838 protein-coding genes, 12 tRNA genes, 3 rRNA genes, 12 pseudogenes and 3 riboswitches (2 of these 868 cut by a window edge) are annotated in these 916,848 nt (G+C 62.5%); of the genes and pseudogenes, 366 read left to right on the top strand and 499 right to left on the bottom strand.

The annotated features are described in order from the left end of the window. Together mnmC and HU764_RS04875 are read left to right on the top strand one after the other, a co-directional pair. Positions 1-95 carry the end of a bifunctional tRNA (5-methylaminomethyl-2-thiouridine)(34)-methyltransferase MnmC2/FAD-dependent 5-carboxymethylaminomethyl-2-thiouridine(34) oxidoreductase MnmC1 gene (gene mnmC, locus HU764_RS04880; protein ID WP_186703044.1) on the top strand. Its footprint begins 1,873 nt before the window's first position, so only the last 95 of its 1,968 coding nucleotides appear in the window; its start codon lies off the left edge, out of view; it ends in the stop codon at positions 93-95. A gap of 668 nt (positions 96-763) precedes the next feature. Next, positions 764-1,003, top strand: a complete 240-nt coding sequence (locus tag HU764_RS04875) for a hypothetical protein (protein WP_186703043.1) — start codon at positions 764-766, stop codon at positions 1,001-1,003. Positions 1,004-1,017: 14 nt separating this feature from the next. Here the strand turns inward: HU764_RS04875 and HU764_RS04870 are convergent, their stop codons facing one another. The 7 genes from HU764_RS04870 to HU764_RS04840 all read right to left on the bottom strand — a co-directional run bounded on the left by HU764_RS04870 (position 1,018) and on the right by HU764_RS04840 (position 8,853). Beyond that, the gene (locus tag HU764_RS04870) at positions 1,018-1,497 is read right to left on the bottom strand and encodes a DUF2514 domain-containing protein (RefSeq protein ID WP_225935614.1); all 480 of its coding nucleotides are present in this window, start codon (positions 1,495-1,497) and stop codon (positions 1,018-1,020) included. Positions 1,498-1,532: 35 nt separating this feature from the next. Further along, a complete protein-coding gene (locus tag HU764_RS04865) occupies positions 1,533-1,979 on the bottom strand; it encodes a structural protein P5 (protein WP_186703041.1) in 447 nt (148 codons plus the stop codon). 99 nt (positions 1,980-2,078) lie between these two features. Continuing rightward, positions 2,079-2,879 (bottom strand): hypothetical protein, encoded by an 801-nt coding sequence (locus HU764_RS04860; RefSeq protein WP_186703040.1) that lies wholly within the window; start codon positions 2,877-2,879, stop codon positions 2,079-2,081. A gap of 4 nt (positions 2,880-2,883) precedes the next feature. Next, a complete protein-coding gene (locus tag HU764_RS04855) occupies positions 2,884-4,827 on the bottom strand; it encodes a hypothetical protein (RefSeq protein WP_186703039.1) in 1,944 nt (647 codons plus the stop codon). Positions 4,828-4,869: 42 nt separating this feature from the next. Then, positions 4,870-5,352, bottom strand: coding sequence for a hypothetical protein (locus HU764_RS04850; protein ID WP_186703038.1), 483 nt, complete (start codon positions 5,350-5,352; stop codon positions 4,870-4,872). Positions 5,353-5,363: 11 nt separating this feature from the next. Further along, positions 5,364-8,462 carry a host specificity factor TipJ family phage tail protein gene (locus HU764_RS04845; RefSeq protein WP_186703037.1) on the bottom strand — a complete coding sequence of 1,033 codons (3,099 nt, stop codon included), beginning with the start codon at positions 8,460-8,462 and terminating at the stop codon, positions 5,364-5,366. Continuing rightward, positions 8,434-8,853 carry a hypothetical protein gene (locus HU764_RS04840; RefSeq protein ID WP_186703036.1) on the bottom strand — a complete coding sequence of 140 codons (420 nt, stop codon included), beginning with the start codon at positions 8,851-8,853 and terminating at the stop codon, positions 8,434-8,436. The genes HU764_RS04845 and HU764_RS04840 overlap by 29 nt, the downstream gene beginning before the upstream one ends. A gap of 78 nt (positions 8,854-8,931) precedes the next feature. On the opposite strand from HU764_RS04840, the gene HU764_RS04835 reads away from it, so the two are divergent. Beyond that, positions 8,932-9,177 carry a hypothetical protein gene (locus HU764_RS04835; RefSeq protein WP_121783011.1) on the top strand — a complete coding sequence of 82 codons (246 nt, stop codon included), beginning with the start codon at positions 8,932-8,934 and terminating at the stop codon, positions 9,175-9,177. 27 nt (positions 9,178-9,204) lie between these two features. Here the strand turns inward: HU764_RS04835 and HU764_RS04830 are convergent, their stop codons facing one another. The 34 genes from HU764_RS04830 to HU764_RS04665 form a co-directional block, all read right to left on the bottom strand. Then, positions 9,205-9,687, bottom strand: a complete 483-nt coding sequence (locus tag HU764_RS04830) for a DUF1833 family protein (protein ID WP_179053309.1) — start codon at positions 9,685-9,687, stop codon at positions 9,205-9,207. Beyond that, complete coding sequence (locus HU764_RS04825) at positions 9,684-12,110, bottom strand: phage tail tape measure C-terminal domain-containing protein (RefSeq protein WP_186703035.1); 2,427 nt, start codon at positions 12,108-12,110, stop codon at positions 9,684-9,686. The genes HU764_RS04830 and HU764_RS04825 overlap by 4 nt, the downstream gene beginning before the upstream one ends. Before the next feature lie 47 nt (positions 12,111-12,157). After that, positions 12,158-12,481 (bottom strand): superinfection immunity protein, encoded by a 324-nt coding sequence (locus tag HU764_RS04820; RefSeq protein ID WP_186703034.1) that lies wholly within the window; start codon positions 12,479-12,481, stop codon positions 12,158-12,160. A gap of 279 nt (positions 12,482-12,760) precedes the next feature. Beyond that, a complete protein-coding gene (locus HU764_RS04815) occupies positions 12,761-13,237 on the bottom strand; it encodes a phage tail assembly chaperone family protein, TAC (RefSeq protein WP_144000402.1) in 477 nt (158 codons plus the stop codon). A gap of 3 nt (positions 13,238-13,240) precedes the next feature. Then, positions 13,241-13,732, bottom strand: a complete 492-nt coding sequence (locus HU764_RS04810) for a phage tail tube protein (protein WP_023389757.1) — start codon at positions 13,730-13,732, stop codon at positions 13,241-13,243. A 62-nt stretch (positions 13,733-13,794) separates the two neighbouring features. Further along, positions 13,795-14,163, bottom strand: a complete 369-nt coding sequence (locus HU764_RS04805) for a DUF3168 domain-containing protein (RefSeq protein ID WP_186703033.1) — start codon at positions 14,161-14,163, stop codon at positions 13,795-13,797. After that, positions 14,160-14,678 (bottom strand): HK97-gp10 family putative phage morphogenesis protein, encoded by a 519-nt coding sequence (locus HU764_RS04800; RefSeq protein WP_186703032.1) that lies wholly within the window; start codon positions 14,676-14,678, stop codon positions 14,160-14,162. Before HU764_RS04800 ends, HU764_RS04805 begins: the two co-directional genes overlap by 4 nt. Positions 14,679-14,708: 30 nt before the next feature. After that, the gene (locus HU764_RS04795) at positions 14,709-15,047 is read right to left on the bottom strand and encodes a phage head closure protein (RefSeq protein ID WP_186703031.1); all 339 of its coding nucleotides are present in this window, start codon (positions 15,045-15,047) and stop codon (positions 14,709-14,711) included. After that, positions 15,044-15,616 (bottom strand): head-tail connector protein, encoded by a 573-nt coding sequence (locus tag HU764_RS04790; RefSeq protein ID WP_186703030.1) that lies wholly within the window; start codon positions 15,614-15,616, stop codon positions 15,044-15,046. The genes HU764_RS04795 and HU764_RS04790 overlap by 4 nt, the downstream gene beginning before the upstream one ends. A gap of 4 nt (positions 15,617-15,620) precedes the next feature. Beyond that, complete coding sequence (locus HU764_RS04785) at positions 15,621-15,854, bottom strand: hypothetical protein (RefSeq protein WP_186703029.1); 234 nt, start codon at positions 15,852-15,854, stop codon at positions 15,621-15,623. A gap of 50 nt (positions 15,855-15,904) precedes the next feature. Next, positions 15,905-17,128 (bottom strand): phage major capsid protein, encoded by a 1,224-nt coding sequence (locus HU764_RS04780; RefSeq protein WP_186703028.1) that lies wholly within the window; start codon positions 17,126-17,128, stop codon positions 15,905-15,907. 64 nt (positions 17,129-17,192) lie between these two features. Further along, the gene (locus HU764_RS04775) at positions 17,193-17,897 is read right to left on the bottom strand and encodes a head maturation protease, ClpP-related (protein WP_186703027.1); all 705 of its coding nucleotides are present in this window, start codon (positions 17,895-17,897) and stop codon (positions 17,193-17,195) included. Continuing rightward, on the bottom strand, positions 17,869-19,119 hold the full coding sequence (locus tag HU764_RS04770; protein WP_186703026.1) for a phage portal protein: 1,251 nt from the start codon (positions 19,117-19,119) through the stop codon (positions 17,869-17,871). The genes HU764_RS04775 and HU764_RS04770 overlap by 29 nt, the downstream gene beginning before the upstream one ends. Before the next feature lie 47 nt (positions 19,120-19,166). Then, positions 19,167-20,909, bottom strand: coding sequence for a terminase large subunit (locus HU764_RS04765; RefSeq protein WP_186703025.1), 1,743 nt, complete (start codon positions 20,907-20,909; stop codon positions 19,167-19,169). Then, positions 20,902-21,318, bottom strand: a complete 417-nt coding sequence (locus HU764_RS04760; RefSeq protein ID WP_186703024.1) for a hypothetical protein — start codon at positions 21,316-21,318, stop codon at positions 20,902-20,904. Before HU764_RS04760 ends, HU764_RS04765 begins: the two co-directional genes overlap by 8 nt. Before the next feature lie 172 nt (positions 21,319-21,490). Beyond that, on the bottom strand, positions 21,491-21,868 hold the full coding sequence (locus HU764_RS28040; protein WP_420876199.1) for an HNH endonuclease: 378 nt from the start codon (positions 21,866-21,868) through the stop codon (positions 21,491-21,493). Between the two features lie 119 nt (positions 21,869-21,987). Further along, positions 21,988-22,320 carry an HNH endonuclease signature motif containing protein gene (locus HU764_RS04750; protein ID WP_186703022.1) on the bottom strand — a complete coding sequence of 111 codons (333 nt, stop codon included), beginning with the start codon at positions 22,318-22,320 and terminating at the stop codon, positions 21,988-21,990. After that, positions 22,311-22,490 carry a hypothetical protein gene (locus HU764_RS04745; protein ID WP_186703021.1) on the bottom strand — a complete coding sequence of 60 codons (180 nt, stop codon included), beginning with the start codon at positions 22,488-22,490 and terminating at the stop codon, positions 22,311-22,313. The genes HU764_RS04750 and HU764_RS04745 overlap by 10 nt, the downstream gene beginning before the upstream one ends. Positions 22,491-22,550: 60 nt before the next feature. Then, positions 22,551-22,763 (bottom strand): hypothetical protein, encoded by a 213-nt coding sequence (locus HU764_RS04740; RefSeq protein WP_186703020.1) that lies wholly within the window; start codon positions 22,761-22,763, stop codon positions 22,551-22,553. A gap of 195 nt (positions 22,764-22,958) precedes the next feature. After that, the gene (locus HU764_RS04735; RefSeq protein ID WP_186703019.1) at positions 22,959-23,285 is read right to left on the bottom strand and encodes a phage holin, lambda family; all 327 of its coding nucleotides are present in this window, start codon (positions 23,283-23,285) and stop codon (positions 22,959-22,961) included. Between the two features lie 323 nt (positions 23,286-23,608). Then, positions 23,609-23,983: an antiterminator Q family protein gene (locus HU764_RS04730; protein WP_186703018.1), complete on the bottom strand. Its 375-nt coding sequence runs from the start codon at positions 23,981-23,983 to the stop codon at positions 23,609-23,611. Further along, positions 23,980-24,267, bottom strand: coding sequence for a hypothetical protein (locus HU764_RS04725; RefSeq protein ID WP_186703017.1), 288 nt, complete (start codon positions 24,265-24,267; stop codon positions 23,980-23,982). The genes HU764_RS04730 and HU764_RS04725 overlap by 4 nt, the downstream gene beginning before the upstream one ends. Further along, positions 24,264-24,770 (bottom strand): hypothetical protein, encoded by a 507-nt coding sequence (locus HU764_RS04720; RefSeq protein ID WP_186703016.1) that lies wholly within the window; start codon positions 24,768-24,770, stop codon positions 24,264-24,266. The genes HU764_RS04725 and HU764_RS04720 overlap by 4 nt, the downstream gene beginning before the upstream one ends. Further along, complete coding sequence (locus tag HU764_RS04715; RefSeq protein WP_186703015.1) at positions 24,757-26,169, bottom strand: replicative DNA helicase; 1,413 nt, start codon at positions 26,167-26,169, stop codon at positions 24,757-24,759. Before HU764_RS04715 ends, HU764_RS04720 begins: the two co-directional genes overlap by 14 nt. Continuing rightward, positions 26,166-26,984 carry an ATP-binding protein gene (locus tag HU764_RS04710; RefSeq protein ID WP_186703014.1) on the bottom strand — a complete coding sequence of 273 codons (819 nt, stop codon included), beginning with the start codon at positions 26,982-26,984 and terminating at the stop codon, positions 26,166-26,168. The genes HU764_RS04715 and HU764_RS04710 overlap by 4 nt, the downstream gene beginning before the upstream one ends. Beyond that, on the bottom strand, positions 26,971-27,744 hold the full coding sequence (locus HU764_RS04705) for a hypothetical protein (protein WP_338109061.1): 774 nt from the start codon (positions 27,742-27,744) through the stop codon (positions 26,971-26,973). Before HU764_RS04705 ends, HU764_RS04710 begins: the two co-directional genes overlap by 14 nt. After that, complete coding sequence (locus tag HU764_RS04700) at positions 27,741-27,968, bottom strand: hypothetical protein (protein WP_186703013.1); 228 nt, start codon at positions 27,966-27,968, stop codon at positions 27,741-27,743. Before HU764_RS04700 ends, HU764_RS04705 begins: the two co-directional genes overlap by 4 nt. Next, entirely contained in the window at positions 27,965-28,339 is a 375-nt protein-coding gene (locus HU764_RS04695) for a hypothetical protein (RefSeq protein ID WP_186703012.1), read from the bottom strand. The genes HU764_RS04700 and HU764_RS04695 overlap by 4 nt, the downstream gene beginning before the upstream one ends. Further along, positions 28,336-29,106, bottom strand: coding sequence for a BRO-N domain-containing protein (locus HU764_RS04690; RefSeq protein WP_186703011.1), 771 nt, complete (start codon positions 29,104-29,106; stop codon positions 28,336-28,338). Before HU764_RS04690 ends, HU764_RS04695 begins: the two co-directional genes overlap by 4 nt. Then, positions 29,103-29,393, bottom strand: coding sequence for a hypothetical protein (locus HU764_RS04685; RefSeq protein WP_186703010.1), 291 nt, complete (start codon positions 29,391-29,393; stop codon positions 29,103-29,105). Before HU764_RS04685 ends, HU764_RS04690 begins: the two co-directional genes overlap by 4 nt. Then, positions 29,390-29,626 (bottom strand): hypothetical protein, encoded by a 237-nt coding sequence (locus HU764_RS04680; RefSeq protein WP_186703009.1) that lies wholly within the window; start codon positions 29,624-29,626, stop codon positions 29,390-29,392. Before HU764_RS04680 ends, HU764_RS04685 begins: the two co-directional genes overlap by 4 nt. After that, positions 29,623-29,928, bottom strand: a complete 306-nt coding sequence (locus HU764_RS04675; RefSeq protein ID WP_186703008.1) for a hypothetical protein — start codon at positions 29,926-29,928, stop codon at positions 29,623-29,625. Before HU764_RS04675 ends, HU764_RS04680 begins: the two co-directional genes overlap by 4 nt. Next, positions 29,925-30,242: a hypothetical protein gene (locus HU764_RS04670; protein ID WP_225935613.1), complete on the bottom strand. Its 318-nt coding sequence runs from the start codon at positions 30,240-30,242 to the stop codon at positions 29,925-29,927. Before HU764_RS04670 ends, HU764_RS04675 begins: the two co-directional genes overlap by 4 nt. 142 nt (positions 30,243-30,384) lie before the next feature. Next, on the bottom strand, positions 30,385-30,660 hold the full coding sequence (locus tag HU764_RS04665; RefSeq protein ID WP_225935687.1) for a transcriptional regulator: 276 nt from the start codon (positions 30,658-30,660) through the stop codon (positions 30,385-30,387). Between the two features lie 141 nt (positions 30,661-30,801). Here HU764_RS04665 and HU764_RS04660 point away from each other — a divergent pair, with 141 nt between their 5' ends. The 17 genes from HU764_RS04660 to HU764_RS04580 all read left to right on the top strand — a co-directional run bounded on the left by HU764_RS04660 (position 30,802) and on the right by HU764_RS04580 (position 44,291). Continuing rightward, complete coding sequence (locus HU764_RS04660; protein ID WP_238348797.1) at positions 30,802-31,452, top strand: LexA family protein; 651 nt, start codon at positions 30,802-30,804, stop codon at positions 31,450-31,452. 124 nt (positions 31,453-31,576) lie between these two features. After that, entirely contained in the window at positions 31,577-31,966 is a 390-nt protein-coding gene (locus HU764_RS04655; protein ID WP_186703005.1) for a response regulator transcription factor, read from the top strand. 706 nt (positions 31,967-32,672) lie between these two features. Continuing rightward, a complete protein-coding gene (locus tag HU764_RS04650; RefSeq protein WP_054572647.1) occupies positions 32,673-33,239 on the top strand; it encodes a hypothetical protein in 567 nt (188 codons plus the stop codon). Continuing rightward, positions 33,239-33,718 carry a hypothetical protein gene (locus HU764_RS04645; protein ID WP_186703004.1) on the top strand — a complete coding sequence of 160 codons (480 nt, stop codon included), beginning with the start codon at positions 33,239-33,241 and terminating at the stop codon, positions 33,716-33,718. Before HU764_RS04650 ends, HU764_RS04645 begins: the two co-directional genes overlap by 1 nt. Positions 33,719-33,803: 85 nt before the next feature. Continuing rightward, positions 33,804-34,226, top strand: a complete 423-nt coding sequence (locus HU764_RS27895) for a carbon storage regulator (protein WP_186703003.1) — start codon at positions 33,804-33,806, stop codon at positions 34,224-34,226. After that, entirely contained in the window at positions 34,216-34,443 is a 228-nt protein-coding gene (locus HU764_RS04635) for an Arc family DNA-binding protein (protein ID WP_054913065.1), read from the top strand. The genes HU764_RS27895 and HU764_RS04635 overlap by 11 nt, the downstream gene beginning before the upstream one ends. Continuing rightward, positions 34,440-34,649: a hypothetical protein gene (locus tag HU764_RS04630; protein ID WP_186703002.1), complete on the top strand. Its 210-nt coding sequence runs from the start codon at positions 34,440-34,442 to the stop codon at positions 34,647-34,649. Before HU764_RS04635 ends, HU764_RS04630 begins: the two co-directional genes overlap by 4 nt. Further along, positions 34,639-35,427 carry a hypothetical protein gene (locus tag HU764_RS04625; RefSeq protein WP_186703001.1) on the top strand — a complete coding sequence of 263 codons (789 nt, stop codon included), beginning with the start codon at positions 34,639-34,641 and terminating at the stop codon, positions 35,425-35,427. The genes HU764_RS04630 and HU764_RS04625 overlap by 11 nt, the downstream gene beginning before the upstream one ends. Then, complete coding sequence (locus tag HU764_RS04620; protein ID WP_186703000.1) at positions 35,424-36,158, top strand: hypothetical protein; 735 nt, start codon at positions 35,424-35,426, stop codon at positions 36,156-36,158. The genes HU764_RS04625 and HU764_RS04620 overlap by 4 nt, the downstream gene beginning before the upstream one ends. Beyond that, a complete protein-coding gene (locus tag HU764_RS04615) occupies positions 36,155-36,475 on the top strand; it encodes a hypothetical protein (protein ID WP_186702999.1) in 321 nt (106 codons plus the stop codon). Before HU764_RS04620 ends, HU764_RS04615 begins: the two co-directional genes overlap by 4 nt. After that, complete coding sequence (locus HU764_RS04610) at positions 36,472-37,206, top strand: metallophosphoesterase (RefSeq protein ID WP_186702998.1); 735 nt, start codon at positions 36,472-36,474, stop codon at positions 37,204-37,206. The genes HU764_RS04615 and HU764_RS04610 overlap by 4 nt, the downstream gene beginning before the upstream one ends. Continuing rightward, a complete protein-coding gene (locus tag HU764_RS04605; protein WP_186702997.1) occupies positions 37,203-37,730 on the top strand; it encodes an ead/Ea22-like family protein in 528 nt (175 codons plus the stop codon). The genes HU764_RS04610 and HU764_RS04605 overlap by 4 nt, the downstream gene beginning before the upstream one ends. 187 nt (positions 37,731-37,917) lie before the next feature. Beyond that, positions 37,918-39,108, top strand: coding sequence for a tyrosine-type recombinase/integrase (locus HU764_RS04600; protein WP_186702996.1), 1,191 nt, complete (start codon positions 37,918-37,920; stop codon positions 39,106-39,108). Between the two features lie 36 nt (positions 39,109-39,144). Further along, entirely contained in the window at positions 39,145-40,932 is a 1,788-nt protein-coding gene (locus HU764_RS04595) for an N-acetylglutaminylglutamine amidotransferase (RefSeq protein WP_186682276.1), read from the top strand. A 3-nt stretch (positions 40,933-40,935) separates the two neighbouring features. Continuing rightward, positions 40,936-42,681 carry an N-acetylglutaminylglutamine synthetase gene (gene ngg, locus HU764_RS04590; protein ID WP_186702995.1) on the top strand — a complete coding sequence of 582 codons (1,746 nt, stop codon included), beginning with the start codon at positions 40,936-40,938 and terminating at the stop codon, positions 42,679-42,681. A gap of 117 nt (positions 42,682-42,798) precedes the next feature. Further along, positions 42,799-43,983, top strand: coding sequence for an osmoprotectant NAGGN system M42 family peptidase (locus tag HU764_RS04585; protein WP_085272792.1), 1,185 nt, complete (start codon positions 42,799-42,801; stop codon positions 43,981-43,983). An 80-nt stretch (positions 43,984-44,063) separates the two neighbouring features. Continuing rightward, positions 44,064-44,291: a YheU family protein gene (locus tag HU764_RS04580; RefSeq protein ID WP_027595929.1), complete on the top strand. Its 228-nt coding sequence runs from the start codon at positions 44,064-44,066 to the stop codon at positions 44,289-44,291. A gap of 5 nt (positions 44,292-44,296) precedes the next feature. Here HU764_RS04580 and csrA read toward each other — a convergent pair whose 3' ends face one another. Next, positions 44,297-44,485 (bottom strand): carbon storage regulator CsrA, encoded by a 189-nt coding sequence (gene csrA, locus HU764_RS04575; protein WP_186682270.1) that lies wholly within the window; start codon positions 44,483-44,485, stop codon positions 44,297-44,299. 120 nt (positions 44,486-44,605) lie between these two features. Next, positions 44,606-45,415 carry an SDR family oxidoreductase gene (locus HU764_RS04570; protein WP_186702994.1) on the bottom strand — a complete coding sequence of 270 codons (810 nt, stop codon included), beginning with the start codon at positions 45,413-45,415 and terminating at the stop codon, positions 44,606-44,608. Between the two features lie 206 nt (positions 45,416-45,621). Here HU764_RS04570 and HU764_RS04565 point away from each other — a divergent pair, with 206 nt between their 5' ends. After that, a complete protein-coding gene (locus tag HU764_RS04565; protein ID WP_003252624.1) occupies positions 45,622-45,774 on the top strand; it encodes a DUF3309 family protein in 153 nt (50 codons plus the stop codon). A 68-nt stretch (positions 45,775-45,842) separates the two neighbouring features. On the opposite strand, the gene HU764_RS04560 is transcribed toward HU764_RS04565, so the two are convergent. The 3 genes from HU764_RS04560 to HU764_RS04550 all read right to left on the bottom strand — a co-directional run bounded on the left by HU764_RS04560 (position 45,843) and on the right by HU764_RS04550 (position 48,927). Further along, entirely contained in the window at positions 45,843-47,507 is a 1,665-nt protein-coding gene (locus tag HU764_RS04560) for a cation acetate symporter (RefSeq protein ID WP_027595926.1), read from the bottom strand. Further along, complete coding sequence (locus HU764_RS04555; RefSeq protein WP_027595925.1) at positions 47,504-47,815, bottom strand: DUF485 domain-containing protein; 312 nt, start codon at positions 47,813-47,815, stop codon at positions 47,504-47,506. The genes HU764_RS04560 and HU764_RS04555 overlap by 4 nt, the downstream gene beginning before the upstream one ends. 251 nt (positions 47,816-48,066) lie before the next feature. Continuing rightward, a complete protein-coding gene (locus HU764_RS04550) occupies positions 48,067-48,927 on the bottom strand; it encodes a glycine betaine ABC transporter substrate-binding protein (protein WP_099428543.1) in 861 nt (286 codons plus the stop codon). 196 nt (positions 48,928-49,123) lie between these two features. On the opposite strand from HU764_RS04550, the gene HU764_RS04545 reads away from it, so the two are divergent. Then, complete coding sequence (locus HU764_RS04545) at positions 49,124-50,689, top strand: glycoside hydrolase family 17 protein (protein ID WP_186702993.1); 1,566 nt, start codon at positions 49,124-49,126, stop codon at positions 50,687-50,689. Between the two features lie 108 nt (positions 50,690-50,797). Here the strand turns inward: HU764_RS04545 and HU764_RS04540 are convergent, their stop codons facing one another. After that, a complete protein-coding gene (locus HU764_RS04540; RefSeq protein ID WP_186702992.1) occupies positions 50,798-51,166 on the bottom strand; it encodes a hypothetical protein in 369 nt (122 codons plus the stop codon). A gap of 191 nt (positions 51,167-51,357) precedes the next feature. Here HU764_RS04540 and HU764_RS04535 point away from each other — a divergent pair, with 191 nt between their 5' ends. Further along, positions 51,358-52,656, top strand: a complete 1,299-nt coding sequence (locus HU764_RS04535) for a serine/threonine protein kinase (protein WP_099453207.1) — start codon at positions 51,358-51,360, stop codon at positions 52,654-52,656. 73 nt (positions 52,657-52,729) lie between these two features. After that, a complete protein-coding gene (locus HU764_RS04530; protein ID WP_374707410.1) occupies positions 52,730-53,473 on the top strand; it encodes an MlaA family lipoprotein in 744 nt (247 codons plus the stop codon). A gap of 115 nt (positions 53,474-53,588) precedes the next feature. On the opposite strand, the gene HU764_RS04525 is transcribed toward HU764_RS04530, so the two are convergent. Continuing rightward, a complete protein-coding gene (locus tag HU764_RS04525; RefSeq protein ID WP_186682262.1) occupies positions 53,589-54,737 on the bottom strand; it encodes a patatin-like phospholipase family protein in 1,149 nt (382 codons plus the stop codon). A gap of 143 nt (positions 54,738-54,880) precedes the next feature. Beyond that, positions 54,881-55,816 (bottom strand): lipid A biosynthesis lauroyl acyltransferase, encoded by a 936-nt coding sequence (locus HU764_RS04520; protein WP_027595918.1) that lies wholly within the window; start codon positions 55,814-55,816, stop codon positions 54,881-54,883. Positions 55,817-55,927: 111 nt separating this feature from the next. Between HU764_RS04520 and minC the strand changes: the two genes are divergently transcribed. The 7 genes from minC (at position 55,928) to HU764_RS04485 (ending at position 62,645) form a co-directional block, all read left to right on the top strand. Next, positions 55,928-56,680: a septum site-determining protein MinC gene (gene minC / locus HU764_RS04515; protein WP_027595917.1), complete on the top strand. Its 753-nt coding sequence runs from the start codon at positions 55,928-55,930 to the stop codon at positions 56,678-56,680. Between the two features lie 99 nt (positions 56,681-56,779). Next, positions 56,780-57,592 (top strand): septum site-determining protein MinD, encoded by an 813-nt coding sequence (minD, locus tag HU764_RS04510; RefSeq protein WP_027595916.1) that lies wholly within the window; start codon positions 56,780-56,782, stop codon positions 57,590-57,592. Positions 57,593-57,595: 3 nt separating this feature from the next. Continuing rightward, the gene (gene minE, locus HU764_RS04505) at positions 57,596-57,850 is read left to right on the top strand and encodes a cell division topological specificity factor MinE (protein ID WP_003252572.1); all 255 of its coding nucleotides are present in this window, start codon (positions 57,596-57,598) and stop codon (positions 57,848-57,850) included. 156 nt (positions 57,851-58,006) lie between these two features. Then, a complete protein-coding gene (locus tag HU764_RS04500) occupies positions 58,007-58,642 on the top strand; it encodes an RluA family pseudouridine synthase (RefSeq protein WP_027595915.1) in 636 nt (211 codons plus the stop codon). A gap of 153 nt (positions 58,643-58,795) precedes the next feature. Further along, positions 58,796-60,085 carry a M18 family aminopeptidase gene (locus HU764_RS04495; RefSeq protein WP_027595914.1) on the top strand — a complete coding sequence of 430 codons (1,290 nt, stop codon included), beginning with the start codon at positions 58,796-58,798 and terminating at the stop codon, positions 60,083-60,085. Positions 60,086-60,279: 194 nt separating this feature from the next. Further along, positions 60,280-60,447 carry a hypothetical protein gene (locus HU764_RS04490; protein ID WP_167334464.1) on the top strand — a complete coding sequence of 56 codons (168 nt, stop codon included), beginning with the start codon at positions 60,280-60,282 and terminating at the stop codon, positions 60,445-60,447. Between the two features lie 44 nt (positions 60,448-60,491). Continuing rightward, the gene (locus tag HU764_RS04485; protein ID WP_186683353.1) at positions 60,492-62,645 is read left to right on the top strand and encodes a mechanosensitive ion channel domain-containing protein; all 2,154 of its coding nucleotides are present in this window, start codon (positions 60,492-60,494) and stop codon (positions 62,643-62,645) included. Positions 62,646-62,683: 38 nt separating this feature from the next. On the opposite strand, the gene HU764_RS04480 is transcribed toward HU764_RS04485, so the two are convergent. Further along, positions 62,684-63,397, bottom strand: coding sequence for a UTRA domain-containing protein (locus tag HU764_RS04480; protein ID WP_099428539.1), 714 nt, complete (start codon positions 63,395-63,397; stop codon positions 62,684-62,686). 328 nt (positions 63,398-63,725) lie between these two features. On the opposite strand from HU764_RS04480, the gene HU764_RS04475 reads away from it, so the two are divergent. From HU764_RS04475 to HU764_RS04450, 6 genes are all read left to right on the top strand, one after another. Continuing rightward, positions 63,726-64,790 carry an ABC transporter substrate-binding protein gene (locus HU764_RS04475; RefSeq protein ID WP_186683351.1) on the top strand — a complete coding sequence of 355 codons (1,065 nt, stop codon included), beginning with the start codon at positions 63,726-63,728 and terminating at the stop codon, positions 64,788-64,790. A 157-nt stretch (positions 64,791-64,947) separates the two neighbouring features. Continuing rightward, positions 64,948-65,754 carry an alkaline phosphatase family protein gene (locus HU764_RS04470; protein WP_027595910.1) on the top strand — a complete coding sequence of 269 codons (807 nt, stop codon included), beginning with the start codon at positions 64,948-64,950 and terminating at the stop codon, positions 65,752-65,754. Then, positions 65,751-66,590, top strand: coding sequence for an ABC transporter permease (locus HU764_RS04465; protein WP_027595909.1), 840 nt, complete (start codon positions 65,751-65,753; stop codon positions 66,588-66,590). The genes HU764_RS04470 and HU764_RS04465 overlap by 4 nt, the downstream gene beginning before the upstream one ends. Continuing rightward, positions 66,580-67,374 carry an ABC transporter permease gene (locus HU764_RS04460; protein ID WP_027595908.1) on the top strand — a complete coding sequence of 265 codons (795 nt, stop codon included), beginning with the start codon at positions 66,580-66,582 and terminating at the stop codon, positions 67,372-67,374. Before HU764_RS04465 ends, HU764_RS04460 begins: the two co-directional genes overlap by 11 nt. Before the next feature lies 1 nt (position 67,375). Then, positions 67,376-68,365, top strand: a complete 990-nt coding sequence (locus HU764_RS04455; protein WP_027595907.1) for an ABC transporter ATP-binding protein — start codon at positions 67,376-67,378, stop codon at positions 68,363-68,365. 14 nt (positions 68,366-68,379) lie between these two features. Next, on the top strand, positions 68,380-69,033 hold the full coding sequence (locus HU764_RS04450) for an HAD family hydrolase (RefSeq protein ID WP_186683349.1): 654 nt from the start codon (positions 68,380-68,382) through the stop codon (positions 69,031-69,033). 110 nt (positions 69,034-69,143) lie between these two features. Here the strand turns inward: HU764_RS04450 and HU764_RS04445 are convergent, their stop codons facing one another. Then, positions 69,144-70,106 carry a zinc-binding dehydrogenase gene (locus HU764_RS04445; protein WP_186702991.1) on the bottom strand — a complete coding sequence of 321 codons (963 nt, stop codon included), beginning with the start codon at positions 70,104-70,106 and terminating at the stop codon, positions 69,144-69,146. Between the two features lie 140 nt (positions 70,107-70,246). On the opposite strand from HU764_RS04445, the gene HU764_RS04440 reads away from it, so the two are divergent. Further along, entirely contained in the window at positions 70,247-72,328 is a 2,082-nt protein-coding gene (locus HU764_RS04440; protein ID WP_186702990.1) for a carboxy terminal-processing peptidase, read from the top strand. A gap of 174 nt (positions 72,329-72,502) precedes the next feature. Here the strand turns inward: HU764_RS04440 and HU764_RS04435 are convergent, their stop codons facing one another. The 6 genes from HU764_RS04435 to HU764_RS04410 form a co-directional block, all read right to left on the bottom strand. Next, positions 72,503-72,871, bottom strand: coding sequence for a hypothetical protein (locus HU764_RS04435; protein ID WP_027595903.1), 369 nt, complete (start codon positions 72,869-72,871; stop codon positions 72,503-72,505). Beyond that, on the bottom strand, positions 72,868-73,209 hold the full coding sequence (locus HU764_RS04430) for a helix-turn-helix domain-containing protein (RefSeq protein WP_186676171.1): 342 nt from the start codon (positions 73,207-73,209) through the stop codon (positions 72,868-72,870). The genes HU764_RS04435 and HU764_RS04430 overlap by 4 nt, the downstream gene beginning before the upstream one ends. A gap of 100 nt (positions 73,210-73,309) precedes the next feature. Then, the gene (locus HU764_RS04425) at positions 73,310-73,750 is read right to left on the bottom strand and encodes a YkvA family protein (RefSeq protein ID WP_027595901.1); all 441 of its coding nucleotides are present in this window, start codon (positions 73,748-73,750) and stop codon (positions 73,310-73,312) included. Positions 73,751-74,030: 280 nt separating this feature from the next. Further along, the gene (locus HU764_RS04420) at positions 74,031-74,777 is read right to left on the bottom strand and encodes a BamJ family beta-barrel-assembly machinery protein (RefSeq protein ID WP_027595900.1); all 747 of its coding nucleotides are present in this window, start codon (positions 74,775-74,777) and stop codon (positions 74,031-74,033) included. A gap of 222 nt (positions 74,778-74,999) precedes the next feature. Further along, complete coding sequence (gene pcaQ / locus HU764_RS04415; RefSeq protein ID WP_099428531.1) at positions 75,000-75,932, bottom strand: pca operon transcription factor PcaQ; 933 nt, start codon at positions 75,930-75,932, stop codon at positions 75,000-75,002. Positions 75,933-75,942: 10 nt separating this feature from the next. After that, a complete protein-coding gene (locus tag HU764_RS04410) occupies positions 75,943-76,872 on the bottom strand; it encodes a helix-turn-helix transcriptional regulator (protein WP_027595898.1) in 930 nt (309 codons plus the stop codon). A gap of 348 nt (positions 76,873-77,220) precedes the next feature. Here HU764_RS04410 and HU764_RS04405 point away from each other — a divergent pair, with 348 nt between their 5' ends. The 4 genes from HU764_RS04405 (at position 77,221) to HU764_RS04390 (ending at position 81,160) form a co-directional block, all read left to right on the top strand. After that, positions 77,221-78,564, top strand: coding sequence for an MFS transporter (locus HU764_RS04405; protein ID WP_027595897.1), 1,344 nt, complete (start codon positions 77,221-77,223; stop codon positions 78,562-78,564). Between the two features lie 128 nt (positions 78,565-78,692). Further along, a complete protein-coding gene (locus HU764_RS04400) occupies positions 78,693-79,403 on the top strand; it encodes a fumarylacetoacetate hydrolase family protein (RefSeq protein WP_099453198.1) in 711 nt (236 codons plus the stop codon). Positions 79,404-79,420: 17 nt separating this feature from the next. Further along, a complete protein-coding gene (locus HU764_RS04395; RefSeq protein WP_085272779.1) occupies positions 79,421-80,185 on the top strand; it encodes an SDR family oxidoreductase in 765 nt (254 codons plus the stop codon). Positions 80,186-80,209: 24 nt separating this feature from the next. After that, the gene (locus HU764_RS04390; protein ID WP_186702989.1) at positions 80,210-81,160 is read left to right on the top strand and encodes a 2-hydroxyacid dehydrogenase; all 951 of its coding nucleotides are present in this window, start codon (positions 80,210-80,212) and stop codon (positions 81,158-81,160) included. 49 nt (positions 81,161-81,209) lie between these two features. Here HU764_RS04390 and nirD read toward each other — a convergent pair whose 3' ends face one another. The 3 genes from nirD to HU764_RS04375 form a co-directional block, all read right to left on the bottom strand. Then, positions 81,210-81,572, bottom strand: coding sequence for a nitrite reductase small subunit NirD (gene nirD, locus HU764_RS04385; RefSeq protein WP_186702988.1), 363 nt, complete (start codon positions 81,570-81,572; stop codon positions 81,210-81,212). Beyond that, complete coding sequence (gene nirB, locus HU764_RS04380; RefSeq protein WP_186702987.1) at positions 81,572-84,124, bottom strand: nitrite reductase large subunit NirB; 2,553 nt, start codon at positions 84,122-84,124, stop codon at positions 81,572-81,574. The genes nirD and nirB overlap by 1 nt, the downstream gene beginning before the upstream one ends. A 286-nt stretch (positions 84,125-84,410) precedes the next feature. After that, the gene (locus HU764_RS04375) at positions 84,411-88,442 is read right to left on the bottom strand and encodes a bifunctional nitrate reductase/sulfite reductase flavoprotein subunit alpha (protein WP_186702986.1); all 4,032 of its coding nucleotides are present in this window, start codon (positions 88,440-88,442) and stop codon (positions 84,411-84,413) included. A 290-nt stretch (positions 88,443-88,732) separates the two neighbouring features. Between HU764_RS04375 and map (HU764_RS04370) the strand changes: the two genes are divergently transcribed. Then, positions 88,733-89,509 (top strand): type I methionyl aminopeptidase, encoded by a 777-nt coding sequence (map, locus tag HU764_RS04370; RefSeq protein ID WP_155951454.1) that lies wholly within the window; start codon positions 88,733-88,735, stop codon positions 89,507-89,509. A 229-nt stretch (positions 89,510-89,738) separates the two neighbouring features. Here the strand turns inward: map (HU764_RS04370) and HU764_RS04365 are convergent. Both HU764_RS04365 and HU764_RS04360 read right to left on the bottom strand, forming a co-directional pair. Further along, a tRNA-Asp gene (locus tag HU764_RS04365) sits at positions 89,739-89,815 on the bottom strand. Positions 89,816-89,828: 13 nt separating this feature from the next. Next, positions 89,829-89,904 (bottom strand) — tRNA-Val (locus tag HU764_RS04360). Positions 89,905-90,121: 217 nt separating this feature from the next. Here HU764_RS04360 and rdgC point away from each other — a divergent pair. The 3 genes from rdgC to sugE all read left to right on the top strand — a co-directional run bounded on the left by rdgC (position 90,122) and on the right by sugE (position 92,720). Beyond that, positions 90,122-91,042: a recombination-associated protein RdgC gene (gene rdgC / locus HU764_RS04355; RefSeq protein ID WP_085272776.1), complete on the top strand. Its 921-nt coding sequence runs from the start codon at positions 90,122-90,124 to the stop codon at positions 91,040-91,042. A gap of 165 nt (positions 91,043-91,207) precedes the next feature. Next, positions 91,208-92,173 (top strand): bile acid:sodium symporter family protein, encoded by a 966-nt coding sequence (locus HU764_RS04350; RefSeq protein WP_027595888.1) that lies wholly within the window; start codon positions 91,208-91,210, stop codon positions 92,171-92,173. A 229-nt stretch (positions 92,174-92,402) separates the two neighbouring features. Next, entirely contained in the window at positions 92,403-92,720 is a 318-nt protein-coding gene (gene sugE / locus HU764_RS04345) for a quaternary ammonium compound efflux SMR transporter SugE (RefSeq protein WP_019470182.1), read from the top strand. Positions 92,721-92,730: 10 nt separating this feature from the next. Here the strand turns inward: sugE and HU764_RS04340 are convergent, their stop codons facing one another. Further along, on the bottom strand, positions 92,731-94,608 hold the full coding sequence (locus HU764_RS04340; protein ID WP_186702985.1) for a 1-acyl-sn-glycerol-3-phosphate acyltransferase: 1,878 nt from the start codon (positions 94,606-94,608) through the stop codon (positions 92,731-92,733). Positions 94,609-94,861: 253 nt separating this feature from the next. On the opposite strand from HU764_RS04340, the gene bglX reads away from it, so the two are divergent. From bglX to HU764_RS04325, 3 genes are all read left to right on the top strand, one after another. Continuing rightward, positions 94,862-97,192: a beta-glucosidase BglX gene (gene bglX, locus HU764_RS04335; RefSeq protein WP_186702984.1), complete on the top strand. Its 2,331-nt coding sequence runs from the start codon at positions 94,862-94,864 to the stop codon at positions 97,190-97,192. Between the two features lie 115 nt (positions 97,193-97,307). Beyond that, positions 97,308-98,486 carry an MFS transporter gene (locus tag HU764_RS04330; protein WP_186702983.1) on the top strand — a complete coding sequence of 393 codons (1,179 nt, stop codon included), beginning with the start codon at positions 97,308-97,310 and terminating at the stop codon, positions 98,484-98,486. 214 nt (positions 98,487-98,700) lie between these two features. Beyond that, positions 98,701-102,177: a hybrid sensor histidine kinase/response regulator gene (locus tag HU764_RS04325; RefSeq protein WP_186702982.1), complete on the top strand. Its 3,477-nt coding sequence runs from the start codon at positions 98,701-98,703 to the stop codon at positions 102,175-102,177. On the opposite strand, the gene HU764_RS04320 is transcribed toward HU764_RS04325, so the two are convergent. Beyond that, positions 102,149-103,522, bottom strand: coding sequence for a DNA recombination protein RmuC (locus HU764_RS04320; RefSeq protein ID WP_186703047.1), 1,374 nt, complete (start codon positions 103,520-103,522; stop codon positions 102,149-102,151). The genes HU764_RS04325 and HU764_RS04320 overlap by 29 nt on opposite strands. A gap of 194 nt (positions 103,523-103,716) precedes the next feature. Next, positions 103,717-104,136 (bottom strand): tetratricopeptide repeat protein, encoded by a 420-nt coding sequence (locus HU764_RS04315; protein WP_186702981.1) that lies wholly within the window; start codon positions 104,134-104,136, stop codon positions 103,717-103,719. Positions 104,137-105,091: 955 nt separating this feature from the next. Here HU764_RS04315 and HU764_RS04310 point away from each other — a divergent pair. The 3 genes from HU764_RS04310 to HU764_RS04300 all read left to right on the top strand — a co-directional run bounded on the left by HU764_RS04310 (position 105,092) and on the right by HU764_RS04300 (position 107,460). Next, positions 105,092-105,316: a hypothetical protein gene (locus tag HU764_RS04310; protein WP_027595881.1), complete on the top strand. Its 225-nt coding sequence runs from the start codon at positions 105,092-105,094 to the stop codon at positions 105,314-105,316. Positions 105,317-105,565: 249 nt separating this feature from the next. After that, entirely contained in the window at positions 105,566-106,048 is a 483-nt protein-coding gene (locus tag HU764_RS04305; RefSeq protein WP_027595880.1) for a hypothetical protein, read from the top strand. Positions 106,049-106,194: 146 nt separating this feature from the next. Continuing rightward, positions 106,195-107,460 carry an OmpP1/FadL family transporter gene (locus HU764_RS04300; RefSeq protein ID WP_027595879.1) on the top strand — a complete coding sequence of 422 codons (1,266 nt, stop codon included), beginning with the start codon at positions 106,195-106,197 and terminating at the stop codon, positions 107,458-107,460. A 42-nt stretch (positions 107,461-107,502) separates the two neighbouring features. Here HU764_RS04300 and HU764_RS04295 read toward each other — a convergent pair whose 3' ends face one another. Further along, positions 107,503-108,432: a LysR family transcriptional regulator gene (locus HU764_RS04295; RefSeq protein WP_186676142.1), complete on the bottom strand. Its 930-nt coding sequence runs from the start codon at positions 108,430-108,432 to the stop codon at positions 107,503-107,505. Positions 108,433-108,547: 115 nt separating this feature from the next. On the opposite strand from HU764_RS04295, the gene HU764_RS04290 reads away from it, so the two are divergent. Then, positions 108,548-108,808, top strand: coding sequence for a DUF2798 domain-containing protein (locus HU764_RS04290; protein ID WP_027595877.1), 261 nt, complete (start codon positions 108,548-108,550; stop codon positions 108,806-108,808). A 120-nt stretch (positions 108,809-108,928) separates the two neighbouring features. On the opposite strand, the gene HU764_RS04285 is transcribed toward HU764_RS04290, so the two are convergent. From HU764_RS04285 to cobO, 15 genes are all read right to left on the bottom strand, one after another. After that, positions 108,929-109,480 (bottom strand): glutathione peroxidase, encoded by a 552-nt coding sequence (locus HU764_RS04285; RefSeq protein WP_186702980.1) that lies wholly within the window; start codon positions 109,478-109,480, stop codon positions 108,929-108,931. A gap of 46 nt (positions 109,481-109,526) precedes the next feature. Beyond that, entirely contained in the window at positions 109,527-109,649 is a 123-nt protein-coding gene (locus HU764_RS27830) for a hypothetical protein (protein WP_258703717.1), read from the bottom strand. Next, complete coding sequence (locus HU764_RS04280; RefSeq protein WP_027595875.1) at positions 109,646-110,848, bottom strand: MFS transporter; 1,203 nt, start codon at positions 110,846-110,848, stop codon at positions 109,646-109,648. Before HU764_RS04280 ends, HU764_RS27830 begins: the two co-directional genes overlap by 4 nt. Positions 110,849-110,910: 62 nt before the next feature. Next, complete coding sequence (locus HU764_RS04275; RefSeq protein WP_186676135.1) at positions 110,911-111,315, bottom strand: MarR family winged helix-turn-helix transcriptional regulator; 405 nt, start codon at positions 111,313-111,315, stop codon at positions 110,911-110,913. A gap of 58 nt (positions 111,316-111,373) precedes the next feature. After that, positions 111,374-112,543 carry a glycoside hydrolase family 5 protein gene (locus HU764_RS04270; protein ID WP_225935612.1) on the bottom strand — a complete coding sequence of 390 codons (1,170 nt, stop codon included), beginning with the start codon at positions 112,541-112,543 and terminating at the stop codon, positions 111,374-111,376. A gap of 120 nt (positions 112,544-112,663) precedes the next feature. Next, complete coding sequence (locus tag HU764_RS04265; RefSeq protein ID WP_186676122.1) at positions 112,664-113,398, bottom strand: adenosylcobinamide-GDP ribazoletransferase; 735 nt, start codon at positions 113,396-113,398, stop codon at positions 112,664-112,666. Between the two features lies 1 nt (position 113,399). Beyond that, the gene (gene cobC, locus HU764_RS04260; RefSeq protein ID WP_186702978.1) at positions 113,400-113,966 is read right to left on the bottom strand and encodes an alpha-ribazole phosphatase family protein; all 567 of its coding nucleotides are present in this window, start codon (positions 113,964-113,966) and stop codon (positions 113,400-113,402) included. After that, complete coding sequence (cobT, locus tag HU764_RS04255) at positions 113,963-115,018, bottom strand: nicotinate-nucleotide--dimethylbenzimidazole phosphoribosyltransferase (RefSeq protein ID WP_186702977.1); 1,056 nt, start codon at positions 115,016-115,018, stop codon at positions 113,963-113,965. The genes cobC and cobT overlap by 4 nt, the downstream gene beginning before the upstream one ends. Then, positions 115,015-115,536: a bifunctional adenosylcobinamide kinase/adenosylcobinamide-phosphate guanylyltransferase gene (gene cobU, locus HU764_RS04250; RefSeq protein ID WP_099428517.1), complete on the bottom strand. Its 522-nt coding sequence runs from the start codon at positions 115,534-115,536 to the stop codon at positions 115,015-115,017. The genes cobT and cobU overlap by 4 nt, the downstream gene beginning before the upstream one ends. Before the next feature lies 1 nt (position 115,537). Continuing rightward, the gene (locus tag HU764_RS04245; RefSeq protein ID WP_085272765.1) at positions 115,538-116,992 is read right to left on the bottom strand and encodes a cobyric acid synthase; all 1,455 of its coding nucleotides are present in this window, start codon (positions 116,990-116,992) and stop codon (positions 115,538-115,540) included. Then, entirely contained in the window at positions 116,989-117,981 is a 993-nt protein-coding gene (cobD, locus tag HU764_RS04240) for a threonine-phosphate decarboxylase CobD (RefSeq protein WP_186702976.1), read from the bottom strand. Before cobD ends, HU764_RS04245 begins: the two co-directional genes overlap by 4 nt. Continuing rightward, a complete protein-coding gene (gene cbiB, locus HU764_RS04235) occupies positions 117,974-118,882 on the bottom strand; it encodes an adenosylcobinamide-phosphate synthase CbiB (RefSeq protein WP_186702975.1) in 909 nt (302 codons plus the stop codon). Before cbiB ends, cobD begins: the two co-directional genes overlap by 8 nt. Next, complete coding sequence (gene bluB / locus HU764_RS04230; protein ID WP_085272762.1) at positions 118,879-119,529, bottom strand: 5,6-dimethylbenzimidazole synthase; 651 nt, start codon at positions 119,527-119,529, stop codon at positions 118,879-118,881. Before bluB ends, cbiB begins: the two co-directional genes overlap by 4 nt. Then, on the bottom strand, positions 119,526-120,821 hold the full coding sequence (locus tag HU764_RS04225; protein WP_186676105.1) for a cobyrinic acid a,c-diamide synthase CobB: 1,296 nt from the start codon (positions 120,819-120,821) through the stop codon (positions 119,526-119,528). The genes bluB and HU764_RS04225 overlap by 4 nt, the downstream gene beginning before the upstream one ends. Continuing rightward, entirely contained in the window at positions 120,818-121,429 is a 612-nt protein-coding gene (cobO, locus tag HU764_RS04220) for a cob(I)yrinic acid a,c-diamide adenosyltransferase (RefSeq protein WP_186702974.1), read from the bottom strand. Before cobO ends, HU764_RS04225 begins: the two co-directional genes overlap by 4 nt. A 120-nt stretch (positions 121,430-121,549) precedes the next feature. Then, positions 121,550-121,771, bottom strand: a riboswitch (cobalamin riboswitch). Positions 121,772-122,011: 240 nt separating this feature from the next. Here cobO and HU764_RS04215 point away from each other — a divergent pair. After that, on the top strand, positions 122,012-123,328 hold the full coding sequence (locus tag HU764_RS04215; RefSeq protein WP_186702973.1) for a PQQ-dependent sugar dehydrogenase: 1,317 nt from the start codon (positions 122,012-122,014) through the stop codon (positions 123,326-123,328). 124 nt (positions 123,329-123,452) lie between these two features. Here the strand turns inward: HU764_RS04215 and HU764_RS04210 are convergent, their stop codons facing one another. From HU764_RS04210 to HU764_RS04190, 5 genes are all read right to left on the bottom strand, one after another. Beyond that, positions 123,453-123,986, bottom strand: a complete 534-nt coding sequence (locus HU764_RS04210; RefSeq protein WP_099453169.1) for a C40 family peptidase — start codon at positions 123,984-123,986, stop codon at positions 123,453-123,455. A gap of 139 nt (positions 123,987-124,125) precedes the next feature. Then, entirely contained in the window at positions 124,126-124,767 is a 642-nt protein-coding gene (locus HU764_RS04205; RefSeq protein WP_186676100.1) for a C40 family peptidase, read from the bottom strand. Between the two features lie 127 nt (positions 124,768-124,894). Continuing rightward, entirely contained in the window at positions 124,895-125,602 is a 708-nt protein-coding gene (hda, locus tag HU764_RS04200) for a DnaA regulatory inactivator Hda (RefSeq protein ID WP_027595859.1), read from the bottom strand. Positions 125,603-125,752: 150 nt separating this feature from the next. Further along, positions 125,753-126,829 (bottom strand): AI-2E family transporter, encoded by a 1,077-nt coding sequence (locus HU764_RS04195; protein WP_186676096.1) that lies wholly within the window; start codon positions 126,827-126,829, stop codon positions 125,753-125,755. A gap of 9 nt (positions 126,830-126,838) precedes the next feature. After that, entirely contained in the window at positions 126,839-127,894 is a 1,056-nt protein-coding gene (locus HU764_RS04190) for a DUF2066 domain-containing protein (RefSeq protein WP_186702972.1), read from the bottom strand. A 437-nt stretch (positions 127,895-128,331) separates the two neighbouring features. On the opposite strand from HU764_RS04190, the gene purM reads away from it, so the two are divergent. The 4 genes from purM (at position 128,332) to HU764_RS04170 (ending at position 131,438) form a co-directional block, all read left to right on the top strand. Beyond that, the gene (gene purM, locus HU764_RS04185) at positions 128,332-129,390 is read left to right on the top strand and encodes a phosphoribosylformylglycinamidine cyclo-ligase (protein WP_027595856.1); all 1,059 of its coding nucleotides are present in this window, start codon (positions 128,332-128,334) and stop codon (positions 129,388-129,390) included. Then, positions 129,390-130,043 (top strand): phosphoribosylglycinamide formyltransferase, encoded by a 654-nt coding sequence (purN, locus tag HU764_RS04180; protein WP_186702971.1) that lies wholly within the window; start codon positions 129,390-129,392, stop codon positions 130,041-130,043. The genes purM and purN overlap by 1 nt, the downstream gene beginning before the upstream one ends. Before the next feature lie 8 nt (positions 130,044-130,051). Then, positions 130,052-130,762, top strand: coding sequence for a DUF3108 domain-containing protein (locus HU764_RS04175; RefSeq protein ID WP_027595854.1), 711 nt, complete (start codon positions 130,052-130,054; stop codon positions 130,760-130,762). A 493-nt stretch (positions 130,763-131,255) separates the two neighbouring features. Beyond that, a complete protein-coding gene (locus tag HU764_RS04170) occupies positions 131,256-131,438 on the top strand; it encodes a hypothetical protein (RefSeq protein ID WP_027595853.1) in 183 nt (60 codons plus the stop codon). Between the two features lie 57 nt (positions 131,439-131,495). On the opposite strand, the gene HU764_RS04165 is transcribed toward HU764_RS04170, so the two are convergent. From HU764_RS04165 to HU764_RS04135, 7 genes are all read right to left on the bottom strand, one after another. Beyond that, complete coding sequence (locus HU764_RS04165) at positions 131,496-132,035, bottom strand: DUF2058 domain-containing protein (protein ID WP_099453166.1); 540 nt, start codon at positions 132,033-132,035, stop codon at positions 131,496-131,498. A 22-nt stretch (positions 132,036-132,057) separates the two neighbouring features. Beyond that, entirely contained in the window at positions 132,058-132,891 is an 834-nt protein-coding gene (mazG, locus tag HU764_RS04160; protein WP_027595851.1) for a nucleoside triphosphate pyrophosphohydrolase, read from the bottom strand. A gap of 144 nt (positions 132,892-133,035) precedes the next feature. Then, positions 133,036-135,276, bottom strand: coding sequence for a GTP diphosphokinase (relA, locus tag HU764_RS04155; RefSeq protein ID WP_027595850.1), 2,241 nt, complete (start codon positions 135,274-135,276; stop codon positions 133,036-133,038). 96 nt (positions 135,277-135,372) lie between these two features. After that, positions 135,373-136,731, bottom strand: coding sequence for a 23S rRNA (uracil(1939)-C(5))-methyltransferase RlmD (rlmD, locus tag HU764_RS04150; protein ID WP_186702970.1), 1,359 nt, complete (start codon positions 136,729-136,731; stop codon positions 135,373-135,375). After that, on the bottom strand, positions 136,732-137,631 hold the full coding sequence (gene cysM, locus HU764_RS04145; RefSeq protein ID WP_186703046.1) for a cysteine synthase CysM: 900 nt from the start codon (positions 137,629-137,631) through the stop codon (positions 136,732-136,734). It abuts the gene before it with no gap. 94 nt (positions 137,632-137,725) lie between these two features. Continuing rightward, the gene (locus HU764_RS04140) at positions 137,726-139,114 is read right to left on the bottom strand and encodes a sensor histidine kinase (protein ID WP_186702969.1); all 1,389 of its coding nucleotides are present in this window, start codon (positions 139,112-139,114) and stop codon (positions 137,726-137,728) included. Positions 139,115-139,117: 3 nt separating this feature from the next. Beyond that, complete coding sequence (locus tag HU764_RS04135; protein WP_186702968.1) at positions 139,118-139,834, bottom strand: response regulator transcription factor; 717 nt, start codon at positions 139,832-139,834, stop codon at positions 139,118-139,120. A 195-nt stretch (positions 139,835-140,029) separates the two neighbouring features. Between HU764_RS04135 and HU764_RS04130 the strand changes: the two genes are divergently transcribed. From HU764_RS04130 to HU764_RS04115, 4 genes are all read left to right on the top strand, one after another. After that, on the top strand, positions 140,030-142,786 hold the full coding sequence (locus tag HU764_RS04130) for a response regulator (protein ID WP_186702967.1): 2,757 nt from the start codon (positions 140,030-140,032) through the stop codon (positions 142,784-142,786). 195 nt (positions 142,787-142,981) lie between these two features. Beyond that, complete coding sequence (locus tag HU764_RS04125; RefSeq protein WP_186702966.1) at positions 142,982-143,971, top strand: 2-hydroxyacid dehydrogenase; 990 nt, start codon at positions 142,982-142,984, stop codon at positions 143,969-143,971. A 31-nt stretch (positions 143,972-144,002) separates the two neighbouring features. Continuing rightward, a complete protein-coding gene (locus HU764_RS04120; protein ID WP_027595843.1) occupies positions 144,003-144,440 on the top strand; it encodes a hypothetical protein in 438 nt (145 codons plus the stop codon). Beyond that, positions 144,437-144,841, top strand: coding sequence for an META domain-containing protein (locus HU764_RS04115; protein WP_186702965.1), 405 nt, complete (start codon positions 144,437-144,439; stop codon positions 144,839-144,841). Before HU764_RS04120 ends, HU764_RS04115 begins: the two co-directional genes overlap by 4 nt. 135 nt (positions 144,842-144,976) lie before the next feature. Here the strand turns inward: HU764_RS04115 and HU764_RS04110 are convergent, their stop codons facing one another. Then, positions 144,977-145,441 carry a TlpA disulfide reductase family protein gene (locus HU764_RS04110; protein WP_027595841.1) on the bottom strand — a complete coding sequence of 155 codons (465 nt, stop codon included), beginning with the start codon at positions 145,439-145,441 and terminating at the stop codon, positions 144,977-144,979. Positions 145,442-145,526: 85 nt separating this feature from the next. Here HU764_RS04110 and arsC point away from each other — a divergent pair, with 85 nt between their 5' ends. From arsC to HU764_RS04095, 3 genes are read left to right on the top strand one after another with little or no spacing between them, the layout of a single operon-like run. Beyond that, positions 145,527-145,880: an arsenate reductase (glutaredoxin) gene (arsC, locus tag HU764_RS04105; protein ID WP_027595840.1), complete on the top strand. Its 354-nt coding sequence runs from the start codon at positions 145,527-145,529 to the stop codon at positions 145,878-145,880. After that, positions 145,877-146,482, top strand: a complete 606-nt coding sequence (wrbA, locus tag HU764_RS04100; protein WP_027595839.1) for an NAD(P)H:quinone oxidoreductase — start codon at positions 145,877-145,879, stop codon at positions 146,480-146,482. Before arsC ends, wrbA begins: the two co-directional genes overlap by 4 nt. After that, positions 146,475-146,888: a DUF2069 domain-containing protein gene (locus HU764_RS04095; protein WP_186676081.1), complete on the top strand. Its 414-nt coding sequence runs from the start codon at positions 146,475-146,477 to the stop codon at positions 146,886-146,888. The genes wrbA and HU764_RS04095 overlap by 8 nt, the downstream gene beginning before the upstream one ends. Before the next feature lie 72 nt (positions 146,889-146,960). Here the strand turns inward: HU764_RS04095 and HU764_RS04090 are convergent, their stop codons facing one another. Both HU764_RS04090 and ttcA read right to left on the bottom strand, forming a co-directional pair. Then, positions 146,961-147,632 (bottom strand): DNA-3-methyladenine glycosylase I, encoded by a 672-nt coding sequence (locus HU764_RS04090; protein WP_186702964.1) that lies wholly within the window; start codon positions 147,630-147,632, stop codon positions 146,961-146,963. A 4-nt stretch (positions 147,633-147,636) separates the two neighbouring features. Beyond that, positions 147,637-148,461, bottom strand: a complete 825-nt coding sequence (ttcA, locus tag HU764_RS04085; protein WP_027595836.1) for a tRNA 2-thiocytidine(32) synthetase TtcA — start codon at positions 148,459-148,461, stop codon at positions 147,637-147,639. A 262-nt stretch (positions 148,462-148,723) separates the two neighbouring features. On the opposite strand from ttcA, the gene HU764_RS04080 reads away from it, so the two are divergent. Both HU764_RS04080 and HU764_RS04075 read left to right on the top strand, forming a co-directional pair. After that, positions 148,724-149,323 (top strand): Yip1 family protein, encoded by a 600-nt coding sequence (locus tag HU764_RS04080; RefSeq protein WP_027595835.1) that lies wholly within the window; start codon positions 148,724-148,726, stop codon positions 149,321-149,323. A 139-nt stretch (positions 149,324-149,462) separates the two neighbouring features. Continuing rightward, positions 149,463-149,957: a SprT family zinc-dependent metalloprotease gene (locus HU764_RS04075; RefSeq protein WP_027595834.1), complete on the top strand. Its 495-nt coding sequence runs from the start codon at positions 149,463-149,465 to the stop codon at positions 149,955-149,957. A gap of 142 nt (positions 149,958-150,099) precedes the next feature. On the opposite strand, the gene fpr is transcribed toward HU764_RS04075, so the two are convergent. Next, a complete protein-coding gene (gene fpr, locus HU764_RS04070) occupies positions 150,100-150,879 on the bottom strand; it encodes a ferredoxin-NADP reductase (RefSeq protein WP_016501130.1) in 780 nt (259 codons plus the stop codon). Positions 150,880-150,999: 120 nt separating this feature from the next. Between fpr and finR the strand changes: the two genes are divergently transcribed. After that, a complete protein-coding gene (gene finR, locus HU764_RS04065) occupies positions 151,000-151,926 on the top strand; it encodes a LysR family transcriptional regulator FinR (protein WP_027595833.1) in 927 nt (308 codons plus the stop codon). Here finR and HU764_RS04060 read toward each other — a convergent pair. From HU764_RS04060 to HU764_RS04050, 3 genes are all read right to left on the bottom strand, one after another. Beyond that, positions 151,923-152,285 (bottom strand): diacylglycerol kinase, encoded by a 363-nt coding sequence (locus HU764_RS04060; protein ID WP_027595832.1) that lies wholly within the window; start codon positions 152,283-152,285, stop codon positions 151,923-151,925. The two genes, finR and HU764_RS04060, sit on opposite strands and share 4 nt — an antisense overlap. Before the next feature lie 73 nt (positions 152,286-152,358). Beyond that, a complete protein-coding gene (gene erdR, locus HU764_RS04055) occupies positions 152,359-153,009 on the bottom strand; it encodes a response regulator transcription factor ErdR (RefSeq protein WP_027595831.1) in 651 nt (216 codons plus the stop codon). A gap of 222 nt (positions 153,010-153,231) precedes the next feature. Further along, entirely contained in the window at positions 153,232-153,942 is a 711-nt protein-coding gene (locus HU764_RS04050; RefSeq protein WP_186676075.1) for a tRNA-uridine aminocarboxypropyltransferase, read from the bottom strand. Between the two features lie 217 nt (positions 153,943-154,159). Between HU764_RS04050 and HU764_RS04045 the strand changes: the two genes are divergently transcribed. Further along, complete coding sequence (locus HU764_RS04045) at positions 154,160-154,579, top strand: quorum-sensing-regulated virulence factor family protein (RefSeq protein ID WP_027595829.1); 420 nt, start codon at positions 154,160-154,162, stop codon at positions 154,577-154,579. 2 nt (positions 154,580-154,581) lie between these two features. Here the strand turns inward: HU764_RS04045 and HU764_RS04040 are convergent, their stop codons facing one another. After that, on the bottom strand, positions 154,582-154,794 hold the full coding sequence (locus tag HU764_RS04040) for a hypothetical protein (RefSeq protein WP_085272754.1): 213 nt from the start codon (positions 154,792-154,794) through the stop codon (positions 154,582-154,584). 303 nt (positions 154,795-155,097) lie between these two features. On the opposite strand from HU764_RS04040, the gene HU764_RS04035 reads away from it, so the two are divergent. Next, positions 155,098-156,216 carry an LOG family protein gene (locus HU764_RS04035; protein ID WP_085272753.1) on the top strand — a complete coding sequence of 373 codons (1,119 nt, stop codon included), beginning with the start codon at positions 155,098-155,100 and terminating at the stop codon, positions 156,214-156,216. Between the two features lie 230 nt (positions 156,217-156,446). Here the strand turns inward: HU764_RS04035 and recX are convergent, their stop codons facing one another. The 4 genes from recX to HU764_RS04015 form a co-directional block, all read right to left on the bottom strand. Beyond that, positions 156,447-156,917 carry a recombination regulator RecX gene (gene recX, locus HU764_RS04030; RefSeq protein ID WP_027595826.1) on the bottom strand — a complete coding sequence of 157 codons (471 nt, stop codon included), beginning with the start codon at positions 156,915-156,917 and terminating at the stop codon, positions 156,447-156,449. Between the two features lie 21 nt (positions 156,918-156,938). After that, on the bottom strand, positions 156,939-158,006 hold the full coding sequence (gene recA, locus HU764_RS04025; protein WP_027595825.1) for a recombinase RecA: 1,068 nt from the start codon (positions 158,004-158,006) through the stop codon (positions 156,939-156,941). A gap of 103 nt (positions 158,007-158,109) precedes the next feature. After that, positions 158,110-158,592, bottom strand: a complete 483-nt coding sequence (locus HU764_RS04020) for a CinA family protein (RefSeq protein WP_099453151.1) — start codon at positions 158,590-158,592, stop codon at positions 158,110-158,112. A gap of 54 nt (positions 158,593-158,646) precedes the next feature. Further along, positions 158,647-159,768, bottom strand: coding sequence for a hypothetical protein (locus HU764_RS04015; RefSeq protein ID WP_225935611.1), 1,122 nt, complete (start codon positions 159,766-159,768; stop codon positions 158,647-158,649). Positions 159,769-159,900: 132 nt separating this feature from the next. On the opposite strand from HU764_RS04015, the gene mutS reads away from it, so the two are divergent. Together mutS and fdxA are read left to right on the top strand one after the other, a co-directional pair. After that, positions 159,901-162,474: a DNA mismatch repair protein MutS gene (mutS, locus tag HU764_RS04010; protein WP_186702963.1), complete on the top strand. Its 2,574-nt coding sequence runs from the start codon at positions 159,901-159,903 to the stop codon at positions 162,472-162,474. A 140-nt stretch (positions 162,475-162,614) separates the two neighbouring features. Next, positions 162,615-162,938 carry a ferredoxin FdxA gene (gene fdxA / locus HU764_RS04005; protein ID WP_186676057.1) on the top strand — a complete coding sequence of 108 codons (324 nt, stop codon included), beginning with the start codon at positions 162,615-162,617 and terminating at the stop codon, positions 162,936-162,938. 630 nt (positions 162,939-163,568) lie between these two features. Here the strand turns inward: fdxA and rpoS are convergent. From rpoS to HU764_RS03965, 8 genes are all read right to left on the bottom strand, one after another. Continuing rightward, entirely contained in the window at positions 163,569-164,576 is a 1,008-nt protein-coding gene (gene rpoS, locus HU764_RS04000; protein ID WP_027595820.1) for an RNA polymerase sigma factor RpoS, read from the bottom strand. A gap of 108 nt (positions 164,577-164,684) precedes the next feature. Further along, positions 164,685-165,536 carry a peptidoglycan DD-metalloendopeptidase family protein gene (locus tag HU764_RS03995; protein WP_186702962.1) on the bottom strand — a complete coding sequence of 284 codons (852 nt, stop codon included), beginning with the start codon at positions 165,534-165,536 and terminating at the stop codon, positions 164,685-164,687. A 186-nt stretch (positions 165,537-165,722) separates the two neighbouring features. Next, positions 165,723-166,361, bottom strand: coding sequence for a protein-L-isoaspartate(D-aspartate) O-methyltransferase (locus tag HU764_RS03990; RefSeq protein ID WP_172960402.1), 639 nt, complete (start codon positions 166,359-166,361; stop codon positions 165,723-165,725). Between the two features lie 35 nt (positions 166,362-166,396). After that, positions 166,397-167,146: a 5'/3'-nucleotidase SurE gene (surE, locus tag HU764_RS03985; RefSeq protein WP_027595817.1), complete on the bottom strand. Its 750-nt coding sequence runs from the start codon at positions 167,144-167,146 to the stop codon at positions 166,397-166,399. Further along, a complete protein-coding gene (truD, locus tag HU764_RS03980) occupies positions 167,134-168,192 on the bottom strand; it encodes a tRNA pseudouridine(13) synthase TruD (protein ID WP_186702961.1) in 1,059 nt (352 codons plus the stop codon). Before truD ends, surE begins: the two co-directional genes overlap by 13 nt. Then, positions 168,189-168,662, bottom strand: coding sequence for a 2-C-methyl-D-erythritol 2,4-cyclodiphosphate synthase (ispF, locus tag HU764_RS03975; protein ID WP_027595815.1), 474 nt, complete (start codon positions 168,660-168,662; stop codon positions 168,189-168,191). The genes truD and ispF overlap by 4 nt, the downstream gene beginning before the upstream one ends. 65 nt (positions 168,663-168,727) lie before the next feature. Then, the gene (gene fghA / locus HU764_RS03970; protein WP_186702960.1) at positions 168,728-169,582 is read right to left on the bottom strand and encodes an S-formylglutathione hydrolase; all 855 of its coding nucleotides are present in this window, start codon (positions 169,580-169,582) and stop codon (positions 168,728-168,730) included. A gap of 8 nt (positions 169,583-169,590) precedes the next feature. Then, the gene (locus tag HU764_RS03965; protein WP_027595813.1) at positions 169,591-170,703 is read right to left on the bottom strand and encodes an S-(hydroxymethyl)glutathione dehydrogenase/class III alcohol dehydrogenase; all 1,113 of its coding nucleotides are present in this window, start codon (positions 170,701-170,703) and stop codon (positions 169,591-169,593) included. A gap of 107 nt (positions 170,704-170,810) precedes the next feature. Between HU764_RS03965 and HU764_RS03960 the strand changes: the two genes are divergently transcribed. Then, the gene (locus tag HU764_RS03960; protein WP_099428493.1) at positions 170,811-171,707 is read left to right on the top strand and encodes a LysR substrate-binding domain-containing protein; all 897 of its coding nucleotides are present in this window, start codon (positions 170,811-170,813) and stop codon (positions 171,705-171,707) included. 116 nt (positions 171,708-171,823) lie between these two features. On the opposite strand, the gene ispD is transcribed toward HU764_RS03960, so the two are convergent. The 23 genes from ispD to rpsB all read right to left on the bottom strand — a co-directional run bounded on the left by ispD (position 171,824) and on the right by rpsB (position 197,927). Next, positions 171,824-172,531, bottom strand: coding sequence for a 2-C-methyl-D-erythritol 4-phosphate cytidylyltransferase (gene ispD / locus HU764_RS03955; protein ID WP_186702959.1), 708 nt, complete (start codon positions 172,529-172,531; stop codon positions 171,824-171,826). After that, positions 172,528-172,809, bottom strand: a complete 282-nt coding sequence (gene ftsB / locus HU764_RS03950) for a cell division protein FtsB (RefSeq protein WP_004375443.1) — start codon at positions 172,807-172,809, stop codon at positions 172,528-172,530. The genes ispD and ftsB overlap by 4 nt, the downstream gene beginning before the upstream one ends. A 169-nt stretch (positions 172,810-172,978) precedes the next feature. After that, positions 172,979-174,268, bottom strand: a complete 1,290-nt coding sequence (gene eno / locus HU764_RS03945; protein ID WP_027595810.1) for a phosphopyruvate hydratase — start codon at positions 174,266-174,268, stop codon at positions 172,979-172,981. Positions 174,269-174,422: 154 nt separating this feature from the next. After that, positions 174,423-175,268, bottom strand: coding sequence for a 3-deoxy-8-phosphooctulonate synthase (gene kdsA, locus HU764_RS03940; RefSeq protein WP_027595809.1), 846 nt, complete (start codon positions 175,266-175,268; stop codon positions 174,423-174,425). Positions 175,269-175,271: 3 nt separating this feature from the next. Beyond that, positions 175,272-176,900: a CTP synthase gene (locus tag HU764_RS03935; RefSeq protein ID WP_099453143.1), complete on the bottom strand. Its 1,629-nt coding sequence runs from the start codon at positions 176,898-176,900 to the stop codon at positions 175,272-175,274. A 268-nt stretch (positions 176,901-177,168) separates the two neighbouring features. Continuing rightward, a complete protein-coding gene (tilS, locus tag HU764_RS03930) occupies positions 177,169-178,452 on the bottom strand; it encodes a tRNA lysidine(34) synthetase TilS (RefSeq protein WP_186676022.1) in 1,284 nt (427 codons plus the stop codon). Positions 178,453-178,609: 157 nt separating this feature from the next. Then, complete coding sequence (locus tag HU764_RS03925) at positions 178,610-179,557, bottom strand: acetyl-CoA carboxylase carboxyltransferase subunit alpha (RefSeq protein ID WP_027595806.1); 948 nt, start codon at positions 179,555-179,557, stop codon at positions 178,610-178,612. A 105-nt stretch (positions 179,558-179,662) separates the two neighbouring features. Beyond that, the gene (gene dnaE, locus HU764_RS03920) at positions 179,663-183,187 is read right to left on the bottom strand and encodes a DNA polymerase III subunit alpha (RefSeq protein ID WP_186702958.1); all 3,525 of its coding nucleotides are present in this window, start codon (positions 183,185-183,187) and stop codon (positions 179,663-179,665) included. A 168-nt stretch (positions 183,188-183,355) separates the two neighbouring features. Then, entirely contained in the window at positions 183,356-183,979 is a 624-nt protein-coding gene (gene rnhB, locus HU764_RS03915; RefSeq protein WP_027595804.1) for a ribonuclease HII, read from the bottom strand. Position 183,980: 1 nt separating this feature from the next. After that, complete coding sequence (lpxB, locus tag HU764_RS03910) at positions 183,981-185,108, bottom strand: lipid-A-disaccharide synthase (RefSeq protein WP_186702957.1); 1,128 nt, start codon at positions 185,106-185,108, stop codon at positions 183,981-183,983. Between the two features lies 1 nt (position 185,109). Continuing rightward, on the bottom strand, positions 185,110-185,886 hold the full coding sequence (gene lpxA / locus HU764_RS03905) for an acyl-ACP--UDP-N-acetylglucosamine O-acyltransferase (RefSeq protein WP_186675982.1): 777 nt from the start codon (positions 185,884-185,886) through the stop codon (positions 185,110-185,112). Next, positions 185,883-186,323, bottom strand: a complete 441-nt coding sequence (fabZ, locus tag HU764_RS03900) for a 3-hydroxyacyl-ACP dehydratase FabZ (protein WP_003252314.1) — start codon at positions 186,321-186,323, stop codon at positions 185,883-185,885. Before fabZ ends, lpxA begins: the two co-directional genes overlap by 4 nt. 113 nt (positions 186,324-186,436) lie before the next feature. Then, entirely contained in the window at positions 186,437-187,492 is a 1,056-nt protein-coding gene (gene lpxD, locus HU764_RS03895) for a UDP-3-O-(3-hydroxymyristoyl)glucosamine N-acyltransferase (RefSeq protein ID WP_027595801.1), read from the bottom strand. 1 nt (position 187,493) lies between these two features. Beyond that, positions 187,494-187,997, bottom strand: coding sequence for an OmpH/Skp family outer membrane protein (locus HU764_RS03890; RefSeq protein ID WP_027595800.1), 504 nt, complete (start codon positions 187,995-187,997; stop codon positions 187,494-187,496). A gap of 44 nt (positions 187,998-188,041) precedes the next feature. Then, positions 188,042-190,405 (bottom strand): outer membrane protein assembly factor BamA, encoded by a 2,364-nt coding sequence (bamA, locus tag HU764_RS03885; RefSeq protein WP_027595799.1) that lies wholly within the window; start codon positions 190,403-190,405, stop codon positions 188,042-188,044. Positions 190,406-190,475: 70 nt separating this feature from the next. Then, positions 190,476-191,828 (bottom strand): RIP metalloprotease RseP, encoded by a 1,353-nt coding sequence (gene rseP, locus HU764_RS03880; RefSeq protein WP_099428487.1) that lies wholly within the window; start codon positions 191,826-191,828, stop codon positions 190,476-190,478. A 60-nt stretch (positions 191,829-191,888) separates the two neighbouring features. After that, a complete protein-coding gene (gene ispC, locus HU764_RS03875; protein WP_186702956.1) occupies positions 191,889-193,079 on the bottom strand; it encodes a 1-deoxy-D-xylulose-5-phosphate reductoisomerase in 1,191 nt (396 codons plus the stop codon). Next, positions 193,076-193,891, bottom strand: a complete 816-nt coding sequence (locus HU764_RS03870; RefSeq protein WP_099453135.1) for a phosphatidate cytidylyltransferase — start codon at positions 193,889-193,891, stop codon at positions 193,076-193,078. Before HU764_RS03870 ends, ispC begins: the two co-directional genes overlap by 4 nt. Continuing rightward, entirely contained in the window at positions 193,891-194,646 is a 756-nt protein-coding gene (uppS, locus tag HU764_RS03865; RefSeq protein WP_027595795.1) for a polyprenyl diphosphate synthase, read from the bottom strand. The genes HU764_RS03870 and uppS overlap by 1 nt, the downstream gene beginning before the upstream one ends. Positions 194,647-194,661: 15 nt before the next feature. Beyond that, positions 194,662-195,219 (bottom strand): ribosome recycling factor, encoded by a 558-nt coding sequence (gene frr, locus HU764_RS03860; RefSeq protein WP_027595794.1) that lies wholly within the window; start codon positions 195,217-195,219, stop codon positions 194,662-194,664. Next, complete coding sequence (gene pyrH / locus HU764_RS03855; protein WP_009686950.1) at positions 195,216-195,959, bottom strand: UMP kinase; 744 nt, start codon at positions 195,957-195,959, stop codon at positions 195,216-195,218. Before pyrH ends, frr begins: the two co-directional genes overlap by 4 nt. Before the next feature lie 180 nt (positions 195,960-196,139). After that, positions 196,140-197,003: a translation elongation factor Ts gene (gene tsf / locus HU764_RS03850; protein ID WP_027595793.1), complete on the bottom strand. Its 864-nt coding sequence runs from the start codon at positions 197,001-197,003 to the stop codon at positions 196,140-196,142. 186 nt (positions 197,004-197,189) lie between these two features. Then, positions 197,190-197,927, bottom strand: a complete 738-nt coding sequence (gene rpsB / locus HU764_RS03845) for a 30S ribosomal protein S2 (protein ID WP_027595792.1) — start codon at positions 197,925-197,927, stop codon at positions 197,190-197,192. A 346-nt stretch (positions 197,928-198,273) separates the two neighbouring features. On the opposite strand from rpsB, the gene map (HU764_RS03840) reads away from it, so the two are divergent. The 3 genes from map (HU764_RS03840) to dapC are packed head-to-tail and all read left to right on the top strand — an operon-like array spanning position 198,274 to position 203,023. Next, positions 198,274-199,056 (top strand): type I methionyl aminopeptidase, encoded by a 783-nt coding sequence (gene map, locus HU764_RS03840; protein WP_027595791.1) that lies wholly within the window; start codon positions 198,274-198,276, stop codon positions 199,054-199,056. 37 nt (positions 199,057-199,093) lie between these two features. Then, the gene (locus HU764_RS03835) at positions 199,094-201,796 is read left to right on the top strand and encodes a [protein-PII] uridylyltransferase (protein WP_027595790.1); all 2,703 of its coding nucleotides are present in this window, start codon (positions 199,094-199,096) and stop codon (positions 201,794-201,796) included. Between the two features lie 30 nt (positions 201,797-201,826). Next, complete coding sequence (dapC, locus tag HU764_RS03830) at positions 201,827-203,023, top strand: succinyldiaminopimelate transaminase (RefSeq protein ID WP_186675975.1); 1,197 nt, start codon at positions 201,827-201,829, stop codon at positions 203,021-203,023. Positions 203,024-203,171: 148 nt separating this feature from the next. Here the strand turns inward: dapC and HU764_RS03825 are convergent, their stop codons facing one another. Continuing rightward, positions 203,172-204,818 carry a Na+/H+ antiporter gene (locus HU764_RS03825; protein WP_186702955.1) on the bottom strand — a complete coding sequence of 549 codons (1,647 nt, stop codon included), beginning with the start codon at positions 204,816-204,818 and terminating at the stop codon, positions 203,172-203,174. A 545-nt stretch (positions 204,819-205,363) separates the two neighbouring features. Between HU764_RS03825 and HU764_RS03820 the strand changes: the two genes are divergently transcribed. The 4 genes from HU764_RS03820 to HU764_RS03805 all read left to right on the top strand — a co-directional run bounded on the left by HU764_RS03820 (position 205,364) and on the right by HU764_RS03805 (position 208,478). Then, complete coding sequence (locus HU764_RS03820) at positions 205,364-205,711, top strand: ArsC family reductase (protein WP_186703045.1); 348 nt, start codon at positions 205,364-205,366, stop codon at positions 205,709-205,711. 41 nt (positions 205,712-205,752) lie between these two features. After that, the gene (dapD, locus tag HU764_RS03815) at positions 205,753-206,787 is read left to right on the top strand and encodes a 2,3,4,5-tetrahydropyridine-2,6-dicarboxylate N-succinyltransferase (protein WP_085272744.1); all 1,035 of its coding nucleotides are present in this window, start codon (positions 205,753-205,755) and stop codon (positions 206,785-206,787) included. A gap of 78 nt (positions 206,788-206,865) precedes the next feature. Next, on the top strand, positions 206,866-208,071 hold the full coding sequence (locus HU764_RS03810; RefSeq protein ID WP_186675970.1) for a cysteine desulfurase: 1,206 nt from the start codon (positions 206,866-206,868) through the stop codon (positions 208,069-208,071). Continuing rightward, entirely contained in the window at positions 208,068-208,478 is a 411-nt protein-coding gene (locus HU764_RS03805) for a SufE family protein (RefSeq protein ID WP_186675955.1), read from the top strand. The genes HU764_RS03810 and HU764_RS03805 overlap by 4 nt, the downstream gene beginning before the upstream one ends. Before the next feature lie 43 nt (positions 208,479-208,521). Here the strand turns inward: HU764_RS03805 and tcdA are convergent, their stop codons facing one another. Then, positions 208,522-209,331, bottom strand: a complete 810-nt coding sequence (gene tcdA / locus HU764_RS03800; RefSeq protein WP_099428481.1) for a tRNA cyclic N6-threonylcarbamoyladenosine(37) synthase TcdA — start codon at positions 209,329-209,331, stop codon at positions 208,522-208,524. A gap of 133 nt (positions 209,332-209,464) precedes the next feature. On the opposite strand from tcdA, the gene HU764_RS03795 reads away from it, so the two are divergent. From HU764_RS03795 to HU764_RS03780, 4 genes are all read left to right on the top strand, one after another. Then, positions 209,465-212,056 carry a glycosyltransferase gene (locus tag HU764_RS03795; protein ID WP_027595780.1) on the top strand — a complete coding sequence of 864 codons (2,592 nt, stop codon included), beginning with the start codon at positions 209,465-209,467 and terminating at the stop codon, positions 212,054-212,056. A 107-nt stretch (positions 212,057-212,163) separates the two neighbouring features. Then, entirely contained in the window at positions 212,164-213,315 is a 1,152-nt protein-coding gene (gene dapE / locus HU764_RS03790; RefSeq protein WP_186675949.1) for a succinyl-diaminopimelate desuccinylase, read from the top strand. Continuing rightward, positions 213,315-214,127, top strand: a complete 813-nt coding sequence (locus tag HU764_RS03785; protein ID WP_085272741.1) for a putative RNA methyltransferase — start codon at positions 213,315-213,317, stop codon at positions 214,125-214,127. The genes dapE and HU764_RS03785 overlap by 1 nt, the downstream gene beginning before the upstream one ends. 17 nt (positions 214,128-214,144) lie before the next feature. Next, complete coding sequence (locus HU764_RS03780) at positions 214,145-214,522, top strand: hypothetical protein (RefSeq protein ID WP_027595777.1); 378 nt, start codon at positions 214,145-214,147, stop codon at positions 214,520-214,522. A gap of 71 nt (positions 214,523-214,593) precedes the next feature. On the opposite strand, the gene HU764_RS03775 is transcribed toward HU764_RS03780, so the two are convergent. Then, complete coding sequence (locus tag HU764_RS03775) at positions 214,594-214,803, bottom strand: cold-shock protein (protein ID WP_027595776.1); 210 nt, start codon at positions 214,801-214,803, stop codon at positions 214,594-214,596. Between the two features lie 232 nt (positions 214,804-215,035). Here HU764_RS03775 and plsB point away from each other — a divergent pair, with 232 nt between their 5' ends. From plsB to HU764_RS03760, 3 genes are all read left to right on the top strand, one after another. Continuing rightward, on the top strand, positions 215,036-217,522 hold the full coding sequence (gene plsB, locus HU764_RS03770) for a glycerol-3-phosphate 1-O-acyltransferase PlsB (protein WP_099428479.1): 2,487 nt from the start codon (positions 215,036-215,038) through the stop codon (positions 217,520-217,522). 76 nt (positions 217,523-217,598) lie between these two features. Further along, a complete protein-coding gene (locus HU764_RS03765; protein WP_186675931.1) occupies positions 217,599-217,997 on the top strand; it encodes a YbaY family lipoprotein in 399 nt (132 codons plus the stop codon). A gap of 33 nt (positions 217,998-218,030) precedes the next feature. Then, the gene (locus tag HU764_RS03760; RefSeq protein ID WP_186702954.1) at positions 218,031-218,720 is read left to right on the top strand and encodes a DUF4197 domain-containing protein; all 690 of its coding nucleotides are present in this window, start codon (positions 218,031-218,033) and stop codon (positions 218,718-218,720) included. Positions 218,721-218,930: 210 nt separating this feature from the next. On the opposite strand, the gene HU764_RS03755 is transcribed toward HU764_RS03760, so the two are convergent. Further along, positions 218,931-221,996 carry an efflux RND transporter permease subunit gene (locus HU764_RS03755; protein ID WP_186675925.1) on the bottom strand — a complete coding sequence of 1,022 codons (3,066 nt, stop codon included), beginning with the start codon at positions 221,994-221,996 and terminating at the stop codon, positions 218,931-218,933. Positions 221,997-222,002: 6 nt separating this feature from the next. Then, positions 222,003-223,103, bottom strand: a complete 1,101-nt coding sequence (locus tag HU764_RS03750; protein ID WP_186702953.1) for an efflux RND transporter periplasmic adaptor subunit — start codon at positions 223,101-223,103, stop codon at positions 222,003-222,005. A gap of 169 nt (positions 223,104-223,272) precedes the next feature. On the opposite strand from HU764_RS03750, the gene HU764_RS03745 reads away from it, so the two are divergent. Next, positions 223,273-223,914, top strand: a complete 642-nt coding sequence (locus HU764_RS03745) for a TetR/AcrR family transcriptional regulator (RefSeq protein WP_186675919.1) — start codon at positions 223,273-223,275, stop codon at positions 223,912-223,914. Between the two features lie 145 nt (positions 223,915-224,059). Here HU764_RS03745 and HU764_RS03740 read toward each other — a convergent pair whose 3' ends face one another. Continuing rightward, positions 224,060-224,836, bottom strand: coding sequence for a class I SAM-dependent methyltransferase (locus HU764_RS03740; protein WP_027595769.1), 777 nt, complete (start codon positions 224,834-224,836; stop codon positions 224,060-224,062). A 104-nt stretch (positions 224,837-224,940) separates the two neighbouring features. Here HU764_RS03740 and HU764_RS03735 point away from each other — a divergent pair, with 104 nt between their 5' ends. Then, positions 224,941-225,561, top strand: coding sequence for an energy transducer TonB (locus HU764_RS03735; protein WP_186702952.1), 621 nt, complete (start codon positions 224,941-224,943; stop codon positions 225,559-225,561). 12 nt (positions 225,562-225,573) lie between these two features. Here HU764_RS03735 and HU764_RS03730 read toward each other — a convergent pair whose 3' ends face one another. From HU764_RS03730 to ppc, 7 genes are all read right to left on the bottom strand, one after another. Continuing rightward, on the bottom strand, positions 225,574-226,263 hold the full coding sequence (locus HU764_RS03730; protein ID WP_186702951.1) for an extensin-like domain-containing protein: 690 nt from the start codon (positions 226,261-226,263) through the stop codon (positions 225,574-225,576). A gap of 6 nt (positions 226,264-226,269) precedes the next feature. Continuing rightward, entirely contained in the window at positions 226,270-227,100 is an 831-nt protein-coding gene (locus HU764_RS03725) for an isocitrate lyase/PEP mutase family protein (protein ID WP_099453113.1), read from the bottom strand. Between the two features lie 28 nt (positions 227,101-227,128). Then, the gene (locus HU764_RS03720) at positions 227,129-227,998 is read right to left on the bottom strand and encodes a DUF72 domain-containing protein (protein WP_186702950.1); all 870 of its coding nucleotides are present in this window, start codon (positions 227,996-227,998) and stop codon (positions 227,129-227,131) included. A 3-nt stretch (positions 227,999-228,001) separates the two neighbouring features. Beyond that, the gene (locus tag HU764_RS03715; protein ID WP_099453111.1) at positions 228,002-228,298 is read right to left on the bottom strand and encodes a hypothetical protein; all 297 of its coding nucleotides are present in this window, start codon (positions 228,296-228,298) and stop codon (positions 228,002-228,004) included. A gap of 131 nt (positions 228,299-228,429) precedes the next feature. Further along, on the bottom strand, positions 228,430-229,104 hold the full coding sequence (gene tsaB, locus HU764_RS03710) for a tRNA (adenosine(37)-N6)-threonylcarbamoyltransferase complex dimerization subunit type 1 TsaB (RefSeq protein ID WP_186675903.1): 675 nt from the start codon (positions 229,102-229,104) through the stop codon (positions 228,430-228,432). Positions 229,105-229,190: 86 nt separating this feature from the next. Then, positions 229,191-229,841, bottom strand: coding sequence for an adenylate kinase (gene adk / locus HU764_RS03705; RefSeq protein ID WP_027595762.1), 651 nt, complete (start codon positions 229,839-229,841; stop codon positions 229,191-229,193). A gap of 257 nt (positions 229,842-230,098) precedes the next feature. Next, a complete protein-coding gene (ppc, locus tag HU764_RS03700; protein ID WP_186702949.1) occupies positions 230,099-232,726 on the bottom strand; it encodes a phosphoenolpyruvate carboxylase in 2,628 nt (875 codons plus the stop codon). Between the two features lie 180 nt (positions 232,727-232,906). Between ppc and HU764_RS03695 the strand changes: the two genes are divergently transcribed. From HU764_RS03695 to lptF (HU764_RS03685), 3 genes are all read left to right on the top strand, one after another. Continuing rightward, positions 232,907-233,251, top strand: coding sequence for a pilin assembly protein (locus HU764_RS03695; RefSeq protein ID WP_099430867.1), 345 nt, complete (start codon positions 232,907-232,909; stop codon positions 233,249-233,251). A gap of 275 nt (positions 233,252-233,526) precedes the next feature. Next, positions 233,527-233,940, top strand: coding sequence for a DUF4398 domain-containing protein (locus HU764_RS03690; protein ID WP_027595759.1), 414 nt, complete (start codon positions 233,527-233,529; stop codon positions 233,938-233,940). A 50-nt stretch (positions 233,941-233,990) separates the two neighbouring features. After that, positions 233,991-234,779: a lipotoxin F family OmpA-related lipoprotein LptF gene (gene lptF / locus HU764_RS03685; protein ID WP_085272731.1), complete on the top strand. Its 789-nt coding sequence runs from the start codon at positions 233,991-233,993 to the stop codon at positions 234,777-234,779. A gap of 264 nt (positions 234,780-235,043) precedes the next feature. Here the strand turns inward: lptF (HU764_RS03685) and HU764_RS03680 are convergent, their stop codons facing one another. From HU764_RS03680 to HU764_RS03610, 15 genes are all read right to left on the bottom strand, one after another. Beyond that, the gene (locus HU764_RS03680) at positions 235,044-235,370 is read right to left on the bottom strand and encodes a PA3694 family proteiin (RefSeq protein WP_027595755.1); all 327 of its coding nucleotides are present in this window, start codon (positions 235,368-235,370) and stop codon (positions 235,044-235,046) included. Continuing rightward, positions 235,367-236,290 (bottom strand): alpha/beta hydrolase, encoded by a 924-nt coding sequence (locus HU764_RS03675; RefSeq protein ID WP_099453106.1) that lies wholly within the window; start codon positions 236,288-236,290, stop codon positions 235,367-235,369. The genes HU764_RS03680 and HU764_RS03675 overlap by 4 nt, the downstream gene beginning before the upstream one ends. Next, on the bottom strand, positions 236,262-237,539 hold the full coding sequence (locus HU764_RS03670; protein ID WP_027595753.1) for a flavohemoglobin expression-modulating QEGLA motif protein: 1,278 nt from the start codon (positions 237,537-237,539) through the stop codon (positions 236,262-236,264). The genes HU764_RS03675 and HU764_RS03670 overlap by 29 nt, the downstream gene beginning before the upstream one ends. A gap of 172 nt (positions 237,540-237,711) precedes the next feature. Further along, entirely contained in the window at positions 237,712-238,260 is a 549-nt protein-coding gene (locus tag HU764_RS03665; protein WP_027595752.1) for a hypothetical protein, read from the bottom strand. Positions 238,261-238,289: 29 nt separating this feature from the next. After that, a complete protein-coding gene (locus HU764_RS03660; RefSeq protein ID WP_027595751.1) occupies positions 238,290-238,994 on the bottom strand; it encodes a TetR/AcrR family transcriptional regulator in 705 nt (234 codons plus the stop codon). Between the two features lie 200 nt (positions 238,995-239,194). Beyond that, a complete protein-coding gene (lysS, locus tag HU764_RS03655; RefSeq protein WP_027595750.1) occupies positions 239,195-240,697 on the bottom strand; it encodes a lysine--tRNA ligase in 1,503 nt (500 codons plus the stop codon). A 93-nt stretch (positions 240,698-240,790) separates the two neighbouring features. After that, a protein-coding gene (gene prfB / locus HU764_RS03650; protein ID WP_097151322.1) for a peptide chain release factor 2 occupies positions 240,791-241,886 on the bottom strand; the annotation gives its coding sequence in 2 pieces (ribosomal slippage) (positions 240,791-241,813 and positions 241,815-241,886; 1,095 coding nt in all). Between the two features lie 127 nt (positions 241,887-242,013). Beyond that, positions 242,014-243,018 carry a Wsp signal transduction system regulator diguanylate cyclase WspR gene (wspR, locus tag HU764_RS03645; protein ID WP_085272729.1) on the bottom strand — a complete coding sequence of 335 codons (1,005 nt, stop codon included), beginning with the start codon at positions 243,016-243,018 and terminating at the stop codon, positions 242,014-242,016. Positions 243,019-243,069: 51 nt separating this feature from the next. Then, a complete protein-coding gene (wspF, locus tag HU764_RS03640; RefSeq protein ID WP_027595747.1) occupies positions 243,070-244,083 on the bottom strand; it encodes a Wsp signal transduction system protein-glutamate methylesterase WspF in 1,014 nt (337 codons plus the stop codon). Continuing rightward, a complete protein-coding gene (locus HU764_RS03635) occupies positions 244,080-246,383 on the bottom strand; it encodes a hybrid sensor histidine kinase/response regulator (RefSeq protein WP_186702948.1) in 2,304 nt (767 codons plus the stop codon). The genes wspF and HU764_RS03635 overlap by 4 nt, the downstream gene beginning before the upstream one ends. Then, positions 246,380-247,045 (bottom strand): chemotaxis protein CheW, encoded by a 666-nt coding sequence (locus HU764_RS03630; protein ID WP_085272727.1) that lies wholly within the window; start codon positions 247,043-247,045, stop codon positions 246,380-246,382. Before HU764_RS03630 ends, HU764_RS03635 begins: the two co-directional genes overlap by 4 nt. Next, positions 247,042-248,316, bottom strand: a complete 1,275-nt coding sequence (locus tag HU764_RS03625; protein WP_186702947.1) for a CheR family methyltransferase — start codon at positions 248,314-248,316, stop codon at positions 247,042-247,044. Before HU764_RS03625 ends, HU764_RS03630 begins: the two co-directional genes overlap by 4 nt. After that, on the bottom strand, positions 248,313-248,831 hold the full coding sequence (locus HU764_RS03620) for a chemotaxis protein CheW (RefSeq protein WP_186702946.1): 519 nt from the start codon (positions 248,829-248,831) through the stop codon (positions 248,313-248,315). The genes HU764_RS03625 and HU764_RS03620 overlap by 4 nt, the downstream gene beginning before the upstream one ends. Positions 248,832-248,836: 5 nt before the next feature. Further along, on the bottom strand, positions 248,837-250,459 hold the full coding sequence (locus HU764_RS03615; protein WP_186675885.1) for a methyl-accepting chemotaxis protein: 1,623 nt from the start codon (positions 250,457-250,459) through the stop codon (positions 248,837-248,839). Between the two features lie 127 nt (positions 250,460-250,586). After that, a complete protein-coding gene (locus HU764_RS03610) occupies positions 250,587-251,285 on the bottom strand; it encodes a tellurite resistance TerB family protein (RefSeq protein ID WP_085272725.1) in 699 nt (232 codons plus the stop codon). 217 nt (positions 251,286-251,502) lie between these two features. On the opposite strand from HU764_RS03610, the gene ydcS reads away from it, so the two are divergent. The 5 genes from ydcS (at position 251,503) to HU764_RS03585 (ending at position 256,999) form a co-directional block, all read left to right on the top strand. Next, positions 251,503-252,654 (top strand): putative ABC transporter substrate-binding protein YdcS, encoded by a 1,152-nt coding sequence (gene ydcS / locus HU764_RS03605; RefSeq protein ID WP_186675881.1) that lies wholly within the window; start codon positions 251,503-251,505, stop codon positions 252,652-252,654. Between the two features lie 132 nt (positions 252,655-252,786). Beyond that, positions 252,787-253,827 (top strand): ABC transporter ATP-binding protein, encoded by a 1,041-nt coding sequence (locus HU764_RS03600; protein WP_027595739.1) that lies wholly within the window; start codon positions 252,787-252,789, stop codon positions 253,825-253,827. Between the two features lies 1 nt (position 253,828). Beyond that, positions 253,829-254,761: an ABC transporter permease gene (locus tag HU764_RS03595; RefSeq protein ID WP_099428464.1), complete on the top strand. Its 933-nt coding sequence runs from the start codon at positions 253,829-253,831 to the stop codon at positions 254,759-254,761. Next, complete coding sequence (locus tag HU764_RS03590) at positions 254,751-255,557, top strand: ABC transporter permease (RefSeq protein ID WP_027595737.1); 807 nt, start codon at positions 254,751-254,753, stop codon at positions 255,555-255,557. Before HU764_RS03595 ends, HU764_RS03590 begins: the two co-directional genes overlap by 11 nt. Before the next feature lie 17 nt (positions 255,558-255,574). Further along, positions 255,575-256,999, top strand: coding sequence for a gamma-aminobutyraldehyde dehydrogenase (locus HU764_RS03585; protein ID WP_085272723.1), 1,425 nt, complete (start codon positions 255,575-255,577; stop codon positions 256,997-256,999). A gap of 300 nt (positions 257,000-257,299) precedes the next feature. Here the strand turns inward: HU764_RS03585 and HU764_RS03580 are convergent, their stop codons facing one another. From HU764_RS03580 to HU764_RS03570, 3 genes are all read right to left on the bottom strand, one after another. After that, positions 257,300-258,406 (bottom strand): NADH:flavin oxidoreductase/NADH oxidase, encoded by a 1,107-nt coding sequence (locus HU764_RS03580; RefSeq protein ID WP_186702945.1) that lies wholly within the window; start codon positions 258,404-258,406, stop codon positions 257,300-257,302. A 490-nt stretch (positions 258,407-258,896) separates the two neighbouring features. Then, on the bottom strand, positions 258,897-260,606 hold the full coding sequence (gene recJ / locus HU764_RS03575; RefSeq protein WP_186702944.1) for a single-stranded-DNA-specific exonuclease RecJ: 1,710 nt from the start codon (positions 260,604-260,606) through the stop codon (positions 258,897-258,899). Between the two features lie 30 nt (positions 260,607-260,636). After that, positions 260,637-261,179 carry a YaeQ family protein gene (locus HU764_RS03570; protein WP_186675856.1) on the bottom strand — a complete coding sequence of 181 codons (543 nt, stop codon included), beginning with the start codon at positions 261,177-261,179 and terminating at the stop codon, positions 260,637-260,639. Positions 261,180-261,311: 132 nt separating this feature from the next. Here HU764_RS03570 and HU764_RS03565 point away from each other — a divergent pair, with 132 nt between their 5' ends. Both HU764_RS03565 and HU764_RS03560 read left to right on the top strand, forming a co-directional pair. After that, the gene (locus tag HU764_RS03565; protein ID WP_085272722.1) at positions 261,312-262,511 is read left to right on the top strand and encodes a CaiB/BaiF CoA transferase family protein; all 1,200 of its coding nucleotides are present in this window, start codon (positions 261,312-261,314) and stop codon (positions 262,509-262,511) included. 15 nt (positions 262,512-262,526) lie between these two features. Continuing rightward, complete coding sequence (locus HU764_RS03560; protein WP_186675853.1) at positions 262,527-263,402, top strand: TIGR02285 family protein; 876 nt, start codon at positions 262,527-262,529, stop codon at positions 263,400-263,402. A 139-nt stretch (positions 263,403-263,541) separates the two neighbouring features. On the opposite strand, the gene HU764_RS03555 is transcribed toward HU764_RS03560, so the two are convergent. From HU764_RS03555 to xerD, 6 genes are all read right to left on the bottom strand, one after another. After that, a complete protein-coding gene (locus HU764_RS03555; protein ID WP_027595730.1) occupies positions 263,542-263,823 on the bottom strand; it encodes a DUF3509 domain-containing protein in 282 nt (93 codons plus the stop codon). A gap of 79 nt (positions 263,824-263,902) precedes the next feature. Continuing rightward, positions 263,903-264,319: a response regulator gene (locus HU764_RS03550; RefSeq protein ID WP_186702943.1), complete on the bottom strand. Its 417-nt coding sequence runs from the start codon at positions 264,317-264,319 to the stop codon at positions 263,903-263,905. A 130-nt stretch (positions 264,320-264,449) separates the two neighbouring features. Then, complete coding sequence (gene thrC, locus HU764_RS03545; RefSeq protein WP_186702942.1) at positions 264,450-265,859, bottom strand: threonine synthase; 1,410 nt, start codon at positions 265,857-265,859, stop codon at positions 264,450-264,452. A gap of 58 nt (positions 265,860-265,917) precedes the next feature. Then, complete coding sequence (locus tag HU764_RS03540) at positions 265,918-267,222, bottom strand: homoserine dehydrogenase (RefSeq protein ID WP_186702941.1); 1,305 nt, start codon at positions 267,220-267,222, stop codon at positions 265,918-265,920. An 82-nt stretch (positions 267,223-267,304) separates the two neighbouring features. Further along, positions 267,305-268,066: a thioredoxin fold domain-containing protein gene (locus HU764_RS03535; RefSeq protein WP_027595726.1), complete on the bottom strand. Its 762-nt coding sequence runs from the start codon at positions 268,064-268,066 to the stop codon at positions 267,305-267,307. 153 nt (positions 268,067-268,219) lie between these two features. After that, positions 268,220-269,116, bottom strand: a complete 897-nt coding sequence (gene xerD, locus HU764_RS03530; RefSeq protein ID WP_085272717.1) for a site-specific tyrosine recombinase XerD — start codon at positions 269,114-269,116, stop codon at positions 268,220-268,222. Positions 269,117-269,184: 68 nt separating this feature from the next. Between xerD and HU764_RS03525 the strand changes: the two genes are divergently transcribed. Further along, on the top strand, positions 269,185-271,011 hold the full coding sequence (locus HU764_RS03525; RefSeq protein ID WP_186702940.1) for a cation:proton antiporter: 1,827 nt from the start codon (positions 269,185-269,187) through the stop codon (positions 271,009-271,011). Between the two features lie 3 nt (positions 271,012-271,014). Here the strand turns inward: HU764_RS03525 and HU764_RS03520 are convergent, their stop codons facing one another. The 6 genes from HU764_RS03520 to ffh form a co-directional block, all read right to left on the bottom strand. After that, positions 271,015-271,422 carry an acyl-CoA thioesterase gene (locus HU764_RS03520; RefSeq protein ID WP_186702939.1) on the bottom strand — a complete coding sequence of 136 codons (408 nt, stop codon included), beginning with the start codon at positions 271,420-271,422 and terminating at the stop codon, positions 271,015-271,017. Positions 271,423-271,518: 96 nt separating this feature from the next. Next, positions 271,519-271,869 carry a 50S ribosomal protein L19 gene (rplS, locus tag HU764_RS03515; RefSeq protein WP_027595722.1) on the bottom strand — a complete coding sequence of 117 codons (351 nt, stop codon included), beginning with the start codon at positions 271,867-271,869 and terminating at the stop codon, positions 271,519-271,521. A 42-nt stretch (positions 271,870-271,911) separates the two neighbouring features. Beyond that, positions 271,912-272,664: a tRNA (guanosine(37)-N1)-methyltransferase TrmD gene (gene trmD / locus HU764_RS03510; RefSeq protein ID WP_008094486.1), complete on the bottom strand. Its 753-nt coding sequence runs from the start codon at positions 272,662-272,664 to the stop codon at positions 271,912-271,914. Between the two features lie 3 nt (positions 272,665-272,667). Continuing rightward, complete coding sequence (gene rimM / locus HU764_RS03505; protein WP_027595721.1) at positions 272,668-273,204, bottom strand: ribosome maturation factor RimM; 537 nt, start codon at positions 273,202-273,204, stop codon at positions 272,668-272,670. A gap of 5 nt (positions 273,205-273,209) precedes the next feature. Continuing rightward, the gene (rpsP, locus tag HU764_RS03500) at positions 273,210-273,461 is read right to left on the bottom strand and encodes a 30S ribosomal protein S16 (RefSeq protein ID WP_011535318.1); all 252 of its coding nucleotides are present in this window, start codon (positions 273,459-273,461) and stop codon (positions 273,210-273,212) included. 259 nt (positions 273,462-273,720) lie between these two features. Beyond that, the gene (gene ffh / locus HU764_RS03495; protein ID WP_027595720.1) at positions 273,721-275,097 is read right to left on the bottom strand and encodes a signal recognition particle protein; all 1,377 of its coding nucleotides are present in this window, start codon (positions 275,095-275,097) and stop codon (positions 273,721-273,723) included. Positions 275,098-275,360: 263 nt separating this feature from the next. Between ffh and HU764_RS03490 the strand changes: the two genes are divergently transcribed. From HU764_RS03490 to HU764_RS03480, 3 genes are all read left to right on the top strand, one after another. Further along, positions 275,361-276,170 carry a cytochrome C assembly family protein gene (locus tag HU764_RS03490; protein ID WP_027595719.1) on the top strand — a complete coding sequence of 270 codons (810 nt, stop codon included), beginning with the start codon at positions 275,361-275,363 and terminating at the stop codon, positions 276,168-276,170. A gap of 9 nt (positions 276,171-276,179) precedes the next feature. Then, entirely contained in the window at positions 276,180-277,385 is a 1,206-nt protein-coding gene (locus tag HU764_RS03485; protein WP_186702938.1) for a transporter associated domain-containing protein, read from the top strand. Between the two features lie 276 nt (positions 277,386-277,661). Then, positions 277,662-278,963: an MFS transporter gene (locus HU764_RS03480; protein WP_099428458.1), complete on the top strand. Its 1,302-nt coding sequence runs from the start codon at positions 277,662-277,664 to the stop codon at positions 278,961-278,963. A gap of 165 nt (positions 278,964-279,128) precedes the next feature. On the opposite strand, the gene purT is transcribed toward HU764_RS03480, so the two are convergent. The 5 genes from purT to HU764_RS03455 form a co-directional block, all read right to left on the bottom strand. Continuing rightward, positions 279,129-280,310, bottom strand: a complete 1,182-nt coding sequence (gene purT, locus HU764_RS03475; protein WP_027595716.1) for a formate-dependent phosphoribosylglycinamide formyltransferase — start codon at positions 280,308-280,310, stop codon at positions 279,129-279,131. 76 nt (positions 280,311-280,386) lie between these two features. Beyond that, complete coding sequence (locus HU764_RS03470) at positions 280,387-280,854, bottom strand: 7-cyano-7-deazaguanine/7-aminomethyl-7-deazaguanine transporter (RefSeq protein WP_027595715.1); 468 nt, start codon at positions 280,852-280,854, stop codon at positions 280,387-280,389. A 62-nt stretch (positions 280,855-280,916) separates the two neighbouring features. Continuing rightward, positions 280,917-281,120, bottom strand: coding sequence for a DUF1289 domain-containing protein (locus HU764_RS03465; RefSeq protein WP_186676208.1), 204 nt, complete (start codon positions 281,118-281,120; stop codon positions 280,917-280,919). Continuing rightward, on the bottom strand, positions 281,110-281,634 hold the full coding sequence (locus HU764_RS03460; RefSeq protein WP_085272711.1) for a gamma carbonic anhydrase family protein: 525 nt from the start codon (positions 281,632-281,634) through the stop codon (positions 281,110-281,112). The genes HU764_RS03465 and HU764_RS03460 overlap by 11 nt, the downstream gene beginning before the upstream one ends. A 57-nt stretch (positions 281,635-281,691) precedes the next feature. After that, entirely contained in the window at positions 281,692-282,291 is a 600-nt protein-coding gene (locus HU764_RS03455; protein ID WP_027595712.1) for a CoA pyrophosphatase, read from the bottom strand. Between the two features lie 125 nt (positions 282,292-282,416). Between HU764_RS03455 and HU764_RS03450 the strand changes: the two genes are divergently transcribed. The 6 genes and pseudogenes from HU764_RS03450 (at position 282,417) to HU764_RS27920 (ending at position 290,970) form a co-directional block, all read left to right on the top strand. After that, positions 282,417-282,968, top strand: coding sequence for an NUDIX hydrolase (locus HU764_RS03450; protein ID WP_027595711.1), 552 nt, complete (start codon positions 282,417-282,419; stop codon positions 282,966-282,968). Positions 282,969-282,986: 18 nt separating this feature from the next. Continuing rightward, entirely contained in the window at positions 282,987-283,541 is a 555-nt protein-coding gene (locus HU764_RS03445; protein ID WP_027595710.1) for a L,D-transpeptidase family protein, read from the top strand. 88 nt (positions 283,542-283,629) lie between these two features. Beyond that, positions 283,630-284,025, top strand: coding sequence for a hypothetical protein (locus tag HU764_RS03440; RefSeq protein ID WP_186675827.1), 396 nt, complete (start codon positions 283,630-283,632; stop codon positions 284,023-284,025). 9 nt (positions 284,026-284,034) lie between these two features. Beyond that, positions 284,035-284,553, top strand: a complete 519-nt coding sequence (locus HU764_RS03435; protein WP_186702937.1) for a GNAT family N-acetyltransferase — start codon at positions 284,035-284,037, stop codon at positions 284,551-284,553. A 200-nt stretch (positions 284,554-284,753) separates the two neighbouring features. Then, a complete protein-coding gene (locus HU764_RS03430; RefSeq protein ID WP_186702936.1) occupies positions 284,754-286,421 on the top strand; it encodes a ShlB/FhaC/HecB family hemolysin secretion/activation protein in 1,668 nt (555 codons plus the stop codon). Between the two features lie 29 nt (positions 286,422-286,450). Continuing rightward, positions 286,451-290,970: pseudogene (locus tag HU764_RS27920) on the top strand (hemagglutinin repeat-containing protein). A 145-nt stretch (positions 290,971-291,115) separates the two neighbouring features. Here the strand turns inward: HU764_RS27920 and gspN are convergent. The 12 genes from gspN to HU764_RS03365 form a co-directional block, all read right to left on the bottom strand. Further along, the gene (gene gspN / locus HU764_RS03420) at positions 291,116-291,775 is read right to left on the bottom strand and encodes a type II secretion system protein N (protein ID WP_186702935.1); all 660 of its coding nucleotides are present in this window, start codon (positions 291,773-291,775) and stop codon (positions 291,116-291,118) included. Beyond that, a complete protein-coding gene (gene gspM, locus HU764_RS03415) occupies positions 291,772-292,158 on the bottom strand; it encodes a type II secretion system protein GspM (protein ID WP_186702934.1) in 387 nt (128 codons plus the stop codon). Before gspM ends, gspN begins: the two co-directional genes overlap by 4 nt. Then, complete coding sequence (gspL, locus tag HU764_RS03410; RefSeq protein ID WP_186702933.1) at positions 292,155-293,240, bottom strand: type II secretion system protein GspL; 1,086 nt, start codon at positions 293,238-293,240, stop codon at positions 292,155-292,157. Before gspL ends, gspM begins: the two co-directional genes overlap by 4 nt. Further along, positions 293,237-293,827: a PulJ/GspJ family protein gene (locus tag HU764_RS03405; RefSeq protein WP_186675806.1), complete on the bottom strand. Its 591-nt coding sequence runs from the start codon at positions 293,825-293,827 to the stop codon at positions 293,237-293,239. The genes gspL and HU764_RS03405 overlap by 4 nt, the downstream gene beginning before the upstream one ends. After that, a complete protein-coding gene (locus HU764_RS03400) occupies positions 293,824-294,192 on the bottom strand; it encodes a type II secretion system protein GspI (protein ID WP_186675805.1) in 369 nt (122 codons plus the stop codon). Before HU764_RS03400 ends, HU764_RS03405 begins: the two co-directional genes overlap by 4 nt. Continuing rightward, entirely contained in the window at positions 294,189-294,656 is a 468-nt protein-coding gene (gene gspH / locus HU764_RS03395) for a type II secretion system minor pseudopilin GspH (protein WP_338109059.1), read from the bottom strand. The genes HU764_RS03400 and gspH overlap by 4 nt, the downstream gene beginning before the upstream one ends. Before the next feature lie 102 nt (positions 294,657-294,758). Continuing rightward, positions 294,759-295,193: a type II secretion system major pseudopilin GspG gene (gene gspG, locus HU764_RS03390; RefSeq protein WP_027595700.1), complete on the bottom strand. Its 435-nt coding sequence runs from the start codon at positions 295,191-295,193 to the stop codon at positions 294,759-294,761. A 17-nt stretch (positions 295,194-295,210) separates the two neighbouring features. Further along, complete coding sequence (gene gspF / locus HU764_RS03385; RefSeq protein ID WP_186702932.1) at positions 295,211-296,413, bottom strand: type II secretion system inner membrane protein GspF; 1,203 nt, start codon at positions 296,411-296,413, stop codon at positions 295,211-295,213. 3 nt (positions 296,414-296,416) lie between these two features. Continuing rightward, the gene (locus HU764_RS03380) at positions 296,417-297,865 is read right to left on the bottom strand and encodes a GspE/PulE family protein (protein ID WP_186676205.1); all 1,449 of its coding nucleotides are present in this window, start codon (positions 297,863-297,865) and stop codon (positions 296,417-296,419) included. After that, positions 297,865-299,640: a type II secretion system secretin GspD gene (gene gspD, locus HU764_RS03375; protein WP_186675788.1), complete on the bottom strand. Its 1,776-nt coding sequence runs from the start codon at positions 299,638-299,640 to the stop codon at positions 297,865-297,867. Before gspD ends, HU764_RS03380 begins: the two co-directional genes overlap by 1 nt. 3 nt (positions 299,641-299,643) lie before the next feature. After that, positions 299,644-300,069: a pilus assembly protein PilZ gene (locus HU764_RS03370; protein WP_186702931.1), complete on the bottom strand. Its 426-nt coding sequence runs from the start codon at positions 300,067-300,069 to the stop codon at positions 299,644-299,646. Next, a complete protein-coding gene (locus HU764_RS03365; RefSeq protein ID WP_186702930.1) occupies positions 300,066-301,706 on the bottom strand; it encodes a bifunctional UDP-sugar hydrolase/5'-nucleotidase in 1,641 nt (546 codons plus the stop codon). Before HU764_RS03365 ends, HU764_RS03370 begins: the two co-directional genes overlap by 4 nt. 224 nt (positions 301,707-301,930) lie before the next feature. Here HU764_RS03365 and HU764_RS03360 point away from each other — a divergent pair, with 224 nt between their 5' ends. Beyond that, positions 301,931-304,009, top strand: coding sequence for a PhoX family protein (locus tag HU764_RS03360; RefSeq protein WP_186675782.1), 2,079 nt, complete (start codon positions 301,931-301,933; stop codon positions 304,007-304,009). Between the two features lie 612 nt (positions 304,010-304,621). On the opposite strand, the gene gspK is transcribed toward HU764_RS03360, so the two are convergent. Continuing rightward, the gene (gspK, locus tag HU764_RS03355; RefSeq protein WP_186703538.1) at positions 304,622-305,587 is read right to left on the bottom strand and encodes a type II secretion system minor pseudopilin GspK; all 966 of its coding nucleotides are present in this window, start codon (positions 305,585-305,587) and stop codon (positions 304,622-304,624) included. A gap of 147 nt (positions 305,588-305,734) precedes the next feature. On the opposite strand from gspK, the gene tatA reads away from it, so the two are divergent. Genes tatA through tatC form a run of 3 tightly spaced genes read left to right on the top strand, consistent with a single transcriptional unit; the run spans position 305,735 to position 307,016 of the window. Continuing rightward, the gene (gene tatA / locus HU764_RS03350; protein ID WP_099428441.1) at positions 305,735-305,968 is read left to right on the top strand and encodes a twin-arginine translocase TatA/TatE family subunit; all 234 of its coding nucleotides are present in this window, start codon (positions 305,735-305,737) and stop codon (positions 305,966-305,968) included. Further along, complete coding sequence (tatB, locus tag HU764_RS03345) at positions 305,968-306,258, top strand: Sec-independent protein translocase protein TatB (protein WP_186703537.1); 291 nt, start codon at positions 305,968-305,970, stop codon at positions 306,256-306,258. The genes tatA and tatB overlap by 1 nt, the downstream gene beginning before the upstream one ends. Then, entirely contained in the window at positions 306,255-307,016 is a 762-nt protein-coding gene (gene tatC / locus HU764_RS03340; protein ID WP_027595690.1) for a twin-arginine translocase subunit TatC, read from the top strand. The genes tatB and tatC overlap by 4 nt, the downstream gene beginning before the upstream one ends. Before the next feature lie 103 nt (positions 307,017-307,119). On the opposite strand, the gene HU764_RS03335 is transcribed toward tatC, so the two are convergent. After that, positions 307,120-307,431 (bottom strand): YqfO family protein, encoded by a 312-nt coding sequence (locus HU764_RS03335; protein ID WP_027595689.1) that lies wholly within the window; start codon positions 307,429-307,431, stop codon positions 307,120-307,122. A gap of 3 nt (positions 307,432-307,434) precedes the next feature. After that, complete coding sequence (purL, locus tag HU764_RS03330) at positions 307,435-311,334, bottom strand: phosphoribosylformylglycinamidine synthase (RefSeq protein ID WP_186675775.1); 3,900 nt, start codon at positions 311,332-311,334, stop codon at positions 307,435-307,437. A gap of 302 nt (positions 311,335-311,636) precedes the next feature. On the opposite strand from purL, the gene mltF reads away from it, so the two are divergent. Further along, positions 311,637-313,094: a membrane-bound lytic murein transglycosylase MltF gene (gene mltF / locus HU764_RS03325; RefSeq protein ID WP_027595687.1), complete on the top strand. Its 1,458-nt coding sequence runs from the start codon at positions 311,637-311,639 to the stop codon at positions 313,092-313,094. A 235-nt stretch (positions 313,095-313,329) separates the two neighbouring features. Beyond that, positions 313,330-313,863, top strand: coding sequence for a hypothetical protein (locus tag HU764_RS03320; protein WP_186703536.1), 534 nt, complete (start codon positions 313,330-313,332; stop codon positions 313,861-313,863). A 110-nt stretch (positions 313,864-313,973) separates the two neighbouring features. On the opposite strand, the gene tadA is transcribed toward HU764_RS03320, so the two are convergent. Together tadA and HU764_RS03310 are read right to left on the bottom strand one after the other, a co-directional pair. Beyond that, a complete protein-coding gene (gene tadA, locus HU764_RS03315; RefSeq protein ID WP_027595685.1) occupies positions 313,974-314,459 on the bottom strand; it encodes a tRNA adenosine(34) deaminase TadA in 486 nt (161 codons plus the stop codon). Further along, entirely contained in the window at positions 314,459-315,841 is a 1,383-nt protein-coding gene (locus HU764_RS03310; protein ID WP_186703535.1) for a multicopper oxidase family protein, read from the bottom strand. Before HU764_RS03310 ends, tadA begins: the two co-directional genes overlap by 1 nt. Before the next feature lie 197 nt (positions 315,842-316,038). On the opposite strand from HU764_RS03310, the gene HU764_RS03305 reads away from it, so the two are divergent. Together HU764_RS03305 and HU764_RS03300 are read left to right on the top strand one after the other, a co-directional pair. After that, a complete protein-coding gene (locus HU764_RS03305; protein ID WP_186703534.1) occupies positions 316,039-318,999 on the top strand; it encodes a membrane-targeted effector domain-containing toxin in 2,961 nt (986 codons plus the stop codon). Between the two features lie 125 nt (positions 319,000-319,124). Further along, positions 319,125-319,322, top strand: coding sequence for a hypothetical protein (locus HU764_RS03300; RefSeq protein WP_225935608.1), 198 nt, complete (start codon positions 319,125-319,127; stop codon positions 319,320-319,322). A 275-nt stretch (positions 319,323-319,597) separates the two neighbouring features. Here the strand turns inward: HU764_RS03300 and guaA are convergent, their stop codons facing one another. The 4 genes from guaA to HU764_RS03280 all read right to left on the bottom strand — a co-directional run bounded on the left by guaA (position 319,598) and on the right by HU764_RS03280 (position 324,169). Further along, positions 319,598-321,175 carry a glutamine-hydrolyzing GMP synthase gene (gene guaA / locus HU764_RS03295; RefSeq protein WP_099453063.1) on the bottom strand — a complete coding sequence of 526 codons (1,578 nt, stop codon included), beginning with the start codon at positions 321,173-321,175 and terminating at the stop codon, positions 319,598-319,600. 78 nt (positions 321,176-321,253) lie between these two features. Continuing rightward, positions 321,254-322,723 carry an IMP dehydrogenase gene (guaB, locus tag HU764_RS03290; RefSeq protein ID WP_186703533.1) on the bottom strand — a complete coding sequence of 490 codons (1,470 nt, stop codon included), beginning with the start codon at positions 322,721-322,723 and terminating at the stop codon, positions 321,254-321,256. 86 nt (positions 322,724-322,809) lie between these two features. After that, on the bottom strand, positions 322,810-323,367 hold the full coding sequence (locus tag HU764_RS03285) for a sugar ABC transporter ATPase (protein WP_186703532.1): 558 nt from the start codon (positions 323,365-323,367) through the stop codon (positions 322,810-322,812). Positions 323,368-323,413: 46 nt separating this feature from the next. Continuing rightward, the gene (locus tag HU764_RS03280; RefSeq protein WP_186703531.1) at positions 323,414-324,169 is read right to left on the bottom strand and encodes a sulfite exporter TauE/SafE family protein; all 756 of its coding nucleotides are present in this window, start codon (positions 324,167-324,169) and stop codon (positions 323,414-323,416) included. Between the two features lie 97 nt (positions 324,170-324,266). Between HU764_RS03280 and HU764_RS03275 the strand changes: the two genes are divergently transcribed. From HU764_RS03275 to leuA, 4 genes are all read left to right on the top strand, one after another. Beyond that, positions 324,267-325,148: a LysR family transcriptional regulator gene (locus tag HU764_RS03275; RefSeq protein WP_186675755.1), complete on the top strand. Its 882-nt coding sequence runs from the start codon at positions 324,267-324,269 to the stop codon at positions 325,146-325,148. A 115-nt stretch (positions 325,149-325,263) separates the two neighbouring features. Beyond that, entirely contained in the window at positions 325,264-326,643 is a 1,380-nt protein-coding gene (xseA, locus tag HU764_RS03270) for an exodeoxyribonuclease VII large subunit (RefSeq protein ID WP_186675752.1), read from the top strand. A gap of 3 nt (positions 326,644-326,646) precedes the next feature. Further along, a complete protein-coding gene (locus tag HU764_RS03265) occupies positions 326,647-327,474 on the top strand; it encodes a M23 family metallopeptidase (protein ID WP_186703530.1) in 828 nt (275 codons plus the stop codon). Between the two features lie 423 nt (positions 327,475-327,897). Further along, positions 327,898-329,571 (top strand): 2-isopropylmalate synthase, encoded by a 1,674-nt coding sequence (gene leuA / locus HU764_RS03260; protein ID WP_085272692.1) that lies wholly within the window; start codon positions 327,898-327,900, stop codon positions 329,569-329,571. A gap of 58 nt (positions 329,572-329,629) precedes the next feature. On the opposite strand, the gene HU764_RS03255 is transcribed toward leuA, so the two are convergent. After that, positions 329,630-330,367, bottom strand: coding sequence for a monalysin family beta-barrel pore-forming toxin (locus HU764_RS03255; RefSeq protein WP_186675748.1), 738 nt, complete (start codon positions 330,365-330,367; stop codon positions 329,630-329,632). 22 nt (positions 330,368-330,389) lie between these two features. Then, positions 330,390-331,085 carry a monalysin family beta-barrel pore-forming toxin gene (locus tag HU764_RS03250; RefSeq protein WP_186703529.1) on the bottom strand — a complete coding sequence of 232 codons (696 nt, stop codon included), beginning with the start codon at positions 331,083-331,085 and terminating at the stop codon, positions 330,390-330,392. 342 nt (positions 331,086-331,427) lie between these two features. On the opposite strand from HU764_RS03250, the pseudogene HU764_RS28035 reads away from it, so the two are divergent. Then, positions 331,428-331,663: pseudogene (locus HU764_RS28035) on the top strand (transposase); the annotation flags it as partial. 45 nt (positions 331,664-331,708) lie between these two features. Here HU764_RS28035 and HU764_RS03240 read toward each other — a convergent pair. Next, positions 331,709-331,974, bottom strand: a pseudogene (locus HU764_RS03240) (beta/alpha barrel domain-containing protein); the annotation flags it as partial. Between the two features lie 266 nt (positions 331,975-332,240). Here HU764_RS03240 and HU764_RS03235 point away from each other — a divergent pair. The 5 genes from HU764_RS03235 to HU764_RS27915 all read left to right on the top strand — a co-directional run bounded on the left by HU764_RS03235 (position 332,241) and on the right by HU764_RS27915 (position 337,782). After that, on the top strand, positions 332,241-333,272 hold the full coding sequence (locus HU764_RS03235) for a hypothetical protein (protein ID WP_225935607.1): 1,032 nt from the start codon (positions 332,241-332,243) through the stop codon (positions 333,270-333,272). Further along, positions 333,220-334,818 (top strand): hypothetical protein, encoded by a 1,599-nt coding sequence (locus HU764_RS03230; protein WP_338109058.1) that lies wholly within the window; start codon positions 333,220-333,222, stop codon positions 334,816-334,818. The genes HU764_RS03235 and HU764_RS03230 overlap by 53 nt, the downstream gene beginning before the upstream one ends. After that, positions 334,811-335,287: a hypothetical protein gene (locus tag HU764_RS03225; RefSeq protein ID WP_186703527.1), complete on the top strand. Its 477-nt coding sequence runs from the start codon at positions 334,811-334,813 to the stop codon at positions 335,285-335,287. The genes HU764_RS03230 and HU764_RS03225 overlap by 8 nt, the downstream gene beginning before the upstream one ends. 564 nt (positions 335,288-335,851) lie before the next feature. Beyond that, positions 335,852-336,484 (top strand): Rossmann-fold NAD(P)-binding domain-containing protein, encoded by a 633-nt coding sequence (locus HU764_RS03220; RefSeq protein ID WP_186703526.1) that lies wholly within the window; start codon positions 335,852-335,854, stop codon positions 336,482-336,484. Continuing rightward, entirely contained in the window at positions 336,475-337,782 is a 1,308-nt protein-coding gene (locus tag HU764_RS27915; RefSeq protein WP_186703525.1) for an MATE family efflux transporter, read from the top strand. The genes HU764_RS03220 and HU764_RS27915 overlap by 10 nt, the downstream gene beginning before the upstream one ends. Positions 337,783-337,841: 59 nt before the next feature. On the opposite strand, the gene HU764_RS03210 is transcribed toward HU764_RS27915, so the two are convergent. Genes HU764_RS03210 through zwf form a run of 3 tightly spaced genes read right to left on the bottom strand, consistent with a single transcriptional unit; the run spans position 337,842 to position 340,709 of the window. Continuing rightward, positions 337,842-338,522: a bifunctional 4-hydroxy-2-oxoglutarate aldolase/2-dehydro-3-deoxy-phosphogluconate aldolase gene (locus HU764_RS03210; protein WP_099453051.1), complete on the bottom strand. Its 681-nt coding sequence runs from the start codon at positions 338,520-338,522 to the stop codon at positions 337,842-337,844. A gap of 17 nt (positions 338,523-338,539) precedes the next feature. Further along, positions 338,540-339,253, bottom strand: a complete 714-nt coding sequence (pgl, locus tag HU764_RS03205; protein ID WP_186675710.1) for a 6-phosphogluconolactonase — start codon at positions 339,251-339,253, stop codon at positions 338,540-338,542. After that, the gene (gene zwf, locus HU764_RS03200) at positions 339,240-340,709 is read right to left on the bottom strand and encodes a glucose-6-phosphate dehydrogenase (protein ID WP_085272690.1); all 1,470 of its coding nucleotides are present in this window, start codon (positions 340,707-340,709) and stop codon (positions 339,240-339,242) included. The genes pgl and zwf overlap by 14 nt, the downstream gene beginning before the upstream one ends. Before the next feature lie 211 nt (positions 340,710-340,920). On the opposite strand from zwf, the gene hexR reads away from it, so the two are divergent. Further along, on the top strand, positions 340,921-341,784 hold the full coding sequence (hexR, locus tag HU764_RS03195) for a DNA-binding transcriptional regulator HexR (RefSeq protein ID WP_172960401.1): 864 nt from the start codon (positions 340,921-340,923) through the stop codon (positions 341,782-341,784). Here the strand turns inward: hexR and HU764_RS03190 are convergent. From HU764_RS03190 to edd, 10 genes are all read right to left on the bottom strand, one after another. Further along, complete coding sequence (locus tag HU764_RS03190; protein WP_027595669.1) at positions 341,777-342,631, bottom strand: D-hexose-6-phosphate mutarotase; 855 nt, start codon at positions 342,629-342,631, stop codon at positions 341,777-341,779. The genes hexR and HU764_RS03190 overlap by 8 nt on opposite strands. Positions 342,632-342,748: 117 nt before the next feature. Next, positions 342,749-344,092 (bottom strand): carbohydrate porin, encoded by a 1,344-nt coding sequence (locus HU764_RS03185; RefSeq protein ID WP_099453047.1) that lies wholly within the window; start codon positions 344,090-344,092, stop codon positions 342,749-342,751. Between the two features lie 41 nt (positions 344,093-344,133). Next, complete coding sequence (locus HU764_RS03180; RefSeq protein ID WP_186675708.1) at positions 344,134-345,288, bottom strand: ABC transporter ATP-binding protein; 1,155 nt, start codon at positions 345,286-345,288, stop codon at positions 344,134-344,136. A gap of 3 nt (positions 345,289-345,291) precedes the next feature. Further along, positions 345,292-346,137: a carbohydrate ABC transporter permease gene (locus HU764_RS03175; RefSeq protein ID WP_099428424.1), complete on the bottom strand. Its 846-nt coding sequence runs from the start codon at positions 346,135-346,137 to the stop codon at positions 345,292-345,294. Continuing rightward, positions 346,130-347,038 (bottom strand): carbohydrate ABC transporter permease, encoded by a 909-nt coding sequence (locus HU764_RS03170; protein ID WP_027595665.1) that lies wholly within the window; start codon positions 347,036-347,038, stop codon positions 346,130-346,132. Before HU764_RS03170 ends, HU764_RS03175 begins: the two co-directional genes overlap by 8 nt. 189 nt (positions 347,039-347,227) lie before the next feature. Next, positions 347,228-348,514, bottom strand: a complete 1,287-nt coding sequence (locus HU764_RS03165) for an ABC transporter substrate-binding protein (protein WP_186703524.1) — start codon at positions 348,512-348,514, stop codon at positions 347,228-347,230. Between the two features lie 145 nt (positions 348,515-348,659). Then, entirely contained in the window at positions 348,660-350,114 is a 1,455-nt protein-coding gene (locus HU764_RS03160) for an ATP-binding protein (protein ID WP_027595663.1), read from the bottom strand. After that, positions 350,095-350,820: a two-component system response regulator GltR gene (gltR, locus tag HU764_RS03155; protein ID WP_186675702.1), complete on the bottom strand. Its 726-nt coding sequence runs from the start codon at positions 350,818-350,820 to the stop codon at positions 350,095-350,097. Before gltR ends, HU764_RS03160 begins: the two co-directional genes overlap by 20 nt. 177 nt (positions 350,821-350,997) lie before the next feature. Then, positions 350,998-351,957 carry a glucokinase gene (locus HU764_RS03150; RefSeq protein WP_099453041.1) on the bottom strand — a complete coding sequence of 320 codons (960 nt, stop codon included), beginning with the start codon at positions 351,955-351,957 and terminating at the stop codon, positions 350,998-351,000. After that, positions 351,954-353,780 (bottom strand): phosphogluconate dehydratase, encoded by a 1,827-nt coding sequence (gene edd, locus HU764_RS03145; RefSeq protein ID WP_085272682.1) that lies wholly within the window; start codon positions 353,778-353,780, stop codon positions 351,954-351,956. The genes HU764_RS03150 and edd overlap by 4 nt, the downstream gene beginning before the upstream one ends. Positions 353,781-354,043: 263 nt before the next feature. On the opposite strand from edd, the gene gap reads away from it, so the two are divergent. The 6 genes from gap (at position 354,044) to HU764_RS03115 (ending at position 360,817) form a co-directional block, all read left to right on the top strand. Then, the gene (gene gap / locus HU764_RS03140) at positions 354,044-355,045 is read left to right on the top strand and encodes a type I glyceraldehyde-3-phosphate dehydrogenase (RefSeq protein WP_027595659.1); all 1,002 of its coding nucleotides are present in this window, start codon (positions 354,044-354,046) and stop codon (positions 355,043-355,045) included. 230 nt (positions 355,046-355,275) lie between these two features. Further along, positions 355,276-355,788 carry a sigma-70 family RNA polymerase sigma factor gene (locus HU764_RS03135; protein WP_186703523.1) on the top strand — a complete coding sequence of 171 codons (513 nt, stop codon included), beginning with the start codon at positions 355,276-355,278 and terminating at the stop codon, positions 355,786-355,788. 91 nt (positions 355,789-355,879) lie between these two features. After that, positions 355,880-356,842, top strand: a complete 963-nt coding sequence (locus HU764_RS03130) for a FecR domain-containing protein (RefSeq protein WP_186675698.1) — start codon at positions 355,880-355,882, stop codon at positions 356,840-356,842. A 150-nt stretch (positions 356,843-356,992) separates the two neighbouring features. Next, the gene (locus tag HU764_RS03125; protein WP_186703522.1) at positions 356,993-359,581 is read left to right on the top strand and encodes a TonB-dependent receptor; all 2,589 of its coding nucleotides are present in this window, start codon (positions 356,993-356,995) and stop codon (positions 359,579-359,581) included. A 174-nt stretch (positions 359,582-359,755) separates the two neighbouring features. Further along, a complete protein-coding gene (locus tag HU764_RS03120; RefSeq protein WP_027595655.1) occupies positions 359,756-360,349 on the top strand; it encodes a biliverdin-producing heme oxygenase in 594 nt (197 codons plus the stop codon). A gap of 54 nt (positions 360,350-360,403) precedes the next feature. Next, on the top strand, positions 360,404-360,817 hold the full coding sequence (locus HU764_RS03115; RefSeq protein ID WP_186703521.1) for a YbaN family protein: 414 nt from the start codon (positions 360,404-360,406) through the stop codon (positions 360,815-360,817). On the opposite strand, the gene arcD (HU764_RS03110) is transcribed toward HU764_RS03115, so the two are convergent. Then, positions 360,797-362,224, bottom strand: a complete 1,428-nt coding sequence (gene arcD / locus HU764_RS03110) for an arginine-ornithine antiporter (RefSeq protein WP_186675695.1) — start codon at positions 362,222-362,224, stop codon at positions 360,797-360,799. The two genes, HU764_RS03115 and arcD (HU764_RS03110), sit on opposite strands and share 21 nt — an antisense overlap. Before the next feature lie 433 nt (positions 362,225-362,657). Here arcD (HU764_RS03110) and arcD (HU764_RS03105) point away from each other — a divergent pair, with 433 nt between their 5' ends. The 6 genes from arcD (HU764_RS03105) (at position 362,658) to HU764_RS03080 (ending at position 369,620) form a co-directional block, all read left to right on the top strand. Next, positions 362,658-364,085, top strand: a complete 1,428-nt coding sequence (gene arcD / locus HU764_RS03105) for an arginine-ornithine antiporter (protein ID WP_186703520.1) — start codon at positions 362,658-362,660, stop codon at positions 364,083-364,085. Positions 364,086-364,117: 32 nt separating this feature from the next. Next, positions 364,118-365,380 carry an arginine deiminase gene (gene arcA / locus HU764_RS03100; RefSeq protein ID WP_186703519.1) on the top strand — a complete coding sequence of 421 codons (1,263 nt, stop codon included), beginning with the start codon at positions 364,118-364,120 and terminating at the stop codon, positions 365,378-365,380. 69 nt (positions 365,381-365,449) lie between these two features. After that, positions 365,450-366,460, top strand: a complete 1,011-nt coding sequence (locus tag HU764_RS03095) for an ornithine carbamoyltransferase (RefSeq protein WP_099453034.1) — start codon at positions 365,450-365,452, stop codon at positions 366,458-366,460. Between the two features lie 147 nt (positions 366,461-366,607). After that, a complete protein-coding gene (arcC, locus tag HU764_RS03090; protein WP_186675690.1) occupies positions 366,608-367,537 on the top strand; it encodes a carbamate kinase in 930 nt (309 codons plus the stop codon). Between the two features lie 56 nt (positions 367,538-367,593). Then, on the top strand, positions 367,594-367,962 hold the full coding sequence (locus HU764_RS03085) for a DUF5064 family protein (protein ID WP_186675687.1): 369 nt from the start codon (positions 367,594-367,596) through the stop codon (positions 367,960-367,962). A gap of 149 nt (positions 367,963-368,111) precedes the next feature. After that, positions 368,112-369,620, top strand: a complete 1,509-nt coding sequence (locus HU764_RS03080; RefSeq protein WP_027595647.1) for a sigma-54-dependent transcriptional regulator — start codon at positions 368,112-368,114, stop codon at positions 369,618-369,620. On the opposite strand, the gene HU764_RS03075 is transcribed toward HU764_RS03080, so the two are convergent. Continuing rightward, a complete protein-coding gene (locus HU764_RS03075; protein WP_186675681.1) occupies positions 369,615-370,784 on the bottom strand; it encodes an MFS transporter in 1,170 nt (389 codons plus the stop codon). The two genes, HU764_RS03080 and HU764_RS03075, sit on opposite strands and share 6 nt — an antisense overlap. Further along, complete coding sequence (locus tag HU764_RS03070) at positions 370,777-371,589, bottom strand: alpha/beta fold hydrolase (RefSeq protein ID WP_186703518.1); 813 nt, start codon at positions 371,587-371,589, stop codon at positions 370,777-370,779. The genes HU764_RS03075 and HU764_RS03070 overlap by 8 nt, the downstream gene beginning before the upstream one ends. A 122-nt stretch (positions 371,590-371,711) precedes the next feature. Between HU764_RS03070 and HU764_RS03065 the strand changes: the two genes are divergently transcribed. The 12 genes from HU764_RS03065 to HU764_RS03010 all read left to right on the top strand — a co-directional run bounded on the left by HU764_RS03065 (position 371,712) and on the right by HU764_RS03010 (position 384,946). After that, the gene (locus HU764_RS03065; protein ID WP_027595645.1) at positions 371,712-372,218 is read left to right on the top strand and encodes a MarR family winged helix-turn-helix transcriptional regulator; all 507 of its coding nucleotides are present in this window, start codon (positions 371,712-371,714) and stop codon (positions 372,216-372,218) included. Positions 372,219-372,243: 25 nt separating this feature from the next. Then, positions 372,244-373,182, top strand: a complete 939-nt coding sequence (locus tag HU764_RS03060) for a LysR family transcriptional regulator (protein WP_099453027.1) — start codon at positions 372,244-372,246, stop codon at positions 373,180-373,182. A 127-nt stretch (positions 373,183-373,309) separates the two neighbouring features. After that, a complete protein-coding gene (locus tag HU764_RS03055; protein ID WP_186675675.1) occupies positions 373,310-374,242 on the top strand; it encodes a TauD/TfdA family dioxygenase in 933 nt (310 codons plus the stop codon). Continuing rightward, positions 374,239-375,720, top strand: coding sequence for an AMP-binding protein (locus HU764_RS03050; protein WP_186675673.1), 1,482 nt, complete (start codon positions 374,239-374,241; stop codon positions 375,718-375,720). Before HU764_RS03055 ends, HU764_RS03050 begins: the two co-directional genes overlap by 4 nt. A gap of 10 nt (positions 375,721-375,730) precedes the next feature. Continuing rightward, positions 375,731-376,330 (top strand): thermostable hemolysin, encoded by a 600-nt coding sequence (locus tag HU764_RS03045; RefSeq protein WP_027595641.1) that lies wholly within the window; start codon positions 375,731-375,733, stop codon positions 376,328-376,330. Between the two features lie 48 nt (positions 376,331-376,378). Next, positions 376,379-377,572, top strand: a complete 1,194-nt coding sequence (locus tag HU764_RS03040; RefSeq protein ID WP_186675671.1) for a multidrug effflux MFS transporter — start codon at positions 376,379-376,381, stop codon at positions 377,570-377,572. A 295-nt stretch (positions 377,573-377,867) separates the two neighbouring features. After that, positions 377,868-378,251: a glycine cleavage system protein GcvH gene (gene gcvH, locus HU764_RS03035; protein WP_016501301.1), complete on the top strand. Its 384-nt coding sequence runs from the start codon at positions 377,868-377,870 to the stop codon at positions 378,249-378,251. 11 nt (positions 378,252-378,262) lie between these two features. Next, positions 378,263-381,118: an aminomethyl-transferring glycine dehydrogenase gene (gene gcvP / locus HU764_RS03030; RefSeq protein WP_186703517.1), complete on the top strand. Its 2,856-nt coding sequence runs from the start codon at positions 378,263-378,265 to the stop codon at positions 381,116-381,118. Positions 381,119-381,265: 147 nt separating this feature from the next. Beyond that, entirely contained in the window at positions 381,266-382,642 is a 1,377-nt protein-coding gene (locus tag HU764_RS03025; RefSeq protein ID WP_186675668.1) for an L-serine ammonia-lyase, read from the top strand. Between the two features lie 24 nt (positions 382,643-382,666). Next, positions 382,667-383,791, top strand: a complete 1,125-nt coding sequence (gene gcvT, locus HU764_RS03020) for a glycine cleavage system aminomethyltransferase GcvT (RefSeq protein ID WP_186676183.1) — start codon at positions 382,667-382,669, stop codon at positions 383,789-383,791. A gap of 357 nt (positions 383,792-384,148) precedes the next feature. Continuing rightward, entirely contained in the window at positions 384,149-384,361 is a 213-nt protein-coding gene (locus HU764_RS03015) for a cold-shock protein (RefSeq protein ID WP_186675667.1), read from the top strand. A gap of 96 nt (positions 384,362-384,457) precedes the next feature. Then, complete coding sequence (locus tag HU764_RS03010) at positions 384,458-384,946, top strand: RDD family protein (RefSeq protein ID WP_099428405.1); 489 nt, start codon at positions 384,458-384,460, stop codon at positions 384,944-384,946. 222 nt (positions 384,947-385,168) lie between these two features. Here the strand turns inward: HU764_RS03010 and lptG are convergent, their stop codons facing one another. Both lptG and lptF (HU764_RS03000) read right to left on the bottom strand, forming a co-directional pair. Continuing rightward, positions 385,169-386,230: an LPS export ABC transporter permease LptG gene (gene lptG, locus HU764_RS03005; protein ID WP_099453018.1), complete on the bottom strand. Its 1,062-nt coding sequence runs from the start codon at positions 386,228-386,230 to the stop codon at positions 385,169-385,171. Further along, positions 386,223-387,338, bottom strand: coding sequence for an LPS export ABC transporter permease LptF (gene lptF / locus HU764_RS03000; protein WP_027595632.1), 1,116 nt, complete (start codon positions 387,336-387,338; stop codon positions 386,223-386,225). Before lptF (HU764_RS03000) ends, lptG begins: the two co-directional genes overlap by 8 nt. A gap of 301 nt (positions 387,339-387,639) precedes the next feature. Between lptF (HU764_RS03000) and HU764_RS02995 the strand changes: the two genes are divergently transcribed. From HU764_RS02995 to rlmF, 5 genes are all read left to right on the top strand, one after another. Further along, positions 387,640-389,133, top strand: coding sequence for a leucyl aminopeptidase (locus HU764_RS02995; RefSeq protein WP_186703516.1), 1,494 nt, complete (start codon positions 387,640-387,642; stop codon positions 389,131-389,133). Between the two features lie 50 nt (positions 389,134-389,183). Then, a complete protein-coding gene (locus tag HU764_RS02990) occupies positions 389,184-389,612 on the top strand; it encodes a DNA polymerase III subunit chi (RefSeq protein ID WP_099428403.1) in 429 nt (142 codons plus the stop codon). Positions 389,613-389,617: 5 nt separating this feature from the next. Beyond that, the gene (locus HU764_RS02985) at positions 389,618-389,983 is read left to right on the top strand and encodes a DNA polymerase III subunit chi (RefSeq protein ID WP_186703515.1); all 366 of its coding nucleotides are present in this window, start codon (positions 389,618-389,620) and stop codon (positions 389,981-389,983) included. A gap of 184 nt (positions 389,984-390,167) precedes the next feature. Then, positions 390,168-393,014, top strand: coding sequence for a valine--tRNA ligase (locus tag HU764_RS02980; RefSeq protein WP_027595627.1), 2,847 nt, complete (start codon positions 390,168-390,170; stop codon positions 393,012-393,014). Between the two features lie 174 nt (positions 393,015-393,188). Continuing rightward, a complete protein-coding gene (rlmF, locus tag HU764_RS02975) occupies positions 393,189-394,139 on the top strand; it encodes a 23S rRNA (adenine(1618)-N(6))-methyltransferase RlmF (RefSeq protein WP_027595626.1) in 951 nt (316 codons plus the stop codon). A gap of 51 nt (positions 394,140-394,190) precedes the next feature. On the opposite strand, the gene HU764_RS02970 is transcribed toward rlmF, so the two are convergent. Next, positions 394,191-394,472 (bottom strand): HU family DNA-binding protein, encoded by a 282-nt coding sequence (locus HU764_RS02970; protein ID WP_003255106.1) that lies wholly within the window; start codon positions 394,470-394,472, stop codon positions 394,191-394,193. Positions 394,473-394,867: 395 nt separating this feature from the next. On the opposite strand from HU764_RS02970, the gene yejK reads away from it, so the two are divergent. Further along, positions 394,868-395,875 carry a nucleoid-associated protein YejK gene (gene yejK, locus HU764_RS02965; protein WP_186675662.1) on the top strand — a complete coding sequence of 336 codons (1,008 nt, stop codon included), beginning with the start codon at positions 394,868-394,870 and terminating at the stop codon, positions 395,873-395,875. 25 nt (positions 395,876-395,900) lie between these two features. Here yejK and HU764_RS02960 read toward each other — a convergent pair whose 3' ends face one another. From HU764_RS02960 to HU764_RS02945, 4 genes are all read right to left on the bottom strand, one after another. Further along, the gene (locus tag HU764_RS02960; RefSeq protein ID WP_027595624.1) at positions 395,901-396,185 is read right to left on the bottom strand and encodes a GIY-YIG nuclease family protein; all 285 of its coding nucleotides are present in this window, start codon (positions 396,183-396,185) and stop codon (positions 395,901-395,903) included. A 17-nt stretch (positions 396,186-396,202) separates the two neighbouring features. After that, the gene (locus HU764_RS02955) at positions 396,203-396,679 is read right to left on the bottom strand and encodes a nuclear transport factor 2 family protein (RefSeq protein ID WP_186675660.1); all 477 of its coding nucleotides are present in this window, start codon (positions 396,677-396,679) and stop codon (positions 396,203-396,205) included. Positions 396,680-396,856: 177 nt separating this feature from the next. After that, positions 396,857-398,137, bottom strand: a complete 1,281-nt coding sequence (locus HU764_RS02950) for a CynX/NimT family MFS transporter (RefSeq protein ID WP_217835001.1) — start codon at positions 398,135-398,137, stop codon at positions 396,857-396,859. Positions 398,138-398,150: 13 nt separating this feature from the next. Next, positions 398,151-398,801 carry a FadR/GntR family transcriptional regulator gene (locus HU764_RS02945; RefSeq protein ID WP_099453009.1) on the bottom strand — a complete coding sequence of 217 codons (651 nt, stop codon included), beginning with the start codon at positions 398,799-398,801 and terminating at the stop codon, positions 398,151-398,153. 138 nt (positions 398,802-398,939) lie between these two features. Here HU764_RS02945 and HU764_RS02940 point away from each other — a divergent pair, with 138 nt between their 5' ends. Then, positions 398,940-400,121, top strand: a complete 1,182-nt coding sequence (locus tag HU764_RS02940; protein WP_186703513.1) for an alkaline phosphatase family protein — start codon at positions 398,940-398,942, stop codon at positions 400,119-400,121. A 94-nt stretch (positions 400,122-400,215) separates the two neighbouring features. Here HU764_RS02940 and hisC read toward each other — a convergent pair whose 3' ends face one another. The 10 genes from hisC to HU764_RS02890 all read right to left on the bottom strand — a co-directional run bounded on the left by hisC (position 400,216) and on the right by HU764_RS02890 (position 408,155). Next, positions 400,216-401,262 (bottom strand): histidinol-phosphate transaminase, encoded by a 1,047-nt coding sequence (hisC, locus tag HU764_RS02935; protein ID WP_027595619.1) that lies wholly within the window; start codon positions 401,260-401,262, stop codon positions 400,216-400,218. A gap of 2 nt (positions 401,263-401,264) precedes the next feature. Beyond that, a complete protein-coding gene (gene hisD / locus HU764_RS02930) occupies positions 401,265-402,590 on the bottom strand; it encodes a histidinol dehydrogenase (protein ID WP_186703512.1) in 1,326 nt (441 codons plus the stop codon). 126 nt (positions 402,591-402,716) lie between these two features. Continuing rightward, positions 402,717-403,352: an ATP phosphoribosyltransferase gene (gene hisG / locus HU764_RS02925; RefSeq protein WP_027595617.1), complete on the bottom strand. Its 636-nt coding sequence runs from the start codon at positions 403,350-403,352 to the stop codon at positions 402,717-402,719. A 107-nt stretch (positions 403,353-403,459) separates the two neighbouring features. Then, a complete protein-coding gene (gene murA / locus HU764_RS02920) occupies positions 403,460-404,725 on the bottom strand; it encodes a UDP-N-acetylglucosamine 1-carboxyvinyltransferase (RefSeq protein WP_027595616.1) in 1,266 nt (421 codons plus the stop codon). 23 nt (positions 404,726-404,748) lie between these two features. After that, the gene (locus HU764_RS02915) at positions 404,749-404,988 is read right to left on the bottom strand and encodes a BolA family protein (protein WP_003255121.1); all 240 of its coding nucleotides are present in this window, start codon (positions 404,986-404,988) and stop codon (positions 404,749-404,751) included. A 119-nt stretch (positions 404,989-405,107) separates the two neighbouring features. After that, on the bottom strand, positions 405,108-405,410 hold the full coding sequence (locus tag HU764_RS02910; protein WP_027595615.1) for an STAS domain-containing protein: 303 nt from the start codon (positions 405,408-405,410) through the stop codon (positions 405,108-405,110). Continuing rightward, the gene (locus HU764_RS02905; protein WP_186675639.1) at positions 405,407-406,054 is read right to left on the bottom strand and encodes an MlaC/ttg2D family ABC transporter substrate-binding protein; all 648 of its coding nucleotides are present in this window, start codon (positions 406,052-406,054) and stop codon (positions 405,407-405,409) included. Before HU764_RS02905 ends, HU764_RS02910 begins: the two co-directional genes overlap by 4 nt. 9 nt (positions 406,055-406,063) lie before the next feature. Beyond that, positions 406,064-406,549 carry an outer membrane lipid asymmetry maintenance protein MlaD gene (mlaD, locus tag HU764_RS02900; protein WP_027595613.1) on the bottom strand — a complete coding sequence of 162 codons (486 nt, stop codon included), beginning with the start codon at positions 406,547-406,549 and terminating at the stop codon, positions 406,064-406,066. After that, positions 406,549-407,346 (bottom strand): lipid asymmetry maintenance ABC transporter permease subunit MlaE, encoded by a 798-nt coding sequence (gene mlaE, locus HU764_RS02895; protein ID WP_027595612.1) that lies wholly within the window; start codon positions 407,344-407,346, stop codon positions 406,549-406,551. The genes mlaD and mlaE overlap by 1 nt, the downstream gene beginning before the upstream one ends. Further along, positions 407,346-408,155: an ATP-binding cassette domain-containing protein gene (locus HU764_RS02890; RefSeq protein ID WP_099453002.1), complete on the bottom strand. Its 810-nt coding sequence runs from the start codon at positions 408,153-408,155 to the stop codon at positions 407,346-407,348. The genes mlaE and HU764_RS02890 overlap by 1 nt, the downstream gene beginning before the upstream one ends. A 246-nt stretch (positions 408,156-408,401) precedes the next feature. On the opposite strand from HU764_RS02890, the gene HU764_RS02885 reads away from it, so the two are divergent. The 10 genes from HU764_RS02885 to HU764_RS02840 all read left to right on the top strand — a co-directional run bounded on the left by HU764_RS02885 (position 408,402) and on the right by HU764_RS02840 (position 415,403). Next, positions 408,402-409,376, top strand: a complete 975-nt coding sequence (locus HU764_RS02885; protein ID WP_027595611.1) for a KpsF/GutQ family sugar-phosphate isomerase — start codon at positions 408,402-408,404, stop codon at positions 409,374-409,376. Next, positions 409,377-409,901, top strand: a complete 525-nt coding sequence (locus HU764_RS02880; RefSeq protein WP_027595610.1) for a KdsC family phosphatase — start codon at positions 409,377-409,379, stop codon at positions 409,899-409,901. It begins immediately after the preceding gene. Positions 409,902-409,909: 8 nt separating this feature from the next. Continuing rightward, positions 409,910-410,482, top strand: a complete 573-nt coding sequence (gene lptC / locus HU764_RS02875) for an LPS export ABC transporter periplasmic protein LptC (protein ID WP_027595609.1) — start codon at positions 409,910-409,912, stop codon at positions 410,480-410,482. Then, on the top strand, positions 410,469-410,993 hold the full coding sequence (gene lptA / locus HU764_RS02870) for a lipopolysaccharide transport periplasmic protein LptA (RefSeq protein WP_027595608.1): 525 nt from the start codon (positions 410,469-410,471) through the stop codon (positions 410,991-410,993). Before lptC ends, lptA begins: the two co-directional genes overlap by 14 nt. Next, positions 410,994-411,719 carry an LPS export ABC transporter ATP-binding protein gene (lptB, locus tag HU764_RS02865; protein ID WP_027595607.1) on the top strand — a complete coding sequence of 242 codons (726 nt, stop codon included), beginning with the start codon at positions 410,994-410,996 and terminating at the stop codon, positions 411,717-411,719. Between the two features lie 175 nt (positions 411,720-411,894). Beyond that, positions 411,895-413,388, top strand: coding sequence for an RNA polymerase factor sigma-54 (locus tag HU764_RS02860; RefSeq protein WP_027595606.1), 1,494 nt, complete (start codon positions 411,895-411,897; stop codon positions 413,386-413,388). A gap of 79 nt (positions 413,389-413,467) precedes the next feature. Further along, positions 413,468-413,776, top strand: coding sequence for a ribosome hibernation-promoting factor, HPF/YfiA family (gene hpf, locus HU764_RS02855; RefSeq protein WP_003255135.1), 309 nt, complete (start codon positions 413,468-413,470; stop codon positions 413,774-413,776). A gap of 12 nt (positions 413,777-413,788) precedes the next feature. After that, positions 413,789-414,253 (top strand): PTS IIA-like nitrogen regulatory protein PtsN, encoded by a 465-nt coding sequence (gene ptsN, locus HU764_RS02850; RefSeq protein ID WP_099453000.1) that lies wholly within the window; start codon positions 413,789-413,791, stop codon positions 414,251-414,253. 2 nt (positions 414,254-414,255) lie between these two features. Beyond that, positions 414,256-415,110 carry an RNase adapter RapZ gene (gene rapZ / locus HU764_RS02845; protein WP_027595604.1) on the top strand — a complete coding sequence of 285 codons (855 nt, stop codon included), beginning with the start codon at positions 414,256-414,258 and terminating at the stop codon, positions 415,108-415,110. A 20-nt stretch (positions 415,111-415,130) separates the two neighbouring features. Further along, a complete protein-coding gene (locus HU764_RS02840; protein ID WP_186675631.1) occupies positions 415,131-415,403 on the top strand; it encodes an HPr family phosphocarrier protein in 273 nt (90 codons plus the stop codon). A gap of 136 nt (positions 415,404-415,539) precedes the next feature. Here the strand turns inward: HU764_RS02840 and HU764_RS02835 are convergent, their stop codons facing one another. The 6 genes from HU764_RS02835 to pmbA all read right to left on the bottom strand — a co-directional run bounded on the left by HU764_RS02835 (position 415,540) and on the right by pmbA (position 420,937). After that, positions 415,540-416,433: a ZIP family metal transporter gene (locus HU764_RS02835; protein WP_027595602.1), complete on the bottom strand. Its 894-nt coding sequence runs from the start codon at positions 416,431-416,433 to the stop codon at positions 415,540-415,542. 11 nt (positions 416,434-416,444) lie between these two features. Further along, positions 416,445-417,056, bottom strand: coding sequence for a superoxide dismutase (locus HU764_RS02830; RefSeq protein ID WP_186703511.1), 612 nt, complete (start codon positions 417,054-417,056; stop codon positions 416,445-416,447). A gap of 1 nt (position 417,057) precedes the next feature. Beyond that, positions 417,058-417,519: a hypothetical protein gene (locus HU764_RS02825; protein WP_027595600.1), complete on the bottom strand. Its 462-nt coding sequence runs from the start codon at positions 417,517-417,519 to the stop codon at positions 417,058-417,060. Between the two features lie 49 nt (positions 417,520-417,568). Beyond that, on the bottom strand, positions 417,569-418,945 hold the full coding sequence (locus HU764_RS02820; protein WP_099428394.1) for a class II fumarate hydratase: 1,377 nt from the start codon (positions 418,943-418,945) through the stop codon (positions 417,569-417,571). Further along, complete coding sequence (locus HU764_RS02815) at positions 418,938-419,339, bottom strand: hypothetical protein (protein ID WP_027595598.1); 402 nt, start codon at positions 419,337-419,339, stop codon at positions 418,938-418,940. Before HU764_RS02815 ends, HU764_RS02820 begins: the two co-directional genes overlap by 8 nt. Positions 419,340-419,590: 251 nt before the next feature. Continuing rightward, on the bottom strand, positions 419,591-420,937 hold the full coding sequence (gene pmbA / locus HU764_RS02810) for a metalloprotease PmbA (RefSeq protein ID WP_027595597.1): 1,347 nt from the start codon (positions 420,935-420,937) through the stop codon (positions 419,591-419,593). Positions 420,938-421,045: 108 nt separating this feature from the next. Between pmbA and yjgA the strand changes: the two genes are divergently transcribed. Further along, a complete protein-coding gene (yjgA, locus tag HU764_RS02805; protein WP_027595596.1) occupies positions 421,046-421,564 on the top strand; it encodes a ribosome biogenesis factor YjgA in 519 nt (172 codons plus the stop codon). Positions 421,565-421,681: 117 nt separating this feature from the next. Here the strand turns inward: yjgA and tldD are convergent, their stop codons facing one another. The 8 genes from tldD to mreB all read right to left on the bottom strand — a co-directional run bounded on the left by tldD (position 421,682) and on the right by mreB (position 432,779). After that, positions 421,682-423,121: a metalloprotease TldD gene (gene tldD, locus HU764_RS02800; protein WP_099452990.1), complete on the bottom strand. Its 1,440-nt coding sequence runs from the start codon at positions 423,119-423,121 to the stop codon at positions 421,682-421,684. A 2-nt stretch (positions 423,122-423,123) separates the two neighbouring features. Beyond that, on the bottom strand, positions 423,124-423,975 hold the full coding sequence (locus HU764_RS02795; protein ID WP_027595594.1) for a carbon-nitrogen hydrolase family protein: 852 nt from the start codon (positions 423,973-423,975) through the stop codon (positions 423,124-423,126). A 14-nt stretch (positions 423,976-423,989) separates the two neighbouring features. Beyond that, positions 423,990-427,805, bottom strand: a complete 3,816-nt coding sequence (locus tag HU764_RS02790) for a YhdP family protein (RefSeq protein ID WP_186703510.1) — start codon at positions 427,803-427,805, stop codon at positions 423,990-423,992. 82 nt (positions 427,806-427,887) lie between these two features. Beyond that, complete coding sequence (gene rng / locus HU764_RS02785; protein ID WP_027595592.1) at positions 427,888-429,345, bottom strand: ribonuclease G; 1,458 nt, start codon at positions 429,343-429,345, stop codon at positions 427,888-427,890. A 54-nt stretch (positions 429,346-429,399) separates the two neighbouring features. Then, positions 429,400-430,011 carry a Maf family protein gene (locus HU764_RS02780; RefSeq protein WP_186675612.1) on the bottom strand — a complete coding sequence of 204 codons (612 nt, stop codon included), beginning with the start codon at positions 430,009-430,011 and terminating at the stop codon, positions 429,400-429,402. Positions 430,012-430,044: 33 nt separating this feature from the next. Next, positions 430,045-430,533, bottom strand: a complete 489-nt coding sequence (gene mreD / locus HU764_RS02775; RefSeq protein ID WP_027595590.1) for a rod shape-determining protein MreD — start codon at positions 430,531-430,533, stop codon at positions 430,045-430,047. Further along, the gene (gene mreC / locus HU764_RS02770; protein ID WP_189662653.1) at positions 430,533-431,546 is read right to left on the bottom strand and encodes a rod shape-determining protein MreC; all 1,014 of its coding nucleotides are present in this window, start codon (positions 431,544-431,546) and stop codon (positions 430,533-430,535) included. The genes mreD and mreC overlap by 1 nt, the downstream gene beginning before the upstream one ends. Positions 431,547-431,741: 195 nt before the next feature. Continuing rightward, positions 431,742-432,779 (bottom strand): rod shape-determining protein MreB, encoded by a 1,038-nt coding sequence (mreB, locus tag HU764_RS02765; protein WP_003255163.1) that lies wholly within the window; start codon positions 432,777-432,779, stop codon positions 431,742-431,744. 205 nt (positions 432,780-432,984) lie between these two features. Here mreB and gatC point away from each other — a divergent pair, with 205 nt between their 5' ends. From gatC to HU764_RS02740, 5 genes are all read left to right on the top strand, one after another. Beyond that, a complete protein-coding gene (gene gatC / locus HU764_RS02760; RefSeq protein WP_027595588.1) occupies positions 432,985-433,272 on the top strand; it encodes an Asp-tRNA(Asn)/Glu-tRNA(Gln) amidotransferase subunit GatC in 288 nt (95 codons plus the stop codon). A gap of 15 nt (positions 433,273-433,287) precedes the next feature. Then, positions 433,288-434,739 carry an Asp-tRNA(Asn)/Glu-tRNA(Gln) amidotransferase subunit GatA gene (gene gatA / locus HU764_RS02755; RefSeq protein ID WP_085272654.1) on the top strand — a complete coding sequence of 484 codons (1,452 nt, stop codon included), beginning with the start codon at positions 433,288-433,290 and terminating at the stop codon, positions 434,737-434,739. Positions 434,740-434,750: 11 nt separating this feature from the next. Then, positions 434,751-436,196: an Asp-tRNA(Asn)/Glu-tRNA(Gln) amidotransferase subunit GatB gene (gene gatB / locus HU764_RS02750; RefSeq protein WP_085272653.1), complete on the top strand. Its 1,446-nt coding sequence runs from the start codon at positions 434,751-434,753 to the stop codon at positions 436,194-436,196. Positions 436,197-436,351: 155 nt separating this feature from the next. Continuing rightward, complete coding sequence (locus HU764_RS02745; RefSeq protein WP_027595585.1) at positions 436,352-436,726, top strand: septal ring lytic transglycosylase RlpA family protein; 375 nt, start codon at positions 436,352-436,354, stop codon at positions 436,724-436,726. 61 nt (positions 436,727-436,787) lie between these two features. After that, a complete protein-coding gene (locus tag HU764_RS02740) occupies positions 436,788-437,831 on the top strand; it encodes a calcium/sodium antiporter (RefSeq protein WP_027595584.1) in 1,044 nt (347 codons plus the stop codon). Positions 437,832-437,856: 25 nt separating this feature from the next. Here the strand turns inward: HU764_RS02740 and HU764_RS02735 are convergent, their stop codons facing one another. The 4 genes from HU764_RS02735 to HU764_RS02720 form a co-directional block, all read right to left on the bottom strand. Continuing rightward, entirely contained in the window at positions 437,857-439,212 is a 1,356-nt protein-coding gene (locus tag HU764_RS02735; protein WP_027595583.1) for an amino acid permease, read from the bottom strand. A 56-nt stretch (positions 439,213-439,268) separates the two neighbouring features. After that, positions 439,269-440,210, bottom strand: coding sequence for an AEC family transporter (locus HU764_RS02730; RefSeq protein ID WP_186703509.1), 942 nt, complete (start codon positions 440,208-440,210; stop codon positions 439,269-439,271). A 209-nt stretch (positions 440,211-440,419) separates the two neighbouring features. Next, positions 440,420-440,980 (bottom strand): response regulator transcription factor, encoded by a 561-nt coding sequence (locus tag HU764_RS02725; RefSeq protein ID WP_027595581.1) that lies wholly within the window; start codon positions 440,978-440,980, stop codon positions 440,420-440,422. Then, positions 440,980-442,236 carry an ATP-binding protein gene (locus tag HU764_RS02720; RefSeq protein ID WP_027595580.1) on the bottom strand — a complete coding sequence of 419 codons (1,257 nt, stop codon included), beginning with the start codon at positions 442,234-442,236 and terminating at the stop codon, positions 440,980-440,982. Before HU764_RS02720 ends, HU764_RS02725 begins: the two co-directional genes overlap by 1 nt. A 202-nt stretch (positions 442,237-442,438) precedes the next feature. On the opposite strand from HU764_RS02720, the gene HU764_RS02715 reads away from it, so the two are divergent. From HU764_RS02715 to HU764_RS02675, 9 genes are all read left to right on the top strand, one after another. After that, on the top strand, positions 442,439-443,155 hold the full coding sequence (locus HU764_RS02715) for an SIMPL domain-containing protein (RefSeq protein ID WP_027595579.1): 717 nt from the start codon (positions 442,439-442,441) through the stop codon (positions 443,153-443,155). Between the two features lie 398 nt (positions 443,156-443,553). Further along, positions 443,554-445,179: an ABC transporter substrate-binding protein gene (locus tag HU764_RS02710; protein WP_186675606.1), complete on the top strand. Its 1,626-nt coding sequence runs from the start codon at positions 443,554-443,556 to the stop codon at positions 445,177-445,179. A gap of 153 nt (positions 445,180-445,332) precedes the next feature. Continuing rightward, positions 445,333-446,925: an ABC transporter substrate-binding protein gene (locus HU764_RS02705; protein ID WP_186703508.1), complete on the top strand. Its 1,593-nt coding sequence runs from the start codon at positions 445,333-445,335 to the stop codon at positions 446,923-446,925. Between the two features lie 223 nt (positions 446,926-447,148). Further along, positions 447,149-448,528: an OprD family porin gene (locus HU764_RS02700; protein WP_186703507.1), complete on the top strand. Its 1,380-nt coding sequence runs from the start codon at positions 447,149-447,151 to the stop codon at positions 448,526-448,528. Positions 448,529-448,612: 84 nt separating this feature from the next. Continuing rightward, entirely contained in the window at positions 448,613-450,208 is a 1,596-nt protein-coding gene (locus tag HU764_RS02695) for an ABC transporter substrate-binding protein (protein ID WP_186703506.1), read from the top strand. A gap of 91 nt (positions 450,209-450,299) precedes the next feature. Beyond that, a complete protein-coding gene (locus HU764_RS02690) occupies positions 450,300-451,310 on the top strand; it encodes an ABC transporter permease subunit (protein ID WP_016485006.1) in 1,011 nt (336 codons plus the stop codon). Between the two features lie 10 nt (positions 451,311-451,320). Beyond that, positions 451,321-452,247, top strand: a complete 927-nt coding sequence (locus HU764_RS02685) for an ABC transporter permease subunit (protein WP_027595574.1) — start codon at positions 451,321-451,323, stop codon at positions 452,245-452,247. Positions 452,248-452,257: 10 nt separating this feature from the next. Next, positions 452,258-453,226, top strand: coding sequence for an ABC transporter ATP-binding protein (locus HU764_RS02680; RefSeq protein WP_027595573.1), 969 nt, complete (start codon positions 452,258-452,260; stop codon positions 453,224-453,226). Continuing rightward, positions 453,226-454,194 carry a peptide ABC transporter ATP-binding protein gene (locus HU764_RS02675; RefSeq protein ID WP_186675598.1) on the top strand — a complete coding sequence of 323 codons (969 nt, stop codon included), beginning with the start codon at positions 453,226-453,228 and terminating at the stop codon, positions 454,192-454,194. The genes HU764_RS02680 and HU764_RS02675 overlap by 1 nt, the downstream gene beginning before the upstream one ends. Before the next feature lie 210 nt (positions 454,195-454,404). Here HU764_RS02675 and HU764_RS02670 read toward each other — a convergent pair whose 3' ends face one another. After that, positions 454,405-455,295: a hypothetical protein gene (locus HU764_RS02670; protein WP_186675596.1), complete on the bottom strand. Its 891-nt coding sequence runs from the start codon at positions 455,293-455,295 to the stop codon at positions 454,405-454,407. Between the two features lie 231 nt (positions 455,296-455,526). Between HU764_RS02670 and HU764_RS02665 the strand changes: the two genes are divergently transcribed. The 4 genes from HU764_RS02665 (at position 455,527) to HU764_RS02650 (ending at position 459,313) form a co-directional block, all read left to right on the top strand. After that, positions 455,527-456,336, top strand: a complete 810-nt coding sequence (locus HU764_RS02665) for an AraC family transcriptional regulator (RefSeq protein WP_186703505.1) — start codon at positions 455,527-455,529, stop codon at positions 456,334-456,336. Positions 456,337-456,400: 64 nt separating this feature from the next. Beyond that, entirely contained in the window at positions 456,401-457,807 is a 1,407-nt protein-coding gene (locus HU764_RS02660; protein ID WP_186675591.1) for an NAD(P)/FAD-dependent oxidoreductase, read from the top strand. Between the two features lie 32 nt (positions 457,808-457,839). Then, positions 457,840-458,181 (top strand): cupin domain-containing protein, encoded by a 342-nt coding sequence (locus HU764_RS02655; RefSeq protein WP_099452974.1) that lies wholly within the window; start codon positions 457,840-457,842, stop codon positions 458,179-458,181. A 52-nt stretch (positions 458,182-458,233) separates the two neighbouring features. Continuing rightward, positions 458,234-459,313: a polyamine ABC transporter substrate-binding protein gene (locus HU764_RS02650; protein ID WP_186675584.1), complete on the top strand. Its 1,080-nt coding sequence runs from the start codon at positions 458,234-458,236 to the stop codon at positions 459,311-459,313. A gap of 85 nt (positions 459,314-459,398) precedes the next feature. Here the strand turns inward: HU764_RS02650 and HU764_RS02645 are convergent, their stop codons facing one another. The 3 genes from HU764_RS02645 to HU764_RS02635 all read right to left on the bottom strand — a co-directional run bounded on the left by HU764_RS02645 (position 459,399) and on the right by HU764_RS02635 (position 461,764). Next, positions 459,399-460,982: a peptide chain release factor 3 gene (locus HU764_RS02645; protein ID WP_027595568.1), complete on the bottom strand. Its 1,584-nt coding sequence runs from the start codon at positions 460,980-460,982 to the stop codon at positions 459,399-459,401. Positions 460,983-461,082: 100 nt separating this feature from the next. Continuing rightward, a complete protein-coding gene (locus HU764_RS02640; RefSeq protein ID WP_186675581.1) occupies positions 461,083-461,412 on the bottom strand; it encodes an XRE family transcriptional regulator in 330 nt (109 codons plus the stop codon). After that, on the bottom strand, positions 461,396-461,764 hold the full coding sequence (locus tag HU764_RS02635; protein WP_186675578.1) for a type II toxin-antitoxin system RelE/ParE family toxin: 369 nt from the start codon (positions 461,762-461,764) through the stop codon (positions 461,396-461,398). The genes HU764_RS02640 and HU764_RS02635 overlap by 17 nt, the downstream gene beginning before the upstream one ends. 400 nt (positions 461,765-462,164) lie before the next feature. On the opposite strand from HU764_RS02635, the gene HU764_RS02630 reads away from it, so the two are divergent. Genes HU764_RS02630 through HU764_RS02615 form a run of 4 tightly spaced genes read left to right on the top strand, consistent with a single transcriptional unit; the run spans position 462,165 to position 465,607 of the window. Next, positions 462,165-462,878, top strand: coding sequence for an ABC transporter permease (locus HU764_RS02630; RefSeq protein WP_027595567.1), 714 nt, complete (start codon positions 462,165-462,167; stop codon positions 462,876-462,878). A 13-nt stretch (positions 462,879-462,891) separates the two neighbouring features. Beyond that, a complete protein-coding gene (locus HU764_RS02625; protein WP_186675574.1) occupies positions 462,892-463,803 on the top strand; it encodes a glycine betaine ABC transporter substrate-binding protein in 912 nt (303 codons plus the stop codon). Continuing rightward, positions 463,800-464,453, top strand: coding sequence for an ABC transporter permease (locus HU764_RS02620; RefSeq protein ID WP_008090677.1), 654 nt, complete (start codon positions 463,800-463,802; stop codon positions 464,451-464,453). The genes HU764_RS02625 and HU764_RS02620 overlap by 4 nt, the downstream gene beginning before the upstream one ends. Then, a complete protein-coding gene (locus HU764_RS02615; RefSeq protein ID WP_186675571.1) occupies positions 464,450-465,607 on the top strand; it encodes an osmoprotectant ABC transporter ATP-binding protein OsmV in 1,158 nt (385 codons plus the stop codon). Before HU764_RS02620 ends, HU764_RS02615 begins: the two co-directional genes overlap by 4 nt. A 123-nt stretch (positions 465,608-465,730) precedes the next feature. Here the strand turns inward: HU764_RS02615 and HU764_RS02610 are convergent, their stop codons facing one another. The 3 genes from HU764_RS02610 to HU764_RS02600 form a co-directional block, all read right to left on the bottom strand. Further along, the gene (locus HU764_RS02610) at positions 465,731-468,160 is read right to left on the bottom strand and encodes a TonB-dependent siderophore receptor (protein WP_186675568.1); all 2,430 of its coding nucleotides are present in this window, start codon (positions 468,158-468,160) and stop codon (positions 465,731-465,733) included. Positions 468,161-468,268: 108 nt separating this feature from the next. Next, entirely contained in the window at positions 468,269-469,231 is a 963-nt protein-coding gene (locus HU764_RS02605) for a FecR family protein (RefSeq protein ID WP_186703504.1), read from the bottom strand. A gap of 17 nt (positions 469,232-469,248) precedes the next feature. Then, positions 469,249-469,731: a sigma-70 family RNA polymerase sigma factor gene (locus HU764_RS02600; RefSeq protein WP_186675562.1), complete on the bottom strand. Its 483-nt coding sequence runs from the start codon at positions 469,729-469,731 to the stop codon at positions 469,249-469,251. Positions 469,732-470,235: 504 nt separating this feature from the next. Between HU764_RS02600 and HU764_RS02595 the strand changes: the two genes are divergently transcribed. Then, a complete protein-coding gene (locus tag HU764_RS02595; RefSeq protein WP_027595561.1) occupies positions 470,236-471,399 on the top strand; it encodes a type III PLP-dependent enzyme in 1,164 nt (387 codons plus the stop codon). A 156-nt stretch (positions 471,400-471,555) separates the two neighbouring features. Here HU764_RS02595 and HU764_RS02590 read toward each other — a convergent pair whose 3' ends face one another. Both HU764_RS02590 and HU764_RS02585 read right to left on the bottom strand, forming a co-directional pair. After that, positions 471,556-472,305 carry an SEL1-like repeat protein gene (locus tag HU764_RS02590; RefSeq protein ID WP_186675559.1) on the bottom strand — a complete coding sequence of 250 codons (750 nt, stop codon included), beginning with the start codon at positions 472,303-472,305 and terminating at the stop codon, positions 471,556-471,558. A gap of 3 nt (positions 472,306-472,308) precedes the next feature. Beyond that, the gene (locus HU764_RS02585; RefSeq protein WP_027595559.1) at positions 472,309-472,989 is read right to left on the bottom strand and encodes a Fe2+-dependent dioxygenase; all 681 of its coding nucleotides are present in this window, start codon (positions 472,987-472,989) and stop codon (positions 472,309-472,311) included. A gap of 221 nt (positions 472,990-473,210) precedes the next feature. Here HU764_RS02585 and HU764_RS02580 point away from each other — a divergent pair, with 221 nt between their 5' ends. Both HU764_RS02580 and HU764_RS02575 read left to right on the top strand, forming a co-directional pair. Next, positions 473,211-475,517 carry a TonB-dependent receptor gene (locus HU764_RS02580; protein WP_186675555.1) on the top strand — a complete coding sequence of 769 codons (2,307 nt, stop codon included), beginning with the start codon at positions 473,211-473,213 and terminating at the stop codon, positions 475,515-475,517. Positions 475,518-475,619: 102 nt separating this feature from the next. Beyond that, complete coding sequence (locus HU764_RS02575) at positions 475,620-478,175, top strand: PepSY domain-containing protein (RefSeq protein WP_186703503.1); 2,556 nt, start codon at positions 475,620-475,622, stop codon at positions 478,173-478,175. A gap of 162 nt (positions 478,176-478,337) precedes the next feature. Here HU764_RS02575 and HU764_RS02570 read toward each other — a convergent pair whose 3' ends face one another. The 21 genes from HU764_RS02570 to trmJ all read right to left on the bottom strand — a co-directional run bounded on the left by HU764_RS02570 (position 478,338) and on the right by trmJ (position 497,054). Beyond that, a complete protein-coding gene (locus HU764_RS02570; RefSeq protein WP_186703502.1) occupies positions 478,338-479,129 on the bottom strand; it encodes an amidohydrolase in 792 nt (263 codons plus the stop codon). Next, on the bottom strand, positions 479,117-480,265 hold the full coding sequence (locus tag HU764_RS02565) for a pyridoxal phosphate-dependent aminotransferase (RefSeq protein WP_099452965.1): 1,149 nt from the start codon (positions 480,263-480,265) through the stop codon (positions 479,117-479,119). The genes HU764_RS02570 and HU764_RS02565 overlap by 13 nt, the downstream gene beginning before the upstream one ends. 208 nt (positions 480,266-480,473) lie before the next feature. Then, positions 480,474-481,937 carry a ribosome biogenesis GTPase Der gene (gene der / locus HU764_RS02560; RefSeq protein ID WP_186675552.1) on the bottom strand — a complete coding sequence of 488 codons (1,464 nt, stop codon included), beginning with the start codon at positions 481,935-481,937 and terminating at the stop codon, positions 480,474-480,476. Positions 481,938-482,054: 117 nt separating this feature from the next. Continuing rightward, complete coding sequence (gene bamB, locus HU764_RS02555; RefSeq protein ID WP_027595553.1) at positions 482,055-483,197, bottom strand: outer membrane protein assembly factor BamB; 1,143 nt, start codon at positions 483,195-483,197, stop codon at positions 482,055-482,057. A 1-nt stretch (position 483,198) separates the two neighbouring features. Further along, positions 483,199-483,840 carry a tetratricopeptide repeat protein gene (locus HU764_RS02550; RefSeq protein WP_027595552.1) on the bottom strand — a complete coding sequence of 214 codons (642 nt, stop codon included), beginning with the start codon at positions 483,838-483,840 and terminating at the stop codon, positions 483,199-483,201. Between the two features lie 39 nt (positions 483,841-483,879). After that, positions 483,880-485,169, bottom strand: coding sequence for a histidine--tRNA ligase (gene hisS / locus HU764_RS02545; RefSeq protein WP_027595551.1), 1,290 nt, complete (start codon positions 485,167-485,169; stop codon positions 483,880-483,882). A 25-nt stretch (positions 485,170-485,194) separates the two neighbouring features. Next, the gene (gene ispG, locus HU764_RS02540) at positions 485,195-486,304 is read right to left on the bottom strand and encodes a flavodoxin-dependent (E)-4-hydroxy-3-methylbut-2-enyl-diphosphate synthase (protein WP_027595550.1); all 1,110 of its coding nucleotides are present in this window, start codon (positions 486,302-486,304) and stop codon (positions 485,195-485,197) included. A 3-nt stretch (positions 486,305-486,307) separates the two neighbouring features. Continuing rightward, complete coding sequence (locus HU764_RS02535) at positions 486,308-487,339, bottom strand: RodZ domain-containing protein (protein ID WP_186703501.1); 1,032 nt, start codon at positions 487,337-487,339, stop codon at positions 486,308-486,310. After that, positions 487,336-488,097, bottom strand: coding sequence for a type IV pilus biogenesis/stability protein PilW (gene pilW / locus HU764_RS02530; RefSeq protein WP_186703500.1), 762 nt, complete (start codon positions 488,095-488,097; stop codon positions 487,336-487,338). The genes HU764_RS02535 and pilW overlap by 4 nt, the downstream gene beginning before the upstream one ends. Positions 488,098-488,110: 13 nt before the next feature. Beyond that, positions 488,111-489,256, bottom strand: a complete 1,146-nt coding sequence (gene rlmN / locus HU764_RS02525; RefSeq protein ID WP_027595547.1) for a dual-specificity RNA methyltransferase RlmN — start codon at positions 489,254-489,256, stop codon at positions 488,111-488,113. A 28-nt stretch (positions 489,257-489,284) separates the two neighbouring features. Then, entirely contained in the window at positions 489,285-489,710 is a 426-nt protein-coding gene (gene ndk / locus HU764_RS02520; protein WP_012316140.1) for a nucleoside-diphosphate kinase, read from the bottom strand. A 90-nt stretch (positions 489,711-489,800) separates the two neighbouring features. Beyond that, on the bottom strand, positions 489,801-490,001 hold the full coding sequence (gene iscX, locus HU764_RS02515; protein ID WP_024762959.1) for a Fe-S cluster assembly protein IscX: 201 nt from the start codon (positions 489,999-490,001) through the stop codon (positions 489,801-489,803). 10 nt (positions 490,002-490,011) lie between these two features. Beyond that, positions 490,012-490,353 carry an ISC system 2Fe-2S type ferredoxin gene (gene fdx / locus HU764_RS02510; protein ID WP_027595546.1) on the bottom strand — a complete coding sequence of 114 codons (342 nt, stop codon included), beginning with the start codon at positions 490,351-490,353 and terminating at the stop codon, positions 490,012-490,014. A 3-nt stretch (positions 490,354-490,356) separates the two neighbouring features. After that, the gene (hscA, locus tag HU764_RS02505) at positions 490,357-492,219 is read right to left on the bottom strand and encodes a Fe-S protein assembly chaperone HscA (RefSeq protein WP_186675547.1); all 1,863 of its coding nucleotides are present in this window, start codon (positions 492,217-492,219) and stop codon (positions 490,357-490,359) included. 42 nt (positions 492,220-492,261) lie between these two features. Then, the gene (gene hscB / locus HU764_RS02500) at positions 492,262-492,783 is read right to left on the bottom strand and encodes a co-chaperone HscB (protein ID WP_027595544.1); all 522 of its coding nucleotides are present in this window, start codon (positions 492,781-492,783) and stop codon (positions 492,262-492,264) included. Between the two features lie 8 nt (positions 492,784-492,791). Then, entirely contained in the window at positions 492,792-493,115 is a 324-nt protein-coding gene (gene iscA, locus HU764_RS02495) for an iron-sulfur cluster assembly protein IscA (RefSeq protein ID WP_027595543.1), read from the bottom strand. A gap of 28 nt (positions 493,116-493,143) precedes the next feature. Beyond that, a complete protein-coding gene (gene iscU, locus HU764_RS02490) occupies positions 493,144-493,530 on the bottom strand; it encodes a Fe-S cluster assembly scaffold IscU (RefSeq protein ID WP_003248539.1) in 387 nt (128 codons plus the stop codon). Positions 493,531-493,576: 46 nt separating this feature from the next. Continuing rightward, complete coding sequence (locus tag HU764_RS02485) at positions 493,577-494,791, bottom strand: IscS subfamily cysteine desulfurase (RefSeq protein WP_027595542.1); 1,215 nt, start codon at positions 494,789-494,791, stop codon at positions 493,577-493,579. A 47-nt stretch (positions 494,792-494,838) separates the two neighbouring features. Continuing rightward, positions 494,839-495,330: a Fe-S cluster assembly transcriptional regulator IscR gene (gene iscR / locus HU764_RS02480; protein WP_027595541.1), complete on the bottom strand. Its 492-nt coding sequence runs from the start codon at positions 495,328-495,330 to the stop codon at positions 494,839-494,841. A 179-nt stretch (positions 495,331-495,509) separates the two neighbouring features. After that, positions 495,510-496,295, bottom strand: a complete 786-nt coding sequence (gene cysE / locus HU764_RS02475; protein ID WP_027595540.1) for a serine O-acetyltransferase — start codon at positions 496,293-496,295, stop codon at positions 495,510-495,512. Positions 496,296-496,298: 3 nt separating this feature from the next. After that, on the bottom strand, positions 496,299-497,054 hold the full coding sequence (gene trmJ / locus HU764_RS02470; RefSeq protein ID WP_027595539.1) for a tRNA (cytosine(32)/uridine(32)-2'-O)-methyltransferase TrmJ: 756 nt from the start codon (positions 497,052-497,054) through the stop codon (positions 496,299-496,301). Positions 497,055-497,205: 151 nt separating this feature from the next. Here trmJ and suhB point away from each other — a divergent pair, with 151 nt between their 5' ends. Next, positions 497,206-498,024, top strand: a complete 819-nt coding sequence (gene suhB, locus HU764_RS02465; protein ID WP_027595538.1) for a type III secretion system regulator SuhB — start codon at positions 497,206-497,208, stop codon at positions 498,022-498,024. Positions 498,025-498,147: 123 nt separating this feature from the next. On the opposite strand, the gene HU764_RS02460 is transcribed toward suhB, so the two are convergent. Continuing rightward, positions 498,148-498,741 (bottom strand): acyl-homoserine-lactone synthase, encoded by a 594-nt coding sequence (locus HU764_RS02460; protein ID WP_027595537.1) that lies wholly within the window; start codon positions 498,739-498,741, stop codon positions 498,148-498,150. A gap of 138 nt (positions 498,742-498,879) precedes the next feature. Between HU764_RS02460 and HU764_RS02455 the strand changes: the two genes are divergently transcribed. Continuing rightward, positions 498,880-499,110: a hypothetical protein gene (locus tag HU764_RS02455; RefSeq protein ID WP_027595536.1), complete on the top strand. Its 231-nt coding sequence runs from the start codon at positions 498,880-498,882 to the stop codon at positions 499,108-499,110. A 3-nt stretch (positions 499,111-499,113) separates the two neighbouring features. Here the strand turns inward: HU764_RS02455 and HU764_RS02450 are convergent, their stop codons facing one another. Beyond that, on the bottom strand, positions 499,114-499,830 hold the full coding sequence (locus HU764_RS02450; protein ID WP_186675545.1) for a LuxR family transcriptional regulator: 717 nt from the start codon (positions 499,828-499,830) through the stop codon (positions 499,114-499,116). Between the two features lie 351 nt (positions 499,831-500,181). Here HU764_RS02450 and HU764_RS02445 point away from each other — a divergent pair, with 351 nt between their 5' ends. Further along, complete coding sequence (locus HU764_RS02445) at positions 500,182-501,606, top strand: class I adenylate-forming enzyme family protein (protein WP_186675542.1); 1,425 nt, start codon at positions 500,182-500,184, stop codon at positions 501,604-501,606. 128 nt (positions 501,607-501,734) lie between these two features. Here HU764_RS02445 and HU764_RS02440 read toward each other — a convergent pair whose 3' ends face one another. The 6 genes from HU764_RS02440 to queA all read right to left on the bottom strand — a co-directional run bounded on the left by HU764_RS02440 (position 501,735) and on the right by queA (position 507,807). Next, positions 501,735-502,283: a glycine zipper 2TM domain-containing protein gene (locus tag HU764_RS02440; RefSeq protein ID WP_027595533.1), complete on the bottom strand. Its 549-nt coding sequence runs from the start codon at positions 502,281-502,283 to the stop codon at positions 501,735-501,737. A 120-nt stretch (positions 502,284-502,403) separates the two neighbouring features. Next, positions 502,404-503,312, bottom strand: coding sequence for a protein translocase subunit SecF (gene secF / locus HU764_RS02435; RefSeq protein ID WP_186675538.1), 909 nt, complete (start codon positions 503,310-503,312; stop codon positions 502,404-502,406). Positions 503,313-503,322: 10 nt separating this feature from the next. After that, a complete protein-coding gene (secD, locus tag HU764_RS02430; RefSeq protein ID WP_027595531.1) occupies positions 503,323-505,185 on the bottom strand; it encodes a protein translocase subunit SecD in 1,863 nt (620 codons plus the stop codon). A 64-nt stretch (positions 505,186-505,249) separates the two neighbouring features. Beyond that, the gene (yajC, locus tag HU764_RS02425) at positions 505,250-505,585 is read right to left on the bottom strand and encodes a preprotein translocase subunit YajC (protein ID WP_027595530.1); all 336 of its coding nucleotides are present in this window, start codon (positions 505,583-505,585) and stop codon (positions 505,250-505,252) included. Between the two features lie 42 nt (positions 505,586-505,627). Then, entirely contained in the window at positions 505,628-506,743 is a 1,116-nt protein-coding gene (gene tgt / locus HU764_RS02420) for a tRNA guanosine(34) transglycosylase Tgt (protein WP_077068621.1), read from the bottom strand. A gap of 14 nt (positions 506,744-506,757) precedes the next feature. Beyond that, positions 506,758-507,807, bottom strand: a complete 1,050-nt coding sequence (gene queA, locus HU764_RS02415) for a tRNA preQ1(34) S-adenosylmethionine ribosyltransferase-isomerase QueA (RefSeq protein ID WP_027595528.1) — start codon at positions 507,805-507,807, stop codon at positions 506,758-506,760. Positions 507,808-507,913: 106 nt separating this feature from the next. On the opposite strand from queA, the gene HU764_RS02410 reads away from it, so the two are divergent. Then, a tRNA-Leu gene (locus HU764_RS02410) sits at positions 507,914-507,998 on the top strand. Positions 507,999-508,254: 256 nt separating this feature from the next. On the opposite strand, the gene HU764_RS02405 is transcribed toward HU764_RS02410, so the two are convergent. After that, on the bottom strand, positions 508,255-508,677 hold the full coding sequence (locus tag HU764_RS02405; RefSeq protein WP_186675535.1) for a bleomycin resistance protein: 423 nt from the start codon (positions 508,675-508,677) through the stop codon (positions 508,255-508,257). Between the two features lie 480 nt (positions 508,678-509,157). On the opposite strand from HU764_RS02405, the gene HU764_RS02400 reads away from it, so the two are divergent. Both HU764_RS02400 and HU764_RS02395 read left to right on the top strand, forming a co-directional pair. Next, on the top strand, positions 509,158-509,805 hold the full coding sequence (locus HU764_RS02400) for a trypsin-like peptidase domain-containing protein (RefSeq protein WP_186703539.1): 648 nt from the start codon (positions 509,158-509,160) through the stop codon (positions 509,803-509,805). Positions 509,806-509,898: 93 nt separating this feature from the next. Beyond that, positions 509,899-510,378, top strand: coding sequence for a GNAT family N-acetyltransferase (locus HU764_RS02395; protein WP_186675532.1), 480 nt, complete (start codon positions 509,899-509,901; stop codon positions 510,376-510,378). A gap of 10 nt (positions 510,379-510,388) precedes the next feature. Here HU764_RS02395 and HU764_RS02390 read toward each other — a convergent pair whose 3' ends face one another. Next, positions 510,389-510,685, bottom strand: a complete 297-nt coding sequence (locus tag HU764_RS02390; protein ID WP_186675529.1) for an addiction module antidote protein — start codon at positions 510,683-510,685, stop codon at positions 510,389-510,391. After that, positions 510,682-510,837: pseudogene (locus tag HU764_RS02385) on the bottom strand (type II toxin-antitoxin system RelE/ParE family toxin); the annotation flags it as partial. The gene HU764_RS02390 and the pseudogene HU764_RS02385, both read right to left, overlap by 4 nt. 192 nt (positions 510,838-511,029) lie before the next feature. Here HU764_RS02385 and HU764_RS02380 point away from each other — a divergent pair. Continuing rightward, entirely contained in the window at positions 511,030-511,920 is an 891-nt protein-coding gene (locus HU764_RS02380) for a bestrophin family protein (RefSeq protein ID WP_027595523.1), read from the top strand. A 29-nt stretch (positions 511,921-511,949) separates the two neighbouring features. Here HU764_RS02380 and phnE read toward each other — a convergent pair whose 3' ends face one another. Genes phnE through HU764_RS02360 form a run of 4 tightly spaced genes read right to left on the bottom strand, consistent with a single transcriptional unit; the run spans position 511,950 to position 515,201 of the window. Continuing rightward, positions 511,950-512,717 carry a phosphonate ABC transporter, permease protein PhnE gene (phnE, locus tag HU764_RS02375; protein ID WP_186703499.1) on the bottom strand — a complete coding sequence of 256 codons (768 nt, stop codon included), beginning with the start codon at positions 512,715-512,717 and terminating at the stop codon, positions 511,950-511,952. Beyond that, on the bottom strand, positions 512,714-513,541 hold the full coding sequence (locus tag HU764_RS02370) for a PhnE/PtxC family ABC transporter permease (RefSeq protein WP_186703498.1): 828 nt from the start codon (positions 513,539-513,541) through the stop codon (positions 512,714-512,716). The genes phnE and HU764_RS02370 overlap by 4 nt, the downstream gene beginning before the upstream one ends. Further along, entirely contained in the window at positions 513,535-514,335 is an 801-nt protein-coding gene (locus tag HU764_RS02365) for a phosphonate ABC transporter ATP-binding protein (RefSeq protein ID WP_186703497.1), read from the bottom strand. Before HU764_RS02365 ends, HU764_RS02370 begins: the two co-directional genes overlap by 7 nt. An 11-nt stretch (positions 514,336-514,346) precedes the next feature. Continuing rightward, positions 514,347-515,201: a putative selenate ABC transporter substrate-binding protein gene (locus HU764_RS02360; RefSeq protein WP_186703496.1), complete on the bottom strand. Its 855-nt coding sequence runs from the start codon at positions 515,199-515,201 to the stop codon at positions 514,347-514,349. A gap of 127 nt (positions 515,202-515,328) precedes the next feature. Here HU764_RS02360 and selD point away from each other — a divergent pair, with 127 nt between their 5' ends. Beyond that, complete coding sequence (gene selD / locus HU764_RS02355) at positions 515,329-516,363, top strand: selenide, water dikinase SelD (RefSeq protein ID WP_186703495.1); 1,035 nt, start codon at positions 515,329-515,331, stop codon at positions 516,361-516,363. After that, the gene (gene mnmH, locus HU764_RS02350) at positions 516,363-517,472 is read left to right on the top strand and encodes a tRNA 2-selenouridine(34) synthase MnmH (RefSeq protein ID WP_186703494.1); all 1,110 of its coding nucleotides are present in this window, start codon (positions 516,363-516,365) and stop codon (positions 517,470-517,472) included. The genes selD and mnmH overlap by 1 nt, the downstream gene beginning before the upstream one ends. A gap of 161 nt (positions 517,473-517,633) precedes the next feature. Here mnmH and HU764_RS02345 read toward each other — a convergent pair whose 3' ends face one another. From HU764_RS02345 to hmpA, 15 genes are all read right to left on the bottom strand, one after another. Then, a complete protein-coding gene (locus HU764_RS02345) occupies positions 517,634-518,020 on the bottom strand; it encodes a lysozyme inhibitor LprI family protein (RefSeq protein WP_186675509.1) in 387 nt (128 codons plus the stop codon). Between the two features lie 21 nt (positions 518,021-518,041). Beyond that, complete coding sequence (locus HU764_RS02340; RefSeq protein WP_186675506.1) at positions 518,042-518,581, bottom strand: hypothetical protein; 540 nt, start codon at positions 518,579-518,581, stop codon at positions 518,042-518,044. A 144-nt stretch (positions 518,582-518,725) separates the two neighbouring features. Next, positions 518,726-519,289 carry a GNAT family N-acetyltransferase gene (locus HU764_RS02335; protein ID WP_186675503.1) on the bottom strand — a complete coding sequence of 188 codons (564 nt, stop codon included), beginning with the start codon at positions 519,287-519,289 and terminating at the stop codon, positions 518,726-518,728. Between the two features lie 268 nt (positions 519,290-519,557). After that, the gene (locus tag HU764_RS02330; RefSeq protein WP_186675500.1) at positions 519,558-519,809 is read right to left on the bottom strand and encodes a DUF3077 domain-containing protein; all 252 of its coding nucleotides are present in this window, start codon (positions 519,807-519,809) and stop codon (positions 519,558-519,560) included. Next, a complete protein-coding gene (locus HU764_RS02325; RefSeq protein WP_172960340.1) occupies positions 519,806-520,054 on the bottom strand; it encodes a hypothetical protein in 249 nt (82 codons plus the stop codon). The genes HU764_RS02330 and HU764_RS02325 overlap by 4 nt, the downstream gene beginning before the upstream one ends. 444 nt (positions 520,055-520,498) lie before the next feature. Beyond that, positions 520,499-520,885, bottom strand: coding sequence for a YkgJ family cysteine cluster protein (locus tag HU764_RS02320; RefSeq protein WP_186703493.1), 387 nt, complete (start codon positions 520,883-520,885; stop codon positions 520,499-520,501). 171 nt (positions 520,886-521,056) lie between these two features. Then, on the bottom strand, positions 521,057-522,184 hold the full coding sequence (locus HU764_RS02315) for a hypothetical protein (RefSeq protein ID WP_186703492.1): 1,128 nt from the start codon (positions 522,182-522,184) through the stop codon (positions 521,057-521,059). Positions 522,185-522,299: 115 nt separating this feature from the next. Next, positions 522,300-523,508 carry an alanine transaminase gene (gene alaC / locus HU764_RS02310; protein ID WP_186675496.1) on the bottom strand — a complete coding sequence of 403 codons (1,209 nt, stop codon included), beginning with the start codon at positions 523,506-523,508 and terminating at the stop codon, positions 522,300-522,302. Between the two features lie 292 nt (positions 523,509-523,800). Next, positions 523,801-524,688: a heme o synthase gene (gene cyoE, locus HU764_RS02305; protein WP_027595508.1), complete on the bottom strand. Its 888-nt coding sequence runs from the start codon at positions 524,686-524,688 to the stop codon at positions 523,801-523,803. Positions 524,689-524,699: 11 nt separating this feature from the next. Beyond that, a complete protein-coding gene (gene cyoD / locus HU764_RS02300; protein WP_027595507.1) occupies positions 524,700-525,032 on the bottom strand; it encodes a cytochrome o ubiquinol oxidase subunit IV in 333 nt (110 codons plus the stop codon). Beyond that, the gene (gene cyoC / locus HU764_RS02295) at positions 525,032-525,655 is read right to left on the bottom strand and encodes a cytochrome o ubiquinol oxidase subunit III (protein ID WP_027595506.1); all 624 of its coding nucleotides are present in this window, start codon (positions 525,653-525,655) and stop codon (positions 525,032-525,034) included. The genes cyoD and cyoC overlap by 1 nt, the downstream gene beginning before the upstream one ends. A gap of 3 nt (positions 525,656-525,658) precedes the next feature. Then, positions 525,659-527,677, bottom strand: coding sequence for a cytochrome o ubiquinol oxidase subunit I (cyoB, locus tag HU764_RS02290; RefSeq protein ID WP_027595505.1), 2,019 nt, complete (start codon positions 527,675-527,677; stop codon positions 525,659-525,661). 3 nt (positions 527,678-527,680) lie between these two features. Further along, positions 527,681-528,625, bottom strand: a complete 945-nt coding sequence (cyoA, locus tag HU764_RS02285) for a ubiquinol oxidase subunit II (protein ID WP_027595504.1) — start codon at positions 528,623-528,625, stop codon at positions 527,681-527,683. A 558-nt stretch (positions 528,626-529,183) separates the two neighbouring features. After that, positions 529,184-529,690 (bottom strand): disulfide bond formation protein B, encoded by a 507-nt coding sequence (locus HU764_RS02280; RefSeq protein ID WP_027595503.1) that lies wholly within the window; start codon positions 529,688-529,690, stop codon positions 529,184-529,186. Between the two features lie 455 nt (positions 529,691-530,145). Continuing rightward, the gene (hmpA, locus tag HU764_RS02275) at positions 530,146-531,324 is read right to left on the bottom strand and encodes an NO-inducible flavohemoprotein (protein WP_186703491.1); all 1,179 of its coding nucleotides are present in this window, start codon (positions 531,322-531,324) and stop codon (positions 530,146-530,148) included. A gap of 154 nt (positions 531,325-531,478) precedes the next feature. On the opposite strand from hmpA, the gene norR reads away from it, so the two are divergent. The 15 genes from norR (at position 531,479) to HU764_RS02200 (ending at position 574,769) form a co-directional block, all read left to right on the top strand. Continuing rightward, on the top strand, positions 531,479-533,029 hold the full coding sequence (gene norR / locus HU764_RS02270; protein WP_186703490.1) for a nitric oxide reductase transcriptional regulator NorR: 1,551 nt from the start codon (positions 531,479-531,481) through the stop codon (positions 533,027-533,029). Between the two features lie 188 nt (positions 533,030-533,217). Next, entirely contained in the window at positions 533,218-557,553 is a 24,336-nt protein-coding gene (locus HU764_RS02265; protein WP_217835000.1) for a BapA/Bap/LapF family large adhesin, read from the top strand. Between the two features lie 63 nt (positions 557,554-557,616). Further along, positions 557,617-559,053, top strand: coding sequence for a TolC family outer membrane protein (locus tag HU764_RS02260; protein WP_027595499.1), 1,437 nt, complete (start codon positions 557,617-557,619; stop codon positions 559,051-559,053). Beyond that, on the top strand, positions 559,050-561,212 hold the full coding sequence (locus tag HU764_RS02255) for a type I secretion system permease/ATPase (RefSeq protein ID WP_186703630.1): 2,163 nt from the start codon (positions 559,050-559,052) through the stop codon (positions 561,210-561,212). The genes HU764_RS02260 and HU764_RS02255 overlap by 4 nt, the downstream gene beginning before the upstream one ends. Further along, positions 561,209-562,393: an HlyD family type I secretion periplasmic adaptor subunit gene (locus HU764_RS02250; protein ID WP_027595497.1), complete on the top strand. Its 1,185-nt coding sequence runs from the start codon at positions 561,209-561,211 to the stop codon at positions 562,391-562,393. The genes HU764_RS02255 and HU764_RS02250 overlap by 4 nt, the downstream gene beginning before the upstream one ends. A gap of 193 nt (positions 562,394-562,586) precedes the next feature. Further along, complete coding sequence (locus tag HU764_RS02245; RefSeq protein ID WP_027595496.1) at positions 562,587-563,486, top strand: chemotaxis protein; 900 nt, start codon at positions 562,587-562,589, stop codon at positions 563,484-563,486. Positions 563,487-563,574: 88 nt separating this feature from the next. Next, entirely contained in the window at positions 563,575-563,886 is a 312-nt protein-coding gene (locus HU764_RS02240; protein ID WP_099452939.1) for a hypothetical protein, read from the top strand. Further along, positions 563,883-564,617: a YkgJ family cysteine cluster protein gene (locus tag HU764_RS02235; RefSeq protein ID WP_186703629.1), complete on the top strand. Its 735-nt coding sequence runs from the start codon at positions 563,883-563,885 to the stop codon at positions 564,615-564,617. Before HU764_RS02240 ends, HU764_RS02235 begins: the two co-directional genes overlap by 4 nt. Positions 564,618-564,879: 262 nt before the next feature. Beyond that, on the top strand, positions 564,880-566,043 hold the full coding sequence (locus HU764_RS02230) for an efflux RND transporter periplasmic adaptor subunit (RefSeq protein ID WP_186703628.1): 1,164 nt from the start codon (positions 564,880-564,882) through the stop codon (positions 566,041-566,043). Beyond that, the gene (locus tag HU764_RS02225; protein WP_186703627.1) at positions 566,040-569,132 is read left to right on the top strand and encodes a multidrug efflux RND transporter permease subunit; all 3,093 of its coding nucleotides are present in this window, start codon (positions 566,040-566,042) and stop codon (positions 569,130-569,132) included. Before HU764_RS02230 ends, HU764_RS02225 begins: the two co-directional genes overlap by 4 nt. A gap of 9 nt (positions 569,133-569,141) precedes the next feature. Beyond that, the gene (locus HU764_RS02220; protein WP_027595491.1) at positions 569,142-569,816 is read left to right on the top strand and encodes a heavy metal response regulator transcription factor; all 675 of its coding nucleotides are present in this window, start codon (positions 569,142-569,144) and stop codon (positions 569,814-569,816) included. After that, entirely contained in the window at positions 569,791-571,203 is a 1,413-nt protein-coding gene (locus HU764_RS02215; protein ID WP_186681781.1) for a heavy metal sensor histidine kinase, read from the top strand. The genes HU764_RS02220 and HU764_RS02215 overlap by 26 nt, the downstream gene beginning before the upstream one ends. A gap of 130 nt (positions 571,204-571,333) precedes the next feature. Next, complete coding sequence (locus HU764_RS02210) at positions 571,334-571,558, top strand: hypothetical protein (protein WP_027595489.1); 225 nt, start codon at positions 571,334-571,336, stop codon at positions 571,556-571,558. 204 nt (positions 571,559-571,762) lie between these two features. Then, positions 571,763-573,097, top strand: a complete 1,335-nt coding sequence (locus HU764_RS02205; protein WP_186681779.1) for an OprD family outer membrane porin — start codon at positions 571,763-571,765, stop codon at positions 573,095-573,097. 175 nt (positions 573,098-573,272) lie between these two features. Next, the gene (locus tag HU764_RS02200; RefSeq protein WP_186681776.1) at positions 573,273-574,769 is read left to right on the top strand and encodes a sensor domain-containing diguanylate cyclase; all 1,497 of its coding nucleotides are present in this window, start codon (positions 573,273-573,275) and stop codon (positions 574,767-574,769) included. Here the strand turns inward: HU764_RS02200 and HU764_RS02195 are convergent. Further along, entirely contained in the window at positions 574,766-575,242 is a 477-nt protein-coding gene (locus HU764_RS02195) for a ferritin-like domain-containing protein (protein ID WP_027595486.1), read from the bottom strand. The two genes, HU764_RS02200 and HU764_RS02195, sit on opposite strands and share 4 nt — an antisense overlap. 200 nt (positions 575,243-575,442) lie before the next feature. Between HU764_RS02195 and HU764_RS02190 the strand changes: the two genes are divergently transcribed. Further along, positions 575,443-575,664 (top strand): DUF3820 family protein, encoded by a 222-nt coding sequence (locus HU764_RS02190; RefSeq protein ID WP_027595485.1) that lies wholly within the window; start codon positions 575,443-575,445, stop codon positions 575,662-575,664. Positions 575,665-575,795: 131 nt separating this feature from the next. Here the strand turns inward: HU764_RS02190 and HU764_RS02185 are convergent, their stop codons facing one another. From HU764_RS02185 to ptsP, 3 genes are read right to left on the bottom strand one after another with little or no spacing between them, the layout of a single operon-like run. Continuing rightward, positions 575,796-577,535, bottom strand: coding sequence for a PTS fructose-like transporter subunit IIB (locus HU764_RS02185; protein ID WP_027594420.1), 1,740 nt, complete (start codon positions 577,533-577,535; stop codon positions 575,796-575,798). After that, positions 577,532-578,479, bottom strand: a complete 948-nt coding sequence (pfkB, locus tag HU764_RS02180) for a 1-phosphofructokinase (RefSeq protein WP_186681771.1) — start codon at positions 578,477-578,479, stop codon at positions 577,532-577,534. The genes HU764_RS02185 and pfkB overlap by 4 nt, the downstream gene beginning before the upstream one ends. Next, entirely contained in the window at positions 578,479-581,331 is a 2,853-nt protein-coding gene (gene ptsP, locus HU764_RS02175; RefSeq protein ID WP_186703626.1) for a phosphoenolpyruvate--protein phosphotransferase, read from the bottom strand. Before ptsP ends, pfkB begins: the two co-directional genes overlap by 1 nt. Before the next feature lie 277 nt (positions 581,332-581,608). Between ptsP and cra the strand changes: the two genes are divergently transcribed. Both cra and HU764_RS02165 read left to right on the top strand, forming a co-directional pair. Then, positions 581,609-582,604 carry a catabolite repressor/activator gene (cra, locus tag HU764_RS02170; protein WP_027594423.1) on the top strand — a complete coding sequence of 332 codons (996 nt, stop codon included), beginning with the start codon at positions 581,609-581,611 and terminating at the stop codon, positions 582,602-582,604. A gap of 2 nt (positions 582,605-582,606) precedes the next feature. Beyond that, the gene (locus HU764_RS02165) at positions 582,607-583,383 is read left to right on the top strand and encodes a TatD family hydrolase (protein WP_186703625.1); all 777 of its coding nucleotides are present in this window, start codon (positions 582,607-582,609) and stop codon (positions 583,381-583,383) included. A 139-nt stretch (positions 583,384-583,522) separates the two neighbouring features. Here HU764_RS02165 and HU764_RS28030 read toward each other — a convergent pair whose 3' ends face one another. The 5 genes and pseudogenes from HU764_RS28030 to HU764_RS02145 all read right to left on the bottom strand — a co-directional run bounded on the left by HU764_RS28030 (position 583,523) and on the right by HU764_RS02145 (position 589,409). Next, entirely contained in the window at positions 583,523-584,227 is a 705-nt protein-coding gene (locus HU764_RS28030; protein WP_420876198.1) for a methyl-accepting chemotaxis protein, read from the bottom strand. A 153-nt stretch (positions 584,228-584,380) separates the two neighbouring features. Beyond that, positions 584,381-584,584 (bottom strand): annotated as a pseudogene (locus HU764_RS28025) (HAMP domain-containing protein); the annotation flags it as partial. Between the two features lie 1,168 nt (positions 584,585-585,752). Continuing rightward, positions 585,753-586,583, bottom strand: coding sequence for a regulatory signaling modulator protein AmpE (gene ampE, locus HU764_RS02155; protein ID WP_186703623.1), 831 nt, complete (start codon positions 586,581-586,583; stop codon positions 585,753-585,755). Then, the gene (ampD, locus tag HU764_RS02150; protein WP_186681763.1) at positions 586,580-587,146 is read right to left on the bottom strand and encodes a 1,6-anhydro-N-acetylmuramyl-L-alanine amidase AmpD; all 567 of its coding nucleotides are present in this window, start codon (positions 587,144-587,146) and stop codon (positions 586,580-586,582) included. The genes ampE and ampD overlap by 4 nt, the downstream gene beginning before the upstream one ends. Positions 587,147-587,234: 88 nt before the next feature. Next, positions 587,235-589,409: a DUF1631 domain-containing protein gene (locus tag HU764_RS02145; protein ID WP_186703622.1), complete on the bottom strand. Its 2,175-nt coding sequence runs from the start codon at positions 589,407-589,409 to the stop codon at positions 587,235-587,237. 241 nt (positions 589,410-589,650) lie between these two features. Between HU764_RS02145 and nadC the strand changes: the two genes are divergently transcribed. Next, on the top strand, positions 589,651-590,499 hold the full coding sequence (gene nadC / locus HU764_RS02140; protein ID WP_186703621.1) for a carboxylating nicotinate-nucleotide diphosphorylase: 849 nt from the start codon (positions 589,651-589,653) through the stop codon (positions 590,497-590,499). Positions 590,500-590,680: 181 nt separating this feature from the next. Here the strand turns inward: nadC and trxB are convergent, their stop codons facing one another. After that, positions 590,681-591,643, bottom strand: a complete 963-nt coding sequence (gene trxB, locus HU764_RS02135) for a thioredoxin-disulfide reductase (protein ID WP_027594430.1) — start codon at positions 591,641-591,643, stop codon at positions 590,681-590,683. A gap of 329 nt (positions 591,644-591,972) precedes the next feature. Between trxB and cysZ the strand changes: the two genes are divergently transcribed. After that, a complete protein-coding gene (gene cysZ / locus HU764_RS02130; protein ID WP_027594431.1) occupies positions 591,973-592,701 on the top strand; it encodes a sulfate transporter CysZ in 729 nt (242 codons plus the stop codon). Between the two features lie 113 nt (positions 592,702-592,814). Here the strand turns inward: cysZ and HU764_RS28020 are convergent. Further along, positions 592,815-593,240, bottom strand: a pseudogene (locus HU764_RS28020) (methyl-accepting chemotaxis protein); the annotation flags it as partial. Positions 593,241-593,354: 114 nt separating this feature from the next. Continuing rightward, positions 593,355-594,041 (bottom strand): annotated as a pseudogene (locus tag HU764_RS28015) (PAS domain-containing protein); the annotation flags it as partial. A gap of 268 nt (positions 594,042-594,309) precedes the next feature. Between HU764_RS28015 and HU764_RS02120 the strand changes: the two are divergent. Then, positions 594,310-595,527 (top strand): glycosyltransferase family 4 protein, encoded by a 1,218-nt coding sequence (locus HU764_RS02120; protein ID WP_186703620.1) that lies wholly within the window; start codon positions 594,310-594,312, stop codon positions 595,525-595,527. Positions 595,528-595,554: 27 nt separating this feature from the next. Here HU764_RS02120 and HU764_RS02115 read toward each other — a convergent pair whose 3' ends face one another. Both HU764_RS02115 and HU764_RS02110 read right to left on the bottom strand, forming a co-directional pair. After that, positions 595,555-596,037 (bottom strand): glutathione peroxidase, encoded by a 483-nt coding sequence (locus HU764_RS02115; RefSeq protein WP_027594434.1) that lies wholly within the window; start codon positions 596,035-596,037, stop codon positions 595,555-595,557. 145 nt (positions 596,038-596,182) lie between these two features. Next, positions 596,183-596,668, bottom strand: coding sequence for an FKBP-type peptidyl-prolyl cis-trans isomerase (locus HU764_RS02110; protein WP_027594435.1), 486 nt, complete (start codon positions 596,666-596,668; stop codon positions 596,183-596,185). Here HU764_RS02110 and HU764_RS02105 point away from each other — a divergent pair. Continuing rightward, complete coding sequence (locus HU764_RS02105; protein WP_027594436.1) at positions 596,667-596,969, top strand: DUF3565 domain-containing protein; 303 nt, start codon at positions 596,667-596,669, stop codon at positions 596,967-596,969. The genes HU764_RS02110 and HU764_RS02105 overlap by 2 nt on opposite strands. A 32-nt stretch (positions 596,970-597,001) precedes the next feature. Further along, on the top strand, positions 597,002-599,089 hold the full coding sequence (pta, locus tag HU764_RS02100; protein WP_027594437.1) for a phosphate acetyltransferase: 2,088 nt from the start codon (positions 597,002-597,004) through the stop codon (positions 599,087-599,089). Between the two features lie 125 nt (positions 599,090-599,214). On the opposite strand, the gene HU764_RS02095 is transcribed toward pta, so the two are convergent. From HU764_RS02095 to HU764_RS02060, 8 genes are all read right to left on the bottom strand, one after another. Then, entirely contained in the window at positions 599,215-599,925 is a 711-nt protein-coding gene (locus tag HU764_RS02095) for a YiaD family glycine zipper/OmpA-like lipoprotein (RefSeq protein ID WP_027594438.1), read from the bottom strand. A gap of 109 nt (positions 599,926-600,034) precedes the next feature. Continuing rightward, positions 600,035-600,679 carry an MBL fold metallo-hydrolase gene (locus tag HU764_RS02090; protein ID WP_099428329.1) on the bottom strand — a complete coding sequence of 215 codons (645 nt, stop codon included), beginning with the start codon at positions 600,677-600,679 and terminating at the stop codon, positions 600,035-600,037. Positions 600,680-601,068: 389 nt separating this feature from the next. Next, positions 601,069-601,761, bottom strand: a complete 693-nt coding sequence (locus tag HU764_RS02085; RefSeq protein WP_027594440.1) for a sensor histidine kinase — start codon at positions 601,759-601,761, stop codon at positions 601,069-601,071. Next, entirely contained in the window at positions 601,758-603,365 is a 1,608-nt protein-coding gene (locus tag HU764_RS02080) for a tetratricopeptide repeat-containing response regulator (RefSeq protein ID WP_027594441.1), read from the bottom strand. The genes HU764_RS02085 and HU764_RS02080 overlap by 4 nt, the downstream gene beginning before the upstream one ends. 175 nt (positions 603,366-603,540) lie before the next feature. Further along, on the bottom strand, positions 603,541-606,258 hold the full coding sequence (locus tag HU764_RS02075; protein ID WP_186703619.1) for a winged helix-turn-helix domain-containing protein: 2,718 nt from the start codon (positions 606,256-606,258) through the stop codon (positions 603,541-603,543). Between the two features lie 419 nt (positions 606,259-606,677). Continuing rightward, positions 606,678-608,042 (bottom strand): DUF1329 domain-containing protein, encoded by a 1,365-nt coding sequence (locus tag HU764_RS02070; RefSeq protein ID WP_099452916.1) that lies wholly within the window; start codon positions 608,040-608,042, stop codon positions 606,678-606,680. Between the two features lie 25 nt (positions 608,043-608,067). Next, entirely contained in the window at positions 608,068-609,954 is a 1,887-nt protein-coding gene (locus tag HU764_RS02065; RefSeq protein WP_027594444.1) for a DUF1302 domain-containing protein, read from the bottom strand. A gap of 332 nt (positions 609,955-610,286) precedes the next feature. Next, a complete protein-coding gene (locus HU764_RS02060) occupies positions 610,287-611,969 on the bottom strand; it encodes a fatty acid--CoA ligase (RefSeq protein WP_099428325.1) in 1,683 nt (560 codons plus the stop codon). A gap of 216 nt (positions 611,970-612,185) precedes the next feature. On the opposite strand from HU764_RS02060, the gene HU764_RS02055 reads away from it, so the two are divergent. The 3 genes from HU764_RS02055 to HU764_RS02045 all read left to right on the top strand — a co-directional run bounded on the left by HU764_RS02055 (position 612,186) and on the right by HU764_RS02045 (position 615,058). Then, positions 612,186-613,151 (top strand): 2-hydroxyacid dehydrogenase, encoded by a 966-nt coding sequence (locus tag HU764_RS02055; RefSeq protein WP_186703618.1) that lies wholly within the window; start codon positions 612,186-612,188, stop codon positions 613,149-613,151. 55 nt (positions 613,152-613,206) lie between these two features. Then, positions 613,207-614,205: a class I SAM-dependent methyltransferase gene (locus HU764_RS02050; RefSeq protein WP_186681749.1), complete on the top strand. Its 999-nt coding sequence runs from the start codon at positions 613,207-613,209 to the stop codon at positions 614,203-614,205. Between the two features lie 39 nt (positions 614,206-614,244). After that, positions 614,245-614,364: riboswitch (yybP-ykoY riboswitch) on the top strand. Positions 614,365-614,473: 109 nt separating this feature from the next. After that, the gene (locus tag HU764_RS02045; RefSeq protein ID WP_027594448.1) at positions 614,474-615,058 is read left to right on the top strand and encodes a TMEM165/GDT1 family protein; all 585 of its coding nucleotides are present in this window, start codon (positions 614,474-614,476) and stop codon (positions 615,056-615,058) included. A 126-nt stretch (positions 615,059-615,184) separates the two neighbouring features. On the opposite strand, the gene HU764_RS02040 is transcribed toward HU764_RS02045, so the two are convergent. The 4 genes from HU764_RS02040 to HU764_RS02025 form a co-directional block, all read right to left on the bottom strand. Beyond that, positions 615,185-616,000, bottom strand: a complete 816-nt coding sequence (locus HU764_RS02040; RefSeq protein ID WP_027594449.1) for a M48 family metallopeptidase — start codon at positions 615,998-616,000, stop codon at positions 615,185-615,187. A gap of 108 nt (positions 616,001-616,108) precedes the next feature. Next, positions 616,109-616,729, bottom strand: coding sequence for an SOS response-associated peptidase (locus tag HU764_RS02035; RefSeq protein ID WP_085274099.1), 621 nt, complete (start codon positions 616,727-616,729; stop codon positions 616,109-616,111). A gap of 15 nt (positions 616,730-616,744) precedes the next feature. After that, complete coding sequence (locus tag HU764_RS02030) at positions 616,745-617,005, bottom strand: putative signal transducing protein (RefSeq protein ID WP_027594451.1); 261 nt, start codon at positions 617,003-617,005, stop codon at positions 616,745-616,747. After that, a complete protein-coding gene (locus HU764_RS02025; protein WP_186681747.1) occupies positions 617,005-617,190 on the bottom strand; it encodes a CPXCG motif-containing cysteine-rich protein in 186 nt (61 codons plus the stop codon). The genes HU764_RS02030 and HU764_RS02025 overlap by 1 nt, the downstream gene beginning before the upstream one ends. A 121-nt stretch (positions 617,191-617,311) precedes the next feature. Between HU764_RS02025 and HU764_RS02020 the strand changes: the two genes are divergently transcribed. Next, on the top strand, positions 617,312-618,481 hold the full coding sequence (locus HU764_RS02020) for a 1-acyl-sn-glycerol-3-phosphate acyltransferase (protein WP_186703617.1): 1,170 nt from the start codon (positions 617,312-617,314) through the stop codon (positions 618,479-618,481). A gap of 32 nt (positions 618,482-618,513) precedes the next feature. Here HU764_RS02020 and HU764_RS02015 read toward each other — a convergent pair whose 3' ends face one another. Further along, the gene (locus HU764_RS02015; RefSeq protein ID WP_099452911.1) at positions 618,514-618,774 is read right to left on the bottom strand and encodes a hypothetical protein; all 261 of its coding nucleotides are present in this window, start codon (positions 618,772-618,774) and stop codon (positions 618,514-618,516) included. Between the two features lie 160 nt (positions 618,775-618,934). Here HU764_RS02015 and HU764_RS02010 point away from each other — a divergent pair, with 160 nt between their 5' ends. Next, complete coding sequence (locus tag HU764_RS02010) at positions 618,935-619,141, top strand: hypothetical protein (protein WP_027594455.1); 207 nt, start codon at positions 618,935-618,937, stop codon at positions 619,139-619,141. Between the two features lie 70 nt (positions 619,142-619,211). Here HU764_RS02010 and HU764_RS02005 read toward each other — a convergent pair whose 3' ends face one another. Then, entirely contained in the window at positions 619,212-619,796 is a 585-nt protein-coding gene (locus HU764_RS02005; RefSeq protein WP_085274100.1) for a YajG family lipoprotein, read from the bottom strand. 802 nt (positions 619,797-620,598) lie between these two features. Here HU764_RS02005 and mqo point away from each other — a divergent pair. Continuing rightward, positions 620,599-622,104, top strand: a complete 1,506-nt coding sequence (gene mqo / locus HU764_RS02000) for a malate dehydrogenase (quinone) (RefSeq protein WP_027594457.1) — start codon at positions 620,599-620,601, stop codon at positions 622,102-622,104. A 167-nt stretch (positions 622,105-622,271) separates the two neighbouring features. On the opposite strand, the gene HU764_RS01995 is transcribed toward mqo, so the two are convergent. The 4 genes from HU764_RS01995 to HU764_RS01980 all read right to left on the bottom strand — a co-directional run bounded on the left by HU764_RS01995 (position 622,272) and on the right by HU764_RS01980 (position 624,335). After that, complete coding sequence (locus HU764_RS01995; protein ID WP_003247360.1) at positions 622,272-622,562, bottom strand: PA4642 family protein; 291 nt, start codon at positions 622,560-622,562, stop codon at positions 622,272-622,274. A gap of 68 nt (positions 622,563-622,630) precedes the next feature. Beyond that, entirely contained in the window at positions 622,631-623,101 is a 471-nt protein-coding gene (locus HU764_RS01990; RefSeq protein WP_027594458.1) for a hypothetical protein, read from the bottom strand. Positions 623,102-623,301: 200 nt separating this feature from the next. After that, positions 623,302-623,775 carry a WbuC family cupin fold metalloprotein gene (locus HU764_RS01985; protein WP_099452908.1) on the bottom strand — a complete coding sequence of 158 codons (474 nt, stop codon included), beginning with the start codon at positions 623,773-623,775 and terminating at the stop codon, positions 623,302-623,304. 2 nt (positions 623,776-623,777) lie between these two features. Then, positions 623,778-624,335, bottom strand: coding sequence for a hypoxanthine-guanine phosphoribosyltransferase (locus HU764_RS01980; protein ID WP_016501490.1), 558 nt, complete (start codon positions 624,333-624,335; stop codon positions 623,778-623,780). A gap of 163 nt (positions 624,336-624,498) precedes the next feature. Between HU764_RS01980 and upp the strand changes: the two genes are divergently transcribed. Both upp and HU764_RS01970 read left to right on the top strand, forming a co-directional pair. Further along, positions 624,499-625,137, top strand: coding sequence for a uracil phosphoribosyltransferase (gene upp, locus HU764_RS01975; RefSeq protein WP_027594461.1), 639 nt, complete (start codon positions 624,499-624,501; stop codon positions 625,135-625,137). A gap of 2 nt (positions 625,138-625,139) precedes the next feature. Then, the gene (locus HU764_RS01970) at positions 625,140-626,414 is read left to right on the top strand and encodes a uracil-xanthine permease family protein (protein WP_027594462.1); all 1,275 of its coding nucleotides are present in this window, start codon (positions 625,140-625,142) and stop codon (positions 626,412-626,414) included. A 141-nt stretch (positions 626,415-626,555) separates the two neighbouring features. On the opposite strand, the gene hemH is transcribed toward HU764_RS01970, so the two are convergent. Together hemH and HU764_RS01960 are read right to left on the bottom strand one after the other, a co-directional pair. Continuing rightward, the gene (gene hemH, locus HU764_RS01965) at positions 626,556-627,569 is read right to left on the bottom strand and encodes a ferrochelatase (RefSeq protein WP_099428319.1); all 1,014 of its coding nucleotides are present in this window, start codon (positions 627,567-627,569) and stop codon (positions 626,556-626,558) included. Between the two features lie 13 nt (positions 627,570-627,582). Then, positions 627,583-628,488, bottom strand: a complete 906-nt coding sequence (locus HU764_RS01960; RefSeq protein WP_027594464.1) for a TIGR01777 family oxidoreductase — start codon at positions 628,486-628,488, stop codon at positions 627,583-627,585. Positions 628,489-628,675: 187 nt separating this feature from the next. Between HU764_RS01960 and HU764_RS01955 the strand changes: the two genes are divergently transcribed. The 5 genes from HU764_RS01955 (at position 628,676) to HU764_RS01935 (ending at position 633,754) form a co-directional block, all read left to right on the top strand. After that, positions 628,676-629,662 (top strand): NAD(P)/FAD-dependent oxidoreductase, encoded by a 987-nt coding sequence (locus HU764_RS01955; protein ID WP_085274103.1) that lies wholly within the window; start codon positions 628,676-628,678, stop codon positions 629,660-629,662. 106 nt (positions 629,663-629,768) lie between these two features. Continuing rightward, the gene (locus tag HU764_RS01950; RefSeq protein WP_186681741.1) at positions 629,769-630,737 is read left to right on the top strand and encodes a YbgA family protein; all 969 of its coding nucleotides are present in this window, start codon (positions 629,769-629,771) and stop codon (positions 630,735-630,737) included. Further along, positions 630,727-631,626, top strand: a complete 900-nt coding sequence (locus tag HU764_RS01945) for a MerR family transcriptional regulator (protein WP_186681739.1) — start codon at positions 630,727-630,729, stop codon at positions 631,624-631,626. Before HU764_RS01950 ends, HU764_RS01945 begins: the two co-directional genes overlap by 11 nt. After that, positions 631,617-633,059, top strand: coding sequence for a deoxyribodipyrimidine photo-lyase (gene phrB, locus HU764_RS01940; RefSeq protein WP_186681736.1), 1,443 nt, complete (start codon positions 631,617-631,619; stop codon positions 633,057-633,059). Before HU764_RS01945 ends, phrB begins: the two co-directional genes overlap by 10 nt. After that, the gene (locus HU764_RS01935) at positions 633,056-633,754 is read left to right on the top strand and encodes an SDR family NAD(P)-dependent oxidoreductase (RefSeq protein ID WP_186703616.1); all 699 of its coding nucleotides are present in this window, start codon (positions 633,056-633,058) and stop codon (positions 633,752-633,754) included. Before phrB ends, HU764_RS01935 begins: the two co-directional genes overlap by 4 nt. 192 nt (positions 633,755-633,946) lie before the next feature. On the opposite strand, the gene HU764_RS01930 is transcribed toward HU764_RS01935, so the two are convergent. From HU764_RS01930 to hemA, 6 genes are all read right to left on the bottom strand, one after another. Beyond that, the gene (locus HU764_RS01930; RefSeq protein WP_099428312.1) at positions 633,947-634,465 is read right to left on the bottom strand and encodes an acyloxyacyl hydrolase; all 519 of its coding nucleotides are present in this window, start codon (positions 634,463-634,465) and stop codon (positions 633,947-633,949) included. 106 nt (positions 634,466-634,571) lie between these two features. Next, positions 634,572-635,369 carry a glutamate racemase gene (gene murI, locus HU764_RS01925; RefSeq protein ID WP_186681729.1) on the bottom strand — a complete coding sequence of 266 codons (798 nt, stop codon included), beginning with the start codon at positions 635,367-635,369 and terminating at the stop codon, positions 634,572-634,574. Continuing rightward, positions 635,362-636,117, bottom strand: a complete 756-nt coding sequence (locus HU764_RS01920; RefSeq protein WP_099452897.1) for a molybdopterin-synthase adenylyltransferase MoeB — start codon at positions 636,115-636,117, stop codon at positions 635,362-635,364. The genes murI and HU764_RS01920 overlap by 8 nt, the downstream gene beginning before the upstream one ends. After that, positions 636,111-636,941 carry a peptide chain release factor N(5)-glutamine methyltransferase gene (gene prmC, locus HU764_RS01915; protein ID WP_027594473.1) on the bottom strand — a complete coding sequence of 277 codons (831 nt, stop codon included), beginning with the start codon at positions 636,939-636,941 and terminating at the stop codon, positions 636,111-636,113. The genes HU764_RS01920 and prmC overlap by 7 nt, the downstream gene beginning before the upstream one ends. Next, positions 636,941-638,023 (bottom strand): peptide chain release factor 1, encoded by a 1,083-nt coding sequence (gene prfA, locus HU764_RS01910; RefSeq protein WP_027594474.1) that lies wholly within the window; start codon positions 638,021-638,023, stop codon positions 636,941-636,943. The genes prmC and prfA overlap by 1 nt, the downstream gene beginning before the upstream one ends. After that, positions 638,020-639,297 carry a glutamyl-tRNA reductase gene (gene hemA / locus HU764_RS01905; protein ID WP_027594475.1) on the bottom strand — a complete coding sequence of 426 codons (1,278 nt, stop codon included), beginning with the start codon at positions 639,295-639,297 and terminating at the stop codon, positions 638,020-638,022. Before hemA ends, prfA begins: the two co-directional genes overlap by 4 nt. 319 nt (positions 639,298-639,616) lie before the next feature. Between hemA and HU764_RS01900 the strand changes: the two genes are divergently transcribed. The 8 genes from HU764_RS01900 to ychF all read left to right on the top strand — a co-directional run bounded on the left by HU764_RS01900 (position 639,617) and on the right by ychF (position 646,410). Beyond that, on the top strand, positions 639,617-641,338 hold the full coding sequence (locus HU764_RS01900; protein ID WP_186703615.1) for a tetratricopeptide repeat protein: 1,722 nt from the start codon (positions 639,617-639,619) through the stop codon (positions 641,336-641,338). 4 nt (positions 641,339-641,342) lie between these two features. Continuing rightward, on the top strand, positions 641,343-641,960 hold the full coding sequence (lolB, locus tag HU764_RS01895) for a lipoprotein insertase outer membrane protein LolB (RefSeq protein WP_027594477.1): 618 nt from the start codon (positions 641,343-641,345) through the stop codon (positions 641,958-641,960). 3 nt (positions 641,961-641,963) lie between these two features. Beyond that, a complete protein-coding gene (gene ispE, locus HU764_RS01890) occupies positions 641,964-642,824 on the top strand; it encodes a 4-(cytidine 5'-diphospho)-2-C-methyl-D-erythritol kinase (protein ID WP_186681721.1) in 861 nt (286 codons plus the stop codon). A gap of 19 nt (positions 642,825-642,843) precedes the next feature. Then, positions 642,844-642,918 (top strand) — tRNA-Gln (locus HU764_RS01885). Between the two features lie 48 nt (positions 642,919-642,966). Further along, positions 642,967-643,908, top strand: a complete 942-nt coding sequence (locus tag HU764_RS01880; protein WP_003247410.1) for a ribose-phosphate pyrophosphokinase — start codon at positions 642,967-642,969, stop codon at positions 643,906-643,908. A gap of 122 nt (positions 643,909-644,030) precedes the next feature. Continuing rightward, positions 644,031-644,624, top strand: coding sequence for a 50S ribosomal protein L25/general stress protein Ctc (locus HU764_RS01875; protein ID WP_027594479.1), 594 nt, complete (start codon positions 644,031-644,033; stop codon positions 644,622-644,624). A gap of 79 nt (positions 644,625-644,703) precedes the next feature. Further along, positions 644,704-645,288 carry an aminoacyl-tRNA hydrolase gene (gene pth / locus HU764_RS01870; protein WP_008099045.1) on the top strand — a complete coding sequence of 195 codons (585 nt, stop codon included), beginning with the start codon at positions 644,704-644,706 and terminating at the stop codon, positions 645,286-645,288. Positions 645,289-645,309: 21 nt separating this feature from the next. Further along, entirely contained in the window at positions 645,310-646,410 is a 1,101-nt protein-coding gene (ychF, locus tag HU764_RS01865) for a redox-regulated ATPase YchF (protein WP_186681718.1), read from the top strand. Positions 646,411-646,746: 336 nt separating this feature from the next. On the opposite strand, the gene HU764_RS01860 is transcribed toward ychF, so the two are convergent. Next, entirely contained in the window at positions 646,747-647,322 is a 576-nt protein-coding gene (locus tag HU764_RS01860; protein WP_186703614.1) for a hypothetical protein, read from the bottom strand. A 213-nt stretch (positions 647,323-647,535) separates the two neighbouring features. On the opposite strand from HU764_RS01860, the gene HU764_RS01855 reads away from it, so the two are divergent. After that, the gene (locus tag HU764_RS01855; RefSeq protein ID WP_186681714.1) at positions 647,536-649,257 is read left to right on the top strand and encodes a SulP family inorganic anion transporter; all 1,722 of its coding nucleotides are present in this window, start codon (positions 647,536-647,538) and stop codon (positions 649,255-649,257) included. Here HU764_RS01855 and HU764_RS01850 read toward each other — a convergent pair. From HU764_RS01850 to HU764_RS01810, 9 genes are all read right to left on the bottom strand, one after another. Continuing rightward, positions 649,254-650,270, bottom strand: coding sequence for a DUF2955 domain-containing protein (locus HU764_RS01850; protein WP_186703613.1), 1,017 nt, complete (start codon positions 650,268-650,270; stop codon positions 649,254-649,256). The two genes, HU764_RS01855 and HU764_RS01850, sit on opposite strands and share 4 nt — an antisense overlap. After that, positions 650,260-651,357 carry an HlyD family secretion protein gene (locus HU764_RS01845; protein WP_186681710.1) on the bottom strand — a complete coding sequence of 366 codons (1,098 nt, stop codon included), beginning with the start codon at positions 651,355-651,357 and terminating at the stop codon, positions 650,260-650,262. Before HU764_RS01845 ends, HU764_RS01850 begins: the two co-directional genes overlap by 11 nt. After that, on the bottom strand, positions 651,354-652,874 hold the full coding sequence (locus HU764_RS01840) for an efflux transporter outer membrane subunit (RefSeq protein ID WP_186681708.1): 1,521 nt from the start codon (positions 652,872-652,874) through the stop codon (positions 651,354-651,356). The genes HU764_RS01845 and HU764_RS01840 overlap by 4 nt, the downstream gene beginning before the upstream one ends. Positions 652,875-652,887: 13 nt before the next feature. Further along, a complete protein-coding gene (locus tag HU764_RS01835; RefSeq protein WP_099452888.1) occupies positions 652,888-653,985 on the bottom strand; it encodes an AI-2E family transporter in 1,098 nt (365 codons plus the stop codon). Positions 653,986-654,025: 40 nt separating this feature from the next. After that, positions 654,026-655,222, bottom strand: coding sequence for a monovalent cation:proton antiporter-2 (CPA2) family protein (locus HU764_RS01830; RefSeq protein WP_186681705.1), 1,197 nt, complete (start codon positions 655,220-655,222; stop codon positions 654,026-654,028). Between the two features lie 36 nt (positions 655,223-655,258). Further along, the gene (ppk2, locus tag HU764_RS01825) at positions 655,259-656,077 is read right to left on the bottom strand and encodes a polyphosphate kinase 2 (protein ID WP_186681703.1); all 819 of its coding nucleotides are present in this window, start codon (positions 656,075-656,077) and stop codon (positions 655,259-655,261) included. 241 nt (positions 656,078-656,318) lie between these two features. After that, on the bottom strand, positions 656,319-656,939 hold the full coding sequence (gene ycaC, locus HU764_RS01820) for an isochorismate family cysteine hydrolase YcaC (RefSeq protein WP_027594492.1): 621 nt from the start codon (positions 656,937-656,939) through the stop codon (positions 656,319-656,321). A gap of 90 nt (positions 656,940-657,029) precedes the next feature. Continuing rightward, entirely contained in the window at positions 657,030-658,049 is a 1,020-nt protein-coding gene (locus HU764_RS01815) for a transporter (protein ID WP_186681701.1), read from the bottom strand. A 135-nt stretch (positions 658,050-658,184) separates the two neighbouring features. Next, positions 658,185-659,174, bottom strand: coding sequence for a Fic family protein (locus HU764_RS01810; RefSeq protein ID WP_186681699.1), 990 nt, complete (start codon positions 659,172-659,174; stop codon positions 658,185-658,187). A gap of 231 nt (positions 659,175-659,405) precedes the next feature. On the opposite strand from HU764_RS01810, the gene HU764_RS01805 reads away from it, so the two are divergent. From HU764_RS01805 to HU764_RS01790, 4 genes are all read left to right on the top strand, one after another. Continuing rightward, positions 659,406-659,795, top strand: a complete 390-nt coding sequence (locus HU764_RS01805; protein WP_099452884.1) for a YybH family protein — start codon at positions 659,406-659,408, stop codon at positions 659,793-659,795. Between the two features lie 93 nt (positions 659,796-659,888). Beyond that, positions 659,889-661,388 carry a purine-cytosine permease family protein gene (locus HU764_RS01800; protein WP_085274116.1) on the top strand — a complete coding sequence of 500 codons (1,500 nt, stop codon included), beginning with the start codon at positions 659,889-659,891 and terminating at the stop codon, positions 661,386-661,388. A gap of 13 nt (positions 661,389-661,401) precedes the next feature. Beyond that, positions 661,402-662,832 carry an aldehyde dehydrogenase family protein gene (locus tag HU764_RS01795; RefSeq protein ID WP_186703612.1) on the top strand — a complete coding sequence of 477 codons (1,431 nt, stop codon included), beginning with the start codon at positions 661,402-661,404 and terminating at the stop codon, positions 662,830-662,832. A 167-nt stretch (positions 662,833-662,999) separates the two neighbouring features. After that, a complete protein-coding gene (locus tag HU764_RS01790; protein WP_186681692.1) occupies positions 663,000-664,217 on the top strand; it encodes a DUF3422 domain-containing protein in 1,218 nt (405 codons plus the stop codon). A gap of 30 nt (positions 664,218-664,247) precedes the next feature. On the opposite strand, the gene HU764_RS01785 is transcribed toward HU764_RS01790, so the two are convergent. The 3 genes from HU764_RS01785 to HU764_RS01775 form a co-directional block, all read right to left on the bottom strand. Then, a complete protein-coding gene (locus HU764_RS01785) occupies positions 664,248-666,650 on the bottom strand; it encodes a DUF3772 domain-containing protein (RefSeq protein WP_186703611.1) in 2,403 nt (800 codons plus the stop codon). Positions 666,651-666,706: 56 nt separating this feature from the next. Further along, a complete protein-coding gene (gene ada / locus HU764_RS01780; protein ID WP_186681687.1) occupies positions 666,707-667,765 on the bottom strand; it encodes a bifunctional DNA-binding transcriptional regulator/O6-methylguanine-DNA methyltransferase Ada in 1,059 nt (352 codons plus the stop codon). A gap of 148 nt (positions 667,766-667,913) precedes the next feature. After that, positions 667,914-668,540: a DNA-3-methyladenine glycosylase family protein gene (locus HU764_RS01775; protein ID WP_085274121.1), complete on the bottom strand. Its 627-nt coding sequence runs from the start codon at positions 668,538-668,540 to the stop codon at positions 667,914-667,916. A 172-nt stretch (positions 668,541-668,712) separates the two neighbouring features. Here HU764_RS01775 and HU764_RS01770 point away from each other — a divergent pair, with 172 nt between their 5' ends. Together HU764_RS01770 and HU764_RS01765 are read left to right on the top strand one after the other, a co-directional pair. Beyond that, positions 668,713-669,228, top strand: coding sequence for a sigma-70 family RNA polymerase sigma factor (locus tag HU764_RS01770; RefSeq protein WP_027594502.1), 516 nt, complete (start codon positions 668,713-668,715; stop codon positions 669,226-669,228). Then, positions 669,215-670,171, top strand: a complete 957-nt coding sequence (locus HU764_RS01765) for a FecR domain-containing protein (protein WP_186681683.1) — start codon at positions 669,215-669,217, stop codon at positions 670,169-670,171. Before HU764_RS01770 ends, HU764_RS01765 begins: the two co-directional genes overlap by 14 nt. 11 nt (positions 670,172-670,182) lie before the next feature. On the opposite strand, the gene HU764_RS01760 is transcribed toward HU764_RS01765, so the two are convergent. Continuing rightward, complete coding sequence (locus tag HU764_RS01760; protein ID WP_027594504.1) at positions 670,183-671,340, bottom strand: MFS transporter; 1,158 nt, start codon at positions 671,338-671,340, stop codon at positions 670,183-670,185. Positions 671,341-671,831: 491 nt separating this feature from the next. Next, on the bottom strand, positions 671,832-673,046 hold the full coding sequence (locus tag HU764_RS01755; RefSeq protein WP_099428299.1) for an MFS transporter: 1,215 nt from the start codon (positions 673,044-673,046) through the stop codon (positions 671,832-671,834). A gap of 192 nt (positions 673,047-673,238) precedes the next feature. Between HU764_RS01755 and HU764_RS01750 the strand changes: the two genes are divergently transcribed. Continuing rightward, the gene (locus tag HU764_RS01750; RefSeq protein WP_186681794.1) at positions 673,239-674,162 is read left to right on the top strand and encodes a FecR family protein; all 924 of its coding nucleotides are present in this window, start codon (positions 673,239-673,241) and stop codon (positions 674,160-674,162) included. Positions 674,163-674,257: 95 nt separating this feature from the next. Next, positions 674,258-674,334 (top strand) — tRNA-Met (locus tag HU764_RS01745). 91 nt (positions 674,335-674,425) lie between these two features. Here the strand turns inward: HU764_RS01745 and HU764_RS01740 are convergent. Together HU764_RS01740 and HU764_RS01735 are read right to left on the bottom strand one after the other, a co-directional pair. After that, the gene (locus HU764_RS01740) at positions 674,426-674,674 is read right to left on the bottom strand and encodes a FecR/PupR family sigma factor regulator (RefSeq protein ID WP_186681680.1); all 249 of its coding nucleotides are present in this window, start codon (positions 674,672-674,674) and stop codon (positions 674,426-674,428) included. Between the two features lie 269 nt (positions 674,675-674,943). Beyond that, the gene (locus HU764_RS01735) at positions 674,944-675,561 is read right to left on the bottom strand and encodes a LysE family translocator (protein ID WP_186703610.1); all 618 of its coding nucleotides are present in this window, start codon (positions 675,559-675,561) and stop codon (positions 674,944-674,946) included. A gap of 163 nt (positions 675,562-675,724) precedes the next feature. Between HU764_RS01735 and HU764_RS01730 the strand changes: the two genes are divergently transcribed. Next, the gene (locus HU764_RS01730) at positions 675,725-676,642 is read left to right on the top strand and encodes a LysR substrate-binding domain-containing protein (protein ID WP_186703609.1); all 918 of its coding nucleotides are present in this window, start codon (positions 675,725-675,727) and stop codon (positions 676,640-676,642) included. On the opposite strand, the gene HU764_RS01725 is transcribed toward HU764_RS01730, so the two are convergent. From HU764_RS01725 to HU764_RS01705, 5 genes are all read right to left on the bottom strand, one after another. After that, positions 676,582-677,166, bottom strand: coding sequence for a D-Ala-D-Ala carboxypeptidase family metallohydrolase (locus HU764_RS01725; RefSeq protein ID WP_027594510.1), 585 nt, complete (start codon positions 677,164-677,166; stop codon positions 676,582-676,584). The genes HU764_RS01730 and HU764_RS01725 overlap by 61 nt on opposite strands. Before the next feature lie 144 nt (positions 677,167-677,310). Then, a complete protein-coding gene (gene can / locus HU764_RS01720) occupies positions 677,311-677,949 on the bottom strand; it encodes a carbonate dehydratase (protein WP_186683175.1) in 639 nt (212 codons plus the stop codon). A 295-nt stretch (positions 677,950-678,244) separates the two neighbouring features. Further along, a complete protein-coding gene (locus HU764_RS01715; protein ID WP_225935605.1) occupies positions 678,245-679,246 on the bottom strand; it encodes an RHS repeat-associated core domain-containing protein in 1,002 nt (333 codons plus the stop codon). Positions 679,247-679,431: 185 nt separating this feature from the next. Beyond that, entirely contained in the window at positions 679,432-679,887 is a 456-nt protein-coding gene (rimI, locus tag HU764_RS01710; protein ID WP_027594512.1) for a ribosomal protein S18-alanine N-acetyltransferase, read from the bottom strand. Next, complete coding sequence (locus HU764_RS01705; RefSeq protein ID WP_186683171.1) at positions 679,884-680,672, bottom strand: energy transducer TonB; 789 nt, start codon at positions 680,670-680,672, stop codon at positions 679,884-679,886. Before HU764_RS01705 ends, rimI begins: the two co-directional genes overlap by 4 nt. 238 nt (positions 680,673-680,910) lie before the next feature. On the opposite strand from HU764_RS01705, the gene mksB reads away from it, so the two are divergent. The 3 genes from mksB to mksF are packed head-to-tail and all read left to right on the top strand — an operon-like array spanning position 680,911 to position 685,725. After that, entirely contained in the window at positions 680,911-682,200 is a 1,290-nt protein-coding gene (gene mksB, locus HU764_RS01700) for an Mks condensin complex protein MksB (protein ID WP_027594514.1), read from the top strand. Further along, positions 682,190-682,897, top strand: coding sequence for an Mks condensin complex protein MksE (gene mksE / locus HU764_RS01695; RefSeq protein WP_186683169.1), 708 nt, complete (start codon positions 682,190-682,192; stop codon positions 682,895-682,897). The genes mksB and mksE overlap by 11 nt, the downstream gene beginning before the upstream one ends. Continuing rightward, positions 682,894-685,725 carry an Mks condensin complex protein MksF gene (mksF, locus tag HU764_RS01690; protein ID WP_186683167.1) on the top strand — a complete coding sequence of 944 codons (2,832 nt, stop codon included), beginning with the start codon at positions 682,894-682,896 and terminating at the stop codon, positions 685,723-685,725. Before mksE ends, mksF begins: the two co-directional genes overlap by 4 nt. Positions 685,726-685,867: 142 nt before the next feature. Here the strand turns inward: mksF and HU764_RS01685 are convergent, their stop codons facing one another. The 5 genes from HU764_RS01685 to rplU all read right to left on the bottom strand — a co-directional run bounded on the left by HU764_RS01685 (position 685,868) and on the right by rplU (position 689,563). After that, a complete protein-coding gene (locus tag HU764_RS01685; RefSeq protein ID WP_172960338.1) occupies positions 685,868-686,323 on the bottom strand; it encodes a CreA family protein in 456 nt (151 codons plus the stop codon). A 10-nt stretch (positions 686,324-686,333) separates the two neighbouring features. After that, entirely contained in the window at positions 686,334-687,452 is a 1,119-nt protein-coding gene (gene proB, locus HU764_RS01680; protein WP_027594518.1) for a glutamate 5-kinase, read from the bottom strand. A gap of 85 nt (positions 687,453-687,537) precedes the next feature. Next, positions 687,538-688,764, bottom strand: coding sequence for an Obg family GTPase CgtA (gene cgtA / locus HU764_RS01675; RefSeq protein WP_027594519.1), 1,227 nt, complete (start codon positions 688,762-688,764; stop codon positions 687,538-687,540). 188 nt (positions 688,765-688,952) lie between these two features. Beyond that, positions 688,953-689,210, bottom strand: a complete 258-nt coding sequence (gene rpmA, locus HU764_RS01670; protein ID WP_008092023.1) for a 50S ribosomal protein L27 — start codon at positions 689,208-689,210, stop codon at positions 688,953-688,955. Between the two features lie 38 nt (positions 689,211-689,248). After that, the gene (gene rplU, locus HU764_RS01665) at positions 689,249-689,563 is read right to left on the bottom strand and encodes a 50S ribosomal protein L21 (protein WP_003247466.1); all 315 of its coding nucleotides are present in this window, start codon (positions 689,561-689,563) and stop codon (positions 689,249-689,251) included. A gap of 244 nt (positions 689,564-689,807) precedes the next feature. On the opposite strand from rplU, the gene HU764_RS01660 reads away from it, so the two are divergent. The 3 genes from HU764_RS01660 (at position 689,808) to HU764_RS01650 (ending at position 691,698) form a co-directional block, all read left to right on the top strand. Continuing rightward, complete coding sequence (locus HU764_RS01660) at positions 689,808-690,776, top strand: polyprenyl synthetase family protein (protein WP_186703607.1); 969 nt, start codon at positions 689,808-689,810, stop codon at positions 690,774-690,776. A 183-nt stretch (positions 690,777-690,959) separates the two neighbouring features. Beyond that, entirely contained in the window at positions 690,960-691,301 is a 342-nt protein-coding gene (locus HU764_RS01655; RefSeq protein WP_027594521.1) for a zinc ribbon domain-containing protein YjdM, read from the top strand. Between the two features lie 151 nt (positions 691,302-691,452). Beyond that, entirely contained in the window at positions 691,453-691,698 is a 246-nt protein-coding gene (locus HU764_RS01650) for a PA4570 family protein (RefSeq protein WP_186683165.1), read from the top strand. Between the two features lie 123 nt (positions 691,699-691,821). Here HU764_RS01650 and HU764_RS01645 read toward each other — a convergent pair whose 3' ends face one another. From HU764_RS01645 to HU764_RS01625, 5 genes are all read right to left on the bottom strand, one after another. Further along, complete coding sequence (locus HU764_RS01645) at positions 691,822-692,439, bottom strand: BamJ family beta-barrel-assembly machinery protein (RefSeq protein WP_027594522.1); 618 nt, start codon at positions 692,437-692,439, stop codon at positions 691,822-691,824. Positions 692,440-692,524: 85 nt separating this feature from the next. Continuing rightward, positions 692,525-692,830 carry a DUF6482 family protein gene (locus HU764_RS01640; protein ID WP_099452864.1) on the bottom strand — a complete coding sequence of 102 codons (306 nt, stop codon included), beginning with the start codon at positions 692,828-692,830 and terminating at the stop codon, positions 692,525-692,527. Between the two features lie 112 nt (positions 692,831-692,942). Further along, complete coding sequence (locus HU764_RS01635; protein WP_016501546.1) at positions 692,943-693,431, bottom strand: TIGR00645 family protein; 489 nt, start codon at positions 693,429-693,431, stop codon at positions 692,943-692,945. A 247-nt stretch (positions 693,432-693,678) separates the two neighbouring features. After that, positions 693,679-694,017, bottom strand: coding sequence for a PA4575 family protein (locus HU764_RS01630; protein ID WP_027594524.1), 339 nt, complete (start codon positions 694,015-694,017; stop codon positions 693,679-693,681). Positions 694,018-694,179: 162 nt separating this feature from the next. Continuing rightward, positions 694,180-696,618: a Lon protease family protein gene (locus HU764_RS01625; RefSeq protein ID WP_186683163.1), complete on the bottom strand. Its 2,439-nt coding sequence runs from the start codon at positions 696,616-696,618 to the stop codon at positions 694,180-694,182. 256 nt (positions 696,619-696,874) lie between these two features. Here HU764_RS01625 and HU764_RS01620 point away from each other — a divergent pair, with 256 nt between their 5' ends. From HU764_RS01620 to HU764_RS01605, 4 genes are all read left to right on the top strand, one after another. Further along, on the top strand, positions 696,875-697,363 hold the full coding sequence (locus HU764_RS01620) for a DUF3015 domain-containing protein (protein ID WP_027594526.1): 489 nt from the start codon (positions 696,875-696,877) through the stop codon (positions 697,361-697,363). Between the two features lie 76 nt (positions 697,364-697,439). Continuing rightward, a complete protein-coding gene (locus HU764_RS01615; RefSeq protein ID WP_186683161.1) occupies positions 697,440-699,293 on the top strand; it encodes an Lnb N-terminal periplasmic domain-containing protein in 1,854 nt (617 codons plus the stop codon). A 78-nt stretch (positions 699,294-699,371) separates the two neighbouring features. Further along, the gene (locus HU764_RS01610; RefSeq protein ID WP_186703606.1) at positions 699,372-699,728 is read left to right on the top strand and encodes a hypothetical protein; all 357 of its coding nucleotides are present in this window, start codon (positions 699,372-699,374) and stop codon (positions 699,726-699,728) included. 66 nt (positions 699,729-699,794) lie between these two features. Beyond that, a complete protein-coding gene (locus HU764_RS01605; RefSeq protein ID WP_186703605.1) occupies positions 699,795-700,292 on the top strand; it encodes a GreA/GreB family elongation factor in 498 nt (165 codons plus the stop codon). A 213-nt stretch (positions 700,293-700,505) separates the two neighbouring features. Here HU764_RS01605 and gdhA read toward each other — a convergent pair whose 3' ends face one another. From gdhA to HU764_RS01590, 3 genes are all read right to left on the bottom strand, one after another. Next, entirely contained in the window at positions 700,506-701,846 is a 1,341-nt protein-coding gene (gene gdhA, locus HU764_RS01600; RefSeq protein ID WP_099428289.1) for an NADP-specific glutamate dehydrogenase, read from the bottom strand. Positions 701,847-702,169: 323 nt separating this feature from the next. After that, positions 702,170-703,837 carry an energy-dependent translational throttle protein EttA gene (gene ettA, locus HU764_RS01595; protein WP_027594531.1) on the bottom strand — a complete coding sequence of 556 codons (1,668 nt, stop codon included), beginning with the start codon at positions 703,835-703,837 and terminating at the stop codon, positions 702,170-702,172. Positions 703,838-704,343: 506 nt separating this feature from the next. After that, entirely contained in the window at positions 704,344-704,757 is a 414-nt protein-coding gene (locus HU764_RS01590) for a hypothetical protein (protein ID WP_186703604.1), read from the bottom strand. A 272-nt stretch (positions 704,758-705,029) separates the two neighbouring features. On the opposite strand from HU764_RS01590, the gene HU764_RS01585 reads away from it, so the two are divergent. From HU764_RS01585 to HU764_RS01555, 7 genes are all read left to right on the top strand, one after another. Next, on the top strand, positions 705,030-708,860 hold the full coding sequence (locus HU764_RS01585; protein WP_186703603.1) for a sensor domain-containing protein: 3,831 nt from the start codon (positions 705,030-705,032) through the stop codon (positions 708,858-708,860). Positions 708,861-709,160: 300 nt separating this feature from the next. Then, positions 709,161-710,414, top strand: a complete 1,254-nt coding sequence (glyA, locus tag HU764_RS01580) for a serine hydroxymethyltransferase (RefSeq protein WP_027594534.1) — start codon at positions 709,161-709,163, stop codon at positions 710,412-710,414. 139 nt (positions 710,415-710,553) lie between these two features. Next, a complete protein-coding gene (locus HU764_RS01575; RefSeq protein ID WP_186683153.1) occupies positions 710,554-711,144 on the top strand; it encodes a hypothetical protein in 591 nt (196 codons plus the stop codon). Between the two features lie 70 nt (positions 711,145-711,214). Further along, positions 711,215-712,174 (top strand): arsenic resistance protein, encoded by a 960-nt coding sequence (locus HU764_RS01570; protein WP_186703602.1) that lies wholly within the window; start codon positions 711,215-711,217, stop codon positions 712,172-712,174. Between the two features lie 99 nt (positions 712,175-712,273). After that, complete coding sequence (locus tag HU764_RS01565; protein ID WP_186703601.1) at positions 712,274-712,807, top strand: sigma-70 family RNA polymerase sigma factor; 534 nt, start codon at positions 712,274-712,276, stop codon at positions 712,805-712,807. Continuing rightward, on the top strand, positions 712,800-713,768 hold the full coding sequence (locus HU764_RS01560; RefSeq protein ID WP_186703600.1) for a FecR domain-containing protein: 969 nt from the start codon (positions 712,800-712,802) through the stop codon (positions 713,766-713,768). The genes HU764_RS01565 and HU764_RS01560 overlap by 8 nt, the downstream gene beginning before the upstream one ends. Positions 713,769-713,846: 78 nt before the next feature. Then, positions 713,847-716,276 (top strand): TonB-dependent siderophore receptor, encoded by a 2,430-nt coding sequence (locus HU764_RS01555; RefSeq protein WP_225935604.1) that lies wholly within the window; start codon positions 713,847-713,849, stop codon positions 716,274-716,276. A gap of 118 nt (positions 716,277-716,394) precedes the next feature. Here the strand turns inward: HU764_RS01555 and HU764_RS27820 are convergent, their stop codons facing one another. Continuing rightward, positions 716,395-716,520: a hypothetical protein gene (locus tag HU764_RS27820; protein WP_264083904.1), complete on the bottom strand. Its 126-nt coding sequence runs from the start codon at positions 716,518-716,520 to the stop codon at positions 716,395-716,397. A gap of 27 nt (positions 716,521-716,547) precedes the next feature. On the opposite strand from HU764_RS27820, the gene HU764_RS01550 reads away from it, so the two are divergent. Continuing rightward, positions 716,548-716,844: a type II toxin-antitoxin system RelE/ParE family toxin gene (locus HU764_RS01550; protein WP_186703599.1), complete on the top strand. Its 297-nt coding sequence runs from the start codon at positions 716,548-716,550 to the stop codon at positions 716,842-716,844. A gap of 1 nt (position 716,845) precedes the next feature. After that, positions 716,846-717,163, top strand: coding sequence for a helix-turn-helix domain-containing protein (locus tag HU764_RS01545; protein WP_186683146.1), 318 nt, complete (start codon positions 716,846-716,848; stop codon positions 717,161-717,163). Between the two features lie 57 nt (positions 717,164-717,220). Here the strand turns inward: HU764_RS01545 and HU764_RS01540 are convergent, their stop codons facing one another. Next, on the bottom strand, positions 717,221-718,150 hold the full coding sequence (locus HU764_RS01540) for a malate dehydrogenase (RefSeq protein ID WP_186703598.1): 930 nt from the start codon (positions 718,148-718,150) through the stop codon (positions 717,221-717,223). Positions 718,151-718,292: 142 nt separating this feature from the next. Further along, positions 718,293-718,520, bottom strand: a complete 228-nt coding sequence (locus HU764_RS01535) for a hypothetical protein (RefSeq protein ID WP_186703597.1) — start codon at positions 718,518-718,520, stop codon at positions 718,293-718,295. A gap of 582 nt (positions 718,521-719,102) precedes the next feature. Here HU764_RS01535 and HU764_RS01530 point away from each other — a divergent pair. Next, complete coding sequence (locus tag HU764_RS01530) at positions 719,103-719,738, top strand: hypothetical protein (protein WP_027594544.1); 636 nt, start codon at positions 719,103-719,105, stop codon at positions 719,736-719,738. Between the two features lie 38 nt (positions 719,739-719,776). Here the strand turns inward: HU764_RS01530 and HU764_RS01525 are convergent, their stop codons facing one another. Then, the gene (locus HU764_RS01525; RefSeq protein ID WP_186704161.1) at positions 719,777-720,022 is read right to left on the bottom strand and encodes a hypothetical protein; all 246 of its coding nucleotides are present in this window, start codon (positions 720,020-720,022) and stop codon (positions 719,777-719,779) included. Positions 720,023-721,031: 1,009 nt separating this feature from the next. On the opposite strand from HU764_RS01525, the gene HU764_RS01520 reads away from it, so the two are divergent. Then, the gene (locus tag HU764_RS01520; RefSeq protein ID WP_186704162.1) at positions 721,032-722,180 is read left to right on the top strand and encodes an AAA family ATPase; all 1,149 of its coding nucleotides are present in this window, start codon (positions 721,032-721,034) and stop codon (positions 722,178-722,180) included. Continuing rightward, complete coding sequence (locus HU764_RS01515) at positions 722,177-722,980, top strand: hypothetical protein (protein WP_186704163.1); 804 nt, start codon at positions 722,177-722,179, stop codon at positions 722,978-722,980. The genes HU764_RS01520 and HU764_RS01515 overlap by 4 nt, the downstream gene beginning before the upstream one ends. A gap of 293 nt (positions 722,981-723,273) precedes the next feature. Here the strand turns inward: HU764_RS01515 and HU764_RS01510 are convergent. From HU764_RS01510 to HU764_RS01500, 3 genes and pseudogenes are all read right to left on the bottom strand, one after another. Next, a pseudogene (locus HU764_RS01510) lies at positions 723,274-723,519 on the bottom strand (Fic family protein); the annotation flags it as partial. 871 nt (positions 723,520-724,390) lie between these two features. Further along, positions 724,391-726,154: an ATP-dependent helicase gene (locus tag HU764_RS01505; protein WP_225935603.1), complete on the bottom strand. Its 1,764-nt coding sequence runs from the start codon at positions 726,152-726,154 to the stop codon at positions 724,391-724,393. Positions 726,155-726,164: 10 nt separating this feature from the next. Continuing rightward, positions 726,165-727,949, bottom strand: coding sequence for an ATP-dependent nuclease (locus tag HU764_RS01500; RefSeq protein ID WP_186704165.1), 1,785 nt, complete (start codon positions 727,947-727,949; stop codon positions 726,165-726,167). A 434-nt stretch (positions 727,950-728,383) separates the two neighbouring features. On the opposite strand from HU764_RS01500, the gene HU764_RS01495 reads away from it, so the two are divergent. Then, positions 728,384-729,097 carry a DUF2971 domain-containing protein gene (locus tag HU764_RS01495; protein WP_186704166.1) on the top strand — a complete coding sequence of 238 codons (714 nt, stop codon included), beginning with the start codon at positions 728,384-728,386 and terminating at the stop codon, positions 729,095-729,097. Positions 729,098-729,217: 120 nt separating this feature from the next. Here HU764_RS01495 and HU764_RS01490 read toward each other — a convergent pair whose 3' ends face one another. Together HU764_RS01490 and HU764_RS01485 are read right to left on the bottom strand one after the other, a co-directional pair. Continuing rightward, positions 729,218-730,036, bottom strand: a complete 819-nt coding sequence (locus HU764_RS01490; RefSeq protein ID WP_186704167.1) for a hypothetical protein — start codon at positions 730,034-730,036, stop codon at positions 729,218-729,220. A 980-nt stretch (positions 730,037-731,016) separates the two neighbouring features. Next, a complete protein-coding gene (locus HU764_RS01485) occupies positions 731,017-731,457 on the bottom strand; it encodes a hypothetical protein (RefSeq protein ID WP_186704168.1) in 441 nt (146 codons plus the stop codon). A gap of 142 nt (positions 731,458-731,599) precedes the next feature. On the opposite strand from HU764_RS01485, the gene HU764_RS01480 reads away from it, so the two are divergent. From HU764_RS01480 to HU764_RS01470, 3 genes are all read left to right on the top strand, one after another. Next, a complete protein-coding gene (locus tag HU764_RS01480) occupies positions 731,600-732,340 on the top strand; it encodes a cold shock domain-containing protein (protein WP_186704169.1) in 741 nt (246 codons plus the stop codon). A 655-nt stretch (positions 732,341-732,995) separates the two neighbouring features. Further along, positions 732,996-733,238: a hypothetical protein gene (locus HU764_RS01475; RefSeq protein ID WP_186704170.1), complete on the top strand. Its 243-nt coding sequence runs from the start codon at positions 732,996-732,998 to the stop codon at positions 733,236-733,238. After that, positions 733,231-734,157 (top strand): site-specific integrase, encoded by a 927-nt coding sequence (locus tag HU764_RS01470; RefSeq protein WP_338109056.1) that lies wholly within the window; start codon positions 733,231-733,233, stop codon positions 734,155-734,157. Before HU764_RS01475 ends, HU764_RS01470 begins: the two co-directional genes overlap by 8 nt. A gap of 305 nt (positions 734,158-734,462) precedes the next feature. Here HU764_RS01470 and HU764_RS01465 read toward each other — a convergent pair whose 3' ends face one another. The 10 genes from HU764_RS01465 to HU764_RS01420 form a co-directional block, all read right to left on the bottom strand. Beyond that, complete coding sequence (locus HU764_RS01465; protein WP_186704171.1) at positions 734,463-735,341, bottom strand: hypothetical protein; 879 nt, start codon at positions 735,339-735,341, stop codon at positions 734,463-734,465. 198 nt (positions 735,342-735,539) lie between these two features. Further along, the gene (locus HU764_RS01460; RefSeq protein WP_186704172.1) at positions 735,540-735,770 is read right to left on the bottom strand and encodes a hypothetical protein; all 231 of its coding nucleotides are present in this window, start codon (positions 735,768-735,770) and stop codon (positions 735,540-735,542) included. A gap of 109 nt (positions 735,771-735,879) precedes the next feature. Further along, positions 735,880-736,194 carry a hypothetical protein gene (locus tag HU764_RS01455; RefSeq protein ID WP_186715122.1) on the bottom strand — a complete coding sequence of 105 codons (315 nt, stop codon included), beginning with the start codon at positions 736,192-736,194 and terminating at the stop codon, positions 735,880-735,882. A gap of 161 nt (positions 736,195-736,355) precedes the next feature. Further along, the gene (locus tag HU764_RS01450; RefSeq protein WP_186704174.1) at positions 736,356-736,718 is read right to left on the bottom strand and encodes a DUF1413 domain-containing protein; all 363 of its coding nucleotides are present in this window, start codon (positions 736,716-736,718) and stop codon (positions 736,356-736,358) included. Positions 736,719-738,336: 1,618 nt separating this feature from the next. Next, positions 738,337-739,242: a plasmid replication initiator TrfA gene (gene trfA, locus HU764_RS01445; protein ID WP_186704175.1), complete on the bottom strand. Its 906-nt coding sequence runs from the start codon at positions 739,240-739,242 to the stop codon at positions 738,337-738,339. A 2-nt stretch (positions 739,243-739,244) separates the two neighbouring features. Next, a complete protein-coding gene (locus tag HU764_RS01440; protein ID WP_186704176.1) occupies positions 739,245-739,448 on the bottom strand; it encodes a helix-turn-helix transcriptional regulator in 204 nt (67 codons plus the stop codon). A gap of 106 nt (positions 739,449-739,554) precedes the next feature. Continuing rightward, a complete protein-coding gene (locus tag HU764_RS01435; protein ID WP_186704177.1) occupies positions 739,555-740,304 on the bottom strand; it encodes a hypothetical protein in 750 nt (249 codons plus the stop codon). Continuing rightward, a complete protein-coding gene (locus tag HU764_RS01430; protein WP_186704178.1) occupies positions 740,301-741,515 on the bottom strand; it encodes a tyrosine-type recombinase/integrase in 1,215 nt (404 codons plus the stop codon). Before HU764_RS01430 ends, HU764_RS01435 begins: the two co-directional genes overlap by 4 nt. A gap of 166 nt (positions 741,516-741,681) precedes the next feature. Beyond that, positions 741,682-741,757, bottom strand: a tRNA-Thr gene (locus HU764_RS01425). A 70-nt stretch (positions 741,758-741,827) separates the two neighbouring features. Beyond that, positions 741,828-742,238 carry a pilin gene (locus HU764_RS01420; protein ID WP_186683263.1) on the bottom strand — a complete coding sequence of 137 codons (411 nt, stop codon included), beginning with the start codon at positions 742,236-742,238 and terminating at the stop codon, positions 741,828-741,830. A 217-nt stretch (positions 742,239-742,455) separates the two neighbouring features. On the opposite strand from HU764_RS01420, the gene HU764_RS01415 reads away from it, so the two are divergent. From HU764_RS01415 to yacG, 4 genes are read left to right on the top strand one after another with little or no spacing between them, the layout of a single operon-like run. Further along, the gene (locus HU764_RS01415; RefSeq protein ID WP_186704179.1) at positions 742,456-743,664 is read left to right on the top strand and encodes a type II secretion system F family protein; all 1,209 of its coding nucleotides are present in this window, start codon (positions 742,456-742,458) and stop codon (positions 743,662-743,664) included. Between the two features lie 2 nt (positions 743,665-743,666). After that, the gene (locus HU764_RS01410) at positions 743,667-744,533 is read left to right on the top strand and encodes a prepilin peptidase (RefSeq protein ID WP_186704180.1); all 867 of its coding nucleotides are present in this window, start codon (positions 743,667-743,669) and stop codon (positions 744,531-744,533) included. Next, the gene (gene coaE / locus HU764_RS01405; RefSeq protein ID WP_186683257.1) at positions 744,533-745,156 is read left to right on the top strand and encodes a dephospho-CoA kinase; all 624 of its coding nucleotides are present in this window, start codon (positions 744,533-744,535) and stop codon (positions 745,154-745,156) included. The genes HU764_RS01410 and coaE overlap by 1 nt, the downstream gene beginning before the upstream one ends. Continuing rightward, positions 745,153-745,353, top strand: a complete 201-nt coding sequence (yacG, locus tag HU764_RS01400; RefSeq protein WP_027594560.1) for a DNA gyrase inhibitor YacG — start codon at positions 745,153-745,155, stop codon at positions 745,351-745,353. Before coaE ends, yacG begins: the two co-directional genes overlap by 4 nt. Before the next feature lie 143 nt (positions 745,354-745,496). Here the strand turns inward: yacG and HU764_RS01395 are convergent, their stop codons facing one another. Next, complete coding sequence (locus HU764_RS01395) at positions 745,497-746,180, bottom strand: energy-coupling factor ABC transporter permease (RefSeq protein ID WP_099428277.1); 684 nt, start codon at positions 746,178-746,180, stop codon at positions 745,497-745,499. Positions 746,181-746,290: 110 nt separating this feature from the next. Between HU764_RS01395 and HU764_RS01390 the strand changes: the two genes are divergently transcribed. From HU764_RS01390 to HU764_RS01375, 4 genes are all read left to right on the top strand, one after another. Then, positions 746,291-746,722: a hypothetical protein gene (locus tag HU764_RS01390; protein WP_186704181.1), complete on the top strand. Its 432-nt coding sequence runs from the start codon at positions 746,291-746,293 to the stop codon at positions 746,720-746,722. A 55-nt stretch (positions 746,723-746,777) separates the two neighbouring features. After that, complete coding sequence (locus HU764_RS01385) at positions 746,778-747,407, top strand: DUF1780 domain-containing protein (RefSeq protein WP_013970766.1); 630 nt, start codon at positions 746,778-746,780, stop codon at positions 747,405-747,407. Positions 747,408-747,539: 132 nt separating this feature from the next. Continuing rightward, on the top strand, positions 747,540-747,713 hold the full coding sequence (locus HU764_RS01380; protein ID WP_186683252.1) for a DUF3094 family protein: 174 nt from the start codon (positions 747,540-747,542) through the stop codon (positions 747,711-747,713). Positions 747,714-747,797: 84 nt separating this feature from the next. Beyond that, positions 747,798-749,093 carry an NAD(P)/FAD-dependent oxidoreductase gene (locus HU764_RS01375; RefSeq protein WP_186683250.1) on the top strand — a complete coding sequence of 432 codons (1,296 nt, stop codon included), beginning with the start codon at positions 747,798-747,800 and terminating at the stop codon, positions 749,091-749,093. A gap of 308 nt (positions 749,094-749,401) precedes the next feature. Here the strand turns inward: HU764_RS01375 and HU764_RS01370 are convergent. The 6 genes from HU764_RS01370 to rluD form a co-directional block, all read right to left on the bottom strand. Then, a tRNA-Lys gene (locus tag HU764_RS01370) sits at positions 749,402-749,477 on the bottom strand. Positions 749,478-749,483: 6 nt separating this feature from the next. Beyond that, positions 749,484-749,560, bottom strand: a tRNA-Pro gene (locus HU764_RS01365). A 4-nt stretch (positions 749,561-749,564) separates the two neighbouring features. After that, a tRNA-Asn gene (locus HU764_RS01360) sits at positions 749,565-749,640 on the bottom strand. 400 nt (positions 749,641-750,040) lie between these two features. Beyond that, entirely contained in the window at positions 750,041-752,605 is a 2,565-nt protein-coding gene (gene clpB / locus HU764_RS01355; protein WP_027594563.1) for an ATP-dependent chaperone ClpB, read from the bottom strand. A 185-nt stretch (positions 752,606-752,790) separates the two neighbouring features. Next, entirely contained in the window at positions 752,791-753,531 is a 741-nt protein-coding gene (pgeF, locus tag HU764_RS01350) for a peptidoglycan editing factor PgeF (RefSeq protein ID WP_027594564.1), read from the bottom strand. After that, the gene (gene rluD / locus HU764_RS01345) at positions 753,528-754,490 is read right to left on the bottom strand and encodes a 23S rRNA pseudouridine(1911/1915/1917) synthase RluD (protein ID WP_027594565.1); all 963 of its coding nucleotides are present in this window, start codon (positions 754,488-754,490) and stop codon (positions 753,528-753,530) included. The genes pgeF and rluD overlap by 4 nt, the downstream gene beginning before the upstream one ends. A 147-nt stretch (positions 754,491-754,637) precedes the next feature. Between rluD and HU764_RS01340 the strand changes: the two genes are divergently transcribed. Further along, positions 754,638-755,657: an outer membrane protein assembly factor BamD gene (locus HU764_RS01340; protein WP_099428275.1), complete on the top strand. Its 1,020-nt coding sequence runs from the start codon at positions 754,638-754,640 to the stop codon at positions 755,655-755,657. 94 nt (positions 755,658-755,751) lie between these two features. Continuing rightward, complete coding sequence (locus HU764_RS01335) at positions 755,752-755,982, top strand: PP0621 family protein (protein ID WP_027594567.1); 231 nt, start codon at positions 755,752-755,754, stop codon at positions 755,980-755,982. Positions 755,983-756,112: 130 nt separating this feature from the next. Here the strand turns inward: HU764_RS01335 and thiO are convergent, their stop codons facing one another. From thiO to HU764_RS01310, 5 genes are read right to left on the bottom strand one after another with little or no spacing between them, the layout of a single operon-like run. Next, on the bottom strand, positions 756,113-757,210 hold the full coding sequence (gene thiO / locus HU764_RS01330) for a glycine oxidase ThiO (protein ID WP_186683246.1): 1,098 nt from the start codon (positions 757,208-757,210) through the stop codon (positions 756,113-756,115). Positions 757,211-757,265: 55 nt separating this feature from the next. After that, positions 757,266-757,655, bottom strand: coding sequence for a type IV pilin protein (locus tag HU764_RS01325; protein ID WP_027594569.1), 390 nt, complete (start codon positions 757,653-757,655; stop codon positions 757,266-757,268). Position 757,656: 1 nt separating this feature from the next. Continuing rightward, positions 757,657-758,121, bottom strand: a complete 465-nt coding sequence (locus HU764_RS01320; RefSeq protein WP_186683243.1) for a hypothetical protein — start codon at positions 758,119-758,121, stop codon at positions 757,657-757,659. Next, positions 758,118-758,765 (bottom strand): PilW family protein, encoded by a 648-nt coding sequence (locus HU764_RS01315; protein WP_027594571.1) that lies wholly within the window; start codon positions 758,763-758,765, stop codon positions 758,118-758,120. The genes HU764_RS01320 and HU764_RS01315 overlap by 4 nt, the downstream gene beginning before the upstream one ends. Next, complete coding sequence (locus HU764_RS01310; protein WP_186704182.1) at positions 758,762-758,968, bottom strand: type IV pilus modification PilV family protein; 207 nt, start codon at positions 758,966-758,968, stop codon at positions 758,762-758,764. Before HU764_RS01310 ends, HU764_RS01315 begins: the two co-directional genes overlap by 4 nt. 109 nt (positions 758,969-759,077) lie before the next feature. Here HU764_RS01310 and HU764_RS01305 point away from each other — a divergent pair, with 109 nt between their 5' ends. Continuing rightward, positions 759,078-759,560: a GspH/FimT family pseudopilin gene (locus HU764_RS01305; protein ID WP_186683239.1), complete on the top strand. Its 483-nt coding sequence runs from the start codon at positions 759,078-759,080 to the stop codon at positions 759,558-759,560. Here HU764_RS01305 and ispH read toward each other — a convergent pair whose 3' ends face one another. The 6 genes from ispH to murJ all read right to left on the bottom strand — a co-directional run bounded on the left by ispH (position 759,561) and on the right by murJ (position 766,896). After that, positions 759,561-760,508, bottom strand: a complete 948-nt coding sequence (gene ispH / locus HU764_RS01300) for a 4-hydroxy-3-methylbut-2-enyl diphosphate reductase (RefSeq protein WP_186683238.1) — start codon at positions 760,506-760,508, stop codon at positions 759,561-759,563. It lies immediately after the preceding gene. 14 nt (positions 760,509-760,522) lie between these two features. Further along, positions 760,523-760,960 (bottom strand): FKBP-type peptidyl-prolyl cis-trans isomerase, encoded by a 438-nt coding sequence (gene fkpB, locus HU764_RS01295; protein WP_085274283.1) that lies wholly within the window; start codon positions 760,958-760,960, stop codon positions 760,523-760,525. Beyond that, positions 760,953-761,468, bottom strand: a complete 516-nt coding sequence (gene lspA, locus HU764_RS01290) for a signal peptidase II (RefSeq protein WP_027594576.1) — start codon at positions 761,466-761,468, stop codon at positions 760,953-760,955. The genes fkpB and lspA overlap by 8 nt, the downstream gene beginning before the upstream one ends. Beyond that, positions 761,461-764,292, bottom strand: a complete 2,832-nt coding sequence (ileS, locus tag HU764_RS01285) for an isoleucine--tRNA ligase (RefSeq protein WP_186704183.1) — start codon at positions 764,290-764,292, stop codon at positions 761,461-761,463. Before ileS ends, lspA begins: the two co-directional genes overlap by 8 nt. Beyond that, the gene (gene ribF / locus HU764_RS01280; protein ID WP_027594578.1) at positions 764,289-765,239 is read right to left on the bottom strand and encodes a bifunctional riboflavin kinase/FAD synthetase; all 951 of its coding nucleotides are present in this window, start codon (positions 765,237-765,239) and stop codon (positions 764,289-764,291) included. The genes ileS and ribF overlap by 4 nt, the downstream gene beginning before the upstream one ends. A gap of 118 nt (positions 765,240-765,357) precedes the next feature. Further along, entirely contained in the window at positions 765,358-766,896 is a 1,539-nt protein-coding gene (gene murJ / locus HU764_RS01275) for a murein biosynthesis integral membrane protein MurJ (RefSeq protein ID WP_186704184.1), read from the bottom strand. Positions 766,897-767,145: 249 nt separating this feature from the next. Between murJ and rpsT the strand changes: the two genes are divergently transcribed. After that, complete coding sequence (rpsT, locus tag HU764_RS01270; RefSeq protein WP_003247625.1) at positions 767,146-767,424, top strand: 30S ribosomal protein S20; 279 nt, start codon at positions 767,146-767,148, stop codon at positions 767,422-767,424. 196 nt (positions 767,425-767,620) lie between these two features. On the opposite strand, the gene HU764_RS01265 is transcribed toward rpsT, so the two are convergent. The 10 genes from HU764_RS01265 to aptA form a co-directional block, all read right to left on the bottom strand. Then, positions 767,621-769,921: a PqiB family protein gene (locus HU764_RS01265; RefSeq protein ID WP_186704185.1), complete on the bottom strand. Its 2,301-nt coding sequence runs from the start codon at positions 769,919-769,921 to the stop codon at positions 767,621-767,623. Next, positions 769,914-770,537 carry a paraquat-inducible protein A gene (locus HU764_RS01260; RefSeq protein WP_027594581.1) on the bottom strand — a complete coding sequence of 208 codons (624 nt, stop codon included), beginning with the start codon at positions 770,535-770,537 and terminating at the stop codon, positions 769,914-769,916. Before HU764_RS01260 ends, HU764_RS01265 begins: the two co-directional genes overlap by 8 nt. Beyond that, positions 770,524-771,183: a paraquat-inducible protein A gene (locus HU764_RS01255; RefSeq protein WP_186683232.1), complete on the bottom strand. Its 660-nt coding sequence runs from the start codon at positions 771,181-771,183 to the stop codon at positions 770,524-770,526. The genes HU764_RS01260 and HU764_RS01255 overlap by 14 nt, the downstream gene beginning before the upstream one ends. Positions 771,184-771,346: 163 nt before the next feature. After that, positions 771,347-771,462, bottom strand: a 5S ribosomal RNA gene (gene rrf / locus HU764_RS01250). Between the two features lie 128 nt (positions 771,463-771,590). After that, positions 771,591-774,483: ribosomal RNA gene (locus HU764_RS01245) — 23S ribosomal RNA — on the bottom strand. Positions 774,484-774,711: 228 nt separating this feature from the next. Next, positions 774,712-774,787: transfer RNA gene (locus tag HU764_RS01240), tRNA-Ala, on the bottom strand. Positions 774,788-774,793: 6 nt separating this feature from the next. Continuing rightward, positions 774,794-774,870 (bottom strand) — tRNA-Ile (locus HU764_RS01235). 77 nt (positions 774,871-774,947) lie between these two features. Beyond that, positions 774,948-776,484, bottom strand: a 16S ribosomal RNA gene (locus tag HU764_RS01230). Together the 16S, 23S and 5S rRNA genes with 2 tRNA genes alongside form the textbook arrangement of a ribosomal RNA operon. Before the next feature lie 559 nt (positions 776,485-777,043). Continuing rightward, positions 777,044-778,537, bottom strand: a complete 1,494-nt coding sequence (locus HU764_RS01225) for a CoA-acylating methylmalonate-semialdehyde dehydrogenase (RefSeq protein ID WP_027594988.1) — start codon at positions 778,535-778,537, stop codon at positions 777,044-777,046. Positions 778,538-778,610: 73 nt separating this feature from the next. Next, entirely contained in the window at positions 778,611-779,957 is a 1,347-nt protein-coding gene (aptA, locus tag HU764_RS01220) for an omega-aminotransferase AptA (protein ID WP_027594987.1), read from the bottom strand. Between the two features lie 118 nt (positions 779,958-780,075). On the opposite strand from aptA, the gene HU764_RS01215 reads away from it, so the two are divergent. From HU764_RS01215 to HU764_RS01190, 6 genes are all read left to right on the top strand, one after another. Next, complete coding sequence (locus HU764_RS01215; RefSeq protein ID WP_099428266.1) at positions 780,076-780,993, top strand: LysR family transcriptional regulator; 918 nt, start codon at positions 780,076-780,078, stop codon at positions 780,991-780,993. Positions 780,994-781,083: 90 nt separating this feature from the next. After that, positions 781,084-781,746 carry a TetR/AcrR family transcriptional regulator gene (locus HU764_RS01210; RefSeq protein WP_027594985.1) on the top strand — a complete coding sequence of 221 codons (663 nt, stop codon included), beginning with the start codon at positions 781,084-781,086 and terminating at the stop codon, positions 781,744-781,746. A gap of 9 nt (positions 781,747-781,755) precedes the next feature. After that, complete coding sequence (locus HU764_RS01205) at positions 781,756-782,340, top strand: IMPACT family protein (protein WP_186682075.1); 585 nt, start codon at positions 781,756-781,758, stop codon at positions 782,338-782,340. 388 nt (positions 782,341-782,728) lie between these two features. After that, positions 782,729-783,415, top strand: coding sequence for an SDR family oxidoreductase (locus HU764_RS01200; RefSeq protein ID WP_085273980.1), 687 nt, complete (start codon positions 782,729-782,731; stop codon positions 783,413-783,415). A 120-nt stretch (positions 783,416-783,535) separates the two neighbouring features. Beyond that, positions 783,536-784,891, top strand: a complete 1,356-nt coding sequence (locus tag HU764_RS01195; protein ID WP_186704015.1) for an 8-oxoguanine deaminase — start codon at positions 783,536-783,538, stop codon at positions 784,889-784,891. A gap of 83 nt (positions 784,892-784,974) precedes the next feature. Further along, positions 784,975-785,922 (top strand): adenosine deaminase, encoded by a 948-nt coding sequence (locus HU764_RS01190; RefSeq protein ID WP_186682081.1) that lies wholly within the window; start codon positions 784,975-784,977, stop codon positions 785,920-785,922. Between the two features lie 19 nt (positions 785,923-785,941). Here HU764_RS01190 and HU764_RS01185 read toward each other — a convergent pair whose 3' ends face one another. Beyond that, positions 785,942-786,655 (bottom strand): ArsR/SmtB family transcription factor, encoded by a 714-nt coding sequence (locus HU764_RS01185; protein ID WP_186682083.1) that lies wholly within the window; start codon positions 786,653-786,655, stop codon positions 785,942-785,944. A 527-nt stretch (positions 786,656-787,182) separates the two neighbouring features. Here HU764_RS01185 and HU764_RS27550 point away from each other — a divergent pair. Next, positions 787,183-787,380 carry a hypothetical protein gene (locus HU764_RS27550; RefSeq protein WP_085273983.1) on the top strand — a complete coding sequence of 66 codons (198 nt, stop codon included), beginning with the start codon at positions 787,183-787,185 and terminating at the stop codon, positions 787,378-787,380. On the opposite strand, the gene HU764_RS01180 is transcribed toward HU764_RS27550, so the two are convergent. After that, entirely contained in the window at positions 787,331-788,512 is a 1,182-nt protein-coding gene (locus tag HU764_RS01180) for a multidrug effflux MFS transporter (RefSeq protein ID WP_027594978.1), read from the bottom strand. The two genes, HU764_RS27550 and HU764_RS01180, sit on opposite strands and share 50 nt — an antisense overlap. 112 nt (positions 788,513-788,624) lie before the next feature. Beyond that, positions 788,625-788,822, bottom strand: coding sequence for a heavy-metal-associated domain-containing protein (locus tag HU764_RS01175; protein WP_027594977.1), 198 nt, complete (start codon positions 788,820-788,822; stop codon positions 788,625-788,627). Between the two features lie 142 nt (positions 788,823-788,964). Between HU764_RS01175 and HU764_RS01170 the strand changes: the two genes are divergently transcribed. The 5 genes and pseudogenes from HU764_RS01170 to HU764_RS28005 all read left to right on the top strand — a co-directional run bounded on the left by HU764_RS01170 (position 788,965) and on the right by HU764_RS28005 (position 794,325). Continuing rightward, complete coding sequence (locus tag HU764_RS01170; RefSeq protein ID WP_186704014.1) at positions 788,965-789,351, top strand: hypothetical protein; 387 nt, start codon at positions 788,965-788,967, stop codon at positions 789,349-789,351. Positions 789,352-789,403: 52 nt separating this feature from the next. Then, the gene (locus HU764_RS01165; protein WP_186704013.1) at positions 789,404-791,803 is read left to right on the top strand and encodes a heavy metal translocating P-type ATPase; all 2,400 of its coding nucleotides are present in this window, start codon (positions 789,404-789,406) and stop codon (positions 791,801-791,803) included. After that, positions 791,800-792,210, top strand: coding sequence for a Cu(I)-responsive transcriptional regulator (gene cueR, locus HU764_RS01160; protein WP_027594974.1), 411 nt, complete (start codon positions 791,800-791,802; stop codon positions 792,208-792,210). Before HU764_RS01165 ends, cueR begins: the two co-directional genes overlap by 4 nt. Before the next feature lie 171 nt (positions 792,211-792,381). Next, positions 792,382-793,467 (top strand): annotated as a pseudogene (locus HU764_RS28010) (HAMP domain-containing protein); the annotation flags it as partial. Positions 793,468-793,557: 90 nt separating this feature from the next. Beyond that, a complete protein-coding gene (locus HU764_RS28005; protein WP_371098032.1) occupies positions 793,558-794,325 on the top strand; it encodes a methyl-accepting chemotaxis protein in 768 nt (255 codons plus the stop codon). Between the two features lie 120 nt (positions 794,326-794,445). Here the strand turns inward: HU764_RS28005 and HU764_RS01150 are convergent, their stop codons facing one another. After that, positions 794,446-795,225, bottom strand: coding sequence for an AraC family transcriptional regulator (locus HU764_RS01150; protein WP_186704012.1), 780 nt, complete (start codon positions 795,223-795,225; stop codon positions 794,446-794,448). Between the two features lie 73 nt (positions 795,226-795,298). After that, positions 795,299-796,576 (bottom strand): acetyl-CoA C-acetyltransferase, encoded by a 1,278-nt coding sequence (locus tag HU764_RS01145; RefSeq protein ID WP_186704011.1) that lies wholly within the window; start codon positions 796,574-796,576, stop codon positions 795,299-795,301. Between the two features lie 118 nt (positions 796,577-796,694). On the opposite strand from HU764_RS01145, the gene HU764_RS01140 reads away from it, so the two are divergent. The 8 genes from HU764_RS01140 (at position 796,695) to HU764_RS01105 (ending at position 802,820) form a co-directional block, all read left to right on the top strand. After that, positions 796,695-798,047 (top strand): 3-oxoacyl-ACP reductase, encoded by a 1,353-nt coding sequence (locus HU764_RS01140; protein ID WP_186704010.1) that lies wholly within the window; start codon positions 796,695-796,697, stop codon positions 798,045-798,047. A gap of 2 nt (positions 798,048-798,049) precedes the next feature. Next, positions 798,050-798,901, top strand: coding sequence for a MaoC family dehydratase (locus HU764_RS01135; RefSeq protein ID WP_186704009.1), 852 nt, complete (start codon positions 798,050-798,052; stop codon positions 798,899-798,901). Between the two features lie 62 nt (positions 798,902-798,963). After that, positions 798,964-799,269: a MazG-like family protein gene (locus tag HU764_RS01130; protein ID WP_027594968.1), complete on the top strand. Its 306-nt coding sequence runs from the start codon at positions 798,964-798,966 to the stop codon at positions 799,267-799,269. After that, entirely contained in the window at positions 799,266-800,015 is a 750-nt protein-coding gene (locus HU764_RS01125) for a methyltransferase (RefSeq protein WP_027594967.1), read from the top strand. The genes HU764_RS01130 and HU764_RS01125 overlap by 4 nt, the downstream gene beginning before the upstream one ends. A gap of 22 nt (positions 800,016-800,037) precedes the next feature. Beyond that, positions 800,038-800,673, top strand: coding sequence for a DUF4136 domain-containing protein (locus HU764_RS01120; protein ID WP_085273990.1), 636 nt, complete (start codon positions 800,038-800,040; stop codon positions 800,671-800,673). Positions 800,674-800,692: 19 nt separating this feature from the next. Continuing rightward, the gene (locus tag HU764_RS01115) at positions 800,693-801,262 is read left to right on the top strand and encodes a DUF4136 domain-containing protein (protein WP_186682092.1); all 570 of its coding nucleotides are present in this window, start codon (positions 800,693-800,695) and stop codon (positions 801,260-801,262) included. 191 nt (positions 801,263-801,453) lie between these two features. Beyond that, positions 801,454-801,924: an A24 family peptidase gene (locus HU764_RS01110; RefSeq protein ID WP_027594964.1), complete on the top strand. Its 471-nt coding sequence runs from the start codon at positions 801,454-801,456 to the stop codon at positions 801,922-801,924. A 119-nt stretch (positions 801,925-802,043) separates the two neighbouring features. Then, positions 802,044-802,820, top strand: coding sequence for a response regulator (locus HU764_RS01105; protein ID WP_186682094.1), 777 nt, complete (start codon positions 802,044-802,046; stop codon positions 802,818-802,820). Positions 802,821-802,877: 57 nt separating this feature from the next. On the opposite strand, the gene HU764_RS01100 is transcribed toward HU764_RS01105, so the two are convergent. Next, entirely contained in the window at positions 802,878-804,551 is a 1,674-nt protein-coding gene (locus HU764_RS01100) for a ShlB/FhaC/HecB family hemolysin secretion/activation protein (RefSeq protein WP_186704008.1), read from the bottom strand. 93 nt (positions 804,552-804,644) lie between these two features. After that, positions 804,645-806,999, bottom strand: coding sequence for a peptidoglycan glycosyltransferase PbpC (gene pbpC, locus HU764_RS01095; RefSeq protein WP_186704007.1), 2,355 nt, complete (start codon positions 806,997-806,999; stop codon positions 804,645-804,647). Between the two features lie 77 nt (positions 807,000-807,076). Between pbpC and HU764_RS01090 the strand changes: the two genes are divergently transcribed. Then, positions 807,077-807,370, top strand: a complete 294-nt coding sequence (locus HU764_RS01090) for a hypothetical protein (protein WP_027594960.1) — start codon at positions 807,077-807,079, stop codon at positions 807,368-807,370. A gap of 145 nt (positions 807,371-807,515) precedes the next feature. Here the strand turns inward: HU764_RS01090 and HU764_RS01085 are convergent, their stop codons facing one another. Next, on the bottom strand, positions 807,516-812,426 hold the full coding sequence (locus HU764_RS01085) for an alpha-2-macroglobulin family protein (RefSeq protein ID WP_186704006.1): 4,911 nt from the start codon (positions 812,424-812,426) through the stop codon (positions 807,516-807,518). 154 nt (positions 812,427-812,580) lie between these two features. Here HU764_RS01085 and HU764_RS01080 point away from each other — a divergent pair, with 154 nt between their 5' ends. Beyond that, entirely contained in the window at positions 812,581-813,918 is a 1,338-nt protein-coding gene (locus tag HU764_RS01080; protein WP_186682102.1) for an MATE family efflux transporter, read from the top strand. A gap of 127 nt (positions 813,919-814,045) precedes the next feature. Here HU764_RS01080 and speA read toward each other — a convergent pair whose 3' ends face one another. From speA to HU764_RS01060, 4 genes are all read right to left on the bottom strand, one after another. Further along, positions 814,046-815,959 (bottom strand): arginine decarboxylase, encoded by a 1,914-nt coding sequence (speA, locus tag HU764_RS01075; RefSeq protein ID WP_027594957.1) that lies wholly within the window; start codon positions 815,957-815,959, stop codon positions 814,046-814,048. A gap of 153 nt (positions 815,960-816,112) precedes the next feature. Next, positions 816,113-816,484: a translation initiation factor Sui1 gene (locus HU764_RS01070; RefSeq protein WP_027594956.1), complete on the bottom strand. Its 372-nt coding sequence runs from the start codon at positions 816,482-816,484 to the stop codon at positions 816,113-816,115. 286 nt (positions 816,485-816,770) lie between these two features. Then, complete coding sequence (locus HU764_RS01065) at positions 816,771-817,307, bottom strand: NUDIX domain-containing protein (RefSeq protein WP_186682106.1); 537 nt, start codon at positions 817,305-817,307, stop codon at positions 816,771-816,773. 2 nt (positions 817,308-817,309) lie between these two features. After that, on the bottom strand, positions 817,310-818,377 hold the full coding sequence (locus tag HU764_RS01060; protein WP_027594954.1) for a DUF2333 family protein: 1,068 nt from the start codon (positions 818,375-818,377) through the stop codon (positions 817,310-817,312). Positions 818,378-818,626: 249 nt separating this feature from the next. Between HU764_RS01060 and HU764_RS01055 the strand changes: the two genes are divergently transcribed. The 6 genes from HU764_RS01055 (at position 818,627) to accC (ending at position 826,623) form a co-directional block, all read left to right on the top strand. After that, positions 818,627-819,985 (top strand): diguanylate cyclase, encoded by a 1,359-nt coding sequence (locus HU764_RS01055; RefSeq protein WP_186704005.1) that lies wholly within the window; start codon positions 818,627-818,629, stop codon positions 819,983-819,985. 114 nt (positions 819,986-820,099) lie between these two features. Continuing rightward, complete coding sequence (locus HU764_RS01050; protein ID WP_186704004.1) at positions 820,100-822,061, top strand: methyl-accepting chemotaxis protein; 1,962 nt, start codon at positions 820,100-820,102, stop codon at positions 822,059-822,061. A 219-nt stretch (positions 822,062-822,280) separates the two neighbouring features. Next, positions 822,281-824,059, top strand: a complete 1,779-nt coding sequence (locus HU764_RS01045; protein WP_186704003.1) for a protein-disulfide reductase DsbD — start codon at positions 822,281-822,283, stop codon at positions 824,057-824,059. 179 nt (positions 824,060-824,238) lie between these two features. Continuing rightward, the gene (aroQ, locus tag HU764_RS01040; RefSeq protein ID WP_008093086.1) at positions 824,239-824,691 is read left to right on the top strand and encodes a type II 3-dehydroquinate dehydratase; all 453 of its coding nucleotides are present in this window, start codon (positions 824,239-824,241) and stop codon (positions 824,689-824,691) included. A 100-nt stretch (positions 824,692-824,791) separates the two neighbouring features. After that, entirely contained in the window at positions 824,792-825,250 is a 459-nt protein-coding gene (gene accB, locus HU764_RS01035; protein WP_027594950.1) for an acetyl-CoA carboxylase biotin carboxyl carrier protein, read from the top strand. A gap of 17 nt (positions 825,251-825,267) precedes the next feature. Continuing rightward, a complete protein-coding gene (gene accC, locus HU764_RS01030; protein ID WP_027594949.1) occupies positions 825,268-826,623 on the top strand; it encodes an acetyl-CoA carboxylase biotin carboxylase subunit in 1,356 nt (451 codons plus the stop codon). Between the two features lie 365 nt (positions 826,624-826,988). On the opposite strand, the gene HU764_RS01025 is transcribed toward accC, so the two are convergent. Beyond that, on the bottom strand, positions 826,989-828,842 hold the full coding sequence (locus tag HU764_RS01025) for a sigma-54-dependent Fis family transcriptional regulator (RefSeq protein WP_186704002.1): 1,854 nt from the start codon (positions 828,840-828,842) through the stop codon (positions 826,989-826,991). A 283-nt stretch (positions 828,843-829,125) separates the two neighbouring features. Between HU764_RS01025 and HU764_RS01020 the strand changes: the two genes are divergently transcribed. From HU764_RS01020 to HU764_RS00995, 6 genes are all read left to right on the top strand, one after another. After that, complete coding sequence (locus HU764_RS01020) at positions 829,126-830,181, top strand: ATP-NAD kinase family protein (protein ID WP_186704001.1); 1,056 nt, start codon at positions 829,126-829,128, stop codon at positions 830,179-830,181. 22 nt (positions 830,182-830,203) lie between these two features. Continuing rightward, positions 830,204-831,181, top strand: coding sequence for a thiamine pyrophosphate-dependent dehydrogenase E1 component subunit alpha (locus HU764_RS01015; protein ID WP_186682119.1), 978 nt, complete (start codon positions 830,204-830,206; stop codon positions 831,179-831,181). A 33-nt stretch (positions 831,182-831,214) separates the two neighbouring features. Then, on the top strand, positions 831,215-832,237 hold the full coding sequence (locus HU764_RS01010) for an alpha-ketoacid dehydrogenase subunit beta (RefSeq protein ID WP_186682121.1): 1,023 nt from the start codon (positions 831,215-831,217) through the stop codon (positions 832,235-832,237). Beyond that, positions 832,234-833,340, top strand: coding sequence for an acetoin dehydrogenase dihydrolipoyllysine-residue acetyltransferase subunit (locus HU764_RS01005; protein WP_186704000.1), 1,107 nt, complete (start codon positions 832,234-832,236; stop codon positions 833,338-833,340). Before HU764_RS01010 ends, HU764_RS01005 begins: the two co-directional genes overlap by 4 nt. Positions 833,341-833,535: 195 nt before the next feature. Then, positions 833,536-835,269 (top strand): C13 family peptidase, encoded by a 1,734-nt coding sequence (locus HU764_RS01000; protein WP_186703999.1) that lies wholly within the window; start codon positions 833,536-833,538, stop codon positions 835,267-835,269. Positions 835,270-835,296: 27 nt separating this feature from the next. After that, the gene (locus HU764_RS00995; protein WP_027594940.1) at positions 835,297-835,941 is read left to right on the top strand and encodes an oxidoreductase; all 645 of its coding nucleotides are present in this window, start codon (positions 835,297-835,299) and stop codon (positions 835,939-835,941) included. 39 nt (positions 835,942-835,980) lie between these two features. Here HU764_RS00995 and HU764_RS00990 read toward each other — a convergent pair whose 3' ends face one another. The 4 genes from HU764_RS00990 to HU764_RS00975 form a co-directional block, all read right to left on the bottom strand. Next, positions 835,981-836,268 (bottom strand): YceK/YidQ family lipoprotein, encoded by a 288-nt coding sequence (locus HU764_RS00990; RefSeq protein ID WP_186703998.1) that lies wholly within the window; start codon positions 836,266-836,268, stop codon positions 835,981-835,983. Next, positions 836,265-836,894, bottom strand: a complete 630-nt coding sequence (gene ubiX, locus HU764_RS00985) for a flavin prenyltransferase UbiX (protein ID WP_186703997.1) — start codon at positions 836,892-836,894, stop codon at positions 836,265-836,267. The genes HU764_RS00990 and ubiX overlap by 4 nt, the downstream gene beginning before the upstream one ends. Further along, a complete protein-coding gene (gene mpl / locus HU764_RS00980; RefSeq protein ID WP_085274005.1) occupies positions 836,891-838,240 on the bottom strand; it encodes a UDP-N-acetylmuramate:L-alanyl-gamma-D-glutamyl-meso-diaminopimelate ligase in 1,350 nt (449 codons plus the stop codon). The genes ubiX and mpl overlap by 4 nt, the downstream gene beginning before the upstream one ends. A 66-nt stretch (positions 838,241-838,306) precedes the next feature. After that, positions 838,307-840,313, bottom strand: a complete 2,007-nt coding sequence (locus HU764_RS00975) for a sigma-54-dependent Fis family transcriptional regulator (protein ID WP_186703996.1) — start codon at positions 840,311-840,313, stop codon at positions 838,307-838,309. 255 nt (positions 840,314-840,568) lie between these two features. Between HU764_RS00975 and exaC the strand changes: the two genes are divergently transcribed. The 9 genes from exaC to HU764_RS00930 all read left to right on the top strand — a co-directional run bounded on the left by exaC (position 840,569) and on the right by HU764_RS00930 (position 849,970). Then, a complete protein-coding gene (exaC, locus tag HU764_RS00970; RefSeq protein ID WP_186703995.1) occupies positions 840,569-842,089 on the top strand; it encodes an acetaldehyde dehydrogenase ExaC in 1,521 nt (506 codons plus the stop codon). 166 nt (positions 842,090-842,255) lie between these two features. Beyond that, positions 842,256-843,704, top strand: a complete 1,449-nt coding sequence (eat, locus tag HU764_RS00965) for an ethanolamine permease (RefSeq protein WP_099428234.1) — start codon at positions 842,256-842,258, stop codon at positions 843,702-843,704. 49 nt (positions 843,705-843,753) lie between these two features. After that, complete coding sequence (locus tag HU764_RS00960) at positions 843,754-845,148, top strand: ethanolamine ammonia-lyase subunit EutB (RefSeq protein WP_027594933.1); 1,395 nt, start codon at positions 843,754-843,756, stop codon at positions 845,146-845,148. Positions 845,149-845,156: 8 nt separating this feature from the next. Beyond that, positions 845,157-845,975, top strand: a complete 819-nt coding sequence (gene eutC, locus HU764_RS00955) for an ethanolamine ammonia-lyase subunit EutC (protein WP_099430860.1) — start codon at positions 845,157-845,159, stop codon at positions 845,973-845,975. A gap of 108 nt (positions 845,976-846,083) precedes the next feature. Beyond that, a complete protein-coding gene (locus HU764_RS00950; RefSeq protein WP_027594931.1) occupies positions 846,084-846,542 on the top strand; it encodes a GNAT family N-acetyltransferase in 459 nt (152 codons plus the stop codon). 258 nt (positions 846,543-846,800) lie between these two features. Next, complete coding sequence (locus tag HU764_RS00945) at positions 846,801-847,448, top strand: DedA family protein (RefSeq protein WP_027594930.1); 648 nt, start codon at positions 846,801-846,803, stop codon at positions 847,446-847,448. A gap of 8 nt (positions 847,449-847,456) precedes the next feature. Continuing rightward, on the top strand, positions 847,457-848,272 hold the full coding sequence (locus HU764_RS00940; RefSeq protein WP_186682137.1) for a M90 family metallopeptidase: 816 nt from the start codon (positions 847,457-847,459) through the stop codon (positions 848,270-848,272). 92 nt (positions 848,273-848,364) lie between these two features. Further along, complete coding sequence (gene ppa, locus HU764_RS00935) at positions 848,365-848,892, top strand: inorganic diphosphatase (RefSeq protein WP_016497835.1); 528 nt, start codon at positions 848,365-848,367, stop codon at positions 848,890-848,892. Between the two features lie 376 nt (positions 848,893-849,268). Further along, positions 849,269-849,970, top strand: coding sequence for a LexA family transcriptional regulator (locus HU764_RS00930; protein WP_186682139.1), 702 nt, complete (start codon positions 849,269-849,271; stop codon positions 849,968-849,970). A 321-nt stretch (positions 849,971-850,291) separates the two neighbouring features. On the opposite strand, the gene HU764_RS00925 is transcribed toward HU764_RS00930, so the two are convergent. After that, positions 850,292-853,231 (bottom strand): TonB-dependent receptor, encoded by a 2,940-nt coding sequence (locus tag HU764_RS00925; protein ID WP_225935601.1) that lies wholly within the window; start codon positions 853,229-853,231, stop codon positions 850,292-850,294. Positions 853,232-853,419: 188 nt separating this feature from the next. On the opposite strand from HU764_RS00925, the gene HU764_RS00920 reads away from it, so the two are divergent. Genes HU764_RS00920 through HU764_RS00910 form a run of 3 tightly spaced genes read left to right on the top strand, consistent with a single transcriptional unit; the run spans position 853,420 to position 855,820 of the window. Then, positions 853,420-853,959: a sigma-70 family RNA polymerase sigma factor gene (locus HU764_RS00920; RefSeq protein WP_186703993.1), complete on the top strand. Its 540-nt coding sequence runs from the start codon at positions 853,420-853,422 to the stop codon at positions 853,957-853,959. Beyond that, the gene (locus HU764_RS00915) at positions 853,952-854,899 is read left to right on the top strand and encodes a FecR domain-containing protein (RefSeq protein WP_186703992.1); all 948 of its coding nucleotides are present in this window, start codon (positions 853,952-853,954) and stop codon (positions 854,897-854,899) included. Before HU764_RS00920 ends, HU764_RS00915 begins: the two co-directional genes overlap by 8 nt. Positions 854,900-854,929: 30 nt before the next feature. Then, a complete protein-coding gene (locus tag HU764_RS00910; protein ID WP_186682145.1) occupies positions 854,930-855,820 on the top strand; it encodes an alpha/beta hydrolase in 891 nt (296 codons plus the stop codon). A gap of 113 nt (positions 855,821-855,933) precedes the next feature. On the opposite strand, the pseudogene HU764_RS00905 reads toward HU764_RS00910, so the two are convergent. Next, positions 855,934-857,138, bottom strand: a pseudogene (locus HU764_RS00905) (RtcB family protein). A 95-nt stretch (positions 857,139-857,233) separates the two neighbouring features. Continuing rightward, positions 857,234-857,375: riboswitch (FMN riboswitch) on the top strand. Between the two features lie 80 nt (positions 857,376-857,455). Between HU764_RS00905 and ribB the strand changes: the two are divergent. Then, on the top strand, positions 857,456-858,106 hold the full coding sequence (ribB, locus tag HU764_RS00900; protein WP_186703991.1) for a 3,4-dihydroxy-2-butanone-4-phosphate synthase: 651 nt from the start codon (positions 857,456-857,458) through the stop codon (positions 858,104-858,106). A 340-nt stretch (positions 858,107-858,446) separates the two neighbouring features. Here the strand turns inward: ribB and HU764_RS00895 are convergent. Continuing rightward, positions 858,447-859,504: pseudogene (locus HU764_RS00895) on the bottom strand (IS110 family RNA-guided transposase). A 284-nt stretch (positions 859,505-859,788) separates the two neighbouring features. Here HU764_RS00895 and HU764_RS00890 point away from each other — a divergent pair. The 4 genes from HU764_RS00890 to HU764_RS00875 all read left to right on the top strand — a co-directional run bounded on the left by HU764_RS00890 (position 859,789) and on the right by HU764_RS00875 (position 864,991). After that, positions 859,789-860,031, top strand: coding sequence for an exodeoxyribonuclease VII small subunit (locus HU764_RS00890; protein ID WP_027594918.1), 243 nt, complete (start codon positions 859,789-859,791; stop codon positions 860,029-860,031). Next, on the top strand, positions 860,028-860,915 hold the full coding sequence (gene ispA / locus HU764_RS00885; protein ID WP_027594917.1) for a (2E,6E)-farnesyl diphosphate synthase: 888 nt from the start codon (positions 860,028-860,030) through the stop codon (positions 860,913-860,915). The genes HU764_RS00890 and ispA overlap by 4 nt, the downstream gene beginning before the upstream one ends. A 183-nt stretch (positions 860,916-861,098) precedes the next feature. Then, positions 861,099-862,994 (top strand): 1-deoxy-D-xylulose-5-phosphate synthase, encoded by a 1,896-nt coding sequence (gene dxs, locus HU764_RS00880; protein ID WP_027594916.1) that lies wholly within the window; start codon positions 861,099-861,101, stop codon positions 862,992-862,994. A 122-nt stretch (positions 862,995-863,116) separates the two neighbouring features. Further along, positions 863,117-864,991, top strand: a complete 1,875-nt coding sequence (locus HU764_RS00875; RefSeq protein ID WP_186704235.1) for a TonB-dependent receptor domain-containing protein — start codon at positions 863,117-863,119, stop codon at positions 864,989-864,991. Here the strand turns inward: HU764_RS00875 and HU764_RS00870 are convergent. The 12 genes from HU764_RS00870 to nrdR all read right to left on the bottom strand — a co-directional run bounded on the left by HU764_RS00870 (position 864,969) and on the right by nrdR (position 873,760). Next, positions 864,969-865,781, bottom strand: a complete 813-nt coding sequence (locus HU764_RS00870; protein ID WP_186682151.1) for a cobalamin-binding protein — start codon at positions 865,779-865,781, stop codon at positions 864,969-864,971. The two genes, HU764_RS00875 and HU764_RS00870, sit on opposite strands and share 23 nt — an antisense overlap. Further along, on the bottom strand, positions 865,781-866,200 hold the full coding sequence (locus HU764_RS00865) for an MFS transporter (protein WP_186704234.1): 420 nt from the start codon (positions 866,198-866,200) through the stop codon (positions 865,781-865,783). The genes HU764_RS00870 and HU764_RS00865 overlap by 1 nt, the downstream gene beginning before the upstream one ends. Further along, on the bottom strand, positions 866,197-866,814 hold the full coding sequence (gene ribA / locus HU764_RS00860) for a GTP cyclohydrolase II (protein ID WP_027594912.1): 618 nt from the start codon (positions 866,812-866,814) through the stop codon (positions 866,197-866,199). Before ribA ends, HU764_RS00865 begins: the two co-directional genes overlap by 4 nt. A 218-nt stretch (positions 866,815-867,032) precedes the next feature. After that, positions 867,033-867,776 (bottom strand): substrate-binding periplasmic protein, encoded by a 744-nt coding sequence (locus HU764_RS00855; RefSeq protein ID WP_186682153.1) that lies wholly within the window; start codon positions 867,774-867,776, stop codon positions 867,033-867,035. A 16-nt stretch (positions 867,777-867,792) separates the two neighbouring features. Further along, positions 867,793-868,296 carry a phosphatidylglycerophosphatase A family protein gene (locus HU764_RS00850; protein ID WP_027594910.1) on the bottom strand — a complete coding sequence of 168 codons (504 nt, stop codon included), beginning with the start codon at positions 868,294-868,296 and terminating at the stop codon, positions 867,793-867,795. Continuing rightward, on the bottom strand, positions 868,293-869,261 hold the full coding sequence (gene thiL, locus HU764_RS00845; protein WP_186704233.1) for a thiamine-phosphate kinase: 969 nt from the start codon (positions 869,259-869,261) through the stop codon (positions 868,293-868,295). Before thiL ends, HU764_RS00850 begins: the two co-directional genes overlap by 4 nt. A gap of 18 nt (positions 869,262-869,279) precedes the next feature. Then, a complete protein-coding gene (gene nusB, locus HU764_RS00840) occupies positions 869,280-869,780 on the bottom strand; it encodes a transcription antitermination factor NusB (protein ID WP_099428217.1) in 501 nt (166 codons plus the stop codon). Further along, complete coding sequence (ribH, locus tag HU764_RS00835) at positions 869,777-870,253, bottom strand: 6,7-dimethyl-8-ribityllumazine synthase (protein WP_003255395.1); 477 nt, start codon at positions 870,251-870,253, stop codon at positions 869,777-869,779. The genes nusB and ribH overlap by 4 nt, the downstream gene beginning before the upstream one ends. Before the next feature lie 91 nt (positions 870,254-870,344). Beyond that, positions 870,345-871,436 (bottom strand): bifunctional 3,4-dihydroxy-2-butanone-4-phosphate synthase/GTP cyclohydrolase II, encoded by a 1,092-nt coding sequence (gene ribBA, locus HU764_RS00830; protein WP_012270288.1) that lies wholly within the window; start codon positions 871,434-871,436, stop codon positions 870,345-870,347. An 18-nt stretch (positions 871,437-871,454) separates the two neighbouring features. Beyond that, complete coding sequence (locus HU764_RS00825; RefSeq protein ID WP_027594907.1) at positions 871,455-872,120, bottom strand: riboflavin synthase; 666 nt, start codon at positions 872,118-872,120, stop codon at positions 871,455-871,457. A 42-nt stretch (positions 872,121-872,162) separates the two neighbouring features. Further along, positions 872,163-873,293 (bottom strand): bifunctional diaminohydroxyphosphoribosylaminopyrimidine deaminase/5-amino-6-(5-phosphoribosylamino)uracil reductase RibD, encoded by a 1,131-nt coding sequence (gene ribD, locus HU764_RS00820; RefSeq protein ID WP_186704232.1) that lies wholly within the window; start codon positions 873,291-873,293, stop codon positions 872,163-872,165. A 2-nt stretch (positions 873,294-873,295) separates the two neighbouring features. Beyond that, positions 873,296-873,760: a transcriptional regulator NrdR gene (gene nrdR / locus HU764_RS00815; RefSeq protein ID WP_009685710.1), complete on the bottom strand. Its 465-nt coding sequence runs from the start codon at positions 873,758-873,760 to the stop codon at positions 873,296-873,298. A 105-nt stretch (positions 873,761-873,865) separates the two neighbouring features. On the opposite strand from nrdR, the gene HU764_RS00810 reads away from it, so the two are divergent. Genes HU764_RS00810 through trxA form a run of 3 tightly spaced genes read left to right on the top strand, consistent with a single transcriptional unit; the run spans position 873,866 to position 875,882 of the window. Further along, positions 873,866-874,318, top strand: coding sequence for a YbaY family lipoprotein (locus tag HU764_RS00810; protein ID WP_027594905.1), 453 nt, complete (start codon positions 873,866-873,868; stop codon positions 874,316-874,318). Then, on the top strand, positions 874,319-874,978 hold the full coding sequence (locus tag HU764_RS00805) for a class I SAM-dependent methyltransferase (RefSeq protein WP_085274018.1): 660 nt from the start codon (positions 874,319-874,321) through the stop codon (positions 874,976-874,978). Positions 874,979-875,009: 31 nt separating this feature from the next. Continuing rightward, the gene (gene trxA, locus HU764_RS00800) at positions 875,010-875,882 is read left to right on the top strand and encodes a thioredoxin (protein WP_186682159.1); all 873 of its coding nucleotides are present in this window, start codon (positions 875,010-875,012) and stop codon (positions 875,880-875,882) included. A 129-nt stretch (positions 875,883-876,011) separates the two neighbouring features. Here trxA and HU764_RS00795 read toward each other — a convergent pair whose 3' ends face one another. Next, complete coding sequence (locus HU764_RS00795) at positions 876,012-876,353, bottom strand: hypothetical protein (protein ID WP_186704231.1); 342 nt, start codon at positions 876,351-876,353, stop codon at positions 876,012-876,014. Between the two features lie 133 nt (positions 876,354-876,486). On the opposite strand from HU764_RS00795, the gene HU764_RS00790 reads away from it, so the two are divergent. The 5 genes from HU764_RS00790 (at position 876,487) to HU764_RS00770 (ending at position 880,356) form a co-directional block, all read left to right on the top strand. Next, positions 876,487-877,062, top strand: a complete 576-nt coding sequence (locus tag HU764_RS00790) for a DUF2796 domain-containing protein (RefSeq protein WP_186682163.1) — start codon at positions 876,487-876,489, stop codon at positions 877,060-877,062. Beyond that, the gene (locus HU764_RS00785; protein ID WP_099452761.1) at positions 877,063-877,773 is read left to right on the top strand and encodes an ATP-binding cassette domain-containing protein; all 711 of its coding nucleotides are present in this window, start codon (positions 877,063-877,065) and stop codon (positions 877,771-877,773) included. Further along, positions 877,773-879,038 carry an ABC transporter permease gene (locus HU764_RS00780; RefSeq protein ID WP_085274020.1) on the top strand — a complete coding sequence of 422 codons (1,266 nt, stop codon included), beginning with the start codon at positions 877,773-877,775 and terminating at the stop codon, positions 879,036-879,038. Before HU764_RS00785 ends, HU764_RS00780 begins: the two co-directional genes overlap by 1 nt. Before the next feature lie 9 nt (positions 879,039-879,047). Beyond that, entirely contained in the window at positions 879,048-879,563 is a 516-nt protein-coding gene (locus HU764_RS00775) for a DUF3299 domain-containing protein (protein ID WP_186704230.1), read from the top strand. 109 nt (positions 879,564-879,672) lie between these two features. Then, complete coding sequence (locus tag HU764_RS00770) at positions 879,673-880,356, top strand: OmpW/AlkL family protein (RefSeq protein ID WP_010951793.1); 684 nt, start codon at positions 879,673-879,675, stop codon at positions 880,354-880,356. On the opposite strand, the gene HU764_RS00765 is transcribed toward HU764_RS00770, so the two are convergent. Then, positions 880,344-881,567 carry an MFS transporter gene (locus HU764_RS00765; protein WP_217834999.1) on the bottom strand — a complete coding sequence of 408 codons (1,224 nt, stop codon included), beginning with the start codon at positions 881,565-881,567 and terminating at the stop codon, positions 880,344-880,346. The genes HU764_RS00770 and HU764_RS00765 overlap by 13 nt on opposite strands. Before the next feature lie 97 nt (positions 881,568-881,664). Between HU764_RS00765 and HU764_RS00760 the strand changes: the two genes are divergently transcribed. Next, on the top strand, positions 881,665-882,108 hold the full coding sequence (locus HU764_RS00760; RefSeq protein ID WP_027594896.1) for a winged helix-turn-helix transcriptional regulator: 444 nt from the start codon (positions 881,665-881,667) through the stop codon (positions 882,106-882,108). Positions 882,109-882,265: 157 nt separating this feature from the next. Here the strand turns inward: HU764_RS00760 and HU764_RS00755 are convergent, their stop codons facing one another. Together HU764_RS00755 and HU764_RS00750 are read right to left on the bottom strand one after the other, a co-directional pair. Then, the gene (locus tag HU764_RS00755; protein ID WP_186682815.1) at positions 882,266-883,198 is read right to left on the bottom strand and encodes an NAD-dependent epimerase/dehydratase family protein; all 933 of its coding nucleotides are present in this window, start codon (positions 883,196-883,198) and stop codon (positions 882,266-882,268) included. Beyond that, a complete protein-coding gene (locus tag HU764_RS00750; protein ID WP_033694227.1) occupies positions 883,191-884,075 on the bottom strand; it encodes a sugar nucleotide-binding protein in 885 nt (294 codons plus the stop codon). The genes HU764_RS00755 and HU764_RS00750 overlap by 8 nt, the downstream gene beginning before the upstream one ends. Before the next feature lie 331 nt (positions 884,076-884,406). Here HU764_RS00750 and HU764_RS00745 point away from each other — a divergent pair, with 331 nt between their 5' ends. Beyond that, positions 884,407-885,252 carry an alpha/beta hydrolase gene (locus tag HU764_RS00745; RefSeq protein WP_186704109.1) on the top strand — a complete coding sequence of 282 codons (846 nt, stop codon included), beginning with the start codon at positions 884,407-884,409 and terminating at the stop codon, positions 885,250-885,252. An 11-nt stretch (positions 885,253-885,263) separates the two neighbouring features. On the opposite strand, the gene HU764_RS00740 is transcribed toward HU764_RS00745, so the two are convergent. Further along, positions 885,264-886,073, bottom strand: a complete 810-nt coding sequence (locus tag HU764_RS00740; RefSeq protein ID WP_099452756.1) for a helix-turn-helix domain-containing protein — start codon at positions 886,071-886,073, stop codon at positions 885,264-885,266. Between the two features lie 175 nt (positions 886,074-886,248). On the opposite strand from HU764_RS00740, the gene HU764_RS00735 reads away from it, so the two are divergent. Further along, positions 886,249-887,691, top strand: a complete 1,443-nt coding sequence (locus HU764_RS00735) for an alanine/glycine:cation symporter family protein (RefSeq protein WP_027594891.1) — start codon at positions 886,249-886,251, stop codon at positions 887,689-887,691. Between the two features lie 72 nt (positions 887,692-887,763). Then, the gene (locus tag HU764_RS00730; RefSeq protein ID WP_186704108.1) at positions 887,764-888,753 is read left to right on the top strand and encodes an asparaginase; all 990 of its coding nucleotides are present in this window, start codon (positions 887,764-887,766) and stop codon (positions 888,751-888,753) included. A gap of 125 nt (positions 888,754-888,878) precedes the next feature. Here the strand turns inward: HU764_RS00730 and HU764_RS00725 are convergent. The 10 genes from HU764_RS00725 to HU764_RS00680 all read right to left on the bottom strand — a co-directional run bounded on the left by HU764_RS00725 (position 888,879) and on the right by HU764_RS00680 (position 901,200). After that, a tRNA-Sec gene (locus HU764_RS00725) sits at positions 888,879-888,974 on the bottom strand. 6 nt (positions 888,975-888,980) lie between these two features. Further along, positions 888,981-890,903: a selenocysteine-specific translation elongation factor gene (gene selB / locus HU764_RS00720; protein ID WP_186704107.1), complete on the bottom strand. Its 1,923-nt coding sequence runs from the start codon at positions 890,901-890,903 to the stop codon at positions 888,981-888,983. Then, a complete protein-coding gene (gene selA, locus HU764_RS00715; RefSeq protein WP_186704106.1) occupies positions 890,900-892,327 on the bottom strand; it encodes an L-seryl-tRNA(Sec) selenium transferase in 1,428 nt (475 codons plus the stop codon). Before selA ends, selB begins: the two co-directional genes overlap by 4 nt. A 155-nt stretch (positions 892,328-892,482) precedes the next feature. After that, the gene (gene fdhE, locus HU764_RS00710; protein WP_186704105.1) at positions 892,483-893,409 is read right to left on the bottom strand and encodes a formate dehydrogenase accessory protein FdhE; all 927 of its coding nucleotides are present in this window, start codon (positions 893,407-893,409) and stop codon (positions 892,483-892,485) included. A 4-nt stretch (positions 893,410-893,413) separates the two neighbouring features. Further along, positions 893,414-894,070, bottom strand: coding sequence for a formate dehydrogenase subunit gamma (locus HU764_RS00705; RefSeq protein WP_186704104.1), 657 nt, complete (start codon positions 894,068-894,070; stop codon positions 893,414-893,416). Continuing rightward, positions 894,067-895,017, bottom strand: coding sequence for a formate dehydrogenase subunit beta (gene fdxH, locus HU764_RS00700; protein WP_027594885.1), 951 nt, complete (start codon positions 895,015-895,017; stop codon positions 894,067-894,069). The genes HU764_RS00705 and fdxH overlap by 4 nt, the downstream gene beginning before the upstream one ends. After that, positions 895,017-898,085 (bottom strand): formate dehydrogenase-N subunit alpha, encoded by a 3,069-nt coding sequence (gene fdnG, locus HU764_RS00695; protein WP_155951438.1) that lies wholly within the window; start codon positions 898,083-898,085, stop codon positions 895,017-895,019. Before fdnG ends, fdxH begins: the two co-directional genes overlap by 1 nt. Positions 898,086-898,561: 476 nt before the next feature. Further along, positions 898,562-899,335, bottom strand: a complete 774-nt coding sequence (locus HU764_RS00690; RefSeq protein WP_186704103.1) for an SDR family NAD(P)-dependent oxidoreductase — start codon at positions 899,333-899,335, stop codon at positions 898,562-898,564. Between the two features lie 22 nt (positions 899,336-899,357). Further along, on the bottom strand, positions 899,358-900,143 hold the full coding sequence (locus tag HU764_RS00685) for a sulfite exporter TauE/SafE family protein (protein WP_027594881.1): 786 nt from the start codon (positions 900,141-900,143) through the stop codon (positions 899,358-899,360). Positions 900,144-900,174: 31 nt separating this feature from the next. After that, positions 900,175-901,200, bottom strand: coding sequence for a TauD/TfdA family dioxygenase (locus HU764_RS00680; RefSeq protein ID WP_099452747.1), 1,026 nt, complete (start codon positions 901,198-901,200; stop codon positions 900,175-900,177). Between the two features lie 442 nt (positions 901,201-901,642). Between HU764_RS00680 and HU764_RS00675 the strand changes: the two genes are divergently transcribed. The 6 genes and pseudogenes from HU764_RS00675 (at position 901,643) to HU764_RS00650 (ending at position 905,985) form a co-directional block, all read left to right on the top strand. After that, the gene (locus tag HU764_RS00675) at positions 901,643-903,037 is read left to right on the top strand and encodes an aminotransferase-like domain-containing protein (protein WP_186704102.1); all 1,395 of its coding nucleotides are present in this window, start codon (positions 901,643-901,645) and stop codon (positions 903,035-903,037) included. A gap of 257 nt (positions 903,038-903,294) precedes the next feature. Beyond that, positions 903,295-903,789, top strand: a complete 495-nt coding sequence (locus HU764_RS00670) for a hypothetical protein (RefSeq protein WP_186704101.1) — start codon at positions 903,295-903,297, stop codon at positions 903,787-903,789. Positions 903,790-903,807: 18 nt separating this feature from the next. Further along, entirely contained in the window at positions 903,808-904,185 is a 378-nt protein-coding gene (locus HU764_RS00665; RefSeq protein ID WP_186704100.1) for a hypothetical protein, read from the top strand. A gap of 273 nt (positions 904,186-904,458) precedes the next feature. Then, complete coding sequence (locus HU764_RS00660) at positions 904,459-905,022, top strand: hypothetical protein (RefSeq protein WP_186682793.1); 564 nt, start codon at positions 904,459-904,461, stop codon at positions 905,020-905,022. A 259-nt stretch (positions 905,023-905,281) separates the two neighbouring features. Continuing rightward, a pseudogene (locus HU764_RS00655) lies at positions 905,282-905,575 on the top strand (RHS repeat-associated core domain-containing protein); the annotation flags it as partial. 17 nt (positions 905,576-905,592) lie between these two features. After that, positions 905,593-905,985 (top strand): Imm50 family immunity protein, encoded by a 393-nt coding sequence (locus HU764_RS00650; RefSeq protein WP_186682791.1) that lies wholly within the window; start codon positions 905,593-905,595, stop codon positions 905,983-905,985. Positions 905,986-906,071: 86 nt separating this feature from the next. Here HU764_RS00650 and HU764_RS00645 read toward each other — a convergent pair whose 3' ends face one another. Beyond that, positions 906,072-906,623 (bottom strand): single-stranded DNA-binding protein, encoded by a 552-nt coding sequence (locus tag HU764_RS00645; RefSeq protein WP_027594878.1) that lies wholly within the window; start codon positions 906,621-906,623, stop codon positions 906,072-906,074. 9 nt (positions 906,624-906,632) lie between these two features. Then, positions 906,633-908,027 (bottom strand): MFS transporter, encoded by a 1,395-nt coding sequence (locus tag HU764_RS00640; protein WP_085274033.1) that lies wholly within the window; start codon positions 908,025-908,027, stop codon positions 906,633-906,635. 129 nt (positions 908,028-908,156) lie between these two features. On the opposite strand from HU764_RS00640, the gene uvrA reads away from it, so the two are divergent. Then, a complete protein-coding gene (uvrA, locus tag HU764_RS00635) occupies positions 908,157-910,991 on the top strand; it encodes an excinuclease ABC subunit UvrA (protein ID WP_186682789.1) in 2,835 nt (944 codons plus the stop codon). Positions 910,992-911,058: 67 nt separating this feature from the next. Here the strand turns inward: uvrA and bfr are convergent, their stop codons facing one another. From bfr to secY, 9 genes are all read right to left on the bottom strand, one after another. Further along, complete coding sequence (gene bfr / locus HU764_RS00630; protein WP_008089766.1) at positions 911,059-911,523, bottom strand: bacterioferritin; 465 nt, start codon at positions 911,521-911,523, stop codon at positions 911,059-911,061. A 162-nt stretch (positions 911,524-911,685) separates the two neighbouring features. Then, positions 911,686-913,125 carry a catalase gene (locus HU764_RS00625; RefSeq protein WP_186704099.1) on the bottom strand — a complete coding sequence of 480 codons (1,440 nt, stop codon included), beginning with the start codon at positions 913,123-913,125 and terminating at the stop codon, positions 911,686-911,688. A 172-nt stretch (positions 913,126-913,297) separates the two neighbouring features. Beyond that, a complete protein-coding gene (gene rplQ / locus HU764_RS00620; RefSeq protein WP_003255451.1) occupies positions 913,298-913,684 on the bottom strand; it encodes a 50S ribosomal protein L17 in 387 nt (128 codons plus the stop codon). A gap of 42 nt (positions 913,685-913,726) precedes the next feature. Beyond that, entirely contained in the window at positions 913,727-914,728 is a 1,002-nt protein-coding gene (locus tag HU764_RS00615) for a DNA-directed RNA polymerase subunit alpha (RefSeq protein ID WP_003255452.1), read from the bottom strand. Positions 914,729-914,750: 22 nt separating this feature from the next. Then, a complete protein-coding gene (gene rpsD, locus HU764_RS00610) occupies positions 914,751-915,371 on the bottom strand; it encodes a 30S ribosomal protein S4 (RefSeq protein WP_009681977.1) in 621 nt (206 codons plus the stop codon). A gap of 15 nt (positions 915,372-915,386) precedes the next feature. Continuing rightward, positions 915,387-915,776, bottom strand: a complete 390-nt coding sequence (rpsK, locus tag HU764_RS00605; protein ID WP_003255454.1) for a 30S ribosomal protein S11 — start codon at positions 915,774-915,776, stop codon at positions 915,387-915,389. 18 nt (positions 915,777-915,794) lie between these two features. Next, the gene (gene rpsM, locus HU764_RS00600; protein WP_003255457.1) at positions 915,795-916,151 is read right to left on the bottom strand and encodes a 30S ribosomal protein S13; all 357 of its coding nucleotides are present in this window, start codon (positions 916,149-916,151) and stop codon (positions 915,795-915,797) included. 131 nt (positions 916,152-916,282) lie between these two features. Next, complete coding sequence (gene rpmJ, locus HU764_RS00595; protein WP_002555468.1) at positions 916,283-916,399, bottom strand: 50S ribosomal protein L36; 117 nt, start codon at positions 916,397-916,399, stop codon at positions 916,283-916,285. A 28-nt stretch (positions 916,400-916,427) separates the two neighbouring features. Beyond that, positions 916,428-916,848, bottom strand: partial view of a preprotein translocase subunit SecY gene (secY, locus tag HU764_RS00590; RefSeq protein ID WP_003257108.1) — the end only. 911 nt of this gene lie beyond the right edge of the window; only the last 421 of its 1,332 coding nucleotides appear in the window; its start codon lies off the right edge, out of view — the gene reads right to left on this strand; the stop codon is at positions 916,428-916,430.

Genomic DNA, 916,848 nt, shown 5'->3' with positions numbered 1-916,848 from the left:
GGGTGTGCGGGGAGCCGCTGCCGGTACCACGGGCGGTGGCTGAGGCGTGCCATCCGAACCGGTTTGCCTTGCGCAGGTTGGTTCGGGGTAAGTGATAGGGCTGGGGTGCATGGCTGGGGATAGGTTGCGCCTTTGAGATCGAGCGCCGCCCGCGCGGCGCATCGCGAGCAACGCTCGCTCCTACGTTTGTTTTTGGCCAATAACGCCTGTGACAGGCGCGCGCGACCGCCTTGTTTGTTCGACGCCATATCGCGTCATGCCCCAAGGCAGTCGCGCGCATTTACCCCAGGAATAATTGGCCCGAAACAAACGTAGGAGCGAGCGTTGCTCGCGATGCGCCGCGCGTGCGGCGCTCGATCTCACCGGCGCAACAAATGCTAAACCAAACACCCAGCACCCTCCCCCATATAACAGATCGTTCTAAAACTCCTGCAAACCTCACCGGTCAGTTCCTTACGGCGCCCTGATTCTGGGCACCGCCTCCCCAACGGAAAAACCGGTAAGGACTTATGTGCGGATTAGCAGGAGTATTGGAAAAGGGGGTTTTAAAGGCCTGCAGGGGCCATATTTCCCCCTGATTCCCCCATAAAAAACCTGTTTTGGTACAAAAAGTGGTACGAGCACTCCGCACCGTTCCTCACCAGAAACCAGCACCATACAGGTGCTGCTTATTCACGAATCGTTTCCATATCCCGTGACGGCTGTTTGCCATCAAATGACAGGCAGGCTACCTTGTCGATAGCGCTCGAAACCGGAGAAAACTATGGGCTGGAATGATCACGTTAACTGGGAGTTGAACGACGCAATTCAAGATCTACTGGATGAAGGGCTTTTAGCGGAAGGCACGCCAGGCTATGGAATTGCTCAGAAAGTGATCAATGAGGGATATGACAGTCTGAGCCCGAAGCAGAAATATGTCTTCGACACTCACGTAGGCAAGCCTCTGGCGAAGAGAACCAAAGAGCTCGAAGTCCGACGAGTCATTGAATCCAACCCAGAATAGCCATTCTGGCACTGTCAACCGGAAGGCCTTGGGCCGTCGTACTCCCGCTCACACTGCTCACCGGCTATTCGGGCTTGGTCATAAGCTTTCGCCAGCTCTCCCGCTCGAGCATCAGCCCGTGTGAGCAGGTCGGAGAGCACCATGGCGGCGCGGGTGGCTGCCTTGCCTCTGGCGATAGCGGCGGTATCCGTGCCGGGGCAACTGACGGAGGCAGCGAGTTGGGCGGCGTCACTGCGCAGCCGCTGGCCAGCAGCATCGGCGTCAGTAGCGCCAGCATCAGCAATCGTTCTTTCTTCATGCCCTTTTACCCTCGCCTCTTGTTGCGCCGCGGCGCGGCGCTGCTCTTCTGTTCTGGCCTGAGCCATCGCCAACCGATTACGTTCGGAAATCTCGACCCGGTAAGCCCGAAACTCGTCTCGAGCAGCTGTAGTGGCATCTCTCTGCTCCTGAATGCGGTGTTGTTGCACCGAAAAAACCATAACGAGGGCGATCATCCACCAGCACCAGACCGGTACCGCTCTGAGCCAGATCATGCCAGCGCCCGCCGCACACCCTCGTCGATCACCTCGGGCTTGTACGGGTTGCCGCCGTTCTCGTGGACAATAATGCCGACCACGGCTTCGCGCAGCACCTGCGGCTTGGAGATGTCGAGAGAGTCGCGCACGCCAACGCCGAGGCGCTTGGCAATGGCCTGCGCGTAGGCCAACGTGTTGTTCTCGCTGGATGGGGCCCAGCGGCTGATGAATTCCAAAGGGGTATCGATGCCAGGGCGCCCGACGCCTGGCATGCCGTCTTTGCCCCGATAGTTGAGCAGAAGCTTGCCCAGGGCACGGATGCCGTTCTCGGCCTGGTCAAAACGGGCGAATCGCGGACTGGCAACGCCTACCTCCACGCCAAGCTGGCCCTGCCAAGCGTTCCGTGGGTTGAAATCGATGTTGCCGGGATTGTTGTTGCGGACGCCGCGCGGTGTGGACATGGTTTCTCCAGACGAAAGAAAGCCCGCACGTGGCGGGCTGCAGGAATTTCAGGCACAAAAAAACCGCTCTTGGCGGTATCTGGTCAGCAATGCGGGTGATTAGGCGGTGATGCCGTAGTCAGCGACCATGCTTGCAACCAGCGCAGCCAGCTGACCCTTGAGGAAATCCGAACGAAGCATGCTGGTGTTGAAGACATACACGTCCCCAACCAACGTGGTCCGCAGACCGTTCGCGCCAAGGTGGTATCCGATTTCCAGGTAGTCGTCGGGGCCGGGGAACAGGGTCACGTCCTTCTCCATGCTGGAAAGTGCGGAGAGGCCATTCACCCCGATGGATGTGGTCTTGGTGTCGTTGTTGAAGTCAGAAACGACGATCTGCCACTTGCTGCGCTGAACCGGTGCCTGGACGTTTGGAATGGTGGCATTGGGGCCATAAGCCGAGACGTACGCTTGAGACCCTTCCGGCACGCCAGTGTGACGAAGCGGGCAGTTCACATAGGCGTCAGCGCTGGTGAACCCCGAAAGGATGTTCACGGTACCGGAAGACAAAGGCTGGATTGCCACTGCACTGACCACACAGTAGGACGAATTCAAGCTCCCACCTGGTAGGGCGATCGCCGCAGCTGCCCCGTTGGTCTTGAGGGCAACGGCAGCGTGGCCGTTGTAGGCGGTGCGCGTGAAGCTGTTCGGGGTACCCTTCTCCACCAGGGGCTTTCCGGTGCGCAGACAAAGCCCGGAAACACCGCCTGCCTGGGTGTTGGACATAGAGCGGGGGCTCATGAAGTTGCAGAGATTGGCAATCTTTGTCGCCACGACATCCGAGTTAGACACCTCGATCCGCTCTGCGCCACTTCCGCCACCGATCTTGATGCCGTCAAGCCTGATCAATTTCCCAATCATTTACTCAATTCTCCACTGTCACACGCTGGTGCACAGCCCAGTTATAGAAAGGACGGCCATAGCCATCTTTGATGATTTCGCTATCGCGCAGGCAGGACCTGGCGCCCGTAGTTGGCCCACCAGCAGCACCGGAGGTGCCGATGTCGGCAATACCGACGTAGGCCCCGGTTCCGGTAGGGTCTGCCGACAGAGTTACGGCAACCCGACCACGGCCTAGCAGACGAACGCTGGAAATTGCTACAGGACCAGCTGAGTCGACATAGCGGAGCCCCCAGTTGCCTGGGTCCGAAACAGCCGACGTATCGAATGCCAGCTCGCCATGTGGGGTGTGGAAGTCGAGAGTTACTACCCGGCCAACCCGCACTGCTCGGGTGCAGTGGGTTGGCAGCCAAGAGCGACCGTTGATAACCCGTTCGCCAGCCATACCGTGCATGCAGCCGAGCCGCATGGATGATTCCGCCGGCAGGTGGATGCCATCAGGCACTGTAGGCAGCCAGTACTTCGGCCCGGCACAGACAAACCTGTCGGGGAAATCCAGAGCAGCCCGGATCTGCGCAAACGGCACACCGCTCTCGGCACGGTTGTAGGCAGTCCAGTTGCTGATTTGAGAGAGCAGGAGCGGACGGCGCTTCGATCTCCCGATTATGGCGTTGAGGTCCGCTTCGTAGTCAGCCTGCAGCTGGATCAAGGCCTGGTAATACTCTTCTTCAGGCATGGCGTTGTTCGCCTCGCCCTGAATCCAGTCGATGTACGGAACATCGTATTCGACGCCCAAGGCATCGCATTCAGCCTTGGCGGCCGTAATTGCGGTTATGCTGTTCTGGTAGTAAAGCGAGCCTTTCGAGAGCTGGGAGATGGTGTAGCCGTTACGACCATGAAGGCTCACTAGGACCGCCACGTCGGATGGCAGGGTTCCCCGGCGACCAAGCTGGGCGGCATGCTGAACGATCGGGGTCTCGGTGTAGACAGCGATCATTGGCTTGAATGGCGCTACATCATTCGAAGTCAGCGTGTCGTCCTGATTGGCAAGCCGAACGCCGTTTTGGATAGTAAACAGCCGGTTTGCAATCGGAGGTAAGACAGTTGTAACCGCCGACTGAGCGCCCATTACAAGCGACTGCCCACCGCCAACAATATGCAAGAACTTGACCGCGAACGGCGCTCGAGAACCAGGCACAGGGATCTGGGCCAACTGCTTGACGATCGGGCCAGACCGGGACAGATAGGCAATACCCGCACCCGACACTTCCGGGTTGTAGTTCAAGCCTGTCGAGGTGATCTGGTACGGCACGCCACCAACCAGACAGAACACATCGCCATTTTCCAGGTAAACGCTGACATCGCCGGTGGCCTCGCCGAACATGTAAACGGAGCCGTCCCAGCGAATGCCGAAGATCACGTAGTGCTCGCTGTCAACGATCGCCCAGGCGAACTTGGACAACATGCCCAGGCCTGGGAGCTCATCGAGGAGCGCGAATGCAACGCCGTCCTTCCTCACCCCAAGAATCGGGTTTCCGTCTTGATCGGTGTAACCAGTTGCCATGCTTGAGGAGAGCATGAACGGATCAGCCAGATCAAAGCCCGAAAGGCCCGCATCCCTTGCGCTATCTGCTACGCCTTTGGTCATTCGCATGGCGTCCGCGTTTGGGTAAGCGTCAACGAATACTGCAGACCCACTCTCGTTACGAAAGACCGTAACGTACTCGTCTTGCGCACTGGACAGCACGCTGAAGTTGGTTCCATCAACTGTGGCCGACAGGCCTTCTGCCACCGAGGTGTAGGGCATTGCTCCACCAAGCTGCGTTGCCAGGTTGGTCATCACCATGGCGTTGGTGGGACGCATTACGCCGCTGCCAACGTCCATCATCTTCACTTCGGGCGACAAAAGTAACTCGTCTGCCTTGTCGATCGTTTGGGTCAAGCGCGCGAGGTCTTCGGCTCCGCTCATGTTTACTCCAGGCGAAAAAAAGCCCACCGAAGTGGGCAGGAATTAAGTAGCCGTGGCGCCTGGCCAAGACTTCGTGTACCAACGCTCCAGCAGGGCGCGCAGTTGCGCTGTCATCACCGTGATCGGCATGCCGGCGAGTAGCGAAGTGAACTCCGCTTCGTCAACGATGGGCAGTTCGTATAGCTCCAGCTCGGCCGTGTAGCGCCAGAGATTGACGCCAACCAGCTCCGGGACCACCGGTGTATCCGTGAACCGAGCCCGGGTAGGCTGCAGCCCCAGCGGGGTTAGTAACGGACACAGGAACCAGTCAGCCCACTTGATCCCCCACTTGCGCCAGCCGTCAAACAGCTTTGCCTCCGTGGCGGTGAACATCCAGGAGACGTTCACCAGGGTAGGTACCGTCCGGTAGCGCCGGCGCTGCATGGCCCTGCCGGTTACCAGCGGCGTCCGCTCGATAGGGCTCACCGGCGAGAACCCATACCCCTCGCGCAACGCCAGCGGAAGGTTGTCAGGTATCGAAAGCATCAAGCCCCTCCTCAGGTCGGTGCGAAATTGTCGTCGTCGGCATACACCCGCACGTCGTAGTTCACGGCCTCGACATCGGCGGTGAAGTCCTCCGGGGTGATGGATTCGATAAGGATCGGGTAGCTCCACCTGGTGGTTGTGCCGAACTGCAGGTGTGGCGGCTCAATGTCCCAGGACAGGTCCGGTACGAAGTCCAGTTCTGGCACGGTCAACCTGGTGTCGTCGACCCGGGTTGCGGGCCATGGGCCGCTGAGCGTGCCATCTGGTCGGCGTAGGCCAACAACGTGGCTGGCCCCCTCCTCCCACGGCAACGGCTCCGAGCTCTCCAGCAGGGTCAGGTTGTTCCCTACCTGGAAGTCGACAAGTAGCGCGCTCTGGCCGTAGCCTGGGATGTCGTCGGAAGCGGCGCAATAGCTCTTGTACCGGCTGTTCATCGCGGCGAGCTCCGTCGAGAACGTGTAGCCGTGACGCTGGTACTTGTAGCGCCGCCGCTGCCGCATCCCGATGCGCCAGGCCCGATCCCGATTGATCACCCCTTTCAGCGTGATTTTCTCGGTTTTAAGGCCTTGGTCGCCCGGCAGCCGGCACTTCACGGTTTCCTTCTGCCAGGTGTCCTCGTCGGTGTACTCAACATCGACCCCGTCATAGTCATCTGGGCGCACCGTGGTGAACTTGCGGACCAGCCTCGCCACCATGCTCTGCGGCGTGTACAGATGCTCGTACACCGATCGCGGCTCGTCGCGCACTGGGCGTATCAACCCGCGGTCAATCGTCAGCTCAGCAAAGCCCGCCATCAGCACCGTGTTTAATGCCTCAAGCACCGTCTCCTGCCCGTTGACCTCCAGATCAAACTTGTCGCCACGGGCCCGCCAGATTGCATCCAGGCGGTCCAGTTCGACCAGATCAAGGTCGTCGTCGGTGTAGCCGATGGTCCTGGCCACATGGGCAACCCACGGCACAATGTCCCGAGTCGGCGTCTCGACCGCCCAGGCACCGCCGCTTCGTACTGGAAGCACCCGGGTAGGACGAACCGACACCATGGTTTGAGATTGCGCCGACAGCCGGTTGCTGCCCTTGATGTAGACGACCATGACCGTCACGTCGGCATAGCGGCGCGGCACGCGCTCAATCCGGGCACGCAAGCCAAACCACTGCACGCGGTCTTGCTTGTTAGAGCTGGTCGACTCCTCGCCGATTCGACGCACGCGCACTTCCGGACGCATGACGGTCGGCAGCGAGATCTTCCGGGTGTAGCCCATCTGATCCGGCGATGTCGCCGTGTAGGTCGTTGTGACGGAAGTCCAAGCGCCGGCAGTGGCGATATCGCGGTACTGGATCTCGACCTTGACGCTGACCTGCCGGGGGTTGCCGTTCTTGTCGGTGTAGCGGATCAGGCCTTGCGGGAAGAAGAAGTCCACCTCAAGGCGGCGGGTAACCTCCCCGTCCGGCAGCGCAGCAATCGGGCCGGACCAGTCGCCTTCGGTCGTGGAACCGTCGAGGACGATATTCACGTCATTGCTTTGGATCGGATCGAAGCCATCCCAGTCGTCATCTTCAGCGCCGGTGTCGGTGAGCCGCGTGACGGTAATGGCTGACGGCCCATGCGCTTCGTTCTCGGGCGTGCCCTCGTCATCCTCCTCGGAGTCGTCGGAGACGGCGGTAATCCGGTAGCGTAGGTCGCGATAACCGATAGTCGAGAGCAACTCGCCAACCTGCAGACCAATCGCCGGCGCGCCGCCGTCGTAAGCCAGGGTCATCTTGGCGAGCTGGCCATCGGTGGCAGCTTCGGACTTGGTGCCGGTGGCAAAAACCGGGCTGGCCCCGAAAATATCTGAGGTGGAGCCGGTGAGTCCCAGCGCAACACCGCTGTATGGCGCTGCCTGCTCGGCGATCCGCAGGCGACCGGACGAAGCGCTGGCCAGCAGCGGTGTGCCAGCCAACCCGCTGTTTACCGCTGAGACCAGGCCCGCCAGATTAGTGGTGTCGGCATTCAGCGTTACAGGGTACGTGCTTGCACCGCGGGTAACGGTGAAGGTGAGCGGCACCACATCGAAGTTGAAGCGGTTTGGCGCAGCGCTACCAGTCACCATGGACGGGCTACCGGGAACTTCCGGAGTGCCAGGCACTTCAGGGTCGTAGGTGGCCACCAGGTAATCGCCGGCGTTGGCCCCGGCGATCTCGATCTTCATGCCCACGAAAGGCTGCAACATGGGCAGGTACTTACCGCTGATCACCGTGGCGGTGCCATCGGCGGGCGCGGTGAAGGTGTACGGGTACGGCACCTCGATGCGGGCGATCATGCCGCTCGTCCAGCCCACCGGGAACCACCCAGCCCCTTCAGGAACAGTGAGCACAAAGTCGTTGGCCTGGACCGCATTGCCAGAGAACTGCTGCTGAACCGCCACCGTAGTGGTCAGCGTCAGGCCGGCATTGCCGGTGTTGGTCGCCCCTACCTCGGTTGCGCTGTGCCACCACTGGGCAGCCGTCTCGCTGGCCAAGTCCTCACCAGGCCCATACACCGCGTAACTGGCCGTACCGCCCAAGGAGGCGATCGGCGTGTCACCTACTGAGATATCGCTGGGAAGCACCTGATACTTGCCCTTGCCGATGCACAGCAGTAGCTCTGCCCATTGCTCGGTTGGATCGCCGAAGTACCGGTGAACCGGCACAAGCATGTCGGGAAAGCGCTTCGGGGAACCGGCCAGCTCCGGAATTACATCGTTCAGCGCGGGCTGGTTGCCCTTCACTGTGGAAAGGTTGAGCTCTTTGGAAGTCCGGTTTTGGGTGCTTGGCGTTGCCGGCTTCACCGGGTCGAACGGGTTTCCCAGGCCAAACAGCTTGGCCAGCGGGCCAGGCTTGAAGATGGTCTTGAGGGCACTGCCTTTCGGTTCGATGTAAATCGACACCTGGTCGTCTGGGCCAACCTCGGTTTCAGCCCAAGCGGCGGGGGCAACCAAACAGCCATTCACCATGATGCTGATTGGTGGCACCGGCCGGGGCTCATAACTACGCACCTTGGCCTTCAGCCAAGCCTCCAGAGTCGTGACCTGATCCAGTGGATGGCGCTCAAGCGCCCCGCCCTCAAGCTTGCTCGGAAAGATCTCGATCACGATGGTATTTCACCTTTGGATATGACCGCTCGAAGTCGATCAGGCGCATGTTGGTCACCCCCGCGATGGGGTTGATTTCGAAGACCCGCAATTCGCCGTCAATCGGGACCACCACGCCGACGTGCGTGCACAGGCCGCCATGTATCACGGCCGCGATTGCCCCCGGCACGGGCGGGCCAACTGGCATGAAGTCGGAGTACTGGGCGTAGGCTTTGGCGGATGAGCGAAGGTCCCGGCGATCGATCGGCCCGAAGGACGGCAGCGGCGGGAGGCCGAGCACTTCTTCGCGGATAGCCAGGACCAAGCCCCAGCAGTCGAGCAGGTATCGGCCGCCCACGACCTCGCCCCGCGCTCCGTCTTCATACGTCGCGGTGAAATATTTGTCGTACATGGTTATCCGAACTGGGCAAATAGCCAGTAACGCAACTCCGATAACCCGTAGTAGCGTTATCAAAAAAGGAGTGGCGCTATGACAAGAGAATATGAAGCTGAAAAATCGGTCTCGGAACTTATTTCCGAGAAGCGAGTTGGTGAAAAGGTCAGGATTGAATTCAAGGGATTGCCATCACCTGTCACTGCACGATTCGAGTTCTCCGGAGGATGGATAGTCGAGCAGAAGCTTCACCCAGGCATGCCCCTGGAGTTCATCAAGGGCGATCCTGAACACCTCAAGAATCTGACAATCACCATAGAACCCTACGACGGTCTTAAGTGAAACTGTTCAGATTAAGCCTCCCGGCAATTACAAATAGGTAAGACCCGGTGCGAAGTCGGTGGTGTAACGGGACCTGTTCCACATCATGTTGATCAGGTCGTAATAGCCAGCCTCGACTTGGATGGTGGGACCATCCATGGTCCCACCGAACGAGGTCATGCGGTACGGCCGGTCTGCAGGCTCACCCGGCACGCTGTACAGGTACTCGCGGTAAACGATCGTGACCCTGGCCTCGGCCGCAAGCGAGGCGTCCAGCAGCTGCTGGGCCTCGCCGGTCACGTTGTCGATAACGAAGGTCAGCGTCTGGGCGCCGGTGTTGTCCTTGGCCGGGAGGGACACGTCGATGGCTGAGGCCAGAAACGTGACCGTTTTGCCGGCCTCGGTCGTTGCCCGGAAATCTTCAAAGTCCTGAACCAGGTAAAGCGTCTTGGTCCAGGCCGGGCAGGAGATTTCCAGCGTCGAGATAATGTCATCGCCTCCCGAGGCATAAACGACTTCAAGCGCCGTCATTTCGGGTCCCTCCTCAAGCCATACGCCGCACCGGCAGCGCGACTCACCTTGCCGGTACCACGCGCGAACCCGCTGGCGATCCTGTCTTCAGCAGCATCAAGAATCACAGCCAGTTCGCCCTCGGACATCTCTCGGCGGGCACGCACCGGTGGTGCGTTGTTGATGATCTTCAGCGCCCCGGGCTGAGTGGAGTTGTTCGCCACGCTGTCCAGCGTTCGGTCCAGCTTGGCGCTGGTCTCGGCGGTGGTCACCCGCTCACCCTTCTTCAAGTTCCAGGTACCGTCAGCCGGCACATAATCGATACCGTCGTGCGCCTGGCCATCGAGCGAAGCGCCCACGGCCGTCATCAGCACGCCAGCGGCGCCGGCAGCAGCGATCGCGGCACCAGGTGCAATGGCAGGGCCCACGAACGGAACACCGATCATGGCGGTGAACGCACTGAGCGCAGCCATGGCCACCTGGGCGGCGGCATAGGACATGAGCGCATGCCCCATAGACTGGATGAAAGTCGAGGCGAATCCTTGAACGTCCAGCTTTCCCGTCTCTGCCCACTGGGTCAGCGTGTCGGTGAGATTCTGGAACGTGTCGGCGCCGACGTTCTGCATGTTGCTGTACAGGTCCATCGCTGCTTCGGCCTGGGTGGCGAAGCCGCTCAGGAAGCCAGCCGTGCCATTGAGCTGAAGCTTGTCGATTTCCTCGTAGTACTTCTCCTGCATGGCCCGGCGTTCTTCCAAGGCCTTGTTGAGGATCTCTGTTTCACGCTCATAAGCTGAATCGGAAACGTCACCGGCTTCATGACGCTGCCGCAAGTCCTCGAGCTGGTCCTGGTAATCCTGCTCGATGGCCAGCAGATCCAAGACGCGCTGCTTCATCTCGTCGCTGCTGTAGGCATTCAACAGCGGCGCATCCAGTGCGCGCTGGTCAATGTCCAGCTGCCGCTTCACGCTCGCACCAAACTCGCTGACCGCCTTGTCATCCTCCTTGGCCTGCTTCAGCTTTTTCAGCTGGTCGAGCTCGGCAGCCAGCCCCTTTAAGCGCTCCTGCTGCTTGGCGCTCAGCCCCGTGAGATTTCCCGACTCCAGCTCGAACTGCAGCTTGGCAACCTCGGTGGCCTCCTTGCGCTTGTCGGTTTCCGTGTTGATCAGCGCAATCTGCCGCTTGTAGCCTTCCTCGGCCGTGTCGAACTGTCCCTGGAGCTTTTTGGCGGCCGCTTCGGCTGCTTTGGCGGCGGCTTGCTGATCAGTCGTCAACGCGGTGAAACTGCCAGATTGGCCCTTGCGCAGTTCTGCGAGCAAATCAGCAAGCTCTTTGACCTGGTTAGTGCTTCCCTGCCCCGGCTTTTCGTCGAACGAGGCCATTAGGTCGCCGTACCCGACGGCCAACTCGCCCATCTTCGCCTTCGCATCGACGATCGTCTTGCCCATGGCATCAACGTTCTTGAAGGCGTTGTAGATCCTGACCGGCGGCAGATACTTATCCCACCATTTTGCTTCATCTCCGCCGACCATTGCGTTATCGACATCAGAAAGTGTCTTGAGGCCTACACCTAGCAGATGTATGCCTGCAACAGTGCCAACAGCAAACTTTCCAAGCGCCCTAAAACTCGCAGCGAGATCATCAGAGACGCGCTTCGCTAGCACTCCGTTTATGGTCGTGTCGCTAAGCCGGGTTGCAAAATTCGCAAGCGTCGGAAGCATAGCGCTTGTAATTTGATTACCAAGCCCGCTAACAGATTGTTCAACAAGCCAGTTGGCAGCCTTTAATTCCTGAGCTGCCCGAATAGTCTTTTCGTCCATGATCGAACCAGCTGCTTCCGCAGCCTCGCCGAATCGCTTGAACCCTTCCGAATTGTTCCGTAGCAGCGGGAGCAACGCAGTCGCATCACTTGCAATCGCCTCTAAATAGAAGGTCATGTCCGACTGGCTGACCTTCGCCTTCTCGAGCGTGGACACATACAGGCCCAATGCCTGACTTCCACTCAAGTTGCGAAACTGATCAGCCGTAACGCCAACCTTCGGCGCGACCTGCTCAAAGAAATCCGCCATGCCACCGCCGCCGGTGTTTAGGAAATCACCGACTTTGTCGTTCACGTCTTTGAGGATGTCAGCAAGCTTGTCTTGCTCCACACCAACAGTTTTCGCCCCAACTGCTAGCTTTTGGAAATCTGTGGTGCTGACGTTCGCCACCGACGCCAGATTGGTTATTTCCGAGGCCGAGTTAATGGCAGAGATAGTCATTGCGGTTATCGCAGTGATACCAGTCGCCAATCCCGCGCCGATAGCCGTACCCACGGCTTTAGCGTTTTTCTCAACCTGCTTTCGCCATTTCTCCGAGCTCCGCTCTGCCTTATCCATTCCGGCGACGAATCCGCCAACCTGGGCAATGACATCAAGAGTCAAGGTGCCGAGAGATCTTGATGCCATTGTTTTCTCCGGGCATTAAAAAACCCGCCAGTTGGCGGGTTTCTGCTTCACTTGAGTATTCGAGACTTCTCTCGATCGAACTCTTCCGAGGTTAATACACCGCTATTTTTCAGGGCTGAAATTCTCTCCAGCTCTTCGTACTTTGACGACTTTCCAGACTCGTTAATCTGACGAAGCGGAGCAGGCTTACTTATGAATGCCCATACAAGACAGACAACCCATACAACCCCGGTCCAGCCCAAAAATAGATTCAACATGAAAATCGCAGTGTAATTTTCATGATGCCGATGGAAAGCAATCATCATTGGGAGCAAGTACAAAAAAAATGATACAGCCAACAGCAAAATGGAGGTGCCGGTGATAAATTCCATGGCCAGTCCCTTGAGTCGAAAGGGGCCAATCTACCATGTCATCATTGATCAAAGAAAACGTCTAATCCCATGATGCTATAGCTTCCTGAAGGGTGATCGGCCCGTCCTCATCCTCATGCAGCGCAAAATCCTTCCAGCTGTAGGGGGTCGGACGCTTTTGCGGATCACGGTGCAGGCTGGCTGTCAGCGCAGCCAGCATGGCCACCGAGCGCTCTACCCGCATGCCAAGATGCAGCGAGCCGCGGCGTCTCCTGAACTTCACCCACGACCGGAATTCGCTCAGGCTGAGGTTTTCCTTGGCTTGCGCGATCGTCGAGCCCCCGATGCCGGAGAGGACGAGTTCGTGCCAGATTTCGTCTCGCTCGGTGAGCTCTTCGTCTTTCCCAGGTCGTTGACCTCTTGGATGGCGAACAGCAGGGCAACGGACAGGGCGCCGTCAAGCGAACCCAAGCGCTTGGTGCTCTCCGGGTCCTTTTCCAGCTCAACCGGATCAAGCGGCCCGTGAGTGATGTCCATCGGGCTGCTGAACACCGGGTTGCCGTGCTCGTCGCAGATAGACGCGGCAATTCGGCCCGCAATGCTGTCCTGCCTGCCAGTAGCCGAAAGCACGTCGCTCACCGCCGTCTGGTAGCCCATCGGCCGTACGTAGACGGTGGCGGTGTAATCCGTACCATCCTGGCGCCACTTGATTTCCTTTTCCACCGGCCGGCCAGTGAACGAGCCTACGCCCTTGAGCGCGTCGAGTGTCAACTTCATCGGTTACTCCTTGATGACCCAGTTGAGCTTTCCGGAGCGCTGAATGGTCGCTGCAGTGCTCACCGAGGTGTTGCTGGCAAAGTCGAACGGGAAATCTGCGACATAGCCGGCGAACAGGCACCAGGTGCGGGTGGTGGGTAGCTCGAAGTCATCGCCAGCGGCGTTGACCGTGGGTGGGATGTCCTTGCCGTCAGACCAGCCGAGCGCCCAAAGAATGTCCTCATCGTCGTCATCCTGAGACAACTGGAACATGCGAACGTGGCTGGCATTGCGCGGGTCAGCCAAGATGGTGGCCGTCGCCTGGCCAGGGGTGCGCAGCCCCTTCTTGTACTTCCGCTCGGTATCGGCCAAGCAGGTGTCGTCAATCTGGTCTGCCGGCGATCCGCCAGGGTTGAACGCGGTGAGGCATTCAACCTCCATCACGGTCCTTGGGCCTGTGCCACTCAAAGGCCGCACCAAAGCATAGAGCTGAGCGCCCTGGGCTTTCATCGACATGGGTTATCTCCAGTCAGAAATAAAAAAACCCGCACTCGGCGGGCATGGGTCAAATGGGTACTTCAGCGGGAAACCATCCAGTCCACGTCGAAGCTGGCTCGATAATTTTTCGTCTCGGGGTCGCGGCCTTCGACGCCCCACCGGGTGACGTAGGCGTCCAGTTCAACCGCATCACGGATCGCGTCACGGACCTTTCGGGCAGCATCGCCAGTCGCGGCGTACACATCGACCTGCAGGGTGACGCTATCGAGATCCGGGCGGCCAGCCAGGTAGTTCTCGGGGCTTCCGCTGACGATCTGCCAGACAGCGTATGGCTTGGCCACTCCCTGCTCGGCCCCCCCGAACGAGTAGAGGCGCATGCCGGTGCCAGCGCCAAGCAGCGCGGTCACGGCCGGGCTGTTCAAGCAGGCCTGTACGATCGGTGGGGTCATGAGGATGCTGCCTTCTTCGCTGCGCGTTTTATCGCTCGATCAATGGCCTTGTCGTATTCACTGACAAAGGTATTGGTCACTTCTGCGATGCTATCTGTCAGTGCTGGCCGCATGAACGGAGTGGCGCGAATTCGCTCGGTACCGAACTCCAACAGCCGCCAGTACCACACGATACTGCTGAGCTCATAGCTCTTACCGACCCGCCCTGCACGCCTGTTATCAGCGGTGTTGGCGTACTGCCTGGCTCCCCCCTCAACGCCGATCCGGAACATAAGATCGCCCGTTTGGCGAAACCGTTTGTTGGACCAACGAACGTCGATATGCTCCCAAATCTTGTTCGGGGTTTTGGAGTCGTCCAGCCTCTTCGCCCGCTCAATGGCGGCGCTCCTTACAACCTGCGCGGCCTTCCGCAGGGCGGCTCGGCCACCCTTTCGGCGCATATCATCCTTGATCGATGACAGCTTTCCGGCCAACTGATCGGCGCCGGTAATCTTGAAATCAACACCGTCACGCATATGTTCTCTCCTGGCGCGGCCGGCACGCCGTCACTCATCCTTGACACCTTTTGAGACAAGAATGGTCAGGTACTCCAGACCAGACTTGGCGTCCTCCAGCGGCGGCCCTTCGATGCTGTACACCTCGCCTCGGTAGAGGATTCGCATAGTCGACAGCACACCAGGTCGATACCGGATAAGCATGCGGGCAGTTGCTTCCGACTGCGCGGCCTGCGCGGCGATCAAGTCGCGCGCGGACAGCGGGGTCACCTGGGCGTATACCCTGGCGAATGGCAGCCAAGTAGGTTCGCCGAACTCCAGGGTCGCCGGGTCCCGGGTCTTCACCAGGTGTTCAATCGTGATGAGGTGGTTCAGCCGGCCGAGCCTCATGGCACACCCGGCACACAGTAAGGCGCCAGCAGGGAGTCAACGCCCATCGGCAACACCGCCGGAGTGGCACCGGTGACCACCTGCTCGCGGTTCTGGTCGAGATGGCCGACCAGCAGCAGGATCGCCGAAACGATGTCTTCTGGCACGGCCTCATAGCCGGCGGTGAAGTCAATCCGCACCGACATGGCCTGCATGCGTGTCGCTGGCCAGCGCACGCCCTGTGCCAGCGATACCCGCCCCAGAATCTCAAACGGGTTGACGACGTACCCCGCCGGGTCGAGTGTTTGTACAGCCCCTACAGCATCAGTGTAGCTGACGGCCTCGACGGTCTGCAGGGGCGGCCTTGGGATCAGCACCGCACCGCAAGGGAAGCCATCCAAATGCAGCCTCCAGCGCTGCGGGCAAAGCGATCGCTGAGTGATCCGCTCTGCCCAGGCGGTTGCCGCACGCACGATACGCGCCACCTCGTCGTCCAGATCCGTATCGTCAGGGGCAATACGCAAGTGCTTCTTCGCCACCTCAAGCGATACGGCCTGGGCCGTGGCCGCTTCCAGCAGTTGCAGCCCCATACGATCAGCCCTCTTCCGCCGCCTCTGGCGCATCGGCCGGCGAATGCTCGACCAGCTCGAAACCCGCCGCCTTGCATGCGGCCAAGGCATCCTTGCCGGGGTCGACCGCGCCCAGGCCCTTCAGTTGCTCAACCTGCTCGGCTGAGAAGCCAACCAGCTGGCCTGGCTTGTACTCGCGCCCCTCAAGCGGGAAGCCGCACAGCACGCGCACCGGCACCAAATCTTTCTTTGCAGCCATGATTCATATCCTCTGGATGGGGGATGGCGGGCCGGAGCCCGCCAGGCGCATCAGGTCGCCGAGTGCTGGTAGTGCTTCACGGCGTCGGTGTCGGTCAGGTTGCCGCCGCTGCGCATGAAGGCCAGGAAGCCGACCTGCCCCTTCGAGGCGAAGGCGCTGTCGTCGAAGCGCATCAGGTTGACCTGCATGGCATCGCGGATCATGTACTTCGACAGGTCGCCGTAGATGATCGACTTGGCGTTCGCCGCCGGCGCCGGCATGTCGTTGTTCAGCGCCACTTCCTTGCCCAGCAGCAGGTCCGGGGCGCCGGCGGTGATGCCGGCCTCGTAGCCTGGGGTCCAGATCGGGCGGCCTGCAGTGTCCTTCAGCTTGCGCAGCAGCTTGCGCACGGTCTGGGCGAACATGAACTTGCAGCTGCCGGCCAGCTGGTAGGCCTCATCGACCGATTCCAGCAGGTCGACCAGGTCGTCGTAACCCACGGTCAGGGTTTGGCCGGTGGTGCCGATCTTGCCCGAGGACGAAGCAGTGACGATGCCGCGCGGCTGGCCAGTACCGGTGCCGGTGGTGAAGTGGCGGTTGGTGATACGACCGACACGCTCGATGATGCGCTTGCGAATGAACGCCTCGATATCGATCGAACTGTCCTGCAGCAGCTCGATCGGCACCGCGATGATTTTGGAGCTGTACTTGAACACGTTCAGGCTGACAGTGCCGAACGCCGGGTCGAGTGCGCTGGCCTGGGCGTTCTCAGCGAGGATCTCACCCTCTTCGCTGGTGCCATTCGAAGACGGGAAGCTCAGCGGGTTGCCCTGGGCAGTGTTCAGGATCTCGGCCACCGCGCGCATGCCGCCGAACAGCTTCAGGGAGTCGATGAGGCTGGATGCCACGGCGGACGGAACGGTGTAGCCGCCTTCAGAGCCGGTGGTGGTGCTCATGGTGTTGAAGAACTTGGCGGCCTGCTCGTTGGTGAACCCGCGCTCACCGCGGCGGGTCCAGGTGTCGAAGATGCCGATATCCGAGAGCAGGTCTTCGGTATCGCGCTTGCCAGGCTTCTTGTTGCCATCGCCACCCTTGTTGAAATGCTGCTCGGCGGCGAGGTCCAACACCTTTTGCTCACGCTCGATCCGGCCATCGAGATCGGAGATGTCGCCAGTGAGGGTGTCGTACTTGGTCTGGTGCTCGGGCGTCCAAGGCTTGTCCTTGGTCTCGTCCAGCAGCTTGCGGGCTTCGATGGCCAAGCCATTACGGCGCTCGCGCATTGCTTGAATGGTCATAACTTTTCTCCAGATGCAAAAAAGCCCGCACTGGGCGGGCTGGATTTACGCGACGGCGCGAGGCCTACGGCGCGATTTTTTCCAACAGCGAAAGGCGGCGCTCCAGGGCTTCGCGATTGACTGTTGGTTCGGGGCGCTCGGTCAGCGCCTTGGGTGCATTGCCGTAGGCGGCAAGGTTCCAGTGGTTCTGTGTAGCGGTCTTGCCTTCGGCCAGGCGATCAACAAACCCGCCTTCCAGCGCCTCCGCTGCGGTCATCCAAGTGGTGGCCGCCATCAAGGCCAGGACTTCTTCGGCGGACTTCCCGGTCTTGCGCTCGTAGTCGGCACTGATGCTGGCATCGACCTTGTCCAGCAGGTCGGCCTGATCGCGGAAGTCCTTGGCGTTGCCCATCTGGATGGTCCAGGCGTTATGGATCATGAAGAAACCGCCTTCGGCAATTTCCACCTCATCCGCAGCCACCGCCACATAGGTGGCTGCCGAAACGGCTTGGCCATCGATGTGGGCAATCACCTTGGCCGGGTGCGACTTGATGGCCTGGGCCATCGCGCGGGCGTCGAACACATCCCCGCCGGGGCTGTTTATCCTCAGATGGATGGTGTCAACGTCGAGCGCGGCCAGCTGCGGCACGAAGTCTTTGGCTGCCACGCCGCCGTACCAGTCCTCGCCGATGATGTCGTAGAGGTAGATGGTCGCCTCGCGGGCCTCGCTGACGATCCGAAACTCGCGCTTGGCCGCCTGGTTATTCTTGAACAGTTGGATCAGGTTCATCTGGCTGAGCCTCTGGGGGTTTGGCCGGCTTCTGGCTGGCAGTCGAAAAGTAGAGTTTGTCGCCGCCAGGGACTGGAGGCAGGTTCTTGATAGCCCGCACCTCGTTGACCACCATCCAGCCTTGGGCGCCAGGCCCGCCCAGCGCCTTGCCGAGCACGTCCGCTTCGGTCTTGCTGTCACCGGCCAGCAGGCCCTCGCGATTGAATTCTGTGAAGTAGCGGGTCGAGCGTGGCCACAGCTTGCGGTTCAGCTCCTGCTCGATGCGGCGCAGGTGCGGGCCCAGGGTGTAGCGGACGAAGCCGATCGACATCTGCTCGATGCCGGTACCCCAGCTGGTGGACGCGGAGGTTTCACCGATCATGTGCGGCGGTGCGCCAAATGCTCGAGCAATCTCGATCACCTGAAACTTGCGAGTTTCCAGAAGCTGGGCGTCCTCGGCCGTGAGGCTCACGGGCTTGATATCGCCTCCGTTCACCAGCAGCATCGGCTTATGGTGGTTGGTGCGGCCCGTGTACTTCTCGGTGAACTGCTGACGCAGGTAGTCCTGTTGCTCTGTCCCGGGTGATACGCCTGCCGGGTAGGTGATGGCTATGCTCGGGCTTGCACCGTTGCTGAAGAACTCGCCGGCATACTCGTCGGCGGCCAGAGCAGCACCCACGGCCTGGCGGGCGGCGTAGCGAATCACCGACTCGCCCTTGGTGCCGTCGAACCCAAAGCCGGGGAAGTGCAAGACATCCTCCGACTCCAGGCCGAAGTACTTGCCGTCGTCATTCACGTAGTAGTGCAGCGTGTCGCCAACCCGCACGATCGATACACACTCCCGGGGAAGCGGCATGAGCCGCACAGGCTTTCCGGAGCGATCGCGGACGATCTGGGCGAGGCCATCGCCACGCAAAAGCATGGACGACAGCATCCACTCCCAGAATGAACAGGCCGTCAGCGTTGGATAGGGCGATTCGTTCAGCAGCCACCACAGGTCGTGATTCGCCCGAGCCCGGCCGCCGTTCTCGGTGCGCTCATAGATCGGCAGCGGCAGCAAAGCCACCGCACCGGCGATCAGTCGGCAGCAGGCATACACGGCGGCGCTGCGCTTGGCGGTCTCGGTGGTGACAACCACGCCGGCCGAGGAAGGCACGGCACCAAAGAAGTCAGCCCACTGGGAGCGATCCATTTCGTTCCAGGTGAGCTCTTTGTTCTTGAGCTCGCCCAGTTCCTCGCGCATAGCGGCAAGGTCCTGTTCCAGCTTCTTTGTTTTCCCAAAGTTGAACATCACAGCACCACGCATAGGTCAGTTATGGGCTGCTCTTGCCCTGCCTTAGAAACGCCCACAGCCATAAGCAGAGCGGTCATGTCGTCGATCTTGTCCGCCGAACGCTTCTTGTCCGGGGCCATGTTCATGTTGTCGTCGCGCCGGGCGATGAGGTTGGAGGCGCACCAGTTCAGCAGCATGTCGCCGCCATGCACCAACTTGCCGGAGATATAGGCCAGCTCCAGGGTCTGCATCGCCGGGTGGTACGACTTCGGCCCCTGGATGAACTCAACCAGCGGGAGCTCGGCAGCCACCAGCCGGTTCACCAGGTCGGTGGCATTCCAACGGTCATAGCCAATGGCCTGGACGTTGAAGCGCTCACAGACCGCCTTCACGTCGGCCTCGATAACCGCGTAATCGGTAACGTCGCCCTCGGTCTGCTTGAGCAGGCCGGATTCCACCCAGGCGGCGTACGGCACGGTGCCGCGCTCGGTGCGGAAAGCCACGGCGCTCTCCGGAGCCCAGCGCCACCCGTAGGTGTACAGAACGCCGTCGACATCCCACACCAGGCGGAACGACGTGAGGTCGCGAGTGGACGCCAGGTCCAGCCCACCCCAGCACGGGTACTGTGCAAGCCAGTCCAGGTCGATCTCACCGCCGCATTGCTGCCACTTGTTCAGGTCGACCCAGCCGTCAGCCGTAGAGGCCGGCCGGTTCAATCGCTTGATGCGAAACTCCGCCATCTTCGATGGCATCTGCTTCGCCTCGATGGCTTCCTTCTGGATCGCCGCCATCAAGTGTGGGTTAACGTCCATCAGCGGGTTGGCCTTGATCCAGGCCTTCTCGTCGAAGTCTTCATCGGCCTTAATGCCGAGGCTCTTGTCCTCGTCATCCACCGCATAGAACACCACCAGGTAGTGATCGGCGGTGGTGCCGAACAGTCCGCCCAGCAGCTTCTTCGCGAACATGCGAATTTCCGCCCAGGGCCCGGGGTTGGTGTAGCCCTCGGTGGTCGTGAACAGCCACAGCGGGTTACCCCGGGCACCAGCTGCTGACTGGAGAACGTTCAGCAGGTCAGCGGTCTTGTGCGCGTGGATCTCGTCAAGGCCGACGTGTGATGGGTTCAGACCATCCTGGGTCGATGCCTTGGCGTGGATCGGCTTGAAGCTGGCACCGGTCTGAACGCGGCTGATGGACTTGGCCCAGACCTCGAGCCCGAAGTGCTCGCGCAGGTCGGCGTTCTTCTCGGTCATCCGCTTGGCGGCGTTGAAGATGATCGACGCCTGCGGAAAGGTGGTGGCCGCGCTGATGATCTGCGCGCCCTCTTCGGGCTCGCAGCATTCGCAGTACAGCAGGATGGCCGAGGACAGCGTGCTCTTGGCGTTCTTCCGGGCTACTGCAAACAGTGCCGAGGTGAACCGGCGCGGGTGAAACTTCCCGTCGTCGCCCCAGCCTTCGGTGAACACCCACTGCCGTTTTCGGAATCCAAACAGCTGGACCACAAAGAAGATGTGCGAAGGGTGCATCACGATGGTCGGCTTTTCCCACTTGCCTTCAACGTGGTGCAGCTTCTCGATGAAGTCGCACGGGTCGTTCGCGTGCCAGGGGTCGAAGATGAAGGGGCTGTCCTTCTTCTTGGCACGCTTCAGGTCATCCAGGAATCGCTGGGCAGCCTGGCGGATCAGCTTGCCGTGGCGTTTCCGCTTCTTGTCGGCGACAGCCCCCTTCGCGTAGTCGGTAGCGATCTTGACGAAGTCACGCATTCTTCCGCCCATTACCCGCGAAGGCGTTGCCCTTTTTCTGCTCCCCACCCGACGAGACCTTGCGGCGGCTTGCTGGCGTCATGCCGAACTCGGAAAACAGCGCCTTCAGTGCCGTGGTCTCTGCCGCTGTGGCCTCCATGTCGGCCTTGGCCTTCTTGCGGAAGCACTGCCAGGCAAAGCACAGTTGCTCCAATGAATACAGGTCGACCACCTGCAGCACCTTGGCGGCGACCAACTGCCGGCCCAAGCTCTCCCACATCTCAGCACCGTCTCGATTCAGGTGCTGAGGTGCGTCTGGGAAGTCGTCAATCAGGTCGAACTCTGGCGCGTCCTTCTCCTCGCGATCCGGGCGAGTGGTACCGGCCAGAACCTTGAGGTTGGGCGCCGTTGGCTTCCGTCCTCGGGTCATTTTTCAACCTTCAATTTTCAAATGCTAATTTTGACGGCGCGAAAGAATGGTTTCGGGCGCGGTCTAGAAGCAAAAGGCCTCAGACTTTTTCCCTACCCCTGCCCAAGCAGCGAGAAAAATTCTCATTTCACCGTTTTTGGCCGGTTTTCGAGACCTGCGCGGAGGGTTTCGATCAGGCGGCAGTGAGGTGTCGCCAGCGGCGGCCGTTCTTGATCCTGCTCACCTGAGACCTGCTGACACCAGTGAGGGCAGAGACCTGGGCTCCAGTCATACCTAGCGCAAGACTTCGCATAACCTCGCGCACCGAAGTCGCTTCAAGCACACGGCCTTGGCCGCAAGGGCTAAGCTCGCGCGTGCCGTGCCCCACAGCATCATGGAAGTTGCTCAGTTCATTACCCCACGCCAAATTGGCCGAGCGATTATTCGTTCCGTCTCCATCAAGATGCCTGACTAAGTGGTCGCCTGTGGGGCATGGACCTAAGAATGCCAATGCGACAAGGCGGTGAACCAAAGTCTTCCTCTTGACCCCGTCATCGGCGGTGATGGTCACTGTCAGGTATCCATCCTCATTCACATATCCGCTCAGCTTCTTCCCTTGGGAATAGCGACGAGTGGAGAAAATCCATCCGTCGGTAGTGGCGAAATAGTGAGAATGCCCTGGTATCTGCTTCACTTGATAACCCTCCGATTCCCCCAGCCGCCGTCCTCTGCTGCCGTCTTGCGTGAGTGGTGAGTACGGCACAGGCCCTGCCAGTTCGCCCTGGACCAGAACAGGTCCTTGTCGCCTCGGTGAGGAGTGATGTGGTCCAGCTCAGTGGCTGGCTCTACCCTTCCCTCTCGTTGGCAGTGCACGCATAGCGGATGCTTGCGCAGATAGCCCGCTCGGGCCTGCTGCCACCTGTAGCCGTAACCGCGCTCTGTGCTGCTCCCGCGCTGCTCTGGCGGCTGATGCTTAGCAGTGACCGCGCCGGGTGGCTTGTGCGTACCCGGCCTCAGCGGCATGGCGTTCCATCCAGGTAGGTGCGTGGCTCAGCGTCAGGGTCAGCATCATCGCCGTCAGCCAGCGCTTCGATCAGCGCCAGGTTCTGGGTCGCGATCTGTTCGAGCAGGCTTGTCTGCTTCTGCTGTTGGCTCAAGATCTGCTGGAGCAAAGAGACTGCTTGCTCGTTCACGGGCTACCCTCATCCACTTGTTGATCCATTCGCGCCGATCGGCGCATCCGCTACAGGCCATCACATGCCGCGCCGGGTCAGGCCGTAGACCTCCAGCGCGCCGGCAATCTGCTCGCCTTCCGTACGGTTGATGGTGCGAACCACCTCGACGCAAGCGGCAGTGTTGGCTTCCATCTTGATCGTGATGGATGTGATCTTCGATGGGTCAAGGCCGAGCACCTGGCACACCGTCTGGCCAAGCTCTTGGCCAAGAATCAGGGGTTTCGTTTCCATGCTGTTTCCTCGCGCCACGAAACGGCGCAACTTGAATTTGTGGCGCGGACTACTCGACTTAAGGTTGCCTGTAGTGATGGTTTAGCACCCAGGCTGCGGCAGCAGAGATGATCAGCGTCAGCGACAGCTCCCCGCGACATAGGCCAATCACCCCGACCGCAACCCAGGCCCAAGCCATCACAATATCGATGCGCCTCATTGCCCTTTGGCCTGGCGAGACATGAACAAATCGGAGTACCCGCGAAGCTTCTCCACTCCCATGAAGCCGACGGCACCACCAGCGAAGGTGGCCATTCCTTGGGGAAGACCCATCCACTCAAGCAGTGGCACAAGGGCCAGGGTGATCAGGCCGCACAGCGCACCTTCCAGCAACATCTGGCGTCGACTGCCGCCGCCATACACAACGCGCAAAGCAGCGATTGCGACGGATAGTCCTGCAGCACCCAGCTGTGGCTGGTGAGCAATTACCCAGGCAATAAGGGCGGCCCAGAGGCCGGGGTCTTTCTCGGGCATCGGGGCCATCTCGATTCCTCCCGTTGCGGGGAGCGGAAAAAGAAAAGGCCCGCCGTTGTGGCGAGCCTTGGAATATATGAGGAGGGCCGGTGCTTCCCGGCTTGGTGGTCTGGATCGCTGGGTCACGTACCCCAAACTCTCATCGCGTAACCGCCCATTGTCCGCACGGGATTAGGCGACGCCACTACCGACTTAGCCCAGCTGCCTGGGCGGGTCATCCGCAGAAACGAAAAACCCCAGAGCGCAATGTCTGGGGTTTCCCTGTGTCGCGTTGCTTGCAAGCTGGACACGCTGCTATGAAAACAGGTGTTTATCCGTCCGGAAAGAACTATTTACGCAGCTTCGCGAAATTGTTCCAAGAACGAATCCACCCAGGCCACGCCCTGCTTCACTATCTCGCGGGCTGATCGCTCGGACATTCTGGATGCCTCGCCAATCCGCACCATGGTCCACTTCGACCCAAAGTAGAGCCACACGAAATCACCCATCTGCTGGTTGCGCTTGGTCAGCCTGGCCACCGCCGAGTCGATCACCAGCGCGTGATCATCGGTCAGGGAGTACTGGCAACCACCACCAGCCGCTGCCGCAGTGATCGACGGCGAGACGTACCGGGGAACGCCCATACCATCCATCCGCCAGCTACCCCATTGCTCGAGCAGCCATTCGGTGTCGCCCAGCGGCTTGTCCATGTAGGTGCGTTTCTTCATGCAGCCCTCCGGGGCGTTGGGTCAGTGTCCAGGCCAAACAGTTCGCGCAGCAGCTTGTCGGCGTGTTTGTTCTTTGCGTTGCCTTCGGTGATCCAGCCCTTGGCGAACTGCTCGAAGCCCACATTGGCGCGCGCGGCGTGCCAGTCAGCCACGATGTCCATCAGGGCGGCCGAAGCGATTCGGCCATTGTTCTGCTCCAGCAGCATGCGGTTGCCAACCTTGAGGAACTTGCACTCAACGGCAGTCATGCTTTTGCGCGGTAGCGCCGCGGCAACGTTGCTCATCGAGCTACTCCTTGGGCCATGCGGGCCTCAGCAAGTCGAACAAAACCCAAGAACTGGTCAGCTGGCATCGCCTCCTTGATCACGTCGAGGATGATGCGATCCATGTGCAGCTGAGACTGCGCCTTGGCCTCCTTGCGCATCTGCCCGCAGCGGTACAGCAGGCGGGTGCGGTCATGGTTGAGGTGCTTGAGTGCGGCTTTGGCCCGGTTATACCAACTGCGGTCGTATGGGCGCCCCTGGATGGCGCCCTCCTGCGCCTGAGCCAGCGCCAGCTCCAGGCGGATGGAGTCGGCCACCAGTTGCTCATGCAGGGCCTCACAGGCCTCAAGCGTATCTGGCAGCTCGCGTGGGCCGACCAAACGCTGATGCACGCCTTCGGGTTTCGGGGTATTGCCAGTGGCAACAGGCTGCCCGGCGCCAGCACGCTTGGTCACGATCACCGAGACGACCGGGGTTGCAGGTTTGCCAGCGCCAGCGCGTGGCCACAGATCAGAAAGTTTCATGCTGAGCTCCTTTGGTGCGGTGACGGCCGGCAAATGTCCTGCCCATTTCGACTTCTTCGTTGCTTGGCTGGTACCCGACCAGTTCGGCAAACCTGTGATAGGCGCCCTGGTGCTGCACGCGGCAGATACCGGTTTCACCATGGCGGTTCTTGTCCACGATCAACTCGGTGACACCCGACTGCCCCTCTTCTGACTCAGGGTCACGGTGGACCAGCACCACCACGTCGGCGTCGGCCTCGATCTGGCCAGAGTCACGCAGATCGCTCTTCGTGGGGCGCTTGTTCGCCCGGTTGTTTGGGCCGCGGTTCAACTGCGCCAGCACCATCACGGGCACTCCCAGTTCCTTGGCCAGCCGCTTGATCGACTTGCTGATGTCGGTGACCTGCTCATATCGACTGGCCGACTTACTCTCGCCGTTGACCAGACCGATGTAGTCCAGCGTGACGGAGCCAAGGCCGTGCTCGCGCTTTACCGTCCGGCAGATCTGGCGGATATCGCGCATCGTCAGCGAGGCATCGTCGCAGAAGATCAGGGGCGCACCGTTGAGCCGGTTAACCGCAGCCGTTAGGCCTGGCCAATCGCTGTCAGCCATAGAATGCCCCTCGGTGATGTGCTTGAGCTGCACGCTGCCCACTGATGCCAGAGAGCGGTTGGTAAGCTCCACATCCGTCATCTCAAGGCTGAACACCAAGGACGTGGACTTGGCCACCAGGGCAACACGCTCAGCGATCCCCAAACCCAGGGTGGTCTTGCCGCTCCCTGGGGCGCCAGCAATGACGACCATGTGCCCTGGGCAGATGCCTGGGATGAACTTGTCGAGGGATGGCAGCCCGGTGTCGAACCCGAGCACCACCTCGCGGTTGAACCTCCGGTCAACCCCGTCGATTGCTTCGGGCAGGATCTCGCCCACGAAGCGGTACCGCTTGCGGGAATCCAGGCCCTCTGCCTCAAGCGCGATCCAGGCCTGCTGACCCTGCGCCAGAACCTCGTCCAGTGGCTCGCCATCCTTGAGCCGCTCCGACATGATGTGGGCGGCGGCTATCACCCGGCGGGCAACTGAACGCTGCTTCACGATCCTGGCGTACTCGGTGAAGTTCGCCACGCTTGGCGTGTTGTGAGCGATGTGAGCAGCCACTGCCAACGTGCCACGACCGTCTGCCAAGGCCGGGCGGGCGTCGGACAGAGTTACCACGTCGATCTGCCGGCCCTTCGCTTTGAGCGCCAGCAGCAGCTCAAACAGCTCAGCGCAGTCGGCCTGGTAGAAATCCCCGACCTCAAGCTTCACGTCGTCAATGAGCGCTGGCTGGTGGATCATGGCGCCGATCAGGGCGTGCTCCGACTCAGGGCTGTGCAACCGTGACACATCCTTTGTGCAAGCCACATAATCTTGGTTGATCATGCAACCCCTCCAACACGCGCTGACGACCATGTGAAGGGAGCCAGTAGGCCGCCGTTCTCGCGCAGGCGGTCCATGGCCCGCGGCCCAATGAAGGCCGGCAGTTGCTCACGGTCCTGGTTGCTGATCAGGATCGTCGGTCGAACAAGCTGATAACGTCGGTCGATCACCTCATGCAGCAGACTGGGCATGAAGTCCTTGCCTGGACGCGGCGTGTGCATGCCCACCTCGTCGATTACCAGCAGGTCGACTGCAGCCAGTTCGGACAACAGGTCGGACTTCGAGGGCCCGGCGTTGCTGCGGAAGCTGTCTGTGACCGCTTGCATGATCGCTTCGGCAGTGACAATCAGGCCCCTTGCGCCGTATTCCCGCACAACGTGCTGCAGGATGGCGCATGCCAAGTGGGTTTTACCGTTCCCGACCTCACCCAGCAGCATCAGGGCGCGGCCAGCTCGGTAGTGCTCCTCAAACTCCTCGGCATAACGCCGGCAAATAGACTGGGCGCGAACCTTGGCCGATTCGGCATTGTTGATAAAGCTGTCGAACGTGCACCCACGAAACCGCGGAGTGATGCCGGTGGCAAACAGGTCACGGTTGAGTTCGTCGGATTCCTTGTCTGCATGCGCAGCGTTCCGCACGCCTACCTCGCACTGGAGGTTCAGCGCCTCCCAGCGGCAACGCGGGCACTCGGTGGCCTTCCATTCGCCATCAAACTGCTCGACCTGCTTAGTTTCGTACTGGCCATGACCAGGCACTTCGCAGCTGGCAATGCCGGTGGCGCGCTCGGCAGGGGCTGGCCTGAATTTAGATGAAGTCATCAGGGTACATCTCCTGGTGGTGGGCCGGGACCTGCAGCACTGCGCTTACCTGGGGCTTTGCATTTGCGCCAGCGGCTGCAGGCAATTCGTCTTCCCACCGTTTTCCGTTCAGCCAGGTGGCTGCGTGCGGGATGTACTGGCCACCGTCCTTGGTCCAGTCGTGAGAATTGCTCCAGGCAGCCAGAGCGGTACCGATGCGGGCGAACAGGGAGGCGTCCACCTTGAGCTTCGCCCAGGCCTTCACGGCTTTGACTTTGCCCACCTTGCGGGGATAGAGCTTCCAGAAACGATCAAACTCGACCAAGGAGGGAGCGTCAGTGACCGTTGGTGTTTTCTCTATTGATTGAGTAATAGAATCCTTTATTAAGTAGTTGTCGGTTTGCCCACAGTTCGGTAAACCCACACTTCGGTTAACCGAATATTCGGAAACCTGTAGGTTCGGTTCGTAATGGACGATCACACGCCGGCCGAGCACCTTGCCGGTGCCCTCCTCCCTTACGACTTCGTGGCTTACCAGGCCCAAATCCTTGAGGCAGGCCATGGCCTTCGAATAGCGCTCCCGACCGATTGCGAACCTGTCCTGCAGGTGCGAGCCAATTACCTTCCAGTCGCTGGAGCGCGTCTGCAGGTAGGTCCAGATAGCTAGGGCATCGGGATTGATGATCATGGCCACCACATCGTTGCTCAACGAACTGTACGGCGCCTGCTTGGCGTAGAACGTTGTGGGGGTAGCTTTTTCCACGTTCACTGGCTTACTCACAGCTGCAGCTCCTCACAAACGCGGCGCACGAAGGCTTCGTAGGGCTCGACGAACAGACAGCCATGACCCTCTAGCTCGGCACGTAGCCGCTTGCTGAACTCGTAGAGCTGCCAGCGGGCCGATTCGGGCTGACCCTGCATTGCCCCGTAGGCTGGCCAGCCCGTTGGGATGATCGTCGCGCCAGCGCGCTGCGGGAGCGCCTGGTAGGGGGTAGATGGGCTCATTGGAGAGTATCCCCGCTCAGCGTGGCGCGCTTCACAACTGCCGGCGCTGGGCGCTTTAGCTGGTCGCCGGCTTTATCCATCAGGTTTCGCACAGCAGTATCGAGACGCCGCTTGACGTTGTACCGATGCTGCTTGGCCTTGCTCATGCGCTCATAGCTTTGGGCGGTCGCGCGGATGACCCCGTCGTAGGCAGGATCGGAATAATCGATGCCGTGGCGGTTCGGGTACGGCTCGCCATGAACACGGAAGTAGCGAAACACCTCGCCCTTGTAGTCTTCTCGCAGGCAGGTGACCGTGTAATGGGCGTGGCGGTGTTCAACGGCCAGCTCGGCAATGCGCTCGATCAGTTGCTGCTTGGTTGGTTTCTTCATGGCTGCTGCCTCGGATGAATCTTGAAGCGTCCCTGCGGGATCTCTGGATGGGTTGCGCGTTCAGCGGTCTCGTAGGTGCATTCCGATACGAACCGGTCGAACCGCTGGGTGACGGCTGGCTTGGGCCAGATGGCGAAGGGCTGCCCGCCTTCATCAGCGTGGCGACTGCGGACAAAGGCGTACGGCAGCGGCGCACAGGAAACCTCCCGCATCACAGCATTCACCACCCAGGCCGGCAGGCCGTGACGGCGATTGATGCGGTCGCGGATCGTGGTGATGGTTTCGAAGCCGCTGGGCACGGAGTCGAGATAGCGCACCTGTTCCAGCTTGGTGGTGCGGTCCTCGACGCGCTCCAGCGCCACTTGCTGCTCGGCCTGCTGGCGCTCGAGCGTGACCATCGTCTGCGCTTGCGCCAGCAGTTGCTCAGCTGGTGTCATCGGTCGCTGATAGCTGCCCGTCTTGCGGATCGATGGGATTACCTCCCCCGCCACCCACATCTGCAAAGGAAGTGCGCCAGGCTTGTCTGATCTGCCCAGGAAGAAGTAGAGCCCCTGCTCGCTCAGCACTGCCATTTTCTGGTTGCCTGAGGGGGTCAGAACGGATCTGACCCCCCGCCATTGCTCCGGCACATGGGCGATAGTGCTGGTGCCAGCCCACGAATAGCCGAGATCATCAGCAATGTCCTTGGCCACAAACCAAGGTTCATTGGCATGATCCTTTACGACGCGGATTTCATGGCCATTGAAATTGAAGGGGATCAGATTCATGCCGCACCCCCTGCGCCACGTTTTGCAGCGGCAGGTTTTTGTGGCGCGGCGGCCCTTCCAGCGTCGATTTCAGTGAAGCTGGCATCCATCCTCTTCATCCAGTCGTCGGCATGGTTCACCCATTCCTCGCAGAGCTCATCACCCATCAGCGCGAGCTTCGTGGGCAGGCTCGATTCCTCTGCAATCTTGCTGATGGAACGGAACAGAGTACGGGCATCTTCCAAGCGCGCCTGGAGGCAGAGAATGTCGTTGTATGCCTCGTCGGCTATGGTGCGGACGGTTTTCATTGGCTATCCCCCGCTGCATTCATCAGCTGAAGCAACTGGTCTGACGCCTGGTCGGCCAGCATGAACATCGATTCATGGATGGTGGATTCGCTGAGATGATCGAGTTGAGGAGCGAACCCGGCCTGCGCATCCCCCTTGAGGCTGTCGTTCTCCATCAGGATGGAGGCTAACCCCTCGATAACACGCAGGCGGGCCATGACCTTTTCGCCCAGCTCGCTGGTTGTTGTGGTCATTGGCTCACCTCTGCTCCACGAACTGAAGAGACTTGGTTTTGTGGCGCGATGTCTTCCATATCCCTCACAGGGATCTCAATCGCTTCAAGAAGAGCCTCGCACTGGACGGTCAGGACGCGGATCGCATAAAGCTCGCAACTGCCGTCAGCACCATCGCCGATCAATTGGCCGAGCAGGCAGTTGACGCTCGAAAGCATGGCGCCTGCCGCGGTGATGGCGGTGTTGCAGGACGTGCCGGCGTTGACCCGATATTCAACCCCTGAGGAGAAAAAGCGCGCCTCTTGCGTGGACAGGCGAGTCATGGCTGCACCTCCCATTTCTCCAGTGCGACCTGCGCGCTACGATTCAGGGTGTTCGCGGCATCGGCCAAGAATGCCAACGCTCGAAGCTCATTGGTGCGAATGGTTTCGCCCATGTTCGCGGCCAGCTCAAGGCGATGGGCGAGTTGGTGAATGCCCTCGGTGAGCCCTACAGCTAGGCCAATGCCTTCCATCAAGCCAACATCGGCTTTGATAGAGAAGACTGCATCTCCCTCAAGCTCATGTGAGCCGAAATCCATCGACCGGAGAAGTGGAAGTTGCGCCGGTGATGGCGCGGTGTTATTTTCCTGTTGCATCGTTTTGTCCTTCTGCAGACAAAGTGGTACCCAAGCCACCAGGTACGAACTGGTAGCGACTTAAAGGCTCAGCTAAGGCTGGGCTTTTTTGTGGGCGGTCGAAAAGCTCAGCCGCTCAGCAAAAACTGGGATGGGTAAGGTTTCATTGGGAGGCCTGCGTGGTACTGGATGAATTCACAGCCACCGCAGTGGTGCTGCGCAGATTGGCAGTTAGGGGTATCGTTTGCTTCAAGGTCGGCGGAGCTTCTGGATAAAGATCCGGCCGTAGGTGATGGCGAGCAACTCCAGTAGCGCTCTCAATGCTGACGACCCGACATGCAGGTACGTGCCCGGTAGCGCACATTTTTTGAACATGCTGGGGTGTGCATTTGATGAGGCGGGCAAGGGCTGACTGGCCGCCCGCCGCTCTCACCGCCATCTGGATCGCGGTCATCGGTTTCATGAACAGACCTACAATTTAATATTGCAGAACAGCCTATCCACTACCACGGAGAATTGCAATGACCAGTACAACGCCAAATTGTAATCTCGCAGCATGAGAAAACGAACTACTGGTCAAATGATTGCTCTGGCGCGCGAATCGCTAGGCCTCAATCAATCCGAACTGGCTCGCCGCCTTGGCGTGACACCTCAGTCGGTTCAGTCCTGGGAGTCCGACAGGAACACGCCCAGGCATAAGCGTCTTAAGGAGATCGGAGACGCGCTGGGCGTGTCTGCCGCTTATCTGATGGGCGAGATAGGTAGGCCTACAGATTCGCCGGATGAGATATCTAACGTTGCCTCGGCACTAGCGCCCACAAGGTACTTTATGTATCCAGAGATAAGCTGGGTTCAGGCAGGGCTAGCCTCTGAGGCGATGGATGCTATTAACCTGCAAGCTTGCCCGTCTCATTCCTCAGATGTTTGGGCTGGGCATGATGGTTTCTGGCTGAGGGTTGTAGGCAACTCCATGACTAGCCAAAATGGCGCCTCATTTCCTGAGGGATTTCTGATCCTTGTTGCGCCAGAGACCGAGCCTAGATCTGGCCAGTACGTGGTTGCAAGAATGGTTGACTCGAATGAGGCAACGTTCAAGCAATTCGTGAGGGACGCGGGGCGATTCTATCTAAGGCCTCTCAACCCGGCATTCGCCACCATTGCGATGGATAGTGAGTGGGAGATCGTGGGCACTGTGGTAGATGGAAAGATGCCCAAAAGCACCTTCCTTTGAGCCTGGCGGCCAGAAAAGACCTCCTAGCGGGGGTCTTTTTTTGCACAAGACTACAATTTAATATTGTAGTTCGCTTAAATAGGTTGTAGATTTACACCACCAGCACACAGCACGGAGCGCCACCATGACCACAGCAGCACAGATCACCAGCACCGAGGGTTGGATTGGACACCTTGGCCGCGGTCTAGCCCCAAGGGAGTTGGCGTTTGTGTTGGACGTGGCTGCGGGTCGTACCGATAAGGAAATCGGCAAGCGCTTCGCAATCGAGCCTGGGACGGTCAAGAAGCGTGTCAGCAACGCGATGTTCAAGCTTGGGGTGAATCGCCGGGCAGCGTTGGTTGGCGAGGCGATTCGGCGCGGGATGATCTCGCCAGCCGCGATCCTGGTCGCAGTCCTCGCGGTGCACGGCGCAGTCAGCGATGACCAGTTCCTTCGCGTTCGCCGGAGCGGCGGCGAGAAGCGGGTTGAGCTTCGAGTTACCGCACGGCGGGTTGAGCAACAATTGGTGGCATAGCAGCGGCGAGCGCCTTCGGTGAGGGCGTTGTCCGGTGCGAAAGCATCTTGAGGTTCGGCTGGGTATGGCTGGGCTGGGTCAGGCAGGACTGGCTCTGGCATGGCGAGGCAAGGGCTGTTTACAGCGGTCTGCCCTTCTTAGGGAGGGCAGATCAGTGCAAATAGCACTATGCGGTTAGGCATGGCCCGGTGGGGTATGGTCCGGTGGGGTATGGCTAGGCGAGGCAAGGGCTGTAATCAGCGGCCTGCACTTCTTCGGGAGCGTAGTCCGGTGGCGATAGCCATCAAGAGGCACGGCACTGCGGGGCAGCCCTGGGCGTGGTTTGGCTGGGCATGGCGTGGCAAGGGCTACAACGTAGCGGTCAGCACCTTCGCAGAGGGTGCTTTCCGGTACCGAGTACCACGAGGCAGTGCGAGGCGAGGCTTGGCGCGATCGGGTAGAGCGCGGCAAGGGCTGCTGGTCAGCGTAATGCCCATTCATAGAGTGGTCATTGCGGTGCGAAAGCACTTGGGGTGAGGCCGGGTAAGGCATGGCGAGCCACGGCCGGGCACGGCAAGGGCGATAACTCGCAGCGATGTCACTGGCGCTGAATCCAGTGACGACCTCAAAGCAACTTCCACCGAGGTTGTTTTGAAGTTCCAACACGCAAAGCACCGTGCATCGCATTGAGCGAAAAGGCACACGCAGCTATCTATTGGAGATTCACATGCAAACTTTGAAAGTTAAAATCGTAGGCACCCGTCCGCTTCTTGTTCACGCCGACGTGTTCGCCGACCCTTTGAACAAATTGACCAAAGCGCACAAGCAACTGACTTCTAAGCGCAAAAAGTCTGACGAAGACCACGAGCTTATCGCTCGCAGCGAATGGCGCGGCGGCTTGTACTTCTCCGAAGATATCGGGCCATACCTGCCTGGCATCAACATCGAATCCGCACTTGTTGCAGGCGGCAAACTTTCGAAGATGGGAACCCAGCTCAAGCGCTCCGTCGAGATCATGGATACCCGCTGCCCGATCATTTACGAAGGCCCGCGCACCGTAGAAGGCCTGTGGGATGAGCAGTTCTACGATGCCCGCTCGGTGAAGGTCGGCACCGCCCGAATCACCCGATATCGCCCCCTCTTCCGCTCCTGGGCAGTGGTCTGCGAGATCGCCTACGACCAGGAGTCCATCGACCGCGACCAGGTGTTGAAGTGCCTCGAGGACGCTGGCCAGTACTGCGGTGTCGGCGACTACCGCCCGAAATTCGGCCGCTTCGCCGTGGAGGTGCTGTAATGCCTGTCGTGCCGCTCAAGCCGAACAGCTGGAGCCTGGACAAGGCCGTCGAGCAGTTCCTTGCCGACAAGTTCGAGGATGGCCAGCTCATCAGCCACGCCTGGCTTGAGTGGGCGCTGAACTTGCCGAAGCCCAGCACCGCAAAGGAAATGGTCAACTGTCAGTTCATAATCTTGGACCGTGTAGAGCAGTTCAAGGAAGCACTGTTAACTCAACATCAAATCTACATTGTTAGCGTGCGCGGCAAGGGTTATCGGATTGTTCCGCCGAGCGACCAGGCATTCATCGCTGTTGATAACGCAATGCAAGGTGTTCGCCGCGAGTTCAGTAAATGCGAGAAGGTCATGAAACATACTCGCCTCGGAGAACTTGATGTTGACCAGATTAAGCGGCACACCGACGCACAAGTGAAAGTTTCAGCAATCGCCGGAATGGTAGGCAAAAGTAAGCGCGAAGTATTCAGCCTGTTCAAGGCATAACTTCCGCACAGCAACATCAACAACTTTTATCGAAAGCCAAGTTACTCGGCGGGTACTCGCTCGCCTTAAATAAGGAGATTCAAACATGCTCATGCTAAGCCGCAACATCGGCAAGGCCGTCATCATCGGCGGCAACATCCGGGTCAGCGTGGCCCAGGTTAACGGCTGCCAGGTCCGCCTGGGGATCGAGGCCCCGCGTGGAGTGGTGGTTGATCGCGAGGAGATCCACCAGCGCCGTGTCGCCGAAGGCACTGCCCAAGAGGCGCCAGCGTTCGACATCGAAGACCACGTCCGCATGGCTGCCGATGCCCGCCGGTATCGCTGGCTGCGTAATCGCGAGCGCATCGAAGATCCCGACGAAGACCTGCTGGTGGTGCGCGGCGATAACTGGTTCTCTGCCGAAGAACTGGATCAGGAGATCGACACCGCCCTGCGCCTGGAAGCCTTGGAGCAGCCGGTGGTGCACAACGTGACAGCGAACCCTTTGGAGGTGTCCCATGGCCTTTGAATACGGCTCGCGCACGGCTGACAAATTCGTCGTGCGTCTCCCTGATGGGATGCGCGACGAGGTGGCCAAGGCTGCGGACGCGGACGATCGCTCCATGAACTCGCTGATCGTGAAGGCGATCCGGGAGTACCTGGGCCTGCAGCAGCGCCAGCAGGCCCTGCTCGGTGCGCTTGTGCTGGCGAACCAGATGCAGGCGCAGCAGGAGCAGCAGCCATGACCATCACCACAACCGACACCCGCGTCTATACGGATCACCTGACAACTGAACTAGGGAGGCTGGGTCAGCGGCTTGTCGATTTCGGTCAAGCCCTGCAAAGCCCGTCCACCACGGTGGCAGAGCTGCAGGTGCTCGCCAAGTCCTGCGGCATCAAGCTGCACATGCGCGCCGTTGCTGAATCTGGAGAGGCACCCAATGCTCACTGACAACCTGGTGCACCGCGCCCTCTTCACCCTGCCCCCGATTCGACCAAGCGCAGAGACGGCGCCAGCAGTTCAGGTGCTACCGGAGCAGAAGGTCGTCACCGGCGACAAGGAAGTGGATGCCGTACTGTGGCTTCGCGAGGTGATCAAGACCGGTCAGGCCGGCCCGATCACCACTGCCCTGGACGCCGCCAAGCAGATCAAGACGCCGCTCAAGGAGATCGAGCAGCGGTACGTCGACTATGTGAAGCGTAGTAGCGGGGGCAGCCCCTTCGCGGTGATGTTCGCGTTCGGATTTGCCGACCTTGAGGGACTGGCCAAGGGTTCGCTGGAGAAGGCCGCCCTGGTATCTGAGGCCCGGGCCCGCTTCGAAGGTGAGACGATCTTTGAAGATACGCCCGCCGAGCAGTTCTGCGAGAAGGCCTTGAAACGCTGCAAGGGCTTCAAGAGCTACATCGACAACGACAAGAGTCAGGTGGCCAAACGATTCCGCAAACACGCAGAGCTGATGCCCCACACGCTCGATGACTGCCTGCACGAGATTGCCTACTGGGGACGGCTGTATGTCCTACGTCATGCAGTTGGCGAATGGGGCGACGGGATGCACGAAGCCATTGCTCGTGAATGGTTTGTCCAGGACCAGCTGTCGGAGATCAAGCCGCGCAACCAGGCTGAGGCCCTTCGCGTCCTGGATTACGCCGCGCACGCCGAGAGCATTGAGCATGACGGCATGGTGGCCATTTCGCGAAACCTCATCACCTCGGGAGGACTGCCGGCATGATCAAGCGCCGAGCAATCAACCCCGCCGCCCTCCCCGCCGTTGGACAGCCGCTGGCGGGCGGCTTCTTCGCCGGCCGTCTCTTCTTCGATGGCGCCGAGCACGCAGTCATCGACGCAGGCCGGGAGTTCGAAGTAGCCGCCCACTGGTGGCAGGAGGAAGGCCCGCGCCCACGAATCCGCGGTGCCACGTCCCGTTTCGACGGCCTGGCCAACACCCAGGCTATGGCCGCCGAGGGCAGCACTATCGCCCGCAAGGTGCTGGACATGAATATCCGTGGCACCTGGGGCTGGCACATCCCTTCCATCGAGGAGCTGCAGGTGCTGCGCTGCAATCTCTTGCAGCTTCCAGATTGGGGGCATGACGGGTCGTACACAGTCAGGGGTGCGGCCCAGGCGTTCGGCCTTAGCGAGTACTGGACCAGTAGCCAGAAGGCGAACGCGGCTACTGCCTGGTGCATGCACATGCTGCCTTGGTGCGTGCCCGACACGAACTGGGTGAGCAAGTGCAAGGGCATCAGGCCGGTGCGCACGTTGCTGATCAGCCAGGATGCTTTTGTGCACGCGCCGTCCACCGACGCGACCATGCCCGACGCCGATTTGCGCGGCCTGGCCAACCAGCAAGCCGTGGCCACCGTGCTCGAGCGGTTCGTGAACGAGGACACCGGGAAGTTCTACGGGCGCGCAGAGGCGCTGGTGGCTGAGCTGGCGGCGCTGGCGGGAGGTCGGACATGATCCAGACCCTTATCTCCACCGCTATCAGCGCCGTCATCAGCCTGTCACTGCTGTTCGGAGGTGCCCCGCTCAGCCGCTTCGCCTTCTACGTCACTGTGGCCTTCAACGCCATGGCCTGGATCGGCTGGGCATCAGGGACCGTAACCGGTGAAGTGGCCGAGCGAATTCTGCGCTACTGGTGGATCAGCTTGCCCAGCACAGGATTCCAGCTCTACGCGCTGATCTACAGCGGCCACCCCATGCTGGCTGCCTCTGCCTTCGTGGTGTCCTTCTTCATCGTCGCCTCCGCTGCACGGGCCACGGGGGTGCTGTCGTGAGCATCCTGAGGCACTTCCCCATCAACACCGCCGGCCGCGACCTCGCGGTGGGCGACATTCACGGGCACTTTACCCGCCTGCAGCGCGCCCTGGACGCGGTCAGCTTTGATCCTGCCACTGATCGGCTGTTCTCGGTAGGTGACCTGGTCGACCGCGGGCCCGAGTCTGACCAGGTGGACACCTGGCTGGCCAGGCCATGGTTCCACGCCGTGCGCGGAAACCACGAGCAGATGGCGATCGAGGCATACCGGTTTGATCCCTCGGGCCGCATAGGTGACGCGCACCTTTCCAACGGCGGTGCATGGCTCTATGCCAGATCATCCGTGGAACAGGCCTGCTACGTAGAACTGCTGGCCGACCTGCCGCTGATCATCGAGGTCATGTCCCCCCAGGGCCTGGTCGGGATAGTGCACGCCGACTGCCCTTTCCCGACCTGGCAGATGCTCAAGTCCTGGGCCGAAGGCTGCATGCCGGGCATGCGCAATGTCGAGGAGGCGGTGCAGTGGTCGCGCAGCAGAATCACCCACGATCAGCACCACGGTGTTGGCGGCATACGGGCGGTGGTGGTCGGTCACACCCCGGTTAGGCGCCCGGCGGTGCTGGGTAACGTCTACCACATCGACACCGGTGGCTGGATGGATGGCCGCTTCACGCTGCTGGACCTGAACACCCTGCAGGCTCACCCGCCGATTGATCCGAAGCTGAGCTGGGACTGGGAGGATCGACCATGAGTATCGACAAAGACAAGCTGAAGGCGCTGGCCGAAGCTGCTACTGCTGGCCAGTGGGTCACAGAGGGTGAGTACGTCAATGAGCACGGCAACGTCCTTTACGCCTACGTGGCTCATGAGAACAGCGGGATGATCGCGGAGGCCTTCGCCAACTGCCGGGTCAAAACGGATGAAGAGTGCCGCGCCAATGCGGCTTTCATCGCTGGCGCCAATCCGGCCAATGTACTCGCCCTGCTGGCCGAGATTGAAGCGCTGCACGACCGGGCTGCCTACTGGCGCCAGCGGACCAAGAGCGCCGAGGGCCACCTATACACGTCTGACTTCCAGGCGGCATGCGATGCACTGCACCTGGATAGCAACTATGCCGACACCCCAGCGGAGCAGCTCACCGAGGTTCAGAAGGCGCGGATCAGCTCGGCAGTTAATACGGTGTTGCGGGCGGTGAATGCGCGGCGAGATCTGCGCCGGCCGACTGACGTGACAGATCAGCGTGACAACCACAACCTGACGCGCCAGGAGGAATAGCGATGGCAGCAGCAGAGAATCTGCCCGAAGACCATGTGCACGACAAGGTCACCGAAAAACGGATGGGCGAGTTGGTGGGGTGTACAGCGAAGGCGCTTCAGCGAAAGCGCGAGAAAGGCATCATCCCCAACTGGGTGTGGATGAAGATCAACGGCAGGATCATGTACAGCAAAAGGAGATATGACGAATGGATCGAAAGCCTGTGGACCTGCCGGCCGGAGTCGAGCTTGTCGGGCGCTCAATCCGAATTCGCTTCACCTGGAACAAGAAGCGGTGCTGCGAGACGCTCCCCCTCCCTCAGACCGCGAAAGGGATCGCAGCAGCAGCGAGTCTACGTGCTCAAGTAAAGGGCCTGGATAAGCTCGGCGCTCTGACAGCAGAGAAGTATGCCGAGCTGTTTCCCAATACCCGCAGCGTGGTGGTGCAGGAGCAGACAGCGCCGATCTTCTTCGATTACGCGCAGGATTGGCTCAACAGCTTGCAGATCGTGGAGGGTACTCGGAAGAACTACCGCTCTGCCCTGCAGGTGTATTGGGTTCCGTACCTGGCCGAGAAACCGATCGATACCATCACGTCAGTGCTCCTGCGCAAGATCATGAACGACATCAAGTGGACTTCCCCGGTACGCCGCAAGGGCGTGGTCGGCCTGCTGGTGTCGATCTTCCAGCAGGCGGTCACCGACGAACTGATCGTCCGAAACCCGGCCCTGTCTATCCCAGGCGCCAAAGTGCCGAAACGTGAGGTCGACCCTTTCACCAAAGAGGAAGCGGATTCGATCATTGCCCATCTGTACGAAACGACGAGCGGTTTGACGGCAATTTACGCGGCCTATTTCGAGTTCTGTTTTTACACCGGCATGCGGCCAGGCGAGGTGATGGCTCTGCGCTGGAGCGAGATCGACAGGCGCGTAAAGACTGCCAACGTTTGCCGCATTCAGATCCGTGGAGTGATCCAGGATCGCACCAAAACGAAGCGTTCCCGAAAAGTTTTATTGAACGATCGCGCCCTGCATGCGCTCGAAAAAGCCAGACCGCTCACCGAGGCCCGTTCAGATTACGTGTTCGCGCCCAGTGGGACAGGTGACCGCTCGGAGATGTTCATTCGCTCTGAGACGAGTCAAAAACGCTACTGGCTGGCAGCCCTGCGGAAGCTTGGCATCAGGCGCCGCAGGATGTACGACACGCGCCACACGTACGCGACCATGTGCCTGATGGCCGGCATGAACCCGGCATTCATCGCCGCGCAACTCGGGCATAGCGTGCAGGTGCTGCTTTCTACATACGCGAAGTGGATCAACTCGCCGAATGATTGGGCTGAGCTTGATAAGCTGAAATCGCTAGAAAGTGGTACAAAAATGGTACGAGCTAGAAGCCAGTAACGCCAAGAGTGCCGAAACTCAAAGGGTTTACGTTACATGTGCGGATTAGCAGGAGAGTTACGTTTCACCCCCCTCGACCAAGCCCCTCGCCCGGCCGACCTGGCCGCGGTGGAGCGCATCACCCACCATCTGGCGCCTCGCGGCCCGGACGCTTGGGGCTTCCATAGCCAGGGCCCGATCGCCCTCGGCCACCGCCGGCTGAAAATCATGGACTTGTCCGACGGTTCGGCTCAGCCGATGGTCGACAACACCCTCGGCCTGTCGCTGGCCTTCAACGGCGCCATCTACAACTTCCCCGAACTGCGCCAGGAGCTGCAAGACCTGGGCTACACGTTCTGGTCGGATGGCGACACCGAAGTGCTGCTCAAGGGCTACCACGCCTGGGGCGCGGCCTTGCTGCCCAAGCTCAATGGCATGTTCGCCCTGGCCATCTGGGAGCGCGACAACCAGCGCCTGTTCCTGGCCCGCGACCGCCTTGGCGTCAAACCGCTGTACCTGTCGCGCAACGGCGAGCGCCTGCGCTTTGCCTCGACCCTGCCTGCCCTGCTCAAGGGCGGCGACATCGACCCGATGATCGACCCGGTAGCGCTCAACCACTACCTGAACTTCCACGCCGTGGTACCCGCGCCGCGCACGCTGCTGGCCAACGTGCAAAAGCTTGAACCCGGCACTTGGATGCGCGTCGACCGCCACGGCGAAATCGAACGCCAGACCTGGTGGCAGCTGCAGTACGGCGCCCACCCCGACGAGCGTGAACTGGACCTCGAAGGCTGGACCACCCGCGTGCTCGACGCCACCCGTGATGCCGTGGCGATCCGCCAGCGTGCTGCGGTGGACGTTGGCGTGCTGTTGTCTGGCGGGGTCGACTCCAGCTTGCTGGTCGGCCTGCTGCGTGAAGCTGGTGTGGACGACCTGTCGACCTTCTCCATCGGCTTCGAAGATGCCGGCGGCGAACGCGGCAACGAGTTCGAGTACTCCGACCTGATCGCCCGCCACTACGGCACCCGCCACCACCAGTTGCGCATCGCCGAACATGAAATCATCGACCAGCTGCCGGCCGCCTTCCGCGCCATGAGCGAACCGATGGTCAGCCATGACTGCATTGCCTTCTACCTGCTGTCGCGGGAAGTGGCCAAGCACTGCAAAGGCGTGCAAAGCGGCCAAGGTGCCGACGAACTGTTCGCTGGCTACCACTGGTACCCACAGGTGGATGGCGCCGAGGATGCCTTTGGCGCCTACCGCGACGCATTCTTCGACCGCACCCACGCCGAGTACCGTGACACCGTGCAAGCCCCTTGGCTGCTGGAAAGCGATGCCGCCGGCGACTTTGTCCGCGAACACTTCGCCCGCCCTGGCGCCAGCGACCCGGTCGACAAGGCCCTGCGCCTGGACAGCACGGTGATGCTGGTCGACGACCCGGTCAAGCGGGTCGACAACATGACCATGGCCTGGGGCCTGGAAGCGCGTACGCCGTTTCTCGATTACCGCCTGGTGGAACTGTCGGCACGCATCCCAGCACGCTTCAAGCTGCCCGATGGCGGCAAACAGGTGCTCAAGCAGGCCGCCCGACGGGTCATCCCGCATGAGGTGATCGACCGCAAGAAGGGCTACTTCCCGGTTCCAGGCCTGAAGCACCTGGAAGGCGCGACGCTGGGCTGGGTGCGCGAACTGCTTACCGACCCCAGTCAAGACCGAGGGCTTTTCAACCCGGCCATGCTCGACCGCTTGCTGAGCAACCCGCACGGCCAGTTGACGCCGCTGCGAGGTTCCAAGCTGTGGCAGCTGGCGGCGCTCAACCTGTGGCTGAGCGAACAAGGAATCTGACCGATGAAAGCCCACGAAATCGCCTACGGCCAGCGCCTGCTGCGCGGCCAGGCACCGTCCTACGAGCGTTTGCAGGCGCGCCTGGCCGGCGATGGCAGCGAGCCCCACGACCAGCCACGTGCCGTGCACTGTGGTTGGGGCCGGCTGCTGATCGGCCATACCTACCCAGACCCCGTTTCACTCGCCGAGCAACTGCTGGACGAGCGCCACGGCGAGCGCGACATTGCCCTGTACGTGGCCGCGCCGCAGCAGGTACTGGCGCAGGCGCCGCAGCAGTTGTTTCTCGACCCCTCCGACACCCTGCGCCTGTGGTTTACCGACTACCGCCCGGCGCAGCGGGTGTTTCGCGGTTTTCGCGTGCGGCGGGCGCAAAACCTGGGGGACTGGCAGGCGATCAATACCCTTTACCAAGCGCGCGGCATGTTGCCGGTCGACCCTGACCGGCTCACGCCACGTCACCTCGGCGGCCCGGTTTACTGGCTGGCCGAGGATGAAGACAGCGGCGCGGTGATCGGTAGCGTCATGGGCCTTAACCATGCCAAGGCGTTCGATGACCCCGAGCACGGCAGCAGCCTGTGGTGCCTGGCCGTGGACCCGCACTGCACCCGCCCTGGCGTGGGTGAAGTGCTGGTGCGCCACCTGATCGAGCACTTCATGAGCCGCGGCCTGGCCTACCTGGACCTGTCGGTGCTGCATGACAACCGCCAGGCCAAGCGCCTGTACGAGAAACTCGGGTTTCGTAACCTGCCGACCTTCGCCGTCAAGCGCAAGAACGGCATCAACGAACGCCTGTTCCTCGGCCCTGGCCCTGAAGCAGGGCTTAACCCTTATGCACGGATAATTGTTGACGAGGCGCTGCGCCGTGGTATCGAAGTGCAGGTCGAAGACGCCGCAGGCGGGCTGTTCACCTTGAGCCTGGGCGGGCGTCGCATTCGCTGCCGTGAGTCGCTAAGCGACCTGACCAGCGCTGTGACCATGACCCTGTGCCAAGACAAGTGCCTGACCCAGCGAGCACTGAGCAACGCCGGGCTGCGTGTACCAGCGCAGCAACTGGCGGGCAACGCCGACGACAACCTGGCGTTTCTCGACGAGCATGGCGCAGTGGTGGTCAAGCCGGTGGATGGCGAACAAGGCCAAGGGGTGGCGGTGAACCTCTCCACCCTTGAAGAGCTCACCCAAGCAGTGGCCCACGCCAAGCAGTTCGACAGCCGTGTACTGCTGGAGAGCTTCCATGCCGGCCTTGACCTGCGCATCGTGGTGATCGGCTTTGAAGTGGTGGCAGCTGCCATACGCCACCCGGCCCAGGTAGTGGGTGATGGCAAGCACGACATCCGCGCGCTGATCGAAGCCCAGAGCCGCAGGCGCCAGGCCGCGACCGGCGGTGAAAGCCGCATCCCGCTTGACGATGAAACCGAGCGCACCCTGCGTGCGGCGGGGCTGGGCTATGACGACGTGCTTCCTGCCGGCCAACGCCTGGCGGTGCGGCGTACTGCCAACCTGCACACCGGTGGCACCCTTGAGGACGTGACCGAGCGCCTGCACCCCGTGCTGGCCGATGCGGCGGTGCGCGCGGCACGGGCGCTGGAAATTCCGGTGGTGGGGTTGGACTTCATGGTGCGTGATGCCGAACAGGCGGAGTACGTGATCATCGAGGCCAACGAACGCGCCGGCCTGGCCAATCATGAACCGCAGCCGACGGCTGAGCGGTTCATCGACTTGTTGTTCCCGCATAGCCGGGGATTAGCGTGAAACCATGACGGCCTCTTCGCGGGCAAGCCCGCTCCCACAGGTTGGCCGCTTAACCTGAAAGCGGCGGTAAACCTGTAGGAGCGGGCTTGCCCGCGAAGAGGCCAGTGAGGAGTACCTATGTCCGAAAAATACCCCGAACCCGATCTCGACTACCTCAAACGCGTCCTGCTGGAGATGCTCGCCATCCCAAGCCCCACCGGCTTCACCGACACCATCGTGCGCTACGTGGCCGAACGCCTGGATGAGTTGGGCATCCCCTTCGAGCTGACCCGCCGTGGCACCATCCGCGCCACCCTCAAAGGCCGGCAAAGCTCACCCGACCGCGCCGTTTCGGCGCACCTGGACACCATCGGTGCCAGCGTGCGTCAGTTGCAGGACAACGGCCGCCTGGCGCTGGCGCCAGTGGGCTGCTGGTCGAGCCGCTTTGCCGAGGGCAGCCGGGTCAGTGTGTTCACCGACACCGGCGTGTTCCGCGGCAGCGTGTTGCCGCTGATGGCCAGCGGGCATGCGTTCAACACCGCCATCGACCAGATGCCTATCAGTTGGGACCACGTCGAAGTGCGCCTGGATGCCTACTGCGCGACCCGCGCCGATTGCGAAGCCCTGGGGGTCTCGATCGGCGATTTCGTCGCCTTCGACCCGTTGCCAGAGTTCACTGAAAGCGGCCACATCAGCGGCCGCCACCTGGACGACAAAGCGGGCGTAGCCGCATTGCTGGCGGCGCTCAAGGCAGTGGTGGAAAGTGGCCGACAGCCACTGATCGACTGCCACCCGCTGTTCACCATCACCGAAGAAACCGGCTCCGGCGCGGCAGGTGCCCTGCCCTGGGACGTCAGCGAATTCGTCGGTATCGACATTGCCCCGGTAGCGCCAGGCCAGGCCTCCAGCGAGCATGCGGTGAGCGTGGCCATGCAGGACTCTTCGGGGCCTTACGATTACCACCTGTCGCGTCACCTGCTGAAGCTGGCCGGCGACCACGATTTGCCGGTCAGGCGCGACCTGTTCCGTTACTACTTCAGCGATGCCCACTCGGCGGTGACGGCGGGGCATGACATCCGGACCGCGTTGGTGGCGTTTGGCTGCGATGCCACGCACGGTTACGAACGCACGCATATCGACAGCCTGGCGGCGCTGAGCCGGTTGCTGTCAGCGTACTTGTTGAGCCCGCCGGTGTTTGCCAGTGATTCGCAGCCGGCCAATGCCTCGCTCGAGCGCTTCAGCCATCAGTTGGAGCACGATGCGCAGATGGAGAGCGATACGCGGGTGCCGGCGGTGGATAGCCTGGTTGGGAATAAAGGCTGATAGTTGGGGCCGCTGTGCGGCCCCAAATGCGCGAACGTTTCGCGTAGCATGCCCACACTCAACCCCCAGAATCGCCCGCCATGCTAATCCCCTACGACCAACTGCAAGCCGACACCCTGACCCTGCTGATCGAGGACTTCGTCACCCGCGACGGCACCGACAACGGCGACGACACCCCCCTCGAAACGCGCGTATTGCGGGTGCGCCAGGCGTTGGCCAAGGGCCAGGCGTTCATCCTGTTCGACCCGGAAAGCCAGCAATGCCAGCTCCTGGCCAAACATGATGTGCCACGCGAGCTGCTCGACTGACGCCCTCACGCGCCACGCCCCTTGCGCACCTCCCCCTCCTTGATGCGCCTGTACACCTCGGCGCGGTGCACCGGCACCTCGCGGGGGGCACTTACCCCAAAACGCACCATCCCGTCCCGCGTCTCGACCACCATGATGCGGATGTCATCGCCAATGGTGATGACTTCGCCTACTTCGCGCCCTATTACCAGCATGATCCGATCCTCCAGCGTAAGGGAAAACCGGAGACTGCCTCGGGTACTTAAGGCTACTCAATAGTTCCAGGGCAATTCAGAAGCAACCTACATCCATGGGTAATTTCCCCTACAGACAGATCATCGCGCAGGCGCCTTGGCACGCATTTTCACCGCCATGTCCGCCATCTCGGCATACAGCCGCTCAGGTGCCTCGCGCTTGAGCTGCCACGCCTGGCGCCCGGCCTCGTGGGGCAAGATCAGGAACTCGCCGGCAGCCACTTGCCGGTGGATGTACTCGGCGATATCGACCGCGCTGATCGGCGAGCCCTCCAGCAGCTTGCCCACCTGTGCCTTCATGGCCGGGTTGGGGCCACGGAACGAATCCAGCAGGTTGGTCTGGAAGAACGACGGGCACACCACGTGCACCGCCACCTGCACTTGGCGCAATTCCACCAGCAGGCTTTCCGACAGGGCCAGCACACCGGCCTTGGCGACGTTGTAGTTGCTCATGCCCGGGCCCTGCATCAGCGCGGCCATCGAGGCGATGTTGATGATCCGCCCTTGGCTGCGCTCCAGCAGCGGGAGGAAGGCCTTGCAGCCCTTGACCACGCCCATGAGGTTGACCGCGATTTGCCAGTCCCAGTCCTCAAGCGACAACTCGGCGAAGAAGCCGCCCGAGGCGACGCCGGCGTTGTTGACGATCACATCGATGCCGCCAAAGCGCTCTTCGCAGGCCTGGGCCAACGCCGTGAGCTGGCTGTAGTCGCGCACATCACAGCGCTGGATAAACCCGTCGCCACCGGCTTGCTGGGCCAGTTCCAGCGTTTCGCGCAGGCCGGCCTCGTTGACATCGGCCAACGCCAGGCGCCAGCCCTCGCGTGCCCAGCGCAGGGCGATCTCGCGGCCGAGGCCGGACCCGGCGCCGGTGATCATGATGCGGTTATGCATGGTGGCAGGCCTTGTGCTGATGGGTTGTCAGGCGAGTCTAATCAAGGCATTGCCGTGAGGGAGGGTTCATCAGGGTAGTGAATGAAGGGGCATGACCAAGCGGTCAGTACCGAACAAATGGAATCTTTAGCCAAGCGCACCGGTCCGATTTAACAAGAGGCCAGCAGTCCGAGGCCCTTGACCCCTAACCACGCAAGGACTCCGCCATGACCACGATCCTCATCATCATCCTGATCCTGCTGCTGATTGGTGGCTTACCCGTCTTCCCACACTCGCGCAGCTGGGGCTATGGCCCTTCCGGCATTATCGGCGTGGTGTTGGTGATTCTGCTGGTGCTGTTGCTGCTAGGCATGATCTAGCCGGCCAAGCATGAAAAAACCGCGATACGGGCATCACCCGTATCGCGGTTTTTTTTAGGCCTCAGCGGTCAGTGCGAAACCGCACCGGAAGCGCCCAGGCCGGTTTGCGAACGTACGAACTGCGGGAAGAACAGTGCACGTTCGTTCTCAGCCGCCTTGGACTTGTCGGTGACCGAGAAGAACCAGATACCGACGAAGGCAATCAGCATCGAGAACAGCGCCGGGTACTCGTACGGGTAGATCGCCTTCTCGTGGCCGAGGATCTGTACCCAGATGGTTGGGCCAAGGATCATCAGGCCCACTGCACTCACCAGGCCCAGCCAGCCGCCGATCATGGCGCCGCGGGTGGTCAGTTTCTTCCAGTACATCGAAAGCAGCAGTACCGGGAAGTTGCAGCTGGCAGCAATCGAGAACGCCAGGCCCACCATGAAGGCGATGTTCTGCTTCTCGAACAGGATGCCCAGGCCGATCGCCAGCACGCCGAGGGCGATGGTGGTGATCTTCGACACGCGGATCTCGTCCTTGTCGTTGGCCTTGCCCTTGCGCCATACGCTGGCGTACAGGTCGTGGGACACCGCCGAGGCACCGGCCAGGGTCAGGCCAGCAACCACCGCCAGGATGGTGGCGAAGGCCACCGCCGAGATGAAGCCCAGGAACACGCTGCCACCCACGGCATTGGCCAGGTGCACCGCAGCCATGTTGTTACCGCCCAGCAAGGCGCCTGCGGCGTCCTTGAAGTCCGGGTTGGTGCTGACCAGCAGGATCGCGCCGAAGCCGATGATGAAGGTGAGGATGTAGAAGTAGCCGATGAAGCCGGTGGCGTAGAGCACGCTCTTGCGCGCTTCCTTGGCGTCACTGACGGTGAAGAAGCGCATCAGGATGTGCGGCAGGCCAGCGGTACCGAACATCAGCGCCAGGCCCAGGGAGAACGCCGAGATCGGGTCCTTGACCAGGCCGCCAGGGCTCATGATCGCCTCGCCTTTGGCGTGCACCTTGATGGCTTCGGAGAACAGGGTGTTGAAGTCGAAGTTGACGTGTTTCATCACCATCAGTGCCATGAAGCTGGCACCGGACAGCAGCAGCACGGCCTTGATGATCTGTACCCAGGTGGTGGCCAGCATGCCGCCGAACAGTACGTACAGGCACATCAGGATACCGACCAGGATCACCGCCACGTGGTAGTCGAGGCCAAACAGCAGCTCGATCAACTTACCGGCGCCGACCATCTGCGCGATCAGGTAGAACGCCACCACCACCAGCGAACCGGAGGCCGACAGCGTACGGATTTCTTTCTGCCCAAGGCGGTACGAGGCCACGTCGGCGAAGGTGTACTTGCCCAGGTTGCGCAGGCGTTCGGCGATCAGGAAGAGGATGATCGGCCAGCCGACCAAAAAGCCGATGGAGTAGATCAGGCCGTCGTAACCCGAGGTGAACACCAGGGCGGAAATCCCCAGGAACGAGGCCGCCGACATGTAGTCACCGGCAATTGCCAAGCCGTTCTGGAAGCCCGTGATCTTGCCGCCGGCTGCGTAGTAGTCCGCCGCCGATTTGTTGCGTTTGGAGGCCCAGTAGGTGATCCCGAGGGTGAAGGCGACGAAGGCCACGAACATGGCGATCGCCGACACGTTCAGCGGCTGTTTCTGCACCTCGCCGGTCAGGGCATCGGCGGCCCACACGGCGGGTGCGAAAACGCCGCAGGCCAGAACGGCCAGGGCTTTGGCGTGGCGAATCATTGCTGCGCCTCCTTCAGGATGGCCTTGTTCAGCTCATCGAACTCACCGTTGGCACGGCGCACGTAGATGGCGGTCAGGACAAATGCCGAAACGATCAGGCCGACGCCCAGGGGGATGCCCCAGGTAATCGACGACTCTGGGCTGAGCTTGGCGCCCAGTACATGAGGACCGTAGGCGATTAGGAGGATGAAGGCGCAATAGAGACCGAGCATGATCGCCGAGAGAATCCAGGCGAACCGTTCGCGTTTTGTAACCAGCTCCTTGAAGCGCGGGCTGTTTTGTATCGAGAGGTAAATGCTGTCGTTCATTGTTTTTGTCCTAGCAGCACAGATAGGGGATGAAACCCACACCCTCACTTTATGCTGCCGTTGGACGCCAACCAGACGACCTTAGTCTTAGATGCAACAGTGTTTTACCGATTAAGTAACAAAGCGGGGCCGCTTTGCGGCCCTTTCGCGACACAAGGCCGCTCCTACAGGGAATCGCGTAATACCTGTAGGAGCGGCCTTGTGTCGCGAAAAGGCTGCGCAGCAGCCCCGCTTTAGAACGAATAAATCAGTTACTTACCGGTCCACTCTTTGACCCGGTCCGGGTGTTTGGCCACCCAGTCCTTGGCCGCCGCTTCAGGCTTGGCGCCTTCTTGGATCGCCAGCATCACTTCGCCGATCTCGTCCTTGGACTGCCAGCTGAACTTCTTGAGGAACTCCGCCACTTCCGGCGCCTTGGTCGCCAGTTCCTTGCTGCCGATGCTGTTGACGGTTTCGGCAGCGCCATACACGCCTTTCGGGTCTTCGAGGAACTTGAGCTTCCACTTGGCGAACATCCAGTGCGGCACCCAACCGGTCACGGCAATCGACTGCTGCTTGGCATAGGCACGGCCCAGTTCGGCGGTCATCGCAGCGCCGGAACTGGCCTGCAGTTTGTAACCTGTCAGGTCATAGTCTTTGATGGCCTGGTCGGTCTTGAGCATGACCCCGGAGCCGGCGTCGATGCCGACGATCTTCTGCTTGAAGCTGCTGTCGGTCTTGAGGTCGGCGATGCTTACCGCCTTCACGTATTCAGGGACGATCAGGCCGATTTTCGCATCCTTGAAGTTGGCACCGTAGTCGACCACGTTGTCTTTGTTCTTGGTCCAGTACTCGCCGTGGGTCACGGGTAACCAGGCCGACAACATCGCATCGAGCTTGCCGGTCGCCACGCCCTGCCACATGATGCCCGTGGCCACGGCCTGCAACTTCACGTCGTAGCCGAGCTTCTGCTTGATCACTTCGGCGGCCACGTTGGTGGTCGCCACGCTGTCGGCCCAACCATCCACGTAACCAATGCTTACTTCTTTGGCCATTGCCTGTGCAGCGCTCATGGCCATTACCAGGGCGGTGCCCACACCCAGGAAACGTCGCATCTTGTTCAAAGTTGCCATCAAAGCATCCCCTCGTCAGGTCTCGGAGATTGCATCATCTTCCTGCAACAACTTGTGACCTGCTCCCTGTACGACATGTAACCACTCATATACGACAGCACTGTGCCATTAGCGCCATGGGCTCACGCCAGTCTGCGCGATCCTTGCATGCCAAAGGTTTGGCGCCGGGCTACTATCTACCCTTTTGCGCCTGACGATGGACCGCCCGATGCCCAGCCCCACCCGCCTGCACCTGCCGTTGTACCTGCTAGCCTGCCTGCTTGCCCTGATCGGGCTGGCAACGCTCTGGTACGGGCTCGGCAAGCCAGTGCACCTGCCCGATGCGGCCAGCCCCACGCACAAACTGCAGTGCGCTTCTTACACCCCCTTCGACAAGGACCAGTCGCCGTTCGACCAGCCGTTTCGTCTGCGCCCGGCGCGCATGGATGCCGACCTGGCCTTGCTGGCGGAGCGTTTTCAGTGCATCCGCACCTATTCGATGACCGGCCTTGAGGCGATTCCGCAGCTGGCACGCAAACATGGCCTGAAGGTGATGCTCGGTGCCTGGGTCAACGCCAACCCGGTGGACACCGAAAAGGAAGTGGACCTGCTGATCGCCGCCGCCAACGCCAACCCCGATGTCGTCAGCGCGGTGATCGTCGGCAACGAGGCGCTGCTGCGCAAGGAAGTCACCGGCACACGCCTTGCCGAGCTGATCGCCAAGGTCAAGCGCCAGGTCAAGGTGCCGGTCACCTATGCCGACGTCTGGGAATTCTGGCTACAGCACCCTCAGGTGGCCCCGGAGGTGGACTTTTTGACCATCCACCTGCTGCCTTACTGGGAGGATGACCCGCGCGGCATCGACGATGCCTTGGCCCATGTCGCCGATGTGCGCCGTGAGTTCGGGACGCGCTTTGCGCCAAAGGACATTCTGATCGGCGAGACCGGCTGGCCCAGCGAAGGCCGCCAACGGGAAACCGCCGTGCCCAGCCGGGCCAACGAGGCGCGCTTTATCCGTGGCTTTGTGGCGATGGCCGAAAGCAATGGCTGGCGGTACAACCTGATCGAGGCCTTCGACCAGCCGTGGAAGCGCGCCAGCGAAGGCGCCGTGGGCGGTTACTGGGGGCTTTACGACGCCGACCGGCAGGACAAAGGCGTGCTCGAAGGGCCCGTCAGCAACCTGCACTACTGGCCGCAGTGGCTGCTGGCCAGCGCGGTGTTGATGCTGGTCATGCTGTTGGTGGCCGGGCAGCCCGCTACCCCCATGGCGGCCCTGCTGTTGCCGTTGCTGGCCGCGTTTGGCGCGGGTTGCCTGGGGCTGTGGGGCGAGCTGATGCGCAGCCACGCACGCTTTGCTGGGGAGTGGCTGTGGGCCGGGCTGCTGGCGGCGCTCAACCTGCTGGTGCTGGCCCACGCCGCCCTGGCCTTGGCCCGCCGCGAGGGCTGGCGTGAGCGTGTTTATGCCTGGCTTGAGGCCCGTGCTGGCTGGCTGTTGCTTGCAGCGGGCTTTGCGGCGGCAGTGAGCATGCTGGCGCTGGTGTTCGACCCGCGTTATCGCAGTTTCCCTACAGCTGCACTGGCGTTGCCGGCAGTGGTTTACCTGGTGCGGCCAGTGCTGGCGCGGCGGGCCGAGGTGGCATTGCTGGCGTTTATCGTGGGGGCGGGGGTGGCGCCGCAGTTGTTTCTGGAAGGGCTAGAGAATCAGCAGGCCTGGGGCTGGGCGGTGGTGAGCGTTTTGATGGCCGCGGCGTTGTGGCGGAGCTTGAGGCTGCGTGCGGGTTGATATTGCCGGGACCGCTGCGCGGCCCATCGCCGGCAAGCCAGCTCCTACAGGTCTGCGCTGTACCTGTAGGAGCTGGCTTGCCGGCGATGGGCTGCAAAGCAGCCCCTATCACCCGCGACGCGCTTGCCGCACCAGCCGCAACCCCGCCAGCACCACGGCAAACACCGCAATACTGGCGGTATACAGCACCAGCGCCGGTATCGCGAACACCAACGCCAAACCTGCCAGCCACCACCCAACCCGACCCGCAACCACCTGCGCCACCAGCGCCAGGCCAAGCCCACTCCAGGCGATGACCTGAAAATGAATACCCAGCCCCAGCAGCGAGCGCACCTGGCACTGCCAGAACGCCTCGGGCGCCGCACACAGCCCCACCCACTGCGCGTCTTCCATCAACCCATAACGCACGCCATAGCTGGCGGCCAGCCACGCAGGCAGAAATAACAGCAAGGCAATGACCGGCAGCGAACGAGACATCCAGTTCTCCAATAGCGGAAATCGAAATCGTGCATGATCGCCCAAGGCCGGTTGTAAGGCAAAATCACCTTCCTGCAGCTATGTTGCAGATAACAAGCACACCAAAGACCACCGCACTTGGCAACTTTGCCCATACTGCCGTGGTCCTAGCCTGCACACCGCAACACCTTGTATTTCTTTTTGGGGGTTACATGCATCGATCTTTGCGCCTCGCTGCCCTGCTCGGCGGCCTGCTCATGGCTGTGGCCGCTTCGGCGCGGGATATCGACGCCGCGAGCTATGGCTACCCCTTGACCAACCCGTTCGAGGCGACCATCGCCACCACGCCGCCGGAGCAACGCCCAACCTTGCCCAGCGATGAGGACATCGACCAGGACGACTACAGCCTCAACCTGCGACCCGAGCGTGAGTTCACCCTGCCCGACAACTTCTGGTCGGTAAAAAAGCTCAAGTACCGCCTGGCCCGTCAGGACCACAAGGCGCCGCTGATCTTCCTGATCGCTGGCACCGGTGCCCCTTATTCCAGCAGCATCAACGAATACCTGAAAAAGCTGTACTACCAAGCCGGCTACCACGTGGTGCAACTGTCCTCGCCCACCAGCTACGACTTCATGAGTGCGGCCTCGCGCTTCGCCACCCCGGGTATCAGCCAGGAAGACGCTGAAGACATGTACCGGGTAATGCAGGCCGTGCGCGCCCAGCACCCGCGCTTGCCGATCAGCGAGTTCTACCTCACCGGCTACAGCCTCGGGGCGCTGGACGCGGCGTTCGTCAGCCACCTGGACGAGACCCGGCGCAGCTTCAACTTCAAGCGTGTGCTGCTGCTCAACCCGCCGGTCAACCTGTACACCTCGATCAACAACCTCGACAAACTGGTGCAAACCCAGGTCAAAGGCATCGACCGCAGCACCACGTTCTACGAGCTGATGCTCACCAAGTTGACCCGTTACTTCCAGGACAAGGGCTATATCGACCTCAACGAAGCCCTGCTGTACGACTTCCAGCAGTCGCGCCAGCACTTGTCCAACGAGCAGATGGCCATGCTGATCGGCACCTCGTTCCGCTTCTCGGCAGCCGATATCGCCTTTACCTCCGACCTGATCAACCGCCGCGGCCTTATCATTCCGCCGAAGTTCCCGATCACCGAGGGCAGCAGCCTCACGCCGTTCTTCAAGCGTGCCCTGCAGTGCGACTTCGACTGCTACATGACCGAGCAGGTGATCCCGATGTGGCGCGCCCGCACCGATGGCAACAGCATCCTGCAGCTGGTTAACCAGGTCAGCCTGTATGCGCTGGAAGACTACCTGCGCGACAGCCCGAAAATTGCCGTGATGCACAACGCCGACGACGTCATCCTCGGCCCAGGCGATATCGGCTTCTTGCGCAAGGTGTTCGGTGACCGCCTGACCCTTTACCCCCATGGCGGCCATTGCGGCAACCTCAACTACCGCGTCAACAGCGACGCCATGCTGGAGTTCTTCCGTGGTTAACAAACTCCTCTTCGCCACTGCCCTGCTCGTCGCTGGCAACGCCCTGGCCGCGGAGGTCGCACCGCGCGCCAGCGTGGTCGAGGCCGACCCGCAGGTTACCGCCGCACCGCTGCCACCGGAGGCCGATGGTTTCATCGACCCGTTGCGGGCATTGAAATTCAACCCAGGCCTGGACCAGCGCGAGTTCGAACGCTCCACCCTGGAGGCGCTGAACGTCTACGACCCACTGGAATCAATCAACCGGCGCATATACCACTTCAACTACCGCCTCGACCAATGGGTGCTGCTGCCCGTGGTGAGCGGCTATCAGTATGTAACACCGCGTTTCGTGCGCACCGGGGTGAGCAACTTCTTCAACAACCTCGGCGATGTGCCGAACCTGTTCAACAGCGTGTTGCAACTGAAAGCCAAGCGCTCGGCGGAAATCACCGCACGGTTGATGTTCAACACGCTGATCGGGGTCGGTGGGCTGTGGGACCCGGCGACCAAGATGGGCCTGCCGCGCCAGAGTGAAGACTTCGGCCAGACCCTGGGCTTTTATGGTGTGCCGGACGGGCCGTACCTGATGCTGCCGGTGCTGGGCCCCTCGAACCTGCGCGATACCACCGGGCTGGTGGTGGACTATGCGGGCGAGCAGGCGGTCAACTTCCTCAATGTGCCGGAAACCAGTACCGATCACCCGGAAATCTTTGCCCTGCAAGTGGTGGACAAGCGCTATACCACCAAATTCCGCTATGGCCAGCTCAACTCGCCGTTCGAGTATGAGAAGGTTCGGTATGTGTATACCCAGGCGCGCAAGCTGCAGATTGCTGAGTAAATAGCTACTGGCCTCTTCGCGGGCAAGCCCGCTCCTACAGGTACCCCACTGCGCTCAGGCCAGTGATACCCCTGTGGGAGCGGGCTTGCCCGCGAAGAGGCCAGTACTGCTTGCATCAAATTCCCAGAAACTGCTCCAGCTCCCGCCGCTTGACCAAAGCATCCCTGCGCCCCAGCTCGATCAGCTCACTGCAATAACTCGCCTCGAACAGCAAGTAACTCAACACCCCCGCCCCACTGGTTCGCGTCGCCCCCGGCCCACGCAAGAACAGCCGCAACGCCGCCGGCAATTCACGCCGGTGCCGCGCAGCGATTTCGTCCAGCGGCTGGCTGGGCGCTACCACCAATACTTCCACCGGCGCCAGCCCCAGGCGCCGTGCATCCAGGTGGGCAGGCAGCAAGTGGCTAAGGTGATTGAGCCGCTGCAGCAGTTCGATGTCGTCTTCCAGGCTGTCGATGAAGGTGCTGTTGAGCATGTGCCCACCAATCTGCGCCAGGCTCGGCTGCTGGCCACTGAACACTCGCTGGGTGGGCCGCGGCGGCGATGGCCGCTGAGGGTTGCCGCTGACCCCGACCACCAGCACCCGGCTGGCCCCCAGGTGCAACGCCGGGCTGATCGGTGCCGACTGGCGCACCGCGCCGTCACCGTAGTACTCGTCGCCCAGCCTGACCGGCGCGAACAACAGCGGGATCGCCGCACTGGCCAGCAAGTGGTCGAGGGTCAACGGCGTGGGTACGCCGATGCGGCGGTGGCGCAACCACGCCTCGATGGTGCCGCGGCCCTGGTAGAAGGTCACCGCCTGCCCCGACTCGTAGCCGAATGCGGTCACCGCCACGGCGCGCAGTTGTTCGGTGGCCAGGGCGTGGTCGATGCCGTCCAGGTCCAGGTGCGCTTGCAGCAGGCCGCGCAAAGGGCTGCTGTCGAGCAGCGCCACCGGTGCATGGCCACCCAGGCCCAGCAGGCTGTGGCTGACGAAGCGGCTGGCCTGGCGGATTACCCCCGGCCAGTCGCTGCGCAGCACCAGGTGGCTGCGAAAGTTTTGCCAGAAAGCGGTGAGGTTGCGCACGGTTTCGGTGAAGCGGGTGGCACCGCTGGCGAGGGTGACCGCATTGATAGCGCCAGCCGACGTGCCGACAATGACCGGGAAGGGGTTGGGCGCGCCCGGGGGCAGCAGTTCAGCGATACCGGCCAATACGCCGACCTGATAAGCGGCACGGGCGCCGCCGCCAGAGAGGATCAGACCGGTTACTGGGGCGGGTGCCATTTATTGCTCCCTGGGTTATCGGCTGTCAGGCCCGGCCTCTTCGCGGGGCAAGCCCGCTCCGTACTCCACTGGCTTCTGGCACTTTAGAGGTCCTGTGGGAGCGGGCTTGCCCCGCGAAGAGGCCAGCACTGGCATTACAAAAATCAGCGTTTCTTCTTGTCATACAGCCTAGGCGCACCCTCGGGCCGCGACTTGAAGCGCCGGTGCGCCCACAGGTACTGCTCGGGGCACTCACGCAACACACCCTCGATCCACTGGTTGATGCGCAGGCAGTCCGCTTCTTCACTCTCCCCGGGGAAGTCCGCCAGCGGCGGATGGATCACCAAACGATAGCCGCTGCCATCTTCCAGGCGTTTCTGGGTAAAGGGGATGACCTGCGCCTTGCCCAGGCGGGCGAACTTGGTGGTGGCGGTCACGGTCGCCGCCGGGATGCCGAACAACGGCACGAACAGGCTCTGCTTGGCGCCGTAATCCTGGTCGGGCGCATACCAGATTGCCCGGCCCGAACGCAGCAGCTTGAGCATGCCGCGTACGTCTTCACGCTCCACCGCCAGCGAGTCGAGGTTGTGCCGCTCACGGCCGCTGCGCTGGATGAAGTCGAACAGCGGGTTGCCGTGCTCGCGGTACATACCATCGATGGTGTGCTGCTGGCCCAGCAGCGCGGCGCCGATTTCCAGGGTGGTGAAGTGCACGGCCATCAGAATCGCGCCCTGCCCTGCCTGCTGGGCAGCCTGCAGGTGCTCGAGGCCTTCGATATGTGCCAGGCGTGCCAACCTGGCCTTGGGCCACCACCAGCTCATGGCCATTTCGAAGAAGGCGATGCCGGTGGAGGCGAAGTTGGCCTTCAACAAACGCTGCCGTTCGTCGTCGGACATTTCAGGGAAACACAGTTCAAGGTTGCGCGCGGCGATGCGTCGACGCTCGCCGGCAACCCGGTACATCACTGCGCCCAGGGCAGTGCCGACCCACAGCAAGGCCCGGTAAGGCAGCTGGACGATCAGCCACAGCAGGCCCAGGCCCAGCCACAGGCCCCAGAATCTGGGGTGAAGGAAATAGGGGCGAAAACGCGGGCGTTCCATTGAAGCTTCCGGAAAGACAAAGGCCGCGCATTCTACAACGGATCAGCGCATGTTGCGGGCAACGGGTGTTCTCGTTATAAGTCAGGGCACTTTTTTCGCAACAAGCCGTCTATGCAGACCATGAGCCTAAACCAGACCCCCGACACCGCCTCCGTGTTCCAGCTCAAGGGCAGCATGCTCGCCATCACTGTGCTGGAACTGGCGCGCAATGACCTTGAAGCCCTCGACCGCCAATTGGCGGCCAAAGTCGCGCAGGCACCCAACTTTTTCAGCAACACGCCGTTGGTGCTGGCGCTGGACAAGCTGCCGGCCAGCGAAGGCGCCATCGACCTGCCCGGCTTGATGCGTATCTGCCGCCACCATGGCCTGCGTACCCTGGCGATCCGCGCCAACCGCATCGAGGACATCGCCGCGGCGATCGCCATCGACCTGCCGGTGCTGCCGCCGTCCGGCGCGCGCGAACGGCCGCTGGAACCCGAGCCCGAGGTGAAAAAGCCCGAGCCGGCGCCTGCGCCTGCAGCCGAACCGGAAATCCGCCCGACCCGCATCATCACCTCGCCGGTGCGTGGCGGCCAGCAGATCTACGCCCAAGGCGGCGACCTGGTGGTGACCGCGTCGGTCAGCCCAGGTGCGGAACTTCTGGCCGATGGCAACATCCATGTGTACGGCGCCATGCGCGGCCGCGCCCTGGCGGGCATCAAAGGCAACACCAAAGCACGCATTTTCTGCCAGCAGATGACGGCGGAAATGGTCTCGATCGCAGGCCAGTACAAGGTCTGCGAAGACCTGCGCCGCGACCCGCTGTGGGGCTTCGGCGTGCAAGTCAGCCTGTCTGGTGACGTGTTGAACATCACCCGTCTTTAACGGATACTTGCCGTCATTTTTAGAGCAACTTTTTTACCTGTTGCCGTTTTTTGCATATTGCTGGGACACCTGTCCCGACTTATTTAGGGGTGAAACACCTTGGCCAAGATTCTCGTCGTTACTTCCGGCAAGGGGGGTGTGGGCAAGACCACCACCAGCGCCGCCATCGGCACCGGCCTCGCACTGCGCGGCCACAAGACAGTCATCGTCGACTTCGACGTGGGCCTGCGTAACCTCGACCTGATCATGGGCTGCGAGCGCCGCGTGGTGTACGACTTCGTCAACGTGGTCAACGGCGAAGCCAACCTGCAGCAAGCCTTGATCAAGGACAAGCGCCTCGAGAATCTGTACGTCCTGGCCGCCAGCCAGACCCGTGACAAGGACGCGCTGACCCAGGAAGGCGTCGAGAAAGTGCTGATGGAACTCAAGAATGACTTCGAGTACGTCATCTGCGACTCCCCGGCCGGTATCGAAAAAGGCGCGCACCTGGCGATGTACTTCGCCGACGAAGCCATCGTCGTGACCAACCCTGAGGTTTCCTCGGTACGTGACTCGGACCGCATGCTGGGCATCCTGTCGAGCAAGTCGCGCCGCTCCGAGAACGGCGAAGAGCCGATCAAGGAACACCTGCTGATCACCCGCTACCACCCTGAGCGCGTCGAGAAAGGCGAGATGCTGAGCATCGACGACGTTACCGACATCCTCGCGATCAAGCTCAAGGGCGTGATCCCTGAGTCCCAGGCAGTGCTCAAGGCTTCCAACCAGGGCATCCCGGTCATCCTCGACGACCAGAGCGATGCCGGCCAGGCCTATAGCGATACCGTCGACCGTCTGCTGGGCAAAGAAAAGCCCCTGCGGTTCATCGAAGTGCCGAAGCAAGGATTCTTCGCGCGCCTGTTTGGAGGCAAGTAAACCATGAACCTTTTTGACTTCTTTCGTGGCAGACAGAAACAGACCAGCGCGTCGGTGGCGAAAGAGCGTCTACAGATCATCGTGGCGCATGAGCGCGGCCAGCGCAGCGAACCGGACTACCTGCCGGCACTGCAGAAAGAACTGCTCGAAGTGATCCGCAAGTATGTGAACATCGGCAACGATGATGTGCACATCGAGCTGGAAAACCAGGGCAGCTGCTCGATTCTGGAGCTGAACATTACCTTGCCTGATCGCTGATTCAGCGTTCTGGCGTGATCATTGGGGCTGCGTTGCAGCCCATCGCCGGCAAGCCAGCTCCTACAGGGTCCGCGCTGTACCTGTAGGAGCTGGCTAGCCGGCGATGGGCCGCAACGCGGCCCCAATGGTTTTCCCCGATTTAACCGAGACCACGCAATGCCGCTGTCAAACGTCCAGATCCTCCACGAAGACGCCGCCATCCTGGTGGTCAACAAGCCAACCCTGCTGCTGTCAGTGCCCGGCCGTGCCGATGACAACAAGGACTGCTTGATCACCCGCCTGCAGGAAAACGGCTACCCCGATGCGCTGATCGTGCACCGTCTGGACTGGGAAACCTCCGGCATCATCCTGCTGGCCCGCGATGCCGACAGCCACCGCGAGCTGTCGCGCCAGTTCCACGACCGCGAGACCGAAAAGGCCTATACCGCCCTGTGCTGGGGCCAGCCGGCGCTGGACAGCGGCAGCATCGACCTGCCCCTGCGCTACGACCCGCCGACCAAGCCACGGCATGTGGTGGACCATGAGCAAGGCAAGCATGCCCTGACTTTCTGGCGCGTCCTGGAGCGTTGCGGCGACCACTGCCGGGTCGAGTTGACGCCGATTACCGGGCGCTCGCACCAGCTGCGCGTGCACATGCTATCAATCGGCCACCCGCTGCTGGGTGACCGCTTGTATGCCAACCCTGAAGCCTTGGCGGCCTATGACCGGCTGTGCCTGCATGCGGCAATGCTCAGCTTCACTCACCCGGTCAGCGGGGAGCGGTTGAAGTTCGAGTGCCCGGCACCGTTCTGATGACGCTAGGGCTTAGCGGGCCCTTTCGCGGGGCAAGCCCGCTCCCACAGGGTTTGCGAGGTATCTGTGGGCGCGGGCTTGCCCCGCGAAGAGGCCGACACAATTTGTGATCTATCTGCGTTAAACTCGCGCCACTGCTGTCTGGAGTGAGTTATGCGCGAAGCACTGAACACTGGCCTGATCGATTTCCTCAAGGCCTCCCCCACGCCCTTCCATGCCACCGCCAGCCTGGCCCAGCGCCTCGAGGCCGCCGGCTACCAGCGCCTGGACGAGCGCGACAGCTGGTCAACGGTGCCGGGTGGTCGGTATTACGTCACCCGCAACGACTCCTCGATCATCGCTATCAAACTGGGCAAGCAAGCGCCCCTGCTTGGCGGTATCCGCATGGTCGGTGCCCACACCGACAGCCCGTGCCTGCGCGTCAAGCCGCAACCCGAACTGCAGCGCCAAGGCTTCCTGCAGCTGGGCGTCGAGGTTTACGGCGGTGCGCTGCTGGCGCCCTGGTTCGACCGCGACCTGTCCCTGGCCGGCCGAGTCACCTTCCGCCGTGACGGCAAGGTCGAAAGCCAGCTGATCGACTTCAAGCTGCCCATCGCGGTGATCCCCAACCTGGCGATCCACCTCAACCGCACCGCCAACGAAGGCTGGCAGATCAACCCGCAGAACGAACTGCCGCCCATCCTGGCCCAGGTCGCCGGCGACGAGCGCATCGACTTCCGCGCGCTGCTCACCGAACAGCTGGCCCGTGAGCACGAGCTCAACGCCGACGTGGTGCTGGACTACGAGCTGAGCTTCTACGACACCCAGGATGCCGCGCTGATCGGCATCAACCGCGACTTCATCGCCGGTGCCCGCCTGGACAACCTGCTGTCGTGCTATGCCGGCCTGCAAGCGCTGCTGGCTGCCGACAGCGACGAAACCTGCGTGCTGGTGTGCAACGACCACGAAGAAGTCGGCTCGTGCTCGGCCTGTGGCGCCGACGGCCCCATGCTCGAGCAGACCTTGCAACGCCTGCTGCCCGAGGGTGACAGCTATGTGCGGACCATTCAGCGCTCGCTGATGGTGTCGGCTGACAACGCCCATGGCGTGCACCCCAACTATGCCGACAAGCACGACGGCAACCACGGGCCCAAGCTCAACGCCGGGCCGGTGATCAAGGTCAACAACAACCAGCGCTACGCCACCAACAGCGAAACCGCCGGGTTCTTCCGCCACCTGTGCATGGCCGAAGAAGTACCGGTGCAGAGCTTCGTGGTGCGCAGCGACATGGGTTGCGGCTCGACCATCGGCCCAATCACCGCCAGCAACCTGGGTGTGCGCACGGTCGATATCGGCTTGCCAACCTTTGCCATGCACTCGATCCGCGAGTTGTGCGGCAGCCATGACCTGGCGCACCTGGTGAAAGTGCTGACGGCGTTCTACCGCAGCCGCGACCTGCCGTAAGTCCGCACTGGCCTCATCGCCGGCAAGCCGGCTCCCACACGAACAGCACAAGCCTCAAGAACTGTGGCGTACCTGTGGGAGCCGGCTTGCCGGCGATGGGCCCGCACAGGCACTACTAGTGCCACGGATCAACCCGCTTCGCCTGCTACCCGCTATGCTTGTTACATGGCCCCACTGCAAAAGGATTGCTGTCCATGTCCCCCTTTCTGTCCCTGTTCGTGCCGGTGTTTCTGTTCCTGCTGCTGCTGACCATCGGCTTCAGCCTGCGCGAGCGCAACATCGGTGTGCTGATGATGTGGATCGGCACACTGGGCATCTTCGGCCTTACTTGCTGGAAGATCCTGGAGAAACTGCCCACATAAACCTCTACACTCGGTCCATCGTTTGACCTGAGGTAGATTTCCCGGTGCCTGCCCTTCTGCGTTGCCTGTCCCTGCTGCTGTTATTGTTCATCACCCCGGTTCATGCCGCGGGCCTGCCGAGCCTGCTCGGCTCCAGCGCGCCTGCGCAGCCTGAGGCCACCGAGCCACTGGGCAAGTCGCTGGACGAGGTGATCAAGAACCTCGAAAACGACCAGCAACGCGCCAAGTTGCTGGCCGACCTGAAAAAACTGCGCGACGCCACCAAGCAATCACAACCCACCGTCGAACAGGGCGTGCTAGGCCTGATCGGTGGTGCTTTGCATGACTTCGAACAGCAGTTCAGCGGCGATGCCAGCCCCTTCCACCGCTGGGCGGCAGAAATCGAGCAAGCCCAGGCAGAACTGACCGAACTGGTGGTCCCGGTGCACCAATGGCCGGCGATCCTGTTCGGCTTTGCCGCGATCATCGCGGTCTGGAGCCTGCTGGCATACGCCTTCAACTGGATTGGCCACCGGGTACGGCTACGCTTCGGCCTCACCGAAGAGCTGCCCCAGCACCCGCGCACCTGGGACCTGGTGCGCTTTGCCTTGCGCAAGCTCGGGCCCTGGCTAGTGGCCTTGGTGTTCACCGTGTACCTGAGCTTCGCCCTGCCCTCGTCGCTGGGCAAGTCGATGGCCATGGTGCTGGCGTATGCGTTGGTGGTCGGCACCTGCTTCTCGGCCATCTGCGTGATCGCCTTCTCGCTGCTCGACGGCCCACACCGCCACCGCGCCCTGCATATCCTGCGGCACCAGGCCTTCCGCCCGCTGTGGCTGATCGGCAGCTTTGCCGCCTTCGGTGAGGCCATGAGCGACCCTCGACTGACCGTCGCCCTCGGCACCCACCTGGCCCATGCCCTGGCCACCTTGGCCAACGTCATCGCGGCGATCTGCACCGGGCTGTTCATCCTGCGGTTCCGCCGCCCGATCGCCCACCTGATCCGCAACCAACCCTTGGACCGACGCCTGACCCGGCGCACCCTGAGCGACACGATCGAGATCCTCGGCAGCTTCTGGTTCGCGCCCGCGTTGATTCTGGTGGGTATTTCGCTGTTCGCGACCTTCGTCTCGGCCGGCGACACCAGTACCGCCCTGCGCCAGTCGTTGATGTGCACAGTGCTGGTGGTGGTGTGCATGGTGCTCAACGGCCTGGTGCGCCGCCACGCGGCCAACCCCAAACGCGCCAACAAGCGCCAAGCGGTGTACACCGAGCGCTTGCGCAACTTCGCCTATGCCCTGGTGCACCTGTTCATCTGGCTGCTGTTCATTGAGCTGGGGCTGCGCGTGTGGGGCTTGTCGATGATCACCTTCGCCGAAGGCGACGGCCACGAGGTGAGCCTGCGCCTGCTGGGCCTGGCCGGCACGCTGATCGCCGCCTGGCTGGTGTGGATCCTGGCCGACACGGCCGTGCACCACGCCTTGGTGCGCTCGCGCCGCGGGCTGGCCAACGCCCGCGCGCAAACCATGATGCCGCTGATCCGCAACGTCATGTTCGTGGCCATCTTCATCATCGCGGTGATCGTTGCCCTGGCCAACATGGGCATGAACGTCACCCCGCTGCTGGCCGGTGCCGGTGTGATCGGCCTGGCCATCGGTTTTGGCGCCCAGTCCCTGGTAGCTGACCTGATCACCGGGCTGTTCATCATCATCGAGGATTCGCTGGCCATCGACGACTACGTGGATGTCGGTGGGCACCTGGGGACGGTCGAGGGCCTGACCATCCGCACCGTGCGCCTGCGCGACATCGACGGCATCGTGCACACCATCCCGTTCAGCGAGATCAAGAGCATCAAGAACTACTCGCGGGAGTTCGGTTACGCGATTTTCCGCGTGGCGATCCCGCACAGCATGAACATCGACCAGGCCATCACACTGATCCGCGAAGTGGGGCAGAAACTGCGTAACGACCCGTTGATGCGCCGTAATATCTGGTCGCCGCTGGAACTGCAGGGCGTAGAGAGCTTCGAGTCGGGCTCGGCGATTTTGCGGGCGCGCTTCAAGACCGCGCCGATCAAGCAATGGGAAGTGTCGCGGGCGTTCAACCTGGCGTTGAAGCGCCAGCTGGATGAAGCAGGGCTGGACCTGGCGACGCCGCGGTTGTCGGTGCAGGTGGTGACGGCGGGCGGGGGCGGTATGAGCGAAACCAGTTCCTCCAGTTAGGGCCTCTTCGCGGGCTTGCCCGCGAAGAAGCCACCCCATTACCCCGCCTGGGCGCGGATGCGGATTGCATCATGCCGCCAATATTCCAGGTCACAGTCGATCAGGTGCCCCTGCTGGTCACTGTTGACCCGGGTGATGTGTAGCCCCGGGCTGCCGACCGACACCTTCAACGCGGCCGCTGCCTCGATCGGCAACGCCGTCGGCAGAATCTCGAAGCACACCTGCCCATAGCCGATGCCGTAGACCCGCCCATAAATCTCGGTCAGCGACTGCGCCAGATCCTGTTCGAGAATGCCCGGGAAATACCGCGGGTTCAGGTAGTGCTCGGCATACAGCACCGCCCGCCCATCGATACGCCGCAGCCGGCAGATTCGCACCACACTGGACAACGCCGGCAGTTGCAGCCGCGCGCAGACAACGGCAGAAGCCGGCTGCAGCCGAGCCGACAACAGCTCGGTACTCGGCACCCGCCCCTGGTCACGCACCATCGCATGAAAGTGACTACGCTCGATCAGGTCATAGGTCAGCCGCTGGGGCGCGACGAACCAGCCGCGCCGCTCTTCCCGGTAGATCAGCCCCTGGGCCTCCAGCTGTGCCAAGGCCTCGCGCAGGGTAATGCGCGTGGTATCGAACACCTCGCTGAGCTTGCGCTCGGCCGGCAGCTTGCCACCCGGCGCCAGCAGGCCGTGTTCGATCTGCTCCTGCAGGGCGTGGCAGATGGCTGTTACCGCACGCGGGGGCATCGGTTGCATCAAAGGTTACCTATCTGGACTAGGCCAGCCCCATGACGGGGCAATTGGAGAGTAGTGCAAGCCTAGGCAGGGCTGATGAACATCCTGTGACAAAGGCACCACACGGGCTTTGCCAGTTTCGGGCCAAGCCCGCTAAATCAGGGCCTGCGATCTGGTCTACGCTGTATTTTCAGGCAGCCGGAACCCCCGGTTGAAGCCTCCCCCTACATCAAACTGTCACGCAAGCGGCCTACCTTGGCTCAAGGTTTGCTGACCTAGACCAAAGGTCGCTGACAACTGCCTCATTCACGACAACGATCGCAACAGGCACCCACCCAAGGAGCTTCGGATGAAAAAGTTCTTCATGGCGTCACTGCTCGGTTCGGCCATCGCCCTGTGTACCACGGCCATGGCCGCCGGCACCGACCTCAAGGCCCTGGAAGACGCCGCCCGCAAGGAAGGCACCGTCAACAGCGTGGGCATGCCCGATGCCTGGGCCAACTGGAAAGGCACCTGGGAGGACCTGGCCAATAAATATGGCCTCAAGCACAGCGACACCGACATGAGTTCGGCCCAGGAAATCGCCAAGTTCGAGGCCGAGAAAGACAACGCCAGTGCCGACATCGGCGACGTCGGCGCCGCCTTTGGCCCGATTGCCGTGACCAAGGGCGTGAGCCAACCGTACAAGCCGAGCACCTGGGACCAGGTACCCGCATGGGCCAAGGACAAGGACGGGCACTGGGCGCTGGCCTATACCGGCACCATCGCCTTCATCATCAACAAGGACCTGGTGAAAGAAGAAGAACGCCCGAAAACCTGGCATGACCTGGAGAAAGGCAAGTACAAGGTTGCCATCGGCGATGTCGGCACCGCGGCCCAGGCCGCCAACGGTGTACTGGCCGCAGCCATCGCCTATAAAGGCAGCGAAAGCAACATCGAGCCAGGCCTGCAACTGTTCACCAAGCTGGCCCAGCAGAAGCGCCTGTCGCTCGCCAACCCCACCATCCAGACCCTGGAAAAAGGTGAAGTGGAAGTGGGTGTGGTGTGGGACTTCAACGGCCTGAGCTACCGCGAGCAGATCGACCCCAAGCGCTTCGAAGTGCTGATCCCCTCGGACGGTTCGGTGATCTCGGGCTATACCACCATCATCAACAAGTACGCCAAGCACCCGAACGCAGCCAAGCTGGCGCGTGAGTACATCTTCAGCGATGCCGGGCAGACTAACCTTGCCATCGGTCACGCCCGGCCGATCCGCGCCGAGCACCTGAAGCTGCCGGCCGATGTGCAGGCCAAGCTGCTGCCCAATGAGCAATATGGTGCTGCCCAGCCGATCAAGGATGCCGCTGCTTGGGAAGCGACCTCGAAGGCACTGCCGCAGAAGTGGCAGGAGCAAGTGATCATCAACATGGAATAACGGCCTGGATTTTCTAGTGCCTGATCCGGCCTCTTCGCGGGGCAAGCCCGCTCCCACAGGTACAGCACAGGTGCCGTTGCTGTGCTGTACCTGTGGGAGCGGGCTTGCCCCGCGAATGGGACGACGCGGTAATGACTGATACCCCAGCGGAGCCACCATGCAACACAACGTCATCCTGGTCCTGCTCGACGGCCTCAACCACCAGGTTGCCCACCATGCCATGGGCCACCTGCACGCCTACGTCGAGGCCGATCGCGCCGCCCTGTACCGCGTGGAATGCGAGCTACCGTCGCTGTCACGCCCGCTGTACGAATGCATCCTCACCGGCGTCACGCCGATCGACAGCGGCATCGTGCACAACAATGTCAACCGCCTGTCCAACCAGCGCAGCGTGTTCCACTACGCCCGCGAAGCGGGGCTGGGTACTGCGGCGGCGGCCTATCACTGGATGAGCGAGCTGTACAACCGCTCGCCGTTCGATGCGCAGCGCGACCGCCACACCCATGCGCCGAAGCTGCCGATCCAGCACGGCCTGTTCTACTGGGACGACCGCTACCCCGATTCACACCTGCTGGCCGACGCCGAATACCTGCGCCGCCGGCATGCGCCGAACTTCCTGCTGGTGCACCCGATGAGCATCGACGACGTCGGCCACCGCCATGGCCTGGACAGCAGCCAGTACCGCAACGCGGCACGCAGCGCCGACATCCTTTTGGCCGACTACCTGCCGCGCTGGCTCGAAGAGGGCTATCAGGTGCTGGTCACCGCCGACCACGGCATGAACAACGACCGCTCGCACAATGGCCTGCTGGCCGAGGAACGCGAGGTCCCGCTGTTTGTCTTTGGTGATGGCTTCAGCCTCGACCCTGCTGCCAAGCCGCTGCAAACCGAGTTGTGCGGCACCATCTGCGAGCTGCTTGGCGTGGCCCACGACAAGACCGTGTGCCGGGAGCTGCTCAAGTGAATGCCAGCCATCGCGGCCGTTACCTTGCCCTGCTCTGCCTGCTGCCATTCGCCGTGTTCTTCATCATCTTCCAGATCGCCCCGCTGGCCTGGGTGGCGATCAACAGCGTGCAGTCCGAGGCGGGCTGGGGGTTGGAAAACTTCAGCAAGGTGTTCGCCTCGAAGTTCTACCTGCAGGCCTTGCAACGCAGCCTGGAGATCAGCTTCTGGTCGAGCCTGTTCGGTATCGTCATCGCTACCCTCGGGGCGTACTCGCTGCGCCAGGTGGATTCGCGGCTGCGCGACTTCGTCAGTGCCTTCGCCAACATGACCAGCAACTTCGCCGGCGTGCCACTGGCCTTCGCCTTCATCATCCTGCTGGGTTTCAACGGCGCACTGACCCTGCTGCTTAAACAGATCGGCCTGCTGGAAGACTTCAGCATCTACTCCAAAAGCGGGCTGATCCTGGTGTACACCTACTTCCAAATCCCCTTGGGCGTGCTGTTGCTGTACCCGGCGTTCGATGCCTTGCGTGAAGACTGGCGTGAGTCGGCCGCCCTGCTCGGCGCCAACCACTGGCAGTTCTGGCGCCATATCGGCCTGCCGGTGCTGACCCCGGCGTTGCTCGGCACCTTCGTCATTCTCTTGGCCAATGCCCTGGGCGCCTATGCCACGGTGTATGCGTTGACCACCGGCAACTTCAACGTGCTGCCGATCCGCATCGCTGGCCTGGTGGCCGGTGACATCAGCCTCGACCCTAACCTTGCGAGTGCCCTGGCCATGGTGCTGGTGGGGCTGATGACGCTGGTCACGGTGGTCCATCAATGGCTGCTGAAAAGGAGCTACCATGCGCGCTGAAACCAACGCCAGCAGCCTCTACCACCGCCTGGTGGTGTACCTGCTGTTCCTGATTTTGCTGCTGCCGCTGGCCGGCACCCTGCTCTACTCCGTGGCCACCAGCTGGTCGGCCAGCCTGCTGCCCAGCGGCCTGACCCTGAAGTGGTACGTGGCGCTGTGGAGCGAGCCGCGCTTTCTGGCGGCGTTCGGCCAGTCGCTGCTGGTGTGCGTGGGCGCACTGATACTGTCGGTGGTGCTGATCCTGCCGCTGCTGTTCGTGGTGCACTACCACTTCCCCAAGCTCGACGCACTGATGAACATCCTCATCCTGCTGCCGTTCGCGGTGCCGCCGGTGGTGTCCGCCGTAGGGTTGCTGCAGCTGTATGGCAGCGGGCCCATGGCCATGGTCGGCACCCCGTGGATTCTGATCGGCTGCTATTTCACCATCGCCCTCCCGTTCATGTACCGGGCAATCACCAACAACCTGCAGGCGATCAACCTGCGCGACCTGATGGACGCCGCCCAACTGCTCGGGGCCAGCACCTGGCAAGCGGCGTTTCTGGTGGTGCTGCCGAACCTGCGCAAAGGCCTGATGGTGGCCCTGCTGCTGTCGTTCTCGTTCCTGTTCGGCGAGTTCGTGTTCGCCAACCTGCTGGTCGGCACCCGCTACGAGACGCTGCAGGTTTACCTGAACAACATGCGCAACAGCAGCGGCCACTTCAACAGCGCGCTGGTGATCTCCTACTTCGCCTTCGTGCTGGTACTCACCTGGGTCGCCAACCGCCTGAACAAGGACAAGACCTGACATGAGCTTCGTCAGCGTACAGCAACTGCACAAACGCTATGCCGGCACACCGGTTTTCGAAAACATTGACTGCCAGATCGAACGCGGCGAGTTCGTCACCCTGCTCGGCCCTTCCGGCTGCGGCAAGTCCACCCTGCTGCGCTGCATCGCCGGGCTAACCCCGGTGGACGGGGGGCGCATCCTGCTCGATGGCCAGGACATCGTGCCACTGAGCCCGCAGAAGCGAGGCATCGGCATGGTGTTCCAGAGCTACGCGCTGTTCCCCAACATGACCGTGGAACAGAACGTTGCCTTTGGCCTGCGCATGCAAAAGGTCAAGGCCGACGAGAGCCAGGCGCGGGTGCGTGAGGTGCTCGACCTGGTGGAGCTGGGCAGCTTCGCCGGGCGCTATCCGCACCAGCTGTCGGGTGGCCAGTGCCAGCGCGTGGCCCTGGCCCGTTCACTGGTGACCCGCCCGCGCCTGCTGCTGCTCGACGAGCCGCTGTCGGCGCTGGATGCGCGCATTCGCAAGCACCTGCGCGAGCAGATCCGCGCGATCCAGCGTGAACTGGGGCTGACCACCATCTTCGTCACCCACGACCAGGAAGAGGCCCTGACGATGTCAGACCGCATCTTCCTGATGAACCAGGGCCGCATCGTCCAGAGCGGCGATGCCGAAACCCTCTACACCGCCCCCGTGGACCTGTTTGCTGCGGGCTTCATCGGCAACTACAACCTGCTCGACCCGGAAAGCGCCAGCCGCCTGCTGCAACGCCCGGTGGCCAGCCGCCTGGCCATTCGCCCCGAATCCATCACCCTGGGCCTGAATGGCGAGCTGGACGGTGAAGTGCGCAGCCACAGCCTGCTGGGCAACGTCATCCGTTACCGGGTGCGGGTGCGTGAGGTGGAGCTGGTAGTCGACGTGCTCAACCGCTCGTCTGCCGACCTGCATCCGGACGGCCAGCGGGTATCCTTGTCGATCGACCCCACGGCGCTGCGGGAAGTGGCTTAAGGAGATTCAACACAATGGCACTGGCAATTTTCGATCTGGACGAAACCCTGATCCACGGCGACTGCGCGTCACTGTGGAGCGAGCAGATGGCCCGGCTGGGCTGGGTCGACGGCAAGGACTTCCTGCGTCGCGACCATGAATTGATGGAGGCCTATGGCAAGGGCCACCTGGCGATGGAGGACTACATGGCCTTTAGCCTGGAGCCGATTGCCGGGCGCACCCTGGAAGAGGTCGAGCACCTGGTGGAGCCGTGGGTGGAGGACGTTATCGAGCCGATCATTTTCGGCGACGCCTGCCGCTGCATCGCTGAGCATCGCAAGCGTGGCGACCGTATCCTGATCATTTCCGCTTCGGGTACGCACTTGGTTGGGCCGATTGCGGCGCGGTTGGGCGTGGACGAGTACCTGGCGATCGAGCTGGAGGCGGTGAATGGGGTGTACACCGGCAAGACCCATGGGGTGCTGACCTACCGTGAAGGCAAGATCACCCGGTTGCTGGAGTGGCTGGATCAGGAGCAGGAGAATCTGGAAGGGGCGAGTTTCTATTCCGATTCGCGGAACGATCTGCCGTTGTTGTTGAAGGTGGACCATCCGTTTGTGGTGAACCCAGATGCCGTGTTGCGCGAGCATGCCGAGATCAATGGCTGGCCGATTCTGACTTGGCGCTGATCATACTGGCCTCTTCGCGGTACGAGCCCGCTCCCACAGGAATATCACAGGCTCAGGATCAGTGATTTACCTGTAGGAGCGGGCTTGCCCCGCGAAGAGGCCGGGCCTGCTTACACCAGGCTCGGATCGATCACCATCACCAGCTTGCCCGACACCTGGTTAGTCTCAAGCTCGGCATACGCCGCCTGGGCAAATTCCACCGGGTAGGTATCCACCAACTGCGCCGACAACCGCCCTTCGGCGAACAGCGGCCACACCTGCTGCAGCAACTCACGCAGCAACTCGGCCTTGAAGCCATCGTCACGGTTGCGCAGCGTTGAGCCGGTGATTTCCAGGCGCTTACCCAGCACCTGTGCCAGGTCCAGCTCGAACTTTCGTCCGCCCATCAGGCCGATGATCACCCAACGCCCGTCACGCGCCAGCAGTTTGAGGTTGAGTTCCCCATAACTGGCACCCACCGGGTCGAGAATCACGTCGAACGGCCCAACGCCTTCCAGCGCATCGAGGTTCTCGTTACGCACCACGCCACCGGCAGCACCCAGCGCTTCGCAGTAGGCCAGGCGATCCTGCGAGCCAACACTCACATACACCGGGTTGCCAAACGCCTTGCACAACTGGATCGCCGCCGAACCCACGCCGCTGGCCCCTGCGTGTACCAGCACTTTCTCGCCGGCTTTGACGGCGCCCAACTGGAAGATGTTCAACCACGCCGTGGCGTACACCTCAGGCAGTGCCGCCGCTTGGTGCAAGCTCAGGCCTTCAGGTACCGGCAGCACATGGCGGGCATCGACCACCACTTCTTCAGCCATCGCACCACTGGCCAGCAACGCACACACCCGCTCGCCCACACGCCAATCGGCGCCCGGCCCAACTTCTTCGATAATGCCGGCGCACTCCAGGCCCATATAAGGGCTGGCGCCAGGCGGTGGCGGGTACAGCCCCTTCATTTGCAACAGGTCGGCGCGGTTCAGCCCCGCAGCAGCCACGCGAATGCGTACCTGGCCCGCGTCAAGGGCCGGGCGCTCGGCCTCGACCCACTCCACATGTCCGTCTTCGCCTTGCAATGCCTTCACAGTGCCTCCATAGTTGAATCATGACTGAGCCTGGGGAACCCTCGCCCCGGGCTTTTTGCAGTATTTGTCCGGCTCCATGGAACCGGCAACGGAAAAGACGGCCTACTATGCGTGATCAATTGCCTCCACGTCGAATCAGCATGAAGCATTTCCTCCCAAGCACCGCCCTGGCCCTGATGATTGGCCTCGGCAGCCTTACGCTCGGCGGCAATGCGGCGGCCGCCAACAAGTGGGACAGCCTGCAGCCGGACCGCGACGAAATCGTCGCCAGCCTTAATGTGGTGGAACTGCTCAAGCGCCACCACTACAGCAAGCCACCGCTCGATGACGCCCGCTCGGTGATCATCTACGACAGCTACATCAAGCTGCTGGACCCTGCGCGCAGCTACTTCACCGCGGCCGACATCGCCGAGTTCGACAAGTGGAAGACGCAGTTCGACGACTTCCTCAAAAGCGGCAACCTCGACCCGGGCTTCACCATCTACAAACGCTACCTTGACCGCGTCAAACAGCGCCTGGACTTTGCCCTGGCCGAGCTGAACAAAGGCGTCGACAAGATCGACTTCACCACCAAGGAAACCTTGCTGATCGACCGCAAGGACGCCCCGTGGATGAAAAACCAGGCCGAACTCGACGACCTGTGGCGCAAGCGTGTCAAAGACGAAGTGCTGCGCCAGAAGATCGCTGGCAAAGAGCCCAAGCAGATCCAGGAAACCCTGACCAAGCGCTACAAGAACCAGCTGGCGCGCCTGGACCAGACCCGTGCCGAGGATATCTTCCAGGCCTACATCAATACCTTCGCCCAGTCCTACGACCCGCACACCAACTACCTGTCGCCGGACAACGCAGAAAACTTCGACATCAACATGAGCTTGTCGCTCGAAGGCATCGGCGCGGTGCTGCAAAGCGACAACGACCAGGTCAAGATCGTCCGCCTGGTGCCGGCAGGCCCTGCCGCCAAGACCAAGCAGGTCGCCCCGGCCGACAAGATCATCGGCGTGGCCCAGGGCAACAAGGAAATGGTCGACGTGGTCGGCTGGCGCCTGGACGAAGTGGTCAAGCTGATCCGTGGCCCGAAAGGCTCGGTGGTGCGCCTGGAGATCATCCCGGCCAGCAATGCCCCGAGCGACCAGACCAGCAAGATCGTTTCGATCACCCGCGAAGCCGTCAAGCTTGAAGAGCAGGCGGCGAAAAAGTCGGTGCTCAAGCTCAAGCAGGATGGCCGTGACTACAAGCTGGGCATTATCGAGATCCCGGCCTTCTACCTGGACTTCAAGGCCTACCGTGCCGGTGATCCGGAGTACAAGAGCACCACGCGCGACGTGAAAAAGCTGCTCACCGAACTGCAAAAAGAGAAAGTCGATGGCGTAGTCATCGACCTGCGCAACAACGGCGGCGGTTCGCTGCAGGAAGCCACCGAGCTGACCAGCCTGTTCATCGACAAGGGCCCGACGGTGCTGGTGCGCAATAGCGACGGCCGCGTCGACGTGCTCGAGGACGAAAACCCGGGCGCCTTCTACAAAGGCCCGCTGGCACTGCTGGTCAACCGCCTATCGGCCTCGGCCTCGGAGATCTTCGCCGGTGCCATGCAGGACTACCACCGGGCACTGATCGTCGGTGGCCAGACCTTCGGCAAAGGCACCGTGCAGACCATCCAACCGCTCAACCATGGTGAGCTGAAACTGACCTTGGCCAAGTTCTACCGGGTGTCTGGGCAGAGCACCCAGCACCAGGGCGTGCTGCCGGACATCGACTACCCATCGATCATCGACACCAAGGAAATCGGCGAGAGCGCCCTGCCCGAGGCGATGCCGTGGGACACCATCCGCCCGGTGGTCAAGCCAGCGGCCGACCCGTTCAAGCCGTACCTGACCCAGCTCAAGGCACAGCATGAAGCGCGCAGCGTCAAGGATGCCGAGTTCACCTACATCCGCGACCGCCTGGCACTGGCCCAGAAGCTGATGAACGAGAAGACCGTCAGCCTCAACGAGCAAGAACGCCGTGCCCGCCACGATGAGATCGAGGGCAAGCAGTTGGCCCTGGAAAACATCCGCCGCAAGGCCAAAGGTGAAGAGCCGCTCAAAGAGCTGAAGAAGGAAGATGAAGACGCATTGCCGGCTGAAGATGAAAACACCAAACCGGAAGACGACGCCTACCTGTCCGAGACAGGGCGCATTCTGCTCGACTACCTGAGCGCAAGCTCGCAGGTGGCCAAGCACTGAGGTTAGGCATGCGTTAACCAAAAGGGCCGGGTGTGAAAGCACCCGGCCCTTTTCTTTGTATGTGAGCAGCCTTGTGCTGCGAAGAGGCCAGTGAAAACACCGCAGATCTTTGGTGTTTTCACTGGCCTCTTCGCAGCACAAGGCTGCTCCTACAACGTCCTGCGCTCGGCTGAATCAGGCTTCTTCGGGGTAACGGTACTCGAACACCCGCACCACTTCCGAGGCATGCCAGGACGCCGCTTCCATGCCATCGACCGGCCCGGCAAAACGCCCGAGCCGCTCTACACACTCGAAAAAACCGGTGCGCGGCAAGCGGCTGGCACCCTGGCTGATCACCAGCGAACTGCGCAAAGGCTGCTCGGCACGGGCGTCGAGCACCGCCAGGTACTCCAGCGCGGCGGTCAGCGTCTGCATGGCCGGGCTGGGCAATTGCAAGCGCTCGATAAGCGCACGGTACGTCAGCAGATGACGTTGACGACGGGCCAGGTCAAGCTCGTCCAGCAGGCTCTGCCAGTGCTGGCGGCTGATCCTGACCTGGCTCATGAGGGTTCGCTCCAACCCGCCACACCCAGGTGCCAGGCCAGGGCGCGGCGGATGGCAGCGTCCGGCTGTCGCTCGCCTGACTCGATCATGGCCAGGTACGCGGGGCTCACACCCACATTGCGCGCCAAAAGCTCAGGGGCGATGCCCTTCGCTTGGCGAATGTGTGCCACCTCGCTGAATGCCGGTAAAGGTGCAGCACTGGCAGCATCGCTTTGCACTTCACTGACACCCGCCTCGACGGGCGGCTGCCCCGCTGCCTTCAGCAGTGCCTGGTATTGCTCCCAGGGAACGACGGCGTACTCGGGCTGACCGTCCCGGCTAATAACCTGAATACCCATTACAACCCCCTTACTTAGGATTACGGCATGTAATCCGTAGGCATAATCCTTATGCCAATTATATTACCAAGTACGGGAGTCTGTGCAGCTCAGGCTGATTTCACTGCGTATTGCGTTCCAGGCGCAAGGCTTCGGGGGTATCCGGCAAGCGTTCCACCACGCGCAAGCGCTCTGGGGCTTGGCTGTCGCGCCAGGCTTTGAAACGCGCCAGCTCATCGGCCACGGTCTTCAACACCCAACCCAGCACGGCGATGTCGTCAAGAAAGCCCACGCCCAGCAGCCAGTCGGGGATGGCGTCGATAGGGCTGACGAAGTACAACAGGCCGGCAACGATGGTCACCAGCGCTTTGGGGCTGATGGCGCGGTACTCGCCGCGCCACCAGGCCAGGCACAGCGACTGCAGCAGCTTTACATCCTCGCGCAGCTGGCCGATCCGCGGGCCTTTGCGGGCCACGGCGAACAGCAAGGCCGGCAACCGCCCGCGGCTGAGCAAGCGCTCGGCCAACGGCAGAAAACGGGCGAAATTCCAGGGTGCGCTCATGGAGCCTCCGAGAGGGACAGGTTATCCACATTTATTGTGGATAACCTTGTGAACAGGGCGAAGTTTCTGACGTCAGGTGCCCACTAGGCAAGGGTCCCGGTCAGATCGGGCGTTTTTTACACAGTCGTTTCAGATTCGCAAACGATTTGCGTCAGAAGCATCCTACTTCATCACGCTGCTATTGCTCGGACAGTATCAGCCGCCAGAGGTTCTTCTCAGCCACTGGCCCCAAACGAAAACGCCCCGTCAAGACGGGGCGTTTTACGCAAACCAGCCAGTGTTACTTGGCAGGCTCTTCTGCTGGCGCTTCTGGCTCGGCACCCTGCAGCTGGGCCGGGTCTTTGATGGCGATCAGCTCAAGGTCGAACACCAGTACCGAGTTGGCAGGGATCAGCGGGCTCGGGCTCTGGGCACCGTAGGCCAGTTCGGCCGGGATGAACAGCTTGTACTTCTCGCCGACGTGCATCAGTTGCAGGCCTTCGACCCAACCTGGGATCACGCCGCTGACAGGCAGGTCGATCGGGCTGCCGCGCTCGACGGAGCTGTCGAACACCTTGCCATCGGTCAGCTTGCCTTCGTAGTGAACAGTCACTACGTCGGTCGGCTTAGGCTGCGGGCCGTCGGCCTTCTTGATCACTTCGTATTGCAGGCCCGAAGCGGTGGTGACAACACCCGGCTTCTTGGCGTTTTCTTCGAGGAACTTCTTGCCGGCGGAGGCGGCTTCTTCGCTGGCCTTGGCCAGACGCTCTTCGGCGCGCTTCTGCAGCGAGGTGAAGGCTTCTACCAGCTCTTCGTCCTTGATGCGCTGCTCTTTCTTGCTGACGGCGTCTTCGATGCCGAGGGCGACCGCTTTCGAATCAAGGTCTTCCATGCCTTCCTGAGCCAGGCTCTTGCCCATGTTCAGGCCGATACCGTAGGAGGCTTTCTGTGCCGGAGTCTTCAGCTCGGGGCTGCTGGCCTGTTGGTCGCAGCCAGCCAATACCAGGCCTACCAGGGCAACCGCAGCCGCCAAACGATGCTGTTTCATGCTATTTCCTTGTTCATGCGCCATAAGGGCAATCAGGGTAAAGCCGCGAGCTTAGCAGGCGGCCATGACCAATGGCTACCGGCATAGGAGCGGGTTTTGCTAAGGAAGTTCAGTACTTAAAGGGTTATTCATCTGACACATTAGAGCCACTGGCCAGTATTGACCCTTTATGCCGAATTCGCCTGGGTTTACCCGCCAAAAATTTCACTTCGTTCTGAGTTGTCAGGGGTATTGCCCCTCACGGTACTGCCCCGCCACCTCACGCAGCACCTCGCACACCCACTGCCCTGGCACGCTCTGCTCCAGCGCCGCATTGCGGCACAGGCCCACCGACCCGCCCGGCTCGCGCACGCCCAAGTCGAGCTCGACCAGCTCACCACGGCCCAGGTCGATCAGCACCGCATCCCGTGGCGCCACCCACACCGCATCACTGCCCAGCAGGTAGCGGCGGCTCAGGGCCAGCGAGAGGGTTTCCAGGCGTTGCGCGGGCATCTGGATACCGCATTGGACGAACAGGCTGTCGGCGTGCTGGCGAATGGTGGTGCCTGGGGGCGGCAACACCAAGGGGTAACGCCCCACCTGTGCCCGCTCGACAGGCGTGTTGGCCAACAACGGGTGCCCCGGCCGCACGACCAGGCTCATCGATTCGCTGTACAGGTGCTCGAACGACAGGCCCTGAATTTGGGGGCTGTCGGTCATGCGCCCCACCACCAGCTCCAGCTCACCCAGGCGTAGCTGGCCCAGCAACTGCGCGCTGGCACCGGTCACCACGCTGATCAGCAACGCCTCATGGCGTTGATGCAGGCGGCACAGCACCTCGGGCATCAACAAGCCCTCGACCGTGGACAGCACGCCAATGCGCACCTGCGACGGTGCCCGCGCCTCGCCGCGCAGGCTGCTGACGCCATCGCGCAGCGCCTGCACGCTGGGCCCGGCATACCGCATGAAGCGGGTGCCGGCCGGGGTCAGCTCGACGCCCTGCCGGCTGCGTTCGAACAGGCGTGTTTCCAGCAGCGCTTCGAGTTCCTTGAGCGTCTTGGAAATCGCGGGCTGGCTGATGGCGAGGATGTCTGCGGCCCTGGCCAGGCTGCCCTGCCGGGCAATCTCCAGGAAGCACAGCAGGTGGCGGTACTTGATGCGGGTGTCGAGGTTCATGGCCTCAAGCTTACCGCATGGCTACCTGCGGTGTATCCGGGTCGCGCTGCTGGCGGCGGAACTGCCCCGGCGGCAAGCCATGGATCTGCCGGAAGCGCCGCGAAAAGTACGCTTCATCAGCAAAGCCGCACAGCCGAGCCACCTCACCGACCGGGCGGCTGCCGTTAAGCAGGTAATTGCGCGCGGCGTGCATGCGCCGCTCCAGCACCAATTCGCTGAAGGTCTTGCCGATTTCCTTGCGCAGCCAATGGGTCAGGTAGGTGGGCGACAGGTACGTGGCGGCGGCGACCTTCTGCAGGTTGAGGTCGGGGTCGTCGATGTGCCTGCGCAGGTACTCGCTCATGCGCCCCAACGCGGCGCGCCGGCTGAGTTGCGCAGCATTGCTCTCGGCCAGCTCGCGCAGGGGGTCGGCGTACAAGCCGCACACCTGGCCGATCAGTTGCAGCAACAGGCCCTTGAGGATTTCACGGCTGCCGAAGCGGCGGTTGGCATCGAGTTCACGCATCTGCCCGAGAATACGCCGCACCTCGCTGAAATCGGCCTCGGCGAGGTGAAAATCCAGGTGCTCCTGGAAGCGGAACGGTGACAGTTCAGGGGCCTGCAGTATCGACACTTCTTCCAGGTCCATGGGGTCGCAAGGCAGGTGCGGCAGCAGGAATGTCTGGGAAAAGTTGATGACCACGAAATCGCTGTCGTCCGGGTGCGGGATGACATGCACCCGGTGCGGCAGGATGAAGGCCAGGGTGTTGCGTTTGAACGGGCGCTGCACGCTGCCGATGTGCTGCACCGTATCGCCGCCAAAATTGACCTGGATCTGAAAATACTCGTGTCGGTGTGGCGCGGTTTCGGCCGGCCGGCCGCGCTGGTCGCGGATGTAGAAATCCATCAGCTCGCTGCGCTGTTGCATGACGTAGGTCGGGACTTCGCGCTTGGGGGGCATGGGGGTCTCCGGTCGGGGGCTTGGCGCTGACGTTGCCTGCCATGCGGGAATTCTGAACGGCAAGCGGCTTGCCTGGCAATGAGTTGTACGACGTCGAAACTCATAATTTTGAAGCCCACTGCAAAAAACGTATCCGGCAAAAATCGACGCAGCCCTTTAAAACCGCCACCCAAAGCAAAAAAAGCTGCCAAAACCCCGCCCGCTGAGTTTTTTGGACAGCGCAGCCCTACCCCGTTCCGAGTGAAAAAAACGGTCTAAAACCGCCGTTGATTTTCCGATGTTGTACGACCACCTTAAAAAAGGGACTGCAGCCCAACCTCTACCAACAACAACAAACGAGGTCGACTCATGTCGAGCACGCCTACTTCCCGCACTGCGGCGCCTGCGTTCGCAGTGGACGCGGTCGCATCGCAACGCCTACCCACCCGCCGTCGCTGGTTCATGCTCTCGCTGCTGCTGCTGGCGACCATCATCAACTACGTCGACCGGGTCAACATCTCCATCGCGGCGCCCTTCATGGCCAAGGACCTGGGCCTGGACAAAGTCGAGATGGGCTTGATCTTCTCCGCGTTCGCCTGGACTTACGCCCTGGCGTTGGTGCCAGCCGGCTTCATTGCCGACCGCTTCGGCTCGCGCCTGACCTACGGCGTCTCGCTGATCAGTTGGTCGGCTGTCACTGTCGCCCAGGGCCTGGCCAGCGGCTTCACCTCGCTGTTCGGCCTGCGCCTGGCCGTCGGTGCCATGGAGGCACCGGCCTTCCCCGCCAACAGCCGCGCCGTCACCGTGTGGTTCCCTGCCCGCGAACGGGGCATGGCCAGCAGCATCTACGTGTGCGGCCAGTACCTGGGCACGGCCTTGTTCACTGGGGCATTGCTGTGGCTGGCGACCACCTATGACTGGCGCCATGTGTTCTACAGCACCGGCCTGATTGGTATCGTGTTTGGCGTGGTGTGGTTGTTCCTGTACCGCGACCCGCTCAACTGCAAGAAGGTCAGCAAGGAAGAACTGGCCTACATCGAGGACGGCGGCGGGCTGGTCAGAAGCAGCCAGGAGCGCACCCGTTTCGACTGGCGCCAGGTCGCCGAACTGTTCCGCTACCGCCAGGTGTGGGCCATCTGCCTGGGCAAGTTCGCCAGCACCTCAGCGCTGTACTTCTTCCTCACCTGGTTCCCCACCTACCTGATCGAAGAGCGCCAGCTGACGCTGATCAAAGTCGGCATCTTCGCGGTGATGCCGTTCATTGGCGCCACGGTCGGCATCTTGCTGGCGGGGATCGTTTCCGACCTGCTGATCCGCCGGGGCTACTCGCTGTCCTTTGCCCGCAAGCTGCCGCTGGTGGTGGGGTCGATGCTGGGCATGTCGATCGTGTTGGTCAACTTCACCGACTCCAACGTGCTGTGTATCGCCGTGCTGACGCTGGCGTTCTTTGCCCAGGGCATCGCCTCGTCCTCGTGGGCAGCGGTTTCGGAAGTGGCACCCAAGCAACTGATCGGGTTGACCGGCGGGGTCACCAGCCTGGCCGCGAACATTGGCGGCATCGTCACCCCGATCGTGATTGGCGCGATCGTGCAGGCCAGTGGCTCGTTCGCCTTGGCGTTCTGGTTTATCGGCGGGGTGGCGTTGATGGGCACGCTGTCCTACTCGCTGTTGCTCGGCAAGCTGTACCGGATCGAGCTCAAGACCGCGGCATAAGCAGGCGCGGTGAGTGCCGGAAGCGCCACCGCAGATCCCCCGTTTTTATCCAAACCGTCCCTTTTATCGTCCAACTTTGCCCGCCAGCCGCTGGCTAGGCTGGCCACTCCAGCACAGAGGATTGACCCATGACTTACCTGTTCGACCCGCCAGCCATCGTCAGCCTGCCCATCCAAGGCAGCGACGCGCGCTTCCCGGTTGGCCGCGTGTTCTGCCTGGGCCGCAACTACCCCTGGCCGCAGGCCACCGACCCAGCGCCCCGTGAGCCGGTCTTTTTCATGAAGCCGGCCAGCAACGTGGTCGAGGCACAGGGCGAACTGCCCTTCCCGCCGCAGACTGAAGAGTTTTGCCATGAAATCGAGTGGGTGGTGGCGATCAGCAAAGGCGGTGCCGACATCAGCCCGGAGCGCGCGCTGGAGCACGTCTATGGCTTTGCCGCTGGCCTGGACCTGACCCTGCGCGATCGTCAGCGCCAGGCCAAAAGCGAAGGGCTGCCCTGGGAGGGTGCCAAGGTATTCGAAGCCTCGGCGCCGATGACTGCCCTGGTGCCGGCCAGCGAACTGGGCTGGCCACTGGACGCTGCGCTGTGGCTGAAGGTCAACGGCGAGGAGCGCCAGCGCGCCCGGCTGAGCCAGCAGACCTGGCCATTGGCCGAGGTGATCAGCCGCCTGTCCCGGCAACTGCCGCTGCGCCCCGGTGACCTGATCATGACCGGCAGCCCGCCTGGCGTGGCCCCGCTCAACCCTGGCGATGTGATCCATGCCGGCATCGACGGCATCGGCGAGTTGCAACTGCGCGTTGGCCCTCGTCCCGCACGCCACACCGCCCACGCCGCCTGAATTTCTGGAGCAAACAGATGAGCCAAACACACAACAAGAAAATCGCCTTGGTCACCGGTGCCGGCAGCGGCATTGGCCGCGCCGTCGCCTTGGGGCTGCTGGCTGATGGCTTCAGCCTGGTCCTCGCCGGTCGGCGTGCCGAACCCTTGCAGGCGTTGGCAGAACAGGCCCGTGCAGCCGGTGGCGAGGCCCTCGCGGTGCCCACCGATGTGCGCGACGAACAGAGCGTCGCCCAGCTGTTCGCCACCATCGAGGAGGTGCATGGCCGCCTCGACCTGATCTTCAATAATGCCGGGGTCAATGCGCCTGCCGTGCCCATCGACGAACTGCCGCTGGAGAACTGGCGCAATGTCATCGCCACCAATGTCGACGGCGTGTTCCTCTGCGCCCGTGCGGCCTTTGGCCTGATGCGCAGGCAGCAGCCGCAGGGCGGGCGAATCGTCAACAACGGTTCGATTTCGGCGCATACCCCACGCCCCTTCACTGCGCCCTACACCGCCAGCAAGCACGCGGTGCTGGGCCTGACCAAAGCCCTGGCCCTGGACGGCCGCCCCTACAACATCGTGTGCAGCCAGGTGGACATCGGCAACGCCCTGACCGAACTGTCCGAACGCATGACCCGCGGTGTGCGCCAGGCCAATGGCGAGATTGCCGCCGAGCCGATGCTCGACGTGCGCCATGTGGCGGATGCCGTGCGCTACATCGCCGCCCTGCCGTTGGACGCCAACGTGCTCAACATGACCGTGATGGCCAGCAACATGCCCTTCGTCGGCCGTGGCTGACACCTTGCCTTTAAGGAGTGACCGATGAAACCTGAAGTCCTGCAACTGAGCCCGATCCTCATCCCAGAAGTCCGCGAGCGCCTGGAAGCGCTGTTCACCGTGCACCGGTACTACGAGCAAGCCGACAAGGACGCCTATATCAGCGCGCATGGCAACACCATCCGCGCCGTGGTCACCGGCGGCCATACCGGTATCAGCCAAGCGCTGATGGCGCGCCTCCCCAAGCTGGAAGTGATCGCGGTGAATGGCGTTGGCACCGATGCCATCGACCTGGCCTATGCGCGTGATCGGGGTATCCAGGTGACTGCAACCCTCGGCGCGCTGACCGAGGATGTCGCCGACCTCGCCATCGGCTTGCTGATTGGCGTGTGCCGAGGGCTGTGCAGCGGTGACCGGTTCGTCCGCGCCGGCCACTGGGCCACCAGCGCCACACCGCTGGCGCCATTGCCGTTGGCGCGGCAGGTGTCGGGCATGCGTGTGGGTATCGTCGGCATGGGCCGCGTCGGCCGCGCGGTGGCCCAGCGGGCGGCGGCGTTTGGCTGCCCGATTCGCTACACCGACCTGCAGCCGCAAGACGTGCCTTATGGCTTCGAGTCGAACTTGCAGCAATTGGCCAAAGACAGCGATGCGCTGATTCTGGCGGCGGCCGCCGACCAAGGCGAGGCGTTGGTGGGGCGCAAGGTGCTGCAGGCGCTTGGCCCAGACGGCTACCTGATCAATATCGCCCGTGGCAAGTTGGTGGACGAGCCCGCGTTGATCGCGGCACTTGAAGCGGGTGAGATCGCCGGGGCGGCGCTGGATGTGTTTGCCGATGAACCTCGGGTGCCCGAGGCGTTGTTCGAGCGCGAGGATGTGGTGCTGCAGCCGCACCGAGCCAGCGCCACCGTGCAGACCCGCACGCGCATGGGCGAAATGGTGGTGGCAAGCCTGGTGGATGTGTTTGCCGGGCGTACACCACAGGGGTTGGTTATCTAAGCGGCCTGTACCGGCCTGTTCGCGGGCCGGTACAGTTGCACGATGCAGATCAGGCCACCGCCACTTCCACAGCCTCTCCGTTCAGCCGCACCGGCCACACCCGCAGCCGCTGCCCGGCATCTTCCAGGCATTCCCCGCTGTGCAGGCTGAAATGCTGTTTGTACAGCGGCGCCACCACCACCAACTCACCCTGCAAGCTACCCACCAGCCCGCGGCCAATGATGTTGGCACCCGAGCGCGGGTCGCGGTTGTCCAGCGCATACAGTGGCTGTTCCTGACCCGGCAAGTAAAACAGCGCCACCTGGGCCCCCTCGTGCCACACCACCACGCCGGAATCGGCTACCAGGTCGCGCGCTTGGCAGACTGTCTGCCAGTTCGTCTGGTGGGCTACAGCAGTATTGGTCAGGTTCATCAGACAGCCTCCTCGGCAGTGGGGATCAGGTGCAGCGGTGCCGCTGGGCGGCGCTGCTCGCGCTCGCGGACGAAGTGCACGTCCGGGTCGGCGCGGTGGTCGTTGACGAAGGTGCGGAAGCGCTTGAGCTTCTCCGGGTCGTTGAGGGCATTGGCCCATTCGCATTCATAGTGGTCGACCACATGCTGCATCTGCGCCTCAAGCTCGGCGGCCAGGCCCAGGCTGTCGTCGAGGATCACCTGCTTGAGGTAGTCCAGCCCGCCCTCCAGGCTTTCGCGCCAGACCGAGGTGCGCTGCAGTTTGTCGGCAGTGCGGATGTAGAACATCAGCACACGGTCGATCAGGCGCACCAGGGTCTCGTCGTCCAGGTCGGTGGCAAACAGCTCGGCGTGGCGCGGGCGCATGCCGCCGTTGCCGCACACGTACAGGTTCCAGCCCTTGTCGGTGGCGATCACGCCGATGTCCTTGCTCTGCGCCTCGGCGCATTCGCGGGTGCAGCCAGACACCGCGAACTTGAGCTTGTGCGGGCTGCGCAGGCCCTTGTAGCGGTCTTCCAGGCGCAGGGCCATGGCGACGCTGTCCTGCACACCGTAACGGCACCAGGTGCTGCCCACGCACGACTTCACCGTGCGGGTCGACTTGCCGTAGGCATGGCCCGTCTCGAAACCGGCTTCGATCAACTCGCCCCAGATCAGCGGCAACTCGTGCAGCTGGGCGCCGAACAGGTCGATGCGTTGGCCACCGGTGATCTTGGTGTAGAGGTCGTACTTTTTTGCCACCTGGCCGATCACGATCAGCTTGTCCGGGGTGATTTCGCCCCCGGGGATGCGCGGCACCACCGAGTAGGTACCGTTTTTCTGCATGTTGGCCATGAAGGTGTCGTTGGTGTCCTGCAGCGGTACCAGCGCCGGGTCCATGATCGGCTGGTTCCAGCACGAGGCGAGGATATTGCCCACCGCCGGCTTGCAGATATCGCAACCGACATGGCCTTTGCCATGGCGCGCGAGCAGGTCATTGAAGGTGCGGATGCCGCCAACCCGCACCAGCCCGTAAAGCTCCTGGCGGGTGTAGGCAAAGTGTTCGCACAGGCTTTTGTCGACGGTCACGCCGCGGGCGGTCAGTTCGTGCTCGAACACCTGCTTGAGCAGGGCCGCACAGCCGCCGCAACCGCTGGCCGCTTTGGTGCACCCCTTGACCGCAGCGAGGTCGCTGCAGCCGCTGTCGATAGCGGCGCAGACTGCGCCCTTGCTGACGTTGTGGCACGAGCAGATGGTCGCGCTGTCGGGCAGCGCATCGGCGCCCAAGGCCGGCGCGCCGCCCGTTTGCGGCAAAATCAGGGCGGCCGGGTCGGCAGGCAGGGCGATGCCATTTTGCGCGTACTGCAGCAGGGTATCGTAGTAGCTGTTGTCACCGACCAGCACCGCACCGAGCACATGCTTGCCACTGGCATCCACCACCAGCCGGCGATAGGCCGCATTGGCTTCGTCGATGAAGCGGTAGCTGCGCGAGCCCGGCGTAGCGCCATGGGCATCGCCGATCGAGCCGACATCCACGCCCAGCAGCTTGAGCTTGGTCGACATGTCGGCGCCGGTGAACGGCACCGCTTCATCGCCCACCAGCAGCGCCGCCAGGTTGCGCGCCATGCTGTAGCCCGGCGCGACCAAGCCGAACACGCTGCCATTCCATGAAGCGCACTCGCCGATGGCGAAGATGCGGGCGTCATGGGTGCGGCAGTGATTGTCGATCACCACCCCGCCGCGGGCGGCAATCTCCAGCCCGCACGCGCGGCCCAGCGCATCCTGCGGGCGGATACCGGCAGAGAACACGATCAGGTCGGTTTCCAGGTGCTCGCCGCCGTCGAAGTTCATGCGGTAGCGATACGCCTCACCGGCGCTGATCGACTGGGTGGCGCGGGACAGGTGCACGCCTACGCCCAAGGCCTCGATCTGCGCCTTGAGCGCCGCGCCGCCCTCGCCGTCCAACTGCACCGGCATCAGCCGAGGGGCGAACTCCACCACATGGGCTTCCAGGCCGAGCGACTTCAGCGCATTGGCTGCTTCAAGGCCCAACAAGCCCCCGCCGACCACCACGCCTCGGCGGGCACCCTGGGCGGCGGCGCGGATGGCGTCGAGGTCGTCGAGGGTGCGGTAGACCAGGCGGGCATTGCCGCTGGAGCCTTCGATCGGGGGTACGAAGGGGTATGAGCCGGTGGCCAGGATCAACTGGTCGTAGCCATAGCGGCCTTCGGCGGTGACCACTTCGCGGCGCGCGCGGTCGATCTCCAGCACAGGCTCGCCCAGGTGCAGGTGCACGCCTTGGCGGGTATAGAAGCCTTGCTCGCACAGGGCCAGGGTTTCGGCACAGCTGCCGCCGAAGTACTCGGACAGGTGCACACGGTCATAGGCACGTTGGCGTTCTTCGCCGAACACCCGCACCTCGAACCGCTCCAGGGCGCCCCGCTCGATCAGTTGCTCGACGCAGTGGTGGCCGACCATGCCGTTGCCGACAATGACCAGTTTCTCGCGCTGTCCGCCGTTCGCTGTTGCCTTCATAGCCGATCCTCGATCAAAAAAAAACGCCTGGAGCCGAAGCTCCAGGCGCCTTTGCCTGTACTCATCAGGGTGTGCCCCTGGTTGATCGCCGTTGATCAGTGGGGCGTGTTGTGAAGCTGGTAAAGCAGGGAGTGTGCCAAATACTGCCTGTTGGGCCTCTTCGCAGCACAAGGCTGCTCCTACCGGTTCTGCGCCCCCCTGTAGGAGCAGCCTTGTGCTGCGAAGAGGCCGTTACAGGCACCCCAAACCGCACAGCCAAGGTGCACCCCTCCCCATCCCGGTGCACTCAATACACATCGCGCCGATAGCGCTTGGCCTTGCTCAATGCCTCTACATACGCATCCGCCGCAGCCTCGCTCATACCGCCATGCTCCGCGACGATGACACGCAAGGCGCTGTCCACATCCTTGGCCATGCGCTGGGCATCGCCGCACACATAAAAGAACGCGCCCCCTTCAAGCCACCGCCAGAGGTCAGCGCCCTGCTCGTGCATGCGCTGCTGCACATAGATTTTCTCGGGCTGGTCGCGCGAGAAAGCGGTATCCAGGCGCACATGGCCGGTCGCCTGCCACGCTTGCAACTGCGCTTGGTAATAGAAATCGCTGGCGGCAGACTGCTCACCGAAAAACAGCCAGTTCTGCCCACGGGCCCCACGCGCTTCGCGTTCTTCCAGAAACGCCCGAAACGGCGCGATACCCGTGCCTGGGCCGACCATGATCACCGGCACATTGTCGTCCTCAGGCAGGCGAAAATGCTTCGATGCCTGCGGGAAGATCGCCACCTTGATGCCTTGCGCACGGTCGGCCAGAAAGGTCGAGCAGGCCCCTTTGCGCTGCCCGTAACGCACCGTCGAGACCGTCAGGTGAACCTGGCCGGGGTGCGCCAACGGGCTGGAACTGATCGAGTACAAGCGCGGCTGCAACGGCTTGAGCAGGTCAAGCCAGGTGGCCAATGGCAGGTCTTGCGGGAACTCGCGCAGTACGTCCGCCAATTGCCGCCCCCACAACCAGCTCTGCAGCTCGGCCTTGTGCTCAGGCTGAAGCAGCCGGCGCAGGTCCGCCGCCGTCTGGCTGAACACCTGCAACTGCGCAGGGGTGACCTTGGCGATTTCCAGGTGGGCTTGCATGGCAACGGCCAACGGCAGCGCAGGCTGGCCTTTGATCTCAACCAGAGCCTGGCCATCGAGGCGCATCAGTGCCAGCAACTCCTCGACCAACGCCGGGCAATTGCGCGGCCATACGCCCAAGGCATCGCCCGGCTGGTAGGTAAGCGTGCTGCCCGACAGGTCGAACACCAGTTGGCGAGTCTCCTTGCTGGCACCTGGGGCGTTGAGCACGCGGTTTTCCAGCAAGGTGGCCGACCAGGGTTGCTGCTTGCTGTAGGCCTCCACGGGCGCGGGTGCGCTGCTTGCCTGGGGCGCGGCGGCGCTGCCCAACTGCGATGACAAGGCGTCGAGCCAGGTGGCGAACGCCTCATCGAAGTCCGGCTCGCAGTCCACCCGTGGCAACAACCTTCGCCCGCCCAGCTCGGCCAGGCGCTGATCGAGCTTGCGGCCAAACCCGCAAAACTGGTCGTAACTGGAGTCACCCAAGGCCAACACGGCGTAAGGCACGTCGGCACAGTGGGCGCCCTCCTCGCCTTGCAGGGCTTGCCAGAACGCCGTCGCACTGTCGGGCGCATCGCCATCGCCAAACGTACTGGCGATCAGTACGACACTGGCCGCGCCGTGCAACTGCTGCGGGCTGACCGCTGCCATGCAACTGAGCTGCACGGCGAGGCCGGCGCCACGCAGGCGTTCGGCACAGCGTTCGGCCAGTGCCTCACCGTTACCGGTTTGCGAGGCCCACAGCACCTGATGCTGGGGCGCCGCAAGCGTCGGGTTAGGCAGTTCCGAAGGCTGGGCGAACAACCCCGCCAATAGCCCATCGACGAACAGCCGCCGGCTTGCGGCCAGCGGCGCACTGGCCGGCAGGCTGGGCACCCCCTCAGCGCGGGCCTGGTCCAGGCCGAGCAAAAAACCCTGCAAGTAATGACGCTCCTCCTCGGCCAGCACCGGGGCTGGCAGGGTGTCCAGGCCAAGCAGACGGGACAGGGTGGCGGTCGGCATGTGGGCAGGCTCCGGGATGGCAGTGGCGGCGCTCAGGTCAACGGCGTCGATACGTTCGCCGGCAACCCGCTGCAGGGCCACGGCGCAGTGTTTGAAGGCCGGCTGCAGCGACAGCGGGTCGACGGCATCGCAGGTCACGGCATTGATCGCCAGCTGCTCGCCCATCACATCGTTCCAGTGGAAAGGGGCGAAACAGTTGCCCGGCATGACCCGATCACTGACCCGTGCCGGCAACAACGCCTGCCCCCGCCGCGAGCGGACGGCAACCTGGTCCTTGTCGCGAATACCCAGGCGCGCGGCATCGTCAGGGTGCAGCTCGACAAAGGGGCCGGGCTCGAGTTTGTTCAGCGCAGGCACCTTGCCGGTCTTGGTCAGGGTGTGCCATTGGTGCTGCACACGGCCGGTGTTGAGCACCATCGGGTAGTCCGCGTCGGGCAGCTCGGGCGCAGGCAGCCAAGGGCGGGCGAAGAAGCGCGCTTTGCCACTGGCCGTCGGAAACGCCAGCGCCGGGCGCTTGCCCTGGGCGTCGAGCAACAGCGGCTGGCTGCTGCCGTCGTTCTGGTAACGCAGCGGGCTGCGCGGGGCCTCATGCCCTGGCGCGCAGGGCCACTGGCGCGGCTGCGCGCGCAGGTCGGTGTAGCCGATACCGCGCAGGTCGTAGCCGGTTGCCGGGTTGTGGAAACGGCGGATTTCGTCGTACACCGCTTCGGCATTGGGGTAGTCGAAGGCATCGGCATAGCCCATGGCGCAGGCGATGCGGGCGATGATCTGCCAGTCCGGCAGGCTTTGGCCTGGGGGTGCCACGGCGCGGGGCATCAAGGTCAGGTTGCGTTCACTGTTGATCATCACGCCCTCGCCTTCGGCCCACAGCGCGGCCGGCAACAGGATGTCGGCGTAGCGGTTGGTCTCGGTGTCGAGAAACGCATCCTGGGTGATCACCAGTTCAGCCTGGCCCAGGCCGTCGATCACTTGCTGGCGGTTGGCGACGCTGGCCACCGGGTTGCTGCAGATGATCCAGCACGCCTTGACCTCGCCGCGCTTCATCTGCTCGAACAGCGCCACGGTGCCCTCGCCGCCTTCGCTGCGCAGGCTGCCTGGGGCCAGCTGCCACTGGTTTTCGACAAAGGCGCGGTCGGCCGCCACCAACGCCGATCGCTGCCCCGGCAGGCCCGGCCCCATGTAGCCCATCTCGCGGCCGCCCATGGCATTCGGTTGCCCGGTGAGGGAGAACGGCCCGCTGCCAGGGCGGCAAATGGCGCCGGTGGCCAGGTGCAGGTTGCAGATCGCGTTGCTGTGCCAGGTGCCATGGATGCTCTGGTTAAGGCCCATGGTCCAGCAGCTCATCCAGTCCTTGGCACCGCCGAGCCATTCGGCGGCGGTGCGGATGTCGGCTTCGCTCAGGCCGGTGATGGCGGCGACGCGGGCGGGGCTGTAGTCCTCCAGGAATGCAGGCAGGTCTTCCCAGCCCTCGGTGTGACGGGCGATGAAGTCAGCGTTTGTGTGGCCGTTCTGGTGCAGCAGGTGCAGCAAGCCATTGAGCAGGGCCATGTCGGTGCCCGGGCGTACCTGCAAGAACAGGTCGGCCTTGTCTGCGGTGGCCGTGCGCCGGGGGTCGACGACGATCAACCTGGCGCCGGCTTTCAGCCGGTCGAGCAGGCGCAGGAACAGGATTGGGTGACAGTCGGTCATGTTGGCGCCGATCACCAGAAACACCTCCGCGTGCTCGAAGTCCTGGTAGCTGCCGGGCGGGCCATCGGCGCCCAATGACAGCTTGTAGCCGCTGCCAGCGCTGGCCATGCACAGCCGTGAATTGGACTCGATATGGCGGGTGCGGATAAAACCCTTGGCCAGTTTGTTGGCGAGGTACTGCGCCTCCAGCGACATCTGCCCCGACACATACAAGGCCACGGCATCGGGGCCGTGCTGGTCGATAATGCCGCGCAGGCGCTCGGCGGCCTGGGCGATGGCCTGGTCCAGGCCTGTGCGCGCCGGTTGCTGGCTGCGTTGCTGGCGCAGGTAGGCGTCTTCCATGCGCCCGGCCGCGCTCAGCGGTACGTGCGCGGTCAGGCCCTTGGTGCACAGGCGGCCAAAATTGCTGGGGTGCTGCTTGTCGCCGCTGATCTTGCTGACTTTGCCATCGGCCACGCTCATGACAATGCCGCAGCCGACGCCGCAATACGGGCAGACACTGCGTACTTCGCTGCTGCTCATGGGCCGGTCTCCTGGTAAAAACACAAAAGGCGCCGGCTGCCCCGGCTTGCATGGCAAGCGGGGCAACACGGCGCCTTTGTCGTGAAAATGTGCGGGCAATCGGCATTGATTGCCCTGGGTAGAGGCAAGCCAGCAATTACCGGGCCAGCTGTACTGGGCTCATCGCGGGCAAGCCCGCTCCTACAGGGCCTGCGCTATCAGGGAAGGTTTGGCGCACCATGCGGTGGCATCTCGCAGGCTCGCAGCGCTATGCTGGGGCACATTTTAGCCAGAGTTACTGCCCTCCCCCCATGTCCCAGGTGATCCTCAAAACCCCCGCCCAACTCGACGTGATGCGCAACGCCGGTCAGCTACTGGCCCAGGTATTTGCAGAGCTCGACCGTTTCATACGCCCTGGCGTAACCACGATGCAGATCAACGACCTTGCCGAGGCGTTCATCGTCGACAGCCTGAAGGCACGCCCGGCGAGCAAGGGCCAGTATGGGTTCCCCTACGCGCTCAATACGTCAGTGGACCATGTGGTCTGCCACGGCATGCCGAAGGCTGATGAAGTGCTGAAGGAAGGGTCGATCATCAATGTCGACATCACCCTCGAACAAGGCGGCTATATCGCCGATTCGTCGAAGATGTATTGCCTTGGGGTGATCAGCGATGAGGCCCGGCGGTTGGTCGACACCACCTATGACGCGCTATGGAAAGGCATCGAGCAGGTGCGCCCGGGGGCGACGCTGGGTGACATTGGCCATGCTATCCAGGCCCATGCCGAAGCTGCGGGCTACAGCGTGGTGCGCGAATATTGTGGCCATGGCATTGGCCAGCAGATGCATGAAAAGCCGGAGGTGCTGCATTACGGGCAGCGCGGCATGGGCATGGCGCTCAAGCCTGGCATGGTGTTTACCATCGAGCCGATGATCAACCAGGGCGGGCGTGGGACACGGACGTTGAAGGACGGGTGGACGGTGATCACCCGCGACCATACGCTTTCTGCGCAGTGGGAACATACGGTGGCGGTGACTGAGGCGGGGGTTGAGGTGCTGACGTTGCGGGAGGAAGAACGCAAGCGTTGATACCGCAGCGCGGCACAGACCCTGTGGGAGCGGGTTCACCCGCGAACACCGGCGAAGCCGGTGCCCTACACCGCGTCGCCTTCTTCGCGGGCAAACCCGCTCCCACAGGCCCCTGCTAACTGAATACGATAGGCTTGGCGCAGCAAAATTCAGCACAAACAAAAAAAGCGACCCTAAGGTCGCTTTTTCTGTAACTTCCGGGTGTTCAGTGGGCCCTGGAAGTTGAATATGGCGCAGCGGACGGGACTCGAACCCGCGACCCCCGGCGTGACAGGCCGGTATTCTAACCGACTGAACTACCGCTGCGCTATACATCGAGTGGTGGGTGATGACGGGATCGAACCGCCGACCCTCTGCTTGTAAGGCAGATGCTCTCCCGGCTGAGCTAATCACCCTTTCGTCTCGGTGTGGCGCGCATTCTACGGATGAGCCCCTACCCTGGCAAGCACTTTTTTCGACTTTTTTAAAAATTTTTTCGAAGCCTTTCAAAGACCTAGCAACGCTGGGCTTTTCTTCCTTTATATAAGGGTGCTGGCCCTCTGACAGGGTTGGACGGGAACCACCGCTCGGAGAATAATGCCCGCCTTATGCATTAAGGAGAGATTGCCCCTCATGTGGTTCAAGAACCTGCTGACCTACCGCCTGACCCAGGATGTTCCATTCGAAGCCGAAGCACTGGAAACCGCCCTGGCCAGCAAGCCGGCCCGTCCCTGCGCCAGCCAGGAGCTGACCACCTATGGCTTCGTCGCGCCATTCGGCAAGGGCGAAGACGCTCCCCTGGTGCACGTCAGCGGCGAGTTCCTGCTGATCGCCGCGCGCAAGGAAGAACGTATCCTCCCAAGCAGCGTGGTGAATGACGCAGTCAAGGAGAAGGTCGAAGAGATCGAGACCGAGCAGATGCGCAAGGTCTATAAAAAGGAACGCGACCAGATCAAGGACGAGATCATCCAGGCCTTCCTGCCGCGCGCCTTCATTCGTCGCTCGATGATCTTCGCCGCCATCGCCCCGCGCCTGGGCGTGATCCTGGTCAACTCGGCCAGCGCCAAGCGTGCCGAAGACCTGCTGTCGACCCTGCGTGAAGTCATGGGCTCGCTGCCGGTACGCCCCGCTACCGTGAAGATCGCGCCAGCGGCCACCATGACCGACTGGGTCAAGTCGCAACAAGCGGCCGAAGGCTTCTATGTACTGGACGAGTGCGAGCTGCGCGACACCGCCGAAGACGGTGGCATCGTGCGCTGCAAGCGCCAGGACCTGACCAGCGAAGAAATCCAGCTGCACCTGAGCACCGGCAAGGTGGTTACCCAACTGGCCCTGGCCTGGCAAGACAAACTGTCGTTCGTGCTCGACGACAAGATGGTCATCAAGCGACTGAAGTTCGAAGAGCTGCTGCAAGAGCAGGCCGAACAGGATGGCGGTGATGAGGCCCAGCAGCAGTTCGATGCCAGCTTCCTGCTGATGATGATGACCTTTACCGAATTCCTCCCGGTGCTGTTCGAGGCCTTGGGTGGGGAGGAGATTCCGCAAGGGGTCTAACCTTCATGCTTTGCCGGTGCTGGCCTGATCGTTAATCATTGACCAGTACCGGCCCTTTCGCGGGCGAGCCCGCTGCCACAGGTGCTTGCTCACCCAGTGGCAGCGGGCTTGCCCGCGTAAGGGCCCTGGAAACTCACCTCTTTATATAAGTACAAGGACTTTCCCATGCGCGCCCTCGCCGCCCTCAGCCGCTTCGTCGGCAACACCTTCGCCCTCTGGGTGTTGGTGTTCGCCGTGCTGGCCTTCCTGCAACCGCAGTGGTTCATCGCCTTGAAAGTGGCCATCGTGCCGCTGCTGGGGCTGGTGATGTTCGGCATGGGCCTGACCCTCAAGCTCGACGACTTCGCTGCCCTCGCCCGCCAACCCTGGCGCGTGATGCTGGGGGTGGTGGCGCATTTCGTGATCATGCCGGGCATGGCCTGGCTGCTCTGCCAGCTGTTCCACTTGCCCGCCGAGATCGCCGTCGGGGTGATTCTGGTCGGCTGCTGCCCGAGCGGCACCGCCTCGAACGTGATGGTCTGGCTGTCCAAGGGCGACCTGGCGCTGGCGGTGGCGATCGCCGCGGTCACCACCCTGCTCGCCCCGCTGCTGACCCCAGCGCTGATCTGGTTCCTGGCCTCGGCCTGGCTGCCGGTCTCGTTCATGGACATGTTCTGGTCGATCCTGCAGCTGGTCATGCTGCCGATCGTGCTCGGCGTGCTGGCCCAGCGCCTGTTGGGCGCTCGGGTGCAGGCCGCCGTGCAGGTGTTGCCGCTGGTGTCGGTGGTGAGCATCGTCATGATCGTCTGCGCGGTGGTGGCGGCCAGCCAGGCGAAGATCGCCGAGTCGGGGCTGCTGATCATGGCGGTGGTGATGCTGCACAACAGCTTTGGCTATTTGCTGGGGTACCTGACCGGCAAGCTGTGCAAGTTACCGCTGGCCCAACGCAAGTCGCTGGCGCTGGAGGTGGGCATGCAGAACTCCGGGCTGGGGGCAGCACTGGCGGCGGCGCACTTCTCGCCATTGGCCGCGGTGCCGAGTGCGTTGTTCAGCGTTTGGCACAATATTTCCGGGGCGTTGCTGTCGACCTGGTTCCGTCGCCTGGAAGCGCCTTCGTCAGCCGTTGAGAATGGCGAGCCAGCCAGGGATTGATGCTGCCTGGCCCGGCCTCTTCGCGGGCAAGCCCGCTCCCACAGGTACTCCACTGCTCTCGGGGCATGTGGGGATCTGTGGGAGCGGGCTTGCCCGCGAAGAGGCCGGCACAGGCTTGCCGGGTATTCAGAAAATGTGCACCCTATTGCCCACTGTGAGGACGACCTCACGACGCACCGCGTGACCATTCCGGGGACGGCCCCATCCTTTACAACGATGGAGACACAGCATGTCCTGGATCATTCTTTTCTTCGCCGGCCTGTTCGAGGTCGGCTGGGCCGTCGGCCTGAAATACACCGACGGTTTCAGCAAGCCAATCCCCACCGTACTCACCGTCGGCGCCATGGTCATCAGTCTCGGCCTGCTGGGCCTGGCCATGAAGGAGCTGCCGCTGGGCACCGCCTATGCCATCTGGACGGGCGTCGGCGCTGTGGGCACGGTAATCGCCGGGATCATCCTGTTTGGCGAATCCATGGCCTTGGTGCGGCTGGTCAGTGTGGCGCTGATCGTCTGTGGCCTGATCGGCCTGAAAGTCAGCGCCAGCTGACCCCCGCGCGCTAACGCAGGTCGCCGCGCAAGCGGCTGACCTGCTCACGCAACGCATCCGGCTGCGCCGCCTCCACCGGGATGGCGGTGCCAGCCACGATGGTCACCCGCGACCACAAGCGCTTGAAAAACCCCTTGCCCGGGTCTCGGCTGAAGAAACTGCCCCACAGCCCCTGCAACGCCAAGGGAATCACCGGCACCGGGGTTTCGCTGAGAATGCGGTTGACCCCGCCTTTGAACACATCGATCTCGCCATCACCGGTCAACTTACCCTCCGGGAAGATACACACCAACTCACCCGCCGCCAGGTACTCGGCGATACGCGCGAAGGCACGCTCGTAAATGGCCTCGTCCTCACCGCGCCCGGCAATCGGGATGGCACCTGCGGTGCGGAAGACGAAGTTGAGCACCGGCAGGTTGTAGATCTTGTAGTACATGACAAAGCGGATCGGCCGGCGAATCGCACCGCCGAGCAGCAGCGCGTCAACGAACGAAACGTGATTGCACACCAGCAGCGCCGCCCCTTCATCCGGGATGCGCTCCAGGTCGCGGTGCTCCACGCGGTACATCGAGTGGCTGAGCAGCCAGATCAGGAAGCGCATGGTGAACTCGGGCACGATCCTGAAGATGTAGGCGTTGACCGCGATGTTGAGCAACGACACCACCAGGAACAACTGCGGGATGGTCAGTTCGGCCACCCCCAGCAGGACGATGGTGAGGATTGCCGAAACCACCATGAACAACGCATTGAGGATGTTGTTGGCGGCGATCACCCGGGCCCGCTGATCTTCGGCCGTGCGCGCCTGGATCAAGGCATACAGGGGCACGATATAAAAGCCGCCGAACACCCCGAGCCCGACAATCGACACCAGGATCCACCAGGCCTGGCTCATGCCCAGCAGCGCCAGCCAGTCGTGCGGCAGCGCCGCCGCCGGCACATCGCCGGAATGCCACCACCAGAGCAGGCCGAACAGGGTCAGGCCGAACGAGCCGAACGGCACCAGGCCGATTTCCACCTTGCGCCCGCTAAGCCGCTCGCACAGCAGCGAGCCGAGGGCGATGCCCACCGAGAACAGGGTCAGCACCAGGGTCACTACAGTGCCGTCGCCATGCAGCCAGTCCTTGGCGTACGCCGGGATCTGGGTCAGGTAGATGGCGCCGACGAACCAGAACCACGAGTTGCCCACGATCGAGCGCGACACCGCAGGCGTCTGCCCCAGGCCCATGCACAGAATCGCCCAGGACTGCTTGAAGATGTTCCAGTCCAGGCGCATCTGCGGCGACACCGCGGCGGCGCGCGGGATCCAGCGACTGGCCAAATAGCCCAGCACCGCAGTGCCCACCACGCCCCCGGCCACCACCGTGGCATAGCTGGCCGACGACATCATCACCCCGGCGCCGATGGTGCCGGCGAGGATCGCCAAAAAGGTGCCCATTTCGACCAGCCCGTTACCGCCCACCAGCTCTTCTTCACGCAGGGCTTGGGGCAGGATCGAATACTTCACCGGCCCGAACAGCGCCGAATGGGTACCCATGCCGAACAACGCCACCAGCATCAACGCAAGGTCATTGGTGATAAAGCCCAAGGCACCGATGGCCATGATGCCGATCTCGGCCAGCTTGATCGCACGGATCAGCGCATCCTTGGCGAACTTCTCGCCAAACTGCCCGCCCAGCGCCGAAAACAGGAAGAACGGCAAGATGAACAGCAACGCGCAGAGGTTGACCCAGATCGAACGGTCACCGTCCCCCAGGCTGAGCTTGAACAGGATCGCCAGGATCAGCGATTGCTTGAACAGGTTGTCGTTGAACGCACCCAGCGACTGGGTGATGAAGAACGGCAGGAAGCGCCGCTTGCCGAGCAAGGTGAATTGCGAGGTGTGACTCATCGTCCTTGTTCCTGAATTGGGCCACCGACGGCTGTTGTTCTATCTAGAGCCCGAATGAAAGGCGTTGGCGTCAAGGCCAGACGAGCTCCATTGCAGCGCAGTGTGGGCGACTGCGGACAGTTATCGTACAGAACCTGGGATGCGTGCAAAGCATTGGAAGCCACATTACCACTGTCAACTGACAGTTCTGTCAGTAGCCGCTCAACCCCGCGCCTGCCACCCTGAGGCCATGTGAGCTAAGAGAACGCCAAGGATGGAGTGCGGTGCATTCAAGCAACCTGCCCGGCGCAGCACGTCGCTGCTTACCTTGGGGCTGACCTTGCTGCTTCATGCAGCCAATGTCTCTGCTACGGGCGGCTCGCCCTCCATGGGGAAGGAACAGTTCCTTGCGGCCCTGCTGGAGCAGATGAGCCTGCCCGAAAAGGTCGGCCAGCTACGCATGAAGCATTCCCCAGGCACCCCACCCTCCCAATATGCGCTCGATACCGTGGCCAAGGGCGCGGTAGGCGCACTGTTTACCGAGCCGGGGTTTACACGCGAGCAGCTGCGTGCTTATCAAGATGCCGCCGTGCAGCGTGGCCGCCTGGGCATACCGGTGTTCTTCGCAGGCGATGTGGTACACGGCCACCGCACGGTATTTCCGATCGGCCTGGGCCAAGCGTCGAGCTGGGACTTGCAAGCGATCGGCAGCGCCGCGCGGATCGCGGCCATTGAAGCCAGCGCCGATGGCCTGGACATGACATTTGCACCCATGGTCGATTTAAGCCGCGACCCTCGCTGGGGCAGGATGTCTGAAGGTTTCGGTGAAGATCCGTACCTGGTCTCGCGTATCGCCGAGAGGGTGACACAGCAGTTGCAAGGCCCGACGCTTGGCGCGGCTGACAGCATCATGGCCTGCGTAAAGCATTTCGCTGCCTACGGCGCAGTCGAAGGTGGGCGCGACTACAACACAACCAACGTCAGCACTCATCAGCTGTTTCAGGATTACCTGCCCCCTTATCAGGCAGCCCTGGAGGCGGGTGCGGGCGCAGTAATGACGGCGTTGACCACACTCAATGGTGTGCCCGCCACGGCCAATAGATGGCTGCTGCGAGACATCCTGCGCCAGCAATGGCGCTATCGGGGGCTGGTGATCAGTGATCACAGCGCTGTACAAGAACTGGTCGCGCACGGGACTGCCGCCGGTGGCGAAGATGCCGCCCAGGCCGCTTTGGTCGCGGGCACTCAGATGAGCATGAATGATCGTTATTTCGAGCAAGCGCTGGCTCAGCTTATCGAACAGGGCGCAGTCCCTGTCAGCCTGCTCGACGAGGCCGTACACCAAGTCCTGGCCACCAAATATGACCTGGGGCTATTCCACGACCCCTATCGCAGGTTGGGCCACGCCCAGCACGGCGCGCAGCCTTCACACGACCCAAAGCCGCTCCATCGCGCTCAAGCCAGGGAGGTGGCCCGACGCTCTCTGGTCCTGCTGAAAAATCAGAATGCGCTGTTGCCGCTCGTCAAACGAGGTACCGTCGCGGTGATAGGGCCCCTGGCCGACAACCCGGTCGATATCCTTGGCAGTTGGCACGCCAGCGGCCAACCTGGCCAGGCCATCAGCCTTTACCAAGGGCTGAAGACGGCAGTCGGTGACGATGCCAAGCTGTTGTACGCGTTGGGAGCCAACATCAGCGATAAGCGCGATGACTTTCTACTGCTCGCCGACAAAACGGTGAACTTCGACCCGCGTCCGCCCCTGGCCTTGCTTGCCGAAGCGGTAGCCATCGCCCAACAGGCCAACGTCATCGTGGTGGCGTTGGGCGAAGCGCGGGGCATGTCCCATGAAGGCGCCAGCAAAACCGACCTGAACCTGCCCACTCAACAACGTGAATTGCTGCAAGCGCTGAAACGCACGGGCAAACCTTTGGTGCTGGTATTGATGAATGGCCGACCGCTGACCATCGTCGAGGAGAGCCAATGGGCAGACGCCGTGCTGGAGACGTGGTTCAGCGGTACGGAAGGCGGCAATGCCATTGCCGATGTGCTGTTCGGTGACTACAACCCTTCCGGGAAGCTGCCTGTCACCTTCCCGCGCAGCGTCGGCCAGATCCCGCTGTACTACGCACAGTTGAATACCGGGCGCCCCTTCGACCCGCAGCAGCCTTCTGCCTATCGATCACATTACTTCGATACCGATAACACACCGCTCTATCCTTTTGGATACGGCCTCAGCTATACCCACTTCAGCCTTTCACCGCTGACCCTGTCTACTCATCGCCTGCGACCTGGGCACGCTATGCAGGTAAGCGTGACACTCAAGAACGAAGGGCAACGCACGGGCGAAACGACCGTGCAACTGTACCTTCGCGATCGCGTCGCCTCCGTGAGCCGTCCGCTCAAAGAGCTCAAGGGCTTCCAGAAGGTGCTGTTGGCGCCCGGGGAGTCACGCCAGATTGTCTTCGACATCGATACCTCCATGCTCGCCTTCTACAACCAGCACCTGCAGCGGGTGACAGAGCCAGGTACGTTCGATGTGATGATCGGGCTGGACTCGCAAGATTTACAGAAAGCCTCCTTCGAACTCGATGGCACCCCACCCTGATCCTCACTGCAGCGGCTCTTCGCGCCGCTGAACGACCTGCCGACTGGAAACGCGCGAGACAAACCCTCACTGCCCACCTATTCTTGGCCTCTTGCCCAGTGACAAGGACGTGGCAATGCTCGCCGCCCTCAAGCGCTACCCACCCGCCGTACGCCTGCTGCTCACCACCACCTTCACCCTGACCCTGGCGCGCGCCCTGACCCTGCCCTACCTGGTGGTGTACCTGGCCGATAACTTCCAACTGCCGGTCAGCCAGATCGGCCTGCTGATCGGCGGCGCGTTGATCATCGCCTCGCTGCTCAGCCTGTACGGCGGCCACCTGGTGGACACCGTGCGCAACCATACCCTGATGATCGCCAGCACCTTGGTGTTTGCCCTGGCCTTCATCGGCGCCATCGCCAGCCGCTCGGCCGCGCTGTTCTTCCTGTGCCTGGTACTGATCAACCTCGCCCTGGCGGTGGTCGACATCGCGGCCAAGGCCGGCTTTTGTGCGCTGCTGCCAGTGGACGAACGGACCGAGGTGTTCGCCATCAAATACACCTTGAGCAACGTCGGCTATGCCGCAGGCCCCTTGCTGGGCGTCGCGATGCTGGAGCTGGACGACCACTTGCCCTTCATCGCCTCCGCCTTGATCGGCCTGGGGATGGGCCTGGCCTACCAGCGCCTGGGGGACCGCGGCCTGCAGGGCGATGCCCCGGCGCAATCGGGTGCCGGGTTCGCGCAAGTGGCGCTGGGCTTGGCGCGTGACCGGCGGCTGGTGTGTTTCACCTTGGGCGGGGTCCTCAGCGCGGTGGTGTTCGGCCAGTTCACTGCCTATTTGTCGCAGTACCTGGTGGTGACGACCACGCCAAGCGAGGCGGCGCGCCTGGTCGGCTACCTGGTGACCACCAACGCCATCACGGTGATTGCCCTGCAATACCTGATCGGCCGGCGCATCAGCCGCCAGCGCCTGATGCCTTGGCTGCTGGCCGGGATGGGCCTGTTCATCGCCGGGCTGCTGGGGTTTTCATGGGCAAGCACGGTGCCGATGTGGTGCCTGGCGATGCTGGTGTTCACCCTGGGGGAAATCATCGTGATACCCGCCGAGTACATGTTCATCGACCTGATCGCCCCAGAGCACCTGCGCGGGGTGTATTACGGCGCACAGAACCTGTCCAACCTGGGCGCGGCGCTGGGGCCGGTGATGGTCGGGTTTGCCCTCGGGCACTGGTGGCCGGGGGTAATCTTCTACCTGCTGGTGTTGTCGGTGATACTGGCGGGGGTGTTTTACTGGCGGGGTACCCGCAGGTATTGATGTTGCCTGTACCGGCCTCTTCGCGGGTACTGCGCAGCGCTCAAGCCGGTGGTGTTCCTGTGGGAGCGGGTTTACCCGCGAAGAGGCTGGTACAGGCGTAGGCCGATCCCTGCGACGACTCGCCACTGCGACCATCGTCGGCGCTGACGAACCTGCGCCTGCGTGCCAGACTGATTGATCGGGACCGCGTTACCTTTTTTGCTCCGGAGTTTTCATGTCGTTGTCCAGTGGGCTGATCGCCGTGGTCGCCCTGGCCTATATGGCCATCATGTTCGCCATCGCCTTTTACGGCGACCGACGCAGCACACCGTTGCCGCCGAAGCTGCGTGCCTGGGTGTACAGCCTGTCGCTGGCCGTCTACTGCACCAGCTGGACCTTCTTCGGTGCCGTCGGCCAGGCTGCCGAACAGCTCTGGGCATTCCTGCCGATCTACCTGGGCCCAGTGCTGCTGCTGATCTTCGCACCCTGGGTGCTGCAGAAGATGGTGCTGATCAGCAAGCAGCAGAACATCACCTCGATCGCCGACTTCATTGCCGCACGCTACGGCAAATCGCAGACCCTGGCCGTGGTGGTGGCGCTGATCTGCCTGGTCGGCGTGCTGCCCTACATCGCCTTGCAGCTCAAAGGCATCGTGCTGGGCGTCAACCTGCTGATCGGCGCCAACGCCGACGCCACCGGCACCCGCGTGCAGGACACTGCGCTGGTGGTATCGCTGGTGCTGGCACTGTTCGCCATTGTCTTCGGCACGCGCAGCCTGGACGTGACCGAGCACCACCGCGGCATGGTCCTGGCGATCGCTTTCGAGTCATTGATCAAGCTGTTGGCGTTCCTGGCCGTGGGCATCTTCGTGGTGTTCAACCTGTACGACGGCTTTGACGACCTGTTCAGCCAGGCGCGCCAGTCGATCCAGCTGGAAAGCTACTGGCAGGAGACCATCAACTGGCCGTCGATGGTGGTGCAAACCGCGGTGGCCATGATGGCGATCATCTGCCTGCCACGGCAGTTCCATGTCACCGTGGTGGAGAACATCGAACCGCAGGACATGCGCCTGGCCCGCTGGGTGTTCCCGATGTACCTGGTGCTGGCTGCGCTGTTCGTGGTGCCAATCGCCCTGGCCGGGCAGATGCTGCTGCCGGGCACGGTGATGTCCGACTCGTTCGTCATCAGCCTGCCGCTGGCCGAAGCCCACCCGAGCCTGGCCCTGCTGGCCTTCATCGGTGGCGCCTCGGCGGCCACTGGCATGGTCATCGTCGAAGCCGTGGCGCTGTCGACCATGGTCTCCAACGACATGCTGCTGCCCTGGCTGCTGCGCCGCAACAATGCCGAGCGCCCGTTCGAAGCGTTCCGCCATTGGATGCTCTCGGTACGCCGGGTGACCATCGTAGTGATCCTGCTGCTGGCCTATGTCAGCTATCGCCTGCTCGGTTCGACCGCGAGCCTGGCGACCATCGGCCAGATCGCCTTCGCCGCCGTGACTCAGCTCACCCCGGCCATGCTCGGCGCGCTGTACTGGAAGCAAGCCAACCGGCGCGGCGTGTTCGCCGGCCTCGCCGCCGGCATCTTCCTGTGGTTCTACACCCTGGTGCTGCCGATTGCCGCCCATAGCGTGGGTTGGTCGCTCGAGCTGTTCCCGGGCCTGGCGTGGCTGCATGGCAACCCGCTGAACCTGCCAATCAGCCCATTGACCCAAGGCGTGGTGCTGTCGCTGGCGGGTAACTTCACCTTGTTTGCCTGGGTGTCGGTGCTGTCGCGCACGCGGGTGTCAGAGCACTGGCAGGCTGGCCGCTTCATCGGCCAGCAGACCAGCGCCCGCCCTAGCAGCAAACCGCTGCTGGCGGTGCAGATCGATGACCTGCTGACCCTGGCCTCGCGCTTCGTCGGCGAAGAACGTGCGCGGCAGAGCTTCATCCGCTTCGCCTACCGCCAGGGCAAAGGCTTCAACCCCAACCAGAACGCCGACGGTGACTGGATCGAGCACACCGAACGCTTGCTCGCCGGGGTGCTCGGCACGTCGTCGACCCGAGCCGTGGTCAAGGCCGCCATCGAAGGCCGCGACATGCAGCTTGAAGACGTGGTGCGCATCGCCGACGAAGCCAGCGAAGTGCTGCAGTTCAACCGTGCGCTGCTGCAAGGGGCTATCGAGAACATCAACCAGGGCATCAGCGTGGTCGACCAGAACCTGCACCTGGTGGCCTGGAACCGCCGCTACCTGGAGCTGTTCAACTACCCCGACGGGCTGATCAGCGTTGGCCGGCCGATTGCCGACATCATCCGCTACAACGCCGAGCGCGGCCTGTGCGGCCCGGGCGAGGCGCAGGTTCACGTGGCGCGGCGCCTGCACTGGATGCGCCAAGGCCGCGCGCATTCCTCCGAGCGGCTGTTCCCCAACGGCCGGGTCATTGAGCTGATCGGCAACCCAATGCCCGGTGGCGGCTTCGTCATGAGCTTCACCGACATCACCCCGTTCCGCGAAGCCGAACAGGCGCTGCGCGATGCTAACGAGGGCCTGGAGCAGCGGGTGGCGGAGCGTACCCATGAGCTGTCGCAGCTCAACCAGGCACTGTCCGAAGCCAAGAGCCAGGCCGAGGCAGTGAGCAAGTCCAAGACCCGCTTCCTGGCCGCAGTCAGCCACGACCTGATGCAACCACTGAACGCCGCGCGGCTGTTCTCCGCCGCCCTGTCGCAACAGGCCGAGGGCATGAACGAGGAGGCCCAGCAACTGGTGCAGCACATGGACAGCTCGCTGCGCTCGGCCGAAGAGCTGATCAGCGACCTGCTGGACATCTCGCGCCTGGAGAACAACAAGATCACCCCGGACGCCAAGCCGTTCGCCCTCAACGAGCTGTTCGACACCCTGGGCGCCGAGTTCAAGGTACTGGCCGCCGAGAAAGGGCTGGAGTTCCGCCTGCGCGGCAGCCGCCTGCGGGTCGACAGCGACATGAAGTTGCTGCGCCGCGTGCTGCAGAACTTCCTGACCAACGCCCTGCGCTATGGCAAAAGCCCGATTCTGCTGGGTGCCCGCCGCCAGGGCGAACGCCTGTGGCTGGAAGTGTGGGACCGCGGCCCGGGGATCGCCGACAACAAGCTGCAAGAGATTTTCCAAGAGTTCAAACGCCTGGACAGCCACCAGACCCGTGCCGAAAAAGGCCTGGGCCTGGGCCTGGCCATCGCCGACGGCCTGTGCCGGGTACTGGGCCATAGCCTGGAAGTGCGCTCATGGCCCGGCAAAGGCACGGTGTTCCGCGTCAGCGTCCCGATCGCCCGCCAGGCGGCGCCCGCGCCCAGCGCGCCGGCGGAGCAGACGGGCCAACCGCTGGCCGGGCTGCAGGTGCTGTGCATCGACAATGAAGACAGCATCCTGATTGGCATGAACAGCCTGCTCAGCCGTTGGGGCTGCCAGGTCTGGACCGCCCGCAACCGCGCCGAATGCGAGGCCTTGCTGGCCAACGGTATGCGCCCACACTTGGCGCTGGTGGACTACCATCTGGACGACGGCGAAACCGGCACCGAGCTGATGGGCTGGCTACGCGCCCGGCTGGGCGAGCCGGTGCCTGGGGTGGTGATCAGCGCCGACGGCAGCAAAGAGACCATCGCCCTGATGCATGCCTCAGGCCTGGACTACCTGGCCAAGCCGGTCAAGCCAGCAGCCTTGCGCGCCCTGCTCAATCGGCATCTGAGCCTGGTTCAGTAACCGCTTCGTCCGGCAGGGCTTCATCGGACAGCGCCCGCTCCAGCAAGTCTGCCGGCAGGCTCTTGCTGGCACGGGCACCCAAGAGCTTGAGCTGCTCACTGCGGCTGACCAGGTTGCCACGCCCTTCGCACAGTTTGTTGCGCGCCGCGGCGTAGGCCTTGTCCACCTGCTGCAAGCGGTTGCCTAGCTCGTCCAGGTCTTGGATGAACAGCACGAACTTGTCATACAGCCAGCCGGCGCGCTCGGCGATCTCGCGGGCGTTCTGGCCTTGGCGTTCCTGCTTCCACAAGCTGTCGATCACCCTCAGTGTGGCCAGCAGCGTGGTCGGGCTGACAATCACGATGTGCCGGTCGAAGGCTTCCTGGAACAGGTTGGGCTCGGCCTGCAGGGCCGCCGAAAAAGCGGCCTCGATGGGCACGAAAAGCAGGACGAAATCCAGGCTGTGCAGGCCTTCGAGGCGGTTGTAGTCCTTGCTTGACAGGCCTTTGACGTGGCTGCGCAACGACTGCACATGCTGCTTGAGCGCAGCCTCGTCATTGCTGCCAACAAACTGCTGGTAAGCCGTGAGGCTGACCTTGGCGTCGACCACTACCTGCTTGTCGCCGGGCAACATGATCAGTACATCGGGCTGGAAACGCTCGCCATCGGCGCTCTTCAGGCTGACCTGGGTCTGGTATTCGCGGCCCTTCTCCAGGCCCGCGTGCTCCAGTACCCGCTCCAGGATCATCTCGCCCCAGTTGCCTTGGGTTTTCTGGCCCTTGAGGGCCTGGGTGAGGTTGGTGGCTTCGTCGGACAGGCGCTGGTTAAGCTGCTGCAAGCGCTCCAGTTCCTTGCTCAGGGAGAAACGCTCGCGTGACTCCTGCTGGTAACTTTCCTCGACGCGCTTCTCAAAGGCCTGGATGCGGTCCTTGAGCGGGTCGAGCAGTTGGCCCAGGTGCTGCTGGCTGGTCTGGGCAAAGCGTTGCTCGCGCTCGTCGAAGATTTTCGTGGCCAGGTCGGAGAACTGGGCGCGCAGGGTGTCGCGGGCCTCTTGCAGGTCTTCCAGGCGTTGTTGGTGGTTTTCCTGCTGCTCGCGCAGCTCCGCCTCCAGGCGTGCGCCTTGGGCTTCCAGGCGGCGCAGTTCGGCTTCACGGTTGGCGCGTTCGAGGCTCCAGGCGTGGGCGGCATCGCGGGCATTGTCGCGGTCGATCTGCAGCAACTCCAGCTCACGGCCCTGGGCTGCCAGTTGGGCTTGCTTGACGGTGTTGGCTTCGCTGAGGTCGCTGACTTCGTCGCGGCTGGCGTCCAGTTGCGCCTGCAACCCGGCCAGGGACAACTGGGCAGCGTTAAGGCGCTCTTCGAGCAGGGCTTGTTCACCCTGCCGGGCGCCCTGGCGACGCTGCACCTGCATGACCCACACCAGGCAGGGCAACGCACCTGCCACCAAGCCCAGCAGAATGCTGGCCAGATCCACTGTCATGGTTACCCCGATCGAACATGATGAATGCTGCGCAGCTTATCAGCCTGGGAACTGGCCTTGCGCCTTTTCACGCGTCACCATCAACCGGAAAACCACTGCCCCAGCAGCCGCCGCGCTTCCTGCGAGCCCTGCGCAGCGGCCAGCTCCAGCCAGTAGCGGGCTTGGTCCGGCTCGTTGGCCTGGCACAACCGGGCATATTCCAGCTGTGCGCGGCGATCACCGGCGCGGGCAGCCTGGCGCAGCAGCTCGTGGCCGATACGCCGGTCGCGGGCATTGCCGCAATCACGGCACAGCATCTGCCCCAGCCGGCTCTGGGCCACCACCACGCCTTGGCGCGCAGGCTGTTTCAGCAAGCGGCCTGCCAAATGCTTGACCTGAGGCTTGTCACCCAGGCGCGGGCTGTCGAGCAGCCACAGGGCCACTTTCAGGGAGAAGCGTTTGGGTGGATGCACTGAGGAGGCGTCAGCAGGGTTGGCGAGGTGTTTACCGCGAAACTTCATGAGCAACAGGCAAGGTGACTCGAAAGGCGCGCCACTCTACTCCATTTTTTCTGGCATAGCCTGTCGATTTCTGGAGGATTGAAAAAAAATTTCGATGATCTTTTCTTGACGTTTTCGAGTGGATGACCAACCGGTCTAGCGGCGCCCGAAGATTGTCCGACAGTTCCCTGGGTTGCTGGCACACCCGTCCTAGAGCAAGCGCTTGGGACAATCCACAGTTCCTGTGGATAACTCGGTGGACAACCCCCTCCAGCAGCCCTTAAACCCCCGTAAAATGGGGCCTCCAGTCAAACTGACGATTTTTTCACCAGCTAAAATTAGTGTTTTTTTTCATTGACTTAACTCACCAGTCAAGGCATTGGCGACGCTGTAGAGGGCTGTTGCGGGTGTGTTACAGCGTGCGCGCCAAATGTGAACAACTGCCCCTCACGCCTTCATATGGGTGCACAAAAACAGCACATCCTCGGTAATGACAGCCCTTTGCCCCCCTTCCCAGCCCGCGAAAGAAGCGCCATACTGCTCGGCTAGCCTGGGCAGGTGCACAAACACTTGCCAAAGCACTATATCTGCGGTAAGGTGCGCCTCGTTAGTACCAAGCTGAAAGTCAATTCTGGCCAGAAGCGTCCTTGCAACGCTGCTCTCCCAAAAGCACGCATTGCTGAAACCAGGACCGGCCACACTCGATGATTCCCTCGCCAGCCATACGCTGCCCAAGCACGAATCACCTTGCAGATTGATCAGGATTCCACCCCGACGGCCTAGAACCTTGGCCCCGGCGTGCTGCCTGCCCTCTTAAGTACCTACCAGTCAGCCCAAGCGCCCACATTTGATTGCGCTCTCTCTGGCTGCTTTGTTCCAGTCAGGTTCGTTTCGTCCCTTAATAAAGGCGTCACTGGAACGTTTCTATCATGCACGGATCATACCCTCCGTGTTTAAAGCAGGAACCTCCAATAATATGCAAACTCATCCACACATTCAGGCTGCCATTGGCACCCTTTCCCAGGCCTTCTCGCCGTTGAAGTGCCTTATCGTTGCCCCTCGCAAGGGCAGCTTCAGCTTTACCCTGGTGGACGAACACGGCGTCGCCTGCCACACCGAACGCCTGTACCCTGAACAGTACAGCCGCAAGGAACCCCTGCAGGCAGTGATCGCCCGGACCCGTCAGTCGCTCACCGCGTGAGCGGCGAATACGGCGGCATTCAGGCGCTGAATCTTTGCCCAGGTAGCCTGCCTGATCGTTCTTGGCGTAATTGCCCCATGGCATATAGCCTCGAACGTCAGGCAGCAATCGATTTAAAAACAGCTCTTTACACCACGATTATCACACTACACTTCAACTCGAGCGGTGCTAACCGCTTCCGGCGGGCCTGATCATTCACCAGCTGCCAAGCTCCAGCGCCCGTCCGGCCCTTACTTGCTCGAGGGCATCATGGGTATCGCGGCGAATGAATTGTGTCTGTATGTGATCCGACCCACCCTGGTCTACCTGGACCGCCACTGCCCTAGCGCTGAAGCCTTGCTACTGGGCATCGCCGCCAGCCAGTCGGCCCTCGGCTCAGCCTTGCACGACCGGCGTGGCCATGGCCTCTACCGCATCGGCGAAACCCGTCACCAGGCGCTCTGGGACGAGTATCTCGCCCGCGACCCTGACCTCGCCAGCCTGGTCCGCGGCCTGGCCAGCCAACACGCCTTTCTTGGCGGTCCGCACCTGGAACTCACAGTAAACCTTCGCTATTCCACCGCCATCGCCTGGATGCTGGTCGAGGCGCAAGCCACGCCCCTGCCTGCCGCTGACGACTTGCTGGGCCTGGCACGCATCTGGCGCCAGGTTTTCCACCCTCAGGGTCGCCTGCGCGACTTCACCCACGCCTGGCATACCTGCATAGATCAGAGATTGCCTCAGGCATCTTAAGAAACGCCCTACAGCTTTACCGGAAAAAATGGAATTTTGGTCGGATTGTCCTACAAAACCGCTCTATCTCCTGTGATTGAGGCTATAGCGCGGCAGGCAATTTGTTGGTAGCTTTTCGCCCCGGAGATCCCAAGGAGTTTCTAATAATGAAAAAAGTAATGCTCAAAACCTCCCTCGGTGTAGCCGTTGCGCTTGCTTCCAGCCAACTGCTCGCCAGCGGCTTTGCCCTGAACGAACAGAGCATCAGCAGCATGGGGACAGGTTTCGCGGGACGTTCTTCTTCTGCCGAAGATGCCAGCACCGTGTTTGGCAACCCAGCCGGCATGTCCCGCCTCAAGCGCGAACAGATCACCGTGGGCGGCGCCGCCGTCATCGCCAAGTCCGATATCTCGGGCCGTGGCAGCAACCTCGGGGGGGAAACCGATGGTGACATGGTGCCTGTCGTTGGCGTACCCATGGGCTACTACGTCAAGCCGATCGATGATCACTGGAGCGTCGGTTTCGGCGTCTACGTGCCCTTCGGCCTGGTGACCGACTACGGCAGCGACGATGCTGCTCGCTACTGGGGCAAAAAGAGCCACGTCGAGGTGGTGACCTTCCAGCCAACCGTCAGCTACGCCTTCAACGACAAGGTTTCGATCGGTTTCGGTCCAACCATCAACCGCATCAAGGGTGAACTGGGCTCGAGCCTGATCAACCCGTTCAGCCCTGGCCGCAACGACGGCGAAGTGAAGATCAAGGGCGATGACACCGCCGTGGGCTACAACATCGGTATCCTGGTCCAGGCCACCGACAGCACCCGCGTCGGCCTGACCTACCACTCGATGGTCGACTACAAGCTCGAAGGCAAGACCCGCGTCAGCACCCCGCTGATCGGGCCGTTCAACGGCAACAAGTTCGATGCCACCCTGAAGATCAAGACGCCTGAGTCTGTCGATCTTTCGGTCACCCACGAACTCGACGACCAGTGGACCCTGTACGCAGGCAGCACCTGGACCCGTTGGAGCCGCTTGGAAGACATCACCGTGCAGAACGATGTGCCGGCACCGCTGGCAGGTTCGGCATTCCAGACCATCACCGAAGAGCAGAACTGGCACGACACTTGGGCACACGCCATTGGCGCGTCGTACAAGGTCAACAAGGAGTGGGTACTGCGTACCGGCTTCACCGTCGACCAGTCGCCAACCAACAACCACGACCGTTCACCGCGCATCCCGACTGGCGATCGCAAGGTGTTCAGCCTGGGTGCCGGTTGGAGCCCAAGCGAAGACATGACCATCGACGTGGCGTATTCCTACCTGTGGGAAGAGGACACCAAAGTCAACCAGGTCAGCGCGACCAAAGGCAGCTACCAGGCCAAGTACGAAAACAGCGCTCACGGCGTCGGTGCATCCCTCACCTACCGCTTCTGAGTCGCACCCGCAGTATGGAAAACCGCCCTCGTGGCGGTTTTTTCATGCCTGGATCTTCCAGCTGTCACCCAGGCATTCATGGAGGTAGTCCATGAATGCACGCACCTTCACGGTCATGGCAAAACGATCTGCCAGGCACAGGTAGATATCCATGGGCTCGGTTTGGGCATAGGCCTGGCCGTTGTCGCTGTATTCGAACACAGGCACCAGCGCGCCGGACGCCAGGTACGGTCGCACGATGAACTCAGCCAGCCGCGTGATGCCGCCATCGTGCAGGGCCATCTGCGTCAGGGCGTCGATATCGTCACTGATCAGCACGGTGCCGAAATCCGCGTCAAAACGCAGCCCGTCGCGCATGAAGCCCCACCGCAGGAAGCGGCCGTCGACCGGGTAGCGGAACACCAGGCAGCGGTGATCGCGCAACGCCTCGGGCGTGGCAGGCACTCCGGCGCTTGCCAGGTAACCGGGAGAGGCGCAGCAGATGAACGGAATACGGGCAATGTGCCTCGCCAGCAGGTGGTCCTCCAGCTGCGGGGCGATGCGCAGGCTGACATCGACGTCCTCATGTGCATGATTGACCCGTCGATCAGTCGTTACCAACTCTATCGAAAGCTGGGGGTATCGGGCACTGAATGCCGGAATCAAGGGCGCCAGCACATGGCGACCGAAAGCCGAGGTGGAGGCGATGCAGAGGCGGCCCTGGGGCTCGCTGTCGGGAGTGGTGACGGCCAGTTCGGCCTGGGCAAGGTCTCGGTCCACCTGCCTGACCCGCTCGTAGTAGAGCGTGCCGGCGGGGGTCAAAGCCATGCTACGCGTGGTGCGGGTGAGCAAGCGCACCTGCAGATGCGCTTCGAGGCGTGCGAGGTTCTGGCTCACCGCCGCCGGGCTGAGCCCCAGGCTGCGCGCACCGGCAGCGATGCTGCCGGCCTCGACCACCTTGATGAAGCTGCGGATGGCATTGAGCAGGTCCATGTCGAGCCCTTGGGATTCGTAAGAATCTCTTTATAAAGAACTCAATGACGATGGTCTACAGCCCTGCCACCGACGATTGCTAACCTGCGCCTCCACTCAACTTTCTGGAGTTCGCATGAGCAACCTGTCCCCTACGCGCAGCCGGCGCAAACTGCGCCCCAGTGCCACACCGTACGTGTTCGCCTTCTACATGTCGTCGATCATGGCGTTATTGATGTGCTTCGTGATCACTGCGGCCAACGCCGGGGTGAACCCGCAGTATCTGAGCAACGTATTGAAGGCCTACCAACTGGCCATGCCGGTAGCGTTCCTCTGCGTGCTGATGGTCAGGCCGGTGGTGCTACGGCTGGTGGCGATTACCGTTCACCCCCATTAAAAGCCCCCCCTTTGTAGGAGCAGCCTTGTGCTGCGAAGAGGCCGGTACAGGCAACTGACATCGCCAATACCTGCACTGGCCTCTTCGCAGCACAAGGCTGCTCCTACAAAAAAAGCGGCACTACGGCTGCGATGCGATGGCCTTCTCGATCGCCGTCCTGAAGGCCGGGTCGTCCGGCTTGGTCAGGCTAGAGAAGCTGCCAATCACCTTGCCCTTGCGGTCCACTACGTATTTGTAGAAATTCCACTTCGGCGCATTGCTCTGGCTCGCCAGCTCGCTGAACAGCGGGATCGCATCCTTGCCACGCACCGACTGGGCCTTGGTCATGGTGAAGGTCACCCCGTAATTGGCGTAGCAGACCTTGGCAATCTTCTCGCTGTCGGCGTCTTCCTGCTTGAAATCATTAGAGGGCACACCGAGCATCTCCAAACCCTGCTCGTGGTACTCCTTATACGTCGCCTCAAGCCCCTCGAACTGCGGCGCAAACCCGCAATAGCTGGCGGTGTTGACCACCACCAGCGGCTTGCCGGCAAAGCGCTGGCACAGATCAACCTGCCCTTTGCCACGCAGTTCGGGCAAGCTGCCCTGCAACAAGGCCGGGCAATCCGCAGCCCAGCTCGACGTGGCGGCAAGCAGGGCCAGCACAGGCACCGTCAACCAATGTGCACGCATCGTTCGTTTCTCCCGCAAGACAATCCTTGAACTTGCAGGGTAGCGCTTAACAAACCCCCATGCCCAGTTGCATCAACGCCAACCCACCCTGGTGCCACCCCCACCACACCAGCGCCAGCAGCACGATCGCGGCAACGGCGAGCAAGCCTTGGGCCAGGTAGCGTTTCATGCGGCCTGGGCCTGCAGGCGGGCGACCGGGCGTTCACGCACCGGCCAGTTGAGGGCGGCGGCCAGCAGGCTGAGCAGGATCGAAATCTGCCAGACCAAGTCGTAGTTGCCCGTGCGGTCGTAGACCACCCCGCCCAACCAGCCGCCCAGGAAGGCGCCCAACTGGTGGAAGAGGAACACGATGCCGCCCAGCATCGACAGGTTGCGCACACCAAACAGTGTCGCCACTGTGCCGTTGGTCAACGGGACGGTAGAGAGCCACAGCAGGCCCATGGCGATGCCGAACAGGTAGGCGCTGAATTGGGTCACAGGCGCCCAGAGGAACAACACGATCACGACTGCGCGGAGCAGATAAAGCCCTGTAAGCAGGCGCGGCTTGGACATGCGCCCGCCCAGCCAGCCGGCGGTGAAGGTGCCGACAATGTTGAACAGGCCCACCAGTGCCAACACCGTGGTGCCCGTGGTCGCAGCCAGGTGTTGGTCGACCAGGTAGGCCGGCAGGTGCACGCCGATGAACACCACCTGGAACCCGCAGACGAAAAAGCCCAGCGCCAGCAGCCAGAACCCGGTATGCGAGCAGGCTTCACGCAGGGCCTGGCCCAAGGTCTGTTCGGCGCCATGGCTGGGCAGCGGGCGGTCACGCAACAGGCCGACGAGGGGCACGATCAATGCCACCATCAGGCCCAGGACCAGCAACGCGGCGGACCAGCCCAGCCATTCGATCAAGCCAAGGGTGCCGGGCAGCATGGCGAACTGGCCGAATGAACCGGCCGCACTCGCAATCCCCATCGCCATGCTGCGTTTGTCGGCCGGCACTGCGCGCCCAACCACACCCAGGATGACCGAGAACGAGGTGCCGGAAAGGCCGATGCCAATCAGCAGGCCGGCGCTCAACGACAGCGACCAGGCGGAGTCGGCCATCCCCATGAACATCAACCCGGCGGCGTAGAGAATGCCACCTATGATCACTACCCGCGCCGCGCCCACACGGTCAGCCAAGGCACCGGCGAACGGTTGTGCCAGCCCCCAGATGAGGTTCTGCAACGCGATGGCGAAGGCAAACACACCACGCCCCCAGCCAAAGTCGGCGCTCATCGGCGCCAGGAACAGGCCAAAGCCGTGTCGCACACCCAAGGACAGCGCCAGTATCAACGCTGCGCCCACAAGCACCCACCCGCTGGTTCGCCACACCGAAGTCATTGTCGTTATCTCCAGCACATCGCAAGGTTTGCGGGTATATACCCGCTTATAGTCGCATCAGCTCAAGCCAGTTGTTCCAGCAAGCGCACCAATTCGTCACGCTGCCCAACGCCCAGGCGCTCGACCAGCAACCCTTGGGCCTGCTCCCAGGCCGGGTAAGCCGCTTGCAACAGCGTTTTGCCGGCTTCGGTCAGCAGCACCACGCGGTTGCGCTGGTCGTCGCCGTCAGCCAAGGCCACCAGGCCATCGGCTTCGAGCACCCGCAGGTTGCGCCCCAAGGTGCTGCGTTCGAGGCCCATGGCCTCGGCCAAGGTGGTGATGCTTGGGCGGTCAAGCCGCTGCAAGTGCCGCAATAGGGAAAACTGGGCGACATTGATGCCGAAGCCGGCAAGGGCCTCGTCATAATGCCGGCTCACCCCGCGGGCGGCACGACGCAGATGGGTACAGATGCATTCACTGGTCAGCATGGATACGTGTATATACCCGCATCATGAGTGTTGCAAGAGTTTTCAGCCAATGCGCACGTTACTCGAGACTCAGACGCTTGCGGATGGGCTCGAATTCCGCAGTGGGTCTACGTACCAAAGGGTCAGGCGCGCCCTGCTCGATGGCTTGCCAGTAACGCCATGGCACCTTGGCAGCCCCGAGCTCGTAGTCCATGCCATCCCAACTATCCTCACGAAAGCTGTAGAACGCCCAATGCAACTGGTTGCTGTCCAGCACAGTGAGCACATCTTCCAGATAGCGCCGACAGCCAGGTAACCGACGCATGCAACCAAACTCCCCCACAACCAGACGAGAACGCGGCACCTTCATCGCGTCGCTCCAGGCCAGCGGTTGCTGCAGGTACTGCTGCACACGCTGGCTATCCCACTGCTGCGTCTGCCCAGCGTATGGCGCAGGGCCTGGATAGCTGATGGGCTGCTTGCGCGACATGTTCGGCGCACTGGTAGCGGAATAGGGTTCATACATGTGCACGCTGTACAGCACCCGCTTATCGGCCAACGGCGCAGGCCAGTAAACAAAGGCATCTGCGGCAGCATACCAGCCCGCATCGACCATGATCGGTGTCCGCGGGTCCTGCTCACGGATTGCTGCTACTAATTGCCCATACAGCGCAGGCAGGTCCCTCGGGCCACCCTGCGCTTGCACATACCACTGCTTCATGCGCCCAGGCGCGGCATGTTCGGCCAAGCCACCCTGTTTTTCGGGAGCGGGCTCATTGACAAGGTTGTAGGCCGCGATGGCGGGATGGTCCTTCAACTCACGCGCCAGGTCCCGCCAGAACAGGGCTGCCTGTGACCAGTAGCGTTTGTCTTGCCAGAGGCGATCGTCGAACCGGCCTTGATTATTCTGCGACCAGCGCATGCCAGGTAGAGAGAGTGGGGCAATGACTACCTTGAGACCAGCGCGGTGAGCACGGTCCAGGGCTGCACGCAACTGCGCCAGATCGGCCGCAGGCAGACCTTGATAGTCATCCGCGTCACCTAACAGGAAGTCACGCTGCTCCGGTTGCCATTTGTCATAGGACAGCCGCACCCAGGTAGCACCATAGGCACGCAAGGCATCAAAGTAGGCTTGGTCCGGGGGCAGCCGGTTGAAACTGTTGCCGCCATGGCGGGGCGTATCCCAAAAGCTGATCAGATCCGCGGCGGTAACTGGCAAGGTGAGACAAATGATCAGGCTGGCAAACATCCAATGGCGCATGCGGAGCCTCCTCGGCCGTGTGGAAGGGAGGCCGAGGATAAACCCGAGTCGTTGATGTTCGTAGGTGCGGTAACGTTGCTGGACGTGTCTTGACCCTGCAAAGGCCATTCAGAAACCCAAGGCCAACCCCAGCACCACAGTCAGTTCCAGCAATTCGAGCATCGCCCCGGCGGTGTCACCGGTCGTACCGCCCAGGCGCCGACACATGAGGCGCCGCAACCAGGCGAACACTGCCACGGCTGCAACCAGCCCCCAGACCGCGCCCCAACCGCTCACGGCAAGGCACAGGGCTGCACTGGCGAGCAATACCCACCCGGCAGCAGCACGCGGCAGATGTTCGGCCAGCGCTTGCCCCAGGCCACCGGGGCGTACGTATGGCGTACAGAGGAACAGGCCCAGCATCGCCGCGCGCCCCACCACCGGCGCCAGCAGCAGCTCAAGCCCTACCCCACGCTCGACCAGTACCCACAACGCACAGAACTTCAGCAACAGCACCAGCATCAGGGTGACCACGGCAATCGGCCCGCTACGCGGGTCTTTCATGATCTGCAGGGTGCGCTCACGATCTCCGAAACCGCCCAGCCAGGCGTCGGCGCTGTCAGCCAGACCATCCAGATGCAAGGCGCCACTGAGCAGCACCCACACCGTCAGCAGCAAAGCAGCATGAAGCGGCGCTGGCGTGCCCTGCAGCAGAATGCTGGCCAGCCACAGCAGCAGGCCGAACAGCAGCCCGACCAGTGGGTAGCACAGCAGCGAGCGGCCTACTTGCTGCGGCGCCGGCATGCCCGGCAAACGCACCGGCAGGCTGCTGAGAAACTGCAGGGCAATCCAGAACGGCAGCATGTCAGTGCGCCTCGCCCAATTGACCGTCGTCACGCAGCACCAGGCGCACCAATGCGCCGTGGGCAACTTCCACCTGCAGCAACTGCTCCCTGGGCAGGCCACGTGCGCGGGCCAGCAACAGGCGCATCACCCCGCCGTGGGTGACCAGCAGCACGCGCTTGCCGGCATGCTGCTGGCTCAAGCGCTCGACGCCCGCCAGTACACGCTCGGCAAACGTACTGACCGGTTCGCCATTGGGCGGGGTATAGCCATAAGGGTCGGCCCAGAAGCGCCCCAGCGCATCGGCCTGGTCTTCCATGATCTGCGCCGCGCTGCGGCCTTCCCAGTCACCGAAATGCAGCTCCTGCAAGGCAGCCTCACGCTGTACCGGCAGGTGCAGGCGTGCACCGAGCTCATCGGCAAAACGCGCACAGCGCTGCAGCGGCGAACTGACCAGCACCTGCCACGGGCCCGCTTCGGCGACCGCGCTGCGCATCTGCGCCCAGCCCTTTTCAGTCAGGGCATCATCAAGACTGCCACGCAGGCCGCCCTGCTCCGTTTCGCCGTGGCGCAACAGGTCGAGGATCATGCCGGGCGGTCCGCCACGGCCGCTTCGGCAAACGTCGCCATCTGGCCGTGCAGCGCGCAGGCCAGGCGCAACAAGGGGACCGCAAGGGCGGCACCGCTGCCCTCGCCCAGGCGCAGGCCCAGCGCCAGCAACGGCTCGGCCTGCAACGCTTCGAGCAAGGCCTTGTGCCCTGGCTCCGCGCCCTGGTGGGCAAACAGCAGCCATGCCCGGCATTGCGGGTTGAGGCGTACCGCCACCAGCGCAGCAACGCTGCAGATAAAACCGTCCACCAGCACCGCGACGCCCGCTTGCGCGCAGGCGATGTAAGCGCCCGCCAAGGCGGCGATCTCGAAACCGCCGACACAGGCCAGCGCCTGCAGCGGGTCGTCAGCACGCAGGCCATGCAGGATCAGCGCACGCTCGATGACTTCGGCTTTGTGCCGCACACCGGCGTTGTCCAGGCCAGTGCCTGGGCCGCTCAACTCACGCGCTGGGCAGCCCAGCAAGTTACTGGCCAGGGCGGCGGCAGCGGTCGTGTTGCCGATGCCCATTTCGCCACCGATGAACAACTGCGCGCCCTGTTCGGCGGCCCGCAACGCGCTGTCGCGGCCGGCCTGCAAGGCGGACTGCAACTGGGCCTCGGTCATCGCTGGCTGGCGGGCGAAGTTGGCGGTGCCGGCGCCCAGGTGCAGATGCCGCACACCGGGCAGCGCCAGGCTGGGGTCGATGGTGCCGAGGTCGACCACTTCCAGGCTGGCTTGCAGCTGGCGCGCCAACACGCTGATCGCCGCGCCGCCGCCAACGAAGTTGCGCAGCATTTGCCCGGTCACGGCTTGCGGGTAGGCCGAAATGCCCTCCTCTACCACACCGTGGTCACCGGCGAAGATCGTGATCGCCAGTTGATCCACCGTTGGCCGCTCACGGCCTTGCAGGGCCGCCAGGTGCACGGCCAGGCCTTCCAGTTGGCCGAGCGAACCGGCAGGTTTGGTCAGCTGTTGCTGACGGGCGCGGGCCTGGTCCATGGCGGCGTTGTCGAGGGGTTGGCAGGCATCACGCCACCAGGCTTGAGTCATAGTGCAGGTCCTTTGAGCATAAGGGGCAGGCCAGCCACGGTCAGCACCACGCGCTGACAGCGTTCAGCAACGGCCTGGTGTAGCCAGCCGGCCTGGTCGACATAACGCCGGGTCAGCTCACCCATGGGCACCACGCCCAGGCCGGTTTCGTTGCTGACCAAGATAACCGTGCCGGGCAACTGCGCCAGGCAGTCGAGCAGCGCATCGCGCTCCTCGGCCAGGCGCTGGTCGTTGTCGAGCATCAGCAGGTTGGTCAGCCACAGGGTCAGGCAATCCACCAACAGGCAGCGCCCTTCGGCCGCTTCGCGGCGCAGCACTGCCGCCAGTGCCAGGGGTTCTTCGATCAACCCCCAGTCAGCGGGCCGGCGTTGGCGATGCAAGCGCACGCGTTCGTTCATTTCGCCGTCCAGCGGCTCGCTGGTGGCGATGTAGGTGACCGGCAGGCCGCTGTCGCTGGCCAGCTGTTCGGCCAGGCGGCTCTTGCCGGAACGGGCGCCGCCGAGGATCAGGTTGAGCATTTCAGGCGACTCCACACAGCGTGCGCAGGTGCGCGGTGTCCAGGTGTTTTTCCACCAGGTCCGCCAGGCGTTCGATATCACGCTCGCGCAGGGCCTGGTAGTCAATAGTCTCTGCATCGGCCAGCCCCGCCCAGCGCAGCAACGCGGCGCACGACTGGCTGCCTTCGAACAGGCCATGCAGGTAGGTGGCGAGGATTTGCCCATCGGCGCTGATGGCGCCGTCGCAGCGGCCATCGTCCAGCTGCACGGCGGGGCGTTCCAGGGCCGGGCCCTGGGTGACGCCGGCATGGATCTCGTAGCCAGAAACCGGCGCGTTTTCCAGGGTCACGGTACCGGCAACGTTGCGCAGTTGCTTGTCGGCCTCCAGTACCGTGGCGTAGTCCAGCAGGCCCAGCCCAGGGCTGGAGCCCGCAGGCCCTTCCAGGCCCAGCGGGTCGTGCACCTGAGCCCCGAGCATCTGCAGGCCGCCGCAGATGCCGATGAGCTTGCCGCCATAGCGCAAGTGGCGGGCAATGGCGGTATCCCAGCCCCGCTCGCGCAGTTGCGCCAGGTCGCCACGCACGCTTTTCGAGCCAGGCAGGATGATCAGGTCGGCAGGCGGTATCGGCTGGCCGGGCCCGATGAACTGCAAATCCACTTGCGGGTGCAGGCGCAGCGGGTCGAAGTCGGTGTGGTTGCTGATGCGCGGCAGCACCGGCACGATCACCTTCAGCACGCGCTCCCCTTTGGCCACCTGGCGTACATCGATGCCGTCCTCGGCCTCCAGGTGCAGGTCAGTGACATACGGCAACACGCCCAGCACCGGCTTGCCAGTACGCGCTTCGAGCCAGTCCAGCCCAGGCTGCAGCAAGGCGATGTCACCGCGGAAGCGGTTGATGACGAAGCCTTTGACCCGCGCCTGTTCACTCGGAGACAGCAGCTCCAGCGTGCCCACCAGGTGAGCGAACACCCCACCGCGGTTGATGTCGGCCACCAGGATCACCGGGCAGTCGACCGCTTCGGCAAAGCCCATGTTGGCGATGTCGCCGGCACGCAGGTTGATCTCTGCCGGCGAGCCCGCACCTTCGACCATCACCACCGGATACGCGGCGCTCAGGCGCTGGTGCGACGCCAGCACCGCTTGCATGGCGATGGCCTTGTAGTCGTGATAAGCCACTGCATTCATGCTGGTGACCGCGCGACCGTGGATGATCACCTGGGCGCCAGTGTCGCTGTTGGGCTTGAGCAGCACCGGGTTCATGTCGGTGTGCGGCGCCAGCCGGCAAGCCTGGGCCTGCACAGCCTGGGCCCGGCCGATTTCGCCACCGTCGGCGGTCACTGCGCTGTTCAGCGCCATGTTCTGCGGCTTGAACGGCACCACGCCGACACCCTGGCGCAACAGCCACCGGCACAGCGCGGTCACCAGCGTGCTTTTGCCGGCATCGGAGGTGGTGCCTTGCACCATGAGCGTGGTCATGCCGTTTCCTTTTGATAGTCGGTCAGGGCCTGGGCCAGGCGCTGCTCGTCCGCCGCACTGGCAGGCAAGCCCAGGCGCACGGCGGCGGGCTGCTCGAACAGGCGCACCAGGATGCCGCGCCGGGCAAGAAAGTCATGCAAGTGCGCGGCACGCTCGCTGCGCACGTACTGGAACAGGTCGCAGCCGCCGCTCGGCGCCAGCCCGGTGCTGTGCAACAACGCAGCGAGGCGCTGGCTGCTGGCGGCGCAGCGCTCGATCTGCACCTGGTGGGCAACGTGGTCGGCAAAGCAGGCTTGGGCCAGCACCCGCGTGGGGCCGCTGACAGTCCAAGGGCCGAGCAACTCAGCCAGCCGCTGCAGTACGCTGGGCTCAGCCGCAACAACCCCCAAACGCACACCGGCCAGGCCAAAAAACTTGCCGAACGAGCGCAGCACGATCAGGCCAGGCCGTTCGGCGCAGTCGACCACGCTATGGGCGGGGGTGTTGTCCATGAACGCCTCGTCGACCACCAGCCAGCCCCCATGCGCCGCCAGTCGCCCATGCCAGTCGAGCAGGCGCTCCCGGCTGACCTGGCGGCCGGTCGGGTTGTTGGGGTTGACCAGCACCAGCACATCGAGGCTGTCGAGCGCGCCTTCCACCTGGGCTTCATCCAGTTCGACCAATGTGTGCCCTGCCCGTTGCCAGGCATACGGGTGCTCGGCATAGCATGGGGTCAACACACCGACCCGGCCCGCCGGGCGCAGCAATGGCAAGGCCTGGATCGCGGCCTGCGAGCCAGCCACCGCCAACAGCTGGCGGGTGCCGTAATACTGCCGAGCGGCTTCTTCCAGGCCGTCTTCGGTCTCTGGCAGGCGCGCCCAGGCGTCGAGTGGAATCGGCGGGATCGGGTAAGGCCAAGGGGCAATGCCGCTGGACAGGTCGAGCCAATGTTCACGCGCGATCCCGTAGTGACGCACCGCACGCAGCAGACGACCACCGTGTTCAAGCATTCCAGTAAGCTCCCAGGCAGATCAGCAGTACCCACAGCCACACGCCCCGCTGCACCAGGCTCCAGCCGCGCTCGATGGCATCGGCATCGGCCATTGGCCCTTCGCCCAGGCGCGGCCGCTCATGCAGTTCACCGTGATACACCGCCGGGCCGCCCAGCTCGACCCCCAGCGCGCCGGCACCTGCCGCCATCACGGGGCCGGCGTTGGGGCTGTCCCACAGGGGCCCCTGGTTGCGCCAGCAGGCCAGGGCCAGGCGGGTTTTGCCAAGCAGCGCGTAGGTCAGCGCCACCAGCCTTGCGGGAACATAGTTGAGCACATCGTCGATGCGTGCCGCGCACCAGCCAAACCGCTCGAAGCGTTCGTTGCGATAGCCCCACATGGCATCCAGGGTATTACTCAAGCGGTACAACACCACGCCAGGCGCGCCCGCCACCACGAACCAGAACAGCGCGGCGAACACCGCATCGCTGCCGTTTTCCAGCACTGACTCGGTGGCCGCCCTGGCCACGGCGGGCTCGTCCAGCTCGCGGGTTTCACGGCTGACCAAGTAACCGACCCGCCGCCGCGCCTCTTCCAGGTCACCCTGGCGCAATGCGTTCGCCACCGGCAGCACGTGCTCGCCGAGGCTACGCAGACCCAACGCGCAGTACAGCGCCAGCACGTCGACCAGCCAGCCGATGTACGGCAGCCAGGACAGGATCAGTGCAACCAGGGTCAGCGGCACCACCGCGAGGAACCAGGCGCTTACGCCGTGGCTGCGCCAACCGCGCCCTCCAGCATTCAGGCGACGCTCCAGGTTGGCGGCCATGTTGCCGAACGCCACCAGTGGATGACGCCGCTGCGGCTCGCCCAGCAAGGCATCCAGGGCCACCCCGGCCACGGTCAGCAAGGCAACGCTCATGGCTGCTCCCCCCATTGGTTGTGATACAGCAGGTCACTCAAGGGGCGTTCTTCTGCCCAGTTTTCCAGCACCAGCATCGGTGCCGGGTAAAATTCGGCCACAGGCCCCAGGCACAGCACCGCCACCGGCTTGGCCCCCGCCGGCATGCCCAGCAGTTCGGCCAATGCCACGGGGTCGAACAGCGATACCCAGCCCATCCCCAGGCCCTCGGCACGCGCCGCCAGCCACAGGTTCTGGATAGCGCAGGCCAGCGAGGCGAGGTCCATTTCCGGCAAGGTACGGCGGCCAAAGATGTGCGGCTCGCGCTGGTCCATCAACGCGGCCACCAGCAGTTCAGCGCAATCGTTGATGCCTTCGACCTTGAGCGTCATGAACGCATCGGCGCGTTCGCCCAGTGCATCGGCCGTGCGCAGCCGCTCTTCTTCGACCAACGCCTGGATGCGCGCACGCAGGTCGCGCTGGGTGATGCGGATGAACCGCCAGGGCTGCATCAGCCCGACGCTCGGTGCCTGATGCGCCGCGGCCAACAGGCGGGCGAGCAACGCCGGTGCCACCTCGCCACCGGCAAAATGGCGCATGTCGCGGCGTTCGCCGATGGCCCGGTACAGCGCGGCGCGTTCGGCGTCGCTGAAAGCGTGTTCGCTCATGGTCGCAACAGCGCCGCCGCCGCGTTCGGGTTGGAGGGGAAGTAGAAGTGCACGTAGGAAGCCGTCAGGCGGCCCAGGCGATACACCGCCTCGTTGCCACGCCCGCCATTAGGGCTCAGCCCCCGGGCGATCGGCGTCAGCTCGGTGTTGGTGAGCGAGTGATGGTAGGTGTGGCCACGCAGGGTGCCTTCGGGCAGTTCCACTGCCTGCAGGGCCAGTGCGGCCAGGCGCTTCTGCATGGTCGCCTCGCCCGTCAGCAAGCCGAGCAGTTCGGCACGCTCGCCCGCTACGTCGGTCAGTGCGTCGAGCAGGTAAAGCATGCCGCCACACTCGGCCAGCAACGGCTTGCCCTGGGCATGATGATCACGGATCGCCGCGCACATCGGCGTGTTGGCCGCCAGTGCGTGGTGGTGCAGTTCCGGGTAGCCGCCCGGCAAGTACAGGCTGTCCACATCGGGCAGTTCGCGGTCGTGCAGCGGCGAGAAGAACACCAGCTGCGCGCCGAGGTTGCGCAGCAGGTCGATATTGGCACCATAAAGGAAGGCGAACGCCTCGTCCCGCGCCACGCCAATGCGCACACCGGCCAATGAAGCGGCGGCCGGCTGCGGTTCCGGCTCGGCAAACGCCACGGGCGGTGGTAAAGCGGCATCGCAACTGGCACCCAGCGCTTCGGCCGCAGCATCCAGGCGGGCATCCAGGTCGTTCAGCTCGCTGGCCTGGACCAAGCCCAGGTGGCGGCTGGGCAGCTCGATACCGCGCTCACGTGACAGGCCGCCGTACCAGCGCAGCCCTTCGGTCAGGCTGCCTTCTAGCAGCTGCGCATGGCGCAAGCTGCCGACCCGGTTGGCCAGCACGCCGGCGAATGGCAGGTCGGCCTGGTAACGCGCCAGCCCCAGGGCCAGGGCGCCAAAGGTCTGGGCCATGGCCGTGCCGTCGATCACCGCCAGCACCGGCACGCCGAAATGGCGCGCCAGGTCGGCGCTCGACGGGGTGCCGTCGAACAGGCCCATGACCCCTTCGATCAAGATCAGGTCAGCCTCAGCGGCTGCTTCCCACAGCAGGCGACGGCTTTCCTGCGCGCCGATCATCCACAGGTCGAGCTGGTAGACCGGTGCGCCGCTGGCACGCTCCAGGATCATCGGGTCGAGAAAATCAGGCCCACACTTGAACACCCGGACCTTACGCCCAAGGTTACGGTGCAGCCGGGCCAAGGCTGCGGTCACAGTGGTCTTGCCCTGGCCGGAAGCCGGCGCCGCGATCAACACGGCCGGGCAATGTCGCAGTTCACTCACAGTTCAACGCCCTTCTGCGCACGGATACCCGCCTGGAAGGCGTGCTTGAGCATGCCCATCTCGGTGACGGTATCGGCCAGTTCGATCATTTCAGGCTTGGCCGCGCGGCCGGTAACGATCACGTGCTGCATCGGCGGGCGGGCTTGGATGTCGGACAGCACTTGATCGAGGTCGAGGTAGCCATGCTTGAGCGCGATGTTCAGTTCATCGAGCACCACGAACTGCACGGCCGGGTCTTGCAGCAGCTGGCGCGACACGACCCAGGCGGCTTCGGCAGCGGCGATGTCGCGCTGGCGGTCCTGGGTCTCCCAGGTGAAGCCCTCGCCCATCACGTGGTAGCGCACCTGCTCCGGGAAGCGCCGGAAAAACAGCTCTTCGCCGGTGCTGTTGCGGCCTTTGATGAACTGCACCACGCCGCACTGCATGCCGTGGCCCAAGGCGCGGGCGAGCATGCCGAAGGCCGAGCTGCTCTTGCCCTTGCCGTTGCCGGTCAGCACCAGCAACAGGCCGCATTCATTGGGGGAATTGGCGATGCGCTCGTCGATGATCGCCTTTTTGCGCTGCATGCGCGCCAGGTGGCGTTCGTCGCGTTCGGTGGGTTCGCTCATCAGGGTTCTCCGCAGGCTGACGCCACGCGAGAAGCGGCGACAGGTCGATAGGCAGGCAGACGGAGAACGCGCAGGAGCCGTGGCTGGACACCACGGTGCACCGCGCATCACCCTCCGTGATGCCGTTGGCTGAATCAGGCCGGTCTCCGGGCTTGTGAGCGGGCCTTGGCCCACGCCTGCGCGCCTTCCCGGATGCTGGCATCCAGTGGCTGTGCGCGACATTTGACTCACTTACCGTTGCGGGGGCAGCGCCGGGCTCGCGCCTTTGCTGGCGCCCACCGGCTTCCCAGTTTCACCCTGCCCAGACGGGGCTGGCAGGGCACCTGAAACACGCGCGAAGGTTAGAGGGTTGGGGCGGGAGCGTCAATCGAACGCGTTTGCCTTGTGGGCGGTGGTTATGCACCGTGAGCGGGAAAGAAGCGTTCCACCCGTACCGCTTTGCGCTTCTGTTTACGTTAAGCCCCCCCTCTCGTAGGCAAGAAACCACCGCGCAGAGTCACAGCTGTATGCTGCCGCCGGCTGAACCACTGCTGTACAGCCATGCTCTGAACTTTGAGCAAGCAACTTTAGAGGGCGGCGCACATGAAACGCATCGGTATCCTCTTACCCTGGGCGATGGGCGCCTGCCTGTCGGGCTGTGGCGAGACTGCCCTGCTGGACGTCAGTGAAGGCAGCGGGCCCACACCGCAATTGCCCACACCTAACAAGACCCTGATCCCGACCGTCAACGTCGCACCCGCCATCGGCTGGCCGGACGGCGGCAAACCCAAGGCTGCAGCCGGCACGCAGGTAACGGCCTTCGCCGACAAGCTCGACCACCCGCGCTGGCTCTATGTGTTGCCCAACGGCGATGTGCTGGTGGCTGAAACCAACGCCCCGCCCAAGCCTGAAGATGGCAAAGGCCTGCGTGGCTGGGTGATGGGCAAGGCGATGCAGCGCGCTGGCGCCGGCGTGCCGAGCGCCAACCGCATCACCTTGCTGCGCGATGCCGACCATGATGGGGTCGCGGAAGTGCGCACCACCTTCATCGAAGGGCTCAATTCGCCCTTCGGCATGGCGCTGGTGGGCAAGGACTTTTACGTGGCCGACACCGACAAACTGCTGCGCTTTCACTACGAGCCCGGGGCTATGCACATTCGCGGCGAGGGCCAGCAGGTGGTCGAACTGCCAGGCGGGACGCTTAACCATCATTGGACCAAGAACGTGATCGCCAGCCCCGATGGCAAGAAGCTCTACGTGACGGTGGGCTCCAACAGCAACGTGGGGGAAAACGGCCTGGACAAGGAACAGGGCCGTGCGGCGATCTGGGAAGTGGACCCTGCCAGCGGCCAGCAGCGCGTGTTTGCCAGCGGCCTGCGCAACCCCAACGGCTTGGCCTGGGAGCCCCACAGCGGCGCACTGTGGACGGCGGTCAACGAACGTGACGAGATCGGTAGCGACCTGGTGCCGGACTACATCACGTCAGTCAAGGATGGCGGCTTCTATGGTTGGCCCTACAGCTATTACGGGCAACACGTCGACCAGCGGGTCGAGCCCCAGGCCCCGCAGAAAGTTGCTCAGGCACTGATGCCGGACTACGCGGTGGGCCCGCACACGGCATCGCTGGGGCTGACGTTCGCCGAGCCTGGCGTGTTGCCGCCGCCGTTCGTGCAGGGGGCATTCGTGGGCCAGCACGGCTCGTGGAACCGCAAGCCGCACAGTGGCTACAAGGTGATCTTCGTGCCGTTCGACGCGACCGGCAAACCTGTCGGCAAACCGGTCGACCTGCTGACGGGGTTTCTGAATGACGAAGGCAAGGCCATGGGGCGACCGGTGGGGGTGATCAATGATAAGCGCGGCGGTTTGCTGGTGGCGGATGACGTGGGGAACGTGATCTGGCGGGTGAGCAAGGCCTTGTAGGAGCAGCCTTGTGCTGCGAAGAGGCCGGTGAAGGCCCCTTACCTCTAAGACTTATGCACCGGCCTCTTCGCAGCGCAAGGCTGCTCCTACACAGTCAGCGATCAACTGCTGACTGCGCAGTGCCTCAGGGATTCTGCGCCAGGTGCCCTTGCGGAATCACGCGCTTGGCCTGTAGGTAAGCCTTGGCCCAGTAGCTGTTCGACAGGTAGTCCAGGCGCACCGTACCGCCGGTGGACGGCGCATGCACAAAGCGCCCTTCCCCAACGTAGATACCGGCATGGCTGACTTGCGAGCCGCCACTGGTGGCAAAGAACACCAGGTCACCCGACTGCAGCGCCTTGGCATCCACGGTGGGCGCGCGCATGACGATCATCTCACGCGTCGAACGCGGCAAGCTGATGCCGGCGGCATCGCGGTAGACATACTTGATCAGGCCGCTGCAATCGAACCCGGAGTCGGGCGTATTGCCGCCCCAGCGATAAGGCGTGCCCACCAGCCCGATCGCACGGATCAACACGTCGTCGGCAATCGGCGAACCATCCGGTTGGCTGTAGGTAACCTGCGGCTGAACCACAGGGGCCGGCGCAGGCGCGCGGCTGGAGCAGGCAGCAAGCAATGCCACCAGGGAAAGGAATGCGAAGCGCGCCATCATTACCATGGCCAGAACATCCTGTCTGAGACCGCTGGACCGCAGCCGAAAAGTGTTGAGAATTTAGATTAGACGCTTTCTGTAAATGCGCACGGCGGCGAGCTTTTTTCAAAGCATCGCCGCCGCGGCAGGATATATCATTTTGACATCAGTTGCGCGCGATGTTGGTCGGCGCCATCGCCAAGGCACGCTTGGCTTCGATGAAGGTCTTGCTCCAGTAGCGATCACCGAGGCTGTCGATGCGCACACCGCCGCTGCGGCGGCTGCTGGAGTGGATGAACTGGTTGTCACCCAGGTAGATGCCCGCATGGCTCACACGACCACGACCATTGGTGCTGAAGAACAGCAGGTCGCCTGGCTTGAGCTTGTTGCGCGCCACTTTCGGGGCATCGACGTTGATCATTTCACGCGTCGAACGCGGCAAGGTCATGCCGGCTTCTTCGCGGAACAGGTAACCGATGAAGCCGCTGCAGTCGAAGCCGGACTTCTCCGAGGTACCACCGAAGCGGTAGCGGGTGCCGATCAACGACATGCCGCGCTCGAGAATGCTGTCAGCCAGAACTGGCAACTGGTAAGGCTTGCTGCTGCTGGAGAAGGCCTCCAGGTCATCTTCAGTGGCCAGCTCTTCCGGTTCGCCGAATACCGACGAAGACGAGGCTTTGGCCTTGAACGCCGACTGTGCGGCGATCGGGGTGTGATCCTGGGGCTGAGATACCGGGGCTTGTGCCGCGCAGCCAAAAAGCAGGGTCACGAGTGCGAGGGGCACGAGGGGTGCGAAGCGCTTTAGCATGGGCACGACCGTGTCAGTAATCCTTTAGAAGGGGGAAACTATGCCCTCTATCATGGCCATTTGCAAATTTTATCGAAAAAGATGTGACTTTTTCGTTTTTCCGCTCTGGCCCAAGGATTTCAGGGGCTTACCAGCCCAGGGTTTCCTTCAGGAAGGGAATGGTCAGCTTGCGCTGCGCTTGCAGCGATGCCTGATCGAGGCGCTCGAGCAGGTCGAACAACGCGCTCATGCTGCGGGTACCGCGGGTGAGGATGAAATGACCAACCTCATCGGTGAGGTGCAGGCCACGGCGCGACGCGCGCAACTGCAGGGCACGCAGCTTGTCTTCATCAGACATGCCGCGCATCTGGAAGATCAGCGCCAGGGTCAACCGCGACTTGAGGTCAGCCAGTTTGATAGGCAGTTCGCGCGGCGAGCTGGAGGCCGCTAGCAGCAAGCGGCGGCCACTGTCGCGCAGGCGATTGAAGAGGTGGAACATGGCCTCTTCCCAATCAGCCTTGCCGGCAATTACGTGCAAGTCGTCGATGCACACCAGCTCGTATTGCTCGAGGTGGTCGAGCAATTCGACACCGCGCTCGAGCAACTGCGCCAACGGCAGGTAGACGGCGGGCTCGCCCAATTGCTGGAAACGGTGGGTTGCAGCCTGCAACAGGTGAGTGCGGCCGACACCCTGCTTGCCCCACAGGTAGATGAGGCTCTCGGTCCAGCCGGCGTCAGCTTCGCATAGGCGCTCGACGTAGCCCAATGCCGCAGCATTGGCGCCCGGATAGTAGTTGATGAAGGTGGCGTCATCGCGCAGGCGCACACCCAGGGGCAACTGGATCGGTGGTTTCATGCTCGCGGGCGGTCGCTAGGACCACGGGGGGCCTTTGGTGAACAGTGTGCAAAGTCTATACCCGGAGCGCGGGCGGCACAATCAGTGAGCAGAAGAGCGCAAACAAAATCAACAAGTTGCAGCTCTTTATGGGGGCCTTTCGGCCCCACCTCACAATTCTGGATCGACATCTGCGCCATACATGTCCGACTCTTTGTACAAATCGTGCGCATGCCGCAGCAGCACCATGATCACCGCCGCCACCGGCAGCGCCAGCAGCACCCCGGTGAAACCGAACAGCTCACCACCGGCAAGAATGGCGAAGATCACCGCCACCGGGTGCAGGCCGATGCGGTCGCCCACCAGCAAGGGCGTCAGCACCATGCCCTCAAGCGCCTGGCCGACCATGAACACCGCAACGATGCCCAGCATCGGATACAAGTCACCGCCAAACTGGAACAAGCCGGCCACCAGCGCCGCGCCGATACCAATGATAAAGCCCATGTACGGCACGATCGCTGCCAACCCCGCCAGCATGCCGATCAGCAAGCCGAGCTCGAGCCCCACCAGCATAAGCCCTGCAGAATAGATGACGCCCAGTGCGAGCATGACCATCAGTTGGCCGCGGACGAACGCGCCCAGTACCTCATGGCACTCCCCCGCCAACTCCACGATCTGCGGTTCGCGGTGGCGCGGCAGCAGGCTGCGCAGCTTGGCCATCATCAGGTCCCAGTCACGCAGCAGGTAGAAGCCCACCACCGGGATCAACACCAGGTTGGCCAGCCAGGCGATCAAGGCCAGGCTTGACGCCGTGGCCTGCGACAGTACGACACCGACGATGTCGGTGGTCTGGCCCATGTGCTCGCCAATGGCGGCCTTGATCTTGTCGAACTTCCAGAAGCCGTCGGCCAGGCCAAGACGGTGTTGCACCCAGGGCAACGCCACGTGCTGCAGCCAGTCGAGCATCTGCGGCGCCAGTTCGTACAAACGCACCAGCTGCTTGGCCAGCATCGGCACCAGCACCAGCAGCAAGGCCATGAGTATCAGGGTGAACAGGCTAAACACCACCACCACGCCCCAAGTGCGGGACAGCCCCAAGCGCTCCAGGCGGTCGACCAGCGGGTCTGCCAGATACGCCAGCAGGATGCCAATCAGAAAGGGCGTCAGAATATGGTGCAGGCTATATAACAGCACGGCGATCAGCAGTGCAGCGCCCAGCCAGATCCAGCGGCGCATATCGGTAACCATGGGTACTCCTTACCAGCGAAAACGCAGGCCGTCGAACGGCTTGGGCACATCAGGTTGCTCGGGGCTCACGCCTGTTGCAGCAGCAGGCACGGCAGGGGCAACGGGCGCCGGCTCAGCCGGTACCTCCTGCAACTTGGCAAGGCCGAGTTGGGCACGTAATTGGTCGCGGTTGGCCGTGACACCGTAAGTCAGCGTGCTGCCTTCAACCATTTGAAGCCGCGGCCCATAGGGTTCGAGTACGCGGCTCAGTTCGGCGTAGCGTTGCAGGTTCATCCCCTGCACCTGAACCTGCTGCTGGCTGCTGGCGCCTGGGCGGGTCACATAGCGCGGCGCCAGGCGGCTGCTAACCGCCAGCATCACCGCGTCGGCCAACGCCGCCTGGTCGGCGCCCTCGGCACTGCCCTGCTCGTGCTGGTCGCCTACCCACAGCTGCCATTTGCCTTGCCATTTGCCATCCGCCTCTTGGGCGTGTACCGCCAGCAGGGCATCGGCCGCGTAACGCTCGGAAGCTTCGCGCAGCGGTTTTGGGTCATTGCCTTCGACCTGCTTGGCATTGGCCACCAACTGCTCTTGCAGGTCAGCCAGCGGCAGCCGCAATGGCAGGCCCCGGTGCTGGGCGGCACGGCGCAAGGGCTGGGCGGCGGATTGGCCGTCACCCACCAGGTTGCTGCCCTCGGCGTTTTCGTTGAGCCACCAGCCGAGGATCGATGGCCGGTTGCTGCCCCACAGGGCCAGGCCGGCCTTGCGCAAGGCGCGTTCGGTGCTGCCGGGGTCGAACTCGACCAGCACGGACTCGGGCGGGCCGGCTTCGGTACCGACCTGGTTGATGATTTGCTGCGGGTCTTTGCGCAGCTCGGCCAATGCCGGGCTTTGCGCCGCCTTCGGGTCACCGGTCAGGCGCAGGACCAACGTCTCGAGTGCCTTGCCGGTGGCCTGGGTACGGGCTTCAGCGCCCTGCCCCTGAAGTGGCTCGCGCACCTGATAAAGCCCGGAGACGCTCTCGGCTTGCGCGGCTAGCGAGATCAGGGCAAGACAACCTGCTGCCAGAGTGTTGAAAAGACGCATGGAGGATTCCTGTCCAGAAACAAGGTGGAACGGCCGTTGTCATGCAGGCTGTGACCGCGGTGGAACGAAAAATGCTCCTATATGGCTTACACCTTATACAGGGGCGCGCATGACTGCCAGGCGCAGGCCATGGGATTGTGGGTGTTTTCACGATCGAGCGCCGCCCGCGCGGCGCTTCGCAGCACAAGGCTGCTCCTACATTTTGTGGCCAATTATTCCTGAATGATGGGCGACCGCCTCATTAACTCCCTACCCAAAAAGCCTTTTTAACGCTTTCAAGCCCTGCCCGTCGGCCTGAGGATGGCCGCTGCACGGCAACCCTGATAAAATCGCGCGCCTTCACAGACCTCTGACGTTTCAGGCAGCCGCCGCAGTAAAGCCGGCCTTGGCCGTCACGGTCGTTTTTAAGAATCCCTCCCTCCTAAAGGCCTGGATCAATGAGCAAGCAACCCTCCCTGAGCTACAAGGACGCCGGTGTAGACATCGACGCCGGCGAAGCACTGGTCGAACGCATCAAGGGCGTGGCAAAACGCACCGCACGCCCTGAAGTCATGGGTGGCCTGGGTGGCTTCGGCGCCCTCTGCGAGATCCCGGCCGGCTACAAGCAGCCGGTTCTGGTCTCCGGCACCGATGGCGTCGGCACCAAGCTGCGCCTGGCCCTGAACCTGAACAAGCACGACAGCATCGGCCAGGACCTGGTTGCCATGTGCGTCAACGACCTGGTGGTGTGCGGCGCCGAGCCGCTGTTCTTCCTCGACTACTACGCCACCGGCAAGCTGAACGTTGACGTCGCCGCCACCGTGGTCACCGGTATCGGCGCAGGCTGCGAACTGGCGGGCTGCTCGCTGGTCGGTGGTGAAACCGCCGAAATGCCTGGCATGTACGAAGGCGAAGACTACGACCTGGCCGGCTTCTGCGTCGGCGTGGTAGAAAAAGCCGAGATCATCGACGGCTCCAAGGTTGCCACCGGCGACGCGCTGATCGCCCTGCCGTCTTCCGGCCCGCACTCCAACGGCTACTCGCTGATCCGCAAGATCCTCGAAGTGTCCGGCACCGACATCGAGAACACCCAGCTCGACGGCAAGCCACTGACCGACCTGCTGATGGCGCCGACCCGCATCTACGTCAAGCCGCTGCTGCAACTGATCAAGCAGACGGGCGCAGTCAAGGCCATGGCCCACATCACCGGTGGCGGCCTGCTGGACAACATCCCGCGCGTGCTGCCGAAAAACGCCCAGGCCGTGGTCGACGTGGCCAGCTGGCAGCGTCCAGCGGTATTCGACTTCCTGCAGGCGCAAGGCAACGTTGACGAGCATGAAATGCACCGCGTGCTGAACTGCGGCGTCGGCATGGTCATCTGCGTAGCCCAGGACCAGGTCGAAAACGCCCTGAACGTTCTGCGCGCAGAAGGCGAGCAGCCTTGGGTCATCGGCCGCATCGAAGAGGCCGCCGAAGGCGCCGCCCAGGTCGAGCTGCAGAACCTCAAGGCACACTGATGCCGAGCAAGACCTGCAATGTAGTGGTATTGCTGTCGGGTTCCGGCAGCAACCTGCAAGCCCTGATCGACAGCTGCCGCGGTGAAGACAGCCCGGTGCGCATCCGTGCGGTGGTGTCCAACCGCGCCGATGCCTACGGCCTGCAACGCGCCGCAGCCGCTGGCATCGACACCGCCGTACTGGACCACACCGCCTTTGACGGTCGTGAAGCCTTCGATGCCGCGCTGATGGCGCGCATCGACGGCTTTGCGCCAGACCTGGTGGTGCTGGCCGGCTTCATGCGTATCCTCAGTGGCGGCTTCGTCCGCCACTATCAGGGCCGCCTGCTCAATATCCACCCGTCGCTGCTGCCCAAGTACAAGGGCCTGCACACCCACCGACGGGCCCTGGACGCAGGCGACGCCGAGCATGGCTGCAGCGTACACTTCGTCACCGAGGAACTCGATGGCGGCCCACTGGTCGTACAGGCTGTGGTACCGGTGACGTCGGACGACACCGCTGAAAGCCTGGCCCAGCGGGTTCACCACCAGGAACACCTGATCTACCCGTTGGCCGTGCACTGGTTCGCCGAGGGGCGCTTGCGTCTGGACGAGCACGGTGCCTTACTGGATGGCCAGCCCCTGGCGGCCAGCGGTCATTTGATTCGATCCTAGGAGACTTTATGCGTCGTGCCCTGCTCTTGGCTCTCGCCGTGCTCGCCCTGCCCCTCCAGGCAGCTGATCTGAAGCCTTTTTCGGCCAGCTACACCGCCGACTGGAAGCAGCTACCCATGAGCGGCACCGCCGAGCGCAGCCTGGTGAAGAATGCCAACGGTACCTGGGACCTTAATTTCAAGGCTTCCATGATGATCGCCAGCCTGACCGAGCAAAGCACCCTGCGCTTGGAAAACGACACCCTGCTGCCGCAGAAGTACCACTTCGAGCGTGGCGGCCTGGGCAAGGCGAAGAAGGTCGACCTGAACTTCGACTGGACCAGCAAGAAAGTCACCGGTAGCGACCGTGGCGATGCGATCAACCTGCCGCTCAACCGCGGCGTGCTGGACAAGTCGTCCTACCAACTGGCGCTGCAGCATGATGTGGCGGCCGGCAAGAAGAGCATGACCTACCAGGTGGTCGACGGTGACGAGATCGACACCTACGACTTCCGCGTCCTGGGCACCGAGAAGGTGACCACCAAGACCGGCCAGGTCGATGCGGTCAAGGTCGAGCGCGTGCGCGACCCTAGCCAGAGCAAGCGCATCACCGAGCTGTGGTTCGCCAAGAGCTGGGACTACCTGCTTGTGCAACTGCGCCAGGTCGAAACCGATGGCAAGGAGTACGTGATCGTGCTGCAGGATGGCACGGTCGATGGCAAGCCGGTGAAGGGTAACTGATCCGCAGCCTGAAGCACCCGGAGCCCCGCCTTGTGCGGGGCTTCTTTTTGAGGTGCTTGCCACAGCATCTTCAGCGCCTATGAGATCGAGCGCCGCCCGCGCGGCGCTTCGCGAGCAACGCTCGCTCCTACGTTTGTTTTTGGCCAGTAACGCCTGTGACAGGCGCACGCGACCGCCTGGTTTGTTCGACGCGATATCGAGTCACGCGCCAAGGCGGTCGCGCGCGTTTGCTCCAGGAATAATTGGCCCGAAACAAACGTAGGAGCGAGCGTTGCTCGCGATGCGCCGCGCGGGCGGCGCTCGATTTGCGCCCCACACTCAAATCCCAAGCCAAGCACCTGGCAGCCTTCACCCTCTCTCAGCAAGCAAACCGCAGCCCCTGAGCTACATGAAACTTGTTTCATCCCTGTTTTATTTACTTAGCCTGCTAACAAACTCTATAAAGGAGGTGTGCGACACAATGTCGCAACCAACCTAGCAGTGGAGTTTACCGATGACAGTCCAAGTAACCGAACGCGACGAATCGAAAATGTCCCACGAAGGCCTGGCCGCTGGCGTGCGGATCTGGGATGTGCACCAACAAGGCCAATTGGTCGGGATGTTCCACAATGAGCACGAAGCCCACCAGTACCGTGTAGAGCTTGAGGACCTGGAAAGTCAGCGCACTACACAATGACCCTGCAATGCCACAGTCTTTGAACAAAAAACCCCGCCTAGGCGGGGTTTTTCATGCTTACCACATCAAATCGTCAGGGATCTTGTAAGCCGCGTACGGGTCATCGTCGTCGGCTTCCTCGACATGGGTGTTGAGCAACAGTACGCGATGCGGGTCGCGTTCCTGAATCTTCACCGCCGCTTCACGCGGAATCACTTCGTAGCCGCCGGCAAACGACACGACCGCAAGCGAGCCATTGCTCAGCTTGCTGCGCATCAGGGCATTGACGGCAATGCGCTTGACCTTCTTGTCGTCGACGAAGTTGTAGTAGTCCTCAGTGTTGAGCTTGGGCAGGCGGGTCGCTTCGATCAATTGCTTGATCTGCGCGGCGCGGGCCTTTTGCTCGGCCTTTTCCTGCTGCTGGCGGTTCAACTCCTGGTCACGCTTGGCCTTTTCAGCCATGGCTTCCTTGGCCAGGCGCTGCTGGGTGTCGTCCACCTCGACCTGGCCCTTGTGCTCCAGGCGCTTTTGTTTCTTCTGGGCTTTATTGGTCTGCGAGACCTGTTTCTGGTTGACCAGACCGGCTTTGAGCAATTGGTCGCGAAGGGAAAGGCTCATGAATGTTCACTCACTTAACAGCTCAGCCGCAGCTGGGCAGGTTCTTTTCCTGACGTTTGGCTTCACCCCAAAGGGCATCCAGCTCGTCAAGGTTACAGTCTTCGATGGGCCGACCGCTGTCGCGCAATGCCTGTTCGATAAAACGGAAACGTCGCTCGAACTTGCGATTGGCACGGCGCAGGGCATGTTCCGGGTCTTGCTTGAGGTGGCGGGCCAGGTTGACGGTGGCGAACAACAGGTCGCCGACCTCATCTTCCAGCGCATCGGCATCACCGTCGGCCATGGCCTGCAGGACTTCGTCCAGTTCCTCGCGGACCTTGTCCAGCACCGGCAATGCGTCGGGCCAGTCGAAACCGACCGTGGCCGCACGCTTTTGCAGTTTGGCTGCCCGCGACAATGCAGGCAATGCCGTTGGCACGTCATCGAGCAGCGACAGCTGTTCGGGTTCGCTTTTTTCGGCGCGCTCCTCGGCTTTGATCTCTTCCCAGCGCGACTTGACCTGGGTCTCGCTCAAGCTGGGCGTGTCCACCGGTGCATACAGCTCGCCGGTGGGGAATACGTGCGGGTGGCGGCGGATCAGCTTGCGGGTGATGCTGTCGACCACCCCGTCAAACTCGAAACGCCCCTCTTCCCGGGCCAGCTGGCTGTAGTAGACCACCTGGAACAACAGATCGCCCAGCTCACCCTGCAAGTGCTCGAAATCGCCGCGTTCGATGGTGTCGGCAACCTCGTAGGCTTCTTCGATAGTGTGCGGGACGATGCTGGCGTAGTCCTGCTTCAAGTCCCACGGGCAGCCATATTGCGGGTCGCGCAGGCGGGCCATGAGGTGCAGCAGGTCTTCGAGGGTGTAGGTCATAGGGCTATTCCTTGGCGGGGGCTTTGCCCCCGATCGCCGGCAAGCCGGCTCCCACAGGTACTGCACAGGCCTTGAAGCCAGTGGGATAGCTGTGGGAGCTGGCTTGCCAGCGATGGGCCGCAAAGCGGCCCCAACTCACAGGGTTCAAGGGGTACGGTTACGCCGCGTCTCGATGATGTTCGGCAACTGCGAGATCCGCCCCAGCAAGCGCCCGAGCGCATCCAGGCCCGGAATCTCGATGGTCAGCGACATCAACGCCGTGTTGTCTTCCTTGTTCGAGCGGGTGTTGACCGCCAGCACGTTGATCTTCTCGTTGAGCAGCACCTGCGACACGTCACGCAACAAGCCTGGGCGGTCGTAGGCACGGATGACGATGTCGACCGGGTAGGTCTGCACCGGGATCGGCCCCCAACTCACCTGGATCATCCGCTCTGGCTCCTTGCCTGCCAGTTGCAGCACCGAGGCACAGTCCTGACGGTGGATGCTTACACCGCGGCCCTGGGTGATATAGCCGACGATGGCATCGCCCGGCAGCGGCTGGCAGCAGCCGGCCATCTGCGTCAGCAGGTTGCCGACACCCTGGATCTGGATATCGCCGCGCTTGCCGGTACGCGGGCCCGTGGGCTTGCGCTGCACCAGCTCGATCTGCTCGATACGCTCAGGCTCCAGCAACTGCTGGGCAGCGTTGACCAGGTGAGCCAGGCGTAGATCACCCGCGCCGAGCGAGGCGAACATGTCTTCGGCGGTCTTGACGTTGGTCTTCTCGGCCAGGCGCTCGAAGTCCACCTGCGGCAGGCCCAGGCGGCTGAGTTCGCGCTCGAGCAAGGTCTTGCCGGCGGCGACGTTCTGGTCGCGTGCCTGCAGCTTGAACCAGTGAACGATCTTGGCCCGTGCCCGCGAGGTGGTGACGTAACCCAGGTTGGAGTTCAACCAGTCACGGCTGGGGTTGCCGTGTTTGCTGGTGATGATCTCGACCTGCTCGCCGGTCTGCAGGCTGTAGTTCAGCGGCACGATACGCCCGTTGATCTTGGCGCCGCGGCAGTTGTGGCCGATTTCGGTGTGCACGCGGTAGGCGAAGTCTAGCGGCGTAGCGCCCTTGGGCAGGTCGATGGCATGGCCGTCCGGGGTGAACACGTAGACCCGGTCCGGCTCGATGTCGACGCGCAGCTGCTCGGCCAGGCCGCCGATGTCACCCAGCTCTTCATGCCACTCGAGCACCTGGCGCAGCCAGGAAATCTTCTCTTCGTAGTGATTGGAGCTCGGCTTGACGTCGGTGCCCTTGTAGCGCCAGTGGGCGCAAACCCCAAGCTCGGCTTCCTCGTGCATGCCGTGGGTGCGGATCTGCACCTCCAGCACCTTGCCCTCCGGGCCGATCACCGCCGTGTGCAGCGAGCGGTAGCCGTTTTCCTTCGGGTTGGCGATGTAGTCGTCGAATTCCTTGGGGATGTGCCGCCACAGGGTATGCACGATACCCAGCGCGGTGTAGCAATCGCGGATCTCCGGGACCAGCACACGCACCGCACGCACATCGTAGATCTGGCTGAATTCCAGGCCTTTGCGCTGCATCTTGCGCCAGATCGAATAGATGTGTTTCGCCCGGCCACTGATGTCGGCATTCACGCCGGTGGCCAGCAGTTCGTTCTGCAGCTGGTTCATCACGTCGCTGATGAAGCGCTCGCGGTCCAGCCGGCGCTCGTGCAGGAGCTTGGCGATCTGTTTGTACTGGTCGGGTTCAAGGTAGCGGAAGGACAGGTCTTCCAGCTCCCACTTGATGTGACCGATGCCCAGGCGATGCGCCAGGGGGGCATAGATATCGAACACCTCGCGCGCGACGCGCAGGCGTTTTTCGTCGTCGGCGGCCTTGACCGCACGGATTGCGCAGGTGCGCTCGGCCAGCTTGATCAGTGCAACGCGCACGTCGTCGACCATGGCCACGAGCATCTTGCGCAGGTTCTCGACCTGCGCCTGGGAGCCCAGCACCAGCGACTGGCGCGGGCTGAGGCTGGCACTGATGGCCGCCATGCGCAGCACGCCGTCGATCAGCTTGGACACCACCGGGCCAAAACGCTGGCTGACTTCAGCCAGGGTCACCTTGCCTTCACGCACCGAACGGTAAATGACGGCGGCTACCAGCGAATCCTGGTCGAGCTTGAGGTCGGCGAGAATCTCGGCGATCTCCAGGCCCGCCTGGAAGCTGGACGTACCGTCGGCCCAGGAATGCTTGGCAGGGTTACCCTTCTTCTCGACTTCGTGAGCGAATTCGCAGGCCTCTTTCAGCGCTGCGCGATCCAGGGCTGAATCGACGCTTACCACATGATCCAGCCATGCTTCGAGATTGATACTGCCGTCAGTGTTGACCGGCTGGTGCACTCTCACCTGTACCATCTTTGTTTTACCTTTCCATACAGCGCACCACGCGGGTGCGCAGGCTTCCACCGTGTGGCCGCCATTCCCTGGCAACCGCACCAACGGGCCAGTCTGCTAGCCCGCTTCGAATAACGCCATGGCCTCGACATGCGCCGTCTGAGGAAACATGTCGAGAATCCCGGCCCTTTTTAACCGGTACCCCTGTCCGACCAGCACCTGGGCGTCTCGCGCCAGCGTGGCCGGGTTGCACGATACGTAGACCAGCCGCTTGGCCTTGAGGCGTGCGATGTCTTGCACCACCTCGAAAGCACCGTCGCGCGGTGGGTCCAAGAGTACCGCAGAAAAGCCTTCGGCGGCCCACTCGGCACCTGCCAAAGGCTGCGATAAATCGGCCTGAAAAAACCGTGCGTTATGCACATTGTTGTTTCGGGCATTGGCCGCGGCCCGATCGACCATGGCCTGTACACCTTCCACCGCCACCACTTCACGCGCCTGCCGCGCCAACGGCAGGGCAAAATTACCCAGGCCACAGAACAGGTCAAGCACACGTTCGTCGGCTTGCGGTGCGAGCCAGGCTAACGCCTGCTCGATCATCGCCGTATTGACTTGGGCGTTAACCTGCACGAAATCACCGGGGCGCCAGGCCAATTCCAGCTGCCAGGGTTCGAGGGTAAAGCCCAGGGTCGTGGCCGCGTCTACCGGTGCCGGTTCACCCTCGCCCTGCAGCCAGAGCTGCGCCTTGGCCTCGTCGCAAAATGCCTGCAGGCGGGCCAGGTCATCCGCCGGCAGCGGTGCGACATGGCGCACCAGCAGCGCCTCAGCGGTGCCGCTGAACAGTTCCACATGGCCGATGACCTGCGGTTTGCTCAGCGAACGCAGCGCCGTCGGCAAGTGGCGCAGAATCGACTGCAAGGGCTGTACCAGCACTGCACAGTCGTCGATGGAAATGATGTCCTGGCTGGCTTCGGCACGGAACCCGACCTCCAGCTGACGCGCCTTGATGTCCCAGCGCACAGCCACCCGCGCCCGGCGCCGGTAGCCGAATTCCGGCCCGCTCAGGGGGGCGGCCCAGGCCTCGGGTTGCACGCCGGCAACCCGCTGCAGCTGTTCGGCCAGGGTGCGTTGCTTGAGCGCCAGCTGCGCTTCATGGGGCAGATGCTGCAGGTTGCAGCCGCCACAGCGGGAATAGTGCCGGCAAGGTGCTTCGCGCCGCTCGGGGCTGGCCTGCAGCACGCGCTCCAGGCGCGCCTCCACGACTTTGCCGCGGGCATTGAGCACACGGGCCTCGACGGCTTCACCGGCCAACGCGCCACTGACGAACCAGGTACGCCCTTCATGGAAAGCGATGCCACGGCCGTCACCGGCCAGGCGCTCGATATCCAGGCGCTGTTTCTTGCCCACGGGAACCTGGGGGCTACGGTTGCCACCGGCTGGCTGGAAGCGCAGGCCGCTGTTGCTTTTCTTCTTGGACATTTAGCTCGGATCAAACAGGCCAGTGGACAGGTATCGGTCACCACGGTCGCAGATGATTGCGACCATTACCGCGTTTTCCACCTCGCGAGACAGGCGCAGCATCGCCGCGACCGCACCACCGGAAGACACGCCGCAGAAAATGCCCTCTTCACGGGCAAGGCGGCGTGTGGTGTCTTCGGCTTCCTGCTGGGACATGTCGACCACGCGATCGACGCGGGTGGCGTCGAAGATCTTCGGCAGGTATTCCTCGGGCCAGCGACGGATGCCCGGAATCGCCGAGCCTTCCATCGGCTGCAGGCCGATGATCTGCACGGCTGGGTTCTGCTCTTTAAGATACTGCGAGCAGCCCATGATGGTGCCGGTGGTGCCCATCGAGCTGACGAAATGGGTGATAGTGCCCTGGGTCTGCTGCCAGATTTCCGGGCCGGTGCTGTTGTAGTGGGCGATCGGGTTGTCGCCATTGGCGAACTGGTCGAGCACCAGGCCGCGGCCCTCGGCCTGCAGCTTCTCGGCGAGGTCGCGGGCACCTTCCATGCCCTCTTCCTTGGTCACCAGGATCAGCTCGGCGCCGTAGGCCGTCATGGCGGCCTTGCGCTCGGCGGTGGAGTTGTCTGGCATGATCAGGATCATCTTGTAACCCTTGATCGCTGCCGCCATCGCCAGGGCGATGCCAGTGTTGCCCGATGTCGCCTCGATCAGCGTGTCACCCGGCTTGATCTGGCCGCGCAGTTCGGCGCGGGTGATCATCGACAGCGCCGGGCGGTCCTTGACCGAACCGGCGGGATTGTTACCTTCGAGCTTGAGCAGGAGCGTGTTGCTGGTCGCTCCGGCAATGCGCTGCAGGCGAACCAGGGGCGTATTGCCGACGCAATCGGCGATGGTTGGGTACTGCAAGGTCATGGCGTATTTCACAATCCGGACGGCAGGGGCGCCTATCATACCGGCAATCCTTTGCGCGCCATATCACGCAATCTGTGATGCATATAGCTACAAGCTATAACGAGGCGACCTGCGGCCGTGGGTTGTCCTTGGCAGTGGCCGGCACATGGAGCGGCAAGCGCATGCACAGGCGCAGCCCGCGCTTGCCATTTTCTGCCCACAGGGTCCCGCCCTGGCGCTGGATGGCACTGCGCGCAATGCTCAAACCCAGCCCGAAACCGCCGTCCCCAGGCCGCGAACCGTCCAGCCGCGAGAACGGCGCGAAGATCCGTTCCAGGTCCTCTTCTGCAACCCCACCGCCCTCGTCTTCCAGCCACAGCCGCCAGTGGTTACCGTCGCGCTGCCCACCCAAGCGCACCACGCCGTTAGTCGGCGAGTGGCGGATGGCATTGCGCAGCATGTTCTCCAGCGCCTGGGCCAGGTGGTTGAGGTTGCCCTGCACCCAGCAACTGGCGGGCAGTTCGCAGCGCAGGCGTTCGGGCGACCAGCCGCTTTCGTAGCTGGCATCCTCGGCGAGCAGGTCCCACAACGCTTGAACCTGGATGGGCTCAAGGTTCATCGGCGCACGCTCGGCATCCTGCCAGGCCAATTGCAGGGTGCCCTCGACCAATTGCTGCATGCAGTCCACTTCACGCGCCAGGCGTTCGCGCAGGTGCTGCAGGTCGGTTTCGCCATCGCAGGCCACACGTAGCCGGCTGAGCGGCGTGCGCATTTCGTGCGACAGGTCGCGCAGCATCTGTTGCTGCATGGCCACCGTACCCTGCAGCCGTTCGGCCATCTGGTCGAACGCGCGGGCCAGCTCGCCAAGTTCGTCATGCCGGGCGATGGTGCGCGAATCGAGGCGTGCCGACAGCTGGTCGGCACGCCAGGCATTGGCCTGCTCACGCAGTTGGTTGAGCGGCACGATCAGCATGCGGTACAGCCCAACGCACAGCAGCAAGGTGAACAGAGCGGGGATGATGCCGTTGGTCAGCACCCGCCACAGCATGCGGTACTCGCCGGGGTTGAGGCGCTCTGGCAGTTCGATCACCAGCATGCCCTGCTCCGGCGCCCCTGGGAACGGAATGCGCAGCCACGGCTGGTCGACACTGCGCCGGCTCATCGGCCAGTCGACGCCGCGCAGACGCGTCAGCCGTTGCATGATCTGGGGGTTCAGGGTGGCGCTGTCGAGCGGTCGCAGGTTGATGTCGAGCACGCCAACCCAGCCACGCTCGCGCTGGTGCATGGCCTGCACCCAGCGGTCCAGCCCCGCGCGCCCGTCACTGCGCCAGGCCTGCTCGGCCTCAGCCGCATAACCGCGCAGCAGTTGGCGGGCCGGTTCGGACAGGAAGGCGTTCTGGGTTTCCATGTGCCGGCCCCAGGTGTAGCTCAGGCCGATCATCAGCAGGCAGAAGCCCACCAGTAGGATGGCCAGCTTCCAGAACAGCGAATGGCGGTCGAGCATGGCTCACTCCATCTCGCTGGCGCTAAGCACGTAACCTTTGCCCCAGACCGTGCGGATCTGCCGTTCGTGGTAGCCGATGCCCTTGAGCTTGCGGCGGATCTGGCTGACATGCATGTCCAGGCTGCGATCATGCCGCGAGTAACCGCGCTGCAAGACCTGCTGATAAAGGAAGGGTTTGCTCAGCACCTCGTCCAGGTTGCGGTTGAGGATCTCGAGCAGGCGGTATTCGCTGGGGGTCAGGCCTGCCAGGCGCCCTTCGAATCTGACGTCGCTGAGCCCCTCGTCGAACTGCAACCCACCTCCGGCGGCCTCTTGCTGCGGCTGATGGCGCCGCTCCAGAGCCACGCGCCGCAGGATCGCCTCGATGCGTACCTGCAACTCGGCCATGCTGAAGGGCTTGGGCAGGTAGTCGTCGGCGCCGCGCTGAAAACCACTGATACGGTCGGCTTCGGCGCCCAGCGCCGACATCAGGATCACCGGCGTGGTGCTGCGCGTGCGCAATTGGGCCAGTGCATCCAGGCCGTTGAGCCCTGGCAGCAGGATGTCCATCAACACCACGTCGAATGCCTGCCGGCCTGCGGTTTCAAGGCCTTCGAGCCCATTACGGCACCAGGTCACCTGGAAGCCGCCACGCTGCAGCTCCTCGTGCAGGTAGGCACCCAGCACCGGGTCGTCCTCGATGGCGAGGATAGTGGAGGTATGAATAGCTACGGGATTCATTGGCAACTGCCATGCATTCTCAATTGCGCGATTATTGAGCATCCGCTCTGCTCTAGGCAACCGCCCTGCGACCAATGCCTCGACATGGCCACGAAAAGACAGACAAATGGGTGCATTAGCCGAGCAGGCGGAGTAACTTCCCGGCTTGGTCCGTCACGCAGTTGACGGCGTCCAGGCACATGACAGGAGGCAAGTGTGCTCGATCGTTTGGGAATCAGAAGCCGGGTCCTGCTGTTGGCCCTGCTGCCTGCCGGCTTGATGGCGCTGGTATTGGGCAGTTATTTCACCTGGCTGCAGCAAAGCGATTTGCGCACCCAGCTGCTGCAACGCGGCAAGATGATCGCCGAGCAACTGGCGCCGCTGGCTGCACCTGCCATGGCCAAGCGGGCCCCCGGGCAGCTGGAACGGATTGCCGCGCAGACCCTGGAGCAAACCGACGTGCGCGCGGTCGCCTTTCTTGCCCCAGACCGCACGCGCGTGGCGCATGCAGGCCCGAGCATGCTCAACCAGCCGCCCACGGGCGGTACCGGCACGCAACTGTTGCAACGCACCGGCAATGACGCCACCCGCTACCTGATGCCTGTCTTCGGCCACCACCGCGACCTGGCCACCGATGCCGTGCCGGCCGAAGCCGAGCGCCTGCTGGGTTGGGTCGAAATCGAACTGTCGCACGACGGCACCTTGCTGCGTGGCTACCGCAACCTGTTCACCAGCCTGTTGCTGATCCTCGCCTGCCTGGCCCTCAGTGGCCTGCTGGCACTGCGCATGAGCCGCACCATCAACGACCCGATAAAACGCATCAAGCATGCGGTCAATCAGCTCAAGGACGGCCACCTGGACGAGCGCCTGCCGGCCATGGGCAGCCACGAGTTGGACGAGCTGGGCCGCGGCATCAACCGCATGGCCGAAACCCTGCACAGCGCTCACGAAGAGCTGCAGCACAGCATCGACCAGGCCACCGAAGACGTGCGCCAGAACCTGGAGACCATCGAGATCCAGAACATCGAGCTGGACATGGCCCGCAAGGAAGCCCTGGAGGCCAGCCGCATCAAGTCGGAGTTCCTGGCCAACATGAGCCACGAGATCCGCACCCCGCTCAACGGCATCCTCGGCTTCACCCATTTGCTGCAGAAAAGTGAGCTGACGCCGCGCCAGCTGGATTACCTGAGCACCATCGAGAAGTCCGCCGACAACCTGCTGGGGATCATCAACGAGATCCTCGACTTCTCCAAGATCGAGGCCGGCAAGCTGGTGCTCGACAGCATTCCGTTCAACCTGCGCGACCTGGTCCAGGACACCCTGACCATCCTCGCCCCGGCCGCGCATGCCAAGCAGCTCGAGCTGCTCAGCCTGATCTACCGCGATACCCCATCATCGCTGATCGGCGACCCGTTGCGGCTCAAGCAGATCCTCACCAACCTGGTGAGCAACGCGATCAAGTTCACCCGCGAAGGCACCATCGTCGTGCGCGCCATGCTTGAAGACGAACACGAAGACAGCGCGCAGCTTCGCATCAGCGTGCAAGACACCGGCATCGGCCTGTCGCCGCAGGATGTGCGCACGCTGTTCCAGGCCTTCAGCCAGGCCGATAACTCACTGGCGCGCCAGCCTGGGGGTACCGGCCTGGGCCTGGTGATTTCCAAGCGCCTGATCGAGCAGATGGGCGGCGAGATCGGCGTCGACAGCACGCCGGGCGAAGGCTCGCAGTTCTGGATCAGCCTCAACCTGCCCAAGGCTCACGACGATGCCGAAGAGCTGCCGCTGCAGCCCCTGCTGGGCCGCCGCGCCGCCATCGTCGACAGCCATGAGCTGGCGCGCCAGGCGCTGGAGCACCAGCTCGAAGACTGCGGCCTGAGCGTCAGCCTGTTTGCCTCGTACGACCAGCTTCTGCATGCGGTACAGGCCGCAAGCCAGGCGGGCCACCCGTTCGACTTCGCAGTGCTCGGCGCCAACCTGGGCAACCTGACGCCCGAGCAGCTCGGTGAGTACCACCTGCAACTGGACCGCTACCAGTGCCAGTGCGTGGTGCTGTGCCCGACCACCGAACAGGCGCTGTACCACCCCTACCTGCCCAATGGCCATGGCCAACTCCTGTCCAAGCCGACGTGCACGCGCAAGTTGCGTCGGCTGCTGCTGGAGCTGATCCAACCGCGTCGCCCGCTGGGCGAGCCGAACATCCTCAGCGGCCAGCGCCAGCCGAAGATTTTGTGCGTCGACGACAACCCGGCCAACCTGCTGCTGGTACAGACCCTGCTCGAAGACCTGGGTGCCCAGGTGCTGGCCGTCGACAACGGCTATGCGGCGGTGCAAGCGGTGCAGGATGAACCCTTCGACCTGGTGCTGATGGACGTGCAAATGCCCGGCATGGATGGCCGCGCCTGCACCGAGCAAATCCGCCTGTGGGAAAACGCCCAAAGCGGCAGCCCGCTGCCGATTGTCGCCCTCACCGCGCATGCCATGGCCAACGAGAAACGCGCGCTGCTGCATGCCGGCATGGACGACTACCTGACCAAACCGATCAGTGAGCGGCAGTTGGCCCAGGTGGTGATGAAGTGGACCGGCCTGAGCCTGGGCGTGCCGCAGCAAGAGCGCTTGGCCGAACAGCGGCTCAACAGCGACGAACTGAAGGTGCTCGACCCCGACGAAGGTTTGCGCCTGGCCGCCGGCAAATCCGACTTGGCGGCCGACATGCTGGCCATGCTGCTGGCGTCACTGGAGTCCGACCGCCAGGCGATACGCGCCGCCCGCGAAGCGCAGGATCACACCACCTTGATCGAGCAGGTGCACCGCCTCAACGGAGCCTCGCGTTATTGCGGTGTGCCGCAGCTGCGGGCGGCATGCCAGCGCAGCGAGACCTTGCTCAAACAAGAGCACCCCCACGCGCAGCAGGCACTGGATGAACTGGACAGCGCGATCAGCCGGCTGGCGGCACAGGCACACATCAATGCCTGACAGCGCTGCCTTGCCCCTACTGTTGGATTGGCCTTGTGCCGCTGTAGGAGCAGCCTTGTGCTGCGAAGAGGCCCGTGACAGCAGCGAAGATTTACTGTGCTGTCACCGGCCTCTTCGCAGCACAAGGCTGCTCCTACAACGGCCACACAGGACGGCCAGCTACAATCCCCAGACATTCGCAAAGGAAGCCCGACCATGCGCGCCCTGTTGTTCAGCAGCCAGCACTACGACCAGGAAAGCTTCACCCAGGCCGCTGCCGGCACTGCCCTGGAGTTGCACTTCCAGCCCGCCCGCCTGACCCTGGACACCGCGCCCCTCGCCAGCGGTTACGAGGTTGTCTGCGCCTTCATCAACGATGAGCTCGACGCCCAGGTACTGGCGCGCCTGGCCGCAGGCGGCACGCGCCTGATCGCCCTGCGTTCGGCGGGCTATAACCATGTCGACCTGGCGGCCGCCCAGCGCCTGGGCCTGGCCGTGGTGCGGGTGCCAGCCTACTCGCCACACGCGGTGGCCGAGCACGCCGTGGCGCTGATCCTCGCCCTCAACCGGCGCCTGCACCGGGCTTACAACCGCACCCGCGAAGGTGATTTCACCCTGCATGGCCTGACCGGCTTCGACCTGCACGGCAAAACCGTCGGGGTGGTCGGCACCGGCCAGATCGGCGCTGCGTTCGCCCGCATCATGGCCGGCTTCGGCTGCCAGTTGCTGGCCTACGACCCCTACCCCAACCCAGACCTGCTGGCCCTTGGCGCCCGCTACCTGCCCCTGCCCGAGTTGCTGCGCGAGGCGCGCATCATCAGCCTGCATTGCCCGCTGACCGAGCACACCCGGCACCTGATCAATGCGCAAAGCCTGGCTCAACTGCAACCTGGCGCCATGCTGATCAACACCGGCCGCGGCGCCCTGGTCGACACCCCGGCATTGATCGACGCACTCAAGTGCGGCCAGCTGGGCTACCTGGGCCTGGACGTCTACGAAGAAGAGGCCCAACTGTTTTTCGAGGACCGCTCCGACCAGCCTTTGCAAGACGATGTGCTGGCCCGGCTGCTGACCTTCCCTAACGTGATCATCACCGCCCACCAGGCCTTCCTCACCCGCGAGGCGCTGGACGCCATCGCCGCCACCACGCTGGACAACATCAACCGCTGGATGGCAGGCAAACCCCAGAATCTGGTATCGGGTTAATGCTAGGATACGCGGCATTTCTGGAGGACCCATGGTCGAGCACGATTTCCGCTACACCCTTTTCAACCCGCAACACACCCTGATCGAGTGCCGCGCCCTGGTACCCGGCCGCTATCAGGTGACCGGCAACGGCGGTTCGATGCACAAGGGCGACACGCTGTTGGTGACCCTCAAGGGCAGCAAGGACTTGTCCATGCGACTGACCGTGGAAAGCGTGCGTCACCTGATCAACCCGCGCGGCCAGTGGGTTGCCGTGGCCAGCGGCCCGGTGTTCAGCGAACTGGAAATCCTCACCTGGCAGGTCGAGTGCGACCAGTGCGACGCCGTGCTGGACTTCGAGTTCGCAGTCGATGCCAAGCTGGGCAAAAAAGCCCGCCAGCCGGCGGCCAGCGCCCGTATCGCGGAGCTGGGCTGGGCCAGCCGTGGCGAGAAGCACCTGTGCCCGCGTTGCCAGGAGAGCGCTGAGTGAAAAAGCTGCTGACCGGCGTGCTGATTGCCACCGGCCTGCTCGGCTGCGCCGCGCAACCGTCAAAGCTGCAGCAGGTGCGCAGCTATGTACTGGAGTGGATTGGCGAACGCCCGCTGATCGATTACAGCCACCTTACCCTGACCCTGGCCAGCGATGGCCGCGCTTATGGCAATGGCGGCTGCAACCATTGGTTTGCCCCGTATACGCTGGAAGGCAAGCACCTGAGCTTCGGCAAGGTCGGCAAGACCCGCAAGCTGTGCGCACCGGCGTTGATGGAACAGGAAAAACGCTTCCTGCAGGCGCTGGAGACGGTACAACGCTGGGATGTCTCGCCTGTGGAGCAGATGCGCTTCTGGCCGGCCGAGGGCAAGCCGTTGCGGTTCTGGCCTGAAGAAGGTTGAGGGCTGCCGGGGCCGCTCTGCGGCCCTTCGCGGCACAAGGCCGCTCCTACAGGTAACCGCGTACGCTGGGATGACGCGGTCACCTGTAGGAGCGGCCTTGTGCCGCGAAGGGCTGCAAAGCAGCCCCAACTGGCATCATGCGCCCTTCAGGGCCTTGATCTTGGCCTGCAGCCCTTCCAGGGTCTGCTCACCCATCAGTTGCTCACGCACCTTGCCCTTGTCATCGATGATGTAGGTCACCGGCAGCGCCTCGCTGCGGGGCAGCTCGTAACGCTCGGCCGGGTCCTGCGCCAGCACGGTAAAGCCGATGCCCAGGGTGTCCGCCGCCTGCTTAAGGTCCTGGCCCTGCAAGCCATCGAAGTTCACCCCGACCACCTTGATCCCCTCGGCCGCCCATTGCTTGGCCGCCGCATTCAACTCAGGGATTTCGGTACGGCACGGTCCGCACCATTCGGCCCAATAGTTGAGCACTACCCAGTGCCCCTCGATCTGCTCGGCCTTTACCGTATTGCCGTGTTGGTCCACGCCGTAGTCGGCACCGCAACCACCGAGCAACAGGCCCGCGGTGATGGCCAGTACTGCTGCCAAACGCCTTGCCATGGGTCAATCCTTCTCGAAGTTTCAAGCAAATGGTTCAGTCGCTGCGGTTAGAATAGCCGCCACACCCAGCTGGATGCGACCCGACATGACTGACCTGACGCTCTATCATAACCCGCGCTGCTCGAAATCCCGCGGCGCGCTGGAACTGCTCGAAGCACGCGGCCTGGCGCCGACCATCGTGCGCTACCTCGAAACCCCGCCAGACACCGCCACCCTGACGGCCCTGCTCGGCAAGCTGGGCATCGCCCCGCGCCAACTGCTGCGCACCGGCGAAGACGAATACAAAGACCTGAACCTGGCCAACCCGGCCCTGACCGACGCGCAATTGATCGACGCCATGGCCCAACACCCCAAGCTGATCGAGCGGCCGATTCTGGTGGCCGGCGATAAAGCCGTGATTGGCCGCCCTCCCGAGAAGGTGCTGGAGATCCTGCCGTGAGCCAGCCCTTCATCCTGGTTTTGTATTACAGCCGCCATGGCGCCACCAGCGAAATGGCCCGGCACATTGCCCGCGGTGTCGAGATGGCCGGTATGGAGGCGCGCCTGCGCACCGTGCCGGCGATTTCCACTGAGTGCGAAGCTGTGGCCCCGGACATCCCGGCCAGTGGCGCGCTGTACGCCACCCTCGACGACCTGCGCCATTGCGCCGGCCTGGTGCTGGGCAGCCCGACCCGCTTCGGCAACATGGCCGCGCCCCTCAAGTACTTCCTCGACGGCACCAGCAGCCTGTGGCTGGGTGGCGAACTGGTGGGCAAGCCCGCCGGAGTGTTCACCTCCACCGCCAGCCTGCATGGTGGCCAGGAAACCACCCTGCTGTCGATGATGCTGCCGCTGATGCACCACGGCATGCTGGTGATGGGCCTGCCCTACAGCGAATCGGCCTTGCTCGAAACCCGCGGCGGCGGCACACCATATGGCGCCAGCCACCACGCCGGCGCCGATGGCAAGCGCGAGCTCGACCCACACGAAATCACCCTGTGCCGTGCCCTCGGCCAACGCCTGGCGAGCACCGCCAAGGCCCTGGAGGCCGCGCGTGGCTAAAAAGCCCAAGGTGTTGCCGCCGCTGCAATGGCTGGCACCGCGCCTGCGCCTGACGCGGGCACTGAGCCTGGCGTTTTTCTTTGGCCTGATCGCGTTGCTGGTGGTGAACAACCTGTGGTTCGCCAACCTGCACGGGGCGCGCGTCGAAGTGATTCTGGCGATCGAACTGGTGCCGCTGCTGTTGCTGCTGCCGGGCATGCTGAAGGGCAGCGCCCGGGCGCATGCCTGGGCCTGCTTTGTGGTGAATATCTATTTCATCAAGGGCGTGCTGGCGGCGTTCGACCCGGCACGGGCGCTGTTTGGCTGGGTCGAGGTGGTGGTAAGCCTGGGGTTGTTCATCAGCGCGCTGCTGTTTGTGCGCTGGAAGTTCCAGCATGAGCGGCGCATGGCGGGCGAAGGGAGTTGATTCAGGGGGCTGCTTTGCAGCCCCTTCGCGGGACAAGCCCGCTCCCACAGAGACCGCGTCGCCCCGACAATCTCAGTGGTTGACGGTATGCGCCAGCATCACCGAAAGCTGGCACAGGGGTCGCCCACTCTCGGCATGCCACTGGTTGAACGCCTGCTGCACCAACGCCAGGTCACGCTGGCTGGTCGGCTGTTTGTCGATCACTTTTTGCGCAATCAACGCTGCCGCCATATCCTCGGTCGGGATAAACGTGTCCTTGCCGACCATGCGCAAGAACCGCGGCGCCGATAGGCCACCCAGCTGGTTGCCATGCTTGGCCAGGTACTTCCACAGGCCGACGATATCGGTCACCGGCCAATCGGCGATGAACGCACCGAAACTGCCCATTTCCTTCGCCACATCCAGCACCATCTGCGCATTGCGCGGCACGCTCTTGAGCTTGCCCAAGTGGCGGATGATGCGCTCGTCCTGCATCAACCGCTCCAAGTGCTCGGCGCTCATCAGCACCACCTTCTCCGGGTCGAAACCGAAGAACACCTGCTCGAACGCCGGCCATTTGGCATCCACCAGGCTGTGCTTGAGCCCGGCGCGGAACACACGCAGGGCCAGGGTCGACAGGTAGCGGTCGTCGCTGATGTCGCGCAGTTGCGCAGGCGTGCGTGGCTGCGGCAGAAAGGCCTCGAGGGCCTGGGCCGAGCCGAAGCGGTTCAGGCAGTACTCATGCAGCCACTGATAATCGCGCATGGGGTCAGATGTTCAGCACATCGAGGAAACGCGGCGTGGCGTTTTCGTCGATCTTCAGGCTGGTGAAGTCGAACAGGTTGCGGTCTGCCAACTGCGACGGCGCGACGTTCTGCAGCGCGCGGAAGATGCTCTCGGTACGGCCCGGGTGTTTGCGCTCCCACTCCACCAGCATGTCCTTGACCACCTGGCGCTGCAGGTTCTCTTGCGAGCCGCACAGGTTGCACGGGATGATCGGGAATTCACGCATGTCCGAGTAGGCCTGGATGTCCTTCTCGCTGCAGTAGGCCAACGGGCGAATCACCACGTTACGGCCATCGTCGGCACGCAGCTTGGGCGGCATGCCCTTGAGCGAGCCGTTGAAGAACATGTTGAGGAAGAACGTCTCGACGATGTCGTCGCGGTGGTGCCCCAGGGCCATTTTGGTCGCGCCGATTTCGTCGGCGAAGGTGTACAGGGTGCCACGGCGCAGGCGCGAGCACAGCGAGCAGGTGGTCTTGCCCTCGGGCACCAGTTCCTTGACCACCGAGTAGGTGTCTTTCTCGACGATGTGGTACTCGACGCCCAACTCCTTGAGGTAGGCCGGCAGCACGTGCTCGGGGAAGCCCGGCTGCTTCTGGTCCATGTTCACCGCCACGATCTCGAACTTGATCGGTGCCACCTTCTGCAGGTGCAACAGAACGTCGAGCATGGTGTAGCTGTCCTTGCCGCCGGACAGGCAGACCATGACCTTGTCGCCATCCTCGATCATGTTGAAGTCGGTGATGGCTTCGCCGGCGAGACGACGCAGGCGTTTTTGCAGTTTGTTCTGGTTGACCGAGAGGGTGCCCATAGCGCTTGGATCCGCGAGGTGTGACAAAAGCCGGCTATTTTACGCACAAACTACGCGGCGCTGTAGGCATTCCGATAAAGACTTCGTTGTAATCAACAGCACGCCTGACAGCGCAATTTGCTCTAAAAAGCACGGTTTGTGCCGGTAACCGCTTCCTATACTGCGACATAAGGCCATATTACCGCTTGCATCGGTGTTCGGGCCTCGGGCCGCTTGCGCTCCATCTGGGGGGCGTTTGGCAACATTGAGAGGAGTGATCGGCATGATTCATCACGTTGTGGGGCTGTTTACCCATCCCGATCAGGAGTGGCGGGAGATTCGTGGCGAAGAAGAAACCATCAGCCACATGTACCTGACGCACACCTTGATCCTGGCGGCGATCCCTGCCGTTTCCGCATTCATCGGTACTACCCAGGTGGGCTGGGTGATTGGCGACCGGCCGGCAGTGATGCTGACCATGGAAAGCGCAATCTGGATGAGCATCATGTCCTACCTAGCGATGCTCGCCGGGGTGGCGGTGATGGGCGCGTTCATCCACTGGATGGCCCGCACCTACGATGCCAACCCCTCCATGGCGCAGTGCATTGCCTTTGCCACCTACACCGCCACCCCGTTGTTCCTTGGCGGCTTGGCAGCCCTTTACCCGCACCTGTGGCTGGGCATGCTGATCGGCACTGCAGCCATTTGTTATACCGTGTACCTGCTGTATGTCGGCTTGCCGACGTTCATGAACATTCCGTCCGATGAAGGCTTCCTGTTTTCCAGCTCGGTGCTGGCGGTGGGCCTTGTGGTGCTGGTAGCGATCATGGCCGCTACCGTGATCATCTGGGGACTGGGCGTGGGGCCCGTCTATACCAACTAGCGCGATAACTACACAGAACCAACACTGGGGCATCAAGTCAGAGGCCGCCGCAAGGCGGCTTCTGGCTGTGTGCTGACCGGTGGCTCGGCAAGCCGCCAGGGCTTGCGGCATAATGCCTGGTCAGGAGAATTACCCCGCCATGCCCGAGCTGCTCAAACAACGCGTCGAAACCTGTTACCAGCAAGCCGAAACCTTCTTCAAACGCCCCTTCCCGCGCCCGGAAATCAGCTTCAAGCTGCGCGGCCAGAAGGCCGGCGTCGCTCACCTGCACGAGAACCTGCTGCGCTTCAACCTGCAGTTGTACCGCGAAAACCAAGAGGACTTCCTGCGCCAGACCGTGGCCCACGAGGTGGCGCACCTGGTGGCTCACCAACTGTTTGGCGAGCGCATCCAGGCCCATGGCGAGGAATGGCAATTGATCATGCGCGGGGTGTATGAATTGCCGCCCAACCGCTGCCATAACTACGCAGTGCAACGGCGGGTGGTCACGCGCTACATCTACCGCTGCCCCTGCCCGCAGAGCGACTTTCCGTTTACTGCGCAGCGGCACAAGCTGGTGCGCCAGGGGCGGCGCTACCTGTGCAGGCGGTGTCGGGCGATATTGGAATACAGCGGCGAGACGCGTGTCGAATAGGCCAGACAGGCCAAGGGGGCCGCTGCGCGGCCCATCGCAGGCAAGCCAGCTCCTACAGGTATGTGCGATCCTGTAGGAGCTGGCTTGCCTGCGATGGGCTGCGCAGCAGCCCCAATTCCAGCTGATGAACCTTAACGGCGGGTTACTTCTCGACGAAGGCGCGCTCGATCAGGTAGTCACCCGGCTCGCGCATGCGGGCAGAGACTTTCAGGCCGAAGCTGTCGAGCACTTCGCTGGTTTCGTCCAGCATGCTTGGGCTACCGCAGATCATCGCACGGTCATCCTGCGGGTTGATCGGCGGCAGGCCGATGTCGCTGAACAGCTTGCCGCTGCGCATCAGGTCGGTCAGGCGGCCCTGGTTCTCGAACGGCTCGCGGGTCACGGTCGGGTAGTAGATCAGCTTGTCACGCACCGACTCACCGAAGAACTCGTTCTGCGGCAGGTGCTCGGTGATGAACTCGCGATAGGCCACTTCGTTCACGTAACGCACGCCGTGAACGAGGATCACTTTTTCGAAGCGCTCGTAGGTTTCCGGGTCCTGGATGACGCTCATGAACGGCGCCAGGCCAGTGCCGGTGCTCAGCAGGTACAGGTGCTTGCCCGGGTTCAGGTCGTCGAGGACCAGGGTGCCGGTAGGCTTCTTGCTGATGATGATCTCGTCGCCTTCCTTCAGGTGCTGCAACTGGGAAGTCAGCGGGCCGTCCGGCACCTTGATGCTGAAGAATTCCAGGTGCTCTTCCCAGTTCGGCGAGGCGATGGAATAGGCGCGCATGAGCGGGCGGCCGCTTTCCTGCTGCAGGCCGATCATCACGAACTGACCGTTCTCGAAGCGCAAGCCCGGATCACGGGTGCACTTGAAGCTGAACAGGGTGTCGTTCCAGTGGTGCACACTGAGGACACGTTCGTGGTTCATGTTGCTCATCGATGGGGCTCCTGAAGAAAGACGCAGCGCGCGCAAGACGCGCAGTTGCGCGATAGTTTAGGGGCAGCGACAATATCTGTTAACTGAATTATCAAGATATGTGTTATCGGTTATATAGATATGCGATTCACTCTCCGTCAGCTTCAGGTGTTCGTCGCCGTAGCCCAGCATCAAAGCGTCTCTCGGGCCGCTGGCCTGCTTGCGCTCTCGCAGTCGGCCGCCAGCACGTCCATCACCGAACTCGAGCGCCAATCCAGCTGCCAGCTGTTCGATCGCGCCGGTAAACGCCTGAGCCTGAACGCCCTGGGCCATCAGCTGCTGCCACAGGCTGTCGCCCTGCTCGACCAGGCCAAGGAAATCGAAGACCTGCTCAACGGCAAGTCCGCCTTCGGCTCGCTGGCGGTGGGCGCCACGCTGACCATCGGCAACTACCTGGCGACCCTGCTGATCGGCAGCTTCATGCAGGTGCACCCGGAAAGCCAGGTCAAGCTGCATGTGCAGAACACTGCGCATATTGTGCAACAGGTCGCCCATTACGAAATTGATCTGGGTCTGATCGAAGGTGATTGCAACCACCCGGACCTGGAGGTTCAGCCTTGGGTCGAAGACGAGCTGGTCGTGTTCTGCGCGCCCCAGCACCCACTGGCAACGCTGGGCAGCGCGAACATTCAGACGTTGTCGCAGGAGGCCTGGATCCTTCGCGAGCAAGGCTCCGGCACGCGCCTGACCTTTGACCAAGCCATGCGCCACCACCGCGCCAACCTCAACATTCGCCTGGAGCTCGAACACACCGAGGCCATCAAGCGTGCAGTGGAATCTGGCCTGGGCATCGGCTGCATTTCGCGCCTGGCCCTGCGCGATGCCTTCCGCCGCGGCAGCCTGGTACCGGTCGAAACCCCGGAGCTGGACCTGATGCGTCAGTTCTATTTCATTTGGCACAAGCAGAAGTACCAGACCTCGGCCATGCGCGAGTTTCTGGAGCTATGCCGCAACTTCACCGCGGGCTTCACCCGCAGTGATGAGATTGTGCTACCGCCTATTGCCTAGAGCAGAATCACGCCCCAGACCAGCGCAACCATGGTGAGCGCCACCAACTGCGCGGCGCTGCCCATGTCCTTGGCGTTTTTCGACAAGGGGTGACGCTCAAGCGAAATACGGTCGATGGCAGCCTCTACCGCCGAGTTGAAAAGCTCGACGATCAAGCCCAGCAGGCACACCGCGATCATGATCGCCCGCTCCGCGCGGCTGACCGGCAGCCAGAAGGCGGTCGGGATCAGCAGCACATTGAGCAGTACCAGCTGACGGAACGCGGCCTCGCCCTTGAAGGCGGCGCGCAAGCCGTCCAGCGAATAGCCGGCGGCGTTGAAGATACGTTTGAGGCCGGTCTGGCCTTTGAATGGCGACATGTGCGTCACTTCACCGATGAAAGGCCGGCAGACTAGTCCAGCTGGGGTCAAAAAAGCGTGAAGAAGCAGCCAGTTAGTGGCTTGCAACCGATTCAAGTTGTTGCAGAAGCAAGGCCGCCTGGGTGCGGGTGCGCACGCCCAGCTTGCGGAAAATCGCCGTCACGTGGGCCTTGATGGTGGCCTCCGAGACACTCAGCTCATAGGCGATCTGCTTGTTCAGCAAACCTTCGCAGACCATGGTCAGCACGCGGAACTGCTGCGGCGTGAGGCTGGCCAGCCCTTCGCTGGCCGCTTTGGCTTCAGCCGAAACGTCGACTTTCTCGAAGGCTTGCGGCGGCCACCAGACCTCACCGTCCAACACCTTGCGCACGGCGTCCTGAATCACTTCCAGCGGGCTGGATTTGGGAATGAAACCACTGGCACCAAACTCGCGAGACTTCACCACGACGGCTGCCTCTTCCTGCGCCGACACCATGACCACGGGGATCTGCGGGTATTGCCCACGCAGCAGGACCAGCCCGGAGAACCCGTAGGCGCCCGGCATGTTCAGGTCCAGCAGGACCAGATCCCAGTCGGCTTTTTCGCTCAGTCGGGTTTCCAGTTCGGCAATGCTCGCCACTTCAACCAGGCGTACATCAGCGCCAAGGCCGAGGGTAACAGCCTGGCGCAGGGCGCCACGAAACAGTGGGTGGTCATCGGCAATCAGGATTTCGTAAGTGGCCATCGATCTAAGGATCCTGTTCTGTGCCAGGCGCTGCGGGGTAGTAAGGGCGCTTGGCGGAAAGGCACGGCGAAGTCCGGGGTAACGGCACCTTCGGCGTGCCCGAATCGGCGCCAAGGATGCCGAGCACGGTCGGGGTGGTCAAGCCAATTGCCCTGCCGCACTCGCCCACCCTGGCTGCCAGCCCCGACATTATGAACCAAACCGGCCCGACTGCCCCTTGGACTATAGGAAGGTATGCAAACGCTGATGCGCGTCGTCCTGTTCATCCAGCGGCAAATGCCGCTTAGCGCTCAGGTAGTGCAGGCTGAACACGTCCAGGTAAGCGTCCAGGGCCTGGGAGGCGCGCTGGTCGCCGGCCAGCTCCAGGCACATGGCCGCCACTTCCGCCGTGCAGAAGTGATCGTCACGTTTGGAACGGCGCAGGCGGTAGCGCGACATCTGCTCGGCCTCCAGGCTCAACACCGGGAAGCGGTCCAGGTAGGGGCTCTTGCGGAACATCTTGCGCGCCTCGGTCCAGGTGGCGTCGAGCAGGATGAACAACGGCCGCTTGCCGGGTTCGCGCACCACCTCGTTGACCACCCGCTCCTGGGCAACGAACTCGCCAGGGAAGACGATATAGGGCTGCCAGTGGGGCTGTTCGAGCAGCGCCAGCAGGTTGTCGTCCACCGCAGTACGCTGCCAGCCGAAGGCCGAGGTGTCCTCGACCAGGTCGGCGATCAGCCAACCGGTGTTGGTCGGCTTCAGTGGCTCGGTGTCGTGCATCAGCAGGCACACGCCCGACTCCGCCGGCACCCGGGGCTTCCAGGCGCACAGGCAATGGCTGGCAATGACCCGGCAATGCGGGCAACGGACGGCCCGTGAACCACGGGCAATGAACGGCTTGTTGCTGCGGGCCAGGCGTTCGGCGCGCAAGCGCGCTACCGCGTGGCTCATGCTGGCAGGCCTTTGAACAGGTTGAAAATGCACACTGCGACGGCTCGGATACACAAAACGCAAGTCTACCAGAGCAGGCGTCATTTGCCGTGCAGCGGGACGGGCTGGCCCCTTATAATCGACACTTTGGCGAGCCTGACGCGCGCAAAAGCGCGCATCAGGGAACGCCACCTGCCGGCGCATGTCAAACCGCCAGTCATTGAACCAGGAGAGATACATGCTGCGTCTTATCGTCCCGACCCTGAGCCTTTTGCTCACCCTGCCCCTGGCGGCCCAGGCGGCGTCCAAACAGGACTACGACCTGAACAAGATGCTGCAGAAGGTCGCTACGGAAAGCAGCGTCGGCACGCCGCGCGCCATCAACGAAGACATCCTCGACCAGGGTTATACCGTCGAAGGCAAGGCGCTGGTCAACCACCTGAGCGTGCGCCAGAGCCACGCCGAGCGCATGCAGGCAAACCCCGAGCAAGTACGCAGCCAGTTGGGCGACAGCGTCTGCCGTAACAGCGGCTTCCGCAACTTGATGTCCAAGGGCGCCGTCATGGTCTATCGCTTCACGGTCTACAAGACCAACCAGCCAGTCATGGACCAGGCATTTGACGCCGCCAGCTGCGTCGCGGGCAGCAAGAAGAAGTAAACCTAGACCACGGGGTGGTCATCAGGGGCGCGCCACTGCTCCTCCTCGGCATCGGCGCGCAACTCTGCCAGAAGCGCTTGCAGGTAGCGTGACTGGCACTCCAGCCCCGAAAGCCTGCGACGGCACTCTGCCTCAAGGCTCAGGTGATGCACCTGAGCTGCATGTTCCAGCTGCTGATACAACTGCCGGTCCACTTCGATGGTCAAGCGATGCATACCGCCACCTCCTGCATCGATACGATTCGCTTTCCCAGTTAATCAAACCCTCACCCCCATAGGCTGCGCGCCGACGAGCGGCGTTCGCCATCACTTCGGCACGATCAGGCGCAACGGTCTAGATTGATAGCGAGAGCGCCAAAAACGCCCAGATGGATTTTTGCCACTGCACCATGGCCTTGAAGGCCTACTGCAACGCTCGGGATACACACTCGAGCCTGAGCAGCCAGCGACGCACGCAGTGTCGCGGCCGGGACACACCATCGACCCGGTCAGAGGTTTTGCTGCAGAAGGAGACGTTGAATGCCTTACCAACCCAACGAGCTGTTGTTCAATCACTTCAGGGACAACAACATCGACCTGAGCAAGATTGACGAACAGCTGCAACTGGTTGCACCAAACAGCCCCAACTTGCCGCTGTACCGGGACATGATGCTGACCATCCTGCGCATGGCCCACGACGACACGGATCGCTGGAGCGCCAAGATCACCCTGCAGGCGCTGCGCGAGCTTGATCATTCATTCCGCGCCCTGGAGCGCTACAAGGGCCGTCGCAAGGTCACGGTGTTCGGCTCGGCCCGAACCCCGCTGGAACACCCGATGTACGCCTTGGCCCGTGAACTGGGCGCCACCCTGGCACGCTCCGACCTGATGGTCATCACCGGCGCTGGCGGCGGCATCATGGCGGCAGCGCATGAAGGGGCCGGCAGCGATCACAGCCTGGGCTTCAACATCACCCTGCCGTTCGAACAGCATGCCAACCCCACGGTGGACGGCACCGACAAACTGCTGCCGTTCCACTTCTTCTTCATTCGCAAGTTGTTCTTCGTCAAGGAGGCTGATGGGCTGGTGCTCTGCCCTGGCGGCTTCGGCACGCTGGATGAAGCACTCGAAGTGCTCACGCTGATACAGACCGGCAAGAGCCCGCTGGTGCCGGTGGTGTTGCTTGACTCACCCGGGGGTACCTTCTGGCGCGACTGCCTCGATTTCATCAGCCGTCAGCTCGAAGAAAACCGCTACATCCTGCCCAGCGACCTCAAGCTGGTGCGCCTGGTGCACAGCGCCGATGAGGCGGTGGAGGAAATCAACCAGTTCTACAGCAACTACCACTCCAGCCGCTGGCTGAAAAACCAATTCGTGATCCGCATGCATCACCCGCTCAGCGAGGCGGCGCTGTACGACATCCAGGAGGGCTTCGCCGATTTGCGCCTGAGCGGCAAATACCACCAGCACGCCGACAGCGGCGCGGAACACGAGGTGGGTAATTTCAGCCATCTGACTCGGTTGTCGTTCGCCTTCAACGGCCGCGACCAGGGCCGCCTGCGCGAACTGGTGGACTTTATCAACCTGCCAGAGAACTGGGCCAAGCCTCAGCCTATGCACACGACTCAGCGGGCCAGGGAGGCGTTGAAGGTTAGTTGAGGCTTACAGCTACCTTGTGGGAGCGGGCTTGTCCCGCGAATGGGGCTACGCGGTGCATGGCACCGGCTTCGCCGGTGTTCGCGGGGCAAGCCCGCTCCCACGTGCGTCAATTTTTAGAAATTGCGCAAGACAGTTGCTCCCACCCGAACTGTGTAACCTCCAAGTCTAGCGGCGCACCTGTGGGGACTGGCGTGCCCTCGTTCACCGGCGAAGCCGGCTCTCACACCGTTTTAGTAGTCGTCGAGATCCCGACCACTGAGCAGGCGGCCGATCATTTCCAGGGAGAACCCACGGTAGGCAAGGAATCGGGTTTGCTGGGCACGGCTGCGGGGGTCATGCGGGCGTTGCCCGGCAAACTTGCGTTGCCAGACATCCATCAAACGCTGCGCCCAATCCACACCGCTTTCCCGTAACGCCTGATCGATATCGCCACGGTCCAGGCCACGCTGGCCCAGTTCTTCGCGTATACGCGCAGGGCCATAGCCGGAATTGGAGCGGTACCTGATGAAGCTTTCAAGGTAGCGGGCTTCGCTGAGCAGCCCTTCTTCGGCGAGCCGATCGAGCTCAGGCTCGATCATCTCATCCAGAGCGCCTCGCTGACGCAGTTTGCGCGTCAGCTCGACGCGACCATGCTCACGTCGCGCGAGCAGGTCCATGGCTGTCCGCCGAATGGCGACGGGGGTGTCGAGTACGGCGGACATAGTCGCTATCTACAACAGTGATCAATAACCGGCGTCGGCATCAGCCACGTCGTCAGCACTGGCTTCGGCAGCGGCAGCCTTGCCCGCTTCGGCGGCAGCACCGGCTTTGAGCAGCTTCTCGCGGATCTGCTTCTCGATCTCGGCACCAATGGCCGGGTTCTCAGCCAGGTACTTGGCGGCGTTGGCTTTGCCTTGGCCAATCTTGTTGCCCTGGTAGGCGTACCAGGCACCGGACTTCTCCACCAGCCCCTGAGAAACACCCAGGTCGATGATTTCGCCGTTGCGGTAGATACCCTTGCCGTAGAGGATCTGGAACTCGGCCTGACGGAACGGCGGCGAGACCTTGTTCTTGACGATCTTGACGCGGGTTTCGCTGCCGACCACTTCGTCGCCTTCCTTGACCGCGCCGGTACGGCGGATGTCCAGGCGCACAGAGGCGTAGAACTTCAGGGCGTTACCGCCGGTGGTGGTTTCCGGGCTGCCGAACATCACGCCGATCTTCATACGGATCTGGTTGATGAAGATGACCAGGCAGTTGGCGTTCTTGATGTTACCGGTGATCTTGCGCAGCGCTTGGGACATCAGACGAGCCTGCAGGCCTACGTGCATGTCACCCATCTCGCCTTCGATCTCGGCCTTGGGCACCAGGGCTGCCACGGAGTCGACGATGATCACGTCGACCGCGTTGGAGCGCACCAGCATGTCGGTGATTTCCAGCGCCTGCTCACCGGTGTCTGGCTGCGACACCAGCAGGTCGTCGACATTGACGCCCAGCTTGCCGGCGTATTCCGGGTCAAGGGCATGCTCGGCGTCGACGAAGGCGCAGGTGGCGCCATTCTTCTGGGCTTCGGCGATGACCGACAGGGTCAGCGTGGTTTTACCCGATGACTCCGGGCCGTAGATTTCGACGATACGGCCTTTTGGCAGGCCGCCAATGCCGAGGGCGATGTCCAGGCCCAGGGAACCGGTGGAGATAGCCGGGATGCCGGTGCGCTCGTGGTCGCCCATGCGCATGACTGCGCCTTTGCCGAATTGGCGTTCGATCTGACCCAGGGCCGCAGCCAAGGCGCGTTTCTTGTTGTCGTCCATTGAAACCCTCACGTGTTCGACTTGGCCCTGATGGCCGGAATACCTGTATAAGTAGCCAGTATTATTCCACAGCGAAGCGCGCGCGCAAACCCCTGTCGTCGATTTACTCGGCACCAAGCTGTAACAAGCCGTCTAACGCGGCGATCACAGTTTGTCGGCGCACCGCATCACGGTCGCCGTCGAACTGGCGGCGCTCGCTGAAGACACGGCTGCCATCGGCCCAGGCCAGCCACACGGTACCCACCGGTTTTGCCGGCGAGCCACCGTCCGGCCCGGCCACACCGCTCACCGCCACCGCAAAGCGCGCGCCGCTGGCCGCCTGCGCGCCGCGGGCCATGGCTTCGACCACCTCCTGGCTGACCGCCCCCACCTGGCCGAACAGTGCCGCGGGCACCCCCAGCTGGCGGGTCTTCTGGGCATTGGAGTAGGTCACGTACCCGGCCTCGAACCAGGCCGAACTGCCGGGGATGCGGGTAATGGCCTCGGCGATGCCACCGCCCGTGCAGGATTCGGCGGTGGTCACCTGGGCATTGAGGCGGCGCAGGTGCTCGCCCAGGCGGGCGGAAAGTGCGGTGATCGGGTCCATGTCAGGCTCCTTGAAGACTGCGCACTACCCTACCACCCCATGCGCGGCGCGGCTTCAGGAAACCTTCAGGCTATCGCGGGCAATGGCGCTGAACGCACGCTCGTCGCGCCGCCCAAGACGCGGCAGGCCCGCTGGCCAGCCCTGGGTCCAGTCCAGGCCACGCAAATGGCGCATGTCCTCAATCGCCGAACGCCACCAGACCACCTTGCAGGCGCGCTGGTAATCGTCGCGGCCGATGACACTGCCATATAAAAGCTTGCGGCCGACACCCCGGAGCTCTGGGGGCACGCGCGTAAGGCTCCACTTGACCGAAAGGCGGTTGAGCCAGGATGGCACCGGGCGATGCGCAGGCACCTTCAAGGCCAGGCCAGGCATCTTCGGCGTAAAGCGCTCGCCGTGGCGGGCGAAGAAAATCTCCAGAATGGCGTGGATGTACTGCTTCATCGCAAAGTAGTGGCTGATCACGCCACGCGCCTGGTTGATCTGCACGCCCTGCAACTCGAACGAAAAGGCGATCTGCTCGATGGTGTGCAACTCACGGGCGTAAGGCGTCCATGCATCGATGCGCTGGATGGCCCGTTCGGCAATGCCGGCATTCTCACGGGTGAAGCCCAGGACACCGCTGTTGCACAGCCGCAGGTCGTCGCTCGGCACAGCGCCCGCACGCGCAAGCCCTGCGCTGAAGCCGAGGTAGTCCTCACGGTGCGACGCCTCGGCCCAGCGCATCTCGACCTCGTCCACCAGGTACTGCCCGGCATCCACCTGGCCAAACAGCTTCAGCGGTGACTGCAGGAACACCGTGTCGGTGTCGATGAACACTGTCTTGTCCGCCCACTGCCCAGCTTGCGCAATGGCGCAGGCCTTGCGCCGATGGGTGTAGCCGCCCTCCCCGGTCCAGGCCTGCAGGGTCGCGTCATCCAGCGCGATCACCTCTACCGGCCAACCGGCGAATGCCTGCGGCTGGTCGGTCAACACACGAATCACCGGCAGCTCCGCCGGCTTGCAGCGCGCCAGGGCGGTGAGGATGCTGAGCTTGGCTTCCAGCTGGTAAATCCGCCGATCACCGTACAGGAGGTAGATCAGTTGCTGCTTTACATAAGGGATACGGCTGGACAGGTTCATCACTACGTCACGGCTAGGGGCATTCAAAAAGGCCGCGCATTCTAGTGCAGTCAAGGACGAAGCTCCATGATGGCCCGCCGAACTGCGCGCACATGCCCCACTGCGGCCGCCTGCATCTGGATGAAAAAGCCTGTACCATTGCCGGTTTTACCATCGCCAACCAGATCACCCGCTGTAAGGCCCTGAATGTCAGATCTCTCCGCACACACCCCGATGATGCAGCAGTACTGGAAGCTGAAAAACCAGCACCCGGACCAGCTGATGTTCTACCGCATGGGCGATTTCTACGAGATCTTCTACGAAGATGCGAAGAAAGCCGCAAAACTGCTGGATATCACCCTGACCGCGCGCGGCCAGTCGGCCGGCCAGTCCATCCCCATGTGCGGCATTCCGTTCCATTCGCTGGAAGGCTACCTGGCCAAACTGGTCAAGCTCGGCGAATCGGTGGTGATCTGCGAACAGATTGGCGACCCGGCAACCAGCAAGGGCCCGGTAGAGCGCCAGGTGGTGCGCATCATCACCCCCGGCACGGTCAGCGACGAAGCACTGCTCGACGAGCGCCGCGACAACCTGATTGCCGCGCTGCTGGGCGATGAACGCCTGTTTGGCCTGGCGGTGCTGGACATCACCAGTGGCAACTTCGGCGTGCAAGAGATCAAAGGCTGGGAAAACCTGCTGGCCGAGCTCGACCGCCTCAACCCGGTCGAACTGCTGATCCCCGACGACTGGCCACGCGACCTGCCGGCCGAAAAACGCCCTGGTGCGCGCCGCCGCGCCCCGTGGGACTTCGACCGCGATTCGGCGCGCAAGGCCCTGTGCCAGCAATTCGCGACCAAGGACCTCAAAGGCTTTGGCTGCGACAAGCTGACCCTGGCCATCGGCGCCGCCGGTTGCCTGCTGACCTACGCCAAGGAAACCCAGCGCACCGCCCTGCCGCACCTGCGCAGCCTGCGCCACGAGCGCCTGGACGACACGGTCATCCTGGATGGCGCCAGCCGCCGCAACCTGGAGCTGGACGTCAACCTGGCGGGCGGGCGCGACAATACCCTGCAGTCGGTGATCGACCGCTGCCAGACCGCCATGGCCAGCCGCTTGCTGACCCGCTGGCTGAACCGCCCACTGCGTGACCTCAAGGTCCTGCAGGCGCGCCAGGATTCGATCCGTTGCCTGCTCGACGGCTACCGTTTCGAAAAACTGCAGCCGCAGCTCAAGGAAATTGGCGATATCGAGCGGATCCTCGCCCGTATCGGCCTGCGCAATGCCCGCCCACGCGACCTCGCACGCCTGCGTGATGCCCTCGGCGCCCTGCCCGAGCTGCAAAACGCCATGGCCGAGCTGGAAGCCCCGCACCTGGCGCGCCTGGCCGCCATTACCGGCACTTACCCAGAGCTGGCCAGCCTGCTGGAGCGGGCGATCATCGACAACCCGCCCGCGGTAATCCGTGACGGCGGCGTGCTCAAGGCCGGCTACGACAATGAGCTGGACGAGTTGCTGGCGATCAGCGAGAACGCTGGCCAGTTCCTGATCGACCTGGAAGCCCGTGAAAAAGCCCGTACCGGCCTGGCCAATCTCAAGGTCGGCTACAACCGCGTGCATGGCTACTTCATCGAGCTGCCGACCAAGCAGGCCGAACAAGCCCCGGGCGACTACATTCGCCGCCAGACCCTCAAGGGTGCGGAGCGCTTCATCACCCCAGAGCTCAAGGCGTTCGAGGACAAGGCACTGTCGGCCAAGAGCCGCGCCCTGGCCCGCGAGAAGATGCTTTACGATGCCCTGCTCGAAACCCTGATCAGCCACCTGGCACCGCTGCAAGACAGCGCTGCCGCCCTGGCCGAACTGGACGTGCTGAGCAACCTCGCCGAGCGAGCCCTGAACCTCGACCTGAACTGCCCTCGCTTCGTCGACGAGCCGTGCTTGCGCATCGACCAGGGCCGTCACCCGGTGGTCGAGCAGGTGCTGACCACGCCGTTCGTGGCCAACGACCTGAACCTGGACAACAGCACCCGCATGCTGATCATTACCGGCCCGAACATGGGCGGTAAATCTACCTACATGCGCCAGACCGCCTTGATCGTGCTGATGGCGCACATCGGCAGTTTCGTGCCGGCAGCCCAGTGCGAGCTGTCGCTGGTCGACCGCATCTTCACCCGCATCGGCTCCAGTGACGACCTGGCCGGCGGGCGCTCGACCTTCATGGTCGAGATGAGTGAAACCGCCAACATTCTGCACAACGCCACCGACCGCAGCCTGGTGCTGATGGACGAAGTCGGCCGCGGCACCAGCACCTTCGACGGCCTGTCGCTGGCCTGGGCCGCCGCCGAGCGCCTGGCCCAGTTGCGTGCTTACACGCTGTTCGCCACGCACTACTTCGAGCTCACTGTACTGCCGGAAAACGAGCCGTTGGTGACCAACGTGCACCTGAACGCCACCGAGCACAACGAGCGCATCGTCTTCCTGCACCATGTGCTGCCAGGCCCTGCCAGCCAAAGCTACGGCCTGGCCGTGGCACAACTGGCCGGCGTGCCCACCCCGGTCATTCAGCGCGCCCGCGAGCACCTGGGCCGCCTGGAAACCGCGAGCCTGCCGCACGAGCAGCCGCTGGGCAAGCAGGCCAAGGATGAGCCACACGTCCCGCACCAGAGCGATCTGTTCGCCAGCCTGCCGCACCCGGCCATCGAGAAGCTGGGTAAGCTGAACCTGGACGACATGACCCCGCGCCAAGCTATCGAAATGCTATATCAACTAAAGAACCTGTTATAACGGCGCCCACTACAAGCTGGTAGAATCCGCCGCGGTTTGCTGGTGCTGCAGGTTATTAGCCTGGCCTGCAGCCACATACCCGTAAACCGCGCGGCCCCGAGAGGAAGGGCCGCCGCCGTCGCCTGAGGAGAGAACTAGAAATGACCTTCGTCGTCACCGACAACTGCATCAAATGCAAATACACCGACTGCGTGGAAGTCTGTCCGGTGGACTGCTTCTACGAAGGCCCGAACTTCCTGGTCATCCACCCGGACGAGTGCATCGACTGCGCACTGTGCGAGCCGGAATGCCCAGCGCAAGCCATCTTCTCGGAAGACGAAGTGCCATCGGGCATGGAAAACTTCATCGAGCTGAACGCCGAACTGGCGGAAATCTGGCCAAACATCACCGAGCGTAAGGACGCCCTGCCGGACGCTGAAGCGTGGGATGGCAAGACTGGCAAGATTGCAGATCTGGAGCGCTGATAGCGCGCGGATACGAAAAAGGCCCATTCGGGCCTTTTTTCATTTTCAGCAGGCAAAAAAAAGGGGCGGTATGACCCGCCCACATTTTTTTCCGTAGTCCCTGATTGTCCCAAACATCATCCTGATGAAATCGCTTCTTGCGATGTCCTTGGCCTTCTCCCTGAAAGCCTGTGCATGTCCGTGTGCACAGTTCGAATACTAGCGACTTCAGCGGGCGAGACAACCGAGGCACCTCTCAAGATATTACCGCGGACACTTTTCCTCACATCCAAATAATCCATGATTTTCAGTAAGTTAGGATTACGGCAGAGCTGAAAACGACAATGATTTACTGTTGGTTGCATAGATAGCTTACAAAACAAGTAAGCGATCTCTTACACCCGATGTTACTGGGGTGGCGCGGTACACAAATGCTGGATGGCAAATCTGGCTTCTGACCTGCGCATCCCCCTGTAGGAGCAGCCTTGTGCTGCGAAGAGGCCGGTGACCCCACCGCGAATTTGCACTGTTGCCACCGGCCTCTTCGCAGCACAAGGCTGCTCCTACAGGGAGGCGCGTTATTCTGCGCTGCACCGCGCACACAAAAACGCCCCGAGGCTATCGGGGCGTCTTATGCTGGCGAACAGCTTGTTACTGGAACAACGACTCGCTAGACAGGCCATTCTTCTCGAGGATCTCGCGCAAGCGCTTGAGCCCCTCTACCTGGATCTGCCGTACACGCTCACGCGTCAGGCCGATCTCCAGGCCAACATCTTCCAGGGTGCTGCTCTCATGCCCACGCAGGCCAAAGCGGCGCACCACCACCTCACGCTGCTTGTCGGTCAGCTCACCCAGCCACTGATCGATGCTCTGCGACAGGTCGTCGTCCTGCAGCAGCTCACACGGGTCGGTCGGGCGGTCATCGGTAAGGGTATCGAGCAGGGTCTTGTCCGAGTCCGGCCCGAGCGAAACATCCACCGAAGACACTCGCTCGTTCAGCCCCAGCATCCGCTTGACCTCAGCGACAGGCTTCTCCAGCAGGGTGGCGATTTCTTCTGGCGAGGGCTCGTGATCAAGCTTTTGGGTCAACTCCCGCGCAGCGCGCAGGTAGACGTTGAGCTCCTTGACCACGTGGATCGGCAGGCGAATGGTACGGGTCTGGTTCATGATCGCCCGTTCGATGGTCTGGCGAATCCACCAGGTCGCATAGGTCGAGAACCGGAAACCACGTTCCGGGTCGAATTTCTCGACCGCACGGATCAACCCCAGGTTGCCCTCCTCGATCAGGTCGAGCAACGACAGGCCACGATTCACGTAACGACGGGCAATTTTCACAACCAGGCGCAGGTTGCTTTCGATCATGCGCTTGCGGCCGGCGGGGTCGCCTTTTTGCGACAGGCGCGCAAAATGCACTTCCTCTTCTGGCGACAGCAGAGGCGAGAATCCAATCTCATTGAGGTACAACTGAGTAGCATCAAGTGCCCGAGTGTAATCGATGTACTTGTGCTGCTTGAGCGAAGAGCCGGTCTTGGCCCTTGTCCGAACCGAAGATACAGCAGGTTCGTCTGACACCACATCCGTTTCCAAAACGATGCCCGTCTCCATCAGGAGGACGTCATCGTCGATGTCAAACTCCGGCGCTTCTTTATTGAGAGCCATTGTTATAGTCCTTTGCTGAGTTCGAACTCAGACTCGAGCGGCACCTGTATCCCTGGCAGCGCTGGAGCCTGTCCCCTCTACATCAGAGGAACAGGCCAGGTACAACAATCAACGACGTGGCAGGAACTGGAGCGGATCGACGGGTTTGCCCTGGCGGCGAATCTCGAAATGCAGCTTCACCCGATCAGTGCCCGTGGACCCCATTTCAGCAATCGACTGCCCAGCCTTGACCTGCTGCCCCTCCCGAACCAACAGCCTGCGGTTGTGACCGTAGGCACTGACGTAGGTATCGCTGTGCTTGATGATGATCAGCTCGCCGTAGCCCCGCAAGCCACTCCCGGCGTAGACCACTGCACCATCAGACGCAGCAAAAACAGGCTGTCCCAAATCACCGGCGATATCAATGCCTTTATTCAAACTACCGTTTGAAGCAAATTTTCCAATTAGCACGCCGTTGGCCGGCCAGGTCCAACCGCCTACCGCGCGCTCTGCGGCCGGCACGGTGGCGACCACTGGTGCACTGGTTGTCGGGGCCGTCGTAGCCGGCTTGGTGCTACCGCTCGGGGCGGTGCTACCAACGGGGCGACGAATGACCGTGGTTTTACTCGAGGACGAAGGGTTGGATACCACCGTGGTGCTACCCGTGGCGCCGCTGCTGAAGCGAATCGGCTGGCCAGGGCGAATGGTGTAAGGCGCCGGGATGCCGTTGCGGGCGGCCAGCTCCTTGTAGTCCCAGCCGTAACGGAAGGCGATGGAGAACAACGTATCGCCCGGCTTGACGATGTACTGACCGGAGGTCACCGTCGGCCGTTTGGGCGCTGCATTGTTACGGTCGACCACCCGCGCGCTTGTCGAGCTGGTGCTGGAACAACCCGCCAGCAAGGTGCCCATGGCCAGTGCAATCACCAGAAGCTTGAAGCCCGCCCATTCCTTGCGCTGCCGAATGACTGTGTGACCCACCCGCGCTCCCCTCATGGTGCCGAATACCGAAATAACGATAAGAAATGCAATATTGTTGCAATTATAACCGAGCCCACCTGTATTGGGTGGACGGCTGCAAAGGCCACTCGTGCTATAGCAGATCACCCCGCCAGATAGACAGGGCAATGGCGCAAGAATTCGTCGCTGGCGTAAATATTCCGTGGTTCAGGCCAGCGGGCCATTGAGCAATGGCACGAAGCGCACGGCGCCTAGCACACGCCGGGAGAACCCATGCTCCTCACGCACGATCAGCATCAACTGCTGTGTTTCGCCTGCCGGGCCCACCGGAATCACCATGCGCCCCCCCGGCGCCAGTTGATCGAGCAGTGCCTGTGGCACCTCGGGCGCCACGGCGGTGACGATGATGCCGTTGTAGGGTGCCAGCGCCTGCCAGCCCTCGCAACCATCGCCCCAGCGGAACACCACGTTACGCAGGTTCAGCTCTACCAGGCGCTCCTTGGCGCGATCCTGCAGCACCTTGATGCGCTCCACCGAGAACACCCGCTCCACGAGCTGGGCAAGTATCGCCGTCTGGTAGCCGGAGCCCGTGCCGATCTCCAGCACCTTGTCGAGCGGCCCGGCCTCAAGCAGCAGCTCGCTCATGTGCGCAACCATGAACGGCTGCGAGATGGTCTGGTTGTGGCCGATCGGCAGCGCCGTGTCTTCATAGGCGCGATGCGCCAGGGCCTCGTCGACGAACAGGTGGCGCGGGGTGCGGCGGATCGCGTCGAGCACCTTGGGGTTCGCCACGCCTTCTTCGCACAGGCGCTGGATCAGCCGCTCCCGGGTCCGTTGGGAGGTCATGCCGATACCCCGGCGCAACATATCGTCCTCACGCATCAGAGCAGGCCCTCCAGCCAACCGTCGAGCTGTTCGAAAGCATCGTTGAAGGTGCGGTCAAGCTGCAGCGGTGTGATCGATACATAACCTTGCATCACCGCGTGGAAGTCCGTGCCCGGGCCACCGTCTTCGGCATCGCCGGCCACGGCAATCCAGTACCCCTCCTTGCCGCGCGGGTTGACCACCTTGGTCGGCGCCGCCGCCCGCGCCCGGTGACCGAGGCGGGTCAGCTGGATGCCGCGGATGTGCTCCAGCGGCAGGTTGGGGATATTGACGTTGAGCACGGTGCGCGGCGGCAGTGTGAGACGCGACTGCGCCTCCACCAGCCGGCGGGCGATGTACGCCGCCGTGGGCAGGTTGTCCGGCTGACGCGAGAGCAACGAAAACGCCAGCGACGTGTTGCCCAGGAAGCGGCCTTCCAACGCAGCGGCGACGGTGCCCGAATACAGCACGTCGTCGCCCAGGTTCGCGCCCAGGTTGATCCCCGACACCACCATGTCCGGGGTCTGCGGCAACAGGCCATTGAGCCCCAGGTGCACGCAATCGGTCGGCGTGCCATTGAGGCTGATGAAACCGTTGGCCAGGGTCTGCGGATGCAGCGGCCGGTCCAGCGTCAGCGAACTGCTGGCGCCACTCTTGTCTTGCTCCGGGGCGATTACCACACACTCGGCATAATCCACCAGCGCAGCGTGCAGCGCGGCGAGGCCAGGTGCGGTAACACCGTCGTCGTTCGAAATCAGAATACGCATGGGCTGTCCGTCTGCCCTACCGGCACCAGATCCACGACTTCGCGCACCACCACGGTGGCGAAGCATCCGGCCGGAAGGACGAATTCCAGTTGCAGGATATCAGGCTCGGGATAATGCCACGTCAGGCCGCCAATAGGGAGCCGCAGAATGCGCCGTTCGTGATCCATGCCCGCCTGGGCCAGCCAATGGCACAGTGCCGGCTGCCGCGCGGCAACTGCGCTTTCCAACGCGGCAGTGGCGCCTGTGGCGGGCGTTTCGCCCTCGCCCCACAGCGCACCGGTGGGATGCAGGTCGAGAATGGCCAAGCGCGGATCGGAACATTCCTGCTCGGTCGCGGGAAAGAAACTACGGCTATCGGTGAAGGCCAACAGGTCCCCGACTTGCGCACGGGCCCAGCTGCCGTCGGTAACACGGGCGGCGAGAATCTGGTTGAACAGGTAGCTGCGCCCTGCCGAAAGCAAACGCGAACGCACATTGCGTTGCTCTGGCAGCGCCTTGCGGGCCGCCCAGTCGAGCGCGTCATGGACGTTGCCGCCGCCATGGCCAAACCGCTGGCTGCCGAAGTAGTTCGGCACGCCGTGCTGCTTGAGCGCCTCCAGGCGCGCGTCCAGCGCAGCGTGATCAGCTGCCAGTGCCGTCAGGCGCAGGGTGAAGCCATTGGCCGAATGCGCCCCACGCTGCAGCTTGCGCTGGTGACGCACCTGCTTGAGCACGCGCAGGCTGGCATCCTCGGCACGCGACAGGTCCGGGTCGGCCTTGCCAGGCAGGTGCAGGCTGAACCACTGACGGGTCAGGGCCTGGCGGTCCTTGAGGCCGGCATAGCTGATCGAACGGGCCGGGACGCCTGCGGCGCGGGCCAGTCGGCGGGCCGCTTCTTCGGTGTTGAGGTCGCGCTTTTCGACCCACAGCCATAGGTGCTCACCCTGGCCCGACAGCGGGATATCCAGCACCTCGTCGACCTGGAAGTCTTCAGCCACGGCCTTGAGCACCGCAGTGCCCAGCGCTTCACCCGATGCACGCGGGCCCAGCAGTTCCAGTTCGGTCATGCTGGCAGCAACAGGGCGACCGCATGCACGGCAATCCCCTCCTCACGGCCGGTGAAGCCCAGCTTTTCAGTGGTGGTCGCTTTGACGTTGACCTGGTCGAGCTCGGCTTGCAGGTCTTCGGCGATCAGTTGGCGCATGGTCTCGATGTGCGGCGCCATTTTCGGCGCCTGGGCAACGATGGTGGCGTCGACATTGCCCACCTTCCAGCCCTTGGCCTGGACGATAGCGACCACATGACGCAGCAAGGCACGGCTGTCGGCACCCTTGAACTGCGGGTCGGTGTCGGGGAAGTGTTTGCCGATATCACCCAGCGCCGCAGCGCCCAGCAAGGCATCGCTCAGGGCGTGCAGCAGCACGTCACCGTCGGAGTGGGCCAGGAGGCCGTGTTTGTGGGGGATACGGACCCCGCCCAGGGTAATGAAATCACCGTCGCAGAAACGGTGCACATCGTAGCCGTGGCCAATACGCATAGAAAAACGCCCTGATTGAGTCAGGGCGTGATTCTACCTGCTTTGTGCGGTATTGGGGCTGCGCCTTACACCCGGCCCAACGCCACCGCGTGATGGCGCAGGTGGTCTTCGATGAAGCTGGCGATAAAGTAGTAGCTATGGTCATAACCAGGCTGCAGGCGCAAGTTCAGTGCATGCCCCCCTTTGCGCGCGGCCTGCTCCAGTGCCTCAGGCTTGAGCTGCTTCTCGAGGAAGTCATCACGGTCGCCCTGGTCCACCAGCAACGGCGGGCAACTGCCCGCGGGTGTCTCGGCCAGCAGGACGCTGGCATCCCACTCGCGCCAACGCGCACGGTCCTCGCCCAGGTAGCGGCTGAAGGCCTTTTCACCCCACGGGCAGTCCATCGGGTTGCTGATCGGCGAGAACGCCGAGATCGAACGGTAGCGCCCCGGGTTACGCAAGGCGCACACCAATGCGCCATGCCCGCCCATCGAGTGGCCACTGATGCTGCGTTGGTCCGAGGCCGGGAAGTGCGCCTCGATCAGCGCGGGCAACTCCTCTACCACGTAGTCATGCATGCGGTAGTGCTGCGCCCACGGTTGCTGGGTGGCATTGAGGTAGAAGCCCGCCCCCAGGCCAAAGTCCCAGGCGCCATCCGGGTCGCCCGGCACCTGCTCGCCACGCGGGCTGGTGTCGGGCGCAACGATGATCAACCCAAGCTCGGCGGCCAGGCGCTGGGCGCCGGCCTTCTGCATGAAGTTCTCGTCGGTGCAGGTCAGGCCGCTCAGCCAGTACAGCACCGGCAGCTTGGCCCCCTGTTCGGCCTGAGGAGGCAGATACACCGCGAACACCATGTCGCAGCCGAGCACCTTGGACTGATGCCGGTACCGCTTGTGCCAGCCGCCGAAGCTTTTCTGGCAAGAGATGTTGTCCAGGCTCATGGCAGACCTCAGAAGTGGATCACGCTGCGGATACTCTTGCCTTCATGCATCAGGTCGAAGGCCTTGTTGATGTCTTCCAGGCCCATGGTGTGGGTGATGAAGGTGTCCAGCGGGATCTCGCCCTTCTCGGCCATTTCGACATAGCTTGGCAGCTCGCTGCGGCCGCGTACGCCACCGAACGCCGAGCCGCGCCAGACGCGACCGGTGACCAGCTGGAACGGACGGGTGGCGATTTCCTGGCCGGCACCGGCAACGCCGATGATGACCGACTCGCCCCACCCCTTGTGGCAGCATTCCAGGGCCGCACGCATCAGCTGGACGTTGCCGATGCACTCGAAGGAGAAGTCCACGCCGCCGTCGGTGAGGTCGACAATCACTTCCTGGATCGGGCGGTCGTATTCTTTCGGGTTGATGCAATCGGTGGCACCCAGCTGACGAGCGATCTCGAACTTGGCCGGGTTGATGTCGATGGCGATGATGCGCGAGGCCTTGGCCTTGACGGCGCCAATGATCGCCGACAGGCCGATGCCGCCGAGGCCGAAGATGGCCACGGTGTCACCCGGCTGGACCTTGGCGGTGTTGATGACCGCGCCGATACCGGTGGTGACGCCACAGCCAAGCAGGCAGACCTTCTCCAGCGGCGCTTCCTTCTGGATCTTGGCCACGGAGATTTCTGGCAACACGGTGTACTCGGAGAAGGTCGAGGTGCCCATGTAGTGGAACAGCTGCTGGCCTTTGTACGAGAAGCGCGTGGTGCCGTCTGGCATCAGGCCCTTGCCCTGGGTGGCACGGATGGCCTGGCACAGGTTGGTCTTGCCCGAACGGCAGAATTTGCACTGGCCGCACTCAGGGGTGTACAGCGGAATCACATGGTCACCCACGGCCACCGAGGTCACGCCCTCGCCCACTGCCTCGACGATCGCGCCGCCTTCGTGGCCAAGGATCGACGGGAAGATACCCTCCGGGTCGGCGCCGGACAGGGTGTAGGCGTCGGTATGGCAAACACCGCTGGCAACCACGCGCAGCAGCACTTCGCCGGCCTTGGGCATGGCCACGTCCACTTCGACGATTTCCAGGGGTTTCTTGGCTTCGAAGGCTACGGCAGCACGGGACTTGATCATCAACGGTCTCCAAACAAGGGGTCAATTCAGTCTTGCAGTGTAATTCAGGGGGTTTTGATGAATAATCCAGGCCAAGACAAAACATTATTGCCGCACAGGGACAATCAATGAGTAGCCGCTGGGAAGGCATCGACGAATTCGTGGCGGTGGCCGAGTCTGGCCAGTTCACCGCGGCGGCGGAGCGCCTGGGCGTATCGTCTTCGCACATCAGCCGGCAGATCGCCCGCCTGGAAGAACGCCTGCAGACGCGCCTGCTGTACCGCAGCACCCGGCGTGTCACCCTGAGTGAGGCCGGGCAGACCTTCCTGCAGCATTGCCAGCGTCTGCAAGATGGCCGTGAAGAAGCCCTGCGGGCGATGGGCGACCTGGCCAGCGAGCCCAAGGGGCTGCTGCGCATGACCTGTGCGGTGGCCTATGGCGAGCGTTTCATCGTGCCGCTGGTGACGCGCTTCATGGCGCTGTACCCACAGTTGAGGGTGGAAGTGGAACTGAGCAACCGCACGTTGGACTTGCTGCATGAAGGCATGGACTTAGCCATTCGCCTCGGCCGGCTTGCTGACTCCAGGCTGGTTGCCGCCCGCCTGGCACCGCGGCGCATGTACCTGTGCGCCTCACCGGCGTATCTGGAGCGTTACGGCAGGCCGCACAGCCTGTCGGAACTGGCGCGGCACAACTGCTTGATTGGCAGTTCGGATTTGTGGGCACTGCAGCAGGATGGCCGCGAGATCAGCCAGCGAGTGCAGGGAAACTGGCGCTGCAACAGCGGGCAGGCCGTGCTCGACGCCGCGTTGCAGGGGATGGGCTTGTGCCAGTTGCCGGACTATTACGTGCTGGAGCACCTGAACACGGGGGCACTGGTATCGCTGCTGGAGGGGCATCAGCCGCCGAATACGGCGGTGTGGGCGTTGTACCCGCAGCAGCGGCATCTGTCGCCGAAAGTAAGGCGGCTGGTGGATTATCTGAAGGAAGGGTTGGCGGGGTTGCCGGAGTATCGTGTGGCTTGATAGTGCACTGGGGCCGCTTTGCGGCCCTTTCGCGGCACAAGGCCGCTCCTACAAGAGATCGCAATTCCCTGTAGGAGGGGGCTTGCCCGCGAAGAGGCCAGCACAGGATTACAGTGTCAGCGGCGCCCCGCCCAGCGCTGGCGCAACCACTCAAGGTCTTCCGGCCGGGTCACCTTGATGTTATCGCTGCGCCCTTCGATCAGCCGCGGCGCCTGGCCGGACCACTCGATGGCCGAAGCCTCGTCGGTGACCACCACATCCGACACCAGGCACTCGGCCAACGCGCGGTGCAAGGCCCCCAGGCGGAACATCTGCGGCGTGTAGGCCTGCCAGATGGTGCTGCGGTCTACGGTAGCGCTCACCCGGCCATTACTGTCGGAACGCTTCAACGTATCGCGCGCCGGCACCGCCAACAGGCCACCCACCGGGTCATCTGCCAGCTCCGACAACAGCTTGTCCAAGTCACTGCGCGCCAGGTTCGGCCGCGCGGCATCGTGCACCAGCACCCAGTCGCTGTCCGAAGCCCCTTGGGCATGCAGCAACAGCAACGCGTTGAGTACCGAGTCGGCACGCTCGCGACCGCCCGCCGCGCGCTGGAGGCGCGGGTCGCTGGCACAGCGCAGGCTGGGCCAGTAAGGGTCGTCTGCGGCAATGCTGACCACCACGCCCTTGAGCGTTGGATGGCCAAGAAAACAGTCGAGGCTATGCTCGAGAAGGGTCTGCCCACCCAGTTGCAAGTACTGCTTGGGGCGGTCGGCAGCCATGCGGGCACCCACGCCCGCAGCAGGAATCACGGCCCAGAAGGCCGGTAATGTGTCAGTCATTTTTGCGGCAACTGGAAGAGGGTTTCACCCTCTTTGACCATCCCCAATTCATGACGAGCCCGTTCTTCCACGGTCTCCATACCTTTCTTCAACTCCAGGACTTCTGCGTCAAGCACGCGGTTACGCTCAAGCAGGCGCTCGTTTTCGGCGTGCTGCTCGGCGATCTGCTGCTTGAGCTCGGTCACTTGCGCCAGGCTGCCATTGCCCACCCACAGGCGGTACTGCAGGCCACCCAACAGCAGAAGCAGAACGAGGAACAACCAATAGGGACTGCGCATCAAGGTATCCAGGTTAAAAAGACCGCCGCTTACTGTTCACTTCGGGGCCTCGAATAGCACGAAGCCTGGCCGAGGCCAGGCTTCGTCGACAGAAACCCTTTGCAAGTGTAGGAAAATTCAGTACGAAAGCTCCTACAGCTACGGCTGCTGTCTTTTTACCATCTCTTGCTTAACCGCGAAACTCGGCACGACCACGGTAAACCGCCTTGGCACCCAGTTGCTCTTCGATGCGCAGCAGTTGGTTGTACTTGGAGACGCGGTCGGAACGGCACAGCGAGCCAGTCTTGATCTGGCCAGCAGCGGTACCTACAGCCAGGTCGGCAATGGTCGAGTCTTCGGTTTCACCGGAACGGTGCGAAATCACCGCGGTGTAGCCTGCAGCCTTGGCCATCTGGATGGCTTCCAGGGTCTCGGTCAGCGAGCCGATCTGGTTGAACTTGATCAGGATCGAGTTACCGATGCCCTTCTCGATGCCTTCCTTGAGGATCTTGGTGTTGGTCACGAACAGGTCGTCACCGACCAGTTGCACCTTCTCGCCGATCTTGTCGGTGAGGATCTTCCAACCAGCCCAGTCGGACTCGTCCAGGCCGTCTTCGATCGAGATGATCGGGAAGCGCTCGGTCAGGCCTTTCAGGTACTCGGCAAAGCCTTCGGCGTCGAACGACTTGCCTTCGCCAGACAGGTTGTACTTGCCGTCTTCATAGAACTCGGACGCTGCGCAGTCCAGGGCCAGGGTCACATCGGTGCCCAGCTTGTAGCCGGCCTTTTCAACGGCTTCGGCGATGGCGGCCAGCGCGTCTTCGTTGGACGCCAGGTTCGGCGCGAAGCCACCTTCGTCACCGACGGCAGTGTTCAGGCCGCGAGCCTTCAGTACAGCCTTCAGGTGATGGAAGATTTCGGTGCCCATACGCAGGCCATCGGAGAAGGTCTTGGCGCCAACCGGCTGCACCATGAACTCCTGGATGTCGACGTTATTGTCGGCGTGCTCGCCACCGTTGATGATGTTCATCATCGGAACCGGCATCGAGTACTGGCCCGGGGTGCCGTTCAGGTTGGCGATGTGCGCGTACAGCGGCAGGTCCTGGTCCTGGGCAGCGGCCTTGGCGGCAGCCAGGGAAACAGCCAGGATGGCGTTGGCGCCCAGCTTGGCTTTGTTCTCGGTACCGTCCAGGTCGATCATGGCGCGGTCCAGAGCCTTCTGGTCGGAAGGGTCCTTGCCCAGCAGCAGGTCGCGAATCGGGCCGTTGATGTTGGCGACGGCTTTCAGCACGCCCTTGCCCAGGTAACGGCTCTTGTCGCCATCACGCAGCTCCAGCGCTTCGCGCGAGCCGGTGGAAGCACCGGACGGCGCGCAAGCACTGCCGATGATGCCGTTGTCGAGCAGTACATCGGCTTCCACGGTGGGGTTGCCACGCGAATCGAGAACTTCACGACCTTTGATGTCGACGATTTTTGCCATTGTTGTAAGCACTCCAGAATTGACGAAAACAACGCAGCTTAGGAAATCCTTGCACTTCATCAGGCGGGGTATGCAGCAGGCAGGCCTGATGAAAGCGCTCCCTGACCGTTTGGTCAGGGAGAGAACGGGCGGTACTTTACCCGAGAAATGAGCTTTACGCGGTTTCTACCGTCGGAAAACTTTTCACCAGCTCGTCCAGTTGCTTGAGCTGGGTCAGGAACGGCTCCAGCTTGTCCAGGCGCAAGGCGCAAGGGCCATCGCACTTGGCATTGTCCGGATCAGGGTGAGCCTCGAGGAACAGGCCGGCCAGGCCTTGGCTCATGCCAGCCTTGGCCAGGTCGGTGACCTGGGCGCGACGGCCACCGGCAGAGTCCGAGCGACCGCCCGGCATCTGCAGGGCATGGGTCACGTCGAAGAAGACCGGGTACTCGAACTGCTTCATGATGCCGAAGCCGAGCATGTCCACCACCAGGTTGTTGTAGCCGAAGCTCGAACCACGCTCGCAGAGGATCAACTGGTCGTTACCCGCCTCTTCGCACTTGGCCAGGATGTGTTGCATCTCCTGGGGTGCAAGGAACTGGGCCTTCTTGATGTTGATCACCACGCCGGTCTTGGCCATGGCCACCACCAGGTCGGTCTGACGCGACAGGAAGGCCGGCAACTGGATGATGTCGCAGACCTTGGCCACCGGCTCGGCCTGGTAAGGCTCGTGCACGTCGGTGATTACCGGCACGTTGAAGGTGCGCTTGATCTCCTCGAAGATCTTCAGCCCCTCTTCCATGCCCGGGCCACGGTAGGACGTCACCGACGAACGGTTAGCCTTGTCGAAGCTGGCCTTGAACACATACGGGATACCGAGCTTCTCGGTGACCCGCACGTACTCTTCGCAGACCTTCATTGCCAGGTCACGGGATTCCAGGACGTTCATGCCGCCGAACAGGACGAACGGCTTGTCGTTGGCGATCTCGATGTTACCGACGCGAATGATCTTCTGGGTCATTGATCAGGCCTTGTTCTTCTGAGCCAGGGCTGCCTTGACGAAACCACTGAACAGCGGGTGGCCGTCACGCGGGGTCGAGGTGAACTCTGGGTGGAACTGGCAAGCGACGAACCATGGGTGGTCCTTGGACTCGACCACTTCAACCAGCGCGCCGTCTTCGGAACGACCGGAAACCACCAGGCCAGCGTCGACCAGTTGTGGCAGCAGGTTGTTGTTCACTTCGTAGCGGTGGCGGTGACGCTCGGTGATCACGTCCTTGCCGTAGCAATCGTGAACCTTGGAGCCCGAGACGATCTGGCAGTCCTGCGCGCCCAGGCGCATGGTGCCGCCCAGGTCGGAGGCTTCGGTACGGGTCTCGACGGCGCCGGTGGCATCAGCCCACTCGGTGATCAGGCCGACAACCGGGTGGCCGCTGTTGCGGTCGAACTCGGTGGAGTTGGCGTCTTTCCAGCCCATCACGTTACGGGCGAACTCGATCACGGCAACTTGCATGCCCAGGCAGATACCCAGGTAAGGCACTTTGTTCTCACGGGCGTATTGCACCGCAGTGATCTTGCCTTCGACACCGCGCAGGCCGAAACCGCCCGGTACCAGAATGGCGTCGGCGCCTTCGAGCAGGCTGGTGCCTTGGTTCTCGATGTCTTCAGAGTCGATGTAGCGCAGGTTGACCTTGGTACGGTTGGTGATGCCGGCGTGGCTCATCGCTTCGATCAGCGACTTGTACGCATCCAGCAGCTCCATGTACTTGCCGACCATGGCGATGGTCACTTCGTGCTCTGGGTTGAGCTTGGCATCGACGACCTTGTCCCACTCGGACAGGTCGGCGCTGTCGCACTGCAGGCCGAAGCGCTCGGTGACGAAGTCATCCAGGCCCTGGGCATGCAACACGCCCGGGATCTTGTAGATGGTGTCGACGTCTTCGAGCGAAATGACCGCACGCTCTTCAACGTTGGTGAACAGGGCGATCTTGCGGCGCGACGAGGCATCGACTGGGTGGTCGGAGCGACAGATCAGCACGTCAGGCTGCAGGCCGATGGAGCGCAGCTCCTTGACCGAGTGCTGGGTCGGCTTGGTCTTGGTTTCGCCTGCGGTAGCGATGTACGGGACCAGGGTCAGGTGCATCAGCATGGCGCGCTTGGAGCCCACTTCGACGCGCAGCTGGCGGATGGCCTCGAGGAACGGCTGCGACTCGATGTCGCCGACGGTACCGCCGATTTCAACCAGGGCCACGTCGGCATCGCCGGCGCCCTTGATGATGCGACGCTTGATTTCGTCGGTGATGTGCGGGATGACCTGGATGGTCGCGCCCAGGTAGTCACCACGGCGCTCCTTGCGCAGCACGTGCTCGTAGATACGGCCGGTGGTGAAGTTGTTGTTCTGGGTCATGGTCGTGCGGATGAACCGCTCGTAGTGGCCCAGGTCAAGGTCAGTCTCGGCGCCGTCCTGGGTGACGAAGACTTCACCGTGCTGGAACGGACTCATGGTGCCAGGATCGACGTTGATGTACGGATCCAGCTTGAGCATGGTGACCTTGAGTCCCCGCGCTTCCAGGATGGCCGCCAGGGAAGCCGAGGCAATGCCTTTCCCCAATGAAGAAACAACACCGCCCGTGACGAATATGTAGCGCGTCATGAAAAACCCTAGAAGTCTGCGTTAAGGCGGCCAGCGCCGCCGGAGAAAGCGAAGGAAGGCCGAAGCCCCCGATCACCTGCGTCAATCACAGTGCATCTCGAAAAACTGCCGCGTCTGTACAAACCAGGGTATCCCCGGCATGGAGCTCGCTCGTCATTTCCAGAATCAGCCCAGCAAAAAACTGCGTGGTAATCGGCAACTGCTGTGTTTTCGAGGAACCCACAGAAGTTGTATCAAGAAGGGAGGGTAGTCTACCGGAATGTACCCTTCAGCTCAAACCTTGCGCGTTCGTCGGTAACTGCCAGTGCAGTTGGCAATCTGCCTGCCCCAGTGCCGGCAGGTTGGCCACGGCCAGCAAGCGCTCGCCCTGATACAGCAATGGCAGGCGCGAACGCACGAAAGGCGGCACCTGCAGCTCGTTGAGCAGGCGTTTGAGGTCGCGTCGACCGCGCCCCGCAAGCTCAAGCACTTCACCGCCCTGGCGATAGCGGACAGTCAGGCCCGCCAGGGGCTTGGACGCAGTCAACCGAACGCTGCCGTTGCCCGGCAAGGCCAGCTCGCAAGCCGAGTCTGCCCAGGCGAATTCGCCTTGCGGCGCCTGCAACCAGTCACCGCTCAGCCACCAGATACGGCCGTTGCTGCGCAGCAACCGGCCGTCGGCCAAGCGCCAGGTCGGCTGGGCGTCGGCCGCGGCATCGCGCAGGTCGGCCCAGCCAGCCCAGTGGCGCGCATCCGGCAGCCGGGTGCGATGGCTGAGCCAGTATTGCAGGGCATTGCGCTGACGAGCGGGTGACAACGCCGCGAGCACCGCAAGCGCCAGGGAGTCCAGCCCCACCCATGCAGCGGCAGCCCCCTCCTCGGCCTTGGCCAGATCGGCCTGAGCCACCTCGTCCAGCAAACCCTGCGCTTCACCCAGGTGCGCTGCGCAACGGGCAAGGTTCTGGCTGGCTTGCGGCCAACGCTGCTGCAGCACCGGGAACACTTCGCCGCGCAAATAGTTGCGCGCAAAGGCGGTGTCGCTGTTTGTGGGGTCTTCGATCCAGGTCAGGCCTTGGGCCTGGGCATACGCGTGCAGCTGCTGGCGGGCAATCGCCAGCAACGGCCTAGCCAGGCTGCCCTGCCCCAGCGGACGCTGCGCCGGCATTGCGGTCAGACCACGTAGCCCGGCACCGCGCAGCAAACGAAACAGCAGGGTTTCGGCTTGATCATCGCGGTGCTGGCCGGTGAACAGCACCTCACCGGGGCCGACCACGTTCGTGAATGCCGCATAACGGGCATCGCGGGCCGCCTGTTCGAGACTGGCGCCGGGGGCGACCTGGACGTGGATCACACGAAGTTCGACGCCGAGGTTGGCGCAGACGAGCTCGCAGTGGGCGGGCCACGCGTCAGCGGCGGGCTGCAGGCCGTGATGGATATGGATGGCGCGCAACGGGGGCGCGGGGTGGGTGCGGGCGTAATCGGCCAGCAGGTGCAGCAGGACGGTGGAGTCCAGGCCGCCAGAGAAGGCGATGTGCCAGGCGGGGGCTTGGAGCCAGGGAGTGAGGTTGATCAAGGGCGCCTCACATGATTCGCAATCGCCGGGGCACTGTGGGAGCGGGCTTGCCCCGCGAACAAGGGCGAAGCCCTTGCCATACGACTCCGCTGCCAGAGCCGGCCTCTTCGCGGGGCGAGCCCGCTCCCACAGGGCCGCAAAGCGGCCCCGGGGTGTATCAGAGGCCGTAGCTCATCAGGCGCTCGTAACGACGTGCCAGCAGCGCGTCATTGTCGAGCTTGCCCAGCATGTCCAGCTGCTGCACCAGGTCGGCACGGATGCTTTCAGACATGGCGGCCGGGTCACGGTGGGCGCCGCCCAGCGGCTCCGAGATGACCTTGTCGACGATGTTCAGGCTCTTCAGGCGTTCGGCCGTGATACCCATGGCCTCGGCGGCATCGGCAGCCTTGTCGGCGGTTTTCCACAGGATCGAGGCGCAGCCTTCCGGCGAAATCACCGAGTAGGTGGAGTACTGCAGCATGTTCAGCTGGTCGCACACACCAATGGCCAGTGCACCGCCAGAACCACCCTCACCGATCACGGTGGCGATGATTGGCGTCTTCAGGCGCGCCATGACACGCAGGTTCCAGGCAATCGCCTCGCTCTGGTTGCGCTCTTCGGCGTCGATACCTGGGTAGGCACCTGGGGTGTCGATGAACGTCAGGATCGGCATCTTGAAGCGCTCGGCCATTTCCATCAGGCGGCACGCCTTACGGTAGCCCTCAGGGCGCGGCATGCCGAAGTTGCGGCGCACCTTCTCACGTACTTCGCGGCCCTTCTGGTGGCCGATGACCATCACTGCCTTGCCATCCAGGCGGGCGGTACCGCCCACGATCGCGGCATCATCGGAGAAATGGCGGTCACCGTGCAGCTCTTCGAATTCAGTGAAGATGTGCTGCAGGTAGTCCAAGGTGTAAGGACGACGTGGGTGACGGGCCAGGCGGGCGATCTGCCAGCTGGTCAGGTTGCCGAAGATGCTTTCGGTCAGGGTATTGCTCTTGTCTTGCAGACGGGCAATTTCATCGCTGATGTTCAGCGAGTTGTCGTTACCCACCAGGCGCAGGCCTTCGATCTTGGCTTGCAGGTCGGCAATCGGCTGTTCGAAATCGAGGAAATTCGGGTTCATAGGCATCCGTCTTGGGTCTACGGCCAGGCGGCCGGCCGGTTGATCCGTTTGGCGCCCTACCTTAAGGGATCGGGCGCATTCAGGTCGAGATTAAAATTCGTCGATTCAACGATATTGCAGGAAGACGTTCTCACGTCCGAACTGGTCACGCAGTGCCTGAATCAGGCCGTCAGCCGGGTCGATTGACCACTCATCGGCAAACTGCAGCATGGCCTTGGCGTCACTGCCGGTGTATTCCAGGGTAATAGGGCAGCCGCCGCGGTGACGAGTGATCAGCTCACCCAGCCAGTTCAGGCGGTCGCCCTTGAGCGCGTCATGGCCGACTTTCAGGCGCAGGCTTTCGGCCAGGCGCGTACGCGCGTCTTCCATGGTCATTACCTGCTTCACCCGCAGGCGCAGGCCGCCCGAGAAGTCATCGTTACTGACCTCCCCTTCGACCACGACCATGGCGTCGTTCTGCAGCAATGACTGGGCCGCCATGAAGGAGTCGGCAAACAGCGACGCCTCGATGCGCCCCGAGCGGTCATCGAGGGTGACGAAGCCCATCTTGTCACCCTTCTTGTTCTTCATGACCCGCAACGCAATGATCATGCCGGCGATCGTCTGAGACTCACGGGACGGCTTCAGGTCGATGATGCGCTGCCGGGCAAAACGGCGAATCTCGCTTTCGTACTCGTCGATCGGGTGACCGGTCAGGTACAGGCCCAGCGTGTCCTTCTCGCCTTTGAGGCGCTCTTTGAGGGTCAGCTCGCGGACCTTGCGGTGGTTGGCATAGACGTCCGAGTCTGCCTCGACGAACAAGCCGCCAAACAGGTCGACGTGGCCACTGTCGGCAGTACGTGCGGTCTGCTCGGCCGACTTGATCGCCTCTTCCAGCGCCGCCAGCAAGGTTGCACGGTTACGGTCGATGTTGGCCTGGTAGGCCTTGATCTCGTCATGGAAGTACGGGCCCAGACGGTCCAGTGCACCACTGCGGATCAACGCATCGAGGGTGCGCTTGTTGACGCGCTTGAGGTCGACGCGCTCGCAGAAATCGAACAGGTCCTTGAACGGGCCGCCCTGCGCACGCACTTCGACGATGGCTTCCACCGGCCCCTCGCCCACACCCTTGATCGCACCCAGGCCATAGACGATACGGCCATCGTCATTGACGGTGAACTTGAAATCGGAAGTGTTCACATCGGGCGCATCAAGGCGCAGCTTCATGCTGCGCACTTCCTCGATCAGCACCACCACCTTATCGGTGTTGTGCATGTCCGCCGACAGTACCGCGGCCATGAACGGCGCCGGGTAGTGGGTTTTCATCCAGGCGGTCTGGTAGGACACCAGGCCATAGGCGGCAGAGTGAGATTTGTTGAAGCCGTAACCGGCGAATTTCTCTACCAGGTCAAAGATGTTACCTGCCAGATCGCCATCGATGCCGTTGTTCGCGCAACCTTCAATAAAGCCGCCGCGCTGCTTGGCCATCTCTTCGGGCTTTTTCTTACCCATGGCCCGCCGCAGCATGTCGGCACCGCCCAGGGTATAGCCGGCCATGACCTGGGCAATCTGCATCACCTGCTCTTGGTACAGGATGATGCCGTAGGTCGGCGCCAGTACCGGCTGCAAGCCGTCATACTGGTAGTCCGGGTGCGGGTAGGCCAGCTCGGCGCGGCCGTGCTTGCGGTTGATGAAGTCGTCCACCATGCCCGACTGCAGCGGGCCTGGGCGGAACAGCGCCACCAGTGCGATGAGGTCTTCCAGGCAGTCTGGTTTGAGCTTCTTGATCAGCTCCTTCATGCCGCGCGATTCGAGCTGGAACACCGCCGTGGTCTCGGCTTTTTGCAGCAACTCGTAGGTCTTGCGGTCATCCAGCGGAATGAAGTCGATGTTCAGGTCCGGCAGGTTCTGCTTGGCCTGCTCGCGGTTGATCGTCTCCATCGCCCACTTGATGATGGTGAGCGTACGCAGGCCGAGGAAGTCGAACTTGACCAGCCCGGCGGCCTCGACATCGTCCTTGTCGAACTGGGTTACCAGGCCGCCGCCCTCTTCGTCACAGGCGATCGGCGAAAAATCGGTGAGCTTGGTCGGGGCGATGACCACACCACCGGCGTGCTTGCCGGTACCCCGCGTGACACCCTCGAGCTTGAGGGCCATCTCCCAGATCTCGCGGGCATCTTCGTCGCCCTTGAGGAAGTCGCGCAGGATCTCTTCCTGCTCGTAGGCTTTTTCCAGGGTCATGCCGACTTCGAAGGGGATCATCTTCGACAGGCGATCAGCCAGGCCGTAGGACTTGCCCTGCACCCGCGCCACGTCGCGCACCACCGCCTTGGCGGCCATGGTACCGAAGGTGATGATCTGGCTGACCGCGTTGCGCCCGTAGGCATCGGCCACGTATTCGATGACCCGGTCACGGCCATCCATGCAGAAGTCGACGTCGAAGTCGGGCATGGATACCCGTTCAGGGTTGAGGAAGCGCTCGAACAGCAGGTCATAGGCCAGCGGGTCGAGGTCGGTGATCTTCAACACGTAGGCGACCAGCGAACCGGCACCCGAGCCTCGGCCTGGGCCGACCGGCACGCCGTTGTTCTTGGCCCACTTGATGAAGTCCATAACGATCAGGAAGTAGCCGGGGAAGCCCATCTGGATGATGATATCCAGCTCGAACTTCAGGCGGTCCAGGTAGACCTGGCGCTTTTCCTCATAGTTTGGCGTGGTCTCTTTGGGCCAGAGCACCGCCAGGCGCTCCTCCAGGCCTTCATGGGAGACATGGCGCAGGTAATCGTCGATGCCCATGCCATTGGGCGTCGGGAAATCGGGCAGGAAGTGCTTGCCCAATTGCACCTGGATGTTGCAGCGCTTGGCGATCTCGACAGTGTTGGCGATGGCGTCGGGCAAGTCGCTGAACAGCTCGGCCATTTCGTCCGCGCTCTTGAGGTACTGCTGATCGCTGTAGTTGCGCGGGCGACGCGGGTCGTCCAGGGTCCAGCCCTCGCCGATGCAGACACGGGTTTCGTGGGCATCGAAGTCGGCCTGCTTGATGAAGCGCACATCGTTGGTCGCCACCAGCGGCGCGCCGACCTTGTCGGCCAGGGCCACAGCAGCGTGTACGTATTCTTCGTCGCGGGCGCGGTTGGTGCGTTGCACTTCAACGTAGAAGCGCTCGGGGAACATGCTCAGCCAGTCGCGCAACAGCGCTTCGGCCTCTTCAACCCGACCAGAGAGCAGCGCGGCGCCAATGTCACCTTCCTTGCCAGCGGACAAAGCGATCAGGCCTTCGCTGGCGGGGGCGATCCACTCGCGCTGCAAAATCACCAGGCCATTGCGCTGGCCTTCGACCCAACCGCGCGAAATCAGCTCGGTGAGGTTGCGATAGCCCTGGGGGTTCATCGCCAGGAAGCAGATGCGCGACAACGGGGCTTCCGGGTCGGGCCCGGCCAGCCACAGGTCGGCACCACAGATCGGCTTGATCCCGGCGCCCATGGCGGTCTTGTAGAACTTCACCAGCGAGCACATGTTGCTCTGGTCGGTGATCGCCACCGCCGGCATGTTCATCCCCGCCAATGCCTTGGCCAGCGGTTTGATCCGCACCAGGCCGTCGACCAGCGAGAATTCGGAGTGCACGCGAAGGTGAACGAAGGGAACCGACATGGGTGATCCTGTAGCAGAACGACAAGGGCGGGATTGTAGCGTAAATGAGGGCAGGATTTGGGGCTGCTTCGCAGCCCATCGCGACACAAGGCCGCTCCTACAAGGAAACGCGTAACCTCTGTAGGAGCGGCCTTGCGTCGCGAAAGGGCGGCAAAGCGGCCCCATGCACTAGATCAAAGAATCGGTAATGCCCTCACGGGCCTCCCAAGCCGCCCGTACCGGCGCAAAGGAGCGTCGGTGAATGGGCGTAGGCCCAAGCCGGGCCAGGGCTTCAAGGTGCACCGGCGTCGGATAACCCTTGTGCCCACCGATGCCGTAACCGGGGTAGATCAGCTCGAACGCACTCATCTCCCGATCACGCGTCACCTTGGCCAGGATCGACGCAGCCGCAATGGCCGGCACCTGGCTGTCGCCTTTGACGACCGGCGCAGCGGGTACCGCCAGCTTGGGGCAACGGTTGCCGTCGATCAGTGCCAGCTTGGGCGTGACATGCAGCCCCTCGACCGCACGCTGCATGGCCAGCATGGTGGCCTGAAGAATGTTCAGGCGGTCGATTTCTTCGACCTCGGCGCGGGCAATGCAAAAGCTCAGCGCCTTCTCGCAGATTTCGTCGAACAACGCCTCGCGCTTGGCTTCGGTGAGTTTCTTCGAATCGTTGAGGCCGAGGATCGGCCGTGCCGGGTCGAGGATCACTGCAGCCGTCACCACCGCGCCACACAAGGGGCCACGGCCGACTTCATCGACCCCGGCGACCAGGTCTTCGACCAGGTTGAAATCCAGTCCTATTTGCATCTCAGCGGTCCTTGAGCAAGGCCAGTACCGCCTCGGCGGCCTGGTTGGAAGCATCCCGGCGCAGGGTGCGGTGAATCTCGTCGAAACGTTCGGTCTGCTGGCTGCCATCGGCCACCAAGGGGGCCAAGGTTTGCGCCAGGGCTTCGCTGGTGGCGTCATCCTGCAGCAGTTCAGGCACCAGCTCGCGCTGGGCCAGCAGGTTGGGCAACGACACGTAAGGGCTTTTGACCAGGCGCTTGAGAATCCAGTAGGTCAACGGCGCCAGGCGATAAGCCACCACCATGGGACGCTTGTACAGCAGTGCCTCCAGGGTGGCGGTACCCGACGCGATAAGCACCGCATCGCAGGCCGCCAAGGCCTGGTGCGACTGGCCGTCGAGCAGGGTCAGCGGTAGCGCGCGCCCTTCGAGCATCTGCTCAACCTGGGCACGCCGTGCGGCGTTGGCGCAGGGCAGCACGAAGCGCACACCCGGTACTCGTTCGCGCAAGCGCTCGGCGGCATCGAGGAACAGCGCCCCCAGGCGCCCGACCTCGCCGCCGCGGCTGCCAGGCATCAACGCCACCACCGGGCCTGGGCCCAGCCCAAGCTCAGCGCGCGCCGCCTGTCGGTCGGCCTCGAGCGGAATGGTATCGGCCAGTGGGTGGCCGACGAAACGCACCGGCACCCCCTGCTCCTCGTAGAACCGGGCTTCGAACGGCAACAGCGTCAGCATCAGGTCGCAGCCTTCGCGGATCTTCAGCACGCGCTTCTGCCGCCACGCCCATACGGATGGGCTGACGTAGTGCACGGTCTTGATACCGGCCTGACGCAGTTTCAATTCGATGTTGAGGGTGAAATCCGGGGCGTCGATGCCGATGAACACATCGGGCTTTTCGGCGATGAGGGTCTGGATCAACAACTTGCGGCGCTTGAGCAGCTCACGCAGCCGTCCCAGCACCTCGACCAGGCCCATGACCGCCAGACGTTCCATGGGGAAGTAGGATTGCAGGCCTTCGGCTTCCATCAAGGGGCCGCCAACACCGATAAAGCGTACGTCGGGATGGCGCGCCTTGAGGGCGCGCATCAAGCCAGACCCGAGAATATCGCCGCTGGCCTCACCCGCGACCAGGGCTACGCAAAGCTGGGCCATGTCAGCGGGTGATGCCGCGGGCAGAATTCAGGATCGACTGACGGAACAGATCGACCTCAGGGTGCTGGGCTGCCAATTCGTCCAGCGCCTTGATCGCGTCTTCGACGGTCAGGCCCTGACGGTAGACGATCTTGTAGCAACGACGCAGGATATGAATGACCTCGTCGCTGAACCCCCGACGACGCATGCCTTCGAAGTTCATGCTGCGCGCTTCGGCCGGGCTGCCGAACACCGTGACGAAGGCCGGTACGTCTTTGCCGATCGCCGTACCCATGCCGGAAAACGCATGTGCACCGATATGGCAGTACTGGTGCACCAGGGTGTACCCGGACAGAATCGCCCAGTCCCCCACATGAACATGCCCCGCCAACGCGGTGTTGTTCACCAGAATGCAATGATTGCCGATGACACTGTCGTGACCGATGTGGGCGTAGGCCATGATCAGGTTGTGATCGCCGACGGTGGTTTCTGCACGGTCCTGAACGGTACCGCGGTGAATGGTCACACCTTCGCGGATCACATTGTGATCACCGATCACCAAGCGCGTCGGCTCACCCTTGTACTTGAGGTCAGGGGTGTCTTCGCCGATCGAGGAAAACTGGTAGATGCGGTTGTGCTTGCCGATACGGGTCGGCCCTTTGAGCACCACATGCGGGCCAATGACGGTGCCCTCCCCGATTTCGACATCAGGGCCAACGATCGACCAGGGGCCCACCTCGACACCGTCGGCCAGTTTGGCCGACGGGTCGATGATGGCCCGAGGATCAATCAAATTCATAGGGAGCGTTCCGCGCAGGTGATTTCTGCCGAGCAGACAGGCTTGCCGTCGACCAGGGCGCGGCACTCGAATTTCCAGATCATGCTCTTGCGGCTGAGGAACTTGGCTTCCAGCACAAGCTGGTCACCCGGCAATACCGGCTGACGGAAACGCAGTTTGTCGGACCCGACAAAGTAGTACAGGGTGCCATCTGCCGGCTTGGCATCGAGCATCTTGAAACCGAGGATGCCGGCCGCCTGGGCCATGGCCTCGATGATCAGAACGCCCGGCATGATCGGGTGGGCCGGGAAGTGGCCATTGAAGAACGGCTCGTTGATGCTGACATTCTTGTAGGCACGAATGCTCTGGGCCTCGAAGTCCAGATCCGTCACGCGATCCACCAGCAGGAACGGGTAACGGTGAGGCAGGTATTCGCGAATCTCGTTGATGTCCATCATTTCGGGGGGAAGCCTGTAATAAGAATAGGGAGCGCAGGTGCTGACCACGCGCTCCTTTTGCAGTCCAAAGAGGAGCCAGCTAGCGTCTGTTCACTCTTGCTCAGGGAATGGTATCAGCCTTCTGATGCCGGCTGGCCACCTGAGGTCACGGTATCGATGCGCTTTTCCACCTGCTGGAGACGCTTGGCCATGTCGTCCAGGTGGCGGATACGCGCGGCGCTCTTGCGCCAGTCAGCCAATGGCTGCATGGCTGTGCCGGAAGAATAGGCACCCGGTTCGGTGATCGATCGGGTCACCATGGTCATCCCGGACACGAAAACGTTATCACAGACATCAATATGACCCACCATGCCGACACCGCCAGCAATGGTGCAGTGCTTGCCAATGCGCGTGCTGCCGGAAATCCCGACACAGGCGGCCATGGCCGTGTGCTCACCAATCTGAACGTTATGGGCGATCTGGATCTGGTTGTCGAGCTTGACCCCGTCGGCAATGCGCGTGTCCGACAGCGCACCACGGTCGATTGCCGTGTTGACGCCGATTTCTACATCATCGCCGATGGTCACGCCGCCGATCTGGGCAATCTTGCGCCATACGCCCTTCTCGTTGGCGAAGCCGAAGCCCTCACCACCGATCACTGCGCCAGACTGGATCACCACACGCTTGCCGATGGTCACGTCATGGTACAGGGTGACCCGTGGCGCCAGCCAGCCGCCCTCACCGATGACGCAACGGGCACCGACCACGCAGTGGGCACCGATGCTGACATTGGCAGCAACCTGCGCACCACTTTCGATGACGACGAACGGGCCGATGCTCGCACTGGCATCCACCTGGGCATCTTCAGCCACTACGGCGCTGGGATGAATTCCCGCCACAGCCTTGGGCTTGGGATCGAACAGGTGGGAAATGCGCGCATAGGCCAAGTACGGATCAGCGACGATCAGTGCATTGCCAGCAAAGCCTTCAGCATCCGCAGCCTTGAGCAGCACCGCTGCCGCCTGGCTGTTATCCAGGAATTTGCGGTACTGCGGGTTGGCGAGGAAGCTCAATTGACCAGGGCCGGCCTCCTGCAAGGTGGCCAGCCCGGTAATCTGCAGCGCCTCGGGCCCCTTGAGGGTGGCGCCGAGGGCTTCGGCCAACTGGCCAAGCGTCATGTTCAAGGTCATATCAACGGGCTTGGTTCATGCGCTCGATGACTTGGCGGGTGATGTCGTACTGAGGTTTGACATCGATGACCGCGCCACGCTCGAGAACCAGGTCGAAACCGCCCTTCTTGATCACTTCCTCGACAGCGCCGTCCAGCTTCGGCTTGAGTTGCTTGAGCATGTCACGGTCCGCAACGGCCTTGGCTTCGTTCAGTTCCTTGGACTGGAACTGGAAGTCGCGGGCCTTTTGCTTGAACTCGAGCTCCAGGCGCTCACGCTCCTGCTGCTGCATCTTGTCGCCACCTTTGATCAGGCGGTCCTGGATGCCCTTGGCGCTGCTTTCCAGGCTTTTCAGCTTGGTCAGTTGCGGGCCGAATTTTTTCTCTGCATCAACCGCATACTTCTTGGCGGCATCCGATTCCAGCAGGGCCATCTGATAGTTCAGGACGGCAACCTTCATTTCGGCGAAAGCCGGGGTGGCGACCAGCGCCGCGGCCAAAATGGCCAGTTGAGTCAACTTACGCACGATGCACTCCTGGATAAACCGTTGTCGTTATGCAAGGGCCGACCTTAGAAGGTCTGGCCCAGAGAGAATTGGAACACCTGGGTATCGGCATCGTCCGGCTTCTTGACCGGCATCGCCAGGCTGAAGCTCAACGGGCCCAGTGCAGTGATCCAGGTCACACCCAGACCCACCGAACTGGCCATGCCCGAGAAACCGACCTTCTCGCAATCTGGCTTGCTGCCGCAGTTGGTATCGAACACGTTACCCACGTCCCAGAATACCGACGTGCGCAGCGAACGCTGGTCCTTGACGAACGGCAGTGGGAACAGCAGTTCGACACCACCCTGGACCAACACGTTGCCACCGAACGGCAGCGGATCCTGATCCGGGTCGGCGATGGTACCCGGCTTGCCACCCGGGTTGCCTTCACCACGGCTAGGCGTACTGCGTGGGCCCAGGCTGCTGTCCTTGAAGCCACGGACAGAGTTGAAGCCGCCCGCGTAGTAGTTCTCGTAGAACGGCAGGCCCGAGGTGCTGCCGTAGCCATCACCATAGCCCAGTTCAGTGTGCAGGCGCAGGGTGTAGTCGTTGTTGATTGGCTTGAACAGTTGGCCGCGGTAGTCGAGCTTGTAGAACGACAGGTCGCTGCCCGGAATGGTCGATTCCAGGGTCAAGCTTTGCGAGTGACCACGAGTCGCCAGCACGCCTTTGTTCAGGGTCGACTCGGACCAGCCGATCGACGCCTTGAAGTTCAGGAAGTTGTCACCCTCTTGATCGAGGAAGTCGAAGATCTCGTCGACGGTGTATTTACCGGTCTTGATCTTGTCCTGCTGAACGCTCAGGCCATAGGTCAGGCGCGAGGTTTCGCTGATTGGGTAACCCAGGCTGACACCGGCGCCCAGGCTGTCGACCGCATAGCTGGCAACGTCGACATCGAGGTCGTCGTAGTCGGTGCTGCGGTAGAAGGCGTTGTAACCCAGGCTGACACCGTCAGCCGTGAAGTAGGGGTCCACGAAGCCGAAGTTGTAGCGGGTCTGGTATTCGGAACGGGTCAGGCCGATGGAGACCTTGTTACCGGTACCCAGGAAGTTGCTCTGGCTGATCGAACCACCCAAGATCAGACCGGCGCTCTGGGCGAAACCGACCGACGCCGTAATGGAGCCGGACGCTTGTTCCTCGACGCTGTAGTTGACGTCGACCTGGTCATCGGTGCCAGGCACCGGCGGGGTCTCGACGTTGACTTCCTTGAAGAAGCCCAAGCGCTCCAGACGGGTCTTGGACTGGTCGATCAGGTAGGTCGACGCCCAGCCGCCTTCCATCTGGCGCATTTCGCGACGCAGCACTTCGTCTTCGGTCTTGGTGTTGCCGCGGTAGTTGATGCGGTTGACGTAGGCACGCTTGCCCGGGTCGACCACGAACATGATATCGACGGTGTGGTCCTGGTCGTTCGGCTGTGGTACGCCGTTGACGTTGGCGAAGGTGTAGCCTTCGTTACCCAGACGACGGGTGATCAGCTCGGACGTGGTGGTCATCACCTTGCGCGAGAATACCTGGCCCGGCTGCACCAGCAGCAGCGACTTGACCTGGTCTTCCGGCACCTTGAGGTCACCGGAGAGCTTCACGTCACGGACGGTGTACTTCTCGCCTTCGTTGATGTTGACGGTGATGTAGACGTGTTTCTTGTCTGGCGTGATGGATACCTGGGTAGAGGCGATATCCATGTTGATGTAGCCACGGTCCAGGTAGTAGGAACGCAGACGCTCCAGGTCACCGGAGAGTTTTTCACGGGCGTACTTGTCGTCGTTCTTGAAGAACGACAGCCAGTTGGTGGTTTTCAGCTCGAACAGCTGCGACAGCTCTTCGTCGTCGAAGACGTTGTTGCCCACCACGTTGATGTGCTGAATGGCCGCGACGGTGCCTTCGTTGATCTTGATTTTCAGCGCGACGCGGTTGCGCGGCTGCGGCACGACTTCGGCGTCGACCTCGGCCGAGTAGCGGCCCTGGGCCACGTACTGGCGCTGCAGCTCGTTACGCACACCTTCAAGGGTAGCGCGCTGGAAGATCTCACCTTCGGCCAGGCCAGACTGCTTCAGACCCTTCATCAGGTCTTCGGTGCTGATCGCCTTGTTGCCTTCGATCTCGATGCTGGAAACCGACGGGCGCTCGACCACGTTGATGATCAGGACATTGCCATCGCGGCTCAGCTGGATGTCTTGGAAGAAGCCAGTCTTGAACAGGGAACGGGTCGAATCCACCAGGCGCCGATCATCGGCCTGATCGCCGACGTTGAGCGGCAAGGCACCGAAGACGCTGCCGGCGGAAACCCGCTGCAGGCCGTTGACACGAATATCGGAGATGGTGAAGGACTCGGCGTGAACTTCAGCGATCATCAGTGCGGAGAGGACCGCAGTTAGCAGCAGACGTTTCATGAAGTCCTTTTATTCCAACTGGCAATAAACAACCCGCCGCGAAGTGGCGGCAGGTTCGCAATGCGAAGCTTTATAGTCGACCCAGATCGTTGATCAGGGCGAGCAACATCACCCCTACGACCAAACTGATACCGATCTGGACCCCCCAACCTTGCACCCGATCTGACAGCGGACGACCGCGCGCCCACTCGACCAGGTAAAACAGCAAATGCCCCCCATCCAGTACTGGAATGGGCAGCAGGTTAAGAACCCCCAGGCTTATGCTCAGGTAGGCCAGGAAATTCAGGAAATCCCCCACGCCGGACTGGGCTGAAGCGCCCGCCACTTTAGCAATGGTTATCGGTCCGCTCAAGTTTTTTACCGAGAGCTCTCCGAACAGCATTTTCTTCAGCGACTCGAGCGTCAGGACGCTCATGTTCCAGGTGCGCGACAAGCCCTCGCCTACCGCGTCCAACGGGCCATAGCTGACTTCGCGGAGCATGTTGGCAGGCCATTCGCCACCTTTTACCCCCGCGCCCAAGTAACCGCCCGCGGCCTTGCCCTCACCCTTGCGGGCCAGGGTTACTGGCACATCCAGCGCAGCACCATCGCGCTCGACACGCACCACGACCTTGGCTTGCGGGTGGGCGCGCACGGTGTCGACCACCTGCTGCCAGTCGCTCACTGCCACGCCATCGAGGGCCAGCAGCTTGTCACCTGTCTTCAAGCCGGCGGCAGCGGCCGGCCCTTTCGAATCAATCTCGGCCAGCACCGGCACGATCACCGGGCGCCATGGGCGCAAGCCCAGGGACTGGATAGGGTCTGGCTCGTCGGCGCCTTTCAGCCAGTGGTCCAGCTTGATCTGCAAGTGCTGCTCGGCACTGGCGCCTTCGTCGCGCACGCCTACCTGCAGGGTGCCGCTCTCGCCCAGACGGCGAACCAGTTGCAGGTTGACCGCAGACCAACCGCTGGTCGCCTTGCCATCGATGGATACAATTTCCTGACCTGCGGTCAGGCCTGCCGACGCTGCCAGGCTGCCCGCTTCGACCGCACCGATAACCGGGCGAATCTGCTGGGTGCCGAGCATGGCCAACAGCCAGAAGAACACGATGGCCAGCAAGAAGTTGGCAATCGGGCCAGCGGCAACGATGGCGATACGCTGACGCACGCTTTTACGGTTGAACGACTGGTCGGCCAACGCAGGCGGCACATCGCCTTCGCGCTCATCGAGCATCTTGACGTAGCCACCCAGCGGAATCGCCGCCACCACGAATTCGGTGCCCTGGCGGTCATGCCAGCGCAACAACGGCGTACCGAAGCCCACCGAAAAACGCAGCACCTTGACGCCGCAGCGTCGGGCCACCCAGAAGTGGCCAAATTCGTGGAACGTGACCAGAACACCCAAGGCCACCAGGGTGCCGACAATCATGTAGAGCGCAGTCATATCTTTCTCCAGATGACGTTCAGCAGAACGACTTTTCGCACAAGCCCTGGCAGGCCTGCATCATCGACCGTGACGCCGCAACCACTCACGGGACAACTCCCGGGCACGCTGGTCGGCGGCAAATACCGCGTCCAACGAGGCCAGTGGCACTACAGGCTCCTGATCGAGCACTTGTTCGATCATACCCGCGATCTCCGGGAAGCGGATACGCCGCTGGAGAAATGCCTCGACAGCCACTTCGTTGGCCGCATTGAGCACGGCAGGTGCACTGTTGCCGGCCTCGGCAGCCTGCCGCGCCAGGCGCAGGCACGGGAAGCGCTGTTCGTCGGGCGCCTGGAAATCCAGGCGTGCGATAGCAAACAGGTCCAGCGGTGCGACGCCAGAATCAATGCGCTCTGGCCAGGCCAGCGCATTGGCGATCGGCGTGCGCATGTCCGGGTTGCCCAACTGGGCGAGCACCGAACCGTCCACGTAATCCACCAGCGAGTGGATCACGCTCTGCGGGTGCACCACCACCTCGACCTTGGCGGGCGAGGCATCGAACAGCCAGCAGGCCTCGATCAACTCGAGCCCTTTGTTCATCATGCTGGCCGAATCCACGGAAATCTTGCGCCCCATGGACCAGTTAGGGTGCGCGCACGCCTGCTCCGGGGTGACATCGGCCAATGCGGCGGACGGTGTTTCGCGGAACGGGCCACCCGATGCCGTCAGCAGGATGCGGCGCACCCCCACCTGGCTCAGGCCGCGGGCATAGTCGCTGGGCAGGCACTGGAAGATTGCATTGTGCTCGCTGTCGATCGGCAGCAGCACGGCACCACTGCGCCGCACCGCCTCCATGAACAGCGCGCCAGACATCACCAGCGCCTCTTTATTGGCCAGCAACACTTTCTTGCCCGCCTCGACGGCAGCCAAGGTCGGTCGCAGCCCTGCTGCACCCACGATGGCGGCCATCACCGCATCCACCTCGGGCGCTGCGGCAACCTGGCAAAGCCCCGCCTCGCCTTCCAGCACCTGGGTAGCGCACCCGACGGCAGCCAGGCCGTCGCGCAAGCGCGCAGCGCCTTCGGCATTCGGTACTACCGCGTACTCCGGGCGATGCCGGACGCACAGCGCCAGCAGCTCGTCGATGCGCGAGTAACCGCTCAGGGCGAATACCGAATAACGCTCAGGGTGACGTGCAATCACATCCAGCGTGCTCAAGCCAATGGAGCCGGTGGCGCCCAGCACGGTAATGCGCTGCAACGTACTCACATCACACCCCATTCGGCAGCCCACAGCAGCACGGCAAAGAGCGGGATGGCCGCCGTCAGGCTGTCGATGCGGTCGAGCACGCCACCATGGCCGGGCAGCAGGTTGCTGCTGTCCTTGATGCCCGAGCGGCGCTTGAACATGCTTTCGGTCAGGTCACCGATCACCGAGGCCATGACCACCAGTGCCGCGCCCAACAGACCCAGCAGGATCTGGCCAACACCCCAGTCGCGGCTGATACCGACCACCAGCGTAATCACCAGGCTGACAGCCAGGCCACCATAGACGCCTTCCCAGCTTTTGCCCGGGCTGACCTGCGGCGCCAGCTTACGCTTGCCGAAGGCTCGACCAGAGAAGTAAGCACCGATGTCGGCGGCCCACACCAGCACCATGACCGACAGAATCAGCCAGTTGCCGAGCGGCCAGTGCTTGAGCAGCACCAAGCCTTGCCACGCCGGCAGTAACACCAGCAGGCCGATCAGCAAGCGGCAGGCCGCACTGGCCCATAGCTCGCTGCTGCGCGGATAGGTCAGCACCAGCCAGGTGGCCAGCCCCCACCAGATCACCGACGCACCCAGCACCCACGGTGCCAGGTCGGGCATCAGGTGCAGCAGCATCAGCGCTCCGGCGACGACCGCGGCGTAGGCAATGCGCAGTGGCTGGGTCATCAACCCCGCCAGGCGCGCCCACTCCCAGGCGCCGAGGGTGACCACGAAGCCGATGAACAGGGCGAAATCCCCACCATTGAGCAGGAAGAAGCCACCCAGCGCGACCGGCAGCAGGATCAGCGCGGTAATGATGCGTTGTTTAAGCATTAAGCACGAGCTCCAGCCTCGACCTGCTCGCTGGTCTTACCGAAGCGGCGCTGGCGCGAAGCGAAATCGGCCAGGGCATTGCGCATGGCCTCGTGTTTGAAGTCCGGCCAGTACAGGTCGGAGAAATACAGCTCGGCATAGGCCAGCTGCCACAGCAGGAAATTGCTGATGCGGCGTTCGCCCCCGGTGCGGATGCACAGGTCCGGCAACGGCAACTCACCGGTGGACAGGCACGTCTGCAGCAAACCCGGCGTGATATCGTCTGGACGCAGATGGCCCGCCTGTACTTCCCGCGCCAGGCGCTGGGCAGCCTGGGCGATGTCCCACTGGCCACCGTAGTTGGCCGCGATCTGCAGGATGAAGCGGTTGTTGCCGGCGGTCAGTGCCTCAGCCTCACGCATGGCCGCCTGCAGCTCAGGATGAAAGCGCGAGCGATCACCAATGATGCGCAAGCTGATGTTGTTCTCGTTGAGGCGACGCGCCTCACGGCGCAGGGCCGAGAAGAACAACTCCATCAGCGCACCGACCTCTTCGGCGGGGCGCTGCCAGTTTTCGCTGGAGAAGGCGAACAGGGTCAGTACCTCGACCCCCGATTCGGCGCAGACTTCGATGACCGCACGCACGGCATCTACGCCAGCCTTGTGCCCGGCAACGCCGGGCAGCAAGCGCTTCTTCGCCCAGCGGTTGTTGCCATCCATGATGATCGCGACGTGTCGCGGCACCGAGGACGGCGCCGCTGGCTTGGTCTTTTCCATTAAAAAACCTCGGCCTTAGACGGCCAACAGGTCCTTTTCCTTGGCCTTGAACGCAGCGTCGATTTCGGCGACGAACTTGTCGGTCAGCTTCTGGATCTCGTCAGCGGCGCGACGTTCTTCGTCTTCGCTGATTTCCTTGTCCTTGGTCAGCTTCTTCAGGTCGGCGAGTGCGTCACGGCGCACGTTACGCACGGCCACCTTGGCATCTTCGGCAACGCCGCTGGCCTGCTTGGTGTAACCCTTGCGGGTTTCCTCGGTCAGGGCCGGCATCGGGACGCGGATGGTGGTACCGGCGCTGGACGGGTTCAAGCCCAGGTCGGAGGTCAGGATGGCTTTTTCGATGGCAGCGCTGAGGTTCTTGTCGTGCGCAACGATCTTCAGGGTGCGCGCGTCCTCGACGGTAATCGCGGCCACCTGGTTCAGCGGCATTTCGCTACCCCAGGCAGTGACCCTGACGCTGTCCAGGATGCTTGGGTGGGCACGGCCGGTGCGGATGGCAGCCAGGTGGCGACCCAGCGCCTCGATGGACTTGCCCATGCGGTCCTGGGCGTCTTTCTTGATAGCGTTGATCATTTTTGAACTTCCTCGATCAGGGTTCCTTCCGCGCCGCCATGCACGATGTTCAGCAGGGCGCCCGGCTTGTTCATATTGAAGACGCGCAGCGGCATCTTGTGGTCGCGGCAAAGGCAGATTGCCGTCAGATCCATCACACCCAGCTTGCGATCCAGCACTTCATCGTAGGTCAAATGATCGAACTTCTCGGCATGCGGGTCCTTGAATGGATCTGCAGTGTATACACCATCGACCTTGGTTGCCTTCAATACCACGTCGGCATCGATTTCGATGGCGCGCAGGCAAGCGGCAGAGTCGGTGGTGAAGAACGGGTTGCCGGTACCGGCAGCGAAGATTACGACTTCTTTGGCGTTCAGGTGGCGCATGGCTTTGCGGCGATCATAGTGATCGGTCACGCCTACCATGGAAATCGCCGACATGACGATGGCGGTAATGTTTGCCCGCTCCAGCGCGTCGCGCATGGCCAGGGCATTCATGACGGTCGCCAGCATGCCCATGTGGTCACCGGTGACGCGGTCCATGCCGGCTGCACTGAGCGCCGCACCACGGAACAGGTTGCCACCGCCGATCACCAGACCGACTTGCACACCGATGCCGACCAGTTGGCCGACTTCCAGCGCCATGCGATCCAGGACCTTGGGGTCGATCCCGAACTCTTCCGAGCCCATCAGGGCCTCGCCGCTAAGTTTGAGTAGAATGCGTTTATAGCGAGCCTGATGACCACTGCCCTGCTGAGCCATTGCGAATCTCTCCTGCGGCGTTTGTAAAAAAATTCTGGCGGGCTGTTTGAGCCTGCGTGTAACTCTAACGTGACGCAGCGACTGCGTCAGCGAACAGCGGTTTGGAAAACCGCTCCCGCTTTGACAAAGAGGCTGCGCGCGTGAGCGGGCAGCCTCTTTGGGGCGACAGACGTGTCTGTCTTACTGCTTGGCAGCAGCTACCTGAGCGGCAACTTCTTCAGCGAAGTTGTCGACTGGCTTCTCGATGCCTTCGCCGACCTTGAAGTAGGTGAAGGAAACGATTTCAGCACCGGCTTTCTTGGCCAGCTCGCCAACCTTGACTTCCGGGTTCATGACGAAGGCTTGCTCTTTCAGCGAAGCTTCAGCCTTGAACTTGGTGATACGGCCGTTGATCATGTTCTCAACGATGTTTTCCGGCTTGCCGGCGATCTTGTCGGCGTTCAGCTGCAGGAAGACATTTTTCTCGCGCTCGATGGCCTCGGCGGAGATTTCCGAAGCATCCAGGAACTCCGGGTTCGAAGCAGCAACGTGCATGGCGATGTTCTTGGCCAGCTCGACGTCGCCGCCTTTCAGGACAACAACGGCACCGATCTTGTTGCCGTGCAGGTAAGCACCAACAACGTCACCCTCAACGCGCGCCAGGCGGCGGATGTTGACGTTTTCGCCGCACTTGGCGACCAGGGCTTCACGGGCTGCTTCGCGCGAGGCGATCAGCGGTGCAGCGTCGGTCAGCTTCTGGGCGAAGGCTTCTTCGAGGCTTTCGGCTACGAAGTTTTTGAAGTCGTCTTGCAGGGCCAGGAAGTCGGTCTGCGAGTTGACTTCCAGCAGAACGGCGGCTTTGCCGTCGGTCTTGACGGCGATAGCGCCTTCAGCAGCGACGTTGCCAGCCTTTTTGGCGGCCTTGATGGCGCCCGAGGCACGCATGTCGTCAATGGCTTTTTCGATGTCGCCGCCGGCCTTTTCCAGGGCCTTTTTGCAATCCATCATGCCTTCGCCGGTACGCTCGCGCAGTTCTTTGACCAGCGCTGCAGTAATTGCTGCCATTTCAAAATCCTCTTGGAAAGTTTTTCAACCATTCCACCCGCTCATCACGGGCGTTCAATTCTGCAAATCCGCTGTTTCTATCTCAGCAGGCCCATAGTGCGGGGCGGTTGCTGACAGCAGGATTTCAAGGTGGCAAAAAGGGGGCAAAGCCCCCTTTTTGCGTGCCAAGTAGACGCCAGGCGTCAATTACTCAGCAGCAGGTGCAGCCGCTTCTTCAGCGTAGACTTCGGTGCCGCCAGCAACGTTGTTGCGGCCGCGGATGATGGCGTCGGCCATCGAAGTCATGTACAGCTCGATAGCGCGGATGGCGTCATCGTTACCTGGGATGATGTAGTCAACACCTTCCGGGCTGCTGTTGGTATCGACAACGCCGATAACCGGGATGCCCAGCTTGTTGGCTTCGGTGATAGCAATGCGCTCGTGGTCAACGTCGATCACGAACAGGGCATCAGGCAGGCCGCCCATGTCCTTGATACCACCCAGGCTGCGGTCCAGCTTTTCCAGATCGCGCGAACGCATCAGGGCTTCTTTCTTGGTCAGCTTGGCAAAGGTGCCATCTTCGGCCTGAGTTTCCAGGTCGCGCAGACGCTTGATCGAAGCACGGATGGTTTTGTAGTTGGTCAGCATGCCGCCCAACCAGCGGTGGTCAACGTATGGCGAACCGGCACGAGCAGCTTGCTCGGCGACGATCTTGCCGGCGGAACGCTTGGTGCCGACGAACATGATCTTGTTCTTGCCCTGGGCCAGACGCTCTACGAAAGCCAGAGCTTCGTTGAACATTGGCAGGGTTTTTTCCAGGTTGATGATGTGGATCTTGTTACGCGCGCCGAAAATGTACTTGCCCATTTTCGGGTTCCAGTAACGGGTCTGGTGGCCGAAGTGCACACCGGCCTTCAGCATATCGCGCATGTTGACTTGGGACATGATAGTTCCTTGATAAGTCGGGTTGGGCCTCCACGCATCCCAATGACCAACCCACAGATTCTAGAATCCGGGGCACCCAGGTCATCGTGTCGACACGTGTGTGGGTTTAGGGCTTACGGGGTCGACCCCGAAAGCGGCGCATTTTATACCACAGACCGCGAGCGAACGGAACCCGAATACTGTCGCGTCCGTCAGCGGTTTTTGCAGCACCCAGGCTTTCAGGCCAAAATGCCCTCTATAGACAGCAGGATGGCCGGCTTTATCCCGACCGATTGCCGCCCTGCTCTGCTAGAATCCGGCCTTTCCCGTTTGTTCGCGCCGTGCACGGCGCCGTAGAGAGCCTGTAATGACCGTCACCATCAAGACCGCAGAAGACATCGAGAAGATGCGCATCGCCGGCCGCCTGGCCGCCGAGGTGCTGGAAATGATCGAAGAGCACGTCAAGCCCGGTGTCACCACCGAAGAACTGGACCGCCTGTGCCACGACTACATCGTCAACGTGCAGCAGGCCATCCCGGCGCCGCTCAACTACAAGGGTTACCCCAAGTCGATCTGCACCTCGATCAACCATGTGGTCTGCCACGGCATCCCCAACGACAAACCGCTCAAGGACGGTGACACGCTCAACATCGATGTCACCGTGATCAAGGACGGCTACCACGGCGACACCAGCCGCATGTTCCACGTCGGCAACGTGCCGGTCTGGGCCGAGCGCCTGTCCAAGGTCACCCAGGAATGCATGTACAAGGCCATCGAGCTGGTCAAGCCGGGCTGCCGCCTGGGCGACATCGGCGAAGTGATCCAGAAGCACGCTGAAAAGAACGGCTTCTCGGTGGTGCGCGAATTCTGCGGGCACGGCATCGGCAAAGTGTTCCACGAAGAACCGCAGATCCTCCACTACGGCCGCGCCGGCACTGGCATGGAACTCAAAGAAGGCATGACCTTCACCATCGAGCCGATGATCAACCAGGGCAAGGCAGACACCAAGGTCCTGGGCGATGGCTGGACCGCCATTACCAAGGACCGCAAGCTCTCGGCCCAGTGGGAGCACACCCTGGTGGTGACGGCGACCGGTTACGAGATCTTCACCCTGCGCAAGGACGACACTATCGCGCGCACCTCGGCCTGAGTCCGCGCCAGGCACCCCACGACAGGAACGCGACGCAATGCCCCAGGTGGATCCCGAGCTGTTCGACCGCGGCCAGTTCCAGGCGGAACTGGCCCTCAAGGCGAGCCCTATCGCCGCCTTCAAGAAAGCCATCCGCCAGGCGGGCGAGGTGCTCGACCGGCGTTTTCGCGAAGGCCGCGAAATCCGCCGTTTGATCGAGGACCGCGCCTGGCTCGTCGACAACATCCTGCAGCAGGCCTGGAACCAGTTCGACTGGGGCGACCAGCGCGGCATCGCCCTGGTCGCGGTAGGCGGTTACGGGCGCGGTGAACTGCACCCGCATTCCGACATCGACCTGCTGATTTTGCTAGGTGCTGCCGAACACGAACAGTACCGCGAGGCCATCGAGCGCTTCCTCACCCTGCTCTGGGACATCGGCCTGGAAGTGGGCCAGAGTGTGCGCACCGTCGACGAATGTGCCGAGCAGGCACGTGCCGACCTGACGGTCATCACCAACATGATGGAAAGCCGCACCGTCGCCGGCCCCGAAGCCTTGCGCCAGCGCATGCTGGACGTCACCAGCACCGAGCACATGTGGCCGAGCAAGGAGTTCTTCCTGGCCAAGCGCGCCGAGCTCAAGGCCCGCCACCACAAGTACAACGACACCGAGTACAACCTTGAGCCCAACGTCAAGGGCTCACCCGGTGGCCTGCGCGACATCCAGACCGTGTTGTGGGTGGCGCGCCGCCAATACGGCACGCTGAACCTGCACGCCCTGGCCGGTGAAGGTTTTTTGCTGGAAAGCGAGAACGAACTGCTGGCCTCCTCCCAGGACTTCCTGTGGAAGGTGCGCTATGCCCTGCACATGCTGGCCGGGCGCTCGGAAGACCGCTTGCTGTTCGACCACCAGCGCAGCATCGCCGCCTTGCTGGGCTACAGCGACGAGAACCCCAAGCGCGCGATCGAGCAGTTCATGCAGCAGTACTACCGGGTGGTGATGAGCATCAGCCAGTTGTGCGACCTGATCATCCAGCACTTCGAGGAAGTCATCCTCGCCGACGATGACAGCGGCACCACTCAACCCTTGAATGCGCGCTTCCGCCTGCATGACGGCTATATAGAAGCCGCCAAGCCGAACGTATTCAAACGCACGCCGTTCGCCATGCTGGAAATCTTCGTGCTGATGGCCCAGCACCCGGAGATCAAAGGGGTACGCGCTGATACCGTGCGCCTGCTGCGCGAGCACCGGCACCTGATCGACGAAACCTTCCGTCACGATATCCGCAACACCAGCCTGTTCATCGAGCTGTTCAAGTGCGAGATCGGCATCCACCGCAATCTGCGCCGGATGAACCGCTACGGCATCCTCGGCCGCTACCTGCCGGAATTCGGCCTGATCGTCGGGCAGATGCAGCATGACCTGTTCCACATCTATACGGTCGATGCGCACACGCTCAACCTGATCAAGCACCTGCGCAAACTGCAGTACACGCCGGTTTCCGAGAAATTCCCGCTGGCCAGCAAGCTCATGGGCCGCCTGCCCAAACCCGAGCTGATCTACCTGGCCGGGCTTTACCACGACATCGGCAAGGGCCGCCAGGGTGACCACTCGGAGCTGGGCGCGGTGGACGCACAGACGTTCTGCGAGCGCCACCAACTGCCGGCCTGGGACAGCCGCCTGATCGTCTGGCTGGTGCTGAACCACCTGGTGATGTCCACCACCGCACAGCGCAAAGACCTGTCCGACCCACAGGTGATCAACGACTTTGCCTTGCATGTGGGGGACGAGACCCGCCTGGATTACCTCTATGTGCTGACCGTGGCCGACATCAACGCCACCAACCCCAGCCTGTGGAACTCCTGGCGCGCCAGCCTGCTGCGCCAGCTGTACACCGAGACCAAGCGCGCCCTGCGCCGTGGCCTGGAAAACCCACTGGACCGCGAAGAGCAGATCCGCCAGACCCAAAGCGCCGCGTTGGACATCCTCGTGCGCGAAGGCGTCGACCCGGACGACGTCGAGCAACTCTGGTCGCAGCTGGGCGACGACTACTTCCTCAAGCACAACGCGGCCGATGTGGCCTGGCACACCGACGCCATCCTCCAGCAGCCGGCCGACGGCGGGCCGCTGGTGCTGATCAAGGAAACCACCCAGCGCGAGTTCGAGGGCGGTACGCAGATCTTCATCTATGCCCCCGACCAGCACGACTTCTTCGCCGTGACCGTGGCGGCCATGTCGCAGTTGAACCTGAACATCCATGACGCGCGCATCATCACCTCGAGCAGCCAGTTCACCCTCGACACCTATATCGTGCTCGACAATGACGGCGGCTCGATCGGCGACAACCCGCAGCGGGTCAAGCAGATTCGCGACGGCCTCACCGAAGCGCTGCGCAACCCCGAGGACTACCCGACGATCATTCAACGCCGGGTGCCACGCCAGCTCAAGCACTTCAATTTCCCGCCGCAGGTGACCATCCTCAACGATGCCCAACGGCCGGTGACCATCCTTGAGATCACCGCGCCCGACCGGCCGGGCCTGCTGGCTCGGATCGGCCGCATCTTCCTGGAGTTCGACCTGTCGTTGCAGAACGCCAAGATCGCCACCCTCGGCGAGCGCGTGGAAGACGTGTTCTTCATCACCGATGCCGATAACCAGCCGCTGTCCGACCCGCAGCTGTGCAGCCGCCTGCAGGAGGCTATCGTCCAGCAGTTGCAGGCTGGCCAGGCGAGCGACGCCAGCCCGACCCGCGTGACCTTTTAACGATTAGACGATTGACGAGACCTTGCGCCGATGAACCATGCCCTGACCCAGCTTCAGCCCTACCCGTTCGAGAAACTGCGCGCCCTGCTGGGCAGTGTGAAACCTGCGGCCGACAAGCGCGCCATCGCGCTGTCGATCGGTGAGCCGAAGCACACATCGCCGGCGTTCGTCGCCCAGGCCATGGCCGACAACCTCGACAAGCTGGCGGTGTACCCCAGCACCCTCGGCCTGCCAGGGCTGCGCCAGGCCATCGGCCAGTGGTGCGAGCGCCGCTTCGGCGTGCCAACCGGCTGGCTGGATGCCGACCGTCACATCCTGCCGGTCAACGGCACCCGTGAAGCACTGTTCGCCTTCACCCAGGCCGTGGTCAACCGGGCCGATGATGGCCTGGTGGTCAGCCCTAACCCGTTCTACCAGATCTACGAAGGCGCGGCGCTGCTGGCAGGCGCCACCCCGCACTACCTGCCGTGCCTTGAAAACAACGGCTTCAACCCTGACTTCGACGCCGTGCCGGCTGATGTCTGGCAGCGTTGCCAAATCCTCTTCCTGTGCTCGCCAGGCAACCCTACCGGCGCGCTGGTGCCGATGGACACCCTGAAGAAGCTGATTGCCCTGGCCGACGAGCATGATTTCGTGATCGCCGCCGACGAATGCTACAGCGAGCTGTACTTCGACGAAGACGCCCCACCACCGGGCCTGCTCAGCGCCTGCGCCGAACTGGGCCGCAGCGATTTCAAACGCTGCGTGGTGTTCCACAGCCTGTCCAAGCGTTCCAACCTGCCTGGCCTGCGTTCGGGCTTCGTCGCGGGCGATGCCGAGATCATCAAGCCATTTTTGCTGTACCGCACCTACCACGGCTGCGCCATGCCCGTGCAGACCCAGCTGGCCAGCATCGCTGCCTGGCAGGACGAGGCGCACGTGCGCGAAAACCGTGACCAGTACCGCGCCAAGTACGATGCCGTGCTGGATATCCTGCAGCCGGTGATGGATGTGCAACGCCCGGATGGCAGCTTCTACCTGTGGGCCAAGGTGCCGGGCTGCGACGCCGCGTTCACCCGCGACCTGTTCGAAGCCCAGCATGTGACCGTGGTGCCGGGGTCGTACCTGTCGCGTGACGTGGATGGCGTGAACCCTGGCGCTGGCCGAGTGCGCATGGCGTTGGTTGCGCCGCTGGCCGAGTGCATCGAGGCCGCCGAGCGGATTCGCGCGTTCCTGCAGAACCGCTGATTAGGCAGGGGGCGCTTTGCGCCCCATCGCAGCGGTTCGGCGCCCCGACAAGCCAGCTCCTACAGATAACTGCGCAGGCTCAGACCTTGTGAGGCCCCTGTGGGAGCGGGCTTGCCCCGCGAATGGGCTGCAGAGCGGCCCCTGCGAGCTACCGGACAGCGCCCAGGTTCGCCTCGCTCATATCCAGCTCACCCAGCACCTGCCGCACCACCTCATCGCCCACCAGGTGCTGACGATGCAGGTTGTACAACTCCAGCCGCTGCGCCCGCAGCGCACGCAAGCGCAAACGCCGCTCAAGCAGGTCCATCTGCTCAGCCAGGGCCCGTGCCTCCGCCGTGTCGTTGTAACTGTCCAGCTCGTCCCGGTACTCGGCCATCAACCGCGCCTTGAGCTCGGTCGCCAGTGTTGCTTGCGCGGCATCCTGCGGCGCATTGGCATCGATCACCTCTTCCGCCTCCAGGGCATGAATCGCGGCCTCGGCCGTGCGTCGCCAAGCCTCCAGCACTTCTTGATGCAGCCGCTCATCCGGGCTTTGGGTGACGCCGCGCAGCAGAATCGGCAAGGCAATGCAGGCACTGATCAACGACAGCAGAATGACCCCTGCGGCGATGAAGATGAGCAAATCACGCTCGGGGAACGCCTGCCCCGCACTGATCAACAGCGGCACCGACATCACACCCGCCAGAGTCACGGCGCCACGTACACCCCCTAGGGTCAGCAGCCAGCAGGAACGCGCCGTGGGCATCAGCACCAGCGCCGGCTTGCCCCGCCAGCGGCGTACCACACCAATGGCCCGCCAGATGCTCTGCACCCAGATAAACCGCAGCAGGATCAACGCCGCGAAGATCGCCAGTACATCCAGGCAGCGCCAGGCCAAGGTCGGCCAGACAGTGGCCTCGTGGCTCACGACGGCCTTGATGATGTCCGGCAATTGCAGGCCGAGCAGCAGGAAGATCAGGCCATTGAAGGCAAACTCCAGCAACGACCACACACTGCGATTGAGCAAGCGGGTACTGGTCTGGCGGGGCAGCAGGTCGAGCCAGCTCTGCATCATGCCGGCCGCCACTGCCGACAGAATGCCGGATACCCCCAGGCGCTCTGCCAATACATATGCCGCAAAGGGCAGCAACAGCATGAACACCACGTGCGTGGCGGGGTCGTCCCAGCCGCGGGCGATCATCCAGGCGCGCAGACGGCCGATCAGCCAGCTCAGGGCAACGCCGACCGCCAGGCCGCCAAGGGCGACCAGGACGAAGCTGAAGCTTGCATCGGCCAACGAGAACACCCCCGTGATCGCTGCGGCCAAGGCGAACTTGAACGTCACCAGGCCCGAGGCATCGTTCATCAGCGCCTCACCCTGCAGCATATGCATCAGCGGGGTTGGCAGACGGTCCTGTGCAATGGCCGAAACGGCCACGGCATCGGTAGGCGACAACACCGCTGCCAGGGCAAAAGCGACCGGCAGCGGGATGCTCGGCAACAGCCAGTGAATGAAGTAACCGGCGCCGACCACGGTAAACAGCACCAACCCCACGGCCAGCGCCACCACCGGCCCGCGAATGCGCCACAATTCGCGCTTGGGAATGCGCCAGCCATCGGCAAACAGCAGCGGCGGCAGGAACAGGAAGAGGAACAGCTCGGGGTCCAGGGCCACGTGCAGCCCCAGGGTGGGCCAGGCCAGCAGCGCGCCAGCGGCAATCTGCACCAATGGCAGGGGCAGCGGAATCATCCGGCCGACCAGCTTCGACACGCTGACCAGCGTGAGCAAAATGAGGACGGTATAGGCTGACTGCATCCGTGAAAGCTTCCTTTATGAATCAATAACCGTAGCGAGGCGAAACATCGCCATTGAAACAATATGTTAGCGGCGTATGGCAATGCGGGGCCGCTGCACGATAGTCGCAGGTGCGGCGGGAATATGTAACACGATGATGCATGTGTTTGGGTGACGGGGGGCAAGGCTGAAGGGCGTTGGCGCCTATGAGAACGAGCGCCGCCCGCGCGGCGCTTCGCAGCACAAGGCTGCTCCTACATCTGTTTCGGGCCAATTATTCCTGTGGCATGGGCGCGCGGCCCCTTGGTGCCCACCTTGATATCGAGTCGGACAAACAAGGCGGTCGCGCGCAGATTCCACAGGCGTGACTGGCCCGAAACAGATGTAGGAGCAGCCTTGTGCTGCGAAGCGCCGCGCGGGCGGCGCTCGGTCTCATAGGCGCTACAACGCTCAACCCCTCCCCATTCGCCCACACCCCGTGGCGCTCACCGAATCGTTCCCGCATAATCCCGCGACTGACTTTCGAAAAATGGAGAAATTGGGGAACCTTTGCCCCAATGTACACAATGACTTACACGCTCTACGGCATCAAAGCCTGTGACACCATGAAAAAGGCGCGTACCTGGCTCGAAGACAAAGCCATCGCCTACGAATTCCATGACTACAAAACCCAAGGCATCGACCGTGACAGCCTGAACCGCTGGTGCGACGAACACGGCTGGGAAGTCATCCTCAACCGTGCCGGCACCACCTTCCGCAAGCTCGACGACGCCAGCAAGGCTGATATCGACCAGGCCAAGGCCGTCGAGCTGATGCTTGCCCAACCTTCGATGATCAAGCGCCCGGTGCTCGATCTGGGCGAGCGCACCCTGGTTGGTTTCAAAGCTGATTCGTATGCCGCAGCGCTGGCCTGAGCCCGCCTGCGCTTCCACCCTATTTCGCACGAGGTAATCCCATGTCCAATACCCTGTTCAGCCTGGCCTTCGGTGTCGGCTCCCAGAACCGCCAGGGCACCTGGCTTGAAGTCTTCTACGCACAACCGCTGGTCAACCCAAGCGCCGAGCTGATCGCTGCCGTTACCCCGATCCTCGGCTACGAAGGCGGCAACCAGGCCATTGCGTTCAGCAATGCGCAAGCGGCGCAGCTGGCTGAAGCCGTGAAAGGCATCGATGCCGCCCAGGCTGCCCTGCTGACCCGCCTGGCTGAAAGCCACAAGCCGCTGGTCGCCACCCTGCTGGCAGAAGACGCCGCGCTGACCTCGACCCCAGAGGCCTACCTCAAGCTGCACCTGCTGTCGCACCGCCTAGTCAAGCCGCACGGCGTGAGCCTGGCCGGCATCTTCCCGCTGCTGCCAAACGTCGCCTGGACCAACCAAGGCGCCGTCGACCTGGGCGAGCTGGCCGAACTGCAACTGGAAGCACGCCTGAAGGGCGAGCTGCTGGAAGTGTTCTCGGTGGACAAGTTCCCGAAAATGACCGATTACGTGGTCCCGGCCGGCGTGCGTATCGCCGACACCGCCCGTGTGCGCCTGGGCGCCTACATCGGCGAAGGCACCACCATCATGCACGAAGGCTTCGTCAACTTTAACGCGGGCACCGAAGGCCCAGGCATGATCGAAGGCCGCGTTTCGGCGGGCGTCTTCGTCGGCAAGGGTTCGGACCTGGGCGGCGGCTGCTCGACCATGGGCACCCTGTCCGGTGGCGGCAACATCGTCATCAAGGTCGGCGAAGGCTGCCTGATCGGCGCCAACGCCGGTATCGGCATCCCGCTGGGCGACCGCAACACCGTCGAAGCTGGCCTGTACATTACCGCTGGCACCAAGGTGAACCTGCTCGACGAGAACAACGAGCTGGTCAAAGTGGTCAAGGCCCGCGACCTGGCCGGCCAGACCGACCTGCTGTTCCGTCGCAACTCGCTGAATGGCGCGGTGGAATGCAAGACTCACAAGTCGGCCATCGAGCTGAACGAGGCGCTGCACGCCCACAACTGAGAACCTTCCTCGGTTTGAAGTGATAAGATCGGGTCTGGCGTAATGCCAGACCCGTTTTTCATTCCAGGCCCCGCGACCATGTTCCAGCCCTCCCCCTGGCGTGCCGATTTCCCCGCCATCGCCGCCCTGCAACGGCAGCACCAGACTTACCTGGACAGCGCCGCCACCAGCCAGAAACCGCAAGCCCTGATCGATGCCCTGAGCCATTACTACGGCCATGGCGCGGCGAACGTGCACCGTGCCCAACACCTGCCCGGCGCGCTGGCGACCCAGGCGTTCGAAACCAGCCGCGACAAGGTTGCCGCCTGGCTCAATGCCGCCGATTCGCGGCAGATCGTTTTCACCCATGGCGCCACCTCGGCCCTCAACTTGCTGGCCTATGGCCTGGAGCACCGCTTCGAAGCCGGTGACGAAATCGCCGTCAGTGCCCTGGAACACCATGCCAACCTGCTGCCCTGGCAACAGCTGGCCCGGCGGCGCAACCTTCGCCTGGTTATCTTGCCGCTCGACATTCACGGCGGCATCGACCTCGATCAGGCCCTGCAACTGATCGGGCCACGCACCCGGGTACTGGCGGTCAGCCAGCTGTCCAACGTGCTGGGCACCTGGCAACCGCTGTCGGCCTTGCTGGCCCATGCCCGGGCCCAAGGCGCATTGACCGTGGTCGACGGCGCCCAGGGCGTGGTGCATGGCCGCCATGATGTGCAGCAGTTGGCGTGCGACTTCTATGTCTTTTCCAGCCACAAGCTGTATGGCCCGGAAGGGGTTGGCGTGCTGTACGGTCGCAGCCAGGCGCTGGCGCTGCTGCGCCACTGGCAATTTGGCGGTGAGATGGTGCAACTGGCCGAGTACCAGAGCGCCAGCTTCCGCCCCGCCCCGCTGGGCTTCGAAGCCGGTACCCCACCCATCGCGGGTGTCATCGGCCTAGGCGCCACGCTCGATTACCTGGCCAGCCTCGATGCTCAGGCGGTCGAACGGCATGAGGCCAGCTTGCACCAGCACTTGCTGCGCGGCCTGGCCGACCGCGATGGCATTCGCGTGCTCGGCTCGCCACAGACGGCCTTGGCCAGCTTCGTGATCGAAGGGGTGCACAACGCCGACATCGCCCATCTGCTGACCGAGCAAGGCATCGCCGTGCGTGCCGGCCATCATTGCGCCATGCCGCTGCTCAAAGGGCTGGGGCTTGAGGGGGCGATTCGGGTGTCGCTGGGGCTGTATAACGACAGCGATGACCTGCAGCGCTTTTTCGACGCGCTGGATCAAGGGCTGGAGATGTTGCGATGAGTTTGCCGACAGCTGCCCGCGAGGCGCTGGAACAGTTCGAGCAGGCCCGCGGCTGGGAGCAACGTGCGCGGCTGCTGATGCAGTGGGGTGATCGTCTTGAGCCACTGAGTGATGCCGACAAATGCGAGCACAACCGTGTGCATGGCTGTGAAAGCCTGGTGTGGCTGGTGGCTGAACAGCAAGATGGCCAGTGGCGATTCAAGGCCAGCAGCGATGCACGGTTGTTGCGCGGGTTGCTGGCCTTGCTGCTGGTGCGGGTGCAAGGCCTGGCCAGCAGCGAGCTGGCTGAGCTGGATTTGCCGGGCTGGTTCAGCCAGTTAGGCCTGGAACGGCAACTGTCCCCCTCGCGCAGCAATGGCCTGCATGCGGTGTTGCTGCGGATGGCAGAAATCACCTCCAGCCACTGAACAGTGGGACTTCTTCGCGGGCTTGCCCGCGAATAGGAACAGGTTACTCGGGTTTGACCCGCTCCGAAGGCCGCCTGGCACCCGCCACCAGTTTTTCCACGGCCTTGCTGGCCGCGACCATGCCAAAGGTCGCGGTCACCATCATCACTGCGCCAAAACCACCCGAGCAGTCCAGGCGCACGCCTTCACCGACGAAACTCTTCTGCAGGCAAACACTGCCATCACCCTTGGGGTAGCGCAGCTGTTCGCTGGAAAACACACACGGCACGGCGTAGTTACGGCTGACATTGCGCGAGAAGTTGTAGTCGCGACGCAAGGTGGACCGTACCCGTGAAGCCAGCGGGTCGTTGAAGGTCTTGTTGAGGTCACCGACCTGGATTTGCGTGGGGTCGATCTGCCCCCCCGCGCCACCGGTGGTCACAACGCCGATCTTGCGCCGCTTGCACCAGGCAATCAGCGCGGCTTTGGCCATGACGCTATCGATGCAGTCGATGACGAAGTCGAGGCCTTCGGTGATGTACTCAGCCATGGTCTCGCGGGTAACGAAGTCAGCTACCGCGTGCACCGTGCACGCCGGGTTGATCGCCCGCAGGCGCTCGGCCATGACCTCGACCTTGGGCCGCCCCACTTGCCCTTCGAGGGCATGGGCCTGACGGTTGGTATTGCTGACACAGACATCGTCGAGGTCGAACAGGGTAATCTCGCCCACGCCACTTCGCGCCAACGCCTCGGCCGCCCACGAGCCGACCCCGCCGATACCGACGATCGCCACATGGGCCTGTTTCAACCGTTGCAGGCCATCATCGCCATACAACCGGGCGACGCCGGCAAAGCGTGGATCTTCTGTGCTCATCTTGCTACCCCGAAGCGCATACCGCTAAAAACGGCGCGCATTATATGCCAATGGCGCCGTTGGCCTCCATGGTTAGGAAAGTGCCGGCCAATCCTGCTTTAATATTCACTCAATTCGACAGACTTGGACGACAATGTCATCACGCAAATTCGGCCTCAACCTGGTCGTGGTCCTGGCCATCGCGGCGCTGTTCACCGGGTTCTGGGCGCTGATCAACCGCCCCGTCTCCGCGCCTGCCTGGCCGGAGCAGATCTCTGGTTTCTCGTACTCGCCCTTCCGCCTCGGCGAGAGCCCGCAAAAGGGCCAGTACCCCAGCGACGACGAGATGCGCCAAGACCTGGAGCAGATGAGCAAGCTGACCGACAGCATCCGCATCTATACCGTAGAGGGCACCCAGGCAGATATCCCGCGCCTGGCCGAGGAATTCGGCCTGCGGGTGACCTTGGGTATCTGGATAAGCCCGGACCTTGAGCGCAACGAGCGCGAAATCGCCACCGCCATCGAACTGGCCAACACCTCGCGCAGCGTGGTGCGGGTGGTGGTCGGCAACGAGGCGCTGTTCCGCGAAGAAGTCACGCCCGAGGCACTGATCCAGTACCTGGACCGGGTACGCGCCGCGGTCAAGGTGCCGGTCACCACCAGTGAGCAGTGGCACATCTGGAAAGAACACCCGGAGCTGGCCAAGCACGTCGACCTGATCGCCGCGCACATCCTGCCTTACTGGGAATTCGTGCCGATGCAGGACTCGGTGGAGTTCGTGCTCGACCGCGCCCGCGACCTCAAGCAGCAGTTCCCGCGCAAGCCGCTGCTGCTTTCGGAAGTCGGCTGGCCGAGCAATGGCCGCATGCGCGGCGGTGCCGATGCTACCCAGGCTGACCAGGCCATCTACCTGCGCACCCTGGTGAACACGCTCAACCGCCGCGGTTACAACTACTTTGTGATCGAGGCCTACGACCAGCCCTGGAAAGCCAGTGACGAAGGTTCGGTGGGGGCTTACTGGGGCGTGTTCAACGCCGAGCGCCAGCAGAAGTTCAACTTCGATGGCCCGGTAGTCGCCATCCCGCAGTGGCGTGCCCTGGCGGTCGCCTCGGTGGTGCTGGCGATGATTGCCCTGATGGTGCTGTTCATCGACGGCTCTGCCCTGCGCCAGCGCGGCCGCACCTTCCTGACCTTCATCACCTTCCTGTGTGGGTCGGTGCTGGTATGGATTGCCTACGACTACAGCCAGCAATACAGCACCTGGTTCAGCCTCACCGTGGGCGTGCTGTTGGCGCTGGGTGCGCTGGGCGTGTTCATCGTGTTGCTGACAGAAGCCCACGAACTGGCCGAGGCGGTATGGATACACAAGCGCCGTCGCGAATTCCTGCCGGTGCAGGCCGACAGCGCCTACCGGCCCAAGGTGTCGGTGCACGTCCCCTGCTACAACGAGCCTCCCGAAATGGTCAAACAGACCCTCGATGCCCTGGCCGCGCTGGACTACCCCGACTACGAAGTGCTGGTGATCGACAACAACACCAAGGACCCGGCCGTGTGGGAACCCCTGAAGGCCCACTGCGAGAAGCTTGGCGAGCGCTTCAAGTTCTTCCATGTCGCGCCCCTGGCCGGTTTCAAGGGCGGCGCGCTCAATTACCTGCTCCCGCACACCGCTAAAGATGCCGAAGTGATCGCAGTGATCGACTCCGACTACTGCGTCGACCGCAACTGGCTCAAGCACATGGTGCCGCATTTCGCCGACCCGAAAATCGCCGTGGTGCAGTCGCCCCAGGACTACCGCGACCAGCACGAAAGTGCCTTCAAGAAGCTGTGCTACAGCGAGTACAAGGGCTTCTTCCACATCGGCATGGTCACCCGCAACGACCGTGACGCGATCATCCAGCACGGCACCATGACCATGACCCGCCGTTCAGTCCTGGAAGAGCTGGGCTGGGCCGAATGGTGCATCTGCGAGGACGCCGAGCTGGGCCTGCGGGTGTTCGAAAAAGGCCTGTCGGCCGCCTACGCCCACAACAGCTACGGCAAGGGCCTGATGCCCGACACCTTCATCGACTTCAAGAAGCAGCGCTTCCGCTGGGCCTACGGCGCCATCCAGATCATCAAGCACCATGCCGGCGCCCTGCTGCGCGGCAAGGGCAGCGAGCTGACCCGCGGCCAGCGCTATCACTTCCTGGCCGGCTGGCTGCCGTGGATCGCCGACGGCATGAACATCTTCTTCACCGTCGGCGCACTGCTGTGGTCGGCGGCGATGATCATCGTGCCGCACCGGGTCGACCCGCCGCTGATGATCTTCGCCATCCCCCCGCTGGCGCTGTTCTTCTTCAAGGTTGGCAAGATCATCTTCCTGTACCGCCGGGCGGTCGGGGTCAACCTCAAGGACGCCTTCGCCGCCGCGCTGGCGGGGCTGGCGTTGTCGCACACCATCGCCAAGGCGGTGCTGTATGGGTTCTTCACTAGCAGCATGCCGTTCTTCCGCACGCCCAAAAATGCCGACAGCCATGGTGTGCTGGTGGCCCTCTCCGAAGCGCGCGAAGAACTGTTCATCATGCTGCTGTTGTGGGGCGCGGCGCTGGGCATCTATCTGGTGCAAGGGCTGCCAAGTTCGGACATGCGCTTCTGGGTGGCGATGCTGCTGGTGCAGTCGTTGCCGTACCTGGCGGCATTGGTGATGGCGTTGCTGTCGTCGTTGCCAAAACCTGCCGAGAAGAACGTCGAAGCACAAGCCACCTGAAACAGGCCGGGGCCGCCCAGCGGCCCCATTGCCCCGTGCCGACAACCCTCGTTTGATATACGATAACGCCCCTCGTTTTTCCGCCTTGCCTTGCCCCGGAGTTCCCCATGACGGCCCCTGCCGAGCTCTCGCCTACCCTTCAACTGGCCTGCGACCTGATCCGTCGCCCCTCGGTCACCCCCGTCGATGCCGACTGCCAGGCGCAAATGATGAATCGCCTGGGCGCCGTGGGCTTCCAGCTCGAACCCATGCGCATCGAAGACGTCGACAACTTCTGGGCCAGCCATGGCAACCAGGACGGCCCGGTGCTGTGCTTCGCCGGCCATACCGACGTGGTGCCGACCGGCCCGGTGCAGCAGTGGCAGCACGAGCCGTTCGAAGCGCTGATCGATGCCGATGGCATGCTCTGCGGCCGTGGCGCCGCCGACATGAAAGGCAGCCTGGCGTCGATGGTGGTGGCCAGCGAGCGCTTCGTGCGCGACTACCCCGACCACCGTGGCAAGGTCGCTTTCCTGATCACCAGCGACGAAGAGGGCCCGGCCCACCACGGCACCAAGGCCGTGGTCGAGCGCCTGAAAGCACGCAACGAGCGCCTGGACTGGTGCATCGTCGGTGAGCCTTCGAGCACCACCCTGCTCGGCGACGTGGTCAAGAACGGCCGCCGCGGCTCGCTGGGCGCCAAATTGACTGTGCGTGGCAAGCAAGGCCATGTGGCCTACCCGCACCTGGCGCGCAACCCGATCCACCTCGCCGCCCCCGCCCTGGCAGAACTGGCGGCCGAGCATTGGGACGAAGGCAACGCGTTCTTCCCGCCAACCAGCTTCCAGATCTCCAACCTCAATTCCGGCACTGGCGCCACCAACGTGGTACCCGGCGAGCTGACTGCGCTGTTCAACTTCCGTTTCTCTACCGAGTCGACGGTCGAAGGCCTGCAGCAGCGGGTGGCGGCAATCCTCGACAAGCATCAGCTTGACTGGAGCGTCGACTGGGCGCTGTCCGGCCTGCCTTTCCTTACCGAGCCGGGCGAATTGCTCGATGCGGTGTCGGCCAGCATCAAGGCCGTCACCGACCGGGATACCCAGCCGTCCACCAGCGGCGGTACTTCCGATGGCCGGTTCATCGCCACCATGGGCACCCAGGTGGTCGAGCTCGGCCCGGTCAACGCCACCATTCACCAGGTCGATGAGCGCATCCTGGCCAGCGACCTCGACCTGCTGACCGAGATCTACTACCAGACCCTGGTCCGGTTGCTCGCCTGATGTTGGCCTGCCCCCTCTGCCAGGCAGCCCTGTCGCGGCTCGACAATGGCGTGGTGTGCCCTGCCGGCCACCGCTTCGACCGCGCCCGCCAGGGTTACCTGAACCTGCTGCCGGTGCAGCACAAGAACAGCCGCGACCCGGGTGACAACCAGGCCATGGTCGAAGCCCGTCGCGACTTCCTCGACGCCGGGCACTACGCCCCGGTGGCCGGTCGCCTGGCCGAACTCGCTGCCGAGCGCCAGCCGGGTGCGTGGCTGGACATCGGCTGCGGTGAAGGCTATTACACCGCGCAGCTGGCCCAAGCCCTGCCCGACGCCGACGGCTACGCCCTGGACATTTCTCGCGAAGCGGTCAAGCGCGCCTGCCGACGTGATCCGTCGGTCACCTGGATGGTCGCCAGCATGGCCCGCGTGCCCCTGGCCGACGCCAGCTGCCAGTTCATCGCCAGTGTGTTCAGCCCGCTGGACTGGGCCGAAGCCAAGCGCCTGCTCAGCCCTGGCGGTGGCCTGATGCGGGTCGGCCCGACCAGCGGCCACCTGATGGAGCTGCGTGAAGTGCTCTACGATGAAGTGCGCCCGTACGCCGACGACAAGCACCTGGCCCTGGTGCCGGACGGCATGGCCCATGCGCACAGCGAAACCCTTGAGTTCCGCTTGAGCCTGGCTGCGCCCAAGGCACGTGCCGACCTGCTGGCCATGACCCCGCACGGCTGGCGCGCCAGCGCCGAAAAACGGGCACTGGTGATCGACCAGGCCGAGCCGTTCGAGGTCACGGTTTCCATGCGTTATGACTATTTCGTGCGCCAAGACTGAGCACACCCGGAGCCCTTATGCGCCAACCTGATATCGAGATTTACCTGAAGGACGCCGACGTCGACCACAAGCAAATTGCCGCCTGGCTCGCCGAGGCTGTCGGCCCGTGCAGCGAATGGCAGCAAAAAGGCCAGACCTTCAAATGCAAGGCCGGTAACATTCCAGTCACTTGGTTACCCAAGGCTGTAGGGAAATGGAACAGCCTTTACCTGGAAAGCGACCAGACGCCGTGGGCTGATGACGTCGCCTGTGCACGCGCCGCGCATGCCGCGCTCGGCGTCGAAGTACGCTGCGCACCGGGTGGCTGGGTCGAGGAAGACGGTGAAGAAGATGCCGATCGCTGGATCCGCATCAGCGCCGACGGTGAAGAGGAAATCACCTGGCGCACCAGCTGAATACGCTGGAAACTGATCGCATCAGGCTGCAAGTGACACGGACTTGCAGCTTGAGGCTTACCACATGAGGCTCAGAGCCCTACTACGTCCTCGGCTTGCAGGCCTTTCTGGCCCTGCACGCAGGCGTACTCGACCTGTTGCCCTTCGACCAGGGTACGATGCCCCTCACCGCGGATCGCCCGATAATGGACGAACACATCCGCACCACCTTCGCGCTGAATGAAGCCATAGCCCTTGGCATCGTTGAACCACTTTACATTCCCAGTCTCACGAGACGACATCTGAACTACTCCGGATTTTTATTGTGAAGATCGCCTTGTAGGCCCGCAGTCATCACCGCGTGCCGACGCCGCTTGCCGAAATATCCTGCAAGTGGCAGGCCGAGTATATGACACAGATTAAAAAAAATTGATGACGGTCCGGATTTTTGCCGGTTTTTGCTGAACTTACGCACATACGGCAGACTAATTGGCTGGATACTCACCTGAAAATCACTCCCAGGGCCCACTCCTCATGACCCGTTCCCCCCTGCGCCGCCTGATCTTCGGCGCCCTGCGTCGCCTGTTGTACCTGTGGGTGCGCTCCGAGACCATCAACCAGTCGTCGCTGACGCTCAAGCTCGACCGCAGCCGCCCGGTGTTCTATGCCCTGCCGTCGCCCTCGCTGACCGACCTGGCAGTACTCGACCGCGAGTGCACCAAGGCAGGGCTGCCACGCCCGGTGCTGCCGGTGGCCGTGGGCACCCTGCACGAGCCGGCCGCGTTCTTTTACCTGACGCCCGACCCCGACTGGCTGGGCCGCCAGGACAAAAGCGGCGCCCCGCCCACCCTCGAACGCCTGGTCGCGGCCGTGACCCAGCACGCCGAGGAAGACGCGCAGATCATTCCGGTGAGTGTGTTCTGGGGCCAAAGCCCCGCCAGTGAGTCCAGCCCCTGGAAGTTGCTGTTCGCCGACAGCTGGGCGGTCACCGGGCGCCTGCGCCGGCTGCTGACCGTGCTGATCCTGGGGCGCAAGACGCGTGTGCAGTTCTCTGCACCGATCCACCTGCGTGAACTGGTACAGCACAACAAGGGCCACGAGCGCACCGTGCGCATGGCCCAGCGCCTGATGCGCGTGCACTTCCGTAACCTCAAGACAGCCGTGATCGGCCCGGACATCTCGCACCGACGCAACCTGGTCAAGGGCCTGGTGCATGCGCCACAGGTACGCCAGGCCATCAGCGACGAAGCCGAGCGCGAGGGCATCCCCCTGGCCAAGGCCGAAGCCCAGGCGCTGCGCTATGGCAACGAGATCGCCTCGGACTACACCTACACCGCGATCCGCTTCCTCGAAGTGGTGCTCAGCTGGTTCTGGAACAAGATCTACGACGGCATCAAGGTCAACCACATCGAGCAGGTGCAAGGCATCGCCCCGGGCCACGAAGTGATCTACGTGCCCTGCCACCGCAGCCACATCGACTACCTGCTGCTGTCGTACCTGTTGTTCCGCAACGGCCTCACCCCGCCGCACGTGGCGGCTGGCATCAACCTCAACATGCCGGTCGTCGGTAGCCTGCTGCGCCGTGGCGGGGCGTTCTTCATGCGCCGCACTTTCAAGGGCAACCCGCTTTATACCGCCGTGTTCAACGAGTACCTGCACACGTTGTTCAGCAAAGGGTTCCCGGTGGAATACTTCGTCGAAGGCGGCCGTTCGCGCACCGGGCGCATGCTACAACCGCGTACCGGCATGCTGGCAATCACCCTGCGCAGCTTCCTGCGCTCGTCGCGCACGCCCATCGTCTTCGTGCCGGTGTACATCGGCTATGAGCGCGTGCTCGAAGGCCGCACCTACCTGGGCGAACTGCGCGGCGCGAGCAAGAAGAAGGAGTCGATCTTCGACATCTTCAAGGTCTTCAGTGCCCTGAAGCAGCGCTTTGGCCAGGTCTACGTCAACTTCGGCGAGCCGATCCGCCTGGCGGGCTTCCTCGACGAGCAGCAACCCGGCTGGCGTGAACAGGACCACGGCCCACAGTTCCGCCCGGCCTGGCTCAACCAGGCCACTTCACGCCTGGGCGACACCGTGGCGCGCCACCTCAACGAGGCCGCGGCGATCAACCCGGTCAACCTGGTGGCCTTGGCGCTGCTGTCCACCAGCCGCCACGCCCTCGACGAACGTGCCCTGAGCCGCGTACTGGACCTGTATCTGTCGCTGTTGCGCAAAGTGCCGTATTCGCCCCACACCACCTTACCGGAGGGGGATGGCCTGGCCTTGATCGAGCATGTGAAGGGTATGAAGCTGCTGTCCGAGCAGAAGGACGCCTTGGGCCGCATCTTGTACCTGGATGAAGCCGATGCGGTATTGATGACCTATTACCGCAACAACGTCCTGCACATCTTCGCCCTGCCGGCCTTGTTGGCCAGCTTCTTCCTCAGCAGCTCACGCATGAGCCGCGAACTGCTTGGCCAGTATGTCCGGGCGCTGTACCCGTACCTGCAAACCGAGTTGTTCCTGCGCTGGGCGCCGGAACAACTGGAGGAGGTGATAGACCAGTGGCTGGCAGCACTGGTCGAGCAAGGGCTGTTGCGCCAGGAAAACGATGTCTACCTGCGCCCGGCACCGAGCTCTCGGCCGTTCGTACTGCTGACATTGCTGGCCCGCAATATCACCCAGACCTTGCAGCGCTTCTACATGGCCACTTCGCTGTTGCTCAACAGCGGCCAGCACACCTTGAGTGCCGAAGCGTTGGAAGACCTCTGCGTGATGATGGCCCAGCGCCTGTCGATTCTGCATGGCCTCAACGCCCCGGAATTCTTCGACAAGACCCTGTTCCGCCACTTCATCCAGACGTTGATCGAGCAAGGCGTGCTGCAAGCAGACGCGCAAGGCAAGCTGGGCTACCACGACAAGCTCGCCGAGGTGGCCGAAGCAGTAGCCAAGCGCGTGTTGTCGGCGGAGTTACGCTTGTCGATCCGCCAAGTCGCCTTGCACCGCGACGACTCCCTGGAAACTTCGGCCCTCTGAGGCTTCATCTGACGCGCAAATCCGCTAAAGTCCCTGGGGTTGGCCAAAAGCCAGCGCCAAGGACTACGGAGATTCCATGAAAAAGCTCTTTATGCTGTGTTGCGCATCCCTGCTTGCAGCCTGCTCCAACCACACTCCATCGACCCAGGCCAGCCTGGACGGCGAAGTCTTTTACCTGCAGCGCATCGCCCTGCCCCCAACCGCCACCCTCAGCGTGAGCTTGCAGGACGTGTCGCTGATGGACGCACCCGCAGTGACCCTGGCCAGCCAAGCCGGCCCGGTTAAAGGCAACGTGCCGCTGCCGTTCCACCTCACCTATGACCCGGCCCAGGTCAAGCCCGGCCACCGCTATGCGATCAGCGCGCGTATCGAGCTCGACGGCAAGCTGCTGTTCATCAACACCGAACACCACGGCGTGAAACTCGACGGCAGCGACACCCAGCCCGTGCGCATCAAGGTCGATCAGGTTCGCTAACACCCGTACATTTCTGTTCAGAAGGAAAGCTTCATGATTCGCTCTTCCCTGCGTTTCACCACCCTGTGCGCCGGCTTGCTGCTGTCTGCCAGTGCCCTGGCGCTGTCGCTGGGCGACCTGTCCCAGAAGGACGCCACCGGTGGCCTGAAAGACGCGCTGACCCAAGGCGCGCAGATTGCCGTCAAGCAACTGAGCACCCCAGGCGGTTTCAACAACAACCCGGACGTGCGCATCGAACTGCCGGGCAACCTTGGCAAGGCCGCCAAAGCCATGAAGATGTTCGGCAAGGGTGACCAGGTCGACGCCTTGGAAACCAGCATGAACAAGGCCGCCGAGGCTGCCGTGCCACAAGCCCAGGCGATCCTGGTCGATGCTGTCAAGAACATGAGCGTGACCGATGCCAAGGGCATCCTCAGCGGTGGCGACGATTCGGCCACCCAGTACCTGAACAAGAGCAGCCGCGAACAGATCCGCGCCAAGTTCCTGCCGATCGTCAAGCAAGCCACCGACAAGGTGGGCCTGGCCCAGCAGTACAACAACTTTGCCGGGCAAGCGGTGGCCTTGGGCGTGGTCGACGCCAAGAGCGCCAGCATCGAGAACTACGTGACCGAAAAGGCGCTGGATGGCCTGTTCGAGATGATCGGCAAGCAAGAACACAGCATTCGCCAGAACCCGGCCGAGGCAGCTACCAGCCTGGCCAAGAAGGTCTTCGGCGTTCTGTGATAGCCAAGGGGCTGCTTTGCAGCCCATTCGCGGGACAAGCCCGCTCCCACAGGGCCTCACTTTGAGATACGCAAGCACTTGGACTGCCCCCAAGGATTGGATTGGTGTCCAACTTCTTGGGGGGTAGTCCAGGCCTCACTTTGAGATACGCAGCACTTGTGGGAGCGGGCTTGCCCCGCGAATGGAGGGCACCGCCCTCCCCTGCAGCCTTCAGTCTTTCCGGACCCTGAACCACGCCGCATACAGCGCCGGCAAGAACAGCAGGGTCAACGCGGTCGCAACAATCAACCCGCCCATGATCGCCACCGCCATCGGCCCATAGAACACACTGCGCGACAACGGGATCATCGCCAATACCGCCGCCAGCGCGGTCAGCACGATCGGGCGGAAGCGCCGTACCGTGGCCTCGATGATCGCCTGCCAACGCGCCATGCCCGCCGCGATGTCCTGTTCGATCTGGTCCACCAGAATCACCGAGTTGCGCATGATCATCCCGGCCAGGGCAATGGTGCCGAGCATGGCGACGAAGCCGAACGGCTGGCGGAACACCAGCAGGAACAAGGTCACCCCAATCAGCCCCAAGGGCGCGGTCAGGAACACCATCACCGTGCGCGAGAAGCTGCGCAGCTGGATCATCAGCAAACTCAACACCACTACGATGAACAGCGGCATGCCGGCATTCACTGATTTCTGCCCCCGCTCCGAGTCCTCCACCGTGCCACCTACCTCGAGCAGGTAGCCATCCGGCAGCTTGGCCTTGATCGCCTGCAGCGTCGGCTCGATCTGCCGCACCAGCGTTGCCGGCTGTTCCTTGTCATAGATGTCGGCGCGCACGGTCACCGTTGGCAATCGGTTACGGTGCCAGATGATGCCCTCCTCGAAGCCGTACTCCAGGGTCGCCACCTGCGACAGCGCCACGCTCTGGCCATTGTCGGTGGGCAACGCCAGGCTGCCGAGGTTGGTCAGTTCGCTGCGTTCCTTGTGCGTGCCGCGCAGCAGGATTTCGATCAATTCGTTGTCTTCGCGGTACTGGCTGACCGTGGTCCCGGTCAGCGAGCTCTGCAAGAAGCTGGACAACTGCGCGGTGCTGACGCCGAGGGCGCGCGCGCGGTCCTGGTCGATCTCCAGGAACACCGCTTTGCTCGGCTCTTCCCAGTCCAGGTGCACGTTCACCACATGCGGGTTCTCACGCACCTTGTCGGCCACCTCGCGGGCCAGCGCACGGGCCTTCTCGATGTGCTCGCCGGTCACCCGGAACTGCACCGGATAGCCCACGGGTGGGCCGTTCTCCAGGCGTGTGACGCGGCCGCGCAGCTCGGGGAACTGCTGGTCCATGGTAGTGATCAGCCAGCTGCGCAGGCGCTCACGGTCATCCATCGACTTGGCCAGCACCACGAACTGGGCAAAGCTGGCGGCCGGCAGTTGCTGGTCCAGTGGCAGATAGAAGCGCGGCGAACCGGTGCCCACATAGGCCACGTAATTGTCGATGCCGTCCTGCTGCTTGAGCAGTGCTTCCAGTTGCTTGACCCGCTCGGCGGTGTTGGCCAGCGACGCGCCTTCGGCCAGTTTCAGGTCGACCATCAGCTCCGGGCGCCCGGAGGCCGGGAAGAACTGCTGCGGCACGAAACGGAACAACAGAATGCTGCCGACAAACGCCGCGAGGGTCAGCAGGATGACCGTCTTACGCCGCCGCACGCACCACTCCACCACCCGCCGCACGCGTTGGTAGAACGGCGTGGCATACGGGTCGGGTGCGTGCCCATCACTGCCGTGCCGCGCCGCATGCAGCTTGGCCAGGTCTGGCAGCAGCCGCTCGCCCAGGTACGGCACGAACACCACCGCAGCGACCCAGGAGGTCAACAGCGCAATGGTCACCACCTGGAAGATCGAGCGGGTGTATTCGCCGGTACTGGAGGCCGCCGTGGCGATAGGCAGGAAGCCCGCCGCGGTGATCAGGGTGCCGGTGAGCATCGGGAAGGCCGTGCTGCTCCAGGCATAGCTCGCCGCCTTGAGCCGGTCGTAGCCCTGCTCCATCTTGATCGCCATCATTTCCACGGCAATGATCGCATCATCCACCAGCAGGCCCAGCGCCAGCACCAGGGCGCCGAGCGATATCTTGTGCAAGCCGATGCCAAAGTAATGCATGGCGGCAAAGGTCATGGCCAGTACCAACGGGATGGCCAACGCCACCACCAGCCCGGTGCGCAGGCCCAGGGAGAAGAAGCTCACCAACAGCACGATGACTAACGCCTCGGCCAGTACTTGGACGAACTCACCGACGCCCGCCTTGACCGCCGCCGGCTGGTCCGAGACCTTGCGCAGCTCCATGCCCGCCGGCAGGTTGCTCGCCAGGCGTTCGAACTCGGCCTCCAGGGCCTTGCCCAGTACCAGGATGTCGCCACCGTCCTTCATCGAGACGGCCAGGCCGATGGCGTCCTCACCCATGAAGCGCATGCGCGGTGCGGGCGGGTCGTTAAAGCCGCGGTGCACCTCGGCAACGTCGCCGATGCGGAAGGTGCGATCGCCCACGCGAATCGGGAACTGGCGGATCTGCTCGACGCTGTCAAAGCGCCCGCTCACCCGCAATTGCAGGCGCTCGCTGGGGGTTTCGAAGAAGCCGGCGGTGCTCACCGCGTTCTGCGCCTGCAGGGCCTGTTGGACAGCCTCCAGCGGCACCCCAAGGGTTGCCAGCTTGAGGTTGGACAGCTCGATCCAGATTTTCTCGTCCTGTAGCCCGACCAGCTCGACCTTGCCGACGTCTTTGACCCGCTGCAGCTGGACCTGGATACGGTCGGCGTAATCCTTGAGCACCGCGTAGTCAAAGCCCGCGCCGGTCAGCGCATAGATGTTGCCGAATGTGGTGCCGAACTCGTCATTGAAAAACGGGCCCTGCACTTCCGGTGGCAGGGTGTGCCGGATGTCCGCGACCTTTTTGCGGATCTGGTACCACAGCTCGGGGATGTCCTTGGAGTGCAGCGAATCGCGGGCCATGAAGGTCACCTGCGACTCGCCCGGGCGGGAGAACGAGACGATCCTCTCGTACTCGCCGGTCTCCATCAGTTTCTTTTCGATGCGCTCGGTGACCTGGCGCGACACTTCTTCGGCGGTGGCGCCGGGCCACAGGGTGCGCACGACCATGGCCTTGAAGGTGAACGGCGGGTCCTCGCTCTGGCCCAGCTTGGTGTAGGACATGGCGCCAATGGCAGCCAGCAGGATCATCAGGAACAGTACGATCTGGCGATTGCGCAGCGCCCAGGCGGAAAGGTTGAAACCCATCGGGACTTACTCCTTGGCCGTCAGGTTCACTACACGGTTGGTGCGGTCCACGGGGCGTACCTCCTGCCCCTCGCGCAGCACATGGCCACCCGCGGCGACCACCCAGTCGCCCGGCTTCAAGCCTTCGAGTACCGGGACGCTGTCGGTGCCGTATGGCCCGAGGCGCACCACCGTACGCGCCAGGCGGTGGTCCGGGTTGACCCGCCAGACATAGGCCTGGCCGTTTTCTGCGGTCACCGCAGACAGCGGCACCGACAGTGGGATGAGGCCCTCATGGGCAATGAACACGCGCGCGCTCTGGCCCAGCTCGGCCGGTGCCTTGGCGGAAGTGAAGGCGATGCGCGCGGCAAAGGTGCGCGAACGTGGGTCGGCTGCCGGCGAAAGCTCACGGATGCGCCCTTCGAAACGCTCACCAGGGTGCGACCACAGTTCCACACTGACCGCCTGCCCCACCGCGAAGCGGGCGAATTGCTGCTCCGGCAGGCCGATGGCCACCTCACGCTCGCCATCTGCAGCCAGGGTGAACACGGTCTGCCCGGCGGCGACCACCTGGCCGACCTCGACCTGGCGCTTGGCGATCACCCCAGCCTGCGGTGCACGCAGCACCGCGTAATCGGCCTGGTTGCCGGCAACGTCGAACTCGGCCTTGGCTTGCTTAAGGCGGGCCATGCCGGCGCGGTAGAGGTTTTCGGCATTGTCGTATTGCGAATGGCTGACCATCTGCCGGTCTAGCAGCTTCTGGTAGCGATCACGCTCGGCGCGCACCAGCGCCAGGTTGGCTTCGGCGGCCGCCAGTTGGGCGCGATTGGCCTCCAGTTGCAGGCGCACATCCTGGGGGTCCAGCTCGGCCAGCGGCTGCTCGGCCTTGACCCGCTGCCCTTCTTCGACCAGGCGCTTGCTGACCTTGCCAGCGATGCGGAAGGCCAGTTCCGGCTCGAAGCGCGCACGCACTTCGCCGGGGTAGCTGTCGGCTGCCGCTTCAGCCGGCTGCGGCTGGATCACCAGTGCCGGGCGCGGCGCAGCGGGCGGTGCGGTTTCCTGGCCACACGCCGTCAGCAACAGGGCGACGGCAGCGGGCAAAGCGATGGACAAGGCATGGCGCAACATGATGAATCCTTTCGCGAAGAGCACATCGAATATTTATACTGACGGGTATATTAAATCAGCGAACCGAAGCCGGGAAGCCAGCGCCGGAAAGAAAATCAACATCAACGTTTGGCCATTCCTTGAGGCCGGATGGCGTGCGACCCGTTAAGATGGGCGACTCTTCAACCAGATGCAGACTCCAATGCCCAACGACGCACCCATCGGGCCCGGTCGCCCCAAGGACCTGGCCAAGCGCGAGGCGATCCTCGAAGCGGCCAAGACACTGTTCCTCAGCCTTGGCTATGCCAACACCAGCATGGATGCGGTCGCTGCAGCGGCAGGTGTTTCAAAACTCACCGTGTACAGCCACTTCACCGACAAGCAGACGCTGTTCTGCTCGGCGGTCATGGCAACCTGCCAGATCCAGCTGCCGGACCTGCTGTTCGAATACCCCGAGGGGGCACCGGTAGAAGAGGTGCTGCTGACCATTGCCCGTAACTTCCAGGCGCTGATCAGCAGCGACGAAGCGGTCAAGCTCAGCCGCCTGATCATGGCCCAGGGCAGCTCGGACCCGGGTTTTGGCGAGTACTTCTACGAAGCCGGGCCCAAACGCGTGTTGGCGGGTATGGAAGCGCTGCTGCGCGGAGCGCATGAGCGCGGGTTGCTGCGCATCGACAACCCGTTGCGCGCGGCAGAGCACTTCTTCTGCATGGTCAAGGGCGCACCGGACTACCGGTTGCTGCTGGGGTGCGCCGGGCCACTGGAAGGCGACGAGGCCGAGGCGCATGTGCGTGAGGTGGTAGGGGTGTTCATGCGGGCGTTCCGGCCTTAGCGTGACCCATGCGGCCTACCGGCACCCACCCGGTACGGTAGGAGCAGCCTTGTGCTGCGAAGAGGCCGGTGAATTCACCTTGAATCTTCACTGCTTTCACCGGCCTCTTCGCAGCGCGAGGCTGCTCCTACAGGCGTCTTCGTAATCAGGCCTTCAGCGCTTTCTTCGGGTAGATGTCATACCGGCTCGACTTGCCCTCCAGGCAATGGCTCGGCTTCGGCCCGTCGATGATCGGTGCCTTGCGCGGGCGCTTCACCACCACCCGATGGCTGGCCAACGCCAGGGCGGCTTCGAGCAAGGCCGGGGCATCCATGTCATCCCCCACCAACGGCCGGAACACGCGCATTTCCTTCTTCACCAATGCGCTTTTGTCCCGGTGCGGGAACATCGGGTCGAGGTAGATCACCTGCGGCGGCTCGCCCTCCCAGGCGCGCATGCGCTCGATGGCATTGCCGGTCAGCAGGCGCATACGCCCGACGATCGGGCCCACCTCTTCATCGGCACGGGCCCGTGCCAGGCCGTCTTCCAACAACGCGGCAATCAGCGGCTGGCGCTCGATCAGGGTCATCTGGCAACCCAGGCTGGCCAGCACGAAGGCATCCTTGCCCAGCCCTGCGGTCGCGTCGAGCACTTGCGGCCGAACACCTTGAGCAATGCCGACCGCCTTGGCGATCATCTGCCCATTGCCACCGCCAAACTGGCGCCGGTGCGCAGCCTGGCCTTCGACGAAGTCCACCCGCACGGGCCCAGGCGCCTGTGGGCCCAACTGCTGGATCTGCAAGCCTTCAGCGCCCACCTGCACAGCGAAGCCGGCGGCATCGTCCTGCAGCGGCAGGCCCAGGCGCTCGGCCCACGCCGTGGCCTGTTGCGCATACTCAGCCGACATCGCTTCGACCCTGATCCCCGTGCCTTGCTCTTCCATCGTCCACACCTAAAAAATCAAACCCAGCCCTTAATGAATCGGCAACCACGGCCGATACAGGCAATATCCCGCTATTCTGCCAGAGCACAACGCGCGCGACTGCCATGACAGATACTCTTCCCATCGGTTTGACCTACCTGTCGCCTGTCGGCCACTACGGTCAGCAGAATACCCAGACACTCGGGGGCGTCAGCCACCTGTGGCAGGATTTCTTTGCCCGCGCCATGGCCGAGCAACAGGACGTACCCGCGGACAGTATCAGCGAGTCGTTCGTGCAGTACGATCAGCACAGCGGCGAGCCGATTGGTGGGGCCAGGGCACTGGCGCTGATCGATGCCCAGCGCGCCTGCGCCGTGCACGACACCGAAATCGCGCCACCTGAGCCACTGTTCCTGCCCAAGGCAGAGCTTGAGGCAAACCTGCTGGAACCTGCGCCTGAGCCGTTCAGTGCCATCGAGCTGATCGAACAACAGCGCGAGCTGGACCTGAGCAACAGCTGGTTGCGCCCGGTGGTCATGAGCCAGGGCCAGCCGCTTGCCGAGCCGGGCCCAGGCCCCTCCCCACGCCCACTGTTCCTGCCTATCGCCGAGTTCGAGACCCACCTGCTGGACCCGGCACCCGAGCCCTACGACGAAACCACCCTGGCCAAACAGCAGAACGACCTGGAATTCGACATCCATTGGGCGCGCCCGGTGGTGCTGAACAACGTTCGCGCGTACGCCTAAATTTACAGCAGCTCAGCGACAGATCTGCCAAAGGCCCATGTCAACGTGGAAGTGGTTGTGGTGCGCGGCATTGTAGTCGGGCCCCAGCACGGTACTGAAGCGCTCGCAGGCCACCTGCTGCACCTCGCGTAAAAACTCAGCCTTCTGCCCGCCCGCCTGCCAATCCTGCGCCAGCACGATGCGCTGGCCGTCCTGCAAGCGGAAACCACTGATATCCAGAGCGTTGGCGGTGGCATGCTGGCTGAGTCGGCCTTGTTTGCGGTGGTAAACATTGCGGCAGGCGAAACTGCCCAGGTGATCGACCTGGGTCACCGGCTGCCCCAATACCCGCTGCGCCGCGGGCTGCAGGCCATGCTGCTCGAACAGCGCGTAGGCCACTGCCAGCGGGCAACTGGCGAGAAAACTGCTGCTGAGCCGTGCCTGACCGCCTTCGATGCGCCACACGTTGTTCAGCGGGCAGTTGGCCGAGGCTGGGCTGTCGGCCTGGGCCCGGTAACGCAGGCCACTGGTTGCCAGCGCTTCGCGGCACAGCGCCGGGTTATTGCGCAGGCGCGACAGTTTGTAGGCAGTGAGCAGGTTGGGTGGCTGGCGCACGTCCAGCGCCGCCCAGGGGTTCCATGCATCGGGCAGGCGCCAGCCGAGGTGCCAGGCCAGGGCTGCCATCAAGGACAGGCCCACCAGCAGCGCCAGCAACGCACGCATGGCCAATCAGCGACGGAACAGATCGTTGAGCTGCGCGAACGGCAACGCCTGTTCGCCGTAGCCGAACGTGCCTTCATCGCGAATTTCCAGGGCCGCCCGGTGGAAAGCCCCTAACGCTGCGCGGGCCAGCGACGACCCCACGCTGATTCGGCGCACGCCCAGGTCTTGAAGTTGATTGACGCTCAGCGTCACGCCTGCCAACCCCATCAGCACGTTGACCGGCTTGGGCGCCACCGCCTGTACCACTGCGCGAATTTCTTCGACCGTGCGCAACCCAGGCGCATAGAGCACATCAGCACCCGCTTCGGCAAAGGCTTGCAGGCGCAGGATGGTGTCATCCAGGTCCATTCGCCCGTGCAGCAGGTTTTCTGCGCGGGCGCAGAGGGTGAAGGGAAACGGCAGGCTGCGCGCCGCCTGAACCGCCGCGCGCACGCGCTCCACCGCCAGGCCGTGGTCATAGATGGGGGCGTCCTTGCGCCCGCTGGCGTCCTCGATAGAGCCCCCCACAAGGCCCGCCTCGGCGGCACGCAGAATGGTCTGTGCACAATCCTCAGGCAGGTCGCCAAAGCCGTTTTCAAGGTCGGCGGCAACCGGCAACGCCGTGGCATCGACGATCACGCCGGCATTAGCCAGGGTTTCGTCCAGGCTCAACGCGCCTTCGGCGTCTGGCCGGCCCAGGCTGAAGGCCAGGCCCGCGCTGGTCGTGGCCAGTGCCTCGAAGCCAAGGCTGGCCAGCAGCTTGGCAGAGCCGGCATCCCATGGGTTGGGGATGACGAACGCGCTGTCGCGCTCGTGCAGGGCCTTGAAGGCTTCGGCTCGCAGGGTTTGCACATCCATGGTCTCAACCTCAGGCATTAAGGAGTGGTCAGAGTAGTCCCAGTTGTTCGACCTCAGGGGCGCGTGGCAATTCCGGCAATGATGCAAGGCCGGGCAGGCGCTGCATCAGGCGCTGGTGAAAGCGCTGGGCCAATGCCGCAGCCAGGCGGTTATCCGAGGTGTGCAAGAAGATGTAGGGGCTGCGGCCTTCCTCGATCCAGCTGGCTATCTTGTCCACCCAAGGCGTCAGGAAGGTTTCGTTGGCGTCCAGTTGCGGGTGGCCAATGAAACGCACCTGCGGGTGCTGGCTGAAGGCTGCGGGGCGCGGTGGCACTTTGGGTTTCTTGGCTTGGGCATGCAATACGGCGGGGTCGCGCGATGTGCAGCTGAACAAGGCCCGTGGGTCGAGGCAGATGCGCTCGACGCCACGTTCAAGCAGCAGCCGGTTTAGCTGCCGCTCCTCCTCACCCCGCGCAAAAAAGGCGTCGTTACGCACCTCGACGGCCACCGGCACCGCCACTTCATCCAGAAAGTGGCTCAACTCTGCCAAGCGCGCAGGCCCGAACATGGCAGGCAGTTGCAACCAATAAGGCGATACTCGCCCACCCAGCGGCGCCATCAACCGGGTGAAGGTGATCGCCGCGTCCAGTTGCTCGCGAAGGTCCGCGGCATGGCTGACCTCGCGGGGGAACTTGGCGGTGAAACGAAAGTGCGCCGGCATGACCTGCGCCCAGCGGGCCACGGTCGCGGGCGCGGGGCTGGCATAGAAGGTGGTGTTGCCCTCGACCGCATTGAACACCTGGCTGTACAGGCCCAGGTATTCGTTGGCTCGGGCGTCGGCGGGGTACAGGTAATCGCGCCAGGCGCTTTCGCTCCACGACGGACAACCCAGAAAATAAGGCAGAAGAGAGGGAGTCATCCCTCAAATGTACAGGTCGAGCCCCAGTACTTCCATGTCCCAATCGGTAAAACCGGCTGTGCTCAGGTAACTGGCCAGCGCCGTTGCTGTGCGCCGATCACGGGCGCGGGGGAAGACCATGTCTTGCTGGCGGGCTGGCAGGCCACCGCTGCGACGACGAGTGGTGGCCTCTTGGGGGACGTCGCTTTGCGCGTCATTCTCGATCACTTCGGCATCGTCGATTGCCTCGTCGCGCACCGACGCTTTGCGCGGAGCGCGCTTGATCGGGTAGGACTGCGAGGAGAAACCGTCGATACGCATGGTGTGAGCACTCAGGACCAATGATGGCAATTTAGCAGCATCAGTGTTCCGTCGCTAATGCTCGAGTGATAACTAGACCACAGTTCGCGCGAAAGGTTTTATCGTCATCGGCGATAACCGACGAGTAGCCGTCAGCGTTTCTTGGGTGTGGCTACATTATCGCGCAAGTACACCGGTTGCGCCTGCTCGGCAGCGATGGCCTCGCCGCGCGCCCAGGCGAAGCGCGCCAGGCTGAGGATGTCGAGGGCATTGGGCAACGCTGCGGCATTGCTGGCAGCGACCTGCACTGCCAGGCGCTCGGCATACCCCCAGCCGGTGCCGGCACCGAACCACTCGCCCGTGCTGGCGTCGGGCAGCGCCACGCGCTCGGGCGGCAGCACCGCTTCCTGGCCGATCAGGCGCATTTCGCCTTCGCTTGCCTGGTAGCAGCCCCAGTACACCTCGTCCATGCGTGCATCGATGGCGGCAGCCACCTGCTGCACACCCTGCTCACGCATCGCGCCTTGCGCCAACGCGGCCAGGTTGGACACCGGCAGCACCGGGCGTTCGAGCGCGAACGCCAGGCCCTGAACCACACCGATGGCAATCCGTACGCCGGTGAAGGCGCCCGGGCCACGGCCGAAGGCGATGGCATCCAGCGCGTTCAACGCTACACCGGAGTCACCCAGCAGTTGTTTGATCATCGGCAGCAGCTTCTGCGCGTGCTGACGTGGGATCACCTCGTAATGGCTGGTTACCTTGCCGTCATGCAACAGGGCAACGGAACAGGCTTCGGTGGCGGTATCCAGGGCCAGCAGGGTGGTCATCGAACGGGTTTCCAGGGGCAGGGAAAAGAGCGTCAGTATAAACGACAACGGCCCGCAAGCGGGCCGTTGTCATGCAAGACGTTGGATCAGCTCAGGGCTGCCAGCACCTTGGCAGTGATGGCGTCGACCGAACCGACACCTTCGATGTGGCTGTACTTCGGCTTGCCGGCATTGGCGGCCGACAGCTTCTGGTAGAACTCGACCAGCGGCTTGGTCTGGGTGTGGTAGACCGACAGGCGATGACGCACGGTTTCTTCCTTGTCGTCGTCGCGCTGGATCAGGTCTTCGCCCGTCACGTCGTCCTTGCCTTCCACTTTCGGCGGGTTGTACTGAATGTGGTAGGTGCGGCCCGAAGCCAGGTGCACGCGACGGCCCGCCATGCGGCCAACGATTTCTTCATCGTCAACGGCGATTTCGACCACGGCATCGATGTCGACACCGGCAGCGACCATGGCTTCAGCCTGTGGAATAGTGCGTGGGAAACCGTCGAACAGGCAGCCGTTGGCGCAATCCGGCTGGGCGATGCGCTCCTTGACCAGGCCGATGATCAGCTCGTCGGAAACCAGCTGGCCGGCATCCATGACTTTTTTCAGTTCCAGGCCCAGCGGGGTGCCGGCCTTGACGGCGGCACGCAGCATGTCACCGGTGGAGATCTGGGGGATACCGAACTTCTCGGTGATGAATTTTGCCTGAGTACCTTTACCGGCCCCGGGAGCTCCCAGCAGAATTACGCGCATCTCGTGCTCCTCAAATTTTTTTATGAAATTCAATGGATTCGGCAACCAGGGCCAAGTCCGGAAAATCGGGTATGACCATAAATCGGTCAGAAGGCTGCTCAAGATACACAGCGCCCGGCAGCCAGACAAGCGTCCCAAAGTTGCAGGAATGCGCCACTTGCGCACTGCCCGGCAGGCGGTTGCTCTAAGCGCAACCGCCCTCCTCGCCCTTTATCGCGGCTAAAGGTGCACCCTTGCCTGGCGGCCCGCGGATAACCTCAGCCGGTATTGCGCAGGCCTGCTGCAATGCCCGCCACCGTGACCAGCAAGGCCTGCTCCAACGGGCTGTCCAGAGCGGCTTCGCGGCCGCGCGAGCGCGCCAGTAGTTCGGCCTGAAGGCGGTGCAGCGGGTCCAGGTAGGTGTTGCGCAAGCTGATGAATTCCAGGGTCTCTGGGCTGTGCGCCAGTAGCACCGGCTGCCCGGTCAGGCCCAGCACCACCTGGCAGGACTGCGACAATAGGTCGCGCAGGTGCACACCTAAAGGAAGCAACTCCGGTTGCACTAGACGTTCGTCGTAGGCCTCGGCGATTTGCGCATCGGCCTTGGCCAGCACCATTTCAAGCATGTCGATACGGGTACGGAAGAACGGCCATTGCTCACGCATTTGCGCCAGCAACTCGCCCTGGCCGCGTTGCAAGGCATTGCTCAAGGCCGTTTCCCAGCCCAGCCAGGCAGGCAACATCAGGCGCGTCTGGGTCCAGCCGAAGATCCACGGGATAGCCCGCAGGCTCTCGATGCCGCCCGCGCGTCGCTTGGCCGGCCGGCTGCCCAACGGCAGGCGGCCCAACTCCTGCTCGGGCGTCGACTGGCGGAAGTACTCGACGAAATCGGGGTTGTCGCGCACCACGCTGCGGTAGGCCTGCACGCCATCGGCGGCCAATTGGTCCATGACCTCACGCCAGGCCGGCTGCGGTGGGGGTGGCGGCAACAAGGTGGCCTCGAGCACAGCCGCCAGGTACAGGTTGAGGTTCTGTTCGGCGATACCGGGCAAACCGAACTTGAAGCGGATCATCTCGCCCTGCTCGGTGGTGCGGAATCGCCCAGCTACCGAGCCCGGCGGCTGCGACAGAATCGCTGCGTGGGCCGGGCCGCCGCCACGGCCAACGGTGCCGCCACGGCCGTGGAACAACAGCAGTTCCACTTGATGCTCGCGGCAGATGCGCACCAGGTTTTCCTGCGCCCGGTACTGCGCCCAGGCGGCCGCTGTGGTGCCGGCGTCCTTGGCTGAATCGGAATAGCCGATCATCACTTCCTGCGGCCCGCGCAGGCCGGCGCGATAGCCAGGCAGGCCCAGCAGGCGCTGCATCACCGGGCCGGCGTTATCCAGGTCGGCCAGGGTTTCGAACAGTGGCACCACACGCATCGGGCGGGTCAACCCGGCTTCCTTGAGCAGCAACTGCACGGCCAGCACATCTGAAGCGGCGCCGGCCATGGAAATGACATAGGAGCCCAGCGAGGCGGCCGGGGCAGCGGCAATTTCCCGGCAGGTGGCCAGCACCTCGGCGGTATCCGCCTGTGGCTGGAAATGCGCAGGCAATAATGGCCGGCGATTTTTCAGTTCGGCCTGGAGGAAGGCGATGCGCTGCTCTTCATCCCAGTCGGCATAGCGCCCCAAGCCCAGGTAATCGGTGATTTCTGTCAGCGCATCACGGTGGCGAGCGGCATCCTGGCGCACATCCAGGCGCCCCAGGTACAGGCCAAAGGTCACGGCACGGCGCAGGCAGTCGAGCAGTGGCCCTTCGGCGATCACGCCCATGCCGCATTCGTGCAGCGACTGGTAGCACAGCTCAAGCGGCGCGATCAGGTCGCGGTTGTCGACCAGTACATCGGCACCGGCGGGCGTGCTGCTGCTCAAGGCCGCATGCGCCCAGGCGCGGGTCGCACGCAGGCGGTCGCGCAATTGCTTGAGGATTGCGCGGTAGGGCTCGGCACTGTCGCCGACATGCTCCCGCAGCGCGCTGCTGGCGTGTTGCATGGACAGCTCGGCGGCCAAGGCATCGATATCACGCAGGAACAGATCAGCGGCCATCCAACGTGCCAGCAACAGCACTTCACGGGTTACCGCCGCCGTGACATTGGGGTTGCCGTCGCGGTCGCCGCCCATCCACGAGGCGAAGCGGATGGGGGCGGCCTCCAGCGGCAGGCGCAGCCCCGTGGCGTCGTGCAGCGCCTTGTCGACCTTGCGCAGGTGGTTGGGGATGGCCTGCCACAGCGAATGCTCGATCACCGCGAAGCCCCACTTGGCCTCGTCCACGGGGGTCGGCCGGGTGCGGCGGATTTCTTCGGTGTGCCAGGCTTCGGCGATCAGCCGGCGCAGGCGCTCACGTACCTGCTGACGTTCGGCGGGGGTCAGGTCGCGATGGTCCTGGGCGGCCAACTGGCCGGCGATGGCGTCGTACTTCTGGATCAAGGTGCGCCGCGCCACTTCGGTGGGGTGCGCGGTCAGTACCAGCTGTATGTCTAGCTTGGCCAACTGCCGGGCCAGGGCGTCGTTGCCATGCCCGGCCTGCTTAAGGCGGGCCAGCAGCTCAGGCAGCACGCGTGCCTCGAAGGGCTCTGGCTGGTCGGCGTCGCGGCGTCGGATCAACTGGTACTGCTCGGCCATGTTGGCCAGGTTGAGAAACTGGTTGAACGCCCTTGCTACCGGCAGCAAATCATCGTCAGCCAGGTCCCCAAGGGTCGAGCTCAGTTGCTCGCCAGCCACCCGGCGGTCGGCCTTGGCGCTGTGGCGGATGCCCTCGATCTTCTGCAGAAACGCCTCGCCGTGCTGCTGACGAATGGTGTCGCCGAGCAACTCCCCCAACACATGGACATCTTCACGCAAACGCACATCGATATCGGTCATTGGCCCTCTCTGTAGCGCAGCCTTGGCGCACTCGTTCAGGAAACAGCACTGGGCCAAGAGTGCCCCCAGCCGCGCGCCGATAGCAAGCCTAAGGGCAAGCCGTGATCGGCAAAGCAAACTAAAGTGCAAGCAGAGCACTCCGATGCAATGCAGCCTTTCGAGGCGTTGACAGAGGTCATCATGAAAATCCGTGAACTCGCCCAGCACTGGGAACAGAATGCCGCAGGCACCCTCAGCCGTACTGGCCATGTGCTGCATCTGGACCTGGAGTCCGAGGCGCGCCTGGCCGCGCTGATCGACATGTACCCCAAGCGCACCGCCGAAGAACTGCTCGGCGAATTGGTGGCGGCGGCCCTCGAGGAAATCGAGGCCAGCTTCCCCTATGTAAAGGGGAGCCAAGTGATCGCCACCGATGAAGAAGGCGACCCTTTGTTCGAAGATGTCGGCCCTACCCCGCGTTTTCTGTCGTTGTCCCGGCACCACTTGCATGAGCTGAGCAGCACCGCTGACGACAGCGAAAAATAGCCACGATGCACACTGTTCCGGGCCTGCAAGGCCCGGAATACCCCGCCTGAACGTGAAAGTTCCGCACAAAACTCACTGACTGATCAGTCAGAAAAACTTACCCGTTTAAGGGATTTTTTTCTGAACCATTCGAAAAACGCCTGAGTCCGAGCAATTAGCCATCACGCTAAAACCCTGCACACTGCCCTCGTGCACCGTTCAGCTGAAGCGCACGGTAACTGTCAGGGATTCAGCGATGGACTGCTACGGACATCGTCGTTATCAGGAGTGATCCAATGGAGCTGACCACCATGAAGACCCGCACTTTCAAACCGTCATCCACTCATGTGCGCGGGTTCAAGCTGGCCGCGCTGGCCCTGGGCAGTAGCCTGGTCCTGGCCGGCTGTGCGGGCAACCCGCCCACCGAGCAGTATGCCGTTACCCAGTCTGCCGTGAACTCTGCGGTCAGTGCCGGCGGCACCGAGTTCGCCGCGGTGGAAATGAAAGCGGCGCAGGACAAGTTCAAGCAAGCCGAAATCGCCATGCACGACAAAAAGTACGACGACGCCAAGCGTCTGGCCGAACAAGCCGAATGGGACGCCCGCCTCGCCGAACGCAAGGCTCAGGCGGCCAAGGCCCAGAAGGCCGTGCAGGATGCCCGCCAGGGCGTTCAGGACGTACGTGAGGAAGGCCTGCGCAGCGCTCAGTGAGCCCTGCCCCGCCACCCTTAGCCTTCGCACTCGATCAAAGGATGAACACTATGCGCAAACACGTCATGATTCCCGCCCTGCTGGCCCTGAGCGTCGGTCTTGCAGCCTGCTCGCACGACCCGAACGCCAACCTTGAATCGGCCCGCACCAACTTCTCTGCGCTGCAAAGCGACCCGCAGGCGAGCAAAGTCGCGGCGCTGGAAACCAAAGATGCTCAGGATTGGCTGAACAAAGCTGACAAGGCCTACATGGACCGCGAGGACCAGAAAAAGGTCGACCAGCTCGCCTACCTGACCAACCAGCGTGTCGAAGTCGCCAAGCAGACCATTGCCCTGCGTACGGCTGAAGGCGAACTGAAAAACGCCTCCGCCCAGCGCGCCCAGGCCAAGCTGGATGCCCGCGACGCGCAAATCGCCAAGCTGCAGGACAGCCTGAATGCCAAGCAGACCGACCGCGGTACGCTGGTCACCTTCGGCGACGTGCTGTTCGACTTCAACAAGGCCGTACTCAAGAGCAATGCCTACCCCAACGTGACCAAGCTGGCCCAGTTCCTCCAAGAGAACCCGGAACGCAAGGTCATCGTAGAGGGCTACACCGACAGCGTCGGCTCGGCCAACTACAACCAGAGCCTCTCCGAGCGTCGCGCCGGCGCCGTGCGCATGGCGCTGATCCGTGCTGGCGTAGACCCAGCGCGAATCGTCGCCCAGGGTTACGGCAAGGAGTACCCGGTGGCTGACAACGGCAGCAACTCGGGCCGTGCGCAGAACCGTCGCGTGGAGGTGACCATCTCCAATGACAACCAGCCGGTTGCACCGCGTTCGGTGAGCCAGGCGCAGTAAGGCTGGCAGGTAGGACGAAAAGCCCCGCTGTCTAAGCGGAATGCTATTCACTTACGTTATCCATCGCCTGTATTGGGGCCGCTTTGCGGCCCATCGCGGCACAAGGCCGCTCCCACAATGTTCGCGCATGCTCTGTAAATAGGGGCATAACGCGGTCGGTGTGGGAGCGGCCTTGTGCCGCGATGGGCCGCAGAGCGGCCCCGGCATTCTTAAGGCTTTTTATTGGGCGAGAGGTGCATGGCATAGCCCTCCAGCCATATACCCTCACTGCACCTGCTGCGGCGTCTCTTCCCCCATGCAGCGCACCGCACGTTTGCGGTTATCGACCAACACGCCGGTCAGGCCTTTCTGTTGGGTATCGAACAACACCAGCACACCGTCCACGCACTGGGCCACCTGGGGTGCAGGGTCGAGGGAGGCTTTGTAGTCTTCGCCCGGCAGGGTCTTGAGCATGGTGAAATCCTGCAGCAACAGGGCATCTTCAGGCTTGGCGAAATGCAGGTAACCGTAGTACCACAAAGCCCCCACCGTCACGATGATGCTGCCGACGCCGGTCAGGATCAGCGGGATGGCGTTGCGTTCTTCACTCATTGCTTGTTCTTCTCGTCAGGGTAATTGGGCACTTCGGCAAGCCGCCGCAGGCCGTTGAAATGACTCGGGTCGTCGAGGAAGCGCAGCATCACCTGGCGCCATACCGGGTCGGCGAAGGTCTGTACATGGCCCCCTCGGGTCAACTGCAGCACCCGCGGCGGCGGCGCGTGCTGGTACAGGCGGATGCCGTTGTCCAGCGGCACCAGGTGGTCGTCGATGCTGTGGAAGAACAGCTTCGGCGGGCTGTCCAGGCGCTCGATCGAACGGATCGCGCTGTCGCCGTCCGGCACCAGCCACGACAGCGGCACCTGCAGCGGCCAGGTCATCCATGAAGTGCTCAAGGCAAACCGCCCGACCGCACGGTAGCTGGCTGGCACACCATCGAACACCAGCGCGCTGAAGCGCTGGCGCTGCTCAGGGTGGGCCGCCAGGTAATGAATGGCCATGGCGCCGCCCAGGCTCTGCCCCAGCAGCACCACCGGCTTGCCCTTGACCTCGGGCGCCTTGTCCAGCCAGGCCATGGCCGCCGCGAGGTCTTCATAGACCTCGGGCAAACTCGGTTTGCCCTGGGACAACCCATAGCCCCGGTAATCGACCATCAGCACCTGGTAGCCCTGCTCCGGCAGCCAGTAGCTGCCGCCCAGATGGCCGGCCAGGTTGCCGCCGTTGCCGTGCAGGTGCAACACGGTGCCCTTGACCTCGACCCCGGCCTTGGCCGGTAGCCACCAACCATGCAGGCGTACGCCATCCGAAGTGGTCAAGGTGACGTCACGGTAGTCGAGCTTGGCCCGCTCCGGGGTGAACGGTTGGCCGCGCTCGGGGTAGAACAGCAGGCTGCTGCAACCGCTCAGGCCCAACAGGAGCACGCCAAGGGCCAGCAGGCGGCAGCGTTCAGAGAATGTTCGCGTAGTCGGCTTCAATGCGATCCAGGCTCAGGTGGTTGAGGAAGTTGGAGAAGCACATCCAGGCCGACAGTGCGTTGAGGTCACGGAACTGTTCGGGCAAGTACTTGGGCGGTTCGACCAGCCCCTCCTCGACCAGTTGGCGCAAGGTGCGCATGTCTTCCAGCGTGGTCTTGCCGCAGAACAGCAGCGGGATCTGCTCAAGCTTGCCCTTCTTCACGGCCAACTGAATGTAGTTGTAAACCATGATGAAGCCCTTGAGGTAGGACAAGTCCTTGGTGAATGGCAAGCCATTGGGCACCGAGCCGCGGAACACTCGGCTGGCATTGCTGTAGCTCTGCGCCATTTCAAAGCCCTGGGCTCGGAAAAATTCGAACACCTGGAGGAAGTCGGCGCCCTCCTCGACCATGTGGATGGCGCGTGTACGGTTGGTGAGCTTGCGCAGCCGGCTGGGGTAAGAGGCGAAGGCAATCACCTCCATGAGGATCGCCAGCCCCTCCTGGGTCACCGTCGATGAGGGTGGGCCCTTGGCCAGGAAGGTGCAGATCGGCTGGTTCAGGCCGTTCAGCGTGGTCCCCACATGCACCAGGCCTTCATGCACCTCCAGCGCACGCACGTCGCGGCTGTTGAACATGGCATCGGCACGTACCTTGATGTAGTCGGCACCGGCCGCCGCATCGGCGACGATACCGTCGGATTCGAACACGCGGATGGTTTCCTCGGCCTCGCCGAACACCTTGTTCAGGCGGCGCTGGAGGATGTCCACGGCCTCTTTGGCGGTGAGGTTCTTTGGCTCGTCCTTGAGGTCGCCGCGGCCATCGATGTTGTTCAGGTAGTCCGACAGCATCAGGCCCAGGTCGGCCAGGGTTGGGTCACCGGCGTGGAAGGCGTCGGACGCCGCCCCGTACAGCTCCTGCGAGATCAGCCCGAAGTCCTCGGTGCCGCGCGCCTCGAGCATGCGCACCACCATGCGGTATTCCTTGCACATGCGCCGCATGATCTGCCCGACCGGGTTGAACTGCCCGAGCCGGCGAGTGATGTCACGTTCGATGTTCTGGAATTCGGCCTTGACCGCGCTGGAGTCGAACGACAGCGGCCGCGACTGGTAATAGGCGCGGTCTACCGCAGGTGGCTCTTTGCCCTTGGCCTTGAGGAAGCCGTGGCGGATGTTGTCGTCCCATTTCACCGCATCGAGTACGCGGATGGGGGTCTGCGCCGCAACGATGCGGTCTGACAGCGCGCGTATGGTCTGCTGGTACTCGTCCACCGGGGACTCCTTATCTGCCTCGGCCTCGGTCCCTGTAGGAGCAGCCTTGTGCTGCGAAGAGGCCTTTATCGGCAACAAATATCTGTTGTCTCACCGGCCCTTTCGCAGCACAAGGCTGCTCCTACCGGGATCACATTGCAGTTTCACACCCTGAAAAGGACGGCAGAGGTCATTACTTGCCGGAGCGCTGGAAGCGTGCCACCTCAACGAACAGGTCGGAGTTGGCTGGGTCGTCCAGGTAGGCCAGCACCCGCGCCGAGGGGCTGTCGATGAGCACGCCCTCGCCGTTGTCTTCCGGCACTTCGGTGTTGCGCCCGGTCAGCTCTTTGTTTTTCACGGCCTGCTGCACCTGCTCGACATCGAGGTTGTACACCACCAGTTCCTTGCCATCGACGACTTCAAAACCGCCAATCAGGAAATTGCCACCCAGGCGCTTGGGCACGCCGGCCGAGAGGTACCAGCGGTTGCCGTGGCGCGAGACGGTGAAGACGTACTCTTCGGGGGCTTTGCCCTTGGCCGTGGCCACCGCCTTGTAGGCATCGCCGCCACTGCGGCTGATCGACAGCTTCAGCGGTTCACCCCAGGCGTCCTTGCTGCTCCACTTGCCGAGCAGGGCCTTGGGTGCGGCCTGGTTGCTCGGCAAGGGCTCATGGAAGGTCACCAGACAACCGCCCAGCAGCAGGAATGACAGCGTCAACAGCACCACACGCCAGGCTTTCATCAGGTTCTCCTTGAAAATAAGGTCTCAGCTCAGGCCGATGCCAACACCAGGTGCAGGTAACGGGTAAGCATAGCGAGCATCTGCCCATCGGCTTGCGCGTTCGCATCCTTGAGCAGGCCCTGATATTCCATCTGCTCGATAATCGCCGTCAACATTTGGGCGTCTTGTTCCGGTTGCCGTGAGCCGACCACCTGCAGCAATTGCCGGGTGCCGTGCAGCAGAATCTGGTCGTGGGCGCACACCAGCTCGGCCAAACGCGGGCACAGCAGTGCCTCCTGGCGGAAGGCCTGCTCGGCCATCAGAAAGTCGCGCCGGTTGAGCAACTGACGCGACACATAGTCAGCGGTCATGCTTGCCACTTCGTCGGCCAGCCGCGCTCGCGCCTGCGGGCTGCCATCGCCCTGGGCGAGCATCTGGCGCAGCACCACCTCGGTGTTGGCCCAGAGCTTGGCCATGTAGGCGGCGCTGCGCTCGACGTACTGGGCGAAGGTATCGGTGAGCAGGTCCTCGATGTCCTTGAAGTAATAGGTGGTGGCCGACAATGGCACACCCGCCTCGGCGGCCACGGCACGGTGGCGCACACCGCGCACACCATCGCGCACGACGATGCGCATGGCGGCGTCGAGGATCAGCTGGCGGCGCTGCTCGCTGCCTTGGCGGGCGGTCTTGCGGCCCTGGTACTGCACACTTTCGGCGACGGCGGTGGCGATGCCGGCGGCGCCTTGCTCGGCGATTGCGGGGGTCACGGGGTTACCTCACGGACGGTGTGTTGGCTGTACCGGCCCCTTCGCGGGCAAGCCCGCTCCCACAGGTATCGCGCCTGAGGGCAGTGCAATACCTGTGGGAGCGGGCTTGCCCGCGAAGGGGCCGGTGCAGACAACATAAGGCTTCAGGCAAGAAAAAGCCGCCCCTAGAGGCGGCTTTCTCAGATCACTCAGGCCTGCGGACGCATATGTGGGAACAGGATCACATCGCGAATCGACGGCGAGTTGGTCAGCAGCATCACCAGGCGGTCGATGCCGATGCCTTCACCGGCGGTTGGCGGCATGCCGTATTCCAGGGCGCGGACGAAGTCGGCATCGTAGTGCATGGCTTCGTCGTCACCAGCATCCTTCTCGGCCACCTGGGCCAGGAAGCGCTCAGCCTGGTCTTCGGCATCGTTCAGCTCGGAGTAGGCGTTGGCGATTTCGCGGCCACCGATGAACAGCTCGAAGCGGTCGGTCACGGCCGGGTTGTCGTCGTTGCGACGGGCCAGCGGCGACACTTCGAACGGGTACTCGGTGATGAAGTGCGGCTGCTCCAGCTTGTGCTCGACCAACTCTTCGAAAATCATCACTTGCAGCTTGCCCAGGCCTTCGTGGCCCAGCACCTTGGCACCGGCCTTTTTGGCGATGTCACGGGCACGGTCGACGTCTTGCAGGTCGGCAGCGGTCAGCTCAGGGTTGTACTTGAGGATCGAGTCGAACACCGACAGGCGCACGAACGGCTCGCCGAAGTGGAACACCTTGTCGCCGTACGGCACGTCGGTGCTGCCCAGCACCAGCTGCGCCAGCTCGCGGAACAGCTCTTCGGTGAGGTCCATGTTGTCGGTGTAGTCAGCGTAGGCCTGGTAGAACTCGAGCATGGTGAACTCGGGGTTGTGCCGGGTCGAAACGCCTTCGTTACGGAAGTTACGGTTGATCTCGAAGACTTTCTCGAAACCACCGACTACCAGACGCTTGAGGTACAGCTCCGGCGCAATGCGCAGGAACATGGCCATGTCCAGGGCGTTGTGGTGGGTTTCGAACGGCTTGGCCGCGGCGCCGCCTGGGATGGTCTGCAGCATCGGCGTCTCGACTTCGAGGAAGTCGCGCTCGATCAGGAACTTGCGGATGTGCGAAATCACCTGGGAGCGAACACGGAAGGTGTGGCGGGTTTCTTCGTTGACCATCAGGTCGACGTAACGCTGACGGTAGCGCTGCTCGGTGTCGGTCAGGCCATGGTGCTTGTCGGGCAGCGGGCGCAGCGACTTGGTCAGCAGGCGCACGTTGGTCATCTCGACGTACAGGTCACCTTTGCCGGAGCGGGCCAGCGTGCCCTCGGCGCTGATGATGTCGCCCAGGTCCCAGGTCTTGACGGCGGCCAGGGTTTCTTCCGGCAGGGTCTTGCGGTTGACGTAAACCTGGATGCGGCCAGTCATGTCCTGGATGACCATGAACGAGCCACGGTTGAGCATGATGCGCCCGGCAACCTTGACCGGAATCGCTGCAGCTTCCAGTTCTTCCTTGGTCTTGTCGGCATACTGCTTCTGCAGGTCGTTGCAGTAGCTGTCGCGACGGAAGTCATTGGGGAAGGCATTGCCCTTGGCGCGCTCTGCGGCAAGTTTTTCCTTGCGCAGGGCGATCAGGGCGTTTTCTTCCTGTTGCAGGTCTTGCGGTGCGCTATTGAGGTCGCTCATGTCGTCATTCTTTCCATCAGGTATTCGTTGCCCTTTTCGGGCAGGGCACGCGATGCCGGCGGGTAGCCAGGCATCGCGGCAGTGGTGTGCGGCTTACAGCCCTTGCTTGAGGCTCGCTTCCAGGTACTGGTCGAGGTCGCCGTCCAGCACCTTCTGGCAGTCGCTGCGCTCAACGCCGGTCCGCAAGTCCTTGATGCGCGAGTCATCCAGTACGTAGGAGCGGATCTGGTGGCCCCAACCGATGTCCGACTTGCTGTCTTCCAGCGCCTGGGAAGCGGCGTTGCGCTTCTGCATCTCCAGCTCGTACAACTTGGCCCGCAGCATTTTCATGGCGGTGTCTTTGTTGGCGTGCTGGGAACGTTCGTTCTGGCAGGCCACCACGGTGTTGGTCGGCACGTGGGTAATACGCACCGCGGAGTCGGTGGTGTTTACGTGCTGACCACCAGCGCCCGAAGAGCGGTAGGTGTCGACGCGCAGGTCGGACGGGTTGATGTCGATTTCGACCTTGTCGTCGATCTCGGGCGACACGAACACCGCCGAGAACGAGGTGTGGCGACGGGCGCCGGAGTCGAACGGGCTTTTACGAACCAGGCGGTGCACGCCGATTTCGGTGCGCAACCAGCCGAAGGCATATTCGCCCTTGATGTGCACGGTGGCGCCCTTGATGCCGGCGACTTCACCTTCGGAGAGCTCGATGATGGTGGCGTCGAAACCACGCTTGTCGGCCCAGCGCAGGTACATGCGCAGCAGGATGTTGGCCCAGTCCTGCGCTTCGGTACCGCCGGAGCCGGCCTGGATGTCCAGGTAGGCGTTGTTCATGTCCATCTCGCCGCTGAACATGCGACGGAACTCAAGCTGGGCCAGTTTTTCTTCCAGGCCTTCCAGCTCGGTCACGACGTCGCCGACGGCGCTTTCGTCCTCTTCCTCGACGGCCATGTCGAGCAGGTCCTTGCAGTCGGCCAGGCCGTTGGCCATCTTGTCCAACGTCTCGACGACCTGTACCAGCATGGCACGTTCGCGGCCCAGGGCCTGGGCATACTCAGGCTTGTTCCAGACGGCCGGGTCTTCCAGCTCGCGGTTGACTTCGATCAGGCGGTCATGCTTTTGATCGTAGTCAAAGATACCCCCGAATTGACTGGGAACGCTCGGTGAGGTCCTTGATGGTGTTCAGGATCGGTTGGATTTCCATGGGCGACGGCTCTCGTGCGAATTCGGTGAAAAGCCTGCGAGTATAACCGAGTCCAACGCATGGCGGCAGACCCGCCGGGCGGTACCCTGCACCCGGCACTACGAAGCACTACGCCGCAGCCGCAACCTCAAGCGATACCCACCTGGTTACGCCCCCCATTCTTGGCCAGGTACAGCCCCTTGTCGGCCGCCGAAATCAACTGCCGGCAATGCCCGCCCACCGCCGGTGTCTGGGTCGCCAGGCCAATGCTCACCGTCAACCGCGAATCCGCCGCTGGCGCCGTGTGCGGAATGCCCAGCGCCAACACCGTCTGGCGCAGTTTCTCGGCAATCAGCCGCGCCCCGCCTGGGGACGTATTGGGCAACACCAGGGCAAACTCCTCGCCCCCATAACGCGCCGGCAGATCCGTCGGCCGCGAGCACGAGCCGCGGATCGCCTCGGCCACTTGGCGCAACGCCTCATCACCCGCCAAATGCCCGAAACTGTCGTTGTAGGCCTTGAAGTAGTCGACATCGATCATCAACAACGACAACTGCTGCTGCTCACGCATGGCCCGGCGCCATTCCAGCTCCAGGTATTCGTCGAAGTGACGCCGGTTGGACAGCCCGGTCAGGCCATCGGAGTTCATCAACCGTTGCAGCATCAGGTTGGAATCGAGCAACTGCTGCTGGCTGACCCGCAGGGCACGGTACGCCTCGTCACGCTGGAGCAACGTCAGGTAGGAACGCGAGTGGTAGCGAATGCGCGCCACCAGTTCGATGTTGTCCGGCAACTTGACCAGGTAGTCGTTGGCCCCGGCAGCGAACGCCGCGCTCTTCACCAGCGGGTCTTCCTTGGTCGACAGGACGATGATCGGGATATCCTGGGTAGCCGGGTTGTTGCGGTACTCACGCACCAGCGTCAGCCCATCCAGGCCCGGCATGATCAGGTCCTGCAGGATCACCGTCGGTTTGATGCGCATGGCCTGGGACACCGCCTGGTGCGGGTCGGCGCAGAAATGGAAGTCGATGTTGTCTTCATGGGCCAGGCCACGACGCACCGCCTCGCCGATCATTGCCTGATCGTCGACCAACAGCACCATCGCCGAGTTCTCGTTGGTGGTCGCGAAACCTTCGATCGGTAGATCATTCATGCCTATTCACCTGATCACCGCCGACCAGGCGGCGTGATTCAATACATATCGTCATTTTGCGAAGAATTCCATCAATCGCCCGGCGATTCGCTCCAGCGGGCGGATTTCCACCGCCGCGTCAATCGCCGCGGCGGCCTTGGGCATGCCGTATACGGCACTGCTGGCCTGATCCTGAGCGATGGTCAGGAAGCCCTGCTGGCGCATCTGTTTGAGGCCCTGGGCACCGTCGCGGCCCATGCCGGTGAGCAGCACACCCACCGCATCGCCGCTCCAGTAGCGTGCCACGCTCTCGAAGAACACATCGATCGAAGGCCGGTAGATTTCGTTGACGGGTTCGGCAGTGTAGGCCAGCTGACCATTTTGCAGCAGGCGGATATGGTGGTTGGTGCCCGCCAGCAGGACTTGCCCCGGCTGCGGCGGCTCGCCCTCGCGGGCCAGGCGCACCGGCAGGCCGGCAGCGCTGCTGAGCCATTCGGCCATGCCTGCGGCGAATACCTGGTCGACGTGCTGGACCAGCACGATGGCCGCCGGGAATGCCGGCGGCAAGCCCTTGAGCAGCACCTCGAGGGCGGCCGGGCCGCCGGCCGACGAACCGATTGCCACCAAGCCACGACGCTGGGATGCCTCGCGCAATGGCGTGGCAACCGGGCGCGCGGCCGGCGTGCGCTGCTGGCCTATCAGCCAGCCGATGTTGAGGATCTTGCGCAGCAGTGGCGCCGCTGCCTCACGGGCATCGCCCGCGCCCAGGGCCGGGGTATCGACCACATCCAGGGCGCCATGGCCCATGGCCTCGAACACCCGGTGCACGTTCTGCTTGCGGTCGACCGTGACGATGACGATGGCGCAGGGGGTCTCGGCCATGATCCGCCGCGTCGCCTCTACCCCATCCATCACCGGCATGATCAAGTCCATGAGGATCAGGTCTGGCTGCTGCTCGGCGCACCGCTGCACCGCCTCGGCGCCGTTGCCCGCCACCCAGATCACCTGGTGCGCGGGCTCGAAGGCCAGCGCACGGCGCAACGCCTCCACCGCCATGGGCATATCGTTGACGATGGCGATCTTCATCCCTGAGCACCTCCAATCAGCTCCACCACAGCATCCAGCAACGCATCGTCGTGGAAACTGGCCTTTGCCAAATAGTAGTCGGCGCCAGCGTCCAGACCACGCCGCCGGTCTTCCTCACGGTCCTTGTACGACACCACCATCACCGGCAACGATTGCAGGCGCTGGTCCCGGCGCACCAGGGTGACCAGCTCGATGCCATCCATGCGCGGCATATCGATGTCGGTGATCAGCAAGTCGAAGTCTTCGCCGCGCAGGGCATTCCAGCCGTCCATGCCATCCACCGCCACGGCCACTTCGTAACCGCGGTTACCCAACAGTTTGCGCTGCAGTTCGCGCACGGTGAGCGAGTCGTCGACCACCAGGATGCGTTTGCGCGCCAGGCCGCGGGTGCCACTGTTGCCCCGCTCGATGCGCTCCAGGCTGCCGGTACTGAGCAGTTTTTCCACCGAGCGCAGCAGGTCTTCGACGTCGACGATCAGCACCACCGAGCCATCGTCGAGCAACGCCCCGGAGGAGATGTCCTGGACCTTGCCCAGGCGCGGATCGAGGGGCATAACCACCAGCACCCGCTCCCCGATCAAGCGTTCTACGGCTACCCCGTAGAGTTGCTCGCGCTCTCGAATCACCACCACCCGCAGGCTGCTTTCATCGGCCTGCCCTGCCGGGCGATTGAGCAACTGGCTGGCCGCCACCAGGCCGATGTGCCGCCCTTCATGCCAAAAATGCTGACGCCCTTCGATCTGCACGATCTGCTCGGCAGTCACCTCCAGCGTACGTTCGATGTGCGCGAGCGGGAAGGCATACGCTTCGCCGCCCACTTCCACCACCAGGCTACGCACCACCGACAGCGTCAGCGGCACCTGCAGGTGGAAGCGGCAGCCCTGACCGGCCAGCTGGGTCAATTCGATCGACCCGCGCAGCTCGCGGATCATGTGTTGCACGGCGTCCAGGCCAACCCCGCGCCCCGACACCTCGGTCACCTTGTCGCGCAAGCTGAAGCCGGGCAAGAACAGGAACGTGATCAGCTCCGCCTCGCTCATCCGCGCCACGGTGTCGGCCGGCGACATGGCCCGTTCGACGATGGCGCTGCGCAGGCGCTCCAGGTCGATCCCGGCGCCATCGTCAATCAGCTCGAGGCTGAGCATGCCGGCCTGGTGCGAGGCACGCAGGCGAATCACGCCCTCCTGCGCCTTGCCTGCCAGCAGGCGCCGCTCTGGCAGTTCGATACCATGGTCGACCGCATTGCGCAGCAGGTGGGTCAGCGGCGCTTCGAGCTTTTCCAGCACATCGCGGTCGACTTGGGTTTTTTCGCCTTCGATGACCAAGCGCACCGGCTTGCCCAGAGACCGCCCAAGGTCACGGACCATGCGGCTCTGCCCGGCCAGAACGTCGGCAAAGGGCCGCATCCGGCAGGCCAGCGCCGTGTCATAGAGCAATTGCGCACGCTGGCTGGCCTGCCAGCCGAACTCGTCGAGGTCGGCGGCCTGCTGCTGCAGAATCTGCTGGGTCTCGACCAACAAGCGCTGGGTCTGGGCCAGGGCTTCGAGTACCTCGCTGCTCTGGCCACTGTCCTCCAGTTGCATGCGCAAACCATCGAGTGCCTGCATGCCTTGGCCATGCATGCGCTTGAGGCGCTGCAGGGTGGCCAGGTAAGGCTTGAGCCGCTGGGTCTCGACCAGCGACTTGCTGGACAGGTCGAGTAAGCTGTTGAGGCGGTCGGCCGTGACCCGCAGCACCCGCTCAGCGCCTTCGCCGGCGCGTTTACCGGCCTTGCGCCGTGGCGCGGGCTCAAGCTCGACGTCCACTTCCATGGGCTCGGGGGCCATCGGCAAGGGCTCGACAGGCAGGGTTGGCACGGGCGCTGTCGGCGACGGCATGGCCATCGCCATTGGCAGCGACGCTGGTGCCGCGCCCGGGTCCAGCAAGCTGGCCATCTGCGCAAGGAACACCGGCAGTGTCGCTTGGGCGCCCGCGTCGCCCGGCGTGGCGATGCGCATCAACAGGTCGGTCCCCTGCAGCAGCGCATCGATATGCTCGGCGCTCAACCGCAAGCGGCCTTCCTGCGCCGCCACCAGGCAGTCTTCCATCACGTGGGCCACGCTCACGCCAGCATCGACCCCGACAATACGTGCGGCCCCTTTCAGGGAGTGGGCCGCGCGCATGCAGGCTTCCAGTTGGTCGGCCTGGGTGGGGTTGCGCTCCAGCGCCATCAGGCCGGCGCTGAGTACCTGGGTCTGCGCCTCGGCTTCCAGGCTGAACAGCTCGAGCAACGATGCGTCGCGCATTTGCTCTGGGGTCATGACAGGCTCCGCTGCACCGCAGACAGTAAGTGTTGATCGTCCAGCACCCGCACACTGCGGCCGCGCCACTGCAGCACCGCCGCGGTAAAGTGGGTAACGTCCTGGCCACTGCCCAGCAGCGTCGGGTCAAGCCGGTGAATGCCGTCGATTTCCTCGACCGCCATCACCACCGGCCCCCCTTCGGCAGCCAGGATCAGCATGCGCGGCATCTCGCGGCCGCTGCGTTGCTGCCCAGCAGCCGGCTGCACACCCAGCAAGTCCGCCAGCGACAGGCACGGCACCAAGGCACCGCGCACGTTGGCGACGCCCTGCAGCATTCGGGAACGCTGGTGCGGCAGCGAATGCACCGCCTGCAAGGGGGCGATTTCAGCCAGGCAGGCGGTGGCCAAGGCCAGCCATTCTTCGCCGAGCCTGAACAGCAGCATGGAGCGGCCAACCGATTCCTCGGCCGCTGGCGCAACTGCGGCGTGGTCATCCTGCAGCAGGGCATAACGGTCGAGCAGGCGCGTGGCGGCAGCGGCATACACGTCACAGTTGCGGCAATGAATATGCCGCTCCAGCAGCGGGCACTGTTTGTCACCGTGCACGCCGATGCGGTTCCAGCAGTCGTCGATGCGCTCGTCGGCCTGCGCAAGCAGTTGCATCGCGGATTCACCCCTCATCGTTCAGGCTCCCGTCCCGCCCGTGCAGCACGCGCCTGCAAACGCTGAGCGCCTGCCAGGTCGCCCTGGGCCGCGAGCAAGGCCGCCAGGTGCACCAAGGCCTCGGGGTGCTGCGGCTCCAGGTACAGGGCCTTGCGATAGTGGGTAAGCGCCTGGCCGGCGTCGCCTTCGGTATCACTGAGCAAGCCCAGCCAGTAGTAAACCTGCGCCGTCGGCGCGAACTGGCTCAAGTAGCGCTGGCAGGCGGCACGCGCCTGCGCACTGGCGCCCGCGTTGGCATGCCGGGCAATGCTGGCCAGCAGTTCGGCTTCGTTCTCGCCTTTGCGTTCTGCCGGCAGTGGCGCCTTGGCAGTGAACGGAAGCGCTCGCAACGGCCGCGCCAATGACGGCGTCGGCGGCGGGTACACGGGCAGGGGCAAAGGCGGCAGCGCGCGCTTGGCTGGAGGCACGGGTAGTGCGCGGGCCGGTGCCACGGCGCCCTCCTGACGCACGTAGGCGAACGATTGAGCGATACCCAGCGGGCGCATGCCCAGCCGCGCCAGCAAGCTGCCTTCGGCAGGCCCGATAAACAGCACACCCTGCGGATGAGTCAGGCGCTTGAGCACCTCGAACACGCGCTGCTGGGTGGCCACGTCGAAATAAATCAACAGATTGCGACAGAACACGAAGTCGTACAGGCCATCGCGGCTGGCCAGGGCCGGGTCCAGCACATTACCCACTTGCAGGCTGACTTGCTGGCGCACGCGATCATGCAGGCGATGGCCGTCACCGAGCGCATCGAAAAAGCGCTCGCGAAACCCCAGGTCGCTGCCGCGAAACGCATTGCGGCCATAAACGGCCTGCTCACCCTTGGCCACCGAATTGGGGCTGATGTCGATGCCATCGATCACGAACGTGCCAGGGCCCATGCCACCATCGAGCAGCGCCATGGCCAGTGAATAAGGTTCTTCGCCGGTCGAGCACGGCAGGCTGAGCAGCCGCACCGGGCGGGCGCCGGCCAGTTCTGCCAGGCGCTTGTGGGCCAGCCCCACCAGGGCCGTGAAGGATTCCGGGTAACGGAAAAACCAGGTCTCGGGGACGATGACCGCCTCGATCAGGGCCTGTTGCTCGTCCGCCGACTGCTGCAGGCGCAGCCAGTAGTCGTCCAGGTCCACGGCGTTCACGGCACTGCAGCGCTGGCGCAAGGCACGCTCGACCATCGGCGCGCCTACCGACTCCACGTCCAGGCCGATGCGCTCGTGCAAATAGCGGAAGAAACGCTGTTCAATCATGTCGGCATTCCTGGCGCAGGGGCCCCGCGTTCATCGGCGAACAACAGCTCGCGCACGGCATCTGTCAGCAGGTCATCAACGGCGATGCGCTGCACCAAGCCCTGGGCATCCTGGCGCACAGGCCCGAGGTACGCTGCGTCGCCATTGTCCAGGCCATACGGCTGGAATTCTTCGGGGCGGCAACGCAAGGTCTCGGTGGCCTGTTCAAGGATCAGCCCAAGCTGCCAGTCGCCCCGGTAACGCACCAGCACCAAGCGAGTGCTGGTGCGTTGCGCCGCCGCCTGGCCAAAGCTCAGTGCCGACAGGTCGACCACCGGCACCAGTGCGCCGCGGTGCGCAAGGATGCCCGCGACCCACGACGGCGCCTGGGCAATCGGCTTGAGCGGCCGACGCGGCAACACCTCGATCACCTCGTGCACGTCCAGGGCAAACCGCTGGTCAGCGATGCGAAACTGCAGGTACAGCGTGCCCTTGGCGTCGCTTGCCTGCGCTGCGCGGGGTTGCAAGTCGTTCATGGTCGTCAGACTTTGAAGCGCGACACGCCGCCACGCAGGCCTGCTGCCACCTGGCTGAGCTCGTCAATGGCAAAACTGGCCTGGCGCAGCGACTCGACCGTCTGGGTACTGGCATCGCTCAGTTGGGCCAACGCCTGGTTGATCTGCTCGGCGCCGGTGGCCTGGGCCTGCATGCCCTCGTTGACCATCAGCACACGCGGCGCCAGGGCCTGCACCTGATGGATGATCTGGCTGAGCTGCTCGCCCACTTGCTGCACCTCGAACATGCCGCGGCGCACTTCTTCAGAGAACTTGTCCATGCCCATGACCCCGGCCGACACCGCCGACTGGATTTCGCGCACCATCTGCTCGATGTCGTAGGTGGCCACGGCCGTCTGGTCAGCCAGGCGGCGTACCTCGGTCGCCACCACGGCGAAGCCACGGCCATATTCGCCGGCTTTTTCCGCTTCGATGGCGGCATTGAGCGACAACAGGTTGGTCTGGTCGGCCACCTTGACGATGGTCACCACCATCTGGGTGATGTTGCTGGCCTTTTCGTTGAGGATGCCGAGCTTGGCATTGACCAGGTCGGCGGCGCCCATCACCTGGTGCATGGTTTCTTCCATGCGGGCCAAGCCTTGCTGGCCGGAGCCGGCCAGGCTGGAGGCCTGATCGGCGGCAGAGGTGACCTCGGTCATGGTGCGTACCAAGTCACGCGAGGTGGCGGCGATTTCCCGCGAGGTGGCGCCGATTTCGGTGGTGGTCGCGGCAGTCTCGGTGGCGGTAGCCTGCTGCTGCTTGGACGTGGCGGCGATCTCGGTCACCGAGGTGGTCACCTGCACCGATGACCGCTGGGCCTGGGACACCAGGTTGGCCAGCGCCTCGGCCATTTCGTTGAAGCCGCTTTCAATGGCGCCGAACTCGTCCTTGCGGTCCAGGCTCAGGCGCATGCTCAGGTCGCCTGAACGCAGCCTGTCGAGGGCGTGGACGATGCGCTGCATGGGGGCGCTGATGGCGCGCATCAGTAGCAACCCGCAGATCCCGGCGGCAACGATTGCCAGCAGCAGCGAAACCATCATGCTGCCCTTGGCCGTGCTCACGGCGCTGACGATATCTTGAGTGGCAGCGTCGGCCGAAGCTCGGTTGTTCTCGATGACTTCGTTCAGGTGCTTGCGACCATCAACCCATGTGGGGGTGAGTACCTCGATGATAAGCCGTTCAGCTTCGGCATAGTTGTGCTGGCGGTAGGTGTCCAGCACCTGGCCGACGATCTTGATGTAGTTCTGTTCCAGCTCCACGAAGCTGTCGAAGCGGGCCTGGTCGTCGCTGTCCTTGATGGTGTTCTGGTAACTGGCCATGTGTTGCTTGAGGCGGTCCTCGAAGCTCTTGAACAGTTCCATATCCGCCGAGGTGATTTCGCGGTGGTTGGACAGCCCTACCAGTTGCTGGCTGGTGACGTAGCTGTCGACCCAGGCACTGCGGATCATCGAGCTGTAGTAGACCCCGGGGATGCTGTCGGTCCCCACTGCCTCCTCGGCACTTTCGATCGCCACCAGCCGCGAGTAGGCGGCTACGATCATCAGCAGCATGATGGCGATGATCACGGCGAAACTTGCCAGGATCCGTTGGCGCAAGGTCCAGTTCTTCACATTCAGCCCTCAGGAATTCACAACGAGCGGGAAAAATCGCCGAAGTATAGCCCAGGCATCCTACGCTTTTGCGGCTGAAATGCGGGTATTCAGGCATCCTTGCCTGATGGACAAGCCAAGTCGCCTGCTATTGGCCTGCGGCGAGCCGCACCTGGCTCTCCAGTTCCTGGCGCAATGCCGGGTCCAGGCGCAGCTGCCGGGCGAGTTCGTCCAGGTAGGCGCGCTCCATGAAGTTTTCCTGATCGACCATCATGACACTGGCCAGGTACATCTCGGCGGCCATTTCCGGTGTTTGCGCAGCACGCGCCACTTCGGCCGGGTCCAGCGGTTTGTTCAGCTCGTCGTGCAGCCAATGTTGCAGTTCGCGGTCCGTGTCCAGGCGGGTGAACTCGCCTTCGATCAAGGCGCGCTCGCGCTCATCGATATGGCCATCGGACTTGGCCGCTGCCACCAGTGCGCGCAGCACCGCCTGGCTGTGCTGCTCGGCCTGGGCCGGTGGCAGGCGGTCGAGGGTTTGCGGCTCGGGCGCCTGCCCTGCCCCCGGCTGGCGCGCCTGCCAGTTGCCGTAGGCCTTGTAGGCCAGCACCCCGAGCGCAGCCAGGCCACCGTAGGTCAGGGCTTTGCCGCCATATTTGCGGGCCTTCTTGCTACCCAGCAACAGGCCCAGCGCCCCTGCCCCCAACGCGCCGCCACCCACGCCGGAGAGCAGGCCGCCAAGGCCACCGGCGCTGGTGCCAGGCTTGCCTGAGCCGCCTTTACCGGCCTGTTTTTCGAGCAGTTGCTGGCCGGACTTGAGCAGTTGGTCGAGCAGTCCGCGGGTGTTCATTCAGGTACCTCCAGACGTCGCAAAAGAATGGCCAGATTAAGCCTTGCCCACGCGATCGCCACGGGGGGATTTGCTTCCGGATGTTGCATTGGCCAGCAAAAAGCCAACTAGACTCGATATCGCCAATACCTCGCGCAATCGCACTACGCTTATAACAATTGCTCCACTGCTTGCTTGATGACTGCCCCGACCCAGATCTCCAAGAAGAGGGAACACCATGTCAGCGCACAAGACCGCATTGCTCGGCGCCATGACGGGCGCGTTGTTCGCCAGCGCCAGCCTGCAGGCCGCCGAACCGCTCAACGCCCTGGGAGCCGGCGAAGGGCGCCTGGATATCGTCGCCTGGCCCGGCTACATTGAGCGCGGTGAAAGCGACAAGGCCTACGATTGGGTCACTGGCTTTGAAAAGGAAACCGGCTGCAAGGTCAGCGTCAAGACCGCCGCCACCTCGGACGAAATGGTCAGCCTGATGACCAAGGGTGGCTACGACCTGGTCACCGCCTCGGGCGACGCGTCGCTGCGGCTGATCGCCGGCAAGCGGGTACAGCCGATCAACACCGCGCTGATCCCCAACTGGAAAAACATCGACCCGCGCCTGCAAAACGGCGGCTGGTACGTGGTCGACAAGCAAGCCTACGGCACCCCGTACCAATGGGGGCCGAACGTGCTGCTGTACAGCACCACGGTATTCAAGCAGCCGCCGACCAGCTGGGGCGTGGTCTTCGAACCGCAAAACCTGCCCGACGGCAAGCCGAACAAAGGCCGCGTGCAAGCCTACGACGGGCCGATCTACATCGCCGATGCGGCGCTGTACCTGAAGTCGGCCAAGCCGGAACTGGGCATCCAGGACCCCTACGAACTGAACGAGACCCAGTACAAAGCGGTGCTCGAACTGTTGCGCCAGCAACAGCCGCTGATTCACCGCTACTGGCATGACGCCACGGTGCAGATGAGCGATGTGAAGAACGAAGGCGTGGCCGCGTCCAGCTCCTGGGGCTACATGGTCAACGGCCTGAAAGCGGAGAAGCAGCCGGTGGCCTCGACCATTCCGAAAGAAGGCGCCACGGGCTGGGCCGACACCACCATGCTGCACAGCGAGGCCAAGCACCCCAACTGTGCCTACAAATGGATGGACTGGTCGCTGCAACCGAAGGTGCAAGGTGATGTGGCTGCCTGGTTCGGCTCGTTGCCGGCAGTGCCTGCAGCCTGCACCGGCAGCGAACTGCTGGGCGCCGAAGGGTGCAAAACCAATGGCTTCGACAACTTCGACAAGATCGCCTTCTGGAAGACCCCGCAGGCCCAGGGTGGCAAGTTCGTGCCGTACAGCCGTTGGACGCAGGATTACATTGCGATCATGGGTGGACGCTAAGGTCGAATGAGCCTGTCCCGGCCCTTTCGCGGGGCAAGCCCGCTCCCACAAGGGCAGCGTCGCTATGGCCCCTGCGGGCTTGCCCCGCGAAAGGGCCGGTGCAGGCACTACAAGCACAGCTGAGTACCGCCCATGCCCCTAGCCGTCCAGTTCACCCACGTTTCACGCACCTTCGGCGAGGTCAAGGCCGTCGACCAGGTCAGCATCGACATCGAAGATGGCGAGTTCTTTTCCATGCTCGGCCCTTCCGGCTCGGGCAAGACCACCTGCCTGCGCCTGATCGCAGGCTTCGAACAACCCAACACTGGCTCGATCCGCATCCATGGCGTCGAAGCTGCAGGCGTGCCGCCCTACCAACGCGACGTCAACACCGTGTTCCAGGACTACGCACTGTTCCCGCACATGAACGTGCGCGACAACATCGCCTACGGCCTCAAGGTCAAAGGCGTGGCCAAGGCCGAGCGCCACGCCCGCGCTGAAGAGGCCTTGGCGATGGTGGCGCTGGCCGGTTACGGTGCGCGCAAACCGGCGCAGCTGTCCGGCGGCCAGCGACAGCGCGTCGCCCTCGCCCGCGCCCTGGTCAACCGCCCACGGGTGCTGTTGCTCGACGAACCGCTAGGTGCACTGGACCTGAAGCTGCGTGAGCAGATGCAGGGCGAACTGAAAAAACTCCAGCGCCAGCTGGGGATCACCTTCATCTTCGTCACCCACGACCAGACCGAAGCGCTGTCGATGTCCGACCGGGTCGCGGTGTTCAACCGCGGCCGCATCGAACAGGTCGACACCCCGCGCAACCTGTACATGAAGCCGGCCACTACCTTCGTCGCCGAGTTCGTCGGCACCTCGAACGTGGTGCGCGGCGCGTTGGCCGAGCAGCTCAATGGCAGCCCCGCGCCGTTTTCCATCCGCCCCGAGCATATCCGCCTGGGCGAACAAGCCGCTGCCAGCCATGAAGTGCAAGTCAGCGGCCTGTTGCACGACGTGCAGTATCAAGGCAGCGCGACCCGCTTCGAGCTGCAGTTGGACAGCGGCCAGCTGCTGACAGTAAGCCAGGCCAACGACCGCTGGCAGGCACAGCCGCCCACCTGGCAGGCCGGCCAGCGGGTGCTGGCGCGCTGGCCCCGTGAAGCGATGACGGCGCTGCAGGAAACCGTGCTCGACGAGGGCCGCTGAGATGAACGCCCCGCGCGCCAACCCAAGCCCGCTGCGCAGGTTCTCTAACCTGTTATACCGGCGCCCCAACCTCTACCTGATGCTGCTGTTGATCCCGCCACTGACCTGGTTCGGGGCGATCTACCTGGGCTCGTTGCTGAACCTGCTGTGGCAGGGGTTCTATACCTTCGACGACTTCACCATGGCGGTGACCCCGGACCTGACCCTGGGCAATTTCGCGGCGCTGTTCAACCCGTCGAACTTCGACATCATCCTGCGCACCTTGGGCATGGCAGTGGCAGTCTCGCTGGCCAGCGCGGTGCTGGCCTTCCCGATCGCCTACTACATGGCGCGCTACACCAGCGGCAAGACCAAGGCATTTTTCTACATCGCGGTGATGATGCCGATGTGGGCCAGCTACATCGTCAAGACTTACGCCTGGACCTTGCTGCTGGCCAAAGGCGGCGTGGCCCAATGGTTCGTCCAGGTGCTGCACCTGGACGGCCTGCTGCAGGCGGTGCTGACAGTGCCTGGCGTTGGCGGCAGTACCCTGTCGACCTCGCACCTGGGGCGCTTCATGGTGTTCGTGTACATCTGGCTGCCGTTCATGATCCTGCCGATTCAGGCCTCGCTGGAGCGCTTGCCGCCGTCCTTGCTGCAAGCGTCGGCGGACCTGGGGGCCAGGCCCAGGCAAACCTTCTGGCAGGTGATTTTGCCGCTGTCGATCCCGGGCATTGCCGCAGGGTCAATCTTCACCTTCTCCCTGACCCTGGGCGACTTCATCGTGCCGCAGCTGATCGGCCCGCCCGGTTACTTCATCGGCAGCATGGTCTATGCCCAACAAGGGGCGATCGGCAACATGCCAATGGCCGCCGCGTTTACCTTGGTGCCTATCGTGCTGATCGCGGTCTACTTGTCCATCGTCAAGCGCCTGGGGGCATTCGATGCACTCTGAAAACGCATCAACCGGCTTGCGCCTGGCGGCCTGGGGCGGGTTGCTGTTCCTGCACTTCCCGATCCTGATCATCGTCCTCTATGCCTTCAACACCGAAGACGCGGCGTTCAGCTTCCCGCCCCAGGGCTTTACCCTGAAGTGGTTCAGCGTGGCCTTCGCTCGCCCGGATGTGCTCGAAGCCATCAAGCTGTCGCTGCAGGTTGCCTGCCTGGCCACACTGATTGCCCTGGTGCTCGGCACCCTGGCCTCGGCGGCGCTGTACCGGCGCAGCTTTTTTGGCAAGGAGGGCATCTCGCTGATGCTGATTTTGCCGATTGCCCTGCCCGGCATCATCACCGGTATCGCCCTGCTCTCCGCGTTCAAGAGCCTGGGCATCGAACCTGGCCTGTTCACCATCGTGGTCGGCCACGCGACCTTCTGCGTGGTGATCGTCTACAACAACGTCATCGCCCGCCTGCGGCGGACCTCGCAAAGCCTGATCGAAGCCTCGATGGACCTGGGCGCGGATGGCTGGCAGACCTTCCGCTACATCATCCTGCCCAACCTCGGCTCGGCGCTGCTGGCAGGTGGCATGCTGGCCTTCGCTTTGTCGTTCGACGAAATCATCGTGACCACCTTTACCGCAGGGCACGAACGCACGCTGCCGATCTGGTTGCTCAACCAGCTCAGCCGCCCGCGCGACGTGCCCGTGACCAATGTGGTCGCCATGCTGGTGATGCTGGTGACCATGCTGCCGATCCTCGGCGCCTATTACCTGACCCGCGGCGGCGAAAGCGTCGCGGGCAGTGGCAAATGACCCTGGAGGAGTCTTCCATGCAAACGCAGATGCTGATCAACGGCCACCTGGTCGCCGGCGAGGGGCCGGCCTGGACGGTGCTCAACCCCGCCTCGGGCAGCGCCCTGGCGCAAATCAACGAAGCCAGCGAAGCGCAGGTCGACAGCGCCGTGCGTGCCGCCGACCAGGCCTTCGAGGGCTGGTCACAAGCCAGCCCCAAGGACCGCTCCCTGGCATTGCTGGCGCTGGCCGATACCATCGAGCAGCATGGCGAGGAACTGGCCCGGCTCGAATCGCAAAACTGCGGCAAGCCCTTCAGTGCTGCGCTGAATGACGAAATCCCGGCGATTGCCGACGTGTTCCGCTTTTTCGCCGGGGCGGCGCGCTGCCTGGGCGGCTCGGCGGCCGGCGAGTACTTGCCAGGGCACACCTCGATGATCCGCCGCGACCCACTGGGCGTGGTCGCCTCGATCGCACCGTGGAACTACCCGCTGATGATGTTGGCCTGGAAGGTCGCGCCGGCCCTGGCAGCCGGCAACACCGTAGTGATCAAACCGTCCGAACTGACGCCGCTCACCGCACTGCGCCTGGGCGAACTGGCGCAGGGCCTGCTGCCGCCTGGCGTGCTCAACATCCTCTTCGGCCGTGGCCAAACCGTCGGCACGCCGCTGGTCACCCACCCGAACGTGCGCATGGTGTCGCTGACCGGTTCGATCCCCACCGGCGCGCACATCATCAGCGCCACCGCCGACAGTGTGAAGCGCATGCACATGGAGCTGGGCGGCAAGGCGCCGGTGCTGGTGTTCGACGATGCCGACATTGACGCCGCCATCGAGGGTATCCGCACGTTCGGCTTCTACAACGCCGGCCAGGACTGCACCGCGGCTTGCCGCCTGTATGTGCAGGACGGCATCTACGAGCCATTCGTGCAACGCCTGGGCGAAGCGGTGGCCAGCCTCAAGCCCGGCCTGCAGGACGCCGAGGACACGGAACTGGGGCCGCTGATCAGTGCCCAGCACCGCGACAAGGTCGCAGGCCTTGTGGAGCGGGCTATCGCCCAACCGCACATTCGCCTGGTGACCGGTGGCAAGGCGATCGAGGGCGACGGCTTCTTCTTCGAGCCAACCGTACTGGCCGATGCTCTGCAGGATGACGAGATCGTGCGCAATGAGGTATTTGGCCCAGTGGTCTCGGTGACCCGCTTCACCGACGAGGCGCAGGCGCTGGCGTGGGCCAACGACTCCAACTACGGCCTGGCATCATCGGTGTGGACCCGCGACACCGGCCGCGCCCATCGCCTGGCGGCGCGCTTGCAGTACGGCTGCACCTGGGTGAATACCCACTTCATGCTGGTCAGCGAAATGCCCCATGGCGGGCAGAAGCATTCGGGGTATGGGAAGGATATGTCGGTGTATGGGCTGGAGGACTACACCTGTGTGCGGCATGTGATGATCAAGCATTGAGTTGGGGCTTGTCAGTGGATTTGTAGCGCCTCGAGATCGAGCGCCGCCCGCGCGGCGCTTCGCAGCACAAGGCTGCTCCTACATCTGTTTCGGGCCAGTCACGCCTGTGCCTGCGCGCGCGACCACCTTGTTTGTACGTCTCGATATCAAGGCGGGCGCCAAGGAGCCGCGCGCCCATGGCAGGAATAATTGGCCCGAAATAAATGTAGGAGCAGCCTTGTGCTGCGAAGCGCCGCGCGGGCGGCGCTCGATGTCAGCACCCCCTTACACCCAAAGCCAGACACCCGCAAACCACTCAGTCTAATCCCGCAAATCCGACTCATGAATCGGGTTAGCCCGGCTGGTAGCCCGTTGATACTGCGCCGGCCAGGTGGCCTTGTTGCCGCCCAGGTCATCGTCGGCATGCAGCGGCCAGTAAGGGTCGCGCAGCAGTTCGCGGGCCAGGAAGATGACGTCCGCCTGGCCGGTACGCAGGATGTGCTCGGCCTGGGCCGGCTCGGTGATCATGCCCACAGTGCCGGTGGCGATTTCCGACTCTTTGCGCACGCGCTCGGCGAAGCGGGTCTGGTAGCCTGGGCCGGTCGGGATCTCGGCGTTGACCGACGTGCCGCCGGATGAAACATCGATAAGGTCGACGCCTAGCGAGCGCAGGCGCCGTGCCAACTCGACGGTTTCGTCAGGGTTCCAGCCGTCTTCGACCCAATCGGTCGCCGAGACCCGCACGAACACTGGCAAATCGTCCGGCCAGACATCACGCACCGCCTGGGTGACGTCGAGGGTCAGGCGGATGCGGTTTTCAAAGCAGCTGCCGTACTTGTCACGCCGCTGGTTACTCAGTGGCGAGAGAAACTGATGCAGCAAATAGCCATGGGCGGCATGCACCTCGACCACTTTGAACCCCGCCGTCAGCGCGCGTCGAGCGGCATCGGCGAAAGCCTGGACGATACCGGCGATCTCCCCTTCCGACAGCTCGTGAGGCACTGCATGTTCAGGGTCGAAAGCGATCTTCGACGGCCCGACCGGCTGCCAGCCACCATCCTCGGCCTTCAGGCTGCCATGCTTGCCTAACCAGGGCCGGTGCGTGCTGGCCTTACGCCCAGCGTGGGCAAGTTGCACCCCAGGCACGGCGCCTTGGGCGGTAATAAAACGGGTGATGCGCTGCAGCGGGGCAATCTGTTCGTCATGCCACAGGCCGAGGTCTTCGGCGGTGATACGGCCGTCAGGGGTGACGGCGGTCGCTTCGGTAATGACCAGGCCCGCACCACCGACGGCGCGGCTACCCAAATGGACAAGATGCCAGTCGTTGGCCAAGCCATCGACAGCGGAATACTGGCACATCGGCGAAACCGCGATGCGGTTGGGCAACGTCAGCTTACGCAGGGTGTAAGGCTCGAGCAGCAGGCTCATGAGGGCACCTCCCAAGGACTCCAATGGTGATCCGGCCCGGACACTCAATTGCACGTCCCTGGCCCAGGTCCGGTCATAACTTCAGACTAGACCAGAATGGGTGGGGGGGGGTCCATGGGATTTGGGGTGGAATGCTGGGTGTTTGGTTTGATGAGGCAAGGCCTCCAGGTGTATGCCGGCAGGTTTGCAGCGCCTATGAGATCGAGCGCCGCCCGCGCGGCGCTTCGCAGCACAAGGCTGCTCCCACATCTGTTTCGGGCCAATTATTCCTGTGCTATAGGCGCGCGCACCCTAGGTGGATGGCTGGAGATTGATTAAAAACAGCGATGCCCCTTCGATATCGACGGGGCAGACAAGGCGAACAGAGGTGATCTCACAGAAGTGACTGGCCCGAAACAAATGTAGGAGCAGCCTTGTGCTGCGAAGCGCCGCGCGGGCGGCGCTCGATATCCGCCGCACCACAACACCCAAGCCAATCACCTTGAAACCGTCAGCGCGGCTCCATGTGGGCAATCATCAACTGCACGCTCTCATTACCGCGAAACTCGTTCACATCCAGCTTGTACGCCAGCTCCACCCAACGCACGGTAGGGTTCGGCCACACCTCGCGGTCGACGCCGAAGGCAATGCCATCAAGCTTCACCGAGCCACATTCGCTCTTGAGCACCACTTTCAGGTGCCGCTCGCCGACCACTCGCTGCTCGACCAGCTGAAACACACCATGGAACAACGGCTCTGGGAAGTGCTGCCCCCATGGCCCGGCGTGGCGCAGGGCCTTGGCCAGGTCGAGGTGAAACTCTTCCACGGCCAGGCTGCCATCCGACAGAAGCCGGCCGGTAAGGTCTTCTTCGCGCAGCTGGCGCCGCACTTCCTGGTCAAACGCCTCGGCGAATGCCGGGAAGTTGCCTTCAGGCAACGACAACCCGGCGGCCATGGCGTGCCCGCCGAATTTGCTGATCAACTGCGGATGGCGCGCCGCCACCGCATCCAGCGCATCGCGGATGTGAAAACCCGGCACCGAACGTGCCGAGCCCTTGAGCATGCCGTCGCCGGCATCGGCAAAGGCAATGGTCGGCCGGTGATAACGTTCCTTCAAGCGTGAGGCAAGGATCCCGATCACGCCTTGGTGCCAGTCGGCATCGAACAGGCACAAGCCGTACGGCATCGATTCGACGGGCAGGTCCTTGAGCTGGGCCAGCGCCTCGCGCTGCATGCCCTGCTCGATTGACTTGCGGTCCTGGTTGAGGTCGTCCAGCTGCTGGGCCATTTCCTGGGCCAGGGCGGCGTCTTCGCACAGCAGGCATTCGATGCCCAGGCTCATGTCGTCCAAGCGCCCAGCCGCGTTCAAGCGCGGGCCAAGAATGAAGCCCAGGTCGGTGGAGGTGATGCGCCGGTGATCACGGCGGGCCACCTCAAGAATCGCCTTGAGCCCTGGCCGAGCGCGGCCGGCGCGAATGCGTTCGAGGCCCTGGTGCACCAGGATGCGGTTGTTGGCGTCCAGCGGCACCACGTCGGCGACGCTGCCCAGCGCCACCAGGTCGAGCAGCTCGCCGATGTTCGGCTGTGCTTGCGTGTCGTAGCGCCCCAAGCTGCGCAGGCGTGCGCGCAAGGCCATGAGCACATAGAAGATCACCCCGACCCCGGCCAGCGACTTGCTAGGGAAGTCACAGCCCGGCTGGTTCGGGTTGATGATCGCATCGGCGTCGGGCAATTGTTCGCCCGGCAAGTGGTGGTCGGTGACCAGCACCTTGAGCCCCGCCGCCTTGGCTGCCGCCACGCCATCGACACTGGAGATGCCGTTGTCGACGGTGATCAGCAACTGCGGCTGACGCTGCAGTGCGACGTCGACGATCTCCGGCGTCAGGCCATAGCCGAATTCGAAGCGGTTGGGCACCAGGTAATCGACGTGCGCCGCGCCCAGCAAACGCAGGCCCAGCACGCCAACGGTGCTGGCAGTGGCACCGTCGGCGTCGAAGTCGCCGACGATAAGAATGCGCTGGCGCTGGTCGAGGGCTTCGACCAGCAGGTCTACCCCCGCCTCGATGCCTTTGAGTTGCTGGTACGGCAACAGCCGCGCCAGGCTTTTGTCCAGTTCGGCCTCGGTCTGCACGCCGCGGGCGGCATACAGACGGGTCAACAAGGGTGGCAGGTTACCCAGCAAGGGCAAGGTCGACGGCAGGGGGCGAGGTTCGATACGCATGGGGTCTTCGGCAATCAGGAAAGGGTCAGGTCAGCCACGCTCACCGAGCAGCCACTCCAGCTGCACTTCGTGCTGGCCACGGTCATCGGTGACGAACACCGTGCCTTCGCTGATCATCACGTCCCACTTGATGCTGCGCGGCATGTCGGTGGCCAGGGTTTCCAGCACCTCCTGCGGCACTGCAGCGATGTTCAGGTTCTTCAGGCCCTTGACCGCAGGCACCACCTTGCTCTCCCACACCCGCAGGCTACCGTAGGCCAGCAGGCTGGTGCGCTCGGTGCGACGGGAGCACCAGGTCAGGCGGTCGGCATCCGGTTGGCCGACTTCGATCCAGTGCAGGACGCGATCGTCCAGGCTCTTTTCCCACAACGCCGGTTCGTCGACATCCGACAGACCACGACCAAACGACAATTGCTCGTTGTACCAGAGTGCGTAGGCCAACAGACGAACGGCCATACGCTCTTCGGTTTCCGAAGGGTGACGGGCAATGGTCTGCTTGACGCTTTGGTAGACGTTGCGATCGAGGTCAGTCAGATTCAGTTCGAATTTGTAGGTAGTGGACGGCTGGGCCATGGTCGACGGGCTTCTTGCGCAAAGAAAAGTCACACAGTCTAACCGATCCTGCCCCTCGTTGCGCCGCGGCAGTATCTGCCGCTTCGGAGCTATGATAAAACCACGGCTCTGCCCAGTTGCCACGGATGCCCCATGTCTACGCCCAGCAAACCCCTCGCCGGCCTGAAAGTCATCGAACTCGGGACCCTGATCGCTGGCCCGTTCGCGTCGCGCATCTGTGCCGAGTTCGGTGCCGAGGTGATCAAGGTCGAGTCCCCCGACGGCGGCGACCCGCTGCGCAAATGGCGCAAGATGTACGAAGGCACGTCGCTGTGGTGGTTCGTGCAGGCACGCAACAAACAGTCACTGACCCTCAACCTCAAGCACCCGGACGGCCGCGAGATCCTCAAGCGCCTGCTGGCCGAGGCCGATATCCTGATCGAGAACTTCCGCCCCGGGGTGCTGGAAAAGCTCGGCCTGGGCTGGGATGTGCTGCACGCGCTCAACCCGCGCTTGGTCATGGTACGCCTGTCGGGTTTCGGCCAGACCGGGCCGATGAAAGACCAGCCAGGTTTTGGCGCAGTGGGCGAGTCCATGGGCGGCCTGCGCTACATCACCGGCTTTGACGACCGCCCGCCCGTGCGCACCGGTATCTCCATCGGTGATTCGATTGCCGCGCTGTGGGGGGTGATCGGGGCCTTGATGGCGTTGCGGCACCGCGAGGTCAACGGCGGCCAGGGCCAAGTGGTGGACGTGGCACTGTACGAGGCGATCTTTGCCATGATGGAAAGCATGGTCCCGGAATTCGACGTCTTCGGTTTCATCCGCGAACGCACCGGCAATATCATGCCCGGCATCACGCCCTCCTCCATCCACACCAGTGCCGATGGCAAGCATGTGCAGATCGGCGCCAATGGCGATGCGATCTTCAAGCGTTTCATGCAGGCCATAGGCCGCGCCGACTTGGCCGAAGACCCTTCATTGGCCACCAACGATGGCCGCGACCTGCGCCGTGACGAGCTCTATGGGGTGATCGACCGCTGGGCCAACAGCCAGCCGCTTGAGCAGCTCATGCAGGTGCTCACCACCGCCGAAGTACCTGCAAGCCGCATCTATTCTGCCGAGGACATGTTCAACGACCCGCAATACCTGGCGCGGGAAATGTTCCTGCAGGCGCGCCTGCCAGACGGCAAACCCTTCAAGATGCCAGGCATCGTACCCAAGCTTTCGGAAACACCCGGCTCCACCGAGTGGGTCGGCCCTGCGCTGGGCGAACACACTGACGCACTCCTCACCGCCCTGGGCTACGACGCGGCCGCCATCGCCGGCCTGCGCGAAGCAGGCGCGGTCTGACGCCTGCCGCCGCCGATGCGAGCTGCCCACGGGTTACGCACCCTGCTTTTACTGTGCGCGCTGCTGCCTGCACTGGCCGTGCCGCACGCGGCGGCCAAGGAGCGCTTGTTGTGGCTGGTTCGTGACCTGCCGCCCTTCACCATTTTTGAAGGGACAGAGAAAGGCCAAGGGGTCATTGACCGCCTACTGCCACTGCTGATCGAGCAGATGCCCGAATACGATCACAGTATCGTCCGGGTAAACCGTGCCCGCGGTATCCAGATGCTTCAGGACCCGAACACTTTTACCTGCGACCCGACCTTGCTATGGACGCCGGAGCGTGCCGAGTACGTGCACTTTTCCATACCGTCGCTGGGGGTGTTGAGCGGGGGGCTGGTGGTGCGCAAGGCAGGTGAGGCACTGCTGGCGCCGTTTCTCACCGACAACGAGGTCGACCTGCCCGGGCTGATGAGCCACACCCCGTTGAAGCTCGGCATCGTCGCCGAGCGCAGCTATGGCACGCAGATCGACGAGATCCTGCGCCAATTGCCAGGCTCAGCACTCAGCCGCCACTACGGCAACGATGCCACCGCCAACCAGTTGCAGATGCAACAACTGGGGCGCCTGCACATGGTGATGGGGTATTGGCCAGAAGTGCGTTACCTGATCCAGCAACAAGGCGGGTCACTGGGTGACTACCAGTTTCATCCGGTTCGGGGCGTGAACCGCTATCAGTTTCTGCATGTGGGCTGCTCAGACTCGGCACTGGGTCGCGAGGCCGTTGCGCATATCGACCAGCTATTGCCCACGCTACGCCAAGAGACCTTGCCAGGGCTCTATGCCCGGTGGCTGGACCCTGAGTTGCAGGCAACGTACCTGGAACAGAGCAAGCAGTTTTTCAAACAACCCTAGTACTGCAGACAAAAGAAACCCCGGAACGCTGGGGAGGACGCCCGGGGCTAATTGAAAGTCCCTTGGGACTTCCCGTGACAGCCTGCCAGCACCGGAGCAATGCGCTGGCTAGCTGCCCTTACTGTGTCTGATAAGCAATTCAGGCAAAGGTTCCCGGCATTTGCTGTCGCTGTTGCAAGGCAGCAATCACACAGGGCTGCAAGCGGCCTTCGGCAATCTGCAGGTCACGGTGCAAACCATCTACCAGGTCAATGAGCAGGCGCTGTTCCTGCAACTGGCGCAGGCTCACCGTGCGTTGCAGGGTGATGCCTTCAAGGCTGTCAAAGACGGTCAATTGGCGGTTGCCACTGGCATCGGCAACGCCCAGGTGCGTCTGGTAGGGGGTCAGGGCTTCGTTCAGCAGTCTGCAGATTCTTTCCATCCGGATCACTCGCTGCGTGGTGGGCTATGGAGAAACTGACCAACAAGCGCAGCACAAAGTTCGAAACGCTGCGGCTGTTTCAGTGAGCATGCGGGGCGCAGGTGACAGTTTGAATACGCCCGCCCAGGCGCTGAAGTGCGCGTTGCAGATGGGCCATGGAAAGTGGCCACGGCAGCTCGGCGATGACCCACAGCCCCCGTCGCTTCGCCTCCAAGGCCAGGTTCTGCTGTTCGGGTGTGGCTTGGCCGACGAACAACAAGGCGCGCAAGGCGTGGCTACCTGCAAGTTTTTTCAACAGCGCAAGCCCTGCCCTTTTGGGCATGGCGTGATCGAGGATCAGCAAGTCAGGGCAACGCTTAGCGCTCAGGCACGCGTGCAGGTCAGCGGCTTCTTCAGTGATGCGCACATTGAAGATGCCTTGGGCATTGAATGCCTGATGCAGGAGGATTTGATGGGAAGGGCGTGCCTGGTGAATCAGCACATAAGGCCTGGACATGAGCCACTCCTGGAAGAAGGACTGGCAAATCTAGGCAACATCCCAAGAGGGTTAAATAGGAAATATCCGAAATATCAGATGGAAAACCAGACAATCAAGGGCCGCTAAGCAGCCCTTGATATCACCGCAATTAAAGCGGCTTACCGCGGTTACCATGCTGGCTGACAAAGCCCTGAACGGCCTTCAGGTCATTGGCCAGCACCGTGCAACGCTCTTCGCGGCTGAACAGATCGGCCAGGTGTGCAGGCAATTCCAGCGCCTTGCCAACACCTGCCTTCTCCACGGCTTCCGGGAACTTGACCGGATGCGCGGTACCCAGCACCACCATCGGCGTATCCAGGCTACGACGGCACTCGCGGGCGGCCTTGACGCCGATCGCGGTATGCGGGTCGAGCACTTCGCCGGTGCTGGCGAACACTTCGGCGATGGTCTCGCAGGTCTGCTCGTCACTGACGGCCAGCGAGTCGAACAGTTTGCGCGCTTCGGTCCAGCGGTCTTCGTCAACGCTGAAACCGCCACCCTGCTTGAAGTTGTCCATCAACGCGGCAATGGCTGCACCGTTCCGGCCGTGCAGGTCGAACAGCAGGCGCTCGAAGTTGGACGACACCATGATGTCCATCGACGGCGACAGGGTCGCGTGCAGGGTTTCCTTGACGTACTGGTTGCCGCTCATGAAGCGGTGCAGGATGTCGTTACGGTTGGTGGCGACCACCAGCTGGCTGATCGGCAGGCCCATGTTGCGTGCCAGGTAACCGGCGAAGATGTCGCCGAAGTTGCCGGTGGGCACCGAGAACGCCACCGAGCGGGCTGGGCCGCCCAACTGCAGGGCTGCGTGGAAGTAGTAGACGATCTGGGCCATGATCCGCGCCCAGTTGATCGAGTTGACGGCCACCAGGCGGGTGCCCTTGAGGAACGACTGGTCGGCGAAGCTGGCCTTGACCATCTCCTGGCAGTCGTCGAAGTTGCCTTCGATGGCGATGTTGTGGATGTTGTCGCCGAAGATGGTGGTCATCTGCCGACGCTGTACTTCCGACACGCGCTGGTGCGGGTGCAGGATGAAGATGTCGACGTTGTCGCAGCGGCGGCAACCTTCGATGGCAGCGGAGCCGGTGTCACCGCTGGTGGCACCGACGATCACCACACGCTCGCCGCGCTTGACCAGCACGTGGTCGAGCAGGCGGCCGAGCAGCTGCAGGGCAAAGTCCTTGAAGGCCAGGGTCGGGCCGTGGAACAGCTCCATCACCCACTCGTTGCTGTTCAACTGGCGCAGCGGCGCCACGGCGGCGTGGGTGAACGCGCCGTAGGTTTCCTCGAGGATCTTTTTGAAGTCGGCGTCGGCGATGCTACCGGCGACGAACGGGCGCATCACGCGGAAGGCCAGTTCGTGATACGGCAGGCCAGCCCAGGAAGCGATCTCTTCCTGGGTGAAGCGCGGCAGGTTTTCAGGGACGTACAGGCCGCCGTCGCTGGCCAGGCCAGCCAGCAGGACATCTTCGAAATTCAGGGCCGGTGCCTGGCCACGGGTGCTGATATAGCGCATGGTGCAAACCTTCGATACTGAGGCCGGGGCCGCGTGCGCGGCCCGACGGCATGATTCGTTAATTGAGCTGTTCGACGCGGATGCGCACGACCTTGCCGACCACATCCTGCAGGGCTTCCAGGGCGACAATGGCGTCGTTGATGCCCTGCTCGACCACGCGATGGGTTAGCAGAATCATCGGCACCAGGCCGTCCTGTTCCTCGGCTTCCTTCTGCATGATCGACTCGATGTTGATGCCACGCTCCGAGAGGATGCTGGCCACCTGGGCCAGCACGCCGGGGTGATCCTTGGCCTGGATGCGCAGGTAGTAGGCGCTTTCACAGGCTTCGATCGGCAGAATCGGGTGCGCCGACAGCGAGTCTGGCTGGAAGGCCAGGTGCGGCACGCGGTTTTCCGGGTCTGAGGTCATTGCGCGTACCACGTCGACCAGGTCGGCGACGACCGACGAAGCGGTCGGCTCCATACCGGCACCTGCGCCGTAGTACAGGGTCGAACCGGCGGCGTCGCCGTTGACCATGACCGCGTTCATCACGCCGTTGACGTTGGCGATCAGGCGATCGCTCGGGATCAATGTCGGGTGCACGCGCAGCTCGATGCCTTCAGCCGTGCGACGCGCGACGCCCAGGTGCTTGATGCGGTAGCCCAGGGCCTCGGCGTAGTTCACGTCAGCGGTGGTCAGCTGGGTGATGCCTTCGGTGTAGGCCTTGTCGAACTGCAGCGGGATGCCAAAGGCGATGGACGCCAGGATGGTCAGCTTGTGGGCCGCATCGATGCCCTCGACGTCGAAGGTCGGGTCGGCTTCGGCATAACCCAGGGCCTGGGCTTCGGCCAGCACGTCCGGGAAGGCACGGCCTTTTTCGCGCATTTCGGTGAGGATGAAGTTACCGGTGCCGTTGATGATGCCGGCCAGCCAGTTGATACGGTTGGCCGACAGGCCTTCACGGATCGCCTTGATCACCGGGATGCCACCGGCAACCGCCGCTTCGAAGGCGACGATGACGCCCCTCTCGCGGGCCTTGGCAAAGATTTCGTTGCCATGCACGGCGATCAGCGCCTTGTTCGCGGTGACCACGTGTTTGCCGTTTTCGATGGCCTTGAGCACCAGGTCGCGGGCGATGGTGTAACCACCGATCAGCTCGATGACGATGTCGATTTCCGGGTTGGTCGCAACGTCGAACACATCAGCGGTAATGGGGGTACCGGTAATCTGGCAGTTCGGGTTCTGCGAGCGCATGGCAATCTGTGCCACTTCAATACCGCGCCCGGCACGGCGGGCAATCTCCTCGGCGTTGCGCTGAAGTACATTGAAGGTTCCGCCACCGACGGTCCCCAACCCACAGATGCCTACTTTGACCGGTTTCACTGTGAACTCCCCATTGAACGGCCGGCACCTGCGCCGACCGTGAAACATGCCGTCACCCCATGACGACGGCGTACTGTATTGATTACTTGGCTGCTTGCTGCTGGCCGGCCAGGGCCAACTTGGCCACTTGCGGCGCCGGCTGGTAGCCCGGGATTACCTGGCCGCTTTCGAGGACGATCGCCGGCGTGCCGTTGACGCCGATCGACTGGCCCAGCTGGAACTGCTTGCTGACCGGGTTGGCGCACTTGGCGGCCTTGATTTCCTTACCCTCGACCATCTTGTCCAGCGCCGCACGGCGGTCGCTGGAGCACCAGACTGCCTGCAACTGCTGATCACCTGGCGAACCGAGGCCCTGGCGCGGGAAGGCGACATAGCGCACTTCGATACCGCGGCGGTTGAGCTCCGGCACTTCGGCGTGCAGCTTGTGGCAGTACGGGCAGGTGGTGTCGGTGAACACGGTGATGTGCGACTTGGTCTCGCCCTTGGCAGGATAAACCACCATCTCGGCGGCTGGAATGCCGTTGATGAGCTTGGCAACGCCTTGGCGCTCGGTCTTCTCGGTCAGGTTGACCGGCTTGCCGTCCTGGATCTGGTACAGGTAGCCCTGCATGACGAACTGGCCGTCAGCACTGGCGTACAGCACGCGGCCGCCCTGCAGCTTGACTTCATACAGGCCATTGAGCGGGCTGCTGGCGACGCTTTCAACCGGCACTTCCAGTTCGAGGTTCTGCAACGACTTGCGAATGGCCTGCTCGGCACCGGCATTGCTGTCGGTTGCCGCGGCAACGGCAAAGGTACTGGCCAGCGCCAACGCGGCGGCGGCGAAAATCTGGGTCACGCGCATGGGAACTCCTGAAGGCGGACAGGGGCCGGAGGGCGTCGCCTGCGGAAAAAACGCGGCGACCGTGCGGCCCTTGGTGCAAACCGCCCAAGCCTACCACAACACGCTAGCCGTGAAGGGGTCTGCGAGTACCGGTCGGCGGAACATGAAAATCATTCATCCACGCGGGTGATGCTGGGCGTGCAGTTGCTGCAGACGGGCTTTGGCCACGTGGGTGTAGATCTGCGTGGTCGACAGGTCGCTGTGGCCCAGCAGCATTTGTACCACGCGCAGGTCGGCGCCGTGGTTGAGCAGGTGGGTTGCGAAGGCATGGCGCAGGGTATGCGGCGACAGCGATTTGTCGATCCCGGCGACCTGTGCCTGGTGCTTGATACGGTGCCAGAAGGTCTGGCGGGTCATCTGCTCGCCGCGCAGGCTGGGGAACAGCACATCGCTCGGGCGCCCGTTCAGCAGCTCGGGGCGGCCATTGCGCAGGTAGCGTTCCAGCCATACCACCGCCTCTTCCCCCATCGGCACCAGGCGCTCCTTGCTGCCCTTGCCCATCACCCGCAACACGCCCTGGCGCAGGTTGACCTGATCGAGCGTCAGGCTGACCAGTTCGGTCACGCGCAGGCCACAGGCATAAAGGACTTCGAGCATGGCGCGGTCGCGCTGGCCGATGGCTTCGCCGAGGTCCGGCGCCTGCAGCAACGCCTCGACGTCGGCTTCTGACAAGGATTTGGGCAACGGCCGGCCCAGCTGCGGCATCTCGACCTGCAAGGTGGGGTCGACAGCGATCAGCTTTTCCCGCAGCAAGTAACGAAAGAAGCCACGCAGCCCAGACAGAAAGCGTGCTGTAGAACGTGGCTTGTAGGCTTGGTCGAGGCGCCAGGCCAGGTGATCGAGGATCAGCTCACGCCCCGCGTCAGGCAAGGCCACGCCCTGCTCCTGCAGCCAGCCATTGAACAGCGCCAGGTCGCTGCGGTACGAAACCCGGGTGTTGTCGGACAGGCCTTTTTCCAGCCACAGGGCATCGAGAAACTGGTCAATCAGGGGGTGGTCGAGGGCGGGCATGAAAACTCGGTGGCAAACGACGAAATGACGCTTAGTCTTTCATAACAACGCCGGCATAGGGAGCCCGCATGAACGAACAGCAGATCCTGCTCAGCGTCGCGGGCATCGGCGGCTCCGCCCTGGCCTGCCAGTGGCTGGCGTGGCGCCTGAAATTGCCGGCAATCCTCTTCCTGCTGCTGGCCGGCATCACCGCCGGCCCGCTGTTCGGCTGGCTCGACCCCCAGGCGCTGTTCGGCCCACTGCTGATGCCCTTGGTGTCGCTGGCCGTGGCACTGATCCTGTTCGAGGGCAGCCTGACGTTGCACTTGTCGCAGTGGCGCGACATCGGCAGCGTGGTCCACCGCCTGGTCACAATCGGCGCCCTCTCGACCTGGCTGGTGATCGCTCTGGCGACTCACTGGCTGCTGGGGTTCGACTGGCCGCTGGCGATCCTGTTCGGCACCTTGACCCTGGTCACCGGGCCGACGGTGATCGTGCCCATGCTGCGCGTGGTGCGGCCGAAGGCGGCGATCGCCAACATCCTGCGCTGGGAAGGCATCGTCATCGACCCGATTGGCGCCCTGCTCGCCGTGGTGGTGTACAGCTTCATCATCGCCAGTGCCGATGGCAATGGCCTGAGCCAGAGCCTGGCCACCTTTGCCGGGGTGATCTTCTGTGGCAGCGCACTGGGCGCGGCCGGCGGCTGGTTACTGGGGCAGGTCATGCGTGAGCAGTGGCTGCCAGAGTACCTGCACAACCTGGCTGCACTGGCGGCAGTGCTGGGCATTTTCATTGCTGCCAACCAGATCGTTCACGAATCCGGGCTGCTGGCCGTGACGGTGATGGGCATGTGGCTGGCCAACATGCGCGGGGTGGATGTGCGGCAGATCCTGCACTTCAAGGAAAACCTCAGCGTACTGCTGATCTCGGGCTTGTTCATCCTGCTGGCCGCACGCCTCGACCTGCATGCCCTGATCGGCCTGGGCCCGGCGGTGCTGGCGCTGTTGCTGGTGATCCAACTGCTGGCGCGGCCGCTGAACGTCTTTTTGTCCACCCTCGGCTCGGGGCTGAACTGGCGCGAACGGGCCTTGCTGGCCTGGATCGCACCGCGCGGTATCGTGGCCGCGGCAGTCTCGGCGATCTTCGCCATCCGCCTGCACGAAGCCGGCCATGAGGATGCACTGCTGCTGGTACCGCTGACCTTTGCCGTGATCATCGGCACCGTAGTGCTGCAAAGCGCCACGGCCAGGCCCTTGGCGCGCCTGCTCAAGGTGGCCGAGCCTGCCCCCAGCGGCTTCCTCATCGTCGGCGCCAACGGGCCCGCGCGCACCCTCGGCAAAGCCCTGCAGCAACTGGGCTGCCGGGTATTGCTGACTGACTCAAGCTGGGAAAACATCCGCGCCGCGCGCATGGACGGGCTGCCAACCTACTTTGGCAACCCGGCCTCGCAGCATGCCGATGCACACCTGGACCTGGTCGGCCTCGGCCATCTGCTGGGGCTGTCCCCTGCAGGTGAGATCAACGCCTTGGCCTGCGCACGTTTTCGCCACGATTTCGGCCACGGCCGCCTGTTCGTGCTGGCCAGCGGCCTGGAAAAACAGCGCAGCGACAAGCACCGCGCCAGTGAGGAACACCGCGGCCATTTGCTCGGCTCAAGCCCGATGACCTACCAGCAATTGGCCAATCGCCTGCACCACGGCGCCGAGCTGTACAGCACCACCCTGACCGAGGGCTTCGACTGGGACAACTACCAGGCACTGCATGGCGAGCGTGCGCACCTGTTGTTCGCCCGTGACAGCCACGGCTGGGTGCATGTGTCGAGCCCTGACAACCCGCTCACCCCGCAACCTGGCTGGACCCTGGTGGCGCTGGTAGAACCGGCGCCAGTCGCGGGCACGGCCCCCACACCAGGGTGAACCTCAGGCTGCTGGCAGCACCGGCACCGGGCGCTTGTCTTCGTCGATGGCGACAAAGCTGAACACACCATGGATTGCCCGTTCACGGCCATCCAGGTACATGTTCTCGACGAACACATCCACCTGCACCTGCAGGCTGGTGTTGCCCACTTTGATCACCGTGCCGACCAGCTCGACGATCGAGCCCGCCGGGATCGGGCGCTTGAAGTCGATACGGTCGGTCGACACCGTTACCAGCGGCAAACGGCAAAAGCGCGTGGCCGCGATGAACGACACTTCATCCATCCAGGCCAGCGCAGTGCCGCCGAACAGGGTGTTGTGGTGGTTGGTGGTGTTGGGGAACACCGCCTTGGTCACGCGGGTCACCGACAATTCGGTGCGGCGCTGGATTTCCTGGTCTCGGGTTGTCATGTCGGGTCACATCGCTTGGGGTTCAAAACGCAAAAAAGCAGCCCGAAGGCTGCTTTTTTTCTCGCAAGGCGGCCAGGGCCACCGGTCAAACTGCACTCAGGACAGTTTTTCCTTGATGCGAGCGGCTTTGCCGGACAGGTCGCGCAGGTAGTACAGCTTGGCTTTACGCACGTCACCACGACGTTTCACGGCCAGGCTGTCGATCTGCGGGCTGTAGGTCTGGAAGGTACGCTCTACGCCAACGCCGCTGGAGATTTTGCGCACGGTGAAGGCGCTGTTCAGACCGCGGTTACGCTTGGCGATAACGACGCCTTCGAACGCCTGCAGACGGGAACGCTCACCTTCCTTCACTTTAACCTGGACGATAATGGTGTCGCCCGGTGCGAAGGTTGGGATTTCCTTGCTCATCTGCTCGGCTTCGAGCTGCTGGATGATCTTGTTGGTCATGCTGTGCTCCTAAGATGGATACGTGATCCACCATCGATACGTTTAACTATCGTCCCGCTCGCGGAGGTATTCCTCGAGCAGCTTCTTCTCTTCTCCAGAAAGCGAGCGACTTTCCAGAAGATCGGCGCGTCGTTCGAAGGTCCTACCAAGGGACTGCTTCATCCTCCAACGCCGGATATGTGCATGGTTGCCACTTAGCAACACGTCGGGAACACGCTGATCCGCATACACCTCAGGTCGGGTGTAGTGCGGGCAATCGAGCAGACCGTCGGTGAAAGAGTCTTCCTCCGCCGAGTCCACATGCCCTAAAGCTCCGGGCAGCAGCCGCGTAACCGCATCGATCAGTACCATGGCCGGCAGCTCGCCACCGGAAAGCACATAGTCGCCAATCGACCACTCCTCATCGACATGAGCCTCAATAAAGCGCTCGTCGATGCCTTCATAACGACCGGCGATCAGGATCAACGATTCCTGTTCGGCCAGGCCTTTGACCGCTTGCTGAGTCAGCTTGCGGCCTTGCGGCGAAAGGTAGATCACCTTTGCCGATGCTCCGGTCGCTTGCCTGGCGCTAACCAGGGCGTCTTCCAGAGGCTTGATTTTCATCACCATGCCCGGACCACCGCCAAACGGCCGATCATCCACGGTATGGTGGCGATCTGTGGTGTAGTCCCGCGGGTTCCAGCACGTTACCTGAAGCAACCCCTGTTTTACCGCGCGGCTGGTAATGCCGTACTCCGTGATGGCCGAGAACATCTCGGGGAACAACGTGATGACGTCTACGCGAAGGTTACCCATCGTTTAGAAGTCCGCGTCCCATTCAACCCGCATCACGCCTGCTTCGAGGTCGATTGCCAGCACGCATTGCTCCGTATAGGGCAACAAACGCTCGCGATCATCCAGGCTGCCTGCGCACGGCTTGACCACCATTACATCGTTCGCACCGGTCTCCAACAGGTGATCGACCTTGCCGAACAGATGTTCGTCCTGGTTGATGACCTTCAAGCCCTGCAACTGGTACCAGTAGTACTCGTCGACGGGCAGGTTGGGCAAAAGGCTCCGCGGTATGCAGATCTCGTAACCACTCAGAAGACGGGCTTCATCGCGATCATCGAGGCCTTTCAGTTTCACGACCAGGCCCTTTTGGGAGCCACGACCGCTGACCAGCTCTACCTGTTTTACCTTGCCTTCGTGCTTGAGCGTCCAGCGTGGATAATCCAACAGGTTTTCAATCGGATCGGTAAAGGAATACACCTTCACCTCGCCGCGAACGCCGTGAACCGAAAAAATCTTGCCAACGACGATGAGGTCGTCAGCCTTTTCTGGCGTCGCGTTCATATATCTTAGGCAGCGGCCTTGGCAGCTTCCTTCAGCAGCTGAGCAACACGCTCAGACGGCTGCGCGCCCTGGCTCAGCCAGTAGGTGACGCGTTCCTGGTTGACCGACAGCTTGACTTCGGCGCCCGATGCGATCGGGTTGAAGAAGCCAACGCGCTCAACGAAACGGCCGTCACGGGCGTTACGCGAGTTGGTCACGGTCAGGTGGTAGAAAGGGCGCTTTTTCGAGCCGCCACGGGCCAGACGAATGGTTACCATGTGAACATCGTTCCTATAGTCGGTGCTGCAGTTGGTACTGCAGTCGGTGCTGCAAATCTGAAAGCCAAATAGGCACATGCGTGCCCAAAAGGCCGCATATTCTCGGGGAATACACGGACATTTGCAAATGACTTTTTCGGCAAGGCCTCGCCATGCCGTCCAGATTCGCCGGTTAAGCCACGCTTATCGCGGCCATTACCCCGCCACGGCGGGGGTTCTGAGCGCTCGTCCGGTAAAAGACAAGCGCCCGGAATAGGGGTTACAGCTTCGGCATGCCGCCGCCTGGCATCATGCCGCCAAGGCCGCGCATCATCTTGGCCATGCCGCCCTTGGCGGAGAACTTCTTCATCATCTTCTGCATCTGCTTGTGCTGCTTGATCAGCCGGCCGACGTCCTGCACCTGGGTGCCGGAGCCGATGGCGATGCGGCGCTTGCGCGAACCGCTGAGCAGGTCAGGATCGCGGCGCTCGGCCGGGGTCATGGAGTTGATGATCGCCTCCATCTGCTTGAACTGCTTCTCGGCCGCGCCCTGGGCATTGCCCATCTGTGACAGGTTGACCCCGCCGATGCTCGGCAGCTTGTCCATCAGGCCACCCAGGCCGCCCATGTTTTTCATCTGTTGCAGCTGGTCGCGGAAGTCTTCGAGGTCGAAGCCCTTGCCCTTCTTCAGCTTCTTGGCCAGCTTGTCGGCCTTGGCCTTGTCGATGGTCTGCTCGGCCTGCTCGATCAGGCTGAGCACGTCGCCCATGCCGAGGATGCGCGAGGCGACGCGGTCCGGGTGGAACGGCTCAAGGGCCTCGGTCTTCTCACCCATACCGATGAACTTGATCGGCTTGCCGGTGATGGCACGTACCGACAACGCGGCACCGCCACGGGCGTCACCGTCGACCTTGGTCAGCACCACGCCGGTCAGCGGCAGGGCTTCACCAAAGGCCTTGGCGGTGTTGGCGGCGTCCTGGCCGGTCATGGCGTCGACCACGAACAGGGTCTCGACCGGCTTGACCGCAGCATGCAGCGCCTTGATCTCGTCCATCATGTCGGCGTCGATGTGCAGACGGCCGGCGGTGTCGACGATGACCACGTCGATGAATTTGAGCTTGGCTTCGCGAATCGCCGCTTCAGCGATGGCGACCGGCTTCTGGCTGATGTCGGACGGGAAGAAGGTTACGCCGATGTCGTTGGCCAGGGTTTCCAGCTGCTTGATCGCGGCCGGGCGGTAGACGTCGGCCGAGACCACCATCACGCTCTTCTTCTTGCGCTCCTTGAGGAAGCGCGCGAGCTTGCCGGCGGTGGTGGTCTTACCTGCACCCTGCAAGCCAGCCATCAGCACCACGGCAGGTGGCGCGGCGTTCAGCGCGAGGTCTTCGTTGGCCGCGCCCATCAGGCTTTCGAGCTCGGCCTGGACGATCTTCACGAAGGCCTGGCCTGGGGTCAGGCTGCGCGACACCTCGGTACCGACCGCACGTTCCTTGACGCTGTTGACGAAATCCTTGACCACCGGCAAGGCAACGTCGGCCTCGAGCAACGCCATGCGCACTTCGCGCAGCGTGTCCTTGATATTGTCTTCAGTCAGCTTGGCCTTGCCGGTGACATGGCGCAGCGTCTGTGACAGGCGGTCGGTCAGGTTTTCGAACATGGTGATCCTTTCAGGCCCAGTAAAAGCCGAGGTTTGTCAGGCGCCCAGGGGGGAAATGCACACACCCGGGGCACAGCAAGGCGGCGATTATAGCGAAGTGCGGCGGCGGCGCACACCTTGCCTTCCCAGCGGCAAGCTACGGGCGCCAGGCGGCAAGAAAATGCAGCCACCTCGCGGATCCGCCTTTGCTTGTACCTTGCGGCTTCCAGCTTGCAGCTCTCTATGCCAAACTCCGTCTCTTTAAGGCTCGCCAACCAGGACTTATGTTCTCCTCACCCAGCCTCATCCCCAACCTGATCGCCGCCGGCCTTTATATAGCTGCGACCCTCTACCAGGGCACGCACCTGGCCCAGGGCCGCAAAGCTGACAAACGGCTGCTGGGCCTGCTCGGCGCCCTGGCTGTCATCGCCCAGGGCGGCGCCCTGTTCTTCCAGCTGATCACCCCGCTGGGCCTGAGCCTGGACTTTTTCAGCGCCGCCAGCCTGATCGCCGTTGCGGTCATTACCCTGACCTTGCTGGCGTGCCTGCGCATCCCGGTAGAAAACCTGCTGGTGCTGCTGTTCCCGCTGGGCGCGGTCACTGCGCTGCTGGCCCAGTTCGCGCCCCCCGGTACCGTGCCGCTGATCAACGAAGAGCCCGGCATCCTTGCACACATCCTGCTGTCGATCCTCGCCTACGGCCTGTTCACCATCGCGGTGTTCCAGTCGTTGCTGCTGTTGCTGCAGGACCACCAGCTGAAAAACAAGCACCCGTCAGGCCTGATCCGCAACTTCCCGCCACTGCAAACCATGGAAAGCCTGCTGTTCGGCTTTCTCTGGGCCGGCTGGTGCCTGCTGTCGCTGTCGCTGATTTCTGGCTGGCTGTTCCTCGACAACCTGTTCGCCCAGCACCTGGTGCACAAGACCTTGCTGGCCTGCGTCGCCTGGGTGGTGTTCAGCGTGCTGCTGTGGGGCCGCACCCGCCTGGGCTGGCGTGGCCACAAGGCGATCCGCTGGACGCTAGCCGGTTTCTGCCTGCTGATGCTGGCCTATTTCGGCAGCAAGCTGGTTCGCGAATTCATCCTGCATATCTGACGGCCGCCCATGGACACCCTGCCGTACGCACCGCTCCTCGGCACTCTGGCACTGGCGCTGCTCTGGTCGGCGCTTTTCAGCGCCGTGGATGCCGCCCGCCTGCAGCTCAATGGTTCGCTGCGCAATGGTGACGACGGTCAAGCCCCCCTGCCCGCTCAGGCGCTGGTGCTGTGCGCCAGCCTCGGCAAGTTGCTGGTGCTGGGCCTGGCGTGCCTGATTGGCCAGCGCTACAGCGGCGAACACGGCTTCTGGCTGGCCGGCCTGGGCGCGACGCTGGCCTTGCTGGTGTTTGCCGAATTCCTGCCCCGGCGCCTGGCGCGGCGTAACCCGCAGGCGTTTGCAAGCCTGGGTGCAAGCCTGCTGAAAGTACCCCTGGCGCTTCTGCAACCCTTGGCCTGCCTGCTCGATGGCTGCGCCAAGCTGCTGCTGCGCCCATTCCGTGTGCAGCCTACGGCGGTCGCCTTGCACCCGGAGCAAGACGACGACTTCGACGAAGACGAGGAGCACGAGCCTGCACGCCATGGCCTGCTCGACGGTTTGCAATCGCTGGACAAAGTCACCGTCAACGACATCCTGGTGCCGCGCAACGACGTCGATGGCATCAACCTGGACGACCCGATCGAACGCATCATCGAGCAGCTGATCGTCAGCCGTCACACCCGCTTGCCGGTCTATCACAACGACATCAACCAGGTTGAGGCGATCCTCAACACCAAGCTGATCAGCCACCTGCTGCCCAAGGCGGAGCTGACCCTGGAGAAGCTCCACGGCGCCTGTTACGAGCCCTATTTCGTACCCGAAAGCACGCCCCTGCAGCTGCAGTTGCTGAACTTCCATAAACAGCAACGCCGCCTGGGTGTGGTGGTGGACGAATACGGCGAGGTGCTGGGCATCGTCACCTTGGAAGACATCCTCGAAGAGATCGTCGGCGAGTTCGAAGACGAACAGGGGCTGGACAACCCGCACGTACACCCCCAGCCCGATGGCACCTTCGTCATCGAAGGCACCGCCTCGCTGCGCGAGATCAACCGCACCTTGGGCTGGCACCTGCCCTGCGATGGCGGGCCAAAGACCCTCAACGGCCTGGTCACCGAAGCACTGGAAAGCATCCCGGAAAGCGCCGTTTGCCTGAAGATCGGCCGATATCGCCTGGAAATCCTCGAAACAGAGGACAATTGCGCCAGCAAGGTACTGGTGTGGACCGTGACCCGATAGCTATACTCGGGTCACGCTTACCCAGCCCCGCCGTCCCGCCTGCTACCCGCACCCGGCGCCACACGGCCAGTCCGCTCCACTGACACGCCCCGCGGTCCTGCTTCAACACCCCGAACAGTGCCCGCTCCCGCCCCTATCCCCCTTGGGCTATCGTCAGTCGGGCGAGCAAAAGAACAATACGCTCCGGCGTCCGTATAGGCGTGCCTGCCCTTCGAAGGTACGCGCCCTGGCGGATCAAGCCCTTGGAGCACGACCAGACTGTTAGGGACCTACTTAATGACCACGAGCAGCACCTATGCCGAAGCGCCTGCCGCGCCGGTCAACTCCCCCGCACGGGTGGCCACTGCCAGCTTCATCGGCACGGCCATCGAGTTCTACGACTTCTATGTTTACGCCACGGCCGCCGCGCTAGTGATCGGCCCGGTGTTCTTCCCGTCCGGGTCGGGCACCGCGCAGATGCTCGCGGCCTTCCTCACCTTCGGCATCGCCTTCCTCGCTCGCCCGCTGGGCTCGGCGCTGTTCGGCCATTTTGGCGACCGCATCGGCCGTAAATCGACCCTGGTGGCGTCGCTGCTGCTGATGGGTGTTTCCACCACCGCCATCGGCGTGCTGCCAGGCTACGACAGCATTGGCGTCTGGGCGCCGATCATTCTTTGCCTGCTGCGCTTCGGCCAAGGCCTGGGCCTGGGTGGCGAATGGGGCGGCGCAGCGCTGCTGGCCACCGAGAACGCGCCACCGGGCAAGCGCGCCTGGTTCGGCATGTTCCCGCAATTGGGGCCTTCGATCGGCTTCCTGGCTGCCAACGGCCTGTTCCTGACCCTGGCCCTGGTGCTGAGTGACGAGCAGTTCCGTGAATGGGGCTGGCGCATTCCGTTCCTGCTCAGCGCCGCACTGGTACTGGTGGGCCTTTATGTACGCCTCAAGCTCGAAGAGAGCCCGGTGTTTGCCAAGGCCATTGCCCGCCATGAGCGCGTGAAGATGCCGGTGGTCGACCTGTTCTCCAAATACTGGGTACCGACCCTACTGGGCGCTGCGGCGATGGTGGTGTGCTATGCGCTGTTCTATATCTCGACGGTGTTCTCGCTCAGCTACGGCGTGAGTACCCTGGGCTACAGCCGTGAGACGTTCCTCGGCCTGCTGTGCTTCGCGGTGGTGTTCATGGCGCTGGCCACGCCCCTGTCGGCTTGGCTCAGCGACCGCTACGGGCGCAAACCGGTGCTGATCGTCGGCGGCCTGCTGGCCGTGGCATCGGGCTTTACCATGGAGCCGCTGCTGACCTCGGGGTCGACCACCGGCGTGGCGCTGTTCCTGGCCATCGAGCTGTTCCTGATGGGCGTGACCTTTGCGCCGATGGGGGCGTTGCTGCCCGAGCTGTTCCCTACCCATGTGCGCTACACCGGCGCGTCGGCCGCGTACAACCTGGGTGGCATCGTGGGGGCTTCGGCGGCGCCGTTCTTTGCTCAGAAACTGGTGAGCATGGGCGGGTTGAGCTGGGTGGGCGGGTATGTGTCGGTGGCGGCGGTGATCAGCTTGATTGCGGTGCTGTGCCTGAAAGAGACCCGACATACCGAACTGTAAGTGATCGGGGCTGCTTTGCAGCCCATTCGCGGGGCAAGCCCGCTCCCACAGAAATATCGCAATGCCTGAGGCCAACGATAATATCGCAATGCCTGAGGCCAACGATAATCCTGTGGGAGCTGGCTTGCCGGCGATGGGCCGCAAAGCGGCCCTAACGGTCCTGAATCAGAACTCGACCTTGACTGCCTGCGAAGCGCGAGTCGCCTTGGCTCGCGCCGCTTCGATCGACTCATCACGTGCCAGGCATACGCCCATGCGACGGGTACCGTTGATTTCCGGCTTGCCGAACAGGCGAATGGCCGTGTCCGGCTCGCTCAGCGCAGCGCCAAGGTTGGCGAAGCTGGTCTGTTGCGATTGGCCTTCTGGCAAGATCACCGCCGACGCCGATGGCCCAAACTGACGCACCACCGGAATCGGCAGGCCCAGAATGGCGCGTGCATGCAGGGCGAACTGCGACAGGTCCTGGGAGATCAACGTCACCAGGCCCGTGTCGTGCGGGCGCGGCGACACTTCGCTGAACCACACCTGGTCGCCTTTGACGAACAACTCCACGCCGAACAGGCCACGGCCGCCCAAGGCATCGGTGACTGCCTGAGCCACGCGCTGCGATTCTGCCAGGGCTTTCGGGCTCATGGCCTGGGGCTGCCACGATTCTTGATAATCGCCTTTCTCCTGGCGATGGCCGACAGGCTCCAGGAAGGTGGTGCCGCCGACGTGACGCACGGTCAGCAGGGTGATTTCGTAATCGAAATCGATGAAGCCTTCGATGATCACCCGGCCCTTGCCGGCGCGGCCGCCTTCCTGGGCGTAGTCCCAGGACTTCTGCAGGTCGGCATCGCTGCGCAGCAGGCTCTGGCCTTTGCCCGACGAGCTCATCACTGGCTTGACCACGCACGGGTAGCCGACATCGGCCACGGCCTTGGCATAGTCTTCGTAGGTGTCGGCGAAGTGGTACGGCGAGGTCGGCAGGTCCAGCTCTTCGGCGGCCAGGCGACGGATGCCTTCGCGGTTCATGGTCAGCTGGGTGGCGCGGGCGGTGGGCACCACAGTGAAGCCTTCGTTTTCCAGCTCGACCAGGGTCGCGGTGGCAATGGCTTCGATTTCGGGGACGATGTAATGCGGCTTCTCGGCTTCGATCACTGCGCGCAGGGCGACGCCATCGAGCATGTTGACCACATGGCTGCGGTGCGCCACCTGCATGGCCGGTGCATTGGCGTAGCGGTCTACGGCAATCACTTCGACGCCCAGGCGCTGCAGCTCGATCACCACTTCCTTGCCCAGCTCACCGCAGCCGCAGAGCAGTACTCGGGTCGCGGTGGGCGACAATGGGGTTCCGATACGGGTCATTTCAGGTCCTCGAAGGCGTCCGGGGCTGCGCCAGGCTGAGCGCCGCCCGCTGAAAAAGGACCCGTATTCTACACCATCAACCGACCGCGGCAGCCCGCCGGGCGCGAAATGCCATGGCCAGCCACACGGCAGTGACACCGGCGAACTTGGAGGCCATTGCCGTGCCGATCACGGCCGGCGTCAGGGCGCCGATCATGCCGAAGAAAATGAAGGTATCGACCGGGATGCTCAGCGCCGAGCTCAGCCACAGGCGGTCGCGCAGCGGCCGACGGGTGATGCTGAACACCAGCCAGTCGATCAGCTCTGAGATGAAGAAGGCGGTGGCGCTGGCCAGCGCGATGGCCGGTTCCGAGGTGACATACGACAGAACAAGGGCCACCAGCATGGCGACCAAGGCGCCATGCCCGAAACGGGTCTGGACCATGTCGCGCAGGATGAACACCAGGCCGCCCCAGGCAGACCAGATGATGTCCAGGTGCGGGGCACTGGAAAAGGCGTAGTTGATCAGCACTACGCTGCTGATATAGGCGATGAGATAGAACATGAGCAGTAACCGTCAGACAAGCCGCACAGGTTACTTGATTTTGGGGTCAGCGGCAGCCGCGCCTACAAAATCATCCCGGCAGCCACTGCCCGCTCATGGCAAAGCTTCAGCACGGCGCGGCGCTCAGTGTTATCCATGCGCCCCCAGCGCCCGATCTCGGCCACCGTACGTTGGCACCCCGTGCAGATGTCCTGCTCGTCCAGCGCGCAGATGCTCACACACGGCGACGCCACCGGGCGCTCTGCCTTGACCGCTTCACTCATCATCCACCACCAAGTCACGGGCATAGCGCTGGGCGTTGTGCACATAGTGCGCGGCGCCGGCCTCGATCAAGCGCATCTGCTGCTCGCTGAGCTCGCGCACCACCTTGCCCGGCGACCCCATCACCAGCGACCCGTCGGGAATTTCCTTGCCCTCGGGGATAAGCGCATTGGCGCCGATGATGCAGTGTTTACCAATCCGCGCCCCATTGAGGATCACCGCGTTGATGCCGATCAGGCTGTAGTCGCCAACCGTGCAACCATGCAGCATGGCGTTATGCCCCACCGTCACCCCCTTGCCCAGGGTCAACGGAGAGCCCATGTCGGTGTGCATCACCGTGCCGTCCTGGACATTGCTGTCTTCGCCGATGTCGATCAGCTCATTGTCACCCCGCAATACAGCGCCAAACCAGACACTGGCACGGGCCTGCAGGCGCACGTTGCCGATCACGGTGGCGTTGGGCGCGATCCAACTGGTTGGATGGCTGTCGACCCGCAGGTCGCCCAGGCGATATTTCATGCTCGCTCCTCAGGATAAACGGCGGCGGTTTGCGGCAAACGGCAGGGTGGGCCCCGCTCAGATCTCGATGTAACGTTCCGGGGGTTGATGCAAGCTGATACCCGCGTCATACAGCAGGTTGACCAGCTCGACGATCATGATCGCCGACAACCCCCAGATCTTGTATTCGCCGTAACGGTAGCTGGGCACATACCAACTGCGGCCCTGGTAATCGATACGGTGGGTGTGGTCCCGCGGGTCCTGGCGGAAGAACTCCAGCGGCACGGTGAATACTGCCGCGATCTCCGCATCATTGGCGCGGTATTCGACGTAATCGGGGATAAGCCCGACGAATGGCGTCACTTTCAGGCCATGCAGCGAGATCAGCGGGCTCAGCGGACCGATCACTTCCACCAGCCCAGGGGGCAGGCCGATTTCTTCTTCGGCCTCGCGCAGAGCGGTAAACACCAGGTCCGGGTCTTCGGGGTCGCGGCGGCCACCGGGGAAGGCGACTTCGCCACCATGGGTCGACAGCCCCTTGGCGCGCAGGGTCAAAACCAGTTCGGGCGCTTCGCTGCGGGTAATGGGCAAGAGTACCGCCGCTTCGGGAAACCGTCGGTCAGTTTCCAGTGATGCAGGTTCATGGTTGCTCATTCGGCGAAGAAGCTCGTCCAGCATTGCGCACTCTCGTATCCAAGGCCTGTCTTGCATGATGCACCAAAGCCGCGAAGCACCCAAGCCCCGTGCGCTTGCGGCGGCCCCGTCGGCGCGCCAAGATAGCCCAGTCAAAAGGGAAGAACAGCATGAAATTCTGCAGCGCATGCGGCCAACCGGTCGTTCAGCGGATCCCCGAGGGCGACAGCCGCCTGCGGTACGTCTGCGAGTATTGCCAGACCGTTCACTACCAGAACCCCAACATCGTCGCGGGTGTGCTGCCCACCTGGGGTAGCCAGGTGCTGCTGTGCCGGCGCGCCATCGAGCCACGCCGCGGCTACTGGACCCTGCCCGCCGGGTTCATGGAAAACGGCGAAACCCTCGACCAGGCCGCCCGTCGCGAAACCGTCGAGGAGGCCTGCGCCCAGGTAGGGCCCATGGCCCTGTACCAGTTGTTCGACCTGCCGCACATCAACCAGGTACACGTGTTCTTCCGCGCGGAACTGGCCGACCTAAGCTTTGATGTGGGCATCGAGAGCCTGGAGGTGCGATTGTTCGAACAACATGAGATACCGTGGGACGAGCTGGCTTTCCGCACCGTCACACGCACACTAGAATGCTACTATCGCGACCGCATCGGGCAGCACTACCCCATAGGCCATGAGTACCTGCCGCCGATGAACGTCTCGCCCACTACTTAAGCCTGCAGGTGCTGCTTCATGCGCTGGTTGTTTGCCCTTTTCTGCCTTTGCGTTACCTCGGTGTCCCAGGCTGCCTTCACCGAGACCATCATTCGCAAGCCGCAGCCACCGGTGCCTGCGCAGTCGCAATCGCAGGCCGCCATGCAGCCGCTCATCGACAAGGTGCTGGTGATCAAGTCCGAGCGCCGCCTGCAACTGATCAGCCGTGGTGAGCCGCTGAAGACCTACCGCATTTCCCTGGGCAAGCAGCCCAAGGGCGCCAAGGAACGCGAAGGCGACAAGAAGACCCCCGAGGGCCTCTACTGGTTGGACTGGCGCAAACAGAGCGACCGTTTCAACCTGGCCATGCATATCAACTACCCGAACATCAGCGACGCCGCCCGCGCCACCCGCGAAGGCGTAAGCGCCGGCAGCATGATCATGATCCATGGCACGCCGATCAACGACGAATACCCGGAGTGGTACTTCCATACCCTGGACTGGACGGACGGTTGCATTGCCATGCGTAACCGCGACATGCAGGAAGTCTGGGAACTGGTCAAGGACGGGACATTGATCGAGATCCGCCCCTGACAGGGCGCTTGTAGCGACTTGTAATCAATGCTTGGAACTCGGTGTCAAGCTGTATGTGCTACGATCGGCATACCCAGAGGGACTCACTGTGAACAAGCAATTGCAATCAAAAGCACGCCTCCCAATTGCCGGCAGGAAAGGCGTCATCGCCTTGCACAGCAAGAGTGGCATGGTCACGGCTTATCGCAATGCGGGTGCAGTAGTTGAGGAGCATGCGACAAAAAGCCTGAGCGTCCGCGTATTGAGCTCAGGCACTTCGCGCGGGCGTACCAGCCGTGCACCACACTTGTCCGACATGGAAAAAGAACTGGCCGAACTCAAAAAGGTGGTTGCTGCCCTGGCTGTTCGCTCTGTAATCGAAGATGAGGTTTTGAACTTCGATCAGGAAGGCATGACTGTTCTGGACGCCGACATCGCTGATCAGTTGCTCGATAACCCTCCAGAGCCCAATGAAGCGCTTCGAAACTTACTTGCCTTGCGCTAAGGCCTTGCGATGGAATTCATCACCGTAGCGTTTGATAAGACGATTGATCGAACTTCGTTCGACTGCTCTACCCACCCCGCTCTGAATACCTACATAGCCCAGCAAGCCGGCCAGGACGAAAAGCGCAATGTCTCGCGCACCTTCATGTACCTGGAGGACGGAATGCTGCTTGGCTACTACACCCTTGCGAATACTTCAGTAGCGCTCGATGAGCTGAGCGAAGAACAGGCGAGAAAGATGCCTCGGTACCCCATGCCGGCAGCCATGCTGAGTCGCCTGGCTGTTGATCAGCGCATGCAGCGAAAGGGGCTTGGACAGCGGCTGATGGCCGACTTTTTCCGTCGTATCTACACGGTTTCAATGCACTCGGGGGTGGCCTTCATCGTTGTGGACGCAAAAGATGAGCAGGCAGCCAAGTACTATCAGGAGCTGATGCTCATCCCCTCGAAACACAACCCACTCCGCCTGCTGCTGTCGACTGCGACAATCATTCAAGGCCTGCGACCCCAAGAGCAGCTTAAAAACTAACGCTCGCTGCACGGGACTGGCTCAATGGCTGCACTTCCATGCTTCCTACATACCCCTCATCGTGTAGGAGCTTTCGCACCTTCGACCGCGAACCCACCTGACATCCGCTTAGGCGGCGTACTGCATCCAAGCGAATCACTTAATTCTTAGCATCCACGCAGACGAATACGAAATCCGTACGTCATCTGCGGGGTGCTTCAATGCCGTACCGAATACGCATCATTGCCAGCAGCCTGCTTGCCTGCTGGCTGGCCAGCCCCCTGGCCTGGGCCGCCGACCTGGCCAGCCAGCAGTTGCGCGACCAGCAGCAAACGTTACGCCAGCTGGAACAGCAACAACGGCTCGAACGCTGGCAGCGTGCCCCCGCCTCGCCAGGCGATGACGAAAAACAGGCCATACAGGCGGTCGACAGCCACTGCTGGGCGGTGACCGGTGTTCGTCTGGCAGGCCATCGGCAGGTGCCGGGCACGGCACTGGAAGCGACCGTGCTGCCCTTCATGCAGCCTTGCATGGGCATCGTCGACATCAACCTGCTGCTCAAGGCCATCACCCAGCGCTACGTGCAGGCGGGCTACCCCACCAGCCGCCCTTACCTGAGCCAGCCGCCCGAGGATGGGGCGCCACTGGACATCCTCATCAGCGAAGGCTTCGTCGAGTCGATCGAACTTGGGACCGACCTGCCGCTTTCCTTGCGTGGCGCTTTTCCTGACGTGCTGGGGCAGCCGCTGTACCTGCCAGCGCTGGAGCAAGGGCTCGACCAACTCAACCGCCTGCGTGCCTATGAACTGAGTGTCGACTTGCTGCCCGGCGCCCTACAGGGCGGCACCCGAATAGTGGTTCAGCCCCACAAGACCGCCTCGCGCTGGCACCTGGACAGCCGCCTGGACAACCGGGGCAGCGAACTGACCGGCCGCCATCGCCTGAACCTCGGCATTGGCCTGGACAGCCCGCTTGGCCTGAACGACGACCTGCGCCTGTCGTTGGCCAGGACCGTCATCGATGCGCCGGGGCGAAGCAACGGTGTCACGGCGTACTACAGCATTCCTTACGGCCCGTGGACCTTCGCCGCCAGCGTCAGCCAATTGAGCTACCGCGCGCCCATCCCCCAGGGGCGCCAGACGAGCAGTGGCAACAGCCGCTTTCTAGGGCTCAGCGCCGAGCGGGTGCTATGGCGCAACCAGCAGGGCATGCTCAGCGCCAGCGCCCGGCTGGACCGCAAGCAGCTCACCAACCGCACCGGCGGCAAGGCCGTGAGCCTGCAGAGCCCCACACTGACCACGGTGGAAGCGGGCATCAACCTGCTGTGGCTCGAAGGCGGCCTGTGGCACGGCTACCTCGGGTTCGCCCAAGGGGTGGGCTGGTTTGGCGCGGACGCTTCAGCCCCCAGTGCGCTGGGCCCGCGCCCAGACTTTCACAAGTACCGCGGCACGCTGCTGCACCTGCGCCAAGGCCCGGCGCAGCGGCCCTGGCGCTGGCAGAGCGAACTGGGCCTGCAGTACAGCCGCGACCGGCTGCCGGCCGTCGAACAACTGCTGGCCAGCGATGATTCGGCTGTGCGCGGGTTTCGCCTGCGCACTTACTCCGGCGCCAGCAGTGCCGTCTGGCGTAACACCTTCAGTTATCCGCTGACGCCGGCCTGGGCCGGACCGCTGCAGCTGCGGCCCTATGCCGGCCTCGATCAGGGCTGGACCCGGCTGGCTCGCGACAGCCCCGTTCAACGCCTGGCAGGCGCGGCAGCCGGCATCGAATTGAGCTTGCCCGACAGCCGCGTGCGCCTCGACTACCAGCGCGCCTTGTACACCAGTGACCTGCCCCGCGCGCTTCTGGAGCCGGGCTTCTGGGTGCTGGAGTGGAACCTGAGCATCTGATTCACCCCACAAAAAAAGAGAACGAGACCATGCAAACGCGCTCGCAGTTGACGTCTACCCGCCCGGATACCTTGCGTTGGGCCATCTTCCTCGCCCTGCTCGGCTCCAGCAGCGTGCTGGCCCAGGGCGGCCTTGAAGCCGCTACCGGCCCAGGTGGCACCCCGGTCATCAACAATGGCCATGGTGTGCCAGTGATCGACATTGTCGCCCCCAACGCCGGCGGCCTGTCACACAACCAGTACCTCGACTACAACGTCGGCAACCCCGGCGTGGTGCTGAACAACGCCACCCAGGCCGGCCAATCGCAACTGGCCGGTGCCCTGGCCGCCAACCCGCAGTTCCAAGGCCAGGCGGCTTCGACCATTCTCAATGAAGTGATCAGCCGCAACGCCTCGCTGATCGAGGGGCCGCAGGAAATCTTCGGCCGCCCCGCCGATTACATCCTGGCCAACCCCAATGGCATCACCCTCAACGGGGGCAGCTTCATCAACACCACGCGCGCGGGCTTCGTGGTCGGCACCCCAGAATTCGAAGACCAGCAACTCAAGTACCTCGACACCCTCAATGCCAGCGGCGCCCTGCAGGTACTGCCCGGTGGCCAAAGCAACAGCACCGGCGCGCTTGACCTGATCGCGCCGCAGGTAGACAGCAAAGGGCTGCTCATGGCCGGCGGTGAACTGAACGTCACGGTAGGCCGCAACCGCATCGACCAGGCCAGCGGCCAGGTGGTCGAGCACTTGCCCGGCACAGCGGCCAGTATCGATGCCAGCCTGTTCGGGGCCATGCGCGCCGGGCGCATCCGCGTGGTGAGCACCGCCGAAGGCGCGGGCGTGCGCATGGGGCCCGTTCAGGCGCATGCCACCGACGGTATCGACATCCAGTCAGCCGGTGGCCTGCACATCAGCGGCAAGGCCGACACCCGCGCCGAACTTCACAGCGAACGGGGCGCCCTTGCCCTCAGCGCCGCCGACGACCTGACCCTGCGCGCCGTCGATGGCCAGGCACAACAGGTGGTGGTCACGGCCGGCCAGAAGCTCACCCTGGACGCCGACAGCCTGGAAAACACCCAGCACGATCGCGAAAACTGGAACAAGAAGTTCCTCTTCATCACCCGCGAAACCTACGACCGCGAGCGCACCACCCGCGACCGTCAACAGCAGGGCACGCAGTTGCGCGGCCATGACAACGTTCGGCTGCAATCGGGTGCCGATATGCGCCTGTTGGCCGCCGACGTAAGTACAGGGGGTGAGTTGAACGTCAACAGTGCCGGCAACCTGGACATCGTGGCGGGCATCGACAGCAAACACATCACCGAACAGGTGCGCCACCGCAAGGACCTGTGGCGCGGCGACAGCGATACCGAGCAAACCCGTGAAACAGCCCGGGGCAGCACGTTGAATGCCGGGCGCCTGACACTTACAGCAGCCGACGCCCTCAAGGTTGAAGGCAGCACGCTGCATGCGAACAACGACATGCAATTCAAAGCCCGGCACATCGAGGTCGGGACCACGGCCTTGCAGGAAAGCGGCACCCAACGCAATTACCGCGGCGACCTGGTCTCTGGCACCTTCTTTGGCGACCGCAAAGGCAATGACAGCCAAGCGCAGGTCGTGGCTGGCAGCAGTGTGACGACGGACGGCAAGCTGAACATGACGGCCGACCAGGTCACCATCAAAGGCAGCAAGGTGCATGGCAAGGAAGACTCGGTGCTCTACAGCGAAAACGGCCTGCTGGCGATCGAAGCCGACCGCGGCAGCAGCACCTCGACCGATCACCAGAGCGACAGCAAACTGTTCGGCCTGATCGGCAGCGACCGCAAGCACACCACACGCAAGGACCAGGTACTGGTCAGCGACGTCTCGTCCAGCAGCAACCTGCGCCTGGCCAGCGCCGACGAACTGCGTATCCACGGGGCAAAGGTCGAAGCAGGCAAACACTTGCAGGTAGAAGCCAAAGGCGATCTGGTGATCGACAGCGCGCAGTCGCGCAACGAAACCGACACCCGGCACCAGCAGCGTGGCCTCAGCGTCGGCGCCAAGCAGACTGAAGAGGCGCAGGATGGCAAACCGGACTCGCGCCAGTACGAGGCCAGCCTGGGCTATCAGGTCGCTACCACGACCGGTACGACACAGGAAACATCACAAGTCTCCAGCGAACTCAAGGGCGCCTCGGTAGGCCTGCAAAGCGATGCCCATTTGCAGGTCAATGGTTCCAAAGTCCAGGCCAGCGCAGGTGACCTGAACGTGACCGCCAAGCACATCGCCCTGGGTGCAACCCGCAATGAGCGCGAGTCCATCAGCAAAAACAGCCAGAGCGGAGGCAGCGTTAAAGTGACGGGGGGTATCGACCGTTTGGGCAGCGCCTTCGCAGGCCATCACAACACCCAGACTCAGCTCGAACGTGACAGCACGGTACAAGGCAGCGAATTGAAGGCCAGCGCCGGGGTGAAGCTGGAGGCCGAGCATTTGCTCACCGAAGCCGCACGCGTCGATGCCGGCCAGCAACTGAAGGTCACCGCCAAGCACATCGAGAACCGTGCCGTGCAGGACACCCATGAGCGTGAAAGCGTCACAGACAATTGGGCCGGCAGCCTCGGTGCCAGCGTGGAATACCGTGACCTCACCCGCCCCATCGAACGCCTGGTACTCGGTGAGGAGGCCGCGCGCTTTCAGCAAGCCTCGCCCGAAGACGCGATGGCGGCCCCGAGCGTCGGCGCCGACATGACCATCTCAAACGCCTGGAGAACCAGCGCCGCAGCTTGGCCCAGGTGAGTGAGCTGACCGGTGCAACGGTCGAGGTCAAGGCCGGTGTCATTGATGACCAGGGCACCGCGTGGAACGCCAACGCCGGGAAATTGCTGATCGACGCCTCGCAGCACACCCTGCGGGCAGCCGAGAACACGCAGGTAGATACCGTGCAGCGCATGGCCTATGGCGGCGATGCCCGCGTGGACACCAGCAGCGGCAACGACCTCAATGTTCGCGCCGCCGGCAAGGGCGGCTCGCTGGGCAAACAGGACACCGCCAGTACCGCCGTGGCCGGAAGCCTCTATGGGCAACAGGGCATCCAGGTACAGCTGGGCAGCGATGGCCTGTACGAAGGCACGCGCATCGACGGTGGCGAAGGCAACGTGGCCATGCGCAGTGGGGGCTCTTTGACGTTGTCCCAAGCCAATGACCGTAATACCCAAGCAGCAGGCCAGCTTGACGGCAACGCCTGGGCCAAGGTCGGCAATCGCCCCGGCAGCACTGGCGTCGACGCCCGCGGCTACCTTGATCACCGCCAGCAAGACAGCGCGCAGACCAAGGCCCAGGTTGCGCAGATCGATGCCAAGGGCGATGTTCACCTGAGCAGTGATGGCGACCTGAAGCTGGAGGGGACGCGTATCGGCAGCCGTGACGCCAAGGTCGGGGATACCCTGCTGGAAAGTGGTGGCCGCTTGCAGGTCACCGCAGGCAGCGATACCCAACAGGCCAAGGGCGGCAACCTGGGCGGCGGCCTGGAGCTTGCGGTCAAGACCGGCGCAACGAAAGGGGGCGGCATCGGCGGGCACTTCAACCACGGCAAGCAGAACGAGGATGCCAGCCAGGCTGTCGATGCCCGCTTCGACAGCGCCGGCACACTGACGCTGAGCAGCCGTGCCCGCGAGGACATCGCCTTGCACTTGCAAGGGCTGCACGCCTCAGCCGAACAGATCGTGCTCAACGCCGCCGGGGGCGGCATGCGGGTGGAAGCATCCAGCAACCGGGAGCAACGCGACAACCTCGACATCACCGCGGGGGCCGGTTTCAACATGGCCAAGGGGGATACCGATACCCGTGGTCTGCATGGCCGCGCACAGGTCGCCCTGGACAAACGTGACAACCAGACCTGGAACGCCAGCCAGCTGCGCGCTGAGGGTATCCAGTTGCACAGCCGTGGCGACACACGCATCGAAGGTGCCAGCCTGGAGGCAGGGCGTATAACCGGTGAGGTCGGCGGCGATCTGCGCATTGCCAGCCGCAAGGACAGCGTCGATAGCCTGACCGTGAAAGCTGACGCACGCCTGAGCCAGGAAAAGAACCCGCAAGGCTACACCAACGCCGCCACCGCGCTGGCAGGGCCGCTGGGTAGCAAGGTCGGCGAAAAGGCCGGCCCAGCCTTGAGCAAGGCCGAACCTGGTTTTTCACCGACCTTGCGCCTGGACCTGTCCCATCAACAGCGCGACACCGTGGCCAAGCAGACCACGCTCAAGGGCAGCGAAGGCATCGCGCTGAAGGTTGCGGGCGACGCTCACTTGGTCGGCGCGCGGTTGCAGTCGGCCAAGGGTGATGTCGAGCTGAGCGCCAATGCGATTACCCAAGAGACCCTGAGTGGCAGCGACTACCGCCGCGATGTGTCGATTGACGTGTCCAACTCGCCGGTGGACCTGGGCACAGCAGTGGCTGAGTTCACCAAGGGCAAGGGCGCGGCTGACGGCGAGAATGCGCTTGATCTTGGGGTATTGCGTACCAGCGGGCATAACCGCAGCGAGCAATGGGTGTCGAGTACCCAGGGCAAGGCGGACTGACCCCTCGTCTAACGCGCCCCGGTAGGAGCAGCCTTGTGCTGCGAAGAGGCCAGTGGCAGCAGCCAAGATTTAGTGTGTTGTCACCGGCCTCTTCGCAGCACAAGGCTGCTCCTACAGGGGGGCGCTTGGCCGAAGACTCGGGGGATTACCAACGGACCCGCCGCTGCCCTGCCGTTGCCTCTGGCCCCAGCCACTGCGCGCCGCGCAGCAGTGGGGTCAGGGCAGCATCGGGTTGCAGCGCGATGGCGATCTGGGCCTGTCGCCCCCGCACATCGGCATCCACGTCGAGCTGATGCTGCCCTGCCTGCAGCAACTGCCCTAACAGGTGCCAACCCCTGCGGCACTGTACCTCGAGCCAGCCCTGCCCCAACCCCAGCGACCAGGGCTCACTCAGCGCCAAGTCCGTAACCGTGAGGCGCCCATCGCTGGCCAGGCATTGCCGCCACGCACCCTGTACACGCACCGAACCCTGCCACTGCCCGGCCAGGCGATACGCCGCCGGTACCGTCACCTGTGCCGCTGCCGGGCGCACTTCCCCCTCCCAGCGCCAGGGCCAACCGCGGACCTGCACGTGCCACGCCTGCCCCTGAAACCCCAGCGCGCCCTGCCCTTGCAAACGCCAAGGCTGTAAGGTCCATTGCAACGGCCCGAACGGGCCGATCTGCCGCGCCTGCCCCTGCCACAGGCTGCCGCTCACACCCGCGGCCGTTACCCCGAAGCCACGCACCAGCCAGCTGGCGGGCAACTGCACCAGTAAGGTCAGGCTGAACACCAGCAACAACCACGCCACTGCGCCCCGGCTCATGGCCGAAGTACCAGGTCGAAGCGCATGCCCTGGGTGTCTTGCTCCAGCCCCCACTGCAAGGGCTGCGCGCCTTCGGCCTGCAGCGCAAGTACCCAACCCAGCAAGGCCTGCTCATCGCCCACCTGACCGCGCAGGTGCCAGGCCTCGCCCTGCGTGACCATCTCCAGTAATTCGATCTGCCGCGCCTGCGCCGACTGGCGCAGACGCTCCAGGTTCAGCGTCGCACCGCCCTGCAAACCTACTGCCATTTGCGCCAGCGCCTGCCATTGGCTCAGCGCGCGCCATTGCGCCACGCCTTCACGTAGCAGCAGCACGCTCGACAGCAGCGCGATGAGGCACACGGCCAGCGGCAAACGGTGACGCTGCATCCACGCCGTGCTCATGCCGCCACCTCCAAGTCGAACACCACGGTTGGCGACGACTCGCCGCCACTCACCTGCACCTGAGCGCCCACCGCACTGGCCATCTCGCGCCAAGGAGGTGTGGCGCCCTCGCCCTCCAGCCGCACATGCCAGCGCTGGCCATCAAAGCGCACCGCTTGCAGGCGCCAGCCGGGATGCTCACTCAGCCAGGCGTGCAAGCGCCCTTGTAGATCGTCGAGCTGACGCAGGCGCACTTGCTGCTGCAAGCCGGCCTCACGCAGGCGCTTGAGCGCCTGAGCAGCCTGCCTGGGGCCCGCCTGCTCACCCGTCACGGCAATCACCTGGGCTTGCCAGAGCTGGGCCTGGCGCCATTGCTGGGCCGCCCACACGCCGCCCCAGGTGCACGCCAACAGCAGGCAGGCAGCCATGAGCTGGCACTGCTGCCGCGTCGGCCCCGCCAACGTGCGACGCCGCCGCTGCTCGAACAGGCCAGGCAAGCTGTCCAGCGCTGCCAATGCTGTAGGCCACTGGCCTTCCAGAGGTAGCCTGCGTAATTGCGGCCAGGGTTCGACCAGCACCTCGCCCATGGCTTCAGGCCAGGCCAGCCAATGCTCGCCAGCGTCTTCGCTCAGCCCCTTAAGCAGGCTGACCCCGTCTTGCTTGCGCCACCACCAGGCGACCCCCGCCTCGGGTGCCGGCAGCAACTGGAATTCGGCCCAGCAGCGCTCGGCCGTCAGCCCCCAGTCGGCGCATTGCCCGCGCCAATCGTCCAGGCGCTCGCGCGCCACCACCAGTAACCGAACTTGCCCGGCCTCACGCCCCATATACCCGCACACCACCTCATCCGCGCTTTGCAGCAAGCGGTCTTCAAGCAGCAATGGCCATTCTTCACGCTTGAGCCCTGGCGGTGCGGGCAACTGGAAATGGCTGCAGTGCTCGGCCGGCACGATCAACGCCACCCGTGCCTGCAGGTTCGCCGGCGGTTCGCCCTGCCCCTGGCGTAGCGCGACACCGCCCTCGACCAGTAACCAGTCCCAAGGGCTGCCAGGACGCACCAACAGCCAAGCTCGAGCGGGTGAGCGTCGACGCCAGTCAAGGTTCATGAGCGCCCCCAGGGAAGGACGAAGGTGCAGGCATACGGTGCTCCATCACGTTGCAATTCCAGGCGCACGCCACGGCCGGGGTGCGCGGGTTGGTCGGAAGGCCAGGGCAGCCAGCGGCCACCCTGGTGGTAAAGGATGTTCATCGCGCTCACCCGCTCTAGCTGTTCACGCAGCACCCAGCGCGGCGCCGAGGCGGCATACAGGTCCGCCGAGGTTTCCAGCAGCAGGCGTTGCTCACGCGCCTCGAAGCGCAGACGCTGGCGCTGCAGACGCGACCCGCCTTCGGCTTCGGGCAGGCCTGTCGCCGCCACCCACAACAGTTGGCCGCTCGCCGCTTGCCAGTCGAACCAACGGCTGGGCAAGGGCAATCGCTGGTCATACACCCGGCGCAGGGCCGGGCTGTCGAAGCGCCGCTCCAGGGCCAGGCAGAAATCCAGCACCGACGCCTCCTGGTTGCTCACCTGCAACCGCTCACGCACCTTCAGCCAGCCACTGACCAACGCTGCCAGCATGACGCCGAGCAGCGCGGTGAGGGCCAGGGCCACCATCAGTTCGATCAAGGTCAGGCCTGCCTGCTGCCGCTTCATGGGCGCTCCAGAAACACACTGTATTGGCCAAGCGGCAGCCGCTGGTCGCGGTCGCCGAACAGCAGCAGTTCACCCCTGCGCAGGTCACGCACGCCGGTGCGGCGCAGTTTCAGTTGCCAATGGCACACCTGGCCACCCTGGCTCAGCTGCCCATCCACCTGATTGCGGGCCGGCCAGTACTGCTCGACGGTGAAACGGGCTTGCAGTTCGCGTGCGCAGAGCAGGCCAAGGCGGTGCTGTTGCAAGTTGTCCTGCACCGCCAAGCGCTGGCGCAGGACCTGGCTGGTGATGACCGCCAACACGGCGGCAATCGCCAGGGCCACGGTCACTTCCAGCAGGGTGAAACCACGCTGTTGGCGCTTCATGGCAGCGCCGCCGTCTGCAGGCGGCCGTCTCGGCTCCAGGCCCATTGCTGGCTGCCCTCGGCCCAGCGCCAGCGCACCGAACCCGGCTGCGCCCAACCTTGCGGGGTGAACAGCAGGCGCGGCTGCGGGCTGGCTGGCCAGTCGGGCTGCAAGCCCTTGGGCCACTCGCCCAGGCTGGCCGGTTCGACGACCCAGCCGTCGCGTTCACGCCGCACGAACTCCGGGCGCTGGCCGGTCCAGCGCAGCCCACGTAACTGGCCGGCATGCCGAGCTTCGGCGGCCTGCACGTGCACCTGTGCAGCCAGCCGCTGCAAGGCCTGATCGACGCTGGCCTTGCCGCTGTCGAGCGACGCCACGGCGAGCCCGGTCATCAGGCCGGCGATGGCCAGTACCACCAGCAGTTCGATCAGGCTGAAGCCTTGTTGATGGGCTTTTGGGGGCGCTTTGCGCCCCTTTCGCGACACAAGGCCGCTCCTACACGCACAGCGCCGGCCTGTAGGAGCGGCCTTGTGTCGCGAAAGGGCTGCAAAGCAGCCCCATGCGGCATTGGATTCATCGCACATCGGTTACAGCGCCCAGTTACCCAGGTCGGCATCCTGACCTTCGCCGCCCGGCACACCATCGGCGCCCAGCGAATAAACATCCACCCGGCCATGCTCACCGGGCATGCGGTACTGGTAAGGAGTACCCCACGGATCTTCCGGCAAGCGGCGCACATAACCATCGCTGCGCCACGAACGCGGCAGCGGCTCCTGCGCCGGTTTTTTCACCAGCGCAGCCAGGCCTTGTTCATTACTTGGGAACCGCAGGTTATCCAGCCGATACATGTCCAGTGCCTGTTCGAGGGTGGCAAGGTCGGCCATCACCTTCTGCCGCATGGCTTTGTCTTGGTTGCCCAGCACGCTGGGGGCGACCACGGCGATCAGCAGGCCGATGATGAAGATCACCACCATGATCTCCATGAGGGTGAAACCACGCTGACGGTTACGACGATGCTGCATGGAAATACTCCTTGTGTTCACAGTTGCAGGCCCTGGTTGAGTTGCATGATCGGCAGCAGCACCGCCAGCACGATGAACAGCACCACGGCGCCCATCACCAGGATCATCAGGGGTTCGAAAAGCGCCATGGCGGTGTCCACTTGGCGGGCGAAGCCGCGTTCTTGGTCGTCGGCAACGCGCTCGAGCATGTCAGCCAGTGTGCCGCTGGCCTCGCCGCTGCCGACCATGTTCACCAGCAACGGCGGAAACTGTTGGCAGGCATCCAGCGCACGGTGCAGGCTGGTGCCGCCCTGCACCTGCTGGCGCACCTGTTCCATGGCCTGGCGAATGCGCCGGTTGGCGACCGTCTCGGTGGCCACCTGCAACGCTTCGAGCAGGGCTACGCCACTGCCGCTGAGAATCGCCAGGCTGCGCGCCAGGCGTGCGCTTTCCAGCACCTGCAGCAGGCTGCCGATACGTGGCAGGCGCAACAGCCACGCGTCTCGGCGCAGGCACCAATGCGGCTTGCGCAGCAGCCAGTTGGCGAGCAGCGCCCCTGCCAGCGCCAACCCCAGTAGCCACGGCCCGGCGTGCACCAGCCCTTGGCTCAGGCTGATCAGCACGGCGGTAATCAACGGCAGGCTCTGCCCGGCGTGGGCGAACTGTTCGGTGAGCTTGGGCACTACGAACGTCATCAGGCCGACCACCACCGCCAGCGACACGCCCATCAGCACACACGGGTAGATCAAGGCAGTACGCGCTTTGTGCTGTTGCCGTTGCACCTGCTCCAGGTGATCGGCCAGGCGCGTGAGCACCTGGGCCAGCCGCCCAGAGCGCTCACCGGCCTCGACCAGCGCACAGTACAGGCCACTGAACGGCGCCCCCTGGCGGGCCAGGCTACGCGCCAGCCCCAGGCCTTCGGCGAGCGAGCCGCGCAAGGCCACCAGCACGCTGTGCAAGGCCGGCTGGCGCAATTGCCGTTCGAGTGTGGCCAAGGCATCGACCAAGGGTATGCCCGCGCCAGTCAACGTCGCCAACTGGCGGGTCAACTCGCACAACTGTGCACGGCTCAAGCGCTGGCGGCGGGGTTGCCGGGTACCTGCCTCCTGGCGTTGCAATTGGCGGGCGAACAGGCCCTGCTCACGCAACAGTTGCCGTGCATGGCGCTCGCTGTCGGCCTGCAGGCTGGCCTTGTGGGCTTTGCCGGCCAGGTCGACGGCTTGATAGCGATAAGTCGGCATGGCTCAGCCCTGCACCGCGCGCAGCACTTCGGCCAGGCTGGTTTCGCCCCGCGCCAGGCAATCACTGGCCATGGCCACCAGGCTGCGTCGACGATCGGCCAAGTAGTCCTGCATGGCTTGCTCACTGGCGCCGTCGTACAGCAGCGCGATCAGGCCGGCGTCCAGTTCGATGAATTCGTAGAGGCCCAGGCGCCCGACATAACCGCTGCCCTGGCACAGCTCACACCCCACTGCGTGGTAACTGCTGCCCAATGCACACAGCTCAGGCCACAGGTCACGCTCGGCCGCTTGTAGCGGCTGCGCCACCGCGCACTGGCACAGCCGCCGCACCAGGCGCTGCGCCAACACACCGCGCAGGCACGAGGCGATCAGGAACGGTTCGATGCCCATGTCGCGCAAACGGGTCACCGCGCCCACCGCACTGTTGGTGTGCAGGGTCGACAGCACCAAGTGGCCGGTGAGGCTGGCCTGCACGGCTATCTGCGCGGTTTCCTGGTCGCGGATCTCACCCAGCATGATCACATCCGGGTCCTGGCGCAGGATGGCCCGCAGGCCCGTGGCGAATGTCAGCCCGGCGCGGGGGTTAATCGCGGTCTGGCCGATGCCGGCGATGGCGTACTCCACCGGGTCTTCGACGGTGAGGATGTTGCGGCTGCCATCGTTGAGGCTGTTGAGGCTGGCGTACAGCGTGGTGGTCTTGCCCGAGCCGGTCGGGCCGGTGGACAGCACGATGCCATTGGGCCGCGCCAGGCAGCTGCGCAGGCCATCGAGCACCGCTGCCGGCATGCCCAGGTTGGCCAGCGCCAGCAGGCTGGCCTGCTTGTCGAGCACACGCATCACCACGCGCTCGCCGTGGATGCCGGGCAAGGTCGACACCCGCACATCGACCTCACGCCCCGCCGCACGCAAGGTGATGCGACCGTCCTGGGGCTGGCGTTTCTCGGCGATGTCCAGCCGCGCCATGACTTTGATCCGCGACACCAGCATCGCCGACAGCGCCCGCGGCGGGCGCAGCACCTCGCGCAGGTGGCCGTCGACCCGCAGGCGCACCACCAGGCTCTGCTCGAAGGTCTCGATATGAATGTCCGAGGCACGCAGTCGCAAGGCCTGGCCGAACAGGCCGTTGATCAGGCGGATGACCGGCGCCTCGTCATCGCTTTCGAGCAAGTCTTCGATGCGCGGCATCTCGCTCATCAGGCTGTCGAGGTCTACCTGGTCGCCAATGCCTTCGATCAGCGCTTCGGTGGCCGCATCGCCGCCCTGATAAAGCTGGCCCAACTGCTCGTCGAATGCCGCAGGCTCCAGGTAGGCCAGCGCGCTGGGCTGGCCATGCACGCGCAGCAGCTCCTGCAGCTGGCCGCTGTCGGCGTCGCGGCGCAGCCACAATTGCCAGCCGCTGTCGGTCGGGGTCATGGCCAGGCCGGTCTGGCGTGCCAGGCGATAGGGCAGCATCACCAGTCCCCCCCTTCCAGGCGCGCTCGGCTGGCGGGGAACACCTGCAGCAGTGGCGTACCACCTTCTGCGCCCGCAAGGTTTGGCAACTGGAGCGGGGTGGTCTGTTGCAAGGTGCGGTACTTGCTCTCGCTGAGCCCGGCCAGGCTCGGCCCGTCGCGCAGGATGCGCGGGCGGATGAAAACCATCAGGTTCTGCTTGGTGTTCTTGCTGGCGTCGGAGCGGAACAGCCGGCCCAGGTAAGGAATGTCCCCGAGCAGCGGCACCCGCTGGTTGCTTGTGCTCAGCTCGTCGCTGATCAGCCCGCCCAGAATCACCAGGCCGTTGTCTTCGACCATGACCTTGGTCTTGATCTCACGCTTGTTGGTGATCACATCGCTGGCGGCGCTGGAATCGGCAATCGACGAGACCTCCTGGACGATGTCCAGGCGCACGCTGTTGTCGACGTTGATCTGCGGCTTGATCCGCAGCTTGACCCCGACTTCCTTGCGCTCGATGGTTTGGTAAGGGTTGGCGTTGTTCTGTGTCACGGAGCCGGTGACGAAGGGCACTTCCTGACCGACCAGGATCGACGCCTCGGCATTGTCCAGGGTCAGCAGGGTCGGGGTGGAGAGCAGGTTGAAACCGCTCTTGCCCTTGAGCGCATTGACCAGCATGGCAAAGTTGAAACCGCCCCCAAAATGGCCGATGCCCGCCGTGGCACCCGTGGTGGCCGACAGCAGTTTGCCCAGTGCCTCATTGTCTTCGCTGGCCGCAGCCCCCGCAATGTTGGCGATGTTCACCCCATTGCTGCCAAAGTTGACGATACCGGCACCGAACTTCTCGTCAGCGAACAACCACTGCACGCCCAGCTCTTGCGCACTGCTGTCGGAGACCTCGGCGATGATCGCCTCGACCACCACTTGGGCGCGGCGGATATCCAGTTGCTCGACGATGGCGCGGTAGGCGGCCAGTTCGCTGTCGGGGCCGACCATGACCACGGCATTGGTGCCCTCTTCGTACTCCAGGCGGATGCCCGAACTACTGGCAGCGGCCGTCACCGGCGGCTCTTTGCTCTCCCCTTCGCCTGTGCTTTGCGCCGGTGCCATGCCTTCCTGGCTGAGCCCGCGCAATACCTTCACCACTTCACTGGCATTGGCGTGGCGCAGGTACATGACTTGGGTGCTGGCGCTGCCCACTGCTTCGCTGGGGCGGTCAAGCTGGCGCAGCAGGCTGGCGATGCGTTCGAGGTTGCTGCGCCAGTCGGTAACCACCAACTGGTGCGCGGCCGGGTACGGGGTGATCACCCCTACCCGTGGGTCGACCAGGGGTTTGAGGATGCCAACCACTTGCTCGGTGGCCGCGTTGCGTAAATCGAATACCCGCGTGGCCACGCTGTCGCTGCCCGCGCCCTGCTGCCCGGCAGGCTCCACCGGCACCGGTTCCAGGCGCGCCGCCTGGTCGGGGACGATCTTCACGCTGCCATTGGGCAGGTCGACGGTGGCGTAACCCTGGGCGCGCAGCTGCGCCAGGAAGATGTCATAGATGGCATCGGCGTCGTGCAGGTCGACGGTGCGCACGGTGACCTTGCCCTTCACCCGGGGGTCGACGATGAACGTGGTGCCGGTGATGCGCGACACGCTGTCGATGAACTCGCCCAGTTCGGTGTCGACGAAGTTCACTTCGTACATCGGCGTGCCGTTGTCATCGAACACCGGCTCCTCGGCGCTGGCCTGGGGTAAGGCCACGGCCAAGGCCAGGCTCAGCGCAGCCGCCACGCAGTATTTAACAGGCATCGTTCATCCTTGCCGCTTGAAGCCGGTCACGGCGGGGCGTGGCGGCCAGGGCAGGCGTTCGCGCCGCCCCTGGTTGTTGAAAATCAGGCCATCGGTGTCGATGTCCTGCAGCACGATCCCTGGCGCCAGGCGCTGGCCGCGGGCCAGCGTGCGCACCTGCTGGCCGTAGCGCAGCACCACCACGCTGGCCGACAACGGCTGGGCCTTGAGGCCGCCCAGGTAGTGCAGTGGCAAACGGGTGATGACGATCGCGCCGTCATCGACCGGCGCCTGCCAATGGCCGACCATCAACCCAGGCAACTGGGCTGCGGCCGCCTGGGCGGGGCTGGCCGGTTGTGGCTGGCGGCCCAGTTGCAGCACGCACTGCGCCGCCAGCCAACCTGCCAACGTCAGGCAACCACCGGTGAGCAACCGCGAGCCAAGGCTCACGAAGCCAACTGCCGTGGATGCCAGCCCGGGTGCCCCTGCACATAGCGCACCTCGGGCACCTGCAGCGGTGCCAGTTGCCAGTCGGCGCCTTGCCGCGTCAGCCAGGCTTCTACCCGCTGCCAAAGTGGCTCGCCGGCCTGCGACGCGAACTGCAGGCCAAAGGTGCGGCACAGCCCCTGGACCGGTTCCAGGCCGGTGATGCGCTTGCCTTGCGGGCTGTAGCTGACACCCCAGGCCTGGCCTTGCCAGCGCGGCAGGTCTTGGCTGTTGTCCAGCAGCAGCGGGTCGCCGAACAACTGTTCTGCGGCATTTTCCAGCACTTGCTCCACCTGCCGGGCCGGGGCCTCGACCACCGGGGCCGGGTACCCGCCGGTCAGGCTGATCAGGTGCTCGCGGGTGATCGCTGCACCTGCGGCCAATGGGCAGTCATAGCGCAGGCCCGGCAGCAGCACAGGCAAATTGTTGTCATCGGCCAGGGCCTGGTGCAGCAGGCGGTCCCAGCTGCCGCCGCGGGTGTCACGCCGCCACAAGGCCTGGGGTGCCTTGGCCAGTGGTTGGTCGAGCCATGCCGCGTGGCCGGCGCGCTGTTGGTTCAGTTGTGCCTGAAATTGCCCGGCGCGCACCCGTGCAGCCGGGGAAAGCTGCGGTTCGAACGCTGGGAAGAAACGCCCCTCGAACTGCCATTGCCCGGCCACCTGTTGGCAACGCAGGCGAAACGCCCCGCTGCCCCGGCACCCGGCAAACAGCACCGGTACGCGGCGGCCGTTGGCCTGGGTGGCCTGCACGGGCGTCGGCCACAGGTCCTGGCCACGCGCACAGAGCAACACGTCGATTGCCGGCAGCCGTTCAGCCAGCCACAGCCCAGGCCCGGTGCCCACATCGGCCATGGCCACGACCAGGTCGGCTTCGCGCCGGGCCTGCTCGAATACCGGCAGCAAAGACTGGTACCACTGTTTGAGGGAGGCTTTCTGGTCTTGGGCGTAAGGGTCGGTCACGCCGACCACGGCAATCCGCGCACCGCCCCGCTCGAACAGGTGCAGTGCTTCAAGCCCCAGGGTTTCACGTTGTTCGTCGGCCAGCCCCGCGCCCAGCGTAATGGCAGCAGCCTGCCGGTACAGCGCCGTGCTGCGCTGCGGCCAGAGCACACGCTCGTCACTGCTGACGCGTGCGTCGCTGCCCAGCAGTTGGCTGCCCTGCACGCCGCTTTCACCTTGGGTCAGGTAGGCCAGGCCGCTGCCGTTCCAGCCTTGGCCGTTTTCCAGGGTCAGGCTGTTGCCCGCCCCGGCCTCGCCACGCAACTGCTCCAGCAATGCGGCCAGCACGGCGTAACCACCGAGGTTGGCGTGCGCGGCCTGGCTGGCATCGAGCAAGGGGGCCAAGTGCGGGAAGGCGATGCTGGCACTGGCACCGGTCATCCACGGCGCACGCCCCAGGTGGCTGACCGGCCCCAGGCGCGTTGCCGGGACAACGGCCAGCCCGGGCTGGCGGGCATCGAGGGTGTCGGCGACATACAGCAAATCCAGGTTGGCATTGCCACCCCGTTGGCCTGGCAAGGCGGAACAGGCGCCGAGCAAGGGTGCCAAGGCACCGACGCCCATCCAGCTGATCACTTCGCGCCTGTTCACACTGCTTACCATCGAGCCCGCCATCCTTAACCAAGTTCACGTTGGGCTCCGGATGTTGCGGCGTTCGCATGACAGTTTAATGGCAGAAATCAGACAGCAATTCCGAATTGATCTGTCAGTTCCAAACGTAAGAACGAGTAGTTTTAAGCGCGCGTTCATATTTCTGCCAAGGAATCATCATACTTGCGCTCTAAAGTCGCGGTTTCCTCTAACTCAGCCAACATAAGGACACCCTGATGAGTCGAGATACCGGCGACAACCTGGACCGGAACCACAGCGGCAATCTGCCGATGGCCAGCGTCATGGACGCCTACCTGAGCCGCCGCAGCATCATGCGCGGCAGCCTGGGCGCCGCCATTGCCATGATCGCCGGGACCGGCCTAACAGGCTGCTTCGACGGTGATGGCGGTTCCGATCACGATGATCCTGTCACCGAACCACCGGTGACCGAGCCACCGGTAACCGAACCGGAAGTCCCGAAACTGGCACTGGGCTTCCAGTCCATCCCAGGCTCGCGCACCGATGCCTGTGTCGTCGCCGCAGGCTACAGCGCCTATGTGCTGGCACCGTGGGGCACCCCGCTGAACAGCAATGGCAACCCGTGGAAGTCCGATGGCAGCAACACCTCGACCGACCAGGCCAATGCCATGGGCATGCACCACGACGGCATGCACTTCTTCCCGATCAATGGCAGCTCCGAAGACGGCTTGCTGGCCATCAACTTCGAATACATCGACGCGGCAGCCCTGCACCCGGCCGGCCCGACCACTGACGTCAACGGCAAGCGCCCGGCCGAAGAAATCCGCAAAGAGATCAACGCCCACGGCGCCGGCGTGGTACGCCTGCAGAAAGTCAGCGGGCGCTGGCAGGTGGTCGACAACGACCCGCTGAACCGCCGCTTCACCACTGCCTCGCGCATGGAGATCACCGGCCCGCTGCGCGGCACCGACCACGTCAAGACCAAGTACTCCACGGGCGGCACCCACTGCCGCGGTACCAACAACAACTGCGGCAACGGCTACACCCCGTGGGGCACCTACCTGACCTGCGAAGAGAACTGGCCGGGCATCTTCGTCAACAAAGGCACCCGCCCTGAAGACCAGCGCCGTATCGGCGTAGGCACCTCCAGCGGCCAGTACAAATGGGAAAGCGCCGCCGGTGACAGCACCGAGGTGAATGACGAATTCGCCCGTTTCGACGTAACGGTCAAAGGCGCCAGCGCCACCGACGACTACCGCAACGAAGCCAGCACCTATGGCTACATCGTCGAGATCGACCCGTACAACAGCGCTACCCTGGCCACCAAGCGCACCGCGCTAGGCCGCTTCCGCCACGAAGGGTGCTGCCCAGGCCTGCCGGTGGCCGGCAAGCCGCTGGTCTGGTACATGGGCGACGACTCGAACAACGAATACTTGTACAAGTTCGTCTCCACGGCCGTGTGGGACGCCGCTGACGCCAGCCCGGCCGACCGCCTGGCCACCGGTGCCAAGTACATGGACCAAGGCAAGCTCTATGTGGCCCGCTTCAATGCCGACGGCACCGGCGTGTGGCTGTTGCTCGACGTCGCCACCCCCACCACCGCCGGCAGCACCCTTGGCGCGCTGTACGGTGACCTGCCGGGCATCATCCTCAACACCCGGGGTGCTGGCGATGCCGTGGGCGCGACCCCGATGGACCGCCCAGAATGGACCACGGTCAACCCGCTCAATGGCGATGTCTACCTGACCCTGACCAACAACAGCGCGCGTACACCAGAGAAAGTCGACGCGGCCAACCCGCGTGGCCCTAACCGCCACGGCCACATCATTCGCTGGCACGACAGCGACGACCAGTTGAGCTTCACCTGGGACATCTTCGTGTTTGGCGCCAATGCCGCCGGTACCGCCGACATCAACCGCTCTGGCCTGACCGAACTGAACCAGTTCGCCAGCCCTGACGGCATGAGCTTCGATAGCCGTGGCGTGTTGTGGTTCGAGACCGACAACGGTGAAACCACGCTGACCGACTACACCAATGACCAGTTGCTGGCGGTAATCCCCACTGACCTGGTAGATGCCACGGGCAAGCAAGTGCCGGTCAACGCGCAGAACCAGGTGGACTTGCGGCGCTTCTTTGTCGGGCCGAACGGTTGCGAGGTGACGGGGATTGCCTTCAGCCCGGACAACAAGTCGATGTTCGTCAACATCCAGCACCCGGAGAACTGGCCGTATACCGACAAGGCGACCGATGCTACCCCGGCTGGGGCTACGGTAAGGCCGCGGGCTTCGACCGTGGTGATTCAGCGTGATGATGGCGGGGAGATCGGGACAGTCTGATCGCATGCCGGTCAGTCAGCCTTGTGCTGGCTGTACCGGCCTCTTCGCGGGGCAAGCCCGCTCCCACAGGCAAGCCCGCCAGTCTCAAGGACAGTGTGGTATCTGTGCCCACAGTTACCACACTGGTTTCAAGGGCAGTGAAGTCTCTGTGGGAGGCAAGCCCGCCAGTCTCAAGGACAGTGTGGACCTGTGCCCACAAGTACCACACTGGTTTCAAGGGCAGTGAAGTCTCTGTGGGAGGCAAGCCCGCCAGTCTCAAGGACAGTGTGGACCTGTGCCCACAAGTACCACACTGGTTTCAAGGGCAGTGAAGTCTCTGTGGGAGGCAAGCCCGCCAGTCTCAAGGACAGTGTGGACCTGTGCCCACAAGTACCACACTGGTTTCAAGGGCAGTGAAGTCTCTGTGGGAGGCAAGCCCGCCAGTCTCAAGGACAGTGTGGACCTGTGCCCACAAGTACCACACTGGTTTCAAGGGCAGTGAAGTCTCTGTGGGAGGCAAGCCCGCCAGTCTCAAGGACAGTGTGGTACCTGTGCCCACAGTTACCACACTGGTTTCAAGGGCAGTGAAGTCTCTGTGGGAGCGGGCTTGCCCCGCGAAGAGGCCGGCATGGTTTACCAGAGCATGGGCTCACGACTCCTCACCCGCACCTGCTGCGCCGGCACCCGTGCATGCCACTGCACCACCCCCAGCGCCTCGACCTGAAACGCGCTGCGCATCACCCGCCCCTCTTCCTCGAACGACAGCTGCAACAAAAAATGCCCACTGTTGAGCAGCAACCCTTCGCTCAACCGTTCGAACGTCTCGTCATCCACCGCCCCCAACGCCTTGCGCAGCGCAGCGGCATCCACATACCCCGACGCCGGCCGGCCACTGATGATGCGGCTGAGCAGCGCGCGTGGGTAGCGCCCCTCGTATAACGCTTCGAGCATGGGCAGATGCTCCAGGCCCAAGGCATTGGCGTTCAAACGCCAGCCAGTGGTTTGCGGCAAAGCGCACAGCATTGGATAGCGGCCCTGGCGCGTGGCATCTGGCTCCAGCAGCAAGTTCAGCTCGCTGGTGTCGAGCATCGGTTGGTTGGCCGCCAGGCGCGCGGGTTGCTGGCGCAAGTACTGGGCACTTTCGGCCCCTTGCAGGCGCGTATCGCTGTCATTGTCGAGCCAATCGGCCAGGGCATCGACCAGGCGTTCTGCCGCCATGTCGTCGCCCAGCAGGCGGCGCAACTGGCGCTCGGCCCGCTCACCGTCAGCACCGAGCAATGCGTTGACGTTGAAACACGTGTGCTGGTCGCGCACCCGCAGTTGCGCCTGGCCTGCGCCAAAATCGTAGTTCAGCGGTTGCCCGCGCAAGGCCTGCCAGAACAACGGGCTCAGCCGCCAGGCCGGGTCGCGCAGCGCCTGCTCGGCATAGGCCAAGCCGGCCTGCTCCATGGCCCTGACCTGCACCCGCTGGTGCAACAAGCGCACTTCATCAACCTGGCGCCGGCCATCTTCCACCAGCCAGGCCATACCGGCAGCGAGCATCGCCAACACCACCATCACCATCAGCAGGGCCGCGCCGTGCTGTCGTTTACCGCCCATCTGCACCCGCCTCTCATGCCCAATAAAAACGCCAGTCAACACGCCGGTTGTTGCAGGTAGATGGCAAGGGTGCGTTCCGTCATGTTCACGTCATCTACACGAGGCAGGATTGCCCTTCCTTTTCATGGCCTTACAGGAGTAGTCGCAATGGGTGGCATTGGAATCTGGCAACTGGTGATCGTACTGATGATCGTATTCCTGCTGTTTGGCACCAAGCGCCTCAAGGGCCTGGGCAGCGATGTTGGCGAGGCGATCCAGGGGTTTCGCAAGTCCATGGGCGGTGACAACGACGTCACCCCGCCCGGCACCGCACAGGTGCAGCAACAGGCGCCGTTGACCGGCCAGGCAACGCCCCAGCCGCAAGCGGACCGTCAGGCCTGATGTTCGAGGTAGGCTTCAGCGAATTGCTGCTGGTCGGCATCGTCGCACTGCTGGTGCTGGGCCCCGAGCGGCTGCCGGTTGCGGCACGCACGCTTGGGCGTGGCCTGGGACAGGCGCGCAGGGCCATGCAGGGCCTGCGCACGCAGTTGGAGCGCGAGATCGAGTTGCCCAACTTCGACAGCGCGCCCCTGCAGCGCCTGGAACAGGAAATGCGCCAGGGCATCAGCCTTGCCGCACCACCAGCCAATGACCCGGCAACCGTCGCTGCACCCAGGGAGAATGCCTCATGAGCCTTGCCATGGACCCTGCGGCAGGCATGCCGCTGACCGAGCACCTGCGCGAACTGCGTAAGCGCCTGGTGCGTTGCCTGGGGCTGGTCGCCCTGGTGTTCGCCGGCCTGTTCCCCTTCGCCCAGACCCTCTACACACTGATCTCGGAGCCACTGCGCCGCTTCCTGCCAGAGGGCGCCAGCATGATCGCGACCAGTGTCACCTCACCGTTCCTGACACCCTTCAAGCTGACCGCGATGTGCGCGCTGTTCGTCGCCATGCCGCTGTTGTTGCACCAGGCCTGGGGGTTTCTGGCGCCGGGGCTGTACCGCCGGGAACGGCGCATTGCCCTGCCGCTGCTGGTGTCGAGCATTCTGCTGTTCTATGCCGGCATGGCGTTCGCGTTCTTTCTGGTGTTCCCGATGATGTTCGGCTTTTTCGCCAGCGTCACGCCCGACGGGGTGGCGATGATGACCGACATCAGCCAGTACCTGGACTTCATCATGGCGCTGTTCCTGGCATTCGGGCTGGCGTTCGAGATCCCGGTGGCGACGTTCATCGTGGTCTGGGTGGGGTTGGCGGATGTGGCGACACTGCGCCGTAGCCGGCCCTACGTGATCGTCGGGTGCTTTGTGGTGGGGATGATTCTGACGCCACCGGACGTATTTTCGCAGACGATGCTGGCGGTGCCGATGTGGGTGCTGTTCGAGGTGGGGTTGTTGGCGTGTAGCGGGTTGAAACGGCCTGAGCCTGGCAATGAAGTTGTGGCGGGATTATAGGGCCTCTTCGCGGGCAAGCCCGCTCCCACAGGGATATCACAAGCTTCAGTACCGGTGATATCCCTGTGGGAGCGGGCTTGCCCGCGAAGAGCTTTAATGCGGTCTAGAAGTCGGCCAGTGGCCAGACTTCATAGGCTGGCGTCTCGTACGGGTGGCTCTGCTTGAGCGCGGCAACGACCTGAGCGATCAGGTCGTCAGCCACCACCAGCTCTACCTTCCATTCCTCGACCACCTCGACCTGGCCGGTTTGCCCGAGAAACGGCTGGCTGCCGTCCAACGGGCGAAACTGGCCCTGGCCCAGGGTTTGCCAGGCGCAGTGGTCATAGTCACCGATTCGCCCGCCACCGGCGGCGAATACGGCAGCCTTGACCACCTCGACATGGCTGGCCGGGACGAAGAAGGCGAGCTTGTACACGCCTTAGTTCACCCAGACGCGCGCGTTGCGGAACATACGCATCAGCGCAGCATCTTCCTGCCACTCATCCGGGCGCCAGGAGTTCTGCACAGCGCGGAACATACGCTCCGGGTGCGGCATCATGATGGTCACGCGGCCGTCACGGCTGGTGAGGCCGGTGATACCACGCGGCGAGCCGTTCGGGTTGGCCGGGTAGGTTTCGGTGACCTTGCCGTGGTTGTCGACGTAGCGCAGGGCCACGCAACCGGACACGTCGGCTTCCAGCAGTGCCGCTTCGTTGGCGAACTCGGCATGGCCTTCGCCGTGGGCGATGGCGATCGGCATGCGCGAACCGGCCATGCCCTGCAGGAAGATCGAGTTGGACTTCTGCACCTCGACCATGGCCACACGGGCTTCGAACTGCTCGGAACGGTTACGCACGAAGTGCGGCCAGAACTCGGTGCCCGGGATCAGCTCGTGCAGGTTGGACATCATCTGGCAACCGTTGCACACGCCCAGGGCGAAGCTGTCGCTACGCTCGAAGAAGGCCTGGAAGGCATCGCGGGCACGGGCGTTGAACAGCGCCGACTTGGCCCAGCCCTCACCGGCACCCAGCACGTCACCGTACGAGAAACCACCGCAGGCAACCAGGCCTTTGAAGGCTTCGAAGTCGACACGGCCAGCGAGGATGTCGCTCATGTGCACGTCAATGGCGGCGAAGCCGGCGCGGTCGAAGGCGGCAGCCATCTCGACCTGGCCGTTGACGCCCTGCTCACGCAGGATCGCCACTTGCGGGCGCACGCCTTTCTTGATGTACGGGGCAGCGATGTCGTCGTTGACGTCGTAGCCCAGCTTGACCGACAGGCCCGGGTTGTCTTCTTCGAGCAGCGCGTCGAATTCCTGGTCGGCGCATTCGGCGTTGTCACGCAGGCGCTGAACCTGGTAGCTGGTCTCGGCCCACTGGCGTTGCAGCAGGCGACGGTCGCCCTTGAACAGTTCCTCACCGTTCAGGCGCACGACCACTTCGCTGTTGTTGATCGGCTGGCCGATCACCGCGACGCAGTCTTCACCCAGGCCAGCGGCGCTGAACTGGGCCAGTACGTCTGGGGTGGCATCCTGGCGAACCTGGATGACCGCACCCAGCTCTTCGTTGAAGAGGATGGCGGCGACTTTTTCCGCTTTGCTGGTCAGGGTGTCCAGCTCCAGGTCGAAGCCGCAATGGCCGGCGAAGGCCATTTCCAGCACGGTGGTCATCAGGCCACCATCGGAACGGTCGTGGTAGGCCAGCAGGTGGCCGTCGGCGTTGAGGCCCTGGATCACGGCGAAGAAGGCCTTGAGGTCTTCGGCATCGTCGACGTCCGGTGCGGCACTGGCCAACTTGCCGTGGGTCTGCGCCAGGATCGAGGCGCCCATGCGGTTCTTGCCGCGGCCCAGGTCGATCAGGATCAGGTCGGTTTCGCCCTTGTCCATGCGCAGTTGCGGGGTCAGGGTCTTGCGGATGTCGGTGACCGGGGCGAAGCCGGTGATGATCAACGACATCGGCGAGGTCACGCTCTTCTCGACGCCCTCTTCGCTCCACTTGGTCTTCATCGACATCGAGTCTTTGCCGACCGGAATGGTGATACCCAACTCAGGGCACAGCTCCATGCCGACAGCCTTGACGGTGTCGTACAGGCGGGCGTCTTCACCCGGGTGGCCGGCGGCGGACATCCAGTTGGCCGACAGTTTGATGTCGGACAGCTTCTCGATCCGCGAGGCGGCAAGGTTGGTCAGGGTTTCGCCGATGGCCATGCGGCCAGACGCCGGGGCGTCGAGCAGGGCCAGCGGGGTGCGCTCACCCATGGCCATGGCTTCACCGGTGTAGACGTCGAAGCTGGTGGCGGTAACGGCGCAGTCGGCCACCGGCACCTGCCATGGGCCGACCATTTGGTCACGGGCTACCAGGCCAGTGATGGTGCGGTCGCCGATGGTGATCAGGAAGCTCTTGCTGGCCACCGCAGGGTGGTGCAGCACGCGCTCGACCGAATCGGCCAGCGACAGGGTGCTTGGGTCGAATTCATCGCCAAGTTCGGCTTCACGGGTGACCGAACGGTGCATGCGCGGCGGCTTGCCCAGCAGCACGTCCAGCGGCATGTCCACCGGGGTGTTGGCGAAGTGGCTGTCGGTCACGGTCAGGTGCGGCTCTTCCGTCGCCTCGCCGACCACGGCGAACGGGCAGCGCTCACGTTCACAGATGGCCTGGAAGCGGTCGAAGTCGACAGCGCTGACGGCCAGCACGTAACGTTCCTGCGATTCGTTGCTCCAGATTTCGTGCGGGGCCATGCCCGGCTCATCGTTGGGCACATTGCGCAGTTCGAAGCGGCCACCGCGGCCACCGTCGTTGACCAGCTCAGGGAAGGCGTTGGAGATACCGCCGGCGCCAACGTCGTGGATGAAGGCGATCGGGTTCTTGTCGCCCAGCTGCCAGCAGCGGTCGATGACCTCTTGGCAACGGCGCTCCATTTCCGGGTTTTCGCGCTGTACCGAAGCGAAGTCCAGGTCGGCAGAGCTGGCACCGGTGGCGACCGACGACGCCGCACCGCCACCCAGGCCGATCAGCATGGCCGGGCCGCCGAGCACGATCAGCTTGGCGCCGACGGTGATCTCGCCCTTCTGCACGTGGTCTTCACGGATGTTGCCCATGCCGCCGGCAAGCATGATCGGCTTGTGGTAGCCGCGCACTTCTTCGCCGTGCGGGGTGTTGATCGCCTGCTCGAAGGTACGGAAGTAGCCGGTCAGGGCCGGGCGACCGAATTCGTTGTTGAACGCGGCGCCACCCAGTGGGCCTTCGACCATGATGTCGAGGGCGTCGACGATGCGCTCAGGCTTGCCGTACGCCTGCTCCCATGGCTGTTCGAAGCCTGGGATGCGCAGGTTGGACACGGTAAAGCCGGTCAGGCCAGCCTTGGGCTTGGCGCCACGGCCGGTGGCGCCTTCGTCGCGGATTTCGCCGCCGGAGCCGGTGGAAGCACCGGAGAACGGCGCGATGGCGGTCGGGTGGTTGTGCGTCTCGACCTTCATCAAGATGTGCACCGGCTCCTGCACCGCGCCGTACTGGCGGGTTTCAGGGTTCGGGAAGAAACGGCCGGCAACGTTGCCGACGATCACCGAGGCGTTGTCCTTGTAAGCAGACAGCACGCCTTCGCTGTGCATCTGGTAGGTGTTCTTGATCATGCCGAACAGGCTCTTTTCCTGAGCCTGGCCGTCGATGTCCCAACTGGCGTTGAAGATCTTGTGACGGCAGTGCTCGGAGTTGGCCTGGGCGAACATCATCAGTTCGATGTCGTTCGGGTTGCGCGCAAGGTTCTGGAAAGCGGCGACCAGGTAGTCGATCTCGTCTTCAGCCAGGGCCAGGCCCAGGTCGACGTTGGCCTTGGCCAGGGCGTCGCGGCCACCGGCGAGGATGTCGACCGAGGTCATCGGCTTGGGCTGGGCGTGGCTGAACAGGTCGGATGCCTGCTCCAGCTGGGCCAGCACGCGCTGGGTCATGCGGTCGTGCAGTTCGGCGGCGACGGCCTGTGCATCGGCTTCGCTCAGGTTGCCGGCGACGTAGTAGGCGATGCCGCGCTCAAGGCGCTGGATCGACTGCAGGCCGCAGTTGTGGGCAATGTCGCTGGCCTTGCTGGCCCAGGGCGAGATGGTGCCCAGGCGCGGCACGACCAGGAACAGGCGGCCGGTCGGCTCCTGTACCGGCACGCTCGGGCCGTACTTGAGCAGACGGCCCAGCACCTGCTGCTGGTCGGCGGTCAGCTCGCCGTCGACATCGGCGAAGTGGGCGAATTCGGCATACAAACCAGTAACAGCGGGGACTTTCTGGCTCAGTTGCTCGAGTAATTTACCGTGGCGAAAGGCAGAAAGGGCAGGAGCGCCGCGCAGGATCAACATCGTCGGGACAGCCTCAGGAAGGGGTGTGCTTAGAGGCCGTGCATTCTAGCCTAATTCCGCGGCTTTCGGCACCTGCTCTACGCCGCGCCTGTCGGGCGGTGGAACCGGACTTGCGGGTCAATATTTCGGGTGCTCGCCTCAAGAGGTTTATGGCCTGTGAGATCGAGCGCCGCCCGCGCGGCGCTCGATCTGCCAGACGGCACACCTCTAACGGCAAACACCCTGAACACAGAACCCGCTACCAGACAAGCTATCTGTTGTCGAGATATGGCGCCGCCTGTCCTTTGCGTATACTGCAAGCTATGTTCGCCCACACTGCTTTGCGCCAGCGCTGCGCCAGATGGCTCATCGCAACCGGACTCTTTCTGATGCTCGGTGCCTGTGTTGAAAAACCCAGCACCCTCGAGCGCGTGAAGGAGGATGGCGTGCTGCGCGTAATCACCCGCAACAGCCCGGCGACGTATTTCCAGGACCGTAACGGCGAAACCGGCTTCGAATACGAATTGGTCAAGCATTTCGCCGATGATCTCGGCGTAAAGCTGGAGATCGAGACCGCCGACAACCTCGACCAACTGTTCGACGAGCTGGGCAAGCCCTCCGGCCCAGTGCTGGCAGCCGCCGGTCTGGTAAGCAGCGAGCGGCGCAAGACCCAGGCGAAATTCTCCCACCCGTACCTGGAGGTCACCCCTCAAGTCATCTACCGCAACGGCCGCTCGCGCCCGACCGAAGCCAAGGGCCTGGTCGGCAAGAAGATCATGGTGCTCAAGGGCAGCAGCCATGCCGACCAGCTGGCTGAGCTGAAAAAGCAGTATCCGGGCCTGGAATACGAAGAATCCGACGCCGTCGAGGTGGTCGACTTGCTGCGCATGGTCGATGAAGGCCAGATCGACCTGACCCTGGTCGACTCCAACGAACTGGCGATGAACCAGGTGTACTTCCCCAACGTTCGGGTCGCCTTCGACCTGGGCGACACCCGCGACCAGCGCTGGGCGGTGGCGGCCGGCGAGGACAACAGCCTGCTCAACGAGGTCAATGAGTTTCTCGACAAGGCCCAGAAGAACGGCACGCTGCAGCGCCTGAAAGACCGCTATTACGGCCATGTCGATGTACTCGGCTACGTCGGCGCCTATACCTTCGCCCAGCACCTGCAGCAGCGCCTGCCCAAGTACGAGAAACACTTCAAGAGCTACGCCAAGGTCGAACAGGTGGACTGGCGCCTGCTGGCGGCCATCGGCTACCAGGAATCGATGTGGCAGCCGGAAGTCACCTCCAAGACGGGCGTGCGCGGCCTGATGATGCTCACCCAGCGCACGGCGCAGGCCATGGGCGTGTCCAATCGCCTGGACCCGAAACAGAGCATCCAGGGTGGTGCCAAGTACTTCATGCTGATCAAAGAGCAACTCGACGACAGCATCCAGGAACCCGACCGCACCTGGTTCGCACTGGCTGCCTATAACGTTGGCAGCGGCCACCTCGAAGACGCCCGCACCCTGGCCAAGCGCGAGAAGCTCAACCCGAACAAGTGGCTGGACGTGAAGAAAATGCTGCCACGCCTGGCGCAGAAGCAGTGGTACAGCAAGACCAAATACGGCTACGCCCGTGGCGGCGAGCCGGTGCACTTCGTGGCCAACATCCGCCGTTACTACGACATCCTGACCTGGGTGACCCAGCCGCAGCTCGAAGGCCAGATGGCCGAGGGCAATTTGCATGTGCCTGGGGTAAACAAAGACAAGCCGGCAGAGCAGTCGCCGCCGATGTAAACCTGTACGGGCCTGTTCGCAGGAATGACCGGCATTCACTCCCTTCCCGGCTTCATCCGTAAGTTCACAGCACCTCACCCTAAGCGATTTACGTTTCAAGTCTCTTGGAACGCTATACATCGCTTGATGTGATTGCAAAAACCTAACGATTACGCAACTGGTAAATATGCCAGTTGTCGCCTAGCACAGCCCATTTTATATATGCATCTCCACAACCATAGCGCTGGAGATCGACATGACCAAACCACTTATTATTATTGGGTTGCTCAGCCTGACTGCGTTCGCACACGCACAACCACTCCGCCCAGATGATTACAAGGCCGCAGAAGTGAAAAGGGCGGAGTCCCAAGCCAGCACCCCAAATATGGCCGTGGGAAAACTTCATCTTTACAAGAGAAATTCCGACAGCGCCTGCGAATCTTTGAACATAGAATACCGAAAAGAAGCTGCCTACATGGGCAATTACGACTGCGGCAATGATCAGGTTTATTCTTTTAAGGTAAGCAATGCATCAAAGGGCAACACAATAAAACTGGGGAGCGACAGACCTGTAAAAGAATCTGATTACAGCTATTGCCCAGAAAATGACTGGCGCTTCGTACTCGAGGTAACTGACGATGCAGTTTATACAAGCAAAATCTCTATCTCAGACCTTAGAAATATTGAAAACGGGCAAATGGTCGCCACTGGATTAAAAATGCAGAAGAAACACTACAGGAGCGGAACCATCGCTGGAAAGCTCTCTTGTGTAGACACCAACAATCGATAACAACCTAAGTCAGCCCTGTAGCATTCGACACCCCCTCATTTAGCAGGATGGGTGTCGTAATGCTATACCGACCGCCAGAGAATGCGCCTTGATGTATCGTTAGCCACCTGCTACCCCCCCCTCTTTACCCTTCGGGCCTTGAAGAAGTCACTGAGGATCTGCCCACACTCCTCCGCCAGCACCCCGCCCTCGACCATCACCCGATGGTTGAGGAAGCCCTGGCCGAAGAACTGACCCTGGCTCTGCACGATACCCGCCTTGGGCTCCAGCGCCCCGTACACAACCCGCGCCACCCGCGAATGCACGATCAAACCCGCGCACATGCTGCAAGGCTCCAGGGTCACATACAGCGTGCTGCCCGGCAGCCGATAGTTGCTCGCCGACTTGGCCGCAGCCCGAATGGCGACCATTTCGGCATGCGCACTCGGGTCGCTGTCGATAATGGGCCGGTTGAAGCCCTGGCCGATTACCTGGCCATGCTGCACCAGCACCGCCCCCACCGGCACCTCGCCCATGGCCGCGCCCTCAGCCGCCAGGGCCAGAGCAATGCGCATGAATTCCTGATCGCGGCTGCGATCGATGATGTGTGGGCGCATCAGACCACCGCTATCGCGGCCATCAGGCCGGTTTCCATGTGGTCGATGACGTGGCAGTGGAACATCCAGGTGCCCGGGTTATCGGCCACAAGTGCCACTTGGGCCCGCTCGTTCTTGCCCAGCAGGTAGGTATCGGTGAACCACGGCTCCTTGATGTCGTGGCGGTTGGAGGCAATCACCTTGAAACTCATGCCATGCAGGTGGATCGGGTGCTGGTACTGGGTCATGTTCTTCAGCTCGAAGATGTAGCTCTTGCCCTTCTGCAGCGTAGCGATGGGCCGGTCGGCGCATGTCTTGTCGGTGATGTCCCAGGCCTGGCCGTTGATCTGCCACAGGCTCGATGGTTTGTTCGGGTCAGGGGTGACAGAGACTTTGGCCGCCCACTCGAAATTGAAGTTGAGCTTTTCAGCATTCTCCAGGTCCGGCTCGGCGATCGGGTTGGCCGGCAGCGCTGGCGGCCAGTCACTCGGCGCGTCGTTGCTCGGCACCGAACGCAGGGTACCCAGGCGCACGAAACCGTCGCGCAGGGAAATTTCCTCACCCGCTTCGGGAATCCGGATGGCCAGGCAGATGCGCATGCCAGGGCCAAGCCAGTACTCGTCTTCCAACAGGCGCGGGGTTACCGGGTTGCCGTCGAGGGCGTAGATCTTCGCCTCGCAGTTACCCTTGAGGTTAAGGCGATAGGTCCAGGTGTTGTCCAGGTTCAGCAGGCGCACCCGCACCACCTGGCCGGCCGGCAGCTCGGTGACCGCGTCGGGCTGGCCGTTGATGGTGATGAGCCGCCCGGCAGTGCCGTTACGCGCGGCCTCACGCGGGATGCTGAACGGCAGCCAGGCGCCCTGCTCGTCCACGTGCCAGTTTTTCAGGCTCAGCGTGCGCTCGTGCAGGAACCCGGTAGGCTCGCGCTCCTCGACGATCAATGGCCCGACCAGCCCGCGGCCGAGCTCTTCCGAGCTGCTGACATGTGGGTGATACCAGTAGCTGCCCGCATCCGGCACGCGGAACTTGTAGTCGAAGTATTCGCCCGGCTTGACCGGCAGCTGCGACACGTACGGCACGCCGTCCATTTCCAGCGGCAAGCGGATGCCATGCCAGTGAATGGTGGTTTCGACCGGCAAGTGGTTGATGAACCGCACCCGCAGCCAGGTGCCCTGGCGTACCCGCAACTCGGTGCCCGGCGCCGAAGGGCCAAAGGCCCAGGCCTCGGTCTTGAAGCCCGGCACCAGTTCCACGTCCAGGGGCGCGGCGATCAGCTCGTAGTCGTGCCCGGCATTCTCGTCCTCGACCTTGCCCAGCCAGTACCGCGCTGCGCCTCCGGCGCCCAGGCCTACCACAACCAGGCCGGTGAGGCCCTTGAGCATTTGTCGACGGGTGAAGGACATCGGTGCGGGTACCTCGTGTTCGGCGCAATCAAGCTGCCAGCAGGGCTGGGGATGAAGGGCGAATACGATACACCTGCAAATGGGAAAGATTAAGTGAAAGCCACCTTTACTGGCCGTTCAGGCAAGCAATATGCACCGCCTTCATGGCCCGTGCCCCTTCGAGACTGACGTTTATCCTTCCAGCCAGGACAAACGTGATGCCCTCCAACACCCCCACTTCCAACGAACAGCAAAGCCTGCTAACGCTGGCCCGCCAGCTCACCGAAGCCTGCCCTGACATGCGCGAGATGGCCCGCGAAGTTGCCCAACAGGTCCTTGAACGCCACGGCCTGACAACACTGGACCCCGACAACGTTTACCTGCACCGCTTTCACACCGCCGTCAGCAGCCACAAAACCTTCAACGGCTGGCAGCACCTGGACCCGCCGTACGAATCGCTGACCTTGCCCCAACTGGTCATGCACCGCTTCGATGCCAACGACCAGGACAACGCCGACCTGCTGAGTTACCTCGTTGGCTTTTACACCGAAGGGCCTGGCGGGGATGCCTACGACGAGCGTAATGAAATCCGGCTTGAAGCCAAGGACGTTCTGGAATACTTCTGGAGCATCGACTTTGCCGTCGATTTCAAAGATCGGCTGACGTCTTTCTGGTCGAAACAGGCGGGCCACTTCCGGACGTTGGCCAAGGCCAATTTCCTCAGCAAAGTACTGGAAGCCTGCGCCCATGACCCCGCGTCAGCGCTGGCCAGCCACTGCCGCGATGTCGTGCTGGCGCTGGCGGGTGACACACCCTGGCCGCCGTCACTGGAAGCGCTGCAACAACAGGTAGTACCTGGCGCTGGCGTGCGCGTGTGCACGTTCGATATCGGCGGGCATGTGGCCACAGATATCCTGCGTCTGCAGCTCAAAGATGGCAGCCAGCTGATCTACCTACCTGGCGACGTCGATGGCCTGCATTACTTTGCGGATGACCAGGCACTGTTCTGGTGGGTACTCATCAACTGCAACCATGCCGATAACCGCGCACGCTTCCTGGCGCACTTCTCCCTCGATGACCGCGATGAGGGCGACAGCAAGGTCGGCCTCAATCACCTGGTCGATCTGCTGTACCAAGGCTGGGGCAGGGATGATTATTCCGGCATCAACACCCTCGATCAGCAGATCCATAAGGACGTCTTCGACTGGCTGCGCGACAAAGCCCGACAGCGGATGATCGATGATGCGCACTTCTCCCTGCGCTCCAACGCCGACTTGCGCAAACAACTGTGGATCGGCTACCTGAGTGCCGGCCTGAAAGTGTTTGGCCCCCTGGCGGCAGTGGACTGGCCCGTGGCATTGGCGCTGGTCGGCGCCGGCATCGCTGAAACGGGCTTGAACATCGACCAGGCAATTACCGGGCATACCACCCGCGAACGCAAGGCAGGCGTTACCGGGGCAATCTTTGCTGCCATCGAGACGCTGTTCAACGCAACGTTTTTGCTCAGCGCACCGAGCAAACCACTCGCCGAACTCGGCGAAGCCGCTGAAACAGGCGGAGAAACGGGTGCAGGGCAAAGCCCCACAGCACCAGAAGAACCCGCCGCTGTTGGCGAAACCGAACCCAGCGACGAAGACCCTTCAAGCGTAGCGGACGCCGTGAACACCTGGGTACCAACGCCCTTCCAGCCAGTGAAACGCTGGGCGCTGTTGAAGCCCTTCGAAACCAATATGCTGCTCAGCGGCGAGCCTGGCTCGGGCACCTTCGCAGGCATTTACACACAGGACGGGCAGTTTTATGCGCTAGTCGAGGAGCAGCCTTACCAGGTGCGCTTTGTGCCCGAACTGAATACCTGGACCATCGTCGACCCGGAAAACCCGTTTTCTTTCTACAAGCACCAACCCATCCGCCTTGATGCCGATGGCCAGTGGTACCCCCTCGAACGTGGAGGCCTCAAAGGCGGCATGCTCTCGCGGTTGAAGATCTGGGGCAGGCCATCAGCGGCGGCGAACGTGCCTGCCCTTGCCGAAACCCCTTATGAAGTCCCCCCCAGCTTGCGCTCTGCACTTGAGGACGTGGCGGACGAGGAGATCACAGGCGCACGGGAAAACATTCACGACCCTGAACGATACGCCGCCATCGCGCGCTTTCGCACCCTGCGTGAGCAACTGGCGACCGATGCCAACCAGTTCATGACCACGGTAGATGTGCCAGCTCGCCCGCCAATACCGGAATTACCTGCTGGAACTACGCCTAAACAGGTACTGCAACGTATCTATGAAAACAGCAATGGTCTAGTGGTCGGCGAGTCGCACAGCAGCCTTGGCAGCAAGCGGTTGTTGATCGAAAACATGGGACAGTTGCGCAAGCTGAAAGTGAAGACGCTGTACATGGAGCATTTCACCACCGATTTCCAGCAAGCGGACCTCGACACCTTCAACCGTAGCGGCGTCATGCCGAGGGCGCTGGAGCGGTATGTCACGGCTCAGGACTTCGGACACCACACCGACCCTGCCGGCCGCTACACCTTCCGCCGGATACTGCTTGAAGCACACAGAAATGGCGTGCGCATCCAGTCCATCGACTGCATGGCCAGCTATCGTCAGGCATGGGCAGAGCCGGTGTCCGATGTAGCGCGTCAGCAAATGATGAATTTCTATGCCCACCTGATCATCGACGCTGACCAGGCTACGCGTGGCCCGGGAAGGTGGATTGCGCTAGTCGGTAACACTCACGCCAACAACTTCCATGGCGTTACCGGCCTGGCTGAAACCGAAGGTGCGATTGGATTGCGGGTCGAAGATACCCCTGCCGGCGGAGTCGATACCTACACAGCCGACCCCGGCACGGATTCCGCTGACAGCAAAGGCAAGCTGTGGCACTTGCAAAGCGACCTGCGGCTGCAAGCGGCGGTAACCCCTGCGCGCTCACCGTCGCCAGACCTGGAAAGCATGCTGGTCAGGCCAGGTGACTACACCTTCGAAGAGGCCAACGGCGAGCAGTACCTGGTTAACCGCAGCCGTGACATGCGCTTGCGACGCACATTGATCAGGCGGGATGGGCGCTTCTACTACATCGAACGGCCAGACTGGCCAACCGTCCATCAACGCCGCCTGACGCACCTTTCCGATCTACATACTTGGCTGAGGCAGCGTGGCATGCGGCACATCAGACCTTGAGCTGCTTACGTTTGCTCACAGACTCGCAGACCGTCGCATACGCACAATGGCGCTTTCAACGTGAGGCCGAACGTATGACAGCCATAAGCTTTCGCCCCGCAGTACCTGAAGATGCCGCAGCGTGTATGACCCTGCGCGCATTGACCCAGGAAAACGCATTCACAGAAGAAGACCTGCGCGCGCTGGGCATCACCGTCGATTCATGGAGCAGCGGCATTCGCGATGGAAGCGGCCCAGGCTTCGTGGCCTGGACGTCGACAGGCGAGCACGACGAAGCGGGAGATGAGATCTTGCAGCTCAGGGTCGATAGACGCGCTCGGTGAAACGCAAAAGCCCGCAATCATGCGTAATGCTGTTCACTTAAGTTATCCATCGCCTGTATGGGGGCCGCTTTGCGGCCCATCGCGGCACAAGGCCGCTCCCACAATGTTCGCGCATGCCCTGTAAATAGGGGCATTACGCGGTCGGTGTGGGAGCGGCCTTGTGCCGCGAAGGGCCGCAGAGCGGCCCCGGCATTCTTAAGTGAACAGCATTACGCAATCATGCGGGCTTTTGTTAGCTTCCTGCTATAGGACGCCGGCCGTGGCCGGGCGCGAAATCATTCCCACTCGATAGTGGCCGGCGGCTTGCTCGACACGTCGTAAGTGACGCGCGAGATACCTTCGATTTCATTGATGATACGGCCGCTGACGGTCTCCAGCAGCTCGTACGGCAGGTGTGCCCAACGCGCAGTCATGAAGTCCACGGTCTCGACGGCACGCAGGGCTACGACCCAGGCGTAACGACGGCCGTCGCCAACGACGCCAACCGACTTGACCGGCTGGAACACCACGAAGGCCTGGCTGGTCTTGTGGTACCAGTCGGCTTTGCGCAGTTCTTCGATGAAAATATGGTCAGCGCGACGCAGAATGTCAGCGTATTCCTTCTTCACTTCACCGAGGATACGCACGCCCAGGCCTGGGCCTGGGAACGGGTGGCGGTAGACCATGTCGTACGGCAGGCCCAGCTCCAGGCCGATCTTGCGGACTTCGTCCTTGAACAGCTCGCGCAGCGGCTCGACCAGCTTGAGGTTCATTTCCTCTGGCAGGCCACCGACGTTGTGGTGCGACTTGATCACGTGGGCCTTGCCGCTTTTGGCTCCAGCCGACTCGATCACGTCCGGGTAGATGGTGCCCTGGGCCAGGAACTGGATGTTTTCCAGCTTGCTGGCTTCAGCATCGAAGATGTCGATGAAGGTGCGACCGATGATCTTGCGCTTCTTCTCAGGGTCCGCTTCGCCTTCCAGGTTGCCCAGGAATTGTGCCTCGGCGTCGGCACGGATCACCTTGACGCCCATGTTCTCTTTGAACATGGCCATTACCTGGTCGCCTTCGTGCAGGCGCAGCAGGCCGTTGTCGACGAACACGCAGGTCAGTTGGTCACCAATGGCGCGGTGCAGCAGCGCGGCAACCACGGAGGAGTCCACGCCGCCGGACAAGCCCAGCAGGACGTTGGCCGAACCAACTTGCTCACGCACTTGGGCGATGGCGTCTTCGACGATGTTGGACGGGGTCCACAGGGCTTCGCAGCCGCAGATGTCCTGGACGAAGCGCGAGAGGATGCGACCGCCCTGCTTGGTGTGGGTCACTTCCGGGTGGAACTGCACGCCGTAGTAGCCGCGCGCGTCGTCGAACATGCCGGCAATCGGGCAGCTCGGGGTGCTGGCCAGCACGTGGAAGTCGCCAGGCATCTGGGTGACCTTGTCACCGTGGCTCATCCACACGTCCAGGCCCAGCACGCCGTCGGCGTCTACGTGGTCTTCGATGCCGTCGAGCAGGCGGCTCTTGCCGACCACATCAACGCGGGCGTAGCCGAATTCGCGCAGGTCGGAACCGGTCACCTTGCCGCCCAGTTGCTCGGCCATGGTCTGCATGCCGTAGCAGATGCCCAGCAGCGGTACGTTCAGGTCGAACACAGCCTGCGGCGCGCGCGGGCTGTTGGCTTCGTGTACCGACTCGGGGCCGCCGGCGAGGATGATGCCGCGCGGGTTGAATTCGCGGATCGCTTCATCGTCCATGTCGAACGGATGCAGTTCGCAGTAGACACCGATCTCGCGCACGCGGCGGGCGATCAGCTGGGTGTACTGGGAACCGAAATCGAGGATCAGGATGCGGTGAGCGTGAATGTCGAGGGCCATGACTCAATCTCGTCAGTGGAAATCGGAAACGACGCGGGGCTGTCGTGACAGCCCCGCATGCTGATAGTGCTGGAAGCCTCAGCCTACGCGGTAGTTAGGGGCTTCTTTGGTGATCTGCACGTCATGCACGTGGGACTCGGCCATGCCGGCACCGGTGATGCGCACGAATTCCGGCTTGGTGCGCATCTCTTCGATGGTTGCGCTGCCGGTGTAGCCCATGGACGAACGCAGGCCGCCCATCAGCTGGTGGATGATGGCTGCCAAGGCACCCTTGTACGGTACGCGGCCTTCAATGCCTTCCGGTACCAGCTTCTCGGCGCCGGCCGAGGAGTCCTGGAAGTAACGGTCGGACGAGCCCTGCGCCTGTGCCATGGCACCCAGCGAGCCCATGCCGCGGTAGGCCTTGTAGGAGCGGCCCTGGAACAGCTCGACTTCACCTGGGGCCTCTTCGGTACCGGCGAACATCGAACCCATCATCACGCAGGAAGCACCGGCAACGATGGCCTTGGACAGGTCACCGGAGAAGCGGATGCCACCGTCGGCGATCAGCGGGACGCCCGTGCCTTCCAGCGCAGCGGCGACGTTGGCGATGGCGCTGATTTGCGGCACGCCGACACCGGCGACGATGCGGGTGGTGCAGATCGAGCCTGGGCCGATACCGACCTTGACGGCGTCAGCGCCAGCTTCAGCCAGGGCCTTGGCCGCAGCGCCGGTGGCGATGTTGCCGCCGATCACCTGCACTTGCGGGTAGGTTTCCTTGACCCAGCGTACGCGGTCGATCACGCCTTTGGAGTGACCGTGGGCGGTGTCGACCACCACCACGTCAACGCCAGCGGCAACCAGGGCAGCAACGCGCTCGCCAGTGTCCTTGCCGGTACCGACGGCAGCGCCGACGCGCAGGCGACCTTGGTCGTCCTTGCTGGCCAGCGGGTAGGCCTTGGCTTTTTCGATGTCTTTGACGGTCATCATGCCCTTGAGGGTGAACTTGTCGTCGACGATCAGGACTTTTTCCAGGCGGTGCTTGTGCAGCAGCTCGCGGACTTCGTTCTTGTTGGCGCCTTCGCGCACGGTGACCAGACGCTCTTTGGGCGTCATCACATCGCGGACCTTGGCATCCAGACGGGTTTCGAAGCGCACGTCACGGGAGGTGACGATACCGACCAGGTCACCGTTCTCCAGCACCGGAACACCCGAAATGTTGTTCAGGCGGGTCAGGTCGAACAGGTCGCGCACGGTGGCGTCTGCTTCGATGGTGATCGGGTCCTTGACCACGCCAGCCTCGAACTTCTTGACCTTGCGCACTTCGCCGGCCTGCTGTTCGATGGTCATGTTCTTGTGGATGATGCCGATGCCGCCTTCCTGAGCCATGGCAATGGCCAGACGCGCTTCGGTCACGGTATCCATGGCGGCGGAAACCAGAGGGATGTTCAGCTCGATGCCACGAGTCAAACGGGTCTTGAGACTGACTTCATTGGGCAGTACCTCGGAATAGCCAGGTACAAGGAGGATATCGTCGAAAGTCAGGGCTTCTTGGCTGATACGCAGCATCGCGGGGGCTCCCGGGCGGGAAAAATGGAAGCGCGCCATTATACTCATCCACGGCGCGCCGCTCAATGCAAAATAAGGGCCTTCGGTCAGCGATCTGGCAGTTTTACCTGCACGACCGCCACTGGCTGGTCGAGCCAGTCGGCGAAGCTGTCGAGAAAGGCCTGGGTGAACCCGGCCTCGCCCCAGTTGTTGAAGATGAACCCCAGGTTGGAAAAGGCACATGGCTGCAGGTAAAGAAAGCCATTGATGTCGTCTTCGAAGCCGCACAGCGGGCAGGTGAAGTTGTCACTGACCCCTGGCATCCACTCTTCCAGGCTCTCGAACAGCGGCTCGCCGACCTCACGGCGGCACTCCGGGCAGCCGGCTTCTTCGAGAAAACCGTCGGTCGGGGTATAGATGCAGCGCTTGAGCATGATCTCGAGGCCGCTGGCCGGCTCACCGAAGGGCAGTTTCTCGGGGTGAAGGGCCACCTTGCGCGCACCTTCGGCCAAGGCATGGCCCATGCGGTTACCGGTGCGACCACAAGTAGTGAGTTGCTCTTCGACGACTTTCTCGCGCACCAGCCAGCGCACGATCGCCCGGGCGCGGGCTTCGTTGGCCGGAACAGTGGAAAGCTTGGGGACGATGATGCTCTGGGTGTTCATTAAGGAAGCAAACCTGCGAACTGCGGTAATGCCGCAATTCTACCGCTCACAGGCTCAGGTAGCGACCAATCATGGCCAAGCCACTGGCCAGCACCAGCCACGTGACCAAGCGCACAAAGGCCTCGCGGGACAGTTTCAGGGTCAGCCGGCGCCCTACCCACAAGCCGACGAACATCACCGGCAACAGGCAGGCAGCGAGCAGCAGCAGGCTGCTGTCGGCGTAGACCCCGGCGATCAGGAACAGCGACAGGCGCACCACCGTGCTGCAACTGATCAACGCACTTTGGGTAGCCCGCACCTGCTCTTTCGCCTCCAGGCGAGCACTGAGGTACAGCGCATAGAGAAAACCACCACTGCCGAACAATGCGCCGAACAAGCCCCCTACCGTGCCCATGGGTACCGCCCAGAAGCCGGACAAGGTCGCCGGACGCACCTTCACCGCCAGGTTATAGAACGCATAGGCGCTGACGAACAGGCCCATCAGCAACAGCAGTAGGTCGGACTTGAGCCGCAGCAGGAACACCACCCCCAAGGTGCACCCTATCGCCATGAAGGGCAGCAGACGCAGCAGCTCGCCGCGCACCACATCCCGGCGCGACGGCAGCAAGTTGCCGAAGGCCGCCACGAAGTCCAGCAGCACCAACAGCGGGATGATCCGTGACAGCGGCATGAAGTGAATCAGCACCGGCGCCGCGACCAGCGCAGTGCCGAAACCGGCAATGCCGAAAACGATGTAGGCCAGGCCGACACCGAGCAGGATGGGCAGCCAATCGAGGCCGGAAAAGGACAATGAGGTGAACATGGCGTGTGTTCCTGAGATGTTACGCAAAGGTTAGCCAGCCATGAGCCATGCCGACTAATATGCCTTTGCGCCATTACCCATCTCGAAAAGGCATGACATGACGTCGATCCGCCAGTTGCGTTACTTCGTGGAAATTGCCGAGAGCGGCAGTTTCAGCGCCGCCGCCGAGCGGCTGTACATCGCCCAGTCGGCGCTGAGCCGGCAGATCAAGGAGCTGGAGCAGCACCTGGGCACGCCATTGTTCGAACGCACTGCGCGCCTGCCACGCCTGACGCTCGCCGGGGACGCCTTTTTGCAGCGTGCCCGCCGCTTGCTGGCCGACCTGGCACAGGCCGAGCGCATCACCCGCGACATGGGCGACGGCTTGCAAGGCAGCCTGCGCCTGAACCACTCCAGCACCGTGCCGCTGACCGGGCCTCTGCTGGCTCGCTTGGGCGCGTACTTGCAAGGCAACCCTGGGATTGCACTGGAGATTGCGCAGCAGTCTTCAGAGGCGCAATTGGAAGATATCGCCGCCGGGCGGCTGGATATCGGCCTGTTGCGGCTGCCGGTGCTGCGCCAGCATGAAGGCGTGGTGCTGCATGAGCTGTTCAGCGAGCCTTTGTTGCTGGCTGTCGCCGCCGGGCACCCCTTGGCTAAAGCGCCGGTCGTGCAACTGGAGCAGCTACGTGGCGAGCGCTTCATTTCGATTCCTCACCGGGACCGCGGCGGGTTGAGCTACTTGTCGGCCTCGCTGTGCATGAATGCAGGGTTTTTCCCGCAGGCGGCCCAGGTGGTTTCACGCAAGACCACGCAGCTGCAGCTTATTCAGGCAGGGTTCGGGGTGGCGCTGTTGCCGGCATGCATGCGCGATATTGCGCCGGCATCGGTCAGGTTCGTGGCGCTGGGTGAGGTGTGTGAGAGTACGGTGGCACTGGCGTGTCGGCGGGATGCTGGGCTGATGGTGCGCCAGTTTTTGGCGGCGATGCAGGGGGTGTGATGGGGGCCTTGGTGCATGACGGGGGATTTTCGGCGGCGTTGAGATCGAGCGCCCAACACCCGCACGCCCCCAACCCAATTCCCGCCACCCCCCGATGTCCTTTATGATGCCTGCCATGATCAGAGACCCTTTCGAACGACTCGGCCTGGACCGCGAGGTCCTCACCGTCAGCCAACTCAACGGCCGCGCCCGGGTGCTGCTGGAAGACGTATTCCGCAGCGTCTGGGTGGAAGGCGAGATTTCCAACCTCGCCCGCCCGGCCTCCGGCCACATGTACTTCACCCTCAAGGACAGCGGCGCCCAGGTGCGCTGCGCGCTGTTCCGCCAGAACGCCACGCGGGTCCGCCAGGCCCTGCGTGATGGCCTCGCGGTGCGGGTGCGTGGCAAGGTCTCGCTGTTCGAGGGGCGTGGCGACTATCAGCTGATTCTCGACACCGTCGAACCGGCCGGGGATGGCGCCCTGCGCTTGGCGTTCGAGGCCTTGAAAGAAAAACTCGGCGCCGAGGGCCTGTTCAGCGCCGAGCGCAAAAAGCCGCTGCCGGCCCACCCGCAGCGCATCGGCATCATCACCTCGCCCACCGGCGCGGTGATCCGCGACATCATCAGCGTCTTCGGCCGCCGCGCCCCGCAGGTCGAACTGAACCTGATCCCCACGGCGGTACAGGGCCGCGAGTCCATCGCGCAAATCGTGCGCGCCGTACAACTGGCCGACAGCCTCGGTTTCGATGCGCTGATCCTGGCCCGTGGCGGCGGCTCGCTGGAAGACCTGTGGAGCTTCAACGAGGAAGCTGTGGCACGTGCCGTGGCCGCCTGTGTCACGCCCATCGTCAGCGCCGTCGGCCATGAGACCGACGTGTCGATCTGCGATTTCGTCGCCGACGTACGCGCCCCCACGCCATCGGCCGCCGCCGAACTGCTGGCCCCCGACAACAGCGGCCTGCAGCAACGCCTCGACGGCCTGCAACGGCGCCTGCTGCTGCGCATGCAAAACCGCCTGAGCCACGACCGCCTGCGCGTGGAATCGCTGGCCCGACGCCTGCGCCATCCGGGTGAGCGCCTGCGCCAGCAAGCCCAGCGCCTGGACGACCTGGACATGCGCCTGCGCCGCGCCTTCTTGAACACCCTCAACCAGCGCCGCGAGCGCCTGGGGCGCCTCGACACGCGCCTGGCCGCGCAACACCCGGGCCGCACCCTGAAGCTGCTCAACCAGCGCCTGGACAGCCTCGCCGAACGCCTGCCTCGGGCCATGCGCGAGGTGCTCAAGGACCGTCGCCAGCGCTTCCAGGCACAACTGCAGACGCTGCAAGTGGTCAGCCCGCTGGCCACCCTCGCCCGCGGCTACAGCATCCTGCTCGATGAGCGTGGCCAGGCCATCCGCAGCGCCGAGCAAACCCACAACGGCCAGCGCCTGACCGCCCGCCTCAATGAAGGCGAACTGCAGGTGCGCGTCGAAGACAACCACCTGACGCCCATCACCCTCTCACTACTGGATTGACCCATGCCCCGCCTGTTCGCGCCCCTGCTCGCCCTTTCCCTGCTGTTGCTGGCCAGCGGCGCCCAGGCCAGCTATATCACCCGTGCCTTGAACAAACCGGTGCCCGGCGGCGTGGCGGTGGTCGATCTAGGGCCCGGCAGCACAGCGCCGAACGCGCGCTTTGACGGCAAGCCGGTGCTGGTGGTCAAGGAGCAGGACAACTGGCTGGCGATCGTCGGCATTCCGCTGACCCAGAAGCCCGGCACCGCGGTGTTGAGCCAAGGTGGCCGCAACCTGCCCTTCACGGTCGGCAGCAAGCAGTACCCCGAGCAGCGCATCACCCTGAAGAACACGCGCCAGGTCAACCCAAACCCGGCCGACCTCAAGCGCATCGACCGCGAGCTGGCCGAGCAGATCAAGGCCTACCGCAGTTTCAGCCCGACCTTGCCGAGCAACTTGATCCTCGACAAACCGGTCAGCGGCCCGCTGTCGAGCAAGTTCGGCGTGCGCCGCTTCTTCAACGGCGAAGAGCGCAACCCGCATGCCGGGCTGGACTTCGCCGTGCCGGCCGGCACGCCAATCAAGACCCCGGCCAATGGCCAGGTAATCCTAGTAGGGGATTACTTCTTCAATGGCCGTACCGTGTTCGTCGACCATGGCCAGGGCTTTATCAGCATGTTCTGCCACATGTCGAAGATCGATGTGAAGGTGGGGCAGGCGTTGCGTCGCGGCGATGTGGTGGGCCGGGTTGGCTCGACCGGTCGAGCTACCGGGCCGCACATGCACTGGAATGTCAGCTTGAACGATGCGCGGGTCGACCCGGCCATCTTCATTGGTGCGTTTCAACCCTGAGATCGGCGCCAGCCTTTTCGCGGGCAAGCCCGCTCCCACAAGGCTGGCGGCGCAGCTCAGATCCCTGTGGGAGCGGGCTTGCCCGCGAAGAGGCCGGGCCAAACACCCCCACTTCCCTTGTCTTGCGCCATCAAAAAGTACCGCGCAAAAACCTCAAAGCCTTGCCGCAATAAGCGCTACAAAATCTCGCTATATAGCTTTTTTTAAGCATTCCTCTCAATTTTTTACGAACACTTGCCATCCCTCACCCCACTGGTTAGGGTTGAGGCATGAAAACCTTCAGCACCCTCATTCTGCTCCGACAACATCGCAGCCTCTGCCTGGTCAGTGCCCGACTACCAGGGTGAATCGCGTCGCCTCGCCTTTTCATCTCGTTATTGCTCGGCAGGCCCGATCTCGGCCGCATACAAAAGGATTGCTTCCATGACCATGCTCAAAGACCCTTCGAAGAAATACCGCGCGTTCCCGACCATCGACCTGCCTGACCGCACCTGGCCGTCGAAAACCATCACTGCAGCGCCGATCTGGTGCAGCTCCGACCTGCGTGATGGCAACCAGTCGCTGATCGAGCCGATGGATTCGGAGAAGAAGCTGCGTTTCTGGAAGACCTTGGTGCAGGTTGGCGTCAAGGAAATCGAAGCCTCGTTCCCGTCCGCTTCGCAAACCGATTTCGACTTCGTCCGTACCCTGATCGAAGACGGCCACATCCCGGACGACACCACCATCCAGGTGCTGACCCAGGCCCGCGAAGACCTCATCGCCCGTACGTTCGAATCGCTGCGCGGCGCCAAGAAGGCCATCGTCCACCTGTACAACGCCACCAGCCCGTCGTTCCGCCGCATTGTCTTCAACCAGGACAAGCAAGGCGTGAAAGACATCGCAGTGAACGCGGCCAAACTGTTCGTCAAGTACGCCGCCCAGCAGCCGGAAACCCAGTGGACCTTCCAGTACTCGCCTGAAACCTTCAGCGCCACCGAACTGGAATTCGCCAAGGAAGTCTGCGACGCGGTCATCGAGGTGTGGAACCCGACCCCTGAGCACAAGCTGATCCTCAACCTGCCGGCCACCGTCGAAGTCGCCACGCCGAACATCTACGCCGACCAGATCGAGTGGTTCTGCCGCAACATCAGCCGCCGTGACAGCGTGATCATCAGCCTGCACTGCCACAACGACCGCGGCACCGGCATCGCCGCCACCGAGTTGGGCTTGATGGCCGGCGCCGACCGCGCCGAAGGCTGCCTGTTCGGCAACGGCGAGCGTACCGGCAACGTCGACCTGGTGACCTTGGCACTGAACCTCTACACCCAGGGCATCGACCCGCAGCTGGACTTCTCCGACATCGACGGCGTGCGCAAAGTCGTCGAAGAGTGCAACCAGCTGCCGGTGCACCCACGTCACCCGTATGTGGGCGACCTGGTCCACACCGCGTTCTCCGGCTCGCACCAGGACGCCATCCGCAAGGGCTTCGCCAAGCAACAGGAAGGCGAGCTGTGGGAAGTGCCCTACCTGCCGATCGACCCGGCCGACATCGGCCGCAGCTACGAGGCGGTCATCCGCGTCAACAGCCAGTCGGGCAAAGGCGGCATCACCTACCTGCTCGAGCAGGAATACGGCATCAGCCTGCCGCGCCGCATGCAGATCGAATTCAGCCAAGTGGTACAGGGTGAAACCGACCGCCTCGGCCTGGAAATGACCGCCAAGCAGATCTACAGCCTGCTGCAGAAGGAATACCTCCAGGCCAACGCCCCGTATGCGCTGGTCAGCCACCGCCTGCAGGAAGAAAACGGCCACAGCGCCGTGGAAGTGGAAGTCGCCGGCGAAGGCGAAACCACCCTGCACTGGCGCGGCAAGGGCAATGGCGCCCTGGAAGCCCTGGTGGCCGGCCTGCCGATCGCCGTAGAAATCATGGACTACAACGAGCACGCCATTGGCGCTGGCACCAATGCCAAGGCGGCAGCGTACATCGAACTGCGCGTGGCCGGTGGTCGCCCGGTTCATGGTGTGGGCATCGATGAAAACATCACCACAGCCAGCTTCAAGGCGTTGTTCAGCGCGCTTAACCGCTCGCTGAGCCAGCAGGAAGCCAAAGCGGCCTGATGCGCTTTGTAAAGAAACCGCACCCAGCGTGCGGTTTCTTTTACAGCACCAACCTCACTCAGTATCGGCTGCCAGGTGTATGGTACGCGCCGTAGTTAAATATCCATCGGCCACTATTTCCAGGGAAGTTGTGCCCCTTCATCAAGGCGGCTTCTTGAATCTCACCCCACCCTAATGGCTTTACCGAGTTCGCGCTGGCCACAGTGATAATGGAACTGGTTGCCATCGAGGTCAGAATACAAAGGTCTTCCCTGAATGTCTCACCGCCTATTTGTTTTGTCTTTGCATACTTGAAGAAATCTGCAAAACCCCCGGCCCCCGTGACACAATGGGCATATACCAAATGCATCTGATAAAAATTATAAATTCCAGGCCCTTCAATTTCAATTTTTCGGGAGCGGCCCGTTGACTTGCTGATTCCCTCAGTCGTACTAGACGTTAACTTCCCCCCCACCACACTGCCCAAAAAACCAGCACCTAGGTTGACTTCAGTTTCCATGGAAGAGGTGAATGCGTAACTGTATCCCTCCACAATGGAAACTTCCTCAGCATGAGTAACGCTACTGGGTACCCGCGCCATCCCCAGGTACTCAAGATAGGCCAAGATCGGCGTACTGTAGGTGCCCCAGTTCTGATTCCCGAGATACATATCCCCATAGACCGTATCGCCAAAAATCCAGCAGCCAGCATTGACTTTTCCATCACCTCCATACAGATGTTTCTCAATGTCGTAAAGCCCACGCTTGTGTGGGAAATTATCAATCTGCCTGATCATTTCTTTATCAATAAAGCTCATGCAACATCTCCAGCACGCTTATTTAAATGTAACGATTGAATTTCTCAATCTGCCCAACATCAGCGAACGACGTCATATCGAAAGCTGATTCCTGCAGTAGCTTCTTCTTAACTGCACTCCACGACTCAGGCTCGACGCTATCCTCAAGTCCGACTGCCAAGAGCCGGTCGAAGCCAAGGGACGACAGCATGATCCGTTGGCTATCAACGCTATGAAATGCCTCAGATAGCGCCTGACTGCCCTGAATTTTTTTTAATGACTTACCCACTGCACAATGGGCATACACCATGTGCATTTGATAGATAGAGAAGTGCCCCGCTCCGCTCAGGGGAATGTCCTTGAAACAAGTACTTGGCTTCGCCCACAGTTTGCGCGGAGATACACCACACACAATACCCGACAGGGCATTGACTCGATCGATGCCCGGACTGACTTTGAAGCCCCCTACCACTTCGGAATAAAACCAGCTACTGAAACCGCACTGATAGGGTTGGCGATGAACACTCCCTCCCGAGACGGTGCCTTGCACCATCTCACAATGCGCCAGATACGCATAAACCGGCCGAGTGAAGCACTCCAGTGTCTTTCCGTGAACGTGTATAGCGCCTAGAACCGTATCACCGCCTACAAAAACTCCAGACTCGCCTACACTCAAGGAGTAAAGACTTCGCTCTATTTCATACGACCCATTAAATCTTACTGATGCGTAATCACTCATTACTGACGCTCCGCGATCAAAATTGGCGCATCATCATAGCCATCACGTTATGGCATAAATAATCGGGAAAGAGTTCTCACCCCGTTTGAATAAGCTCCATGAGCAGAGGGCTGACTGCATTAAGATTGAAAGCATCAATGCACTGCACAACAGCAGGCATTAAAGATACTCTTCACTGAATGCTGGAAAAGTGCGGCTGCGATTGATTTCTCGCAGGGAAATAGGTGTAGACCACTAAGTCGCTGCCACAGCAACTTCAGCCAAGATGCTTCTTCACACTTAAAAAAGGTTCTTCACGGAATCCCGGGAAAGACAGAAACAAGAACGGCGGCTTGATAGATGATGATTAACTGGGTTCGAGTGGATGAGGCCAACCGCCTGCGGCATGACAAACTTCCACGCAAGCTCATCAAGCAAGCGCAGTGGCATGGCTTGCTGATGGAAGTGCGTTACCGGCACTGAAGCAGTTTGCTAAACGACGGAGGGGCTACTGGCGCGGATCCTGAGCAGGGGTGCGTTTGCCCATGCACACTGGACAGCTAGAAGGGATTAACAACCGGATCAAGGTCAAAAAAAGGGGGCGCCGACCAAGCGCCCCATAAGCCGTAAAGCACACAACAAATTCAGTTAGCGTCCAACAACGCCATCGCCTCGGCACTGCACGCCTCGATCCGCGCCCAGTCGCCGTTCTTGATCCAGCTGCTGTCGAGCATCCAGGTGCCACCCACGCACATCACATTGGGCAGCGCCATGTAGTTGCGCACATTAGCTGGGTTGACCCCGCCAGTTGGGCAGAAGCGAATGTCGCCAAACGAGCCGCCAAACGCCTTAATCCCCGCCACGCCACCGCTGATTTCCGCTCGAACAGTTTGGACTGGTGATAACCGACAAGCTTGATGCCTTAAACAGCCAGGCCTTGTGGTTACTTATACCCATCAATCGTCGACATCAAAAAAATCGTTGTGAATTGGATCATTTCACCCCGAAAAACAATTTGTTTAACTCCATCGAAAACAATAGGAATTGACTGTAACGTAGCAAGGATAAATCCTACGACCAGGAAGGACGTTTCGACCTAGTTAAAATCCATTATCGAAAGCACACTCCAAGGCACCTCGCCATTCACTTCGAGTGCGAACTTAAAAGGTGCTTACGATGAACACACTTATAAAAACCCACAACTCAAGCATTACAGAAAACGAAATCATAATTTTAGATGGCGAAGTAACCATACCTCTTGACTACTTACGAAGTCGTTGCACGCTTGAAAGCACCAGCACTTTGATTGCATCAGGCTCTCTGATTGAGGGAATAGGATCAATCCACTCCGATATAGACTGCATCGTGTTGTGCGAAGCTCGCCCTAAGGCGAACGATGTAACCGCAAGCAATCATGCGCTAGTAACTGACATAAACTACCACTACCTGCGCCAGAACAGCGAAGTTCACAACACAACTGACTTCTATGGCACAAGCGGCCTACACATTGATATAGATTACATTACATACACAGAGGTTCATGAAATAATAAAAAAAATCCATACATCCTACAATGAAGTTACGAAAGACCAACGATTCCTATATAGCCCAGTGCTCCTAGAGCGGGAAAACAACGTAATCCATCGAACACTAACCGGGCACCCACTATTTAATATCCCACTATACAGTGAACTTAGATCTCGCATCCCAAAGGATAAACACACCTATCTATCCCATAGAGAAAAGCTGCCGGTATTCTATGCATTCCAAGATATCCAGGGATGCTGGCAATCCGGGAATTTATGGATGGGATGCGAGATAGCACGTGATTTAATGTTCAAATCAACGATGAGTCTTACATTTTTGTCCGGAATGACAAACAAGCACCCCAAGTGGATTTACTCCAATATGCATATGTTGTCTGGGCATGAAGAGCTAAAGAATAGTTTTTTTGAGCTTTCTCGACGTGGAGCACGCTCGGAATCAGAATGCCGTAGATATATCGAAGAAACCCTAAACTATATTGACCGTGTATTCAAAGCATTGGAAAAAATTCTAGGCACCTCAACAAGTCTACCCTCACAGAAAGAATCGCTGGCCGCGTTGGATGAAGAGTTTAACAATAGAAAGCATACAGAGCACAAAGTATCCACTTGTGAGTACTATTTTCGGAAAAATATTTTGCCGCCGAGGACACCCCCTCATTAGTAAGCCTTTTAAAAGAATGGGACTAAAAATGACACCCATCCTCCCCCACGAAAGAACAATACTTTCTATAAACGTTGGAAGCTCTTCCATAAAGAGCGCAATATTCAATCGAGACCAGCGAGTAGATATCAATATAAATTACATCGGACTAAAAAAACAAACCGTCAAGATCACATTCAAAAACATAACAACGCATGAAAACAAAATATTTTCACTTTTCATCGGCGATGATTTGGATCTTGCTGCATCAACACTTATCAGCCTACTCAATACAGCAATTAGAACTCTTGACTGGAAAAAACCATCCATTATTGGACATCGAGTTAAATTTGCAGGTCATGGTGCTGACATTGAAAAGTTATCACCTAGAATTGAGCAAATACTTGAATTTAACGACTACCTAAGTTCTCGACACAACAAACTTTGCCTATCAGTTATCTCGCATGCGAAATCCTCATTCAAAGAAACTCAGCAATTCATAGTTCGTGACCAAGCAGTTTCTGATCTATCACTGCATACACCCAATGAAATCCCGTTCGAAAGTAAAATTATTCGCCGTTATGGCCTTATCTCGCATGGCTATCACGGACTTGCTTCAAAAGCTTGTTTGAGAACACTAGAAAAAAAGTATGGCATTCCGAATTTTACAGGTTTGCTTACTCAGATTGGCTCAGGCGTAAGCGTGACGGCCATCGTCAACGGCGCCATTTCATATAACAGCATGAAGTTTGCTGCTTGCGACGGGCCGGTTATGCACAACAGATCAGGATCCCAGCCTCTAGGCTTAGTTTTGCGCATGCTTAAATATGGCTTTCCAGCCAATAGGCTTTCTGAAGCTGTTAACCGTAATAGCGGGATTTATGGGCTTTCAGACCTTCCATCTAATAGCACCGTTACTGTCGAAGAAATCCTTGGTGATGAGCAACACAAGGAAGCTTGCGACAACTACCTACTATCAATTGCATGTGAAATATTCAGATTAACCTCAAAGAACAAAGATCTACACCATTTTATATTTTCGGGAGGTCTGGCAACCCGACATCCTTGGCTGGCCCCGAAAATCCTGCAGATTGCTAAAATTATAAATCCTGACGAAGCAGATGAGTTGACTCGACAACTAAAAAACGGATCACATACAGCGTCAACCGCTTTCACAGAAATCTATTTGGTTGATATCGACGAACACGAAATAATACGAAACATATTGCTCACACCAAAACCCTCCCCCATCATTTTTGACACAACCGGCTCGATTTGCGAGGTTGCTGGCACTACGATTGGAAAAGTTCTGCATGGTATTACCCCAACTGACTACAGTGCTATTAGCATAAACTTTGCAGATACCCCCTTTGACTTAAAAGCCCCGCCACCCCTGGCCTATATATTTGCAGGAACTGATCGATCCTCCTTTTTTGTTCGGGCCAGCGTCGCAAGATCTCGCGAAATACCGACACTATTCATAAACTCAATCAAAACTGCAAAAAAACTAATTAACCGCTCAATATATCTCGACACCCCAACAAGGACAATTATCGAATATGATTAACTCAATCAGCGAAAGCCTCAAAGAGCTACTCAAATTAAATATTATATCAAAAAGCATATTTGAACATTGCGTAAACATTTCGGAGGAAACTACCAGTTTTTCCAAAATTAACCATGCATTCCTTTACCAAATAGGCGCTCGTCTAGCACAAGAAGGCGATAAGGAAAAATCTCTCACCTGGAAAACGCTTTCACTATGCCAGCTTACTCAGGAAATTATACTCGAATGCAACTTATTAAAAGCGCAAACCCCGCCCAATTATGAATTAGATATAGATACTCAGACCTCCCTTAGACTTCCGTATTTTTACTCAGAAACTGAATACCCTCTCTCTCAGTTATTTGATCACTTAAGCGCCCACACGCCTGACGCAACCATCGTTTCAGTCCTATCAGGACGCTACATGGAGATCCTTCATGAGTTAATTACCTCCTCCAACATGGACTTTATACTCAAGGATATCAAATGAACAACATAAAGTCTATTTCTGATCAAGCCCCACCCACCAAAAGATTGAATTACTTTAACGCATCAGGCATATCAAATAAACTATACACCAAAATATTGGCACATCACGAAGCCATAAACCACAAGAACCTAGACAACTGCATTGTATTTAGCGTAATGCACCTAAGCACCACCGTAAATTTGAGCATTGCCAATCAATGGAGCGGCATTTTTAAGAACCTGTATTTGATACCCAAAAAAAAGCTCACTCAATAAGGATCTTTTAGTTCACATCAGTGATCCAACGAGAATAATAAAGTCTCGCTCTCGCAGAAACTTTGAAACAACCGTTGAAGAAGTCTTACGAATATCAGCAACTAGCACCCTTCCAATAATAATTATCGACATAGGGGGCTATTTCGCTCCTTTCATCAATGCAATTCAAGAATCTCTAGGCAATCGCCGTCTCTTGATAATTGAAGACACTGCCAATGGTCACAAAAAATACGAAAGTACTCGCATTTTCAAATCAGATGAACTTTTCAAATCAGTAGCATTTTCGCCTCACAAAATGGCAGAAAATGTCATGGTAGCAAACCTGATAGTTGCGAACCTGCCGTCATTCATACAGTCATGGAACTTACAGAAAAAAATGCTGGTAATAGGCTACGGGCGTATAGGCCGATCATTATGTCTGGGATTGAGGGCTCACGGCGCAAAATCAATATATCTTCTGGACCAAGATGCAACAAGACTTTTCATGGCTGCCACAGAGAATTTCCCCACACTAAACCGCTCAGATATGAATTCATATAACGATTTCTTTGATTATTGCTTTTCGATGTCCGGCGATAAAGGTACTGACTTTCAAGTAGCTCGCCTCTTAAAAAATAACTCCTGGATAACATTTGTCACTTCCTCAGATGATGAACTTTCCCCCGACCTAATCGAAGTGATTGACCTCCAAAACGGTATGTTACAAACTTCTACTAACAAGAAAATCAACATCATAAACCATGGGCACCCAATAAACCTAACAGACGGGGCAATATTTGACACGCGAAACCTTTCTCTTCACTTCACATTCACCAGAATCTTAATAATATGCCTTGAGTTCCTGGAACTCAGCTCGAAGCACCCTGTGCCGGACGATTTGTTTGACGACATAATTAAAGAAATCAAAACTCTAAATAGGCACGGGATCAATCAGTGGAAATAATAAAACTTGCGATACCCCTTACACTGTCGAGAATTGGGGAAATAATCTTATCTTTTCTTTATTTTTCTTTTATTGGCCATATCTTCGTAAACACGCTCGAAGAAGCTTCTATAGCTTGGGCTTTAGTTTCATTTCTCACTGTACTAGGCATAGGCTTCTTTTCTCCGCTAGTGGTAAGGGTGGCAGGTGCGTCCGTAAACAATAAGGCGCATAGCACTGCTTACTTACAAACTACCGCATCCTTACATTATGCCTTGGCAGGTGGCACTATAGTTGCCCTGCTCGCTTTCGCATTCCTACATGCATCTACACCCGCGGGAATAATATCAAATCACACTCCACTCTTACTGCTCACAAGCTTGCCTGCCATCTACATTCAAACTGTAATTTTCAACTTTTTCAATGCCACAGGCAAACCGAAACTCGAAATAATTTTTACGACCTCACTCAACTGCTCTCTACTTATATACATTACATTGACTCTCTGGCTTTCACCTTCCAATACTGTCTTAGATTTCATTGTCGCATACTCCACCCTTCGATGGATCCATGTCGGCTTCGTAGCAACCCTCTACTACCGTGAACTCAAGAAGCAAAACATTGCATTACCCAGTAATACTTCGAAACTCCTAAGATATAAAAACATCTTTAAAGATGGAGTACCTATGGCTGTGTGCTTCGCTGGCGAGAGCGCTGTCTACCTTATCATTACGCTGATCGCCAAAACTCAAGAAAATATAAGTCTACCTGCATACCAAGCCTCGCTTCACTTTATGACGTTTGTATACATGGTGTCGATTGGCAGCGCAACAGCGACAGGTATACTTACCGCACGAGACTACAAAAAAGAATTAAAGAGAAAATTCTGCATTGACTTTCGAAACGGCATGATCTGTGGGGCAGTTTTACTCATGCCACTGATAACTGCATGCCTCTTTTTCGGTGACTTTATCGCAAGCCTCTACACGTCCGACCCTGAAATAAAACTGGACATAGCAAAATGCCTGACTGCGTCAACACCTTTCTTAATATGTGAGTACATCTACATCGTTACTCGCTCCACACTTAGAAGCATGCTTGACTTTTGGATCCCCACACTAATGAGCATAGCCTCATTAAATTTTATCGGAATTGGTTTAATTTATAGCTTAATTGATACCTCACCTGATCCACTGCTTTTTATCTACTATTCTTTATCCTTCTCATCTTTTATTCTAATGCTTCTGCTGCTTTGGCGCTTTCGAGCTAAGTACAACCAGTTTTCCTGCAACTGCGCACAACGCATGAGGGAAGATTAACCCCCCAAAAAAAGGGGCGCCGACCAAGCGCCCCATAAGCCGTAAAGCACACAACAAATTCAGTTAGCGTCCAACAACGCCATCGCCTCAGCACTGCACGCCTCGATCCGCGCCCAGTCGCCGTTCTTGATCCAGCTGCTGTCGAGCATCCAGGTGCCACCCACGCACATCACATTGGGCAGCGCCATGTAGTTGCGCACATTGGCCGGGTTTACCCCGCCAGTCGGGCAGAAGCGAATGTCGCCAAACGGGCCGCCAAACGCCTTGATCGCGGCCACGCCACCGCTGATTTCCGCCGGGAACAGCTTGAACCGGCGATAGCCCAGGGCGTAGCCCATCATGATCTCGGACGGCGTACTGATACCCGGCAGGAGCGGGATATCGCTTTGCACACCGGCTTCGAGAATGTCCTGGGTAATGCCCGGGGTCACCACGAACTGCGCGCCAGCCGCTTCGACTGCCGCGAACATGCCGCGATCGAGCACAGTACCGGCACCAATGCACAGCTCTGGGCGCTGCTCGCGCAGCACCTGAATGGCCTTCAGGCCGTGCTGGGAACGCAGGGTCACCTCAAGGGTACGAATGCCGCCCGCAGCCAAGGCGTCGGCCAGCGGCAGGATGTCTTCCTCACGGGCGATGGTGATCACCGGCAGGATGCGCGCCTTGTCGCAGATCGCGTCGATCCGGGCGGCTTTGTCGGCCATCGAGAGCAGAGTCTGTGGGCGTTCAAGGGTGGTCATGACAGTGGATCCTTGGCTCATGGGCACCAGTAGATGTCCAGGGGGTCGTGAAGAAAGGCGCGTATCGGCATTTCGGTAAGGTCTTCGCCCGCCAGCGCGGCGCGCAGGGTAGCGAGTTTGCCCTGGCCTTGCACGGACAGCGCGGTAAACGCGGCACTGGCCAGCAAGGCGCGGGTCATCGACAGGCGCTGATGCGGCACGCTGGGCGCCAGCATCGGCAGGCAGCGACGGGAGCTGTTTGGGGCCAGGCCGTCGTCCAGGTTGGGGCTGTTCGGGAACAGCGAAGCAGTATGGCCGTCGTCGCCCATGCCCAGCACCAACACGTCGATGGCGGGCAGGTCTGCCAGCGCCTGGTCGGCGTTGGCGGCGGCGCGCTCAAGATTTTCAGCCTGCTGATACAGGCCCATGAAGCGTGCCTTGGCGGCAGTGCCCTTGAGCAGGTGGCGGGCCAGCAGGCCAGCATTGCTGTCGGCATGCTCCACCGGCACCCAGCGCTCATCCGCGAGGCTCACGGTGACCTTCGACCAGTCCAGCGCCTCGGCGGCCAAGCGCTCGAGAAACGGCACCGGGCTGCGCCCACCGGACAACACCACGCAGGCCTGGCCTTTGGCGGCAATTGCCACCCGCAGGCGCTCGGCCACATCCCGGGCCAGCGTTGCGGCCAGGGTCTTGGCATCCGCCAGTTCGTGCGCCTTCACCGCCGCCGGCAGTTGCAGTTCAGATATCGCCATACCACGCCCTCCCATCTCGTGTGATCAGTGCAATCGAGCTCATCGGCCCCCAGGAGCCCGCCGCGTAAGGCTTGGGCGCATCACCTGCGCTTTGCCAGCCGGCGATCAACTGGTCGCACCATTTCCAGGCATATTCAATTTCATCCTTGCGCACGAACAGGTTCTGGTTGCCGCGCATCACCTCGAGCAACAGGCGTTCGTAGGCATCCGGAATCCGCGCGCTGCGCCAGGCATCGGAAAAATTCAGCTGCAACGGGCCGCTGCGCAGTTGCATGCCCTTGTCCAGGCCTTGCTCCTTGGTCATCACCCTTAAAGAAATACCTTCGTCCGGTTGCAGACGGATGATCAGCTTGTTACCCACCTGCAAACGTTGTTCCGGGGCGAAGATGTAGTGCGGTGTTTCCTTGAAGTGGATGACGATCTGCGACAGCTTCTGCGGCATGCGCTTGCCGGTGCGCAGGTAGAACGGCACGCCCGACCAGCGCCAGTTGCGGATATCGGCGCGCAGGGCAACGAACGTCTCGGTGTCGCTCTGCGCGTTGGCGTTGTCTTCTTCCAGATAACCGGGCACCGGTTTGCCGTCGCTGTAACCGGCAATGTACTGGCCACGCACCACACGGGTGCTCAGCCCTTCGCCGGTGATCGGTGCCAGGGCCTTGAGCACCTTGACCTTCTCGTCGCGAATGCTGTCGGCTGAAAGTTCGCTGGGCGGGTCCATGGCGATCAGGCACAACAACTGCAGCAGGTGGTTCTGGATCATGTCACGCAGCTGGCCGGCCTTGTCGAAATAGCCCCAGCGGCCTTCGATGCCGACCTTTTCGGCCACGGTGATCTCCACATGCGAGATCGAATTCTGGTTCCACTGGGTTTCGAACAGGCTGTTGGCAAAGCGCAGCGCGATCAGGTTCTGCACCGTCTCCTTGCCCAGGTAGTGGTCGATGCGGTACACCCGGTTCTCGGGGAAGAACCGTGCCACGGCATCGTTGACCCGGCGCGACGACTCCAGGTCGTGGCCGATCGGTTTTTCCAGCACCACCCGGGTACGGGAGGCCAGGCCAGCTCTGTCGAGGTTCTCGCAGATGGCACCATAAACGGCCGCCGCCGTGGCGAAATAGGCAATCAAGGGCAGCTCGCCCGGCGACTGCTCAGCCAGCGCCTGGTAGCCCTCGGGCTGGAGAAAATCCAGGTGCTGGTAGCTCAACCGGCCGAGGAAGCGGCCCAGTGTCGCGGGCTCAAGGTCCGCGTCGGGGACATGCCGGCGCAAATGCGCTTCGATGGTGCTCAGGTGGTCCTGCGCACTGCCGCTCTCGCGGGCCAGCGCCAACAGACGCGTGTCCGGGTGCAGCAGGTCGGCGCGGTCGAGCTGGTAAAGCGCAGGAAACAGCTTGCGCAATGCCAGGTCGCCCAGGGCGCCAAACAGGGCAAAGGTGCAAGGTTCGACACTGATCGCAGCCATGATGTTGGTTCTTTCCTAAAGTTGGTCTAGGAATACCGCTTTCACATACGGTTTTCAAGGGGTAATGTAGTAAAACTAACAACATTACCGACGAGTATTACAGACAAGTGGTGCGCCACACGCACCGACAGTACGATAGACGACCGTGCAAAAGGCCTGCTGCTCCGTCAGCCGGCTGTCTTCCCGACCCAAGGACACACCCATGGACCGCGTGCGAAACCTCCTGGAACAGATCCAGGGACGCCTCGACGAGCTGAACAAGGCCGAACGCAAAGTCGCCGAAGTCATCCTGCTCAACCCACAACAAGCCACCCGGTTCAGCATTGCTGCGCTGGCCCAGGCGGCCAAGGTCAGCGAACCGACCGTCAACCGCTTCTGCCGTTCGTTCGGCGTCAGCGGCTACCCCGAGCTCAAGCTGCAACTGGCGCAGAGCCTGGCCAGTGGCGCTGCCTATGTCAGCCGCGCGGTCGAGGCCGACGATGACCCTGCCGCCTACACCCAGAAGATTTTCGGCAGCGCCATCGCCTCGCTCGACAGTGCCTGCCAGCAACTCGACCCGCAGCAGGTCAGCCGCGCCGTGGACATGATGATCCAGGCCCGGCAGATCCACTTCTTCGGCCTGGGTGCCTCGGCCCCCGTGGCGCTGGACGCCCAGCACAAGTTCTTCCGCTTCAACCTGGCGGTGTCGGCCCACGCCGACGTGCTGATGCAACGCATGCTGGCCTCGGTGGCCCACACCGGCGACCTGTTCGTGATCATCTCCTACACCGGCCGTACCCGTGAGCTGGTCGAGGTGGCACGCGTGGCCCGCGAAAACGGCGCCTCGGTACTTGGCCTGACCGCTGCCGGCTCGCCGCTGGCCCAGGCCTGCAGCCTGAGCCTGCACATTCCGTTGCCAGAAGACACCGACATCTACATGCCGATGACCTCGCGGATCATCCAGCTGACCGTGCTCGACGTGCTGGCCACCGGCATGACCCTGCGCCGCGGCGTGGACTTCCAGCCGCACCTGCGCAAGATCAAGGAAAGCCTCAACGCCAGCCGCTACCCGATCGAGGACGACGAGCTCAACTGAGCCGGTGCGCCTGCAAACGCAAGTGGGCACGCTGCCCCGGGGCCAGGCTGAGGCCCTCGCCACTGCCACTGGCGGCTTCGACACAAACAAAGCCCAGGCACTCGCGACCGCTCACGCCCATCAGCGGGCGATTGCCCGGGTGCCAGACCACGGTATCGTCGCTGTCACCGGTATCGATGCACAGCTCCCGCTGCCAGGCCGGGTCCTGTAGCTGCACCCGCGGGGTGCCCGGGTACACTTTCTGGCAGCCGCCCTTGAGCTTCAGCGCGCCATCTTCGCGGCAGGCCTGGCGGTTCAGGCGGTCGTAACCTTCGATATCCTCAAGCCCAGACAGCGCTATCTCGGACACGTCACTGATACGCCAGTACGCCAGCAGCGCATGGCTCAGCTGGCAGGGTTCGCTGTCCTGGTGCTCGGTGCTCAGGCTCAGCTCCATACGGCTGCCCAGCCGCGCATGCAGGTCGACTTGCCAGTCGCACAGGTCCAACCGCCACTTCAGCGTCACACCCTCTTCATCCTCGCGGCTGTCCACCAGCTTCCAGTCGAGCAGGCGCGCCCAGCCATGGGCCGGCCACAAGTCTTCGCTGGGGTGGCGGCCATACCAGGGCCAACACACCGGCACACCGCCACGAATGGCCCCCACTTGCGGCCACTGTTCGGCGCACCACAGCCAAGGCCGTTCGCCGGCCGGTTGAAAGTGCAGCAACTGCGCACCCTGCCGGCTGAATACCGCCTGGCAACGGGGGTGGTCGATGATCAGCACATCGCGCTGCTGGTAACGCTCCCACTCGAACGTCGGCCGGGGCCGTTGCGAGGAAAAGAAGCGATGTAGCGGATGTTCGGGCATGGTTCAGAGCTCTTGTTGTTTGAGATAGCGCTGTCTCGGCCTATCCCCGACAACCACTGCAAGCCAGTGGATGCCGGGAGCCGAAAATGGATTGGCGTAAATTTACAACAAATGCCCTCAGAATGACGACTGAATCTTCAAGCCCGCGACCAGCGCGTTATCCACCTCATCCACACCACCGGGGCTCTTGATGTACTGAAGGTTCGGGCGCACCGTCAGCCAGTTGGTGACGTGGAAGCCGTAATAGAGCTCGGCGTTGTACTCGGTGCGCTGCAGCGGCACGAAGCCTGGGTTGTCGTAGTCGTTGATGCCGCTCTGGCCATTGAGCAGCTCGGCGCGCTTCTTCACGTCGTCGTTGACGTGGATCCGCGCGACGCCAAAGCCGATGTCATCCTTGGGCCGAGCATCGAAGGCGCCCTTGTACACCAGGCCGACCTGCTGGTAGTTGTCGACCACGTTGGTGGCCTTGTCGTGCACGGTAAAGTTGGCGAACAGGCTGAGGCCACGGTTGACGTCACCGCCGTGGGCCGTGACCTGCTGCTGCGCCACCACCCACCAACCGTGCTTGCTCGAATGCGACTTGAAAGCCGCGCCCGTCAGGGCCTGCGGGTTGCCATTGACGTCGTCGTACACGTCGTCGGCCTTGGCCGTGCTGTAGTAGTAACCCAGGCGGTATTCACCCGGCAGGCCATTGACCTTGGGCGACCACACCGCCTCCACCGGCAGGATCGCACCCTTGGTGCCGCTGCCGCTGAGTTTGAAGCCGTTACCGGTTTCAAGGTTCGAGGGGTTTTGCTCGAAGGCGCCGACCTGGACGAAGAATTCCGGCGTGATGTTGTACTTGACCCGCAGCGCCCACTGGCTGACCGGCCAGTTGTACCAGATGCCACCCACCCAGTTACCTACCTGCGAGCCGCAGAACGCCAGGTTCTGGAAGTCGCAGGGGAAGCTGTTGAAGTCCTCGCCTTCGCCGAAGCGGCCGAACTTGACGTCTAGCGCCCCGTCGAAGTACTTCTGCTTGACCCACATCTGCGTCAGCCGCCAGGTCTGGCCGCGCCCCCACACTTCCTGCACCGAGCTGAATTGCCCGGCACGCGGGTCGCTGATGCGGTCGTTGGACAGGTTGCGGCCGCTGCGCTCGGTGATCGCCAATTTGAATTCGGCATCGTGCCAACCCAGGATCTTCTGCAAGTCCAAGTGCGCGCCAAGGGCAAACTGGTCGCTGTAGCGCGCCGTCTTGTCGTCGTTGTAGCCGCCGTTGAGGTTACCGGCCACTTCGCCGACGTAGTCGAGGGTGAAGTCGTAGCCTTTTTCCAGCAGCTCGGTGCGGGTGCCGCCCCAGTCGCCGGTCATCCATTTTGACTCGCTGGAGAAAGCCTCGGCGGCCTGCGCCCCACTGCTGCCCACCACGGCAAGCAAGGCCAATGAGCCCAAGGTCTTGATGCGATTGCGCTGTTCCATCCCTTTGCGTCCTCTTTTTTCTTATTGATGGTGTAGACGATTCAACGGCTCTTGAAGTGAGTCACGTTGTCCTTCACTGAAGCGTTGGCGGTGCTCACGTCCAGGCGCTCACCGCTGGCGGCGTCGAACAGCAGCACCCGCGCCGGGTCGAATTGCAGGTTGAGGCTGTCGCCAACCCGGCACGCCACATCCGGGGCCAGGCGGCAGCAGACCTTGGTCTGGTTGAGGGTGACGAACACCAGCAGGTCAGGCCCGGTGGGCTCGGTCACCTGCACGTCGGCGCGAATGCCGGGCAGGCCGTTGCCCTCCCCCGTGCCAAGGGCGATCTGCTCGGGGCGGATGCCGAGGATGATCTCGCGCCCGTCCAATTCATCACTGGCCAGGCCCAAGGGCAGCTCGCAGCGCGCTTGGCCGCTGTCGAGCAGCGCCAGCAGGCGCCCCTCTTGCCGGGCCAGGCGAGCTGGGATGAAGTTCATCGGCGGCGAGCCGATGAAGCTGGCGACGAACTGGTTGGCCGGGTCGTTGTAGATCTGCTGCGGGGTGCCGAACTGCTGGATGATGCCGTCCTTCATTACCGCCACTTTGTCGCCCAGGGTCATGGCTTCGATCTGGTCGTGGGTGACATACACCGTGGTGGTCTTCAGGCGCTGGTGCATCAGTTTCATTTCGGTGCGCATCTCGACCCGCAGCTTGGCGTCGAGGTTGGAAAGCGGTTCGTCAAACAGGTAGATCTTCGGCCGCCGCGCCAGCGCCCGGCCCATGGCCACACGCTGCTGCTGGCCACCGGACAACTGCGCCGGCTTGCGCGCCAGCAGGTGCTCGATCTGCAGCAGCTTGGCCACCCGCGCCACCTCTTCGTCGATGGCAGCCTGGGGCATCTTGCGAATCTTCAGGCCAAACTCGATGTTCTCGCGCACGCTCATGGTCGGGTACAGCGCGTAGGACTGGAACACCATGGCGATGTCCCGGTCCTTGGGGCTCATGCCGCTGACGTCCTGGTCATCGATCAGGATCGCGCCGCCGCTGATGTGCTCGAGGCCGGCGATGCAGTTCATCAAGGTCGACTTGCCACAGCCCGAAGGGCCGACCAAGATCAGGAACTCGCCGTCCTTGATCGACAGCTGGATGTCCTTGAGGGTGTCCGGCAGGCCGCTGCCGTAGGTCTTGTTCACATTGCGAAGTTCAAGCGTTGCCATGACTTACCCCTTGACGGCGCCGGCCGTGAGGCCGCGGACGAAATACTTGCCTGCCACCACATAGACCAGCAGGGTTGGCAGGCCGGCGATCATCGCCGCCGCCATGTCGACGTTGTATTCCTTGGCCCCGGTGCTGGTGTTGACCAGGTTGTTGAGGGCCACGGTGATCGGTTGCGAGTCGCCGCTGGAGAACACCACGCCGAACAGGAAGTCGTTCCAGATCTGGGTGAACTGCCAGATCAGGCAGACCATGATGATCGGTGTCGACATCGGCAGGATGATGCGGCGGAAAATGGTGAAAAACCCGGCACCGTCCAGGCGCGCGGCCTTGACCAGCGCATCGGGGATGCTCACGTAGAAGTTGCGAAAGAACAGCGTGGTGAAGGCCAGGCCGTAGACCACGTGCACCAGCACCAGGCCACCGGTGGTGCTGGCCAGGCCGAGCTTGCCGAGGGTGAACGAGGCTGGCAGCAGCACGGTCTGGAACGGCAGGAAGCAGCCGAACAACAGCAAACCGAAGAACAGCTGCGAACCGCGGAAGCGCCACATCGACAACACATAGCCATTCAGCGCGCCAATGGCCGTGGAGATCAGCACCGCCGGTACGGTGATCAAGATCGAGTTCCAGAAGTAACCACTGACGGTACCCCAGGCCTTGACCCAGCCAATGCCGCTGACCACCGTCGGCCAGCTCAGCAGGTTGCCGGTGCTGATGTCTTCCGGGGTTTTGAAGCTGGTCAGCAGCATCACCACCAGCGGTACCAGGTACAGCACCACCGCAAGCAGCAGTACCGCGTGGATGGCCAGGCGGCCGAGGCTCAGCGCCGGTTTGTCAGCAGGGCTATGCATGGCGTTTGCTCCGCAGCTCCGAGTACAGGTAAGGCACGAGGATCGCCAGGATCGCCCCGAGCATGAGGATGGCGCTGGCCGAGCCCATGCCCATCTGGCCGCGGCTGAAGGTGAACGAATACATGAACATCGCTGGCAGGTCAGAGGAGTACCCCGGGCCACCGGCGGTCATTGCCGCCACCAGGTCGAAGCTCTTGATGGCGATGTGCGAGAGGATCATCAGCGCACTGAAAAACACCGGACGCAGGCTTGGCAGCACCACGGTCCAGTAGATGCGCGGCAGGCTGGCGCCGTCCATCTGGGCGGCGCGGATGATCGACTGATCGACGCCACGCAGGCCCGCCAGGAACATCGCCATGATGAAGCCAGAGGCCTGCCACACCGCGGCGATCACCAGGCAGTACACCACTCGGTCAGGGTCGATCAGCCAGTCCAGGCGAAAACCTTCCCAGCCCCAGTCGCGCAGCAATTTGTCCAAGCCCATGCCGGGGTTGAGCAGCCACTTCCAGGCGGTGCCGGTGACGATCATCGACAGGGCCATGGGGTACAGGTAGATAGTGCGGATGAAGCCTTCGCGGCGGATGCGCTGGTCCAGCAGCACCGCCAGCAACACGCCAATGGCGAGACTGATGGCGATGAACAGGCCGCCGAACAGCAGCAGGTTCTTGCTCGCCACCCACCAGCGGTCGTTGTCGAACAGCCGCGCGTACTGCGCCAAACCCGCCCACTTGTAGGTGGGCAAGAACGTCGAGGTGGTGAACGACAGCACGAAGGTCCACAGGATGTAGCCGTAGAAGCCGACCAGGACGATGAACATGCTCGGTGCCAGTACCAGTTTGGGTAGCCAGCGCTGGAGAGCGTCCAGGGGTGAGGCCCGCAATTGGGCGGTGGTTGTGGTCATAGATCACCTTAAAGGCGTTGCTCACTTGTGTAGGAGCGGCCTTGCGTCGCGAAAGGGCTGCGCAGCAGCCCCACGGGTAGCCTGCACGCTCTGTCGGGTTGTCTTTTTCTTGAGGGCCTGGGGCTGCTACGCAGCCCTTCGCGACGCAAGGCCGCTCCTACAAGAGCAATGCGCCTGATTTGGAATTGGCTATTGGGCGGCCTTGATCGCCGCTGCCAACTTCTTCGCCGCGTCGGCCGGATCGGCCTTGGGGTCGTTGATGTAGTTGGTCACCACATCGAAGAAGGCGCCCTGCACGGCCAGCGTGGTGGCCATGTTGTGCGCCATGCTCGGCTGCAGGCCGCCGGTCTTGGCGTCAGCCAGGAAGTCCTTGGCCGAGGTCTGGGCGCAGGCGTCGAAGCCGTACGCGCCCATGTCGGCGAGCATGTCGTTACGCACCGGGATCGAGCCTTTGTTGGTGCTGAACACCTTCTGGAAGTCCGTGCCCAGCACCTTCCTGGCGATGTCCTGCTGGCCGGCCGCCGTGCCGGGGTCCTTCTGCTTGAACACCACCAGCGAGTCGATGTTGTACAGGAAGCCATTGCTCGTGCCGGGGAACGGCACGCACTGGTAGTCTTTGCCCGCGACCTTGTTGGCCAAGGTCCACTCGCTCTTGGCCCAGTCACCCATGATCTGCATGCCGGCCTTGCCGTTGATGACCTTGTTCGCCTCTAGGTTCCAGTCCTGGCCTTTGCCGTCAGGGTCCATGTAGGTGGCGATCTTCTTCAGCTCGGTCAACGCCTTGATCATGTCCGGGCCGGTCAGTGTGGCGCTGTCCAAGTCGACCATGGCCTTCTTGTAGCCTTCCACGCCCATCACCGAGAGCGCCACGCTTTCGAAGACAGTGCTGTCCTGCCACGGCTGGCCACCGTGGGCGAGCGGGATGAAGCCGGCCGCCTTGAGCTTGTCGGCGGCGGCGTAGAATTCGTCGAGGGTCGCGGGCGCTTTTTCGATGCCGGCCTTTTTGAAGACCTCAGGGTTGATCCACAGCCAGTTGGTGCGGTGGATGTTGACCGGCACGGCGACGTAGTCACCGTCGTACTTGACGACGTTAGCGACTTTCTGGTCGAGCAGGCTGTCCCATTTTTCGTCCTTCGCTACGTCCTTCAGCACGTCGCTGTCGAGCAGGCCGGTCGCGGCCCAATCCTGGATATCGGGGCCTTTGATCTGCGCGACACCTGGCGGGTTGCCGGCCACCGCGCGGCTTTTCAGCACGGTCATGGCCGTGGCACCGCCACCGCCGGCAACTGCACCGTCCTTCCAGGTAAAACCATCTTTCTCGACTTGCGCCTTGAGCACATCGACAGCGGCCTTTTCACCACCGGAGGTCCACCAGTGCACGACCTCGACATTGCCTTTGGCATCGGCAGCGAGGGCGCTGAGCGGGAACAGAGAAGCGAGGGAAATCGCGGCAGCGAGACGGAGCGTGGAATTCATCGAAGCACCTTTCTTGTTGTTATGCCGTGCAAGTCGGTCGCTTGCGTTGCATGCAGTCTAAGCGGCGTAGCCGACGCGCCAGGTAACGAAGCGATGCGCGAATGTCATCGTTTGGTGACATTCGCGGGGATACCCGCACACACGCTCACTCCAGCCCTCGCGGCAGATACAACGTGACCCGCAAACCACCCTCGCGCAGGTTGAGCAAGCTCACTTCACCGCCATGGCTATGGGCGATGTTGCGCGCAATCCCTAAGCCCAACCCGTACCCCTGCTGCTGCCCGGCCAGCCTGAAGTGCGGCTCGAACACCTGCTCCATCTGCTGCTGCGGCACCCCCGGCCCGTGGTCATCGACCTGCAGGACAAAGCCCTCGGCGCTGTCGATAACCCGCAACCGCGCGCGCTCGCCGTACTTGATGGCGTTGTCGATCAGGTTGCCGATGCAGCGGCGCAACGCCAGCGGCTTGCCCGGGTAGGGCGCCAGCGCTTGGCCCTCCACCGTGATGCGGCCATCGCCAAGGTAAGGCTCGGCCAGGATGTCCAGCACCTGGTTAAGGTCGACCGGCTCGATGTTCTCGTGGATATCGGTGTCTTTCACACACTGCAACGCGCCTTTGACCAACAGCTCCAGCTCATCCAGGTCTTGGCTGAACTTGGCCTGCAGGCGCTCGTCTTCCAGCAGTTCGACGCGCAGGCGCAAGCGCGTGATGGGCGTACGCAGGTCATGGGAAATAGCGCTGAACAGCTGGCTGCGTTCGGTCAGGTAGCGGCTGATACGCTCGCGCATGCTGTTGAAGGCCCGGCCGACTTCAACCACCTCGCTGCCCCCGCCTTCGGCCACGGGGGCCACATCGGCGCCCAGCGACAACTCCCGCGCAGCGCGCGCCAGGCGCTTGAGTGGCCAGCTTTGCCAGTGCACCAACAGGCCGATGAACAGCAACAGCAAGGCGGTGGTGAGCACAATGAAACCGATCTGCTGGCGGGGCAGGCGCTCGGCCTCAAGGCCGGTGTAGGGCTCGGGCAGCAGCGAGGCGATGTACAGCCACTCACCCTCGCCCAGGCGGATCTGTGTCACCAGTACGGGTGGGTTGAGCGGCTCTAGGGTCAGCGAATAATGCGCCCAGGAACGTGGCAGTTCATCGAGTTTCAGGCCACTGTTGAAAATGCGCAGGTCATCAGGGGCGACGAACGCCACGCTGACTTCCATCTGCGGCCCCAAGCGTTCGTGCAGCACCTGCTGGAACACCTCGATCACCGCCTGCTTGCGTGGGGTGACGGGCAGCACCGGCATGTCCAGCGGCTTGTCGTTGAGCGACACGAAAAAGCGCGTGCCACCCATGCTGCGCAGCTGGTCGAGCACCATCGGCCGGTAGGCCACGGGCAGCGACCGGAAGTAGCTGACGCTGGCACTCATCGAATGGGCCAGGCTGCTGGCACTGGCGCGCAGGCCTTGTAACTGGCTGGCACGCAGTTGAGCGACCCAGATGACACTGGACAAGCCTTGGGCCAGCAGCACCACCAGCAAGGTCAGCAACAGCATGCGCCCCAGCAGCGAGCGAGGCAGCAGGCGCCAGCGCCGCTCAGGAAGCGCAGCAGACATGGGCAGCCAGCAGGTAGCCACTGCCACGCACGGTGCGGATCAGCCGTGGTGGTTTTTCGGTGTCGCGCAGACGCTGGCGCAGGCGGCTGACCGCCATGTCGACGATACGGTCAAGCGGCATCGGTTCACGCCCTCGGGTGGCATTGCCAATGGTGTCGCGGTCGAGGATTTGCTGGGGGTGATCGAGAAACAGTTTCAGCAGGGCGAAATCGGCACCCGACAGGATCACCTCTTCGCCATCGCGGTGAAACAGGCGGTGGCTGACCGTGTCCAGGCGCCAGTCATCAAAGGCCAGCACGGCACTGCTCGGCGCCGCCTGGCCGAACTCGGCACGGCGCAGCAAGGCCTTGATCCGCGCCTGCAGTTCACGCGGGCTGAACGGTTTGCCGAGGTAGTCGTCGGCGCCCAGCTCCAGGCCGATGACCCGGTCGGCTTCGTCAGAGCTGGCGGTGAGCATGATGATCGGCACCCGCGCTTGACGCGGGTGTTGACGCACCCAGCGGCACAGGCTGAAGCCATCTTCATCGGGCAGCATCACATCGAGAATGACCAGGTCGCAGGGCGTGTTTTCCAGGGCCTGACGAAAGCCCCGCCCGTCGGCCTCGGCGTGTACCTGGAAGCCGGAACGGCTCAGGTAGGTTTGCAGCAGTTCGCGGATTTCCTGGTCGTCGTCGACCATCAGGATCGATTTTCCGGCAGTGCTCAAGATGGTCCGTCCTCTTGTTGTGTGCAGGTCTTTTTGCCTGCTGTCGGGTATTGCCATTGGGGCTGCTTTGCAGCCCTTCGCAGCACAAGGCTGCTCCTACAGGAACCACGCCATCAGTGATCCAGCGCCATCCTGTAGGAGCAGCCTTGTGCTGCGAAGGGCCGCAAAGCGGCCCCATCAGTGATCCAGCGCCTGCTGTAAAGCCACCCCGGCCCCCAGCAGCCCCGAAAACTCCGCCGTCACCAACCACACCGGCACCCCGGCAAAATACCCACTCATGCAGCCCTTGTCGGCAAAGCTCGTGGCAAACCCACTGCGCAGGAACAGCTCGGCAAACCGAGGGATCACCCCCCCGACAATATAAACCCCACCGCGCGCGCCCAAGGTCAGCACATTGTTACCCGCCACGCGGCCCAGAAAGCGGCAGAACTGCTCGACCACCGCCAACGCCCGCGGCTCACCGCCCAGGGCGGCATCGGTAATCTGCGCCGGGGTCTTGTGGCGCGGCGTGTCGCCATCCAGTGCGCACAGGGCTTGATACAAGCGCACCAGGCCTGCGCCACTGAGCACGGTCTCAGCACTGACATGGCCAATCTGGCTGTGAATCTGTTGGTGGATCGCGGCCTCGCGGGCATTGCCCACCGGCAGGTCGACATGCCCACCTTCACCGGGTAGCGCCTGCCAGTGCTGCTCGCCAAGGCGCAGCAGGCTGCCGACACCCAGCCCGGTACCGGGCCCGATTACCAGCGCAGGCCGCAGCGGGTCGGCATGGCCAGGGCACACCTCGTGAAACTCGCCCGCTTGCAGGCGGGTCATGCCCAGCGCCATGGCCGAGAAGTCGTTGATCAGCATCAGCCGCTCAACCTGCAGCGTGTTGCAGAACGCACGGCGGCTCAGGCGCCAATGGTTGTTGGTGAAGCGAAACTCATCGCCATCGACCGGCCCGGCCACCGCCAGGCACACCGCCGACAGGCCACCCCGGGCAATGCCCTGATCCTTCAGGTAGGCCTCGATGGCCTGCTCAGGGCTTGTGTAGTCCGCGGTGGCGAATACCTTCACCTGGTACAGCTGGTTGTCACGCCACAACGCAAAACGGGCATTGGTGCCACCGATGTCGCCAACCAGCAAGTCCTTCATTTGAGGTTCTCCAAAGCCGAGGTAAAGGCGCTGGCGCCCTGCTCGGCCGGGCTGAACGCCATGCGCATGAAGCCGAACAGCTCGCGCCCGCAACCCAGGTCATTGCCTTGGGGGGCGGGTGGCAGGTCACGGCTGGCCAGTTCTTCGGCCGATACCTTCACCTGCAGCGTGCCGGCGACGCCATCGACCCGCACGATATCACCCTCGCGCACGCGCGCCAGCGGGCCGCCATCGTAGGCTTCGGGGCACACGTGGATGGCGGCCGGGATCTTGCCCGACGCGCCCGACATGCGCCCATCGGTCACCAACGCCACTTTGTAGCCGCGGTCCTGCAGCACGCCCAGGAACGGCGTCAGCTTGTGCAGCTCGGGCATGCCGTTGCAACGCGGCCCCTGGAAGCGCACCACGGCGACGAAGTCGCGCTCCAGCTCACCAGCCTTGAAGGCATCGGCCAGCGACTGCTGGTCGTGGAAGATCCGCGCCGGGGCCTCCACCACCTGGTGTTCGGGGGCAACGGCGGAGACTTTCATCACACCACGCCCCAGGTTGCCTTCCATCACCCGCAGGCCCCCTTCGGCCGAGAACGGCCGCGCCGCTGGGCGCAGAATGCTTTCGTCCAGGCTCTGCGTCGGCCCTTCGCGCCAGACCAGCTTGCCGTTGTCGAGGAACGGCTCTTGGGTATAACGGCGCAAGCCATGGCCTGCCACGGTGTTGACGTCTTCGTGCAGCAAGCCGGCATCGAGCAGCTCGCGAATCAGGAAAGCCATACCGCCGGCGGCCTGGAAGTGGTTGATGTCGGCCTTGCCGTTGGGGTAGACGTGAGACAGCGTCGGCACCACTTCGGACAGGTCGGCCATGTCTTGCCAGGTCAACTGGATGCCTGCCGCCTGGGCGATCGCCGGCATGTGCAAGGTGTGGTTGGTGGAGCCGCCGGTGGCGTGCAAGGCAACGATCGAGTTGACCAGCGCCTTCTCGTCGACGATCTCGCCCAGCGGCATGAAGCTGCCACTGGCCTTGGTCATGCGCGTGACCTGCTGCGCCGCCTCGGCGGTGAGCGCGTCACGCAATGGCGTGTAAGGGTTGACGAACGAGGCGCCCGGCAGGTGCAGCCCCATCACTTCCATCACCAGCTGGTTGGTGTTGGCGGTGCCGTAGAAGGTGCAGGTGCCTGGGCTGTGGTAGGAGTTCATCTCCGATTCCAGCAGTTCTTCGCGGCTGGCCTTGCCTTCGGCGTATCGCTGGCGCACGTCGGCCTTCTGCTTGTTGGAGATGCCCGACAGCATCGGGCCACCTGGCACGAAAATGGTCGGCAAGTGCCCAAAGCGCAGCGCACCCATCATCAGGCCGGGGACGATCTTGTCGCAGATGCCGAGCATCAGCGCGGCGTCGAACATGTTGTGCGACAGGGCAACAGCGGTGGACATGGCGATCACTTCACGGCTGGCGATGGCCAGCTCCATGCCCGGCTCGCCCTGGGTCACGCCATCGCACATGGCCGGCACTCCGCCGGCGAACTGGCCAACCGAGCCGACGTCGCGCAGGGCCTGTTTGATTTGTTCGGGGAAGTGCTGGTACGGCTGGTGGGCCGAGAGCATGTCGTTGTAGGCGGAGACGATGGCGACGTTGGCCGCGTTCATCAGGCGCAGGCTCTGCTTGTCCTGCGCGCCACAACCGGCGACGCCGTGGGCGAAGTTGGCGCACTGCAAGCTGGCACGCATGGGTCCGTCACTGGCCGCGCCGCGAATCAGCTGCAGGTAGCGTTCACGGGTGGCACGGCTGCGTTCGACCAGCCGTTGGGTGACCTCAAGGATGCGCGGGTGCATGTACTGGACTCCAGGCTAACTGTAGGGGCGGCTTACCGGGCATTTCCCCTCCAAACGATTGCGACCTAGGCTCTAGGAAAGGGCCTGGAGGTCTCGCTGGGGTGGCCTGCCCGACCACTCGTTGTATATTTAAACAAAATACTGCCACTAAAAAGGCTTGTTTTCTATCTGATAGTGAATAATCTTGTAATTCCAACAACAAAACCGTTTCAGTGAAGCCCCTTTGTGCCACAGGCCTCACTCGAACCGCCAGAGGTAATGCCATGACCCTTCGCATCGCCATCAATGGATTCGGCCGCATTGGGCGTAATGTCCTCCGCGCACTGTATACCCAAGGCTACCGCCAGGACCTGCAGGTCGTCGCCATCAACGACCTGGGCGACAGCGCCATGAACGCCCATCTGCTCAAGTACGACAGCGTGCACGGCACCTTCGACGCCAGCGTCGAAGCCGATCATGAAAGCCTGACGGTCAATGGTGACCGCATCGCAGTCAGTGCCATCCGCAACCCGGCCGAACTGCCCTGGAAGGCCGAAGCGATCGACGTGGTGTTCGAATGCACCGGGCTGTTTACCGAACGCGCCAAGGCCGCCGCGCACCTCGCCGCCGGGGCTGGCAAAGTGATCGTCTCGGCGCCAGCCAAAGGTGCCGATGCCACCGTGGTGTACGGGGTCAACCACGACGTGCTGCGCGCTTCGCACCAGATCATTTCCAATGCCTCCTGCACCACCAACTGCCTGGCGCCCATCGCCCAGGTGCTGCATCGCGAGTTCGGCATCGAGCAGGGCCTGATGACCACCATCCATGCCTACACCAACGACCAGGTACTGACCGACGTCTACCACAGCGACCCCTACCGGGCGCGCTCGGCCACCCAGTCGATGATCCCCAGCAAGACCGGCGCCGCCGAAGCCGTAGGCCTGGTGCTGCCGGAGCTGGCCGGCAAGCTGACCGGCATGGCGGTACGAGTACCGGTGATCAACGTGTCGCTGGTGGACCTCACCGTCAACCTCAAGCGCGAAGCCAGCGCCGACGAAGTCAACCAACTGTTCCTGGAGGCCAGCCGGCATTCCAGAGTATTGGGCTACAACGCGTTGCCTTTGGTTTCCTGCGATTTCAACCACAACCCGTTATCGTCGATCTTCGATGCCAACCATACCCGGGCCAATGGGCGGATGCTCAAGGTGCTGGCCTGGTATGACAATGAATGGGGCTTCTCTAACCGGATGCTGGATAACTGCCTGGCGTTGTGCAGCGCCCAGTAAGCCAGCGGCATACGTTTCCCTGTAGGAGCAGCCTTGTGCTGCGAAGAGGCCGGTACAGCCCAGCATTTTCGGGGCGTCTACCGGCCTCTTCGCAGCACAAGGCTGCTCCTACAGCGGGAGGCGCTAGGTTGGGTTAATCACAATCTTTACCATTTCTAAACACTTCCAGACTTGACCTTTGGTACAGATGATAAGCATTATCATTAACCTTTCGTCGGCCAGGTCCCCCCGTGAGTCAGTCCCGGTTCAACTCCGTCTTCCTCGTCCAACGCCTGACCCTGCTGCGCACCCTGCAACGCATGGTGGGCAACCCCAGCACGGCCGAGGACCTGCTGCAGGAAACCTATCTGCGGGTGTCCCGTGCCTTGAGTGAGCGGCCCATCGAGCATATCGAACCCTTCGTGTTCCAGACTGCGCGCAACCTGGCCCTCGACCACCTGCGCGCACGCCGGGTGCAAGCACGCATGTTGGTCGATGACGTGCCCGACGAGGTGCTGCACAGCATTGCCGCCCCTGCCAGCAGCAGCGAAGACGCCGCCCACGCCGAGCAGTTGCTCGAGCACCTCAGCGTCAGCCTCAACCAACTCAGCGATCGCCAGCAGCGCATCTTCATCCTCAGCCGCCTGCATGGCGCCACCTACCTGGAAATCGCCGAGCAATTGAACGTCTCGGCCAGCACGGTTCAGAAGGAACTGAAACTGATCATGGCGATCTGCATGGGCGTCGCCGACCGCCTCAAGTGAAACGACCACCGGCCCGCCAGGCAACGCAAAGCGCTTGCCACACCCCGCCTTAGCCTTGATCATTCGTGAATAACCCTTTCAAGGATTCACCGTGACCGACCACCCCGCCCCTCGCCCGACACCCGCCGGGCTCAATGCCCGTGCCCGTGCCAGGGACGAGGCGCTGGACTGGCTGGTACGCCTGCAATGCGCCGATGCACAGGACACCCAGGCCTTCGAAGCCTGGCTCAGCGCCGCACCGGAAAACGCCGAAGCCTACGTTGAAGCAGAAGCGCTGTGGAATGGCATGCCGCTGCACCAGGCTGCCGTGCAACTGCATCAGGGCCAGCGTCGGTCGTTGCGCGGGCGCCTGCGCAGCCACTGGAAGCCCTTGGCCACCGCTGCGGTGCTACTGGTCGGCCTGTTCACCCTCGGCAACCTGCCCATGCGCCTGCAGGCCGACCACCTGACCGTCGTCGGTGAGCGCCAGCGCCTGCAGCTGGACGACGGCGCAAAAGTGCTGCTCAACACCAATTCGGCGTTTGCCAGCGACCTGCGCGAAGGGCGTCAGGTGGCCCGTCTGCTCCAGGGCGAGGCCTACTTCCAGGTCCCTGAGGGCGGGCAAGTGCCGCTCGAAGTCCAGGCCGGCCCTTTGCGCGCCCAGGTGCGTGATACCGACTTTGCCGTGCGTTACCTGGACGGCGAAGCCCAGGTGCGGGTACAGCGCGGTGACGTTGACCTGCAGGCCTCAAGTGACCAGCGCATCCGCCTCAGTGCCGGCGACAGCATCAGCGTCGGCCCTCAGGGCTTTGGCCAGCGACAGCGCGCAGACATGCAAAAGGACCTGGCCTGGGTCGATGGCCGCCTGGTATTCGAGAACTGCCCGTTGAGCCAGGTGCTGGCCGAGGTCAGGCGCTACTACCCCGGCTGGATCATCAACCGTAACGCCGGCCTCGAAGACGTTGCGGTGACCGGCAACTATCGCCTCGACCAACCGTTGGAAACCCTGCGTGCCTTAGCCCACATCACCTCTGCCCGGCTGCATGAATACCCCGCGGTGGTCATCCTCAACTGAGTGACCGCTGCATCCCTTGCCTGCGCGATAAATTATTTTTACGCGATCGCGCTGCCCCGCCCGTCTCGTTATAGCCAATGCAACTGATTCTTGTTTGAAAACAAGAACGGTCATCACCTATAACGGTTCGCGCGTCAGGGAGCGCTTTCGATGTCCACAGGTCCAACTCGCCCGTCCACACTTTCCCGCCGTACAGGGCAATTGTCCCTGCTGAGCCTGGCCCTGCTCGCCTGCGGCGCCTGCAGCCTGCCAGCCCTGGCCGCCGAACCTGCCCAGGCCAGCAGCCCGCGCATGGGCGACTATCGCTTCAGCATCGGCCAGCAGCCGCTGGTCTCGGCCATCAATGCCTTCAGCCAGGTGACCGGCTGGCAAGTCGGTTTCAGTGCCGAGTTGGCCGATAACGTGGCCTCGCCAGGGGTGCAAGGCGCGCTGCCACCAGAAGCTGCGCTCAAGCGCCTGCTCAAGGGCACGGGCCTAGGCTATCGCAAGATCAGTAACGGCAATGTGGTGCTCGAACGCCAGACCACGGGCAATGTCATCGCCCTGCAGCAGGTGACTGTCAGCGCCACGCGCAGCGCCCAGGACGTCAGCCAGGTGCCGAGCACCGTCAGCGTGCAGACCCGCGAGCAACTGGATCGGCAAAACGTCAACAACATTCAGGACCTGGTGCGTTACGAGCCGGGGGTTTCGGTGGCGGGTACCGGCCAACGCAGCGGCCTGAACGGTTACAACATCCGCGGCATCGACGGTGAGCGGATCCTCACCCAGGTCGACGGCGTGTCGATCCCCGACAGCTTCTTCTACGGCCCTTACGCCCAGACCCAGCGCAACTATGTCGACCCCGAAATCGTCAAGCGCGTGGAGATCCTGCGCGGCCCGGCGTCGGTGCTGTACGGTAGCAACGCCATCGGCGGTGCGGTGAGCTACTTCACCCTCGACCCAGACGACATCATCAAACCCGGCAAGGACGTCGGCGCCCGCTTGAAGACCGGTTACAGCTCGGCCGACGAAAGCTGGCTGACCTCCGCCACCGTTGCCGGCCGCCAGGGCGACGTCGATGGCTTGCTGCACCTGAGCCAGCGCAACGGCCACGAGACCGAATCGTACGGTGGCCACAGCGGTGACGGCCTGGCCCGCACCGAAGCCAACCCGCAGGACGCGCGCACCACCAACGTGCTGGCCAAACTGGGCTGGAACTACGCCGACGACGCACGTCTGGGGTTCACCTACGAGCGTTACAAGGATGACCGCGACCAGAATATTCTCAGTGCGGTGGGTGGGCCGTTCATTCCAGGTTTCGGCGGCATGGGTTACTACAAGGCACGCAGTGGTAACGACACCATCACTCGCGAGCGCTTCGGCATCAATCATGAATTTGGCCTGGACTCGCTGGTAGCCGACCACATGAAGTGGAGCCTGAACTACCAGATCGCCAAGACCGACCAGCACACCGAGGAAGTCTACGCACCACCTGGCCGTCAGGTTCTGCGCACCCGCGACACCACCTACAAAGACCGCCAGTGGGTGTTCGATGCCCAGCTGGACAAGGCCTTCAGCATCGGTGCGACCGACCATTTGCTGACCTATGGCACCACCCTCAAGCACGAGAAGGTCACCGGATCGCGCAGTGGCACGGGCACCTGCCTGGCGGTTGGCTCAGGTTGCTCCGCCGCCGGTGCAGACCGCCCGGCAGACGGCCAGGTCCTGGTCAGCGACTTCCCGGACCCGACCGTGAACACCTACAGCCTGTTCGTCCAGGACGAAATCCGCTGGAACAACTGGACCTTCCTGCCCGGCGCCCGCTACGACTACACGCACATGGAGCCCACGTTCACCGACGCCTTCCTGCGTGGCCTGGAGTCTACCGGCACGGCGCCTACCTCCCAGGACAACTCGGACAAGAAGTGGCACCGCGTCTCGCCCAAATTCGGCCTGACCTACGCCTTCAACGACAACTACACCTGGTACGGCCAGTACGCCGAAGGCTTCCGCACCCCGACCGCCAAGTCCATGTACGGCCGCTTCCAGAACCTAGAACAAGGCTACCGCGTAGAGGGCAACCCGGGGCTTGAGCCTGAGAAGAGCAAAAGCTACGAAACCGGCCTGCGCGGCAACTTCGATGCCGGTAACTTCGATGTGGCGGTGTACTACAACAAGTACCGCGACTTCATCGACGAAGACGCCGTGCAAAGCGCCAACCTGGAGCAAACCTTCCAGGCCAACAACATCAAGCACGCCACCATCAAGGGCGCCGAGGTCAAGGGCCGCCTGAACCTGGATCACTTCGGTGCGCCGCAAGGCCTGTACACCCAGGGCTCGATTGCCTACACCTACGGCCGCAACGATGACACCGGCCAGCCATTGAACACCGTCAACCCGCTCAAGGGCGTGTTCGGCCTGGGTTACGAACAGCAGAACTACGGCGGCCTGTTGAGCTGGACGCTGGTCAAGCGCAAGACCCGCGTGGACGACACCCACTTCTACGCGCCCGACGGTTCGAGCAGCAAGTTCCGCACCCCGGGCTATGGTGTGCTGGACCTGACCGGCTTCTACAAGGTGACCGACGACGTCACCATCAACGCCGGCCTGTACAACCTTGCCGACAAGAAGTACTGGCAGTGGGATTCGGTGCGCAGCTACGACGGCCAGGGTGAAGCGGCTGTGACCCAACCGGCCAACATGGACCGCCTGACCATGCCGGGGCGTAACTTTGGAATCAATGTGGTGTGGGATATCTGAGGTAGGCCTTGGGTGCTATAGCGCCTATGAGACCGAGCGCCGCCCGCGCGGCGCTCGATTTCCCAGGCGCTACACCACTCAATGCCCACACCAGAAAACCCCAGTTTTTTTACTGTCCCGCCCCCGCTATTTCGTCTTGTCTCTAGACGCCCCCTTTTTCCAAGGACTGCCCCCATGACCGAACGCCCAGCCCTGCGCTCCCAGCGCCTCAACCAGATCACCCACGCCCCGCACGCCGAGCTGGATGCCCTGGTCAAGTCCCACGCGCCCTTCGACAGCCGTGAAAGCTTCGCCCGCTTCGTGGTCGCCCAGTACCTGTTCCAGTCCGAACTCAAGGCCTTGTACACCGACCCGCAACTGATCGCCATCGTCCCCGATCTGGCCGAGCGCTGCCGCGCCGAGCAGGCTCGCCTGGACCTCGCCGACCTCGACACCGAAGTGCCTGGCCCAGTGCCCGGCGCGGTACAAAATCCGAGCCTGGGCGAAGCCATGGGCTGGATCTTCGTCTCCGAAGGCTCCAAACTGGGCGCTGCGTTTCTGATCAAGCGGGCCGTGGCCCTGGAGCTGTCCGACAGCTTTGGCGCTCGCCACCTGGGCGAACCGGCCGGCGGCCGTGCCGAAGGCTGGAAACAGTTCACCCGTATTCTCGATGGCCTGGCGCTGTCGGCCGACGAAGAGGCCGCCGCCGAACGCGGCGCAGTCGCAGCCTTCGAGCGCTTCACCGAGCTGCTCAAACACGCCTATGCCGCGGATGCCGCGTTGGTCTGACACGCTATGCCCGGCCACCCCACCGGTGGCCGAACCGTTTTTTGCAGTGAGACCATGACCCAACCTGCCCGCTCGAAAATCGCCCGCCTGCTGTATGGAATCCTGGCTTACGTCAGTTTGGGGATAGGCCTGGTCGCGATCGTCATTCCTGGCCTGCCGACCACTGAGTTCATCTTGCTGGCCGCCTGGGCCGCCACCCGCAGTTCACCGCGTCTTTCTGCCTGGCTGGAGAACCACCGGTTGTTCGGGCCGATTCTGTTCAACTGGCGCAATGGCAAGGTGATTCAGCGTCGGGCCAAGGTCAGTGCAACCCTCAGCATGCTGCTGTGCGCGGGGCTGATGCTGACCTTCCTCGACCATCACTGGCCCGTGTTTCTGGCAATTGGCGGCATGACCCTGGGCAACCTGTGGATCTGGTCACGCCCAGAACAGGCCTGCCCTGCCGGCTCACAAGCTCAGCAACCCTGAATACAGGGCATACGCCGCCAGCGCAGCGCCCGCCAGCACCGCGGCAAAAATGAGCTTCTCCCACGTCGTGAACAGGGTCTGCCCCTGCTCGTGCTTGGCCCTGGCGAACAGAATCACCCCGGGGGCATACAACAGTGCCGACAGCAGCAGGTACTTGAGCCCACCGGCATACAGCAGCCACACCGCATACAGCAGAGCAACCAACGCCACCAGCAGGTCTTTGCGCCGCAACGCCGCTTGCCCGGCGTAGGTGTCTGCACGTACCGCCAACAACACCGCATACGCCGCTGACCACAGGTAAGGCACCAGGATCATCGAAGACGCCAGGTAGATCAGGCTGGTGTAGGTCCCGGCCGAAAACAGCGTAATCAGTAGAAACCCCTGGATCATGCAGTTGGTCAGCCACAGGGCGTTGGCCGGTACATGGTTGGCGTTTTCCTTGGCCAGAAAGCGCGGCATGGTCTTGTCACGCGCGGTGGCAAACAGGATCTCCGCACACAGCAACGCCCAGGAAAGCAGTGCGCCGAGCAGCGAAATGGCCAAGCCGATACTGATCAGCAACGCACCCCACGGGCCGACGATGTGCTCCAGCACCGAGGCCAACGACGGGTTCTGCAAACCCGCCAGCTCTGGTTGGGTCATCACGCCCAGCGACAGCACGTTGACCAGCACCAACAGCGCCAGCACCCCCAGAAAACCGATCACCGTGGCCTTGCCCACATCCGAGCGGCGCTGCGCACGCCCGGAATACACGCTGGCGCCTTCGATACCGATGAACACGAACACGGTCACCAGCATCATGTTGCGCACCTGGTCCAGCACATTGCCGAACTGCGGGTTGCTCAAGCCCCAGATATCACGGGTAAAGATATCGGCCCGGAATGCGAAGGCCGCGATGACGATGAAGATCAGCAACGGCACCACCTTGGCCACGGTGGTCACCTGGTTGATGAACGCCGCCTCCTTGATCCCGCGCAACACCAGAAAGTGCACCGCCCACAGCAGCAGCGAAGCGCAGCCGATGGCGATGGGCGTGTTGCCCTCGCCAAAGACCGGAAAATAAAACCCCAGCGTACTGAACAGCAGCACGAAATAGCCGACGTTGCCGAGCCAAGCACTGATCCAGTAACCCCAGGCCGACGAAAAGCCCATGTAGTCGCCAAAGCCGGCCTTGGCGTACGCATACACACCCGAGTCCAGTTCGGGCTTGCGGTTGGCCAGCGTCTGGAACACGAACGCCAGGGCCAGCATGCCAACCGCGGTGATGGCCCAACCGATCAGCACCGCCCCCACATCGGCACGCGCCGCCATGTTCTGTGGCAGCGAGAAGATCCCGCCGCCGATCATCGAGCCAACCACCAGTGCGATCAACGCGCCCAAGCGCAGCTTCTGTCCCGGTTCGCTCATGTGCCTCCCTTTTTTCACCCGCTGTCATGCGTTTGAAACAGCCGTGGCGGCCATATAAAAGGCATGATTTATATTGAATAAGGCCATAAAAGCTATAGCAGTCATAACTGCTTTGTCTATGCGATGCCTCAGTAAAAACTAGCAGCTGCCCAGCAACTAGGGAAGAAACTGTTAACACTCGAAATTCTTGTGAAAAATTTGCGAAAGCCTCAAAAACAGCTAGCTTCAAGCATCGCAGGCCGAACAGAGCGTTTGCTCTAGAAGGACATGGAGGTGCCAGCGTGCAAGGCCTGCAGCAAAGCTGTCGGCACTCTCCAGGAGCCACGTGAAGGATTTTTCCTACTTTACGTGCCCGTGAACTGACCCAAGTCAGCCCATGGTGCAGGCGTCGGATTTACTCTGTCGTCAACTTTCTCCTGGCAGGAGTTGTTAAATGTCTGATTCATCCGGAAAACTAAAACTCGGTGCGTTAGTTGCACTGGTAGTGGGCTCAATGATTGGCGGCGGGATCTTCTCATTGCCGCAAAACATGGCGGCCAGCGCGGGGGTTGGTGCAGTGCTGATCGGCTGGGCCATCACCGCGGTCGGCATGCTGACCCTGGCGTTCGTGTTCCAGACCCTGGCCAACCGTAAACCTGACCTGGACGGCGGTGTGTACGCCTACGCCAAAGCCGGTTTCGGTGACTACATGGGCTTCTCGTCGGCCTGGGGTTACTGGATAAGCGCCTGGCTCGGCAACGTCGGTTACTTCGTGCTGCTGTTCAGCACCCTCGGTTACTTCTTCCCGATCTTCGGTGAGGGCAATACCCCCGCCGCGATCATTGGCGCCTCGATCCTGCTGTGGGCCGTGCACTTCCTGGTGCTGCGCGGGATCAAGGAAGCAGCGTTCATCAACCTGGTCACCACGGTCGCCAAGATCGTGCCGCTGGTGCTGTTCGCCCTCATCTGCCTGTTCGCCTTCAAACTGGATGTGTTCACCGCCGATATCTGGGGCCTGGGCACACCAGAGCTGGGCAGCGTGATGAACCAGGTGCGCAACATGATGCTGGTCACCGTCTGGGTGTTCATCGGCATCGAGGGCGCGAGCATCTTCTCGTCACGGGCGGAAAAACGCAGTGACGTGGGCAAGGCCACCGTCATCGGCTTTGTCACCGTGCTGTTGTTCTTGGTGCTGGTCAACGTACTTTCGCTGGGCATCATGACTCAACCGGAACTGGCCAAGCTGCAGAACCCATCGATGGCCGCCGTGCTTGAACATGTGGTCGGCCATTGGGGGGCGGTGCTGATCAGCGTCGGCCTGATCATCTCGCTGCTGGGGGCACTGCTGTCGTGGGTGCTGCTGTGCGCCGAGATCATGTTCGCGGCCGCCAAAGACCACACCATGCCGGAGTTCCTGCGCCGCGAAAACGCCAACCAGGTACCGGCCAACGCCCTGTGGCTGACCAACGCCATGGTGCAGATCTTCCTGGTCATCACGCTGTTCTCCAGCAGTACCTACCTGTCGCTGATCTACCTCGCCACCTCGATGATCCTGGTGCCTTACCTGTGGTCGGCGGCGTATGCCTTCCTGCTGGCACTGCGCAGCGAAACCTACGAGCAAGCCCTGGCCGAACGCAAGAAGGACCTGTTCATCGGCGCCGTCGCCTTGCTGTACGCCATCTGGCTGCTGTACGCCGGCGGCGTGAAGTTCCTGCTGCTCTCGGCCCTGCTGTACGCCCCTGGGGCCATCCTGTTCGCCAAGGCCAAGCGCGAGGTTGGCCAACCCATCTTTACCAACGTGGAAAAACTGATCTTCGCGGCCGTGGTCGTCGGCGCCCTGGTGGCTGCCTATGGCCTGTACGACGGCTTCCTGACCCTTTGACCCACGTCTTCGCACACATGGAGGAATGAACAATGTCCGCTGAAAAACAGAAGTACGGTGTCCACTCCGAAGCCGGCAAACTGCGCAAAGTGATGGTCTGCTCCCCTGGGCTGGCCCACAAGCGCCTGACCCCGACCAACTGCGATGAACTGCTGTTCGACGATGTGATCTGGGTCGACCAGGCCAAGCGCGACCATTTCGACTTCGTCACCAAGATGCGCGAGCGCGGCGTCGATGTGCTGGAAATGCACAACCTGCTGACCGACATCGTGCAGCAACCGGAAGCCCTCAAGTGGATCCTGGACCGCAAGATTACCTCTGACACCGTGGGTGTCGGCCTGACCAACGAGGTGCGTAGCTGGCTCGAAGGGCTGGAACCACGCCACCTGGCGGAGTTCCTGATTGGCGGCGTGGCCGGCCAGGACCTTCCAGTAAGCGAAGGCGCCGAAGTGATCAAGATGTACAACAAGTACCTGGGTCACTCCAGCTTCATTCTGCCGCCGCTGCCCAACACCCAATTCACCCGTGACACCACCTGCTGGATCTACGGTGGTGTAACGCTCAACCCGATGTACTGGCCTGCGCGGCGCCAGGAAACGCTGCTGACCACCGCCATTTACAAGTTCCACAAGGAGTTCACCGGTGCCGACTTCCAGGTCTGGTATGGCGACCCGGACAAGGATCACGGCAATGCCACCCTTGAGGGCGGCGACGTGATGCCAGTCGGCAAGGGTATCGTGCTGATCGGCATGGGTGAGCGCACCTCGCGCCATGCCATCGGCCAACTGGCTCAGAATCTGTTCGAGAAAGGCGCTGCCGAAAAAGTCATCGTCGCTGGCCTGCCCAAATCCCGCGCAGCGATGCACCTGGACACCGTGTTCAGCTTCTGCGACCGCGACCTGGTAACGGTATTCCCCGAGGTGGTGAAGGAAATCAAACCCTTCATCATCACCCCAGACTCCAGCAAGCCCTATGGCATGAACATCGCGCCGCAGGATGCCTCGTTCCTCGAGGTGGTATCCGAGCAATTGCTGGGTAAGAAAGACAAGCTGCGCGTGGTCGAAACCGGCGGCAACAGCTTTGCCGCCGAGCGCGAACAGTGGGATGACGGCAACAACGTGGTGGCCATCGAGCCGGGCGTGGTCATCGGCTACGACCGCAACACCTACACCAACACCCTGCTGCGCAAGGCCGGTATCGAGGTCATCACCATCAGCGCCGGCGAACTGGGCCGGGGCCGGGGCGGCGGCCACTGCATGACCTGCCCAATCGTGCGCGACCCAATCGACTACTAACGACCATACGCCCGGCCGCGCCCACGAAGCGGCGGCCGGGATGTTTGCCAAACTCAAGGAGAAACTGTCATGGCGTTCAATATTCACAACCGCAACCTGCTCAGCCTCGAACATCACACCACGCGCGAGCTGCGCTACCTGCTGGACCTGTCCCGCGACCTCAAGCGCGCCAAATACACCGGTACCGAGCAGCAGCACCTGAAGGGCAACAACATCGCCCTGATCTTCGAGAAGACCTCGACCCGCACCCGCTGCGCCTTCGAAGTCGCCGCCTATGACCAGGGCGCCAACGTCACCTACATCGACCCCAACTCCTCGCAAATCGGCCACAAAGAAAGCATGAAGGACACCGCCCGCGTGCTCGGGCGCATGTACGATGCCATCGAGTACCGCGGCTTCAAGCAAGAGATCGTCGAGGAGCTGGCCAAGTTCGCTGGCGTGCCCGTGTTCAACGGCCTCACCGATGAATACCACCCCACCCAAATGATCGCTGACGTGCTGACCATGCGTGAGCACAGCGACAAGCCGCTGCACGACATCAGCTACGCCTACCTAGGCGATGCCCGCAACAACATGGGCAACTCGCTGCTGCTGATCGGCGCCAAGCTCGGCATGGACGTACGCATCGCCGCGCCCAAGGCGCTGTGGCCACACGACGACCTGGTCGAACGCTGCAAGAAATACGCGGAAGAAAGCGGCGCACGCATCACCCTCACCGAAGACCCGAAAGCGGCGGTCAAGGGCGTGGACTTCGTGCACACCGACGTCTGGGTATCGATGGGCGAGCCGATCGAAGCCTGGGGCGAGCGCATCAAGCAGCTCAAGCCTTACCAGGTGAATGCCGAGCTGATGAAGGCCACCGGCAACCCACGGACCAAGTTCATGCACTGCCTACCGGCCTTCCACAACTCGGACACCAAGGTGGGCAAGCAGATCGCCGAACAGTACCCAGACCTGGCCAACGGTATCGAAGTGACCGATGACGTGTTCGAGTCGCCGGCCTGCATCGCCTTCGAGCAGGCGGAAAACCGCATGCACACCATCAAGGCGATCCTGGTGTCGACCCTGGCTGACCTTTAAAAGCCACACCTGATCTCTGTGGGAGCGGGCTTGCCCGCGAATAGGCCAGCCGCAACAACGCGTTGCCTGAGCTGACGCCTTCGCGGGCAAGCCCGCTCCCACAGGATCGGCGTCGACCGTCAACATTTCCGATAAAGGACATTCCCCATGCGTATCGTTGTTGCATTGGGCGGCAACGCCCTGCTGCGTCGCGGCGAGCCCATGACCGCTGACAACCAGCGCGCCAATATCCGCACCGCCACCGAGCAGATCGCCAAGATTCACCCCGGCAACGAACTGGTCATCGCCCACGGCAACGGCCCACAGGTGGGCTTGCTGTCGCTGCAGGCGCTGTCCTACAAGCCGGACGAAGCCTATCCGCTGGACGTGCTCGGTGCCGAAACCGAAGGCATGATCGGCTACATGATCGAACAAGAGCTGGGCAACCTGCTGGAGTTCGAAGTGCCGTTCGCCACCCTGCTCACCCAAGTCGAAGTGGACGCCAACGACCCGGCCTTCAAAGACCCGACCAAATTCATCGGCCCGGTCTACAGCAAGGAAGAAGCCGAGCGCCTGGCCAAGGAAAAAGGCTGGGTGGTCAAGGCCGACGGCGACAAGTACCGCCGTGTGGTGGCCAGCCCCAAACCCAAGCGCATCTTCGAGATCCGCCCGATCAAGTGGCTGCTGGAAAAAAGCAGCATCGTGATCTGCGCCGGTGGCGGTGGCATCCCCACCATGTACGACGAAAACCGCAAGCTCAAAGGTATCGAAGCGGTCATCGACAAGGACCTGTGCTCCGCACTGCTGGCCGAGCAATTGGAAGCCGACCTTCTGATAATCGCCACCGACGTCGATGCGGCCTACATTGACTGGGGCAAGCCTACGCAAAAAGCCATTGCCCAGGCCCACCCCGACGAACTCGAACGCCTGGGCTTCGCCGCTGGCTCCATGGGGCCGAAGGTGCAGGCGGCCAGTGACTTTGCCCGCAACACCGGCAAAGTGGCGGTGATCAGCTCGCTGGAGAACATCGAAGACATCGTCAAAGGCACCGCCGGCACCCGGGTTTCCACCGCCAAGCCTGGGATCAGCTACCGTTGAATGCAGTGGGTGGGCGCCTAGCGCCCGCCATTTTCGACCTTCCAAAGGAGCTTGCCATGGCCCAGTACCACCCTGGTCATGTACACATCGAGCGCAGCGCGCTGAACACCAATGACCACAGCTATGACCTGAACATCGAATACGAGGCCGCGACGGACCCCAAGGAAGGCAGAGGCATTCAGTTCCACATGCATGGCAGCATCGAAGGCAAGCCGGTGGAAGAAAAGTTCTTCCTCGCCAAGGACCAAGTGTTGCCCAGCTTCCTCATGCTGTTGACCCGCAAGGCTCAGTCTTACCTGGCCCCGCCGAAGAAGTTCGAGAACCTGAGCTCACCGCACAAACTCTACGACTACATGTTCGCGGACATTCGCGAAAAGCTGGACGTGAAATCGGGCGACGCGATCAAGCCTGAACATCTGGAGTGACCCAATCGCCGGCAAGCCGGCTCCCACAGGTACTCCACTATCTTGGGTCCAGCGGGGTACTTGTGGGAGCCGGCTTGCCGGCGATTGGGTTTAACACTGCTCCCAAGGCATACTACTGGCCTCCCCGGCCATGACCATCCGCCTCCCCCATGCGCATCCACGTCAGCTTCATCGACCGCGTCGGCATCACCCAGGAAGTCCTCGCCCTGCTCGGTGCCCGCAACCTCAACCTGGACGCCGTGGAGATGGTCCCGCCGAACGTCTACATCGACGCCCCGACCCTCAGCCCCGCCGTGCTCGAAGAGTTGCACGACGCCTTGTTCGAAGTGCAGGGCGTGCAGTCGGTGGATGTGGTCGACATCCTCCCGGGCCAACGCCGCCACCTGCAGCTCGACGCCCTGCTCGCGGCCATGAGCGACCCGGTGCTGGCGGTGGACAGCGCAGGCCTGGTGCTGCTGGCCAACCCGGCGTTGATTGCCCTGTGCGGGCGCGAGTCGGCCGGGCGCTCGGTGGGTGAACTGTTCGGCGACAACGGCCTGCTTCAGGCCCTGCAAGACAACAACTTCCACCTGCCAATGCGCGAGATGCAGCTCAATGGCCAGAGCCTGCTGCTCGACGCCACCCCCATCACCAACGCCGGCGGCCTGCTGACCCTGTACCCGCCGACGCGCATGGGCGAGCGCCTGTCGGCCTTGCACCACGACCACGCCGAAGGCTTCGATGCCTTGCTCGGTGAGTCACCGGCCATCCGTACCCTCAAAGCCCGTGCCCTGCGCGTGGCGGCCCTCGACGCACCCTTGCTGGTACATGGCGAGACCGGCACTGGCAAAGAGCTCGTGGCCCGCGCCTGCCATGCCATCAGCAGCCGCCATGCCGCGCCGTTTCTTGCCCTGAACTGCGCCGCGCTGCCCGAGAGCCTGGCCGAGAGCGAGCTGTTCGGCTATGCCCCAGGCGCCTTTACCGGTGCGCAACGCGGTGGCAAACCGGGGCTGATGGAACTGGCCAACCAAGGCACGGTGTTTCTCGACGAGATCGGCGAAATGTCGCCCTACCTGCAGGCCAAGCTGCTGCGTTTTCTCAGCGACGGCAGCTTCCGTCGCGTGGGTGGCGACCGTGAGGTGAAGGTGGATGTACGCATCATCAGCGCCACCCACCGCGACCTGGAGCGCATGGTGGCCGAAGGCACCTTCCGTGAAGACCTGTTCTACCGCCTCAACGTGCTCAACCTGCAGGTGCCACCGCTGCGCGACCGTGGCCAGGACATCCTGATGCTGGCGCACTTCTTCATGCAGCAGGCCTGCACGCAGATCCAGCGCCCACCCTGCCGGCTTACGCCAGCTACCCACTCGGCGCTGCTTGCCAACCCATGGCCAGGCAACGTGCGGCAGTTGCAGAACGTGATTTTCCGCGCTGCGGCCATCTGCGAAGGCAACCTGGTGGACATTGGCGACCTGGACATCGCCGGCACTTCGGTGGCCCGCGGCCAGGACGGCGAAGTGGCGAGCCTGGAGCAAGCTGTGGGCGACTTCGAGCGAGAACTCTTGCAGCGCTTATATGCAAGTTACCCCTCAACACGGCAATTGGCCGGCAGGCTGCAGACCTCGCATACCGCCATTGCGCAGCGGCTGCGCAAGTACGGTATACCCGGAAAGTCATGAGGCCTGTTGAACAGCCCGAAGGTTATTGACCGGACGCAACAGGGTGCTCAACCCCAACAGCACGAAGGCACCAATCATCATCACCGCCCAAGCCCAGTGCAATGAGCTGAGCTGGTCACGCACGATACCGGCGAGCAGTGGCATGCTGGCGGCAATCAGGTACCCACCACCTTGCACGAACGCCAACAGCGCGCCGGCCTTGGACGGTGAATCCGCGTGGTCCATGGCAACGATCAACGAGAGAGGGAAAAGCGCCCCAATGCCCAGGCCCAGGCATACCGTCGCCACGGCCGCCAACGCTACCGGCGCGACCATCAGGCACGCCAACCCTGCTATCAACAACAAAATGACCAACACCAAGGGGTGCCTGCGGTCAGGAAAGCGCTGGATCAAGGATGACACGAGCAACCCGGCGAGCACTTCGGTGACGGTCAGTGCCCCCAGCAGGTAACCCGCCTGGGCCGCTGTCCACCCCAACTCGATGTAGAACGGCGGCAACCAGGCCAGCACCAAGGTGTAGGCACCAGTGCCAATGCCGAAGAACAGCAACAGCAGCCAGGCCCGCGCGCTGCGGTAGGGCAATGTGGCCGCCACCTGTCCGCCAGGCGTACCACGCGCTAGCAACAGCCAGACGATCAGGGCGACCAATGCCGGGACGGCAGCGTAGCCCAACGACAGTTGCCAGCCGAACAGGCTCGCGCCGGGTGCTGCCGTGGCGGCGGCCAACGCGGCGCCCGCCATGATGCCGGTGGTGAACAACCCCATCAGCATGCCGGCACTTTGCGGATGGCTGCCTTTGAGGAACGCTGGCATCAGCGCCTGAATGATCGCAATGCCGATACCGCCCAGTGCCGCCGTGGCGATGAGCGCTTCGGCAGTGCTGACGTAGGCGCGTGCAGCGCAGCTCAGCGCAATCAGCACGATGCCTGTCGCCACGCCCGTGGTCTCGCCGACCAGACGCAGCAGCCAGGGGCCGGACAACGCGAACACGCCCATCATCATCACCGGCAAGGTTGTCAGCAGGCCGGCTTGGGTATTGCTCAGCCCCAGGTCGTGCTGCAGCAATTGCAGCAACGGGCCGATGGCAGCCATGACCGGGCGCAGGTTCAAGCCGATCAGTATCGCCAGCAACCCGACACAGGCTTTGTTGGGGGTATCAGACATGATGGAGGGGCTCCTGCAGAAACGCACCGGTTACCTGGTTGAATGCCTGTGCCAGCGGTACGTTGAATACGTGCCCCTCGCCAGCGAGGGTGGCCAGGCGAGCGTGACCGATGTTGCTGCAGATGGTTTCGGCCTCGGCGCTGGGGCTGATCGGGTCAAATTCTGCGGCAAGCACCAGTGTGGCAGCCTGAATGCGTTGCAAATCGCCAGTCAGGTCGTACTGCTTCATGCCCTCGCACCAGCGGACCTGGTTGTGCGCCCGCAGCTGCGCGGCCTGGGCGTGCCACGCCTGGTAAAGCCGCTGACCATCGGGCGAGGCGGCGAAGTCCGCACCCACCAATGCAGGCCAGCTCGATTTGAAGCGTTTGAGGCAACCATCCTGCTTGTCCAAGGCGGCCGCCCACTCGCTGAGCAGCCCTCGGCGATGCGCCGTGCTCATGCTGGCGAAGGTGCCGGCAACGATCAGTTTCTCTACGGCGTGCGGTGCATGGCAGGCCATCTCAAGGGCCACCATGCCCCCCAGGGACAAGCCGATCAGCTGGATGCTGTCGAGCCCGAGGTGGTCCAGCAGCGCCAGCATCTCCAAGGCTTGGGCATGGGCGGTGATGCCTTCGGGTGCATCACTGGATGCACCGTGCCCTAGCAGGTCGGGTACGATGACACGGTGCCCGAGGCCAAGCAGCGCGCTGAGCTGCGGCATCCACGCTCTGCCGCTGTTGCCCAACCCATGCAGCAGGAGTACAGGGCTACCGGAGCCGGTGTCATGATAATAGTGACGATGCTGTCCATGTATGAAAAAAGCCATGCTGCCTCCTGATCCTTGAGCTTCACCGCGCCAAGATAGCTTAACGTTAAGATTGTTAAAAGGTGCGGGGGTTCAGAAGGTGCGCTGGTTACACATTTCCAGGTTGAACGATGAGTGCAGCAATGAACGATCATGTCGATTTCGTCGTCGCGCAGTGGGCGCAGGCGATGCCTTCCGTGGATGTTTCCTCCATGGAAATCTTTGGCCGAATGGCGCGTATCAGCAAGCACCTGGAGCGCATGCGTGCAGAAGCCCTGGCGCAGTATGGTTTCAAGGAGGGCGAATTCGACGTCCTGGCAACCTTGCGCCGTGCGGGGGCGCCCTACCGCCTGACGCCCACCGAGCTGTATCGCTCGTTGCTGATAACGTCCGGCGCGATGACCAACCGCTTGGCGAGACTGGAAAGCGCCGGCATGGTCGAGCGCATTGCCGACAATCATGACAAGCGCAGCTCCCAGGTGGCCCTCACAGCACAGGGCAAGGCATTGATTGATAAGGCCGTCCTTACCCATACTGAGATCCAAGAGCTGGTACTGGCCCCCCTGAGCGCCGAGCAGCGAGCACACTTCGCTCAGCTGTTGAAGCAAATGCTCGCTCATCTGCCAGGTGAGGGTGCGCCCAGGCAATGAACTGGAAAATTCAGGAGGAATTTTCATGCTTCACAGCAATTACCTGAAGCAATTGGATCTGCAGGACATCGTGGTGTTCATCAACCTGCTCGAACTGCGCAGCGCCAAGCGGACTGCCGAATTGATGAATGTCAGCCAGCCCACCGTCAGTTATTGCCTGAAGCGCCTGCGCGGGTGCTTCGACGACACCTTGTTCTCGTCGTCGCAAGGGGTGCTGAAACCCACCACCAAAGCGGAAAAGATTGCCCCGTACCTGCGCGTGGTGGTCGAGTCCGTCAACCGCTGTGCCGAGGACGACAGCAGCGCCTCGCCACAAGCACAGCGCAAGATCTGGCGCATCTGCGCGCCCGAGTATTTCGAACTGTCCTTCTTGCCGCAGGCGCTGGCGGTACTGTCACGTACCCACGGCAATACCTCGCTGCACCTCGAACGCTTGAGCCGTGACCTGCCGGTGGACCGGCTGATTTCAGGCGACATCGACATTGCCATCGGCTTTGGCCCGGGCTACCACCAGATGCACCCCGAGCTGCAGTGGCAACCCGTGCTCAGCGATGATTTCGTGTGCGTAACCAGCCAAGGCATGCTCGCCAGTGAAGAGGCCATGAGCCTGGACGAGTTCTGTGCGTCGCCCCATGTGTTCCCCACACCGTGGATATCGGAAAAGAACATGGTCGACAGCTGGCTGGACAAGGTTGGCCGATCACGCAACGTGCTGGTGCGCGCCAACGGCTATCAGGCCTGCGTGAATATCGTGGCCGCCGTGCCCGCCACGGTGGCACTGCCCGCACGCCTGTTGCCGCACCTGCGCATCGCGCCTGGGCTTAAGGTGTGCAAACCGCCACTGGGGTTCCCCAGTTTCACCCTCGACATGATCTGGTCGCGCGACCGCAGCGACAGCAAGGATATTTCCAGCCTGCGCGCACTGGTCGAAGCGGTGGCGCAAACGCTGTTGACGGAACGATGACCCGGCTTTATTAAATTTTCCCATCGCGTTTAAATTTCTTAAAACCAGCAGCTTGTTCTTTTCACTTACTGTGAGGTCATCGGGTAGCGGTGTTCTACCTGACCCACAGTTCACGGAGGAATAAGTCATGCTGGCGCACGTACAACCCACGGTGTTTCCGTTCTATCGACAACCGACGCCGTGCTACGGTTTTGAATGTATCTATGCCGTCGACCGCGACCTGCGGGTAGGCGATTCAATCAACAGTGCAACACTGTATGAAGACCTCGCCCACAGTGGCGCAATTATCTACCGCGACTTTGCCGATACGCTGCCGGACTTCAACGACTTCGTCAGTGCGCATTCCGCCCGCGTGACATTCGACCCGGCCCGCAAAGCCGCCACGTCCAACACGGCAGAAATCGAGGCCGGGGTGAATGAAATGGGGCTGCACCGTGAGAACGGTAACTTGCCATTCAACCCCGACCTGCAGTGGTTCTACTGCCTGGAGCCAGCAGCCGTGGGCTCTGAGACGACCTTGTGCGATGGCCAACGCGTACTGTTCGACTTGTCTTCGAAAACCCGAAAGTGTTTTGAGAACCGTGAGATTCGTTACAGCCGGCGCATCCCTTGGAACAATGTAAAACGTTTTCTGAGCATTGAACTGCAACTGCCCATCGATGACATTACCGACGAGCATTTGCACCACGTCAATCAACTTGTCAGTGGCCAAACTTACCGTCGCATCGATCAGAACCTGATTGCGTCCGAACTGGTTATCTCCGCGGTTGAAACCAGTTGCTTCAGCGGCAAGAAAGCGTTTTGCAATTCAATGCTCGGCCCCAGCGTCAATTATGAACCGCCGCTTATCACGTGGGCCGATGGTGAAGATATCGCCCTGGATATCTGGGACGAAATCAAAGAAGTCACCGCCCGCAATACCTATAGCCACTTCTGGCAGAAGGGCGACCTGGTGGTGATCGACAACACCCGGGTGATGCACGGTCGCCGACGCCTGGATGACCCCTCACGGCGCATATTCGGCGCGCAAAGCTACCGCCTTGGAGGTATCGGCCAATGATCAGCCAAAAAATGCAGAACTACCTGGCCGCCACCCCCGACCGCGTAGTGATCAAGGAAATGAACGGTCGCGCCTACACCTTGCACGAATTGCGCCGTGACGTGATGCGACTGGCCAGTGCCCTCGAGGGGCGGGTTGGCCGCTGCGAACGCAAAGTGTTTGGCATCGCCATGCGCTCTTGCTACGAGTGGGTGTACACCTTGTTGGCGATCCAGAAAGTGGGCGGTGTGTTGCTACCGGTGCCCATCGAGTTTTCCGACGACCAGATCGGCAGCCTGCTCGGCAAGGCAGCGGCAGTGTTCGTCAGCGATGAGCAAACCGCCGGTCGCCTGCACGCTATTTTGCCGGACAAGGCGTGCTTCATCCCCGCGCAACTCATGCACGAGACCATTGGTGATGAATGGCGCCAGGAGGACGAGCTCATCCCGGACGGCATTGTTTCGATCATCCACACGTCCGGCACCACCTCCAAACCCAAAGGGGTGATGATCCGCGACGAGGCCGTCGGGTTGCTGGTCGATAACGTGATGAAGCGCCTGCCACAACAGCCGCTGCACTACTTCTCGATCGTCCCCATGAGTTTGCTGATCGAGCAGGTGCTGGGGGTGTTCATCCCGATTCTGTCCGGCGGCACCTTGACCCTCATGCCCGAAGGCATGACCGAATACGGCGCAGCCAGCGGCAACGCACGGCAGTACCTGCAGTTGATAGCCCCCAACCAGCCGAACTTCCTGTACCTGCCGCCCAAGCTGCTGGAAGAGGCCAACCTGCTGCTCGAGCACTGCTCGGTCGAGGAACTGTTCGGGCCACAACGCCCGCACATCATCACCGGCGGCGCGAAGATTCCGGTAACGGTTTTGCAAGCCTTGGAAGCGCACGGCGTGCAGGTGTTCGAAGCCTATGGCCTGAGCGAGAACTCTTCGATCATTTCGCTCAACTCACCGGCGCAACGGCGTATCGGCTCGGCAGGCACACTGCTCGATGGCATCGAACCCAAGCTGGTCGACGGTGAATTGCTGGTCCGCACGCCGACCCTCTGCGCCGGTTACTACAACGCCGACGATACTGCCTGCGACCTGTCCGACGGGTATCTGCATACCGGCGATATCGCCGAATTTCGCGACGGTTATCTGTACATCACCGGCCGCAAGAAGCACGTGATCATCCTGTCTACCGCACGCAACATTTCGCCTGAATGGGTCGAGAACGTCTACAAAGAGAGCGCCCTGGTAGACGACATGATCGTCATGGGCGAAGGCAAGGACGAGCCTTGCGCCATCGTCTTGAGCAGCGCCTGCGCTGACTCGGTCCGCCAGGAAATGGCGCGCCTGGAGCACCGGCTCGCCGACTTTGCCAGGGTCAGGCAGATTCGCGTCATCGCTGACATCGCCACCTTCCGTGATCAGTTCTACACCGTCACGGGGCGGCCACGCAGGGCCGAGATCGAAGCGCGGTTCATCGACCAGATGTACGCCTGAGGAAGCCACCATGTACATCGTGCGTAATTTCTACAAAGGCCGACCTGGCTACCGATGCCTGCAGGAAGCGGTACGTGCCCACTACCTCAAGCACTATGGCGCGACGCCAGAGCCACAGCCTGATCTGTTCGTCTGCCTGACCGGCGCCAACGGTGGGGCTCCAGGTTACGCCTGTGCGGGGATCAGCTACGGCGATTCCGGCAAGCTGTTCAGCGAGTACTACCTGGATCAAAGCCTGGATGAGCGCTACCACATCGATCGGGCACGCATTGCCGAAGTGGGCGCATTCGCCTCGTTCCATAGCGGCAGTGGGGCCGGGAAGTACTTGCTCAACAACGTGATCAAGACACTGGCCCTGCGAAATTTCGGCTTGGTGGTGCTGACCGCGACCGAGCAGGTGCGGCAGCTGCTGATCCCCCTGGTAGACACCCTTGAGGACCTGGGCGGTGCCGACCGCAGCAGGCTCAAGGACCCTGGCGTCAACTGGGGCAACTACTACGAACACGGACCGCGGGTGGTGGCTTCGCGCCTGTCTGCACCGAGTACCTGGGGCAATGCCCCCGCCCTGGCGCTGAGCCAGCCGCATTTCACCTGCCAGGCATCCGCCTGACCACATCTGGCTCCGGGCATGGCCGTGCCCGGAGCACTGGAGGTAACCATGAACGCAAACAAGCGTTACGAGAATTTCATCGTGTTCCTTGCGCCCCTGATCAACAGCGTCGGGGGGATCGCCATCGACCTGTATGCGCCGAGCATGCCGTCAATCGGGCATGAGCTGGGCGCCAGCCCGTCGCTCATGCAAAACACCATCACCATCACCTTGCTGTTCTATGCCATCGGCCAGCTATTTTTCGGCATCATGACCGATGCGCGCGGGCGCAGGCCGGCAGTAATCCTGGGCCTGGCGCTGTTCCTCAGCGGTAGCCTGCTGGCCACCTTCTCGACCTCCATCGAAATGCTGTTGGTGGCCCGCGCACTGCAAGGTTTTGCAATCGGTGCCTGCCAAGTGGTTGCCCGTGCCTTGTTGGTCGATATCGTCAAGGGCCCGCGCTTCTATGTGGCGATCATCTACCTGAGCCTGGCGTTCGGCCTCGGGCCCGTCATCGCACCCTATGTGGGCGGCATGATCGAGGTCTACCTGGGGTGGCGCTACAATTTCGTCCTGTATGCGGTCTACGCCGTGATCGTGATGGCGTTCGTCCTGGCTGGGCTCAAGGAATCGCTGCCCGCCACTGCCCGCCGCAGTGCCATGCAAACGTTGGTGGGCTACCGGTGCATCCTGGCTGACGGGCGCTTCCGCTCTTCGGTCATCGTACTGGGGGCAAGTTTCTCGGCGTTTCTGCTGTGGAACGTGATTGGCCCGCATATCGTCCAGGAGCGGCTGGGCCATGACGCACAATACTTCGGCACCACGGCACTGGCGGTGGGCAGTTGCTATCTGGTCGGGACGCTGGTCAATCGCGCGTTGATCCGCAGGGTCCAGGCGGCCACATTGATGTGGACGGGCATGCTGTTGTTCCTGCTCGGTGTGTTGAGCATCGCCGCCATGCCCGCCGGGTTGAACCTGGTCAGCATCCTGGGTGGCATCATGCTTGTCGCGTTCGGCCAGGGCTTTATCTTTTCCAACGCCATGGCCCGCTCCATGTCCCTGTTCCCCGACCGCGCAGGCGTAGCGGCAAGCCTGCAAGGCTGCCTGATGCTGGTGTTCGGGTCGCTGGCGTCGGGCATCGTCAGTGCGCTGCCGTTGGCGTCCAACCTGGCGATCGCGGGCGTGTTCCTGGTGCTCTGGCTGATCTCGCTGTCGGGGATGCTGACGGTGCGCCTGCAACAGCGCCAAGCGTCGCCAGCCTGAGCCAGGTGCCGACCGCTAGGCTTAGATGACGTGTGTGTATTGATTTCAATACATCGTAATGGAATCAATACACACCCACACCGATCTGTATCTATAAGGGTTTGCCACGACTGGCGATTTGGGCCGTGGACCTTCTGTATCGATTTCATTCCGGCCTCGTTTTCACGAGCATTTCGATAATCTATCAAACCATTGATTTATAAGCGTTTTATTTTATTGGCCACATTTTTGCTACAGGAAATCCAACAAGTGCGTGGCTGACCACGCCTACCGCCCTGCTTTTCGAGGATTTCCCATGAGCGAGTTGCGTTTTACTGAAGATCACGAATGGCTGCGCGTCGAAGCTGACGGCAGCGTCACCGTGGGCATCACCGCCTACGCCCAGAACGCCCTCGGCGATGTGGTCTTCGTGCAACTGCCAGAGTTGCAGCAGTATGAGAAAGGCAGCGAAGCGTCCACCGTCGAATCGGTAAAGGCCGCCAGCGGCGTGTACATGCCGCTGACCGGCGAAGTGGTCGAGGTCAACGGCCAGCTCGAAAGCAGCCCGGAACTGGTCAACGAAGACCCGATGGGTGAAGGCTGGTTCTTCCGCTTCAACCCGGCCGACATGAGCGAAGTGACCGCCCTGCTCGACCAGGACGCCTACGACCGCCTGATCAAAGCCAACGACGACGCCTGAGGAACCGCACCATGACCATCAACCTCAGCACCGCCAACGAATTCATCGCCCGCCACATCGGCCCACGCACCGCTGACGAACAGGCCATGCTCGCCACCCTGGGCTTCGACTCCCTGGACGCCATGACCGCCGCGGTCATCCCCGACAGCATCAAGGGCACCAGCGTGCTCGGTGCTGAAGACGGCCAGAGTGAAGCCGACGCACTCGCCTCGCTGAAAGCCATCGCCGGCAACAACCAGCTGTTCAAGAGCTACATCGGCCAGGGTTACTACAACACCCACACCCCGGCACCGATCCTGCGCAACCTGCTGGAAAACCCGGCCTGGTACACCGCCTACACCCCTTACCAGCCGGAAATTTCCCAGGGGCGCCTGGAAGCGCTGTTGAACTTCCAGACCCTGATCAGCGACCTGACCGGCCTGCCGATCGCCAACGCCTCGTTGCTCGACGAAGCCACCGCTGCCGCCGAAGCCATGACCTTCTGCAAGCGCCTGTCGAAGAACAAGACCAGCCACGCCTTCTTCGCCTCCAGCCACTGCCACCCGCAAACCCTCGACGTGCTGCGCACCCGTGCCGAGCCGCTGGGCATCGACGTGGTGGTGGGCGACGAACGCGAACTGACCGATGTCAGCGCCTTCTTCGGCGCACTGCTGCAGTACCCGGCCAGCAACGGTGACGTGTTCGACTACCGCGACCTGGTTCAGCGCTTCCACGCGGCCAACGCCCTGGTGGCCGTGGCTGCCGACCTGCTGGCCCTGACCCTGCTGACCCCGCCAGGCGAGTTCGACGCCGACGTGGCCATCGGCAGCGCCCAGCGCTTTGGCGTGCCACTGGGCTTTGGCGGCCCACACGCGGCTTACTTCGCCACCCGCGATGCGTTCAAGCGCGATATGCCAGGCCGCCTGGTCGGCGTGTCGATCGACCGCTTCGGCAAAACCGCCCTGCGCCTGGCCATGCAAACCCGCGAACAGCACATCCGCCGCGAGAAGGCCACCAGCAACATCTGCACCGCCCAGGTGCTGCTGGCCAACATCGCCAGCATGTTCGCCGTGTACCACGGCCCGGCCGGCCTCAAGCGCATCGCCCAACGCACCCATGCACTGACCGCCATCCTCGCCGCCGGCCTCAAGGCCATGGGCGTTCAGGTCGTCGGCGACAGCGCCTTCGATACCCTGACCCTGGCCACCGGCGAAGCCACCGCCAGCCTGCATGCCAAAGCCCGTGACCAGCGCATCAACCTGCGCCAGGTCGACGCTGGCCACGTCGGCCTGTCGCTCGACGAGACCACCGCCCAGGCGGATGTCGAAACGCTCTGGCAACTGCTGGCCGGCGACCAACCGCAACCGGACTTCGCCGCCCTCGCGGCCAGCACGGGCTCGCTGCTGCCGGCCAACCTGCTGCGCCAGTCGGCGATCCTCGAACACCCGGTGTTCAACCGCTACCACAGCGAAACCGAGCTGATGCGTTACCTGCGTCGCCTGGCCGACAAGGACCTGGCGCTGGACCGCAGCATGATCCCGCTGGGTTCGTGCACCATGAAGCTCAACGCTGCCAGTGAAATGATCCCGGTCACCTGGGCCGAATTCGGCAACCTGCACCCGTTCGCTCCGGCTGAACAAAGCCAGGGTTACCTGCAGATGACCACCGAGCTGGAAGCCATGCTGTGCGCCGCCACCGGTTACGACGCGGTGTCGCTGCAACCCAACGCCGGTTCCCAGGGCGAGTACGCCGGCCTGCTGGCCATCCGCGCCTACCACCGCAGCCGCGGCGAAGGCCACCGTGACATTTGCCTGATCCCGTCTTCGGCCCATGGCACCAACCCTGCGACCGCGAACATGGCGGGCATGCGTGTGGTGGTCACCGCCTGTGACGCCCGTGGCAACGTCGATGTCGAGGACCTGCGCGCCAAGGCTATCGAACACCGCGAGCGCCTGGCCGCCATCATGATCACCTACCCGTCGACCCACGGCGTGTTCGAAGAAGCGATCGGCGAAATCTGCGCGATCATCCACGACAACGGCGGCCAGGTTTACATCGACGGCGCCAACATGAACGCCATGGTCGGCCTGTGTGCCCCTGGCAAGTTCGGCGGCGACGTTTCGCACCTGAACCTGCACAAGACCTTCTGCATTCCGCACGGTGGTGGCGGCCCGGGCGTCGGCCCGATCGGCGTCAAGTCGCACCTGGCGCCGTTCCTGCCCGGCCACGCGCAGCTGGAGAACCCGCAGGGCGCGGTGTGCGCCGCACCGTTCGGCAGCGCCAGCATCCTGCCGATCACCTGGATGTACATCCGCATGATGGGCGGTGCCGGCCTCAAGCGCGCGTCGCAAATGGCCATCCTCAACGCCAATTACATCGCCCGCCGCCTGGAAGAGCACTATCCTGTTCTGTACACCGGTGGTAATGGCCTGGTTGCCCACGAGTGCATCCTCGACCTGCGCCCGCTGAAGGACACCAGCGGTATCAGCGTCGACGACGTGGCCAAGCGCCTGATCGACTTCGGTTTCCACGCCCCGACCATGTCTTTCCCGGTGGCCGGCACGCTGATGATCGAGCCGACTGAAAGCGAGTCCAAGGAAGAGCTGGACCGCTTCTGCGACGCGATGATCCAGATCCGCGAAGAAATTCGCGCCGTCGAGAACGGCAGCCTGGACAAGGACGACAACCCACTGAAAAACGCCCCGCACACCGCAGCGGAGCTGGTTGGCGAATGGGCCCACGGCTACAGCCGTGAACAGGCGGTGTACCCGCTGCCGAGCCTGGTGGCAAGCAAGTACTGGCCACCTGTCGGCCGGGTCGACAACGTGTTCGGCGACCGCAACCTGGTCTGCGCCTGCCCGTCGATCGAGAGCTACCAGGACGCCTGATAGCGTGGGGCCGCTTCGCGGCCCATCGCCGGCAAGCCAGCTCCCACAGGTCAGCGCAGACCTCTAGGCATGCGCCATCCCTGTGGGAGCTGGCTTGCCGGCGATGGGCTGCGCAGCAGCCCCAACGGTTTAAACGGAGGAAGCAGCATGTCACTGAGCGTCTTCGACCTGTTCAAGATCGGCATCGGCCCCTCCAGCTCCCACACGGTCGGCCCAATGCGCGCCGCCGCACGTTTTGCCGAAGGCCTGCGCCGCGACGGCCTGCTGGCCAGCACGGTCAGCGTCAAGGCCGAGCTGTATGGCTCGCTCGGCGCCACGGGTAAAGGCCACGGCAGCGACAAGGCGGTGTTACTCGGCCTGGAAGGCGAGCACCCCGATACCGTCGATACCGAAGCCATCCCCGCCCGCCTGCAGGCCATCCGCGACAGCGGCCACCTGCGCCTGCTCGGCGAACACGGCATCGCGTTCGTCGAAAAGCAGCACCTGGCGATGATCCGCAAGCCACTGGCCTACCACCCCAACGGCATGATCTTCCGCGCCTTCGACCACGCCGGCCTGCAGATCCGCAGCCGCGAGTACTACTCGGTAGGCGGCGGTTTCGTGGTCGACGAGGACGCTGCCGGCCACGACCGTATCGTCGAGGACAGCACGCCGCTGCCCTACCCATTCAAGTCCGCCAAGGCGCTGCTCGGGCACTGCACCGCGCAACACCTGTCGATCAGCCAGGTGATGCTGGCCAACGAGGCGGCCTGGCGCCCGGAGGCCGAGACCCGTGCCGGCCTGCTGCGTATCTGGCAGGTGATGCAGGATTGCGTCGAGGCCGGTTACCGCCATGAAGGCATTTTGCCGGGTGGGCTCAAGGTCAAGCGCCGGGCACCGGCGTTGTACCGGCAACTCAGCCAACACCCGGAAGCCAGCCTGCGCGATGCGCTGTCGGTGCTCGACTGGGTCAACCTCTACGCGCTGGCGGTAAACGAAGAGAACGCCTACGGCGGCCGCGTGGTCACCGCACCCACCAATGGCGCCGCGGGCATCGTCCCGGCGGTCTTGCACTACTACATGCGCTTTGTACCGGGTGCCAGCGAAGACGGCGTGGTGCGCTTTCTGCTCACGGCGGCGGCCATCGGCATTCTCTACAAAGAAAATGCCTCCATCTCCGGCGCCGAGGTTGGCTGCCAGGGCGAAGTTGGCGTGGCCTGCTCGATGGCCGCCGGAGCCCTGTGCGAAGTCATGGGCGGTAGCGTGCAACAGGTCGAGAACGCCGCCGAGATCGGCATGGAACACAACCTGGGCCTGACCTGCGACCCGATTGGTGGGTTGGTTCAAGTGCCCTGCATCGAGCGCAACGCCATGGGCTCGGTGAAGGCGATCAACGCCGTGCGCATGGCCTTGCGCGGTGACGGGCAGCACTTCGTCTCGCTCGACAAAGTCATCCGCACCATGCGCCAGACCGGCGCCGACATGAAAAGCAAATACAAGGAGACCGCCCGCGGCGGTCTGGCCGTCAACATCATCGAGTGTTGACCCGATAACAACACCAAGGAGTCACTGATGTCCGAAACACTGCTCAAGACCCCGCTGCACGCCCTGCACCTCGAGCTGGGCGCGCGCATGGTGCCATTCGCCGGCTATGACATGCCGGTGCAATACCCGCTGGGCGTGCTCAAGGAGCACCTGCACACCCGCGAGCAGGCAGGCCTGTTCGACGTCTCGCACATGGGCCAGATCATCCTGCGCGGCAGCGACGCTGCCAAGGCGCTGGAAAGCCTGGTGCCCGTGGACATCATCGACCTGCCAGTGGGCATGCAGCGCTATGCCATGTTCACCAACGAACAAGGCGGCATCCTCGACGACCTGATGGTCGCCAACCTGGGCGATGACGTGCTGTTCCTGGTGGTGAACGCCGCCTGCAAGGACCAGGACCTGGCCCACCTGCAACAACACATCGGCAGCCGCTGCGAGATTCAGCCGCTGTTCGAGGCCCGCGCGCTGCTGGCCCTGCAAGGCCCGGCGGCGGTCAAGGTGCTGGAACGCCTGGCCCCGGAAGTGGCTGGCATGACCTTCATGCAGTTCCGCCCGGTCACCCTGCTCGGCGAAGACTGCTACGTCAGCCGTTCAGGTTACACCGGTGAAGACGGTTACGAAATTTCGGTGCCGGCCAACGCCGCTGACGCCCTGGCCCGCCGCCTGCTGGCCGAGCCCGAAGTGCAACCCATCGGCCTGGGTGCGCGCGACTCGCTGCGCCTGGAAGCCGGCCTGTGCCTCTATGGCCACGACATGAACACCCAGACCACGCCGATTCAGGCCAGCCTGCTGTGGGCCATCTCGAAAGTGCGCCGCGCCGACGGCGAACGTGCTGGCGGCTTCCCCGGTGCTGACATCATCTTTGGCCAGCAGCAGCACGGTGTAAAACAAAAGCGTGTCGGCTTGCTGCCGCAAGAACGTACACCGGTACGAGAAAGCGCAGAGATTGTCGATGCATACGGTAACCCGGTGGGCAAAGTCTGCAGTGGTGGCTTTGGCCCAACACTTGGCGCACCGGTTGCAATGGGTTATGTCGATATCGAACATGGCGCGCTAGACACATCACTGTTTGCATTGGTACGGGGCAAGAAGGTTGCCTTGAAAGTCAGCAAAATGCCTTTCGTACCGCAACGTTACTACCGTGGCTGAATGCAGAACATGAGGTCGGTGAACAGGCTCGCCCTATTCGATTTCGAACCTGTTCAATAACGAACGAACATGGCGCCAGCCCAGGCGCCATGCCGTTTGCGACAAATTGTTCGGCTATCGGCAAAAGCCCAGTTTTCCTGACGAGCAAGGGCTTGTTTTTCGCGCAGGAGTTGGCGTAGAGTCACTGCACTGTGTTTGCATGGGTCGCAACAGTTCGTGACCTGGGCCAGTAGCCGCAATCTGCTACAACCCGTTCGACGTCTCTTACTTTCCAGCAACCCAGCCCAGTCAGCTTTCATTCAATAACGATGTGAAAGTAACTGTTATCAAATTAATAGATTCATAGGAAATAAGAAAATGACACAGCGTCAGAACGGTACCGTCAAGTGGTTCAATGACGAGAAAGGTTACGGTTTCATCACTCCAGACAGCGGTCCGGATCTGTTCGTACACTTCCGTGCCATTCAAGGCAACGGCTTCAAAAGCCTGAAAGAAGGCCAGAAGGTTACCTTCGTAGCCGTTCAAGGCCAAAAAGGCATGCAGGCTGACGAAGTCCAGGCCGAAGCCTGATAATCCCTAAAAAAGAGCCCCTGCGTTGACGCGCAGGGGCTTTTTTTTGCCCGCAGTTCCCTAAAATGGGCCTTTGCCATCTGGAGCTGCAGCGTAATGTCCAAGCCTCCCCTCTTGCCTCAGGGTGACTTTCCGCCCGCTGGGCTAGGCCGCCGGCTGGCGGCGATGTTCTATGACTTTTTGCTGTGCACTGCCCTGCTGATCGTAACGGCGGGCGCTTACAAGATGATCCAGATGGCGATTATCGGCGAGGCCCGCATGCGTGAGCTGACCGATGCCGGGGCGCTGGATGGCGACCCGTTGTTGTCGACGATTCTGGTGTTCGCACTGTTTGGTTTCTTTGCCAAATTCTGGACCCACGGCGGGCAGACCCTGGGCATGCAGGTGTGGGGCGTGCGGGTGCAGAATACCGATGGCAGTGCCATCAGCCTGTGGCAGGCGCTGTTGCGCTTCGTGGTCTCGATCGCGTCGTGGCTGTGCCTGGGGCTGGGGTTTTTCTGGGCGTTGATCGACAAGCGCAAACGCGGGTGGCATGACATCTATTCGGAGACACAGTTGGTGCGGGTGCCGAAGCAGAAGAAATGACGCGCAGTTACGCACACTCTTCAATGCGGCCACCGCCTCTGTAGGAGCAGCCTTGTGCTGCGAAGAGGCCCGTGACAGCAGCCAAGATTGATTGTGCTGTCCCCGGCCTCTTCGCAGCACAAGGCTGTTCCTACAGGCCAAGGTCAAGCACACGCCTAAAGCCAGAATTGAACCCTCAAAAAAGCCGACCCTGAGGTCGGCTTTTGTACATCGATCAAACCCTCAACCCGCTCGGCGGAGTAACCACAACCCTGCCAGTGCGCAGATCCCGGCCGGTATCACGACCGCCAGCAACGGCGGGAACCCGAACACCTGGCTCGAAGGGCCTAGCAGGTCCTGCGCGATGCGGAACACGAAGCCCACCAGCACACCGGTGAATACCCGCTGGCCGAGGGTCACCGAGCGCAGGGGGCCGAAGATGAAGGAAATCGCCATCAGCACCAGTGCCGCGGTCACGGCCGGCTGCAACACCTTGGTCCAGAACGCCAGCCAGTAGCGGGCATTGTTCAAGCCTTGGTCGGACAGGTAGTGGATGTACTCCCACAAGCCGGTAATGGACAGCGATTCCGGCGCCAGGATCACGGTATTGAGCAGTTGCGGCGTGACCGAAACGTCCCAGCGCTCTTCCGGCGTCTTCACCACTTCGGTGTGGTCACCACGGAAATACGTGGTGCTTACGTCGCTGAGCTGCCAGTGGTCGTCGTTGTACTGCGCCCGGCGGGCGAAGCTGGAGGTGACGATCTTGCGCTCACTGTCGAAACGGTAGCGGGTCACGCCCAGCAACAAACCATTGGGCTGCACGGCGTTGATGTGCACGAACTCTTCGCCCTGACGGTGCCACATACCCCGCTTGGAGCTCTGCGCCTCACCGCCACCCTGGGCCAGGGAACGGTCGGCCTGGGCCTTGTTTTCGGTGACCGGCGCCACGTACTCGCCAATCAACACGCCCACCAGCATCAGCACCAGCATCGGCTTCATGACCGCCCAGACGATACGGCCGATGGATACACCGGCAGCGCGCATGATGGTCAGTTCGCTGCTGCTGGCCAGGCTGCCCAGGCCGATCAGGCAGCCAATCAATGCCGCCATCGGCAACATGTCATACAAACGGCGCGGTGCGGTCAGCAGCGTGAACCAGCCGGCATCCATCACCGTGTAGGTGTCGCTCAGGTCACTCATCTCATCGATGAAGGCGAACAGCGAAGCCAGGCCGAGGATGATCCCCAGCACGGCCAAAATGGCCATGAGCACGCTCATGCCGATGTAGCGATCCAGTTTAACCACGGGCCACCTCCGCACGACGGGCAGCGCGTTTGAGGCTCAGCGGTTCCCAGTACATCAGCCCAAGCCCGATCAGCAAGAACAGGCCGTGCACCCACCACATGCCCAGGGCGATCGGCAATTTGCCCTTCTCGAGGGCGCCGCGTACGGAAATCAGCATTGTCAGGTAGGCCATGTACAGAAGAATCGCCGGCAGCAACTTGAGGAAGCGCCCCTGGCGTGGGTTGACCCGCGACAGCGGCACTGCCAACAGGGTCACGACGAAGACCAGGATCGGCAACGACAACCGCCATTGCAGCTCGGCGCGTTCGCGCAAGCCCTCCTGGCCGAACAATTGCGAAGTCGGAATAGCTTCGCGCTCGGTCACTTCCTCGCTGACTTCAGGCTTGGGCAGCAGTACGCCATAGGTGTCGTACTTGATGGCACGGTAATCGGCCTGACCAGGGTTGCCGTCGTAGCGGTAGCCGTTTTCCAGCACCAGGTAGCGGTTACCATCGGCCTGCACTTCCTGGTGGCCTTTTTCGGCGACCAGTACCGACGGGGCGCGGTCCTTGGTTTTGTCCTGGTTGAAGCGTTTTTCGGAGATGAACACGCCACCAAGGTTGATGCGGTCGTCCGACAGCTGCTCGGTGTAGGTCACCCGTGAGCCATCACGCAGGGTCTGGAAACGCCCAGGCACCAGGGTGTCGAACTCGGTCAGGGCGTCCTGCTGGCTGATGATCTGCTGCACCTGGGCCACGCCCAGGGGCGCCAGGCTCAGGCTCAGCCAGGCAACCAGCAAGGCCACCAGGGCGGCGGGCGCCATGGTCAGGCCCAGCAGGCGCTGCTGGCTCATGCCCGTGGCCGACAGCACGGTCATTTCGCTTTCCAGGTACAAACGGCCGTAGGCCAGCAAAATGCCGAGGAATAGCCCCAAAGGCAGGATCAGTTGCAAGAAACCCGGCAGGCGGAAGCCCATGATCAGGAACAGCACGCTCGGGTCGAGCACGCCCTGCGCCGCCTGGGCCAGGTACTTGATGAAACGCCCACTCATGATGATCACCAGCAGCACGGCGCTGACGGCGCTCAAGGTCACCAGGACCTCGCGGGACAGATAACGAAAGACGATCAAACCAGACACTCCTGGGTTGTCAGGGCGGACTGCCAAACATTGGCGCCAAACAATGACTTAGTACAGCCAAGACCAATGTCGGTTCGCCACAGGCGAACCTCCATGTAAAGTGCGCGCATTATCCTGTGATTGACCGCCCCTGTCACTTGGCCGCGCATGAAGCCGCAAAACAGGGTTGTCAGCACGCTGGCCGCAGGCTCAAACTGGCAGCTTTTCCACGGGTACGCGACCACGCGGCCTGGCCCGCCCAGAGCGCTTGAATGCAAAGCGCCAACTGTATCGATCATTCGGGGACCCTGACATGGAACTGGTTGTAAAAAGCGTAGCTGCTGCATCCGTAAAAACCGCCACGCTGGTTGTACCGGTAGGTGAAGGCCGCAAGCTCGGCGCTGTTGCCAAGGCCGTCGACCAAGCCTGCGAAGGTGCCATCAGCGCCGTGCTCAAACGTGGCGACCTGGCCGGTAAACCGGGGCAGACCCTGCTGCTGCACAGCCTGCCAGGCCTGAAGGCCGAACGCGTGCTGCTGGTTGGCAGCGGCAAGGACGAAGCCCTGGGCGACCGCGCCTGGCGCAAACTGGTGGCCAGCGTCGCCGGCGTCCTGAAAGGCCTCAACGGTGGCGACGCCGTGCTCGCCCTGGATGATATCGCCGTCAGCAACCGCGACGCCCACTACGGCAAGTACCGCCTGCTGGCCGAGACCCTGCAAGACGGCGAATACGTGTTCGACCGTTTCAAAAGCCAAAAGGCCGAGCCACGCGCCCTGAAAAAGGTCACCCTGCTGGCCGACAAGGCCGGCCTGGCCGAGGTCGAGCGTGCCGTCAAGCACGCCACGGCGATTGCCACCGGCATGGCCTTCACCCGCGACCTGGGCAACCTGCCGCCCAACCTGTGCCACCCAAGCTTCCTCGCCGAACAGGCCAAGGAGCTGGGCAAGGCGCACAAAGGCCTCAAGGTCGAAGTGCTCGACGAGAAAAAGATCAAAGACCTGGGCATGGGCGCGTTCTACGCCGTGGGCCAGGGCAGCGACCAGCCGCCACGCCTGATCGTCCTCAATTACCAGGGCGGCAAGAAGGCAGACAAGCCGTTCGTGCTGGTGGGCAAGGGCATCACCTTCGACACCGGTGGCATCAGCCTCAAGCCAGGCGCCGGCATGGACGAGATGAAATACGACATGTGTGGCGCCGCCAGCGTGTTCGGCACCCTGCGTGCGGTGCTCGAACTGCAGCTGCCGATCAACCTGGTGTGCCTGCTGGCCTGCGCTGAAAACATGCCGAGCGGCGGCGCTACCCGCCCGGGCGACATCGTCACCACCATGAGCGGCCAGACCGTCGAAATCCTCAACACCGACGCCGAAGGCCGCCTGGTGCTGTGCGACGCCCTGACCTACGCCGAACGCTTCAAGCCCCAGGCGGTGATCGACATCGCCACCCTGACCGGCGCTTGCATCGTCGCCCTGGGTAGCCATACCTCGGGCCTGATGGGCAACGACGACGACCTGGTCGGCCAACTGCTGGATGCCGGCAAGCGCGCCGACGACCGTGCCTGGCAGCTGCCGCTGTTCGACGAGTACCAGGAACAACTGGACAGCCCGTTCGCCGACATGGGCAACATCGGTGGGCCGAAGGCCGGCACCATCACCGCAGGCTGCTTCCTGTCGCGCTTCGCCAAGGCCTACAACTGGGCGCACATGGACATCGCCGGCACGGCCTGGGTCAGCGGTGGCAAGGACAAGGGCGCCACTGGCCGCCCGGTCCCGCTGCTGACCCAGTACCTGCTGGACCGCGCTGGCGCCTGATGCCGTGAGGCCGGTGGCGCCTTGCGCGCCACCGGCCGGCAGAGACCACCATGAGCAAAGTCGATTTTTACATCCTGCCCACCGACGCCTTGTCGGCGCGGCTCGATTTCGCCTGCAAGCTGTGCGAAAAAGCCTGGCGCCTCGGCCACCGGGTCTACCTGCATTGCCAGGATGCCGAACAGCGCAGCGAACTGGACCAACGCCTCTGGCACTTCAAGGGCGAAGCCTTCGTGCCCCACGACCTCGCGGAGTTGCACGCGGATGCCACGGTGGCCTTAGGGATTGCTGAAGATGCCGGGCAACACAGTGACCTGCTGATCAACCTGGGCGCTGGCGTGCCCGCGTTCGTCGGCCAGTTCGAACGGGTGGCCGAGATCGTCGTCGAGGAGCCAGGCATCCGCCAATCGGCCCGTGAGCGGTTCCGTTTCTACCGCGAACAGGGCTATGCTCTGCAAGACCACCGCTTACAGCGACTTTGACGACGATGGACAAGCCTTCCCCTTTACCCGACTCCGCCCATCTGCTCGATGACCTCGAGTCGATCCGCCAGTTGCTTGGCGACGCCGACCTGCAACCGCCGCTGCTGACCGAGACGGTGGAGCAGATTCCACTGTTGCTGGACGAGCCCGGCGTTAACGCCGTGCCGGCCGTCGAGCCGATCGCCGCAGCCCCTGAGGAAGACCCGCAAACCCGCCGCCAGGACACCTTGCTGCACCTGGAAAGCGAGCTGCGCGCCGCAGCGCAGGCGATCATGCAAGACGTGATCAATGACTTTACCCCGCATATCGAGAACGAAATCAAGCGCCGGCTGGATGCGCGTATCGAGCGCTTGATCAAGCGTTCTGAGTGATATTTCGGGGCCGCTTTGCGGCCCATTCGCGGCACAAGGCCGCGCCTACAGGGATCGCGGTGCCTGTGGGCGCGGCCTTGTGTCGCGAAAGGGCTGCAAAGCAGCCCCCGGCCTGTCGCCTAAACCCTGTGCCTTCGTTATACTTTTCGGCTTTCCCGAATAAATGCACAGGGTCCCGCCGCGCATGGATAAGACCTACCAGCCGCACGCCATCGAAACTTCCTGGTACAACACCTGGGAGTCCGAGAACTATTTCGCTCCACAAGGTGCAGGTGAGTCCTACACCATCATGATCCCGCCGCCGAACGTCACTGGCAGCCTGCACATGGGCCATGGGTTCAACAACGCGATCATGGACGCCCTGATCCGTTTCCGCCGCATGCAGGGTCGCGACACCCTGTGGCAGCCGGGCACCGACCACGCCGGTATCGCCACGCAGATGCTGGTCGAGCGCCAGCTCGAAGCCAAAGGCCAGAACCGTCATGACCTGGGTCGCGAACAGTTCCTGGAAAAAGTCTGGGAGTGGAAGGACCAGTCCGGCGGCAACATCAGCCGTCAGATCCGTCGCCTGGGCTCGTCGGTCGACTGGAGCCGTGAGCGCTTCACCATGGACGACGGCCTGTCCGAAGCCGTCAAGGAAGCCTTCGTGCGCCTGCACGAAGACGGCCTGATCTACCGCGGCAAACGCCTGGTCAACTGGGACACCAAGCTGCACACGGCCATCTCCGACCTCGAAGTGGAAAACCACGACGAGAAGGGCCACCTGTGGAACCTGCGCTACCCGCTGGCCGACGGCGCCAAGACCGCCGAAGGCAAGGACTACCTGGTGGTTGCCACCACGCGTCCGGAAACCCTGCTGGGTGACGCTGCCGTCGCGGTCAACCCGAACGACGAGCGCTACCAGGCCCTGATCGGCAAGTTCGTCGAGCTGCCGTTGGTCGGCCGCCGCATCCCGATCATCGCCGACGACTACTGCGACCCGGAATTCGGCACCGGCTGCGTGAAGATCACCCCGGCACACGACTTCAACGACTACGAAGTCGGCAAGCGCCACAACCTGCCGCTGCTGAACATCTTTGACAAGAACGCGATGGTCCTGGCCAATGCCCAGGCCTTCAACCTCGACGGCAGCGTCAACGAGCAGGTCGACACCACCCTGCCCGCCCAGTACGCCACCCTCGACCGCTTTGTCGCGCGTAAGCAGATCGTCGCCGACCTTGATGCCCAGGGCCTGCTGGTCAGCATCGACGACCACGCCTTGAAAGTGCCGAAAGGCGACCGTTCGGGCACTGTCATCGAACCCTGGCTGACCGACCAGTGGTATGTCTCCACCAAGCCGCTGGCAGAGCCTGCCATCGCCGCCGTGGAAGATGGCCGCATCCAGTTCGTGCCCAAGCAGTACGAGAACATGTATTTCTCCTGGATGCGCGACATTCAGGACTGGTGCATCAGCCGCCAGCTGTGGTGGGGCCACCGCATCCCGGCATGGTACGACGAGGCCGGCCAGGTCTATGTCGGCCGTGACGAGGCTGAAGTCCGCGCCAAGCACAACCTGGGCGCCGATGTTGCCCTGCGCCAGGACGACGACGTACTCGACACCTGGTTCAGCTCGGGCCTGTGGACCTTCTCGACGCTGGGCTGGCCAGAACAGACCGAGTTCCTCAAGAAGTTCCACTCCACCGATGTGCTGGTCACCGGCTTCGACATCATCTTCTTCTGGGTTGCGCGCATGATCATGCTGACCATGCACCTGATCAAGAACGAGGACGGCACCCCGCAGGTTCCGTTCAAGACCGTGTACGTGCACGGCCTGGTGCGCGATGGCCAGGGCCAGAAGATGTCCAAGTCCAAGGGTAACGTCCTGGACCCGCTGGACATCGTCGACGGCATCACCCTCGACGCCCTGTTGGAAAAACGCACCAGCGGCATGATGCAGCCCAAGCTTGCCGAGAAGATCGCCAAGCAGACCAAGGCCGAGTTCCCGGACGGCATCGCCAGCTACGGCACCGACGCCCTGCGCTTCACGTTCTGCTCGCTGGCCTCGACCGGCCGCGACATCAAGTTCGACATGGGCCGCGTCGAAGGCTACCGCAACTTCTGCAACAAGATCTGGAACGCCGCCCGCTACGTGCTGGACAAGGGCGAGGACTGCGGCCAGAACGGCGAAGCCTACGAGCTGTCGCTGGCCGACCGCTGGATCATCTCGCAACTGCAGCGTACCGAAGCCGAAGTGACCCGCCAGCTGGAGCAGTTCCGCTTCGACCTGGCCAGCCAGGCCCTGTATGAGTTCATCTGGAACCAGTATTGCGACTGGTACCTGGAACTCTCCAAGCCTGTGCTGTGGGACGAGAACGCCCCGGTCGAGCGCGCCCGTGGCACCCGTCGCACCCTGGTGCGCGTGCTGGAAGTGGCCCTGCGCCTGGCGCACCCGTTCATGCCGTTCATCACTGAAGAAATCTGGCAGCGCATCGCGCCGCTGGCTGGCATTCAGGGCAAGACCATCATGCTGCAGCCGTGGCCGGTGGCCAATGAAAGCCGCATTGATGCCGCTGCCGAAGGTGACATCGAGTGGCTCAAGGAGCTGATGGTCGGCCTGCGCAACATCCGCGCCGAAATGAACATCGGCCCGGGCAAGCCGTTGCCTCTGTTCCTGAAAAACGCCAATGCCGACGACCAGCGCCGCCTGCAGGAAAACGAAGCCCTGCTGAAGAAACTGGCCAAGGTCGAGTCGTTCACCGTGCTTGGCGATGCCGACGAAGCGCCACTGTCGGCCACCGCACTGGTGGGTGATCTGCAGGTACTGGTGCCGATGGCCGGCCTGATCGACAAGGACGCCGAACTGGCTCGCCTGAACAAGGAGATCCAGCGTCTGCAGGGTGAAGTCCAGCGCGTGGGCGGCAAGCTGTCCAACGCTGCCTTCGTCGACAAGGCACCGCCTGCGGTGATCGAGAAGGAACGCGCCAAGCTGGCAGAGTCCGAACAGGCCCTGGCCAACTTCACCGAGCAGCATGCGCGGATTGCAGCGCTGTAACCTGACAATGCTGACCTGACCAGCGAGGGCTTCGCCCTCGTTCGCGGCACAAGGCCGCTCCCACAGGAATCGCGCTGCCTTCAAGGAGCCCCACTATCCTGTGGGAGCGGCCTTGTGCCGCGAAGGGGCCGCACAGCGGCCCCCTGGCCAGCACCTGCAGCACCGGACCTGACCATGACCCAGAAACCCACCCTGCACCCGCGCAACCGCCACCAGGGTCGCTACGACTTCCCCAGCCTGATCAAGGCCCACCCTGACCTGGCCCGCTTCACCATCACCAACCCGCACGGCAAACCCAGCATCGACTTCGCCAACCCCGAGGCGGTACGGGTGTTCAACCGCGCCTTGCTCAAGGCCCAGTACGGTATCCAGCACTGGGACATCCCCGCCGACTACCTGTGCCCGCCCATCCCCGGTCGCGCCGACTACATCCATGTGCTCGCCGACCTGCTGGGCGAAGACAATGCGGGTGAGATCCCCAAGGGCGCCCAGGTGCGCGCATTGGACATCGGCGTGGGTGCCAACTGTATCTACCCGCTGATCGGCCACAGCGACTACCGCTGGCGCTTCCTGGGGTCGGATATCGACCCTGTGGCACTGGCGTCGGCCAAGGCCATCGTCCAGGCCAATGGCCTGAGCAAGGCCATCACCCTGCGCCAGCAGGCCAACCGCACGCACATTCTCAGCGGCCTGTTGCAGGCGGACGAGCGCTTCGACCTGACCCTGTGCAACCCGCCCTTCCATGCCTCACGCGAGGAAGCCACCCGCGGCAGCCAGCGCAAGTGGAAAAACCTGGGCAAGCAGGACCCCAAGCGCAAACTGCCCGTGCTCAATTTCGGCGGCCAGAACAACGAACTGTGGTGTGAGGGCGGCGAGATCCGCTTCGTGACGCAACTGGTCGGGGAAAGCGCGCAGTACGCCGAAAGCGTGCTGTGGTTCACCAGCCTGGTGTCCAAGGCCAGCAACCTGCCAGGCATCGAGGCTGCGCTGAAAAAAGCGGGCGCCAAGGCCGTGCGCATCATCGAGATGGGCCAAGGGCAGAAGCAGAGCCGCATGGTCGCCTGGAGCTTCCAGGACGACAACGCGCGCCAGGCCTGGCACGCACGGCGTAAAACACAAGGCTGAAAAAAACCGCGCCCGGGCAAGCCGGGCGCGGTTTCATCACAGCGTCAACAATTACTTGTTGATGGCGTCGGTCAGCACTTTGGCTGGCACGAACTTGACGACTTTCTTGGCAGCGATTTCGATGGCAGCGCCAGTCGAAGGGTTGCGGCCGGTACGGGCAGGACGCTCGGAGACTTTCAGCTTGCCGATGCCTGGCAGGGTGATTTCAGCGCCGTTTTCCAGTTGGTCAGCAACGATCTGGCCCAGTTGCTCCAGTGCGTTTTTGGCGGTGGCTTTTGGCGCGGCGATCGATTCGGCGATGTCGGCAATCAGTTGGTCTTTGGTCAATGCCATGGTGATGTTCCTTCCCTATCAAATTCAGTAGTTAAGCAGCGAGCTACGACGTTATCGGGCCAGCCCCTGAATTCTGGAGGGCCGCGCCAATCGCGTATGTAGATACGTAAATCGGCGTTTGGTTCGACACGACGCTAGCGTGCTGCCAGCAATGCGCCACGCGAGGGGCGCAAGACCGCGCAAAGCTACCACAGGAATGGATAAATATCCGCTGCGCACTTCGATTTAATGCAGGTTTTTCGGGGGTTTTAGCTTAAAACGCACAAAACTGAACAAAAAACGAACAACCGGCATTTCTGCCAACATCCGGCCACTGCATCACCTTGTCTCTGGGGTAAACTGGACGACTTTTGCAGCACGGCCGTGCACCGCCCCCCAGACTCGCCGAGGACTTCATGCCAATCCGTCATTGTATCGTTCACCTGATCGACAAGAAGCCCGATGGCAGCCCCGCCGTGCTGCACGCACGCGATACCGAACTGGGCGCCTCCGATGCCATCGAAAACCTGCTGGCCGACCTCAACGACAGCTACAACGCCAAGCAAGGCAAGGCGTGGGGCTACTTCCACGGCGAATCGGGTGCCTACCCGCTCAGTGGCTGGTTGAAGCAGTACCTGGAAGCAGAAAAGGACTTCGCGGCGTTCAGCCGCATCGCCGTCGAACACCTGCAAAAGCTGATGGAAGAGTCCAACCTGTCCACCGGCGGGCACATCCTGTTCGCCCACTACCAGCAAGGCATGACCGATTACCTGGCGATCGCCCTGCTGCACCACAGCGAAGGCGTGGCGGTGAACGCGGACCTCGACGTGACGCCATCGCGCCACCTGGACCTCGGCCAACTGCACCTGGCGGCGCGCATCAACCTGTCCGAGTGGAAGAACAACCAGAATTCCAAGCAGTACATCTCGTTCATCAAAGGCAAGAACGGCAAGAAAGTCTCCGACTACTTCCGTGACTTCATCGGCTGCCAGGAGGGCGTCGACGGCCCAGGTGAAACCCGTACCCTGCTCAAGGCCTTCAGCGACTTCGTCGAAAGCGAAGACTTGCCGGAGGCATCGGCCCGCGAGAAGACCCAGACCCTGGTCGACTACGCCACCACCCAAACCAAGCTGGGCGAGCCGGTGACCCTTGAAGAACTGTCCAGCCTGATCGACGAAGACCGCCCGAAGGCGTTTTACGACCACATCCGCAACAAAGACTACGGCCTGTCGCCGGAGATCCCTGCAGACAAACGCACCCTCAACCAGTTCCGCCGCTTCACTGGCCGTGCCGAGGGGCTGTCGATCAGCTTCGAGGCGCACCTGCTGGGCGACAAGGTGGAGTATGACGAGGTGGCGGGGACCTTGATCATCAAGGGGCTGCCGACGCAGTTGATCGATCAGCTGAAGCGGCGCAAGGACTGATACCGCCTGGGGCGCGTAGCGCGCCCTAGGCGTTGCTGAACGAGGCCACCAGCGCCTCCTTGGCCGATTTACGCAGCCGCTTCACCAGCCGCTCCTGGCGCAGCGCTTCGCCTTTGTCGGGCCACTGCTCGACATACACCAGCGCCTGCGCCGGGCTGGTCTTGAAGTACCGCGCCCCTTGCCCTTTCTGATGCGCCAGAAAGCGCCGCTGCGGGTCATCGCTGATCCCGCAATACAGTGACCCATTGGCCGCCCGCACCAGGTACACATACCAAGGTTTTACTGCCTGATCCGGCACTGCTTCACTCACGACGCCTGCTCTTTCCGTTAGTTGCCTTGGCTGTGCTGGAACGCCCGCAGGCCTTTGAACGCCTGCTGGCGCACCTTGTTCTGAATCAGCGGCGACCAGCCCAGCAGCACCCCGGGGGCCCCCAATGCCTGGCGCGACCAGCGCCAAAGGTCGAAGCTGTCGTCATGCTGGCAAATCAAGCCATCGCGAATGACGAAACGTGCCTGGATAGCGTTGACCACAGTACGGCCGGTCTGGCTGAACAGGTAGGTCGCGACCCAGTGCGCACTGCCACCGCGTTCGTCCGCACGGACGTTGCCGAAGGTGAGGGTGAAGTCCTTGGCGCGGGTGGTGAGCATCCGCCACATGTCGCCTGCATCCTTGCCGCGCAGGGTACCGAAGACCGGGTCGCTGAAGACGATATCGTCGCTGTAACAGGCCACCATGGCCTCGGCATCCAGCCGCTGGAAGGCCTGGTAGAAGCGGGTGATCAGGTCGCGGTTGGCGTCGCTCATGGTGCAGGTCCATCCTGGGATCGAAAGGTGCACGATAATCTGCTCGATGCGCTTACGCCAGTGCCGGCCCATTCGCGGGACAAGCCCGCTCCCACAGGAGCCCGCAGCACTGAAAGCACTCCCATCCTGTGGGAGCGGGCTTGTCCCGCGAATGGCCCGGCACTGGCACAATCGGTCTCAGACTTTTTCGCTGGTCACCTGCACATGCAACGCCCGCCCAGCCCCAAGCCCGAAAACAATGGCACCCAGGCCTAGCACGGCAAAGATCCACCCCAGTGCCGCCCAGCCACCGGTCAGGTCATGCACCAACCCCACCGCAAACGGCCCCATCGACGCCAGTGTGTAACCCACCCCTTGCGCCATGCTCGACAGGTTCGCCGCCACATGGGCGTCTTTGGAGCGCAGCACGATCAACGTCAACGCCAGGGCAAACGTCCCACCCAGCCCCAGGCCCAGCAGCACCGCCCACCCCCACAGCCCGGAAATAGGCGCATACAGACAGCCAAACAGCCCGGCCAGGGTCACCAGCATGACAATCACGATGGCCAAGCGCTGGTCCTTGCCGCGCGTGGCCAGCCAGGGCGCACTGAGCGAGCTGATCAATTGCACGATCACCGAGCCCGACAGCACCAGCCCCGCCTCGGTTGGGCTCAGACCACGACCCATCAGAATCGAAGGCAACCAACCGAAGACGATATAGGCCAGCGACGATTGCAGGCCCATGTACAAGGTCACCTGCCAGGCCAGTGGGTCCCGCCACAGGCCACGCACTCGATAGGCAACCTTGTGCAGGCCATGCCCCTGGCGCGCCTGCGGCAGCCAGATCAACATGGCCAACAGTGCCGGCACGGCCCAGAAGCCCAGCCCCAGCGCCCAGTTGCCTTCATAGTGCTGGGCCAGAGGCACCGTGGCGCCGGCCGCCATGGCCGCCCCCAGGCACAGCGCCATGGTGTAGACCCCGGTCAAGGTGCCGGCATGCTGTGGGAAGTCGCGCTTGACGATGCCCGGCAACAGCACGCCGATAATGCCAATGCTGGCGCCGGCCATGAGACTGCCCAAGAACACCCCCGCCACACCAAAGGCACTGCGCACCACAATGCCCAAGGTCAAGGTCAGGAGAATGCCGAGGATCACCCGTTCACTGCCAAAACGCCGCGCCAGCACCGGCGCCAGTGGCGCGAACAGGCCCAGGCACAGTACCGGCAAGGTGGTCAGCAAGCCAGCCTGCGAGGCGCTCAAACCCAGGCCTTCGGACACCAGGCCCAGCACCGGCGCCATGCTCGACAAGGCCGGCCGCAGGTTCAGCGCCACCAATACCAGGCCCAGCAGCAACAGCCAGGGCCGGCGCAGCAGCACAGGCTGTTGCTGCACCTGCTCGTCATCGGCTTCGGCGTCGATCAGCAGTTCGTCGAGTTCCCGCTCGCCGGGCGGGTTGCTACGGGTCATTGATTCAGCCATTGGCTTCTCGTGGTCAGGATTCGATGAGGGTCCGGCTCAGGCGCTTGGCCCGCTCCGAATCACGTTGCTCGATGGCGTCGAGGATTTCCCCGTGCAGATCGAACGTGGACTGGCAGCGCGGAACAGTGGTCATGTTGTGCTGCAGCGCAGCGGCCACCACGCCGGAAAAGTACCGGTACAACTCACTCAATGCCGGGTTGTGGGCGGCGTCCACCAAGCGCTGGTGAAACACCAGGTCGCAGCTCACATACGCATCGATGTCACCGTGAAAATGCCCGGCGCTGCCCGCAAGGGCTTCACGCAACCCGTGCAGGTCGGCGTCGGTACGGCGCAGCGCTGCCAGGCCGATGGCCTCGGCTTCGAGGATATGGCGCGTCTCCCGCGCCTGCTCGGGGGTGCAGCGGGACATCGCCTGCACCGCCATCAACGGGTCCTGGGCCGTGCGCAGGTAACTGCCATCGCCCTGCCGTATTTCCACCAGGCCGCTGAACGCCAGCACGCGCATGGCCTCACGCACGGTATTGCGGCTGATGCCCAATTCCTGGGCCAGCTCCGGCTCGGTCGGCAGGCGCTGCCCTACCTGCCAGTCGCCGTTGAGGATGCGCTCGCGCATGCGCTCCACGGCAAGTTCGACCAGGGAACGCTTGGTCAACTCTACGCTCATTACATTCAACCAATCATCCGATGAATTACTGCAGCCTAATGGAAAGCCCTCTGAACAGCAAACCACCTGGTATTTCTGCCAGTTGTGAGCGGCACGCTTTATTGCAACGCTCGCTCTACCGTTCCCGGATGCCCCTTCATGCGATTATCAGCCCTGCTTCTGATGACACTGACGCTGCTGGCAGCTTGCGAGCCGGCGCAGCATGCGCGGCAACCGAAAACCCTGATCATCGGCATCGAAGGCGTGCAACTCGATCGTTACGAAGCCTTGGGCGACGCCAGCAATCTGCAGCAACGCCTGTATTACGGCAGCGCTTACACCGGCGGCATCACTGGCAAGGCCAGCGAGCAGCCAACGCTCAGCGGCCCTGGCTGGGTCACCCTGCTCACCGGGGTCTGGAGCAACAAGCATGGCGTTAACTCGAATGCCGAGTCGCTGCGGGTCGCCCCGGCCTTCCCTAGCCTGTTCAAACGGCTGCGCCAGGCGCTGCCCACCGCCTACCTGTCCAGTGTGGTGAACTGGTCGCCGATCAACACCGCGTTCCTGCTCGAGGACGCCCACGGCAACGACGTACGCGAAAGTGGCTTATCCGACGAAAACGTCATCGCGCGGGCGCTGCAGATACTGGAGACCACGCCCGCCGACTTCACCTTCATCCAGTTGGGCGAACCTGATGCAGCCGGCCACAACGGTGGCTTCGACAACCGCTACCAGCAGGCACTGCGAAAGGCCGACAACCAAGTGGGGGAACTGCTGGACGCGGTCGACCTACGCAGCCGCCGCCATCTGCGTGAAGACTGGCTGGTGATTGTCAGCACGGACCATGGCCGCGACTATTGGGGCAAAGGCCATGGCGGCGTCACAGAACAGGAAAAGACCATCTTCATCGCCAGCAATAAACCGCTGAACAAAGAACTGACTCAGCCCAGCATTCCGAAAGAAAAACCAGGGCCAAACAACCTGTACCGTCTGCCTGCGCAGACCTCAGTGGCACCCACCGTCCTGCGCCACATGGGGCTGACACTCGAGCCGCAATGGCTACTCGACGGCACACCCCTGCTGGGTAACACGGGCGCTCGCAAAGCAAGGGCCGATGAAGCCAATGCCCGCCTGCGCTGGCACAGTACCGCCAAGGGCTACGTGACCATCCTCAAGAACGGGCATGTGGTTGCACAAGTACCGGCTGGGGCCGAGCAGTGGACCGACCCGGACGGTATGGATGACGTCAACGACTATGTGCTGCTACTCGATGGCACCCCGGCCGCCGTACGCAACAGGCCGGCCGGCATGCCGTACAGCATCGAGGAAATCGCCTATTGAGAGCCAGGTTCAGCCCTTAAAGCAAAAACCCCGCCTGGCAATCAGTGCCAGGCGGGGTCAGATCGAAGCAGGCGGCTACGTGAGCCCGCCTTTATCAGTTCAGTGCATCGAGCAACGCCTGGTTCATTTCCGGCGTACCGATGGTAATCCGCAGGAACTGGGCAATCCGCGCCTGCTTGAAGTGCCGCACGATCACGCCTTGCTCACGCAAGCGAGCCGCCAACTCGGCCGCATCCTGCTGCGGGTGACGGGCGAAGATGAAGTTGGCCGCCGAGGGCAGTACCTCGAAGCCTTTGGCCGTCAGTTGCTCGACCAGCACTTCACGGCTGTCGATCACCTTGCGGCAGGTTTCTTCGAAGTAGGCACGGTCTTCGAACGCCACGGCCGCACCGACGATGGCCGCACGGTCCAGCGGGTAGGAGTTGAAGCTGTTCTTGATCCGCTCCAGCGCTTCGATCAGGTCCGGGTGGCCCACTGCCAAGCCAACGCGCAGGCCAGCCAGCGAACGGGACTTGGACAACGTCTGGGTCACCAGCAGGTTGTCGTAGCGGTCTACCAGGCTGATGGCCGTCTCGCCACCAAAGTCGATGTAGGCCTCATCCACCACCACCACAGAATCCGGGTTGCCCTGCAGCAGCTGCTCGACCGCTTGCAGCGGCATCAGGCAGCCGGTCGGCGCATTCGGGTTGGGGAAGATGATCCCGGCATTCGGCTTTTTGTAGTCCTCGACGCGGATCTGGAACTGCTCGTCCAGCGCCACTTGCTCGTAGGCAATGCCGTACAGGCCGCAGTACACCGGATAGAAGCTGTAGCTGATGTCCGGGAACAGCAGCGGTGCATCGTGCTGGAACAGGCCGTGGAAGATGTGCGCCAGCACCTCGTCCGAACCGTTGCCGACAAACACCTGCCCCGGGGTGACGCCGTAGTACTCGGCCACCGCCTGCTTGAGCCGGTCACCGTTCGGGTCCGGGTACAGGCGCAGGTTGTCGTTCAGCTCGCCGCGCATGGCTTCCAGCGCCTTGGGCGACGGGCCATAGGGGTTCTCGTTGGTGTTGAGCTTGACCAGGCGGGCCAGCTTGGGTTGCTCGCCCGGCACGTAAGGCACCAGGTCCTTGACGAAGGGGCTCCAGAATCGACTCATGCTCAGTTCCCCTTCTCTTGGGTCAGGATACGGTATTCGGCGCTGCGGGCGTGGGCGGTCAGCGACTCGCCACGGGCCAGGACCGAAGCGGTGTGGCCCAGCTCGGACGCGCCCTGCTCGGAGCAGAAGATGATCGACGAACGCTTCTGGAAGTCATACACCCCCAGTGGCGACGAAAAACGCGCGGTGCCGGAGGTTGGCAACACGTGGTTGGGGCCTGCGCAGTAGTCACCCAGTGCTTCACTGGTGTGGCGGCCCATGAAGATCGCACCGGCGTGGCGAATCTGCGGCAACCAGGCCTGCGGGTCGGCGACCGACAGCTCCAAGTGCTCAGGGGCGATGCGGTTGGCCACGTCGATGGCCTGCTGCATGTCACGCACCTGGATCAGCGCGCCGCGGCCATTGACCGATTTCTCGATGATCTCGGCGCGTTCCATGGTCGGCAGCAGCTTAGCGATGCTGGCGGCAACGCGGTCGAGAAACTCAGCGTCCGGGCTGACCAGGATGGCCTGGGCGTCTTCGTCGTGCTCGGCCTGGGAGAACAGGTCCATGGCGATCCAGTCCGGGTCGGTCTGGCCGTCACACACCACGAGAATTTCCGACGGGCCGGCGATCATGTCGATGCCAACCTGGCCGAACACGTGGCGCTTGGCGGTGGCGACATAGATGTTGCCCGGGCCGACGATCTTGTCCACCTGCGGCACACTCTCGGTGCCATAGGCCAGCGCGGCGACGGCCTGTGCGCCACCCACGGTGAACACACGGTCGACACCGGCGATGCAGGCAGCGGCCAGTACCAGTTCGTTGACCTCGCCACGCGGGGTCGGCACCACCATGACCACTTCGGTCACACCCGCGACCTTGGCCGGAATGGCGTTCATCAGTACCGAGGACGGGTACGACGCCTTGCCACCCGGTACGTACAGGCCAGCGCGGTCCAGCGGCGTGACCTTCTGGCCCAGCACGGTGCCGTCGGCTTCGGTGTACTGCCAGGAATCCTGCTTTTGCCGCTCGTGGTAGATGCGCACGCGCTCGGCGGCTTTTTCCAGGGCTGCACGCTGGGTGTCGGTAATGCGCGTCAGGGCAAGCTCAAGGCGTTCACGGCCGAGAATCAGGTCATCGATGGACTTAGCATCGACACCATCGAAGCGCTGGGTGAACTCCACCAGCGCCGCGTCGCCGCGCTCACGCACGGCCTTGATGATGTCGAGCACGCGCTGGTTGACCGCGTCATCGGACACACTTTCCCAGCTCAGCAGATGATCCAGATGTCGGGCGAAATCCGGATCAGCGGCGTTGAGACGGGCAATTGCAGTGGACACGGTCATGGCGAGGGCCTCGATTATTAGCGAATGCTCAGGCGCCCTAGGCTACCAGTCCATCCGCGCGGGCACCCGAGAAAAGTGGCTATGACGCGGATAGACGGGCGCGACAGCGGAGGTCGCGCGCAGGAGTCAGCCGCGGTGTCGCGATTCGACGGCCTTGCGCAGGGTGTCGATCAGGCTCTGGATACGGGCGTGCTGCATCTTCATCGATGCTTTGTTGACCACCAGGCGGGAGCTGATCGTGGCGATCATTTCCTGGGGTTCCAGGCCATTGGCGCGCAGGGTGTTGCCAGTGTCGACCACGTCGATGATCTTGTCGGCAAGGTTGATCAGGGGTGCCAGCTCCATCGAGCCATACAGCTTGATGATGTCGACCTGACGGCCCTGCTCGGCGTAATACCGCTTGGCGACGTTGACGAACTTGGTGGCCACGCGCAGACGGCCCTTGGGCTCAGGTGCGCCGACCACGCCAGCGGTCATCAGCTTGCAGCGGGCGATCTGCAGGTCCAACGGCTCGTACAGGCCCTGGCCGCCGTACTCCATCAGCACGTCCTTGCCAGCCACACCGAGGTCGGCAGCGCCATGCTCGACGTAGGTCGGCACGTCAGTGGCACGCACGATCAGCAGGCGCACGTCGTCCTGCGTGGTGGGGATGATCAGTTTACGGCTCTTGTCCGGGTTCTCGGTCGGCACGATACCGGCCTCGGCCAGCAATGGCAGGGTATCGTCGAGAATTCGGCCTTTGGATAGCGCGATGGTCAACATGGGAAACGTCGGTCCTTAAGCGGCTACTGCCGGCCGGGCCTAGGCCCGACCTCATTCAATTCGTGTGTGGGAGCGGGCTAGCCCCCACATCGTGCGCCTGCGGGCTGTTAACCCGGTACGCGGCGGATCTTGGCGCCCAGCATCTGCAGTTTTTCCTCGATGCACTCGTAACCACGGTCGATGTGGTAGATGCGATCGATCAGCGTATCGCCTTCGGCCACCAGCGCCGACAGTACCAGGCTGGCGGAAGCACGCAGGTCGGTGGCCATGACTGGCGCGCCCTTCAGCGTCTTGACGCCGGTGACGATGGCGGTGTTGCCTTCGACTTGGATCTGCGCGCCCATGCGGTGCATTTCGTAGACGTGCATGAAGCGGTTTTCGAAGATCGTCTCGATCACCGCGCCAGTGCCTTCGGCGATGGCGTTGAGCGAGATGAACTGCGCCTGCATGTCGGTCGGGAACGCTGGGTACGGCGCGGTACGCAGGTTGACAGCCTTGGGCCGCTTGCCGTGCATGTCCAGCTCGATCCAGTCTTCACCGGTGGTGATGTCGGCGCCCGCTTCCTTGAGTTTTTCCAATACGGCCTCAAGGATGGTCGGGTCGGTGTCCTTGACCTTGACGCGGCCGCCGGTGACGGCTGCGGCGACCAGGTAGGTACCGGTTTCGATACGGTCGGGCATGACGCGGTAAGTGGCCGAGTGCAGGCGCTCGACGCCTTCGATGGTGATGGTGTCGGTGCCAGCGCCCTGAACATTGCCGCCCATGGCGTTGATGAAGTTGGCCAGGTCGACCACTTCAGGTTCACGGGCAGCGTTTTGCAGCACGCTGCGGCCTTTGGCCAGTGCAGCGGCCATCATGATGTTCTCGGTACCGGTCACGCTGACGGTGTCGAAGAAGAAGTGCGCACCGCGCAGGCCACCCTCAGGTGCCTTGGCCTTGATGTAGCCGGCTTCGACTTCGATCTTCGCACCCATGGCTTCAAGGCCACGGATGTGCAGGTCGACAGGGCGCGAACCGATGGCGCAACCGCCAGGCAGGGCTACTTCAGCCTCGCCGAAACGCGCAACCATCGGGCCCAGCACCAGGATCGAGGCGCGCATGGTCTTGACCAGCTCGTACGGCGCGACCAGCGTCTTGATGGTGCGTGGGTCGATTTCCACGGCCAGCTTTTCGTCGATCACAGGCTCGATGCCCATGCGCCCGAACAGCTCGATCATGGTGGTGATGTCGTGCAGGTGCGGCAGGTTGGCCACGGTGACCGGGCCGTCAGCCAGCAGGGTCGCCGCCAGAATCGGCAATGCCGCGTTCTTCGCGCCCGAAATGCGGATCTCGCCGTCAAGGCGAGCGCCGCCAGTAATAATCAGTTTGTCCATTGGAGTCTCGCCGCCAAGTTGGCTCAGGTGCGCTCAGCCCAGGCTGCGCTGCTGAAAAATTTCATGGTTACCGCATGGATGCTGCCATTGGCGATCCAGGGATTAAGGTGAGCATAGATCGCCTGCTGACGCTTGACCGGGCTCAGGCCAGCCAACTCGTCGCTGATCACGTTCAACTGGAAGTTGCAGCCTTCGCCTTCAACTTCGACCCGGGATCCCGGCAATTTTTCTTCAAGGAAGCTTTTAACTTCTACGGCCTGCATGCTCAACCTCAATCGGCGCCCGATGCGCACGGGTCGGCCATCATACAAAAAAGCCCCTCGCCTGCGAAGCCCACTGAGGGCGTGCGCTGACCGAGGGGCCATCCTTCAGTGCGTTGCCATCAAGTAGCCAGCACTTCATCGAGGTCATAAACCCCGGCAATTTCCCGCATGTCGTCGGGCATACCGCGTACTTCGAAGGCCTTGCCGGCCGCCTGGGCATCGCGAATAAACGCCAGCAGCAGCGACAGGCCGACGCTGGACGATTTCGCCACGGCCGAGCAATCCAGCACCATGTGCGGCTCGCGCGAGGCGTCGATCAATGCCTTGCCTTGCTTGCGCAAGGCCGGGCCGCTGCGATAGTCCAGCACGCCGGTCAAACGCAGTACGCCCGGCTCGGCCATGCTTACGCCAGCCTCACTCATTGCACTGCCTTCTCGGGCGACTTATCGGCGGTTTCCTTGGCCTTGGCCACTTCACCGGCCCAACCGTCGATGGTCTTGTCCAGGTTGTTGCCGTTGCGCTGCATGGCATCGGCGAACTGGTCGCGGAACAGTTTGCCGATGTTGATGCCGTTGACGATGACGTTACGCACCTTCCACTCGCCGGCAATGTTCTCCAGGGTGTACTGCACCGGGTACACGGCGCCGTTGTTGCCGGTCACCTTCATGCCGACGCTGGCACGCTTGCCGTCATCAGCCTTGGCCGGATCAACGACGATACCCTGGTTGTTGTATTCCAGCAGGGCGTTGCCATAGAACTGCATCAGGCTGCGCTTGAAGTTTTCCTGGAAGCGCTGCATCTGCTCAGGCGTGGCCTTGCGCGAATACTTCACGGTCATGATGCTGCGGGAAATGCCGTCAGCGTCCACCACCGGGCCCAGGATGCGGTTGAGCGCATCGTAGAAGGCGTTGGGGTTGGACTTGTACTGATCCTTGTTGGCCTTGAGGTCGCCAAGCAATTCGTTGGTCGTGCCTTGCACCACATCGTGAGGCGTCTGCGCCGCCACGGTCAGCAAAGGGAAGGCCGCCAGCAGGACCAGCAGGCCACGTCGCAGGATCGAAATCATGGAAACTCCTTAATTAGCCGGTTGCGCTTCTTTCGGTTCCTTGCCAACGGAGTTGAGCAGGAACTTGCCAATCAGATCTTCCAGCACCAGTGCCGACTGGGTGTCGTGGATGGTCGCGCCATCCTTGAGCACGTCGTCTTCGCCGCCCACGCTGATGCCGATGTACTTCTCGCCCAGCAACCCGGCGGTCAGGATCGAAGCAGTGGAGTCTGTCGGCAGGTTGTCGACGGTCTTGTCCAGCTGCAACGTCACCCGACCGGTGTAGGAATCACGGTCCAGATCGATGGCGGTGACCTTGCCGATCGTCACACCGGCCATGGTCACTTTAGCTCTGACCGTCAAACCGGCGATATTGTCGAAGTACGCATAAACTTTATAGGTATCGCTGCTCGGGCTGGCCGACAGCCCGCTGACTCGCAGGGCCAGCAGCAGCAGCGCCAGGATCCCGGCCAGGAGGAACAGGCCGACACCGATTTCCAGGGTGCGGTTTTGCATCAGAAATCTCCAAACATCAAGGCGGTCAGAATAAAGTCCAGACCCAGGACAGCCAACGAGGCATAGACCACGGTCTTGGTGGTGGCACGGCTGATCCCTTCTGAGGTGGGCTCACAGTCGTACCCCTGGAATACGGCGATCCAGGTGGTGACGAAGGCGAACACCAGGCTCTTGATCAAGCCGTTCAGCACGTCGTCGGTGAAGGAAACACTGTTCTGCATGTTGGCCCAGAACGAGCCCTCGTAGACGCCCAGCCAATCCACGGCGACCCACGACCCACCCCAGATGCCGACCACGCTGAAGATCAGCGCCAGCAGCGGCAGCGAGATGAAGCCGGCCCACAGGCGTGGCGCAACGATGTACTTGAGCGGGTCGACGCCGATCATTTCCAGGCTCGACAGCTGCTCGGTGGACTTCATGTTGCCAATCTCGGCGGTCAGCGCAGACCCTGCGCGGCCGGCGAACAACAGTGCGGTCACCACCGGCCCAAGCTCACGCAACAGGGTCAGGGCCACCATCTGCCCGACCGCCTGTTCAGAGCCGTACTTGGTCAGGATGCTGTAGCCCTGCAGCGCCAGCACCATGCCGATGAACACACCAGACACAACGATGATCGCCAGCGACAGCACGCCCACCGAGTACAGCTGCTTGGTCAGCAGCTGGAAGCCACCGCCAATACCGCCACGCCCGATCAGCGCATGAAACAGAAACAGACAGGAACGTCCGAGCACGGCCAGCACGTCGATCGCCGAGCGACCGAACAGGCGAACACGTTCGAGTAAGGATTTTCTGCGCATCAACGCGCCCCCAGCAGGTCGGCGCGGTAATCAGGCGCGGGAAAGTGGAAGGGTACCGGGCCATCCGGGTCGCCTTTCATGAACTGGCGAATACGCGGGTTGTCCGAGCCCATCAGCTCGTCAGGCGTGCCCTGCCCCAGCACCTGGCCATCCCCTACCACGTAGATGTAGTCGGCAATGCTGGCGGTTTCGGCCAGGTCGTGGGAAACCACGATGCTGGTGATGCCCAAGGCATCGTTGAGCAGGCGGATCAGGCGCACCAGTACCCCCATGGCGATCGGGTCCTGGCCGACGAACGGTTCGTCGTACATGAGGATCTGCGGGTCCAGGGCGATTGCACGTGCCAGCGCCACCCGGCGCTTCATGCCACCGGACAGTTCGTCAGGCATCAGGTCGATGGCACCGCGCAGGCCGACAGCCTGCAGTTTCATCAACACGATGTCGCGAATCATCTCTTCCGACAGCTGGGTGTGCACGCGTAGCGGGAAGGCCACGTTCTCGAACACATCGAGGTCAGTGAACAGCGCGCCGCTCTGGAACAGCACGCCCATCTGCTTGCGCGCGTCGAACAGGTCGCTGCGCGACAGCGTCGGCAGGTTCTGCCCGGCAACCCATACCTCGCCGCTGGACGGACGCAGTTGCGCACCCATCAGGCGTAGCAATGTGGTCTTGCCGCAACCCGATGGCCCCATGATGCCGGTGACCTTGCCGCGCGGGATGCGTATGTCGACATTGCTGAAAATGCTGCGCGAACCGCGCTTGAAGGTAAGCCCCTTCAACTCGACCGCGTAGGCGCTATCCACACTCATCTAGACTCCTTGCTAGTGCAGCCTCGTCCTAGTGGACGCTTGCCCTCATCGTGAAGGCACACGTGCCCCTGACAGGCCGAATAGCGGCGAACTATAGCACCGCTGACAGGGCGGCCCCAAGGCCATGGAACGTGTCGTTCAGCACAACGACAGACTTCCATGGCATTTGCCGGGCAATCGAAAGGATGAGGCTTTCTTCCATTGCGGCTATAATCGCCGCCTTTTCATCAGGCATTGTTTGACGACATGAGCCAATCCAGTGAGCTGATCCAGTCCGCCCTGCGCACCTTGCGCCTCGAAGTCGAGGCCGTGGAAAGCCTGGCGCCGCGTATCGACGCCAACTTCGTCAAGGCCTGCGAGCTGATTCTGGCCAGCAAGGGCCGGGTCGTGGTGGTCGGCATGGGCAAGTCGGGGCATATCGGCAACAAGATCGCCGCCACCCTGGCCAGCACCGGCACGCCTGCGTTCTTCGTGCACCCGGCCGAAGCCAGCCATGGCGACATGGGCATGATCACCCGGGACGATGTCATCCTGGCCCTGTCCAATTCCGGCAGCACCGCAGAAATCATCACCTTGCTGCCGCTGATCAAGCGTCTCGGCATCCAGCTGATCAGCCTGACCGGCAATGCCGATTCGCCCCTGGCCCAGGCTGCCGAGGTCAACCTCGACGCCCGCGTCACCCAGGAGGCCTGCCCACTGAACCTGGCCCCCACCTCTTCGACCACCGCAGCGCTGGTGCTGGGCGACGCCCTGGCCATCGCCCTGCTCGAAGCCCGTGGCTTCACTGCCGAAGACTTCGCCTTTTCGCACCCCGGTGGCGCCCTTGGCCGCCGCCTGCTGCTCAAGGTCGAGAACGTGATGCACGCAGGCGCCGAACTGCCCCAGGTGGCACGCGGCACCCTGCTCAAGGACGCGCTGCTGGAAATGTCGCGCAAAGGCCTGGGCATGACCGTGATCCTCGAACCGGACGGCAAACTGGCCGGGATCTTCACCGACGGCGACCTGCGCCGCAGCCTGGACCGCAATATCGACATGCACACCACCTTGATCGACCAGGTGATGACCGTGCATGGCAAGACCGCCCGCGCCGAAATGCTGGCCGCCGAGGCCCTGAAAATCATGGAAGACCACAAGATCAACGCGCTGGTGGTGGTCGACCAGGACGACCGCCCGACCGGCGCCCTGAACATGCACGACCTGTTGCGCGCCGGAGTAATGTAAATGACCCAGGATTTGATTCAACGTGGCCAGGCCATCAAGCTTGCCGTGTTCGACGTTGACGGCGTGCTCACCGACGGCCGCCTGTACTTCCTCGAAGACGGCAGCGAGTTCAAGACCTTCAACACCCTCGACGGCCAGGGCATCAAGATGCTCATGGCATCGGGCGTGACCACGGCAATCATCAGCGGGCGCAAAACCCCGGTGGTCGAGCGCCGTGCGAAAAACCTCGGCATCCCGCACCTGTACCAGGGCCGCGAGGACAAATTGGTGGTACTCGACGGCTTGCTCGCCGAACTCGGCCTAAGCTATGAACAAGTCGCCTACCTGGGCGACGACCTGCCTGACCTGCCGGTGATCCGCCGGGTCGGCCTGGGCATGGCGGTGGCCAACGCTGCCCCCTTCGTTCGCCAACATGCGCACGGGGTGACCCAGGCCCGCGGCGGTGAAGGCGCGGCGCGTGAATTTTGTGAACTGATCATGCAGGCCCAGGGCACCCTGGACGCTGCCAACGCACATTACCTTTAAGGCTGCTCATGTTCAGCAAGAAAGCCCGCAATATTGTGCTGCTCGTGGCCATCGGCGCCCTGCTGGCGGCGATCGGCTACTGGAATGTCAGCCCCGAGAGCTTCCTCGACCAGCCCACGGCCCAGGTCGACGAGAGCGCCATCGACTACTACGCGATCAATGCCCACAGCGTGCAGTTCCTGCCCGACGGCAAGTTGCAGTACGAAATGACCGCCGACAAGGTCGAACACCTGACAGCCACCGAGGTCACACTGGTGACCACGCCAGACCTGCACATGTACCGCGGCACCGAGTATCCGTGGCACGTGCAAAGCGTGCGTGCCGAGGTCAACCCGGACGGCACCGAGGTCGAGCTGATCGACCAGGTGCGCATTGCCCGCACCGACGAAAAGAAGCGTGAAACGATTATCACCAGCTCACGCATGACCGTATTCCCGCAGAAGCAATATGCGCAGACCGAGCAAGCCGTTAGAATCGACGGCGCCGGTGGCACGACCACGGGCAAAGGAATGAAAGCGTATTTGAAAGAAGGCAGGATGGACCTGCTCTCTAACGTAAGAGGACAGTATGAGGCTCGTTAAAACCCTCCCCCTTTTGCTCAGCCTGAGCGCAGCACTGGGAAGCGCGAGCGCCTTCGCACTGCCGACCGACCGTGACCAGCCTATCCGCATCCAGGCCGACAACGCGCACCTGGACGACAAGCAAGGCGTGGCCACCTATACCGGTGACGTCATCATCACCCAAGGTTCGATGATGATCAAAGGCAACACCGTGACCATGACCCGCGCCGCCAACGGCGACATCGACGTGGTCACCTCGGTGGGCAACCTGGCCTACTTCGAACAGCAGCAGAGCACCGCCAAGCCGGACAAGATGAAAGGCTGGGCCGTGACCATTCAGTACCAGGCGCAGAAAGACACGGTGATCCTCACCGACCGCGCCAAGGTCGAGAATGAAGGCAACACCACTGAAGGCGAGAAGATCGTCTACAACACCAAGACCCAGGTTGCGACCGCCGGTCGTGGTGGCAACGTGACTCAACCACGTCAGCGCATCGACATGGTGATCCAGCCGAAGAAGAAGGCCGAGTAAATGGCAACCCTCAAAGCCCAGCACCTGGCCAAGAGCTACAAGGGTCGGCAAGTCGTGCGCGACGTCAGCCTGTCGATCGACAGCGGCCAGATCGTCGGCCTGCTCGGCCCCAACGGCGCCGGCAAGACCACCTGCTTCTACATGATCGTCGGCCTGGTCCAGGCTGAGCAAGGGCGCGTGCTGATCGACAACCTCGATGTCAGCCACCAGCCCATGCACGGTCGCGCGCGTGCCGGCATCGGCTACCTGCCGCAGGAAGCTTCCATTTTCCGCAAGCTGTCGGTGGCCGACAACATCATGGCGATCCTCGAGACCCGCAAGGAGCTCGACCGCGACGGCCGCCGCAAGGAGCTGGAAAGCCTGCTGCAGGAGTTCCACATCAGCCACATTCGCGACAACCTCGGCATGAGCCTCTCGGGTGGCGAACGCCGCCGTGTCGAGATCGCACGCGCCCTGGCGACCGCACCGAAGTTCATCCTGCTCGACGAACCCTTCGCGGGCGTCGACCCGATTTCCGTCGGTGACATCAAGCAGATCATCCATCACCTCAAGGCCAAGGGGATCGGCGTACTGATTACCGACCACAACGTGCGTGAGACCTTGGATATCTGCGAAACCGCCTATATCGTCAATGATGGCCGACTGATCGCCGAAGGCGACGCCGAGACCATCCTGGCCAACGAATTGGTCAAAGAGGTTTACCTGGGTCACGAGTTCCGGCTCTGACCCCGGGACGCACCTGGAGCACTGGCAAATCGACCCTGTCGGGGTTTAAGTTGTTACGGTGCTCTAGGCAAACGCTACAATTTAAGGCATAAAACTTGCTTGAATTTGGCGCTCCGGCGCCCTCGTGTAGTGGATGGCGCATGCGCGCCGGCGAACAAGGTATTAAGCCCCTGCCATGAAACCATCGCTCGTCCTAAAAATGGGCCAGCAACTGACGATGACGCCTCAGTTGCAACAGGCCATCCGCCTCCTCCAGCTCTCGACCCTGGACCTCCAACAGGAAATCCAGGAAGCGCTGGAATCGAACCCGATGCTCGAACGTCAGGAAGACGGCGAGGACTTCGACAACAGCGACCCGATGGCCGATAACGCCGAGAACAAACCGGCCGCCGAAGTCCAGGACAACAGCTTCCAGGAAAGCACCAACAGTGCCGAAAACCTGGAAGACGGCGAGTGGAGCGAGCGAATCCCCAACGAGTTGCCCGTCGATACCGCCTGGGAAGACATCTACCAGACCAGCGCCAGCAGCCTGCCGAGCAACGATGACGACGAGTGGGACTTCACCACCCGCACATCGGCCGGCGAAAGCCTGCAAAGCCACCTGCTGTGGCAGTTGAACCTGGCGCCGATGTCCGACACCGATCGCCTGATCGCCGTCACCCTGATCGACAGCATCAATGGCCAGGGCTACCTCGAAGACACCCTCGAAGAGATCTGCGCCGGTTTCGACCCCGAACTGGATATCGAGCTGGATGAGGTCGAAGCGGTCCTGCACCGCATTCAGCAGTTCGAGCCTGCCGGCATCGCCGCACGCAACCTGGGCGAATGCCTGCTACTGCAACTGCGCCAGCTACCGGCCAGCACGCCGTGGATGGCCGAGGCCAAACGCCTGGTCACCGACTTCATCGACCTGCTCGGCAGCCGCGACTACAGCCAGCTGATGCGGCGCATGAAGATCAAGGAAGACGAGCTGCGCCAGGTCATCGAACTGGTGCAAAGCCTCAACCCGCGCCCTGGCTCGCAGATCGAATCGAGCGAGCCCGAGTACGTCGTGCCCGACGTCATCGTGCGCAAGGACAGCGACCGTTGGCTGGTGGAGCTTAACCAGGAAGCCATCCCGCGCCTGCGCGTCAACCCGCAGTACGCAGGCTTTGTCCGCCGCGCCGACACCAGCGCCGACAACACCTTCATGCGCAATCAGCTGCAAGAAGCGCGCTGGTTCATCAAGAGCCTGCAAAGCCGCAACGAAACCCTGATGAAAGTGGCCACGCAGATCGTCGAGCATCAGCGCGGCTTCCTCGACCATGGCGACGAAGCGATGAAGCCGTTGGTCCTGCATGACATCGCCGAAGCCGTCGGGATGCACGAGTCGACCATTTCGCGGGTCACCACGCAAAAATACATGCACACGCCCCGCGGCATCTACGAACTGAAATACTTTTTCTCAAGCCACGTCAGCACCGCCGAAGGCGGAGAATGCTCGTCCACAGCGATCCGCGCGATCATCAAGAAACTGGTTGCGGCGGAAAATCAGAAAAAGCCATTGAGTGACAGCAAGATCGCTGGTTTACTGGAGGCACAAGGCATCCAGGTAGCCCGTCGCACCGTCGCCAAGTACCGCGAGTCTCTCGGCATCGCACCGTCGAGCGAGCGCAAGCGACTGATGTAGCACCTGGTATGTGCCACAGCGTTTTTGGGGCAGGTGCAAGACTTGCCTCTTTATGCACGGGCAATAAAGGAGAAGCTGTATGCAAGTCAATATCAGTGGACAGCATGTAGAAGTCACCCAGCCGCTGCGCGATTATGTGCTTGAAAAGCTCGCCCGCGTGGAAAGTCACTTCGACAAGATCACTAACGTGCAGGTCATCATGAAGGTCGAGAAGCTGCAGCAGAAGGTCGAAGCGACCCTGCAGATTCCGGGCGGTGAAGTGGTAGCCAACGCGGAACACGAAGACATGTATGCAGCGATCGACGCCTTGGCCGACAAGCTCGACCGCCAACTGAAAAAACACAAGGAAAAACAGCAAAGCCTGCTGCAAGGTGCAGCTGCCCGCTGATCCCCCTCATCCATGATCCGACTTGAAACCATCCTGACCCCCGGCCGTTCCCTCGTGAACGTGCCGGGCGGCAGTAAGAAGCGCGCCCTCGAAAAGGTCGCCAATCTCATCGCCAACCAAGTGCCAGAACTGGAGATGCAAGACGTCTTCGAAAAACTGGTCGCCCGTGAAAAGCTCGGCTCGACCGGTTTCGGCAACGGCATCGCCATCCCCCACTGCCGACTCGAAGGATGTACCGCCCCGGTCAGCGCATTGCTGCACCTGGAGGCACCGATCGACTACGACGCCATCGATGGCGCGCCTGTGGACCTGCTGTTCGTCCTGCTGGTGCCCGAAGCTGCCACCGATGCGCACCTGGAACTGCTGCGCCAGATCGCCAGCATGCTCGATCGCAAAGAGGTTCGTGATCGCCTGCGTGCCGCCAGCAGTGACGAGGCCCTGTACCAGGTTGTCCTGGACGTACAGAACGAGCACTGAACATGCACCTGATCATCGTCAGCGGCCGGTCCGGCTCCGGCAAGAGCACCGCCCTCGATGTCCTGGAAGACAACGGTTTCTATTGCATCGACAACCTTCCCGCCGGGCTGCTGCCGCAGCTTGCGGAAGATGCCTTGATCAATACCGAGTTGCTGCAACCCAAGGTCGCCGTGTCGATTGACGCGCGCAACCTGCCCAGCCACCTGACGCGTTTCCCCGAGCTGCTCGAAGAGGCCCGTGCCCGGCATATCAAGTGTGATGTGCTGTACCTGGATGCCGACGAAGACACCCTGCTCAAGCGCTTTTCGGAAACCCGTCGGCGCCACCCGCTGACCAATGCCGACCGTTCCTTGGCAGAGGCGATACGCGTTGAAAGCGATATGCTGGGGCCGATCGCCGACCTTGCCGACCTCAAGATCGACACCACCAGCCTCAACCTTTACCAGTTGCGCGACTCGATCAAGCTGCGCCTGCTCAACCAACCAGAGCCTGGCACCGCGTTCCTGGTCGAATCCTTTGGTTTCAAACGTGGTATGCCGGTCGATGCCGACCTGGTGTTCGACGTGCGCTGCCTGCCCAACCCCTACTGGAAGCCCGAATTGCGTGAGCATTCTGGTCTCGAACAACCGGTAATCGACTACCTCGCCGCCCAGCCGGACGTCGAAGAGATGTTCAACGACATTTCCAGCTACCTGCTTAAATGGCTGCCCCGCTTCGCCGCCAGCAACCGCGCCTACGTCACCATCGCCATTGGCTGCACCGGTGGCCATCACCGGTCGGTGTACCTGACCGAACGCCTCGGCACGTTGCTGCAGCAATCCCTGAAAAACGTCCAGGTCCGCCACCGCGACCTCTAGCCCACAGGATCCACCCCACGATGCCCGCCCGCAAAATCACCATCATCAACAAGCTGGGCCTGCATGCCCGGGCGGCGGCCAAGTTCGTCGGCGTGGCCGGGCGCTTTCCCTGCCAGGTCAGGGTAGGCCGCGCGCCAGACAAGCTGGTGGACGGCAAGAGCATCATGGCGGTGATGATGCTCGCGGCAGGCAAAGGCACCGAAGTGCACTTGCTGACCGAGGGCGAACAGGACAACGACGCGCTGGACGCGCTGGTCGAGTTGATCAACAACTACTTCGACGAAGGCGAGTAGGGAACGCTGGGCTTGTCACAACACCTTCAGCGCCTGTGAGATCGAGCGCCGCGCGGGCGGCGCTCGGCCTTACAGGCCCAGACAATCTCCCGCCGAACGGTCGTAACCACGACACAATCATCATGGCGCAATCAATTCAAGACATCGCCGTGTCCATCACCATCATCAGGCAAAAGCCGATACACAACCCCAAACTGGCCAGACGGTGATGCCCATTGCTACGCGACTCGGGGATGATCTCCTGGGTCACCACCAGCAGCATCGCCCCTGCGGCACACGCCAGGCCCAACGGCAACAGCAGTTCGGCAACATTCACCAGCCAGGCACAGATAACCGCTGCCACCGGTTCGACCAGGCCTGAAGCGGCACCAATCAGGAATGCCTTGAAACGCGGCATGCCCGCCCCCGCCAGCACCAGCGCAATCACCAGCCCTTCCGGCACATCCTGCAAAGCGATGCCCATCGCCAAACTGTCGGCATCGGCCATGCCGCCGCCCGCAGACACGCCGATGGCCATGCCTTCAGGAATGTTGTGGGCGATGATGGCGATCACGAACAACCAGATTCGCGCGGCGATCACCGGCTGGTTGTCCGTGCCGACCAAGGCTTCTGGCGAGGCACCGGAGACCTTGAGGTCGACCAGGAACAGGCACAAGGCGCCAAACATCAGGCCAAAGCTGATCAGGCCGCCCGCGCCCCAAGGGCTGAAACCTATGCCTTGCGCCGCCTCCAGCCCCGGGATGATCAGGGAAAACGCGGTGGCCGCCAGCATCACACCCGCGCCGAAGCCCAGCAGTGTGTCGGCCAGCGCCACCGGCATGTTACGAATCACCAACACCGGTACCGCGCCCAGCGCTGTCCCCAACGCACACAATGCGCCCCCTTCGAGGGCACGCAGCATGCGCGGCTCCAGGCCCAGCCAGGCAATGCCCTGCGCCAGCAGCAATGCTGTGCCCGCCAGCAACAGCAAGGTTCCTATCGCCAGACGAAACAGACGCACGCTGCTGACGGACAACACCTGTGAACGCATACCGGATCGACTCACTTCAAGGCTTCGAGATAACGACGTTCCACTTCCGCCCAGTCGACGACGTTGTAGAAGGCACCGATGTATTCAGGGCGACGGTTCTGGTATTTCAGGTAGTAGGCGTGCTCCCACACGTCCAACCCGAGAATCGGCGTGTTGCCGTGCATCAGCGGGCTGTCCTGGTTACCGCTGCTTTCGACCACTAACGTGTTGCCCGGGGTGACGCTGAGCCAGGCCCAGCCACTGCCAAAGCGGGTCAGCGCTGCTTTGGTGAAGGCGTCCTTGAACGCGTCGAACCCACCCAGCTCGGCCTCGATGGCCTTGGCAACCTGACCGTGTGGCTGGCCGCCGCCGTGTGGCGCCATCACCGTCCAGAACAGCGTGTGGTTGGCGTGGCCGCCGCCTTGGTTGATCACGGCGCCCTGCAGCTTTTCTGGCAGTTGCTTGACCGCGCCTAACAGCTGCTCCACCGGCCATTCGGCCCATTCGGTGCCTTCGATGGCAGCGTTGAGGTTGTTGATGTAGGTCTGGTGGTGCTTGCTGTGGTGAATTTCCATGGTCTGGGCATCGATGTGCGGCTCCAGCGCATCGTAGGCATAAGGCAACGCAGGCAAGGTATGTGGCATATCAATGGATTCCGTAAGCGTGGGTTCTGGGTGTCACGCCTGTTTGCGCGGCCAGCTCGCTGGCGGCGGGGGCGTGACGGTTGAGCAAGCGCTCGGTGCGCGGGTACTGTCCGTACTCGGCAATGAAACTCAGCAATTCGGTGTAGGTGCGTGAACTGTGGCGCAGCGCTGCATCCCGCAGCGCCTGGGGCAAGCGCGCTTCCTGGCTGGCCTGGAGCAGGCGCTGGTGTGCAGAGCACAGGTAGTCGGCGCTCTCGTGCGGCTGGTTCAGGCGCAGGTGCAGGTCGGCCAGGTTGTGGTGAGCGATGACGAACACCGCCACCGCTTCGTCGACGTCATGCCAGCGCTCGAACAGCACCTGGGCCAAGGCCAAGGCTTGCAGGTAGTGTTCCCGGGCATCGACCCATTCACCTTGCTCGAACAGGCGGTTGGCGGTTTCAGTGGTGCGTTTCCAGTGCTGCATGACGTTTCTCCTGAGCGCAATGGCTCGTACGCTCGGCGGTGACGCTGAGTCAGATACCGCCGGCCGTGAGTTTTTCCGGGTCCAGCAGGGCCTCGAGCTGGTCACGCGACAAGTCGGTGTGCTCCAGCGCCACGTCGATGATCGGGCGGCCCTGCTTGTAGGCGGTCTTGGCGATTTCGGCGGCCTTGAGGTAGCCGATGATCGGGTTCAGCGCAGTGACCAGGATCGGGTTGCGCGCCAGCGCCTCTTTGAGCTTGCTTTCATTGACCTTGAAGGTGGCGATGGCCTTGTCGGCTAGCAGGCGGCTGACGTTGGCCATCAGCTCGATGCTTTCCAGCAGGTTGCGGGCAATCACCGGCAACATGACGTTCAGCTCGAAGTTGCCCGACTGCCCGGCGATGGCGATGGTCGCGTCATTGCCGATCACCTGCGCGGCGACCATGGCGGTGGCTTCCGGGATCACTGGGTTGACCTTGCCCGGCATGATCGACGAGCCCGGCTGCAAGCCTTGCAGCTCGATCTCGCCAAGGCCGGCCAAGGGGCCGGAGTTCATCCAGCGCAGGTCGTTGGCGATTTTCATCAGTGCCACGGCGGTGGTCTTGAGCTGGCCGGAAAGGGCCACCGCCGTGTCTTGCGAGCCGATCAGCGCAAACAGGTTTTGCCCGGGAGTGAACTCGACCTGGGTCAGGGCACTCAGCTGACGCGCGAAACCGGCAGCGAACTGTGGATGGGCGTTAATGCCGGTCCCGACGGCCGTACCGCCCTGGGCCAGCGCCTGCAAGCTCGGCAGGGTCGCTTCAATGTGCGCCAGCGCGCCGTTGATTTGCGCCGCCCAGCCGTCGAGCACCTGGCTCATGCGCACGGGCATGGCGTCCATCAGGTGAGTGCGGCCGGTTTTTACAAAGGCGTGCACCTGCACCGACTTGGCCTCGATCACCTGCACCAGGTGCCGCAACGCTGGCAGTAGCTGCTCGTGCAGCGCCAAGGCGGCACTGACATGGATGGTGGTCGGGATGATGTCGTTGCTGCTCTGGCCGCAGTTCACATGGTCGTTGGCATTGACCGCATCACCGAGCACCCGGCTGGCCAGGGTGGCGATCACTTCGTTGGCGTTCATGTTCGAACTGGTGCCGGAACCTGTCTGGAACACGTCCACCGGGAAATGCTGGATAAAATCTTCCGCAAGCAGTTGCTCGACCGCCTTGACGATGGCCTGGCCTTGGTCGGCGGTCACTTGCTCCAGCTCGATGTTGGCCTTGGCCGCTGCCGCCTTGGCCAGCAGCAATGCGCGAATGAACTGGGCCGGCATGCGCTGACCGCTGATCGGGAAGTTGTCGACCGCGCGCTGTGTCTGGGCGCCATACAGGGCCTCGGCAGGCACCTGAAGCTCACCCATGCTGTCACGCTCGATACGGGTATTACTCATCGTCTAATCCTTGCATCAGTTCATCGGGAGAAATCGAAGGCAGCAGCACGCAGTTGGCCAATTGCAGGGCGTAGGGCTGCCAGCGCTGGTTCTGTTCGCGGCGGTCGAGGTTGCGCAGGTCCAGCAACGGGCGCCAGGCCTGGTCCAGGCACAGGCAGCGCCAATGCCACGGCAGCATGCGGTCGCAGGCGGTATCCAGCAGCAGGCGGAAGGAGGTCAACGCCACCGTCCAGGACGAGGTTTCGGTGCAGCACACCAGGTAACGGCCTTCGGCCAGGTAGTGCTCGATAAGGCGCGGCTCATCGGGCTCGAGCGCGCAGCGAATGCGCCGACTGAGCCAGCGCCAGTTTTCCAAATAGGGCAATTCGTGAAGGACGGATTTCATGAACACCATCGCCAAGCAACTGGGTAATGATATTCATTATTAAGTGATAAATAGAATCACTTCAAGTGCGAATAGACTAAAGCAGTGAGGTCGGACGCATAAAAAAACCCGGCACCAGGGCCGGGTTCTCTAAATCAGTCTGAAACAGGCTGGGCTGTACCGGCCTCTTCGCGGGTAAACCCGCTCCCACAGTACCTGAAGCCAGTCGGTGATCCTGTGGGAGCGGGTTTACCCGCGAAGAGGCCAGAGCAGGTTACCTATCAGCTCCCTGCAACCGTCATTCGCTCGATCAGCACCGAGCCCGTATGGATATTGCTGCGTGTCTCTAGATCGTTACCGATCGCGACAATTTGCTGGAACATATCCTTCATGTTCCCGGCGATGGTCACTTCCTGCACCGCATGCTGAATCTCGCCGTTCTCGACCCAGAAACCCGCAGCCCCACGCGAATAATCGCCGGTCACCATGTTCAGGCCATGCCCCATCAGCTCGGTCACCAGCAAGCCACGCCCCATGCGGCGGATCAGGGCAGCCTGGTCTTCGACGCCATGGGTTACGTACAAGTTGTGAACACCACCGGAGTTGGCCGTGCTCGGCAGCCCGAGCTTGCGCCCGGAATAGGTGCCCAGCAGGTACGACACCAACTCACCTTTGTCGACGAACGGTTTGGCGTAGGTCGCCAAGCCATCGCCATCGAACGCGGCACTGCCCAAGGCCCGAGGAATATGCGGGCGCTCATCGAGGGTCAGCCAGCTTGGGAACAGGCGCTGGCCAAGGGTGCCTTCAAGGAACGACGACTTGCGGTACAGGTTGCCGCCGGAAATCGCCGAGAGGAAGCTGCCGAACAGGCCGCCGGCCAGCTCCGCCGAGAACAGCACCGGCACTTCGCAGGTTGGTACGGGGCGCGCGCCGAGGCGGCTGGCCGCACGCTGGGCCGCGCGCTGGCCGATGCTGCGCGGGTCAGCCAGCAAGGTGCCTTGGCGGTTCACGTCATACCAGTAGTCGCGCTGCATCTGCCCGTCGCCCTCGGCGATCATCACACAGCTCAGGCTGTGCCGGGTCGACGCATAACCACCGATGAATCCGTGGCTGTTGCCGTACACCCGGCACCCTTGATGGGTGTTGAGGGTGGTGCCATCGGCGTTGAGAATGCGGGCATCGGCGTCGAACGCCGCGGCCTCGCAGGCCAAGGCCATCTCGATCGCCTTCTCGGGTTCGATATCCCAGTCGTGATAAAGGTCCAGGTCCGGGATTTCGCGCGCCATCAGCGCGGCATCGGCCAGCCCCGAGCACTCGTCTTCGGAGGTGTGCTTGGCGATGGCCAAGGCTGCGGCAACGGTCTCGCGGATCGCGTCTGGGCCACTCGCGGAGGTGCTGGCCGAGCCTTTGCGCTGGCCGACATAGAGGGTGATGCCAAAGCCTTGGTCACGGTTGAACTCGACCGTTTCGACCTCACGCTGGCGCACCGTGGTGGACAGGCCCTGCTCCAGCGACACCGCAACTTCGCAGGCACTGGCACCCTGGCGACGCGCTTCGGCGATGATCGCTTCGACCTGTTCCTGCAACGCTGGCAGGTCTTTCGGACCTACGCTCTGGACTGCACTCATGGTTCTCTCCACTCAAATTCTGCGTTCGGCGAAGGTCATTCTACGACCGGGCCGGACAAGCGGCCCCCGACTGGTTATCATGGCGGCGATTTCTAGCGGACTGCCACCATGGTTGATTCAAACGACGCCTACGACGGCGAAAAAAGCAAAACCCAGATCAAGCGCGAACTGCATGAACTGGTTGAACTCGGCGAGCGCCTCACTACGCTCAAGGCTGACACCCTGGCACGCCTGCCGTTGACCGACGAGCTACGCAAAGCGTTGGCCGAGGCCAGCAAGCACACAGCTCACGGAGCCCGCAAACGGCACATGTCGTTCGTCGGCAAGCTGATGCGCGTCCAGGACCTGGATGCCATCCATGCCTTGCTCGAACAGATGGACAGCTCGACCCGCCAGTACAACGAACGCTTCCACGGCCTGGAGCGCTGGCGCGACCGGCTCATCGACGGTAATGACGAAGACCTCGAGCGCTTCGTCAACGAATACCCCGACACCGATCGCCAGCAACTGCGCTCGCTGATCCGCCATGCCCAGCACGAAAAAGCGCGGAACAAGCCGCCTGCTGCTGCGCGCAAGGTGTTCAAGTACATCCGCGACCTCGACGAGCTGCAGCGCGGCTTGCGTTGATGCCGTGGGGCCGCTTCGCGGCCCATTCGCAGCGCAAGGCTGCTCCTACAGGGGCATGCGATACCTGTAGGAGCAGCCTTGCGCTGCGAAAGGACCGCAACGCGGTCCCCAACGCCATCACGCGCCAGTACCGCCAACTGTGATCGCATCCAGCTTCAGCGTCGGCTGCCCTACCCCTACAGGCACCGATTGCCCATCCTTGCCGCAGGTCCCGACACCACTGTCCAGGGCCAGGTCATTGCCGACCATCGACACGCGGCTCATCGCCTCCGGTCCGTTACCAATCAGCGTTGCCCCTTTGACCGGCGCAGTAATCTTGCCGTCCTCGATCAAATACGCCTCACTGGTGGAGAACACGAACTTGCCGCTGGTGATATCCACCTGGCCACCACCAAGGTTGGCGCAGTAGATGCCTTTTTTCACCGAGGCGATGATTTCTTGCGGGTCGCTCTCGCCGGCACGCATGTAGGTGTTGGTCATACGTGGCATCGGCAGATGCGCGTAGGACTCGCGACGGCCGTTGCCGGTCACGGCCATGCCCATCAGGCGGGCGTTCAGCTTGTCCTGCATGTAGCCTTTGAGCACACCGTTTTCGATCAGCGTGGTGCACTCGGTCGGGGTGCCTTCGTCATCCACGCTCAGTGAGCCACGGCGGCCTTCAAGGGTGCCGTCGTCGACGATGGTGCACAGCTTCGACGCCACCTGCTCACCGATGCGGCCACTGAACGCCGAGCTGCCCTTGCGGTTGAAGTCGCCTTCCAGGCCATGGCCTACCGCCTCATGCAACAACACACCCGACCAACCCGAGCCCAGCACCACCGGCAAGGTGCCCGCCGGCGCTGGAATCGCTTCCAGGTTCACCAGCGCCTGGCGCAAGGCCTCACGGGCATAGCCCATGACCTTCTCTTCGGTGAAGAACCGGTAGTCGGTACGCCCGCCACCGCCCTGGCCACCGCGTTCGCGACGGCCATTCTGTTCGACGATGACACTGACGTTGAAACGCACCAGCGGGCGCACGTCGGCGGCCAGGCTGCCATCAGCCGCGGCGATGAGAATGCGCTCCCAGACCCCGGCCATGCTCACGCTGACCTGCTGGATACGCGGGTCCAGCGCACGGGTCGCCGCGTCGACACGCTTGAGCAGGTCGACCTTTTCGGCGCGCGTCAGCACATCCAGCGGGTTGTCCGGAGCATACAGGGCGGTCACATCCTGGCTACGGAACGCCTGTACCGTGCCATTCTGCCCAGCGCGGGAAATCGAACGCGCGGCGCGGGCGGCCGAGGTCAAGGCTTCCAGGTTGATAGCATTGCTGTAGGCGAAGCCGGTCTTTTCACCGGATTGGGCACGTACGCCCACGCCCTGATCCAGGTTGAAGCTGCCCTCTTTGACGATGCCGTCCTCGAGCGCCCAGGTTTCCGAGATCTGGCCCTGGAAATACAAGTCGGCGGCATCGATGCCCGGGCCGGCCAACTCACCCAGCACAGCCTGCAGGCTGTCCAGGGTCAATCCGCCTGGGGCCAGGAGCTGCTCGCTGACGGTGGATAACATCTGGCTCATAGTCACTCCGAGGTGTGCGCAGGCCGCAAGGCGTCCTGCGAGAAAAAGCGCCGGTGCGATACCACCGGCATGCGCGCCCGAATGGACGCTTGTTCGTCAATGTCGCGCTCGGCGAGCAATACCGCTTCGCCCTGCGCCTGCTGCGCAACGATCCGCCCCCAAGGGTCGATGATCGCTGCATGGCCATGGGTTTCCCGTGGCCCTGGATGGGTGCCGCCCTGTGCTGCGGCCAACAGGTAGCACTGGGTCTCGATGGCGCGCGCGCGAATCAGCACGTCCCAGTGCGCCGCCCCCGTCACCGCCGTGAAGGCGGCAGGTGCGGTGATCAGTTCTGCCCCGGCTGCGCGCAATGCGCTGTACAACTCGGGGAAGCGCAGGTCATAGCATACGCTCAAGCCCAGGCGCCCCACCGGGGTATCGGCCACCACCACCTGTGCGCCATGGGCATAATCGTCAGACTCGCGATAACGGCCGCGGTTGTCGGCGACGTCCACGTCGAACAGGTGCAACTTGTCATAGCGCGCGGCCACTTCACCGTCTTCATCGATCAACAACGAGCAGGCATGGGCCTTGGCATCAGGTTGGCCGACCGGTGGCAACGGCAACGTGCCGGCGACAATCCATAACTTGAGGTCGCGCGCCGTGCGTTTCAACCAGGGCAGGATCGGCCCTTCCCCCAAGGCTTCGGCACGCCCGATCGCCGCAGCATCCTTGCGCCCCATCGCAGCGAAGTTCTCTGGCAGCACGGCCAGGCGTGCGCCACCGAGCGCGGCCTGCTCAAGCAGGGCGCCGGCCCGCTGCAGGTTGGCCAGCACGTCGTCCTGGCTGACCATCTGGATCACCGCTGCCTTCATGACTACTCCTGGCGCTATTTCTCGAAAGGTTTCACAAATGTGATTCTAGGCTCTTTCCACGGCCCCTCGACGCGGTAATGCACGCTGGCAAAACGTGAGACCCGGTCGCCGATCAACCGATCCACAAGGAACAGCGCGCCCCCGACCGCTGGAGCACCGACGATCAACGCAGCCAGCGGCAGGTTGTTGGTGACCGGCAGGGTCACCTGCAGGTTGGCATCCACCCGGTCACGGACCATGTCCAAGGTGCCCTCGAGCTCGAAGTTGCTCGAAGGGCCGGTCACCGTAATCGGTTCACGGGTCACGTACACGCCATTACTGGCCACCAGCAGGCCCTTGACCCGGTCATAGGCCAGCCCTTTTTCGAACAGGTCGGAGAAGTCCAGGCGCAGGCGACGACCGATGGAGTTGAAATTGAGCAGGCCGAACACGCGCAAGGCCTGGGCACTGCCTTCGACTTCGACAAACTGGCCGGTACGCAATGCCGCGTCCATGCTCCCAGAGAAGCGGTTCAGGCCCACCCAGGCAGGTGAACCGGGCCAACGGCCATCGACATCCAGGCGGAAATCGCGGCTGGTCACGGTAGGCGCGAACCCCCACGCCTTGAGCACATCGGCCAGGTTCTTGCCATCCAGGCGCCCTTTGTACCAGCTGCTGGTGCTGCCCGGCTGGCCTTCCCAGCCACCGCCGCCATCGATGCGCAGGCCTTTGAAGTCCAGGTCGATATCGTCTGCCGACACGCCGCGCGCGGTTGGGCGCAGCTTGATCGAGGCGCTGCCGAACAGGTCGTCGCCGCGGTAGAGCTTGTCGATGCTCAGGTCCAGCGCAGGTACCTTGCGCGGGTCGAACGAGGCTAACGGGTCAGGCCCTTCCTCGGCCTGGGCCTGGGCCGGGTCGGCCGCCGGCAGGCGCAAGGTCTGCAAGCGAATCGACATGGGCGCGCCCTTGGCATCCGGCACGCGTGCGTTGCCGATGACTTCCTTGCTGTCCAGCCGCAGGTCCCACGCCGGGCCACCCCGGGCCAGGCGTACCACCGCCTGGTTGAGGTCCATGCCGAAGGCCTTCAGTTGGCCAATGCTCAGGTCGACGCTTTGCAGGATCTGCCGCGCACTGCCACCGGGGTCATCACCGCCCAGGCTGGCCACCTTGGCCTGCCACGGGGCCAGGTCGAGTGTTTCCAGTCGCCCACGTACGCGCAAGCCTTGGCCGGCCGGTACTTGTGCCTGGCCCGTGCCCAGCAGCAATTCGCCGCGGCCCTGGGCCAGCTTGTCGGAAGGCGCGGCATAGGCGAAGCGCGCGAGGTCGGCATAACCGGCGTCAATGCGTCGCTCCGAGCCTTGCAGGTTCATGCTGAAACGGCTGTCACGGGTGTCCGCAGCGGCCTTGCCGAAGGGCGCAGGCAAGTCGATGGCAAGGCCCTTGAGTGAGGAATTGACGCTAAGGCTGTTGTCCCGGCTGCCGAGGTTGAGCTGCAACTGATACGGCAAGTCGCCCGAGGCCGGCAAGGCCTGGTTGAATTGCAGCCACTCGGTCAGCGCCTTCAGCGCGACCTGGCCATTGGCGTTGATGCGGGTCTGCATCTGCCCTGGCGCGCCCTCGGCAACGATCTGCGCGGTGACCGGCTTGCCGAACGCCTGCAAGCTGATGTTCTTGCCACTGAGCCCTTTGTCCAAATCGAAGCTGAAGTCGCCTTTCAGGCGGTTCAACTCCAGGCTAGGCGGGGCCACCTTGAGGCGGGCATCAGCGGTGGCGAAGTCCACCTGAACTTTGGGCCGTTCCCCGTGGGCCAGGGGGATATCGAGCTTGACCTTGCCCTTGAGCGGGCCCTCGCCTTCCCAGCCGGCGAAGATCTCGCCCGTGCCGATCGGCGCCTCTTTGAGAATTTTCAGGCCGTCGTCCAGGCCGCCGTCGAAATCGCCATCGAGATACAGGTGGCTGTGCTGGTCACCCTCGACGTGGGGGATATCGACACTGACGTCACTGACCTTGGTGTCGAGCAACAGGCCATGGTGAGCCTTGATGCGCACACCGCTGTCCTCGATCAGCACATCACCGTCCACCTGCTGCACCTGTGGCCAGCCGGGCTGGAAGTCCAATACCGCGTCGCGCACCTTGAAGAACAGGCTGATACTGCGCGCCTCTGGCGCGGCGCCATGGTTCAGCGAGCCTTGGTACTGGAAGTAACCCTCGTCCACGGTGCCTTTGACGATCGCACTGCGCAGCCATTCGTCGAGGGCCGGGCTCAGCACTTCGGGCAGGTACTTGGCCGTGTAGCGGCCATCGCCCTCGGTCAAGCCGACGCGCAGGTCCATGTAGTCCTCGCGGCCCTCTTCGAACAGCAGGCGAATGAGGAAGTCACCGGCGATCTTGCCCTCCTCGCCCAGTACCTTCAGGTAGGGCGCGACGAGGGTGAAGCCTTCTTTGTCGAGGGCCCAGGTCAGGCGCGCATTGGCCTGCTGGTAATGCCAGGGTTTGGCGAAGATCGGGTACAGGTGCAGCATGAACGCATCGGTATCCAGCCGCAGCTCGCCGTGCCCCAGGTCACCACTGACGCTGCCGCTGACATTGCCGGCCGCCGGGGCACCGTGGTATGCGTTGAAACCAACCTTCTCTAGGTTGGCGGCAAACTGCAGGCGCTGGTCGCCTTCGGCTTTGGGCCGCGCCTCCAGGCGCACGTTGCGCAGGGCGCCGGTGACTTTCAGGCCATCAACCACGGCCATGAGGTTGTCCGGCAGCGGTGCCAGGGCATTGATCAACGGGGTCAAAGGGGTGAGGTCGAGGCGGTCGGCCTGCACTTGCCAGCGCTCATCAGCGGGGGCCTGCCCTGGGCGCTGACGTAATTGAAGGTGGGACTCCCAACGGTTCTTGCCGATATTCATGGCCAGGGAATCGACCATCACATCAAAACCTTGCTCGTTGCGCTGGAACCACGCAGACAACGCCAGGTTCTCCACGGTCGCGGCTTTGCGCTCGGCATAAGCGCCTTGTAGCTGGGGCGCATTGAGCCGGACCACGGCTTGCTGCAACTGGCCTTTGCCCCAGTCGACCCAGAACTCGCCACCCGCGCGCAATGCGCTGGCGTGCCACTTGCCCAGCAGGCTCGGCGGCAACCAGCGTGCCCAGTCGCTTTGCGGCAGGCTCAGGTAGGCGGCAACCTGGCCATCGCGCCAGGCCTCGGCCGACGCGCGGCTGCGCAGGTTCAGCGCCAGGGGCTGGCCGTCAGGCAGCGTGGCGCGCAGGTCGAGGGCCTGGCGCGAGGCACCGGCCTGCAAGCCCACGCTCACGTAGGTCAAGGTCAGGGGGTCGCGCTGCCAGGGATGCAGGGTTACCTGGCTGTCGAACACATCGATGCGCCCCAGTTGACGCAGGCGCTGCAGCAACTCGGCGGGGTCGAGCGGGGCATCATCCTTCTTCGGCAGCCCTTCGAGGTTCCAGGCGCCTTGCGCGTCTTCGCGCAGGATCAGTTGCAAGCCACCCAGCTGGATACGTGCCAGGCGCACCTCACGGGAGGTCAGGCTGGCCCAGAGGTCTGGCACCAGCTTGACCTCGTCCAGGCGTAACGCGCCAGCACCTTCGCCCAATTGCAGGTCGCGAACGCGCAGTACAGGCGCAAGCCCGCTCCAGCGGCCCTCCAGGGCACCAACGTGCACCGGCAAGCCCAACGCTTGCTCGGCCTTGTGCTCGACATCGGCCCGGTATTCGGCCACCAGCGGCACCAGTTGCCGGCCAACGCTAACGTACAGCGCCACCAACACCGCCAGCAGCGCGCAAATGCCCAGCCCCCAGCGGGTCGAGGCGACAAGAACGCGGGTCAGACGTCCCATGGCCATGGCCCTCCAGGTCGTTTATCCATGATGGCCCTAAGTGCCGGTTTTGCCAGCCCGGCCATCCTGTGGCGCGTTTCGCGAAGCCTCAGAGCAGCACCACATCGTATTGTTCCTGCGAGTACATCGACTCGACCTGGAAGCGGATAGTTCGGCCGATGAAGGTTTCGAGCTCCGCAACGTTGCCGGACTCCTCGTCCAGTAGCCGGTCGACCACCTTCTGATTGGCCAGCACGCGGTAGCCCTCGGCCTGATAGGCACGAGCCTCGCGGAGGATTTCACGGAAGATTTCGTAGCAGATGGTCTCGGGGGTTTTCAGCTTGCCGCGCCCCTGGCAAGCCAAGCACGGCTCGCACAGCACCTGCTCGAGGCTCTCGCGGGTGCGCTTGCGGGTCATCTGCACCAGGCCCAGCTCGGTAATGCCAATGATGTTGGTCTTGGCGTGATCACGCTCGAGCTGTTTTTCCAGGGTGCGCAGCACCTGGCGCTGATGCTCTTCATCTTCCATGTCGATGAAGTCGATGATGATGATGCCGCCGATATTGCGCAGACGCAGTTGCCGGGCAATGGCGGTGGCGGCTTCGAGGTTGGTCTTGAAGATGGTCTCTTCGAGGTTGCGATGGCCGACAAAGGCGCCGGTGTTGACGTCGATGGTGGTCATCGCTTCAGCCGGGTCGACCACCAGGTAGCCACCGGATTTGAGCGGCACCTTGCGCTCCAGGGCGCGCTGGATCTCGTCTTCGACGCCGTACAGGTCAAAGATCGGCCGTTCGCCAGGGTAATGCTCGAGGCGATCGGCGATTTCCGGCATCAGCTCGCCGACGAACTGCGTGGTTTTCTGGAACGTTTCGCGCGAATCGATGCGGATTTTCTCGATCTTCGGGTTGACCAGGTCGCGCAGGGTACGCAGTGCCAGGCCGAGGTCTTCGTAGATTACCGTGGGTGCGCCGCAGCTCTGGATCTGGCTGCCGATCTGCTCCCACAGGCGGCGCAGGTAGCGAATGTCCTGGAGGATTTCTTCAGCGCGCGCGCCTTCGGCGGCAGTACGCAAGATGAAACCACCGGCATCCTTGATGTTCTCGCTGTCCATGCAGCTGCTGACTACCTGCTTGAGGCGATCACGCTCAGCTTCGTCTTCGATCTTCAGGGAAATACCGACATGGCTGCTGCGCGGCATGTACACCAGGTAACGCGAAGGGATCGACAACTGCGTGGTCAGGCGTGCGCCCTTGGTGCCGATCGGGTCTTTGGTCACCTGTACCACCAAGGCCTGGCCTTCATGCACCAGCGCGGTAATGTTCTCTACCGCCGAGCCTTCGCGCTGGGAGATCTCCGAGGCGTGGATGAACGCCGCCCGCTCCAAGCCGATGTCGACGAAGGCCGCCTGCATGCCGGGCAGCACGCGCACCACCTTGCCCTTGTAGATATTGCCGACGATGCCGCGGCGCAGGGTGCGCTCGACGTGCACTTCCTGCAGCACCCCGTTTTCCACCACCGCCACACGTGACTCCATCGGGGTGATGTTGATCAGGATCTCTTCACTCATGGCAGGCTCTCGTCAAAGGTCTTGGATAATGATGGATCGCGTACGCGGTACTGGCTACCGCGGGTTTGTTACCTCTGAAGAAAGCGCGGGCAACTGCCAACAGGCAATGCCGAACTGGGCCAGCAAATCGGCGGTCTCGCTCAACGGCAAGCCGACCACGGCGGAGTAGCTGCCCGTCAGGGCGGTGACGAATACCGCCGCCAGCCCCTGGATGGCATAGCCACCGGCTTTGTCGGCAGGCTCGCCGCTGGCCCAATAACGGGCAGCTTCATCGGCGCTGATGGTACGAAAACGGACGTTGCTGCTGACGCACAGGCTTTGCCTGCGCTGGCCATCGCTCAGGGCGACAGCCGTCAGCACCTGATGCTCGCGGCCAGACAGGTCGGCCAGCATGGCCAGGGCATGTTCGCGGTTTTCGGGTTTGCCGAGAATACGGCCTTCGAGGACCACCGCCGTATCTGCGCCCAGGACGACAGCCGGGCCCTGGAGGCAGGCCAGGCCAGCCTCTGCCTTGGCCCGGGCAAGGCGCTCGACATAGGCTGCGGCGCCTTCGTCGGCGAGCGGGGTTTCATCGATGGGGGCGCTGACCGCAGTGAACGGTACGCCGATCTGGGTCAGCAATTCACGACGACGTGGCGAGCCAGAGGCCAGGTAAAGCGGGTTCATGTAGACATCTCCCTGTCAGTCGCGGCAACGCCGTCAATTTATACGCAAGCGTCGGCGCAGGTCGCGCAGGGCAAAGCTGATCCATGGCCAGAGCAAGGCACTGATGACTGCTGACCACACCAGCGCCAAGGTCGGCAGGCGGTTACCGGTCAAGGCACTGAGCCACAGCTGGATCAACTGGGCAATACCGAAAATCACCAGAATCACCAGGCTCTGCTGCCACATCGGGAACATGCGCAGGCGCTGTTGCAATGACAGCACCAGGAAGGTGATCAAGGTCAGGATCAGCGCGTTCTGCCCCAGCAACGTGCCATACAGCACATCCTCGGCCAGGCCTAGCACGAAGGCCGTGGTCATGCCGACCTTGCTCGGTACCGCGAGTGTCCAGAACGACACCAGCAACGCCAGCCACATAGGCCGGAACACTTCCATGAACTGCGGCATCGGCGAAACGCTGAGCAGCAGGCCGATGGCGAACGTCAGCCAGATGACCCAGCCATTATTACGGCGTGATGCAGCCATCATTGCCTCCGAGGTTGGGCGGGCGCTGCCGCAGGTGCGGCCGGCGCTATAGGGGCCGCGGTTGGCTGCGGGGTAGCGGCTGCAGGTGCTGCAGGCGTCGCCGCCGGGGTGGCAGGTGCGCCCTGCTCGCCATTGGCGCCAGGCTGGACGCCGACCGACGTGCCTTTGCGGTCGGCCTCTTCCTGCGCGATCGCGGCGTCAGTGGCGCGTTGCTCCGGGCTGCGTCGGTCGCTGAACACCAGCAGCATGTAGCGGCTGCGGTTGAGCGCGGCGGTAGGGATGGCACGAACGATGGCGAACGGCTGGCCAGAGTCGTGAATCACTTCGTTGACCGTGGCCACCGGGTAACCCGCGGGGAAGCGCTGGCCCATGCCGGAACTGACCAGCAGGTCGCCTTCCTTGATGTCGGCGGTATCGGCCACATGGCGTAGCTCCAGGCGCTCCGGGTTGCCGGTGCCACTGGCGATGGCGCGCAGGCCGTTGCGGTTGACCTGTACCGGAATGCTGTGGGTGGTATCGGTCAGCAACAGTACCCGCGAGGTGTAGGGCATCAACTCGACCACTTGGCCCATCAGGCCGCGGGCATCGAGCACCGGCTGGCCGAGGAACACGCCATCGCGCTCGCCCTTGTTGATCAGGATGCGGTGGGTGAACGGGTTAGGGTCGACGCCGATCAACTCGGCCACTTCAACCTTTTCGTTGACCAGGGCGGACGAGTTGAGCAGTTCACGCAAGCGCACGTTCTGCTCGGTCAGGGCCGCCAGCTTCTGCAGGCGCCCCTGCAACAGCAGGGCCTCGGTCTTGAGTTTTTCGTTTTCCGCGATGAGTTCGGTACGGCTGCCGAACTGGCCTGCCACGCCTTGCCACAAACGCTGCGGCAAATCGGTGATCCAGTACGACTCCATCAATACCAGGCCCATCTGGCTGCGCACGGGTTTGAGCACGGCAAAGCGCGCATCGACCACCATCAGCGCGACCGACAGCACCACCAATACGAGCAGACGAACGCCCAGCGAAGGGCCCTTGGAGAAAAGCGGTTTAATGGGCCGTTCCTCGTGGACGACTCAGGAGGTCATTGGACATGGGACAACGCACCAGCCTGGTTGCGGGTTGACGGAAACGACGCCCGGACGGACGCCAGCCCAGCGCATACAGGTAGCACTGTGCGTGCTACCTGTAAACCGGGCGCTCAGGAACAGCGAGCAGCATCACTCGCTGGAGAGCAGGTCCATCGCGTGCTTGTCCATCATCTCCAGGGCGCGACCGCCGCCACGGGCGACACAGGTCAGCGGGTCCTCGGCGACGATCACCGGCAGGCCAGTTTCCTGGGCCAGCAGTTTGTCGAGGTCGCGCAGCAGTGCGCCACCACCGGTCAGCACCAGGCCACGCTCGGCGATGTCGGAGGCCAGCTCCGGCGGCGATTGCTCCAGGGCGCTTTTGACCGCCTGGACGATGGTCGCCAGGGATTCTTGCAGGGCTTCCAGCACTTCATTGGAATTCAGGGTGAAGGCACGCGGTACGCCTTCGGCCAGGTTACGGCCACGGACATCGACTTCGCGCACTTCGCCACCTGGGTAGGCGGTGCCGATTTCCTGCTTGATGCGCTCGGCGGTGGACTCGCCGATCAGGCTGCCGTAGTTGCGGCGCACGTAGGTCACGATGGCTTCGTCGAAGCGGTCGCCACCCACGCGGACGGATTCGGCGTAAACCACGCCGTTCAACGAGATCAGGGCGATTTCAGTGGTACCACCACCGATATCGACGACCATCGAACCACGGGCTTCTTCGACCGGCAGGCCGGCACCGATGGCGGCGGCCATTGGCTCTTCGATCAGGAACACTTCACGGGCACCGGCACCCAGGGCCGACTCGCGAATCGCGCGGCGCTCTACCTGGGTCGACTTGCACGGCACGCAGATCAGCACGCGAGGGCTGGGCTGCAGGAAGCTGTTCTCGTGAACCTTGTTGATGAAATACTGCAACATTTTTTCACAAACGCTGAAGTCGGCAATGACGCCGTCCTTCATCGGACGAATGGCAGCAATGTTGCCGGGCGTACGGCCCAGCATGCGTTTGGCTTCGGTACCGACGGCGACGACGCTTTTCTGATTGCCATGGGTACGGATGGCAACAACCGAGGGCTCATTCAGGACGATACCGCGCTCACGCACGTAAATAAGGGTGTTGGCAGTACCCAGGTCGATGGAAAGATCGCTGGAAAACATGCCACGCAGTTTCTTGAACATGGGAAAGTGACCCTGGGGAAAGCGTGGGTAAAAAAGTGCGGCAAACTCTAACAATGGCAGGGATTTTGGGCAAGGAGCCAATATGTTAAATTGGTCGTTTTTCCGAGCACGCCAGCAGATGATCGCGGCCGTATGACCGCCAGAATGCCGACATGTTCCTCATCACGGACCCTAATTCCGTTCTTTGTTTCCCCTGGAGATCCCCATGGCGCTTGAACGCTGCGACGTGGAAAAGATCGCCCATCTGGCCCGTCTGGGGCTGAATGATGGCGAACTGCCACGCATTACCGATGCACTGAACAGCATTCTCGGGCTGGTCGACCAGATGCAAGCGGTCGACACCACTGGCATCGAGCCCCTCGCCCACCCCCTGGAGGCCAGCCAGCGACTGCGTCCCGACCAGGTCACCGAAAGCAACCAGCGCGAGGCCTACCAGGCCATCGCACCGTCGACCGAAAGCGGTCTGTACCTGGTTCCCAAAGTCATCGAGTAAGGGATAGAGCCTGCCATGCACCAATTGACCCTGGCCGAGATCGCCCGCGGACTCGCCGACAAGTCGTTTTCCTCCGAAGAGCTGACGGGCGCCCTGCTGGCGCGCATCAAACAGCTCGACCCGCAAATCAACAGCTTCATCAGCGTTACCGAGGAACTGGCCCTGGGCCAGGCCCGTGCCGCTGACGCCCGTCGCGCCGCTGGCGAGGCTGGCGCCCTGCTGGGTGCGCCCATTGCCCACAAGGACCTGTTCTGCACCAACGGCGTACGCACCAGCTGCGGCTCGAAGATGCTCGACAACTTCAAGGCGCCGTACGATGCCACCGTGGTCGCCAAGCTGGCTGAAGCCGGCATGGTCACCCTGGGCAAGACCAACATGGACGAATTCGCCATGGGTTCGGCCAACGAATCCAGCCACTACGGCCCGGTGAAAAACCCGTGGAACCTGGAGCACGTCCCGGGCGGTTCGTCGGGCGGCTCGGCTGCGGCAGTCGCCGCGCGCCTGCTGCCGGCCACCACCGGCACCGACACTGGCGGCTCGATCCGACAGCCGGCAGCGCTGACTAACCTGACCGGCCTGAAACCGACGTACGGTCGTGTTTCGCGCTGGGGCATGATCGCTTACGCCTCCAGCCTCGACCAAGGCGGCCCGCTGGCCCGCACGGCCGAAGACTGCGCCCTGCTGCTGCAAGGCATGGCCGGTTTCGATACCAAGGACTCCACCAGCATCGAAGAGCCGGTGCCGGACTACAGCGCCAACCTCAACGCTTCGCTGCAAGGCCTGCGCATCGGCCTGCCGAAGGAATACTTCGGCGCAGGCCTGGACCCGCGCATCGCTGACCTGGTGCAAGCCAGCGTCAAGGAGCTGGAAAAGCTCGGCGCCGTGGTCAAGGAAATCAGCCTGCCGAACATGCAGCACGCCATCCCGGCGTACTACGTGATCGCGCCTGCTGAGGCATCCTCCAACCTGTCGCGTTTCGACGGCGTGCGCTTCGGCTACCGCTGCGAAGCGCCAAAAGACCTGACCGACCTGTACAAGCGTTCCCGTGGCGAAGGCTTCGGTGCCGAAGTGCAGCGCCGCATCATGGTGGGCACCTACGCCCTGTCGGCCGGTTACTACGACGCCTACTACGTCAAAGCCCAGCAGATTCGTCGCCTGATCAAGAACGACTTCATGGCCGCGTTCGAAGGTGTTGACCTGATCCTCGGCCCGACCACGCCGAACCCGGCCTGGAAGCTCGGCGCCAAGAGCAGCGACCCCGTCGCCGCCTACCTGGAAGACGTCTACACCATCACCGCCAACCTGGCGGGCCTGCCGGGCCTGTCGATGCCGGCTGGCTTCGTCGATGGCCTGCCGGTCGGCGTGCAACTGCTGGCGCCCTATTTCCAGGAAGGCCGCCTGCTCAACGTCGCGCACCGCTACCAGCAAGTGACCGACTGGCACACCCGCGCCCCCAACGGCTTCTGAGGAGTTCACACATGCAATGGGAAGTTGTGATCGGGCTGGAAATTCATACTCAGCTCGCCACCCAGTCGAAGATCTTCTCCGGCAGCGCCACCACCTTCGGCTCCGAGCCGAACACCCAGGCCAGCCTGGTTGACTTGGGCATGCCCGGCGTACTGCCGGTGCTGAACCAGGAAGCCGTGCGCATGGCGTGCATGTTCGGCCTGGCGATCGATGCCGAGATCGGCAAGCGCAACGTGTTCGCGCGCAAGAACTACTTCTACCCCGACCTGCCCAAGGGCTACCAGATCAGCCAGATGGACCTGCCGATCGTCGGCAAGGGCCACCTGGACATCGCCCTGGAAGACGGCACCATCAAGCGCATCGGCGTGACCCGTGCGCACCTGGAGGAAGACGCCGGCAAGAGCCTGCACGAAGACTTCAGCGGCTCCACCGGCATCGACCTGAACCGCGCCGGCACGCCGCTGCTGGAAATCGTTTCCGAGCCGGATATGCGCAGCGCCAAGGAAGCCGTGGCCTACGTCAAGGCGATCCACGCCCTGGTGCGCTACCTGGGCATTTGCGACGGCAACATGGCCGAAGGCTCGCTGCGCTGCGACTGCAACGTGTCGATCCGGCCAAAAGGCCAGGCCGAGTTCGGTACCCGCTGCGAGATCAAGAACGTCAACTCGTTCCGCTTCATCGAACGTGCGATCAACAGCGAGATCCAGCGCCAGATCGACCTGATCGAAGACGGTGGCAAGGTCATCCAGGAAACCCGCCTGTACGACCCGAACAAGGACGAGACCCGCTCCATGCGCAGCAAGGAGGAAGCCAACGACTACCGTTACTTCCCCGACCCAGACCTGCTGCCGGTGGTCATCGAGGACAGCTTCCTCGACACCATCCGCGCCGGCCTGCCAGAGCTGCCGCCGCAGAAGGTCGAGCGCTTCCAGAGCCAGTACGGCCTGTCGGCCTACGACGCGAACGTGCTGGCATCGAGCCGCGAACAGGCAGACTACTTCGAACAAGTGGTGAAGATTGGTGGCGACGCCAAGCTGGCAGCCAACTGGGTCATGGTCGAGCTGGGCAGCCTGCTGAACAAGCTGGGGGTCGAGATTGACCAGGCACCGGTCAGCGCCGAGCAGTTGGGTGGCATGCTGCTGCGTATCAGTGACAACACCATCAGCGGCAAGATCGCCAAAACCGTGTTCGAGGCCATGGCCGCCGGTGAAGGCGATGCCGACAGCATCATCGAGAGCCGTGGCCTGAAGCAGGTCACCGACACCGGTGCGATCGACAAGATGCTCGACGAAATGCTGGCTGCCAATGCCGAACAGGTCGAACAGTACCGCGCCGCCGATGAGGCCAAGCGCGGCAAGATGTTCGGCTTCTTCGTCGGCCAGGCGATGAAGGCGTCGAAGGGCAAGGCCAACCCGGGGCAAGTGAACCAATTGCTCAAAGCCAAGCTCGAAGGGTGAGCTGAAAAATGCGGCGAGGGCTGCGCCCTCGTTCGCGGGGCAAGCCCGCTCCCACAGGTATTTCATTGGCCTCAATGCTGTGGAGTTCCTGTGGGAGCGGGCTTGCCCCGCGAAGGCCGCACAGCGGCCCCAATGGCAGCACCGGAGCATCAGACTTGCTAAAACGATCCCTCGGGACCCTCGCCCTATTCTCCCTGCTGGCCGGCTGTGCCAGCCACGACATCGACCCCCGCGGCTACGACAAGACCGGCACCGCCTCCTATTACGGCTCGCGCCACCACGGCAAACGCACGGCCAGTGGCGAACCTTTCAACCAGCACGGCCTTACCGCCGCTCACCGCAGCCTGCCGTTCGGCAGCCGCGTGCTGGTCACCAACCTCGCCAACCAACGCAGCGTTGTGGTGCGCATCAATGACCGCGGCCCGCATACACGCGGCCGGCTGATTGACCTGTCACGCGCTGCAGCAGAAAAAATCGGCATGCTCCGTAGCGGAACGGCGCGCGTGCGGGTACAAGGTCTGAGCGACTGACCCTACTGGAGCCCTGACCATTTTCGACCTGGCCACCCTTCCCACCTTCAGCCTCCTGCAACTGGGCGTCGCCTTGTTGCTGCTGGCCTGCGGTGCCGAGCTGCTGGTACGCATGGCCCTGCGCCTGGCCTTGCGCCTGCACGTGCGCCCACTGATCATCGGGCTGAGCCTGGTGGCCTTCGGCAGCACCGCACCGCAGCTCACGGTAAGCCTACAGGCCGCCTTCCAGGGCGCACCGGATGTCGCCGTCGGCAGCGTGATTGGCAGCAACATCTTCAACGTACTGGTGATTCTTGGCCTGGCCGCGCTGATCATCCCGCTGCGTGTTTCACGCCAACTGGTTCGTCTGGACATCCCCTTGATGATCGTCGCCAGTGCGCTGGTGTATGCGCTGGCCGCCAATGGCTACCTGGGCCGCGGGGAGGGCCTGCTGCTGTTGCTGGCGCTGGTGGGCTACCTGGTCATGCTCTGGCATCAATCACGCCATTACGCTCGCACCTACCCCGCGCCCAGCAACATCAAGGTCAGTGGTGCACGCTTTTGGTCAAGCACGCTGCTGCAGATTGCGCTTGGCCTTGGCCTGCTGAGCCTGGCCGGCCACTTGCTACTGGAAGCCGCCGTTGAGGTGGCGACTGACCTGGGCCTTTCCGAACGCATCATCGGCCTGACCGTGGTCGCGGTCTGCACGTCATTGCCAGAGCTGGCCGCCGCGATGATTGCCGCCCTTCGCGGCGAACGGGAAATCGCCGTTGGCACGGTGATCGGCAGCAACCTGTTCAACCTGCTGGGCGTGCTGGGCCTGACCGCGCTGATCACCCCTGAACCGCTGTCGATCTCACCCAACGCGCTGGCCTTCGACCTACCCGTGATGCTGGGCGTCGCCGTCTTGAGCCTACCCGTGTTCTATTCGGGCTACCGGATCACCCGCGCTGAAGGCCTGGTGTTTCTCTGCCTGTACCTGGCCTATGGGCTGCATGTGGTGGCCTTTACCACCGGCATGCCATTGGCCGGCCGCCTGGAGCGGCTCATGCTGTTCTATGTCCTGCCAGTGCTGGCCTTGGTGCTGCTGTACACCACCGTACGTGCGTGGCGGCGGCAGCACTGAGGCCAGCGGAGGGCGCCACAAGCCCTCAGCCCTGCCGGGCCTTCTTCAACCGGAACGCGACCCAAAGCACCGCAATCCAACCCGGAATCAGCATCACCGAGATGCGAATCGGCGGCGTCAGGTACATCACGACCAGAATCAGCACGATGAATGCCAGGCACAGGTAATTGGTAACCGGGTGCCCCCAGCTCTGGTAGAACGGGGTAATACCCGACGCCAGCTTGGCTTTGCGGAATTTGAGGTGGGTGATGCTGATGCTCGCCCAGTTGATCACCAGCGCCGACACTGCCAGGGCCATCAGCAAGCCAAAGGCTTCACCCGGCATCAGGTAGTTGATCAGTACGCACATGCCCGTGGCAAACGCCGAAACCCCCAGCGCCGTCAGCGGCACACCACTGCGGCTGACTTTGAGCAGCTGGCGCGGCGCATCACCCTGGCTGGCCAGGCCGAACAGCATGCGGCTGTTGGCGTAGACGCAGCTGTTGTAGACCGACAGCGCCGCCGTCAGCACCACGACATTGAGGATGGTCGCCACCAGGTCGCTGTCCAGCTCATGGAAAATCATCACGAACGGGCTGCCCCCCTGCACCACCTTCTGCCACGGGTACAGCGACAACAGCACCGCCAGGGCGCCGATGTAGAAAATCAGGATGCGGTAGACCACCTGGTTGGTGGCCTTGGGGATGCTCTGACGCGGGTTATCTGCCTCGGCGGCGGTGATACCTACCAGCTCCAGCCCACCGAAAGAGAACATGATCACAGCCAAGGCCATGATCAGGCCAGTGACGCCATTCGGGAAGAACCCGCCGTATTGCCACAGGTTGGCCACGCTGGCGTCCGGGCCGCCGTGGCCGCTGCTCAGCAGCCAGGCACCAAAGCCAATCATGCTGACGATGGCCACTACCTTGACCAGGGCGAACCAGAACTCCATCTCCCCGTAGACCTTCACTTGGGTCAGGTTGATGAGGTTGATCGCCACGAAGAAGATCGCCGCCGTCGCCCAGGTGGGGAAATCGGGCCACCAGTACTGCACATAGATGCCCACGGCGGTCAGTTCGGCCATGCCCACCAGCACGTACACCACCCAGTAGTTCCAGCCCGAAACGAAGCCTGCGAACTCGCTCCAATACTGGTGGGCGAAGTGGCTGAAGCTGCCGGCTACCGGCTCTTCGACCACCATTTCGCCCAGCTGGCGCATGATGAAGAAAGCCATCAGGCCGGCGATGGCGTAGCCCAGCAATACGGAAGGGCCGGCCAGTTGAATGGTCTGGGCGATCCCCAGGAACAGCCCGGTGCCGATGGCCCCACCCAGCGCGATCAGCTGGATATGGCGATTCTTCAGCCCGCGCTGCAAGCGCTCGGGCGTGCTCTGGTCTTGCATGAAGTGTCCTTTAGCTCAGTGAGGCAGTGTTATTGCTGTTATTTGCAGTCAAGGATCTAGATCCATCCGCCCCACTGCAAGATGAAAATACCGATATTGGTGGTGATCGCCGCCATTAGCGTAGTGATCACGATGATCGAAGCCGCCAACTCATGGTTGCCGTTGGCCGCCCGCGCCATGACATAGCTGGCTGCCGCCGTCGGGCTGCCGATGTACAGGAACAAAATGCCCAGCTCGGCACCGCGGAACCCGCACAGCCACGCACCCAGTGTGCCGATCAGCGGCAACCAGACCATCTTCACCAGGCTGGCATCGATGGCCAGCCTGCCACTGTCACGCAGCGCCGCCAGCGACAGGGTGCCACCGATGCACATCAATGCCAGCGGCAAGGTCATCTGCGCCAGGTAGTCGCCTGAAGTGAGCAACCAGTTGGGCAACGGCACCTGGCCATAGGCCATGGGCGTTGCCAGCAGCACACTGATGATCAATGGGTTGCTGAAGATGTTCTTGCAGATGCTCCACGGGTCGGACTTGAGGTCCGGGCTGTACACCGCTAGCACCACCGCCGACAGCGAGTTGTACAGGAGGATCACCAGGCCTGCCAGCACCGCGCCCAGCGAGATGCCGTAGTCGCCATACAGGCTGGCGGCCAGGGCCAGGCCGATTACGCCGTTGTTGCCGCGAAACGCGCCTTGGGTGTAGATGCCGCGGTCCGCTGGCGGGCAACGCCAGATGGCCAGCCCCCAGGCCACGCCAAAGCCAACCAGGGTGGCCGCGACGAAATACAGCAGCACGCCCGGTTTGACCGCCGTTGCCAGGTCGGCGTGGTAGATGCCGAGGAACAGCAGCGCCGGCATGCAGACGTTGAACACCAGCTGTGAGGCGACGCGGTTGAAGTTGTCGTCGATCAGGTGGATGCGTTTGAGCAGCACGCCCATGAACAGCATGGCGAAGACCGGTGCCGTGATGTTCAGCGTCTGGATAAGAAGGGCGAGCATGCGCAAGCGATCCTGCAGGGGGTTGCCGTTAGGGGGCTAATGATACGTCAACGGCTGCGAGTTGCGGGGATCGGGATGCGATACAGGGCAATTTCTGTCAGTGGCGACCCCTTCGCGGGGCAAGCCCGCTCCCACAGGTGCCCACCCTTCTCGGGCTCAGTGGTGTCCCTATGGGAGCTGGCTTGCCCCGCGAAAGGGTCAACGCCGATTCAGCGCCGAACCGGCCGCTTCTGCAGTTTGCGCTGCAAGGTCCGCCGGTGCATGCCCAGCGCCCGCGCCGTGGCCGAGATATTGCCCTCGTGCTCGTTCAGCACGCGCTGGATGTGCTCCCACTGCAGGCGGTCGACCGACATCGGGTTTTCTGGCACCAGGGCATCCAGGTCGGCATGCTCGGAAAGCAACGCAGCCAGTACATCGTCGGCATCGGCCGGCTTGCACAGGTAGTTGCAGGCGCCGCGCTTGACCGCCTCGACCGCGGTGGCGATGCTGGAATAACCCGTCAGGATCACCACGCGCATTTCCGGGTCCAGCTCTAGCAGCTTGGGCAGCAGCACAAGCCCCGAGTCGCCTTCCATCTTCAGGTCCAGCGTGGCGTAGTCTGGCAGGTCCTGCTGGGCCAGGATCAGCCCTTCTTCGGCGGAGCCTGCAGTGCTCACGCGGAACCCGCGACGGCTCATGGCGCGCGCCATAACCCGGGTGAAGGTGGCATCGTCATCCACCAGCAGCAGGTGCGGCAGCTCTTCGCTTTCAAGCTGGGTTTCGTCACTCATCATTCATCTCCTCGCTTGCCATGGGGCAGGCGCAATTCGGTCAGGGTGCCACCCTGCTCATGACTATAGAGTTTCACCGAACCGCCCGCACGCGTCACGCTGGCCTTGCTCAAGAACAGGCCCAGGCCGAAGCCTTTGCCCTTGGTGGTAATAAAGGGTTTGCCAATCGCCTCGGCGATCGCTGGGGGTACACCGGGGCCATGGTCACGGATACTGATGACAATGTCCTGGGCGTCCCAGTCAAGGCGCACCTCAAGGTCGTCCGGACACGCGTCGGCTGCATTGTTCAGCAGGTTCAGCAGCGCCTGGGTCAGGTCCGGTGGCGGGGTCAGGCGCGGTACCTGGCCATCCCTGAGGCGCTGGAAGCGGTAGCTGGCCTCGGGCCGCATCAGGTGCCAACGGTTCAGCGCTTCGTCCAGCCAGGCAGTAACGTCCTGCTCGACCATCGCCAGGCGGCGGTTGGCCTCGGCAGCACGCACCAGTTGCTGCAAGGTCTCCTTGCACAGTTTGACCTGGTCCTGAAGGATCTGCAGGTCTTCCTGCAACAGTGGGTCGGGGTGGTCCTGGCGCATTTCGTTGAGCAGGACGCTCATGGTCGCCAGCGGGGTGCCCAGTTCGTGGGCAGCGCCAGCGGCCTGGGTGGCCACGGCCAGCAACTGCTCATCGCGCAGGCTCTCCTCACGGCGCTCGGAACGCAGCTGTTCCTGGCGGCGGAGTTCTTCGGCCATGCGCGCGGCAAAGAAGGTAATGACCGCTGCCGCCAGGGCGATGCTCAGCCACATGCCGTAGACCTGCATCTTGTCGCGCGCCAGCGGCAGCCCTTCCAGCGGGTAGAACTGCACCAGCAGCAGGCTGTAGGCCGTCAGGGCAATGCCCGAAAGAATCAGCGAATAGAGCCAGGGCAAGGTCACCGCAGCAATGGCCAGCGGCACCAGGTAATACGAAACGAACGGGTTGGTCGAGCCGCCGGAGTAATACAGCAAGGCACTGTGGATCAGCAGGTCACAGGCAAGCTGCAGTGCATATTCCATTTCGGTGACCGGCAGCGACAGGCGCAGGCGCAACGCGGTGAAGGCGCACAAGATGGACGACAGGGCCAGCGTCGCCGCCAGCGAAAACCACGGCAAGGGCAGCAGGTCGGTCCAGTAGGCGACGCCCACGGAGCCTGCCTGGGCAGCCAGGACCAGCACGCGAATAACAGTCAGGCGCCAGAGGTTCTGACGTGTAGCGGACAACGGTTGTACGTCGGCGAGCATGAGCTCTCCTGATGAGTGCTCCAGAAAATCGGCTGGAGTATACCGAAGCCGGGCGCCTCGCTGCAGCGATGCGGCAAAGCGCCACACTTTGTCACAGGTTCATGATGGCACTTTTGAACCCACTACACTGTTCCCGGTCTGATGGGCCATGCGTGGAATGGAGAGCCAGCACCCACGCCCTTTTATTGCCAAGGAGTCTTACATGCAAATCCCTCGTCGCGGCACTGCCTTGATCCTGTCTTGCGGCCTGCTCGCCAGCCTGCCTGCGCTGGCGGCCGATGAGCCGCGCTTCAACCAGGTGTCGCTGCGTGCAGAAGTCAGCAAGGAAGTGCCACGCGACCTGATGGTCGTGACCCTCTACAGCGAAGCGCAGAACACCGACCCGGGCAAACTTGCCAAAGAGATCACCGAGACCATGAACAAGGCTGTGCAGCAGTCTCGCCAGGTCAAGGATGTGAAGATCAGCCAGGGCAGCCGCAACAGCTACCCGGTCTATGACAGCAAAGGGCAGAAGATCACCGGCTGGCGTGAACGCGCCGAGCTGCGCCTGGAAAGCGCCAACTTCCCAGCCCTGTCGCAATTGACCGCCGACCTGCTGCAAGACCTGAAAATGGGCGGCATGGACTTCTCCATCGCCCCGGCCACGCGCAAGGCCAGCGAAGATGATTTGCTCAAGGACGCGGTCAATGCCTTCAAGGCACGCGCACAGCTGGCCACCGAGGCGCTGGGGGGCAAGGGCTACAAAGTGGTCAACCTGAACCTCAACAGCAGCGGCTACCCACGCCCGTACCTGCGCAGCGCACCGATGGCCATGAAAGCCATGGGCGCTGACGAAGCGGCGCCGGCCCCGGATATCGAAGCGGGTACCAGCGAAGTGAGCATGAATGCCGATGGTTTGATCGAAGTTCAGATGCCCTGATCTGAATGGGGCCGCCTTGCGGCCCAATCGCCGGCAAGCCGACTCCCACAGGGGCAGCGCAGATCCTAAGGCTTGCGCTGCAGCTGTAGGAGCGGCCTTGCGTCGCGATGGGCTGCAAAGCAGCCCCAATTCTGCAATTTAAGACATTTCCTACGCACTTTTAAGGTGCAGCTTACATATCCCTCCCCCTCGAAACATCCTGCAATTGCCATCATTTTGCCCGCGCAAACGTTCAACTTCGTCGAAAGTTATACCGATGCGACATCCATGTACGCTCGTGCCACCTTTCTGGCGCCAACTATCCTTCTGAGTGTTGCATTGGGAACAGCCCCTGCATAAGTATCCTCAGGTCGGCTCACGAGGCCACCTCAATCAAAAATGACAACAATGAGGCCACCATGCTCAAACACGCAGTCATTCCGTTCTTGCTAGGCGCAGGTTTGCTGGCCGGCGCCCCGCTCGCCCACGCAGCGTCCAACCTGGTGTTCTGCTCCGAAGGCAGCCCGGCTGGCTTCGACCCAGGGCAATACACGACGGGAACCGACTTCGACGCCTCGGCCGAGACCGTGTTCAACCGCCTGACCCAGTTCGAACGCGGCGGTACCGCCGTGATCCCGGGCCTGGCGACTAAATGGGAAGTGTCCGACGACGGCAAGACCTACACCTTCCACCTGCGCGAAGGGGTCAAGTTCCACACCACCGACTACTTCAAGCCCACCCGCACATTCAATGCCGATGACGTGCTGTTCACGTTCAACCGCATGCTCGACAAGAACCACCCGTTCCGTAAGGCCTACCCCACCGAATTCCCCTACTTCACCGACATGGGCATGGACAAGAACATCGCCAAGCTCGAGAAGGTCGACGAGCACACCGTGCGCTTCACCCTCAACGAGGTGGACGCCGCGTTCATCCAGAACCTGGCGATGAGCTTCGCGTCCATCCAGTCGGCCGAGTACGCCGACCAACTGCTGAAAGGCGGCAAGGCCGCCGACCTCAACCAGAAACCGATCGGCACCGGCCCATTCGTGTTCAGCAAGTACCAGAAAGACGCGCAAATCCGCTTCAAGGGCAACAAGGACTACTGGAAACCCGAGGACGTGAAGCTCGAAAACCTGATCTTCGCCATCACCACCGATGCCTCGGTGCGCATGCAGAAGCTCAAGAAAGGCGAGTGCCAGGTCACGCTGTTCCCGCGCCCGGCCGACATCGAGCCGCTCAAGGCCGACAAGAGCCTGCAGATGCCGCAACAGGCCGGCTTCAACCTCGGCTACATTGCCTACAACGTGATGGACAAGATCAAGGGCAGCAGCGTGCCCAACCCCATGGCCAAGCTCGAAGTGCGTCAGGCACTGGACATGGCGGTGGACAAGAAGAAGATCATCGAATCGGTTTACCAGGGGGCCGGCCAGCTGGCGGTAAACGGCATGCCGCCTACCCAGTGGTCCTATGACGACAGCATCAAGGACGCCCCCTACGACCCGGAAAAGGCCAAGCAGTTGCTCAAGCAAGCCGGCATCCCGGAGGGCACCGAGATCACCCTGTGGGCCATGCCCGTGCAACGCCCGTACAACCCCAATGCCAAGCTGATGGCCGAAATGCTGCAATCGGACTGGGCCAAGATCGGCATCAAGGCGAAGATCGTCAGTTATGAATGGGGCGAATACATCAAGCGCTCCAAAGGCGGTGAACAGGGCGCCATGCTAATCGGCTGGAGCGGCGACAACGGTGACCCGGACAACTGGCTAGGTACGCTTTATGGCTGCGATGCGATCGACGGCAACAACTTCTCCAAGTGGTGCTACAAGCCCTACGACGACCTGATCAAACAGGCCAAAGCCACCTCTGACCAAGCCAAACGCACCGAGTTGTATCAACAGGCGCAGCACATCCTCAAGCAGCAGGTGCCGATCACCCCGATCGCCCACTCCACCGTGTACCAGCCCATGAGTGTCAAGGTGAAGGACTTCAAGATCAGTCCGTTTGGGCTGAATGCCTTCTACGGCGTCAGCGTGGACAACTAATAGGGTAGCCCCCGGCACCCGCCGCGCGGCGGGTGCCTGCCCCACCACAGCCAACCTCCATAACGCCTGCCTGCTGCTACCCGCAGCGGGATAGGCAACCTGTTGCCGCCATTCGTACCCCGAGGCGGCGAAACAGACGAACAAGGACTTGCCATGCGCCATGCCACCGCCGTTTCGACCCTGCTCGCGCTGGGCCTGATGAGCCAATCCCCGGCCCTGCTCGCGAAAAACCTGGTGTTCTGTTCCGAAGGCAGCCCGGCGGGTTTCGACACCGCCCAGTACACCAGCGCCACCGACAACGACGCCGCCGAGCCGATCTACAACCGCCTGGTCGAATTCGAACGCGGCGGCACTGCCGTGCACCCGGCCCTGGCAACCAAATGGGACATCTCCGAGGATGGCCTGCGCTACACCTTCCACCTGCGCGAGGGCGTGAAGTTCCACGCCAACAAGGCGTTCACCCCAGGCCGCGACTTCAATGCCGACGACGTGCTGTTCACCTTCAACCGCATGCTCGACAAGGGCCACCCGTTCAGGCTGGCCTACCCCACCGAGTTCCCCTACTTCGTCAGCATGGGCCTGGACAAGAACATCGCCCGCATCGAGAAGGCCGGCCCGCTGACCGTGGTGTTCACCCTGAACAAGGTCGACGCCGCGTTCATCCAGAACCTTGCCATGAGCTTCGCGTCCATCCTGTCTGCCGAATACGCCGAGCAATTGATGACCCGCGGGCGCCCTAGCGACATCAACCAGCAGCCCATCGGCACCGGGCCGTTCGTGTTCCAGCGCTACCAGAAGGATTCGCAGATCCGCTTCAAGGGCAACAAGGACTATTGGGCTCCGGATGAGGTGAAGATCGACAACCTGGTGTTCTCGATCAACACCGACCCTTCGGTGCGCATCCAGAAGCTGCGCCGCAACGAATGCCAGGTCACCTTGCACCCTCGGCCGGCCGACCTGCCAGCGCTCAAGGCCGACAAGACGCTCGAGGTGCTGCAACGGCCCGGCTTCAACCTCGGCTACATCGCCTACAACACCCAGCACCCGCCCTTCGACCGCCTGGAAGTGCGCCAGGCCATGGACATGGCAGTCAACAAGCAGGCGATCTTGCAGGCGGTGTATCAGGACTCCGGGCAACTGGCGGTGAACGCCATGCCGCCCACCCAATGGTCCTATGACGACAGCCTCAAGGACGCCCCCTTCGACCCAGCAAAAGCCAAGCAACTGCTCAAGCAGGCCGGGGTCAAGGACGGCACCGAAGTCACCCTATGGGCCATGCCGGTGCAGCGCCCGTACAACCCCAACGCCAAGCTCATGGCCGAGATGCTGCAGGCCGACTGGAACAAGTTGGGCTTCAAGGTGCGCATCGTCAGCTACGAATGGGGCGAGTACCTCAAGCGCATGAAAAGCGGCGAGCACGACATCGCCCTGATCGGCTGGACCGGCGACAACGGCGACCCCGACAACTGGCTCGGTACCCTCTACAACTGCGATGCCATCGGCAGCAACAACTACTCCCTGTGGTGCGACCCGCAGTACGACAGCCTGGTCAAGCGGGCCAAGCAGGTGACCGACCGCGAACAACGCACCGCCCTCTACCGCCAGGCCCAGCAACGGCTCAAGCAACAGGTGCCGATTACCCCGGTGGCGCATTCCACGGTGAACCAGCCGATCAGTGTCAAGGTTTCCGACTTCAAGGTCAGCCCCTTTGGCCGCAATGATTTTTCCGGTGTGAGTGTTGATTAGGCATTAACCAGTACTGGCCTCTTCGCGGGTCAAGCCCGCTCCCACAGGTACTGCAGGTAGTGGGGAACCTGTGGGAGCGGGCTTGCCCCGCGAAGAGGCCGTCACTGGCAACACACCTCCCCCTGATTAGCCCGGCAACCCCAGGCAACCCTGGCAACACCGCAGCAATAAACCCGGCTCACAAGGCCGGTAATAACTAGAAAAAGGAAAGGGAGCTTTCACCTTGAGATTATTCACCTCAACCGCACTGGCCTTAACCATTGGCAGCTTTTGCTCCGTGGTCGAAGCCGACCCTCAGCGCCAGGACTACGTCCCGCTCACCCTCAAGACCGGCAGCGAACAGGAACAAGCCACCGGCTTCGTCGACGGCCAGAGCCTGTCCGGCTCGACCCGCAACTGGTACGCCCGCGAGCGCGCCGCCCGCGCCCCGCTGTGGAAGTACTACAAAAGCGACGGCACCCGCCACGACACCCACAGCCGCGAGAACTGGCTGCAAGGCACCCTCCTCAACTACAGCTCGGGCTTTACCCAAGGCACCGTGGGCTTTGCCGTCGAGGCGGCCGGCTACAACGCTGTTGCCCTGCTACAAGACCGCGAGGCCATCGCCGGCCCCAACAACCGGACGCTGACCCACAGCGACGGCGACCCCATCGGCCAGTGGAGCAAACTGGGCCTGGGCAACATCAAAGCCCGTGTGTCCAACACCACACTCACCGTCGGCCGCCAGTCGGTGGACACGCCGATGATCGCTTACATCGGCAACCGCGCCCTGCCTTCGAGCTTCCAGGGTGCCTTTCTGCACAGTGCCGAATTCGACAACCTCTCGTTCGACCTGGGCACCTTCGACCGCGTCTCGCCGCGCACCGAGCAAAGCCTCAGCAAGTTCCGCAGCGAGTATGGCGCCGCTGGCGTCGAGACCGACCGCGCCAGCACCACCGGGGTCAACTACCAGCCGTTCAAGAGCCTGACCACCAGCCTGTACGCCACCAAGGTCGACGACTTCTGGAACCAGTACTACTTCGGCGCCAACCACGTGCTGGGCGACAGCGCCGTACTCAGCCTGAGCACCGGTCTGAACTACTACAAGACCGTGGACGAAGGCAGCAAGAAGATGGGTGAGATCGACAACGACACCTACAGCCTGTCGCTTGGCCTGACCCACCAGGCCCACACACTCTCCGCCGCCTGGCAGCAGGTCAACGGCAACGAGTACTTCGACTACCTGCACGAAACCAACGGCATCTACCTGGCCAACTCGCTGCTCTCGGACTTCAACGGCCCCAACGAGAAATCCCTGCAGATTTCCTATGTGCTGAACATGGCGCCCTACGGCGTGCCGGGCCTGAAGTTCAACCTGTACAACGCCCGCGGCTGGGGCATCGACGGCACCCACTACCGCGGCACCGCCTATGACGTGAAGGGGCTGGACGGCGAGACCCACTACGAGTGGGGCATCGGCACCAGCTACGCGGTGCAGAGCGGCCCGCTGAAAGACACCAGTATCCGCGCCACCTACACCGCACACCGCGCCAGCAAGGCCCAGGCCGATGGCAGCCTGGACGAGTTCCGCGTGGTGACCACCATTCCGTTCAACATCCTCTGACCCATGACGCCACGGCCTGCTTCGCCCACTGAAAAAAACAGGCCGTGGCGGCTACGCTGGAATCAAAGCTTGCAGGGAGTATTCATGAAATCGCTACCGCTCCGCGCTGCCCTGGCAGCGCTCATCCTGGGCAGCGCCGCGCCGCTTGCGGCCAAGCCGCTGGTGGTGTGTACCGAAGCCAGCCCCGAGGGCTTCGATGTCGTCCAGTACACCACGGCCGTGACGTTCGATGCCTCGTCCGAAACCCTGTTCAACCGCCTGGTCGATTTCACCCCCGGGACGACCGACATCCAGCCGGCACTGGCGGAACGCTGGGACATCTCCGCTGATGGCCTGACGTACACCTTCCACCTGCGCCAGGGGGTGAAGTTCCACACCACCGACTACTTCACGCCCACCCGCGACTTCAATGCCGACGACGTGCTGTGGAGCCTGCGCCGCCAGCTCGACCCTCAACACCCCTGGCACGACAAGACCAGCGTCGGCTACCCGTATTTCGAAAGCATGGCCTTTGGCAAATTGCTCAAGTCGGTAGACAAGACTGACGATCACACCGTGGTGATCACCCTCACCCGCCCGGAAGCACCGTTTCTGCGTGACATGGCCATGGGCTTCACCTCGATCTACTCCGCCGAATACGGCGACCAGTTGCTGAAGGCAGGGAAGACAGGCGACCTCAACAGCAAGCCGATCGGTACCGGCCCGTTCATCTTCCAGCGCTACAGCAAGGACGCACAGGTCCGCTACAAGGCCAACCCAGACTACTTCCGTGGCAAGCCACCGGCCGATGCCCTGATCTTTGCCATCGCCAGCGACAGCAACGTCCGCCTGCAGAAGCTGCGCGCCAACGAATGCCAGGTAGCGCTATACCCCAAGCCCGAGGACGTGCCGTCGATCAAAGCTGACCCTAAGCTCAAGATCGCCAACACCGAAGCACTGGTTACCGGCTACATCGCCATGAACACCGAGCACAAATACCTCAGCGATGTGCGGGTGCGCAAAGCCATCGACATGGCCTTCGACCGCCAGACCCAAGTCGATCAGCTGTTCGGCAAAGGCAACGCCCTGGTCGCTATCAACCCCTACCCGCCGTCAATGATCGGCTTCAACCGCGACAACAAAAACCCGCCCCGCGACCTGGACAAGGCACGTGCGCTGCTCAAGGAGGCCGGTGTACCGGAAGGTACGGTCATCACCCTGTTCACCCGCAACGGCGGCGGCCCGACCAACCCCAACCCGCGGCTGTCCGCCGAGATGTTGCAATCAGACCTGGCCAAGGTCGGCATCAAGCTCGACATCCGCGTCATGGAGTGGGCCGAGATGCTGCGCCGGGCAAAAAAAGGCGAAGCCGACCTGGTGTCCACCGGCTGGGCCAGCGACAACGGCGACCCAGACAATTTCCTCACCCCGCTGCTCAGTTGCGAGGCGGCGAAAAATGGCGAGAACTACGCGCGCTGGTGCAACTCGAAATTCCAGGCGTTGATCACCCAAGCCCGCGAGGTGATCGATAACGACGCGCGTGCAAGGCTCTATAGCGAGGCATTGAAGGTGTACGATGACGACCAGCCCTGGATCAACATGGCCCACCCGAAGGTGTTTACCGCCATGCGTGACAACGTGGAGGGTTACGTGATCAACCCTCTGACCAACAACAACTTCGCCACCACCCGGGTGAAGTAGAAAAACAACGACCGCCGGCAGCCCACACGGGGACCGGCGGCACTGCCGTGGCGCGCTGACTGCCGCCTGGCCTGAAGAGGTAACCCCGACAATGTTGAGTTTTATTGCCCGGCGCCTGGGCCTGCTGATCCCGACCTTCTTCGGTATCACCTTGCTCACCTTCGCGCTCATACGCCTGATCCCCGGCGACCCGGTGGAAGTGATGATGGGCGAGCGCAGGGTCGACCCCGAAATGCACGCCCAGGCCATGGAGCGCCTGGGCCTGAACAAGCCACTGCCGGTCCAGTACCTGGACTATGTGGGCAAGCTCGCCCAGGGTGACCTGGGCGAATCGCTGCGTACCCGCGAGAGCGTGTGGACCGAATTCCTCACCCTGTTCCCCGCCACCTTGGAGCTGGCCTTCGCCGCCCTGCTGTTCGCCGGCATCGTCGGCCTGCTGGCCGGGGTGATCGCGGCACTGAAGCGGGGCTCGCTGTTCGATCATGGGGTGATGGGCATCTCGCTCGCTGGCTACTCCATGCCGATTTTCTGGTGGGGCCTGATCCTGATCATGTTCTTCTCGGTCAGCCTGGGCTGGACGCCGGTGTCCGGGCGCATCGACCTGCTCTACGACATCGAGCCGAAAACCGGTTTCATGCTGATCGACACCCTGCTGAGCGACGAAGAAGGCGCGTTCAAGGATGCGGTGATGCACCTGATCCTGCCGGCCATCGTACTGGGCACCATTCCGCTGGCGGTGATCGCCCGCATGACCCGCTCGTCCATGCTCGAAGTACTGCGCGAAGACTACATCCGCACTGCCCGCGCCAAGGGCCTGTCGCCCGCCCGCGTGGTGTTCGTGCACGGCCTGCGTAACGCGCTGATCCCGGTGCTCACCGTGTTCGGCCTGCAAGTCGGCACACTGCTGGCCGGCGCCGTGCTCACCGAAACCATCTTTTCCTGGCCGGGCATCGGCAAATGGCTGATCGAAGCCATCGGTGCCCGTGACTACCCCGTGGTCCAGAACGGCATCCTGTTGATCGCCTGCCTGGTGATTCTGGTCAACTTCGTCGTGGACATCCTCTACGGCCTGGCCAACCCACGCATCCGTCATCAGCGCTGAGGCCTTCGCCATGACTAGCCCGATTGCAAAATCCGTCGCACCGGCCAGCCCGGTGGACCAAAGCCTGCTCTACCCCTCGCCGTACAAGGAATTCTGGCACGCCTTCTCGCGCAACAAAGGCGCGGTGATGGGCCTGGCCTTCATGTGCCTGGTGGTGTTCTGCGCCCTGTTCGCCCCTTGGGTCGCCCCGCATGACCCGAGCGAGCAGTACCGTGACTTCCTGCTGACCCCGCCGGTGTGGCTCGAAGGCGGTACCTGGCAGTTCATCCTCGGCACCGACGAACTGGGCCGCGACCTGCTGTCGCGCTTGATCCAGGGCGCCCGGCTGTCATTGCTGATCGGCCTGTCGTCGGTGGTGATGTCGCTGATCCCAGGGATTCTGCTGGGCCTGCTGGCCGGCTTCTTCCCGCACTTCCTCGGCCCCTCGATCATGCGCCTGATGGACGTGATGCTGGCCCTGCCCTCGCTGCTGCTGGCCGTGGCCATCGTCGCCATCCTCGGCCCTGGCCTGATCAACACCGTGATCGCCATCGCCATTGTCTCGCTGCCTGCCTATGTGCGGCTGACCCGCGCCGCGGTAATGGGCGAACTCAACCGCGACTACGTCACCGCCGCCCGCCTGGCCGGTGCCAGCTTGCCGCGGCTGATGTTCGTCACCGTGCTGCCCAACTGCATGGCGCCGTTGATCGTGCAGGCTACCTTGAGTTTCTCTTCGGCGATCCTCGACGCCGCGGCCCTGGGCTTCCTCGGCCTGGGCGTGCAACCGCCCACCCCCGAGTGGGGCACCATGCTGGCTTCGGCCCGCGACTACATCGAGCGGGCCTGGTGGGTGGTGAGCCTGCCGGGGGTGACCATTCTGCTCAGCGTGCTGGCAATCAACCTGATGGGCGACGGACTGCGCGATGCGCTGGACCCGAAACTCAAGAACGCCGCCTGAGGAGAACGCCATGTCACTGTTGCAGATCAACAACCTCAATGTGCGCTTCGGCGACGCCCATGCAGTACCGGTAGTGGACGGCCTGGACCTGGCCGTGGATGCCGGAGAGATCCTGGCCATCGTTGGCGAGTCCGGCTCGGGCAAATCCGTCACCATGATGGCCCTGATGGGCCTGATCGACGCCCCCGGGCGCATCACCGCCGATACCATGACGTTCAACGGCACCGACATGCTCAAGCTCAGCGGCCGCCAGCGGCGCAAGGTGGTGGGCAAGGACATCGCCATGGTCTTCCAGGACCCGATGACCGCGCTCAACCCGAGCTTCACCGTGGGCTATCAGATCGAAGAAGTGCTGCGCCAGCACCTGGGCCTGAAGGGCAAGGCTGCGCGCCAGCGGGCCCTGGAACTGTTGAAAAAAGTCGAGATCCCGGCCGCGGAAAGCCGCCTGGACGCGTATCCGCACCAGCTGTCTGGCGGCATGAGCCAGCGCGTGGCGATCGCCATGGCGATTGCCGGCGAACCCAAGCTGCTGATCGCCGACGAACCCACCACCGCCCTCGATGTGACCATCCAGGCGCAGATCATGGAGCTGCTGGTCAACCTGCAGAAAGAGCGCAACATGGCGCTCATTCTCATTACCCATGACCTGGCCGTGGTGGCTGAAACCGCCCGGCGCGTGTGTGTGATGTACGCCGGGCAAGCGGTAGAAGTGGGCCAGGTGCCCGAGCTGTTCGACGTCCCCGCCCACCCCTACAGCGAAGCCCTGCTGGCGGCGATCCCCGAGCACAGCCTGGGCGCCGAGCGCCTGGCCACCCTCCCCGGCATCGTCCCTGGCCGTTACGACCGGCCGCAAGGTTGCCTGCTGTCGCCGCGCTGCCCGTACGTGCAGGACAACTGCCGGCAACAGCGCCCGCCCCTCGCCCCCCAGGCACACAGCCTGGTGCGTTGCTTCTACCCGCTGAACCAGGAGGTGGCGTGATGGCCGTCGTACTTACTGCCCGCGAGTTGACTCGCCATTACGAAGTGTCCCGCGGCCTGTTCAAGGGCCACGCCCTGGTGCGTGCGCTCAATGGCGTATCGTTCGAACTGGAGGCCGGCAAGACCCTGGCTGTGGTCGGTGAATCCGGCTGTGGCAAATCGACCCTGGCGCGCGCCCTGACCTTGATCGAAGAGCCCTCCTCCGGCTCGCTGCAGATCGCCGGCACCGAGGTCACAGGCGCCAGCAAGGCCGAGCGCAAGCAATTGCGCCGCGATGTGCAGATGGTCTTCCAGAGCCCGTATGCCTCGCTGAACCCGCGCCAGAAGATCGGCGACCAATTGGCAGAGCCACTGCTGATCAACACCTCGCTGAGCAAGGCCGAACGGCGCGAGAAAGTGCAGAAGATGATGGAGCAGGTCGGCCTGCGACCCGAGCACTACCAGCGCTACCCGCACATGTTCTCGGGGGGGCAGCGTCAGCGTATCGCCCTGGCCCGGGCCATGATGCTGCAGCCCAAGGTGCTGGTGGCGGACGAGCCGACCTCTGCACTCGACGTGTCGATCCAGGCACAGGTGCTGAACCTGTTCATGGACCTGCAGAAGGAATTCAACACCGCTTACGTATTCATCTCGCACAACCTGGCGGTGGTTCGGCATGTGGCGGATCAGGTGTTGGTGATGTACCTGGGGCGGCCGGCGGAGATGGGGCCGAAGGCGGATATCTACGAGAAGCCGCTGCACCCTTATACCCAGGCATTGCTGTCGGCAACGCCGGCGATTCATCCAGACCCGTTGAAGCCTAAGATTCGCATTGCAGGGGAATTACCCAACCCGTTGAACCCGCCGGATGGCTGCGCGTTCCACAAGCGTTGCCCGTATGCGACGGAGCGCTGTGCTGTTGAAGTGCCGGCCTTCAGGCAAGTGGGAACCCGGCAAGTCGCCTGCCATTATGCAGAGCAATTTCTCTAGGTCGGTGTGACATTCTTCGCCGGCAAGCCGGCTCCCACAAGTACGGCGCAGGCTTCAAACCTGCGCCGCACCTGTGGGAGCCGGCTTGCCGGCGATGGGCCGCAAAGCGGCCCCACATTCTCAGTGCATGAATATCGCGATCAAGATGATCACCGGAATCGGTACCCCAAGCATCCACAGCAGTAATGAGCGCATGTTGTTTCTCCTTCCTTAACGTTGAATGCTTCGATGGGTCGTGTAGCCCACGCCTTCCCCTTCCAGCCACAGCACGCGATCACGCTGACGGCCACCGAACAACGCAGCCAGGCTGGCAAAGAACGCACCGCAGAGCAGCGCAACGAAGGTCCACAGCGCGGTCCAGGCTGCCACTTTGGCCGCCGTATCAGCTGCCTGTTTTGCCTGCACCTTGGCCTGCTGCACTTGGGCGTACACTTCATCCACCCGTGCTTCGGCTTCCGCCTGGCTCAAGCGGGTACGCTGGGCCACCAATTGCGCGAGATACGCGCGGTCACCTTCAGCCATCGCGCCACCCTGGGCGATAGACTTGGCCAGGATGCGCGCCGCTACGCCGTTGGCAGCATCGTCGCTGACCGCTGCCGGGCCATCGCTACGGAACAGGCTGTCGACGAAGTAACCATTGGCATCAGGCTTGGGCGCCATGCTCGCAGCCGCCCCAACCGCCGTCGCCCCCGCCTGCACGCCCGCACCGGCCAAACCACCGACGGTGCCAACGATCAGCATGGCCGCAACCAGCGTGGCCACTGCCCAGGCGAGGAAGCCATGGGCCGTGTCGCGGAAATACACTTCATCGCCATGCAGATTGGCCCACTTCACCCGCAGCCGGCCGGCGATATAGCCGCCCAGGCCTGAAGCGAGAATCTGCGTCAACAACAACCAAATGATCGCCGACACGCCCAAGGTCTGGGCGCTGGCACCTTCATCTGCCCAGGGCGAAGTGGCGGCAAAGCCAAGCCCCGCACCGAGCACCACAAGGATCAAAGACAGCGCGGCAGCAGCAGCGGCACCCGCGAAGATGGCCGCCCAGGACACGCCTGAACGATTCTGGGAATCGACATAGGGATATTCGGCAGAGGGGATCATGGTTTTTCGCCTTTATTGTGAGCATCGGGACCAGTCGCGTGATGATCGGTGCAGAGGCCGTGCCACATGTGTCAAAAAATAACTTTCAAGCGAATCAACGGGTTAGCTCAAACGCGTTTCCTGGAGTCGTGCAAAACACCCGGATTGCTCGTATAGGCTCAGGGTTTATGCAATGTCCGCTGGCCGCGCCCCTGGCTTGCCTACCGCCCCTGCCCCCGGCACTATTTGCGAATGCGTTCTAACCCCCCTGCCGACGGCCCCGAACAGACGCCCATCACCGCCGAGACCGTGATGCGCTATCACCTGTGCTGGAAGCACCGCGACCTCGACGGCGTCATTGCGCTGTATCACCCAGACGTGCGGTACCACGACTTCTTCCAGAACCGCGTGCTCGGCTTCAACGACCTGCGCGACTACGTGCGCGCCAGCCTGCCACGTGAGGCGGGTGAAGATATCGTTCACAGCGACCGTATCCGCGTCGATGGCTGCACTGCTTTCATCCAGTATCAGGTCACCGTGCAGGGCGGCGAAGGCCTGGTCGCGTTCCAGTCCAGCGAGGCCATCACCGTCAAGGATGGCCTGATCTGGCGGGTCAACGAATACGCCACGCTGGTGCGACAACAGGGCAATGGCCTGACCAACGCCGGCCCGCGACCGGCCACCAGCCGCCTCGGGCTTTCGCCGCGCCAGCTGTCGACCATGGCCCAGGACCTTGAGCACTACTTTCAGCGTCAACGCCCCTACCTCGACCCGGAACTGGACCTGCAACAGGTCGCCGATGCCAGCGGCTACAGCCGCAACCAGATCTCCTACCTGCTCAACCAGGTGCTGGGCCAAAGCTTCTACCGTTACGTCAACCAGGCGCGCCTGCAGCACCTGATGGCCAGCCTGGACGACGATAATGCCCAGGCTCCGATCGACGACCTGGCGTTCAGCGCGGGCTTCAATTCGCTGTCGGCGTTCTACAAGTGCTTCCGCGAAAACACCGGACTCACGCCCAAGGCCTACCTCAAGCAAATTTCTCTGCGTGCACGCACGTAAGACAGCCGCTGGCTGACAGCACTAGGATCGCCCACAGACCTTGACCGATGTGGAGCCGACCCCGATGCAACCCCTGCGCACGCTCAGCCTGTGGATGGACCAGCTCGACGAGCCGCTGTGCGCGCGCCCGGCACTGCGCGATGACCTCGACGTTGACGTGTGCATCATCGGCGCCGGTTATACCGGCCTGTGGACCGCGTACTACCTCAAGCGCCAGGCGCCACAGCTGAACATCGCGGTGATCGAGGCCAACATCGCCGGCTTCGGCGCCTCCGGGCGCAATGGCGGCTGGCTGATGGGCAACCTGCTCGGCGAGGACCGCCTGCTCGCCACCCTGTCGCCGCAACAACGCCGCGCCAGCATCGACCTGTTGCACGGCATTCCCGATGAAGTGCACGCCGTGCTGCAACGCGAAGCCATCGACTGCGACTACCGCAAAGGTGGCGTGCTGTATTGCGCTGCCCGCTACCCCGAGCAGGAGCGCAGCCTGCGCGCCTACCTGGACGACCTCTATCGCCAGGGCATGACCGAGGATGACTACCGCTGGCTGCGCCCCGAGCAGTTGGACGCCCAGTTGCGGGTCAGTAACGCCTACGGTGCGATCTACAGCCCGCACACCGCAACGATCCAGCCGGCCAAGCTGGCGCGCGGCCTGGCCCTGGCGGTAGAAAACCTCGGCGTGCCGATTTACGAAAACACCCCTGCCATCGACTGGCAGCCGGGTGAAGTGCGTACCCCGCTGGCACGCATCCGCTGCCAGTGGACAGTACCCGCTGTGGAAGGTTACGCCGCCAGCCTGCCACCGCTGGGCAAACATCAGTTGCCAGTGCAGAGCCTGCTGGTGGCTACCGAGCCACTGCCGGAGTCGACCTGGGAGCAGATCGGCCTGAGCCAGGGCCAGGCGTTCAGCGAAAGCAGCCGCCAGGTCACCTATGGCCAGCGCACGGCCGACAATCGCCTGGTGTTCGGCGCCCGCGGCGGCTACCGCTTCGGTGGCCGGCTACGCGAAGACTTCACCCTGACCGATGCCGAAGTTGACCTGCGCCGCTACCTATTCAGCGAGCTGTTCCCCCAGCTCAAGCATGTGCGCATCACCCATTCCTGGGGCGGCAACCTGGGCATGGCCAGGCGCTTCCGCCCGCACATGCTGTGCGACCGCCAACGCGGTATTGCCCTGGCCGGTGGCTATGGCGGCGAAGGCGTCGGAGCCACCAACCTCGGCGGGCGCACCCTGGCTGCGCTGATCCTCAACCAGCACAACGCACTGACCGCACAACCCTGGGTGCTCGACAATCGTCCGCTGTCGAGCCTGGCCACCTGGCCTGCCGAGCCCTGCCGTTGGCTGGGCTACAACGCGATCATCCAAAGCTTCGTGCACGAGGACCGAACCCTCGCCAACCCCGCCAGCGCGCCTTGGAGGCGGCGCCTGGCCAGCTCGCTCGCAGACTTCATGGAAGGCTTCATGCACTGACTTCCCTTTCACCTACACAGGATCCACCGGTCATGAGCATCACTCAGTTCAAACACACCGACAGCGCCGTCCTGGACAGTTCCAACCCCGTAGCAGTCCCGCTCGGCGACCCCGTCGCGGTCACCTCGGTCACCTGCGTGGAACGCAGCGATGGCGTCGAAACCGGCATCTGGGAGTGCACCCCGGGGCGCTGGCGGCGGCAGATCGTGCAACAGGAGTTCTGCCACTTCATCAAGGGCCGCTGCACCTTCACCCCCGACGGTGGCGAGCCCCTCTCCATAGAAGCCGGAGACGCACTGATGCTACCGGCCAACAGCACAGGCACCTGGGACATTCAGGAAACCGTGCGCAAGACCTACGTTCTGATTTTCTGATCCGCTGATCGCCTGCCTTCGATAACAACAGACAAAGCAAGGTAAACCCGACATGCGCACCTTCCTTCTCGCACCCCTGATGCTGGCCGCCAGCGTGGCCAGCGCCGCCGACACGGTGAAAATCTACAACTGGTCCAGCTACGTTGCCCCTGACACCCTGAAAAACTTCCAGCAAGCCACGGGCATCGTGCCGACCTACGACGTGTACGACAGCAACGAAACCCTCGACGGCAAGTTGATGACCGGCAACTCCGGCTACGACGTGGTGTTCCCCTCCAACCACTTCATGGCCCGGCAGATCCAGGGCAAGGCCTTGAAGCCGCTGGACAAGTCGCAGTTGCCCAACTGGCACAACCTCAACCCCGTACTGCTCAAGGCGCTTGAGGTCAATGACCCGGGCAACCAGTACGGTTTTCCGTACCTGTGGGGCAGTACCGGTATTGGCTATAACATCGACAAGGTCAAGGCGATACTTGGCGAAAACGCGCCAGTGGACTCGTGGGACCTGATCTTCAAGCCTGAGTACATGAGCAAGCTGAAAAGCTGCGGTGTCGCGGTGCTGGACAACGGCCCCGAGCTGCTGCCAATCGCCCTTCACTACCTGGGCTTGGCGCATCACAGCCAGGATCCGAAGGACTACGAGAAGGCCAAGGACCTGCTGATGAAGGTACGGCCGTACATCAGCTACTTCCATTCTTCCAAATACACCGGCGACCTGGCGAATGGCGATATCTGCGTGGTGGTGGGCTTCTCGGGTGACGTGCTGCAGGCGAAAAACCGTGCGGATGAAGCGAACAATGGTGTGAAGGTGGGGTATTCAATCCCGAAGGAAGGTGCGCCAATGTGGTTCGACATGGTCGCCATGCCAGCCGATGCACCGGATGAGAAGGCCGGGTATGCCTACATGAATTACTTGTTGCAGCCAGACGTGATGGCCAACATCAGCAACCATGTGCAGTACGCCAACGGCAACCTCAAAGCCGACGGGCTGGTGGACCCGGCGATGAAGGGCAATACGATGATTTACCCCAGCGACGAGCTGATGGGCAAACTGTATGCACTGGAGGCGATGCCGGCCAAGATCGACCGCATCCGGACGCGGATCTGGACCAGTATCAAGGCAGGCAACTGAATGCGGCCGTAACACGGTCACTGTGGGAGCGGGTTCACTCGCGGGTAAACCCGCCCCCACAGGGTCAGTTAGCAGGCTCTCGAAATCAGTGGTGTTCGCGGGTAGCGCGGAACTTGACGTCCGGCCAGCGCTCTTCCATCAGCGACAGGTTGACCCGGGTCGGCGCCAGGTAGGTCAGGTGACCGCCACCGTCGATGGCCAGGTTCTCCATGGCCTTGGTCTGGAATTCCTCGAGCTTCTTCTTGTCGTCACAGCTGATCCAGCGCGCGGACCACACAGTGATCGGCTCGTAGGCGCACTCGACCTTGTACTCTTCCTTCAGGCGGCTGGCGACCACGTCGAACTGCAGCACACCGACGGCACCGAGGATGATGTCGTTGCTGCGCTCGGGGAAGAACACCTGGGTCGCGCCCTCTTCGGCCAATTGCTGCAGGCCCTGACGCAACTGCTTGGATTTGAGCGGGTCTTTCAGGCGCACACGGCGGAAAAGCTCTGGAGCGAAGTGCGGAATACCGGTGAAGCCCAGCGCCTCGCCTTCGGTGAAGGTGTCGCCGATCTGGATGGTGCCGTGGTTGTGCAGGCCGATGATGTCGCCAGCAAAGGCTTCTTCCAGCTGCTCGCGCTCGGAAGAGAAGAAGGTCAGCGCGTCACCGATGCGCAGGTCCTTGCCGGTGCGCACGTGGCGCATTTTCATGCCCTTCTCGTACTTGCCCGAGCAGATGCGCATGAAGGCGATACGGTCGCGGTGTTTCGGGTCCATGTTCGCCTGGATCTTGAACACGAAGCCTGTGAACTTCTCTTCCACCGGCTCCACGGTACGCTCGTGGGCCACACGGGCCAGCGGGCGCGGCGCCCAGTCGACAACAGCGTCGAGCACATGGTCGACACCGAAATTGCCCAGTGCGGTACCGAAGAACACCGGTGTCAGCTGGCCATTGATGAACTCGTCCTGATCGAATTCATGGCAAGCGCCCTGAACCAGCTCAAGCTGCTCAAGGAAGCGATCATATTCGTCACCCAGGTGCGCACGGGCTTCATCGGAATCGAGCTTCTCGATGATCTTGACCTCAGTACGCTCATGGCCGTGGCCCGGGGTGTAGACGATGATGTAGTCGCCGGCCAGGTGGTACACGCCCTTGAAATCGCGGTAGCAACCGATCGGCCAGGTGATCGGCGCGGCCTTGATCTTCAGAACGGCTTCGATCTCGTCGAGCAGTTCGATCGGGTCGCGGATGTCACGGTCGAGTTTGTTGATGAAGCTGACGATGGGCGTGTCGCGCAGGCGGCAGACGTCCATCAGAGCGATGGTCCGCGGCTCTACACCTTTACCGCCGTCGAGCACCATCAGCGCCGAGTCCACCGCGGTCAGGGTGCGGTAGGTGTCTTCCGAGAAGTCTTCGTGGCCGGGGGTGTCGAGCAGGTTGATCATGTGCTCGCGGTATGGGAACTGCATCACCGAGGTGGTGATGGAGATGCCGCGCTGCTTCTCCATTTCCATCCAGTCGGAGGTGGCGTGGCGGTCGGACTTGCGCGACTTCACGGTACCCGCGACGGCAATGGCCTTGCCCATCAGCAGGAGCTTCTCGGTGATGGTGGTCTTACCGGCGTCGGGGTGGGAAATGATGGCGAAAGTGCGGCGCTTCGCGACTTCGGCGGCCTGGTTGGTCATGGGAAATCGCCTGACTGGGGGATTCAAAAAGGGGCGATATCATACCTGAAGTTGGGCGGGGACCAAAATTTGATCCCCGCCGTTGGTCAATGACGGTCAATCAGGCGCGCTTTGCCTGATCCTCACAAAAGCCGTCAAGCGTTACAGGTGGACGGCCAGGCATATGAACGACGAGCTCCAGGGTGCCACCCAATGCCTCCACATAACTACGCAGGGTCGAAATCAACATGTCACTGCGCTTCTCCACCTTGGATATGTTGGCCTGACGAATGTCCAGACGCTCTGCCAAACCTTCTTGAGTGAATTCGAGCTGTTTACGCAATGCCTGAAGCGTCATTTCTTCGCGAATCAATTGACGCCCCAGCTGCTCCACCCGCTCCCTGCGTTCAGGGGACAATCCGTTGATGACCTCATCAAGTGTCTTGGACATCTTTCTCTCCTCTCGACAGGTGATTCTCAAAGCGAGCGTCTGCTTGCTTGATCAACCCCTGATAAAACCTGTGCTCCCCAACACCGCACTTGTCACCGGCCACCAGGATGACTGCCTGGCGGTCAGGATCGAAAGCAAATGCGACCCGCCAGACCGCATTGCGCCCAGTGAATCTCAACTCTTTCATGTTCGGATATCGGGATCCATTCAATGTATCGACATGAGGTCGCCCAAGCGCTGGCCCTGATGATTGCAGCAACCGCAGGTGACCCAGCATTCGCTCCTGAACGCTGTCATCCAACGCATCGAAATCGCTGATGAACTCCTCACAAAATCTGATCGTCCACGCCAACAAAATACCTCCAGAGGAATATTCCCTCAAGTAAATATTGAAAGAACCGAGAGGGGAATTTTGTCCATCAGCACAATTGGATTGATAGCAGGTAAACCAACGCCTTTACGTAGGAATAACGTTGTTTTCTCGTATGAAAAAACACCTCTCCCAGTGATTAACACTGGCCAAATGCCGCCTCAGATGGGAACCTTTACGCCCTCGGAGACGTCCACTCCCCTGCAACCCGCTTCGGTTGGGGACTGGTTTCATCAGCTTTTTCGGGCCCGACGGGGTTCGGCTCATGGCCTGATCGCAGCCTTCGGTTGCTTCACGCTGCTACTCGCGAACACACCACTCGCTGCCAGGTATGGCCGGCCAAAAAAAGAGTGTGCTCGCCGACAACACAAGGAGTCCGCCTGTGGCTACACGCTACGGAAAAGGGCTGTTGGGATGCGCCACCGTGCTCGTCATCCTGGCCCTGCTGATCCACTGGATCGGCATCGACACGATCGCGCGTTACCGCGACGATCTTGGGTTCTACCTGCAAGCGCACCTGATACTGGTGCTGGCTTCGATGGCGGCGGCGTTGGCCGTGGGCATCCCCGCTGGCATTGCGCTTAGTCGACCGCACCGGGTCGACAAAGCCGAGCGCTTCATGCAGTTCTTCAACGTTGGCAATACCATTCCCCCGCTGGCCGTTCTGGCCATCGCGCTCAGTATCCTGGGCATCGGCGCCGGGCCTGCGATCTTCGCGCTGTTCCTCGCCTCCCTCCTGCCCATCGTGCGCAACACTTACGAAGGCCTGAAAAACGTCCCCGCCTCGCTCAAGGAAGCCGCCACCGGCATCGGCATGACCCCGCGCCAGCAACTGTGGCAGGTGGAACTGCCCAATGCCGTGCCAATCATCGTCGGCGGTGTGCGTGTGGCCCTGGCGCTGAACGTGGGCACCGCACCCCTGGCATTCCTGATTGGCGCCAACAGCCTGGGCAGCCTGATTTTCCCTGGCATTGCCCTGAACAACCAGCCGCAGCTGCTGCTGGGCGCCGCATGTACGGCGCTGCTGGCCTTGCTGCTCGACGCCCTGGTGAGCTTCTCCAGCAAGCGCTGGCTGGAACGTGGCCTGGCCCAATAAGACGAGGGAACGTATGAAGAAGAGAATCGCCTTGCTGCTCGGCGCAGCCCTGCTGTTTGCAGGTGTTGCCCAAGCAGCGGACAAACCGCTGGTGCGTATCGGCGCGCGGGTGTTCACCGAACAGACCGTGCTTGCCGAAATCACCGCCCAATACCTGCGCGCCAACGGCTTCGATGTGCGCGTGACCACCGGCCTTGGCAGCAGCATTGCACGCCAGGCGCAGGAAACCGGTCAGCTCGACCTGATGTGGGAGTACACCGGTGTGTCGTTGGTGTCGTACAACCACATCGATGAACGCATGCCAAACGCCGAAGCCACCTACGCCAAGGTCAAGGCGCTTGATGCGAAAAAAGACCTGATCTGGCTGACCCCGTCGAAATTCAGCAACACCTATGCCCTTGGCCTACCGAAACAGGTCGCCGAGGCCTACCCGCAGGTGAATACGATCAGCGACCTCAACCAGGTGCTACGTGACGAAAGCAAACGCAACCACCTGGTAGCCCTGGACACCGAGTTCGCCAATCGCCCGGACGGCCTGGTCGGCCTCAAAGCCATGTACGACCTGCAAGTCGGCAGGGCCAACATCCGCCAGATGGACGCGGGGCTGGTTTACACCGCCATGCACAACAACCAGGTGTTCGCCGGGCTGGTCTACACCACCGACGGGCGCCTGAACGCGTTCGACCTCAAGTTGCTCGAAGACGACAAGCACTACTTCCCTGACTACACCGCTGCGCCTGTCGTACGCAAAGCCGTGCTCGACGCCAACCCGCAATTGGCCGCCCTGCTCAAACCGCTGGCCGAGCAGCTCGACGACGAAACCATGCGTCAGCTCAACGCCAAGGTCGACGTCGAACACCAGAACCCGACCGCCGTGGCCGCAGCCTTCCTGCGTGAACACCCCTTGAAGGAGGTACAGCCATGAGCCTGCTCGACACCTTCGCCCACCTCGATTGGGCCCAGGTCCTGCAATTGACCTGGCAGCACATCATGTTGGTCGGCATTGCCGTCAGCCTGGCCATCCTCGTCGGCGTGCCACTGGGCATCCTGATGACTCGCTTCCCGGCCGTCGCCGGCCCCCTGCAAGCCAGTGCCACAGTGCTGCTGACCATCCCCTCGATCGCCCTGTTCGGCCTGCTGCTGCCGTTCTATTCCAAGTTCGGCCAGGGCCTCGGCCCGCTGCCGGCGATTACCGCCGTGTTCCTTTATTCACTGCTGCCGATTCTGCGCAACACCTACCTGGCGCTGACCAACGTCGAGCCCGGCATCCGTGAAGCCGCGCGCGGCATCGGCATGACCTTCGGCCAGCGCCTGCGCATGGTCGAGCTGCCCATCGCGGTGCCGGTAATCCTGGCCGGCGTACGCACCGCCGTAGTGATGAACATCGGCGTGATGACCATTGCCGCGACCATCGGTGCTGGCGGCCTGGGCGTCCTCATCCTCACCTCCATCAGCCGCAGCGACATGTCGATGCTGCTGGTCGGCGCCGTATTGGTCAGCCTGCTGGCGATCATCGCCGACCTGCTGCTGCAAACCCTGCAACGTGCCCTGACTCCAGAAGGACTGCGCTCATGATCGAACTCAAGAACCTCAGCAAAACCTTCAACGTCAACGGCAAGGACGTCAAAGCCGTCGACGCGGTCAACCTCACCGTCAACGAGGGCGAAATCTGCGTGTTCCTCGGCCCTTCGGGCTGCGGCAAGAGCACCACGCTGAAGATGATCAACCGCCTGATCACGCCCACCTCGGGCCAAGTGTTCATCAATGGCGAAGACACCAGCGCGCTGGACGAAGTGACCCTGCGCCGGCGCATTGGCTACGTGATCCAGCAGATCGGCCTGTTCCCCAACATGACCATCGAAGAGAACATCACCGTGGTCCCGCGCCTGCTCGGTTGGGACAAGCAGAAGTGCCACGACCGCGCCCGCGAGCTGATGCACATGATCAAGCTCGAACCCAAGCAGTACCTGCAGCGCTACCCACGCGAGCTGTCCGGCGGCCAGCAGCAGCGTATTGGCGTGATCCGCGCCCTGGCGGCCGAGGCCCCGGTGTTGTTGATGGACGAGCCGTTCGGCGCGGTCGACCCGATCAACCGCGAGATGATCCAGAACGAGTTCTTCGAGATGCAGCGGGCGCTGAACAAGACCGTGATCATGGTCAGCCATGACATCGACGAAGCGATCAAGCTGGGCGACAAGATTGCCATCTTCCGTGCCGGCAAGCTGTTGCAGCTGGACCACCCGGACACCCTGCTGGCGCACCCGGTGGATGATTTTGTCAGCAACTTCGTCGGCCAGGACAGCACATTGAAACGCCTGTTGCTGGTGCGGGCCGAGGATGCGGCAGACAACGCACCGTCGGTAAGCCCGGAGACGCCGGTGAGCGATGCGCTGGAGCTGCTGGACGAGCACGACCGCCGCTATGTGGTAGTGACCGATGCGCAGAACAAGGCGATGGGCTATGTGCGCCGGCGCGACATGCACCGCCAGCAAGGGACCTGTGGCGACTTCCTGCGCCAATTCAACGCCACGGCGTCGCACGATGAGCACTTGCGCATCCTGCTGTCGCGGATGTACGAGTTCAACCGAGCGTGGTTGCCGGTGCTGGATGCCGAGCAGGTGTTTTTGGGCGAGGTGACGCAGGAGTCGATTGCGGCTTACTTGAGCTCGGGGCGTTCGCGGGGGGCGAAGACTTCGATCGTGTCGCCGGCTGAGGCAGTGCTTTCATAAAAGCCGGGGGCGCTTTGCGCCCCATTCGCGGGGCAAGCCCGCTCCCACAGGTTAAGCACCAGCCTCAAGGCTTGCAAAAGTCCTGTGGGAGCGGGCTTGTCCCGCGAAGCAGGCGACGCACTATCAGAACCCTACACTGGCCTGCACATAGAACGTCCGCGGCTCACCCACATAAATGCCCGCATTGTTATCGCTGGAGCGGGTGAAATACTGCTTGTCGAACAGGTTCTTCACCCCCGCCGCCAGCGTCAGGTTGGACAACTTCGGCCCGAAGTCGTACCCACCGCGGGCATGCCAGGTCACGTAGCCCGGAATGTCGCCGTACTGCCCATCGGCACTCGGTTCGGTGATGTAGTCGCCATTGAAGCTGCCATCGGCATTGATACCGGTACCCGGCGCGCGCTGTTTGGATTGAGCGTAGGCGTCCAGGTTCCAGGTCCAGTGGTTGACCGCGTAACGCACGCCGGCAGTGGCCACCTGGCGTGAGTAGAACGGCAGGTCACGGCCCTTGAAGCCAGGAATCTCCCCCTCGTATGTCGCGCGGGTATAGGTATAGCCGCCATTGACCGACAACCCCTCCAGCCGTGCATCCAGCCCGGCCAGGTCATAGCGCACCGACGCCTCGATCCCTTGGTGCTTGGTCGCACCCAGGTTGGTCCAGCCGACATCGTTGCTGATGTACTGCAGCTCGTCATCGAAGTCGATATAGAACGCTGTCAGCTCACCGGCGAAGCCGCCATTGTCATAACGCGTACCAACCTCGTAGGTCCTGGCCTTTTCCGGCTCTAGGCCATTGGCCGTGCTGTTGCCGGTGCCGCCTTGGCCCAGCTGGAAGTACTGCAGGCTGCCGAACGAGGTCTCGTAGTTGGCGAACACCTTCCAGGCATCGGAGAGGTGGTACATCACACTCAGCGCCGGCAGCGGCTCGTTGCTGGTGATGCTGCGCTTTTTCTCCGCCACCGGGCGGTTGTTGGCGTCCAGCACCGGGCGGTCGCGCCAGTCGGTGTTGATGTGCTCAAAGCGCACGCCCGGGGTGATGGTCCAGTTGCCGACGTCGATCTTGTCATCGATGTAGTAGGCGCTGGCTTCGGTGCCGCCGCTGCGGTCCTGGAACACGTGGCCATCGGCGGTCGGGGTCGACGTCGGTACGTTGTCGATCAGCGCCAGGCGGGTCGACTGCTCGCGCATGGCTTCTTTCAGGTAGCGATAGCCAACACTGACTTCCTGGGTGGTCGGGCCGGCGAAGAAGATCCGCGACACCCGCGGCTCGATGGCGAAGGTGTGGTAGTTGCGTGGGTACGAGGACAGGGTCTTCATGTCACGCGAGGCGATGGCACTGCCGCGAAAACTGTCGGTGTAGTAGGTCAGCACTTCGAACTGGGTGGCGTCGTCGAGCTGGCGCTGCCACTTGAACGACACGTCTTTGCGCCGGCCGGCAAAGTAGTCGTAGTCACGCAGCGACTGGTACGGGTTGCTGTCGTACTGAGCTTGGGTCAAGCCACCGGGCATGTCGGCACGGCCATCGTAGTAGTGGAAGTTGAGCCAGAACTCGTCGACGTCGGTCGGCGCCCAGTGGGTCTTGAGGATGACGTCGTCGATGTCGTTGCCGTTGTTGCTCTCGCGGTAGCCGTTGCCGTTCACCCCGGTGTACAACAGCGCAACGCCGATGCCGTTGTCGGCGGTGCCGCCGACGAAGGCCGATTCGGTGTGCTTCCAGCCGCCGTGCTGCGAGGTTTCAAGGGTGGTGGAAAGTTGTGCCGAGGCCTGCTCCGGGATTGCCCGGGTGACGAAGTTGATCACCCCTCCGACGTTCTGCGGGCCATAGCGCACAGAGCCGGCACCGCGCACCACGTCGATGCTGTCGAGGTTGCCCGAAGAGATCGGCGCCATCGACAACTGCGGCTGGCCATAAGGGGCGAAGGCAGCCGGGATGCCATCGATCAACACGGTCGAGCGTGGCGACAAACGCGAAGTCAGGCCGCGCACGCCAACGTTCAGGGACAGGTCGCTGCCACCGGTGCCGTTGGAGTCCTGCACCTGTACGCCAGGGATACCGCGCAGCACGTCGCGCACGTTCATCGCGCCCTTCTCCACCATGGCCTCACGCCGCACCACGGTGCGCGCGCCTGGGTGGTTCTGGACCACGGCCTGGTCAGCATCGCCCAGCCAGTCGCCGACAACCTTGATGTCAGTGGGCGCCAGCTCCAGGCTACCGCTGCCCAGGTCGAGCGTGGTGGGCAGTGGCTTGACCACCACGGTGTCCTGCGACACCTCGAACGTCAGCCCGCTGCCTTGCAGCAACTGTTGCAGCGCCTGCACCGGCGCCAGGTTGCCGGACACTGCCGGGGCCTGCTTACCAGCCACAAGCTCCGGGCTGTAGAACAGCTGCAGGTTGGTTTGTTGGCCCAGCTGGCTCAGCGCCGAAGCCAGCGGTTGCGCCTGGATCTGAATGGCAGTGTCGGCCTGCTCGGCCTGGCTGTTGACGGCCACGGCACTGACCGCAAGGGCCAGCGCCAGGGCGCGCACGCGTGGGAAAGGCTTGTTGTTGTTCACGTCGTCGAGACATCCTGAAGTTCGGGATAAACGCCAACCGCATGCAAATGGAAATGCTTGGCAGTTGCAGCTGGCGAGGAAGACGAACGGGCTGAAAAAAACCTGAATCTATTTCGCGATTATTTCGCGAGAACCGTCTTCATGGGCTTTGATGGCCACCGGCAGAATGCTCGGCAAGGCGCGCAGCAAGGCATCGGTGTCGTCGCTGCTGAAGGTGCTGGACAGGCGCAACTGCGCCACCTTGCCGGGGGCAACGCGCAGCGGCTCAGTGCGGTAGCGCGACACTTCGGCCACCACCTCGGCCAGGGTGGCGTTGTCGAACACCAGCTTGCCCTGGCGCCAGGCGGTGAGCGCGGCGGCATTGACCGCGAAGGGAGGCGTCACCTTGCCTTGTGCATCTATGTGCGCGCCCAGGCCGGCCGTCAGTTGCGCCTGCGAGGCATCCTTGCCCTGCACACGCACCGAACCCTGCTCCACCGCCACGCGGGTGGCGGCCGGGTCCAGGCGCACATCGAAGCGGGTGCCGATGACGGTCACGCTGCCTTGGGCGGTATCGACCACAAACGGCCGGCTGCTGTCGTGGGCCACGATGAACATGGCTTCGCCGGCATTCAGCTGGATGTGCCGGCGCCCGGCGCTGAAATCAACCTGCAGTTGCGTGCCGCCGTTCAGCGTCAGCTGCGACCCATCCGGCAACTCGACCTGCCGACGTTCGGCAAAGGCGGTCTGCAACTGGCCCTGATGGTTGAGGCGCTGGTACTGCCAGCCACTCCAACCCAGCCCCAGGGCAACCACTGCCACCCCGGCCGCCAGTGCCTGGCGTACCAGGCGCCGCCGTGGCAGTTGATGCACGGGCTCTGCTTGGCACAGCGCCTCGAGGCGCTGGCGCGGAATGAAGTCGGCGGCGCGCCACAGGCTGGCAAGCTGCTCGAATTCATCGCGATGGCGCGGGTCCGCTGCCAACCAGGTGTGCAAGCGCGCCTGCAGCTCGGCATCCCGCGGCGCGTCCTGCACGCGGGCGAACCATTCGGCCGCCTGCTTGCGGACGGTGTCGGTGCCGTGCTGTTTCATCGAGGTCTCCTGACTCATCATCCCGACACATCCAGGTGTTCACGCAGGTGTCGGAGCGTGCGGATCATATACTTTTCGACCATGTTCTTGCTCAAGCCCATGCGCTGAGCGATCTCGGCCTGGGTCAGGCCTTCGAGCTTCTGCCAGATGAACACACAGCGGCAGTTGAGGGGCAATTCGGCCAGCGCCCGTTCGACGCTGTCGGCCAGCTCCAGGGCGTGCACGTAGGCTTCGGGGTCGCCGCTGCTGCTTGTGCTGCTTTCATCGAACACTTCCAGCGCCTGGCGCCGATCCTCGCGGCGAAAACCATCCACCGCAATGTTGCGCGCCGTCTGGTGCAGGTAAGCGCGTGGCTGCTCGACCTGCTCGCGGGGGTTCTCCAGAACCCTGACGAAGGCATCGTGCGTGAGGTCCTCGGCCTGCTGGCGACTGCGCAGCTTGCGCGTCCAGGTGCCGATCAGCTCATGGTAGTGGTCGAGGAAGCCTTTGTGTGCGGACACGGTGGGGGTCGTCAGGGAGGCAGACTAGGGTGCGAATAGTAATGTTTCTCATCAAAACCGGAAAATCCGCCAGTCGGTAACAAAAAATTTTTGCGGATTTCATGGACGGAAGTGCCTGAAGAGCGTGGCCATAAATATGAACACCTTGCGCCTGTTCGCGGGCAAGCCCGCTCCCACACAAGCCCTGCAAACCCTGTGGGAGCGGGCTTGCCCGCGAAGAGGCCGGGAGGGTCCTTCCACAATATTTAACGCTTCAAACATCGAGGGGAACATCTGCCGGTCACATGAGTCGGTTATTCAAATGGCAGGTCGTCGATCCGCGACGAACACGCCCGGATTGCCTGTTGATCTTGCATTCTTCACGCCCTAAAGTGCGCGCCGAACGTCCATGCTGGAAACGATCCATCCGGCTCAAGTACTGAGTAGGCGAACCAAAGTGGGGATACGGAGGACGTTCAGTTTGCAGCCACTTATCTTTTCAGTTTGCCCATGGAGTCCCTGAGCATGTCGATCCAGGTCGAAGACTATTTCGCGCGTGACACCTTCCAGAAAATGAAGGCGTTCGCCGACAAGCAGGAAACCCCGTTCGTACTCATCGATACCCAGATGATCAGCCAGGCCTATGACGACCTGCGCGCCGGTTTCGAATTCGCCAAGGTCTACTACGCGGTCAAGGCCAACCCGGCGGTCGAGATCATCGACCTGCTCAAAGAAAAAGGTTCGAGCTTCGACATCGCCTCGATCTACGAGCTGGACAAAGTGATGGACCGTGGCGTCAGCGCCGACCGCATCAGCTACGGCAACACCATCAAGAAATCCAAGGACATCCGCTACTTCTACGAGAAGGGCGTGCGCCTGTATGCCACCGACTCGGAAGCCGACCTGCGCAACATCGCCAAGGCCGCACCGGGCTCCAAGGTTTACGTGCGTATCCTCACTGAAGGCTCGACCACTGCCGACTGGCCGCTGTCGCGCAAATTCGGCTGCCAGACCGACATGGCCATGGACCTGCTGATCCTCGCCCGCGACCTGGGCCTGGTGCCCTACGGCATCTCCTTCCACGTGGGCTCGCAGCAGCGCGACATCAGCGTCTGGGACGCTGCCATCGCCAAGGTCAAGGTGATCTTCGAGCGCCTGAAAGAAGAAGACGGCATCGAACTGAAGCTGATCAACATGGGTGGCGGCTTCCCGGCCAACTACATCACCCGTACCAACAGCCTCGAAACCTACGCCGAAGAAATCATCCGCTTCCTGAAGGAAGACTTCGGTGACGACCTGCCGGAAATCATCCTCGAGCCAGGCCGTTCGCTGATCGCCAACGCCGGCATCCTGGTCAGCGAAGTGGTGCTGGTGGCGCGCAAGTCGCGCACCGCGGTCGAGCGCTGGGTGTACACCGACGTGGGCAAGTTCTCGGGCCTGATCGAAACCATGGACGAGTCCATCAAGTTCCCGATCTGGACCGAGAAGAAAGGCGAGATGGAAGAAGTGGTCATCGCCGGCCCGACGTGCGACAGCGCCGACATCATGTACGAGCACTACAAGTACGGCCTGCCGCTGAACCTGGCGATCGGTGACCGCCTGTACTGGCTGTCGACCGGTGCCTACACCACCAGCTACAGCGCGGTGGAATTCAACGGCTTCCCGCCGCTGAAGGCCTACTACCTGTAATGAACAACGGGGCCGCAAGGCCCCGTTTTCATGTGTGCTGGCTTGTGCCGGCCTCTTCGCGGGGCAAGCCCGCTCCCACAGGACCCTGATGTGCCACAGGCAACAGATAACTTGTGGGAGCGGGCTTGCCCCGCGAAGAGGCCAGCCGTCTAGACATCATTCCCCGCGCTGTTCGAGTTCCTCGGCATACCCTGCTGCATACCCCGCCAGCAACGGCCCTGCCCCGCGCAATGTCGCTACCGCACTGCGCAAGAAATTCACATTCCCCTCAACCCGCGCCCGCTCCAGCCAAGGCCCGGCTTCAGCCAGTTGCCCCCGCTCAACCAGCACCATCGCCAAACTGAACATCCCGCGAAAGTCCCCCGCCTCGGCCGAACGCCGATACCAGCGCACCGCCCGCGCCGGGCTTGCCGCCGTGGCAATGCCCTGTTCCAGGTAACGCCCGTACAGGTTCATCGACTTGGCATGCCCCAACTGTGCGGCCTTCTCGTAACAGACCAAGGCCTGGGCCTGATTGGCCGGCACCCCGCGCCCGGTGGCCAGCAGGTTGCCCAAATTGTAAAGGCCCCAGTCCAGCCCGGCGTCTGCCGCCCGGGCATAGTGAATGGCCGCCTGCGTAAGGCTGACTTCACCGCCCCAGCCATGCTCCAGGCAACGCCCCAGCATATTGCAGGCCATGACACTGCCTCCCTGCGTGGCAATGGCGAACCAGCGCCGGGCCAGGTCTACATCCTGCTCAATACCGCGCCCATCCAGCAGAATCTGACCCAGCAGCAACTGCGCCTCGACCACCCCCTCCCCCGCTGCCGCCAGGATCGCCTGGGCCGCCTTGCCGGGGCTGTCTTCGAGCATGGCCTTGAGGCCTGCAACATCCACCACTTCTTCACGACGCAACGGGTATGACACGGTTCAGACCTCAGCCCAGCGGCGCAGCAGGTTGTGGTAAGTCCCCGTCAACTGCAGCAGCGATGGGTGATCGGGCACATCGGCAGTGAGTTGCTGGATGGCATTGTCCATCTCGAACAGCAGCGCACGCTGGCTGTCCTCGCGTACCAGGCTCTGCGTCCAGAAAAACGCCGCATAACGCTGGCCGCGGGTCACCGGGTTGACCTTGTGCAGGCTGGTGCCGGGGTACAGCACCAGGTCGCCAGCTGCCAACTTGACCTGCTGCACGCCGTAAGTGTCCTGAATCACCAGTTCGCCGCCGTCGTAGCTGTCCGGGTCGCTGAGGAACAGCGTCGAGGACAGGTCGGTACGCACGCGCTCCGGGCTGCCCTTGGGCTGGCGCAGCGCATTGTCGATGTGGAAGCCGAAGTTGCCGCCTTCGCGGTAGCAGTTGATCAGCGGTGGAAACACCTTGTGCGGCAGCGCTGCCGACATGAAGCGCGGGGTGTTCCAGAGGCGGTCGATCAGCGCGCTGCCCAGCTCCTTGGCCAGCGGGTGGCCTTCAGGCAACTGCAGGTTGTGCTTGGCCTTGGCCGATTGATACCCGGCAGTGACCTTACCATCGGCCCAATCAGCCTGCTCCAGCGCCTCGCGGATACGCGTGAGTTCGTCGGCATCGAACAGGCCGGGAATGTGAAGCAGCATGGCGGCGGCACCTGGGCAAATGTAAAGGCGTCAATGATATTGATTCCCTTTTACATACCACAAGCCCCATTCGCCGCTTAAGACGTTTCAGCCACTGAAAACCGTAAAGGCAAACTGTAAAGATTGTAAATTCTTCACGAATGGTAACGACTCTCAATTGTTAGTCACAATTGCTTACATTAAGATCCGCCGCCTTATCACCTTGGGGAAGGTCCTTACCAATGCGTCACTACGTGCCATCTGCTGTGAGTTCACCACGCCTGATCGTGACCGCCATCGGCGTCGCCATCACTGCCTCGACCGCCTACGCTGCCGAGCCTGCCGCCAACAACGCCGTCACCCTGGATGCCACCAGCGTCAACGGCAAGGCCGAACAGGCCAGCACCGACTACAAGGTCGAGAAAGCCTCATCGCAGAAGTACACCGCGCCGCTGGTAGACACCCCACGCTCGGTCACGGTGATCCCGCAGCAGGTCATCAAGGACACCAACGCCCTCAGCCTGCAGGACGCCCTGCGCACGGTACCTGGCATCACCTTTGGTGCCGGTGAAGGCGGCAACCCGCAAGGTGACCGGCCGTTCATCCGCGGCTTCGACGCCCAGGGCGACACCTACCTGGACGGCGTGCGCGATACCGGCGCGCAAACCCGCGAGATCTTCGCCATCGAGTCGGTGGAAGTGGCCAAGGGCCCGAACTCGGCCATCGGCGGCCGTGGCGCCGCGGGCGGCACCATCAACCTGGTGAGCAAGCGCGCGCACCTGGGCAACTCGCTGGATGGCGCCTGGACCTGGGGCAGTGACCAGACCCAACGCTACACCTTCGATGGTAACTACCAGTTCAGCGACACAGTGGCCGGTCGTCTCAACCTGATGACCCACGAGAGCAACGTCGCCGGCCGCGACAAGGTCAACTACGACCGCTGGGGCATCGCCCCGTCCCTGGCTTTCGGCTTGGGCACCCCGACCCGCGTCAACCTCGACTACTACCACCTGGAAAGCGACGACCTGCCGGACTCCGGCATCCCGTACACCATTCCTACCGGTGGTAGCGGCGCCCGTACCTCGGCGCACCCGAGCAAACCGTACGATGGCGGGGACAGTGATAACTTCTATGGCCTGACCGGCCGCGACTTCCGCAAGAGCCGCGTCGACATCGCCACCTTCGCGATCGAGCACGACCTGACCGACGCGCTGACCATCAAGAACACCCTGCGTCACGGCAACAGCATGCAGGATTACATCCTGACCCAGCCCGACGACAGCAAGGGCAACGTCAACAACGGCAGCGTCTGGCGCCGCGCCAACAGCCGCGTTGGCAACACCGCCACCACCACCAACCAGACCGACCTGTTTGGTGAGTTCTATGTGGGTGGGATGAAAAACAGCTTCTCCACCGGTATCGAGCTGAGCCGGGAAGAGAGCAAGCGTTCGTCGTACACCGTTGATACCAACACGGGGGGCTCCACCGCCTCGACGTGCAACCCAAGCCTGATCGGCGCAAACAGTGGCTACAACTGCACCTCGTTGAGCAATCCGAACCCGGATGATCCGTGGAATGGCGCGATCTCGCGCAACTACGCCGGCACCGACACCAAGAGCAACACCCGCGCCCTGTACGTCTTCGACACCTTGGAGCTGACGCCTGACTGGCTGCTGAACATGGGCCTGCGCTACGACCACTTCGACACTCAGTACCGCACCTACGATGCCGCTGGCGCCACCGTGGTCAACGCCAAGGGCGTGGCCTCCAAGGGCCGTGATACCAGCGAGTTCATCACCGGCCAACTGGGCCTGGTCTGGAAGCCGGCCGAAAACGGCAGCATCTATGTCTCCTACGCCACCTCCGCGACGCCACCCGGCGCGATGCTCGGCGAGGGCACCGAAGGCAACCCATTGGGCAACACCAGCGACCGTGCCGGCAACCTGCTGAGCAGCGACATGGAGCCGGAAGAAACCACCAACTACGAAATCGGCACCAAGTGGGACCTGCTCGACCAGCGCCTGTCCCTGGCCGCCGCGCTGTTCCGTACCGAGAAGGAAAACGCCCGCGTTCAGGTGGACACCACCACCTACGAAAACGTCGGCGAAACCCGCGTGCAGGGTATTGAGCTGTCGGCCAGCGGCAAGCTCACTGACAAGTGGCAGGTCTTTGCCGGCTACACCTACATGCAGGCGCGCCAGATCGATGGCGGCGCGCTGGGCAAGGCCAACGATGGCAACCAGCTGCCGAACACGCCGAACAACAGCGCCAGCCTGTGGACCACGTATTCGATCACGCCGAAGCTGACCGTCGGGGGTGGCGCGTTCTATGTGGATGACGTGTACGGCAGTGTGGCCAACACCACCATGGTCGACAGCTACGTGCGCTACGACGCCATGGCCGCCTACAAGCTGACCAAGAACGTCGACCTGCAGCTGAACGTGCAGAACCTGACCAACGAGGTGTACTACGACAAGGCGTTCTCCACCCACTTCGCCAACCAGGCGGCCGGGCGGACAGCGTTGCTGACCACCAGCGTTCACTTCTAAAGCAACACCCCGGAGCCCCGTTCATTCCAGTGAGCGGGGCTTTTGCGTACCAAGGCATAATGCACGCCGCCTGAACTGAAACGGCAAGACAAGGTGATCGATGTGGTGAAGAAGACGCTGTTCCAATTGCACTGGTTCTTTGGCATCACCGCTGGCCTGGTGCTGGCCTTGATGGGCATCACCGGGGCGATCTGGTCGTTTCAGGAAGAACTGCTTCGGGCCTTCAATGCCGATGTGCTGAAGGTCGAAGTACGCCCCGAGGGCGTATTACCGCCCGCCGAACTGGTGCAGCGAGTCGAGGCCGCACGAGGCGACAAGGTCGCGATGCTGTGGGTGGACCTGCACGAAGGCAACGCTGCGCGGATCTTCTTCACACCGCCGCCAGGCCAGCGCCGTGGTGAGCTGCGTTATGCCGACCCGTACACCGGCGAGCTCAAGGGTGAAGTGGCCGGGCAGGACTTCTTCAACCTGATGCTCAACCTGCACCGGTTCCTGGCCATGGGCGACAGCGGCCGGCAGATCACCGGTGCCTGCACCCTGATGCTGATCTTCTTCTGCCTCTCTGGCCTGTACCTGCGCTGGCCGCGCAAGGCGCTCAACTGGCGGGTCTGGCTGACCTTCGAGTGGGCCAAGAAAGGCCGCGCCTTCAACTGGGACCTGCACGCCGTGGCCGGTACCTGGTGCCTGCTGTTCTACCTGCTGTTCGCCCTCACCGGCCTGTTCTGGTCCTATGAATGGTACCGCGAAGGCCTGAACAAACTGCTGGCCGATACGCCGGCAGCGGGCCAGCAGCAAAAACGCGGCGAAGGCCGAGGCCGCCACGGGCCACAGAAGGTCGCCAAGAACGCACCGCCGCTGGTGGTCGACTACGACGCCATCTGGGCCAACCTCAAGGAGGCCGCAGGCCCGGGCCTGGCCATGTACAACCTTCGCCTGCCACCGGCAGGTGGCCAGCCGGCCAACCTCTTCTACCTAGTGGACGATGCCGCGCACCCGCGCGCCTTCAACACGCTGGTCCTCGACCCGGCCACCGGCCAGGTGAAAAGCCACGACCGCTACACCGACAAATCCTTCAAGGCGCAGTTGCTGCAGAGCGTTTACGCCCTGCACGTAGGCGAATACTTCGGCTTGCCGGGCCGGATCATCGTCACCCTCGCCAGCCTGACCATGCCGCTGTTCTTTGTCACCGGCTGGCTGCTGTACCTTGACCGCCGCCGCAAGAAACGCCAGGTTCGCGCTGCCCGAGGCGGCGTCGACAGCACCCAGGCTGGCAGCGACAGCTGGCTGATCGGCTTTGCCAGCCAGAGCGGCTTCGCCGAACAGCTGGCCTGGCAAAGTGCCGGGCAATTGCAGGCGGCTGGCCTGCCGGTGCAAGTCCGCGCCTTGGCCGAACTGGGCGAGGATGACTTGCGCCAGGCCCGTCGCGCCTTATTCGTGGTCAGTACCTTCGGCGATGGCGAAGCGCCAGATAGCGCCCGCGCGTTCGAGCGCAAGGTGCTTGGCCAACCCTGGGCGCTGAACAACCTGCACTATGCTGTGCTCGCCCTAGGCGACCGCCAATACCCGCACTTCTGCGGCTTTGCCCGTCGCCTGCAGGCTTGGTTGGGTGAACGCGGCGCCAGCACGGCGTTCAGCCCGGTGGAGGTGGACAACGCCGACCAGGCGGCGCTGCAACAATGGCAACAGGCACTGGCGCAGCTGACGGGGGCCCAGCCGGTCACGGCCTGGCAGCCGCCGAGTTTCGGCAACTGGACGCTGGTGCAACGTGAGTTGATGAACCCGGGCAGCCAGGGCTTGCCGGTCTACCTGATCGGCCTGCGCCCTGAGGAGCCTGCCAGCTGGCAAGCCGGCGACCTGGTGGAAATCCTGCCGCGCAATGCTCAGCTGCGGGTCGACGCCTTCCTCGACGGCCTGGGCCTGGATGCCAACGCAACCGTACAGCTCGACGGCCTGAGCGAAACCTTGGGCCAGGCGCTGGCCAGCCGTCAGTTGCCCAGCCGGCGCGATCAGTTGGTGGGCTTGCACGCACAGGCGCTGGTCGATGCGCTGGTACCGATCGGCACGCGTGAATACTCCATCGCGTCGATCGCCAGTGACGGTGTATTGGAATTGATCGTGCGCCAGGAACGTCACCCGGATGGCAATTTCGGGCTGGGGTCTGGTTGGCTGACCGAGTACCTGCCGGTGAATGGCCTGCTGAGCATGCGCCTGCGCCGCAACAGTGGCTTCCACCTGCCCGAGTCACCGGTGCCGATGATTCTGATCGGCAACGGTACTGGCCTGGCTGGCCTGCGCAGCCTGCTGCGCGCGCGGGTTAACGCGGGCGAACAACGCAATTGGCTGCTGTTCGGTGAACGTAACCGCGCGCATGACCTGCTGTGCGGCAACGAACTGCAGGGCTGGCTCGACAGCGGCGACCTGGCGCGCCTGGACCTGGCGTTTTCGCGGGATCAGGCCGAGAAGGTGTATGTGCAGGATGTGTTGCTGCAGCAGGCTGATGCGTTCAAACGCTGGGTGGCGGATGGCGCCTGTGTGTATGTCTGCGGCAGCTTACAGGGCATGGCGGCCGGCGTTGATGCGGCGCTCAAGGGCATGCTTGGAGAAGCCGTTGTACAGCAACTGATCGAGGATGGGCGGTATCGGCGGGATGTGTACTGATACTGGCCCGTGCTAGCCACTGAGGGCCTGTAGGAGCGGCCTTGCGTCGCGAAAGGGCTGCAAAGCAGCCCCAGCAATTTATGCTGTAACGCCGAAACCCCGGGGCCGCTTTGCGGCCCTTTCGCGACGCAAGGCCGCTCCTACAACTGGGCCAGTACTGCCTTAGTGCAGCTCGAAGGTATCGGCATCCAGGTTCGCCGGGAACTTGGCCCGGTACGCCGCCAGCTCCGCCGCTCTCAACACCACCGTGAACACCCCGTCCGCTTCGCCAGCACTGAGCAGGCTCTCGCCCTGGAAGTCCAGCACTTGGCTGTCACCGGAATAGGCGAAGCCTTTGCCATCGGTGCCCACGCGGTTCACCGCCGCGACAAAGCACAGGTTCTCGATGCCCCGCGCCGGCAGCAGTCGATTCCAGTGCTGGCGGCGCGCCGCCGGCCAGTTGGCGGTGTACAGCAGCAGGTCGGTGTCCTGGGCATCACGGCTCCACACCGGGAAGCGCAGGTCGTAGCAGATCAACGGGCGTACCCGCCAGCCCTTGATCTCGAACTGCACCTGACGCTCGCCGGGGGTGTAATGCTTGTGCTCACCCGCCATGCGGAACAGATGGCGCTTGTCGTAGTGCAAGATCTCACCGTCCGGGCGCGCCCACAGCAGGCGGTTGCGGTGGCTGCCATCGGCGGCCTGGATGATCACGCTGCCGGTGATCACCGCGTCGTACTTCTTCGCCTGGGCCTTGAGCCATTTGTAGGTCGGGCCGTTCTCGGGCTCGGCCAGGCTTTCGGACTGCATCGAGAAGCCGGTGGTGAACATCTCTGGCAGGATCACCAGGTCCACCTCACCCACTTGCTTCAGCAGTTCCTCGAAGTGCGCATAATTGGCCTCGCGGTCGTGCCAGGCCAGGGTGGTCTGCACCAAGGCGATTTTCAGGTCGGGCAGTGTACTCAGATCGCGCATAGCTTTTCCGCCGCCTGACGCAGCGTCTCCTCACGTTTGGCAAAGCACAGGCGCACCAGGCGTTGCTCGGGGATGGGTTGCTGGTAGAACACCGACACCGGAATGGTCGCCACGCCGTGCTCACGGGTCAGCCACAACGACATCTCGACATCGTTCAGGTCCGGGCGGATCTGCGAATAGTCCACCAGCTGGAAATAGGTGCCGGCCGTGCGGCGGAAACTGAAGCGCGAACCTTCGAGCAAATCGCAGAACAGGTCGCGCTTGGCCTGGTAGAAGCCTGGCAGTTCATCGAGGTGCTCGGGGTGCTCGGCCATGAAGTCGGCCAGCGCGCACTGCAACGGCGTGACGCCGCAGAAATTGACGTACTGGTGCACCTTGCGCAGCTCGGCACTCAGGGCCGGTGGCGCGATCACGTAGCCAGTTTTCCAACCGGTCACATGGTAGGTCTTGCCGAACGAACTGACCACGAAGGCACGGCTATAGAGCTCGGCATGGGCCAGCACGCTGGCGTGGCGTACGCCGTCATACACCAGGTGCTCGTAGACTTCGTCGCTGACTAGGTAGATATCGCGATCAGCGATTAGCTGCGCCAGCTGGTCCAGGTCTTCACGGGTGATCAGTGCGCCGCTGGGGTTGTGCGGCGAGTTGAGAATGACCATGCGGGTACGCGGGCTGAGGGCATCGCTGAACCGCTGCCAGTCGATGCGGAAGTCGCCGTCGCTCAGTTGCACATGCACACAACGGCCACCGGCCAGCTCCACCGACGGCTCGTAGCTGTCATAGCACGGGTCGAAGACGATGACTTCGTCACCGGCCTGGATCACCGCCTGAATGGCGCAAAAGATTGCCTCGGTGGCACCTGGGGTGATGGTCACTTCGTGATCGGCATCCACCTGTGCGCCATACAACCGTGCGACCTTGGCCGCTACCTGCTGGCGCAGGGCCGGCAGGCCAGTCATTGGCGCGTACTGGTTATGCCCGGCGGCCACATGCCGGCCCACTGCATCGAGCAACGCCTGCGGGCCGTTGAAGTCGGGGAAGCCTTGGGAAAGGTTGAGCGCACCGGTCTGTACGGCGAGCTGGGACATGGTGGTGAAGATGGTCGTGCCGACATTCGGCAGTTTGCTGCGGATCATGAAGCCCTCTTTCCTGGGGTTTATCCGGCACGGGGTGGAGTCCGAGCATAGCGGATCGAGCGGTCAGGAAAAAGGTTGAAACAATAGGGGATTGCGTTGGATCAAGAGACCCTGTGGGAGCGGGCTTGCCCCGCGAACACGGGCAAAGCCCGTGCCATCCATCGCGTTGCCTGCTTCGCGGGGCAAGCCCGCTCCCACATGGAGTTGATCAGCGCTTATCGCGGCGCTTCTTCTCGGCCTTCTTGTGGTGCGACATCAAGCGGCGCTTCTTGTTGACCTGGCGATCGGTGAGGGTGTTTTTCTTGCCCTCGTACGGGTTCTCACCGCCCTTGTACTCGATGCGGATCGGCGTACCGACCAGTTTCAGCACGCGGCGGTAGGTGTTTTCCAGGTAACGCGAGTACGACTTGGGAATGCTCTCGGTCTGGTTGCCGTGGATCACGATCAGCGGCGGGTTGGCACCGCCCAGGTGGGCATAACGCAGCTTGATGCGGCGGCCATTGACCAACGGCGGCTGGTGCTCGCTGACCGCGTCTTCGAGGATTTGCGTCAGGCGGCTGGTTGGCCAACGGGTGACCGCCGACGTGAACGCGGCCTGTACCGACTTGTACAGGTTGCCCACGCCCGTGCCGTGCAGCGCGGAAATGAAGTGGATGTCGGCGAAATCGACGAAGAACAGCCGGCGTTCCAGCTCGGTCTTCACGTAGGCGCGCTCACCCGGCTCCATGCCATCCCATTTGTTCAGGGCGATGACGATGGCGCGGCCGGCTTCGAGGGCAAAGCCCAGCAGGTTCAGGTCGTGGTCAACCACACCTTCGCGGGCATCCATGACGAAGATGACCACGTTGGCGTCTTTGATCGCCTGCAGTGTCTTGACCACCGAGAACTTCTCGACTTCCTCGTGGATCTTGCCGCGCTTGCGCACCCCGGCGGTGTCGATGAAGGTGTACTTGTCGCCATCGCGCTCGAACGGGATGTAGATACTGTCTCGGGTGGTGCCCGGCTCGTCGTAGACCACCACGCGCTCTTCGCCGAGCATGCGGTTGACCAAGGTCGACTTGCCGACGTTCGGGCGGCCGATGATGGCGATCTTGATGCCATCTTTTTCGCTTGGGCCAGGAATGCGCGCGGCTTCCTCGCCTTCGGCGACGTCCTGGTCGAGGGCTTCGTCCTCGGCATCACGCGGCAGGTGGCCGAGCACGGCTTCCATCAGGGCGTTGATACCACGGCCCTGGGAGCCCGCCACCGGAATGGCGTTGCCCATGCCCATCGGCGAGAACTCGGCACGCGCAACGTCGGGGTCGATGTTGTCGATCTTGTTGGCAACCAGAATCGCCGACTTGTTGCGCTTGCGCAGGTGCTCGGCAATCATCTGGTCGGCTGCGGTCATGCCCGCACGGGCATCGACCAGGAACAGCACATAGTCGGCTTCTTCGATGGCCATGAGCGACTGCTCGGCCATTTTCTCGTCCATGCCCACTTCGTCACCGGTGATACCGCCGGTGTCGATCAGGATGAAAGAACGACCCTGCCAGGAGGCATCACCATACTGGCGGTCACGGGTCAGGCCCGACAGGTCACCGACGATGGCATCGCGGGTCTTGGTCAGGCGGTTGAACATGGTGGATTTGCCGACGTTCGGCCGTCCCACCAGGGCGATTACGGGAACCATGCGGCTCTCCACTCTTGAATTCTTGAAAATGCAAAGGCCGCTGCAAGGCAGCGGCCGGAGTTTGTGCGGCGTTTCCTACACCGCGGCTCAAGACCGTTGGCGGTCTTGAGCTTAGCTTCAGCGGACGGTCAGTGCCTCGAGCTTGCCGCTGTTGCCGAAGACGTAGATGGTGTCGCCGACCACCAGGGGCCGGGCGCGCAGGCCATCGCTGTCGATTCGTTCACGGCCGACGAAGCGACCATCGACCTGGCTGAGCAGGTGCAGGTAACCCTCGAAGTCCCCGACAGCCACGTAGCTGGAGAACACTTCCGGTGCCGACAGCTGACGGCGAGCCATGGAATCGTTGGTCCACAGGGCGCTGGAAGAGCGCTCGTCGACGCTTTCAACGGTACCCGAGGCTTCGCTGACATAGACGTTACCGTAACCCTGGGCGACACCCACATAGCTGGACGCATCACGCTGCCACAGCACGCGGCCGCTTTCCAGGTCCAGGCCCGCTACGCGGCCCTGGTAGGTGCTGACGTACAGAGTACCACCGGACAGCAGCAAGCCGCCGTCGATATCTACCACGCGGTCCAACTCGGAACGCCCCTGCGGGATGGCCACACGGCTCTCCCACACTGGCACGCCGTTGTTGATATCCACCGCGATCACTTTACCGGTGGACAGGCCGGCAACCGCCAGGCGGTTGGTCGCGATCGGTGCACCGGTGCCGCGCAGGGTCAGTACGGCCGGGGTGTTTTCGTAGATCCAGCGGCGGTCGCCGGTCGCGGCATCGAGGCCGATCAGGCGGTCGTCCTGGGTCTGCACCACCACCACGTCGCCGTTGTTGGCGGGCGGTGCCAGCACTTCACTGGTCACGCGCGAACGCCAGCGCTCTTCACCGGTGCTGGAGTCCAGCGCGATGACCTCGCCTTTGAGGGTGCCGAGCATGACCAGCCCGTAACCCACGCCGACAGCGCCCGACACTTGCAGGTCCAGGTCTTTTTTCCACACCACGTCGCCGGTGATACGGTCGAGGGCGAAGACTTCGCCGTTGACGTCGGAGGCGTAGATACGGTCGTTTTCGATGGCCGGTACCAGGGTGTTGTACGTCTCGCCCTGGCCGTCACCGATCGAGCGGCTCCACTGCTTTTTCAGTACCACTTCCTCGGTGAACTTGGTCAGCTCGGCCGGGGGCAGTTCCTTCTTGCTGTTGCTGCTGCAACCCGCGGCCAGTACGGCCAGGGTCAGCACTGCTGCTTGTTTCCAACCGATCACGTCACGCGTCCCCTTTGGCCAAGTCATCCAGCTTCAGTTGCAGGCCACCGACCGCTGCTTCATCCGACAGCGAGGCCTTGGCTTTCTCATAAGCGCTGTGAGCATCGTCGGCGCGACCCAGCTGCACCAGCAGGTCACCCTTCAATTCTTCGCGGCTGGCCAGGAACGCCTTGTCGGCATCGCCGTCGAGCAGCTTGAGTGCCTCTTCGGCCTTGTCCTGGGCAGCCAGTACACGGGCCAGGCGCTGGCGCGAAATCTCGCCCAGGGTGGCATCGGCTGGCTTGTCCAACACAGCTTTGAGCTCGGCAGCAGCGTCGTCGAGCTTGCCGCTCTCGACCGCGACCTTGGCCACGAACAGGCTGCCGTACTGGGCGTAGGCGGTACCACCGAACTCGCTCTTGAGCTTGCCGGCCAGTTCCGCGACCTTGGTTGCGTCAGGCTGGCCACTCGGCGTCAGGCTGGTTTCAAGCAAAGCCTGGTACAGCTGCGAGGCACCTTGCGACTGGTTGTTCTGGTACTTGTGCCAGGTATTCCAGCCCAGTACCACCACACCGGCCAGCAACGCGCCCGTCAGCAGCGGCTTGCCGTTGCGGTTCCACCAGTCCTTGACCCCTGCCAGGTCATCATCATCGGTACTCGACACCCCAATACTCCTTTTCGCCTATTCGCTTGTTGGACCGCGTTACGCCTGTGCGACCGCGGTTTCCAGGTGCTCAGCCAGAGCATCCCAGGCAATGTTCTGTTGTTCGCCCTGACCACGCAGGGGCTTGAAGCCGATCGCTTGCTGGGCCAGCTCGTCGTCGCCAAGAATCAGGGCGAACAGCGCGCCGCTCTTGTCGGCTTTCTTGAACTGGCTCTTGAAGCTGCCACCCCCGGCGTTGACCACCAGGCGCAGGCCCGGCAGACGATCACGCAGGCGTTCGGACAAGCGCAGGCCAGCCAGCTCGGCCTGTTCGCCGAAGGCGCAGAGGTAGACGTCGACCTGACGGCTGATCGACTCGGGTACCTTACCCAGGGTCTCCAGCAGCAGAATCAAGCGCTCGATACCCATGGCGAAACCAACGCCGGTGGTCGGCTTGCCGCCCATCTGCTCGACCAGGCCGTCGTAGCGGCCACCGGCGCAGACAGTGCCCTGGGCGCCGAGCTTGTCGGTGACCCACTCGAACACGGTCTTGCTGTAGTAGTCCAGGCCACGCACCAGCTTGGTGTTGATCACGAACGGGATACCGGCAGCCTCCAGACGGGCCTTGAGGCCCTCGAAGTGCACGCGGGATTCTTCGTCCAGGTAATCTTCGAGCTTCGGCGCGCCAACCAGCACCGCCTGGGTGTTCTGGTCCTTGCTGTCGAGGATGCGCAGCGGGTTGCTCTTCAGGCGACGCTGGCTGTCTTCGTCCAGCTGCTCGAGGCGTGCCGAGAGGAACTCGACCAGCGCATCACGGTAGCGGGCACGGGCTTCGCTGGTACCCAGGCTGTTGAGCTCGAGCTTAACGGCGTCCTGGATGCCCAGCAGGCCCCACAGGCGCCAGGTCAGCATGATCAGTTCGGCGTCGATGTCCGGCCCGTCAAGGTTGAACACTTCCACGCCGATCTGGTGGAACTGGCGGTAGCGGCCTTTTTGCGGGCGCTCGTGGCGGAACATCTGGCCGATGTACCAAAGTTTCTGCACCTGGCCGTTGCCGGTGATGCCATGTTCAAGCACGGCACGCACACAGGCGGCGGTGCCTTCGGGGCGCAAGGTGAGCGAATCGCCGTTGCGGTCCTCGAAGGTGTACATCTCTTTTTCGACGATGTCGGTCACTTCACCGATGGAGCGCTTGAACAGCTCGGTGAACTCGACGATCGGTGTGCGGATCTGGCTGTACCCGTAGGTGTCCAGCAGGCCGGCCACGGTGCCTTCGAAGTAGCGCCACAGTGGCGACTGTTCAGGCAGGATGTCGTTCATGCCACGGATGGCTTGCAGCGATTTGCTCACGAAAAGTCCTTACGAATTCTGTGTGTCAGCCACGGGCGATCAGCGCCGCGTCGGCTTCGACCTTTTCGGCCGCTTTCTGGCGGATGAGCTTTTCGAGCTCATCGACCAGGTTGTCATTGGTCAGCTTCTGCGCCGGCTTGCCGTCGATGTAGATCAGGTTCGGCGTGCCGCCGGTCAGCCCTACGTGGGCTTCCTTGGCTTCGCCGGGGCCGTTGACCACGCAACCGATCACCGCGACGTCCAGCGGCACCAACAGGTCTTCCAGGCGCCCTTCCAGCTCGTTCATGGTCTTGACCACATCGAAGTTCTGCCGCGAGCAGCTTGGGCAGGCGATGAAGTTGATGCCACGCGAACGCAGGTGCAGCGACTTGAGGATGTCGTAACCGACTTTCACTTCCTCGACCGGGTCAGCAGCCAGCGAGATACGAATGGTATCGCCGATGCCTTCGGCCAGCAGCATACCGAGGCCGACGGCGGATTTCACTGTCCCCGAGCGCAGGCCACCGGCTTCGGTGATGCCCAGGTGCAGGGGCTGGATGATCTGCTTGGCCAACAGGCGGTAGGCTTCGACGGCCATGAACACGTCGGAGGCCTTGACGCTGACTTTGAAGTCCTGGAAGTCCAGGCGGTCCAGGTGCTCGACATGGCGCAGCGCCGACTCGACCAGCGCGGCTGGGGTCGGTTCGCCGTACTTCTTCTGCAGGTCCTTTTCCAGGGAGCCTGCGTTGACGCCGATACGGATCGGGATACCGCGGTCGCGGGCCGCATCGACCACGGCACGCACACGGTCTTCACGGCCGATGTTGCCCGGGTTGATGCGCAGGCAGTCGACGCCCAGCTCGGCCACACGCAAGGCGATCTTGTAGTCGAAGTGAATGTCGGCAACCAGCGGCACGCTGACCCGTTGCTTGATGCGGCCGAACGCCTCGGCGGCGTCCATGTCTGGCACCGAGACACGCACGATGTCGACACCGGCATCCACCAGGCGCTGGATCTGCCCGACGGTGGCATCGACATCGTTGGTGTCGGTGTTGGTCATGCTTTGTACCGCGATGGGCGCATCACCACCCACCGGCACATTGCCGACCCAGATTTTGCGGGATTCGCGACGTTTGATCGGAGATTCGCCGTGCATGACTTACTGTCCCAACTTCAGGCGAGCAGTCTCGCCACTTGTAAACGGAGCAACATCGACGGCCTGGCCGTTGTAGCTGACCTGCGCGCCACGGGCAAAGCCCAGGCGTACCGCGAACGGCGGCTTGCCGGTCAGCTCGAGGTTGTCGCCCTTGCGCTTGACGCCGCTGAACAGCACCTTGCCATTGCCATCGTTGACTTGGGTCCAGCAATTGGCGCTGAACTGAATCGAGACACTGGCGCTACCGGCCGGCACTGCGACGGGCGCGGCGGGCACAGTGGCAGCGGGCGCGGCAGCCACGGGCGCGGTTGCAGCCGGCGCTGCCGGAGCAGGCGCAGGCGTTGGCGCAGTGGCTGCGGTGGCCGCTTGGGGCTGCTGAGCGGGGGCTGGTGTTACGGTTGTTGCAGGGGGCTGCGCAGCGCTGGCGGGTGCTTGCTCGGCAGCGGCGGCCGACTGTTCACCTGCGGGCTGCTCCAGCGGCAACGGGGCGCTCTCGGGTTGCTGGCCGGCGCTCACGGCCTGGTCTTCAGGCTCGTCCAGCGGGTGAATCTGTGTGGTGCCGTCGGCGCTCTCGACTTCGACGTGCTCCAGGGCGATCTTGGCCAAGTCCTTGCCAGGCAGGCTGCCTTGGTCCTGCCACCAGACGAAGCCGCCACCGACTACCGCCACCAGCAGCAACAGGCTGACGCCGCGCAGGATGTTGTGCGAGAGGCGTACAGGCTCTTCGATGCGGCCCAGCGAATGCACTTCGCTGCCTTTGGCGTGGGTGCCAGTGTAACGGTCGAAGGCCTCGACCAGCGTGGCTTGGTCCAGGTCCATCAGTTTGGCGTAGGCGCGGATATAGCCACGGGCGAACGTGTGCCCGGGCAACTTGTCGAAGGCGCCGGTTTCAACGTGGTTCAACGAACTGACAGTGAGGTTGAGCTTGCGGGCCACCTCGGCTTGTGACCAGTCCCGCTTCTCACGGGCCTGACGCAAAAGCTCACCGGGGTTCTGGCCAGGCGCTACGGCTACTTCGGGATGCGCGGCGTTCATCGTTGCTCCGACAGGTATTGCTGATATTCCGGCGTACCGGGATAAAGTCGTTGTAATTGCTGGCCCAAATTGGCCAATGTGCCCTGCTCGTCGAACACCCGGGCAAGGCGGCTGCCCAGCAGGAGGCTACGGGCGTCGTGGTCGCTCAACTGGCTGAAACGATCGTAGTAGTCCAGGGACGGCACATAATGCCTGTTTTCGTAGGACAACTCAGCCATTTCCAGCAACGCCTTGGGTTGCCGTGGGTTGAGTTGCAACGCTTTGAGCAGATAGGCGTGCGCCTGGTCTCGACGCTCGAGCTTCAGGGCGGTCAAGCCAAGGTTCTCGTACACGCGTGAGCGTTCAGGATACAGGGTATCGGCACTGGCCAGGCGAAACATCTGCTTGGCCTCGGCAAATCGCCCCTGAGCATAAAGGAAACTGCCGTAGTTGTTGCGAATTCGCGTGTCGCCAGGGCGTGCCTGCAGAGCTTTTTGAAAGTGCTGCTCGGCCAGGGCCGGCTCACCTTCAGCCTGAAACACCAGCGCCAGCGCCGCATGCGCGCCGGCATCGCTGGCGTCCAGGGCAAGCGCCTTGCCCAGCGGGGCCTTGGCCTGTTCGGTCAAGCCTTCTTGCAAATAACCAAGCCCCAACTGCACATACGCCCTGCCCGCCTCTTGCCGCCCTTGGCGGCTGGCCAGCGGGTCACCCGCGCCGCCCGACACGCAGCCGGCCAGCAGCAAAAGCGCAAGGATCGACAGCGCGGCGCGCAGGGTCATGGCGAGTTCTCGGTCAGTGGCGCGCGGCGCTGTCTTGCAGCTCGGCGTCGGCAGAGAGCTGGCGCACAGCGATGTAGCGCTCACTGCGGCGGGTGCGGTCGTTGACCTGGCCGACCAACTGACCACAGGCGGCGTCGATGTCTTCGCCACGGGTGGTACGGGTGGTGACGTTGAAACCACCGTGGTGGAGCAGGTCCTGGAAGCGGCGGATGGCGTTGTTGCTCGGCCGCTCGTAACCGGAATGCGGGAACGGGTTGAACGGGATCAGGTTGATCTTGCACGGCACGTCGCGCAGCAGTTCGATCATCTGCGCGGCATGTTCAGGCTGGTCGTTGACGTCCTTGAGCAGGGTGTACTCGACCGTCAACACGCGCTTGCCACCCAGGGTGGCCATGTAGCCCATGCACGATTCCAGCAGCACCTTCAGCGGGTACTTCTTGTTGATCGGCACCAGCTGGTTACGCAGCTCGTCGTTCGGCGCGTGCAGCGACAGGGCCAGCGACACGTCGATGTGCTTGGCCAGTTCGTCAATCATCGGCACCACGCCCGAGGTGGACAAGGTGACGCGACGCTTGGAAATGCCATAGCCCAGATCATCCATCATGATCTTCATGGCGGCGATGACATTGTCGAAGTTCAGCAAAGGCTCGCCCATGCCCATCATGACCACGTTGGTAATCGCGCGGTCGACTTTGGCCGGGACGGTCCCGAAAGATTTGTTGGCAAGCCACACCTGGCCAATCACTTCGGCGGCGGTGAGGTTGCTGTTGAAGCCTTGCTTGCCGGTGGAGCAGAAACTGCAGTCCAGGGCGCAGCCGGCTTGCGACGATACGCACAGCGTGCCGCGGTCGTCGGTAGGAATGTAGACGGTCTCGACGCAGCTGCCAGAGGCAACGCGGATCACCCATTTACGGGTGCCGTCGGCGGAAATGTCTTCACTGACCACTTCCGGTGGGCGAATTTCGGCAACAGCCTCGAGCTTTTCGCGCAAGGCCTTGCCGACGTTCGTCATGGCGGCGAAATCATCGACGCCAAAATGGTGAATCCATTTCATCACCTGGCCGGCACGGAAGCGCTTCTCCCCTATAGAGTCGAAGAATTGTTCCATTTCCGGCTGGGTCAGGCCCAACAGGTTGATTTTGCCAGTAGATGTCGTCATGGATTCACCCTCACCCGTAAGCTTTCGCTTAGCGAGTGGTTACCTCGGTAGCAGCGAAGAAGTAAGCGATTTCGCGAGCAGCAGCAGCTTCGGAGTCCGAACCGTGAACGGCGTTGGCGTCGATCGACTCGGCGAAGTCAGCACGGATGGTGCCGGCAGCAGCTTCTTTAGGGTTGGTAGCGCCCATCAGCTCACGGTTCAGAGCGATGGCGTTTTCGCCTTCCAGAACCTGAACAACAACCGGGCCGGAAGTCATGAAGGCAACCAGATCGCCGAAGAAGCCGCGCTCGCTGTGCTCAGCGTAGAAGCCTTCGGCTTCGGCTTTGGACAGTTGCTTGATTTTCGAGGCAACGATTTTCAGGCCAGCTTCTTCGAAGCGAGTGGTGATCTTGCCGATGACGTTTTTGGCAACGGCGTCAGGCTTGATGATCGAGAAAGTACGTTGAACAGCCATGGAAAACTCCAGAAATATGAGTGTTGCGAAAAATTAAACCCGCGAATTATACGCGGGTTTCAGGGGATTGCCTAACCTGCAGCGACGCGCTTAGTCGGCTTCATCAATCCAGGCCGCCTGGATGGCCTCGAGCACTTTCTCACCGCCGCGTGACGGATCGTCGCTGAACTCTGGCAATGCCAGCACCCAGCGGTGCAGATCGACGAAATTCACATAACGAGGATCGACGTCCGGCTTGCTTTCTGCAAGCTGGATGGCGATCTCAAGTACATCAACCCATTTCAGACTCATGCAAAAATCCTCAGTGGGGCGCTTCAGCAGCGTGGTTAAGCGAATACTTGGGGATCTCGATGGTCAGGTCCTGGTCGGCGACGACCACCTGGCAGCCGAGGCGCGACTGGGCTTCCAGGCCCCAGGCCTTGTCCAGCATGTCCTCTTCCAGCTCGTCCGCTTCTTCCAGCGAATCGAAACCTTTGCGAACAATACAGTGACAGGTGGTGCAGGCCTTGACCCCACCGCAAGCGCTTTCCATTTCGATGTGATGCTCGTGGGCCAGCTCCAGGATGTTGGTCCCAGGCTCGACCTCCACGGTCAGCCCTTCCGGGCAAAACTTCTCGTGCGGCAGGAATGTCACCAGCGGCATCGGTTACTCCTCGATCTCATTCAGGTTGCGCCCGGCCAGTGCGGCTTTGACCGTCGAATCAAGGCGACGGGCGGCAAATGCATCGGTCACCTGCGACAGACGCTTGGTCTGTTGCTCGATGGCGGGGCCATCGGTGCCGGTCAGCAAATCACGTAGTTCTTGCATCTGGAATTCGATGGCTTCGCGCTCTTCGCTGCTGAGCAGGCGCTCGCCATCGGCGTCCAGGGCGCCCTGTACTGCTTCGAGCAGGCGCTCACCGTCAACCTGGTGTTCACGCAGCTGACGGGCCTGCTTGTCGCTGCCTGCGTGCTCGAACGAATCCTTGAGCATGCGGGCGATCTCGCCGTCGGTCAGGCCGTAGGACGGCTTGACCTGAATGCTGGCTTCGACGCCCGAGCCCAGTTCGCGGGCAGCGACGCTGAGCAGGCCATCGGCATCGACCTGGAAGGTCACGCGGATTTTCGCCGCACCGGCGACCATGGCCGGGATGCCGCGCAGCTCGAAGCGCGCCAGCGAGCGGCAGTCGCTGATCAGCTCGCGCTCGCCTTGCAGGACGTGAATCATCATGGCCGACTGGCCATCTTTATAGGTGGTGAACTCTTGCGCACGCGCCACCGGAATGGTGGTGTTGCGCGGGATCACCTTCTCCATCAACCCGCCCATGGTCTCAAGGCCCAGGGACAGTGGGATGACGTCGAGCAGCAGCAACTCGCCACCTTCACGGCGGTTGCCAGCCAGGGTGTCGGCCTGAATGGCAGCACCGATGGCCACCACCTGGTCAGGGTCGATCGAGGTCAATGGGGTACGGCCGAACAGTGTGCCAACAGCGTCACGCACGCGTGGAACGCGGGTCGAACCACCGACCATGACCACTGCACCCACCTCTTCCAGCTCGACACCGCTGTCGCGCACGGCGCGGCGGCAGGCTTTGAGGCTGCGAGCGATCAGCGGCTCGATCATGGCATCGAAGGCGGCCCGGCTGAGCTCACCCTGCCAGGCACCGTGGCTGACGCTGACCACGTCGGCGTCGGTCAGGGCTTCCTTGGCGGCGCAGGCGGCCTGCAGCAACTGGCGCTGAGTACCCGGGTCGAGGTCGGAAGACAGCCCAGCCTGTTCAATGATCCAACCGGCAATCGCGTGGTCGAAATCATCGCCGCCCAGGGCGGTATCGCCGCCGGTGGCCAGCACTTCGAAGACGCCGGCCGTCAGGCGCAGGATGGAGATATCGAACGTGCCGCCACCCAGGTCATAGATGGCCACCACGCCTTCGGCGTTTTGGTCCAGGCCATAGGCCACGGCCGCTGCGGTCGGCTCGTTGAGCAGGCGCAACACATTGAGGCCGGCCAGGCGCGCGGCATCCTTGGTCGCTTGGCGCTGGGCGTCGTCGAAATAGGCTGGCACGGTGATCACCGCCCCCACCAAGTCGCCACCGAGGGTTTGCTCGGCGCGCTCGCGCAGCACCTTGAGGATGTCGGCCGACACCTCCACCGGGCTTTTCGGCCCTTGGACGGTATCGATGAACGGCATGTGCGACTCACCGCCAATGAAGCGGTACGGCAGCTGCTCGCCCAACTGCTTGACGTCGGCCAGGCCGCGCCCCATCAGGCGCTTTACCGACAGCACGGTGTTCAAAGGGTCGCTGGAAGCGGCATCGCGCGCAGCCTGCCCGACTTCGCTGCGCCCTTCGAGGTAGCGCACCGCAGACGGCAAAATGACATTACCCTGCACATCCGGCAGGGGCTCGCTGCGACCGCTGCGAACGGCAGCGACCAGAGAATTGGTGGTACCCAGGTCGATACCCACCGCCAGGCGGCGCTGGTGCGGCTGAGGGCTTTGACCGGGTTCGGCGATCTGCAGTAGGGCCATGCTTATCTGAATACCTTAGGCGTCATCACGGGCAACGCCGGGTTAATCGTCGAGGCGCTCTTCCAGTTGGCGCACTTCTTGGGCGAGCTTGTCGAGGAACTGCATGCGGCGCATCAGGCGTTCGGCCTTCTCGCGCTCGGCAGGCACATCCCAGCAGGCGGCGAAATCCTCGTTCAGCGTGTCCTGCGCACCCTTCAGGCGCTTCTTGAACACAGCAACACCATCGAGGTCGGCTTCGTCCTGCAGCTCTTCGAGCTCTTCGCGCCACTGCATCTGCTGCAGCAGGAAGTCGGGGTCATGGACCGTGACTTCCTGGGGCACTTCGTGGCCACCGATTGCCAGCAAGTAGCGGGCTCGGCGCGGCGCACTGCGCAGCGTCTGGTAGGCGTCGTTGAGGGCCGCGGACTTCTCCAGGGCTACCCGCTGCTCGCGCTCGGAAGCGTCGGCAAAACGGTCAGGATGGACCTCGCGGGCCAGCTCGCGGTAGCGAGTGGCCAGCTTGTCGAGGTCCAGCCGGAAGCACGGCTGGAGATCAAACAGAGCGTAATGACAAGGAGTACCCACAGCCAGCCTCAGACGTTGAAGCTTTCGCCGCAGCCACACTCACCGCGCACGTTGGGGTTGTTGAACTTGAAGCCTTCGTTCAACCCTTCTTTGACGAAGTCGAGCTCGGTGCCATCGAGGTACACCAGGCTTTTCGGGTCGATGATGACCTTCACGCCGTGGTTCTCGAATACCTGGTCTTCGCCCGCCACTTCGTCGACGAACTCCAGCACATAGGCCAGGCCCGAGCAGCCGGTGGTGCGTACGGCCAGGCGAATGCCTTCACCCTTGCCGCGCCCTTCCAGGGAACGCCGCACGTGGTTGGCGGCGGCTTCTGTCATGCTGATAGCCATCAGAACTCCTTACCTCGCAACAGGCGACTTAGATCAAGCCTTTCTTCTGCTTGTAATCGCGAACGGCTGCCTTGATGGCATCCTCGGCGAGTACCGAGCAGTGGATCTTGACCGGCGGCAACGCCAGTTCTTCAGCCAGCTGGGTGTTCTTGATGGTTTCGGCTTCGTCCAGGGTCTTGCCCTTCATCCACTCGGTGGCGAGGGAGCTGGAAGCGATAGCCGAACCGCAGCCGTAGGTCTTGAACTTAGCGTCTTCGATGACGCCCTGCTCGTTGACCTTGATCTGCAGGCGCATCACGTCACCGCAGGCCGGCGCGCCGACCATGCCGGTACCGACGTCCGGGTCTTCGGCATTCATCTTGCCGACGTTGCGCGGGTTTTCGTAGTGGTCGATGACCTTTTCACTGTATGCCATGGTGCAATTCCTTCCTCATCAGGGAGCCGCTCTTGCCGGCGACTGCTTAGTGGGCGGCCCACTCGATCTTGGAGATGTCAACGCCGTCTTTGTACATGTCCCACAGCGGCGACAGCTCACGCAGTTTGTTAACGGCCTCGCAGACTTTCTGCGCGGCGTAGTCGACTTCTTCTTCGGTGGTGAAGCGGCCGAAGGAGAAGCGGATCGAGCTGTGCGCCAGCTCGTCGTTACGGCCCAGAGCGCGCAGTACATACGACGGCTCGAGCGAAGCGGAGGTACAGGCCGAACCGGACGATACGGCGATGTCTTTCAGGGACATCAGCAGCGACTCGCCTTCGACATAGTTGAAGCTCAGGTTCAGGTTGTGCGGTACGCGGGCAGTCTGGCTGCCGTTGACGTACAGCTCTTCAAGGTCCGAGACCTGCTTGAAGAAGCGGTCGCTCAGGGCCTTGATGCGAGCGTTCTCGCTGGCCATTTCCTGCTTGGCAATGGCGAAGGCTTCGCCCATGCCGACGATCTGGTGAGTCGGCAAGGTGCCCGAACGCATGCCGCGCTCATGGCCACCACCGTGGATGATCGCTTCCAGACGCACACGCGGCTTGCGGCTGACGTACAGCGCGCCGATACCTTTAGGGCCATAGACCTTGTGCGCCGAGAACGACATCAGGTCGACTTTCAGCTTTTGCAGGTCGATTTCGACCTTGCCGGCCGACTGGGCGGCATCGACGTGGAACAGCACGCCGCGGGCGCGGGTCAGCTCACCGATGGCGGCGATGTCGTTGATCGAGCCGACTTCGTTGTTGACGTGCATCAGCGAGACCAGAATGGTGTCATCGCGCAGCACGGCTTCGACCATGGCCGGGGTGACGATGCCGTCTTCGCCTGGCTCAAGGTAGGTGACTTCGAAACCTTCACGCTCGAGCTGGCGAGCGGTATCCAGGACCGCCTTGTGCTCGATCTTGGAGGTGATGATGTGCTTGCCCTTGGTCTGATAGAAGTGCGCGACACCTTTGAGTGCGAGGTTGTCGGACTCGGTGGCACCGCTGGTCCAGACGATTTCGCGCGGATCGGCGTTGATCAGCTCGGCGACCTGGCGACGACCGTTCTCGACCGCTTCTTCGGCTTTCCAGCCGAATACGTGGGAGCGCGAAGCCGGGTTACCGAAGTTCCCGTCGACCAGCAGGCAGTCAGCCATCTTCTGGGCGACGCGGGGATCGACCGGGGTGGTCGCGGAGTAATCGAGGTAGATCGGCAACTTCATGGATATCTCCTATCAGGCGGTGGCGTCGCTCGTCGCTGTCATAACGGTCAGTCGACGGCGGACGTCTCAATCTTGTCCAACTGGGCGGATCGGCCTGCGACACGACGCAGGTCCTGGCGCTGGGCGACTTCCTGCACCTCACGGCGCTTGACGAGGTCGGCCAGGCTGATGCCGCTGAGGAATTCATGGATCTGCTGGCTGAGATCGCACCACAAGTGGTGGGTCAGGCAGGTGTCACCGGCATGGCAATCCCCAAGGCCTTGGCAACGGGTGGCATCGACCGATTCGTTGACCGCGTCGATGACCTGGGCCACCTGGATGGTTTCCATGCCCCGCGACAGCTGATAGCCACCGCCTGGACCGCGCACACTGGATACCAGGCTGCTGCGGCGCAGCTTGGCGAACAGCTGCTCCAGATAAGAGAGGGAAATGCCCTGGCGCTCGGAAATGTCGGCCAAAGACACCGGCCCATGCTGCGCGTGCAACGCCAGGTCAAGCATGGCTGTCACGGCGTATCGGCCTTTGGTAGTCAGTCGCATGGCTATTGGGTACCACGGGAGTTACAGGATGTGAGCGAGTATGCGATTCCCGAGCATTTAAGTCAACTATAAGACCTACTGCTTTAGTCGGGTTTTGCATCGGGAGGCGGCCGCGATTGTAGCAGACGAGGGGCGTGCGCACACGCCCCGTATGTCACTATGATTTCAGCGCGGCGCGATCAATGCGACTGAGTGTCGCGCTGGGCGACCTGGGCAACTTCGGTGAAGTCATCTTCCGGCAGCGCTGGCAACTCCTTGGCGCAGTAGTCGCTACCCATCTTGGTCAGGGCACCGCACATGCCCTCCAGGCGTTCATCGACCGCTTGCAGGTGGTCGAGCATCTGGCCGATGGCACGCGCGACCGGGTCAGGCATGTCGCCACTGACGCCGTAGGCATCGAAGCCGATCTTCTCGGCCATGGCTTTGCGCCGGGCTTCGACTTCGGTCTCTTCGCTCTTGACGATAATACGCCCCGGGATACCGACGGCAGTCGCCCCTGCCGGCACAGCCTTGGTCACCACCGCATTGGAGCCGATCTTGGCCCCGGCGCCGACAGTGAACGGCCCCAGTACCTTGGCCCCCGCTCCTACCACCACACCGTTTTCCAGGGTTGGGTGGCGCTTGCCTTTGTTCCAGCTGGTGCCACCCAGGGTCACGCCCTGGTAAAGGGTGACATCGTCGCCAATCTCAGCAGTCTCGCCGATGACAATGCCCATGCCGTGGTCAATGAAGAAGCGGCGGCCGATGGTGGCGCCGGGGTGGATCTCGATCCCGGTCATCCAGCGGCCGAAGTTCGACACCAGCCGGGCCAGCCATTTGAAATCACGTTTCCACAGCGCATTACCCAGCCGGTGCAGCCAGATGGCGTGCATGCCCGGGTAGCAGGTCAGTACCTCGAAGGCATTGCGCGCGGCGGGGTCACGGTGGAATACGCTTTGAATATCTTCACGCAGACGTTCGAACATCTGTCATCCCTTCCTTTTATGCGGTTCGCCCCGAGCCACTTTCTGGGTCTCGGTGAGGATGCCGCGCAAAATGCTCATTTCCGGACGCTCGACCGAGCTTCGCCCATACAGCCGGCGCAGGCGCGCCATCAGGTGCTTGGGCTTCTCGGGATCAAGGAAGCCGATGTCCACCAAGGTCTTTTCCAGGTGGTCATAGAACAGCTCCATTTCGTCCATGGTCGCCAGCTCGCTGGCGTCGACCTTCTCGACTTTGGCCGGTGCATCCTCGGCCGCCAGCCAAGCCATGCGCACCTCATAAGAGAGCACCTGAACAGCGGCGGCCAGATTCAGCGAGCTGAAGTCGGGGTTCGAGGGAATGTGCACGTGGAAGTGACATCGCTGCAGTTCTTCGTTGGTCAGGCCGGCGTGTTCACGCCCGAACACCAAGGCGATCTCCTCGCCGCCCAGCGCATGCTCCACGGCCTTGGCCCCGCATTCGCGAGGGCCGATCAGCGGCCAGGGGATACTGCGCTCGCGGGCACTGGTGCCCATGACCAGGTTACAGCCGACCAGCGCCTGCTCAAGGCTGTCGACGACCTGGGCATTGCTCAACACATCGTCGGCACCGGAGGCACGTGCACTGGCTTCGGCCGCAGGGAACTCTTTCGGCTGCACCAGCACCAGGCGCGACAAGCCCATGTTTTTCATGGCACGTGCAGCGCCGCCGATGTTGCCGGGGTGGCTGGTATTGACCAGAACAACACGAATATTTTGCAGCACGGTGTTGTGCTCTCAGAGGCTGATATCAGGGCCTTCGATCTTACAGAACCGACGGACGTAACGCCATGAAAGCAAATGTGACACTTCTGCCGTCAAAGATTTCTGCTAGAATGATCGGCTTTCTTCTTTAACATCTCCAGGTGACCCGCCCATGCAGCCTATGCTGAATATCGCCCTGCGCGCCGCTCGCAGCGCCAGTGAACTGATTTTCCGCTCCATCGAACGCCTGGATAGCATCAAGGTCGATGAGAAAGAGGCCAAGGACTACGTTTCCGAAGTCGATCGCGCCGCCGAGCAGAAAATCGTCGACGCCCTGCGCAAAGCCTACCCGAACCACTCCATCCAGGGTGAAGAGACCGGCATGCACGCGGGCACCGGCGAAGAAGGCAAGGACTACCTGTGGATCATCGATCCGCTGGACGGCACCACCAACTTCCTGCGCGGCATCCCTCACTTCGCCGTCAGCATCGCCTGCAAATACCGTGGTCGCCTCGAGCACGCCGTGGTACTCGACCCGGTTCGCCAGGAAGAATTCACCGCCAGCCGTGGCCGTGGCGCCCAGCTCAATGGCCGTCGCCTGCGCGTCAGCTCGCGCACCAGCCTGGAAGGCGCCCTGCTGGGTACCGGCTTCCCGTTCCGTGACAACCAAATGGCCGACCTGGACAACTACCTGGGCATGTTCCGCGCCCTGACTGGCCAGACCGCCGGCATCCGCCGCGCAGGTTCCGCCAGCCTGGACTTGGCCTACGTCGCCGCCGGCCGCTTCGATGCCTTCTGGGAGTCGGGCCTGGCCGAGTGGGACATGGCTGCAGGCGTACTGCTGATTCAAGAAGCAGGCGGCCTGGTAAGCGACTTCAACGGTGGCCACGACTTCCTCGACAAAGGCCACATCGTCGCCGGCAACATCAAGTGCTTCAAAGCAGTACTGACGGCTATTCAGCCGCACCTGCCAGAGAGCATGAAGCGCTAAGCGCTGGCTGTATTAGAAAAGCACCCCTCGGGGTGCTTTTTTTATGGGCGCTATAAGTGTGCTGTGCATGGCGAAGGTCATACAACTTGATGGCAAGTCAGCGTGAATACACCCGGCGTCTATTCAATGGCAGTTGCTATTGATTGCCGCTTCCAAGGCCGCCGTGGTTTTATCATTCAATTCAATGCGCAGTGCCACCGCGCGTTCAACGCCAATTTGCAATGCCGGACCGAAACGACTGATATCCAAGCCCAGGCGAATCAACATCTTCTCCACGCCCACCGTGGTCACCGTGACGAACTGCTTCACCTCACAACTGATGGCATAGTTGACGATGGCATGAATCGCTTGCGTGGTGCCTTGGGAGAAGCCGAACCGGTTGCCGTCCGGCAGCTCGATGGCGAAGCGGCTCAGCTCCCAGATCGCGTCGGAGCACGGCGCTGGGTGCCCATGCAGCAGCTCTGGGAAGGTGTGCGCCAGCATGTTAGGGCCGGTCGTCGGCAGTATGCGCCAGCAGCCACACACATAACCCGCCTCGTCCTCGCGGTTGATGATCATGTAATAGGGGTCGAGCGCATCATACCCGTCGATTTCCATGTCGTTGATCAGTGGGATGTCCCACATCTTTTTAACCTTGAAAATACGCGCCCGAAGTTTGTGCATCGCATTCAGCGCTTGTGGGTCGATGTTAGTGCGGCGATCAATGGAGATAAGCATAGGGGCAAATACCGGCAGGGGTTGGAGTTGCCGCCCACGGTATATTCACGCTGAATAAATAAAATCCTACCTAATTTGGGAGGTGGCCGAAGTTACTCGGGCTTGTTAATTTTTCGGCTTTTGCAGGATGGATTCCGGATGAAGCTACTCAATACCTCCGCCGTACGCGAGGTCGCCCATCAAGCCATCAGCCTGCGCCTGGGCCTCAAGCAGAGCCAGACCGAGTTCTGGTCGCGCTTTGGCATCAGCCAGGCCTGTGCCAGCCGCATCGAATGCACCAGCCAAGTGCCTGCGCCGGTGTACATTCTGCTGCGCCTGTACCTCAGCGGCCGTCTCGAGGAGAGCGACCTGGCCCAACGCCCACAGTGATACTCAGGGCGTGATCGACTTCTGCTGGATGGCCTTGAGCACCGCCATCTGGCGTGAGCTGACCTGGAACTTGCGGCGGATGTTCTTGAAGTGGAAGTCGATGGCCGAGGTCGTGCACGACAAGATCATCGAGATTTCCCAGGTAGTCTTGCCCGCCGCGCTCCACTGCAGCACCTCTTTCTCCCGGGTGGTCAGGTGCACAGGTTCCGAGCATTCAATGCGCGCCCGGAGCATCCCTTCCATCGCGTAATCGCGCAGCAGGGTTGCCATGGGCAAGGACTGGATCATCGCAGCAGTCGCCTGCTCGCCGCTCTCATCCGGCTTGAGGCACAGCATGCCCGCCTCGCCCCGCGGGCCATGCAGCGGCAGCGCCAGCCCTTGCTGCAACCCGTGCGCTGCGGCTTCTTCGAAGAATTCCGATTCTGAGGGCCCCCGATAGTTCTCGCGGTTCCACAGCAGTGGCCGGTTGGCGCTCAGGCAGTGCTGAACGACGGGGTCGACTGCCGCGTAAGATTCGGCGTCGTAACGCGTACGCCAGGCATCGGGGTAATCACTGTAGATCAGCACCTGCTGACAAGCGTCCGTGGGGGCAGGTTTGAGGCCGATCAGAAAGTTCGAGTAACCCAGCTTGCGGGTCAGGAGTTTCAGGTGAGCCAGCCAGTCCTCAAAGCGCTCCATTTCGCCGAGTTTCAGCAGCTCATCCATTACCAGTAGGGCCATTCCCTTCCTCGTAGGCACCGTTTGACGGTGGTCTCATGGCGAGACGACACGCGAGGGAATATCGACTCCCTCATTCAGGTGGGTCGATAAGATAATTACGTGGCACTTTGAAATCAACGTGCGAATAGTGCCCGCCGACGAGTTACCCACCCGACACAGGCGGTCGAAGACAGTAATAAAACTGCCAGTCGCACCACAACCTCCCTGTTCTGGGAGGTACCAGGCGGCGCGCGCAGCCTATTAACTAGCGTGGCACCAGCCTGCATCCGGCAGGCTGCACCGCTTTGCACATGGACGGCAAGGGAAGACACCTGAAGCTGTAGTTCGGCTGCCCCCCAAGGAGACCCCTGCATGTTCCAGCAACAGTTCTTTAGCATGGTTGCACGCCATCGCGACCACCCGGCGATCGTCGATAGCCATGGCAAGACCCGCAGCTACGGCGAACTGCTGCATGACATCGATCAATTGCGCGCCAGGCTGCACGCCGCAGGCCTGCGCGAAGGCGACGTGGTTGCCACCCAACTGGGCAACAGTAGCGGTTATGTCGCGCTGTTGTTCGCCATGGCCAGCCTGGGGCTGATTCATTGCCCTGTAAGCGTGGCCAGCAGCATCCACCAACGCGCCATGCGTCTAGGCCAGGTCGGTGCCGCCCTGCTGGTGACCGAAGCCGGCATCGTGCCGGCGGGCCTGGGCATCCCTGGCTTTACCCTGCACTCGCCGACACCCGTCAACCTCAAGACACCCGCCTGGCGTGACTGCGCCGGCTTAATGCGCATGCAGGAAACGTCCGGCAGCACCGGGGCACCCAAACTGGCACTGTGGCGCCAGGACAGGCTGTACCGGGAAATCATGCACTGGGTCGATAGCGCCGGCCTCGATGCCAGCGCCCGCTACCTCAGCATTCACACTCTCGATGGCGGGCATGCGGTGGACCTGCATGTGTTCCCGGCCTTGCTGACCGGCGCCACGCTGTACCTGGGCGATGCCACCCAGGTCGAGAACACCCTGCAAACCCTGCACGAACAACGCATCAGCGTGATGAGCGCGTTGCCGTCACAGTACCTGGCGCTGGCCCAGGCCGCGCAAAGCCGCGGCATTCGCCTGCCGGCACTGAGCAAACCATTCTGTGGTGGGGCCTACCTGGATGACCATGTGGTGCTGGAGTGCGAACGCCACTTAGGTGTGCACCTGAAGCGGATCTATGGTTCGACGGAATTTGGCATGGTCCTGGCCAACTTCGCGCCTGGGCTGCAAGTGGGTTGCGGCATGCGCCCGGTGGGTGATGTCGAGGTCACATTGAAAGCGTTGGACCCTGCGCAACCGGAGGTCGGCGAAATCATCGCGCGCTCCGCACACCGCGGCTCGGGGTACTTCCCACCTCCCCCCATGCCCTGCGAGGACCAAGCCTACGCCACCGGCGATATCGCCCGGCGCCTGCCCGACGGAAGCCTGATGCCCATGGGGCGTTCGACCGATGCCCTGCTGACGAAACAAGGCACCCAGTTCGCACCGGCCCTCGAAGCGCAGATTGCACAGGCCATGAAATTCGAACGGGTGGTGATGCTGATTGACGAGCAGGATCGTCGACGCGCCCAGGTGGTGGTTCAAGCCAACATCGCTGACGCCCAGGAGCGGTTGAATGAGCTGAGCGGGGGGCTGGACCGACTGGGGATCAATGCCAGCGTCACAGTACTCGAGCGAATACCGCTGACCCCCACCGGCAAGCCGGACCGCGTACGGCTTCGCAAGCTGCTAACCGCTCACCCAGTGATGTAGGAGCAGCCTTGTGCTGCGAAGAGGCCGGTGAAAACACAGTAGATCTAGGGTGTTTTCACTGGACTCTTCGCAGCACAAGGCTGCTCCTACAAGGGATTTCAGATACAACGGGTTTCAGCAGATGGCGATCACTGCCCGGCCTGATTCTCGCTGAGGATCAGCTTGCCATTCTTGTCCACGGGAATGGTCGAGCCAGGCTCGTGGTCCATCTTCACCTGCCCTACCTGATCACCAATGGTGTACTTCACGTTATACCCAACGACCTTGTCGCTGATGTCGTGGACTGTGTTGCAGCGGGTTTGCGTCGTGGTGTAGGTATCACGCTCTTGCATGCCTTCCTGCACCTTGTTACCGGCATAACCACCACCGACCGCACCGGCCACGGTGGCGATCTTCTTGCCGGTACCGCCGCCGATCTGGTTACCCAGCAGGCCGCCGGCCAGGGCACCCACCACCGTACCTGCGATCTGGTGCTGGTCCTTGACCGGCGCCTGACGCGTCACGGTGACGTCCTTGCAGACTTCACGCGGCGTCTTCACTTGCTGCTTGATTGGCTGCACGTCGGTGACCTGGGCGTACTCAGGCCCTTTGTTCACCAAGCTGTAGGTCGCCACAGCACCTCCGGCAGTTACACCGACAGCACCCAGCACCGCACCCACCAGCATTGATTTATTCACGTGAACCTCCTGATCATACCCGCGGGACTTGGCCCGCCTTCTCCCTGCCTTGGAGCAAAAAAAAAGGCGCGAGTTCAATACTCGCGCCTCTTGATTCGCCAAACGGCGTAGGAAAAGCCCTTACGGACGCTCGTCCACACCCTCAGCCTTGGCTGGCGGAATCAGGTCTTCGCTGTTCAAGTTCAGCCAGATCAGTACCACGTTGGCGATGTAGATCGACGAGTAGGTACCGGCCATGACGCCAATGAACAGCGCCAGCGAGAAGCCGAACAGGTTGTCACCACCAAAGAACAGCAGCGCAGCGATGGCCAGCAAGGTCGACACCGAGGTGGCGATGGTACGGAGCAGGGTCTGGGTGGTCGAGACGTTGATGTTCTCGATCAGCGACGCCTTGCGCATCACGCGGAAGTTCTCACGCACCCGGTCGAATACGACGATGGTGTCGTTGAGCGAGTAACCGATGATCGCCAGCACCGCCGCCAATACCGTCAGGTCGAAGGTAATCTGGAAGAACGACAGAATACCCAGCGTCACCACCACGTCGTGGATCAGCGAGACAATCGCACCCACGGCGAATTTCCACTGGAAGCGGAAGGCCAGGTAGATAAGGATGCCGCCCAGGGCCAGGAGCATGCCCATGCCACCCTGGTCACGCAGCTCTTCACCCACCTGCGGGCCAACGAACTCGACGCGCTTGAGCGTGGCCGGGTTGTCGCCGCCGGCCTTCTGCAGCGCCTCGGCAACCTTGCTGCCCAGCTGCGGGTCATCGCCCGGCATACGCACCAGCAGGTCGGTGGTAGCGCCGAAGCTCTGCACCACAGCCTCGTGGAAACCGGACTCGACCAGCTCGGCACGTACCGCCTTGAGGTCGGCCGGGCGCTCGTAGGTCAGCTCGATCAGCGTACCGCCGGTGAAATCCAAGCCGAAGTTCAGGCCCTTCTGCCACCAGCTGAACAACGCCAGGACGGTAAGGAGCACAGTGATGGCGAACGCGACATTGCGCACGCCCATGAAGTTGATGGTTTTCATCGCAGCTCCCTCAAACCCACAGCTTCTTGATGTCACGCCCGCCACAGGTCAGGTTGACCATAGCGCGGGTCACCATGACGGCGGTGAACATCGAGGTGAAAATCCCGAGGGACATGGTGACCGCAAAGCCCTTGACCGGGCCGGTACCCATGGCGAACAGGATGCCGCCGACCAGCAGGCTGGTCAGGTTGGCGTCGATGATCGCGGTATAGGCGCGGTTGAAACCTTCGTGAATGGCGCGCTGCACCGACATGCCGGCTTTGAGCTCCTCACGGATACGCGAGAAGATCAGCACGTTGGCGTCTACCGCCATACCCATGGTCAACACGATACCGGCAATACCCGGCAGGGTCAGGGTTGCACCCAGCAGCGACATCAGCGCCAGCAGCAGCACCATGTTGCCCGCCAGGGCGACGGTGGCGATCACGCCGAAGCCGCGGTAGATGGCGATGATGAACAGCGAGACGAACAGCATGCCCCACAGCGAAGCATCGATACCCTTGGTGATGTTGTCCGCACCCAGGCTTGGGCCAATGGTACGTTCTTCAGCGAAGTACATCGGCGCGGCCAGACCACCGGCACGCAGCAGCAGCGCCAGCTCGGACGATTCGCCCTGGCCATTCAGGCCGGTGATACGGAACTGGCTGCCCAGTGGCGACTGGATGGTCGCCAGGCTGATGATCTTTTTCTCTTCCTGGAAGCTCTGTACCGGCACTTCCTTCTCGACGCCGTCGACCGTCTGCTTGACGTAGCGAGTGACGGGCTTCTGCTCGATGAAGATCACCGCCATGCTGCGGCCGACGTTGCTGCGCGTGGCGCGGCTCATCAGCTCGCCGCCGTGGCCATCCAGGCGGATGTTCACTTGCGGACGGCCATGCTCGTCGAAGCTGGCCTGGGCGTCGGTGACCTGGTCACCGGTGATGATCAGGCCACGCTCGACCGGGGCGGAACGGCCGCCCTCACGGAATTCGAAGACCTCGGTGGTCGCCTTGGACGCACCCGGCTCGGCACCGAAGCGGAACTCCAGGTTGGCCGTCTTGCCGAGGATACGCTTGGCTTCGGCAGTGTCCTGCACGCCTGGCAGCTCGACCACGATACGGTTGGCGCCTTGGCGCTGAACCAGCGGCTCGGCCACGCCCAGCTCGTTGACACGGTTGCGGACGGTGGTCAGGTTCTGCTTGATCGAGTATTCACGGATCTCGGCGACTTTCGCCTGAGTCAGCGCCAGACGCAGCACAGCGAGGTCATTACGCTCGGTGGCGGTCAGGTCGAAATCACTGAAATTCTTGCGGATCAGGGCACGTGCCTGCTCGCGGGTTGCATCGTCAGAGAAGCCCAGCATGATGCCGCCATCCTGCTGAGGCAGGCTGCGGTAGCGGATGCGCTCTTTGCGCAGGAGGGTTTTGACCTCGCCTTCATAGACCTTCATGCGGGCGCTCATGGCCTTGTCCATGTCCACTTCCAACAGGAAGTGCACACCACCGGACAGGTCCAGGCCCAGTTTCATCGGGCTTGCACCCAGGTTGCGCAGCCATTGCGGAGTGGTTTGTGCCAGGTTCAGGGCCACGACGTAATCATCGCCCAGTGCCTTGCGCACTACATCCTTGGCTGGAAGCTGGTCTTCCTGATTGGTCAGGCGAATCAGCGCACTGCCCTTCTCACCCAGGCTGCCGCCCTTGACGGTGATACCGGCATCGGTCAGCGCCTTGGTGACGCGATCGAGGTCGGCCTGGCTTACCTGCAGCGCCGAACTGGCACCACTGACTTGCACCGCCGGGTCATCCGGGTAGAGGTTGGGAGCGGAATAAATAAAACCGATCGCCAGTACTAGCAAGATCAGTGCGTATTTCCACAGAGGGTATTTGTTCAGCATCACGCCGCCCGTTCAAGACGCGGGGCGCGTTGCGCGCCCCGACTGGAAAAATAAAACCGGTAACTCAGATAGCCTTGAGCGTACCTTTTGGCAGGGTCGCGGCGATGGCGCCCTTCTGGAACTTCAGCTCGACGGTGTCGGACACTTCCAGCACCACGAAGTCATCGGTAACTTTGACGATTTTGCCGGCGATGCCGCCGTTGGTGACAACTTCGTCACCTTTCTGCAAGTTGCCCAGCAGGTTCTTCTGCTCTTTGGCGCGCTTGGCCTGTGGACGCCAGATCATCAGGTAGAAGATGACCAGGAAGCCGACCAGGAAGATCCATTCAAAACCGGTACCGGCTGGGCCGGCGGCTGGTGCAGCTGCGTCCGCGTAAGCGGCGGGAATCAGAAAGCTCATGAGGCACTCCATTACTGAATTTTAATATTTTAGTGCTGACAGTTAGCCCAAAGGCGGCACAGGCAGCCCGCGTTTGGCGTAGAAGGCGTCGACAAAGGCGGCCAATTTACCCTGTTGAATAGCCTCGCGTAAACCGGCCATCAAGCGCTGGTAATGGCGCAAGTTGTGGATGGTATTCAGCATGCTGCTCAACATTTCGCCGCATTTATCCAAGTGGTGGAGATACGCGCGGGAGAAGTTGGTGCAGGTGTAGCAATCACAGGTCGGGTCCAGCGGCGATTCATCGTGGCGATGGAACGCGTTGCGGATCTTGATCACCCCTGTATCGACGAACAGATGGCCGTTGCGCGCGTTACGCGTCGGCATCACGCAGTCGAACATGTCGACGCCGCGGCGCACACCCTCAACGAGATCTTCCGGTTTGCCTACCCCCATAAGGTAACGAGGTTTGTCAGCGGGCATCTGATCTGGCAGGTAATCCAGCACCTTGATCATTTCGTGCTTGGGCTCACCCACCGACAGGCCGCCGATGGCCAGGCCGTCGAAACCGATGTTCTCCAGGCCTTCCAGCGAGCGCATGCGCAGGTCCTGGTACATGCCGCCCTGGACGATGCCGAACAGCGCCGCGGTGTTGTCGGCGTGGGCGTTTTTCGAACGCTGGGCCCAACGCAGCGACAGCTCCATGGAGGTGCGCGCCACATCGTGCTCGGCCGGGTATGGCGTGCACTCGTCGAAGATCATCACCACGTCCGAGCCCAGGTCACGCTGAACCTGCATGGACTCTTCAGGGCCCATGAACACCTTGGAGCCGTCCACAGGCGAGGCGAAGGTCACGCCTTCCTCTTTGATCTTGCGCATCGCGCCCAGGCTGAATACCTGGAAGCCACCGGAGTCAGTGAGGATCGGGCCTTTCCATTGCATGAAGTCGTGCAGGCCGTTGTGCTTCTTGATCACCTCGGTACCCGGGCGCAGCCACAGGTGGAAGGTGTTGCCAAGGATCATCTCGGCGCCGATGGCCTCGATGTCACGCGGCAGCATGCCTTTGACCGTGCCATAGGTGCCGACCGGCATGAACGCCGGGGTTTCCACGGTGCCACGAGGGAAGGTGATGCGACCACGACGGGCCTTGCCGTCGGTGGCCAGCAGTTCGAAGGACATTCGACAGGTGCGACTCATGCTTGATCCTCGGGCCCGCGTGGCGCCGGATTGCGGGTGATGAACATGGCATCACCGTAACTGAAGAAGCGGTACCCTTCTTGAACCGCCGCCGCATAGGCGGCCATGGTTTCGGGGTAGCCGGCGAAGGCCGAGACCAGCATCAGCAGCGTGGACTCCGGCAGGTGGAAGTTGGTGACCAGGGCGTCGACCACATGGAACGGGCGGCCTGGGTAGATGAAAATATCGGTATCGCCGCTGAAGGCCTTGAGCACGCCATCGCGCGCAGCGCTTTCCAGCGAACGCACGCTGGTGGTGCCCACGGCAACCACGCGCCCGCCACGGGCACGGCAGGCTTGGACAGCATCCACCACATCCTGGCTCACTTCGAGCCACTCTTTATGCATGTGGTGGTCTTCGATCTTGTCGACCCGCACCGGCTGGAAGGTGCCCGCGCCGACGTGCAGGGTCACGAAGGCCCGCTCCACGCCCTTGGCGGCGATCTTTTCCAGCAGCGCTTCGTCGAAGTGCAGGCCGGCCGTGGGTGCGGCTACAGCACCGGCACGCTCGGCGTAGACGGTCTGGTAACGCTCACGGTCGGCGCCTTCGTCGGGGCGGTCGATGTAGGGTGGCAGCGGCATGTGCCCGACGCGTTCAAGCAGTGGCAGCACCTCTTCGGTGAAGCGCAACTCGAACAGCGTGTCGTGGCGCGCGACCATTTCGGCCTCGCCACCGCCATCGATGAGAATCTGCGCACCGACCTTGGGTGCCTTGCTGGAGCGTACGTGCGCCAGCACCCGGTGGCTGTCGAGCACACGTTCGACCAGCACTTCCAGCTTGCCGCCGGAGGCTTTCTGCCCGAACAACCGCGCCGGGATCACCCGGGTGTTGTTGAACACCATCAGGTCGCCGGGGCGCAGATAGTCGAGCAGGTCGGTGAATTGCTGATGTACCAAGGCGCCACTCGGCCCATCGAGGACCAGCAGACGGCTGCCATGGCGCTCGGCCAAAGGGTGGCGGGCGATCAGGGAATCGGGGAGTTCGAAGGAAAAATCGGCGACGCGCATGATGATGTTCGGTTCGGCAGGGCCGGGAAGTTTAGCCCAATGTGTGAAAATTGACCATGAAACCCGATTGACCGACCAGAAGCACCTCTCTATACTGCGCGCCACTGCCCTGATGGCGGAATTGGTAGACGCGGCGGATTCAAAATCCGTTTTCGAAAGGAGTGGGAGTTCGAGTCTCCCTCGGGGCACCAAAATCCGGAAAAAACCGACCTTATGGTCGGTTTTTTTTTCGCCTGGATTTTGGCTGGGGGCGGCATCAGGTACGCGCCATGGCATTGCACTGTGGCTAACAGGTGCATGCCTTCAGATCTGCAGCGCTCTCAAGAACGAGCGCCGCGCGGGCGGCGCTCGATCTCAAATCCACTACTCAAGGTCGCGGCAAGCACGCGCCGTTCTCCACGTCTCGCTCACAGGTGTATCGGGCCAACTGTACAGTGCCTAGAGTAATCAGCAGGGTTTGCTGCCAATAGCTTCTGCAAACCGCAGCAAGTAGCCATCAGGATCAAGCACCAGAAAATTGCGCTGCCCGAACAGAAACTCACCGCTGCGGTACCAACGCTCTTCAACTGGGTTTCTAAGCGGATACCCGCCCGCCTCCAGTGCCGTAACCAGCGCTGAAGCGTCTGGGCATTCGATAGACAGGTTAATACCTCGCCCATAGGGCGGCTCAAGTGGGCCTACCCGCCATGGCGATTCACTGTGCCAGTCCTGCTCCAGCATCAGCTGACTGCCGCCGAAGGACAGGAAGGCAAAATGGTCTTCTGGACGCTCATACTCGACCCTGAAGCCAAGGATGTCGCAGTAGAAGGCAAGGCTTCGCGTAAGGTCGGAAACGATAAGCTCGGGTACAAGGGAATTTAGTTTCAGCATTTATTGACTCCTTTCAATTTTGATCTGAAAACAGACTCGAGCAATGGGTGGCAATGCCCGCTCAACGTGGCCGCCCCGCCTCGATCCAAGCTTGCACCTGCCTCATGCCCAGCTGGTACCGGGCGCAGTTATGCAACGCCAGACTATCCAGTTCAGCCAACGAGATCATGGCACTGCGGATGCAGCTCAATGCAGCTCAATGCAGCTCAATTGAGCTCATCGCAGCTCACCTCAACTGAAAAAAGCACCAAAACAACGGCCTCCAACCCACCCACCAAATTGACGCCGCACGCCTGACTGTCAGCCCTGCAGCCATGTCGGGAATCTATTGGCCATTACCCTCCCCCCTACTTAAGATGTCACTCGTCGGATATATGCACAAAGTATTGCCAGCATGATGGCTCTTAGCCATATTTGCGCCCCCATTTCTCCACGACTGTGTGACACATGAAAACAACCGTGCCCTGTCTGGCAGCACTGATGCTGCTGAGTGGGTGCAATGGAGTGCCAACGTCCTACGTCTCCGATCCCGTCTACAGCCAGGCTTTCGTGGTCACCTCAGGTGCGCCGCTGCCGCTGTTGCTGATGGCCAGCGCCATCCAGTGGAACGAAGACTACGCAGTGACCGCCAAACACACCCCCTTCCTGCGTAACGTGGTCCATGAGGGCCTCGGCGATGTAGTGTTCTTCAAGCACAAGGCCAGCGAGGTGCCGCATTGGCGGCAATACGTACCGGGTGAGTCGGTGACGGCGGTCGGCTTCAACAGCCTGATGATTCCCGTGCAGGGCAAGGGCCATGCGTTGCCGTCGCTGGTGCGCCTTGAAGGTACGCCGGGCAGTGTCTTCTACTCGCTGCACGACGGCCCGATGGTCAAGGGCATGTCGGGCGGGCCAGTGTTCGCCGATGATGGGCAGGTGGTGGGTATCAACATTGCGTTCATCCCTAAGAACGAGATCGATGCGCGCACTCGCCCGGACCTCGCCGATAAAGAGCGTGTCAGCGTGTTCATGTCGTACAGCGAGATCGACAAGGAATGGCGGCGCTTCCAGTACTTGCTAGCACGCAAGGCCAAGCCTCATGCGCCTGCGGCGATCAAGGGGATTGTGGCGGTGGTGGCCAAGCCGTGAGCAGTCGGCGGTGATCTGCCACTGAGGCAGTGCTAGCCTGTGAGCGGGGCTTGGCCGCAAACGGCCAGCCAACGCACTGCAAAAGGACCTGCCATGCACCTCAGCCACCGCCCTGTTCAGCCCAGCGACATCCCCGCCATCTGCTGCTTCCCCCAGGGCCCGGACGAACTGTTCTACATGTTCCCCAAAGCCACCTACCCCCTGACACCCGCGCAATTGACCGACGCCATCGCCCAGCGCAACGGCTCTACGGTGGTGGAAGGCAGCGGCATGGTGCTGGGCTTCGCCAACTTCTACAAAGCCGAGCACGGCGGCGTGTGCGCCCTGGGCAACGTGGTGGTGGCGCCAGCTGCCCGCGGCCATGGGGTGGCGAGCTACCTGGTAACCGCCATGATCGAGCTGGCCCGCGAACAGTTTGCGGCGCGAGAGATTTGGGTGTCGTGCTTCAATCACAACACGGCGGGGTTGCTGCTTTATCCACAGCTCGGTTTTGTGCCGTTCGGCATCGAAGAACGCCAGGCGCCGGATGGGAAGCGAGTGGCGTTGGTGCAGATGAGGCAGGTACTGGCCTAGCCTGCGAAATCTAATGCGACGACGTATGGGGCTGAACAAAAAGCTCCACGCCTAGGGCACGTATGACTTTAAGCACTGTATCAAAGCGGGGCTTAGCGCCTGGGCTAAGTGCTTTATAGAGACTTTCTCGACCTAACCCACTCTGTGCAGCGATTTGTGTCATTCCCCGTGCCCGAGCGATATGACCGATGGCCCGGATAATCTCATCTGTATCGCCATCGGATAGCACCTGGCTGAGGTATTCGCTGATTGTTGCATCACTGTCAAGCAAGTCGGCGATATCAAAAGGGATCAATTTTTCGCTCATTTCATTTCCTCCACCAGCTTTCTCGCTTTGAGGACATCGGCGGTCTGGGAAGATTTGTCTCCGCCCACCAGCAGAAAAATCACTTTGGCTCCCTTCCGCGTGAAATAGACTCGATAACCTGCAGAAACGTCGATGCGAAGCTCACTTACACCGCATTCATGCGAGATAGGGAAGCGGTCTACCTTGCCGTTTCACCTTTGCGAAGAGAACTCAGGAGCGTCTGATACCTCAGTCAGTTTTTTCTTTCAAACACGTCCAAAAAAATGTCTTGCAACATCAGCTGCCGAACCATACCCATCCCTCGACGTCCGATCCTGCATCCCCCGCGTTTCGAGGTACCCCGTGTGAAAGAGATCATCGCCCGCAAGTACCGCTTGGTGGTGAAGACCATTGGTTACATCGGCTGGTCGCTGTTCTGGCTGCTGATCTGGGATGTGCTGGTCACCATCGATTTCATGCTGTTCTTCAACAGCAAGTTCACCCTGCCGTTGATTCCGTTGACCTTGCTGGGTTCGGCGCTGGTGGTGCTGGTGAGCTTTCGCAACAGCAGCGCCTACAACCGCTGGTGGGAGGCGCGCACGTTGTGGGGTGCGCTGGTCAACAGTTCGCGCAGTTTTGCCCGGCAGACGCTGACGCTGATCGATGACCCGGATGACGGGCTGAACCCGATCAAGGCCACTTTGCTGCGCCGGCATATCGCCTATGTGAACTGCCTGGCTGCGCACCTCAAGGGCGACCGCTGCCCGGATGAACTGATAGCGTTCATCCCGCAGGCGGAGTTCGAGCGGCGCAACCGCTCCAACAACTTCGCCAACGACATCCTCAGTGGCTCGGCAGCCTTGCTGGCGCGGGAATACCAGGCCGGGCGCCTGGACAGCATTCGCCTGGCGCGGCTGGAGTCGACCTTGGTGGACCTGTCCAATGCCCAGGGCGGCATGGAACGGATCGCCAATACGCCGCTGCCCTACCCTTATGTGTATTTTCCGCGGCTGTTCATCACGCTGTTCTGCCTGATCGTGCCGGTGGGGCTGGTCGAGTCGCTGGAGTGGTTCACACCGCTGGCGTCGACGGTGGTGGGGTTCATGTTGCTGGCCATCGAGCGGATCGGCACCGACCTGCAAAGCCCCTTCCGCTTCAGCGAGCACCAGATCCAGATGGACACCATTTGCGAGACGATCGAGCGCAACCTGGAGTCGATGCAACGGGAAGCGCAGCATGGCGAACTGACCACCTGATGCTTGCGCGGGCTGCCCGGCAGCCCCAGTCAGGCGCGCACATAGCGCTGGCGCAGCACATCACTCAAGGCATCCACCAGCAACACCAGCACCAGCATGGCGATGATCACCGTGCTGGCTTGCGCCTCCTGGAACAGGCTCAAGGTAGTGTAGAGCATCTGCCCCAACCCACCTGCCCCAACAAACCCCAACACGCTGGCCATGCGGATGTTGTTCTCCCAGCGGTACAGGCTGTAAGCCAGCAACTGCGGCCACAGGTTAGGCAAGGTACCAAAGCAGAATGCCGCCACCTGGCTGCCACCCTGCAAGCGAATGGCTGCTGCAGGCTCTGCCGGCGCGTTTTCCAGTGCCTCGGCAAACAAGCGGCCGAGCACGCCGGCGGTGTGTAACGCCAAGGCCAGGGTCCCAGCATTCGGGCCAAGCCCTGCGGCCAGCACGGTGAGCGCCGCCCAGACTAATTCCGGGATGGCCCGCAAGGCATTGAGCAGCACCCGCGCCGCTGCCTGCAGCAGCCAGCCGAAGCGGCCCGCCGCCGGTAACGCCAGCAGCATCCCCAGCACCACCGCCAGCAAAGTCCCCAGGCCGGACATCGCCAAGGTCTCCAAGGCGCCATGCCAGACCGCGCGCAAATGCTCGACGGTCACGTCCGGGTGCAGGAAGCGCCCCGCGTACTCGCCCATCTGCCCTAGCCCGCCATCACCGACCAGCGCCTGCAGGTCCAGCTCCAGGTAGGCGAACGAGGCCACCACCGCCGCGATGATCACGCCGAGCACCAGCAGGTTGATCGCCCGGTTCATGCCAGCCTTCCTCGCAGAAAGCGGCTGAGCAGGTCAGCCAGCGATACCAGCAACAGAAACGTCAGCAGCATGCTTGCCACCTCCGCGCCAGCAAACATGCGCATCGACAGGTCGATCTGCTGCCCCAACCCGCCAGCGCCGACAAACCCCATCACCACCGAAGCACGCACCGCGCATTCCCAGCGGTACACCGTGTACGACACCACTTCCGACACCGCATTGGGCAAGATGCCGTAGAAAAAGGCCATCAGCCGACCACTGCCGGCCTGCAATAGGGCATGGGCCGGGCGTTGGTCGACCGACTCGAAGATTTCGGCGTAGACCTTGCCGAGCATGCCGCTGTAGGTAATGGCGATGGCCAGCACCCCCGCCGTTGGCCCAAGCCCCACGGCACGCACGAACAGCAAGGCCCAGACGATTTCTGGCACGCTGCGCAGAAAGATCAACAGCCCGCGTACCGGCAGCCGCAGCACCCGCGACCACCATCCGGCCCGCCCGCCACGGGAGGCCGCGCGCAACGACAAGGCACGGCTGGCCAGCAGGCTGGCAGGTACCGCCAGCACCAGCGCCAGGGTCATGCCGGCCGTGGCCACGGCGAGGGTCTGCAAGGTGGCTTCGTACAGCAACTGCAAAAAGGCGGCATCGTGCGCCGGCGGCCAGAAGGCTTGGGTGAAGCTGGCGATCTGCTGACGGTTCTCGGCCTGCCACAGCACGCCGGGGTTCAACTCGCTCAACTGCAAGCCCGGCCATAACACCGCCACAGCAAGCAAGCTCAGCAGCAGCCGTGGCAGGCCAGCCGGGTCGCGGGCATGGGCCTTCAGCATCGCGGGATCTGTACCGTCAGCACTGCTGCAGGCTCCTGCAAGGGAGGCGAAGCCAAGTGTTCGTTGGCATAGAGTGCATCGAGCATCTGCGGGCTGACCGCCTCGGCCGGGCTGTCGAACACCACCTGCCCTTCACGAATGCCGATCACCCGTGGAAAGTGCGCCAGCGCCAGCTCGACCGCATGCAGGCTGGCCACCAGCGTTACACCGTTGGCCTGGGCGTGGCGGTTGAGCAATGCCAGGCTGTGGTCGGCCAGCACCGGGTCCATCGCCGAAACGGGCTCATCGGTCAGCAGCAAGTCCGGGCGTTGATACAGCACCCGTGCAATGCCCACCCGTTGCAGTTGGCCGCCAGACAGTTGCCCGCACTGGACGAACAGTTTGTCAGCCAGCCCCAGCTCGGCCAATGCCTGGCGCACGCCTGGCACATCGGTCGGGTACAGCAGGTTGAACAAGCCACGCACGATACCCCACTGCCCCAATCGCCCCGCCAGCACTGCGGTCACAACCCGCTGGCGCGGCGGCAAGGGCGGTGCCTGATGCACCAAGCCAACCCGTGCCCGCAAGCGCTGACGCGCCCTGCCAGACAACTGCCAGGGCTGTTCACCGAACAGCGCCAGGCGCCCGGTACTGGGCTGGATAGCAGTGGCCATCAGGTGCAGCAGGCTGGACTTGCCAGCGCCAGAGGGGCCGATAATCGCGACCCGCTCGCCCTGCTCCACGCGCAGGTTTATCGCGTCGAGCGCGCGGACCTGGCCATGGTGCAGGCTGGCATCGTGCAGATCAATTGCCATCGGAGCGGACGTCACTTGAGCAGGCCGGCCTCACGCGCGGCTTGTTCGGTGCCCTGGTAGTTCTCAGGCTTGGTCTCGATAAAGCGGCTGGCAGCCTGCAGGTCGAGGATCGCCTTGTGCTCGGGGTTGGCCGGGTCCAGGTCGAGGAACGCCTGTTTGATCTTCGCCTTGAGTGCCGGCGCCATGTTGCCGCGCACGGTCCAGTTGTAGTCGTAGTAGGTCGGGGTAGTGGCGAACACCCTCACCTTGCTGGTATCGACCTTGCCGGCGTCCACCAACTTCTGCCAGACGCTGGCATTGAGCACCCCGCCATCGACCTTGCCGGCCTGCACCCAGGCTGCGGTGGCGTCGTGGGCGCCGGAGTAGGCCACACGGCTGAAGTAGTCCTCAGGCTTGATGTTGTTCTCTTTGAGCATGAAGTAACGCGGCATCAGGCTGCCCGAGGTGGACGAGATGGAGCCAAAGGCGAACGACTTGCCCTTGAGGTCGGCCAGGCTCTTCACATTGGGGTTGGCGGTGATGAACTTGGACGTGAATTGCGCGTCCTGCTCACGCTGCACCAGCGGCGTGGCGTTCGGGTCTTTCAAGTGCACCTGAACAAAGGTGAACCCTCCCAGCCACGCCAGGTCGAGGCGGTCGGAGACCAGCGACTCGACCACCGCCGGGTAGTCGGCGACCGGCACGAACTTCACCTCCATGCCCAGCTGCTTGGCCAGGTACTCCCCCAACGGCTTAAATTTACGCTGCAGCTCGGTGGGCGCTTCGTCGGGGATGGCACTGACCCGAAGGGTTTCAGCAGCCTGGGCGACAACGGCACAACAAGACAGCACGAGGCCGGCGGCGAGCGCCAGAGGGCGTTTGAGCATGGGCAATCTCCGGGTCATTGGCAGCTAAAGGGTCGGCAGCCGTGCCGACCGTGAAAAGTATAAGTGCCCATGGCGCAATGGCCAGCTTTGCTACAATCGCGCAACAATTTGATCTGCTGAGGTACGTATGAGCGAGCCAATCCGCCTGACCCAGTACAGCCATGGTGCCGGTTGTGGCTGCAAGATCTCCCCCAAGGTACTGGACGTGATCCTTGCCGAAAGCGGCGTCAAGGCCCTGGACCCGAACCTCTGGGTCGGCAATGCTTCGCGCGACGACGCAGCCGTGTACGCCCTGGACGAAGAGCGCGGCGTGGTCTCGACCACCGACTTCTTCATGCCGATCGTCGATGACCCGTATGACTTCGGCCGTATCGCCGCCACCAACGCTATCAGCGACATCTACGCCATGGGCGGCGACCCCTTGATGGCCATCGCCATCCTCGGCTGGCCGGTCAACGTGCTGCCGCCGGAAGTCGCCCGCGAAGTGATCCGCGGCGGGCGCGCGGTCTGCGCCGAAGCTGGCATCCCGCTGGCCGGCGGCCACTCCATCGACGCCCCGGAGCCGATCTTCGGCCTCGCCGTCACCGGCGTGGTCAGCAAGCGCCATCTCAAGCGCAACGACACCGCCACCGCCGGTTGCCGCCTGTACCTGACCAAACCGCTGGGCATCGGCATCCTCACCACCGCCGAGAAAAAGGCCAAGCTGCGCGAGCAGGACCAAGGCCTGGCACGCGACTGGATGTGCACCCTCAACACCCCCGGGAGCCGCTTCGGCAAGCTTGAAGGTGTGAGGGCGATGACCGACGTCACCGGCTTCGGCCTGTTGGGCCACCTGGTGGAGCTGGCCGACGGCAGCGGCCTCACCGCGCACCTGGACTACGCCGCCGTACCGCGCCTGCCAAGTGTCGAGCATTACCTGGCTGAGGGCTGCATCCCGGGCGGCACGTTGCGCAATTACGAAAGCTACGGCCACAAGATCGGCGCCCTGAGCGATGAGCAAAAGCACCTGCTGTGCGACCCGCAGACCAGCGGCGGCCTGCTGGTGGCGGTCAGCCCTGAGGGTGACGCGCAGTTTCTGGCCGTGGCAGCCGAACTGGGCCTGCAACTGTCGCCCATCGGCACGCTGGGTGAGCGACAGAGCAACGCGGTCGAGGTGATCTGATGCGTCCCGACTGCACGGATTTCCGCCCGCTATTTTTGAACGACGTGCCGATGATGGACATGCGCGCGCCCATCGAATTCGCCAAGGGTGCCTTCCCGGGCGTCGTCAACCTGCCACTGATGAACGACCAGGAGCGGCAGAAGGTCGGCACCTGCTACAAACAGCAAGGCCAGGCCGCCGCCATCACGCTTGGCCACCAACTGGTCAGTGGCGCGACCAAGCGCGACCGCCTGCACGCCTGGGCCAGCTTCGCCAAGGCGCATCCCGAGGGCTACCTGTACTGTTTCCGCGGTGGCCTGCGTTCGTTGATCGTTCAACAGTGGCTGCGCGATGAAGCGGGTATCGACTACCCGCGGGTCAAGGGCGGCTACAAAGCGATGCGCACCTTTCTGCTGGACACCACTGAGCAGGCAGTGGCGCAGTGCGATTTCGTTTTGATCGGCGGCCTCACCGGCACCGGCAAGACGGAGGTACTGCACCAGTTGAGCAATGGGCTGGACCTTGAAGGCCATGCCAACCACCGTGGTTCCAGCTTCGGCAAGCGTGCCACCGCGCAGCCCGCGCAAATCGGCTTCGAAAACAAGCTGGCCATCGATGTGCTGAAAAAGCGCGCGCGTGGCATCGAGCAGTTCGTGCTCGAAGATGAAGGCCGTATCGTCGGCAGCTGCACCGTGCCGCTGGCTTTGTACCAAGGCATGCAGCAGTACCCGTTGGTATGGCTGGAGGACAGTTTCGAGCAGCGTGTTGAACGTATCCTGCGCGATTACGTGGTCAACCTGAGCGCAGAGTTCGTCGATGTGCACGGCGACGAAGAGGGCCGCCGACTGTTTGCCGAACGCATGCTGTCGAGCATGGCCAATATCCACAAGCGCCTGGGTGGTGAACGCTGCCAACGCTTGTCCGCCATCTTGCAACAAGCCCTGGATGAGCAACAGCGCAGCGGCGCGGTGGAGCTGCACCGGGGCTGGATCGAAGGGTTGCTGAAGGAGTATTACGACCCGATGTATGCCTATCAGCGCGATGCCAAGGCTGAGCGTATCGAGTTTGCGGGGGATGCCGTGGAGGTGCGCGAATACCTCAAGGCCCGCGCGCAAAGGCAGCAACACTGAGGCCGCTTAGCCAGTTGCCAAACACCTTGCACCACCGTCGTCTGTAGGAGCGGCCTTGCGTCGCGAAAGGGCCGCACAGCGGCCCTATGACGCCGAAATCTGGGGCCGCTGTGCGGCCCTTTCGCGACGCAAGGCCGCTCCTACACAAACGTGCGCCCATCTCACTGCCCCGGGCTGAGTACTCGCTCAAGCTCGGCCGCCCGGTCCCGGGTCATGTCCATCACGCACACGCCGCCTTCCAGCTGCGCCAGGGTCCCGCCACTGGCCTGTACGTGGAACGTGCAGTTGTCATCACGGTAGGCGATCCACTTGCGCTGTACCTCGCGCAGGCGTTTCTGCTGCCCTGCCTCCAGTTTGCCCATCAACTGTTTGTACACCCGGTTCAAGCGCTGGTCCTGCAACTGGGTCTCGGCCTGGATGCAACTGCTCATGGCCACTGTGCTGGACGCCTTGTCCATGCATTGGCCATAGCTCGGCGAATTTTCTTCGGCCATGGCCAGCGGCAGCACACACGCCAGCGCCAGGCCCGTCAGGTGATACTTATTCATGACTATTTCCCCCTGTGGATATCAAAATGTCTGTGGCTGTTCCGGCGGCATCAGCACCTTGTTGGGCTCGAAACGCAACGACGGCATCTGCGTTGCGGCATACAACGCGACACCCAGCGCCGCTATCAACGCCACATCGAGCCAACGCCAGCCGGGCATGTCGTCGGCGCTGCGGGCCTTCCAGCAATGCCAGGCCTGGCCCGCGCAGAACACCCCCATCGCGGTGAGCCACAGATAAAAGCCCGCACCAAAACCGGTGCGGTCATGAAACGCGTAGCTTTGGCTGTCTGGCAATCGGTCAATTCCGAAACTGCTGGCAGCCAGATACAACGCCGCCACACCGCATGCCAAGGCCAACCGACGGAATCGTCGATGGGCAAGAATCGCCACGGCCAGCAGCGGATTGGCAAACCATTGATACAACCCGAAGGGCATGCCCCATGGCCCGTACAGCAACATCTGCAGGGCGGGCATGTGGCGGTCGCCACTCATCAGCACGCCATCGAAAAACAGCGCGAGCAGGTACAGGAACAGGCTGATGCTCAGGTAGAAAACGGGCAAAGGGGCACACCTGGGGAAAACGGGACAGGCTGCGACCATAACCCAGGCCCTGCCCCGCTTCCAGGCGTTTAGTAAGTGCCGCGCAGGGTCACCACCGGTAGCGTGATGTACAGCAGACGATGAAAGTCGAGGTTAGCCATAACACTAAACAACCGGTGGTTCCAGCAGCAGGCCATAGATGCCCGAGTCGGACAGCTCGCCGGCCACGCACCAGCGTGCCCGCAGGGTGCCTTCGAGCACGAAGCCCTGGCGTTCGAGCGTGCGTGCCGAGCCTTGGTTGCGCGGGTCGATCTCGCCCTCCAGGCGGCGCATGTGCAGGGTGTGAGCGAGGTAGTCGATGAAGCAGGTCAATGCCTCGTCCATGTACCCCCTGCCCTGTACGGCGCTGGCCAGGCAATAGCCGATTTCGCCACGGCGGGATACGTCATCGATGTTGAACAGTTGGACCATGCCGATGAGTTCGCCGTTGTCACGGCGGTACATGCCGAGCTTGAGCTGGTCGCCATTGGCATAGGCTTCACGGTCGGCAGCCAAGGCGCTTTCGGCCTCGGCGAGGTCTTGCCAGGGTGCGTGGTGCCAATAACGCATGACCTCGGGGTCGGCCATGATCGCCAGCCATTGCGCGGCATCGCCATGGCGCATCGGGCGCAATTGCAGGCGGGGGCTGTCGAGGCAGAGGTCACTGGGGAAACTGCGGGGTGGGGTCACGCCGGATCTCCTGTCCATTGCTGGGGAGATGACAGTTTAACGTCAAGCGAGGCGGCTGGGGGATGCGTTGGGTTTTATCGTGTGTTTGGGATTTTTTGGGGGTTAGGGCTGGGCTTGTGTCAGGGCTACTGGGTGCATGGCTCGGGTTTTGCGGTGGGGCGCAAATCGAGCGCCGCGCGGGCGGCGCTCGATTTCAAGGACGCTGCAGCCCTTTCGCCATGCGCCTATCAGCCGTTACTCGCCACCCCGTAAGGCGTTTAAAAATGGCTCAACCGCCCCGGTTCAACCCCATTTCCATGTCGTTGATCAGCGCCTTGGCCATGGCACTGAGTATCCGTGCAGCGCTGCCTGCAACCTTGTTGCCCTCCATCTCGGCCTCTTCGCTGAGGTGGCGTATGCACCCCAGCAACACAGACAATTCGTCGAACGCGTGATCAAGGCGGATGCCCGGTTCGATGCGGAACAATTCGAGAAACGTCTCCACGCCAGCGGTGGTATGGCTTTTCAGGTGATTGCTCATTCCACTGCCTCCTGCGCCTTTATGTGGGCGAACAGCGCATGAAGCAATTCGGTCAGGGCGGACATGTTTTCGAGGAGGGCGCTGCGTTGCAGGCTGTCTTCGGCTTTGAGGTAAAGCTCGATGGTTTGGGAAAGGCTGCCCATGAGTTTGGCTGCCTGGGACCTTGCCTCTGCATGGGAGAGGTCGGCGATTATCGAGATATAAGGGATTGGGAAAGTGGGTGGGTCTGGGACGAGCTTCTTCATAGTCACCTCGAAAAATTTTCAGAAGCAACCACTCATCCTTCTCACAGATTGGGTGGCAGCCGTACGCGAGGTGAGAAGACCGTGTCCCGAGGCACCACGGCCAGACCGAAGTCTGCACGCGCACGGCTGCCATAACTGGCAAGCCACCTCAAAACAGCGGGCTTCTCACACCCGATCGCCAATAGCAGCGACGGCGAGACGTTAACCCTGAGGTACTTGCCTGACTATCAGACGGCGTCCGACACAAGCCGTAGGATAATTCCACGCGCTTGCCAACCTGAAGCATTTGGTTTCAAGTTCAGAATCTTCTTACAGCTGATGGCCCTTTCGCGGGGCAAGCCCGCTCCCACAGGATCGGTGACTTGCTTCGCCCACAGGTCTTGCAACGGTTCTGTGGGAGCGGGCTTGCCCCGCGAAAGGGCCGGCACAGGCGACCCAAAAAGGTCAGGCCACCTCAGCCCCATCATCATCCGGCCAATGCGGCTCGTTGGCCCCAGGCGGAGTCAAAGGCGGCAAGCCATAGGCCGCGCGTGCATCGTCGCAGCTCGGGTTGTGCACCCCACCCTCCCACGACGCTTCGAACTCTCGGCAAGGGCTCGAGCGGTTGGCGTAGATGGTGCACGCCACCTCTTTGCCGATCTCGCCGGCAAGGCTGACACAGCGGCAAGGCTTGGCATCGGTGCCGATCATCGCGACCCGCGTGGGGTTGATCTGCACCACCAGGTCGTCAGGCACAATGCCCCCGGCAGACTGGCATTCGCCCCAGAAGAAGGACACACGGAAGTACCCGCAGCAGGCGCCGCAGTCAAGGCAAGGGTTATATTCGGACATGAGGCCACGGAGGGAAGGTTGTTGTTATCGGGGCTGGGCCCGCGGCGCCATTTTCATTCCAACCGGGGCCGGCTGGATAGAGGGGGAATGCAAAAAAAATTGCCACTGATCCGGCAAACTCCACAGTCAGAAAAATGGGCGAACAGCACAGCGGCTGCCCGCCTGCCCGGCCTAGCGCAGGGCCTTGTAAGTGTTGGCATCCCAGTGCTGCAGGCCCAAGCCTTCGCGAGGGTCATAACGGTCACTGCGCACCTGGCTGAAGCGCGTGCGGGTTTCGCCACAGTGCACCAGCCGGTCGTCTTTTTGGCCTTCGGTGATGACGGTATACGACTGGCTGCGCATGGCCTGGTAGTGCTCATCGGCGGCCGCCATAGCCAAGTGATGCTGCATCAGTTGGTTGTCATCCAGCGCCAGGCACTTGTCCAGTTCGGCACCCCAACGGGTCAGGCAGACTTCGGCGAAATGCCGCACGATTAACCCGGGTTCGACCAGCACCTTGCCGTCGCTCGCCCCGTCAGCCGAGGCATTACCCACCAAGGTGGCATGCCGGCCTGGCATTGGGTAGATGCACATGCGCGTGCCGGGGTCGACGGCAGGGATCACGCAGGCGAAGCCCTTGGAGCGTTCGTCACGCGAATAGAATCCGACATATTCGCGGACATTGCCCGCCAGGCTCACCCGCTCGGTTTGCACGTTGCCTACACCGGGCACGGGGTCGATGGCAAAGATGTTGACCGGAATATCCTTCAAGTCCGGATCCTCAGCCATCGCATTGGCCAGCATATGGCAACTGATGCCGCCACGGCTCCAACCCACTAGGTTGACCTGGGTGGGCAAGCGCGGTTCGCGGAATATATTGATGATCTGTTCCTGCAGCGCCTGCGGGGTCGGGTGGCGATCGCCGTAGTCATAGGTCCGCCAGAACCAGGAAGCCGTGGCGGATGCGTCCGGGATCGGCACGCCTGCGTCTTTCAGCCTTGTGTACGCATCCTCAGTGAGTTTGGTGCGCTGCCAATTGCTCTCACCCTTGATCACGTTCAGCACATGGCTCACGTTTTCTTCCCAACCACGGCCAAACAACTGACCACTCCAGTTAAAGTAGCCACCTGGTTTAACGAACAATTCGTCATCCTGAAGGTTGCCGCTACCTGGCCCGTCAACCGCAATCCAGTGGGCGAACTCGCGCCCCTGATCGTTGCTGGCCAATGTCGAGACCAGCTCGCCGTTCCAGAAATTGGGGTTGGCAGCATCGAAGCGGTGGGAACCAGTGCCGCAGAAATACGCTGTGAATACACTCATTTGGATACCTGAACAGGAAAATGAGTGCTGAAGGTAGTGGCGCGAATACTCGGCAGGCAGTCGGAAGGCCAGCCCAGCTGATATAACGAGGGGCCGCCACGCGGCCCCTCGCTGTTTACTTGCGGGTCAAACCATCCGCCCTGAACATCTGGCGGATGCCGCGAATCGCCTGGCGGATACGGTCCTGGTTCTCAATCAGGGCAAAGCGCACGTGATCGTCACCATAGTCACCAAAACCGATGCCCGGCGACACACACACCTTGGCCTCAGCCAACAGCTTCTTGGCAAACTCCAGCGACCCGAGGTGCGCATACTCCGGCGGAATCTTCGCCCACACGTACATCGAAGCCTTGGGGTTCTCGACCATCCAGCCCAACTCGTGCAACCCCTTCACCAACAGGTTGCGGCGCTGGCGGTACTGCTCGGCGATATCGCGCACGCACTGTTGGTCGCCTTCCAGCGCAGCGATGGCTGCCACCTGCAAAGGCGTGAAGGTGCCGTAGTCGTGGTAGCTCTTGATGCGCGCCAGGGCGTTGACCAGCTCGGGGTTGCCGACCATGAAGCCGATACGCCAGCCGGCCATGTTGTAGCTCTTGGACAGCGTGAAGAACTCCACCGCGATGTCCTTGGCCCCCGGCACCTGCATGATCGACGGGGCTTTCCAGCCGTCGTAGACGATGTCGGCGTACGCCAGGTCATGCACCACCAGCACGTCATACTGCTTGGCCAAGGCCACCACGCGCTCGAAGAAGTCCAGCTCCACGCACTGCGCGGTCGGGTTGGACGGGAAGCCGAGAATCATCATCTTCGGCTTGGGTATCGATTCGCGTATCGCCCGCTCGAGCTCATTGAAGAAGTCCACACCCGGCACCAGCGGCACCGAACGCACCTGGGCGCCGGCAATCACCGCACCGTAGATGTGGATCGGGTAGCTGGGGTTGGGCACCAGCACCGTGTCGCCCTGGTCGAGGGTGGCGAGCATCAGGTGAGCCAGGCCTTCCTTGGAACCGATGGTGACAATGGCTTCGCTTTCCGGGTCGATGTCGACCTCGTAGCGCTCCTTGTACCAGTTGGAAATGGCCCGGCGCAGGCGTGGGATGCCGCGGGAGGTGGAGTAGCCGTGCGTGTCTTCACGCTGGGCGACCTGCACCAGCTTCTCGACGATGTGCGGCGGGGTCGCGCCATCGGGGTTGCCCATGCTCAGGTCGATAATGTCTTCGCCACGACGGCGGGCGGCCATCTTGAGCTCGGCGGTGATGTTGAAGACGTAAGGGGGGAGACGATCGATGCGCGCAAAGCGGCGCGGCGAACCTGGGTTGGCCATGGCTTCCTCTGAGTACGTAAGCGCCCGGAACCGTCCGAGCGACGTTGGCCGATGTGGCGGCCTGGATCAGAAGATAGTGCCGAAACAGGATATCTGTAAAGGGCAATTTCCTGTTTTATTAGAATTTTTCAGATGTATTTTTTGAAAATTAGAATTTTGTGTTTTCAGGGCCGGCCTCTTCGCGGGGAGAGCCCGCTCCCACAGGAATATACACAGGCATTGGGACTTGCCCAGAACACCCATAAAAAAACCCCGGCACATGGCCGGGGTTTTCGTGTAACAGGCAGCGGTATCAGCGTGCGTAGGTCATCAGCACGTCCGCAGCAGTCTGGCTGTCCACCGACATCATCACGCTCAGGGCAGTGACAGTGAGGATAGAGAAGCCAAACACCTTGCGGGCCCACTTGCTGTCGTCCTCGGCCTTGTAGCCACCCCAGGCCATGTACAGCCAGTACAGGCCCATGGCAGCTGCCACGGCCAGGTAGCTGAGGCCGGCGTAACCGCCGAGGGTGAGCATCAGGGTGGCGAGCACGAAGGCCAGCACGTACAGCACGATCTGCTTCTTGGCAGCAAGAATACCGCGTGCCACCGGCAGAACCGGAATGTTGGCAGCGCTGTAGTCCTTGAAGCGGAAGATGGCGATCGCGAAGCTGTGCGGCATCTGCCACAGGCTGAACATCACCAGCAGGGTCACTGCAGCCAGGTCGAAGCTGTTGCTGACGGCGCAGTAGCCGATCACCGGAGGCATGGCACCCGAAAGGCTGCCGACCAAGGTGCCGTGCACCGATTTACGCTTCAGCCAGAGGCTGTAGAAACCGACGTAGACGACGAAGCCGATCAGCGCACAGAACGCCGACAGTGGGTTGGCCTGGACATACAGCAGGCTGAAACCCGCCACCCCAAGCAGGGTGGCGTAAATCAGCGCGAGGGGCAGCGACATGCCGCCCTGGACCATGACGCGGTTCTTGGTACGTTCCATCTTGATGTCGATGTCGCGGTCGATGCAGTTGTTGAACACGCAACCGGACGCCACCACCAGGGAAGTACCTACCACCACCGCCAGGAACAGGGCGAAGTCTACATGGCCCTTCGCGGCAAGGAAGAATCCGCCTGCCACGGAAAGCACGTTACCGAAAATGATCCCCGGTTTGGTGATTTGGATAAAGTGCTTAACGGACATGCAGTCTTACCTCACTTGGCCATCATTTCGATGTGGATGTTGAACATGATCCACAGCGACAGGCCGACCAGCAGTGCAATTACCATGGTGGTAAACAGGAACGTCGACACGTTGGAACGCTGCTCTTTCGAGCGGTCCATGTGCAGGAAGTACACGAGGTGCACTACAACCTGAATGACAGCCATGGCGACCACGATCAGAACGGTCAGGTTCTTCGGCAGGCTTGGGTACATCACCAGGCCGAACGGGATAGCGGTCAGGATGATCGACAGTACAAAGCCGATCATGTAGGACTTCACGCTGCCGTGATTACCTTCGTGATGAGTGTCGTGTGCGTTAGCCATTACAGAACCCCCAGCAGGTAGACGACGGTGAATACGCAGATCCAGACCACGTCCAGGAAGTGCCAGAACAGGCTCAGGCAGCTCATGCGGGTCTTGGCAGTCGGGGTAATGCCCTTGGTGCTGATCTGATACATCAGGATTGCCATCCAGATCAGACCTGCAGTCACGTGCAGACCGTGGGTACCGACCAGCGCGAAGAACGCCGACAGGAAGCCACTGCGCTGCGGGCCGAAGCCCTCAGCGATCAGGTGATGGAACTCGTAGATTTCCATCGCGATGAAGCCGGCACCGAACAGGAAGGTCACGGCCAACCAGCCCAGTACACCTGCTTTCTTGCCATCGAACAGCTTCAGCATGGCGAAGCCGAAGGTGATCGAGGACAGCAGCAGGAAGGCAGTTTCAACAGCTACGAAGTCGAGCTGGAAAATGTCATGACCCGACGGGCCGCCGGCAAAACTGCCGGACAGCACCGCGTAGGTAGCGAAGAGCGACGCAAACAGGATGCAGTCGGTCATCAGGTACAGCCAGAAACCGAGTACGGTCATCTGGCCCGAGTCGTGGTGGTGATCGTCGTGCCCATGGTCGTGACCATGAGCAGCGCCGTGGATTACTTGACTGGACATTGATTACACCCGCTCAAACGATTCGACACGTGCGCCGGCAGGCAGAGCACCTGCTTTGGCCAGCGCTTTCATACGCTCGCCTTCGATGCGCGCCACTTCTTCGGCCGGAACCATGTAGCCCTGGTCGTCACGCGCAGCGTGGCGAACGAAGACAGCGATGGTTGCAACCAGGCTCGCGCCTACCAGCCACCAGATGTGCCAGATGAAGGCAAAGCCGAAGACGGTCAGGAACAGGCCCATGAACAAACCGGTAGCGGTGTTGCTCGGCATGTGGATGGCGTCGAACTTGGTTGCCGGCTTGTAAGCAGCGCCGATTTCCTTGGTTTCGTGCCATGCATCCAGGCCAACCTGCTCAGGCATGTGGGCGAAGTTGTAGAACGGAGGTGGCGACGAAGTCGACCATTCCAGCGTACGACCGCCCCATGGGTCGCCGGTCACGTCCAGGTTCTGGTTGCGGTCGCGGACCGAAACGTAGAGCTGGATCAGCTGGCAAGCGATACCGAACAGGATCAGCACGGCGCCGACCACGGCAACGTACAGGTAGGGTTCCCACAGTGGGTTGTCGGAGTGGTTCAGACGACGGGTCATACCCATGAAGCCCAGGGCGTACAGCGGCATGAACGCAACGTAGAAGCCCGAGATCCAGAACCAGAAGGCAGCTTTGCCCCACTTCTCGTTCAGGGTGAAACCAAAGGCTTTCGGGAACCAGAAGGCGAAACCGGCGATGTAGCCGAATACCGCGCCACCGATGATCACGTTGTGGAAGTGAGCAATTACGAACAGGCTGTTGTGCAGAACGAAGTCAGCACCTGGAACGGCCAGCAGTACGCCAGTCATGCCACCGATGGAGAAGGTGATCATGAAGCCCAGGGTCCACAGCATCGGTGCGGTGAAACGCACACGGCCCTGGTACATGGTGAACAGCCAGTTGAACAGTTTCACACCGGTCGGAATGGAGATCAGCATCGTCGCCAGGCCGAAGAAGGTGTTGACGCTCGCGCCGGCACCCATGGTGAAGAAGTGGTGCAGCCATACGGCAAAGCCCAGGATGGCGATTGCGCCCGATGCGTAGATCATCGAGTGGTGGCCAAACAGACGCTTGCCAGAGAACGTCGAAGTCACTTCCGAGAACACGCCGAAGGCCGGCAGGATCAGGATGTAAACCTCAGGGTGACCCCACGCCCAGAACAGGTTGACGTACATCATCGGGTTCCCACCAAGCTCGTTGGTGAAAATGTGGAAGTCCAGATAACGGTCAACAGTCAGCAGTGCGAGTGCAGCAGTCAGGATCGGGAACGAAGCGACGATCAGCACGTTGGCCCAGGTGCAGGTCCAGGTGAAGATCGGCATGTCCATCAGTTTCATGCCAGGTGCGCGCATCTTCATCACGGTGACGAGGAAGTTCACACCGGTAAGCGTCGTACCTAGGCCCGATAGCTGTAGCGCCCAGATGTAGTAGTCGACACCCACGCCAGGGCTGTACTGAATACCCGCGAGCGGCGGATAGGCAACCCAACCGGTCTTGGCAAATTCGCCGACGCCCAGGGAGATGTTGACCAGCAGCACGCCTGCCAGCAGCAGGTAGAAGCTCAGGGAGTTCAGGAACGGGAAGGCAACGTCACGTGCACCGATCTGCAGAGGCAGGGCCAGGTTCATCAGGCCGGTGAAGAACGGCATCGCCATGAAGATGATCATGATCACACCGTGAGCGGTGAAGATCTGGTCATAGTGTTCAGGCGGCAGGTAGCCTTCGGATCCGCCAGTGGCCGCAGCCAGCTGGGTACGCATCATGATGGCGTCGGCAAAGCCGCGCAGCAGCATGATCATCGCGACGATGATGTACATCACCCCGATTTTCTTGTGGTCGACAGTCGTCAACCACTCGCTCCACAAGTAGGTCCACTTGCGGAAATAGGTGATAAGACCGACGACAGCGATACCGCCGAGCGCGATCATGGCAAGCGTCACCATGACTATCGGCTCGTGATAGGGTATCGCCTCCAGGCTTAATTTACCGAACATCTCTTACTCCTCTGCACCGGCAGCTGGTTGCATACTCGATTCCACACCCTTGGTAGTGGCCAGATCTTTGCTGCCTGCTTCTTCGTGGACCGGCTTGCCGCGGTTCATGCCTTCGTACTTGTCGACGATGGACTGGAACAGCTCTGCCGGGGCCTCGCTGTACAGCGCGACTGGGTTGTATTCGCTAGGTTTGGCCAGAGCTTCGTACTCGGCTTTGCCCAGTTTCAGCGGCGACTGCTTCACTTCGGCGACCCACTTGTCGAAGTCTTCCTGGGAAGTTGCAGTAGCCTTGAATTTCATGCCGGTGAAGCCAGCGCCGCTGTAGTTGGCGCTGATACCGTCGAATTCGCCGTTTTCGTTGGCGATCAGGTGCAGCTTGGTGGTCATGCCGGCCATGGCGTAGATCTGGCCGCCCAGGCCCGGGATGAAGAACGAGTTCATCACGGCGTCGGAGGTGACGCGGAAGTTGACCGGGGTGTTAGCCGGGAAGTTGATCTTGTTGACCGTCGCGATGCCCTGCTCCGGGTAGATGAACAGCCACTTCCAGTCCAGTGCGACCACGTCGATCTGGATCGGCTTGACGTCGGAATCCAGCGGACGATACGGGTCCAGCTTGTGGGTGGACTTGTAGGTGACATAACCCAGGGCGATGATGATGATGATCGGGATGATCCACACCGCGGCCTCGATCTTGGTCGAGTGCGACCAGTCGGGGGTGTAGGTGGCCGCCTTGTTGGAAGCACGGTACTTCCAGGCGAACGCCACGGTCATGATGATGACCGGGATCACCACCAGCAGCATCAGGCCGGTAGCGATGAGGATGAGGTTCTTTTGCTCAATGCCGACCTGACCTTTCGGGTCGAGCAGGGTCCAGTTGCACCCACTGAGTAAAAGCATGCCTAAAAAGGGCAATATGCCAAACAGTCTGGGGTAACGCTTTTTACTCATCTCACGACCTCTAGATCAGCTTGCTTCAATGCAATTTGTGTTTTGGTAGCCAACACTTCGTCCTGCCAAGTGCGGCATTTCGCGCCCGTACTCGCTCCTGCCTGGGGTCCGACTGCAGGACCTTGGCTCAAGCGTGTTAGCGGTGCTTATGGTTTCGTAGGCAACAGGCCTGTACTTCAGACCAAGTCCATTTGGTGCGGGAAAACGCGGAGGGGTGTCCGCTCGGTATCGCCGCTGGGCGAAACTTGACGAAGTCAGCAAAAGGGAGCGCTGGGGCTTCCTTCAATCCTGCGACTCGCAAGCAGTGCCGAACGGAAATTGGGGGCGATTGTAGATAGGTCGCCAACCCTTGACTATGACTTATTGAGCAACAGTCTTTTACAGAATACGCAACAATGCGACCTGAAGAATCAACTTCGCGACAGTTTGTCGCACCCCGCCGGGTAGCCCTCAAAGCCGCATTCTACAAGGCTTTGTGATTGATCTGGATCAAGCGGGGAGCAACTTTCTGCGCATCTCACGCCGTGCAAAAGACCTCATGCAATTCGGGACTTTTGTCTAAGCCTGACGTCGGTTGCGGTAGATGCCCAGCGGAACCAGAATGGCCGTCAGGACAAATGCGACCAGCGCCCACTGCGCCAGCGACAGACCGAGGATCGGTGGGTACGGCGTGCTGCAGAAGCCATCGACCTGGAATGCCAGCGGCCACAGCTTGGCCAGGGGCAGGTCGTCGACGATCGGCTGCAGGGTATCGATGCCGCAACTGACCATGGGGTTGGCGAGTATATACACATGGTTGCCGGCCGCAACGATTCCCCCGATGGCGCTGAGTACCACCAAGCCTTCGAAGACCGTCAGGCTGCGCCGCCCGGGCATCGCGGCGGCGATGAAGGCAAACACGGCGATAAACAGCAAGGCATAGCGCTGCAGGATGCACAGCGGGCAAGGCGCCTCGCCCAATACCACTTGCATATAAAGGGCGCCGCCGATCAGCGACAGGCAGATCAGCCCCAGCAGCACCAGAAAGCGCCGTTCCCGATTCAGGCGCGAAGTTTGTTCGTTCATTGCCGGTTCCTTGGATGGAGAGTGGCCGCGTGGTCCGCCTGCCTGCGCGCGATTCTACACGCTGGGCAGGGCCTTTAGCGTGCCGAGGGGGCAACGTGATAGCACTGCGCAGGGCTATCCGAGATGGCTGAGACCGGCCATTGTGACGTCGGTTCAACGTCACACGGCAAAAAAGCGGCTACCCGGGTGCCGCGCAGGGGCAAGCCCCTCGACACCTGGGAGTGAAGGATACCGTGATTAAAGGAGGATTAAAGATGAAAGCTTGGCGGGCTGTTTCATCTCTCCTTTATATAAGCAGGTAGGCGCAGCCTGGTGATGCAAAGAGGCCGGTATATAAGCAGGTAGGAGCAGCCTTGTGCTGCGAAGAGGCCGGTGATGGCTCAGAGCATCTTCTGAGATCACCGGCCTCTTCGCAGCACAAGGCTGCTCCTACAACAGCTAGGACTGCTGGGTGTTTACTCCAGCGCTGCTGCTGGCCCGAAGAACTCGTAGCGGCTCTGCTGCTCCGGCACACCCAGGCCCTTCAGCTGGCGCTTGACCGCCGCCATGAAGGCTTTAGGCCCCAGGAAGTAGGCATCGACGTCACGTTCACGTGGCAGCCACTCGGCCAGCAGGTCTTCGTTCAGCAGGCCCACGGCATCGGCCGCAGCGCCGCCTTGCGGCTCGGCATAGCAGTAGAAGCGCTTGAGCTGTGGATGACGCTCGGCCAGGCCGTCGACCCACTCACGGAAGGCATGCACGGCGCCGTTACGCGCACAGTGGATGAAATGCACTTCACGCGGGGTCTGCAGTGCCGCCTGCAACATCGCCAGGGTCGGGGTGATCCCCACACCGCCACTAATCAGCACCAGCGGCTTGTCGCTGGCGGCCAGGGTAAAGTCGCCTGCAGGTGGGAACAGCTGCAGGGTCTTGCCCACCACCAGTTCATCGTGCAGGTAGTTGGACACTTTGCCACCGGCTTCGCGTTTGACGCTGATGCGGTATTCAATGCCGTCGCACAGGGCCGACAGCGAGTAGTTGCGACGCTGCTCGGCGCCGTCGATGAACAACTGCAGGCCGATGTACTGCCCTGGCTCGGCCTTGAGCACTGGCTTGCCGTCCACCGGGGCGAAGTAGAACGAGACGATCTCGCTGCTTTCCTGCTCGCGGCGTACCAGGCGGAACTCGCGGGTACCACGCCATCCGCCGGCGGCTTGCTCCTTCTCTTTATAGAGGCTTTCTTCAGCGCCGATGAGGATGTCGGCCAGTTGACCATACGCCGCGCCCCAGGCCGCGATCACCTCTGGTGTGGCGATGTCCTTGCCGAGCACTTCTTCAATGGCGCGCAGCAGGCAGCTGCCCACAATCGGGTAGTGCTCCGGCAGAATCTGCAAGGCAACGTGCTTGTTGATGATCTGGCCGACCAGGCCGCCGAGTTGTTCGAGCTGGTCGATATGGCGGGCATACATCAAGACGCCGTTGGCCAACGCACGTGGCTGGTCGCCGCTGGCCTGGTGGGCCTGGTTGAACAGCGGACGCACTTGCGGGTACTCGTTGAGCATCATCTTGTAGAAGTGAGTGGTCAGCGCTTCGCCGCCGCTTTCCAGCAGGGGGACAGTGGCTTTGACGATTGCACGTTGTTCGGCAGTGAGCATTGCAACGACTCCTGAGCCTATGGCTTCGAATGATTGCCTTGGGTATTTCACCATTCGTGCCAACTTTTATACCCAGCAAAATCAGGGCGTTGACGCGCATCATGTCAAAACGACTCGCTCGGGCGTATAGTCATAATGACCAAAAGGAGTCCCTATGACTGCAAAGCCACTGCTCACCGCCCTCCTCCCCCTGGTCAGCGACTTGTCCCGCGACCTCAGCGATCAGGAACGCTACCGCCGCTTGCTTCAGGCCATGCGCGGGCTGTTGCCGTGTGACGCCGCCGCACTGCTGCGCTTGGACGGTGAGTGGCTGGTGCCGCTGGCAGTGGACGGCCTGAGTGCCGATACCTTGGGCCGACGCTTTCGGGTCAGCGAACACCCGCGCTTCCAGATCCTCCTCAGCCGCCCACACCCCACCCGCTTTGCCAGCGACTCGGACCTGCCTGACCCCTACGACGGCCTGGTCAACGCCCCGGATGCCACGCTTGAAGTGCATGACTGCATGGGCTGCCCGTTGATGGTCGATGAGCGCCCTTGGGGCCTGCTGACCCTGGACGCGCTGACCCCCGGGCAGTTCCAGAGTCTTGAGCTGGATGCGCTGCAGGCTTTCGCCAGCCTGGCTGCCGCCACGGTAACCGTGGCCGAGCGTATCGAGCACCTGGCCCTGCGCGCAGAGGACGAACACCATCGCGCCGAGATCTACCGCCAGGCCAGTGCCCAGGACAAGGAGCTGATTGGCCAGAGCGCGGCACACAAGCGGCTGGTGGAAGAGATACGCCTGGTCGGCGGCAGCGAGTTGACCGTGCTGATCACCGGCGAGACCGGCGTTGGCAAAGAGCTGGTGGCCCAAGCCCTGCACCAGGCCAGCAACCGTGCTGACAAACCGCTGGTCAGCCTCAACTGCGCGGCCTTGCCCGATACCCTGGTGGAAAGCGAGCTGTTTGGCCACGTGCGCGGCGCCTTTACCGGCGCCCACGGCGAACGCCTCGGCAAGTTCGAGCTGGCCAATGGTGGCACGCTGTTTCTTGATGAGGTCGGCGAGTTGCCATTAACCGTGCAGGCCAAGCTGCTGCGTGTGCTGCAAAGTGGCCAGTTGCAACGCCTGGGGTCGGACCGCGAACACCGGGTCGACGTCCGCCTGATCGCAGCCACCAACCGCGACCTGGCTGCAGAAGTGCGCAATGGCAACTTCCGCGCCGACTTCTACCATCGCCTGAGCGTGTACCCGTTGCACGTTCCGCCGCTGCGTGAACGTGGGCGCGATGTGCTGCTATTGGCGGGGTACTTCCTCGAACAGAACCGTTCGCGCCTGGGCCTGAACAGCCTGCGCCTGAGCAGCGACGCCCAAGCTGCACTGCTGGCCTATGACTGGCCGGGCAACGTGCGCGAGCTCGAACACCTGATCGGCCGCTCGGCGCTCAAGGCGCTCGGCCAGCACCCGGAACGGCCGCGCATCCTCACCCTTGAGGCCATCGACCTTGACCTGCGCGCCGCTGCCCCATCGGGCCAGTTGCCCTCCCCCTCACCCCTGCTGGAGGCGCCTCTGCCCGATGGCGGATTGCGTGAAGCCGTCGACCTTTATCAACGCCAAGTGATCGAAAACTGCCTGCAAAGGCATGCGGATAACTGGGCCGCCGCCGCGCGCGAACTCGGCCTGGACCGCGCCAACCTCAGTCGGCTGGCGCGTCGGCTGGGGCTTCGCTGAGGCATACCTACAAAAGGATTAACCCAGAAAGCCATCTGGTTGCTTCTCGCTGGGCTGCTATATCTCCCTAACCACCGGTATCACGGCCGTCATGGTCGAGGCTGAGCGCAACACGTTGCATTGACGTTGCGCCGGCCCTGGTTCGCTGAAGTCGAGCCAGTGTAGCCGCACACCAGCAGGGAGCATCCATGGACAACATCGTCGTCGCCGATAAGCAATCCGCAGTCGCCACCCAGAGTGCCTGGGGCAATATCAGTCTCAACGGGCCAGGCGTCGTGCAGATGCCGGTTTCCCCCGATAAAGTGGCAACTGTCACCCAGCGCGGACAAGACCTGATCGTCACCCTGAAGTCGGGCGAGAAGGTCACTATCGGCAACTTCTTCGCCGTGGATCAGGCCGGCGTCGGCAGCGACATCGTCTTCGTCGGTGAGGACGGCACCCTGTGGCATGCAAACTACGATGCGGTGGCTTTCACGGGCTTTACGTTCGACGAAGTGGCCTCGCTGGATGAACTGGTCGCGGGTATCGGTGTGGCGGGCAGCGCGATGCCAACCTGGGCCATTGCCGGGCTCAGCCTGCTGGGTATTGGCGGCGCGGCGGCGGCGGCCGACAACAGCAGCGGTGGCAGCAGTGGTGGCTCGGTCCCAGGCGACACCACAGCGCCGGCCACGCCGATCGACCTGCTGGTGTCCCCTGATGGCCTGCGCCTGACGGGCCGCGGCGAAGCCGGCAGCACGATAAATATTCGCGACGGCGCGGGCAACCTGATCGGCAGCGGCACGGTCGGTGCCGATGGCAGCTTCAACGTTGCGTTGAATCCCCCGCAGATCAACAGCGAAAACCTTGAAGTCACCCTGACCGATGGTGCGGGCAATGTCTCGGCCCCCGGCAGCGTCACCGCCCCGGATGCAACGGCACCGCTGGCACCGACCGATCTTGCCATCAACGAACAGGGCACCACCCTCACCGGCCGCGCCGAACCCGGCTCGACGGTGGCGGTGCGAGGTGCGGGTGGCGTATTGCTGGGCAGCGCGGTGGCGGGTGCTGACGGGCAGTTCAACATCAATTTGCAGCCACCGCAGACCGATGGCCAGGCATTGGAAGTGACCGCACAGGACGCAGCCGGCAATACATCGCCGGCTGCTGGCATTACGGCCCCGGATGTTGAAACGCCTCCTGATACAACAGCGCCGGATGCACCTGTGGACCTGGTAGTCGGCCTTGCTGGCCACCAGCTGACTGGCCGTGGCGAAGCGGGTACCACCGTGCAGGTGCGGGATGCCGCCGGCAATGTGCTGGCGACTGGCACTGTGGGTGCAGATGGCACGTTCCTGCTGACACTGGACCCTGCCGTGATCGATGGCAGCACCCTGCAGGTGACCCTGACCGATGCGGCGGGCAACGTTTCGCAGCCAGGTTCGGTCACCGCCCAAGACCTGCTGCCACCAGCACAACCGACTGACCTGGCCTTGGCTGAAGGCGTGACCCTTACTGGTCGCGGTGAACCAGGCGCCACCGTGCAAGTGCGGGACGCTGCGGGCACTGTGATAGGCACCGGAGTGGTGGGTGCTGATGGCTTATTCAGCGTATCCCTGTCCCCGGCTCAAGCGAATGGCGAAGCGCTGGACATCCGTCTGGTGGACGCTGCTGGCAACAGCTCCGCACCACTGCAGTTCGATGCGCCGGACATTACTCCGCCTGATGCCGTCAGCAACATCGTGGTCGGCGCCGGTGGCCTGGTCCTGAGCGGGCGCGGCGAAGCCGGGGCCATCGTTGAAGTGCGCGATGCCAACGGCAATGTGATTGGCACCGGCACTGTATTGGCCAATGGCACGTTCCTGATCGACCTTGATCCGGCTGTGCAATCTGGCGAACACCTGAGCTTGGTGCAGACCGACGCAAGCGGCAACGCTTCTGCCGTCCTCGAATACGACGTACCACTGACCACCGCCCCGGCCAGCCCAAGCGACCTGGCCATCGATGCCGATGGCACCACCCTCACCGGTTCCGCGCCGGCCGGTAGCCGCGTAGAAGTGCATGATGCCAATGGCACGCTGATCGGCAGCGCCATTGCCGGCGCCGATGGCACCTTCACCCTTGAACTCACGCCACCACAAGCCAACGGCGAACTGCTCGATGTCGTCGCCATCGATGACACCGGCCTGTCTTCTCTGCCCGCACAGATCACCGCGCCGGACATCACTGCACCAGCCGCACCTACCGAGTTGGCCGTCAGCGCCAACGGCACCGTCGTTACCGGCCGCGCCGAACCAGGCAGCACCGTTCGTATTCTCGCCGCGGATGGCACCGAACTGGGCAGCGCACTGGTCGGCCCGACCGGCGTGTTCAGCATCAACCTCGATCCGCCTCAGGTCGATGGTGAGCTACTGCAGGCCACCGCGACTGACGCTGCCGGCAATACCTCGGTTGCCAGCTCCGTTACCGCACCGGATATCGACGGCGGCGATACCACACCGCCTGACGCGCCTGTTGATTTGGTAATCGGCCTCGCTGGCCACCAACTGACTGGCCGTGGCGAAGCGGGGACTACGGTTCAGGTGCGGGATGCCGACGGCAATGTGCTGGCGACTGGCACCGTGGGTGCAGATGGCACCTTCCTGCTGACGCTGGACCCGGCTGTAGTCGACGGCAGCACCCTGCAAGTGACGCTGACCGATGCTGCTGGCAACGTTTCGCAGCCAGGCTCAGTGACGTCGCAAGACCTGCTGCCACCAGCACAACCGACTGATTTGGCCCTGGCTGAAGGCGTGACCCTCACCGGTCGCGGCGAACCAGGTGCCACGGTTCAAGTGCGCGACGCCGCCGGCACTGTGATAGGTACCGGGCAGGTCAACGCAGATGGCACTTTCAGCCTGACGCTCAGCCCTGCTCAAGCGAATGGCGAGGCACTGGATATTCGTCTGGTGGACGCCGCTGGTAACAGCTCGACCCCGCTACAATTCGATGCGCCGGATATCACTCCGCCTGATGCCGTCAGCAACATCGTGGTCGGCGCTGGTGGTCTGGTATTGAGCGGTCGCGGCGAAGCCGGGGCCACTGTGGAAGTGCGCGATGCCAACGGCAATGTGATTGGCACCGGCACTGTATTGGCCAACGGCACGTTCTTGATCGACCTCGATCCAGCTGCCCAACCAGGCGAACACCTGAGCCTGGTGCAGACCGACCCGAGCGGCAACGCTTCCGTTGCCCTTGAATACGACGTACCAACGACTACAGCTCCCGCCAGCCCAAGCGACCTGGCCATCGATGCCGATGGCACCACCCTCACCGGTACCGCACCAGCGGGCAGCCGCGTAGAAGTGCATGATGCCAATGGCACGCTCATCGGCAGCGCCATTGCCGGCGCCGATGGCACCTTCACCCTTGAACTCACGCCACCACAAGCCAACGGCGAACTGCTCGATGTCGTCGCCATCGATGACACCGGCCTGTCTTCTCTGCCCGCACAGATCACCGCGCCGGACATCACTGCACCAGCCGCGCCGAGTGAGCTGGCCGTCAGCGCAAACGGCACCGTTGTCACCGGCCGTGCCGAACCGGGTAGCACTGTTCGTATTCTCGCCGCCGATGGCACTGAACTGGGCAGCGCCCTGGTCGGGCCGACTGGCGTATTCAGCATCACCCTCGATCCGCCCCAGATTGATGGCGAAGTACTGCAGGCCACCGCAACTGACGCTGCTGGCAACACCTCGGTTGCCAGCTCCGTCACCGCACCGGATATCGACGGCAGCGATACCACACCGCCAGACGCACCTGTTGATCTGGTAATCGGTCTCGCTGGCCACCAACTGACTGGCCGTGGCGAAGCAGGCACCTCCGTGCAGGTGCGCGACGCCGCCGGCAATGTCCTGGCGACTGGCACTGTGGGTGCAGATGGCACCTTCCTGCTGACCCTTGATCCTGCCGTAATCGATGGCAGCACCCTGCAAGTGACCTTGACCGATGCCGCGGGCAACGTTTCGCAGCCAGGTTCAGTCACCTCCCAAGACCTGCTTCCACCTGCACAGCCGACTGACCTGGCCCTGGCTGATGGTGTGACCCTCACGGGTCGCGGCGAGCCTGGCGCCACCGTGCAAGTACGCGACGCTGCGGGCACTGTGATCGGCACCGGGCTGGTGGGCGCAGATGGCAGCTTCAACCTGACGCTCTCCCCGGCTCAAGCGAATGGCGAAGCACTGGACATCCGTCTGGTGGACGCCGCTGGTAACAGCTCTACCCCACTGCAATTCGATGCGCCGGATATCACTCCGCCAGCGGCCGTAAGCAATATCGTGGTCGGCACCGACGGCCTGGTCCTCAGCGGTCGCGGCGAAGCCGGGGCCACCGTGGAAGTGCGCGATGCCAACGGCAATGTCATTGGTACCGGCACCGTCTTGGCCAACGGCACCTTCCTGATTGACCTTGACCCGGCTGCCCAACCAGGCGAGCAACTGAGCCTGGTGCAGACCGACGCAAGCGGCAACGCTTCCGTTGCCGTCGAATACGACGTACCTCAAACCACCGCCCCTGCAAGTCCGAGCGACCTGCTCATCGATGCCGACGGCACCACCCTGACCGGTACCGCGCCAGCGGGCAGCCGCGTGGAAGTGCACGATGCCAATGGCACCCTGATCGGCAGCGCCACTGCCGGCGCCGATGGCACCTTCACCCTTGAACTCACGCCACCACAAGCCAACGGCGAATTGCTCGATGTCGTCGCCATCGATGACACCGGCCTGTCTTCTCTGCCCGCACAGATCACCGCGCCGGACATCACTGCACCAGCCGCGCCGAGTGAGCTGGCCGTCAGCGCAAACGGCACCGTTGTCACCGGCCGTGCCGAACCGGGTAGCACTGTTCGTATTCTCGCCGCCGATGGCACTGAACTGGGCAGCGCCCTGGTCGGGCCGACTGGCGTATTCAGCATCAACCTAGATCCGCCCCAGATTGATGGCGAAGTACTGCAAGCCACCGCAACTGACGCTGCCGGCAATACCTCGGTTGCCAGCTCCGTTACCGCACCGGATATCGACGGCGGCGATACCACACCGCCTGACGCGCCTGTTGATTTGGTAATCGGCCTCGCTGGCCACCAACTGACTGGCCGTGGCGAAGCGGGGACCACCGTGCAGGTGCGAGATGCCGACGGCAATGTGTTGGCGACTGGCACTGTCGGTGCAGATGGCACCTTCGTTCTGACGCTGGACCCTGCCGTGATCGATGGCAGCACCCTGCAAGTGATCCTGACCGATGCCGCGGGCAACGTTTCCCAGCCAGGCTCGGTCACCTCGCAAGATTTGCTGCCACCTGCGCAACCGACTGACCTGGCCTTGGCTGAAGGCGTGACCCTCACCGGTCGCGGTGAGCCGGGTGCCACTGTGCAAGTCCGCGATGCTGCGGGCACTGTGATAGGTACCGGGCTGGTCAACGCAGATGGCACTTTCAGCCTGACGCTCAGCCCTGCTCAAGCGAATGGCGAAGCGCTGGACATCCGTCTGGTGGATGCCGCTGGCAACAGCTCTGCACCATTGCAATTCGACGCACCGGACATTACTCCGCCTGATGCCGTCAGCAACATCGTTGTCGGCTCGGGAGGTCTGGTATTGAGCGGTCGCGGCGAAGCCGGGGCCACCGTGGAAGTACGCGATGCCAACGGCAATGTGATCGGTACCGGCACCGTCCTGGCCAATGGCACCTTCCTGATCGATCTCGACCCGGCTGCGCAACCAGGCGAACACCTGAGCCTGGTGCAGACGGACCCAAGCGGCAACACTTCCGTTGCCCTCGAATACGACGTACCACAAACCACCGCCCCGGCCAGCCCAAGTGACCTCGCGATTGATGCCGGAGGCACCACCCTGACCGGTTCCGCGCCAGCGGGCAGCCGTGTGGAGGTGCACGATGCCAATGGCACGCTGGTCGGCAGCGCCATTGCCGGTGCCGACGGCACCTTCACCATTGAACTCACGCCACCACAAGCCAACGGCGAGCTGCTCGATGTCGTCGCCATCGATGACACCGGCCTGTCGTCCCTGCCCGCACAGATCACCGCACCGGACATCACTGCACCAGCCGCACCAAGTGAACTGGCCGTCAGCGCCAACGGCACCGTCGTTACCGGCCGTGCCGAACCGGGAAGCACCGTGCGTATTCTCGCCGCGGATGGCACCGAACTGGGCAGCGCCCTGGTCGGACCAACTGGCGTGTTCAACATCACCCTCGACCCGCCTCAGGTCGATGGCGAAGTGTTGCAGGCTACCGCGACCGATGACGCTGGTAACACGTCGCTTGCCAGCTCCGTCACCGCGCCGGATATCGACGGCGTGGACACCACGCCACCCAACGCACCGACCAACCTGGTGATCGGCCTGGCCGGCAGCCAGCTCAGCGGCCGCGGCGAAGCCGGGGCCACCGTGCAGGTGCGGGATGCTGCCGGCAATGTGCTTGCCACTGGCACCGTAGGCGCGGATGGTAATTTTGTAATCGCCCTTGATCCCGCCGTGATCGATGGCAGCACCCTGCAAGTGACCCTGACCGATGCCGCGGGCAACATTTCGCAGCCAGGTTCGGTCACCTCCCAAGACCTGCTGCCACCTGCACAGCCGACTGACCTGGCCCTGGCTGATGGTGTGACCCTCACGGGTCGCGGCGAGCCTGGCGCCACCGTGCAAGTACGCGACGCTGCGGGCACTGTGATCGGCACCGGGCTGGTGGGCGCAGATGGCAGCTTCAACCTGACGCTCTCCCCGGCTCAAGCGAATGGCGAAGCACTGGACATCCGTCTGGTGGACGCCGCTGGTAACAGCTCTACCCCACTGCAATTCGATGCGCCGGATATCACTCCGCCAGCGGCCGTAAGCAATATCGTGGTCGGCACCGACGGCCTGGTCCTCAGCGGTCGCGGCGAAGCCGGGGCCACCGTGGAAGTGCGCGATGCCAACGGCAATGTCATTGGTACCGGCACCGTCTTGGCCAACGGCACCTTCCTGATTGACCTTGACCCGGCTGCCCAACCAGGCGAGCAACTGAGCCTGGTGCAGACCGACGCAAGCGGCAACGCTTCCGTTGCCGTCGAATACGACGTACCTCAAACCACCGCCCCTGCAAGTCCGAGCGACCTGCTCATCGATGCCGACGGCACCACCCTGACCGGTACCGCGCCAGCGGGCAGCCGCGTGGAAGTGCACGATGCCAATGGCACCCTGATCGGCAGCGCCATTGCCGGCGCCGATGGCACCTTCACCCTTGAACTCACGCCACCACAAGCCAACGGCGAACTGCTCGATGTCGTCGCCATCGATGACACCGGCCTGTCTTCTCTGCCCGCACAGATCACCGCGCCGGACATCACTGCACCAGCCGCACCGAGTGAGTTGGCCGTCAGCGCCAACGGCACTGTAGTAACTGGCCGTGCCGAACCGGGTAGCACCGTGCGTATTCTCGCCGCCGACGGCACCGAACTGGGCAGCGCTCTGGTCGGCCCGACTGGCGTCTTCAACATCACCCTCGACCCGCCTCAGGTCGATGGGGAGGTTCTACAAGCCACGGCTACCGATGCCGCTGGCAATACCTCCACCGCCAGCTCCGTCACCGCACCGGATATCGACGGCGGGGATACCACGCCACCAGACGCACCCACCAATCTGGTGATCGGTCTCGCTGGCCACCAACTGACTGGCCGTGGCGAAGCAGGCACCTCCGTGCAGGTGCGCGACGCCGCCGGCAATGTCCTGGCCACTGGCACCGTGGGTGCAGATGGCACCTTCCTGCTGACGCTGGACCCTGCCGTCATCGACGGCAGCACCCTGCAAGTGACACTGACCGATGCGGCGGGCAACGTTTCTCAACCGGGCTCGGTCACCTCGCAAGACCTACTGCCACCTGCGCAACCCACCGACCTTGCCCTGGCCAATGGCATCACCTTCACCGGCCGCGGCGAACCTGGCGCCACCGTACAAGTACGCGACGCTGCCGGTACTGTGATCGGTACCGGGCTGGTCAACGCGGATGGCACGTTCAGCCTGACGCTGAGCCCTGCGCAGGCCAATGGCGAAGCCCTGGATATCCGCCTGGTCGATGCCGCTGGCAATAGCTCCGCTGCCCTGCAGTTCAATGCGCCGGACATCACCCCACCGGATGCGGTCAGTAACATCCAGGTCGGCCCTGGCGGCTTGGTCTTGGGCGGTCGCGGGGAAGCGGGTGCCACCGTTGAGGTGCGCGACGCGGATGGCAACCTGCTTGGCCGCGGCGTCGTCACTGCCAATGGTACCTTCCTGATCAACCTCGACCCGGCTGCACAACCCGGCGAACACCTGAGCCTGGTGCAGGTCGACCCAAGCGGCAACGCGTCCGTTGCCCTCGAATACGACGTACCACTGACCACCGCCCCGGCCAGCCCGAGCGAACTGGCGATCAACGCCGATGGCACCAGCCTGACCGGCAACGCACCCGCTGGAACCCGTGTGGAGGTGCACGATGCCAATGGCACGCTCATTGGCAGTGCTGTGGCGGGTGCAGACGGCACCTTTACTATCGTGCTCGACCCGGCCCAAGCCAACGGCGAACTGCTCGATGTTGTGGCCATTGACGACACCGGCTTGTCGTCCGTGCCTGCGCAGATCACCGCGCCGGACATCACCGCGCCAGCCGCACCCAGTGAACTGGCCGTCAGCGCCAACGGCACTGTAGTAACTGGCCGTGCCGAACCGGGAAGCACCGTGCGTATTCTCGCCGCCGATGGCACTGAACTGGGCAGCGCCCTGGTCGGCCCAACCGGCGTATTCAACATCACCCTCGACCCGCCTCAGGTCGATGGCGAAGTGTTGCAGGCCACCGCGACCGATGACGCTGGTAACACATCGCCTGGCAGCTCCGTCACCGCGCCGGATATCGACGGCGTGGACACCACGCCACCCAACGCACCGACCAACCTGGTGATCGGCCTCGCCGGCAGCCAGCTCAGCGGCCGCGGCGAAGCCGGAGCCACCGTGCAGGTACGTGACGCCGCTGGCAATGTGCTGGCGACTGGCACCGTAGGCGCGGACGGCAACTTTGTAATCGCCCTTGATCCAGCCGTTAACGATGGCAGCACGCTGCAAGTGGTGCTGACCGACGCGGCAGGTAACGCGTCTGAACCAGGTACGGTCACCTCGCCAGACCTGCAAGCCCCAGACCAACCCACAGGCCTGGCCTTGGCCGAAGGCGTGACCCTTACCGGTCGCGGAGAACCGGGTGCCACTGTTCAAGTCCGCGACGCTGCGGGCAATGTGATTGGTAGCGGACTCGTAGGCGCAGATGGCAGTTTCAGCCTGACGCTCAGCCCTGCTCAAGCGAATGGCGAAGCGCTGGACGTTCGCCTCGTGGATGCCGCCGGCAACAGCTCTGCCCCACTCCAATTCGATGCACCGGACATCACACCGCCTGCCGCCGTCAGCAATATTGCCGTCGGCTCCGACGGCCTGGTCCTCAGCGGCCGCGGCGAAGCCGGCGCCACTGTGCAAGTGCGTGACGCCGAGGGCACTGTGATCGGCACAGGCACTGTCTTGGCCAACGGTACCTTCCTCATCGACCTCGACCCGGCAGCGCAACCCGGCGAGCACCTGAGCCTGGTCCAGACCGACCCGAGCGGCAACGCGTCCGTCGCCTTTGAATACGACGTACCACTGATCACCGCCCCGGCGAGCCCAAGCGAGCTGGCGATCAATGCCGATGGCACCAGCCTGACCGGCAACGCGCCAGCGGGAACCCGTGTGGAGGTGCACGATGCCAATGGCACGCTGATCGGCAGTGTCGTGGCAGGTGCCGATGGCACCTTCACTATCGTGCTCGACCCGGCCCAAGCCAACGGCGAACTGCTCGATGTGGTCGCCATTGATGACAACGGTCTGTCGTCCGTGCCTACGCAAATCTTTGCGCCGGACATCACCGCGCCGACTGCGCCAAGTGAACTGGCGATCAACGCCGACGGTAGCGTCGTCACCGGCCGGGCCGAAGCGGGCAGCACCGTGCGGGTGCTGGCAGCTGACGGCACCGAACTGGGCAGCGCCTTGGTCGGCCCGACTGGTACCTTCAACATCACCCTCGATCCGCCTCAAGTCGATGGCGAGGTGCTGCAAGTTACTGCGACCGATGCTGCAGGCAACGCCTCAACCGCCGGCACGGTCACCGCGCCGGATATCGACGGCGGCGACATCACGCCACCGGATGCACCTACCAACCTGGTCATCGCCCTCGCCGGCAGCCAGCTCAACGGTCGTGGCGAAGCCGGGGCCACCGTGCAAGTCCGTGATGCCGAGGGCAACCTCGTGGCCAGCGGCTTGGTCAACCCGGACGGCACCTTCCAGATCCCCCTGGACCCGGCCGTGAAAGACGGCAGCACCCTGCAAGTGGTACTGACCGACGCAGCAGGCAACGCCTCTGAACCTGGTTCGGTGACCTCGCCAGACCTACAAGCGCCAGAGCAACCTACCGGCCTGGAACTGGTCGACGGCGTCACCCTCACGGGTAGCGGCGAACCGGGCGCCACCGTGCAGGTGCGCGACGCTGCGGGCGACATCATCGGTACCGGCCTGGTCAACGAAAACGGCAGCTTCAGCCTCACGCTTACGCCTGCCCAGGCCAATGGCGAAGTGCTGGATATCCGCCTGGTGGACGCCGCCGGTAACACCTCGACCCCGCTGCCATTCGATGCACCGGACATCACGCCGCCTGCAGCGGTGAGCAATATTGTCGTCGGCAGCGATGGCCTGGCCCTGAGCGGCCGTGGTGAAGCGGGTGCCAGTGTGGAGGTGCGCGACGCCGCGGGTAATGTGATCGGCACTGGCACTGTCTTGGCCAACGGCACCTTCCTGATCGACCTCGACCCGGCGGCACTGCCAGGCGAGCGCCTGAGCCTGGTGCAGACCGACCCAAGCGGCAATGCATCTGTAGCCTTCGAGTACGACGTACCCTCGACCACCACACCGGCCAGCCCGAGCGACCTGGTGGTCGCCGAAGACGGCACCAGCATCAGCGGTTCCGCCCCGGTCGGCAGCCGTGTGGAAGTGCGCGATGCCGATGGCACGCTGGTCGGCAGCGTGGTGGTGGGTGCCGAAGGTACCTTCACCGTCATCCTCAACCCGGCACAAGCCAACGGCGAACTGCTCGACCTGGTGGCAATCGATGGCACCGGCGCGTCGTCCCTGCCGGTACAAATCAACGCACCCGACATCACCGCGCCGACTGCGCCGAGTGAACTGGCGATCAACGCCGACGGCAGCGTCGTCACCGGCCGTGCCGAACCGGGCAGCACCGTGCGGGTGCTGGCAGCTGACGGCACCGAACTGGGCAGCGCCCTGGTCGGCCCGACTGGCACCTTCAACATCACCCTCGATCCGCCTCAAGTCGATGGCGAGGTGCTGCAGGTCACCGCCACAGATGCCGCAGGCAACGCCTCTACGGCCGGCACGGTCACCGCGCCGGACATCGACGGCGGCGACACCACGCCACCAGACGCACCCACCAACCTGGTCATCGCCCTCGCCGGCAGCCAGCTGAATGGTCGTGGTGAAGCCGGGGCCACCGTGCAAGTCCGTGATGCCGAGGGCAACCTCGTGGCCAGCGGCTTGGTCAACCCGGACGGCACCTTCCAGATCACCCTGGACCCGGCCGTTAACGACGGCAGCACCCTGCAAGTGGTACTGACCGACGCGGCAGGCAACGCCTCTGAACCTGGTTCGGTGACCTCGCCAGACCTACAAGCGCCAGAGCAACCTACCGGCCTGGAACTGGTCGACGGCGTCACCCTCACGGGTAGCGGCGAACCGGGCGCCACCGTGCAGGTGCGCGACGCTGCGGGCGACATCATTGGTACCGGCCTGGTCAACGAGAACGGCAGCTTCAGCCTCACCCTTACGCCTGCCCAGGCCAATGGTGAAGTGCTGGACATCCGCCTGGTGGATGCCGCTGGTAATAGCTCCACCCCGCTGCCATTCGATGCACCGGACATCACGCCGCCTGCAGCGGTGAGCAATATTGTCGTCGGCAGCGATGGCCTGGCCCTGAGCGGCCGTGGTGAAGCGGGTGCCAGCGTGGAGGTGCGCGACGCCGAGGGTAATGTGATCGGCACTGGCACTGTCTTGGCCAACGGCACCTTCCTGATCGACCTCGACCCGGCGGCACTGCCAGGCGAGCGCCTGAGCCTGGTGCAGACCGACCCAAGCGGCAATGCATCCGTAGCCTTCGAGTACGACGTACCCTCGACCACCACACCGGCCAGCCCGAGCGACCTGGTGGTCGCCGAAGACGGCACCAGCATCAGCGGTTCCGCCCCGGTCGGCAGCCGTGTGGAAGTGCGCGATGCCGATGGCACGCTGGTCGGCAGCGTGGTGGTGGGTGCCGAAGGTACCTTCACCGTTATCCTCAACCCGGCGCAAGCCAACGGCGAACTGCTCGACCTGGTGGCAATCGATGGCACCGGCGCGTCGTCCCTGCCTGTTCAAATCAACGCACCCGACATCACCGCGCCGACTGCGCCGAGTGAACTGGCGATCAACGCCGACGGCAGCGTCGTCACCGGCCGTGCCGAACCGGGCAGCACCGTGCGGGTGCTGGCAGCTGACGGCACCGAACTGGGCAGCGCCCTGGTCGGCCCGACTGGCACCTTCAACATCACCCTCGATCCGCCTCAAGTCGATGGCGAGGTGCTGCAAGTTACTGCGACCGACGCTGCAGGCAACGCCTCAACCGCCGGCACGGTCACCGCGCCGGATATCGACGGCGGCGACACCACGCCACCAGACGCACCCACCAACCTGGTCATTGCCCTCGCCGGCAGCCAGCTCAACGGTCGCGGCGAAGCTGGGGCAACCGTGCAAGTCCGTGATGCCGAGGGCAACCTTGTCGCCAGCGGCTCGGTCAACCCGGATGGCACCTTCCAGATCACCCTGGACCCAGCCGTGAAAGACGGCAGCACCCTGCAAGTGGTGCTGACCGACGCGGCAGGCAACGCCTCTGAGCCTGGCTCGGTAACCTCGCCAGACCTGCAAGCGCCAGAGCAGCCTACCGGCCTGGAACTGGCCAACGGCGTCACCCTCACGGGTAGCGGCGAACCGGGCGCCACCGTGCAGGTGCGCGACGCTGCGGGCGACATCATCGGCACCGGCCTGGTCAACGAGAACGGCAGCTTCAGCCTCACCCTTACGCCTGCCCAGGCCAATGGCGAAGTGCTGGACATCCGCCTGGTAGATGCCGCCGGCAACACCTCGACCCCGGTGCCATTCGATGCACCGGACATCACCGCGCCGGCTGCCGTCAGCGACATCGTGGTCGGTACGGGTGGCCTGGCCCTGAGCGGCCGTGGCGAAGCGGGGGCCAACGTCGAAGTGCGTGACGCCCTTGGCTCGGTCATCGGCACCGGCACGGTATTAGCCAACGGCACCTTCCTGATCGACCTCGACCCGGCGGCACTGCCAGGCGAGCGCCTGAGCCTGGTGCAGACCGACGCGAGCGGCAACGCCTCCGAAGCCCTGCAATTCGATGTCCCTGTGACCACCGCGCCGGCCAGCCCGAGCGAGCTGGTGGTCGCCGAAGACGGCACCAGCATCAGCGGATCCGCCCCGGTCGGCAGCCGCGTGGAAGTTCACGATGCTGACGGCAACGTGGTCGGCAGCGTGGTGGTGGGCGCCGAAGGCACCTTCACCGTCGTGCTCACGCCAGCACAAGCCAACGGCGAACTGCTGGATGTAGTGGCAATCGACAGCACCGGCGCATCGTCCCTGCCAGTACAAGTCAACGCACCGGACATCACTGCGCCTGTCACACCTACCGAACTGGCCATCAGCACCGATGGCAGCGTGGTCACCGGGCGTGCCGAAGTGGGCAGCACGGTGCGGGTCCTGGCGGCCGATGGCACCGAGCTGGGCAGCGTTCTGGTCGGCCCGAGCGGTGCCTTCAGCATCACCCTTACCCCGGCACAGGTCGATGGCGAACAGCTGCAAGTCACGGCCACCGATACCGCAGGCAATACCTCGACAGCCGGCAGCGTTACCGCACCGGATATCGACAATGGCGACACCACGCCACCAGAGCCAGCCACCAACCTGGTGGTCAGCAATGATGGGCTGACCCTCTCTGGCCGCGGCGAACCTGGCGCGACCGTGGAGGTTCGCAACGATCAGGGCCAGGTGGTGGTCACGGGAACGGTACAACCCGGTGGCGACTTCACCGTGCAGCTGCCCTCCTCGGTTGCAGACGGCTCGTCCCTGCAGGTGACCTTGACCGATGCCGCTGGCAATACCTCGCAGCCGAGCTCGGTGCTCACGCCGGACCTCGCCGCGCCGCTGCAACCTACCGACCTTGTCCTCAGCGAGGGCATCAGCCTGACCGGTAGCGCCGAACCTGGCGCACGAGTGAACGTCCACGACGCGTCAGGCAACTTGATCGGCAGCGCCATCGCCGAGCCCGACGGCACCTTCACCCTCACCCTGGACCCGATCCAGGCCAATGGCGAAACCTTAGCCATCACCGTGGTCGATGCCGCGGGTAACACCTCGGTGCCACTGAGTTACGTGGCAGCGGACATCACCGCACCGGCGATCATCACTGACGTCGTCGCGGGTGCCGGCAGCCTGGCGGTCTCCGGTCGCGGCGAAGCCGGCGCCAAAGTGGAGGTGAAAGATGCCGATGGCACGGTCATCGGCAGCGGCACCGTCGCCCCGAACGGCACCTTCGTGGTTGACCTCGAAACGCCGCTGGCGGCAGGCCAGGCCATCGTCCTGGTGCAAACCGATGCTGCGGGTAATGAGTCGGTAGGCATCGCCGTCATCGTTGCTGATGTACCGCTGCCCGAAAGCCCGAGCGGGCTGGTGCTGGCAGCCGACGGTTCGTCCATCAGCGGCAGTGCCCCTGCGGGCACGCAGGTCGAGGTGCGCGACGCACAGGGTAATGTGCTGGGCAGTGTCCAGGCCGGCCCTGGCGGCGCCTTCACCATCGGCCTCACGCCAGCGCAGGCCAACGGCGAAACACTGGATGTAGTCGCCATCGATGCCGATGGCAACAACTCGCTGCCAACCCAGATCATTGCCCCTGATATCACCCCGCCGAACCAGGCCAGCGACCTGCAACTCAGTGCCGATGGCAGCACCCTCACCGGTCGCGGCGAGCCTGGCACCACCGTGCAGGTCACCAACGCCCAGGGCGATGTGCTGGGCAACGCACAGGTCGGTGCCAATGGCGTCATCAGCGTGGTTCTGACCCCGCCGCAAACCGACGGCCAGGAACTGGACGTGACCCTGCGCGACGCCGCAGGCAACACCTCTACCGCAACCGTCAACGCGCCCGACCTGGACGGCCCGCTGCAGCCTTCGGGCCTGGCCATCGACACCAACGGCCTCCACCTCACCGGGCAGGGCCAGAGCGGCTCGACCATCACCGTGCGTGCAGAAGATGGCACCATTCTGGGCACCACCACGGTGGGTGGCGACGGCCGCTTCGACGTCACCCTCAACCAGCCTCAGCGCAATGGCGAAAGCCTGACCGTGGACGCCACCGACAGCCTCGGTAACAGCGCAGGCCCGGTCAACTTCACCGCGCCTGATACCACGCCACCGCAAGCGGTTGGCGAGGTAGCCATCGACGGCGCGGGCCTGACCGTCACCGGCACCGGTGAACCCGATGCAACTGTGACCGTACGCGCGCCGGATGGCACCGTGCTGGGCACAGTTGTGGTCGGCGCTAACGGCGCGTTCGAAATCACCCTGGACCCGCCGCAGACCAACGGCCAGGCACTGACCGTGGATCAACGCGACCCAACCGGCAACCTGTCCACCGCCGTTACCCTGCCGGCACCCGACAGCGAGGCACCGGATACCCCGACAGGCACCACGTTGTCCGCTGATGGCCGAACCCTCACCGGCACCGGTGAACCCGGTGCGACGGTAACCGTGACCGGCACGGCTGGCGCAGTCGTGGGCACCGCCGTGGTCGAGGCCGATGGCAGCTTCCGCGTGACCATCGACCCGCCACAGCTCAATGGCCAGACCCTGTCCGTCACCCAGGCAGACAGCGCCGGCAATGACTCCCCTGCCGCCCTCGTGACCGCACCTGACCTTGAGGCACCGGAAGCCGCGCAAGGCCTGGGCCTGGACCCGACAGGCACGGAACTCAGCGGCCAGGGCGAACCCGGCAGCACCGTGGAAGTACGCAACGCTGCCGGGGACTTGCTGGGCACCATCCCGGTGAATGGCGACGGCACCTTCACCGTCACCCTCACACCCGCCCAGACCAACGGCGAAGTACTGTCGGTGGTATTGATCGATAACGACGGCAATGCCTCGCCATCGGCCACCTTCACGGCCGACGACAGCACCGCACCCACCGCGCCGGCCGGGCTTACCATTACCCCGGGCGGCAACGCCATCCAGGGTACCGGTGAGGCAGGTTCGACCGTCGAAGTGCGCGCCCCTGACGGCAGCCTCTTGGGCTCTGTGGTTGTGCCAGCAGGCGGTAACTTCACGGTGCCGCTGTCCCCTGCGCAACTCGATGGCCAGGCGCTGGAGGTCACCTTGACCGACGCCGCGGGCAACGAGTCCCTGCCCACCCAGATCATTGCACCGGACATCACCCCGCCGGCACTGCCCACTGAGGTGGAGGTCAGCCCGGATGGCACCACCGTGACCGGCAACGCGCCGGGCGCAACGACGGTGACGGTGCGGGATGCAGCCGGCAACGAGACCACCGAGCCGGTGAACCCTGACGGCAGCTTCAGCGTTACGCTGCCGACTCCGCAGACCAACGGTGAACCCGTGACCGTGGTAGTCAGCGACGGGGCCAACAGCGCTGCGCCCATCACCGTCACGGCACCCGATACCACCGACCCGCTCCCGGCCACGGGGGTCACCGTCAGCCCGGATGGCAGCGTGGTCGGCGGCGGCGCCGAACCTGGCAGTACAGTCGTCATCCGCAACCCGGATGGCAGTGAACGCGGCAGCGAAACCGTCGGGCCGGACGGCACCTTCGTGGTACCCGTCACGCCGCCACTGGCGGAGGGCGAAACCGTCGACGTGGTGGTGATCGACCCTGCCGGCAACGAGTCCACCCCCGTTTCGCTGGAGGGCCCGGATGGCACCGAAGCCGTTACCCCAAGCGGCCTTGCCATCAGCGCCGACGGCTTCCTGCTCACCGGCCAAGGCACCGTCGGGTCACTGATCACCGTGACCTCGGGCGGCATTACCCTGGGCACGGCAACGGTGGGTAGCGATGGCACCTTCCGGGTGTTCTTCCAGAATGCCCAGCTCAATGGCGAGACCTTGGTGGTCACCGCGCGCGCCACGGTCGATGGCGACCCATCGGTACCCGCCACCCTCGTGGCCAACGACACCACCGCGCCAGCCGCCCCGATCGTGGATGGCATCGACCGCACCGGCAGCACGCTGACCGGCCATGGCGAAGTGGGTGCGACCGTACGTGTGGTCAATGCCCAAGGCGACGTGCTTGGCACTGCCACCGTCGGCAGCAATGGTTTGTTCAGCATCAGCTTCGCGCCACCGCTGACCAATGCCCAGAACCTGATCGTCACCCAGGCCGATGCGGCCGGTAACGTGTCGCTCGCAGCCACCTTGCAGGCCCCTGACCTGCAGGCGCCGCTGGCGGCCAGCAACCTCAGCCTCAACAGCGCGGCCACCGTGCTCAGCGGCGAAGGTGAAGCCGGTGCCACCGTCACCGTGCGCGATGCCAGCGGCGCCATTCTGGCCACCGGCACCGTCAACCAACTCGGCCAGTTCCAGATCACCCTGCCGAGTGCGCAAACCAGCGGCAGCCCGCTGCAGGTCACGCTCAGCGACGCCGCCGGCAACATTTCTGGCCCGGCCAGCCTGGCCACGCCAGACCGCACGCCGCCTGCAGCCATCAGCAACCCCGTACTGAGCCAGGACGGCAAGCAGCTGTCGGGCAGCGGTGAGGCAGGCGCCACCGTCCAGGTGCGCAATGCCGCCGGGACCGTGCTCGGCACGGCCGTGGTTGGGGCCGATGGCCGCTTCACGGTGGTCTTCGACACCCCGCAAGCCACCGGCCAGGCCATCGGCGTTACGCAGGTGGATGCGGCTGGCAATACCTCGCCAGCTGTCAATGTCACCACCCCTGACCTGACCCCGCCAGCGCCGCTGACCAATGTGGTGCTGAACAACAACGGCCTGACCCTGACCGGCCTCGGCGAAGCCGGCGCCACCGTCACCGTGCGCGGCCCGGATGGCACCATTATCGGTACCGGCCTGGTAAGCGCCAACGGCAGCTTCACCCTGACCCTGGACAACGCTCAACTCAACGCCCAGCACTTGAGCGTGACCCAGACCGACGCAGGCAATAACACCTCCACCGCCGTGGCGGTCACCGCGCCGGACTTCACCCCACCGCCTGCCCCAACCGCGCTGGCCTTGGCCGCCACTGGCCTGCAGTTGACCGGCAGTGCGGAAGCCGGCAGTACCGTGACCGTGCGCGATGCCTCTGGCAACGTGCTGGGCACTGCGGTGGCTGGCAGCAACGGCACCTTCCAGGTCACCCTGAACAGTGCCCAGACCAATGGCCAGACCTTGCAGGTAACCGCCACCGATGCCGCAGGCAACGTGTCGCCGGCCGCGCCTTACACCGCAGCCGATACCACGCCACCTGCCGCAGTCGCCAACCTGTCGGTCTCCGCCAATGGCGCGACCCTCACCGGTACCGGCGAAGCCAACGCCACGGTCACCGTTCGCGCACCGGACGGTACCGCACTGGGCACGGCCACGGTGGGCGCCGATGGCAGCTTCACGGTCAACCTGTCACCTGCCGCCATCACCGGCGAAAGCCTCAGCGTGGTGCAGGCCGATGCCGCGCAGAACGTTTCACCTGCACAGACCGTCACCGCACCGGGCATCCTGGCGCCAGAGACGCCCGACAACCTGGTACTGGCCGCTGATGGCCTGGTAGTAACCGGCACGGCAACGCCAGGCAGCACGGTCACTGTCTACGGCCCCAACGGCGTATTGCTGGGCACAGCCCCGGTCGCCGACGACGGCACCTTCACGGTCAACCTCGGCAGCGTCCAGGCCAACGGCGAAGTGCTGCATGTGAGTGCGGTAGGCACCGATGGCAGCACGTCGCTGCCAGCCACCCTGCAGGCACCGGACACCACGGCACCGCTGCCACTGGCCAACGTCGTGCTGTCCAGCGATGGGCTGGTCCTCAGTGGCCGCGGCGAGCCGGGTGCCACCGTCTCCGTGATCGGTGAAGGTGGCGTCGACCTCGGCACTGGTGTTGTCGATGCTAATGGCAACTTCAGCATCAACCTGGGCAGCGCGCAGATCAATGGCGAACAGCTCAGCGCCAGCCAGTCCGATGCCGCCGGCAACGAATCCAACAGCATCAGCCTTATCGCGCCGGACCGCGTGGCGCCCGATGCCGCCGAGAACCTGGCCTTTGCCGGTGGCGGCAGCCTGCTCAACGGTACCGGCGAAGCGGGCAGCACTGTGCGCGTGCTGGCCGCTGATGGCAGCGTACTGGGCACTACGGTGGTGCGTGGTGACGGCAGCTTCCAGGTCGACCTCAACGCGCCCCAGGCCAACGGCCAGCAAGTGCAAGTCGTGCTGACCGATGCCGCTGGCAACCAGTCGGCTGCCAGCCCAATCACCGCGCCGGATACCACCCCACCCACCGCGCCAACCGAGCTGGCCATTTCCAGCGATGGCATCACCCTCACCGGCCGCGGCGAAGTCGGCGCGCTGCTGATCGTCACCGGGCCAGATGGCAGCGAGGTTGGCAGGGCCACTGTCGATGCCAGCGGCCATTTCACCGTGATCCTAAGCCCAGCACTGGGTAACAGCGAGCTGCTCAGCTTCACCCAGACCGACACTGCCGGCAACGTGTCGCCAGTGGCTACCCTGCTGACGCCAGACTTCACCCCACCCGCCGCGCTCACCGATGTCGACATCACGCTCGACGGCAGCGTGGTCACCGGCCAAGGCGAAGCCGGTGCAACTGTCACCGTGAGCAACGCCGCAGGCGCGGTGCTGGGCTCAGGCATCGTACTGGCCGACGGCAGCTTCCGTGTTGAGTTGACACCGCCACAGATCAACTTCGAAACACTCTCGGTACAACAGGCCGACCCACCCGGCAACATCAGTGCGCCGGTCAATATCCTGGCGCCGGACCTCACGCCACCGGAGGCAGCGACCGAACTGCGGCTCAACGCTGCGGGCGATCTGCTCAGCGGCGTCGGCGAAGCGGGTGCGACTGTTAGGGTCTATGTCGGCATCACGCAAATCGGCACGGTCCAGGTAGACGCGGACGGTACGTTCCAGGTCAACCTGAGCTCGGCGCAGCTCAACGGGCAGGTGCTGCAAGTGACCGTGACCGATGGCCGCGGCAACATCTCGCCGATCAGCACGACCACGGCAGTAGACATCACACCGCCCGCCTCGGTGATCGCCACGATCAACGACAGCGGCACCCAGCTGATCGGCACCGGCGAGCCCGGCTCACGGGTCACCGTGGTCAACAACCAGGGCGACCTGCTTGGCCAGGTCTCGGTCGACCCGGACGGCACCTTCGTGCTCGACCTGAACGCGGCGCAAATCAACGGCGAAGTGCTGACCCTCATCGCCCAGGACGCCACCGGCAACCCATCCGCGCCACTGCAAGTGACCGCGCCAGACCTGACGCCACCGGTACAGCCGAGCGACCTGTTGCTCAATCCGGCCGGCACCTCGATGACGGGTACTGCTGAAGCGGGTACCACCGTCACCGTTCGCGGGCCGAACAACAATGTGGTCGGCGAGGTGGAAGTCCCTGCAAACGGCCAGTTCACCGTCACCATCAACCCAGCCCAAAACAACGGCCAACTGCTGACTGTGGTGTCCACCGACGATGCCGGCAACAGCTCGCTGCCTGCCAGCTACCAGACCAACGACACCTCGCCACCTGACGTGGTCACGGACATGGCCATCAACAACACCTTCGACGTGCTGACCGGTAAAGGCGAGCCAAATGCGATCGTCACCGTCAGCCGCGGCGGCACTGTGCTGGGTACCGGCCAAGTGGATGCGGCCGGCAACTTCCAGATCACGCTGGTACCGCCTGCGGGTATTCTGGCTACGCTGGGGGTGACGCAATCTGACGGCTTCAACACCTCGGCGGTCGCGACCTATGTCACGCCATTGGTGGCACCGCCCGTGCCGCCAACCAACGTGACCCTGGGCAGCGATGGCCTGACCTTGCAGGGGAATGCGCCGAGTGGTGTCGGTATCCGCGTCTACGATGCCGCCGGCAACCTGATCGGCACCGGCGGGGCCACCCTCAATGGCACCTTCACCCTGCAACTGAACACGGCGCAGCTCAACGGCCAGCACCTGACCGTGACGGCTGTGGCATTGGTGGGCGGCGAATCGCAACCGACCTTCGTGCAGGCCGCCGACATCACGCCACCGGCCAACCCGGTGGTAACCGGCCTGTCTGCCAACGGCCTGGTACTGAGCGGTACCGGTGAGGCCGGGGCCACGGTAACCGTGCGCGACGCCAGCAACAACGTGCTCGGCACCGGGCTGGTGAATGCCGGTGGCGCGTTCAGCATCAACCTCAATACCCCGCAGCTCAACGGCCAGGTATTGGGCGTGAGCCAGGCTGACGCGGCAGGCAACGTGTCTGGCAGCACCAGCGTCACCGCCATCGACGTGCAGCCACCGGCCGCGCCGACCAACCTGGTCATCAATGGCGCTGGCACCGAGCTCACAGGGCGTGGCGAGGCGGGTGCAACCGTGACCGTGCAAGGCCCGAACGGCGCGCTGGGCTCGGCCGTGGTTCAAGCCGATGGCACGTTCACCATCACCCTGACCACACCGCAAAACGATGGGCAACTGCTGGTGGTGCGCCAGTCCGACCCTACCGGCAACCTGTCCAGCAGCGTCAACGTGACGGCGCCGGACACCACACCGCCAGCCGCGCCGCTGGCCACCATCAACGCCAACGGTACGGCCGTCAGCGGCTCTGGCCAGGTCGGCAGCACCGTGACGGTGCGCAACGGCGCAGGCACTATCATCGGCACGGCCACGGTGGGCAGCAACGGCCTGTTCGTGGTCAGCCTGACCGCGGCGCAGATCGACAACCAGGCCTTGAGCGTCACCCTCACCGACGGTGCAGGCAATGTCTCGACCGGCACTGCGCTCACCGCACCGGACCTGACCCCGCCAGCAGTCGCCGGCAACCTGGCGATCAGCGCCGACGGCAGCACCCTCACCGGTAGCGGCGAAGTGGGCGCCACCGTCACCGTGCGCAGTGCCAACGGCACCGTGCTGCAAACGGCGGTGGTACAACCGGACGGCAACTTCACCGTGACCCTGAGCCCGCCTCAAGACAACGGCCAGTTGCTGTCGGTGACCATCAGCGACGGGCGCGGCAACGTGTCCGGTAACGTCAACATCACCGCACCAGACGTCGATGCCAACGCCCCGGTAATCGCCAGCGACAACCTGGTGACCGCCGAGGTCAACCTGGCACCGGTGGTCAGCTCGCGCAGCTATCAGGACAGCTTCACCACCTTGCTGGCAGGCTTCACCAAGACCTACACCTGGACGGTCGGTGCCGGCACCACCGTGGACCCAACGCTGACCCTGAACACCAGCAGCGCACTGTCGCTGCTCGACAATGCCACCTTCACCCTGCAAGTGAAGAACGCTGCCGGCAACTGGGTGACCTTGGCCACGGGCACCAGCCAGGGCCTGCTCGACCTGATCCTGCTGCCGCTGGGCCAGGGCATTCGTGTCGACATCGGTGAGTTGCAGGCCGGTGACTATCGCCTGACGGTCGGCAGTGGCGGCATCGGCCTGATCACCAACGTGACCACCACGCTGGACATCGAGACCACCAGCCTCACGCAGTTCACCGGCACCGGCACGGCAAAAACCGGCAACGTCATTACCGACGTTGGCACCGACGGTAGCGTCGATGCCCTTGGCCCGGACAGCGCCGCCGTGCTGCAGGTAATGAAGAACGGCAGCTATGTGTCGGCGGGCAGCGCCACCACGGTGCAAGGCCTGTACGGCACCCTGGTGATCCGCGGTGACGGCAGCTACACCTACACGCCTAACGGCAGCCCATCGAGCGTCGGCAAGGTCGATGTGTTCAGTTACCAGCTGCTGCATGCCAACGGCGCCTCCGATGCGGCCAACCTGTATGTGCGCATCGACAGCCCACAAGCCACGGAGATCTGGAGCGACACCAACTACAGTGCACCGGCCACGGTGCTCGACGCGGTCAACGACGCCGGCACCAGCCAACTCACCCTGGCCAACCGGGTGGACACCAGTACCGCTTCGCTGGGCGTACTGACCCTGCCTTTGATCGGCTCACGCCAGGCCACCTACACCACCAGCGTTGCCGCCGACACCACGGCCAACCTGCAAGTGGTGGTCAACTCGACCAACCTGCTGAGCCTGCTCAATGGCACCACCATCGACCTGCTCAAACTCAACCCGGCAACCGGCCAGTATGTGCTGGTGCAGTCGGTCGGCGGTGGCTCGCTGATCAGCCTGCTCGGTGGTGGTGCGGGCTACACGTTCCAGAACCAGGGGGCCGGCACCTACCACGTGCGCGTCACCGCGGGCGGCATCGGCCTGGCCAGTTCGATCACCACCAGTGTCAACGCCACCACCACGCACCTGACCGAGTTCGTGGTCAGCGGCGCCACGGCGGTCACCGGCAACCTGTTGGCCGACGACAACCTTGGCTCGCCATTGACCGTGCTGAGCGTAATGACGGCGGCCAACACCTACACCATCCCGGGCTACAACGGGGTCAGTGTGGCGGGCAGCTACGGCACCCTGCTGGTGCAAGCAGACGGCAGCTACACCTACACCCTCAACGCCGGGCTGACCAATGCGGTGATTGGCCAGCATGAAACCTTCACCTACGAGCTGACCCACCCCAACGGCACCACCGACACCGCCAACCTGACCATCAGCCTGGACAACGCCGCCAACTTCACGGCCACCAGCTCGCTGCTGGCCGACAGCGGTGACGAAGGCGTGGCACTGGCCAGTCTCGCGGCGGTGGCCTCCAGCGAAGTGATTGCCGGCACCGATGGCAATGACCACCTCGATGGCAGCCAGGGCGGCCACATCACCCTGCTGGGTGGTGCGGGCGATGACACCCTGGTGGTGGTCGACCAGAACTTCGCCAGCGTCGAGGGTGGCAGCGGTAACGACACCCTGCTGTGGGGCGGTGGCGATGCCAGCATCGACCTGGGCAACCTGGTCGGGCGGGTCCACGACATCGAAGTGATCGACCTCAACGACACCAGCTCGGTGGCGTTGACCCTGAACCTGGCGGACGTGGTCGCGATCACCGAAACCGGTAACGACACACTGGTCATCAAGGGGGATGAAAAGGACTCGGTTCACATGACGGACAACTGGGCGCTGGTCGGGAACCAAACTGCCGACGGCATCGACTATAACCAATATACGGCCCAGGAGGATCCGAGCCATCACCTGTGGGTGCAGAACGGTATCCATGTCGTCTGAGGCCGCTGCAATCCCGCCGGGCAATCGCCCGGCGGCAAGGACGAACAGCAGTAAGGGAACTATGTGAAGCGAAGCAGTCCGCTGTCACCGCTGTTGCTGGGGGCCTTCGGGCTCCTGGCCCTGAACTTCAACACGGCTGCCCAGGCAGCCGACGACATCGACCCACAACTGCGCCAGATCGGGCCTTCACTGCTACGTGATGCGCCCGACGCGGTGCCCGCCCGCCCACCTATCGGCATGGCCCCCGTCAGCAATGGCGACCGCCTCGGGCTGACCGAAGCGGTGCTGCAAGCCGCGCAATGGCACCCCAGCATCGCCGAGGCCATCGGCAACCTCTACAAGCAAGGCGAAGGCATCAACGTTGCCCGCGCCGGTTACTACCCGCAGATTTCCGGCGGTATCCGCACGGGCTATGACACTGGCTACGGCGGCGACCGCAACAGCCAGGCGCTCAACCTGTCGCTCAAACAGATGCTCTACGACTTCGGCAAGGTCGACAGCGCCGTCAGCGCTGCCCAGGCCGCCGCCGCCCGCGCCCAGGCCAATATCCTTCTGGTGGTCGACGAACTGGCCCGCGACACCGCCTATGCCTGGGTCGAGACCCGCCGCTACGAGCAACTGATCACGATTGCCCGCGACCAGATCCGCGGGGTCGGCGACATCGCCGGCATGGCCCGCCAGCGCAGCGACATGGGCGCCAGCACCCGCTCCGACGTGGTCCAGGCCGAATCCCGGGTAGAGAGCGCCCGCGCCACCCTGGAGGAATACCAGTCACAGTACGAACGCTGGCGCTCGACCTTGGCATCACTGCTCGGCCGGGTCACACCGCCCATGCTGGCCGAGGAATCGCCCCCCGAGCTGAACCAGGCCTGCAAGCGCCCGGGGCAAGGTGATGACCGCCTGCCCGCCGTGTTGATGGCCTTGGCCCAGCGCGCCCAAGGCCAGGCCGAACTGGCCCAGGCCAAGGCCGAGGCCTACCCGACCGTGTCGCTGCAGCCGCAGGTCAACCACTACCTGGACAACGACTACAACCGCGACAACTCACGCATGGACCGCACCCAGGCGGGCATCTACCTGAACGTCGAGGTGCCCATCTACCAAGGCGGTGCCATCAGCGCCCGCACCCGCGCTGCGGGCCATTCGCTGACAGCCGCCGACTCGGCCGAAGATGCTGCACGCCTGCAGGCACGCCGTGGCCTGGCCGAGGCCATGGCGCAGACTTCGGGGCTGGGCCGTCGGCTGAGTTCGCTCGAAGCCCGCCAGGTCAGTATTCAGGAGGCGCGCATGCTTTATGGCCGGCAGTACCTGGACCTGGGCACCCGGCCCCTGCTCGACCTGCTCAACGCCGAGCAGGAAATCTACCAGTCTCGTTTCGAACTCGCCGGCACCCGCTCCGACTTGCTGCGCCTGGATGTCGACTGCCTTTACAACACCGGCGCCCTGCGCACGGCCTTTGGCCTAGAGGGGCGTAACCTGCAAGGTGTGGAGATCCAGCCATGAACGAAACCGTCAATGTGACCCTGCCGAGCCAGGCCCCGGAGCAAACGGCCAACACTCGCCCCGACCTGGGGCCTTGGCTTGAGGTCATGCTCCAGGTCGCGCACCACTATCGCCTGGACGTATCGCCCCAGCGCATTCGCCTGGCGGCCGTCGAAGATGCCCGCCCGCTGGATGAGATTCTCCGCCACATGGCACGCCAGGCCGGCCTGGCGCTGCGCTTCGTGCGCTTCGATGCCAAAGGCCTGCGGCAGTGGCGCACGCCGCTGGTGCTGGAACTCGACGATGGCCAGCTGGCAGTGGTCGAATCGGTGACCGAAGAAGACGACCTGGCGGTGGTCTTCGCAGGCGACCAGGGCCTGACTTCGCGCCTGCCCCGCGACACGCTCAAGGGGCGCATCACCCGGGTCGCCCTGCTGCGCCCGGCGCGGCCGTTGCGTGATGTGCGCACCGACGACTACACCGCCCCCTACGACCGCCACTGGTTCGCGCGTATCGTCCTGCGCGACCTGCGGCCCTATGGGCAGGTGATGGTCGCCTCGCTGGTGGCCAACGTGTTGGCCCTGGCCGGGGTGCTGTTTTCCATGCAGGTCTACGACCGGGTGATCCCCGCCGAATCCCTGCCCACGCTGTACGTGCTGTTTGGTGGCGTGGTGCTGGCGCTGGTGTTCGACTTCAGCATGCGCCTGCTGCGCCTGAAGGTCACCGACCTGCTGGGCAAACGCGCCGACTTGCGTGTCTCTGACCTGGTCTATGGCCATGCGCTGCGCCTGCGCAACTCGGTACGGCCCAAGTCCACCGGCTCGTTCATCTCGCAGTTGCGCGAGCTGGAGTCGATCCGCGACCTGATCACCTCGAGCACCGCCACCGCCCTGGCCGACCTGCCGTTCTTCCTGCTGTTCCTGTTCGTGTTCTGGCTGATCGGCGGCGTGCTGGTGTTCATCCCGCTGGTAGCGCTGCTGGCCATGGTGCTGCCCGGGCTGCTGGCGCAACGGCGCCTGGCACGCCTGGCCAATGCCTCTATGCGTGAGTCGGCGCTGCGTAACGCCATGCTGGTGGAAAGCATCCAGGGCCTGGACGAGATCAAGGCGCTGCAAGCCGAAGCCCGCTTCGAGCGGCAATGGAACCAGTACAACGCCGCCTGCGCCCACACCAACCTGCGCCTGCGCACCTTGACCAATGGCTTGGTGACCTGGACGCAGAACGTGCAGGGCGCGGTGTTCGCCGTGGTCATCGTCATCGGCGCACCGATGGTGATCGCCGGCGACCTCACCACCGGTAGCCTGGTGGCGGCGTCGATGCTGTCGTCGCGCATGATGGCGCCGCTGGCACAGCTGACCCATGTGCTGACCCGCTGGCAACAGGCCAAGGTGGCCCTGCAGGGCTTGGACAAGTTGATGCAGTCACCGGTCGATCACCCTGAAAACGAAGCCCGCGTGCACCTGCCGGCCATCCGCGGCGAGTACCAGCTGCGCCAGGCCAACTTCCGCTACAGCGCGGAGGCGCCTCCCGTCCTCACCATCGGCCAGCTGGACATCCAGCCGGGTGAACGCATCGCCGTGCTAGGCCGCAACGGTGCCGGCAAATCCACCCTGCTGCAGGCCCTGGGCGGCGCCATGGACCTGGTCCAAGGCGAAATCAACCTGGACGGCATCGCCCTGGCCCATCTCGACCCCGCCGACCTGCGCCGCGATATCGGCTTGCTGCCGCAATACTCACGGCTGTTCCACGGCACCCTGCGGGAAAACCTGACCCTGGGTGCCGGCCAGGCCAGTGACCAGGAGTTGGTCGCGGCGCTGGCCGCCACCGGCGCCTTGGAGTTCGTCCGCAGGCTACCCAAAGGTATGGACCACCTGATTCTGGAAGGCGGTGTCGGGTTGTCCGGCGGCCAACGCCAGGCCTTGGTGCTGTCGCGCCTGTTGGTGCGCCAGCCGCAGGTGCTGTTACTGGACGAGCCGACCGCGTCCCTCGACGACATGACCGAACGCAAGTTACTGGATAACCTCGACCGCTTCTGCCAGGGCCGCACCCTGGTAATCGCCACCCACCGCCTGAGCGTGCTGCAGCGGGTCGACCGGATTATCGTGCTGGATGGCGGCCGCATCGTCATCGACGACAACCGCGATGCCGCGTTGGCCAAACTGCAAGGAGCCCAGGCATGAGCAACCATGAACTCCCGGCGTCCTACCTGGACGGTCAGGATGACCAGGCAGTATTCCGCGCCGGCCGAATCATCACCATCTGCGCGCTGATGCTCGCAGCGTTCCTGGCCTGGGCGGCCTGGTTCGAAGTCACAGAAGTTTCCACCGGCACCGGCAAGGTGATCCCCAGTTCGCGCGAGCAGGTGATCCAGTCGTTCGAGGGTGGCATCGTCGCCCAGATGAGCGTGGCCGAAGGTGACCTGGTCGACCGCGGGCAGGTGCTGGCCCAGCTCGACCCGACCAAGACCGCCTCCAGTGTGGGCGAGAGTGAAGCCAAGTACCGCGCGGCCAAGGCCAGCCAGGCGCGCTTGCGTGCAGAGGTCACCGGCAAGCCGCTGGTGTTCCCCGACAGCCTGCGCGACTCCCCCGACCTGGTCGACGCCGAAACCGCGCTGTACCAGACCCGCCGCCGCGGCCTGGAACAGACCCTGGCCGGTATCGACGATTCGCTGCAGCTGGTGCGCAGCGAACTGAAGATCACCGAGAACCTGGCGAAGATGGGCGCTTCAAGCCGCGTCGAGGTGATCCGCCTGAACCGCCAGCGCTCGGAACTCGAGCTCAAGGCCAACGAAGCGCGCTCCGATTACCTGGTACGGGCCCGCGAAGAGCTGGCCAAGGCCAGCGCCGAGGCCGACAGCCTGTCCGAGGTGATCCGCGGGCGCAGCGACTCGCTGACCCGCCTGACCCTGCGCTCGCCGGTGCGCGGTATCGTCAAGGACATCGAGGTCAATACCTTGGGGGGTGTGGTCCAGCCCGGTGGGCAAGTGATGAAGATCGTGCCGATGGATGAACGCCTGCTGATCGAAACCCGCATCGCGCCCCGAGACATCGCCTTCATCCACCCCGACCAGGCCGCCAAGGTGAAGATCAGTGCCTATGACTACTCGGTGTATGGCGGGCTGGAGGGCAAGGTGGTCGGTATCTCGCCGGATACCCTGCAGGATGAGGTGAAGCCGGAGATCTACTACTACCGGGTGTTCATCCGCACCGAGCAGGACAGCCTGCAGAACAAGGCCGGCAAACACTTTGCGATCGTGCCCGGGATGATCGCCACGGTGGATATCCGCACGGGTGAAAAGACCATTCTGGATTACCTGATCAAGCCGTTGAACCGGGCCAGGGAAGCCCTGCGCGAACGCTGATGACCCGGTTATCCGATGCCCTGTAGCAGCAGCCTTGCGCTGCGAAGAGGCCGGTGAATACCCAGCAGTTATGCGTTGCTGTCACCGGCCTCTTCGCAGCACAAGGCTGCTCCTACACGGATTCGGCTGGCAGGCTAAAGAGCCGGCTCGGCGGGCCGATATCCTTCTATTCTCTATTCCCACGAAGGTCACCATGGCCACGCAAAAAGCCCGCGCGGATTCGCTGTCCCTGCTGCTGTTCACCCTGCGCAGCGGCAAGCTGATGGCAATCAACCTGCTCAAGGTCAGCGAGATCATCCCCTGCCCTTCACTGACCAAGCTGCCCGAATCGCACCCCCACGTGAAAGGCGTGGCGACCTTGCGCGGCAATTCGCTGTCGGTCATCGACCTGTCCCGTGCTATCGGTGAGCGCCCGCTGGCTGACCCTGAAGGTGGCTGCCTGATCGTCACCGAAATCAGCCGCTCGCGCCAAGGCCTGCATGTGCAGGCCGTGAGCCGCATCGTCCACTGCCTGAGCACCGACATCAAACCGCCGCCCTTCGGCTCGGGCAACCGCTCGTTCATCACCGGCGTGACCCGGGTCGACAACGCACTGGTGCAGGTGCTGGACATCGAGAAGGTCATTCACGCCATCACCCCGCCCGCCGCCGAGCCACAGCACGGGGCACTGAGCGAAGAAGACGCAAGCCTGCTGGCCGCCGCCAACATCCTGGTGGTAGACGACAGCCAGGTGGCCTTGCAGCAGTCGGTGCATACCCTGCGCAACCTCGGCATCGAATGCCACACCGCGCGCAGCGCCAAGGATGCGATCAACGTGTTGCTGGACTTGCAGGGCACCGAGCAGGCGATCAACATCATCGTCTCCGACATCGAGATGTCTGAGATGGACGGCTATGCCTTCACCCGTACACTGCGCGAGACGCCGGACTTCCAGCACCTGTATGTGTTGCTGCACACCTCGCTCGACAGTGCCATGAGCAGCGAAAAAGCCAGGCTCGCTGGGGCCAATGCCATCCTCACCAAATTCTCCTCGCCCGAGCTGACCGATTGCCTGGTGGTGGCGGCGCGGACGGTGGTGTTTGCCGAGCATTGATACATCAAGCGACAAACTCCCCGGCTTGCCGTCGGGGGTGAGTCGGGCATAATTCCCTCCCCTCGGAAGATTTTTGCCGGAATCGCGTATGAAGTTTTTCAGCTCCCTCCTTGTCGCCTGCGCGCTCTTCAGCGGTGTCGCCCAGGCTTCCAGTAGCCAGGCCTGGAACGAGCAGCGCCAGCGGATGCTCAAGGCGTGCCTTGCCGCCAGCCAGTTCAAGGACGCTCACGCGCGTGGCAAGCCCGCCGAATTCGACGACCAGGTCGGCATGAGCGCCCTGCTGATCGAAGGCGTCTATCCGCAAAAACACATGCAGCAGCGTACCGGCACTGAACTGTGCCTGTACGACCGCCAGCACCAGCGCGCGTTCGTCAGCGAATGGAGCCCGGAAGCCAAGTGACCGACAGCGTGCAATTCGCCTGCACCGGCTGCGGCAAGTGCTGCACTGGCCACCATGTGCCCTTGACCCTCGACGAAGCCCGCCAGTGGGCGGCCTCCGCTGGCCAGGTGGTGGTGCTGATCGAGGCGTTCATGGTCGACGGCCCGGGCATGCCGGTCGAGCAGCGCGAGCATGTGCTGCGCCGCTCCCACCCGGTGGCCTGCGGTGACACTGAGGCCCGCGTTTCGGTAACGTTCGCGGCGTTCAACCCAGGGCGCTGTCGTAACCTCGACGATAACGACCTGTGCACCATCTATGACCAGCGCCCGCTGGTCTGCCGCATCTACCCGGTCGAGATCAACCCGCATATCCCGCTGCGGCCCGAGAACAAGGACTGCCCGCCCGAAGCTTGGCAACAGGGCCCTGAGCTGATTCACGGCACGCAACTGGCCGACCCGCGGCTGGCGGCGCTGGTGCAGGCATCGCGCCAGGCAGACCGAGATGACATCGCGGCCAAGGTTGCCGTGTGCCAGGCGTTGGGCATGACCACCAGTGCGTTGAAAGGTAATGGGTTTACCGCTTATCTGCCGGAGATGGGCGCGTTTGCCGCGGCACTGGCGCAGGTGCCGGCGGACAACGGTGCGCGGTGGACGCTGCATGTGCAAGATGACGAGCTGACAGCCAATTTGCAGGGCCATGGTTTGCAGACCACTTGCGAAGCACCGGTTTATTACGCCTTTATTGGTTTTTAGGTAGCCTGAGACAACCATCGGGGCCGCTTCGCAGCCCATCGCAGGCAAGCCAGCTCCTACAGGTACGGCGCCGCCCTGGAGATTTGCGCTGTACCTGTAGGAGCTGGCTTGCCTGCGATGGGCCGCAAAGCGGCCCCATTGGCCTTGAATACTGAAACTGTCAGCGCTGTCAGCCAGGCGTCATGCTGCCGACCCGGTCCGGGGGCTATAAGCTTGAATACAGACAACCGTCCCCACCCTTCTGGCCAAGGTGCCCGCTCCGATGCGACGTCCTTCCCGTTCTGTCATCCTCGCCGCCTTGGCGTTGCTTGTCTTGGTCGTGCTGGGCGTCTGGTTCGGCCAGCGCCAGGAGGCCCCCGCCCCCCGCGCGCAGGCGGCTGTGCCGGTGCGCGTGGTCAGCGTCAGCCAGCAGGATGTGCCGCGCTATGCCAGTGCGATCGGCTCGGTGCTGTCGCTGCACAGCGTCGAGATCCGCGCACAGGTAGAAGGGGTGCTGACTCAGGTACTGGTCAAGGAAGGCCAGTGGGTAAAGGCAGGTGACCTGCTCGCAACCCTCGACGACCGTGCCATCCGCGCCAGCCTCGACCAGGCCCGTGCGCAGCTCGGCCAGAGCCAGGCGCAGATCCAGGTAGCCGGTGTCGACCTCAAGCGCTACCGCCTGCTGAGCACCGATGACGGGGTGTCAAAGCAGACCCTCGACCAGCAACAAGCGCTGGTCAACCAGCTGCAGGCTACGGTCAAGGGCAACCAGGCGGCCATCGCCAATGCCGAGGTGCAACTGTCCTATACCCAAATTCGCTCACCGGTGACCGGCAGGGTCGGCATCCGCAACGTCGACCCCGGCAACCTGGTGCGCAGCAGCGACACCCAGGGCCTGTTCAGCGTGACCCAGATCGACCCGATTGCCGTCGAGTTCGCCCTGCCGCAACACATGCTGCCTACCCTGCAGAGCTTGCTCAAGGCGCCCGCCCCGGCGCTGGTGCAGGCCTACATGGACGCCGACGGCGAACGCAGCCTGCTGGGTGAAGGCCACCTGGCGCTGATCGACAACCAGATCTCGGCGACCACCGGCACGGTGCGGGTCAAGGCCGAGTTCGACAACAAGGACGGGCGCCTGTGGCCCGGCCAACTGGTCACCATTCGCTTGCGCACGGCCATGCAGGAGAATGCCCTGGTCGTGCCGCCGCCGGTCGTGCAGCGCGGTATCGACGGCCATTTCGTCTACCGCCTGGACGGGGACAAGGTCACCAGCGTGCCGGTCAAGGTGCTGTACCAGGACAGTGGGCTGAACATCATCGCCGGGGTCAAGGCGGGTGATCAGCTGGTGCTCGATGGCCAGTCGCGGCTCAAGCCGGGCTCGCGGGTCGAGGTCACCACCGATGCCCCTGCGCCTTCGGAAATGGCCGACCGCCGGAGCCAGCCATGAATACCCGCAACGGGGTTTCGGCCTGGTGCATCGACCACCCGATCGCCACCCTGCTGCTGACTTTCGCCCTGGTCCTGCTGGGCGCCATCGCCTTCCCTCGGCTGCCGGTGGCTCCGCTGCCAGAGGCCGACTTTCCGACCATCCAGGTCACCGCTCAACTGCCTGGGGCCAGCCCGGAAACCATGGCCTCGTCGGTCGCCACGCCGCTTGAAGTGCAGTTCAGCGCCATCCCCGGCATGACCCAGATGACCAGCAGCAGCGCGCTGGGGTCGACCACGCTGATCCTGCAGTTCACCCTCGACAAGAACATCGACACCGCAGCACAGGAAGTGCAGGCCGCCATCAACACCGCCACCGCACGGCTGCCACAAGACCTGCCCAACCCGCCGACCTGGCGCAAGGTCAACCCAGCCGACAGCCCGGTGCTGGTGATGACCGTCAGCTCGAACCAGATGCCCGGCAATGACCTGAGCGACTACGCCGAAACCCTGCTGGCCCGGCAGCTGAGCCAGATCGATGGGGTCGGCCTGATCAACATCACCGGGCAACTGCGCCCGGCCATCCGCGTACAAGCGCAACCGGAGAAGCTGGCCGCCATCGGCCTGACCCTCGCCGACCTGCGCCAGGCCATCCAGCAAACCAGCCTTAACCTGGCCAAAGGTGCGCTGTACGGCGAGCACAGCGTGTCGACCATCGCCGCCAACGACCAGCTGTTCCACCCCGAAGACTATGCCCAATTGATCGTCTCGTACCGCGACGGTGCGCCGGTGCACCTGCAGGACGTGGCCAAGGTCATCAATGGCGCCGAGAACGCCTACGTCAAGGCTTGGTCCGGTGACCAGCCGGGGTTGAACCTGGTGATCTTCCGCCAGCCCGGCGCGAACATCGTCGACACCGTCGACCGGGTGTTGGCCGCGCTGCCCAAGCTGCAAGAAATGCTCCCGGCGTCGATCGAGGTGTCGGTATTGCAGGACCGTACTCAAACCATCCGCGCCTCGCTGCACGAGGTGGAGCTGACCTTGATGATCGCCGTGGCCCTGGTGATCGGGGTGATGGCGCTGTTCCTGCGCCAGTGGTCGGCGACCCTGGTGGTGTCCAGCGTGCTCGGCGTGTCGCTGATTGCCAGTTGCGCCTTGATGTACGTACTCGGCTTCAGCCTGAACAACCTGACCCTGGTGGCCATCGTCATTTCGGTGGGGTTCGTGGTCGACGATGCCATCGTCGTGGTGGAAAACATCCATCGCCACCTGGAGGCGGGTGACGACAGCCGCACGGCCGCCCTCAAGGGCGCAGGCGAAATCGGCTTTACCGTGGTCTCGATCAGTTTCTCGCTGATCGCCGCCTTCATCCCGCTGTTGTTCATGGGCGGGGTGGTCGGGCGCCTGTTCAAGGAGTTCGCCCTGACCGCCACGGCCACCATCCTGATTTCGGTGGTGGTTTCGCTGACCCTGGCACCCACCCTGTGTGCACTGTTCATGCGCCGCCCGACCGGCGCGCAGCACAGCGGTTTCGGTGAACGCCTGGTCAAGTGGTACGAAAAAGGCCTGAACCGCGCCCTGGCCCACCAGCGCCTGACCCTCGGTGTGTTCGGCGTGACCCTGGCCCTGGCGGTGGTGGGTTATGTGGCCATCCCCAAGGGCTTCTTCCCGTTGCAGGACACCGGTTTCATCCTCGGCACCAGCGAAGCGGCAGCGGACGTGTCGTACCCGGCCATGATCGAGAAGCACCAGGCCCTGGCCAAGATCATCGAGGCCGACCCGGCCGTGCGGGCGTTCTCGCATTCCGTCGGCGTCACCGGCAGCAACCAGACCATCGCCAACGGCCGCTTCTGGATCGCCCTCAAGCCCCGCGGCGAACGCGATGTGTCGGCCAGCGAGCTGATCGACCGGCTGCGGCCCAAGCTCGCCCAGGTGCCGGGCATTGTGCTGTACATGCGCGCCGGCCAGGACATCAACCTCAGCTCCGGCCCATCACGCACCCAGTACCAGTACGTGCTCAAGAGCAACGACGGCGTGGCGCTGAACCTGTGGACCCAGCGCCTGACCGACCGCCTGCGCGAAAACCCGGCGTTGCGTGACCTGTCCAACGACCTGCAACTGGGGGCCAGCGTCACCCGCATCGACATCGACCGCCAGGCCGCCGCACGCTTCGGCCTGACCACCACCGACATCGACCAGGCGCTGTACGACGCCTTCGGCCAGCGGCAGATCAGCGAGTTCCAGACCGAGACCAATCAGTACAAGGTCATCCTCGAACTGGACGCCCGCCAGCGCGGCAAGGCCGAGAGCCTCAACTACTTCTACCTGCGCTCGCCCCTGAGCAACGAGATGGTGCCCTTGTCGGCGGTGGCCCACGTCGCGCCGCCGAGCACCGGGCCGTTGTCGATCAGCCATGATGGCCTGTTCCCAGCCGCCAACCTGTCGTTCAACCTCGCCCCGGGCGTGGCCCTGGGCGATGCGGTGAGCATCCTTGAGCGCACCCAGCGCGAACTGGGCATGCCCGACTCCATCAGCGGCAACTTCCAGGGTGCGGCGCAGGCCTTCCAGAGTTCGCTGTCGAGCCAGCCGTGGCTGATCCTGGCTGCGCTGGTGGCGGTGTACATCATCCTGGGGGTGCTCTACGAGAGCTTCGTCCACCCACTGACGATCATCTCCACCCTGCCCTCTGCGGGCCTGGGCGCGCTGATTCTGCTCTGGGCCATGGGCCAGGACTTCAGCATCATGGGGCTGATCGGCGTGGTGCTGCTGATCGGCATCGTCAAGAAAAACGGCATCCTGCTGATCGACTTTGCCCTCGAGGCCCAGCGCCACCACGGCCTCACACCCGAGCAGGCAATCCACCAGGCCTGCCTGACGCGCTTCCGGCCGATCATCATGACCACCCTCGCCGCCCTGCTCGGCGCGGTACCGCTGATGTTCGGCTTTGGCACCGGCGCCGAGCTGCGCCAGCCACTGGGCATCGCGGTGGTAGGTGGGTTGTTGGTGAGCCAGGCCCTGACGCTGTTCACCACCCCGGTCATATACTTGGCCCTGGAGCGCCTGTTCCACCGCCGCCGGGCCGCCCATGCGGCCGCGCCAAGTGCCAGTTGAGACAAGACCATGCGTGTGCTGATCATCGAAGACGAAGAAAAAACCGCCGACTACCTGCACCGCGGGCTGAGCGAGCAAGGCTTTACCGTGGACCTGGCGCGTGACGGTATCGATGGCCTGCACCTGGCCCTGGAAGGCGACTACGCCGTGATCGTGCTCGATGTGATGCTGCCCGGCCTGGACGGCTATGGCGTGCTGCGCGCCTTGCGCGCGCGCAAGCAGACGCCGGTGATCATGCTGACCGCCCGCGAGCGGGTCGAAGACCGCATCCATGGCCTGCGCGAAGGCGCCGACGACTACCTGGGCAAGCCTTTTTCGTTCCTTGAGCTGGTCGCGCGCCTGCAGGCCCTGACCCGTCGCAGCAGCAGCCATGAACCGCTGCAGATCCAGGTCGCCGACCTGTGGATCGACCTGATGGCGCGCAAGGCCAGCCGCGCCGGCCAGCGCCTGGACCTGACCGCCAAGGAATTCTCGCTGCTCAGTGTGCTGGCCCGCCGCCAAGGCGAAATCCTGTCCAAGACCGCCATCGCCGAGCTGGTCTGGGACATCAACTTCGACAGTGATGCGAATGTCGTCGAGGTGGCGATCAAGCGCCTGCGCGCCAAGCTCGATGGGCCTTTCGACAACAAGTTGCTGCACACCATCCGAGGCATGGGCTATGTCCTGGAAAACCGTGCGGGCTAACTCCATCGCGCTGCGCCTGTCGGCGCTGTTCATCCTGGTGGCGGTGGGGGTGTTTTTGCTGATCGGGTCGGCGTTGTATCGCCAGGTCGACCACAGCCTCGACCTGCTCCCGGCCGCCGAGCTAGATGCACGGTTCAGCGTGCTCGAGTCCACCCTCAACCGCTTCGGCACCGCCGAGCACTGGGCCAAGGTCAGCAACAAGCTCAACCTGCTCAGCGAGGAGGACAAGCGCATCCGCTTCTGGGTGGTCAGCAGCGATCCGGCATACGACTATGGCCACCCCAGCGAACTAGTGCGCGCGTTTGCCGAAGGCCCGCCAGGCATGCGCGACCTGCGCCTGCCAGACCAGCCCTACCCCTACAAAGTCCTGGTCAGCGAGTTGCCGGCCCTGGCCGACCGCCCGCCGCTGCGTTTTCTGATTGGCATCGACACCGAGACCTTCTGGCAGGCGCAACACAGCCTGCTGGTAGCCATCGTCGGCCTGGCAGTGCTCGGTGTGCTGCTGGCGTCGGTGCTAGGTTACTGGGTGGCCCGCATCGGCCTGCGCCCGTTGCTGGCGTTGTCCAACGAAGCCCAGGCACTGGCCCCACCGCGCTTGGACGGGCGCCTGCAAACTAATGATCTGGCCCCGGAACTGGCGCAATTCGCCGGGGCCTTCAACGCCGCGCTTGACCGGGTCAGCCAAGCCTACTCGCGGCTGGAGGCGTTCAACGCCGACGTGGCCCACGAACTGCGCTCGCCACTGACCAACCTGATCGGCCAGACCCAAGTGGCCCTGACCCGCGGTCGCAGTGCCGAGCACTACTTCGAAGTGCTGCAATCCAACCTTGAAGAACTCGAGCGCCTGCGCAGCATCATCAACGACATGCTGTTCCTGGCCAGCGCCGACCAGGGCAGCAAGGCCACCGCGCTGACCCAGGCGTCGCTGGCAGAGGAAGTGGCGACCACGCTGGATTACCTGGACTACATCCTCGAAGACGCGCAGGTCCGCGTGGAGGTCAGTGGTGATGCTCAGGCACCCATCGAAAAAGCCCAACTGCGCCGCGCACTGATCAACCTGCTGAACAACGCGGTGCAGCACACCGCGCCCGACCAAGTGATCGAGGTGCGAATCGAAAACGGGCCGGAACAGGTCACCATTTCCGTGAGTAACCCGGGGCCTGCAATCGATGACGCGCACCTGCCGCTGCTGTTCGAGCGCTTCTATCGGGTGGATGCCGCGCGCAGTAACAGTGGTGGCGGCAACCACGGTTTGGGGCTCGCGATCGTCAAAGCGATCGCCCTGATGCATGGGGGCGAGGTTTTTGTGTACAGCGAGGCCGGCGCCAACACGTTCGGCATTCGCCTGCCAAGCGCTCAACGACGCGGGTTTCCAGCAAAAGCCTGAGTGTTCGCCGCACGATCGTTACCTTTTGCGCAACAGTGCTTATCGTACTTCGCTCTGTTTCCAAGGCCATTGAGGGACTAACTTTAGCCCTGTCCTCATTAGCACTTGCATCGCAAGAAGGTAGTTTCAAATGTCCAACAGTATGGGTATTGCCAGCGTCTTCGTCCTGTCTTCCCTGTTGTTGTCGCCCCTGGCCATGGCCGAAGAATCCCCCGCTTTCGTCGCCCGTAATGCCGAGCTCGCCGCGGTCCATCAAGAAGCCCGCGAAGCCGTAGCCGCACAGCAGACCGATGCCGTAAAAGACGCAAACCAGACAGCTTCCAAAGTGTCCAGCGACGTTAATGCCGATAGCTGATCGACCGCTGTACCTGCTCCCGATTTCCCTTGGCTACGCCATGGGCACCGCTGGTGCCGATATGTTAGCCTTTTAAAGCCGCTGCCAATCAGCGGCTTTTTTTATGTGCTTTAACTATCAGCCCCGCTGTAACGTCCCTAATAAAAAAGTTGCACATTCAAAAATAAAAACTGCCCCACCGTCAGACCAAAGGAGCTAGTACCGGTGCCTTCCGCGTTTCGTTTTACCCCGCTGTTCATTGCATTGACTGCAACGATGCCCACCGCCGCCCAGGCAGATGAAGACAAGGCTGATGGCTTCATCGAAGGTTCTTCATTCAACCTGCATTTTCGCAATGCCTATTTCAACCGCGACAACCACAACGCCGGCGTGCGCGACACCCGCGAGTGGGGCCAGGGCGCGGTTGCACGCTTCGAGTCCGGCTATACCCCGGGCGTGATCGGCGTTGGCGTGGACGCCCATGCCATGCTGGGCCTCAAGCTCGATGGCGGTGGCGGCCATGCCGGCACCAGCATTCTGCCGACGCATGTGAAGGACGACGGCGAACTGGGCGCGGCCCCGCATTCGTTCTCTACCGCAGGCGCAGCGCTCAAGCTCAAAGCGTTTGACACTGAACTCAAGGCCGGTGACCTGTTCCTCACCAACCCAGTGATCGCTGGCGGCGAAACCCGCATGCTGCCGCAGACCTTCCGCGGTGTAAGCCTGACCAACACCAGCGTCGACGGCCTGCTGCTCGAAGGCGGCCAAGTCAGCTTCACCAAGCCGTACAACCAGAGCGGCCACCGCCGCATCGACACCTATTACGGCTCGCTGGACGAACATGACAAGAGCAAGCACCTGAACTGGGCGGGCGCGTCCTGGAGCGGCACGGAAAACATCACCGCCAACCTTTACGCCGCCGAGCTGAAGGACATCTGGAACCAGTACTACGCTGATTTTGACTACACCTACGTGGTCAACGACCTGGTCAGCCTCAACCCGGGCGTGCACTTCTATCACACCCAGGACACCGGCCAGGCCCTGCTGGGCAAGATCGACAACAACACCTACAGCGTACATTTCACCGTCAACGCCGGCTTCCACAGCGTCACGGCCGCCTACCAGCGGGTCAATGGCGATACGCCGTTCGACTACATCAACCTGGGCGACAGCGTGTACCTGGACAACTCGCGCATGTACTCGGACTTCAACGCCCCCAACGAGCGTTCGTGGAAGCTGCAGTACGGCTATGACTTCGCCGGCCTGGGCGTCCCCGGCTTGAGCACGACGCTGTCGTATTCGCGTGGCGAGGCAGACCTGACCAAGGCTGACCAGGGCAACACGCACTACGACTACTACCGCGCCGATGGCAAGAACGCCATGCACTGGGAGCGTGACCTGGATGTGAAGTACGTGTTCCAGGAAGGCGACTTCAAGGACCTTTCGGTGCTGGTGCGTTATGCCGCACACCGTGGCAGCCAGGGTTATGCGTCGATCGACAGCAGCAGTGACAACGATGAACTGCGCGTGATCGTTGATTATCCGCTGAACGTGTTCTGACCCGCTCCTAGTTTCATTGACTTAGCACAGACCCAGTGGGAGCGGGCTTGAAGGCAGGCTTGCGACCACTGTTCTCTGCACCACCACGCGATTCCGTCGGACAAATCTTGTCCGACAATCCCCTCTTCCCTAGAATATCGCCGCCGCGAATGGCCCTGCCTCAGCAGTAGCGAGCATGCTCACCCGATCACCGCGTTTCGCACTCTACAGGTCGCACCCCGAGCTGATCCTCAACCTGGGCAGTTGCCTCGCCGTGCTCGCCATCGTGGCCATCGTCAGCTACCTGCTGGCCCGTGAGCGCGACAGCGTCGAGCTGTCGGCCATCCGTTCTTCCAACAACATCGTCCAGCTGATCGAAAGCGATATCCTGCGCAATGCCGAACTCTACGATCAGTCGTTGCAAGGGCTGATCTGGGCAGTCGGGCGCAAGGAGCTGCCTGAAGTGCCTGGCGTGTTGCGCCAGCGCCTGTTGTTCAATGAAGCCTTCGTCGACCGCAAACGCGGTGACGTACTCTGGCTCGACAAGCAAGGTAACGTGGTGGGCGATTCCACCAGCGCCATACCGCGCCAGGCCAACTTCGCCGACACCGGTGTGTTCAAGGCCCATCAACACAACGCCAACCTCGGCTTGCTGGTCGGCCCGCCGTTCAAGGCCAAGCTGGGCGACCAGGACTGGTGCATCAGTTTCAGCCGGCGCATCCCCGGCCCAGACGGCGAATTCGCCGGCCTGGCAGCGGGTGCCCTGCGCCTCTCGTACTTCAGCGAACTGTTCAAGCGCCTGGACATCGGAGATGACAGCAGCATCAACCTGTTCAATACCGACGGCCAGTTGCTGGCCCGCCAGCCGACCCGCCCGCAAGACCCGCTGATCGGCACCAATTACGCCGAGCGGCCCAACTTCAAGCGCATCCTTGGCGAGCGCAGCGGCAGCTTCACAGCCCTTTCTGCCACCCACGGCACCTCACGCATGTACACCTTCGCCCGGGTCGCCGACCTGCCGCTGATCGTGTTGGTGGCGCACTCGGCCGACGAGGTGTTCCAGTCGTGGCGGCGCACCGCGATTCTGGTCAGCGTGGCCACCGGCGTGCTGTGCATCGGCATCCTCTGGCTAACCTTGCTGCTGGGCCGCGAGCTGCGCCGCCGGCACGAGGCCGAACAAGGCCTGGCCACCCTGGCCGCCACCGACAGCCTGACCGGCCTGGCCAACCGCCGCCGGCTGGACCAGGTGCTGCGCCAGGAGTGGGCACGCGCGCAGCGCAACCACAAACCGTTGGCCGTGCTGATGGTGGATGTGGACCATTTCAAGGCATTCAACCAGCGCCACGGCCACGCGGGTGGTGACCATGCCTTACGCGAAGTGGCGAAGTGCATCGAGGGGTGCATCAGGCGCCCGGCGGACCTGGCGGCACGCTATGGCGGGGAGGAATTTCAGGTGATATTGCCAGAAACCGATCTGGCCGGCGCCACCCTGCTGGCCGAGCGCATTCGGGCCAGCGTCGCGGCCCTGGCGCCCTTTGCCAATGACACCCGTGCCGTCACGGTCAGCATCGGCATCGGCCTCTACGAAGCAAACCCCCAGCACGATCTGGCGAGCGTGCTGGGGGCTGCGGATGAGGCGCTCTACCGGGCCAAGGCCAATGGCCGTAACCGGGTAGAAGGGCCTGGCGACTAGGAGCGGGCGCGGGCGGCGTTACGCAGCGCTTTCACCTGGTCGTGGTTACGTTGCACGCCTTGCAGTTGTTTTTCCACCAGGGTGTAGCTCTGATCGCTGGCGGTACGGCCCAGTTTGACCAGTTTCTCGCGGGCTTCCTTGTAGGCTTTCAGGGCATGGTCCTCGCCCCGCTCGACTTCGTTCAGCACGGCCTCTTCATCCTTGCCGGTGACCATCGCCTTGAGGTTGACCCAACCACGGTGCAGGTCGCCGCTGATGCTGGTGGACGTCTCAGGATCGCCACCCAAGCGGCGCACTTCGCTTTGCAGTTCACCGGCGGCATTGGCGCACTCACCGGCGCGCTGCACGAAGAAGGCTTTCAGCTCTGGGTTCTTGACGTCATCAGCCGACGACTTGAAGCCTTTTTCGCCATCCTTGCTGTATTCGATCAGGTCGTTGAGCACATCAATTACGTCTTTGTTGGGGTTGCTCATTTCACGAACTCCTTGGCAGGTGATAGTCATCTGTAATGGAGCAGCGTTCGTGCCAACCTTAGACATAAAAATAAATCGTTATAAATCAACAAGTTAATCAATTAGAAGAATGTATTCGACGCGGCGTTCTGCATGATTGCCGCTTGGGCCTTCGTGCAGATTGCAGTATGGTCGGCGCTTTTGGACTGCCAGGTGCGTCGATGAAACCGGAAACCCTCGAACTGCTGGTCACCCGGACCATGCCCTTTGGCAAATACCAAGGCCGGATCATCGCCGACCTGCCGGGCGACTACCTGGCCTGGTTCGCGCGCAAAGGCTTCCCTGCCGGAGAACTGGGCGGGTTATTGGCGTTGATGCATGAAGTCGATCACAACGGGCTGATGGACTTGCTAGAGCCGTTGCGGCAAAAGCATCGGCGCTAACAGCGCCTCATTGGGTGCTGTAGGAGCAGCCTCGTGCTGCGAAGAGGCCATTACCGCTCCAGCCTCTCTACAGCCAAACTGGCCTCTTCGCAGCACAAGGCTGCTCCTACACAGTTCGTGACGGGGTGGGGCTAGCCTTTCACCGGCGCGACAGCCAGTTCCACTTGCTCGCTCTTCTTGATCACCGCATACACCACGGCCGTCAGCAAGCTGCCGGCGACGATCGCCAGCAGGTACAGCAACGCATGGTTGATGGCATTGGGGATCAGCAGCACGAACAGGCCACCGTGCGGCGCCATCAGCTTGCAGCCGAAGTACATCGACAGTGCACCGGTCAAGGCACCACCGGCGACACTCGCCGGGATCACCCGTAGCGGGTCCTTGGCGGCAAACGGGATGGCACCTTCAGAGATGAAGCACAGCCCCAGTGCCAACGCGGCCTTGCCCGCCTCGCGTTCACTCTGGGCGAACTTGCGCCGGGCGAGGAAGCTGGCAATGCCCAGGCCGATGGGCGGCACCATGCCAGCGGCCATGGTCGCCGCCATGGGGGCATAGCTCGAAGAGGCCAGCAGGCCCACCGAGAAGGCGTAGGCGGCCTTGTTGATCGGGCCGCCCAGGTCGACACACATCATGCCGCCGAGTACCAACCCCAGCAGGATGGCATTGGTGGTGCCCATACTGTCGAGGAACTGTGTCAGCCCTTCGAGCATGGCCGCCACCGGCTGGCCAACCACGTAGATCATCACCAGGCCCGTGAACAAGCTGGCCAACAGCGGAATGATCAAGATCGGCTTGAGCGCCTCCAGGCTGCTCGGCAAGCGTGCCCAGCGGGCAATGGCCTTGGCGCTGTAGCCGGCGAGAAAACCGGCGATGATGCCGCCGATGAAGCCCGCGCCCAGGGTGCTGGCCAGCAACCCACCAATCATACCGGGCGCCAGGCCCGGGCGGTCGGCGATCGACCAGGCGATGTAGCCGGCCAACAGCGGCACCATCAGTTTGAACGCCGCCTCGCCGCCAATCTGCATCAACGCTGCCGGCAAGGTGCCCGGCTCCTTGTAGGCCTCGATGCCGAACACGAACGACAAGGCGATCAGCAGGCCACCCGCCACGACCATCGGCAGCATGAACGACACCCCGGTGAGCAGGTGCTTGTACACGCCGGTCTTTTCACCCTTACCGGAAGCGGAGGCCGCCGCGGCATCTGCAGCGTTCTCGACCTTGCCTTCAGCCAGGGCCTTGTCCAGGGTGGCGCGTGCCTGCTTGAGGGCGATGCCGGTGCCGCAGCGGTAAATGCGCTTGCCGGCAAACCGTGCGGTGGGCACTTCGATGTCGGCGGCCAGCAGCACCACGTCGGCTTCGGCGATGGCTTGGGCGGACAGCGGGTTGCGTGCCCCCACCGAGCCCTGGGTCTCCACGGTGAGTTGATAGCCCTGCTGCTGCGCGGCCTGCTGCAAGGCTTCGGCAGCCATGAACGTGTGCGCGACGCCGGTCGGGCACGCCGTGACCGCGACAATCCGCACGCCAGCGCCACTCAACGCTGCCGGGCTGTCGGGCGTATCCGCCAACAGCTGGGCGTTGGCCGCCGCCTCGTCGAGGAACCCCTCACGGTCGGCCAGGGCCTGGGACGGCGTGCTCTGGTACACGCGCTTGCCGACGAAGCGGGCCAGGTCGATTGGCCCGGTGCTTACTACCAGTACCCAATCGGCCTCGGCAAGCTGGGCCGCCGTCAGTTGCCGCTCGGGGTGCTCGGCGTCCTGCACCTCGACACGGGTGCTCCAGCCACGGCGCTGCGCGGCTGCCGCCAGCAAGCGCGCGCTCAGCACACTGGACACCTGGCCGTTGGGGCAGGCGGTGACAATGGCAATGTTCATCGGCAACCCTCTTGTTGTTCTGTCAGTTGCACGCCGGCTTCAAGGCGTGCCAGTTGCTCGCGGTCACGTATGCCAAAGCCGACCTGGGTCACGGCCTGGGCGGCAATGGCGGTAGCACGGCTCAAGGTCTGCGCGGGCGCCTCGCCACGCAACAGGCCATCGACCATGCCAGCCACCAGCGAATCCCCCGCGCCCACGGTGCTGGCCACCCGCACCGTGGGCGGCTGGGCATGCAGGGCGAGGTCGCAGGCGAACCAGCTGACGCCGTGCTCGCCGGCCGACACCACCACATGCTCGATGCCGCTGGCCAGCAGCCGCTCGGCAGCCGCGCGTTGCTGTGCTGGGGTTTGTACGGCCAGGCCCAGCACCTCGCCCAATTCCTCGGTGTTGGGCTTGACCAGCCAAGGCGCGCTTTGCAGGCCGACGCGCAAGGCTTCGCCGCTGCTGTCGAGGGCGACCTTGAGGCCCTGAGCTTTGAGTTGCTCGAGCAACTGGCGGAACCATTCGGGGCTGATACCCCGTGGCAGGCTGCCGGCCACCACTACCGCGTCATGCCCTGGGGCGATCTGTTCCAGCTGCCGCAGCAACGCGGTACGGGCGGCTTCATCGACTTCTGGCCCCTGGCCGTTGATATCGGTCACGCGGCCGTCAGCTTCGACCAGCTTGATGTTGCTGCGCGTTTCGCCTGGCACGCGGACAAAACAGTCGGCAAAACCACGCCAGGCGATCAAGGCCTCGAACGGCTGCAGGTTGTCCTGCCCAAGAAAGCCGCCCACGGTGACGCTGTGGCCAAGGTCGGCCAAGACCTGGGCAACGTTCAGCCCTTTGCCCGCCGCATCGCTGTGCTGGGCCTGGCTACGGTTGACGTGCCCCGGGCACAAAGTATCGAGGCTGATGGTGATATCCAGCGCCGGGTTCAGGGTAAGGGTGAGGATCTTGGCCATCAGTAACGCTCCACCAGCGCGCGAACCGCCGCGGCGCTGTCTTGTTGCAAGGCTTCGCGCGCCAGGGCGCGGGCCGTTTGGTGATCGGCCTGGCGCACCAGGGCTTTGACTTCGGCAATGCTGCGGGCGGCGACGCTCAACTCGTCAACATCCAGGCCAAGCAGCACGGCCACCGCCTGGGGGTCGGCGGCCAGCTCACCGCACACGCCCACCCACTTGCCTTCGGCATGGGCAGCGCGCACGGTCATGTCGATCAGGCTCAATACGGCCGGGTGCAGGCCGTCGGCCTGGGCCGACAGGCTCGGGTGGCCACGGTCGATGGCCAGGGTGTATTGGGTCAGGTCGTTGGTGCCGATGCTGAAGAAGTCCACTTCGCGGGCCAACTGCGGCGCCAGCAGGGCTGCCGAGGGCACCTCGACCATGATCCCCAGTTGCAGGTCGGCCACGGGGATTTCCAAACGCAGGCGCTCGACCATGGCCCGCGCTTCACGCCATTCGTGCACCTGGCCGACCATCGGGAACATGATCCGCAGCGGGCGCTGGTCAGCGGCGCGCAGCAAGGCGCGCAACTGGTCTTCCATGACCTGCGGGCGCTGCAACGTCAAACGCACGCCGCGCACACCGAGGAAGGGGTTGTCTTCGGCAGCGATCGGCCAGTACGGCAGCGGCTTGTCGCCGCCGACATCCAGGGTGCGCACCACCAGGGGCCGCCCACCCAGGCCATCGAGCACGCGGCGGTACTCGGCCTCTTGGGTGGCGACGTCGGGTGCCTGGGGGTGGGCCATGAAGATCAGTTCGGTGCGCAGCAGCCCGACACCTTCCGCGCCCTGCTCCACCACCTTGTCGATACCGCTGCTCTCACCGATGTTGGCGAAAACCTCGACCGCATGGCCATCGCGGGTGACTGCCGGTTCATGGCGATGGGCCCAGGCTGCCTGCAAGCGCTGTTCGCGCTGGTCGCGCTCGGCCAGGGCACGCTGCAGCTCGGCGGCCGCTGGCGCAACACTGACCACACCGCGTTGCCCATCGAGCAGCAATGGCGTGCCGGCCTCGAGCAGCAGAATCGCCGCACCGGCGCCGACCACTGCCGGAATGCCCAGGGCGCGGGCGACAATGGCGCTGTGGGCCGTCGCGCCGCCTTGGGCGGTGACGATACCGGCGACCCGGCTCGGGTCCAGCCTGGCCACATCGGAAGGGCCGACCTCGGTCATCACCAGCACATAGGGCTGTTCCGGCTCGACCTGCGCCTGCACCCCGCACAACTGGGCCAGCACGCGCCGGCCGATGTCGCGCAGGTCAGCGGCCCGTTCGGCGAGCAAAGCATCGTGCAGCGACTCTTGCTGCCGGGCAGCCGCCTCGATCACGGCCATCCACGCCGCCGGGGCGCTTTCGCCTTGGGCCAGGCGCTGCTCGACATCATCGGCCAGCGCCGGATCTGCGAGCATCTCTTGGTGGGTGACGAAGATCTCACCGATGGCCTTGTCGCTGCGCTGCACCAAGTTGTGCAGCTCGCTGTTCACCGTTGCCAAGGCCTCGCGCAGCTTGGCCCGTTCCTGGGCGAGGGATTCGCCGCGCAGGGGGTAATCGATGTCGCGCTCGACGCAGACGTGCGCCGGGCCACTGGCAATCCCAGGCGCCGCGCCTACACCCTGGATCCGGCTGCCTGCGGCGGGTGCCTGAAGCACTTCGAGCGGCAGGCTGGCTAGCGGTGCGGAGCTTTGTGGCAGCGGCTCGACGTCCTCGCCCAAGCCCGCTTCGATGGCCGCCAGCAGCGCTGGCAAGGCATCGGCGGCGATGGCCGGTTCGGCAATCAGTTCCAGCTCCTGGCCACGGCGGGCGCCGAGGCTCAGCAGCTTGCTAAGGCTCTTGACCGACACCGCTGGCTGCGCGCTGTCGGTCAGCCGCACACGGATTTCGCCCTCGAAGCCTTTGGCCAGTTGCGCCAGCACCTTGGCCGGGCGGGCATGCAAACCATGGGGGTTGGCCAACAGGATGCGCGCGCTGGGCCAATCCGCCGGCGCCTCACCGCCCAGCACCTGCAGCACCGCACGGCTGCTGGTGGCCTGGTAGAGCATCTGCCCGCGCCCTTCGATCAGCACTTCGCACAAGCGCTCGAGCAAAGCCTGATGAGCGGCGCCGAGGCTGGCCAGGCAGAACAGGCCGTTGAGCGGCTGATCGCGATAGCGCAGCGGTTGCTGCGGGGTGATGAATGCCAGGCCCGGCTGGCGCACCTGGCGCTCGCTGTGCAGCCACCACAGGCCCTCGCCCAGTGGCAAAGGCTCGGCCTGCTGCAGCACGGCGGCAAAGCCACTGTCGACGCAACCGGCGCGCTGCAGCAGGCGCGCACCGCGCCAGGCCAGCTCGTCGAAATCTTCGGCCGGCAGGTTCAAGCTAACCAGTTGCGCATCTAACGCCAACGCCTGTGGCGCGCCTTGCAACAGTTTGAGCAAGGCCTCGGCAGAGCTGGCCCGGCGCAGCGCCTCGGCCAGGTCGGTCTCGCCCAGGGCACGGGTCAGCAATTGCAGCAGGCGCAGGTGTTCATCGGAACGGGCGGCGATGCCGATGGCCAGGTAGACCCTTTGGCCATCGCCCCAGTCCACGCCTTCGGGGAACTGCAGCAAGCGCACACCGGTGGTGTGAACCAGGTCGCGGGTCTGCGGCGTGCCATGCGGGATGGCAATGCCCTGCCCGAGGAAGGTCGAGCCTTGCGCCTCGCGGGCCTGCAGGCCCGCAAGGTAGCCCTCGGCGACCAGGCCGTCGGCCACCAGCTGATCTGCCAGCAGGCGCAAGGCCTCGGCCTTGTCCGCGGCCTTCTGGCCCATGGCTATTTGCCCTGTGGCGAGCTCGAGCATGCCCTTCTCCTTTTGCAGTGCCCAGGTGGGGTACTGAGGTATTGTTGTCGAAAATGGCCAGTTGAACAGCCTTGCGCAGATGGCAGCCGAGGCAGAAAATTTGGCAGCTGAAACGATTAATCTGACCAGGCGGCCACGTTACTCGATAATCTCCCGAGGAAAAAGCCCCATCCTGTCGGACAATTGCGACAATGGTCGTCTGCGCACGAGCGCAGCTCCGGGTCAAACTATCCGGTCTGGCCTTGCAGCCAGCCCCGGTAATAACAAGGAAAATTCGGTGAAACTCAGCGATATCGCCCGTCTGGCCGGTGTGTCCGTGACCACTGCCAGCTACGTCATCAATGGCAAGGCCGAACAGCAGCGCATCAGCAGCAGCACTGTCGAGCGCGTGCGCGCAGTGGTCGAGGCCCATGGCTTCACGCCCAACCCGCAAGCCGCCGGCCTGCGCAGCCGGCATACCCGCACATTGGGCTTCATTCTCCCGGATCTGGAGAACCCCAGCTACGCCCGCATCGCCAAGCAGCTCGAGCAAGGCGCCCGCGCCCGTGGCTATCAGTTGCTGATTGCCAGCAGCGATGACCAGCCGGACAGCGAGCGCCAGCTGCAGCAACTGTTCCGCGCCCGTCGTTGCGATGCCCTGTTCGTCGCCAGCTGCTTGCCTGTGGAAGACGACAGTTACCGTGAGCTGCAAGACAAAGGCCTGCCGGTGATCGCCATCGACCGTCGCCTGGACCCCGCACACTTCTGCTCGGTGATCAGCGATGATCGCGACGCCAGCCGTCAGCTGGCCGCCAGCCTGCTCAGCGCAGCCCCGCGCAGCATCGCCCTGATTGGCGCCCGCCCGGAGCTTTCGGTCAGCCAGGCCCGTGCCGGCGGCTTCGACGAAGCCCTGCAAGGCTATGCGGGTGAAGTGCGCCGATATCAGGGTGAGGCGTTCAGCCGTGAATGCGGTCAGCGCCTGATGCAGCAACTGATCGACGAACAGGGTGGCCTGCCGGATGCCCTGGTAACCACCTCCTACGTGCTGCTGCAGGGCGTGTTCGACACCTTGCAGGCGCGCCCCGCCGACTCGCGCCAGCTGCAGTTGGGCACCTTCGGTGACAACCAGTTGCTCGACTTCTTGCCGCTTCCGGTCAACGCCATGGCCCAACAGCACGGTCTGATCGCCGCCACTGCGCTGGAGCTGGCCCTGGCAGCCATCGAGGAAGAGCGTTACGAGCCCGGCGTGCACGCCATCGGTCGAACCTTCAAGCAACGCATCCCAGCGGCCTGAACATGCGCCTGATCGACACCCACACCCACCTGGACTTCCCCGACTTCGACGCCGACCGCTCGCGCCTGCTGGCCAATGCGGCGGCGCGCGGGGTGGAACGCATGGTGGTGCTGGGGGTGTATCAGGCGAATTTCCAGCGGGTGTGGGACCTGGCCTGCGCCGACACACGTGTGGCTGCTGCCTTGGGCTTGCATCCGGTTTACCTGGGCCAGCATCGCCCAGAGCACCTTGCCCAGCTGCGCGACTGGCTGGAGCGCCTGCGCGGCGACCCGCGCCTGTGCGCCGTGGGTGAGTTCGGGTTGGATTACTACCTGGAAGCATTGGACAAGGATCGCCAGCAGGCGCTGTTTGAAGCACAACTGCAGATGGCTTGCGATCTCGAGCTGCCGGCCTTGCTGCATGTGCGCCGTAGCCATGCCCAGGTCATCGCCACGCTCAAGCGCTACAAGCCGGCCCGGGCTGGGGTCATCCATGCCTTTGCAGGCAGCTATGAAGAGGCGCGCGAGTACATCAAGCTTGGTTTCCGCCTGGGGCTTGGCGGGGCGGCTACCTGGCCGCAGGCAGTGCGCTTGCGCAAGACCCTTGCCCGGCTGCCGCTGGAAAGCGTAGTGCTGGAGACCGACGCGCCAGACATGGCCCCGGTGATGTACCCCGGGCAGCGTAATAGCCCGGAGCACCTGCCGGAGATTGCCGCAGCGCTGGCTGAGGTGATCGGCATAGAGGTGGACGTGTTGGCTGACGCCAGCAGCAAGAATGCCTGTGAGTTATTTGGCTGGTAGCTGACTGCGGTGGCCTGCACCGGCGCTATTCAGCTGTAGGAGCAGCCTTGCGCTGCGAAGAGGCCATTACCGCCACAGCCTCTCTACAGCCAAACCGGCCTCTTCGCAGCACAAGGCTGCTCCTACAGAGATAGCCTCATTAAACCCTGAACGCCCCAATCAACCGTTTCAACTCCACCACCTGAGCTGACAATGCCCGGCTAGCCTCCTCGGTCAGGCAGGCTCCTTGGGTGGTGTCCTGCGCGGCACTGTTGATCGCCACGATGTTCTGGTCGATGTCATGCGCCACGGCGGTCTGCTGCTCCACGGCAGCGGCAATCTGCTGGTTCTGCTCGACGATACTGCCCACCGCACCCAAAATATTGCCCAACGCCTGCTGCACCCGGCGCGTTTCATCGACGGTGCCAGCGGCCATCTGGTGGCTGCTGCCCATGGCATTAACCGCCGCTGCGACCCCCTCCTGCAAACGCTGGATCATCTGTGCGATCTCTGCAGTCGAGTCCTGGGTGCGCCTGGCCAAGGTGCGCACCTCATCGGCAACCACCGCGAAGCCTCGGCCTTGCTCCCCGGCGCGCGCTGCCTCGATCGCGGCGTTGAGTGCCAGCAGGTTGGTCTGCTCGGCAATGCTGCGGATCACTTCAAGCACCCGCCCGATGGCCTGGCTGTCACTGGCTAGCTGATTGATGGCCCCCACGCTCTGGTCGATCTCGGCAGCCAGCCGGTCGATGCTGCCTTGCTGGCGTTGCACCAGGTCACGGCCACTGGCGCTTTCCTGGTTGACCTGTTGCGCGCCATCGGCAGCCAGAGCCGCACTGCGTGCGACCTCTTGGGCAGTGGCGCTCATCTGGTTCATGGCCGTGGCCACTTGCTCGATTTGCTCACGCTGGCCGCTGACCGCCTGGTTGCTCCGCACTGACACCGCCAACACTTGGCTGGCCTGTTCTTCGACGGCCACCACGGTGCGGCCAACCTGGTCGATCAGGCCACGGATACGCTGCACGGTGTCGCTGAAACCTTGCCCCAGCTCGCCCAACTCGTCGCGGCTGCGGGCCTGGAAGCTGACCGTCATGTCGCCGTTGGCGACCTTGCCCATCGCCCTGCCGAGCTGGCGCAGGGTCGCCCGGGTCGAGACGTAGAACCCGCTGTACAGGTACACAATTAGCGCGAACACACCAGCCAGCACCGCCACCAGGCCAATCATGCGCCACTGTTGCTCGCCCAGCCGGTTTTGTAGTTGCCCCTGCAGGTGCATGAGAATGGCCTCGTTGAGGCGGTAGGTGTGCTCCATCAGCTCATGGGTTTGCTGATAGAACGCAGGCCAGGGCGCATCCAAGGTCTCGGCCACCACCACCTGCGCTTCGAATAACGCAGCGGCCTGCCTGACCGTCGCCTGGCTGGCCTGGGCGCTGCTGGCCAGGGCCGCGTTGGCCGCGGGGTCACTGCCCAGGGCGTCCTCCAAACGCAGTGCGTAGTCGGTGGCCAGGCGCTCGAGGCGCTGCAGCAAATCTTCGAAGCGCGCGCTGCCGGACGAATCCATGAAGCCACGCCCCAGGGCAATGGCCCCCATCGCCTGCCCGTCCGCCAGGGCCTGGGTCACCTGCGCCGTCGCCACACCAAGCAGGTCGTTCAGTTGCCGCACGGAGGTTTGGCTGTCCTGGCTCAGGCCAGATTGGCTGGCCACCAGGCGGGTCAGCACCTGGGCCTGGGCGAGCAAGGCGTCGAACAACGCCGTTTTGTTCTGCAGCGAGGACTCTTCGCGGGCGCGGGCAAAGGCATCGGCCAAGTCCTCGCGTTTGGCTTCCAGCTGCGGGTCGTCGCTATGCAGTGCCTGGAGATGCTCCTGCACGTTGCCCTGCAACGCAGCGATACGCGATTCGACATCACCGGCCTGGCCCGACTGGCCGATCACGGCATTGATCTGCAGGAGGCTGCCCAAGCTTTCGAAGCCTGCGCGCAGGGCCAGGCTTTCGCGCAGGGGGGCGATGCCCTGCAGCTCGGCGCGGGTGGCCTGAAACTGCTGGTACGCATCGCGTACCAGGTAGCCGCTGATGACCAGCATGGGCAGGAAAAACAGGACGCTGACAAGGCTGAACTTCTGACCGAAGCTCAGCCGGTTCATCAGTGCGATGGCCGGATAAAGCAGACGCTTCACGGGGCACCTCCTTGGATTCTTATTGTTCTACGGGGTAGCACAGTGCCACGTGTATACCGCAGATCGAATCGGAGGTTTGTAACTTATGGTTAAGCCCCGGTAGGAGCAGCCTTGTGCTGCGAAGAGGCCAGTAGCATCCCGAAGATTCAGGGGTGGTGCTACTGGCCTCTTCGCAGCACAAGGCTGCTCCTACAGGGCGCGTGTTACGGCGGTGAGGTCAGACCAGCACCGTCCACAACGCAAACGCGGCGTACCACAGCACCGCGCAGCGCAGCAGCAATTCCCAAAGGCTGTCCAGCCGGCTTAGGCCACGCTGGCTGTCTTCTTCCTCGGGGATATCGTCGGCAATGCGCCCAACCCTGGCCACCAGGTGGCCGGCGCTGATGTGCCAGTTAAGGAGCTCGTGGAGCATCACGCGGGTCACCGCGACGAAGTTGCCGACCAGCGCGAAGCTCAAGGCCATCACCCGCACCGGCAGCCAGTCCATGATGTGCCGCAGTTGCTCGGCACGCGCCTTGAGCGCGGGCTGCTTGCTGTGCTCGCCGCACAGCGCCAGCAGGCGATAGGCCAAGGCAGCGCCTGGGCCGAGCACGAAATACCAGAAGATCACGGCGAAGAAGCTCTGGTAGGCCTGCCACAGCAGGTAACCCTGCACGCGCACCAGCAGGCTGTGAGGCTCGTCGGCCACCAGGCCCAGGTCACGCTCGGCCACGTGCAGGGCGGCCTGATCGTCACCCCGCCGCCAGGCATCGCGAAACGGCCCCAGCGCCGCTTTCGCATCGCCGCGGCCCAGGCTGTAGATCAACACCAGCAGGTGCACCGGCAATGCCAGCAGGCCATAGGCGACGGGCTCCAGCACATGCAGCAGCAGGGCCAGCACCGCTACCGGCGCCAGCACCAGAATGGCCAACGTCCACCACGGCTGCACCTTGCCGCTGCGCTCCAGGCGCACCAGTTCACCGACGAAAAAACCATCGCGCTGTATTCGATGGCGCAGTGCCGAGAATTTCTCGACCCACAGCGCCAGCAGCAAAACCAGAAAACTCATGAGTTGTCCTCGTTATCCTTCACGGTTTGGCGATAACGGCCCCAGTCGAAAGCCGGGCCTGGGTCGGTCTTGCGTACCGGTGCTATGTCGCTGTGGCCCTGAATGCGCTCAAGGCTGATGACCGGCCAGGCGTCGCGGATCTGCCGAGTCAGCTGCGCCAGCGTGGCGTACTGGGCATCGGTGTATGGCAGGTCGTCAGTGCCTTCGAGTTCGATGCCGATGGAGAAGTCGTTGCAGCCCTCGCGCCCGTCGAAGCACGAGACACCGGCATGCCAGGCGCGGTCGAGCAACGACACGAACTGGGTGACGGCGCCATCGCGCTCGACGAACAGGTGCGCCGAAACCGTCAGGTGGCAGATGCTCTGGAAATAGGGATGTTCATGGGCGTCCAGGCGGTTCTGGAAGAATGCCTGAACCTTGCCGGTGCCGAAACACGCCGGCGGCAAGCTGATGTTGTGAATCACCAGCAGGGAGATCGACTCGCCCTCGGGGCGCGCGTTGAAGTTGGGCGACGGGCAGTGGGTGATTCCGTGGAACCAGCCGGTGGCACGGTCCAATTGCATGGGGCAGATCCTGAAAAAACGCCGGGTACAGGGCAGCAGTATGCCCTGCGTCCGCGGCCGTTTGCATGTGAATCATTGTAATGATGACTCAATGGACCTGCTGTTGCCGCAGCCCTTCGAGCACCGACTCCAGCGCCCGCTCGAACAGCGCGCCGTCATCGAGCACCCGCACCTCTCCCCGGTGCAGCGCCTGGGCGAGGCTGCCGCTGTTCCACTCACGCACTTTCATGCCCGTGCGATTGGCGAATACCAGCCGATCGTTGCTGTCGATGCGTGCCACCAGCTTGCAGCGCAATGGGTCCTCTTCATCGAACACCTCGACCCAGCTGCCGATACGCAGGCGCTGCACCTGGCGCAATGCCGAGGCATTGCCGTCGACAAGGTGCAGGGGGGCGCAGGCGGGCTCTTCGGCAAGGGCCAGCACAATGTCCTCGTCCACCAGCACCTCGTCCAGCACGGGCGGGCCATCGGCCCTGTGCCCTTCGGACGCCGAGCAGGCGCGCAGGTGCAATTGCTCAAGCTGCTGGAAGAAGTCACGGGTGGCGGTGGAGTCCAGCGCCACGCCTGCCAGGCCTTCGCGCAAGGCCTTGAGCAGGCCAGGCACCTGTTGCAGCAGTTGCTGACAGGCCTGCGGGTCGTGGTGCGGGGCGATACTGGCGAGCAGCGTGTCCAGGGTGGCCAGGCCGTTGCGCCATGCCTCGGACCCTTCGCCCTGCTTGAGCCACGCCAGCAGCAGCACCTGGCTCCAGCCCTGCACCAGCATCTGCACCACCACGTGCGGCAGCACCCGCCCGCGCAGACGCTGGTTGAGCACCTGCTGCACCTGCTGGCGGGCCTGCAGGGTACGCGCCCGGCCCTCTTCGGCGTCGCGGGTACGCTGTTCGAGTAACTCGTTGCGGCGCCGCTCGTCCTGGCTGAAGGCGAGAAACTCGTCGAGCAGTTCAGCGAACAGGCAGGCGTCATCGGTGAAGTCGTTGAGCAGACGCTGAACGATACGTTCCACCCGTACATGCAAACTGTCGCGCAGGCCTTCGGCGCTGCTCTGCCAACCGATCGCGGCACCCGCGATCTCGTTGAGCAAGCGCCGAGCCGGGTGGCTGGCGCGGCTGAACAGCCCCTTGTCGAGCAGCGCGACCTTGAGCAGCGGGATGTGCAAACGCGCGATCAATGCCCGTAGGCTGGCGGGTAAGTTGTCGTCGTTGTGGATGAAATCGAACAGCAGGCCGATCAGGTTGATCATGTCTTCATCGGCCGTGGCGATGCGCCGACGCGTGCCACTGCGCACACTGACGCGCAACAACAGTTGTTCCAGCTGCTGGCCTAGCGCGAAGTCATCCGCCGCCTGCGTGGCGGGCACATAGTGCTGCAGGTGCGAAAGCAGGCGCAGCAGGTCGGCGGTGCTGATCGGCTGGGCAGCAGCCACCCGCTGCAAACGCGGCGCGATTTGCCCACGCGCGGGGGCCAGAAGCGTTTGCAGTGAAGCAAAATACGCTTGCCCGGCACTGTCCGCACCCAGCGCCCCTTGCGCCTCCAGGCTGGACGGCAGGCGCCCGGCGCTCAGGCACCGATCCTCGGCGCGCCGACGTGGCGCAGGCTGCAGCTCGGGCAGCACACCGGCCGCGGCCAGCAACTGGTTAGCCTCTGCGTAGAGCACCTCCACATCACGCAACACGTAGCGTTCAAACAGCTTCAAGAGGATCAGCTTGACCCGCAGCCCGACCCCTAGGTTGCGGCCCGCTTCGAGGAAATAGCCGCACAGCGCAGCGGGGCCCACGGGGTTTTGCTGCTCGCCCACCGGGCGATCGAGCAATGCCTGCAAGCGCAAACCCAGTTGCTGCAGGGCAAGGCCGTCTCGCGAGAGCACCCGCGCGACCATGCCGTCGATGGCGGATGCACGCTCGCGCTGCGCCTTGTTGCCTGAACCCTGCGCTTCACCCAGGCCGCCCAGAGGGTCTGCCCGGCCGAGGCTGGCGAAGGTGTGATGGAAGGTGTCGAGAAAACCGCGCTCGATGCTCTTGCGCTTCAGGCGCACGTCGCGCATCGCTTCGAAATACAGGCTCTGGTCGCAGCGCTCAGCGGCCTTGTCGGCCATCTCGAAGAGGGTGACGTCGGTGTTGTCGAACAAGGCCTGCAGGCCTTGGCGCAATTGCAGCGCGGCCTTGTCGCGCACTTGCAGGAGCAATACCGGAAGGCAAGGCAGAGGCGTGCGCGCCCCTCGGTCGATGGCTGCCGCCAGGGGCACCACCTTGCCTTCTTTATGCATCCCTAACTCCTTGCAGGCTTGCTTGCCCCACGGGCAACGAATCGTCAAAGCTATGACGCCAAATACTGGTCACTATTATCGGCAAAAAAACGAACAGCTGCCAGCGCCGTTTCGCTTGCTGGGAAATGACCCTGTATTCGGCCAGATGCTCAGACGGGCCGACCAAAGGTCACCGGCCATGGCCCTGTACACACCGCTCCCCTGCCCTATAATCGCGGGCATCTAGCTTGTGGAGCCGACCATGCCGAACCTACGCCTCGCCGACCTGACCGCTGAAATCGAAGCCAACGTGCGCCGTGCACTGTTGGAGGACATCGGCAGTGGCGATATCACCGCGCAGTTGATCCCGGCCGAACGCCTGGCCAAGGCGACCATCATTACCCGCGAGGACTGCGTGATCGCTGGCACCGCCTGGGTCGACGCCGTGTTCCGCCAGCTCGACCCGCGGGTGGCGGTGCACTGGCAAGTGGCCGATGGCGACCGCGCGCTGGCCAACCAGCCGCTGTTCCACCTGGAAGGCCCGGCACGCTCGCTGCTCAGCGGTGAGCGCAGCGCGCTCAACTTCCTGCAGATGCTGTCGGGCGTCGCCACGCGCGCACGCTTTCTGGCCGACTTGGTCGCAGGTACCCACGTACGCCTGCTAGACACCCGCAAGACCCTTCCCGGCCTGCGCCTGGCACAGAAATACGCGGTCACCTGTGGCGGTTGCGACAACCACCGCATCGGCCTTTACGATGCCTTCCTGATCAAGGAAAACCACATCGCCGCCAGCGGTGGCGTGGCCGAGGCAGTGGCGGCAGCGCACCGCATCGCCCCTGGCAAGCCGGTGGAAATCGAGGTGGAGAGCCTGGATGAACTGCGCCAAGCCCTGAATGCGGGTGCGGATATCGTCATGCTCGACGAGCTGACCCTGGACGAAATGCGCGAAGCGGTGCACATCACTGCGGGCAAGGCCAAACTCGAGGCCAGCGGCGGCGTTAACGAGAGCACCTTGCGGGTGATTGCCGAGACCGGCGTCGACTACATCTCCATTGGTGCCATGACCAAGGATGTGAAGGCCGTAGACCTTTCGATGCGTTTGAGCCTCTGAGAGGACGCGGTGCCTGTACCGCCCTCTTCGCGGGTAAACCCGCTCCCACAGGATCACCGCAGGCTTGAGTGATGTGCGCCCCCTGTGGGAGCGGGTTTACCCGCGAAGAGGCCCGCACAGGCGCAGCAGATCTCAGGCATAAAAAAACCGGCCAGATGGCCGGTTTTTTTTCGGGCGTGGATCAGAACGCGGCGTTGGCCAGGCCGTCCAGGTAGCGCTCGACGTCCAATGCGGCCATGCAGCCTGCACCGGCCGAGGTAATGGCCTGACGGTAAACGTGGTCGGCCACGTCGCCCGCAGCGAACACACCTTCGACGTTGGTGGCAGTGGCGTTGCCTTCGCGGCCGCCGTTGACCACCAGGTAGCCGTCCTTGAGGGTCAACTGGCCTTCGAACAGCGAGGTGTTCGGGGTGTGGCCAATGGCGATGAACACGCCGTCGACCTTGATTTCTTCGCTGCTGCCATCGTTATTCTTCAGGCGCGCACCGGTCACGCCCATGTTGTCACCCAGCACTTCGTCCAGGGTGGCATTGAGCTTGAGCTCGATCTTGCCTTCGGCCACACGGGCGTTCAGCTTGTCGACCAGGATCTTCTCGGCGCGGAAGGTCTCGCGGCGGTGAACCAGGGTCACTTTGCTGGCGATGTTGGCCAGGTACAGGGCCTCTTCAACGGCAGTGTTGCCGCCGCCGACGACTGCTACCGGCTTGTTGCGGTAGAAGAAGCCGTCACAGGTAGCGCAGGCCGAAACGCCCTTGCCCATGAAGGTTTCTTCCGACGGCAGGCCCAGGTAACGAGCGCTGGCGCCGGTGGCAACGATCAGTGCGTCGCAGGTGTAGGTGCCACTGTCACCCTGGAGGGTGAACGGCTTGTTGGCCAGGTCGACAGCGTTGATGTGGTCGAAGACGATCTCGGTCTCGAAGCGCTCGGCGTGCTCTTGCATGCGCTGCATCAGGGCTGGGCCGGTCAGGCCATGGGGGTCGCCCGGCCAGTTGTCGACTTCGGTGGTGGTGGTCAGCTGGCCACCGGCCTGCATGCCAGTGATCAGCAGCGGCTTGAGGTTGGCACGGGCGGCATAGACTGCGGCGCTGTAACCGGCAGGGCCGGAACCGAGGATGATGACGCGCGAATGACGTACTTCAGACATGTCGAACTCCTGTCGAGCCGGCCGCACGGGGCCAGCATCGGTGTGCCGGCGGTGCCAGCTGGAATTTAAAAAGGACCCACGCAACCTTGGGGAAGGCTACAACGCGTCGATCCAAAACCTAAAAGTTGAGCGCACTGTAGCGAGGTCGCAAAGATTAAGGAAATATCCTTCGACAATCCACCTCATAGGCATCGTCTATCCAGCAATTTCATTCACGAAAATCGCCCTGACGCTTTTGTTACAGCCGGTTTCGCCAACATCGCCCGCCTTTCGTCGGCGCGACAAACTCGGTAAGGTCAGCGCGTTTTCCTTCTGTTCGGAGTGTCTCGATGCAAGCCCCTGTCCTCTCTGGCCCCCAGTACCTGCGCGAAGGCCTGAAACTGGTGCTGAGCCCGAACCTGCGGTTGTTCGTGCTGTTGCCCCTGGCGGTCAACCTGCTGCTGTTTGGTGGCCTGATCTACTTTGCCGGCCATCAGTTCAGTGTCTGGGTCGACGCCCTGATGCCAACCCTGCCCAGCTGGTTGAGCTTCCTCACCTACATTCTGTGGCCACTGTTCGTCGCCTTGGTGGTGCTGATGGTGTTCTTCACCTTCACCCTGGTGGCCAACGTCATTGCGGCGCCGTTCAACGGTTTTCTGGCCGAGAAGGTCGAAGTGGTGGTGCGCGGCCAAGACAACTTCCCTGCCTTCAGCTGGGCCGAGCTGGTGGCCATGGTGCCGCGTACCTTTGGCCGCGAGATGCGCAAGCTGGGCTACTTCCTGCCACGGGCCATCGGCCTGTTCATCCTGTCGCTGATCCCGGTGGTCAACGTGGTCGCCGCGCCGCTATGGCTGATCTTTGGTGTGTGGATGATGGCTATCCAGTACATCGACTACCCGGCGGACAACAACAAGATGAGCTGGCAGGACATGCTGGCCTGGTTGCGCCAGAAGCGCTGGCAATCGCTGGGCTTTGGCGGCATCACCTACCTGGCGCTGATGGTGCCGGTGGTGAACGTACTGATGATGCCGGCCGCGGTGGCGGGGGCTACGTTGTTCTGGGTGCGTGAACGCGACTAAATCCAAGCGCAGCCCTGTGTAGGAGCAGCCTTGCGCTGCGAAGAGGCCAGTACTGAACAATACCTATCTGTGGCTAGTACTGGCCGCTTCGCAGCACAAGGCTGCTCCCACCGTCATTGACCGAGCCGGCTGGAAAACTGCCCCACTACATCCACCACTCGCTTCGCCCCCTCCTGGATTTCGACGATCACGTTGCCGGTTTCATCGGCCAACGACAGCCCCTGCTCAGCCTGACGCTTGCTGGTGTCGATGATCGCCACCGCAGCCTGGGCCAATTGCTCGTTCTGCTGCACCACCCGAGCAATCTCCTCGGTGGCCGTGCTGGTACGCGAGGCCAGCTGGCGCACTTCGTCGGCGACCACGGCAAAACCACGCCCCTGCTCGCCCGCCCGGGCCGCCTCGATGGCAGCGTTGAGCGCCAGCAAGTTGGTCTGCCCGGCAATGTCACTGATGGTCTTGATGATCGAGCCGATCACCCGCGACTGGGTGTCCAACGCCTGAATGCCCTCGGCGGCCTCTTGCATCGACGACTCCAGGCCACGCATGACGTTTACCGTCTGCGTGACTACGTCGGTGGCCTTGCGCGCACTGGCGTCAGTGCTCAGCGAGGTGTTGAAGGCGATGTCCGCCGCCTCGGCAACCGCCTGCTCCTGGTTGACCTGGTCGGTTATCACGGTGGCGAACTTGACCACTTTGTACAGCACATCATGGGCGTCGAAGATCGGGTTGTAGGACGCTTCCAGCCAGATTACCCGACCATGGGCATCGATACGCTTGAAGCGCTCAGCCACGTATTCGCCACGGCGCAGCTTGTCCCAGAACGCCTGATAACCCGACGAATTGGCCTCTTCGGGTTCGCAGAAAATACGGTGATGCTTGCCGCGGATCTGTTCTAGGCGATAACCGACCGACGTCAGAAACCGTTCGTTGGCGGTAAGGATGGTGCCATCAAGGCCAAATTCGATGACTGCGGTAGAGCGCATCAGGGCCTTGATCAGGCTTTCGTGCTCACGGGAGGTCTCGATGGTGCGGGTGAGGTCGCTCGAGTGCAGGGTGAAATACTTGATGCGCCCTTCGCTGTTCTTGACCGGCTGCAGAATCGAGCGCAACCAGGCTTCCTGGCCATTGCCGCGCAGCAGGCGGAACGCCCCGTTGAGGTGCTCGCCCCGGCTGATCGCGCTTTTCATGCGTTGGTAGAAGTCGAGCGACTTCACGTGGGCCGGGACAATGTCCTCGAGTTTGCGTCCAAGCAATTGGTCGGCACGGTAGAGCATCTCGCTCTCGAAGTTGCCGTTGACCATCTCGATCCGTCCCTGGGGGTCGAGTTGGAGCACCAGCATCTCGCTGTCGAGGCTGCACTTGACCTGTTCGACCGACAGCAGGTCTTCGCGCAATTGCTGGATTTCTTGCTTGAGCTTGTTGTTGAACATTACCGCTCTCCTGGAGCGCAGCACGTAATCGAATGCATCTTCATCGGCTGCCACTGCTAGGTTCTTGAGCGCCGCCCACGCAAATATTCACACAATTGAAACAGCCGGCAATCAGGCGTCATTTGTACGTCACAAGGCCGTCACATCGGCGCAATGATGCGAGCGGAAACTTTTTGTCATGAATACACCCGCCCTACGTATCACCCTCGTCAGCGAAACCTTCCCCCCCGAGATCAATGGTGTCGCCAACACCCTTGGCCGCCTCAGCGAAGGGTTGCGCCAACGCGGGCATGACATCGAGATCGTCCGCCCCCGCCAAGCCGGCGAGGAGCCTGTGCACAACGATCAGCAGCTGATGCTGTGCCGCGGTTGGGCCTTGCCCGGCTACCCCGGCCTGCAATGGGGCGAAGTGTCGATGCACCGGCTGTTGCGCCGTTGGCGCAGGCAGCGACCGGACGTGCTGTACATCGCCACCGAGGGGCCTTTGGGGTTGAGCGCATTGCGTGCGGCACGGCGCCTGGGGGTGCCGGTGGTCAGCGGGTTCCATACCAACTTCCCGCAGTATTCCGGCCAGTATGGCTTGGGCTTGCTGGCACGCCTGCTCACCCATTACCTGCGCTGGTTCCATCGCCGCACGGCAGTCACCCTGGTGCCCAGCGTCAGCCAGCGCCTGGAGCTGGAGCGTCGTGGTTTCGAGCGCCTGGACCTGTTGGCCCGTGGCGTCGACGCCTGCCTGTTCAACCCGGCCCGGCGCAGCCAGGCGTTGCGCGAAAGCTGGGGGATCGGGCCGGACGATATCGCCGTGCTGCATGTCGGCCGGCTGGCAGCGGAAAAAAACCTAGGGGTACTGCGACCGTGCCTGGATGCCCTGCAGAAGACTTATCCACACAAGCGCTTGCGCCTGATCGTGGTCGGTGACGGCCCACAGCGCGCCACCTTGCAGCAGCAAGTGCCTGATGCCGTGTTCTGTGGTGCCCAGCGGGGCGAGTTGCTGGCCGAGCACTATGCCAGCGGTGACCTGTTCCTGTTCCCGAGCCTGACCGAAACCTTTGGCAACGTGGTGCTCGAAGGCATGGCCTCAGGCTTGGCGGTGGTCGCCTATGATGAGGCAGCGGCTGCCCAGCACATTCGGCATGGCCATAGCGGTGCGTTGGCGATGCCCGGCGACCAGGCGGCCTTCATCGATGCCGCTTGCTGGCTACTGGAAGAGGAAGAAACCCTGCGCCGGGTGCGCCTGAACGCACGGCAGCACGCCAGCCGTCAGGGCTGGCCGGCGATTGTCGAGCAGTTCGAAACCTACCTGTACAGTGCCTGCAAACAACGCACAGGCGACACGCAAAAAGCTTCAGGTGCTGCACTGGCGATCAAGCCAGGTTCGACAGCGCATCGCGGCTGACCTTCAGCCGCCGCGCGCGCCCATGTTTCAGCCCAGCGCCTTCTCGATGGCCTGAACCACGGCTGGATCATCCGGCGCAGTGCGCGGCGAGAAACGCGCCAGCACGCGCCCATCCTTGCCCACCAGAAACTTTTCGAAGTTCCAGGTGATGTCGCCTGGGAACTCAGCACCTTCCCCCGCCAGCAGGCGATACAGCGAATGGCGGTGCGCCCCGTTGACCTCAAGCTTGGCGCCCAGCGGGAAGCTGACACCATAGTTGAGGCTGCAGAACTCCTGGATCTCTTTCTCGCTGCCGGGCTCCTGGCCGGCAAACTGGTTGCACGGCAGCCCCAAAACGCTGAAGCCTTTGCCCTTGAATTGCTGATGCAGCGTCTCCAGCGAAGCGTATTGCGGCGTCAGGCCACACTTGGAGGCAACATTGACCACCAGCACCACTTGGCCCTTGAACGGTGCGAGGGGCAGTTCCCCGCCGTTCAGCGCCTCCAATTTCAGGTCGTGAAAAGCACTCATGATGTAATCCCCTCTCAGGTTCCCGATGGCCGCAGGGCGAAATCCGCCCAATAAAAAAGCGCTCGTCCAAGCCGTCCGCCTCCCGTTGGGAAGGCAAATCGGCTTGCCCGAGCGCCTGGCGACTCTCTGAGCTTAGCGCAGAAAATCAGTGGTGATGGCCACCTTCACCGTGGATGTGACGGTGCGCGATTTCTTCTTCGCTGGCGTCACGTACGTCGACAACCTTGACCTGGAAGGTCAGGCGCTGGCCGGCCAGCGGGTGGTTGCCGTCAACGGTGACGTCGTCGCCGTCGATGTCGCGAATGGTGACGATCTGCATCTGGCCATCCGGCGCCGACGCGTGGAACTGCATGCCGACTTCCAGCTCGTCGACGCCTTCGAACAGGCTGCGGTTCAGGGTGCTGACCAGCTCGGCCAGGTATTCACCGTAGGCCTCTTCTGGCTCGATGGAAACGTTCAACTCGTCACCGGCCTGCTTGCCTTCCAGGGCCTTTTCCAGGCCCGGGATGATGTTGCCGGCACCGTGCAGGTAAACCAGCGGCGCGCCACCGGCGGAGCTGTCGATGGTCTCCCCGGCGTCGTTGGTCAGGGTATAGTCGATGGAGACAGCCTTGTTGGCGGCGATCAGCATGGGGCAAGACCTTTTGCAAAAGTATGTAGAGCGGACAAGTGTAACCAAGCCATCGCCCGATTGCGAACGCGCCTCGGCCGAGGAACAGCCCATCAGTCGGATCACCGGCTTCCATCAGGACGAAGAAGGCCACTGGGTGGTCGAGTTGTCGTGCGGCCACACCCAGCACCTTCGTCACCAACCGCCCTGGCAAGCGCGCCCTTGGGTGCTCGATGCCGAGCAGCGCCAACAACGCATCGGCGAGGCTTTCGCGTGTGGCTGGTGTGCACAGGCAGCCGATAGCGCTACCCTTGGCCGTTGATTCCTTGCACCGCTTTAATTCGAGAAGCACGCATGCAAACTTTTTTCATAGCGCCGACCGACTTTGGTGTCGGCCTGACGTCGATCAGCCTCGGCCTGGTGCGCACCCTTGAGCGCGCAGGCCTGAAGGTCGGCTTTTTCAAGCCGATCGCCCAGCCCCACCCAGGTGACACCGGCCCGGAACGCTCCACCGAACTGGTCGCACGCACCCACGGCATCAAACCGCCCATGCCGCTGAGCCTGGCCCACGTCGAGCGCATGCTCGGCGATGGCCAGCTGGACGAGTTGCTGGAGGAAATCATCCGCCTCTACCAGCAAGCCTGCATCGGCAATGACGTGGTCGTGGTCGAAGGCATGGTGCCTACCCGCCACGCCAGTTACGCGGCGCGGGTCAACCTGCACCTGGCCAAGAGCCTGGATGCCGAGGTGATACTGGTTTCGGCGCCCGAAAACGAGGTACTCAGCGAGCTGTCCGGCCGCGTCGAACTGCAGGCCCAGCTGTTCGGCGGCCCCCGCGACCCGAAAGTGCTCGGGGTGATTCTCAACAAGGTGCGCACCGACGAAAGCATGGCGGACTTCGCCACCCGCCTGCGCGAACACTCGCCACTTCTGCGCGGCAACGACTTCCGCCTGCTCGGCTGCATCCCTTATCAGCCCGAGCTGAATGCCCCACGCACCCGCGACGTGGCCGACCTGCTGGGGGCCCAAGTGCTCAACGCGGGCGATTACGAGCAGCGGCGCATGAGCAAGATCATCATTTGTGCGCGCACGGTGGCCAACACCGTGCCGCTGCTCACCCCTGGCACCTTGGTGGTGACCCCGGGTGACCGCGACGACATCATCCTTGCCGTAAGCCTGGCGGCGATCAATGGCGTGCCCCTGGCCGGCCTGCTGCTGACCAGCGACAGCAAGCCCGACGCACGCATCCTCGGCTTGTGCCGCGGCGCCTTGCAGGCCGGCCTGCCGATTCTGTCGGTGAGTACGGGTTCGTACGACACGGCCAACCAGCTCAATTCGCTGAACCGCGAGATCCCGGTGGATGACCGCGAGCGTGCGGAATTCATCACCGACTTTGTCGCCAGCCACCTCGACGCTGCCTGGTTGCACCAGCGCTGCGGCACACCACGCGAGTTGCGCCTGTCGCCTGCGGTATTCCGCTACCAACTGATCCAGCGCGCGCAACAGGCCAACAAACGCATCGTCCTGCCAGAAGGCGCCGAACCGCTGCTGGTACAGGCGGCGGCGATCTGCCAGGCCCGTGGCATTGCGCGTTGCGTGCTGCTGGCCAAGCCGGAAGAAGTCGAAGCGGTCGCCCGCGCACAGGGCATTACCTTGCCTGCGGACCTGGAGATACTCGACCCTGAGTTGATTCGCGGGCGCTATGTCGAACCGATGGTCAACCTGCGCAAGAGCAAGAACCTCAACGCCCCCATGGCCGAGCAGCAGCTGGAAGACCCGGTGGTGATCGGCACCATGATGTTGGCCCTGGATGAGGTCGACGGCCTGGTGTCGGGCCTGGTGCACTCTACCGCCAACACCATCCGCCCTGCCCTGCAACTGATCAAGACCGCGCCAGGTGCCAGCCTGGTGTCCTCGGTATTCTTCATGCTGTTCCCCGAGCAGGTGCTGGTGTACGGCGACTGCGTGATGAACCCGCACCCAAGTGCCGCAGAACTGGCAGAAATTGCCCAGCAGAGCGCCGAATCGGCACACACCTTCGGCATCGCGCCGCGGGTGGCGATGATCAGTTACTCAAGCGATTCGGCGAGCGATGAAGAAGTCGACAAGGTGCGTGAAGCGACACGCTTGGCGCAGGGCGCCGCGCACGATCTGCTGATCGATGGGCCCTTGCAGTATGACGCGGCGGCCAACCCGGCCATTGCCCGCGAGCTGGCACCAAACAGCCCGGTTGCCGGGCGTGCCACGGTGTTCGTGTTCCCTGATCTGAATACCGGCAACACCACGCACAAAGCGGTGCAGCGCAGCGCCGATGGGGTCAGCCTGGGGCCGATGCTGCAGGGTTTGCGTAAGCCGGTGAACGATTTGCCGCGGGGGGCTCAGGTGGATGACATCGTGCATACCATCGCCCTGACGGCAATCCAGGCCAGCGTCGTACGCTGAATCCAGGGGCTGCTGTGCAGCCCAATCGCCGGCAAGCCGGCTCCCACAGGACTTAAGACCCACACGGTCATGTGGGAGTCGGCTTGCCGGCGATTGGGCCGCACAGCGGCCCCTGTGGTGTGGCCTTACTGCTGAACTTGGCCCTGGTCATACTGCTGGCCAGGAATCGGCTTCAGGTTGACCTCGACACGACGGTTTTGCGCACGGCCGTTAGCATCGGCATTGCTGGCGATCGGCTGGTCCGGGCCCATGCCACGTGCCGAAATACGCGAAGCATCGACACCCTGCGAAGTCAGGTAGGTGCTGACCGCTTGCGCACGGCGCTGGGACAGGTCCATGTTGTGCTGGCGGCTGCCGGTGCTGTCGGTGAAGCCAACCACTTCGATGGTGTTCTGGTTGAACTGCTTGAACGAGCCGGCCAGGTTGTTCAGCGGCGAGTAGAAGCTAGGCGCGATGTTGGCCGAGTCGGTGGCGAAGGTGATGTTGCCGGGCATGATCAGCTTGATCTGGTCACCCTGGCGCTGCACTTCGACGCCGGTATTGGCCATTTGCGCGCGCAGTTCGGCTTCCTGCTTGTCGGCGTAGTAGCCGTAACCTGCGGCGGCGGCACCCACTGCGGCAGCGCCGATCAGTGCGCCTTTACCGCGGTTGTTATGGTCGATGGCGGCGCCGGCGATGGCACCGGCCAGCGCGCCCAGGCCGCCGTACTTGGCGGTCTTGCTCATCCCCGTGGAGCCCTGCGCCTGACCCTGGTTGTCGTACGGGTTCTGGCTGGCGCAGCCCGTCATCAGGGCAGCGGCGGTTGCGACGATAATCAGACGACGCATGGTGAACATGGACAAGCTCCTACTGAAATTCATAAATGCGGCAGACCGCGAATGGATCTATGCCAGCCTTGGATTGCCCAGACGGCAAAAAATTCCATGAACACCTTTTCATGCAGGTTCATGCCCGCACGAACGGGTTCTCGCGCATCTCGTCACCCAGGCGGGTGTCTGGCCCGTGGCCGGTGACCACGATGGCCTCTTCATCCAGCCGGTACAGCCGCTCCTTGATCGAACGAACGATAGCCCGCTGATCGCCACCCCACAAATCGGTGCGGCCAATACCGCGACGGAACAGGGTGTCGCCGGCAATCAGCAGCTTGGCATCGGCAAACCAGAAACTCATCGAACCCGGCGTGTGCCCTGGGGTGTGCAAGGCCACGCCACAACCACAGGCCAGCGCCTCGTCATCACTCAACCAGCGGTCTGGCGGCGGCACCGGGGTGTAGGGCACGCCGAACATCTGGCATTGCATCTCCAGGTTGTCCCACAGCGACTGGTCGTCCTTGTGCAGGTGCAGCGTCGCGCCGGTCAGCTCCTTGAGCTTGCCCGAGGCGAGGAAGTGATCGAAGTGCGCGTGGGTGTGGATGATGCTCACCAGGGTCAAGCCATGGGCCTGCAGGCGCGCGAGGATCTTGTCCGGGTCACCGCCTGGGTCGACGACGATGGCCTTTTTGGTCAATGGGTCGCCGATCAAGGTGCAGTTGCACTGTAGGGGACCTACGGGGAAGGTTTCGCGGATGAGGGTGGGTGGGGCTTTGTTCATTGTGTATCTCAATAACATTGAGGATCTCACTCGCCTTCAAGTCGAGGGGCTCCTGGTGGTTTACAAGATATTGCGCTGTGCCTGCCAGGTGCAAGACTGGCGGTATTGGATGTTTTCGAAATCGAGCGCCGCCCGCGCGGCGCTTCGCAGCACAAGGCTGCTCCTACACCTGTTTCGGGCCAGTGAGGCCTGTAATGTTGGCGCGCGACCGCCTTTGTTGATTCGACACGATATTGAGGTGGGCGGTCAGGGGCCACGCGCCAATGGCTCAGGAATAATTGGCCCGAAACAGGTGTAGGAGCAGCCTTGTGCTGCGAAGCGCCGCGCGGGCGGCGCTCGATCTCATAGGCGCCTCAGAATTGTGTCCTGCACCCACTTGCCATGCTGTTTTACGGCAAGAACAACCTGAACAACCCGCCCCCCAGCGCCCCGCCATTGGAAATTTCAATCCGCCCCCTCACCCCATCGCTCTCATGCAGCGCCGCGATCCGCGCAGCGAAATACAGGCCCAGGCCCGTACTGCCACTGTGTGAATCGATGCCCTGGATGAACTCTTCCTGGCGCTCGAGCATGCGCTGTGGATAACCCGGGCCGTCATCGTTGACGCAGATGACCAGTTGATTCGCCTCTTCCTCGATGCTGATCAACAACGCATGCCCGGCAAACCGGGTGGCGTTGGTGATCACGTTGGCGATCACCGATGCCACCAGCTCTCGGTCGAAGAAGCCCAGCGGGTTGTCGGTGTCGATGCGCCAGGTGGCGAGGATGTCGTTGTGCTTGAGCACTTCTTGGTGGGCCGCCAGTTGGGCTTCGATGAAGTCATCCAGCTCATGGTAGTCCGGGCATACCGGCAGCTGGTTCACGCCCAGTTTGTACAACCCCAGCAGTTGCACCAGCATACCGTTGAGGTGCCGGAACTCATGTTCCATCACCCCTTGCTCGGTGCCGCCGCGCAACTCTTCAGGTAAGCGCGCCAGCCACTGGTCATGGGACTGAATCAGCGCGGACAGGGAGTTCTTGAGGTCGTGCACGGTGGAGGCGATCACCGTGGAAAAATCCAGCCCCTGATTGTCTTGATTCATGCGCCGAACACTCGGATGTGCAGTTTGCCATAGCGGTCATAGCGGTTGTCGCTGGCAGGGATACCGGCCACGCTGGTCAAGGCGTCGCGGCATTCCTGCATGATCGCAGGCTGTGGGTCATCCCCCCCGATGCGCAGCAGCGCCTGGGCGGTGTTGAGGGCGATGCTGATGTTCTTGGGTTGCAAGGCCAAGGCCTTGCGGAACAACTGCAGCGCTTCGTCGAGCTGACCTCCCTGGTAACTACGCACTCCCTGGCGGTTGAGGGTGACGGCCTCGGTGATCGCATTGAGCACCGCCGGATCATCCGTCAGCTTGGCCACCCTCTGCATCACTTTGGGGTCGTCGCCGTAACTTTCAACGCAGCTTTTGAGCACGCCGAGCGCGGCCGCTTCCTGCCCTGACGCCTGCAGCTGAGCCGCCACCGTCAACGCGGCATCGACCGAGAAAAACTGCTCCATCTTGTCCAGACGCTGCATGGCCTGCTCGGTGAGCTTGGCGGCCGTCTCGGCATCGCCGGCCTGCTGCAGGCTGGCGGCCTTCATCATGCGGGCGCGTACCTGCAAGCCCTGATCTTCAGGGTATTCCTTGGCCACTTCACTGAGCACGGTGTTGATCTCGACGCGGGTACGGGCGTCGAGGCCAAAACCTGCGTTCTTGTTCATCAGCGCCTGAACCAGGCCAAGGTTGTTCTCGGCATCCTTGTAGCGCGAGCTCTGCCCCTGGTTCACGGCATGGCGGAACGCCTTGGAGGCACTTTCGAAATCTTCGTTGCCCAGCGCCAGCTTGCCCAGCGTGGACTGCCGGCGTACCGACAGCGGCGACAGGCGCACCGCCTCTTCCAGCATGTTCTGGGCGCGCTTGGTCTCGCCCTGCGCCACCAGCACTTCAGCCATACCGTCGTACAGGCCCGGCATGATCGGGAAGGCCTTCAGGGCCTGTTCATACACACCCTGGGCCTGGGCATTCTGGCCACGCTTGTGCATCAAGCTGCCCAGCGCCGAATACACCCACGGCTGCGGGCGGCTGGCGAGAATGGCCTTGAGAAACTTTTCCAGCTCGTCGAAGCGATTGAGCCCGCGCAGGGCATCGGCGCGGTAGCGCAGGCACAGGGGCGCGAAACGCGGGTCCTTCTTGCACAGCTCGGCACACGCTGCCAGCACTTCGGCCGGGCGGCCGCGGTCCAGCGCCTGGAGGATCGGCTTGAGCAAGGTCTTGCGCTGGAACAGCTTCTCGACGCGCTGGGCCAGGCCCACCCGGTTGAACGGCTTGGTCAGGTAGGCATCGGGCTCATGCTCGATGGCACTGAGGACGATGGCCTGGCTGCTCTCGGCGGTCACCATGATGAACACGCATTCATGGCTGATGTGCTTGTCGAGGATCAGGTCCTCAAGCACCTGCTGGCCGTTCTTCTTGCCGTCGCCCAGGTGGAAATCCTGCAGGATGAAGTCATAACGCTTCTGCGCACACATGCGCAGCGCCTGCTCGCCGCTGTCGGCCGTGTCCACGTCGCGCACACCCAGTTCGCGCAACATGGAACGGGTCGACGTACGAAAGTCGGTAAAGTCGTCGACGATCAGAAAGCTCTTTTGCCCGTACTGCAGCATCAACACGACCTGTATTGGGATGATTGAAAAATCGCGCAAGGCGATGCATACCACCGAATGCTGTATCGGCAGCCGGCCGGGAAAGATGAGGATAGAGCACGCGGCGCGCTAAACAATGGCCCAGTAATAGCCTCAAGCCATTACTTTAGCGGGCAAACCCCTGGTGCGGCTACTGTCAGGCCAGCAGGCCCAGCGCCTTCGCTTTGGCCACCGCCTGGGTGCGGCGCTCGACGCCCAGTTTGCTGTTGATATGGCTGGCATGGGTCTTCACGGTGTGCAGCGAGATGAACAGCCGTTCGCTGATCTGCTGGTTGGAACAGCCTTGGGCGATCAGCTCAAGCACGGCCCGCTCCCGCCCACTCAATGCCTCGCCACTGCCACTGCTAACGGCAGGTAACGGAGGCAGGCGCTTGAGCAGTTCGACCTGGACCGGGCAAGCCGAGCGCGCTGCAAGCTGCTCGTGCAGCCACTGCGGGTGTTTTTCGAGCAAGGGCTGGAACGGTTGCAGGACACCGCCTTGGGCGGCCTCGAGTGCCTTTGGCAGCAGCCCGGCAGCCTGCGCGTCTCGGCCTTCAGCGAGCAGCAGGGCGAGCCACTGGCACAGTGCACTGACGGCCAGCAGCATGCCGCCACTGGCCACGCCACGTTCGACCAGCCCTGACAGGCGCTGAACCGACGCCTCGGTGCGCAACTGGATACGCTCGAGCAATGCCTGCTGCAGTTCGATATGCAGGGGTAATAGCGGGTGGAACTCCGGCGCTGCTGCCGGTTGCTCGCCACCGTAGGTCTGCCCCAGCCGCAGCAACCAGGATTCGGCAAGATCGGTGCGCCCCTGTGCCAACCACAGTTCGCACTTCACTAGGGTAATCATGGCCAGGTAATAGATCGGTGGAACATCCCAGATGTGCATCAGCCGCTCCGCCTCGGCCAGCTCGGCGAACGCTTCGGCGAAGTGGCCCTCGCGGCCATCGAGCGTGGCAATGACGCAGTGGCCGATCAGCACGCTGATGTCTCGGCAAGCACGCGCTTCGCCAAGCCCCGCACGCAAGCGCGCACGGCCTTGGGCTGATTGCAGGCGCGACACCAGCAGGTAACCCTCATAGAGCGTCAGCCTGGCCCGGACCGCGTACAACCGCTGCCCCGACAGCCCCTGAAGGCGCTGCAGGCCCTGGCGCACTTCGTCCAGCGCCCGCAACACTTCACCCCGGGCATGCAGCACCCGTGCTCGATCGTAATGAGCCAGGGCTTCGAACAGCGGGTTGCCGACGCGCTGGGCCAGCTCCAGGGCTTCGCGGTTCCAGCCGCGTGCATGCCAGAAGTCGGCATCGGTAATGGCCAGGTTGGACAGTGTCGACAGGCACACCAGGCGCTGGCCGTAGCGCTTGCACGGCAAGCTTTGCAAGGCTTCGCCACAGTAGGCCAGGGTACGCGCGCGATCCCCCCGCCCCCGCGCGATCACCCCACTTAGGGCCAGCCATTGGGCCAGCATGGACTTCTGTGCGGTCGCCGAGGGTGCAGGCAGAAAACGGCTGAGGTAGCTTGCCAGTTCTTCGGCCGCATCCAGCTGGCACGCCAGCCCCAACGCCCAGCTGTACAGCACGATCAGGCGCGGCGTGCTGATCAGCAAGCTGTCGGGCAGGTCCATCTTCCAGCGCAGCAACATGCCAACGTTCTGCTCGGCCAGCAGTTGCTCCTCGGAGAGGCTCTGCACCAGGCCGGCCGCCACGTCGAGGTGGCCGGCGCGCAGCGCCTGCTCAACCGCCTCGTCCAGCAAACCCTGGGCTTCGAACCAGCGGCACGCCCGCAGGTGCAGGCGCGCTGGCGGTTCGCTGGCCTGGCGGCTTCGCAGCAGGTCGGAGAACAGGTGATGGTAACGAAACCAGTGGCCGTGCTCGTCCAGGGGTACCAGAAACACTTGATGGGCCTGCAGGAAGCGCAGGATATCGGCGCTGTCCTGGCGGTCGCGCAGGGCATCGCAAAGCTGGGCACAGAAGCGCTCCTGGCACGCCGTGTCGTAGAGAAAGGCCTGCACGTCGGCCGGCAGGATCTCGATGACTTCTTCCAGCAAGTAGTCGCGTATCAACCCCTCGCCACCGTGCAGTGCGTGGGGCAAGGCCTGCTCATCACCGGACTCGCTGGCGGCCAGTTGCCAGAAGCGCAGCCCGGCCACCCAGCCGTCACTGCGCTGGATCAGGTTATCCAGCGCCTGGCCGCGCAAGCCGGTGGGTTGGCGGCCGATTACCGCCAGTGACTCGTCGGGTGTCAGCCGCAGCTCTTGCTCGTTGAGTTCGACCAGTTGCCGCGACAGGCGCAGGCGCGCCAGGTGCCAGTCTGGGCGCTGGCGGCTGGTGATCAACAGCACCAGGCCACTGGGCAAGTGATTGAGGAAAAACTGCAGGCAGCGGTCGAGTACGGGCCCTTGGGCCAAATGGTAATCGTCCAGCACCAACAGCAGAGGCGTATCGGCTTGCAGGTATTGGGCGAGTTCATCGAGCAGGCCGTCGATCCACTCCTCGAACGCGAAGGGCTGGTGGCGCTGGCGCATTTTCAGCAGGCCCATGGCTTGGCCACCCAATGCAGGGCAGTACTGCTGCAGGCCTTCGAGCAGCCGTTCGAGAAAACGGCCAGGGTCGGCATCGCGCTGGCTCAGGCCAAGCCAAAGGCTACGCCAGTGCTCCGGCAGGGATTCGCAGAACTCGATGGCCAGCGAGCTCTTGCCAAAGCCCGCCGGTGCGTTGACCAGCAGCAACCGCCCATTGAGGCCGGCGTGCAAACGCTGACACAACCGCGTACGCGGCACATGGCCGTCCGGCAGCGGCGGCCGGAAGAAACGCCCGTCCAGCAGGCCTAGGGCCTGGCTGGCGAATCCATGCGTACGGGACAGATCTGTCATGGCCGGCTCGTTCTGAAGGGAAGACAACGGCGGTACGGATGTTTGCGAGACTAGCGGGTAATGCAGCGCATTTGAAGATGATGGGCACAATAGGCCTGTAAAAGACTACGACAAAAAGCAACAACCCTGATGGACAGGGGCTGGAGCGGGGGTTTGGTTAGGTATTCAGCAGATTTATTGCCCGCGCCCACAGGGATTGCGTAGCTTTCAAGGCCAGTGCAGTACCGGTAGGAGCAGCCTTGTGCTGCGAAGAGGCCGATAAGGCTAGAGATTATCTTCGGCTGCAATGGCCTCTTCGCAGCACAAGGCTGCTCCTACAGGGCTTGTGTTTGCCCTGAAACCATCGCCGGAGCAGGATAAAAAAACGTCCCGGGCAAGCCGGGACGTTCTGGGGATCACAGGAGTGGAAGGCTTTCAGATTAACGTACACCTGCCTGGCGCAGGGCCGCGGGCTGGAAATCAGCCTTGCTGGCACTGAAGCCGAAGTCGTAGGCACGCTTCTCTTCGTTCTTCATGCCCAGCGCCAAATAACGACCCGACTGCAGGTCGTAGATGGTTTCCAGGGTGTACCAAGGCACCTCTTTGTTGTAGTACGGCTGGGAATGGGCTTCGGAAACGCGCCACAGCTGGCCACGGCCGTCGTACTGGTCGATCACTGCGGCCTGCCAGGTGTCTTCATCGATGTAGAAGTCACGCTTGGCGTAGATGTGCCGCTGGCCCGGCTTGAGGGTTGCGACCACGTGCCAGACGCGGCGCAGCTCGTAGCGCGACAAGTCTTGGTTGATGTGCCCGGCCTTGATGATGTCGGTGTACTTCAGCTTGGGGTCATCCAGCTTGAAGGCGTTGGAGGCGATGTACAGTTCCTTCTTGCCTTCCAGCTTCCAGTCGTAACGGTCTGGCGCACCGTTGAACATGTCCAGGTTGTCCGAGGTACGCAGGCCGTCGGCAGCGGTACCGGGGCCGTCGTACGACACTTGCGGAGCCTGCCGTACACGACGCTGGCCGGCGTTGTAGATCCACGCCTTGCGCGGCTCCTTCACCTGGTCGAGGGTTTCGTGCACCAGCAGCACGGTCCCGGCCAGGCGAGCGGGCGCGGTCACTTCCTGCTTGAAGTAGAACAGGATATTACCCGGGTTGCTTGCGTCGTAATCCTTCATCTTGTCGCGGAAGACGAACTGGTCGGAGAAGTACACCGGGTTGAAAGAGCCGTTCTGCTGTGGCGTAGCCTGAGTAACCAGGCGGCTGACACTGCCCCCTCGGTAGCGTGTGATGTGGTTCCAGATCACTTCCAGGCCGCTTTTCGGGATCGGGAACGGCACCGCCGTATCGAAGTTGTTCAAGCCGTTGCCGCCTTCCACCAGTGTGGTCTGGGTGGCGTTTTTCTTGATGGCGGCGAACACGTCAGCAGGTACAGTGGAGCCGCGGTGGGTCTTGAACACCGGGATCTTGAAGGTGTCCGGGTAGCGCTTGAACATTGCCACCTGGCCCGGCGAGAGTTTGTCCTTGTACTGGTCGACATTCTGCGCGGTGATGGTGAACAGCGGCTTTTCACTGCCATACGGGTCGGAAAGGAACCCCTTGGCATCGACGCTGCCCGCTGATTTCGACAGCGGTTGCCAAGCACTGATCGAGCCATCGGCGTTACCGGCCTTTTCGGCACCCATCGGGGTCAGGGTGCTGCCCAGCTTGGCCGCCTCATCGGCAGACACCGCTGCCATGACACTGGTCGCCAGCAGGGACAGGCCCAGCACACCGGCTTGCAGCAGACTTCTGGTCTTGTTCATGTCGTGTCGTCCTGGATCAGTATTCTTAGAAGTTCACGCCGAAGCTGAGGGCGACGAAGTCGCGGTCATCCACGGTGCTGTACTTGCCGTCGAAGAAGTTGGTGTACGACAGGCTCGCCGTGTAGGTGTTCTGGTACTCGGCGTCCAGGCCCAGGCTGACGGCCTTGCGGCCTTCTTCAAAGTTGGCGCCAGGGCCGGGCGAGTAGCCGGAAACGTCATGCGACCAGGCCACGCTCGGCTTGAGGTTGACCCCGGCGAAGACGTCGTTGTAGTCCCAGATGACCCGACCGCGGTAACCCCAGGAGGTGCTGGTGGTGTAGCCGTCGTTCTCGCACTTGCGATTCAGGTTGGTGGTCGATGCACCGGCACCCGCGCCTGCGATGGTGCTGGCGTTGAGCGCCTGGCAGGTGTCCGCGCCACCTGTGGCTGGCAGTGGGCCGGGGCCGAATACCGGGTCGCGGCCGTAGCGGGTTTCGTGGGCGTTTTCCAGGCCGCCGACATGGGTAACCCCCACCTCGCCCACCACGGTCATGCGGCTGGCGCCCATCACCTGGTCGAAGAAGTGCGTCAGGGTGGTCTGGAACTGGGTGATTTCCTTGCGACGGTAGCCGTGCAGGTCTTGGCCAGGGGTACCGGAGAGCAGCGAAGCGTTGCTCAGGGCGCCACCAATCGGGCGCACACCCGAGAACAGGATGTCGGTGGTATTGAGCTGCACAGGCGCGTTGGGGCGGTAGCTGACTTCACCACTCCAGGCGGTACCGGTAGGCAGCGTGGTGGAGAAGCTCAGGCCGTACAGGCGGATGTCCTCAGGGTACTCGACGAAGTACTCGGAGTTACCGGCCACGATCAGCGGTGCCAGCGCGCGCAACTGTGCCGGCAGGGCACTCAGGCCAGCGAACACGGAGGGCGGGGCACCGGTGGCGCTGAAGATCGGCGCACGGCTGTGGTAGTTCATGAAGTAGGCACCGAACTCGGTGTCCAGCGGGTCGAACATGTAGCGCAGCGCCACACCGAACTGGCCGCTGTCACGCGCATCACGGTCGGCCCCGCGGCGCACCATCACGCCTTCCTCGTTGATGTTAACGCCCTGGGTGGCGAGGAACTGCTGGGCCGCGCCCGGTACTGTGCGGCTGCTGTTGAGCACGCGCAGGTTGTCGGTACAGCCGTCGGCAATGATGTCCGGCTGCGAGAAGAACGTGCCGCAGTTGTCGACGACGGTCTGGTCCCATTCGATCTGGTAGAAGGCCTCGGCCGACAGGTTGTCGGTCAGGCTCTGGGAGATGTAGAACATGTTGACCGGGATCAGGCCTTCCTTGATCTCGGCCCCAGGGCGGCGGAACGCGGACACGTCGATCGGGTTGATCGAGTTGATACCACCGCCGATGAAGGTACTCTCACCCCAGCTGACAACCTGCTTGCCCAGGCGCACCGAGCCTGGCATGTCGCCAATCGAATAGTTGTGGTAGACGAACGCATCGAGCAGTTCGGCGCCGGACGACTTGGCGCCTTCCTTGCGGTTGGAGTCGCTGATGTCCTTGAACTGGCGGCTTTCGTCCTTGAGTTCGAAGTCGTACCAGTACTTGCCACGCACGAACACCCCGGTGTCGCCGTACTTGAGCTCCAGGTCGTGGATGCCCTTGAAGATCTTGGAGAAGGTCTCGCCACGCTTGAAGTTGAGGTGGCCGTCATCGGAGGTCTGCGATAGCCCCTTGCCGCCATTGTTGACCCCGATCAGGTTCTTGTTCGGGCTGGCGGTCGACCAGCTGGCGCCAACGGAGAGCGACGAGTCGAACTGCCCTTCGATTTCACCTATGTTGAAACTGACAGCGAAAGCAGGACTTGCGAGCGTGGAAGCAAGGCTGACGGCCAAGGGCAACTTGGCCCGGCGCCAGAACAGGTTTGCAGATTTCATCGACGCTACTCCATGTACTTTTTTGTTATGGCAGTGAGTCCTTTCAGAAACGGTCCGTGGGACCGGTGTGCAGGTTTGCACCTGCGGCGACACGGCTTGCGCGTGTCGCCCTCCCCCATTTCTGAAAATCTCCTGGCCTCGACTATAGCCAGCAAGGCACAGGCGCTTGATCCCTCTAAAGTGTGATTTGCGCTCCGTGCCGCCAACTCGCTACGAGGTTTTTCGGGTTACGTGCTGGCCGTGCTGAAGCATGGCGCATTTTTCCTGTTTGGCAAGGCGCCGAGCTCTCTAGCCTGCGGGTCGTGTTCTGTCGTCCACCACCCGCACGGGGGTTACAGGGTAGAAAGGAACGCACTGTTACTGGCCTGCCACTGGACGATGTCCTGGCGGATGCGTTTCTTGTCGAGTTTGCCAACACTGGTCTTGGGAATTTCAGTAACAACGGCAATCTGGCTTGGAATCGCCCATTTATTGATGTGCCCTTCTTCAACAAAAGGCTTGAGGTGGTCCTTGAGTGACTTGGCATCGATGGCCTGCCCATCACGTACCACCAACAGGGCAAACGGCCGCTCGCCCCACTGCGGGTCGGCGATCCCCACCACCGCCACTTCGCGCACGGCCGAATGACGGCTGATCAAGTCTTCGAGGTCGAGCGAGGATATCCACTCACCGCCCGTCTTGATCACGTCCTTGATGCGATCGCGGATATCGATGTAGCCCATGCCGTCGAGGGTCGCGACATCACCGGTGTGCAGCCAGCCGCCCTGCCACAACTCCTCGCTCTTTTGCGCCTCCTTGAAGTAACCCATGGTCAGCCAGGGCGCGCGCAGTACCAGTTCGCCCTGGGTCTCGCCATCGGCCGGGAGGAAATTGCCCTCGCCGTCGACGATTGCCGCCTCGACCAACGGCACCGGCACACCGGCCTTGATCCGATAGGTGACACGCTCGTCCTCGCTGCCCGCCTGCAGTTCATCGTTCAGGTGCGCTGCCGAGATCAGCGGGCAGGTCTCGGACATGCCGTACGCGGCAGTCAGCTGGATGCCACGCGCCAGGGCCGCCTGATACAGCGAGCGATTGAGCGCGCTGCCGCCGATGATGATCTTCCAGCCTGCGAAGTCCTGGCCCTGGGCGGTCGGGCAATTGAGCAACATCTGCAGGATGGTCGGCACGCAATGGGAGAAGGTGACCTGCTCTTCACGCCACAGCTTGACCAGCATGTCGGGCTCGTAACGCCCCGGGTACACCTGCTTCATGCCCAGCATGGTGGCGGCGTAGGGGATGCCCCAGGCATGCACGTGGAACATCGGGGTAATGGGCATGTACACATCATCGCTACCAATCAGGCGCACGCTGTCGATACTGCCAGTGACCGACGTTTCGGCCAGGGTATGCAGCACCAGCTGGCGATGGGTGAAGTACACCCCTTTTGGGTTGCCGGTGGTGCCGGTGGTGTAGAAGGTGGTGGCCACCGAGTTTTCGTCGAAATCCGGGAAGTCATAGCGCGGGCTGGCGGCGGCGAGCAACTGCTCGTACTCGCCCACCAGGTTGGGCAGCTCGGCGGTCTTGTCCGGGCCGTCGGTCAGCAGCAAGGTCTTGTCAACGGTGGTCAACTGCCCGGCAATCGCTTGGTAAAGGCCGACAAAGTCGCTGTTGACCAACACCACGCGGTCTTCGGCGTGGTTCATGGTGTAGAGGATTTGTTCTGGCGACAGGCGCACGTTGATGGTGTGCACCACCGCGCCGATCATCGGGATGGCGAACATGCATTCCAGGTAGCGATGGCTGTCCCAGTCCATCACCGCCACCGTGTCACCGGCCTTGACCCCGGCCTCTGTCAGGACATTGGCCAGGCGCGCGATACGCTCGTTGAGCTGTGGATAAGTCAGGCGCAGCTGATCGCGATAGACGATCTCGCGGGTTTTCTCGTAGCGGCTGCCGGACATCAGCAGGCGTTTGATCAGCAGGGGGTAGGCGTAGGCGCCTTCGGCGGGTTTGATGATGCGGGTCTGCAACATGGGTATCCCTTTTCTGAAAAACGGGCCGGACAAGTCTGGATCTACTGTAGTAGCTGAATGTGACGGTCAAATCAGCCGAAGGAATGATTTGGACCGGCAAGGTATGAGTGGCAGGCGTTGACGCGCGGTAACCGCGGGCTAGACACTGCGCTGAACCGCTTCGGACAGTGCCCCGAAGTTGATGGCCCATTTCCCGTCCTGCCACCGGAGAACCCCATGCCCAGCCCGCGTCGCGCCGTGTTTCTCGATCACCAGTCACTGGACTTGGGTGACCTTGACCTGTCCCCTTTGCGGGACCAGTTCGACGCATTCGAGCTGTTTGCCGCCACCCGTCCGGAGCAGGTCGCCGAACGCCTGCAGGGCGCCGTTGCGGTAATCAGCAACAAGGTCATGCTGGATGCCGCGACCCTTGCCGCCAACCCGCAGCTCGAGCTGATCCTGGTGGCCGCCACCGGCACCAACAATGTCGACCTGGCGGCGGCCCGCGCCCAAGGCATCACCGTGTGCAACTGCCAGGGTTACGGCACGCCGTCGGTGGCCCAGCATACCCTCGCCCTGCTGCTGGCCTTGGCCACGCGGCTGTGCGACTACAACCAAGCAGTGGCCGACGGCCAATGGGCCAAGGCCAGCCAGTTCTGCCTGCTGGACTTCCCCATCGTCGAGCTGGAGGGCAAGACCCTCGGCCTGCTCGGCCATGGCGAACTGGGCGGCGCAGTGGCGCGCCTGGCCGAAGCCTTCGGCATGCGCGTCTTGAGCGGGCAGATCCCCGGCCGCCCGGAGCGCGCCGACCGAATGCCCCTGGAAGACCTGCTGCCGCAAGTGGACGCGCTGACCCTGCATTGCCCGTTGAACGAGCATACCCGGCACATGATCGGGGCCCGTGAGCTGGCCTTGCTCAAGCCCGGCGCCCTGGTGGTGAATACCGCACGGGGTGGCTTGATCGACGAACAGGCTCTGGCCGACGCCCTGCGCCAAGGCCACCTGGGTGGCGCCGCTACTGACGTGCTGAGCGTCGAGCCACCGGTCGACGGCAACCCGCTGCTGGCAGGCGATATCCCGCGCCTGATCATCACCCCGCACAGTGCCTGGGGCGCAGTGGAGTCGCGCCAGCGCATCGTCGGCCAGCTCAGCGAGAATGCCCAGGCCTATTTCGCCGGTCAGCCACGCCGCGTGGTCAGCTGAGCGCAGCGTTAGCCTCTGCTACACTGCGCGACTTTTTTTACAGGAGGCGTCGTCCATGGACCCGCGCAGTGAAGTGTTGCTCCGCCAGGCGGACCTGTTCCAAGGCCCGCTGCTGCTCGCCGGCGCGCCCGCCGACGACCTGCTCGGCCACCTGCCCATGGCACATGGCTGGACCTGGCATGCCGGTGACCAGGCCATGCTCGAGGGCCGCTTCGCTGGCCGTAGCCATTACGGTGTCGAAGCCCCCCCGGTGGCCTTCGACAGCGCCGTGCTGTTCCTACCCAAGTCCCGCGAGCTGGCCGCCTACCTGCTCAATGCGCTGGCCTCGCGCCTGGCCGGGCGCGAGCTGTACCTGGTCGGCGAGAAACGCGGCGGCATCGAAGGCGCGGCGAAGCAACTGCAGGCTTTTGGCAAACCGCGCAAGCTCGACAGCGCCCGGCATTGCCAGTTGTGGCAGGTGACCGTTGACCACGCGCCAGCGGCCACGCCGCTGGAAAGCCTGGCCGAGCGCTTCGAACTCGACCTCGAGGATGGCCCACTGCAAGTGGTCAGCCTGCCGGGCGTGTTCAGCCACGGCCGCCTCGACCGCGGCAGCGCCCTGCTGCTCAAGCACCTGGATGGCCTGCCAAGCGGGCATGTGCTGGACTTCGGTTGCGGTGCCGGGGTGCTGGGCGCCACGGTGAAACGCCGCTACCCGCAAAGCCGGCTGACCCTGCTCGACGTGGACGCGTTTGCCGTGGCAGCCAGCCGCCTGACATTGGCCGCCAACGGCCTGGAAGGTGAAGTGATCAGCGGTGATGGCATCGACGCGGCCCCTGCCGACCTGAGCGTGATCCTGAGCAATCCGCCGTTTCATACCGGCGTGCACACCAATTACCAGGCTTCAGAGAATTTGCTGAAAAAATCCGGCGTTCATCTGCGAAAAGGCGGCGAAATGCGCCTTGTCGCCAATAGCTTCCTGCGCTACCAGCCACTGATCGAAGGGGCCTTGGGTAACTGCCAGGTACGCGCCGAGGCGGACGGTTTCCGGATCTACCAGGCAACACGCGGTTAAAAACAGCGCTTGCCGAAACCGCTTCGGCTAGGCAGAATCCGCACCGTCCTAGGGGAGTAGTCTCCCGCGAGCACCCAGCTCGCCCGGCACGCGTCAACATACTTGGCCCACAGGCCATGGCGCGTGCGACCCACTATGCAGAGCCTGCATAGAGAGATCCGCACAGACGGATCCGCGGTTTGACAAGACCTATGACACGCACACCTTACCCGGGGCGGGAAGGCTGTACGTGTCATAGCCGTGTCGACCCGCCCCCGTAGGAAACCTGATGCTGGAATCCCTGCTGGTCCCCACCGCCATCGTTGCCCTCGCCGAAATCGGCGACAAGACGCAACTGCTCGCGCTCATTCTCGCCGCTCGCTTCCGCAAGCCTTGGCCGATCATCGCCGGCATCATCGCCGCTACCCTGGCCAACCATGCCGCCGCGGGCGCCGTGGGTGCGTGGGTCGGCGGGTTCTTCAGCGACTCGGCGCTGCACTGGATCCTGGCCGCCAGCTTCACTGCCACGGCGCTGTGGACGCTGGTGCCGGACAAGATGGATGACGATGAAAACCCGGCGCGCCGCTTCGGCCCGTTCCTCACCACGCTGATTGCGTTTTTCCTCGCCGAGATCGGTGACAAGACCCAGGTGGCGACAGTCATGCTTGCCGCGCAATACCCGCACCTGATCATGGTCATCATCGGCACCACGCTGGGCATGCTGATTGCCAACGTGCCGGTGGTATTGGCGGGTAACTTTGCGGCAGACAAACTGCCGTTGACCCTGATTCGCCGACTGGCGGCTACCGCGTTCTTCGTGCTGGCGGTGGTGGCCGTGTACTCGGCGATGAAGGCCAGTGGCTGGGTAGGCTGATAGTCGCTGGGTAGACTGACCGGTAGGAGCAGCCTTGCGCTGCGAAGAGGCCAGTGACAGCACAGTAGATCTTCGGCGCTGTCACCGGCCTCTTCGCAGCACAAGGCTGCTCCTACAGGACGCAGATTACTTCTTGGCAGCCTGATACAGCGGCATCACCTTCGGAATCGCTGCCTGCAACGAGGCAATACGGCTTTCGGACGCCGGGTGAGTGCTCATGAACTCAGGCGGCGCGCCTTCAGAAGCCTTGCTCATCTTGTTCCACAAGGTGATCGCGGCATTCGGGTCATAACCGGCACGTGCCGACAACTCTAGGCCGATCAGGTCCGCCTCGTTCTCATTGGCACGGCTGTTGGGCAAGGTCATGGCGTAGTTCACCACGGTGTCGGCCATGGCCATGCTGCTTTGGCCCAGGCCGAAGATGGCACCTGCACCCTGACGGGCCATTTCCACACCATAGGCCTTGGACATGGCTTCACGGCTGTGCTCACGCAGGGCGTGGGCGATCTCGTGACCGACCACCGCAGCAATCTCGGCATCGGTCAGCTTGAGTTGGTCGATCAGGCCGGTGTAAACGATGATCTTGCCGCCAGGGCCACAGTTGGCGTTGAGCTCGTCGCTCTTGATCACGTTGACTTCCCAGTTCCACTGGGCGGCATCCGGGCGAAACTTCGGCGCCTGGGCGATCAACCGGTCAGCGATGACTTGCACGCGCTTGGCATCGGCACTGGACTTGTCCAGCACGCCCTTGTTCGACGCCTCACCGAGGGTCTGCTGATAGGACTGGGCGTACATCTGGTTGACCTCATCGGTCGAGAGCATGCTGAACATGTACTGCTTGCGCTCGACACCGACGGCTCCGCCGCTGGTGGTATTCACCGCCTGGCAGCCTGCCAGCAGGATACCGGCACTCAACACACTGACAACAAATGACTTACGCATGAAAACACTCCCTTTTACATGCGGCGTATCCTAGGCTTAGTCGCCTGGACCCGCCATAGCCGCAGGGAAGAATTTTACCGGCTGCACGGCCCCGCTGCCTGGCCGGCGTCAGGCCGGTGTCAGGCACTCCGGTGCATCCAGTTTCGGGTCATTGACGAAGTTTGCCAATGCCCGCTCACGTAGCGTAGCCGGGGGGCTGGCAAGCAGCTCCTGCAGGCGTGTGATCGGCGTATCAGGGTCCAGCCAGGCCGCCTGCCCCGCCTCGTCCAGAATCAACGGCCGGCGCTGGTTCATGGCGGCCTGGGTCACCACCGCGCAGCTCAGCCAAACCTGGTCCTGCACCGGATAGGCCTCCCACACCGCCGCAAAATACAGTGACGACCCCTCCCCTGGGGTCAGCCAGTAGGGGCGTTTGCGCACCGTACCGCGCCATTCATAAAAGCCATTGGCCGGCATCAGGCAGCGGCGCTGGCGAAACGCTTCGCGGAACATCGGCTGTTCGGCAAGGGTTTCTGCTCGGGCATGGGCAGGCGTGCGGGAAAGGTCAGTGAGCCAGGCTGGCGTCAGGCCCCAGCGTGCCTTGGCCAAGCCATGCTCGCCGTCGACCTGGCGCTGGATCAACACCGACGCACCGGGCGAAATATTCCATTGTGCCGGCTGGCCGACGGGAAAGCCCGGCAGACTGGCAAGGGCCTGGGGCCAGCGAAACAGGGCGTAACGTCCACACATGGGCGAATTTTTTACCTAGCAGATCAAGGTACCGGGATAGCTCTCCGGTTCGTCACCAACCAGTGGCTGGGCATCATTGTACGCATCGATCAGCTGCCGTGCGTACTCGGCCTGCTCGTCGGGCACGGCAAGCCCCAGCAAACCCTGCATCGGCAGCTCACCGGCAGCACCCACCAGGTCGCGGCCGACCAGGTGCACCGAGATGCCCTCACTGGCCAGCATGCCCACCAGCATTTCAGCCTCCAGCAGGCTTTCCGGTTCGTAGATCCGTTGCATCAGGCATCGTCCTCGCGTCTGACATCAAGCATCCATTCGTCATCGTGCACCTGCAGGATCATCACCACAGGCTTGCAACAGACCTGGCAATCCTCGATGTAGACCTGGTCGCCAGCGGAGATATCGACAGTGGTTTCCACCCGTTCGCCACAATACGGGCAATGATAGGAGTCGGTTTCTAGCATCGCGGCCTCCACGGTGACTTATGCGTATAATTGCCGGTCTGATTACAGGGCCTGCGCGTGTTCGAGCCGTTTTTCGAACCCCGTCCCTACCTATTACCCTAGCCGTTTCCAACAAGAGAGCATGATGGGCGAATTCGATGCCATCCGACCGTACGACGACGCTGAGGTCCCTGCCGTGTTGGCACGCCTGCTCAGCGACCCGGCATTCCTCGATATCCTCACCCACTTCCGCTTCCCGCGTGCTGCCGCCCCACTCGGCTGGCTGCTCAAGCCACTGATCGCCCGCCGCCTGCGCAAGGAATTCGCCGGCGTTACCTGCGTGTCGACCTTGCAGGACAAAGTCGAATACTACGTCGACCAGACCATCGAGCGCGCCACCGACGGCGTTACCTATTCGGGCGTCGAGCAACTCAAGGCCGGCACCGCGTACTTGTTCCTGGCTAACCACCGCGACATCGTCATGGACCCGGCCTTCGTCAACTACGCCGTGTACCACGCCGGCCTGCCGACCCCGCGCATCGCCATCGGTGACAACCTGCTGCAAAAACCCTTCGTCAGCGACATGATGCGCCTGAACAAGAGCTTCATCGTGCACCGCTCGCTCAGCGGTCGTCGCGAGAAGCTGGCGGCTTACCAGCTGCTCTCGGCCTACATCAACCACTCGATCCGCAACGATGGCGCATCGATCTGGATCGCCCAGGCCGAAGGCCGCGCCAAGGACGGCGACGACCGTACCGACTCGGCGATCCTCAAGATGTTCCACATGAGCCGCAAGGACGAGCCGTTCGGCGCGGTCATTCAGAGCCTGAACCTGACGCCGGTTTCGATCAGCTACGAGTACGACCCCTGCGACCAGGCCAAGGCCCGCGAGCTGTACATCCGCGCCACCACCGGCACCTACAAGAAGGCGCCGGGCGAGGACGACAACAGCATCGCCAAAGGCATCACTGGCTACAAGGGCCGGGTGCACATCAACTTTGCCGCGCCGGTGACCGAGTACTTCGAGGACACCAAGCAGCTGGCAGCCGAAATTGACCGGCAGGTCCTCGGTGGCTACCGGTTGTTCCCGGTGCACTACCTGGCCTACGCGATGTGGGACGAGAAGGATGAGGCACTGCAAGTGCCGAGCGCCGAGAAGGTGTTCCCAGGCGAAGAGCTGGAGCGTGCCAAGGAAGAATGGCAGCGTCGCTTGGAGGCTTGCCCTGAAGAACAGCGGCCGTACCTGGTGTTGCAATACGCGACGCCGGTGCGCAACCAGTACCAGGTCAAGCAGCAAACGCCAGTTGCCTGATCAACCCGGGGCTGCTTTGCAGCCCCAAGGCTTTACAGCCAGGTACTGAACCAGGACAGCAGCAGCGCCATGGCCAGGCACGAAAAGCCGAGAATATAGAAGTAACGCGGCACCCTCAGGTCAAACGCATCCACTACCCCCTCATCCACCGCCAGGCTTTCCCGCGTGACAGCCTCGCGCCGCCGTGCGCTGTGCAGCAGCATCCCGCCGGGGCACGTCATCAGCAACGCCAGCAGGTTGATCAGCTTGGTGGGATGGGCGGCCAGAAACCCCCAGAGCACTTGCAACGACATTACACAACCTCGGTTTGAAGGACGGCAAAGGCCGGCATTTTACCCAAGTCCGGCGTGGGCGCTCGGGCTCGGCGACAAAGTGTCACTAAATTTCATCTGTCACAGGTTCGTCATCAGAACAGGCCACGCTGTCGGCCTTTTCCCGATCCGGAGCTCGTTCATGCTGCATGCCGAAAACCAGGACCGCCTCTATCTCGTAGCCCAGAGCGACGAACAGCAGGCGTTGATCGACGGTTTTGCCATCAATGTGCAGGACCGCCAGTGGTTGGTCTATTGCGCGCTGGGTGGGCACGCGCATCAGGACTTGCCGGAGGTGGATGTGGCTACCGGTTTCAGCCTGCTGGACTTCCACATCCAGGCGGCCTGAAGCCCCCCCAAAAAAACAAACCCGCTGCCTGTCAGCCAGGCAGCGGGTTTGTTTTAGCAGGGCTGAACGCTTATTCGCCCAGTACTTGCCCGATGGTCGGGTCTTTGAACAGGCGGGTCAGGGCGTCGCTCAGCACGTCGCTGACCAGCTTGGTGTTGGTTTCCTGGTTCGGCGCCATGCCAAAACGCTGGTCCAGCGAAGCACCGTAACGGCCGCTGTAACGGCGGTTGGCGTTGGCCACGTCGGCACGGAAGGTGGCACCGATGGTGGCCTCGGTCACGTACAGGTTGTCCTTGGGCGACTGGTACTTAAGCTCAGCCAGGGTCACGGTCAACTGCGGGGCATTGTAGGCATTCGCCGTCGGGGTGAAACCGAGCAGGCGCACAGCGGCTTCGGCCTGGGCCTGCAGCTTGGGCAGCACATCATTGCCACTGACACTGATGGTGCTGGTCTCGGGGTACATGCCACCGCGCGTGCCCAGGGACTGCGAAGCCCGGCCATCAACCACCTTGACCACCACCGGCTGACCGTGGCCGACAGGTGCGAGCTGGGCGGTGAGCTTGGGCTGCGGGCTGAGTTGTTGCGGGCTGTGGGCACATCCGACCAGGCTGAGGCTGGCCACCGCGATCAAACCGAACAACAGACGTTGCAACATGCGCGTTTCTCCAGAAAATGCGGCTAAGGCGCACAGTATACCTAGCGGCAACCTACAAGCGGCAAGCCACAAGAAAAAGCAGTACGCAGCGGTAGCCGGCTTTATATTGCCGGTTGCAGCCAGCCGCCAACTGCCCGCCAGCGCCCGGGTTTGCGCCCGCGCAAACACCCGTTGGCATCAGCACAGCCTGCCGGCCTGACAAACGCTGCAATAAAAACCACGAATAACGACCTTTCTGCCTTCGACATCGCTATAATCTCCCCCCGATTATAAGGACGTCTCCTGATCGGGCCCCGCATTTGCCGCTTGACCCCGGCACCTTCACCGCTTCGCCCACAGAGAGCCTTCCACTCAGGTCTTGCATCGGCTGTCGTGCCTGCTTTTCCGGCCCTTCGCACTGCATGAACCTGTGGGTTGCCATCGCGCAGTCCCCTTTTGAGGTTCACGTCTCCAAAAGAGCGTGAAAAAACGGTTTTCACAACTTCACGAGAGTGTGGCGAGCAAATGAACAGTCTGGCATGTGCAAAAGCGGCAGATGTGTCCCGAACAGCCCTGAACAGGCGGCAACTGCGCTCATCCCGGATGAGTGTCTGAGGCCGTTCCATAACGCACGCACGACACCTTGACCATAAGTCGAATTGCCGCACCCGTGGCAATCGGGGTTCAATACCCGAACCCGAAGACTGATTGGCGGTGTCCGCGGAAGTTGCAAGAACTGCGAAAAGTCGGACATGGCGATCCTGGCGAACCCAGGGATCCTATGCTGTCAATTAGGTAGCTGTAGATTGTGGAGACGCGTTAAATGGCGCAGAACGAATCGGTTGATGTAGTACTGGTAGGCGCGGGCATCATGAGTGCCACCCTGGCCGTACTGCTCAAGGAGCTCGACCCGACCCTCAAGCTGGAGGTCGTCGAGGCGATGGACTCCGGGGCCGCGGAAAGCTCCAACCCCTGGAACAACGCAGGTACCGGCCACGCTGGCCTGTGCGAGCTTAACTACACGCCCCAGGCCGCCGATGGCAGCATCGACATCAAGAAGGCCGTGCACATCAATACCCAGTTCGAGGTCTCGCGCCAGTTCTGGGCTTACCTGAGCAAGAAGGGTAACTTCGGCTCGGCGCGTGCCTTCATCAACCCTGTCCCGCACCTGAGCTACGTCGAAGGTGACAAGGGTGTTTCCTTCCTCAAGAAGCGCTTCGAGCTGCTCAAGCAGCATCACGCCTTCTCCGAGATGGAATACACCGAAGACAAGGCCGTGATGAGCGACTGGATGCCGTTGATGATGCCCGGCCGCCCGGCCGACCAGCACATCGCCGCCACCCGCGTGGCGAAAGGCACCGACGTCAACTTCGGCGCACTGACCAACAAGCTGCTCAAGCTGCTGGGCGACTCGCCCGACGCGCAGGTCAAGTACAGCAAGAAAGTCGTCGGCCTGCGCCGTAACGGCAACGGCTGGACCGTGAGCATCAAGGACGTCAACAGCGGCGGCAGCCGTGAAGTCGACGCGCGCTTCGTGTTCCTCGGTGCCGGTGGCGCGGCCCTGCCGCTGCTGCAACTGTCGGGCATCCCCGAGAGCAAAGGCTTCGGCGGCTTCCCGGTCAGCGGCCAGTGGCTGCGTTGCGACAACCCGGAAATCGTCAAACAGCACCAGGCCAAGGTTTACAGCCAGGCGGCGGTCGGCGCGCCACCGATGTCGGTGCCGCACCTGGACACCCGCGTGGTAGACGGCAAGACCTCGCTGCTGTTCGGCCCGTACGCCGGCTTTACCACCAAGTTCCTCAAGCATGGTTCGCTGATGGACCTGCCACTGTCGGTGCGCATGGGTAACATCGGCCCGATGCTGGCCGTGGCCCGCGACAACATGGACCTGACCAAGTACCTGGTCAGCGAAGTGATGCAGTCGATGGAACAGCGCCTGGAATCGCTGCGCCGCTTCTACCCGCAAGCCAAAGCCGAAGACTGGCGCCTGGAAGTGGCCGGCCAACGCGTGCAAATCATCAAGAAAGACCCGAAAAAAGGCGGCATTCTGCAGTTCGGTACCGAGCTGGTCTCGGCCCAGGACGGCAGCCTGGCCGCACTGCTCGGCGCATCGCCGGGCGCTTCGGTAACCGTTTCGATCATGCTGGAACTGATCGAGCGTTGCTTCCCCGAGCAGGCCAAAGGTGCCTGGGCTGCCAAGCTCAAGGAAATCTTCCCCGCTCGCGAGAAGGTCCTGGCAACCGATGCCGCGCTGTACAACAAGATCAGTGCCGACAACGATGCCGCGTTGGAACTGGTGGAAGACAGCCCGGCCAAGCATTACGCCTGAGCTGGCTGAAACGAAAAAACGCCCCTCGGGGCGTTTTTTTGTGCCTGCGTTTTGGCCTGTGCCGGTCTCTTCATGGGCAAGCCCACAGGCGTTTCACAGATCTTGAGAGCGGTGCAATACCTGTGGGAGCGGGCTTGCCCGCGAAGAGACCAGTACAGGCTTAACAATCAGCCGCGGGCTTTATCGATGATCTCGATGTACTCAGGGGCGTTGCGCTGGTCGGCGATCTGTTCGACGAAGGTCTTGCCGTGCTCGTCCTTGCCATCCAGGTCCAGGCCCGCTTCGACGAAGAAGCCGACGAAACGCTCGAAGTCGTCGACACGCAGGCCACGGTAAGCCTTGACCAGCTTGTGCAGCGACGGCGAAGTCACGCCATCGGCCGGCTCGAACTGAAGGAACGACTTGATGTAGTCGTCGCTGATTTCGTCACCGATTACCTGTTTCTTGTCTTTACGCATTGCCGACTCCAACTGGACCATCACGGAATTTCGAAGGCCGGCAGTTTACCCCCCGCAGGGCGCGCGCCTCAACGCGTACGTACGGTGCCGGTGTGCAGGTCGGCCCAGATATGGCCGTTGCCGTAGGTCAAAAACTGCACGTAGAGCGTTTCGTTGCGCAGCAGGTCCATGATCACGCGGTAATCGCTGACCGGGTAGTTGAGGCTCAAGGTGCGAGTTTTCTCGTCATAGACGGGCTTTTTCAAGCTTTTGCCGGCTTCACCATCAAAGGTCAGCAGCACCTGGGCGATGGTGGCGCCCTTGCTCAGCGGCTTGCCCTTGAGGCGCATTTGCAACGATGCGGTGATGGGGATTGGTTGCTGGTCGGACTGGCGCTGGGCACCGACCACCACTGCATAATCGGTCACTTGCAGCAGTTGCTGACCGGTCGGCGCTTCCTGGCGCAGAGACAGGTCGTCAGGCGGCAGAAACTGGCTGTGCAGCGGGGCGGCACAGATAGGCAGGCTGACCGCCAGCAGGAGGGGAAGAATCGCACGCATGTGAGGCTCCTTGAATGAAGGCGCACTCTAGCATGGCCTGCGCTGGCTCTTGTAGGAGCGGCCTTGCGTCGCGAAAGGGCTGCGCAGCAGCCCTACGATTTATGCTTCACAGCTGAAATTGCCGGGGCTGCTGCGCAGCCCTTTCGCGACGCAAGGCCGCTCCTACCGTTGAGCCCGCATGCATACCATTATTGGCAATATCAATCGAACTGGGCGCGCATCCAGGCCTGGTACTCGGCCACGCCGGCCTCGCCTTCACGCGGCGCCCAGTGGGCATGCTCGCCCTCGCCCACTGGCCGGTACGGCCCTGCCTTGCACTCGAAGAGGATGCTGTCCGGCTCCAGTACCACCAACCCGTGGTAGGTACCGGGCGCCAGGTCTACACCCAGGCAATCGCCGCCCGCCTGCAGCACCCGCTTTTCAGTCAGCGCACCGTGCTCATCAAAGATCAGCAGGCCAAGGCGCCCCTTGAGCACGATCAGTGCTTCGGCCTTGTCGTCGCTCAGGTGCCGATGGGGTGGGATGTAGGTCGTCGGCTGCAGCCCGACTGCCATGCGGTGGCAAGGCTCTTCCATCTCATGGAAGTTATGGTGCTGCCGCCCGCGAGGGTTGGCGGCAGCCTTCTGCGCCAGCTCGGCGAACAGCGATTGGTCGATGAACGCGGGCTGGCGCATGGTTACAGCCCCTTGACGGCGAAGATGCCGTTAGCGTTACGCCAGTAGCCCTTGTAGTCCATGCCATAGCCGAAGATGTAGCGATCGACGCAGGGCAGGCCGACGTAGTTGGCTTTAAGGTCCGGGCTGGCTTTGCGGTCGTGGTCCTTGTCGATCAGCACCGCGGTGTGCACCGAGCGCGCACCGGCGTGCTTGCAGAACTCGATGATGGCGCTGAGGGTGTGGCCTTCGTCGAGGATATCGTCGACGATCAGCACGTCACGGTCGATGAACGAGACTTCTGGCTTGGCTTTCCAGAACAACTCGCCGCCGCTGGTCTGGTTGCGGTAGCGGGTGGCGTGCAGGTACGACGCTTCCAGCGGGAACTGCAGGTGGGTCAGCAGCTTGCCCGAGAAGATAAGGCCGCCGTTCATCACGCAGAAGACCACCGGGTTCTTGTCGTGCAGGTCTTTGCAGATCTGCTCGCCGACCTTGGCGATGGCCGCTTCGACTTCGGCTTCGGTGTACAGACAGTCTGCTTCGCGCATGACTTGACGGATGTGCTCGAGATCGGCGGACATTGCGCTCTCCAGGGGGGGTATTTTGGAAAAGCGGGCAAAGGTACGCATCCGCTCGCCACAGATCAAGCATTTATGGACTAACGTCCAAAAGGACTACACGACAGCACAGGCTGAATAGATTAATCTAGCGCGGTTTTTTTGCCCGCCTTTCGGAGCCCCCCCTATGCCCACTCGTGAGATCCGCCATCCGCTGATCCGCCACAAGCTCGGCCTCATGCGCCGTGCCGACATCAGCACCAAGAATTTTCGCGAACTTGCCCAGGAAGTCGGCGCGCTTCTGACCTATGAAGCCACCCAGGACCTGCCACTGGAAACCTACGAGATCGACGGGTGGTGTGGCAAGGTACAGGTCGAAAAAATCGCCGGCAAGAAGATTACCGTCGTCCCGATCCTGCGCGCCGGCATCGGCATGCTCGACGGCGTGCTCAGCCTGATTCCGGGTGCCAAGGTCAGTGCCGTCGGCGTCGCGCGCAACGAAGAAACCCTCGAAGCCCACACCTACCTGGAAAAGCTCGCGCCGGACATCAACCAGCGTCTGGCCCTGATCATCGACCCGATGCTGGCCACCGGCGCCTCGATGGTCGCCACCATCGACCTGCTGAAAAAAGCTGGCTGCAAAGAGATTCGCGCCATGGTGCTGGTCGCCGCACCCGAAGGCATCAATGTGGTGGAAAAAGCCCACCCGGATGTACAGATCTACACCGCTTCGATCGACCAGCGCCTGAACGAGCACGGCTACATCGTGCCAGGCCTGGGTGATGCCGGCGACAAGATCTTCGGCACCAAGCAAAAGGACGCCTGACCATGCAGGACGGCTTCAACGACCCGCTTTGGCGCCAGGTCGTTTCGGGCGCGCAGATGCTCTTTGTGGCATTTGGCGCGCTGGTGCTGATGCCACTGATCACCGGCCTCGACCCGAACGTCGCGCTGTTCACCGCCGGTATCGGCACGCTGCTGTTCCAGCTGGTCACCGGCCGTCAGGTCCCGGTGTTCCTGGCATCCAGCTTTGCCTTCATCACCCCGATCATCCTTGCCAAGGGCCAGTTCGGCCTGGCCGAAACCATGGGCGGCGTAATGGCCGCAGGCTTCGTCTACACCTTCATGGGGCTGATGGTAAAAATCAAAGGCACCGGTTTCATCGACCGCATGCTGCCGCCTGTGGTGATTGGCCCAGTGATCATCTCGATTGGCCTGGCCATGGCGCCCATCGCTGCCAACATGGCCATGGGCAAGGGCGGTGACGGTGCTGCGCTGATGCCTTACAAGACCGCCATGCTGATCTCGATGCCGGCACTGCTGACTACCTTGATCGTCGCAGTTTTCGGCAAGGGTATCTTCCGCCTGGTGCCGATCATCTCCGGCGTGCTGGTGGGCTTTGCCCTGGCGTTTGCCTTTGGCGTGGTAGACACGGCCAAGATTGCCGCTGCACCGTGGTTGGAGATCCCCAACTTCACCGCGCCGGCGTTCAACTGGCAGGCCATCCTGTTCATCGTGCCGGTAGCCCTGGCACCGGCGATCGAGCATATCGGCGGGGTGATTGCGGTGGGCAGCGTCACCGGACGCGACTACCTGAAAAAGCCTGGCTTGCACCGCACCCTGCTGGGTGACGGCCTGGCGACCACGGCTGCCGGCCTGTTCGGTGGCCCACCCAACACCACCTACGCCGAAGTGACCGGCGCGGTGATGCTGACCAAGAACTACAACCCGAAGATCATGACCTGGGCGGCGGTGTTTGCTATTACCCTGGCCTTCATCGGCAAGTTCGGCGCGCTGCTGCAGAGCATTCCGGTACCGGTCATGGGCGGCATTCTGTGCCTGCTGTTCGGCTCGATTGCGGCGGTGGGCATGAACACCATGATCCGCCACAAGATCGACCTGGCTGAGGCGCGCAACCTGGTGATCGTTTCGGTGACCCTGGTGTTCGGTATTGGCGGCGTGTTGATCGGCAGCGGTGACGGCCCGGACGACTGGGGCCTGAAGGGCATCGCCCTGTGCGCCGTGGTGGCCATTGCCCTGAACCTGATCCTGCCGGGCAATGATGGCTGGAAGAACAAGAAGCTGGATGATCAGCTGCCTTGATTGCCACGCGCTCCTGCCGCAAAACGCCTCCCCTGTAGGAGCAGCCTTGTGCTGCGAAGAGGCCGTTGAAAACACATCAATCTTCTGTGTCATCACCGGCCTCTTCGCAGCACAAGGCCGCCCCCACAAGGGCGGACTCATTCAGGCTTTTTCGCACATCCCCGCCAGCACCTTCACCCACTCTGGGTGATCATTCAGGCACGGCACCAGCAGCAATTCCTCGCCCCCTGCCTCGATGAATTGTTCTTTGCCGCGATCGCCGATCTCTTCCAACGTTTCGATGCAATCGGCAACGAACGCCGGGCACATCACCAGCAGCTTCTTCACCCCCGCCTTGGCCAACTCGTCCAGCCGCGTCTCGGTATAGGGTTCGATCCACTTGGCGCGCCCCAGGCGCGACTGGAACGACACCGACCACTTGCCATCTGGTATGCCCATTTTCTGCGCAAAGGCCTTGGCCGTGGCCAAACACTGCCCGCGATAACACACGGCGCGCATTTCGGCACTGGCGTCCTTGCAGCAATCGGCCGCCTGAAAATCATGCTTACCGGTGGGGTCGAGCTTTTTCAGGTGCCGCTCCGGCAGCCCATGAAAACTCAGCAACAGGTGGTCGTAATCCTGCTGCAGGTAAGGCTTGGCGCTGGCCACCAGCGCCTCGATGTACTCGGGATGGTCGTAGAACGGCTGCAGCACGCGCATCTGCAACGGCAACTGGCGCTCGCTGACCGTCTGTTTGGCCAACGCCACCACGGTGGTCACCGTACTGTCTGCAAACTGTGGATAAAGCGGTGCCAAGGTGACCTTGCGCACGCCCTGAGCTGCCAGGCGCTCCAGCACTTCGGGCAACGCCGGCTGGCCGTAACGCATGGCGATTTCCACCGGGCCATGGGGCCAGTGCTCGACCATCGCAGCCTGCAGGCGGCGGGTCAGCACCACCAGTGGCGAGCCTTCGTCCCACCAGATCGACGCGTAGGCGTGCGCCGACTGTTCCGGGCGCTTGATCAGAATCAACGACACCAGCAAGCGCCGCACCGGCCAAGGCAGGTCGATCACGTACGGGTCCATCAGGAACTGGTTGAGGTAACGGCGCACATCGGCCACCGAAGTGGAGGCCGGGGATCCCAGGTTAACCAGCAGCAGGGCGTGATCGGTCATGCAGCGTCCTATGTCAGAGGCGGCTGGACAGGTCGTCCAGGGCCGATTGCAGATCGTTGAAACGGAAAGTGAAACCTGCCGCCAGCAAGCGCACCGGGCGCGCCCGCTGGCCGCCGAGCAGCAGCGTCGACAGCTCGCCGAGCCCGGCCTTCAGCAAAAGCGCAGGCACAGGCAGCAGCGCCGGCCGGTGCATCGCACGGCCCAGCCGCCTGGCGAACTCACGGTTGCGCACAGGCTCTGGGGCGCAGGCATTATAAGGACCGCTGGTGTCCTTATGCTGCAAGAGAAAATCAATCAGGGCGACCTGGTCGTCTATATGGATCCACGGCATCCACTGCCGACCATCGCCCAACGGTCCGCCCAGCCCGAGCTTGAAGGGCAACCGCAGGCGCGACAAAAAGCCGCCATCGCTGGCCAGTACCAGCCCAGTGCGCACCAGCACCACGCGGATGCCTTGAGCTTGCGAACGCTGGGCTGTTTCTTCCCAGGCGATACACAACTGGCTGGCAAAATCTTCGCGCACCGGCTGGGACGCCTCGGTGAGTTCACGCTCACCGCCATCCCCATACCAACCCACCGCAGAACCGGAAATCAGCACCTCAGGGCGCTGCTCACGCGCACCCAGCCATGCCAGCAGTTGCTCGGTGAGCGTGATACGGCTGGCCCACAACAGGTTGCGCCGGGCTCCGGTCCAGGGCCGGTCGGCGATCGGCGCACCCGCCAGGTTGATGACCGCGTCGAGGTGATCATCCGCTTGCAGTTCGTCCAGCTGGGCGATACCGCGCACCCCGCTACCGCACAGTTTTGGCACCTGCTCCGGTCGGCGGCTCCAGACCGTGAGGCGATGGCCCTGGCCGAGCCAGAACTGGCACAGGTGCTGGCCAATCAAGCCAGTGCCGCCTGTCAGCAATATATGCATGGCTGTGTCCTCGCAGAATGCGGCTGTGGTCTATTTTTAAGATCAAGGCACTTTTTTGACCCGACGCTCTCGGATAAACATAGGCCAACCTGCTCTATAAAGCGGAATAACCTTATACAAAAGTTGTGCATTGTACAGGTTTGCCTGACAGCGTAGTCTGCTCACAGCAAGGTTTGAAGAGGCCATCATGACAGTACCTATTGCCATCATCGGTGCCGGTATCGCCGGTCTGTCCGCCGCCCAGGCGCTACAAAAGGCCGGGCAATCCGTACACCTATTCGACAAAGGCCACGGCAGTGGCGGGCGCATGGCCAGCAAGCGCAGCGATGCTGGCGCGCTGGACCTGGGCGCCCAGTACTTCACTGCCCGTGATCGGCGCTTCGTCGAACAGGTCCAGCAATGGGTAGCCGCCGGTTGGGCCGAGCAGTGGAAGCCGCAGCTGTACAACTACCGCGATGGCGAACTCACCCCCTCCCCAGACGAGCAGACTCGCTGGGTCGGCGTACCCCGCATGAGCGCCATTACCCGTGGCCTGCTCAAGGATGTGACCGTCAACTTTGGCTGCCGCATCGCTGAAGTGTTCCGCGGCAAACAGTACTGGCACCTGCAAGACACCGAAGGCTGCAGCCACGGCCCATTCAGCCGCGTGGTAATCGCCGTGCCGGCGCCACAGGCCACGCCGCTGCTGGCCTCGACCCCCAAACTCGCTGCGGTCGCCGCAGGCGTGCAGATGGAGCCCACCTGGGCGGTTGCCCTGGGCTTCCAGACCCCATTGGACACCCCGATGCAAGGCTGCTTCGTGCAGGACAACCCGCTCGACTGGCTGGCCCGCAACCGCAGCAAGCCAGGGCGGGACGAGCACCTCGATACCTGGGTGCTGCATGCCACGTCGCACTGGAGCCGGCAGCACATCGACCTGTCGAAGGAAGAAGTGATCGAGCAGTTGTGGGGCGAGTTCGCCGAACTGGTCGGCTGCGTGGTACCGGCCCCCACGTTCGCCCTCGCCCACCGCTGGTTGTATGCACGCCCCACCAGCAACCACGAGTGGGGCGCCTTGGCCGATGCGGATCAAGGCCTGTATGCCTGTGGCGACTGGTGCTTGTCCGGGCGGGTCGAAGGTGCTTGGCTGAGCGGCCAGGAAGCGGCCCGACGGCTGCTGGAACACCTCGACTGAGCGGGCGCTGAACCTGTACAAAAAAACTTGTTTGCATAACTCCGTAGCTGTGCTGGAATAAACTTGTACAAATTTGATTTCACGTACAGGTTTTCCGGAGACAGCCATGCAAGCCGCCACCGCCCACAGCAAGCCTCGCATCGCGATCAGCGCCTGCCTGACCGGCCACAGTGTGCGCTACAACGGCGGGCACAAGGCCTCTGATCTGTGCCGCACACAACTGGAAGCGCATTTCGAATGGGTGCCCGTTTGCCCAGAAGTGGCTATCGGCCTCGGCATTCCACGCGATCCTATCCGCCTGGTCGGCAACCCTGAGCAACCCGAAGTGGTCGGCACCCGCAACCCCGGCATGGACCTGACCGGCCCGCTGCGCACCTATGGCGAGCAGATGGCCGGCGAGCTCGATGATATCTGCGGCTACATCTTCATGCAGAAGTCGCCCTCCTGCGGCCTGGAGCGGGTCAAGGTCTACCAGGACAACGGCCACCCCGCCTTCCATGGCGGCCGCGGCGTGTACGCCCAGGCCTTCTGCAGCCTGCGTCCGGACCTGCCGGTGGAAGAGGAAGGCCGCCTGCACGATGCTGTGCTGCGCGAAAACTTCATCAGCCGCGTGTACGCCTATGCCGATTGGCAGCGGCTGTTGGCCGAAGGCCTCAGCCGCGGCGCGCTGGTGCGCTTTCATGCGCGCTACAAGTACCTGTTGATGGCCAACAACCCCCAAGCCTACCGCACGCTGGGGCGGCTGCTCGGCACCATGAGCCGCGATGACGACCCACAGGAGATCGGGCCACGTTACTTCAGCGAGCTGATGCAAGCGCTACGTCGCTGTGCCAGCCGTGGCACCCACTGCAACGTGCTGCAGCACCTGAGCGGCTACTTCAAAGATGCCCTGACCGCACAGGACAAGGCCGAATTGCAAACCCTCATCAGCCAGTACCAACAAGGCGTGGTGCCGCTGGTCGTGCCACTGACCTTGCTCAAGCATCACCTGCGCAAACACCCCGACCCTTACCTGATGCAGCAAGCCTACCTGCAACCACACCCCGAGAGCCTGGGGCTTCGTAATGCCGTCTGAAAGCCTGCTGCCTATCGGCGAGCTCGCCCGCCGCACCGGCGTCAACCCCGTCACCCTGCGTGCCTGGGAACGTCGGTACGGCCTGCTCAAGCCGCAACGCACCGCTAAAGGGCACCGGTTGTATTCCATCGAGCAGGTCGAACGTGTCGAAGCGATCCTGGCCTGGCTGCAGCGCGGCGCGTCGGTGGGCCAGGTGCGTGAGCTGCTCGACAAACCCACCAGCAGCGCCCCGCAAAGCGACTGGCAGGCCCGGCAGGCGCAGTTGATCGAGGCCATCGCCAACCTCTCGCAACGTGCACTCGACCAGCAACTCAACCAAGCCATGGCGCTGTACCCCGCCATCACCCTGTGCGAGCAACTGCTGCTGCCCCTGCTCGACAGCCTGGAGCTGCGCTGGCGCAACTATTTCAATGCCCGGCTTGAACAGGTGTTTTTCCAAACCTGGCTGCGCAGCAAGCTCGGCGCCCGGGTGTACCACGACAACCAACTGCTACAAGGCCCAGCGGTGCTGCTGGCCGAAGACAGCGAGGAGGCCTTCGACCCCGCGCTGTGGCTATGCGCCTGGCTGCTGAGCAGCAATGGCATCCCTGTCGAAGTGCTGGAACAGCCGGTCGGCGGCCCACAGCTGCAACGGGCGATCGCCGCACTGCAGCCGCGCGCCCTCCTGCTGCACCTGGGGCCACGCATCGACAGCAAAGCCTTGCAGCGCCTGCTGCAAGGCATACCGGGGCCAAAACTGCTGGGCGGCGCCACGCTCGCCCTGCATCAGGCCCACCTGAACGCCCTCGACCTTCCCGAGCTCTTCCTGTTCGATACCCCACAGTCGGCATTGCGCGTGCTTCAAGGCAATGGCCGCCGGCCTGTAGAGATGAATGCACCATGCAACTGATCTGGCTGCGCAGTGACCTGCGCATCGACGACAACACCGCCTTGAGCGCAGCCTGCGAACGCGGCCCGACCCTTGCCCTGTGGCTGGTCAGCCCCGGCCAGTGGCAGGCGCATGACGACGCCGCCTGCAAAGTCGACTTTTGGCTGCGCAACCTGCGCACGCTGCGTCAGTCGCTGGAGGCCCTCAACATCCCGTTGCTGATCCGCACCGTCGATACGTGGGATCAGGCGCCACAGGCCGTGTTGGACGCCTGCCGTCAGCACCGGGTCGAGGGCGTGCACTGGAACGAGGAGTACGGCATCAACGAAGAGCGCCGCGACCAGGCTACGCGGGCACTGCTGGAACAGTCAGCCATCCAGGCGCACAGCTACCTCGACCAGTTGTTCTTCCGCCCAGGCACGGTCCTCACTCGCAGTGGTGACTACTTCCAGGTCTTCAGCCAATTCAAGAAAAACTGCCTCGAACACTTGCACCGCAGCCTCCCGGCGTTAGCCCCTCGGGTTAAACCGCAGTCGCCCCTGAAGATCGCCAGCGACCCCATACCCGAGCAAATAGAGGGCTTCGACACACCGCCGCGCACCTTGAGCGACCACTGGCCAGCAGGGGAAGCCGAGGCGCAGAGCCGCCTGACGCGCTTTCTGGATGAAGCAGTGGAGGACTACCACTCCTTGCGCGACCTCCCCGCCAAGCCGGGCACCAGCCAGCTCTCGGCTTATCTGGCCGCTGGGGTAATCTCGCCCCGGCAATGCCTGCACGGCGCCCTGGCGTGCAACCGGGGCGAGTTCGACAGCGGCAGCACGGGCGTCCAAACCTGGATTAACGAGCTGCTGTGGCGGGAGTTCTACAAGCACATCCTGACGGGTTATCCCCAGGTCTCCCGGCACCGCGCCTTCCGCACCCACACCGAAGCCTTGCCATGGCGCGATGCGCCTGAAGACCTCGCGGCCTGGGAACAGGGGCGCACCGGCTTCCCGATCATCGATGCCGCCATGCGCCAGTTGCTGGACACCGGGTGGATGCACAACCGCCTGCGCATGATCGTTGCCATGTTTCTCAGCAAGAACCTGCTGATCGACTGGCGCAAAGGCGAACGGCATTTCATGCGCCATCTGATAGACGGTGACCTGGCGGCCAACAATGGTGGCTGGCAATGGAGCGCGTCCACCGGGACCGATGCAGTGCCCTACTTCCGCATCTTCAACCCGGTTTCGCAGTCTCAGCGCTTCGACCCGCAAGGGCGATTCATTCGCCACTGGGTACCGGAATTGCAAGCACTGGATGAGAAAGCCATTCATCAGCCCGTAAAGGCTGCGGATCTTTTTGCACCTAATTCGTATCACAATCCAATAGTCGATCTCGGCAGCAGTCGCCAGCGTGCATTGGAAGCCTTCAAAGGCCTTCCGCGCCGGCAGGATCAGGGGGCAGTATCGTGAACAGTACTCGCAGTTTCTGGGTAACAGGGGCCAGTAACGGATTAGGGCTGGCTTTGGTAGAGCGGCTGCTCGAGCAAGGGCATCGGGTGGCCGCCAGTGCCAGGGAATGCGAAGCACTGGATACACTGGGCGAACGTTTCGCCCCGCAGTTGGTGCGGCTGCCGGGGGAGTTGCAGGTACTGGAACAGGCCGATGCATCCAGCACATTGTTGCTGGATGCTTGGGGTTCGCTGGATTGCCTGATCATCAATGCCGGCACCAGTGATTACCTGGCCGACGACGTGGCCGATGACGAGCTGTTCGAGGCCATCGCCAGCAGCAACCTGGTGGCCAGCGAACGTTGCCTGGCCAGTGCCTTGCCGCTACTGACGAAGGGTGATGCACCTCAGGTAATGGCCATCCTCAATCGCTACTCGGCCTCGCAGCTGTTTGCACCCACCCAGGTTGCCAGCGGCTTGAACAGCACTGCCCAGTGGTTTCGCGAGCAACGTCAGGTACTGGAAAAGCTGCAGATCAGCTTGACAGTAGTGGGGCCGCAATCGTTGAAGACACCCGTGACAACAGCGCAAGCGATACCCGAGGCGTGGACGCCGCAGAGTGCTGCCGAAGAACTGTTGCGGCGGTTACCGCAACGCGAGCCGGAATTGGTGCTGGAGACGCTGGACCTGAGCAGCTTGTGGCCACTACGGCCCTGATCTTGTAGGAGCAGCTTAGAGTGCCATGCGGTAGTGCAGGCTGTAACTCTCTACACCGTCAAGTACTGGAAACGCTGTACCTGTAGGAGCAGCCTTGTGCTGCGAAGAGGCCGGTGAAATTACAAAGAATCTCGGCTGTTATCACCGGCCTCTTCGCAGCAAAAGGCTGCTCCTACAAGGGTGCGGGGCAGCTTAGAGTGCCATGCGGTAATGCAGGCTGTAGCTCTCTACGCCGTCGTTAGGTTGCTTGATGCCAGCATTGGAATAGTGAATGGCCCGTACACCAATTTCATGCCCGCCCGCAAAGCGCAGACCAAAACCGATTCGGTCTTCGAATTGGAACGCCGAGCCCAGCTCATTGCTTTCAAGCTCGGTGCTGGAAAAGGCCGCGACGCCAATCCCGGCCTCGATATAGGGCTTTACCGAATCCCCCGCAAACTCATAAACGAATACCGGTGCGAACGACAGGCTGTGGTTGCTCGCCGTCTTGTCGCCATCCCAGTAGGTGTAAGCCCCATCCCAATACCCGGTCAGGCGGCCAACGCTGGTCTGCCACCAGCTCGCGTCCCAGTTCGATTGCAGGCCCAGCCGGTAGACCATGGTCGAGTCACCCGTCTGCCCCACCGAAAATGAAACATCAGCCGCCTGCGCCGACACTGCTTGCCCCAAGGTAAAGACGGCAGCCGCCGCCAAGCCGAGCAGTTTCCTCATAAGAAACATCCTTCTTCCTAATGCTGTTGTTAGTGTTCGCCTCGTGTCAGGCAAATCTGTAGAAATCGGCAGTGGTACGATAGTTCAGCTAATTTTCACGTTTTTTTCACAACGTAAAGCGTTGCACACTGTCGGACTTCTGCCACAGCAACGGTAGGATTTTTCTCAGGGATTGTGGGTCGGCACTGGTCCAGAAGCGGGTGCCCACTGCCGGGCCCTCAGCCAGCAGGTCGCTGGCGCCCAGCAGACGCTGCAATTGACGCGCCACGGCGGCGCCGGTATCGATGATGGCCACGTCCGCCGGCACCATGTCGGCCAGCAGCGGGCGCAGGAAGGGGTAATGCGTGCAACCCAGGATCAGCGTGTCGCAGCCAGCCGCCAGCAGCGGCTGCACGTAGCCGAGCAACAACTGGCGCAAGGCCGGGCTGCTCAGGTCGCCGGTTTCGATCCGCTCGACCAGGCCGGGGCAAGGCTGGGTGACCACGCGCACATCGCTGGCGAAGCGGTCGAGCAACGCCGCAAACTTGGCGCTCTGCAAGGTGCCGGTCGTGGCCAGCACGCCGACTACACCGGAGCGGGTGGCTGCAGCAGCCGGCTTTACCGCTGGCTCCATGCCCACCAGCGGCCATTGCGGGTACAGCTCACGCAGGTCGGCAACGGCCGCCACTGTCGCGGTATTACAGGCCAAGACAAAGGCCTTGGCGCCCTGCTGCTGGAAGAACTCGGCAATACGCCGGCAGCGCTGGCGGATGTAATCCGCCGACTTTTCACCGTAAGGCACGTGCCCGCAATCGGCCACATACAGCAGTGATTCGTTAGGCAGCAGGCGCTGGATCTCGGCCAGTACCGACAAACCGCCGACCCCCGAATCCATTACGCCAATCGGCGCCGAACGCTCAGCCATCGCGCTTGCCACAGACCGCGCAAGCCGGGTCGCGCTTGACCCGCAGCTCACGAATGCGCGTGCCGAGGGCATCGATCAGCAATAGGCGGCCCACCAGCGGCTCGCCAAACCCCGCCAAGAGTTTCATGGCTTCCAGGGCCTGCAGGCTACCTACCAGCCCCACCAGCGGGCCGATTACACCGGCTTCGCTGCAGGTCAGTTCAGCCTCGCTGCCATGGCCATACAGGCAGTGGTAGCAAGGGCTGTAGTCACGCCGCGGGTCGAACACCGACAGCTGGCCTTCGAGGCGGATCGCCGCGCCACTGACCAGCGGTTTACCGGCAGCAACGCACGCAGCGTTGACCGCCTCGCGGGTAGAAAAGTTGTCGGAGCAGTCCAGCACCAGGTCGACCGCCGCCACCGCAGCGGCCAGCGAGTCCTCGTCCAACGCCTGGCGATGAGCGACCAGGCTGATCTCTGGGTTGATCGCCTCCAGGCGCTGCAGCGCCGAGTCCACCTTGCTCATGCCGACGCTGGCGCTGTCGTGGATCACCTGGCGTTGCAGGTTGGTCAGGTCAACGGTGTCGAAGTCCGCCAGGTGCAGCTCACCCACGCCCGCCGCAGCCAGGTAAAGCGCGACAGGCGAGCCCAAGCCACCGAGGCCGACGATCAGGGCCTTGCTCTGCTTGAGCCGCAGTTGGCCGTCGATATCGATCTGCGCCAGCAAGACCTGCCGGCTGTAGCGCAACAGTTCCTGATCAGTCAGCATGGCAGGCGCCCCAGGGTAATGCGTTCATGGCGGCCCAGGTCCGTGCGGCTGGCCACCTCGCTAAAGCCGTGTTCAGCCAGCAAGGCACGCACCGCTGCGGCCTGATCGTAGCCGTGCTCCAACAACAACCAGCCACCTGGCAGCAGGTGACGTGGCGCCTGGGCGGCAATCACCCGCAGGTCGTCCAGGCCATCGGTGCCCGCCACCAGCGCGCTGCTGGGTTCGAAGCGCACGTCGCCGGCGACCAGGTGCGGGTCTTCACTGGCGATGTACGGCGGGTTGCTGACAATCAGGTCAAAGCGCGCATCGCCCAGGCCATCGAACCAGTGGCTGACACGCACTTGGACGTTAGCGAGCCCCAGGCGTTGGCGATTACGCTCGGCCAACGCGACCGCCTCCTCCACCCGGTCTACCGCCGTCACCTGCCAGGCCGGGCGATCGCCGGCCAACGCCAGGGCAATGGCCCCAGTCCCGGTGCCCAGGTCGAGCACCTTGGCCGGGGTTGCTGGCTGAAGCTCAAGGGCAGTTTCGACCAGCAGCTCGGTGTCCGGACGCGGGATCAGTGTATGCGGCGCCACTTCCAGGTCGATGTTCCAGAACCCTTGCTGCCCGAGGATATAGGCGACCGGCTCGCCACTACGGCGGCGCTGCAGGTAACCGGCGTAGGTGTCGGCCGCTTCGCTGCTGACGATGCGCTCGGGCCAGGTATGCAGGTAGCTGCGCGACTTGCCGATGGCCGCAGCCAGCAACAGTTCGGCATCCAGCCGCTCGGTGGGCGATTCGGGCAACTGCGCGTTGCGCAGCAAGCTGGCGATGATGGTCATCAGTCCCCCAAGGCGGCCAGTTGATCGGCCTGGTATTCGGCCAACAGCGGTTCGATCACGGCGTCTACGCCACCGGCGAGGATGTCGTCCAGCGAATACAAGGTCAGGTTGATGCGGTGATCGGTGACCCGGCCCTGTGGATAATTGTAGGTGCGGATACGCTCGGAGCGGTCACCGGAGCCCACCAGCAGCTTGCGCTCACTGGCAATGGCGTTCTGTGCGGCGCTGGTCTGCATGTCGTTGAGCTTGGCCGACAGCCAGGACATGGCGCGGGCGCGGTTTTTGTGCTGCGAACGTTCTTCCTGGCACTCGACCACCATACCGGTGGGCAAGTGGGTGATGCGCACGGCCGAGTCGGTCTTGTTGATGTGCTGGCCGCCGGCGCCGGAGGCGCGGTAGGTGTCCACGCGCAAATCGGCCGGGTTGATTTCGATCGCGGCCTGCTCGTCGGGCTCGGGCAGCACCGCCACGGTGCACGCCGAGGTGTGGATACGGCCTTGGGACTCAGTTTCCGGCACGCGCTGCACCCGGTGTGCGCCCGATTCGAACTTGAGCTTGCCGTACACGCTTTCGCCTTCGACGCGGGCAATGATTTCCTTGTAGCCGCCGTGTTCGCCTTCGTTCTCGGAAAGAATCTCCAAGCGCCAGCCACGCTTCTCGGCATAGCGCGAATACATGCGGAACAAGTCGCCCGAAAAGATCGCCGCCTCGTCGCCACCGGTGCCGGCGCGGATTTCGAGGAACACGTTGCGCCCATCGTTAGGGTCCTTGGGCAGCAGCATGCGTTGCAGCTGGGCTTCCAGCGTCAGCAATTGCTCCTTGGCTTCGCGCACTTCTTCCACGGCCATTTCACGCATGTCCGGGTCGCTGTCCTTGAGCAGCGCCTGGGCGCCTTCGAGGTCGTCCTGGACTTTGCGCCACGCTTGATAGGCAGCGTAGACCGGCTCGACTTCGGCGTATTCGCGGGAATAGGCGCGGAAACGCGTCTGGTCGGAGATGACTTCAGCGTCACCGAGCAGTGCGGTCAGTTCTTCGAAGCGGTCCTGGATGATATCCAGTTTGTTCAGCAGCGACGCTTTCATTGCGAGGATTTGTCCGTCGAGCCCTCGTTGAGGGCAAAGAGTTCCTGGGCCATGGCCAGCGCATCGAGGCGGCCCTCGGCCGAGAGCTTTTTCAGCTGCACGCTGGGGGCGTGCAGGAGTTTGTTGGTCAGGCCCCGGGCCAGTTGGGCCAGCACGTCTTCGGGGTTGCCGCCGTTGGCCAGCAGACGCTGGGCTTTTTGCAGTTCTTCATCACGCAGCCGCTCGCTTTGCTGGCGGTAGGCCTTGAGCACGTCCACCGCAGCCAGCTCGCGCAGGCGCACCATAAAGTCTTCGGCGCCCACCGACACCAGCTCTTCGGCGGCCTGGGCAGCGCCCTGGCGGCTCTTGAGGTTTTCTGCGACCACATCGTGCAGGTCATCGACGGTGTAGAGGTAAACGTCGTCGAGTTCGCCGACTTCGGGCTCGATGTCACGCGGGACGGCGATGTCGACCATGAAGATCGGCTTGTGCCGGCGTTGCTTCAGCGCGCTCTCGACCGCGCCCTTGCCGAGGATCGGCAACTGGCTGGCGGTGGAGCTGATGACGATGTCGCTGTTGGCCAGCTCTTGCGGGATGTCGGCCAGCAGCACGGCATGGGCGCCAAACTGCTCGGCCAGGGTACTGGCGCGCTCCAGGGTCCGGTTGGCCACGACGATACGCCGCACGCCTTGCTCGTGGAGGTGGCGGGCGACCAGGGTGATGGTCTCGCCGGCGCCAATCAGCAGCGCCTGGCTGCGGCCCAGGTCACTGAAGATCTGCCGCGCCAGGCTCACTGCGGCGAACGCCACCGAGACCGGGTTCTCGCCGATCGCGGTGTCGGTGCGCACCTGCTTGGCGGCACTGAAGGTGGCCTGGAACAGGCGCCCGAGCAGCGGGCCGACAGTGCCGGCCTCACGCGCCACGGCGTAGGCGGACTTCATCTGGCCGAGAATCTGCGGCTCGCCAAGCACCAGCGAGTCGAGGCCCGAGGCCACCCGCATCATGTGCCGCACAGCGTCGTGCTCTTCATGGATGTAGGCGCTGGCGCGCAGTTCATCCAGGCTCAGGCGGTGATAATCGGCCAGCCAATGCAGCACCGCGTCGGCAGACAAGTGGTCCTGCTCTATATAAAGCTCGCTACGGTTGCAAGTCGACAGGATCGCCGCTTCACGGCTGGCGGTCAGTCGGCAGAGCTGCTGCAGGGCGTCCACCAGCTGCTCTGGGGTAAACGCCACGCGCTCGCGTACGTCTACCGAGGCAGTCTTATGGTTGATACCAAGTGCAAGAAAGGCCATGCAAGGTCGCTGGTTGTGACGAGAAGCCGATAATTGTCCTCTTTCGCAGGTTCCAGAACAACCACCGTTCGCTATTGTCGTGTAGGAGCGGCCTTGTGTCGCGAAAGGGCTGCGCAGCAGCCCCGGTATTTCAGCATGGCTATGGAAACGACTGGGGGCACTTCGCGCCCCTTTCGCGACGCAAGGCCGCTCCTACAGAGGCGGCGGAACCTGCTTGCCCCTGCCATGGTCGCAGTTAACCAAATGCTTCGCAGGTGGGTTTGCCACCGCGCTTGTGTCATCATGCTCCGACCGCCGGTGAGTCCTTTTAAGCCTTTTTATGAACAGACCCTACGCACTGCTGCTTGCCTTCGCCCTGCTCCAGGGTTGCCAGAGCCTGGCCCCGCAAAAAGCCGAGCCTCCCGTTGCCGAGGCGGGCACAGGCGAGGCCGAAAAAACCGTGGTGTACGGTTCGTTCAAGCAAGACACCCTTTATAGCCTGCTGGTCGCGGAGCTGGCCGGCCAGCGCAACCGCTTCGACATCGCCCTGGCCAACTACACCGACCAGGCCGAAAAGACCCAGGACCCTGGCGTCTCCGAGCGTGCCTACCGTATCGCCGAATACCTCGGCGCCGACGAGCCGGCCTTGGACAACGCCCTGGTCTGGGCCCGCAACGACCCGGACAACCTCGACGCCCAACGCGCCGCCGCCATCCAGTTGGCCCGTGCCGGGCGCTACGACGATGCCATGGTGTACATGGAGAAAGTCCTGCAGGGCCAGGGCGATACCCATTTCGACTTCCTCGCCCTGTCCGCCGCCGAGACCGACCAGAGCACCCGCGACGGCTTGCTGCAGAGCTTCGAACGCCTGCTGGTCAAATACCCGGACAACGGCCAACTGGTGTTCGGCAAGGCGCTGCTGCTGAACCAGGACGGCAAGACCGAAGAAGCGCTTGAGCTGCTCGAGGCGCACCCGCCGCAAGACGGCGAGATCGCACCGGTCCTGCTGCGCGCCCGGCTGCTCCAGGCCCTGGACCGCGGCAAAGAGGCCCTGCCCTTGTTGCGCGGTGCGATCCGCGACAACCCGGATGACAAACGCCTGCGCCTGACCTACGCCCGTACCCTGGTCGAGCAGGACCGCATGGCCGATGCCAAAAGCGAGTTCATCAGCTTGGTCCAGCAGTACCCCGAGGACGACGAGCTGCGTTACTCCCTAGCCCTGGTATGCCTTGAAAACAAAGACTGGGATGAGGCCGAAGGCTACCTGCAGGAGCTGATCGAGCGTGACAGCAACGTCGATGCCGCCCACCTGAACCTGGGCCGCATCCGCGAAGAGCGCCACGACCCTGAAGCCGCCTTGCGCGAATACGCCTTGGTCGGCCCCGGCCCCGACTACCTGCCGGCGCAACTGCGCCAGGCCGACATCCTGATTGCCAACGGCCGCGGCAGCGAGGCCTCGCGCCTGCTCGCCGAAGCCCGCGAGGCGCAGCCGGACGTCGCTGTGCAGCTGTACCTGATCGAATCGGAGAGCTACAGCAACAACAACAAGGATGCCCAGGCCAACCAGGTGCTGCAGCAGGCCATCCAACGCTACCCGGACGACCTCAACCTGCTGTACACCCGCGCCATGCTGGCCGAAAAGCGTGACGACCTGCCGCAGATGGAAAAAGACCTGCGCGCCATCATCGCCCGCGAACCCGAAAACGCCATGGCGCTGAACGCCCTGGGTTACACCCTGGCCGACCGCACCACCCGCTACGCCGAAGCCAAGGCGCTGATCGACAAAGCCCACCAGCTGACGCCGGACGACCCGGCCGTGCTCGACAGCCTGGGCTGGGTCGCTTACCGCCAGGGCAAACTCGACGAAGCCGAAGGCTACCTGCGCCAGGCCCTGGCGCGCTTCCCCGACCATGAAGTGGCCGCTCACCTGGGCGAAGTCCTGTGGGCCAACGGCAAGCGCCGTGAAGCCCGCCAGGTCTGGGCCAAGGCCTTCGAAGCCCAACCCGACAGCCCTATCCTGCGCAAGACCGTACTGCGCCTGACCGGATCAGAGACCCTTTAACGCCATGTTCCTGCGCCATTTCATCACCTTCACCCTGATCGCCCTGCTCGCGGGCTGTGCTGGCTTCGGTAGCCGCGAAGCCCTGCAGGGCCAAGGCGACCCGCAGCAGTGGCGCCAGCACAAGGCGCAACTCAGCACCCTGGATGGCTGGCAGATCAACGGCAAGGTCGGCATCCGCGCCCCGCGCGATTCCGGCAGCGGCACGTTGTTCTGGCTGCAACGCCAGGACTATTACGACATCCGCCTGGCAGGCCCATTGGGCCGTGGCGCCGCCCGCCTGACCGGCCGCCCCGGTGGCGTGGTGCTGGAAGTGGCCAACCAGGGCCGCTACGAAGCGACCAGCCCCGAGGCCCTGCTGGAAGAACAACTGGGCTGGCAATTGCCGGTTTCGCACTTGGTCTGGTGGGTGCGTGGCCTGCCCGCGCCCGACAGCAAGAGCAAGCTGACCCTGGACGGCGACAGCCGCCTGGCCAGCCTCGATCAGGATGGCTGGCAGGTCCAGTACCTGAGCTATACCGAGCAGAATGGCTACTGGCTGCCCGAGCGCCTGAAACTGCACGGCAAGGACCTCGACGTGACCCTGGTGGTCAAGGATTGGCAGCCACGCCAGCTGGGGCACTGATCGATGAACACGCTCACCCTGCCGGCCCCGGCCAAGCTCAACCTGTGGCTGCACATCATCGGCCGCCGCCCTGACGGTTACCACGAGCTGGAAACCGTCTTCCAATTTCTCGACCACGCTGACGAATTGACCTTCGCCCTGCGTGAAGACGGTGTGATCCACCTGCACACCGACATCGAGGCGGTGCCCCACGACAGCAACCTGATCGTACGCGCCGCACGCAAACTGCAAGCGCAATCCGGCACAACGCTTGGCGCCGACATCTGGCTGACCAAGGTCTTGCCCATGGGCGGAGGTATCGGTGGCGGCAGCTCGGATGCCGCGACCACCCTGCTGGCGCTGGCGCACTTATGGCAACTGGGCTGGGATGAAGACCGCCTGGCGGCCTTGGGCCTGAGCCTGGGCGCCGACGTGCCGGTATTCGTTCGCGGCCACGCGGCATTCGCCCAGGGTGTCGGCGAACAACTGACCCCGGTCGACCCCGACGAACCCTGGTATGTCGTGCTGGTGCCGCAAGTGTCTGTCAGTACTGTAGAAATTTTTTCACATCCGCAGTTGACACGTGATTCCCTCCCCCTTAAGATGCGCCCCGTTCCCGAGGGAAACAGTCGAAATGACTGCCAACGGGTGGTTGAGCAGCGTTATCCAGAAGTTCGAAACGCATTGAATTCTCTGGGTAAATTCACCGAAGCTCGGCTAACCGGAACTGGAAGTTGTGTGTTTGGGGCCTTCCCAAGCAAAGCCGAAGCTGATAAAGTTCTGGCCCTTCTTTCAGCGACCCAAACAGGGTTTGTGGCGAAAGGAAGCAATATTTCGATGTTGCATCGCAAGCTACAAAGTCTGGTCAAGAAGTCGAGTGCATAGCGCTCGCAGCAACAGATACAGGGGCGTCGCCAAGCGGTAAGGCAGCAGGTTTTGATCCTGCCATGCGTTGGTTCGAATCCAGCCGCCCCTGCCATTTTCCTTATACTCATCCAGGTATACCCTCAGCCTTCAGGTACTGCGCGTGTCCAAGATGATGGTCTTTACGGGGAACGCTAACCCCGATCTGGCTCGGCGTGTCGTACGTCAGCTGCATATCCCTCTCGGTGACGTCTCTGTCGGTAAATTCTCCGACGGCGAGATCAGCACTGAGATCAATGAAAATGTCCGCGGTAAAGACGTCTTCATTATTCAGCCGACCTGTGCCCCGACCAACGATAACCTGATGGAACTGGTAGTGATGGCCGACGCCTTCCGCCGCTCCTCAGCATCCCGAATCACCGCCGTGATTCCTTACTTCGGATACGCCCGCCAGGACCGCCGTCCGCGTTCGGCACGTGTTGCTATCAGCGCCAAAGTTGTCGCTGACATGCTCACTGTCGTAGGTATCGACCGTGTACTCACCGTCGACCTGCACGCTGACCAGATCCAGGGTTTCTTCGATATTCCTGTCGACAACATTTACGGCTCGCCCGTATTGGTCGACGATATCGAAGACCAGCGTTTCGAGAACCTGATGATCGTCTCCCCGGACATCGGTGGTGTCGTGCGCGCACGCGCCGTCGCCAAGTCCCTGGGTGTCGACCTGGGTATCATCGATAAACGCCGCGAAAAGGCTAACCACTCCGAGGTTATGCACATCATCGGCGACGTCGAAGGGCGCACTTGCATCCTGGTAGACGACATGGTCGACACCGCCGGCACCCTGTGCCACGCGGCCAAAGCCCTGAAAGAACACGGCGCTGCCAAGGTTTACGCCTACTGCACGCACCCTGTCCTGTCGGGCCGCGCGATCGAGAACATCGAGAAGTCGGTACTGGACGAGCTGGTGGTGACCAACACCGTTCCGCTGTCCGCCGCTGCTCAAGCCTGTGACCGTATCCGCCAGTTGGATATCGCACCGGTTGTCGCTGAAGCGGTACGCCGCATCAGCAATGAAGAATCGATCAGTGCGATGTTCCGCTAAGCGGAACACGTGTTGATGTGAAGCGCCCCGCCCCAGCATGTGTTGGGGCGGGGCTTTTTTGCCCACCCCGTTTGGCGCTGGTCGCAAACGCCTGCGGGAGATGGCTATTTTGGAGAAGCAAAATGACTGATTTCATCCTGAACGCCCAAAAGCGTACTGACCTGGGGAAAGGTGCGAGCCGCCGCCTGCGTCACTCGCTGAGCATCCCTGCCGTTGTCTACGGTGGCGGTAAAGACGCCGAGTCCCTGACCATCGTGTCGAAGGAAATCGCCAAACTGTTCGAAAACGAAGCTGCCTACAGCCACGTGATCGAGCTGAACGTTGACGGCGTCAAGCAAAACGTCATCGTCAAGGCCATGCAGCGCCACCCAGCCAAGCAATTCATCATGCACGCTGACTTCGTTCGCGTCGTTGCTGGCCAGAAGCTGACCGCCAAGGTTCCGGTTCACTTCATCGGCGAAGAAGCCCCGATCAAGAAAGGCGGCGAGATCTCGCACGTTGTTTCCGAGATCGAAGTTTCTTGCGAAGCCAAAGACCTGCCTGAGTTCATCGAAGTTGACCTGGCCAACGCCGAAGTCGGCAGCATCATCCACCTGTCGGACCTGAAAGCTCCGAAAGGCGTAGAGTTCGTCGCTCTGGCCCACGGTGATGACAAAGCTGTTGCCAACGTTCACGCGCCACGCGTTGCTCCAGAAGCTGAAGGCGCTGCCGAGTAATCCACTCGCACGCCGGTGTTGATCGGGTTACAGTGCCACGCGCCCTGTAACCCACCAACTCCAAGGAAGAGCCCCTGACGTGACCGCCATCCAGTTGATCGTTGGCCTGGGTAACCCCGGCCCCGAATACGAACAGACCCGGCATAACGCAGGGGCTCTTTTCGTTGAACGCATTGCCAGCGCCCAGCGCGTCTCCTTGACCGCTGACCGCAAGTATTTCGGCCTGACGGCTAAATTCAGCCATCAGGGCAACGACGTTCGTCTGCTCATCCCCACCACCTACATGAACCGTAGCGGCCAGTCCGTGGCGGCCTTGGCCAATTTCTTCCGCATCAAGCCGGAAGCGATCCTGGTGGCGCATGACGAACTCGACCTGCCTCCAGGCGTCGCCAAGCTCAAACGCGGCGGCGGCCATGGTGGGCACAACGGCCTGCGCGACATCATCGCGCAGCTCGGCAACCAGAACGACTTCCACCGCCTGCGGCTTGGCATTGGCCACCCGGGCGACGCCAAACTGGTCTCCAACTTCGTCCTGGGCCGCGCGCCGCGCGCCGAGCAGGAGAAGCTCGATGCCAGCATCGATTTTGCCCTCGGCGTGCTGCCAGATGTCCTCGCTGGCGATTTCGCCAAGGCGATGCGCGAACTGCACAGCCAGAAGGCCTGATTTCCTAGAGAGGGAATACCCATGGGTTTCAATTGCGGCATCGTCGGCCTGCCCAACGTCGGCAAGTCCACCCTGTTCAACGCCCTGACCAAGTCTGGCATCGCGGCGGAGAACTTCCCTTTCTGCACCATCGAGCCGAACAGCGGCATCGTGCCGATGCCCGATGCGCGCCTGGCTGCACTGGCGGAAATCGTCAAGCCTAACCGCATCCTGCCGACCACCATGGAATTCGTCGACATCGCAGGCCTGGTGGCGGGCGCTTCGAAGGGTGAAGGCCTGGGCAACAAGTTCCTCGCCAACATCCGCGAGACCGATGCCATCGCCCACGTGGTGCGCTGCTTCGAAGACGAGAACGTGATTCACGTTTCCAACAGCGTCGACCCCAAGCGTGACATCGAGATCATCGACCTCGAGCTGATCTTCGCCGACCTCGACAGCTGCGAGAAGCAACTGCAGAAGGTTGCCCGCAACGCCAAGGGCGGCGACAAAGAAGCCCTGGCGCAAAAGGCCATCCTGGAAAAGCTGATCCCGCACTTCACCGAAGGCAAGCCAGCGCGCAGCTTGATGAAGCACATGGCTGATGACGAAAAGGCCGTCATCCGTGGCTTCCACCTGCTGACCAGCAAGCCGGTGATGTACATCGCCAACGTCGCTGAAGACGGCTTCGACAACAACCCGCACCTGGACGTAGTCCGTGCCATCGCCGAAGAAGAAGGCGCGGTCGTGGTGCCGGTCTGCAACAAGATCGAAGCCGAAATCGCCGAGCTGGACGACGGTGAAGAGAAAGACATGTTCCTCGAGGCCCTGGGCCTGGAAGAGCCTGGCCTGAACCGCGTGATCCGCGCTGGTTACGAGCTGCTGAACCTGCAGACCTACTTCACTGCCGGTGTGCAGGAAGTCCGCGCCTGGACCGTCCGCGTCGGCGCCACCGCGCCACAGGCCGCCGGTGTTATCCACACCGACTTCGAAAAAGGCTTCATCCGCGCCGAAGTGGTAGCGTATGAAGACTTCATCCAGTTCAAGGGTGAAAGCGGCGCCAAGGAAGCCGGTAAATGGCGCCTGGAAGGTAAAGACTACATCGTCAAAGACGGTGACGTGATGCACTTCCGCTTCAACGTCTGATGGGAGCCGTGGGATTCCACGGTACTTGAAAGACTTCAAAACCCCCGTGATCGCTAAGCGACACGGGGGTTTTGTACTTAAGGGTATGAGCCTTCCCTGCTTGCAAGGTTATGGGTTATCACGTGATGAAAAAAGCCTTGATCCTATTCCACTGTTAGTGGACTATAGGCCTGCGTTTATACGTAAACCAAAGGGTGGTTACAGGGATCTTCGGATCGCACCCCGTTGCTGGGAAACCAGCTCGCCGAGCGCGACGTGAGAACGACCTGCCCCGTCGAAGCATGCATCGACGGCTGAGAATCCCTCCTCGAGAGGGATTCGCCGTTTCTGGGCCCTTCATTTCTTCCTAGGGTAGCGATTGCGGACCTCTTTGGGGAACTGGCCGTTCGGTTTTTTCAGGGTATCGACCGCGATCTTGAAAATGCTGAAACCTTTTTTCCTGATCGGAATACCCGGCGAACCTTCACCCAACCTTGCAAAGTAGGCGCTGGTGACGTGTATCCGCAGTACCCTGTTTTCGCGAAAGATGGCCATGCAGATCTTGAACGGTTCCACCTCGCCGCTGGCGTTATTCATGACGTCTATTGTGAAAAAGCTCTCTCCCTGAGTCAGGAACACCGTCGCGCTGGCCAGTTTTTCGAGCATTCCCCGGAGGCACTTGGACGTTTCATAGCGCTCTATGCAGATGAATCGGCTTTCACGACCATCAGCGTACTTCAGTGGAATGTTCCGCTCAGTATCGTCTTTGGTGAAGCAATGAAGGCCGTAGGTGACTACGAAGCGGATTGGATCCTTGCCATCTTGTTTTTGCAAGAAGACTTCGTGACAGTCCAGGTGATTAAGGTCATAGGACGTTCCAGCATGTTCAAACGATTCCCAGCGCTGGATAGCGTCGACGTAAAATTTTGCCAAGCTCACTCCCCGAGCGCGCGTTAATCGCCCGACTTTACACGAGGATGGGGAGTTGTCAGGCAACCTGAAGTGCAAGCATGGCTTCATTTGTAACGCGAGGTGAGTGCTTCTAGCAGCCGAGGTTACGTCGCGGCTTGAGCAACGCCGCCATCCACGCTCTAAGCTGACTCCAACGGGACCTCATGCAGTACATGCCCCCCTGGAGCCTGCACCATGCCCGAAACACCCCCTCCCCCACGCTTCGACTGGCAACGCTGGCTGCCCGGCGTGGTCACCCTGCTTCACTATCAGCGTGCCTGGCTGCCCAGGGACATCGCTGCCGGGCTGGTACTCACCAGCATGCTGGTGCCCGTGGGCATCGCCTACGCCGAAGCCTCGGGCGTACCCGGCATCTACGGCCTCTACGCCACCATCATTCCGCTGCTGGCCTATGCCCTGTTCGGCCCCAGCCGCATCCTGGTATTGGGCCCAGATTCGGCACTGGCCGCGCCCATCCTGGCGGTAGTGGTGCAGTACGCCGCCAGCGACCCGCAGCGCGCCATCACCATCGCCAGCATGATGGCCTTGGTCGCTGGGGTGTTCTGCATGGTCGCCGGTCTGCTGCGCCTGGGCTTCATCACCGAATTGCTGTCCAAGCCGATCCGCTATGGCTACATGAACGGCATCGCCTTGACCGTGCTGATCAGCCAACTGCCCAAACTGTTTGGCTTATCCATCGACAGCCAAGGCCCGCTGCGTGACATCTGGGGCCTGACCCAGGCCCTGCTTGCAGGCCATGGCCACTGGCCCAGCTTCGTCATCGGCGCCGGTAGCCTGGCGCTGATCCTGCTGCTCAAACCGTTCAAGCGCTTGCCCGGCATTCTGATCGCTGTGGTGCTGGCGACACTGGCGGTGAGCCTGCTCGACCTCGACCAGAGCGGCGTCAAAGTCCTCGGCCAGTTACCCCAGGGCCTGCCGGACCTGGTCTTCCCCTGGTTGAGCGATATCGACCTGGTGGAAGTGCTGCTCGGCGGCATCGCAGTGGCGCTTGTGTCATTCGCCGACACCAGCGTGCTGTCGCGCTCCTACGCGGCCCGCCTGAAGATGCCGGTCAACCCGAACCAGGAAATGTTTGGCCTGGGGGTGGCCAACCTGGCCAGCGGGCTATTCCAGGGCATCCCGATCAGCAGCAGTTCGTCACGTACCCCTGTCGCTGAAGCAGCCGGAGCCAAGACCCAGCTCACCGGCATCATCGGGGCGCTGGCCGTGACCGTTCTGCTGCTGGTGGCGCCCAACCTGATGCATTACCTGCCCAACAGTGCCCTCGCCGCCGTGGTGATCGCCGCCGCACTGGGGCTGTTCGAATTCGCCGACCTCAAACGCATCTTCCACATGCAGCAATGGGAGTTCTGGCTGTCGTTTACCTGTTTTGTCGGGGTGGCAGTGTTTGGTGCCATTCCGGGTATCGGCATTGCCGTGGCGATTTCAGTCATCGAATTTCTCTGGGATGGCTGGAGGCCGCATTTTGCAGTGCTCGGCCGGGTGGATGGCACCCGCGGCTACCATGATGTGCAGCGCTACCCGCAAGCCCGGCGCATCCCCGGCCTGGTGCTGCTGCGGTGGGATGCGCCGCTGTTTTTTGCCAATGCCGAGCAGTTCCAGAGCACCGTGCTGGCGGCTGTGGAACAGTCCCCTACCGCCGTGCAACGGTTGGTGATCGCCGCAGAGCCTGTGACCAGCATCGACGTGACCTCTGCAGACATGCTCGCTGAACTGGACCGGGCGCTGGAGGCGCGCGGCGTGGAGTTGCAGTTCGCCGAAATGAAAGACCCGGTGAAAGACAAGATGAAGCGCTTTGAGTTGTTCCAGCACATGGGGGAAAAGGCCTTCCACCCCACCGTCGGCGCTGCGGTGGATGCCTACCTGGAGGACACCGGGGTCGACTGGCAGCCCTAATGCACCCACTGCCGTGCCCTGCGCCGGTCGATCCAGATCAGCAGGGCACTGGCATACACCGACACCGCCAAGAACAGCGCCATGCGCACGGCGAACGCGCGGTAAACATCCTGCCCCGTCGCGCTGTCCTGCACCGACTGCCCCAGCAGTATCAACATCGTAGTCAGGCAACTGACCCAATAGGCCGGGCTATGCCGCGTCGCCACCGCGCGGTACAGCCGCCGGGCCTGCCAAAGCGAAAACAGCAGCACCCACAGGAAAAACATCCACAGGTGCACGAACAGGCTCAATGCCCCCCACAGCAGGATCGCCAGCAGCCCGGCCAGCAAGGTCGAGCCAATCAGTTCTCGGCTGGCATTGCGGGCATGGGTCTCGCTGGCCTGCTGACCGAGGCTCACCGACTTCATGATCAGCGGCATGAACGCATCCGGTGCGATCAGCGCCAGCAAAAAGGCAGGCATGACGATCAGCGTGGCGCGCAGTGCGACCCAGCTGGCCCGTTCAGCGACGAGCGGCGGCGGTGACGGTTGCACAGGTGCGTCAGCCGGTTCGGGGAACATCACATGCGCCAGCGCCGTGCCCAAGGTTGCCAGGAGCATGCCTTTGGACAAGGCCTCGACCACCGACAGCGCCAAGGTGAAATCGCTGGTGCCGGCTGCGGCGATCATGGTCAGGCCGATAACCAGCAAGTTGGCCAACAGGCCGTTGCCGCCCTTCAGGGCATAACGCAGCACCAGAAACACGCCAACGCCGACCAGCAGCACACCACTTACCGGCGCATGGCGCAACAAGGGAATCAGCAACAGGCCACTGCCACAACTCAGCAGTACCAGCACGGCCAACGCCGGTGCCGCGCGCAACGGCAGGGGCTGGCTACGCATGGCCAACAACAGCACCGCGAACACCGGCGCCAAAATCGGCACCGGCAGGCCAAAACCGAAGCTGACCGCCAGGCACAGCGCCACGCCCCAGGCCAGGCGAAGCGCACGCTGGCGCCGCAGCTCAATAGGCATACGAGAGCCAGCTCATCAGCCACATGAACACACGGCCAAGCACGTTCAGCGGGTTGCCCTCGCTGGGCAGCGCCATCACCTCGGCTTGGCCCCCCACCCGCAAGCCGGACTTGTCTTCCAGCTGGTCCCGGTCAAGCTCGACAATCACCGGAAAGCGTTGGGCCGAGCGCAGCCATTCACGGCTGTTCTGCACGCTCGGCAGCGTGCCCGGCGGGTTGCTCTGGCCCACGCTGATGCCATAACCGATGCTGCGTATGCGCCCCTTCAGCACCGTCCCAGGCAGCGCATCGAGCACCACCAGCACCGGTGTGCCGGGGCGCAGGCGGCCGAGGTTGTTCTCGGTCAGGTCGGCGCTGATCCACACGTCATGGATCGCGATCAGGGTCATCATCGGGCTGCCGGCGCCCACGTAGTGGCCCACGTCGGTGCGCAGGTCGGTGATCAACCCGTTGGTATCGGCGCGCACCACCGTTCGCTCCAGGTCCAGGCGGGCCTTTTGCACATTCGCCGCCGCGCTGCGCACCTGCGCGTTATCCGCTTGCGCCCCACCCTGCTGCTCACGTGCCCGCACCACTTCGGCACGGGCTGCTGCGACTTGGCTGATGGCCTGGTCGCGCGTGGCCTGCGCGCCTTCCAGGCGGCGCTGCGACACCGTGCCGGGGTCTTCCTCGATCAGCCGCTTCAGCCGCTCGGCGTCTTGCCGGGCCTTGCGCTCGTTGGCCTGGGCTGCCATCAACGCCGCCTGGGCCGAGTCGATGCCGGCAGTGTGGGCGCCGATCTGCCGGCCCACCGTGTCGAAGTCGGCTTCGGCGCGAGCCAGGGCAATGCGGTATTGCTCCTGGTCCAGTTCGAACAGCACTTCGCCCTTGCGCACTTCCTGGTTGTTACCCACGGCCACGCGCTTGACCTGGCCGGCCACCTCGGCGCTCACCGGCACCACGTAGGCTTGCAGGCGAGCCTGCTGGGTGTACGGTGTAAAACGGTCGGCCAGCAGGTACCAGAGCAGGCTCACGGCAATCAGCAACAATACCCAGCGCAGGCCACGGTCGGGCGCTTGCGCAGGCGGTGTTTGTGGGGTGTCAGTCATTTTTGCTCACCTGGTGGCTGTGCGCTGGGGGCAGGCTCATCCAGCAAGTCTCCCCAATCGGTGCGTTGCTGCATCTGGCGACGGGTGGCCGGGTCGATCGGCGCACGGCCTGGGTCCCAACCGCCGCCCAGGGCCTTGTACAAGGTCACCAGGCTGCTGACGGCATTGCCGCGGCTGACCAGGTAGCCATCCTGTTGTTGCAGCAGCAACTGTTGGGCGTCGAGCACCCGCTGGAAATCAGCGAACCCTTCGCGGTACTGCGACATGGCCAGGCTCAACGAGCGCTGCGCGGCTTGCGAGGCTTGATCGCGAATGCCTGCACTTTGCAGCGAGCGCACCAGGCCACTGGCGGCATCGTCAGCCTCACGGGCGGCTTCGCGCACACGTTGCTGATACAGCTCGATCAATTGCTGCAAGCGCGCATCTTCGACACGCACGGCGTTCTTGCGCCGGCCGTAGTCGAACGGGTTCCAGATCAGGCTTGGGCCGGCCGCGAGGTCGAGCGTGTTGGGCAGGTGACTGGCCGAGACGAACGTCCAACCGAGGCTGCCCAACAGGCTCAGCTGTGGATAAAGGTCAGCTTCGGCCACCCCGACCAGTGCCGATTGCGCCGCCACGGCCTGTTCGGCAGCGCGGATGTCTGGGCGCCGCTGCAAGAGGCGAGCAGGCACGTCCTGCAGCAGTGCGCGGTCCGGCAGTGGCAACTGGCCGTATTGCGACTGCAGCTCCGGCAGTGGGCCGGGGGGGCGCCCGAGCAGGGAGCAGAGCACGTTGCGCAGGGCGTTGAGCTGGTTCTCGAACTCGGGGATGGTCGCCTGGGTCGCCAAGTACTGCGTGCGGGCCTGCTGCCAATCGAGTTCGTCATGCTCGCCATGGCGGAACAACCGCTCGGTGATCTCCAGGCTGCGTGCCTGGCGCTTGGCGTTTTCTTCGGCAATGGCAAGGCGCGCCTCGGCGGTACGCAATGCAAAGTAGGTGTCAGCTACCTGCGCACGCAATAACAACATGGCATCGGCGTAGTTGGCCTGGGAGGCGAAATACAGGGCATCGGCAGACTCGATGGCACGGCTGAAGCGCCCCCAGAAGTCAATTTCCCAGGCGATGTCGAACCCTGCGCTGGACTGCCAGAACACCGAATCGCGGGCAGTGTCGGTGCCGGACTGGTCTTGCTTGAGGTAGAGGCTTTGCGCCCGCACCTGCTGCAACTGCGGGTAACGCCCAGTCTGCACGATGGCCAGCTGTGCACGTGCCTCGGCGATGCGCAGGCCGGCCACGCGCAGGTTGCTGTTGTGGGCGTCGGCTTCGGCAATCAGCGCATCCAGTGCGGGGTCGGCGAACACCTGCCACCACTGGCGAAAGTCCACCGTTGCATCACGCCGCCCGGCCTGCTCCAGCAAGCGTGTGCTCCACGGGTCCAGCCAGGCCGTTTGCGGGGGTTGAAAGTCTGGCCCGACCTGGGTGCAGCCTGACAGCAAGGCAACCAGGCCCAAGGCGCGACGCCAGGTAGGTCCAGGCATGCCAGGCCCCGGCTCAGGCCGACGGTTCGACAGGGTTTTCGGGTACCTGCAGCGCGACCCATTGCCAGAACAACACATAGGTCACGCCAAGAATCACCGGGCCGATGAACAGGCCGATAATGCCTTTGACCACCATGCCGCCCAGTGCGCCGATCAGCACGACAGGCATCGGCACATCGACCCCGCGCCCCAGCAGCAGGGGCTTGAGCACATTGTCAGCGAGGCCGGCGACGAAGGTGTAGACGGCAAACACGATGGTCGCCAGGGTGAAGCCCTCGGCATGGAACACGTAGGCGATCACCGGTAGCGTGATCAGCGTGGCCGGCGCCTGGGCAATACCCAGCATGAGGATGGCAATCGCCAACATTCCCGCCCCCGGCACGCCCTTGATAACAAAGCCAACGCCGATCAGCAGCATCTGGATGAAGGCGATGCCGATTACGCCCTGGGCGACGGCGCGAATGGTGGCGGTGCACAGCTTGGCAATCGACCTGCCGCGCTGCTCGCCGGATACGCGCATGGCAATGCGCTGCGCCGCCAGCTCGCCACGCGCGCCGAAGGCCATGATCACCCCCGAGATGATGATCGCCGCGATGAACATCAAAAACGCCCCCCCGGCACTGGCCGCGGCCCCCAGCAGCACTCGCCCGGCGTCCTTGAGCTGCGGCATCATGCTGTTGAGCACCCCGCTCAGGCTCTCGGATGCTGCCAGCCACAAGGCATACAGGCGCGGCCCGATCAACGGCCAGGAAGCCACCGATTCGGGGGGTGTCGGTACGCTCCAGGCGCCGCTCTTGAGCAGCGTCAGCATGCTGTCCACCGACTCGGTGATCGACACCACCACCAGATAGATCGGCACCAGCAACACCACCAGTACCAGCAGCACCACTACTGTCGCCGCATAGCCATCCTTGAGCCCCCAGCGCCGCGTGATGCGGCAGTGCAGCGGGTACAGCGTGACGGCCAGGATCACCGCCCACAGCATCAGCTCGAGGAACGGCTGGAACACCTGGAAGGAGAAGATCACCAGGGCAGCCACCAAGCCTGCCTTGATCAAGACATCGAGCAAGCCCTGCGACAGGGCGCTGTCCAGCTTGAAACTCGGCTGCATGCTTCACCTCCGAACAGTCAGTACGCCGTCTTGGCGCGAGTCAGTGATCGGTTTCAGGCGTGGGGCGGGTGGCGTCGGGGTCGCGCAACTGTCGGCTCAGGGCCATCATCACCAACGGCACCACCGCCATCGACAGGGTGATGGCCAGCACCAACAGGTCATGCACCTGCTGCTCGAGCACCTGGTGCTCAAGCGCCAGCTTGAACACCACGAACGCAAACTCACCGCCAGATGCCAACACCACGCCCAGGCACAACGCCTGGGGTCGGTTCAGCCCTCCGGCCGTACGGCCCAAAGCCACCAACAGCGGTAGCTTGACGCCCACCAGCAGCAACGTAAGCCCCAGCACCGCCAAGGGCATGCCGAACAGCAGGCGCAAATCGGCGCTCATGCCCACGCCGACGAAAAACAGCCCCAGCAACAGGCCTTTGAGGGGTTCGATCTGGGTTTCGAGCTCGTGACGGAACGGCGACTCGGCCATCAATACGCCAGCGAGAAACGCACCAAGCGCCATCGAGATGCCGACATGCTCCATCACCCAAGCGGTGCCCAGTACTACCAGCAACGCGGTAGCGGTGGACAGCTCCGGCAACCCGGAGCCGACCGTCCATTTGAATACGGGGGTCATCAGGTACCGGCCCCCAATAATGATCACGCCGATGCCGACCGCCACGCCCACCAGCGGCCACGTCCCTTCATCAGCGCGGCTGACATCACCGCCCAGCAAGGGCACCACGGCAATCAGGGGGATGGCGGCAATGTCCTGGAACAGCAGAATCGCGACCGCCAGGCGCCCGTGAGGCTTGCCCAGGTCCTTGCGCTCGGCCAGCACCTGCAAGCCAAACGCCGTGGACGACAGGGCCAGCCCCAGCCCCAGCACGACGGCCGCCGCCTTCGATTGGCCGAACAGCCAATAGGCGAGCAGGCCAAGCACCGCAGCGGTCAGCCCGACCTGCAACGAGCCAACGCCGAAAAGCGCCCGGCGCATGGTCCACAGGCGGCGTGGCGAAAGCTCGAGGCCAATGACGAACAGCAGCATCACCACGCCCATCTCTGACAGGCGTGCGACGTTATCCGGGTTACCCAGCAAACCCAGCACCGAAGGGCCGATGAGGATGCCGGCCAGCAGATACCCCGGCACGGCCCCCAGTTTCAAACGCTGCGCCAGCGGCACCAGCAGTACCACGGCCAAGAGGAACACCACCGTTGCCTGGAGCAAGCTGCCGTCATGTGGCATAGGTCTACACCCTGTAGGCTCCCCGCGGGGATGGGGTCAGTAACGCGCTTCGACAACCTTGAACGGGTAGTTCACCGCCTTGTACTTGCCGACCTTGCCGCGCTTGGGCAATTTCACGACCTGGTCGCGGGTGATGTCCTTGTAGGGAATGCGGCCGAGCAGGTGGCTGATGATGTTCAGCCGTGCGCGCCGCTTGTCGTTGGAGTGGGCCATGAACCATGGCGCCCAGGAGGAATCCGACGCGGCGAACATGTCATCGCGGGCTTTGGTGTAGTCATCCCAGCGGGTATACGACTTCAGGTCCATCGGCGACAGCTTCCACAGCTTGCGGCCGTCATTGATGCGGTCCTGCAGGCGGCGGGTCTGCTCTTCGGCGCTGACCTCCAGCCAGTACTTGATGAGGATGATCCCCGACTCAACCATCATCTTCTCGAACAACGGCACCACAGTGAGAAACTTGTTGGCCTGTTCATCGCTGCAAAACCCCATCACCCGCTCGACACCGGCGCGGTTGTACCAACTGCGGTCGAAGATCACCACCTCGCCTGCAGCAGGCAAATGGCCCAGGTAGCGTTGCACGTACATCTGGGTTTTTTCCCGCTCGGTCGGCGCTGGCAGCGCCACCACACGGAACACCCGAGGGCTGACCCGCTCGGTGAGGGCCTTGATGGTCCCGCCCTTGCCCGCACCATCGCGGCCTTCAAAGACGATGCACACCTTCAGGCCCTTGGCCACGACCCATTCCTGCAGCTTCACCAACTCGACGTGAAGGTGCTTGAGCGCCTTCTCGTAGGCCTTGCCGCCCAATTTTTCGGGCTGTGCCTGAGGGTCCTTCTTCTTGGCTGACTTCGACATGGCTCGCTCCCGCTGGCGAATGAAGACTCAGTATGGTCGATCCATGGCGGTTTGCCGCTTCGCTTATTACGCCCGCGCCGAGCCTTACTGGTGAATGGTTTGCTCGGTCTTTGTGTGTGTAGGAGCAGCCTTGCGCTGCGAAGAGGCCGGTGACTGCCTGAAAGATTCTCTGTGCTACACCGGCCTCTTCGCAGCGCAAGGCTGCTCCTACACAGAACCGCCCCGCGTGCGAGGCAGGGCGCTACTTGGCCAGCTTGTCGTAACTGGTCATCAGGTTGCGGTAATCGGGAAGGTGGTTGGAGAACAGCGTCCCCAGCCCTTCGACGTCATTACGCCAGTCGCGGTGCAGCTCGCAGGCCACGCCGAACCAGGTCATCAGTTGTGCCCCGGCAGCCTCCATACGCCGCCAGGCCGAATCGCGGGTCAATTCGTTGAAGGTGCCAGAGGCGTCGGTGACGACGAACACCTCAAAGCCCTCCTCCAGTGCCGACAGTGCCGGGAACGCGACACAGACCTCAGTCACTACACCGGCGATCAACAGTTGCTTCTTGCCCGTGGCCTTGACGGCCTTGACGAAGTCTTCGTTGTCCCAGGCGTTGATGTTGCCGGGGCGAGCGATGTAGGGGGCATCGGGGAACTGCGCCTTGAGCTCGGGGACCAACGGGCCGTTGGGGCCGGTTTCGAAGCTGGTGGTGAGGATGGTCGGCAGCTTGAAGTACTGGGCCAGGTCTGCCAGGGCCAGGACGTTGTTCTTGAAGCGGTCCGGGTCGATGTCACGCACCAGCGAAAGCAAACCCGCCTGGTGATCGACCAGCAGGACTGCGGCGTTGTTCTTGTCCAGACGCTTGTATTGGAAGGCCATGGTGAAGCTCCTTGCATCAGCAGATGGGGAGTATCAGCGTAGGCAAGGATCAGAGATGGCGGGGACCGCCAGTCGGGGCGCATGCCGCCGTCAGTATTCACGCCGCTTGCGAAACGCCCAACGCCCCACCAGCACGGTGAAGGTCGCCACCAGTGCCACCAGCACCCAGAAGCCATGTGGGTCGTCCGACAGCGGCACGCCACCGACATTCATGCCGAAAAAGCCGGCGATGATGTTGATGGGCAGCGCCAGCACGGTCACCACCGTCAGGGTGAACAGGGTGCGGTTGGTCTGCTCGTTGAGCTTGGCGGCGATCTCTTCCTGCAGCAACTTGATCCGCTCACCCAGGGCGGTGAGGTCGCTGATCACCAGGGTGAACTCTTCGGTCGCCGCGCGCAGCTGGCGCATGTCCTGTTCCTGCAGCCAGTCCGGTGGGCGGTTGAGCAGGCGCAGCAGGGCCCCAGGCTCGAGCGCCAGCAGGCGCTGCAAACGCACCAGTACCCGACGCATGCTGCTGAGTTCGGCGCGGTTGTCACTCAGGCGCTGGGACAGCAACTGGTCTTCGATGCGATCGACGCTGGTGGTGGTTTCGCGCACGATCTGGGTCAACACATCCCCCTGGTCGCGCAGCAGATGCACCAGCAGTTCGATGGACGAATGGAAGCGCTCGCCACGCTTGACCGACGAGCGCAGCTTGTCCACCGAATGCAACGGCTGCAAACGCGCGCTCACCAGCAGCTGGCTGCTGGCGCAGGCCCACAGCGTGGAAATGTCCGACGACACCAGGCCGAAGTTGAACACCACATCGTTGACCACCGCCAACAGCGCCGAATCGGCATGTTCGATACGGGTCGACCGGGACCCCTCGCGCAAGGTTTCGAAAAACGCATCGGGCAGCGTCAGGTGGGCGCGCAGCCAGCGCTCGCAAGCGGCATGGGCCAGGTTCAGGTGCAGCCATAAAAATTCGTCGGGCTCAGGCGGTTCGCCGAGCTTGCGCAGCAACTGCGCCGAATCGATCTCGCGACCGGGCTGGCCTGGGCGGAAGGCAAAAGCATAAAGCAGGCCGAACAGGTCATGGTCCTGTTGCGGATGCAGCGCGGGATGACCCATTCGAACTCGCAATGAGGCATTGAGGTTGATGGCAGAAAGGGTGCGGGATGTACGTTGCAGTTCGATGACAGCGGGTTTGGCGTATGCCGGTCATTTGGGGATAGCCCCGCCAGTTGGCCCATACAAGCGGATCGTTTACTTGGCGACTCGACGATATTGCTGTCTAGGACTGCGAGCAGAATGAGGATCAGTCATTTCGATCAAACCCATAGCAATTGCTGGTTTAAGGTAATTCTTGCTGAATGTGGGACGGTGCGAGAGCCCAAGGCGATCCATCAATTCATTGGCCTTCAATGAAATCCCAATGGGCAGAACATTGAGCAGTCTCGCTACTTGATCGGTTACTTGATCGCCTACTTGATCGCTACCCACTGCTTCGCTGAGGGCTTGAAGCAGTGCTTGGAGCATATACTCGACAAACGGGGTTGCTTCACCAGACTGATCGGCTGCGGCAAGCGCCAAATAGTAGGCTTCTTGCTGCTCACGGATTACCGTTTCTACCGGAAGGTATGCCAGGACTGGTCGCCAACGACTAAGCAACAGCGTCTGCCAGAGCCGTCCCATTCGCCCATTTCCATCAGCAAACGGGTGGATGAACTCAAACTCGTAGTGAAATACACAGCTGATGATCAGGGGGTGCCAATCGTTTTTTACGAGCCAGTGCAATAGGCCCTGCACGAGCGTCGCGACCCGACTGGCTGGGGGCGCCATGTGCAGTAAGCGTACCCCGCGATAGATCCCTACGCCCCCCTTGCGAAAATGGCCAGCGTCATCAATCAGCCCTTGCATCAGCATACCGTGTGCAGCGAGGAGATCGTCTTGAGAGCCGGGGCGCCAGTTCGCCATTGCATCATAGGTAACGAATGCATTTCGGACTTCCTGGATTTCACGTGGCAACCCCAATACCCGCTTGCCATCCAGCAATGCAGTTACCTGCTCCACGCTCAACGTATTGTTCTCTATTGCAAGTGATGCCTGGATAGTCCGAATACGGTTGCCCCGGCGCAGTTGCGGCGTCAGCCCGCTGTCCGGGTGAGCAGCCAACAACCCCACAAGCTCACTGATCTCGGCAACCAATGCCAAAATACGAGGTGTTACCGTGAGCGGTGGTTCGTACTTACTCATTGCCTACAGTCCAAGGAGGTAAGGGGCTTCGTCAGTTTTACGTTCTACACGCCAATGGCTACTGCTCAACACGACTCCTTCCACCTTAATCCACGGGCAATACGAGGGTAAAGCCAGCCAAACATCACTTCACACTTTCCTGAACTGATTATTTGCCCCCAGCGATTTTTCCCCCCGCCAAGCGCCACCAGAATCGCTCACCACAATCACAAAAAGCGTGAGGCCACTCCCGTGGACCAGACACTCCAGGTACGGCAAGCCGCCGCCGACCTCGTCGATGCCTTTGCCAGCAACGACACCGCCCGCTACTTCGCCTGCTTCAGCGAAGACGCCACCTTTCTCTTCCACACCTTGGCGCAGCCGCTGTTGTCGCGTGGCGCTTATGAAGCCGTGTGGGCCCAGTGGCAGGCCGACGGTTTTGCCGTGCTGGCGTGTGAGTCGGGCAATGCGCAAGTGAGCCTGCAAGGTGACGTGGCGATCTTCATGCACGATGTGGCCACACACATCCGCATCGCCGGTGAAGAGCACCAGCTGGCCGAGCGTGAAACCATCGTGTTTCGCCGCCAGGGCGAGCGCTGGTTGGCCTGCCATGAACACCTGTCGGTCGTCACCACCGCCTGATCCTCTTTTACGCGGCCTTGCCGCTCTGCCATCGCACCCACAATAAGGCCCGCGCACTGCGCCGGGCGACAACAACCGCGCTGGAGTATCACCATGAGCCACTCGACCGGTATCGAGACCAACGGCGTCGAACAGATTCCCGACGACCAACGCCACGCCTCCCCGCTTGACCTGTTCCGCCTGATTTTCGGCGGTGCCAACACCTTTGCCACGGCCGTGCTGGGCAGCTTCCCAGTGCTGTTCGGGTTGTCGTTCCAGGCCGGGGTCTGGGCGATTGTGCTCGGGGTCGGCATCGGTGCCATCATCCTCGCCCCCATGGGCCTGTTCGGTGCGCTCAACGGCACCAACAACGCGGTGTCGTCGGGCGCGCACTTCGGCGTGCACGGGCGCATCGTCGGCTCGTTCCTGTCGCTGCTCACCGCCGTGGCGTTCTTCTCGCTGTCGGTGTGGAGCTCGGGCGATGCCTTGGTGGGTGGCGCCAAACGCCTGGCCGGCCTACCAGAAACCGACCTCACCCTGGGCCTGGCCTATGGCCTGTTCGCGGTGTTGGTCCTGGTGGTGTGCATCTTCGGCTTCCGCTTCATGCTGTGGGTCAACAAGATTGCAGTGTGGGCGTCGAGCTTGCTGTTCTTGCTGGGCATCGCGGCCTTCGCCGGGCCGTTCGATGCGGGCTATGCCGGCAGCGTCAACCTTGGCCAAGCGGGTTTCTGGGCAGCCTTCGTCGGTGCGGCGATCCTGGCCATGAGCAACCCGGTGTCGTTCGGTGCGTTCCTGGGCGACTGGTCGCGCTACATTCCGCGGACCACGCCCAAGTCGCGCATCATGCTGGCGGTGATCGGCGCCCAGGCCGCGACCTTGATCCCGTTCCTGTTCGGCCTGTGTACCGCCACCTTGGTCGCCAGCCAGGCGCCTGACTATATCGCGGCCAACAACTATGTCGGCGGCCTGCTGGCGATCTCGCCGAGCTGGTTCTTCCTGCCGGTGTGCCTGATTGCGGTGATCGGCGGCATGTCCACCGGTACCACCGCGCTGTACGGCACGGGCCTGGACATGTCCAGCGTGTTCCCGCGCTTGCTCAGCCGCGCCGCCGCCACCTTGCTGATCGGCGTGCTGGCGATCGGCTTCATCTTCATCGGCCGCTTCACCTTCAACCTGGTGCAGAGCGTGTCGACCTTCGCCGTGCTGATCATCACCTGCACCAGCCCATGGATGGTGATCATGATCCTCGGCCTGATCACCCGTCGCGGCTTCTACCATGCCGATGACCTGCAGGTGTTCACCCGTGGCCAGCGCGGCGGCCACTACTGGTTCACGCACGGCTGGAACTGGCGCGGCATGGGGGCGTGGATCCCCAGCGCGGCAGTCGGCCTGTGCTTCGTCAACCTGCCGGGTCAGTTCGTTGGCCCGCTGGGCGACCTGGCCGGCGGCATCGACCTGAGCCTGCCGGTAACCCTGGGGCTGGCGGGGGTACTGTACCTCGCTCTGCTCAACCTGTTCCCTGAACCTGCTGGCGTATATGGGCCCAATGGCCCGCGCTGGGTGCGCTGCAAAAGCACCTCGCATGCGCCGGTAATCACTGCCGAAATGGCCTGACTGGAATTTGCCCATGACCACTTCTCACTACATCGCCGGCCGCTGGGTCGAAGGCCAAGGCAGCGACTGCATCAGCGTCAATGACCCTGCCCTGGGCCAGCCCTTCGCCGAATTGATGGCCGCCAGCGTTGCCCAGGTCGACCAAGCCGTGGCCGCCGCGCGCGAAGCCCTGCCGACCTGGAAGCAGACCAGCGCCAGCGAACGTGCAGCGTACCTGCGCGGTTTCGCCGAGCAACTCGGGCAGCGCCGTGAAGCGTTGATCACCCTGCAGATGCGCAACAACGGCAAGCCGCGCCACGAGGCCGAAATCGACCTGGACGACGCGATTGCCACCTTCAACTACTACGCCGACCTGGCGGAGCAGTTGCCGCAAAGGAACCGCGATGTGCCCCTGGCCGCGCCCGGCTTCACCGCCCGCACCCGCCTGGAACCGGTCGGCGTGGTCGGCCTGATCGTGCCGTGGAACTTCCCGCTGGTGACCAGCGCCTGGAAGCTCGCCCCCGCCTTGGCCGCAGGCTGCACCGTGGTGCTCAAGCCTTCGGAAATCACCCCGCTGATCGAGCAGGCGTACGGCCAGATCGCCGAGGCCCTCGGCCTGCCCGCCGGCGTGCTGAACATCGTCAACGGCAAGGCCGAAACCGGCGCGGCGCTGAGCAACCACGCAGGCCTCGACAAGCTGTCGTTCACCGGCAGCAACAGTGTTGGCAGCCAGGTGATGCGCAGCGCTTCTGCCCAATGCCGGCCCGTGACGCTGGAGCTAGGCGGCAAGTCGGCGATCGTGGTGTTCGATGATTGCGACATCGACCAGGCCGTGGAATGGATTGTCGCTGGCATCAGCTGGAACGCCGGGCAGATGTGCTCGGCCACCTCACGCCTGCTGGTGCAGGACGGCATCGCCGATGCGCTGCTGCCGCGCTTGCAGGCGGCACTGGAGAACCTGCGGGTGGGCAACCCGTTGAGCGAAGAAGTGGACATGGGCCCGCTGACCAGCCAGGCGCAATGGCTGAAGGTTGCCAGCTACTTCGCCACCGCACGCGAAGAGGGCCTGCAATGCCTGGCCGGCGGCAAAGCGCTGGACCGTGATGGCTGGTTCGTCAGCCCCACGCTGTATGTGGACGTCCCGGCCCACAGCCGCCTGTGGACCGAAGAGATCTTCGGCCCGGTGCTGTGTGCACGGCGCTTCACCACTGAAGCGCAGGCGATCGCCGAAGCCAACGACAGCCGCTTCGGCCTGGTGGCCACGGTCTGCTCTGCCGACCTGGAACGCGCCGAACGCGTTGCCGATGCGCTGGAGGTTGGCCACGTGTGGATCAACTCGGTGCAGGCAGTATTCGTCGAGACCTCGTGGGGCGGAACCAAAGGCAGCGGCATCGGGCGCGAGCTCGGGCCCTGGGGGTTGTCGGGGTACCTCTCGGTGAAGCATGTGACGCGCTGCCTGGGTTAACCCCAGCGGCTGGTCAAGAAGCCCCTTGCTGACGGATGTCACAAGGGGCTTTTGCTTTGCGCATGATTCCGTTTCACAAAGGCCCTCATGGCCACGTGACTTTTCAGTCATCGCGCAAAGTCCCACTTCCTGGTACCCCCACAATCACAACACCAGGCCGGACCACCATGCACCCTCAACGCACCGCCTTGCACAACGAACTGCACGCTCGCCCGTCGCTGTATTTCGACGGCCCGGCCCATGTCTTCCACCTCGCCTTGCTCGGCGGCGATGCAGCGTGTGCGGCGCTGCTGCAACGCTGCTGCCCAGAGGCGCAGCACATCAACGCAGCGCAGGGCATTACCCGGCTGGACGGCCACCCGTTCAAATGGGAACGGCACACCGAGTTCTTCACCCTGACCCTGGTGGTGCCCTGCTCCACCGCCAACACCGAGTGGCAAGCCCTGCCACAGGTGCTAGCCGAAGCCATCGCCCCGCAAACGGCGCAGGTGATCAATGCGGTGCAGGTGCTGGTCCGCGACGAACAGGACCTCGACCTGAGCCACTATGGCTTCAAAGACCCCTGCGGCTCCTGTGTGGGCGGTGGCGATGCGTCGGTGTGGAGCGATTTTCGCCTGACCGAGGACGGTACCAACCGCTTCCTGTTCATCAATCGCCGCCTCAATGCCTACCGCCAGGGCCGCATGATCCGGCGCCTGCTGGAGATCGAAACCTACCGCATGATGGCCTCGCTGACCCTGACCACGGCCAAGGCCCTGAGCCAAGAGCTGGACGCCTTCGACAAGACCCTGGTGAGCCTGTCCGAACGCAGCGCCGGCGGCGATGGCCACGACTCCAAGGGGCTGCTCGACGCCATCGCCCTGCTCTCGCGGCAGGTGGTCAGCCACACGGTGAAGACCCGCCACCGCTTCGGCGCTACCCAGGCGTATGCGCAACTGGTGTTTGAGCGGTTGGCTGAACTGCGCGAAAGCCACGTGGGCGATTGCCAGCGGTTGGGCGTGTTCATCGAACGCCGGTTCAAGCCTACGGTGCGTTACTGCGCAGCCACCGAGCAACGGCTGGAGCAGTTGGCGAAGAATGTCGCCAACCTGGGGGACCTGCTGCAGGCCCGGGTGCAGGTGGAGATGGAAGAGCAGAACGCAGAGATCCTGCGCAGCCTCAATGCCCGGGCCGACGCCCAGGTGAAGATTCAGCGGGCGGTGGAGGGGCTGTCGATCATCGCCATCACCTATTACCTGTTGAACCTGTTCAAGCTGCTGTATGGCGGGCTGAATGTGCTGGGGGTGGGGCTGACGGCGCGGGATGGGTTGTTGGCGATGGCGCCGCCAGTGCTGTTAGTGCTGCTGGTGATCCTGGTGAGGATCAGGCAGGCCAAGCAGCATTGAAGCCCTGTGGGCCGCTGTGCGGCCCCGGCTTCACGCCGGCTCGTCAGCCGGGTGCGCGCCCTCTTGCACCAACACCATGCTTTGCGGCGACGACAGCGGGATGCCCTCATCGCGTAACCGGCCAAGAATGGTGAACAGCAGGTCACTGCGCGTGCCCGACACCTGCCGCGGCCCCGCTACATAACCACTGACGCCAATGACCATGCCACTGGTGGTCAGGTCCTTGAACGACACCGAACACGCAGGTGCATCCAGTATCGCTTCATGCTCCTGGTACGCCGCCAGCAGCAATTCCCGCACACGGTTGGCATCGGTTTCCAGCGGCAAGGTCAGGGTAATGCTGACCACCCCAAGGGCATTGCCCATGGTCACGTTGCGCACGTTTTGCGAGATGAACTGCGAGTTGGGCACGATCACCGTCGAGCGGTCGGACATCTGAATCTCGGTGGCGCGCACATTGATGCGGCGGATATCACCCTCGACACCGGCCAGGCTGACCCAGTCGCCCACCTTCACCGGGCGCTCGGTAAGCAGGATCAGGCCGGAGATGAAGTTCTGCACGATCTGCTGCAGACCAAAACCGATACCGACCGACAGCGCACTCACCACCCAGGTCAGGCTGGTCAGGTTGATGCGCAGGGTCGACATCACCAGCATGGCCAGGAACAGGAAGCCCAGGTAACCCACCAGCGTCACCAGCGAGGCGCGCATGCCGGCGTCCATGTCGGTTTCTGGCAGCAGGCGCTCGCTCAACCAGCGCTTGAGCACACGAATACCGAACATGCCGCCGAAGAACATCACCACCGCCAACAGGATGTCCTGCGGCACGATGTTCATGTTGCCGAGCATCTTGCCACCGGTATCGTCCCAATCCCCCAGGCTGAGCAGCAATTCGCCGGGGCTGGTGCCCGACGGCGTCAAGGCCAGCAATACCGCCAGGAACAGCAACACAGTGCGACCAATGCCGGCGAGAATCGTGCTGGCCTGGGCCTGATGACGCGGCGCCAGGCCCAGCGTCGACGCCAAGGCCAGGCCACCGGGCTGACGAGGCGACAGCAAGGTCTCGCACAGGTCACCGAGGAAGGTGGTCAACAGGTAGGCACAGGTGGCCACCACGCTGATCCACAGCAACTTGGCGGTCAGGAAGTAGGCCAGGGTCAGGAAGCCGGCCAGCAGTGCCAGCACGATCAACCCCACCCACACCACGATGACGAAGGGGATCAGCCCCGCCAGGCCGGTCGGGCGCTCCAGGTCATGCTGGCGCAAGGTGCGGCGGTAGCGCAGCAAGGCCACCGAGAAAATCACCGCCACCACCAGCGCGGTCAGGCCGTTGGTGGCCACGGTCAGCGCCAGGCTGGTGCCGATCACGCTGTTGATGCGCTCCTGGGTCAGCAGCACCATCAACGCCAGGGCCAGCAGTTTGGGGAACCAGCCCAGGGCGCTGGCCACTTCATCGTGGATCGGCGGCAGGCGCCAGGACGGGCGCTGCAGCATCAACATGGCGCGGCCCAGGCCCGAAATGAAGGCGCTGAACACCACCAGGGTAAGGATATGGTTGGTCAGGCTGGCGATGTCCGAACCCAGCTCGGCGCTGCTTTCCAGGCCCCAGCGCAGCAGCGACACGGAGCCAGCGATGGTACCCAGCGTCGCCAGGCTGACGCTCAGGGCCAAGGCGCTGCGGCGCAGGCGGCCTTCCGGCAGCCAGCGGATCATGGCGTCTGCCAGCAGGCGTTCGAGCAGGCGACGGACCAAGGTCCAGACCAGGATTGCCGCCACCAGGCTGGTCAGGAACAACCAGCGATGCTCGGCACTGAACGCGCTGGCCACGGCATCGGCCGCCTCGCCGCGCAGGTCTCGCAGGCGACTCAGGTCTTCGGCGGTAGGGCGGATCAGCGATTGCCAGAACGCCGGGGTCAGCGGGCTCGTCGCGCGGCTGGTGACCTGCGAGTTGAACTGGCTGCGGCGCAGGTTGACGATCTGCGTGGACAGGTCGCGGGCCGACTGGGTCAGCTTGGTTGCCTGCTCCTGCTCGGCCAATACGGACTTTTTCTGCGCCTCGAGGTCCTTGCGCTGAAGCGTGATGGTCGCGGTCTCGTCCGGCTGGGGCGGGCCAAGCACCTTGAGTTTGTCGTCCAGGCCATCGACGTCGGTGGTCCGCAGCGCACTCAGTGCATCGGCCTGACGCTGAACCTGCATGGCGGCCTGGCGCAACTGCGAGAGCACGTCGTCATTGGCGTTGCTGGTGACGCCCTGGCGGATCTCGTCGAGTCGGTCATTCAGTTGCTCAAGGCTCGCGTTTTCTTCGAGCACCGGCAGTTCGGCAGCGGCCAGGCTGGAGACTGGCGTGGCCGGTGCGGACCAGGCCGGGGTGGCCAACGCCACCATCAGGGCCAATACGCCTAGGCAATAACGGGCAAGGCTGACACGCCTCATCGAACATTCCTCTATACATTTCGATTTGGCGGGGGATTCTACGCGGCTTGAGGCGATCAGGAGAGTGCCGTTTCTCGCGTGAGCAGTTGCTGCTTGCGCTCGACGCCCCAGCGGTAGCCGCTAATGTCGCCATCGCGGCGTACCACCCGGTGGCACGGGATGGCCACGGCAATGCGGTTGGCGGCGCAGGCCATGGCCACCGCGCGCACCGCCTTGGGTGCGCCGATACGCTCGGCGATGTCGGTGTAACTGACCCGACAGCCGGCCGGCACCTCGCGCAGGGCCTGCCAGACCCGCTCCTGAAAAGCCGTGCCTTGCACATCCAAAGGCAGCGCCAGGCCCAGTGCTGGCGCTTCGACAAAGCCCACCACCTCGGCGACCACGCGTTCATATTCGTTGTCGCCGCCTATCAGCCGGGCGTTTGGGAACTGGTCCTGCAACGCGTGCAGCAGTGGCTCGGGGTCATCACCCAGCAGGATCGCGCAAATGCCCTTCTCGCTCTGCGCCACCAATATCGCCCCCAGCGAACACTGGCCCAGCGCAAAGCGAATGGTCGCCCCCTGCCCGCCGGCACGGTAGGCCTTGGGGCGCATGCCCAAGCGTTGCTCGGCACTTTCGTAGAAGCGGCTGTTGGAGTTGTAGCCGGCGTCGTAAATGGCATCGGTGACTGAGCGCTGGTCATTTTCCAGGTGCTCGCGCAGGCGCCTGGCACGAAACGCCGAAGCGTAAGCCTTGGGGGTCAAGCCGGTTTCGGCCTTGAACAGGCGGTGCAGGTGAAAGGGGCTGACGGCCAGTTGTGCACTGAGTTGGTCGAGATTCGGCGAAATCTCGTCGCCCTCGAGCAGGCGGCAGGCGCGGGTGACCAGCTCGCTACGCCGGGTTGCAGTGGCACGGCTCGCGCTTGTGCAACGCTTGCAGGCCCGGTAACCCGCAGATTCGGCAGCGGCGGCATCGCTGTAGAACGCGACGTTTTCGCGCTTGGCCATGCGCGCTTTGCAGCCAGGGCGGCAGTAGATACCGGTGGTGCGCACGGCGTAGACGAAGTGACCGGCGGCGTTACCGTCGCGAGCCTGCACGGCCTGCCAACGTTGTTCGGAGGTTGTGTAGGGTTTCATCGCGGGTTACCTCTTATCTTTATCGCCTGTACCGGCCTCTTCGCGGGCAAGCCCGCTCCCACAGGTACACCACGGGTCCCGACGACAGTGGAGACCATGTGGGAGCGGGCTTGCCCGCGAAGAGGCCGGTGCAGGCACAGCAAATACCTCAGGCCCGCCACAGGTACCAGGCCGCCACGGTGCGGAACGGGCGCCAGCCACCGCCCAGCGAGCGCATCTGCGCCGGCGTCGGTGCCTTCTCCAACCCCTTGAGCCGACGATACCCCTCACGCACCGCGAAGTCGTCGACCGGCAGAATGTCCGAACGCTCAAGGCAGTAAATCAGCAACATCTCCACCGTCCAACGCCCTACCCCGCGCAAGGCCACCAGGCGCTCGATCAATGCGTCATCGGGCATGGCCAGCGCCTCCTCGCGGCTGGGTACCACCCCCGCTAGCCGGGCCTGGGCAATGCCCTGAACCGTGGCTGCCTTGCTCGCCGAAAAACCACACGCACGCATCGCCTCTGGCGTTACGGCCAGCAATTGCTGCGGTGCGGGAAAGCCGCCTTCGGGGAACAGCGCCAACAGCCGGCCCAAAATCGACTCGGCAGCGCGTGCATGCAATTGCTGGTAGGCAATCGCCCGTACCAGCGCCTCATAAGGCTCGCGTCCCGGCGTCGCCTGGTGCAGGCACGGCCCGATCGCTGCGATATGCCGCGCCCAGTCCGGGTCCGACTCGGCCAGGTAGCGGGCAGCTTCCCGGTAGGCTTCGGGCGAAAGGTCAGCCAGGATCATAGCGGCTCCAACACGTCGACTAGAGGCCTAGCTTAGCCCAACCGTTCATCGGCGAAACGCCGGATCTTGCGCGGCTAATTCCTGGCATACCATTGCTCTGCGGCGCGTTACCCGCATAGAATTGAGAACTATTCACAATCGCGCACGCTCACGGGATCAGGCCTTCGATACGATGCAGATCAACGACACGCTCAAGCCCACCGAGGTCGCTCTGCTCTATCAGTCCCACCACGCCTGGCTAAGCAGCTGGCTGCGCAGCCGGGTCGGGTGCCATGAGCATGCCGCCGACCTGGCCCAGGATACCTTCGTCCGGGTGTTGCGTGCCCGTCAGGCATCACCGCTCAAGGAGCCCCGCGCCTACCTCAGCGCCATCGCCCGTGGGCTGATGATCGACCAGTTCCGCCGCCGCGCCCTGGAGCGGGCCTATCAGGAAAGCCTGGCCCACCTGCCGGAAGCCGAAGTGCCCAGCGAGGAACACCGGCTGGTCATCCTCGATACGCTGGAACGCCTCGACCGCGCCCTGCAGGCGCTGAAGCCGCGGGTGCGGCAGGCCTTTCTGCTGGCCCAGATCGACGGGCTGAGCATCGCGCAGATCGCCCTGCAGCTGGATGTGTCCCGCGCGACCATCGAGCGCGACTTGGCCAAGGCCCTGGGTGTCTGCTACCGGTTGCGTTATGCCGAACGCTGAGAACGCCCCCGCGCAAACCCAGGTCGACCAGGCCATCGACTGGCTGGTGAAACTGCGCTTCGACACCCCCAGCCCGCGTACCGAGCGGCAATTCCAGCAATGGCTGGCCAGCCACCCACAAAACCCTCAGGCCTGGCAGCGTGTCAGCAGCCTCAGCGACGAGCTGGCCGGGTTGCCCAAGGCACTGAGCCGACGCACCCTCGACGCCAGCCAGCGCCAGCACAGCAGCCGCCGGGACCACCTCAAGCTGCTGGCGCTGTTGGCCGTTGGCGGCAGCCTGGGCTGGGCCGCGCGCGCGCCCTTGGGCCTGCCGCAGCTACTGGCCGACAGCAGCACCGCGGCAGGTGAGCGCCGGCAATTGCAAGGCAGTGATGGCAGCCGTATCCAGCTCAACACCGCCAGTGCCATCGACCTGCACTACAGCAGCCAACAACGACTGCTCGAACTGATACGGGGCGAGGTCAGCCTGGACGCCAACGCCAACGACAGCCGCCCCTTCCGCATCGATACCCGTGTCGGCACCTTGGGCACACTCGACGGCCAACTGCTGCTGCGCGAAAACGACAATGGCTTGTTGGTGGCCGTACGCCGTGGCGAGGTCACACTGTTCCCCGCGTCGCCTTCAGCGCGGTTGGTACAGGCTGGCGAAACCTTGCAGGTGCAGGCCAACGGCAGCTCGCAGGCCGTGAGCCTGCGCAGCGACCCGTGGGGCTGGACCGACGGCGTGCTCAGCGTGCAGCAGATGCCGCTGGGCGAATTCGCGGCGGAGCTGGCCCGCTACCGCCCGGGCCTGCTGCGCTGCGCCGACGAAGTGGCAAACCTCAAGGTCTCCGGCACCTACCAGCTGGCCGATACCGGGCAGATTCTGCAATTGCTCACGCGCAGCCTGCCGGTGCGGGTCGAGTACCGCACACGCTATTGGGTGAGCATCGACGCCGCCTGAACCCCGCGTGGTCAGTCCGCCACCGCGCGCAGGCGCCCTGCCCGCCGGTACGACTGCCGGGCAAAACAGACGAACAACCCCGCCATGATCGCCAGCGCCATCGGCAACCCGTGCGGTGCCACATCCATCGCCGCGCCACTGACCAGCGGCCCGATCAGGCTGCCCACACCCCACAGCAAGCCGACGCTGGCATTGGCCGTGACCAAGTCCTGCCCTTTAAAGCGCTGCCCGATCAGCACCAGCGCCAAGGTGTAGATGCCCCCCGCCACTGCGCCCAGCACCACCAACAGCGGCCACAGCAACCAGGTCATCTGCAGCAGCCACGGCAGGCCGATGCCGATCAGCATCGCCACCAGGCCGCACACCAGGTGCAGCCCGGTGCGCTCGACCCGGTCGGCCAACCAGCCCAAAGGCAGCTGGAACAGCATGTCGCCAGCAAACACCACCGTCACCATCAGCGCCGCCACACCCACGGCAAAGCCGTGGCTGGTGGCGTACACCGGCAGCAGCGACAGCACCACGGCGTCGAAGAAGGAGAAGAACAGCACCGCCACGCACAAGGCCGGCGCCACGCGGAAGAACCCGGCCAGGCCGAAGCTTTTTTCGCCTTCTTCATGCTCGACGTAGTCGTTGGGCACGGTCAGCACGATGCACAGCAGCGCCAGGCCATAGCAGGCGGTGACCACGCCAGTGATCCACGGGCTGTCGGCGCCCAGCACGGCCAGCATTGCCGGGCCGAGTACCTGGAAGCCGGTAAAGCTGGTGGCGTACAGGGCCATGATTTTGCCGCGGTTATGCTCGGGGCACAGCTCGTTGACCCAGGACTCGCCCAGAATGATAGCGATACCCATGCCGATGCCCAGGCCCAAGCGCAGCAACGCCAGCAGCCAGATCGAGTCGAAAGCCGACTCCAGCAAGGCGATGCTGACGGTGCACAGGCTGAAGCACAGCAAGTAGATGGTGCGCCGGGTCAGGCGCCGGCAGCAGGCGTCGACCATGAACGCCGAAAGCATCATCCCAGCTGCCGGGATGGCCGAAATAATGCCGATTTCCAGCGTGCCTGCGCCGGCCTCATGCAGGCGCAACGACACCAACGGCAAGCTGGCCCCGAGGCTAAAGCCCACCACCGACACGGCGAACAACAGGCCCGCCAGCAAACGCATGTTCATTTACCACTCCTTGCAAACCGAAAAGACGAGCAAACACGAGCGCGCACGCCGGGACGGCGGACGACGCAAAGGCGCGGATCAGTTCAGGGCAAGGTGAGGCGAGAAGGTGAAGGCAAACAGCACGCTGCGCCGACGCTTGAGCACCGTGTCGCTCGGCCACGCACGACGCAGGGCCTGGAGTGCAGGCTGGCGAGCAGGTGGGAGGGACGGGTTACGGCGCATTGCTTTGACTACGCAGGTTGGAGAAAAGAGGCGGCACTCTAGGCTAACGGTGGTCGGGCCGTCAATCATCAGGGGGCGTGGGAGCGGGCTTGCCCCGCGAACACCGGCGAAGCCGGTGGCATGCACCGCGTAGCCCCATTCGCGGGACAAGCCCACTCCCATAGGGTCCTCACAAGGTCTGAGCCTGCGCAGTTACCTGTGGGAGCAACTGTCTTCTAGTGGAGGCTGGCCTTGCAGGCGATTGGGCTGCGCAGCAGCCCCTTACAGGCTCAACGCTTGCCGGTAGACGGCAGGAACACCGCCAACAACCCGAACAACGGCAGGAACGAGCACACGCCATACACGTACTCGATACCGCGCAGGTCCGCAACATAACCCAGCAGCGCCGCGCCAATACCGCCGAAGCCGAACATCAGCCCGAAGAAGATCCCGGCAATCATGCCCACGCTGCCCGGCACCAGCTCCTGCGCATACACCACGATGGCCGAAAACGCCGAGGCCAGGATGAAGCCGATCACCACGCTCAGCACGGTGGTCCAGAACAGGTCGGCATACGGCAGCGCCAGGGTGAACGGTGTCACGCCCAGAATGGAGAACCAGATCACCGCCTTGCGCCCGATACGGTCACCGATCGGCCCGCCGAAGAAGGTACCGGCCGCCACCGCGCCCAGGAACAGGAACAGGTGCAGCTGCGAGCTGGCCACCGAAACGTCGAACTTTTCGATCAGGTAGAAGGTGAAGTAGCTGGTGAAACTGGCCATGTAGAAGTACTTCGAGAACACCAACAGGCCTAACACGATCAGCGCCGCGATCACCCGCTTGCGCGAGATGCCATGGGTGGCCTGCACCGCCTTGCGGGCCTTGGCCTGGTTGAGGTGCTCCTTGTACCAGCTACGCAGCATCAGGGTCACGGCGAAGAAGAACAGCCCCGCCAGGCCAAACCAGGCCACGTGCGTTTGCCCGAACGGGATGACGATCGCCGCCGCCAGCAGTGGCCCCAGCGCCGAGCCGGTGTTGCCGCCTACCTGGAAGGTCGATTGGGCCAGACCAAAACGCCCGCCCGAGGCCAACCGCGCGATGCGCGAGGTTTCTGGGTGGAAGGTGGACGAACCAATGCCCACCAGCGCCGAGGCCAGCAGAATCATCGGGAAGCTGCCGACAAAAGCCAGCATCACGATCCCCACCAGCGTGCACAGGGTGCCCATCGGCAGCAGGTTGGGTGCGGGCCGGCGGTCGGTAAAGAAGCCGACCCAAGGCTGCAGCAGCGAGGCGGTTATCTGGAATGTCAGGGTGATCATGCCGATCTGGGCGAAGCTCAGGTCGTAGTTGGCCTTGAGCATCGGGTAGATCGCCGGCAGCACCGACTGGATCAGGTCATTGATCAAGTGCGCCAGGGCGCAGAAGCCGATGATGCGCATCACCAACGGGTTGGCAGGGTTCGCCGCTGCGCTGGTGGACGCCGTGGAGGTGCTACTGATGGCCATGTGCCTGAATCTCCGTCCGCAGGTTTGGGATCCGATTATCGGGAAACAAATAGATACATAGCTACCTTTTTTATCCCTCCGTCGAAACGTACTTGTAAATGGTTCTCAATATAATTAGCATCCTCGACTCATTCCCCTGTCATCGTTGGGCGAAACGGCCCCTATCGTGAGCAGACCGATCCCATGAGCCCGATGCCCGCCAAGCAACTCCAGCCCGACCCTCAGCAGGAAGCCCTGGAGTGGTTTTCCCGTTTGCGTCAGCCCGGCTGTGACGAAGGCGAACGCCAGGTGTTTGCCGCCTGGTGCCAGGCGCCGCAGAACGCCCAAGCCTACGCTGAACTGGAAACCTTCTGGCAACAGCTGCAACCGCCACCGGCACGCCCCCGACCGCGGCAGATAAATACGCGCCGCAGCCACCTGGGCAAATGGCTGGCGCTGCTGTTTTTGCTGGTGCTAGGCGCTGTGGCCTACCTGTACTGGCCACTGATGCAACGCCTGGGCAGCGAACTGCACACCGACGTGGGCGAACGCCGCAGCTTGCGCCTGCCCGACGGCTCTACCCTGCACCTGGACAGCGCCAGCGCGATGAACGTCGACCTGCGTGGCCGTACCCGCCAGCTGCACCTGGTACAAGGCCAGGTGTACCTGGAGGTCCTGCTCGACGGCCGGGCCATGGAGGTAGACGTGGGCGATGCGCGCATCCAGGTATTTGGCACCCGCCTGCAAATCGCGCGCTATGCGCACCACGACGAGCTGGTGGTGCTCAGTGGCAAGGCCATGGTTGTGCAGGGCGGGGAGCAGCGCCTGGTCTCGGCGGGTGAACGGGTGAGCTTCGACGGCACACGGATCAATACTGTGCAAAAAGCCGATCCGAAGACCGCCGACAGCTGGCGCAACGGCCGCCTGCGCGCCACTGATATGCCGCTTGGGCAAGTGTTGGAGCGCCTGGCGGGCTACCAGGGCGAACGGCTGTGGATAGTCGACGCACACACCGCCCATCGGCGCGTGAGCGGCGATTTCAACCTCGACCGCCCTACCGAAAGCCTCGCCGCACTGGCCAGCGCCCAGCATTTGCAGCTGCACAGCGTGCTCGGGCACTGGCTGATCGTTCGCTGAAGGCGGGCCTGGCGGCTAAGTTTTTGAAAGCGTGCAAATTTTTTTTGAAATGAGTGTTGACAGAGGGGCATCACAAGGGAATAATGCGCGCCATTGGCTACATAGCTCAGTTGGTTAGAGCATAGCATTCATAATGCTGGGGTCCGGGGTTCAAGTCCCTGTGTAGCCACCAAACATGATAAAGGGCTTACCGAAAGGTAGGCCCTTTTTCGTTGCCTGTGACAAAGTGACGGCGTCTCCGGCAACAGACCCAGTGCGATGCGCTAAACCCACACAGCTGTAAGCAGTGCTAGCACTGCCACCAGGGCCAGCACTTTAATTGTCTGAGCCGTACGCGCGGCAGGCGCATGCTCGTGCGAAGAGGTCAGGGTTTCCTGCATGCGCTTAAAGGCTTCGATGTGCTCTTCATCTTGCGCCAGCCAGACACGAAAAGCCTTGCGCTCGCGGCCACTGGGCTGGCCGTCGAGGCGCGCCAGCCATTCGACGGCTTCGTGTAGGATTTCAGGGCTCATAGCGGCGCCCCAATGAGGCATTGGCGCAACCACACCAGCCGCCACTGGTAACAGCCCCTGTACCAGTCATCCAGGCAGTCTGCGGCGGGAAATAGAGGTATTTTCATCGCGATGCTTCGCAAATGGGAATGATTCTATTCTAAATTGCCACTACCCGACATGCAATCACCAGCTTGACGCAGGCATTTCACTTGCCTGTTCGAAGGATCCTGCCTGATACGATCACATCGCTACAACTGATAGAAGTACCAGGTGCCCACCCTGCCCTGTCAGCGCACACTCGCCATTACAACTGCCAGACCAAGGCCGATCAGCGCCAGGCCAATCACTCGGTCCATCATGACTTGCTGCTCGATCATCGCCTTGCGCAATGCCGTGCTGGAGAAGAACACCGCCACCAGGCTGAACCACACCCAATGGGCAAACGACATGAACGCGCCGTAAGCGAAGTCCAGCGCCAGCGGGCTACCCGGCTGCACCACCTGGGTGTAGGCGCTGATGACGAAGAGCATGGTCTTGGGGTTCAGGGCGTTGGTCAGAAACCCGGTGCGCAGTGCCGCCCTCAGGCTGGCACCGGTGTCTTGGCCAACGCCGTCGAGGTGGATGCGCGTGGTGTTGGTCAGCGATTTATAGCCTAGGTAGATCAGGTACCCAGCACCGACGACCTTCATGAACAGGAACAGGGATGGGCTCTGGCTAATGATCACGGCGATGCCCAGCACCGTATACAGCACATGCACCTGCACGCCCAAGGCGATCCCCACGGCAGCCGCCAGTCCGGCTTTACGGCCCTGTGCATAACTGCTGCGGGTGACCATGGCGAAGTCGGCCCCCGGGCTGATAACCGCAAGGATGGTGAACAGGGCTACGGCGATAAGTTCGGTCATTGGCGGGTCTCGATTGGCGATGAAAATGCACAGACACGCCGATTATCCTGGGCTTATGGGCCGCTAAAAATCGATTTATAGTGGCGGATATTCGATAGTTTTTCTCACAGAGGTGCAGTGCTTGCACTGCCCGCGAAGAGGCCGGAACAGGCACCACAAAACCATGAAACTGCCCCCTCTCAACGCCTTCCGCTACTTCGACATTGCCGCCGAAACCGAAAGCTTCGTGCGCGCCGCCGAGCGCCTGCATGTCACCCACGGCGCGGTCAGCCGGCAGGTACGGCTGCTTGAGGAAAGCCTCGGTATCGAACTGTTCGAACGCCGCAACCGGGCCATCTTCCTCACCGCCGCCGGCCGTGCGCTGCATGGCACCACCCAGGCCATGTTCGAACAGCTCGAAGGCGCCGTGCAGCGCCTGCAACAGCAGGAGCGCGACAACGTGCTGGTGCTCTCCTGCGAGCCCACCATCGCCATGCGCTGGCTGATCCCGCGCCTACCGCGCTTCCACAGCGCCCACCCCGACCTGCAACTGCATCTGGTAGCCGCCGGTGGGCCGCTGGACTTCGCGCGCAGCGGCGTCGACCTGGCGCTGCGCCGCGATGACTTCCACTGGGACCGCCAACTGCATCACCGCAAGATCTGCGACGAATGGATCGGCCCAGTCTGCCGCCCCGGCGCCGCCACCGGCCTGGACGGCCAGCGCTTATTGCACAGCCGCACCCGGCCCAGCGCCTGGCCCACCTGGCTGCGCCTGAGCGAACAACGGGCCAGGCACACCCAGCGCAGCGACTATGAGCATTTCTATTTGTCGATCCAGGCCGCCAGCGCGGGCCTGGGCCTGGCCATGGGGTCAGCCTTGATGGTGCGCGACGAACTCGACAGCGGCCAACTGCAGGCCCCTTTCGGCTTCTTGCGCGACGGCTCTGCCTATCATCTGCTCAGCCCGCAGCCGCTGGACGAGGGTGGCAAGCGCCAGCGTTTCGCCGAATGGGTGATCGACCAATGCCAGGCCTGCCTGGCTCACTTGGGTTTGATACAGAACGACGACCCGGCGCTGCCATCGCCACCCCAGGTGCGGTAGCCGGCCGTGTCGACATGAATACGACCTGACGGGTAGCGGCCCAGGCCCATGTTCCAGGCTTGGCCATGCTGTTGCCAGAAACGGCACAACGGGTTGGGGTCAGCCCAGGCCGGCAACAGCATATCGACGGCGAAGGCACGGGTGTGGGCGCTGTTGGCGGCGCCACCGGCGCAGACGTTCAGGCGCGGGTCACGGTAGGCTGAAACCACCTCGAACTGGCGCAGGATGCCTTGATCGCCGAGGGTTTTGAGCAGTGACAGCGTCGAGCGCACCGCAGGCCATTGGCTCGCCGGTGGCACCGCAAACGGCGACGCCCGGCACAGCTTCCAGTCCGAGGCCGAGCGAAGCAGTTGGTGAATAGGCACCACCCCGTACAAGCGGGCGTCTACCAGCATCTCGCGGAACGGGCGAGTCTGATGATCGCCAGCCCATTGAGCGAACATCCACACGTCGCGGTCATCGGCCTGCGCCGCATTGACCGCCCACATCCCCGCCACCAGCAGTAGCCACTTCGTCCCTGTCATCCCTACTCCCGGCTCAAGCCTCATGGCCTGTAATTGGGGCCGCTTGGCAGCCCATCGCCGCGACTGGTCACCACGACAATGCCTCAGGTATAGCGCAGTATAGAAAGGCTCCCACACCTGTGGGAGCTCCTATGGTTTTTGCCATTAGTCCAACGCCCGCAACCGATACTGCGGCGGCAGTTGGGCGAACCCGCTGATGGTGGTGTCCAGGCTCTTCCAACGCCCGTCCTTGATGCCGTAGATGCAGCCATGCACCGACAGCTCCTGCCCACGGTGCCAGGCGTTCTGCACGATGCTGGTGTGGGCCACGTTGGCGACCTGCTGGATCACGTTCAGCTCACACAGGCGATCGACCTGCGCCTCTTCGGTTTCAAGGTTGGCCAGCTCACCGCGCTTTTCGTAGTACAAGTCGCGAATCGAACGCAGCCAGCCGTCGATCAACCCTAGCTGGCGGTCCTGCATGGCGGCGCGCACGCCGCCGCAGCCGTAGTGGCCGGTGACCAGGATGTGTTTGACCTTGAGCACTTCGACGGCGTACTGGATCACCGACAGGCAGTTAAGGTCAGTGTGCAGCACGACGTTGGCGACATTGCGGTGGACGAACAGGTCGCCGGGCAGCATGCCGACGATCTCGTTGGCCGGCACCCGCGCATCGGAGCAGCCGATCCAGAGGAATTCCGGGGTTTGCTGACGGGCCAGTTTGGCGAAGAAATCGGGGTCACGCTGGGTGATGGCATCGGCCCAGCGCGCATTGTTGTCGATCAGTTCCTGCAGGTCGTGCATGGTCTTGCCTCATCAGGTTGTACCTGTGTGACTGGACCTGCGCCTGAGGGGTCACTCCTCGAACAGGGTGCAGGCCATCACCAGGAAGCACTCACGCTTCTTCCAACCGTGCCTTAACGACCCCCTGGACAAAATAGCGTGCAGCGTCCGGGCTTTGGTCCATAAACGATAGATCGACAGGTCTCAATCGACGCCACCTATTTGCTTTCTATCTGACAGCTTCATGACCGGATCGCAGGGCGTGAATGAACCTACATGGTTAGACCTGCCTTGCAGCATCTAGAATCTGTAAAGATTATCGCTTAGCTGATCTGCGAATCCAACTAACAATTCCACTCACACCGTTATAAACGTATTCCCTCACCTCGATAACTCTCACTGTCCTTCCATATTTATTGTATAACGCTTCTCTCGCCTCATCCGCTGCCTTAGAATCGAGCATATCTAAATAATCTAGCGCGATAGTTCTATTGTCTGGAACATTACTATCATTAGAAAACAACTCGAGTTGAGAATACTCAATTCGAGCTGTCATTCTGGCTTTAACCTGCCTCCTGTTGACATCAGCCTGCGGTTTTTGAATGAGACCTCCTTCTTGCTTCACGCGCTTTGCCCCCCCAGCCTCTACGGTTGACGCAGCACGCTTACGCGAAGCATGAATCCCCTCAGAGCGAGGGCTAATCGTTGTAGTAATCCTTGGGAAATTCTGTACCTGACTCTTTCCAAATAAACCATCTGAATAATAACTCGGCCCGGTGCGCGCACTGGGTGCAATGGGTGCAATGGGTGCACTGAGTTCTGTACCCGGTGTCAACCAATTAAAGACACTTGATGAGCCCACATAGTAGATCATGTGACCACTAGGGTCCGTACGATTCACTGGGTCACCCCCGCAGTAAACATACGCATTCACGCCTCCTCTACCAAACGGACTGAATTCATCAGGCGAGTTGAAGCGATTGGTAACAACGTCAAAAAAACGATAACCGTTTCCAAGAAAGTAACCGATTGGTAACAATGACTGCATCTGGCCTGCGAAGCCAATCAGCGACTCCATACCCCTCTGGAAGCCATAAGGTGAATAGGCTACCGATTTAGACCGTGTACCGGACTCACCTATCACAGAGCCCATGCCATCCGAAGCGAGCATCATCGTTTGCTGAAGACCATTGGCAACCTTTCGCTCGACAAGCCGCATACCCGCAGCCTGGATCAACGAACTGCAACGGCCTTCCTGCCAAACAGTGCGTACTGCATCCCCTTCATAAAAAAACCAAGCACCCGTGAAAGTCTTCATGGTCGTAATACTCAGAATTCCCATCCCAATGATTCAGAACGCGAAGCCCTTTGTATACTGGTAAAAATGCCAGGAGCGTTTCTGGGGTAACTCGGAAGCCGAGCGCAGCAACGGGTGAATCGGCACCACGCCATAGTATGCGCTAGAGGGCTGGCAGCCAGCGCATCAGCGAATGGACCGCACCTTCACTCTTCGAACAACGTACAAGCCATCACCAGCGCATCCTCGCGCCCGCCCGCCATAGGGTAGTAATCCCGCCGGCGGCCGATCTCGTTGAAGCCATAGCGCTCATACAACCGATAGGCCGACTGGTTGCTGGCGCGCACCTCCAGGAAGCACTCACGACCATTGAGCTGGTAAGCTCGCGCCATCAGGTGCTCGAGCAGACGCAGGCCCAGGCCACACCCCTGGTTCTCGGGTTTGACGGTGATGTTGAGCAGGTGCGCCTCGTCGATGATCACGTTGATCACGCCGTGGCCGACCTGCTGCTGGCCATCGAACATCAGCCACACTTCGTAGGACTTGAGCGCATCCTGAAAGATTCCGCGGGTCCAGGGATGACTGAACGCTGCATATTCGATCTTAAGCACGGCATCCAGATCCGCCTCGGTCATCGGGCGGAAACTGATCGATTCACTCATTCAACGCTCTTCCAGCGCGCCATCAGCTGGCGCATGGCTTTCCAGACGTCCGCCTTGCGCTGCGGCTCGTCCATCAACAGTTCAAGGCCCGGCAAGGCCCAGGCGTCGCCCAGGCCATCGAGCTTCAGTACTTGGTAGTAAGTGTGCGCATCGGCATTGCCGGCGAAGCGTAGCGCGGGCAGGCCGATCAGCCACAAGCAGTTGCACGGAGCTTCTTCCAGGCGCGCCTGGATGAACCCCTGGACAAAATCGCGTGCTGCGTCCGGGCCCTGGTCCATGTTACCGCGCACCAGCAACGGCCAGCGGACCGGCTCGCCGATGATCTGCGGGGCGTCGGGCAGGCCGGCGGCGCGCAGCATGTCCTTGAGCAACAGGTAGGACGGGTCGCGGCTCTGGAAGGGCTGGCCGGTGGCCAGTTCCACCAACAGCAGGCAACTGCCGGCACGCAGCAACTGCAGAGAGAAACGTGGCGGCGGCACCGGGGCCGGGCGCGGTGCGGGTGCTTCTGGCTCCGCTTCGGCTGGCTTGGCGGCAGGCTTCGCGGTGCTGCCGGGGCGCGGGATTTCGATTTTCGGGCGTTCGCCAGAGCGTGCCTGAGGGGCGGCTGGCGCCGGCTGGTTGGCCGCAGGTGCAGGCCTGACCTCGAAGTCGATGTCTTCGACCGGCGCCACCGGCAACAACAGTTCGGGCCGCGACGGTGCGGCGAACGGCAGTTCGGCGCGCGGCAGCCAGTGCACCACTTGCATGGCGGAGAGGTAGGCGCGGCGACGGGGTTCGGTCAGCACGGGGGCGGGTATCCGGAGGGTTGAAACAATCGGGCATTCTAACGCGTACGCCTTGGGTTTTGCAGTGTTGTTGAGATCGAGCGCCGCGCGGGCGGCGCTCGATCTCACAGGCGCCAAAGCGCTCCCGCCATACCCCTAAAAAACCAAGGGACATCTCTCATTACAGACCAAGGGGTGAAATCCTCCCCCCTGCATGCAGTACAATCGCCCCCTTTTTCTTGGCAACGAGTCGAAGCCAATGATCGAACCCAAGCGCGTCCTGCGCGCCCTAGCCGAACACTGGGCCCTGATCGAGCCACTGTGCGAACGTTTCGACCAGGGCACCCTGAGCCTGGTTGAACTGCGCCAGCATGTGGCCCGCCAGCAGGTCGAAAGCACCCCGCAGGACATCACCCAGCTGCTCGACGTGTGGATCCGCCTGGATATCCTGGTCCCGGTGGCCAAGAGCCCGAACCGCTTCGAGCTCAACGCCCAGATCCACGACTTCCTCGCCTACCTGCGCCGTGAACACCGCTTGGGCCTGTGCCTGGAAATCGAAGCCTACCTGCGCCACCTGGAGCGCCTCGCCGGGCATATCCAAGACGCCTTCGACAACCGCGACAGCGACGACCTGGCGCGCCAGCTGCGCCTGCTCGACATGCGCGTGCGCGATGTGCTCAAAAAGCTCGACAACGACGAGCAGGCACTGGTGGCCGTGGCCGAACGGGCCAAGACCAGCAACCGGCAGATCCCGCTGCGCCAGCGCTACGCCGAAGTCCTCGCAACCTGGGACGAATACGTCGAGCCGATGATCCAGCTGGTCAACGCCGACGGCGCCTTCGAACAAGGCGTGCGCAAGGTCGAGACCGTGCTGCTGCGCCTGCTGGGCGAACAGGCCCGCCTCGGCCACCTGGTCGACGACGACATGCTGCTGCGCACCCACGCGCGCATTCTGGAAATGCAAACCAGCGCCCAGCTGACCCTGCGCCACGCCCGTGAACTGCTGCTGCCCCTGCGCGAAGAAGCGCGCCGGCACAACGCCGTGACCCGTGGCGCTGCGTTGGCCCTGTCGGTGATCCGCCGCAAGGGCATCGATGCCGTGCCGCAAGCGGCCATGCCGATGTTCACCCGGCCGCAGAGCACCTTCCTCGGCAGTGCCAGCCAAGTCGAGGCTTATGTTTACGCCCTGGCCCGTTTCGAGCCCAAGCCTGCGCGCTTCCCCAAGGCGCACAAGACCGACAAGGACCCGCTGCCGCGCGCGCCACGTACGGTCAAGGAAATGCTCGAACGCTGCGAGCAGGCCCTGCCGCTGCCCGACCTGATGGTCTGGCTGCTTGACCAGGAGCCCGAAGGCGCCACCGACGAACTGCTGTACTGGTTCTCGCGCCTGTCCCGAGAAAAGCGCTTCAAGCGCGAGCGCCTTGAGCGCCGCGACTACACCACCCACGAACACCTGGTCAGCCTGCGCTCGTTCGCCCTGACGTCCAGCCGTGAAGACGTCGCCCGAACGACTGCCGAATCCAACGCGAGCCCAGCCAATGCATCTTGATCTTTCCGAACTGTCCCAGCTCGCGCCGATCTTCCGCGAGCTGTTCAAAGGTTTTCACGTCAGCCGCCGTGACCCGGAGCTGTACGCTCAGCTGTCGAACTTCCAGGACCAGTACCGCACCCTGTTCAAGGCCCTGGGCTTCGAGCTGGTGTGCGACACCCGTGGCTTCTATTACTTCGTGCCCGAGCTTGCCGCCGCGCAGGTCAACAAGACCGCCCAGCGCCTGTCGTTGTTCACCTTCATCCTGGTCGAGCACCTGGCCGACCAGGGCCGCGACCCGATGGCCGTGCTCGACGGCGGCAGCATCGGCCGCGACGAACTGCCCTCGCTGCTGGACAAGTACCGCGACCTGTTCCTGCAGGCCGAGGTGCAAACCGTCGACGAACTCGAAGAGAAGATCCTCCGGCGCATGACCCAGCTCGGCTTCGCCCATGAGGAAGGCGGCATCTACCGCTTCCTGCCGCCGATGCACCGCTTCCTCGATGTGTGCCTGTCGGTCCAGCAGGACCGCGACCTGGCGGCCACCCTGCACAGCGACCTGCCCTTGCCGACACCGGTACTGGTCGAGGAAGAAAGCCCGGAACAACTCAACCGTACCGACGACCCACTCGACCTGTCGCCGTTCGAAGGCGACGAGCGCGAAGAGGACGCCCTGGCCCGGGCCATCCGCGAAGAGCAACAGGAGATTGACGCATGAGCCAGGAACGCTACGGCATCCGCCGCTTTGCATTGCTCAACACCGCCGGTTACAGCCTCGGCCTGTTCCCGCTGGAACACCCGCTGTCGGTGTACGGCGCCAACAACCTGGGTAAATCGGCGTCGATCAACGCCCTGCAGTTCCCGATTTTGGCGCGCATGTCTGACATGAGCTTCGGCAAGTACAGCCTGGAGCAGTCGCGTCGTTTCTACTTCGCCAGCGATACCTCGTACATTCTCTGCGAACTGAACCTGCCCCACGGCCCGCACGTGATCGGTGTGGTCGGCCGCGGCCCGGGGGGCGGTTTCGGCCACCAGTTCTTCGCCTACAAAGGCGAGCTGGACCTGGCCCACTACCAGAAGAACGACACCTGCCTGCGCCAGAAGGAGCTGTTCACCAACCTGGAGCGCCTGGGCCTGAAGGCCTACGAGCTCAAGCCCGATGAACTGCGCCGGCTGCTGGTCGGCGGCCACACCTCGGTGCCGCTGGACCTGACCATGATCCCGCTGCGCTCGACCAGCGAGCAAAGCCTGAAAACCTTCCGCGCGCTGTTCATCAACCTGCTGCACATGCGCGAAATCACCGCCGCCAAGCTCAAGCAGCTGTTCCTCGATGCCTTCGAGCACAGCCTGCGCTCGGGCAGCGTCGACTACATCGCAGCCTGTGAAGAAGCCTTCCGCGACGTGCGCCGCATGGAGCAGGACTACAACGCCCTGGTCGCCGCCGGCCCACTGGTTGAAGCCCTGGCGGGTGGCGTGGCCCAACGCGACATCCTGCGCGGCAAGCTGCACCGCCTTTCGCCGCTGCTCGACAACCTGCTGGGCACCTGGCAGGAATACGCCATGGCGCGCAAGGAAGAGCTGGTCATCCAGTCCGAACACTACCGCGGCGAACAGGACCGGTTGCAGAACGACCAACGTGGCGGTACCCAGGAGCTGATGCGCCTGGAACGTGAAATCACCGGCATCCAGCGCTGGCTTGGCGAGCTGTCAGTGCTCAAGCACCGCTTCGCCCTGGTCGATGACGTCAAGGTGCTGGAGCAGCAGTTGCTGGCCGCCAAAGACGCCCACGACGAACTGGCCGGCGCGCTGGCCCAGTCGCGGCAGTTCTCGGCCGAAGACCTGGACGAGCGCGTACGCGACCTGGAAAAACGCCTCAAGCAGGTCCGCCAGCAGCTCGACCACGCCGACAACAACAGCTACGCCCGCCTACGCGAAGAATTCTCGCAGCAGGATGTCGACCGCCTGATGCGCCTGTTCAACGGCGCCCTGTTCAGCCTGCCGCTGGGCGAGCGTGGCATCGAACTGGACGACAGCGACCTGTGGGTAAAGTCGCTGGAAGCGGTGCTCGATGGGTTCAAGGGCGAGCGTTTCGAAGCGCCCGGCCTGTCCATCGACCTGTCTCACATCGACCCACCGGCCCTGCAGGCCCTGGCCGACCGCGCCGCCCTTCGCGACCAAAAAGAGCGCCTGGAAAAAGAACTCAAGCAGCTCAAGACCCAGCAGGCCGTAGCCGCCGACCGCTCCGCCTCCAAGGCGCAGACCGAAACCCTGTACCAAGCGGTACTGGACGCGCAAAAAGCCTTGGAAGACTTCCGCCGCAGCGAAACCCTGGCCGCCGAAGAGCCCGAGAAACTGGAGCAGCTGTCGCAACTGGAAGCCGCCCAGGACGAGCTCAAGCGCTCCAGCGACGCCTTCACCGAACGCGTCCAGCAACTGTCGGCCAAGCTGCAACTGGTCGGCCGGCAGATCGGCGACCTCGAGTCCAAGCAACGCACCCTAGAAGACGCCCTACGTCGCCGCCAGCTGTTGCCGGCCGACCTGCCCTACGGCACGCCGTTCATGGAAGCGATCGACGACTCGATGGACAACCTGCTGCCGATGCTCAATGACTACCAAGACAGCTGGCAGAGCCTGCAGCGGGTGGATAACCAGATCGAGGCGCTGTACGCCCAGGTGCGCCTCAAGGGCGTGGCCAAGTTCGACAGCGAAGACGACATGGAGCGCCGCCTGCAACTGCTGGTCAACGCCTATGCGCACCGCACCGACGAGGCCCTGACCCTGGCCAAGGCACGCCGCGCGGCCGTCACCGACATCGCCCGGACCCTGCGCAACATCCGCAGCGACTACGACAGCCTCGAGCACCAGTTGGCCCTGTTCAACCGCGAGATCAACAAGCGCCAGGTGTCCAACTTGGAGAGCTTCCGCGTGGTGCTGGCGCCGAACAAAGAGGCGCTCAAGCACATCGACCAGATCATCCACAGCGCCGGCCAGTACGAGGAAGGCGAGACCCTGTCGGTGTTCGACCTGACCCAAAGCTCGGACCAGGACCACAAGAACGAAGAAGCCAAGGAGTACCTGGCACGGCTGGTGGCGGCCAACCACAACCAGTTGGGCCTCAAGGACCTGTTCGAACTGGCGTTCGAGATCACCAAGGTCAATGGCCAGCCGGTGATCCACGCCGACATCGACGGCGCCGCGTCCAACGGCACCACCATGACCATCAAGGCGCTGACCAACATGTACTTGTTGCTGCACCTGATGGACCGCGACCTGGCCGGGCGCATTCGCTTGCCGTACTACCTCGACGAGGCGGCAGACATCGACGAACGCAACCAGGCGGCACTGCTGGAGACCAGCTTGCAGCTGGGCTTCGTGCCGATTCTGGCGAGCGTGAAGCCGCAGGTGTCGGCCAAGGTGGCGATCGACCTGGAAGGTGGCAGCGGGCCGAATGGCATCTACATCGACGAGGCGGACTGGAAGTTCATCAGCCGGCTGGATGAGGTGAAGGTGGACGTGCGCGAGGATCAGGCTGAGGCGTTGGCCTGATAGTGGAATACAGGGGCCGCTTTGCGGCCCATTCGCGGGGCAAGCCCAGGTCTTGCGCAGCCCACAGAGGCAGCGGGGTCTCTGTAGGAGCAGCCTTGTGCTGCGAATGGAGGCCAAAGGCCTCCCAACATCTACCGGCCTATCAATGAGCCCAAGGCAAGATCGGAATCGCCGTCACCGCATTCTGCGGGCTGCCTTCGATCATGCGGTCGCTGTACACCAGGTACACCAGGGTATTGCGCTTCTTGTCGAGAAAGCGCACCACCTGCATGGTCTTGAACACCAACGAGGTGCGTTCCTTGAACACTTCCTCGCCATCTTTCAACTCACCCTTGAAGTTGATCGGCCCCACCTGACGGCAGGCAATCGACGCCTCTGCCCGATCCTCGGCCAAGCCCAAGCCACCCTTCACGCCGCCGGTCTTAGCCCGCGAAAGGTAACAGGTCACACCCTCGACCTTGGGGTCATCGAATGCCTCGACCACGATGCGGTCGTTCGGCCCGACGAACTTGAACACGGTCGACACCTGGCCGACCTCTTCGGCACCGGCCAGCATCGGCAACGCCAACGCTGCCACGGCGATCATCCTTTTCAACATGCCCACGCCCTCAAACCAGAACCAGGTTGTCACGGTGCACCAGCTCGGGCTCCGCGCTGTAGCCCAGGATGCTTTCGATGGCATCGGACGGCTGGCCAATGATTTTTTGCGCCTCAAGGGCGCTGTAGTTGGCCAAACCGCGGGCCACTTCCAGGCCATCAGGGCCGACGCACACCACCATCTCGCCACGACGGAAACTGCCCTGTACGGTCTTCACGCCCACCGGCAACAGGCTCTTGTTGGCCTGGCGCAGCGCCTGCACGGCACCGGCGTCCAGCACCAGCGTGCCGCGGGTTTGCAGGTGCCCGGCCAGCCACTGCTTGCGCGCTGCAAGCATGCCGCGCTCAGGCGACAGCAAGGTCCCTAGGCGCTCGCCCGTCTTGAGGCGGTCGAGCACGCGCTCGATACGGCCACCGATGATGATGGTGTGGGCACCGGAACGTGCCGCCAGGCGCGCCGCGCGCAGCTTGGTCTGCATGCCGCCACGGCCCAGGGCGCCGCCGGTGCCACCGGCCACGGCGTCGAGCGACGGGTCGTCGGCGCGAGCTTCGTAGATCAGCTGGGCTTCGGGGTTGTTGCGCGGGTCGGCGTCGAACATGCCGTCGCGGTCGGTGAGAATCACCAGCAGGTCGGCTTCCACCAGGTTGGCCACCAGCGCGGCCAAGGTGTCGTTGTCGCCGAAGCGGATCTCGTCGGTAACCACGGTGTCGTTCTCGTTGATCACCGGCACCACGCCCAAGTCAACCAGCGTGCGCAGGGTGCTGCGGGCGTTGAGGTAACGCTTGCGGTCGGACAGGTCGTCATGGGTCAGCAGAATTTGCGCGGTGTGCTTGCCGTGCTCGCCGAAGCTCGACTCCCAGGCCTGCACCAGGCGCATCTGGCCGATCGACGCGGCCGCCTGCAGCTCGTTCATCGCGCTCGGTCGCGAGGTCCAGCCCAACTGGCTCATGCCAGCTGCCACGGCCCCCGAAGAGACCAGCACCAACTCCACGCCTGCTTCACGCAGCGCGACCATCTGCTCGACCCAAACGGCCATTGCGCCGCGGTCAAGGCCCTTGCCATCGGCGGTCAACAGAGCACTGCCAATCTTCACGACCCAGCGCTTGGCGCCCGTCACCTTGCTTCGCATCTTCTTCCAACCTATGTCGAATCTGTAGAGACCGTAGATACAAAAACGCCGCTCCAGAGAGCGGCGTTTAGTGTACTGCAACCGGTCAGTCGCGCACGTAAATGATTTCTGGGCCGTCTTCGTCGTCCTCGAAATCATCATCCCAACCGTCATCGTCGCCGATGTCGTGGACGCTCTTGACGCCAGTGCGACGCAGGGTGCGGGCGTCGTCCAGGGCCTGCAGCTGAGCACGGGCTTCGTCTTCGATGCGCTGATCGAGGTCGGCCAGCTCTTCGGCGTAGGCCGGGTCGTTGGCCAGGCGATCGGCGCGGTCTTCGAGGTAGCGCATCAGGTCGTGGCTGAGCTTGTCGGTGCCCTGCTTGGAGATGGCCGAGATCACGTAGACCGGGCCTTCCCACTGCAGACGCTCGACCACTTCCTTGACCCGCTCGTCGCGCTCGTCTTCCATGACCATGTCGGCCTTGTTCAGCACCAGCCAGCGCTCACGCTCGGCCAGCGACGGGCTGAAGCGGGTCAGCTCGTTGACGATCACTTCGGCGGCATCGGCCGGGCTGCTTTCGTCCAGCGGCGCCATGTCGACCAGGTGCAGCAGCACACGGGTACGTGCCAAGTGCTTGAGGAAGCGGATACCCAGGCCGGCACCGTCGGAAGCGCCTTCGATCAGGCCGGGGATGTCGGCGATGACGAAGCTCTTCCAGCGGTCGACGCTGACCACACCCAGGTTCGGCACCAGGGTAGTGAACGGGTAGTCGGCGACTTTCGGCTTGGCGGCCGACACCGAACGGATGAAGGTGCTCTTGCCAGCGTTCGGCAGGCCGAGCAGGCCGACGTCGGCCAGTACCTTCATTTCCATTTTCAGGTCGCGCTGATCACCCGGCTTGCCTGGGGTGGTCTGGCGCGGCGCACGGTTGGTGCTGGACTTGAAACGGGTGTTGCCCAGGCCGTGCCAGCCGCCTTGGGCGACCATCAGTTTCTGGCCAGGGGTGATCAGGTCACCAATCACTTCCTGGGTGGTGGCGTCGATCACCGTGGTGCCGACCGGCACGCGCAGGAACAGGTCTTCACCCTTCTTGCCGGTGCAGTCGGTGCTGCCACCGTTGGCGCCACGCTGGGCCTCGTGGTGACGGGTGTAGCGGTAGTCGACCAGGGTGTTGAGGTTTTCGTCGGCGACCATGTAGACCGAACCGCCGTCACCGCCATCACCCCCGTTAGGGCCACCGTTTTCGATGAATTTTTCGCGACGGAAGCTCATGCAACCGTTACCGCCGTCACCGGCTTTGACTCGAATCGATACTTCGTCAACAAACTTCATTAAAACCGCCTCTCGTCGGCAGACGAGCTGAATACTTAAAAAACCTGAGGCTCTTGCAAAAATGAGCGCGGCGGCCCCGTACGACCGTAGAAACCCACGCCGGCAGCCCATACAAACAGCTTTGCAAGAGGCTCACCACAAACGAAAAAGCCCCGTCGCATGACGGGGCTTCTGGAGCGACGTCGCGATTAAGCGGCGACGATGCTCACGTAACGGCGGTTGAACTCGCCTTTCTTCTCGAACTTGATCACGCCTTCGATCTTGGCGAACAGGGTGTGATCCTTGCCCATGCCAACGCCGTAACCGGCGTGGAACTGGGTGCCGCGCTGACGGACGATGATGTTGCCGGCCTTGACGACCTGGCTGCCATACATCTTCACGCCAAGGCGTTTCGATTCTGAGTCGCGACCGTTACGGGTACTACCACCAGCCTTCTTGTGAGCCATGGTTCAATTCTCCAAATAAATTCAGGGGATCTAGGGGATTAAGCCTGGATGCCGGTGATTTTGATCTCGGTGAACCACTGGCGGTGGCCCATACGCTTCATGTGGTGCTTACGGCGACGGAACTTGATGATGCGGACTTTATCGTGACGGCCTTGCGAAACGACTTCTGCAACAACTTTAGCGCCAGCGACGACTGGTGCGCCGATGGTGACTTCTTCACCGTTGGCAACCAGCAGAACGCGATCGAAAGTCACGGATTCGCCAGTGGCGACTTCCAGTTTTTCGATCTTGAGGAATTCACCTTCAGCGACTTTGTACTGCTTGCCGCCGGTAACGATTACTGCGTAAGACATGGTATTTCTCCGATAATCCTGCTCACCCAGCGCTTTATATATTGAGTATTGGCTGGCATGGCTGCATGGGGCTGGAACGGCCCGGTGCAATTGCGTAAGGCAGGTGCTGCCCAGGAAGTTAGGGTGCGCGATTGTACGCAACCCCGGTTTTGCTTGCAAGTACCGCCCCGGTGGCGCTGGCACCGCGCCTTGACACACCGGGACCCGCGACCTAGCATGCCGCGCAACGTCAATGGAGCAGCCGATGCAACCCCAAACCTTCTACCGCGCGGTGGCTGATGATTTCAGCGCCGTCGACGAGATCGTCAAGAAGCAGCTGACCTCGCGCGTGCCGCTGGTATCGAAGATCGGCGACTATATCACGTCGGCCGGTGGCAAGCGCCTGCGTCCCCTGCTGGTCCTGCTCTGCGGCAAGGCCCTGGGCCGCGAAGGCGACGACCTGCGCCTGCTGGCAGCGACCATCGAATTCCTGCACACCGCTACCCTGCTGCACGACGACGTCGTCGACATGTCGGGCATGCGCCGTGGCCGTTCCACCGCCAATGCGCTGTGGGGCAACGCGCCAAGCGTGCTGGTAGGTGACTTCCTTTATTCGCGCTCGTTCGAAATGATGGTCGAACTGGGTTCGATGCCGGTCATGCAGATCCTCTCCAAGGCCACCCGCGTCATCGCCGAGGGTGAAGTGCTGCAGCTGTCGCGTGTTCGCGATGCCAGCACCACGGAAGAGGTGTACATGGAGGTCATCCGCGGCAAGACCGCCATGCTGTTCGAAGCCTCGACCCACAGCGCCGCCGCGCTGGCCGGCGCCAGCGAAGCACAGCGCGAAGCCCTGCGCACCTTCGGTGACCACCTGGGCGTAGCCTTCCAGCTGGTCGACGACCTGCTGGACTACAAGGGCGATTCGCAGACCCTCGGCAAAAACGTCGGTGACGACCTGGCCGAAGGCAAGCCAACCCTGCCGCTGATCTACACCATGCGCGAAGGCACGCCTGAACAGGCTGCACTGGTGCGCAAGGCCATCCAGAAGGGCGGCCTGGAAGACCTCGAGCAGATCCGCGTAGCGGTCGAAGCCTCGGGCGCGCTGGACTACACCGCGCAGATGGCACGCGACTACGTGGCCAAGGCCATCGAGTGCCTGGAAGTGCTGCCGGCCAGCGAGTATCGCGATGCATTGATCGAGCTGAGCGAGTTTGCGGTAGCGCGTACGCACTAAGACAGCGTCGCCCTCTTCGCGGGACAAGCCCGCTCCCACAGGTACACCACTGCCCTTGAGCTGGGTGGAGAACCTGTGGGAGCGGGCTTGTCCCGCGAATGCTTTTGTACGGACAAAAACACTTTGCGGTTAAAACCTTATACAATATGGGCCTTTAACCGCCTGTCTGTTTAAGGAACCGAAGTGAGCACTCTGCCGCCCTGCCCCAAATGCAATTCCGAGTACACCTATGAGGATGGCAGCCAGCTGATCTGCCCCGAATGCGCCCACGAGTGGTCGGCCAACGGCGAAGCCGAAGCCGCCAGCGATGACGTGGTGAAGAAGGATTCGGTCGGCAACGTCCTGCAGGACGGCGATACCGTCACCGTGATCAAGGACCTCAAGGTCAAGGGCTCGTCCTTGGTGGTCAAGGTCGGCACCAAGGTCAAAAATATCCGCCTGTGCGACGGAGACCACGACATCGACTGCAAGATCGACGGCATCGGCGCCATGAAGCTGAAGTCCGAGTTCGTACGCAAGGTCTGACAACGCTGTGCGACGGGGCTGCCTTTCAGGCGGCCCTGACAGATCCTGCAACAGGGTCACTGCACCGTCCGGCAAAAATACGCCAATAGCCCCTTGCTATTTTGATAATAAGAATTATTCTCATTGGAATTGCTGTCCAAGGAGAATAGCCATGACTTATCTGATCGACGCCTGGCTCGAACGCCCTCACCCTTACCTGCGCATCCTGCATCGCGAGACTGGCGAAGTCTGCGCCGTGCTCGAAGAAGAAGCACTCGATGAACTGCGAGACCAGGGCGACCTGGACATGAACGGGCTGAATTCGAGTGAGCCTGGGGTGCTCAAGGAGCTGGTGCGGAATTTGTTTCTGTTCTGCTACGCGCGGGCGTTGCGCCCTGGGGGGACAGACTGGAATTGATGTTCTCAGGCCCGGCCTCTTCGCGGGGCAAGCCCGCTCCCACAAGACCTCTCTGCTCATCTTGAGTATCTCTGTGGGAGCGGGCTTGCCCCGCGAATGGGCCGCAAAGCGGCCCCAGCGGTCTTACAGTACGTCGAGCAGCTCGACGTCGAACACCAGGACGCTGTGCGGCGGGATGCTGCCAACGCCTTGGGCGCCGTAGGCCAGCTCGCTCGGCACGTACAGGCGCCATTTGCTGCCAGCGTTCATCAGCTGCAGGGCTTCGGTCCAGCCGGCGATCACGCCGCCAACCGGGAATTCAGCCGGCTGGCCACGGTCGTACGAGCTGTCGAACACGGTGCCGTCGATCAGGGTGCCGTGGTAGTGAGTACGCACGTTGCTTTCGCGGGTCGGCTTGGCGCCTTCACCTGCGGTCAGCACTTCGAACTGCAGGCCCGAAGCCAGGGTGGTGATGCCTTCGCGCTTGGCGTTTTCGGCAAGGAATGCCTTGCCAGCGCCAGCAGCGGCTTCAGCCTTGGCTGCAGCTTCGGCTTGCATGATGTCGCGGATGACTTTGAAGCTGGCCGACAGGTCGGCTTCGCTGACGCGGCTGTCGGCGCCGTTGAAGGCGTCGGTCAGGCCAGCCAGGATGGCATCCAGGCTGACGCCTGGTGGCGGGTTGTCACGCAGTTGGCCACCCAGCTGACGGCCGATGCCGTAGCTGACGCGGGTTTCGTCGGTAGACAGGTTGAGTTCGGACATTGTCGTGCTCCACTGCAGGGCGCAGTGCAGCCGCGCCCTTGATGAAAAGGGCGAGCAGCCTAGCACACTGGGGCGCCGCGAGCAGCTACCAGGCCGAACGCTGGGAAATCGGCACTTTCAGGTCTTCTTCCGGGTGCGTGCCCATGCCACACATTTCGTCCTGCACAGACCAGTGCAACAGGTTCAGCGAGAGCAATGGAAGGTCCTTGAGCAGGCCCCGTGCCTCTTCCACGGAGTGCACGCGCAAGCGTTGCCCACGGCTGTCGGAAAGCGGATGCGCACGGCCCTTGATCCGGGCCTCAAGTAGATAGTCGCCACCTTCGATGGCAATCAGGTTGAGTTCGTCGACATGGCCAACCCTGGCCTCGGTATTGAGCTGATGCAGGTTCATGAGAGCACCTCGCAGCGGGAACCGCGTGAGTGCTCATTTTTTGTACAAGGCTTGCGAATACACAAGGTAAAACTGACGCCATTGGTCAGTTTTACCCTCAAGCCGCATGGGCTCAGTGCTTGGTGAGCTTGTCCAGGTAGCCCATGCAGAAGGCCGACACCACGAAGGTCATGTGGATGATCACATACCACATCAGGTAGTCGGTGGAGATGTTCTGCGCATCCATGAACACCCGCAGCAGGTGAATGGACGAAATGGCCACGATCGACGCAGCAACCTTCATCTTCAGCGACGAAGAGTCCATTTTGCCGAGCCAGTTGAGCTTTTCCTTGCTGTCGTCGATGTCCAGTTGCGAGACGAAATTCTCGTAGCCGGAAATCATCACCATCACCAGCAGGCCGCCCACCAGCGACATGTCGATCAACGACAGGATCACCAGGATCAGGTCAGCTTCGCTCAATGCAAAAACGTTGGGCAGGACGTGGACGACTTCCTGGAAGAATTTCAGTGCCAAGGCCAGCAGGCCGAGCGACAGGCCGAAGTAGATCGGGGCGAGCAGCCAGCGCGAGGCATACATCGCGTTTTCGAGAATACGTTCCATGGAGGGTAAGGGACTCGTCAGGTGACTAAAAAAGCGACGGCGAGTATAGCCAGCCACCCGCTGCAGCAAAAGCCCGGGGCTGCCGTGCAGCCCAATCGCCGGCAAGCCGGCTCCCACCCGAACTGTGTAGCCTCAAAGGCTAGCGCCGCACCTGTGGGAGCTGGCTTGCCAGCGATGAGGCCGGCACAAGCACCACAAGACAGTTGCTCCCAGAGGGACCGGGCACCTGTAGGGTCACCCGGCCTGTTCAGCTTTCAGGATGAAACTGATAATCCCCCAGGTTGCGGCAACGCTCGCCATTGATGCGACGCAACTGCGCTTGCAGGTGCAGGCACCAGATCTGCGGGTCTTCGGTCACTTGATAGCCATGCAGCGTGAGGCTGTCGACGATGGCATTGAGCACCGATTCGGCAACCAATGGCCCGTGGAACGGCCCCTGAGCCTTGATGGCCGAGGGTTGCTCACCGGCCATGCCGGCGGCGAACAGCAGCGTCCACATGCCATTGTCACCGGCGAGTGGGCGAATGCTGCATTCAATGCGGGTCACCAGGCCCAGGCACTGGCGAGTAAGGCTGAGGTTGCGCATGGCCGCGTCCCCTCCAATGAGCCCTGTTCAGCCTGAAACCCTCAGGCTGTTTCCATCCTGAACCCTGATTGCTCCCTAAGTTCCAGCATAGAAGAACAACTCAGAAAGTTGGAAAACCGGCGCTGAACGGTAGCACATCGCCGCCAGCGCCGATTTATTGACTCAGGCGGGTTTAGCCTGCGCAATCATCTCTTCCAGGCGTTCCTTTTCCGCCTCTTTGATGTCTTCTTCGCTGATCATTTCGGCGATTTCCCGCAGGCGCTCCACCACGCGGGCATTGACGCTGCCCTCGGTGAACTCGCCCTTGTCATCCGCCACACCGGCCTCCTCGCCTACCAGCAGGCTAAGCGCTTCGTCAGCCTGGCTGACCGCGTAAACGTGGAACTGCCCGGCTTCGACCGCCTGCAGCACGCGCTCGTCGAGCATCAGGGTGGCCACGTTGGCCCGTGGAATGATCACCCCTTGGTCGCCGGTCAGGCCGCGCGCATCGCAGAGCCGGAAGAAGCCCTCGATCTTCTCGTTGACCCCGCCCACCGCCTGCACTTCACCGAACTGGTTGATCGAGCCGGTGATGGCAAAGCATTGCTTGAGCGGCGTGCGCGACAAGGCCGAGATCAGTGTGCAGACCTCACCCAGCGAGGCGCTGTCACCGTCGACGTAGCCGTAGGACTGCTCCAGGGCGATGCTCGCCGAGATGGCCAGCGGGAACTCCTGCGCGTAGCGACTGCCCAGGTAGCCGGTCAGAATCATCACCCCCTTGGAGTGGATCGGCTGGCCCAGGTTGACCTCACGCTCGATGTCGACGATGCCGCTGCCACCGGGGTAGACGCTGGCAGAGATACGCGCCGGCATGCCGAACGCCGAATCGCCCACTTCCAGCACCGTCAGGCCGTTGCACTTGCCGATGGCCGCGCCTTCAGTGTCGATCAGGATGATGCCGGCGAGCATGTCGTCCAGCACCCGCTGGGACACACGCCCGGTACGGGTGGCCTTGGCCTTGAGTGCGCGCTCGATGTGGCCGGCATCGGTCATCTCGTCGCTGGCCAGTTGGCGGATGAAGTCGGCCTCGCTGACCAGCTGGAACAGGTCACCGATGCGCGCCGACAGCCGCGACTGGTTCTCTGCCAGCCGGGCGCTGTAGGTGGCCAGGCGTGCCACGGCGTCGCTGGTCAGCGGTGCCATGCCTTCTTCGTTGGTGCGGGTACGCAAGAGCTGGGCGAACTGCTCCAGGTTCTCGTCGACCATGGGCATGTCTTCGTCGAAGTCGACCAACACCCGGAACATTTCCTGGAAGTCCGGATCATGGTCCTGCAGCGCGTAGTAGAGCTGGCGCGAGCCGATGATCACCAGCTTGACGTTGAGCGGGATCATCTGTGGCGTCAGGCTGACGCTCGCCACGCGGCCCAGTTCACCCAGCGGCGACTCCATCTTCAGCTTGCGCGACTGCAGCGCACGCTTGAGCGCATCCCAGACGAAGGGCTCGCCAAGCATCTTCTCGGCTTCAAGAATCAGGAAGCCGCCGTTGGCCCGGTGCAAGGCGCCTGGGCGCAATTGGCGATAGGAGGTGTACAGCGCGCCTTGGTCGGTGCTGTATTCGATCCGGCCGAACAGGTTGTCGTAGGTCGGGTGCGGCTCGAACACCACTGGCGCGCCGCCATCGTGGTGATGGCCGACCACCAGGCTTGGGGCGTATTGCTCTTCGAGCATCTTGCGCGCCACAGCGTCGGTCTTGCTGTCATCGACCAACTGCTCGACCACGGTGCGCAGCAGGTTCAGTTGAACCGACTGCAGGTAGGCGCACACCGCAGCATTCTCGGCGTACTTTTCAGACAGCGGTGCCAGCAGCGGCTGCAGGGCCAGGGTGATGGTTTCTTCGTTGAGCTGACGCAGCTGGTTGTTCGACTCACGCTTCCACTGCGGCAGGCTGGCCAGTTCTTCGTTGAGGCGCTCCTCGAGCAGGGCGATGTCCTCGTGGAACTGCTCGCGCACCGCTTCAGGCAGCTGTGCGAACTCGGCTTCATCCAGCGCCTTGCCGTCGGCCATCGGGGTGAAGGCAACGTTGCTGGCGTCGCGGTACAGGGCCACGTCTTTTTCCAGCGACGCCCGCTCGATCACATCCAGGGCGCGGTCGTAGCGCTGGTTGAAGGCGCGGTCGATGGCGCCCTTCTTCTGCTGGTACGACGGGTGCTCGAACACTGCCGGGAAGGTCGACAACAGGTTGTCGATCAGCCCCCCCATGTCGGCGATGAATTCACCGGCACTGCCCGAGGGCAGCTCCAGGGCACGCGGCTCGCGGGTTTCCTCGAAGTGGTTGACGTAAACCCAGTCGGCTGGGGTGTGCTGGCGCTTGCCCTCGGCCTTGAGGTAGCGCTTGACGAACGAGAAGCGGCCCGTGCCGGGCTCGCCCATCACATACACGTTGTAACCAGGGCGAGGCATGGCCACGCCGAATTGCAGGGCCTCGACTGCTCGCTCCTGGCCCAGAACGCCTCGAAACGGCTCCAGATCGTCGGTATGGGTAAAAGCAAACTGCTCGGGGGAAAAACGCCGGGTCAGGGCTTCAGGCGCAAGACGCAGGCGCGCAGCGACAGGATCGGGCATTGGGTTTCCTTACTTCGGCGGGGCGGATACGGAGCATTCTGGCGCTGCCCGCGCGCGCCTTGCAAGGCTCACCGGGACTTTATGTCGCAGTCGCGATAACACAGGCCTCCAGGCAAATTTTTCGCAATCAACAACGCAACCTTTAGATCGTGCCTAAACTCCAAGCTGCGCGGGTGGGTGAAAAGCTTTCCCGACCTGGCAAGCGAGTTGCCAGAAACCCTGACCCTTGGTTTAAGACAAATAGAGAACAAATGCTATGAAACGGATTCTTCTGGGTACTCTGTTCACCGTGGTCTCCCTCAATGCCATGGCTGAAGCGCCAGGCGGCCCGAACTGCGGCTGGGGCAACATGCTGTTCGAAGGCCAACGCGGTACGCCGGCTCACTTCCTGGCTTCCACCACCAACGGCACCTCTGGTAACGCCACCTTCGGCATGACCTCCGGCACCAACGGCTGCTCCACCAAGGCTTCGCTGACCTATGGCGGCAAGTCGTGGTTTGCCATGAATGGCATGATGAACGAACTGTCCGAAGACATGGCCATGGGCAAAGGCGAGGCGCTGACCACCTATGCCGTGGTACTGGGCGTAGCGCCGGAAGACCGTACTTACTTCGAGTCGGTCACCCACCAGCACTTCAGCCAGATCTTCAGCAGCGCCGACGTGACGGCCGAAACCGTGCACAGCAATACCCTGGCTGTGCTGAAGAACGACCCACGCCTGGCCAAATACGCCACCGAGGCGTAAGCGCAGCATCCCCCGCCCCCTTACCGGGGCGGGTTTCGCCCTTTCTTTCGGCATCGTGAAGAAGTAGTTGCCCGATATGCTCAAACGCCTCGCTTACCTGGCGCTGTGTGCCTGCGCCCCTGTTCATGCTGCGCCTGCGCTGGATGAAGGCCGTCTTCAGCAATTGGCCAATAACCCCTACTGGATCGCCCTGGGCCATTACGAAACCGCCAAGCTGGGTGGTTGGCGCAGCTATGTGGACGATACCCAGTTCTTTCTCGCCGACGATGGCGCGCACCACCCGGACCAAGAGCTGCGGGCCACGGTGCAGGCGTTGTATGCGCCCGCCAGCCTGGGCGACAAGCATGCCCAGTGCGTTTTCCCGGCGCGTACCCGCTGGCTCAAGGAGCAACTGGGGCTGACCGACCTGCCACAGCCCGACTGCCAGGAATTCAAGACCTGGTACACCTCGATCGACCCGCACAGCGCCGCGCTGATTTTTCCGGCGGCCTACCTGAACAGCCCTTCGTCGATGTTCGGCCACACCTTGCTGCGCATCGACCAGTCCAACACCCACAGCGACGACACCACGCTGCTGAGCTACGCGATCAACTTCGGCGCCTACATCGAAGGCAGCGACAACAGCATCCTGTATGCCTGGAAAGGCCTGATGGGCGGCTACCCAGGCCTGTTCGCGCTGATGCCCTACCAAGAGAAGCTGTCCGAGTACCGCAGCCTGGAAAACCGCGACCTGTGGGAGTACCAGCTGGACCTCACCCCGCAAGAGACCGGGCGCATGGTCGAGCATGTGTGGGAGCTGAAGCAGATCCAGTTCGACTATTTCTTCTTCGACGAGAACTGCTCGTACCGCCTGCTCGAACTGCTGCAGGTGGCGCGGCCAGGCCTGGATTTGACGTCGCAGTTCCCGCTGACCGCCATCCCTACCGACACGGTCAAGGCAGTGCGCCAGTCTGGCCTGGTGTCCAGCGTCAACTACCGGCCTTCGCGCGAGCGCGAACTGCTGGCCCGCGCCGAGCCGCTTGACCCTCACGAAAAGCAGCAGGTGCTGGCTGTCAGCGCCGATACCGCACAGCTGCAAAGCCCTGGGTTCACTGCCCTGCCCCGCGAGCGCCAAGCGCTGGTTCAGGACGCCGCCTACCGCCTGGAGCGTTACCGCGCCAATGGCCAGCAACGCGACCCACGCCAGGCAACGCGCAGCTTCGAGCTGCTGCGCGCAATCAACCGCAACCCGCCGCCGGCGCTGCAAATCGAGCGCCCGGGGTTGCCCGAGGATGGCCATGACTCACGCACCTGGCAGCTGGGTGTCGGCACGCGGGAAGACCGCGCCTACGCCGAGTACGGCCTGCGCATGGCATATCACGACCTCAACGACAACGCCTATGGCTTCCCGCTGGGCGCGCAAATCGAGATTCTGCAGCTGAAAGTCCGCCAGTACGAAGGCAACGACTGGCAGGTGCAGCGCCTGGACCTTGCCACCATCCGCTCGCTGACACCCCGCAATGCGCTGCTCAAACCATGGTCATGGCAGGTGACCGGTGGCCTGGAACGGGTGCCGGGCAAGCATGACGACGAAGTGCTGGTCAGCCATGTGAATGGCGGCGCTGGCGGCACCTGGCAACTGGCCGACGAACTGCTGGGCTTCGCCCTGGGCACGGTACGGGTCGAACACCACAATGATTTTGCCGAGTTCATCTCCCCGGCAGCCGGGTTCAACGGCGGCCTGCTCTGGCGCAACGGGCTGGGCAACATGACACTGGAGGCGAAGGGCGACTTCTTCACCAATGGCGAAGTGCGGCGCAGCGTGAGCCTGAATCAACAATGGGAGATCAGCCGCAACCTGGGCCTGCGGTTAAGTGCCTCGCGCGAATTCAGCCACTTGGCGACGGCGCAGAACGAGGTGATGCTGGAGCTGAAGTGGTACCACTACTGACTCTTTGACACTGTTTTGACAGCTCACCGACAAATCGCCCCCTAGACTCTCCAGCATCAATTGGAGGGTCTAGTGTTCATGTCGCGGTACTGGTTAGGCCTGTGCGTTGCCTTTTTGCTGTCAGGGTGCGAAACCACCCACGAACAGATGCTCGACCACGGTTACCCCCCCGCCTACGCCGATGGCTTCCAGGATGGCTGCAGCAGCGGCCGGCAGGCGGCCGGGGCGATGGCCGGGGACTTCCGCAAGGACGTGCCGCGCTACCTGCACAATCGCCAGTACGAAAGCGGTTGGGACGATGGTTTTCGCCAATGCCACGCCCTGCAGAACAGCGAAGAGCAGCGTCAATACCGTGACCGCTACTGGGACCAACGCGACCGTGACTGGGAGCACGAGAAGGACCGCGATGCCGCACGGGCCTATCGCCACGACTAGGTCGCAAACTGACATCCCTTGAAACCGGCGGCCTGCCATCATGGTCTCCTGCACAAGGAGGCCAGTATGAGCCGAGCGTTCGTCAACGAAGACCAAGCTGCCGCCCAGGCCGACCAACCGGTTGAGCGACGGGTGAGCGAGCAGCCCAACTACGTCACGGCCAGTGGCCTGGCGCAATTGCAGCAGCGGGTAGCCGAACTCAATACATTGCGCAGCCAGTTGCAGGCCCAGGGCGAGCGTGCCGACAAGCAGCGCCTGGCCGATGCCGAGCGCGACCTGCGCTACTTCAGCGCACGGGTGCAGAGTGCCCAGGTGGTGCCAGCCGCTACCTCGCGGGACAAGGTGCAGATCGGCAGCCGGGTGAGCTTTGTGGATGAGCAGGGCCAGATGCATGAGGTGCAGCTGGTGGGGGAAGATCAGGCCGATGCGGGCCACGGGTTGATCAACTGGGGCTCGCCGCTGGGGCGGGCATTGCTGGGCGCGGGGCCTGGGGATGAAGTGGTGTGGCGACGGCCGGTGGGGGATCAGATGATCGAGGTGGTCGACATAGGAGGTGAGGCTTGAGGGCCAATCGCCGGCAAGCCGGCTCCCACCCGAACCGTGTAGCCTCCAAGGCTAGCGCCGCACCTGTGGGAGCTGGCTTGCCAGCGATGAGGCCAGAACAAGCACCACAAGACAGTTGCTCCCACAGGTACAGCGCTGCCTTGAGGCTTGTACTTGACCTGTGGGAGCTGGCTTGCCAGCGATTGGGCCGCAAAGCGGCCCCTTACTGACTGATCAGACCACGCCCTGCGCCAGCATGGCATCAGCCACTTTCACAAAGCCGGCGATGTTCGCGCCCTTGACGTAGTTGATCGTGCCATCCGCCTCTTCACCATAGTGAACACAGGCATGGTGGATCGACTGCATGATGTTGTGCAGCTTGCTGTCCACTTCACCGGCCGTCCACAGCAGGCGCATGGCGTTCTGCGACATTTCCAGGCCCGACACGGCCACGCCACCGGCGTTGGATGCCTTGCCCGGCGCGTACAGGATGCCTGCCTCGAGGAAGATATCCACCGCCTCAAGGGTGGTCGGCATGTTGGCACCTTCGGCGACGCAGAAGCAGCCATTGCGCAGCAGGGTGCGGGCGTCTTCGGTGTCCAGCTCGTTCTGCGTGGCGCACGGCAGGGCGATGTCGCACGGCAGGCTCCACGGGGTCTGGCCCTTGCGGAACTCAAGGCCGAACTCGCCCGCCAGCGTGCTGAGGCGGCCACGTTTGACGTTTTTCAGCTCCATCACGGCGTCCCACTGGGCGTCGCTGAGGCCGGCTTCGGCGTACAGGGTGCCTTCGGAATCAGACAGCGAGATGACCTTGCCGCCCAGGTCCATGACCTTGCGCGCAGCATACTGGGCCACGTTGCCGGACCCAGAAATGGCCACGCGACGGCCATCGATGCGCAGGTCACGGCGCTTGAGCATTTCTTCAGCGAAGTAGACGCAGCCGTAGCCGGTGGCTTCCGGGCGAATCAGGCTGCCGCCATAGGTCATGCCCTTGCCGGTCAGCACCGAGGTGAACTGGTTGGCCAGGCGCTTGTACTGGCCGAACATGAAGCCGATTTCGCGCGCGCCCACCCCGATGTCACCGGCCGGTACGTCGAGGTCGGCGCCGATGTGGCGGTACAGCTCGCTCATGAACGCCTGGCAGAAGCGCATCACTTCCGCATCGCTCTTGCCCTTGGGGTCGAAGTCCGAGCCGCCTTTACCGCCACCCATGGGCAGCGAGGTCAGGGAGTTTTTGAACACCTGCTCGAAGGCCAGGAACTTGAGCACGCTCAGGTTCACCGACGGGTGGAAGCGCAGGCCGCCCTTGTACGGGCCGATGGCGCTGCTCATTTGGATGCGGTAGCCGCGGTTGACCTGGACCTTGCCTTGGTCATCGACCCACGAAACACGGAACAGCACCGCGCGCTCAGGCTCGACCATGCGCTCCAGGATACCGGCCTGCAGGTAATGAGGGTTGGCTTCGAGGAACGGCCACAGGGTACGTAAGACTTCTTCCACCGCCTGGTGGAATTCAGGCTGGGCAGGATCGCGTTGCTTAAGGCGCGCGAGGAAATTGTCGACAGATTCGATCATGGTAGACATCTCACCAAGAGGGATTGGACTTATTGGTTTTTTTTCGAATGTACCAAGAAGCAATCGCACGAGAACAGGGCGTAATGTCGTTTTTTTGAAATTATTTGGTGCGTTTTATATAAATGTATACAAATTAGTAGAAATATTGTTAGCAGGATCGGCCTCTTCGCGGGCAAGCCCGCTCCCACAGAGGCCTGTGCAAGGCTGAGATTGCGGGTGATTCTGTGGGAGTGGGCTTGCCCCGCGAAGGGGCCAACGCCGATGCCTGCCAGGCACAAAAATGGGGCCCCGAAGGGCCCCATTCTAGTGCAGCTAAAACCGGCTCACTGGGCCAGCTTCTTGTGCCGTACGCGGTGCGGCTGGGCAGCAGCATCGCCGAGGCGCTTCTTGCGGTCGGCTTCGTACTCGGTGTAGTTGCCTTCGAAGAACATCACGTTCGAGTCGTCTTCGTACGCCAGGATGTGGGTCGCCACGCGGTCCAGGAACCAACGGTCGTGGGAAATCACAATGGCGGCGCCCGGGAAGTCCAGCAGGGCTTCTTCCAGGGAACGCAGGGTTTCGACGTCGAGGTCGTTGGACGGTTCGTCGAGCAGCAGGACGTTACCGCCCTCCTTCAGGGTCAGGGCCAGGTGCAGACGGCCACGCTCACCACCGGACAGGTCCTTGACGAACTTCTGCTGGTCGCCGCCCTTGAAGTTGAAGCGGCCCACGTAGGTGCGCGACGGGATCTCGTAGTTGCCGATGCGGATCTGGTCGGAACCGTCGGAGATCTGCTGGAACACGGTCTTGGAACCGTCCAGGTCTTCGCGGCTTTGGTCGACGCAGGCCAGTTGCACGGTTTCGCCGATTTCGATGCTGCCCGAGTCCGGCTGCTCCTTGCCCATCAGCATGCGGAACAGGGTCGACTTACCGGCGCCGTTACCGCCGATCACGCCGACAATGGCGCCCTTCGGCATGGCGAACGACAGGTTGTCGATCAGCACGCGATCGCCATAGCCTTTGGAAACGTTCTTGAACTCGATGACCTTGTCACCCAGGCGCGGGCCGGCCGGGATGTAGATCTCGTTGGTCTCGCTGCGCTTCTGGAACTCTTGCGACTGCATTTCTTCAAAGCGCTGCAGACGTGCCTTGGATTTGGACTGGCGGGCCTTGGCGCCTTTACGCACCCACTCCAGTTCCTCTTTCATGGCCTTTTCGTGGGCGCTCTGCTGCTTGGATTCCTGCGCCAGACGGTCCGACTTGGCTTCCAGCCAGCCCGAGTAGTTGCCTTCGTACGGGATGCCGGCACCGCGGTCCAGTTCGAGGATCCAGCCGGCGACGTTGTCGAGGAAGTAACGGTCGTGGGTAATCGCTACCACGGTGCCCGGGAAGTCGTGCAGGAAGCGCTCCAGCCAGGCCACCGAGTCGGCGTCCAGGTGGTTGGTTGGTTCGTCGAGCAGCAGCATGTCGGGGGCCGACAGCAGCAGGCGGCACAGGGCCACACGGCGCTTTTCACCACCGGACAGGTGTTCGATTTTCGCGTCCCAGGCCGGCAGGCGCAGGGCGTCGGCGGCGACGTCCAGCTGGCGCTCGAGGTTGTGGCCGTCGGCAGCCTGCAGGATCGACTCGAGCTTGGCCTGTTCGGCGGCCAGCTTGTCGAAGTCGGCGTCGGGTTCGGCGTAGGCGGCGTAGACCTCGTCCAGGCGAGCCTGGGCGTCCTTGATCACGCTGACCGCTTCCTCGACCACTTCACGCACGGTCTTGGCGGGGTCGAGTTGTGGTTCCTGCGGCAGGTAGCCGACGTTGATGTCGGGCATCGGACGGGCTTCGCCGTCGAATTCCTTGTCGACGCCCGCCATGATGCGCAGCAGGGTCGATTTACCCGCGCCGTTCAGGCCGAGTACGCCGATCTTGGCGCCTGGGAAGAACGACAGGGAGATGTTCTTGAGAATTTCGCGCTTCGGCGGCACGACCTTGCTCAGCCGATGCATGGTGTAGACGTATTGAGCCAAAACCAAGCCCTCTAAATAGGTAAAGACATCGACCAACGCCCCGGCAGTGGGCCAGGGGGATGTGTTTACGGGGTGTCATTGAACAAAGTCGACCATTCTACGCCAACGCGCGGCGTTGCATAGGAGGGTCGGATGGTGGGGTTACGGGGAAGAAATGCTTATGCCTGTGCTGGCCTCTTCGCGGGGCAAGCCCGCTCCCACAGGAACAGCACAAACCCCAAAGCTTGCGCAGTACCCACTCCCCCAGGGACAGCACAAACCCCAAAGCTTGCGCAGTACCCGCTGCCCCAGGAACAGTACAAACCCCAAAGCTTGCGCAGTACCCACTCCCCCAGGGACAGTACAAACCCCAAAGCTTGCGCAGTACCCACTCCCCCAGGGACAGCACAAACCCCAAAGCTTGCGCAGTACCCGCTGCCCCAGGAACAGCACAAACCCCAAAGCTTGCGCAGTACCTGTGGGAGCGGGCTTGCCCCGCGAAGAGGCCAGAACTGACCTTGAAAAGCTCAGACGTGACGCTGCTTGACCTTGCCCCGCGGCAACCGGCAACGGTCGCCCTGCTCGGCCAGGCGCGCGGCCCAGGCAGACTTGACGCTGAACCCGCCACTGCGGGCAGGCTGCTCAACGGCCTTGGCCGGCTGCGCCGCAGGCACGCTAACGACCTTGGCCGCAGGCTTGGCCGCGACCGCGGGCACTGCCGGTGCTGCCACGGCTGCCGGTGCTGCCGCCGCCTTGGCGGTCTTGCGCAGTTCGGCCAGCGACGGGGCCTTGCTTTTCGAGGCGGCGGCCGCCTCCGGTTTGACCAGCGAACGCTGGCACGACTTGCAGGATACGTCCGCGGTCACGGCAGTGCTGACAAGGGTCTGACTGCTGCGCCCACAGGCGGAATCGAGGCCATTGGAGGAAAAGTGAGTAACCAAAACCGAACATCTCCGAAGCGTTGTCATTGAAGCGGGCGGCATTCTCGCACAGGTTGCAGGGGCTTGCCGAACCACAGGGCGCCACCACGACCGTCGGAACGGCGACGATCACCGGACAAGGAGGGGCTGGCACTTTGCCATAATCCTAGGCATGCTAGCCCGTTTAGGGTGTCCGGCCTTATAGTGCGCCACCGCGGTCTGGCAACCAGACACCGGCACCAACCGTGCATGATCAATCCCTGCCATCGCCAGCCCAATCGCAGGACCAACGCTTGACCAATCTCTCTCAACCGTCGTCGCTGCGTCCCGCACCAATGGCCCCCGTCGCTTCCCTGCGCGGGTCGATCAAGGGTGCGCTGGCCCTGTTGGCCCTGATTCTGCTTGGCCTGTTGCTGTGGCAGCTGTTCGCCCAGTTCCGCCACACCCAAGCCGACCTGCGCAAGCAAAGCCTGGAGGCCACTGCGGAGCTGGCCGACCACCTCAGCCTGAACATGGCGTTGAAGGCCCAGCAGGCCGTGAATGTGGTGCAGCCCTACGTCAATGCGCCGACGCCGGCAGCCCTGCCCAGCCTGCTCGATACCCTGCGCACGCGCCTGCCCGCCCTGCGTGACCTGGCCTGGCTAGACACCAGTGGGCAGGTCCGCGCCGACAGCCTGGCCGGCAGCCCTGACCGCCAATTGATTGGCGAGCTGCTGACGCTGAACCAGGGTCGCCCGTATTTCTTTGCCAACTCGGCGGACAACCGCACCATTTACCTGTTGCTGCGCCAGTCCACCGAGCAGGACCGCGGCTACTGGCTGCTGCGCCTGTCCGACGCGTATTACCGCACCCTCACCGTGCACCTGGACAGCCCAGGCCACCCCTTGTGGCTGCTGGAAAACAGCCGCAACGGCGCGGTGCTGGACCGCCACGCCATCGCGCAGACCAGCCCGGCACCGCTGCAGAGCGTGATGCTGGCGTTCATCGACAACAGCACCTGGCAACTGCGCGGCCTATTTGACGCCCAGCGGGCCCAGCAGAAGCTACTACCGGCACTGATCGGCAAGTGCCTGCTGGTGCTGTTCTGTGCCCTGCTGCCGGTGCTGGCGTTGATCAACATGCGCCGCCGCCAGCGCGCACTGCAGGAAGACCGCCGGCGCTATCAAGAAATTTTCGAAGGCACCGGTGTTGCCTTGTGCGTGCTCGACCTTTCCAGCCTGCCCGGCCAGCTCGACCGCTACCACCTGCGCAACCACGCTGCGCTCAAGCACAGCCTGGCCCTGGACCCTAACCTGCGCCGCTCGCTGTTGCAGGAGTTGAAGATCACCGAGATCAACCAGGTGGCGCGCCAGTTGCTCAACGTCGAATGCCACGAAGGTGCCTGGCAGCGCCTGATAGACGGCAGCGGCGATGGCCGCGACAGCATCGGCATGCAACTGATCGATGCACTGATCGAACAGCGCTCGCTGCTGGAACTGGAAGTGCGCCTGCCCGCACCGCTGGGCGGCGAACTGCACCTGTGGCTGATGGCCCGCCTGCCGCTGCAACGCCGCGACTACCAGGCGGTGATCCTCAGCATCAGCGACATCACCAGCCGCAAACAAGTGGAGCTGTCCCTGCTCGAACGCGAGAGTTTCTGGTCGGACGTGGTGCGTACCGTGCCCGACCAGCTCTACGTGCAGGACGTGCCGAGCCAGCGCATGATCTTCAGCAACCGCCACCTCGGCCAAACCCTGGGCTACGACCGCACAGAGCTGGCACAGATGGGCGACCGCTTCTGGGAGCTGCTGCTGCACCCCGAAGACGCCACGCACTTCCAGGCCCTGCGCCAGCATCAACGAGCCACCGGCCACAGCCAGCCGCTGCACTGCCAACTGCGCTTCCGTCACCACGACGGTGGCTGGCGCTGCTACGACATTCGCGAACAGGTGCTGACCCGCGACCACGACGGCCAAGTGATGCGCATCATCGGCGTGGGCAAGGACGTTACCGTACAGATCGAGGCCAGCCAGTCGCTGCGCGACAGCGAACAGCGCTACCGCATGTTGGCCGAAAGCATCAGCGACGTGATTTTCTCCACCGACAGCCAACTGCAGCTCAACTACGTCAGCCCCTCGGTCAAAGCGGTACTGGGTTATCAGGCTGAGTGGATCTTCGACAACGGCTGGCAATCGATCATCGCCAACCCGGCCCAGCTGACCGGCATCTACAGCCTGATGGAGCGCGTCAGCAATGCCATGGGCAACGGCGAGCAACTGGCCCAGTTGCGTTGCCAGTTGCCCACCCAACTGTTCCTGTTCGACTGCCTGCGCGCCGATGGCCGCAAGATCCCGATCGAGCTGCGCCTGGTATTGGTGTGGGACGACCAGGAGCGCTTCGAAGGCGTGCTTGGGGTTGGCCGCGACATCAGCCAGCAACGCCGCGCCGAAAAAGACCTGCGCATGGCCGCCACGGTATTCGAGCACTCGACCTCGGCCATCCTCATCACCGACCCGGCCGGCTACATCGTCCAGGCCAACGAGGCGTTCAGCCGGGTCAGCGGCTATGCCGTCAGCGACGTGCTCGACCAGCTGCCTGGCATGCTCACCGTCGAGCAACAGCAGGAAGGCCACCTGCGCTACGTGGTCAAGCAGTTGCACCAGCGCGGCAGCTGGGAAGGCGAAGTGTGGCTCAAGCGCCGCGATGGCGACCACTACCCGGCCTGGGTCGGCATCACGGCAGTGCTGGACGACGAAGGCGACCTGGCCAGCTACGTGTGCTTCTTCACCGACATCAGCGAGCGCAAGGCCAGCGAACAGCGCATCCACCGCCTGGCCTACTACGACGCCCTCACCCACCTGCCCAACCGCACGCTGTTCCAGGACCGCCTGCACACGGCCCTGCAACAGGCCGAACGGCAAAAGGCGTGGGTGGTGTTGATGTTCCTCGACCTGGACCGTTTCAAGCCGATCAACGACTCCCTCGGCCATGCCGCAGGCGATCGCATGCTCAAAGACATGGCCCTGCGCCTGCTGGCCTGCGTGGATGACGACGACACCGTGGCACGCATGGGCGGCGACGAGTTCACCTTGCTGCTGCAACCGCGTGCGACCCGCGAGATGGCGCTGAACCGCGCCATCCACGTGGCCGAGAACATCCTCGCCAGCCTGGTACGGCCCTTCGTGCTGGAGAACCGCGAGTTTTTCGTTACGGCCAGTATCGGCATCGCCCTCAGCCCGCAAGATGGCAGCGAACTGAGCCAGTTGATGAAAAACGCCGACACCGCGATGTACCACGCCAAGGAGCGCGGCAAGAACAACTTCCAGTTCTACCAGGCCGAGATGAACGCCAGTGCCCTGGAGCGCCTGGAGCTGGAAAGCGACCTGCGCCATGCCATGGAGCAGAACGAGTTCATCCTCTACTACCAGCCGCAGTTCAGTGGCGATGGCAAACGCCTGACCGGCGCCGAAGCCTTGCTGCGCTGGCGCCACCCCACCCGCGGCCTAGTGCCGCCGGGCGACTTCATCCCGGTGATCGAAGAGCTGGGCCTGGTGGTGGACGTCGGCGACTGGGTACTGCGTGAGGCCAGCCGACAGCTCAAGGCTTGGCACAAAGCCAAAGTGCGGGTACCGAAGGTGTCGGTGAACATCTCGGCGCGGCAGTTCTCCGACGGCCAGCTGGGCACGCGCATCGCCACCATCCTGGAAGACATCGGGCTGCCGCCGGCGTGCCTGGAACTGGAGCTGACCGAAAGCATCCTGATGCGCGAGGTGAATGAGGCCTTGCAGATTCTCGCCAGCCTGAAGAATCTTGGCCTGAGCATTGCGGTGGACGACTTTGGCACCGGGTACTCGTCGCTCAACTACCTCAAGCAGTTCCCCATCGACGTGCTGAAGATCGACCGCACCTTCGTCGACGGCTTGCCCGAGGGCGAGCAGGACGCGCAGATTGCCCGGGCGATCATTGCCATGGCCCACAGCCTGAACCTGGCGGTAATCGCCGAGGGCGTGGAAACCCATGAGCAGCTGGAGTTCTTGCGTGAGCATGGTTGCGACGAGGTGCAGGGCTACCTGTTCGGGCGGCCGATGCCGGCGCATCAGTTCGAGGCGCAGTTCGCCAACGAGACGCTGTTCATGTTCCAGTAGGATTCCACTGCCGTCTTTTTTGTAGGAGCAGCCTTGTGCTGCGAAGAGGCCGGCGACCGCGCCCTGAATCTTTACTGCTGTCACCGGCCTCTTCGCAGCACAAGGCTGCTCCTACAAGCACAGCGCCAACGCTGTAATTGGCGCCGCAAAAAACGGACCTGAAAGTCAACTCCAGCCCAGGCAGGCTGCGGGATGCAACATGAAGGCCTTTGGTCCGCGACTTGACGTCACTTCATATGCCAGGCCCGAAGCAATCGGTTAGAATGCCCCCCCAATTCAGCCCGATCCTTGAGGACCGCCATGTTCAGCCGTGATTTGACCATTGCCAAGTACGACGCCGAGCTCTTCGAAGCCATGCAGCAAGAAGCTCTGCGCCAGGAAGAGCATATCGAGCTGATCGCTTCGGAAAACTACACCAGCCCGGCTGTCATGGAAGCCCAGGGTTCGGTTCTGACCAACAAGTACGCTGAAGGCTACCCAGGCAAGCGTTACTACGGTGGTTGCGAATACGTCGACGTGGTCGAGCAACTGGCCATCGACCGCGCCAAAGAGCTGTTCGGCGCCGACTACGCCAACGTCCAGCCGCACGCTGGCTCCCAGGCCAACGCCGCCGTTTACCTGGCCCTGCTGTCGGCCGGTGACACCATCCTGGGCATGAGCCTGGCCCACGGTGGTCACCTGACCCACGGCGCCAGCGTCAGCTCTTCGGGCAAGCTGTACAACGCCATCCAGTACGGCATCGACGGCAACGGCCTGATCGACTACGACGAAGTCGAGCGCCTGGCTGTAGAGCACAAGCCGAAGATGATCGTTGCCGGCTTCTCGGCCTACTCGCAGGTGCTGGACTTCCCACGCTTCCGCGCCATCGCCGACAAGGTCGGTGCCTACCTGTTCGTCGACATGGCCCACGTTGCTGGCCTGGTTGCCGCTGGCGTGTACCCGAACCCTGTGCCGTTCGCCGACGTGGTCACCACCACCACCCACAAGACCCTGCGCGGTCCACGTGGCGGCCTGATCCTGGCCCGTGCCAACGCCGACATCGAGAAGAAGCTGAACTCCGCTGTCTTCCCAGGCGCCCAAGGCGGCCCGCTGGAGCACGTCATCGCGGCCAAGGCGATCTGCTTCAAAGAAGCCCTGCAGCCTGAGTTCAAGGCTTACCAGCAGCAAGTGGTGAAAAACGCCCAGGCCATGGCCAGCGTGTTCATCGAGCGTGGTTTCGACGTCGTTTCTGGCGGCACCCAAAACCACCTGTTCCTGCTGTCGCTGATCAAGCAGGAAATCTCCGGTAAGGACGCTGACGCCGCACTGGGCAAAGCCTTCATTACCGTCAACAAGAACTCGGTACCGAACGACCCACGTTCCCCGTTCGTCACCTCGGGCCTGCGTTTCGGCACCCCAGCCGTGACCACCCGTGGCTTCAAAGAAGCAGAGTGCAAGGAACTGGCCGGCTGGATCTGCGACATCCTGGCTGACCTGAACAACGAAGCGGTGATCGATGCCGTGCGTGAGAAGGTCAAGGCCATCTGCAAGAAGCTGCCGGTTTACGGCAACTGATTGGCGCCAGCCTGATGTGAAAAAGCCCGGCCTTGCGCCGGGCTTTTTTGTGCCCGCTTTGCGGAACCTGTTCCAAATGGCACCCCTGCGCAAGACACCCTAGCCTGCAGCCTCCCCCACGCCGAGCCGGAGGCACCCCATGGCAGATAACAAAACACGCTCCTTTACAGCTACCCTGCAGATCGCCGAATCACCGGTGAACAGCCTGGACTGCCTGTGCACAGGGCACGTGAGCCTGGTCACACCCACTGAAGTACCGGGTTACGCCATTGAAGGCGCCCACGCGCTCGGCATGCTCAACGGCACGGACGATGATTGGCAGCACGGTCAGGGCTTTGGGTTGATCCCGTTCGACAAAGGCGACGATCAGTGCGCGATGCTGCTGTATTTTCGCTATAGCGACGCAGGTTATCGACTGTATGTGCGCAGCGGGCCTCATTTCGGTAAAGGCATATTCACCACCGCCGAAGGCCTGGTGGCCGCTCAGGCCATCGAGGCGCAAGATCCTAGCCTGTGGACCTTGGTCGATGCGCAAACCGGCGCCCCGTTCGACCTGGCACAACTTGAAGATGACCGGCGAGAAATCCAGATGATCGCCAGCAACGGCCACCCCATGGAAATTCACAACCTCTACCCGGTGGGCGGCTTTCTGGCGTGCTACGCCGCTGCCCAGCAATGCACCCTGAGCCTGTTGATTGCACAACGCGGGGTGGATTGGCTGAACACCTGATGTCGCCTGCATGGGCCTTCACGTATTACCCTGTGCCGCTTCAAAACCCGCGCGCGCACAGGACCCTGCCTTGACCAGAGAGCAACTCGAAACTCATCAAATTCCGGTCTACTTCGCGGCAGTGCTCGCAGCCCTTGCCTTCGGCCTGCTGGCCACCGACACCGCACACCATCTGCAAGCCCTGATCACCCCCGTCATTGCCGTGCTGATGTACGCGATGTTCCTGCAGATCCCCTTCCTCGACCTGCGCCAAGGCCTGGGCAACCGTCGCTTCATCAGTGCACTGCTACTGGCCAACTTCGTCATCATCCCACTGCTGGTCTGGGCAATCACCCGCGGCTTGGTCGCGCACCCGGCCATCCTGATCGGCGCCCTGCTGGTGTTGCTAACCCCCTGCATCGACTACGTGGTGGTGTTCACCCACATCGGCAAAGGCGACTCACGCCAGACCCTCGCCGCCACGCCGCTGCTGCTGTTGATGCAATTGGTCCTGCTGCCGGTGTACCTGGCGTTGATGCTGGGTGACGATAACGCTGTGGCAATTTCCATCACGCCCTTCGTGGAAGCGTTTGCCCTGTTGATTGTGTTGCCGATGATTCTCGCCGTGCTGACCAGCGCCAGCGCCCGCCGCTCCCGCGTGGCATCGAAGTGGAACGACGCCTGGGCGTGGATGCCGGTACCGGCGATGGCATGGGTGCTGGTGGTGGTGATCGGCTCGCAGATTGCCGCCGTGCTGCGCGATTTCGAGCGCTTGCTGCCCGTGATCCCGGTGTACCTCGGCTTCATGCTGCTGGCGCCGGTGATCGGCTTTGCCACCGCGCGGCTGATGCGTTTGCCGGTGGCCGAGGTGAGATCGGTGACGTTCAGCGCTTCGACGCGCAACTCGCTGGTGGTGTTGCCGTTGGCGTTGGCGTTGCCGGACGACCTGCGCGGGTTGGCGGCGGCGGCGGTGATTACCCAAACGCTGGTGGAGTTGGTGAGCGAGTTAATTTATGTGCGCGTCGTGCCCGCATGGGTGCGAGACAGATGAGGCTGTGAAGGTTCAGCAAGCGCTTAACCTTTTGCTTGCACCTGGCCGAACGTATGCTGATAGAATGCGATGAATTCTCATTAACATCTATCGTATCCCGTGCAATCCACCTCATCGGCAAATCATCACCCGCATCAGGCCATCGATCAGCTCTACAGCCACCACCACGGCTGGCTGCAGAACTGGCTGCGCAAGCGCTTGGGCAGTGCCGCCGATGCTGCGGACCTGGCCCAGGACACCTTCGTGCGGCTGCTCAGCAGTGCAACCGGCGAGGCGCTGAACTACACGGCCCCGCGCGCCTATCTGGCCACAATCGCCAATCGCCTGGCCCTCAACTTCTATCGCCGCCGCTCGCTGGAGCAAGCCTACTTGGCCGCGCTGGCGGAAACGCCAGAAGCACTGGCACCGTCGCTGGAAAATCAGGCGCTGGTGCTCGAAGCCCTCGACGAGATCGACCAGGTACTGGCCCTCCTGCCCGCCCCAAGCCGACAGGCGTTCCTGATGGCGCAGCTGGAAGGCTATACCCAAGAAGAGATCGCCAGCCGGCTCAAGCTCAGCGTCCGTACCGTGCAACGCCACCTGGCGCGGGCGTTTGAAGAATGCATCGTGCTCGCCAGTACGCACGATGAGTAATACCCCCATCGACCGGCGCATTGCCCGCGAAGCCGCCAGCTGGTTCGTGCGTTTGCAGAACAGCAGCGCCGGCGCCGCCGAACATGCCGCCGGCGCCGAATGGCGGGCGCGGCACGCTGACCACGAACGCGCTTGGCAACTGGCCGAGCGCTTCAGCAGCCGTGCCCAGCAACTTAGCGGGGAACCCACCCGCACGGCGCTGGAGCGCCCGCGCAGCCTGGAGCGCAGGCAGGCACTCAAGACCCTCGCATTGCTGATTGCCGCCGCCCCGATTGGCCTCGCAGCCTACCGGGGGCTGCCGTGGCGCGAGTGGCAGGCGGACGTGCGCACGGCCACCGGGGAGCAGCGCAGCGTGCCCTTGCCGGATGGCGGGCAGCTACGCCTGAACACCGGCAGCGCCGTCGATATCGCCTACGACGACAGCGTTCGCCGCGTGCGCCTGATCGCCGGCGAGATGCTGGTCGAGCTGCCCCGTGAGCCTGCCAGGCGCCCGTTTATCGTCGATACCGCCGAAGCGCACATCAGCCCGCTCGGCAGCCGCTTGCTGGTGCGTCAGTACCCAGGCAGCACGTTCCTCGCCGCGCTAGAGGGCGCTGTCGAAGTGCGTCCTCGCCTGGCATGGGGTGACGACGGCTTGGTGCGCCTGGCCGCCGGCCAGCAAACCCAGGTCAGCCTCCAGGCTGTACAGCCCCCCATGCCGCTGGCCGAGCAGCGCCTCGACTGGCTCAACCATGTGCTGCGGGTAGAAAAGACGCGCCTGGATGACTTCATCAGCGAGCTTGGGCGCTATCGGCCTGGCTTGCTGCGTTGCGACCCCGCCGTGGCCCGGCTGCTGATCTCCGGCACCTTCCAGCTGCGCGACACCGATCAGATTCTGCGCGCTTTGAGCCAGACGCTGCCGGTGGACATCCACTACCGCACGCCCTACTGGGTCACCGTCACGGCGCGCGCGTATACGTAACAAGAATCATTGTCGTGTTTTGCTCAGGTTGCGTGTCCCTACCGTAAGCACATCACTTTTACAGGGCGGGACGAACACATGGCGACGACGCAGGGCATGCAACCATTGGCGCGGGCAGTACACGCTGCTGCATTGGGCCTGATCATCACAGGTGGCGGCCTGACTGCAGCCGTGTCGCAAGCCACCGAGCACAGCGCGCAGCAGGGCCGGACCTTTCAGGTGCCCGCCGGCAACCTGAGCAGCGCCCTTTCTAATTTCGCCAGCCAAGCCGGTATCACCCTGCCCATCGAACCAGGCCTGGTCGAAGGTTTGCGCAGCCCAGGCCTGAACGCCGCCACCAGTGTGGAAGGCGGCTTGCAGCAACTGCTGCAAGGCACCGGCCTGCAAGCGTCACCGCAGGGCAATGGCCTTTACCTGCTGACACCGCAGGCCGCGGGCACTGGCCTGGAGCTGGGCGCTACCAGCATTACCGGCCAAGGCCTGGCGGCGACCACCGAAAACAGCGGGTCGTACACCACCGGCACGATGCAGACGGCCACCAAGCTGCCCTTGAGCCTGCGCGAAACCCCGCAGGCCGTCAGCGTGGTCACGCGCAAGCGGATGGACGACAAGGCCATGACCACCATCAGCGATGTGGTCAAAAGTGCACCCGGTATCTTCCTCAGCAACTCCGGCGGTGCCGGCCGCCCCTCTTTCAGTGCCCGCGGTTTTGACGTCGACAACATCATGTACGACGGCTTCCCCACCAGCTTCCTGACTTACCTGCCCAGCGGCGAAGCCAACCTGGCCATGTACGACCGGGTCGAGATCGTGCGTGGGGCCACCGGGTTGGCCCAGGGCGCTGGCAACCCCGGGGGTGCCATCAACCTGGTGCGCAAGCGCCCGACCCATGAATTCCAGGGCACCCTCACCGGCAGTGCCGGCAGTTGGGACGATTACACCGGCACGCTGGACATCGGCGGCCCATTGAATGAAACCGGCACCCTGCGCGCCCGTACCGTGGTCTCCAAGCAAGACGCCAAAAGCTTCCGCGACTCGGTGGAGAGTGACCATGACCTGTTCTACGGCGTGGTCGACGCCGACCTGAGCGAAAGCACCACCCTCACCCTCGGCGCCTACCGACAGAAAAACCACACCAACTACATTTGGGGCGGGTTGCCCATGGCCCGTGGCGGCGGCCACCTCGGGCTGCCACGCGACACCTTCCTCGGCCATGACTGGGAATATTCCGACAACCGCACCACCGGCTACTTCGCCACCCTCGAGCAAGGCTTAGCCAACGACTGGACACTGCGCCTGGCGGCCATGCAGACCAAGACCGACACCGACGTGCTGGCCTCCTCGATATGGGAATACGACCGCCACTACCTGTGGACCGAAGCCATGGAGCAGAAGGAAAAAGGCTACGACCTGGCCGTCAGCGGCCCCTTCCAGTTGCTCGGTCAAACCCATGACCTGACCGTTGGCGTCAGCAAGCGCCAGCTGGATTATCGGTCTGGCAAGGCCTGGAGCGATTACATCGACGCCGGCAGCAACCTCTTCGAGTGGAACCCCCGCGGCCATGCCAAGCCGGATTACGTCACGGGCCCCAACGGCCTCCCCGAAACCACCACCCAGGACAGCGTCTACGCCAGCAGCCGCCTGCGTTTGACCGACCCGCTGTCGCTGATTCTGGGTGGCCGTCTCGATTGGTACGAATTCGACGACAGCGAAAGCAGCGAAAACAACTACAAGATCACGCGTAACCTGACCCGCTATGCCGGCCTGGTCTACGACCTGGACACTAACCACTCGGTCTACGTCAGCTACACCGATATCTTCAAGCCGCAGACCAGCAAAGGCCTGGACAGCAAAGTGCTCGACCCTGTGGTGGGCGAAAACTACGAAGTGGGCATCAAGGGCGAGTACTTTGGTGGCGCGCTGAACGCCAGCCTGGCGGTTTTCCAGATCGACCAAAAGAACCGCGCCCAAGAGCTGCCCGACGTCAAAGGGTGCGGGTCAGGCGCCGCCAGTGCTTGCTACGAGGCCGCCGGCCTGGTGCGCAGCAAAGGCATCGACCTCGAAATCCAGGGCGCCCTGACCGACAACTGGCAACTGGCTGCCGGCTACACCTACACCCAGACCAAATATGTCAGCGACGCCAACAAAGCCCGCGAAGGCGAAGACTTCGACCGCGCCAAACCGCGCCAGCTGTTCAAGCTGTCGACGATCTACACCCTGCCCGGCGAACTGCAGCGCTGGCGCGTGGGTGGTGATATCTACCAACAGAGCCGCATCCGCACCTCGGGGGGCGCCGGTTCTACAGCATGGGAAAACCAGCAAGGCTCGTACACCGTGGTGGGGTTGGTGGCAGGCTACAAAGCCAGCGAGCAGTTGGACCTGCAGGTCAACGTCAACAACCTGTTCGACCGCACCTACTACAGCAGCGTGGCCAATGGTGGGTGGAGCCCGTATGACATTTATGGCGACCCACGGAACGTGAAACTGACTGCGCGGTATAGCTTCTAGGAGGCGGCGCTTCGCCATCAGTAGGCGTATTGGACACATCTGGAAAATCTGCAGATGAGCCTCCACGCTGCAAAGTCTGCACAATGATCCTCATAAGCGCAGACAGCGCTCGATGAGTTCAGGGTGGCGAATTCAGTGGCTTGCACCAGCGCGACGTGAAGTCGGGCAGCCTTGCAGGCTGGTCGACGCACGCATCGGTCAGCAATTCACAGACACGCCCTTTGAGCATTTGTATACGTTGCATGCCATAAGGGATTCCCGTACATTCGATATGCGCACAGTAATTGAAACCCCTACGTTCCAAAAAATCGCTGCCAAATTGTGGACTGATGAAGAACGAGTGGCTTTCATTGACTGGATTGCGGTCAATCCCCTATCCGGGGATGTCATTCCGGGTGCAGACGGCGCGCGAAAAGTACGATGGAGCTGCGCAGGATCGGGCAAATCCGGGGGCGCACGCGTGATTTATTTCAACCTGACCGAGGATGAAATTGTGTTATTGGTCACGATTTACGCTAAGGCAGAGCGTGCCAACATCAGCCCCGCTGAAATCAGCAAGGTGGTATGACATGCGTGATATCGATATTGAAAGTGTTGCAAAAGCCATTGAGGCCGACGCAGGCGAGCCGTTGCCTGACCTACGCCAAGCGCTAAACGAAGCCAAGCAGGGGGTGGGACGCGTTACGACACCGGAGCAAATCCTGGTTCGCCAAGCTCGCGAGCGCTGCGGACTAACTCAGGTCTCATTCGCCGAGCGAATTGCCACACCCGTAGCGACTTTGCGCGATTGGGAACAGGGCCGCTTCGTGCCTCCAGGCGGGGTATTGTGCCTGATGCGCTTAATTCTCAAGCACCCTGAACTGACTCAGGAACTTGCGACGCACTAACTTTACTTCTGCGCACTATCGCCGGCCAGACCGCCGGCGATAGCACCCTCCCGCCGGTCACAGAGCATTCATTTCAGCAATATCCCACGCCACCTGATCCGCAGAGTGGTCAAACATCGCCTGCTCCTGCCCATCCAGCGGCAACTCGATCACCCGCACAATCCCCTCCTCCGCCAGCACACACGGCACCCCCATGGCGATGTCGGTTCGCCCATACTCGCCCTCCAGCACCACCACCGCCGGCAAAATGCGATTTCGCCCATTGGCGATGGCATCCACCATCTGCGCAATCGCTACACCCGGCGCATCACAGGCACTGCCCATTTTCTTCAACCCCAAAATCTCACCGCCCCCCTTGCGCGTGCGTTCCACAATCCGCTCTATCTGCTCGCTGGACAGGAAGTGCGACAACGGCACAGACCCCACCTGGCAGTAGCGCATCAACGGCACCATGCTATCGCCATGCCCGCCCAGCACCAGCGCCGTGATATCCCGAGCAGAAAACCCCGTCTCCTCGGCAATGAAGCACTTCATGCGCGCGGTATCCAGCACCCCCGCCTGCCCGAACACCTTGTTACGGCCCTGCCCGCTGAGCGACCAGGCGCGATAAGTCAGCACGTCGACAGGGTTCGAAACCACCAGCACCGTCGCCGCTGGCGCATGGCGTTTGATATCCCGCATGACGCCATCGAGAATCGGCAGGTTGATACTCAGCACATCCTGCCGCGACTGCCCCGGCTTGCGCGGCACACCTGCGGTGATCACCACCAGCTCAGACCCCTCCAGCATTTCAGCCTTGGCCCCGCCGTAAACCCGCGTATCGGACCCAGCCTCGACCGCCGCCTGCCACACATCCAGCGCCTTGCCCTGCGCCAACTCACCCTGCACATCGATCAACGCCAGCTCACGGCAGAACTCATCCCGGGCGATGATCTGAGCCGCCGCCTCGCCCACCATCCCGGCACCCACGATTGATAGCTTGTTCACCTGACACCTCCCAGCGGCGCGTGCCACCAGGAACACGCCTGCGTATAGAGAGAAGTATTGCCTGCTAATGCCCAAAGGCCACCCTGAGGTGGCCAGTGGTCGTTTAAAAGGGGGGACGGTTGGCTTTCAGGCACTACGCCGGTTAATCGGCCGGGCTCTGTTCGCGCTGCGACATCACCTTCCCGCACTGCTCACTGGCCAGGCGGCTGATGATCTGGATCGCTTGATGGATGCCAGCCGTGTTGCGGAAGCTCAGGCGCGGATTGTGTTCGCATTCCAGCATTTCGTCGTGCTGGACCAAGGCTTCGCCGAGCAGTTCTAGGGTCCAGGCGTAGCTTTGAATGGTGGAGAGGCGTTCGTGGTCAGTCATGGGGGGCCTCCTGGGGTTTGGAGGTGGGGTGGGATTGGGTGTTGAGGGGTAGAAACGGTGGGGGTGGCGGCCAGCGAGGGTGGCGGCGGAGAGCGGATGCGAGGATCCTTAAGGGACTTCTGGTGGTCATGCATGAGTTCCTTTCGTTATGGAACTGCCACCGCTCGCGGCCAAGCAAGTTGGGGTGGCAGCAGTACGCGGGTTGGCCGACCGGGACGAAAGGAGCCCGGCACACCCGAAGGTGTCCCGCGCACCACCGCCATAACGCGACATCGCGGGCACAAAAAAAGCGCCTGCGATGAAGACTGGGCGCTAATGCGCCTTTCGATTCCGACCGGCCAAGGTCGCGTCGTCGATGCTTCGACGACTGGGGCAATTTATCCCTGTGAGGGGGCTATTGCAAGGTTCGAGGCTGTGGGAATGTACGCCCTGTGCTGTAGGCATCACAGCGGTCACCAACTTCCTCTCGACGCTACACCTAGCGGTTTCGAAGATTTTCATTTTCCTGCTTGCACAACAGAAAATTGCATGTTCTTGTTGTCCCGTGTCCCAGGACGCGGGACAACAAGAACAGGTTATGGCATGAAAGGTCAAGACATCGGTTTACTACTCAAGCTGGTTTGCCTGCAACGGCATGAATCGAGCGACAGGGCTATGGCGGCCTGGCCGCACGACTGGAAAGACTGGGAGGACCTGGATGACGACCAGTTGCCTGCATACCCGGGCCAGCTACATGTTGAGATGCGTGCGTCCGCCTACACCGCCCGTGCATTGGAGCTTCAAACTGGCATTAGCAAGACACAGATAAACCTCTCTCTGAAGCATTGCATTGAGATCGGCCTGGCCAGAACCGACCGCAAGCTGGGCGTTCCTAGAGCGAACACCAAGGCGCTGTATGAGTTCATCGTCTACGGCCTGAAGTACGTGCTTCCAGCCCGTGCCGGCGAGCTGACACGTGGTATTACAACCGGCTTCGCAGCACCAGTACTGCACAAGACCTTGACCAGCGCCGGTGAACACGTGCCAGTGTGGCCATACGCCCGCGGCAATACCCTGGGTATGAAGGTCGAGCCGCTGTTCAAGACTGCGGCCGATGCAGCTCGAAAGGACCCGGAAATGTACGCCTTGTTGGCGCTGGTCGATGCCATACGGCTGGGACAGCCCCGCGAACGAAACCTTGCAGCTGAACTGCTGCAGGATCGATTGGAGTCGCTATGAGCGTGGCGCACCCAGCTTCCAGTACGTCCCATCGCTTTTCAGCGAAGCAAGCTACGAATCACAATAAAAAGCACTACAAAGCCCACAACCCCTGATGTCACCAACCAGCCCGTCGAGGCCATCGCGTGGAAAAACCCAGGGAAGAGTGGCGTCTTACCAAGCTTCACGAGCACAAGGCAAAGCCATGGCATGAGGATGACGTAAAACAGGGGAACGTAAACGATTGTCTGAAGGACCAGTGTCAGTCCGCCAGCCCAGTCATTCCAGTCGTGTGGTTTGGCCATGGTGTTTTCCTTTTCTTGAATGAGATGAGTGAATCATCCGCTTCCTATTGCATCAACCCCAGTACTTGCGTTTTAGGTACTGAGACAGAACGAGCCAAGCAGAAACAGCAAAGCCCGCGGTAGGCGGGCTTTGCTGAGGGTGTTTCGCAATAGTCATGGACTGCTACCAAATGCTTTACTGGTGACGGAGACAGGCGGACGGTTGTTGGCCGTGAGGGCCCGGTTTTCGCGGGGCTGGAATTTGGTGGATTTTTTGATGTACCTCATAGTGTATCTATAAAAAAATCAGCCATTTATGGCCTTTAGTGGAATCGAATCGAGATTTTGGGACTTTAGTGAGAGCTACTACCACCCTTTTCAAATTCTATAGAACGGCAGAAAACGACCAATAAGCTGCCCCCTCGTTATCTGCGCAGCGCCTCTGCGTTTTTTTCTAAAGCTCAAATTACGCATAAATCCAATCGCAACAACTTCCGTATCGTTGCGATGAGCAATCATCTCTAAGTCTAGAGATTGATCAATCTACTGCATGGTTTCCCAGAGCTTCAGCTTGCAACTAGCTGGGATATCCATCGCGTCTCAGCCATCCCCGTGTGCTACTGGCTTGGGCATAGGATAGAAATCCAATGGTGGGGAGCGCAACGGCTGCCCTCCTAGGGCCTAGCTTTTACCTTCCTGGCACCCCCCATTGAATTTCGGTTTTGCGGTGGGCCCGCCCTCAAAGCAAGGCTACCGAGCCATCCTTCTGGTGCTTAAACGACTGTCCGTAACAGACCCCTGATTGGCATACCACATCCGATGGGCCTTTCTCATGAAGCAACATGATGAGGATGAGAGCCAGTACCCTGCCTGCGTAGGCTGCCCAGGTTAGGGAAGAGAGATATCGCAGGTGGAACCATGACCCTCTGACACCGATGGACGGCATGTGGTGCCGTAAAAAATTTACGGCAGGCCGGGTAAGGCTACGATATGATGCAGGATAATTGTGTGTTGACTCGGAGATTTTAACATGTTGAAAAAATTCGCAGTCAAAGGTTTTAAGGGTTTTCGTGATCTCTTTACTTTTGATTTGACGCAAAAAAATGATTACCAGTTCAATGTAGATGCAGTTGAAAATGGGGTAATTAGAAACAGTATAGTTTATGGGAAAAATGGTTGCGGAAAAACCAACCTAAGTTATGCCTTATTTGACATAGTATATAATCTTGGCGCTAGACAGACAAACACCAGGCAGTATTCAAAAAATTATTTAAACGCAGCCAACTCTGAGCGAAAGTCCTGGTTCAGCTACACATTCAAATTCGGTGACGACGAAGTAACGTATAGCTACGAAAAAGAATCGGCGACAAAAATCCTGAAAGAAACTGTAGTAATCAATGGCAAGACGTGCATCATCGCAGACCGAAGTGGTCCTGTGGAAATAATGATTGACTTGCCTGGCACTGAGACTCTGAACCAAAAGATAGGCGAAATCACTGATCTTGCTGGCACCTCTGTTTCGATTGTCTCTTACATACATTCAAATACAATCCTTCCAGATGCAGGCAACTCGGCAATATTCAAAAAGTTTACCGATTTTGTACATGGAATGTTAATGGTTCGATCAATCGAGGGGAATTTTTATGCTGGATTGGTCGAGTCCGATAAAAGTATATGCGAAGATATTGCTGAGAGAGGAAAGACTGAAGAGTTTGAAGAATTCCTGAACAAGAACGGCATAAAATGTAAGCTTGTCGAAATTTCCGATAATGACGGAAAAAACATTGCGTTCGACTTTGATGGAAGCCTCATCCCATTCGCCGAAATTGCATCTACTGGCACGCGCACATTAGGCCTGTTCTATTTCTGGTTTATACGAATTCAAGAAATTGACCGAATCAGCTTGGTGTGCATAGACGAATTTGACGCATTCTATCATCATGAGTTGTCGATCAATGTAGTAGAGCTACTTAAAAAATCTGGCATCCAAGTTATTTTGACCACTCACAACACTGCCATCATGAGCAATGACATCTTGCGAGCTGATTGTTATTTCGTGATGGATGAAACTCGTATCGTTTCTCTTGCAGATACTACTGACAAGGAAATAAGGCAAGCCCACAATCTTGAAAAAATCTACAAGGCTGGCGGCTTTAGTTTGGCGAATGGCAGAAAATGATTAGTTCAGAGCATATTCTATTTGTCTTCGAAGGTGAGAGAACAGAAAAAGATTTCACACGGAAATTCATTAAATACTATTTTTCCGAACCCCAGGGAAAGGTAGTAACTACTGCATTCTGTGGCGAGATTTACCAACTCCTAGAAAAGATGACGGACGATTTCGGGCTTGGCAGTATCGACTTATTTCCGCTTTTGCAGGAGATCCCTCAAAATAAGTTCCTGCAAAACTTCAAACGAGATCAGTTCTCACAGATTTACTTGTTTTTCGATTATGATCCTCATGCCAGTACCGCGAACGATGACAAGCTGAGAGAGATGTTAGCGTTCTTTGACCAAGAGACTGGTAATGGAAAACTGTTCGTTAGCTATCCTATGGTCGAAGCCACTCGTTGTCTACATGAGGATTGTAGCTACGATTGTTTCGCTAATTTGGCCGTGCCCCTGCAATATGGCCAAGCGTTTAAAGGCTTTTCGTCTGATTACGCTTCCCATACATTCAGGAGAGTTGTGTCATGGTCACGCCAATACTGGGATGAAATTATCATAAGGCATTGTGAAAAGGCCAACTTTATATCCACGGGTCAAACAGGACTACCAGAGAAACCTATTGCTTCACAAAGCATCTTTGAAGGGCAGCTACGCCACATCGGAGGCAGCGGACATATATATGTATTGAGCTCTTTTCCAGTGATGTTTGCCGACTACTTTGGAATGGCTTACATTCGAGGGTTTGCTCGTGGAATAGTCATTGGAAATAATTGCCCTCATCGCACCCTACTTGATAGTTTGGCTTCATAATAGACATGATTCCAGAAAGAAAACTGGTGGGGTTTTCGAGTCAAGCCCAACTCATTGCGACCGATTAACCCACCAATTCAGTTAAGGAAAGCTTGGATACACATGCCTCCAGCGATTAAGCAAATCGGTGAATATCTGACTCAGAATTCTGAAGAAATGGATTTATTGGAGCGAATTCTTTTTTATGATAATGGGTACGAAATTATTGAAAATTACGACGTAGGTCATGGCGTAAAACACATCTAGATGATAAAGGGATTTGCCGATTTTGCGGACTGGCTCATCCCAATACTCTCGGCTTTGCCTTCGACCTTACTGTCTATGTAGTCGGCCAGCGTGGTGTGGTTGCCCTCAATTCGAGCAGCCCCCAAGCTTTCCAACATATGGAACAGCGCCTTGAGCTGAAAGAACACCTGGGGTGGCGTATCTCCCTCCAACCGCAGCCTGCGCAGAAACTCGAGCTCGGCCAGAACGTCAACCAGCGGCGAGTCGAAGGATGGATTCAGCAGCTGAAGGTCGTAGTGAGAAAACTGGGGCATCTGAAAATTATCTCTGTACGAAAAAACATTATCTAGAAAAATTCGGAATTCACCCCAGTAAACGTTGGTCAAAACCCGCTTAACAGATAACCACTATCTAGAAATCCGTGCAACCCTAAGTGAAAAACTGCGCCTCATTAAGTCAAAACACGCAGATCAGCAGACTAATAATCAGGCACAAAAAAAACCGCACAAGGCGGGCTTCTTAGTGGGGCCAATAAGCGAAAAATCGCCACTGGCCAATCTGAATGTGGTGCGGAGCCACCACCATCGTTGGCGTGGGTTTGAGAATTTGGTACCACGCGTTAGCTAGCTAAGTTGCACTTCCACCGTTTTTCTTATGCACTCAAACCGGGTCAGCTTTCTAGTGGATGGCACGGGCTTCGCCCGCTCCCACAGGGTACTGCGGAGTGTCTGCTGGCTATGGTGACCAGGTAGGCCATCTGAGATATCTCTAACCGGTGAAAACACTATCTAAAAAAATTTCGACAAACACCCCGAAAACATTGAGCGAAAGCCAAATGCCAGTCACCCATTATCTTGAAACCCGTGCAACCGGAAGTGAAAAGCAGCTAACCATTCATTCGGCCAAAATGCAGGGCCGAAGGTAGCCTGATGGACCAAAAGCAGATTGAGGAAGAAACAAAAATGCCCGCACAAGGCGGGCATTTTTGGAGGGGCCGAAACCAGGGAAACCTGCATCGTGCCAATAAGATGTGGTGCGGAGACAGGAGTCGAATCCGCTACGACAACATCAGTTAATACGCCATCTATTGCAGTACATAAATTAATTTAGGTACTCAATTAGGTACTCAGCCCTAGCAACCGGGACAAAGCTCACCGAGTCTAAGCAGCCAAGAGGCGCGAGCGCTCAAGCTCTCTGGCTGCGCTGATAGAGCTCTGCGACCCAAGGTGAGTGGTTGTCTCTCTGATAAATCAGACAGAGCTCTTTTCTCGGTCGGGTCACACCGACATAGAATAGACGCCGAGCCTCGCGCATGCCTCGTATCGACTGAGCATCGCGCCTGCTGGGGAAGTCTTGAGCGTTTACACCAAACAAAATGACTGCATCGAACTCGCGACCTTTGGCGCTATGTAGAGTGCTCAAGGTCACTCGACCAGAGCCATCTATCCGACCGGCGAAGACATTAAGAGGTATATCTAAACCCGAGGCTGGATCGGTCCGCGCAATGAGCTCAGTGCATACCTCCCACTCTTGATGGGTGTTTCGGGCAATTTTCTGCCACGGCAATATCAGCTCGTGGTAAAGGCGGACCAGCCAGGTATGTGTGGTTTCGTTTCGGTCAATCCCGCTTCGCAGAAAGCTGATCAGTTGGCAGGTCATAGCCTGCTCTTCATCGACACTAACTCGCCCGCCATACACAATCGCGAGGGCTTGGCCGAGTAGCCGGTGATAGGCAGGCGAGGCATCACGCCAACCTCCGGCCACCCACCGACTACAAGCCTCAACAAACCGGGCAAGGCGGGAGTTTCGCCTCACCAGCGCATTACCATCAGTGCGCAGAATGGCAGTATCTGTACCCTTAAATGCGTTCGCAACCTTGTCGCCGAGCCAGGCCGCGCGATACAGAATCGCAATTTGGTCGGGCTGGAAGCCTCGGCCAATCAGTGAGGGTAAGACTACTTGAGCGATATGAAGAGCCTGCTCATCATAGTCACCCTCGACTGCCCAAAAGCTCAGTTCCCCATCTGGGGCTCCAGCCACTCCGCAATAGTCGCGCTCCTCACCAAGTGCTCCCAGGGAGGCCCTGATGATCTTCGCTCCAGAACGGTAGTTGAAGCGCAAACGGATCGTTTTTACGTCACCGCGTGTAATGAGACTCTCCAACAGCCCTGGGTTGGCGCCGTTAAACCCATAAATGGACTGGTCCGCGTCACCCACTGCAAACAGCCGTATTCCGCTCTCAAAGCACAGCAGGAGAACCAGTTCATGAAGCGCGTGTCCTAAGTCCTGATATTCATCGACGAACAGGATGGGGAAGCGAGCCCTTAGGGCGTCACGAATCCAGATATGACCCTTGATCATCCGGAAAGCGATGAGTGGCATGTCATCAAAGTCGATCAGACCTACACGGCGCAACTCCGCCTCATAAGCCTCGATAAACGAAGCAAGCTCTGGATTCTGTCCATGCCAAGCGGGCAAAGTACGATCAACGTCTCGACGTCGCTTCTCTTCCGCAAACCGCCAACGACCATGCGCATCACCAATGTCGCCAAACAGCGATTTATATGCCGCCTCTACCGCCGTACGGCACTCGGTGCTCGTAGCTACACGGAAGCCGTGAGGCAGCAGATGAGGAATACAGCGGGCGTAAGGAGTAATGATCTGTGTGAGCGCAAAGCTGTGCACTGTGCCGATAAAGCAGCGGTCGCTATTCGCAACACCAAATTTCGCTAAGCGCTCCTCAAGCTCAGTAGCGCACTCATTGTTATAGGTGATGCAGGCTACCCCGCGCGGATCAATGACATCGTCCATGAGCGCACGCGCCATCGCGGTAGTCAGCGTCTTCGTTTTCCCGCTTCCAGGGCCTGCTAGGACCACGCAATGCTCACGCTCATTAGCTGCATCATATTGCTCGCTATTGGGCTTAAGCTCCGCCAGCGCTTGTTCCAATGCGAACCGACTAGACATGGGACGCCAAATACTTAATGGCCGAAGCGATGTATTCGGGGGGAGTCAGCCCCGTCAGTTTGTTCTTGAGTTTTGCACTCAGGCGGCCTTTGCCGATGTCAGAAATCATTGCAAGTAGCTGAGTAGGATCAACGGCTGTACCCGAGCGCCAAGCTTTAATACGCGCCGAGCGGACAGACCCGAATCCCTGCTCGTCTAGAATATCCAGCAGTGCCCCCTGGAGACCAGGTGTGTTTGCCACAGCTACTTCGAAGGTCTGATCGTTCAGAAAGATGCCAGCCAAGGCCCAGCTCTTAGTGAAGCTATCAAAATCAGCTGTCTCACACCACGCGCGATTCTCGGTTGTCAATTTCTTTGCTCCCGGATTCACGGAGCAGTTGGCGTCCCAAATACCTACCGTTCTCGCTTTCCCGAGGGGAGGTTTTGTACCGTCTAGTGGATCCCAATCAGTGACGACCGCGAAAGGCAGACCAAGGCTCCCTGCAAGCTTTACGTAAGGAACGAAATTCACACCTGCAACGTTACAAACCGTGATGCCAAGCTGATCAAGGTTATAGCCCAGCGCCTCCGCAAAACCTGGGAGCAATGCTTCCTCAGCATCGCCCTCAACAAAAATCACACCTCTCGCAAAAAGCATCTCTGATCGCGTAGCGGTAAGGTACCGCTCGATATCATCGAGCTCCTCAGCACTAACCGGAAGCGCAGCAAGGGAGTATGCCCTTGACAGACCAGTAGACGACCGGCGCAGAGTTACGATTGAACGCAGCGGGGCGATCGCGGCCAGAGTCGGAGAATGGCTCGTTACGATCAGCGCTTGCGCACTATCTGGATTCTTGAAGAGCTTATCGAAGACCGCCCTCTGTAACTGGGGATGGAGGTGCGCTTCGGGCTCCTCGATGCAGAGCAATGAATAGTTGCGTTCGTTTTTCTCTCGACGCCAAGCAAACTCGGCAAGCTTCAGCGCTATCAGCGCTACGTTCGCTGAGCCAAGGCTTGCCTCCGAGATACCACGCTTACCGTCGTCGATGAACATTGCGATAGCGCGAATGAGCCGAAGCGGGTCGGCGGGAGCGAAACGTAGCCTTGCATCAAGATCATGCGCGGTGCCGGACAAATGAAGAATGCCACTCCGCAGTGAGTCCTCCAGCGCTTTGACAGAGGGGAAGCTTTCCATTTTCGCTGTCGCTGCCTGTAGGTCACTTGCAACGCTATCCAGATCGGCCCGACTGACGGAGGAAAATGAATCCTCAAGCAAGGGCCGAAGTGGGGAGTGCCGCCAAGACGCGAGCTGGCCTTCTGCATCGCGCAAAGCATCCAGCATATCTATAGCAATACGACGACGTACGCGGCTGTGAATGCTGCGGGTTTCATCCCCCCCACCATAGACAATGAACTCACAATCATCGCTGGACTGAAGTCCGCCGGTAACATCGGCTTTTTTGCGGTAGACATAGCTAAGACGAGCCAGCGCTGGATTAGCCGCCGTGCGGAAGTCTGTGAGCAAAGCGACAAGCATGGGATCGCTATCGAAGTCAGCAAAATCAAGATGAACTTCGACTTGGGGGCTTGCTGACAGATCGCAACCATCCGAAAAATCCGACAATCGCAACTGTCGCATCGAATCAGGAAGGGTAGGATCAAGCACTAGGCGGATGGCAAACAACAGGTTGCTTTTACCGACACGATTCTCGCCGAGCAAAACGATGTTGCCGTCAAGCGGAATGTCTACAGATTCAAAATTACGAAAGTTTCGAATGCTCAGATGCGCCAGACGCATGAATTTCCCTCTCACATGCGGATCGTGAAAATACGATCTACGGGTGTCCGTTTGGGTCACCTTCCAACGATCGAAATGGGATGTGTCGGATGTGACATACGATAGCCATTGGCCTGCATCGTAATACCATCTGCGCTCATCTGTCTGCTTAAATTTTCGCCGGTTTCGTGAGCATGCAGTGAACCAAGCCCCTGGATTTGCACACGCTCATCCTCGAATCGGAGGGAAACAAGTCTACCAAGGGGCGGCCAAACGCTGCTGTCGGCAATAGTCCAGGTCTGCCTCTCTTCAGGGCGTTTTGACAGTCAGATCGAAGCCGGCCCGCTTTGACGCGTAGAAAAATGGATGCATAGTAGCCCCTGGCCGAGATTGACGGTGTAGAGGATTCTTTACATCCTCGCCCCAGTACCATTCCTCTGACAGAGAATCTAAGCGTGGCCGTGAAAGGACTGAAGACAGAGCAACGAGATACTAACCTTTATAGAATCATGGACTTCGCTAAGGTAGTGCAGATTTTTGAAAAAAAAGAGTTGTACTTTGCCAATCCAACCGTCTGGGATGATCCTTGGGAGGCACGTTTAAAACACCATAAAAATGACTCACTATTTGCGCAGTGCTGGGGAGAGCTTGGGGTCTCTGATGCAATGTGGCGAATTTATTCGCAGAACGGAATGGGAGTGCGGATATCCACCACCGCCAGCAGACTTAGAAAAGCGCTTAATGCCGCCACATCGACTACCAATCTACGCCACCGACTGGAACCAGTCACTTACCTCCCACAGAAAAGAATCAATAGTGAAGCAAAAAAAATCAAAGCCAGTTTAGATGACAAATTTGACATACGTCGGGCCGTAGATATGCTTTACTATAAAAGGGATGCCTTTGAACATGAGCACGAATGGCGGGCGACCATTTTTATCTCGGATGCTGAGAAGACAAATGGGAAGTTAGGAGTGACAATTCCGATCGACCCTCACTCACTCATCAAAAACATTTTGCTAGACCCTAGAGCACCCAAGGAACTAGTCAATGCATTCCAATATTACTTCGAGTCAAAACTTGAATTTAAAGGCGGCGTGAAACCTTCAGTCCTTTACAAAGTCCCGTCACTATTGGAAGTCAACTCTATAAGAGCGGAAGACCTATAGGCCTTCTCGCTTCAGACGTATTGAATAACCGTTAGAGCTCGTTTACCTGTCAGCGACGAGCATGAGTCGGCAAGTACACTAAATACTTGCCGCCCTAAAGTTATAGCTAATGTCGGAAGCTCAGGGATTACCGGCCATCTTACGAGCATAGTAGCGATCACTGAGATCCTTCTTCGGATCTGCTTTGGCCCAAACCATCGGCTTATCACAACTCATGCAGGTCAACATCTGCTTGTCGCTGCTTAAAGAATAGAGCTTCGTGGTGGAACCTTCTCCGATCTTCAAACCGGCATCTGTCACCTCAAACCCTGGAAGCTCATAGCTAAGGCGATCCATTGTTTCGTACTTGAAAGACCAAACTCTGATCTGCTTGCTGCGCCAAACGCCCATAACAGTCAACGGATCATACTTAGTAGCCCGCTGTAAAACCCAGTCGCCTTCGAACGCTGCCAGCTTCCGAGCTTCCATATCCCGACGCCCCTTCTCCAACGCCTCCTTTTGCATCTTCTCCAGCTCAGCATTCAACGCCTCTTCTCTTTTGCGGGCTTGTTCCTTGAGTAGCTGATCTACGTCATACGGCCCTTTCGGATCATAATTCCAGACAAGACCATCCGCCCTCAAACCGAGCACCTTACAGTTGAGGCAGTCCAAACTTCGCTCATCAACATTACGCTTCATCACCAATCGTAACGAGCTATTTTTATCATCAAGGATGAGCTTCCCATCCTTTTGCGAAACGCTGAGCTTACCCACCGGTTTAATACCAGATGCGACAATATCTGCGAAAATCTCTGCCTCATCACCATGGATATTCAGCACCATTGCGCCTTTTGAGATTTGCTCATGATATCTATAAGCCCCAGTGAAATCCTCGCCATCGCATCCAGTAATGACGGCACCGGCAACAGCTACTGAAGCAAATTTAAACAGCGTACGCATAACATTCTTCCATTGTGTAATTGTCGTCTAAAGGCGATGCGTCACAGAGCGATATCACTTTAACATCACCCATCTAGGTGATGAGGCTCCATGTGGTTGAGTTGCGCGACAAAGAGCTCGACGCGAAATTCGTCGAGCCGCAACAGCATCGGCATACGGTACAAGCGAAGGACGTTACCCTCTCTGGCGATGAGCACGGATCGCGCAATAGAAGCTGACCACCTCATGGCTGGAAACAAACAGCTCACGATCACCAGCTCGTCTAGATTGGCGCGCATCATTGATTGCGCCCCCTCCGCTCCAGCCATTCAGCCAGAACCCACAGCGCAACCCCCACCACCCACAACACGACGATGACCCAGAGTGGTGCCGGCCAGTGAGAGCCCACACAGAAGCCTGCACTTGCAAGCCCAAGACACAACAAAACCGTTCTCATACGGAGCTTCTCCTACATGGTGAGTGGCCACGCTAATCGATGATTTCGTGTGTCATCGTCCCTCCAACAAAAATCGCCAACTCCCAGTATGGGGATTGGCCACAGTATGCTGATGGGATTTGAGTGACAGTCAGCGGCGTTGTTACACCTCCACTATGACTGCCGGTAGAATCTCAGTGGTTTTTAGAAGATTCCCAGAGAACGCGTAGATCAAGCTCAGGTGCTAGCGACGCCCCCGTTGGGTAATCTCATAACTCGGATAAAGGTCCCTGAGGGATTCGTAACGTTTTTTCTGGGTATGACTCAGCCCCCGCGAATCCAAATGCGAGGTGTGCTGCTGATTACCGAAGGCGTGATGATGGTGGGTCGTGCTGGCGTGCCTCACCGTTGGTGACGTCATCGCCAGCACCAGAACGGTCGGTGCCGCCCCTCTTACCCGAAATTTCCTATGAACCTCAGCCAATCGTGAGCGATATCACGAGCTGCCCTGGCGCTGAGGGTTGGAGGCTGAACGCAGCCATTGAGCTATGGTGGTTGGGATTTTCTAAGCCATCTTAGCTGCGACAGCTTCCTTAAATTTCGCCATAACGATTTGGAGGCTGTTCATCTGATCGTTCAGCATTGCCTGCCTTGCTTCCAGAATGTAAATTCTAAGTGGCATTGTCAATTCAATATCATAAATACTTGGAACAGAAGAGACTTCTACAGGTCGCAATAGCAAATCACCCCTAGTCACTTGATCCACCAGATAAATAAGTCGTTCCTTACAGCCAACCAGACCAAACGCCAAATACATCCCCTTTGAAACCCCAAGAACACTAATTCTTCTACCGCTATCTTCATCGGGGAGAAAACTAGCAAGTTGGATTTGCTTTCCACGCCGATAAACTATCCCACCCCACGATCTCTTACTCATGAATCCAGGCATGTTACTAGCAAAAGGATTTTCAATAAATCCATTTTCATTGATAAGAATTTTGCGCATGTTATTGAACCAAGTCCGCGAGTAGTCGAGTCAGCATAAGGATACAGCCCTCGCCTCACAACCGAACTCCTGACAGTTACTCGGTGGTGACACCTGATACCCTGGGATACCATGGCTGCCTTCCAAAAAGGACAGCAGGTTCATGAGCGAGAAACCAGATCAGGAAGATACCCTCACCTCAGGCGTCGTGCGCAGTTTCATGCCTGAGAAGGGGTTTGGCTTCATCCAAGGAGATGATGGACGCAGCTATTTCGTCCACATCAAAAACGTAGAGGGAGGAGAGCTGTTCGATGGGCAGTCAGTAGCATTTGAAGGGCAGCCGGGTCCGAAAGGATACAGAGCAGTGAAGGTCAAACCAGGGGAGCGCCCACCGCCTCCAGGCTACGCCTACGAGTCTCCGAATCATTTCATATGGACAAGAGATTCGAAGGCACGTGGTTTCGACACCATTTTCACTTTTGGGAGTGGTTGGGCTGAATCAAACAATCCTAATGAGGCACGGGCTCTACTAGAGAGAGCAAGCATGGAACGCGGAGGTAACGCCGTCTTGAATGTACACCTCGAAAAGTACAGTCGCAGTGATGGCTGCTCCAACTATCACTACACCGTGCACCGTTTCACAGGAGACTACGCGAATGTCCAAAAAATCGTGACCACCACGGATCAGAACTGGATAGCAAACTGCGCTCAGTGGGAGCGGGATGTCTTAGCTCGCATCGAAAATGAAAACGCCCAGCCCGCAGGTTGGGATACCGGCGTAACCAGCCTGGTACCACCCGGAGCATTCAAACACGGAGCTATTCTGCTCCTGAGCTGGACGGCCACATTGATGAAAATCCTGGGCTTCGCCATTGTGGCCTTAGCTAAGCAAATGCGTCGCTAGCAGGATCGAATGCCTCACTCGGCTTAGCGTGACCGCCAAGCTAGCTTGAAACCGCCACTGTCAACGCTCCCCTACAGTCTCTGCTCCACACGCCGCGACCAAGTAGTTTCCCCGGCAAGTCACGACGCTGTGTGCCCGCTATGTAACGCAACCGAAGGTTGCTTCACATAGCGGGCACACAAGGCAGGTCTGATTTCGCGCAACAAATACAACGCAGCGCAGTTGCGTTGTTTGCCCTCCCCCATTTTCGTAAGCTGATCCGGCACCAAAACCGCCTTCGCCCGGCAGACTCGCCACCCGTGTGATTCACGGGGCGCGGCATTGGCAATGGGCCTAACCTGCGTCATCGCGGGCAGATACCCATAGGTCGCAACTGCGTCATCGCATGCGTGACCAAACTGAAACCGGCCCCACATCGGGCCCAACCACTACCACCTTGGAGAGCATGACAATCCTGAAAGGTCAGCCAGACCTAATGGCAAAACGCACCTGAGCGAACAATCAGGAACCCGCTCGGAGATTCCGAGTAGAGGCGTGAACAGTCCCCGCCTGCGCTGCAAAGGGGGGCGAACAGGCACACATCGAACCATCCGAGGATGGTGTGTCGCTGAACCGAATTCGGTCAGGAGTTCTTACAACCGACGGAGGAAATTCAATGAGCGAATTCGATGCGCAGAGCATTACTGCACGCCTCAAAGCCGAGTCTAGGATTCGGAGAAAACCACGAACCTACGCCCAACGCCGCTCATTGCTCGATAACTACAAATTTGAGCTATTGCAACTCGATCAGGCAGGTTGCAATGGCAGCGAACTACAACGATGGGTAGCTGAAAAAGGCATCAAAATCCAGCGCTCGACCGTGCATCGATGGCTACATCGGAATCGACAGAGTGGCTAAGTTCGCAAAGCCTTCGAAGCAAGCCGCGTCCGTGATGAAAAAGCTCCAGGGCACTCACATTCGATCGGTTGGTACTGTTCGCAACTACGAGCAACGATTAGTACGCATCACCGCTTACCTACAGGAGCATCGCTTAGGCAGCCTCCGTGAAATGACACCTGATCGCGCTATCAGCTACTTGCAGCAACGAGCGACGACCGTAGGCCAGAAAACCCTGGATATGGAGCGTCAGGCTCTCCAGGCGATGATGCAGCACGTCACCCATCAACTGCCGCTAGGCAGGACGCTGGAAGTAATCAAGAGCAGCGCGACCACTCGCACGAGCACCAAGAAGCATCCGACATTGGGTCGCCGCTTGGCCGACCAAACACGAGCATATAACCGCGAGCAGATGACGTTGATCACATCTCGCCAAGCGCCTCACAACTCACTTGCGACAGAGATCGCGTACGCAGCTGGTCTCCGTGCTCATGAATTGCTTAGCCTACGAAGAACTCATCGCCGTGAACCTGATGAACGTCCAGCGCACGGGATGAAATTTGCTGGAATTCGGGAAACCACGATCAGCTACACGGTGCATGGCAAGGGTGGCCTGGTTCGCGAGGTGCGTATCCCTATCCCCCTGGCTCAACGCTTGGAAAGGTGCCGGCTGGCAACGCCACGGGTCATAAAGGATCGCGGCATCAACTACCAGCAATTCTATGGAGTTGGCGGCGGCCAGCCATGGAGCAAAAGCGTTAGCGCTGCTTCGAAGGAAGTTCTCGGCTGGTCAAATGGTGCCCATGGGTTACGGCACACGTACGCTCAAGAGCGAATGGCTTCGCTACAACGTCACCTCACTCGGAAACAAGCATTGGAGGTGGTTTCGCAAGAACTGGGCCACTTCCGCCCTGAGATTACCGAGGTTTATCTGCGTTGAGCGTCACCATCGATCCAATCCTGATTCAAAGCAGCTTTCTCTTCGTTCTAGGGGCTATGCGGATTATGGTGTGGAAGCTGGGACTTGGGGTTGTTGCAGATTGATTGCGGCGCATTGACGGGGCTCCTTGTCAGTCGCCGGGGTAGGTTGAGGCGTTACGCGTAATGCTCGACGGGTTAGGCCTGGGCGTATCTGGGCGATTTCCGTTCAATCAGTGGCTGTCAGTAGAAGACCGTTCGAAACGGTGAGGAATGACCTGCTCATCTGACGTTCATTGAATGAATGGACAGCGCGCAACCTCATCATCACCAAAGAACCGGTCGCGGCAAATTTCGAGGATCAGCTTCTAGCATCGACGCGAGATCGCGATGAGACACACGGCGCAACGCCTCGGCGGCCACAAATTGAGCGCGCATCGCAAGTACCATCAGCTCGACCCGGGTCATGCCGTGCGATGCATATCGGGTACCGACATAGTCAGGGAAATGCGCGATAGCGCCGCGAAGGCGATCGTCGTGCGCAGTCGATACCTCGCCAATCAGCGCGTCGGCTAGCTTAATAAGATGGTGCGACAGTTTGCGGTATTGCGCCTCGGTCCAGCCGCGCGCGGCAAGTGCCCCTTTGAGCGCCAGTTCGGCGGTCAAGCAGATCGTCTGTACGGCCGCGTCGATATCGATGTCACCGGCAAGGATGCGAGCGGTCGCCGCGAGGGACGAGCGCGCGTTGGCGAGTAGCTGAGGCGCATCCCCAGTCCCATGCTCCAGATCACTGACCCCATAGGCGAAATCCCACAGGTCGGCGACCCCATAAACGGCACGCCAACCCTGATCTGGATAATGCTCGAATATAAGTTCCAGCTCATCGCGCGGTATCTCGATGCAGTCGATGGGGTCAACCGAGACGGACCCATATCCGACGGCGATTCGAACCGGGTACATCTGGTCACGCAGCGTCACGCCGCCTTTGAGCATCGCTGGCATCGAGAAATCACCTGCGGGATAGAGCGTATGGTAGATCGCCATGAGCGGGCCCCACATCGCCTTGTCGAACAGATCGCCGGAAATGCCGTTGGCCTTCATCCAGGCCATCGCCACGTGAATCGGCCGTTGGTGCAGTTTCAAGCCCTGCGTGATCAGTTCGTCGTCGCGTTGCCGCACGAACTCCTTGTCGATGGTTTTTGTCATAAAAATTCTCCGCCAGTTTGGGCTATACGCGGGGAGATGCGTTCAAAATGAAGGCACCCCGAACTCATTAAGATCCATGGTCGTACGAATCAGCATTGGTGAATTCTCTGCTCGATCCTGGACGAGGGAATCGTGCCTCTCTCTACGGCCTCGGCCCCGGTTTGCGGCCGGGACTTGGGGTGCAGCTGGTGCGGTTTCCTAGGCTTGCTCGACGTCTTGCCAAAGCAGTTCCATTCCAGCCAAACGGTTTCCGGCTGCCTTCGCTTCTGCCAAGTTTGAAAAGTGTTTTGGTAACCCTGGATAAACTCGAACTCCTGCGCGACAGCTATTGCATTGCAGCGCAAAAGGCTTGTAAAGGCGGCCAAGAATCTCGATACCCAGCTGTTTTTTCTCATCTACTTGGGCGATGTATTTGCATCTAGGAATCATGTGACTAATTTATCCTGCTCGATCCTGGGAAGCGAAAAGCACCCCTCATTACGGGCTCGACCACGGTTTTTGGGCCGGGGCTTGGGTGTACCTGGTGCGTTTTCCTCGATCAAACGCGCTCGCCAGAAACCTGAATTTGCTGACCATCGTTGACGTCAGGCATGGTCAGAAACAGGTATACACGCTCCTTGTACTCAGATATCTCGACCGACTTCCCGTTTGCCTTCGCCTGATTGAACCCAAGAGTGATGAGCCCGGCCAGCTCTTGCAGGTTCGGAAACCGTTCATCCGGTGAAATCCGGTATTCACGGGACGTCGCATTGTCAGCCGAGTTGATCAATTTGCAGTGGATGAACAGGTTGTCATGCCCACGCCCGTTGTCTTTGATCGTGCTCGAAAACTGCTCAACTTTGTATTTCGCCATGCTGCGTTCCTTCGTGATGAAGGCGCGAAAGCCGCACCTCTGTACGGCCTCGGCCCAGCGCATGGCTGGGGCTTTGGCGTACCTGGTCGATGTCCTTGATTCAGTCAGAGGTAACCGCGACACAGTCTTTCTCGCCGTTGTAGTCGTCGCCTCCGTTCGGTCTACCGCTTAAGGTAAATGGCTTTGTTCGCGCTATTGCGGCGCAGCCACACGGCGATACCCAAGCGTTCAACCTCTTTCCGGAAACTTCGACCAAGCGATTTACGGTCACCACCACTCAGACGATTCCAATCATCCCTACCCAAAACGTCATCGAACGAAAATTCAGTCATTTTTTCGATTGCGCCTACCCCGCGTATCGCCTCGTGAAGGAAGGCATCAAGCGATTTGCTTTCCAAATCGGGGTCATCGAGCTCTTCCCGCAAGATATCGTCGAGAAGGGCCTCTGGCGTTGAGTCATTCTTGTGGGCCTGATTCAACAAGGCACGGAGTAGATCATCTTTGATCTGGATACTGACTAGCATTTTTTTGGGGACCTAATGGAGGCTGATTTAGAAATGAATGTAAATGCAAAGACACATGAATGCAACTGCTTTATAAAATGAGTTGGAAAGGAGCAACTGGACCAGGCCCCACCGCTCATCCATGATGGTGATCACAAAGCAACCTCAAATGCCCGACGAATCGTCGCTTGATCCACGGGCTTGCTGTGGTCAAGGCAGACATGTCCAAGGATGGTCTGCACCGTCTCAACATCGCCGGTTTCCGCTAGCACCTTTGCCGCCAAGGAGCGCCTGCCGCTGTGCGACGACCCCTGCTTGATACTGGCCTGCCGGTAAAGCCTGCTGAATGTCGGCTGGAGTTAATCACAGGCCCGGTACACCTCGTGCCCACTGTCCAGCTCGCGGTGTTTGAATGACAGTTCAAATGCTACGCCCTTGTGCGTAGTGACAAGCTTTGAACCTGGGCGCAGGCCTCGGTATTCAGCATCGCCGGAAAGGCCCAGCGGCGCTGCAAGCGAACTGCTACCCAGCTGTCCAGGGCGGCAATGCATCGTGGATGGGTCAGGTACACATTGCGCGGTCTGCAGCCTTTAGTAATTTCAGCACGAAGATAGACCTCGGGTTTGAAGTCTCCACTGGGATAAAGCACGTTTGCAACCTTCAGCAAGGCCAGCTCGGTTACGCGAACGCCAGTGGTGTGTGTGAGCCACAACAGCATCACATCGCGCCCTGGTAGGCGGCCAGTCACGGATGCTAAGCGGATCAGGTGCTTGAATTGCCATGGCGAAGGGATGTTGCTCGGCGGATGGATGTAGGCATGGTGCTCTCTGTCAGGATTGGTAAAGAATCGCGAACGATCCTGAGTGAGTTGGCAGAGGGCTTCCTGAGCAGCTTACAGGCCCGCGTGCCGTGGTGTTCACGGAAGAAAATCAGATTCCACACTCTGAGCCACACCGGCCTCACCGGGCGCTACACACAGAAATCCGAATAGCCGTTTTAGGTACGTCGCTGACTCTACCTAAACGTGCTCATGGAGACTTGGGCTCCGGGCGACGATGCGATGGCCGCAGTGGTGAAACAAGCCCTCCAGAGGGATCGTAATCTCTTCTCATAGTCAGTTATTAGCACCCAACTGCGAAGCAACGATTAGATTTGATTAGTAAGAGATTAGCACCCTCCCGTGGTACGGACGACACCCTATTCCTACTGGGCTGGAGCGCCATTTTCCAAGTCGTCCAAGGGGTGCTGGAACGGTAATGATGGGGGTGTCAGAACGGCATTCTAAGGGTGCTAGAACGGTATTCAGGAGTGCTAGAACGGTATCGACAGGAGTGCTAGAACGGTATCGACAGGACTGCTGGAACGGTATCGGCAGGAGTGCTGGAACGGTATCGACAGGAGTGCTGGAACGGTATCGACAGGAGTGCTGGAACGGTACCGGCAGGAGTGCTGGAACGGTATCGACAGGAGTGCTGGAACGGTATCGACAGGAGTGCTGGAACGGTATCGACAGGGGTGCTGAAATCCATCAAAAGGGGTATTGGAACGACATTAACAGGGGCGCCGGAACGGTATAAGTAGAAAGCTGGTACGTTACGAGCAGGAGTGCTGGAACGGTACCAGCGGGACTGGGACGGTATCAACGTTTCTTATCTAGGTGCCGCTTTTGAGAGGCGCTAGGAGTCGTCTTAACTTGAACCAATTGAGCTTCAATAAGATAGCAGAACGGCCTACCAACATTGACACTTGCCTGCTTTACTGCCTCAAGAGACTTCAGTAAGTCCTTTTTAAAATCAACCAAGGAGCTTGCACGACTTCCGCACAACCTATGCAAAGTTTCGACTTTAAGATCATATGGCCGTGCGTGACTGGAATAAAATCCATGTATCCACTGTGCAAGCGGCTTACCGCGCAGCGCATACCTTATTGACAAGTCTACATCGGTGAACTGGTCCTCACGAAAGAACACCCCCAGTTTCGGACTTAGTCGTATTACATAAATTCGTTCACTTCGCTCATAATGATCGCGATAAACCTCATGAATCAAGCTGCCTTCATATGCGTACCTACCAACCTTTACCTGTAAAGCGGTGGCTTTCAAGCGACTGATGCTCAGATCCAAGGCACGTCGGTTTTTACCCGAATCGGTTTTCCCCAAAACTTTCAGAAGACGGTAGGCAGTAATTCTGCACTCCACTCCCAGCTCTTGCATTCGCGCCAAATGTAGAACTGCCTCCCAAACATCCAAATCACCTTGATCAAGGAGAGCGCCTGTATAAAGGATGCTGACGCTACCTAGCGCGTTAATCTCCATTTGCTCAACATAAGGACGCGCCCCCTTCCTCATGGCCCCAAACAACGCCGACCTAAGAGCCACATTAGGTACACGCCTAACAGAGTCGGACCAGTTGGGTAGTGATTCACGCTTGGGTTCAACCTCAACGTGTTTATCCTTCTCTTTTTCCTTACGCCTAGAAATTGAGCTCTTTCTAAGCTCCTCTATCTTGATATTGACGCGCGGTGGAAGTGGCGGACTTGTAGCCATCGTCAACGAACAGAAGAGCTGATTTTATCTGCAACCCAAGCTTGTACCTGTTCGGCAGGCCATGCTACAGAATTCGCTCCGAGAGAGATTCCAGGAGGAAATTCACCGGTTCGGATCAAGCGGTAGATCTGAGATTTGCTAAGCCCCACAAGGGCACAGACTCCCGGCAGGCGAAGCAGTAGAGGTGAGACTGGTTGGATAGCCATCTTGGCGGATCTCCTTGGAGCCGGATTAGATGGCTAGGCATTAAATAGCACATGAGGCGGCGAGTCTTGGCAATTGCCATTTTCAAAAGGAAATGCCAAAAATACTTTAGCGAGGCTTCTCCGTGTCGCTATCAAAACCGGAGGTCATGTATTTTTTTAGCGTTTTATGACTTTTCGGCATATCAGTTTCTGCTGCGCTTGCAAGGGCCAATATTGCCGAACACAGGTCAAAATTCTTACGAGAAGAGCGTAGCCCTGCGGCACGTCGCTTGATAGCTTCAGCGCGCTTCTCTTCCTGACCATCAACCGGCTGCTCTGTATGAGCCTTATCAACCTCCATGATTAAATTAACCAAACCACTAATTATCCGGCTAATCGACCCTAGCTCTTTTGCCTGAATCCCTTGCTCCTCAGTGCCGACTTCAATCCTTTCACTCGCATCGTCAACCAAAAAGTATTCAGGGACCTCACCACCCGCCTGCTGAAGCCACTCGGCGAAAGCCTTCTTTGACAAGAATATTAGACCAACAGGCACATCTCTGGCGTCTCGATCACTTTCACAGTATGTACGGATGAAGTCAGATCCTTCTCTACATACGGAATCGTATAAACCATCAAAATAGTTCAAGATTCCCTCAAAGAAGATCCTATATGTTCGAATCGAATGTTGTGACGAATCTGCCCTCCCGACCCAGAACACGTGCCGAGGCAACGCCACTTTTCCTTGGCGCACACCATATTCTTGATATAACTCACTAACCAGCTCATGTAGAGCGTATGCCGCCTCTGGAACATCCACACCGTAATAGCTGGCATATCCAGAAACCACCTCAGTTAGACGAATCTCATTACTCATGCGGCGCTCTCCCGTAATTTTCTAGGAGCGTCAGCACTGTGCGCCAATTCATCAAGATGGTCTGCATACCATTGAAGCATTTCGCGGCGCCCCTCTAAATACTGAGCGTGGTTATAGGTACCGCGAATGCTATTTTTGTCTACATGTGCAAGCTGAGTTTCGACCCACTCGCTGCGATACCCTTTCTCATGCAGAGTGGTGGACATCGTGTGGCGGAATCCGTGTCCTGTAGCCTTGCCATCGTAACCTGAGCGCTTGAGCAGTTGATTAATGGCAGCTTCGCTCATCGCCTTAGCCGGATCATTCCGACCAGGGAAGGCAAGCGTGTAGCCGCCTGTAATACTTTGAAGTTCACGTAATGCGACCATTGCTTGGTTGGACAAGGGGACCAGGTGTGCGCGGCGCATCTTCATTCGAGCAGCTGGAATCATCCAGAGCTCTTTTTCGAAGTCAAATTCAGACCATGGGGCCCCTCTCAACTCAGCAGTCCGCACCCCCGTCAGAATGAGCAAACGGGTAGCGATCTTAACGACATCATGACCAGGACACTCCTGAAAGCTGCGTATCAACTCAGGAAGCTCGCAGATAGGCAGAAACGGATAGTGTCGAGACGTCGGGGTCTGAAGTGCTCCTCCGATGTCTGCGATTGGGTTGTACTCGACACGTCCAGTGGCAATCGCAAAACGATAAACTTCTTGGCAACGTTGCCGAACCTTGCGCAGCTTCTCCAGAGCGCCCCTGGACTCGATACGGCGGAAGACCTGCAGCCACTGCATGGGCTTGATCTCAGCTAACGGGAATGACCCTACTTGCGGAAAGATATCGAGCTCGAAGGCTTCGACTACATCAGTGGCATAACCTGCCGACCAACGAGGCGACTTATGCTGATGCCACTCCAACGCCAGGCTCTTGAAAGTATTCGCACGTGAGACCGCTGCCTGAGCTCGTGCAACCTTTCGCTCAAGCCCAGGATGTCGCCCCTGTGCCACAAGCTGACGGGCCTCTGAGGCATGCTGTCGCGCCTGCGCAAGAGTTACTTTTTCGATGGTGCCCAGCGAAATGTGTGACTGCTTGCCATCTAAGCGGAATCGAAAGCGCCACGACTTGCCACCCGCTGCACGAATCCAGAGAAACAAGCCTGCCCCGTCGGCAAGCCCATAGTCCCTTTCACGTGGAGCGGCATTCTTAACCTGTAGTGCCGTCAAAGGCATGCTGAGTACCCATGGATTATTGAACCACAATAAGGTACTCGTACAGGCACTCAAAGGACAAGCGCTGGGATGGAACTGGATGGCACCGCATGAAACAGAAAGCCCGCACTATGCGGGCTTCCTGGGGATTTCATGCGACTGCTTGGCACTGCATGAATCTATTGACTGGTGCCGGAGACAGGAATCGAACCTGCGACCTTCGCGTTACGAGTGCGCTGCTCTACCGACTGAGCTACACCGGCGTGTAGCGCAACGTACCACTGCCGCAGCCGTTACGCAAACCCCTGTTTCCCTTCGTTTATTGCCCTACCCTCACGCCCCTTTGCAACCCTTTGGCGCAAGGTCTGCCTCGATGTTGGTGGTGCAGGTCCATCCGGTCGCGGAGCGGGTCAGGGTGATGGCCTTGCCAACCACGGTGGCCGGGGCATCGACCAGGGTGCATTCGATCTTGCCAGTGCCGTCAACAGCCTTGCCTTCAGCCGTAATCGCGCAATGCGCCGTCGCTGGCTGGCCGCCTAGCGACCCTACATCCAGCACGTCCTTGCCTTCGTTCAAGCGCAGGTCCATGGGGGGCTTGAGTGAGGTGATCTCCAACAGCCCGGCCGCCGCCTTGGCGCGGGACTGGTGGTTGGTGTACATCGGGATGGCGATGGTCGCCAGAATGCCGATGATCGCGACGACGATCATCAGTTCGATCAGGGTGATACCGCGTTGCCCTTTCATGAACGTTTTCCTTGTTTATACGCATACACATTTGGGGTCACTCTCGACCCCAGGCTGGCAGCGGCGCAGTAGGCCTGAACAGACACCTTTTGTCACCCCTGCCCGGCTGGGCGTCACCTTCGCTGAACTACTCTAGTGAGCATCAGGGAAGCACGCCCTCTCATGGACACGGCAAGCTGTTTCCAAGCTTGTCGCTCGGGCAAAAAAGGACCTTTGCATGAACCATTCGATACGCCTGTACGCTTGGCAGGGCACCGACGCCAATGGCCTGGCCGTCAGCGGGCAAACACCTGGGCGCAGCCCGGCTTATGTGCGCGCGGGGTTGCTGCGCCAGGGCATTCTGGTGGCCAGTTTGCGGCCGGCCGGTGGGCTGGCGTGGCGGTGGCCGAAGCGGCCGGAAAAAGCTGACCCGGCGGGCTTCAGCCGGCAGCTGGCGACCTTGCTGAAAGCCGGAGTGCCGCTGCTGCAGGCGTTCGAGGTGATGGGGCGCAGTGGGTGTGATGCGGCGCAGGCGGCGTTGCTGGTGCGATTGAAACAGGATGTGGCGTCGGGGCTGGGGCTGGCGGATGCGCTGCAACGCCACCCGGGGTGGTTCGATACGTTGTACTGCAACCTGGTGCGGGTGGGTGAGCAATCCGGCACGCTGGACCGGCAGCTCGAGCAACTGGCGGGCATGCTGGAACAGCGCCTGGCCCTGCACAAGAAGGTGCGCAAGGCGATGATTTACCCGCTGTTGCTGCTGCTGACGGGGTTGGGGGTGTCGGCGGTTTTGTTGCTGGAGGTGATTCCGCAGTTTCAGAGCCTGTTCGCGGGGTTTGATACTGCGCTGCCGGCTTTTACGCAGTGGGTGATCGACTTGTCCACAGGGCTGGGGCGTTATGCGCCGCTGTTGCTGGTCGGTATGGCGATGCTGGGTTTGGCTGGGCGCCAGCTTTACCGGCAGCATGCACCAGCGCGCTTGTGGATATCTCAGCGTGTGCTGGGCCTGCCGGTGTTCGGCGCGCTGCTGAGGCAGGCGGCGATGGCGCGTTTTGCGCGTAGCTTGGCAACGTCGTACGCCGCTGGGGTGCCGCTGCTGGATGCCATGGGAACGGTGGCCAAGGTGAGTGGTGGTGAGTTGCATGAACATGCGATTTTGCGGTTACGCCAGGGCATGGCCAATGGGCAGGGGCTGAACCAGGCGATGGCCACCGAGCCGCTGTTCCCGCCCCTGCTGGTGCAGTTGGTGGCCATTGGTGAATCCAGTGGCACGCTGGACACGATGCTGGAAAAAGCCGCCAGCCACTACGAGGAACAGGTCAGCCAGGCGCTGGAGCAGTTGACCAGCCTGTTGGAGCCCGCCATCGTGCTGGTCCTGGGCCTGCTGGTTGGCGGCCTGGTGGTGGCGATGTACTTGCCGATCTTCCAGCTGGGTAGCTTGATCTGAACATGACTTTATGGACCTTCCTGGCTTTGCAGCCGGCTTACTTCATCATCTTGGCGACCGTGCTGGGGCTGTTGGTGGGCAGTTTTATCAATGTGGTGGTGTACCGCCTGCCGATCATGCTGGACCGCCAATGGCAGCGTGAGGCACAGGAAGTGCTGGGGTTGCCGGTGGCCGAGCATGCGCGTTTCGACCTGTGCCTTCCGGCCTCGCAGTGCACTCAGTGTGGGCATCGGATTCGGGCGTGGGAAAACGTCCCCATCCTTAGTTACCTGGCGTTGCGCGGGCGTTGCTCTGCCTGCAAGCAGCGCATCAGCGCGCGTTATCCGTTGGTCGAGCTGGGCTGTGCGCTGCTGTCGATGGCGGTGGCCTGGCGGTGCGGGGCCAGTGTCGAGGCACTGGCCCTTTTGCCGCTGACGTGGGGTTTGCTGGCCCTGAGCTTGATCGACCATGACCAACAATTGCTGCCTGACGCGATCGTGCTGCCGGGGCTGTGGCTTGGGTTGATCGTCAATTACTGCGGCGTATTGGTGCCCTTGCCCGATGCGGTGTGCGGTGCCGTGGCCGGGTACCTCACCCTGTGGACGGTGTACTGGCTGTTCAAACTGGTGACCGGCAAGGAAGGCATGGGCTATGGCGACTTCAAGCTGCTTGCACTGATCGGTGCCTGGGGGGGGTGGCAGGTGCTGCCGTTGACCTTGCTGCTGTCGTCAGTGGTGGGGGCGTTGGTGGGCGTGTTCCTGCTGCGGATGCGCAAGCATTCCATCGGCATGGCCATGCCGTTTGGCCCCTATCTGGCAATTGCGGGGTGGATTGCTGTGCTCTGGGGTGATGAAATATACGCCTCTTACCTGCAACTGCTTGGATTCTGATGACCACTGCAGCTTTCACCCCCTGGATTCTCGGCCTGACCGGTGGCATCGGCAGCGGCAAGAGTGCCGCCGCCGAGCGCTTCATCGAGCTTGGCGTGCACCTGGTCGATGCCGACCAGGCCGCGCGCTGGGTGGTTGAGCCTGGTCGCCCGGCGCTGGCCAGTATCGTCGAGCGCTTCGGCCCAGGCGTGCTGCTGGACGACGGCCAGCTCGACCGCGGCGCCTTGCGCCAGCTGATTTTCGCCGACCCGGCCCAGCGCCAATGGCTGGAAGCCCTGCTGCACCCGCTGATCGGGCAGGAAATTTTCAGCTACCTGGCCAAGGCGCAGTCGCCGTATGCGGTGTATGTGTCACCCTTGCTGATTGAGTCTGGCCAGCATCGCAAGACCCAACGCGTGTTGGTCATCGATGCCCCGCAGGCGTTGCAGGTGCAACGCACCCTGCAGCGGGACAACACCAGCCCTGAGCAGGTGCAGGCCATTTTGCAGGCCCAGCTGGCACGCGAAGAGCGTCTGCGCCATGCCGACGATGTGGTGGTCAATGACCGCGACCTCGCGGCGCTGCACCAGCAGATCGACCGTCTGCACCACTTTTACCTGACTTTACGAGGAGGCCAGCCATGAGCCAGCCATTGACCGTCGATTGCCCGACCTGTGGCGCACCTGTGGAATGGAACGAGAAAAGCGCGTTCCGGCCGTTTTGCTCTGACCGTTGCAAGCTGATCGACCTGGGGGCTTGGGCGGCTGAGGAACACAAGATCGCGGGTTCGGAAGAGTCCGAAGATGAGCTGTATTCCGGGGACCTGGAGCCGCGGCACTAAGCCTGTGTACTGGCCCCGTGTAGGAGCGGCCTTGCGTCGCGAAAGGGCCGCTTTGCGGCCCCAGCACTATCTGTGATGACGCTGAAACTGGGGCCGCTTTGCGGCCCATCGCGACGCAAGGCCGCTCCTACAAAGGGCGGGGTTCAGTGTTCATCGTCCTTCCACGGCGCCTGCAGGTACCGCGTGCGGTTGAAGGTTTCCAGCCACTCCGGGCAAAACACCACCAGCGCACTGATCACCATGCCGTTGATGAACGCCTCGGGGAACATCATCAGCCACAGGTAGCCCACAAAGTCACTCAGCCACTCCGGCATGGCAAAACGCCCGTCCAGCCACAAGATACCCAGCCCGGCCAACAGGCACACCAGCACCGTCAGCGCCGCCGGAAAGAACCCTGAACAAAAGATATACACAAACAGGTTACGCGGTTGCGCGCGTTCGACCGCGATGGCGCACAGCTCGGTAATCAGCACCGGCAAGCCAATCAACAGCAGGCCGTTCACGCCGAGTGCCGCCAGGTCCTGACGCCCCAGCGCCAGCAACCCCAACTGAGCCATAAAGCCCCCCAGCACAGCCAGCGGCCAGTCCAGCAGCAGGGTCACAGCCGTCATGCCAATGAAGTGATACGACACGCCCGTATCGAAATCGCGCCTGACCAACCACAGGGCAAACAGGCAGAACACCGTGCCAAACAGCAGGTGCTGGCGGCGCCGGTCGGTGAACAGCTCCACCCAGCGGGCGCGACTGGCGGCCCAGAGCAACAGTGGCACGTAACCCAGCCAGCCCAACGTGAGGCTGGTGCCCGACAACACCTGTGCACTGATCACCGGACGAATACCCCTCTCTCCCTTGTGGATAAAGGTGAGTCTACACACATTCTCCGTTTCTTCCGGCTGCTGTAGGCTGGCGCCTCCACGCAATGCAGGACGCATTCAAAATGCCGGAAGGAATCAATCTCGCGCTGCTGTTGGCAGCGGTGCTCAATGCTGTGATCGGCCTTTTGCACTTGGCCATTATCGGGGTCGGCCCACGCTGGTACCGGTTGTTCGGCGCGGGTGAGCGCATGGCGGTGGCAGCGGAGAAAGGGCGTTGGTATCCGGCGCTGATTACAGCGGCCATCGCGGCGGTACTGCTGATCTGGTCGGCTTATGCGTTGTCTGCAGCCGGCTTGATCGGGCGCCTGCCCTTGCTGCTTCCGGCCATGTGCCTGATCACCCTGGTCTACCTGGCGCGGGGGCTGCTTGGCCCGTGGCTGCTGGCCGGCACCGGGCGCACGCGGCGTTTTATCGTGGTCAGCTCGCTGATGTGCCTGGGGTTTGGCGTGGTGCATCTGCTAGGTATCGTGCAGCAGTGGCCGGTGCTGAGCTGATTTCTACGCACAAACAGCATCTTACCGTCATCGATTAGCGACTAAGCTTGTCTGCATGGATGACTCAGACTACCTGCGCCTGCTTACCATCCAGGCCGAACAAGCCAATGCTTTTCTCTCCAATGCACGCAAATGGGAGCGTGAGCGTTGGGTATGCCAACGCCTGCTGCAAGGGTTGAACATTCCCTACCGCAGCGAGGACTTCACCCCAGCCGGCCAGGAGCCGCCAGACGTGCTGTTCCGCGATGCGGCATTCGAGGTGTTTTTTGTGCTGGACGAAGGCCGCCGCCTCAACGATGAGTGGCGCGAAGAGCTGCAACGCCGGCGCAGTGCGTTTTCCCTGGCGCAATTGGTGCGCCGTGAAGCACGCCCCCGGCGTATCAGCGCGACTGAACTGCTGGGGCGGTTGGCCCCAACCTTGCGCAAGAAGGCGCACAACTACCGTGAACGTGGGCTGGAGCTGAACGAGCTGGACATCATCGCCTTCGCCAGCCTCAAGCGCGAAGTGCTCGACCTCAACACTCACTTCCCGCCGCCCACCGAATACCTGCGCCAGGGTTGGCGCTCGTTGTCACTGGTCGGGCCGACGTTCGCCCGGGTGTTGTTCGCCCACCCGGATGCGCCAGACTTTTTGCGCGGCAACCTGGGGCGCAGCATTGTGTTCGATGTGGGGATCAGTCTTTGATCCAGTGCCGAGAGTCTTTGCGATGGCGTACACTCGGCGCCAGAGATAGAAAGCATTATCATTTGTTTCAAGCGCTTGCCTGAACGCTGTAGCGTTTGCGCAGTCACAAACGTCTATCTGACGAGGCCCACCATGACCAGCCGCCTGAATCCTGAAGATCAGCGTCGTGTCGATGAGTATCTACGCGTCCCCCAGCACCAAGTCGAGCGCAGGCCCTTCCGGCCGTGGTTGCTCCTTGTACTGGTGGTGGCCGTGACCATTGGTCTGGGCCTCATAAGCCGCCTGTTGAGTGGACTGGTGCTATGAGCTGCCTTGCGCTCGCCCTACCCTCGTGCAGTTTGCGGCCGGCCCCCAGGGCCACGAATTCCGTAAACCTTATGAGATATCCCCATGACTCATCGCATCGTGATTGTCGGCGGCGGCGCCGGCGGCCTGGAACTGGCGACCCGCCTGGGTAAAAGCCTGGGCAAGCGCAAGCAAGCCGACATCACCCTGGTCGACGCCAACCTGACGCACATCTGGAAGCCGCTGCTGCACGAAGTGGCAGCCGGCTCGCTGAACTCCTCGGAAGATGAACTGAACTACGTGGCCCAGGCCAAGTGGAACCACTTCAACTTCCAGCTGGGGCGCATGAGCGGCCTGGACCGTGAAGGCAAGCAGATCCAACTGGCCGCCACCCTCGATGAAGAGGGCCGCGAGCTGGTGCCTGCGCGCACGCTGAGCTACGACACCCTGGTCATCGCCGTGGGCAGCAACACCAACGACTTCGGCACCTTGGGCGCGGCGCAGCATTGCCTGTTCCTGGACACCCGCAAGCAGGCCGAGCGTTTCCACCAGCAACTGCTCAACCACTACCTGCGCGCCCACGCCGGTGATGTGGCCAGCGAACACATCAGCGTGGCCATCGTCGGTGCCGGTGCCACTGGCGTAGAGCTGGCGGCCGAGCTGCACCACGCGGCACACGAGCTGGCAGCCTATGGCTTGGACCGCATCCAGCCCAAGGACATGCACATCACTTTGATCGAGGCTGGCCCACGGGTTTTGCCTGCGTTGCCTGAGCGCATCAGTGTGCCGGTGCACAAGACCCTGGAAAAACTGGGGGTGAAGGTGATGACCAATGCCGCGGTCAGCGAAGTGACCGCGGATGGCCTGAAAACCAAGGACGGCGAAGTGATCCAGGCCAGCCTCAAGGTGTGGGCGGCGGGTATCCGTGCGCCGGGGTTCCTCAAGGACATCGATGGGCTGGAAACCAACCGCATCAACCAGCTGGTGGTACGCCCTACCCTGCAGACCACGCGCGATGACAACATCTTCGCCTTCGGTGACTGCGCCGCGTGCCCGCAACCGGGTAGCGACCGCAATGTGCCGCCACGGGCCCAGGCCGCACACCAGCAGGCTTCGATGCTGGCGCAAAGCCTGAAGGCGCGGTTGGAGAACAAGGCGCTGCCGACTTATGAGTACAAGGACTACGGTTCGTTGGTATCGCTGTCGCGCTTCTCGGCGGTGGGTAACCTGATGGGCAACCTGATGGGCAGCGTGAAGCTGGAGGGCTGGCTGGCGCGGATGTTCTATGTGTCGCTGTATCGCATGCACCAGATGGCGCTGTACGGGTTCTTCCGTACGGCGATGATGATGTTGGGTAGCAAGATTGGGCGCGGGACAGAGCCGCGGTTGAAGCTGCACTGACAGCTAAGCCCAGCCCCTCAGGCTGGGCTTTTTTGTGGCAGATCACCCAGCCCTTGGGGCTGCGGCAAGCGGCTACCAAAACCTGTGGGAGCCGGCTTGCCGGCGATGCAGGCGCCGCGGTGCATGGCACCGGCTTCGCCGGTGTTCGCGGGGCAAGCCCGCTCCCACAATGCGTCAATTTTTAGAAATTGCGCAAGACAGTTGCTCCCAAAGGCCCCGCTTAAACAGAAACCTTAACGGGTGCTTTGTCTTGGGTTAAATTCGAGGCAAAAGAAAAAGGGCATCTCAGTCGAGATGCCCTTTTTACATGGTGGGTCGTGTAGGATTCGAACCTACGACCAATTGGTTAAAAGCCAACTGCTCTACCAACTGAGCTAACGACCCTGAAAATGGTCGGGGTGAGGGGATTCGAACTCCTGACATCCTGCTCCCAAAGCAGGCGCGCTACCGGACTGCGCTACACCCCGAGATTGGCTCCGCGACCTGGACTCGAACCAGGGACCCAATGATTAACAGTCATTTGCTCTACCGACTGAGCTATCGCGGAACTGAACTTCGGTACATCTTTACTGCTTCGAAGTCTGTGTTAGCTTCGATCTCTTCAGCTTCTCTGCTTTCGCTTTGTCGCTGCTGAGGCCGGCTATTCTACATTCTTCGTTTTGCTTGTCAACCACTTTTTTTCATTCAACTTACTGATTTCTAAGTTGTTTTGCTAACACCGATGTTCCTGGTGATTCGCTTAGTGCCTGACAACGCGGCGTATATTAGGGGCACTCGATTTTAGATGCAAGCAGAAATTTCAAAATTTTCAGCAAGTTATCAAAAAAACCTGCGAAGCCCCGATTTTACGGTGTTTGCCGGGCCTCTTCGCGGGCAAGCCCGCTCCTGCAGTGGCATCAGGGGCATAAAAAAGCCCCGCAGGTGCGGGGCTATTTTTTTCAGCTGGATCAGGCAAAGACGATTTCGTCGCCTTCCACCTTGGCGGTAATCGCCGACCCTGGCAGGAACTTGCCAGAGAGGATCAACTGCGCCAGCGGGTTTTCGATCCAGCGCTGGATCGCACGCTTCAGTGGCCGTGCGCCATACACCGGGTCGTAACCCACTGCGATCAGCTTGTCCAACGCCTCAGGGCTCAGGCTGAGCGACAGTTCACGTTCCAGCAGACGGCTGCGCAGGCGGCCCAGCTGGATTTCGGTAATGCCGGCGATCTGGTCGCGGCCCAGGGGCTCGAATACCACCACTTCGTCGATCCGGTTGATGAACTCCGGACGGAAGTGCGAACCCACCGCATCCATCACCGCAGCACGCTGCGCCTCACGGTCACCGACCAGTTCTTGGATCTGTGCAGAGCCCAGGTTGGAGGTCATCACGATCACAGTGTTGCGGAAGTCCACAGTACGGCCGTGGCTGTCCGTCAGCCGGCCATCCTCAAGCACTTGCAGCAACACGTTGAACACATCCGGGTGCGCCTTCTCCACCTCGTCGAGCAGCACCACCGAATAAGGCTTGCGCCGTACCGCTTCGGTCAGGTAACCGCCCTCCTCGTACCCTACATAGCCTGGTGGAGCGCCGATCAGACGAGCCACGGAATGTTTCTCCATGAACTCGGACATGTCGATACGCACCATCGCCTCTTCCGTGTCGAACAGGAACTCGGCCAGGGCCTTGCACAGCTCGGTCTTACCCACCCCGGTCGGGCCGAGGAACATGAACGACCCACTTGGCCGGTTCGGGTCGGACAACCCGGCGCGGGAGCGGCGTACGGCGTTGGCCACGGCGGTAACGGCTTCGTGCTGACCGATCACGCGCTGGTGCAGCAGCTCTTCCATCTTCAGCAGCTTTTCGCGCTCGCCTTCGAGCATCTTGGCAACCGGGATGCCGGTCCACTTGGACACTACTTCGGCAATCTCTTCCTCGGTGACCTTGTTACGCAGCAACTGGTTTTCCGACTTGCCGTGCTGGTCGACCATCTGCAGGCTGCGCTCCAGGTCCGGGATCACCCCGTACTGCAGCTCGGCCATGCGGCTCAGGTCGCCTTTACGGCGTGCGCTTTCGAGCTCTTGGCGGGCCTGCTCAATCTTTTGCTGAATCTGCGCCGAGCCCTGCACCTCAGCTTTCTCGGAGGCCCAGATCTCTTCGAGGTCGGAATACTCACGCTCCAACCGCTCGATTTCCTCGTGCAGTTTTTCCAGGCGTTTTTTCGCGGCTTCGTCTTCTTCTTTCTTCAGCGCCTGGGATTCCACCTTCAGCTGAATCAGACGACGGTCCAGACGGTCGAGCACTTCAGGCTTGGAGTCGATCTCCATACGAATGCGGCTGGCCGCTTCGTCGATCAGGTCGATGGCTTTGTCCGGCAGTTGGCGGTCAGTGATGTAGCGATGGCTGAGCTTGGCCGCCGCAATGATCGCGCCGTCGGTGATGGCCACCTTGTGGTGCACTTCGTAGCGTTCTTTCAGGCCGCGCAGGATGGCAATGGTGTCTTCCTCGCTCGGCTCTTCTACCAGTACCTTCTGGAAGCGACGCTCCAGGGCGGCGTCCTTTTCGATGAACTGGCGGTACTCGTTGAGCGTGGTGGCGCCAACGCAGTGCAGCTCGCCACGGGCCAGGGCCGGTTTGAGCATGTTGCCCGCGTCCATGGCGCCCTCGCCTTTACCGGCGCCGACCATGGTGTGCAGTTCGTCGATGAACAGGATGATCTGGCCTTCCTGTTTGGACAGCTCGTTAAGCAGCGACTTCAAGCGCTCTTCGAACTCGCCGCGGTACTTGGCACCGGCGATCAGCGCCCCCATGTCCAGCGCCAGCAGGCGCTTGCCTTTGAGGCCATCGGGCACTTCGCCGTTGATGATGCGCTGGGCCAGGCCTTCGGCGATGGCGGTTTTACCCACACCTGGCTCACCGATCAGCACCGGGTTGTTCTTGGTACGCCGTTGCAGCACCTGCACGGTACGGCGGATTTCGTCGTCGCGGCCGATCACCGGGTCCAGCTTGCCCTCTTCGGCACGCTTGGTCAGGTCGACCGTGTACTTGTCCAGAGCCTGGCGCGACTCTTCGGCGTTGGCGTCGTTGACTGCCGCGCCGCCGCGCAGGTTATTGATGGCGTTTTCCAGGGCCTTCTTGGTCACGCCCTGGCTCAACAGCAGCTTGCCGAGCTTGCTGTTCTCGTCCATGGCGGCCAACAGCACCAGCTCGCTGGAGATGAACTGGTCGCCCTTTTGCTGGGCCAGGCGGTCGGCCTGGTTGAGCAGGCGCGCCAGGTCCTGGGACATGTTCACGTCGCCCGTGGGGTTCTGGATTTTCGGCAGTTGGTCGAGTTCTTTCACCAGTGCCTGACGCAGGCTGTTGATGTCGAAGCCGACTTGCATCAGCAGCGGCTTGATCGACCCGCCCTGCTGTTCGATCAGGGCCTGCACCAGGTGCAGGGGCTCGATGGCAGGGTGGTCCATGCCTACGGCGAGGGACTGCGCGTCGGATATTGCTAATTGAAGCTTGCTGGTCAAACGGTCTATTCGCATGGGAGTACCTTCCTGTTAGGGCAGGTCGGAGCGATGGACAGCGCCTTTAATGAAGAAACCTGCCAGAGATGACCAATAGATATGGGTGATTCTGGAAGATTCAAGCGTAGCGGGGTTGACCGAAGTCAACCTGATGGATTAGTGGTGGCTGCGTTGAGGGCTTGCCCGCGAAGAGGCGTGATACGTCAGCGAGGGGCTAGCCAGACCAACGAGGCAAACCGCCCACCTTGGGGCGTGCGGCGATACGAGAAGAACCGCGAGTCGCTGACCGTGCAGAAACCACCGCCATACACCGCCGTCACGCCACGCGCCGCCAGGCGAATACGCGCCAGCGCATAGATGTCGGCCATCAGCTTGCCCGGCCGCTCACCGTCGACAAAGGCCTTGGCAGCCTCCGGGTGCACGGCAGTAAAGGCATCACGCACTTCCAGCCCCACTTCGAAGGCCTGCGGGCCAATGGCCGGGCCCAGCCACACCAGCACGTCTTCAGGCGGCAGGGCCAGACGGTCGAGGGTCGCTTCCAGTACCCCGCCCGCCAACCCGCGCCAGCCAGCATGGGCTGCAGCCACGCGGGTACCCGCACGGTCACAGAACAGTGCGGGCAGGCAATCGGCAGTCATTACGGTGCAGGCGATACCGGGCTGATCAGTCCAGCTGGCGTCGGCCTCGGCCACCACGGCCGGGTCGGCATCCGCCACCACCAAGCCATGCACTTGCTTGAGCCAGGCAGGCTGGATAGCAAATTCATCGCTCAGACGGCGGCGGTTTTCGGCGACTGCGACAGGGTCATCACCCACGTGATCACCCAGGTTGAACGCTTCATAGGGCGGCAGGCTGACGCCGCCCTGACGCGTAGTGACACAAGCGCGAACCGAGGCCGGGGCCGGCCAGTCAGGAAACAGCAGCGCCTGCGTCAGACCGTTCATCCGATAAAGCTCTCGCGGTCTTCGTTCAGCAGTGTCAGCAACCAGAGGAAATCATCCGGCAACGGCGATTCCCACTTCATGACTTCACCGGTAATCGGGTGGGCCAACGCGAGGAAACGCGCATGCAGCGCCTGACGCGGGAAGGTCTTGACCGCCTCGACCATGGTTGGGCTGGCAGCCGGCGGAATGCGGAAGCGCCCACCGTACGTCTGGTCGCCGACCAGTGGGAAGCCCACATGGGCCATGTGCACACGAATCTGGTGGGTACGGCCGGTTTCCAGCTTGACCCGCACGTGAGTGTGGGAGCGGAAGCGCTTGAGCACACGGTAGTGGCTGACCGCCGGCTTGCCGCCGTCGGTTACCGCCATGCGCTGGCGCATGCCGCCGTGGCGACCGATGGGGGCGTCGATCTTGCCGCCGGAGGTCACCACACCAATCACGATGCACTCATAGATGCGGCTGACCTTGCGGCTTTGCATTTGCTCGACCAGCCGGGTCTGCGCCTGCAGGGTCTTGGCCACCACCATCAGACCGGTGGTGTCCTTGTCCAGACGGTGGACGATACCGGCGCGCGGCACGTTGATGATGTCTGGCACGTGGTGCAGCAAGGCATTGAGCAGGGTACCGCTGGCATGGCCCGCGGCCGGGTGCACAACCAGCCCGGCAGGCTTGTTGATCACCATGATATGGTCGTCTTCGTAGACGATATCCAGCTCGATGTCTTCTGCGATCCACTCGCCCTGGGCCTCTTGTTCGGCCTCCAGGACAAGCACAGAGCCACCATAGACGGTGTCTCGAGGGCGCACGACGGCACCATCGACCGTCAGGCGGCCCTCTTTGATCCACGTAGTAAGCCGCGAACGCGAGTACTCGGCGAACAATTGGGCGGCGACCTGGTCGAGGCGTTGACCGCCCAGATCGGACGGTACCTCTGCGCTAAGTTGAATGATCTCGGACATGCTCGATTCGGCGGGCGCACAGCCTTTGGTTTCGGCTGCGAGCTTGTGGTTAAATACGGCTTCTTTTGTCCCGGGGTTGGCCGGGGCGCTCATCATAACAGGACGGCACCGCCCAAGACAGCGGCCGTCAAAGGGACGCAAGCCGCCATGCAAGTGAAACACCTGCTGCTGATCGCCATCCTCGGGCTTACCGCGGCCTGTTCCTCTAACAAGGAAGTCATTGACGAGAACCTCAGCGAAGCCGAGCTGTACCAGCAGGCCCAGGCTGACCTGGACAATTCCAGCTACACCAGCGCCGTGAACAAGCTCAAGGCCCTGGAGTCGCGTTACCCGTTCGGCCGTTACGCCGACCAGGCGCAGCTCGAACTGATCTACGCCAACTACAAGAACACCGAGCCGGAGGCCGCCAAGTCTGCCGCCGAGCGTTTCATCCGCCTGCACCCGCAGCACCCGAACGTCGACTATGCCTACTACCTAAAGGGCCTGACGTCGTTCGACCAGGACCGTGGCCTGCTGGCGCGCTTCCTGCCGCTGGACATGACCAAGCGTGACCCGGGTGCCGCCCGTGACTCGTACAACGAGTTCGCCCAGTTGACCAGCCGCTTCCCGAACAGCCGCTACGCGCCGGACGCCAAGCAGCGCATGATCTACCTGCGCAACCTGCTGGCCTCCTACGAGATCCACGTGGCCGACTACTACCTGGGCCGCCAGGCTTATGTGGCTGCCGCCAACCGTGGCCGCTACGTGGTCGAGAACTTCCAGGAAACGCCATCGGTCGGTGACGGCCTGGCAATCATGGTCGAGGCGTACCAGAAGATGCACCTGGACGAGCTGGCTGCCACCAGCCTGGAAACCCTCAAGCTCAACTACCCTGACCACCCGAGCCTGGTCGACGGCGAGTTCCAGCCCAAGCAGACCGAGTCTGACGGCCGTGGCTGGCTGTCCAAGGCGACCCTGGGCCTGATCGAAACCGACGCCCCGCTGCCGCCGGGCGAAACCCGCGCCAACCAGGACGTGGTCAAGCAGTTCCAGGACGCGCGCTCCGAGATGCCGCAAGAGCTGCTGCCGAAAGACGAAAACGGCGACGTGATTCTGCCGCCAGGCCCGAAAGAAGCCGAGCAGGACCGTTCGTGGTTCAGCTACATGACCTTTGGTCTGTTCGACTGATTGAGCGCCGCACAAGAAAGGGAGGCCTTGGGCCTCCCTTTTTTATTGGCTGCGTCCTAGACTGTCGGCTTCTTCATTCGACAAGCTGGACACCATGGTTCGCCTACTTTTCTGGATCGCCCTGATCGCCGCCGCGTTCTGGCTGTGGCGCAAGTTCAAGATCAGCCAGCAATCCCACCCTGAGCCCAAACTCGACGACCCGCTGAAGATGGTGCGCTGCGCCCATTGTGGCGTGCACCTGCCTAATGACCGGGCGCTGCAGCTGGGCAAGGAGTGGTATTGCAGCCAGGCGCACCTTGAGCAGGGGCCTGGGCGGCAGGGATAAGCCTCAAACCCCATAGGCCACCATCGCCGGCAAGTCGGCTCCCACAGGGACTGCGCAGCGCTCAAGGCCAGCGCGGCACCTGTGGGAGCTGGCTTGCCGGCGAAAGGCCCGCAACGCGGGCCCGGCACTCTCAGCCCAAGCGCCCTACCGGCGCATACGGCGACGGGTCGATGATCGGCTCAGCCCCGGTCAGCAAATCGACGAACAGCTGGCAAGACGCGGGCGCCAGCACCAGCCCATTGCGGTAATGCCCGCAATTGAGCCACAACCCATCATGCCCAGGCACCGGCCCGATATACGGAATACCTTCCGGCGACCCCGGCCGCAGCCCTGCCCAATGCCCCACCACCGCGGCCTCTGCCAGTTCCGGCAGCAACTCGACCGCCGAAGCCTTGAGGCTTTCCAGCGCCTGCTCGGTCGGGGTCTTGTCGTATCCAGCATGCTCCAGCGTACTGCCCACCAGAATATGCCCGTCACGGCGCGGAATGGCGTAGCGACCCTTGGCCAGCACCATGCTCGGCAAAAAGTCCTCGGCACACTTGAACAGGATCATCTGGCCCTTCACCGGCTCTACCGGCAGTTCCAGGCCCAGCGTGCGCAGCAGGTCGCCGCTCCAGGCGCCTGCGCTCAGTACCACTTCATCGGCATCGATCACGCCGTCCGCCGTCTGCACACCGGTAACGCGCTCACCCTCATGCCGGAAGCCTGTCACCTGGCAGTGCTCACGCAAGCTCACGTTCGGTAGCGCCAGCAATGCCGCCTTGAGCGACTTCACCAAGCGTGGATTACGCACGTTGGCCACACCCGCCATGTAGATGGCGCGCTTGAAGCCAGGGCCCAGCACCGGTACGGCGTCATAGGCCGCCGAGATATCCACAGCACTGAGCGGGCGTCGCTCGCGCTCGGCCCAGGCCAATGCCTCGGCTTCATCATCCAGGTCCAACCAATACAACCCGGTGGTATGAACCTGAGGATCAATGCCCGTGGTAGCGAACAGGTGCTCGCCCAGTTGTGGATAGAAATCCTGGGACCAATGCGCCAAAGCGGTTACCGCCGGGCTGTAGCGCCATGGGTACAGCGGCGAGACGATACCGCCGCCGGCCCAGGACGACTCGCGGCCGACCTCCCCCTGATCGCAGACCACGACCTGCCCGACGCTCGCCGCCAGGTTGAATGCCGTCAGCAGGCCGATAACCCCGCCGCCGACCACCACTACTTGCTTGCTCATCTGTCGATCCAAACACCTGAAGTAAAACCGCGATGCGCCGGGCATCATTCATTCTTCAGCTTCCCCAGCATCGCTCGCGGCCTTCCAGGCTGCCCGGGTTGCTCTGCACGCCGCTTTGGTCGAGCTGAAAATCACCACAGCGGTCATCGGCCATCAGGCCATTCGGCAGCCGCCTTGCGCTCAGCGTAAAGGTATCGCTGCTGCGTTGGGCCTGCAGGCTGTAATGACGGTTGGCAGTGGGCAAGGCCAGCTCGCCTTCGGCATATTGGCCCGTGCGCACGCGGTGGCGCTCCAGGCGCAAGGCAGCGTCATGCAGCAGGCCAACCACTTCGCTGCGTGCGGCTCGCCGGAGCTGGTCGCTGTAACTGGGGTAGGCAATGGCTGCCAGAATGCCGGTCACGGCCACGACAATCAACAATTCGATCAGGGTCAGGCCTTGCTGCATGTCAGGGTTCCCTCAATCGTTGTCGCCAGAGGATGCGCCGCACCTCATCACCTGACAGGGCATACACCGCTTCAAGTACATGGCGCGACTCGGCCTGTCGGCTGACGGCAGTCACCCTGAACAAGGTGGCCTGTTGGCCCTCGGGCAAATGTGCGACGCGGTCGCTTGTGCCAAGGTTTTGCACCTGAAAATAGCCGCTTTCGATGCCCTGCCAGCTGCCTTGCAAGTCGTGCGGGCGTTGTGGCGGCTGGCAGGGCTTGCACAGCGGGTGCGTAACCAGCATTAGCTGGTCAACAGCCAGCAGCAGTGTCTGTTCGGCTTCCTCAAGTGCCTTGAGCCCATCACGCCAGTAGCCGGCCATGCGTGTTTCAACCAGCGCATCTCGCAGCGCCGAGGCCGCGATCAGGCCAAGGAGCAAGCTCAGCACCAGCGCCAACAGCAACACCACGCCGCGTTGGCGCTTCACGGTTCGGGCACCGGGTTACGCAGCGCCACACTCAGCGCGTGCTGCTGTTCGATGCGCAAGGTGGGCTCGTACAAGGTCAGGTGCACATCTACCCGCCCGCCTTGTGGTGTTTCGACGAACGCCACGCGCATCTCGCGCACATGGTCGACCAGTGGCTGCGGTGTACCTCGTCGCCGGAACTTCAACGTACCGTCTTCCAGCGCATACACGTGCCGGCTGATAGGGAACGCCAACAGCTGACCGCTGCTTTCAGCTCGCCCCTTGTACACGTGGGCCTCGTCGGTGCAGTTGGTCAGCAGCGTCCAACCTGGAGCACCGCTATGCCCTGGCAGCTCGGCGACCACCAGGCTCAAGCTAGTGGGGCTCACGTGCAGCGGTCGGGCGAAGGCCTGAAGTGCTTCCGGGTCGTTGAAATCGCCGGGCTGCAAGCGCAGGCAACCGAACATGCCGGCCATGCGAATATCCTGGGCCATGCGCTGCAACGCCAGCCGGGCATCATCCTGCAGGCGTGCGGCCACACCTTGCAGCCGCCAGGTTTGATGGGCAGACACGAACAGCTGGCTAGCCGCCGCCAGCAGCCCCAAACCGATGGCGAGCGCCAGCACCCCTTCAAGCAGGCTAAAGCCGCCTTGTGCGCGCTTCACCGCTGCACCTTCCGCGCGTCTGCTGCCCTGCTCCGCTCTAGCTGCGTGTGTTTCAACAAGGCGGCCTGCGCGTCGTGCCGTGCGCTGTCGGTTGCCTGCAGTGCGCGCACCTGCAGCGCAGCAGCGGCAAACAGGCCCACTGCCACGTCCACCATGGCCAGCAGTACCTCGAGAAGCGTCATGCCCCCTTCCATCGTTCGCATCCCTGCGCCCCCTGCGACTTTTCCTGCAGCTGTTTACTCACTGGGCGACTGGATCAATTGCCCTGCGACGTTGAAGCTGAAGCGAAGCACGTCCAGGGAGAAATGCACGGTGCGGCAACAGGGCGCAACACTGATACAAATGATGTTGGCGCTGGCCATGGCGGCCGTTCTGACACAGCTGGGGATGCCGGCCTACACCGGGCTTTCTGATGACTTACATAGCGCAGCCGCAGCGCGGGACCTGGCGCAGGCACTGCGCAGCGCGCGCAGCCACGCCTTGCTGCAAGGCCAGACAGTGCGGGTGCAGCCGATGGAAGGCGATTGGGGTAAGGGTTGGCGTGTGGTGCTAGAACACAATCAGCAGGTGCTGCGTGAACACCGCTTGTCGCGGCCGCTGAGAATTGCCCACAACACCCCGGGGCAGGTGAGGTTCAGTGCCGTAGGTGTTCCGCTGGGGCGTAGCAATTCAACACTGGAGATCTGCGAACGCGCCTCCCCCACCGGCCAGCATCACGTCGTGCTGTCGACCAGCGGCAGAATCAGCGTGCGCACAGGTGAGCCCGAGCGGGGCTCTCTGTGCGCACGCTCTTGATCAGATCAGCGAACGAACCCGCAGCTCTTTGGGCATCGAGAACGTGATGTTCTCTTCACGCCCATCGAGCTCTTCGGCGCCAGAAGCGCCCCACGCCTTGAGCTGCTCGATCACACCACGCACCAGCACCTCTGGGGCAGAAGCACCCGCCGTGATGCCGATGCGGGCGGCGTCGCCAAACCAGCCACGCTGCAGGTCCTCGGCACCATCGATCAGGTAGGCCGGGGTGCCCATGCGCTCGGCCAGCTCACGCAGGCGGTTGGAGTTGGAGCTGTTCGGGCTGCCGACCACCAGGACCACGTCACATTCGTCGGCCAGTTGCTTGACTGCATCCTGGCGGTTCTGGGTGGCGTAGCAAATGTCATCCTTGCGCGGGCCACCGATGTTCGGGAAGCGCGCACGCAGGGCATCGATGACACGGCTGGTGTCATCCATCGACAGCGTGGTCTGGGTCACGAAGGCCAGGTGGTCCGGGTCGCGCACCTGCAGCTTGGCAACATCCTCCTCGTCTTCGACGAGGTAGATGGCGCCGCCGTTGCTGGCGTCATACTGCCCCATGGTGCCTTCCACTTCCGGGTGCCCGGCGTGGCCGATGAGAATGCACTCACGGCCGTCGCGGCTGTACTTGGCCACCTCGATGTGCACCTTGGTGACCAGGGGGCACGTGGCATCGAACACCTTCAGGCCACGCCCGGCCGCTTCCTGGCGCACGGCCTGGGAAACGCCATGGGCGCTGAAGATGACGATGACGTCGTCAGGCACCTGCTCCAGCTCTTCGACGAAGATGGCACCGCGGTTGCGCAGGTCTTCGACCACGAACTTGTTGTGCACCACTTCGTGGCGTACGTAAATCGGCGGGCCGAAGACTTCCAGGGCACGGTTGACGATCTCGATCGCCCGGTCGACCCCCGCGCAAAAGCCGCGAGGGTTGGCGAGTTTGATTTGCATGCTCGGCTCCAGGCTTACAAGGCCTTCACATCGAGGATCTCCACCTCGAAGCTCAGGGTCTTGCCAGCCAGTGGGTGATTGAAGTCGATGGTCACCTGCGCGTCATCGAAGGCTTTGACCACGCCCGGCAGCTCGGCGTTGGCGGCGTCGTTGAAGATCACCAGCAGGCCTTCGGACAACTCCATGTCGGTGAACTGCGAGCGCGGCATCACTTGCACATTCTGCGGGTTCGGTTGGCCGAAGGCGTTCTCCGGGGCCACGGTGACGGTGCGCTTGTCGCCGGCCTTGAAGCCGAACAGCGCGGCTTCGAAACCGGGCAGCAGGTTACCGTCACCGACCTTGAACATGGCGGGCGACTTGTCGAACGTGCTGTCGACCGTGTCGCCGTTTTCAAGGTGCAGGGCGAAGTGCAAGGTGACTTCGGTGTTCTGGCCAATACGGGTGTCAGTCATGGACAGGCTCCTCGGACTTCTTGCTCTTGAACATATCCAGCGCCAGCATCACCGCACCAACGGTGATGGCACTGTCGGCCAGGTTGAAGGCCGGGAAATAATGGCGGTTCTGCCAGTGCACCAGGATGAAGTCGACCACGTGGCCAAGCACGATGCGGTCATACAGGTTACCCAGCGCACCACCCAGCACCAATGCCAAGGCGACGGCCAGCCAGGTCTCGCTGCGCCCCAGGCGCTTGAGCCAGACCACCAGCACCGCACTGACCACCAGGGCGATCAGGGCGAACAGCCAACGCTGCCAGCCGGAGCTGTCGGCGAGGAAGCTGAACGCCGCGCCGGTGTTGTAGGCCAAGGTCCAGCTGAAGTAGTCAGGAATGACCACGATCTGCTGGTACAGGCTCAACTTGCCTTCGAAATAAACCTTGGTGACCTGGTCAAGGACCAGGACCACCAGGCTCAGCCAGAGCCAGGCAAGGCGCCCGAAGCGCCCCGCAACAGGGTTAGGCATAGTGGCGCACCTCGCCCGAACCGCTCAGGTTGTCGACGCAACGGCTGCAGATTTCCGGGTGCTCCGGGTGGCTGCCAACGTCGGCGCGGAAGTGCCAGCAGCGGCCGCACTTGGCGTGGCCAGACTTGACCACTTTCAGCTTGAGGCCTTCGACTTCGGTCGCCACGGCATCAGCCGGTGCCTGCACGAACGGCACCACGCTGGCAGCCGAGGTGATCAGCACGAAGCGCAGCTCGTCGCCCAGCTTGCTCAGGTCGGCGGCCAGGCCTTCTTCGGCGTACAGGGTAACTTCGGCTTGCAGGTTGCCACCAATGACCTTGGCGGTACGCTGGTTTTCCAGCTCCTTGTTGACCGATGCCTTGACCGCCATGACGCGGTCCCAGTAGGCACGGTCCAGCTCGGTGCCTTCCGGCAGCTCGCTCAGGCCCTGGTACCAGCCGTTGAGCATCACCGACTCGTTGCGCTCGCCCGGCAGGTATTGCCAGATTTCGTCGGCGGTGAAGGCCAGGATCGGCGCGATCCAGCGCACCAGCGCTTCGCTGATGTGGTACAGCGCAGACTGGCACGAACGGCGCGCGACACTGTTGGCGCCGGTGGTGTACTGGCGGTCCTTGATGATGTCGAGGTAGAAGCCACCCAGCTCCTGCACGCAGAAGTTGTGGATCTTCGAGTAGACGTTCCAGAAGCGGTACTCGCTGTAGTGCTCTTCCAGCTCGCGCTGCAGCAGCAGCGTGCGGTCCACGGCCCAACGGTCCAGGGCCAGCATGTCCTCTGGGGCCAGCAGGTCGCGGGACGGGTCGAAGCCCGACAGGTTGGACAGCAGGAAGCGCGCGGTGTTGCGGATACGGCGGTAGGCGTCGGCGCTACGCTGCAGGATCTGCTCGGAAACCGCCATCTCACCGGAGTAGTCGGTGGCCGAAACCCACAGGCGCAGGATGTCGGCACCCAGGGTGTTGTTGACCTTTTCCGGCTCGATGGTGTTGCCCAGCGACTTGGACATCTTGCGGCCGTTCTCGTCCACGGTGAAGCCGTGGGTCAGCAACTCGCGGTACGGCGCGTGGTTGTCGATGGCGCAACCGGTCAACAAGGACGAGTGGAACCAGCCGCGGTGCTGGTCCGAGCCTTCCAGGTACAGGTCGGCGACCGGGCCGGTAGCGTGGCCGATGTCGTGCGAGCCACGCAGCACGTGCCAGTGGGTGGTGCCGGAGTCGAACCACACGTCCAGGGTGTCGGTGATCTTGTCGTACTGGCCGGTTTCGTCACCGAGCAGTTCGGCGGCGTCCAGCTTGAACCAGGCCTCAATGCCTTCTTGCTCGACGCGCTTGGCCACGGCTTCCATCAGCTCGACGGTACGCGGGTGCAGCTCGCCGGTCTGCTTGTGCAGGAAGAACGGGATCGGCACACCCCAGTTGCGCTGACGCGAGATGCACCAGTCCGGGCGGTTGGCGATCATCGAGTGCAGGCGCGCCTGGCCCCAGGCCGGGACGAACTTGGTTTCTTCGATGGCCTTGAGCGCGCGCTCACGCAGCGGCTCGCCGGTGGTTGGCTGCTTGTCCATGCCGACGAACCACTGCGCGGTGGCGCGGTAGATCAGCGGGGTTTTGTGGCGCCAGCAGTGCATGTAGCTGTGGCTGATGGTTTCGGAGTGCATCAGCGCGCCGACTTCGCCCAGCTTCTCGACGATGGCCGGGTTGGCCTTCCAGATGAACTGGCCGCCAAAGAACTCCAGCGACTCGACATACACGCCGTTGCTTTGCACGGGCGTGAGGATGTCGTCGTTGACCATGCCGTAGCGCTTGCAGGTGACGAAGTCGTCTTCACCGTAGGCAGGTGCGGAGTGGACCACACCAGTACCGGCGCCCAGCTCGACGTAGTCAGCCAGGTAGAGTGGCGACAGGCGGTCGTAGAACGGGTGGCGGAAGTTGATCAGCTCCAGCGCCGAGCCTTGGGCGGTCGCAACCACCGAGCCTTCCAGGTTGTAACGCTTGAGGCACGACTCGACCAGCTCTTCAGCCAGCACCAGCAGGCGCTCGCCAGTGTCGACCAGGGCGTACTTGAACTCCGGGTGGATGTTCAGCGCCTGGTTGGCAGGGATGGTCCACGGGGTGGTGGTCCAGATCACGATGGCGGCAGGCTTGGCCAGCGAGGCCAGGCCAAAGGCGGCGGCCAGCTTGTCGGCGTCGGCGACCGGGAAGGCCACGTCGATGGTCTGCGACTTCTTGTCGGCGTATTCGACTTCGGCTTCGGCCAGTGCCGAACCGCAATCGAAACACCAGTTCACAGGCTTGAGGCCCTTGAACACGAAACCTTGCTTGACCATCTCGGCCAGGGCACGGATTTCACCGGCCTCGTTGGCGAAGTTCATGGTCTTGTAAGGGTTGTCCCAGTCGCCCAGCACACCCAGGCGGATGAACTCGGTCTTCTGCCCTTCGATCTGCTCGGCGGCGTACTCGCGGCACAGCTCGCGGGTGCGGTCGGCGGACAGGTGCTTACCGTGGGTGACTTCGACCTTGTGTTCGATCGGCAGGCCATGGCAGTCCCAGCCCGGCACGTAGGGCGCGTCAAAGCCCGCGAGGGTCTTGGAACGGACGATCATGTCCTTGAGGATCTTGTTCAGCGCATGACCGATGTGGATCTTGCCGTTGGCATAGGGCGGGCCGTCGTGCAGGACGAACTTCGGACGATCCTTGCCAATTTCGCGCAGCTTCTGGTACAGGCCAATGCTGTCCCAGCGCTGCAGAATCTGCGGTTCGCGCTGAGGCAGGCCGGCCTTCATCGGGAAGGCGGTGTCCGGAAGGTTTAGCGTGGCTTTGTAGTCGGTCATTTCAGGCTCTTCGTTAGCGGTTGAGCGTGCCAATGTGCACGTGCGGCGGCGATGTCCGCGTCGATCGCCGACTTCAGCGCCTCAAGGGAGGCGAATCGCTGCTCTTCACGCAGCTTGTGGTGGAACTCCACCGTCAGACGCCGGCCATACAGGTCGCCGGCATAATCCAGAAGATGAATCTCCAGGTGCGGGCGCCCATCACCGGCAACGGTGGGGCGCACGCCGATATTGCCGACACCCGGCCAGGCCTTGCCGTCGATTTCGATGCTGGCCAGGTAAACCCCGGACAACGGCACGCGGCGGCGCTTGAGCTGGATGTTGGCGGTGGGCGTGCCAAGTTGGCGCGCGAGTTTTTGGCCGTGCAAGACCCGGCCAGTGATGCGGTACGGGCGGCCCAGCAGGTGCTCGGCCAGTTCGAAGTCGCCTTCGGACAACGCCTTGCGCACTTCGGTGCTGCTGACCCGCAAACCATCTTGGATAACCGTGTTGGCGGCTTCGACGGTGAACCCGTACTTGTCGCCGGCCTCGACCAGGAAGGCAAAATCGCCTGCGCGGTCGCAGCCAAAGCGGAAGTCGTCGCCCACTTCGAGGTGCCGCACGCCCAGGCCGTCGACCAGGATGGCCTTGACGAACTCATCGGCGCTGAGCTTGCTCAGGCGCTGGTTGAATGCCAGGCACAGCACGCGGTCGATGCCTTCGGCGGCCAGCAGCTCGACCTTGTCGCGCAGCCGAGCCAGACGCGCCGGGGCAGTATCGGGGGCAAAGTATTCGCGCGGCTGTGGCTCGAAGATCACCACGCAGGTCGGCAGGCCAAGTGCTTGGCCGCGCTCGCGCAGACGCGCCAGGATTGCCTGGTGGCCGCGGTGAACCCCGTCGAAGTTGCCAATGGTGGCGACACAGCCCCGGTGCTCGGGGCGCAGGTTGTGAAGACCTCGAACCAGCTGCATAACGCGCTTCTTGCTCATAAAGTGGCCGATTATAACCACACCCGGGCGCCGGTGACAGGCAGCAGCGCCCAGGGGTGGCGTGGAATGCGAAAAACCGACGCCTGACGTGCGCCAGGCCTCAGTGCAGGGCCTTGCGGGCAAAATGCCGTGGCCGGAAGCCGCACAGGTACAGGCAGCCGAAATACGTCACGACGCCCGCCAGGATCAGCACCCCGAGACGCACGAAGCGCTCGAGCATGCCGCCCTGCTCCCAGGCCGGCATGACGTGCATGCCCGCCAGCAATACCGCCGACATCAATGTAACTGCCAATACCAGCTTGAACAGGAAGCGTACCCAGCCCGCTTGCGGCTCGAACAGCCCTTGGCTGCGCAGCTTCCAGAACAGCAGGCCAGCATTGAGGCAGGCACCTAGGCTGATCGCCAGGGCCAGGCCAGCATGCGCCAGCGGGCCGACCAGAACCAGGTTCAACAGCTGAGTGCAGACCAGCGTGAACACCGCGATCTTCACGGGTGTTCGGATATTCTGCTGCGCATAGAAGCCTGGTGCCAGTACCTTGACCAGGATGATCGCCAACAGGCCCACAGAATAGGCCATCAACGCACGCTGGGTCATGGCCGCATCGAACGCGCTGAACTTGCCGTACTGGAACAGCGCCACAGTCAGCGGCTCGGCGAGAATGGCCATGGCCAGTGTGCAAGGCAACACCAGCAAGAAGCACAGGCGCAGGCCCCAGTCGAGGATGCGCGAGTATTCTTCGCGGTCCTTGTTGGCGTAGGTCTTGGCCAACGTCGGCAGCAGGATGGTGCCCAGGGCCACGCCGAGCACGCCGGACGGCAGCTCCATCAGGCGATCGGCGTAATACATCCACGACACCGAGCCGGCCACCAGGAACGAGGCGAAGATGGTGTTGATGATCAGCGATATCTGGCTGACCGAAACGCCGAGGATCGCCGGCAGCATCTGCTTGAGCACGCGCCATACACCGGTGTCGCGCAGGTTCAGGCGTGGCAGTACGAGCATGCCGATCTTCTTTAGTGCCGGCAGCTGGTACAGCAGTTGCGCCAAGCCGCCGGCCAGTACACCCCAGGCCAACGCCATGATTGGCGGGTCGAAATACGGCGTGAGCACCACGGCGAAGAAGATCATCGCCACGTTCAGCAGGGTCGGGGTAAACGCCGGGACGGAGAATCGGTTCCAGGTGTTGAGGATTGCCCCCGCCAGCGACGACAGCGAAATCAGCAATATATAAGGAAAGGTCACCCGCAACAGGTCGGTGGTGAGCGCATATTTTTCGGCGCTGTCGACGAACCCAGGCGCTGTCGCCCACACCACCCAGGGCGCCGCGAGGATGCCAACGGCCGTGACCAGGGCCAGGACCAGGGTCAGCAGGCCGCTGACATAGGCAATAAAGGTACGGGTCGCTTCCTCGCCCTGCTGGGTCTTGTATTCGGCCAGAATCGGCACGAACGCTTGCGAAAACGCCCCCTCGGCAAAAATCCGCCGCAGCAGGTTGGGCAGCTTGAACGCGATGAAAAAGGCATCAGTGGCGATGCCGGCACCAAATACACGCGCCAGGATGGTGTCGCGTACAAAGCCCAACACCCTGGAAATCATGGTGATTGAGCTGACTGCGGCCAGGGATTTGAGCAGATTCATCGAAAAGATTCACGTCAGAGACAGAGGACGCTGCAGACAGCGTTCGAATGTGCGATACTCCCGCGCCTTCGCAGGGGAGCCAAAAATTCCCGAGTTTACAGGTCGCGCAGCAGAAAGGAATCTTTCCCTCTTGTTGGCGCACCGCTCGGCGGAACCTTGCAGGCGGCCTTGACATCCGTTCGACTGATCGGCATGATTCGCGGCCTATTTTGTTTGCTATTTACCTAAAGTCTTTCGAGGAGCTCGACGGTGGCCAACACACCTTCCGCCAAGAAACGTGCAAAACAGGCTGAGAAGCGTCGCAGCCACAACGCCAGCCTGCGTTCCATGGTCCGCACCTACATCAAGAATGTAGTTAAAGCCATCGACGCAAAAGACGCTGAAAAAGCGCAAGCCGCTTACGTTCTGGCTGTGCCTGTAATCGACCGCATGGCCGATAAAGGCATCATCCACAAGAACAAAGCTGCTCGCCACAAAGGCCGTCTGAATGGCCACATCAAGGCGCTGAAAGAAGCTGCAGCTGCCTAAGCGACATGCTTGTCAAAAAACCGACCCTAGGGTCGGTTTTTTGTTGCCTGCGATTTTTAATTGCATGGGCTGTGTGTAGGAGCAGCGAAGAGGCCGGTCTAAGCACCTGACATCAAGGGTGCCTGCACCGGCCTCTTCGCAGCACAAGGCTGCTCCTACACAAAGCTAGGGCCGCATTAGGCGGCCCTGGCATGCATCACTTGGCTATCTGGATCTTCGGCGCCCACTGCAGCCATTGATCCTCTGCCTTGTCGAACAGGGCAAAGGTTTGTTGCGGCCGCGCCGGGTTGCCCATCTGCTCGCCATCCGGGGTGGCAAAGGCAATACCGCCATCGATCAGTGTCTCCAGCGACTCGGTACGCACCGTAGCGCCCTTCAACAGCCCCCAATCGAAACCAAAGCCACTGCTGTTCCAGAAGCGGCTGCCGCTGCGCACCAATGCGGCATAGCGCGGCTCGATAAGGATATGGATCAGCACGCGGTCGGCGCTCTGGCCCAGCTCGAAGCCTGTCACCTTGCCAACTGCAACTTCACGGTAGGTCACCGGCACACCCGGCTTGATCGAACCACGCCGCGGTGCACTGAGCGTCAACGGCAAGCCGACCTCAGGGCCAGCTACCTCCGGGGCATCTGCCAGGGCAATGAAATCACGCTGCGTGCCTCTGTCTTTGACCGCCGGCTGCACTTCCAGGTATTGCCCACCAATCAAGGTGTCGAGGTTTTCAGTGCGCACCAGGCCCAGCGCAGGCTTGACCACCCAGAACTGGGTGCCGACCCGGGCAATACGCTCCGCCGCTTCAGTAATGCGTGCACGCAACAGCACCGCCTGCAAGTCTGCGGTCAGGTCGACGCTTTCGATACTGCCAACGTCTAGACCACGGAAGCGGATCGGCGTGCCTGGCTTCAAGCCATCGGCACGGTCGACACGAATGGTGATCAAGGTACCCGCACGATTGACCGCCTCCTCGCTGTCATGCAGGCGGAAGCGTGGAATATGACGCTTGAGCGCCACATCAGGCCTTGGCGTATCGAAGGCGATACCGCCCGCCATCAGCGTTTGCAGTGATTCACTTTTGATCTTGATGCCCGACAACCCACCGGTCAGGGTAATACCACTGACATTCCAGAAGCGCGACGAGCCGTTGACCAGCTTCTCGTACTCCTTCTCGATGTGCACACCGATCAGGATGCGGTTGCTGTTGCGGGCGAACTGGTAGCTCTGCACGCTACCCACTTTCACCTGGCGATACATCACCGGGCTACCGACTTCCAACGAACCCAGGGTATCGGCGAACAGCACCATGTGCAGGCCCGGTGCCTTGAGGTCCAGCGGCGGCGCCTTGGGCCGAGCCTCGAACTCACGCAGCGGCTTGGCGCCCTTCTCGCCAGGGCGAATGGCAATGTAGTTACCTTTCACCAAGGCCTCCAGGCCTGTGATGCCCGCCAGCGAGATGGACGGCTTGACTACCCAGAACTGTGTCCCTTCGACCAGGTAGTCCTCGGTCAGCGGGTCGAGGGTGAGCTCGGCCATGGCGCTGCCGAGGTTATCCTCCATCTTCAGCGCTTTCAGCGAGCCGACCTGTATGCCTTTGTACATCACCGGCGTACGACCGGCCTGCAGGCCTTCGTAGTCACTCAGCTTGACCTTGATGCGGATACCGGCCTGGGCAGCATCGAAGTCTTCGTACAGGCGGAACGGCAGACTGGGGTCGGTTGGCGGGCTGTCCTTGCGGTATTCCGGTGTCGCGAAAGCAATACCGCCGGCGACGATGCTCGAGAGCGACTCGCTGCGCACCTTCACGCCCGACAGGCTGGCATCGATACTGATGCCGCTGGCATTCCAGAAACGCGTGTGTTTGCGCACCAGGCTGGCATAGGCGGGCTGGATGAATACCTTGACCTCGACCGTATCCTGATCATCGGAAAGCCGGTAGCTCTTCACCCGGCCGACCTGGATCTGCTTGTAGAACACCGGGCTGTCGCGGTTGAGCGACCCCAATCGATCGGCCTTGAGCGTCAGGTGCAAGCCGGGCTCACTGTCGGACAAGGGCGGTGCCGTGGACAAGGCGGTAAAGCGCTTGGCCTTCTCCCCTTCGCCAGGGCTTACGGCGATGTAGTTACCCGAGACCAAGGTTTCCAGGCCGGAAATACCCGCCAGGCTGACGCTTGGCTTGACCAGCCAGAAGCGCGTACCGGTTGTCAGGTGTGGTTCTGCCGCCTTGTTCATCTCAATGGTGGCGATCACCCCTTGGTTGTCGCCCTTGGCGTCCAGCACCAGGGACGTCACCTTACCGACCGGCATGCCCTTGTAGATAACTTCGGTCTTGTTGGCGACGATCCCTTCACCGGTGGTGAAACGAACTTCGATTTCTACACCCGCATCCCGATACGCCTGCCATGCCAACCAGCCGCCGATCATCAACGCAATCAGCGGCAGAATCCAGATGGCCGACCAGTTCGAGGCTGGGCGGGTTTTTGCCGTAGGCAGGTCACTCATGGTCGTCATCCGACTCCGTGTTATCCCAAATCAGTCGGGGATCGAAAGTTAAAGCAGCGAGCATCGTCAGGATTACCACAGTGGCAAAGGCGACAGCACCCAGGTTGGCTTCGACACTGGCTATTCGGCCGAAATTCACTACCGCCACCAGAATGGCGATGACGAAAATATCGAGCATGGACCAGCGTCCGATGAATTCGATGAAGCGGTACATCAGGATCCGCTGGCGCGCAGAAAGCGGCTGTCGGCGTTGAACGGAGTACAACAGCAAGCCGATGCCCACCAGCTTGAAGGTGGGCACCAGGATACTGGCAATGAAGACCACCGCCGCAATGGGCACCATACCGTGCTTGAGCAGGGTAATGACGCCCGACATGATGGTATCGGGGCTGCCCTGGCCGAGCGTGCTGACGGTCATGATCGGCAACAGATTGGCAGGGATGTACAGAATGGAAGCCGCAATCAAGAGCGCCCAGGTACGCACGATGCTGTTGGGCCGACGGCCATGCACGATGGCGCCACAGCGCGTGCATGCCTGCGAGGCGCTGTCGGCCTCCTGCCTGTTCAGTTCGTGACACTCATTGCAGACAAGGATGCCTGCATCAATCGCCCGCATGGAGATCCTCCCCGGAAAGCGCACTCCAGATCTGATGCGGTGACATCACCACTTCAAGCCACACCTGAATCAATAACAAACTGATGAAGCAGAATAGGCCCAACCCGATGGTCAACTCGGCCAGGTCCACCAGTTTGACGATCGCAACCAGCACGCCCATAAAGTAGACCTCGAGCATGCCCCAGTCGCGCAGATGGTGATAGATGCGATAGCACAACAAGCCATAGCCGCGTCCTACATCCAGGCGAATGCTCAGCAGCACCGCCAATTGGCACAGCAGTTTTGCCAGGGGAATGGCCATGCTGCACAGGAAAACCACGACGGCCACGCCACGCATTTCGGAGTTGTAGAGGCCTAAGACGCCACTCCACACCGTATCGTCGGACGTCTGGCCAAGCAGGTGCAGCTGCATGATCGGCAGGAAATTGGCCGGCACGAACAGCAAGAGGGCGGTGAGCACGAGGGCTAGGCTACGGTTGACCACGTTGTGCCGGTGGGCGTAAAGCTCATAGCCGCAGCGCGGGCACTGGGCCTTTTCGTCATGCTGCAGCACGGGCTTGCGCATCAACAGGTCGCATTCGTGGCAAGCAACGAGTTCGTCCAGCGGCAATTGGGCCAGTGCTTCGGGTTCGACAGGGTTGGGCATATCGAGCTTCTGAATGGATGCGTGGGCTCTATTCTAGTGATCTGGCTCAAAATGTGGGAGGCGACTATTGACCGGTGTGCAACTGCAGGTGCCAGTCGGTGCTGAAGCCCGGAAAAGACAAAACCCCTACCTGCTTGCGCAGATAGGGGTTTTGCGAAATGAATCTTGACGATGACCTACTCTCACATGGGGAAACCCCACACTACCATCGGCGATGCATCGTTTCACTACTGAGTTCGGGATGGGATCAGGTGGTTCCAATGCTCTATGGTCGTCAAGAAATTCTGTAGCCAGAATGTCCAGATGGACAGCCCAGCGAATTCGGATATGCGATTTTGTGGTTACGAACTTTCGGTTGTTTCGTCTTCACCACCGCAATTCGCGCTAGCAAATTGCTTGGGTGTTATATGGTCAAGCCTCACGGGCAATTAGTATTGGTTAGCTCAACGCCTCACAGCGCTTACACACCCAACCTATCAACGTCGTAGTCTTCGACGGCCCTTTAGGGGATTCAAGATCCCAGTGAGATCTCATCTTGAGGCAAGTTTCCCGCTTAGATGCTTTCAGCGGTTATCTCTTCCGAACATAGCTACCCGGCAATGCCACTGGCGTGACAACCGGAACACCAGAGGTTCGTCCACTCCGGTCCTCTCGTACTAGGAGCAGCCCCTCTCAAATCTCAAACGTCCACGGCAGATAGGGACCGAACTGTCTCACGACGTTCTAAACCCAGCTCGCGTACCACTTTAAATGGCGAACAGCCATACCCTTGGGACCGGCTTCAGCCCCAGGATGTGATGAGCCGACATCGAGGTGCCAAACACCGCCGTCGATATGAACTCTTGGGCGGTATCAGCCTGTTATCCCCGGAGTACCTTTTATCCGTTGAGCGATGGCCCTTCCATACAGAACCACCGGATCACTAAGACCTACTTTCGTACCTGCTCGACGTGTTTGTCTCGCAGTCAAGCGCGCTTTTGCCTTTATACTCTACGACCGATTTCCGACCGGTCTGAGCGCACCTTCGTACTCCTCCGTTACTCTTTGGGAGGAGACCGCCCCAGTCAAACTACCCACCATACACTGTCCTCGATCCGGATAACGGACCTGAGTTAGAACCTCAAAGTTGCCAGGGTGGTATTTCAAGGATGGCTCCATGAGAACTGGCGTCCCCACTTCAAAGCCTCCCACCTATCCTACACAAGCAAATTCAAAGTCCAGTGCAAAGCTATAGTAAAGGTTCACGGGGTCTTTCCGTCTAGCCGCGGATACACTGCATCTTCACAGCGATTTCAATTTCACTGAGTCTCGGGTGGAGACAGCGCCGCCATCGTTACGCCATTCGTGCAGGTCGGAACTTACCCGACAAGGAATTTCGCTACCTTAGGACCGTTATAGTTACGGCCGCCGTTTACCGGGGCTTCGATCAAGAGCTTCGCTTGCGCTAACCCCATCAATTAACCTTCCGGCACCGGGCAGGCGTCACACCCTATACGTCCACTTTCGTGTTTGCAGAGTGCTGTGTTTTTAATAAACAGTCGCAGCGGCCTGGTATCTTCGACCGGCATGGGCTTACGGAGCAAGTCCTTAACCCTCGCCGGCGCACCTTCTCCCGAAGTTACGGTGCCATTTTGCCTAGTTCCTTCACCCGAGTTCTCTCAAGCGCCTTGGTATTCTCTACCTAACCACCTGTGTCGGTTTGGGGTACGGTTCCCAGTTATCTGAAGCTTAGGAGCTTTTCTTGGAAGCATGGCATCAACCACTTCGTCGCCTAAAGGCAACTCGTCATCAGCTCTCGGCCTTGAGATCCCGGATTTGCCTAAGATCTCAGCCTACCACCTTAAACTTGGACAACCAACGCCAAGCTGGCCTAGCCTTCTCCGTCCCTCCATCGCAATAACTGGAAGTACAGGAATATTAACCTGTTTTCCATCGACTACGCTTTTCAGCCTCGCCTTAGGGACCGACTAACCCTGCGTCGATTAACGTTGCGCAGGAAACCTTGGTCTTTCGGCGTGGGAGTTTTTCACTCCCATTGTCGTTACTCATGTCAGCATTCGCACTTCTGATACCTCCAGCAAGCTTCTCAACTCACCTTCACAGGCTTACAGAACGCTCCTCTACCGCATCACCAAAAGGTGATACCCGTAGCTTCGGTGCATGGTTTGAGCCCCGTTACATCTTCCGCGCAGGCCGACTCGACTAGTGAGCTATTACGCTTTCTTTAAAGGGTGGCTGCTTCTAAGCCAACCTCCTAGCTGTCTAAGCCTTCCCACATCGTTTCCCACTTAACCATGACTTTGGGACCTTAGCTGACGGTCTGGGTTGTTTCCCTTTTCACGACGGACGTTAGCACCCGCCGTGTGTCTCCCATGCTCGGCACTTGTAGGTATTCGGAGTTTGCATCGGTTTGGTAAGTCGGGATGACCCCCTAGCCGAAACAGTGCTCTACCCCCTACAGTGATACATGAGGCGCTACCTAAATAGCTTTCGAGGAGAACCAGCTATCTCCGAGCTTGATTAGCCTTTCACTCCGATCCACAGGTCATCCGCTAACTTTTCAACGGTAGTCGGTTCGGTCCTCCAGTCAGTGTTACCTAACCTTCAACCTGCCCATGGATAGATCGCCCGGTTTCGGGTCTATACCCAGCGACTAAACGCCCTATTAAGACTCGCTTTCGCTACGCCTCCCCTATTCGGTTAAGCTCGCCACTGAATATAAGTCGCTGACCCATTATACAAAAGGTACGCAGTCACCTAACAAAGTAGGCTCCCACTGCTTGTACGCATACGGTTTCAGGATCTATTTCACTCCCCTCTCCGGGGTTCTTTTCGCCTTTCCCTCACGGTACTAGTTCACTATCGGTCAGTCAGTAGTATTTAGCCTTGGAGGATGGTCCCCCCATATTCAGACAAAGTTTCTCGTGCTCCGTCCTACTCGATTTCATTGATAAGAGATTTTCGTGTACGGGGCTATCACCCACTATGGCCGCACTTTCCAGAGCGTTCCACTAATCTCAAACCAACTTAAGGGCTGGTCCCCGTTCGCTCGCCACTACTAAGGGAATCTCGGTTGATTTCTTTTCCTCAGGGTACTTAGATGTTTCAGTTCCCCTGGTTCGCCTCTTGCACCTATGTATTCAGTACAAGATACTCAGCTTATGCTGAGTGGGTTCCCCCATTCAGAGATCTCTGGATCACAGTCTGTTTGCCGACTCCCCAAAGCTTATCGCAGGCTACCACGTCTTTCATCGCCTCTGACTGCCAAGGCATCCACCGTATGCGCTTCTTCACTTGACCATATAACCCCAAGCAATCTGGTTATACTGTGAAGACGACATTCGCCGAAAATTCGTTTTGCTCTTTCGAGCCCACAAATTTTACCTTAGCCTGATCCACTACCAGTGAAAGTAGTGTTCAGTCTATTTCTATCACATATCCGAATTTTTAAAGAACGATCTGACAAAAGCCAGAAATCAACATTCGAAGCGAATGCTCATTTCTGAGTTTGATCACGTACTGCAAGAGTGGTGGAGCCAAGCGGGATCGAACCGCTGACCTCCTGCGTGCAAGGCAGGCGCTCTCCCAGCTGAGCTATGGCCCCAAATACTGGTAGGTCTGGGCAGATTTGAACTGCCGACCTCACCCTTATCAGGGGTGCGCTCTAACCAACTGAGCTACAGACCTATATAGGGTCTTGATCGTCTTCGACAATGAATCAAGCAATTCGTGTGGGAGCTCATCAGCAGGCTGATGTCGTCGATTAAGGAGGTGATCCAGCCGCAGGTTCCCCTACGGCTACCTTGTTACGACTTCACCCCAGTCATGAATCACACCGTGGTAACCGTCCTCCCGAAGGTTAGACTAGCTACTTCTGGTGCAACCCACTCCCATGGTGTGACGGGCGGTGTGTACAAGGCCCGGGAACGTATTCACCGCGACATTCTGATTCGCGATTACTAGCGATTCCGACTTCACGCAGTCGAGTTGCAGACTGCGATCCGGACTACGATCGGTTTTGTGAGATTAGCTCCACCTCGCGGCTTGGCAACCCTCTGTACCGACCATTGTAGCACGTGTGTAGCCCAGGCCGTAAGGGCCATGATGACTTGACGTCATCCCCACCTTCCTCCGGTTTGTCACCGGCAGTCTCCTTAGAGTGCCCACCATAACGTGCTGGTAACTAAGGACAAGGGTTGCGCTCGTTACGGGACTTAACCCAACATCTCACGACACGAGCTGACGACAGCCATGCAGCACCTGTGTCAGAGTTCCCGAAGGCACCAATCCATCTCTGGAAAGTTCTCTGCATGTCAAGGCCTGGTAAGGTTCTTCGCGTTGCTTCGAATTAAACCACATGCTCCACCGCTTGTGCGGGCCCCCGTCAATTCATTTGAGTTTTAACCTTGCGGCCGTACTCCCCAGGCGGTCAACTTAATGCGTTAGCTGCGCCACTAAAATCTCAAGGATTCCAACGGCTAGTTGACATCGTTTACGGCGTGGACTACCAGGGTATCTAATCCTGTTTGCTCCCCACGCTTTCGCACCTCAGTGTCAGTATCAGTCCAGGTGGTCGCCTTCGCCACTGGTGTTCCTTCCTATATCTACGCATTTCACCGCTACACAGGAAATTCCACCACCCTCTACCGTACTCTAGCTTGCCAGTTTTGGATGCAGTTCCCAGGTTGAGCCCGGGGCTTTCACATCCAACTTAACAAACCACCTACGCGCGCTTTACGCCCAGTAATTCCGATTAACGCTTGCACCCTCTGTATTACCGCGGCTGCTGGCACAGAGTTAGCCGGTGCTTATTCTGTCGGTAACGTCAAAACAGCAAGGTATTCGCTTACTGCCCTTCCTCCCAACTTAAAGTGCTTTACAATCCGAAGACCTTCTTCACACACGCGGCATGGCTGGATCAGGCTTTCGCCCATTGTCCAATATTCCCCACTGCTGCCTCCCGTAGGAGTCTGGACCGTGTCTCAGTTCCAGTGTGACTGATCATCCTCTCAGACCAGTTACGGATCGTCGCCTTGGTGAGCCATTACCTCACCAACTAGCTAATCCGACCTAGGCTCATCTGATAGCGCAAGGCCCGAAGGTCCCCTGCTTTCTCCCGTAGGACGTATGCGGTATTAGCGTTCCTTTCGAAACGTTGTCCCCCACTACCAGGCAGATTCCTAGGCATTACTCACCCGTCCGCCGCTGAATCGAAGAGCAAGCTCTTCTCATCCGCTCGACTTGCATGTGTTAGGCCTGCCGCCAGCGTTCAATCTGAGCCATGATCAAACTCTTCAGTTCAATACTGCTTGGGTTTTTAAGAAACCCTAAACTTGGCTCAGCAATCTCAAATGACTATGTGATTTCTCGCATGGTCACTTGTGATGCTGATAATCTTTGTGACTATCAGTCCGTACTCACAAGCACCCACACGAATTGCTTGATTCAATTTGTTAAAGAGCGTTTGGTTAAGAGCTTTTCATCTCAACCGAGGCGCGCATTCTACGCTTTCCTCATTTGCTGTCAAGCGTTTATTTTGAAGTTTTTCGCGAGAAACTCGTTTAGCTTCAAACACCTGGCTCGCTGCGATCTCTCGTAGCGGGAGGCGAATCATACAGCGTTTAGAAGCGCTGTCAACCACCCTTTCAACCGCTGACGATCTTTCGATCGAAGCCCTTACAACACTACCTGAATCGATTAACTCGTTGATACTCAAGGAGTTTCTCGTTCCAATCACGCTGGAAGTGGGGCGCATTATAAGGGGATTCGAAACCCCGTCAACCTTTAATTCCAAGAAACCTTAATAAAGCTGAAAAACAAAGCGGGGAGGCCCTCCGGCCTCCCCGCTTTTGTTCATGCTTTATAGGCTAGGGAACGCAAACTGCGATGCCTCATGGCTGGCCCGCTGCGGCCAACGCTGGGTGATCGCCTTGCGACGGGTATAGAAACGCACCCCATCCGGGCCATAAGCATGCAGGTCGCCGAACAACGAACGCTTCCAACCGCCGAAGCTGTGGTACGCCACCGGCACCGGCAACGGCACGTTCACACCGACCATGCCCACTTCGATCTCGTCACAGAACAGGCGCGCTGCCTCGCCATCACGGGTAAAGATGCAGGTGCCGTTGCCATATTCGTGATCGTTGATCAGCTGCATGGCCTGCTCCAGGCTGTTAACCCGGACCACGCACAGCACGGGGCCGAAGATCTCTTCTTTATAGATGCGCATCTGCGGGGTCACCTTGTCGAACAGGGTGCCACCCACGAAGTAGCCATCTTCATTACCTGCAACGCGCAAGCCACGGCCATCCACCACCAGCTTGGCGCCAGCAGCCACACCGTCGTCGATGTAGCCAACCACCTTGTCGCGGGCAGCAGCGGTAACCAGCGGGCCCATGTCCAGGCCACACGAAGTACCGGCACCAATCTTCAGCGCCTTGATCTGCGGCTCCAGCTTGGCGATCAGTGCATCGGCAACCTGATCACCCACGCACACCGCCACCGAAATCGCCATGCAGCGCTCACCGCACGAACCATAAGCTGCACCCATCAGCGCGCTGACAGCGTTGTCCAGGTCGGCATCGGGCATCAGCACGGCATGGTTCTTCGCACCACCCAGCGCCTGTACGCGTTTGCCGCGCTTAGTGCCCTCGGCGTAGATGTACTCTGCAATCGGGGTCGAGCCGACGAAGCTCAGCGCTTTCACTTCCGGAGCTTCGATCAGCGCGTCCACAGCTTCCTTGTCGCCATGCACCACGTTAAGGATGCCTTTAGGCAGGCCGGCTTCCAGCAGCAGTTGGGCAATGTACAAGGTCGAGCTCGGGTCACGCTCGGACGGTTTCAGGATAAAGGCGTTACCGCAGGCAATGGCCAGCGGGTACATCCACAGCGGGACCATGGCCGGGAAGTTGAAGGGGGTAATACCGGCGACCACACCCAGCGGCTGGAAGTCGGACCAGGCGTCGATGTTCGGGCCAACGTTACGGCTGTACTCGCCCTTGAGCACTTCAGGTGCCGCACAGGCGAACTCGACGTTCTCGATACCACGCTTCAGTTCGCCTGCAGCGTCTTCCAGGGTCTTGCCATGCTCTTCGCTGATCATCTGCGAGATGCGGGCTTCGTTCTGCTCCAGCAGTTGCTTGAAGCGGAACATCACCTGGGCACGTTTGGCCGGCGGCGTATTGCGCCAGGCCGGGAAGGCAGCCTTGGCCGAATCGATGGCTTCCTGAACGGTCGCACGGCTGGCCAGTTCGACCTTGCGCACGGCCTGACCAGTGGACGGGTTGAAGACATCGGCGGTGCGCTCACCCTTGGTAACCAGCTCGCCGTTGATCAGGTGTTGAACAATGCTCATGCAAAACTCCAGATAAAGAGGGGTGACACAAGCGCGTGATCACTTCACGCGCTTGCCATCAAAATCGCAACGATCAATCGATCTGGTTCAGGGTCTCGCCCACCGCGTCGAACAGGCGGTCCAGTTCCTGCGGCTGGGTATTGAAGGTAGGGCCAAACTGCAGGGTGTCGCCACCGAAGCGCACATAGAAGCCGGCCTTCCACAACTTCATCGCCACTTCATAAGGGCGCACGATCGCATCGCCGTCGCGGGCAGCAATCTGGATCGCGCCGGCCAGGCCATAGTTGCGGATATCGACGACGTTCTTCGTGCCTTTAACCCCGTGCAGCAGTTTCTCGAAGTGCGGCGACAGTTCGGCCGCAGCCTGCACCAGGCTTTCCTTCTGCAGCAGGTCCAGTGCGGCGATGCCGGCGGCACAGGCCACTGGGTGGGCCGAGTAGGTGTAGCCGTGGGGGAACTCCACCGCGTATTCCGGTGTTGGCTGGTTCATGAAGGTTTGATAGATCTCGGTGCTGGCAATGACCGCACCCATCGGGATGGCACCGTTGGTGACCTGCTTGGCGATGCACATCAGGTCTGGCGTCACGCCGAAGGCTTCAGCCCCGGTCATCGCGCCCATACGGCCGAAGCCGGTGATCACTTCGTCGAAGATCAGCAAGATGTTGTGCTGGGTGCAGATCTCGCGCAGGCGCTTGAGGTAGCCCTTCGGTGGCGGCAGAACACCCGCCGAGCCCGCCAGCGGTTCGACAATCACCGCAGCGATGTTGGAGGCGTCGTGCAGCTCGATCAGCTTGAGCATTTCGTCGGCCAGGGCAATGCCGCCCTCCTCTGGCAAGCCCTTGGAGAACGCGTTCACCGGCAGCACGGTGTGAGGCAGGTGGTCGACGTCCAGCAACTGGCCGAACATCTTACGGTTACCGTTCACGCCACCCAGGCTGGTGCCGGCGATGTTCACGCCATGGTAGCCACGGGCACGGCCAATGATCTTGGTCTTGGTCGCCTGGCCTTTCAGGCGCCAGTACGCACGGACCATCTTCAGCGCTGTATCGGCGCACTCGGAACCGGAGTTGGTATAGAAGACGTGGTTCAGATCGCCCGGGGTCAGCGCGGTGATCTTTTCCGCCAGCTGGAACGACAGCGGGTGGCCGAACTGGAAGGCCGGAGAGTAATCCAGGGTACCGACCTGACGGGCTACGGCCTCGGTGATTTCCTTACGGGTATGCCCGGCGCCGCAGGTCCACAAGCCAGACAGGGCGTCGAAGATCCTGCGCCCCTTGTCATCCACAAGGTAGTTACCTTCCGCCGCCACGATCAGGCGTGGGTCGCGATGGAAATTGCGGTTGGCGGTGTACGGCATCCAGTGGGCATCCAGCTTGAGCTGGCTGGCGATATCGGTGGGAGCGGTTTCCGGCATGTTCATCGGCGGTTCCTCGAAAGACGATTAGGCAACGATGGATCTTGTTGCGGCTAAATTGGCACGGCGATAAAGTCTGAAAAAGCCTGCTTTTCTAATCTTCAGATAGGGCAACACTAAACTAATGAGCCGACGCCCCGACCCACTCGCCCAAGTGAGCGATTTTGACATTCGCCTGTTGAAGATCTACCGCAGCGTCGTCGAGTGCGGCGGCTTCTCGGCAGCCGAAAACGTGCTCGGGATCGGCCGCTCGGCCATCAGCCAACAGATGAACGACCTGGAGCAACGCCTCGGCCTGCGCCTGTGCCAGCGTGGCCGAGCCGGTTTCTCACTGACCGAGGAAGGCCGCGAGGTCTACCATTCGGCCCTGCAGTTACTCAGTGCCCTGGAAAGTTTCCGCACTGAGGTCAACGGGCTGCACCAGCACTTGCGTGGCGAGTTGAACATCGGCCTGACCGACAACCTGGTGACCTTGCCGCACATGCGCATCACCCACGCGCTTGCCGAGCTCAAGGACCGCGGCCCAGATGTGCGTATCAACATCCGCATGATCGCGCCCAGCCAAGTCGAGCACGGCGTCCTCGACGGCAGCCTGCATGTCGGCGTAGTGCCGCAGACCATCGCCCTTTCAGGGCTTGAATACCAACCGCTGTATAGCGAGCGTTCGCTGCTCTATTGCGCAGTAGGACACCCGCTGTTCTATGCCGACGACCAACAGATAGACGACGACCGGCTCAACAGCCAAGAGGCCATCACCCCCACCTTCCGCTTGCCCGCCGATATCCAGGCCCACTACCAGGCGCTGCATTGCACGGCCAGCGCGTCGGACCGCGAAGGCATGGCATTCCTCATCCTGACGGGCCGCTACATCGGCTACCTGCCCGACCACTACGCCAGTTTCTGGGTGCAGCAAGGCCGGCTGCGTGCCCTCAAGCCCCGGCAGCGCTTCTATGACTTGAGCCTGAGTTGGGTGACGCGCAAAGGGCGGCGGCCGAACCTGGTGCTCGAGAGCTTCCTGGATAGCCTGGCTGCGACACGCTGATGCCTGTCTCTGACGCAAACGCTTGTCACTTCGGCGTAGGCAGGTAATCTTGTCCGACAGCCGCTGCCACTGACCCGTACGGAATCGTCCATGACCCTTGAAGTCCCAGCGCATCGCCTCTCCGCCTCGGGCAAGCCCGCCGGCCGCATCCGCCAGAAAAACGAACAGGCCATCATCCAGGCCGCCGAAGATGAATTCGCCCGCCATGGTTTCAAGGGCACCAGCATGAACACCATCGCGCTGAAAGCAGGGTTGCCCAAGGCCAACCTGCATTATTACTTCACCAACAAGCTGGGCCTGTACATTGCCGTGCTCAGCAACATCATCGAGTTGTGGGACAGCACCTTCAATGCCTTGAGCGTCGAGGACGACCCGGGCGAGGCACTGAGCCAGTACATTCGGACCAAGATGGAGTTCTCGCGACGCAACCCGCAAGCCTCGCGCATTTTCGCCATGGAAGTGATCAGCGGCGGCAATTGCCTCAACGAATACTTCAGCGCCGACTACCGCGAGTGGTTCCGGGGCCGGGCCGCAGTGTTCCAGGCCTGGATCGAAGCAGGCAAGATGGACCCGGTCGACCCGGTGCACCTGATTTTCCTGCTCTGGGGCAGCACCCAGCACTATGCCGACTTCGCCACGCAGATCTGCCAGGTCACCGGCCGCAGCCGCCTGACCAAGCAAGACATGGAAGACGCGAGCAGCAACCTTATCCATATCATTCTCAAGGGGTGCGGCATCAAGCCGAGTGCCTGACAGCCATTTATGCCTTCTACCCTGCTCGACCTCTGCGAGTTTCGTGAAGAAATCCGCAAAAGCCGCTTCATCACCCTCGCCGGCCCAATCAACAGTGCTGCCGAGGCGATGAGCTTCATCGAACGCCACAGCGACCTGGCGGCCACCCACAACTGCTGGGCGTGGAAGCTTGGCGGGCAATACCGCAGCAATGATGACGGCGAACCGGGCGGCACCGCCGGGCGCCCTATTCTGGCCGCCATCGAAGCGCAAGACTGCGATCAGGTGGTGGTGCTGGTGATCCGCTGGTATGGCGGCATCCAGCTGGGTACCGGTGGCCTGGCCAGGGCCTATGGCGGTGGCGCCAACAAATGCCTGCAACAGGCGCCCAAGCGGGTGCTGGTGCAGCGCAGCGAATACACCTGCAGTTGCAGCTTCAGCGAACTGGCCTTGGTGAAGCTGCGCCTGGCGGACGTCGACGGCCTGGTGCTGGATGAACAGTTCACCGCCAATGGCGTTGACCTGCACATCGCGGTCGGTGAAGCCCACCTGGCCCCCTTGCGCCAGCAACTGGCCGACCTGAGCCGTGGGCGCATTCTGCTGGAAGCGCGCTGAATAACTGTTCACATGTGCTGGACATTGCTCACAAGAACTGTGGGCCTGCCTGTGGATAAGCTTGGGGCACTCTCTTGCAGCCCATTGGTTTCAAGACCCCCAGAGCTTTGATCATATTTTGATCACTATTTGATGACAGTCGCAAATTGCTGAAACCTCAAAAGTTATCCCCAATTCCTGGAGTGGTTACGCACTGGCCACTCCGCTCGGCTTGCACACAATAACTGTGGAACAGCCTGTGGATAACCCGTTAGCCAACAGGCGAAGCGCCCGTCTACAAGCAGCCTGGCGCCATCGATCATTTTTTGACCAGCTGCAGCGCAGGCACAGTTAGCGACTCTGCAGTATGCTCAAATCCTTTTTCCTACACCGATAAAGGAATGTTCCTATGGCTAACTCAAGAACTGCCCTCATCATCGGCGCCTCACGCGGCCTTGGCCTGGGGCTGGTGCAACGCCTGCAAGAAGATGGCTGGAACGTCATCGCCACCGTGCGTGACCCGCAAAAGGCCGGCGCCCTGGCCCACGTTCCCGGTGTGCGCATCGAACAGCTGGAGATGAACGACACCGCTCAGCTCGATGGTTTGAAGCAACGCCTGCAAGGCGAAGTGTTCGACCTGGTATTTGTCAACGCGGGCGTCATGGGGCCGCTGCCACAAGACCTGGAAACCGTCCGCAACCAGGACATCGGCGACCTGTTCATGACCAACGCCGTGGCCCCCATCCGCGTCGCCCGCCGCTTGGTTGGCCAGGTGCGCGAAGGCAGCGGCGTGCTGGCCTTCATGAGCTCGATCCTGGGCAGCGTGACGATCCCGGACGGCGGTGAAGTCTGCCTGTACAAAGCCAGCAAGGCGGCCCTGAACTCGATGATCAACAGCTTCGTCGTCGAACAACAGCGCCCCGGCCTCTGCGTGCTGGCCATGCACCCCGGCTGGGTGAAGACCGACATGGGCGGCGAAAATGCGGAGATCGACGTGCTGACCAGCACCCGCGGCATGCTCGAGCAGATCAAGGCGCAAAGCGGTAAGGGCGGCCTGCGCTTCATCAACTACAAAGGTGAACCGCTGATCTGGTGAATTGAAAGCCGCGTGGCGAGGCAGTAGACTCGATGCCTCGCCCCCGTGGCGGACCTGGATCAGCAGACAGGGCAACACTGAGCTGGCTAACCTGAACCCACTTTCAGAGGAGCCGGCACCATGCCTGCGACCCGTATCTGGTTGAAATCCCCCCTTGCCATCTTCACTGCCAACGGCGCCGACGCCCGTGGCGGGCTGGTCATCGAAGACGGCCGCATCACACAACTCCTGGCCCTTGGCGAAAGCCCCAGCCAACCGTGCGACCAAGTGTTCGATGCCCGCGAACATGTGGTAACCCCCGGCCTGATCAACACCCATCACCACTTCTACCAGACGCTGACCCGCGCCTGGGCACCGGTGGTCAACCAACCGCTGTTCCCCTGGCTGAAGACGCTGTACCCGGTATGGGCACGCCTCACCCCCGCGAAGCTGGCGCTGGCCAGCCAGGTGGCACTGGCTGAACTGTTGCTGTCGGGCTGCACGACTGCGGCCGATCACCATTACCTGTTCCCGCAAGGCCTGGACAACGCCATCGACGTGCAAGTCGAAGTGGTGCGCAAGCTGGGCATGCGCGCGATGCTGACCCGCGGCTCCATGAGCCTTGGCGAAGACGACGGCGGCCTGCCACCCCAGCAAACGGTGCAACAGGGTGAAGTGATCCTGACCGACAGCCAACGGCTTATCCACAGCTACCACGAGCGCGGCGAAGGTGCGCAGATCCAGATTGCCCTGGCACCCTGCTCGCCCTTCTCGGTCACACCCGAGATCATGCGGGCCAGTGCCACGCTGGCCGAAGAGCTGGACGTGCGGCTGCACACCCACCTGGCAGAGACCCTTGATGAGGAAGACTTCTGCCTGCAGCGTTTCGGTCTGCGCACCGTGGACTACCTGGACAGCGTCGGCTGGCTCGGCCCACGCACCTGGCTGGCTCACGGCATCCACTTCAATGGCGAAGAAATCGCCCGCCTGGGCGCGGCCGGCACCGGTATTTGCCACTGCCCGAGCTCGAACATGCGCCTGGCCTCGGGCATCTGCCCAACCGTCGACCTTGAAGCCGCCGGTGCCCCCGTGGGCCTGGGCGTAGACGGTTCGGCCTCCAACGACGCCTCCAACATGATCCTCGAAGCCCGCCAGGCGCTGTACCTGCAGCGCTTGCGCTATGGCGCCGAGCAGATCACCCCAGAACGTGCCCTGGGTTGGGCCACGCGCGGCTCGGCGCGGCTGTTGGGGCGCCAGGACATCGGCGAGCTGGCCGTCGGCATGCAAGCCGACCTGGCGTTGTTCAAGCTCGACGAACTGCGCTTCTCTGGCAGCCATGACCCGCTGTCGGCGCTGCTGCTGTGCGGCGCCGACCGCGCCGACCGAGTCATGGTCGGTGGCCAGTGGCGGGTCATCGACGGGCAAATCGAAGGCCTGGATATCCAAGGCCTGATCGCCGATCACCGCCAGGCGGCCGCGCAGCTCATCGCCGGTTGAGGCAACACAGGGCCTGGCCGGGCGCAATGCCTGGCCAGGCCCTGTAGAATGGCGGCAACCGTACCTGATCGAGATAACCAACTATGTATGACTGGTTGAACGCCCTGCCCAAGGCCGAACTGCACCTGCACCTGGAGGGTTCGCTGGAGCCCGAGCTGCTGTTTGCCCTGGCCGAGCGCAACAAGATCGCCCTGCCTTGGGACGATGTCGAAACCTTGCGAAGCGCCTACGCCTTCAACAACCTGCAGGAATTTCTCGACCTTTATTACCAAGGCGCGGATGTCTTGCGTACCGAGCAAGACTTCTACGACCTGACCTGGGCTTACCTGCAACGGTGCAAGGCGCAGAACGTCGTCCACACCGAACCCTTCTTCGACCCGCAAACCCACACAGACCGCGGTATCCCCTTCGAGGTGGTGCTCAACGGCATCAACCAGGCGCTCAAGGATGGCCGGGACCAACTGGGCATCAGCAGTGGCTTGATCCTGAGCTTCCTGCGCCACCTCAGCGAAGACGAAGCGCACAAGACCTTGGACCAGGCACTGCCGTTCCGCGATGCCTTCATTGCCGTAGGCCTGGACAGCTCCGAAATGGGCCACCCGCCGAGCAAGTTCCAGCGTGTGTTCGACCGCGCCCGCAGCGAAGGCTTCGTCGCCGTTGCCCACGCCGGTGAAGAAGGCCCGCCTGAATACATCTGGGAAGCCCTGGACCTGCTGCACATCAAGCGTATCGACCACGGGGTACGCGCCATCGAAGACGAGCGGCTGATGCAACGCATCATCGACGAGCAGATCCCACTGACCGTCTGCCCGCTGTCGAACACCAAGCTCTGCGTGTTCGACCACATGAGCCAGCACAACATCCTGGACATGCTTGAGCGCGGGGTGAAGGTCACTGTCAACTCTGACGACCCGGCCTACTTCGGCGGCTACGTCACCGAAAACTTCCATGCCTTGCATACCCACCTGGGCATGACCGAAGACCAAGCGCGCCGCCTGGCGCAAAACAGCCTGGACGCGCGACTGGTCTGATCAGACGTTGGCGGTGCGGTTACCCAACCTGCAACGTCTGCACGCGGGCAATGCGATTGATCTGCTGGATGCCCAGCGCCGAGATATGCAAAGCCCGCGTGTCCTCCGATTCGCGCATCCAACCCGACTGCAGAAACAGCCTGAACAAGGCCTGCCCCAGAACGCCGCCCAAGTGTGGCCCCTGGTTGTTCCAGTCAGTGCAACGGCAGATCACACACCCCCGTTGCTGGTGCGGCGCCAAGGCATCTATGTAGACGCCGACCAGCGCCAGCTCTGCCCGCCCTTGCTCACTGACCACCAGTTGCCGGTCAGTGCCCTCCAACCAGCCCGCCACCACCAGACGGTGATACAACTCCCCGGCCAGCTCGCCGCCGAGGTGGTCACCGCAGCGCCGCGCCCTGCGGATCGACATCGGCAACTGCAAGGCTGCCGCCTCGGGGTGGTCGTCTCTGGCGCTGCCCAACTGCACGCTGGCCAGTGCTTCCACCGCTGCCCCTACCTGAGGCGTGGCCAGGCGGAAATAGCGTTTGCGGCCCCGCGCCTCATGCCGCAGCAAACCCGCCGAAGACAGCAACGAGAGGTGGGCGCAGGCGGAAGACGAGGTCAGCCCGGTCATCATCGCGAGCTCGTTGGCCAGCCGTGGGGTGCCGTCGATCAGCGCCCACAACATGGCGCTGCGCTTGGGGTCGGCCATCAGGCTGGCGATCTGGCTGATACTGCTGACTGCGTTCATGTCCCTGTAACTCCCTGCACGTTTTTATATGGATGCAATGGCCAACCCTGGCACTGGGATCGCCTGCCTGACAGTCGCCGGCCTTGAGAGGGAAACCCTGCTCGCTGGCATCGGCGCTGGTCGCCAGTATAAGCCGCTTAAACTCTCTCTCAGGGCGCTAGCCGCTTCAGCCCACCTGTCAGAAGTCCACTGGGTATACCTACCCATGAGAGATGATGTGTCTGTGCAGTGAGCCCGCCCAATACCCCGCAGTTGAGCAGTGCCCCAGCACTCAGCGGGACAGAGGCAGGTCATGAGCACTATTCGCACTGTGCAGGTTCGGACGCGACCGACAAGCAGCTTCCATAAATAGCGCAAACAAAAGCGAAGCTTCTACATGCCTCCAGGTATTACACGCGGAGCATGACGGTCAGGAGGGAAGAACAGGGGGGAAATGACCGTCAGTCAGACCACGGATGCCGGACATGGCAGGCACAGGGCACAGCGCTACACTTCTTCCGCTCACACCCCATTGGAGGTATGCCGCGATGAAAATTGTCGTCAGTGCGTCGAGCCGCAACCCCGTTTGCCCTTGGCAGGTTCAGCTCGACCAACACGTGGTGAGTTTCCGCAGCGAGGCCGAGGCGCGTGCCTTCGTCGCCACATTGGAAACCCGCCTGCAGGCGCCTCACCCGCTTATGCGGGACGCCTGGCCTGCAAACGCCGGGTCAGCAGCGCGACACTGACCACCAGCGCCCCGCACAGGCTGATCACCAGTGTCATTGGCACCGCACTGCCATCGTGCAACAGCCCGACCAACGCCGCCGCGCCTGCGGCGACGCTGAATTGCAGGCAGCCCATCAGCGCCGAGGCGCTGCCTGCGCGTGCGCCCTGCCCGCTCATGGCGCAGGCCGACGCATTGGGGATGATGCAACCCAGGCTGGCGATACACACGAACAACGGCACCAACAGCGGCCATAACTGGCTCGGCCGCAGTGCAGCGACGCCCAGCAATACCAAACCTGCAGCCAGGTACATCCACACAGCACGCACCAGCAGGAAGGCTGGGCCGCGCTTGGCCAGCAAACGGGCATTGACCTGCGCCACGAGGATAAAGCCAGCCGCGTTGGTGCCGAACAACCAGCCATAGTGCTCGGCAGGTACGCCATATAACTTGATGAAGACGAATGGCGACCCCGCGATGTAGGCAAACATACCGGCAATGGCAATACCCCCGGTCAAGGCATGGCCAAGAAACACCCGGTCATTGAACAAACGCAGGTACTGGCGCAGCGCCCCGGACAGCGGCTGGCGCGGCATGTCCGCCGGCAGGCTTTCCGGCAGGCCCAGGCTGACCGCCAGCAGGCAGGCCGCGCTGAACAGGCTCAGGACGAGGAAGATCGACTGCCAACCGGCCAGGTTCACCAACACCCCGCCAAGCATTGGCGCCAGGATCGGCGCCAGGCCCATCACCAGCATCAACTGCGAGAACACCTTGGCCGACGCCACCGGGTCGCACTTGTCGCTGACGATCGCCCGCGACAGCACCATCCCGGCACAACCGCCCAGGGCCTGGACGAACCGCGCCAGGACCAGGGTGTCGAGGTTGGGGGCATAGGCACAGGCCAGCGACGCCAGGGTAAACAGCGCCACGCCGAACAACAGCGGCTTACGCCGTCCGAAGCGGTCGGCCACCGGGCCATAGGCCAACTGCCCGATGGACAGGCCAAGGAAGTAGGCGGCCAAGGTGGCCTGAACGTGTTTTTCATCGGTGGCGAAAGCCTGCGCCATGGCCGGGAAGGCGGGCAGGTAAAAGTCGATCGCCAAAGGCCCGAACGCACTCAATGCGCCCAGGATGAGCACCATTCGCAGGTTCATCAGGAATCCATAGCAGGCTAAGCAAGTGCGTAAGTCTACCTGCTAAGGACTCGACCAGCATGAAAAGATTTGCAACAAAACCGGGGGCCTCATGCGCCCCCGGCGCAGGGCTTCACGCCAGCTCGGCCTGGTAACCCTCGTCACGAATCGCGGTGAGGATCTGCTCCACCGCCATGGCACTCTGCACCCGCACCTGCTTGCCTGCCAGGTCGACTTCGACCTTGGCATCGGCGTCCTGCCCCTGCACCGCACGGGTCACCGCTTTGACGCAATGGCCACAGGTCATGCCTTGTACATTGAACACTTGCATAGGGTTGCCTCCTTCAGGTTTTCACGCAGTTTCAAGCTTGCCATCGGGGCAAGGTCAAGCCCCTGCGCGCGTGCGGGCTGGAAATCCGCGCTCACGTCGGCCAAGCTGCGCCTTTGACGATCAGGCAAGCAGGAGATTCATCATGTTCAGGGCAGCATTGGGCGTCGTCGGGCTTTTGAGCGCGCTGGCTGCGGTGCCACCGGCCAACGCCGAAGGCAACTCGGACTACAGCGTACTGATCATTTCGCGGGAGCGCCTGGTAGTGGCCACCAACTGCGAAATCGGCGTGTACCTCAACGATCAGCTCTCCGGGCGCGTATTCCAGGAGCAATCGACCGCCTTCAACCTGCCACCAGGCCCTGTGGATATACGCCTGCGCCTACTGCCAGGGCAGACCCCCGGTTGCGCCCCCGGTATCGAAGACCAGCGCAGCACACGTTTGAACCTGCAGGCGGGCCAGATCAACAAATACCGGATTGCCATGGGCCACAATGGGCTGGAATTGAAGCGCGCCGGCCTAGGCTATTGACCTTGCCTACGTGGCAAGGTTGATGCTGGAGGCCAATCCAAGGAGGACAGCCATGCCCGCATCCACCACCTTCGACCTGCCGATTTCCGGCATGACCTGCGCCAGCTGTGCTGGCCGGGTCGAGCGCGCCCTGCGCAAGGTCGACGGCGCTGAACAGGTCAGCGTCAACCTCGCCACCGAACAGGCCCGGGTCCAGGCCCCGGCCAGCAGCCTGCCGGCCTTGCTCGACGCCGTGCGTGAAGCCGGCTATGGCGTGCCCACCCGTACTGTCGAGTTGCAGATTGACGGCATGACCTGCGCCACTTGCGTCGGCCGCGTCGAGCGCGCACTCGGCAAACTGCCTGGGGTCGAACAGGTCAGCGTTAACCTGGCCAGCGAACGCGCGCACCTCGAGGTGCTCGCGGCCCTCGACGACAGCCTGCTGATCGACGCCGTGCAAAAGGCCGGCTACAGCGCCAGCCTGCCGCACGCAGGCCACGATGATCAGCGCGATGCCCAGCGCCGCCTGCGCAACGAACGCCTGGCGGTCGGTGCCGCCTTGCTGCTGGCCCTGCCACTCGTTTTGCCGATGTTGGTACAGCCTTTTGGCCTGCACTGGATGCTGCCCGCCTGGGCGCAGTTCCTGCTGGCTACGCCCGTACAGTTCATTCTCGGTGCACGCTTTTACGTGGCCGCCTATAAGGCCGTGCGTGCCGGCGCCGGCAACATGGACCTGCTGGTGGCCCTTGGCACCAGTGCCGGTTACGGCCTGAGCCTGTACCAATGGGCACAAGCCCCTGCCGGCATGGTTCCGCACCTGTATTTCGAAGCCTCGGCCGTGGTCATTGCCTTGGTCTTGCTGGGCAAGTACTTGGAGAGCCGCGCCAAACGCCAGACCGCCAGCGCCATTCGGGCCCTTGAAGCACTGCGCCCCGAACGCGCAGTGCGCGTGGTCGATGGCCGCGAAGAAGACGTGGCCATCGCCCAACTGCGTGTGGGTGACCTGGTCGTGGTCAAACCCGGTGAACGCTTCCCGGTCGATGGCGAAGTCGAGGAAGGCAGCAGCCATGCCGACGAGGCCTTGATCAGCGGCGAGAGCCTGCCAGTGCCCAAGCAGCCTGGCGACCCCGTCACCGGTGGCGCCATCAATGGTGAAGGGCGGCTACTGGTGCGCACCCAGGCATTGGGTACCGAAACCGTGCTGGCCCGGATCATCCGCCTGGTCGAAGATGCCCAGGCGGCCAAGGCGCCTATCCAGAAGCTGGTGGACCGGGTCAGCCAGGTATTCGTCCCCGCCGTACTGGTGATCGCACTGATCACGCTGATCGGCTGGTGGCTGGCCGGTGCCCCGCTGGAAACCGCGCTGATCAATGCGGTCGCCGTGCTGGTGATTGCCTGCCCCTGTGCACTCGGCCTGGCAACGCCAGCGGCGATCATGGCCGGTACCGGTGTCGCCGCCCGCCACGGCATCCTGATCAAGGACGCCGAAGCCCTGGAGCGTGCCCATGCGGTGAACCGGGTCGTGTTCGACAAGACCGGCACCCTGACGTCCGGCAGCCCACGCGTGGTCCACAGCCAGGCACTGGTCGGCACCACCGCCGAGCTGCACCGCTTGGCCGGCGCCCTGCAGCGCGGCAGTGAGCACCCATTGGCCAAAGCCGTGCTGGAGGCGTGCGCTGAGCAGCAACTGGAGGTGCCAACAGTCGTCGACAGCCAGTCGCTGACCGGGCGGGGCATCGCCGGGCGGGTGGAAGGCCGTGACTTGGCCCTGGGTAACCGTCGCATGCTCGACGAGAGCACGCTGCAACCCGGCGGCTTGGCCGCCAAAGCCCACGCCTGGGAGGCTGAAGGGCGTACGCTGTCCTGGCTGATCGAGCGCGGCGCACAACCTCGCGTGCTGGGCCTGTTCGCCTTCGGCGACAGCCTCAAACCGGGCGCGAAGCAGGCTATCGATAGCCTGCACGCACAACACATCAGCAGCCACCTGCTGACCGGCGACAACCGCGGCAGCGCGAAGGTGGTTGCCGACGCCCTCGGGATCAACGACGTGCATGCCGAAGTGCTGCCTGCCGACAAGGCTGCCACCGTGACGGCACTGAAACAGGACGGCGTGGTGGCGATGGTAGGCGACGGCATCAACGATGCCCCGGCCCTTGCCGCTGCCGACATCGGCATCGCCATGGGCGGTGGCACCGACGTGGCCATGCAGGCCGCCGGCATCACCCTGATGCGCGGCGACCCACGCCTGGTACCCGCAGCCCTGGAGATCAGCCGCAAGACCTACGCGAAAATCCGCCAGAACCTGTTCTGGGCGTTCATCTATAACCTGGTCGGTATCCCCCTGGCCGCGCTGGGTTACCTCAACCCGGTACTCGCCGGCGCCGCCATGGCCCTGTCCAGCGTCAGCGTGGTCAGCAATGCGCTGTGGCTCAAGACCTGGAAACCCACCAGCAGCTCCCAGGAGGCCCCATGAACATCGGCCAGGCCGCCCGCCGCAGCGGGCTCAGCACCAAGATGATCCGCTACTACGAGTCCATCGGCCTGCTCAAGCCAGCCACCCGCAGTGACAGCGGCTACCGCCTTTACCAGCCGGAAGACCTGCACAGCCTGGCCTTCATCAAGCGCTCCCGCGACTTGGGCTTTTCTCTGGAAGAGGTCGGCAAGTTGCTGACCCTCTGGCAAGACCGGCAACGGGCCAGTGCCGACGTCAAGGCGCTGGCCATGCAACATATCGATGAGCTGAACCGGCGCATAGAAGAGCTGGTGAGCCTGCGCGACACCCTCAGCGACCTGGTCTCCCACTGCCAGGGAGACGAGCGGCCGGACTGTCCGATCCTGAAGGATTTAGCAAACGGAAACGTTGGCGGATGTTGCCGCTGAGGCTCGCCACGACGCTTTGGTATGCCATATTCGCCTAAACACGACCGAATCATCGCCTAGTGCGACATTCCCTAATAAATACGGGCATTTGCCTTCATCTAATCCCGGACGCTGCCGATGCAGTAACTACCTGCCTCGTGTGTCGACAACAAAAAAATTCCGGGAGCGTCGATGAGCATCAAACAGAAACTGACCTGGGCATTCGCGGTCATCGCCGGCTTGCCCATCGTCCTCGTGGCCACCTTGGTGGTCCTCAACCTGCGCGGCGAAGCCCGCGACGGATTCCTCGACAGCAGCAGCCGGGAAATTCGCCAGGTCAGCAACGCGATGAACATCTTCTTCCAGGGCATCAACCAGAACGTCGAATACCTGGCCTCACAACCCATGATTGCGGCCACGGGCAACAACCTGAACAAGTTCATGAGCGCCAACCCATCGTATGAGCTGGGCGAGCAGGACAAGCAGGTGCTCGAGTTCTTCACCCGCCTGGCCGATTCCCACCCAGGCTACGCCTACCTTTCCTACGGTGTCAGCGATGGCGGCTATGTCGGCTGGCCCGCGGGGCAGAAGTTCGTCAACTACGACCCCCGCCCTCGCCCGTGGTACCAGTTGGCCATGGCCAACCCTGGCAAAACCCTGCGTACCGGCGCCTATTACTGGGCCGCCGACGACGCCGTGCTGGTCAGCACCGTGCGCGCCGTGGCCAACCAGCTGGGTAACCCGGGTGGCGTGGTCAACATCGATGTGTCGCTCAAGGGCCTGACCCAGATCGTCCAGCAGATCAAGCTGGGCGAAAGCGGCTACCTGATGCTGGTGGAAAACAACGGCAACGTGATGGTCGACCCACGTGACGCCAGCCACAACTTCAAGCAACTGGGCAGCTTCGGTAACGGCTATGCCGACCTGGCCAAGGCAGGTAAAGGGCTGGTCGAAGTCGAGCTCAATGGCGTGCGCTACATGGCCAACATCTACCCCGACGAGCAACTGGGCTGGACCTTCATCGGCCTGATCGAGCAAAGCGAAGTGATGCAGACCACCACCCGCCTGACGTGGTTGATCGGCACCATCGCACTGGTGCTGGCCGCGCTGTTCGCCGTGGTCGGTGCGGCGTTCGCCAAGCTGATCGTGCGCCCGATCAACAGCGTCACCAGCGGCCTGGAAGACATCGCCCAGGGCGAAGGCGACCTGACCCGCAACCTGGAAGTGCGCGGGCGCGACGAAACCGCCCAACTGGCCAGCTGGTTCAACCAGTTCCTCGGCGCGATCCGCAGCCTGATCCAGCACATCGGCTCTGCCGCCAGCAAGATCCTCAGCACCTCCACCAGCTCGACCCGGGTGTCCAGTGACATGGCCGAGGCGGCCGGGCGCCAGCGCGAAGCCGTGGACATGGTCTCTACCGCCTTCCACGAAATGGTCGCCACCGCCAACGAAGTCGCCCGCTCGTGCAGCCAGGCGGCGCAGTCGGCCGACAGTGGCCAGCAGCAAGCCCGTGAAGGCCAGCAGCAGATCGATGCAGCCGTGAACAGCGTCGACCGCCTGAGCCAGGAGATCGAGCAATCGGCCCAGTCGATTCAGCAGCTGGAACGCGACAGCAACGCCATCCAGTCGATCCTCGGCACCATTCGCTCGATTGCCGAGCAGACCAACCTGCTGGCCCTCAATGCCGCGATCGAGGCCGCCCGCGCCGGTGAACAGGGCCGTGGCTTCGCCGTCGTCGCCGATGAAGTGCGGGCGCTGGCCAAGCGTACCGCCGACTCCACCGCCGAGATCGATGGCCTGCTGGGCAACCTGGCCAGCCGCACCGCCGAGGTTGCCGAACAGATGCACGCCAGCCTGGAAGTGTCGCAGCAGTCGGTCAGCCGCATTGGCCTGGCCCGCGACAGCTTTGGCCAGATCCGTGAGTCGGTGGACGTGATTCGCGACATGAACACGCAGATCGCCACGGCAGCGGAAGAGCAGCATCAGGTAGCCGAGGACATCAACCGGCACATCAGCCAGATCCATGGCGATGCGCAACTGGTGGCCGAACTGGCCCAGGCTGCGCGCCAAGACTCGGAGAGCCTGGCAGGGTTGTCCAACGAGCTGGATTCGCTGGTACGACGCTTCCGCACCTGACAGCCACTTCACGGCTAAAGCAAGCGACCTGTAGGAGCAGCCTTGCGCTGCGAAGAGGCCGGTGACAACAGCATAGTTTTTCGCTGCTATCACTGGCCTCTTCGCAGCACAAGGCTGCTCCTACAGTTTCAGCTCCCCAGGCGTCGCCCCAAACAACTGCTTGAACGCCGCGATGTAAGCCGAGGTCGAGTCATACCCACACCCCAACGCGGCCTCCGTTACATTCTCCCCCGCCTCCAGCAACGCCAGCGATGACAGCAGCCGCATGCGCTGACGCCAGTTGCGAAAGCTCAACCCCGTCTCACGCTGAAACAGCCGCATCAACGTCTTCGCCGAACACTCCAGTTGCAGCGCCCATTGCTGCAAGGTCTGGGCTGTATCCGGTGCCGCGATCAGACTATTACACAACGCCAGCAACCCCGGATGACGCGGGAGGGGCAACGAGAACCCGACTTCCGGCAACGTGCGCAACTGGTCGAGCAGTACCGCGACCAATCGCGATTCGGCGCTGTCGGCTTCCGGGTAATCCGCCGGGAACAGGCAGAACTGCTTGATCAACTCCCGCGCCAGCGGCGTCACCTCCAGCACCCGGCAGTGCTCCGGCGCCCACGGGCAGGCATCGCGGCGCACGTACAGGCTGCGCATTTCGGCCTGCATCGACGTCACCACTTCGTGTTCGGCGTCCGCCGGGATCCACACACCCCACTGAGGGGGCGCGAAATAGCTGCCATCGCGGGTGTAGACGCCGAGAACGCCACTGATGGCGTAGGAAAACTGCACCCAGTCGTGCTGATGGCGAGTGGTCCAGGAGCCGGCGCCGAGGCTTTCGGCGCGGGCATAAAGGGGCCTGGGCAGGTGGTCGAGCGCCGGGATGGCCCGGGGATGTCCGATGATCGGCATGGCGGTTTCTTGTAGTTCTGATCGGACAAGCCTACCAGTTGCGCGACATGACTGTGACATCTGCCCCACCTGATCACCGTTCGACGATGACCGTCACCCCTTGCCCACCTGCCGCACAAATCGATATCAAACCGCGGCCCTTCCCCGTCGCGGCCAGCAGCTTCGCCAGGTGGGCCAATATCCGCCCTCCGGTCGCGGCAAACGGATGCCCCGCCGCCAGCGAGCTGCCTTTGACGTTGAGCTTGCTGCGGTCGATTGCCCCAAGCGGTGCGTCCAGCCCCAGGCGATCACGGCAGTACTCCGCATCCTCCCAGGCCTTGAGGGTGCACAACACCTGGGCGGCGAAGGCTTCGTGAATCTCGTAGTAGTCAAAATCCTGCAGGCTCAACCCATTGCGCGCCAACAGGCGCGGCACTGCATACACCGGCGCCATCAACAACCCTTCACGGCCCGTGACGAAATCAACCGCTGCGGTCTCGCCGTCAACCAGGTAGGCCAACACCGGAAGCCCCTGTGCCTGCGCCCATTCCTCCGTGCCCAACAGCACCAGCGATGCGCCATCGGTCAAAGGGGTGGAGTTGCCTGCGGTAAGCGTGCCCAGCCCGCTGCGGTCGAATGCCGGTTTGAGCTTGGCCAGTTGCTCCAAGGTCAGGTCCGGCCGCAGGTTGTTGTCACGGCTAAGTGCCAGGAAGGGCGTGAGCAGATCATCCTGCCAGCCTTCGGCATAGGAGGCCGCCAGCCGCTGATGGCTAAGCAAGGTCAGTGCATCCTGCTCGGCGCGGTCGATCCGCCAGGCCTGCGCCATGCGCTCGCAATGCTCGCCCATCGACAGGCCTGTGCGCGGCTCGCCATTGCGCGGCAACTCAGGCTTCAGGTGGCCGGGGCGCAACTTCAGGAACGGCTTCAGCCGTTCACCCAGGCTTTTGCCGCGGTTGGCCTCCAGCAGTATGTGGCGCAACCCTTCGTTAACGGCAATCGGCGCATCGGAGGTGGTGTCGACACCGCCCGCGATGCCGCTGTCGATCTGCCCAAGGGCAATCTTGTTGGCCACCAGCAAGGCCGCCTCCAGCCCCGTGCCGCAGGCCTGCTGGATGTCGTAGGCCGGCGTGCGCGGCGACAAACGCGAACCGAGCACGCATTCGCGGGTCAGGTTCATGTCACGGGAGTGCTTCAGCACCGCGCCCGCCACCACTTCGCCCAGCTGCAGCCCATGCAAGCGGTAACGCTCGATCAGGCCCTCCAGGGCGACGGTCAGCATTGCCTGGTTGCTGGCGGTGGCGTAGGCACCATTGGAACGGGCGAACGGGATTCGGTTGCCGCCCAGGATCGCGACCCGGCGAGGTGAACGCATGCGCATGTTCCTCCTGAAACAATTTAAACCGTACAGCCTAGGTGTTTTTACCGCATTCGAACGACCTTGCCACAAAGTTGGTCCACACTTTCAAGCTTGCCTTCAGGGAGACCCACTCATGAGCGATCGCTACCTCGGCTTTGCCAACTCCAACCTCGGCCGCCGCCTTGTGGATGCCCTCGGCCTGCCACACCCGGCCCCGCTGGAGCGCTGGCAGGCAGGCCGCCTGCGCCCGGTAGAGGGTGCCCTGGTACTGGGTGGCGGGCCACTGACGCGCCAGGTCGAGGCCATCGCCCCACGCCTCACCGACGAACTCTACAGCTTCAATGCCGAAGGGTTACAGGCGCCGGCCTGGGTTGCAGGGCTTGGGCCGAAGCTCAAAGCCGTGGTGTTCGATGCCACTCACCTGTCCGACAGCGATGAATTGAAGCAGTTGCGCGAATTTTTCCAGCCGTTGCTGCGCAGCCTGGCGCCCTGCGCCCACGTGGTGATCCTCGGCCGCGCGCCAGAAGGCCTCGACGACCCACTGGCCAGTGTCACGCAACGGGCGCTCGAAGGGTTCAGCCGCTCGCTGGCCAAAGAGCTGCGCAACGGCGCGACCGCACAGTTGCTGTATATCGGCCAAGGTGCTGAAGACCAGTTGGAAGGTGCCCTGCGCTTCTTCCTTTCGCCCAAGAGCGCGTTCATTTCTGGCCAGGTGCTGCGCCTTGAAGCCTGCGCCAGCCAGGTCGAGGACTGGACCCGCCCGCTTGGCGGACGACGCGCCCTGGTGACCGGCGCTGCACGCGGTATCGGCGCCGCGATTGCCGAAACCCTGGCGCGGGACGGCGCCGAGGTGCTGCTGCTGGATGTGCCGCAAGCCCGGCAAGACCTCGAAGCCCTCGCCGCGCGGCTGGGCGGCAAGGCACTGGCGCTGGACATCTGCGCCAATGACGCCGCAGCGCAGTTGCTCGAAGCGCTGCCCGGGGGTATCGACATCGTGGTGCACAATGCCGGCATCACCCGCGACAAGACCCTGGCCAACATGACCCCCGAATATTGGGATGCGGTGATGGCCGTGAACCTCAAGGCACCGCAGGTACTCACCCAGGCACTGTATGAAGCAGGCGCGCTCGGCGAGAACGCGCGCATCACGCTGCTGGCGTCGGTCAGCGGCATTGCCGGTAACCGCGGGCAGGCCAACTATGCGGCGAGCAAGGCCGGCTTGATCGGCTTCGCCCAGGCCTGGGCGGCAAAACTCGCAGCGCAGGGTGCCAGCATCAATGCCGTGGCCCCCGGCTTCATCGAAACGCACATGACCGCCGCCATGCCTATGGGGCTGCGCGAGGCCGGGCGCCGCTTGAGCTCACTGGGCCAAGGCGGGCGGCCACAAGACGTCGCCGAGGCCATTGCCTGGCTCAGCCAGCCCGGCTCCGGCGCGGTCAATGGCCAGGTGCTGCGGGTCTGTGGCCAAGCGCTGATGGGGGCCTGACCATGAGCCGACACTGGCACGACCTGCACGCCCCGGACTCACGCGCGAGCCTTTACCTGCGTGCGGCCAGCAAGCGCAAGATCAGCGGCGACAAGCTGCCCGACGAAGGCCTGCGCTGCGTGATGCGGGTTCAGCCCGACAACCTGGCAGCCTACCGCCGACTCTGTCACTTCACCGACGATGGCCGCCTGCCCGCTACTTATCCCCATGTGATGGCCTTCCCCCTGCAATTGCAGCTGCTGACGGCGCACAGCTTCCCCTTCCCCTTGCTCGGGCTGGTGCATCTGCAGAACCGCATCGAGGTGTTGCGGCCACTGGGCGGCATCGATGCATTACGTTTCGCCGTCTACGCCGACAACCTGCAACCCCACGCCAAGGGCGCCACCTTCGACCTCATTACGGAAGCCGAAGATGGCCTGGGCCTGCTCTGGCGCGAATGCAGCCGCACGCTGGTACGCGGGCTACGCCTGGAGGGCCAGGCCAGTGAGCAAACAGACAGCGCGCCTGACGCACTGGCAGAGGCGAGCCGCTGGTATGCCGACAGCGATATCGGCCGGCGTTACGCCAAGGTCTGTGGCGACTACAACCCGATTCACCTGAGCGCTGCCAGTGCGCGACTGTTCGGGTTCCCCAAGGCCATTGCCCACGGCATGTGGAGCAAGGCCATGGCACTGGCGGCCCTGCGCGGGCATCTGCCACACAGCGGCTACAGCTTCGAGGTGGCGTTCCGCAAACCGGTGCGATTGCCTTCCGAGGTGGTGCTCAGTGCCAGCGAAGCCGGGCCAGAAGGTGAACTACGGCTGGATGGGCAGGGTGAGTTGCTGCACATGGTTGGCCGTTGGGGTGGCCTGTAGGCGCAGGCCTCTTGCTTTGCATCGGGCCTGCGCCGAAGCTATGCGGCATTAGGAGACCCCCGATGAACCTGCAAGAACTCACCGAACGCCTGCACCGGATCCGCGACAACAACGATTGGCGCGGCTTCCACAGCCCAAAGAACCTGGCCATGGCCGCCAGCGTTGAAATGGCCGAACTGGTCGAAATCTTCCAGTGGCTGAGCGAGGACCAATCCCGCCAGCTGCCTGCCGACACACTCGCCCACGCCGGCCAAGAGGTGGGCGATGTGGTGCTCTACCTGTTGCTGCTGTGCAGCGAGCTGGGCCTGGACATGGACCAGGTGGTAAGGGCCAAGCTGGCCGACAGTGAAAGGCGCTTCGCCCGATGAACGACCGTCACTTCGATGAACTGGCCACCCGCTTCGCCGAGAAAATCTACGGCGGTGCCAAGGGCGCCATTCGCCTGGCCGTGCTGCAGGCCGACCTGGCCGAAACCTTGCCCGATCGCCCGCTGCGCATACTCGACATCGGTGCAGGCCTGGGCCACATGGCCCTGTGGCTGGCACAACGCGGCCATCACCTGACCCTCGCCGAACCCGCCGCGCCCATGCTCGACGGTGCCCGCGCGCGCTTTGCCGAGGCCGGCCAGACGGCCACCTTCATCCAGGCACCGTGGCAGGACCTGCTGGGCCAGCTGACCGAACCCTACGACCTGGTGCTGTGCCACGCCGTGCTCGAATGGCTGGCCGAACCCGAAAGCATCCTACCCGTGCTGCACCAGCTCACTGCGCCCAGCGGGTGGCTTTCGCTGGCGTTCTACAACCGCGACGCACTGGTCTATCGCAACCTGCTCAAGGGCCATTTCCGCAAACTGCGCAGCAACCGCCTGGAAGGTGAAAAGCAGAGCCTGACCCCGCAGAAACCCCTTGATCCGCGTGAGCTCAAGGCGCAACTTGATCCTATGTGGCAGGTCGAAAGCGAGAGTGGCGTCAGGGTGTTCCACGACTACATGCCCAAGGAGTTCCAAGCCAAGGCCGAAATACTCGACCTGCTGGAAATGGAACTGGCCCACCGCCGACACCCAAGCTTTGCCGGGCTCGGTCGCTACCTGCACTGGATCTGCCGCCCCCGCTGACCCCGCCCGCCGGGAGGAATACATGCCCTACCGTCTGTTGTGCCTGGCCCTGCTGCCCCTTGCCCTGGCTGCCTGCCAGGGCAGCAACCCGTATGTCGCCAGTAGCCGCCCCTTACCGCCCGCCCCTGCGCAGGCGGCCACCACCTTCGATGCCAGTGCCTACCCGGCACCCGCCCGTGACTACGGGCACTACCGCAGCTGGAGCTGGCGTGACGGCCAGTTGCCCAGCGGCACAGCCAATGCCGACCCGGCACAACTGGCCGATGCCATCAGCGGCGCGCTCGACCAGCATGGCCTGCGCCCTGCCCGGGGCAGCGCCGGCGATTTGCTGGTAAGCGCCGACATGCGCCTGGAAAAACGCCTGCGCCAAGTACGTGACTACGACACCTACGACCCCTACTACGGCCCCTACCCCTACGGCAGTGTGGGTTATGGCGGCTACCGCAACGGCTACGGTGCCTATGCCAGCACGCCGATCGTGCGCACCTACGAGGTGGAGGTGATGGTGGTACGCATCGATCTGTACGACGCTCGCAGCGGCCAGCCGGTGTGGAGCGCCAGTGCTGAAAGCAACAGCGACAAGGACTCGCCGCGTGATCGCGAAAGCGCCTTGCGTGATTCGGTGCACAAGGCGCTCAGCGGCTATCCTCCCAGTTAACGTTTAACGGAGAACCATCATGTTGCGCCGTCTCGTTCTACTGTCATTCGCGCTGGTGCTCACGGCCTGCTCGAGCAACAACGTCCAGCAGGACTTCGACGCCAGCCGCGATTTTGCCGCCTACCGCAGCTGGGCGTGGCAGGAACCCGGCTTGCAATACCGCCCGGACGACCCTCGCATCAAAAGCGACCTGACCGAGCAGCGCATTCGCCAGGCCGTGGCCGAGCAGCTCGACCAACGCGGCCTGCGCCCGGCGCAGGGCAATGCGCGGCCTGACCTGAAAGTGCGCGCCTACCTCATCGTCGAGCAGCGCCAACAGCAGATCACCACCAACTATGGCGGTGGCTGGGGTGGTTACTGGGGAGGCTACTGGGGCGGGCCGATGTACAACGAAACCCGCAGCGTCGACTACAAGGTCGCCACCATCCAGGTCGACATGTTCGATGGGCGGGACGACAAGCTGGTCTGGCGTGGCAGCGCTGAACAGATCATGAACAATTACCCGCCAAGCCCGGAAGAACGTAACAACGCGATCCAGAATACGGTGACCAATGTGCTGAGCAACTACCCACCCGGCAGCAAGAAGTAATGCGCCGAGGCCCATCGTCGGCTTGCCGGCGATGGGCCAACACAGGCCCCGTCAGCTGCGACATCTTCTGATCCCGTCACGCCTTTTTCCCTTCCCGCCGCGCCCGCTTGCAACTTCGCGTCTACCCTGAATTCAAGGAAACCTGACTGACCGGGTAGAAGTGTTCAACAATTAGGGAAGGCGACCTGCCAATGCAAAGCATTGTTCTTCTGATGTGGCTTGCCTTGTGCTCCGAACAGGATGTGCGTCAACGGCAAATATCCAACGCGCTGACCCTGGGCGTCGCTGCCTGCGCCCTGGCCTGGCTGTTCGCCACCGGCCACAGCTGGATCGGTGCCGACGCCAGCGACGCCGGTTGGGCGCTGGCCATCGTCATGCTGCTGACGTTACCCGGCTACATGCTCGGGCGTTTCGGCGCCGACGACGTCAAATTGATGGGTGCCCTGGCGCTCGCCACCAGTCCTCAATATGTGCTCGGCACCTTCATTGGTGCGGGTATCACAGTCGTGCTCTGGCTGCTGTCGCGTCGCCGCCTGTGGACCTTGCTCAATCCTAAGGTCAAGAAGCGCTTGCAGGCCCTGACGGAGCAAATGGGCGACAAACAGGCCTTCGTACCGTACGTCCTGGCGGGCTTTATGCTGACAGCCGTATGGATCCAATAATCATCCCTGTTGTCCTATAACTTGTACGGACCTTGTACAGAATTGCCAACTGCGACTATTTTTAAGCTGCCGGAGTGTCTAGCCCGGGAGCAGGGCCGATTACGAACAGGGAGTTGATCGTGAACAAGCCGTCCAGTGAAGTGAAGGTGCTGGTGGTCGATGACCAGCCATTGATCGTCGAACAATTGTGTGAATACCTCGAAAGCCAGGGCCACGTGTGCGTCCCAGCCCATTCCACTGCCCAAGCCATCGAGCGCTACTCGGCTGACCAAAAGATTGGCTTGGTGCTGTGCGACCTGCACATGCCCGAGCGTGATGGCATTGAGCTGGTCCACGCCTTGAAGGAGCTGGCCGGCAACAAGCGTATGTTCGAAGCCATCATGCTGACCGGTCGTGCCGACAAGCAGGACGTGATCCGCGCCTTGCGCGCGGGCTTTGTCGACTATTACCAAAAACCGGTAGATTTTAACGAGCTGCTCGAAGGTTTGCGCCGTCAGGAAAAGGCTCTGCTGGAGCGTCAGCGCAACATGAAAGACCTCGGTGGCCTCAACCAGCGCCTGCAGGACCTGGCAGAGTCGGTCGACGAGCTCTACCACGACCTGGAAAAGGCCCGCGGCCAAGGCGTGCACCGCCGTGCCAGCGATGTCGAAGAAAGTGAAAACGAGCTGCCCGCCGTATTCGAGAAGCTGTCGCCGCGTCAACTGGAAGTGGCCCGCCTGGTGAGCAAAGGCAAGACCAATTACCAAATTGCCTGTGAACTGGGCATTACCGAGAACACCGTGAAACTCTACGTTTCTCAAGTACTGCGCCTGACCCACATGCACAACCGCACGCAGCTGGCGCTCGCGCTGACGCCGAGTTCTTCACCGGTGCATCAGCGCTTTACCGCTCATTGAAATACTGGCCTGTCAGCGGCATCCGAGTTGCCGTTGATAGGCCATTAGCCCCAGGGCTCATTCCATCTGGTAGGTAAGGTTTAGCGTCACGCGTGGCCCGCGGCTCAGGCTATCCAGGGCAACATCCGCCAAGGGTTTCGCGACTTCCACCGCCAAATTGAAGTAGCGCCCATCCCCCAACCGCAGCCCCAGCGCAGCGGACGCCATGTGGGCATTCTCGACATTGCTGCGGTTGTACCAAGCCTGCGCAGCATCGAGTACCGCATAGGGTTGCAGCACCTTCAGCCAGTTGCCGTTGGGCCGAACACTGTAGCCAAGCTCGTACGCTACCCCCCACCCCTTGTCCCCCGCTGCCTGGTCGCGTGGATAACCGCGGCCGAAAGTTTGCCCGCCAAACACCGCCCGCTCGCTGTCGGGCAGCGTGTCGTCACTCCAGTACAAGGCACCAGACGCCACCCCCTGCCAATCATTGAACAACGCGTCGCTCTGCAACCCCGAGAGGCGAAATCGCAGAAAGTCCAGGTCATAGTCGGCGTCGCTGCGTGCCCCCAGGTAATCCAGGCCTTGATAGACACCGGCACTGACAATACGCAAGCGACGATCGTCGGCCTTGCGCCAACTGCCTTCAAATGACACTGCGCGTACGTAGCTGTCGTACTGGTGTGACGGCAACAGCCCCGCAGGCCGATCTTCGAGGTGCTCACTGATCGCGTAGAAACCCCCCGCCACCGTCATCCACTCATCCGCCTTGACGATCAGCGGCTGGCCAAGGCCAACCGAATAACGCTCGCTTTCACGCTGCTGAGTCAAATCGCTGCCGTCCTCCAGCCGAATTCGGGTGCCCGGCGTGCTGCGATAGCGCGAGGCAGACACCAGCAACTGGCTGCCTTCAGCATCCAGGTACTGGCTGTAGTCCAACCGCTGGTAATGCGCCTGGTCATCGCCGGGCGGCAGCAACACGCTTGCCTGGAACTGCTCGGCATAGCGGGTCTGGGCGTTGCTGGTGACGGCGAACAGCGCCTGGGCGTCCTCACGGCTGCCATCGCTTACGGTAACGCCAGCGGCGAACGGCGTACGCCGCGCGTGGACCGTGAGCTGAGCGGCGCCCTCAGGCGACTGCGCCGCAGCCAATTCAGCGTCCACCACCACGCCGGGAAGGCGCCCGGCGAGGCCCAGATAACGATCGAGTGTTTCCCGCGTCAGCGGGCGTTCCGCCTGCAAGCGCTGCAGCAACTGCTGCAGGTAGGTGCGGGCCGAGCCGATGTCGCCTTCCAGCTGGTACCCATGGATATAGCCCTCGACCAAAACCACCTCAACACGGCCGTCAGCGACATCCTGCGGCGGGAGGTAAGCGTACGACAGCAGGTAGCCTTCTTGCCGGTAACGTTGAGTAAGGCGCGCGGTGTACTGCTGCAACTCGCCCAACGTGGTTTCACGCCCGATCAACGGCTGGTAGTGGTCACGCAGGTCACTCAAGGGGAACACCGTCCCCCCTTCGAAGCGCACCTTGTGCAACACCAGGCGGGTCTCCAGCGGCGCCCAGCCTGCCGCGCTGGCGTTCGGCAGCGCCAGCCGCAGGTGTGGGGCAAGTGGGCGGTAGGTGTCCAGCGGCAGGTTGGCGGCGGGCAGGCGACGCTCGTTTTCGTGGCTGTCGAGAAAGCCCGGCAACGGCTCCGCGCGGGCCATCAAGGCCCAGGGCAGCAACAAAAGAGGTATGACCAGAGGACGCATAGGACGCTCCATGATCCCTCGTGTACCGGGGCGCCAGCCGGTCACACCCGTCTTGTGCAAAGCGTAGGTGCTGGCCCGGCAATCGTCGAACGGCTACTCGCTGACCTGAAACGCCACCCGCGCGGTCTCGCCACTTTCATCCAGCGCGCTGAGCTCGATTTGCCCGGGCCGTTCGAAACGTACCAGCAGGCTGTCCTGGCCTTGGGTCTCGCCCAACGGCTGGCCGTTGAGGAACCACCAGCGCCGCCCGCCGCCGCCCAAGGCAGAAACGTGCAATTGCAGCGGTTCGCTGCTGGTTGCCGGACGGCGCAGGTTGTCCCCCGGGCGCACGCCGACAATCGACAGCGGGGGTGCGCTGGCGGGCGCCTGCGGTGGGCAGGCCGGGTCTACTGCCGGCAGGCGCGCTGCACGCCGTTCGACCCTGGGCAGCCAAGGCTCCAGCGGGGCGGGCCAGAGCGCGATGTCGCGTACCTTGGCCCCCGGGCAACTGCCGTCGACCCGCAGCCCTTGCGCATTGACCCAGACGCGCTCACGCAGGCCCAGCCCGAGCGGCTGATCGGCCGCCTGCAAGGTCGGCGGTGTGGTGCCGTCGAGGGTCCAGGCAAAGCGCTGGCGGCGGCAGTTGGGGTCTTGCCGATTCATCGGCTGGCCCAGCGGCCAGCAGATGGCTGCCACGCCGATGGTAGGGGGCACCTGCTCGACCGGCACGCTGATACCGCGCTGGGCATCGCGGTTGCTTAGCAGGTCATGCACCTGAAGCATCAACGGCGCCGCCGAGGCCAGGCCGAACTGCCCGGGTACCGGTGTGCCGTCGGGGCGGCCGATCCATACACCAATCAAGTAGCGCGGGCCGACCCCAATCGACCAGGCGTCACGAAAGCCATAGCTGGTACCGGTCTTCCAGGCCAGTTGCGGGCGCTGCACCAGTTCGGCGTGCGGGTCGCGGTCAGGGCGTGCCTGGCCGCTCAGAATACGCCGGATAATCCACGCCGCCCCTGGCGACAGCAGGCGTCGCTCTACCAGCGGGTCCTGCGGCTGCAGGCGGATGCGCGCACTGTTGCCGGCCCGGGCCAGCGCCGCATAACCGCCGACCAGGTCTTCCAGGCGGCTGCCCGCCCCCCCGAGGATCAACGACAAGTTGGGCTCGGCCAAGGGCGGCAGCATCAGCGGCATGCCGGCCATGCGCAATTGCGCGGCGAAGCGTTTCGGGCCATATGCTTCCAGCAACTGAACGGCCGGCAGGTTGAGCGACAGCGCCAGTGCCGAGCTGGCCGACACCGGCCCGCTGAACCCCATCGAGAAGTTGCCGGGCCGATAGTCGCCGTAGCGCCTAGGCACATCCTGCAGCAGCGATTCGGAGTGGATCAGGCCGTCATCCAAGGCCATGCCGTAGAGGAAGGGTTTGAGCGTGGAACCGGGCGAGCGCAATGAGCGCACCATGTCGACGTGGCCGAAGCGGCGTGCGTCGCTAAGGTCGATCGAACCCAGGTAGGCGCGCACTGCCATGGTCTGCGCCTCGACCACCAGGATCGCCGCCGACGTGCGCTCCGGCAGGCGTGCGCGCCAGCCCAGCAGCAGGTCTTCGAGGCGCCTTTGCAAGGCTGCGTCTAGGGTGGTGCGGATTAGCGGTGGGCTATTCGCCGTGTTAAGCCGCCGCGCCAGCAACGGTGCCAGTGCCGGTTCCTGACGTGGCGCCAGCAGCAAGGGCTCCTCGGCAGCTTCCTTGAGCTGCTGGGCTGGCCATACCTGGTATTCCTCCAGGCGCTGCAGCACTTTGTCGCGTGCACGCTGGGCACGCTCGGGGTGGCGGTCCGGGCGCAAGCGGCTGGGTGCCTGGGGCAGCACCGCAAGCAGCGCCGCCTCGGCAGGTGTCAGGTGTTTGGGCGATTTGCCCAAGTACGCCCAGCTGGCCGCTGCCACGCCCTGCAGGGTGCCGCCAAAGGGGGCACGGTCGAGGTAGATCTGCAGGATTTCGCGCTTCGACAGGTGCCACTCCAGCTGCGCCGTACGCCATAACTGGCGCAGCTTGCCGGCCAGCGTCCGGTCATGCGGATCGAGCAGGCGCGCCACCTGCATCGACAGCGTACTGCCCCCCGACACCACGCGCCCTCCGCGCAGGTTCAGCCAGGCCGCACGGGCCAGGGCCAGCGGGTTGACCCCAGGGTGGCGATAGAACCAGCGGTCCTCGTAGGTCAGCAGCGCCTGCAAGTACAACGGCGAGACCTCTTCCGGGCTGACCGGGTAGCGCCACACGCCATCGGCGTCGGCAAAGCGCCACAACGGCGTGCCGTCTTCGGCCAGCACCACCCGCGCCAGGTCGTCGCCGGGCATGGGCAACGGCCAGATACGGTCGGCCAGCCACACCAGGCCCACGGCCAGGACCAGGGTGATGGCGCTACCACGCACAATCCTGCCCGCACGCGTGCGCGGCCGCGCTAAGCTTGGCATCGGGAACCGACTTGGCCAACTGATGGCCAAAGGCTTGGGAACGGCAACCTCGCCGGTGTGTTGATCAGGAAGCAACTATGCATGTAGAAGATTTTTTCGGGTGGCTGGGCCACGCACTCGGGTCGTTGATCCGCTTTATCGTCGACGCATTGAGCGGGCTGTTCAACCTGCTGGCCAATGCCGGCGGCAATTTCATCGATGGCCTGGCACGCACCCTGGGCATGGACACCTCGCTGGTCAGCATCCTTGCCCTGGTCGTCGGCCTGATGCTGCTGTACTCGGCAATCCGCGCCTTCATGCGCGCTTCGATCATCCTCGGGATCATCTGGTTGGTGCTGGGGTTGTGGGTGATGAGCTGGGTGATTCACTAAAGGCCATCGCCGCACCTCGCAGTGTGTGTGTGTGTGTGTGTAGGAGCAGCCTTGTGCTGCGAAGAGGCCGGTACAGGCAACAGGATTTTCGTTGCTCATACCGGCCTCTTCGCAGCACAAGGCTGCTCCTACAAGAGGCAGGCTTTTAGCGGGCTTTGACGGTCATCTCGCCTTGCCCATCGCCCACTGCCTGCAGGTTCGGGCGGTACATCGACTCGACCTGCGGCGGCGGCACACGGTAGGTGCCCGGGGTTACTGCCCGCGCCAGGTACAGCAGGTGCGTGGTGCCATAGCTGTCCAGCTTGAGCGCTGCGACGTAACTGTCATCGCGGTACTCCTGGTGCAGCACGCTGGCGTTCTGCATCGACTCACGCCACGCCTTCACGGCACTGCTGGCGTTCTCCAGGCTGGCCGCACTCTGTGCCAGGTTCTGGTTTTCCAGCTCAAGCCCCGCTGGCAGCAAATCCACCACCAGCGCATCCGGCACACGGTCCTCGGCCTTGAGGGCCAGGTGCACCAGCACCAGGTCGCCGCTGCGCAGGTTGTGCAGGTCCAATGCCTGGCCGTTCATGCCCAGGTACTCACGACGAATCTGCAGACCATTGCCACCGGCTGCCGGCGCCTGGCGCGGGTAGCCAGACAGCGTCAGCTGCTGGTAAAGCGTCTCGCTGCCTTCGTTTTGCACCGTCAGCGGCGACGCCAGCAGCGGGCCTTCGAGCTTGAGGCCGGTTTCGGCATTGTTGAACTCGCGGATCTCACCCGCGCTGTCCAGACGCGCCTGCCACTTGCCTTCCGGCTTGCCGAGCAAACCACGGCCAGCGAGGAACAACGCGTTACGTTCCTGGGTAGACAGCCAGCGGTTGGCCGCCAACTCGTCCGACAGTGCGAACAGGCGTTGGTCGACCTGCTTGCTGGCCAGGTTGCTCTCCTGCAACAGCGCCAGAATCAGCGCCTGGTCACGCAGGCTGCTGCCGTAGTCAGCCATCCAGCCTTTGCTGCGGCCAATACCCAGGCCGGCTTGCAGGGCCTGCTCGGAACGTGGCTTGTCGCCCATCTTCTCCAGCGCTACCGCCAGTTGCACCAGCGGCAAGCCGGAGCGAGCGTCGGCACGGCGTTCGAAAAGCCCGCGCAAGGCACCCAAGGGCGCCTGCTGGCTGCGCGACAGAACCAGGGCAGCATAAGCCTGCACGGCGAAGCGGGTATGGTCAGCGTTCTCGCTGTAGTCGACCTCGATCAGGTTGCGTTCCTGCAGGTAGCGCAGCAAGCGCTCGTTGGCCTTCTTCAGCGCCTCGGCGGGCACGCCGTAGCCCTGGTCACGGGCGCGCAGCAAGAAGTCGGTGACGTAGGCGGTCAACCAGTACTCTTCTTCACTGTCCGAACTCCACAGGCCGAAGCTGCCGTTGTAACGCTGCATGCCCAGCAGGTGCTCGATGCCCATTTCGATCTTGCGCTTGCGCACGTCGGCCGGTTCGCCCTTGATCCCCAAGCGTTTGAGGCTTTCGGCATCGGCGTAGAGCGACGGATAAAGGCCGCTGGTGGTCTGCTCCAGGCACCCATAGGGGTAGGCTTCGAGGGCACGAATCTGTTCGGCCAGGTTCAGCGGCGGCCGGCTCGACAAGACCAGGCTGGCTTCAAGGCCCGCCGGTTCGAAGGCGGCCAGGTCCGCCTCGGGCAACGCCCATGGCTGGTCCTTCAAGGCAACCCGGTAGTGCTTGAGCATCGCCGGATAAGCCGGGCGCACACCCAAGGTCCATTCACGCTCGAAGGCCGTGGCCGGCTCGTTTGGCAGTTGCAGGCCATTGACCCGCACGCGCACCTTGCCCTGCCCCAGGCCGCCTTGGGCCTGCACCGGAATCATCAGCGTGCGGCGCTGGCCTTCGTCCAGCGCGACGCTTTGCACCGCACTCGCAACCAGGCTCAACTGGCCTTCGGTGCTGATCTCCACATTCAGTTGCTGGGCGCGGCCCGACAGGTTGGCCAGGTCCAGCGCCAGGCTGGTGCGGTCGCCACCGGCCAGGAAGCGCGGTGCCGAAAGCTCGGCGATCAGCGGCGCAGCCACCACCGTCTTGCCCTCGGCCACGCCGAAGTGGTCTTCGGTCCAGGCCTGCGCCATCAGCCGCAGTTCGCCATTGAAGTCGGGGATGTCGACCGTGGCCTGGCCCTCGCCCTTCTCGTCCAGGGTCACCGGCAGGCTCTGCTGCGCGACGATGGTCACCGTGGTGTTGGGGCGCTTGCCACCCTTAGCCATGGCCGCATCACCGCCAAAGGCCAGGCTGGCGAGGCGGCCCTGGCCGGCCTCGATCAACTGGCCGTAGATGTCCAACTGGTCGGCGCCATACGCTTTGCGGCCGAACAGGCTGGTGAACGGGTCAGGGGTCTTGAAGTCGGTGATGTTGAGGATGCCGACATCAACTGCCGACAGCAGTACATGCACCTGCTGCCCCGCAGCCACGGGGCTGCCATCGGCATTGGCCACCTTGAACTTGACTGTTAACGGCTGCTTGGGCCGCATCTTCTCCGGCGCCTGCAAGCTGACCGCGAGCTTACGCCCGGCCCGGTCGAGTGGCAGGTGCAACACGCCCACCGCGCGTTTCGGTGTGGCATTGGCCTTGCGCTCGCCGGGGCGAATCACCAAGGCGCTGATATACAGGTCGTGGCGTGCCCACTTCTTGTCCAGTTGCACGTCGAAGGTCTTGCCTTCGGCCGGCACCTCGATCTCTTGCCACCACAACGGGCCATCGCTGGACTCGATCATCAGGTAGCCGCTACCGGCGGCAGGTGGGGTCACCGTGACTTTGGCGGTGGCGCCATCGGCGTAGGACGGTTTGTCCAGGGCCAGCTTGACCTGGTCCGGGCGTACTGCGCCGCCTTCGGCGTTGTCCTGGGCGCGATAGCCCGCCCAGAAGCGCTCGCTGGACACCAGGCCAGTCTCTGGGTCTTCGACCTCGACCCGGTAAGGGCCCCACTCGACCTGGAACGACAACTTGGCGGTCGAGCCGGCCTTGACGCTGACGGTCTCTTCGCTCTGGGTGAGGAATTTCTCGTTGTAGTTGTAGCTCCAGCCGTCGCTCTGCGAGTAGTTCCAGTAGTAGTCACGGCGCTCGCGAATCAAGCGCACCTTGAGGTCATTGGCCGCCAGCTTCTTGCCATCAGGGTCGGCCACCAGGAACTCGAATTCCACCGGGCCGTCACTGTCGGTTTCCTCGCCTTCGAACAGGCCGCGCAGGCCCGGCAAACGTTCGGCAGGCCAGATCGGCTGTTCCAGGCGACGGGTGATCGGCCGGCCACCGGACTCCTGCAGGCTGGCCTGCACGGTCAGTTGCAGTGGCGAGCGGGCTTCGGCCCAGCGGCTTTCGATATCGACCACTGCCTTGCCGGCCTGGTCGAGGGTGACTTCGTCCAGCTCCAGGTCCTGGTTCAACTCGGTTTCGGTGACCGAACCGAACTGGTAACCCGGCAGCGCCGGCACCGCTTCGCGCAACGGGCGCACGTAAGCTTGGCCACTCAGCCGGTTACCCGCAGCCGGCGCGCCGTATAGGTAGCGGCCATTGACCTGGATGTGGGCGTCCTGATCAGGCGCAAGCGGTGCGCTGCTGCCTTTGAGCTCCAACGCCAAACGTTCGGGGAGGAAGTCTTCGACCAGAAACTCGTAGACCTGCTTGCGCCCGCCCCCCAGGTCGAGCAGCAATTGCCAGCGACCGGTCGGCGCCTCGCTGGCCAGTTGCAGTTGGTACTGGTAAAGGCCACTGCCATCCGCCTCCCAAACAAACTTGCGGCTGACCTGCTCATCAGGGCGACGCACTTCCACACTGACCGGCTGGGCCTTGACCGGCTTGCCATCCTGGTCGCGCAGCAGGCCGTTGAGCAGCACCGTCTCACCCGGGCGATACAGGTCACGCGGGCCGAAGATGAACAACTGCAAAGGGTTGGCTTGCGGGCCGGTGATATCGAATTCGGCCAGGTCCAGGGCTGCAGTGTTCAGGCGCAGCAACGTGGTGTGCACGCCTTGCGTGGCAATCAGGGTATCGGCCTTGGGCGTGATCGGCAGTTCGGCGTGGCCGTCGCCATCGGTCTTGGCCTGGGCCAGTAACTTGCCCTTCTCGTCATGCACCTCGAGGTTGACGTCTTTCATCGCCTTGCCGCCGTCCAGGGCTTGGGCGAACACATCGAGGCGGTCGCGGTAGCGGTGCGCAGAGACGCCGATGTCACTGAGGCTGAACAGGGTCGCCGGCTGCGAGTAGTCGTAGGTGCCCGAGGCACGCATCACTGCCAGGTACACGCCCGGTTCCTGCAGCGGCTTGATCCCGGCAATCGGCAGCAGCACGGTCTCGCGGGTGTTGCGCGCGGGGTTGAGATCGAAGCGGCCGCTGTAGACCAGCTCGGCCATGTCCAGGGTTTCTTTGGACTGGTAGTAGTACAGGCTGCTGTTACGCCCCCAGTTGACCAGGAAGGTCGAGAGCATCTCGGGCTTCACGCGGAAGAACTCGACATCGACCTTGTCGACGTTCAGGGCGATCACCGGCAAGCCTTCGGCCAGGCGCGTGGGCAGCAACGAACCGCGGCTGGCAAAGCCGATGGTCGGCTGCATGTCGCGGGTTTCCAGGCGGGTGACCGACTCGCTGTCGAGCGCGTTGCCATTGACCGCCAGCAGGCCTTTGTCGACCGTGAGCACCAGCTTGCGCTGTGGCTCCAGGTGGCGCAGGCGCAGCTCCATCTGGTTGTCGGAGAGTTCCCAGGCCCCGTCGACCTTGCCTTTGACGGTGTCGACCAGGTGCAGTTTGCCGGCGAAGTCCTGTGTGGCATCCAGCGGCGCGGAGAAGCTGATCGACAGCGCGCTGGCGCCGTCGAGCTGCACTTCCGAGACGTCCAGCACCGTGAGCGCCCGGCCCTCGTAGCGCTTGGCGAGCACGGCAGGGTCTTCGCGCTTGGCCGCTGGGGCCTCGGCGGGCGCGGTGGCTGCCGGTTTCTCGGACGGCGCGGGTTTGCCCGGCGCGGAGGAGTCACAAGCACTGAGCAAAGCCAGCGCGCAGGCCAGCAACAATCCTTTGTTGAACATGGAGTAGGAACTCTTAGGCAGCGTGTACGTGAGGGCAGCAACTATAGCGCAACGACGGGCGCGTCACCCGCCGTGTAGCGCCAGGTGAGACCGCGTTCGCGCGAATTGGTTGCCTGGCCGGTACACTGTGGCACTGCTAATGCCAGGATTTGAAATGTCTCAACTGACCACCGACTGGCGCGACCGCCCTACCCACCGCAAGGTCTGGGGCCTGGCCGCACCGATGATCCTCTCCAACATCTCCGTACCCCTGGTGGCGCTGGTCGACAGCACCGTCATCGGCCACCTGCCCCACGCCCACCAGCTGGGCGCCGTTGCCGTTGGCGCCACGCTGTTCACCTTCATGGTTGGCCTGATGGGCTTTCTGCGCATGGGCTCGACCGGCTTCGCAGCCCAGGCTGCTGGGCGCGGTGACGGCGCGGCGTTGCGCCAGGTGTTGGTGCAAGGCCTGCTGCTGGCCCTGGGCTTTGCCGTGGTCATCGGCCTGTTGGCGCTGCCCTTCAGCCAGTTGGCGCTGCACGCGATGCAGCCCAGCGCGGCGTTGCAGCAATCCACCGAGGATTTCTTCCACACCCGCCTGCTCGGGCTGCCTGCGGCACTGGCCAGCTACGCGCTGGTCGGCTGGTTCCTCGGCACCCAGAATGCCAGGGCGCCGCTGGCCATCCTGCTGACCACCAACCTGCTGAACATCATTCTCAACCTGTGGTTTGTGCTCGGCCTGGACTGGGGGGTGCTGGGTTCAGCGCGGGCCTCGGTGATCGCCGAGTGGAGCGCCGCACTGCTGGGCCTGGCCCTGACCCGCCCGGCCTTGCGCGCGTACCCCGGGCACATCGCCTGGGCGGCGCTCAAGCGCTGGCAGGCCTGGAGGCCGCTGCTGGCCGTCAACCGCGACATCTTCCTACGCAGCCTGGCATTGCAACTGGTGTTCCTGTTGATCACCGTGCAAGGCGCCCGGCTGGGTGAAGCGACGGTGGCAGCCAACGCCCTGCTGCTCAATGGCCTGCTGCTGACCGCCTACGCGCTCGACGGGCTCGCCCATGCAGTCGAGGCCTTGTGCGGCCATGCCATCGGCGCCCGCGACCGCGATACGCTCCGCCGCTCGCTGGTAGTAGCATGCGGTTGGTCGCTGATCACCAGCGTTGGCTTTGCCGGGCTGTTCCTGCTGGGTGGGCACCTGTTCATTGACCTGCAGACCGATATCGACAGTGTGCGCACGGCGGCTTACCCGTACCTGCCGTACTTGGCGGTACTGCCTTTGATTGCGGTGTGGAGCTACCTGCTCGACGGATTGTTCATCGGCGCGACGCGTGCGCGGGAGATGCGCAATGCGATGCTCGCGTCGGTGGTGATTGCGCTGCCGGTGGCGTGGGCCATGAGTGGGTTTGGCAACCACGGCTTGTGGTTGGCGTTTCTCGGGTTCATGGCATTGCGGGCGGTGACGTTGGGGTGGGTTGGGTGGCGGTTGCAGCAAAAGGGGCTGTGGGTTCAGTGATTTTGGGGCCGCTTTGCAGCCCATCGCTGGCAAGCCAGCTCCCACAGAATCACTGCATGGCCCGAGCCACGTGCAATACCTGTAGGAGCTGGCTTGCCAGCGATGGGCCGCAAAGCGGCCCCGGCGATTACGAAGACAAGTACGAAGAGCGGGTCAGCCCCAGGCGCAAGGCATCGAGGAACTGCGTCCGCTCGCGGGCGGTGATCTTCGCGCTGGCAACCTTGTCGCGGTAGTGAGTCATCAACTCCTCCGGCGACAGGTGCACGTAACGCAGCATGTCTTCGATGGTGTCGTGGGTCTCGATACCGGCGTGGTACACGCTGCCATCGGCATTCTGGTAGATGTTCACCGAGTCGGTATCACCGAACAGGTTGTGCATGTCACCCAGAATCTCTTGGTAGGCGCCAACCAGGAACACGCCCAGCAGGTAGTCCTCGCCCTCATTGAGCGCATGCACCGGCATGCTGGTCTCGATGCTCTGCTCGTCGACGTACTGGTTGATCTTGCCGTCGGAGTCACAGGTCAGGTCTTGCAGCACCGCGCGGCGCATCGGCTCTTCATTCAGACGATGCAGCGGGATGATCGGCAGTACCTGGCCGATGGCCCAGGTATCCGGCAAGCTCTGGAACACCGAGAAGTTGCAGATGTACTTGTCGGCCAGCTTGTCATTGAGCTCGTCCAGCACCTGGCGGTGCGAACGCTGGCGCGCCTTCAGCGAGTTGTGCAGGCGACGGCACACGGCGAAATAGCACTGCTCGGCCAGGGCTTTCTCGGCCAGGCTGATCTTGCCATCGGCGTACTGCGCCGCCACGTCACCCATGTAGTGGGTAGCGCGCCAGTAGGTCTCGGTGACCATCTCGATGTCGGTCGGGCCCAGCAGGTCGGCCAGCCACTGCACGGTCTCGGGCAGGGCTTCCTTGTTTTCGATGGTCGGCACGTCGTCGTTGTGTTTTTCGACGTCGGTCACCTGGATCACCAGCATGGCATGGTGCGCGGTCAGCGAACGGCCGCTCTCGGAGAAGATGTGCGGGTGCGGCAGGCCCTGCGCGTCGCAGAACTCCTTGAGCATGCCCACCACCACGCCGGCATAGTCATCCATGTCGTAGTTGATCGAGCTGGCATTGCGCGAGTGAGTACCGTCGTAGTCCACACCCAGGCCACCGCCGACGTCGATGTGGTCGACCGGCAGGCCCAGTGCACGCAGCTCGCCGTAGTAGCGGATGGCTTCCTTGAAGCCGTGCTGGTAGTCCGCCAGGTTGGCGATCTGCGAACCCATGTGGAAGTGCAACAGGCGGATGCCCTGGTCCAGGCCGGCATCGCGGAAGCGCTGCACCACCGAAATCAGCTGCGCAGCCGACAAACCGAACTTGGACTTCTCGCCACCGGTGTCGGCCCACTTGCTCGACGCCAGCGACGACAGGCGCACGCGCAAGCCGACCTGCGGCTTGACCTTGAGCTCGGCGGCCTCCTCGATCACCAGGGCGACCTCGGATTCCTTCTCGATGACGATGAACACGTTGTGGCCCAGCTTCTGGCCCATCAGCGCCAGGCGGATGAACTCGCGGTCCTTGTAACCGTTGCAGACGATGGTGCCGCCCTTTGGCGCCAGCGCCAGCACTGCCAGCAGCTCGGGCTTGGAGCCGGCCTCAAGGCCAATCGAGACGTTCTGCGTGGCGATGATGTTTTCCACCACCGCTTCCTGCTGGTTGACCTTGATCGGGTACAGCGCGGTGTACTGGCTCTGGTACTCGAGGCGCGCGATGTTGGCGTCGAAGGCACCGGTCAGCTGGCGTACACGGTCTTGCAGGATGTCGGGGAAGCGCACCAGCAACGGCAACGACAGGCCGCTCTGGCGCAGTTCGTCGACCTGCTCGAACAGGTCGATCGGCGCGCTATTGGGGCCATTAGGGCGTACTTCGACGCGCCCGGCTTCATTGATGGCGAAATAACCAGCGCCCCAATGGCGGATGCCGTAAACACTGCGGCTGTCGGCCACGGTCCATTGGCTACCATCGTCTTTGCGTGTGCGTCGTACGGACATTCAAGTCCCCTATAGATAAGTCGAAAACACTGCCCCAACGAAAAGGGCCGGCGCAGTGTAGAAGCTGAAAATGACGATTCGTCCGGTTCAGGGGTAGACCCTTCCAACAGGAACGAGTTTAGAAAGCACTGGGCAAAAAAACGCGCGACGGCCTCAACCGCCCGACTTTTTCGCCTTGAAACCCTGTTTGGTCAGCTCGCCGATCAACAGCTCGACATGGTCGCCCTGAATCTCGATAACCCCGTCCTTCAAGGCGCCACCGGTACCGCAGCGGCGCTTGAGCGTGGTGGCCAGCTCCTTGAGCTGATCGAGGGGCAGCGGCACACCGGTGACGGTGGTCACGGTCTTGCCACCGCGGCCTTTGCTTTCCCGGCGTACGCGGGCAATGCCGTCGCCTTCGGGGATGATTTGCTGCTTGCAGGTGCAGGCATCCACCGGCTGGCTACAGTCAGGGCAGTGCCGACCGGCATCGGTGGAGAACACGAGACCGCCAAGGGCGGAAAAGGAAGAAGCTTTCTTGGCCACTTTTGTTCCTCTGTGCTGAGGACAAAAACTGGTCGGCGGGAGCCGACCGCGAAGCCCCACTCTGGCAGGGGCGGCGCTACTGCCGCAAGATCTTGCGACAGCCCGAAAAGGGCGCGCAGTGTAACGATAAATCAGGGGATTGCTAAGTACTGGAATGCGCCATTTTGCGAATGTTTTGCGACCCTTCGCGGGCAAGCCCGCTCCTACAGGTACTGCACGGTTCTTAAAGGCTCCGGTAAACCTGTGGGAGCGGGCTTGCCCGCGAATAGGCTGCAACGCCGTGCAACTAGGGCAAGCTGGCTTTGTACCGCTGCAACGCCGCCAACGAGTCCGGGCAATACGGCTTGGTGTGGCTTTCTTGTTCCGCCTGCGCCAGGCTGATGAACCGCGCCTCGCTCACCTCTTCCGGCTGCAAGCGCAACGGTGCATCGGACACCGCCGAATACACCGCACACCACAAGCGGTTATCGGGTTGGTCGAAGTAGAACCGTTCATGAAAGCGCAACGCGACGCCGTCGATACCCAGTTCTTCGGCCAACTCCCGCGCAGCCGACTCGGCGTAGCCCTCGCCCGCCGTCACCATGCCGCCCGCCGCCACATCCCAAAAGCCTGGGTACAGCGCCTTGCTCAAGGTACGCCGGTGCACGCACAACTCCCCGGCGCTATTGAACAGCAAGATGAACGTGCAACGGCCAATCAGCCCGCGCTCGCGCAACTCTGCCCGGGGCAAGGCGCCGAGCACCTGGTCGGCTTCGTCGACCCAGGCAACCAGCTCACGGTCGGAAGCCGCCCGATGGGCGGCTTCTTGGGTGCTGATGGCCACGATCACCCCTGCGACAGCAGCTGACGCAGGTCGATGACCGCAGCGTTGGCCCGGGAGATGTAGTTGGCCATGACCAGCGAATGGTTGGCCCACATGCCGAAGCCGCTGCCATTGAGCACCATCGGGCTCCACAGCGCTTCCTGCGAGGCTTCCAGCTCACGGATGATCTGGCGCACGCTGACCGTGGCATTCTTTTTCGCCAGCACATCGGCGAAGTCGACCTCGATGGCGCGCAGCAGGTGCGACAGCGCCCAGGCCTGGCCACGGGCTTCGTAGAACACGTTGTCGATCTGCAGCCATGGGGTTTCGACCAGCTCTTCGTCAACCTGCGGTGCCTGGCCAGGTTGTACCGACTCGGTCTTCAGGGTGGTGTTGAGCTTGACCCGGCCAACGCTGGCCGACAGGCGCTGCGACAGCGAACCCAGGCGGGTAGCCACATCGCCCAGCCAGTTGTTCAGGTTGTCGGCACGGGTGTAGAAGATCGCGCCCTTGTCGCCAGCGGCCAGGCGAGTCTGGTAGCGGTTCAGCGACTTGATGCCTTCTTCGAACTCAGACTCGCTCGACGGCAAAATCCAGCTCTTGTTGTCGAAGTTGAAGCGCGGCTCGGCCTTGGCCAGGTCGGCGTCTTCAGTGGACTGCGACTGCGAGCGGGCGAAGTCTTTGCGCAACGCGCGGGACAAATCGCGGACCTGGACCAGCACGCCGTATTCCCAGCTCGGCATGTTGTCCATCCACAGCCCCGGCGGGAAGCGGTCGTTGGAAATGTAACCGCCCGGCTTGTTCAGCAAGGTACCGGCGACGGTCTTGAGGGTTTCGATGGTGGTATAGCCGATGACCATCTGCTGGCCATTACGCTCGGCCGCAGCCTGGGCGTTCTGCTGCACCGGGAACAGCTCCGGCTCCTGGCTCCAGTACCAGCCCAGGCCGATACAGACCAGCAGATACAGGCCGATCAGAGTACCCAGGGCACGGCTCCAGAGGCCGCCCAGGTAGCTACGGGCGGCGGCGCCACGGCCATCAACACGCTCGCGGGGTTCGGCTTTGGCCTCGCGGTTTTTCCAGTCCAGCATGGCATTGTCCTTAATCAGTCAAGACGGTTCAGAGGCTTGGACCCCAGGCCTTCGCCAGGGTGCCACGGCAAGCCCGCATCGCTGCACTATAAAGCAGACACTGCCGTACGCATAAGCGACCAGTGGGTCAGTAACTGAATATTCGTTCTAAACGCTTTGTTGATGGAGGGCACTCACCCAACGGAAAAGAGCTGCTAGCATAGAGCCATCATCGCACCTGCACACCACCCACCCAAAAGTAGCCAGGACATGAGCCAAGCAGTCGATCCGAGCCACCAGTGCCCCGCCCAGCACCTGTCGCGTCCCGGCCTGCGCAAGGATGACCCGCTCAACCCGGTGCCCCTGCCGCCCCTGCGCAAGCCTGTATACATCCTTTTGCAGGACCATGAGCGCGCCCAACGCCTGGCCCAGCAGCTGGAGTTTTTCGGCCTCGGTGTGCAGGCCTTGTTCAGTGCGGATGCGTTTCGGGCTTCGCTCAGTGAATGCCCGCCTGCGGCGGTGGTGATGGATGTCGACTTCACCGGCAGCGGCCAGGGCCTGCGCTTGGCCGCCCAAGCTCAGCAAGGTGTGCCGCAAACGATTCCGCTGCTGTTCTTCAGCCACCACGAAACCGATACCCCGACCCGCCTTGCCGCGGTGCGCGCTGGCGGCAAAGAGTTTCTGACCGGCACCCTGGAAGCCTCCAGCCTGCTGGAGAAGGTCGAGCTGCTCACCAGCACCACCCCGCTCGACCCGCTGCGGGTGTTGATCATCGACGATTCACGCCCCCAGGCGCTGCACACCGAACGAGTGCTGAGCAGCGCGGGCATGATCACCCGCAGCCTGACCGACCCGATCCGCACCATGGCGGAACTGGCCGACTTCCAGCCGGACCTGATCATCCTCGACCTGTACATGCCCGCCTGTACCGGCCCGGAGCTGGCCAAGGTAATCCGCCACAACGACCGCTATGTCAGCGTGCCAATCATTTACCTGTCGGCCGAGGACGACCTGGACAAGCAGCTCGACGCCATGAGCGAAGGTGGCGATGACTTCCTCACCAAGCCGTTCCGTTCGCGCCACTTGATCACCACCGTGCGCAACCGCGCCGCCCGCGCCCGCCACCTCAAGGCACGCATGGTGCGCGACAGCCTCACCGGGCTGTACAACCACACCCATATCCTGCAACTGCTCGAAGATTGCAGCTTCCGCGCCCGGCGCGAGCAGCAGCCCTTGAGCTTCGCCATGCTCGACATCGACCGATTCAAGAAGATCAACGACCGCCATGGCCATCCCATGGGCGACCGGGTGATCAAGAGCCTGGCACTGTTCCTCAAGCAACGGCTGCGCAAGACCGACTTCATCGGGCGTTATGGCGGCGAAGAGTTCGCCATCGTCATGCCCAACACCGCCCTGGATGCCGCGCACAAGGTATTGGACGAAATCCGCCGGCGTTTTGCCGAGATCCTCTATCCGGCGCAGCCACGGGACCTGAACTGCACGTTCAGCGCGGGGGTGGTGCAACTGGACGATGAGCTGGATGCGCTGACCATGGCCAGTGCAGCGGACGAGGCGTTGTACCGGGCCAAGCACGCGGGGCGTAACTGCGTGGTTCGGGTGGAGCCTTAACAAGGCAAAGTGCCATCTTTTTTTACATCAGGACACAGACGTCATCACTGCGTAACAAAATCGCAATAACTTCAGGCGCTTACCTCTCCCACTCCCCGCAGGAAGTTCGCGGCTATGCGCCTGAAGTGGCTGACCAATTTCAACACCCTGTTGCTGGTAACCGTCTGTATCGCCCTGGCCGTGACCTTGTGGTGGTCACAGCGTGCCCTGGAGCGCCCCTATCAGATGATGGAACGCTACCTGGGCCTGTCCCAACAGTTCCAGAACCAGGCAGCGCACAACATCCAGGCCTACCTGGCCAGTGGTGATGCCTTGCGCCATGCCGCTGCGATGGAGGCCAACCAGCAGTTGCAGGCGGCATTGGCCGAATGGCCCGACGCGCTGGCCGACAAACTGCACCCCAGCCTCGACAGCCTGCAGGCCTTTACCGCCGAAGAACTGCTGGCGGCCGGCAAGCTGGCCGGCGACCCGCAAGCGCTGCTACTGCAAGCCGAGCGCGAACTGGGGGCCAACTTCGAACAACTGGCCAATTACGCCCGCGACAGCGGCAGCGCCGAGGCCAACCGCTATCTGCTGCCTGTGCTCGACGCCACCGTGCACTTGGGCCGCCTGTCGCTGGCCCGGGACAAACTGGTCAGCAGCGGCCGCCCTGAACTGGCCGACGAAGTGGAGCGCGAGCTGCAACTGATCCGCGCCCAGGCCCAGGCGCTCGACAGCTTGCCGTTGCTGGGTATTACCCGTGCAGCCGAGTCCAATGCCGATGATTTCGCCGCCCTGATGGGCCTGGAAACCCAGGCCAGCGCGCAGCAGGAAGACATTGCCGTCGCCCTCAAGCGCGAACTGCAGAGCCTGCTCACGCGCTACCCGGCCGAACTGCAACGCACCCGCGAGCAAATCGAGCGCCGCGCCGCCCTGGCCGCCAGCACGGGCCAACGCCTTGAAGCGGTGCAGCAGGCCATCGCCGGCCTGGAGCCTGAAGTCCGCGGGCTGCACGCCAAGATCGCCGCCGAAGTGCGTATCAGCCAAGGCCTGATGATCGGCCTGATCCTGCTGATCGCGCTGCTCATCGACACCCTGCAGCGGCGCTTGGCGCGTACGTTGACCAGCCTGGCGCCGGCCCTGTCGCACTGGGCCGAGGGCGACTTCGCCAAGCCGATCGCCCTGGGCAAAACCAACCGCGAGCTGCACGACATCCAGGAATCGCTCAACCGCCTGCGCCACTACCTGGTGGAACTGGTCGGCACCATCCGCCACAACGCCGAACAGGTGGCCGGCAGCAGCCATGCCCTGGCCGGTATGAGCGCCGCCCTGCACGACGGTGCCGAGCGCCAGGCGGGCGACACCGGGCAGATTCGCGACGCGCTGGGTGAACTGGAAGCGACCATCCAGCAAGTGGCCGGCGATGCCAGCGCGGCTGCCGACGCCAGCCGCGATGCCGGCCGTGCGGTGGAGCACGGCCAGGCGGTGATTGGCCAGAGCTTGTCGGGGTTACGCGAACTGGTCGACGAAGTGCAGGGTAACGCCCGCATGATCGAACAACTGGCTGAGGAGTCCGCCACCATTGGCGGCGTGTTGACGGTGATTCGCTCGATTGCCGAGCAGACCAACCTGTTGGCCCTGAACGCCGCGATCGAAGCTGCCCGCGCGGGCGAAATGGGCCGTGGCTTTGCCGTGGTGGCAGACGAAGTGCGCTCCCTGGCGCAGCGCACCACAGGCGCAACCGGCGAGATCCAGACACTGATCGACCGCTTGCAACAAGCCGCCAGAGGCTCGGTGGCCGGCATGCGAGCGCAGTTGGAACATGCCGAAGCCACCGCCGACCAGGCCCAGGCCGCAGATGGCGCGCTGGACGAGATTGTCCGCGCCATTCGTACCATTGCCGATACGGCGGTGCGGATTGCCGATGTCACGGCCCAACAGAGCGGTGCGGTGAGCGAGATTCGTGACCATAGCGAGCGGATTCACGAGTTGGGCGAGGACAATTTGCAGCGCATTGGCGAGGGGCGTGAGCAAGGGGAGCAATTGCTGAGCCTGGGCAGCGAGCTGAGCACGGCGGTGCGGGCGTTCAGGGTGTGAGCGTTTGCCTGGGCCGGCCCTTTCGCGGGGCAAGCCCGCTCCCACAGGGTGACCTCTGCACTTGAAGTTGGCGTGAACTCGTGGGAGCGGGCTTGCCCCGCGAAAGGGCCGGTACAGGCGAATCAGCCATCGGCCATGTGTCGTTCCCCCGGTCGACACACGCCAAATCAAGACCAACTCCGCTATCATGCCCAGCACGTTCCACGTCGCGAGTCCGCCATGCGCCGCCTGTTTCTCCTGCTGTTCCTGCTGCTGGCCAGCCCTGCCTTCGCCACGGGCCTGCTCGACAACCGCCCCAGCGCCACCCTCGGCGCCGCTTCGCTGTCCAACGCTGCCGATTTTCTGCCCGTGCACGAAGCGTTCAAGCTCAGCCTGATCCAGGCCGATGCCCAGAGCATCAAGCTGCGTTTCGTCGCCACCGACGGCTACTACCTCTACCGCCACCGCTTCAATTTCCGCACAGAGCCGGCCGGCGTGGCCGTGGGCACGCCCAACATCCCTAAAGGCGAAGCCAAGCACGATGAGTTCTTCGGTGACGTCGAGGTGTACCACGGCGTGCTCGACATCGAGCTGCCACGCACCGACCCTCGCGCGTTCACCCTGCTGGTGGGGTACCAGGGCTGCGCCGACAAAGGCCTGTGCTACCCCCCGGAAACCGCGCGCCTGAGCATCGATGGCGAAGGTGGCACCCCCAGCGCGGCACCGGCCACAGGTGAACAGGCCTGGAGCTGGAAATCCCTGTTGCTGTTCTTCCTCGCTGGCGTCGGCCTGACCTTCACCCCTTGCGTGCTGCCGATGCTGCCCATCCTCTCGGGCGTGGTGCTGCGTGGCCAGGCTAACGGCTTGCGCGGCCTCGCGCTGTCGCTTGCTTACGTTGTATCGATGGCCGCCAGCTTCGCCGTGCTGGGCGCGCTGATGGGCCTGTTCGGCGCGGGCTTGAACCTGCAGGCACGGCTGCAGTCGGCCTGGGTACTGGTGCCTTTCGCGTTGTTCTTCGTGGTGTTCGCCCTGGCCATGTTCGGCCTGTTCGAATTGAAGCTGCCACAGGCCTTGAACAATCGCCTGGACTCGCTCGCCCACCGCACCAAAGGTGGCTCGCTAGTCGGCGCGGCAGTGCTGGGCGTGCTTTCCAGTTTGCTGGTGTCGCCCTGCGTGTCGGCGCCACTGGCCGGTGCCCTGCTTTATATCAGCGCCAGCGGCGATGCCCTGGGGGGTGCGCTGAAACTGTTCGCCCTCGGCCTGGGCATGGGTGCGCCGTTGCTGCTGGTGGCTACCGGTGGCGCAGCCTGGTTGCCGAAGAGCGGCCCATGGCTTAACACGGTGAAAAACGCCATCGGTGTGCTGTTGCTAGGGCTGGCCATCGGCTTGCTCAGCCGCGTGCTGCCTGGCCAGGTGACGTTGCTGCTGGTCGGCTTCCTGGCTGCCGGCGTGGCGCTGTTCCTCGGGGCCCTGGAATTCGTCATCAAAACCCCGCGCCAACGCCTGGCGCAATTGCTCGGCCTGGCGTTGCTGGTTTACGCCCTGGCCTGCTGGTACGGGGCACTGAACGGCCAGGGCGACCCCCTGCGCCCCTTGCCTGCCCCCGCCGCGGCCACGGGCAGCGCCAGCCCGGCCGTCAAGGCCGATGCCTGGCAGACCCTCACCACCCCCGCCGCGCTCGACGCGGCACTGGCCCAGGCCAAGGCCGCGGGCCAGCCGGTGTTGCTGGACTGGTACGCCGACTGGTGCATCAGCTGCAAGGTGATCGAGCACGAAGTGCTCAATGCGCCGCAGGTGCAATCGCAGCTGAGCGCCTTCAAATTGCTGCGTTTCGACATCACCGAGAGCAACGCCGAGCAACGTACGCTGCTCGACCGCTACCAGCTGTTCGGCCCGCCTGCGCTGCTGTTCTTTGCGGCGAACGGCAGCGAAATAACCGCTGATCGGGTCATAGGCGAGATAAACACCGCCGATTTCGCCGAGGTTCTGACGCGCGTACGCGGCAAACTCGGTCTATAACTTCCGGCGAGCTGCGAAAAATCCTCAAGACAGTGACCAGATTTAATTATCCGGTCACATACTTCGCGCGAATCTCGGACATCGTGCTGGCTATTGCCGGGAACTGGACACTTGCCGTCGCTTTACGGCACACTCGCCGCGCTGTGTCGAATTGCCCTACAAATCCAAGGAATCCGCAGATGGCTACGCTACTGGTGCTTCACGGCCCCAACCTCAACCTGCTCGGTACTCGCGAGCCGGGCCACTACGGCGCCGTGACCCTGGCCCAGATCAACCAGGACCTGGAGCAACGTGCCCGCGCCGCGGGCCACCATCTGCAGTACCTGCAGAGCAATGCCGAATACGAACTGATCGACCGCATTCACGCCGCACGCAACGAGGGTGTGGACTTCATCCTGATCAATCCGGCTGCTTTCACCCACACAAGTGTCGCATTACGTGACGCATTGCTTGCGGTGAGCATCCCATTCATCGAAGTGCACCTGTCCAACGTGCACAAACGCGAACCGTTCCGTCACCACTCCTACTTTTCCGATGTGGCCGTAGGGGTGATTTGCGGCCTGGGCGCCAGCGGGTATCGCCTGGCCCTGGAGTCCGCGCTGGAACAACTGGCTGCCAACGCACAGCCCTGATGACAGAGACCCTGGCCTAAGTGGGCCGGGGTTTGAGAGAAACGTTTTAGACACGTTTTCAATTACGCCCCCTGACCGAACCTTTGGGAGTTGATGATTAATGGATATCCGTAAAGTCAAGAAACTGATCGAACTGCTGGAAGAGTCTGGCATCGACGAACTGGAGATCAAGGAAGGCGAAGAGTCGGTCCGTATCAGCCGTCACAGCAAGACCCCAGCTGCCCAGCAGTTCTACGCACCCGCCCCAATGGCTGCTGCCCCTGTCGCTGCTCCGGCCGCTGCTGCTGCTGCCCCTGTCGCCGAAGCTGCTGCACCGGCGCTGAAAGGCACCGTGGTTCGCTCGCCAATGGTCGGTACCTTCTACCGCAAGCCATCGCCGACCTCGCCTAACTTTGCTGAAGTTGGCCAGTCGGTGAAAAAAGGCGACACCCTGTGCATCGTCGAAGCGATGAAGATGATGAACCACATCGAAGCCGAGATCGGCGGTGTCATCGACGCCATCCTGGTAGAAGACGGCCAGCCGGTTGAGTTCGACCAGCCGCTGTTCACCATCGTTTGAACCGCGGAGAGCCAACGATGTCTGCGAAGCTCGAAAAAGTCCTGATCGCCAACCGCGGGGAAATTGCCCTGCGGATCCTGCGTGCCTGCAAAGAGCTGGGCATCAAGACCGTCGCCGTGCACTCCACGGCTGACCGCGAACTGATGCACCTGGGCCTGGCAGACGAGTCGGTCTGCATCGGTCCCGCGTCATCCAAGGATTCGTACCTGCACATCCCGGCGATCATCGCTGCCGCCGAAGTGACTGGCGCCACCGCGATCCACCCGGGCTACGGCTTCCTGGCCGAAAACGCCGACTTTGCCGAGCAGGTAGAGAAATCCGGTTTCGCCTTCATCGGCCCGAAAGCCGACACCATTCGCCTGATGGGCGACAAGGTTTCGGCCAAGGACGCGATGATCAAGTCGGGCGTACCGACCGTACCAGGCTCTGACGGCCCGCTGCCGGAAGACGAAGAAGTCGCCCTGGCGATCGCCCGTGACGTCGGCTACCCGGTGATCATCAAGGCCGCCGGTGGCGGTGGTGGTCGCGGTATGCGTGTGGTGCACAAGGAAGAGGACCTGATCTCCTCGGCCAAGCTGACCCGTACCGAAGCCGGTGCTGCGTTCGGCAACCCGATGGTCTACCTGGAGAAGTTCCTGACCAACCCACGCCACGTGGAAGTTCAGGTACTGTCCGACGGCCAAGGCAACGCCATCCACCTGGGCGACCGTGACTGCTCGCTGCAGCGCCGTCACCAGAAGGTTCTGGAAGAAGCGCCAGCACCGGGCATCGACGAGAAGGCCCGTCAGGAAGTCTTCAAGCGTTGCGTCGATGCGTGCATCGAAATCGGCTACCGCGGTGCAGGTACTTTCGAGTTCCTGTACGAGAACGGCAGCTTCTACTTCATCGAGATGAACACCCGCGTACAGGTTGAGCATCCGGTGTCGGAAATGGTCACTGGCATCGACATCGTCAAGGAGATGCTGAGCATCGCCGCTGGCAACAAGCTGTCGTTCCGCCAGGAAGACGTGGTGATTCGTGGTCACTCGCTGGAGTGCCGGATCAACGCCGAAGACCCGAAGAAGTTCATCCCGAGCCCAGGCAAGGTCAAGCACTTCCACGCCCCAGGTGGCAACGGCGTTCGCGTCGATTCGCACCTGTACAGCGGTTATTCGGTTCCGCCGAACTACGACTCGCTGATCGGCAAGCTGATCACCTACGGCAAGGACCGCGAAGAAGCCATGGCGCGCATGCGCAATGCTCTGGACGAGATCGTCGTCGACGGCATCAAGACCAACATCCCACTGCACCGCGACCTGGTGCGTGATGAAGGTTTCTGCAAAGGCGGCGTCAACATTCACTACCTCGAGCACAAACTGGCCAGCCAGGAGTGATCGTGTAGTGTGATGTACCAAAACCCCGGACCTGTTCCGGGGTTTTTTTATGGGCTTTAGGGATAGGTGGTGCTGGCAGGTGCATGCCTTGAGGGGTGTGTTGCCGGTGAGATCGAGCGCCGCCCGCGCGGCGCATCGCGAGCAACGCTCGCTCCTACGTTTGTTTTCGGCCAATAACGCCTGTGACAGGCGCGCACGACCGCCTTGTTTGTTCGACGCGATATCGCGTCATGCGCCAAGGCGGTCGCGCGCGTTTGCCCCAGGAATAATTGGCCCGAAACAAACGTAGGAGCGAGCGTTGCTCGCGATGCGCCGCGCGGGCGGCGCTCGATTCCACAGGCGCTGAAAATCCTGAGACAAACCCATCACCCTTTCATTCTGGGCATCTCGATCCGGTGCTCATGCACCCGCCGATACAGCGTCGCCCGCGATATCCCCAACGCCCGCGCCGCATCAGCCGGCTTCCAGCGGTGCCGGATCAGCGCATCGAGCAACAGTTGCCGAGCCGGGCTGCTGGCATCCACCTCAGCAGACGCCACCGCATCGCCGCGTACCTCCTGCGGCAAATCCTCAAGGCGCACCCACCCGCCCTCACTCACCGCACAGGCATAACGCAACACCTGCCGCAGTTGGCGCAGGTTCCCCGGCCAACGGTAAAGCAGCAGCGCCTGCAATGCATCGTCCGCCAACACCACCTCTACCCCGCACGCTTCGGCTTCTTCGGCTAACAGTTGATGAATCAAACCCAGCCGATCCTCCCGCTCACGCAACGGCGGCAGCGCGAACCGGGCGTTGGCCAGGCGGAAGTACAGGTCCTCACGAAAACGCCCATCCGCCACCATTGCCGCCAGGTCTCGGTGTGTCGCACAGATCACCTGAATATCCACCCGCTCACGCCGCGCCGCGCCCAAGGGCGCCACTTCGCCCTCCGCCAGCACGCGCAACAGCCGGGTTTGCAGGTTCAGTGGCATGTCGCCGATTTCGTCGAGAAACAGGGTGCCGCCATCAGCTTGCTGTAAAAGCCCTTGCATGCCTTTGCTGGAGGCGCCGGTGAAGGCCCCGGCTACATAGCCGAACAGCTCGCTCTCGATCAGGCTCTCAGGGATGGCCGCACAGTTCAGCGTGACGAAAGGCCCCTTGCGGCGCTGGCTTTGCTGGTGCAACTGACGGGCAAAAACCTCTTTGCCCGAGCCCGTCTCGCCTTGCACCAGCACCGCCAGGCTGCAGTCCTTGACCCGCGTGGCCAGGCGCAGGTGCTGCTCGATGCGCGCGTCCTGTGCCTGGCGCAAAGGCTGCGGGCGCTGGCGCCGTTGCGGTGCGCTGACGCGGCCATACAGTTCCCCCCAGCCTGGCAAGCGCTGGGCCGAGGCCTCGTTACTGCAGCGCAGTTGGCCCAGGTCGAACAGCTCGCCGATATGCTCAGGCAAGCGGCCAAGGCGCTCCACCAGGCGCTGCCGAGCCAGGCTGTTGATTGCCTGCAGCCGGCCATCGGCATCCCAGGCCAGCAGGTAGTCGGGCTGGCTTTCGACATAGCCCGGCGTGCCATGCGCGCGCATCACCCAATGGCCCTGGGCACTGTGCATGAAGAAGGCGTTTTCTATCTCGCGCGCGGTCTGCTCGACCAGCTGCCGAATCAGGTGCTGGCTGCGACGGTCGTCCGGGGATTGCAAGGCCGAGACATCCACCACGCCCAGCAGCTCGCCCAGTGGGTCGAATACCGGTGCCGCCGTGCAGGTCAGGCCGATGAAGGCGGCGCGAAAATGATCGCGCTTGTGCACCGTGACCGGCGCCTTGCTGGTCAGCACCGCCGCCACCCCGCACGTGCCCTCCTCGCCTTCCGACCAGCAGGTGCCCAGGTACAACCCGGCCTTGCGGCAGTCATTGCGGATGGCGGACTCGACCCGGTAATCGATGGTCTGCCCCTGGGCATCGGTGAGCAGCACGCAATAGTCGGCGCCGCGGACCTGCTCATGCAGCCGTGCCACGGCGTCGCCGGCGATGCGCAGAAACAGCTCGGCACGTTCGCGGCATTCGTTGAGCAGGCTTTGCGAAAGGATACGTGGGCCCTGCTGGGAGCCTGGGTCGAGGCGATACAAGTGCATGGAGCGGCGCCAGGAGTCGAGGATCAGCGGCGGCACCGGTGCCTGTGGCAGACGGTCGGCGTTTTTCAGCACCCGGCTGACGCAGTCGACATGGGCTCGGGAGTTCGCGGCAAGCATTCAGGCCCTCCGGTTCTCATTGCTGTTTTTATCGTTGTGCGGCCATTAAGCGCTTCCGGGCATGCCCCGACAAGCACTGTGTGAATACCGGCTCGCTTGAGACGCAGCGTCTCAGCGTCTCGGCAAAAGCCGCCGCAGCCTGGTACCCCGCGTCTCGCGGGGCATGCTGGGCGCACGCCCTTTCCTACGCACAGACCGCTCTGGCACAGCCACTTCAGGCAGATGAAACAAAGCTGGCACCTCCCTTGCTCTGTCCCTGACAAACAAGAATACGAGGTGCGCCATGCCGCAACCCACCCCGACTGTCGGGATCATTGCCAACCCTGCCTCCGGCCGCGACCTGCGCCGCCTGACCGCCAGTGCCGGGCTCTATTCGAGCACCGACAAGGCGTCGGCGATCCAGCGGCTGTTGGCCGCCTTCGGTGCCACCGGCATCGGCCGGGTGCTGCTGCCAACCGACATGACCGGCATCGCCGCCGCCGTGCTCAAGGCCAGCCAAGGCCCCGCTGCGCGCGACCAGCACTGGCCGAACATCGAGGTGCTCGACCTGCCATTGACCCAGACCGTTGCCGATACCCGCCTGGCCACCCGACGCATGGTCGGCCAAGGCGTGGCGATGATCGCGGTGCTCGGCGGCGACGGCACCCACAAGGCAGTGGCAGCAGAAGCCGGTGACATCCCACTGCTGACCTTGTCCACCGGCACCAACAATGCCTTCCCGGAATTACGCGAAGCCACCAGCGCCGGCCTGGCGGGCGGCTTGCTCGCCAGCGGCTGGGTGCCCGCCAGCATCGGCCTGCGCCGCAACAAGCGCTTGCGGGTGAAGGTGCCCGAGCAGCAGTTGGACGAGTGGGCACTGGTGGAAGTCGCCGTGTCGCCCCAGCGTTTCATTGGCGCCCGCGCCCTGAGCCGCAGCGAAGACTTGAGCGAGGTGTTCGCCTGCTTCGCCGAACCCCATGCCATTGGCCTGTCCGCCCTGTGCGGCTTGTGGTGCCCGGTGTCACGCCAGGACCCGCACGGCACCTGGGTGCGCCTGAACCCCGGCGCCGAGCAGGCCCTGCTCGCGCCCCTGGCGCCTGGCCTGCTGCAAGGCTGCGGCATCACCGCCAGCGGCGTGCTGACGCCCGGCGCCGCCCATCGCCTGAGCCTAAGCAGCGGCACCCTGGCCCTGGATGGTGAACGCGAGATCGAATTCGCCGAGCACGACACCCCCACCATCACCCTGGACCACCAAGGCCCGCTCACCGTGGACGTCGAGGCCGTGCTGGCCCACGCCGCCCGCCATCACCTGCTGGCCGTGCCGCGCGGCCACCGGCTACACCCTGCAACCGCGTGTTGAGACAACCCTGGAGAACAACAAGATGTCCAATCAACTCAGTACAGAACAACTACTGCATGCCTATGAAGTGATGCGCACCATCCGCGCCTTCGAGGAACGTCTGCACGTGGAATTCGCCACCGGCGAAATCCCCGGTTTCGTCCACCTCTATGCCGGCGAAGAAGCGTCCGCCGCAGGCGTCATGGCCCACCTGCGTGACAGCGACTGCATCGCCTCGACCCACCGCGGCCACGGCCACTGCATCGCCAAGGGCGTAGACGTGTACGGCATGATGGCCGAGATCTACGGCAAGAAGACCGGCGTGTGCGGCGGCAAGGGCGGCTCGATGCACATTGCCGACCTGGAAAAGGGCATGCTCGGTGCCAACGGCATCGTCGGGGCCGGTGCGCCATTGGTTGCAGGCGCCGCGCTGGCCGCCAAGCTCAAGGGCCGCGATGACGTGTCGGTGGCATTCTTCGGCGACGGTGCCTCCAACGAAGGCGCCGTGTTCGAAGCCATGAACATGGCCTCGATCATGAACCTGCCGTGCCTCTTCGTCGCCGAGAACAACGGCTACGCCGAGGCCACGGCGTCGAACTGGTCGGTGGCCTGCGACCACATTGCCGACCGCGCTGCCGGCTTTGGCATGCCGGGCGTGACCATCGATGGTTTCGACTTCTTCGCCGTGTACGAAGCAGCGGGGGCGGCCATCGAGCGTGCGCGCTCCGGGCAAGGCCCCTCGCTGATCGAGGTCAAGCTCAGCCGCTACTACGGCCACTTCGAAGGGGACGCGCAAACCTACCGCGCCCCGGATGAAGTGAAAAACCTGCGCGAGTCCCGTGATTGCCTGATGCAGTTTCGCAACAAGACCACCCGTGCCGGCCTGCTGAGCGCCGAGCAACTCGACGCCATCGACGCGCGTGTCGAAGACCTGATCGAAGACGCCGTGCGCCGCGCCAAATCCGATCCCAAGCCACAGCCCGCCGACCTGCTCAGCGACGTCTACGTCAGCTACCCCTGAGCCGCGGATTACAAGAACAAGAGGAGAATCACCATGGCAAGAAAGATCAGCTACCAGCAGGCCATCAACGAAGCCTTGGCCCAGGAAATGCGCCGCGACAGCACTGTCTTCATCATTGGCGAAGACGTGGCTGGCGGTGCCGGTGCGCCCGGTGAAGAGGACGCCTGGGGTGGCGTGCTGGGCGTGACCAAGGGCCTGTATCACCAGTTCCCGGGGCGGGTGCTCGACGCGCCGCTGTCGGAAATCGGCTATGTCGGCGCCGCCGTGGGTGCCGCAACCCAAGGCCTGCGCCCGGTGTGCGAACTGATGTTCGTCGACTTCGCCGGCTGCTGCCTGGACCAGATCCTCAACCAGGCCGCCAAATTCCGCTACATGTTCGGCGGCAAGGCCGTGACCCCGCTGGTGATGCGCACCATGTACGGCGCTGGCCTGCGCGCTGCGGCCCAGCACTCGCAGATGCTCACCTCGCTGTGGACACACATCCCCGGCCTCAAGGTGGTCTGCCCGTCCTCGCCATACGATGCCAAGGGCTTGTTGATCCAGGCGATACGCGACAACGACCCGGTGATCTTCTGCGAGCACAAGTTGCTCTACAGCCTGCAGGGCGAGGTGCCGGAAGAGGTCTACAGCGTGCCGTTCGGCGAAGCCAACTTCCTGCGCGACGGCGACGACGTGACCCTGGTGACCTACGGGCGCATGGTCCATGTGGCGCTGGAAGCCGCCAACAACCTGGCCCGCCAAGGCATCGACTGCGAAGTGCTGGACCTGCGCACGACCAGCCCGCTGGATGAGGACAGCATCCTGGAAAGCGTCGAGAAAACCGGGCGCCTGGTGGTGATCGACGAAGCCAACCCGCGCTGCTCGATGGCCACCGACATCAGCGCACTGGTGGCGCAGAAAGCCTTCAGCGCCCTCAAGGGCCCGATCGAGATGGTCACCGCGCCGCACACGCCGGTGCCGTTCTCCGATGCGCTGGAAGACCTGTACATCCCCGACGCGGCGAAGATCGAGGCCGCCGTGCGCAAAGTGATCGAAGCTGCAAGGAGCGCCGCATGAGCCAGATCCATACGCTGACCATGCCCAAGTGGGGCCTGTCGATGACTGAGGGCCGGGTGGACACCTGGCTCAAGCAGGAAGGTGACGCCATCAACAAAGGCGACGAAGTACTGGACGTCGAGACCGACAAGATCAGCAGCAGCGTCGAAGCCCCCTTCAGCGGTGTATTGCGCCGCCTGGTGGCCCAGCCAGATGAAACCCTGCCGGTCGGCGCGTTGCTGGCGGTGGTGGTGGAAGGCGAAGCCGACGAGGCCGAGATCGATGCCGTAGTGCAGCGCTTCCAGGCCGGATTCGTCGCCGAAGGTGGCGCCGACCAGGCACAAGGGCCAACCCCGCAAAAAGCCGACGTGGGCGGCCGCCTGTTGCGCTGGTTCGAACTGGGCGAAGGCGGAACGCCGCTGGTCCTGGTGCATGGATTTGGCGGTGATTTGAACAACTGGTTGTTCAACCATCCGGCGCTGGCGGCCGAGCGCCGCGTCATCGCCCTTGACCTGCCGGGGCACGGGGAGTCGGCCAAGGCGCTGCAACGCGGCGACCTGGATGAACTGAGCGAAACTGTGCTGGCACTGCTCGACCACCTGGACATCCCCCGCGCCCACCTGGCCGGGCACTCGATGGGCGGCGCTGTCAGCCTCAACGTGGCGCGCCTGGCGCCACAGCGGGTGGCCAGCCTCACCCTGGTGGCCAGCGCTGGGCTTGGGGCTGCGATCAACGGGCAGTACCTGCAAGGTTTCGTGGCTGCGGCGAACCGCAATGCACTCAAGCCGCAAATGGTGCAGTTGTTTGCCGACCCAGCGCTGGTTACCCGGCAATTGCTGGAGGACATGCTCAAGTTCAAGCGCCTGGAGGGCGTCGATGCGGCGCTGCGCCAGCTGGTGTCGGCTATCGCCGAGGGCGACCAGCAGCGCCACGACCTGCGCGGCGTGCTGGGGCAGCATCCGGCGCTGGTGATTTGGGGCGGGAAGGACGCGATTATACCGGCCAGCCATGCCGACGGGCTGGAAGCCGAAGTGCTGGTATTGCCGGACGCTGGCCACATGGTGCAGATGGAGGCGGCTGAAGCGGTCAACCGGAAGATGGTGGATTTTTTGCGGGGGCATTGAGGGAATGAGGGGCATGGCTTGGGGTGGCGTCTGGGTCTAGAAGTGCATGCCTTGAGGGGTTCTGCGCCTGTGAGATCGAGCGCCGCGCGGGCGGCGCTCGATCTCACAGGCAACACACCCCACAAGGCATGCACCTATCTGTCTCAGCCCCCCATTCTGCGTCATACTCGGCAGACCTATTGCCCGGTCTCCACCATGCGTCCACTGATCCCTGTCACCCTGATCCTGTTGCTCGCCGCGTGCGGAGATGGCGAATCGCTACTACCTCCGGACGCGCGGCTGCCCGACGGCGGGCGTTACCGGGGCGAAGTGGTCAATGGCCTGCTGCAAGGCGAGGGCCGCATCGACTACCCCAATGGCAGCTGGTACGCCGGCAGTTTCAAGGACGGCCAATGGCATGGTCAGGGCGAATGGCACGGCCAGAACGGTGAGGTCTACCGGGGCCAGTTCGCCGAAGGCCTGTTCCAGGGCCTCGGCGACTTGACCACACCAGGCAGCCACTATGCCGGCACCTTCAGCCACGGCCGACGTGACGGTGAAGGCACCCTCAAGCAAGCCGACCAGACCTACCGCGGCCAGTTCAAGGACGACCAGTACGAAGGCGCAGGCGAGCTGGAGCTGGCCGACGGCAGCCGCTACCAGGGTCTGTTCGCCAAAGGCAAACCGAACGGTGCCGGCGTGCGCAGCGACGCCAGCGGCAACCAGTTCAGCGGCCGTTTCGTCGATGGCCTGCTGCAAGGCAGCGGCACCTACGACAGCGTCGACGGCGAGCAATACATCGGGGAGTTCAAGGACAACCGCCTGGAAGGCCGCGGCCGCTATGAAAGCGCCGAAGGTGACGTGTGGATCGGCGAATTCAAGGATGGCTCACTGGTCGGCGAAGGTGAACTGCTCGGCAGCGATGGCAGCCATTACAAAGGCGGTTTCGTTGACTGGCACTTTTCTGGCCAAGGCAACCTGCAACTGGCCGACGGCAGCCAGTACATCGGCACCTTCGAAAACGATGCCTACCATGGCAAAGGCCGGCTGACCCTGAGCAACGGCAAGGTCGAGGGTGGCACTTGGGTCAATGGCGTACGCGTGCGCGACGAAAAGGGCACGCTGTTGCCCGACCCGCTAGACCTGGCCTTGCTCAACCAGGGCCGCCTGCTAGAGGACGCGCTGGCACGGGTGCCGCCTACCGCGCCGGCCATCCAGTTATACAGCCTGGTCGTGGCCGGCGATGGCCAGCAAAGCGTGTTCCTGCGCGAAGCCGACTATGTCAGCAACATGCTCAAAGTCCGTTTTGGCGCCCGCGGCCAGGTCACCCTGGTCAACCACCGGGACCACATGGCCAGCCGCCCCATGGCCACCCGCGAGAACCTCACCCGCGCTGCCCATACCCTGGCCGAACGCAGCGGCCCCGAGGACCTGGTGTTCATCTACCTCACCAGCCACGGCAGCCACGACCACCAACTGGTGCTCGACCAACCCCGCCTGCAACTGGCCGACCTGTCCGCCGACGAGCTGGCCAGTGCCCTGGCACCGCTGAAAGAGCGCGACAAGGTAATCGTCATCTCGGCCTGCTATTCAGGGGGCTACATCGCGCCGCTCAAAGACGATCGCACGGTGATCATGACCGCCGCCCGCGCCGATCGGGTGTCGTTCGGTTGCTCGGAAGAAGCCGACTTCACCTACTTTGGCGATGCCCTGTTCGCCGAGGCGCTGAACCAGACCGACGACCTGAAACAGGCGTTTGAACTGGCACGCGCCAGCGTTGCCGAAAGAGAACGAAAGGAAGGTTTCGAAGCCTCTGAACCGCAGCTGTGGGCGCCGCCAGCAGTACTGGCACACTGGCAGCACCTACGCCAGCAACAGGCCGAAGAAGCGCTACGCAATGCTGCGCAAGCGACGGTGGAGCAGCAGGAAAAAAAGCCCGGCAACCACTAAGCTTGTGTGTAACAAGGGAGAGACATCATGTATTTGACGCCTCAGCATGTCCTGCTTGCCGGTGCCACGGGTCTGACGGGTGAACACCTGCTAGACCGCCTACTCAACGAACCGACCATCAGCCGGGTGCTGGCCCCTACGCGCCGGCCGCTGGCCGAACACCCGCACCTGGAAAACCCAGTGGGCGACCCGGCGGTGTTTCTTCCGCAGCTGGCCGGGCGTGTCGATATCGCCTATTGCTGCCTGGGTACCACGCTCAAGCAGGCCGGCTCCGAATCGGCTTTCCGCGCCGTCGACCTGGACATGGTCGTGGCCTTCAGCAAGCGCGCCCGGGAACTCGGTGCACGCCATTTGCTGGTTGTCAGCGCAGTCGGCGCCGACCCTAAATCATCGATCTTCTACAACCGCGTCAAAGGTGAAATGGAAGAAGCGCTCAAGGCCCAGGACTGGCCACAGCTGACCATCGTCCGCCCGTCGGTGCTGCTGGGTGATCGCATTGAGCCGCGCTTTGGCGAGCAACTGATTTCGCCGCTTTCCAAGCTGATACCTGGGAAGTATCGAGGTATCGAGGCGTGCACCCTGGCACGGGCGCTGTGGCGCCTGGCGCTGGAGGAAGAAGACGGGGTGCGGGTGATCGAGTCGGATGAACTGCGCCGCCTGGGCAAAAACTAGCGTCGCACGTGTCGCACGGATTACGCGTTAATACGGTAATCAAAGCCCGCCGGTGGCCTGGAAGCCGACGCCTGCGGCCGTCAGCAACGACAACGGCAGCAGCAGCGTATCCAGTATCAGGCTACCGGGCAGATCCAGGCCTGGGTAGGCCGGCGCAAGCGCGCCGAAATGATCTTTAGGGCAGCACCCGCCGTTCATCACATACAGGTCCAGCCGCGTACCGGCATACACCACCGGCGCGCCTGGCTTGTTGGCATCCAGCGTACGCACCGTGGCGCAGCCACTGAGCAGCGCCAATGCAACCAACCCCGACAGTGCTCGCTTCAATCATCCGCCCCAAAGTGATGTTCACCCCAACGTGGCAGCATGTCCTGAGGGATGTCCAGCAGGTTGAGAATGCGCGCAACGACGAAATCGATCAGGTCATCGATGGTTTGCGGCTGATGGTAGAAGCCTGGGGCCGCAGGCAAGATCACGGCACCCATCTGCGACAGCTTGAGCATGTTCTCCAGGTGGATCGTCGAGAACGGGGCCTCACGCGGCACCAGAATCAACTGGCGGCGCTCCTTCAAGGTGACGTCGGCGGCCCGCTCGATCAGGTTGTTGCAAGCACCGGTGGCAATCGCCGACAAGGTACCCGTGGAACACGGCACCACCACCATCGCCGCCGGTGCGCCAGAGCCGGAAGCCACCGGCGACATCCAGTCTTCCTTGCCATACACGCGGATCTGGCCGTTGGCAGCGCCGGTGTATTCGGTCAGAAACGCCTGCATCGCCTGAGGCTTAGGCGGCAGCAACACATCGGTTTCGGTGGACATCACCAACTGCGCGGCCTTGGAAATGAGGAAATGCACCTCGCGGTCCTCACGCACTAGGCAATCGAGCAGGCGCAGGCCATATTGCGCGCCAGAGGCGCCCGTCATGGCCAGGGTGATGCGCTCCGGCCCGCTCACTTGAGCGCCTCGGCCAGTTTGCCGTGCAGGCCGCCGAAGCCGCCGTTGCTCATGATCACCACGTGGGTGCCCGGCCGTGCCTGGCCCTTGATGCGCTCGATGATCGCTTCGAGGCTGTCGGCAACCACGCTCGGCACGGTGCACTGCGCCGCCGTGGCGGCCAGGTCCCAACCCAGGTTGGCCGGTGCGTACCAGATGACCTGGTCGGCATCGTTGACGCTTTCCGGCAGGCCATCGCGGTGGGCACCGAGCTTCATCGAGTTGGAGCGCGGCTCGATCACCGCAATCACCGGTGCTTCACCTACGCGCTTGCGCAGGCCGTCGAGGGTAGTGGCGATGGCGGTCGGGTGGTGAGCGAAGTCATCGTAGATGGTCACGCCCTGCACTTCAGCGACCTTCTCCATGCGCCGTTTGACGCTTTTGAAGGCGCTCAACCCGGCGATACCCATGGCCGGCACTACACCGACATGGCGGGCCGCAGCCAGGGTTGCCAAGGCATTGGCGACGTTGTGCTGACCGGTCAGCGCCCAATCGACCACGCCCTGTGCCTCGCCCTCGAACAGCACTTCGAAGCGCGACCCATCGGGGCTGAGCAGGCGCGCCTGCCATTGGCCGCCTTCACCGGTGGTTTGCACCGGGGTCCAGCAGCCCATGCCGATGACCCGCTCCAGCGCCTGTTCGGTGGTCGGATGGATCACCAGGCCTTCGCTCGGGATCGTGCGCACCAGGTGGTGGAACTGGCGCTCGATGGAGGCCAGATCGGGGAAGATGTCCGCGTGATCGAACTCAAGGTTGTTGAGAATCGCGGTGCGCGGGTGGTAGTGGACGAACTTCGAGCGTTTATCGAAGAACGCACTGTCGTACTCGTCGGCCTCGACCACGAAGAACGGGGTGTCGCCCAAACGCGCGGACACCGAGAAGTTCTGTGGCACGCCGCCGATCAAGAACCCAGGGCTCATGCCGGCATGCTCCAGCACCCAAGCCAGCATGCTGCTGGTGGTGGTCTTGCCATGGGTACCGGCAACGGCCAATACCCAGCGGCCCTGCAGCACGTGGTCAGCCAGCCACTGAGGGCCAGAGACGTAGGGCAGGCCCTTGTTCAACACGTATTCCACCGCCGGGTTGCCCCGCGACATGGCGTTGCCGACCACTACCAAGTCGGGTGCTGGGTCTAGCTGAGCCGGGTCATAGCCCTGGGTCAGCTCGATGCCCTGGGCTTCGAGCTGGGTGCTCATCGGGGGATAGACATTGGCATCGGAGCCGGTGACGCGGTGGCCAAGCTCTTTGGCCAGGACCGCCAGGGAACCCATGAACGTGCCGCAAATACCGAGAATGTGAATATGCATGGTCGACCTCGCAAAACATCGAGGCAGGGTAGCCCAGGGCGCGGGAAATCGCACCCGCTGTTTCGCTCAGCCGACCCGGGTGATGCCGTGTTTGCGCAGTTTTCGATACAAGGTATTGCGGCTGATGCCCAGATGCTCGGCAACGCGGGTCAAGTGCCAGCGGTTTGCCTCCAGCACTGACAGCAGCGCTTCGCACTCAGCGTCCTCAAGGCGCACTGGCGCGCGCTTGTGGGTGAGACTATTTTGCTCCTCGTGTGGGAGCGGGCTTGCCCCGCGAACACCGGCAAAGCCGGTGCCATCCACCGCGTTGCCTGCTTCGCGCGGCAAGCCCGCCCCCACAGGGGCCGCATGACTCCGGAAAGTCGCGGGCAGGTCGGAGAACCCGATGTAGGTGTTATCGCAAAGCGCCACGAGCGTGCGCAATACATTGCGCATCTGCCGCACGTTCCCCGGCCAGGCAAAGTCCAGCAACGCCTGACGCGCACTGGGCTCTAGTTCAACCCGTTGTCCCTGGGCTTCCTGACGCAGCAAAAAGTCCAGCAACTGGCCCTTGTCACTGCGCTCGCGCACTGAGGGCAAGGCCACCTCCAGCCCGTTCAGCCGGTAATACAGGTCTTCGCGGAAGCTGCCCTGCGCCACCCGCTCCAGCAGGTCGCGGTGGGTGGCACTGACGATGCGCACGTCCACGGCCTGGGGCTCGCCGCCAATCGGCACCACCTGGCGCTCTTCCAAGACCCGCAACAGGCGCGTCTGCAAGGCCAGTGGCATGTCACCAATCTCGTCCAGCAACAACGTGCCGCCATCGGCCTGCAGCAGCTTGCCGCGCATGCCTTCCTTGCGTGCGCCGGTAAAGCTGCCACCGCGGTAACCGAACAGCTCGCTTTCGATCAGGCTCTCTGGGATCGAGGCGCAGTTGATCGCCACGAACGGCTTGCCGCGACGCAGGCTGGCCTGGTGCACGGCCTGGGCGAATGCCTCCTTGCCGCAACCGGTCTCGCCACGCAACAGCAGCGGCACATCGCGCTCGAATACCCGCACGCAGCGGCGGAAGTCGTTTTGCAACGCCGGGTCGAGCAGGCAGATGCCTGGCGCTTCAGCACGCTGGGGCTGGGGCTGGCTGAGCGGTACTGACCATACCGGCGTACGCGCCTGGCCTCGCAGGCTGGCAAACACCTGGCGGCCGTCGCGTGTCTGCAATGGCCAAACAGTACTGCCGCCCGGCACGGCGCGGCTGAACAGTTCGTCGTGGCTGCAGGCAAAAAACCGCTCCACCGGTTGCCCCAGCACGCCACCGCGAACGGTGCCCAACAGGTTGAGCGCGCTCTGGTTGGCGGCGCAAATCCGCCCGTCACCCTCGAAGGCCAGCAAGCCCTCGCTGAACAAGCCGACCGACTCAGCCTGCAGATGAAAGCGCAGCAGCCACTGCTGCTGAAAATGACGCAGGAAATAACAGCTCTCGATCATCTTCGCCGAGAGGTTGACCAAGGCCATGGTGTGGAACTGGCTCTGCCGCGACACATCGGGCCGCGCCGACGACACGTCGAGTACCGCCAGCAGTTCGCCATGCGGGTCGAACACCGGGCTTGCCGAGCACGTCAGGCCGGTGTGGCGGCCACGAAAGTGTTCGTGCTGATGAATGGTCAGGGCCTGGCGCTCGACCAGGCAGGTGCCGATACCGTTGGTGCCTTCGCGCGCCTCGCTCCAGTCGGCGCCCAGCCACAGCCCTGCCCGCTCGAAGATGCGCCGCTCGCTGGGGGCGCTGACACAGTTGAGGATCACCCCGCGGGCATCGGTCAGCAGCACCGCATGGCCAGCGCCAGAGAGCTGCTGATGCAGGCTGTTCATCTCGGCGTCGGCAATTTTCAGCACCTGGTGCAGGCGCTCGCGGGTTTCCAGCAAGCGCCCGTGTTCAAGCACCACGGGGGCCTCGATCAGCGTCGGGTCGAGGTGGTAATCCTCGAGGCAGCGCAGCCAGGACCGGGCGATCGCCGGGTCACTGCCGCCCGCCCCGGCTTCACCGTGGGCAACGGTATGCACTTGCTGGGCATGGCGACTCAAGTGATTGCTCTGCATGTGTTGTGGTTCTCCGCAGATCGAGCGTTCAGCCAGCATCCTCCACCCGGCGGGCCTTTGCAATGCACCTGCCGGCAGCGTGTCGCAAATGGCACAAAGTGTCACACAGGCCGTACCACGGCTGGCACAGCGGGCTTTCACAGCCCCCTGAAAATTACCCTAAGTGCTTGATTTAGCAGAACCTCAAAACACTGGCCCAACCTTTGCTCTACGCTTTTCAACTCCCTAACAAACACAATAGCCAGGAGACACACCATGCGTTACGCACATCCCGGTACCGAAGGCGCGAAGGTTACCTTCAAGAGCCGCTACGGCAACTACATCGGTGGTGAATTCGTAGCTCCGGTCAAGGGGCAGTACTTCGAAAACACCTCCCCGGTGAATGGCAAGCTGATCGCAGAGTTTCCCCGCTCCACTGCCGAAGACATCGACAAAGCCCTGGATGCCGCCCACGCCGCCGCCGATGCCTGGGGCCGCACGTCCGTTCAGGACCGCTCCAACGTGCTGCTGAAAATCGCCGACCGCATCGAGCAGAACCTTGAAGTCCTGGCCATTACCGAAACCTGGGACAACGGCAAGCCAATCCGCGAAACCCTCAACGCCGACATCCCGCTGGCGGTCGATCACTTCCGTTACTTCGCCGGTTGCATCCGCGCCCAAGAGGGCGGCGCCGCCGAAATCAACGAAGGCACCGTCGCCTATCACATTCACGAGCCTCTGGGCGTGGTCGGGCAGATCATCCCGTGGAACTTCCCGCTGCTGATGGCCGCGTGGAAACTCGCCCCAGCCCTGGCCGCAGGCAACTGCGTGGTGCTCAAACCCGCCGAGCAGACCCCGCTGGGCATCACCGTACTGATGGAGCTGATCGGCGACCTGCTGCCCAAAGGCGTGCTCAACGTCGTCCAAGGGTACGGCCGCGAAGCGGGCGAAGCGCTGGCCACCAGCAAACGCATCGCCAAAATCGCCTTCACCGGTTCGACCCCGGTCGGCTCGCACATCATGAAATGCGCCGCCGAAAACATCATCCCGTCCACCGTCGAGTTGGGCGGCAAGTCGCCTAACGTGTACTTCGAAGACATCATGCAGGCCGAGCCGAGCTTCATCGAGAAGGCCGCCGAAGGCATGGTGCTGGCATTCTTCAACCAAGGCGAAGTGTGCACCTGCCCGTCGCGTGCCCTGGTGCAGGAGTCGATCTACCCGCAGTTCATGGAAGTGGTGATGAAGAAGGTCCTGCAGATCAAGCGTGGCGATCCGCTGGACACCGACACCATGGTCGGCGCCCAGGCGTCGCAACAGCAGTTCGAGAAGATCCTGTCGTACCTGGAAATCGCCAAGGAAGAAGGCGCTGAGCTGCTGACCGGCGGCAAGGTGGAAAAACTCGAAGGCGCGCTGTCGACCGGCTACTACATCCAGCCGACCCTGCTCAAGGGCAACAACAAGATGCGCGTTTTCCAGGAAGAAATCTTCGGCCCGGTGGTCAGCGTCACCACCTTCAAGGACGAAGCCGAAGCCCTGGCGATTGCCAACGACACCGAGTTCGGCCTGGGTGCCGGTGTGTGGACCCGCGACATCAACCGCGCCTATCGCATGGGCCGTGGCATCAAGGCTGGCCGCGTATGGACCAACTGCTACCACCTGTACCCGGCGCATGCCGCGTTTGGCGGTTACAAGAAGTCCGGCGTTGGGCGTGAGACCCACAAGATGATGCTCGATCACTACCAGCAGACCAAGAACCTGCTGGTGAGTTACGACATCAATCCGTTGGGCTTCTTCTAAACCTGAGATGGCTGCGGGGGCTGCTTTGCAGCCCACCGCAGCGGTTCGTCACCACCACAAGCCAGCGCGGTTCCCGTGCACGAACCGCTCTGGCTCACTTCCTGCAGTACCTATCACCATGGGCTGGAAGTCCCTCCGGCCACCAAGAAAAACAACAGGTGAAACTATGCCAAGCGATCATTCCGGTAATGTGCCGGCAGGCTCTTCTGTCGACTTCGAAAAAGTCGGTTCGGACTATTTCCAGCAACGTGAACTGAAAAAAGGCGCAGCCGGCTGGGTGCTGTTGGTCGGCCTCGGGGTCGCCTATGTGATCTCCGGCGACTACGCCGGGTGGAACTTCGGCCTGGCCCAAGGCGGCTGGGGCGGCATGTTCCTCGCCACCCTGCTGATGGCCACCATGTACCTGTGCATGTGCTTCTCGTTGGCCGAGCTGTCGTCGATGATCCCCACTGCAGGCGGCGGTTACGGCTTTGCCCGCAGCGCCTTTGGCCCATGGGGCGGTTTTCTTACCGGCACGGCCATCCTCATCGAATATGCCATTGCCCCGGCGGCCATCGCTGTGTTCATCGGCGCCTATTGTGAGTCACTGTTCGGCATCGGCGGCTGGGTCATCTACCTGGCGTTCTACATCGTGTTCATCGGCATCCACATCTTCGGCGTCGGCGAAGCGCTGAAGCTGATGTTCATCATCACCGCCATTGCCGCCATTGCCTTGGGCGTGTTCCTGGTGAGCATGGTGCCCCATTTTGATGCAGCCAACCTGTTCGACATCGCCAAGACCGACGCCGCCGGCGCCAGCAGTTTCCTGCCGTTCGGCTATGTCGGCGTGTGGGCCGCAATCCCTTACGCCATCTGGTTCTTCCTCGCTGTCGAAGGCGTGCCGCTGGCCGCCGAAGAAACCAAAAACCCGAAACGCGACCTGCCCCGCGGCCTGATCGGCGCGATGCTGGTGCTGCTGGCCTTCGCCCTGCTGATTCTGGTGATCGGCCCTGGCGCGGCGGGCTCCGAAGCGCTCAAGGCCTCCGGTAACCCACTGGTCGAGGCACTGTCCAAAGCCTATGGCGGCTCCACCTGGATGGGCAGCTTCGTCAACCTGGTCGGCCTGGCTGGCCTGATTGCCAGCTTCTTCTCGATCATCTATGCCTACTCGCGGCAGATCTTCGCGCTGTCCCGCGCCGGCTACCTGCCGCGCAAACTCTCCGAGACCAACAAAAGCAAGGCGCCGGTCCTGGCCCTGATCATCCCCGGCCTCATCGGTTTCGGGCTGTCGCTGACCGGCCAGGGCGACCTGCTGATTCTGGTCGCGGTGTTCGGCGCCACGCTGTCCTACGTGCTGATGATGGCTGCACACATCACCCTGCGCATCCGCCGTCCGAAAATGGAACGCCCGTATCGCACTCCGGGCGGCGTCTTCACTTCGGGCGTAGCCCTGGTACTGGCGTGCATCGCCGTGGTGGCGGGCTTCCTGGTCGACCCGCGGGTTGTGATTGGCGCCGCGGTGATCTATGGAGTATTAATTGCCTACTTTGCGTTCTACAGCCGCCACCACCTGGTAGCGGGCACACCGGAAGAGGAATTCGCCGCGATCCAGAAGGCCGAAGAGGCCTTGCACTGAACGCCGACACCCGCCGCGGGCCAGCCCCGCGGCGCTCTGGAGAATCTGTATGGCAAGTTTCGTACACACGGTAGGCCACCTGGTCTACCGCTTCGACAGCCTCAAGGACGTGATGGCCAAGGCCAGCCCCGCGCGTTCTGGGGATTTCCTGGCCGGTGTCGCCGCCAGCAACGACGGTGAGCGGGTCGCCGCGCAGATGGCCTTGGCCAACATCCCGCTGACGCACTTTTTGACCGAGGCGCTGATCCCCTATGAAGAGGATGAGGTCACCCGCCTGATCATCGACACTCACGACGCCCAAGCCTTTGCACCGGTCAGCCACCTCACCGTGGGCGGCCTGCGCGACTGGCTGCTCAGCGAAGAAGCCGACGAAGACAGCCTGCGCGCGCTGGCGCCGGGCCTGACACCGGAAATGGCGGCGGCGGTGTCGAAGATCATGCGCGTCCAGGACCTGATCCTGGTGGCGCAGAAGATCCGCGTGGTTACCCGTTTCCGCGGCACCATGGGCCTGCGCGGGCGCCTGTCGACCCGCCTGCAACCCAACCACCCGACCGACGAACCCGCCGGCATCGCCGCCAGCATCCTCGACGGCCTGCTGTACGGCAACGGCGACGCCATGATCGGCATCAACCCGGCCACCGACAGCATCGCCTCGATCTGTGCCCTGCTGGAAATGCTCGATGCAATCATCCAGCGCTACGACATCCCCACCCAGGCCTGCGTGCTGACCCATGTCACCACCTCGATCGAAGCGATCAACCGTGGCGTGCCGCTGGACCTGGTGTTCCAGTCGATCGCCGGTACCGAAGCTGCCAACGCAGGCTTTGGCATCAACCTCAACGTATTGCAGGAGGGTTACGAAGCGGGCCTGTCGCTCAAGCGCGGCACCCTTGGGCAAAACCTCATGTATTTCGAGACCGGCCAGGGCAGCGCCCTGTCCGCCAACGCCCACCACGGCGTCGACCAGCAGACCTGCGAAACCCGTGCCTACGCCGTGGCCCGGCACTTCAAGCCGTTTCTGGTCAATACCGTGGTCGGTTTCATCGGCCCGGAGTACCTGTACAACGGCAAGCAGATCATCCGCGCCGGCCTCGAGGACCACTTTTGCGGCAAGCTGCTGGGCGTGCCGATGGGTTGCGACATCTGCTATACCAACCACGCCGAAGCCGACCAGGACGACATGGACACCCTGCTGACCTTGCTGGGTGTGGCCGGGATCAACTTCATCATGGGCATCCCCGGCTCCGACGACATCATGCTCAACTACCAGACCACGTCGTTCCATGACGCGCTGTATGCGCGCCAGACCCTGGGCCTGAAGCCCGGCCCCGAATTTGAAGCATGGCTGGCGCGCACCGGCATCTTTACCCAGGCCGATGGCCGGGTGCGCTTTGGTGACAACCTGCCGCCGGCGTTCCGCCAGGCGTTGGCACAGCTTGCATAGGGATGACCATGGACCCTCGCACCGTAACCCCCGACAACCCCTGGCTGGCCCTGCGTACCCTGACCCCGGCGCGTATCGCCCTGGGCCGCACCGGCACCAGCCTGCCGACCGGCGCCCAACTGGACTTCCAGTTCGCACATGCCCAGGCCCGTGATGCCGTGCACCTGCCCTTCGACCATGCCGGGCTGACCGCCCAGCTCAGTGACCGCGGGCGCGACAGCCTGGTGTTGCACAGCGCCGCCCACGACCGCGACCAATATTTGCAGCGCCCGGACCTGGGCCGGCGGCTGAACGAAGACTCGATCGAAACCCTGCGCCAGCATGCCCAGGCCAACCCGGGCGGTGTCGACTTGGCCATCGTCGTCGCTGACGGCCTCTCGGCCCTCGCCGTGCACCGCCATACCCTGCCGTTTCTGACCCGTTTCGAGGAACAGGCCGCTGCCGACGGCTGGACCAGCGCCCCGGTGGTGCTGGTGGAACAGGGCCGCGTGGCCGTGGCCGATGAGGTTGGCGAGTTACTGGGCGCACGGATGACCGTGATGTTGATCGGCGAGCGCCCGGGGTTGAGCTCGCCCGACAGCCTCGGCCTGTATTTCACCTACGCGCCGCGGGTCGGCCTGACTGACGCCTACCGCAACTGCATCTCCAACGTGCGCCTTGAGGGCTTGAGCTATGGCATGGCGGCCCACCGCTTGCTGTACCTGATGCGTGAAGCGTGTCGCCGGCAGCTTTCCGGGGTGAATCTGAAGGACGAAGCCGAGGTCCATAGCCTGGAGAGCGATACCCCCGCCAGCCAAAAAGGAAACTTTCTGCTCGGAAAAGGGTAAAAATCATGTCACGGAAGGCGGATTGCGCTTCTCGCACGCATTAGGCAGCATGCTGTTGAGAGCGGCTGGCAATCCGCTGTTTCCCCAAATGGATCCTGAGGGCCGCACATGCGTATCATCAAGGCAACCCTGGAACACCTCGACCTGCTGACCCCCCTGTTCGTCAAATACCGCGAGTTCTATGGGCAATTGCCCTACCCGGACAGCTCACGCAGCTTTCTGGAAAAGCGCCTGAAGCGGGACGAGTCGGTGATTTACCTGGCACTGGCGGATGACGATGCCAACAAGTTGCTCGGTTTCTGCCAGCTGTATCCAAGCTTTTCGTCGCTGTCGCTCAAACGCGTGTGGATTCTCAATGACATCTATGTGGCCGAAGACTCGCGACGCATGCTGGTGGCCGACCACCTGATGCGCGAGGCCAAGAAGATGGCTAAAGAGACCAACGCCGTGCGGATGCGGGTGTCGACCAGCGCCAACAATGAGGCAGCGCAAAAGACCTACGAGTCCATCGGCTTTCGCAAGGACACCGAGTTCGAGAGCTACATCCTGCCAATCCATCAGGATTGACCTGCGCAGGCCTTATCACCTGTACCTGTAGGAGCAGCCTTGTGCTGCTCCTACAAGGATCGCGCATGGCCAGAGGTATGGGTGGGCCTGCCGAGTGAAGTCGGTACAGGCAGCATGAATCTTCCCCTTCCGTAACCCGCCGCTACAAACTCCCCGGGCATGATCCTCACTTCGCCGTATAATGCCCCACTTGTCATGTGTGAAAATTTACCCATCCCCTGGTAACCGAGCCTACGCCCCAGAACACAGGTGCTGTACATGGATTTCAACCCGCTGGACCTTATCCTGCATCTCGATGCCTACCTCGATCTGCTGGTCACCAATTACGGTCCCTGGATCTACGCCATCCTGTTCACCGTGATCTTCTGCGAAACCGGCCTGGTGGTGATGCCGTTCCTGCCAGGTGATTCGCTGTTGTTCATCGCCGGCGCCGTGGCGGCCGGTGGCGGCATGGACCCAGTCCTGCTGGCGGGCCTGCTGATGGCGGCGGCGATCCTGGGCGACAGTACCAACTACGTGATTGGCCGAACGGCCGGCGAGCGGTTGTTCAACAATCCCAATTCGAAGATCTTCCGCCGCGACTACCTGCAGCGCACCCACGAATTCTATGAACGCCATGGTGGCAAGACCGTGACCCTGGCGCGCTTCCTGCCGATTCTGCGTACCTTCGCGCCGTTCGTCGCCGGTATTGCCCACATGCACTACCCGCGTTTCCTGGGCTTCAGTGTCGCCGGTTCGTTGCTGTGGGTCGGAGGCCTGGTGACGCTGGGCTACTTCTTCGGCAATGTACCGTTCATCAAGCAGCACCTGTCGCTGATGGTGGTCGGTATCATCTTCCTGTCGCTGGTGCCGATGGTGCTCGGCCTGCTGCGCGGTCGCCTGGGCCGTGCTGCCAAGGCTCACTGACCCCAGCCATGTGGTCTTTCAGCGCCTGGCGGCGTCGGCGCACCCTGAAGCGCTACCCAATCACAACCGAGCAATGGCAGGCGGTTCGCCAACACCTGCCGTTGCTCGACGGTATCAGCGATGAAGAAGATCGCTGGTTGCGTGAAGCCTGCATCCTGTTTTTGCTTGAAAAGCACCTGACCACCCTGCCCGGTGTCGAGCTAAGCGATGAGCAGCGCCTGTTCCTCGCAGCCCAGGCGCAGCTGCCACTGCTGCACCTGGGTGACCTGAACTGGTACCAGGGTTTCCACGAAATCATCCTCTACCCCGACGACTTCAAAAGCCCTCAGCGCCACCGCGATGCCAGTGGTGTGGAGCATGTGTGGGACGGCGAACACAGCGGTGAAGCCTGGCAACAGGGGCCGGTTATCCTGGCCTGGAACGGGGTGCTGGCCAGTGGTGGTTGGGAGGCCTATAACCTGGTCATCCATGAGTTGGCGCACAAGCTCGACATGCTCAATGGCGACGCCAACGGCCTGCCGCCGCTGCACAGTGGCATGCCCGTGGATGAGTGGGCGACGGCCATGCAACAGGCCTATGACGACCTCAACCGCCAGCTGGACCTGAACCCCGACGCTGAAACCGCCATCGACCCCTACGCGGCAGAAAACCCTGCAGAATTCTTCGCCGTCACCAGCGAATACTTCTTCAGCGCCCCCGACCTGTTGCAGCAGGCGTATCCGCAGGTTTACCAGCAACTGTCGCTGTTCTACCGCCAAGACCCACTGGCGCGCCTGAGTCAGTTGCAGGCCCAACACCCCGATTACCGCGAAGGCCACGCCTGACGCGGCCGCACATCAGGCCAGGCGTGGCATGCCCATGCGGAATGTGCCTATAATCGCCGCCACTTTTTGGTCAACTACGGGGGCACTGCCCAATGAGCTACAGCAAGATTCCGGCGGGCAAAGACCTGCCGAACGACATCTACGTCGCCATCGAGATCCCGGCCAACCACGCGCCGATCAAATACGAGATCGACAAGGACAGCGACACCCTGTTCGTCGACCGCTTCATGGCTACCCCGATGTTCTACCCAGCCAACTATGGCTTCATCCCGAACACCCTGGCCGACGACGGTGATCCGCTCGACGTGCTGGTCGTGACCCCATACCCAGTTGCCCCAGGCTCGGTCATCCGTGCCCGCCCGGTTGGCATCCTGAACATGACCGACGACGGCGGCGGCGACGCCAAAGTCATCGCTGTGCCGCACGACAAGCTGTCGCAGCTGTATGTCGACGTCAAGGAATACACCGACCTGCCAGCCCTGCTGATCCAGCAGATCGAGCACTTCTTCGCGAACTACAAAGATCTCGAGAAGGGCAAGTGGGTCAAGATCGAAGGCTGGGACGGCGCCGACGCCGCCCGTGCTGCGATCACCAAGTCGGTCGCTGCCTACAAAGGCTGATACCGACTGCTGAAAAACCCCGCCTCGGCGGTAATGCTGTTCACTTAAGAATGCCGGGGCCGCTCTGCGGCCCATCGCGGCACAAGGCCGCTCCCACACCGACCGCGTTATGCCCCTATTTACAGGGCATGCGCGAACATTGTGGGAGCGGCCTTGTGCCGCGATGGGCCGCAAAGCGGCCCCAATACAGGCGATGGATAACTTAAGAGAACAGCATTACGCCTCGGCGGGGTTTTTTATGCGCGAGGGAACACCCTTCCAGTAAAAATTCCTACATCGCCCTACTCCAACGCCCTACAACCAAGCACCTTTCGCACAAGCCGCATCAACATCCGGTTCATATGCCAGCTGGCACCCGGCCGCTACACTCGCGGCCATGAACACATCCGGTGACCGCCTCAAAGCCCTGCTGCACGAATGTGGCTTGACCCCTTCCGATTTCGCTGCCCAACGCAGCGTCACACCCCAGCACGTCAACAACTGGTTCAGACGGGGTGTTCCGTTGGCTCGCCTCGATGAAATGGCCGACTTGTTCTGCGTGCATCGCCGTTGGCTGCGCAGCGGCGAAGGCCCCAAGCACCCCAACCCGATTTTGCGCAGCGGCCCGCCACGGCCACCGCACACCAACCCGCCCACCCCGCTGTCAGCACACAGCGGCCGGCTGCTGCAGGTGCCGTTTTACGCACTGCAGCACGGCCTGCTTGTCCCCGTGGCCAACCATCACCTGCGCCTGCCCACCACGGCGTTAAAGGCGCTGGGCGTTGCTGCGCAAAATGCCATCTGCCTGGCCATGCCTGCCGCCAACATGGCTCCGCTGATTCCGCTGGAGGCCACCTTGGCGGTAGACCTGAGCATGACCGAAGTCATGGAGGGCGAGACCTATGCCTTGCTGCACAACGGTACCCTGAGGGTGAACAACCTCAGCCTCGGCCCGCACGGCACCCTGTACCTACACAGCCATGACCGACGCAACTACGCCGTCGAGCGCTACACCCGCGCCCAGCGCCAGGCCCAAGGCCTGGAGATTCTCGGCTGGGTCTTCCACTGGTCGCACTTCCGCCGCCATCGCCCCAGCTGAAACACCCTGTGCCATTTTTTGCTGGGCATCCTGCGCAAGCCCTTGTATGCTACGCGGCACATTTAGCCCCGACCGGCGCAAGCCGCGGTCCAGAGGGCTCGGCGACACCCCACACGGGCGTTGACCATCTCTATCAGGTCCTTGTGACCACACAGTTAAGGCGGTTGCGGCTTACCATAAATTAGTCGGAAGCGTCCCCGAGAAGCCGGCCACAAGCCGGCTTTTTAATGCCTGCTTGAAAGCCATCCCCTACTAAAACCGGTTTAGCAAGACCACTCAAAGGCGATGGCAAACCCACCGTGCCACCGCCCTCACCTACCTTCAAAACCTAGTCACCACCCCCATCCGTACCGTCCGCCCAGGAGCCGGCATGAAGCTCTGCGCCAGCGGGTCCAGGTAATAGCGATCGGTCAGGTTCTGCAGCGAAACATTCACCTCGGTGTTCTCAAGCAGCGTGTACTTGAGGAACAGATCGAACAGCGCCACCGAGCGGTATTCGATCTGCGGCGTGGTAGCGCCGGACTGCCAGGGCTTGTCGAGGGTACTGGTAGGCCCGGAGGTGTAGGTCACGCGCCCGCCTACCGTCAATGCTTCGTCGAAGAAACGCAAGCCAGTGGTCAGGTTGGCGGAGAACCGTGGTGGGTTCTGGGTGTTGGTGTAGGAGCCCATGTAGCTGCCCGGTGTGCAGTTTGGCGTGTCTTGGGTCTTCTGGTACGGGTTGGCGGTGGCGCGCAGTTTGCCGGCAAAGTCCGCGTCGCAGGTCTCGGTCTTGAGGTAGTAGGTGGCCGAGAGGTCGGCGAACACACGGCCGGTATCGTAGTTTGACTGCAGTTCAAGGCCGCGGGTGCTGAAGCTGTCGGTGTTGCTGAAGCTCATCTGGCCCCACAGGCCAGGGCTCGGGTCGTAATAGCGGGTGATGTAGTGCTTGATCTTGTTGTCGAAGAAGGCCAGCTTGATCGCGGCTGAGTCGTGATCGGTAAAGAGGTTGTCGCGCAAGGCGCTGACGCCGATTTCCCAGCTCTGCGAGCGCTCGGGCTTGAGGCTTTTGCCGGGGCTGACTTGCTGGGTGCCCTGGCTGGTCTCGAACAGTGACGGCAGGCGCAGGCCTTGGGTGTAGGTGACATAGAAGTACGTGTCGGGCATCAGCTCGACATTGATGCCGAATGCCGGCGAAAAGCCGCCACCGCTGCTGCTGCCCTGCGGGGTATGGTCGTAGCCTGTGACCACGCTGCTGATGCTTTCGGGGCTGACCTGAACGCTGGTCGCGCCGAAGTCATTGAAGCGCACACCGTTGAACGGCTCGTTGCTGTTGCCGAAGACGATGCCGTTGTTCAGCCGGGGGTCGGTGGCGTCGGTGTACTGGCCGTTCTGGTCGGGGAACCAGGTCATGCTGCCCCAGCCCTTGGGGCCACTCGCCGAGATGTAGCGCACGTCGCGATCCTCACGGCGGGCGGTGGCCAACACGGTATTGTCTTTGGTGCGGAAGTGGCTGTAACGGCCCCCGCCCCACAGGGTCAATTGCTCGATCGGCTGGTACTCGAGCTTGCCGTTGAAGCTGAATTCCTGCCGCGAAGCATCACGCAGGGTGCGGTTGGCATCGACGTCGTGCTGGGTGATCAGCACGCTTTTCTGCGGTTGCAGGTCTTCCAGCTGGAACGCACCGCCCAGGTCAAGCTTGAAATCGCCATGGGCCGTTTCGAACCTGGAGAGGTTGTTCAGGTCGCCGCCGATACGGCGGTTGTCCTGGCGTGTCCAACTGCGGTCAGAACGAAACAACTGGGACACCGGCGCCGTCCATGCCGAACTCAACGAGCTGGTCTTGGCGTCGGTCATCCATAGGTTACTGGTCAGGTCGACCCACGGGTTGCCGGCGGGCAAGTAGTGGTAGCGTGCGGTATAGGTATCGATCTTCACCTCGCCCAAGGGGTACTGATAAATACCGGCGGTACCGAAGCGGTAGATGTCAGAGGGCATGATCTCGGCAGTGCGCCCGTCGTAGCGGCGGTAGCCCAGGTCCAGGGTGTGATCGTCGGTTATCCGCCAGGTCGCCTTGAGCAGGTACGAGTCGGTTTTCGATGAGGCGTTGAGCACTTCCTCGCCCGCGTTGTAGGTCATCGCCACGCTGGGCTGCTCACTGCCGTAATCGTTGTAGAGGCGGTAGCGGTCCTGGCCTTTCTTGCCGGAGAAGTAGTTGCCTTGGTTGCGGTGCGCGTAGGCCGCCACCACATCCAGCTGTTCGGTGGTAAAGGCAAACGCGGCGCTGCCCGATTCGGCTTCAGAGCCGAACAGGCTGCCGCGGTTGTCGCGCGGAGGCGCCGACAGGCTTTCATCCTTGGAACTGGAACTGCGATGGGCGGGGGCTACGCCGTTGTCCCAGAGATCGCCCTTGAGACGCCCGCCAACCTGGTTGCCGTCGACCAGAATGTCCTGCACGCCGATCGTCTGCATTTCCACCGTGCCGCCAATCGCTCCGGATTTGGTTGACGGCCCTTTGTTCACGGTCAGGCTGCTGATCAGGTCGGAGTCGATGTAGCTGCGTTGCTGCGTGCCGCCATAACCGCGATAGACATCCAGGGCCTGCTCCGAGCCATCGACCTTCACCGCTACCCGGCTCTGCCCCTGGATACCGCGAATGTTGACGTCCAGGGCGCCGCCGTTGCGGGTGTCACCGACTTGCACACCCGGCACACCGTTGAGCAGGTCGCCCACGGAGACCCGGCCGAAGCGGTCGATCTGTTCGCTGCTCAGGTGCACCGATGAGCGTGGGGCCCGGTAAGTATCCGCCTGAGGCCCCTGTGCGGCAGCGTCGACCATCGTCGGCGATAACTCTGCTGCGGCACGCGTTGCAGCGCCCTGCGCCATCAGCACGTAGCTGCCGGTCGAACTCGCCACCAGCTGCAGCCCGGTATTGGCCAGCAACCGCTGGATGCCCTCACTGACGGTGTATCGCCCCTTCAGGGCCGGCGCCGTGCGCCCGCGGGTCAGGTCAGGATCATAAGACACCAGCAGCCCGGATTGGCTGGTGAAACTGCCCAGCGCTGCGCCCAGCGGGCCTTTGGCAATGTTGTAGTCACGCGGCGTGGCATCGTCCAGGCGGGTCGCGGCGACCGCAGCCGTGCCGGTGCCCTGGGCCAGGGCCAGGCTGCTGTTCAGCAAGCCGGCGCCACAGCAACTGATCATCGTGCAACGCAGGGCGAAGGTGATGGGCGACAGGCAAAGTCGAGGGCGTGGAGCAGGTGAAGGACAACGTACTGGGAGCATGCTTTTCTCGCTCGTAGGGTGTGCGCCCACCACTGGCTGCGGGCTGTTACCTCCTCTGTCGCACGAGATCGAAAAAAGGATATGCGTGCAGGGCCAGCGGCTGAATTTGCCGGTTCGGCCTTGTGATCTTAGCAATTCTAGTGATAATGGTTTTCATTTGCGACAGTCTTGTACCGACTCAACCCACGATGAATGCGCCCTTCTCCCCGCCGAACAGTACCGAGCCGTGCAGCGTCGAGACGTTGTACATCGAGAATCACGTCTGGTTACGCAACTGGCTCGCCTATCGGCTGAGGTCGTGGGGACGCGGGGTGGCCGATGACCTGGCGCATGATATTTTCCTGCGGGTGCTTACCAGCCGGGAGGGTGCGCGGGTCGAACCGATCCGTCAGCCACGCGCCTACCTAACCCGCATCGCCAATTGTGTGCTGGTCAGCTGGCGGCGCCGGCAGTCGCTGGAGCGTGCCTGGCTCGAGGCGTTGCTGCTGCTGCCAGAACCCGAGCACCCTTCGCCTGAACTGCAAAGCGTGATCCTCGAGACCCTGCACGAGATCGACACGCTGCTGGATACGCTGCGCCCCCGCGTGAGGCAGGCGTTTCTGATGGCAACGTTGGACGGCATGAAGCAGAAAGACATTGCCGTGGCCCTGAACATCGCGCTGCCGACGGTCAAGAAGTACATCCACGAGGCCTACCTGGCCTGCCTGACGCAGATGCCCGATGAATAACCGCACGGCCCCGCTTGACGATGCCATCCCCCAGCCAGTGCTGGCCCAAGCGGCCTCCTGGCTGATGCTGATGCAGGAAGCGCCGCTGCTACCAGCGCAACAGCGCGAATTGGAGCGCTGGCGGCGTGCCAGTGCTGAGCATGAACGGGCGTGGCAAAGGGCACAGCGCCTGCTAACACGCCTGGGCAGCCTGCCTCCAACGCTGGCCAAGCAGACCTTGGATCGCCCGACAGGCAGGCGCGCTGTGCTGCGCGGGCTGCTTCTGCTGATCGGTGCCGCACCGCTCAGCTGGTGGGCATGGCGCTCAGGCATTGGCAACGATTACCAGACGTCTGTGGGTGAACGCCAACACGCACGGCTCGCCGACGGCACACAGATCACCCTCAATAGCGACAGCGCCGTGGACGTGCTTTTCAACAGCGCGCAACGCTTGCTGCACCTGCGCCGTGGCGAGGTGTACATCGCGACCGCTGCCGACCCACGCCCGCTCATGGTACAGACCCAGCAAGGCCAACTGCGCGCGTTGGGTACGCGATTCAGCGTGCGCCAGCTGGCCGATGAAACCTTGCTAGCGGTGTACGAAGGCGCCGTACAGGTTCGCCCAGAACACGCCAGCGTGGCCCCTGGCGAAAACATCATCCGTGCTGGCCAGCAAGTCCGTTTCAGCCGCGAGCGCATGGGGCTCATCGAGGAGGCTCGGGAGACCACCCTGGCGTGGCGCAACGGCTTGCTGGTGGCCGACGACATGCCAGTACGGCTGTGGGCGCATGAGTTGATGCGCTACACCGACCAACAACTTGAGTGCGACCCCGTGCTGGGTGAGCTGCGAGTGTCTGGCACATTCCCCATCGATGACTTGCCGCTGGCCTTGGCCATGCTGGCACAGACCTACACGCTGCAGGTTCGACACACCGGCAGGCAGGTATTCATTAGCCGTTGATCAACACCAACGACCGAGCGAGATTCCCCGATGAGCAAAATGCCCCTGTACCTGGCCATGGCACTGGCCCTCGCTGCACCGGCAGCCCTGGCGCAACCAGTGCGCGATCAGAAAATGGACACGTCGCTGCTGCAGCGCCAGAACCTGGCCTATCGCTTCAGCCAGCATGACCTGGATTCAGCCGATGGCCAGCGCCATTACCGTCTATGGATCGGCCAGCCGAATCGCCCGGCGCCCGCGGCGGGCTACCCGGTGTTGTGGATGCTCGACGGCAACGCCGCGCTGGGTGCCCTGGACAGTGAACAACTGGGCAAGCTTGCCGCAGGCCAAGCCCCGTTGCTGGTCGCCGTGGGCTACCAGACCGACCAACGCATCGAACGTGCCGGGCGAACGTATGACTACACCCCCGCACTGCCTGGGCAAGCGGAACAGCGCGACCCGCTGACGGGCCAGCCCAGCGGTGGCGTGGAGGCGTTCTTCGACCTGCTGAGCCAGCGCATGCGGCCGATGGTCGCCGCTGTAGCGCCGATCGACCTGCAACGGCAAACACTGTGGGGGCATTCCTATGGTGGCCTGGCGGTGCTGCATGCACTGTTCACCCGGCCGGCCGAGTTCAGCGACTACGCGGCGGCCAGCCCATCGTTGTGGTGGCATGACGGGGCGATTGTGCGGGAAGCCCAGGGGCTGCAGCAGCGCTTGGGTGGCGGCCGCCCTAAGCTGTTGCTGATGCGCGGTGGCGATGAGTCGTCGAACCCGCGTGCAGCGGTGAAGGGCGACGCGGAGCGGCCGGCGCGGGAGCTGGTGGCGGACCTGGCCAAGGTGCCTGGGTTGCAGGTGCGCTTCGAGCGGTTCGACGGGTTGGGGCATGGGCCGATGTTGCCGGCCTCGCTGAAAAGCGTAATTGAAGGAATGTCTCGGTAAACCTGCGCGGGCCTCTTCGCGGGGCAAGCCCGCTCCCACAGGTTACCCCTCCGGTCCTGAGGGCAGTGCAGATTCTGTGAGCGCGGGCTTGCCCCGCGAAGAGGTCGGCCCAGTCAGCCCTTCACACACACCACCTGGCGCAGCGTGTGCACCACCTCCACCAGGTCGCGCTGCGCACGCATCACCGCATCGATGTCCTTGTAGGCCATCGGTATCTCATCGATCACCGCCTTGTCCTTGCGGCACTCCACATGCGCAGTGGCCCGCCGCTGGTCTTCCACAGTGAAGCGGCTTTTGGCCCGGGTTCGGCTCATCACTCGCCCGGCCCCATGGCTGCAAGAGCAGAACGCCTCTTCGTTGCCCAACCCGCGCACGATGAAACTCTTTGCCCCCATCGAGCCGGGGATGATGCCCAACTGCCCTTTCTGCGCCGACACCGCGCCCTTGCGCGTCACCAGCACTTCGCGCCCGAAATGCTGTTCGCGCTGCACATAGTTGTGGTGACAGTTCACCGCCTCCAGGCTGGCCTCGAACGGCCGGCCAAGCACCTTGCGGGTCGCGGCAACCACTGCCAGCATCATCAGTTCGCGGTTATGCCGGGCAAAGTCCTGCGCCCACTCAACCGCTTCGACGTAGTCGGCAAAGTGGCGGCTGCCTTCCTCGAAGTACGCCAGGTCCTTGTCCGGCAGGTTGGCCAGGTGCTGGCGCATGTCGGCATGGGCCAATTCGATGAACAGGTTGCCGATGGCATTGCCAACGCCACGCGAGCCGCTGTGCAACATGAACCACACGCGGTCGGCCTCATCCAGGCAAACCTCGATGAAGTGATTGCCGCCGCCCAGGGTGCCCAGGTGATGCCGGTTATTGGTTTTCTCCAGCCGCGGGTACTTGTCGGTGATGGTCTTGAAGCGCGTGGCCAGCGTTTGTCAGCTTTGGCTGGCACGTTGTCCCAGGCGCCTTGGTCGTGGCGGCCGAAGGTCTTGCCATGGGGCACGGCCTGCTCGATCGCCGTGCGCAAACCGTGCAGGTTGTCGGGCAGGTCGCGGGCATGCAGCGAAGTCCGCGCGGCGATCATGCCGCAGCCGATGTCCACGCCTACGGCGGCGGGGATGATCGCGCCAACGGTGGGGATCACGCTGCCGATGGTCGAGCCCTTGCCCAGGTGCACATCCGGCATCACGGCCAGGTGCTTGAAGATGAACGGCAATTTCGCCGTGTTCAGCAACTGCTGGCGCGCTTCGTCTTCGATCGGCACGCCGTCGGTCCACAACTTGATCGGCTTGCCGCCGGCGACCTGGAGAATGTCCATGCTGTCGATTCCGAATAGAACGTGCCTGCCATGATACCGCCGATGCTCGCCTAAGGTCTTAGCCGAGCGGGTTGCCAGCAGGGTGGCTCTGTGGGGTATGCTTGCCGGGTCTTCAGGGCGGGGTGTAAGTCCCCACCGGCGGTAAATCGAAAGATGAGCCCGCGAGCGCCCCGGCCATGCCGGGGGTCAGCAGATCTGGTGAGACTCCAGAGCCGACGGTCATAGTCCGGATGAAAGAAGGCGTCAGGCAGGGGCCATTCGGGCGCCCCTGCGCGCGCGTTTTGTTCGCCCCGAGACGTTCATCGATCATTTACGAGGAGCGTTTCATGTCCCCTATGCTGCAAAAGCAATACCCCAACATTTCTGCCGCCATCGCCGCTTTTCAGGCCGGGCGCCCCGTACTGCTGCTGGACGACGATGACCGCGAGGACGAAGCGGACATCATTGCCGCCGCCGAAAACATCTCGTTGCAAACTATGGCCATGATGATTCGTGACTGCAGCGGCATCGTTTGCCTGTGCCTGGACGAAGCGACCGTGGACGCCCTGCAACTGGCGCCGATGGTGCAGAACAACCAGGCGCGCCATGGCACCGGGTTCACCGTCACCATCGAGGCGGCGGACGGCATCACCACCGGCGTTTCGGCGCAAGACCGTGTCACCACCATCGCTGCGGCGCTCAGCTCGACCGCCGAGCAACGGCATATCGTCAGCCCTGGGCATGTGTTCCCGCTGCGCGCGCGCAATGGTGGTGTGCTGACCCGCCGTGGCCATACCGAAGGTTCGGTCGACCTGGCGCGCCTGGCCGGGCTGCGGCCGGCAGCGGTGCTGTGCGAGTTGATGAACCCCGACGGCAGCATGGCGCGTGGGGAGCAGGTGGCGGTGTATGCGCGGCAGTACAATTTGCCGGTGCTGACCATTGAAGAGTTGGCGCGGTACCGCGAGGCGATGGTGGAGCGCGAAGCGGCTACGGCTTGATGGCTTTCAGACGCTTGGCTTAAGGAAGATGGCGGCGCGCACATCGAGCGCCGCCCGCGCGGCGCTTCGCAGCACAAGGCTGCTCCTATGTATGGACTCGCCCACACTGTCTAGCTGCTTTTGAACTTAGGAACCCGGTTGCATCTATGTATCAGGCCTATTCGAGGAAGCTTTTTGCTTCTGGCCAACATCGTGGTGAGCTCGCAGCGTGCCGTTTACATTGAGGCCATTCATCAGGCCTGTAGGAGCAGAGGCATCTGTCTGCGACGGTCTTACCAGGGGTCAATGTTCACTAGCAGGGGTTGGAGCGCTCGGCGCCCCGGTGGCATTGCTCGGTTGATCAGAGGCTCATAGCAGCCTCCGAGTTGCTGTTCGGTTTGCGCTGATATACCTGATCGCTCTGCAACAAGGCCCAGATAATGCGCAGATTTCGATTAGCCAGTCTGATCGCCGCCTCCTTGCGTCCAAGGCGGGATAGCCAGCGTAAAAGGCGGTGATCGTCTGGCTGATCGGAATCAGGCCTTAGCTGACTCAAGACAGCATGCGCCCCCTGGATCATCAGGCTGCGTATGTAGCCATCACCTCGCTTGCTCATCCTGCCCAGCCTGATTTGTTTCCGCTGCTGTGCTGGTCGGGCACGATACCGAAGAAGGCGGCATACATTCGGCCACTGGCGAAGCGGCTAGGCTCGGTCTGTTTCGCCACGATCGCCGTGGCAATGATTGGGCCCACGCCACGAATGGTGATCAACCGCTGTGCGACCTTATCTTCCTGGGCTGTCGCTTCAAGCCGCCTACTCAGCGTCGCAATGCGTTCACCCAGAGAGAGCCAGTCAGTCAGCAGCTCATCGAGCAACTCGCGCAACAAGTCGGGCAGAGGTAAAGAGGCATCTTCAAGAGCCCGTGGCACATGCGAATTGATCGCCGCATCGCCTTGAGGCATGGAGACGCCATGCTCTAGCAGCAGGCCACGTATCTGATTACCCAGCGCTGTATGCCGCTTGATGTTGCCGCGCCGGACACGGTGCAGCGCTTGAATAGCCAGTGCTGTAGTGCTCTTGATCGGGATTGAGGCAATACTGGTATCGCGACCGGCACGCAAAATGGCATGGGCGTCGTTACGGTCATTCTTCGCGCCGCTGCGGTGTTCGGCAACGCGTTGCGCAGGCAGGATCCGAACCGGATTACCCTTGGCCTGCAGTAGTCTGGCCCAGGCTTGCGCACCAGGACCGCACTCCATTAAGACAGTCACCGTCACTGGCAGCTTGATTAGAAAATCATGGAAATTTTGACGGGATTTGATGCGATTTTCGTAGATCACCCGACCGGTAGCATCCTCGCCTGCTAACTGGAAGACCTGTTTGGCCAGGTCTACGCAGAGGGTTGTGCAAAGCTCCACATCAGTGGAAGACAGGGGATCGTGCTTCGAACTATGCTTCTTCATGGTCTCGCCCTCGCTGCCGTTGGCTTCTTTGAACGCCACCGTGGCACTGTGATGCCTCGGCGGGGGCGAGTCCATCGATTACATTTTTTCGGGCCAATCATTCCTGCGGCAAACGCGAGTGACCACCTTTATCACAGGCGTGATTGGCCCGAACCCGATGCACTCCCCCACACAAGTTTGCTCCCCCTGCCCCGCTCTGCTAGTGTCGCGCCGTTCAGAACGCCACCGAGACAGTCGCCATGGCCCGCAAAAAAGCCTCCCTCGATTTCGAGCAATCCCTCGCAGACCTGCAAGCCCTGGTCGAGCGCCTGGAGAACGGCGAGTTGTCGCTGGAAGATTCGCTGGCCGCCTTCGAGCAAGGCATCGCCCTGACCCGCGATTGCCAGGGCGCACTGGCCCAGGCTGAGCAGAAAGTGCAAATCCTTCTGGAACGCGACGGTGAGCTGGCAGCCCAGCCCTTCGACGCGGAGCCAGAAGCATGATCAGCACCTACCAGGCCAACTGCCAGGCCCGCGTCGACGCCGCCCTAGAACCGCTGTTTCAAGCGCCTACCAAAGAACTCGAGCGCCTCTACGCCGCCATGCGCTACAGCGTAATGAACGGCGGCAAGCGTGTACGCCCGCTGCTCGCCTACGCGGCCTGCGAAGCCCTGGGTGCACCAGCCGAACAGGCCAACGGTGCAGCGTGCGCGGTCGAACTGATCCACGCGTATTCGCTGGTGCATGACGACCTGCCGGCGATGGACGACGACGACCTGCGTCGCGGCCAACCGACCACCCACAAAGCCTTCGACGAAGCCTGCGCCATCCTCGCCGGTGACGGCCTGCAGAGCCTGGCCTTCAGCGCCCTGCTCGACCCACGCCTGAGCCCACAGTCCGACGCCCTTCGCCTGGCCATGGTCCAGGCCCTGGCCAAGGCTGCCGGCCCGGCGGGCATGGTGGGTGGCCAGGCCATCGACCTGGGCTCGGTGGGCATCAAGCTGGACCAGCAGGCGCTGGAATTCATGCACCGGCACAAGACCGGCGCGCTGATCGAAGCCAGCGTGCGCCTGGGCGCCCTGGCCAGCGCCCGCGCCGAGCCGGCGCAACTGGATGCCTTGCAGACCTACGCTCAGGCCATTGGCCTGGCGTTTCAGGTGCAGGACGACATCCTCGACGTAGAAAGTGACACCGCCACCCTTGGCAAACGCCAGGGTGCCGACATCGCCCGAGACAAACCGACCTACCCGGCCCTGCTTGGCCTGGAGGCCGCCAAGGCCTATGCAATCGAACTGCGCGACCAGGCGCTGGCCGCATTGCAAGGGTTTGGTGAAACTGCCGAGCCGCTGCGGGCGCTGGCGCGCTACATCGTCGAACGCCGCAACTGATTCAACGGGGCCGCCAGGCGGCCCATCGCCGGCAAGCCGGCTCCCACAGCAAAACGGTGAACGTGTGGGAGCTGGCTTGCCGGCGATGGGCTGCAAAGCAGCCCCGTGCTACCCCCTCTCAATGGGCACTTTTCCCACAATGGGGTAAACTGCCGCGTCTTCACACCTATAACGACTCGCCTGATGCCCACGACGTTTCAAGAGATCCCCCGCGAACGCCCGGTCACGCCGTTGCTCGACCGCGCTGACACGCCTGCCGGCCTGCGCCGGCTGGCCGAAGCCGACCTGGAGACCCTGGCCGACGAGTTGCGCCAGGAACTGCTCTACACCGTGGGACAGACCGGTGGGCATTTTGGCGCCGGCCTGGGCGTGATCGAGCTGACGATCGCCCTGCACTACGTCTTCGACACCCCGGACGACCGGCTGGTGTGGGACGTCGGCCACCAGGCCTACCCGCACAAGATCCTCACCGGCCGCCGCCAGCGCATGCTCAGCCTGCGCCAGAAGGACGGCATCGCCGCCTTCCCGCGCCGTAGCGAGAGCGAGTACGACACCTTTGGCGTCGGCCACTCCAGCACCTCGATCAGTGCAGCGCTGGGCATGGCCATCGCCGCCCGCCTGCAGAACAGCGCACGCAAGTCGATCGCGGTGATCGGCGACGGTGCCCTGACCGCCGGTATGGCCTTCGAGGCGTTGAACCACGCCCAGGAAGTCAACGCCGACATGTTGGTGATCCTCAACGACAACGACATGTCGATTTCGCGCAATGTCGGCGGCCTGTCCAATTACCTGGCCAAGATTCTCTCCAGCCGCACCTACGCGAGCATGCGCGAGGGCAGCAAGAAGGTGCTTTCGCGCCTGCCAGGCGCGTGGGAAATCGCCCGTCGCACCGAGGAATATGCCAAAGGCATGCTGGTCCCCGGCACCCTGTTCGAAGAGCTGGGCTGGAACTACATCGGCCCGATCGACGGCCACGACCTGCCGACCATGATCGCCACCCTGCGCAACATGCGTGACCTCAAGGGCCCGCAGTTCCTGCACGTGGTGACCAAGAAGGGCAAAGGCTTCGCCCCGGCCGAGGTCGACCCGATCGGCTACCACGCCATCACCAAGCTCGAGCCCGCCGACAAGCCCGCCGCGCCGAAAAAACCCAGCGGGCCCAAGTACTCCGCCGTGTTCGGCCAGTGGCTGTGCGACATGGCCGCCAGCGACAATCGCCTGGTTGGCATTACCCCGGCGATGAAGGAAGGCTCCGACCTGGTCGAGTTCAGCGAACGCTACCCGGAGCGCTACTTCGACGTGGCGATTGCAGAGCAGCACGCGGTCACCCTGGCCGCGGGCATGGCCTGCGAAGGCAGCAAGCCGGTGGTGGCGATCTATTCGACGTTCCTGCAGCGCGCCTATGACCAGCTGATCCACGACGTAGCGGTACAGAACCTCGATGTGCTGTTCGCCATCGACCGCGCCGGCCTGGTGGGTGAAGACGGCCCGACCCACGCCGGCAGCTACGACTTGTCGTACCTGCGCTGCATCCCCGGCATGCTGGTGATGACCCCGAGCGACGAGAACGAACTGCGCAAGATGCTCACCACCGGCCACCTGTACAACGGCCCGGCGGCAGTGCGCTACCCGCGCGGCACCGGCCCCAACGCACCGATCAGTGGTGACCTTACGCCCCTGGAAATCGGCAAGGGCGTTATCCGGCGCCAAGGTGAAAAAGTCGCCCTGCTGGTATTTGGTGTGCAACTGACCGAAGCCTTGCAAGTTGCCGAGCAGATCAACGCCACGGTGGTCGACATGCGCTTCGTCAAGCCACTGGACGAGGCACTGGTACTCGAATTGGCGGGCAGCCATGAGCTGCTGGTGACTATCGAAGAAAACGCCATCATGGGCGGCGCAGGGGCTGCTGTGGGTGAGTTCCTGGCTAGCCAGGCCCTGGTCAAGCCACTGCTGCACTTGGGCTTGCCGGACATTTATGTCGAGCATGCCAAGCCTGCGCAGATGCTGGCTGAGTGCGGGCTGGATGCTGCTGGCATCGAGGCTTCGGTTACAGCGCGTATGGCCAAGCTCGGCTTGTAACCTTTGGGGCCGCTTTGCGGCCCTTTCGCGACACAAGGCCGCTCCTACAGGATTGCGCTGGCCCTGTAGGAGCGGCCTTGCGTCGCGATCGAGGGCGCAGCCCTCGCAACATGGTAATGCCCATGAAAATCCCGAGCTTCACCGCCACCCTCCTGTGCCTACCGCTGCCGCTTCTTGCCGCTGAACGCGACGACGCCCTGAAACTCCCCGATGTGCTGATCAGCGCCAACCGCCAAGTCGAGTCGCGCACCGCCACCAGCGCCGCCAACACCGTCTTCACCCGCACCGACATCGACCGCCTGCAACCCACCAGCGTCACCGACCTGCTGGCCCGCGTCCCCGGCGTGCAAGTCGCTCCCACGGGTGGTCGCGGCAGCCTGCCCGGTATCTTCATCCGCGGCACCAAGGCAGCGCAAAGCCTGGTACTGGTCGATGGCGTGCGCATCGCCAACGCCACCTCCGGCGACAGCGGCCTGCAATTTCTCGACGTCGACCAGATCGAGCGTGTCGAAGTACTGCGCGGCTCCCGCTCGGCGATCTACGGCAGCGATGCCATTGGCGGCGTGATTCAGATCTTCACCCGGCGCAGCAGCGGCCCTGGCCTGCAACCGCGCCTGCGCCTGGCCGCCGGCAGCAACCAGACCTTCCAACGCAGCCTGGGCCTGGCCGGCGGCAACGGCGCCACCCGCTTCAACCTGGGCGCCAGCCTGGACGAAACTGCCGGCATCGACGCCACCGGCCCGTCCTTTGCCAGCGATGGGGATCACGATGCGTACCGCAACAGGTCATTCAACCTGAGCCTCAGCCACACCTTCGGCGAACGCTTCGAGGCCGGCCTCAACCTGCTCGACAGCCATGGGCGCAGTGAATACGACAACCCGTTCGGTGGCTTCAACCCGGTCACCTTCGAAAGCTTCGGGCAAAAGCCCTATACCGATTTCAGCGTCAGCAGCCTGGGCACCTACTTCGATGCCCAGCTCAACGACAGCTGGCATTCGCGCCTGGAACTTGCCCACAGCGAAAACCGTGACGACAAGCGCGACAAGCTCAGCGATGAGCGCTTCGTGTTCAACACCTACCGTGATCAACTCACCTGGCAAAACGACCTGGCCTTGAACGACCAGCACACGCTGCTGATCGGCGGGGACTGGTACGAAGACCGCGTGCACGGCAGCACTGACTTCATCGAGGACAGCCGCTGGAACCGGGCGGCCTTCGTTCAACATCGGTACCGGGGAGAGCGGTTTTCCACCGAGCTGGGCGTGCGCCGCGACCAGAACCAGCAGTTCGGTGGCCAGACCACCTGGAGCGGTAGCCTTACCGTACCCGTGAACGCGTCCAACGATGTGCTGCTGTCCTACAGCGAAGGCTTCAGAGCCCCGACGTTCAACGACCTGTATTACCCAGAATTCAGCAACCCAGACCTGAGCCCAGAGCACTCCAAAAGCTACGAACTGCAATGGCGCAGCCAGCTCACCTCGGACAGCCGCCTGGAGACGTCGCTGTACCGCACCGACCTGCGCGACGCGATCATCTTTGGCCAGGACGCGATCCCGCGCAACGTCGCCTCGGCGCGCATCAACGGCGTAGAGCTGTCCCTCGACCAGCAATGGGGCGCATGGCGCAGCCAGCTCGGCCTGGCGCTGATCGACCCGCGCGACCGCGACAGTGGCCATACCCTCGCCCGCCGCGCTCGCCGTACCGTTAGCCTTGACCTGGACCGCGCATTTGGGCGGTTCAGCGTGGGCGGAAGCTGGCAAGCCGTCAGCGCCAGCTACGATGACGAAGCCAACCGCAACCGGCTCGCCGGCTTTGGCCTGCTCGGCCTGCGCGGTAGCTGGGCGGCAACAGATGAACTGAAACTGGAAGCGAAGCTGGACAACCTGCTGGACCACAACCACAGCCGCGCACTGTACAGCTATGAAGGCGCCAGCCACAGCTACCGCGAAGAAGGCCGCACCGTGCTGTTCAGCGTCACCTGGACGCCGGCGCTTTAGCTTCGAGCAACGCGCACAAGCGGGCGGTGGCCTCGATCATCTGCCCACTGGGCCGTTCGAGCCCTTTGTCGGGCACGACCAGCAAGCGCTCATCGGCCACCGCGCGCAGGCGCGGCCAAGCCCTCCAGCTGTCCAACTGCGCCTGATCACCCGCCAGAATCACCTGCGGGTCTTGCAGCAGTACAGACTCCACGCTCACCTGAGGGGCTGGCTGGTTGAGGTCGGCGAACACATTACGCGCGCCGCACACCGCCAGCGCGTCGCTGACCACCTGCCTGCCACCCAAGGTGTACAAGGGCTGATCCCAGACTTGGTAGAACACGCGCAGCGGCTGCTCACGGCGATACTGTTGGCGCAGGTGCCGCAGCCTGTCACGCAGGGCCTGGGCGTATTGCTGGCCCTGCTCTTCGCGGCCGACGCGCTGGGCGATGGCCTCGATTTGATCGATCAACTGGTCGATACCGTGGGGTTCGGCGCTGAAGGTGGCGATGCCCAGGCGCTTGAGCTGATCACGCTGTGCTGGCGCCACACTGCCGGGCCAGAGCAGCAACAAGTCAGGCTGCAAGCTGAGCAGACGCTCCATGTTCAGTTGGCCTTGGCGGCCGACCGAAGGCACCTCACGCAATGCTGGCGGGCGATCACCACCGTCGAGCACGCCGACCAACAGATCATCGGCGTGCAGCTCAAGCATGATTTCGGTCATCGAAGGTGCCAGGCTGACCACCCGTAGCGGCTCGCCGCCGCTGGCGCTGCAGGCGCACAGCGCCAGTAGCCAGAGAAGGCTGCGCATCAGCCCAGCTGACGTGGGATGCGGTACAGGTAGAGCACCACCACGGTGGACAGCACCAAAAGGATTTGCGGTACGGCCTCCAGCCCCACCAGCACCGACAGCGCGGCAACCCAGGCGGGGAAGCAGGCATACAGCATGGCCATGCGCCGCACCCGCGCCAGGGTGATCCAGGCTGCCGGCTCTTCGGTGCTGCCGAGCACCTTGGAGGTCGCGATCAGCGCACGCTTGTAGGCACCGAAGCGCGGCAGGCTAAGGAACATGGTCGCCGCACCCGCGATGAACAGTGGCATGGCCAGCACCGGGATCAACGCATCACCGCCACCAAACGCCCAGGCCATCACTGGCAGCGGCACCAGGCCCATCGCCAGGTATTGCCACCAGGCCAGTGCCAGGCGCCGCTTTACCTCGGCGCGGGTCACGCCTGAGGCACCTCGCCCTGGTGTTCGTTGCCCAGCATGTGGCCGAGCTTGCCGGCTTTGGTCGCCAGGTAGTAGCGGTTGTGCGGGTTATGGCCGGTGTGCAGCGGCACGCGTTCGGCGACGACGATGTTCATGTCGGTCAGTGCCTTGACCTTGCGCGGGTTGTTGGTCATCAGGCGCAGGGATTTCACCCCCAAGTGTTCGAGCATCGGCAGGCAGATGGCGTAGTCACGCTGGTCGGCAGCAAAGCCCAGGCGCTCGTTGGCTTCGACCGTGTCGGCACCACCGTCCTGCAGCTCATAGGCGCGGATCTTGTTCAACAGGCCGATGCCACGGCCTTCCTGACGCAGGTACAACAGCACACCACGGCCTTCACGTGCGATGGCCTGCAGGGCAGCTTCCAGTTGCGAACCGCAGTCGCAGCGCTGGCTGAACAGGGCATCGCCGGTCAGGCACTCGGAGTGCAGGCGCCCCAACACCGGTTCACCGTCAGCGATATCACCCAGGCTGAGCACCACGTGCTCACGGCCGGTGGCTTCTTCGAGGAAGCCGTGCATGGTGAAAGTCGCGAACGGGGTCGGGAGTTTAGAGGCGGCAACAAAGACGACGGGCACGTTGTGCTCCTGAAATAAGTAGTAAATTTCTCGTGGGGCGATTGTATCAGCAGGTCGGCGCCAGTGCGCTGGCTGAATACCGCGGTTTAAGATCGAAAAGTTCGATGCTTATTTTTCCGCCCCCCCCTGTAGGAGCAGCCTTGTGCTGCGAAGAGGCCCGCTGGAGTACCACCGATCGTTGCGCTTGTCACCAGCCCCTTCGCAGCACAAGGCTGCTCCTACAGCGGCTTGCTGTCGGCAGTGAAGGGATACGGTTGCTTCCAGTGTTCGAAAATTGGCTTCAATTCACCGCTGCGCACCAGCTCGGCCATACGCTTGTCGAACAGTTCCCGCAGTGCCTTGGCCTCACCGTTATTGGCGAACGCCAGGTACAACGGCAGTTCGGCGACGTGGCTTTTACGAAAGCGTGCAGGCTCCGACGCCTGGCCAAGCACGTAGTCGACCTCGGTCAGCGCATCGATGTAGAAGTCCACACGGTCGTGCTCGAGCATCGGCAAAATGCCTTCACGGCGTTGAATCTCGCGGTAGTCATGGGCATTGGGCAAGTAGCTGGCGTAGTCGTAGCCACGCACCCAAGCCAGGCGATACTGGCCAACCGTGCTCGGCGTAGGCGCCGGCTTGCTGGCAAGCCCCAAGGCATAGATGTGGTCCATATCGAAGTGCCAGCGCGGGTAGAGATTATCCTTGCTCTCGCCCTTGTAGGAGCCTACCCAGGCATCAGCTTCGCCCCGCTTTACCAGCCCCACTGCACGGCTGTAGGGCGCGCTCTGCGTAACGACCTTGACCCCGGCCGGCTCGAACACCTTGCGCAGCACATCCCAGGCAACCCCGGTACCGTTGGCGTTGGTGTAGTCGAGCCACTCTTCGCTAACCAGATGGACCTGCTTCGGCACACTTTCGGCCGCCCCCACCCAGGGAGCACAACCCAGCAGCATTGCCAACAGCACCGTCCTTATGGCCATTCACGCGCTCCCTGCCTCAGGCAACCGCCCACACCAGAACTTGCATGCCCAACCAAGCGAACACGCCGGCCAGGATATCGTCGAGCATGATCCCGACCCCGCCATGCACATGGCGGTCGATCCAGCGAATCGGCCACGGCTTGAGGATGTCGAAGAAACGGAACATCAGGAACCCTGCCAGCAACCATTGCCAGCCTTCTGGCACCAGCCAGAGGGTGATCCACATGCCGACCATCTCGTCCCAAACAATGCCTTCATGATCGTGAACGCGCAAGTCATTGGCGACCTTGCCGCACAGCCAGAAGCCAAACAGCATGGTAATGCCCAGCAGCAACCAGTAGCCCCAATCCGGCAGCATCTGCCACAGCGGAATGAAGGGGATGGCCACCAGCGAACCCCAGGTGCCCGGCGCCTTGGGCAAAGTGCCGGAACCGAAGCCGAAGGCGATGAAGTGCCAGGGGTTGCGCCAGACCGAGGGCGGAACGAACTCCGCAGGCACCTGATTGGGGTGATCGGTCACGGTGTCTCCCTAAAATGTTGATAGCCGCGTTGCCGCGGGGTGATGTCCTGGCCCTGCCCGTCCCGCAGGCTGACGCCCTGGCCTTCAAGCACTCGCCCGATGACATGGAACGTCGCCAGGCCTTGGGCCTGCAGGGATGAAAGCTGAGCCGGCGGCAAGGTGAACGCCAGCACATAGTCGTCACCCCCGGTCAAGGCAGCCTGCACGGCAGCCTCATGACCGAGAAAGCCCTGCAAAGCGGATGACACCGGCACCTGGTCCAGGTTCACCTCGAGCGCCACGCGGGACGCCTTGGCGATATGCCCGCAGTCGGCCAGCAGGCCGTCGGAAATATCCAGTGCGGCCGTAGCACGCCCGCGCAACAGTTGCCCCAAGGTGAATTGCGGCGAGGGCGACCAGTAGTGGTCGAGCAACGGCTGGGCAAGGGCAGCATCGGCCTGGCGCTCGCCCAGGACCAGCGGCAAGGCGCCCGCAGCGTTGCCCAGTTCACCGCCCACACACAGCAGGTCACCCGGGCGGGCACCGCCACGGCGCAACGCCTGCGCGGCCGGCACGCGGCCGAACACGGTCAGGGTGATGCTCAAGGGGCCACGGGTGGTGTCACCGCCAATCAGGCTCAACTGGCACTGCCGGGCCATACGGTTGAGGCCGTCAGCGTAGGCTTGCAGCCAGTCGGCGCTGACCTCGGGTAGGGTCAGGGCAAGGGTGAAGCCGATGGGGGTAGCGCCCATCGCCGCCAGGTCACTGGCCGCCACGGCCAGCGAGCGCTGGCCGAGCAGCAGAGGGTCGCAGACCGCGGGGAAATGCACGCCGGCCACCAGGGTGTCGGTGGACACCGCCAGTTGCTCGCCAACAGGCACATCCAGCAGCGCGCAGTCATCACCGATGCCCAGGGCCACGCCTTCACCGCCTTGCGCACAGGGCGCGGCGGCAAAGAAATGGCTGATCAGCTCGAACTCACCCATGGTCCGCCAGCGCCGGGATCAGCGCTTGTTCGCCTTGACTTCCGCTTCGCGCAGCGAAGGGGCGAGCTTGTCCAGCACGCCGTTGACGAACTTGTGGCCGTCGGTGGCACCGAAGACCTTGGCCAGCTCGACACCTTCGTTGATCACGACACGGTACGGCACATCGGCGCGCATCATCAGTTCCCAGGTGGACAACCGCAGCACAGCCAGTTCAACCGGGTCGAGCTCTTCCAGCGCGAGCGCCAGGCAAGGCTTCAGGGCCGCGTCGATCTCGTCCTTCTTGGTCGGAACCCCATGCAGGATTTCGCGGAAGTAGGCGCCATCGACATCGGTGAAATCGTTATCGACCCGGAACTGCGCTTCGATCTCGTTCACCGACTGACGCGCCATGTGCCACTGGTACAGCGCCTGAGTCGCGAGCTTGCGGGCTTCGCGGCGCTTGGCGCTCTTCGAGGGCTTGCCGGCATCCGCAGGTTTTGGATCGCGCGGGTTGAAACGATCGCTTTCGTCGCTAATCACTTGGCCTCCAACTGCGCCAGCAGACTGACCATTTCCAGAGCGGACAGGGCAGCTTCAGCACCTTTGTTGCCGGCTTTGGTGCCGGAACGCTCGATGGCCTGCTCGATGGAGTCGACGGTCAGAACGCCGAAGGCCACCGGAACACCGAACTCCATGGACACCTGGGCCAGGCCCTTGGTGCATTCGCCCGCCACGTATTCGAAGTGCGGGGTACCACCGCGGATCACGGCGCCCAGGGCGATGATCGCGTCGTACGCGCCTTGCTGGGCGACCTTCTGTGCCACCAGCGGGATTTCGAACGCGCCCGGGGCACGGATGATGGTGATGTCGCTTTCGCTGACACCGTGGCGTACCAGGGCATCAACGGCACCGCTTACCAGGCTTTCGACGACGAAGCTGTTGAAGCGGCCAACCACCAAAGCATAGCGACCTTTGGGGGCGATGAAGGTACCTTCGATGGTCTTCAGGGTCATTCCGATGTTCTCATCTTCAAGAGCGAGGCCGCTCGCTGGCGGCCTCGGGAGGGTTTGGACTCGAGCGTGAGGGCGCGCGCGCCGTCTCAAGTCACTCGGAGGGCACGTATTCTACAACTTCCAGATCGAATCCGGATATCGCATTGAACTTCATCGGCGAACTCATCAGGCGCATCTTGCGCACACCGAGGTCGCGCAGGATCTGCGAACCGGCGCCGACGGTGCTGTAGGTGGTCGGTGCCTTGGTCGGTGCATCACCCGCGCTTTCGCGGATGTGCGCCAGCAGCACGTCGCCGTCCAGCGGGTGGCCCAGCAGCAGCACCACGCCGCTGCCGGCCTCGGCCACGGCAGCCATGGCCGCGCGCAGGCTCCAGCGGCCCGGCTGCTTGACCAGCAGCAGGTCGCGCAGCGGGTCCATGTTGTGCACGCGTACCAGGGTCGGCTCTTCAGCGCAGATTTTGCCCAGGGTCAGGGCCATGTGCACGTCGCCTTCCACCGCGTCGCGGTAGGTGACCAGGTTGAACTCGCCCAATTCGCTTTCGACCGGCTGCTCGGAAACGCGCTGCACGGTACGTTCGTGGATCATGCGGTAGTGGATCAGGTCGGCGATGGTGCCGATCTTCAGGCCATGCTCGGCGGCGAACACTTCAAGCTCGGCACGGCGCGACATAGTGCCGTCATCGTTCATCACTTCGCAGATCACGCCGCTCGGCTCGAAGCCTGCCATGCGCGCCAGGTCGCAGGCGGCTTCGGTGTGGCCGGCACGGGCCAGGGTGCCGCCGGGCTGGGCCATCAGCGGGAAGATGTGGCCCGGGCTGACGATGTCTTCGGCCTTGGCGTCCTTGGCCGCGGCCGCTTGCACGGTACGCGCGCGGTCGGCAGCGGAAATACCGGTGGTGACGCCTTCGGCGGCTTCGATCGACACGGTGAACTTGGTGCCGAAGCCGGACCCGTTGCGCGGCGCCATCAGCGGCAGCTTCAGCGTTTCGCAGCGCTCACGGGTCATCGGCATGCAGATCAAGCCGCGGGCGTGCTTGGCCATGAAATTGATGTGCTCAGGCAGGCAGCACTCGGCTGCCATGATGATGTCGCCTTCGTTTTCGCGGTCTTCGTCATCCATGAGGATGACCATTTTGCCCTGGCGGATGTCTTCGACCAGTTCTTCGATGCTGTTGAGCGCCACTCGGCACCCCCTTCTCAATCAGGATTTCAAGAAGCCGTTGGCGGCCAGGAAGCTTTCGGTAATGCCACTGCCCTTGCTCGGTTCGGCCGCCTTGTCACCCAGCAGCAGACGCTCCAGGTAACGGGCCAGCAGGTCGACCTCAAGGTTGACCCGACGACCTGCGCGGTAGTCGGCCATGATGGTTTCGGACAGGGTGTGCGGGACAATGGTCAGCTCGAATTCGGCGCCATTGACCTCATTGACCGTCAGGCTGGTGCCGTCGACGGTGATCGAACCCTTGTGGGCGATGTACTTGGCCAGCTCCTTGGGTGCACGCACGCGGAACTGGATGGCGCGGGCGTTATCGCTGCGCGAGATGATTTCGCCGACGCCGTCGACGTGGCCGCTGACCAGGTGACCGCCCAGGCGGGTGGTGGGGGTCAGGGCTTTTTCCAGGTTGACCTTGCTGCCGCTCTTGAGGTCGATGAAGGCGGTGCGCTTGAGGGTCTCGACGCTGACGTCGGCCCAGAACCCATTGCCCGGCAGCTCGACGGCGGTCAGGCACACGCCGTTGACGGCGATGCTGTCGCCAAGCTTGACGTCACCCAGGTCGAGCTTGCCGGTCTCGACGTAGACGCGCACGTCGCCGCCCTTGGGGGTCATGCTGCGAATGGTGCCGATGGATTCGATGATGCCGGTGAACATGGGGTCTTCCTCAAGAACGGGTTGCGCAGGGCAAGCCAGGCATTATACGCCGGGCGCCGGCAGGGGGATGGCCGTGACCCGCCAGTCATCGCCCACTGCGCGCATTTCGGTAATTTTCAGTCGCGGTGCTTCGCTCATCTTCGCCAGGGGCCAGTCCAGCAGCGGGCGGGCCTGGGAACCCAGGAAGGTGCCGGCGACGAACAACTGGTATTCGTCGATCAGGCCTTGCCGGGCGAACGCGCCAGCCAGGCCTGCGCCGGCTTCCAGCAGAATCTCGTTGACGCCACGCGCGGCCAGCACACCCATCAACGCGGGCAGATCGACCTGGCCATCGGTGCCTGGCAGGCTCAACAGCTCATGGCCTGCCTCGGCGTAACGAGGCGCTTCAGCGGCGGCCGTCACCACCAGGGCCGGGCCGGCCTGGAAGAACGGCGCATCCAGCGGCAGGCGCAGGCGGCCATCGATCAGCACGCGCAACGGCGTGCGGCTCAAGGCCAGGGCGAGGGTTTCGTCGTCCAGGCCCAGCTCTGCGCCCCGTACCGTCATACGCGCATTGTCGGCCAGCACGCTGGCGGCGCTGGTGAGCACCACACTGGAGCGCGCGCGCAGCCGCTGAACCGCAGCGCGGGCGGCAGGGCCGGTAATCCACTGGCTTTCGCCGCTGGCCATGGCCGTGCGGCCGTCCAGGCTCATGGCCAGCTTGGCCCTGACAAACGGCAGGCCATGCTCCATGCGCTTGAGAAAACCTGGGTTGAGCGCGCGGGCCTCAGCTTCAAGCACTCCGCTGCTGACCTCGATACCGGCCTCTGCCAGGCGCCGCAGCCCCTGCCCCGCCACTTGCGGGTTGGGGTCTTGCATCGCGGCCACCACGCGGGCCACGCCAGCCTTGACCAGCGCTTCGGCGCACGGCGGCGTGCGGCCATGGTGGCTGCACGGTTCGAGGGTGACATAGGCGCAAGCGCCGCGGGCGCGTTCACCGGCCTGGCGCAGGGCATGCACCTCGGCATGGGGCTCGCCAGCGCGCACGTGCCAGCCTTCGCCGACCACCTCGCCATCGCGCACGATCACGCACCCCACACGCGGGTTGGGGTGGGTGCTGTAAATACCCTTGCGGGCCAGCTCCAGGGCGCGGGCCATGTAGTGGGCATCGAGGATCGCGGTCTGGCTGGGCATGCTCACTCTTTAGCTGGCTCACGGGCCAGGCGGTCGATTTCTTCGCGGAATTCGTCGAGGTCCTGGAAGCGTCGGTAGACCGAGGCGAAGCGGATATAGGCTACCTCGTCGAGCTTGCGCAGCTCGGCCATCACCATTTCACCCACCACCAGTGACTTGACCTCGCGCTCGCCGGTGGCACGCAGGCGGCTCTTGATGTGCGCCAGCGCCGCTTCCAGGCGCTCGACGCTGACCGGGCGTTTTTCCAGCGCCCGCTGCATGCCTGCACGCAACTTGTCTTCGTCGAAAGGCTGGCGCGTGCCGTCCTGCTTGATCAGCCGGGGCAGCACCAGTTCGGCGGTTTCGAAGGTAGTGAAACGCTCGCCGCAGGCAACGCACTCGCGGCGGCGGCGCACTTGCTCGCCCTCGGCGACAAGACGAGAGTCGATGACCTTGGTGTCGTTGGCACCGCAAAAGGGACAGTGCATGGTGGCAGGCAACAAAAAAAGGGAGGGCCATGGTAGCGCATCCCACTGGCAAGACAAGCCAAAGGGGTTAACATCCAGGGAAATCTGCCCGTGAAGGAAGCCCCAATGCACTATCGAGCGCTCGTCGTGCTGTGCTGCGCCGCCCTGCTTGCCGCTTGCGGTAGCGACCAGCCCAAGCCCGATCAAGGCCAGGCGCCTGCGCCAGCCAAAGTGGCCAAGAAGGCCCAACCGCTTGGCCCGCTGCCCGCCTACCAGCGCGAGCTGAGCGGTACTTTGCTGGAAATCCCGGCCGGCGCCGACGTGGAGCTGGCCCTGCTGGTGATCGACGAACGCGACCGCCCGCAACGCCTGCTGGCCAGCAGCAACCTGACTGGCACCGGGCAGGCGCTGCCTTATCAGTTGCGCTTCAACCCCGAAGCCTTCCCGGCCGGTGCCCGCGTCGAACTGCGCGGCCGCGCCAGCAGCTCCGGGCAGTTGATCATGCACCTGCCCCCTGTGCGCATCGCCCAGCCGCAAACCCAGGCCACCGGCCCGCTGCGTTTCGAGAAGGCACCGTAAGTGGCGCCACTGGCACTGCAACAGGCCCTCAGTGGCCTGATCGGCGAAGCGCGCCTGGTGGTCAGCGACCTGCCTGACTGCGAATTGAAACTGTGGCTGATCGACGACCAGAACATGGACCGCGCCTTCAGCAGCGAAGAAACCCGGCGCATTCTCGAAGAACCTCCGTACTGGAGCTTCTGCTGGGCCAGCGGCCTGGCCATGGCCCGCTACCTGGCCGCACACCCGGCATGGGTGGCGGGCAAGCGTGTGCTCGATTTTGGCGCGGGCAGCGGCATCGCCGGCATTGCCGCAGCCCGCGCAGGCGCCCTTGAAGTGGTGGCGTGCGACCTCGACCCACTGGCCCTTGACGCCTGCCGCGCCAACGCCGCGTTGAACGGGGTGGAGCTCGGCTACAGCAACGATTTTTTCGCCGAGGACGACCGCTTCGACCTGATTCTGGTCGCCGATGTGCTGTATGACCGCGCCAACCTGCCACTGCTCGATGCCTTCCTCGGCCGCGGTCGCCAGGCGCTGGTGGCCGACTCGCGGGTTCGCGACTTCAGCCACCCGCTGTACCAACAATTGGGCGTGCTCGACGCGCTGACCCTGCCGGACCTGGCCGAGCCCCACGAATTCCGCCGGGTCAGCCTGTACCACGCCAGCCGCGAGCCTTTATAGTGGTGCCATTCACGAGTTTGCGAGAGTCGCGATGAGCCAAGACACGCCGTACATTTTCGACGCCACCGATGCCACCTTCCAGCAATTGGTCATCGAAAACTCCTTCCACAAACCGGTCCTGGTGGACTTCTGGGCTGAGTGGTGCGCGCCCTGCAAGGCGCTGATGCCACTGCTGGCGAAAATCGCCGAGGGTTACCAGGGCGAGCTGCTGCTGGCCAAGATCAACTGCGACGTAGAGCAGCAGGTGGTCGCCCAGTTCGGCATTCGCAGCCTGCCGACCGTGGTGCTGTTCAAAGACGGCCAGCCGGTCGACGGTTTTGCCGGGGCGCAGCCGGAGTCGGCAATCCGCGCGCTGCTCGAACCGCACGTGCAGATGCCGGCCCCGCCCGCCGCATCGCCGCTGGAGCAGGCCAAGGCGCTGTTCGCCGAAAGCCGCTTCGCCGAGGCCGAAGCACTGCTCCAGGCGCTGCTGGGTGAAGACAACAGCAATGCTGAGGCGCTGATCCTGTACGCCCGTTGCCTGGCTGAGCGGGGCGAGCTGGGCGAGGCCCAGGTGGTGCTGGACGCGGTCAAGACCGACGAGCACAAGGCAGCCCTGGCCGGTGCCAAGGCACAGCTGACCTTCCTGCGCCAGGCTGCCAGCCTGCCAGAAGTCGCCGACCTGAAGAGCCGCCTGGCGCAGAACCCAGAGGACGATGAAGCGGCCTACCAGTTGAGCATTCAGCAACTGGCCCGCCAGCAGTACGAGGCGGCGCTGGAGGGTTTGTTGAAGCTGTTCAAGCGCAACCGCGGCTACGAGAACGGGTTGCCGCAGAAGGCGATGTTGCAGGTGTTCGAACTGCTGGGCGGTGATCATCCGCTGGTGAGCGTCTACCGCCGCAAGCTGTCTTCAGCCCTGTTCTGAGGCAGGCACACCATTTTAGGAACAGCCTTGTGCTGCGAAGAGGCCGGTGAAAGCACAGTCAATCTGCGCTACTTTCACCGGCCTCTTCGCAGCACAAGGCTGCTCCTACCCCGAACGCGTGTGACCTTGTCAGCCGACCCAGTGATACACCGGCGCATCCGCGCCACTTTCCACCTTCACCTCGCTGCTGTGCCGCAACCGCACCAGCAGTCGCTTGCCCGCCGCGGTACTCCCCGCCAGCACTTCCAGGCGGTCCAGCAACGCTGGCCCATTCATCTGCCCAGCCTGGCGCAGCACGTCGCGTGCTGCGGCCCACTGCCCATCATCTTGCCGCGGCGCTGCTGGCGAGGCGGCCGCCGCTTCGGCGGTAACCGGCACCTCGAGGTGCCGCCCCAACTGCGCCCACTCGGCCGGCTCCAGCTCGACAGTCAGGTCCACGGGCCAGTCACCAATCTGTCCACGAATTCTCACGATGCTTTCCTTGAACGCAGGTCAATGCAGCCATGCTACAGCAACATGAAACCTGCGCCACACAGGCTGGCGGCAGGCGGAAAAATTGTTATAACATTACCAAATCATTCTCAGCCTGCTCCTGGAGTCTTCCATGCGTCGCCTGCTGCTCGCCCTGCCCTTCGCTCTGCTGCCCCTCGCCATGGCCCATGCCCACGATGACCATGACCATGATCACGCCCATGGCACCCTCGGCGCCCATGAGCATGGCGTGGCCAAGCTCAACGCCGTGCTCGATGGCAACACCCTGGAGCTGGAACTGGACAGCCCGGCGATGAACCTGGTCGGTTTCGAGCACGCTGCCAATAGCGATGCCGACAAAGCCAAGGTCGCCGCCGTGCGCCAGCAGCTCGAGCAACCCTTGCAGCTGTTCGGCCTGGCAGCAGCCGCTGGGTGCAAGGACGATGCACAGGCGCTGGAAAGCCCGCTGTTCGGAGATGCCCCGAAAGCCGACGACGATGACGACGAGCATGAGCACGGCCATGAGCACAGCGACATTGGTGCGCATTACCAACTGACCTGTGCCAACCCGGACAGCCTCACCCAGATCGACCTTGCCCCGCTGTTCAAGGCCTTCCCGGCTACCCAGAAGATCAACGTGCAACTGATCGGCCCTAAAGGTCAGAAAGGCGTTGAAGCGACACCCGCCAAGGCCGCGGTCGCGTTCTGAATGGGCCAGCCGCTGATCGAACTGCATGACCTGGTCTTTGCCTGGCCTGGCCAACCGGCCCTGCTGGATATTCCCGCCTTCCAGCTGGAGGCCGGCGAGGCGTTGTTTCTCAAAGGCCCCAGCGGCAGCGGCAAGACCACGCTGCTGGGCCTGCTGGGCGGCGTGAACCTGCCTGGCCAGGGCCGCATTCGCCTGCTCGGCCACGACCTCAGTGGCCTCGGCCAAGGCGCGCGCGATCGCTTCCGGGTCGACCACACGGGTTACATCTTCCAGCAGTTCAACTTGCTGCCGTTTCTGTCGGTGCGCGAGAACGTCGAGCTGCCTTGCCGCTTTTCGCGCAGCCGCGCCACGCGCGCGGCCCAGCGCCATGGCAGTGTCGACCAGGCCGCCGCCACGCTGCTCGCCCACCTGGGCCTGGGCGACCCCGCCCTGCTTGCCCGGCGCGCCGACAGCCTGTCGATCGGCCAGCAACAACGGGTGGCCGCTGCGCGAGCACTGATCGGCCAGCCGGAATTGGTGATCGCCGACGAACCGACCTCGGCCCTCGATGCCGACACCCGCGAAGCCTTCATCCGCCTGTTGTTCGACGAGTGCCGGGCAGCCGGCGCCAGCCTGTTGTTCGTCAGCCATGACCAGAGCCTGGCACCGCTGTTCGACCGTCACCTTTCCCTGGCCGAGCTCAACCGCGCCGCCAAGCCCCGGGAGGCCTGATGTACCTGCTTCGTCTTGCCCTGGCCAGCCTGGCCAACCGCCGTTTCACCGCCTTCCTCACCGCGTTCGCCATTGCCTTGTCGGTGTGCCTGCTGCTGGCCGTAGAGCGCGTGCGCACCGAAGCCCGCGCCAGCTTCGCCAGCACCATCAGCGGTACCGACCTGATCGTCGGCGCCCGCTCGGGCTCGGTGAACCTGCTGCTGTATTCGGTGTTTCGTATTGGCAACGCCACCAACAACATCCGCTGGGACAGCTACCAGCATTACGCCCAGGACCCACGGGTGAAGTGGGCGATCCCTATTTCGCTGGGCGACTCGCACCGCGGCTATCGCGTGATGGGCACCACCGGCGACTACTTCAGCCACTACCAATATGGCCGCAGGCAGCACCTGGAGCTGAGCCAGGGCCGCGCCTTCGCTGACGACCCGTTCGAAGTGGTGCTCGGCGCCGAAGTGGCCGACGCCTTGCATTACACACTGGGCGACAAGCTGGTACTGGCGCATGGCGTTGCGGCGATCAGCCTGGTCAAGCATGACGACAAGCCGTTCACCGTGGTCGGCGTGCTCAAGCGTACGGGCACCCCGGTCGACCGCACCCTGCATATCAGCCTGGGCGGCATGGAGGCGATCCATATCGATTGGCACAACGGGGTGCCCGCCCGCGGTGCCGGGCGCATCAGTGCCGACCAGGCACGTACCATGGACCTGCAACCTGCCGCCATCACCGCGTTCATGCTTGGTTTGAACAGCAAGATCGCTACCTTCAGCCTGCAACGGGAAATCAACGAGTACCGCAACGAACCCTTGCTGGCGATCTTGCCCGGGGTGGCCCTGCAGGAGCTCTGGAGCCTGATGGGCACCGCCGAGCAGGCGCTGTTCGTGGTTTCGCTGTTCGTGGTGCTGACCGGGTTGATCGGCATGCTGACGGCGATTCTCACCAGCCTCAACGAGCGCCGTCGGGAGATGGCGATCTTGCGCTCGGTCGGTGCCCGGCCTTGGCATATCGCCGGGTTGCTGGTACTGGAGGCGCTGTCGCTGGCCGTGGTGGGGATCGTCGCCGGGCTAGGCTTGCTGTACACCGGCATCGCCCTGGCGCAGGGCTATGTGCAGGCCAACTATGGGTTGTTCCTGCCGCTGGCCCTGCCGAGTGCCCATGAATGGACGCTGCTGGCTATTATCCTCGGGGCTGCACTGCTGATGGGCAGCGTGCCGGCCTGGCGAGCCTATCGGCAGTCGCTGGCCGATGGCTTGTCGATCCACCTCTGAGAAAACGCCATGCTCCGCGCGCTTCTGTTATCACTGGTAGTACTCGCCGCCCCCACCTGGGCGGCCGAACCCCGCGAACTCGATTGGCCTGCATTGATCCCGGAAGGCGCCCCTGTCATCCCGCCGCAACTGGCTCCGCTGCACGACCTGTCACAGCTGAGCGACGCTCTGGCCGCCGAATCGGCGCCCGCCGCCCGCCAGCAGGCGCCGGATGCCCCGGTGGTGAAAAGCCTGGATGGCCAGCGGATCAAGCTGCCGGGCTACATCGTGCCGCTGGAGGTCAGCGAAGAAGGCCGCACCACCGAGTTCCTCTTGGTGCCCTACTACGGCGCTTGCATCCACGTGCCGCCACCACCCTCGAACCAGATCGTGCACATCTTCAGCGAGAGGGGCGTGCGCGTCGAAGACCTGTATCAGCCCTACTGGATCGAGGGAAAGATGCAGGTGAGCGCCTCCAGCAGCGAACTGGCCGACGCCGGATACCAGATGGAAGCCGAGAAAATATACGCTTATGAGCTGAAGTGAGAACTGTTTCGAATTCGTTCCGACGCTTCTTTGAGCTGGGTCAAACTTTCGGTTTAGACGCATCCGTACCATTGGACTACTCAATTACTAATGTCCTCTGGGAGCTTCCATGAACAAGTCCTTGCTCGGCGCCTCGCTTGTGGCCCTTGCGCTCGCCGCCCCTGCCGCCCACGCCTACCAGGCAGGCGATATGATCCTGCGCGCCGGTGCCATCACTACCGCACCGAACGAAAGCAGCGGCGACCTCAAGTTCGACGGCAACAAGGTGTCGGGCACCAAGGCGACCCTGGACAGCGACACCCAGCTGGGCCTGACCTTCGCCTACATGCTCACCGACCACATCGGCCTGGAGCTGCTGGCGGCCACCCCGTTCAAGCACACCGTGGGCGTCAAGGGCCTGGGCGGCGGCCTGGACGGCAAGCTGGCCGACATCAAGCAACTGCCACCGACCCTGTCGCTGCAGTACTACCCGATGGAGCCGAACTCCCGCTTCCAGCCGTATGCCGGCGTGGGCATCAACTACACCCTGTTCTTCGATGAAGACCTGAGCAGCGCGCGTAAAGAACAAGGCTTCAGCAACCTGAAGCTGCAGGATTCGGTCGGCATCGCTGGCCAGCTGGGCATGGACTACATGCTCACCGACAACCTGCTGGTCAACGCCTCGGTCTGGTACGTCGACATCGACACCAAGGCCAGCGTCAACGGCCCGACCGCGCTGGGCTACAGCAAGACCAAGGTCGACGTCGACGTCGACCCGTGGGTTTACATGGTTGGCCTTGGCTACAAGTTCTGATCCCTGGCAGGGAGGGCGGCCATTGCCGCGCTCCCTGTTCTTGCCCCCAGCCAGCAACCCAAGGCTGTCGCACTGATCCCCGCCCCCAGCCCGCACACCGCCGCCCACCCCCATCGGGCATAGACCCAGGTCGCCAGCACCGCGCCCAACCCGCTACCCAGTGAATAGCAGCACATGTAGGCGCCAATCAGGCGGCTCGCCTGTGCGCTGCGCCCGGCCAGCAACAGGCTCTGGTTGGTGACATGCACAGCCTGCACCGCAAAATCGAGCAACACCACCCCCACTAGAAACGCCAGCAGCGAATGCTCAACGAACGCCGTCGGCAGCCACGACACCGTCAGTACCGCCAGGGCGAACCCGGTGGTGCGCTCGCCGCGGCCTTGATCGGCCAACCGGCCGGCCCGGGAAGCAGCAACCGCGCCCGCCACGCCGGCCAGGCCAATCAGGCCGATTTGGGTATGGCTGAGCGCCAAGGGCGAAGCGCTCAGCGGCAGCACCATCGCGCTCCACAGCACGCTGAAGGCGGCAAAGATCAACAGGCCGTATAACCCGCGTCGGCGCAGGGCAGGGTCTTCCTTGAACAAGGCCCACAGCGAGCCCGTCAATGCCAGGTAACCGAGGCGCTGCGCCGCCGGCCGGGCACCCGGCATGCCGCGCCAGAGCAGGCAGGCCATCAGCATCAGTACCCCAGCGGCGGCAAAATAGACGACACGCCAGCCCGCCATGTCGGCGACGAAGCCAGACACCAGCCGCGCCAGCAGAATGCCCAGCACCACCCCGCTGGTGACCGTGCCCACCGCCTGCCCCTGCTGTGCGGGGGTGGCCAGGGTGGCGGCATGCGCCACCATCACCTGCACCATGACGGCCATCAACCCGACCAGCGCCAGCGCCATCAGCAGCACCGCCCAGTCCCAGGCCATGCCTACCGCCATCAGGGCCAGGGCCGAAACCCACAACTGGCCGACGATCAGGCGCTTACGGTCAATCAGGTCGCCTAGCGGCACGATCAGTAGCAAGCCCAGCGCATAACCGGCCTGGGTGGCGCCGACCACCCAGCCTATGCGCTGCTGCCCTACCCCCAGGTCCCGTGCCATGGACTCTAGCAAGGGCTGGGCGATGTACACCGTGGCCACCGCAATACCGCAGGTGAGGGCCAGTAACAGGGTCATCGCGCGGGTCAGGCGGGGTTGTGTAGCGCTCGGGGTGTGCATGGCGTATCCCTTCAATCTGGTTTCAAATTAAAACCACATGTGGATTTCTAGCAAATGTGGTTTTAATCTGCAACCAGAACCCTTGAGAAGCCGCACGATGCTCGACGAAACGAACGGACAATGCCCGGTAGCCCGGGCCCTTGAAGTACTGGGTGATCGCTGGGCGCTGATGATCCTGCGCGACGCATTCGATGGCTTGCGCCGCTTCAGTGAGTTTCAGAAGAACCTCGGGCTGGCCAAGAACATCCTGGCCTCGAGGCTCAAGTTATTGGTGGAGAGTGGGCTGTTGGCGTTGCAGCCGGCATCGGATGGCAGTGCCTACAAAGAGTATGTGCTGACCGAAAAAGGGCGTTCGGTGTTCCCGCTGGTGATCGCCTTGCGCCAGTGGGGGGAGCAGTACTTGTTCGAGGCCGGAGAAACGCGATCGGCGTTGCTGGACCGCGCCACAGGGGAAACGCTCGAGACCCTGCAAGTGCGCGCTCGGGATGGGCGGGTGTTGGGGCCTGATGATTGCCAGCGCACGGTGGTGCGGCACGGTTGAGCCCGGCGCCACGTGGCTGGCAAGCCAAGACTCCTGTAGGAGCAGCCTTGTGCTGCGAAGAGGCCGGTGGCAGTAGTGAAAATCTACTGTGTTGCCACCGGCCTCTTCGCAGCGCAAGGCTGCTCCTACAGGACGGCGTGCGTTGCCGAGCCTGCGTTCAGGGCTTGCCCAGCAAGCGGGACAAGCCGTCGACCAATGGCGTTGGCGCCGGGAAATCGAAGCGCGTCAGCAAGCGCTGGTTATCTGCCCGCGAATGGCGAATGTCGCCCGAGCGGGCTGGGCCATAGCTGATCGCTGGCAAGCTGCCGATTACCTTTTCCAGGGCCGTCAACAGCTGGTTGAGCGAAGTCGCCTGGTTCAGGCCGATGTTCACCGCGCCCTCCTCGACCTGCTGCTGCTCCAGCGCCTGGATCATCACCTGCACCAGGTCCCCTACATAAAGGAAATCCCGGGTCTGCTCACCATCCCCGAACACCGTGATCGGCAGCCCTTGGGTGGCACGCTCGCTGAAGATGCTGATCACACCCGAATACGGCGAGGAAGGGTCCTGCCGCGGGCCGAAGATATTGAAGAAGCGGAACACCACCGGCTCCAGACCATGCTGGCGGCGGTAGAAATCCAGGTACTGCTCACTGGCCAGCTTATCCACAGCGTAAGGGGTCAGCGGCGCTTTCGGTGTTTCTTCAGCAATCGACTCGCCTTCGCCGTTGTTGCCATACACCGCAGCACTGGAGGCGAACAGCACCCGACGCACACCGTGCAGGCGCATGGCTTCGCAGACATTCAGGGTGCCGATGAAATTGCTCTGGTGAGTCTTTACCGGATCCTCGACCGAAGCCTGCACCGACGCCACGGCCGCCAGGTGCACCACCGCAGCGCAACCAGCGGCCGCACGGCTGACCAGCCCAGCATCGGCGACATCGCCTTCGATCAGTTCCAACCGTGGGTGGGTAATCTGCAGGTTATCCCGCTTGCCAGTGGACAGGTCGTCGAGAATGCGTACGGCGTAACCTTTGGCCAACAGCGCATCGCACAGGTGAGAGCCGATGAAGCCGGCACCGCCGGTGATCAGGATGGGGGCATCAGCCATGGCGGTAGAAACGGTCCAGTAGGGGCGGCAGGCCGGCGCGCCAGGCGCGGGGCTTGATACCGAAGGTGTGAAGGATTTTCTTGCAGGCCAGCACGGCGTGCTGGGGCTCTTCGCTGGCGTCCGGCCGCGCGGCATGGGCCTGTGGCGTGGGCGCCTGCACCGCCAGCTGACGGTACTGGCCAGCCTCGGTCAAAATCGCCTGCCCCAGCGCCAGTGGCGTGGTCGCTTCGTTGCCGGCGTAATGGTAGGTGCCCCACAGCGGCGCGCTGCAATCGAGCTGCTTGAGCACCGACAGGATCACCCGGGCAGCGTCATCGACCGGCGTCGGGTTGCCGCGGCGGTCATCTGCCAGCAGCAATTCCTGGGGTTGTTCGGCGCGGGTCAGGAAACGGCCCAGTGCACCGTCGACGCTTTCATCGAGCAGCCAGCCAAAGCGCAGCAGCACATGTTGCGGGCACGCCGCCCGCACGCTCTGCTCGATGCGCCACAGGGCCTGGCCACGCAGGCCGAGCGGCACCGGCTCGTCTTTCTCGCTGTAGGCCGTGGCCCGCGACCCGTCGAAAACCCGGTAGCTCGAAGGCTGCACCAAGGTGATCTGGTGGTGCTGGCACAACTCTGCCAGCCGCTCCACCGCCCGCTCTTGCTGAGCCAGGCGTTGTTCGCTGACCGACTCGGCCTGGAACCAGTCGAAGTAATAGGCCAGGTTGACCAAGGCATTGGGGCGGTGATCGTCGAGCAGCTGAGTGAGGCTGGCCGGGTCCCAGCCGTTCTCCGGCGGGCGCGGTGCCAGGAATGCAATGTCCTCTTCAGCCCCGAGACGAATCAGCGCTTGCCCGAGGGCATTGCCACCACCCAACAGCATTAGGCGCATACGCATAGAGTCAGCAGATCCGGAGAGGTTGATTGAGGGAAAGGGGTCATTTTGCGGTTTCCGGGCGGGGAAGTCCAACCCAGGGCCTAGTGAATACCATCGGCAGTGTTGATTTCAAATTTTCGCCACCACCCGCTTGGATGGCCCAATTGCAGCCACGTTTTGCCGACAGGTGCTTGCCTTGGGTTTTGAGGTGGTGCGCAAATCGAGCGCCGCCCGCGCGGCGCTCGATCTCATAGGCTTCAAAAAAGCCATGAGCCAGCGCACACGGCAAAAACAGCAACTAGCCTAATCTGCGTTGCGTAATACCAATCATCGGCTCTTAAAAGAGGGCAGCATGCACGCACAAACGGACACAAATCACCGATTGAAATGGCAGTTCAACGAACCCGCACCTGGCAAAGAAGTAGTCATCGAAGAAGTGTTCGGAAACTACCAACAGCAAGCCCGATTGCTGGTGCCTGATCTTGAGCAATCACCCCCGGTGTTTGTCATCGGGGGCGCGCGCTCGGACTTCACTCGGCTCAACCCGCTGCTCTATCGCCTGCAAGCCGCAGGTATCGGATCGCTAACTGGAAACCTGTCAGGGCACAGTCTCGCCAGCGAGCCAGGTGCAGATTCGCCTTCACTAGCGACCAATCTCGAAGAGGCGCAACGTTTTTTCCGACATATCGCTAATGACTGCCGAACGCTGATAGGCCATAGCCTAGGGGCTGCAATTACGCTGAAACTCGCAGCGCAGTTACCGCAAGTGAACAGGCTTGTATTGATCTGCCCAGCTGTTTATCCAGACCTCGCTCAACAGGCGCCATTCGGCCCGACCTTTACAGCAGCCATCAGCAGGCCCTACGGCTTTCTGGACTGCGACAGCTACGCCTTCCTCAGTCGGTTTCGGGGCAGAGTACTGATGGTGATTGGCGAGTATGACGGGCTCAACTCACAGCGATTCGGCAAAGGGCCTGGCACCAGTGCAGGCAACCTGTGGGTTGCCGGCACCGAGCGCTACAGCCCAATTCCTGAAGAAGTCACTCACGCGCTGATGCAGTCAGTTTCACCGGAGCGTTTCCAATGCCTGTTTCTTACGGACTGCGACCATGGCATCGCCGCCCACCTGCGCAGTACCCCGGCAATCGCGGATCAGGTTGCGGACGCGGTGGAAACGTTCATCCACGACGATGTGTGACGCGTTGCCCCTCACTCGATTTCGAATAGCCCGTTACTCAACGGCCCCACACTCAACCGCTCGCGCACGTCGTCATCGATACGCGGGTCCTCCGGCCGGTACAGCTTGACCTGGCGATAGGCATTGATGCGGTTGATCTCTTCGCCCAGGTACTCCCACACCACTCGGGTGCAGGCCGGGTTGCGTCGGTCGCCGCTGGAAACGCCGGTCTTCAGGCCGTTCAGGCGGGTGATGCGGCTCTTGAAGCTGGGGATGAGGATGGTCTGGCTCATCTCGTTAAGGGTCAGCGACTCGTAGTCGATCAGGAACATCCGGTCCTGCAACTGGAACGCCGCGCCCAAGTAGCGGCAACGCACCTCGGCATGCAGGTCGGTGGCACTGCTGCGCTCCTGACGCTCCTGGCGCTCGAACAGGAAGCGGCCGCGCTCTTCACGCAGGTGCACCAGCGATAGCAGGATCGACCCCGGTACCGACATGCAGTTGGAATACTCGAAGTAATAGCCGCAGTAGCGCGACAGGTTGCCCGCGTGCTCGTGCAAGGGGCGGAACAACTCGCTGATCGGGTCGCTTGGCTGTTCAGCCACCGCCGACACACGGGCGCCGATCAGCCGAGCGAACTGCTCGGGCGGCTGGTTCAGCTCGTAATCCTCGACACCGAAGAAATCGCCGATGCGTTTGAGGTTGAAAGCCGTCGGACGGCTCTGGCCGCTGAGGTACTTGTTGAACTGCGCGCGGTTGATCGACAGCTGTCGGCAAACTTCCGAGATAGAGCGGTAGTGGCTGCAGGCCAGTTTGAGGTTGGTAGCGAAATGATCGCTCATGTTCAGAATCCAGGTGACGCGAATGGCGCAAGTGTAGCATCAAGTCGCATCAAGTCAGAGCAACCCGCGAAATTGTAACCACTCTTGTCATAGCCAAACATGCGCCCCAACGATAGCGGTGCGCCTGCCGTCCGCTGGTCATTCCACACGAAGAATAAGAATCGAGGTCATTTTAATGCTCGAAGTACTCAACGATTTCCTTTCAGGGAAACTCCTCATCGTGTTGATCGTCGGTCTCGGCGGTTACTTCACCATCCGCTCGCGGTTCGTCCAGTTCCGCCATTTTGCCCACATGTTCGGTGTGTTCAAGGAATCGCTGCGTGGCCAGGCAGGCCAGCTGAGCTCCTTCCAGGCCCTGATGCTGAGCCTCGCCGGCCGCGTTGGCGCCGGTAACATCGCCGGTGTTGGCATTGCCGTGACCCTGGGCGGCCCAGGCGCGGTCTTCTGGATGTGGGTCACCGCGCTGGTGGGCATGTCCAGCAGCTTCTTCGAATGCACGCTGGCCCAGGTCTACAAACGCGCAGACGGTGACGGCCTGTACCGTGGTGGCCCGGCCTACTACATCCAGCACGGCCTGAAGCGCAAGAACATGGCCATCGTGTTCTCGATCCTGCTGCTGGTCACCTACGGCTTCGCCTTCATTGGCCTGCAGTCGTACACCGTGACCCACTCGCTGCAGAACGCCTTTGCCTTCGACCCTAAGCACACCGGTATCGTCCTGGCCGTGCTGCTGGCCATCACCTTCCTCGGTGGCATCAAGCGCATCGCCGCCGTGTCTGACCTGTTGGTACCGGTCAAGACGCTGGCCTACATCGGCGTGACGCTGTACGTGATCGGCACCCAGATCGAGCACGTGCCAGCCATGCTGGAAACCATCTTCAAGAGCGCCTTCGGCCTCGACCCCGCGTTCGGCGGCCTGCTGGGCAGTGCCATCGTCATGGGCGTGAAGCGTGGCGTATTCGCCAACGAAGCGGGCCTGGGCAGTGCGCCCAACGTCGCTGCCGTGGCGGCCGTGAAGCACCCGGGCGCGCAAGGCGTGGTCCAGGCGTTCAGCGTGTTCCTCGACACCTTCGTGATCTGCACCTGCACCGCGCTGCTGATCCTGCTGTCGGGCTTCTACACCCCAGGCTTCGAAGGTGACGGCATCGTCCTGACCCAAAACTCGCTGGCCGCCGTGGTCGGTGACTGGGGGCGCCTGTTCGTCAGCGTCGCGCTGTCGCTGTTCGTCTTCACCTGCATCCTCTACAACTACTACTTGGGCGAAAACAGCCTGCAGTTCCTGACCCGCAACCGTGCCGTGCTGATGCTGTTCCGCGGCCTGGTGCTGGCGCTGGTGGTGTGGGGTTCGATGCAGGACCTGTCGACCGTGTTCGCCTTCGCCGACATCACCATGACCTGCCTGGCCTTCGTCAACCTGGTCGCCCTGGCCCTGCTGTTCAAGGTCGGCCTGCGGGTGATGCGCGACTACGATGATCAGCGCAAGGCTGGCATCAAGCAGCCAGTGTTCGATTCGGCCAAGTTTGCCGACCTGGACCTGGACCGCAATGCCTGGCCTGCCAATACGCAGGCCGAAACAGCCGCTGACAAAGCCGTGGGCCAAGCCCAGCTTCAGCGCTGATATCCTGCCCTGCCCAGCCGCCCCACCTGCGGGCGGCTTTTCTTTCTCCGCTTACCGCCTCGGATGATCTCCATGCGCGCAGTAAAGAATCTTCTCGTCCTCTACACCGGCGGCACCATCGGCATGCTCGAAACCCCAGAAGGCCTGGCGCCAGCGGGTGGTTTCGAGGCGCGGATGCGCGAGCATTTCGCCCAGATGGCCGATGCACCCCAGCTGCACTGGACACTGCAGGAAATGAACCCGCTGCTCGACAGCGCCAACATGCAGCAGCACAACTGGCTGGCCATGCGCGATGCCATCGTCGAGGCGGTGGACGTTGCCGGCCATGATGCGGTGCTGGTCCTGCATGGCACCGACACCCTGGCTCACAGCGCCGCGGCGTTGTCGTTCCTGCTGCTTCGCTTGCCGGTGCCAGTGCTGTTGACCGGCTCGATGTTGCCGGCCGGTGCACCGGGCAGCGATGCCTGGGACAACCTGTGCGGCGCCCTGCGCCAGTTCGAGCAAGGCCTGGAAGACGGCGTGCAGCTGTACTTCCACGGGCAGTTGCTGCACGGCTGCCGGGCCTCGAAACTGCGCAGCGAGGCCTTCGATGCCTTTGCCGCGCTGCCGCGCCATCGCGACGGTGAGCGTGCCACCACCCTGCCCGCCGAGCTTGGCTACCAGCACCCGCGCCAGCCGGTCAACCTGGCGGTGATGCCGGTGTTCCCTGGCTTGCAGGCCGGGCATCTGCGGGCAGTGCTCGACAGCGGCGTGCAAGGTTTGCTGCTGGAGTGCTACGGCAGCGGCACAGGGCCCTCGGATGACCAGGCATTGCTAGACGTACTGCAAGCGGCGCGTCAGCGGGGTGTGGTGCTGGTTGCGATCAGCCAATGCCCGGAAGGGTCGGTGGTGTTCGATACCTATGCGGCGGGTAACCGCCTGCGTGGCGCTGGCCTGGTCAGTGGCGGCGGCATGACCCGTGAGGCAGCGTTGGGCAAACTGTTTGCGCTGCTGGGGGCTGGGTTGGGTGCAGAAGCTGCTGAGCAGTGGTTTGCGCTGGACCTGTGTGGAGAGCGGGCTTAAGCGTCATGCTTTCGGGCCTCTTCGCGGGCAAGCCCGCTCCCACAGGTACTGCGCACGTCTCAAGAACTGTAAAGCCCCTGTGGGAGCGGGTTTACCCGCGAAGAGGCCCGAAAGGGAGAAGTTAATGGCGGAAGGCAGCGGGAGTCGAACCTGCCCGGGAACGGCTGCCGTCCCCAACCGGGTTTGAAGCCCGGCCGCGCCACCGGGCGCGATTGCCTTCCTTGAACTCAGTGCCTGGCCTGCTGCTGGGCCAGGGCGCTGTCGGCGCGGATGTAACGCTGGTCGGCCACCCGGCGAGTCAGGCCGATGCGGTCGAAATACTCAAGAATCTGCACACTGCGCTTGCGACCGATGCCCAACATATCGCGAAACGCAGCCACCTGCACTACCGGCGCTTCACTCACCTGGCCAAGCAGCAGCGCGGCCATGCGCTGTACCGTCGCTGCCGGGTAGAACAGGTCCCGCACCACCTGGTGCACCAGGCCCAACCTAGCCAGCTTGCGCATCAGCAAGCGCACATCCGTTTCGGCGCAGCCCAATTCACTGGCCAGCGTCCGCACCCACGGCGGGTCGTACTGCCCTTCCAGCAAGCGGGGTTCCAACCGCGCCCATAGCGCGTTATCGGCCTCACTCAATTGCACCTTGTGTTCGGGCAGGTGCAACCACGGGCCGCTGCTGGCAACCTGCCCCTCATCAAGCAATTCATCCAGCAGGCTGACAAACGCCGGACGCTCCTGCGGCAAGGCAGCAAAGCGCCGTAAACGGTCGCGGTCCGGGCCGAGCTGGTCGGGCTCCTGCTGATGAAACAGTGCCAGCCGCTCCAGCACCTGCTGCTTCAACGCATCCCACGTCGTACGAGCAAATAGCAACGGCCCCTGGCGTGTGGCAATCACCAGAACATTCGCGGGCAACTGCCAGCTCGCACGCAGGCGGTTGAACTGCCGCTCCAGCCGCTGCGGGTCGAGCCCTGCGGGCGCGGCATCCAGCAAAGCGGGTAATGCTTGCTCCAGGCCCTCGGCATCACGCAGCACCTGCAACTGGCGCAGCCGCGACTCGCTGCGACGCTGCCGACTGGGCGCAAACGGGTCAAGCACCCACCCGCCCCCCAGCGTGCGCTGGGCACGCTGGTCGCGCAGCACCAGCCGGTCGCCATGCACGGCCTGCAGCGGCGCGTTGAGTAGCAACTGGGCAAACATGCGCTGGCCGGCCAGCAGTGCCTCACCTTCGAGCAGCGCCACGCGGGCGGTCACATCCTGAGTGCCGAGGTGGACGTGCACAGCGCTGAAGTGCTCGAACGGGCGGGTTTCCCCCGCCAGCAACGTCAGCTCGATATCGACCCGAACGCTGGGTGCGTGCAGCCATTCGGGCACCAGCCAGTCACCCCGATGTACCTGTTCGACGGCCAACCGCTCGGCAGCGATGTTCAGCGCCACCCGCTGGCCCGCTTCGGCCATCAGCGCGGCCTGGCTCTGGGCATGCAGGCCGCGCACCCGCACGGGTTTGCCAGCCTTGCCCAACAACAGGGTGTCACCCGCACTGACCTGGCCGGCCAATGCCGTGCCGGTGACCACCACACCGGCGCCAGACACCGCGAAGGCGCGGTCGATGGCCAGGCGAAAACCGCCGCGCACACTGCGCTGCCGCACGCGCCCTTGCGCCTGCAGCAGTGCCTGGCGCAATGCCTCCACACCTTCGCCCGTGATGCTCGACAGTGCATACTGCGAGGCCCCTGCATACGGCCCCGGCGCCAGCAGCGCGGCGATCTGCGCGTGCACTTCTGCTACGCGCGCCGGCGCTACCCGGTCGCATTTGCTGACCGCCACTAACGCCTGAGGAATGCCCAGCAACTCGATGATCGCCAGGTGCTCGCGGGTTTGCGGCATGATGCCGTCGTCCGCAGCCACCACCAGCAACACCAGGTCGATGCCGTGCGCCCCTGCCAGCATGTTGTGGATAAAGCGCTCATGGCCCGGCACATCGATGAAACCGGTCAGTGGCGCACCTTCGGCCAGTGCGGCATAGCGATAGCCGAGGTCGATGGTCATGCCGCGTTCGCGTTCTTCCTGACGGTGGTCGCCAGCCTGCCCGGTCAAGGCCTGCAGCAGCGCCGTCTTGCCGTGGTCGATATGGCCAGCGGTACCGACGATCACTGCACCGGCCCCAGTTGCAGGGCAGGCAGCTGCGCCAGCCACTGGGCTTCATCGTCCAACTGGCGCAGGTCGAGCCACAGCGCATCGTCGTCGATACGCCCCAGCACCGGTATCGGTAACTCGCGCAAGGCGCGCTCCAGCACATGCAGGCTGCGCCCGCGCAGCTTCTTCGACACCTGCGGGCGCAGGCACAGCGCGGCGCTGGGCAGGCGCGCCACCGGCTGGCTGCCGCTGCCGATCATGCCCAGTGCCGGCTCCACACTGACCGCCCATTGCCCATCGAGGCGGGCATTGAGTTCGGGCGCCAGGCGCTCGGCCTGGGCCTGGATCTCGGCCTGGCTGCGGGTCAGCAGGCGCAGGCTGGGCAAACGCTCGGCCAGCCGGTCCGGGTTGCGGTACAGCGCCAGCACCGCTTCAAGGGCGGCGAGGGTGATCTTGTCGACGCGCAGCGCACGTTTGAGGGGGTTCTTCTTGATCTTGGCGATCAGGTCCTTGCGCCCGACGATGATCCCGGCTTGTGGCCCGCCAAGCAGCTTGTCGCCGCTGAAGGTGACGATATCGGCGCCATCTGCCAGTGCCTGGCGCACGGTCGGTTCGGCGGGCAGGCCCCAGCGGGTAAGGTCAAGCAAACTGCCGCTGCCCAGGTCTTCGAGCAGCGGCAGTTCATGGTGATGGGCAATGCGCGCCAGCTCGGCGGTAGGCACCTGGGTCGTGAAGCCCTGGATGCTGTAGTTGCTGCAGTGCACGCGCATCAGCAGGCCGGTGCGCGGGCCGATGGCGGCCTCGTAGTCGCGCGCATGGGTGCGGTTGGTGGTCCCGATCTCGTGCAGCCGTACGCCTGCACGGGCCATGATGTCGGGGATACGAAAGGCCCCGCCGATCTCGATCAGCTCGCCTCGGGAGATGATGCCCTCCTTGCGCGCCCCCAGGCTGTTCAGCGCCAGCAGCACGGCTGCGGCATTGTTGTTGACCACGGTGACGGCTTCGGCACCGGTCAATTCGCGGATCAGGCCTTCGATCAGGTCGTCACGGTCGCCGCGCTTGCCGGTGGCCAGGTCGAACTCCAGGTTGAGCGGGTAACGGGCGGCGGTCTGCATGGCGTCGATGGCCTCTTCCGGCAACAGGGCGCGGCCGAGGTTGGTGTGCAGCACGGTGCCGGTGAGGTTGAACACCCGGCGGACCTGGCTGCGTTGCTGGGTAGCCAGGCGCTCGCCAGTGCGACCGAGCAGTACCTCTGCGGCCAACTCGGCGGTGCTGAGTTGGCCCAGATGGGCGGGCTCGCGCAGGTCGTCGAGCAGTAGGCGCAGGGTGGCGAGGACAGCGTCGCGGCCGTGGCGGTCGATCAACGGGAGGCAGGCCGGATGACGCAGGAGGGTGTCGATGGAAGGCAGGCGTGGGGTGTCGTTGGCGAGGCTTGAAGACATCAGGTACTACCTTCAGATGATCCGTTGTCTGTTCTGGCCCTTTCGCGGGGCAAGCCCGCTCCCACTGAGAACTTGCTGGTTCCGAATACATCGAAGTACCTGTGGGAGCGGGCTTGCCCCGCGAAGGGCGCGACTCGATCTTGCAGTGTAGACACTCACCCGCCACCCGGCGCCAGCAGCAGGTTTGGCGCCAGGCGATGAAACCCTTCCTCATCCAGCCGGATATCCAGCGCCAGGCTGGCCAGGTCATCGGCCAGCGGCTCGGCAGCGGCATCGTTCTCCAGATAATGCTGCTTCAGGTAGGTGTTGCACCCCGGGCAACACTCAGCCTGCAACGGCGCCTTGCCCGGCGCATGGCGATCATCCTCCAAGCTGGTATAGCGCAGGTCCTTGCTCGACTCGCAGTACACGCACTTGACCCGCACCACATGCCACTCGCAGGCACACAACGAGCAGGCCAGGTAACGCAGGCCGTTATGCTTGCCACGGTTACGCACCACACCGGCCAACGCTGGCGACCCGCAGGCCGGGCATTGGGCCAAGCTGCCGGCCGGCTTGAGCTCGCAAGCCGGCAGCGCCAGCAGCCAATAGGACCAGGCGGCTTGCAGCGCCGCGCCCAGAAACGGCACAAACGCGGCCGGCACGGCATCGAACTGCCCTGCCAGCAACGCGATGCCCCAGCCCTTGCGCTGGCCGTCGTCACTTTTGCGCAGTGCCTGCAGCGCTTCAGCCAACGGCCCCGTGGCCACTTCACCGAACTGATCGAGCAACGTCTGCAGCCAGACCAGCCAAGGCCCTTCGCGCACCAGGCTGTCGGCTGCCAGCGGCGGCAGCCCATGACTTATGCACAGGCGCTGGCGATCTTCGGCCACAGGCAAAGCACCAGGTGGGTTATCCACAAGCCACTGCTGGATGTGGCACAGCCGCGCGATCAGCCACAGGTAATCGCCAAGGGCATTATTTTCAGCGAGTAGCTCCAGCCGCTCGGCACGCAGGGCGAACAAGCCCTTGGGTGGCAGGTGCAAAAAGGGTGGCGCCACCGCCGAGGCCTCGATCTGCCCGGGTACGAGTATCGTACTCATGTACTCATCCTTCTTTACGTCCGTGATCACCCGGGGGCTTGTCGCCGGTCACCTCGCGGTACCACAGCTCATGATGTTTGCGGGCCCAGGCGCGGCTGACCCAGCCATGCAGCATGGCGCCAATGGAGCCCTTGATCCAGATACCGGCGTAGATGTGCACAATGATGCTAAGGATGAGCACAAAACCCGCCAGCGCATGCAGCAAGGTAGCCAGGCGAATGGAGCCGATATCGAAGAAATGGCTGAAGTACGCGCGCCAGATGACCACACCGCTCAGCAACAGGACAAGCATGCACAGCAGCAGCGTCCAGAACAGCAGCTTCTGCCCGGCGTTGTACTTGCCAATGGGCGGCACGCCGTCTTCACGGTTGACCATCACCCGGTCGATGCGGCGCAGCCACAGGCGGTCGTTGGCGGTGATGAAGTTGGCGCGCCAGAAACGCACCACCAGGCCGAGGAAGAACACGAACATGGCCACGCCCAAGAACGGGTGCAGGATGCGTGTCCACGGCCCACCGCCGAACAGGTGGCTTAGCCAGAACAGGGCCGGATGGAACAGCGCCAGCCCAGACAGCCCGGCCATGAAAAACAGAATGGCGACAATCCAGTGGTTGGTCCGCTCGTTGGCGTTGTAACGCAGGATAGGCTTGTTGTGGTTCATGGCCGTTGCTCCCCTTGCCCACCGGGCTGCTTCGGATCGTACACATGCACCGCAGGGTCCACCTGGTGCACGCTGTCATCAGGCGGCGTGGGGTGCTCGTCCTCTTCGACCCGCTGTGGGCCAACCCGCACATAGTGGAAGAACCCAGCCAGCACCGCCGCGCCCATGGCCAACAGCGCCAGCGGCTTGGTGAAGCCCTTCCACAAGCCTACCAGCGGGCTGATCACCGGCTGGTCCGGCAGGCCGGCGTACAGCCGGGGCGTGTCGGCATGGTGCAGCACGTACATCACGTGGGTGCCACCGACGCCGTCCGGGTCGTACAGCCCGGCGTTGTCGTAGCCACGTGACTTGAGGTCGACGATCCGCTCGGCGGCATGCACCTTCATCTCGTCCTTGCTGCCGAAAACGATCGCCCCGGTCGGGCAGGTTTTCACGCAGGCCGGCTCCAGCCCCACGCTCACCCGGTCGGAACACAGCGTGCACTTGTACGCCTTGTGGTCCTTCTGCGATATGCGCGGGATGTTGAACGGGCAGCCGGTGATGCAGTAGCCGCAACCGATGCAGTGGTCCTGGTTGAAATCGACGATACCGTTGGCGTGCTTGATGATCGCCCCCGGGCTCGGGCAGGCTTTCAGGCAACCGGGGTCGGCGCAGTGCATGCAGCCATCCTTGCGGATCAGCCACTCCAGGTTGCCGTCGTCGCGCTCGTGCTCGGTGAAGCGCATCAGGGTCCAGGTCTCGGCGGTGAGGTCCTGGGGGTTGTCGTAAGTGCCGTGGTTGTGGCCAACCTCGTCACGCAGCTCGTTCCACTCCGAACAGGCCACTTGGCAGGCCTTGCAGCCGATGCACTTGGTGGTGTCGATCAGCTTGGCGACTTCCTCCTGCTGGCGTACCGAAGGCGGCACGGTGGTGGTGGCCGAGCGGGCGATGATGTCTTGGCTGGCCATCAGAGTTTCTCCACTTTGACGAGGAACGACTTGGACTCCGGCGTCTGGGTGTTGCCATCACCCAGGAACGGCACCAGGGTGTTGGTGAGGTAGCCGTGCCGGGTCGCCCCGGTGAAGCCCCAGTGCAACGGGATGCCGATCTGGTGCACGGTCTGGTTGTTGACCTGCAGCGGGCGAATCCGCTTGGTCACCACCGCCACCGCGTCGATATGCCCGCGCTTGCTCGACACCCGCACCCGGTCACCTGCCTTGATGCCCTTCTCGTTCGCCAGCACCTCGCCGATCTCGACGAACTGCTCGGGCTGGGCGATCGCGTTGAGCCGGCAATGCTTGCTCCAGAAGTGGAAGTGCTCGGTCAGCCGGTAGGTGGTCGCCGCGTAAGGGAATTCATCATGGGTGCCGAGGCTGTCCCACACTGAATCGAAGATGCGCCCGGCCGGGTTGCTGGTGGCCTTCTTGTTCTGCGGGTGCAGCGGGTTGATGCCGATCGGCGTTTCGAACGGCTCGTAGTGCTCGGGGAACGGGCCTTCGGCCATCTTGTCGATGGCAAAGAACCGCGCCACGCCCTCGGGGTTCATGATGAACGGGTTCATCCCGGCTTCCGGTGGCGAGTCGACCTTGAAGTCGGGCACATCGGTACCGGTCCAGGCTTTGCCGTTCCACCACACCAGGCGTTTTTTCTCTGGGTCCCATGGCTTGCCTTGCGGGTCGCTGGAGGCACGGTTGTAGAGGATGCGGCGGTTGGCCGGCCAGGCCCAGGCCCAGTTCTGCACCTGGTGCATGCCGTACGGGTCGCTGTTGTCGCGGCGTGCCATCTGGTTGCCTTGCTCGGTCCAGCAGCCGGCGAAAATCCAGCAACCCGAAGCGGTACTGCCGTCGTCCTTGAGCTGGCCGAAGCCCGACAACTGTTGCCCACCCTTGAGCACCGCGCCGGTCGGGTCGGTGACGTCGGTTACCGCCCAGCCGTTCATTTCCTTGGCCAGCTCCTCCGGGGACGGCTCTTCAGGGACCTTGTACGGCCAGCTGATGTTCATCAACGCATCGGGGTAAGCGCCGCCCTCGGCCTGGTAGCGTTGGCGCAGGCGCAGGAACAGCTCGCTCATGATGTGCACGTCGGTGCGGGTCTGGCCCGGGCCGTCGGCACCTTTCCAGTGCCATTGCAGCCAGCGGCTGCTGTTGACCAGCGAGCCGTCCTCCTCGGCAAAGCAAGTGGTGGGCAGGCGGATCACTTCGGTCTGGATATTGGCCGTGTCGACGTCGTTGAACGGCCCGGCATTACGCCAGAACTCCGAGGTTTCGGTGGCCAGCGGGTCCATGATCACCAGCCACTTGAGCTTGCCTAGCGCGGCGGTGACACGGTTCTTGTCCGGCAGCGCGGCAATCGGGTTGAAGCCTTGGCAGATGTAGCCGTTGACCTTGCCCTGGCCCATCATCTCGAACATGCGCAGCACGTCGTAGGCCGGCACATCGAGCTTGGGTAGCCAGTCGTAGCCCCAGTTGTTTTCCGCCGTGGCATTGGCGCCATACCAGGCCTTCATCAGGCTGACATGGAACTTGCCGTAATTCTGCCAATAGGACAGCTGCCCAGGGCGCAGCGGCTTGGAGGCACGCTTGTCGATGAACGCGGCGTAGTCTTGCTCGGCATCACCGGCCAGGGTCAGGTAACCCGGCAGCGAGTTGGACAGCAGGCCGAGGTCGGTCAGGCCTTGGATATTGGAGTGCCCACGCAAGGCGTTGACCCCACCACCCGGCATGCCGACGTTACCCAGCAACAGCTGCACCATCGCCGCACTGCGGATGATCTGCGCGCCGATCGAGTGCTGGGTCCAGCCCAGTGCGTAGAGAATCGTCATGGTCTTGCCCGGTACCGAGCAGGTGGCGATCTCTTCCCAGATTTTCATCATGGCGTCCTGCGGCATGCCACAGGTCATGCTGGCCAGCTCCGGGGTGTAGCGGCTGTAGTGCTGTTTCATCAGCTGGAACACGCAACGCGGGTGCTGCAAGGTCGGGTCGACATTGGCAAAGCCGTCCTCACCCAGCTCGTAGCCCCAACCGGACTTGTCGGCGTACACGCGCTTGGCCGCGTCGTAGCCGCTGAACAGCCCGTCCTCGAAGCCATAGCCTTCTTTGACGATGAACGACACGTCGGTGTAGTTGCGCACGTATTCGTGCTGGATCTTGTCGGTGCTCAGCAGGTAATTGATCAGCCCGCCCATGAAGGCGATGTCGCTGCCGGTGCGGATGGGCGCGTAGTAGTCCGCCACCGAGGCGGTACGGGTAAACCGCGGGTCGACCACGATCAGCCGCGCCTTGTTGTGCGCCTTGGCTTCGGTCACCCACTTGAAGCCGCACGGATGCGCTTCTGCTGCGTTGCCCCCCATCACCAGGACCAGATTCGCGTTGGCGATATCGGACCAGTGGTTGGTCATGGCACCACGGCCGTACGTCGGGGCAAGACTTGCCACCGTCGGGCCATGTCAGACACGTGCTTGGTTATCGAACCCCAGCATGCCTGTTGCACGAACAACCTTGTGGGTCAGGTAGCCGGCCTCGCTGGAGGCGGCGGAGGCGGCGAGAAAACCGGTGGTAAGCCAGCGGTTGACGGTTTGCCCCTGAGCGTTCTTCTCGATGAAGTTGGCATCGCGGTCCTGCTTCATCAGGTCGGCGACGCGGTCGAGCGCCTCGTCCCACTCCACCCGCACCCACTCCTTGCTGCCCGGCTTGCGCACCTCGGGGTACTGCAGGCGGCTTGGGCTGTGGATAAAGTCCAGAAGGCCCGCGCCTTTCGGGCACAGGGTGCCGCGGTTGACCGGGTGGTCGGCGTCGCCTTCGATATGGATGATGTTCTGTTTGACGTTCTTGCCCGCATCACCCTGGCTGTACATGATCAGGCCGCAGCCGACCGAGCAGTAGGGGCAGGTGTTGCGGGTCTCTTTGGTGTGCGCCAGCTTGAAGTGACGCACCTGCTCGGCGAAGGCCGGCGTCGGGGCCATGCCCAACGCCGCCAGGCTCGAGCCTCCAAGGCCGACAGCGGCGACCTTGAAGAACTGCCGACGGTTGAGGTCCATCGTGCACTCCTGATCAGGTGGTGGACGCGCGGAACATGGCCGGCGCCTCTTGGTAGTCACGGTGGCGGGTTTTTGATGGCCGCCGATAGGTAAGACTAGTCAAGAATCGGGAAGGTGCTATGACAGGGGTCAGGGGGGGATCGGTGTGGAGGCTGACAGGTGCTCGCCATAACATCTCCAGCGCCTGTGAGATCGAGCGCCGCCCGCGCGGCGCTTCGCGGGGCAAGCCCGCTCCCACATCTGTTTCGGGCCAATTATTCCTGAGACATTGGCGCGCGGCCCCTTGGCGCCCGCCTCGATATCGCGTCGGACAAACAAGGCGGTCGCGCGCAAATGCCACAGGCCTCACTGGCCCGAAACAGATGTGGGAGCGGCGGTGCGGCGGTCCGACTTGCCCCGCGAAGCGCCGCGCGGGCGGCGCTCGATCTCACAGGCGCTGAAGCTGGTGTGTCGAACACCCTGCGCGCGCCCCTCTATCAAGCAGCGCCCAACGGCCTGGGCAGATTTCGCACCACATTCAGCGCCGCACTGCTCTGCGCCACCGGCATGATTTCGAGGGTGTTGATATTCACATGCGCGGGCTGCTCGGCGATCCACGCCACCGTAGCCGCGATGTCCTCCGGCAGGATGGCTTCCACGTCGCGGTACAGCGCCTCCACCGCGTCCAGGTCGCCCTTCAGGCGCACCACCGAAAAGTCGGTAGCCGAGCACAGGCCCGGCTCGATATTGCTCACCCGCACGCGGGTACCGGCCAGGTCGGCACGCAGGTTGAGGCTGAACTGGCGCACGAATGCCTTGCTGGCGCCATACACGTTGCCGCCTGGATAGGGATAGGTGCCGGCAATCGAGCCGATGTTGATGATCATCCCGCTGTCTGCTTCCACCATCTGCGGCAGGATCTTGTGGGTGACCATGGCCAGCCCGGTGATGTTTGTATCGATCATCCGCTGCCAATTCTCGGCGCTGCTGGCCTGGGCGCGATCGACCCCCAGCGCCAGCCCGGCGTTGTTGACCAACAGATCGATTTGCAGCGAGGCATCACGAATCTGCTCGACAGCCGTTTCAAGCGACGCAGGGTCGGTGACATCCAACGCCAAGGGGATGAAATTGACCCCCAGCTCACCCTCCAGCGCCTGCAGTTTGTCCATGCGCCGGGCGCCACCGATCACGCGGTAGCCCTTGGCAATCAACGTACGGCAGATGGCTCGGCCAAACCCCGAGGAGGCGCCGGTTACGAATGCGGTTTTCATCAGTTATCTCCGAGTAGGTAGGTCAAACCAGGTACTTCACGCCCAGGCTGGTGAACAGGCACAGCATCGAGAACACCAACACTTTGCGCACCACGTCGTTGCCTTTGCGCAAGGCCAGGGCACTGCCCATGTGGTTGCCGAGAATGTTGCAGGCCACCAGTGGCAGGGCCAGCAGGTACACAACCTTGCCGGCCATGATGAACGCCACCAAGGCGCCGATGTTGGAGGCGAAGTTGAAGGTCTTGGAGTTGGCCGAGCTGGAGACCAGGTCCATGCGCAGCAGGTAATGGAAAGCGATGATGAACATGCTGCCGGTGCCTGGGCCGAAGAAGCCGTCATAGAAGCCGATGGTCAGACAGGTCAACGGCACCACGGTGTAGAGCGTGCGCGGGGACAGTTCGCGCTCCTCGACCGGGCGGTCTTTGGGGGTGAGGAAGATCAGGATGCCGAACGGGATCAAAGCCAGGATGATCTTGCCCACGGTCTCCTGGGAGATCGACACGATCAGGTGCGCCCCCAGATAAGCACCGAGCAACGAGAACGGCACCCCGACCAGCGCCACCTTCCAAACCATCTTGCTGTTGGCCAGAAAGTTGCGGATGGCGGCCAGCGTGCCGAGTGTGCTCACCAGTTTTTCTTGCCCGAGAGCCACCTGAGGCGGCATGCCCACTAACAGAAACCCAGGGACCAGGAACAACCCGCCGCCACCGGCAATGCTGTCGACGAAGCCTGCAATGAACGCGATCGCCCCCAGCATCAGGATCGCCAGCAGCCAGTGTTCCGCCCAGAAAGCGCCTAACAGTTCCATATCGTTACTTCCATCGAGTCGTTGAGAAAGATCAGGAGCGCACTTCGTAGAGGTGGTCCGCACGGGCGAAATGCACTCGGTTCAGGTCGTTGACCGCGAACAGGCGCAACAGCCAGCGGTCGGCACCGTCGTTCTGCGGCTCGAAGCCATCACGGGCATGCAACACACGCTGATTCTTGAAAATCATGAAGTCGCCCGGCAGCAGCAGGTGTGGCTCGTCGAAGCGGCGGGTCTCCAGCACACCGCGCAAGCTGGCCAGGGCTTGCTCGGCACGCAGGTTCAGGCCGTGGGTGTTCTCGCTGTCGAAACGGCACAACCACTCGCCGGCATTGCCATGCGCCAGCACGGGCAACTCGGCGGTGCATCGCCGATTGGCGGTAAACGAGTCGGGGCGGCGGATTTCGAACTGAGGCAGGCAAAGCTCACGCACGGTGGCCGACGGCAGCGCCGCCACTACCGCATCGAGGTTGACCAGCGTTGTGCTGATGCGCGGGTCGCAGCGCATGCCAAAGAACGACAGGTATTCCGGGCAGCAGGAGGCCGTGCCGAGTGGTTCGGATGACAGCGGCAGGTCGGGGTTGTCGACGTGGTAGGAAAAACGTAGCCGCGAACCGTGGGAGCTCTTGTGGCTGGATGAAGTGCGTGCCGGAATGACATGGCGGAACAGCCGGCCGTCGTTCTCCCCCTCATAAACGATCGGGTTGATGCCCATCAGGCTCTGCATGGTCAGGCTGACCAGGCAGGCAATCGGCGTGCTGCGCGGGCTGAGCACACCCGAGTACGGCGTAGGAGGTACGTCACGGTCGCGTGGGCAATTGCGCACGATCATGCTGGTCAGTTGCGGGTCTTCAACGAAACCACGAATCTGCTGGCACAGTGCGTTGCCCAGCACCTCCTGCGCCTGATCCTTGAGCTGAGGGTAGAGCTCTTTGCTGGTTTCAAAATCGAGGGGGGTATTGTTCAGCAAGGTTTGCCAGGCACTTGAGGTTACCCAAGGCAGGCGGATCTCCAGTGAAGTCTGAGGCTCGGCTCCCTGTTGCAGGTGTGCGCTTTCCATTTCGAGTGATATTCCATTGAGCTAGCTTGAGGCCATTCGGTGTCGTGCTTAGCCGGGCAGAGGCGGCAGACGTTGTCTTTTTTTGAAGCCGTTCACAGCTGTGCGATGAGATAAGTGGAGCCTGGGCGGCACCCCGCAAATTGCATCGACTCAATCATTGTAATTACAAAAATAGAATCGACTCAATTTATTTCAGCATAGTGCGAGCACATCGATTGCATCGATTCAATCAACTTATTGATTTCAAAAGATTTCTGGAAAAACCACTGAATTCCCTGAAGCAGTTCGCCGAGCGCTGCCGAAGCTGAAGGACGTTCAGTCGCTCATCTGGCCGGCAAAAGCCAGCTCAATCGATGTAATTTGCCTACAAGAAAACACAATTACTCCTATCAGACCTTTCGTGCTAGGCTTCCGCGTTCTTGCAGCCTTTGGTGCCATTTCTATGTGGGTTCCTCACTACAGCGACCTGGCGCAGCCGGTCTATCTGATGATCGCCGACGCCCTCGAACAGGACATCGGCAGCGGCCGACTGACCGCTGGCGATCGCCTGCCGACCCTCAAGGACTTGGCCGAATCATTGAACGTGACGCCTGGCACCATTGGGCGCGCCTATGACGAAGCCGCCAAACGGGGCCTGGTGGTGGGCGAGGTCGGCCGCGGCACCTTTGTGTTACAGCAACGCCCGGCGCATGCGCCAGCCTCGGCAGCACGCCCCATGCCTGCGCCAGCCGAGCGCGAGAGTGGCCAGATCGACCTTTCGATCATCAAACCCAATGACGCGCACATGACCGACTGGTTGCGCGGGGCTATAAACGAACTGGCAGCATCTCCCGACCTGGCCCAGGTGCTCGATTACGTCACCGAGGGTGGTCACGCGACGCACAAGCAGGCCGGTGCGGCTTGGATTCAACGCTGGCTACCCGAAGCGAACTGGCAGCAGGTGGTGCTGACCTCGGGCGCCCAACACGGGCTGCTGGTGGCCATCAGCAGTTTGTCCAAGAACGATGACGTCATCCTCTGCGAGTCATTCTGCTACCCGGGCATCATTTCCCTGGCGCACAGCATGGGGCGCCGCCTGCGCGGCGTGGCCATGGACGAGCACGGTTTAATTCCCGAGGCCTTGCGCGCGGCGTGCCTGGAGCACCGCCCTTCCCTGCTGGTGTGCGTGACCACCCACCAGAACCCGACCAACTCGATCATGCCCCACGCGCGCCGTGAAGCCATCGCCGAAATCGCCCGCGAGTTCGACCTGTTCATCGTCGATGACGATATCTATGGCTTCCTTGAACCGGCCCCTGATTACAAACCGTTGGCGGCCTATGCCCCAGAGCGCTCGGTGTACCTGACCAGCTTGTCCAAAAGCGTGCTCCCCGCGCTGCGGATCGGTTACCTCTATGCCCCGCCCCAAACCCTTTCGCGGCTCTCGTCGATGGTGCGCAGCAGCGTCTGGATGCCCTCGCCGTTGATGGCGCAACTGGCCAGCAACCTGATCAACAGCGGCATGGCCGACCAACTGGTGCAGGTGCAGCAGGACGAAGCGGCCGCGCGCCAGCAAATGGCCCGCGAGATCCTGGGTAACTACAAGGTCCGCAGCCAGCCCAACAGTTTCCATCTTTGGCTGGAGCTGCCCGAGCCGTGGACCAGCGACGAATTTGCCACCCTGGCGCGCAACAATGGCGTCACCGTGGTCAGTGGCAGTCAGTTCCTGCCGGAGCGCAGCGCTGCCACCTGCGGCGTGCGTATCGCACTGATGACGCCAAGCCGCGCGGAGTTGGGCTTTGCCCTGACCAAGCTGGTCAGCTTGCTGGATTCGCCGGAGCCGCGGCTTTTTTACTAGGTTTTTGTACGAAAAGTATGGTCATCCATTGTTGTGGGAGCGGGCTTGCCCCGCGATCTGCCGCAACGCGGCAGCAAAGCCTGAATTCGCGGCGACTTTGACGCTGGGTCGGTTGCCACATTGCATACTTGCAAGCAGTGAACACCGCCACAGATCACGTAAAATCCCGCCAGGCACTCTCCCGCTGAAGCAACTCAACCTGTATATAATCCTTGTTGCAATACACACCAAGGATGGAAACAGTGCGATTTACATGGATGAAAGCAATACTGGCCGCTCTATTGGTCAGCTGTAGTGTTCTTGCGGTTGCGGGTGATAAGGAATGGAGTATTGGGAATATTGTGCCACCCAATGCATCTGCCACTGCACTTTGCCAGGCGTTTAGTACGAAATACGAATATGACTATCTCGGCATTGGCCCGGTAAGCCGGCCAGAGCCAAAAGTCGACCTCTACATGGCGAAATGTTTATTCCGCTTACCGAGGGCCTTTTGGAAGTGGTTCCACAAACAAGGTGACATGAATGATCTGAAGGGGCCTAATGGGCAGGTTTCGAAAGATGTAGCCGATGAGTACCACAAGGAGTGGTTGGAAAAAGGTAAGCCTAAGCCAGATAACAAGGGCGGGGGCGGGGGAATTGACGATATTCTAAACTTAGTACCTCCGCTAATACTTCCTCCTGGCTTTGAAGAGGCCTGCGAGGTGCATCCTACAATGTTCGGCTGCCCAAAGCCTAAACTTCCAATGTGCTAATTTTACAAGGTACCTAAGATGATTTATGAATGCAGCCTTGAGATTGTAATAAAAAATACTGACTGTTCAGAGCTTGCTGCATTGGCGATGAAACTGCCCAATAAATATATGAGTAGCGTAAGTTCAAAAACGGGTCATCTATCCATATCGATAAATGATTTCGATTTTAATGACTGGCTGGTGTTCGATAAAACTGCATGCGATTTTATCGAAGGGTTGAAGGTTCTTGGAGAAAGATTGGCGCTAGAGGATTCAGTTTTTAGGATTGCTGTTTATTACAGCCTTGATGAAACCGTAGTACTTCCATTAAAGTTTTCTAAGTCTTTGGTTAAGTTGATTTCAGAACTGTCTCTTTCACTCGACATGACAGGCTATCCATGTTCAGACGAAAGCTAATTCCTACAGTCGGACCATCTAATCTCAGTCTTGTAGGGTGGGTTATTTACCCGCGAGAAAAAGAGCGCTACGACTTGCCCCCCCGGTGTAGCGCTCCCCCCAATCTCCCGTCCTTCAGTCCCATCTCGCAGTCTCTCAATTACCTCTTCCATCGGTGATGGCGGAAGCTGTCCTATTCTTGTCCCACATCTGTCCTAAATCAGTATCAATCAATCCTGTCCTACCTCCCCGCAGGCAGCAGCTAATGGCACTGCAATTAAGGTTGATTAATGTATGATCATAGAAGATTTCAAAAACAGTATATGCCTTGAAAGCTACACTAGCTCACACGGATATTATGGATATTTTTATTACATTGGCAACAAGATAAGGCACGGGGGCGAGATTGCAATATCCATACTTGACAACCTAGTTAGGAAAGAGATTGAATTTGGAGTTTCCGCAATATCAAGCCTGACTCTAGGTTGTGATATAAGCGACCTGAAACCCCTGTATGAATACAGCGATTCAGATGTGAAGAAATTTATCGAGCCGCTATTAAGCTCACCCTATAGCATTGTTGACGGCGATGGATTCAGGAATGTACCAATTACAGAGGAGAATATAAATCTTCTCTATAAAGCCTATTATATCCAAATGACACTGGGCGGGCTTTGCGGACATATTTTCATCTATTTTGAGAGGCTTGGATTGTTTATATACCCGCATGACGATGTGGGCCTTGGATTTATTTCCACCAAGGTGAACCCAAGTGTGAATATATTTGACCCAGTAGATCGTGAGTTATTCAATATTCAGGTATTAGGTCAACGGAATCACAATCAACAAGGCCAGTAAATCGGGGAGCGGCCTACAAGATAAGCCCCCAAGGATCTTGATGAAATACTCGAGACAATTCACCTAATCATTACGCATCTGGTTTTGAGGAAGCATGTGAAGCGAATCCATCATGTTCGGCTACCAAACCCCAAAGATTCCTACGTGCTAATCAGGAGCAAAATGGAAAAAGATAGCTGAGTGCACACCAGAAATTAGGACAATAAAAATATTACCTGATGAAATACGCGAATTACGTGAAAGATTATGACGCGTAAATCGCTTGGCCTATGTACAGATCAACGACCAATTGGCGGCGCAGTACCGGTACAACAGCCTTGGCCAGCGCGTCGCCAAAATTACCAGCCAAGGCTTTACCACTTACTTGTAGGGCTTGAATCAGGATCCGCAGGGTTCAGGACAACAGACGTTGCTCAACCTGTGCTTTCCTGGGCAGTACTACGACGCTGAGAGCGGGCTGCACTACAATTACTTCCGTGGTCATGACCCGCAGACTTGGCGGTATGTCGAAAGTGATGCTATTGGCTTATCCGGCGGACTGAATACTAATGGGATTCTTAGCGAGGCAAAATGATTAATTGGACTGAACACCTTGTCGACCCGACAGCACTTAACTCCCTATACGGGGAGGACACGCCCTTACTAAAAGGTGTCAATGTGCATGGCATTGAAATTCAGCGTGATGGCCCAAAAGTCCTCCTAAGGTTTGACCTGAGGGAATTCCCCAATCACCCACCCACAAAGTGGAAAACCGCAGGATTCAACCGCATCCAGTTAAGACTGCTAGCCGTAGGCGTCAGAGAACTGCAAATTTCTGGCATGCAATCAAACTGCATGCTTGACCTAAACATTACGAAAGAAAACGGTATTATTCGTCTGAATGCTGATAACGGGGCTCTAAAATTGGAGATTACCGCTGAGCACGTCATGATAGACGGCGTAAGTGCTTACTGTGATGTATAACTTCTGTCGACACACTGCAGAAACGAAAGGCCCCGCTAGCGCGGGGCCTTTCAAAGACTGTTGTACAAACTCGTCTTTATCGTTGCTTAGAACGGAATATCGTCATCAAAGCTGTCAAAGTCAGCCGCCGGCTGCGGCGCTGGCTGCTGCGGCGCTGGGCGCTGAGGAGCCTGTTGCGGGCGCTGGGCCTGCTGACGTGGTGGCGCCTGGTTGTATTGTTGCTGCTGGCCACCCTGGTTGTAGTTGTTGCCACCACCCTGGTTGTACTGGTCGCCGCCACCTTGCTGGTTCTGCGGACGGCCGCCCAGCAGCTGCATGGTGCCGTTGATGTCGACGATGATCTCGGTGGTGTAGCGCTTGATGCCGTCTTTTTCCCACTCGCGGGTCTGCAGCTTGCCTTCGATGTACACCTGCGAACCCTTGCGCAGGTATTCGCCGGCGATTTCGGCAACCTTGCCGAACAGCGACACACGGTGCCACTCGGTACGCTCGACCTTCTGGCCCGACTGCTTGTCGGTCCACTGCTCGCTGGTAGCCAGGCTCAGGTTGGTCACGGCGTTACCGTTGGGCAGGTAGCGGACTTCGGGATCCTGGCCACAGGTGCCGACCAGAATGACTTTGTTAACCCCACGGGCCATAACGTTCTCCTAGGCTTCGCACGCCGAAGAGGCTGGGTTCACCAGACGCTCGAGGGTCGTACGGTCCAAAATTTTCGTATCCAGTTTGATATAGATGGCGGCTTCTTCTGCCACCACAACGGCGTCGGTCACACCCGGCACGGCCATCAGGCGTTCGGTCAACCCGGCTTCCCGGACTGCCTCGGGCGTCAGCGGCATGCGCAGGCTGGTCACATACGGCGGCTCGTTCATGCGCAACGCGACGACCAACCATACGGCACACAGCAGCGCGCAACCGAGGAACACCATGTTCAGCCCACCGTGCTGGAACAACCAGCCACCGAGGATGCCCCCCAGGGCGGCGCCCAGGAACTGGCTGGTGGAGTACACCCCCATCGCCGTTCCCTTGCCACCCGCAGGCGACACCTTGCTCACCAACGAAGGCAGCGAGGCTTCCAGCAGGTTGAATGCGGTAAAGAATACCACGGTGCCAATCACCAGTCCGCGCAAGTTGTCAGCCCACTGCCAGAAGAACACCTCGACCAGCAGCAACACACTGACCGCTCCGGCCAGTACGCGTTTCATCTTGCGCTTTTTTTCGCCGTAGATGATGAACGGGATCATTGCAAAAAATGAGATGAACAGCGCGGTCAGGTAGACCCACCAGTGCTCTTCCTTGGGCAGGCCGCCACGCTCGACGAAGGCCAAGGGCAGTGCGACGAAGCTGGCCATGAGGATGGCGTGGAGGATGAAGATACTGATGTCCAGGCGCAGAAGGTCCGGATGGCGCAGGGTCGGGCCCAGTGCCTGGCGGGCAACGCCCGACTCACGGTGCTGCAAGGTGCTGTGAGTGCTAGGCACGACGAAGGCGATCAGCAGGGTGCCCACCAGCGCAAGCCCTGCCGTGGACAAGAACAATCCTGACAGCCCGTAGGCACGGGTCAACAGCGGGCCGACGACCATGGCGACAGCGAACGACAGGCCGATGCTCATGCCGATCATGGCCATGGCCTTGGTGCGATGCTGTTCCCGGGTCAGGTCGGACAGCAGTGCCATGACGGCGGCGGAAATCGCCCCCGCGCCCTGCAGAATGCGCCCGGCGATGACCCCCCAGATAGAGTCGGCCTGGGCCGCCAGCACGCTGCCCAGGGCGAAGATCACCAGCCCCAGGTAAATTACCGGGCGCCGGCCGATGCGGTCGGACACCATGCCGAACGGGATCTGCAGGACCGCCTGGGTAAGGCCGTAGGCGCCAATGGCCAGGCCAATCAGCGCGGGTGTGGCACCGGCCAGGTCCATGCCGTAGGTGGCCAGCACCGGCAAGACCATGAACATGCCCAGCATACGAAAGGCAAAGACCAGGGCCAGGCCGCCTGCGGCGCGGGTTTCGCTGCCACTCATGCGCTCGTTGTGGGTGTCGTGCATGGATTAACCTCGTGTGAACCGGCGGCGATTCTATCAGTCCGACAGCTTGACGGCATATACGCGACGCTTTGCCGCGTACTGGCAGCGCGCCGTATACTTCTTTGTTTATGCCCGCCGAGCGAGGCCGCAGTGGACAAGATCCTGATTCGTGGGGCACGTACCCACAACCTGAAGAACATCGACCTGACCCTGCCGCGGGACAAGCTGATCGTCATCACCGGCCTGTCCGGGTCCGGCAAGTCCTCACTGGCGTTCGACACACTGTACGCCGAAGGCCAGCGCCGTTATGTCGAATCCCTGTCGGCCTATGCCCGGCAGTTCCTGTCGATGATGGAAAAGCCCGACGTCGACACCATCGAAGGCCTCTCCCCGGCCATTTCCATCGAGCAGAAGTCGACCTCGCACAACCCCCGCTCCACCGTCGGCACCATCACCGAGATCTACGACTACCTGCGCCTGCTTTACGCCCGCGTTGGCACGCCGCGCTGCCCGGACCACGACATCCCGCTGGAGGCGCAGACCGTCAGCCAGATGGTCGACCTGGTACTGGAGCGCCCCGAAGGCAGCAAGCTGATGCTGCTGGCACCGGTGATCCGCGAGCGCAAGGGCGAGCACCTGGCGGTGTTCGACGAGCTGCGCGCCCAAGGCTTCGTCCGCGCGCGGGTCAACGGCAAGCTCTACGAGCTCGATGAGCTGCCCAAGCTGGATAAACAGAAGAAGCACAGCATCGATGTGGTGGTAGACCGCTTCAAGGTCCGCGCCGACCTGCAGCAGCGTCTGGCCGAGTCGTTCGAGACGGCACTCAAATTGGCCGACGGTATCGCCTTGGTGGCGCCGATGGACGACGAAGAAGGCGAAGAGATGATCTTCTCCGCTCGCTTCGCCTGCCCGGTCTGTGGCCATGCGATCAGTGAGCTGGAGCCCAAGCTGTTCTCCTTCAACAACCCGGCCGGTGCTTGCCCGACCTGTGACGGCCTGGGGGTCAAGCAGTTCTTCGACACCAAACGCCTGGTCAACACCGAGCTGACCCTGGCCGAGGGCGCTATACGCGGCTGGGACCGGCGCAACGTCTATTACTTCCAGATGCTTGGCTCGCTGGCCGCGCACTACGGGTTCAGCCTTGAGGCGCCGTTCGGCGAGCTGTCGGCCGAGCACCAGAAGGTGATCCTGCAAGGCAGCGGCAAGCAGAGCGTCGACTTCAAATACCTCAATGACCGCGGCGACATCGTCAAACGCTCGCACCCGTTCGAAGGCATCGTGCCGAACCTGGAGCGGCGCTACCGCGAGACCGAGTCGGCCACCGTGCGTGAAGAGCTGGCCAAACTGCTCGGCACCCAACCCTGCCCTGACTGCCGCGGCACCCGTCTGCGGCGCGAAGCTCGGCACGTGTGGGTGGGCGAAAAAACCCTACCGGCCGTCACCAACCTGCCGATCGGTGAAGCCAGCAGCTACTTCGGCGAGCTGACCCTGACCGGGCGCCGTGGCGAAATTGCAGCGAAAATTCTCAAGGAAATCTGCGAGCGCCTGCAGTTTCTGGTCAACGTCGGCCTGGACTACCTCACCCTGGACCGCAGCGCCGACACACTATCGGGTGGTGAGGCCCAGCGCATCCGCCTGGCCAGCCAGATCGGTGCGGGCCTGGTCGGGGTGATGTACATCCTCGATGAACCGTCCATCGGTCTTCATCAACGTGACAACGACCGCTTGCTGGCCACCCTCAACCACCTGCGCGACCTGGGCAATACGGTCATCGTGGTGGAACACGACGAAGACGCTATTCGTTTAGCCGACTATGTGGTGGACATCGGCCCGGGTGCCGGGGTGCATGGTGGCCAGATCGTCGCCGAGGGCACGCCCGAGGAGGTCATGGCGCATCCTGACTCGCTGACTGGCAAATACCTGTCCGGGCGCAAGAAAATCGTCGTCCCAGCCAAACGCACGCCACGCGACAAGAAACTCTCGCTGAAGCTCAAGGGCGCGCGCGGTAACAACCTGCAGAACGTCGACCTGGAAATCCCGATCGGCCTGCTGACCTGCGTAACAGGCGTGTCGGGTTCGGGCAAATCGACCCTGATCAACAACACCCTGTACCCGCTCGCCGCTACCGCGCTCAACGGCGCGAGCAGCCTGGAGGCCGCGCCGCACAGCAGCATGGATGGCATGCAGCACCTGGACAAAGTGGTGGATATCGACCAGAGCCCGATTGGTCGCACACCGCGTTCGAACCCGGCAACCTACACCGGCATTTTCACGCCGATCCGCGAGCTGTTCTCGGGTGTTCCAGAATCGCGCTCACGCGGCTACGGCCCAGGGCGCTTCTCGTTCAACGTCAAGGGCGGCCGTTGCGAGGCCTGCCAGGGCGATGGCCTGATCAAGGTCGAGATGCACTTCCTGCCCGACATCTACGTGCCGTGCGACGTGTGCAAGAGCAAGCGCTACAACCGCGAAACCCTGGAGATCAAGTACAAGGGCAAGAACATCCACGAGGTGCTGGAAATGACCATCGAGGACGCCCGCGAGTTCTTCGACGCGGTCCCGGCGTTAGCGCGCAAGCTGCAAACCCTGATGGACGTAGGCCTGTCCTATATCAAGCTGGGCCAGTCGGCGACTACCTTGTCGGGCGGTGAGGCTCAGCGGGTGAAGCTGTCCCGCGAGCTGTCCAAGCGCGATACCGGCAAGACCCTGTATATCCTCGACGAGCCAACCACGGGCCTGCACTTTGCCGATATCCAGCAATTGCTCGATGTGCTGCACCGCCTGCGCGACCACGGCAACACCGTGGTGGTGATCGAGCACAACCTGGACGTGATCAAGACCGCTGACTGGCTGGTGGACTTGGGGCCGGAAGGTGGCTCCAAAGGTGGGCAGATCATTGCCAGCGGTACACCGGAAGAACTGGCCAAGATGAAGCAGTCCTACACCGGGCATTACCTCAAGCCGCTGTTGGAGCGTGACCGGGCCTGATTCGCCTGTGCATAAAAAAGCCCCTGGCACCGTAAGTGCCAGGGGCTTTTTATTGACTGTGGATAACTTACATCTGCGACTGCAGGTAGTTCTCCAGGCCGATAACCTTGATCAGGCCCTGCTGCTTCTCCAGCCAGTAGGTGTGATCTTCTTCGGTATCGGCCAACTGCGCGCGCAAGATGTCGCGGCTGATGTAGTCCTTGTGCAGCTCGCACAGCTCGATGCCTTTGCACAGCGCGGCGCGGACCTTGTATTCCAGCTTGAGGTCGGCTTCGATCATCTCCGGCACGGTGCTGCCGACTTCGAGGTCATCCGCGCGCATGTCGGGGGTGCCTTCGAGCATGAGGATGCGGCGCATCAGCGCGTCGGCGTGCTGCGTTTCTTCTTCCATCTCGTGGTTGATGCGCTCGTAGAGCTTGGACAGGCCCCAGTCTTCATACATACGCGAGTGAATGAAGTACTGGTCGCGTGCTGCCAGTTCGCCCTTCAGCAACGTGACGAGGTAGTTGATTACGTCCGGGTGACCTTGCATCGCCCTGCTTCTCCATGTGAAAACATCAATGGACATAGTGTGAACCACGTTTTGCTCGCGGTCACTGAAAAACGCGCAATTAGATGCAAAAAATCGGTTAAACAGTAGTGATATTCATTGAAAAACCGCCCAAATGAGGGCGGTTCTTCTTATCACTTCGACTTAGGCGAGATTCACGCCCAGCGCCTTGGCAATGCCCTCACCGTAGGCCGGGTCAGCCTTGAAGAAGGACTGCAACTGGCGTTGGATGACATCGTCGCTCACGCCTGCCATGGCGCCCGCGATGTTGTTGATCAGCAGGGCCTTCTGTTGTTCGTTCATCAAGCGGAACAGTGCACCGGCGTGGCTGTAGTAGTCATTGTCCTCACGGTGATCGTAGCGATCAGCCGAGCCATTCAGGGCCAGGGCAGGCTCAGCATGGCGTGGCGACTGCTTGGGTGCATCGCCATAGCTATTGGGCTCGTAGTTCGGCGCGCTGCCGTAGCTGCCAATAGCCATCGAACCATCACGCTGGTAGCTGTTGACCGCAGAGCGCGGTGCGTTGACCGGCAACTGCTGGTGGTTGGTGCCCACGCGGTAGCGATGTGCATCGGCGTAGGCGAACACCCGGCCCTGCAGCATGCGGTCAGGCGACAGCCCGACACCTGGGACCATGTTGCTCGGGCCAAACGCCGCTTGCTCGACCTCAGCGAAGTAGTTGAGCGGGTTACGGTTGAGCTCCAGTACGCCCACCTCAATCAGCGGATAATCCTTCTGCGACCAGGTCTTGGTCACATCGAACGGGTTCTCGTCACGGCTGGCGGCCTCGGCCTCAGTCATCACCTGGATGCACACGGTCCAGCGCGGGTAGTCGCCGCGCTCGATGGCCTCGAACAGGTCGCGCTGGGCGTAGTCCGGGTCTGTACCGGCCAAGCGTGCAGCGTCAGCAGGGGCGAGGTTCTTGATGCCTTGCTGGGTCTTGAAGTGCCACTTCACCCAGGTACGTTCACCGGCGGCGCTGATCAGGCTGTAGGTGTGGCTGCCAAAGCCGTGCATGTGACGGTAGCCGTCCGGGATGCCGCGGTCAGAGAACAGGATGGTGACTTGGTGCAGCGCCTCGGGCGAGTGTGACCAGAAGTCCCACATCATTTGCGCGTTCTTCAGGTTGGACTGCGGGTGGCGCTTCTGGGTGTGGATAAAGTCCGGGAACTTGAGCGGGTCACGGATGAAGAACACCGGGGTGTTGTTGCCAACGATGTCCCAGTTGCCTTCCTCGGTATAGAACTTGACGGCGAAACCACGCGGATCACGCTCGGTGTCAGCCGAACCACGTTCGCCACCGACCGTGGAGAAGCGCAGGAAGGTTTCGGTCTGCTTGCCGACCTGTTCGAACAGCTTGGCGCTGGTGTAGCCGGTGATGTCGCGGGTAACGGTAAAGGTGCCGTACGCGCCCGAACCCTTGGCGTGAACACGACGTTCTGGGATGTTCTCGCGGTTGAAGTGGGCGAGCTTCTCGATCAGGTGGAAATCGTCGAGCAGCAGCGGGCCGCGGGGGCCGGCAGAGCGGGAATTCTGGTTGTCAGCTACGGGTGCACCGCTGGCGGTGGTGAGAATCTTGCTCATGGGCTCTCCTTATCGGTCTAGAACTGCCGGCTAATCGGCTTGGATAGGAGTATTGACGAGCGGTCGCTTCAGGACAAATTCATTACATGACTTGTATCAATAGAAATTAACAATACTTGCAGACACAAAAAACCGGGCACAAGGCCCGGTTCTTTGTAGCAGACAGAACGTCTTACTCGGCAGCTTCTACAGCACCACCGACTGGACGATCAACCAGCTCGACGTACGCCATAGGCGCGTTGTCGCCAGCGCGGAAACCGCACTTCAGGATGCGCAGGTAGCCGCCCTGACGGGTGGCGTAACGCTTGCCCAGATCGTTGAACAGTTTGCCAACAGCGGACTTCGAACGGGTACGGTCGAAGGCCAGACGACGGTTAGCAACGCTGTCTTCCTTGGCCAGGGTGATCAGCGGCTCGGCAACGCGGCGCAGTTCCTTGGCTTTCGGCAGGGTGGTTTTGATCAGCTCGTGCTCGATCAGCGACACAGCCATGTTCTGGAACATAGCTTTGCGGTGAGAGCTGGTACGGCTCAGGTGACGTCCACTTTTACGATGACGCATGATTCATTCCTTACCAAACACTACGTTCGGTGATTACGACGATCAGGCGGTCGCCTTGTCGTCTTTCTTAAGACTTGCAGGCGGCCAGTTGTCGAGGCGCATGCCGAGAGACAGACCACGAGAGGCCAGGACGTCCTTGATTTCAGTCAGGGACTTCTTGCCCAGGTTAGGAGTCTTCAACAGCTCTACTTCGGTACGCTGAATCAGGTCGCCGATGTAGTAGATGTTCTCCGCCTTGAGGCAGTTGGCCGAACGTACAGTCAGTTCCAGGTCGTCAACCGGACGCAGCAGGATCGGATCGATCTCGTCTTCCTGCTCGACTACGACAGGCTCACTGTCACCTTTGAGGTCGACGAACGCGGCCAGCTGCTGTTGCAGGATGGTCGCAGCGCGGCGGATTGCCTCTTCAGGATCCAGGGTGCCGTTGGTTTCCAGATCAATGACCAGCTTGTCCAAGTTGGTACGCTGTTCAACACGGGCGTTTTCGACCACATAGGCGATACGACGCACCGGGCTGAACGAAGCGTCCAACTGCAGACGGCCAATGCTACGGCTTTCGTCTTCGTCGGTTTGACGGGAGTCGGCCGGCTCGTAACCACGACCACGAGCTACGGTGAGCTTCATGTTCAGGGCGCCGTTCGACGCCAGGTTCGCGATTACGTGATCGGGGTTGACGATCTCGACATCGTGATCCAGCTGAATATCGGCAGCGGTAACCACCCCCGAACCCTTTTTCGACAAGGTCAGCGTAACTTCGTCACGACCGTGCAGTTTGATAGCCAGGCCTTTCAGGTTCAACAGGATTTCAATTACGTCTTCCTGAACACCTTCGATCGCGGAGTACTCATGGAGTACGCCATCGATCTCGGCCTCGACTACTGCACAGCCAGGCATGGAGGACAACAGGATGCGGCGCAGCGCGTTGCCCAGGGTATGGCCGAAGCCACGCTCGAGAGGCTCGAGCGTGATCTTGGCGCGGGTCGGACTGACTACCTGCACATCAATGTGGCGGGGAGTCAGGAACTCATTTACCGAAATCTGCATGGATGCACCTATTTTCTAGCCCTTACTTGGAGTAGAGCTCGACAATCAGGTTCTCGTTGATGTCGGCAGACAGGTCGCTGCGAGCAGGAACGTTCTTGAAAACGCCCGACTTTTTAGCAGCATCCACGTCAACCCACTCAACGCGGCCACGCTGGGCGCACAGTTCAAGGGCTTGAACAATGCGCAGCTGGCTCAGCGACTTCTCGCGAACCGCGACCACGTCACCCGGACGAACTTGGTAGGATGGAATGTTTACAGTCTTACCGTTGACGCTGATCGCTTTGTGCGAAACCAGCTGACGGGACTCGGAACGAGTCGAGCCGAAGCCCATACGGTAGACGACGTTATCCAGACGGCACTCGAGCAGTTGCAGCAGGTTCTCACCGGTTGCGCCTTTTTTCGAGGCAGCAGCTTGGTAGTAACCGCGGAACTGACGCTCCAGAACACCGTAGATACGACGGACTTTTTGTTTCTCGCGCAGCTGGGTACCGTAGTCGGACTGACGGCCACGGCGCTGGCCGTGGATACCTGGGGCTGCTTCGATGTTGCACTTCGATTCCAGAGCGCGAACGCCGCTCTTCAGGAACAGATCGGTGCCTTCACGACGAGACAGTTTGCATTTTGGACCAATGTAACGTGCCATTCTTCTGTCTCCTGATTACACGCGACGCTTCTTCGGCGGACGGCACCCGTTGTGCGGGATTGGCGTCACGTCGGTGATGCTGGCGATCTTGTAGCCGCAGCTGTTCAATGCACGAACGGCGGACTCACGACCTGGACCTGGACCCTTGACGTTAACGTCGAGGTTCTTCAGACCGTATTCCAGCGCAGCTTGACCAGCACGCTCAGCAGCGATCTGTGCTGCGAACGGGGTGGATTTGCGCGAACCACGGAAACCCGAACCACCGGAGGTCGCCCAGGACAAAGCATTGCCCTGACGGTCGGTGATGGTCACGATGGTGTTGTTGAAAGACGCATGGATGTGGGCGATGCCATCAACCACTGTCTTTTTGACTTTCTTACGAGGACGAGCAGCAGGTTTTGCCATGTCTATATTCCTGGGCGGTTACTTGCGGATCGGCTTACGCGGGCCCTTACGGGTGCGTGCGTTGGTCTTGGTGCGCTGACCGCGAACCGGCAGACCTTTACGATGACGCAGGCCGCGGTAGCAACCCAGGTCCATCAAGCGCTTGATCTTCATGTTGATGTCACGACGCAGGTCACCTTCGGTGGTGAACTTCGCGACTTCGCCACGCAGGGTTTCGATTTGCTCGTCGCTCAGATCCTTGATCTTAGCGGCTGGGTTTACACCAGCGTCTGCACAGATCTTCTGCGCAGTTGTGCGACCGACACCATAGATGTAGGTCAGCGAGATAACAGTATGCTTGTTATCTGGAATGTTGACGCCTGCAATACGGGCCATTCAGTGGGACTCCAATTGACAGCTACCTACGCCCCGGAAGCCAAGAAATAGGGCGCGAGATAATATCGCTGTAGAAACGAATAATCAACCCAGCAGCACACTAGCTGCTGGGTTTGAAGCGACGATCACACTCAGCCTTGGCGCTGTTTGTGACGCGGTTCCGCGCTGCAGATCACTCGTACGACGCCTTCGCGACGGATGATCTTGCAGTTACGGCACAGCTTTTTCACCGATGCACGAACTTTCATTACCGACTCCTCGAACCTTAGGGGCGTATCAGCGCAGCAAACCGCTGCCACCGTAGCCTTTCAGGTTGGCTTTCTTCATCAGGGATTCGTACTGGTGCGAAACGAGGTGCGATTGTACTTGGGACATGAAGTCCATCACAACCACTACCACAATCAGCAACGAGGTCCCGCCAAGGTAGAACGGCACATTTGCTGCCACCACCAGGAACTGGGGCAGAAGGCAGACGGCCATCATGTAAAGAGCACCGAACATGGTCAAACGGGTCAGAACGCCATCAATGTAGCGAGCCGACTGTTCACCAGGACGGATACCCGGAATAAAGGCACCGGACTTCTTCAGGTTTTCCGCTACGTCTTTCGGATTGAACATCAGCGCTGTGTAGAAGAAGCAGAAGAAAATGATCCCTGCACTAAACAGCAAGATGTTCAACGGCTGACCAGGAGCGATC

Origin of the sequence: Pseudomonas kermanshahensis (assembly GCF_014269205.2) — a bacterium.
In the GTDB taxonomy this organism is placed as follows: Bacteria; Pseudomonadota; Gammaproteobacteria; order Pseudomonadales; family Pseudomonadaceae; genus Aquipseudomonas; species Aquipseudomonas kermanshahensis.
The sequence above is the reverse complement of the archived record's forward strand: the minus strand, read 5'-3'. Positions and strand labels throughout refer to the sequence as shown.

Excerpts from the sequence above, each read along its gene's own strand:
- HU764_RS04875 (WP_186703043.1), top strand. The coding sequence starts at position 764 with ATGGGCTGGAATGATCACGTTAACTGGGAGTTGAACGACGCAATTCAA.
- HU764_RS04870 (WP_225935614.1), bottom strand. The coding sequence starts at position 1,497 with ATGATCGCCCTCGTTATGGTTTTTTCGGTGCAACAACACCGCATTCAG.
- HU764_RS04865 (WP_186703041.1), bottom strand. The coding sequence starts at position 1,979 with ATGTCCACACCGCGCGGCGTCCGCAACAACAATCCCGGCAACATCGAT.
- HU764_RS04860 (WP_186703040.1), bottom strand. The coding sequence starts at position 2,879 with ATGATTGGGAAATTGATCAGGCTTGACGGCATCAAGATCGGTGGCGGA.
- HU764_RS04855 (WP_186703039.1), bottom strand. The coding sequence starts at position 4,827 with ATGAGCGGAGCCGAAGACCTCGCGCGCTTGACCCAAACGATCGACAAG.
- HU764_RS04850 (WP_186703038.1), bottom strand. The coding sequence starts at position 5,352 with ATGCTTTCGATACCTGACAACCTTCCGCTGGCGTTGCGCGAGGGGTAT.
- HU764_RS04840 (WP_186703036.1), bottom strand. The coding sequence starts at position 8,853 with ATGTACGACAAATATTTCACCGCGACGTATGAAGACGGAGCGCGGGGC.
- HU764_RS04835 (WP_121783011.1), top strand. The coding sequence starts at position 8,932 with ATGACAAGAGAATATGAAGCTGAAAAATCGGTCTCGGAACTTATTTCC.
- HU764_RS04830 (WP_179053309.1), bottom strand. The coding sequence starts at position 9,687 with ATGACGGCGCTTGAAGTCGTTTATGCCTCGGGAGGCGATGACATTATC.
- HU764_RS04825 (WP_186703035.1), bottom strand. The coding sequence starts at position 12,110 with ATGGCATCAAGATCTCTCGGCACCTTGACTCTTGATGTCATTGCCCAG.
- HU764_RS04820 (WP_186703034.1), bottom strand. The coding sequence starts at position 12,481 with ATGGAATTTATCACCGGCACCTCCATTTTGCTGTTGGCTGTATCATTT.
- HU764_RS04815 (WP_144000402.1), bottom strand. The coding sequence starts at position 13,237 with ATGAAGTTGACACTCGACGCGCTCAAGGGCGTAGGCTCGTTCACTGGC.
- HU764_RS04810 (WP_023389757.1), bottom strand. The coding sequence starts at position 13,732 with ATGTCGATGAAAGCCCAGGGCGCTCAGCTCTATGCTTTGGTGCGGCCT.
- HU764_RS04805 (WP_186703033.1), bottom strand. The coding sequence starts at position 14,163 with ATGACCCCACCGATCGTACAGGCCTGCTTGAACAGCCCGGCCGTGACC.
- HU764_RS04800 (WP_186703032.1), bottom strand. The coding sequence starts at position 14,678 with ATGCGTGACGGTGTTGATTTCAAGATTACCGGCGCCGATCAGTTGGCC.
- HU764_RS04795 (WP_186703031.1), bottom strand. The coding sequence starts at position 15,047 with ATGAGGCTCGGCCGGCTGAACCACCTCATCACGATTGAACACCTGGTG.
- HU764_RS04790 (WP_186703030.1), bottom strand. The coding sequence starts at position 15,616 with ATGGGGCTGCAACTGCTGGAAGCGGCCACGGCCCAGGCCGTATCGCTT.
- HU764_RS04785 (WP_186703029.1), bottom strand. The coding sequence starts at position 15,854 with ATGGCTGCAAAGAAAGATTTGGTGCCGGTGCGCGTGCTGTGCGGCTTC.
- HU764_RS04780 (WP_186703028.1), bottom strand. The coding sequence starts at position 17,128 with ATGACCATTCAAGCAATGCGCGAGCGCCGTAATGGCTTGGCCATCGAA.
- HU764_RS04775 (WP_186703027.1), bottom strand. The coding sequence starts at position 17,897 with ATGAACCTGATCCAACTGTTCAAGAATAACCAGGCGGCCAAGCGCGAG.
- HU764_RS04770 (WP_186703026.1), bottom strand. The coding sequence starts at position 19,119 with ATGCGCGAGGAACTGGGCGAGCTCAAGAACAAAGAGCTCACCTGGAAC.
- HU764_RS04765 (WP_186703025.1), bottom strand. The coding sequence starts at position 20,909 with ATGCGTGACTTCGTCAAGATCGCTACCGACTACGCGAAGGGGGCTGTC.
- HU764_RS04760 (WP_186703024.1), bottom strand. The coding sequence starts at position 21,318 with ATGACCCGAGGACGGAAGCCAACGGCGCCCAACCTCAAGGTTCTGGCC.
- HU764_RS04750 (WP_186703022.1), bottom strand. The coding sequence starts at position 22,320 with ATGCCGCTGAGGCCGGGTACGCACAAGCCACCCGGCGCGGTCACTGCT.
- HU764_RS04740 (WP_186703020.1), bottom strand. The coding sequence starts at position 22,763 with ATGGAAACGAAACCCCTGATTCTTGGCCAAGAGCTTGGCCAGACGGTG.
- HU764_RS04735 (WP_186703019.1), bottom strand. The coding sequence starts at position 23,285 with ATGGCCCCGATGCCCGAGAAAGACCCCGGCCTCTGGGCCGCCCTTATT.
- HU764_RS04730 (WP_186703018.1), bottom strand. The coding sequence starts at position 23,983 with ATGAAGAAACGCACCTACATGGACAAGCCGCTGGGCGACACCGAATGG.
- HU764_RS04725 (WP_186703017.1), bottom strand. The coding sequence starts at position 24,267 with ATGAGCAACGTTGCCGCGGCGCTACCGCGCAAAAGCATGACTGCCGTT.
- HU764_RS04720 (WP_186703016.1), bottom strand. The coding sequence starts at position 24,770 with ATGAAACTTTCTGATCTGTGGCCACGCGCTGGCGCTGGCAAACCTGCA.
- HU764_RS04715 (WP_186703015.1), bottom strand. The coding sequence starts at position 26,169 with ATGATCAACCAAGATTATGTGGCTTGCACAAAGGATGTGTCACGGTTG.
- HU764_RS04710 (WP_186703014.1), bottom strand. The coding sequence starts at position 26,984 with ATGACTTCATCTAAATTCAGGCCAGCCCCTGCCGAGCGCGCCACCGGC.
- HU764_RS04700 (WP_186703013.1), bottom strand. The coding sequence starts at position 27,968 with ATGAGCCCATCTACCCCCTACCAGGCGCTCCCGCAGCGCGCTGGCGCG.
- HU764_RS04695 (WP_186703012.1), bottom strand. The coding sequence starts at position 28,339 with ATGAAGAAACCAACCAAGCAGCAACTGATCGAGCGCATTGCCGAGCTG.
- HU764_RS04690 (WP_186703011.1), bottom strand. The coding sequence starts at position 29,106 with ATGAATCTGATCCCCTTCAATTTCAATGGCCATGAAATCCGCGTCGTA.
- HU764_RS04685 (WP_186703010.1), bottom strand. The coding sequence starts at position 29,393 with ATGAAAACCGTCCGCACCATAGCCGACGAGGCATACAACGACATTCTC.
- HU764_RS04680 (WP_186703009.1), bottom strand. The coding sequence starts at position 29,626 with ATGACCACAACAACCAGCGAGCTGGGCGAAAAGGTCATGGCCCGCCTG.
- HU764_RS04675 (WP_186703008.1), bottom strand. The coding sequence starts at position 29,928 with ATGACTCGCCTGTCCACGCAAGAGGCGCGCTTTTTCTCCTCAGGGGTT.
- HU764_RS04670 (WP_225935613.1), bottom strand. The coding sequence starts at position 30,242 with ATGCAACAGGAAAATAACACCGCGCCATCACCGGCGCAACTTCCACTT.
- HU764_RS04665 (WP_225935687.1), bottom strand. The coding sequence starts at position 30,660 with ATGGCGGTGAGAGCGGCGGGCGGCCAGTCAGCCCTTGCCCGCCTCATC.
- HU764_RS04660 (WP_238348797.1), top strand. The coding sequence starts at position 30,802 with ATGATTGCTCTGGCGCGCGAATCGCTAGGCCTCAATCAATCCGAACTG.
- HU764_RS04655 (WP_186703005.1), top strand. The coding sequence starts at position 31,577 with ATGACCACAGCAGCACAGATCACCAGCACCGAGGGTTGGATTGGACAC.
- HU764_RS04650 (WP_054572647.1), top strand. The coding sequence starts at position 32,673 with ATGCAAACTTTGAAAGTTAAAATCGTAGGCACCCGTCCGCTTCTTGTT.
- HU764_RS04645 (WP_186703004.1), top strand. The coding sequence starts at position 33,239 with ATGCCTGTCGTGCCGCTCAAGCCGAACAGCTGGAGCCTGGACAAGGCC.
- HU764_RS27895 (WP_186703003.1), top strand. The coding sequence starts at position 33,804 with ATGCTCATGCTAAGCCGCAACATCGGCAAGGCCGTCATCATCGGCGGC.
- HU764_RS04635 (WP_054913065.1), top strand. The coding sequence starts at position 34,216 with ATGGCCTTTGAATACGGCTCGCGCACGGCTGACAAATTCGTCGTGCGT.
- HU764_RS04630 (WP_186703002.1), top strand. The coding sequence starts at position 34,440 with ATGACCATCACCACAACCGACACCCGCGTCTATACGGATCACCTGACA.
- HU764_RS04625 (WP_186703001.1), top strand. The coding sequence starts at position 34,639 with ATGCTCACTGACAACCTGGTGCACCGCGCCCTCTTCACCCTGCCCCCG.
- HU764_RS04620 (WP_186703000.1), top strand. The coding sequence starts at position 35,424 with ATGATCAAGCGCCGAGCAATCAACCCCGCCGCCCTCCCCGCCGTTGGA.
- HU764_RS04615 (WP_186702999.1), top strand. The coding sequence starts at position 36,155 with ATGATCCAGACCCTTATCTCCACCGCTATCAGCGCCGTCATCAGCCTG.
- HU764_RS04605 (WP_186702997.1), top strand. The coding sequence starts at position 37,203 with ATGAGTATCGACAAAGACAAGCTGAAGGCGCTGGCCGAAGCTGCTACT.
- HU764_RS04600 (WP_186702996.1), top strand. The coding sequence starts at position 37,918 with ATGGATCGAAAGCCTGTGGACCTGCCGGCCGGAGTCGAGCTTGTCGGG.
- HU764_RS04595 (WP_186682276.1), top strand. The coding sequence starts at position 39,145 with ATGTGCGGATTAGCAGGAGAGTTACGTTTCACCCCCCTCGACCAAGCC.
- ngg (WP_186702995.1), top strand. The coding sequence starts at position 40,936 with ATGAAAGCCCACGAAATCGCCTACGGCCAGCGCCTGCTGCGCGGCCAG.
- HU764_RS04585 (WP_085272792.1), top strand. The coding sequence starts at position 42,799 with ATGTCCGAAAAATACCCCGAACCCGATCTCGACTACCTCAAACGCGTC.
- HU764_RS04580 (WP_027595929.1), top strand. The coding sequence starts at position 44,064 with ATGCTAATCCCCTACGACCAACTGCAAGCCGACACCCTGACCCTGCTG.
- csrA (WP_186682270.1), bottom strand. The coding sequence starts at position 44,485 with ATGCTGGTAATAGGGCGCGAAGTAGGCGAAGTCATCACCATTGGCGAT.
- HU764_RS04570 (WP_186702994.1), bottom strand. The coding sequence starts at position 45,415 with ATGCATAACCGCATCATGATCACCGGCGCCGGGTCCGGCCTCGGCCGC.
- HU764_RS04565 (WP_003252624.1), top strand. The coding sequence starts at position 45,622 with ATGACCACGATCCTCATCATCATCCTGATCCTGCTGCTGATTGGTGGC.
- HU764_RS04560 (WP_027595926.1), bottom strand. The coding sequence starts at position 47,507 with ATGATTCGCCACGCCAAAGCCCTGGCCGTTCTGGCCTGCGGCGTTTTC.
- HU764_RS04555 (WP_027595925.1), bottom strand. The coding sequence starts at position 47,815 with ATGAACGACAGCATTTACCTCTCGATACAAAACAGCCCGCGCTTCAAG.
- HU764_RS04550 (WP_099428543.1), bottom strand. The coding sequence starts at position 48,927 with ATGGCAACTTTGAACAAGATGCGACGTTTCCTGGGTGTGGGCACCGCC.
- HU764_RS04545 (WP_186702993.1), top strand. The coding sequence starts at position 49,124 with ATGGACCGCCCGATGCCCAGCCCCACCCGCCTGCACCTGCCGTTGTAC.
- HU764_RS04540 (WP_186702992.1), bottom strand. The coding sequence starts at position 51,166 with ATGTCTCGTTCGCTGCCGGTCATTGCCTTGCTGTTATTTCTGCCTGCG.
- HU764_RS04535 (WP_099453207.1), top strand. The coding sequence starts at position 51,358 with ATGCATCGATCTTTGCGCCTCGCTGCCCTGCTCGGCGGCCTGCTCATG.
- HU764_RS04525 (WP_186682262.1), bottom strand. The coding sequence starts at position 54,737 with ATGGCACCCGCCCCAGTAACCGGTCTGATCCTCTCTGGCGGCGGCGCC.
- HU764_RS04520 (WP_027595918.1), bottom strand. The coding sequence starts at position 55,816 with ATGGAACGCCCGCGTTTTCGCCCCTATTTCCTTCACCCCAGATTCTGG.
- minC (WP_027595917.1), top strand. The coding sequence starts at position 55,928 with ATGCAGACCATGAGCCTAAACCAGACCCCCGACACCGCCTCCGTGTTC.
- minE (WP_003252572.1), top strand. The coding sequence starts at position 57,596 with ATGAACCTTTTTGACTTCTTTCGTGGCAGACAGAAACAGACCAGCGCG.
- HU764_RS04500 (WP_027595915.1), top strand. The coding sequence starts at position 58,007 with ATGCCGCTGTCAAACGTCCAGATCCTCCACGAAGACGCCGCCATCCTG.
- HU764_RS04495 (WP_027595914.1), top strand. The coding sequence starts at position 58,796 with ATGCGCGAAGCACTGAACACTGGCCTGATCGATTTCCTCAAGGCCTCC.
- HU764_RS04490 (WP_167334464.1), top strand. The coding sequence starts at position 60,280 with ATGTCCCCCTTTCTGTCCCTGTTCGTGCCGGTGTTTCTGTTCCTGCTG.
- HU764_RS04480 (WP_099428539.1), bottom strand. The coding sequence starts at position 63,397 with ATGCAACCGATGCCCCCGCGTGCGGTAACAGCCATCTGCCACGCCCTG.
- HU764_RS04475 (WP_186683351.1), top strand. The coding sequence starts at position 63,726 with ATGAAAAAGTTCTTCATGGCGTCACTGCTCGGTTCGGCCATCGCCCTG.
- HU764_RS04470 (WP_027595910.1), top strand. The coding sequence starts at position 64,948 with ATGCAACACAACGTCATCCTGGTCCTGCTCGACGGCCTCAACCACCAG.
- HU764_RS04460 (WP_027595908.1), top strand. The coding sequence starts at position 66,580 with ATGCGCGCTGAAACCAACGCCAGCAGCCTCTACCACCGCCTGGTGGTG.
- HU764_RS04455 (WP_027595907.1), top strand. The coding sequence starts at position 67,376 with ATGAGCTTCGTCAGCGTACAGCAACTGCACAAACGCTATGCCGGCACA.
- HU764_RS04450 (WP_186683349.1), top strand. The coding sequence starts at position 68,380 with ATGGCACTGGCAATTTTCGATCTGGACGAAACCCTGATCCACGGCGAC.
- HU764_RS04440 (WP_186702990.1), top strand. The coding sequence starts at position 70,247 with ATGAAGCATTTCCTCCCAAGCACCGCCCTGGCCCTGATGATTGGCCTC.
- HU764_RS04435 (WP_027595903.1), bottom strand. The coding sequence starts at position 72,871 with ATGAGCCAGGTCAGGATCAGCCGCCAGCACTGGCAGAGCCTGCTGGAC.
- HU764_RS04430 (WP_186676171.1), bottom strand. The coding sequence starts at position 73,209 with ATGGGTATTCAGGTTATTAGCCGGGACGGTCAGCCCGAGTACGCCGTC.
- HU764_RS04425 (WP_027595901.1), bottom strand. The coding sequence starts at position 73,750 with ATGAGCGCACCCTGGAATTTCGCCCGTTTTCTGCCGTTGGCCGAGCGC.
- HU764_RS04420 (WP_027595900.1), bottom strand. The coding sequence starts at position 74,777 with ATGAAACAGCATCGTTTGGCGGCTGCGGTTGCCCTGGTAGGCCTGGTA.
- pcaQ (WP_099428531.1), bottom strand. The coding sequence starts at position 75,932 with ATGAACCTCGACACCCGCATCAAGTACCGCCACCTGCTGTGCTTCCTG.
- HU764_RS04410 (WP_027595898.1), bottom strand. The coding sequence starts at position 76,872 with ATGCCCCCCAAGCGCGAAGTCCCGACCTACGTCATGCAACAGCGCAGC.
- HU764_RS04405 (WP_027595897.1), top strand. The coding sequence starts at position 77,221 with ATGTCGAGCACGCCTACTTCCCGCACTGCGGCGCCTGCGTTCGCAGTG.
- HU764_RS04400 (WP_099453198.1), top strand. The coding sequence starts at position 78,693 with ATGACTTACCTGTTCGACCCGCCAGCCATCGTCAGCCTGCCCATCCAA.
- HU764_RS04395 (WP_085272779.1), top strand. The coding sequence starts at position 79,421 with ATGAGCCAAACACACAACAAGAAAATCGCCTTGGTCACCGGTGCCGGC.
- HU764_RS04390 (WP_186702989.1), top strand. The coding sequence starts at position 80,210 with ATGAAACCTGAAGTCCTGCAACTGAGCCCGATCCTCATCCCAGAAGTC.
- nirD (WP_186702988.1), bottom strand. The coding sequence starts at position 81,572 with ATGAACCTGACCAATACTGCTGTAGCCCACCAGACGAACTGGCAGACA.
- nirB (WP_186702987.1), bottom strand. The coding sequence starts at position 84,124 with ATGAAGGCAACAGCGAACGGCGGACAGCGCGAGAAACTGGTCATTGTC.
- HU764_RS04375 (WP_186702986.1), bottom strand. The coding sequence starts at position 88,442 with ATGAGCAGCAGCGAAGTACGCAGTGTCTGCCCGTATTGCGGCGTCGGC.
- map (WP_155951454.1), top strand. The coding sequence starts at position 88,733 with ATGTCCCAGGTGATCCTCAAAACCCCCGCCCAACTCGACGTGATGCGC.
- rdgC (WP_085272776.1), top strand. The coding sequence starts at position 90,122 with ATGTGGTTCAAGAACCTGCTGACCTACCGCCTGACCCAGGATGTTCCA.
- HU764_RS04350 (WP_027595888.1), top strand. The coding sequence starts at position 91,208 with ATGCGCGCCCTCGCCGCCCTCAGCCGCTTCGTCGGCAACACCTTCGCC.
- sugE (WP_019470182.1), top strand. The coding sequence starts at position 92,403 with ATGTCCTGGATCATTCTTTTCTTCGCCGGCCTGTTCGAGGTCGGCTGG.
- HU764_RS04340 (WP_186702985.1), bottom strand. The coding sequence starts at position 94,608 with ATGAGTCACACCTCGCAATTCACCTTGCTCGGCAAGCGGCGCTTCCTG.
- bglX (WP_186702984.1), top strand. The coding sequence starts at position 94,862 with ATGGAGTGCGGTGCATTCAAGCAACCTGCCCGGCGCAGCACGTCGCTG.
- HU764_RS04330 (WP_186702983.1), top strand. The coding sequence starts at position 97,308 with ATGCTCGCCGCCCTCAAGCGCTACCCACCCGCCGTACGCCTGCTGCTC.
- HU764_RS04325 (WP_186702982.1), top strand. The coding sequence starts at position 98,701 with ATGTCGTTGTCCAGTGGGCTGATCGCCGTGGTCGCCCTGGCCTATATG.
- HU764_RS04315 (WP_186702981.1), bottom strand. The coding sequence starts at position 104,136 with ATGAAGTTTCGCGGTAAACACCTCGCCAACCCTGCTGACGCCTCCTCA.
- HU764_RS04310 (WP_027595881.1), top strand. The coding sequence starts at position 105,092 with ATGCAAACTCATCCACACATTCAGGCTGCCATTGGCACCCTTTCCCAG.
- HU764_RS04305 (WP_027595880.1), top strand. The coding sequence starts at position 105,566 with ATGGGTATCGCGGCGAATGAATTGTGTCTGTATGTGATCCGACCCACC.
- HU764_RS04300 (WP_027595879.1), top strand. The coding sequence starts at position 106,195 with ATGAAAAAAGTAATGCTCAAAACCTCCCTCGGTGTAGCCGTTGCGCTT.
- HU764_RS04295 (WP_186676142.1), bottom strand. The coding sequence starts at position 108,432 with ATGGACCTGCTCAATGCCATCCGCAGCTTCATCAAGGTGGTCGAGGCC.
- HU764_RS04290 (WP_027595877.1), top strand. The coding sequence starts at position 108,548 with ATGAGCAACCTGTCCCCTACGCGCAGCCGGCGCAAACTGCGCCCCAGT.
- HU764_RS04285 (WP_186702980.1), bottom strand. The coding sequence starts at position 109,480 with ATGCGTGCACATTGGTTGACGGTGCCTGTGCTGGCCCTGCTTGCCGCC.
- HU764_RS27830 (WP_258703717.1), bottom strand. The coding sequence starts at position 109,649 with ATGAAACGCTACCTGGCCCAAGGCTTGCTCGCCGTTGCCGCGATCGTG.
- HU764_RS04280 (WP_027595875.1), bottom strand. The coding sequence starts at position 110,848 with ATGACTTCGGTGTGGCGAACCAGCGGGTGGGTGCTTGTGGGCGCAGCG.
- HU764_RS04275 (WP_186676135.1), bottom strand. The coding sequence starts at position 111,315 with ATGCTGACCAGTGAATGCATCTGTACCCATCTGCGTCGTGCCGCCCGC.
- HU764_RS04270 (WP_225935612.1), bottom strand. The coding sequence starts at position 112,543 with ATGTTTGCCAGCCTGATCATTTGTCTCACCTTGCCAGTTACCGCCGCG.
- HU764_RS04265 (WP_186676122.1), bottom strand. The coding sequence starts at position 113,398 with ATGCTGCCGTTCTGGATTGCCCTGCAGTTTCTCAGCAGCCTGCCGGTG.
- cobC (WP_186702978.1), bottom strand. The coding sequence starts at position 113,966 with ATGATCCTCGACCTGTTGCGCCACGGCGAAACGGAGCAGGGCGGCCTG.
- cobT (WP_186702977.1), bottom strand. The coding sequence starts at position 115,018 with ATGACTCAAGCCTGGTGGCGTGATGCCTGCCAACCCCTCGACAACGCC.
- cobU (WP_099428517.1), bottom strand. The coding sequence starts at position 115,536 with ATGCTCAACCTGATCCTCGGCGGCGCCCGTTCCGGCAAGAGCCGCCTG.
- HU764_RS04245 (WP_085272765.1), bottom strand. The coding sequence starts at position 116,992 with ATGACCACGCTCATGGTGCAAGGCACCACCTCCGATGCCGGCAAAAGC.
- cobD (WP_186702976.1), bottom strand. The coding sequence starts at position 117,981 with ATGCTTGAACACGGTGGTCGTCTGCTGCGTGCGGTGCGTCACTACGGG.
- cbiB (WP_186702975.1), bottom strand. The coding sequence starts at position 118,882 with ATGAGCGTTGCCTTGCTGACCGTGGCCGGGGTGGCCCTGGATGCCTTG.
- bluB (WP_085272762.1), bottom strand. The coding sequence starts at position 119,529 with ATGAGCGAACACGCTTTCAGCGACGCCGAACGCGCCGCGCTGTACCGG.
- cobO (WP_186702974.1), bottom strand. The coding sequence starts at position 121,429 with ATGAGCGAACCCACCGAACGCGACGAACGCCACCTGGCGCGCATGCAG.
- HU764_RS04215 (WP_186702973.1), top strand. The coding sequence starts at position 122,012 with ATGAAACGCATCGGTATCCTCTTACCCTGGGCGATGGGCGCCTGCCTG.
- HU764_RS04210 (WP_099453169.1), bottom strand. The coding sequence starts at position 123,986 with ATGGTAATGATGGCGCGCTTCGCATTCCTTTCCCTGGTGGCATTGCTT.
- HU764_RS04205 (WP_186676100.1), bottom strand. The coding sequence starts at position 124,767 with ATGCTAAAGCGCTTCGCACCCCTCGTGCCCCTCGCACTCGTGACCCTG.
- hda (WP_027595859.1), bottom strand. The coding sequence starts at position 125,602 with ATGAAACCACCGATCCAGTTGCCCCTGGGTGTGCGCCTGCGCGATGAC.
- HU764_RS04195 (WP_186676096.1), bottom strand. The coding sequence starts at position 126,829 with ATGGTTACCGATATGCGCCGCTGGATCTGGCTGGGCGCTGCACTGCTG.
- HU764_RS04190 (WP_186702972.1), bottom strand. The coding sequence starts at position 127,894 with ATGCGTCTTTTCAACACTCTGGCAGCAGGTTGTCTTGCCCTGATCTCG.
- purM (WP_027595856.1), top strand. The coding sequence starts at position 128,332 with ATGAGCAAGCAACCCTCCCTGAGCTACAAGGACGCCGGTGTAGACATC.
- purN (WP_186702971.1), top strand. The coding sequence starts at position 129,390 with ATGCCGAGCAAGACCTGCAATGTAGTGGTATTGCTGTCGGGTTCCGGC.
- HU764_RS04175 (WP_027595854.1), top strand. The coding sequence starts at position 130,052 with ATGCGTCGTGCCCTGCTCTTGGCTCTCGCCGTGCTCGCCCTGCCCCTC.
- HU764_RS04170 (WP_027595853.1), top strand. The coding sequence starts at position 131,256 with ATGACAGTCCAAGTAACCGAACGCGACGAATCGAAAATGTCCCACGAA.
- HU764_RS04165 (WP_099453166.1), bottom strand. The coding sequence starts at position 132,035 with ATGAGCCTTTCCCTTCGCGACCAATTGCTCAAAGCCGGTCTGGTCAAC.
- mazG (WP_027595851.1), bottom strand. The coding sequence starts at position 132,891 with ATGACCTACACCCTCGAAGACCTGCTGCACCTCATGGCCCGCCTGCGC.
- relA (WP_027595850.1), bottom strand. The coding sequence starts at position 135,276 with ATGGTACAGGTGAGAGTGCACCAGCCGGTCAACACTGACGGCAGTATC.
- rlmD (WP_186702970.1), bottom strand. The coding sequence starts at position 136,731 with ATGTCCAAGAAGAAAAGCAACAGCGGCCTGCGCTTCCAGCCAGCCGGT.
- cysM (WP_186703046.1), bottom strand. The coding sequence starts at position 137,631 with ATGACCTTGCAGTACCCAACCATCGCCGATTGCGTCGGCAATACGCCC.
- HU764_RS04140 (WP_186702969.1), bottom strand. The coding sequence starts at position 139,114 with ATGCTCGACCGCCATTCGCTGTTCTGGAAGCTGGCCATCCTACTGGTG.
- HU764_RS04135 (WP_186702968.1), bottom strand. The coding sequence starts at position 139,834 with ATGAATCCCGTAGCTATTCATACCTCCACTATCCTCGCCATCGAGGAC.
- HU764_RS04125 (WP_186702966.1), top strand. The coding sequence starts at position 142,982 with ATGCGCGCCCTGTTGTTCAGCAGCCAGCACTACGACCAGGAAAGCTTC.
- HU764_RS04120 (WP_027595843.1), top strand. The coding sequence starts at position 144,003 with ATGGTCGAGCACGATTTCCGCTACACCCTTTTCAACCCGCAACACACC.
- HU764_RS04110 (WP_027595841.1), bottom strand. The coding sequence starts at position 145,441 with ATGGCAAGGCGTTTGGCAGCAGTACTGGCCATCACCGCGGGCCTGTTG.
- arsC (WP_027595840.1), top strand. The coding sequence starts at position 145,527 with ATGACTGACCTGACGCTCTATCATAACCCGCGCTGCTCGAAATCCCGC.
- HU764_RS04090 (WP_186702964.1), bottom strand. The coding sequence starts at position 147,632 with ATGCGCGATTATCAGTGGCTGCATGAGTACTGCCTGAACCGCTTCGGC.
- ttcA (WP_027595836.1), bottom strand. The coding sequence starts at position 148,461 with ATGGGCACCCTCTCGGTCAACCAGAACAAACTGCAAAAACGCCTGCGT.
- HU764_RS04080 (WP_027595835.1), top strand. The coding sequence starts at position 148,724 with ATGATTCATCACGTTGTGGGGCTGTTTACCCATCCCGATCAGGAGTGG.
- HU764_RS04075 (WP_027595834.1), top strand. The coding sequence starts at position 149,463 with ATGCCCGAGCTGCTCAAACAACGCGTCGAAACCTGTTACCAGCAAGCC.
- fpr (WP_016501130.1), bottom strand. The coding sequence starts at position 150,879 with ATGAGCAACATGAACCACGAACGTGTCCTCAGTGTGCACCACTGGAAC.
- finR (WP_027595833.1), top strand. The coding sequence starts at position 151,000 with ATGCGATTCACTCTCCGTCAGCTTCAGGTGTTCGTCGCCGTAGCCCAG.
- HU764_RS04060 (WP_027595832.1), bottom strand. The coding sequence starts at position 152,285 with ATGTCGCCATTCAAAGGCCAGACCGGCCTCAAACGTATCTTCAACGCC.
- erdR (WP_027595831.1), bottom strand. The coding sequence starts at position 153,009 with ATGGCCACTTACGAAATCCTGATTGCCGATGACCACCCACTGTTTCGT.
- HU764_RS04050 (WP_186676075.1), bottom strand. The coding sequence starts at position 153,942 with ATGAGCCACGCGGTAGCGCGCTTGCGCGCCGAACGCCTGGCCCGCAGC.
- HU764_RS04045 (WP_027595829.1), top strand. The coding sequence starts at position 154,160 with ATGCTGCGTCTTATCGTCCCGACCCTGAGCCTTTTGCTCACCCTGCCC.
- HU764_RS04040 (WP_085272754.1), bottom strand. The coding sequence starts at position 154,794 with ATGCATCGCTTGACCATCGAAGTGGACCGGCAGTTGTATCAGCAGCTG.
- HU764_RS04035 (WP_085272753.1), top strand. The coding sequence starts at position 155,098 with ATGCCTTACCAACCCAACGAGCTGTTGTTCAATCACTTCAGGGACAAC.
- recX (WP_027595826.1), bottom strand. The coding sequence starts at position 156,917 with ATGTCCGCCGTACTCGACACCCCCGTCGCCATTCGGCGGACAGCCATG.
- recA (WP_027595825.1), bottom strand. The coding sequence starts at position 158,006 with ATGGACGACAACAAGAAACGCGCCTTGGCTGCGGCCCTGGGTCAGATC.
- HU764_RS04020 (WP_099453151.1), bottom strand. The coding sequence starts at position 158,592 with ATGGACCCGATCACCGCACTTTCCGCCCGCCTGGGCGAGCACCTGCGC.
- mutS (WP_186702963.1), top strand. The coding sequence starts at position 159,901 with ATGTCAGATCTCTCCGCACACACCCCGATGATGCAGCAGTACTGGAAG.
- fdxA (WP_186676057.1), top strand. The coding sequence starts at position 162,615 with ATGACCTTCGTCGTCACCGACAACTGCATCAAATGCAAATACACCGAC.
- rpoS (WP_027595820.1), bottom strand. The coding sequence starts at position 164,576 with ATGGCTCTCAATAAAGAAGCGCCGGAGTTTGACATCGACGATGACGTC.
- HU764_RS03990 (WP_172960402.1), bottom strand. The coding sequence starts at position 166,361 with ATGACCTCCCAACGGACCCGGGAGCGGCTGATCCAGCGCCTGTGCGAA.
- surE (WP_027595817.1), bottom strand. The coding sequence starts at position 167,146 with ATGCGTATTCTGATTTCGAACGACGACGGTGTTACCGCACCTGGCCTC.
- truD (WP_186702961.1), bottom strand. The coding sequence starts at position 168,192 with ATGACCGAACTGGAACTGCTGGGCCCGCGTGCATCGGGTGAAGCGCTG.
- ispF (WP_027595815.1), bottom strand. The coding sequence starts at position 168,662 with ATGCGTATTGGCCACGGCTACGATGTGCACCGTTTCTGCGACGGTGAT.
- fghA (WP_186702960.1), bottom strand. The coding sequence starts at position 169,582 with ATGAGCCTGGACAACATCTCTTGCCAGAAAAGCTTCGGCGGCTGGCAC.
- HU764_RS03965 (WP_027595813.1), bottom strand. The coding sequence starts at position 170,703 with ATGATCAAGTCCCGTGCTGCCGTAGCCTTCGAAGCCAAGAAACCCCTG.
- HU764_RS03960 (WP_099428493.1), top strand. The coding sequence starts at position 170,811 with ATGAGTAGCCGCTGGGAAGGCATCGACGAATTCGTGGCGGTGGCCGAG.
- ispD (WP_186702959.1), bottom strand. The coding sequence starts at position 172,531 with ATGACTGACACATTACCGGCCTTCTGGGCCGTGATTCCTGCTGCGGGC.
- ftsB (WP_004375443.1), bottom strand. The coding sequence starts at position 172,809 with ATGCGCAGTCCCTATTGGTTGTTCCTCGTTCTGCTTCTGCTGTTGGGT.
- eno (WP_027595810.1), bottom strand. The coding sequence starts at position 174,268 with ATGGCAAAAATCGTCGACATCAAAGGTCGTGAAGTTCTCGATTCGCGT.
- kdsA (WP_027595809.1), bottom strand. The coding sequence starts at position 175,268 with ATGACCCAGAAGATCATTCGCGTCGGTAACATCGAGATCGCCAACGAC.
- HU764_RS03935 (WP_099453143.1), bottom strand. The coding sequence starts at position 176,900 with ATGACGCGCTACATATTCGTCACGGGCGGTGTTGTTTCTTCATTGGGG.
- HU764_RS03925 (WP_027595806.1), bottom strand. The coding sequence starts at position 179,557 with ATGAACCCGAATTTCCTCGATTTCGAACAGCCGATTGCCGACCTGCAA.
- dnaE (WP_186702958.1), bottom strand. The coding sequence starts at position 183,187 with ATGTCGGTTCCCTTCGTTCACCTTCGCGTGCACTCCGAATTCTCGCTG.
- rnhB (WP_027595804.1), bottom strand. The coding sequence starts at position 183,979 with ATGCAAATAGGACTGGATTTCAACCTGGTCGAAGACCTGGTCGCCGGG.
- lpxB (WP_186702957.1), bottom strand. The coding sequence starts at position 185,108 with ATGGCCCAGCTTTGCGTAGCCCTGGTCGCGGGTGAGGCCAGCGGCGAT.
- lpxA (WP_186675982.1), bottom strand. The coding sequence starts at position 185,886 with ATGAATTTGATTGATCCTCGGGCCATCATCGACCCGTCGGCCAAACTG.
- fabZ (WP_003252314.1), bottom strand. The coding sequence starts at position 186,323 with ATGATGGACATCAACGAGATTCGCGAATACCTGCCTCACCGTTACCCG.
- lpxD (WP_027595801.1), bottom strand. The coding sequence starts at position 187,492 with ATGACCTTGAACATGACGCTTGGCCAGTTGGCCGAAGCCCTCGGCGCC.
- bamA (WP_027595799.1), bottom strand. The coding sequence starts at position 190,405 with ATGAAACGTCTGCTGCTAACTGCGGTCCTCTCCGCACTGATGATCGCT.
- rseP (WP_099428487.1), bottom strand. The coding sequence starts at position 191,828 with ATGACTGCGCTCTACATGATTGTCGGCACCCTGGTGGCCTTGGGTGTT.
- HU764_RS03870 (WP_099453135.1), bottom strand. The coding sequence starts at position 193,891 with ATGCTTAAACAACGCATCATTACCGCGCTGATCCTGCTGCCGGTCGCG.
- uppS (WP_027595795.1), bottom strand. The coding sequence starts at position 194,646 with ATGGAAAAGACCAAGCCAGCGGCGCCGTCCTCGGTGCCGCGACACGTC.
- frr (WP_027595794.1), bottom strand. The coding sequence starts at position 195,219 with ATGATCAACGCTATCAAGAAAGACGCCCAGGACCGCATGGGCAAGTCC.
- pyrH (WP_009686950.1), bottom strand. The coding sequence starts at position 195,959 with ATGGCTCAGCAGGGCAGTGGTCATCAGGCTCGCTATAAACGCATTCTA.
- tsf (WP_027595793.1), bottom strand. The coding sequence starts at position 197,003 with ATGGCAGCAATTACTGCAGCGCTGGTCAAAGAACTGCGCGAGCGTACC.
- rpsB (WP_027595792.1), bottom strand. The coding sequence starts at position 197,927 with ATGTCCCAAGTCAACATGCGCGATATGCTGAAGGCCGGTGTGCACTTC.
- map (WP_027595791.1), top strand. The coding sequence starts at position 198,274 with ATGACCGTCACCATCAAGACCGCAGAAGACATCGAGAAGATGCGCATC.
- HU764_RS03835 (WP_027595790.1), top strand. The coding sequence starts at position 199,094 with ATGCCCCAGGTGGATCCCGAGCTGTTCGACCGCGGCCAGTTCCAGGCG.
- dapC (WP_186675975.1), top strand. The coding sequence starts at position 201,827 with ATGAACCATGCCCTGACCCAGCTTCAGCCCTACCCGTTCGAGAAACTG.
- HU764_RS03825 (WP_186702955.1), bottom strand. The coding sequence starts at position 204,818 with ATGCAGTCAGCCTATACCGTCCTCATTTTGCTCACGCTGGTCAGCGTG.
- HU764_RS03820 (WP_186703045.1), top strand. The coding sequence starts at position 205,364 with ATGACTTACACGCTCTACGGCATCAAAGCCTGTGACACCATGAAAAAG.
- dapD (WP_085272744.1), top strand. The coding sequence starts at position 205,753 with ATGTCCAATACCCTGTTCAGCCTGGCCTTCGGTGTCGGCTCCCAGAAC.
- HU764_RS03810 (WP_186675970.1), top strand. The coding sequence starts at position 206,866 with ATGTTCCAGCCCTCCCCCTGGCGTGCCGATTTCCCCGCCATCGCCGCC.
- HU764_RS03805 (WP_186675955.1), top strand. The coding sequence starts at position 208,068 with ATGAGTTTGCCGACAGCTGCCCGCGAGGCGCTGGAACAGTTCGAGCAG.
- tcdA (WP_099428481.1), bottom strand. The coding sequence starts at position 209,331 with ATGAGCACAGAAGATCCACGCTTTGCCGGCGTCGCCCGGTTGTATGGC.
- HU764_RS03795 (WP_027595780.1), top strand. The coding sequence starts at position 209,465 with ATGTCATCACGCAAATTCGGCCTCAACCTGGTCGTGGTCCTGGCCATC.
- dapE (WP_186675949.1), top strand. The coding sequence starts at position 212,164 with ATGACGGCCCCTGCCGAGCTCTCGCCTACCCTTCAACTGGCCTGCGAC.
- HU764_RS03785 (WP_085272741.1), top strand. The coding sequence starts at position 213,315 with ATGTTGGCCTGCCCCCTCTGCCAGGCAGCCCTGTCGCGGCTCGACAAT.
- HU764_RS03780 (WP_027595777.1), top strand. The coding sequence starts at position 214,145 with ATGCGCCAACCTGATATCGAGATTTACCTGAAGGACGCCGACGTCGAC.
- HU764_RS03775 (WP_027595776.1), bottom strand. The coding sequence starts at position 214,803 with ATGTCGTCTCGTGAGACTGGGAATGTAAAGTGGTTCAACGATGCCAAG.
- plsB (WP_099428479.1), top strand. The coding sequence starts at position 215,036 with ATGACCCGTTCCCCCCTGCGCCGCCTGATCTTCGGCGCCCTGCGTCGC.
- HU764_RS03765 (WP_186675931.1), top strand. The coding sequence starts at position 217,599 with ATGAAAAAGCTCTTTATGCTGTGTTGCGCATCCCTGCTTGCAGCCTGC.
- HU764_RS03760 (WP_186702954.1), top strand. The coding sequence starts at position 218,031 with ATGATTCGCTCTTCCCTGCGTTTCACCACCCTGTGCGCCGGCTTGCTG.
- HU764_RS03755 (WP_186675925.1), bottom strand. The coding sequence starts at position 221,996 with ATGGGTTTCAACCTTTCCGCCTGGGCGCTGCGCAATCGCCAGATCGTA.
- HU764_RS03750 (WP_186702953.1), bottom strand. The coding sequence starts at position 223,103 with ATGTTGCGCCATGCCTTGTCCATCGCTTTGCCCGCTGCCGTCGCCCTG.
- HU764_RS03745 (WP_186675919.1), top strand. The coding sequence starts at position 223,273 with ATGCAGACTCCAATGCCCAACGACGCACCCATCGGGCCCGGTCGCCCC.
- HU764_RS03740 (WP_027595769.1), bottom strand. The coding sequence starts at position 224,836 with ATGGAAGAGCAAGGCACGGGGATCAGGGTCGAAGCGATGTCGGCTGAG.
- HU764_RS03735 (WP_186702952.1), top strand. The coding sequence starts at position 224,941 with ATGACAGATACTCTTCCCATCGGTTTGACCTACCTGTCGCCTGTCGGC.
- HU764_RS03730 (WP_186702951.1), bottom strand. The coding sequence starts at position 226,263 with ATGCGTGCGTTGCTGGCGCTGCTGGTGGGCCTGTCCTTGATGGCAGCC.
- HU764_RS03725 (WP_099453113.1), bottom strand. The coding sequence starts at position 227,100 with ATGGATGTGCAAACCCTGCGAGCCGAAGCCTTCAAGGCCCTGCACGAG.
- HU764_RS03720 (WP_186702950.1), bottom strand. The coding sequence starts at position 227,998 with ATGACTCCCTCTCTTCTGCCTTATTTTCTGGGTTGTCCGTCGTGGAGC.
- HU764_RS03715 (WP_099453111.1), bottom strand. The coding sequence starts at position 228,298 with ATGCGTATCGACGGTTTCTCCTCGCAGTCCTACCCGATCAAGCGCGCT.
- tsaB (WP_186675903.1), bottom strand. The coding sequence starts at position 229,104 with ATGACCACCCTGCTGGCCCTGGATACCGCCACCGAAGCCTGTTCCGTT.
- adk (WP_027595762.1), bottom strand. The coding sequence starts at position 229,841 with ATGCGCGTAATTCTGCTGGGAGCTCCCGGGGCCGGTAAAGGTACTCAG.
- ppc (WP_186702949.1), bottom strand. The coding sequence starts at position 232,726 with ATGACCGATATCGATGTGCGTTTGCGTGAAGATGTCCATGTGTTGGGG.
- HU764_RS03695 (WP_099430867.1), top strand. The coding sequence starts at position 232,907 with ATGAAAATCCGTGAACTCGCCCAGCACTGGGAACAGAATGCCGCAGGC.
- HU764_RS03690 (WP_027595759.1), top strand. The coding sequence starts at position 233,527 with ATGGAGCTGACCACCATGAAGACCCGCACTTTCAAACCGTCATCCACT.
- lptF (WP_085272731.1), top strand. The coding sequence starts at position 233,991 with ATGCGCAAACACGTCATGATTCCCGCCCTGCTGGCCCTGAGCGTCGGT.
- HU764_RS03680 (WP_027595755.1), bottom strand. The coding sequence starts at position 235,370 with ATGAGTGAAGAACGCAACGCCATCCCGCTGATCCTGACCGGCGTCGGC.
- HU764_RS03665 (WP_027595752.1), bottom strand. The coding sequence starts at position 238,260 with ATGAAAGCCTGGCGTGTGGTGCTGTTGACGCTGTCATTCCTGCTGCTG.
- lysS (WP_027595750.1), bottom strand. The coding sequence starts at position 240,697 with ATGAGCGACCTCAATAGCGCACCGCAAGACCTGCAACAGGAAGAAAAC.
- wspR (WP_085272729.1), bottom strand. The coding sequence starts at position 243,018 with ATGAATGATCTACCGATCGAAGGTTTCGCGACCACCAACGAGAACTCG.
- wspF (WP_027595747.1), bottom strand. The coding sequence starts at position 244,083 with ATGAAGATCGCCATCGTCAACGATATGCCCATGGCGGTGGAGGCGTTG.
- HU764_RS03635 (WP_186702948.1), bottom strand. The coding sequence starts at position 246,383 with ATGACCCCAGAGCAAATGCGCGACGCATCGTTGCTCGAGCTGTTCAGC.
- HU764_RS03630 (WP_085272727.1), bottom strand. The coding sequence starts at position 247,045 with ATGAGGGGTGAATCCGCGATGCAACTGCTTGCGCAGGCCGACGAGCGC.
- HU764_RS03625 (WP_186702947.1), bottom strand. The coding sequence starts at position 248,316 with ATGATTGAACAGCGTTTCTTCCGCTATTTGCACGAGCGCATCGGCCTG.
- HU764_RS03620 (WP_186702946.1), bottom strand. The coding sequence starts at position 248,831 with ATGAACGACTTGCAACCCCGCGCAGCGCAGGCAAGCGACGCCAAGGGC.
- HU764_RS03610 (WP_085272725.1), bottom strand. The coding sequence starts at position 251,285 with ATGAACACCCGCGGACTGCTCGACCAACTGCTCAAGTCCGGCCAGCAA.
- ydcS (WP_186675881.1), top strand. The coding sequence starts at position 251,503 with ATGTCAGCGCACAAGACCGCATTGCTCGGCGCCATGACGGGCGCGTTG.
- HU764_RS03600 (WP_027595739.1), top strand. The coding sequence starts at position 252,787 with ATGCCCCTAGCCGTCCAGTTCACCCACGTTTCACGCACCTTCGGCGAG.
- HU764_RS03595 (WP_099428464.1), top strand. The coding sequence starts at position 253,829 with ATGAACGCCCCGCGCGCCAACCCAAGCCCGCTGCGCAGGTTCTCTAAC.
- HU764_RS03590 (WP_027595737.1), top strand. The coding sequence starts at position 254,751 with ATGCACTCTGAAAACGCATCAACCGGCTTGCGCCTGGCGGCCTGGGGC.
- HU764_RS03585 (WP_085272723.1), top strand. The coding sequence starts at position 255,575 with ATGCAAACGCAGATGCTGATCAACGGCCACCTGGTCGCCGGCGAGGGG.
- HU764_RS03580 (WP_186702945.1), bottom strand. The coding sequence starts at position 258,406 with ATGAGCCTGCTGCTCGAGCCTTACACCCTGCGTAAGCTGACGTTGCCC.
- recJ (WP_186702944.1), bottom strand. The coding sequence starts at position 260,606 with ATGCGTATCGAACCTCGCCCCCTGCCGTCGACCTTGCCCTTGCTGGGT.
- HU764_RS03570 (WP_186675856.1), bottom strand. The coding sequence starts at position 261,179 with ATGGCCCAGCCGTCCACTACCTACAAATTCGAACTGAATCTGACTGAC.
- HU764_RS03565 (WP_085272722.1), top strand. The coding sequence starts at position 261,312 with ATGTCTACGCCCAGCAAACCCCTCGCCGGCCTGAAAGTCATCGAACTC.
- HU764_RS03560 (WP_186675853.1), top strand. The coding sequence starts at position 262,527 with ATGCGAGCTGCCCACGGGTTACGCACCCTGCTTTTACTGTGCGCGCTG.
- HU764_RS03555 (WP_027595730.1), bottom strand. The coding sequence starts at position 263,823 with ATGGAAAGAATCTGCAGACTGCTGAACGAAGCCCTGACCCCCTACCAG.
- HU764_RS03550 (WP_186702943.1), bottom strand. The coding sequence starts at position 264,319 with ATGTCCAGGCCTTATGTGCTGATTCACCAGGCACGCCCTTCCCATCAA.
- thrC (WP_186702942.1), bottom strand. The coding sequence starts at position 265,859 with ATGCGCTATATCAGCACCCGTGGCCAGGCACCGGCCCTGAATTTCGAA.
- HU764_RS03535 (WP_027595726.1), bottom strand. The coding sequence starts at position 268,066 with ATGCGCGTGACCCAGATTTTCGCCGCCGCCGCGTTGGCGCTGGCCAGT.
- xerD (WP_085272717.1), bottom strand. The coding sequence starts at position 269,116 with ATGCCCGCCCTCGACCACCCCCTGATTGACCAGTTTCTCGATGCCCTG.
- HU764_RS03525 (WP_186702940.1), top strand. The coding sequence starts at position 269,185 with ATGAACGAACAGCAGATCCTGCTCAGCGTCGCGGGCATCGGCGGCTCC.
- HU764_RS03520 (WP_186702939.1), bottom strand. The coding sequence starts at position 271,422 with ATGACAACCCGAGACCAGGAAATCCAGCGCCGCACCGAATTGTCGGTG.
- rplS (WP_027595722.1), bottom strand. The coding sequence starts at position 271,869 with ATGACCAACAAGATCATCCAGCAGCTCGAAGCCGAGCAGATGAGCAAG.
- trmD (WP_008094486.1), bottom strand. The coding sequence starts at position 272,664 with ATGGGTAACCTTCGCGTAGACGTCATCACGTTGTTCCCCGAGATGTTC.
- rimM (WP_027595721.1), bottom strand. The coding sequence starts at position 273,204 with ATGAACGCGACGCCAGAAAAGGCTGACGACCTCATCGTCGTTGGCAAG.
- rpsP (WP_011535318.1), bottom strand. The coding sequence starts at position 273,461 with ATGGTAACCATTCGTCTGGCCCGTGGCGGCTCGAAAAAGCGCCCTTTC.
- ffh (WP_027595720.1), bottom strand. The coding sequence starts at position 275,097 with ATGTTCGAAAACCTGACCGACCGCCTGTCACAGACGCTGCGCCATGTC.
- HU764_RS03490 (WP_027595719.1), top strand. The coding sequence starts at position 275,361 with ATGTTCTCCTCACCCAGCCTCATCCCCAACCTGATCGCCGCCGGCCTT.
- HU764_RS03485 (WP_186702938.1), top strand. The coding sequence starts at position 276,180 with ATGGACACCCTGCCGTACGCACCGCTCCTCGGCACTCTGGCACTGGCG.
- HU764_RS03480 (WP_099428458.1), top strand. The coding sequence starts at position 277,662 with ATGACCACGAGCAGCACCTATGCCGAAGCGCCTGCCGCGCCGGTCAAC.
- purT (WP_027595716.1), bottom strand. The coding sequence starts at position 280,310 with ATGACCCGTATCGGAACCCCATTGTCGCCCACCGCGACCCGAGTACTG.
- HU764_RS03470 (WP_027595715.1), bottom strand. The coding sequence starts at position 280,854 with ATGTTCTATCTCATCGCCTATATCAGCAGCGTAGTGCTGATCAACTAC.
- HU764_RS03465 (WP_186676208.1), bottom strand. The coding sequence starts at position 281,120 with ATGATGAGTGAAGCGGTCAAGGCAGAGCGCCCGGTGGCGTCGCCGTGT.
- HU764_RS03460 (WP_085272711.1), bottom strand. The coding sequence starts at position 281,634 with ATGAAATATCGCCTGGGCGACCTGCGGGTCGACAGCCATCCAACCAGT.
- HU764_RS03455 (WP_027595712.1), bottom strand. The coding sequence starts at position 282,291 with ATGCTGGACGAGCTTCTTCGCCGAATGAGCAACCATGAACCTGCATCA.
- HU764_RS03450 (WP_027595711.1), top strand. The coding sequence starts at position 282,417 with ATGAAATTCTGCAGCGCATGCGGCCAACCGGTCGTTCAGCGGATCCCC.
- HU764_RS03445 (WP_027595710.1), top strand. The coding sequence starts at position 282,987 with ATGCGCTGGTTGTTTGCCCTTTTCTGCCTTTGCGTTACCTCGGTGTCC.
- HU764_RS03435 (WP_186702937.1), top strand. The coding sequence starts at position 284,035 with ATGGAATTCATCACCGTAGCGTTTGATAAGACGATTGATCGAACTTCG.
- HU764_RS03430 (WP_186702936.1), top strand. The coding sequence starts at position 284,754 with ATGCCGTACCGAATACGCATCATTGCCAGCAGCCTGCTTGCCTGCTGG.
- gspN (WP_186702935.1), bottom strand. The coding sequence starts at position 291,775 with ATGAGCCGGGGCGCAGTGGCGTGGTTGTTGCTGGTGTTCAGCCTGACC.
- gspM (WP_186702934.1), bottom strand. The coding sequence starts at position 292,158 with ATGAGCACGGCGTGGATGCAGCGTCACCGTTTGCCGCTGGCCGTGTGC.
- gspL (WP_186702933.1), bottom strand. The coding sequence starts at position 293,240 with ATGAACCTTGACTGGCGTCGACGCTCACCCGCTCGAGCTTGGCTGTTG.
- HU764_RS03405 (WP_186675806.1), bottom strand. The coding sequence starts at position 293,827 with ATGAAGCGGCAGCAGGCAGGCCTGACCTTGATCGAACTGATGGTGGCC.
- HU764_RS03400 (WP_186675805.1), bottom strand. The coding sequence starts at position 294,192 with ATGAAGCGCCAACAGCGTGGTTTCACCCTGCTGGAAGTGACCGTGGCC.
- gspG (WP_027595700.1), bottom strand. The coding sequence starts at position 295,193 with ATGCAGCATCGTCGTAACCGTCAGCGTGGTTTCACCCTCATGGAGATC.
- gspF (WP_186702932.1), bottom strand. The coding sequence starts at position 296,413 with ATGCCGACTTATCGCTATCAAGCCGTCGACCTGGCCGGCAAAGCCCAC.
- HU764_RS03380 (WP_186676205.1), bottom strand. The coding sequence starts at position 297,865 with ATGCTGCCCTATCGCCTGGCACGCCAGACCGGCCTGGCCATGACCCCG.
- gspD (WP_186675788.1), bottom strand. The coding sequence starts at position 299,640 with ATGCCTGTTAAATACTGCGTGGCGGCTGCGCTGAGCCTGGCCTTGGCC.
- HU764_RS03365 (WP_186702930.1), bottom strand. The coding sequence starts at position 301,706 with ATGGTAAGCAGTGTGAACAGGCGCGAAGTGATCAGCTGGATGGGCGTC.
- HU764_RS03360 (WP_186675782.1), top strand. The coding sequence starts at position 301,931 with ATGAGTCGAGATACCGGCGACAACCTGGACCGGAACCACAGCGGCAAT.
- gspK (WP_186703538.1), bottom strand. The coding sequence starts at position 305,587 with ATGGGCGGTAAACGACAGCACGGCGCGGCCCTGCTGATGGTGATGGTG.
- tatA (WP_099428441.1), top strand. The coding sequence starts at position 305,735 with ATGGGTGGCATTGGAATCTGGCAACTGGTGATCGTACTGATGATCGTA.
- tatB (WP_186703537.1), top strand. The coding sequence starts at position 305,968 with ATGTTCGAGGTAGGCTTCAGCGAATTGCTGCTGGTCGGCATCGTCGCA.
- tatC (WP_027595690.1), top strand. The coding sequence starts at position 306,255 with ATGAGCCTTGCCATGGACCCTGCGGCAGGCATGCCGCTGACCGAGCAC.
- purL (WP_186675775.1), bottom strand. The coding sequence starts at position 311,334 with ATGTTGATCCTGCGCGGCGCTCCTGCCCTTTCTGCCTTTCGCCACGGT.
- mltF (WP_027595687.1), top strand. The coding sequence starts at position 311,637 with ATGTTCGCCCACACTGCTTTGCGCCAGCGCTGCGCCAGATGGCTCATC.
- HU764_RS03320 (WP_186703536.1), top strand. The coding sequence starts at position 313,330 with ATGACCAAACCACTTATTATTATTGGGTTGCTCAGCCTGACTGCGTTC.
- tadA (WP_027595685.1), bottom strand. The coding sequence starts at position 314,459 with ATGCGCCCACACATCATCGATCGCAGCCGCGATCAGGAATTCATGCGC.
- HU764_RS03310 (WP_186703535.1), bottom strand. The coding sequence starts at position 315,841 with ATGTCCTTCACCCGTCGACAAATGCTCAAGGGCCTCACCGGCCTGGTT.
- HU764_RS03305 (WP_186703534.1), top strand. The coding sequence starts at position 316,039 with ATGCCCTCCAACACCCCCACTTCCAACGAACAGCAAAGCCTGCTAACG.
- HU764_RS03300 (WP_225935608.1), top strand. The coding sequence starts at position 319,125 with ATGACCCTGCGCGCATTGACCCAGGAAAACGCATTCACAGAAGAAGAC.
- guaA (WP_099453063.1), bottom strand. The coding sequence starts at position 321,175 with ATGGCCCTCGACATTCACGCTCACCGCATCCTGATCCTCGATTTCGGT.
- guaB (WP_186703533.1), bottom strand. The coding sequence starts at position 322,723 with ATGCTGCGTATCAGCCAAGAAGCCCTGACTTTCGACGATATCCTCCTT.
- HU764_RS03285 (WP_186703532.1), bottom strand. The coding sequence starts at position 323,367 with ATGAACACCCAGAGCATCATCGTCCCCAAGCTTTCCACTGTTCCGGCC.
- HU764_RS03280 (WP_186703531.1), bottom strand. The coding sequence starts at position 324,169 with ATGTTCACCTCATTGTCCTTTTCCGGCCTCGATTGGCTGCCCATCCTG.
- HU764_RS03275 (WP_186675755.1), top strand. The coding sequence starts at position 324,267 with ATGACGTCGATCCGCCAGTTGCGTTACTTCGTGGAAATTGCCGAGAGC.
- xseA (WP_186675752.1), top strand. The coding sequence starts at position 325,264 with ATGATCAGAGACCCTTTCGAACGACTCGGCCTGGACCGCGAGGTCCTC.
- HU764_RS03265 (WP_186703530.1), top strand. The coding sequence starts at position 326,647 with ATGCCCCGCCTGTTCGCGCCCCTGCTCGCCCTTTCCCTGCTGTTGCTG.
- leuA (WP_085272692.1), top strand. The coding sequence starts at position 327,898 with ATGACCATGCTCAAAGACCCTTCGAAGAAATACCGCGCGTTCCCGACC.
- HU764_RS03255 (WP_186675748.1), bottom strand. The coding sequence starts at position 330,367 with ATGAGCTTTATTGATAAAGAAATGATCAGGCAGATTGATAATTTCCCA.
- HU764_RS03250 (WP_186703529.1), bottom strand. The coding sequence starts at position 331,085 with ATGAGTGATTACGCATCAGTAAGATTTAATGGGTCGTATGAAATAGAG.
- HU764_RS03235 (WP_225935607.1), top strand. The coding sequence starts at position 332,241 with ATGAACACACTTATAAAAACCCACAACTCAAGCATTACAGAAAACGAA.
- HU764_RS03225 (WP_186703527.1), top strand. The coding sequence starts at position 334,811 with ATGATTAACTCAATCAGCGAAAGCCTCAAAGAGCTACTCAAATTAAAT.
- HU764_RS03220 (WP_186703526.1), top strand. The coding sequence starts at position 335,852 with ATGGTAGCAAACCTGATAGTTGCGAACCTGCCGTCATTCATACAGTCA.
- HU764_RS03210 (WP_099453051.1), bottom strand. The coding sequence starts at position 338,522 with ATGACCACCCTTGAACGCCCACAGACTCTGCTCTCGATGGCCGACAAA.
- pgl (WP_186675710.1), bottom strand. The coding sequence starts at position 339,253 with ATGGCGATATCTGAACTGCAACTGCCGGCGGCGGTGAAGGCGCACGAA.
- zwf (WP_085272690.1), bottom strand. The coding sequence starts at position 340,709 with ATGGCTGCGATCAGTGTCGAACCTTGCACCTTTGCCCTGTTTGGCGCC.
- HU764_RS03190 (WP_027595669.1), bottom strand. The coding sequence starts at position 342,631 with ATGCCCGAACATCCGCTACATCGCTTCTTTTCCTCGCAACGGCCCCGG.
- HU764_RS03185 (WP_099453047.1), bottom strand. The coding sequence starts at position 344,092 with ATGGAACAGCGCAATCGCATCAAGACCTTGGGCTCATTGGCCTTGCTT.
- HU764_RS03180 (WP_186675708.1), bottom strand. The coding sequence starts at position 345,288 with ATGGCAACGCTTGAACTTCGCAATGTGAACAAGACCTACGGCAGCGGC.
- HU764_RS03175 (WP_099428424.1), bottom strand. The coding sequence starts at position 346,137 with ATGCATAGCCCTGCTGACAAACCGGCGCTGAGCCTCGGCCGCCTGGCC.
- HU764_RS03170 (WP_027595665.1), bottom strand. The coding sequence starts at position 347,038 with ATGACCACAACCACCGCCCAATTGCGGGCCTCACCCCTGGACGCTCTC.
- HU764_RS03165 (WP_186703524.1), bottom strand. The coding sequence starts at position 348,514 with ATGAATTCCACGCTCCGTCTCGCTGCCGCGATTTCCCTCGCTTCTCTG.
- HU764_RS03160 (WP_027595663.1), bottom strand. The coding sequence starts at position 350,114 with ATGTCTGCTGCGCTTCCTGAGCGGCGCTGGCGCCTGCTGCCTCGCTCG.
- HU764_RS03150 (WP_099453041.1), bottom strand. The coding sequence starts at position 351,957 with ATGAAGGACTTGCTGGTTGGCGACATCGGTGGCACCAATGCCCGTTTT.
- edd (WP_085272682.1), bottom strand. The coding sequence starts at position 353,780 with ATGCACCCGCGCATCCTTGAGGTCACCCAACGGCTGGTCGAACGCAGC.
- gap (WP_027595659.1), top strand. The coding sequence starts at position 354,044 with ATGACCCTTCGCATCGCCATCAATGGATTCGGCCGCATTGGGCGTAAT.
- HU764_RS03125 (WP_186703522.1), top strand. The coding sequence starts at position 356,993 with ATGTCCACAGGTCCAACTCGCCCGTCCACACTTTCCCGCCGTACAGGG.
- HU764_RS03120 (WP_027595655.1), top strand. The coding sequence starts at position 359,756 with ATGACCGAACGCCCAGCCCTGCGCTCCCAGCGCCTCAACCAGATCACC.
- HU764_RS03115 (WP_186703521.1), top strand. The coding sequence starts at position 360,404 with ATGACCCAACCTGCCCGCTCGAAAATCGCCCGCCTGCTGTATGGAATC.
- arcD (WP_186675695.1), bottom strand. The coding sequence starts at position 362,224 with ATGAGCGAACCGGGACAGAAGCTGCGCTTGGGCGCGTTGATCGCACTG.
- arcD (WP_186703520.1), top strand. The coding sequence starts at position 362,658 with ATGTCTGATTCATCCGGAAAACTAAAACTCGGTGCGTTAGTTGCACTG.
- arcA (WP_186703519.1), top strand. The coding sequence starts at position 364,118 with ATGTCCGCTGAAAAACAGAAGTACGGTGTCCACTCCGAAGCCGGCAAA.
- HU764_RS03095 (WP_099453034.1), top strand. The coding sequence starts at position 365,450 with ATGGCGTTCAATATTCACAACCGCAACCTGCTCAGCCTCGAACATCAC.
- arcC (WP_186675690.1), top strand. The coding sequence starts at position 366,608 with ATGCGTATCGTTGTTGCATTGGGCGGCAACGCCCTGCTGCGTCGCGGC.
- HU764_RS03085 (WP_186675687.1), top strand. The coding sequence starts at position 367,594 with ATGGCCCAGTACCACCCTGGTCATGTACACATCGAGCGCAGCGCGCTG.
- HU764_RS03080 (WP_027595647.1), top strand. The coding sequence starts at position 368,112 with ATGCGCATCCACGTCAGCTTCATCGACCGCGTCGGCATCACCCAGGAA.
- HU764_RS03075 (WP_186675681.1), bottom strand. The coding sequence starts at position 370,784 with ATGTCTGATACCCCCAACAAAGCCTGTGTCGGGTTGCTGGCGATACTG.
- HU764_RS03070 (WP_186703518.1), bottom strand. The coding sequence starts at position 371,589 with ATGGCTTTTTTCATACATGGACAGCATCGTCACTATTATCATGACACC.
- HU764_RS03065 (WP_027595645.1), top strand. The coding sequence starts at position 371,712 with ATGAACGATCATGTCGATTTCGTCGTCGCGCAGTGGGCGCAGGCGATG.
- HU764_RS03060 (WP_099453027.1), top strand. The coding sequence starts at position 372,244 with ATGCTTCACAGCAATTACCTGAAGCAATTGGATCTGCAGGACATCGTG.
- HU764_RS03055 (WP_186675675.1), top strand. The coding sequence starts at position 373,310 with ATGCTGGCGCACGTACAACCCACGGTGTTTCCGTTCTATCGACAACCG.
- HU764_RS03050 (WP_186675673.1), top strand. The coding sequence starts at position 374,239 with ATGATCAGCCAAAAAATGCAGAACTACCTGGCCGCCACCCCCGACCGC.
- HU764_RS03045 (WP_027595641.1), top strand. The coding sequence starts at position 375,731 with ATGTACATCGTGCGTAATTTCTACAAAGGCCGACCTGGCTACCGATGC.
- HU764_RS03040 (WP_186675671.1), top strand. The coding sequence starts at position 376,379 with ATGAACGCAAACAAGCGTTACGAGAATTTCATCGTGTTCCTTGCGCCC.
- gcvH (WP_016501301.1), top strand. The coding sequence starts at position 377,868 with ATGAGCGAGTTGCGTTTTACTGAAGATCACGAATGGCTGCGCGTCGAA.
- gcvP (WP_186703517.1), top strand. The coding sequence starts at position 378,263 with ATGACCATCAACCTCAGCACCGCCAACGAATTCATCGCCCGCCACATC.
- HU764_RS03025 (WP_186675668.1), top strand. The coding sequence starts at position 381,266 with ATGTCACTGAGCGTCTTCGACCTGTTCAAGATCGGCATCGGCCCCTCC.
- HU764_RS03015 (WP_186675667.1), top strand. The coding sequence starts at position 384,149 with ATGACACAGCGTCAGAACGGTACCGTCAAGTGGTTCAATGACGAGAAA.
- HU764_RS03010 (WP_099428405.1), top strand. The coding sequence starts at position 384,458 with ATGTCCAAGCCTCCCCTCTTGCCTCAGGGTGACTTTCCGCCCGCTGGG.
- HU764_RS02995 (WP_186703516.1), top strand. The coding sequence starts at position 387,640 with ATGGAACTGGTTGTAAAAAGCGTAGCTGCTGCATCCGTAAAAACCGCC.
- HU764_RS02990 (WP_099428403.1), top strand. The coding sequence starts at position 389,184 with ATGAGCAAAGTCGATTTTTACATCCTGCCCACCGACGCCTTGTCGGCG.
- HU764_RS02985 (WP_186703515.1), top strand. The coding sequence starts at position 389,618 with ATGGACAAGCCTTCCCCTTTACCCGACTCCGCCCATCTGCTCGATGAC.
- HU764_RS02980 (WP_027595627.1), top strand. The coding sequence starts at position 390,168 with ATGGATAAGACCTACCAGCCGCACGCCATCGAAACTTCCTGGTACAAC.
- rlmF (WP_027595626.1), top strand. The coding sequence starts at position 393,189 with ATGACCCAGAAACCCACCCTGCACCCGCGCAACCGCCACCAGGGTCGC.
- HU764_RS02970 (WP_003255106.1), bottom strand. The coding sequence starts at position 394,472 with ATGGCATTGACCAAAGACCAACTGATTGCCGACATCGCCGAATCGATC.
- yejK (WP_186675662.1), top strand. The coding sequence starts at position 394,868 with ATGCCAATCCGTCATTGTATCGTTCACCTGATCGACAAGAAGCCCGAT.
- HU764_RS02955 (WP_186675660.1), bottom strand. The coding sequence starts at position 396,679 with ATGAGCGACGCCAACCGCGACCTGATCACCCGCTTCTACCAGGCCTTC.
- HU764_RS02950 (WP_217835001.1), bottom strand. The coding sequence starts at position 398,137 with ATGGCTGAATCAATGACCCGTAGCAACCCGCCCGGCGAGCGGGAACTC.
- HU764_RS02945 (WP_099453009.1), bottom strand. The coding sequence starts at position 398,801 with ATGAGCGTAGAGTTGACCAAGCGTTCCCTGGTCGAACTTGCCGTGGAG.
- HU764_RS02940 (WP_186703513.1), top strand. The coding sequence starts at position 398,940 with ATGCGATTATCAGCCCTGCTTCTGATGACACTGACGCTGCTGGCAGCT.
- hisC (WP_027595619.1), bottom strand. The coding sequence starts at position 401,262 with ATGAGTCGATTCTGGAGCCCCTTCGTCAAGGACCTGGTGCCTTACGTG.
- hisD (WP_186703512.1), bottom strand. The coding sequence starts at position 402,590 with ATGACCGTGTCCACTGCAATTGCCCGTCTCAACGCCGCTGATCCGGAT.
- hisG (WP_027595617.1), bottom strand. The coding sequence starts at position 403,352 with ATGTTGACCATCGCGCTATCCAAAGGCCGAATTCTCGACGATACCCTG.
- murA (WP_027595616.1), bottom strand. The coding sequence starts at position 404,725 with ATGGACAAACTGATTATTACTGGCGGCGCTCGCCTTGACGGCGAGATC.
- HU764_RS02915 (WP_003255121.1), bottom strand. The coding sequence starts at position 404,988 with ATGCAGGCCGTAGAAGTTAAAAGCTTCCTTGAAGAAAAATTGCCGGGA.
- HU764_RS02910 (WP_027595615.1), bottom strand. The coding sequence starts at position 405,410 with ATGAGTGAGGCTGGCGTAAGCATGGCCGAGCCGGGCGTACTGCGTTTG.
- HU764_RS02905 (WP_186675639.1), bottom strand. The coding sequence starts at position 406,054 with ATGATTTCGATCCTGCGACGTGGCCTGCTGGTCCTGCTGGCGGCCTTC.
- mlaD (WP_027595613.1), bottom strand. The coding sequence starts at position 406,549 with ATGCAAAACCGCACCCTGGAAATCGGTGTCGGCCTGTTCCTCCTGGCC.
- mlaE (WP_027595612.1), bottom strand. The coding sequence starts at position 407,346 with ATGCGCAGAAAATCCTTACTCGAACGTGTTCGCCTGTTCGGTCGCTCG.
- HU764_RS02890 (WP_099453002.1), bottom strand. The coding sequence starts at position 408,155 with ATGAGTGTGGATAGCGCCTACGCGGTCGAGTTGAAGGGGCTTACCTTC.
- HU764_RS02885 (WP_027595611.1), top strand. The coding sequence starts at position 408,402 with ATGAGCCAATCCAGTGAGCTGATCCAGTCCGCCCTGCGCACCTTGCGC.
- HU764_RS02880 (WP_027595610.1), top strand. The coding sequence starts at position 409,377 with ATGACCCAGGATTTGATTCAACGTGGCCAGGCCATCAAGCTTGCCGTG.
- lptC (WP_027595609.1), top strand. The coding sequence starts at position 409,910 with ATGTTCAGCAAGAAAGCCCGCAATATTGTGCTGCTCGTGGCCATCGGC.
- lptA (WP_027595608.1), top strand. The coding sequence starts at position 410,469 with ATGAGGCTCGTTAAAACCCTCCCCCTTTTGCTCAGCCTGAGCGCAGCA.
- lptB (WP_027595607.1), top strand. The coding sequence starts at position 410,994 with ATGGCAACCCTCAAAGCCCAGCACCTGGCCAAGAGCTACAAGGGTCGG.
- HU764_RS02860 (WP_027595606.1), top strand. The coding sequence starts at position 411,895 with ATGAAACCATCGCTCGTCCTAAAAATGGGCCAGCAACTGACGATGACG.
- hpf (WP_003255135.1), top strand. The coding sequence starts at position 413,468 with ATGCAAGTCAATATCAGTGGACAGCATGTAGAAGTCACCCAGCCGCTG.
- ptsN (WP_099453000.1), top strand. The coding sequence starts at position 413,789 with ATGATCCGACTTGAAACCATCCTGACCCCCGGCCGTTCCCTCGTGAAC.
- rapZ (WP_027595604.1), top strand. The coding sequence starts at position 414,256 with ATGCACCTGATCATCGTCAGCGGCCGGTCCGGCTCCGGCAAGAGCACC.
- HU764_RS02840 (WP_186675631.1), top strand. The coding sequence starts at position 415,131 with ATGCCCGCCCGCAAAATCACCATCATCAACAAGCTGGGCCTGCATGCC.
- HU764_RS02835 (WP_027595602.1), bottom strand. The coding sequence starts at position 416,433 with ATGCGTTCACAGGTGTTGTCCGTCAGCAGCGTGCGTCTGTTTCGTCTG.
- HU764_RS02830 (WP_186703511.1), bottom strand. The coding sequence starts at position 417,056 with ATGCCACATACCTTGCCTGCGTTGCCTTATGCCTACGATGCGCTGGAG.
- HU764_RS02825 (WP_027595600.1), bottom strand. The coding sequence starts at position 417,519 with ATGCAGCACTGGAAACGCACCACTGAAACCGCCAACCGCCTGTTCGAG.
- HU764_RS02820 (WP_099428394.1), bottom strand. The coding sequence starts at position 418,945 with ATGAGTAATACCCGTATCGAGCGTGACAGCATGGGTGAGCTTCAGGTG.
- HU764_RS02815 (WP_027595598.1), bottom strand. The coding sequence starts at position 419,339 with ATGGTGTTCATGAAATCCGTCCTTCACGAATTGCCCTATTTGGAAAAC.
- pmbA (WP_027595597.1), bottom strand. The coding sequence starts at position 420,937 with ATGAGTGCAGTCCAGAGCGTAGGTCCGAAAGACCTGCCAGCGTTGCAG.
- yjgA (WP_027595596.1), top strand. The coding sequence starts at position 421,046 with ATGGTTGATTCAAACGACGCCTACGACGGCGAAAAAAGCAAAACCCAG.
- tldD (WP_099452990.1), bottom strand. The coding sequence starts at position 423,121 with ATGAGCCAGATGTTATCCACCGTCAGCGAGCAGCTCCTGGCCCCAGGC.
- HU764_RS02795 (WP_027595594.1), bottom strand. The coding sequence starts at position 423,975 with ATGAAGGCAGCGGTGATCCAGATGGTCAGCCAGGACGACGTGCTGGCC.
- HU764_RS02790 (WP_186703510.1), bottom strand. The coding sequence starts at position 427,805 with ATGGCCATGGGACGTCTGACCCGCGTTCTTGTCGCCTCGACCCGCTGG.
- rng (WP_027595592.1), bottom strand. The coding sequence starts at position 429,345 with ATGAGTGAAGAGATCCTGATCAACATCACCCCGATGGAGTCACGTGTG.
- HU764_RS02780 (WP_186675612.1), bottom strand. The coding sequence starts at position 430,011 with ATGAACCCGCTTTACCTGGCCTCTGGCTCGCCACGTCGTCGTGAATTG.
- mreD (WP_027595590.1), bottom strand. The coding sequence starts at position 430,533 with ATGGCTGCATCACGCCGTAATAATGGCTGGGTCATCTGGCTGACGTTC.
- mreB (WP_003255163.1), bottom strand. The coding sequence starts at position 432,779 with ATGTTCAAGAAACTGCGTGGCATGTTTTCCAGCGATCTTTCCATCGAC.
- gatC (WP_027595588.1), top strand. The coding sequence starts at position 432,985 with ATGGCGCTTGAACGCTGCGACGTGGAAAAGATCGCCCATCTGGCCCGT.
- gatA (WP_085272654.1), top strand. The coding sequence starts at position 433,288 with ATGCACCAATTGACCCTGGCCGAGATCGCCCGCGGACTCGCCGACAAG.
- gatB (WP_085272653.1), top strand. The coding sequence starts at position 434,751 with ATGCAATGGGAAGTTGTGATCGGGCTGGAAATTCATACTCAGCTCGCC.
- HU764_RS02735 (WP_027595583.1), bottom strand. The coding sequence starts at position 439,212 with ATGCAAGACCAGAGCACGCCCGAGCGCTTGCAGCGCGGGCTGAAGAAT.
- HU764_RS02730 (WP_186703509.1), bottom strand. The coding sequence starts at position 440,210 with ATGCTCGCCCTTCTTATCCAGACGCTGAACATCACGGCACCGGTCTTC.
- HU764_RS02725 (WP_027595581.1), bottom strand. The coding sequence starts at position 440,980 with ATGAGTGACGAAACCCAGCTTGAAAGCGAAGAGCTGCCGCACCTGCTG.
- HU764_RS02720 (WP_027595580.1), bottom strand. The coding sequence starts at position 442,236 with ATGCTCGCCGACGTACAACCGTTGTCCGCTACACGTCAGAACCTCTGG.
- HU764_RS02715 (WP_027595579.1), top strand. The coding sequence starts at position 442,439 with ATGCAAATCCCTCGTCGCGGCACTGCCTTGATCCTGTCTTGCGGCCTG.
- HU764_RS02710 (WP_186675606.1), top strand. The coding sequence starts at position 443,554 with ATGCTCAAACACGCAGTCATTCCGTTCTTGCTAGGCGCAGGTTTGCTG.
- HU764_RS02705 (WP_186703508.1), top strand. The coding sequence starts at position 445,333 with ATGCGCCATGCCACCGCCGTTTCGACCCTGCTCGCGCTGGGCCTGATG.
- HU764_RS02695 (WP_186703506.1), top strand. The coding sequence starts at position 448,613 with ATGAAATCGCTACCGCTCCGCGCTGCCCTGGCAGCGCTCATCCTGGGC.
- HU764_RS02690 (WP_016485006.1), top strand. The coding sequence starts at position 450,300 with ATGTTGAGTTTTATTGCCCGGCGCCTGGGCCTGCTGATCCCGACCTTC.
- HU764_RS02685 (WP_027595574.1), top strand. The coding sequence starts at position 451,321 with ATGACTAGCCCGATTGCAAAATCCGTCGCACCGGCCAGCCCGGTGGAC.
- HU764_RS02680 (WP_027595573.1), top strand. The coding sequence starts at position 452,258 with ATGTCACTGTTGCAGATCAACAACCTCAATGTGCGCTTCGGCGACGCC.
- HU764_RS02675 (WP_186675598.1), top strand. The coding sequence starts at position 453,226 with ATGGCCGTCGTACTTACTGCCCGCGAGTTGACTCGCCATTACGAAGTG.
- HU764_RS02670 (WP_186675596.1), bottom strand. The coding sequence starts at position 455,295 with ATGATCCCCTCTGCCGAATATCCCTATGTCGATTCCCAGAATCGTTCA.
- HU764_RS02665 (WP_186703505.1), top strand. The coding sequence starts at position 455,527 with ATGCGTTCTAACCCCCCTGCCGACGGCCCCGAACAGACGCCCATCACC.
- HU764_RS02660 (WP_186675591.1), top strand. The coding sequence starts at position 456,401 with ATGCAACCCCTGCGCACGCTCAGCCTGTGGATGGACCAGCTCGACGAG.
- HU764_RS02655 (WP_099452974.1), top strand. The coding sequence starts at position 457,840 with ATGAGCATCACTCAGTTCAAACACACCGACAGCGCCGTCCTGGACAGT.
- HU764_RS02650 (WP_186675584.1), top strand. The coding sequence starts at position 458,234 with ATGCGCACCTTCCTTCTCGCACCCCTGATGCTGGCCGCCAGCGTGGCC.
- HU764_RS02645 (WP_027595568.1), bottom strand. The coding sequence starts at position 460,982 with ATGACCAACCAGGCCGCCGAAGTCGCGAAGCGCCGCACTTTCGCCATC.
- HU764_RS02640 (WP_186675581.1), bottom strand. The coding sequence starts at position 461,412 with ATGTCCAAGACACTTGATGAGGTCATCAACGGATTGTCCCCTGAACGC.
- HU764_RS02625 (WP_186675574.1), top strand. The coding sequence starts at position 462,892 with ATGAAGAAGAGAATCGCCTTGCTGCTCGGCGCAGCCCTGCTGTTTGCA.
- HU764_RS02620 (WP_008090677.1), top strand. The coding sequence starts at position 463,800 with ATGAGCCTGCTCGACACCTTCGCCCACCTCGATTGGGCCCAGGTCCTG.
- HU764_RS02615 (WP_186675571.1), top strand. The coding sequence starts at position 464,450 with ATGATCGAACTCAAGAACCTCAGCAAAACCTTCAACGTCAACGGCAAG.
- HU764_RS02605 (WP_186703504.1), bottom strand. The coding sequence starts at position 469,231 with ATGAAACAGCACGGCACCGACACCGTCCGCAAGCAGGCGGCCGAATGG.
- HU764_RS02595 (WP_027595561.1), top strand. The coding sequence starts at position 470,236 with ATGTCGATCCAGGTCGAAGACTATTTCGCGCGTGACACCTTCCAGAAA.
- HU764_RS02585 (WP_027595559.1), bottom strand. The coding sequence starts at position 472,989 with ATGCTGCTTCACATTCCCGGCCTGTTCGATGCCGACGAACTCACGCGT.
- HU764_RS02580 (WP_186675555.1), top strand. The coding sequence starts at position 473,211 with ATGCGTCACTACGTGCCATCTGCTGTGAGTTCACCACGCCTGATCGTG.
- HU764_RS02570 (WP_186703502.1), bottom strand. The coding sequence starts at position 479,129 with ATGCGCGATCTGAGTACACTGCCCGACCTGAAAATCGCCTTGGTGCAG.
- HU764_RS02565 (WP_099452965.1), bottom strand. The coding sequence starts at position 480,265 with ATGATCCGCAGCAAACTGCCGAATGTCGGCACGACCATCTTCACCACC.
- der (WP_186675552.1), bottom strand. The coding sequence starts at position 481,937 with ATGGTTCCCGTAATCGCCCTGGTGGGACGGCCGAACGTCGGCAAATCC.
- ispG (WP_027595550.1), bottom strand. The coding sequence starts at position 486,304 with ATGCACGGCGAATCTCCGATCAAACGTCGCGAATCCCGCAAAATCTGG.
- HU764_RS02535 (WP_186703501.1), bottom strand. The coding sequence starts at position 487,339 with ATGAACGCCGCGCATCCCGAAGTAGCCGTAGCGCCTGGCCAGAACCCC.
- pilW (WP_186703500.1), bottom strand. The coding sequence starts at position 488,097 with ATGACCCTGCGCGCCGCGCTGTCGATCCTTGCGCTTTTGCTGCTGGCC.
- rlmN (WP_027595547.1), bottom strand. The coding sequence starts at position 489,256 with ATGACGACATCTACTGGCAAAATCAACCTGTTGGGCCTGACCCAGCCG.
- ndk (WP_012316140.1), bottom strand. The coding sequence starts at position 489,710 with ATGGCTGTTCAACGTACTTTCTCGATCATCAAGCCTGACGCCGTTGCC.
- iscX (WP_024762959.1), bottom strand. The coding sequence starts at position 490,001 with ATGAGTCTGAAATGGGTTGATGTACTTGAGATCGCCATCCAGCTTGCA.
- fdx (WP_027595546.1), bottom strand. The coding sequence starts at position 490,353 with ATGCCGCTGGTGACATTCCTGCCGCACGAGAAGTTTTGCCCGGAAGGG.
- hscA (WP_186675547.1), bottom strand. The coding sequence starts at position 492,219 with ATGGCCCTACTGCAGATCGCCGAACCCGGTCAAAGCCCTCAGCCGCAC.
- iscA (WP_027595543.1), bottom strand. The coding sequence starts at position 493,115 with ATGGCTATCAGCATGACAGAAGCCGCCGCCAACCACGTGCGGCGTTCC.
- iscU (WP_003248539.1), bottom strand. The coding sequence starts at position 493,530 with ATGGCATACAGTGAAAAGGTCATCGACCACTACGAAAACCCGCGCAAC.
- HU764_RS02485 (WP_027595542.1), bottom strand. The coding sequence starts at position 494,791 with ATGAAGTTGCCGATCTACCTCGATTACTCCGCGACCACCCCGGTCGAT.
- iscR (WP_027595541.1), bottom strand. The coding sequence starts at position 495,330 with ATGCGACTGACTACCAAAGGCCGATACGCCGTGACAGCCATGCTTGAC.
- cysE (WP_027595540.1), bottom strand. The coding sequence starts at position 496,295 with ATGTTCGAACGTCTGCGTGAAGATATTCAAAGCGTATTCCACCGTGAC.
- suhB (WP_027595538.1), top strand. The coding sequence starts at position 497,206 with ATGCAGCCTATGCTGAATATCGCCCTGCGCGCCGCTCGCAGCGCCAGT.
- HU764_RS02460 (WP_027595537.1), bottom strand. The coding sequence starts at position 498,741 with ATGCTTATCTCCATTGATCGCCGCACTAACATCGACCCACAAGCGCTG.
- HU764_RS02455 (WP_027595536.1), top strand. The coding sequence starts at position 498,880 with ATGAAGCTACTCAATACCTCCGCCGTACGCGAGGTCGCCCATCAAGCC.
- HU764_RS02450 (WP_186675545.1), bottom strand. The coding sequence starts at position 499,830 with ATGGCCCTACTGGTAATGGATGAGCTGCTGAAACTCGGCGAAATGGAG.
- HU764_RS02445 (WP_186675542.1), top strand. The coding sequence starts at position 500,182 with ATGTTCCAGCAACAGTTCTTTAGCATGGTTGCACGCCATCGCGACCAC.
- secF (WP_186675538.1), bottom strand. The coding sequence starts at position 503,312 with ATGAAAACCATCAACTTCATGGGCGTGCGCAATGTCGCGTTCGCCATC.
- secD (WP_027595531.1), bottom strand. The coding sequence starts at position 505,185 with ATGCTGAACAAATACCCTCTGTGGAAATACGCACTGATCTTGCTAGTA.
- yajC (WP_027595530.1), bottom strand. The coding sequence starts at position 505,585 with ATGAGCTTTCTGATTCCCGCCGCTTACGCGGACGCAGCTGCACCAGCC.
- tgt (WP_077068621.1), bottom strand. The coding sequence starts at position 506,743 with ATGTCCTTCGAACTGCTGGCCACCGACGGCAAGGCCCGTCGTGGTCGC.
- queA (WP_027595528.1), bottom strand. The coding sequence starts at position 507,807 with ATGCGCGTCGCCGATTTTTCCTTCGAACTCCCCGATTCCCTGATCGCC.
- HU764_RS02405 (WP_186675535.1), bottom strand. The coding sequence starts at position 508,677 with ATGCTGAAACTAAATTCCCTTGTACCCGAGCTTATCGTTTCCGACCTT.
- HU764_RS02400 (WP_186703539.1), top strand. The coding sequence starts at position 509,158 with ATGCTGCTGAGTGGGTGCAATGGAGTGCCAACGTCCTACGTCTCCGAT.
- HU764_RS02395 (WP_186675532.1), top strand. The coding sequence starts at position 509,899 with ATGCACCTCAGCCACCGCCCTGTTCAGCCCAGCGACATCCCCGCCATC.
- HU764_RS02390 (WP_186675529.1), bottom strand. The coding sequence starts at position 510,685 with ATGAGCGAAAAATTGATCCCTTTTGATATCGCCGACTTGCTTGACAGT.
- phnE (WP_186703499.1), bottom strand. The coding sequence starts at position 512,717 with ATGAACCGGGCGATCAACCTGCTGGTGCTCGGCGTGATCATCGCGGCG.
- HU764_RS02370 (WP_186703498.1), bottom strand. The coding sequence starts at position 513,541 with ATGCTGAAGGCCCATGCCCGCGACCCGGCTGGCCTGCCACGGCTGCTG.
- HU764_RS02365 (WP_186703497.1), bottom strand. The coding sequence starts at position 514,335 with ATGGCAATTGATCTGCACGATGCCAGCCTGCACCATGGCCAGGTCCGC.
- HU764_RS02360 (WP_186703496.1), bottom strand. The coding sequence starts at position 515,201 with ATGCTCAAACGCCCTCTGGCGCTCGCCGCCGGCCTCGTGCTGTCTTGT.
- selD (WP_186703495.1), top strand. The coding sequence starts at position 515,329 with ATGAGCGAGCCAATCCGCCTGACCCAGTACAGCCATGGTGCCGGTTGT.
- mnmH (WP_186703494.1), top strand. The coding sequence starts at position 516,363 with ATGCGTCCCGACTGCACGGATTTCCGCCCGCTATTTTTGAACGACGTG.
- HU764_RS02345 (WP_186675509.1), bottom strand. The coding sequence starts at position 518,020 with ATGAATAAGTATCACCTGACGGGCCTGGCGCTGGCGTGTGTGCTGCCG.
- HU764_RS02330 (WP_186675500.1), bottom strand. The coding sequence starts at position 519,809 with ATGAGCAATCACCTGAAAAGCCATACCACCGCTGGCGTGGAGACGTTT.
- HU764_RS02325 (WP_172960340.1), bottom strand. The coding sequence starts at position 520,054 with ATGAAGAAGCTCGTCCCAGACCCACCCACTTTCCCAATCCCTTATATC.
- HU764_RS02320 (WP_186703493.1), bottom strand. The coding sequence starts at position 520,885 with ATGTCCGAATATAACCCTTGCCTTGACTGCGGCGCCTGCTGCGGGTAC.
- HU764_RS02315 (WP_186703492.1), bottom strand. The coding sequence starts at position 522,184 with ATGAGTGTATTCACAGCGTATTTCTGCGGCACTGGTTCCCACCGCTTC.
- alaC (WP_186675496.1), bottom strand. The coding sequence starts at position 523,508 with ATGGCCAACCCAGGTTCGCCGCGCCGCTTTGCGCGCATCGATCGTCTC.
- cyoE (WP_027595508.1), bottom strand. The coding sequence starts at position 524,688 with ATGTCCGTTAAGCACTTTATCCAAATCACCAAACCGGGGATCATTTTC.
- cyoD (WP_027595507.1), bottom strand. The coding sequence starts at position 525,032 with ATGGCTAACGCACACGACACTCATCACGAAGGTAATCACGGCAGCGTG.
- cyoC (WP_027595506.1), bottom strand. The coding sequence starts at position 525,655 with ATGTCCAGTCAAGTAATCCACGGCGCTGCTCATGGTCACGACCATGGG.
- cyoB (WP_027595505.1), bottom strand. The coding sequence starts at position 527,677 with ATGTTCGGTAAATTAAGCCTGGAGGCGATACCCTATCACGAGCCGATA.
- cyoA (WP_027595504.1), bottom strand. The coding sequence starts at position 528,625 with ATGAGTAAAAAGCGTTACCCCAGACTGTTTGGCATATTGCCCTTTTTA.
- HU764_RS02280 (WP_027595503.1), bottom strand. The coding sequence starts at position 529,690 with ATGAACGAACAAACTTCGCGCCTGAATCGGGAACGGCGCTTTCTGGTG.
- hmpA (WP_186703491.1), bottom strand. The coding sequence starts at position 531,324 with ATGCTCACTGCCGAACAACGTGCAATCGTCAAAGCCACTGTCCCCCTG.
- norR (WP_186703490.1), top strand. The coding sequence starts at position 531,479 with ATGACTGCAAAGCCACTGCTCACCGCCCTCCTCCCCCTGGTCAGCGAC.
- HU764_RS02265 (WP_217835000.1), top strand. The coding sequence starts at position 533,218 with ATGGACAACATCGTCGTCGCCGATAAGCAATCCGCAGTCGCCACCCAG.
- HU764_RS02255 (WP_186703630.1), top strand. The coding sequence starts at position 559,050 with ATGAACGAAACCGTCAATGTGACCCTGCCGAGCCAGGCCCCGGAGCAA.
- HU764_RS02250 (WP_027595497.1), top strand. The coding sequence starts at position 561,209 with ATGAGCAACCATGAACTCCCGGCGTCCTACCTGGACGGTCAGGATGAC.
- HU764_RS02245 (WP_027595496.1), top strand. The coding sequence starts at position 562,587 with ATGGCCACGCAAAAAGCCCGCGCGGATTCGCTGTCCCTGCTGCTGTTC.
- HU764_RS02240 (WP_099452939.1), top strand. The coding sequence starts at position 563,575 with ATGAAGTTTTTCAGCTCCCTCCTTGTCGCCTGCGCGCTCTTCAGCGGT.
- HU764_RS02230 (WP_186703628.1), top strand. The coding sequence starts at position 564,880 with ATGCGACGTCCTTCCCGTTCTGTCATCCTCGCCGCCTTGGCGTTGCTT.
- HU764_RS02225 (WP_186703627.1), top strand. The coding sequence starts at position 566,040 with ATGAATACCCGCAACGGGGTTTCGGCCTGGTGCATCGACCACCCGATC.
- HU764_RS02220 (WP_027595491.1), top strand. The coding sequence starts at position 569,142 with ATGCGTGTGCTGATCATCGAAGACGAAGAAAAAACCGCCGACTACCTG.
- HU764_RS02215 (WP_186681781.1), top strand. The coding sequence starts at position 569,791 with ATGTCCTGGAAAACCGTGCGGGCTAACTCCATCGCGCTGCGCCTGTCG.
- HU764_RS02210 (WP_027595489.1), top strand. The coding sequence starts at position 571,334 with ATGTCCAACAGTATGGGTATTGCCAGCGTCTTCGTCCTGTCTTCCCTG.
- HU764_RS02200 (WP_186681776.1), top strand. The coding sequence starts at position 573,273 with ATGCTCACCCGATCACCGCGTTTCGCACTCTACAGGTCGCACCCCGAG.
- HU764_RS02195 (WP_027595486.1), bottom strand. The coding sequence starts at position 575,242 with ATGAGCAACCCCAACAAAGACGTAATTGATGTGCTCAACGACCTGATC.
- HU764_RS02190 (WP_027595485.1), top strand. The coding sequence starts at position 575,443 with ATGAAACCGGAAACCCTCGAACTGCTGGTCACCCGGACCATGCCCTTT.
- HU764_RS02185 (WP_027594420.1), bottom strand. The coding sequence starts at position 577,535 with ATGAACATTGCCATTGTCACCGCCTGCCCCAACGGCCAGGTGTCCAGT.
- pfkB (WP_186681771.1), bottom strand. The coding sequence starts at position 578,479 with ATGGCCAAGATCCTCACCCTTACCCTGAACCCGGCGCTGGATATCACC.
- ptsP (WP_186703626.1), bottom strand. The coding sequence starts at position 581,331 with ATGCTCGAGCTCGCCACAGGGCAAATAGCCATGGGCCAGAAGGCCGCG.
- HU764_RS02165 (WP_186703625.1), top strand. The coding sequence starts at position 582,607 with ATGCGCCTGATCGACACCCACACCCACCTGGACTTCCCCGACTTCGAC.
- HU764_RS28030 (WP_420876198.1), bottom strand. The coding sequence starts at position 584,227 with ATGAGCGCCACTGCCCAAGAGGTCGCACGCAGTGCGGCTCTGGCTGCC.
- ampE (WP_186703623.1), bottom strand. The coding sequence starts at position 586,583 with ATGAGTTTTCTGGTTTTGCTGCTGGCGCTGTGGGTCGAGAAATTCTCG.
- ampD (WP_186681763.1), bottom strand. The coding sequence starts at position 587,146 with ATGCAATTGGACCGTGCCACCGGCTGGTTCCACGGAATCACCCACTGC.
- HU764_RS02145 (WP_186703622.1), bottom strand. The coding sequence starts at position 589,409 with ATGCATAAAGAAGGCAAGGTGGTGCCCCTGGCGGCAGCCATCGACCGA.
- nadC (WP_186703621.1), top strand. The coding sequence starts at position 589,651 with ATGCCGAACCTACGCCTCGCCGACCTGACCGCTGAAATCGAAGCCAAC.
- trxB (WP_027594430.1), bottom strand. The coding sequence starts at position 591,643 with ATGTCTGAAGTACGTCATTCGCGCGTCATCATCCTCGGTTCCGGCCCT.
- cysZ (WP_027594431.1), top strand. The coding sequence starts at position 591,973 with ATGCAAGCCCCTGTCCTCTCTGGCCCCCAGTACCTGCGCGAAGGCCTG.
- HU764_RS02120 (WP_186703620.1), top strand. The coding sequence starts at position 594,310 with ATGAATACACCCGCCCTACGTATCACCCTCGTCAGCGAAACCTTCCCC.
- HU764_RS02115 (WP_027594434.1), bottom strand. The coding sequence starts at position 596,037 with ATGAGTGCTTTTCACGACCTGAAATTGGAGGCGCTGAACGGCGGGGAA.
- HU764_RS02105 (WP_027594436.1), top strand. The coding sequence starts at position 596,667 with ATGGGGCAAGACCTTTTGCAAAAGTATGTAGAGCGGACAAGTGTAACC.
- HU764_RS02110 (WP_027594435.1), bottom strand. The coding sequence starts at position 596,668 with ATGCTGATCGCCGCCAACAAGGCTGTCTCCATCGACTATACCCTGACC.
- pta (WP_027594437.1), top strand. The coding sequence starts at position 597,002 with ATGCAAACTTTTTTCATAGCGCCGACCGACTTTGGTGTCGGCCTGACG.
- HU764_RS02095 (WP_027594438.1), bottom strand. The coding sequence starts at position 599,925 with ATGTTCACCATGCGTCGTCTGATTATCGTCGCAACCGCCGCTGCCCTG.
- HU764_RS02090 (WP_099428329.1), bottom strand. The coding sequence starts at position 600,679 with ATGAACAAAGCCCCACCCACCCTCATCCGCGAAACCTTCCCCGTAGGT.
- HU764_RS02085 (WP_027594440.1), bottom strand. The coding sequence starts at position 601,761 with ATGAATCAAGACAATCAGGGGCTGGATTTTTCCACGGTGATCGCCTCC.
- HU764_RS02080 (WP_027594441.1), bottom strand. The coding sequence starts at position 603,365 with ATGCTGCAGTACGGGCAAAAGAGCTTTCTGATCGTCGACGACTTTACC.
- HU764_RS02075 (WP_186703619.1), bottom strand. The coding sequence starts at position 606,258 with ATGACAGATCTGTCCCGTACGCATGGATTCGCCAGCCAGGCCCTAGGC.
- HU764_RS02070 (WP_099452916.1), bottom strand. The coding sequence starts at position 608,042 with ATGAACAAGACCAGAAGTCTGCTGCAAGCCGGTGTGCTGGGCCTGTCC.
- HU764_RS02065 (WP_027594444.1), bottom strand. The coding sequence starts at position 609,954 with ATGAAATCTGCAAACCTGTTCTGGCGCCGGGCCAAGTTGCCCTTGGCC.
- HU764_RS02060 (WP_099428325.1), bottom strand. The coding sequence starts at position 611,969 with ATGTTGCAGACCCGCATCATCAAACCCGCCGAAGGCGCCTACGCCTAC.
- HU764_RS02055 (WP_186703618.1), top strand. The coding sequence starts at position 612,186 with ATGCCCAGCCCGCGTCGCGCCGTGTTTCTCGATCACCAGTCACTGGAC.
- HU764_RS02050 (WP_186681749.1), top strand. The coding sequence starts at position 613,207 with ATGGACCCGCGCAGTGAAGTGTTGCTCCGCCAGGCGGACCTGTTCCAA.
- HU764_RS02045 (WP_027594448.1), top strand. The coding sequence starts at position 614,474 with ATGCTGGAATCCCTGCTGGTCCCCACCGCCATCGTTGCCCTCGCCGAA.
- HU764_RS02040 (WP_027594449.1), bottom strand. The coding sequence starts at position 616,000 with ATGCGTAAGTCATTTGTTGTCAGTGTGTTGAGTGCCGGTATCCTGCTG.
- HU764_RS02035 (WP_085274099.1), bottom strand. The coding sequence starts at position 616,729 with ATGTGTGGACGTTACGCCCTGTTTCGCTGGCCCCAGGCCCTTGCCAGT.
- HU764_RS02030 (WP_027594451.1), bottom strand. The coding sequence starts at position 617,005 with ATGCAACGGATCTACGAACCGGAAAGCCTGCTGGAGGCTGAAATGCTG.
- HU764_RS02025 (WP_186681747.1), bottom strand. The coding sequence starts at position 617,190 with ATGCTAGAAACCGACTCCTATCATTGCCCGTATTGTGGCGAACGGGTG.
- HU764_RS02020 (WP_186703617.1), top strand. The coding sequence starts at position 617,312 with ATGATGGGCGAATTCGATGCCATCCGACCGTACGACGACGCTGAGGTC.
- HU764_RS02015 (WP_099452911.1), bottom strand. The coding sequence starts at position 618,774 with ATGTCGTTGCAAGTGCTCTGGGGGTTTCTGGCCGCCCATCCCACCAAG.
- HU764_RS02010 (WP_027594455.1), top strand. The coding sequence starts at position 618,935 with ATGCTGCATGCCGAAAACCAGGACCGCCTCTATCTCGTAGCCCAGAGC.
- HU764_RS02005 (WP_085274100.1), bottom strand. The coding sequence starts at position 619,796 with ATGTTGCAACGTCTGTTGTTCGGTTTGATCGCGGTGGCCAGCCTCAGC.
- mqo (WP_027594457.1), top strand. The coding sequence starts at position 620,599 with ATGGCGCAGAACGAATCGGTTGATGTAGTACTGGTAGGCGCGGGCATC.
- HU764_RS01995 (WP_003247360.1), bottom strand. The coding sequence starts at position 622,562 with ATGCGTAAAGACAAGAAACAGGTAATCGGTGACGAAATCAGCGACGAC.
- HU764_RS01990 (WP_027594458.1), bottom strand. The coding sequence starts at position 623,101 with ATGCGTGCGATTCTTCCCCTCCTGCTGGCGGTCAGCCTGCCTATCTGT.
- HU764_RS01985 (WP_099452908.1), bottom strand. The coding sequence starts at position 623,775 with ATGCGCCAGCCCGCGTTCATCGACCAATCGCTGTTCGCCGAGCTGGCG.
- HU764_RS01980 (WP_016501490.1), bottom strand. The coding sequence starts at position 624,335 with ATGTCCGCCGATCTCGAGCACATCCGTCAAGTCATGCGCGAAGCAGAC.
- upp (WP_027594461.1), top strand. The coding sequence starts at position 624,499 with ATGCCCACTCGTGAGATCCGCCATCCGCTGATCCGCCACAAGCTCGGC.
- HU764_RS01970 (WP_027594462.1), top strand. The coding sequence starts at position 625,140 with ATGCAGGACGGCTTCAACGACCCGCTTTGGCGCCAGGTCGTTTCGGGC.
- hemH (WP_099428319.1), bottom strand. The coding sequence starts at position 627,569 with ATGACCGATCACGCCCTGCTGCTGGTTAACCTGGGATCCCCGGCCTCC.
- HU764_RS01960 (WP_027594464.1), bottom strand. The coding sequence starts at position 628,488 with ATGCATATATTGCTGACAGGCGGCACTGGCTTGATTGGCCAGCACCTG.
- HU764_RS01955 (WP_085274103.1), top strand. The coding sequence starts at position 628,676 with ATGACAGTACCTATTGCCATCATCGGTGCCGGTATCGCCGGTCTGTCC.
- HU764_RS01950 (WP_186681741.1), top strand. The coding sequence starts at position 629,769 with ATGCAAGCCGCCACCGCCCACAGCAAGCCTCGCATCGCGATCAGCGCC.
- HU764_RS01945 (WP_186681739.1), top strand. The coding sequence starts at position 630,727 with ATGCCGTCTGAAAGCCTGCTGCCTATCGGCGAGCTCGCCCGCCGCACC.
- phrB (WP_186681736.1), top strand. The coding sequence starts at position 631,617 with ATGCAACTGATCTGGCTGCGCAGTGACCTGCGCATCGACGACAACACC.
- HU764_RS01930 (WP_099428312.1), bottom strand. The coding sequence starts at position 634,465 with ATGAGGAAACTGCTCGGCTTGGCGGCGGCTGCCGTCTTTACCTTGGGG.
- murI (WP_186681729.1), bottom strand. The coding sequence starts at position 635,369 with ATGGCTGAGCGTTCGGCGCCGATTGGCGTAATGGATTCGGGGGTCGGC.
- HU764_RS01920 (WP_099452897.1), bottom strand. The coding sequence starts at position 636,117 with ATGCTGACTGATCAGGAACTGTTGCGCTACAGCCGGCAGGTCTTGCTG.
- prmC (WP_027594473.1), bottom strand. The coding sequence starts at position 636,941 with ATGACCATCATCGCCAGCTTGCTGCGCAACGCGCAGTTGCCCGAATCG.
- prfA (WP_027594474.1), bottom strand. The coding sequence starts at position 638,023 with ATGAAAGCGTCGCTGCTGAACAAACTGGATATCATCCAGGACCGCTTC.
- hemA (WP_027594475.1), bottom strand. The coding sequence starts at position 639,297 with ATGGCCTTTCTTGCACTTGGTATCAACCATAAGACTGCCTCGGTAGAC.
- HU764_RS01900 (WP_186703615.1), top strand. The coding sequence starts at position 639,617 with ATGAACAGACCCTACGCACTGCTGCTTGCCTTCGCCCTGCTCCAGGGT.
- lolB (WP_027594477.1), top strand. The coding sequence starts at position 641,343 with ATGTTCCTGCGCCATTTCATCACCTTCACCCTGATCGCCCTGCTCGCG.
- ispE (WP_186681721.1), top strand. The coding sequence starts at position 641,964 with ATGAACACGCTCACCCTGCCGGCCCCGGCCAAGCTCAACCTGTGGCTG.
- HU764_RS01875 (WP_027594479.1), top strand. The coding sequence starts at position 644,031 with ATGACTGATTTCATCCTGAACGCCCAAAAGCGTACTGACCTGGGGAAA.
- ychF (WP_186681718.1), top strand. The coding sequence starts at position 645,310 with ATGGGTTTCAATTGCGGCATCGTCGGCCTGCCCAACGTCGGCAAGTCC.
- HU764_RS01855 (WP_186681714.1), top strand. The coding sequence starts at position 647,536 with ATGCCCGAAACACCCCCTCCCCCACGCTTCGACTGGCAACGCTGGCTG.
- HU764_RS01850 (WP_186703613.1), bottom strand. The coding sequence starts at position 650,270 with ATGCCTATTGAGCTGCGGCGCCAGCGTGCGCTTCGCCTGGCCTGGGGC.
- HU764_RS01845 (WP_186681710.1), bottom strand. The coding sequence starts at position 651,357 with ATGACTGACACCCCACAAACACCGCCTGCGCAAGCGCCCGACCGTGGC.
- HU764_RS01840 (WP_186681708.1), bottom strand. The coding sequence starts at position 652,874 with ATGCCTGGACCTACCTGGCGTCGCGCCTTGGGCCTGGTTGCCTTGCTG.
- HU764_RS01835 (WP_099452888.1), bottom strand. The coding sequence starts at position 653,985 with ATGCAGCCGAGTTTCAAGCTGGACAGCGCCCTGTCGCAGGGCTTGCTC.
- HU764_RS01830 (WP_186681705.1), bottom strand. The coding sequence starts at position 655,222 with ATGCCACATGACGGCAGCTTGCTCCAGGCAACGGTGGTGTTCCTCTTG.
- ppk2 (WP_186681703.1), bottom strand. The coding sequence starts at position 656,077 with ATGTCGAAGTCAGCCAAGAAGAAGGACCCTCAGGCACAGCCCGAAAAA.
- ycaC (WP_027594492.1), bottom strand. The coding sequence starts at position 656,939 with ATGGCCTTCCAATACAAGCGTCTGGACAAGAACAACGCCGCAGTCCTG.
- HU764_RS01815 (WP_186681701.1), bottom strand. The coding sequence starts at position 658,049 with ATGGGTCATCCCGCGCTGCATCCGCAACAGGACCATGACCTGTTCGGC.
- HU764_RS01810 (WP_186681699.1), bottom strand. The coding sequence starts at position 659,174 with ATGAGTAAGTACGAACCACCGCTCACGGTAACACCTCGTATTTTGGCA.
- HU764_RS01800 (WP_085274116.1), top strand. The coding sequence starts at position 659,889 with ATGAGCCACTCGACCGGTATCGAGACCAACGGCGTCGAACAGATTCCC.
- HU764_RS01795 (WP_186703612.1), top strand. The coding sequence starts at position 661,402 with ATGACCACTTCTCACTACATCGCCGGCCGCTGGGTCGAAGGCCAAGGC.
- HU764_RS01790 (WP_186681692.1), top strand. The coding sequence starts at position 663,000 with ATGCACCCTCAACGCACCGCCTTGCACAACGAACTGCACGCTCGCCCG.
- HU764_RS01785 (WP_186703611.1), bottom strand. The coding sequence starts at position 666,650 with ATGAGGCGTGTCAGCCTTGCCCGTTATTGCCTAGGCGTATTGGCCCTG.
- ada (WP_186681687.1), bottom strand. The coding sequence starts at position 667,765 with ATGAAACCCTACACAACCTCCGAACAACGTTGGCAGGCCGTGCAGGCT.
- HU764_RS01775 (WP_085274121.1), bottom strand. The coding sequence starts at position 668,540 with ATGATCCTGGCTGACCTTTCGCCCGAAGCCTACCGGGAAGCTGCCCGC.
- HU764_RS01770 (WP_027594502.1), top strand. The coding sequence starts at position 668,713 with ATGCAGATCAACGACACGCTCAAGCCCACCGAGGTCGCTCTGCTCTAT.
- HU764_RS01765 (WP_186681683.1), top strand. The coding sequence starts at position 669,215 with ATGCCGAACGCTGAGAACGCCCCCGCGCAAACCCAGGTCGACCAGGCC.
- HU764_RS01760 (WP_027594504.1), bottom strand. The coding sequence starts at position 671,340 with ATGAACATGCGTTTGCTGGCGGGCCTGTTGTTCGCCGTGTCGGTGGTG.
- HU764_RS01755 (WP_099428299.1), bottom strand. The coding sequence starts at position 673,046 with ATGGCCATCAGTAGCACCTCCACGGCGTCCACCAGCGCAGCGGCGAAC.
- HU764_RS01750 (WP_186681794.1), top strand. The coding sequence starts at position 673,239 with ATGCCCGCCAAGCAACTCCAGCCCGACCCTCAGCAGGAAGCCCTGGAG.
- HU764_RS01740 (WP_186681680.1), bottom strand. The coding sequence starts at position 674,674 with ATGAGCCCTGAAATCCTACACGAAGCCGTCGAATGGCTGGCGCGCCTC.
- HU764_RS01735 (WP_186703610.1), bottom strand. The coding sequence starts at position 675,561 with ATGACCGAACTTATCGCCGTAGCCCTGTTCACCATCCTTGCGGTTATC.
- HU764_RS01730 (WP_186703609.1), top strand. The coding sequence starts at position 675,725 with ATGAAACTGCCCCCTCTCAACGCCTTCCGCTACTTCGACATTGCCGCC.
- HU764_RS01725 (WP_027594510.1), bottom strand. The coding sequence starts at position 677,166 with ATGACAGGGACGAAGTGGCTACTGCTGGTGGCGGGGATGTGGGCGGTC.
- can (WP_186683175.1), bottom strand. The coding sequence starts at position 677,949 with ATGCACGACCTGCAGGAACTGATCGACAACAATGCGCGCTGGGCCGAT.
- HU764_RS01715 (WP_225935605.1), bottom strand. The coding sequence starts at position 679,246 with ATGAAGACTTTCACGGGTGCTTGGTTTTTTTATGAAGGGGATGCAGTA.
- rimI (WP_027594512.1), bottom strand. The coding sequence starts at position 679,887 with ATGAGTGAATCGATCAGTTTCCGCCCGATGACCGAGGCGGATCTGGAT.
- mksB (WP_027594514.1), top strand. The coding sequence starts at position 680,911 with ATGATCGAACCCAAGCGCGTCCTGCGCGCCCTAGCCGAACACTGGGCC.
- mksE (WP_186683169.1), top strand. The coding sequence starts at position 682,190 with ATGCATCTTGATCTTTCCGAACTGTCCCAGCTCGCGCCGATCTTCCGC.
- mksF (WP_186683167.1), top strand. The coding sequence starts at position 682,894 with ATGAGCCAGGAACGCTACGGCATCCGCCGCTTTGCATTGCTCAACACC.
- HU764_RS01685 (WP_172960338.1), bottom strand. The coding sequence starts at position 686,323 with ATGTTGAAAAGGATGATCGCCGTGGCAGCGTTGGCGTTGCCGATGCTG.
- proB (WP_027594518.1), bottom strand. The coding sequence starts at position 687,452 with ATGCGAAGCAAGGTGACGGGCGCCAAGCGCTGGGTCGTGAAGATTGGC.
- cgtA (WP_027594519.1), bottom strand. The coding sequence starts at position 688,764 with ATGAAGTTTGTTGACGAAGTATCGATTCGAGTCAAAGCCGGTGACGGC.
- rpmA (WP_008092023.1), bottom strand. The coding sequence starts at position 689,210 with ATGGCTCACAAGAAGGCTGGTGGTAGTACCCGTAACGGTCGCGACTCA.
- rplU (WP_003247466.1), bottom strand. The coding sequence starts at position 689,563 with ATGTCTTACGCAGTAATCGTTACCGGCGGCAAGCAGTACAAAGTCGCT.
- HU764_RS01660 (WP_186703607.1), top strand. The coding sequence starts at position 689,808 with ATGCAACCCCAAACCTTCTACCGCGCGGTGGCTGATGATTTCAGCGCC.
- HU764_RS01650 (WP_186683165.1), top strand. The coding sequence starts at position 691,453 with ATGACTTATCTGATCGACGCCTGGCTCGAACGCCCTCACCCTTACCTG.
- HU764_RS01645 (WP_027594522.1), bottom strand. The coding sequence starts at position 692,439 with ATGTCCGAACTCAACCTGTCTACCGACGAAACCCGCGTCAGCTACGGC.
- HU764_RS01640 (WP_099452864.1), bottom strand. The coding sequence starts at position 692,830 with ATGAACCTGCATCAGCTCAATACCGAGGCCAGGGTTGGCCATGTCGAC.
- HU764_RS01635 (WP_016501546.1), bottom strand. The coding sequence starts at position 693,431 with ATGGAACGTATTCTCGAAAACGCGATGTATGCCTCGCGCTGGCTGCTC.
- HU764_RS01630 (WP_027594524.1), bottom strand. The coding sequence starts at position 694,017 with ATGCGCAACCTCAGCCTTACTCGCCAGTGCCTGGGCCTGGTGACCCGC.
- HU764_RS01625 (WP_186683163.1), bottom strand. The coding sequence starts at position 696,618 with ATGCCCGATCCTGTCGCTGCGCGCCTGCGTCTTGCGCCTGAAGCCCTG.
- HU764_RS01620 (WP_027594526.1), top strand. The coding sequence starts at position 696,875 with ATGAAACGGATTCTTCTGGGTACTCTGTTCACCGTGGTCTCCCTCAAT.
- HU764_RS01615 (WP_186683161.1), top strand. The coding sequence starts at position 697,440 with ATGCTCAAACGCCTCGCTTACCTGGCGCTGTGTGCCTGCGCCCCTGTT.
- HU764_RS01610 (WP_186703606.1), top strand. The coding sequence starts at position 699,372 with ATGTCGCGGTACTGGTTAGGCCTGTGCGTTGCCTTTTTGCTGTCAGGG.
- HU764_RS01605 (WP_186703605.1), top strand. The coding sequence starts at position 699,795 with ATGAGCCGAGCGTTCGTCAACGAAGACCAAGCTGCCGCCCAGGCCGAC.
- gdhA (WP_099428289.1), bottom strand. The coding sequence starts at position 701,846 with ATGATCGAATCTGTCGACAATTTCCTCGCGCGCCTTAAGCAACGCGAT.
- glyA (WP_027594534.1), top strand. The coding sequence starts at position 709,161 with ATGTTCAGCCGTGATTTGACCATTGCCAAGTACGACGCCGAGCTCTTC.
- HU764_RS01575 (WP_186683153.1), top strand. The coding sequence starts at position 710,554 with ATGGCAGATAACAAAACACGCTCCTTTACAGCTACCCTGCAGATCGCC.
- HU764_RS01560 (WP_186703600.1), top strand. The coding sequence starts at position 712,800 with ATGAGTAATACCCCCATCGACCGGCGCATTGCCCGCGAAGCCGCCAGC.
- HU764_RS01555 (WP_225935604.1), top strand. The coding sequence starts at position 713,847 with ATGGCGACGACGCAGGGCATGCAACCATTGGCGCGGGCAGTACACGCT.
- HU764_RS27820 (WP_264083904.1), bottom strand. The coding sequence starts at position 716,520 with ATGCAACGTATACAAATGCTCAAAGGGCGTGTCTGTGAATTGCTGACC.
- HU764_RS01550 (WP_186703599.1), top strand. The coding sequence starts at position 716,548 with ATGCGCACAGTAATTGAAACCCCTACGTTCCAAAAAATCGCTGCCAAA.
- HU764_RS01545 (WP_186683146.1), top strand. The coding sequence starts at position 716,846 with ATGCGTGATATCGATATTGAAAGTGTTGCAAAAGCCATTGAGGCCGAC.
- HU764_RS01535 (WP_186703597.1), bottom strand. The coding sequence starts at position 718,520 with ATGACTGACCACGAACGCCTCTCCACCATTCAAAGCTACGCCTGGACC.
- HU764_RS01530 (WP_027594544.1), top strand. The coding sequence starts at position 719,103 with ATGAAAGGTCAAGACATCGGTTTACTACTCAAGCTGGTTTGCCTGCAA.
- HU764_RS01525 (WP_186704161.1), bottom strand. The coding sequence starts at position 720,022 with ATGGCCAAACCACACGACTGGAATGACTGGGCTGGCGGACTGACACTG.
- HU764_RS01520 (WP_186704162.1), top strand. The coding sequence starts at position 721,032 with ATGTTGAAAAAATTCGCAGTCAAAGGTTTTAAGGGTTTTCGTGATCTC.
- HU764_RS01515 (WP_186704163.1), top strand. The coding sequence starts at position 722,177 with ATGATTAGTTCAGAGCATATTCTATTTGTCTTCGAAGGTGAGAGAACA.
- HU764_RS01500 (WP_186704165.1), bottom strand. The coding sequence starts at position 727,949 with ATGCGTCTGGCGCATCTGAGCATTCGAAACTTTCGTAATTTTGAATCT.
- HU764_RS01490 (WP_186704167.1), bottom strand. The coding sequence starts at position 730,036 with ATGCGTACGCTGTTTAAATTTGCTTCAGTAGCTGTTGCCGGTGCCGTC.
- HU764_RS01485 (WP_186704168.1), bottom strand. The coding sequence starts at position 731,457 with ATGCGCAAAATTCTTATCAATGAAAATGGATTTATTGAAAATCCTTTT.
- HU764_RS01480 (WP_186704169.1), top strand. The coding sequence starts at position 731,600 with ATGAGCGAGAAACCAGATCAGGAAGATACCCTCACCTCAGGCGTCGTG.
- HU764_RS01475 (WP_186704170.1), top strand. The coding sequence starts at position 732,996 with ATGAGCGAATTCGATGCGCAGAGCATTACTGCACGCCTCAAAGCCGAG.
- HU764_RS01465 (WP_186704171.1), bottom strand. The coding sequence starts at position 735,341 with ATGACAAAAACCATCGACAAGGAGTTCGTGCGGCAACGCGACGACGAA.
- HU764_RS01460 (WP_186704172.1), bottom strand. The coding sequence starts at position 735,770 with ATGATTCCTAGATGCAAATACATCGCCCAAGTAGATGAGAAAAAACAG.
- HU764_RS01455 (WP_186715122.1), bottom strand. The coding sequence starts at position 736,194 with ATGGCGAAATACAAAGTTGAGCAGTTTTCGAGCACGATCAAAGACAAC.
- HU764_RS01450 (WP_186704174.1), bottom strand. The coding sequence starts at position 736,718 with ATGCTAGTCAGTATCCAGATCAAAGATGATCTACTCCGTGCCTTGTTG.
- trfA (WP_186704175.1), bottom strand. The coding sequence starts at position 739,242 with ATGGCTACAAGTCCGCCACTTCCACCGCGCGTCAATATCAAGATAGAG.
- HU764_RS01440 (WP_186704176.1), bottom strand. The coding sequence starts at position 739,448 with ATGGCTATCCAACCAGTCTCACCTCTACTGCTTCGCCTGCCGGGAGTC.
- HU764_RS01435 (WP_186704177.1), bottom strand. The coding sequence starts at position 740,304 with ATGAGTAATGAGATTCGTCTAACTGAGGTGGTTTCTGGATATGCCAGC.
- HU764_RS01430 (WP_186704178.1), bottom strand. The coding sequence starts at position 741,515 with ATGCCTTTGACGGCACTACAGGTTAAGAATGCCGCTCCACGTGAAAGG.
- HU764_RS01420 (WP_186683263.1), bottom strand. The coding sequence starts at position 742,238 with ATGAAAGGGCAACGCGGTATCACCCTGATCGAACTGATGATCGTCGTC.
- HU764_RS01415 (WP_186704179.1), top strand. The coding sequence starts at position 742,456 with ATGAACCATTCGATACGCCTGTACGCTTGGCAGGGCACCGACGCCAAT.
- HU764_RS01410 (WP_186704180.1), top strand. The coding sequence starts at position 743,667 with ATGACTTTATGGACCTTCCTGGCTTTGCAGCCGGCTTACTTCATCATC.
- coaE (WP_186683257.1), top strand. The coding sequence starts at position 744,533 with ATGACCACTGCAGCTTTCACCCCCTGGATTCTCGGCCTGACCGGTGGC.
- yacG (WP_027594560.1), top strand. The coding sequence starts at position 745,153 with ATGAGCCAGCCATTGACCGTCGATTGCCCGACCTGTGGCGCACCTGTG.
- HU764_RS01390 (WP_186704181.1), top strand. The coding sequence starts at position 746,291 with ATGCCGGAAGGAATCAATCTCGCGCTGCTGTTGGCAGCGGTGCTCAAT.
- HU764_RS01385 (WP_013970766.1), top strand. The coding sequence starts at position 746,778 with ATGGATGACTCAGACTACCTGCGCCTGCTTACCATCCAGGCCGAACAA.
- HU764_RS01380 (WP_186683252.1), top strand. The coding sequence starts at position 747,540 with ATGACCAGCCGCCTGAATCCTGAAGATCAGCGTCGTGTCGATGAGTAT.
- HU764_RS01375 (WP_186683250.1), top strand. The coding sequence starts at position 747,798 with ATGACTCATCGCATCGTGATTGTCGGCGGCGGCGCCGGCGGCCTGGAA.
- clpB (WP_027594563.1), bottom strand. The coding sequence starts at position 752,605 with ATGCGAATAGACCGTTTGACCAGCAAGCTTCAATTAGCAATATCCGAC.
- pgeF (WP_027594564.1), bottom strand. The coding sequence starts at position 753,531 with ATGAACGGTCTGACGCAGGCGCTGCTGTTTCCTGACTGGCCGGCCCCG.
- rluD (WP_027594565.1), bottom strand. The coding sequence starts at position 754,490 with ATGTCCGAGATCATTCAACTTAGCGCAGAGGTACCGTCCGATCTGGGC.
- HU764_RS01340 (WP_099428275.1), top strand. The coding sequence starts at position 754,638 with ATGCAAGTGAAACACCTGCTGCTGATCGCCATCCTCGGGCTTACCGCG.
- HU764_RS01335 (WP_027594567.1), top strand. The coding sequence starts at position 755,752 with ATGGTTCGCCTACTTTTCTGGATCGCCCTGATCGCCGCCGCGTTCTGG.
- thiO (WP_186683246.1), bottom strand. The coding sequence starts at position 757,210 with ATGAGCAAGCAAGTAGTGGTGGTCGGCGGCGGGGTTATCGGCCTGCTG.
- HU764_RS01325 (WP_027594569.1), bottom strand. The coding sequence starts at position 757,655 with ATGCAGCAAGGCCTGACCCTGATCGAATTGTTGATTGTCGTGGCCGTG.
- HU764_RS01310 (WP_186704182.1), bottom strand. The coding sequence starts at position 758,968 with ATGCGAACGATGGAAGGGGGCATGACGCTTCTCGAGGTACTGCTGGCC.
- ispH (WP_186683238.1), bottom strand. The coding sequence starts at position 760,508 with ATGCAAATCAAACTCGCCAACCCTCGCGGCTTTTGCGCGGGGGTCGAC.
- fkpB (WP_085274283.1), bottom strand. The coding sequence starts at position 760,960 with ATGACTGACACCCGTATTGGCCAGAACACCGAAGTCACCTTGCACTTC.
- lspA (WP_027594576.1), bottom strand. The coding sequence starts at position 761,468 with ATGCCTAACCCTGTTGCGGGGCGCTTCGGGCGCCTTGCCTGGCTCTGG.
- ileS (WP_186704183.1), bottom strand. The coding sequence starts at position 764,292 with ATGACCGACTACAAAGCCACGCTAAACCTTCCGGACACCGCCTTCCCG.
- ribF (WP_027594578.1), bottom strand. The coding sequence starts at position 765,239 with ATGCAGCTGGTTCGAGGTCTTCACAACCTGCGCCCCGAGCACCGGGGC.
- murJ (WP_186704184.1), bottom strand. The coding sequence starts at position 766,896 with ATGAATCTGCTCAAATCCCTGGCCGCAGTCAGCTCAATCACCATGATT.
- HU764_RS01265 (WP_186704185.1), bottom strand. The coding sequence starts at position 769,921 with ATGAGTGACCTGCCTACGGCAAAAACCCGCCCAGCCTCGAACTGGTCG.
- HU764_RS01260 (WP_027594581.1), bottom strand. The coding sequence starts at position 770,537 with ATGCGGGCGATTGATGCAGGCATCCTTGTCTGCAATGAGTGTCACGAA.
- HU764_RS01255 (WP_186683232.1), bottom strand. The coding sequence starts at position 771,183 with ATGCCCAACCCTGTCGAACCCGAAGCACTGGCCCAATTGCCGCTGGAC.
- HU764_RS01225 (WP_027594988.1), bottom strand. The coding sequence starts at position 778,537 with ATGAGCATTGTTCAACACCTGATCAACGGCGAGCTGGTTACCAAGGGT.
- aptA (WP_027594987.1), bottom strand. The coding sequence starts at position 779,957 with ATGAACATGCCGGAAACCGCTCCCACCGATATCGCCAGCCAGCTCAAG.
- HU764_RS01215 (WP_099428266.1), top strand. The coding sequence starts at position 780,076 with ATGAGCCGACGCCCCGACCCACTCGCCCAAGTGAGCGATTTTGACATT.
- HU764_RS01210 (WP_027594985.1), top strand. The coding sequence starts at position 781,084 with ATGACCCTTGAAGTCCCAGCGCATCGCCTCTCCGCCTCGGGCAAGCCC.
- HU764_RS01205 (WP_186682075.1), top strand. The coding sequence starts at position 781,756 with ATGCCTTCTACCCTGCTCGACCTCTGCGAGTTTCGTGAAGAAATCCGC.
- HU764_RS01200 (WP_085273980.1), top strand. The coding sequence starts at position 782,729 with ATGGCTAACTCAAGAACTGCCCTCATCATCGGCGCCTCACGCGGCCTT.
- HU764_RS01195 (WP_186704015.1), top strand. The coding sequence starts at position 783,536 with ATGCCTGCGACCCGTATCTGGTTGAAATCCCCCCTTGCCATCTTCACT.
- HU764_RS01190 (WP_186682081.1), top strand. The coding sequence starts at position 784,975 with ATGTATGACTGGTTGAACGCCCTGCCCAAGGCCGAACTGCACCTGCAC.
- HU764_RS01185 (WP_186682083.1), bottom strand. The coding sequence starts at position 786,655 with ATGAACGCAGTCAGCAGTATCAGCCAGATCGCCAGCCTGATGGCCGAC.
- HU764_RS27550 (WP_085273983.1), top strand. The coding sequence starts at position 787,183 with ATGAAAATTGTCGTCAGTGCGTCGAGCCGCAACCCCGTTTGCCCTTGG.
- HU764_RS01180 (WP_027594978.1), bottom strand. The coding sequence starts at position 788,512 with ATGAACCTGCGAATGGTGCTCATCCTGGGCGCATTGAGTGCGTTCGGG.
- HU764_RS01175 (WP_027594977.1), bottom strand. The coding sequence starts at position 788,822 with ATGCAAGTGTTCAATGTACAAGGCATGACCTGTGGCCATTGCGTCAAA.
- HU764_RS01170 (WP_186704014.1), top strand. The coding sequence starts at position 788,965 with ATGTTCAGGGCAGCATTGGGCGTCGTCGGGCTTTTGAGCGCGCTGGCT.
- HU764_RS01165 (WP_186704013.1), top strand. The coding sequence starts at position 789,404 with ATGCCCGCATCCACCACCTTCGACCTGCCGATTTCCGGCATGACCTGC.
- cueR (WP_027594974.1), top strand. The coding sequence starts at position 791,800 with ATGAACATCGGCCAGGCCGCCCGCCGCAGCGGGCTCAGCACCAAGATG.
- HU764_RS28005 (WP_371098032.1), top strand. The coding sequence starts at position 793,558 with ATGGCCGAGGCGGCCGGGCGCCAGCGCGAAGCCGTGGACATGGTCTCT.
- HU764_RS01150 (WP_186704012.1), bottom strand. The coding sequence starts at position 795,225 with ATGCCGATCATCGGACATCCCCGGGCCATCCCGGCGCTCGACCACCTG.
- HU764_RS01145 (WP_186704011.1), bottom strand. The coding sequence starts at position 796,576 with ATGCGTTCACCTCGCCGGGTCGCGATCCTGGGCGGCAACCGAATCCCG.
- HU764_RS01140 (WP_186704010.1), top strand. The coding sequence starts at position 796,695 with ATGAGCGATCGCTACCTCGGCTTTGCCAACTCCAACCTCGGCCGCCGC.
- HU764_RS01135 (WP_186704009.1), top strand. The coding sequence starts at position 798,050 with ATGAGCCGACACTGGCACGACCTGCACGCCCCGGACTCACGCGCGAGC.
- HU764_RS01130 (WP_027594968.1), top strand. The coding sequence starts at position 798,964 with ATGAACCTGCAAGAACTCACCGAACGCCTGCACCGGATCCGCGACAAC.
- HU764_RS01125 (WP_027594967.1), top strand. The coding sequence starts at position 799,266 with ATGAACGACCGTCACTTCGATGAACTGGCCACCCGCTTCGCCGAGAAA.
- HU764_RS01120 (WP_085273990.1), top strand. The coding sequence starts at position 800,038 with ATGCCCTACCGTCTGTTGTGCCTGGCCCTGCTGCCCCTTGCCCTGGCT.
- HU764_RS01115 (WP_186682092.1), top strand. The coding sequence starts at position 800,693 with ATGTTGCGCCGTCTCGTTCTACTGTCATTCGCGCTGGTGCTCACGGCC.
- HU764_RS01110 (WP_027594964.1), top strand. The coding sequence starts at position 801,454 with ATGCAAAGCATTGTTCTTCTGATGTGGCTTGCCTTGTGCTCCGAACAG.
- HU764_RS01100 (WP_186704008.1), bottom strand. The coding sequence starts at position 804,551 with ATGCGTCCTCTGGTCATACCTCTTTTGTTGCTGCCCTGGGCCTTGATG.
- pbpC (WP_186704007.1), bottom strand. The coding sequence starts at position 806,999 with ATGCCAAGCTTAGCGCGGCCGCGCACGCGTGCGGGCAGGATTGTGCGT.
- HU764_RS01090 (WP_027594960.1), top strand. The coding sequence starts at position 807,077 with ATGCATGTAGAAGATTTTTTCGGGTGGCTGGGCCACGCACTCGGGTCG.
- HU764_RS01085 (WP_186704006.1), bottom strand. The coding sequence starts at position 812,426 with ATGTTCAACAAAGGATTGTTGCTGGCCTGCGCGCTGGCTTTGCTCAGT.
- HU764_RS01080 (WP_186682102.1), top strand. The coding sequence starts at position 812,581 with ATGTCTCAACTGACCACCGACTGGCGCGACCGCCCTACCCACCGCAAG.
- speA (WP_027594957.1), bottom strand. The coding sequence starts at position 815,959 with ATGTCCGTACGACGCACACGCAAAGACGATGGTAGCCAATGGACCGTG.
- HU764_RS01060 (WP_027594954.1), bottom strand. The coding sequence starts at position 818,377 with ATGCTGGACTGGAAAAACCGCGAGGCCAAAGCCGAACCCCGCGAGCGT.
- HU764_RS01055 (WP_186704005.1), top strand. The coding sequence starts at position 818,627 with ATGAGCCAAGCAGTCGATCCGAGCCACCAGTGCCCCGCCCAGCACCTG.
- HU764_RS01050 (WP_186704004.1), top strand. The coding sequence starts at position 820,100 with ATGCGCCTGAAGTGGCTGACCAATTTCAACACCCTGTTGCTGGTAACC.
- HU764_RS01045 (WP_186704003.1), top strand. The coding sequence starts at position 822,281 with ATGCGCCGCCTGTTTCTCCTGCTGTTCCTGCTGCTGGCCAGCCCTGCC.
- aroQ (WP_008093086.1), top strand. The coding sequence starts at position 824,239 with ATGGCTACGCTACTGGTGCTTCACGGCCCCAACCTCAACCTGCTCGGT.
- accB (WP_027594950.1), top strand. The coding sequence starts at position 824,792 with ATGGATATCCGTAAAGTCAAGAAACTGATCGAACTGCTGGAAGAGTCT.
- accC (WP_027594949.1), top strand. The coding sequence starts at position 825,268 with ATGTCTGCGAAGCTCGAAAAAGTCCTGATCGCCAACCGCGGGGAAATT.
- HU764_RS01025 (WP_186704002.1), bottom strand. The coding sequence starts at position 828,842 with ATGCTTGCCGCGAACTCCCGAGCCCATGTCGACTGCGTCAGCCGGGTG.
- HU764_RS01020 (WP_186704001.1), top strand. The coding sequence starts at position 829,126 with ATGCCGCAACCCACCCCGACTGTCGGGATCATTGCCAACCCTGCCTCC.
- HU764_RS01015 (WP_186682119.1), top strand. The coding sequence starts at position 830,204 with ATGTCCAATCAACTCAGTACAGAACAACTACTGCATGCCTATGAAGTG.
- HU764_RS01010 (WP_186682121.1), top strand. The coding sequence starts at position 831,215 with ATGGCAAGAAAGATCAGCTACCAGCAGGCCATCAACGAAGCCTTGGCC.
- HU764_RS01005 (WP_186704000.1), top strand. The coding sequence starts at position 832,234 with ATGAGCCAGATCCATACGCTGACCATGCCCAAGTGGGGCCTGTCGATG.
- HU764_RS01000 (WP_186703999.1), top strand. The coding sequence starts at position 833,536 with ATGCGTCCACTGATCCCTGTCACCCTGATCCTGTTGCTCGCCGCGTGC.
- HU764_RS00995 (WP_027594940.1), top strand. The coding sequence starts at position 835,297 with ATGTATTTGACGCCTCAGCATGTCCTGCTTGCCGGTGCCACGGGTCTG.
- mpl (WP_085274005.1), bottom strand. The coding sequence starts at position 838,240 with ATGCATATTCACATTCTCGGTATTTGCGGCACGTTCATGGGTTCCCTG.
- HU764_RS00975 (WP_186703996.1), bottom strand. The coding sequence starts at position 840,313 with ATGCAGAGCAATCACTTGAGTCGCCATGCCCAGCAAGTGCATACCGTT.
- exaC (WP_186703995.1), top strand. The coding sequence starts at position 840,569 with ATGCGTTACGCACATCCCGGTACCGAAGGCGCGAAGGTTACCTTCAAG.
- eat (WP_099428234.1), top strand. The coding sequence starts at position 842,256 with ATGCCAAGCGATCATTCCGGTAATGTGCCGGCAGGCTCTTCTGTCGAC.
- HU764_RS00960 (WP_027594933.1), top strand. The coding sequence starts at position 843,754 with ATGGCAAGTTTCGTACACACGGTAGGCCACCTGGTCTACCGCTTCGAC.
- eutC (WP_099430860.1), top strand. The coding sequence starts at position 845,157 with ATGGACCCTCGCACCGTAACCCCCGACAACCCCTGGCTGGCCCTGCGT.
- HU764_RS00950 (WP_027594931.1), top strand. The coding sequence starts at position 846,084 with ATGCGTATCATCAAGGCAACCCTGGAACACCTCGACCTGCTGACCCCC.
- HU764_RS00945 (WP_027594930.1), top strand. The coding sequence starts at position 846,801 with ATGGATTTCAACCCGCTGGACCTTATCCTGCATCTCGATGCCTACCTC.
- HU764_RS00940 (WP_186682137.1), top strand. The coding sequence starts at position 847,457 with ATGTGGTCTTTCAGCGCCTGGCGGCGTCGGCGCACCCTGAAGCGCTAC.
- ppa (WP_016497835.1), top strand. The coding sequence starts at position 848,365 with ATGAGCTACAGCAAGATTCCGGCGGGCAAAGACCTGCCGAACGACATC.
- HU764_RS00930 (WP_186682139.1), top strand. The coding sequence starts at position 849,269 with ATGAACACATCCGGTGACCGCCTCAAAGCCCTGCTGCACGAATGTGGC.
- HU764_RS00925 (WP_225935601.1), bottom strand. The coding sequence starts at position 853,231 with ATGCTCCCAGTACGTTGTCCTTCACCTGCTCCACGCCCTCGACTTTGC.
- HU764_RS00920 (WP_186703993.1), top strand. The coding sequence starts at position 853,420 with ATGAATGCGCCCTTCTCCCCGCCGAACAGTACCGAGCCGTGCAGCGTC.
- HU764_RS00915 (WP_186703992.1), top strand. The coding sequence starts at position 853,952 with ATGAATAACCGCACGGCCCCGCTTGACGATGCCATCCCCCAGCCAGTG.
- HU764_RS00910 (WP_186682145.1), top strand. The coding sequence starts at position 854,930 with ATGAGCAAAATGCCCCTGTACCTGGCCATGGCACTGGCCCTCGCTGCA.
- ribB (WP_186703991.1), top strand. The coding sequence starts at position 857,456 with ATGTCCCCTATGCTGCAAAAGCAATACCCCAACATTTCTGCCGCCATC.
- HU764_RS00890 (WP_027594918.1), top strand. The coding sequence starts at position 859,789 with ATGGCCCGCAAAAAAGCCTCCCTCGATTTCGAGCAATCCCTCGCAGAC.
- ispA (WP_027594917.1), top strand. The coding sequence starts at position 860,028 with ATGATCAGCACCTACCAGGCCAACTGCCAGGCCCGCGTCGACGCCGCC.
- dxs (WP_027594916.1), top strand. The coding sequence starts at position 861,099 with ATGCCCACGACGTTTCAAGAGATCCCCCGCGAACGCCCGGTCACGCCG.
- HU764_RS00875 (WP_186704235.1), top strand. The coding sequence starts at position 863,117 with ATGAAAATCCCGAGCTTCACCGCCACCCTCCTGTGCCTACCGCTGCCG.
- HU764_RS00870 (WP_186682151.1), bottom strand. The coding sequence starts at position 865,781 with ATGCGCAGCCTTCTCTGGCTACTGGCGCTGTGCGCCTGCAGCGCCAGC.
- HU764_RS00855 (WP_186682153.1), bottom strand. The coding sequence starts at position 867,776 with ATGGCCATAAGGACGGTGCTGTTGGCAATGCTGCTGGGTTGTGCTCCC.
- thiL (WP_186704233.1), bottom strand. The coding sequence starts at position 869,261 with ATGGGTGAGTTCGAGCTGATCAGCCATTTCTTTGCCGCCGCGCCCTGT.
- ribH (WP_003255395.1), bottom strand. The coding sequence starts at position 870,253 with ATGACCCTGAAGACCATCGAAGGTACCTTCATCGCCCCCAAAGGTCGC.
- HU764_RS00825 (WP_027594907.1), bottom strand. The coding sequence starts at position 872,120 with ATGTTCACCGGCATCATCGAATCCATCGGCACCATTCGCAGCATGACC.
- ribD (WP_186704232.1), bottom strand. The coding sequence starts at position 873,293 with ATGCCCAGCCAGACCGCGATCCTCGATGCCCACTACATGGCCCGCGCC.
- nrdR (WP_009685710.1), bottom strand. The coding sequence starts at position 873,760 with ATGCACTGTCCCTTTTGCGGTGCCAACGACACCAAGGTCATCGACTCT.
- HU764_RS00810 (WP_027594905.1), top strand. The coding sequence starts at position 873,866 with ATGCACTATCGAGCGCTCGTCGTGCTGTGCTGCGCCGCCCTGCTTGCC.
- trxA (WP_186682159.1), top strand. The coding sequence starts at position 875,010 with ATGAGCCAAGACACGCCGTACATTTTCGACGCCACCGATGCCACCTTC.
- HU764_RS00790 (WP_186682163.1), top strand. The coding sequence starts at position 876,487 with ATGCGTCGCCTGCTGCTCGCCCTGCCCTTCGCTCTGCTGCCCCTCGCC.
- HU764_RS00785 (WP_099452761.1), top strand. The coding sequence starts at position 877,063 with ATGGGCCAGCCGCTGATCGAACTGCATGACCTGGTCTTTGCCTGGCCT.
- HU764_RS00780 (WP_085274020.1), top strand. The coding sequence starts at position 877,773 with ATGTACCTGCTTCGTCTTGCCCTGGCCAGCCTGGCCAACCGCCGTTTC.
- HU764_RS00775 (WP_186704230.1), top strand. The coding sequence starts at position 879,048 with ATGCTCCGCGCGCTTCTGTTATCACTGGTAGTACTCGCCGCCCCCACC.
- HU764_RS00770 (WP_010951793.1), top strand. The coding sequence starts at position 879,673 with ATGAACAAGTCCTTGCTCGGCGCCTCGCTTGTGGCCCTTGCGCTCGCC.
- HU764_RS00765 (WP_217834999.1), bottom strand. The coding sequence starts at position 881,567 with ATGCACACCCCGAGCGCTACACAACCCCGCCTGACCCGCGCGATGACC.
- HU764_RS00760 (WP_027594896.1), top strand. The coding sequence starts at position 881,665 with ATGCTCGACGAAACGAACGGACAATGCCCGGTAGCCCGGGCCCTTGAA.
- HU764_RS00755 (WP_186682815.1), bottom strand. The coding sequence starts at position 883,198 with ATGGCTGATGCCCCCATCCTGATCACCGGCGGTGCCGGCTTCATCGGC.
- HU764_RS00750 (WP_033694227.1), bottom strand. The coding sequence starts at position 884,075 with ATGCGTATGCGCCTAATGCTGTTGGGTGGTGGCAATGCCCTCGGGCAA.
- HU764_RS00745 (WP_186704109.1), top strand. The coding sequence starts at position 884,407 with ATGCACGCACAAACGGACACAAATCACCGATTGAAATGGCAGTTCAAC.
- HU764_RS00740 (WP_099452756.1), bottom strand. The coding sequence starts at position 886,073 with ATGAGCGATCATTTCGCTACCAACCTCAAACTGGCCTGCAGCCACTAC.
- HU764_RS00735 (WP_027594891.1), top strand. The coding sequence starts at position 886,249 with ATGCTCGAAGTACTCAACGATTTCCTTTCAGGGAAACTCCTCATCGTG.
- HU764_RS00730 (WP_186704108.1), top strand. The coding sequence starts at position 887,764 with ATGCGCGCAGTAAAGAATCTTCTCGTCCTCTACACCGGCGGCACCATC.
- selA (WP_186704106.1), bottom strand. The coding sequence starts at position 892,327 with ATGTCTTCAAGCCTCGCCAACGACACCCCACGCCTGCCTTCCATCGAC.
- fdhE (WP_186704105.1), bottom strand. The coding sequence starts at position 893,409 with ATGAGTACGATACTCGTACCCGGGCAGATCGAGGCCTCGGCGGTGGCG.
- HU764_RS00705 (WP_186704104.1), bottom strand. The coding sequence starts at position 894,070 with ATGAACCACAACAAGCCTATCCTGCGTTACAACGCCAACGAGCGGACC.
- fdxH (WP_027594885.1), bottom strand. The coding sequence starts at position 895,017 with ATGGCCAGCCAAGACATCATCGCCCGCTCGGCCACCACCACCGTGCCG.
- HU764_RS00690 (WP_186704103.1), bottom strand. The coding sequence starts at position 899,335 with ATGAAAACCGCATTCGTAACCGGCGCCTCCTCGGGGTTTGGCCGAGCC.
- HU764_RS00685 (WP_027594881.1), bottom strand. The coding sequence starts at position 900,143 with ATGGAACTGTTAGGCGCTTTCTGGGCGGAACACTGGCTGCTGGCGATC.
- HU764_RS00680 (WP_099452747.1), bottom strand. The coding sequence starts at position 901,200 with ATGGAAAGCGCACACCTGCAACAGGGAGCCGAGCCTCAGACTTCACTG.
- HU764_RS00675 (WP_186704102.1), top strand. The coding sequence starts at position 901,643 with ATGTGGGTTCCTCACTACAGCGACCTGGCGCAGCCGGTCTATCTGATG.
- HU764_RS00670 (WP_186704101.1), top strand. The coding sequence starts at position 903,295 with ATGAAAGCAATACTGGCCGCTCTATTGGTCAGCTGTAGTGTTCTTGCG.
- HU764_RS00665 (WP_186704100.1), top strand. The coding sequence starts at position 903,808 with ATGATTTATGAATGCAGCCTTGAGATTGTAATAAAAAATACTGACTGT.
- HU764_RS00660 (WP_186682793.1), top strand. The coding sequence starts at position 904,459 with ATGATCATAGAAGATTTCAAAAACAGTATATGCCTTGAAAGCTACACT.
- HU764_RS00650 (WP_186682791.1), top strand. The coding sequence starts at position 905,593 with ATGATTAATTGGACTGAACACCTTGTCGACCCGACAGCACTTAACTCC.
- HU764_RS00645 (WP_027594878.1), bottom strand. The coding sequence starts at position 906,623 with ATGGCCCGTGGGGTTAACAAAGTCATTCTGGTCGGCACCTGTGGCCAG.
- HU764_RS00640 (WP_085274033.1), bottom strand. The coding sequence starts at position 908,027 with ATGCACGACACCCACAACGAGCGCATGAGTGGCAGCGAAACCCGCGCC.
- bfr (WP_008089766.1), bottom strand. The coding sequence starts at position 911,523 with ATGCAAGGTCACCCGGACGTAATCAACTACCTCGTCACGTTGCTGAAG.
- HU764_RS00625 (WP_186704099.1), bottom strand. The coding sequence starts at position 913,125 with ATGAGCAAGATTCTCACCACCGCCAGCGGTGCACCCGTAGCTGACAAC.
- rplQ (WP_003255451.1), bottom strand. The coding sequence starts at position 913,684 with ATGCGTCATCGTAAAAGTGGACGTCACCTGAGCCGTACCAGCTCTCAC.
- HU764_RS00615 (WP_003255452.1), bottom strand. The coding sequence starts at position 914,728 with ATGCAGATTTCGGTAAATGAGTTCCTGACTCCCCGCCACATTGATGTG.
- rpsD (WP_009681977.1), bottom strand. The coding sequence starts at position 915,371 with ATGGCACGTTACATTGGTCCAAAATGCAAACTGTCTCGTCGTGAAGGC.
- rpsK (WP_003255454.1), bottom strand. The coding sequence starts at position 915,776 with ATGGCAAAACCTGCTGCTCGTCCTCGTAAGAAAGTCAAAAAGACAGTG.
- rpsM (WP_003255457.1), bottom strand. The coding sequence starts at position 916,151 with ATGGCCCGTATTGCAGGCGTCAACATTCCAGATAACAAGCATACTGTT.
- rpmJ (WP_002555468.1), bottom strand. The coding sequence starts at position 916,399 with ATGAAAGTTCGTGCATCGGTGAAAAAGCTGTGCCGTAACTGCAAGATC.